Origin of the sequence: Streptomyces sp. Tu 3180, from assembly GCF_009852415.1 — a bacterium.
GTDB lineage: Bacteria > Actinomycetota > Actinomycetes > Streptomycetales > Streptomycetaceae > Streptomyces.
The window spans coordinates 1,687,843-2,606,836 of sequence record NZ_WOXS01000002.1 but is presented as its reverse complement, the minus strand read 5'-3'; the positions used below and the strand labels follow the sequence as shown (position 1 = coordinate 2,606,836).

The 918,994-nt window shown below is 73.1% G+C and carries 828 protein-coding genes, 9 tRNA genes, 3 rRNA genes, 10 pseudogenes and 3 riboswitches (1 of these 853 cut by a window edge); of the genes and pseudogenes, 511 read left to right on the top strand and 339 right to left on the bottom strand.

Going from position 1 to position 918,994, the window contains the following annotated elements:
* Window positions 1-509: the 3' portion of a hypothetical protein gene (locus GL259_RS12665; protein WP_159532175.1), read on the top strand. Its footprint begins 223 nt before the window's first position; 509 of the gene's 732 nt are visible here — the last part of the coding sequence; its start codon lies off the left edge, out of view; its stop codon occupies window positions 507-509.
* Between the two features lie 527 nt (window positions 510-1,036).
* On the opposite strand, the gene GL259_RS12660 is transcribed toward GL259_RS12665, so the two are convergent.
* The gene (locus GL259_RS12660; RefSeq protein ID WP_243762290.1) at window positions 1,037-2,011 is read right to left on the bottom strand and encodes a serine hydrolase; all 975 of its coding nucleotides are present in this window, start codon (window positions 2,009-2,011) and stop codon (window positions 1,037-1,039) included.
* Between the two features lie 309 nt (window positions 2,012-2,320).
* Between GL259_RS12660 and GL259_RS12655 the strand changes: the two genes are divergently transcribed.
* From GL259_RS12655 to GL259_RS12635, 5 genes are all read left to right on the top strand, one after another.
* Window positions 2,321-3,061 carry a VOC family protein gene (locus GL259_RS12655; RefSeq protein ID WP_159532173.1) on the top strand — a complete coding sequence of 247 codons (741 nt, stop codon included), beginning with the start codon at window positions 2,321-2,323 and terminating at the stop codon, window positions 3,059-3,061.
* 234 nt (window positions 3,062-3,295) lie between these two features.
* Complete coding sequence (gene rox / locus GL259_RS12650; RefSeq protein ID WP_159538587.1) at window positions 3,296-4,723, top strand: rifampin monooxygenase; 1,428 nt, start codon at window positions 3,296-3,298, stop codon at window positions 4,721-4,723.
* Between the two features lie 166 nt (window positions 4,724-4,889).
* On the top strand, window positions 4,890-5,954 hold the full coding sequence (locus GL259_RS12645; protein WP_159532171.1) for an alpha/beta hydrolase family protein: 1,065 nt from the start codon (window positions 4,890-4,892) through the stop codon (window positions 5,952-5,954).
* Between the two features lie 38 nt (window positions 5,955-5,992).
* Window positions 5,993-7,060: a hypothetical protein gene (locus GL259_RS12640; RefSeq protein WP_159532169.1), complete on the top strand. Its 1,068-nt coding sequence runs from the start codon at window positions 5,993-5,995 to the stop codon at window positions 7,058-7,060.
* A 181-nt stretch (window positions 7,061-7,241) separates the two neighbouring features.
* Window positions 7,242-7,565, top strand: a complete 324-nt coding sequence (locus GL259_RS12635; RefSeq protein WP_159532167.1) for a hypothetical protein — start codon at window positions 7,242-7,244, stop codon at window positions 7,563-7,565.
* A 230-nt stretch (window positions 7,566-7,795) separates the two neighbouring features.
* Here the strand turns inward: GL259_RS12635 and GL259_RS12630 are convergent, their stop codons facing one another.
* The 3 genes from GL259_RS12630 to GL259_RS12620 all read right to left on the bottom strand — a co-directional run bounded on the left by GL259_RS12630 (window position 7,796) and on the right by GL259_RS12620 (window position 9,685).
* Window positions 7,796-8,497 (bottom strand): hypothetical protein, encoded by a 702-nt coding sequence (locus GL259_RS12630; protein WP_243762289.1) that lies wholly within the window; start codon window positions 8,495-8,497, stop codon window positions 7,796-7,798.
* A gap of 189 nt (window positions 8,498-8,686) precedes the next feature.
* A complete protein-coding gene (locus GL259_RS12625; protein ID WP_159532164.1) occupies window positions 8,687-9,034 on the bottom strand; it encodes a MazG-like family protein in 348 nt (115 codons plus the stop codon).
* A 90-nt stretch (window positions 9,035-9,124) separates the two neighbouring features.
* Window positions 9,125-9,685, bottom strand: coding sequence for a DoxX family protein (locus GL259_RS12620; RefSeq protein WP_159532162.1), 561 nt, complete (start codon window positions 9,683-9,685; stop codon window positions 9,125-9,127).
* Between the two features lie 128 nt (window positions 9,686-9,813).
* Here GL259_RS12620 and GL259_RS12615 point away from each other — a divergent pair, with 128 nt between their 5' ends.
* From GL259_RS12615 to GL259_RS12605, 3 genes are all read left to right on the top strand, one after another.
* Window positions 9,814-10,140, top strand: coding sequence for a nuclear transport factor 2 family protein (locus GL259_RS12615; protein WP_159532160.1), 327 nt, complete (start codon window positions 9,814-9,816; stop codon window positions 10,138-10,140).
* 138 nt (window positions 10,141-10,278) lie between these two features.
* Entirely contained in the window at window positions 10,279-11,265 is a 987-nt protein-coding gene (locus tag GL259_RS12610; RefSeq protein ID WP_159532158.1) for an aldo/keto reductase, read from the top strand.
* 612 nt (window positions 11,266-11,877) lie between these two features.
* Window positions 11,878-13,518, top strand: a complete 1,641-nt coding sequence (locus GL259_RS12605) for an alkaline phosphatase D family protein (protein ID WP_159532156.1) — start codon at window positions 11,878-11,880, stop codon at window positions 13,516-13,518.
* Between the two features lie 21 nt (window positions 13,519-13,539).
* Here GL259_RS12605 and GL259_RS12600 read toward each other — a convergent pair whose 3' ends face one another.
* Together GL259_RS12600 and GL259_RS38695 are read right to left on the bottom strand one after the other, a co-directional pair.
* On the bottom strand, window positions 13,540-14,550 hold the full coding sequence (locus tag GL259_RS12600) for a Gfo/Idh/MocA family oxidoreductase (RefSeq protein ID WP_159532154.1): 1,011 nt from the start codon (window positions 14,548-14,550) through the stop codon (window positions 13,540-13,542).
* 136 nt (window positions 14,551-14,686) lie between these two features.
* Complete coding sequence (locus GL259_RS38695; protein ID WP_243762630.1) at window positions 14,687-14,968, bottom strand: hypothetical protein; 282 nt, start codon at window positions 14,966-14,968, stop codon at window positions 14,687-14,689.
* Here GL259_RS38695 and GL259_RS12595 point away from each other — a divergent pair.
* Genes GL259_RS12595 through GL259_RS12585 form a run of 3 tightly spaced genes read left to right on the top strand, consistent with a single transcriptional unit; the run spans window position 14,910 to window position 18,259 of the window.
* A complete protein-coding gene (locus tag GL259_RS12595; RefSeq protein ID WP_243762561.1) occupies window positions 14,910-16,115 on the top strand; it encodes a multidrug effflux MFS transporter in 1,206 nt (401 codons plus the stop codon). The genes GL259_RS38695 and GL259_RS12595 overlap by 59 nt on opposite strands.
* Window positions 16,067-17,245, top strand: coding sequence for a serine hydrolase domain-containing protein (locus GL259_RS12590; RefSeq protein WP_208026466.1), 1,179 nt, complete (start codon window positions 16,067-16,069; stop codon window positions 17,243-17,245). Before GL259_RS12595 ends, GL259_RS12590 begins: the two co-directional genes overlap by 49 nt.
* A gap of 12 nt (window positions 17,246-17,257) precedes the next feature.
* Window positions 17,258-18,259 carry a small ribosomal subunit Rsm22 family protein gene (locus GL259_RS12585; RefSeq protein WP_159532150.1) on the top strand — a complete coding sequence of 334 codons (1,002 nt, stop codon included), beginning with the start codon at window positions 17,258-17,260 and terminating at the stop codon, window positions 18,257-18,259.
* Here GL259_RS12585 and GL259_RS12580 read toward each other — a convergent pair.
* Window positions 18,256-18,492 (bottom strand): DUF6243 family protein, encoded by a 237-nt coding sequence (locus tag GL259_RS12580; RefSeq protein WP_208026609.1) that lies wholly within the window; start codon window positions 18,490-18,492, stop codon window positions 18,256-18,258. The two genes, GL259_RS12585 and GL259_RS12580, sit on opposite strands and share 4 nt — an antisense overlap.
* A 105-nt stretch (window positions 18,493-18,597) precedes the next feature.
* On the opposite strand from GL259_RS12580, the gene GL259_RS12575 reads away from it, so the two are divergent.
* Entirely contained in the window at window positions 18,598-19,215 is a 618-nt protein-coding gene (locus tag GL259_RS12575) for a TetR/AcrR family transcriptional regulator (protein ID WP_159532148.1), read from the top strand.
* 22 nt (window positions 19,216-19,237) lie between these two features.
* Here the strand turns inward: GL259_RS12575 and GL259_RS12570 are convergent, their stop codons facing one another.
* Window positions 19,238-20,116, bottom strand: coding sequence for a glycerophosphodiester phosphodiesterase (locus tag GL259_RS12570; RefSeq protein WP_159532146.1), 879 nt, complete (start codon window positions 20,114-20,116; stop codon window positions 19,238-19,240).
* Between the two features lie 222 nt (window positions 20,117-20,338).
* Here GL259_RS12570 and GL259_RS12565 point away from each other — a divergent pair, with 222 nt between their 5' ends.
* Window positions 20,339-21,073, top strand: coding sequence for a bifunctional DNA primase/polymerase (locus GL259_RS12565; RefSeq protein ID WP_159532144.1), 735 nt, complete (start codon window positions 20,339-20,341; stop codon window positions 21,071-21,073).
* An 18-nt stretch (window positions 21,074-21,091) separates the two neighbouring features.
* Here GL259_RS12565 and GL259_RS12560 read toward each other — a convergent pair whose 3' ends face one another.
* The gene (locus GL259_RS12560) at window positions 21,092-21,982 is read right to left on the bottom strand and encodes a hypothetical protein (RefSeq protein ID WP_159538579.1); all 891 of its coding nucleotides are present in this window, start codon (window positions 21,980-21,982) and stop codon (window positions 21,092-21,094) included.
* 58 nt (window positions 21,983-22,040) lie between these two features.
* A pseudogene (locus tag GL259_RS38690) lies at window positions 22,041-22,136 on the bottom strand (iron transporter); the annotation flags it as partial.
* A gap of 293 nt (window positions 22,137-22,429) precedes the next feature.
* On the opposite strand from GL259_RS38690, the gene GL259_RS12550 reads away from it, so the two are divergent.
* Window positions 22,430-23,074 carry a PhzF family phenazine biosynthesis protein gene (locus GL259_RS12550; RefSeq protein WP_159532142.1) on the top strand — a complete coding sequence of 215 codons (645 nt, stop codon included), beginning with the start codon at window positions 22,430-22,432 and terminating at the stop codon, window positions 23,072-23,074.
* 9 nt (window positions 23,075-23,083) lie between these two features.
* On the opposite strand, the gene GL259_RS12545 is transcribed toward GL259_RS12550, so the two are convergent.
* Both GL259_RS12545 and map read right to left on the bottom strand, forming a co-directional pair.
* Entirely contained in the window at window positions 23,084-23,731 is a 648-nt protein-coding gene (locus tag GL259_RS12545; RefSeq protein WP_159532140.1) for a biliverdin-producing heme oxygenase, read from the bottom strand.
* Window positions 23,732-23,878: 147 nt separating this feature from the next.
* Window positions 23,879-24,736: a type I methionyl aminopeptidase gene (gene map, locus GL259_RS12540; RefSeq protein WP_159532138.1), complete on the bottom strand. Its 858-nt coding sequence runs from the start codon at window positions 24,734-24,736 to the stop codon at window positions 23,879-23,881.
* Between the two features lie 59 nt (window positions 24,737-24,795).
* On the opposite strand from map, the gene GL259_RS12535 reads away from it, so the two are divergent.
* Window positions 24,796-25,026 carry a hypothetical protein gene (locus tag GL259_RS12535; protein WP_159532136.1) on the top strand — a complete coding sequence of 77 codons (231 nt, stop codon included), beginning with the start codon at window positions 24,796-24,798 and terminating at the stop codon, window positions 25,024-25,026.
* 167 nt (window positions 25,027-25,193) lie between these two features.
* Here the strand turns inward: GL259_RS12535 and GL259_RS12530 are convergent, their stop codons facing one another.
* On the bottom strand, window positions 25,194-25,796 hold the full coding sequence (locus GL259_RS12530) for a hypothetical protein (RefSeq protein WP_159532134.1): 603 nt from the start codon (window positions 25,794-25,796) through the stop codon (window positions 25,194-25,196).
* Window positions 25,797-25,935: 139 nt separating this feature from the next.
* Between GL259_RS12530 and npdG the strand changes: the two genes are divergently transcribed.
* Window positions 25,936-26,649, top strand: a complete 714-nt coding sequence (gene npdG, locus GL259_RS12525) for an NADPH-dependent F420 reductase (protein WP_159532132.1) — start codon at window positions 25,936-25,938, stop codon at window positions 26,647-26,649.
* Window positions 26,650-26,704: 55 nt separating this feature from the next.
* Window positions 26,705-26,920 (top strand): hypothetical protein, encoded by a 216-nt coding sequence (locus GL259_RS12520; RefSeq protein ID WP_159532130.1) that lies wholly within the window; start codon window positions 26,705-26,707, stop codon window positions 26,918-26,920.
* Here GL259_RS12520 and GL259_RS12515 read toward each other — a convergent pair.
* On the bottom strand, window positions 26,910-27,710 hold the full coding sequence (locus GL259_RS12515) for a site-2 protease family protein (protein WP_159532128.1): 801 nt from the start codon (window positions 27,708-27,710) through the stop codon (window positions 26,910-26,912). The two genes, GL259_RS12520 and GL259_RS12515, sit on opposite strands and share 11 nt — an antisense overlap.
* A gap of 291 nt (window positions 27,711-28,001) precedes the next feature.
* On the opposite strand from GL259_RS12515, the gene GL259_RS12510 reads away from it, so the two are divergent.
* Entirely contained in the window at window positions 28,002-31,280 is a 3,279-nt protein-coding gene (locus GL259_RS12510) for a BTAD domain-containing putative transcriptional regulator (protein WP_159532126.1), read from the top strand.
* On the opposite strand, the gene GL259_RS12505 is transcribed toward GL259_RS12510, so the two are convergent.
* From GL259_RS12505 to panB, 3 genes are all read right to left on the bottom strand, one after another.
* On the bottom strand, window positions 31,281-32,099 hold the full coding sequence (locus GL259_RS12505) for an ABC transporter permease (protein ID WP_159532124.1): 819 nt from the start codon (window positions 32,097-32,099) through the stop codon (window positions 31,281-31,283). It abuts the gene before it with no gap.
* A complete protein-coding gene (locus tag GL259_RS12500; protein WP_166461478.1) occupies window positions 32,096-33,121 on the bottom strand; it encodes an ATP-binding cassette domain-containing protein in 1,026 nt (341 codons plus the stop codon). Before GL259_RS12500 ends, GL259_RS12505 begins: the two co-directional genes overlap by 4 nt.
* Before the next feature lie 129 nt (window positions 33,122-33,250).
* Entirely contained in the window at window positions 33,251-34,126 is an 876-nt protein-coding gene (gene panB, locus GL259_RS12495) for a 3-methyl-2-oxobutanoate hydroxymethyltransferase (RefSeq protein ID WP_159532120.1), read from the bottom strand.
* Between the two features lie 214 nt (window positions 34,127-34,340).
* Between panB and GL259_RS12490 the strand changes: the two genes are divergently transcribed.
* The 4 genes from GL259_RS12490 to GL259_RS12475 all read left to right on the top strand — a co-directional run bounded on the left by GL259_RS12490 (window position 34,341) and on the right by GL259_RS12475 (window position 39,228).
* On the top strand, window positions 34,341-35,930 hold the full coding sequence (locus GL259_RS12490; RefSeq protein ID WP_159532118.1) for an MFS transporter: 1,590 nt from the start codon (window positions 34,341-34,343) through the stop codon (window positions 35,928-35,930).
* A 74-nt stretch (window positions 35,931-36,004) separates the two neighbouring features.
* The gene (locus GL259_RS12485; RefSeq protein ID WP_159532116.1) at window positions 36,005-36,631 is read left to right on the top strand and encodes a TetR/AcrR family transcriptional regulator; all 627 of its coding nucleotides are present in this window, start codon (window positions 36,005-36,007) and stop codon (window positions 36,629-36,631) included.
* 190 nt (window positions 36,632-36,821) lie between these two features.
* The gene (locus GL259_RS12480; protein ID WP_159532114.1) at window positions 36,822-37,874 is read left to right on the top strand and encodes an endonuclease/exonuclease/phosphatase family protein; all 1,053 of its coding nucleotides are present in this window, start codon (window positions 36,822-36,824) and stop codon (window positions 37,872-37,874) included.
* Window positions 37,875-37,998: 124 nt separating this feature from the next.
* A complete protein-coding gene (locus tag GL259_RS12475; protein WP_159532112.1) occupies window positions 37,999-39,228 on the top strand; it encodes an MFS transporter in 1,230 nt (409 codons plus the stop codon).
* A 344-nt stretch (window positions 39,229-39,572) separates the two neighbouring features.
* On the opposite strand, the gene GL259_RS12470 is transcribed toward GL259_RS12475, so the two are convergent.
* From GL259_RS12470 to GL259_RS12460, 3 genes are all read right to left on the bottom strand, one after another.
* Entirely contained in the window at window positions 39,573-41,339 is a 1,767-nt protein-coding gene (locus GL259_RS12470; RefSeq protein WP_159532110.1) for an NAD+ synthase, read from the bottom strand.
* Window positions 41,340-41,635: 296 nt separating this feature from the next.
* The gene (locus tag GL259_RS12465) at window positions 41,636-42,256 is read right to left on the bottom strand and encodes a DUF305 domain-containing protein (RefSeq protein WP_159532108.1); all 621 of its coding nucleotides are present in this window, start codon (window positions 42,254-42,256) and stop codon (window positions 41,636-41,638) included.
* Window positions 42,253-42,915 carry a DUF3105 domain-containing protein gene (locus GL259_RS12460; RefSeq protein ID WP_159532106.1) on the bottom strand — a complete coding sequence of 221 codons (663 nt, stop codon included), beginning with the start codon at window positions 42,913-42,915 and terminating at the stop codon, window positions 42,253-42,255. The genes GL259_RS12465 and GL259_RS12460 overlap by 4 nt, the downstream gene beginning before the upstream one ends.
* Before the next feature lie 257 nt (window positions 42,916-43,172).
* On the opposite strand from GL259_RS12460, the gene GL259_RS12455 reads away from it, so the two are divergent.
* The gene (locus GL259_RS12455; RefSeq protein WP_159532104.1) at window positions 43,173-43,616 is read left to right on the top strand and encodes an Rrf2 family transcriptional regulator; all 444 of its coding nucleotides are present in this window, start codon (window positions 43,173-43,175) and stop codon (window positions 43,614-43,616) included.
* Between the two features lie 161 nt (window positions 43,617-43,777).
* Here the strand turns inward: GL259_RS12455 and GL259_RS12450 are convergent, their stop codons facing one another.
* Window positions 43,778-44,959 carry a globin domain-containing protein gene (locus tag GL259_RS12450; protein ID WP_159532102.1) on the bottom strand — a complete coding sequence of 394 codons (1,182 nt, stop codon included), beginning with the start codon at window positions 44,957-44,959 and terminating at the stop codon, window positions 43,778-43,780.
* A 325-nt stretch (window positions 44,960-45,284) separates the two neighbouring features.
* On the opposite strand from GL259_RS12450, the gene glnA (GL259_RS12445) reads away from it, so the two are divergent.
* From glnA (GL259_RS12445) to GL259_RS12435, 3 genes are all read left to right on the top strand, one after another.
* The gene (gene glnA / locus GL259_RS12445; RefSeq protein WP_159532100.1) at window positions 45,285-46,646 is read left to right on the top strand and encodes a type I glutamate--ammonia ligase; all 1,362 of its coding nucleotides are present in this window, start codon (window positions 45,285-45,287) and stop codon (window positions 46,644-46,646) included.
* A gap of 343 nt (window positions 46,647-46,989) precedes the next feature.
* Window positions 46,990-47,538 carry a hypothetical protein gene (locus GL259_RS12440; RefSeq protein WP_159532098.1) on the top strand — a complete coding sequence of 183 codons (549 nt, stop codon included), beginning with the start codon at window positions 46,990-46,992 and terminating at the stop codon, window positions 47,536-47,538.
* Window positions 47,539-47,897: 359 nt separating this feature from the next.
* The gene (locus GL259_RS12435) at window positions 47,898-49,454 is read left to right on the top strand and encodes a polysaccharide lyase family 1 protein (protein ID WP_159532096.1); all 1,557 of its coding nucleotides are present in this window, start codon (window positions 47,898-47,900) and stop codon (window positions 49,452-49,454) included.
* A 37-nt stretch (window positions 49,455-49,491) separates the two neighbouring features.
* Here the strand turns inward: GL259_RS12435 and GL259_RS12430 are convergent, their stop codons facing one another.
* From GL259_RS12430 to GL259_RS12405, 6 genes are all read right to left on the bottom strand, one after another.
* Window positions 49,492-49,710: a DUF397 domain-containing protein gene (locus tag GL259_RS12430; RefSeq protein ID WP_159532094.1), complete on the bottom strand. Its 219-nt coding sequence runs from the start codon at window positions 49,708-49,710 to the stop codon at window positions 49,492-49,494.
* On the bottom strand, window positions 49,707-50,588 hold the full coding sequence (locus GL259_RS12425) for a helix-turn-helix transcriptional regulator (protein WP_159532092.1): 882 nt from the start codon (window positions 50,586-50,588) through the stop codon (window positions 49,707-49,709). The genes GL259_RS12430 and GL259_RS12425 overlap by 4 nt, the downstream gene beginning before the upstream one ends.
* A gap of 367 nt (window positions 50,589-50,955) precedes the next feature.
* Window positions 50,956-51,666: a DUF3618 domain-containing protein gene (locus GL259_RS12420; protein ID WP_159532090.1), complete on the bottom strand. Its 711-nt coding sequence runs from the start codon at window positions 51,664-51,666 to the stop codon at window positions 50,956-50,958.
* On the bottom strand, window positions 51,642-52,076 hold the full coding sequence (locus GL259_RS12415) for a phage holin family protein (protein ID WP_159532088.1): 435 nt from the start codon (window positions 52,074-52,076) through the stop codon (window positions 51,642-51,644). Before GL259_RS12415 ends, GL259_RS12420 begins: the two co-directional genes overlap by 25 nt.
* Before the next feature lies 1 nt (window position 52,077).
* Window positions 52,078-52,740: a hypothetical protein gene (locus GL259_RS12410; RefSeq protein ID WP_159532086.1), complete on the bottom strand. Its 663-nt coding sequence runs from the start codon at window positions 52,738-52,740 to the stop codon at window positions 52,078-52,080.
* A 368-nt stretch (window positions 52,741-53,108) separates the two neighbouring features.
* Window positions 53,109-53,549 carry a VOC family protein gene (locus GL259_RS12405; RefSeq protein WP_159532084.1) on the bottom strand — a complete coding sequence of 147 codons (441 nt, stop codon included), beginning with the start codon at window positions 53,547-53,549 and terminating at the stop codon, window positions 53,109-53,111.
* 238 nt (window positions 53,550-53,787) lie between these two features.
* Here GL259_RS12405 and GL259_RS12400 point away from each other — a divergent pair, with 238 nt between their 5' ends.
* Window positions 53,788-56,790, top strand: a complete 3,003-nt coding sequence (locus GL259_RS12400) for a bifunctional [glutamine synthetase] adenylyltransferase/[glutamine synthetase]-adenylyl-L-tyrosine phosphorylase (protein WP_159532082.1) — start codon at window positions 53,788-53,790, stop codon at window positions 56,788-56,790.
* 51 nt (window positions 56,791-56,841) lie between these two features.
* Here the strand turns inward: GL259_RS12400 and GL259_RS12395 are convergent, their stop codons facing one another.
* Entirely contained in the window at window positions 56,842-57,768 is a 927-nt protein-coding gene (locus GL259_RS12395) for a phosphatase PAP2 family protein (protein ID WP_159532080.1), read from the bottom strand.
* 132 nt (window positions 57,769-57,900) lie between these two features.
* Window positions 57,901-58,935 carry a LacI family DNA-binding transcriptional regulator gene (locus tag GL259_RS12390; protein ID WP_159532078.1) on the bottom strand — a complete coding sequence of 345 codons (1,035 nt, stop codon included), beginning with the start codon at window positions 58,933-58,935 and terminating at the stop codon, window positions 57,901-57,903.
* A gap of 421 nt (window positions 58,936-59,356) precedes the next feature.
* Between GL259_RS12390 and GL259_RS12385 the strand changes: the two genes are divergently transcribed.
* From GL259_RS12385 to GL259_RS12365, 5 genes are all read left to right on the top strand, one after another.
* Window positions 59,357-60,628, top strand: a complete 1,272-nt coding sequence (locus GL259_RS12385) for an extracellular solute-binding protein (protein WP_159532076.1) — start codon at window positions 59,357-59,359, stop codon at window positions 60,626-60,628.
* 97 nt (window positions 60,629-60,725) lie between these two features.
* Window positions 60,726-61,730 (top strand): sugar ABC transporter permease, encoded by a 1,005-nt coding sequence (locus GL259_RS12380; RefSeq protein ID WP_159532074.1) that lies wholly within the window; start codon window positions 60,726-60,728, stop codon window positions 61,728-61,730.
* Between the two features lie 13 nt (window positions 61,731-61,743).
* Complete coding sequence (locus tag GL259_RS12375; protein ID WP_159532072.1) at window positions 61,744-62,661, top strand: ABC transporter permease subunit; 918 nt, start codon at window positions 61,744-61,746, stop codon at window positions 62,659-62,661.
* A gap of 144 nt (window positions 62,662-62,805) precedes the next feature.
* Window positions 62,806-64,500, top strand: coding sequence for a glycoside hydrolase family 13 protein (locus tag GL259_RS12370; RefSeq protein WP_159532070.1), 1,695 nt, complete (start codon window positions 62,806-62,808; stop codon window positions 64,498-64,500).
* A 167-nt stretch (window positions 64,501-64,667) separates the two neighbouring features.
* Window positions 64,668-66,041, top strand: coding sequence for an alpha-amylase family protein (locus tag GL259_RS12365; protein ID WP_159532068.1), 1,374 nt, complete (start codon window positions 64,668-64,670; stop codon window positions 66,039-66,041).
* A 102-nt stretch (window positions 66,042-66,143) separates the two neighbouring features.
* Here GL259_RS12365 and GL259_RS12360 read toward each other — a convergent pair whose 3' ends face one another.
* Window positions 66,144-67,010, bottom strand: a complete 867-nt coding sequence (locus tag GL259_RS12360) for an AraC family transcriptional regulator (RefSeq protein ID WP_159532066.1) — start codon at window positions 67,008-67,010, stop codon at window positions 66,144-66,146.
* 320 nt (window positions 67,011-67,330) lie between these two features.
* Here GL259_RS12360 and pulA point away from each other — a divergent pair, with 320 nt between their 5' ends.
* Together pulA and GL259_RS12350 are read left to right on the top strand one after the other, a co-directional pair.
* On the top strand, window positions 67,331-72,742 hold the full coding sequence (gene pulA, locus GL259_RS12355; RefSeq protein ID WP_159532064.1) for a pullulanase-type alpha-1,6-glucosidase: 5,412 nt from the start codon (window positions 67,331-67,333) through the stop codon (window positions 72,740-72,742).
* A gap of 54 nt (window positions 72,743-72,796) precedes the next feature.
* Window positions 72,797-73,153 carry a 5-carboxymethyl-2-hydroxymuconate Delta-isomerase gene (locus GL259_RS12350; RefSeq protein ID WP_159532062.1) on the top strand — a complete coding sequence of 119 codons (357 nt, stop codon included), beginning with the start codon at window positions 72,797-72,799 and terminating at the stop codon, window positions 73,151-73,153.
* Window positions 73,154-73,159: 6 nt separating this feature from the next.
* On the opposite strand, the gene GL259_RS12345 is transcribed toward GL259_RS12350, so the two are convergent.
* Window positions 73,160-73,852, bottom strand: coding sequence for a TetR/AcrR family transcriptional regulator (locus GL259_RS12345; RefSeq protein ID WP_159532060.1), 693 nt, complete (start codon window positions 73,850-73,852; stop codon window positions 73,160-73,162).
* Window positions 73,853-73,916: 64 nt separating this feature from the next.
* Complete coding sequence (locus GL259_RS12340) at window positions 73,917-75,878, bottom strand: hypothetical protein (RefSeq protein ID WP_159532058.1); 1,962 nt, start codon at window positions 75,876-75,878, stop codon at window positions 73,917-73,919.
* A 209-nt stretch (window positions 75,879-76,087) separates the two neighbouring features.
* Between GL259_RS12340 and GL259_RS12335 the strand changes: the two genes are divergently transcribed.
* Window positions 76,088-76,519 (top strand): hypothetical protein, encoded by a 432-nt coding sequence (locus tag GL259_RS12335; protein WP_159532056.1) that lies wholly within the window; start codon window positions 76,088-76,090, stop codon window positions 76,517-76,519.
* A gap of 69 nt (window positions 76,520-76,588) precedes the next feature.
* Here the strand turns inward: GL259_RS12335 and GL259_RS12330 are convergent, their stop codons facing one another.
* The 8 genes from GL259_RS12330 to GL259_RS12290 form a co-directional block, all read right to left on the bottom strand.
* Window positions 76,589-78,121: a DUF1996 domain-containing protein gene (locus GL259_RS12330; RefSeq protein WP_159532054.1), complete on the bottom strand. Its 1,533-nt coding sequence runs from the start codon at window positions 78,119-78,121 to the stop codon at window positions 76,589-76,591.
* Between the two features lie 218 nt (window positions 78,122-78,339).
* A complete protein-coding gene (locus tag GL259_RS12325; protein ID WP_159532052.1) occupies window positions 78,340-78,993 on the bottom strand; it encodes a response regulator transcription factor in 654 nt (217 codons plus the stop codon).
* On the bottom strand, window positions 78,978-80,243 hold the full coding sequence (locus GL259_RS12320; RefSeq protein WP_159532050.1) for a sensor domain-containing protein: 1,266 nt from the start codon (window positions 80,241-80,243) through the stop codon (window positions 78,978-78,980). Before GL259_RS12320 ends, GL259_RS12325 begins: the two co-directional genes overlap by 16 nt.
* Window positions 80,244-80,295: 52 nt before the next feature.
* Entirely contained in the window at window positions 80,296-81,348 is a 1,053-nt protein-coding gene (locus tag GL259_RS12315) for an SDR family oxidoreductase (RefSeq protein ID WP_159532048.1), read from the bottom strand.
* Between the two features lie 70 nt (window positions 81,349-81,418).
* A complete protein-coding gene (locus tag GL259_RS12310; RefSeq protein ID WP_159532046.1) occupies window positions 81,419-82,045 on the bottom strand; it encodes a winged helix-turn-helix domain-containing protein in 627 nt (208 codons plus the stop codon).
* Between the two features lie 472 nt (window positions 82,046-82,517).
* Entirely contained in the window at window positions 82,518-83,546 is a 1,029-nt protein-coding gene (gene glnII / locus GL259_RS12300) for a glutamine synthetase (protein WP_159532042.1), read from the bottom strand.
* A 323-nt stretch (window positions 83,547-83,869) separates the two neighbouring features.
* Window positions 83,870-84,565 carry a hypothetical protein gene (locus tag GL259_RS12295; protein WP_159532040.1) on the bottom strand — a complete coding sequence of 232 codons (696 nt, stop codon included), beginning with the start codon at window positions 84,563-84,565 and terminating at the stop codon, window positions 83,870-83,872.
* Between the two features lie 124 nt (window positions 84,566-84,689).
* The gene (locus GL259_RS12290) at window positions 84,690-85,070 is read right to left on the bottom strand and encodes an arsenate reductase family protein (RefSeq protein ID WP_208026464.1); all 381 of its coding nucleotides are present in this window, start codon (window positions 85,068-85,070) and stop codon (window positions 84,690-84,692) included.
* 604 nt (window positions 85,071-85,674) lie between these two features.
* On the opposite strand from GL259_RS12290, the gene GL259_RS12285 reads away from it, so the two are divergent.
* Complete coding sequence (locus GL259_RS12285) at window positions 85,675-85,989, top strand: hypothetical protein (protein ID WP_159538577.1); 315 nt, start codon at window positions 85,675-85,677, stop codon at window positions 85,987-85,989.
* Window positions 85,990-86,075: 86 nt separating this feature from the next.
* Here the strand turns inward: GL259_RS12285 and GL259_RS12280 are convergent, their stop codons facing one another.
* The 3 genes from GL259_RS12280 to glnA (GL259_RS12270) form a co-directional block, all read right to left on the bottom strand.
* Window positions 86,076-86,333, bottom strand: a complete 258-nt coding sequence (locus tag GL259_RS12280; RefSeq protein WP_159532036.1) for a hypothetical protein — start codon at window positions 86,331-86,333, stop codon at window positions 86,076-86,078.
* 161 nt (window positions 86,334-86,494) lie between these two features.
* Complete coding sequence (locus GL259_RS12275; RefSeq protein WP_159532034.1) at window positions 86,495-87,139, bottom strand: dihydrofolate reductase family protein; 645 nt, start codon at window positions 87,137-87,139, stop codon at window positions 86,495-86,497.
* A gap of 207 nt (window positions 87,140-87,346) precedes the next feature.
* Entirely contained in the window at window positions 87,347-88,756 is a 1,410-nt protein-coding gene (gene glnA / locus GL259_RS12270) for a type I glutamate--ammonia ligase (RefSeq protein ID WP_159532032.1), read from the bottom strand.
* Window positions 88,757-88,966: 210 nt separating this feature from the next.
* On the opposite strand from glnA (GL259_RS12270), the gene GL259_RS12265 reads away from it, so the two are divergent.
* Complete coding sequence (locus tag GL259_RS12265) at window positions 88,967-89,434, top strand: RDD family protein (protein ID WP_159532030.1); 468 nt, start codon at window positions 88,967-88,969, stop codon at window positions 89,432-89,434.
* An 81-nt stretch (window positions 89,435-89,515) separates the two neighbouring features.
* Here GL259_RS12265 and GL259_RS12260 read toward each other — a convergent pair whose 3' ends face one another.
* The 4 genes from GL259_RS12260 to lipB all read right to left on the bottom strand — a co-directional run bounded on the left by GL259_RS12260 (window position 89,516) and on the right by lipB (window position 92,732).
* Window positions 89,516-90,217: a DUF4191 domain-containing protein gene (locus GL259_RS12260; RefSeq protein ID WP_159532028.1), complete on the bottom strand. Its 702-nt coding sequence runs from the start codon at window positions 90,215-90,217 to the stop codon at window positions 89,516-89,518.
* A gap of 114 nt (window positions 90,218-90,331) precedes the next feature.
* Window positions 90,332-90,547, bottom strand: coding sequence for a hypothetical protein (locus tag GL259_RS12255; protein ID WP_159532026.1), 216 nt, complete (start codon window positions 90,545-90,547; stop codon window positions 90,332-90,334).
* A 266-nt stretch (window positions 90,548-90,813) separates the two neighbouring features.
* Window positions 90,814-91,779, bottom strand: coding sequence for a lipoyl synthase (gene lipA, locus GL259_RS12250; protein ID WP_159532024.1), 966 nt, complete (start codon window positions 91,777-91,779; stop codon window positions 90,814-90,816).
* Window positions 91,780-91,883: 104 nt separating this feature from the next.
* The gene (gene lipB / locus GL259_RS12245) at window positions 91,884-92,732 is read right to left on the bottom strand and encodes a lipoyl(octanoyl) transferase LipB (RefSeq protein ID WP_159532022.1); all 849 of its coding nucleotides are present in this window, start codon (window positions 92,730-92,732) and stop codon (window positions 91,884-91,886) included.
* 287 nt (window positions 92,733-93,019) lie between these two features.
* On the opposite strand from lipB, the gene GL259_RS12240 reads away from it, so the two are divergent.
* Entirely contained in the window at window positions 93,020-94,483 is a 1,464-nt protein-coding gene (locus GL259_RS12240) for a regulator (RefSeq protein ID WP_159532021.1), read from the top strand.
* 78 nt (window positions 94,484-94,561) lie between these two features.
* Here GL259_RS12240 and GL259_RS12235 read toward each other — a convergent pair whose 3' ends face one another.
* The 3 genes from GL259_RS12235 to GL259_RS12225 all read right to left on the bottom strand — a co-directional run bounded on the left by GL259_RS12235 (window position 94,562) and on the right by GL259_RS12225 (window position 98,395).
* On the bottom strand, window positions 94,562-95,983 hold the full coding sequence (locus GL259_RS12235) for an NAD(P)/FAD-dependent oxidoreductase (protein WP_159532019.1): 1,422 nt from the start codon (window positions 95,981-95,983) through the stop codon (window positions 94,562-94,564).
* 223 nt (window positions 95,984-96,206) lie between these two features.
* Window positions 96,207-97,109 (bottom strand): TIGR01777 family oxidoreductase, encoded by a 903-nt coding sequence (locus GL259_RS12230; RefSeq protein ID WP_159532017.1) that lies wholly within the window; start codon window positions 97,107-97,109, stop codon window positions 96,207-96,209.
* Window positions 97,110-97,210: 101 nt separating this feature from the next.
* Complete coding sequence (locus tag GL259_RS12225) at window positions 97,211-98,395, bottom strand: MarP family serine protease (RefSeq protein WP_159532015.1); 1,185 nt, start codon at window positions 98,393-98,395, stop codon at window positions 97,211-97,213.
* 306 nt (window positions 98,396-98,701) lie between these two features.
* On the opposite strand from GL259_RS12225, the gene GL259_RS12220 reads away from it, so the two are divergent.
* A complete protein-coding gene (locus GL259_RS12220; RefSeq protein ID WP_243762560.1) occupies window positions 98,702-99,529 on the top strand; it encodes a peptidoglycan recognition protein in 828 nt (275 codons plus the stop codon).
* Between the two features lie 30 nt (window positions 99,530-99,559).
* Here GL259_RS12220 and GL259_RS12215 read toward each other — a convergent pair whose 3' ends face one another.
* The 7 genes from GL259_RS12215 to GL259_RS12185 form a co-directional block, all read right to left on the bottom strand.
* Window positions 99,560-100,078, bottom strand: a complete 519-nt coding sequence (locus tag GL259_RS12215) for a DUF4240 domain-containing protein (RefSeq protein ID WP_159538575.1) — start codon at window positions 100,076-100,078, stop codon at window positions 99,560-99,562.
* A gap of 53 nt (window positions 100,079-100,131) precedes the next feature.
* Window positions 100,132-101,133: a YafY family protein gene (locus GL259_RS12210; RefSeq protein WP_159532012.1), complete on the bottom strand. Its 1,002-nt coding sequence runs from the start codon at window positions 101,131-101,133 to the stop codon at window positions 100,132-100,134.
* A gap of 60 nt (window positions 101,134-101,193) precedes the next feature.
* A complete protein-coding gene (gene aceE, locus GL259_RS12205; RefSeq protein ID WP_159532011.1) occupies window positions 101,194-103,896 on the bottom strand; it encodes a pyruvate dehydrogenase (acetyl-transferring), homodimeric type in 2,703 nt (900 codons plus the stop codon).
* A 318-nt stretch (window positions 103,897-104,214) separates the two neighbouring features.
* A complete protein-coding gene (locus GL259_RS12200) occupies window positions 104,215-104,838 on the bottom strand; it encodes a GntR family transcriptional regulator (RefSeq protein ID WP_159532010.1) in 624 nt (207 codons plus the stop codon).
* A 275-nt stretch (window positions 104,839-105,113) separates the two neighbouring features.
* The gene (sucB, locus tag GL259_RS12195) at window positions 105,114-106,931 is read right to left on the bottom strand and encodes a 2-oxoglutarate dehydrogenase, E2 component, dihydrolipoamide succinyltransferase (RefSeq protein ID WP_159532009.1); all 1,818 of its coding nucleotides are present in this window, start codon (window positions 106,929-106,931) and stop codon (window positions 105,114-105,116) included.
* A gap of 62 nt (window positions 106,932-106,993) precedes the next feature.
* A complete protein-coding gene (gene lpdA / locus GL259_RS12190) occupies window positions 106,994-108,382 on the bottom strand; it encodes a dihydrolipoyl dehydrogenase (protein WP_159532008.1) in 1,389 nt (462 codons plus the stop codon).
* 244 nt (window positions 108,383-108,626) lie between these two features.
* Window positions 108,627-110,168, bottom strand: a complete 1,542-nt coding sequence (locus GL259_RS12185) for a leucyl aminopeptidase (RefSeq protein WP_159532007.1) — start codon at window positions 110,166-110,168, stop codon at window positions 108,627-108,629.
* A gap of 313 nt (window positions 110,169-110,481) precedes the next feature.
* Between GL259_RS12185 and GL259_RS12180 the strand changes: the two genes are divergently transcribed.
* Window positions 110,482-111,273 carry an endo alpha-1,4 polygalactosaminidase gene (locus GL259_RS12180; protein WP_159532006.1) on the top strand — a complete coding sequence of 264 codons (792 nt, stop codon included), beginning with the start codon at window positions 110,482-110,484 and terminating at the stop codon, window positions 111,271-111,273.
* A gap of 69 nt (window positions 111,274-111,342) precedes the next feature.
* Here GL259_RS12180 and GL259_RS12175 read toward each other — a convergent pair whose 3' ends face one another.
* On the bottom strand, window positions 111,343-112,146 hold the full coding sequence (locus GL259_RS12175; RefSeq protein ID WP_159532005.1) for an adenosylcobinamide-GDP ribazoletransferase: 804 nt from the start codon (window positions 112,144-112,146) through the stop codon (window positions 111,343-111,345).
* Between the two features lie 60 nt (window positions 112,147-112,206).
* On the opposite strand from GL259_RS12175, the gene GL259_RS12170 reads away from it, so the two are divergent.
* Window positions 112,207-112,971, top strand: coding sequence for a hypothetical protein (locus GL259_RS12170; protein ID WP_159532004.1), 765 nt, complete (start codon window positions 112,207-112,209; stop codon window positions 112,969-112,971).
* Window positions 112,972-113,001: 30 nt separating this feature from the next.
* Here GL259_RS12170 and cobT (GL259_RS12165) read toward each other — a convergent pair whose 3' ends face one another.
* Window positions 113,002-114,117 (bottom strand): nicotinate-nucleotide--dimethylbenzimidazole phosphoribosyltransferase, encoded by a 1,116-nt coding sequence (cobT, locus tag GL259_RS12165; RefSeq protein ID WP_159532003.1) that lies wholly within the window; start codon window positions 114,115-114,117, stop codon window positions 113,002-113,004.
* A 183-nt stretch (window positions 114,118-114,300) separates the two neighbouring features.
* Here cobT (GL259_RS12165) and GL259_RS12160 point away from each other — a divergent pair, with 183 nt between their 5' ends.
* Window positions 114,301-115,398, top strand: coding sequence for a class I SAM-dependent methyltransferase (locus GL259_RS12160; protein ID WP_159532001.1), 1,098 nt, complete (start codon window positions 114,301-114,303; stop codon window positions 115,396-115,398).
* Window positions 115,399-115,413: 15 nt separating this feature from the next.
* Here GL259_RS12160 and GL259_RS12155 read toward each other — a convergent pair whose 3' ends face one another.
* Window positions 115,414-116,613 carry a bifunctional adenosylcobinamide kinase/adenosylcobinamide-phosphate guanylyltransferase gene (locus GL259_RS12155; protein WP_159531999.1) on the bottom strand — a complete coding sequence of 400 codons (1,200 nt, stop codon included), beginning with the start codon at window positions 116,611-116,613 and terminating at the stop codon, window positions 115,414-115,416.
* A gap of 117 nt (window positions 116,614-116,730) precedes the next feature.
* Between GL259_RS12155 and GL259_RS12150 the strand changes: the two genes are divergently transcribed.
* Window positions 116,731-116,943 carry a hypothetical protein gene (locus GL259_RS12150; protein ID WP_159531997.1) on the top strand — a complete coding sequence of 71 codons (213 nt, stop codon included), beginning with the start codon at window positions 116,731-116,733 and terminating at the stop codon, window positions 116,941-116,943.
* An 85-nt stretch (window positions 116,944-117,028) separates the two neighbouring features.
* Here the strand turns inward: GL259_RS12150 and GL259_RS12145 are convergent, their stop codons facing one another.
* Both GL259_RS12145 and GL259_RS12140 read right to left on the bottom strand, forming a co-directional pair.
* Complete coding sequence (locus GL259_RS12145; protein WP_159531995.1) at window positions 117,029-117,730, bottom strand: methyltransferase domain-containing protein; 702 nt, start codon at window positions 117,728-117,730, stop codon at window positions 117,029-117,031.
* An 83-nt stretch (window positions 117,731-117,813) separates the two neighbouring features.
* Entirely contained in the window at window positions 117,814-118,491 is a 678-nt protein-coding gene (locus GL259_RS12140; protein ID WP_159531993.1) for a DUF3043 domain-containing protein, read from the bottom strand.
* A gap of 227 nt (window positions 118,492-118,718) precedes the next feature.
* Here GL259_RS12140 and GL259_RS12135 point away from each other — a divergent pair, with 227 nt between their 5' ends.
* From GL259_RS12135 to GL259_RS12115, 5 genes are all read left to right on the top strand, one after another.
* Window positions 118,719-119,516 carry a PspA/IM30 family protein gene (locus GL259_RS12135; protein WP_159531991.1) on the top strand — a complete coding sequence of 266 codons (798 nt, stop codon included), beginning with the start codon at window positions 118,719-118,721 and terminating at the stop codon, window positions 119,514-119,516.
* 47 nt (window positions 119,517-119,563) lie between these two features.
* The gene (locus GL259_RS12130) at window positions 119,564-119,845 is read left to right on the top strand and encodes a hypothetical protein (protein WP_159531990.1); all 282 of its coding nucleotides are present in this window, start codon (window positions 119,564-119,566) and stop codon (window positions 119,843-119,845) included.
* Between the two features lie 85 nt (window positions 119,846-119,930).
* Complete coding sequence (locus GL259_RS12125) at window positions 119,931-121,163, top strand: histidine kinase (protein WP_159531988.1); 1,233 nt, start codon at window positions 119,931-119,933, stop codon at window positions 121,161-121,163.
* A gap of 22 nt (window positions 121,164-121,185) precedes the next feature.
* Window positions 121,186-121,872, top strand: coding sequence for a response regulator transcription factor (locus GL259_RS12120; RefSeq protein ID WP_159531986.1), 687 nt, complete (start codon window positions 121,186-121,188; stop codon window positions 121,870-121,872).
* A gap of 157 nt (window positions 121,873-122,029) precedes the next feature.
* A complete protein-coding gene (locus GL259_RS12115) occupies window positions 122,030-125,152 on the top strand; it encodes an efflux RND transporter permease subunit (RefSeq protein ID WP_159531984.1) in 3,123 nt (1,040 codons plus the stop codon).
* Between the two features lie 83 nt (window positions 125,153-125,235).
* Here GL259_RS12115 and nadA read toward each other — a convergent pair whose 3' ends face one another.
* On the bottom strand, window positions 125,236-126,420 hold the full coding sequence (gene nadA / locus GL259_RS12110) for a quinolinate synthase NadA (RefSeq protein WP_159531981.1): 1,185 nt from the start codon (window positions 126,418-126,420) through the stop codon (window positions 125,236-125,238).
* 338 nt (window positions 126,421-126,758) lie between these two features.
* Here nadA and GL259_RS12100 point away from each other — a divergent pair, with 338 nt between their 5' ends.
* Window positions 126,759-127,115, top strand: a complete 357-nt coding sequence (locus GL259_RS12100) for an iron-sulfur cluster assembly accessory protein (protein WP_030340884.1) — start codon at window positions 126,759-126,761, stop codon at window positions 127,113-127,115.
* Window positions 127,116-127,194: 79 nt separating this feature from the next.
* Here the strand turns inward: GL259_RS12100 and GL259_RS12095 are convergent, their stop codons facing one another.
* Window positions 127,195-128,661 carry a hypothetical protein gene (locus GL259_RS12095; RefSeq protein WP_243762559.1) on the bottom strand — a complete coding sequence of 489 codons (1,467 nt, stop codon included), beginning with the start codon at window positions 128,659-128,661 and terminating at the stop codon, window positions 127,195-127,197.
* Between the two features lie 479 nt (window positions 128,662-129,140).
* Complete coding sequence (locus GL259_RS12090; RefSeq protein ID WP_159531977.1) at window positions 129,141-129,350, bottom strand: hypothetical protein; 210 nt, start codon at window positions 129,348-129,350, stop codon at window positions 129,141-129,143.
* Between the two features lie 129 nt (window positions 129,351-129,479).
* Here GL259_RS12090 and GL259_RS12085 point away from each other — a divergent pair, with 129 nt between their 5' ends.
* Window positions 129,480-130,454: a carbohydrate kinase family protein gene (locus tag GL259_RS12085; protein WP_159531975.1), complete on the top strand. Its 975-nt coding sequence runs from the start codon at window positions 129,480-129,482 to the stop codon at window positions 130,452-130,454.
* A gap of 9 nt (window positions 130,455-130,463) precedes the next feature.
* Here GL259_RS12085 and GL259_RS12080 read toward each other — a convergent pair whose 3' ends face one another.
* A complete protein-coding gene (locus GL259_RS12080; RefSeq protein ID WP_159531973.1) occupies window positions 130,464-131,852 on the bottom strand; it encodes a cysteine desulfurase/sulfurtransferase TusA family protein in 1,389 nt (462 codons plus the stop codon).
* Between the two features lie 334 nt (window positions 131,853-132,186).
* Between GL259_RS12080 and coxB the strand changes: the two genes are divergently transcribed.
* The 4 genes from coxB to GL259_RS12060 all read left to right on the top strand — a co-directional run bounded on the left by coxB (window position 132,187) and on the right by GL259_RS12060 (window position 136,684).
* On the top strand, window positions 132,187-133,146 hold the full coding sequence (gene coxB, locus GL259_RS12075) for a cytochrome c oxidase subunit II (RefSeq protein ID WP_159531971.1): 960 nt from the start codon (window positions 132,187-132,189) through the stop codon (window positions 133,144-133,146).
* Complete coding sequence (gene ctaD, locus GL259_RS12070; RefSeq protein WP_159531969.1) at window positions 133,143-134,879, top strand: cytochrome c oxidase subunit I; 1,737 nt, start codon at window positions 133,143-133,145, stop codon at window positions 134,877-134,879. The genes coxB and ctaD (GL259_RS12070) overlap by 4 nt, the downstream gene beginning before the upstream one ends.
* Window positions 134,876-135,274, top strand: coding sequence for a cytochrome c oxidase subunit 4 (locus GL259_RS12065; protein ID WP_159531966.1), 399 nt, complete (start codon window positions 134,876-134,878; stop codon window positions 135,272-135,274). Before ctaD (GL259_RS12070) ends, GL259_RS12065 begins: the two co-directional genes overlap by 4 nt.
* A gap of 129 nt (window positions 135,275-135,403) precedes the next feature.
* Complete coding sequence (locus GL259_RS12060; protein ID WP_159531964.1) at window positions 135,404-136,684, top strand: Ig-like domain-containing protein; 1,281 nt, start codon at window positions 135,404-135,406, stop codon at window positions 136,682-136,684.
* A gap of 17 nt (window positions 136,685-136,701) precedes the next feature.
* Here the strand turns inward: GL259_RS12060 and GL259_RS12055 are convergent, their stop codons facing one another.
* Window positions 136,702-137,103: a hypothetical protein gene (locus GL259_RS12055; protein ID WP_159531962.1), complete on the bottom strand. Its 402-nt coding sequence runs from the start codon at window positions 137,101-137,103 to the stop codon at window positions 136,702-136,704.
* Window positions 137,104-137,315: 212 nt separating this feature from the next.
* Here GL259_RS12055 and GL259_RS12050 point away from each other — a divergent pair, with 212 nt between their 5' ends.
* The 6 genes from GL259_RS12050 (at window position 137,316) to GL259_RS12025 (ending at window position 144,480) form a co-directional block, all read left to right on the top strand.
* Window positions 137,316-137,927: a heme-copper oxidase subunit III gene (locus GL259_RS12050; RefSeq protein ID WP_159531960.1), complete on the top strand. Its 612-nt coding sequence runs from the start codon at window positions 137,316-137,318 to the stop codon at window positions 137,925-137,927.
* Window positions 137,928-138,007: 80 nt separating this feature from the next.
* A complete protein-coding gene (locus tag GL259_RS12045; protein WP_159531958.1) occupies window positions 138,008-138,820 on the top strand; it encodes a c-type cytochrome in 813 nt (270 codons plus the stop codon).
* A complete protein-coding gene (locus tag GL259_RS12040) occupies window positions 138,817-139,875 on the top strand; it encodes a Rieske 2Fe-2S domain-containing protein (RefSeq protein ID WP_159531956.1) in 1,059 nt (352 codons plus the stop codon). The genes GL259_RS12045 and GL259_RS12040 overlap by 4 nt, the downstream gene beginning before the upstream one ends.
* Window positions 139,872-141,509, top strand: coding sequence for a cytochrome bc complex cytochrome b subunit (locus GL259_RS12035; protein ID WP_159531954.1), 1,638 nt, complete (start codon window positions 139,872-139,874; stop codon window positions 141,507-141,509). Before GL259_RS12040 ends, GL259_RS12035 begins: the two co-directional genes overlap by 4 nt.
* 124 nt (window positions 141,510-141,633) lie before the next feature.
* Window positions 141,634-142,698 (top strand): anthranilate phosphoribosyltransferase, encoded by a 1,065-nt coding sequence (gene trpD / locus GL259_RS12030; RefSeq protein ID WP_159531952.1) that lies wholly within the window; start codon window positions 141,634-141,636, stop codon window positions 142,696-142,698.
* Window positions 142,699-142,773: 75 nt separating this feature from the next.
* Window positions 142,774-142,890: riboswitch (SAM riboswitch) on the top strand.
* A gap of 159 nt (window positions 142,891-143,049) precedes the next feature.
* On the top strand, window positions 143,050-144,480 hold the full coding sequence (locus tag GL259_RS12025) for an aminotransferase class V-fold PLP-dependent enzyme (protein WP_159531950.1): 1,431 nt from the start codon (window positions 143,050-143,052) through the stop codon (window positions 144,478-144,480).
* Here GL259_RS12025 and GL259_RS12020 read toward each other — a convergent pair.
* From GL259_RS12020 to GL259_RS11990, 7 genes are all read right to left on the bottom strand, one after another.
* Complete coding sequence (locus GL259_RS12020) at window positions 144,411-145,628, bottom strand: glycerate kinase (RefSeq protein WP_159531948.1); 1,218 nt, start codon at window positions 145,626-145,628, stop codon at window positions 144,411-144,413. The two genes, GL259_RS12025 and GL259_RS12020, sit on opposite strands and share 70 nt — an antisense overlap.
* Window positions 145,629-145,688: 60 nt before the next feature.
* Entirely contained in the window at window positions 145,689-147,116 is a 1,428-nt protein-coding gene (locus tag GL259_RS12015) for an SLC13 family permease (RefSeq protein WP_166461477.1), read from the bottom strand.
* 65 nt (window positions 147,117-147,181) lie between these two features.
* Window positions 147,182-147,844 carry a response regulator transcription factor gene (locus GL259_RS12010; protein WP_159531946.1) on the bottom strand — a complete coding sequence of 221 codons (663 nt, stop codon included), beginning with the start codon at window positions 147,842-147,844 and terminating at the stop codon, window positions 147,182-147,184.
* Window positions 147,841-149,280 (bottom strand): ATP-binding protein, encoded by a 1,440-nt coding sequence (locus GL259_RS12005; RefSeq protein WP_166461476.1) that lies wholly within the window; start codon window positions 149,278-149,280, stop codon window positions 147,841-147,843. The genes GL259_RS12010 and GL259_RS12005 overlap by 4 nt, the downstream gene beginning before the upstream one ends.
* On the bottom strand, window positions 149,267-149,581 hold the full coding sequence (locus GL259_RS12000; RefSeq protein ID WP_159531944.1) for a small secreted hydrophilic protein: 315 nt from the start codon (window positions 149,579-149,581) through the stop codon (window positions 149,267-149,269). Before GL259_RS12000 ends, GL259_RS12005 begins: the two co-directional genes overlap by 14 nt.
* A 105-nt stretch (window positions 149,582-149,686) precedes the next feature.
* Entirely contained in the window at window positions 149,687-149,968 is a 282-nt protein-coding gene (locus GL259_RS11995) for an Lrp/AsnC ligand binding domain-containing protein (RefSeq protein ID WP_159531942.1), read from the bottom strand.
* A gap of 42 nt (window positions 149,969-150,010) precedes the next feature.
* Entirely contained in the window at window positions 150,011-150,772 is a 762-nt protein-coding gene (locus GL259_RS11990; RefSeq protein ID WP_159531940.1) for a rhomboid family intramembrane serine protease, read from the bottom strand.
* A gap of 156 nt (window positions 150,773-150,928) precedes the next feature.
* Between GL259_RS11990 and GL259_RS11985 the strand changes: the two genes are divergently transcribed.
* From GL259_RS11985 to GL259_RS11965, 5 genes are all read left to right on the top strand, one after another.
* The gene (locus tag GL259_RS11985) at window positions 150,929-151,168 is read left to right on the top strand and encodes a hypothetical protein (RefSeq protein ID WP_159531938.1); all 240 of its coding nucleotides are present in this window, start codon (window positions 150,929-150,931) and stop codon (window positions 151,166-151,168) included.
* A gap of 66 nt (window positions 151,169-151,234) precedes the next feature.
* Window positions 151,235-152,578, top strand: coding sequence for an NYN domain-containing protein (locus tag GL259_RS11980; RefSeq protein WP_159531936.1), 1,344 nt, complete (start codon window positions 151,235-151,237; stop codon window positions 152,576-152,578).
* A 230-nt stretch (window positions 152,579-152,808) separates the two neighbouring features.
* Window positions 152,809-153,849, top strand: a complete 1,041-nt coding sequence (locus tag GL259_RS11975; protein WP_159531934.1) for a C40 family peptidase — start codon at window positions 152,809-152,811, stop codon at window positions 153,847-153,849.
* A gap of 222 nt (window positions 153,850-154,071) precedes the next feature.
* Window positions 154,072-155,088 carry a C40 family peptidase gene (locus tag GL259_RS11970; protein WP_159531932.1) on the top strand — a complete coding sequence of 339 codons (1,017 nt, stop codon included), beginning with the start codon at window positions 154,072-154,074 and terminating at the stop codon, window positions 155,086-155,088.
* Between the two features lie 33 nt (window positions 155,089-155,121).
* The gene (locus GL259_RS11965) at window positions 155,122-156,312 is read left to right on the top strand and encodes a hypothetical protein (protein ID WP_159531930.1); all 1,191 of its coding nucleotides are present in this window, start codon (window positions 155,122-155,124) and stop codon (window positions 156,310-156,312) included.
* A gap of 22 nt (window positions 156,313-156,334) precedes the next feature.
* Here the strand turns inward: GL259_RS11965 and GL259_RS11960 are convergent, their stop codons facing one another.
* Window positions 156,335-156,865, bottom strand: coding sequence for a PadR family transcriptional regulator (locus GL259_RS11960; RefSeq protein WP_159531928.1), 531 nt, complete (start codon window positions 156,863-156,865; stop codon window positions 156,335-156,337).
* 118 nt (window positions 156,866-156,983) lie between these two features.
* Between GL259_RS11960 and GL259_RS11955 the strand changes: the two genes are divergently transcribed.
* Window positions 156,984-158,315: an MATE family efflux transporter gene (locus GL259_RS11955; protein ID WP_159531926.1), complete on the top strand. Its 1,332-nt coding sequence runs from the start codon at window positions 156,984-156,986 to the stop codon at window positions 158,313-158,315.
* Here the strand turns inward: GL259_RS11955 and GL259_RS11950 are convergent.
* Window positions 158,276-159,511: a glycosyltransferase 87 family protein gene (locus tag GL259_RS11950; RefSeq protein WP_159531924.1), complete on the bottom strand. Its 1,236-nt coding sequence runs from the start codon at window positions 159,509-159,511 to the stop codon at window positions 158,276-158,278. The two genes, GL259_RS11955 and GL259_RS11950, sit on opposite strands and share 40 nt — an antisense overlap.
* 120 nt (window positions 159,512-159,631) lie before the next feature.
* Between GL259_RS11950 and GL259_RS11945 the strand changes: the two genes are divergently transcribed.
* Window positions 159,632-160,774 (top strand): glycosyltransferase family 4 protein, encoded by a 1,143-nt coding sequence (locus tag GL259_RS11945; RefSeq protein ID WP_159531922.1) that lies wholly within the window; start codon window positions 159,632-159,634, stop codon window positions 160,772-160,774.
* Window positions 160,775-160,847: 73 nt separating this feature from the next.
* On the opposite strand, the gene GL259_RS11940 is transcribed toward GL259_RS11945, so the two are convergent.
* Window positions 160,848-162,644, bottom strand: a complete 1,797-nt coding sequence (locus tag GL259_RS11940) for an AMP-dependent synthetase/ligase (RefSeq protein WP_159531920.1) — start codon at window positions 162,642-162,644, stop codon at window positions 160,848-160,850.
* Between the two features lie 292 nt (window positions 162,645-162,936).
* On the opposite strand from GL259_RS11940, the gene GL259_RS11935 reads away from it, so the two are divergent.
* The 6 genes from GL259_RS11935 to GL259_RS11910 all read left to right on the top strand — a co-directional run bounded on the left by GL259_RS11935 (window position 162,937) and on the right by GL259_RS11910 (window position 168,114).
* Window positions 162,937-163,734, top strand: coding sequence for a metallophosphoesterase (locus GL259_RS11935; RefSeq protein ID WP_159531918.1), 798 nt, complete (start codon window positions 162,937-162,939; stop codon window positions 163,732-163,734).
* Between the two features lie 121 nt (window positions 163,735-163,855).
* Window positions 163,856-164,299, top strand: coding sequence for an SRPBCC family protein (locus GL259_RS11930; protein ID WP_159531916.1), 444 nt, complete (start codon window positions 163,856-163,858; stop codon window positions 164,297-164,299).
* Window positions 164,300-164,413: 114 nt separating this feature from the next.
* A complete protein-coding gene (locus GL259_RS11925) occupies window positions 164,414-165,583 on the top strand; it encodes an ArsA-related P-loop ATPase (protein WP_159531913.1) in 1,170 nt (389 codons plus the stop codon).
* 57 nt (window positions 165,584-165,640) lie between these two features.
* On the top strand, window positions 165,641-166,156 hold the full coding sequence (locus GL259_RS11920; RefSeq protein ID WP_159531911.1) for a DUF5304 domain-containing protein: 516 nt from the start codon (window positions 165,641-165,643) through the stop codon (window positions 166,154-166,156).
* 124 nt (window positions 166,157-166,280) lie between these two features.
* Entirely contained in the window at window positions 166,281-167,234 is a 954-nt protein-coding gene (locus tag GL259_RS11915; protein WP_159531909.1) for an ROK family glucokinase, read from the top strand.
* Between the two features lie 124 nt (window positions 167,235-167,358).
* Window positions 167,359-168,114, top strand: coding sequence for an endonuclease/exonuclease/phosphatase family protein (locus GL259_RS11910; RefSeq protein WP_159531907.1), 756 nt, complete (start codon window positions 167,359-167,361; stop codon window positions 168,112-168,114).
* 55 nt (window positions 168,115-168,169) lie between these two features.
* Here GL259_RS11910 and GL259_RS11905 read toward each other — a convergent pair whose 3' ends face one another.
* Together GL259_RS11905 and GL259_RS11900 are read right to left on the bottom strand one after the other, a co-directional pair.
* The gene (locus GL259_RS11905) at window positions 168,170-168,790 is read right to left on the bottom strand and encodes a hypothetical protein (protein ID WP_159531905.1); all 621 of its coding nucleotides are present in this window, start codon (window positions 168,788-168,790) and stop codon (window positions 168,170-168,172) included.
* Window positions 168,783-169,580 (bottom strand): alpha/beta fold hydrolase, encoded by a 798-nt coding sequence (locus tag GL259_RS11900; RefSeq protein WP_159531903.1) that lies wholly within the window; start codon window positions 169,578-169,580, stop codon window positions 168,783-168,785. Before GL259_RS11900 ends, GL259_RS11905 begins: the two co-directional genes overlap by 8 nt.
* Before the next feature lie 199 nt (window positions 169,581-169,779).
* On the opposite strand from GL259_RS11900, the gene GL259_RS11895 reads away from it, so the two are divergent.
* The 4 genes from GL259_RS11895 to GL259_RS11880 all read left to right on the top strand — a co-directional run bounded on the left by GL259_RS11895 (window position 169,780) and on the right by GL259_RS11880 (window position 173,751).
* The gene (locus GL259_RS11895; protein ID WP_159538567.1) at window positions 169,780-170,601 is read left to right on the top strand and encodes a lysophospholipid acyltransferase family protein; all 822 of its coding nucleotides are present in this window, start codon (window positions 169,780-169,782) and stop codon (window positions 170,599-170,601) included.
* A gap of 28 nt (window positions 170,602-170,629) precedes the next feature.
* A complete protein-coding gene (locus tag GL259_RS39320) occupies window positions 170,630-171,868 on the top strand; it encodes a DUF5931 domain-containing protein (protein WP_159531901.1) in 1,239 nt (412 codons plus the stop codon).
* Complete coding sequence (locus tag GL259_RS11885) at window positions 171,865-172,566, top strand: response regulator transcription factor (protein WP_159531899.1); 702 nt, start codon at window positions 171,865-171,867, stop codon at window positions 172,564-172,566. Before GL259_RS39320 ends, GL259_RS11885 begins: the two co-directional genes overlap by 4 nt.
* A 189-nt stretch (window positions 172,567-172,755) precedes the next feature.
* Window positions 172,756-173,751, top strand: coding sequence for a 2-hydroxyacid dehydrogenase (locus GL259_RS11880; RefSeq protein ID WP_159531897.1), 996 nt, complete (start codon window positions 172,756-172,758; stop codon window positions 173,749-173,751).
* On the opposite strand, the gene GL259_RS11875 is transcribed toward GL259_RS11880, so the two are convergent.
* Complete coding sequence (locus tag GL259_RS11875; protein WP_159531895.1) at window positions 173,703-175,622, bottom strand: anthranilate synthase family protein; 1,920 nt, start codon at window positions 175,620-175,622, stop codon at window positions 173,703-173,705. The genes GL259_RS11880 and GL259_RS11875 overlap by 49 nt on opposite strands.
* Window positions 175,623-176,028: 406 nt before the next feature.
* Between GL259_RS11875 and GL259_RS11865 the strand changes: the two genes are divergently transcribed.
* Window positions 176,029-177,381 carry a 3-deoxy-7-phosphoheptulonate synthase class II gene (locus GL259_RS11865; RefSeq protein WP_159531891.1) on the top strand — a complete coding sequence of 451 codons (1,353 nt, stop codon included), beginning with the start codon at window positions 176,029-176,031 and terminating at the stop codon, window positions 177,379-177,381.
* A gap of 150 nt (window positions 177,382-177,531) precedes the next feature.
* Window positions 177,532-177,786, top strand: a complete 255-nt coding sequence (locus tag GL259_RS11860; protein WP_159531889.1) for a (2Fe-2S)-binding protein — start codon at window positions 177,532-177,534, stop codon at window positions 177,784-177,786.
* A 43-nt stretch (window positions 177,787-177,829) separates the two neighbouring features.
* Here GL259_RS11860 and bfr read toward each other — a convergent pair whose 3' ends face one another.
* Window positions 177,830-178,348, bottom strand: a complete 519-nt coding sequence (gene bfr / locus GL259_RS11855; RefSeq protein WP_159531887.1) for a bacterioferritin — start codon at window positions 178,346-178,348, stop codon at window positions 177,830-177,832.
* A 182-nt stretch (window positions 178,349-178,530) separates the two neighbouring features.
* Here bfr and GL259_RS11850 point away from each other — a divergent pair, with 182 nt between their 5' ends.
* Window positions 178,531-179,178, top strand: a complete 648-nt coding sequence (locus GL259_RS11850; RefSeq protein ID WP_159531885.1) for a sulfite oxidase-like oxidoreductase — start codon at window positions 178,531-178,533, stop codon at window positions 179,176-179,178.
* A gap of 81 nt (window positions 179,179-179,259) precedes the next feature.
* On the opposite strand, the gene GL259_RS11845 is transcribed toward GL259_RS11850, so the two are convergent.
* From GL259_RS11845 to thiO, 5 genes are all read right to left on the bottom strand, one after another.
* Complete coding sequence (locus GL259_RS11845) at window positions 179,260-180,138, bottom strand: deoxyribonuclease IV (RefSeq protein WP_159531883.1); 879 nt, start codon at window positions 180,136-180,138, stop codon at window positions 179,260-179,262.
* Between the two features lie 81 nt (window positions 180,139-180,219).
* Window positions 180,220-182,205, bottom strand: coding sequence for a Stk1 family PASTA domain-containing Ser/Thr kinase (gene pknB / locus GL259_RS11840; RefSeq protein ID WP_166461475.1), 1,986 nt, complete (start codon window positions 182,203-182,205; stop codon window positions 180,220-180,222).
* Between the two features lie 199 nt (window positions 182,206-182,404).
* Complete coding sequence (locus tag GL259_RS11835) at window positions 182,405-183,199, bottom strand: thiazole synthase (RefSeq protein WP_159531879.1); 795 nt, start codon at window positions 183,197-183,199, stop codon at window positions 182,405-182,407.
* Window positions 183,200-183,201: 2 nt separating this feature from the next.
* Entirely contained in the window at window positions 183,202-183,402 is a 201-nt protein-coding gene (thiS, locus tag GL259_RS11830) for a sulfur carrier protein ThiS (protein WP_159531877.1), read from the bottom strand.
* Complete coding sequence (gene thiO / locus GL259_RS11825; RefSeq protein ID WP_159531875.1) at window positions 183,399-184,574, bottom strand: glycine oxidase ThiO; 1,176 nt, start codon at window positions 184,572-184,574, stop codon at window positions 183,399-183,401. Before thiO ends, thiS begins: the two co-directional genes overlap by 4 nt.
* Window positions 184,572-184,683: riboswitch (TPP riboswitch) on the bottom strand. Its footprint overlaps the gene before it by 3 nt.
* 50 nt (window positions 184,684-184,733) lie before the next feature.
* Here thiO and GL259_RS11820 point away from each other — a divergent pair.
* The 6 genes from GL259_RS11820 (at window position 184,734) to GL259_RS11795 (ending at window position 189,894) form a co-directional block, all read left to right on the top strand.
* Entirely contained in the window at window positions 184,734-185,084 is a 351-nt protein-coding gene (locus GL259_RS11820; RefSeq protein WP_159538565.1) for a hypothetical protein, read from the top strand.
* Between the two features lie 42 nt (window positions 185,085-185,126).
* Window positions 185,127-186,368 carry an FAD-dependent oxidoreductase gene (locus tag GL259_RS11815; RefSeq protein ID WP_208026463.1) on the top strand — a complete coding sequence of 414 codons (1,242 nt, stop codon included), beginning with the start codon at window positions 185,127-185,129 and terminating at the stop codon, window positions 186,366-186,368.
* Between the two features lie 74 nt (window positions 186,369-186,442).
* Complete coding sequence (locus GL259_RS11810; protein ID WP_159531873.1) at window positions 186,443-186,808, top strand: Rv2175c family DNA-binding protein; 366 nt, start codon at window positions 186,443-186,445, stop codon at window positions 186,806-186,808.
* Between the two features lie 388 nt (window positions 186,809-187,196).
* Entirely contained in the window at window positions 187,197-187,871 is a 675-nt protein-coding gene (gene thiE / locus GL259_RS11805) for a thiamine phosphate synthase (protein WP_159531871.1), read from the top strand.
* A gap of 107 nt (window positions 187,872-187,978) precedes the next feature.
* The gene (metF, locus tag GL259_RS11800) at window positions 187,979-188,902 is read left to right on the top strand and encodes a methylenetetrahydrofolate reductase [NAD(P)H] (protein ID WP_159531869.1); all 924 of its coding nucleotides are present in this window, start codon (window positions 187,979-187,981) and stop codon (window positions 188,900-188,902) included.
* Between the two features lie 56 nt (window positions 188,903-188,958).
* A complete protein-coding gene (locus tag GL259_RS11795; protein WP_159531867.1) occupies window positions 188,959-189,894 on the top strand; it encodes a hypothetical protein in 936 nt (311 codons plus the stop codon).
* Window positions 189,895-189,909: 15 nt separating this feature from the next.
* On the opposite strand, the gene GL259_RS11790 is transcribed toward GL259_RS11795, so the two are convergent.
* The 4 genes from GL259_RS11790 to GL259_RS11775 all read right to left on the bottom strand — a co-directional run bounded on the left by GL259_RS11790 (window position 189,910) and on the right by GL259_RS11775 (window position 195,436).
* Window positions 189,910-191,421, bottom strand: a complete 1,512-nt coding sequence (locus GL259_RS11790; RefSeq protein WP_208026462.1) for an NAD(P)/FAD-dependent oxidoreductase — start codon at window positions 191,419-191,421, stop codon at window positions 189,910-189,912.
* Between the two features lie 469 nt (window positions 191,422-191,890).
* Window positions 191,891-192,520 carry a TetR/AcrR family transcriptional regulator gene (locus tag GL259_RS11785; RefSeq protein WP_159531865.1) on the bottom strand — a complete coding sequence of 210 codons (630 nt, stop codon included), beginning with the start codon at window positions 192,518-192,520 and terminating at the stop codon, window positions 191,891-191,893.
* Between the two features lie 35 nt (window positions 192,521-192,555).
* A complete protein-coding gene (locus tag GL259_RS11780) occupies window positions 192,556-194,640 on the bottom strand; it encodes a YhgE/Pip domain-containing protein (RefSeq protein WP_159531863.1) in 2,085 nt (694 codons plus the stop codon).
* Window positions 194,612-195,436: an ATP-binding cassette domain-containing protein gene (locus GL259_RS11775; RefSeq protein ID WP_159531861.1), complete on the bottom strand. Its 825-nt coding sequence runs from the start codon at window positions 195,434-195,436 to the stop codon at window positions 194,612-194,614. The genes GL259_RS11780 and GL259_RS11775 overlap by 29 nt, the downstream gene beginning before the upstream one ends.
* Before the next feature lie 190 nt (window positions 195,437-195,626).
* On the opposite strand from GL259_RS11775, the gene GL259_RS11770 reads away from it, so the two are divergent.
* The 3 genes from GL259_RS11770 (at window position 195,627) to GL259_RS11760 (ending at window position 197,861) form a co-directional block, all read left to right on the top strand.
* Window positions 195,627-196,214 (top strand): SAV_6107 family HEPN domain-containing protein, encoded by a 588-nt coding sequence (locus GL259_RS11770; RefSeq protein WP_159531859.1) that lies wholly within the window; start codon window positions 195,627-195,629, stop codon window positions 196,212-196,214.
* A 176-nt stretch (window positions 196,215-196,390) separates the two neighbouring features.
* Window positions 196,391-197,170 carry a methyltransferase gene (locus GL259_RS11765; protein WP_159531857.1) on the top strand — a complete coding sequence of 260 codons (780 nt, stop codon included), beginning with the start codon at window positions 196,391-196,393 and terminating at the stop codon, window positions 197,168-197,170.
* A gap of 289 nt (window positions 197,171-197,459) precedes the next feature.
* A complete protein-coding gene (locus GL259_RS11760; RefSeq protein ID WP_159531855.1) occupies window positions 197,460-197,861 on the top strand; it encodes a DUF3040 domain-containing protein in 402 nt (133 codons plus the stop codon).
* Between the two features lie 234 nt (window positions 197,862-198,095).
* On the opposite strand, the gene GL259_RS11755 is transcribed toward GL259_RS11760, so the two are convergent.
* From GL259_RS11755 to GL259_RS11740, 4 genes are all read right to left on the bottom strand, one after another.
* Window positions 198,096-200,423 carry a DUF3488 and transglutaminase-like domain-containing protein gene (locus GL259_RS11755; protein WP_208026608.1) on the bottom strand — a complete coding sequence of 776 codons (2,328 nt, stop codon included), beginning with the start codon at window positions 200,421-200,423 and terminating at the stop codon, window positions 198,096-198,098.
* 47 nt (window positions 200,424-200,470) lie between these two features.
* On the bottom strand, window positions 200,471-201,832 hold the full coding sequence (locus GL259_RS11750; protein ID WP_159531851.1) for a DUF58 domain-containing protein: 1,362 nt from the start codon (window positions 201,830-201,832) through the stop codon (window positions 200,471-200,473).
* Complete coding sequence (locus tag GL259_RS11745; RefSeq protein WP_159531849.1) at window positions 201,832-202,869, bottom strand: MoxR family ATPase; 1,038 nt, start codon at window positions 202,867-202,869, stop codon at window positions 201,832-201,834. The genes GL259_RS11750 and GL259_RS11745 overlap by 1 nt, the downstream gene beginning before the upstream one ends.
* Before the next feature lie 260 nt (window positions 202,870-203,129).
* A complete protein-coding gene (locus GL259_RS11740; protein ID WP_159531847.1) occupies window positions 203,130-203,678 on the bottom strand; it encodes a carbonic anhydrase in 549 nt (182 codons plus the stop codon).
* Window positions 203,679-204,097: 419 nt separating this feature from the next.
* On the opposite strand from GL259_RS11740, the gene rsmH reads away from it, so the two are divergent.
* The 16 genes from rsmH to GL259_RS11660 all read left to right on the top strand — a co-directional run bounded on the left by rsmH (window position 204,098) and on the right by GL259_RS11660 (window position 221,861).
* Window positions 204,098-205,054 carry a 16S rRNA (cytosine(1402)-N(4))-methyltransferase RsmH gene (gene rsmH, locus GL259_RS11735; protein ID WP_159531845.1) on the top strand — a complete coding sequence of 319 codons (957 nt, stop codon included), beginning with the start codon at window positions 204,098-204,100 and terminating at the stop codon, window positions 205,052-205,054.
* Window positions 205,055-205,169: 115 nt separating this feature from the next.
* Complete coding sequence (locus tag GL259_RS11730; protein WP_159531843.1) at window positions 205,170-205,637, top strand: hypothetical protein; 468 nt, start codon at window positions 205,170-205,172, stop codon at window positions 205,635-205,637.
* Window positions 205,638-205,642: 5 nt separating this feature from the next.
* Window positions 205,643-207,604, top strand: a complete 1,962-nt coding sequence (locus GL259_RS11725; RefSeq protein ID WP_279578621.1) for a penicillin-binding protein 2 — start codon at window positions 205,643-205,645, stop codon at window positions 207,602-207,604.
* A gap of 162 nt (window positions 207,605-207,766) precedes the next feature.
* The gene (locus GL259_RS11720) at window positions 207,767-209,314 is read left to right on the top strand and encodes a UDP-N-acetylmuramoyl-L-alanyl-D-glutamate--2,6-diaminopimelate ligase (RefSeq protein ID WP_159531839.1); all 1,548 of its coding nucleotides are present in this window, start codon (window positions 207,767-207,769) and stop codon (window positions 209,312-209,314) included.
* 4 nt (window positions 209,315-209,318) lie between these two features.
* Window positions 209,319-210,734: a UDP-N-acetylmuramoyl-tripeptide--D-alanyl-D-alanine ligase gene (murF, locus tag GL259_RS11715; protein ID WP_159531838.1), complete on the top strand. Its 1,416-nt coding sequence runs from the start codon at window positions 209,319-209,321 to the stop codon at window positions 210,732-210,734.
* On the top strand, window positions 210,731-211,804 hold the full coding sequence (gene mraY, locus GL259_RS11710) for a phospho-N-acetylmuramoyl-pentapeptide-transferase (RefSeq protein WP_159531837.1): 1,074 nt from the start codon (window positions 210,731-210,733) through the stop codon (window positions 211,802-211,804). Before murF ends, mraY begins: the two co-directional genes overlap by 4 nt.
* The gene (gene murD, locus GL259_RS11705; RefSeq protein ID WP_159531836.1) at window positions 211,786-213,228 is read left to right on the top strand and encodes a UDP-N-acetylmuramoyl-L-alanine--D-glutamate ligase; all 1,443 of its coding nucleotides are present in this window, start codon (window positions 211,786-211,788) and stop codon (window positions 213,226-213,228) included. The genes mraY and murD overlap by 19 nt, the downstream gene beginning before the upstream one ends.
* Window positions 213,229-213,323: 95 nt before the next feature.
* Window positions 213,324-214,676 (top strand): putative lipid II flippase FtsW, encoded by a 1,353-nt coding sequence (gene ftsW / locus GL259_RS11700; RefSeq protein ID WP_159531835.1) that lies wholly within the window; start codon window positions 213,324-213,326, stop codon window positions 214,674-214,676.
* A 6-nt stretch (window positions 214,677-214,682) separates the two neighbouring features.
* The gene (gene murG, locus GL259_RS11695; protein ID WP_159531834.1) at window positions 214,683-215,777 is read left to right on the top strand and encodes an undecaprenyldiphospho-muramoylpentapeptide beta-N-acetylglucosaminyltransferase; all 1,095 of its coding nucleotides are present in this window, start codon (window positions 214,683-214,685) and stop codon (window positions 215,775-215,777) included.
* A gap of 13 nt (window positions 215,778-215,790) precedes the next feature.
* Window positions 215,791-216,585, top strand: a complete 795-nt coding sequence (locus GL259_RS11690) for an FtsQ-type POTRA domain-containing protein (protein WP_159531833.1) — start codon at window positions 215,791-215,793, stop codon at window positions 216,583-216,585.
* 289 nt (window positions 216,586-216,874) lie between these two features.
* The gene (ftsZ, locus tag GL259_RS11685; RefSeq protein WP_159531832.1) at window positions 216,875-218,068 is read left to right on the top strand and encodes a cell division protein FtsZ; all 1,194 of its coding nucleotides are present in this window, start codon (window positions 216,875-216,877) and stop codon (window positions 218,066-218,068) included.
* Complete coding sequence (pgeF, locus tag GL259_RS11680; RefSeq protein ID WP_159531831.1) at window positions 218,065-218,793, top strand: peptidoglycan editing factor PgeF; 729 nt, start codon at window positions 218,065-218,067, stop codon at window positions 218,791-218,793. The genes ftsZ and pgeF overlap by 4 nt, the downstream gene beginning before the upstream one ends.
* Window positions 218,794-218,798: 5 nt before the next feature.
* Window positions 218,799-219,518 carry a YggS family pyridoxal phosphate-dependent enzyme gene (locus GL259_RS11675; RefSeq protein WP_159531830.1) on the top strand — a complete coding sequence of 240 codons (720 nt, stop codon included), beginning with the start codon at window positions 218,799-218,801 and terminating at the stop codon, window positions 219,516-219,518.
* Between the two features lie 128 nt (window positions 219,519-219,646).
* Window positions 219,647-220,288, top strand: coding sequence for a cell division protein SepF (gene sepF, locus GL259_RS11670; RefSeq protein WP_159531828.1), 642 nt, complete (start codon window positions 219,647-219,649; stop codon window positions 220,286-220,288).
* A gap of 48 nt (window positions 220,289-220,336) precedes the next feature.
* A complete protein-coding gene (locus GL259_RS11665) occupies window positions 220,337-220,627 on the top strand; it encodes a YggT family protein (RefSeq protein ID WP_109383520.1) in 291 nt (96 codons plus the stop codon).
* 52 nt (window positions 220,628-220,679) lie between these two features.
* Entirely contained in the window at window positions 220,680-221,861 is a 1,182-nt protein-coding gene (locus tag GL259_RS11660; RefSeq protein WP_159531826.1) for a DivIVA domain-containing protein, read from the top strand.
* 223 nt (window positions 221,862-222,084) lie between these two features.
* Here GL259_RS11660 and ileS read toward each other — a convergent pair whose 3' ends face one another.
* Window positions 222,085-225,228 carry an isoleucine--tRNA ligase gene (ileS, locus tag GL259_RS11655; protein WP_159531824.1) on the bottom strand — a complete coding sequence of 1,048 codons (3,144 nt, stop codon included), beginning with the start codon at window positions 225,226-225,228 and terminating at the stop codon, window positions 222,085-222,087.
* Window positions 225,229-225,854: 626 nt separating this feature from the next.
* Here ileS and GL259_RS11645 point away from each other — a divergent pair.
* The 6 genes from GL259_RS11645 (at window position 225,855) to GL259_RS11620 (ending at window position 231,986) form a co-directional block, all read left to right on the top strand.
* Window positions 225,855-227,282 carry a TraR/DksA C4-type zinc finger protein gene (locus GL259_RS11645; protein ID WP_208026461.1) on the top strand — a complete coding sequence of 476 codons (1,428 nt, stop codon included), beginning with the start codon at window positions 225,855-225,857 and terminating at the stop codon, window positions 227,280-227,282.
* Between the two features lie 88 nt (window positions 227,283-227,370).
* Window positions 227,371-228,015, top strand: coding sequence for a signal peptidase II (gene lspA / locus GL259_RS11640; RefSeq protein ID WP_159531822.1), 645 nt, complete (start codon window positions 227,371-227,373; stop codon window positions 228,013-228,015).
* A 43-nt stretch (window positions 228,016-228,058) separates the two neighbouring features.
* The gene (locus tag GL259_RS11635) at window positions 228,059-229,003 is read left to right on the top strand and encodes an RluA family pseudouridine synthase (RefSeq protein WP_159531820.1); all 945 of its coding nucleotides are present in this window, start codon (window positions 228,059-228,061) and stop codon (window positions 229,001-229,003) included.
* Window positions 229,000-229,470: a GNAT family N-acetyltransferase gene (locus tag GL259_RS11630; RefSeq protein ID WP_159531818.1), complete on the top strand. Its 471-nt coding sequence runs from the start codon at window positions 229,000-229,002 to the stop codon at window positions 229,468-229,470. The genes GL259_RS11635 and GL259_RS11630 overlap by 4 nt, the downstream gene beginning before the upstream one ends.
* Window positions 229,471-229,558: 88 nt before the next feature.
* Entirely contained in the window at window positions 229,559-231,145 is a 1,587-nt protein-coding gene (locus tag GL259_RS11625; protein ID WP_159531816.1) for a Na+/H+ antiporter, read from the top strand.
* Between the two features lie 100 nt (window positions 231,146-231,245).
* Window positions 231,246-231,986, top strand: a complete 741-nt coding sequence (locus GL259_RS11620; RefSeq protein ID WP_159531814.1) for an SDR family oxidoreductase — start codon at window positions 231,246-231,248, stop codon at window positions 231,984-231,986.
* 6 nt (window positions 231,987-231,992) lie between these two features.
* On the opposite strand, the gene GL259_RS11615 is transcribed toward GL259_RS11620, so the two are convergent.
* Complete coding sequence (locus GL259_RS11615; protein WP_159531812.1) at window positions 231,993-233,108, bottom strand: mechanosensitive ion channel domain-containing protein; 1,116 nt, start codon at window positions 233,106-233,108, stop codon at window positions 231,993-231,995.
* A gap of 108 nt (window positions 233,109-233,216) precedes the next feature.
* On the opposite strand from GL259_RS11615, the gene GL259_RS11610 reads away from it, so the two are divergent.
* On the top strand, window positions 233,217-233,807 hold the full coding sequence (locus tag GL259_RS11610) for a dienelactone hydrolase family protein (protein ID WP_159531810.1): 591 nt from the start codon (window positions 233,217-233,219) through the stop codon (window positions 233,805-233,807).
* On the opposite strand, the gene GL259_RS11605 is transcribed toward GL259_RS11610, so the two are convergent.
* The 5 genes from GL259_RS11605 to GL259_RS11585 all read right to left on the bottom strand — a co-directional run bounded on the left by GL259_RS11605 (window position 233,792) and on the right by GL259_RS11585 (window position 239,901).
* Window positions 233,792-234,772 carry a zinc metalloprotease gene (locus GL259_RS11605; protein WP_159531808.1) on the bottom strand — a complete coding sequence of 327 codons (981 nt, stop codon included), beginning with the start codon at window positions 234,770-234,772 and terminating at the stop codon, window positions 233,792-233,794. The genes GL259_RS11610 and GL259_RS11605 overlap by 16 nt on opposite strands.
* Window positions 234,773-235,097: 325 nt before the next feature.
* Window positions 235,098-236,780 (bottom strand): alkaline phosphatase D family protein, encoded by a 1,683-nt coding sequence (locus GL259_RS11600; RefSeq protein WP_159531806.1) that lies wholly within the window; start codon window positions 236,778-236,780, stop codon window positions 235,098-235,100.
* 89 nt (window positions 236,781-236,869) lie between these two features.
* Entirely contained in the window at window positions 236,870-237,682 is an 813-nt protein-coding gene (locus tag GL259_RS11595) for a DsbA family protein (protein ID WP_159531804.1), read from the bottom strand.
* A 99-nt stretch (window positions 237,683-237,781) separates the two neighbouring features.
* Window positions 237,782-238,492, bottom strand: a complete 711-nt coding sequence (locus tag GL259_RS11590; RefSeq protein ID WP_159531802.1) for a hypothetical protein — start codon at window positions 238,490-238,492, stop codon at window positions 237,782-237,784.
* 68 nt (window positions 238,493-238,560) lie between these two features.
* Window positions 238,561-239,901, bottom strand: coding sequence for a DUF2252 domain-containing protein (locus GL259_RS11585; protein WP_159531800.1), 1,341 nt, complete (start codon window positions 239,899-239,901; stop codon window positions 238,561-238,563).
* A 282-nt stretch (window positions 239,902-240,183) separates the two neighbouring features.
* On the opposite strand from GL259_RS11585, the gene dnaE reads away from it, so the two are divergent.
* Window positions 240,184-243,723, top strand: a complete 3,540-nt coding sequence (gene dnaE / locus GL259_RS11580; RefSeq protein WP_159531798.1) for a DNA polymerase III subunit alpha — start codon at window positions 240,184-240,186, stop codon at window positions 243,721-243,723.
* 134 nt (window positions 243,724-243,857) lie between these two features.
* Here the strand turns inward: dnaE and GL259_RS37635 are convergent, their stop codons facing one another.
* Window positions 243,858-244,025 carry a hypothetical protein gene (locus GL259_RS37635; protein WP_166461474.1) on the bottom strand — a complete coding sequence of 56 codons (168 nt, stop codon included), beginning with the start codon at window positions 244,023-244,025 and terminating at the stop codon, window positions 243,858-243,860.
* Window positions 244,026-244,247: 222 nt separating this feature from the next.
* On the opposite strand from GL259_RS37635, the gene GL259_RS11575 reads away from it, so the two are divergent.
* The 4 genes from GL259_RS11575 to GL259_RS11560 all read left to right on the top strand — a co-directional run bounded on the left by GL259_RS11575 (window position 244,248) and on the right by GL259_RS11560 (window position 248,442).
* Complete coding sequence (locus tag GL259_RS11575) at window positions 244,248-245,456, top strand: NYN domain-containing protein (RefSeq protein ID WP_159531796.1); 1,209 nt, start codon at window positions 244,248-244,250, stop codon at window positions 245,454-245,456.
* A 352-nt stretch (window positions 245,457-245,808) separates the two neighbouring features.
* Window positions 245,809-246,783, top strand: coding sequence for an ABC transporter ATP-binding protein (locus GL259_RS11570; RefSeq protein ID WP_159538557.1), 975 nt, complete (start codon window positions 245,809-245,811; stop codon window positions 246,781-246,783).
* Between the two features lie 86 nt (window positions 246,784-246,869).
* Window positions 246,870-247,691, top strand: coding sequence for an ABC transporter permease (locus GL259_RS11565; RefSeq protein ID WP_166461473.1), 822 nt, complete (start codon window positions 246,870-246,872; stop codon window positions 247,689-247,691).
* A 34-nt stretch (window positions 247,692-247,725) separates the two neighbouring features.
* Window positions 247,726-248,442 (top strand): AAA family ATPase, encoded by a 717-nt coding sequence (locus tag GL259_RS11560; protein WP_159531792.1) that lies wholly within the window; start codon window positions 247,726-247,728, stop codon window positions 248,440-248,442.
* A gap of 151 nt (window positions 248,443-248,593) precedes the next feature.
* Here GL259_RS11560 and ybaK read toward each other — a convergent pair whose 3' ends face one another.
* The 4 genes from ybaK to GL259_RS11540 form a co-directional block, all read right to left on the bottom strand.
* Complete coding sequence (gene ybaK, locus GL259_RS11555; protein ID WP_159531790.1) at window positions 248,594-249,142, bottom strand: Cys-tRNA(Pro) deacylase; 549 nt, start codon at window positions 249,140-249,142, stop codon at window positions 248,594-248,596.
* A 28-nt stretch (window positions 249,143-249,170) separates the two neighbouring features.
* Window positions 249,171-249,911 (bottom strand): LON peptidase substrate-binding domain-containing protein, encoded by a 741-nt coding sequence (locus GL259_RS11550; protein ID WP_159531788.1) that lies wholly within the window; start codon window positions 249,909-249,911, stop codon window positions 249,171-249,173.
* A gap of 11 nt (window positions 249,912-249,922) precedes the next feature.
* Entirely contained in the window at window positions 249,923-250,993 is a 1,071-nt protein-coding gene (locus tag GL259_RS11545) for a hypothetical protein (protein ID WP_159531786.1), read from the bottom strand.
* A gap of 161 nt (window positions 250,994-251,154) precedes the next feature.
* Complete coding sequence (locus GL259_RS11540; RefSeq protein WP_159531784.1) at window positions 251,155-252,732, bottom strand: oxidoreductase; 1,578 nt, start codon at window positions 252,730-252,732, stop codon at window positions 251,155-251,157.
* Between the two features lie 192 nt (window positions 252,733-252,924).
* Between GL259_RS11540 and hisD the strand changes: the two genes are divergently transcribed.
* The 8 genes from hisD to hisF are packed head-to-tail and all read left to right on the top strand — an operon-like array spanning window position 252,925 to window position 258,633.
* The gene (hisD, locus tag GL259_RS11535) at window positions 252,925-254,250 is read left to right on the top strand and encodes a histidinol dehydrogenase (RefSeq protein ID WP_159531782.1); all 1,326 of its coding nucleotides are present in this window, start codon (window positions 252,925-252,927) and stop codon (window positions 254,248-254,250) included.
* Window positions 254,247-255,353: a histidinol-phosphate transaminase gene (locus GL259_RS11530; RefSeq protein ID WP_159531780.1), complete on the top strand. Its 1,107-nt coding sequence runs from the start codon at window positions 254,247-254,249 to the stop codon at window positions 255,351-255,353. Before hisD ends, GL259_RS11530 begins: the two co-directional genes overlap by 4 nt.
* A complete protein-coding gene (gene hisB, locus GL259_RS11525; RefSeq protein ID WP_159531778.1) occupies window positions 255,350-255,943 on the top strand; it encodes an imidazoleglycerol-phosphate dehydratase HisB in 594 nt (197 codons plus the stop codon). Before GL259_RS11530 ends, hisB begins: the two co-directional genes overlap by 4 nt.
* Before the next feature lie 2 nt (window positions 255,944-255,945).
* Entirely contained in the window at window positions 255,946-256,104 is a 159-nt protein-coding gene (locus GL259_RS37630; protein WP_166461472.1) for a hypothetical protein, read from the top strand.
* A gap of 4 nt (window positions 256,105-256,108) precedes the next feature.
* Window positions 256,109-256,750: an imidazole glycerol phosphate synthase subunit HisH gene (gene hisH / locus GL259_RS11520; protein WP_159531776.1), complete on the top strand. Its 642-nt coding sequence runs from the start codon at window positions 256,109-256,111 to the stop codon at window positions 256,748-256,750.
* A gap of 4 nt (window positions 256,751-256,754) precedes the next feature.
* A complete protein-coding gene (gene priA / locus GL259_RS11515; protein WP_159531774.1) occupies window positions 256,755-257,480 on the top strand; it encodes a bifunctional 1-(5-phosphoribosyl)-5-((5-phosphoribosylamino)methylideneamino)imidazole-4-carboxamide isomerase/phosphoribosylanthranilate isomerase PriA in 726 nt (241 codons plus the stop codon).
* Complete coding sequence (locus GL259_RS11510) at window positions 257,477-257,881, top strand: Rid family hydrolase (protein ID WP_159531772.1); 405 nt, start codon at window positions 257,477-257,479, stop codon at window positions 257,879-257,881. Before priA ends, GL259_RS11510 begins: the two co-directional genes overlap by 4 nt.
* A complete protein-coding gene (hisF, locus tag GL259_RS11505) occupies window positions 257,878-258,633 on the top strand; it encodes an imidazole glycerol phosphate synthase subunit HisF (protein WP_159531770.1) in 756 nt (251 codons plus the stop codon). The genes GL259_RS11510 and hisF overlap by 4 nt, the downstream gene beginning before the upstream one ends.
* 21 nt (window positions 258,634-258,654) lie before the next feature.
* Here the strand turns inward: hisF and GL259_RS11500 are convergent, their stop codons facing one another.
* A complete protein-coding gene (locus GL259_RS11500; RefSeq protein ID WP_159531768.1) occupies window positions 258,655-259,290 on the bottom strand; it encodes a TIGR03085 family metal-binding protein in 636 nt (211 codons plus the stop codon).
* 75 nt (window positions 259,291-259,365) lie between these two features.
* On the opposite strand from GL259_RS11500, the gene hisI reads away from it, so the two are divergent.
* From hisI to lgt, 10 genes are all read left to right on the top strand, one after another.
* Entirely contained in the window at window positions 259,366-259,794 is a 429-nt protein-coding gene (hisI, locus tag GL259_RS11495; protein ID WP_159531766.1) for a phosphoribosyl-AMP cyclohydrolase, read from the top strand.
* An 11-nt stretch (window positions 259,795-259,805) separates the two neighbouring features.
* Window positions 259,806-261,314, top strand: coding sequence for an anthranilate synthase component I (locus GL259_RS11490; protein ID WP_159531764.1), 1,509 nt, complete (start codon window positions 259,806-259,808; stop codon window positions 261,312-261,314).
* Window positions 261,315-261,355: 41 nt separating this feature from the next.
* A complete protein-coding gene (locus GL259_RS11485) occupies window positions 261,356-261,997 on the top strand; it encodes a TIGR02234 family membrane protein (RefSeq protein ID WP_159531762.1) in 642 nt (213 codons plus the stop codon).
* Between the two features lie 233 nt (window positions 261,998-262,230).
* Window positions 262,231-262,482 (top strand): HGxxPAAW family protein, encoded by a 252-nt coding sequence (locus GL259_RS11480; RefSeq protein WP_159531760.1) that lies wholly within the window; start codon window positions 262,231-262,233, stop codon window positions 262,480-262,482.
* A 75-nt stretch (window positions 262,483-262,557) separates the two neighbouring features.
* A complete protein-coding gene (locus tag GL259_RS11475) occupies window positions 262,558-262,986 on the top strand; it encodes a DUF2752 domain-containing protein (protein WP_159531758.1) in 429 nt (142 codons plus the stop codon).
* Between the two features lie 177 nt (window positions 262,987-263,163).
* The gene (trpC, locus tag GL259_RS11470) at window positions 263,164-263,973 is read left to right on the top strand and encodes an indole-3-glycerol phosphate synthase TrpC (protein WP_159531756.1); all 810 of its coding nucleotides are present in this window, start codon (window positions 263,164-263,166) and stop codon (window positions 263,971-263,973) included.
* Between the two features lie 323 nt (window positions 263,974-264,296).
* Window positions 264,297-265,583, top strand: a complete 1,287-nt coding sequence (gene trpB / locus GL259_RS11460; RefSeq protein WP_159531752.1) for a tryptophan synthase subunit beta — start codon at window positions 264,297-264,299, stop codon at window positions 265,581-265,583.
* Entirely contained in the window at window positions 265,580-266,398 is an 819-nt protein-coding gene (gene trpA, locus GL259_RS11455; protein ID WP_159531750.1) for a tryptophan synthase subunit alpha, read from the top strand. The genes trpB and trpA overlap by 4 nt, the downstream gene beginning before the upstream one ends.
* 120 nt (window positions 266,399-266,518) lie before the next feature.
* A complete protein-coding gene (locus GL259_RS11450) occupies window positions 266,519-267,295 on the top strand; it encodes a thioredoxin domain-containing protein (protein ID WP_166461471.1) in 777 nt (258 codons plus the stop codon).
* A 92-nt stretch (window positions 267,296-267,387) separates the two neighbouring features.
* The gene (lgt, locus tag GL259_RS11445; RefSeq protein ID WP_159531746.1) at window positions 267,388-268,473 is read left to right on the top strand and encodes a prolipoprotein diacylglyceryl transferase; all 1,086 of its coding nucleotides are present in this window, start codon (window positions 267,388-267,390) and stop codon (window positions 268,471-268,473) included.
* Window positions 268,474-268,560: 87 nt separating this feature from the next.
* Here lgt and GL259_RS11440 read toward each other — a convergent pair whose 3' ends face one another.
* The 6 genes from GL259_RS11440 to GL259_RS11415 are packed head-to-tail and all read right to left on the bottom strand — an operon-like array spanning window position 268,561 to window position 275,504.
* Window positions 268,561-269,391: a CoA ester lyase gene (locus tag GL259_RS11440; RefSeq protein WP_159531744.1), complete on the bottom strand. Its 831-nt coding sequence runs from the start codon at window positions 269,389-269,391 to the stop codon at window positions 268,561-268,563.
* Window positions 269,388-270,563, bottom strand: coding sequence for a CoA transferase (locus GL259_RS11435; protein ID WP_159538555.1), 1,176 nt, complete (start codon window positions 270,561-270,563; stop codon window positions 269,388-269,390). The genes GL259_RS11440 and GL259_RS11435 overlap by 4 nt, the downstream gene beginning before the upstream one ends.
* 40 nt (window positions 270,564-270,603) lie before the next feature.
* Window positions 270,604-271,971 carry an ADP-ribosylglycohydrolase family protein gene (locus GL259_RS11430; protein ID WP_159531742.1) on the bottom strand — a complete coding sequence of 456 codons (1,368 nt, stop codon included), beginning with the start codon at window positions 271,969-271,971 and terminating at the stop codon, window positions 270,604-270,606.
* Window positions 271,959-273,140 (bottom strand): ADP-ribosylglycohydrolase family protein, encoded by a 1,182-nt coding sequence (locus GL259_RS11425; protein ID WP_159531740.1) that lies wholly within the window; start codon window positions 273,138-273,140, stop codon window positions 271,959-271,961. The genes GL259_RS11430 and GL259_RS11425 overlap by 13 nt, the downstream gene beginning before the upstream one ends.
* 7 nt (window positions 273,141-273,147) lie before the next feature.
* A complete protein-coding gene (locus GL259_RS11420; protein ID WP_166461470.1) occupies window positions 273,148-274,383 on the bottom strand; it encodes an ADP-ribosylglycohydrolase family protein in 1,236 nt (411 codons plus the stop codon).
* Window positions 274,380-275,504, bottom strand: coding sequence for an ADP-ribosylglycohydrolase family protein (locus tag GL259_RS11415; RefSeq protein WP_166461469.1), 1,125 nt, complete (start codon window positions 275,502-275,504; stop codon window positions 274,380-274,382). Before GL259_RS11415 ends, GL259_RS11420 begins: the two co-directional genes overlap by 4 nt.
* Before the next feature lie 281 nt (window positions 275,505-275,785).
* Here GL259_RS11415 and GL259_RS11410 point away from each other — a divergent pair, with 281 nt between their 5' ends.
* The 3 genes from GL259_RS11410 to GL259_RS11400 all read left to right on the top strand — a co-directional run bounded on the left by GL259_RS11410 (window position 275,786) and on the right by GL259_RS11400 (window position 282,938).
* Window positions 275,786-276,517 carry a VIT1/CCC1 transporter family protein gene (locus GL259_RS11410; protein ID WP_159531738.1) on the top strand — a complete coding sequence of 244 codons (732 nt, stop codon included), beginning with the start codon at window positions 275,786-275,788 and terminating at the stop codon, window positions 276,515-276,517.
* Between the two features lie 369 nt (window positions 276,518-276,886).
* Window positions 276,887-281,482, top strand: coding sequence for a glutamate synthase large subunit (gene gltB / locus GL259_RS11405; protein ID WP_159531736.1), 4,596 nt, complete (start codon window positions 276,887-276,889; stop codon window positions 281,480-281,482).
* On the top strand, window positions 281,475-282,938 hold the full coding sequence (locus GL259_RS11400; RefSeq protein WP_159531734.1) for a glutamate synthase subunit beta: 1,464 nt from the start codon (window positions 281,475-281,477) through the stop codon (window positions 282,936-282,938). Before gltB ends, GL259_RS11400 begins: the two co-directional genes overlap by 8 nt.
* Before the next feature lie 112 nt (window positions 282,939-283,050).
* On the opposite strand, the gene GL259_RS11395 is transcribed toward GL259_RS11400, so the two are convergent.
* Together GL259_RS11395 and GL259_RS11390 are read right to left on the bottom strand one after the other, a co-directional pair.
* Complete coding sequence (locus GL259_RS11395; protein WP_159531732.1) at window positions 283,051-283,953, bottom strand: chitosanase; 903 nt, start codon at window positions 283,951-283,953, stop codon at window positions 283,051-283,053.
* The gene (locus GL259_RS11390) at window positions 283,950-284,876 is read right to left on the bottom strand and encodes a rhomboid family intramembrane serine protease (RefSeq protein ID WP_159531730.1); all 927 of its coding nucleotides are present in this window, start codon (window positions 284,874-284,876) and stop codon (window positions 283,950-283,952) included. Before GL259_RS11390 ends, GL259_RS11395 begins: the two co-directional genes overlap by 4 nt.
* A 170-nt stretch (window positions 284,877-285,046) precedes the next feature.
* Between GL259_RS11390 and GL259_RS11385 the strand changes: the two genes are divergently transcribed.
* Window positions 285,047-285,769: a VWA domain-containing protein gene (locus tag GL259_RS11385; protein WP_159531728.1), complete on the top strand. Its 723-nt coding sequence runs from the start codon at window positions 285,047-285,049 to the stop codon at window positions 285,767-285,769.
* 61 nt (window positions 285,770-285,830) lie between these two features.
* Here GL259_RS11385 and GL259_RS11380 read toward each other — a convergent pair whose 3' ends face one another.
* On the bottom strand, window positions 285,831-286,472 hold the full coding sequence (locus GL259_RS11380) for an SIMPL domain-containing protein (RefSeq protein WP_159531726.1): 642 nt from the start codon (window positions 286,470-286,472) through the stop codon (window positions 285,831-285,833).
* A 105-nt stretch (window positions 286,473-286,577) separates the two neighbouring features.
* On the bottom strand, window positions 286,578-287,486 hold the full coding sequence (locus GL259_RS11375) for a hypothetical protein (RefSeq protein WP_159531724.1): 909 nt from the start codon (window positions 287,484-287,486) through the stop codon (window positions 286,578-286,580).
* A 240-nt stretch (window positions 287,487-287,726) separates the two neighbouring features.
* On the opposite strand from GL259_RS11375, the gene GL259_RS11370 reads away from it, so the two are divergent.
* The 4 genes from GL259_RS11370 to GL259_RS11355 all read left to right on the top strand — a co-directional run bounded on the left by GL259_RS11370 (window position 287,727) and on the right by GL259_RS11355 (window position 292,896).
* A complete protein-coding gene (locus GL259_RS11370) occupies window positions 287,727-288,104 on the top strand; it encodes a chorismate mutase (RefSeq protein WP_159531722.1) in 378 nt (125 codons plus the stop codon).
* Between the two features lie 114 nt (window positions 288,105-288,218).
* Window positions 288,219-288,761, top strand: a complete 543-nt coding sequence (locus GL259_RS11365; RefSeq protein ID WP_159531720.1) for a response regulator — start codon at window positions 288,219-288,221, stop codon at window positions 288,759-288,761.
* A 48-nt stretch (window positions 288,762-288,809) separates the two neighbouring features.
* Window positions 288,810-291,323, top strand: a complete 2,514-nt coding sequence (gene pepN, locus GL259_RS11360) for an aminopeptidase N (RefSeq protein WP_159531719.1) — start codon at window positions 288,810-288,812, stop codon at window positions 291,321-291,323.
* A 199-nt stretch (window positions 291,324-291,522) separates the two neighbouring features.
* Window positions 291,523-292,896: a pyridoxal-dependent decarboxylase gene (locus GL259_RS11355; protein WP_159531718.1), complete on the top strand. Its 1,374-nt coding sequence runs from the start codon at window positions 291,523-291,525 to the stop codon at window positions 292,894-292,896.
* 261 nt (window positions 292,897-293,157) lie between these two features.
* On the opposite strand, the gene GL259_RS11350 is transcribed toward GL259_RS11355, so the two are convergent.
* Complete coding sequence (locus tag GL259_RS11350; RefSeq protein ID WP_159531717.1) at window positions 293,158-294,960, bottom strand: 5'-nucleotidase C-terminal domain-containing protein; 1,803 nt, start codon at window positions 294,958-294,960, stop codon at window positions 293,158-293,160.
* A 242-nt stretch (window positions 294,961-295,202) separates the two neighbouring features.
* Here GL259_RS11350 and pyk point away from each other — a divergent pair, with 242 nt between their 5' ends.
* Window positions 295,203-296,627: a pyruvate kinase gene (gene pyk, locus GL259_RS11345; protein ID WP_159531716.1), complete on the top strand. Its 1,425-nt coding sequence runs from the start codon at window positions 295,203-295,205 to the stop codon at window positions 296,625-296,627.
* 66 nt (window positions 296,628-296,693) lie between these two features.
* Here the strand turns inward: pyk and GL259_RS11340 are convergent.
* Window positions 296,694-296,766, bottom strand: a tRNA-Leu gene (locus GL259_RS11340).
* Between the two features lie 105 nt (window positions 296,767-296,871).
* Here GL259_RS11340 and GL259_RS11335 point away from each other — a divergent pair.
* Complete coding sequence (locus GL259_RS11335; protein WP_159531715.1) at window positions 296,872-297,528, top strand: response regulator; 657 nt, start codon at window positions 296,872-296,874, stop codon at window positions 297,526-297,528.
* A gap of 80 nt (window positions 297,529-297,608) precedes the next feature.
* Here the strand turns inward: GL259_RS11335 and GL259_RS11330 are convergent, their stop codons facing one another.
* The 9 genes from GL259_RS11330 to GL259_RS11295 all read right to left on the bottom strand — a co-directional run bounded on the left by GL259_RS11330 (window position 297,609) and on the right by GL259_RS11295 (window position 307,622).
* Window positions 297,609-298,325, bottom strand: a complete 717-nt coding sequence (locus GL259_RS11330) for an ABC transporter ATP-binding protein (protein WP_159531714.1) — start codon at window positions 298,323-298,325, stop codon at window positions 297,609-297,611.
* The gene (locus GL259_RS11325) at window positions 298,322-299,245 is read right to left on the bottom strand and encodes an ABC transporter ATP-binding protein (protein WP_159531713.1); all 924 of its coding nucleotides are present in this window, start codon (window positions 299,243-299,245) and stop codon (window positions 298,322-298,324) included. Before GL259_RS11325 ends, GL259_RS11330 begins: the two co-directional genes overlap by 4 nt.
* Before the next feature lie 5 nt (window positions 299,246-299,250).
* Window positions 299,251-301,077, bottom strand: a complete 1,827-nt coding sequence (locus GL259_RS11320; protein WP_159531712.1) for a branched-chain amino acid ABC transporter permease — start codon at window positions 301,075-301,077, stop codon at window positions 299,251-299,253.
* 5 nt (window positions 301,078-301,082) lie between these two features.
* Complete coding sequence (locus tag GL259_RS11315; protein ID WP_159531711.1) at window positions 301,083-302,015, bottom strand: branched-chain amino acid ABC transporter permease; 933 nt, start codon at window positions 302,013-302,015, stop codon at window positions 301,083-301,085.
* Between the two features lie 111 nt (window positions 302,016-302,126).
* Entirely contained in the window at window positions 302,127-303,362 is a 1,236-nt protein-coding gene (locus GL259_RS11310) for a branched-chain amino acid ABC transporter substrate-binding protein (RefSeq protein WP_159531710.1), read from the bottom strand.
* A gap of 288 nt (window positions 303,363-303,650) precedes the next feature.
* Window positions 303,651-304,253, bottom strand: a complete 603-nt coding sequence (locus GL259_RS38670) for a Tat pathway signal sequence domain protein (RefSeq protein WP_166461468.1) — start codon at window positions 304,251-304,253, stop codon at window positions 303,651-303,653.
* Window positions 304,250-304,684: a hypothetical protein gene (locus GL259_RS11305; RefSeq protein ID WP_208026460.1), complete on the bottom strand. Its 435-nt coding sequence runs from the start codon at window positions 304,682-304,684 to the stop codon at window positions 304,250-304,252. The genes GL259_RS38670 and GL259_RS11305 overlap by 4 nt, the downstream gene beginning before the upstream one ends.
* Before the next feature lie 76 nt (window positions 304,685-304,760).
* Complete coding sequence (locus GL259_RS11300; protein ID WP_159531708.1) at window positions 304,761-305,243, bottom strand: hotdog fold thioesterase; 483 nt, start codon at window positions 305,241-305,243, stop codon at window positions 304,761-304,763.
* 99 nt (window positions 305,244-305,342) lie between these two features.
* Complete coding sequence (locus tag GL259_RS11295) at window positions 305,343-307,622, bottom strand: FdhF/YdeP family oxidoreductase (RefSeq protein ID WP_159531706.1); 2,280 nt, start codon at window positions 307,620-307,622, stop codon at window positions 305,343-305,345.
* A 379-nt stretch (window positions 307,623-308,001) separates the two neighbouring features.
* Here GL259_RS11295 and polA point away from each other — a divergent pair, with 379 nt between their 5' ends.
* Window positions 308,002-310,728: a DNA polymerase I gene (gene polA, locus GL259_RS11290; RefSeq protein WP_159531704.1), complete on the top strand. Its 2,727-nt coding sequence runs from the start codon at window positions 308,002-308,004 to the stop codon at window positions 310,726-310,728.
* A 353-nt stretch (window positions 310,729-311,081) separates the two neighbouring features.
* A complete protein-coding gene (locus GL259_RS11285) occupies window positions 311,082-311,525 on the top strand; it encodes a hypothetical protein (protein ID WP_208026459.1) in 444 nt (147 codons plus the stop codon).
* On the opposite strand, the gene GL259_RS11280 is transcribed toward GL259_RS11285, so the two are convergent.
* Window positions 311,443-312,303 (bottom strand): DUF4184 family protein, encoded by an 861-nt coding sequence (locus GL259_RS11280; protein ID WP_159531700.1) that lies wholly within the window; start codon window positions 312,301-312,303, stop codon window positions 311,443-311,445. The two genes, GL259_RS11285 and GL259_RS11280, sit on opposite strands and share 83 nt — an antisense overlap.
* A gap of 330 nt (window positions 312,304-312,633) precedes the next feature.
* On the opposite strand from GL259_RS11280, the gene GL259_RS11275 reads away from it, so the two are divergent.
* Window positions 312,634-314,391, top strand: coding sequence for a lytic transglycosylase domain-containing protein (locus GL259_RS11275; RefSeq protein WP_159531698.1), 1,758 nt, complete (start codon window positions 312,634-312,636; stop codon window positions 314,389-314,391).
* 110 nt (window positions 314,392-314,501) lie between these two features.
* Here the strand turns inward: GL259_RS11275 and hrpB are convergent, their stop codons facing one another.
* Both hrpB and GL259_RS11265 read right to left on the bottom strand, forming a co-directional pair.
* A complete protein-coding gene (gene hrpB, locus GL259_RS11270; RefSeq protein WP_159531696.1) occupies window positions 314,502-317,057 on the bottom strand; it encodes an ATP-dependent helicase HrpB in 2,556 nt (851 codons plus the stop codon).
* A 4-nt stretch (window positions 317,058-317,061) separates the two neighbouring features.
* Complete coding sequence (locus tag GL259_RS11265; protein ID WP_159538549.1) at window positions 317,062-317,874, bottom strand: class I SAM-dependent methyltransferase; 813 nt, start codon at window positions 317,872-317,874, stop codon at window positions 317,062-317,064.
* A 364-nt stretch (window positions 317,875-318,238) separates the two neighbouring features.
* Here GL259_RS11265 and rpsA point away from each other — a divergent pair, with 364 nt between their 5' ends.
* The 4 genes from rpsA to GL259_RS11245 all read left to right on the top strand — a co-directional run bounded on the left by rpsA (window position 318,239) and on the right by GL259_RS11245 (window position 321,960).
* Window positions 318,239-319,732: a 30S ribosomal protein S1 gene (rpsA, locus tag GL259_RS11260; protein ID WP_159531694.1), complete on the top strand. Its 1,494-nt coding sequence runs from the start codon at window positions 318,239-318,241 to the stop codon at window positions 319,730-319,732.
* A 174-nt stretch (window positions 319,733-319,906) separates the two neighbouring features.
* On the top strand, window positions 319,907-320,845 hold the full coding sequence (locus GL259_RS11255; protein ID WP_159531692.1) for a PAC2 family protein: 939 nt from the start codon (window positions 319,907-319,909) through the stop codon (window positions 320,843-320,845).
* Window positions 320,846-320,909: 64 nt separating this feature from the next.
* Window positions 320,910-321,530, top strand: coding sequence for a dephospho-CoA kinase (gene coaE, locus GL259_RS11250; RefSeq protein ID WP_159531690.1), 621 nt, complete (start codon window positions 320,910-320,912; stop codon window positions 321,528-321,530).
* 49 nt (window positions 321,531-321,579) lie between these two features.
* On the top strand, window positions 321,580-321,960 hold the full coding sequence (locus tag GL259_RS11245; protein WP_159531688.1) for a tetratricopeptide repeat protein: 381 nt from the start codon (window positions 321,580-321,582) through the stop codon (window positions 321,958-321,960).
* Between the two features lie 45 nt (window positions 321,961-322,005).
* Here the strand turns inward: GL259_RS11245 and GL259_RS11240 are convergent, their stop codons facing one another.
* Complete coding sequence (locus GL259_RS11240; protein ID WP_208026458.1) at window positions 322,006-322,269, bottom strand: DUF6343 family protein; 264 nt, start codon at window positions 322,267-322,269, stop codon at window positions 322,006-322,008.
* A 176-nt stretch (window positions 322,270-322,445) separates the two neighbouring features.
* Here GL259_RS11240 and GL259_RS11235 point away from each other — a divergent pair, with 176 nt between their 5' ends.
* Complete coding sequence (locus GL259_RS11235; protein WP_243762288.1) at window positions 322,446-323,132, top strand: class I SAM-dependent methyltransferase; 687 nt, start codon at window positions 322,446-322,448, stop codon at window positions 323,130-323,132.
* Window positions 323,133-323,256: 124 nt separating this feature from the next.
* Here the strand turns inward: GL259_RS11235 and GL259_RS11230 are convergent, their stop codons facing one another.
* Window positions 323,257-323,967 (bottom strand): RNA-binding S4 domain-containing protein, encoded by a 711-nt coding sequence (locus GL259_RS11230; protein ID WP_159531682.1) that lies wholly within the window; start codon window positions 323,965-323,967, stop codon window positions 323,257-323,259.
* A gap of 159 nt (window positions 323,968-324,126) precedes the next feature.
* Between GL259_RS11230 and GL259_RS11225 the strand changes: the two genes are divergently transcribed.
* The 4 genes from GL259_RS11225 (at window position 324,127) to glpK (GL259_RS11210) (ending at window position 328,416) form a co-directional block, all read left to right on the top strand.
* Window positions 324,127-324,870 carry a uracil-DNA glycosylase gene (locus GL259_RS11225; RefSeq protein WP_159531680.1) on the top strand — a complete coding sequence of 248 codons (744 nt, stop codon included), beginning with the start codon at window positions 324,127-324,129 and terminating at the stop codon, window positions 324,868-324,870.
* Window positions 324,871-324,901: 31 nt separating this feature from the next.
* Window positions 324,902-325,891 (top strand): prolyl aminopeptidase, encoded by a 990-nt coding sequence (gene pip / locus GL259_RS11220; protein ID WP_159531678.1) that lies wholly within the window; start codon window positions 324,902-324,904, stop codon window positions 325,889-325,891.
* A 98-nt stretch (window positions 325,892-325,989) separates the two neighbouring features.
* Complete coding sequence (locus GL259_RS11215; protein WP_159531676.1) at window positions 325,990-326,877, top strand: MIP/aquaporin family protein; 888 nt, start codon at window positions 325,990-325,992, stop codon at window positions 326,875-326,877.
* A 21-nt stretch (window positions 326,878-326,898) separates the two neighbouring features.
* Entirely contained in the window at window positions 326,899-328,416 is a 1,518-nt protein-coding gene (gene glpK, locus GL259_RS11210) for a glycerol kinase GlpK (protein WP_159531674.1), read from the top strand.
* A 21-nt stretch (window positions 328,417-328,437) separates the two neighbouring features.
* Here glpK (GL259_RS11210) and GL259_RS11205 read toward each other — a convergent pair whose 3' ends face one another.
* The gene (locus GL259_RS11205) at window positions 328,438-328,629 is read right to left on the bottom strand and encodes a hypothetical protein (RefSeq protein ID WP_159531672.1); all 192 of its coding nucleotides are present in this window, start codon (window positions 328,627-328,629) and stop codon (window positions 328,438-328,440) included.
* 181 nt (window positions 328,630-328,810) lie between these two features.
* On the opposite strand from GL259_RS11205, the gene GL259_RS11200 reads away from it, so the two are divergent.
* Window positions 328,811-329,944, top strand: coding sequence for a glutathione-independent formaldehyde dehydrogenase (locus tag GL259_RS11200; RefSeq protein ID WP_159531670.1), 1,134 nt, complete (start codon window positions 328,811-328,813; stop codon window positions 329,942-329,944).
* A 76-nt stretch (window positions 329,945-330,020) separates the two neighbouring features.
* On the opposite strand, the gene GL259_RS11195 is transcribed toward GL259_RS11200, so the two are convergent.
* Window positions 330,021-330,482 carry a GNAT family N-acetyltransferase gene (locus GL259_RS11195; RefSeq protein WP_159531668.1) on the bottom strand — a complete coding sequence of 154 codons (462 nt, stop codon included), beginning with the start codon at window positions 330,480-330,482 and terminating at the stop codon, window positions 330,021-330,023.
* Window positions 330,483-330,727: 245 nt separating this feature from the next.
* Here GL259_RS11195 and GL259_RS11185 point away from each other — a divergent pair, with 245 nt between their 5' ends.
* On the top strand, window positions 330,728-331,495 hold the full coding sequence (locus tag GL259_RS11185) for a nucleotidyltransferase domain-containing protein (protein WP_159531666.1): 768 nt from the start codon (window positions 330,728-330,730) through the stop codon (window positions 331,493-331,495).
* 274 nt (window positions 331,496-331,769) lie between these two features.
* On the opposite strand, the gene GL259_RS11180 is transcribed toward GL259_RS11185, so the two are convergent.
* Window positions 331,770-332,723, bottom strand: coding sequence for an expansin EXLX1 family cellulose-binding protein (locus GL259_RS11180; RefSeq protein WP_159531664.1), 954 nt, complete (start codon window positions 332,721-332,723; stop codon window positions 331,770-331,772).
* 407 nt (window positions 332,724-333,130) lie between these two features.
* On the opposite strand from GL259_RS11180, the gene GL259_RS11175 reads away from it, so the two are divergent.
* The 3 genes from GL259_RS11175 (at window position 333,131) to GL259_RS11165 (ending at window position 337,024) form a co-directional block, all read left to right on the top strand.
* Window positions 333,131-335,095, top strand: coding sequence for an FUSC family protein (locus GL259_RS11175; RefSeq protein WP_243762287.1), 1,965 nt, complete (start codon window positions 333,131-333,133; stop codon window positions 335,093-335,095).
* Between the two features lie 4 nt (window positions 335,096-335,099).
* Window positions 335,100-336,479, top strand: a complete 1,380-nt coding sequence (locus GL259_RS11170; RefSeq protein WP_159531660.1) for an amidohydrolase — start codon at window positions 335,100-335,102, stop codon at window positions 336,477-336,479.
* A gap of 359 nt (window positions 336,480-336,838) precedes the next feature.
* Window positions 336,839-337,024, top strand: a complete 186-nt coding sequence (locus tag GL259_RS11165; protein ID WP_159531658.1) for a hypothetical protein — start codon at window positions 336,839-336,841, stop codon at window positions 337,022-337,024.
* Between the two features lie 34 nt (window positions 337,025-337,058).
* On the opposite strand, the gene GL259_RS11160 is transcribed toward GL259_RS11165, so the two are convergent.
* The 3 genes from GL259_RS11160 to GL259_RS11150 all read right to left on the bottom strand — a co-directional run bounded on the left by GL259_RS11160 (window position 337,059) and on the right by GL259_RS11150 (window position 340,643).
* Window positions 337,059-338,945, bottom strand: coding sequence for an ABC transporter ATP-binding protein (locus tag GL259_RS11160; protein ID WP_243762286.1), 1,887 nt, complete (start codon window positions 338,943-338,945; stop codon window positions 337,059-337,061).
* A gap of 583 nt (window positions 338,946-339,528) precedes the next feature.
* On the bottom strand, window positions 339,529-339,972 hold the full coding sequence (locus GL259_RS11155; RefSeq protein WP_159531656.1) for a hypothetical protein: 444 nt from the start codon (window positions 339,970-339,972) through the stop codon (window positions 339,529-339,531).
* Window positions 339,969-340,643, bottom strand: a complete 675-nt coding sequence (locus GL259_RS11150) for an ATP-binding protein (RefSeq protein ID WP_159531654.1) — start codon at window positions 340,641-340,643, stop codon at window positions 339,969-339,971. The genes GL259_RS11155 and GL259_RS11150 overlap by 4 nt, the downstream gene beginning before the upstream one ends.
* A 223-nt stretch (window positions 340,644-340,866) precedes the next feature.
* Between GL259_RS11150 and GL259_RS11145 the strand changes: the two genes are divergently transcribed.
* The 3 genes from GL259_RS11145 to GL259_RS11135 all read left to right on the top strand — a co-directional run bounded on the left by GL259_RS11145 (window position 340,867) and on the right by GL259_RS11135 (window position 342,899).
* Window positions 340,867-341,727 carry a helix-turn-helix transcriptional regulator gene (locus tag GL259_RS11145; protein WP_159531652.1) on the top strand — a complete coding sequence of 287 codons (861 nt, stop codon included), beginning with the start codon at window positions 340,867-340,869 and terminating at the stop codon, window positions 341,725-341,727.
* The gene (locus GL259_RS11140; protein WP_159531650.1) at window positions 341,728-342,012 is read left to right on the top strand and encodes a DUF397 domain-containing protein; all 285 of its coding nucleotides are present in this window, start codon (window positions 341,728-341,730) and stop codon (window positions 342,010-342,012) included.
* Between the two features lie 83 nt (window positions 342,013-342,095).
* Entirely contained in the window at window positions 342,096-342,899 is an 804-nt protein-coding gene (locus GL259_RS11135; RefSeq protein WP_159531648.1) for an SAM-dependent methyltransferase, read from the top strand.
* Window positions 342,900-343,179: 280 nt separating this feature from the next.
* Here GL259_RS11135 and GL259_RS11130 read toward each other — a convergent pair whose 3' ends face one another.
* From GL259_RS11130 to GL259_RS11120, 3 genes are all read right to left on the bottom strand, one after another.
* Window positions 343,180-344,670 carry a glutamate synthase subunit beta gene (locus GL259_RS11130; RefSeq protein WP_159531646.1) on the bottom strand — a complete coding sequence of 497 codons (1,491 nt, stop codon included), beginning with the start codon at window positions 344,668-344,670 and terminating at the stop codon, window positions 343,180-343,182.
* Between the two features lie 145 nt (window positions 344,671-344,815).
* The gene (locus GL259_RS11125) at window positions 344,816-345,295 is read right to left on the bottom strand and encodes an anthrone oxygenase family protein (protein ID WP_159531644.1); all 480 of its coding nucleotides are present in this window, start codon (window positions 345,293-345,295) and stop codon (window positions 344,816-344,818) included.
* Window positions 345,296-345,440: 145 nt separating this feature from the next.
* The gene (locus GL259_RS11120; protein ID WP_159531642.1) at window positions 345,441-346,139 is read right to left on the bottom strand and encodes a DUF2293 domain-containing protein; all 699 of its coding nucleotides are present in this window, start codon (window positions 346,137-346,139) and stop codon (window positions 345,441-345,443) included.
* A 99-nt stretch (window positions 346,140-346,238) separates the two neighbouring features.
* Here GL259_RS11120 and GL259_RS11115 point away from each other — a divergent pair, with 99 nt between their 5' ends.
* Both GL259_RS11115 and GL259_RS11110 read left to right on the top strand, forming a co-directional pair.
* Window positions 346,239-346,880 carry a uridine kinase gene (locus GL259_RS11115; protein WP_208026457.1) on the top strand — a complete coding sequence of 214 codons (642 nt, stop codon included), beginning with the start codon at window positions 346,239-346,241 and terminating at the stop codon, window positions 346,878-346,880.
* A gap of 182 nt (window positions 346,881-347,062) precedes the next feature.
* Window positions 347,063-347,491 (top strand): CBS domain-containing protein, encoded by a 429-nt coding sequence (locus GL259_RS11110; protein WP_159531638.1) that lies wholly within the window; start codon window positions 347,063-347,065, stop codon window positions 347,489-347,491.
* A 37-nt stretch (window positions 347,492-347,528) separates the two neighbouring features.
* On the opposite strand, the gene GL259_RS11105 is transcribed toward GL259_RS11110, so the two are convergent.
* From GL259_RS11105 to GL259_RS11095, 3 genes are all read right to left on the bottom strand, one after another.
* On the bottom strand, window positions 347,529-348,656 hold the full coding sequence (locus GL259_RS11105) for a magnesium and cobalt transport protein CorA (protein WP_159531636.1): 1,128 nt from the start codon (window positions 348,654-348,656) through the stop codon (window positions 347,529-347,531).
* 141 nt (window positions 348,657-348,797) lie between these two features.
* Window positions 348,798-349,838, bottom strand: a complete 1,041-nt coding sequence (locus GL259_RS11100) for a sugar kinase (protein WP_243762285.1) — start codon at window positions 349,836-349,838, stop codon at window positions 348,798-348,800.
* 8 nt (window positions 349,839-349,846) lie between these two features.
* The gene (locus GL259_RS11095; RefSeq protein ID WP_159531634.1) at window positions 349,847-350,758 is read right to left on the bottom strand and encodes a pseudouridine-5'-phosphate glycosidase; all 912 of its coding nucleotides are present in this window, start codon (window positions 350,756-350,758) and stop codon (window positions 349,847-349,849) included.
* A 100-nt stretch (window positions 350,759-350,858) separates the two neighbouring features.
* Here GL259_RS11095 and GL259_RS11090 point away from each other — a divergent pair, with 100 nt between their 5' ends.
* Window positions 350,859-351,287 carry a VOC family protein gene (locus GL259_RS11090; RefSeq protein ID WP_159531632.1) on the top strand — a complete coding sequence of 143 codons (429 nt, stop codon included), beginning with the start codon at window positions 350,859-350,861 and terminating at the stop codon, window positions 351,285-351,287.
* Window positions 351,288-351,311: 24 nt separating this feature from the next.
* Here the strand turns inward: GL259_RS11090 and GL259_RS11085 are convergent, their stop codons facing one another.
* Together GL259_RS11085 and GL259_RS11080 are read right to left on the bottom strand one after the other, a co-directional pair.
* Window positions 351,312-351,866 carry a methylated-DNA--[protein]-cysteine S-methyltransferase gene (locus tag GL259_RS11085; RefSeq protein WP_159531630.1) on the bottom strand — a complete coding sequence of 185 codons (555 nt, stop codon included), beginning with the start codon at window positions 351,864-351,866 and terminating at the stop codon, window positions 351,312-351,314.
* A 51-nt stretch (window positions 351,867-351,917) separates the two neighbouring features.
* Window positions 351,918-352,790 (bottom strand): glycerophosphodiester phosphodiesterase family protein, encoded by an 873-nt coding sequence (locus tag GL259_RS11080; RefSeq protein ID WP_159531628.1) that lies wholly within the window; start codon window positions 352,788-352,790, stop codon window positions 351,918-351,920.
* 280 nt (window positions 352,791-353,070) lie between these two features.
* On the opposite strand from GL259_RS11080, the gene GL259_RS11075 reads away from it, so the two are divergent.
* The 6 genes from GL259_RS11075 to GL259_RS11050 all read left to right on the top strand — a co-directional run bounded on the left by GL259_RS11075 (window position 353,071) and on the right by GL259_RS11050 (window position 361,670).
* Window positions 353,071-353,934: an MHYT domain-containing protein gene (locus GL259_RS11075; protein WP_159531626.1), complete on the top strand. Its 864-nt coding sequence runs from the start codon at window positions 353,071-353,073 to the stop codon at window positions 353,932-353,934.
* 40 nt (window positions 353,935-353,974) lie between these two features.
* Entirely contained in the window at window positions 353,975-356,125 is a 2,151-nt protein-coding gene (gene uvrB, locus GL259_RS11070; protein WP_159531624.1) for an excinuclease ABC subunit UvrB, read from the top strand.
* A 188-nt stretch (window positions 356,126-356,313) separates the two neighbouring features.
* A complete protein-coding gene (locus GL259_RS11065) occupies window positions 356,314-356,892 on the top strand; it encodes a TerD family protein (protein WP_159531622.1) in 579 nt (192 codons plus the stop codon).
* 76 nt (window positions 356,893-356,968) lie between these two features.
* The gene (locus GL259_RS11060) at window positions 356,969-358,978 is read left to right on the top strand and encodes a TerD family protein (RefSeq protein ID WP_159531620.1); all 2,010 of its coding nucleotides are present in this window, start codon (window positions 356,969-356,971) and stop codon (window positions 358,976-358,978) included.
* 288 nt (window positions 358,979-359,266) lie between these two features.
* Window positions 359,267-360,268 (top strand): TerC family protein, encoded by a 1,002-nt coding sequence (locus GL259_RS11055; protein WP_159531618.1) that lies wholly within the window; start codon window positions 359,267-359,269, stop codon window positions 360,266-360,268.
* 289 nt (window positions 360,269-360,557) lie between these two features.
* Window positions 360,558-361,670: an ionic transporter y4hA gene (locus GL259_RS11050; RefSeq protein WP_159531616.1), complete on the top strand. Its 1,113-nt coding sequence runs from the start codon at window positions 360,558-360,560 to the stop codon at window positions 361,668-361,670.
* Window positions 361,671-361,732: 62 nt separating this feature from the next.
* Here the strand turns inward: GL259_RS11050 and GL259_RS11045 are convergent, their stop codons facing one another.
* On the bottom strand, window positions 361,733-362,779 hold the full coding sequence (locus tag GL259_RS11045) for a S66 peptidase family protein (protein WP_159531614.1): 1,047 nt from the start codon (window positions 362,777-362,779) through the stop codon (window positions 361,733-361,735).
* Window positions 362,780-362,883: 104 nt separating this feature from the next.
* Here GL259_RS11045 and aroQ point away from each other — a divergent pair, with 104 nt between their 5' ends.
* On the top strand, window positions 362,884-363,357 hold the full coding sequence (aroQ, locus tag GL259_RS11040) for a type II 3-dehydroquinate dehydratase (RefSeq protein ID WP_159531612.1): 474 nt from the start codon (window positions 362,884-362,886) through the stop codon (window positions 363,355-363,357).
* A gap of 75 nt (window positions 363,358-363,432) precedes the next feature.
* Here the strand turns inward: aroQ and GL259_RS11035 are convergent, their stop codons facing one another.
* On the bottom strand, window positions 363,433-364,089 hold the full coding sequence (locus tag GL259_RS11035) for an MBL fold metallo-hydrolase (protein ID WP_159531610.1): 657 nt from the start codon (window positions 364,087-364,089) through the stop codon (window positions 363,433-363,435).
* A 99-nt stretch (window positions 364,090-364,188) separates the two neighbouring features.
* Complete coding sequence (locus GL259_RS11030; protein WP_159531608.1) at window positions 364,189-364,878, bottom strand: maleylpyruvate isomerase family mycothiol-dependent enzyme; 690 nt, start codon at window positions 364,876-364,878, stop codon at window positions 364,189-364,191.
* A 223-nt stretch (window positions 364,879-365,101) separates the two neighbouring features.
* Here GL259_RS11030 and uvrA point away from each other — a divergent pair, with 223 nt between their 5' ends.
* Window positions 365,102-368,134: an excinuclease ABC subunit UvrA gene (gene uvrA / locus GL259_RS11025; RefSeq protein WP_159531606.1), complete on the top strand. Its 3,033-nt coding sequence runs from the start codon at window positions 365,102-365,104 to the stop codon at window positions 368,132-368,134.
* Between the two features lie 93 nt (window positions 368,135-368,227).
* On the opposite strand, the gene GL259_RS11020 is transcribed toward uvrA, so the two are convergent.
* Window positions 368,228-368,800, bottom strand: coding sequence for a YceI family protein (locus GL259_RS11020; protein ID WP_159531604.1), 573 nt, complete (start codon window positions 368,798-368,800; stop codon window positions 368,228-368,230).
* A 101-nt stretch (window positions 368,801-368,901) separates the two neighbouring features.
* Here GL259_RS11020 and GL259_RS11015 point away from each other — a divergent pair, with 101 nt between their 5' ends.
* On the top strand, window positions 368,902-369,780 hold the full coding sequence (locus GL259_RS11015; protein WP_159531602.1) for a helix-turn-helix domain-containing protein: 879 nt from the start codon (window positions 368,902-368,904) through the stop codon (window positions 369,778-369,780).
* Between the two features lie 13 nt (window positions 369,781-369,793).
* Here the strand turns inward: GL259_RS11015 and GL259_RS11010 are convergent, their stop codons facing one another.
* Entirely contained in the window at window positions 369,794-370,708 is a 915-nt protein-coding gene (locus tag GL259_RS11010) for a carbohydrate kinase (protein ID WP_159531600.1), read from the bottom strand.
* Window positions 370,705-371,841, bottom strand: coding sequence for a LacI family DNA-binding transcriptional regulator (locus GL259_RS11005; RefSeq protein ID WP_159531598.1), 1,137 nt, complete (start codon window positions 371,839-371,841; stop codon window positions 370,705-370,707). The genes GL259_RS11010 and GL259_RS11005 overlap by 4 nt, the downstream gene beginning before the upstream one ends.
* Window positions 371,842-372,038: 197 nt before the next feature.
* Here GL259_RS11005 and GL259_RS11000 point away from each other — a divergent pair, with 197 nt between their 5' ends.
* Window positions 372,039-372,458, top strand: a complete 420-nt coding sequence (locus GL259_RS11000) for a Rieske (2Fe-2S) protein (protein WP_159531596.1) — start codon at window positions 372,039-372,041, stop codon at window positions 372,456-372,458.
* Between the two features lie 57 nt (window positions 372,459-372,515).
* Here the strand turns inward: GL259_RS11000 and GL259_RS10995 are convergent, their stop codons facing one another.
* Both GL259_RS10995 and GL259_RS37620 read right to left on the bottom strand, forming a co-directional pair.
* Window positions 372,516-373,463, bottom strand: a complete 948-nt coding sequence (locus GL259_RS10995; RefSeq protein WP_159531594.1) for a hypothetical protein — start codon at window positions 373,461-373,463, stop codon at window positions 372,516-372,518.
* Between the two features lie 298 nt (window positions 373,464-373,761).
* Window positions 373,762-373,926 carry a hypothetical protein gene (locus tag GL259_RS37620; RefSeq protein WP_166461467.1) on the bottom strand — a complete coding sequence of 55 codons (165 nt, stop codon included), beginning with the start codon at window positions 373,924-373,926 and terminating at the stop codon, window positions 373,762-373,764.
* 184 nt (window positions 373,927-374,110) lie between these two features.
* Between GL259_RS37620 and uvrC the strand changes: the two genes are divergently transcribed.
* The 12 genes from uvrC to GL259_RS10935 all read left to right on the top strand — a co-directional run bounded on the left by uvrC (window position 374,111) and on the right by GL259_RS10935 (window position 389,587).
* Window positions 374,111-376,198, top strand: coding sequence for an excinuclease ABC subunit UvrC (gene uvrC, locus GL259_RS10990; RefSeq protein ID WP_159531592.1), 2,088 nt, complete (start codon window positions 374,111-374,113; stop codon window positions 376,196-376,198).
* On the top strand, window positions 376,195-377,199 hold the full coding sequence (rapZ, locus tag GL259_RS10985; RefSeq protein WP_159531590.1) for an RNase adapter RapZ: 1,005 nt from the start codon (window positions 376,195-376,197) through the stop codon (window positions 377,197-377,199). Before uvrC ends, rapZ begins: the two co-directional genes overlap by 4 nt.
* Window positions 377,196-378,263, top strand: coding sequence for a uridine diphosphate-N-acetylglucosamine-binding protein YvcK (gene yvcK / locus GL259_RS10980; RefSeq protein ID WP_159531588.1), 1,068 nt, complete (start codon window positions 377,196-377,198; stop codon window positions 378,261-378,263). Before rapZ ends, yvcK begins: the two co-directional genes overlap by 4 nt.
* Window positions 378,254-379,243: a DNA-binding protein WhiA gene (whiA, locus tag GL259_RS10975; protein WP_159531586.1), complete on the top strand. Its 990-nt coding sequence runs from the start codon at window positions 378,254-378,256 to the stop codon at window positions 379,241-379,243. The genes yvcK and whiA overlap by 10 nt, the downstream gene beginning before the upstream one ends.
* Before the next feature lie 155 nt (window positions 379,244-379,398).
* On the top strand, window positions 379,399-382,353 hold the full coding sequence (locus GL259_RS10970) for a M14 family metallopeptidase (RefSeq protein WP_159531584.1): 2,955 nt from the start codon (window positions 379,399-379,401) through the stop codon (window positions 382,351-382,353).
* A 228-nt stretch (window positions 382,354-382,581) separates the two neighbouring features.
* Window positions 382,582-383,589 carry a type I glyceraldehyde-3-phosphate dehydrogenase gene (gene gap / locus GL259_RS10965; protein ID WP_159531582.1) on the top strand — a complete coding sequence of 336 codons (1,008 nt, stop codon included), beginning with the start codon at window positions 382,582-382,584 and terminating at the stop codon, window positions 383,587-383,589.
* 146 nt (window positions 383,590-383,735) lie between these two features.
* A complete protein-coding gene (locus tag GL259_RS10960) occupies window positions 383,736-384,947 on the top strand; it encodes a phosphoglycerate kinase (protein ID WP_159531580.1) in 1,212 nt (403 codons plus the stop codon).
* Window positions 384,948-384,953: 6 nt separating this feature from the next.
* Entirely contained in the window at window positions 384,954-385,730 is a 777-nt protein-coding gene (tpiA, locus tag GL259_RS10955; RefSeq protein ID WP_159531578.1) for a triose-phosphate isomerase, read from the top strand.
* Window positions 385,731-385,831: 101 nt separating this feature from the next.
* Entirely contained in the window at window positions 385,832-386,062 is a 231-nt protein-coding gene (gene secG / locus GL259_RS10950) for a preprotein translocase subunit SecG (RefSeq protein WP_016826779.1), read from the top strand.
* 222 nt (window positions 386,063-386,284) lie between these two features.
* Complete coding sequence (locus GL259_RS10945) at window positions 386,285-386,620, top strand: RNA polymerase-binding protein RbpA (protein ID WP_003976875.1); 336 nt, start codon at window positions 386,285-386,287, stop codon at window positions 386,618-386,620.
* Between the two features lie 243 nt (window positions 386,621-386,863).
* Window positions 386,864-388,519, top strand: a complete 1,656-nt coding sequence (pgi, locus tag GL259_RS10940; RefSeq protein ID WP_159531576.1) for a glucose-6-phosphate isomerase — start codon at window positions 386,864-386,866, stop codon at window positions 388,517-388,519.
* A gap of 90 nt (window positions 388,520-388,609) precedes the next feature.
* Entirely contained in the window at window positions 388,610-389,587 is a 978-nt protein-coding gene (locus GL259_RS10935) for a proline-rich domain-containing protein (protein WP_159531574.1), read from the top strand.
* A gap of 11 nt (window positions 389,588-389,598) precedes the next feature.
* Here the strand turns inward: GL259_RS10935 and GL259_RS10930 are convergent, their stop codons facing one another.
* The 3 genes from GL259_RS10930 to GL259_RS10920 are packed head-to-tail and all read right to left on the bottom strand — an operon-like array spanning window position 389,599 to window position 393,202.
* Entirely contained in the window at window positions 389,599-391,881 is a 2,283-nt protein-coding gene (locus GL259_RS10930) for an FtsX-like permease family protein (RefSeq protein ID WP_159531572.1), read from the bottom strand.
* Between the two features lie 56 nt (window positions 391,882-391,937).
* Window positions 391,938-392,690, bottom strand: a complete 753-nt coding sequence (locus GL259_RS10925; RefSeq protein WP_159531570.1) for an ABC transporter ATP-binding protein — start codon at window positions 392,688-392,690, stop codon at window positions 391,938-391,940.
* Window positions 392,687-393,202 (bottom strand): PadR family transcriptional regulator, encoded by a 516-nt coding sequence (locus GL259_RS10920; protein WP_159531568.1) that lies wholly within the window; start codon window positions 393,200-393,202, stop codon window positions 392,687-392,689. The genes GL259_RS10925 and GL259_RS10920 overlap by 4 nt, the downstream gene beginning before the upstream one ends.
* 127 nt (window positions 393,203-393,329) lie before the next feature.
* Here GL259_RS10920 and GL259_RS10915 point away from each other — a divergent pair, with 127 nt between their 5' ends.
* The 5 genes from GL259_RS10915 (at window position 393,330) to GL259_RS10895 (ending at window position 400,001) form a co-directional block, all read left to right on the top strand.
* Window positions 393,330-394,601: an ABC transporter substrate-binding protein gene (locus GL259_RS10915; RefSeq protein ID WP_159531566.1), complete on the top strand. Its 1,272-nt coding sequence runs from the start codon at window positions 393,330-393,332 to the stop codon at window positions 394,599-394,601.
* 205 nt (window positions 394,602-394,806) lie between these two features.
* Window positions 394,807-396,429: a glycoside hydrolase family 13 protein gene (locus tag GL259_RS10910; RefSeq protein WP_159538545.1), complete on the top strand. Its 1,623-nt coding sequence runs from the start codon at window positions 394,807-394,809 to the stop codon at window positions 396,427-396,429.
* A 40-nt stretch (window positions 396,430-396,469) separates the two neighbouring features.
* A complete protein-coding gene (locus GL259_RS10905; RefSeq protein ID WP_159531564.1) occupies window positions 396,470-397,798 on the top strand; it encodes an ABC transporter substrate-binding protein in 1,329 nt (442 codons plus the stop codon).
* A 5-nt stretch (window positions 397,799-397,803) separates the two neighbouring features.
* Complete coding sequence (locus GL259_RS10900; protein ID WP_159531562.1) at window positions 397,804-399,165, top strand: ABC transporter permease subunit; 1,362 nt, start codon at window positions 397,804-397,806, stop codon at window positions 399,163-399,165.
* The gene (locus tag GL259_RS10895) at window positions 399,162-400,001 is read left to right on the top strand and encodes a carbohydrate ABC transporter permease (protein WP_159531560.1); all 840 of its coding nucleotides are present in this window, start codon (window positions 399,162-399,164) and stop codon (window positions 399,999-400,001) included. Before GL259_RS10900 ends, GL259_RS10895 begins: the two co-directional genes overlap by 4 nt.
* Before the next feature lie 79 nt (window positions 400,002-400,080).
* Here the strand turns inward: GL259_RS10895 and pgl are convergent, their stop codons facing one another.
* The 5 genes from pgl to tkt are packed head-to-tail and all read right to left on the bottom strand — an operon-like array spanning window position 400,081 to window position 406,719.
* Window positions 400,081-400,866 (bottom strand): 6-phosphogluconolactonase, encoded by a 786-nt coding sequence (gene pgl, locus GL259_RS10890; RefSeq protein WP_159531557.1) that lies wholly within the window; start codon window positions 400,864-400,866, stop codon window positions 400,081-400,083.
* Window positions 400,863-401,939, bottom strand: a complete 1,077-nt coding sequence (opcA, locus tag GL259_RS10885) for a glucose-6-phosphate dehydrogenase assembly protein OpcA (protein WP_159531555.1) — start codon at window positions 401,937-401,939, stop codon at window positions 400,863-400,865. The genes pgl and opcA overlap by 4 nt, the downstream gene beginning before the upstream one ends.
* On the bottom strand, window positions 401,936-403,459 hold the full coding sequence (gene zwf / locus GL259_RS10880; RefSeq protein ID WP_159531553.1) for a glucose-6-phosphate dehydrogenase: 1,524 nt from the start codon (window positions 403,457-403,459) through the stop codon (window positions 401,936-401,938). Before zwf ends, opcA begins: the two co-directional genes overlap by 4 nt.
* 4 nt (window positions 403,460-403,463) lie before the next feature.
* The gene (tal, locus tag GL259_RS10875; protein ID WP_159531551.1) at window positions 403,464-404,582 is read right to left on the bottom strand and encodes a transaldolase; all 1,119 of its coding nucleotides are present in this window, start codon (window positions 404,580-404,582) and stop codon (window positions 403,464-403,466) included.
* A 34-nt stretch (window positions 404,583-404,616) separates the two neighbouring features.
* The gene (gene tkt / locus GL259_RS10870; RefSeq protein WP_159531549.1) at window positions 404,617-406,719 is read right to left on the bottom strand and encodes a transketolase; all 2,103 of its coding nucleotides are present in this window, start codon (window positions 406,717-406,719) and stop codon (window positions 404,617-404,619) included.
* Between the two features lie 373 nt (window positions 406,720-407,092).
* On the opposite strand from tkt, the gene GL259_RS10865 reads away from it, so the two are divergent.
* From GL259_RS10865 to GL259_RS10850, 4 genes are all read left to right on the top strand, one after another.
* A complete protein-coding gene (locus GL259_RS10865; protein ID WP_208026455.1) occupies window positions 407,093-408,010 on the top strand; it encodes a heme o synthase in 918 nt (305 codons plus the stop codon).
* Window positions 408,011-408,103: 93 nt separating this feature from the next.
* Window positions 408,104-408,436: a hypothetical protein gene (locus GL259_RS10860; protein ID WP_166461466.1), complete on the top strand. Its 333-nt coding sequence runs from the start codon at window positions 408,104-408,106 to the stop codon at window positions 408,434-408,436.
* A gap of 79 nt (window positions 408,437-408,515) precedes the next feature.
* Window positions 408,516-409,622, top strand: a complete 1,107-nt coding sequence (locus GL259_RS10855) for an amidohydrolase family protein (RefSeq protein ID WP_159531545.1) — start codon at window positions 408,516-408,518, stop codon at window positions 409,620-409,622.
* 18 nt (window positions 409,623-409,640) lie between these two features.
* The gene (locus GL259_RS10850; protein ID WP_159531543.1) at window positions 409,641-410,378 is read left to right on the top strand and encodes a nucleotidyltransferase domain-containing protein; all 738 of its coding nucleotides are present in this window, start codon (window positions 409,641-409,643) and stop codon (window positions 410,376-410,378) included.
* Here GL259_RS10850 and GL259_RS10845 read toward each other — a convergent pair.
* From GL259_RS10845 to GL259_RS10835, 3 genes are read right to left on the bottom strand one after another with little or no spacing between them, the layout of a single operon-like run.
* Window positions 410,333-411,364 carry a COX15/CtaA family protein gene (locus tag GL259_RS10845; protein WP_243762284.1) on the bottom strand — a complete coding sequence of 344 codons (1,032 nt, stop codon included), beginning with the start codon at window positions 411,362-411,364 and terminating at the stop codon, window positions 410,333-410,335. The two genes, GL259_RS10850 and GL259_RS10845, sit on opposite strands and share 46 nt — an antisense overlap.
* Before the next feature lie 52 nt (window positions 411,365-411,416).
* A complete protein-coding gene (locus GL259_RS10840) occupies window positions 411,417-412,187 on the bottom strand; it encodes an ABC transporter permease (RefSeq protein ID WP_159531538.1) in 771 nt (256 codons plus the stop codon).
* Window positions 412,184-413,107, bottom strand: coding sequence for an ABC transporter ATP-binding protein (locus tag GL259_RS10835; protein WP_159531536.1), 924 nt, complete (start codon window positions 413,105-413,107; stop codon window positions 412,184-412,186). Before GL259_RS10835 ends, GL259_RS10840 begins: the two co-directional genes overlap by 4 nt.
* A gap of 377 nt (window positions 413,108-413,484) precedes the next feature.
* Here GL259_RS10835 and GL259_RS39315 point away from each other — a divergent pair, with 377 nt between their 5' ends.
* From GL259_RS39315 to GL259_RS10770, 13 genes are all read left to right on the top strand, one after another.
* Window positions 413,485-414,216: an ArsR family transcriptional regulator gene (locus tag GL259_RS39315; protein ID WP_159531534.1), complete on the top strand. Its 732-nt coding sequence runs from the start codon at window positions 413,485-413,487 to the stop codon at window positions 414,214-414,216.
* A complete protein-coding gene (gene sufB / locus GL259_RS10825) occupies window positions 414,213-415,634 on the top strand; it encodes a Fe-S cluster assembly protein SufB (protein WP_159531532.1) in 1,422 nt (473 codons plus the stop codon). Before GL259_RS39315 ends, sufB begins: the two co-directional genes overlap by 4 nt.
* Before the next feature lie 57 nt (window positions 415,635-415,691).
* Window positions 415,692-416,873 carry a Fe-S cluster assembly protein SufD gene (gene sufD, locus GL259_RS10820; RefSeq protein WP_159531530.1) on the top strand — a complete coding sequence of 394 codons (1,182 nt, stop codon included), beginning with the start codon at window positions 415,692-415,694 and terminating at the stop codon, window positions 416,871-416,873.
* Window positions 416,870-417,187 (top strand): non-heme iron oxygenase ferredoxin subunit, encoded by a 318-nt coding sequence (locus GL259_RS10815; RefSeq protein ID WP_159531528.1) that lies wholly within the window; start codon window positions 416,870-416,872, stop codon window positions 417,185-417,187. The genes sufD and GL259_RS10815 overlap by 4 nt, the downstream gene beginning before the upstream one ends.
* A gap of 7 nt (window positions 417,188-417,194) precedes the next feature.
* Window positions 417,195-417,959 carry a Fe-S cluster assembly ATPase SufC gene (sufC, locus tag GL259_RS10810; protein WP_159531526.1) on the top strand — a complete coding sequence of 255 codons (765 nt, stop codon included), beginning with the start codon at window positions 417,195-417,197 and terminating at the stop codon, window positions 417,957-417,959.
* Window positions 417,956-419,212 (top strand): cysteine desulfurase, encoded by a 1,257-nt coding sequence (locus GL259_RS10805; RefSeq protein ID WP_159531524.1) that lies wholly within the window; start codon window positions 417,956-417,958, stop codon window positions 419,210-419,212. The genes sufC and GL259_RS10805 overlap by 4 nt, the downstream gene beginning before the upstream one ends.
* Window positions 419,213-419,223: 11 nt before the next feature.
* Entirely contained in the window at window positions 419,224-419,694 is a 471-nt protein-coding gene (gene sufU, locus GL259_RS10800; RefSeq protein WP_159531522.1) for a Fe-S cluster assembly sulfur transfer protein SufU, read from the top strand.
* Window positions 419,691-420,023, top strand: a complete 333-nt coding sequence (locus GL259_RS10795) for a metal-sulfur cluster assembly factor (RefSeq protein WP_159531520.1) — start codon at window positions 419,691-419,693, stop codon at window positions 420,021-420,023. The genes sufU and GL259_RS10795 overlap by 4 nt, the downstream gene beginning before the upstream one ends.
* An 89-nt stretch (window positions 420,024-420,112) precedes the next feature.
* The gene (locus GL259_RS10790; protein ID WP_159531518.1) at window positions 420,113-420,433 is read left to right on the top strand and encodes a multidrug efflux SMR transporter; all 321 of its coding nucleotides are present in this window, start codon (window positions 420,113-420,115) and stop codon (window positions 420,431-420,433) included.
* Window positions 420,433-420,975 carry a TetR family transcriptional regulator gene (locus GL259_RS10785; protein WP_159531516.1) on the top strand — a complete coding sequence of 181 codons (543 nt, stop codon included), beginning with the start codon at window positions 420,433-420,435 and terminating at the stop codon, window positions 420,973-420,975. The genes GL259_RS10790 and GL259_RS10785 overlap by 1 nt, the downstream gene beginning before the upstream one ends.
* An 88-nt stretch (window positions 420,976-421,063) precedes the next feature.
* A complete protein-coding gene (dapD, locus tag GL259_RS10780; protein WP_159531514.1) occupies window positions 421,064-422,053 on the top strand; it encodes a 2,3,4,5-tetrahydropyridine-2,6-dicarboxylate N-succinyltransferase in 990 nt (329 codons plus the stop codon).
* Between the two features lie 281 nt (window positions 422,054-422,334).
* Entirely contained in the window at window positions 422,335-423,450 is a 1,116-nt protein-coding gene (locus GL259_RS10775; RefSeq protein ID WP_159531512.1) for a hypothetical protein, read from the top strand.
* Window positions 423,451-423,876: 426 nt separating this feature from the next.
* Window positions 423,877-424,437, top strand: a complete 561-nt coding sequence (locus GL259_RS10770; RefSeq protein ID WP_159531510.1) for an HDIG domain-containing metalloprotein — start codon at window positions 423,877-423,879, stop codon at window positions 424,435-424,437.
* Here the strand turns inward: GL259_RS10770 and GL259_RS10765 are convergent.
* Complete coding sequence (locus GL259_RS10765) at window positions 424,425-424,895, bottom strand: NUDIX domain-containing protein (RefSeq protein ID WP_159531508.1); 471 nt, start codon at window positions 424,893-424,895, stop codon at window positions 424,425-424,427. The two genes, GL259_RS10770 and GL259_RS10765, sit on opposite strands and share 13 nt — an antisense overlap.
* Window positions 424,896-424,923: 28 nt before the next feature.
* Window positions 424,924-425,655, bottom strand: coding sequence for an XRE family transcriptional regulator (locus GL259_RS10760; protein ID WP_159531506.1), 732 nt, complete (start codon window positions 425,653-425,655; stop codon window positions 424,924-424,926).
* Window positions 425,656-425,812: 157 nt separating this feature from the next.
* On the opposite strand from GL259_RS10760, the gene GL259_RS10755 reads away from it, so the two are divergent.
* The 15 genes from GL259_RS10755 (at window position 425,813) to GL259_RS10685 (ending at window position 435,228) form a co-directional block, all read left to right on the top strand.
* A complete protein-coding gene (locus GL259_RS10755) occupies window positions 425,813-426,166 on the top strand; it encodes a hypothetical protein (protein WP_159531504.1) in 354 nt (117 codons plus the stop codon).
* A 3-nt stretch (window positions 426,167-426,169) separates the two neighbouring features.
* Window positions 426,170-427,525: an FtsK/SpoIIIE domain-containing protein gene (locus tag GL259_RS10750; RefSeq protein ID WP_159531502.1), complete on the top strand. Its 1,356-nt coding sequence runs from the start codon at window positions 426,170-426,172 to the stop codon at window positions 427,523-427,525.
* Between the two features lie 18 nt (window positions 427,526-427,543).
* Complete coding sequence (locus GL259_RS10745; protein ID WP_159531500.1) at window positions 427,544-428,203, top strand: DUF2637 domain-containing protein; 660 nt, start codon at window positions 427,544-427,546, stop codon at window positions 428,201-428,203.
* Window positions 428,204-428,221: 18 nt separating this feature from the next.
* Window positions 428,222-428,416: a hypothetical protein gene (locus GL259_RS10740; RefSeq protein WP_159531498.1), complete on the top strand. Its 195-nt coding sequence runs from the start codon at window positions 428,222-428,224 to the stop codon at window positions 428,414-428,416.
* Between the two features lies 1 nt (window position 428,417).
* Entirely contained in the window at window positions 428,418-428,609 is a 192-nt protein-coding gene (locus GL259_RS10735) for a mobile element transfer protein (protein WP_159531496.1), read from the top strand.
* A gap of 10 nt (window positions 428,610-428,619) precedes the next feature.
* Window positions 428,620-428,775, top strand: coding sequence for a hypothetical protein (locus tag GL259_RS10730; protein WP_004987943.1), 156 nt, complete (start codon window positions 428,620-428,622; stop codon window positions 428,773-428,775).
* Window positions 428,776-428,787: 12 nt separating this feature from the next.
* Window positions 428,788-429,120: a SpdD-like protein gene (locus GL259_RS10725; protein ID WP_159531494.1), complete on the top strand. Its 333-nt coding sequence runs from the start codon at window positions 428,788-428,790 to the stop codon at window positions 429,118-429,120.
* An 89-nt stretch (window positions 429,121-429,209) separates the two neighbouring features.
* Complete coding sequence (locus GL259_RS10720; RefSeq protein ID WP_159531492.1) at window positions 429,210-429,761, top strand: GGDEF domain-containing protein; 552 nt, start codon at window positions 429,210-429,212, stop codon at window positions 429,759-429,761.
* An 85-nt stretch (window positions 429,762-429,846) separates the two neighbouring features.
* Window positions 429,847-430,032, top strand: coding sequence for a hypothetical protein (locus GL259_RS10715; RefSeq protein WP_159531490.1), 186 nt, complete (start codon window positions 429,847-429,849; stop codon window positions 430,030-430,032).
* Window positions 430,025-431,398, top strand: a complete 1,374-nt coding sequence (gene repSA / locus GL259_RS10710; RefSeq protein ID WP_159531488.1) for a replication initiator protein RepSA — start codon at window positions 430,025-430,027, stop codon at window positions 431,396-431,398. Before GL259_RS10715 ends, repSA begins: the two co-directional genes overlap by 8 nt.
* Window positions 431,392-431,601, top strand: coding sequence for a helix-turn-helix domain-containing protein (locus GL259_RS10705; RefSeq protein ID WP_159531486.1), 210 nt, complete (start codon window positions 431,392-431,394; stop codon window positions 431,599-431,601). The genes repSA and GL259_RS10705 overlap by 7 nt, the downstream gene beginning before the upstream one ends.
* Window positions 431,601-432,848 carry a site-specific integrase gene (locus tag GL259_RS10700; protein WP_159538541.1) on the top strand — a complete coding sequence of 416 codons (1,248 nt, stop codon included), beginning with the start codon at window positions 431,601-431,603 and terminating at the stop codon, window positions 432,846-432,848. Before GL259_RS10705 ends, GL259_RS10700 begins: the two co-directional genes overlap by 1 nt.
* Window positions 432,849-433,021: 173 nt before the next feature.
* Complete coding sequence (locus tag GL259_RS10695) at window positions 433,022-433,261, top strand: hypothetical protein (protein ID WP_159531485.1); 240 nt, start codon at window positions 433,022-433,024, stop codon at window positions 433,259-433,261.
* 189 nt (window positions 433,262-433,450) lie between these two features.
* On the top strand, window positions 433,451-434,008 hold the full coding sequence (locus tag GL259_RS10690; protein WP_159531484.1) for a SigE family RNA polymerase sigma factor: 558 nt from the start codon (window positions 433,451-433,453) through the stop codon (window positions 434,006-434,008).
* Complete coding sequence (locus tag GL259_RS10685) at window positions 434,005-435,228, top strand: WD40 repeat domain-containing protein (RefSeq protein ID WP_159531483.1); 1,224 nt, start codon at window positions 434,005-434,007, stop codon at window positions 435,226-435,228. The genes GL259_RS10690 and GL259_RS10685 overlap by 4 nt, the downstream gene beginning before the upstream one ends.
* Before the next feature lie 104 nt (window positions 435,229-435,332).
* Here GL259_RS10685 and dapA read toward each other — a convergent pair whose 3' ends face one another.
* Window positions 435,333-436,271 (bottom strand): 4-hydroxy-tetrahydrodipicolinate synthase, encoded by a 939-nt coding sequence (gene dapA / locus GL259_RS10680; RefSeq protein WP_159531482.1) that lies wholly within the window; start codon window positions 436,269-436,271, stop codon window positions 435,333-435,335.
* A gap of 170 nt (window positions 436,272-436,441) precedes the next feature.
* On the opposite strand from dapA, the gene GL259_RS10675 reads away from it, so the two are divergent.
* The 3 genes from GL259_RS10675 (at window position 436,442) to GL259_RS10665 (ending at window position 438,198) form a co-directional block, all read left to right on the top strand.
* Window positions 436,442-436,861 (top strand): phage holin family protein, encoded by a 420-nt coding sequence (locus tag GL259_RS10675; protein ID WP_159531481.1) that lies wholly within the window; start codon window positions 436,442-436,444, stop codon window positions 436,859-436,861.
* Window positions 436,858-437,217, top strand: a complete 360-nt coding sequence (locus GL259_RS10670; RefSeq protein WP_159531480.1) for a DUF3618 domain-containing protein — start codon at window positions 436,858-436,860, stop codon at window positions 437,215-437,217. Before GL259_RS10675 ends, GL259_RS10670 begins: the two co-directional genes overlap by 4 nt.
* 282 nt (window positions 437,218-437,499) lie before the next feature.
* Window positions 437,500-438,198: an antibiotic biosynthesis monooxygenase gene (locus tag GL259_RS10665; protein ID WP_159531479.1), complete on the top strand. Its 699-nt coding sequence runs from the start codon at window positions 437,500-437,502 to the stop codon at window positions 438,196-438,198.
* Window positions 438,199-438,237: 39 nt separating this feature from the next.
* On the opposite strand, the gene GL259_RS10660 is transcribed toward GL259_RS10665, so the two are convergent.
* Window positions 438,238-440,067: an endonuclease/exonuclease/phosphatase family protein gene (locus GL259_RS10660; protein WP_159531478.1), complete on the bottom strand. Its 1,830-nt coding sequence runs from the start codon at window positions 440,065-440,067 to the stop codon at window positions 438,238-438,240.
* A gap of 302 nt (window positions 440,068-440,369) precedes the next feature.
* Between GL259_RS10660 and GL259_RS10655 the strand changes: the two genes are divergently transcribed.
* The 4 genes from GL259_RS10655 to GL259_RS10640 all read left to right on the top strand — a co-directional run bounded on the left by GL259_RS10655 (window position 440,370) and on the right by GL259_RS10640 (window position 445,275).
* Window positions 440,370-441,785 carry a hypothetical protein gene (locus GL259_RS10655; protein WP_159531477.1) on the top strand — a complete coding sequence of 472 codons (1,416 nt, stop codon included), beginning with the start codon at window positions 440,370-440,372 and terminating at the stop codon, window positions 441,783-441,785.
* Window positions 441,786-442,051: 266 nt separating this feature from the next.
* Window positions 442,052-443,509: an alkaline phosphatase PhoX gene (locus GL259_RS10650; protein ID WP_159531475.1), complete on the top strand. Its 1,458-nt coding sequence runs from the start codon at window positions 442,052-442,054 to the stop codon at window positions 443,507-443,509.
* Window positions 443,510-443,594: 85 nt separating this feature from the next.
* A complete protein-coding gene (locus GL259_RS10645; protein ID WP_159531473.1) occupies window positions 443,595-444,242 on the top strand; it encodes a GntR family transcriptional regulator in 648 nt (215 codons plus the stop codon).
* Between the two features lie 16 nt (window positions 444,243-444,258).
* On the top strand, window positions 444,259-445,275 hold the full coding sequence (locus tag GL259_RS10640) for a 1-aminocyclopropane-1-carboxylate deaminase (protein ID WP_159531471.1): 1,017 nt from the start codon (window positions 444,259-444,261) through the stop codon (window positions 445,273-445,275).
* A gap of 84 nt (window positions 445,276-445,359) precedes the next feature.
* Here GL259_RS10640 and GL259_RS10635 read toward each other — a convergent pair whose 3' ends face one another.
* The 7 genes from GL259_RS10635 to GL259_RS10605 all read right to left on the bottom strand — a co-directional run bounded on the left by GL259_RS10635 (window position 445,360) and on the right by GL259_RS10605 (window position 452,943).
* On the bottom strand, window positions 445,360-446,562 hold the full coding sequence (locus GL259_RS10635; protein ID WP_159538539.1) for a TerD family protein: 1,203 nt from the start codon (window positions 446,560-446,562) through the stop codon (window positions 445,360-445,362).
* A 281-nt stretch (window positions 446,563-446,843) separates the two neighbouring features.
* Window positions 446,844-447,833: a zinc-dependent alcohol dehydrogenase family protein gene (locus tag GL259_RS10630; RefSeq protein WP_159531469.1), complete on the bottom strand. Its 990-nt coding sequence runs from the start codon at window positions 447,831-447,833 to the stop codon at window positions 446,844-446,846.
* Complete coding sequence (locus GL259_RS10625; protein WP_159531467.1) at window positions 447,830-448,681, bottom strand: carbohydrate ABC transporter permease; 852 nt, start codon at window positions 448,679-448,681, stop codon at window positions 447,830-447,832. Before GL259_RS10625 ends, GL259_RS10630 begins: the two co-directional genes overlap by 4 nt.
* On the bottom strand, window positions 448,678-449,619 hold the full coding sequence (locus tag GL259_RS10620) for a sugar ABC transporter permease (RefSeq protein WP_159531465.1): 942 nt from the start codon (window positions 449,617-449,619) through the stop codon (window positions 448,678-448,680). The genes GL259_RS10625 and GL259_RS10620 overlap by 4 nt, the downstream gene beginning before the upstream one ends.
* Window positions 449,616-450,989, bottom strand: coding sequence for a sugar ABC transporter substrate-binding protein (locus GL259_RS10615; RefSeq protein WP_159531463.1), 1,374 nt, complete (start codon window positions 450,987-450,989; stop codon window positions 449,616-449,618). Before GL259_RS10615 ends, GL259_RS10620 begins: the two co-directional genes overlap by 4 nt.
* A gap of 86 nt (window positions 450,990-451,075) precedes the next feature.
* The gene (locus tag GL259_RS10610) at window positions 451,076-451,846 is read right to left on the bottom strand and encodes a DeoR/GlpR family DNA-binding transcription regulator (RefSeq protein ID WP_159531461.1); all 771 of its coding nucleotides are present in this window, start codon (window positions 451,844-451,846) and stop codon (window positions 451,076-451,078) included.
* Window positions 451,847-452,133: 287 nt separating this feature from the next.
* Window positions 452,134-452,943: an NAD(P)-dependent oxidoreductase gene (locus GL259_RS10605; RefSeq protein WP_159531459.1), complete on the bottom strand. Its 810-nt coding sequence runs from the start codon at window positions 452,941-452,943 to the stop codon at window positions 452,134-452,136.
* Between the two features lie 236 nt (window positions 452,944-453,179).
* Between GL259_RS10605 and GL259_RS10600 the strand changes: the two genes are divergently transcribed.
* Both GL259_RS10600 and GL259_RS10595 read left to right on the top strand, forming a co-directional pair.
* The gene (locus GL259_RS10600) at window positions 453,180-454,139 is read left to right on the top strand and encodes a 5-dehydro-4-deoxyglucarate dehydratase (protein ID WP_159531457.1); all 960 of its coding nucleotides are present in this window, start codon (window positions 453,180-453,182) and stop codon (window positions 454,137-454,139) included.
* Window positions 454,136-455,302 carry a hypothetical protein gene (locus GL259_RS10595; RefSeq protein WP_159531455.1) on the top strand — a complete coding sequence of 389 codons (1,167 nt, stop codon included), beginning with the start codon at window positions 454,136-454,138 and terminating at the stop codon, window positions 455,300-455,302. Before GL259_RS10600 ends, GL259_RS10595 begins: the two co-directional genes overlap by 4 nt.
* Here GL259_RS10595 and GL259_RS10590 read toward each other — a convergent pair.
* On the bottom strand, window positions 455,239-456,498 hold the full coding sequence (locus GL259_RS10590) for an MFS transporter (RefSeq protein ID WP_166461464.1): 1,260 nt from the start codon (window positions 456,496-456,498) through the stop codon (window positions 455,239-455,241). The two genes, GL259_RS10595 and GL259_RS10590, sit on opposite strands and share 64 nt — an antisense overlap.
* A 180-nt stretch (window positions 456,499-456,678) precedes the next feature.
* Here GL259_RS10590 and GL259_RS10585 point away from each other — a divergent pair, with 180 nt between their 5' ends.
* The 5 genes from GL259_RS10585 to GL259_RS10565 all read left to right on the top strand — a co-directional run bounded on the left by GL259_RS10585 (window position 456,679) and on the right by GL259_RS10565 (window position 461,088).
* On the top strand, window positions 456,679-457,383 hold the full coding sequence (locus tag GL259_RS10585) for a VanZ family protein (protein WP_159531453.1): 705 nt from the start codon (window positions 456,679-456,681) through the stop codon (window positions 457,381-457,383).
* Window positions 457,384-457,452: 69 nt separating this feature from the next.
* A complete protein-coding gene (locus tag GL259_RS10580) occupies window positions 457,453-458,133 on the top strand; it encodes a response regulator transcription factor (RefSeq protein WP_159531451.1) in 681 nt (226 codons plus the stop codon).
* Window positions 458,126-459,205, top strand: a complete 1,080-nt coding sequence (locus GL259_RS10575; RefSeq protein WP_159531449.1) for a HAMP domain-containing sensor histidine kinase — start codon at window positions 458,126-458,128, stop codon at window positions 459,203-459,205. The genes GL259_RS10580 and GL259_RS10575 overlap by 8 nt, the downstream gene beginning before the upstream one ends.
* A gap of 375 nt (window positions 459,206-459,580) precedes the next feature.
* Window positions 459,581-460,348, top strand: a complete 768-nt coding sequence (locus GL259_RS10570; protein WP_159531447.1) for an SDR family oxidoreductase — start codon at window positions 459,581-459,583, stop codon at window positions 460,346-460,348.
* Complete coding sequence (locus GL259_RS10565; RefSeq protein ID WP_159531445.1) at window positions 460,345-461,088, top strand: SDR family oxidoreductase; 744 nt, start codon at window positions 460,345-460,347, stop codon at window positions 461,086-461,088. The genes GL259_RS10570 and GL259_RS10565 overlap by 4 nt, the downstream gene beginning before the upstream one ends.
* Here the strand turns inward: GL259_RS10565 and GL259_RS10560 are convergent.
* Entirely contained in the window at window positions 461,037-461,996 is a 960-nt protein-coding gene (locus tag GL259_RS10560; RefSeq protein ID WP_159531443.1) for a LysR family transcriptional regulator, read from the bottom strand. The two genes, GL259_RS10565 and GL259_RS10560, sit on opposite strands and share 52 nt — an antisense overlap.
* A gap of 584 nt (window positions 461,997-462,580) precedes the next feature.
* Here GL259_RS10560 and GL259_RS10555 point away from each other — a divergent pair.
* From GL259_RS10555 to GL259_RS10475, 17 genes and pseudogenes are all read left to right on the top strand, one after another.
* Complete coding sequence (locus GL259_RS10555) at window positions 462,581-463,234, top strand: triacylglycerol lipase (protein WP_243762283.1); 654 nt, start codon at window positions 462,581-462,583, stop codon at window positions 463,232-463,234.
* A 629-nt stretch (window positions 463,235-463,863) separates the two neighbouring features.
* Window positions 463,864-464,454 carry a TIGR03086 family metal-binding protein gene (locus GL259_RS10550; protein WP_159531439.1) on the top strand — a complete coding sequence of 197 codons (591 nt, stop codon included), beginning with the start codon at window positions 463,864-463,866 and terminating at the stop codon, window positions 464,452-464,454.
* A 67-nt stretch (window positions 464,455-464,521) separates the two neighbouring features.
* Window positions 464,522-465,220 carry an MBL fold metallo-hydrolase gene (locus tag GL259_RS10545; protein WP_159531437.1) on the top strand — a complete coding sequence of 233 codons (699 nt, stop codon included), beginning with the start codon at window positions 464,522-464,524 and terminating at the stop codon, window positions 465,218-465,220.
* Between the two features lie 136 nt (window positions 465,221-465,356).
* Window positions 465,357-466,061, top strand: coding sequence for a GntR family transcriptional regulator (locus GL259_RS10540; RefSeq protein WP_159531435.1), 705 nt, complete (start codon window positions 465,357-465,359; stop codon window positions 466,059-466,061).
* On the top strand, window positions 466,058-466,966 hold the full coding sequence (locus GL259_RS10535) for a dihydrodipicolinate synthase family protein (protein ID WP_159531433.1): 909 nt from the start codon (window positions 466,058-466,060) through the stop codon (window positions 466,964-466,966). The genes GL259_RS10540 and GL259_RS10535 overlap by 4 nt, the downstream gene beginning before the upstream one ends.
* Window positions 466,963-468,714 carry an L-arabinonate dehydratase gene (gene araD / locus GL259_RS10530; protein WP_159531431.1) on the top strand — a complete coding sequence of 584 codons (1,752 nt, stop codon included), beginning with the start codon at window positions 466,963-466,965 and terminating at the stop codon, window positions 468,712-468,714. The genes GL259_RS10535 and araD overlap by 4 nt, the downstream gene beginning before the upstream one ends.
* 96 nt (window positions 468,715-468,810) lie before the next feature.
* Window positions 468,811-469,746 carry a sugar ABC transporter permease gene (locus GL259_RS10525; RefSeq protein ID WP_159531429.1) on the top strand — a complete coding sequence of 312 codons (936 nt, stop codon included), beginning with the start codon at window positions 468,811-468,813 and terminating at the stop codon, window positions 469,744-469,746.
* Window positions 469,743-470,639 (top strand): carbohydrate ABC transporter permease, encoded by an 897-nt coding sequence (locus GL259_RS10520; RefSeq protein WP_159531427.1) that lies wholly within the window; start codon window positions 469,743-469,745, stop codon window positions 470,637-470,639. The genes GL259_RS10525 and GL259_RS10520 overlap by 4 nt, the downstream gene beginning before the upstream one ends.
* Window positions 470,636-471,838: a Gfo/Idh/MocA family oxidoreductase gene (locus tag GL259_RS10515; protein WP_159531425.1), complete on the top strand. Its 1,203-nt coding sequence runs from the start codon at window positions 470,636-470,638 to the stop codon at window positions 471,836-471,838. The genes GL259_RS10520 and GL259_RS10515 overlap by 4 nt, the downstream gene beginning before the upstream one ends.
* On the top strand, window positions 471,835-472,680 hold the full coding sequence (locus GL259_RS10510; RefSeq protein WP_159531423.1) for a PmoA family protein: 846 nt from the start codon (window positions 471,835-471,837) through the stop codon (window positions 472,678-472,680). The genes GL259_RS10515 and GL259_RS10510 overlap by 4 nt, the downstream gene beginning before the upstream one ends.
* Window positions 472,677-474,239: a glycoside hydrolase 43 family protein gene (locus tag GL259_RS10505; protein WP_159531421.1), complete on the top strand. Its 1,563-nt coding sequence runs from the start codon at window positions 472,677-472,679 to the stop codon at window positions 474,237-474,239. The genes GL259_RS10510 and GL259_RS10505 overlap by 4 nt, the downstream gene beginning before the upstream one ends.
* Window positions 474,240-474,272: 33 nt before the next feature.
* A complete protein-coding gene (locus tag GL259_RS10500; RefSeq protein WP_159531419.1) occupies window positions 474,273-475,340 on the top strand; it encodes a right-handed parallel beta-helix repeat-containing protein in 1,068 nt (355 codons plus the stop codon).
* A gap of 79 nt (window positions 475,341-475,419) precedes the next feature.
* Window positions 475,420-476,780 (top strand): annotated as a pseudogene (locus GL259_RS10495) (sugar ABC transporter substrate-binding protein).
* 97 nt (window positions 476,781-476,877) lie between these two features.
* Window positions 476,878-477,681, top strand: coding sequence for a rhamnogalacturonan acetylesterase (locus GL259_RS10490; RefSeq protein ID WP_159531417.1), 804 nt, complete (start codon window positions 476,878-476,880; stop codon window positions 477,679-477,681).
* A 32-nt stretch (window positions 477,682-477,713) separates the two neighbouring features.
* Window positions 477,714-479,042: a pectate lyase gene (locus tag GL259_RS10485; protein ID WP_159531415.1), complete on the top strand. Its 1,329-nt coding sequence runs from the start codon at window positions 477,714-477,716 to the stop codon at window positions 479,040-479,042.
* Between the two features lie 85 nt (window positions 479,043-479,127).
* The gene (locus tag GL259_RS38650; RefSeq protein WP_159531413.1) at window positions 479,128-480,255 is read left to right on the top strand and encodes a pectinesterase family protein; all 1,128 of its coding nucleotides are present in this window, start codon (window positions 479,128-479,130) and stop codon (window positions 480,253-480,255) included.
* Window positions 480,237-481,316 (top strand): alpha/beta fold hydrolase, encoded by a 1,080-nt coding sequence (locus GL259_RS10475; protein ID WP_243762555.1) that lies wholly within the window; start codon window positions 480,237-480,239, stop codon window positions 481,314-481,316. Before GL259_RS38650 ends, GL259_RS10475 begins: the two co-directional genes overlap by 19 nt.
* 12 nt (window positions 481,317-481,328) lie before the next feature.
* Here GL259_RS10475 and GL259_RS10470 read toward each other — a convergent pair whose 3' ends face one another.
* The 11 genes from GL259_RS10470 to GL259_RS10420 all read right to left on the bottom strand — a co-directional run bounded on the left by GL259_RS10470 (window position 481,329) and on the right by GL259_RS10420 (window position 492,789).
* Complete coding sequence (locus tag GL259_RS10470; RefSeq protein ID WP_159531409.1) at window positions 481,329-483,536, bottom strand: family 43 glycosylhydrolase; 2,208 nt, start codon at window positions 483,534-483,536, stop codon at window positions 481,329-481,331.
* A 315-nt stretch (window positions 483,537-483,851) separates the two neighbouring features.
* Entirely contained in the window at window positions 483,852-484,682 is an 831-nt protein-coding gene (locus GL259_RS10465; protein WP_159531407.1) for a pectate lyase, read from the bottom strand.
* 85 nt (window positions 484,683-484,767) lie between these two features.
* Window positions 484,768-485,649 carry a hypothetical protein gene (locus tag GL259_RS10460; RefSeq protein WP_159531405.1) on the bottom strand — a complete coding sequence of 294 codons (882 nt, stop codon included), beginning with the start codon at window positions 485,647-485,649 and terminating at the stop codon, window positions 484,768-484,770.
* Complete coding sequence (locus tag GL259_RS10455; protein WP_159531403.1) at window positions 485,646-486,251, bottom strand: SigE family RNA polymerase sigma factor; 606 nt, start codon at window positions 486,249-486,251, stop codon at window positions 485,646-485,648. The genes GL259_RS10460 and GL259_RS10455 overlap by 4 nt, the downstream gene beginning before the upstream one ends.
* Before the next feature lie 222 nt (window positions 486,252-486,473).
* A complete protein-coding gene (locus GL259_RS10450; RefSeq protein WP_159531401.1) occupies window positions 486,474-486,632 on the bottom strand; it encodes a hypothetical protein in 159 nt (52 codons plus the stop codon).
* 203 nt (window positions 486,633-486,835) lie between these two features.
* Window positions 486,836-488,293 (bottom strand): penicillin-binding transpeptidase domain-containing protein, encoded by a 1,458-nt coding sequence (locus GL259_RS10445; protein ID WP_159531399.1) that lies wholly within the window; start codon window positions 488,291-488,293, stop codon window positions 486,836-486,838.
* Window positions 488,294-488,446: 153 nt separating this feature from the next.
* Window positions 488,447-489,109 (bottom strand): response regulator transcription factor, encoded by a 663-nt coding sequence (locus GL259_RS10440; RefSeq protein ID WP_159531397.1) that lies wholly within the window; start codon window positions 489,107-489,109, stop codon window positions 488,447-488,449.
* A 13-nt stretch (window positions 489,110-489,122) separates the two neighbouring features.
* Window positions 489,123-490,385, bottom strand: a complete 1,263-nt coding sequence (locus tag GL259_RS10435; RefSeq protein ID WP_159531395.1) for a histidine kinase — start codon at window positions 490,383-490,385, stop codon at window positions 489,123-489,125.
* Window positions 490,382-491,395 carry a hypothetical protein gene (locus tag GL259_RS10430; RefSeq protein ID WP_159531393.1) on the bottom strand — a complete coding sequence of 338 codons (1,014 nt, stop codon included), beginning with the start codon at window positions 491,393-491,395 and terminating at the stop codon, window positions 490,382-490,384. The genes GL259_RS10435 and GL259_RS10430 overlap by 4 nt, the downstream gene beginning before the upstream one ends.
* 134 nt (window positions 491,396-491,529) lie before the next feature.
* Entirely contained in the window at window positions 491,530-492,012 is a 483-nt protein-coding gene (locus GL259_RS10425; protein WP_159531391.1) for a GNAT family N-acetyltransferase, read from the bottom strand.
* A 3-nt stretch (window positions 492,013-492,015) separates the two neighbouring features.
* Window positions 492,016-492,789, bottom strand: a complete 774-nt coding sequence (locus GL259_RS10420; RefSeq protein WP_159531389.1) for an IclR family transcriptional regulator — start codon at window positions 492,787-492,789, stop codon at window positions 492,016-492,018.
* 141 nt (window positions 492,790-492,930) lie between these two features.
* Here GL259_RS10420 and GL259_RS10415 point away from each other — a divergent pair, with 141 nt between their 5' ends.
* The 5 genes from GL259_RS10415 to GL259_RS10395 all read left to right on the top strand — a co-directional run bounded on the left by GL259_RS10415 (window position 492,931) and on the right by GL259_RS10395 (window position 497,637).
* Entirely contained in the window at window positions 492,931-494,460 is a 1,530-nt protein-coding gene (locus tag GL259_RS10415) for an aldehyde dehydrogenase (NADP(+)) (RefSeq protein ID WP_159531387.1), read from the top strand.
* Between the two features lie 91 nt (window positions 494,461-494,551).
* Entirely contained in the window at window positions 494,552-495,160 is a 609-nt protein-coding gene (locus GL259_RS10410) for a DUF1349 domain-containing protein (protein WP_159531385.1), read from the top strand.
* Window positions 495,161-495,203: 43 nt separating this feature from the next.
* Window positions 495,204-495,689 carry a GNAT family N-acetyltransferase gene (locus GL259_RS10405; protein ID WP_243762282.1) on the top strand — a complete coding sequence of 162 codons (486 nt, stop codon included), beginning with the start codon at window positions 495,204-495,206 and terminating at the stop codon, window positions 495,687-495,689.
* A gap of 61 nt (window positions 495,690-495,750) precedes the next feature.
* Entirely contained in the window at window positions 495,751-496,488 is a 738-nt protein-coding gene (locus GL259_RS10400) for a DsbA family oxidoreductase (RefSeq protein ID WP_159531383.1), read from the top strand.
* 96 nt (window positions 496,489-496,584) lie between these two features.
* The gene (locus GL259_RS10395) at window positions 496,585-497,637 is read left to right on the top strand and encodes an aminotransferase class V-fold PLP-dependent enzyme (protein WP_159531381.1); all 1,053 of its coding nucleotides are present in this window, start codon (window positions 496,585-496,587) and stop codon (window positions 497,635-497,637) included.
* A 93-nt stretch (window positions 497,638-497,730) separates the two neighbouring features.
* Here GL259_RS10395 and thpD read toward each other — a convergent pair whose 3' ends face one another.
* The 5 genes from thpD to GL259_RS10370 all read right to left on the bottom strand — a co-directional run bounded on the left by thpD (window position 497,731) and on the right by GL259_RS10370 (window position 502,594).
* The gene (thpD, locus tag GL259_RS10390; RefSeq protein WP_159531379.1) at window positions 497,731-498,642 is read right to left on the bottom strand and encodes an ectoine hydroxylase; all 912 of its coding nucleotides are present in this window, start codon (window positions 498,640-498,642) and stop codon (window positions 497,731-497,733) included.
* 6 nt (window positions 498,643-498,648) lie between these two features.
* Entirely contained in the window at window positions 498,649-499,047 is a 399-nt protein-coding gene (locus GL259_RS10385; RefSeq protein ID WP_159531377.1) for an ectoine synthase, read from the bottom strand.
* Between the two features lie 79 nt (window positions 499,048-499,126).
* On the bottom strand, window positions 499,127-500,398 hold the full coding sequence (gene ectB / locus GL259_RS10380; protein WP_159531375.1) for a diaminobutyrate--2-oxoglutarate transaminase: 1,272 nt from the start codon (window positions 500,396-500,398) through the stop codon (window positions 499,127-499,129).
* Window positions 500,399-500,465: 67 nt separating this feature from the next.
* Entirely contained in the window at window positions 500,466-500,972 is a 507-nt protein-coding gene (gene ectA, locus GL259_RS10375) for a diaminobutyrate acetyltransferase (RefSeq protein ID WP_159531373.1), read from the bottom strand.
* A gap of 521 nt (window positions 500,973-501,493) precedes the next feature.
* Window positions 501,494-502,594, bottom strand: a complete 1,101-nt coding sequence (locus GL259_RS10370) for an aminotransferase class V-fold PLP-dependent enzyme (RefSeq protein WP_159531371.1) — start codon at window positions 502,592-502,594, stop codon at window positions 501,494-501,496.
* A gap of 181 nt (window positions 502,595-502,775) precedes the next feature.
* Between GL259_RS10370 and GL259_RS10365 the strand changes: the two genes are divergently transcribed.
* The 5 genes from GL259_RS10365 to GL259_RS10345 all read left to right on the top strand — a co-directional run bounded on the left by GL259_RS10365 (window position 502,776) and on the right by GL259_RS10345 (window position 507,487).
* Window positions 502,776-503,627, top strand: a complete 852-nt coding sequence (locus GL259_RS10365) for a transporter substrate-binding domain-containing protein (protein ID WP_159531369.1) — start codon at window positions 502,776-502,778, stop codon at window positions 503,625-503,627.
* 4 nt (window positions 503,628-503,631) lie between these two features.
* On the top strand, window positions 503,632-504,465 hold the full coding sequence (locus tag GL259_RS10360) for an amino acid ABC transporter permease (protein WP_159531367.1): 834 nt from the start codon (window positions 503,632-503,634) through the stop codon (window positions 504,463-504,465).
* On the top strand, window positions 504,462-505,253 hold the full coding sequence (locus GL259_RS10355; protein ID WP_159531365.1) for an amino acid ABC transporter ATP-binding protein: 792 nt from the start codon (window positions 504,462-504,464) through the stop codon (window positions 505,251-505,253). Before GL259_RS10360 ends, GL259_RS10355 begins: the two co-directional genes overlap by 4 nt.
* 21 nt (window positions 505,254-505,274) lie before the next feature.
* Window positions 505,275-506,366, top strand: coding sequence for an amidohydrolase family protein (locus GL259_RS10350; protein ID WP_159531363.1), 1,092 nt, complete (start codon window positions 505,275-505,277; stop codon window positions 506,364-506,366).
* 179 nt (window positions 506,367-506,545) lie between these two features.
* Window positions 506,546-507,487, top strand: a complete 942-nt coding sequence (locus tag GL259_RS10345) for an SCO1860 family LAETG-anchored protein (RefSeq protein ID WP_159531361.1) — start codon at window positions 506,546-506,548, stop codon at window positions 507,485-507,487.
* Between the two features lie 138 nt (window positions 507,488-507,625).
* On the opposite strand, the gene cobC is transcribed toward GL259_RS10345, so the two are convergent.
* The 15 genes from cobC to GL259_RS10270 form a co-directional block, all read right to left on the bottom strand.
* Window positions 507,626-508,681 (bottom strand): Rv2231c family pyridoxal phosphate-dependent protein CobC, encoded by a 1,056-nt coding sequence (cobC, locus tag GL259_RS10340; RefSeq protein ID WP_159531358.1) that lies wholly within the window; start codon window positions 508,679-508,681, stop codon window positions 507,626-507,628.
* The gene (locus GL259_RS10335; protein ID WP_159531356.1) at window positions 508,671-509,612 is read right to left on the bottom strand and encodes a sirohydrochlorin chelatase; all 942 of its coding nucleotides are present in this window, start codon (window positions 509,610-509,612) and stop codon (window positions 508,671-508,673) included. Before GL259_RS10335 ends, cobC begins: the two co-directional genes overlap by 11 nt.
* Window positions 509,609-510,199: a precorrin-8X methylmutase gene (locus GL259_RS10330; protein ID WP_159531354.1), complete on the bottom strand. Its 591-nt coding sequence runs from the start codon at window positions 510,197-510,199 to the stop codon at window positions 509,609-509,611. Before GL259_RS10330 ends, GL259_RS10335 begins: the two co-directional genes overlap by 4 nt.
* Window positions 510,196-511,887, bottom strand: coding sequence for a precorrin-3B C(17)-methyltransferase (cobJ, locus tag GL259_RS10325; protein ID WP_159531352.1), 1,692 nt, complete (start codon window positions 511,885-511,887; stop codon window positions 510,196-510,198). The genes GL259_RS10330 and cobJ overlap by 4 nt, the downstream gene beginning before the upstream one ends.
* Complete coding sequence (gene cbiE, locus GL259_RS10320; RefSeq protein ID WP_159531350.1) at window positions 511,884-513,128, bottom strand: precorrin-6y C5,15-methyltransferase (decarboxylating) subunit CbiE; 1,245 nt, start codon at window positions 513,126-513,128, stop codon at window positions 511,884-511,886. The genes cobJ and cbiE (GL259_RS10320) overlap by 4 nt, the downstream gene beginning before the upstream one ends.
* Window positions 513,125-513,943, bottom strand: coding sequence for a precorrin-4 C(11)-methyltransferase (gene cobM, locus GL259_RS10315; RefSeq protein WP_159531348.1), 819 nt, complete (start codon window positions 513,941-513,943; stop codon window positions 513,125-513,127). Before cobM ends, cbiE (GL259_RS10320) begins: the two co-directional genes overlap by 4 nt.
* Before the next feature lie 290 nt (window positions 513,944-514,233).
* Window positions 514,234-514,965 (bottom strand): precorrin-2 C(20)-methyltransferase, encoded by a 732-nt coding sequence (gene cobI, locus GL259_RS10310; protein WP_159531346.1) that lies wholly within the window; start codon window positions 514,963-514,965, stop codon window positions 514,234-514,236.
* The gene (locus GL259_RS10305; protein ID WP_159531344.1) at window positions 514,962-516,344 is read right to left on the bottom strand and encodes a cobyrinate a,c-diamide synthase; all 1,383 of its coding nucleotides are present in this window, start codon (window positions 516,342-516,344) and stop codon (window positions 514,962-514,964) included. Before GL259_RS10305 ends, cobI begins: the two co-directional genes overlap by 4 nt.
* Window positions 516,338-516,937, bottom strand: a complete 600-nt coding sequence (gene cobO, locus GL259_RS10300; protein ID WP_159531342.1) for a cob(I)yrinic acid a,c-diamide adenosyltransferase — start codon at window positions 516,935-516,937, stop codon at window positions 516,338-516,340. The genes GL259_RS10305 and cobO overlap by 7 nt, the downstream gene beginning before the upstream one ends.
* The gene (locus GL259_RS10295; RefSeq protein ID WP_159531340.1) at window positions 516,937-518,940 is read right to left on the bottom strand and encodes a putative cobaltochelatase; all 2,004 of its coding nucleotides are present in this window, start codon (window positions 518,938-518,940) and stop codon (window positions 516,937-516,939) included. Before GL259_RS10295 ends, cobO begins: the two co-directional genes overlap by 1 nt.
* Window positions 518,937-522,590 (bottom strand): cobaltochelatase subunit CobN, encoded by a 3,654-nt coding sequence (gene cobN / locus GL259_RS10290; protein ID WP_159531338.1) that lies wholly within the window; start codon window positions 522,588-522,590, stop codon window positions 518,937-518,939. The genes GL259_RS10295 and cobN overlap by 4 nt, the downstream gene beginning before the upstream one ends.
* Window positions 522,587-524,098 (bottom strand): cobyric acid synthase, encoded by a 1,512-nt coding sequence (locus GL259_RS10285; protein WP_159531336.1) that lies wholly within the window; start codon window positions 524,096-524,098, stop codon window positions 522,587-522,589. The genes cobN and GL259_RS10285 overlap by 4 nt, the downstream gene beginning before the upstream one ends.
* On the bottom strand, window positions 524,095-525,060 hold the full coding sequence (locus GL259_RS10280; RefSeq protein WP_159531334.1) for a cobalamin biosynthesis protein: 966 nt from the start codon (window positions 525,058-525,060) through the stop codon (window positions 524,095-524,097). Before GL259_RS10280 ends, GL259_RS10285 begins: the two co-directional genes overlap by 4 nt.
* Before the next feature lie 141 nt (window positions 525,061-525,201).
* Window positions 525,202-525,275, bottom strand: a riboswitch (cobalamin riboswitch).
* 234 nt (window positions 525,276-525,509) lie between these two features.
* Window positions 525,510-525,731 (bottom strand): hypothetical protein, encoded by a 222-nt coding sequence (locus tag GL259_RS10275; RefSeq protein WP_159531332.1) that lies wholly within the window; start codon window positions 525,729-525,731, stop codon window positions 525,510-525,512.
* 31 nt (window positions 525,732-525,762) lie between these two features.
* Window positions 525,763-526,986, bottom strand: a complete 1,224-nt coding sequence (locus tag GL259_RS10270; RefSeq protein ID WP_159531330.1) for an inorganic phosphate transporter — start codon at window positions 526,984-526,986, stop codon at window positions 525,763-525,765.
* Between the two features lie 498 nt (window positions 526,987-527,484).
* Between GL259_RS10270 and GL259_RS10265 the strand changes: the two genes are divergently transcribed.
* From GL259_RS10265 to GL259_RS10240, 6 genes are all read left to right on the top strand, one after another.
* Window positions 527,485-528,216, top strand: a complete 732-nt coding sequence (locus tag GL259_RS10265) for a class II aldolase/adducin family protein (protein ID WP_159531328.1) — start codon at window positions 527,485-527,487, stop codon at window positions 528,214-528,216.
* A 91-nt stretch (window positions 528,217-528,307) separates the two neighbouring features.
* Complete coding sequence (locus GL259_RS10260) at window positions 528,308-529,435, top strand: alpha/beta fold hydrolase (RefSeq protein ID WP_159531326.1); 1,128 nt, start codon at window positions 528,308-528,310, stop codon at window positions 529,433-529,435.
* 170 nt (window positions 529,436-529,605) lie between these two features.
* Window positions 529,606-531,012 carry a hypothetical protein gene (locus GL259_RS10255; protein WP_208026454.1) on the top strand — a complete coding sequence of 469 codons (1,407 nt, stop codon included), beginning with the start codon at window positions 529,606-529,608 and terminating at the stop codon, window positions 531,010-531,012.
* A 356-nt stretch (window positions 531,013-531,368) separates the two neighbouring features.
* Window positions 531,369-532,967 (top strand): ABC-F family ATP-binding cassette domain-containing protein, encoded by a 1,599-nt coding sequence (locus GL259_RS10250; RefSeq protein ID WP_159531324.1) that lies wholly within the window; start codon window positions 531,369-531,371, stop codon window positions 532,965-532,967.
* Window positions 532,968-533,350: 383 nt separating this feature from the next.
* Entirely contained in the window at window positions 533,351-533,572 is a 222-nt protein-coding gene (locus GL259_RS10245) for a helix-turn-helix domain-containing protein (protein WP_018567695.1), read from the top strand.
* Between the two features lie 148 nt (window positions 533,573-533,720).
* The gene (locus GL259_RS10240; protein ID WP_159531322.1) at window positions 533,721-534,524 is read left to right on the top strand and encodes an enoyl-CoA hydratase/isomerase family protein; all 804 of its coding nucleotides are present in this window, start codon (window positions 533,721-533,723) and stop codon (window positions 534,522-534,524) included.
* A gap of 57 nt (window positions 534,525-534,581) precedes the next feature.
* Here the strand turns inward: GL259_RS10240 and GL259_RS10235 are convergent, their stop codons facing one another.
* Complete coding sequence (locus GL259_RS10235) at window positions 534,582-535,301, bottom strand: nucleopolyhedrovirus P10 family protein (RefSeq protein ID WP_159531320.1); 720 nt, start codon at window positions 535,299-535,301, stop codon at window positions 534,582-534,584.
* Window positions 535,302-535,386: 85 nt separating this feature from the next.
* On the opposite strand from GL259_RS10235, the gene GL259_RS10230 reads away from it, so the two are divergent.
* The 5 genes from GL259_RS10230 (at window position 535,387) to amaP (ending at window position 537,730) form a co-directional block, all read left to right on the top strand.
* Entirely contained in the window at window positions 535,387-535,878 is a 492-nt protein-coding gene (locus GL259_RS10230; protein WP_159531318.1) for an Asp23/Gls24 family envelope stress response protein, read from the top strand.
* 61 nt (window positions 535,879-535,939) lie between these two features.
* Window positions 535,940-536,125, top strand: coding sequence for a hypothetical protein (locus tag GL259_RS10225; RefSeq protein WP_159531316.1), 186 nt, complete (start codon window positions 535,940-535,942; stop codon window positions 536,123-536,125).
* Window positions 536,122-536,505, top strand: coding sequence for a hypothetical protein (locus GL259_RS10220; RefSeq protein ID WP_159531314.1), 384 nt, complete (start codon window positions 536,122-536,124; stop codon window positions 536,503-536,505). The genes GL259_RS10225 and GL259_RS10220 overlap by 4 nt, the downstream gene beginning before the upstream one ends.
* A complete protein-coding gene (locus GL259_RS10215) occupies window positions 536,502-537,146 on the top strand; it encodes a DUF6286 domain-containing protein (RefSeq protein ID WP_159531312.1) in 645 nt (214 codons plus the stop codon). The genes GL259_RS10220 and GL259_RS10215 overlap by 4 nt, the downstream gene beginning before the upstream one ends.
* Complete coding sequence (gene amaP / locus GL259_RS10210) at window positions 537,143-537,730, top strand: alkaline shock response membrane anchor protein AmaP (RefSeq protein WP_159531310.1); 588 nt, start codon at window positions 537,143-537,145, stop codon at window positions 537,728-537,730. Before GL259_RS10215 ends, amaP begins: the two co-directional genes overlap by 4 nt.
* Before the next feature lie 162 nt (window positions 537,731-537,892).
* On the opposite strand, the gene GL259_RS10205 is transcribed toward amaP, so the two are convergent.
* From GL259_RS10205 to GL259_RS10165, 9 genes are all read right to left on the bottom strand, one after another.
* Window positions 537,893-538,648: an SDR family oxidoreductase gene (locus tag GL259_RS10205; protein ID WP_159531308.1), complete on the bottom strand. Its 756-nt coding sequence runs from the start codon at window positions 538,646-538,648 to the stop codon at window positions 537,893-537,895.
* A 5-nt stretch (window positions 538,649-538,653) separates the two neighbouring features.
* On the bottom strand, window positions 538,654-540,435 hold the full coding sequence (locus GL259_RS10200) for a glycoside hydrolase family 15 protein (protein WP_159531306.1): 1,782 nt from the start codon (window positions 540,433-540,435) through the stop codon (window positions 538,654-538,656).
* Window positions 540,436-540,537: 102 nt separating this feature from the next.
* Window positions 540,538-541,335: an SURF1 family protein gene (locus tag GL259_RS10195; RefSeq protein WP_159531304.1), complete on the bottom strand. Its 798-nt coding sequence runs from the start codon at window positions 541,333-541,335 to the stop codon at window positions 540,538-540,540.
* 50 nt (window positions 541,336-541,385) lie between these two features.
* Window positions 541,386-541,619, bottom strand: a complete 234-nt coding sequence (locus GL259_RS10190; RefSeq protein WP_159531302.1) for a hypothetical protein — start codon at window positions 541,617-541,619, stop codon at window positions 541,386-541,388.
* Window positions 541,620-541,774: 155 nt separating this feature from the next.
* Window positions 541,775-542,758, bottom strand: a complete 984-nt coding sequence (locus GL259_RS10185) for a DEDDh family exonuclease (RefSeq protein ID WP_159531300.1) — start codon at window positions 542,756-542,758, stop codon at window positions 541,775-541,777.
* Between the two features lie 111 nt (window positions 542,759-542,869).
* Window positions 542,870-543,871, bottom strand: a complete 1,002-nt coding sequence (locus GL259_RS10180; RefSeq protein ID WP_243762553.1) for a CopD family protein — start codon at window positions 543,869-543,871, stop codon at window positions 542,870-542,872.
* 189 nt (window positions 543,872-544,060) lie between these two features.
* Window positions 544,061-545,446, bottom strand: coding sequence for a CoA transferase (locus GL259_RS10175; protein ID WP_159531296.1), 1,386 nt, complete (start codon window positions 545,444-545,446; stop codon window positions 544,061-544,063).
* Between the two features lie 119 nt (window positions 545,447-545,565).
* Window positions 545,566-547,089: a S8 family serine peptidase gene (locus GL259_RS10170; RefSeq protein WP_159531294.1), complete on the bottom strand. Its 1,524-nt coding sequence runs from the start codon at window positions 547,087-547,089 to the stop codon at window positions 545,566-545,568.
* A 60-nt stretch (window positions 547,090-547,149) separates the two neighbouring features.
* Window positions 547,150-548,682 (bottom strand): S8 family serine peptidase, encoded by a 1,533-nt coding sequence (locus GL259_RS10165; protein ID WP_159531292.1) that lies wholly within the window; start codon window positions 548,680-548,682, stop codon window positions 547,150-547,152.
* 347 nt (window positions 548,683-549,029) lie between these two features.
* Here GL259_RS10165 and GL259_RS10160 point away from each other — a divergent pair, with 347 nt between their 5' ends.
* From GL259_RS10160 to moaA, 3 genes are all read left to right on the top strand, one after another.
* Window positions 549,030-549,386: a DUF485 domain-containing protein gene (locus tag GL259_RS10160; RefSeq protein WP_159531290.1), complete on the top strand. Its 357-nt coding sequence runs from the start codon at window positions 549,030-549,032 to the stop codon at window positions 549,384-549,386.
* On the top strand, window positions 549,383-551,011 hold the full coding sequence (locus GL259_RS10155; protein ID WP_159531288.1) for a cation acetate symporter: 1,629 nt from the start codon (window positions 549,383-549,385) through the stop codon (window positions 551,009-551,011). Before GL259_RS10160 ends, GL259_RS10155 begins: the two co-directional genes overlap by 4 nt.
* A 157-nt stretch (window positions 551,012-551,168) precedes the next feature.
* Window positions 551,169-552,158, top strand: a complete 990-nt coding sequence (gene moaA / locus GL259_RS10150; RefSeq protein ID WP_159531286.1) for a GTP 3',8-cyclase MoaA — start codon at window positions 551,169-551,171, stop codon at window positions 552,156-552,158.
* Window positions 552,159-552,210: 52 nt separating this feature from the next.
* On the opposite strand, the gene GL259_RS10145 is transcribed toward moaA, so the two are convergent.
* Entirely contained in the window at window positions 552,211-552,435 is a 225-nt protein-coding gene (locus tag GL259_RS10145; protein ID WP_159538531.1) for a hypothetical protein, read from the bottom strand.
* 244 nt (window positions 552,436-552,679) lie between these two features.
* Window positions 552,680-553,078 (bottom strand): DUF3099 domain-containing protein, encoded by a 399-nt coding sequence (locus GL259_RS10140; RefSeq protein WP_166461635.1) that lies wholly within the window; start codon window positions 553,076-553,078, stop codon window positions 552,680-552,682.
* A gap of 244 nt (window positions 553,079-553,322) precedes the next feature.
* On the opposite strand from GL259_RS10140, the gene GL259_RS10135 reads away from it, so the two are divergent.
* Window positions 553,323-553,598: a GlsB/YeaQ/YmgE family stress response membrane protein gene (locus GL259_RS10135; protein ID WP_159531284.1), complete on the top strand. Its 276-nt coding sequence runs from the start codon at window positions 553,323-553,325 to the stop codon at window positions 553,596-553,598.
* Window positions 553,599-553,661: 63 nt separating this feature from the next.
* On the opposite strand, the gene tyrS is transcribed toward GL259_RS10135, so the two are convergent.
* The 3 genes from tyrS to GL259_RS10120 form a co-directional block, all read right to left on the bottom strand.
* Window positions 553,662-554,930, bottom strand: a complete 1,269-nt coding sequence (gene tyrS, locus GL259_RS10130) for a tyrosine--tRNA ligase (RefSeq protein WP_159531282.1) — start codon at window positions 554,928-554,930, stop codon at window positions 553,662-553,664.
* A 66-nt stretch (window positions 554,931-554,996) separates the two neighbouring features.
* Window positions 554,997-556,391, bottom strand: coding sequence for a metallopeptidase TldD-related protein (locus GL259_RS10125; protein ID WP_159531280.1), 1,395 nt, complete (start codon window positions 556,389-556,391; stop codon window positions 554,997-554,999).
* On the bottom strand, window positions 556,388-557,911 hold the full coding sequence (locus GL259_RS10120) for a TldD/PmbA family protein (RefSeq protein WP_159531278.1): 1,524 nt from the start codon (window positions 557,909-557,911) through the stop codon (window positions 556,388-556,390). The genes GL259_RS10125 and GL259_RS10120 overlap by 4 nt, the downstream gene beginning before the upstream one ends.
* A 304-nt stretch (window positions 557,912-558,215) precedes the next feature.
* On the opposite strand from GL259_RS10120, the gene fabG reads away from it, so the two are divergent.
* Together fabG and fabI are read left to right on the top strand one after the other, a co-directional pair.
* On the top strand, window positions 558,216-558,935 hold the full coding sequence (gene fabG / locus GL259_RS10115; RefSeq protein ID WP_159531276.1) for a 3-oxoacyl-[acyl-carrier-protein] reductase: 720 nt from the start codon (window positions 558,216-558,218) through the stop codon (window positions 558,933-558,935).
* Between the two features lie 5 nt (window positions 558,936-558,940).
* Complete coding sequence (gene fabI, locus GL259_RS10110; RefSeq protein WP_159531274.1) at window positions 558,941-559,708, top strand: enoyl-ACP reductase FabI; 768 nt, start codon at window positions 558,941-558,943, stop codon at window positions 559,706-559,708.
* Window positions 559,709-559,881: 173 nt separating this feature from the next.
* On the opposite strand, the gene GL259_RS10105 is transcribed toward fabI, so the two are convergent.
* On the bottom strand, window positions 559,882-560,577 hold the full coding sequence (locus GL259_RS10105) for a FadR/GntR family transcriptional regulator (RefSeq protein WP_159531272.1): 696 nt from the start codon (window positions 560,575-560,577) through the stop codon (window positions 559,882-559,884).
* Window positions 560,578-560,656: 79 nt separating this feature from the next.
* Here GL259_RS10105 and GL259_RS10100 point away from each other — a divergent pair, with 79 nt between their 5' ends.
* The 4 genes from GL259_RS10100 (at window position 560,657) to GL259_RS10085 (ending at window position 563,141) form a co-directional block, all read left to right on the top strand.
* The gene (locus GL259_RS10100) at window positions 560,657-561,997 is read left to right on the top strand and encodes an MFS transporter (RefSeq protein ID WP_159531270.1); all 1,341 of its coding nucleotides are present in this window, start codon (window positions 560,657-560,659) and stop codon (window positions 561,995-561,997) included.
* Window positions 561,998-562,057: 60 nt separating this feature from the next.
* A complete protein-coding gene (locus GL259_RS39310) occupies window positions 562,058-562,174 on the top strand; it encodes an SGM_5486 family transporter-associated protein (RefSeq protein ID WP_006132620.1) in 117 nt (38 codons plus the stop codon).
* Between the two features lie 177 nt (window positions 562,175-562,351).
* Window positions 562,352-562,558 carry a hypothetical protein gene (locus tag GL259_RS10090; RefSeq protein WP_159531268.1) on the top strand — a complete coding sequence of 69 codons (207 nt, stop codon included), beginning with the start codon at window positions 562,352-562,354 and terminating at the stop codon, window positions 562,556-562,558.
* A 64-nt stretch (window positions 562,559-562,622) separates the two neighbouring features.
* The gene (locus tag GL259_RS10085) at window positions 562,623-563,141 is read left to right on the top strand and encodes a histidine phosphatase family protein (RefSeq protein ID WP_159531266.1); all 519 of its coding nucleotides are present in this window, start codon (window positions 562,623-562,625) and stop codon (window positions 563,139-563,141) included.
* Window positions 563,142-563,250: 109 nt separating this feature from the next.
* Here the strand turns inward: GL259_RS10085 and serB are convergent, their stop codons facing one another.
* Both serB and GL259_RS10075 read right to left on the bottom strand, forming a co-directional pair.
* A complete protein-coding gene (gene serB / locus GL259_RS10080) occupies window positions 563,251-564,459 on the bottom strand; it encodes a phosphoserine phosphatase SerB (RefSeq protein ID WP_159531264.1) in 1,209 nt (402 codons plus the stop codon).
* Between the two features lie 183 nt (window positions 564,460-564,642).
* Window positions 564,643-566,610, bottom strand: a complete 1,968-nt coding sequence (locus GL259_RS10075) for a streptophobe family protein (RefSeq protein ID WP_159531262.1) — start codon at window positions 566,608-566,610, stop codon at window positions 564,643-564,645.
* Between the two features lie 242 nt (window positions 566,611-566,852).
* Between GL259_RS10075 and GL259_RS10070 the strand changes: the two genes are divergently transcribed.
* Window positions 566,853-569,390 (top strand): FHA domain-containing protein, encoded by a 2,538-nt coding sequence (locus GL259_RS10070; RefSeq protein WP_208026453.1) that lies wholly within the window; start codon window positions 566,853-566,855, stop codon window positions 569,388-569,390.
* 90 nt (window positions 569,391-569,480) lie between these two features.
* Here the strand turns inward: GL259_RS10070 and GL259_RS10065 are convergent, their stop codons facing one another.
* From GL259_RS10065 to GL259_RS10055, 3 genes are all read right to left on the bottom strand, one after another.
* On the bottom strand, window positions 569,481-570,245 hold the full coding sequence (locus tag GL259_RS10065) for a transglycosylase SLT domain-containing protein (protein ID WP_159531258.1): 765 nt from the start codon (window positions 570,243-570,245) through the stop codon (window positions 569,481-569,483).
* Between the two features lie 321 nt (window positions 570,246-570,566).
* Window positions 570,567-571,628 carry an S-adenosylmethionine:tRNA ribosyltransferase-isomerase gene (locus GL259_RS10060; RefSeq protein ID WP_159531256.1) on the bottom strand — a complete coding sequence of 354 codons (1,062 nt, stop codon included), beginning with the start codon at window positions 571,626-571,628 and terminating at the stop codon, window positions 570,567-570,569.
* Entirely contained in the window at window positions 571,625-572,323 is a 699-nt protein-coding gene (locus GL259_RS10055; protein ID WP_159531254.1) for an SDR family oxidoreductase, read from the bottom strand. Before GL259_RS10055 ends, GL259_RS10060 begins: the two co-directional genes overlap by 4 nt.
* Window positions 572,324-572,535: 212 nt before the next feature.
* Here GL259_RS10055 and GL259_RS10050 point away from each other — a divergent pair, with 212 nt between their 5' ends.
* The 3 genes from GL259_RS10050 (at window position 572,536) to GL259_RS10040 (ending at window position 574,743) form a co-directional block, all read left to right on the top strand.
* Window positions 572,536-573,705, top strand: coding sequence for a GAF domain-containing sensor histidine kinase (locus tag GL259_RS10050; RefSeq protein WP_159531252.1), 1,170 nt, complete (start codon window positions 572,536-572,538; stop codon window positions 573,703-573,705).
* Window positions 573,698-574,339, top strand: coding sequence for a response regulator transcription factor (locus GL259_RS10045; RefSeq protein WP_159531250.1), 642 nt, complete (start codon window positions 573,698-573,700; stop codon window positions 574,337-574,339). Before GL259_RS10050 ends, GL259_RS10045 begins: the two co-directional genes overlap by 8 nt.
* Before the next feature lie 158 nt (window positions 574,340-574,497).
* Window positions 574,498-574,743 (top strand): chaplin, encoded by a 246-nt coding sequence (locus tag GL259_RS10040; protein ID WP_159531248.1) that lies wholly within the window; start codon window positions 574,498-574,500, stop codon window positions 574,741-574,743.
* A 289-nt stretch (window positions 574,744-575,032) separates the two neighbouring features.
* Here GL259_RS10040 and GL259_RS10035 read toward each other — a convergent pair whose 3' ends face one another.
* The gene (locus GL259_RS10035; RefSeq protein WP_159531246.1) at window positions 575,033-575,821 is read right to left on the bottom strand and encodes a hypothetical protein; all 789 of its coding nucleotides are present in this window, start codon (window positions 575,819-575,821) and stop codon (window positions 575,033-575,035) included.
* A 161-nt stretch (window positions 575,822-575,982) separates the two neighbouring features.
* Here GL259_RS10035 and GL259_RS10030 point away from each other — a divergent pair, with 161 nt between their 5' ends.
* The 3 genes from GL259_RS10030 to GL259_RS10020 all read left to right on the top strand — a co-directional run bounded on the left by GL259_RS10030 (window position 575,983) and on the right by GL259_RS10020 (window position 578,396).
* On the top strand, window positions 575,983-576,780 hold the full coding sequence (locus GL259_RS10030; protein ID WP_159531244.1) for an ABC transporter ATP-binding protein: 798 nt from the start codon (window positions 575,983-575,985) through the stop codon (window positions 576,778-576,780).
* 99 nt (window positions 576,781-576,879) lie between these two features.
* Window positions 576,880-577,311: an NfeD family protein gene (locus GL259_RS10025; protein WP_159531242.1), complete on the top strand. Its 432-nt coding sequence runs from the start codon at window positions 576,880-576,882 to the stop codon at window positions 577,309-577,311.
* Between the two features lie 131 nt (window positions 577,312-577,442).
* Complete coding sequence (locus GL259_RS10020; protein WP_159531240.1) at window positions 577,443-578,396, top strand: SPFH domain-containing protein; 954 nt, start codon at window positions 577,443-577,445, stop codon at window positions 578,394-578,396.
* Between the two features lie 79 nt (window positions 578,397-578,475).
* On the opposite strand, the gene GL259_RS10015 is transcribed toward GL259_RS10020, so the two are convergent.
* From GL259_RS10015 to GL259_RS10005, 3 genes are all read right to left on the bottom strand, one after another.
* Window positions 578,476-578,982, bottom strand: coding sequence for an HNH endonuclease (locus GL259_RS10015; RefSeq protein WP_159531238.1), 507 nt, complete (start codon window positions 578,980-578,982; stop codon window positions 578,476-578,478).
* A 209-nt stretch (window positions 578,983-579,191) separates the two neighbouring features.
* A complete protein-coding gene (locus tag GL259_RS10010) occupies window positions 579,192-579,731 on the bottom strand; it encodes a YbhB/YbcL family Raf kinase inhibitor-like protein (RefSeq protein WP_159531236.1) in 540 nt (179 codons plus the stop codon).
* A gap of 41 nt (window positions 579,732-579,772) precedes the next feature.
* Window positions 579,773-580,555 (bottom strand): sporulation protein, encoded by a 783-nt coding sequence (locus GL259_RS10005; protein ID WP_159531234.1) that lies wholly within the window; start codon window positions 580,553-580,555, stop codon window positions 579,773-579,775.
* 184 nt (window positions 580,556-580,739) lie between these two features.
* Between GL259_RS10005 and GL259_RS10000 the strand changes: the two genes are divergently transcribed.
* The 4 genes from GL259_RS10000 (at window position 580,740) to rrf (ending at window position 587,172) form a co-directional block, all read left to right on the top strand.
* Window positions 580,740-581,381, top strand: coding sequence for a DNA-3-methyladenine glycosylase (locus GL259_RS10000; RefSeq protein WP_159531232.1), 642 nt, complete (start codon window positions 580,740-580,742; stop codon window positions 581,379-581,381).
* Window positions 581,382-581,986: 605 nt separating this feature from the next.
* Window positions 581,987-583,511 (top strand): 16S ribosomal RNA (locus GL259_RS09995).
* 319 nt (window positions 583,512-583,830) lie between these two features.
* Window positions 583,831-586,951 (top strand): 23S ribosomal RNA (locus GL259_RS09990).
* Window positions 586,952-587,055: 104 nt separating this feature from the next.
* A 5S ribosomal RNA gene (gene rrf, locus GL259_RS09985) occupies window positions 587,056-587,172 on the top strand.
* The 16S, 23S and 5S rRNA genes sit together here, the layout of an rRNA operon.
* A gap of 86 nt (window positions 587,173-587,258) precedes the next feature.
* Here the strand turns inward: rrf and GL259_RS37985 are convergent.
* A complete protein-coding gene (locus GL259_RS37985; RefSeq protein ID WP_208026651.1) occupies window positions 587,259-588,491 on the bottom strand; it encodes a hypothetical protein in 1,233 nt (410 codons plus the stop codon).
* Between the two features lie 54 nt (window positions 588,492-588,545).
* On the opposite strand from GL259_RS37985, the gene GL259_RS37980 reads away from it, so the two are divergent.
* The gene (locus GL259_RS37980) at window positions 588,546-589,274 is read left to right on the top strand and encodes a tetratricopeptide repeat protein (RefSeq protein ID WP_208026605.1); all 729 of its coding nucleotides are present in this window, start codon (window positions 588,546-588,548) and stop codon (window positions 589,272-589,274) included.
* A 78-nt stretch (window positions 589,275-589,352) separates the two neighbouring features.
* On the opposite strand, the gene GL259_RS09975 is transcribed toward GL259_RS37980, so the two are convergent.
* Window positions 589,353-590,648 carry a DUF1015 domain-containing protein gene (locus GL259_RS09975; RefSeq protein ID WP_159531229.1) on the bottom strand — a complete coding sequence of 432 codons (1,296 nt, stop codon included), beginning with the start codon at window positions 590,646-590,648 and terminating at the stop codon, window positions 589,353-589,355.
* Window positions 590,649-590,720: 72 nt separating this feature from the next.
* On the opposite strand from GL259_RS09975, the gene GL259_RS09970 reads away from it, so the two are divergent.
* The 4 genes from GL259_RS09970 to GL259_RS09955 all read left to right on the top strand — a co-directional run bounded on the left by GL259_RS09970 (window position 590,721) and on the right by GL259_RS09955 (window position 594,868).
* Complete coding sequence (locus GL259_RS09970) at window positions 590,721-591,749, top strand: HAD hydrolase-like protein (RefSeq protein WP_159531228.1); 1,029 nt, start codon at window positions 590,721-590,723, stop codon at window positions 591,747-591,749.
* 127 nt (window positions 591,750-591,876) lie between these two features.
* Window positions 591,877-592,920 (top strand): iron chelate uptake ABC transporter family permease subunit, encoded by a 1,044-nt coding sequence (locus GL259_RS09965; protein WP_159531227.1) that lies wholly within the window; start codon window positions 591,877-591,879, stop codon window positions 592,918-592,920.
* Window positions 592,917-593,954 (top strand): iron chelate uptake ABC transporter family permease subunit, encoded by a 1,038-nt coding sequence (locus tag GL259_RS09960; protein WP_159531226.1) that lies wholly within the window; start codon window positions 592,917-592,919, stop codon window positions 593,952-593,954. The genes GL259_RS09965 and GL259_RS09960 overlap by 4 nt, the downstream gene beginning before the upstream one ends.
* On the top strand, window positions 593,951-594,868 hold the full coding sequence (locus GL259_RS09955; RefSeq protein WP_159531225.1) for an ABC transporter ATP-binding protein: 918 nt from the start codon (window positions 593,951-593,953) through the stop codon (window positions 594,866-594,868). Before GL259_RS09960 ends, GL259_RS09955 begins: the two co-directional genes overlap by 4 nt.
* Here GL259_RS09955 and GL259_RS09950 read toward each other — a convergent pair.
* The gene (locus GL259_RS09950; RefSeq protein WP_159531224.1) at window positions 594,852-595,199 is read right to left on the bottom strand and encodes a sterol-binding protein; all 348 of its coding nucleotides are present in this window, start codon (window positions 595,197-595,199) and stop codon (window positions 594,852-594,854) included. The two genes, GL259_RS09955 and GL259_RS09950, sit on opposite strands and share 17 nt — an antisense overlap.
* Window positions 595,200-595,241: 42 nt before the next feature.
* Here GL259_RS09950 and GL259_RS09945 point away from each other — a divergent pair, with 42 nt between their 5' ends.
* The 5 genes from GL259_RS09945 (at window position 595,242) to GL259_RS09925 (ending at window position 600,823) form a co-directional block, all read left to right on the top strand.
* A complete protein-coding gene (locus GL259_RS09945) occupies window positions 595,242-595,595 on the top strand; it encodes a hypothetical protein (RefSeq protein WP_159531223.1) in 354 nt (117 codons plus the stop codon).
* A 7-nt stretch (window positions 595,596-595,602) separates the two neighbouring features.
* Window positions 595,603-596,418 carry a TlyA family RNA methyltransferase gene (locus GL259_RS09940; protein ID WP_159531222.1) on the top strand — a complete coding sequence of 272 codons (816 nt, stop codon included), beginning with the start codon at window positions 595,603-595,605 and terminating at the stop codon, window positions 596,416-596,418.
* Window positions 596,415-597,320 carry an NAD kinase gene (locus GL259_RS09935; protein ID WP_159531221.1) on the top strand — a complete coding sequence of 302 codons (906 nt, stop codon included), beginning with the start codon at window positions 596,415-596,417 and terminating at the stop codon, window positions 597,318-597,320. The genes GL259_RS09940 and GL259_RS09935 overlap by 4 nt, the downstream gene beginning before the upstream one ends.
* A 273-nt stretch (window positions 597,321-597,593) precedes the next feature.
* Window positions 597,594-599,336: a DNA repair protein RecN gene (recN, locus tag GL259_RS09930; protein WP_159531219.1), complete on the top strand. Its 1,743-nt coding sequence runs from the start codon at window positions 597,594-597,596 to the stop codon at window positions 599,334-599,336.
* 350 nt (window positions 599,337-599,686) lie between these two features.
* Window positions 599,687-600,823 carry a glycosyltransferase family 4 protein gene (locus GL259_RS09925; RefSeq protein WP_159531218.1) on the top strand — a complete coding sequence of 379 codons (1,137 nt, stop codon included), beginning with the start codon at window positions 599,687-599,689 and terminating at the stop codon, window positions 600,821-600,823.
* A gap of 21 nt (window positions 600,824-600,844) precedes the next feature.
* Here GL259_RS09925 and GL259_RS09920 read toward each other — a convergent pair whose 3' ends face one another.
* Both GL259_RS09920 and GL259_RS09915 read right to left on the bottom strand, forming a co-directional pair.
* Window positions 600,845-602,476, bottom strand: a complete 1,632-nt coding sequence (locus GL259_RS09920) for a PucR family transcriptional regulator (RefSeq protein ID WP_159531217.1) — start codon at window positions 602,474-602,476, stop codon at window positions 600,845-600,847.
* Between the two features lie 150 nt (window positions 602,477-602,626).
* Window positions 602,627-604,429, bottom strand: a complete 1,803-nt coding sequence (locus GL259_RS09915; protein WP_159538505.1) for a glycoside hydrolase family 15 protein — start codon at window positions 604,427-604,429, stop codon at window positions 602,627-602,629.
* A 475-nt stretch (window positions 604,430-604,904) separates the two neighbouring features.
* Here GL259_RS09915 and GL259_RS09905 point away from each other — a divergent pair, with 475 nt between their 5' ends.
* The 11 genes from GL259_RS09905 to GL259_RS09855 all read left to right on the top strand — a co-directional run bounded on the left by GL259_RS09905 (window position 604,905) and on the right by GL259_RS09855 (window position 617,782).
* Window positions 604,905-606,554, top strand: coding sequence for a CTP synthase (locus GL259_RS09905; protein WP_159531215.1), 1,650 nt, complete (start codon window positions 604,905-604,907; stop codon window positions 606,552-606,554).
* 109 nt (window positions 606,555-606,663) lie between these two features.
* Window positions 606,664-607,290: an NUDIX hydrolase gene (locus GL259_RS09900; RefSeq protein WP_159531214.1), complete on the top strand. Its 627-nt coding sequence runs from the start codon at window positions 606,664-606,666 to the stop codon at window positions 607,288-607,290.
* A 191-nt stretch (window positions 607,291-607,481) separates the two neighbouring features.
* Window positions 607,482-609,539 carry a tetratricopeptide repeat protein gene (locus GL259_RS09895; protein ID WP_159531213.1) on the top strand — a complete coding sequence of 686 codons (2,058 nt, stop codon included), beginning with the start codon at window positions 607,482-607,484 and terminating at the stop codon, window positions 609,537-609,539.
* Window positions 609,540-609,676: 137 nt separating this feature from the next.
* Window positions 609,677-610,801: an alanine dehydrogenase gene (ald, locus tag GL259_RS09890; protein ID WP_159531212.1), complete on the top strand. Its 1,125-nt coding sequence runs from the start codon at window positions 609,677-609,679 to the stop codon at window positions 610,799-610,801.
* 401 nt (window positions 610,802-611,202) lie between these two features.
* Window positions 611,203-612,381, top strand: coding sequence for a ParA family protein (locus tag GL259_RS09885; RefSeq protein WP_166461462.1), 1,179 nt, complete (start codon window positions 611,203-611,205; stop codon window positions 612,379-612,381).
* Window positions 612,366-612,926, top strand: a complete 561-nt coding sequence (locus tag GL259_RS09880; protein ID WP_243762281.1) for a hypothetical protein — start codon at window positions 612,366-612,368, stop codon at window positions 612,924-612,926. Before GL259_RS09885 ends, GL259_RS09880 begins: the two co-directional genes overlap by 16 nt.
* Before the next feature lie 18 nt (window positions 612,927-612,944).
* Window positions 612,945-614,276, top strand: a complete 1,332-nt coding sequence (locus GL259_RS09875) for a segregation/condensation protein A (protein WP_159531209.1) — start codon at window positions 612,945-612,947, stop codon at window positions 614,274-614,276.
* Window positions 614,273-614,938: an SMC-Scp complex subunit ScpB gene (gene scpB / locus GL259_RS09870; protein ID WP_159531207.1), complete on the top strand. Its 666-nt coding sequence runs from the start codon at window positions 614,273-614,275 to the stop codon at window positions 614,936-614,938. Before GL259_RS09875 ends, scpB begins: the two co-directional genes overlap by 4 nt.
* Window positions 614,938-615,981: a pseudouridine synthase gene (locus GL259_RS09865; protein WP_159531204.1), complete on the top strand. Its 1,044-nt coding sequence runs from the start codon at window positions 614,938-614,940 to the stop codon at window positions 615,979-615,981. The genes scpB and GL259_RS09865 overlap by 1 nt, the downstream gene beginning before the upstream one ends.
* A 62-nt stretch (window positions 615,982-616,043) precedes the next feature.
* Complete coding sequence (locus tag GL259_RS09860; protein ID WP_159531202.1) at window positions 616,044-616,763, top strand: NUDIX domain-containing protein; 720 nt, start codon at window positions 616,044-616,046, stop codon at window positions 616,761-616,763.
* On the top strand, window positions 616,760-617,782 hold the full coding sequence (locus tag GL259_RS09855; RefSeq protein ID WP_159531200.1) for an ADP-ribosylglycohydrolase family protein: 1,023 nt from the start codon (window positions 616,760-616,762) through the stop codon (window positions 617,780-617,782). The genes GL259_RS09860 and GL259_RS09855 overlap by 4 nt, the downstream gene beginning before the upstream one ends.
* A gap of 23 nt (window positions 617,783-617,805) precedes the next feature.
* Here GL259_RS09855 and GL259_RS09850 read toward each other — a convergent pair whose 3' ends face one another.
* The gene (locus tag GL259_RS09850; protein ID WP_159531198.1) at window positions 617,806-618,495 is read right to left on the bottom strand and encodes a nucleotidyltransferase domain-containing protein; all 690 of its coding nucleotides are present in this window, start codon (window positions 618,493-618,495) and stop codon (window positions 617,806-617,808) included.
* 367 nt (window positions 618,496-618,862) lie between these two features.
* Here GL259_RS09850 and aroH point away from each other — a divergent pair, with 367 nt between their 5' ends.
* The 5 genes from aroH to der all read left to right on the top strand — a co-directional run bounded on the left by aroH (window position 618,863) and on the right by der (window position 623,324).
* A complete protein-coding gene (gene aroH / locus GL259_RS09845; RefSeq protein ID WP_159531195.1) occupies window positions 618,863-619,225 on the top strand; it encodes a chorismate mutase in 363 nt (120 codons plus the stop codon).
* Window positions 619,222-620,307 carry a prephenate dehydrogenase gene (locus tag GL259_RS09840; protein WP_159531193.1) on the top strand — a complete coding sequence of 362 codons (1,086 nt, stop codon included), beginning with the start codon at window positions 619,222-619,224 and terminating at the stop codon, window positions 620,305-620,307. The genes aroH and GL259_RS09840 overlap by 4 nt, the downstream gene beginning before the upstream one ends.
* Window positions 620,308-620,445: 138 nt before the next feature.
* A complete protein-coding gene (gene cmk / locus GL259_RS09835; protein ID WP_159531191.1) occupies window positions 620,446-621,126 on the top strand; it encodes a (d)CMP kinase in 681 nt (226 codons plus the stop codon).
* Complete coding sequence (locus GL259_RS09830; RefSeq protein WP_159531189.1) at window positions 621,123-621,770, top strand: lysophospholipid acyltransferase family protein; 648 nt, start codon at window positions 621,123-621,125, stop codon at window positions 621,768-621,770. Before cmk ends, GL259_RS09830 begins: the two co-directional genes overlap by 4 nt.
* 75 nt (window positions 621,771-621,845) lie before the next feature.
* On the top strand, window positions 621,846-623,324 hold the full coding sequence (gene der, locus GL259_RS09825) for a ribosome biogenesis GTPase Der (protein WP_159531187.1): 1,479 nt from the start codon (window positions 621,846-621,848) through the stop codon (window positions 623,322-623,324).
* 65 nt (window positions 623,325-623,389) lie between these two features.
* On the opposite strand, the gene GL259_RS09820 is transcribed toward der, so the two are convergent.
* Together GL259_RS09820 and GL259_RS09815 are read right to left on the bottom strand one after the other, a co-directional pair.
* Window positions 623,390-623,809 carry a hypothetical protein gene (locus GL259_RS09820; protein WP_159531186.1) on the bottom strand — a complete coding sequence of 140 codons (420 nt, stop codon included), beginning with the start codon at window positions 623,807-623,809 and terminating at the stop codon, window positions 623,390-623,392.
* Window positions 623,810-623,877: 68 nt separating this feature from the next.
* Window positions 623,878-624,660: a hypothetical protein gene (locus GL259_RS09815; protein ID WP_159531184.1), complete on the bottom strand. Its 783-nt coding sequence runs from the start codon at window positions 624,658-624,660 to the stop codon at window positions 623,878-623,880.
* 539 nt (window positions 624,661-625,199) lie between these two features.
* Here GL259_RS09815 and GL259_RS09810 point away from each other — a divergent pair.
* Window positions 625,200-625,832, top strand: a complete 633-nt coding sequence (locus tag GL259_RS09810; protein ID WP_159531182.1) for a transglycosylase family protein — start codon at window positions 625,200-625,202, stop codon at window positions 625,830-625,832.
* A 70-nt stretch (window positions 625,833-625,902) separates the two neighbouring features.
* Here GL259_RS09810 and GL259_RS09805 read toward each other — a convergent pair whose 3' ends face one another.
* Genes GL259_RS09805 through GL259_RS09795 form a run of 3 tightly spaced genes read right to left on the bottom strand, consistent with a single transcriptional unit; the run spans window position 625,903 to window position 629,844 of the window.
* Window positions 625,903-626,568 carry an ATP-binding cassette domain-containing protein gene (locus GL259_RS09805; protein ID WP_159531180.1) on the bottom strand — a complete coding sequence of 222 codons (666 nt, stop codon included), beginning with the start codon at window positions 626,566-626,568 and terminating at the stop codon, window positions 625,903-625,905.
* Window positions 626,565-629,354, bottom strand: coding sequence for an ATP-binding cassette domain-containing protein (locus tag GL259_RS09800; RefSeq protein WP_159531178.1), 2,790 nt, complete (start codon window positions 629,352-629,354; stop codon window positions 626,565-626,567). The genes GL259_RS09805 and GL259_RS09800 overlap by 4 nt, the downstream gene beginning before the upstream one ends.
* A 10-nt stretch (window positions 629,355-629,364) precedes the next feature.
* Window positions 629,365-629,844, bottom strand: coding sequence for a hypothetical protein (locus GL259_RS09795; protein ID WP_159538501.1), 480 nt, complete (start codon window positions 629,842-629,844; stop codon window positions 629,365-629,367).
* 165 nt (window positions 629,845-630,009) lie between these two features.
* Between GL259_RS09795 and GL259_RS09790 the strand changes: the two genes are divergently transcribed.
* The gene (locus GL259_RS09790; RefSeq protein ID WP_159531176.1) at window positions 630,010-630,576 is read left to right on the top strand and encodes a hypothetical protein; all 567 of its coding nucleotides are present in this window, start codon (window positions 630,010-630,012) and stop codon (window positions 630,574-630,576) included.
* Entirely contained in the window at window positions 630,545-631,843 is a 1,299-nt protein-coding gene (locus GL259_RS09785) for an ABC transporter substrate-binding protein (protein ID WP_159531174.1), read from the top strand. Before GL259_RS09790 ends, GL259_RS09785 begins: the two co-directional genes overlap by 32 nt.
* Window positions 631,844-631,938: 95 nt before the next feature.
* On the opposite strand, the gene ctaD (GL259_RS09780) is transcribed toward GL259_RS09785, so the two are convergent.
* Complete coding sequence (ctaD, locus tag GL259_RS09780) at window positions 631,939-633,627, bottom strand: cytochrome c oxidase subunit I (protein WP_159531172.1); 1,689 nt, start codon at window positions 633,625-633,627, stop codon at window positions 631,939-631,941.
* 422 nt (window positions 633,628-634,049) lie between these two features.
* On the opposite strand from ctaD (GL259_RS09780), the gene GL259_RS09775 reads away from it, so the two are divergent.
* Window positions 634,050-634,265, top strand: a complete 216-nt coding sequence (locus GL259_RS09775) for an I78 family peptidase inhibitor (RefSeq protein WP_159531170.1) — start codon at window positions 634,050-634,052, stop codon at window positions 634,263-634,265.
* Between the two features lie 73 nt (window positions 634,266-634,338).
* Here the strand turns inward: GL259_RS09775 and GL259_RS09770 are convergent, their stop codons facing one another.
* Window positions 634,339-635,349: a phosphatase PAP2 family protein gene (locus GL259_RS09770; protein ID WP_159531168.1), complete on the bottom strand. Its 1,011-nt coding sequence runs from the start codon at window positions 635,347-635,349 to the stop codon at window positions 634,339-634,341.
* Between the two features lie 247 nt (window positions 635,350-635,596).
* Window positions 635,597-636,874, bottom strand: coding sequence for a glycosyltransferase family 39 protein (locus GL259_RS09765; protein ID WP_159531166.1), 1,278 nt, complete (start codon window positions 636,872-636,874; stop codon window positions 635,597-635,599).
* A 263-nt stretch (window positions 636,875-637,137) separates the two neighbouring features.
* Between GL259_RS09765 and GL259_RS09760 the strand changes: the two genes are divergently transcribed.
* Window positions 637,138-638,748: an MFS transporter gene (locus GL259_RS09760; RefSeq protein ID WP_159531164.1), complete on the top strand. Its 1,611-nt coding sequence runs from the start codon at window positions 637,138-637,140 to the stop codon at window positions 638,746-638,748.
* Window positions 638,749-638,850: 102 nt separating this feature from the next.
* On the top strand, window positions 638,851-640,041 hold the full coding sequence (locus tag GL259_RS09755; protein ID WP_159531162.1) for an acyl-CoA dehydrogenase family protein: 1,191 nt from the start codon (window positions 638,851-638,853) through the stop codon (window positions 640,039-640,041).
* Between the two features lie 51 nt (window positions 640,042-640,092).
* Here GL259_RS09755 and GL259_RS09750 read toward each other — a convergent pair whose 3' ends face one another.
* Complete coding sequence (locus GL259_RS09750; protein ID WP_159531160.1) at window positions 640,093-640,530, bottom strand: cell division protein SepF; 438 nt, start codon at window positions 640,528-640,530, stop codon at window positions 640,093-640,095.
* Between the two features lie 291 nt (window positions 640,531-640,821).
* On the opposite strand from GL259_RS09750, the gene GL259_RS09745 reads away from it, so the two are divergent.
* From GL259_RS09745 to GL259_RS09730, 4 genes are all read left to right on the top strand, one after another.
* Window positions 640,822-641,988 carry a DUF5685 family protein gene (locus GL259_RS09745; RefSeq protein WP_159531158.1) on the top strand — a complete coding sequence of 389 codons (1,167 nt, stop codon included), beginning with the start codon at window positions 640,822-640,824 and terminating at the stop codon, window positions 641,986-641,988.
* A gap of 321 nt (window positions 641,989-642,309) precedes the next feature.
* Complete coding sequence (locus tag GL259_RS09740) at window positions 642,310-643,215, top strand: S1 family peptidase (RefSeq protein WP_159531156.1); 906 nt, start codon at window positions 642,310-642,312, stop codon at window positions 643,213-643,215.
* 530 nt (window positions 643,216-643,745) lie between these two features.
* The gene (locus GL259_RS09735) at window positions 643,746-644,828 is read left to right on the top strand and encodes a S1 family peptidase (RefSeq protein WP_159531154.1); all 1,083 of its coding nucleotides are present in this window, start codon (window positions 643,746-643,748) and stop codon (window positions 644,826-644,828) included.
* Window positions 644,829-645,218: 390 nt separating this feature from the next.
* Window positions 645,219-646,076, top strand: coding sequence for an alpha/beta fold hydrolase (locus GL259_RS09730; RefSeq protein WP_159531152.1), 858 nt, complete (start codon window positions 645,219-645,221; stop codon window positions 646,074-646,076).
* Window positions 646,077-646,147: 71 nt separating this feature from the next.
* On the opposite strand, the gene GL259_RS09725 is transcribed toward GL259_RS09730, so the two are convergent.
* Together GL259_RS09725 and GL259_RS39305 are read right to left on the bottom strand one after the other, a co-directional pair.
* On the bottom strand, window positions 646,148-647,191 hold the full coding sequence (locus GL259_RS09725) for a lytic polysaccharide monooxygenase (RefSeq protein ID WP_159531150.1): 1,044 nt from the start codon (window positions 647,189-647,191) through the stop codon (window positions 646,148-646,150).
* A 220-nt stretch (window positions 647,192-647,411) separates the two neighbouring features.
* Window positions 647,412-647,546, bottom strand: coding sequence for a hypothetical protein (locus GL259_RS39305; RefSeq protein WP_159531148.1), 135 nt, complete (start codon window positions 647,544-647,546; stop codon window positions 647,412-647,414).
* A gap of 138 nt (window positions 647,547-647,684) precedes the next feature.
* Between GL259_RS39305 and GL259_RS09715 the strand changes: the two genes are divergently transcribed.
* Window positions 647,685-648,302: a class I SAM-dependent methyltransferase gene (locus GL259_RS09715; RefSeq protein WP_159531146.1), complete on the top strand. Its 618-nt coding sequence runs from the start codon at window positions 647,685-647,687 to the stop codon at window positions 648,300-648,302.
* Window positions 648,303-648,312: 10 nt separating this feature from the next.
* Here the strand turns inward: GL259_RS09715 and GL259_RS09710 are convergent, their stop codons facing one another.
* Both GL259_RS09710 and GL259_RS09705 read right to left on the bottom strand, forming a co-directional pair.
* The gene (locus GL259_RS09710) at window positions 648,313-648,813 is read right to left on the bottom strand and encodes a DUF402 domain-containing protein (protein ID WP_159531144.1); all 501 of its coding nucleotides are present in this window, start codon (window positions 648,811-648,813) and stop codon (window positions 648,313-648,315) included.
* Complete coding sequence (locus GL259_RS09705) at window positions 648,794-649,723, bottom strand: GNAT family N-acetyltransferase (RefSeq protein WP_159531142.1); 930 nt, start codon at window positions 649,721-649,723, stop codon at window positions 648,794-648,796. The genes GL259_RS09710 and GL259_RS09705 overlap by 20 nt, the downstream gene beginning before the upstream one ends.
* A gap of 70 nt (window positions 649,724-649,793) precedes the next feature.
* On the opposite strand from GL259_RS09705, the gene GL259_RS09700 reads away from it, so the two are divergent.
* The gene (locus tag GL259_RS09700; RefSeq protein WP_166461461.1) at window positions 649,794-650,162 is read left to right on the top strand and encodes a GntR family transcriptional regulator; all 369 of its coding nucleotides are present in this window, start codon (window positions 649,794-649,796) and stop codon (window positions 650,160-650,162) included.
* Between the two features lie 137 nt (window positions 650,163-650,299).
* Here GL259_RS09700 and GL259_RS09695 read toward each other — a convergent pair whose 3' ends face one another.
* From GL259_RS09695 to GL259_RS09680, 4 genes are all read right to left on the bottom strand, one after another.
* Complete coding sequence (locus GL259_RS09695; RefSeq protein WP_159531140.1) at window positions 650,300-651,394, bottom strand: DUF5925 domain-containing protein; 1,095 nt, start codon at window positions 651,392-651,394, stop codon at window positions 650,300-650,302.
* Window positions 651,395-651,488: 94 nt separating this feature from the next.
* Entirely contained in the window at window positions 651,489-652,289 is an 801-nt protein-coding gene (locus tag GL259_RS09690) for a polysaccharide deacetylase family protein (RefSeq protein WP_159531138.1), read from the bottom strand.
* Window positions 652,282-653,307, bottom strand: coding sequence for a glycosyltransferase family 2 protein (locus GL259_RS09685; protein ID WP_159531136.1), 1,026 nt, complete (start codon window positions 653,305-653,307; stop codon window positions 652,282-652,284). Before GL259_RS09685 ends, GL259_RS09690 begins: the two co-directional genes overlap by 8 nt.
* Window positions 653,304-654,125 carry a glycosyltransferase family 2 protein gene (locus GL259_RS09680; RefSeq protein WP_159531134.1) on the bottom strand — a complete coding sequence of 274 codons (822 nt, stop codon included), beginning with the start codon at window positions 654,123-654,125 and terminating at the stop codon, window positions 653,304-653,306. Before GL259_RS09680 ends, GL259_RS09685 begins: the two co-directional genes overlap by 4 nt.
* 651 nt (window positions 654,126-654,776) lie before the next feature.
* Here GL259_RS09680 and GL259_RS09675 point away from each other — a divergent pair.
* Window positions 654,777-655,583, top strand: coding sequence for an SGNH/GDSL hydrolase family protein (locus GL259_RS09675; protein WP_159531132.1), 807 nt, complete (start codon window positions 654,777-654,779; stop codon window positions 655,581-655,583).
* A gap of 4 nt (window positions 655,584-655,587) precedes the next feature.
* On the opposite strand, the gene GL259_RS09670 is transcribed toward GL259_RS09675, so the two are convergent.
* From GL259_RS09670 to GL259_RS09655, 4 genes are all read right to left on the bottom strand, one after another.
* Window positions 655,588-657,210: a serine/threonine-protein kinase gene (locus GL259_RS09670; protein ID WP_243762552.1), complete on the bottom strand. Its 1,623-nt coding sequence runs from the start codon at window positions 657,208-657,210 to the stop codon at window positions 655,588-655,590.
* Between the two features lie 78 nt (window positions 657,211-657,288).
* Window positions 657,289-658,815, bottom strand: a complete 1,527-nt coding sequence (locus GL259_RS09665) for a nickel transporter (protein WP_159531128.1) — start codon at window positions 658,813-658,815, stop codon at window positions 657,289-657,291.
* Window positions 658,812-660,323 (bottom strand): tetratricopeptide repeat protein, encoded by a 1,512-nt coding sequence (locus GL259_RS09660; protein ID WP_159531126.1) that lies wholly within the window; start codon window positions 660,321-660,323, stop codon window positions 658,812-658,814. Before GL259_RS09660 ends, GL259_RS09665 begins: the two co-directional genes overlap by 4 nt.
* Window positions 660,324-660,453: 130 nt before the next feature.
* Entirely contained in the window at window positions 660,454-661,986 is a 1,533-nt protein-coding gene (locus GL259_RS09655) for a DUF4331 domain-containing protein (protein WP_159531124.1), read from the bottom strand.
* Between the two features lie 267 nt (window positions 661,987-662,253).
* Between GL259_RS09655 and GL259_RS09650 the strand changes: the two genes are divergently transcribed.
* From GL259_RS09650 to GL259_RS09640, 3 genes are all read left to right on the top strand, one after another.
* Window positions 662,254-662,796 (top strand): sigma-70 family RNA polymerase sigma factor, encoded by a 543-nt coding sequence (locus GL259_RS09650; RefSeq protein WP_159531122.1) that lies wholly within the window; start codon window positions 662,254-662,256, stop codon window positions 662,794-662,796.
* On the top strand, window positions 662,793-663,611 hold the full coding sequence (locus tag GL259_RS09645) for an anti-sigma factor (protein ID WP_159531120.1): 819 nt from the start codon (window positions 662,793-662,795) through the stop codon (window positions 663,609-663,611). Before GL259_RS09650 ends, GL259_RS09645 begins: the two co-directional genes overlap by 4 nt.
* Window positions 663,612-663,737: 126 nt before the next feature.
* Complete coding sequence (locus GL259_RS09640; protein WP_159531118.1) at window positions 663,738-664,013, top strand: hypothetical protein; 276 nt, start codon at window positions 663,738-663,740, stop codon at window positions 664,011-664,013.
* A 169-nt stretch (window positions 664,014-664,182) separates the two neighbouring features.
* Here GL259_RS09640 and GL259_RS38640 read toward each other — a convergent pair.
* From GL259_RS38640 to hmgA, 4 genes and pseudogenes are all read right to left on the bottom strand, one after another.
* A pseudogene (locus tag GL259_RS38640) lies at window positions 664,183-664,808 on the bottom strand (ABC transporter permease); the annotation flags it as partial.
* A gap of 136 nt (window positions 664,809-664,944) precedes the next feature.
* Entirely contained in the window at window positions 664,945-666,129 is a 1,185-nt protein-coding gene (locus tag GL259_RS09630; RefSeq protein WP_159531116.1) for a type ISP restriction/modification enzyme, read from the bottom strand.
* 38 nt (window positions 666,130-666,167) lie between these two features.
* Entirely contained in the window at window positions 666,168-666,917 is a 750-nt protein-coding gene (locus tag GL259_RS09625) for a GntR family transcriptional regulator (RefSeq protein ID WP_159531114.1), read from the bottom strand.
* Between the two features lie 27 nt (window positions 666,918-666,944).
* Entirely contained in the window at window positions 666,945-668,297 is a 1,353-nt protein-coding gene (gene hmgA / locus GL259_RS09620) for a homogentisate 1,2-dioxygenase (RefSeq protein ID WP_159531112.1), read from the bottom strand.
* 197 nt (window positions 668,298-668,494) lie between these two features.
* Between hmgA and GL259_RS09615 the strand changes: the two are divergent.
* The 9 genes and pseudogenes from GL259_RS09615 to GL259_RS09580 form a co-directional block, all read left to right on the top strand.
* Window positions 668,495-669,013, top strand: a pseudogene (locus tag GL259_RS09615) (hypothetical protein); the annotation flags it as partial.
* 326 nt (window positions 669,014-669,339) lie between these two features.
* Window positions 669,340-669,843: pseudogene (locus GL259_RS37615) on the top strand (TetR/AcrR family transcriptional regulator); the annotation flags it as partial.
* Window positions 669,844-670,113: 270 nt separating this feature from the next.
* Complete coding sequence (locus GL259_RS09610; protein ID WP_166461460.1) at window positions 670,114-672,378, top strand: molybdopterin oxidoreductase family protein; 2,265 nt, start codon at window positions 670,114-670,116, stop codon at window positions 672,376-672,378.
* Between the two features lie 133 nt (window positions 672,379-672,511).
* A complete protein-coding gene (locus GL259_RS09605; protein ID WP_159531108.1) occupies window positions 672,512-673,933 on the top strand; it encodes a citrate:proton symporter in 1,422 nt (473 codons plus the stop codon).
* Window positions 673,934-673,971: 38 nt separating this feature from the next.
* Complete coding sequence (locus tag GL259_RS09600; protein ID WP_159531106.1) at window positions 673,972-675,204, top strand: MFS transporter; 1,233 nt, start codon at window positions 673,972-673,974, stop codon at window positions 675,202-675,204.
* 227 nt (window positions 675,205-675,431) lie between these two features.
* Entirely contained in the window at window positions 675,432-676,811 is a 1,380-nt protein-coding gene (locus GL259_RS09595) for an ABC transporter ATP-binding protein (protein WP_159531104.1), read from the top strand.
* Window positions 676,812-676,934: 123 nt separating this feature from the next.
* Complete coding sequence (locus tag GL259_RS09590; protein WP_159531102.1) at window positions 676,935-678,323, top strand: aldehyde dehydrogenase family protein; 1,389 nt, start codon at window positions 676,935-676,937, stop codon at window positions 678,321-678,323.
* Between the two features lie 14 nt (window positions 678,324-678,337).
* Window positions 678,338-679,423, top strand: a complete 1,086-nt coding sequence (locus GL259_RS09585) for a Zn-dependent alcohol dehydrogenase (protein WP_159531100.1) — start codon at window positions 678,338-678,340, stop codon at window positions 679,421-679,423.
* Window positions 679,424-679,632: 209 nt separating this feature from the next.
* A complete protein-coding gene (locus tag GL259_RS09580) occupies window positions 679,633-680,955 on the top strand; it encodes an MFS transporter (RefSeq protein WP_159531098.1) in 1,323 nt (440 codons plus the stop codon).
* Window positions 680,956-681,062: 107 nt separating this feature from the next.
* Here the strand turns inward: GL259_RS09580 and GL259_RS09575 are convergent, their stop codons facing one another.
* Together GL259_RS09575 and GL259_RS09570 are read right to left on the bottom strand one after the other, a co-directional pair.
* A complete protein-coding gene (locus tag GL259_RS09575; RefSeq protein ID WP_159531096.1) occupies window positions 681,063-681,773 on the bottom strand; it encodes a winged helix-turn-helix domain-containing protein in 711 nt (236 codons plus the stop codon).
* Between the two features lie 66 nt (window positions 681,774-681,839).
* On the bottom strand, window positions 681,840-682,481 hold the full coding sequence (locus GL259_RS09570) for a TetR/AcrR family transcriptional regulator (protein WP_159531094.1): 642 nt from the start codon (window positions 682,479-682,481) through the stop codon (window positions 681,840-681,842).
* Window positions 682,482-682,569: 88 nt separating this feature from the next.
* Between GL259_RS09570 and GL259_RS09565 the strand changes: the two genes are divergently transcribed.
* Window positions 682,570-683,721: an acyl-CoA dehydrogenase family protein gene (locus tag GL259_RS09565; protein WP_159531092.1), complete on the top strand. Its 1,152-nt coding sequence runs from the start codon at window positions 682,570-682,572 to the stop codon at window positions 683,719-683,721.
* Between the two features lie 60 nt (window positions 683,722-683,781).
* Window positions 683,782-684,069 carry a YiaA/YiaB family inner membrane protein gene (locus GL259_RS09560; protein ID WP_159531090.1) on the top strand — a complete coding sequence of 96 codons (288 nt, stop codon included), beginning with the start codon at window positions 683,782-683,784 and terminating at the stop codon, window positions 684,067-684,069.
* Window positions 684,070-684,245: 176 nt separating this feature from the next.
* Here the strand turns inward: GL259_RS09560 and GL259_RS09555 are convergent, their stop codons facing one another.
* Window positions 684,246-684,677, bottom strand: coding sequence for a helix-turn-helix domain-containing protein (locus GL259_RS09555; RefSeq protein ID WP_159531088.1), 432 nt, complete (start codon window positions 684,675-684,677; stop codon window positions 684,246-684,248).
* A 98-nt stretch (window positions 684,678-684,775) separates the two neighbouring features.
* Here GL259_RS09555 and GL259_RS09550 point away from each other — a divergent pair, with 98 nt between their 5' ends.
* The gene (locus GL259_RS09550) at window positions 684,776-685,153 is read left to right on the top strand and encodes a VOC family protein (protein ID WP_159531086.1); all 378 of its coding nucleotides are present in this window, start codon (window positions 684,776-684,778) and stop codon (window positions 685,151-685,153) included.
* Window positions 685,154-685,822: 669 nt separating this feature from the next.
* On the top strand, window positions 685,823-686,467 hold the full coding sequence (locus GL259_RS09545) for a TetR/AcrR family transcriptional regulator (protein ID WP_159531084.1): 645 nt from the start codon (window positions 685,823-685,825) through the stop codon (window positions 686,465-686,467).
* A 7-nt stretch (window positions 686,468-686,474) separates the two neighbouring features.
* On the opposite strand, the gene GL259_RS09540 is transcribed toward GL259_RS09545, so the two are convergent.
* Window positions 686,475-686,936, bottom strand: a complete 462-nt coding sequence (locus tag GL259_RS09540; RefSeq protein ID WP_159531082.1) for a MaoC family dehydratase — start codon at window positions 686,934-686,936, stop codon at window positions 686,475-686,477.
* A gap of 131 nt (window positions 686,937-687,067) precedes the next feature.
* Here GL259_RS09540 and soxR point away from each other — a divergent pair, with 131 nt between their 5' ends.
* Entirely contained in the window at window positions 687,068-687,577 is a 510-nt protein-coding gene (gene soxR, locus GL259_RS09535) for a redox-sensitive transcriptional activator SoxR (protein ID WP_159531080.1), read from the top strand.
* A 99-nt stretch (window positions 687,578-687,676) separates the two neighbouring features.
* Here the strand turns inward: soxR and GL259_RS09530 are convergent, their stop codons facing one another.
* From GL259_RS09530 to GL259_RS09515, 4 genes are all read right to left on the bottom strand, one after another.
* Window positions 687,677-688,744: an RNA ligase (ATP) gene (locus GL259_RS09530; RefSeq protein ID WP_159531078.1), complete on the bottom strand. Its 1,068-nt coding sequence runs from the start codon at window positions 688,742-688,744 to the stop codon at window positions 687,677-687,679.
* Between the two features lie 169 nt (window positions 688,745-688,913).
* Window positions 688,914-689,678, bottom strand: coding sequence for a 3-keto-5-aminohexanoate cleavage protein (locus tag GL259_RS09525; RefSeq protein WP_159531076.1), 765 nt, complete (start codon window positions 689,676-689,678; stop codon window positions 688,914-688,916).
* A gap of 115 nt (window positions 689,679-689,793) precedes the next feature.
* Complete coding sequence (locus GL259_RS09520; RefSeq protein ID WP_159531074.1) at window positions 689,794-690,396, bottom strand: hypothetical protein; 603 nt, start codon at window positions 690,394-690,396, stop codon at window positions 689,794-689,796.
* A gap of 638 nt (window positions 690,397-691,034) precedes the next feature.
* Window positions 691,035-692,285: a DUF1343 domain-containing protein gene (locus GL259_RS09515; protein ID WP_159531072.1), complete on the bottom strand. Its 1,251-nt coding sequence runs from the start codon at window positions 692,283-692,285 to the stop codon at window positions 691,035-691,037.
* 228 nt (window positions 692,286-692,513) lie between these two features.
* Here GL259_RS09515 and GL259_RS09510 point away from each other — a divergent pair, with 228 nt between their 5' ends.
* The 3 genes from GL259_RS09510 to GL259_RS09500 are packed head-to-tail and all read left to right on the top strand — an operon-like array spanning window position 692,514 to window position 695,570.
* Window positions 692,514-693,287, top strand: a complete 774-nt coding sequence (locus GL259_RS09510; protein WP_159531070.1) for an SDR family oxidoreductase — start codon at window positions 692,514-692,516, stop codon at window positions 693,285-693,287.
* Window positions 693,284-694,948, top strand: coding sequence for an AMP-binding protein (locus GL259_RS09505; protein WP_159531068.1), 1,665 nt, complete (start codon window positions 693,284-693,286; stop codon window positions 694,946-694,948). Before GL259_RS09510 ends, GL259_RS09505 begins: the two co-directional genes overlap by 4 nt.
* Before the next feature lie 28 nt (window positions 694,949-694,976).
* Window positions 694,977-695,570 carry a TetR/AcrR family transcriptional regulator gene (locus GL259_RS09500; protein WP_159531065.1) on the top strand — a complete coding sequence of 198 codons (594 nt, stop codon included), beginning with the start codon at window positions 694,977-694,979 and terminating at the stop codon, window positions 695,568-695,570.
* 240 nt (window positions 695,571-695,810) lie between these two features.
* Here GL259_RS09500 and GL259_RS09495 read toward each other — a convergent pair whose 3' ends face one another.
* Window positions 695,811-697,025, bottom strand: coding sequence for an acyl-CoA dehydrogenase family protein (locus GL259_RS09495; protein WP_159531063.1), 1,215 nt, complete (start codon window positions 697,023-697,025; stop codon window positions 695,811-695,813).
* Between the two features lie 6 nt (window positions 697,026-697,031).
* Complete coding sequence (locus GL259_RS09490; protein ID WP_159531061.1) at window positions 697,032-698,054, bottom strand: phosphotransferase family protein; 1,023 nt, start codon at window positions 698,052-698,054, stop codon at window positions 697,032-697,034.
* Window positions 698,055-698,252: 198 nt separating this feature from the next.
* On the opposite strand from GL259_RS09490, the gene GL259_RS09485 reads away from it, so the two are divergent.
* Window positions 698,253-699,194: an NADP-dependent oxidoreductase gene (locus tag GL259_RS09485; protein ID WP_159531059.1), complete on the top strand. Its 942-nt coding sequence runs from the start codon at window positions 698,253-698,255 to the stop codon at window positions 699,192-699,194.
* Between the two features lie 81 nt (window positions 699,195-699,275).
* Here GL259_RS09485 and GL259_RS09480 read toward each other — a convergent pair whose 3' ends face one another.
* Window positions 699,276-699,605: a DUF202 domain-containing protein gene (locus tag GL259_RS09480; RefSeq protein ID WP_159531057.1), complete on the bottom strand. Its 330-nt coding sequence runs from the start codon at window positions 699,603-699,605 to the stop codon at window positions 699,276-699,278.
* Window positions 699,602-699,994, bottom strand: coding sequence for a DUF202 domain-containing protein (locus GL259_RS09475; RefSeq protein ID WP_159531055.1), 393 nt, complete (start codon window positions 699,992-699,994; stop codon window positions 699,602-699,604). Before GL259_RS09475 ends, GL259_RS09480 begins: the two co-directional genes overlap by 4 nt.
* A gap of 64 nt (window positions 699,995-700,058) precedes the next feature.
* On the opposite strand from GL259_RS09475, the gene GL259_RS09470 reads away from it, so the two are divergent.
* Window positions 700,059-700,736, top strand: a complete 678-nt coding sequence (locus GL259_RS09470) for a hypothetical protein (RefSeq protein ID WP_159531053.1) — start codon at window positions 700,059-700,061, stop codon at window positions 700,734-700,736.
* Here GL259_RS09470 and GL259_RS09465 read toward each other — a convergent pair.
* Window positions 700,684-701,226 (bottom strand): NUDIX domain-containing protein, encoded by a 543-nt coding sequence (locus tag GL259_RS09465; RefSeq protein WP_159531051.1) that lies wholly within the window; start codon window positions 701,224-701,226, stop codon window positions 700,684-700,686. The genes GL259_RS09470 and GL259_RS09465 overlap by 53 nt on opposite strands.
* A gap of 311 nt (window positions 701,227-701,537) precedes the next feature.
* Between GL259_RS09465 and GL259_RS09460 the strand changes: the two genes are divergently transcribed.
* The 4 genes from GL259_RS09460 (at window position 701,538) to GL259_RS09445 (ending at window position 705,580) form a co-directional block, all read left to right on the top strand.
* Window positions 701,538-702,488 carry a hypothetical protein gene (locus tag GL259_RS09460; RefSeq protein WP_159531049.1) on the top strand — a complete coding sequence of 317 codons (951 nt, stop codon included), beginning with the start codon at window positions 701,538-701,540 and terminating at the stop codon, window positions 702,486-702,488.
* A 65-nt stretch (window positions 702,489-702,553) separates the two neighbouring features.
* The gene (locus GL259_RS09455; protein ID WP_159531047.1) at window positions 702,554-704,095 is read left to right on the top strand and encodes an APC family permease; all 1,542 of its coding nucleotides are present in this window, start codon (window positions 702,554-702,556) and stop codon (window positions 704,093-704,095) included.
* A gap of 74 nt (window positions 704,096-704,169) precedes the next feature.
* Window positions 704,170-704,967, top strand: a complete 798-nt coding sequence (locus GL259_RS09450; protein ID WP_159531045.1) for a molybdopterin-dependent oxidoreductase — start codon at window positions 704,170-704,172, stop codon at window positions 704,965-704,967.
* On the top strand, window positions 704,951-705,580 hold the full coding sequence (locus tag GL259_RS09445; RefSeq protein ID WP_159531043.1) for a cytochrome b/b6 domain-containing protein: 630 nt from the start codon (window positions 704,951-704,953) through the stop codon (window positions 705,578-705,580). The genes GL259_RS09450 and GL259_RS09445 overlap by 17 nt, the downstream gene beginning before the upstream one ends.
* Window positions 705,581-705,652: 72 nt before the next feature.
* Here the strand turns inward: GL259_RS09445 and GL259_RS09440 are convergent, their stop codons facing one another.
* Window positions 705,653-707,050 (bottom strand): gluconate:H+ symporter, encoded by a 1,398-nt coding sequence (locus tag GL259_RS09440; RefSeq protein ID WP_159531041.1) that lies wholly within the window; start codon window positions 707,048-707,050, stop codon window positions 705,653-705,655.
* Window positions 707,051-707,132: 82 nt separating this feature from the next.
* On the bottom strand, window positions 707,133-707,651 hold the full coding sequence (locus tag GL259_RS09435) for a gluconokinase (protein WP_159531039.1): 519 nt from the start codon (window positions 707,649-707,651) through the stop codon (window positions 707,133-707,135).
* A gap of 137 nt (window positions 707,652-707,788) precedes the next feature.
* Between GL259_RS09435 and GL259_RS09430 the strand changes: the two genes are divergently transcribed.
* Entirely contained in the window at window positions 707,789-708,490 is a 702-nt protein-coding gene (locus GL259_RS09430; protein WP_159531037.1) for a FadR/GntR family transcriptional regulator, read from the top strand.
* 290 nt (window positions 708,491-708,780) lie between these two features.
* Here the strand turns inward: GL259_RS09430 and GL259_RS09425 are convergent, their stop codons facing one another.
* A complete protein-coding gene (locus GL259_RS09425) occupies window positions 708,781-709,152 on the bottom strand; it encodes a YchJ family metal-binding protein (protein ID WP_159531035.1) in 372 nt (123 codons plus the stop codon).
* Between the two features lie 63 nt (window positions 709,153-709,215).
* A tRNA-Leu gene (locus tag GL259_RS09420) sits at window positions 709,216-709,300 on the bottom strand.
* 206 nt (window positions 709,301-709,506) lie between these two features.
* Between GL259_RS09420 and GL259_RS09415 the strand changes: the two genes are divergently transcribed.
* From GL259_RS09415 to GL259_RS09405, 3 genes are all read left to right on the top strand, one after another.
* Window positions 709,507-710,832, top strand: a complete 1,326-nt coding sequence (locus GL259_RS09415; protein WP_159531033.1) for a M20/M25/M40 family metallo-hydrolase — start codon at window positions 709,507-709,509, stop codon at window positions 710,830-710,832.
* Between the two features lie 152 nt (window positions 710,833-710,984).
* On the top strand, window positions 710,985-711,218 hold the full coding sequence (chpH, locus tag GL259_RS09410; protein ID WP_159531031.1) for a chaplin ChpH: 234 nt from the start codon (window positions 710,985-710,987) through the stop codon (window positions 711,216-711,218).
* A 165-nt stretch (window positions 711,219-711,383) separates the two neighbouring features.
* On the top strand, window positions 711,384-712,115 hold the full coding sequence (locus tag GL259_RS09405; RefSeq protein ID WP_159531029.1) for a chaplin: 732 nt from the start codon (window positions 711,384-711,386) through the stop codon (window positions 712,113-712,115).
* A gap of 73 nt (window positions 712,116-712,188) precedes the next feature.
* Here the strand turns inward: GL259_RS09405 and GL259_RS09400 are convergent, their stop codons facing one another.
* Complete coding sequence (locus GL259_RS09400; RefSeq protein WP_004933366.1) at window positions 712,189-712,377, bottom strand: DUF5703 family protein; 189 nt, start codon at window positions 712,375-712,377, stop codon at window positions 712,189-712,191.
* Between the two features lie 47 nt (window positions 712,378-712,424).
* On the opposite strand from GL259_RS09400, the gene GL259_RS09395 reads away from it, so the two are divergent.
* Window positions 712,425-713,111 (top strand): hypothetical protein, encoded by a 687-nt coding sequence (locus tag GL259_RS09395; protein WP_159531027.1) that lies wholly within the window; start codon window positions 712,425-712,427, stop codon window positions 713,109-713,111.
* A gap of 61 nt (window positions 713,112-713,172) precedes the next feature.
* On the opposite strand, the gene GL259_RS09390 is transcribed toward GL259_RS09395, so the two are convergent.
* Together GL259_RS09390 and GL259_RS09385 are read right to left on the bottom strand one after the other, a co-directional pair.
* Window positions 713,173-715,251, bottom strand: coding sequence for a helix-hairpin-helix domain-containing protein (locus GL259_RS09390; RefSeq protein WP_159531025.1), 2,079 nt, complete (start codon window positions 715,249-715,251; stop codon window positions 713,173-713,175).
* The gene (locus tag GL259_RS09385; RefSeq protein WP_159531023.1) at window positions 715,248-716,234 is read right to left on the bottom strand and encodes an aldo/keto reductase; all 987 of its coding nucleotides are present in this window, start codon (window positions 716,232-716,234) and stop codon (window positions 715,248-715,250) included. Before GL259_RS09385 ends, GL259_RS09390 begins: the two co-directional genes overlap by 4 nt.
* A 183-nt stretch (window positions 716,235-716,417) precedes the next feature.
* Between GL259_RS09385 and GL259_RS09380 the strand changes: the two genes are divergently transcribed.
* Together GL259_RS09380 and GL259_RS09375 are read left to right on the top strand one after the other, a co-directional pair.
* Window positions 716,418-717,473: an LLM class F420-dependent oxidoreductase gene (locus tag GL259_RS09380; protein ID WP_159531021.1), complete on the top strand. Its 1,056-nt coding sequence runs from the start codon at window positions 716,418-716,420 to the stop codon at window positions 717,471-717,473.
* Between the two features lie 271 nt (window positions 717,474-717,744).
* Entirely contained in the window at window positions 717,745-718,533 is a 789-nt protein-coding gene (locus GL259_RS09375; RefSeq protein WP_159531019.1) for a ferritin-like domain-containing protein, read from the top strand.
* 58 nt (window positions 718,534-718,591) lie between these two features.
* Here GL259_RS09375 and corA read toward each other — a convergent pair whose 3' ends face one another.
* Entirely contained in the window at window positions 718,592-719,587 is a 996-nt protein-coding gene (gene corA / locus GL259_RS09370; RefSeq protein ID WP_166461459.1) for a magnesium/cobalt transporter CorA, read from the bottom strand.
* Window positions 719,588-719,649: 62 nt separating this feature from the next.
* Here corA and GL259_RS09365 point away from each other — a divergent pair, with 62 nt between their 5' ends.
* From GL259_RS09365 to mshC, 4 genes are all read left to right on the top strand, one after another.
* Window positions 719,650-720,336 carry a histidine phosphatase family protein gene (locus GL259_RS09365; RefSeq protein WP_159531014.1) on the top strand — a complete coding sequence of 229 codons (687 nt, stop codon included), beginning with the start codon at window positions 719,650-719,652 and terminating at the stop codon, window positions 720,334-720,336.
* A gap of 90 nt (window positions 720,337-720,426) precedes the next feature.
* The gene (locus tag GL259_RS09360; RefSeq protein ID WP_159531012.1) at window positions 720,427-721,017 is read left to right on the top strand and encodes a DUF3090 domain-containing protein; all 591 of its coding nucleotides are present in this window, start codon (window positions 720,427-720,429) and stop codon (window positions 721,015-721,017) included.
* On the top strand, window positions 720,981-721,814 hold the full coding sequence (locus GL259_RS09355) for an SCO1664 family protein (RefSeq protein ID WP_159531010.1): 834 nt from the start codon (window positions 720,981-720,983) through the stop codon (window positions 721,812-721,814). Before GL259_RS09360 ends, GL259_RS09355 begins: the two co-directional genes overlap by 37 nt.
* A 102-nt stretch (window positions 721,815-721,916) precedes the next feature.
* On the top strand, window positions 721,917-723,146 hold the full coding sequence (gene mshC, locus GL259_RS09350) for a cysteine--1-D-myo-inosityl 2-amino-2-deoxy-alpha-D-glucopyranoside ligase (RefSeq protein ID WP_159531008.1): 1,230 nt from the start codon (window positions 721,917-721,919) through the stop codon (window positions 723,144-723,146).
* 74 nt (window positions 723,147-723,220) lie between these two features.
* Here mshC and GL259_RS09345 read toward each other — a convergent pair whose 3' ends face one another.
* The 6 genes from GL259_RS09345 to GL259_RS09320 form a co-directional block, all read right to left on the bottom strand.
* A complete protein-coding gene (locus tag GL259_RS09345) occupies window positions 723,221-724,210 on the bottom strand; it encodes a PAC2 family protein (protein ID WP_159531006.1) in 990 nt (329 codons plus the stop codon).
* A 163-nt stretch (window positions 724,211-724,373) separates the two neighbouring features.
* Window positions 724,374-725,045, bottom strand: coding sequence for a FadR/GntR family transcriptional regulator (locus GL259_RS09340; RefSeq protein WP_159531003.1), 672 nt, complete (start codon window positions 725,043-725,045; stop codon window positions 724,374-724,376).
* Window positions 725,046-725,280: 235 nt separating this feature from the next.
* On the bottom strand, window positions 725,281-726,897 hold the full coding sequence (locus GL259_RS09335) for a glycerol-3-phosphate dehydrogenase/oxidase (RefSeq protein ID WP_159531000.1): 1,617 nt from the start codon (window positions 726,895-726,897) through the stop codon (window positions 725,281-725,283).
* 8 nt (window positions 726,898-726,905) lie between these two features.
* Window positions 726,906-728,444, bottom strand: a complete 1,539-nt coding sequence (gene glpK / locus GL259_RS09330) for a glycerol kinase GlpK (protein ID WP_159530998.1) — start codon at window positions 728,442-728,444, stop codon at window positions 726,906-726,908.
* Between the two features lie 81 nt (window positions 728,445-728,525).
* On the bottom strand, window positions 728,526-729,320 hold the full coding sequence (locus GL259_RS09325) for an MIP/aquaporin family protein (RefSeq protein ID WP_159530996.1): 795 nt from the start codon (window positions 729,318-729,320) through the stop codon (window positions 728,526-728,528).
* Window positions 729,321-729,668: 348 nt separating this feature from the next.
* Window positions 729,669-730,433: an IclR family transcriptional regulator gene (locus GL259_RS09320; RefSeq protein WP_159530994.1), complete on the bottom strand. Its 765-nt coding sequence runs from the start codon at window positions 730,431-730,433 to the stop codon at window positions 729,669-729,671.
* 298 nt (window positions 730,434-730,731) lie between these two features.
* Between GL259_RS09320 and metH the strand changes: the two genes are divergently transcribed.
* The 4 genes from metH to GL259_RS09300 all read left to right on the top strand — a co-directional run bounded on the left by metH (window position 730,732) and on the right by GL259_RS09300 (window position 738,859).
* Window positions 730,732-734,244, top strand: a complete 3,513-nt coding sequence (gene metH / locus GL259_RS09315; protein ID WP_159530992.1) for a methionine synthase — start codon at window positions 730,732-730,734, stop codon at window positions 734,242-734,244.
* 141 nt (window positions 734,245-734,385) lie between these two features.
* Entirely contained in the window at window positions 734,386-735,162 is a 777-nt protein-coding gene (locus GL259_RS09310; protein WP_166461458.1) for an HAD family phosphatase, read from the top strand.
* Window positions 735,163-735,603: 441 nt separating this feature from the next.
* Entirely contained in the window at window positions 735,604-737,208 is a 1,605-nt protein-coding gene (locus GL259_RS09305; RefSeq protein WP_159530990.1) for an ABC transporter substrate-binding protein, read from the top strand.
* A 67-nt stretch (window positions 737,209-737,275) separates the two neighbouring features.
* The gene (locus GL259_RS09300) at window positions 737,276-738,859 is read left to right on the top strand and encodes an ABC transporter substrate-binding protein (protein WP_159530988.1); all 1,584 of its coding nucleotides are present in this window, start codon (window positions 737,276-737,278) and stop codon (window positions 738,857-738,859) included.
* Between the two features lie 93 nt (window positions 738,860-738,952).
* On the opposite strand, the gene GL259_RS09295 is transcribed toward GL259_RS09300, so the two are convergent.
* Together GL259_RS09295 and GL259_RS09290 are read right to left on the bottom strand one after the other, a co-directional pair.
* Window positions 738,953-739,624, bottom strand: coding sequence for a response regulator transcription factor (locus tag GL259_RS09295; RefSeq protein ID WP_159530986.1), 672 nt, complete (start codon window positions 739,622-739,624; stop codon window positions 738,953-738,955).
* 14 nt (window positions 739,625-739,638) lie between these two features.
* Complete coding sequence (locus GL259_RS09290; protein WP_159530984.1) at window positions 739,639-740,607, bottom strand: RecB family exonuclease; 969 nt, start codon at window positions 740,605-740,607, stop codon at window positions 739,639-739,641.
* Window positions 740,608-740,868: 261 nt separating this feature from the next.
* Between GL259_RS09290 and GL259_RS09285 the strand changes: the two genes are divergently transcribed.
* The 3 genes from GL259_RS09285 to GL259_RS09275 all read left to right on the top strand — a co-directional run bounded on the left by GL259_RS09285 (window position 740,869) and on the right by GL259_RS09275 (window position 744,288).
* Window positions 740,869-742,515: a site-2 protease family protein gene (locus GL259_RS09285; protein WP_159530982.1), complete on the top strand. Its 1,647-nt coding sequence runs from the start codon at window positions 740,869-740,871 to the stop codon at window positions 742,513-742,515.
* A 65-nt stretch (window positions 742,516-742,580) separates the two neighbouring features.
* A complete protein-coding gene (locus GL259_RS09280; RefSeq protein ID WP_159530980.1) occupies window positions 742,581-743,483 on the top strand; it encodes a tRNA (adenine-N1)-methyltransferase in 903 nt (300 codons plus the stop codon).
* A 226-nt stretch (window positions 743,484-743,709) separates the two neighbouring features.
* Window positions 743,710-744,288 carry a hypothetical protein gene (locus tag GL259_RS09275; RefSeq protein WP_159530978.1) on the top strand — a complete coding sequence of 193 codons (579 nt, stop codon included), beginning with the start codon at window positions 743,710-743,712 and terminating at the stop codon, window positions 744,286-744,288.
* A gap of 79 nt (window positions 744,289-744,367) precedes the next feature.
* Here the strand turns inward: GL259_RS09275 and GL259_RS09270 are convergent, their stop codons facing one another.
* Window positions 744,368-744,673 (bottom strand): ferredoxin, encoded by a 306-nt coding sequence (locus GL259_RS09270; protein ID WP_159530976.1) that lies wholly within the window; start codon window positions 744,671-744,673, stop codon window positions 744,368-744,370.
* 245 nt (window positions 744,674-744,918) lie between these two features.
* On the opposite strand from GL259_RS09270, the gene arc reads away from it, so the two are divergent.
* The 6 genes and pseudogenes from arc to prcA all read left to right on the top strand — a co-directional run bounded on the left by arc (window position 744,919) and on the right by prcA (window position 750,827).
* Window positions 744,919-746,685: a proteasome ATPase gene (gene arc / locus GL259_RS09260; RefSeq protein WP_159530972.1), complete on the top strand. Its 1,767-nt coding sequence runs from the start codon at window positions 744,919-744,921 to the stop codon at window positions 746,683-746,685.
* Window positions 746,686-746,916: 231 nt separating this feature from the next.
* Window positions 746,917-748,425 (top strand): annotated as a pseudogene (gene dop / locus GL259_RS09255) (depupylase/deamidase Dop); the annotation flags it as partial.
* A gap of 192 nt (window positions 748,426-748,617) precedes the next feature.
* Window positions 748,618-748,836: a ubiquitin-like protein Pup gene (locus GL259_RS37610; RefSeq protein WP_166461633.1), complete on the top strand. Its 219-nt coding sequence runs from the start codon at window positions 748,618-748,620 to the stop codon at window positions 748,834-748,836.
* 170 nt (window positions 748,837-749,006) lie between these two features.
* Window positions 749,007-749,198: pseudogene (locus tag GL259_RS09250) on the top strand (endonuclease domain-containing protein); the annotation flags it as partial.
* Window positions 749,150-749,995: a proteasome subunit beta gene (prcB, locus tag GL259_RS09245; protein WP_159530968.1), complete on the top strand. Its 846-nt coding sequence runs from the start codon at window positions 749,150-749,152 to the stop codon at window positions 749,993-749,995. The pseudogene GL259_RS09250 and the gene prcB, both read left to right, overlap by 49 nt.
* A gap of 67 nt (window positions 749,996-750,062) precedes the next feature.
* Complete coding sequence (gene prcA / locus GL259_RS09240; RefSeq protein ID WP_159530966.1) at window positions 750,063-750,827, top strand: proteasome subunit alpha; 765 nt, start codon at window positions 750,063-750,065, stop codon at window positions 750,825-750,827.
* Between the two features lie 223 nt (window positions 750,828-751,050).
* Here the strand turns inward: prcA and GL259_RS09235 are convergent, their stop codons facing one another.
* Complete coding sequence (locus GL259_RS09235; protein WP_159530964.1) at window positions 751,051-752,106, bottom strand: LacI family DNA-binding transcriptional regulator; 1,056 nt, start codon at window positions 752,104-752,106, stop codon at window positions 751,051-751,053.
* Window positions 752,107-752,170: 64 nt separating this feature from the next.
* Here GL259_RS09235 and GL259_RS09230 point away from each other — a divergent pair, with 64 nt between their 5' ends.
* The 17 genes from GL259_RS09230 (at window position 752,171) to GL259_RS09150 (ending at window position 769,520) form a co-directional block, all read left to right on the top strand.
* Complete coding sequence (locus GL259_RS09230; protein ID WP_159530962.1) at window positions 752,171-753,430, top strand: MFS transporter; 1,260 nt, start codon at window positions 752,171-752,173, stop codon at window positions 753,428-753,430.
* A gap of 9 nt (window positions 753,431-753,439) precedes the next feature.
* A complete protein-coding gene (gene pafA / locus GL259_RS09225; RefSeq protein ID WP_159530960.1) occupies window positions 753,440-754,801 on the top strand; it encodes a Pup--protein ligase in 1,362 nt (453 codons plus the stop codon).
* A gap of 139 nt (window positions 754,802-754,940) precedes the next feature.
* Window positions 754,941-755,942, top strand: coding sequence for an FKBP-type peptidyl-prolyl cis-trans isomerase (locus GL259_RS09220; RefSeq protein ID WP_159530958.1), 1,002 nt, complete (start codon window positions 754,941-754,943; stop codon window positions 755,940-755,942).
* Window positions 755,943-756,003: 61 nt separating this feature from the next.
* A complete protein-coding gene (locus GL259_RS09215; protein ID WP_159530956.1) occupies window positions 756,004-756,375 on the top strand; it encodes an FKBP-type peptidyl-prolyl cis-trans isomerase in 372 nt (123 codons plus the stop codon).
* Window positions 756,376-756,504: 129 nt separating this feature from the next.
* The gene (locus tag GL259_RS09210; protein WP_159530954.1) at window positions 756,505-757,458 is read left to right on the top strand and encodes a WYL domain-containing protein; all 954 of its coding nucleotides are present in this window, start codon (window positions 756,505-756,507) and stop codon (window positions 757,456-757,458) included.
* Between the two features lie 17 nt (window positions 757,459-757,475).
* Window positions 757,476-758,471: a WYL domain-containing protein gene (locus tag GL259_RS09205; protein WP_159530952.1), complete on the top strand. Its 996-nt coding sequence runs from the start codon at window positions 757,476-757,478 to the stop codon at window positions 758,469-758,471.
* Window positions 758,472-758,541: 70 nt separating this feature from the next.
* A complete protein-coding gene (locus tag GL259_RS09200) occupies window positions 758,542-758,835 on the top strand; it encodes a hypothetical protein (protein WP_159530950.1) in 294 nt (97 codons plus the stop codon).
* A gap of 57 nt (window positions 758,836-758,892) precedes the next feature.
* The gene (locus tag GL259_RS09195) at window positions 758,893-759,087 is read left to right on the top strand and encodes a hypothetical protein (RefSeq protein ID WP_159530948.1); all 195 of its coding nucleotides are present in this window, start codon (window positions 758,893-758,895) and stop codon (window positions 759,085-759,087) included.
* A 273-nt stretch (window positions 759,088-759,360) separates the two neighbouring features.
* Complete coding sequence (gene tatA / locus GL259_RS09190) at window positions 759,361-759,642, top strand: Sec-independent protein translocase subunit TatA (protein WP_106415008.1); 282 nt, start codon at window positions 759,361-759,363, stop codon at window positions 759,640-759,642.
* A 92-nt stretch (window positions 759,643-759,734) separates the two neighbouring features.
* On the top strand, window positions 759,735-760,604 hold the full coding sequence (tatC, locus tag GL259_RS09185) for a twin-arginine translocase subunit TatC (protein ID WP_159538495.1): 870 nt from the start codon (window positions 759,735-759,737) through the stop codon (window positions 760,602-760,604).
* Between the two features lie 31 nt (window positions 760,605-760,635).
* On the top strand, window positions 760,636-761,526 hold the full coding sequence (locus GL259_RS09180) for a diacylglycerol kinase (RefSeq protein ID WP_159530946.1): 891 nt from the start codon (window positions 760,636-760,638) through the stop codon (window positions 761,524-761,526).
* Window positions 761,527-761,567: 41 nt separating this feature from the next.
* Window positions 761,568-764,426, top strand: a complete 2,859-nt coding sequence (locus GL259_RS09175; protein ID WP_159530944.1) for a DEAD/DEAH box helicase — start codon at window positions 761,568-761,570, stop codon at window positions 764,424-764,426.
* A gap of 488 nt (window positions 764,427-764,914) precedes the next feature.
* The gene (locus GL259_RS09170; RefSeq protein WP_166461457.1) at window positions 764,915-766,546 is read left to right on the top strand and encodes a sensor histidine kinase; all 1,632 of its coding nucleotides are present in this window, start codon (window positions 764,915-764,917) and stop codon (window positions 766,544-766,546) included.
* Window positions 766,543-766,950: a roadblock/LC7 domain-containing protein gene (locus GL259_RS09165; protein ID WP_159530942.1), complete on the top strand. Its 408-nt coding sequence runs from the start codon at window positions 766,543-766,545 to the stop codon at window positions 766,948-766,950. Before GL259_RS09170 ends, GL259_RS09165 begins: the two co-directional genes overlap by 4 nt.
* The gene (locus GL259_RS09160; protein WP_159530940.1) at window positions 766,947-767,345 is read left to right on the top strand and encodes a DUF742 domain-containing protein; all 399 of its coding nucleotides are present in this window, start codon (window positions 766,947-766,949) and stop codon (window positions 767,343-767,345) included. The genes GL259_RS09165 and GL259_RS09160 overlap by 4 nt, the downstream gene beginning before the upstream one ends.
* Window positions 767,326-767,946: an ATP/GTP-binding protein gene (locus tag GL259_RS09155; protein ID WP_159530938.1), complete on the top strand. Its 621-nt coding sequence runs from the start codon at window positions 767,326-767,328 to the stop codon at window positions 767,944-767,946. Before GL259_RS09160 ends, GL259_RS09155 begins: the two co-directional genes overlap by 20 nt.
* A gap of 53 nt (window positions 767,947-767,999) precedes the next feature.
* Entirely contained in the window at window positions 768,000-769,520 is a 1,521-nt protein-coding gene (locus GL259_RS09150; RefSeq protein WP_159530936.1) for a cytochrome P450, read from the top strand.
* Here the strand turns inward: GL259_RS09150 and GL259_RS09145 are convergent.
* The 4 genes from GL259_RS09145 to GL259_RS09130 form a co-directional block, all read right to left on the bottom strand.
* Window positions 769,514-770,413, bottom strand: a complete 900-nt coding sequence (locus GL259_RS09145; protein ID WP_243762280.1) for an RluA family pseudouridine synthase — start codon at window positions 770,411-770,413, stop codon at window positions 769,514-769,516. The two genes, GL259_RS09150 and GL259_RS09145, sit on opposite strands and share 7 nt — an antisense overlap.
* Window positions 770,414-770,641: 228 nt before the next feature.
* Window positions 770,642-770,938 (bottom strand): hypothetical protein, encoded by a 297-nt coding sequence (locus tag GL259_RS09140; protein ID WP_159530934.1) that lies wholly within the window; start codon window positions 770,936-770,938, stop codon window positions 770,642-770,644.
* A gap of 112 nt (window positions 770,939-771,050) precedes the next feature.
* Window positions 771,051-771,896 (bottom strand): siderophore-interacting protein, encoded by an 846-nt coding sequence (locus GL259_RS09135; RefSeq protein WP_159530931.1) that lies wholly within the window; start codon window positions 771,894-771,896, stop codon window positions 771,051-771,053.
* Between the two features lie 115 nt (window positions 771,897-772,011).
* The gene (locus GL259_RS09130; protein WP_243762551.1) at window positions 772,012-772,941 is read right to left on the bottom strand and encodes a 5'-3' exonuclease; all 930 of its coding nucleotides are present in this window, start codon (window positions 772,939-772,941) and stop codon (window positions 772,012-772,014) included.
* A 230-nt stretch (window positions 772,942-773,171) separates the two neighbouring features.
* Here GL259_RS09130 and GL259_RS09125 point away from each other — a divergent pair, with 230 nt between their 5' ends.
* The 4 genes from GL259_RS09125 to GL259_RS09110 all read left to right on the top strand — a co-directional run bounded on the left by GL259_RS09125 (window position 773,172) and on the right by GL259_RS09110 (window position 778,605).
* Entirely contained in the window at window positions 773,172-774,263 is a 1,092-nt protein-coding gene (locus tag GL259_RS09125) for a betaine/proline/choline family ABC transporter ATP-binding protein (RefSeq protein ID WP_159530929.1), read from the top strand.
* Window positions 774,256-776,865, top strand: coding sequence for an ABC transporter permease/substrate binding protein (locus GL259_RS09120; protein WP_159530927.1), 2,610 nt, complete (start codon window positions 774,256-774,258; stop codon window positions 776,863-776,865). The genes GL259_RS09125 and GL259_RS09120 overlap by 8 nt, the downstream gene beginning before the upstream one ends.
* A gap of 406 nt (window positions 776,866-777,271) precedes the next feature.
* The gene (locus tag GL259_RS09115) at window positions 777,272-777,847 is read left to right on the top strand and encodes an XRE family transcriptional regulator (RefSeq protein ID WP_159530925.1); all 576 of its coding nucleotides are present in this window, start codon (window positions 777,272-777,274) and stop codon (window positions 777,845-777,847) included.
* Complete coding sequence (locus tag GL259_RS09110; RefSeq protein ID WP_159530923.1) at window positions 777,844-778,605, top strand: helical backbone metal receptor; 762 nt, start codon at window positions 777,844-777,846, stop codon at window positions 778,603-778,605. Before GL259_RS09115 ends, GL259_RS09110 begins: the two co-directional genes overlap by 4 nt.
* On the opposite strand, the gene GL259_RS09105 is transcribed toward GL259_RS09110, so the two are convergent.
* Window positions 778,499-779,560, bottom strand: a complete 1,062-nt coding sequence (locus GL259_RS09105; RefSeq protein WP_243762279.1) for a TDT family transporter — start codon at window positions 779,558-779,560, stop codon at window positions 778,499-778,501. The two genes, GL259_RS09110 and GL259_RS09105, sit on opposite strands and share 107 nt — an antisense overlap.
* 175 nt (window positions 779,561-779,735) lie before the next feature.
* Between GL259_RS09105 and GL259_RS09100 the strand changes: the two genes are divergently transcribed.
* The gene (locus tag GL259_RS09100; protein WP_159530919.1) at window positions 779,736-780,671 is read left to right on the top strand and encodes a LysR family transcriptional regulator; all 936 of its coding nucleotides are present in this window, start codon (window positions 779,736-779,738) and stop codon (window positions 780,669-780,671) included.
* A 191-nt stretch (window positions 780,672-780,862) separates the two neighbouring features.
* On the opposite strand, the gene GL259_RS09095 is transcribed toward GL259_RS09100, so the two are convergent.
* The 3 genes from GL259_RS09095 to GL259_RS09085 all read right to left on the bottom strand — a co-directional run bounded on the left by GL259_RS09095 (window position 780,863) and on the right by GL259_RS09085 (window position 783,931).
* Entirely contained in the window at window positions 780,863-781,558 is a 696-nt protein-coding gene (locus GL259_RS09095) for a gamma-glutamyl-gamma-aminobutyrate hydrolase family protein (RefSeq protein WP_159530917.1), read from the bottom strand.
* Window positions 781,559-781,578: 20 nt separating this feature from the next.
* Window positions 781,579-783,024, bottom strand: a complete 1,446-nt coding sequence (eat, locus tag GL259_RS09090) for an ethanolamine permease (RefSeq protein WP_159530915.1) — start codon at window positions 783,022-783,024, stop codon at window positions 781,579-781,581.
* 172 nt (window positions 783,025-783,196) lie between these two features.
* On the bottom strand, window positions 783,197-783,931 hold the full coding sequence (locus tag GL259_RS09085; protein WP_159530913.1) for an FCD domain-containing protein: 735 nt from the start codon (window positions 783,929-783,931) through the stop codon (window positions 783,197-783,199).
* Between the two features lie 85 nt (window positions 783,932-784,016).
* On the opposite strand from GL259_RS09085, the gene GL259_RS09080 reads away from it, so the two are divergent.
* Genes GL259_RS09080 through GL259_RS09065 form a run of 4 tightly spaced genes read left to right on the top strand, consistent with a single transcriptional unit; the run spans window position 784,017 to window position 788,476 of the window.
* A complete protein-coding gene (locus GL259_RS09080) occupies window positions 784,017-785,387 on the top strand; it encodes a glutamine synthetase family protein (RefSeq protein WP_159530911.1) in 1,371 nt (456 codons plus the stop codon).
* 8 nt (window positions 785,388-785,395) lie between these two features.
* Entirely contained in the window at window positions 785,396-786,769 is a 1,374-nt protein-coding gene (locus tag GL259_RS09075) for an aldehyde dehydrogenase family protein (RefSeq protein ID WP_166461456.1), read from the top strand.
* A 6-nt stretch (window positions 786,770-786,775) separates the two neighbouring features.
* A complete protein-coding gene (locus tag GL259_RS09070) occupies window positions 786,776-787,558 on the top strand; it encodes a 3-oxoacyl-ACP reductase (protein ID WP_159530907.1) in 783 nt (260 codons plus the stop codon).
* 27 nt (window positions 787,559-787,585) lie between these two features.
* A complete protein-coding gene (locus tag GL259_RS09065; RefSeq protein WP_159538487.1) occupies window positions 787,586-788,476 on the top strand; it encodes a DUF2510 domain-containing protein in 891 nt (296 codons plus the stop codon).
* Window positions 788,477-788,480: 4 nt separating this feature from the next.
* Here GL259_RS09065 and GL259_RS09060 read toward each other — a convergent pair whose 3' ends face one another.
* The gene (locus tag GL259_RS09060; protein ID WP_159530905.1) at window positions 788,481-789,683 is read right to left on the bottom strand and encodes an amino acid deaminase/aldolase; all 1,203 of its coding nucleotides are present in this window, start codon (window positions 789,681-789,683) and stop codon (window positions 788,481-788,483) included.
* Between the two features lie 269 nt (window positions 789,684-789,952).
* Between GL259_RS09060 and GL259_RS38635 the strand changes: the two genes are divergently transcribed.
* Together GL259_RS38635 and mycP are read left to right on the top strand one after the other, a co-directional pair.
* Entirely contained in the window at window positions 789,953-791,341 is a 1,389-nt protein-coding gene (locus GL259_RS38635) for a hypothetical protein (protein ID WP_243762278.1), read from the top strand.
* Entirely contained in the window at window positions 791,338-792,519 is a 1,182-nt protein-coding gene (gene mycP, locus GL259_RS09050; protein ID WP_159530903.1) for a type VII secretion-associated serine protease mycosin, read from the top strand. Before GL259_RS38635 ends, mycP begins: the two co-directional genes overlap by 4 nt.
* Before the next feature lie 121 nt (window positions 792,520-792,640).
* Here the strand turns inward: mycP and GL259_RS09045 are convergent, their stop codons facing one another.
* Window positions 792,641-793,378 (bottom strand): serine hydrolase, encoded by a 738-nt coding sequence (locus GL259_RS09045; RefSeq protein ID WP_159530901.1) that lies wholly within the window; start codon window positions 793,376-793,378, stop codon window positions 792,641-792,643.
* A 65-nt stretch (window positions 793,379-793,443) separates the two neighbouring features.
* Between GL259_RS09045 and GL259_RS09040 the strand changes: the two genes are divergently transcribed.
* Complete coding sequence (locus tag GL259_RS09040; protein ID WP_159530899.1) at window positions 793,444-794,187, top strand: SseB family protein; 744 nt, start codon at window positions 793,444-793,446, stop codon at window positions 794,185-794,187.
* On the opposite strand, the pseudogene GL259_RS09035 reads toward GL259_RS09040, so the two are convergent.
* Window positions 794,184-794,560: pseudogene (locus tag GL259_RS09035) on the bottom strand (DUF1844 domain-containing protein). The gene GL259_RS09040 and the pseudogene GL259_RS09035 overlap by 4 nt on opposite strands.
* A 397-nt stretch (window positions 794,561-794,957) precedes the next feature.
* Here GL259_RS09035 and infC point away from each other — a divergent pair.
* From infC to GL259_RS08985, 10 genes are all read left to right on the top strand, one after another.
* Entirely contained in the window at window positions 794,958-795,602 is a 645-nt protein-coding gene (gene infC, locus GL259_RS09030) for a translation initiation factor IF-3 (RefSeq protein WP_184824866.1), read from the top strand.
* A 110-nt stretch (window positions 795,603-795,712) separates the two neighbouring features.
* Window positions 795,713-795,907, top strand: coding sequence for a 50S ribosomal protein L35 (gene rpmI / locus GL259_RS09025; RefSeq protein ID WP_004933563.1), 195 nt, complete (start codon window positions 795,713-795,715; stop codon window positions 795,905-795,907).
* 98 nt (window positions 795,908-796,005) lie between these two features.
* The gene (gene rplT / locus GL259_RS09020) at window positions 796,006-796,389 is read left to right on the top strand and encodes a 50S ribosomal protein L20 (RefSeq protein ID WP_004933571.1); all 384 of its coding nucleotides are present in this window, start codon (window positions 796,006-796,008) and stop codon (window positions 796,387-796,389) included.
* A 190-nt stretch (window positions 796,390-796,579) separates the two neighbouring features.
* Complete coding sequence (locus GL259_RS09015; protein WP_159530895.1) at window positions 796,580-797,440, top strand: RNA methyltransferase; 861 nt, start codon at window positions 796,580-796,582, stop codon at window positions 797,438-797,440.
* 91 nt (window positions 797,441-797,531) lie between these two features.
* Window positions 797,532-798,668 carry an ATP-binding protein gene (locus GL259_RS09010; protein WP_159530894.1) on the top strand — a complete coding sequence of 379 codons (1,137 nt, stop codon included), beginning with the start codon at window positions 797,532-797,534 and terminating at the stop codon, window positions 798,666-798,668.
* Window positions 798,669-798,805: 137 nt separating this feature from the next.
* Complete coding sequence (gene pheS, locus GL259_RS09005) at window positions 798,806-799,927, top strand: phenylalanine--tRNA ligase subunit alpha (protein WP_159530892.1); 1,122 nt, start codon at window positions 798,806-798,808, stop codon at window positions 799,925-799,927.
* A complete protein-coding gene (gene pheT / locus GL259_RS09000; RefSeq protein ID WP_159530890.1) occupies window positions 799,927-802,440 on the top strand; it encodes a phenylalanine--tRNA ligase subunit beta in 2,514 nt (837 codons plus the stop codon). Before pheS ends, pheT begins: the two co-directional genes overlap by 1 nt.
* Window positions 802,441-802,820: 380 nt before the next feature.
* Window positions 802,821-803,855, top strand: a complete 1,035-nt coding sequence (locus GL259_RS08995) for a PP2C family protein-serine/threonine phosphatase (protein WP_243762277.1) — start codon at window positions 802,821-802,823, stop codon at window positions 803,853-803,855.
* Window positions 803,856-804,117: 262 nt separating this feature from the next.
* Entirely contained in the window at window positions 804,118-805,458 is a 1,341-nt protein-coding gene (locus tag GL259_RS08990) for a transcriptional regulator (protein ID WP_159530886.1), read from the top strand.
* A 163-nt stretch (window positions 805,459-805,621) separates the two neighbouring features.
* Window positions 805,622-806,149, top strand: coding sequence for an NUDIX hydrolase (locus tag GL259_RS08985; protein ID WP_159530884.1), 528 nt, complete (start codon window positions 805,622-805,624; stop codon window positions 806,147-806,149).
* 58 nt (window positions 806,150-806,207) lie between these two features.
* On the opposite strand, the gene GL259_RS08980 is transcribed toward GL259_RS08985, so the two are convergent.
* From GL259_RS08980 to GL259_RS08970, 3 genes are all read right to left on the bottom strand, one after another.
* Window positions 806,208-807,068, bottom strand: coding sequence for a 3-hydroxybutyryl-CoA dehydrogenase (locus GL259_RS08980; RefSeq protein ID WP_159530882.1), 861 nt, complete (start codon window positions 807,066-807,068; stop codon window positions 806,208-806,210).
* Between the two features lie 253 nt (window positions 807,069-807,321).
* Window positions 807,322-807,528 (bottom strand): DUF1918 domain-containing protein, encoded by a 207-nt coding sequence (locus tag GL259_RS08975; protein ID WP_159530880.1) that lies wholly within the window; start codon window positions 807,526-807,528, stop codon window positions 807,322-807,324.
* Between the two features lie 89 nt (window positions 807,529-807,617).
* The gene (locus GL259_RS08970) at window positions 807,618-808,535 is read right to left on the bottom strand and encodes a DMT family transporter (RefSeq protein ID WP_159530878.1); all 918 of its coding nucleotides are present in this window, start codon (window positions 808,533-808,535) and stop codon (window positions 807,618-807,620) included.
* Between GL259_RS08970 and GL259_RS08965 the strand changes: the two genes are divergently transcribed.
* The 3 genes from GL259_RS08965 (at window position 808,534) to GL259_RS08955 (ending at window position 811,205) form a co-directional block, all read left to right on the top strand.
* Window positions 808,534-810,000: a PLP-dependent aminotransferase family protein gene (locus GL259_RS08965; protein WP_159530876.1), complete on the top strand. Its 1,467-nt coding sequence runs from the start codon at window positions 808,534-808,536 to the stop codon at window positions 809,998-810,000. The two genes, GL259_RS08970 and GL259_RS08965, sit on opposite strands and share 2 nt — an antisense overlap.
* 40 nt (window positions 810,001-810,040) lie before the next feature.
* The gene (locus GL259_RS08960) at window positions 810,041-810,478 is read left to right on the top strand and encodes a GNAT family N-acetyltransferase (RefSeq protein WP_159530874.1); all 438 of its coding nucleotides are present in this window, start codon (window positions 810,041-810,043) and stop codon (window positions 810,476-810,478) included.
* Between the two features lie 133 nt (window positions 810,479-810,611).
* On the top strand, window positions 810,612-811,205 hold the full coding sequence (locus tag GL259_RS08955) for a histidine phosphatase family protein (RefSeq protein WP_159530872.1): 594 nt from the start codon (window positions 810,612-810,614) through the stop codon (window positions 811,203-811,205).
* Here GL259_RS08955 and GL259_RS08950 read toward each other — a convergent pair.
* Window positions 811,187-811,627: a DUF6314 family protein gene (locus GL259_RS08950; protein ID WP_159530870.1), complete on the bottom strand. Its 441-nt coding sequence runs from the start codon at window positions 811,625-811,627 to the stop codon at window positions 811,187-811,189. The genes GL259_RS08955 and GL259_RS08950 overlap by 19 nt on opposite strands.
* A 148-nt stretch (window positions 811,628-811,775) precedes the next feature.
* Here GL259_RS08950 and GL259_RS08945 point away from each other — a divergent pair, with 148 nt between their 5' ends.
* Window positions 811,776-814,265, top strand: coding sequence for an alpha-L-arabinofuranosidase C-terminal domain-containing protein (locus tag GL259_RS08945; protein WP_159530868.1), 2,490 nt, complete (start codon window positions 811,776-811,778; stop codon window positions 814,263-814,265).
* A gap of 152 nt (window positions 814,266-814,417) precedes the next feature.
* On the opposite strand, the gene GL259_RS08940 is transcribed toward GL259_RS08945, so the two are convergent.
* On the bottom strand, window positions 814,418-815,356 hold the full coding sequence (locus GL259_RS08940; RefSeq protein ID WP_159530866.1) for a sigma-70 family RNA polymerase sigma factor: 939 nt from the start codon (window positions 815,354-815,356) through the stop codon (window positions 814,418-814,420).
* 10 nt (window positions 815,357-815,366) lie between these two features.
* Window positions 815,367-816,560 carry an FAD-dependent oxidoreductase gene (locus GL259_RS08935; protein WP_159530864.1) on the bottom strand — a complete coding sequence of 398 codons (1,194 nt, stop codon included), beginning with the start codon at window positions 816,558-816,560 and terminating at the stop codon, window positions 815,367-815,369.
* A 278-nt stretch (window positions 816,561-816,838) separates the two neighbouring features.
* Here GL259_RS08935 and argC point away from each other — a divergent pair, with 278 nt between their 5' ends.
* From argC to GL259_RS08910, 5 genes are read left to right on the top strand one after another with little or no spacing between them, the layout of a single operon-like run.
* Window positions 816,839-817,867 (top strand): N-acetyl-gamma-glutamyl-phosphate reductase, encoded by a 1,029-nt coding sequence (gene argC, locus GL259_RS08930; RefSeq protein ID WP_159530862.1) that lies wholly within the window; start codon window positions 816,839-816,841, stop codon window positions 817,865-817,867.
* The gene (gene argJ, locus GL259_RS08925; protein WP_159530860.1) at window positions 817,864-819,015 is read left to right on the top strand and encodes a bifunctional glutamate N-acetyltransferase/amino-acid acetyltransferase ArgJ; all 1,152 of its coding nucleotides are present in this window, start codon (window positions 817,864-817,866) and stop codon (window positions 819,013-819,015) included. The genes argC and argJ overlap by 4 nt, the downstream gene beginning before the upstream one ends.
* A complete protein-coding gene (gene argB, locus GL259_RS08920) occupies window positions 819,012-819,914 on the top strand; it encodes an acetylglutamate kinase (RefSeq protein ID WP_159530858.1) in 903 nt (300 codons plus the stop codon). Before argJ ends, argB begins: the two co-directional genes overlap by 4 nt.
* The gene (locus GL259_RS08915; protein ID WP_159530856.1) at window positions 819,911-821,116 is read left to right on the top strand and encodes an acetylornithine transaminase; all 1,206 of its coding nucleotides are present in this window, start codon (window positions 819,911-819,913) and stop codon (window positions 821,114-821,116) included. The genes argB and GL259_RS08915 overlap by 4 nt, the downstream gene beginning before the upstream one ends.
* Window positions 821,117-821,123: 7 nt before the next feature.
* Window positions 821,124-821,663, top strand: a complete 540-nt coding sequence (locus GL259_RS08910; RefSeq protein ID WP_159530854.1) for an arginine repressor — start codon at window positions 821,124-821,126, stop codon at window positions 821,661-821,663.
* A gap of 195 nt (window positions 821,664-821,858) precedes the next feature.
* Here the strand turns inward: GL259_RS08910 and GL259_RS08905 are convergent, their stop codons facing one another.
* The 6 genes from GL259_RS08905 to GL259_RS08880 all read right to left on the bottom strand — a co-directional run bounded on the left by GL259_RS08905 (window position 821,859) and on the right by GL259_RS08880 (window position 827,122).
* The gene (locus GL259_RS08905; protein WP_159538481.1) at window positions 821,859-822,596 is read right to left on the bottom strand and encodes an FAD:protein FMN transferase; all 738 of its coding nucleotides are present in this window, start codon (window positions 822,594-822,596) and stop codon (window positions 821,859-821,861) included.
* A 55-nt stretch (window positions 822,597-822,651) separates the two neighbouring features.
* Window positions 822,652-823,737, bottom strand: coding sequence for an FMN-binding protein (locus GL259_RS08900; RefSeq protein ID WP_159530852.1), 1,086 nt, complete (start codon window positions 823,735-823,737; stop codon window positions 822,652-822,654).
* 39 nt (window positions 823,738-823,776) lie between these two features.
* Window positions 823,777-825,159, bottom strand: a complete 1,383-nt coding sequence (locus GL259_RS08895; RefSeq protein ID WP_166461455.1) for a ferredoxin reductase family protein — start codon at window positions 825,157-825,159, stop codon at window positions 823,777-823,779.
* An 86-nt stretch (window positions 825,160-825,245) separates the two neighbouring features.
* A complete protein-coding gene (locus tag GL259_RS08890) occupies window positions 825,246-825,947 on the bottom strand; it encodes a L,D-transpeptidase family protein (protein WP_159530850.1) in 702 nt (233 codons plus the stop codon).
* Window positions 825,948-825,950: 3 nt separating this feature from the next.
* Window positions 825,951-826,538: a pyridoxamine 5'-phosphate oxidase family protein gene (locus GL259_RS08885; RefSeq protein ID WP_159530848.1), complete on the bottom strand. Its 588-nt coding sequence runs from the start codon at window positions 826,536-826,538 to the stop codon at window positions 825,951-825,953.
* Window positions 826,539-826,654: 116 nt separating this feature from the next.
* Window positions 826,655-827,122, bottom strand: a complete 468-nt coding sequence (locus GL259_RS08880) for a hypothetical protein (protein WP_159530846.1) — start codon at window positions 827,120-827,122, stop codon at window positions 826,655-826,657.
* A 211-nt stretch (window positions 827,123-827,333) separates the two neighbouring features.
* On the opposite strand from GL259_RS08880, the gene GL259_RS08875 reads away from it, so the two are divergent.
* From GL259_RS08875 to GL259_RS08855, 5 genes are all read left to right on the top strand, one after another.
* Window positions 827,334-828,527, top strand: coding sequence for an argininosuccinate synthase (locus GL259_RS08875; protein WP_208026452.1), 1,194 nt, complete (start codon window positions 827,334-827,336; stop codon window positions 828,525-828,527).
* A 98-nt stretch (window positions 828,528-828,625) separates the two neighbouring features.
* Window positions 828,626-830,053 (top strand): argininosuccinate lyase, encoded by a 1,428-nt coding sequence (gene argH, locus GL259_RS08870; RefSeq protein WP_159530843.1) that lies wholly within the window; start codon window positions 828,626-828,628, stop codon window positions 830,051-830,053.
* A 154-nt stretch (window positions 830,054-830,207) separates the two neighbouring features.
* Window positions 830,208-831,179 (top strand): aldo/keto reductase, encoded by a 972-nt coding sequence (locus GL259_RS08865; protein WP_159530841.1) that lies wholly within the window; start codon window positions 830,208-830,210, stop codon window positions 831,177-831,179.
* Window positions 831,180-831,263: 84 nt separating this feature from the next.
* Window positions 831,264-831,833 carry a TetR/AcrR family transcriptional regulator gene (locus tag GL259_RS08860; protein ID WP_243762276.1) on the top strand — a complete coding sequence of 190 codons (570 nt, stop codon included), beginning with the start codon at window positions 831,264-831,266 and terminating at the stop codon, window positions 831,831-831,833.
* Entirely contained in the window at window positions 831,830-833,362 is a 1,533-nt protein-coding gene (locus tag GL259_RS08855) for an MFS transporter (protein WP_159530839.1), read from the top strand. Before GL259_RS08860 ends, GL259_RS08855 begins: the two co-directional genes overlap by 4 nt.
* 197 nt (window positions 833,363-833,559) lie before the next feature.
* On the opposite strand, the gene GL259_RS08850 is transcribed toward GL259_RS08855, so the two are convergent.
* On the bottom strand, window positions 833,560-834,231 hold the full coding sequence (locus tag GL259_RS08850) for a lysophospholipid acyltransferase family protein (RefSeq protein WP_159530837.1): 672 nt from the start codon (window positions 834,229-834,231) through the stop codon (window positions 833,560-833,562).
* A 425-nt stretch (window positions 834,232-834,656) separates the two neighbouring features.
* On the opposite strand from GL259_RS08850, the gene GL259_RS08845 reads away from it, so the two are divergent.
* The 3 genes from GL259_RS08845 (at window position 834,657) to GL259_RS08835 (ending at window position 836,978) form a co-directional block, all read left to right on the top strand.
* Entirely contained in the window at window positions 834,657-835,823 is a 1,167-nt protein-coding gene (locus tag GL259_RS08845) for a glycerophosphodiester phosphodiesterase (RefSeq protein WP_159530835.1), read from the top strand.
* Between the two features lie 75 nt (window positions 835,824-835,898).
* Window positions 835,899-836,423: a sigma-70 family RNA polymerase sigma factor gene (locus tag GL259_RS08840; RefSeq protein WP_159530833.1), complete on the top strand. Its 525-nt coding sequence runs from the start codon at window positions 835,899-835,901 to the stop codon at window positions 836,421-836,423.
* A gap of 57 nt (window positions 836,424-836,480) precedes the next feature.
* Window positions 836,481-836,978, top strand: a complete 498-nt coding sequence (locus GL259_RS08835) for a GNAT family N-acetyltransferase (protein WP_159530831.1) — start codon at window positions 836,481-836,483, stop codon at window positions 836,976-836,978.
* A gap of 7 nt (window positions 836,979-836,985) precedes the next feature.
* Here the strand turns inward: GL259_RS08835 and GL259_RS08830 are convergent, their stop codons facing one another.
* Both GL259_RS08830 and GL259_RS08825 read right to left on the bottom strand, forming a co-directional pair.
* A complete protein-coding gene (locus GL259_RS08830) occupies window positions 836,986-837,414 on the bottom strand; it encodes a hypothetical protein (protein WP_159530829.1) in 429 nt (142 codons plus the stop codon).
* 1 nt (window position 837,415) lies between these two features.
* Window positions 837,416-837,775 (bottom strand): hypothetical protein, encoded by a 360-nt coding sequence (locus GL259_RS08825; RefSeq protein WP_159530827.1) that lies wholly within the window; start codon window positions 837,773-837,775, stop codon window positions 837,416-837,418.
* A gap of 280 nt (window positions 837,776-838,055) precedes the next feature.
* Between GL259_RS08825 and GL259_RS08820 the strand changes: the two genes are divergently transcribed.
* The 9 genes from GL259_RS08820 to GL259_RS08780 all read left to right on the top strand — a co-directional run bounded on the left by GL259_RS08820 (window position 838,056) and on the right by GL259_RS08780 (window position 850,521).
* A complete protein-coding gene (locus GL259_RS08820) occupies window positions 838,056-838,706 on the top strand; it encodes an HAD family hydrolase (RefSeq protein WP_159530825.1) in 651 nt (216 codons plus the stop codon).
* Window positions 838,707-839,119: 413 nt separating this feature from the next.
* Entirely contained in the window at window positions 839,120-840,157 is a 1,038-nt protein-coding gene (locus GL259_RS08815) for an ATP-binding cassette domain-containing protein (protein WP_166461453.1), read from the top strand.
* A complete protein-coding gene (locus tag GL259_RS08810) occupies window positions 840,154-840,891 on the top strand; it encodes a methionine ABC transporter permease (protein WP_166461452.1) in 738 nt (245 codons plus the stop codon). Before GL259_RS08815 ends, GL259_RS08810 begins: the two co-directional genes overlap by 4 nt.
* Window positions 840,892-840,984: 93 nt before the next feature.
* Window positions 840,985-841,812 carry a MetQ/NlpA family ABC transporter substrate-binding protein gene (locus GL259_RS08805; RefSeq protein WP_159530821.1) on the top strand — a complete coding sequence of 276 codons (828 nt, stop codon included), beginning with the start codon at window positions 840,985-840,987 and terminating at the stop codon, window positions 841,810-841,812.
* A gap of 127 nt (window positions 841,813-841,939) precedes the next feature.
* Window positions 841,940-842,578, top strand: coding sequence for a GNAT family N-acetyltransferase (locus GL259_RS08800; protein WP_159530818.1), 639 nt, complete (start codon window positions 841,940-841,942; stop codon window positions 842,576-842,578).
* Between the two features lie 136 nt (window positions 842,579-842,714).
* Window positions 842,715-843,926: a precorrin-6y C5,15-methyltransferase (decarboxylating) subunit CbiE gene (cbiE, locus tag GL259_RS08795; protein ID WP_159530816.1), complete on the top strand. Its 1,212-nt coding sequence runs from the start codon at window positions 842,715-842,717 to the stop codon at window positions 843,924-843,926.
* 367 nt (window positions 843,927-844,293) lie between these two features.
* Window positions 844,294-848,286: a nicotinate-nucleotide--dimethylbenzimidazole phosphoribosyltransferase gene (gene cobT, locus GL259_RS08790; protein WP_159530814.1), complete on the top strand. Its 3,993-nt coding sequence runs from the start codon at window positions 844,294-844,296 to the stop codon at window positions 848,284-848,286.
* Window positions 848,287-848,468: 182 nt separating this feature from the next.
* The gene (gene cobA / locus GL259_RS08785; RefSeq protein ID WP_159530812.1) at window positions 848,469-849,701 is read left to right on the top strand and encodes a uroporphyrinogen-III C-methyltransferase; all 1,233 of its coding nucleotides are present in this window, start codon (window positions 848,469-848,471) and stop codon (window positions 849,699-849,701) included.
* Window position 849,702: 1 nt separating this feature from the next.
* Window positions 849,703-850,521 (top strand): RNA methyltransferase, encoded by an 819-nt coding sequence (locus GL259_RS08780; RefSeq protein ID WP_159530810.1) that lies wholly within the window; start codon window positions 849,703-849,705, stop codon window positions 850,519-850,521.
* Window positions 850,522-850,555: 34 nt separating this feature from the next.
* Here the strand turns inward: GL259_RS08780 and GL259_RS08775 are convergent, their stop codons facing one another.
* Entirely contained in the window at window positions 850,556-851,998 is a 1,443-nt protein-coding gene (locus tag GL259_RS08775; protein WP_159530808.1) for a serine/threonine-protein kinase, read from the bottom strand.
* A gap of 195 nt (window positions 851,999-852,193) precedes the next feature.
* Here GL259_RS08775 and GL259_RS38630 point away from each other — a divergent pair, with 195 nt between their 5' ends.
* The 4 genes from GL259_RS38630 (at window position 852,194) to GL259_RS08755 (ending at window position 854,390) form a co-directional block, all read left to right on the top strand.
* Complete coding sequence (locus GL259_RS38630; protein ID WP_159530806.1) at window positions 852,194-852,469, top strand: hypothetical protein; 276 nt, start codon at window positions 852,194-852,196, stop codon at window positions 852,467-852,469.
* 215 nt (window positions 852,470-852,684) lie between these two features.
* Window positions 852,685-852,894 carry a hypothetical protein gene (locus tag GL259_RS08765; protein WP_159530804.1) on the top strand — a complete coding sequence of 70 codons (210 nt, stop codon included), beginning with the start codon at window positions 852,685-852,687 and terminating at the stop codon, window positions 852,892-852,894.
* A 201-nt stretch (window positions 852,895-853,095) separates the two neighbouring features.
* Window positions 853,096-854,028 carry an aminoglycoside phosphotransferase family protein gene (locus GL259_RS08760; RefSeq protein ID WP_159530802.1) on the top strand — a complete coding sequence of 311 codons (933 nt, stop codon included), beginning with the start codon at window positions 853,096-853,098 and terminating at the stop codon, window positions 854,026-854,028.
* Between the two features lie 80 nt (window positions 854,029-854,108).
* Window positions 854,109-854,390: a zf-TFIIB domain-containing protein gene (locus tag GL259_RS08755; protein WP_159530800.1), complete on the top strand. Its 282-nt coding sequence runs from the start codon at window positions 854,109-854,111 to the stop codon at window positions 854,388-854,390.
* A 57-nt stretch (window positions 854,391-854,447) separates the two neighbouring features.
* Here the strand turns inward: GL259_RS08755 and GL259_RS08750 are convergent.
* From GL259_RS08750 to GL259_RS08730, 5 genes are all read right to left on the bottom strand, one after another.
* A tRNA-Val gene (locus tag GL259_RS08750) sits at window positions 854,448-854,519 on the bottom strand.
* A gap of 43 nt (window positions 854,520-854,562) precedes the next feature.
* Window positions 854,563-854,634: transfer RNA gene (locus GL259_RS08745), tRNA-Val, on the bottom strand.
* Window positions 854,635-854,653: 19 nt separating this feature from the next.
* A tRNA-Val gene (locus GL259_RS08740) sits at window positions 854,654-854,725 on the bottom strand.
* A 1-nt stretch (window position 854,726) separates the two neighbouring features.
* A tRNA-Cys gene (locus tag GL259_RS08735) sits at window positions 854,727-854,800 on the bottom strand.
* Window positions 854,801-854,837: 37 nt separating this feature from the next.
* Window positions 854,838-854,910: transfer RNA gene (locus GL259_RS08730), tRNA-Gly, on the bottom strand.
* Between the two features lie 177 nt (window positions 854,911-855,087).
* On the opposite strand from GL259_RS08730, the gene GL259_RS08725 reads away from it, so the two are divergent.
* Genes GL259_RS08725 through GL259_RS08715 form a run of 3 tightly spaced genes read left to right on the top strand, consistent with a single transcriptional unit; the run spans window position 855,088 to window position 857,832 of the window.
* Window positions 855,088-856,131 carry a chorismate-binding protein gene (locus tag GL259_RS08725; protein ID WP_159530798.1) on the top strand — a complete coding sequence of 348 codons (1,044 nt, stop codon included), beginning with the start codon at window positions 855,088-855,090 and terminating at the stop codon, window positions 856,129-856,131.
* Window positions 856,132-856,134: 3 nt separating this feature from the next.
* Window positions 856,135-856,956, top strand: a complete 822-nt coding sequence (locus GL259_RS08720) for an aminodeoxychorismate lyase (RefSeq protein WP_159530796.1) — start codon at window positions 856,135-856,137, stop codon at window positions 856,954-856,956.
* 51 nt (window positions 856,957-857,007) lie between these two features.
* On the top strand, window positions 857,008-857,832 hold the full coding sequence (locus GL259_RS08715) for a GNAT family N-acetyltransferase (RefSeq protein ID WP_159530794.1): 825 nt from the start codon (window positions 857,008-857,010) through the stop codon (window positions 857,830-857,832).
* Between the two features lie 55 nt (window positions 857,833-857,887).
* Here GL259_RS08715 and GL259_RS08710 read toward each other — a convergent pair whose 3' ends face one another.
* The gene (locus GL259_RS08710) at window positions 857,888-858,412 is read right to left on the bottom strand and encodes a DsbA family protein (protein ID WP_166461451.1); all 525 of its coding nucleotides are present in this window, start codon (window positions 858,410-858,412) and stop codon (window positions 857,888-857,890) included.
* Window positions 858,413-858,640: 228 nt separating this feature from the next.
* On the opposite strand from GL259_RS08710, the gene GL259_RS08705 reads away from it, so the two are divergent.
* Together GL259_RS08705 and GL259_RS37605 are read left to right on the top strand one after the other, a co-directional pair.
* Window positions 858,641-859,078, top strand: a complete 438-nt coding sequence (locus GL259_RS08705; RefSeq protein WP_159530790.1) for a hypothetical protein — start codon at window positions 858,641-858,643, stop codon at window positions 859,076-859,078.
* A 174-nt stretch (window positions 859,079-859,252) separates the two neighbouring features.
* A complete protein-coding gene (locus GL259_RS37605) occupies window positions 859,253-859,405 on the top strand; it encodes a hypothetical protein (RefSeq protein WP_166461450.1) in 153 nt (50 codons plus the stop codon).
* Between the two features lie 119 nt (window positions 859,406-859,524).
* On the opposite strand, the gene GL259_RS08700 is transcribed toward GL259_RS37605, so the two are convergent.
* Together GL259_RS08700 and GL259_RS08695 are read right to left on the bottom strand one after the other, a co-directional pair.
* Window positions 859,525-860,085, bottom strand: coding sequence for a CGNR zinc finger domain-containing protein (locus tag GL259_RS08700; RefSeq protein WP_159530788.1), 561 nt, complete (start codon window positions 860,083-860,085; stop codon window positions 859,525-859,527).
* A 314-nt stretch (window positions 860,086-860,399) separates the two neighbouring features.
* Complete coding sequence (locus GL259_RS08695) at window positions 860,400-860,813, bottom strand: SsgA family sporulation/cell division regulator (protein ID WP_004002642.1); 414 nt, start codon at window positions 860,811-860,813, stop codon at window positions 860,400-860,402.
* 191 nt (window positions 860,814-861,004) lie between these two features.
* Between GL259_RS08695 and GL259_RS08690 the strand changes: the two genes are divergently transcribed.
* From GL259_RS08690 to GL259_RS08650, 9 genes are all read left to right on the top strand, one after another.
* Complete coding sequence (locus tag GL259_RS08690) at window positions 861,005-861,463, top strand: TIGR02611 family protein (RefSeq protein ID WP_159530786.1); 459 nt, start codon at window positions 861,005-861,007, stop codon at window positions 861,461-861,463.
* Between the two features lie 79 nt (window positions 861,464-861,542).
* Window positions 861,543-861,614 (top strand) — tRNA-Val (locus tag GL259_RS08685).
* Window positions 861,615-862,070: 456 nt separating this feature from the next.
* Window positions 862,071-863,372, top strand: coding sequence for an extracellular solute-binding protein (locus GL259_RS08680; RefSeq protein WP_159530784.1), 1,302 nt, complete (start codon window positions 862,071-862,073; stop codon window positions 863,370-863,372).
* Entirely contained in the window at window positions 863,372-864,373 is a 1,002-nt protein-coding gene (locus tag GL259_RS08675) for a sugar ABC transporter permease (RefSeq protein WP_166461449.1), read from the top strand. Before GL259_RS08680 ends, GL259_RS08675 begins: the two co-directional genes overlap by 1 nt.
* Entirely contained in the window at window positions 864,370-865,263 is an 894-nt protein-coding gene (locus GL259_RS08670; protein ID WP_159530780.1) for a carbohydrate ABC transporter permease, read from the top strand. Before GL259_RS08675 ends, GL259_RS08670 begins: the two co-directional genes overlap by 4 nt.
* Window positions 865,264-865,275: 12 nt before the next feature.
* Entirely contained in the window at window positions 865,276-865,854 is a 579-nt protein-coding gene (locus GL259_RS08665; RefSeq protein WP_159530778.1) for a hypothetical protein, read from the top strand.
* Window positions 865,855-865,959: 105 nt separating this feature from the next.
* A complete protein-coding gene (locus GL259_RS08660) occupies window positions 865,960-868,695 on the top strand; it encodes a Tat pathway signal sequence domain protein (protein WP_159530776.1) in 2,736 nt (911 codons plus the stop codon).
* A 36-nt stretch (window positions 868,696-868,731) separates the two neighbouring features.
* Entirely contained in the window at window positions 868,732-869,181 is a 450-nt protein-coding gene (locus GL259_RS08655; RefSeq protein WP_159530774.1) for an SRPBCC family protein, read from the top strand.
* 39 nt (window positions 869,182-869,220) lie between these two features.
* Window positions 869,221-869,292: transfer RNA gene (locus tag GL259_RS08650), tRNA-Val, on the top strand.
* A gap of 132 nt (window positions 869,293-869,424) precedes the next feature.
* Here the strand turns inward: GL259_RS08650 and GL259_RS08645 are convergent.
* A complete protein-coding gene (locus GL259_RS08645; RefSeq protein ID WP_159538473.1) occupies window positions 869,425-870,150 on the bottom strand; it encodes a 3'-5' exonuclease in 726 nt (241 codons plus the stop codon).
* A gap of 168 nt (window positions 870,151-870,318) precedes the next feature.
* On the opposite strand from GL259_RS08645, the gene GL259_RS08640 reads away from it, so the two are divergent.
* The 4 genes from GL259_RS08640 to GL259_RS08625 all read left to right on the top strand — a co-directional run bounded on the left by GL259_RS08640 (window position 870,319) and on the right by GL259_RS08625 (window position 874,818).
* Window positions 870,319-870,885 carry a DUF4365 domain-containing protein gene (locus GL259_RS08640; protein WP_159530772.1) on the top strand — a complete coding sequence of 189 codons (567 nt, stop codon included), beginning with the start codon at window positions 870,319-870,321 and terminating at the stop codon, window positions 870,883-870,885.
* Window positions 870,882-872,117 (top strand): hypothetical protein, encoded by a 1,236-nt coding sequence (locus GL259_RS08635; protein WP_159530770.1) that lies wholly within the window; start codon window positions 870,882-870,884, stop codon window positions 872,115-872,117. Before GL259_RS08640 ends, GL259_RS08635 begins: the two co-directional genes overlap by 4 nt.
* Before the next feature lie 93 nt (window positions 872,118-872,210).
* Window positions 872,211-874,187: a threonine--tRNA ligase gene (thrS, locus tag GL259_RS08630; protein WP_159530768.1), complete on the top strand. Its 1,977-nt coding sequence runs from the start codon at window positions 872,211-872,213 to the stop codon at window positions 874,185-874,187.
* A gap of 82 nt (window positions 874,188-874,269) precedes the next feature.
* Window positions 874,270-874,818: an HIT domain-containing protein gene (locus GL259_RS08625; protein ID WP_159530766.1), complete on the top strand. Its 549-nt coding sequence runs from the start codon at window positions 874,270-874,272 to the stop codon at window positions 874,816-874,818.
* A 59-nt stretch (window positions 874,819-874,877) separates the two neighbouring features.
* Here the strand turns inward: GL259_RS08625 and GL259_RS08620 are convergent, their stop codons facing one another.
* A complete protein-coding gene (locus GL259_RS08620) occupies window positions 874,878-876,533 on the bottom strand; it encodes a hypothetical protein (protein WP_159530764.1) in 1,656 nt (551 codons plus the stop codon).
* A gap of 241 nt (window positions 876,534-876,774) precedes the next feature.
* Window positions 876,775-878,973, bottom strand: a complete 2,199-nt coding sequence (locus GL259_RS08615; protein WP_159530762.1) for an elongation factor G-like protein EF-G2 — start codon at window positions 878,971-878,973, stop codon at window positions 876,775-876,777.
* 240 nt (window positions 878,974-879,213) lie between these two features.
* Here GL259_RS08615 and pgsA point away from each other — a divergent pair, with 240 nt between their 5' ends.
* The 15 genes and pseudogenes from pgsA to relA all read left to right on the top strand — a co-directional run bounded on the left by pgsA (window position 879,214) and on the right by relA (window position 894,545).
* Complete coding sequence (gene pgsA / locus GL259_RS08610) at window positions 879,214-879,948, top strand: phosphatidylinositol phosphate synthase (RefSeq protein WP_159530760.1); 735 nt, start codon at window positions 879,214-879,216, stop codon at window positions 879,946-879,948.
* A complete protein-coding gene (locus GL259_RS08605; protein WP_159530758.1) occupies window positions 879,945-880,874 on the top strand; it encodes a phosphatidylinositol mannoside acyltransferase in 930 nt (309 codons plus the stop codon). Before pgsA ends, GL259_RS08605 begins: the two co-directional genes overlap by 4 nt.
* Window positions 880,871-882,034: a glycosyltransferase family 4 protein gene (locus GL259_RS08600; RefSeq protein WP_159530756.1), complete on the top strand. Its 1,164-nt coding sequence runs from the start codon at window positions 880,871-880,873 to the stop codon at window positions 882,032-882,034. Before GL259_RS08605 ends, GL259_RS08600 begins: the two co-directional genes overlap by 4 nt.
* Window positions 882,035-882,181: 147 nt before the next feature.
* Window positions 882,182-882,724 (top strand): hypothetical protein, encoded by a 543-nt coding sequence (locus GL259_RS08595; protein WP_159530754.1) that lies wholly within the window; start codon window positions 882,182-882,184, stop codon window positions 882,722-882,724.
* A gap of 139 nt (window positions 882,725-882,863) precedes the next feature.
* Window positions 882,864-883,775 (top strand): pyridoxal 5'-phosphate synthase lyase subunit PdxS, encoded by a 912-nt coding sequence (gene pdxS / locus GL259_RS08590; protein ID WP_093768304.1) that lies wholly within the window; start codon window positions 882,864-882,866, stop codon window positions 883,773-883,775.
* A gap of 7 nt (window positions 883,776-883,782) precedes the next feature.
* Window positions 883,783-884,391 carry a pyridoxal 5'-phosphate synthase glutaminase subunit PdxT gene (gene pdxT, locus GL259_RS08585; RefSeq protein ID WP_159530752.1) on the top strand — a complete coding sequence of 203 codons (609 nt, stop codon included), beginning with the start codon at window positions 883,783-883,785 and terminating at the stop codon, window positions 884,389-884,391.
* Window positions 884,392-884,439: 48 nt separating this feature from the next.
* Window positions 884,440-885,192 carry a YebC/PmpR family DNA-binding transcriptional regulator gene (locus tag GL259_RS08580; protein WP_159530750.1) on the top strand — a complete coding sequence of 251 codons (753 nt, stop codon included), beginning with the start codon at window positions 884,440-884,442 and terminating at the stop codon, window positions 885,190-885,192.
* A gap of 129 nt (window positions 885,193-885,321) precedes the next feature.
* Window positions 885,322-885,861 carry a crossover junction endodeoxyribonuclease RuvC gene (ruvC, locus tag GL259_RS08575; RefSeq protein WP_159530748.1) on the top strand — a complete coding sequence of 180 codons (540 nt, stop codon included), beginning with the start codon at window positions 885,322-885,324 and terminating at the stop codon, window positions 885,859-885,861.
* Window positions 885,858-886,463 (top strand): Holliday junction branch migration protein RuvA, encoded by a 606-nt coding sequence (gene ruvA, locus GL259_RS08570; protein ID WP_159530746.1) that lies wholly within the window; start codon window positions 885,858-885,860, stop codon window positions 886,461-886,463. The genes ruvC and ruvA overlap by 4 nt, the downstream gene beginning before the upstream one ends.
* Before the next feature lie 28 nt (window positions 886,464-886,491).
* Window positions 886,492-887,585, top strand: a pseudogene (gene ruvB, locus GL259_RS08565) (Holliday junction branch migration DNA helicase RuvB).
* Window positions 887,586-887,750: 165 nt separating this feature from the next.
* Window positions 887,751-888,239: a preprotein translocase subunit YajC gene (gene yajC / locus GL259_RS08560; protein WP_159530744.1), complete on the top strand. Its 489-nt coding sequence runs from the start codon at window positions 887,751-887,753 to the stop codon at window positions 888,237-888,239.
* Between the two features lie 132 nt (window positions 888,240-888,371).
* Window positions 888,372-890,180, top strand: coding sequence for a protein translocase subunit SecD (gene secD / locus GL259_RS08555; RefSeq protein ID WP_159530742.1), 1,809 nt, complete (start codon window positions 888,372-888,374; stop codon window positions 890,178-890,180).
* Between the two features lies 1 nt (window position 890,181).
* On the top strand, window positions 890,182-891,294 hold the full coding sequence (secF, locus tag GL259_RS08550) for a protein translocase subunit SecF (RefSeq protein WP_159530740.1): 1,113 nt from the start codon (window positions 890,182-890,184) through the stop codon (window positions 891,292-891,294).
* The gene (locus GL259_RS08545; RefSeq protein ID WP_159530738.1) at window positions 891,291-891,839 is read left to right on the top strand and encodes an adenine phosphoribosyltransferase; all 549 of its coding nucleotides are present in this window, start codon (window positions 891,291-891,293) and stop codon (window positions 891,837-891,839) included. The genes secF and GL259_RS08545 overlap by 4 nt, the downstream gene beginning before the upstream one ends.
* Window positions 891,840-892,031: 192 nt before the next feature.
* The gene (gene relA, locus GL259_RS08535; RefSeq protein ID WP_159530736.1) at window positions 892,032-894,545 is read left to right on the top strand and encodes a GTP pyrophosphokinase; all 2,514 of its coding nucleotides are present in this window, start codon (window positions 892,032-892,034) and stop codon (window positions 894,543-894,545) included.
* A gap of 80 nt (window positions 894,546-894,625) precedes the next feature.
* Here relA and GL259_RS08530 read toward each other — a convergent pair whose 3' ends face one another.
* Both GL259_RS08530 and GL259_RS08525 read right to left on the bottom strand, forming a co-directional pair.
* A complete protein-coding gene (locus GL259_RS08530; RefSeq protein WP_159530734.1) occupies window positions 894,626-895,855 on the bottom strand; it encodes a DUF349 domain-containing protein in 1,230 nt (409 codons plus the stop codon).
* A gap of 138 nt (window positions 895,856-895,993) precedes the next feature.
* Window positions 895,994-896,809 (bottom strand): peptidylprolyl isomerase, encoded by an 816-nt coding sequence (locus GL259_RS08525; protein ID WP_159530732.1) that lies wholly within the window; start codon window positions 896,807-896,809, stop codon window positions 895,994-895,996.
* Window positions 896,810-896,993: 184 nt separating this feature from the next.
* Here GL259_RS08525 and GL259_RS08520 point away from each other — a divergent pair, with 184 nt between their 5' ends.
* The 5 genes from GL259_RS08520 to rpsD all read left to right on the top strand — a co-directional run bounded on the left by GL259_RS08520 (window position 896,994) and on the right by rpsD (window position 902,258).
* On the top strand, window positions 896,994-897,710 hold the full coding sequence (locus GL259_RS08520) for an MBL fold metallo-hydrolase (protein ID WP_159530730.1): 717 nt from the start codon (window positions 896,994-896,996) through the stop codon (window positions 897,708-897,710).
* A gap of 12 nt (window positions 897,711-897,722) precedes the next feature.
* The gene (gene hisS, locus GL259_RS08515; protein ID WP_159530728.1) at window positions 897,723-898,985 is read left to right on the top strand and encodes a histidine--tRNA ligase; all 1,263 of its coding nucleotides are present in this window, start codon (window positions 897,723-897,725) and stop codon (window positions 898,983-898,985) included.
* Between the two features lie 249 nt (window positions 898,986-899,234).
* Window positions 899,235-899,900: a vitamin K epoxide reductase family protein gene (locus GL259_RS08510; protein WP_166461448.1), complete on the top strand. Its 666-nt coding sequence runs from the start codon at window positions 899,235-899,237 to the stop codon at window positions 899,898-899,900.
* A 41-nt stretch (window positions 899,901-899,941) separates the two neighbouring features.
* The gene (locus GL259_RS08505) at window positions 899,942-901,297 is read left to right on the top strand and encodes a replication-associated recombination protein A (protein ID WP_159530724.1); all 1,356 of its coding nucleotides are present in this window, start codon (window positions 899,942-899,944) and stop codon (window positions 901,295-901,297) included.
* A 346-nt stretch (window positions 901,298-901,643) separates the two neighbouring features.
* Window positions 901,644-902,258, top strand: a complete 615-nt coding sequence (rpsD, locus tag GL259_RS08500; RefSeq protein ID WP_094057797.1) for a 30S ribosomal protein S4 — start codon at window positions 901,644-901,646, stop codon at window positions 902,256-902,258.
* Window positions 902,259-902,279: 21 nt separating this feature from the next.
* Here rpsD and GL259_RS08495 read toward each other — a convergent pair whose 3' ends face one another.
* Window positions 902,280-904,439, bottom strand: a complete 2,160-nt coding sequence (locus GL259_RS08495; protein ID WP_166461447.1) for an AAA family ATPase — start codon at window positions 904,437-904,439, stop codon at window positions 902,280-902,282.
* Between the two features lie 164 nt (window positions 904,440-904,603).
* On the opposite strand from GL259_RS08495, the gene GL259_RS08490 reads away from it, so the two are divergent.
* The 14 genes and pseudogenes from GL259_RS08490 (at window position 904,604) to nusB (ending at window position 918,249) form a co-directional block, all read left to right on the top strand.
* A complete protein-coding gene (locus GL259_RS08490; protein ID WP_159538470.1) occupies window positions 904,604-905,047 on the top strand; it encodes a DUF948 domain-containing protein in 444 nt (147 codons plus the stop codon).
* Between the two features lie 6 nt (window positions 905,048-905,053).
* A complete protein-coding gene (locus tag GL259_RS08485; protein WP_159530722.1) occupies window positions 905,054-905,449 on the top strand; it encodes a hypothetical protein in 396 nt (131 codons plus the stop codon).
* Window positions 905,449-908,121 carry an alanine--tRNA ligase gene (alaS, locus tag GL259_RS08480; RefSeq protein WP_159530720.1) on the top strand — a complete coding sequence of 891 codons (2,673 nt, stop codon included), beginning with the start codon at window positions 905,449-905,451 and terminating at the stop codon, window positions 908,119-908,121. The genes GL259_RS08485 and alaS overlap by 1 nt, the downstream gene beginning before the upstream one ends.
* A gap of 11 nt (window positions 908,122-908,132) precedes the next feature.
* Window positions 908,133-908,597, top strand: a complete 465-nt coding sequence (gene ruvX, locus GL259_RS08475; RefSeq protein ID WP_159530718.1) for a Holliday junction resolvase RuvX — start codon at window positions 908,133-908,135, stop codon at window positions 908,595-908,597.
* 126 nt (window positions 908,598-908,723) lie between these two features.
* Window positions 908,724-910,367 carry an endolytic transglycosylase MltG gene (gene mltG, locus GL259_RS08470; protein WP_159530716.1) on the top strand — a complete coding sequence of 548 codons (1,644 nt, stop codon included), beginning with the start codon at window positions 908,724-908,726 and terminating at the stop codon, window positions 910,365-910,367.
* Window positions 910,357-911,193 (top strand): shikimate dehydrogenase, encoded by an 837-nt coding sequence (locus GL259_RS08465; RefSeq protein WP_159530714.1) that lies wholly within the window; start codon window positions 910,357-910,359, stop codon window positions 911,191-911,193. The genes mltG and GL259_RS08465 overlap by 11 nt, the downstream gene beginning before the upstream one ends.
* 49 nt (window positions 911,194-911,242) lie before the next feature.
* The gene (locus tag GL259_RS08460) at window positions 911,243-911,614 is read left to right on the top strand and encodes a hypothetical protein (protein ID WP_159530712.1); all 372 of its coding nucleotides are present in this window, start codon (window positions 911,243-911,245) and stop codon (window positions 911,612-911,614) included.
* A 182-nt stretch (window positions 911,615-911,796) separates the two neighbouring features.
* Window positions 911,797-912,981: a chorismate synthase gene (gene aroC, locus GL259_RS08455; protein WP_159530710.1), complete on the top strand. Its 1,185-nt coding sequence runs from the start codon at window positions 911,797-911,799 to the stop codon at window positions 912,979-912,981.
* A complete protein-coding gene (locus GL259_RS08450; protein ID WP_159530708.1) occupies window positions 912,978-913,493 on the top strand; it encodes a shikimate kinase in 516 nt (171 codons plus the stop codon). Before aroC ends, GL259_RS08450 begins: the two co-directional genes overlap by 4 nt.
* Entirely contained in the window at window positions 913,490-914,584 is a 1,095-nt protein-coding gene (gene aroB / locus GL259_RS08445) for a 3-dehydroquinate synthase (RefSeq protein ID WP_159530706.1), read from the top strand. The genes GL259_RS08450 and aroB overlap by 4 nt, the downstream gene beginning before the upstream one ends.
* A gap of 293 nt (window positions 914,585-914,877) precedes the next feature.
* Entirely contained in the window at window positions 914,878-915,729 is an 852-nt protein-coding gene (locus tag GL259_RS08440) for a Pro-rich N-terminal domain-containing protein (RefSeq protein WP_159530704.1), read from the top strand.
* A gap of 348 nt (window positions 915,730-916,077) precedes the next feature.
* Window positions 916,078-917,183: pseudogene (locus GL259_RS08435) on the top strand (aminopeptidase P family protein).
* 62 nt (window positions 917,184-917,245) lie between these two features.
* Entirely contained in the window at window positions 917,246-917,812 is a 567-nt protein-coding gene (efp, locus tag GL259_RS08430; RefSeq protein WP_006131211.1) for an elongation factor P, read from the top strand.
* Between the two features lie 2 nt (window positions 917,813-917,814).
* On the top strand, window positions 917,815-918,249 hold the full coding sequence (gene nusB, locus GL259_RS08425) for a transcription antitermination factor NusB (protein ID WP_159530702.1): 435 nt from the start codon (window positions 917,815-917,817) through the stop codon (window positions 918,247-918,249).
* Between the two features lie 184 nt (window positions 918,250-918,433).
* Here the strand turns inward: nusB and bldD are convergent, their stop codons facing one another.
* Window positions 918,434-918,937, bottom strand: a complete 504-nt coding sequence (bldD, locus tag GL259_RS08420; protein WP_018570201.1) for a transcriptional regulator BldD — start codon at window positions 918,935-918,937, stop codon at window positions 918,434-918,436.
* Between the last annotated feature and the right edge of the window lie 57 nt (window positions 918,938-918,994).

The following is a 918,994-nucleotide window of genomic DNA, read 5'->3' as shown; positions in this document are numbered from 1 at the left end:
CCCGGCTGTTCGACGTGACCGCCACCAAGGACTGGGCGAACTGCGCGGCCCGCGCGGACGTCACCGTCGACGGGCGGACCGTCGTCGCCGACGTTCCGGTCAGCTACCTGCTCTTCCTGGAGAAGCAGCTCACCGACCTGCACACCTTCGTCAAGAAGCTGCCCACCCTCGACGCCGCCGAGTCCTGGTCCCACGACCCCTCCACGGACTGGTGGAAGACGGACCCGGTGCGCACGATCCGGACGAAGAAGGTCCCGCGCAACCACGTCAAGGCGGAGGCGACGGACAAGCACCCGGCGCAGGTCGAGGTGTACTACGAGGACGTGCCCATCGGGTACTGGACGACCGTGAAGTTCTCCGGAGCCCTTCCCGCGCGGCGGGTGAACGAGCTGGTGGAGCGGGTCGAGAAGCTCCAGCAGGCCGTGAAGTTCGCCCGGGAGGAGGCCAACGGCGCCGAGGTCACCGACCAGCGGGTCGGCGACGCGGTGTTCGGCTACCTGTTCGGCTGAGCCGGCCACGGCCGGCATCCACGATCGCCCCCGCGTGCGAGCGCGGGGGTGCGCGACCAGCACGGGCCGGAAATGAGGACCGGCTCGTGTGAGGAGCGCAAGCTGACACTGAAGTCCAGCCTGAAGAAGCGGTCCGCCGAACCGGCGGCCGCGGTCAATCTCAGACTCTCGCTCCAGTCTCAGCATCGCCGCCGATCGCCGGATCGACCGGGGACGGACGAACGCCGTCGGATGCGAGTTCGACTCTCGCCTGCGCCTCTTGCGCGGCGCGGTAGTTCAAAGGAAGAACACGACGGCATGATGACTGATCCGTCCTCTCAAACGCCGCCGGCGTGCGCAATTGGGTGGCATCCCCAGGGGCCCGGGAGCTGGATACGACTCCCGGGCCCCGCCACGTCCGGCGACCGGGGCACGGAACCGGGACCCCCGGAGGTTCTGGGACGCCGGGGGACGGAACCGGCGCGCCCTTCCGGGGCACGTCCGCCGGCAGGCGGAGCGGACCGTCGGGCCCGTGCCCGCGGCGGGCGTCACTGCGGCCAGGGACGGGCGTGGGCGCTGGCCGCGCCGACCGCCGCCCTCGCCGCCCGTTCGACCAGGGAGACACCGCTGAGCATCGACGGGTTGCCGCTGCTGAGGACCGAGACCAGGTACCGGTGCCCGTGCACCGTGACCTGCCCGATGCTGTTGACGACCCACAGCCCGGTGGAGGTCCGCTGCAGCCAGCCGTTCTTGAGGGCCCATCGGGGGGACGCCGCCGACACTCCCCAGTCCTGGTCCCGCACGACGTCGCCCATCAGCTCCCGGACGTAGGCGCGGGACGCCCGGTTCAGCCTCGCGCGCGAGCGGGCGGCGGGGGCCACCGGCCCACGGGCGAACACCGCGCGCAACAGGCGGACCTGGTCCTTCGCCGTGGTCCGGGTGAGGCCCCAGTGGATGCCGGGGCCGCCCCGGGTCGAGGAGAGCCCCAGCCGCTCGTTCGCCGCGTCGAGGCCTTCGCGTCCGCCGATCGCCCGCCACAGCAGGCCCGCCGCGCCGTTGTCGCTCGTCCTGATCATCGCCTCGGCGGCCCGGTGCTCCTCGCCCGTCAACTCGCGGCCCTCGTCCTGCGCCTGGAGCAGCAGTGCCACGAGGATGGCCACCTTGCTGACGCTCGCCGTGACGAACGGCGCGTCACCCCGGTACGACGCGATCTCCCGGTCGGCGCTGTCCAGGTCGAGCACGGCCACGGCCAGCCGCGTGTCGCCGCTCCGCGGGACCGGCGCGAGCGCCCGCGCGAGCGTCGCGCCGAGGTTCTCCGGCGGTGGCGCCGCCAGTACGGCGGCCGGAGCGTCCTCCCGTGCGGGGGAGGCCCGCACCCCGTCGGGCGTGCCGGTGGGGGAGCAGGCGGCGAGCGACGCCATGACCGCGGTGACGGCGCAGACCGTCAGCGCGTGCGGGCGGAGGCCGGCGGAACCGAATCTTCTGAGCGCCTCGTGCGTCCCGTTGAGCTGTCCATCGGGCATGGCGGACGGGCCTCGGTATTCCTGGGGAGGGAGACAACGACAGACCAGAAAATATGACAAACCGGTCGCCGTGGTGGTGATCGCGGTACGGCAGGCGTGTCGTTCCCGGAGCGCGGCCCGCGCCCTCCCCGTGGGGGCGCGAGGGGCCGGAGCGGGCGCCTCCTGTCCCGCACCGCGCAGGGGGCCGGTCCCGTGCGTCACCTCCGCCGGGAAACCGCCGGTCCGGACCCGCTCGGCCGGTGAGCGGGGCGGCCTCTGGTCGGCGACGGTGCGGATGCCGTCGCGGAGCGGGTGCATAGGATCGCCGGCATGCCACTGCGACCCGTTCACGTGAACATCAAGGCTCTCGACGCCGCGGCGGTCGGCCGGTTCTGGGCGGAGGCGCTCGGCTGGAGCGCCTACAGCGCCGGCGTGACCACCTACGTCGGACCCGCCGGCGGCCTCGTCTGGCCGGACCCGGTCGTCCTCGGCATCGACGTCGTTCCCGTCCCGGAACCCAGGACGGCGACGAAGAACCGTGTGCACCTCGATCTCGCCACCACCTCCGCGGCCCATCAGGCGGAGCTGGTCGCGCGTCTCCGGGACCTCGGCGCGACGCCCGCCCGGGTGGGCCAGGGCGAAGTGCCGTGGACGGTCCTCGCCGACCCCGAGGGCAACGAGTTCTGCGTGCTGGAGCCCCGGGAGGTCCACCGGGACACCGGGCCGATCGCCGTGGTGGTGGTCGACTGCGCGGATCCGCGGGCCATGGCCCGGTTCTGGGGCGGGGCGACGGACTGGACCCTGCACGAGGTGACCGACGACCACGCGGTGCTGCGTTCCGCCGAGGGCGTCGGTCCGTATCTGGAATTCCTCCGTACGCCCGGCGTGAAGACCGTGCCGGACCGCGTCCATCTCGACCTGCTGCCGTACCCCGGTGACGACCAGGCGGCGGAGGTGGCCCGGCTGCGGGCCCTCGGCGCCACCGACCTCGACCTCGGCCAGGGCGACGTCCCGTGGACGTGCCTGACCGACCCGGAGGGCCACGAGTTCTGCGTCCTCGCCCCGTCCTGAGCGGGACGACCGGGCCGGTGCCCGGGTGGCCACCGTCTGCGACGGCCGTGGGCCCGCCGGCGTCGCCGGGGACGAAAGGCGGGGGCGGAGGACGGGAGGCAAAAAGCAGAGGCAAGGAGGTCACCTGCTCCTTGCCACTCTCAACGTATAGCGCACCGGGGGGCTTGCGGCAAGGCCCCCGGGGTGCCGGAGAATCACCGGCCGTAGCCAGGACCTGCGGAAATGGACGGTGTGATGATCGACGTGATGGTCGTCGGCGGTGGGCCGACCGGTTTGATGCTGGCCGGCGAACTCCGGCTGCACGACGTGCGCGTGGTCGTGCTCGAGAGGCTGACCGAGCCGACCGGGCAGTCCCGCGGACAGGGTCTGCACGCGCGCAGCGTCGAGATGATGGACCAGCGCGGCCTGCTGGACCGGTTCCTCGCGGTCAGCGAGAAGTTCCAGGTCGGTGGTCTCTTCGGCGGCATCGTGAAGCCGTGGCCGGACGGCCTGGACACGGCGCACCCGTACGGCCTCGCCACCCCGCAGCCGGTCACCGAGCGGCTGCTCGAGGAGCGCGCCCTGGAACTCGGTGCCGAGATCCGGCGCGGCTGCGAGGTGGCCGGGCTGAGCCAGGACGAGGACGGGGTGACCGTCGAGCTGGCGGACGGCACGCGACTGCGCTCGCGCTACCTCGTCGGCTGCGACGGCGCCCGCAGTACGGTGCGCAAGCGGCTCGGGGTCGCTTTCCCCGGCGAGCCCGCCAGGGTCGAGACGCTGCTGGGCGAGATGCGGCTCACCGAGGACCCGGCGAAGGTCGCCGCCACCGTCGAGGAGGTCCGCAGGACCCAGCTGCGGTTCGGCGCCACCCCGCTCGGGGACGGGGCGTACCGCGTCGTCGTGCCCGCCGAGGGGGTGGCCGAGGACCGCACGACCGCGCCGACCCTCGAGGAGTTCAGGAAGCAGCTGCGGGCGTTCGCGGGCACCGACTTCGGCGCGCACGCGCCGCGCTGGCTGTCCCGGTTCGGCGACGCCACCCGGCAGGCCGAGCGCTACCGGGTCGGCCGGGTGCTGCTGGCCGGCGACGCGGCGCACATCCACCCGCCGACCGGCGGGCAGGGGCTCAACCTCGGCATCCAGGACGCGTTCAACCTCGGCTGGAAACTGGCCGCCGCGGTGGGCGGCCGGGCGCCGGAGGGACTGCTGGACAGCTACCACGCCGAGCGGCACCCGGTGGGCGCCGCCGTGCTGGACAACACCCGTGCGCAGATCGCGCTGCTGGGGACCGATCCGGGGGCGACCGCGCTGCGGGAGCTGTTCTCGACGCTGATGGACTTCGAGGAGGTGAACCGGTACGTGACCGGGATGATCACCGCGGTCGGGGTCCGCTACGACTTCGGCGAGGGCCACGAACTGCTCGGCCGGCGGATGCGGGACGTGCGGCTGGAGCAGGGCCGTCTCTACGAGCTGATGCACGGCGGTCGCGGGCTGCTGCTCGACCGGACCGGCCGGCTCTCGGTGGAGGGCTGGGCGGACCGGGTCGACCACGTCGTCGACGCCGGCGCGGAACTGGACGTGCCCGCGGTGCTGCTGCGGCCGGACGGCCACGTGGCGTGGGCCGGCGAGGACCAGCGGGAGCTGGCCGGCCGACTGTCGAAGTGGTTCGGCGCAGCCGCCGGCTGACCGCGCGGACCGGCTGACCGTGCGGGCCGGCTGACCGGCGGACCGCGCGGACCGGCGGAATCCCCCAGGGGGCCGCGGCCGATGACGGGCGCCGCGGGATCACTCAGCGTGCCCGCCCGGTGCGGATGAGTGAGAATGGCGACACTCCTCACGTGACGGAGGTCGGATGTTCTGGCGCTCTGCGCGGCTGCGGCTGCGGCTCCTGCTCCCCCTGGTGATCGCGGGTCTCCTCCTGCCGGCGGAGGGCTACGCGGCGTACGCCGACGCGGGCGCGCCGGCACCGCACCGCGGTGCCCGGGTCGTCGCCGAGGAGGACGTCGGCGAACGCCTGGTCGACCTCACGTTCGATTCGCCCGCCCTGGGGCGCACCGCGAAGGTCCGGCTGCTGACCCCGGACGGCTGGGAGGACCGGCGGCCGGGCCGGAGCTGGCCGGTGCTCTACCTCCTGGTCGGCGGCGACGGCAACCACAAGGCCTGGACGGAGGACTACGACGCCCGTCTCCAGGAGCTGCCCGGACTCCGGGACGTGCTCGTGGTGATGCCCGAGATGCCGCTGTTCGGCTTCTACAGCGACTGGTACAACGACGGCCGGGGCGGTCCGCCCGCCGTGGAGACCTTCCACCTCCGGGAGGTGCGCCCCCTGCTGGAACGCCACTACGGCGCCGGCACCCGCCGGGTGGCCGCGGGCGAGTCGCAAGGGGGGTTCGGCGGCCTCTCCTACGCCGGCCGGCACCCCGGACTGTTCCGGGCGGTGGCGAGCTACAGCGGTTACGTGCACCCCTTGCAGCATCCGCACGCGGTCCGGGCCGGGATGACCGCCCTGGGCCTGGACTGGAAGGCGTTGTGGGGCGACCCGGTCGCCCAGCGCGCGAACTGGGAGGCCCACGACCCGTACCACCTGGCCGACCGGCTGCGCGACATCCCCGTCCACCTCTCCAGCGGCGACGGCAGGGTGGGCGAGCTCAACCCGCCGGGCACGCAGCCCGATCCGGAGGTCCCCGGACTGGAGGACCCGTCCGACCCGTTCCCCGACGACGTCGTCTCCCCCACCGAGACGATCATGGAACGCGAGTCCCGCGCCCTGGCCGCACGCCTGGAGTCCGCCGGAACCCCGGTGGCGACGCACTTCTACTCCGGCACGCACGACGCGCCGTACTGGGTGAGGGAGTTCCGCAGGTCCCTGCCCCTGCTCCTGCGCGCCCTGCACCGCACCGCAGGTCACGGCGGCTGAACGGCCGCGCTGTCAGCGGGATCCGCTACCTTCGGGTCATGTCGATCACCGCACGACTGTGCGACTCGGTGAGGCTGCCGGGCGGAGACGCGCTGGTCCACGGCTTCGCGCTGGAAAGCCGCGGGGACGGTTCGCGCCGCGCCCTGCTGCGGAACGGACACGAGCTGGAGGTCCACGACCTCCACGAGGTGTTCGCGGGGGAGTGCGCGCCGGCGGCCGTCTTCCCCCTCCCCTGGCCGGGGTGGGACCGCGGTGTCCATTCGGTGAGCCCCGACGGCACGTTCGCGGTGTTCTCGGGGCAGCGAGCGGTACGGGCCGTGGGCGTGGGCGCAGAGACGCTGTGGGAGTACCGGCACGGCTGCTGGGGCCCCGTGCTCGGTCATCCGCACACGGGGGACGAGCAGCAGGTGTGCCCCGGTCTCGAACACGGCTCCTGCCGGGTCTCGGACGACGGCCGGCTCGTGTGGGCGCATGTCGTGACCGAGCCGGAGCCGGGCGGCTGGGAGGAGTGCTGGGTCGTCCTGGACGCCCGGGACGGACGGGAGCTGGCCCGGCTGCCGCTGGACAGCGCGGCATCCGGTTCGCACCACCTCTCCCACCCGGACGGTGTCCACATGGGGCTGAGCATCGGCATGGGCCAGGACGGCATCCTGCTGCACTGGGCACGCCGGGACGGCGGGAAGCTGACCGGCTGGGACCTGAACGAGGGCCTGGACCGCATCCTGATGGACGTCCATGCGGGCGTTCCGGGCTTCCTGACGGTCGAGCACTACGGAGCGGACCTGCGACTGCACGCCCTGGACGGCACCGTGCTCGCCGAGGCGGAACCCGGTGCGGCCGGCGACGAGGAGGACCCGGCCCACTGGGACCACGTCTGCGGCTTCGTCGACGCCGACACCGTCATCGCCTCGACGGTCGAGTCCGACGAGGACCCGGAGCGGGCCCGCCACTGGCTGCTCGACGCCCGCACCCTGCGGACCCGGGGGACGATCGCGTATCCCACGGGCCCGGTCGCCGGCGGTGTGCGCCCGCTCGGCGACGGCACCTGGCTCACCTACGACGACAGGAGCGAAACGCTCAACCGCTGGACCTGGGCGGCGTCTTGAACGGGAAGACGAGGGGACGGACGCCTCGGGGAGGCCGAAGCGGCGTTCCCCCTGGTGCGGACCGCTCCCGAAGGAGCCGCCGCGCGGCGGACGGCGGACGGGACGGCACCTCGACCCTCCGAGGCGCCGGTGCGGAGCGCGGGGTCGCGGACTCCGTGCGGATCAGAGGGGACGGTGTCGCGTGAGCGTCCGCAGCCGGGTCTTCGCGGGGTGGGCCGTGCTGTGCCTGGCGGGTCTCGTCACCACCTCCGCCCTCGACGCCGAGCCGTCCGCGGACCGGCCGGAGTCCCCCGCCGGGGAGGCGACGCCGACCGGCCCGTACGCCGTCGACTGCCAGGAGATCGCGGACGGCATCGCACGGGACCGCGCCGAGGCCGAGCGCGAGCGGCGGGAGGCACTCGATCCGTCCGCGGCCCCCGGGCGCCCGACCGCGACGTTCAGGACCGTGGCGGTCCCGGAGGAGTGCGCGGACGAACTCGAGCACCGAGGCTTGGGGAGACACTGAGGACGGCCCCTGCCGCGACGGGGGTGCCCCGGCGCGGCCTTCCTCCTCCGGGCCCCGAGAAGGGGTCTGGCGCCCGGTGGATCGGCGGTCCGCCCGAGCGAACCGTGTCGGATCGTGGACGCCGGTCGGAACGCCGACCGCTCCGGCGGCCGGCGGGCCGGGGCGCACCGCGCACCGGCCCGGCCGGGGCCCGTCGCGAAAGCGCCCGTGGTGAGGCGGAGCGTCGCTTCTCATGCCTCGGGCACCGGGTCGTCGAAGCGTCGTGCATCCCGATCCGGCGGGCGACCGAGGCGGCCGGCGAGGGCATCGGTGTGCTCCGGCCGGGACAGGACGGACAGGACCGCCTGTTGCCTTCGGTGGAGCGCGTCGGCGTCCTGACGCAACGCGCGGAGGCGTGCGCGCATCAGGAGCCGTGTCCGCCATGGGCGCCACAGTGCCCGGAGCAGCTGTTGGGCCGTCGCCTGCCGGTGATCCTCACACTGCGCCATCAGCTCTTCGAGCGGCTCCCCCAGGACACCGCCGAGACGGAGATCGATCAGTCCGACGACCTCGCACTGCAAGGCGTGTTCCTCACCGCCTCCGGCGAAGTCCAGGACCCTTCGGGGTACGCCGGCCGAGAGCGCGGCCACCACGAGGTCCGAGATCGCCTCCCGCTGCGCGTGCTCGGCGTCACGCCCGTCGTCCAGAACCGCCGTGACGCCGAGACGCGCCGTGGCGCGCCGTTGTGCTCCGACCCTGTGCCGCGACGGGCCCTCCGCCCGGCTCGGCGCGATGTCGCACACCCTGTCGCGCACCGCAGCGAGACGGAGAAGCCGCTGCATGACCGCTGCGCGCTGCTGTCGACGCTCCTGGCTCATGGAGAGGTAGTTGGTCACCGCGGCACCGACGACACCGCCGGCCGTGGTGTATGCCAGATCCATCCATCCGGGCACGGAAGCCGCCTCACTGCGCCGGGAACAGTCACATCGCCTCACACCGCGACAGCCGAGCGTAGGCGGACCGCTGAGCCCGGGGAAGACCGGGACCGCGCGAAGCACGCGGTGGGGGCCCGACGCCATCTGCCCACGCCCGCCCCGGCGCTGGGCTCAGCCGGGGGACCCGGATCGCTTCCGGAACCGGCTCTAGGCCCCGAGCGAGCGCCGTGTGACCCGGGCCAGGTGGCGGGTGAGGACCTCCCGGGCGTCGGGGGTGAGCGTGCGCAGGGCCACCAGGGCCGTCACGGCGACGTCGCACAGTTCCGACTGGACGTCGTCCCAGGTGTGCGTGGTGCCCTTGCGCGGGTTCTGGCCGGTCGCGCCGATCACGGCCTCGGCGACCTCGCCGACCTCCTCGGACAGTTTGAGGATCCGCAGCAGCAGGCCCTCCCGGCCCTCGGCCGGGCGGTTGGCGTCCAGCCAGCCGCACAGGTCGTCGACGGAGGCCCACAGGTCGGCGGCCGGGGCGGGGGAAGGGGACGGGTGATCGCTCATGGGACGGAGCCTGGCACAGGGCACTGACAGCCCCGGCGCGCGGCCCGGCGCCTCGGCGCGCACCCCCTCTTCCCCGAAGCCCTCCTCCGGCTACTCCTCGAACAGGGGCTCCTGTTCGCCCTCCTTCGCCTTCCGCAGCCGCCTGCTGCGCGCCCCCACGGCCACCACCGTGGCCGCCGCGACCGTCGCGAAGGCCGTCGGGACCATCCAGCCCCGGTTGACCGCGTGGCGGAGGGCGTGGTCGAGGGAGAGGCGCCCGGGGCCCGCGATGGCGAGGCCCGCGGCCGTCAGCCCCAGGCTCGCGGCGTACTCGTAGCCGCCCTCCTGGGCGAAGAAGCCGCTGGGCGCGTGCACGGCGGCCGCGCCCGCCATCGCGCCGGCCGCCGCGGCGCCCGCCGCCGGGGTGGCGAGGCCGAGCGCCAGGAGGACGCCGCCGCCGGTCTCCGCGAGGCCGGCCGCCGTCGCGCTGGCCTTGCCGGGCGCGTAGCCGACGGACTCCATGAACTGGCCGGTGCCCTCGATCCCGCCCCCGCCGAACCAGCCGAACAGCTTCTGCGCGCCGTGCGCCGCCAGCACCCCGCCCGTTCCCAGCCGGAGCAGCAGCAGGCCCAGATCGCGTCGGTCGTAACAGGTTCGGTCGTAACGGGTCACGTCGCCTCCCGGAGCAGTCGCTTCGCCGTGACCACCGTCGCATCCCCGCCGCCGGCCCGGCCCGCCGTCGGACGCCGTTCGGGTGGCGCGGGTGGCGGGGCCCGGTGGCCGGTACGACGCTGACAGGCATGACGATTCAGACCACCCGTCTCAGCGATCCGGCCGTCCGGGCCTTCGTCACCGCCGTCAACCACCACGACCGCGAGGGCTTCATGGCCCTCCTCGCACCCGGCGCGACCATGGCGGACGACGGCAGCGACCGTGACCTCGCCGACTGGACCGACCGGGAGATCTTCTCCTCCAACGGCCACCTGGAGGTCGACAACGAGTCCGACGGCGGCCGCAGCATCATCGCCCGCTACCGCAACGACACCTGGGGCGAGATGCGCACCCGCTGGACCTTCACCGTCGACGACGACGGCAGGATCTCCCGTTTCGAGACCGGTCAGGCCTGAGCACCCCCACCTGAACACCCCGCCGGGCACCCCCCACCTGAGCGCTTTCGTCCGGGAGCCCCCGCCCCCCGCCCGAGCGTCCCCGAATCCCCCGCGGGCTTGCCTTCGCGCGCGCTCGAACTCCTAGCGTCCTCGGGCATGGACACCACACGGACACTGGGACGCAGCGGTATCGAGGTCAGCGCCGTCGGATGCGGCTGCTGGGCGATCGGCGGTGAGTGGCAGGACCCGGACGGGCAGCCCCTGGGCTGGGGCAGGGTCGACGACGACGAGTCCGTCCGGGCGATCCGGCGCGCCGTCGACCTGGGCGTCACCTTCTTCGACACGGCGGACGTCTACGGGACGGGGCACAGCGAGCGCGTCCTCGGGCGGGCCCTCGGCCGGCGCCGGGACGAGGTCGTCGTCGCCACCAAGTGGGGCAACGTCTTCGACGCGGACACCCGCACCCTCACCGGCGGCGACGACTCGCCCGCCCACCTGCGCCGCGCCCTGACCGCCTCCCTGCGCCGCCTCGGCACCGACCGCGTCGACCTGTACCAGCTCCACCTCGCCGACGCCGCCCCCGAGCGGGCCGCCGAACTCCGCGACGCGTGCGAGGAACTGGTGGCGGAGGGACTGATCCGGGCGTACGCGTGGAGCACCGACGACCCCGCCCGCGCCGCCGTGTTCGCGAAGGGGCCGCACTGCACCGCCGTGCAGCACGCGCTGAACGTCCTCACCGACGCGCCCGAGATGATCAGGCTGTGCGAGGAGGCGGACCTCGCCTCCGTCAACCGCAGTCCGCTCGCCATGGGCCTGCTCACCGGCAGGCACGCCGGCCGGCGGCCGCTTCCGGCCGGGGACATCCGCAGCAGGCCGCCCGCCTGGCTGCGGGGCTTCGGCGACGGGTCGGGCGCGGACCCGGCGTGGCTCGCGCGGGTCGACGCGCTCCGGGACGTCCTCACCAGCGGGGGCCGCACGCTCGCCCAGGGCGCTCTCGCCTGGCTGTGGGCGCGCAGCCCGCGCACCGTGCCGATCCCCGGTTTCCGCTCGGTCGCCCAGGTCGAGGAGAACGCGGGGGCGCTCGAGAAGGGACCGCTCACCGACGAGCAGATGACCGAGGTCGAGCGGATCCTCGCCCGGTAGGGGCGGTCCCCGTCGGGCGGCCGGCGCCGGGCGGCCGCCGTCGCGCACGGGGCCGACGCGCCGTGCGCGGCAGCCGTTCCACGCACCGGTGCGTACCCGCTGTCCCGCGCGGGGCCACCCCCACCCGGTGGCGTGGAACGACTGCCGCATCCCCCCTCGGATGCGGTCTGCGGAAGGCCCTTGCTCCAAGTGTGAAGCTTTGGTGCAGGAGAGTTGAGCACAGGTCCGCCATCGGCCGCAATAGAACGGAAGTTCAAATTCCGTTCGCAGGGGTCGTCGACCGCGGCCCCCGCGCGGCGTCGTCGTCGCCGGGACGGTCGCGCACCGCGCGTTCGCCTCCCGGACGGCTCCGCCGCGCACCGCGCCGCGCGGGCCGCGTCGGCGACGTCCGCCACCGGCTCCGGCGCGACCGCCCGTCCGGACGGCGACTCTCCTCCGTCCGCCCGCCTGCCCGCCCGCCCGTTCGCTCGGCGTTCACGGCCCCGCAGCGTGCGCGAGGGTCCGCCATGCGGACCTCATGCGACCGTCATCCGGATGCCGTGTACGTGTCAATGCAGGGTCGTCCCCGGCCACTCCAATTCCTCCCGCATCCACACGCCAGGGGAGGACCGGATGACACCCGAGGCCCGTCAGCCACAGCACGCCCCCGAACTCCGCGCGGCCGCCCGGCACATCGGCCGCCGCCGCTTCCTGACCGTCACCGGCGCCGCCGCCGCGCTCGCCTTCGCGGTCAACCTGCCCGCCGCGGGCACCGCGGCCGCCGCCGAGCTCGACGCCGCGCGGATCACCGAGGACCCCTTCACGCTCGGCGTCGCCTCCGGCGACCCGCTGCCCGGCTCCGTGCTCCTGTGGACCCGGCTCGCCCCCGCACCGTTCCAGCCCGACGGCGGCCTGCCCGCCGAACGCGTCACCGTCCACTGGGAGGTGGCGTACGACGAGGGGTTCCGCCGCATCGCCAGACGCGGCACCGCCACCGCCCACCCCGAGTTCCACCACACCGTGCACGCCGAGGTCGCCCACCTCGCCGCCGGCCGCACGTTCTACTACCGCTTCCGCGCGGGCCGCTGGATCAGCCCGACCGGCCGGACCCGCACCGCCCCCGCGCCGGACGACCGCACCGCCTCCCTCACCCTGGCCGCCGTCTCCTGCCAGGCGTACCACGACGGCTACTTCACCCCGTACGCCCATCTCGCCGGCGACGACGTCGACGTGGTCTTCCACCTCGGCGACTACCTGTACGAGTACGCGGTCAACTCCGCGGGCGGGGCCCGCGGTTACACCGACCGGTCCCTGCCCGCCCTGTTCAACCGCGAGACCGTGACCCTGGAGGACTACCGGCTGCGGTACGCCCTCTACCGCACCGACCCCGACCTGCGCGCCGCGCACGCGGCCCACCCCTTCGTGGTCACCTGGGACGACCACGAGACCGAGAACAACTACGCGGACGACGTACCCGAGAACAGCGTCCCGCCGGAGGAGTTCCTGCTGCGCCGCGCCTCCGCCTACCGGGCCTACTGGGAGAACCAGCCCCTGCGCCGCCCCCAGTTGCCCGAGGGCCCCGACATGCGGCTGTACCGGCGCCTGCACTGGGGCCGGCTCGCCCAGTTCGACGTGCTCGACACCCGGCAGTACCGCTCCAACCAGGCCTACGGCGACGGCGCCCGGCTGCCCGGCCCGGACATCGACGACCCGTCGCGCACCATGACCGGCGAGTCCCAGGAGCGGTGGCTGCTCGACGGCTGGCGCTCCTCGCGGGCGCTGTGGAACGTCGTGCCGCAGCAGGTCGTCTTCTCCCAGCGGAAGTTCGACCTCACCACGCCCTCGCGGCTGTCCATGGACGCCTGGGACGGCTACCGCGCCTCCCGCCGCCGGATCCTGGACGGGGCGCGGGACGCCGGGATCGAGAACCTGATGGTGCTCACCGGTGACGTCCACGTCGGCTACGCCTTCGACATCAAGGACGACTTCGACGACCCGGACTCCCGGACCGTCGGCACCGAGATCGTGGCCACCTCGGTCGCCAGCGGCAAGGACGGCTCCGACCGGCCCGCGAACTGGGACACCTACATGACCGCCAACCCGCACCTGCGGTTCTACAACGGCCGGCGCGGCTACGTGACCGTCGAGCTCGGCAGGGAGGCGGCGCGCGCCGACTTCCGGACGGTGCCGTACGTGACCAGGCCCGGGGCGCCGGTCACGACGGCGGCGTCCTTCGTCACGGCGGCGGGGGAGCCGGGGCTCAGGCCGGCCTGAGCCCCGGGGCCGGGGGCCTTCTCAGCGGGTCTCCCGCGCCTCTCCCGGGTAGCGGACGCCGACGCGGTCCCGGATCGCGTCGAGCGTCCGCATCACGGCGAGGGTGCCGTCGAGCGGGACGAGCGGCGACTCGGTCTCGCCGGCCCGCAGGGCCCGCATCGCCTCCGCGGCCTCGTGCCCGAGGCTGTTGCGGGGGCCGTCCGCCGGGTCGGCCGTGAACTCCTCGGCGTCCCGGCCCTCCCGGTGCAGCACGAACCGGTCCGGGAAGAAGAAGCCGTACGGGATGTCGATCCGGCCCTTCGACCCGGTGACCGAGGCGGAGGTCGCCGTGCCGCCGACGATGGAGCAGTGCACCGAGGCGAGCGCGCCGTCGTCCCAGGAGAGCAGCGCCCCCGTCTGGAGGTCGACGCCCTCCTCCGAGAGCGTCGCCCGCGCCACCACGTCCGCCGGCTCCCCGAGCAGCAGTTGCGTGAACGACACCGGATACACCCCGAGGTCCAGCAGCGCGCCCCCGCCCAGCGCCGGGTCGCGCAGCCGGTGCGAGGCCGGGAAGGGTCCCGCGAGCCCGAAGTCCGCCTGAATGCTGCGCACGTCGCCGATCGCGCCGTCGTCGACCAGCGCCTTGAGCCGCCGCACCATGGGGTTGCAGTACATCCACATCGCCTCCATCAGGAAGCGCCCGTTCTCCCGCGCCAGCGCGACCAGTTCGCCCGCCTCGCGCGCGTTCAGCGTGAACGGCTTCTCGCACAGCACGTTCCGCCCGGCCTCCAGGCACAGCCCGGCCGCCACGCGGTGCGCCGAGTGCGGCGTGGCGACGTAGACGATGTCGACCTCCTCGTCCCGCGCCAGCGACTCCCAGTCGCCGTACGCCCGCGGTATCCCGAACCGCTCGGCGAACGCCTTCGCCGGTTCCGGCGACCGCGACGCCACCGCCACGACCTCCGCGTCCGGCAGGTCCACCAGATCCGCCGTGAACGTCGCGGCGATGCCGCCGGTCGCCAGGATCCCCCAGCGCACCCTCTGCCCCGTCATCCGTTCCACCCCTGCTCGTGTCGTCGGCACCTCGGCCGTGGATGTCGATGGAAGCGCTCCCATGACATCGTCGTCGACGCCGAGCACTCCGTACGAGCTGAGAGCATAGGGAGCCGATGACGTGGAAAGGGAGGGGTCACATGCCCGAGGGCGGGCCGTCCATATCGAACCCGACGACGAACTCGGCGGCGAAAACGGACTCGAAGGAACATCCGGTGGCGAACCGGACGGTGGGTCCGGTGCCGCATCCGACGGCGAGTCCGGCACCGCGGCCGGCGACGGACCCGACGGCGCGTCCGAGGACGAACCCGGCGGCGAGCGCGGCGTCGGCGCTCCGCACGACCGTCGGCCGCACCAGCCTGCTGGTCACGTTCCTCCTGGGCGGCCTGACCGCCACGCCCCCGCTGGCGATGGACATGTACCTCCCCGCCCTCCCGGAGGTCACCCGCTCCCTGCACGCGCCCGCCGCCACCGTCCAGCTCACGCTCACCGCCTGCCTGGCGGGCATGGCGCTCGGGCAGCTGGTGGTCGGCCCGATGAGCGACCGGTGGGGCCGCCGCCGCCCGCTGCTCGCCGGCCTCGCGGTCTACGTCGTCGCCACCGCGCTGTGCGCGTTCGCGCCGACCGTCGAGCTCCTCGTCGCCTTCCGGCTGGTGCAGGGACTCGCGGGAGCGGCCGGCATCGTCATCGCGCGGGCGGTGGTCCGCGACCTGTACGACGGCGTGGCCATGGCCCGCTTCTTCTCGACCCTCATGCTGATCTCCGGCGTCGCGCCGATCGTGGCGCCGCTCATCGGCGGGCAGATCCTGCGGGTGACGGACTGGCGGGGCGTGTTCGTCGTCCTCACCGTCGTCGGGGTGGCGCTGACGGCCCTGGTGTGGGCGAGGCTGCCGGAGACGCTGGCCCCCGCCGACCGCCACGGCGGCGGCGTCGGCGCGGCCCTCGGCTCGATGCGCCGGCTGCTCGCCGACCGGTCCTTCACCGGCTACATGCTCACCGGCTCCTTCGCCTTCGCCTCCCTCTTCGCCTACGTCGCGGCCTCCCCGTTCGTCGTCCAGGAGATCTACGGCGCCTCCCCGCAGACGTTCAGCCTGCTGTTCGGGCTCAACTCGATCGGGCTGGTGGCCATGGGGCAGCTCAACGGCAAGGTGCTGGTCGGCCGGGTCCGGCTGGACCGGGTGCTCGGGCTCGGGCTCGCCGTCGTGGCCGTCGCCTCGGTCGCGCTGCTGCTGATGTCGCTGGGCGCGTTCGGCGAGGTCGGGCTGGCGCCCGTGGCCGCCGCGCTGTTCGTGCTGATGTCCGCGATGGGCATCACCCTGCCCAACACCCAGACCCTCGCCCTGATGCGCACCAGGCAGGCCGCCGGTGCCGCGTCGGCCCTGCTCGGCACGTCGTCCTTCCTCGTCGGCGCGATCGCCTCCCCGCTGGTCGGGATCGCCGGGGAGGACACCGCCGTCCCGATGGCCGTCGTCCAGCTGGCCGCGGCCCTGGTGGCGCTGGCCTGCTTCACGGGAATGTGCCGCCCCTGGAAGGGGCGTACGGGCGCGGAGGGAGAGGGCTTCTGAGCGCACCGAGACTGCGCCACGGCACACCGGAACGGGCCGGGCTCGATCCCGGCGAACTGCACCTGCTGGTCCGGGAGGTGCACGCCCGCACCGCCGGGGAGCGCCCCTGGGCGGCCGGCGCCGTCGTGGTCGCCGGCCGCGGCCCGGTGCTCGCCGTGCAGGAGGCGGCGGGCTGGGCCGTGCGGTACGCGGCGTACGACGAGGAGACCGGCACCGCGGTCGAACTGCCGCCGGCCGCGCGCGTGCCGATGACCGTGGACACCCCCTTCGACCTGGCGTCCCTCACCAAGCTGTTCACCTCGGTGGCCGCCGTGCAGCAGATCGAGCGGGGCACGCTCGGCATCGACGCGCGCGTGGGCGCGTACCTGCCGGACTTCACGGCGGCCGCCCGGCACGGCGTCACGGTCCGTCAGCTGCTCACCCACACCTCCGGGCTGCGCCCCGAACTCCCGCTGTACGACTGCGCCGACGACGCGGAGCGCCTGGCGCTGCTCCGCGCCGAGCCGCCCGTCGGCGTGCCCGGCACGTACTGCTACTCCGACCTCAACATGCTGCTGCTCCAGCACGTCCTGGAACGCGTCACCGGCCGCACGCTCGACACGCTGGTCCGGGACGGCATCACCCGCCCGCTCGGCATGACGGCGACCGACTTCGGGCCGTGCCCGGGCGCGGCGGCCACCGAGGACCAGCGGCGGCCGTGGGCCAAGGCGGACCGGGGGATGCTGCGGGGCGAGGTGCACGACGAGAACGCCTGGGCGCTGGGCGGGGTCGCGGGCCACGCCGGCCTGTTCTCCACGGGGCGGGACCTGGCGGTGTTCTGCCGCACCCTGCTGGCCGGCGGCTCGTACGGCCCGGCCCGCATCCTCGGCCCCGACTTCGTGGACCTGCTGTTCACCCCGCCCGGGCTGGGCTTCGCCCTGGACCAGCCCTGGTTCATGGGGGAGCTGGCGGGGCGCGGAGCGGCGGGGCACACCGGTTTCACGGGGACGTCCCTGGTCCTGGACCGGGCCACGGACACCTACCTGGTCCTCCTCGCCAACACCGTCCACCCCCGCCGCCGCCGGGTCCCGGACAACGCGCCCCGGGCGGACGCGGCGACACGGGTGGCCCGGGCGGTCCGGCGGACCTGAGAGAATCGTGAGGTGAACGCCCCCGCCGCCTCCCTCAACCCCGCCGAGACCCTGCGCGGTGCCCTCGCCGGGCTGCTCGACGGGCTGCCGCCGCGGCAGGCCGCGCAGGCCGTCGAGCGGCTGATCGCCAACTACCGGGGCGCCACCCCGACCGGGGCGCCCATCCTGCGGGACCGGGCCGACGTGGCCGCGTACGCCGCGTACCGCATGCCCGCGACGTTCGAGGCGGTGCGCTCGGCGCTGGAGGCGTTCGCGGACGCGGTGCCCGGGTGGGCGCCCGGCGACCACGTGGACGTGGGCGGCGGCACCGGCGCGGCGGCCTGGGCGGTGAGCGCGACCTGGGAGGGGAAGCGGCCGGTGACGGTCCTGGACTGGGCCGAGCCCGCACTCGCCCTCGGCCGGGAGATCGCCGCCGCCCACCCCGCCCTGAGGGACGTCCGCTGGCAGCGCGCCCGCATCGGGGCGGCGCTCCCCCTGGAGAGCACGGACCTGGTCACCGTCTCCTACGTCCTCAACGAGCTGACCGCCCCCGACCGCGCCGCCCTCGTGGACGCCGCCGCCGGGGCCGCCCGGTCCGTGGTGATCGTCGAACCCGGCACCCCCGACGGCTACGCCCGCGTCATCGAGGCCCGCGACCGGCTGGTCTCCGCCGGCTTCCGGGTCGCCGCCCCCTGCCCGCACAGCGCCGCCTGCCCCATCGCCCCCGGCACCGACTGGTGCCACTTCTCGGCCCGGGTCAGCCGCTCCTCGCTGCACCGCCAGGTCAAGGGCGGCTCCCTCGCCTACGAGGACGAGAAGTTCAGCTACGTCGCCGCCACCCGCCTCCCGGCGAGCCCCGTACCCGCCCGCGTCGTCCGCAGGCCGCAGATCCGCAAGGGCCAGGTCCTCCTCGACCTGTGCGAGACGGAACCGTCCCTGCGCCGGACCACCGTCACCAAGCGCCAGGGCGACCTGTACCGGGCGGCCCGGGACACCGACTGGGGCGACGCCTGGCCGCCCCCGGCCGGGCACTAGCCGAGCGGGGCCTCCCGCCCGCCCTCCCCCTTCCCCCGCTGTTCCCGTCGTTGCTGTTCCTGTTGCTCCTGCCGCTTCTCCTGAAGCTTGCGCAGCAGCTCCCGCTTCTGGACGCGGAGGTCGTCGCCGCCTCCGACGCGGCCGGCGCCTCCGCCGCCACGCAGGGCCTCGCGGCCGAGGTGCCGCCGGGTGCCGCCGACGCCCAGCATGTTTCCGGTTCCGCCCCGGGCCATGGTGATCTCCTTGTCCACGTACGTGACGAGACGTATCGTCTCGCGTTTGACATTCACCACTGTCCGGCGAGACGCACCGTCTTGTCAACCTGGTAGATTCGAGCCATGGCCCACAGACAGTCCGCCCCCGACGCCACCCGCCGCAGCGAGCGCTCCCGGCGGGCCATCTACGAGGCCGCCCTCGCCCTGGTCACGGAGGTCGGCTACCCGAAGACGACGATCGAGGGCATCGCCGCCCGCGCCGGTGTCGGCAAGCAGACGATCTACCGGTGGTGGCCGTCGAAGGCCGACGTCGTCCTGGAGGCGTTCCTCGACCTGAGCGGGCAGGCCGCCGAGGCCGCCGGGCAGGAGCCGTACACCGTCCCGGACACCGGCGACCTCGCCGCCGACCTCAAGCTCGTGCTGCGCGCCACCGTCGACGAGCTGCGCGACCCGGCCTTCGAGGCGCCGTCCCGCGCGCTGGCCGCCGAGGGCGTCGTCAACGAGGAGCTCGGCCGCCGGTTCGTGGCCCAGCTGCTGGAACCCCAGCTCCGGCTGTACGCCGACCGGCTGCGCTCCGCGCAGGAGGCGGGGGACGTCCGCGCGGACGTCGACCCGCGCATCGCCCTGGAACTCTTCGTCTCCCCGCTCGCCCAGCGCTGGCTCCAGTACACGGGCCCGATCTCCTACGAGTACACCGACACCCTCGTCGACTACGCCCTGAACGGCCTGGCGCCCCGCTGACCCGTCCCCCCCGCGGGGCGCCTCACCGCCCCAGCGCGCGGCTCACCGCCCCGATCGGGCGCACCGGATGCCGGGCCAGCCGCCCGGGGGCGTCCGTGATGATCCCGTCGCAGCCGAAGGCCAGCGCCCGGTCCCGCTGGGCGGGGGTGACGACCGTGTGGGCCCACACCCGGGGGATCCCGGAGCGCACCGCGCGCAGCAGGTCCGCGTCCCGGGCCCCGACGTCGACGTCGAGCACGTCGACGTGGGAACGCCAGCGCTCGGGCCGGTCCGTGCGCAGCTGGCGGGCCGAGCGCCACAGCTGGGACAGCAGGCCCAGGCGGTGGACGCGGCGGGCGACCCCGGGGTCGTTGGTGTTCACGAGGACCGAGCGGGTCAGGCCGCGGGCGCGGATCAGCGCGGCCAGCCGGTCCAGGCCGCGCGGGTCCTTCGCCTCCAGCATCAGCACGATCCGCCCGCCGAGACGGTCCAGCACCTCGGCGACCGTCGGCGGCCGCTCCGGGCGCCAGCTCCCCGGCAGCGAGGCGCGCGGCCGCAGCCGGACCCCCCGCCACTCCCGGGCGTCCAGGGCGCTCACCTCGCCGCCCCGGTAGGTGGTGCGGTCCAGGGTCGCGTCGTGCAGGACGACCGGCGTGCCGTCGCGCAGCACCCGGGTGTCGAAGTCCAGCACCTGCGCCGTGCCGCGCCGGTACGCCGCCATCAGCCCCGACATGCTGTTCTCGGGCACCTCGCGGGCCCCGCCGCGGTGGGCGACGTAGGTGACGCGGGGCAGCGAGTCCACCGTCAGCGGGCCGCCGCCCCATTCCAGCGGTTCCGCCGGGCCGCCGCCGTGGCCCGTGAGGGTCAGCGAGACCGCGGAAGCCGCGGTGGCCAGGCCCGTCAGCGCGATCCTTGTGACCATGGCGACCACGGTAGGCGCGCGGCTCCCGGCACGGCGCGCAAGGACACCGGGCCCGCCGCCCGCCCGCCCCTCACGGCGTACCCTTCGCCCCGCGAGGTGCCCCTCGTCCTGTCCGGGCATCCTCGTCCCACCTGTACCGATTGTGGGCTCCGGCCCCCCGATGCGCACGATCGTGGGACCATAGGGCATGCTGTTCCGCACGACGGCGAGGCGAGGGGATAGATGAGCGCGGAGTTCGGCGGCCGAACCGGCCGGCAGGGCAAACTCTCCCAGTGGCTGCGAAAACGCCGCCCGAAGCAGGCCGCCGACGAAGGCGGCCGTGAGGCCCTGCTGCTCGCCGCCGCCGACGCGGGACTGCCGCTGGCGCCCGCCGCCCACCCCGCCGGCTACCGGTGCTCCTGCGACCGGGTCGGCTGTCCCACCCCCGCCCGGCACCCCGTGTCGTTCGCCTGGCAGACCCAGTCCACCACCGACCGCGTCCAGATCGAGCGCTGGGCCCGCCACCAGCCGCAGGCGAACTTCATCACCGCGACCGGCATGGTGCACGACGTCCTCGACGTGCCCCTGGACGCCGGTCGCGAGGCGCTCGAGCGGCTGCTCCGGGCCGGGACCGAGGTCGGCCCCGTCGCCGAGAGCGGCGACGGCCGGATGCTGTTCTTCACCCTCACCCGCGGCACCCCCGAGGACGAGGACGAGTGGTGGCCGTGCGAGCTGGACTGCCACCCGGAGACCATGGACGAGCATCCCGGCCTGCGCTGGCACTGCCGCGGTTCCTACGTCCTCGTGCCGCCGGCCCGCCTGCCCGGCGACGACGACCCGTCGGTGCACTGGGTCCGCGGCCCGGAGCATCCGCTGCCGGACCCGCTGAGCCTGCTGGAGGTCCTCACCGACTCCTGCGCCCGCCACGCCGGCGGGCAGTCCGACCCCGCGGGCACGGCCTGGCCGCTGCGCCGCTGAGGGACCGCGAACCGGGGACTACTCGCCCTTCGCGGACGTCAGCCCCTGGATCCGTCCCAGGATCCGCACCCCGCCCTCGGCCGGATCCAGGGCGACCTCGTTGGAGACGAACTCCATCGTCAGGGACTGCCGGATCTCACCGGTCGTCAGCGCCAGCACGTCCTTGTTCGGCGTCGGCACCGACGCCCCGGCCGCGGCGGTCTGCTTCTCGAAGTGGCGCGTGGTGAAGAAGACCAGCGCCCCGCCGTCCCCGGTCCGCAGCGCCAGCGGCGCGTAGTCGCCGTTCGTCACCGGCTCGTCGATGTACTGCGTGGCCAGACCCGGCCGCGTCGACTTCTTCTCGCGCAACGTCCGCCACGCGCTGGTGTGCGGCCCCTCCGCGAACGCGTCCCCGCCGTCCTTCAGGTACGTCGTGTACCGCTCGCTCAACTCGCCCGGTTCCACGGCCAGGTCGCCGGCGTTCGCGGGGACGGCCTCGGCCCAGCCGTCCTCGTCCGTCTTGAACTCCGGTACGTCGTCCGGGGCGACCAGCGTCAGGTACGCCACCTCCCAGGTCTCGTCCAGGCCGTCACGGGTGAACACCAGCAGCCAGCGGGCGCTGCCGCCCTTGTTGCCGGCCGCGTCGGCGAGGAACCAGCGCGGCCAGCCGGCCTTCTCGGGGATGGTGAACTTCGCGTCCGTCAGCTTCAGCGGCGCGTGCCGCGGGTTGCCCCCCGGGTTGTTGGCCTTCCCGGCCTTCAGCCGCGCCGCGTCGATGTCGGCGAGCGCGCCGGTGGTGTGGTCGGCGTCCAGGGAACCGTCGTACGCCTTGTCCGCCGCGTTGTACGCGGCGGTGAACTCCCGCAGCGCCTCCGCGGCTTCGGCGCGGGTGGCGGCCGGGAGCACCTCGCGTTCGCCGTGCACCACCACGCAGCCGCTCGCCGCCAGCGACAAAGCGGTCACCGAGGCCGCCATCCGTGCGTTCCGGTCAAGCCTGCGGAGCCCGCCGGGCCTTCGAAGGCCGAGATCCCTGCTCATCCGGTTCCTTCACCTTCCCCTTCCCGGAGGCGAACCCTACCGGGGCGAGGGACGGCGCGGGCGCCGGGACCGGATACCGCGGCCACGCCGTGACCCGGGGCGAAGGCGCGCGCGGGCCGAGAAGGCCGGGGGAGGGGCGGTCCGGGCCGAGCGGGGGTCAGCCGTCCCGGCGGGGAGCACCGCTGCCCGGTGCGCGTGGGCCGCCGCGAGCCCCGGGAGGACGTCGCCGACGGGCAGGGGGCAGGCGCCGGTGCCGGCGGCCCCGGGGCCGTGGTGTCCGCGCCGGCGGCCCCGCGACCTGGGACGACCTCGTCGTCCGCGCGATGCTTGAATGCCCCCGTGACCGACTACGACGTGCTGCGCGTCTTCTGCGGCCCCCGTGGCGGGTACGGCAACGAGCTCGGTGTCGTCCGCAACGGCTCCGTGATGCCCGGGCGGGACGAGCGGCAGGAGTTCGCCGCGAAGCTCGGCTTCAGCGAGACCGTGTTCGTCGACGACCCCGAGCGCGGGGTGATCGACATCTACACCCCCACCCTGCGCCTGCCCTTCGCCGGCCACCCCTGCGTCGGCACGGCCTGGCTCCTCGACGTGCCCGAACTCGTCGTTCCCGCCGGGGTGATGGGCGCCCGGCAGGACGGGGAGTTCTGCTGGATCGAGGCGCGGGCGGAGTGGGCGCCGCCGCGCACCCTGCGCCAGTACGCCACCGCCGCCGAGGTGGACGACCTGCCCGTGCCGCCGAAGGGGGAGTGGATCTACGCGTGGGCCTGGCTGGACGAGCCGGCGGGCCGGATCCGCGCCCGCGCCTTCCCCGGCCGCGACGACGGCATCGAGGAGGACGAGGCGACGGGCGCCGCGGCGCTCCTGCTCACCGACCGGCTGGGACGCGCCCTGAACATCACCCAGGGCACGGGCTCGCAGATCCTGACGGCGCCGCAGCCGCAGGGGTGGACGGAGATCGGCGGGCGGGTGTACCTGGAGCGCTGACCGGGTGCTTCACGCCGACAGCGGGAACTCCTCGCCCAGCGCCCGGAAGACGTCCGTGTTCAGGGCGAACGCCCGCTTGCACTCGGCCACGGTCCGCTGCTTCTCCAGGTCGTCCACCGGGACCGCGTCCAGCAGCTCCCGGTAACCGCGCTTGAAGGCGGCCGGGTTGGTGATCTCCTCGAAGACGTAGAAGCGGACCCCGTCGCCCTTCCTGGTGAAGCCCCAGGTCCTCTCCGCCTTGTCGCGGATGATCTGCCCGCCGGACAGGTCGCCCAGGTAGCGGGTGTAGTGGTGGGCGACGTAACCGGCCGGCCAGTCCCGCGCGCACGCGGCGACCCGCTCGGCGTAGGCCCGCGTGGCGGGCAGCGCGGTGAGGGTCGAGCGCCAGCCGGGGCCGCGCAGGTGCGCCAGGTCCCGCTCCAGCGAGGCCAGCCGGAACAGCTCCGGCCGGATGAAGGGGCCGGCCACGGGGTCCGGTGCCAGCCGCCGCACGTCGGACTCCAGGGCCTCGTACACGAACCACAGCTGCTCGGTGTAGCGCGCGTACGCGTCCACGCCCAGCCGGCCGCCCAGCAGGTCGCTCATGAAGGTCGAGGTCTCCGCCTCCACGTGCTGCGCGTGCGAGGCGGTGCGGACGAGGGTGGAGAAGGAGTCCATGGCCCAGATCTTCTATGGTTAGGCTTACCTAAGTCAATGCCTTGCCGACGGGTGGTCGGCACCTCCCCGCCCTGCCACGGTACGGAAGAGCCCGCCCTCCGGGGAGGGCGGGCGGCGGGCCGGGCGGGTCCCGGGCCGGACGGGTCCCTACGGCAACGTCAGGATGTCCGCGCCGGTGTCCGTCACCACCAGCGTGTGCTCGAACTGGGCCGTGCGCCTGCGGTCCTTCGTCACGACCGTCCACCCGTCGTCCCACATGTCGTACTCGTGGGTGCCGAGCGTCAGCATCGGCTCGATGGTGAACGTCATCCCCGGCTGCATGACCGTCGTCGCGTGCGGGCTGTCGTAGTGCGGGATGATCAGCCCCGAGTGGAACGACGAGTTGATGCCGTGACCGGTGAAGTCCCGCACCACGCCGTAGCCGAAGCGCTTGGCGTAGGACTCGATGACCCGGCCGATGACGTTGACCTGCCGGCCCGGACGCACCGCCTTGATCGCCCGGTTCAGCGCCTCGCGGGTGCGCTCCACCAGCAGCCGGCTCTCCTCGTCCACGTCGCCCACCAGGTACGTGGCGTTGTTGTCGCCGTGCACCCCGCCGATGTACGCCGTCACGTCCAGGTTCACGATGTCGCCGTCGCGCAGCACCGTGGAGTCCGGGATGCCGTGGCAGATGACCTCGTTGACCGAGGTGCACAGCGACTTGGGGAAACCGCGGTAGCCGAGCGTCGAGGGGTAGGCGCCGTGGTCGCACATGAACTCGTGCGCCACCCGGTCCAGCTCGTCGGTGGTCACCCCCGGAGCGATGAGCTTCGCGGCCTCCGCCATCGCCTGCGCCGCGATCCGCCCGGCGGTCCGCATCGCCTCGATCGTCTCGGGCGTCTGCACCTCCGGCCCGGTGTAAGGCGCCGGGGCGGGCTTGCCCACGTACTCGGGGCGGCGGATGTTTCCGGGCACGGAACGGGTGGGGGACAGCTCCCCCGGTACGAGCAGCGACTGGCCAGACATGCCGGCGAGTCTAATTCAGCGACGACGGGGGACCATCTTCGTGGCGAGAGGAGTCGGTCATGCCCCTGTTCAAGAAGCGGACGGTCGGAAAGCCGGGCGAGTGGTACTACTGCCTGGAGCACAAGAAGGTCGAGGAGGGCCCGGACTGCCCCGGCAAGGACCGCTTCGGCCCGTACGCGAGCCGCACCGAGGCCGAACACGCCATGGAGACGGCCCGCGAGCGCAACCTCCAGTGGGAGAACGACCCCAAGTGGCACGACGCCCCCGCCGGCGAACGGGAGGGCGACTGACCGCCCCGCGCCGGGCGGGGGCAGGGGCGCCCGGCCCCACCGGGGCGGACTGCCGCGGCGACCGGTCCCGCGCCGGGCGGTGACGGCGGCGCCCGGTCCCGTGCCGGGCGGACGAGCGCGGCGCCCGGTCCCGTGCCGGGACGGGCGCGGCCGGGGCGCACCGGCGGCTACCAGCGGGTCGGCGGGGGCGCCGTCAGCAGGTCGGCCAGCCTCGACAGGCGGTCCCGGAAGCGGCGCGGTCCCCTGCGGGCCGGCAGGGCGTTCTCGCCGGCCGCCGCGCTCACCAGGTGCTGCACGGTGTCCAGGTCCAGCTCGCAGCCGTCGGGGACGGGCAGCGTCTCGTGGGCCATCGCCGGGAGCTCGCCGCCGCCGGGACCGAGGGACAGCAGCGTCGCCCCGGCCCGGCGGGCGTCACAGACCCGCTCCAGCAGCGGGGCGCCGGGCTCCCCGGGCGCCACCACCAGCAGGGTCTCGCCCCGCCGTGCCGCCTCCAGCCGCCCCAGTCCCACCGCCAGGTGGGCCGGGTCCGAGGAGCGCGCGTCGTGCCGTACCAGCGTCGGGGCCAGCTCCGGCGTGCCGGACCAGGCGGCCTCGTCCACCAGGTGCGCCGCCAGGTGCCACGGCTCGTACTCCCGCGTGCCCACCAGCAGCAGCCCACCGCCGTGCGACACCACCGACCCGCGCAGCGTCCTCGCGAAATGCCGGGTGGCGCCCAGCCACTCCGTCCCGGCGAGCACTTCCCGCAGCAGCGCGACCCGTACCGCATCCATGGGGCCGCATCCTGCCCCAACCGCACATCCGCGATCCGGTGTTCGCCCCGGATTCGCCCGACCCGGCGACACCGCGGGCGGGCCGGTGACGGGGCTCACGCGGGCCGGAGCGGTGCCGCGGCGGACATAGAGTCGGACCATGACCTCTACCGACAGCGCACAGCAGCCCGCCAAGGCCCCCGCCAAGGACCCCTGGGACCTGCCCGACGTCTCCGGGCTCGTCGTCGGCGTGCTCGGCGGCACCGGGCCGCAGGGCAAGGGCCTCGCCCACCGGCTCGCCAGGGCCGGCCAGAAGGTGATCATCGGCTCCCGCGCGGCCGAGCGCGCCCGGGCCGCCGCCGAGGAACTCGGGTACGGCGTCGAGGGCGCCGACAACGCCGAGACCGCCCGCCGCAGCGACGTCGTGATCGTCGCCGTGCCCTGGGACGGCCACGCCGCGACGCTGGAGTCCCTGCGCGGGGAACTGGCCGGCAAGCTCGTCGTCGACTGCGTCAACCCGCTCGGCTTCGACAAGCAGGGCGCCTACGCGCTCAAGCCGGAGGAGGGCAGCGCCGCCGAGCAGGCCGCGGCCCTGCTGCCGGACTCCCGGGTCACCGCCGCCTTCCACCACCTGTCGGCCGTGCTGCTCCAGGACCCGGAGACCGACGAGATCGACACCGACGTGATGGTGCTCGGCGAGGCCCGTGCCGACGTGGAGATCGTCCAGGCGCTGGCCGGCCGCATCCCCGGCATGCGCGGCGTCTTCGCCGGGCGGCTGCGGAACGCGCACCAGGTGGAGGCGCTGGTCGCCAACCTGATCTCGGTCAACCGCCGGTACAAGGCGCACGCCGGGCTCCGGGTCACGGACGTATGAGGCGATGGGGGACACTGGAGGACGTAGCAGTGTCCCCCGACAGGAGCCCGTCACCATGTCCCCCGTGCCCCCGCCCGCCCAGGCCCGGCGACTCGCCCTCTACGCCCTCGTCGTCTGCCTCCTCGCCGTCGCCGCGGCCGTCGTCTCCTTCGTGCGCGGCGGCGTGTTCGTCGGCGTCGTCTGGGTGCTGCTGGCGGGTCTGTCGTCCAACATGACCTGGTACTACCTCCGGCGCGGCCGGACGGCGCGGGACGGCTCCGTCACGGGCTGACCGAGCACAGCCCGTCCGTGTCCCGCCAGAAGCGGAACAGTTCGTAGCCGCAGTACGTGTCGAACTCGTGGATGCCCAGGGCGTTCAGCAGGGAGTCGACCACGCCGAAGAACGCGCCGTTCACCGCCGGCAGCCACAGCAGCGCGAACACGAACAGCAGCCCGAACGGCGCGAACGGCTCCACCTGCCGCCGGACGCCGTACGACAGCCAGGGCTCGATCACGCCGTAGCCGTCCAGCCCCGGCACCGGCAGGAAGTTCAGGATCGCCGCCGTCACCTGCAGCAGCGCCAGGAACGCCAGCGCGAACCGGAAGTCGGCCGGCACGCCGTCCAGCGCGTCCAGCCAGAACGGCGCCGTGCACACGACGGCGAACAGGACGTTCGTCAGCGGGCCCGCCGCCGAGATCAGGCTGTGCCGCCAGCGCCCCCGGATCCGGCCGCGCTCGATGAAGACGGCACCGCCGGGCAGACCGATCCCACCCATGATCACGAACAGCACCGGGAGCACGACGCTCAGCAGGGCGTGCGTGTACTTCACCGGGTTCAGCGTGAGGTAGCCCTTCGCGCCGACCGAGACGTCGCCGCTGTGCAGCGCGGTGCGCGCGTGCGCGTACTCGTGCAGGCACAGGGAGACGATCCAGGCGGCCGTCACGAACAGGAACACGGCCACGCCGGGCTGCGCCGCGAACCCGGTCCAGGTGGCCCAGCCGGTGACCGCGGTGACGGCCAGGATCCCGAGGAAGACGGGACTGACCCGCCGGTCGCCCGGTCGGATGGTGGCGGTGGTCATGGAGCTCCCTTGGCTGTCGGGCACGCGGCGGGGGACACGCGGGGACCGCCCGACCGTAGCGGGCGCACCGGGAAAACGTCTCGCGCGGGCCGCCGGTTCCTAGCAGGGTGGGGGCCATGGGGCTCCGACACGTGTTCCACGAGGACCTGCGGAGGGAGTGCCGCGGCGAGCCGTCCGCGGTGGGTGACGGGGCGAGCCGGCCGCCGCTCCTCGCCGCCGCGCCCCCGGCCCCGATCCGCCCCGGCCGGCCCCCTGCCCCGGCCTGTGACCGCCACCGGACCACCGGAGACAATGAACCCCGTGCGCTACCGCATCCTCGGCACCACCCAGGCACTCGGCCCCGACGGCAGCGCCGTCCCCCTCGGCGGGGCGCGGCTGCGCGCGCTGCTGACCGTGCTCGCCCTGCGGGCCGGCCGCACCGTGCCCGTGCGCCTGCTGGTGGACGAGGTCTGGGACGGCGAACCGCCGGCCGACGCGACGGGCGCGCTGCAGGCCCTGGTCGGGCGGCTGCGCCGGGCGCTCGGCGCGGACGCCGTGGCCTCCGCCGACGGCGGCTACCGGCTCACCGCCGTGCCCGACGACGTCGACCTGCACCGGTTCGAGCGGCTGGCCGGCGAGGGCCTGCGCGCCCTGGCCGACGGGGACCCCGCCAAGGCGGGTGCCCTGCTGGACGACGCCCTCGCCCTGTGGCACGGTCCCGCCCTCACCGACCTCCCCGACCGCACCGCCGAGGCGGCCCGCGCCGAGACCCGGCGCCTGGACGCGCTGCGCGCCCGCCACACCGCCGCCCTCGCCCTCGGCCGGGCCGAGCAGTCCCTGCCCGAGCTGACCGCCCTGTGCGACGGCCACCCCCTCGACGAGCCCCTCCAGGCCCTGCGGCTGCGCGCCCTGCGCGACACCGGCCGCACCGCCGAGGCGCTGGCCGCCTACGAGGACGTACGGCGCCTGCTCGCGGACCGCCTCGGTTCCGACCCCGGAGGCGAGCTCCGCGCCCTGCACGCCGAGCTGCTGGGCGGCACGGACGCCCCCGCCGCGCAGCCGCCCCGGACCCCGCGCCCCGGCAACCTGCGGGCCCGGCTGACCTCCTTCGTCGGCCGGGAGGCCGACATCGATGCCATCCGCGCGGACCTCGCCGCCGCCCGGCTGGTGACCCTGCTGGGACCGGGCGGGGCCGGCAAGACCCGGCTGTCGCAGGAGGCCGCCGACACCGTGCGGCAGACCCTCCCCGACGGCGTGTGGCTCGCCGAACTCGCCCCGGTCGACGACCCCGACGCCGTCCCCGAGGCCGTCCTCACCGCCGTCGGCGCCCGCGAGACCGTGCTGTACGGCGCCGAGAGCATGCGGGCCGTCACCGACCGGCACGCCGACCCGGTGGAGCGTCTCGCCGAGCACTGCGGCCCGCGCCGCATGCTGCTGATCCTGGACAACTGCGAGCACGTCGTCGAGGCCGCCGCCCGCCTCGTCGAGGCGCTGCTGGAGCGCTGCCCCGGCCTCACCGTCCTCGCCACCAGCCGCGAACCCCTCGGCGTGCGCGGGGAGTTGCTGCGTCCCGTGGAGCCGCTGCCCGAGCCGGTCGCGCTGCGCCTGCTCGCCGACCGGGGCGCCGCCGCCCGCCCCGGCTTCCGCACCGACGCCGACGACGACACCGCGGCGGCCTGCGCGGAGATCTGCCGCCGCCTCGACGGACTGCCCCTCGCCATCGAACTCGCCGCCGCCCGGCTGCGGATGCTCACCCCGCGCCAGATCGCCGACCGGCTCGACGACCGCTTCCGCCTGCTCACCTCCGGCAGCCGCACCGTCCTTCCCCGGCAGCAGACCCTGCGGGCCGTCGTCGACTGGTCCTGGGACCTGCTCGACGAGGACGAACGCGACGTACTGGGCCGGCTGTCGGTCTTCGCGGGCGGCTGCGACCTCGCCGCCGCCGAGGCCGTGTGCGGGCCGGCCGCGCTCGAGGCGCTCGGCTCCCTCGTCGACAAGTCCCTGGTGGTGGCCGCCCCCTCGGGCGAGGGCGAGATGCGCTACCGCCTGCTGGAGACCGTCGCCGAGTACGCCGGCGAGCGCCTCGACGAGTCCGGCCGGCGCCCGGAGGCCGAACGGGCGCATCTGACGTACTTCCGTGAACTCGCCCGCACCACCGAGCCGATGCTGCGCGGCCCGGACCAGACGACCGCCGTCGCACGGCTGGAGCGGGAGTACGAGAACCTGCGCACGGCCCTGCGCCACGCCCTCGCCCTGCGCGACGAGCAGGAGGCGCTCTGCATCACCCTGTCGCTCGTCTGGTACTGGCAGATGCGTGATCTGCGCATCGAGGCCCGCAACTGGTGCTCCGAGGTCATGGCCCTCGCCCCCGACCCGTTCACCGAACCGGTGCGGCCCGCCGCCCCGCTGTGGCGGCGCTGCACCGACGCCCCGCCCCCGATGACCGGCGAGGTCCTCACCGAGGCCCGCCGCGGGGTGCACCTGGCCCATCTGGCCCACATGGACACCGAGCTGGACGACTGGCAGACCCCGCAGGCACAGCACAAGCTGCGCCTGGTCGGCGCGACGTACGAGCCGGGCCTGCCGCAGGTCTGCCGGCCGCCCGGCCTGCTCTGGGTGTTCGCCGTGATGCTGACCGGTGACATGGACCGGCTGCGCCAGGTGGTCGACGCGGCCATCCGCACCTGCCGGGAGAACCCCGGGTTCGAGTGGGAGCTGGCCTCCAACCTCCAGCTGCGCGCCAACTTCCTGGCCAACCGCAGCGACTGGGCCGGCGACGCGCGCCGCGACGCCGACGAGGCGCTGGAGATCCACCGCCGGCTCGGCGACACCTGGGGCATCGCCGAGTCCCTCTCCGCGCGCGGCGAGGCCCGCGAACGCGCCGGCGCGTACGAGGACGCCATCGCGGACTACGAGGCGGCGATCGAGCACGCGGACCGCCTCGGCGCCCGCGCCCACACGGCCGTGCTCACCGCCCGGCTGGGCAACGCGCTGCTGGAGGCGGGTGACCCGGAGCGCGGTGAGCGGCTGCTGCGCGAGGTCATCGACGACACGAGGGGCCGGCACATCGAGGCCCTGCCCGCCGCCCGGCTCTTCCTGACCGGCTGGCTCTGCACGACCGGGCGCACGGCGGAGGCCCGGGAGCACCTGCGGGCCCTGCGCGAGGAGTTCCGCATCGCGCACTACGTCGTCTTCGACGCGTTCATCCTCGGTGCCGAGGCCTGGCTGGAGATGGCCGACGGCAACGACGAGAAGGGCCTGGCCGTCGTCCGCGAGGCGATCCGGCAGGCGGGCGATCCGCTGTCCGCCGCCATGGCGCCCCACATGCGCTCCACGCACCTCACCCTGGGCGCCGTCGCCCTCGCCGGACTCGACGGCGGGCGGCGCGCCCGGGACGCGGCCCGCTGCCTCGGCGCCGCCGACTCCTGGCTGCCGCCCGAACACCACGCCGGGCTCGTGGAACGCGAGGTGCGCGAGCGCGCCGAGGCGCGCGCCCGGGCGGTCCTCGGCGACGCGGCGTACGAGACCGCGTACGCCGAGGGCGCCGGTCTCCCCCCGGAGGAGGCCGTCGCCCTGCTCGGACCGGCGTGATCAGCTCTTCGTGCGGAACTTGTGGATCGCGACCGGTGCCATCACCGCCGTGATCCCCACCGACCAGGCCAGCGTCATCCACAGGTCGTGGGCGACCGGGCCGCCCACCATCAGCCCGCGCGCGGCGTCCGCCAGCGCGGACAGCGGGTTGACCTCGGTGAAGGACTCCAGCCAGCCCGGCATCGACTGGGTCGGGGCGAAGATCGACGAGCCGAACTGCAGCGGCATCAGCACCAGGAAGCCCATCGCCTGCACCGACTGCGCGTTCTTCATCACCACGCCCAGCGTGAGGAAGATCCACATCAGGGCCGAGCCGAACACCGCGGACAGCCCCACGGCCGCGAACAGCCCCGGCCAGTTGGTGATGTCGAAGCCGACGAGCACACCGACGACCATGAGGATCGCGGTGGCGATCAGCATCCGCATCATCTCGACCGAGATCTTGGCGAACAGCACCGAGCCGCGCCCGATCGGCAGCGACCGGAAGCGGTCCATGACCCCGGTGTTGAAGTCCTGGTTGAACCCGGTGCCCACCCCCTGGGCCATGTTCATGCCCATCATGGCCATCAGGCCGGGCACGATGTACTGCACGTACGCCTCCTGCCCGCCGCCCAGCGACTGCCCGATCGAGCCGCCGAAGACGTACACGAACAGCAGGGTGAAGACGATCGGGAACAGCACGGCGTCGAACATCGACTCCGGGTCCTGCCGGATCCACAGCAGGTTGCGGCGCACCAGCGCCCCGGTGTGGCGCAGGTGCCCGCGCAGCGGGATACGGGCGTCCGCGCGCGGGTCGGTGTCCAGGGTCGTGGCGCTCATACGGCGACCTCCTCGCGGGTCCCGGCGGGCACGGTGTCCTGCGGGGCACTGGCACGGTGGCCGGTGAGGGACAGGAACACCTCGTCCAGGCTGGGCAGTTCGGTGGTGATGGAGCTGAGCGTGATCCCGCGCGCGGTGACCGCGCCGACCACGGCGGTCAGCTGCTCGTCGCTCAGCACCGGGACGAGCACGGCGCCCCGCTCGGTGTCCACGGTGGTCGTGGCGAGGCCGGTGATGCCCAGCGTGTCGAGGGCGCTCGCCAGCGGGCGCAGCTGCTGCGGATCGGCCGGGCGGATCCGCAGCGTGCGGCCGCCGACCTTGGCCTTCAGCTCCTCGATGCCGCCGCTCGCGATGACCTTGCCCCGGTCCACGACGGTCAGCTCGGTGGCGAGCTGCTCGGCCTCCTCCATGTACTGGGTGGTCAGCAGCACGGTGACGCCGTCCCCGACCAGCCGCTTGACCTCGTCCCACACCTCGTTGCGGGTCCGGGGGTCCAGTCCGGTGGTCGGCTCGTCCAGGTACAGCACGGCCGGCCGGCCGATCATCGAGGCGGCCAGGTCCAGCCGCCGCCGCATGCCGCCGGAGTACGTGGCGGCCGGCCGCCGGGCCGCCTCGGTGAGCGAGAACCGCTCCAGCAGCTCGTCGGCGCGGGCCCGGGCCTCCTTGCGGGACAGGTCGAGCAGCCGGCCGATCAGGTAGAGGTTCTCCCAGCCGGGAAGCTTCTCGTCCACGGAGGCGTACTGCCCGGTCAGCCCGATCACCCGGCGCAGCTGCCGCGGCTGGCGGACCACGTCGTACCCGGCGACGGTGGCGTGTCCGGCGGTCGGCGTCAGGAGCGTGGACAGGATCCGTACGAGGGTGGTCTTGCCGGCCCCGTTCGGCCCGAGCACACCCATCACGGTGCCCTCGCGCACGTCCAGGTCGACGCCGTCCAGAGCCCTGGTCTCGCCGTAGTGCTTGACCAGCCCCCGCACGGTGACGGCGCTGCCCGCGCCGCCGGTCTGCTTGTCCGTTCGTGTCATGGCAGCGACGATGCCAGCAGCCACCGACAAACCACCGACAGCCCGCCGACGACCACCGACGGCCCGCCGACGGCGCCGGCCCCGCCGACGGGGGAAGATCGGCGGGGCCGGCTGTCGTACCGCGATGGCTCAGTGGACGGAGTGCTCCTCCTGCGGGAACGTTCCGCCGACGACGTCCTCGGCGAAGGCCTTCGCCGCGCCGCTCATGACCTCGCGCAGGTCCGCGTACTGCTTGACGAACTTCGGCACCCGGCCGCCGGTCAGCCCGAGCATGTCGGTCCACACCAGCACCTGCGCGTCGGTCTGCGGGCCCGCGCCGATCCCGACCGTCGGGATGTGCAGCGTCCGGGTCACCTCGGCGGCCAGCTCGGCCGGCACCAGCTCCAGGACCACCGCGAAGGCGCCCGCGTCCTGGACCGCCTTGGCGTCCCGCAGCAGCTGCTGGGCCGCCTCCTCGCCGCGCCCCTGCACCCGGTAGCCCATGGCGTTCACCGACTGCGGGGTCAGGCCGATGTGCGCCATCACCGGGATCCCGGACTCCACCAGCAGCTCGATCTGCCGGTGCGAGCGCTCGCCGCCCTCCAGCTTGACGGCGCCCACGCCCGCCTCCTTGACCAGCCGGGTCGCCGAGCGCAGCGCCTGCACCGGGCCCTCCTGGTAGGAGCCGAAGGGCAGGTCGCCCACGATCAGGGCGCGCGAGGTGCCCCGTACGACGGCGGCGGACAGCATGGTCATCTCGTCGAGCGTGACGGGCACGGTGGTGTCGTACCCGAGGTGACAGTTGCCCGCCGAGTCGCCGACGAGCATCACCGGGATGCCGGCCTCGTCGAACACGGACGCGGTCATCGCGTCGTAGGCGGTGAGCATGGGCCACTTCTCGCCGCGCTCCTTGGCGGCGGCGATGTCGCGGACGGTGATGCGGCGCGTGCCCTTGCCCCCGTACAGCGCCCTGCTGCCGTCGGAGGGGGTCGACTTCGCAGTCGGGGCAGCCGAAAGCTGCGTCATTGCAACGGCTCCTAACACGTCATCTCGAGGCGCCCTGACGGCGTCCCCGGACCACGTCCATGGTGGCACCTCGGCCCGGCGAGGACCAGAGGAACCCCTGTGAGTTCCACCCGAGAGGAAAACGGACAAAAGGAACGTAATGGGCGGGCAAGATCTCGGCAAAGGAGTACCGATACGAGACGGTCTCGTATCGGAAATCGCTAGGCTGGGCCGCATGACCACTCCCGCCGCCCCCGCCCGCAGGGTTCCGGAAGCCGTGCACCGGCGCCGCTGGGCGATCCTCGGCGTCCTGATGACGAGCCTGCTGATCGTCGTGCTGGACAACTCGATCCTGAACGTCGCCATCAAGACGATCTCCACCCCCGCCCCCACCGGTCTGGGTGCCACGCAGAGCGAGCTGGAGTGGGCGATCAACTCCTACACGCTCGTCTTCGCGGGCCTGTTGTTCACCGCGGGACTGCTGGGCGACCGGTTCGGCCGCAAGAAGGTGCTGATCGGCGGCCTCGCCGTGTTCGGCGCCGGCTCGGCGCTCGCCGCGTTCTGCGGTTCCCCGGCCGAGCTGATCGCCTTCCGCGCGGTGATGGGCCTCGGCGCCGCGTTCGTCATGCCGGCCACCCTGGCGGTCCTGATGAACGTCTTCGAACGCGACGAGCAGCCCAAGGCCATCGGCGTCTGGACCGGCGGGGTGGGGCTCGCCATCGCCGTCGGACCGATCACCGGCGGCGTGCTGCTGGAACACTTCTGGTGGGGCTCGGTCTTCCTCGTCAACGTGCCCATCGTGCTGCTCGCCGTCGCCCTGATGCTGTGGCTGGTGCCCGACTCCCGCGACCCCGCCCCCGGCCGCGTCGACCCCGCCGGCGTCGTCCTGTCCGTGGCCGGCCTGGTCCTGCTGGTCTACGGCGTCATCAGGGGCGGCCAGCTCGCCGACTTCACCGACGCCACGGTGCTGTCGGCCGTCGGCGCCGGTCTCGCGGTGCTCGCCGTCTTCGTCGTGGTCGAGAAGCGCAGCGACCACCCGTCCATCGACGTCACGTACTTCGGGAACAAGGTCTTCTCCGCCGCGATCGCCGCCATCGCGCTGGTCTTCTTCGCGCTGATGGGCGTGACGTTCTTCGCCGTCTTCTACCTCCAGAGCGTGCGCGGTCACTCGCCGCTGCAGACCGGTCTGCTGCTGCTGCCGCTGGCCGTCACGCAGACGGTCTTCGCGCCGCGGGCCCGGCTGCTGGTGGACCGCTTCGGCCACCGGGCCACCACCACCGGCGGCCTGGTGACGCTCGCGGTGACGCTGGCCGCGTTCGCCGTCCTGGACACGGACACGCCGATCTGGTTCATCGAGGCCGTCTTCTTCCTGATGGGCACCGGCATGACGCACGTCATGACGCCCGTCAGCGTCGTCGTCATGCAGGCCCTGCCCCGCGAGAAGGCCGGCTCGGCCTCCGCGCTCAGCAACACCTTCCGCCAGGTGGGCGGCGCCCTCGGCGTCGCCGTCCTCGGCTCGGTGCTGTCCACCGTCTACCGCAACGACATCGAGGACGGGCTCGGCCTGCTGCCGCCCGCCGCGCGCCACGCCGCCGGCGAGTCCATCGAGGCCACCCTGGCCGTGGCGGACCGGCTGGGCGCGCGCGGCGAGGCCCTGGTCGGCCCGGCGAACGACGCGTTCCTGCACGCGATGCACGTCACGGCCCTGTGCGGAGCGGGCATCGCGCTGGTCGGCGCGGTCGTCACCGCCCTGTTCCTGCCCGGCCGCGCCCGGGAGCCCGAAGGAGGGGAGCGGAACCAGGAGTTGGTGTCGGCGGCGGACTGAGAACCCCTCCCCGGTGGACCGTTCCCGCCGCGCACCGGGGAGAATCGCCCCGGCCCACCAAAGGAGGCAGCGACGTGAGCCCGGTCGGAACCGGCCCCCGGCAGGACGGTCCCGCACGGGGCCGCCCCCGCAGCGAGGCGGTCGAGCGCGCCATCATCGAGGGCGCGATGAAGCTCCTGGAGGACGGCGTTCCGCTCGCGGAGCTCTCCATCGAGCGCATCGCCCGCACCGCCGGCGTCGGCAAGGCCACCATCTACCGCCGCTGGAGCGGCAAGGAGGAGCTCTTCGTCGACGTCGTGCGCGCCGCCGAGCCCCCGGATCCCGAACTCCCCGGCACCTCCCTGCGCGACGACCTCGTCGTCCTGCTGGACTCCCTGCGCCGGCGCGGCCTGGCCAACAGGACGTCGGCGATCCTGCACAACGTGCACGCCCAGATGAAGAGCAGCCCGAAGCTGTGGGCCGCCTACAACAACACCGTCATCCTGCCGCGCCGCACCCTCGGCCTGGAGGTGCTGCGCCGGGGCCGGGAGAACGGTGAACTGCGCGACGACGTCGACATAGAGCTGCTCAACGACATCGTCGTCGGCCCCCTCCTCGTCCGCACCGTCCTGCGCCCCGACGCCGACCTGCCGGACGACCTCGCCGAACGGGTCGTCGACACCCTGCTCCAGGGCCTACGTCCCGTCAGGCCGCATCCGTAGAACGGAACCCCGATGTGCGCGTTTCGTCACAGAGGACGCTTTTTCCGCCCCCGTGCGGAACTCCCCGAGCGGCCTCGCGCGTCCTCGCCCCCGTACGGCCGTCGACGGACGGCAGGAAAGGAACCGATCATCCCCTAGGGTCGTACGGACACGGGGTGACGGTGTGCACGGCAAGTTGTGAGGCGACGGTATGGCGCAGCAGGCGTACATGACGGAGACGGACACCGGCGGCCCTGGGCCCGAGCGCCGGCCGACCCGGCTTCGGCGTCTGCTCGACCGCCTGGCGGGGGACCTGCGCGGCGACCGCCGCATCTGGCGCCGGGGCCTGGCCCTGGCCGCGTGCGCGGCCCTGCTGTCCCTGGTCATGCTGGCCCACGCCCACATCCCCAACCGGGTGGGCAACCTGGGCAGCCTGGTGGAGACGTTCCTGCCCTGGCTGGGCCTGTTCGTCCCGCTCCTCCTCCTGCTGGCCCTGCTCCGCAGGTCGGCGACGGCGCTGATCGCGACGGTCCTGCCCGCGGTGGTGTGGCTGAACCTCTTCGGCGGACTGCTCTCCGACAAGACCGCCGCCGGCGGCGACCTCACGGTGGCCACGCACAACGTCAACGCCCAGAACCCGGACCCGTCCGGCACCGCCCGCGACGTGGCCGCCTCGGGCGCCGACGTCCTGGCCCTGGAGGAGCTGAAGGCGTCGGAGGTCCCCACGTACGAGAGGGCGCTGGCGCCGACGTACAAGTACCACGCGGTGGTCGGCACGGTCGGCCTGTGGAGCAAGTACCCGCTGAGCGACGTGAAGGCCGTCGACATCCGCCTCGGCTGGGAGCGCGCGATGCGCGCCACGGTGACGGCCCCCGCCGGGCAGGTCGCGGTCTACGTCGCCCACCTCCCCTCGGTCCGGGTGAAGCTGGAGGCCGGCTTCACGGCCCGTCAGCGCGACAAGAGCGCGGACGCCCTGGGCGAGGCCATCGCCGGGGAGCGCCTGGAGAACATCGTCCTGCTCGGCGACCTGAACGGCACGATGAACGACCGCGCCCTGAAGGCCGTCACCTCCCAGATGCGCTCCACGCAGGGCGCCGTGGGCAGCGGCTTCGGCTTCAGCTGGCCGGCCTCGTTCCCGATGGCGCGGATCGACCAGATCATGGTCAAGGGCGCCGAGCCGGAGAGTTCGTGGACCCTCCCGGCGACGGCCAGCGACCACCTCCCCGTCGCGGCCCGTGTGAAGGTCACCACACCGGAGGGCTGAAACCCCAGGCCAACGCCTGTCGAACCCCTTTCGGCGACCTCCGTGTCATCCCGGGGGACACCGGGCCTGAGAGATTTTGTTCCGTACGTGAACATAATGGGTCTCCCGAAAGGTCCGCTCCTCCATGCCCCTGGCCCTGCTCGCCCTCGCCGTGGGTGCCTTCGGCATCGGCACCACCGAGTTCGTCATGATGGGGCTGCTCCCCGACGTCGCGCACGACCTGGGCGTCTCCCTCCCCGAGGCGGGCCACCTGGTCTCCGCCTACGCCCTGGGCGTGGTCGTCGGCGCCCCCCTGCTCGCCGCGGCCACCGCGCGCCTGCCCCGCCGCACGGTGCTGATCGCCCTGATGGCCCTGTTCGTCGTGGGCAACGCGCTCTCGGCCCTCGCCCCCGACCACGCCTGGCTGCTGGCCGCCCGCTTCCTCAGCGGCCTCCCGCACGGCGCCTTCTTCGGCGTGGGAGCCGTGGTGGCCACGACCATGGCGACCCCGGAACGCAGGGCCCGCTCGGTCTCCCTGATGTTCCTCGGACTGACCACGGCGAACGTGGCAGGCGTCCCCGCGGCCACCCTGGCGGGCCAGCACTTCGGCTGGCGGGCGACGTTCCTTGCGGTCAGCGCCATCGGCGTGGCGGCGGTCGTGTCCCTGGCGCTGCTGATACCGGGGACCGGCGCCGCCGCCCCGCGGTCCGCCCTGCGCGGCGAGCTGGCCGCCCTGCGCTCCCTCCCCCTCTGGCTGGCCCTCGGCACGACCGTCGCGGGCTTCGGCGCGCTCTTCGCGGCGTACAGCTACATCACGCCGATGCTGACGGACTCCGCCGGTCACTCCGACGCGAGCGTGACCCTGCTGCTGGCCCTGTTCGGGGTGGGCGCGACGGTCGGCAACCTCCTGGGCGGCCGGCTGGCCGACCACTCCCTGCGCGCCACCCTCTTCGGCGGCCTGGTCTCGCTGACGGCGGTCCTGGCCCTCTTCCCCGTCCTGATGCGCACGGAGCCCACCGCGGCACTGGCGGTGACCCTGCTCGGCACGGCGGCCTTCGTCACCGGCTCGCCCCTCCAGCTGATGGTCATGGAGAAGGCCGCGGCGGCCCCCTCGCTGGCCTCCTCGGCCAACCAGGCCGCCTTCAACCTGGCGAACGCCGGCGGCGCGTGGGTCGGCGGCCTGGCGCTCTCCGCCGGCCTCGGCACGACGTCCCCCGCCGTCGCGGGGGCCCTGCTGGCGGCGTCCGGCATCGGGGTGGCGTCGGTCGCCCACGCGGTGGAGCGCCGAACGGGAGCGAGGGCCGCCCGCGAACGCGTCGTCGCGAGCCGCGTGCCCCGGCGGACGGAGGCGCTGGACGGGGTGGGCGGCGCCTGAGCCGGGATCGCGCTCGTGTCCCCCCGGGTCCTCAGGGCGCCGGGGGGACACCACCGCCCGCGATCGGGGGCGACTCGGCGGGCGACCGTCACCTCGGGGACGGCCGGGCGCGCCCGCAGCCGCGTACGGCGGGGAGGGGCGGAGGACGGCGGCGGGCGTGAGGCAGCCGCCCCGCCCCCGGCCTCACCACGGCCACAGGCGCCACGCGCACCCCACCGAACCCGCAGCCGCGCCGCAGACGCCGGACGGACGCCCCCACTCACCCGCACCCGGATCCGCTCAGCTGGCCGCAGGCACCCGCTCGGCTGGCTGCGGGTGCCTGCTCGGCTCGCGCCGGCACTCGCTCAGTCCGCCGCGGGCGCCTGCTCCCGCCAGCCATTGGTGATCGGCAGCCGCCGGTCCTTCCCGAACCCCTTCGGGGAGATCTTCGTCCCCGGCGGGTACTGCCGCCGCTTGTACTCCGCCCGGTCCACCATCCGCAGCGTCTTCGCCACGAGCTCCCGGTCGAACCCGGCCGCGACGATCTCGTCCGCCCCCCGGTCCCGGTCCACGTACAGCTCCAGGATCGCGTCCAGCACCGGATAGTCCGGCAGCGAGTCCGTGTCGACCTGCCCCGGCCGCAGCTCGGCGCTCGGCGGCTTGCTGATCGAGTTCTCCGGGATCGGCGGCGTCTCCCCCCGCTCCGCCGCCGCCCGGTTCCGCCACCGCGCGAGCCGGAACACCGACGTCTTGTACACGTCCTTGATGGGCCCGTACGCCCCCACGGAGTCGCCGTACAGCGTCGAGTAGCCCACCGCCAGCTCCGACTTGTTGCCGGGCGCCAGCACGATGTGTCCCTCCTGGTTGGAGATCGCCATGAGCAGCGTCCCCCGCAGCCGGGACTGGAGGTTCTCCTCCGCGAGGCCCGTCAGCCCCAGCGCCCCCATGTACGCGTCGAACATCGGCTCGATCGCCACCGTCCGGAAGTTCAGCCCCGTCCGCCGCGCCAGCTCGGCCGCGTCGCCCTTGGAGTGCTCGGACGAGTACTTCGACGGCATCGACACGCCGTACACGTTCTCCGGCCCCACCGCGTCACACGCGATCGCGGCCACCAGCGCCGAGTCGATGCCCCCGGACAGCCCGATCAGCACGGACCGGAACCCGTTCTTCACGACGTACGCCCGCAACCCGACGACCAGCGCGGAGTACACCTCCTCGTCGTCGTCGAGCCGCTGCGCGTACCCGCCGGGCAGCTCCGGCTCGTACGCGGGCAGCGGCGTCCCGGACAGCACGACCCGGTCGATCCGCAACCCGTCGTCGACGACCCCCGCCGGCGCGTCCGCGGCCGCCGCGGGCAGGTCGAGGTCGACCACGAGGCACTCCTCGGCGAACTGCGGCGCACGCGTCACGACCTCGCCGTCGCGGTCGACGACGATCGAGTCGCCGTCGAAGACGAGGTCGTCCTGCCCGCCCATCATCGCGAGGTAGGCGGTCGTGCACCCGGCCTCCTGCGCCCGCTTGCGCACGAGCTCCAGCCGGGTGTCGTCCTTGTCGCGCTCGTACGGCGAGGCGTTGATCGACAGGAGCAGCCCGGCCCCGGCGGACCGGGCCGCGGGCACCCGCCCCCCGTCCTGCCACAGGTCCTCGCAGATGGCGAGGGCGACGTCGACCCCGTGCACCCGCACCACCGGCATGGTGTCGCCCGGCACGAAGTAGCGGAACTCGTCGAAGACCCCGTAGTTCGGCAGGTGGTGCTTGGCGAAGCTCAGCACCACCTCGCCGCCGTACAGCACGGCCGCGGCGTTCTGCGGCGCTCCCGCCGGCTGTCCGTACTTGGGCTGGGCGGTCGCGCTGCGGTCGAGGTAGCCGACGACCACCGGCAGCTCCCCGAAGCCCTCCTCGGCGAGCCGCGCGGCGAGCGAGCGCAGGGCCGCCCGGGAGGCCTCCACGAAGGACGACCTGAGGGCGAGGTCCTCGACGGGATACCCGGTCAGCGCCATCTCCGGGAACGCCACCAGGTGGGCTCCCTGTTCGGCGGAGTGCCGGGTCCAGCGGACAATCGTTTCGGCGTTGCCGGCGAGGTCACCGACGCGCGAGTCGATCTGATTCAGGGCGAGACGTAGTTGAGGCACGGGCCCAGTGTAATCGTCAGAGCGACACGATGTCCGGGAGCCCCGGACCGCCGGGACGGAGCGCCCGAAGCTGCCGGAAGCCGCCGGGACGGGCCGCCGGGACGGGCCGCTAGGGGGTGTCGTTCGGATCAGGCCGGCTCCGGGCAACGGTGCCTTGCGGACCGATCCGAGCGGGGGCTGGTGCGTGCGGACGCAAGGCGGAGGAGGGCGCCAGGGCGGAGCCCCGGCAACCGACGACAACGCCGCAGATGCGCGTGCCGGGCCCCGCGACCCCGGCAAGATCCAAACGACACCCCCTAGGGCCGGGGCGCCGCCCCCCGCTCCTCCAGCATCTCCGCCATCAGCGCGATCTCCGACTCCTGCGCCTCCACCATGCCCCGGGCGAGCCGCTTCTCCACCCGGACCTCGCACGCGCGGACACACCCCTGAGCCATGTGGACCCCGCCCTTGTGATGGTCCGTCATGAGCTGGAGGTAGAAGACCTCCGCCTGCTTCCCGCTCAGGGTCCCCAGCCGCTTCATCTCGGCGTTGGTCGCCATCCCCGGCATCAACGCCCCGTCCTTGCCGGAGGCCGCGTCCCCCATGCCCATCCACGTCATCGGCGGATCGGCGGACACCTTCGGCAGCTCCCACAGGTCGAGCCAGCCCAGCAGCATGCCCCGCTGGTTGGCCTGCGTCTGGGCGATGTCGTAGGCGAGCCGCCGGACCTCCTCGTCGTCCGTCCGGTCCCGCACGATGTACGACATCTCGACGGCCTGCTGATGGTGCACGGCCATGTCCCGGGCGAACCCGGCGTCCGCGGACCCGGCGGAGGGGGGCCGGTCCGACCCCTCGTCCCCGGCGACCGCGTAGCTGATCGCGCCGGCCGCGACGAGCACGGTCGCCGCGGCCCCCGCGATCAGTCCGGCCTGCCTCATCCGCTCAGCCCGTTGGTGCAGGCGGCACCCGGCTCGGGGGTCTGCTCGCCCTGGACGAACTTCTCGAGGAACGCGTCGACGGCGGGGTCGTCCGCCCCGGTCACCGTGCGCTGGTGCCCCCAGGCCGTGAGCATGATCGGGTCCTTCTGGCCGTCCACCGGGCTCATCAGGGTGTACGGCGTCTTCTTCACCTTCGCCGCGAGGGCGTCGACGTCCGCCTTGTCGGCCCGGTCGTTGTACGTCACCCACACCGCGCCGTGCTCCAGCGAGTGGACGGCGTTGGTGTTGTTGATCTCGTCGGTGTAGACGTCCCCGTTGCAGTTCATCCAGACCGGGTTGTGGTCACCGCCGACCGGGGGAGCGACCGGGTACGTCACCGACTTGGTGACGTGGTTGCGGCCCAGCGTCCCCTCCCACTTCCGCACGCCGTCCTTGTCCGTGACGAAGCGGCCGGCGGCCTTCGCGTCGCCCGCCGCGCCGTCACCGTCGTCCGACTGGGACTGGACCAGGACCACACCGCCGGCGACGAGTCCGGCGACGACCACCACGCTGGCGGCGACGACGAGGATCCGGTTGCGGCGCTCGCGGGCCTGCTCGGCGCGTCGCATCTCCTCTATGCGCGCCGTGCGTGCCGCGCTGCTCTTCTTGGCGGAGCCCATGGGGAATGCCCTTCGAGGGATGGTGGGACGAACGGGTGAGCTGATCGTAATGGGGAAGGCGGGGCGAGTCGTAGGGGGCGAAGGGAACGGCCGGATACGGCCCGGCCCGCGGCCGACCGCCTCCCCGCCGGAGGAACGTCCCGGAAGTCCGGATCGGAAGTCCGGATCGGAAGTCCGGGTGGAAGGACGTCGTGAAGGTCCGGAAGGTCCGGCCGGATAATTTGAAGCCGGAATGCCGATTACCTACGCTGCCCGGTATGCGGCTGCTGCGCTCCACCGACCTGGCCCTGCGGGTCCTCATGCGCCTCGCCGTGGCCGGCGACTCCCGTCCGACGACGCGTGACGTCGCGGCGGCCATGGACGTGCCGTACACCCACGCCGCGAAGGTCGTCGCGGAACTCCAGCACAGGGGGCTGCTCACCGCCCGGCGCGGCCGCGGCGGCGGGCTGTCCCTCACGGAGGAGGGCCGTGGTGCCTCCGTGGGCGCCCTGGTCCGCTCCTTCGAGGGCGAGGACGACGTCGTCGAGTGCGAGGGCGGCTCCTCCGTCGCCCCCTGCCCGCTGCGCTCGGACTGCCGCCTGCGCGGCGCCCTGCGCCGGGCCCAGGAGGCCTTCTTCGCCTCGCTGGACCCGATCACGGTGGCGGACATCGCCGCGGACCCCACGGGCCCGCTCCTGCTCGGCATCCCGCGGGCCCGCTAGCAGCCGGTGCCCCGCGGATCCGCCGCCCCGGACGCCGCCGGGCCCGGATCCAGCCCGGTCCCCGGTGCCGCCGGCCCGGCCCCGACGGACGCCCCCGTCCACCCGGCCGGACCCGGCCCGCCCGTCACCGGCCGCCCACGGCTCCCGGCCCCCGGGCCCGCCTACCTGGCCAGCCACAGGTCGGGGCCGAACACCTCGTAGTGGATGTCGGCCGGCGCCACGCCCTTGCCGATCAGCTGCTCGCGCACCGCCCGCATGAACGGCAGCGGACCGCACAGGTACGCGTGCGTGCCCGGCGCGACCGGCACCCGCGCGAGGTCGACATAACCGGTGCCGGCGCCCTCGGGGGCGTCCTGCTCGTACCAGAAGTGCACGGCCGAGTCCGGCAGCTTGGCCGCGAACGCCTCGTGGTCCGCGCGCAGGGCGTGGTCGGCGGGGGAGCGGTCGCCGTGCACGACGGTGACCGGGGCGCGGTGCCCGCTGTCGGCGAGGTGCGCCAGCATCGCGGTGATCGGGGTCACGCCGATCCCGGCGGAGGCCAGCAGCAGCGGGGTGTCCGCGTCGGCGTCGACGACCAGGTCGCCGTAGGCCTCGGACAGCTCCAGGACGTCACCGACCCGCACGCGGGCGTGCAGGTGGTGGGACACCTCGCCCTCGGGGGCCGGTTCCTCGTGCACGCGCTTGACGCTGAACTGCCGCTCGTCGGGGCCGGGTGCCCCGGAGAGGCTGTACTGCCGTATCTGCCGGGCGCCGTCCGCGAGGGCGACGCGGACGGAGACGTACTGCCCCGCGCGGAAGGCGCGCACCGGGCCGCCGTCGGCCGGGCGCAGCCGGAAGGTCACGACGTCGGCGGTCTCGGTGATCCGCTCGACGACCTCCCAGGTCCGCCACTGGTGCCCGCCGCGCTCCTCGTACAGCCGCTTCTCGATGGCGGTCAGGGCGTTCGCCATCAGCCAGTAGACCTCGTCCCAGGCGGCGGCGACCTCGGGGGTGACGGCCTCGCCCAGGACGCCGGCGATGGCGGCGAACAGGTGCTCGTGGACGATCGCGTACTGGTCCGGGGTGATGCCGAGGGAGGCGTGCTTGTGGGCGATGCGCCCCAGCATCGCGTCGGGCCGCTGGTCCGGGTTTTCCAGCAGGTGCGTGGCGAAGGCCGCGATCGACCCCGCGAGGGCCCGGCGCTGGGTGCCGGCGGCCTGGTTGCCGCGGTTGAACAGGTCCCGCAGCAGCTCGGGGCGGGCGGCGAACATCCCGGCGTAGAAGCGCTCGGTGATCTCGCCGAGGGATGCGCCGACGGCGGGAAGGGTGGCGCGGACGACGGCGGCGGACTGCTCGGACAGCATCGGGTCTCCTCGTGGCTCGGATGCCTGCGCCCCCATTAAAACTTGCATCTCGAACTCCAATTTAAGGGGGGTGGGTCCTGGGAGCCGGAGGGGGAGCGGCGGGGCGGGTGGGGGCCGGGCGTTACGGATACCTGTCCGAAAGGGCAAGATGGGCAGCGGAGCGGTACACCTGTCGTGCGCGAGGCGTTCAGGCCGCGGTCGGCCGGCCGATCAAGGTCGGCAACGCGTATGAAACGCTCGTGTGGTGGGATGCTCCAGTGCCCGACCGTCTCCCGGGGCCCGGGAGGGGCAGGCGGCCTGACCGGCAAGGATGGGGAAGCGGAAGATGGACAAGCAGCAGGAGTTCGTGCTCCGGACGTTGGAGGAGCGCGACATCCGGTTCGTGCGCCTGTGGTTCACCGACGTGCTGGGCTTCCTGAAGTCCGTGGCCGTCGCCCCGGCCGAGCTGGAGCAGGCGTTCGACGAGGGCATCGGCTTCGACGGCTCCGCCATCGAGGGCTTCGCCCGGGTGTACGAGTCCGACATGATCGCCAAGCCGGACCCGTCGACCTTCCAGATCCTGCCCTGGCGGGCGGAGGCCCCCGGCACGGCCCGCATGTTCTGCGACATCCTCATGCCGGACGGCTCCCCGTCCTTCGCCGATCCGCGCTACGTCCTCAAGCGCGCCCTGGCCCGCACCTCCGACCTGGGCTTCACCTTCTACACCCACCCGGAGATCGAGTTCTTCCTGCTGAAGGACAAGCCGGTCGACGGCACCCGCCCGACCCCGGCGGACAACTCCGGCTACTTCGACCACACCCCGCAGAACGTCGGCATGGACTTCCGCCGCCAGGCGATCACCATGCTGGAGTCGATGGGCATCTCGGTGGAGTTCTCCCACCACGAGGGCGCCCCCGGCCAGCAGGAGATCGACCTCCGCTACGCCGACGCGCTCTCCACGGCCGACAACGTCATGACGTTCCGGCTGGTGATGAAGCAGGTGGCGCTGGAGCAGGGCGTGCAGGCGACCTTCATGCCCAAGCCCTTCTCCGAGTACCCGGGCTCCGGCATGCACACCCACCTCTCCCTCTTCGAGGGCGACCGGAACGCCTTCTACGAGTCCGGCGCCGAGTACCAGCTCTCCAAGGTCGGCCGTTCCTTCATCGCGGGCCTGCTGCGGCACGCGGCGGAGATCTCCGCGGTCACCAACCAGTGGGTCAACTCCTACAAGCGCATCTGGGGCGGAGCGGAACGCACGGCCGGCGCGGGCGGCGAGGCGCCCTCCTACATCTGCTGGGGCCACAACAACCGCTCGGCCCTGGTCCGCGTCCCGATGTACAAGCCCGGCAAGACCGGCTCGGCCCGTGTGGAGGTCCGCTCCCTCGACTCCGGCGCCAACCCGTACCTGGCCTACGCCGTCCTGCTGGCCGCCGGCCTCAAGGGCATAGAGGAGGGCTACGAACTCCCGCCGGGTGCCGAGGACGACGTCTGGGCCCTCTCGGACGCCGAGCGCCGTGCCCTGGGCATCGAGCCCCTGCCCCAGAACCTGGGCGAGGCCCTGACGCTGATGGAGCGCAGCGACCTGGTCGCCGAGACCCTCGGCGAGCACGTCTTCGACTTCTTCCTGCGCAACAAGAAGCAGGAGTGGGAGGAGTACCGCTCCGAGGTCACCGCGTTCGAGCTGCGGAAGAACCTGCCGGTGCTGTAAGCGCGGGTCAGGGCGTGTTCTCCGCCGATTCGACGACGGGGCCGGCGGTCCGCGACCGTCGGCCCCGTCGTCGTCTCACCACCCTCGGGCCGGCCCCGGGCCGTCCGGCGCCCTCCGGTCCCGCCCGAGGTGAACGACGGCGGGTGCGAGACCTGTGGCGGCCGGCACTCCGGCTGCAGACCACGGCCGTGCGTGGGTCGCGGCCGGACGCTTCCTGCCGTCGGACGGCGTCTACGCCGTGACCCGCGGCCACCGCGTGACCGTTCGTCCTCACACACCGATGGCCAACGGCGGGCGCGGCTGCGCGTGCCGGTCGGGGGAAGGGCTCGTCGAAGGAGACGGAGTGCTGGGATTGCTGGGCTTCTACGACGAACTGGACGGCCGTTCCGGGCAGCCGAACGGATCGATACGCGATGCCGTCCGGTCCGTCGGCGAGCCGGACGAGGCGGAGCTGGTGGCCTATCTGGACTCCGGCCACGTCCTGATCGACGTCATGGAGGGCGGACACGACGTCATCACGGGGGACCCCCACCGGCACTCTCCGGGATGCTCCTCCCTGGTGACCGACGGCACCTGGCTGTGGCGCCAGGACTTCCCGCACTACCTGGAAACGCACCACGTCTCGTTGCCCGACGCGTTCCTCGACCACGTCCGCGGCCTGGATCATCAGATGCCCACCATCACCGTCGCGCAGTTCGCTCCGCACTACGACGAGACCATGCCCCTGGTCGGCTGGGCCTCGGCTGTGCCGTGGCGGTCGACTGCGACCGTGCTCGTGCCCGGACCACGAGCAGTGACCAGCAAGGCCCGGTTCGACGCGGCGATGCTGGACCGGGGCCGCGACCGCCCGCAGGGCGGCTGGGACAGGCCCCGCAAGCCGCGGAAGGGGTAGGCGCCACCGGCCGCCGGCGCACCGTTCCGCGGTCACCGCCTTCGAGCCGCGGAAGAACCTGCCGGTCCGCCGAGCCGACCGGCAGGGGCCGCGGCCCGCTGAGGCCCACGGGGCCGGCGGTCGCGAACCACCGGCCCCTTCCGCCGGGCGTGGGCGCGCTCCCACAAGATGCGGAAGGTTGTCTTCCGTAACTGCGCGGAACCTTGCCAGCCCTCTTGCGCCGCTCTACTGTCGCCGACAGAAAGCGCTTTCCCAACAGATGAGCCGGGTCGCACGGCCGCCCCACGGCCGTTCCGCTGGCATGCTCATGACATGGATCGGGATGTGCCCGGCCTGCGAGGACGAAAGGCGAAGCGAGGATGAGACGAGCAGTCGCCCTGCGACTTTCCGCGGCACTGGCCACGGGGGCCCTTGCGGCCGCGGGCACCGTGGCGCTGTCGGCGCCCGAGGCGGAGGCCGCGGCCACCGGCGCCACCGGCTACGCGACCCAGAACGGCGGGACCACCGGCGGCGCGGGCGGCCAGACGGTGCGCGCCACCACGGGAACCGCGATCCACCAGGCCCTGTGCAGCCGGGCCAGCAGCAGCACCCCGATCACCATCCAGGTCGAGGGGACGATCAACCACGGCAACACCGCCAAGGTGTCGGGCAGCAGCTGCAACACCGCGGCCGGCGTGATCGAGCTCAAGCAGATCAGCAACGTCACGATCGTCGGGGTCGGCGGCGGCGCCGTCTTCGACCAACTGGGCATCCACATCCGGGAGTCCAGCAACATCATCATCCAGAACGTGACCGTGCGGAACGTCAAGAAGTCGGGCTCGCCCACGTCCAACGGCGGCGACGCCATCGGCATGGAGAGCGGCGTCCGCAACGTCTGGGTCGACCACGTCACCCTGGAGGCGTCGGGCGGGGAGTCGGAGGGCTTCGACGGCCTCTTCGACATGAAGGACAACACCCAGTACGTGACCCTGTCCTACAGCACCCTGCGCAACTCCGGCCGCGGCGGCCTCATCGGCTCCAGCGAGAGCGACACCTCGAACGGGTACGTGACGTTCCACCACAACCTGTACGAGAACATCGACTCCCGCACGCCCCTGCTGCGCGGCGGCATCGCCCACATCTACAACAACCACTACAAGAGCCTCAACGAGTCCGGCATCAACTCCCGTGCCGGGGCCCGCGCCAGGGTGGACAACAACTACTTCGAGGACTCCAAGGACGTCCTGGGCACCTTCTACACCGACGCGGCCGGCTACTGGCAGGTCAACGGCAACATCTTCGACAACGTGACCTGGTCCGGCCGGGGCGAGGACAACAACCCGGCCGGCCCGAACCCGCAGTCCAACACCACGGTCTCCATCCCGTACTCCTACAGCCTCGACGCGGCCAACTGCGTCCCGAGCGTCGTCAGCCAGACGGCGGGCGCCAACAAGGGCCTGAAGGTGTCGGACGGCAGCTGCACGCCGCAGAACCCGAGTCCGACGCCGACCGACCCGACGCCGACCCCGACCGATCCCACGCCGACGCCGACCGACCCGACCCCGCCCAGCGGGACGAACCTCAGCCTCGGAGCCGGCGCCGACGGTTCCAGCAAGGCCGACGGGACGAGCTACGGCAACGTGCGGGACGGGAACATGAGCACCTACTGGTCACCGGCCGGCTCGACCGGCTCGGTCTCGGTCAAGTGGGGCTCCGCCACCACCGTGTCCAAGGCCAGCATCCGTGAGGCGGCGGGCTCCGAGGGCACCATCGGCTCCTGGCGGCTCGTCAACCACGACACCGGCGCCGTCCTGACCTCCGGCAGCGGGGCGGGCGTCGTCAGCTTCCCCCGGACCTCGCTGTCGAAGATCACCCTCCAGATCACCGGCGCGAACGGCACCCCGAAGGTCGCCGAGTTCGAGACCTACGCCCAGTGACCGGCCGGGGGTCGTCCTCCGGGGCGACCCCCGACCGTCAGGGGACGGCCGTCTCGCCCGCCCGCGCGACGAAGCGGCTCCACGCGGCCGTCGTGAGGGTGAGACGGGGGCCGTCGGGGGCCTTGGAGTCCCGGACGTGGACCGAGCCGGAGGCTATGGCGACCTCGACGCAGTCGTTGGGATTGCTGCTGTCGCTGTAACTGCTCCTGAACCAGACCGGATCGACGTCGACTCCGCCCGAGCCCTTGCGGTTCATGTCTCCCCCAGCGCTTGTTCGATGAAGGCCAGTGACTCTCGTGCGGTCAGCGCCTCGGCTCGGATGATGCCATAGCGCAGCTCGAGGATCCGCAGTTGGCGGGGATCGGTGACAGGGCGGCTGCCGAACTCGTCGTCGGCCCGGCCCACCGCGGTGCCGTCCCCGAACTTGAGCACCTGGATCCGCCCTCCCGTTCCGGGGTGGTCCCCACGGGCCGTCGGCATCACCTGAAGCTCGACGTGCCGCAACCGCGCCAGCTCCAGCAGGTGTTCGAGCTGCCTGCGCAGGACCGTCGTGCCCCCGACCGGACGCCTGAGGGTCACTTCCTCCTGCACGAAGCTCAACTCCGGCGCGGGACGCCGTTCGAAGACGGCCTTGCGGGCCGTCCGGGCAGCGACCGCCCTTTCCAGTTCGTCCTCCGACAGGGCCGGCCGCCGCGTGCTCAGGAGCGCCCGGGCGTACTCCTCGGTCTGCAGGATCCCGTGCAGGTTGTGACTGCCGTACGAGAGGAGCTCCACCGCCTGGGACTCCAGCTTCGCCAGGTCCCGCACCTTCTTCGGGTACCGGACCTTCGCCACGTCCTCCTTCATCGCGGCGAGCAGCCCGCCCGCCCCCAGCACCTCGTCCGCCTTCTCCAGGTACTCGGGCCGGGGGATCCGCCTCCCGCCCTCGACCTTGTAGACGAGGTCCTCCCCGTACCCCACCGCCGCCGCGAACTCCGCGGCCCGCATCCCCACGGCCTCCCGCCGCAGCTTCAACTGCCGCCCCACCGTGGCGACGACCGCCACACCCCACTCGTCGTCCGGGTCGACCTCCCACCCCGGTTCGTCCGCCCGCACCTCGTCCCCGAGGCGCACCGCCCCGCCGTCCACCGGCATCCGCACCCCTCCGCCGTACGCGTCGTGTCGCGACGTGCCCGACGCTAGACGGGGCGGTGACAGCGGGGGACGGAAACGGGTGCCGAGGCACGCCGACGGGTGACACGGCCCCGGCTTCCCGGCGGTCGCGACCGGCGGGAGGGGGTACCCGGGGGGCATGTTCCTCTTCTTCAGCAGCAAGGCCGGCTGTCTCGGTTCGCTGGTCATCAGTGCGGTGGCGACCGTCGTCCTGGTCCTGGTCCTCGGCCGCTGATCCCCGGTCCGCGCCGGCCGCCCGCCGGGGCGACGGCGCGGCGGAGTCCTGCCCCCGGGCCGGGGTACGGCCCGGGGGCAGGACTTCCTCGTCGTCAGAGCCCCGAAGCCGGCCTCACGAGGAGCCGGAGCGCTTCTGGGCCTCGTCCTTGAGCTGGCGGCCGGAGTCGCGGGCCTGGTCGGTGACCTGGCCGGCCTGGCCGCGGGCCTCCTCCTGCGTGGTGCGGGCGGCCTGCTGCGCGGTGTCCTTCACCTCCGCGGCCGCGCTCTGCGTGACCTCCTTGGCGCCCTCCTTCAGGTGCTGCGCGGACTCGACGGCGGCCTGCTTCACCGGCTCCAGCGCCTCACCGCCGCGCTCCATCAGCTCGGTGGCCTTCTCCTGCTCGGCCCGGGAGGCGGGCAGCAGCGACGAGGCCAGCAGGCCGACGCCGAAGGCCACCAGGCCGGCGGCCAGCGGGTTGCCCTGGGTCTGGCGGCGGGCCATCTCGGGTGTCTGCTGGACGGCCTGGCTCGCCTGACCGGCGGCCTCGCGCGCGGTCTCGGCCGCACGCTCGGTGCCCTCCTGCACGGAGCCGGCCGCGGAGCCGGCCGCCGACTGCACCGAGCCGGCCGCCGACCGTGCGGTGTCGGCCACCTCGTGCGCGGTGTACGAGGCGGTGCCCATGACGCGGTCACGGACGCCCGACACCGTGCGGCGCATCCTCGCCTTGCGGCGGTGGACCATGCGGCGCGGACTGGCCCGGTCGGCCAGCTGGTCCACGTCCGCGGTCAGCTGGTTCCGGGTGGCCGCTATCTCGGCCCTCATTTGGTCGGGTGACGTGCCCATTCCGCGTCCTCCTTCAGGGTCTCTACGGTTCGTTCGGGCTTCGGGGAGACGGTGCGCATCCGTGCGCGGCCCTTCTGGTACAGCACGGCTGCGGCGATGCCCCACAGCACGGCGACGATCAGGGCGGCCCAGCCCCCGTCCATCACGTTGCCCAGGCCGTACACGGCGGCCAGCGACAGGAACAGCAGCACCATGTAGCCGGCGAAGCCGGCCCCGCCGTACATCCCGGCGGCCTTGCCCGCCTTGGTGCCCTCCTCCTTGATCTCGGCCTTGGCCAGCTCGACCTCCTGGCGGAAGAGGACCTGCAGGTCCGAGGTCACCCTGGAGAGCAGTTCGCCCATGGACGGGTCGTGCCTCTGCGCCTGCGGCTCGGCCGCCTTGGCCCGGGACAGCGGTGACATCGTGGCCATCTCACACCTCCGGGAACGGACGGCCCGGCGTCCCGGCCGGCGGTGCCGACGGGGCCGGCGGCGCGGTTCCCGGCGGGGGAGCGGCCGGCAGGGACTGGGAGGCCGGTGCCGCCGGCGGCGTCAGTGCGCCCTGGCCCGGTGCCGCGGCGACCTGGCCCTGGCCGGATCCGTCGCCCCGGGACGCGGCCTGCGTCACCTTCGCCAGGCGCCCGACGGCCAGTCCGGCCAGCAGCGCGCCGCCCAGGAAGGCGCCGGGACGGCGCCGCGCGAAGCCCTGGAGGTCGGCGACGAGGCCTTCCACCCCCTGCCGCTCCAGGTAGTCGGCCGCTCGCTGCCCCCTGTCGCCCACCTGGGCCGCCAGGCTGCGGGCGGGCGAATCCTTCTCGGCGTGCGCGGCCAGGCCGGAGAGGTCGCCCGCCCACTGCCGCAGCGTCTCGGCGGCACGCCTGGCCTGCCCCTCCGCCTCGTCCATCGCGCGGCCGCGCAGGTCGTCGATGACCGTGCCGGCCTGCTGCCGCGCCTCACCCACCACGGTCCGGGCCTGCTCCGCCGCGGTTCCCGCGACCTGGGTCGCGGCCTGCTTGGCCTGTCCGGCCGTCGCGGAGGTCTCTGCCTTGACCTTCTCTCCGGTGCTCCCGGATCCGGTCCGTATGGACTCACTCATCGGCGACTTCTCCTCATCGGATGTCCTGCGTGCGGCTCGTATTCCCGATGACCCGGTGCGTGCCGAAGCGGTGCACCGGAGCATCACACGTAGCCGTCCGTCCCACCCCGAGTCGCCATTTGGCTGAGATTGACACTATTCGCGAGCCATGTATGTCGTACGACCGGTCGACGGGTCCGGGTGCCGGGGGACCGGTGCGCACCCGGCCCGTGCCGGTACGGGACCCGCACCAGGGCAGGCGTGGCTCCGGAGCGCACCGACGTCCGCGCCGGCGACGGCGACCTGATCCTGATCGGGGAGGCGGCCGCCCGCCCGGGGTTCCGGAGCACGCGTCCCTCCCGGCGCCCTCCGGCCGGTGGCGGCCGGCCCTACGCCCCCGCCTGCTCCGTCAGCAGCCGGTGCAGCGGTTCCGCGGCCCGGCGCCGGTACTCCTGGACCGCCCAGCCGTTGCCGTCCGGGTCCTTGAAGTACATGAACGTGGCGCCGTCGTCCGGGGTGTACCGCACCGGCTCGGAGACCTCCAGGCCGCGCGCGACCAGCTCCGCGTGGGCCGCCTCGATGTCGGCGACGCACAGCTGCAGGCCCTGGTAGGAACCGGGGGCGGGGCGGGGGCCGGGCATGGTGTCCCAGACGGTCTCGCCCAGCGCGATCGAGCAGCCGGAGCCGGGCGGGGTCAGCTGGACGATGCGCATGCCCGGCATGACCTCCTGGTCGATGTCGACGTGGAAGCCGAGCTTGTCCCGGTAGAAGTCCCTGGCCCGGTCGACGTCGCTCACGGGGAGGGGGATCACTTCGAGGGTCATGTCCATGGCTCGGCTCCTCCGTCGATGTCCGCGTCGGGCGAACCGCCGCCGGGTCCGGTCGGACGGCTCCCCCTCACCGAAGCCGAAAACGGTCCGCGGCGCCACCGCGCACACGGCGGCGTGCTCCCGGACCGTGGTGAAGTGCCCGTTCCGGACATCGCGGGCCGCCCCGGGGCCGCGGGCCGGTGCTCCGGTTAGGCTCATGGCCGTACGACCCTGATCCGAGGCACGAGGGAGGCCGGGGATGACGTCGGCGCCGGGGCGCAGGAGCAGTACCTTCACCCGACTGCTGCGGCACGGCTTCACCGATCCCTCCGCCGCCGAACGGCTGCTGGAAGGACCCGAGCTGACGGCCGTGCGCAACGACCCGGTGCTGCTCGACGCCCTCGGCGCCACCGCCGACCCCGACCTCGCGCTGCTCGGACTGGTGCGGCTGCTGGAGGCGCAGACCGGTGCCGCCGCCCGCCGGGAGCTGCTGGACACGCTGATCTCCGCGAAGCCGCTGCGGGACCGGCTCCTCGGGGTGCTCGGCGCCTCCACCGCCCTCGCCGACCACCTCGCCCGGCACCCGAGCGACTGGCAGGCCCTCGTCACCTACGAGCCCCGCGACCTGCACCCGGGCGTCGAGGAGTTCGAGCGCGGCCTCGCGGGCGCCACCGACCCGGTCTCGCTGCGCGTCGCCTACCGCCGCTGCCTGCTGTCCATCGCCGCCCGGGACGTGTGCGGCACCACCGAGGTCGCCCAGACCGCCGCCGAGCTCGCCGACCTCGCCACCGCCACCCTGCGTGCCGCCCTCGCCCTCGCCGCGGACGCCGCGCCCGAGGACGCCGCGCTGTGCCGGCTCGCGGTGGTCGCGCTGGGCAAGTGCGGGGGACACGAGCTGAACTACGTGTCCGACGTCGACGTCATCTTCGTCGGCGAGGCCGTGGGCGGGGCCGACGAGGACAAGGCGCTGCGCGCCGCCACCCGCCTCGCCTCGCACCTGATGCGGATCTGCTCCGAGACCACCGTCGAGGGCTCCATCTGGCCCGTGGACGCCAACCTGCGGCCGGAGGGGCGCAACGGGCCGCTCGTGCGCACCCTCGCCTCCCACCTCGCCTACTACCAGCGCTGGGCCAAGACCTGGGAGTTCCAGGCGCTGCTCAAGGCCCGCCCGGTGGCCGGCGACCTCGCGCTCGGCGAGGAGTACGTCGCCGCGCTCCAGCCGCTGGTGTGGCAGGCCGCCGAGCGGGAGAACTTCGTCGCCGACGTGCAGAAGATGCGCCGCCGGGTCGTGGAGAACATCCCCGCCGCCGAGGTCGACCGCCAGCTCAAGCTCGGCCCCGGCGGCCTGCGGGACGTCGAGTTCGCCGTGCAGCTGCTGCAGCTGGTGCACGGCCGCGCCGACGCCTCCCTGCGCAGCGGCACCACCCTCGACGCGCTGAAGGCCCTCGCCGCCGGCGGCTACGTCGGCCGCGCGGACGCCGCCCAGCTCGACGACGCCTACCGCTTCCTGCGCTCCATGGAGCACCGCATCCAGCTGCACCGGCTGCGCCGCACCCACCTCGTCCCCGAGGACGAGGCCGACCTGCGCCGCCTGGGCCGTTCCCTCGGCCTGCGCACCGACCCGGTGGCGAGCCTGAACCGCGAGTGGCGGCGGCACGCCTCGGTCGTGCGGCGGCTGCACGAGAAGCTGTTCTACCGGCCGCTGCTCGACGCCGTCGCCCAGCTCGCCCCCGGGGAGACCCGGCTCAGCGCGGAGGCGGCGCGGGAGCGGCTGGTCGCCCTCGGGTACGCCGACCCGGCCGCCGCCCTGCGCCACCTGGAGGCGCTCGCGTCCGGCGTCACCCGCAAGGCCGCGATCCAGCGCACCCTGCTGCCCGTCCTGCTGGGCTGGTTCGCCGACTCCGCCGACCCGGACGCGGGCCTGCTGAACTTCCGCAACGTCTCCGACGCGCTCGGCAAGACCCCCTGGTACCTGCGGCTGCTGCGCGACGAGGGCGCCGCCGCCGAGAACCTGGCCCGCGTCCTGTCCGCCGGGCGGCTCGCCCCCGACCTGCTGATGCGCGCCCCCGAGGCGGTGGCGCTGCTCGGCGACGGGGACGGCGGGGGACTCACCCCCCGCTCCCGCACCCACCTGGAGCAGGAGATCATCGCCGCCGTCCGCCGCGCCGACAACGCGGTGCAGGGCGTCACGGCCGCCCGCGGCGTGCGCCGCCGCGAGCTGTTCCGCACGTCCGCCGCCGACATCGTCGGCTCCTACGGCACCGAGTCCCAGCCCGCCGAGGCCGACCAGGGCGCCCTGGTGGACCTGGTGGGCGGCGCGGTGTCCGACCTGACGGCCGCCACCCTCGCGGGCACGCTCCGCGCGGTCGTCCGGGAGGGCTGGGGGGACACGCTCCCCACCCGGTTCGCGATCATCGGCATGGGCCGTTTCGGCGGGCACGAGCTGGGCTACGGCTCCGACGCGGACGTCCTGTTCGTGCACGAACCGCGCGACGGCGTCGACGAGGGGGAGGCGTCCCGGGCCGCGAACAAGGTCGTCGCCGAGATGCGCCGCCTGCTCCAGATCCCCAGTGCCGATCCGCCCCTGCTCGTCGACGCCGGCCTGCGCCCGGAGGGCAAGTCCGGTCCGCTGGTGCGCACCCTGAAGTCGTACGAGGCGTACTACCGGCGCTGGTCGCTGGTGTGGGAGCGGCACGCGCTGCTGCGCGCCGAGCCCGTCGCCGGGGACGAGGACCTCGGCCGCCGCTTCACCGAGCTGATCGACCCGCTGCGCTACCCGGCCGACGGGCTCGACGAGGACGCGGTCCGGGAGATCCGGCGGCTGAAGGCCCGGATGGAGTCCGAGCGGCTGCCGCGCGGCACCGACCCCAAGCTGCACGCCAAGCTCGGTCCGGGCGGACTGTCCGACGTGGAGTGGACGGTGCAGTTGCTGCAGCTGCGGCACGGCGCCGGGGAGCCGGGGCTGCGCACGACCCGCACGCGCCAGGCCCTGGCCGCCGCCCGCGCGGCCGGGCTGGTCTGCGAGGAGCACGCCGCGATCCTCGACGAGGCGTGGGTGCTGGCCACCCGGGTGCGCAACGCGGTGATGCTCGTGCGGGGCAGGGCCGGCGACACCTTCCCCACCCAGCCCCGCGAGCTGGCCGCCGTCGGCCGCTACCTGGGCTACGGTCCCGGCCACGCCGGCGACATGCTCGACGCGTACCGGCGTACGGCACGCAGGGCACGGGGCGTGGTGGAGGAGCTGTTCTACGGGGGTGTCTGACCCGCTGTACGGGGTGTCCGACCTGCTTGTACGGGGTGTCCTGCCCGCGCTCTACGGGGGTGTCCGACCCGCCGGGTCGGTCCGCCCCGGTTCGGTCCGGCTCCGGGGCAGCCGGGGCCGGACCGGCGCCGGCGGGCTCCCGCCGCCGTCCGGCACCTGCCGGGGCAGGGCGTGGGGCCGGCTCCCGTACCAGAGCAGGGCCACCCCGTAGCCGAAGGCGAGGCAGAGCACGCCGCCCACCGCGTCCAGCCAGAAGTGGTTGGCGGTCGCGACGATCACCACGAGGGTGGCCGCCGGGTACACCAGGCCCAGGACGCGCACCCACGGGACGGCGGCCAGCGCGAAGATCGTCAGGCCGCACCACACCGACCAGCCGATGTGCATCGACGGCATCGCGGCGTACTGGTTGGACATGTTCTTCAGGTCGCCGGAGGCCATCGAGCCCCAGGTCTGGTGGACCATGACGGTGTCGACGAAGTCCTGGCCGTTCATCAGCCTCGGCGGGGCGAGCGGATACAGGTAGTAGCCGACCAGGGCGATGCCGGTGGTGGTGAACAGGACCAGCCGGGTGGCCGCGTAGCGGCCGGGATGACTACGGTAGAGCCACACCAGGACACCCAGCGTCACCACGAAGTGCAGGGTGGCGTAGTAGTAGTTCATGCCGACGATCAGCCAGGTCACCGAGTTCACGGCATGATTGACGGACTCCTCGACGGCGATGCCGAGTTGCCGCTCCAGCTCCCAGATCCGGTCGGCGTTGCGCAGCGCCTCGGCCTTCTGCTCGGGCACGGCGTTGCGGATGAGCGAGTACGTCCAGTAACTCACCGCGATCAGCAGGATCTCGAACCACAGCCGGGGCCTGCCGGGGGTGCGCAGACGGTGCAGGTACCCCCGCCTCGTCCCGTCCGCCGTGTCCGCGACGGAGTGTGGAACGGCCTCTTCGCGGCCTTCCAGCGTTGTCACGGTCGTGTCACCCATGGGCACAGAGTCTGCCAGATCGCCCCTCCCCCGCAGATCATCCCCCGGTCGGGTCCGCCCCGCATGTTCTCGTGCGGGTACAGGCCCGTGACGTCCTCCCGCGGAAGTGCCCGAAAGGCCGCCCTCTCCGCCTCAAGGACGATTCCGGTCCCCAGGGGCCGAAGCGGTCGAACCGCGCACCACCAGCTCCGGCATGAACACGAACTCGCTGTGCGGCGCGGGCGTCCCGCCGATCTCCTCCAGCAGCGTGCGCACCGCGGCCTGGCCCATCGCCGGGACCGGCTTGCGGACGGTGGTGAGCGGCGGGTCGGTGAAGGCGATCAGCGGGGAGTCGTCGAAGCCCACCACCGAGACGTCCTTCGGCACGTCCAGGCCGCGCTGCCGGGCCGCCCGTATCGCACCCAGCGCCATCATGTCGCTCGCGCACACCACCGCCGTGCAGTCGCGGTCCATGAGCGCGGTGGCGGCCGCCTGGCCGCCCTCCAGGGTGTAGAGGGAGTGCTGGATCAGCTCGTTCTCCACCGTTTCGGCGCTCAGCCCGAGTTGGTCCTGCACGGTGCGCACGAACCCCTCGATCTTGCGCTGCACCGGCACGAACCGCTTCGGCCCGAGCGCCAGGCCGATGCGGGTGTGGCCGAGGGAGGCGAGGTGGGTGACCGCGAGCGCCATCGCCGCCCGGTCGTCGGGGGAGATGAACGGCGCCTGCACCTTCGGCGAGAAACCGTCCACGAGCACGAACGGCACGCCCTGCGCGCGCAGTCGTTCGTAGCGCTGCATGTCGGCGGTGGTGTCCGCGTGCAGTCCGGACACGTAGATGATGCCGGCGACCCCGCGGTCCACGAGCATCTCCGTCAGCTCGTCCTCCGTCGACCCGCCGGGGGTCTGGGTGGCGAGCACCGGGGTGTAGCCCTGGCGGGTCAGCGCCTGCCCGATGACCTGGGCCAGCGCCGGGAAGATCGGGTTCTCCAGCTCGGGGGTGATCAGGCCCACCAGGCCCTCGCTGCGCTGCCGCAGCCGCACCGGACGCTCGTAGCCCAGGACGTCGAGGGCGGCGAGCACGGACTGGCGGGTGGTGGCGGCGACGCCCGGCTTGCCGTTGAGGACGCGGCTGACGGTCGCCTCGCTCACTCCCGCCTGAGCGGCGATGTCGGCAAGTCGTGTGGTCACAGGACCGGACTGTAGCGGCCGTTTCCGCCCTTGCACACCGAGCGCACGCCTGCCGCGCGCCGTCGGACGGCCCGCTGTGGGCTGCTGGGTCATCGCGGTCCTCACGTCGTGGTCGGCGACCGTTCCGCAACGGATGATTCCCCCGGAGGAAACGGATGGCAAGTGCTTGCAGAGTCTTGCACACCCGCCCGAACCCCGGCCGTACGCCCGGAAACGCGCGTCGCGCGGTGGTTGAGGAGAGGTCACGGCGGCATAACTCTCCGGGCTGCTTGCAAAATTTTTCAGCAAGGTCTTTCGGAACGATTGCACGGCTGTTACGTTCACGTCGCCCGGCGGCGGCAACGGCGCGGTCGGCAAGTCGGCAGGGCGGCAGACGGGGCCGCTCCCTGCACCACACGGGCTTAACCCTCAAGGAGTACTCATGCGGCGTGGCATAGCGGCCACCGCGCTGGTGGCGTCCCTCGCCCTCGCGGCGACGGCCTGCGGCGGCGACAGCGACAGCGGCGACAAGGCCGGCGGCCCGGTCACCATCACCTGGTGGGACACCTCCAACGCGACCAACGAGGCGCCGACGTACCAGGCCCTGGTCAAGGAGTTCGAGGCCGCCAACAAGGACATCAAGGTCGAGTACGTCAACGTCCCCTTCGACCAGGCGCAGAACAAGTTCGACACCGCCGCCGGTTCCAAGGGCGCCCCCGACGTGCTGCGCTCCGAGGTCGGCTGGACCCCCGCCTTCGCCAAGAAGGGCTTCTTCCTGCCGCTGGACGGCACCGAGGCCCTCGCCGAGGAGTCGAAGTTCAAGCCCAACCTGATCGAGCAGGCCAAGTACGAGGGCAAGACCTACGGCGTCCCGTTCACCACGGACACCCTGGCCTTCGTCTACAACAAGGAGCTCTTCGAGAAGGCCGGCGTCGAGGCCCCGAAGACCTGGGACGACCTGAAGAAGGCCGCCGCCACCGTCAAGGACAAGACCGGCGTCGACGGCTACTGGGGCTCCACCGCGGGCTACTACGCCCAGCCGTTCCTCTACGGCGAGGGCACCGACATGGTCGACGCCGAGGCCAAGAAGATCACCGTGAAGTCGCCCGAGGCCGAGAAGGCCTACGGCACCTGGCTGGACCTCTTCGACGGCAAGGGCCTGCACAAGGCCGACACCACCGCCGACGCCTACGCCCACATCCAGGACGCGTTCGTCAACGGCAAGGTCGCCTCGATCATCCAGGGCCCGTGGGAGATCACGAACTTCTACAAGGGCTCCGCGTTCAAGGACAAGAACAACCTCGGCATCGCCACCGTCCCGGCCGGCTCCACCGGCAAGGCGGGCGCCCCGACCGGCGGCCACAACCTGTCCGTCTACGCCGGCTCCGACGAGGCCAAGCAGAAGGCCGCGCTGAAGTTCGTGAACTTCATGACCTCGGCCAAGGCCCAGGAGACCATCGCCCTGAAGAACTCCACGCTGCCCACGCGTGACGACGCCTACACCGACAAGGTCAAGGCCGACCCGGGCATCGCCGGCTACCAGACGGTCCTCGCCGCCGCCCAGCCGCGTCCCGCCCTGCCCGAGTACAGCTCGCTGTGGGGTCCGATGGACGACGAGCTGCCGCAGATCGCGGGCGGCAAGGAGTCCCTGGACAAGGGGCTGGGTGACGCGGAGACCGCGATCGCCAAGCTGGTGCCGGACTTCAGCAAGTAACGCCCGTGTGGCCGCCGGACCCGCTTCCAGGAGGGGAGGGTCCGGCGGCCACCGGCCTGTGTGCCGTACTCCTTGATCATCCAGAAGGTGCCGAACCATGACAGTCGCCATCGACCGCGCGACCGGCAAGCGCCGCGGTGACCGCGCGCCCCGGCCCGGACCGGTCAGCCGCCTGAAGCGCAGTTTCCACAAGCACTGGTACGCCTACGCCATGATCGCGCCGGTGGCCGTCGTGCTCGGCGTCCTCGTGCTGTACCCCCTGGCGTACGGCTTCTACCTCACCCTGACCGACGCCGACAGCCTCAACTCGGCCCGCACCATCGGCGTCAACGAGATCGAGGCCACCTACAAGTTCATCGGCATCGACAACTACGCCGACATCCTGTGGGGCGAGACGGCCTACGACCGCTTCTGGTCGCACTTCATCTGGACGATCGTGTGGACGGCGGCCTGCGTCGCCCTGCACTACGGCATCGGCCTGGGCCTCGCCCTGCTGCTCAACCAGAAGCTGCGGGGCCGCACCCTCTACCGGCTGGTCCTCATCCTGCCGTGGGCCGTGCCGACCTTCGTCACCGTCTTCGGCTGGCGCTTCATGCTCGCCGACTCCGGCCTGATCAACTCCGGCCTGGGCGCCCTCGGCCTGCCCTCGCCGCAGTGGCTGGAGGACACCTTCTGGCAGCGGGTCGCCGCGATCATGGTCAACACCTGGTGCGGCGTGCCGTTCATGATGGTCTCCCTGCTCGGCGGGCTGCAGTCCATCGACGCCAGCCTGTACGAGGCGGCGGAGATGGACGGCGCGAACGCCTGGCAGCGGTTCCGCCACGTCACCCTGCCCGGGCTGCGCTCGGTCAGCTCCACCGTGGTCCTGCTCGGCGTCATCTGGACCTTCAACCAGTTCGCGATCATCTTCCTGCTGTTCGGCAACACCGCCCCGGACGCGCAGATCCTCGTGACCTGGGCCTACCAGCTGGGCTTCGGACAGCAGCCGCGCGAGTTCGCCGAGTCCGCGGCCTACGGGATGCTGCTGCTGGCCATCCTGATCGTCTTCACCTCCTTCTACCGCCGCTGGCTGAACCGCGATGAGCAGCAGCTCGCGATCTGAGGCAGGAGTCCCCATGAGCACCCTCGACCGTCCACTGTCCGCCGACGCGAAGGGGGCGCCGGCCGCGGCGCCCGCCGCCCGGCGGCCCAAGGCGCGGCGGCGCGGCGAGAGCAGCCCCCTGGTCCGCCTCACCTCGCACGGCGTGCTGACCGTGGCCAGCCTGATCGCGCTGTTCCCGGTCGCCTGGCTGGTCTTCCTGTCCCTCGGTCCGGACAAGGACGACTATCTGCGCCCCGGAGGCATCTGGGGCAAGATGACGCTGGACAACTACACCTTCGTCCTGCAGAACACGAACTTCTTCGACTGGCTGAAGAGCTCGCTGATCGTCTCGCTCGGCACCACGTTCATCGGTGTCCTGGTCGCCGCCACCACCGGCTACGCCGTGTCCCGCATGCGCTTCCCGGGCTACAGGAAGTTCATGTGGGTGCTCCTGGTCACCCAGATGTTCCCGGTGGCCGTCCTGATGGTCCCGATGTACCAGATCCTCTCGGACCTCCAGCTCGTCGACAGTTACCTTGGACTCATCCTCGTCTACTGCACGACGGCGGTGCCGTACTGCGCCTGGCTGATGAAGGGCTACTTCGACACCATCCCGTTCGAGATCGACGAGGCGGGACGGGTCGACGGGCTGACCCCCATCGGCACGTTCGTACGGCTGATCCTGCCGCTCGCCAAGCCGGGTCTGGCGGTCGCCGCGTTCTACAGCTTCATCACCGCGTTCGGCGAGGTCGCCTTCGCCACGACGTTCATGCTCGACGACGAGAAGTACACGCTCGCCGTCGGACTGCAGAGCTTCGTCAGCGAGCACGACGCGCAGCGCAACCTCATGGCCGCCACCGCGGTCCTGATCGCGATCCCCGTCTCCGCGTTCTTCTACCTCGTGCAGAAGAACCTGGTGGCCGGCCTCACCGCCGGCGGCACGAAGGGCTGATCCCCTTCGCAGCAGGACTCCCGCGCGCCTGACGCGCGCGGGTAGGCGGCCGCGGTGCCCATCCGACCCCGCTGACACCGCGGCCGCCTCGTCTGCGGGCCGCCCCCACCCGCCTCCCTGACCGAAACTCGCATCAAGGACGACATGAGCCAGCAGCACTCCGCCGCCCCGGCCCCGACCCCCACGACCGACGCGGCCGTCGCCACCGTCGCCAGGCGCCGCGACTGGTGGCGGGACGCGGTGATCTACCAGGTGTACCCGCGCAGCTTCGCCGACAGCAACGGCGACGGCATGGGCGACCTGGAAGGCATCCGCTCCCGCCTGCCGTACCTGCGCGACCTCGGTGTGGACGCCGTGTGGCTCAGCCCCTTCTACGCCTCACCGCAGGCCGACGCCGGCTACGACGTCGCCGACTACCGCGCCGTCGATCCCATGTTCGGCACCCTGCTCGACGCGGACGCGCTGATCCGGGACGCCCACGCGCTGGGCCTGCGGATCATCGTCGACCTCGTGCCCAACCACTCCTCCGACCAGCACGAGTGGTTCAAGCGGGCCCTCGCCGAGGGCCCCGGCTCCCCGCTGCGGGAGCGCTACCACTTCCGGCCCGGCAAGGGCGAGAACGGCGAGCTGCCGCCCAACGACTGGGAGTCGATCTTCGGCGGCCCGGCCTGGACCCGGGTGACCGAGCCCGACGGCACGCCCGGCGAGTGGTACCTGCACCTCTTCGCGCCCGAGCAGCCCGACTTCAACTGGGAGCACCCGGCGGTCGGCGACGAGTTCCGCTCCATCCTCCGCTTCTGGCTGGACATGGGCGTGGACGGCTTCCGCATCGACGTCGCCCACGGCATGGTGAAGGCCGAGGGCCTGCCCGACCTCGGATCGCACGAGCAGCTGAAGCTGCTGGGCAACGATGTCATGCCGTTCTTCGACCAGGACGGCGTCCACGACATCTACCGGCAGTGGCGGCTCATCCTGGACGAGTACTCCGGTGAGCGCATCTTCGTCGCGGAGGCCTGGACCCCGACCGTCGAGCGCACCGCCAACTACGTCCGCCCCGACGAGCTGCACCAGGCGTTCAACTTCCAGTACCTGGGAACCCACTGGGACGCCGAGGAGCTGCGCGAGGTCATCGACCGCACCCTGGAGGCGATGCGCCCGGTCGGCGCCCCCGCCACCTGGGTGCTGTCCAACCACGACGTCACCCGGCACGCCACCCGCTTCGCCAACCCGCCCGGCCTCGGCACCCAGATCCGCCTGGCCGGCGACCGCGAGCTGGGCCTGCGCCGGGCCCGCGCGGCGACGCTGCTGATGCTGGCGCTGCCCGGTTCGGCCTACGTCTACCAGGGCGAGGAGCTGGGCCTGCCGGACGTCGTGGACCTGCCGGACGAGGTGCGCCAGGACCCGGCGTACTTCCGGGGCGCGGGCCAGGACGGCTTCCGCGACGGCTGCCGGGTGCCGATCCCGTGGACGCGCGAGGGCTCCTCCTACGGCTTCGGCGACGGCGGCAGCTGGCTGCCGCAGCCCGAGGGCTGGGGCGAGCTGAGCGTGGAGGCGCAGACCGGCGTGCCCGGCTCCACGCTGGAGCTGTACCGGGCCGCGCTCGCCGTGCGCCGGGCCCAGCCCGACCTGGGCGCGGGCGACGCGGTGGAGTGGCTGCGCGCGCCCGAGGGCGTCCTCGCCCTGCGGCGCGGGGACTTCGTGTGCGTCGCGAACACCACCGGGGAGTCGGTGACGACCCCGGCGTACGGGCGGGTGCTGCTCGCCAGCGGCGAGGTGGTCGAGGCGGACGGCGAGGCGAAGGTCCCGGCCGACACCACCGTGTGGTGGACCACCGGCTGAGGTCGTCCGGCCCGAAACTTTTTTCCTCCGAGTTGGTACGGCCCGCTGCCCTTTCGGGTGGCGGGCCTCTAACATCTGCGTTGCCGCAAGGTTGCTGAAGCTTTCAGCAAGAAGCTTCAGGCGTCCTCAGCGGTTCCCCACACCCTTCGATGAAGAAGGAACCCCACATGGCACGCAGAACCCTCGCCGGGGCCGTCGCCCTCGCGGCCGCCTCGGTTGTCATGACCCCGACGGCAGCGGAGGCCTCGCCCCCCGGCACCAAGGACGTCACCGCCGTCCTCTTCGAGTGGAACTTCGCCTCGGTCGCCCGCGAGTGCACCACCACCCTCGGCCCCGCCGGGTACGGATACGTCCAGGTCTCCCCGCCCGCCGAGCACATACAGGGCTCCCAGTGGTGGACGTCGTACCAGCCGGTGAGCTACAGGATCGCCGGCCGGCTCGGCGACCGCGCGGCCTTCCAGAACATGGTGAACACCTGCCACGCGGCCGGCGTGAAGGTCGTCGTCGACACGGTGATCAACCACATGTCGGCCGGCAGCGGCACCGGCACCGGCGGCTCGTCGTACACGAAGTACAACTACCCCGGCCTGTACTCGTCGTACGACTTCGACAACTGCACCGCGCAGATCAGCAACTACCAGGACCGCGGCAACGTCCAGAACTGCGAGCTGGTCGGCCTCGCCGACCTCGACACCGGCGAGGAGTACGTCCGCGGGGCCATCGCCCGGTACATGAACGACCTGCTCTCCCTCGGCGTGGACGGCTTCCGCATCGACGCGGCCAAGCACATGCCGGCCGCCGACCTGGCGAACATCAAGTCCCGCCTGACCAACCCCTCCGCCTACTGGAAGCAGGAGGTCATCCACGGCGCCGGCGAGGCCGTCCAGCCCACCGAGTACACCGGCAACGGCGACGTCCAGGAGTTCCGCTACGCCTACGACCTCAAGCGGGTCTTCAACAACGAGAACCTCGCCTACCTGAAGAACTACGGCGAGGGCTGGGGCTACATGAACAGCTCCGTCTCCGGCGTCTTCGTCGACAACCACGACACCGAGCGCAACGGCTCCACCCTCAGCTACAAGGACAACGCCACCTACACGCTGGCCAACGTCTTCATGCTGGCCTGGCCGTACGGCGCCCCGGACATCAACTCCGGCTACGAGTTCACCGACCACGACGCCGGACCGCCCAACGGGGGCCGGGTGGACGCCTGCTGGCAGAGCGGCTGGAAGTGCCAGCACGCCTGGCCGGAGATCAAGTCCATGGTCGCCTTCCGCAACGCGACCCGGGGCCAGGCGGTCACCAACTGGTGGGACAACGGCGGCGACGCGATCGCCTTCGGCCGGGGCAGCAAGGGATTCGTGGCCGTCAACCACGAGTCCGGCTCCCTGACCCGCACCTACCAGACCTCCCTGCCGGCGGGCACGTACTGCAACGTCCAGAACAACACCACGGTGACGGTGAACGGTTCGGGGCAGCTGACCGCCACCCTGGGAGCCCGCACGGCCCTCGCGGTGTACGCGGGCAAGTCGTCCTGCTGAGGCCCGCGCCGGTCAACGCGGACGTTCCGCGGCGGAGCGCTCCAGCCGGCCCCTCCGGCCGGCTGGAGCACTCCGCGGCCGGGCACCCGCCCGGCGCCCCGGTCAGCCCTGCTCCCGCTCCACCGGGAGCCACAGCTCGGCATCGGCCTCGGTCCCGTCCGGCGACAGGCGGGTGCGCAGGATCTCGGGGCCGGGACGGCTGCGGTACGGATTGGACGGGAACCACTGCGTGAACACGTCGCGCCACAGCTCCTGGACGGCCCGCGGCGCCGGCCCGGAGCAGGTGAAGACCGCCCAGGTCCCGGCCGGGACGGGCAGGGCGGTGGTGCCCCCGGGGGCGGCCGCCGACGTGATCACTGCGTGGTAGTAGTCGAGCTCGGTGCCTTCGGCGCGGCTCGGGTCCAGGTCGTCGCAGACCGAGACGACGCCCTGCGGCTCCTGGTCCGGCAGCTCCTCCAGGCGCTCCAGGACCCGCGGATCGATGCCGCGGACGAAGTCGACGATCGCCTGGTTGGGCCCCGCGTGCACCAGCGGCACCCGGGCCCTGAGCCCGACGACGTTGAAACCCGGCCGGTCCACTACGCGGTACCGCATGCTGTCCGTCCCTTCGACGGTGAGGCGGAAGGACAACCGGGGCTGGGAGACGAGCGCGGCGCCGCTGCGCCGTGCCTCGCCCGGCCCCACCCCGTGCAGGGCACGGAACGCCCGGGCGAACGCCTCGCCCGAGCCGTAGCCGTAGCGCACCGCGATCTCCAGCAGGGGCCCGCGCCCCGCGAGCACCTCGGCGCCCGCGACGGTGAGCCGGCGGCGCCGTACGTACTCCGACAGCGGCATGCCCGCGAGCGCGGAGAACATCCGGCGCAGGTGGTACTCCGAGGTGATCGTGACGCGCGCCAGCTCGGCCACGTCGACCTGCTGGTCGAGGTGGCGTTCGATGTGCTCCACGGCCTGGTTGAGGCGTTCCAGCACTTCCGGCCTCCTTCCTTTTCGCGATGACCACGCTAGGCGGGGGGCGCCCCGCCGGACCCGACATCCCGTGCCCGGTCGAGTCGGGTGCGCCCGGCGGACGGGGAGACGGGGGGACGGGGGAGACCGGCCGGCCGAAGCGCCCGGCCGCCTCCTCGCGGACGGTGCCGGTGCGCAAGTCCTTACCGTTACTTTCACAACCCTTGCTGTAAAGCTTTCAACGGCGGTACGGTCACGCCGGCGCCCCGGTGACGTGGCCGGAACAGGTCGTGCCGTGGCGCGGGGTCGGACCCAATGAGCCGTAAGCGCAAGGAGTTCACGCCTTGATACCCAGATGGCCCGCGCCCCCGGGGCGCCGCACCGCGCGGGGCGGACGCGTCGCCGCCGTCACCGTGGCCGCGCTCGCCGCCACGCTCGTGCAGCCGCTCGCCGCCGGCGCCGCCACTCCGCCGCCGCCCCCCTCGGACGCGAAGCTCGCCGCGTCCCCCGCGCGGCACGACCTGACCCGGGAGCAGTTCTACTTCGTCCTGCCGGACCGTTTCGCCAACGGCGACGCGAAGAACGACCGCGGCGGACTGACCGGTTCGCGCCTGACCACCGGTTACGACCCCACCGACAAGGGCTTCTACCAGGGCGGCGACCTCAAGGGCCTGACCAAGCGGCTCGACTACATCAAGGGGCTCGGCACCACCGCCATCTGGATGGCGCCCATCTTCAAGAACCAGCCCGTGCAGGGCACCGGCAAGGACGCCTCGGCCGGCTACCACGGGTACTGGATCACCGACTTCACCCAGGTCGACCCGCACTTCGGCACCAACGAGGACCTCGAGACCCTCATCGACAAGGCCCACGCCAAGGGCATGAAGGTCTTCTTCGACGTCATCACCAACCACACCGCCGACGTCGTCGACTACGAGGAGAAGTCCTACGGCTACCTCTCCAAGGGCGCCTTCCCGTACCTGACGAAGAACGGCGAGCCCTTCGACGACGCCGACTACGCCGACGGCTCCCGCACGTTCCCGCGCGTCGACGCCGGTTCCTTCCCGCGCACCCCGGTCGTGCCCGACGCGAAGAAGCGCGTCAAGGTCCCGTCCTGGCTCAACGACCCGACGATGTACCACAACCGGGGCGACTCCACCTTCGCCGGGGAGTCCGCCGAGCACGGCGACTTCTCCGGCCTCGACGACCTGTGGACCGAGCGTCCCGAGGTCGTCGACGGCATGGAGAAGATCTACCAGCGCTGGGTGAAGGACTTCGACATCGACGGCTTCCGGATCGACACCGTGAAGCACGTCAACATGGAGTTCTGGACCCAGTGGGCCACCGCCCTGGACGCCTACGCGGCGAAGAGGGGCCGGGACGACTTCTTCATGTTCGGCGAGGTCTACTCCGCCGACACGAACGTCACCGCCCCCTACGTCACCCAGGGGCGCCTCGACGCCACGCTCGACTTCCCCTTCCAGGAGGCGGCACGGCAGTACGCCTCCCAGGGCGGCAGCGCGAAGAGGCTGGCCGCGGTCTTCGGCGACGACCACAAGTACACGACCGACAGGGCCAACGCCTACGAGCAGGTCACCTTCCTCGGCAACCACGACATGGGCCGCTTCGGGACGTTCCTGAAGCAGGACAACCCGAAGGCGTCCGACGCCGAACTGCTGAAGAAGGACATGCTCGCCAACGAGCTGATGTTCCTCAGCCGCGGCAACCCGGTCGTCTACTACGGCGACGAGCAGGGCTTCACCGGCGCCGGCGGCGACAAGGACGCCCGCCAGACCCTGTTCGCCTCCCGCACCGCCGACTACCTCGACGACGACCTGATCGGCACCGACCGCACCCACGCCGACGACGCCTACGACACGCGCTCGCCGCTCTACCGGCAGATCAGCGCGCTCGCCGAGCTCCGCAAGGCCCACCCGGCCCTCACCGACGGCATCCAGCGGGAGCGGTACGCGGCCGACGGCGCGGGCGTCTACGCCTTCTCCCGCACCGGCACCGGCAAGGACACCACCGAGTACGTGGTCGCCTTCAACAACGCCGCCGAGAAGAGGACCGCGACCTTCGCGACCGACTCCGCCGGCATGGCCTTCCGCGGCATCCACGGCACCGACGCCACCGTCACCAGCGACGCCGACAGGAAGATCACCGTCACCGTCCCGGCCGGCTCGGCGATCGTCCTCAAGGCGTCCGGCCCGCTCGCCGAGCCGGCCGCCGGGCCCACGGTCACCCTCAAGGCCCCGGACGCCGGAGCGACCGGCACCGTCGAGCTCACCGCCGACGTCGACGGCGGACAGCTCAACCGGGTCGTCTTCGCCGCCCAGACCGGCACCGGGAAGTGGCGGACGCTCGGCTCCGCCGACCACGCCCCCTACAAGGTCACCCACACCATCGGCGAGGACGTCCCCGCCGGCACCGCCCTGCGCTACAAGGCCGTCGTCATCGACTCGGCCGGCCGCACCGCGAGCGCCCTGGCCGCCTCCACCACCGGCACCCCGCCCGTCGAGGAGCCGCCCACCGCCGCCTCCCGCGACTACGCGGTCGTCCACTACAAGCGCGCCGACGGCGACTACGACGACTGGGGCCTGTACGCCTGGGGCGACCTGGCGGACGGCGAGGCCACCGAGTGGCCGAACAGCCACCCCTTCACGGGCCGCGACGCCTACGGCGCCTTCGCCTACGTCAAGCTCAAGCCGGGCGCGTCCGACGTCGGCTTCCTCGTCATCGACAAGGAGGGCAACAAGGACGTCGCCACCGACCGCACGATCGACGTCACCCGCAACGGCGAGATCTGGATCGAGCAGGGCAAGGAGACCGTCACCACCGAGCGGCCCGAGTACCCGGCGCAGGACAGGACCAAGGCGGTGCTGCACTACCACCGCGCCGACGGGAACTACGACGGCTGGGGCCTGCACACCTGGACCGGCGCCGCGAACCCCACCGACTGGTCGAAGCCCCTGGAGCCGGTGAAGACTGATGCCTATGGCGCTGTCTTCGAGGTGCCGCTCGCCGAGGGTGCCACCAGCCTCAGCTACATCATCCACAAGGGCGACGAGAAGGACCTCCCGTCCGACCAGTCGCTGGACCTCAGGGCCAACGGCCACGAGGTGTGGCTGTTGAACGGCCAGGAGAGGTACCTGCTGCCGCAGCCGGCCGGGTCGGCGGCGGCCCTCGACCTGACCACCTCCAAGGCGGTCTGGATCGACCGGGACACCGTCGTCTGGGACGGCTCGGAGGCCGCCGCCTCCACCCAGCTCCTCGCCTCCCGCACCGGCTCGGTCAAGGTGCAGGACGGGACCCTCACCGGCGAGGACGCGCGCTGGCTGCGCCTGGCGAAGACGTCCCTCACCGACGCCCAGAAGGCCGCCTTCCCGCACCTGAAGGACGGCACCGCCTGGTCCGTCGACCCGCGCGACCGGGACCGGGTGCGCGAGGCCCTGCGCGGCCAGGTCGTCGCCTCCCAGCGGGCGGCCAACGGCGCCGTGCTGGCCGCGACCGGCGTGCAGATCGCCGGCGTCCTGGACGACCTCTACGCCGACCGCGCCACGGAGGCGGAGCTCGGCCCGACGTTCCGCCACGGCCGCCCCACCCTCTCCGTGTGGGCGCCGACCGCGCAGCAGGTCTCCCTGGAGATCGGCGACCGCACCGTCCGGATGAAGCGCGACGACGCCACCGGCGTCTGGTCCGTCACCGGCCCGGCCTCCTGGAAGGGCGAGCCGTACCGGTACGCGGTGAAGGTCTGGGCGCCCACCGCCCGGGAGATCGTCACCAACAGGGTCACCGACCCCTACTCGGTGGCCCTCACGACCGACTCCGAGCGCAGCCTGGTCGTCGACCTCGGCGACCGGAGCCTCGCCCCCGAGGGCTGGTCGGGCCTGGACAAGCCGAAGGCCGTGCCGCTGAAGGACGCCCAGATCCAGGAGCTGCACGTCCGCGACTTCTCCGTGGCGGACCGCACGGCGCGGAACCCCGGCACCTACCTCGCCTTCACCGACGAGGACAGCGACGGCTCGAAGCACCTGCGTGAGCTGGCCGAGGCCGGCACCTCGTACGTGCACCTGCTGCCCGCGTTCGACATCGCCACCGTCCCCGAGAAGAAGTCCGACCAGGCGACCGTCGACTGCGACCTCGCCTCCTACCCGGCCGACTCCGGCAGGCAGCAGGAGTGCGTGGCGAAGGCGGCCGCCGAGGACGCCTACAACTGGGGCTACGACCCGTACCACTACACGGTCCCCGAGGGCTCCTACGCCACCGACCCGGACGGCACCGCCCGCACCGTCGAGTTCCGGAGGATGGTGAAGGCGCTCAACGAGGACGGCCTGCGCGTCGTGATGGACGTGGTCTACAACCACACCGCCGCGAGCGGCCAGGCGAAGACCTCCGTCCTGGACCGGATCGTGCCCGGCTACTACCAGCGGCTGCTGGCCGACGGCTCGGTCGCCAACAGCACCTGCTGCGCCAACACGGCCACCGAGAACGCCATGATGGGCAAGCTGGTCGTCGACTCGGTGGTCACCTGGGCCAAGGAGTACAAGGTCGACGGCTTCCGCTTCGACCTCATGGGCCACCACCCGAAGGCCAACATGCTCGCCGTGCGCGAGGCCCTCGACGCGCTCACCCTCGAGAAGGACGGCGTCGACGGCAAGTCGATCATCCTGTACGGCGAGGGCTGGAACTTCGGCGAGATCGCCGACGACGCCCGCTTCGTCCAGGCCACGCAGAAGAACATGGCCGGCACCGGCATCGCCACCTTCTCCGACCGGGCCCGGGACGCCGTGCGCGGCGGCGGCCCCTTCGACGAGGACCCCGGCGTCCAGGGCTTCGCCTCCGGCCTGTACACCGACCCCAACTCCTCCAGGAGCAACGGCACCGAGGCCGAGCAGAGGGCCCGCCTGCTGCACTACCAGGACCTGATCAAGGTGGGCCTGAGCGGCAACCTCGCCGACTACACCTTCACCGACACCAGCGGCAAGGAGGTCAAGGGCTCCCAGGTCGACTACAACGGCGCCCCCGCCGGATACGCCGACGCCCCCGGCGACGCCCTCGCCTACGCCGACGCGCACGACAACGAGACGCTGTTCGACGCGCTCGCCTTCAAGCTGCCGAAGGACACGTCCGCGGACGACCGGGCGCGCATGCAGGTCCTCGCCATGGCGACGGCCACCCTCTCGCAGGGCCCGGCGCTCTCCCAGGCGGGCACCGACCTGCTGCGCTCCAAGTCCCTGGACCGCAACTCCTACGACAGCGGCGACTGGTTCAACGCCATCCACTGGAACTGCGCGGACGGCAACGGCTTCGGCCGCGGCCTGCCGCCGGCCGCCGACAACGAGGCCAAGTGGCCGTACGCGAAGCCGCTGCTCGGCTCGGTGCGGGTCGGCTGCCCGCAGATCCGGGGCACCTCGGCCGCGTACCGGGACCTGCTGGAGATCCGTACCACGGAGAAGGCGTTCTCCCTGGACACGGCCGCGCAGGTGCAGTCCCGCCTGTCCTTCCCGCTGTCCGGCGAGGACGAGACGCCCGGCGTGATCACCATGACCCTCGGTGACCTCGTCGTGGTCTTCAACGCCACGCCCGAGGAGCAGGAACAGCGCGTCGCCGCGCTCGCCGGGACGGGCCACCGCCTGCACCCGGTGCAGGCGGCGGGCGGGGACGCGGTGGTGAAGACCTCGTCCTACGCGCGGGACACCGGCACGTTCACCGTTCCGGCGCGCACGGTCGCCGTGTTCACCAGGGCCGGCTGACCCCGTCAGGGGCTGCGGATAGTGTGAGCCCTCCGACCCGGAACAGGAGGGCTCATGCCGCAGATCACCGTCGACTACTCCGAGCGACTGGCGGACGGCTTCGACCGGCCCGCCTTCGCGCGGGACCTGCACACCGCCGTCGTGGAGATCGCGGACGCCAAGCCGCCCGCGTGCAAGACGCGGTTCCGGCGGACCGAGGACGTCGTGGTCGGCCCCGACACCGACGGGCACGCCCTCGTCCACGTCCACGTCGCCCTGCTGGCCGGACGCACGGACGAGACCAAGGCCCGGCTCACCGAGGCCGTGCTGGAGCTGCTGCGGCAGTACGTGAAGCCGGCCGGGGGCCTGGTGCTGCACGCCTCCGCCGAGGTGCGCGACCTCGACCCGTCGTACCGGAAGTTCGAGGAGTAGGGCCTTCTAGGAGGCCAGGGCGATCAGCCGGGCGGCGAGGTCGGTGAACGGCCCGTCGCCCGGCTCGTCCTTGAGCAGGCCGCGCAGCAGCGCGGCCAGCTCCTCGTCACGGGCGGCGGCGACGGCGGCGAGCGCGGCGAAGTCGTGCACCAGCTGGACCTCCAGTTCGGTGCGCGGGATGCGCCGCCCGTCCAGCCAGATCAGCGCCGTCGACTCGACGAGCGAGATCCAGGAACGGACGACCAGCTCCAGCCGCGCGGGCGCCTGGCCCACCACGCCCAGGTGCGACAGCATCTGGTCGTACGCGGCCTGCCGTACGGAGTCGATCAGCGCGTTGGTGGTCGAGGAGCCGACCGCCGGACCGCCGCGCATCAGGGCGGAGAAACCGGGACCGTGGTCGTCGACGAAGTCGAAGAACCGGCCCATCACCCGCAGCAGCCGCGCGCCCAGCGGGCCCTCGCGCGGCTCGTCGAACCGGGACGCCAGATCCTCCGCGGCGCGCTTCAACGCGGCCTCGTACAGGCTGAGTTTGCCGGGGAAGTAGTGGTAGACCAGCGGGCGGGAGATGCCCGCCGCCGAGGCTATCTCGTCGATGGAGACGTCGTCGGGCGAACGACGGCTGAACAGTTCGAGGGCGACGCCGATCAACTGCTGCCGCCGCTCGTCGACTCCCATTCTGCGACGTACCCCGGTAGTCATGCGAACACCTTACCGATCGTATTCGGCCTCGAACGGTCCAGACCGGTCGGCCGTGTTCGTCCGCCTACCGCAGCCCGCCGATCGTCCGCCCGTCCTCCAGTGTGCCCTTGAGGTCGGCCCGGGCGCCCTGCTCGGCGCGGACGGTCAGCAGATGCCCCCGGGCCGACCCCTCGACCCCGCCCGTCGCCCTGACGGACGCCGTGTCGCGGCTGCCGGCGGCCAGCAGATACCAGGCGCCCGCCCCGGACTTCCACAGCACCCCGGCGAGCACCCGCGGCTCGCGCGCCCCGCACGCCGGCACGTCCTCGGCCTTCGCCGTCACCACCCCGGACCGCCCGCCCGGCGTGTGGAACTGCGCCAGCACCCGGGCCCCGCCGCCCCGCCAGGTCTCGGCGCGCGTGCACACCCACACCGCGGACCCCCCTCCCCCCTTCCGGCGGGAGGACCCCCACCCCGACGCGCTCGCGCCGGGCAGCGGCTGTTCGGCGAACGCCCAGGCGTTCACACTCCGTACGCCCGCGGAGCGCATCGCGCCCAGCGAGCAGGCGAACGGCGCCCAGGTGCGCAGCGCCCCGGCGCCGGCGGACGTGCCCCGCGCGCCGGGCCGCCCCGCGGTCAGCAGGGCCGGGACCAGCTCGCCGAGGTCGGTCACCAGCCGGGTGCCGGTGCCGTCGGTCAGCCGCAGCACGTTCCACGAGGTGCACGGCCCCGGTCGCAGGGCCGGGCTGGGCAGGGGCGGGGTGACGCCGCCGGTGAGGGTGAGGTCCGTCGCGGCGGAGTCCGGCGCGCGCAGGTCCCGCTCGCCCGCCGCCCGCACCCAGGGCGCCGTCAGATAGCGGACGTTGCCGTCGGCCCGGCCCAGCACCACCGCGCTCGCCCCGGCCCGGCCGGCCCCGTCGACCCGGGCGAAGTCGAGGGCCGCGCCGTGCGTGCCGTCCGCGGGCTCGGCGTACCGGGCGATGCGCAGACCGTCGTGGAGGATCACCACGCGCGCGGTGTCGACCGTCCCGGCGTACAGCAGCTGGGGCGGTCCGGCGGGCCCGCCGGAGGGGGTGCCGGGAGTCGCCGACACCCGGACGCCCCCGCCCGGCCGGGCCCAGACGGCGAGGGCGCGGCGCAGCAGGGCCGTGTCGTCGGTGAGGCCGCCGCGTGCGGGCCACACCGAGAAGTCGACGCGCGCGGAGGTCCTCCAGGCGGTGGGGGAGACCCGGGTCAGCTTCGCCGGGTCCAGCGCCGCCTGCGCGGCCGGGTTCCGCGCGTACGGGGGTGCGGCGGCGCCGCCGGGGTCCCGGCCGTCACCCGCCGGCCCGAGCAGCGCCCCGCAGACGGCGAGCGCGGCCCCGGCCACCAGCGTGGCGTGCAGATGACGGCGCCGGCGCAGCAGGTCGGTCGGCCGGGCCTGGAGCGAGCAGGGGTCGAACTCGGGGGAGTCCAGCAGCCGGTGCTCGGCGCGGACGCGGTCGGCCTCGGCCAGCGCGGCGTCCGCGTCGGTGACGCCCGCGGCCGTGAGCACCTCGCGCACGTCCCCGTCCGGGAGCCGCTCCAGACCGCGCAGCACACAGGCGGCGCGGGCCGGGCCGGAGAGCGCGGACAGCCGCTGGTCCAGGGCGAGTTCGTCGGCGCCGCCGGAGCGCGGGAACAGCTTCAGACCCCACACCTGGGGCAGCAGCGGCGGCAGCTGCGCCCGTCTGGGCCACGCCCTGCGCCGCAGCGGCAGGCCGGCCTCCAGGGCCGTCCGCACCACCTGGAGGCGGACCAGCGCGTACCCGGGATCGCCGTCGCGGCCGACGGGCCGGGAGGGGACCGCCGGGACCGGCGTGCGGGCGCGGGGCAGGGCGCGCTGGGTGAGGGAGTGCGCGGTCAGCACCCGCCTGCGGCGGCCCGTCCCGGAGGGCAGCACCAGGTAGGCGATCCGGACGAGTCGCGGATAGTGCTCGGCGAGTGCGGCCTCGGCCTGCTCGACGTCCACGACCGGTCCGGCCGGGGAGGAGGGAGCGGGGCGGCGGACGACATCCTGTGGCTGCACGCTCGGCTGAACGAGCGAACCGGCGGATGGTCACTTGGCGGTGGACCATCACTCCCCGGCGGGCACGGCCCCGGACGGCCGCCCGGGGCGGGCCGGGCGGCGGCCGCACCGGGGATTGAGCGCTGCGGGCGTCGCGGCCGTATGGAAGGCGACGGGGCCCCGCGCCGGGGCTCCGTGCGGCATGCCGCCGTCGAGGACCGGAGGAACAGATGAGGGTGACCCGACCGATGCTCGCGCTGACCGGCGCGCTGGCGGCCCTGGCGCTGGCGGGCTGCGGATCCGGCGGTGACGGGAAGGACGAGGTCCCGGCCACCGCGACCGGCAGCCTGGAGCACCTGGCCGCCGAGGTGAAGTGCGAGCCGGACATGCAGACGGACGCCGACGAGATCCGGCAGGCCGTCTGCGGCGACGGCGACGGCAGGTTCGTCCTCGCCACCTTCGCCACCGACCGCGGCCAGCGCGAGTGGCTGAACGGGGCGAAGGACTACGGCGGCTACTACCTGGTCGGCCGCAAGTGGGTCGCCGTCGGCGAGGAGGAGACGGTCACGGCGCTGCGCACCACGCTCGGCGGCACCATGGAGGAGGGGTCCGAGCACATGAACCCCGGGGGCAGCCACAACAAGGGCGGCCACCACGGCTGACCTCGCGGCCCCCGGCACGGGAGAAGCCGGCGGTGGGGGATCCCACCGCCGGCTTCCCGCCGTCCGGGACTACTGGCAGTCCTGGCCGCTGTTGATGCAGTCGACCATCTCGTCCATCAGGTTCTCGTCGAAGAAGTTGATGAAGTCGTTGTGGTCGGTGATCGGCTTGTGCAGCTGCTCCGGGAAGGAGTCCACCGCGAACGGGTTCACGAGCTGCCCGTTGTCGATCTGCGGGGCCGGGATGTCGTAGACCAGGCGGACCTGGAGCTGGGGGATGGCCTGGAAGCCGTTCGAGCAGGTGCCGTCCGCCTCGACGAAGTCGACGTGCGTGCGGTGGTTGGCGCTGTCGATGTTCTGGCCGTCCCAGCAGCTCTGGAAGTTGGACGTCCGCACCACGCTGCTGCCCTCGGGGCAGATCGGGTACTTGTCCGTCACCTGGCGGTCCTCGAAGCCGGTGCAGCTCCAGGAGGTGTTGGCGTTGTTCAGGCCGTTGGTGAAGGACTTGGCGTCACCGGTGATGATGCGCAGGCCCCTGGGCATCGCGACGACGTCGCTCGTCCGGTTGCCGACGAACTTCAGCTGCGCCTCACTGGGTTCGACGATCCTGCCGACGTTGCCGTCCTGACCGCCGCCGGGCTGGCCCTGGTCGACGTCCTGCGTGCCGTCCTGGATCCGCAGGACCGGCCAGAAGTACGTCGACCTGTCGCCCTGGTTCTGGCAGGTCGTCTCGCCGCCTGCCAGGTCCTCGTCGCTCGCGAAGGCGTTGTTGGCCTGGTTGCCGACGTAGTCGTGCTGGTGCTGGGCGCCGTTGCTGACGCCGGGGGCGACGATCACGTTGTCCGAGTTGCGGTTCTCGTTCTCGTTGGTGCCGCATTCGGTGGTGAAGCTGCCGGTCGAACCGCCGTCGCCGTTCGCGGCCAGACCGTTGGGCAGGTTGCGCGAGCCCGGCTGGACGTCCTCGATGGCGATGAAGTCGTCGGCCACGGGACCGTTGCCGGCCTGACCGCCGTTGCCCTGGTCCTGGCCGTTGTCCTGGCCGCCGTCACCCTGGTTCTGGCCGTCGTCACCCTGGTTCTGGCCGTCGTCGTCCTGGCCCTGGTCCTGGCCGTCGCCGTCGTTGGTGTCCGGCTGCTCGGCCGGGACGCCCTGGCACTGCGCGAACCGGCCGAGGTCCCGCGGCGCCGTGCCGCCGGCGCGGTTGATGTTGATGCCGATGCGGTCCAGGGTGGCCACCCGCTTGGACTTCAGCGGTCCGAGGATGGCGTTGTCGACGTAGCCGGCGTCTCCCGCCTGGGCCTGGCGCGTCTCCGCCAGGCGCGTGTAGGCGTCCGTGATCTGCCGGTCGAGCAGCGCCAGCTCCCTCGCGACGCCCCTGCGCGCGCTCCTCGGCACCTTCGTCAGCTTCTGGCCGACGTCCGGGCAGTTGATCGTCGCGATCTGGGCGGCCCCGGACCTCGTCCGGTTCTCCCCGGAGCGGTCCTCGTGCGCCGAAGCGTAGAAGTTCGCCCAGATCAGCCCGCCCCCACCGAGCGCCAGGGCCGCCGCCCCGGCTACGGCCTTGGTGGCCAGCGGTGTACGGCGTTTTCTTGTGTTGCGTCCCATGGAACTCCTCTTGACCTTCCTTGCGGGGGCATCCCATTGCGGGGCATCGAGCGGCCCGGCAGGAGTGAAGCGGCTCCCTTGAGTACGGGAGCCGCCCCGGGGGTGTTCACCCGTCACGGAAATCGACGAGAAGTCCGTACCGGCGCGGTGATGTCAGCAGCCTCTGGAACACCGGGAGTTGCTGATCGTCCACGCGGGGTGTGCGGCCGGGTCCGGTTTCACCGGCCGTGGTCGAGATACGCGAGAACCGCCAGCACGCGCCGGTTGTCGTCGTCCGACACCTCCAGCCCCAGTTTGGCGAAGATGTTCGCGGTGTGCTTCGCGATGGCCCGTTCCGTCACCACCAGCCGGGAGGCGATCGCCGCGTTGGACCGCCCCTGCGCCATCAGCTCCAGCACCTCCAGCTCCCGGGGCGTCAGCCGCGCCGTCGGCCGGCCGTCGCCCGACTGCCGCGCCAGCAACTGCTGGATCACCTGCGGGTCCATCGCCGTACCGCCCGCCGCCACCCGGCGCACGGCGTCCACGAACTGCTCCGCGTCGAACACCCGGTCCTTCAGCAGGTATCCCACGCCACCGCTGCCGTCGGCCAGCAACTCCCGCGCGTACAGCTGCTCCACGTGCTGGGAGAGCACCAGCACCGGCAGCCCGGGCCGCTTGCGGCGGGCCTCGAGCGCGCACTGCAGCCCCTCGTCGGTGTGCGTCGGCGGCAGGCGTACGTCGACGACGGCGACGTCCGGCTCCAGTTCGGCCAGCGCCCGGGCCAGCTCGGGCCCGGACTCCACGGCCGCCGCGATCTCGAAGCCGTGCGCCTCCAGGAGCCGGACGAGTCCGTCACGCAGCAGGAACAGGTCTTCGGCTAGGACAACGCGCAAGGGATCTCCACGGTGACCATGGTGGGGCCGCCCGCGGGACTGCTGACGGCCAGGACGCCGTCGAATGTACCCAGTCGCCGCTCGACCCCGGACAGCCCCGAGCCGGCGCCGACCACCGCGCCGCCCCTGCCGTTGTCGGTGACCGTCGCCCGCAGATGACCGTCGGCGTGGTGCAGGTCGATCCACACGCGGTCGGCGCCCGAGTGCTTCACCGCGTTGGTGAGCACCTCGCTCACGGCGAAGTACGCGGCCGACTCCACGGGCGCCTCGGCCCGCCCGGGCAGCTCCACGGTCACCTCGGTGGCCACCGGCAGCCGGAGCGCCAGCGCCCGCACCGCGTCGCCCAGCCCGCGCTCGGCCAGCACCGGCGGATGGATGCCGCGCACCAGCTCGCGCAGCTCCGACAGGGCCTCCACGGAGGACCGGCGGGCCTGCGCGATCAGCTCCTTCGCCTTCGCCGGGTCCTTGTCCAGCAGCGCCTCGATGGTCCCCAGGTCCATGCCCACCGCGACCAGCCGCGCCTGCGCCCCGTCGTGCAGGTCCCGCTCGATGCGCCGCAGTTCGGCGGCGGAGGTGTCCACGGCGTCCCGCCGCGTCTCGGTCAGCACCCGCACCCGCTCGGCCAGTTCGGTCTGGTGGGAGCCGAGGACGGCCCCGGTGAGCCGGAAGTGGACGTCCAGCAGCCGGGCGGTGAAGAAGTGCGCGAAGAACAGCAGGACGAGGGCGAGCGCACCGGCGCCGAGCGCGGACGTCTGGTCGTCGACCGGCACGAAGCCGTACCAGTACCCGTCGGGCATCACCCGCCACAGCCCGGCCGCCAGCGCGAACCCCTCCAGCGGGTAGAGCAGCAGCACGGCCGGCAGCAGCGCGGTGACGAAGCCCGCGGTCATGTCGACCGGCAGCCACCTCAGGTCCCGCCAGGTCGCCGGGTCGCGCAGCATGCCGAAGGTGCGCGCCCACGGGTTGGCGTCCTTCGGCAGCGGCCGGTACGCGGGCGGGATCCGCACCCCGCCCCACTCGGCCGCCAGCACCCGCCGCCGGTTCGCGAACGCCCGCACCCCCGTCAGCACGTACGGGGTGGTGACGATGCCGACACCGATCGGGATCAGCGCGATGGACACCAGGGACAGCGTGAAGCACAGCACCGCCCCCGGCAGCGCCACCAGCGCCAGTGCCAGTCCCCGCACCGCGGCGAGCGCGATGCCCCGCCCCCCGGTCCGCCCGTCGCCGCTCTTCGTGTCGATGGTCATGGCACAAGTCTGGCCGGGCGCCGTGCCCGGGTCACTGGGCCGAGCCCCCCGGTCAGGGGGTGGTGCTGCCTACACCCCCGGCACTCCCGGCGCCCTCGGTCCCCCCGGCACTCCCCAGCACCTTCGCCTCCACCTCCGGGTCCAGTCCCTTGTCCGTCCGGTCCGGGCGCCGGGGCGCGGTGCCGCCGATGTCCCGGAGCCAGCGCCAGGTGTCGGCCACGGTCTCGGCGACCGGCCGGCAGCGCAGCCCGGTCGCGACCGCCCGGGAGACGTCCGCGGAGTGCAGCGCGTCGTGCAGGTCGCTGCCCGGCGGCACCCACACCGGCAGCTGCGTCCACGGCTCGATGCCCGCCCCGAGGATCACCTCGGGCTCGGTCCACCGCAGCTCGGCCGCGCCGCCGGTCACCTCGGCGCACGCCCGGAGCAGCTCGCCGGTCGTCGTGTGCCCCTGCGGGGAGATCAGGTTGTACGGCCCGCTCAGCCCCTGCTCGGCCGCGCCGAGGATCCACGCGGCGAGATCGCGGACGTCGACGTACTGGAGCGGCAGGTCACGCGGCCCCGGGGCGAGCACCGGGCCGCCGCGCGCCATCCGGGTCAGCCACCAGGGCAGCCGGCCCACGTTCTCGTACGGCCCGAGGATCAGCCCGGCCCGCACCAGCACCGACCGGTCCGCGCCGAACGCGTCCAGGACGGCCAGCTCGCCGCCGCGCTTGTCCCGGGCGTAATCCGTCCGGTCGGCGTCCGCGGACGCCCCCTCCACCACGGGGGCCCGCTCGGTGTACCCGGCGGGCGGGGCCCAGGCGTACACCGAGCAGCTCGACACGTACACGTACCGCCCGGCGCGGCCCCGCAGCAGCCGCGCCGCGTCCCGCACCGCGCGCGGGGCGGCCGACCAGGTGTCGACGACGACGTCCCACGCGCCGGGGTCCTCCTCGAGCGCCGCCAGGCCGTCGGGCGCGGTGCGGTCGCCCAGCAGCGTCCGCACGCCCGGCGGGGCCTCGTGCCGCCCCCGGTGGAGGACGGTCACCTCCCAGCCCCGGCCGAGGGCCGCCTCGACGACGGCCCGGCCCACGAACTCCGTACCACCCAGCATCAGAAGTCTCATGCCGGTGACTCTGCCCGGTCCGGCGGTGCGGGGGAAGGCGAATCTGCCGTCGGCAGACCGGACCGGCCGGTCACCGGCGCCCGTCCGGCGGCAGGTACTGGTAGCCGACCCGGCGCACCGTGCGGATCGCGTCCCGGTGTCCGGCGCCGAGCTTGCGGCGCAGCCGGGCGATGTGGACGTCGACGGTGCGGCCGTCGCCCACGTGGCCGTAGCCCCACACCGTGCCGACCAGGTGCTCGCGGGTGTGCACCCGGCCCGGGTGCGCCACGAGATGCGCCAGCAGCTCGAACTCCAGGTAGGTGAGGTCGAGTTGCCGCCCGTCCACCTCGGCGGAGCGCCGCACGGTGTCGACGCGGATCAGCGGGTCGCCGCCGGGTTCGTCGCCGGCGGCCCCGGCCTGGTCCGGCAGCGCCACCGGGAACGGCGGCTGCTGGTCGGCGGGGACCAGCACCAGGTAGCCGACCATCGGGGGGTGCCCGGGCAGGACGGGCAGGCTGTGCTGCGGCGCGGGCAGCCAGGTGGCGCCCGGCGGCAGCAGGTCCGCGGCGGCCGGCACCGGGCCCCCGACCGCGTTCGGGGAGGAGAGGCCCCGGTCGTCGTCGCGGTCGACGGCACGCAGCCGGTGCCGGGGATGACCGTTCGGGGGGAGGGGCGCGGGGACGGGGGAGGCCGAGGAAAGGGAACGGGGGGTCGCCATGGGACGTCAGCTCTTTCGCGCGAAGGGGTCGTCGCTCGTCGGGTGGGTCGACGGCCGCGCGTTCGTGGCGGGCTCGTCGAGGGACGTACGCGGTTCGCGCCGGGCGAAGGCCGGGGTGTGCGGCTCCTACCGGGCCGGCGCGTTCGACGCGCGACAACACACCCGGTCGAAGTCGTCGTGCTGACGGGAAGGCCAGAAGGGCTCGAGGTCGTGACGACCCGTCACGAGGTACTTCCGGAAGCCGACCATGACCCCATTGAAGCAGACGCCGCCCCCGGCCGGAGCCCCCCTCTCACTGCGTGGACGTGCGGGCGTGGCCCGGACCCGACGCCCCGCCGGCCGTCCCGCGCCTCCGGCCCGGCCCGGACGGCGAGGCCCCGCCGAGGTCCGTGCCCCCGCGGTGGCACGCCCACCGGCAACGCGAGGGGCGCCCACCGTGACGGTGGGCGCCCCTGACGACGAGCGGGACGGATCAGACCTGGCCGGCCTTCTCCAGCGCGGTGCAGCACGTGTCGACCAGCAGGCGGGTCACCACGTACGGGTCGACGTTGGCGTTCGGACGGCGGTCCTCGATGTAGCCCTTGCCGTCCTTCTCGACCTGCCACGGGATGCGCACCGAGGCGCCGCGGTCGGACACGCCGTAGGAGTACTTGTCCCACGGGGCGGTCTCGTGCAGGCCGGTGAGGCGGTCGTCGATGCCGGCGCCGTAGTTCTTGACGTGGTCCAGCGGCTTGGAGCCCTCGCCGAGCGACTCGCACGCGGTGATGATCGCGTCGTAGCCCTCGCGCATCGCCTTGGTGGAGAAGTTGGTGTGCGCGCCCGCGCCGTTCCAGTCGCCCTTGACCGGCTTCGGGTCGAGGGTGGCGGCGATGCCGAAGTCCTCGGCGGTGCGGTAGAGCAGCCAGCGGGCCACCCACAGCTGGTCGGCGACCTCCAGCGGGGCCAGCGGACCGACCTGGAACTCCCACTGGCCGGGCATGACCTCGGCGTTGATGCCGGAGATGCCCAGGCCCGCCTTCAGGCAGTTGTCCAGGTGCGCCTCGACGACGTCACGGCCGAAGATCTCGTCGGAGCCGACACCGCAGTAGTAGCCGCCCTGCGGGGCCGGGAAGCCGCCCTTGGGGAAGCCCAGCGGGTAGGCGTCCTTGAAGAAGGTGTACTCCTGCTCGATGCCGAAGATCGGCTCCTGGGCGGCGAACTTCTCGGCGACCTCGGCCAGCGCGGCGCGGGTGTTGGACTCGTGCGGCGTCATGTCCGTGTTGAGGACCTCGCACAGCACCAGGACGTCGTCACCGCCGCGGATCGGGTCGGGGCAGACGAAGACCGGCTTGAGCACGCAGTCCGAGGCGTGCCCCTTGGCCTGGTTGGTCGAGGACCCGTCGAAGCCCCAGATCGGAAGCTCGCCACCCTTGGCGTCGTCGGCCAGGATCTTCGTCTTGGAACGCAGCTTGGCGGTCGGCTCGGTGCCGTCGATCCAGATGTACTCGGCCTTGAAGCTCACGGTCCACATCCTTCGGGGTGGGTCTGGGCGCTTGTGCGGGTGCTGCGGCGCTGCGGCACTGGGGCGCCGCTCTCGATGCCAGGCAGCGTGTCAACAGGCGATTTCCCGGCCATTGCCCGAATGTGAACCCCGTGTTACCTGACCCTGCTGTGTCCCACTTCACGGCGTGAGCGCGTATGCGCGGGGGCCCGCCGCTCCCGGCCGGGAGCGGCGGGCCCCCGCCGGGGCGGCGGCCGGAGCCGGGGCGTGCGCGCCGCACGCCCCGCCCCCCGAACCGGCCGACGCCCCGGGGAATCCCTGACGAACCCTGAAGGACCCGGGCGTCACCCCACCTTCTCGATCACGGCCCGGCGGATCAGGAACTTGCCGGGCTCCCGGACCTGCTCGAAGGCCGCGTTGTTGAGCAGGACGCAGCTGCCGGACACCGAGGTGACCTCCACCGTCGTGGACTTGTCGTTGTCCAGGTTGGTGACCTTCAGCTTCGTGCCGGCCGGGAACTGGTTGCTGGACGCGGCCGGCGCGCCGCCCTCACCGGAGAGGGTGACGGTGGACCCGTTGCACACCTGCTCGCCGGAGGCCGCCGCGCCCTCACCGCCGGGGTTCTGCGCGGCGTCACCGCCCGCCTCGGCGCCCTCGGCGCCCTCGGCGCCCTGGGCGGGCTGTGAGGGGGCGGGCTGCGAGGGCTGCGCGGTCTGGGAGCCCTGAGCCGACTCCCCCACCGCGCACCCGGACGCCTCCTGCTTGCGCCTGATCTCCTCGATGACCGCCTCGCGGTTGGCGATCCGCGCCTCGGACTGCGCGTCGGGGGCGGCCCGCTGGCCCTCGATGAACCTCTGGTTGTTGCCGAGCGCGGTGGCGAGCCCCTGGCAGACGGTCGAGTCCGCCGCCGCCTTGGTGGTGGGCGTCTGCGCGGCGTTCGACGTGTTCGCCATGACGAAGGCACCGCCTCCCGCCACCGTCGCGGCGCTCACCAGCAGGGCGAGCTTCTTCCTGGGGCCGAGAGTTCTCCTGCGCGACATGCGCGCCTCCTGAAGAGGTAGGGGAGCGTACGCCGCTATGTACGAGATACCGAACGGGGTTGCTCAGCGGTCGGGGCAAGTGGCCGGAGTAACCTGCGTCACACGGCCGCCGAGCTGCCGCGCGTCAGCCGTGCGGGCCGGGGGACCGGCGGGACAGGGCGTCCCGCACCGCGTCCTCCGTGCGGGCCACGACCGCCGTGCCGTCGTCCGCGGTGATGATCGGGCGCTGGATCAGCACGGGGTGCTCGGCGAGCGCCGTGATCCAGCGGTCCCGCGTACCGGCGTCGCGCGCCCACTCCCCGAGCCCGAGCTCCTTCGCGGCGGCCTCCTGGGTGCGGGTGATGTCCCACGGCTCCAGTCCGAGGCGGTCCAGCACCCCGCGGATCTCGTCCTCGCCCGGCACCTCCTCCAGGTAGCGGCGGACGGTGTAGTCGGCGCCCTCGGCGTCGAGCAGGCCGAGGGCGCTGCGGCACTTGGAACAGGCCGGGTTGATCCAGATCTCCATGCCGCACACGGTACGCCCGGGCGGCGCCCCTCCCTCACCGGTGCTCCCGTGCCCGTGCGGCCCCTCGCGGCAAGGGGTCCTCGCCGGCGCCGGCGGGTGGTGTCCCGGCCGCCCGCGGCGGGACCCTCAGGAGGTGCTGCCGCCCGCCGTGCCGGCCGGCGGGCGGTGAAGAACGGACCGGCCCGTACGCGTGGCGCGCGCAGACGAGGAACCCGTCACCGGTCGGCCGCGTCGGCTCGCCCGGCGGCGTCGACCGCACGGACACCGCGCTCGTCACCTCCTGCGCGAAACGAGCCGCCCCGGTGCGCCGAGGACGCGTGCCGGACCGCCCGCGCGCGTCGCCGCGCCGGGCCGTCGTCCTCGGGAGCGGTCACGGCGGGGACGAGCCGGCCGAACCGGCTCTGCTCGAATTTCCGCCGCCCCACGCGCCTCTTGCGGACCGGGCGTGACGGGGCGGTAATTCCCTTGTCCACCTGGGCATTTGCCCGGTCCTCCGGACCTCCGGATGTCAGTGCCGGGCGGTAAACTGGAAGCAGTGTTCGAGGGAATCGCCGGGGTCGTCGTGGATCCCGGCGGGCGCCCCGACCGCGACAGGAGGATGCCCGTGCCCGCTGCCGCACTCAAGCCGAAGCCCCTGCCCACCCAGTCCACCGCCAAGCGCCCCGTCCTGCTGGAGACGCCCTGCGCGCCGGTCGAGAAGCGACCGCTGCCCGCGGGCCGCCCGCGGGAGTGGTACGTCACGCACAACCGCCGGCTCAAGGCGATGCGGCTCGCCATCGCCCTGCTCGACTCCGGCGTCTACCTGCCCGACCAGGCGCGCAACGAGACGATCCGGAGCGCGGCGGAGCTGATCGGCGTGCATCCGCCGTCGGACACCACCTGCCACATGGTGCGCGCGTTCATGCGGTACAACCGCTGACACCCGGCCAGGACCGGAACCGGCCGGCGCCGGGCACCCCGCGGGGCGCCCGGCGCCGGCGCATCGCCGCCGGAGCGGCGCGTGCGTCAGTACGGGCGGTAGCCGACGTACCCGAGGAACACGATCACCGCCGCCACGCAGCCGAGCACCACCGCCGTCGACACCCAGGACGACCGGCCGGACGACGCCGTGTGCTCCGGGTCGGGACGGAACGGGACCGGCCCGGGCGGGTTGTCCCTCCAGCGCGCGGCGAGCATCCGGGCCCGCGCGGACGGCTCCTTGTACTCGGCCCCGTCCGCCCACCTGAGGTCGAACTCCCGCTCCTCGTCGTCCTTCTCGGACATCCCCGTACCCTCTCTCGAACAACAGTGCCGGAACCGATGATCCCCCTCCGCGCCCGCGGGGAGAAGCGTTCCGGACACACCACGGCGCCCCGCCCCCTCCACGGCCCGGGTGGACCGCCCCGCGGGGCCGGGGACGCGGCCGGCGGACGGCCCGCCCCGTGTCACCTCCGCCAGAACAGGTGGTGGGTCATCCCGCTCGGGCTGGGCACGACCTCCAGGTGGAACCGGTCGAGCAGCTCTTCGGGGGACTCCCACAGGCGCAGCCCGGACCCGAGCTTCACCGGAGAGACCGCCACGTGCAGGGTGTCGACGAGGTCGGCGTCGAGGAACTCCCGGACGGTGGTGACCCCGCCGCCGAGCCGGACGTCCTTGCCCCGCGCCGCCTCCCGGGCCTGCTCCAGGACCGCGGCCGGGTCGCCGCCGACGAAGTGGAACGTGGTGTCGGAGAGCGTGAACGACGGACGCGGGTGGTGGGTCATGACGAACACGGGGGTGTGGAACGGGGGCTCCTCCCCCCACCAGCCGCGCCACTCGTGGTCCTGCCAGGGCCCGCGCTGGGGCCCGAACTTGTTGCGGCCCATGATCTCGGCGCCGATGTTGTGCGAGAAGTCCCGGGTGAAGTAGTCGTCGAGGCCCCGGGTGCCCCCGGGGTCGGTGCGCGTGGGCCAGCTGGCCGTGGCGCCGGCCCAGGCGAACAGCCGCTCGGGGGCGACGTGGCCGAAGGGACGCTCGAGGCTCTGTTCCTCGCCGGCCCCGATCCCGTCGCTCGAGACGGTGAAGTTCTGCACTCTCAGTAGCTGGGGCAAGGTTTCCTCCCGGTGATGTCGGCGACGGAGAGGAGACTCCCCGGGTGCCGGAAACTCATCGCCGCTTCCCCCGCCGGCGGCGGGAACCCGGACCAACCGGCGAGGGCCGCCACCCCGGTCACGGGGTGGCGGCCCTCACGGTGCTCCCGGCACCGGGTCGGAACAGCGGCCGGGTGAGGTCCCGCCCGGGTCACCCGGCCCCGTCCGTCACACGTCGAAGTAGAGCTCGAACTCGTGCGGGTGCGGACGCAGCTGCAGCGGGGCGATCTCGTTCGCGCGCTTGAAGTCGATCCACGTCTCGATCAGGTCCGGCGTGAAGACGTCGCCCTGGAGGAGGAACTCGTGGTCGGCCTCGAGGCGGTCGAGGACGGCGCCGAGGGAGGTCGGGACCTGCGCGACGTTGGCGTGCTCCTCGGGGGCCAGCTCGTAGAGGTCCTTGTCGATCGGCTCGGCCGGCTCGATCTTGTTCTTGATGCCGTCCAGGCCCGCGAGCAGCAGGGCCGAGAAGGCCAGGTACGGGTTGCCGGAGGCGTCCGGGGCGCGGAACTCGACGCGCTTGGCCTTCGGGTTCGAACCGGTGATCGGGATGCGCATCGCGGCGGAGCGGTTGCGCTGCGAGTACACCAGGTTCACCGGGGCCTCGAAGCCCGGCACCAGGCGGTGGTAGGAGTTCACCGTCGGGTTGGTGAAGGCCAGCAGCGACGGGGCGTGCTTGAGGATGCCGCCGATGTAGTAGCGGGCCATGTCCGACAGCCCGGCGTAGCCCTGCTCGTCGTAGAACAGCGGCTCGCCGCCCGCCCACAGCGACTGGTGGACGTGCATGCCGGAGCCGTTGTCACCGAAGATCGGCTTCGGCATGAAGGTCGCGGTCTTGCCGTTGCGCCAGGCGACGTTCTTGACGATGTACTTGAAGAGCTGCAGGTCGTCGGCGGCGGCGAGCAGCGTGTTGAACTTGTAGTTGATCTCGGCCTGGCCGGCGGTGCCCACCTCGTGGTGCTGGCGCTCGACCTTCAGGCCGGCCCGGTTCAGCTCCAGGGAGATCTCGGCGCGCAGGTCGGCGAAGTGGTCGACCGGCGGGACCGGGAAGTAGCCGCCCTTGTAGCGGACCTTGTAGCCGCGGTTGTCCTCCAGCGCACCGGTGTTCCAGGCGCCCGCCTCGGAGTCGATGTGGTAGAAGGACTCGTTCTCGGACGTCTTGAAGCGCACGCTGTCGAAGACGTAGAACTCGGCCTCGGGACCGAAGAACGCGGTGTCCGCGATGCCGGTGGAGGCGAGGTAGGCCTCCGCCTTCTTGGCCACGTTGCGCGGGTCGCGGGAGTACTGCTCGCCCGTGATCGGGTCGTGGATGAAGAAGTTGATGTTCAGCGTCTTGTCACGGCGGAACGGGTCGACACGGGCGGTGCTGAGGTCCGCGCGCAGCGCCATGTCGGACTCGTGAATGGCCTGGAAACCACGGATCGAGGATCCGTCGAAGGCCAGCTCCTCGTCCGGGTCGAACGCGTCGACAGGCACCGTGAAGTGCTGCATCACACCCGGGAGGTCGCAGAAGCGGACGTCGACGAACTTGACGTCCTCGTCCGCGATGAACTTCTTGGCCTCGTCGGCGTTCTGGAACATCCAGCTCCTCCTACTCCCGACCGTCCCGCCGGGGTGGTAGATCGTTCGTGCGGCCAGTGCGGGTGGCACACGCTGCACTCGACCCTAGGGACGGGTCATTTCTCGGGCGTGACCCATTTGTTTCGCACGCGTTAACCGGCCCCTTCCCCACGGTAGCCCCGGAACACCCCTGCGTCCCCCGGTCATGTCCGGGCGCAGTACCGTGGACGGGTGGACAACAGGCGAGCAATCGGATCGTGGCTGGCCGGGCCGCGCGCGGCCATGGAAGACGCCGGCGCCGAGTTCGGATACCGGGGCGAGCAGCTGGGGCTGCCGGAGGAGGGGCCGGGCTCCCTCGCCCGGCCGGGCCGCAGGCTCGGCGCCCTCGCCGTGGACTGGTCCCTGTGCGTCCTGATCGCATACGGTCTCATCACCGACGGCTACGACCAGGTGACGGGCAACTGGGCGCTGCTGGTGTTCTTCGTGCTGAGCGTCCTCACCGTCGGCACGGTCGGCTTCACCCCCGGCAAGCGGCTGTTCGGCCTGCGCGTGGTCGCCCTCGGCACCGGCCAGGTCAGCCCGGGCCGCGGCCTGCTGCGCTCGGCCCTGCTCTGCCTCGCCGTCCCCGCCCTGATCTGGGACCGCGACGGCCGCGGCCTGCACGACCGGCTCGCCCGCACGGTCGAGGTGCGGATCTGACGCGCACCCGCCCACGCGCACGTGGAGGGGGCGCCCGGAGTGATCCGGGCGCCCCCTCCACGTGCGCGTGCCTGCGGGGTCTCAGCGGCCCCTCGGTCCGCCCTTCGGGAGCTTCATGCCCTTGGGCATCGGCCCCTTGGGCAGCGGCATGTTGCTCATCAGGTCGCCCAGGGCGCGCAGCCGGTCGTTGGTCGCGGTGACCTGCGGGCCGGTGAGGACGCGGGGCAGCTTGAGCATGGTGGTGCGCAGCTTCTTCAGCTCGACCTGGTCCTCGCCCGTGCCCACGATCAGGTCGTGCACCGGGACGTCCGCGACGATGCGGTTCATCCGCTTCTTCTCCGCCGCGAGCAGGCTCTTCACCCGGTTCGGGTTGCCCTCGGCGACCAGCACGATGCCGGCCTTGCCGACCGCGCGGTGCACCACGTCCTGGTTGCGGTTCATCGCCACCGCGGGGGTGGTCGTCCAGCCCCGGCCGATGTTGTCGAGCACGGCCGTGGCGGCGCCCGGCTGTCCCTCCATCTGCCCGAAGGCGGCCCGCTCGGCCCGGCGCCCGAACACGATCGCCGTCGCGAGGAAGGCGAGCAGGAAGCCCAGGATGCCGAGATAGATGGGGTGACCGATCAAGAAACCGATCGCGAGGAAGACACCGAAGGTGACGATTCCGACAGCCGCGAGCACAAGACCGATCTTCTTGTCGGCCCTGCGGGTCATCTTGTAGGTCAGGGCGATCTGCTTCAGTCGCCCGGGGTTCGCAGCGTCCGCTGCGGTTTCCTTCCTCGCCATGCCACGAAGTCTACGTGCCCCGGGAAGCGCGGACGACGGCAGTGCCCGGGGGAAGTGCGGGGCACGGGGAACGGCGGGCCCGCGGCCGGGTGCCGGGGGAGCGGGAGCCGGTGGTCAGGGGCGGACGGTCAGGGGCGGCACCTGGGCCGTCTGCTCGAGGACGCGCTGCGCCTCGACCCGGTCCCTGGCGCGACGGCGGTCCTCCAGGACCGACGTCCAGGCGTTGCGGCGGGCGGTGCGCTGACCGCCGCTCATGAGCAGCGCCTCGACGGCGCGCAGTGCGGTGGTGAAGGACGGGATGGCGGTGGCGCGGACGGGAGCGGCCTGCATGGCGGAGGTCCCCCTCAGTCTCCGGGTACGGGTGTACGTGGTGTGATTCCAGGGTCACTGATTGGTGTTACCAGGGCGTGACCGACCGGTCAAACAGGCGTGAAGCCCGGTGGGCGGGGCCGGAACGCGGACGCGGCCCCGACCGCTGCCCTCATCTGCGAGGACGGTCGGGACCGCGTGCTCTCGGCCATTACCAGCCGGTAGGTCCTTGTGCGTGAATTCACACGTCACGCCGCCCGGTGCGGGGCGGGCCCGGTGACGCCGTGTCAGACGGCCTGGGAGGCCACGTACGCGCCCCGCTTCTCGACGGCCATCTGGTACAGGCGGCCGGCGCGGTACGAGGAGCGGACCAGCGGGCCGGACATCACGCCGGAGAAGCCGATCTGCTCGGCCTCCTCCTTCAGCTCCACGAACTCGGCCGGCTTCACCCAGCGCTCGACGGGGTGGTGGCGCACCGACGGGCGCAGGTACTGCGTGATGGTGACCAGCTCGCAGCCGGCGTCGTGCAGCTGCCTCAGCGCCTCGCTGACCTCCTCGCGGGTCTCGCCCATGCCGAGGATCAGGTTGGACTTGGTGACCAGGCCGTAGTCGCGGGCCTCGGTGATCACCTTCAGGGAGCGCTCGTAGCGGAAGCCGGGGCGGATCCGCTTGAAGATCCGGGGCACGGTCTCGACGTTGTGCGCGAAGACCTCGGGGCGCGAGGAGAAGACCTCCTCGAGCTGTTCGGGGACCGCGTTGAAGTCGGGGGCGAGCAGCTCGACCTTGGTGCGGCCGGCCTCCCGGTCCGCCGTCTGCGCGTGGATCTGGCGCACGGTCTCGGCGTACAGCCAGGCGCCGCCGTCCTCCAGGTCGTCGCGGGCGACGCCGGTGATGGTGGCGTAGTTCAGGTCCATGGTGACCACGGACTCGCCCACGCGGCGCGGCTCGTCACGGTCGAGGGCCTCGGGCTTGCCCGTGTCGATCTGGCAGAAGTCGCAGCGCCGGGTGCACTGGTCGCCGCCGATGAGGAAGGTCGCCTCGCGGTCCTCCCAGCACTCGTAGATGTTCGGACAGCCGGCTTCCTGGCAGACCGTGTGCAGGCCCTCGCTCTTGACGAGGCTCTGCATCTTGGAGTACTCGGGACCCATTTTCGCCCGGGTCTTGATCCACTCGGGCTTGCGCTCGATGGGGGTCTGGCTGTTGCGGACCTCCAGGCGCAGCATCTTGCGTCCGTCGGGTGCGACTGCGGACACGTCGGCTCCCTAGCTTCGATTCTTCGGCGTACACCAGGGTACGCCCGGGTTTGATGGGCCCGGCGTGAGGCCGACCTCCGAGAGCCGGCGCCCGTTCCCCTCGGTCAGGCGGTCGCCCGCTCGATCTCCCGCGGCTTCAGCTCCGCGTTCTCCAGGACGTCCCGCAGGTGCCGCTCCACGACCGGCAGCACCTCGTCGACGGTGACGTCGCGGCCCAGCTCGTTCGCCAGCGAGGTGACGCCCGCGTCGCGGATGCCGCACGGGATGATCCGGTCGAACCACTGGTTGTCGGGGTTCACGTTCAGCGAGAAGCCGTGCATGGTGACGCCCTTGGCCACGCGGATGCCGATCGCGGCGATCTTGCGGTCCTCGCGGCGCTGCCCGGCGTTGGACGGCGCGTACTCCGGGCCGTTGAGCCGGGGGTCGAACTCCTCGTCGTTCAGCCGGGGGTCGAAGTCCAGGGAGAGGCCCGCCCGTCGCCCGCCGCCGCCCTCGGCCGAAGCGCTGCGCGCCGCCCCTCCGTATTGCGCCGGGCGCCGCTCGACCGGGTCGCCCAGCACCCACACCCCGCTGCGGCCCTCGACCCGGGTGGTCTCCAGGCCGAACTCCGCGCAGGTGCGGATCAGCGCCTCCTCCAGCCGCCGGACGTGCGCGACCACGTCCACCGGGCGGGGCAGCTTCTGGATCGGGTAGCCCACCAGCTGGCCGGGACCGTGCCAGGTGATCTTGCCGCCGCGGTCCACGTCGATGACCGGGGTGCCGTCGAGGGGGCGCTCGCCGTCCTCGGTGCGCCGGCCGGCCGTGTAGACCGGGGGGTGCTCCAGGAGGATCACGGTGTCGGGGACCTCGTCGGCGAACCGCGCCGCGTGCACCCGGCGCTGCTCGTCCCACGCCACCCGATAGTCCACGGCCTCGGCCCCGAAGCCCATCCGGACGAACCGCAACTCACTCACGGCAAGCGCCTCCCTAGAAGGTCGTCAGGCGCGAAAGGCGCCCACGCCACTGTACGACCGTACGACCGGCGGGGAAGAGGCGGCCGTGGGGGGCCGGGGACGGCTCGGCGGACGCGCCCTCACCTGTCAGCTTTTGGATCATTCCTCACACGATCGAATGAATGTCTGCCGATATGTGCGACCGGTTGCTCACTCTCCGCTACATTCGCGCCGTCCATGAGGCCATAAGGGCTGCTCACAGGCGACCGGGGACACCGTGAGCCGGAAGGCAGGAGACCGCACCGCAGATGACGGAACGACCCGCGCAGCGCACCCCCAACCGACAGCTCGCCGCGCTCATCGCAGAAGCGGGGTTCTCCAACGCGGGACTCGCCCGTCGCGTGGACCAGCTCGGTCTCGAACACGGGCTCGACCTGAGATACGACAAGACGTCCGTCACCCGCTGGCTGCGCGGACAGCAGCCGCGGGGCACCACCCCGGCGCTCATCGCCGAGGTCTTCACCCGGCGCCTCGGCCGGCGCCTGACCGCCCAGGACCTCGGCCTGGACGCCTGCGCCCCCGTGTACGCGGGCCTGGAGTTCGCCGCCACCCCCGAGGAGGCCGTCGACATCGTCAGCGGGCTGTGGCGCAAGGACTCCGGGAGCCACGCCGAACTGCGCAAGATCGCCTTCACCTCCGCGGGGCTCGTCGTCCCCAGCCGGGACTGGCTCATCGGCCGCGCGGACGAGAAGGTGGCCCGCGCCGAGCCGCCGGTCCGCGTCCCCGCCCAGGGCCGCCCGTCCTCCCGCCCCCCGGGCCCGCCGGAACCCGGCGCCCGCCGGCGGGGTACGGCCGAACGCGGCCCCGGCCAGCGGGTCACCGGCGGCGACATCGCCGCGCTGCGCTCGGTCGGCGAGCTGTTCCGCACCCTCGACGACGCCTACGGCGGCGGCCACGCCCGCCAGGCCCTGGTGCGCTACCTGGAGCACGAGTGCGAGCCGATGCTGCGCGGCACCTACGGCGAGCAGACCGGCCGGCGCCTGTTCGCGGCCGTCGCCGAGCTGACCCGGCTGGCCGGCTGGACCTCGTACGACATCGCCGCGCACGGGCTCGCCCAGCGCTACTTCGTGCAGGCGCTCCGGCTCGCGCAGGCGGCCGGGGACCGGGCCTACGGCGCGTACGTGCTCGTCACCATGAGCCGGCAGGCCGTCTACCTCGGCCACGGGCGGGAGGCCGTACAGCTCGCGCGGGTCGCCCAGCAGGGCGCGGGGGGCTCCGCGCCGCCCGTGGTCCAGGCGCTGCTGCACGCCGCCGAGGCGCGCGGGCACGCGGTGCTCGGCGAGGTGCGGGCCTGCACCGCCGCGCTGGCGCGCGCCGAGCGCGCCCTGGAGAGCGCCCGGACCGGCGACGAGGTGCCGCACTGGGCGCGCTGCTTCGACGAGGCGCAGCTCGCCGACGAGTTCGGGCACTGCCACCGGGACCTCCAGCAGTTCCGCGCCGCCGCCCAGCACGCGGAGCGCTCCCTGCGGCTGCGCGCCCCGGGCCACGCCCGCAGCCGCCTGTTCTGCCGGGTGGTCCTGGCCACCGCCCGCCTCGGCCTGGGCGAGCTCGACCAGGCCTGCCAGCTCGCCGCCGAGGCGGCCGGGCAGGCGGCGGAGATGCGGTCCGTGCGGGCGGTGGAGTACGTCCGGGACTTCGAACGCCGGCTGGAGCCCTACCGCGACGCGGCCCCCGTGCGCACCTACCGCGACAAGGTCGCGGCCTACGGCTGACCCGCCCGCGGGCCGGAGGGGATCCGGCCCGCGGGGCCGCCGCGGGCGTCAGGCCGTTCGCGGTCCGGCGGTCCGCGGTCAGGCCGCCCGTGCCGTCGGCAGGGGGTCCGCCGTGTGCAGGGGCCGGTCCGTGCCCAGGTCCGCGAGGATCGCGGCCGAGGCGCGGTGGGCCGAGTGCAGCGCGCCCTGGACCGTGCCGGTGTCCCGGTGGTCGCCGCACACGTACAGGCCCGCCAGCAGCCGCACCGGACGGCGCAGATCGTGCGGGGGCCGCATGGCGGGCACCGCCTCGGCGGTGTGGTGCACGGCGAGGGTCTCCCAGCGCGCGGTCGACGTCCCGTACAGCCGGGCCAGGTGCACGCGCACGGCCGTGTCCACCCGGTCCGGGGGCGGGCCCAGGACCGTCGAGGACACCAGCGTGCGGCCGGCCGGCGCGCGGGTCGGGTCGACCCGGCTGGCCACCGCCGTGTGCGCGACCGGGCCGCCCCGGTCGGCGTCGAGCAGCAGCGAGGCGCCGGTCGCGGGCGGCTCGTCGGTCGTGTGGTGCACCACCGTCACCGGGTGGAAGTCCGGTACGCGCAGGCCGGGCAGCAGCTCGGCGGCGGCGCGTGCGTCGGTGGCGATCAGCACCGCACGGCAGCGGAACTCGCCGTGCTCCGCGGTGGTCACCGAGGTCGTCGAGACGGCGGTGACCCTGACCCCCGTGTGCACCGTGCCCGGCGGCAGCGTCCGGGCCAGCTGCTCGGGCAGCGCCTCGGCGCCGCCCTCCGGCAGGCACAGCCGCCCGCTCGCGAAGGCCCGCAGCGCGAGGTCCGCGCACCGGCTGGAGGTGGTGAGGTCCGGGTCGCACAGCAGGGCGGCGAGCAGCGGACGCAGGAAACCGTCGATGGTGCGGGCGGGCAGGCCCCGGGCCACCAGGGCCTCGGCGGCGGTCGACTCCGGCCGGGCCAGCAGCCGTTCCACGGGGGTGTCCGCCAGCTTCGTGAACGCCGCGCCCAGGCGGGCCCGGTCGACCGCCGTGCCCAGCGGGGCGCCGGTGCGGCCGCGCGGTACGGACACCTGCCGTCCGGGCACGGCCACCGGCCTGCGCGGGCCGGGAGCCGGCCGTGGGACGCTCGCCAGGGCGCGCACCGCGTGGAGCGCGCCCCGTGCGCTGCGGGTACTCCCGGCGGCCCTTCCGTCCCGTGCCCCGGCCCGCACGCCCGCGCGGTGGTGACGTCCGTCGCTGTGCAGCAGGACGCCGGGCGCGAAGGGGTGCAGGACGAGCCCGTCGAGGCCCGGGGTCAGCCGTAGTTCGGGATACGCCGTGGACAGCGGCCGTCCGATTCTGTCGAGCCGGAAGCCGTCGACCTTCTCGGTCGTCATGCGGCCGCCCACCCCGGGGGCGGCCTCCAGGACCACGGTGGTGACTCCTGCGCTGGTCAGCCGTCGCGCCGCGGAGAGTCCGGCGACCCCGGCTCCCACCACGACGACGTCCGCCTGGTACGTGGGCTCAAGCACGTGCCCCTCCTCGAGGTTGCGCGGGCGCTGGAGACGTCATGCCCTCAACAGCCCCTAGGAATACCCGAGTTCTGCTCGAGGTTAAGTCCGTGATCGGGCGCGGTCAGTCGCGCATCGACAGAGCACGGGCGCACGACGGTCGCATACGCGCGCCGGGTGAGCACGATGTGGTCGCAGAGGGGTCAGTTCCGTGCGGATCGCGGTCACGCGTGCTCGCACCGGCTCACAGCGCCGCCCTGACCGCCCCCTCGATCTCCGGGAAGGCGAACCGGAAACCCGACTCCAGCAGGCGTGCCGGCAGCACCCGGGCGCTGCCCAGCACGTCCCCGGCCATCTCGCCGAGCACCGCCCGCAGCACCGGCGCGGGCACCGCGAACACCGCCGGCCGGCGCAGCACGCGGGCCATCGCCTCCGTGATCTCACGGTTGGTCACCGGATGCGGGGAGGTCAGGTTGAACGGCCCGGACAGCCCGTCGGTGTCCAGGAGGTGGCGCAGCGCGGCCACCTCGTCGTGCAGCGCGATGAACGACCAGTACTGGCGCCCGTCGCCCAGCCGCCCGCCCAGCCCGGCCCGGAACAGGGGGAAGAGCCTGCCCCACGCCCCGGCCCCGCCGGCCACCACCAGCCCGGTCCGGGCGAACACCGTCCGCACGCCCGCCTCCCGCGCCGGTGCCGCGGCCGCCTCCCACTCCACGCACAGCCGCGGCAGGAAGCCCTCGCCCGCCGGCGCGCTCTCGTCGACCGCCCGGTCACCGGTCTCGCCGTAGTAGCCGATCGCGCTGCCGTTCACGAACACCCGGGGCCGTACGTCCCCGGCCAGCCCCGCGACGGCCTCGGCGAGCGCGGCCGTGCCCCGCACCCGGCTCGCGCGGATCCGCGCCTTGTACGCCGGCGTCCAGCGCCGGTCGCCGACCCCGGCCCCCGCCAGGTTGACCACGGCGTCGCACCCGGCGAGCCCGTCGGCGTCCACGGAGCCCCGCTCCGGGTCCCACCGGACCTCGTCCGCCGACCGGGGTGCGCCCCGCACCAGACGGCGGACCTCGTGCCCGTCCGCGGTCAGGGACCGCACCAGCGCGCTTCCGATGAGGCCGGACGCGCCGGCCACCGCGATTCGGGAACGTTCCATGGCCCCATCCTGCCCCCGGCCGCCCGGAAATCACGGCCGGCGCAGCGCCCGCCGGACGTGCCGTCACGCCCGCGCCCGTGCGCGCCGTCCGCCCCCGGCGCCTAGGAGGTGACCGGGTCCCCCGTGTCCACCGGCGCCGTCGCGTCCGCCGCGCGCTCGGCGTCGTCCGCCACCTCGGCCGCCGTCAGCACGTAACCGGTCTCGGCGTCCGAGGTGGAACGGGCGAACACCACGCCGAACACCCGGCCGTCGGTGGTCAGCAGGGGCCCGCCGGAGTTGCCGGGGCGGACGGTCGAGCGGATCGAGTAGATCTCGCGGGTGACCGTCCGGTCGCTGTAGATGTTCTGCCCCCTGGCCTGCACCCGGCTCGCCACCGTGGCCGCCTGGAGGTCCAGGCCGCCGTTCTGCGGGTAGCCCGCGACGACCGCCGAGTCGCCGCGCCCGGCGTCGTCGTCGAACCGCAGGGCGGGCGCCCGCAGTCCGGGCACGTACAGCACGGCCACGTCCTTCTGCGGGTCGAACAGCACCACCCGCGCCCGGTACGTCCGCCCGACCCCGCCGACGCGCACGGTCGGCTCGTCGATGCCGGCCACCACGTGGGCGTTGGTCATCACGCGTTCGCGCGCGTACACGAACCCGCTGCCCTCGCGGCCCTGGACGCCCGCGACGCCCTCCACCTTCACCGTGCCGAGCCGGGCGGCCCGGGTCGCGGCCGCCGTGACGCTGTCGCCGGAGGGCTCGGCGACCTCGGCGGTCGACTCGTTCTCGAACGGGTTGAAGACCTGCGGGAAACCCGCCTCCGTCAGCGCCGAGGTGGCCCGGGAGAACCACCCCGGGGTGGTGTCCGGCATCACGTCCTGCACCGTGCCGAGCAGCCGCGAGTCCCGGATCGCCGACGTGACCAGCGGGGAGGAGGAGGCGCCCAGCACGCTCGCGGCCACCCACGCCACGATCAGCACCGCCGCCGAGCTGGCCACCGCCCCGCCGATCCCGTCCGCCGCCCTCAGCGGCCCCCGGTCCAGCTCGCGCCGCAGCCTGAAGGCCAACCGCCCCGCCAGCGCGTGGCCCGCCACGGCCGGCAGCAGCACCGTGAGCACGGCCGTCACCGTCGCCCGGGTCGTCCCCGGCGTCATCGGGTCCATCACCCAGGGCAGGATCCACACGCCGACGACCGCACCGCCCACGAAACCGGCCAGCGACACACAGCCCGCCAGCAGTCCGCGCCGGTAACCGGACGCCGCGTGGGCCAGGACGACCAGCACCAGCAGGATGTCGAGCAGGTCCACGCACGCCGCCTTTCTCTCGGGCACCCATACGTGGGGGAGGGGCCCGGTGATCAGCCACGCGCGGGTGACCACCGGGAAGCGGCCGCACGCGCGTGTACCGGGAAGAACGCCGAGGACCCGGACGATGGTTCCGCCGCGGACCGGGCGGACGGGTCCACCGGTTGGCACGGCCACGTCGCGGGCCCGCCCGATCCGACCCACAGTGAAGGCATGAGTGCCCTCAGGAGGATCGGGGGAGCGCGGCTGCGCAACGCTCCCCGAATACGTCGCGGGGCCGGCCGCACGGACCTGCCCGGAACCGCCAAGGTGCTGCTCGGCTGCCTGCCGGGCGTCGCCGCGGCGGTCGCCCTGGTGCTGTGCACCTACGGCGTCGAACGGGCCGCGGAGTCCTCGGCCGCCGGGCCGGCCCCCGTCCGCAGGACGGACGCCCACACGGCGCCCAGACCGTTCATCGTGCCGAGAGCGATCTGGGTGGGCGGCACCGCCCGCGAGCAGCCGCCCCCGCGCTACGACGACAAGGTGGTCGCCGTCTTCGTGCACCACACCGACTCGCCCAACGACTACGACTGCGCCGCGGCCCCCGCCCACATCCGCAGCCTCTACGAGGGCCAGACCACCGCCCGGGCCTGGGACGACATCGGCTACAACTTCCTCGTCGACCGCTGCGGCACCATCTACGAAGGCCGCGCCGGCGGCACGAGCCGCCCCGTCGTCGGCGCCCACACCCTGGGCTTCAACCACCGCACCACCGGCGTGGCCGCGCTCGGCACCTTCACCGCCGGGGTGCCCGTGCCGCCCGCGATGGAGCGCGCGATCGCCGAGCTGGCCGCCTGGAAGCTCGGTCTGTCCGGCACCGACCCGCGCTCCCACGTCCGGCTGGTCTCCAGCAACGGCGGCAGCCGGTACGCGGCCGGAGCCACCGCGACGCTGCCCGCCCTCGCGGGCCACAACGACGGCTTCATGACCAGCTGTCCGGGCGCCGCCCTGCAAGCCCGTCTGCCGGCGATCAGGGAGACGGCGGCGCAGCTGCAGGGCCGCCGGACGGACGCCGTCCGCCGGCAGGAGCAGGCACGGGAGGGGACGCAGGGGCAGGCGCCGGCGCAGGACGACCGGACCGCGGGGGTCTCCGGGTGAGCGCGGTCCCGGTGAGCGGCTCCCCGGGGCTCAGGGCCGGAACCGGTCCCAGAGCCGGGGATAGCGTTCGGCGAGCCGGGCGTCGTTCTCGAAGTCGACGGGCGTGCCCTCGGGTTCGGCCGGGGCCGCGGGGAGTTCCAGGTCGGGGGCCACGGTGCCGGTGAGCTGCTCGTACGCCTCGTCCGCCGCGTAGCCGAGCTCCTCGCCGTCGCCGTCGATCTCCTCGTCGAAGTCGTCCAGCAGATCGGCCAGCGCGTCCGGGTCGTGCAGCGCGCCCTCGTAGACCTCGCGGCCCTGGCCGATCAGCCAGCACCTGAAGAAGTCGAAGGCGTCGTCGCTCGCGCCGTCCAGGAGCACCCAGGCGGCGCCCCACAGGTCCCATCGGTAGGCGCGGTGGTAGCGGGATTCGAAGTGCCGGGCGAAGTCGAGGACGGCCTCCGGGTCCAGTCGCGCGAGCCGCTCCACGAGCAGGTCGGCCTGTTCCTCCGGGTCGCCCTCGGCCTCCTCGCGGGTGGAGTCGACCAGCTCCCAGAACTCCGTCTCGTCCATCACGTGTCAAGCATCGGCCCTGGGACCCCGGGACGCACCCCGGAGTACGCGGATCACTTCCGCCCGTAGAGCAGGGCCAGCCGCTCGGCCTGGGCGGCGAACCGCTCCCGCAGCGGGGCGGGTGCGAGCACCTCCACCTCGGGGCCCAGCGCCGTCAGCTGGGTGCGGGCGACCTCCTCGGACTCCACCGGCAGGGTCACCGTCACCCACCCCTCGTCGTCCGCCGCGGCCCCGGCCGCCGCGGCCAGCGCCTCCCGCGCGGCCGCCGCGCCCACGGCGTACGGCAGCGCGCGCACCCCCTCGGGCGACAGCCGCACCACCACCTCCGCCCGCAGGAGCGAGCGAGCGAACTGCTCCGCCCGCTCCGCCCAGAACGCGGGCAGGTCGAACTCCGGGTCGCGCTCGAAGCGTTCCGCGCGCGTGCCCGCCCCCGTCACCGGGTCCACCGCCGTGAACCGGTCGATCCGGTACACCCGGAAGGACCCCTGCCCGGCCACCCGGGCGCACAGGTACCAGACGCCCGCCTTGAGCACGAGCCCGTACGGCTCCAGCTCCCGCTCCACACCGGTGTCGCCGCGCCGGTAGCGCGCGGTGATCCGCCGGTCGTCCCACACCGCGTCCGCGACGGCCGGCAGCAGCTCGGGCGTCTGCGGCTCGCGGAACCAGTTCGGCGCGTCCAGATGGAACCGCTGCGCCGCCGTCCGCGACGCGTCCCGCAGGGACGGCAGCAGCGCCGCCGACACCTTCAGCCGGGCCGCCGAGGCCGCGTCCTCCAGCCCCATCTCGCGCAGCGCCCCCGGCACCCCGGACAGGAACAGCGCCTCCGCCTCGCTGCGCGCCAGGCCCGTCAGCCGCGTCCGGTACCCGCCGACCAGCCGGTACCCCCCGGCGCGGCCCCGGTCCGCGTACACCGGCACCCCGGCCTCCGACAGCGCCTGCGCGTCCCGGGTGACCGTCCGCTCCGACACCTCCAGCTCCCTCGCCAGTTCGGCGGCGGTCATGGAGGGCCGGGACTGCAGCAGCAGCACCATCTTGATCAGCCGGGCAGCACGCATGGGGCCCATCATGCAGGAGGCCCCCGCCGCGGCGGGGGCCTCCCGGGCACCAGCCGGCCCTTACAGGCCGTAGCGCTCGCGCGCCTCCTTCACGGCCGTCGCCTGCACCTCGCCGCGCCGGGCGAGCTGGGCCAGGGCCGCGACCACGATGGACTCGGCGTCGACCCCGAAGTGGCGGCGGGCCGCCTCACGGGTGTCCGACAGGCCGAAGCCGTCGGCGCCCAGCGACGTGTAGTCCTGCTCGACCCACTGCGCGATCTGGTCCGGGACCTGGCGCATGTAGTCGGAGACCGCCAGCACCGGGCCCTCGGCGCCCTGCAGCGCCTGCCGGACGAACGGCACCCGCTCCTCGCCGCGCAGCAGCGCCTCGTCCGCCTCCATGGCGTCCCGGCGCAGCTCGGTCCACGAGGTGGCGGACCACACGTCGGCGGCCACGCCCCACTCCTCGGCGAGCATCCGCTGCGCCTTCAGCGCCCAGTGGATCGCCGTGCCGGAGCCGAGCAGCTGGATCCGCGGGGCGTTGGCGGCGGGGGTCAGCCCGGCCGTCTCCGCCGTGTTGAAGCGGTACAGGCCCCTGACGATGCCCTCGTCGATGCCGGCCGCCGACGGCTTGGCGGGCTGCGGCAGCGGCTCGTTGTAGACCGTCAGGTAGTAGAAGACGTTCTGGTCCTCGTCCGGCTCGGCCTCGCCGAACATCCGGCGCAGACCCTCCTTGACGATGACCCCGATCTCGTACGCGAACGCCGGGTCGTACGTCAGCGCCGCCGGGTTGGTCGCCGCGATGACCGGCGAGTGGCCGTCGGCGTGCTGCAGGCCCTCGCCCGTCAGCGTGGTGCGGCCGGCCGTGGCGCCGACCAGGAAGCCGCGGCCGAGCTGGTCGCCGAGCTGCCACATCTGGTCGCCGGTGCGCTGCCAGCCGAACATCGAGTAGTAGATGTAGAACGGGATCATCGTCTCGCCGTGCGTCGCGTACGACGTCGAGGCGGCGATGAACTCGGCCATGGCGCCGGCCTCGGTGATCCCCTCGTTGAAGATCTGGCCGTTCTTGGCCTCCTTGTAGTACATCAGCTGGTCGCGGTCGACCGGCTCGTACGTCTGGCCCATCGGCGAGTAGATGCCGAGGGACGGGAAGAGGCTCTCCATGCCGAAGGTGCGCGCCTCGTCGGGGACGATCGGCACCCAGCGCTTCCCGGTCTCCTTGTCGCGGACCAGGTCCTTGACCAGGCGGACGAACGCCATGGTGGTGGCCACGTTCTGCGAGCCGGAGCCCTTGTCGAAGGCGGCGAACGCCTTGTCGGCGGGGAGCGGCAGCGGCGCGACCGGGTGGACGCGGCGGGCCGGGGCCGGACCGCCGAGGGCGGCGCGGCGCTCCTGGAGGTAGCGGACCTCGGGGGAGTCGGCGCCCGGGTGGGCGTAGGGCACCTGGCCGTCGACGAAGTCGCTGTCCTTGATCGGCAGGCCGAGGCGGTCGCGCATCGCCTTGAACTCGTCCACCGTCAGCTTCTTCATCTGGTGGTTGGCGTTCTTCGAGGCGAAGCCCTCACCGAGGGTGTGGCCCTTGACCGTCTGCGCCAGGATCACGGTCGGTGCGCCCTTGTGGGCGAGCGCGGCCCGGTAGGCGGCGTACACCTTGCGGGGCTCGTGGCCGCCGCGGGAGAGGTGGAAGCACTCGAGGATCTTGTCGTCGCTCAGCAGCTTCGCCATCTCGACGAGCGCCGGGTCCTTGCCGAAGAAGTCCTGGCGGATGTAGGCGGCGTCGCGCGTCTGGTAGGTCTGCACCTGGGCGTCCGGCACCTCGCGCAGCCGGCGGACCAGCGCGCCGGTGGTGTCGAGCCGGAACAGCTCGTCCCAGGCGGTGCCCCACAGGGTCTTGATCACGTTCCAGCCGGCGCCGCGGAACTGGGCCTCCAGCTCCTGCACGATCTTGAAGTTGGCGCGGACCGGACCGTCGAGGCGCTGCAGGTTGCAGTTGACGACGAAGGTGAGGTTGTCCAGCTGCTCGCGGGCGGCGAGGGTGAGCGCGGTCGTCGACTCGGGCTCGTCCATCTCGCCGTCGCCGAGGAACGCCCACACGTGCGAGTCGGAGACGTCCTTGATGCCGCGGTTGGTCAGGTAGCGGTTGAAGCGCGCCTGGTAGATCGCGGAGATCGGGCCGAGGCCCATCGACACCGTCGGGAACTCCCACAGCCAGGGCAGGCGGCGCGGGTGCGGGTACGACGGCAGGCCGTTGCCGCCCGCCTCGCGGCGGAAGTTGTCCAGGTGCTGCTCGGTCAGCCGGCCGTCGAGGAAGGCGCGGGCGTAGATGCCGGGGGAGGCGTGGCCCTGGATGTAGAGCTGGTCGCCGGAGCCGTCCCCCTCCTTGCCCTTGAAGAAGTGGTTGAAGCCGGTCTCGTACAGCCAGGCCGCGGAGGCGAAGGTGGCGATGTGGCCGCCGACGCCGTACTTGCTGCCGCGGGTCACCATCGCGGCCGCGTTCCAGCGGTTCCACGCGGTGATGCGGGACTCCATCTCCTCGTCGCCGTCCACGGCGGGCTCGGCGGAGGTGGGGATGGTGTTGACGTAGTCGGTCTCGAGGAGCTTCGGCAGCGCGATGCCGGCGCCCTCGGCGCGCTCCAGTGTGCGGCGCATCAGGTACGCGGCACGGTGCGGCCCGGCCGCCTCGGTGACGGCGTCCAGGGAGGCCTGCCACTCGGCGGTCTCCTCGGGGTCGCGGTCCGGGAGCTGGTCGAGCTCGCTCGGCTGGATGGCGTTGGGGTCGGTCATGTCGCCGCCTTCCTCAGTCGAAGGGGGTTCCCTCATCGGTAAGGGTTCGGGGGTGCCCTTGGTCTTTGGCAGGACAGGGCTGGGGCTCGGGTGCAAGCCCGCTGGCGACTGTAACTCCCTGATCGATGATCGATCAAAGGGTTGAGGGGCAAAACCTCTTGATAGCGAGAAAGTAGGCACGCGGTGCCTTCGAAAATGGCACCGGGTGACGTGTTTTCGGAAAGTTTTCGCAGGTGAAACCGCGTATGAGCGGGGCTTTGCTCGGGTGCGGGCGCAGGAGGAGCGGTGCGGGGACCGGAGCCCGGGGCACCCCTCGGCTCATGCCCGGGGCGCGCATCCCAGGACGTGCGCCTTCACCAGCTCCGCGATGCGGGGGTCGCGCCGGCGGAACGCGGCGACCAGTTCCTCGTGCTCCTCGGCGTACGACTGCTGGACCGTGCCCAGCCAGCGGATGGACAGCGCGGTGAAGACCTCGATGCCCAGGCCCTCCCAGGTGTGCAGCAGCACCGAGTTGCCGGCCGCGCGGACCAGCTCGCGGTGGAAGGCGACCGTGTGCCGCACCTGACCCGTGCCGTCGGCCAGGCGGTCGGCCTCGTACAGGGCGGCGACGTGCGGCTCGAGCGCCGAGCAGTCCTGTGCCAGCCGCTCCGCCGCCAGCTCCGCCGCGATCGCCTCCAGGCCGGCCCGGACGGGGTAGCTCTCCTCCAGGTCGGCGGCCGTCAGGTTGCGCACCCGCACGCCCTTGTTCGGTGCCGACTCGATCAGCCGCAGCGACTCCAGCTCGCGCAGCGCCTCCCGCACCGGCGTCTGGCTGACCTCCAGCTCGGTCGCGATCCGCCGCTCCACGATCCGCTCACCCGGCTGCCAGCGCCCGCTGATGATCCCTTCCAGGATGTGCTCGCGGATCTGTTCGCGCAGCGAGTGGACGACGGGCGCGGTCATGAGGGGCTCCTTAGACGGGGGCTCAGATCCAATGCGGCGGCCCGAAGGCCTCGTTGAGGGGCGGTGGTCGGGCGGCGGGCGGGACCCCTGAGGGCGTTGACGCTTAGACAATACGGCCGCCGCGCCGCGCGGGAGGGGCGCACGGGGGCTTTCGCCCAGGTGAGACGAGGCTTACACGTTCCCTACGGCCGCACCCGGCCGGCATACGACGGTGCCCCCGTCCGGAGGGTTCCGGACGGGGGCACCGTCGTATGCCGGCCGGGTGCGGCCGGGGATCACAGGCCGAGCTCGACCTCGAACTCGCCCGCCTCCAGGATCGCCTTGACCGCCGTCAGGTAACGGGCCGCGTCGGCGCCGTCCACCAGGCGGTGGTCGTAGGAGAGGGTCAGGTAGGTCATGTCGCGGACGCCGATGACCGTGCCCTCCTCCGTCTCGATGACGGCCGGGCGCTTCACCGTGGCGCCGATGCCGAGGATCGCGACCTGGCCCGGGGGCACGATGATCGTGTCGAACAGCGCGCCGCGCGAACCGGTGTTGGAGATGGTGAAGGTCGCGCCGGACAGCTCGTCCGGAGTGATCTTGTTGCCCCGGACCTTGCCCGCGAGCTCCGCCGTGGCCTTGGCGATGCCGGCGATGTTGAGGTCACCGGCGTTCTTGATGACCGGGGTCATCAGGCCCTTCTCGGAGTCCACCGCGATACCGATGTTCTCGGTGTCGAAGTAGGTGATGGTCCCCTCGGCCTCGTTGATCTTGGCGTTGATGGCCGGGTGGGCCTTCAGCGCCTGGGCCGCGGCCTTGACGAAGAACGGCATCGGGGAGAGCTTGACGCCCTCGCGCGCCGCGAACGCGTCCTTGGCCCGGGCGCGCAGCTTCATCAGGCGGGTGACGTCGACCTCGACGACCGAGGACAGCTGGGCCTGCTCGTGCAGGGCCTTGACCATGTTGTCGCCGATGACCTTGCGGATCCGCGGCATCTTCACGGTCTGGCCGCGCAGCGGGGAGGCCTCCAGGACGGGGGCCTTCTTCGCGGCGGGCGCGGCCGGGGCGGCGGCCGGAGCCGGAGCCGGGGCGGCGGCGGCCTTCGCGGCCTCGGCGGCGGCGAGGACGTCCTGCTTGCGGATGCGGCCGCCGACGCCGGTGCCCTTGACGGTGGACAGGTCGACGCCGTTCTCGGCGGCGAGCTTGCGCACCAGCGGGGTCACGTAGGCGCCCTCGTCCGTCGGCTGGGCGGCGGCCGGGGCGGCGGCCGGGGCCGGAGCCGGAGCGGCCGGGGCCGGCGCGGGAGCCGGGGTGACCGGCTGCGGGGCCGGGGCCGGAGCCGCCTGCGGGGCCGGGGCGGGAGCCGGAGCGGCCGGGGCCGGCGCGGGAGCCGGGGCGGCCGGCTGCGGGGCCGGGGCGGGCTCGGGCTGCGCCGGGGCCTCGGGGGCGGCCGGAGCGGCAGCCGGGGCCGGGGCGGCACCGGCCTCGCCGATGACGGCGAGCTTGGCGCCGACCTCGGCGGTCTCGTCCTCGCCGACCACGATCTCGAGCAGCGTGCCGGAGGCGGGGGCGGGGATCTCGGTGTCGACCTTGTCCGTCGACACCTCCAGCAGCGGCTCGTCGGCCTCGACGGTGTCACCGACCGACTTCAGCCAGCGGGTGACGGTGCCCTCGGTGACGGACTCGCCGAGCGCGGGCAGGACCACGTCCGTGCCCTGGGCGGAGCCGCCGCCGGCCGCGGCCTCGGCGGTGGGCGCCGGAGCCGGGGCGGGCTGCTCGGTGGACGGCTGGGCGGCCGGGGCCGGCTCGGGGGCCGGCGGGGCGGCCTGCTCGGCGGGGGCCTGCTCGGCGGCCGGGGCGGCCGCCGGGGCGCCGCTGCCGTCGTCGATCAGCGCGAGCTCGGCGCCGACCTCGACCGTCTCGTCCTCGGCGACCTTGATGGAGGACAGCACGCCGGAGGCGGGAGCGGGGATCTCGGTGTCGACCTTGTCGGTGGAGACCTCGAGCAGCGGCTCGTCGGCCTCGACGCGCTCGCCCTCGGCCTTCAGCCAGCGGGTGACAGTGCCCTCGGTGACGCTCTCGCCGAGCGCCGGAAGGGTTACGGAAACCGCCATGGTTTCGGTTGCTCCTTTAAAAGTGCGGAAGTCTGTGTCGTCGCGCCCGGTGACCGAAGGCGTCAGTCGTGGGAGTGGAGGGGCTTGCCGGCCAGGGCCAGGTGGGCCTCGCCGAGCGCCTCGTTCTGCGTCGGGTGGGCGTGGATGAGCTGGGCGACCTCGGCCGGCAGCGCCTCCCAGTTGTAGATCAGCTGGGCCTCGCCGACCTGCTCGCCCATGCGGTCCCCGACCATGTGGACGCCGACCACCGCACCGTCCTTGACCTGGACGAGCTTGATCTCGCCCGCGGTCTTGAGGATCTTGCTCCTGCCGTTGCCCGCCAGGTTGTACTTCAGAGCGACGACCTTGTCCGCGCCGTAGATCTCCTTGGCCTTGGCCTCGGTGATGCCGACGGAGGCGACCTCCGGGTGGCAGTACGTCACCCGCGGGACACCGTCGTAGTCGATCGGAACCGTCTTCAGGCCGGCCAGGCGCTCCGCCACCAGGATGCCCTCGGCGAAGCCGACGTGCGCGAGCTGGAGGGTCGGGACCAGGTCGCCGACGGCGGAGACGGTCGGGACGTTGGTGCGCATGTACTCGTCGACCAGGACGTAGCCGCGGTCCATGGCGATCCCGGCCTCCTCGTAGCCCAGGCCCTGGGAGACCGGGCCGCGGCCGACGGCGACGAGCAGGATCTCGGCCTCGAACTCCTTGCCGTCCGCCAGGGTGACCTTCACGCCGTCCTGGGTGTACTCGGCCTTCTGGAAGAAGGTGCCCAGGTTGAACTTGATGCCGCGCTTGCGGAAGGCGCGCTCCAGCAGCTTGGAGGAGTTCTCGTCCTCGACCGGCACGAGGTGCTTCATGCCCTCGATGATCGTGACGTCGGTGCCGAAGGACTTCCACGCGGAGGCGAACTCGACGCCGATGACACCGCCGCCCAGGACGATCGCGGACTTCGGCACGCGGTCCAGGACGAGGGCGTGGTCGGAGGAGATGATGCGCTCGCCGTCGATGTCCAGGCCCGGCAGCGACTTCGGCACGGAGCCGGTCGCCAGCAGGACGTGGCGGCCCTGCACGCGCTGCCCGTTCACGTCGACGGAGGTGGGGGAGGACAGCCGGCCCTCACCCTCGATGTAGGTCACCTTGCGGGAGGCGATCAGACCCTGCAGGCCCTTGTAGAGGCCCGAGATCACGTCGTCCTTGTACTTGTGGACGGCCGGTACGTCGATGCCCTCGAAGCTGGCCTTCACGCCGAACTGCTCGCTCTCGCGGGCCTGGTCGGCGATCTCGCCCGCGTGCAGCAGGGCCTTGGTGGGGATGCATCCCCGGTGCAGGCAGGTACCGCCGACCTTGTCCTTCTCGATCAGGGCGACGTCCAGGCCCAGCTGCGCCCCGCGCAGGGCCGCGGCGTAACCACCGCTGCCGCCGCCGAGGATCACTAGGTCGAAAACGGTGCTGGCGTCGTTCGCCACGTCACGTCCTCCATGCATGTGCGCCACGCCGGTCTCCAGTGACCGGTCGGCGGCTGGTGTGCGGCCGCTTGTTGCCTTCGGCCCTTCGGTGGGGGCCCTGTCCTGCCGAGCCCCATCTTCGCACTTGTCGGCACCGGACGAGACGCGGGGCCGGGGTGTGAGACACCCCACGTTCCGCGGGGAACGCGGCCGCGGGGCGCCGGGGGCCTCGCCCGTCCGCGTGCGAGGCCCCGTCGGCGGGAACTCAGCCCAGCTCGCCGGCCGAGGCCAGTTCCGCGAGGCGGACCAGCGTCCGCACCGCCGACCCCGTGCCGCCCTTCGGCGTGTACCCGAAGGGGCCGCCCTCGTTGAAGGCCGGGCCGGCGATGTCGAGGTGGGCCCAGGTGATGCCCTCGCCGACGAACTCGCGCAGGAACAGGCCGGCGACCAGCCCGCCGCCCATCCGCTCGCCCATGTTGGCGATGTCGGCCGTGGCCGAGTCCATCCCCTTGCGCAGGTGCTCCGGCAGCGGCATCGGCCACGCCGGCTCGCCGACCTGCTCGGCGGCCTCGTGCACCGCGGTGCGGAACGCGTCGTCGTTCGCCATGATCCCGAACGTGCGGCTGCCCAGCGCCAGCATCATCGCGCCGGTCAGGGTCGCGACGTCCACGATCGCGTCCGGCTTCTCCTGGGATGCGGCCCACAGCGCGTCGGCGAGGACGAGACGGCCCTCGGCGTCGGTGTTGAGCACCTCCACGGTCTTGCCGCTGTACATGCGCAGCACGTCACCCGGACGGGTGGCGGAACCGGACGGCATGTTCTCGGCCAGCGCCAGCCAGCCGGTGACGTTGACCTCCAGGCCGAGGCGGGCGGCGGCGACGACCGCGGCGAACACGGCGGCGGCACCGCTCATGTCGCACTTCATCGTCTCGTTGTGACCGGCCGGCTTCAGCGAGATGCCGCCCGAGTCGTAGGTGATGCCCTTGCCGACGAAGGCGAGGTGCCGCTTCGCCTTGGACGAGGTGTAGGACAGCTTCACCAGGCGGGGGCCCGACGCCGAGCCGGCGCCCACGCCGAGGATGCCGCCGTAGCCGCCCTTGGCCAGGGCCTTCTCGTCGAGCACCTGCACCTTGATGCCGTGCTCCTTGGCCGCCGCCTGGGCGACGGCCGCGAACGCCTCGGGGTTGAGGTCGTTCGGCGGGGTGTTGACCAGGTCGCGGGCGCGGTTGAGCTCCTCGGCGACGGCGGTGGCCCGCTCGAGCGCGGCCTTGTACGCCTTGTCGCGGGGCTTGCCGCCGAGCAGCGCGGCCTCGGCCAGCGGGGCCTTGCCGTTCCTGGCGGCGTCACCCGGAGCCGCGTTGCCCTTGTAGGCGTCGAAGGAGTAGGCGCCGAGCAGCACGCCCTCGGCGACCGCGCCGGCGTCGGCGGCGTCCGTCAGCGGCAGGGCGAACGCGGCCTTCTTCGTGCCGGCGAGGGCGCGGGCGGCCACGCCGGCGGCCTTGCGCAGTGCCTCGGCGTCGTAGGCGGCGTCCTTCTCGGGCTGGGCGCCCAGGCCCACCGCCACCACGAGCGGCGCCTTGAAGCCGGCCGGCGCGGGGAGCTTCGTCACCTCGCCCTCGGCGCCGGAGGCCCCGAGGGTCTCCAGGACGCCGGCGAGCCTGCCGTCGTACGCCTGGTCCACGGCCTCGGCGCCCGGTGCGACGACCGGGCCCGAGGTCTTTGACGCAGCGCCCTTGGCGACACCGATCACGATCGCGTCGGCCCGCAGGCCGGGCACCGCGGCGGTGCTGAGAGTGAGAGCAGTCACGGTGGTGAATTCTCGCTTCCGATGTGAAGTTGCTGTGGCCGAACGGTGTGGGTCGACCGGGCCCGGCAGCCGACCCTAGTCGTGACGTGCGGGTGCGGTCCCGTCGGGGCCTTCCCCGGTGCGGCGAACACTCGGGACGAGACTACGCGCGTATGCGCGCGCGCTCACTCATGCGGGTGTTCACCTCCCGGTGACGCGGCGGTCGTGTTCCGGACCCCGCCGCCGAGGGGCCGGACGGCGACGATCATCCTTGATGTTCCCGTGTGCCACCCGCGGTGCCGAGCGCGCCGCCGCCCGTCCTGGAGACCGCCCGGTGAGACGACCGTCCCTGCTTGTCACGCTGCTCGCCCTGCTGCTCGCGGCCTGCACGACCGCGCCCGGACCCGGCGCGGAGGCTCCGCCCGGCCCCCGCTGGCAGCCCCGTCCCGGCACCGACTGGCAGTGGCAGCTCAGCGGGCGGCTCGACACCTCCGTCGACGTGCCGGTCTACGACATCGACGGCTTCGACCACTCGCGGGAGACGGTCGCGCAGCTGCACCGCGACGGCCGCAAGGTCATCTGCTACCTGTCCACCGGCGCCTGGGAGGACTTCCGCCCGGACGCGGACGACTTCCCGGAGTCGGTGATCGGCCGCGGCAACGGCTGGGAGGGCGAGCGCTGGCTCGACATCCGCCGCACCGACGTCCTGGAGCCGATCATGGCGGAACGCCTCGACATGTGCCGCGACAAGGGCTTCGACGCGGTCGAACCGGACAACATGGACGGCTACCGCAACCGCACCGGCTTCCCGCTCACCGCCCGCGACCAGCTCCGCTACAACCGCCTCGTCGCCCGCCTCGCCCACGAGCGCGGACTGGCCGTCGGCCTGAAGAACGACCTCGACCAGATCCCGCAGCTGGTCGGCGACTTCGACTTCGCGGTCAACGAACAGTGCGCCCAGTACGGCGAGTGCGCGCGGCTGACGCCGTTCGTCGAGGCGGACAAGGCCGTCTTCCACGTCGAGTACGAGCTGCCCACCGGCCGCTTCTGCGCCGAGTCCCGGCGGCTGGGGCTGAGTTCGCTGCTCAAGGAGTACGACCTGGGGGCGTGGCGCCGGGCCTGCTGAGCCCGCTGCCCGGCCGGCGGGAGCGCCGGCCGGACGTCGAAGCAGGGCCGCAGGGGGCGGGGGATCGTCTCAGCCCAGTGAGATGACGACGAGCGCGGTCGTCGCCGCCGTCTCCGCGAGCCCGCCGAACACGTCCCCGGTGACCCCGCCGAAGCGGTGGACGCAGCGCCGCAGCAGGAGTTCGGCGGCGGCGACGGCCAGGGCCACCGCGAGGACGGTGCGGGCGGCGTCGTGCGCCCCGAGGAAGGCGCCCCCGGCCGCGGCGGCCGCCCCGGTCACCGCGAGGGCGACCGGCAGCGCGCCCGCCACCGGCACCGCCCCCGCGACCGCCGCCCCCAGTCCCTCCGGGCGGGCGGCCGGCACCCCGGCGCGTGCGGCGAGGGTGAGGGCCAGCCGGGCCACGACCGCCGAGACGACGGCGGCCAGCGCGCCCCGGGCCCAGGAGCCGCCGTACGCCTGCGCGAGCGCGGCCACCTGGGCCAGCAGCACGAGGACGAGGGTGAGCACCCCGAACGGCCCGATGTCCGACTGCTTCATGATCCGCAGTGCGTCCTCGGCGGGCCTGGCGCTGCCGAGTCCGTCCGCGGTGTCGGCGAGCCCGTCGAGGTGCAGTCCCCGGGTCAGGGCGGCCGGCACGGCGACCGTGGCGACGGCGGCGAGCAGCGCGCCCGCGCCGAGGGACAGCAGCAGCAGTCCGGCGGCGGCGGCCGCGGCGCCGACCGCCAGCCCGGCCAGCGGGGCGCACAGCATCCCGGCGCGCGCGGCCGGGCGGTCCCAGCGGGTCACCCGGACCGGGAGCACGGTGAGGGTGCCGAAGGCGAAGCGGAGGCCGTCGGCCGGGGAGGCCGGGGAGGCCGGGGAGGGTGCGGGCACCGGCGCAGATTACCCGGCGGTCACCCGGGCGCCCCGGGCGGCCGTGGATAAAGTGCTCATATGGGACATTGGTGGGAGCGGAACATCGTCGAACCGGGCAAGCTGCCGCTGCTCCTCGCCCTCGCCGCCTTCGTCCTCACCTTCGTGATCACCCGGGTCATCACCCGTCTGATCCGGGCCGGCAAGGGGCCCTTCGGCAACATCACGGCCGGTGAGGTGCACATCCACCACGTGGTGCCCGGCGTCATCCTCACGGTCGTCGGCGGCTTCGGCGCGGTGGCGGGCGACGGGCGCGGCTTCGGCTCGGCGCTCAGCGCGGTCGTCTTCGGCATCGGCGCGGGCCTCGTCCTGGACGAGTTCGCCCTGATCCTGCACCTCGACGACGTCTACTGGACCGAGGCCGGCCGCAAGAGCGTCGAGATGGTCGTCCTCACCGCCGCCCTGGTCGGCCTGCTGCTGGCCGGTTTCACCCCGTTCGGCGTCAACGACCTCTCCCAGGAGGAGCTGCAGAACCGCGCGGGCGTCGCCGGGAGCGTCGGCGCGAACTTCCTCTTCTCGCTGATCGCGCTGAGCAAGGGCAAGGCGCGGATCGCGGTGTTCGGCGTGATCGTGCCCGTCGTCGCCGTCATCGGCTCCCTGCGCCTGGCCCGCCCCGACTCCCCGTGGGCCAGACGCTTCTACCGGCACCGGCCCCGCGCGCGGGCCAAGGCCGTCCTGCGCGCCTACCACCACGACCGCCGCTGGTCCGGTCCCCGCCGCGCCGTCCAGGACTGGATCGGCGGCAAACCGGACCCGAGGCCGCCGCGCTCCCTCGAACACCGCTGACCCGGGGCCGCGGACCCCCGGCCCCGGCCCCTACCGCGCCTGCTGCTCCTGTTCCGCTTCCGCTTCCGGTCCGGCCTCCGCCTCCGGCCGCTCCGAGTCCTTCGGGCGCTCCGGGAGCTCCGCCGCCAGGGCGGCGGCCGCCTGGACCAGGGGCAGGGCCAGCAGGCCGCCGACGCCCTCCCCGACGGTGACGCCGTGGGAGAGGAGGGGGTCGAGGGCCATCCGGTCCAGCGCCTTCGCCTGGGCCGGCTCACCGCTGTCGTGCGCGGCCAGCCACCAGTCCGGCGCCCGGAACGCGACCCGCTGGCCCACCAGCGCGCACGCCGCCGCCACCACCCCGTCGAGCACGACCGGCAGCTTCCGCACCGCGGCCTGGAGCAGGAAGCCCGTCATCGCGGTGAGGTCGGCGCCGCCCACCGTGGCCAGCAGCTGCAACTGGTCGCCGAGCACGGGCCGCGCCCGGCGCAGCGCGTCGCGGATCGCCGCGCACTTGCGCATCCACGCCAGGTCGTCGATCGCCAGCCCGCCGCGCCCGGTCACCACCGACGCGTCCGTCCCGCACAGCGCGGCCACCAGCACGCCCGCCGCGGTGGTCCCGCCCACGCTCACGTCGCCGAGCACCACCAGATCCGTACCGGAGTCGGCCTCCTCGTCGGCCACCGCCGTCCCGGCCCGGAACGCCGCCTCGGCCTCCTCGGGGCTCAGCGCGTCCTCGACGTCGATGCGCCCGCTGCCGCGCCGCACCCGGTGCCGCACGACGTCCTCGGGCAGCGACTCGGGATCGCAGTCCAGGGCCATGTCGACCACCCGCACCGGCACCCCGAGCCGCCGGGCCAGCACGGACACCGGACGGCCGCCCTCCAGCACCTCGCGCACCAGTTCCACGGCGCTGCCCGCGGCCCGTGCCGAGACCCCCAGCCCGGCGATCCCGTGGTCCCCGGCGAAGAGCACCACCCGCGGCCGTTCGACCGGCCGCACCGGCACCGCGGACTGCGCCGCGGCCAGCCACTCACCCAGGTCGTCGAGCCGGCCCAGCGATCCGGGCGGTACGACCTGACGCTCCCGGCGCGCCTCCGCGTCGCGGCGCACCCCGCCGTCCGGGCGCTCGATCAGATCGGTGAAGTCGTCGAGATTAAGCGAGCTCATTCGCCGAACAGTACCGGCCCCGATCGAACACGACGGCCCGTCCGCCACCACCGCTTCCGGGGTCCCGCCACCGCCACGCCGCCACCACGCCGCCACCGCGCCGATGCGCCCCGCGGGCTCGTCCCCTACGTAACGTTTTGCAGTGGATTGCCGTGCCGTACGTCCTCTCGCCGGGAGCCGCCCATGTCCGCACCCGTCCCACCCGCCGCGCACGCCTCGGCCGCGGCGGGCCCCGTCCCCCACGGCTCCGCCCGGGTGCACGAGCCGCGCCGCGAGGACTGCCCCTGGTGCGGCTCCACGCGGCTGCGCAACCGGCTGCGCACCGGGGACCTGCGCCGGCACCGGCCGGGCCTGTTCACCGTCGACGCGTGCCGGGAGTGCGGCCACACCTTCCAGAACCCCCGCCTCACCGCCGAGGGCCTCGCCTTCCACCGGCGGGCCGTGCGCGGAGCCCCCCGGGACCCCGCCACCGAGCGCGTCCTCGCCCTGCACGCGTCCCCGCAGCGCCACCGCGCCGCCGCCCGCGCGATGCTGCGCTTCGGCGAGCCGGAGAGCTGGCTGGACGTCGGCACCGGACTCGCCCGCTTCCCGCAGGCCGCGCGGGAGTTCTTCCCGTACACCTCCTTCGACGGCACCGACCTCACCGCGCGCGTCGAACGGGCCCGCGAGCTCGGCCGCGTCGAGGAGGCCCACGTCGGGTCGCTGACGGACCCGCGGGTCGCGGCCCGGCTGGCCGCCCGCTACGACGTGGTCAGCCTGCTGCACCACCTGGAGCACGCCACCGACCCGCGCGCGGAACTCCACGCGGCCCTCGACGCCCTGCGCCCCGGCGGCCACCTGCTCGTCGAGACCCTGGACCCGCGCTGCGCGTTCGCCGCCCTGCTCGGCCGCTGGTGGCTGCCCTACGACCAGCCCCGCCGGCTGCACCTGCTGCCCCCGCGCAACCTCCGCGCGGAACTCCAGGCCCGCGGCTGCGCGATCGTCACCGCCGGGCACCGCGCCGCGCACGTCCCGCACGACCTGGCCGGCGCGACCGCCCTCGCCCTCTCCCACGCCCTGCCCGCCCCGGACGCCCCCTGGCGCGCCGTCCCGCCGACCCCGTTCCAGCGGCACCTGCGCACGGTCCTGCTGCGCGCGGGCACCCCGCTGGTGGTCGCCGCGGCGCTGACGGACCTCGCCCTCGCGCCCGTGGTGCGCCACACCCCGTTCGCCAACGCCTACCGGATCGTCGCCCGCAAGCCGAAGCCGGCGAGACGCCGTCCCCGCCCGGCGCGGCGCTGACCGGCCCCGGCCCCCTCACCCCCGCAGGACGACCGCCTGCCCCGCCACCACCAGCAGCACCTGCTCGCACTCCTGCGCGAACGCCGCGTTCAGCCGCCCGAGTTCGTCCCGGTACCGGCGGCCGGACGCGGTGGCCGGCACGATGCCCGAACCCACCTCGTTGGAGACGGCGACCACCGTCCGCCGGGTCCCGCGCACCGCCCGGGTCAGCTCCCGCACCCGGTCCCGCAGGGCCCGCTCCCCGCCGTCCGCCCACTCCGCGTCGTCCCACGCCCCCACGGCGTCCATCGCGTCCGTCAGCCACAGCGACAGGCAGTCCACGAGCAGCGGCGGCCCGTCGTCCTTCAGCAGCGGCACCAGGTCGCAGGTCTCGACGGTCCGCCACGACCCCGGCCGCCGCTCCTGGTGCGCCGACACCCGCGCCGCCCACTCGGTGTCCCCGCCCCGCGATCCGCCGGTCGCCACGTACAGCACCTCGGGGAAGGACTCCAGCCGCCGCTCGGCCTCCACCGACTTGCCCGAGCGGGCCCCGCCCAGCACCAGCGTCCGCCGCGGCACGTCGGGAACGTCCTCGTAGGCGCCCACCTCCAGGGCGGTCCCGTCCGGCACGGCGCGCGCCCCGGCCGCCGCGAGCCGGCGCCCGAGCTCCGCGCCCGGCGGCACGTCGTGGTCCAGGTGGACGGCGACGACGTCCGTGGTCGGCCCCACCGCGCCGGTCGCCCGCAGCCGCGCCAGCGCGTCCGGGCGCCCCACGACGTCCAGCAGCACCATGGCGTACGGCTCGACCGGCTGCTCCAGCCCGGCCGGCGCGCCGCCCGGCGGGAGGTACAGCAGCCGCTGCCCGTCCGGACCGGTGACCGCGTACCCGGTGCCGGGCGCGTCCAGCGCCACCGCGCGCACCCGGTGCCCCGTCAGCAGCGCCAGCTCCCGCCCGTCCGGCACCCGGCCGGGCTGCGGCAGCCCGGCCGGCACCTCGAGGGCGGGTCCGTCGTGCGGGTGCGACAGCAGCACCTGGCGCACGGCGCCCAGCGAACATCCCGCGCGGGCCGCCGCGAACGCCACGCCGGGCATGAGGTCCAGCAGCAGGGCCCCGTCCACCAGCACCGCGGTGGCCGCCCGCGCGTGCGGGCCGAGCGCGACGGCGCACGCGGCGCAGGGACAGTCGGGGCGGGGCAGTCCCGCGGGGGCACCGGTGCCGAGCAGAGTCAGTTCCACGGACCCGATTTTCGCCCCTCCCCACGAGGGCTGCGCGTCCGACTAGGCTCTTGCCCGGGAGCCGGACCGAGATCCGGCTCCCGTTGTGCAGTGTGCTCACACCCATGGGAGGCGTACATGGCGGCATGGACGTGGCGGTTCGAGAAGGCCGACGGGACGCAGGTCGAGCCCGCGGTGCCGCCGGAGGACTTCCCCACGCAGGGGGACGCCGAGTCCTGGCTCGGGGAGAACTGGAAGGCCCTGCTGGAGGGCGGCGCCGACCAGGTGCGGCTGCTGGAGGACACCGCGGAGATCTACGGGCCGATGAGCCTGCACGCCGAGGAGGCGTGAGCCGCGGGCGGGGGCCGGCCGGGTCCCCGCCCGCCGCGGTCCGCTCCGGCGGGGCCCGCGGCCCGTCCGCCGCCCGCCGCGGGGATCAGCCCCGTACGCCGCACAGGTGCAGCAGCGCCGCCACTCCGCGGTAGGGGTCCGTGCGGCCGGCCCGCTCCTCGGCCGCGAGGAGGATCTCCAGGTCGTCGGGCACGCCCGCGCCGTCGGCCGCCGTGTCCGTGAAGACCCGCACGCCGTACCAGGTGTGCAGCGGCGCCCCGATCCCCGCGAGCGTCGCCGTCAGCGTCTTCAGCCGGTCGGCGCGGACGTCGAGCCCCAGGCGGTTCCGGTACGCCACCGTGTCGAAGCAGGCCAGCGCCCCGGCCCAGTCGCCGGACAGGCCCGGCCGCATCGCCAGCGCGTCACCGTTGCGCACCAGCAGCGACAGCAGTCCGCCGGGCGCGAGCACCCGGGCCAGCCCCGCCAGCAGCGGGTCCGGCTCGTCCACGTACATCAGCACACCGTGGCACAGCACCACGTCGAAGCTGCCCGGCAGGAAGTGCACGCCGGTGTCCCGGCCGTCCCCCTCGATGATCCGCATCCGCTCCCGGATGCCCTCCGGTTCCCCGGCCAGGGCCTCCCGCGCGGTGGCGATCATCGTCGCGTCCCGTTCCAGGCCGGTCACCTGGTGGCCGGCCCGGGCCAGCCGCAGCGCCTGCGTGCCCTGGCCCATGCCCACGTCGAGCACGCGCAGCCGCCGGCCGACCGGGAAGCGCCCGACTATCTGCTCCTCCAGCTGGCGGGCCACCAGCTCCTGCCGAACGACGTCCCGCAGGCCGTCGAGCCGGCTCAGCCAGGCCTCGGCCGCGCCGTCGGCGAACGGCGTGGTGCTCAGGGCCGCTCCCCGCGCTTGACCTGGGGCTTGGGCAGCCGCAGCCGGCGCATCTGGAGCGAGCGCATCAGCGCGTAGGCGACCGCGCCGCGACGGTTGTCGTCGGGGAAGCGCTCGGCCAGCCGCTTCTTCAGCCGGAAGCCGGTGACGATCGAGTCCAGCACGATCATCACGATCACCACGAGCCACAGCAGCAGCGCGGCGTTCTGCAGCTGGGGCACCTGGACCATGCTCAGCACCAGGATGATCACGGCCATCGGCAGGAAGTACTCCGCGATGTTGAACCGCGAGTCGACGAAGTCGCGCGCGAACCGGCGCACCGGCCCCTTGTCGCGGGCGGGCAGATAGCGCTCGTCGCCGCTGGCCAGCGCCTGGCGCTGACGCTCCAGCGCGGCACGGCGCTCCTCACGCTGCCGCTTGGCGGCCTCCTTGCGCGTCATCGACGTGTTGGCCACGCTGCGACGCTGGGCCTGGGCCACGCTGCGCTTGGGCGTGGGGCGGCCCTTGGGGGCCTCCGGGTGACGGGGCTGACTGGAGTCGGTCACCTGCGCCTTGTCGGCGGCTGATGCCTTCTCTTCCTTGGCACGGCTACGGAACACAAAACCCAAGGGTACGGGGTGCCCGGGGTTGGACCCCAGCCCCGGGGGGAACGATCCGGCAACGCCGGTCGTCTCCAAAAGGACAGAGGGGACGTTGTGCGACCTCCGGGCCGGCCGGCGGGCCGACCCCGGGGACCACCTACTCCTTACGCCGGATCGGGAGGACAGTCATTCGTTCTTGGGGATGAGCGCATCCGTCCCCGAGCAGTGCGGTAATGGAAGCAGGGCCCTTACTGTGGGTTCTGTCGCAGATCTGTGAGCCGGAGTCCGTCAGAAGGGGGCGCGCGAAGCCCATGAGCGGTGTCATGAAGCGTATGGGGATGATCTTCCGCGCGAAGGCGAACAAGGCCCTTGACCGGGCCGAGGACCCGCGCGAGACCCTCGATTACTCGTACCAGAAGCAGCTGGAGCTGCTCCAGAAGGTCCGCCGCGGTGTCGCCGACGTGGCGACCAGCCGCAAGCGCCTGGAACTCCAGCTCAACCAGCTCCAGTCGCAGTCGTCCAAGCTGGAGGACCAGGGCCGCAAGGCGCTCGCGCTGGGCCGCGAGGACCTGGCCCGCGAGGCGCTCTCCCGCCGGGCCGCCCTCCAGCAGCAGGTCACCGACCTGGAGACCCAGCACGCGACGCTCCAGGGCGAGGAGGAGAAGCTCACCCTCGCGGCCCAGCGGCTCCAGGCCAAGGTGGACGCCTTCCGCACGAAGAAGGAGACCATCAAGGCCACGTACACCGCCGCGCAGGCGCAGACCCGGATCGGCGAGGCGTTCTCCGGCATCTCCGAGGAGATGGGCGACGTCGGGCTGGCGATCCAGCGGGCCGAGGACAAGACGGCCCAGCTCCAGGCGCGGGCCGGCGCGATCGACGAACTGCTCGCCTCCGGCGCCCTGGACGACCCCTCCGGCATGCACAAGGACGACATCCAGGCCGAGCTGGACCGGCTCTCCGGTGGTACGGATGTGGAGCTGGAACTGCAGCGCATGAAGGCCGAGCTGGCCGGGGGCGCCACCGGCGGCCAGCAGGCCATCGAGGGCGGCACCGGCCGGACCCAGGACCAGGCGCAGTCCCAGCAGCAGCCGCAGGACACCCCGCGCTTCGACAAGCAGTAGTCACCGGCACCGCGGACGGAGCGGGGGCCCACGCCTAGGAGGGCGACGTGATCGTACGGATCATGGGGGAGGGGCAGGTGACGCTGGCCGAGAGCCGGCTCGCCGAGCTGGACCAGCTGGACGAGGAACTGCTCGCCGAGATGGAGAACGGCGACGGGCCGGGCTTCCGCGCGACCCTCCAGGCGTTGCTGGCCAAGGTGCGCGCACTCGGCGAACCGCTGCCGGACGACTCCCTGGAGCCCTCCGACCTCATCCTCCCCTCCCCGGACGCCACCCTGGAGGAGGTCCGGGAACTGCTCGGCGACGGCGGCCTGATCCCGGGCGCGTGAGCCCCGGGGCGGCCCGCTCCCGCACCGGGCGTCCGGTACCGGTCCCCGTTCCGGACGCCGCGGCGACACCGTACGGTGAACGGCCGTGAGCACCTTCGAGCGGGCCCGGTGCCGACTGCGGGCCCACCCCTTCGCCCTGGACGCGGCCCTCGCGGCGGGGGTCCTGGCCTGCATGGCGGCCGGGTCCTTCGTCGAGCCGCACGGACCGGACGGCGTCACCTGGGACCTGCGCACCCCCGACCCGCTCAGCCTGGTCCTCATGACGCTCGGCGCCGCCGCGCTCGTCCTCCGGCGTCGCGCTCCCCGCACCGTGCTCGCCCTCGCCGGCGGCATCTCCGTGGCGGAGTCCGTCACCGGGGACCCCCGCGCGCCCGTCGCCATGTGCGCGGTGATCGCGCTCTACACCGTCGCCTCCACCACCGACCGCCCCACCACCTGGCGCGTCGGCCTGCTCACCATGACGGTCCTCACCGGCACCGCCATGATCGCCGGCCCCCTGCCCTGGTACGCCCAGGAGAACCTGGCGATCTTCGCCTGGACCGGCATCGGCGCCACCGCCGGCGACGCCGTCCGCAGCCGCCGCGCCTTCGTCCGGGCCATCCGCGAACGCGCCGAGCGCGCCGAGCGCACCCGCGAGGAGGAGGCCCGCCGCCGGGTCGCCGAGGAGCGGCTGCGCATCGCCCGCGACCTGCACGACGTGGTCGCCCACCACATCGCCCTGGTCAACGTCCAGGCCGGGGTCGCCGCCCACGTCATGGACAAGCGGCCCGACCAGGCCAAGGAGGCCCTCGCCCACGTGCGCGAGGCCAGCCGCTCCGCGCTGGACGAACTCCGCGCCACCGTCGGCCTGCTGCGTCAGTCCGGCGACCCCGAGGCGCCGACCGAACCCGCCCCCGGCCTGGACCGCCTCGACGAACTCGCCGGCACCTTCCGCAACGCCGGGCTGCGCGTCGAGGTCGCCCGCGCCGACCAGGGCACCGAACTCCCCGCCGCCGTCGGCCTGGCCGCCTACCGGGTCATCCAGGAGGCCCTCACCAACGTGCAGAAGCACGCCGGCACCGACGCGAGGGCCGAGGTCAGCGTCGTGCGGGTGGGACCCCACATCGAGATCACGGTCCTCGACGACGGCTCCGGCGACGGCCAGGCCCGCGGGCCCGGCGGCGGATCCGGCGGCGGCCACGGACTGCTCGGCATGCGCGAGCGCGTCACCGCCCTGCGCGGCACCCTCACCACCGGTCCCCGCTACGGCGGCGGTTTCCGCGTCCATGCGATCCTGCCCGTCAAGACCCGCACGCCCGCCGCCCAGGACGGACCGTGACCAGCGCACCGGGGGAGCCCTCATGACGATCCGCGTCCTGCTCGCCGACGACCAGGCCCTGCTGCGCAGCGCCTTCCGGGTGCTCGTCGACTCCGAGCCGGACATGGAGGTGGTGGGCGAGGCGTCCGACGGCGCGGAGGCGGTCCGGCTGGCCCGCGAGCAGCGGGCCGACGTGGTCCTCATGGACATCCGGATGCCCGGCACCGACGGCCTCGCCGCCACCCGCATGATCAGCGAGGACCCCGGGCTCGCCGCGGTCCGGGTGGTGATCCTGACGACCTTCGAGGTCGACGACTACGTGGTGCAGTCGCTGCGCGCCGGCGCCTCCGGCTTCCTCGGCAAGGGCTCCGAGCCCGAGGAGCTGCTGAACGCCATCCGGATCGCCGCCGGGGGCGAGGCCCTGCTCTCCCCGGCCGCCACCAAGGGCCTGATCGCCCGCTTCCTCGCCCAGGAGGGCACGGCCGGCGAAGCCGGCCGCGACCCCGCCCGCGCCGAACGCCTCGACTCGCTCACCGGCCGCGAGCGCGAGGTGCTCGTCCAGGTCGCCGGCGGGCACTCCAACGACGAGATCGCCGAACGCCTCGACGTCAGTCCGCTGACCGTGAAGACGCACGTCAACCGGGCCATGGCCAAGCTGGGCGCCCGGGACCGGGCCCAGCTGGTGGTCATCGCCTACGAGTCGGGCCTGGTCCGTCCGAGGGTGGACTGAACACCGGCGGGCGTACTGCGGCGGGAGTACGCGCCGCACCAGAAATGGACCACGGGCCTACGGATCACCCCCTGCCGATGGCCCAGGGTGTAGAGCGGGCGCCCGGCTGCGCCCGACCGTGCACTTCTGCCGCTCACAGAAGAGAGACCCGTAACCCATGTCCTGGCTGTCCAGATTCAGCCTCGCGCAACGGGCGCTGATCGGACTGATGTCGATCATCGCGCTCGTCTTCGGGGTGATCGCGATACCCCAGCTCAAGCAGCAACTGCTGCCCACCATCGAACTGCCCATGGTCTCCGTGGTGGCGCCGTACCAGGGCGCCTCCCCGGACGTGGTCGAGAACCAGGTCGTCGAGCCCGTCGAGAACAGCCTGGAGGCCGTCGACGGCCTCACCGGCGTCACCTCGACGGCCAGCGAGGGCAACGCCGTGATCATGGCGTCCTTCGACTACGGCAACGACACCCAGCAGCTCGTCGCCGACGTCCAGCAGGCAGTCAACCGGGCCCGCGCCCAGCTCCCGGACGACGTGGACCCGCAGGTCGTCGCCGGTTCCACGGACGACATGCCGACCGTGGTCCTCGCCGTCACCTCCGACAAGGACCAGCAGGCACTCGCCGACCAGCTCGACCGGACCGTGGTGCCCGCCCTGGAGGACGTCGAGGGCGTCGGCCAGGTCACGGTGGACGGCGTGCGGGACCTCCAGGTCACCGTCACCCCCGACACCGCGAAGCTGGCGAAGGCGGGGCTCACGCCGCAGTCGCTGTCCCAGGCCCTCCAGGCCGGCGGGGCGACCGTCCCGGCCGGCTCCTTCGACGAGGACGGAGCCAACCGCACCGTCCAGGTGGGCGCCGGCTTCACCTCGCTGCGGCAGATCGAGGACCTGATGGTCACCGGCGAGCCCGGCAAGGGCAAGCCGGTCCGCCTCGGTGACGTGGCCGCGGTGGAGCAGGAGGAGGCCAGGGCCGACTCCCTCACCCGGACCAACGGCGAGCCCAGCCTCGCCGTGATGGCGACCATGGACCACGACGGCAGCGCGGTCGCGATCTCCGAGGCCGTCGAGGAGATGCTCCCCGACCTGCGCGAGGACCTCGGCTCCGGCGCCACGCTCACCGTGGTCAGCGACCAGGGCCCGGCCGTGTCCCAGGCCATCGAGGGCCTGACCACCGAGGGCGCGCTCGGTCTGCTCTTCGCGGTCCTGGTGATCCTGGTCTTCCTGGCGTCGGTCCGCTCGACCCTGGTCACCGCGGTGTCCATCCCGCTGTCCGTGGTCCTCGCCCTGATCGTGCTGTGGACGCGCGACCTGTCGCTGAACATGCTGACGCTGGGCGCGCTGACCATCGCCATCGGCCGGGTCGTGGACGACTCCATCGTGGTCCTGGAGAACATCAAGCGGCACCTCGGCTACGGGGAGGAGCGCCGGTCGGCGATCCTGGACGCCGTGCGCGAGGTGGCGGGCGCGGTGACGTCCTCGACGCTCACCACGGTCGCCGTCTTCCTGCCGATCGGCCTGGTCGGCGGCATGGTGGGCGAGCTGTTCGGCTCCTTCAGCCTCACCGTCACGGCCGCGCTGCTGGCGTCCCTGCTGGTGTCGCTGACGGTCGTCCCGGTGCTGTCGTACTGGTTCCTGCGCGCCCCCAAGGGCACCCCCGAGGACGCCGAGGAGGCGCGCCGGCTGGCCGAGGAGAAGGAGGCGAGGAGCCGCCTCCAGCGGATCTACGTCCCGGTGCTGCGCTTCGCCACCCGGCGCAGGCTGACCAGCGTGGCCATCGCGGTCGTCGTGCTGGTCGCCACCTTCGCCATGGCGCCGCTGCTGAAGACCAACTTCTTCGACCAGGGCGAGCAGAAGGTCCTCACCGTCCGGCAGGAGCTGAAGCCCGGCACCAGCCTGAGCGCGACCGACGCCCAGGCGAAGAAGGTCGAGAAGCTGCTCGGCGACACCGAGGGCGTCAAGGACTACCAGGTGACGGTCGGCTCGTCCGGCTGGATGGCGGCCTTCGGCGGCGGCACGGACACCAACCAGGCGACGTACCAGGTGATGCTGGAGGACTCCGCGTCCTCCGAGGACGTGCAGGACAGCCTCGAGAAGGGCCTCGGCGAGCTCGACGGCATCGGCACGACCACCATCGCGGCCGGTGACGGCTTCGGCAGCCAGGACCTGAGCGTGGTCGTCAAGGCGTCCGACGCGCAGGCGCTGCGCAAGGCGGCGGACCAGGTCCGCGACGCGGTGGCGTCCCTGGACGACGTCACGGACGTCACCAGCGACCTGGCGCAGAGCGTGCCCCGCATCTCGGTGAAGGCCAATGACAAGGCCGCCGCGGCCGGGTTCGACGACCAGACCCTCGGCGCCGCCGTCGCCCAGGCGGTGCGCGGCACCCCGGCCGCCAAGGCGGTCCTGGACGACACCGAGCGCGACGTCGTCATCCGCTCGGCCCAGCCGGCCACCACCCTGAAGCAGCTGGAGAACCTGCGCCTGGGTGCGGTGAAGCTGGGTGACGTCGCCACCGTCGAGATGGTGGACGGCCCGGTGTCCATGACCCGGATCGACGGTCAGCGCGCGGCCACCGTCACGGCCAGGCCGACCGGTGACAACACGGGCGCGGTGAGCACGGACCTCCAGGCGAAGATCGACGCACTGACGCTGCCGGCCGGCGCGACGGCGGAGATCGGCGGCGTGTCCGAGGACCAGGACGAGGCGTTCGCCAACCTGGGCCTGGCGATGCTGGCGGCGATCGCGATCGTCTTCATGCTGCTGGTCGGCACCTTCCGCTCGCTCGCCCAGCCGCTGATCCTGCTGGTGTCCATCCCGTTCGCGGCGACGGGCGCGATCGGTCTGCTGCTGGTCACGGGCACCCCGATGGGCGTCCCGGCGATGATCGGCATGCTGATGCTGATCGGCATCGTGGTCACCAACGCGATCGTGCTGATCGACCTGATCAACCAGTACCGCAGCCGGGGCCACGGCGTGGTCGAGGCCGTGCTGGAGGGCGGCCGCCACCGTCTGCGGCCGATCCTGATGACGGCGCTGGCGACCATCTTCGCCCTGCTCCCGATGGCGCTGGGCATCACCGGCGAGGGCGGCTTCATCGCCCAGCCGCTGGCCGTGGTGGTGATCGGCGGTCTGATCACGTCGACGCTGCTCACCCTGCTGCTGGTGCCGACGCTCTACACGATGCTGGAGCTCCGCAAGGAGCGGCGCGCGAAGAAGAAGGCGCTGAAGAAGGGGACGGCCGCCGGCGAGGCCGCCGCGTCCCGGGACGAGGCGGAGCCGGCGCAGGTCTGACCGGTCCCGCACACGGGCGAGGGCCCACCCGGAACCAGGGTTCCGGGTGGGCCCTCGCCATGGACGGCCGCGGCACCGGGCGGTTACGGCAGCGCCAGCATCCGCTCCAGCGCCAGCTTCGCGAACGCCTCCGTCTCCTTGTCCACCTCGATGCGGTTGACCAGGTTGCCCTCGGCGAGGGACTCCAGGGCCCACACCAGGTGGGGGAGGTCGATGCGGTTCATGGTGGAGCAGAAGCAGACCGTCCTGTCGAGGAAGACGATCTCCTTGCCCTCGGGCGCGAAACGGTTCGCCAGCCGGCGCACCAGGTTCAGCTCCGTGCCGATGGCCCACTTGGAGCCGGCCGGGGCGGCCTCCAGGGCCTTGATGATGTACTCGGTCGAGCCGACGTGGTCCGCGGCGGCCACGACCTCGTGCCGGCACTCGGGGTGCACGAGGACGTTCACGCCCGGGATCCGCTCGCGCACGTCGTTGACCGAGTCCAGGCTGAACCGGCCGTGCACCGAGCAGTGGCCGCGCCACAGGATCATCTTCGCGGCGCGCAGCTCGTCCGCGGTCAGTCCGCCGTTCGGCTTGTGCGGGTTGTAGACGACGCAGTCCTCCAGGGACATCCCCATGTCCCGCACCGCGGTGTTGCGGCCGAGGTGCTGGTCGGGCAGGAACAGGACCTTCTCGCCCTGCTGGAAGGCCCACTCCAGGGCCCGCTTCGCGTTGGAGGAGGTGCAGATCGTGCCGCCGTGCTTGCCCGTGAAGGCCTTGATGTCGGCGGAGGAGTTCATGTACGACACCGGCACGACCTGCTCGGCCACGCCGGCCTCGGTCAGCACGTCCCAGCACTCGGCGACCTGCTCGGCGGTGGCCATGTCGGCCATGGAGCAGCCGGCCGCGAGGTCCGGCAGGACCACCTTCTGGTCGTCGGAGGTCAGGATGTCCGCGGACTCCGCCATGAAGTGGACGCCGCAGAACACGATGTACTCGGCCTCGGGGCGCGCGGCGGCGTCCCGGGCCAGCTTGAAGGAGTCGCCCGTGACGTCGGCGAACTGGATGACCTCGTCGCGCTGGTAGTGGTGACCGAGCACGAAGACCTTGTCCCCGAGCTTCTCCTTGGCCGCGCGGGCGCGTTCGACCAGGTCCGGGTCGGACGGCGAGGGCAGGTCGCCGGGACACTCCACACCGCGCTCGCTCCTGGGGTCGGCCTCGCGGCCGAGGAGCAGCAGGGCGAGGGGCGTCGGCTGTACGTCGAGCTCCTGGGTCTGGGCGGTGGTCACGACACGCACCCTTTCTGTTCTGCGGCTCGCCGGGCCGGTCTGGGCCGTGCCCGGCGGGACATGCGGGACATCTTTTCGACTTTTCGTCGGATTGACGCTATCTATCATAACCGGTTCACGTCACTTTGACGATGGCCATAGCGTCCATGTGACGTGAATCCCGGTGCGCGGCCTTTCATTCCCGGAAGGTCCCACAGGAGCCGTTTTCCGCTCCGCACGGTGTGTGCGAGCATGAGGAAAGAGCCGAAGAGAACGAGTGCCCGGCCCGGAATGAATCCGCGGCCCCGCCGGTTGCAACCGTCGGCAAGCAGTCTCCGTACAACCCGGGAGAGATGTAGATGTCCGTATCGGACGAGACCACCACCGTCACCGACGGCATCATCCTGACCGACGCCGCCGCGGCCAAGGTCAAGGCCCTGCTCGACCAGGAAGGCCGTGACGACCTCGCGCTGCGTGTCGCCGTCCAGCCCGGCGGCTGCTCCGGCCTGCGCTACCAGCTCTTCTTCGACGAGCGTTCGCTCGACGGCGACGTGGTCAAGGACTTCGGCGGTGTGAAGGTCGTCACCGACCGCATGAGCGCCCCGTACCTGGGCGGCGCCACCGTCGACTTCGTCGACACCATCGAGAAGCAGGGCTTCACGATCGACAACCCGAACGCCACCGGCTCCTGCGCCTGCGGCGACTCCTTCAGCTGAGCCGGGACTCCTCCCCGGCCGCGCACGACGAAGGCGGCGGACCCCTCCGGGGGGCCGCCGCCTTCGGGCGTTCCCGCCCTCAGCGCGTCCCGGACGGCGGTGCCGGCAGCCGGGCCCCGTCCTTGTGCAGCGGGACCGGCTCGCCGTCCGCGCCGACGACCTCGCGGTCACCGAGCGGCCGGTCGAGCCGCACCGTCAGCCGGTACTGCTTGGCGATCAGGATGCACACCTTGTCCGGCCACGGCGTCTCCGTCACGGTGACCGTCACCCGGTCGCCGCTCTCGCTCGCCTCCGCCGCGTAGTCGGCGCACACCCCGCCCGTGAAGGTCACGGTCAGCTCGTCGCCCTCCGCGGTGTAGCCCTGCACCTCGACGCCGCGGGTGGAGGGGGCCGAGGCCGGCTCGTCCCCCGGCCCGGTCGGCCGCGGGCCGGTCTGCCCGGACCGGGGGGCCAGGTACTGCGGGTCCACCGCCGGATACGTCACCGTCAGGGCGTCCCGCGCGCCCGCCGGCCGCACCTCGAACAGCCAGGACGGTACGAGGGCCTGCCGCCCGTCCACGGAGTGCGCGGCCAGTCCGAACACCGCCTCGTCCACGGTCAGCGTGTCCCCCTTCGGCGAGGCGGCCGCGTCGCCGCACGGATCCTGCGGGCCGTCCTCCTCCAGCGGCACCGGACTGGCGCAGCCGCCGACGCCCGTGCGGGGATCGGGGCCGGGCGCCGCGTTCATCAGCTCCAGCGCCTTCGCGGCGTCCACCACCGGGTACGTGTCGCCCTTCACCGGTTCGGCGAGCCGGCCGCTGCCGCCGACGACCTCGCCCCCGGCGCCGACGACCACTCCGGTCGTCCAGCCGTGCGTCGGCAGCCCGCCGATCTCCGGTTCGGCGTTGACCACCCGGTCGGCGCCCATGACCTGGCTCGCGTCGAGCTTCGCGTCGTCCTGGCCCACCGCCTTCAGCACCGGCGCGGCGGCCCTCTTCGCGGCTTCCTCGCCCACCGCCGGGGCGTCGGCGCGGGGTGCCCGGCACACCGCGCCCTTGCAGTTGTCGGTGCCCGGGGCGTACCGGCTGAAGGTCCAGGCGCCGGGGGCGGTCCGGTCGACCCGCAGGGTGGGCCCGGAACCGTCCTTCCCGCCGATCCGCCAGCTCTCCCCCTCCGCCACCGGCTTCCCGTCGACCCCGAGCGCCTGCGCCAGCCCGGTGACCTGCTCCCGCGTGACCTGACCGCGGGTGCGGTACACCGGCGCCGAGCCGGGGCCGTCCGGGAGCGCCCCGTCGGCGCGGTAGGTGACGCCGTAGGGGTTGGGTTCGCCGGGGGCGATCCCGTTGCCGGTGTCCTCGGAGAAACCGTCGAGCGCGAGCGGCGGGGGAGTGGCGTCCCCGTCGGCCCCCGGCGCCGTCCCGCCGCCGGAACCGCCGGAGGCGCTCGCGGCGAGATAGGCCCCGCCCCCGCCGACGAGCAGGACGGCGGCGGCGACGGCGGCGACGAGCGCGGGCGACCTCCGCCGGGGCGCCGGGGGGCCGCCCGCGGCGGCCCGGTCCCCGACCACGGGCTCGTCCGCGTCGTGCGCGGAGGTCCCGTCGGCGGGCTCCCGGGCGCCGGCGGAACTCGCCGCTCCCGGGTCGGCGGGCCGGTCCCCGTCGCCGGCGGCCTCCGCGCCCCGGGCCTCCCCGGCCCCGGTCCCGTCACCGGGGGTGTCCGCCTCGGCGGTCCCGGCGGTGTCCGGTTCGGGGCCGGTCGTCCCGGACGCGGGGGCCTGCCGTTCCCGGTGGGGCGGCCGCTCCGGGACGCTCGTCCCGCCGCCGCCCGAAGCGCCCCCCGCGTCGCGCGCGCCGCCGGGGGCGGGCCGCGCCGCGGCGTCGTCGTGGTCGGGTCGCTCGGTGTTCACCGCATCGCTCCTTCGGCTGCACAGCTGTCCCGGGAAACCCTGCCCGGTCGTACCGGGACAGCCGGTGGGTCGTGTCCCGCATCCCCTTCACGGGGGACGGCGATGGGACGCAGCGGGGGAGCGCGCGGTTCCCGCGGGGCTCAGTCGCCGTACTCCGACATCGCGTCCAGGAGCCGGGCCGACGCCGGCGGCACGGTCACGCCGTGGATCAGGGACGGGGGGACGGGCCGGGCGGCGACCCGGTCCGGAACCGTCCAGTGGGGAGCCATCCGGGCGCAGTCACCGCGCAGCGACGCCAGGTCGCCGTCGAGGTCGGCCGGGGAGGGGGCGTGGACCTTGAGGTTCGTCATGTCGGCACCGTACGCACGTCCAAGGTCACGGAGAAAGACCTACTATCGGGTAGTTTTGCCTGCTTCTGCGGGCGATTCCCACCCGGTAGCGTGGAGTGTCAATCCGCCTCCCCCAGGAGAGTCCACGCCGTGCGCATCGCAGTCACCGGCTCCATCGCCACCGACCACCTCATGACCTTCCCCGGGCGCTTCGCCGACCAGTTCGTCGCGGACCAGCTGCACACGGTCTCGCTGTCCTTCCTGGTCGACAACCTCGACGTGCGCCGGGGCGGGGTCGGCGCGAACATCGCCTTCGGGATGGGCCAGCTCGGCACCCGGCCGGTCCTGGTCGGCGCCGCGGGCTTCGACTTCGACGAGTACCGGGCCTGGCTGGACCGGCACGGCGTCGACACCGCCTCCGTCCGCATCTCCGACACCCTGCACACCGCCCGCTTCGTGTGCACCACGGACGCCGACCACAACCAGATCGGCTCCTTCTACACGGGTGCGATGAGCGAGGCCCGCCTGATCGAGCTGAAGACCGTCGCCGACCGCGTGGGCGGCCTCGACCTGGTCTCCATCGGCGCCGACGACCCCGAGGCGATGCTCCGGCACACCGAGGAGTGCCGCTCCAGGGGCATCCCGTTCGCCGCCGACTTCTCCCAGCAGATCGCCCGGATGGACGGCGAGGAGATCCGCATCCTGCTGGACGGGGCGACCTACCTCTTCTCCAACGAGTACGAGAAGGGGCTCATCGAGACCAAGACGGGCTGGACCGACGCCGAGATCCTCGCCCGCGTCGGCCACCGCGTCACCACCCTCGGCTCGCGCGGCGTGCGCATCGAGCGCGTCGGCGAGGACCCGATCGAGGTCGGCTGCCCCGACGAGGAGCGCAAGGCCGACCCGACCGGCGTCGGCGACGCCTTCCGCGCCGGCTTCCTGTCGGGCCTCGCCTGGGGCGTCGGCCTGGAGCGCGCCGCGCAGGTCGGCTGCATGCTCGCCACCCTGGTCATCGAGACCGTCGGCACCCAGGAGTACCAGCTGCGCCGCGCCCACTTCATGGAGCGCTTCACCAAGGCCTACGGCGACGAGGCCGCGGCCGAGGTGCAGAAGCACCTCGTCTGACCGGCCGGATCAGGAGACCCGGCGGACCACGTAGGCCGAGCCGCGGTCCGCCGGCTCCTCGCCCACGTACTCCTGCCCGCGCATCTCGCACCACGCCGGGATGTCCAGCCGGGCCGCCTCGTCGTCCGCGAGGACCCGCACCGTGCCGCCCACCGGCACGTCGCCGATCACCTTGGCCAGCTCGATCACCGGGATCGGGCAGCGCCGCCCCAGCGCGTCGACGACCAGGGCGTCGCCCGGCTCCCGCGTCACGGCGGCCCCGGCGGGCACCGGCGCGCCCAGCTTCCGGCGCACCTGAGCCACCGTTTCGGGCAGGACGGACAGGAACCGCTCGACGTCCTCCCGCGCCGTCCCCGGCGGCAGCGAGACGCGGACGTTGCCCTCGCTCAGCACCCCCATCGCCCGCAGCACGTGGCTGGGCGTCAGCGTGCTGCTGGTGCAGGACGACCCGGAGGAGACGGAGAAGCCGGCGCGGTCCAGTTCGTGCAGCAGTGTCTCCCCGTCGACATAGAGACAGGAGAAGGTGACGATCCCCGGCAGCCGCCGCTCCGGGTCGCCGACCACCTCCACGTCCGGCACCAGCCGGGGGATCCGCGCCCGGATCCGCTCCGTCAGTTCCCGCAGCCGCGCCGCATCCTCGGCCGCCCGGGCCCGCACCGCCCGCAGCGACGCCGCCGCGGCCACGATCGCCGGGAGGTTCTCGAACCCGGCCGCCCGCCCCGACTCCCGCTCGTCCGCCGGCCCCGGGGGCGCGAACCGCACCCCCTTGCGGACGACGAGCAGCCCGACCCCCGGCGGACCGCCCCACTTGTGGGCGCTCGCCGTGAGCAGCGACCAGTCGCCCTCCACCGGCCCCCAGCCCAGCGACTGGGCCGCGTCCACCAGCAGCGGCACCCCCGCCGCCCGGCAGACCCCGGCCACCTCGGCCACCGGCTGCGCGGTCCCCACCTCGTGGTTGGCCGACTGCAGACAGGCCAGCGCGGTGTCCGGCCGCAGGGCCCCGGCGTAGGAGGAGGGGGACACGGCCCCCGCGCGGTCCACCGCCACCTCGGTGACCGACCCGCCGTCGGCCCGGTGGACCTCCGCCGAGTGGAGCACCGAAGAGTGTTCGACCGCTGACACGATCAGGTGGCGTCCGACGCGCCGCCGCCCGGCCAGCGCCCCCGCGATCCCGGAGTGCACCGCCCGGGTGCCGGACGGGGTGAACACCAGCTCGTCCGGGCGGCACCCCACCGCCTCCGCCGCCGCCTCGCGCGCCGCGTCCAGCAGCAGACGGGCCCGCCGCCCCTCCCGGTACAACCGCGAGGGATCGGCCCACCCTTCGTCGAGCGCGGCCGTCAGCGCCTGACGGGCGACGGGGTGGAGGGGAGCACCGGAAGCAGCATCGAAGTAGGCCACACCGCAACGCTATGACGTCCGGGCCGGTGACGAACCCCGAGGGGGCGCGGGGCCGTGCCGGTCCGCGGCCCGGCCGTGCGGGCGTGACCGGCCGCGAAGGGGGAACCCGCGCGCCGCAGGACGGGGATCGCCGGGCCTCCGGGCGCCCGGTCCCGCCCCTTCAGGGACACCAGCGGCGCGTATGCCACCCTCCCCGCGACCCCCCGGAGGGCGTCGGCTAGGGTTTGGTCCGCATAAACATCCAAACCCCTGCCCGACGCAGGGCGGCGACCGACCAGCGAGAAGGCCAGGCCGCAGCCGTACAGCGCGGGCGAGACTCTCGGGAAGGCGCTACGTGAGTCCCAACGGCTCCGACCGCTCGCCGCGGCGCCCGATGCGGCGGAAGCTGCTGCAGGCACTGACCGCGGGCCTGGTCCTGGCGACCGCCACCGGTTGCACATGGGAGGACTTCCCCCGCCTTGGCATGCCCACCCCCACCACGGAAGAGGCTCCGCGGATCCTCTCCCTGTGGCAGGGATCGTGGGCTGCCGCGCTCGCCGTCGGCGTGCTGGTGTGGGGCCTGATCCTGTGGAGTGCTTTCTTCCACCGGCGCAGCCGCACCAAGGTCGAAGTTCCTCCGCAAACCCGGTACAACATGCCCATCGAGGCGTTGTACACGGTCGTCCCGCTCCTCATCGTCTCGGTGCTCTTCTACTTCACCGCCCGCGACGAATCCGAGCTGATGAGGCTCGAGGAGAAGCCCGACGTCACGGTCAACGTGGTCGGCTTCCAGTGGAGCTGGTGCTTCAACTACATCGAGAACGTCGAAGGTTCCACGGGCGACGCCAAGACGTCCAAGGAACTGGAGTCGGTCCCGAAGCGCTACAAGGACGCCTTCCCGGCCGATGCCGGCGGCGTCTACGACTGCGGTGTCCCCGGCACCCGGAACCCGCAGACCAACAACCCGGGCCCCACCCTGTGGCTGCCGGAGGGCAAGCGGGTCCGCTTCGTGCTGACCTCGCGCGACGTCATCCACTCCTTCTGGGTGGTGCCGTTCCTGATGAAGCAGGACGTCATCCCGGGCCACCCCAACGCCTTCGAGGTGACCCCCAACAGGGAGGGCACCTTCCTGGGCAAGTGCGCCGAGCTCTGCGGCGTGGACCACTCCCGGATGCTGTTCAACGTCAAGGTCGTCTCCCCCGAGCGTTACGAGCAGCACCTGAAGGACCTCGTGAAGAAGGGGCAGACCGGTTACGTGCCCGCCGGCATCAAGCAGTCGGAGCACGAGAAGAACCGGGAGGCGAACATCCTGTGAGCATCCTCAACCAACCCCAGGGTGCCGCGGCGGCAGGGTCCCACCACGAGGACCAGCTGCCGGTCCGGCGCCAGAACCGCGGCAGCGTCGTGATCAAGTGGCTGACGACCACGGACCACAAGACGATCGGCACGCTGTACCTGGTCACGTCGTTCGCGTTCTTCGTGATCGGCGGCGTGATGGCGCTCGTCATGCGTGCCGAGCTGGCCCGGCCGGGCCTGCAGATCATGTCGAACGAGCAGTTCAACCAGGCGTTCACGATGCACGGCACGATCATGCTGCTGATGTTCGCGACGCCGCTGTTCGCCGGTTTCGCCAACTGGATCATGCCGCTGCAGATCGGCGCGCCCGACGTGGCGTTCCCGCGGCTGAACATGTTCGCCTACTGGCTGTACCTGTTCGGCTCGCTGATCGCGGTCGGCGGTTTCCTCACCCCGGACGGCGCGGCCGACTTCGGCTGGTTCGCCTACGCCCCGCTGTCGGACGCGGTCCGCTCGCCGGGCATCGGCGCCGACATGTGGATCATGGGCCTGGCCTTCTCCGGCTTCGGCACCATCCTCGGCTCGGTCAACTTCATCACCACGATCATCTGCATGCGCGCCCCGGGCATGACGATGTTCCGCATGCCGATCTTCACCTGGAACGTGCTGCTGACCGGTGTGCTGGTCCTGCTCGCCTTCCCGGTGCTGGCCGCCGCGCTCTTCGCGCTGGAGGCGGACCGCAAGTTCGGCAGCCACATCTTCGACTCGGCCAACGGCGGCGCGCTGCTGTGGCAGCACCTGTTCTGGTTCTTCGGCCACCCCGAGGTGTACATCATCGCGCTGCCGTTCTTCGGCATCATCAGTGAGGTCATCCCGGTCTTCTCCCGCAAGCCGATGTTCGGCTACATGGGCCTGATCGGCGCGACCATCGCGATCGCGGGTCTGTCGGTGACGGTGTGGGCGCACCACATGTACGTGACCGGCGGTGTGCTGCTGCCGTTCTTCTCCTTCATGACCTTCCTGATCGCGGTCCCGACCGGGGTGAAGTTCTTCAACTGGATCGGCACCATGTGGAAGGGCTCGCTGAGCTTCGAGACGCCGATGCTGTGGGCGCTGGGCTTCCTGATCACCTTCACCTTCGGTGGTCTGACCGGTGTCATCCTGGCCTCGCCGCCGCTGGACTTCCACGTGTCCGACAGCTACTTCGTGGTGGCGCACTTCCACTACGTGGTCTTCGGCACCGTGGTGTTCGCGATGTTCGCCGGCTTCCACTTCTGGTGGCCGAAGTTCACCGGCAAGATGCTCGACGAGCGCCTGGGCAAGATCACCTTCTGGACGCTGTTCATCGGCTTCCACGGCACCTTCCTGGTCCAGCACTGGCTGGGTGCCGAGGGCATGCCGCGCCGGTACGCCGACTACCTGGCGGCCGACGGCTTCACCGCGCTGAACACCGTCTCCACGATCGCCTCGTTCCTGCTCGGCCTGTCGATCCTGCCGTTCTTCTACAACATCTGGAAGACGGCCAAGTACGGCGAGCCGGTCGGCGTCGACGACCCGTGGGGCTACGGCCGCTCCCTGGAGTGGGCGACCTCCTGCCCGCCCCCGCGGCACAACTTCCTCACCCTGCCGCGGATCCGCAGCGAATCCCCGGCGTTCGACCTGCATCACCCCGAGATCGCCGCGCTCGACCAGCTCGAGAACGCCGGTCACGGTGAGAAGGCCCTCGCTGGTGGCAAGGAGGCCGGCAAGTGAAGATCCAGGGCAAGATGTTCATGTGGCTGAGCGTCTTCCTCCTCATCATGGCCGTGGTCTACGGCGTGTGGTCGAAGGAGCCGGCCGGTACCACCGCCCTCTTCCTGGCCTTCGGCCTGGCCATCATGATCGGCTTCTACCTGGGCTTCACGGCCAAGCGGGTGGACGTGGGCGCGCAGGACAACAAGGAGGCGGACGTCGCGGACGACGCCGGCGAGGTCGGGTTCTTCAGCCCGCACAGCTGGCAGCCGCTCTTCCTGGCCATCGGTGGCGCCTTCGCCTTCCTGGCCGTCGCCGTCGGCTGGTGGCTGATGTACTTCTCGCTGCCGCTGATCCTGGCCAGCCTCTGGGGCTGGGTCTTCGAGTACTACCGCGGTGAGAACCGCACCCAGTAACACACGGCACGGCACTTCGGGGCCCGGACACTCCGCCAGGAGCGTCCGGGCCCCGTTGTCGCGGTACGGACGTCACACGTTCGGGCCACCCGGTGCGCCGGAGCCGACGCGGCTCCCTAGCGTGAGGTCATGAGACAGACAGAGTCCTCGCGCGGCGGGGGAACCGGCCGGGGCCGCACCGCCGCCGGCTGCACGCTGCTGGTGCTCGCCCTCGGCGCGGGCCTCACGGGCTGCGCCGCCGACGACCACCCGCTGTCCGTCGAGCCGTACGACGCGGCGGAGCAGATCTCCTTCAACGGATCCGTCGACGGGGGGAGCGCGGTCGACCCGGACCGGCCCCTGGAGGTCGTCGCCGAGGACTCCCGCGGGCGCATCACGGACGTCACCGCCGTGGACGCCTCGGGCCGCCACGTGGCCGGCGAACTCGCCGCCGACGGCAGCCGCTGGCACAGCACCTCGCCGCTCGCCGAGAACGCCCGGTACACGCTCCGCGTGAGCACCGAGGACGAGAACGGCAGACCGGGCCGCAAGGTCCTCACCCTCACCACCGGCAAGCCCGCCACCACCCGGCGCCTGACCGTCGCCTTCGGGCCGCAGACCGGCACCTACGGCGTCGGCCAGCCCCTCACCGCCGAGCTGAACGCGCCCGTCAAGGACCGGGCCCAGCGCGCCGTCGTGGAACGCGCCCTGAGGGTGGAGTCCACGCCCGCGGTGACCGGCGCCTGGCACTGGGTGGACGACAGGAAGCTGCACTACCGCCCGAAGGACTACTGGCCGGCCCACGCCACCGTCCGGATGAGCAGCGTCCTGGAGGGCGTCAAGGTCAACGACCGGCTCCGGGGCGGCGCCTCCCCGTCCCTGACGATCAGGACCGGCGACCGGGTCATAGCCGTCGCCGACGCCGCCGCGCACCGGCTGTCGGTCCACAAGAACGGCGAGGAGATCAAGCGGATCCCCATCACCACCGGCAAGCCCGGCTTCGAGACCCGCAACGGCGTCAAGGTCGTGCTCGGCAAGGAACGCTTCGTACGCATGCGCAGCACCACCGTCGGCATCGCCGAGGGCTCGGCCGAGTCCTACGACCTGGACGTGGAGTTCGCCGTCCGGGTGACCTGGAGCGGCGAGTACGCGCACGCCGCCCCGTGGTCCGTCGACTCCCAGGGCAACGCCAACGTCAGCCACGGCTGCGTCGGGATGAGCACCGAGAACGCCGAGTGGTTCTTCGACACCGTCCGTGCGGGTGACCTCGTCGAGGTGGTGAACTCGGCCGGCGACACCATGGAGTCCTTCGGCAACGGCTTCGGCGACTGGAACCTCACCTGGGCCGAGTGGCGCGAGGGCAGCGCCCTGACGGACGGCACCGCGCAGGTCACGCAGGAGGCGGCCCGGCTGCGGCCCGCGGCGGCGTGACCCGCTCCGCGACCGTCCTACACGCCCTGCAGGCGCTTGTGCCGCAGCAGCTCGGCCAGCGCGCCCGCGAACTCCACCGGCTCCACCGGCAGCGTCACGGCCGCCTCCGCGCGGCTCCAGGTGGCCAGCCAGGCGTCCTGGGGCCGCGCGATCAGCAGCAGCACCGGCGGGCAGCCGAAGACCTCGTCCTTGATCTGGCGGCACACCCCCATGCCGCCCATGGGCACGGCCTCGCCGTCCAGGACGCAGACGTCGATGCCGCCCTTGTCCAGCTCCGCGAGGACGGCCGGTACGGTCGCGCACTCCACGAACTCCACGACGGGGACGTCCGGAGCCGGCCGCCGGCCGGTGGCGAGCCGCACCTGCTCCCGGGTGTTGGCGTCGTCGCTGTAGACCAGCACCGTGGCGGTCGCCTGCATGGTTCCTCCACCTGTCGAGAGAGGGCAGCACTGTCGGGAACTTCGGGTACCGATGGCGCGGATGCTACCCCTTCCGACCGCCTGTCCACACTGGTTCGGACACGCCTGCGAGCGGCCGTTCCCTGGGCCATCCGGGCAGTACAGGAGGGGCGAACACACCGAACGGCACCCCCGGGAGTGAGGGCGGGATAAGCGACCGACATAATGTCGGCGTGGCGACAGCAACGACAGTAGATACCGGGCACGCGCACCCGTCGGTCAACCGGCCGAACCTCACCAGCGTCGGAACCATCATCTGGCTGAGTTCCGAGCTGATGTTCTTCGCGGCCCTCTTCGCGATGTACTTCACCCTGCGATCGGTGACCGGACCCGACTTCTGGTCGGAGAAGGCCGACGCCCTGAACTTCCCGTTCTCGGCGGCGAACACCACGATCCTGGTGCTCTCCTCCCTCACCTGCCAGCTCGGCGTGTTCGCCGCCGAGCGCGGTGACGTGAAGAAGCTCCGGATGTGGTTCATCGTCACCTTCGTCATGGGCGCGGTCTTCATCGGCGGCCAGGTCTTCGAGTACACCGAGCTGGTCATGCACGAGGGCCTGTCCCTCTCCTCCGACCCGTACGGCTCGGTGTTCTACCTGACCACCGGCTTCCACGGCCTGCACGTGACGGGCGGTCTCATCGCCTTCCTGCTGGTCCTGGGCCGGACCTACGCGGCCCGGAGGTTCACCCACGAGCAGGCGACCGCGGCCATCGTCGTGTCCTACTACTGGCACTTCGTCGATGTCGTCTGGATCGGCCTCTTCGCCACGATCTACATGATCAAGTAGCCGGGCCCGCATCCGCGCGCGCTCCCGAAGCGCACCAACCAGAAGCATCGACGCAGAAGATCCTGACACCGGGGTAATCCGTGAAAAAGCTCTCCGCACGACGACGCCACCCGCTGGCAGCGCTCGTCGTCCTACTCCTCGCGCTGGCATGCACCGGGGGGCTCTACGCCGTGTTCGCACCCGCGGACAAGGCGCAGGCCGACGAAACCGCCCAGTCCCTCACCATCGAGGAGGGCAAGAAGCTCTACGCGGTCGGCTGCGCCAGCTGCCACGGCACCGGCGGTCAGGGCACCTCCGACGGTCCGAGCCTGGTGGGCGTGGGCGCCGCGGCCGTGGACTTCCAGGTGGGCACCGGCCGCATGCCGGCCCACACCTCGCAGGCGGCGCAGATCCCGGACAAGAGGGCGATCTACACCCAGGCCCAGATCGACCAGCTGGCGGCGTACATCGCCTCCCTGGGCGCCGGCCCCGCCATCCCGACCGAGGAGCAGTACGGTCCCGAGGGCGCCGACATCGCCAAGGGCGGCGAGCTGTTCCGCAACAACTGCGCCCAGTGCCACAACTTCACCGGCAAGGGTGGCGCGCTGACGCACGGCAAGTACGCGCCGAGCCTCGAGGACGTCTCCCCCAAGCACATCTACGAGGCCATGCTCACCGGCCCGCAGAACATGCCCTCCTTCCCCGACAGCACGATGCCGGAGCAGAACAAGAAGGACATCATCGCGTACCTGGGCGAGGTCAACAGCGACAAGTCCGAGAGCCCGGGCGGCATGGAGCTGGGCGGGCTCGGCCCGGTCAGTGAGGGCCTGTTCGGCTGGATCTTCGGTCTCGGTGGACTGATCGTCGTCGCTGTGTGGGTCGCCGCTCGGACCGCAAAGGCCAAGAAGTCATGAGTAGCCAAGACATTCCCGAAGAGAACCTGCCCGCAGAGCGGGACACCGCCCACGGTGCGCTGGGCGTCGCGGACGAGAAGCACCCGTTCGCCGACCCGGGGCTGCCGCCCCACGAGCACCGGATCCAGGACATCGACGAGCGGGCCGCCAAGCGCTCCGAGCGCACGGTCGCCCTGCTGTTCACGCTGTCGATGCTGGCCACCATCGGCTTCATCGCCGCGTTCGTGGCGATCCCGGTCGACAAGATCGTCTACGTCTTCCCGCTGGGTCACGTCAGCGCCCTGAACCTCGCGCTCGGCGTGACGCTCGGCATCGCGCTGTTCGCCATCGGCGCGGGCGCGGTCCACTGGGCCCGCACCCTGATGTCCGACGAGGAGCTGACCGACGAGCGGCACCCGATCGAGGCGCCGCCGGAGGTCCGGACCAAGGTCATGGACGACTTCCGGCAGGGTGCCAAGGAGTCGCAGCTCGGTCGCCGCAAGCTGATCCGCAACACCATGTTCGGTGCCCTCACCCTGGTGCCGCTGTCCGGCGTCGTGCTGCTGCGCGACCTCGGCCCGCTGCCCGAGGACAAGCTGCGCCACACCGCCTGGTCGAAGGGCAAGCTGCTCATCAACCAGAACACCGACGAGCCGATGCGTCCCTCCGACATCGTCACCGGCTCGCTCACGTTCGCCAAGCCCGAGGGCCTGGACGAGCACGACCACGACTTCAACAACGAGATCGCCAAGGCCGCCCTGATGATCGTCCGCATCAAGCCGGACGACATCAAGGACAAGCGCACGCTCGAGTGGTCGCACGAGGGCATCCTCGCGTACTCGAAGATCTGCACCCACGTCGGTTGCCCGATCTCCCTGTACGAGCAGCAGACGCACCACGTCCTGTGCCCCTGCCACCAGTCCACCTTCGACCTCTCCGACGGTGCCAAGGTCATCTTCGGTCCCGCCGGTCACCCGCTGCCGCAGCTGCGCATCGGCGTGAACGACGAGGGCTACCTCGAAGCGCTCGCCGACTTCGACGAGCCCGTCGGTCCTGCATTCTGGGAGCGCGGATGAGTACCAACACCACCACCGATTCCCGCTCTCGCGGGAGGGCCCCGGCCGGCGAACGCGTCGCCGACTGGGCCGACGGCCGGCTCGGGATCTACTCCCTGGCCAAGGCCAACATGCGCAAGATCTTCCCGGACCACTGGTCCTTCATGCTGGGCGAGATCTGCCTCTACAGCTTCCTGATCATCATCCTCACGGGTGTGTATCTGACGCTGTTCTTCCACCCGTCGATGAACGAGGTGGAGTACCACGGCAGCTACATCCCGATGCAGGGACAGCTGATGTCGGAGGCGTACGCCTCCACCCTGGAGATCAGCTTCGACGTGCGCGGCGGTCTGCTCATCCGGCAGATCCACCACTGGGCGGCGGTCATCTTCCTGGCCGGCATGTTCGTGCACATGATGCGCGTCTTCTTCACCGGCGCGTTCCGCAAGCCGCGTGAGATCAACTGGCTGTTCGGCTTCCTGCTGTTCGTCCTCGGCATGTTCACCGGTTTCACCGGTTACTCGCTGCCGGACGACCTGCTCTCCGGAACCGGTGTCCGCTTCACCCAGGGCGCGATCCTGTCCGTGCCGATCGTCGGCACGTACATCTCGATGTTCCTGTTCGGCGGGGAGTTCCCCGGCACCGACTTCGTCGCCCGGTTCTACTCGATCCACATCCTGCTGCTGCCGGGCATCATGCTCGGTCTCGTGGTCGCCCACCTGATCCTGGTCTTCTACCACAAGCACACGCAGTTCGCGGGTGCCGGACGGACCAACAAGAACGTCGTGGGCATGCCGCTGCTGCCGGTCTACATGGCCAAGGCGGGAGGCTTCTTCTTCCTGGTCTTCGGCTTCACCGCCCTGATCGCCGGCATCGCGTCCATCAACCCGATCTGGAACCTGGGTCCGTACCGTCCGGACATGGTCTCCACGGGCGCCCAGCCCGACTGGTACATGGGCTTCGCCGAGGGCCTGGTCCGCGCCATGCCCGGCTGGGAGATCAACTTCTGGGGCCACACCCTGGTCCTGGGCGTCTTCGTCCCGCTGGTGCTGTTCGGCCTCTTCCTCGCGATCATCGCGCTTTACCCGTTCATCGAGTCCTGGATCACCGGGGACAAGCGCGAGCACCACATCCTGGACCGGCCGCGCAACGCCCCGACCCGTACGGCCTTCGGTGTCGCCTGGGTCACGGCGTACATGATCATGCTGATCGGTGGTGGCAACGACATCGTCGCCACGCACTTCAACCTCTCGATCAACGCGGTCACCTGGTTCGTCCGCATCGGCTTCTTCGTGGGCCCGGTCATCGCGTTCATCGTCACCAAGCGGATCTGCCTCGGCCTGCAGCGCCGGGACAAGGACAAGGTGCTGCACGGCCGCGAGTCGGGCATCATCAAGCGCCTGCCGCACGGTGAGTTCATCGAGGTGCACGAGCCGCTCAGCCAGGAGCAGATGTACACCCTCACGGCGCACGAGCAGTACAAGCCCGCCGAGATCGGCCCCGAGGTCGACGAGAACGGCGTCAGGCGCAAGGTGAAGGGCTCCGAGAAGCTGCGCGCCAAGCTGAGCGAGGCGTACTACGGCGAGGAGTCCCAGATTCCGAAGCCCACCGTCGAGGAGTACAAGGAGATCACGAGCGGCCACGGCCACCACTGATCGCAGCGCTCGCCACGCCACGGTCGAAGGGCCCCGTCCGGTGTTCGGACGGGGCCCTTCGCCGTGCCCGGGGGTGGATAGGGTGGTCCTGGAAGACCCTTCCCCCGACGATCAGGAGCGGCTGATGAGCGCTGTGACCCCCGCTGGAGGCGACACCGCGGCGGGCCGCTCCTGGCCCGCCCTGCTGAACGGACTGCTGGACGGCCGGGACCTGTCCGCCGACGACACCGCCTGGGCGATGGACCTCATCATGCGCGGCGAGGCGACCGACGCGCAGATCGCCGGCTTCGCGGTGTCCCTGCGGGCCAAGGGCGAGACGGTCGAGGAGATCACCGGCTGCGTGCGGGCGATGTACGACCACGCCAGGGTGATCGAGGTGCCCGGGGCGACGGTCGACATCGTCGGCACCGGCGGCGACGGCGCCAAGACGGTGAACATCTCCACGATGTCCTCGATCGTCGTCGCCGGCACCGGCGCGAAGGTCGTCAAGCACGGCAACCGGGCCGCCTCCTCCGCGTCCGGTGCCTCCGACGTCCTGGAGAAGCTGGGCGTCAACCTGGAGCTGACCCCGCTGCGGGTGGCCGAGGTCGCCGAGGAGGCCGGGATCACCTTCTGCTTCGCGGTGAAGTTCCACCCGGCGCTGCGCCACGTGGCCGCCGCCCGCGGACAGCTGGGCATCCGCACGGTGTTCAACTTCCTCGGCCCGCTGGCCAACCCGGCGCGGGTCAAGGCGCAGGCGGTGGGGGTCGCCGACCCCCGGATGGCGCCCATCATGGCCGGGGTCTTCGCCGAACGCGGCAACTCCACGCTGGTGTTCCGCGGCGACGACGGCCTGGACGAGCTGACCACCACCGCCACCTCCAGGGTGTGGGTGGTGCGCGACGGCAAGGTGGACGAGGAGACCTTCGACCCGCGCGACGTCGGCATCGAGCTGGTGCCCGTGGAGGCCCTGCGCGGCGCCGACGCCTCCTACAACGCGGAGGTCGCCCGCCGGCTGCTGGACGGCGAACCGGGCCCCGTACGGGACGCGGTGCTGCTGAACTCGGCGGCGGCGCTGGTCGCCCTGGAGCCGGGCTCCGGCCCCCTGACCGAGCGGATCCGCACCGGGATGGCGAAGGCGGCCGAGGCGATCGACTCGGGGGCCGCCAAGCGGGTCCTGGAGCGCTGGGTGGCCGTCAGCAACGCGTAGCCCCCGCCGGGGAGACGTCCCGCGATCCGGACACGGGTTGCGGGACGCCGGTCACCTCACGTAGTTTCCTGTCCAGGTCACGAGCGACAGCCATCAGGCCCCGGCCGGCTGTCCGGCAACCCTCCGTCCGTGGCGGGGTGCCCCGGGTGAGGACCAGGCCGTGAGCAGCAAGGCTCACGGCAAGCGCGGACCCCTCGCACACCAGGGGTCCTGGTCGTCGAGGAGCCTTCCGTGAGCAAGCGAATGCGTTAGGGCTGCCGAGCCCCGCCTCCGCCCACCCCTTCCTTTCTCCTTCGCGCTCGAGCGCCGTCCGCTCGCGCGGGGATTCCGCCTGCCCCACGGGAGTTCGCCATGTCCGTCTCCGCCGTCGCCGCCGACCGGTCCGTCCGTGCCCCGCTGCCCGTCCTGGGCCGGGACGTCACCGTCCCCCTCGTCACCGGTGGCGAGGTCACCTACGCCGCCCTCGACTACGCCGCCAGCGCCCCCGCCCTCCAGCGCGTGTGGGACGACGTGGCCGCCTACGCGCCGTACTACGGCAGCGTCCACCGGGGCGCCGGTTACCTCTCCCAGCTCTCCACCGACCTGTTCGAGAACGCCCGCCGCACCGTCGCCGGGTTCCTCGACTGCCGTGCCGGGGACCAGGTGGTGTTCACCCGCTCCACCACCGACTCCCTGAACCTGCTCGCCGCCGCGCTGCCCGCCGGCTGCGAGGTCTTCGTCTTCGAGACCGAGCACCACGCCTCCCTGCTGCCCTGGCGCGACGCCCGCGTCACGTACCTCGACGCCCCGGACAGCCCGCGCCGGGCCGTGGAGACCCTGGAGCGCGCCCTCGCCGACCGCGACCCTTCCCCAGGCTCTCGGCTCCGCTCGAGCAGGGGAGGCCCCGATGGCCCGGCCCTGGTGTGCGTCACCGGCGCCTCCAACGTCACCGGTGAGCTGTGGCCCGTACGGGAACTGGCCGCCGTCGCGCACGCGCACGGCGCCCGGATCGTCCTGGACGCCGCCCAGCTGGCCCCGCACCACGCCGTCTCGGTGACCGAACTGGACGTCGACTGGGTCGCCTTCTCCGGGCACAAGCTGTACGCCCCCTTCGGCTCCGGCGTCCTGGCCGGCCGCGCCGACTGGCTGCGGGAGGCCGAGCCGTACCTCGCGGGCGGCGGCGCCAGCCGCAGGGTCACCCGGCGCGCGGACGGGGGAGTGGACGTGGAGTGGCACGACGGCGCGGCCCGTCACGAGGCCGGCTCGCCCAACGTCATCGGCGCCCACTCCATCGCCTCCGCCTGCAAGGCGCTCACCGAGGCCGGCTTCGACGCGCTGGCCGCGCGTGAGGAGCACCTGATCCGCACGGTGCGCGAGGGGCTCGCGGACGTCCCCGAGGTGCGGTTCCTGTCCCTGTTCGGGGACGACGCCCCGCGCGTCGGCGTGCTCTCCTTCGTCGTCGAGGGCTGGAACAGCTCCCACTTCGCCGCGGCGCTGTCCGCCGAGTACGGCATCGGCGTACGCGACGGGCTGTTCTGCGCCCACCCGCTGGTGCGCAGGCTGCTCGGCGGTGACCCGGAGGCCCAGGGCGAGTGCGGCGCCCCCGAGGCGGCACCGGGGGAGAGGTCCCTCAACGCCATCCGCGTCAGCTTCGGCGCGGGCACGCCGGACGAGCACGTGGAGCGGTTCGTGCGGGCGGTCGGGGAGCTCGTGCGGGACGGGGCGAAGTGGAACTACCGCACGGTGGACGGGCGGTGCGTGCCCGACACCTCGGCGCGCACCGCGGCGGCCGGCTCCGCGTGAACCGGTAGCCGGGCGCCCAGGACGATCATCCGCAGGGCCCGTTCCGTGGCGTCGGTGAGGAGTTCGGCGCCGCGGACCAGGGCCTCGGCGAGGGCCATCGGGGCGGGCAGGATGCCGTGGCAGGCGTCCACGCCCGGCACGTCGTGCGCCCCCTCGCCGAGCGTCCCCGCCAGCGCGAGCACCGGGCGCCCGTACCGCTTGGCGCGGCGGGCCACCTCCGCCGGGACCTTGCCGCGCGGCGTCTGGTGGTCCAGGGCGCCCTCGGCGGTGACGACCAGGTCGGCGCGGGCCAGCCGGGCGTCCAGGTCGAGGTGGTCCAGCAGGACGTCGAAGCGGGGGAGGAGACGCGCGCCGAGGGCGGCGAGACCGGCGCCGAGCCCGCCGGAGGCGCCCGTGCCGGGGCCGTGGCGCAGATCGGTGCCGGTGACGGCGAGATCGCGGGTGAGGACGCGCGCCCAGTTCTCCAGTCCCGCCGACAACTCCTCGACCTGGGCCGGGGTCGCCCCCTTCTGCGGGCCGAACACCCGGGCCACGCCCCGCTCGCCGCACAGCACGTTGAAGGGGTTGCAGGCGACGAGGAGCTCCACGTCGTCCAGCCGGGGATCGAGGCCGGCCGGGTCGATGCGCGCCAGGCGCGTCAACTCACGTCCGCCCCGCGGCAGTTCGAAACCGTCCGCATCCAGCAGCCGGGCGCCGAGGGCCTGGAGCGCGCCCGCGCCGCCGTCGGAGGTGCCCGAGTCGCCGCAGCCGACCAGGACGCGCCGCACGCCCTGGTCGAGCGCCGCGCGGATCAGCTCGCCGACGCCGTACGTGGTCGTGGCGCCGGGGTCGCGCCGGGTGCGCGGGACCAGGGAGAGGCCCGCGACCGCCGCCATCTCCACCACCGCGGTCTCCCGGGAGCCGAGGAGCGCGAAGTGCGTGCCGACCGGTTCGCCGACCGGGCCCGTGGCGGCCAGGGCGACCAGCCGCCCGCCGGTCGCGGCGGCCAGCGCCGGGGCCGTGCCCTCGCCGCCGTCCACCAGCGGGATCCGGTCGATCTCCGCGTCCGGCAGGACCCGGCGGACGCCCGCCGCGATGGCGTCGGCGGCGGCCTCGGCGGACAGCGACTCCTTGAAGCCGCTGGGGGCTACGACGACACGGGTGAGCATGCGATCACTCCTGGTGGGACGGGAGGCCCGGCGGGCCGGGCCTCGGTGGTTCGGGGAGGGCTAGCGGGTCACGGGGACGCCGAGCAGCGGCCACACCGCGACGGCGAACAGCAGGACCAGGGCGGCGGTCAGCGGGGCCAGCACGGCGGACAGCCGCAGCAGGTCGCGCGGGGTGTAGGTGGGGGTGCCGGGGATCTCCGCGAAGAGCGTGACCGGTTTCGCGGAGGCCGGCAGCGTGTGGCAGAAGCCCGCGGCGGCGGTGGAGGCCAGCGCCGCCGCGACCGGGTTCACCCCGGCGCCCGCGGCCGCCGCGACCACCAGCGGGACCAGCACCGAGGAACGGGCGGAACGGGACTGCAGGACGAGGTGGGCGGCCGTGCCGACCGCGACGACGACCCCCAGGAACATCACCGGGGTGATGCCCGACGGCACCCCCCCGACCAGCCACTTCGCCGCACCCGACTCGGCGAGCGCCACGCCCATCGCCATGGTCGCCGCCATGAACAGCAGCAGCGACCAGGGCACCGTCCTCAGCGCGTCCTTCAGCCGTACGGTGCCCAGCGCCGGCGAGGCGGCGACGACCGCGCCGATCAGCGCCACCACGGCCGGCGGCACCCGGTGCAGCGGCTCGCTGCACCACAGGGCGACGACCGTGGCGAGCAGCAGGGCGCAGCGCTTCTCGGCCTGCGTCCAGGGGCCGGTGACCGGGCGGTCGCTGTGCCGCTGGATCTCCTCGGCGGTGATGTGCACCGGACCCCCGCGGTCGGCGCGCCGGGTGGTGGTCAACAGGACGGCCTCGGCGGCGAGGTGGGAGGAGGCCACCGCCAGCGGCAGCCCCAGCAGCAGCCACTGCGTGAAGCCGACCCGGTCCCCGGTGGCCTCCCACAGCACCGACACGGTGATCAGGTGCGCGCCCGCACCGATCAGGGTCGCCACCGCGGACAGCAGGATCACGGTCGGGAACAGCAGCGCCAGCATCACGACCAGCCGTTTCCGGTCCGCGAGCGCCTTGGCGAGGGCCAGGAACACCGGCAGCGCGAGCGCCGCACGGCCCGAGGTGGCGGGCACCGCGAACGCGGTGACGACCAGTGCGGCGGTCGTCAGGTGCGTCAACTGCCGCACCGTGCGCGCCCCGCCGACCAGGAAGGCGGCCGCCCGCCCGGCGAGCCCGGTCCGGGTCACCGCGGCCGCGAGGACGAACGCGCAGATCAGCAGCCACACCGTGGAGTCGCCCAGGGTGCCGAAGAGGGTGTCGCTGCTGATCACCCCGGTCACCGTCAGCGCGAGTCCGGCGCCCAGCGCGATGTAGGTGTCGTCGACCGGCGTGCCGATCCAGGCGCAGGTCGCCAGCGCGAACACGGCGAGGGTGAGGCGCGCGTCCCCGCTCAGGCCGGGGAAGTTGCCGGGCACCGCGAGCAGCGCGCACAGTGACAGGGCCACGCACAGGGCGGCGGTCAGTCGGGGATTCAGGCTCACGTCATCGAGCATTCACCCGGGCCGTGAGCCGTCGATGAGCCGAAGATGAAGGGAACTTCACCCGGCGGCGGGGGACCTCACGCGGGGAGCCGGTAGCCCATCCCGCGGACCGTCTCCACCCTCTCCGCGCCGAGCTTCTTGCGCAGCGCCCGTACGTAGACGTCCACGATGTTGGAGCCCGGGTCGAAGTCGTAGCCCCACACGTGGGACAGGATCTGCTCGCGGGAGAGCACCTGCCCGGGGTGCCTCAGGAACAGTTCCAGCAGCACGAACTCACGGGCCGTCAGGTCGACGGTGCGCTCCGCGGCCCGCGCCCTGCGGGTGCGCAGGTCCAGGGAGAGGTCGCCGGACCTCAGTACCGTCACCTCCGGCGCGCGGGCCGCCGTGCGCAGCCGCAGCCGTACCCGGGCGAGCAGTTCCTCGAAGCGGAACGGCTTGGTCATCCAGTCGTCGGCGCCGCCCTCCAGGCCGGCCACCGTGTCGCGCACCGAGTCCCGGGCGGTCAGCACGATCACCGGCGTCGTCACCCGGGACTCGCGCAGCTCGCGCAGGACCGTGAAGCCGTCCCGGCCGGGCAGCCCGATGTCCAGGACGACCAGGTCGAACCCCCCGGTCAGCGCGTACGCGTAGCCGCTCTCGCCGTCGGGGACGACGGTGGTGGTGAAGCCGTTGGCGCGCAGGCCCTTCTCCACGAAGGAGGCGATGCGCTCCTCGTCCTCGACGATCAGGATCCGGTTCACCTGGGTGCCTCCTCAAAGGTGAGTACGAAGGTGGCGCCGCCGCCCTCGGTGTCGTGCAGGCGGACCCGGCCGCCGTGGCCCTCCGCGATCGCCTTGACGATCGACAGGCCGAGCCCGGCGCCCGAACCGCGCGCGCCGCGCCGGGAGGTGCCGCGCCGGAAGCGTTCGAAGACCAGCTCCCGGTCCTGCGGCCGGACACCGGGGCCGGAGTCGGCGACGTACAGCTCGATGCGGGAGCCCTCGGCGCGGGAGCCGATGCGGATGGTCTGGCCGGTGGTGGTGTGCTGCACCGCGTTCTGCGCCAGCTGCACCATGGCCTGGGTGATGCGCTGCGGGTCCAGCTGCGCCTCCCGGTCCGCCGTCCCGGTGAGCCGCCAGTCGCGTTCGCCCAGGGTGCGGGCCTTGACGTAGACGTCGGCGGTGAGTTCGGCGAGCTGCACCGGCTCCGGGGTGACGAAGTCGGGGCGTTCGGCCTTGGCGAGCAGCAGCAGGTCCTCCACGATGCGGCTCATCCGGTCCAGTTCGTCGGTGACCAGGCGGACGGTCTCCTCGCGTTCGGCCGGGTCGTCGCCCATCAGCTCCAGATGGCCGCGCACGATGGTGATCGGGGTGCGCAGCTCGTGACCGGCGTCGTCGACGAACTGCCGCTGGGTGGCGAAGGCCCGCTCCAGCCGGTCGAGCATCGCGTTGAACGTCTCGGCGAGGGCCGCGATGTCGTCGCGGCCGCGCACCGGGATGCGGCGGGTGAGGTCCTGCTCGGTGAGCTGCGCGGCGGCGGTGCGCACCAGCCGCACGGGCTGCAGGATCCGCCCGGCGACCGCCCAGCCGATGCCGGTGGTCAGCAGCAGCGCGACCCCGGAGATGGCGAGCAGCACCCGGAACACCTCGTCCACCCGGGCCACTTCGCGCTCGGGGTGGAAGGCGACGACGAACGCCGCCGCCGGGTCGCCGCCGCCGTACCGGGCCACGGACACCTTGGCCCAGCGGATCTCCCCCTCGGGCCGGTGCAGCACGCCGGAGGGTTCGGGCGAGTCGAAGACGCGGCGCCTGGCGTCGGGGTCCCGGTGCAGCGGCAGCGCGACGGGCAGGTCGCGCGGCTGGATGATCTGCGCCGGGCCGCCGTTCCGGCGGGCCACCAGACCGATCAGCTCCTCGTCCGGGTCGGCGTACTGCCGCTCCAGGAAAACCCGCAGCAGCCGGTCCGGGTCGGTGAACGGCCGGCCCGTCTCCGGGTCGAAGCCCCGCCGCTCGAAGTTGGCGAACTCGCCGGCCTCCTGGGTGAGCAGCCCGTTGATCCGGTCGTCGACGTCCCGCAGCAGGAAGGAGCGGGTGGTCATGGCGACCGAGGCGAGCGCGACGGCCATGACGAACAGCAGCCACAGCAGGATGCGGACCCGGGCGGATATCCGCCGGCGGACACCGTCAGCCGTCGTCACCCGGTCCGTCGTCCCCGCCGGGTCCGTCGTCCGAGGAGTCCCGGCCGCGGTCGTCGTCATCGTCATCACCCGCTGGGCTGTCGGTCACCGGAGGCCGGGAGACGACCTCGTCGCTCGGCGTCGGTTCGGGCCGCGCGGACGGGGCCGTGGGCGTCGGGGTGGGGGAGCCGCTGTCCAGTTCCACCCGCGGCGGGACCTTGGGCGGTTCGGGACTGTCGGCGAGGGCGAAGCTCGTGGCGGCCACGCCCAGGGGGATCAGTACGACGGCGGCCAGGGCCGCCATCCGGCGAGTGAAGACCATGGCCCCGATGCTGCGGCGGGAACCGGAGGGCGCGGATGAGCCGGAGATGAAGAACTCCTCATGGACGCCGCGTCCGCCGCGCCCCGGCCGTCCCGCGCCCGTTCCTCAGCTGTCCAGGCCGATGGCGAACGCCGCCTCCAGGTCGTGCTGCGAGTACGTGCGGAACGCCACGTGCGTGTCGGTCCCCTCCACGCCGGGGATCTTGCTGATCCGGCCCGGGATGACCTCCGCCAGGTCCTCGTGCTGCCGGACCCGGACCATGGCGATCAGGTCGTAGGTGCCGGTGACGGAGAAGACCTCGCTGACGCTGTCCAGCGCGGCGATCTGTTCCGCGATCTCGGGGATCCGGTCCACGCTGGTCTTGATGAGGACGATCGCGGTGATCACGGCTGGTTCTCTCCCTCGGGGGCCGCTGCTGGGGCCTTCACCCTACTCGCGGTCCACCGGACGCGTTCGTGCCGCCGTGCCCCGTCCGGGACCGGGGGCCGCCCCCCGGCGGGACACGGCGGCCGCCCGCCCGAAACGCAGCCACGCGTAGCCGAGGCCCAGCCCGAACCCCACCAGGTGCGCCAGGTACGCCACCCCCGGCCCGTCGGCCGCCTGCCCGGCCGCCGCCCACTGCAGCGCCGCCCACAGCGGCAGCACCACCCACGCCGGGAAGCGCACCGGCAGGAAGAACAGGAACGGCAGGAGACTGGTCACCCGCGCCCGGGGGAACAGGAAGAGGAACGCGCCGAGGACCGCCGAGATCGCCCCGGAGGCCCCGACCAGGGGCTGTCCGGAGCCCGCGTGGGCGGCGGCGTACCCCAGCAGGGCGAGGTAGCCGCAGCCCACGTAGCACACGGTGAACCGCACGCGGCCCATCCGCGCCTCGGTCATCACTCCGAAGACGTGGAGGAAGAGCATGTTGCCGAGCAGGTGCACCCAGCCGCCGTGGACGAACAGCGCCGTGGCGGGGGTGAGGAGGGCCCCGGGGGATCCTTCGAACAGGTCTGCGGGGATCACGCCCCAGCGCCGGAAGTAGGCCCGCTGCGCGGCGAGCAGCTCCTCCTCGGAACCGTGGGCCGGATTCAGGCCCGAGGCCGGCCCGAGCAGGAAGACCAGGCAGCACAGGACGACGAGGGTGTGGGTCACCGGGGCCGGCGAACCCCGCAGGGCCCCGGCGGCCGACGCGCTCCAGTCGCGGATCATGAACACAGAGCATGACGTAACCGGACGCAACCGCACAGACCGCCTCGCCGCCGTGGACGGGCGGGCGGCCGGGACCCGGCAGGCCGTAGGGTTACGAGCCACACGCACCGGGGAGCCGGTGTGTCACGGACACTGGAAGGAAGGCGAACAGCCACGATGACGGTTCCTCTGCCGACCGCCTCGACGCGGTGGCGCTGCACCCTCTGCGGCAACCTCACCCGGTTCGACGTGACCCGCTCGTCGAAGGTCGTCGAGTACGTCCACCTCGACCTGGCCGGAGAGCCCAGTGTCGAGGAGCGCGAGGTGCTCGATGAGACGATCGAGTCGGTGCGGTGCCGCTGGTGCAACGCCGTGGACCAGGTGGAACTCGTGGACAGGCCGGGTGCCGGCTCCTGAAGGGGGGCGGGCCCCGCTGACGGCGACCCCGCACGGGGGTCGCACACAGGCATTGGGGTGTGACGGATGGTGGAGACCACGGGCGGGGGGCCGCAGGACGGCGCCGCCGAGGTGCTCGACCGTCCGCTGCCCGACGGGGTGCGCCGCCGGGTCGTCCAGATCGTCGCCGACGGCTTCGGCGGGCTGACGGTCACCGAGCTGCCCGCCCAGCTGCGGCAGTACGCCCGGTTCACCCCCAGCCGCCGCGCCAAGTTCGCCGGCAACGCCATGGCCACGGCGCTGGAGAGCGATCCGCTGTTCCGGCAGCGCATCGGGGAGAAGCTCAGAGAGGCCCAGCCGGAACTGACCGGCGCCCTCGACTCGGGCTCCCCGCCCCCGGCCGCGGACCCGCTCGACGTGGCGGCCGCGGCCTACGTGCTCCGCCCGGCCGGCTGGGTCAAGCTGGTGACCGCCGCCGGCGAGGAGGCGCAGCGCGCCGACGCCGAGCGCGCCGACGAGGAGACCCGGGCCGAGATGGAGCGGCTGCGCGCCGAACTCGCCCGGGCCCGCGAGCACACCAGGGCCGAGACCGAGCGGCTGCGCGCCGAGCTGGAGTCGTCGAAGAAGGAAGCCGAGTCGCTGCACCGCAAGCTGCGCTCCGCGCTCAGCGACGTCAAGCGCGGCGAGGCCGCCCTGCGCAAGCTGCGGGGCGAGATGGAGGCGGTCCGCGCCGAGGGGCAGGCCCAGGTGTCGGCCGCCGAGAGCGAGAGCCGGCGCCTCAGGGCGCGGCTGGGGGAGACCGAGGCCGCGCTGGAGGCCGCGCGCCGGGCGGCCCGGGAGGGCCGCAGCGTCGAGGACATGCGGGTGCGGCTGCTGCTGGACACCGTGCTGGACGCCGCCCAGGGACTGCGGCGCGAGCTCGCGCTGCCCCCGGTGTCCGTGCGGCCCGCCGAGACCGTGGACGCCGTCGAGCCCGGCCGCATGACCCCGAAGGACATCGCCGCCCGCGCGCTGTCCGAGGACGACCCCGCCGTCCTCGACCAGCTGCTGGCGCTGCCGCAGGCGCACCTCGTCGTCGACGGCTACAACGTCACCAAGACCGGCTATCCCCAGATGCCCCTGGAGAAGCAGCGGCTCAGGCTCCTGGGCCAGCTCGCCCAGCTCGCCGCCCAGACCGGTGCGGAGGTGACGTGCGTCTTCGACGGCGCCGAACTGGCCGCGCCGGTGCTGCTGGCGCCGCCGCGCGGGGTGCGGGTGCTGTTCTCCAAGCCGGGCGTCACCGCCGACGAGCTGATCCGCCAGCTGGTGCGCGCCGAGCCGCCGGGCCGGCCCGTCATCGTCGCCTCCACCGACCGCGAGGTGGCCGACGGGGTGGCCCGCGCCGGCGCCCGTCCGGTCGCGTCGGCGGTGCTCCTCAAGAGGCTTTCCTAGCACCTGGCCGGCTTCCGTCCCTCGTGCAACGTACGTGATCTATGCCCGAATTGACGGAACCGTCACGCGACGTAGCGTCAGCCCGGCATCACTGCAGGTGAGTTGAGGCCGAATAAACACGCTGTGACGAAGATTTTGTGTCCGGGGATTTGAACTGATCACAAGAGAATCATTAGGGTCGGCCTCGAACCCTCGACCGCGAGATCACCCTCGAGAAGGAGCTCGTCTCCGTGGCGTCCCACCGTCGTCCCAAGCAGCCGAGCCGTGCGCGCGTGACCGTGCTCACCACCGCTGCCGCAGCTGCCGTCGCCCTGAGCTCGCAGGCCGCCAACGCCGCCCCCAGCGAGAAGCCGAGCAAGGACGAGGTGAAGGCGAAGGTCGACAAGCTCTACGAGCAGGCCGAGCAGGCCACCGAGAAGTACAACGGGGCCAAGGAGAAGCAGGAGAAGCTCCAGAAGGAGATCTCCGCCATCCAGGACGACGTCGCCCGCGGTCAGCAGGAGCTCAACGAGCTGCGCGACGGCCTCGGTTCGATGGCCAGCGCCCAGTACCGCAGCGGCGGCATCGACCCCTCGGTCCAGCTCTTCCTCTCCTCCGACCCGGACGACTACCTCGACAAGGCGTCCACCCTCGACCAGTTGAGCACCCAGCAGGTCGACGCGCTGAAGAAGATCCAGGAGAAGCAGCGCGAACTCGCCCAGCAGCGCTCCGAGGCGTCCGAGAAGCTCGAGGACCTCGCCTCCACCCGCACCGAACTGGGCAAGAAGAAGAAGGAAGTCCAGGGCAAGCTCGCCGCCGCGCAGAAGCTGCTCAACAGCCTGACCGCCGCGGAGAAGGCGCAGCTCGCCGAGGAGCAGAACCGCGCCACCCGCACCAGCGAGCGCGAGGCCCTCTCCGCCGACGTCCCGGCCGGCTCCGGCCGCGCCGCCGCCGCCTTCGCCGCCGCCCAGAGCAAGCTCGGCAGCCCCTACGTCTACGGCGCCACCGGCCCGTCCTCCTACGACTGCTCGGGCCTGACCCAGTGGGCGTACGCCCAGGCCGGCGTCGGCATCCCGCGCACCTCCGAGGCGCAGACCGGCGCGGGCACCAGGATCTACTCGGTGAGCCAGCTCAAGGTCGGCGACCTGGTCTTCTTCTTCAACGACCTGCACCACGTGGGCCTGTACGCGGGCAACGGCCAGATCATCCACGCCCCGCGCACCGGCACCGTCGTGCGCTACGAGTCGATGAACACCATCGGCGGCCCGTTCATGTTCGGCGTCCGCGTCTAGGCCCCTCCGCCCCTGCCCCTCCGCCCTCCCCGCGAGACCGGCCCGTCGTGCCTCCGAACGGGGGAATCGCACCGGCGCCGACCGGCCCCCGCCCCGCCCGTGACCTGCGTCGCAGGCGGGGCGCCGCCGTAGGAGGCCGCCGCGGGCGTTGGTCCGCCCGCCGTCGCCGGCGCTACTGTCTGCCGCGTTTCCCGTCCGCCAGCGGAAGGAGCGCGGCTTCCCGTGGGGTCCCATCGCCGTCCTGCACCGTCCTTCGGATCCGACCGGGGCGCCGTCGCCGCCGTCGGTCTGCTGTCCGTCACGGCCGCCGCCCTGGGCGCGGTACCGGCCGCGGCCACGCCGCACGACGACACCCGGGCCGAGGTGGACCGCCTCTACGAGGAGGCCGAGAAGGCCACCGAGGCCTACAACGCGGCCGACGAGCGCGCCGACGACCTGCGCCGGCGGGTCCGCACCGCACAGGACGGGATCGCCCGGCAGCAGGAGCGGATCAACACCATGCGGGAGTCGCTCGGTCCGCTCGCCGGCGCCCAGTACCGCTCCGGCGGTCTCGACCCCTCCCTCGCGCTGCTGCTCTCCGACGACCCGGAGGACTATCTGGAGAGGGCCTCCGTCCTCGACCGGATCACCGCCCACCAGGCCGGTGAGCTCAGGAAACTGCGGGGCGCCCTGCGCTCCCTCGCCCAGGACCGCGCGGAGGCGGCCCGCACGCTGCGCGCGCTGGACAGGAGCCGTGAGGCGGTCGCCGCCCACAAGAGGACCGTCGAGGGCAAACTCGCCGAGGCCCGCCGGCTGCTCAACTCCCTCCCGCCCGGTGAACGCGCCGCCTACGACCGCGCCACCCGCTCCGGCCGTGCGCACCTGTACGGCCCGGGTGCGGCCGCACCGGCCTCGGCACGCGCGGCCGCCGCCGTGGCCGCCGTCCGCTCCGCCCTCGGCAGGCCCTACGTGTGGGGCGCCAGCGGGCCCGGCGCCTTCGACTGTTCGGGACTGACGCAGTGGGCGTACGCGCAGGCCGGGGTGTCCCTGCCGCGCACCTCGCAGGCCCAGCGGTACGCCGGCCGGCAGGTCCCGCTCTCCGAGGCGCGCCCCGGCGACCTGGTGCTCTACCGGTCCGACGCCAGCCACGTCGGGATGTACGTGGGCAACGGCCAGGTGATCCACGCGCCCTACCCCGGCGCCCCCGTGCGCCACGACCCGGTCGGGATGATGCCGGTCTCTTCGGTCACCAGGGTCTGACCGAAGCCGTCCGGTGCTCGTACCCTCGGGGAGATGGCTGGTCGAGGGCGGGTCCGGGGAGCGCCGGTGGCGGCGCTGTGTCTGCTGCTCGTCTCCCTGGTGGCGTGCGGCGGGAGGCCGGCCGCCGACGGCGTCCGCGCCGAGGTGCAGTCGCTCCTCGACCGGCGGGCGGCGGCGGTCCTCGACCACGACGCCGCCGCCCACGCCCGCACCGGGACCCGGGGCGGGTTCGACAACCTGCGCGCCGTACCGCTGGCGGACTGGTCCTACCGCGTGACCGCCCTCGACCGCACCGGTGACACCGCCACCGTCCTGGCCGACCTGAGCTACCGCGTCGAGGGCCACGACCGGTCCCCGGTCACCACCGCCCGCACCCTGCGCCTGAGCCGCGGCGCGGACGGCCGGTGGTCCGTCGACTCCGACCGGCCCGCGAGCAGGTCGGGCCGGCAGCTGTGGGACCAGGGCCCGGTCCGGGCGGTCCGGGGCGAACGGAGCCTGGTGCTCGGCGTCGGGCAGTCCGCCGCGAGACTGCGCGACTACGCCGGGCTGGCCGACCGCGCGGTGCCCGCGGTGTCGGACGCGTGGGGCCGGGACTGGGCCCGGCGCGTCGTCGTCCTGGTGCCGGAGTCCCTGGAGGACATGGCGGGCCTGCTGGGCTCGCCCGCCTCCTCCTACCGGGGGATCGCGGCGGTCACCACCGGCGAGACCGGTACCGGGGCGCGGGCGCCCGCGGACCGGATCATCGTCAACCCGGACGCCTTCGGGCTGCTCGGCGACTGGGGCCGGCAGGTCGTGCTCACCCACGAGGCCACCCATGTCGCCACCCGCGCCCACACCTCCGCCGCGACCCCGCTGTGGCTGTCCGAGGGCTTCGCCGACTGGGTCGGCTACCGCGGCGGCGGGCGCGGCCCGACCGAGACCGCGCCCGAACTCGCCCGCGCGGTGGGCCGGGGGGAGGTGCCCGCGGCGCTGCCGGACGACGGGGACTTCGGTTTCTCCGGCGACTCCGACCGGCTGGCCCGGGCCTACGAGAGCGGCTGGACGGCCTGCCGCCTCATCGCCGACCGCTGGGGCGAGGAACGCCTGGGCGCGTTCTACCGGGCCGTGGGCGCGCACCGGCAGCGGGAGGGCGCGGTCGAGGACGCGATGGACCGGGTGCTGGGCACCACCCGGGAGGAGTTCACGGCGCTGTGGCGGGACCACCTGCGGGACCGGCTCGGCTGACCCGGCCCGGCGGAGCGGGGGCTCAGTCCGGCTGCTCCAGCTCCGCGATGGCCTCCCGCAGCCACGCGCGCTCCGCCTCGCCCGTGGCCCGCGCGACCCGCAGCACCCCCTGCCGGAACAGGTCGTCGGCCTCCTCCGCGCGCACCGGATCGCCGTCCCGGTAGAAGAAGCTCGCCGGTGTCCGGAGGAAGTCCAGGCGGCGGCGCAGCACCGCGGCCTGTTCCCGGCGGTCCGGCAGGTGGCGCAGGAAGGCCAGCACGGTGTTGAAGCGCACCTGGTCGGTGATCTCCACCTGCTTCGGCCGGCGCAGCCGCGCCAGCAGGTCCGCGCGGCCGGCCTCGGTGAGGGAGAGGACACGGCGCGGGGCGGCGCTCGCACCCGGCCCCGTGTGCTGCTCGAGCAGGCCCGCGGTGACGAGCCGGGTGATCGCGGGGTACAGCGCCCCGTCGCTGACCGGGCGGACATGGCCGTTCAGCGCCTTGATGCGTTCCTTCAACTCGTAGCCGTGCAGCGGCTCTTCGGCCAGGAAGCCCAGGATCGACAGCTCCAGCATGCGGACGCGTTCCTCCTCGCGTTTCCCCGGGCGCCCCTCCTTGCGGGGGGCGTGGGACGCATGCTACCTCTTTCCGAGCTACCTCGAATCGAGGTACGCGTCCGAAGGAGGCCGCGCAGTGAACGCCCACCGCGCACAGCTCGTGTCGCTCGCCCACCCCGTCTACTTCTCGCTGCTGGCCTCCGTCGCCGCCGGGATCGTCAGCACCCTCTGGGTCTCCCGGCTGGGCGGTCCCGCCGTGGCCGCCGTGGCGGTGGCGACGAACACCGAGAACGTGCTGCTCGGGGTCGCCCTGGTCTTCGGCTCCGGCACGACCGTGCTCGTCGCGCACGCCAGGGGCGCGCGGGACCCGGGCGCGGTGCGTGCGGCGGTGCGCGGCGGCTGGGCGCTGTACGCGGTCGTGACACCGGTGGTCGTGGTGGGCGGGCTGGTGGTGCGGGAGCCGCTGGCCCGGCTGGTGCTGGGCGCGGGCGGGGACGAGGGGGCCGCGCTGCCGCTCGCCGTGGACTACTTCGCGGTCTCCCTCCCGGGCACCGCCGTCTTCTTCGCCCAGACCCTCGTCGACGGCATCCTCAAGGGCGCGGGCGACACCCGCACCCCGATGCGGCTCGCACTGCTGGCCAACGGACTGATCCTGGCCGGCGACCCGTTCCTGATCCACCTGTACGGCGTCCGGGGCGCCGCCGTCTCCACGGTGCTGGGCCGGCTGGTCGCCCTGGGCGCGGGCCTGCTCGCGCTGCGGCGCGAGGGGCTGCTGCGCGAGGCACGGGCCGCCGACCCGGGCGAGCCCGTCGCCGTCTCGCTGCGCCGGACCCTGGCCACCGGGCTGCCCATGTCCGCCGACTTCACCGTGCGGCAGACCGGCACCCTGGCGCTGGTCGCGATCGTGGCCCGCCTCGGGGTGACCGCGGTGGCCGCCTACGCGATCGCCTACAAGGTCCTGTACGTCGCCACCATGGCCTTCTACGCCGTGCGGCAGGCCGCCTCGATCCACACGGCGCACACGCGCGGGGCCGGGAGCGGGCAGGCGCGGCGGGCGATCGGCCGGCAGGCCGTGCTGGTCTCCGGGACGGCGGGCGCCGTGGCCGCCGTGCTGCTGGCCGCCACGGCCCCCTGGACCATGGCCGCCTTCGGCGCCGGACCCGACGTCGCGCGCGAGGGCGTGCTGTTCCTGCGCTGCGTCGGCCCGTACCTGCTGCTGATGGCCTGCTGCATCGCGCTCGGCGGGGTCTTCGAGGGCAGCGGCGGCGCCTCGGCGGTGCTGCGCGTGACGGTGCTCGGCACGGCCGTCCAGCTGCCGCTGGCGTACGCGCTGACCGGCCTGGGCCTGCCCGGGGTGGCCCTCGCGCTGGCCCTCGCCATGGCGGTGCAGTGCGCGGCGCTGCTGGTGCCGTTCCGGAGGGCCCGGGATCAGGAGGAGACCGGGGACCCGGTGGCGCGGGCCGGCTGAGGGACCGCGGGGAGCGGGCGGCGCCGGGGGACGGTCGCGCGCCACAGGACGCGGGCCGCGAGCAGGGCCGCGGCGACCAGCAGGCCGTTGCGGACGACCAGGAGGGCGATCCCGAGCGGGTCACTGGCCACGACGTGGGCGAACCACACCGGGAACTCCAGCACCGTCACGGCGGACGCGGCCAGCACCAGGGCGACCGGCAGCCGCATCCGGCTCTCGCCGAAGCACCGGCACACCGCCGCGAGCCCGACCAGCCACACCATGTACTGCGGGCTGATCACCCGGCTGGTGACGGTGAACATCAGCACCGCCGTGAACGCCGCGTCGGCGACGGTGTGCGCCTCGAAACGGGTGGCCAGCAGCCGCCACCGCACCAGCCAGCCGAAGGCGGCCCCGGACAGCAGCAGCGCGCCCGTGCTCACCCAGGACACGTACGGGCCGAGGAACTCCACCGAGCCGTAGTTGAGCAGCACCTCGCCGTCCCAGCCGTGGTGCCGGGCGACGTGGAGGACGAGCGCGCCCAGCGACTCGACCTCCGTGCCCCGGTCGCGCTGGAAGGTCAGGAACGCGAACGCACCCGGCATCAGGGCGGCGAACAGGGCCGCGACACCGGCGCCGGTCACGGCGGCCGACGCCCAGGCACCGCGCCGGCGGACCCCGAGGAGCAGCATCGCCGGCCACACCTTCAGCAGCGCCCCGAAGCCCGCGAGCGCCCCCGCCAGCCGGGGGTGCCGGGCGGTGGCCAGCAGCGCGGCCACCGCCACCGCCGTCACCATCACGTCGTAGCGGGCGTACACCGTCGGCCCGAGCAGCGGCACGCCCGCCACCCACACCCGGGCGCCGCGCGGCGACCGGCCGGGGCGCCGGCCGGCGCGCACCAGCAGGACCAGGACGGCCAGGTCGGCGAGGAGCGCCAGGGCGAAGAACGCGGTGGCGTACTCCAGGAAGGGCAGCAGGCCGGGGGAGAGGATCGCCAGGGCCGCGGCGGGCGGGTACTGCCAGGTGACGTCGTCCAGCGGGAACGTCCCGGTGCGCAGGACCTCGTACCAGCCCCGGTAGATCACCGACACGTCGCTGGTGACGTCCGGGCCGGGAAGGACGACCACCTTCAGGACGCACAGCAGCAGGGCGGCGCGCGTCAGCCCCCACAGGAGCAGCAGCGGGGCGGGGGACTCCCGCGCGGCCGTCGTCTTCATGCGCTCCCTGCCCGTCCGGTGTGCGGTCCCGAAGGGCCATGATGTCCCGGGGACCTGCGCGGGGGCCACCGAGCGCCGCCGTGGCCGGACGGGAAACGGTGTTCGGTAGGGTCTGCGGCGATGCACAAGACCCTGATCGTGACCAACGACTTCCCGCCCCGGCCCGGCGGCATCCAGGCGTTCCTGCACAACATGGCGCTGCGGCTCGACCCCGAGCGCCTCGTCGTCTACGCCTCCACCTGGAAGCACACCCGGGAGGGCGTCCGGGCGACGGCCGCCTTCGACGCCGAGCAGCCCTTCACCGTCGTGCGCGACCGTACGACGATGCTGCTGCCGACCCCGCGGGTCACCCGGCGGGCCGTCGGGCTGCTGCGCGAGCACGGCTGCACCTCGGTGTGGTTCGGGGCGGCGGCGCCGCTCGGACTGATGGCGCCGGCGCTGCGCCGGGCCGGCGCCGAGCGGATCGTGGCCACCACCCACGGCCACGAGGCCGGATGGGCCCAGCTGCCCGCCGCGCGGCAGCTGCTGCGCCGGATCGGGCAGTCCACGGACACGATCACCTACCTCGGCGAGTACACGCGCTCGCGGATCGCCGCCGCGCTGACCCCCGAGGCGGCCTCCCGGATGGTGCAGCTGCCGCCCGGGGTCGACGAGAAGACCTTCCACCCCGGCTCGGGCGGCGACGAGGTCCGGGCGCGGCTCGGGCTGACCGACCGTCCGGTGGTCGTGTGCGTCTCGCGGCTGGTGCCGCGCAAGGGGCAGGACACGCTGATCGAGGCCATGCCCGCGATCCTGGCGGCCGAGCCGGACGCCGTGCTGCTGATCGTCGGCGGCGGCCCGTACGAGAAGGACCTGCGCGCGCTCGCGCGGCGCACCGGGGTCGCCGGCTCCGTCCGCTTCACCGGCTCCGTCCCCTGGGAGGAACTGCCCGCCCACTACGGCGCCGGGGACGTCTTCGCGATGCCCTGCCGGACCCGGCGCGGCGGGCTGGACGTCGAGGGGCTCGGGATCGTCTACCTGGAGGCCTCCGCGACCGGGCTGCCCGTCGTCGCGGGCGACTCCGGCGGCGCCCCCGACGCGGTGCTCGACGGCGAGACCGGCTGGGTCGTCCCCGGTGGCTCCCCCGCCCGGACCGCCGAGCGCGTCGTCACCCTCCTCGGCGACCCGGAGCTGCGCCGCAGGATGGGCGAGCGGGGCCGCCGGTGGGTCGAGGAGAAGTGGCGCTGGGACCTGCTGGCGGAGGAACTGAGGAAGCTGCTGTAGGACCCCCGCGACGCGCGACGGCGCGGCGCCCGGGTGCGGGCACCGCGCCGTCGCGCGTCCGGTCCGGCGCGTCCTACTTCGCGTAGATCGCCTCGATCTCGTGGGCGTAGTCCTTCGCCACCACGTTCCGCTTCAGCTTCAGGGACGGGGTCAGGTGCCCCGACTCCTCCGTGAACTGGGCGGGCAGGATGCGGAACTTGCGGACCGACTCCGCCTTCGACACCGCCGCGTTGCCGTCGTCGATCGCCGTCTGGACCGCCGCGAGGAGGTCCGGGTCCTCGCTCAGGGACGCCGCGGTGGAACCCGCCGGCTTGCCGTGCTCGGCGCACCAGCGGCCCAGGAACTCCTCGTCGATGGTGACCAGCGCGCCCACGAACGGCCGCCCGTCGCCCACCACCATGCACTCCGCGACCAGCGCGTGCGCGCGGATCCGGTCCTCTATCACCGCCGGGGCGACGTTCTTGCCGCCCGCCGTGACCAGGATCTCCTTCTTGCGGCCGGTGATCCGCAGGTAGCCGTCCTCGTCCAGGGTGCCGATGTCCCCGGTGTGGAACCAGCCGTCGGCCAGCGCCTCGGCCGTCGCGCCCGGGTTGTTCCAGTACTCCTTGAACAGGTGCTCGCCGTGCAGCAGCACCTCGCCGTCGTCCGCGATGCGGACCACCGAACCGGGCAGCGGCTGGCCGACCGTGCCGATCTTCTGCCGGTCCCACGGGTTGAACGCGGTGGCCGCACAGGACTCGGTCAGGCCGTAGCCCTCCAGGACGCTGAAGCCGATGCCGCGGAAGAAGTGGCCCAGGCGCTCGCCCAGCGGGGCGCCGCCCGAGATGGCGTACTCGCCGCGCCCGCCCAGCACCGCGCGCAGCTTGCCGAAGACGAGCTTGTCGAACACCTTGTGCTTGATCCTCAGGCCCAGCGACGGGCCCGAGGGGGTGTCCAGCGCCTGGCTGTAGGCGATCGCCGTGGCCGCCGCCCGGTCGAAGATCCTGCCCTTGCCGTCGGCCTGCGCCTTGGCGCGCGCCGAGTTGTAGACCTTCTCGAACACCCGCGGCACGCCCAGGATCAGCGTCGGGCGGAACGAGGCCAGTTCGTCGGTGAGGTTCTTGATGTCCGGCACGCAGCCCAGCCTGATCGGCGCCATCATGGGCGCGATCTGCACCAGCCGCCCGAAGACGTGCGCGAGGGGCAGGAAGAGCAGCACGGAGCACTCGCCGGTGCGGAACAGCGGACGCAGCCGCTCCACGATGTTGCCGCACTCGGCGAAGAAGCTGCGGTGGGTGAGCACACAGCCCTTGGGACGGCCGGTGGTGCCGGAGGTGTAGACGATCGTCGCCGGGTCGTCGGCCTTCGCGAGGGAGCTGCGCTCCTCGACCGTCCCGTCGGTGACGTCCCGGCCGAGGCGGCCCAGTTCCTCGACGCCGCCGGCGTCGATCTGCCACACGTTCTTCAACGCGGGCAGCCGGTCGCGCACCGACTCCACGGCCGCCGCGTGCGCGTCGAGCTCCACGAGGCAGGCGCTGGCGCCGGAGTCGCCGAGGATCCACGCCACCTGCTCGGGCGAGCTGGTCTCGTACACCGGCACGGTGACCGCGCCGGCGCTCCAGATCGCGAAGTCCAGCAGCGTCCACTCGTAGCGGGTGCGGGACATCAGCCCGACCCGGTCGCCCGGCTGGACCCCGGAGGCGATCAGCCCCTTGGCGGCCGCGCGGACCTCCGCGAGGAAGGCGGTGGCCGTCACGTCCTGCCAGGCGCCGCCGGTCTTGCGGGCGATGACGGCGACGTCGGGGTGCTGCGCGGCGTTTCTGCGGACGATGTCGGTCAGGTTGCCGTCCGCAGGGACCTCGTACAAAGCCGGAAGGCTGAACTCGCGCAAGACTGCTGCTCCTCTTAGGGCGCCGGCGCCACGACGTTGTGCGATGCGACGGTGCGGTCCAAGGCTGGGCGGGTACTCGCGGATTCACATGTTGAAATCCTGAGCACGACTGGACTGGCCGGACGTTACCCGCCGGTATGCCCTTCACGACAGGGGGGCCCGGCGAGATGTTCGCTGCGTCACACAGATGGGTGTTTCTTCGCGCACAGTAGTCCAACCCTTCACCGACGAGCCAGTAACCGCAGGTCCGGCCCATTGTCCGGGCCGTTGCACGCGCTTACTCTTGATCGCCATGGCAACCACACCAGGCGGCGGCCGTCGCACGCGCGTCCACGTGGTCAGCGACGTGCACGGCAACGCCCGTGACCTGGCCCGGGCCGGCGAGGGCGCCGACGCCCTGGTCTGCCTGGGCGACCTGGTGCTCTTCCTCGACTACGCCGACCACTCGCGCGGCATCTTCCCCGACCTGTTCGGCACCGAGAACGCCGACCGCATCGTCGAACTGCGCACCGCCCGCCGCTTCGAGGAGGCGCGCGCGTTCGGCGCCCGGCTGTGGGCGGGGCTCGACGAGGACCGGGCCGCGGCGATCGAGAAGGCGGTGCGCAGGCAGTACGCCGAGCTGTTCGCCGCCTTCCCCACCCCGACGTACGCCACCTACGGCAACGTCGACATGCCGGCCCTGTGGCAGGAGTACGCCCGGCCCGGCACGACCGTCCTCGACGGGGAACGGGTGGAGATCGGCGGCTGGACCTTCGGCTTCGTCGGCGGCGGCCTGCGCACCCCCATGCGCACGCCCTACGAGATCACCGACGAGGAGTACGCGGCGAAGATCGAGGCCGTGGGCGAGGTGGACGTGCTGTGCACCCACATCCCGCCGGAGGTCCCGGAGCTGGTCTACGACACCGTCGCGCGCCGCTTCGAACGCGGCAGCCTGGCGCTGCTGGACGCCATCCGCCGCACCCGGCCCCGCTACGCGCTGTTCGGACACGTGCACCAGCCGCTGGTGCGGCGGATGCGGATCGGCGCCACCGAGTGCGTGAACGTGGGGCACTTCGCGGGCAGCGGGCGGCCCTGGGCACTCGAATGGTGAGGACGCCCCAGGTGGGGTGAGCTGTGCCGGTCCGGTGCGCGGTAGCCTTCCGCTGCACAGACGTGCGCTGCACCGCGCACGGCGACCCGACGACCGGCGCGCATCCGGAGGAGCCACGGCGATGGCGGAACACACCAGCTCGAGCATCACGATCGAGGCCGCACCGGCCGATGTCATGGGGGTGATCGCCGACTTCGCCCGCTACCCGGACTGGACCGGTGAGGTGAAGGAGGCGGAGGTCCTCAAGGCCGACGGCCAGGGCCGCGCCGAGCAGGTGCGCCTCGTCATGGACGCCGGCGCGATCAAGGACGACCAGACCCTCGCCTACACCTGGAACGGCGAGCACGAGGTCTCCTGGACCCTGGTGAAGTCCCAGATGCTCCGCTCCCTGGACGGCACCTACCTCCTGGAGCCGGCCGGCCCGGGCACGACCGAGGTCACCTACCGGCTGACCGTCGACGTCAAGATCCCGATGCTCGGCATGATCAAGCGCAAGGCCGAGAAGGTCATCATCGACCGGGCCCTGGCGGGGCTGAAGAAGCGCGTGGAGTCGGGAGCGAAGTAGGGCGGGACCCGGAACCACCGGCGGGACCGGCCGGGAACGCGCACCGGGGCCCTCCCCGCGGCCCGGGCGCGGGGCCGGGCGGCCCCCGACGCCCCACCGGTACCGTTCACCCTCATGCGTACCCTCCTGATCACGGGCCCCGGCGGCAGCGGGCGTACCACCGTCGCGGCCGCCACCGCGCACGCCGCCGCCCGTGGGGGCACCCGCACCCTCCTCCTCGGCACCGACCGGACGGACACCCTGGGGGCGGTCCTGGGGGTGCCCGTCGGGTCCGAGCCGGTCCAGGCCGCCCCCGGGCTCACCGCGCGGCGGCTCGACGCCGACGCGGACCTGCGCGCCGACCTGACCGCCCTGCAGGACCGCGCCTCCTCCGCGCTGGGCCTGCTCGGCGCCTCCCGGCTCGACCCCGAGGAGCTCACCCCGCTGCCCGGCGCCGGGGAGCTCGCCCTGCTGCGCGCCCTGCGGGACGCGGCCCCGCCCGGGGCGTACGACCTCCTCGTCGTCGACCTGCCGCCCGTTCCGCGGGCCCTCGCCCTGCTCGCCCTCCCCGAGGAACTGCGCCGCTACCTGCGCCGCCTGCTCCCGCCCGAGCGGCAGGCCGCCCGCGCCCTGCGCCCCGTGCTCGGCCGCCTCGCCGGGGTCCCGCTGCCCGCCGAGTGGCTGTACGAGACCGCCGCCCGGCTGGACCTGCAGCTGGCCGCCGTCGAGGCCGTGCTCGCCGACCGTGACACCGCCGTGCGCCTGGTCGCCGAGCCGGGACCCGCCGGCGCCGACGCCGTCCGCACCGCGGCCCTCGGTCTGGCCCTGCGCGGACTGCGCGCCGACGCGCTGGTCGCCACCCGCGTGCTGCCGGACGGCGTCGGGGACGGCTGGCTCGCCGGCCCGGTCGCCCAGCAGCGCAAGACCCTGGAGGAGTGGCGGGAGACGTACGACGTCCACCCCGTCGCCCACCTCGGGCGCGACCCGCGCGGCGACGACGACCTCGCCGCGCTCGCCGTGCCCGGCGTCGGCACGGGCCCCTCCACCGTCGAGTGGCCCGTCACCGACTCCCGCGCCGAGGACGGCGTGCTGGTCTGGCACCTCCCGCTGCCCGGCGCCCGGCGCGAGGAACTGGACCTGATCCGGCGCGGCGACGAACTCGTCGTCACCGTCGGACCCTTCCGCCGGATCGTCCCGCTGCCCTCCGCGCTGCGCCGCTGCACCGTCGACGGCGCCGCCCTGCGCGAGGGCGAGCTGCGCATCCGCTTCCGGCCGGATCCGCGGCTGTGGCCGCGCACCCGCTGAAGCCGGTACGGGCGTTCGGGTAACGTCGAAAGGGCCACCCGTAGTCAGGAGTCCGTCATGAGCGAACAGCTCCCCCCGTCCGGCGACGCAGGGGACGAGGCCGTGGACGAGGCGCGGGCCGCGGGCGACGCCGACGCCTGGGCGACCGCCTGCGCCGAGGACCTCGAGGCGGAGAGGGCCCGCCGCCGGGCCCGGTACGGACCGCCCCCCGGTTCCGCCGCCGAGGAGCTGAAGAAGCTCGTCGACACGTTCGCGGACAAGCTCGACAAGCTCTCCGGCCTGCGCTCCCCGCTGTTCGGCGCGGTCGCCGGGCCCGCGGCGCAGCAGATGGTGCGGCAGGTCGTGCAGCAGGCCAGGGCCGCCGTGGAACCCGTCATCGAGCGCAACCCGGACGTCTTCGACCACCTCGCCGCCGCCGGCAACGAGCTCCTCGCCGCCTACCGCTCCGCGGTCCAGGACCAGGAGCGCCGCTGGACGGCCCGCGACACCGATCCCCGCGACCTGGACGAACGCCGTGACCGGGGCGACCGGGGCGACGAGGACGGCCCCGGCGAGCGCATCGACCTGGACTGAGGACCGTGCCGGCGGGTGCCCCACGGCCCCGCCGGGCCCTCTCGCCGTGCGGACGCCGCGACCCCGACGGCAGGGCCTCGGGTACCGTTGACGGCAGCGGGGCTCGACCGAAACTGAGGGATTCATGGGACTCACCATCGGCGTCGACATCGGCGGCACGAAGATCGCGGCCGGCGTGGTCGACGAGGAAGGCAACATCCTCTCGACCCACAAGGTGCCGACCCCGGGCACGTCCGAGGGCATCGTGGACGCCATCGCCTCCGCGGTGGAGGGCGCGCGTGCCGGGCACGACATCGTCGGCGTGGGCATCGGTGCGGCCGGATACGTCAACCGCCAGCGCTCGACGGTGTACTTCGCGCCCAACATCGACTGGCGCAACGAGCCGCTCAAGGAGAAGGTCGAGGCCCGCACGGGTCTCCCGGTCGTCGTGGAGAACGACGCCAACGCCGCCGCCTGGGGCGAGTACAAGTTCGGCGGCGGCAAGGGCCACCGCAACGTCATCTGCATCACGCTCGGCACCGGCCTGGGCGGCGGCATCATCATCGGCAACAAGCTGCGCCGCGGCCACTTCGGCGTGGCCGCCGAGTTCGGGCACATCCGCATGGTGCCGGACGGCCTGCTGTGCGGCTGCGGCTCGCAGGGCTGCTGGGAGCAGTACGCCTCCGGCCGCGCCCTCGTCCGGTACGCCAAGCAGCGCGCCAACGCCACCCCCGAGAACGCCGAGACGCTGCTGTCCCTCGGCGACGGCACCCCCGACGGCATCGAGGGCAAGCACATCTCCATGGCCGCCCGCCAGGGCGACCGGGTGGCCGTCGACTCCTACCGGGAGCTGGCCCGCTGGGTCGGCGCCGGCCTCGCCGACCTGGCCTCCCTGTTCGACCCCTCCGCGTTCATCGTCGGCGGCGGCCTCTCCGACGAGGGCGAGCTGGTCCTCGGCCCGATCCGCAAGTCCTACAAGCGCTGGCTGGTGGGCGGCAACTGGCGTCCCGTCGCCGACGTCCTCGCCGCCCAGCTCGGCAACAAGGCCGGTCTGGTGGGTGCGGCCGACCTGGCCCGGGAGCCCGACCCGGTGATGTGACCTCCCCCCCGCGCACGGCAGCGCCCGCCCGATCCCCCCGGGGACGGCGGGCGCCGCCGTTCCCCGCCCGGGGAGGGCGGCGCGCGCCGGGCGCGACGGGAGAACCCGGCGTATCTTGATCCACATGGCGACGATCCCGCTGCTGCCGAACTCCCGCACCGAGCCGGACGGTTCGGCCGTGATCCGCGTCCTGAGCTACAACATCCGGTCGATGAAGGACGACACGGCCGCCCTGGCCCGGGTGATCACCGCCTGCGCCCCCGACCTGGTCCTGCTGCAGGAGGCGCCGCGCTTCTTCCGCTGGCGCAAGAAACTGGCCCGGCTGGCCACCGGCTCCGGGCTGGTGGTCCTCTCCGGGGGCGCCACGGCCGCGGGCCCGGCGCTCCTGTGCTCCCTGCGGGCGACCGTCGAGCGCACCGAGGACGTGCTGCTGCCGCTCACCCCGGGACTGCACCGGCGCGGCTTCGCCACCGCCGTCGTACGGTTCGGCGGCGCCCGGCTGGGCGTGCTGAGCTGCCACCTGTCGCTGCAGAGGGACGAGCGGTACGCGCAGAGCGGCATGCTGCTGGACCGGCTCGCCGGGATGGGCGTGGAGCACGCGGTCGCGGGCGGTGACCTGAACGACGGACCGGACGGCCGCGCCTTCCGGCGGCTGGCCGGGAGCCTGACGGACTGCCGGGCCGCGGCCCCCTGGGGCGGCGAGCACACCTGGGTCCGCACCGAACCGCCCCGGCGCCTCGACGCGCTCTTCGTCACGAAGGGCGTCGAGGTCCTGGGCTGCGGGGTGCCGCACGGCCGGCCCGGGGTGACCGAGGCCGACCTGAGGGCGGCCACGGACCACCTGCCGGTCCTGGCCGCCCTGAGGGTCCCGGCCGCGTAGGGGCGCGGGCGGGGCGTCTGCGGACCACCGCGCCCCGGCCCTGGCCGGGGCGTGCTCAGACCACCGCGCCCCGGCCCGGGTCGTCGTCGTCCTCGTCGTCCGTGCGCATGCGCATCACCAGCGTGGCGAAGCCGCCCAGGAAGCCGCCGATGGAGAGCGTGGTCAGCCACCAGGTCATCTCCCAGCCGAGCAGCACCGCCAGCAGGAGCAGCAGCGGACCGCCCAGCACCCCGAGCCAGGCGAACTTGGCGGTGACGTCGGCCTCCGGCAGCGGCGGCGGCTCCGGCGGGACGAAGTGGCCCTCGTCGCCCTCGTCGAAGTCGTCCTCCGCCGGCTCGGACACGTTGTAGTCGCGCGGGCCGACCCCGGGCGCGAAGGAGACGGAGCCGCCCAGCGGCTTGGCCGGCTCGTCCTCGGCCTTCCGCGGGGCCTCGGCCTCCACCTGCCCGTCGTTGGTTCCGGACTCCAGCAGCGCCAGGTCCTCGACCGACTTGAACGGCTTGGTCCCCGGCGGATCCGGCGGCTCCTCGCCGTACCCGGCGACGATCGCCGCCCACGCGGCGTCCTCGTCGAAGGGGGCGCCCCCGTCCTCCGGCTCCTTCGGCGCGCGGTCCTCGGCGCCCTCGCGGCCCTCGCGGCTCTCGCGGTCCTCGCGGTCCGAGTCGTGCTCAGCCACCTGCGGTCGTCCCTTCCTTGCCGAGACCGGGCTCCTTGACGGTGCCGGGGGAGAGCCGGCCGATGAACGCGGTGCTCTCCTGGAAGATCCGCTCCGCGTCGTGGTCCAACGTCGCCACGTGGTAGCTCTGTTCCAGCAGGACCTCCGTCACGTCCACCGACGAGACCCGGGCGAGGACGCGGGCCGAGTCCGCGGGCGGCACCACGTGGTCCTGCGGGCTGCGCAGCAACAGCAGCGGCTGGGTGACCCGGGGCAGCTCGCCGTCGAGGCGACGCAGGAACGCCCGCAGGGAGTGCGCCGCGTGCAGCGGCACCCGGTCGTACCCCAGCTCCGTCTGGAACGGCTTCGCGATGTCGCTCGCGATCCCCTTCGTCGCCGGGACGAGGTGACGGAGCACCGGGAGGGCGTGCGCGGCCACGCCGTGCACCCGGTTCGCCGGGTTGACGACCACGACCCCGCTCACCGCGTCGCCGTGGAGCGCGGCCAGCCGCAGGGCGAGCGCGCCGCCCATCGACAGACCGGCCACGAACACCCGGGGGCAGCGGTCCAGCAGCAGCCGCAGCTCGCGGTCCACCTCCGCGTACCAGTCCTGCCACCCGGTGACCCGGAGGTCCTCCCAGCGCGTGCCGTGCCCGGGCAGCAGCGGCAGCGACACGGTCAGGCCGTGCCCGGCGAGGTGCTCCGCCCAGGGGCGCAGCGACTGCGGTGAACCGGTGAAGCCGTGGCAGAGGAGGACGGCGGTCTCCCCGCCCTCGTGGTGAAACGGCTCGGCTCCGGTCAGGAGCGGCACCTTCGGCCTCCTGTTCGTGGGAACTCGTGGAAGGGCCCGGCACGTCATGACGGCCGGGGCGGGGACGGCACACGGATTGCAGGACCTTCACCGTACGCGACCGCACTGACACCGACCAGGGCCGTCGGGTCCTTCCGCGGCGCTCCGGGATATGGTCTGACCTACACACACAGGAGGCACTCGGTTGTTGTACGGCGCGATGAAGGTCACCATCGGAGGGCCGCTGAAGCTTGCCTTCAGGCCCTGGGTGGAGGGCCTGGAGAACGTCCCCGCCGAGGGCCCGGCCATCCTGGCCAGCAACCACCTGTCGTTCTCCGACTCCTTCTTCCTGCCGGCCGTGCTGGACCGCAAGGTCACCTTCATCGCCAAGGCCGAGTACTTCACCACGCCGGGCGTGAAGGGCCGCCTGACGGCCGCCTTCTTCAAGGGCGTGGGCCAGCTCCCGGTGGACCGCTCCGGCGCCCGCGGCGCGGGTGAGGCGGCGATCAGGAGCGGCATCGAGGTCCTCGAACGCGGCGAGCTGTTCGGCATCTACCCGGAGGGCACCCGCTCGCCCGACGGCCGCCTCTACCGCGGCAAGCCCGGCGGCCTCGCGCGCGTGGCGCTGGCCACCGGCGCGCCCGTGATACCGGTCGCCATGATCGACACGGAGAAGATCCAGCCGCCCGGGAAGGTCGTGCCGAAGCTGATGCGGCCGGGCATACGGATCGGCCGGCCGCTGGACTTCCGCCGTTACCAGGGCATGGAGCACGACCGCTTCGTCCTCCGCGCGGTGACCGACGAGGTCATGTACGAGATCATGAAGCTCTCCGGCCAGGAGTACGTCGACATGTACGCGACCGCCATGAAGCGGCAGATCGCGGAGGCGGCCAAGGCCGAGAAGGAGGCCGGGAAGGCGGCGAAGGCCGCCCTCGCGCGCGCGGAGAGGGAACAGGCCGAGAAGCTGAAGGCCGCCATGGAGCGGGCCGACAAGGAACAGGCCGAACGGGATCGGGCCGGCAAGCGGCGTTCCGACCCCTAGACGGGGTCCGGGACGGAAGTGGGGGGACATGCGGGGGCGCGAGAAGGTCATGAGGATGTCGGTCGAGCTGCCGCTGTGGCGCGCGCTCACCGGCTACCGGTTGCTCGCCATGGTGTACGCGATCGGCCTGTTCGCCGCCGCCCGCGAGGAGTTCGCCCGTCCCTGGCTCGCCGCCGCCTACTTCGCCCTCCTCGCCGTGTGGACCCTGGCCACCCTGCCCAGGGTCGCGAACGCCGCCGCCTGCACCAGGGGCTTCCTCGCCGCCGACCTGACCGTCGCGCTCGCCGGCATCCTGCTCACCCCCGTCGCCGACGCGCACGAACGCGTCCAGGCCGGCGGCCCGACCCTGCCGTCCATCTGGACCGCCGGAGCGGTGCTCGCCTTCGCCATCAAGGGCGGCTGGCGCTGGGCGGCCCTCGCCTCCACCCTCGTCGCCGTGGCCAACCTGGTCGAACGCGGCAGCCCCGCCCGCGACACCGTGCACAACGTGATCCTCGTCTGGGTCGCCTCCATCGCCATCGGCTACGTCGTCGAGGTCGCCCGCGCCTCCGAGCGCACCCTCGCCCGCGCCCTGGAGATCGAGGCCGCGACCAGGGAGCGGGAGCGGCTCGCGCGGGACATCCACGACAGCGTGCTCCAGGTGCTCGCGATGGTGCAGCGGCGCGGCGCCGTCATCGGCGGCGAGGCGGCGGAGCTGGGCCGGCTGGCCGGGGAGCAGGAGGTCGCCCTGCGCACGCTGGTCTCCGGCGGGCTGGTACCGGCCCCCCGGGTCCCGCAGGACACCGCCCGGGGCGCCGTCGTACGGGCCGTGGACGAGGACGGCACCGGGGACGACGAGCCGGTCGACCTGCGCACCCTGCTCGCCCCCTGCGCCGGATCCCTGGTCAGCCTCGCCGAGCCCGGAGCGCCGGTGCGGCTGGCCCCGGCCGCCGCGCGGGAGGTGGCCGCCGCCGTCGGGGCCGCCCTGGACAACGTCCGCAGGCACGCCGGGGAGGGGGCGCGCGCGTGGATCCTGGTCGAGGACGAACCGGACCAGGTGATCGTCACCGTCCGCGACGACGGACCCGGCATCCCCGAGGGCCGGCTCGCCCAGGCCGAGGGCGAGGGCCGGCTCGGCGTGGCCCTGTCCATCCGGGGCCGGCTGCGCGACCTCGGCGGCAGCGCCGAGGTGATCTCGGTGCCGGGGCAGGGCACGGAGGTCGAGTTGAGGGTGCCGAAGGCAGGGAACGACGGGACGGACGTCCGGGGGAAGGCGGAGCAGCGATGACGGACACCGCAGCCGAACGGGAGGCCGGCCGGGGCCCGGTCAGGGTGATGGTGGTCGACGACCACCCCATGTGGCGCGACGCCGTCGCCCGCGACCTGTCCGAGTCCGGCTTCGACGTGGTCGCCACCGCGGGGGACGGCGACCAGGCGGTGCGCCGCGCCAAGGCGGCCGCCCCGGACGTGCTCGTCCTCGACCTGAACCTGCCGGGCAGGCCCGGCGTCCAGGTCTGCAAGGAGGTCGTCGCCGCGGACCCCGCCCTGCGCGTCCTGGTGCTGTCGGCGAGCGGTGAGCACGCCGACGTGCTGGAGGCGGTGAAGTCGGGCGCGACCGGCTACCTGCTGAAGTCGGCCTCCACCGAGGAGCTCCAGGACGCGGTGCGCCGCACCGCCGCCGGGGACCCGGTGTTCACCCCCGGCCTGGCCGGACTCGTCCTCGGCGAGTACCGCCGCCTCGCCTCCGAACCGGCCGGGCCCGCCCCCGGCGGCGCCGAGTCCAAGGCGCCCCGGCTGACCGAGCGCGAGACCGAGGTGCTGCGCCTGGTCGCCAAGGGCCTGAGCTACAAGCAGATCGCCGAACGGCTCGTCATCTCGCACCGCACGGTGCAGAACCACGTGCAGAACACCCTCGGCAAGCTCCAGCTGCACAACCGCGTCGAACTCGTCCGCTACGCCATAGAACGCGGCCTCGACGACGAGTGACCCCACGGCCCGGCGGCCCGGAAGTCCGCTTCCCCGGACGCCCGGGATCCGGGCGGGGGCGGCGCGAGCCGCCGGCCGCGAGGGCCGGACGGCCCCGTTCCCGGCCCCTGCGGCCCGGGCGCCCCCGCCCCCGGGCCCGTATATTCGCCCGTACGGCGACGGACCCGGCACGACCCCCGGAGGGAACCCGTGGAGATCCTGGCTTTCGGTGTGCAGGCCGACGAGAAGCCCCTGATCGAGCGGGCCTTCGAGGACCACCACCCGGTGCGCGCCCTGGACGTCTTCCTGAACGAGGACACCGCCCCCATCGCCGCCGGCCACGAGATCATCTCCACCAGCGTCAACTGCGACCTCGGCGCCGAGGTGCTGTCGGACCTCGCGGCCGGCGGCACCCGGATGGTCGCCCAGCGGTCCACCGGCTTCAACAACGTCGACCTGTCGGTGGCCGAGCGCCTCGGCCTGACGATCGCCCGCGTGTCGTCCTACTCGCCCTACTCGGTCGCCGAGTTCGCCTGGACCCTCGCCATGGCGGTCAACCGCCGCGTCGTGCGCGCCTCCACCCGCACCCGCGACTTCGACTTCCGGCTCGACGGGCTGATGGGCCGCGACCTGCACGGGCGCACCGCCGGTGTCCTCGGCACCGGCAGGATCGGCGAGGCGTTCACCCGGATCGCCCACGGCTTCGGCATGCGGCTGCTCGGTTGGGACGTCAACGAGAACCCCGCCTGCCGCGAGCTCGGCATGACCTATGTCTCCAAGGAGCAGCTGCTTGCCGAGTCCGACCTGGTCAGCCTGCACGTTCCGCTGCTCCCCGCGACCCAGCACCTCATCGACGCCGACGCCCTGAAGGCGATGCGGGACGACGCGATCCTGGTGAACTCCAGCCGGGGCGGCCTCATCGACACCGCGGCCCTCGTCGCCGAGCTGCGCGAGGGCCGCTTCACGGGCGTCGGACTGGACGTGTACGAGGCGGAGGCGGGACTGTTCTTCCTCGACAAGTCCCTGGAGGCCGTCGACGACGACACCCTGGCCCGCCTCGTCACGTTCCCGAACGTCCTGGTCACCTCCCACCAGGCCTACTACACCGCGGACGCCGTCGGGCAGATCGTCGGGACCACGGTCGGCAACGTCCTCGACTACACCGCCGGCCGCCGCTCCGGGAACGTGCTGGTGCCGCGCAGCTGACCCATCAGCTCCCGCACGATCGCCGCGCCGTTCAGGGTCAGCACCGACTCCGGGTGGAACTGCACCCCCGCGAAGCCGGGTCCGCGCAGCGCGTGCACCTCGCCGTTGGCGGCGCGGCTCACCTCGACGCCGCGCGCGGCCAGTTCCCGCGCGGTGTCGTCGTCGCAGTGCGCCACGAAGCTGTTGTAGAAGCCGACCGTCTCCGGGCGCCCGAACAGGTCGATCTCCGTCTGCGCCCCCTGGTACGGCACCTCCTTGCGCACGGTCTCCAGGCCCAGTCCGGCCGCGATCAGCTCGTGGCCCAGGCAGACGCCGAGGACGCCGTGCCGGTTCACGGGGGCACCCCCCGCCCGGGCGGAGCCGGGAGCCCGGGAGGCGATCACCTCGGCGGTCAGCGCGCGCAGGAACCGCATCTTCGGGTCGGCCCTGTCGGACGGGTCGCCCGGCCCGGGCCCGAGCACCAGCGGCCCCTCGTGCGCCGGCACCGCCTCCCGCAGCCCCGGCTCGTCGTACCGCCGCACGGTCACGTCCAGCCCGGCGGCGCGCAGCACATGGGCGAGCATCGCGGTGAAGGTGTCCTCCCCGTCGACGACCAGGGCGTGACCGGCCGGCGCGGCCGGCCGCTCCTGCATCCGCAGCCAGAACGGCGCCAGCGAGGCCCGGCGCCCGTCCAGCGCCGCCCGCACCCGGGGATCGTCGGCCAGCCCCGGCCGCAGGGCCCCGTCGCGCGGCCGCCCGGGACGCACGCCCAGCGCGGCCAGCACCCCGGCCGCCTTGGCGTGGGTCTCCGCGACCTCGCCCGCCGGGTCCGAGCCGCGCACCAGGGTGGCCCCGACCGGCACCCGCAGCCGCCCGGCCGCGTCGATGTCGGCGGTACGGATCAGGATGGGGGAGTCCAGCGTCTGGGCCCCGCCCTCGTCGCGGCCGATGAGCGCCAGCGCGCCCGCGTAGTAACCGCGCCCGCCGGCCTCGTGCCGCTCGATCACCCGGCAGGCGTTCTGCACCGGCGACCCGGTGACGGTCGCCGCGAACATGGTCTCCTTCAGCACCTCGCGCACGTCCAGCGAGGAGCGGCCGCGCAGCTCGTACTCGGTGTGCGCGAGGTGCGCCATCTCCTTCAGCCGGGGCCCGACAACGACCCCGCCCATGTCGCCGACGGTGCACATCATCTTGAGCTCCTCGTCGACGACCATCGACAGCTCCTCGATCTCCTTGCCGTCGGCGAGGAACTCCAGCAGGTGCTCCGGGGTCGGCCCCCCGGCCGGGTAGCGGTAGGTGCCGCTGATCGGGTTCATCACGACCGTCCCGCCGGACGCCCGCACGTGCACCTCGGGGCTCGCCCCGACCAGCGTGCGGTCCCCGGTGTGGACGACGAACGTCCAGTACGCCCCCCGCTCGCCCTCGAGGAGGCGCCGGAAGAGGCTCAGGGCGTCGGCCCGTCCGAACCCGGGGATCTCGCCCTCGTACGTCCGCCGGATCACGAAGTTGGCGCCCTCGCCCCGCCCGATCTCCTCGTCGAGGACCCGCCCGACGATCCGCGCGTACTCCTCGTCGCCGACGTCGAAGCCGCCGCCCTCCACCCGGACGTCGTGCGCGGGGAGCCGGTCGAGGGCCTCGGTGAGCGGAATCCCGTACCGCTCCTCGGGCGTCAGCACCAGCAGCGGGGTGCCGTCGTCACGGACGTCGAAGCCCCGCTCGCGGATCTGCCGGAAGGGGACGACCGCCAGGCCCTCGTCGGGCAGGTCGGCCAGGCGGTCACGGGTGCCGACCGGGCCGATCAGCAGCTCGACCACGTCGTGATCGCGGCCCGGCGTGCGGCGGTGCAGCAGGGCGAAGGGGCGTTCGTCGTGCGGGAGCTGTGCCAGGTCCATGGGGTGTCCCTCGTCTCGTCGCTGTCATGAGCGTGAGGAACGGCCCCGGGAAACGCCGAAGGCCGCCCCTCGGGCGGCCTTCGCGGAGTCTGTGCGTACGCGCAGTCAGTGGGCCGCCGGAGAAGCGGTCCACCACCAGTTCTGGGTCGGGTGCGCGAACATGCGACGCACCCTATCGCATCGGTGGCGGGCCGGGGCCCGGTCCGGACGGCTGTCCGGCCCCGCGCCCCGGGCGGTGAGGCCGGTACGGCGTGGCCGAGCCGGACGTGGCCCAGGTGGACGCCGTACGCGAGCAGTCCGCGGCGGCGTGCCCCGGGTTCGCGGCGCCCCGTGCGGGCGAGCGGTGCGTGTCTCACTTGGTGAGCGGCGGGGTGGACGGCGGTTCGGACCCCGTAGTGTTGATGCCGTGACCGTGAACGCTAAGACCAGCGCGAGCGCTGGCAACACCTGGCAACATCTGCCCGCGGCGCAGCAGCCCGAGTACCCCGACGCCGAGGCTCTGCGCGCAGTGATCGCGGACCTCGAGTCGTATCCACCGCTCGTCTTCGCGGGCGAGTGCGACCAGCTGCGCGCCCGGATGGCGGCTGTCGCCAAGGGAGAGGCGTTCCTCCTCCAGGGCGGCGACTGCGCCGAGGCCTTCGACGCGGTGTCCGCCGACCACATCCGCAACAAGCTCAAGACGCTGCTCCAGATGGGCGCCGTGCTCACGTACGCGGCCTCCGTGCCGGTCGTGAAGGTCGGCCGGATCGCCGGCCAGTACTCCAAGCCGCGCTCCAAGCCCACCGAGACCCGCGACGGCGTGACGCTGCCCACCTACCGCGGCGACTCCGTCAACGGCTTCGACTTCACCGAAGAGGCCCGGATCCCGGACCCCGAGCGGCTGAAGCGGATGTACAACGCCTCGGCCTCCACGCTGAACCTGGTGCGCGCCTTCACCACCGGCGGCTACGCCGACCTGCGCCAGGTGCACGCCTGGAACCAGGACTTCGTGAAGTCGTCCCCGTCCGGCCAGCGTTACGAGCAGCTCGCCCGCGAGATCGACAACGCGCTGAACTTCATGCACGCCTGCGGGGTCGACCCGGAGGAGTTCAAGACCGTCGAGTTCTTCTCCTCGCACGAGGCGCTGCTGCTCGACTACGAGTCGGCGCTCACCCGCGTGGACTCGCGCACCGGTCAGCTGTACGACGTCTCCGCGCACATGGTGTGGATCGGCGAGCGTACCCGGCAGCTGGACCACGCGCACATCGAGTTCGCGTCGAGGATCCGCAACCCGATCGGCATCAAGCTCGGCCCGACCACGACGGCCGAGGAGGCGCTGCAGTACATCGAGCGCCTCGACCCCGAGCGCGAGCCCGGCCGGCTGACCTTCATCGTCCGCATGGGCGCGGACAAGATCCGCGACAAGCTCCCCGAGCTGGTCGAGAAGGTCACCGCCTCCGGCGCCACCGTCGCCTGGGTGACCGACCCGATGCACGGCAACACCTTCGAGGCGGCCTCCGGCCACAAGACCCGCCGCTTCGACGACGTGCTCGACGAGGTCAAGGGCTTCTTCGAGGTCCACAAGGAGCTCGGCACCCACCCGGGCGGCATCCACGTGGAGCTCACCGGCGACGACGTCACCGAGTGCGTGGGCGGCGGCGACGAGATCTTCGTCGACGACCTGCACCAGCGCTACGAGACGGCCTGCGACCCGCGGCTCAACCGCAGCCAGTCGCTGGACCTGGCGTTCCTCGTCGCCGAGATGTACCGGGACCAGTGACCGGCTGTGCCGGTGACGGCACCGGCAGGGGTGGGGCGTGGATCACAGCGATCCACGCCCCACCCCGCTTTTGCGGCCTCCGAGCGCCGAGTAAGGTTAGGTTTGCCTCACCGATCAGTCGGGCCTCCGGTCAGTCGGTACGGCACGACCATGGACCCCGCCCGGGAGGTGAACCGCGTGTTCGTCTGCAGCTGCTTCGGTGTGACCGAGGAACAGGTGAGGAGTCACGCGGAGGCCGGCGCGAGCACGCCCCGGCAGATCGCCTCCGCCTGCAAGGCCGGAACCGACTGCGGCGGCTGCGTACGGCGCATCCAGGCGCTGCTGGGCCGCGGTGCCTGCCCCCGCCGCCGGCTGATCGACCAGGGGGAGCCGCCGCTCACGGCGGAGCTGCCCGAAGTCGCCTAGGGGCGGCCCGGAGGCCGTCCGGAATCCGCCCGGTGCGTCGCGCCTAGTGCGTCGAGAACCCGCTCGTCCCCGGACCCGAGGAGTCGGGCTGGGACTGCTCGATGACCGTCGACAGGTACAGCGACTCGCCCAGCTTCTCGATCAGGTCCAGCTGGGTGTCCAGGTAGTCGATGTGGTGCTCCTCGTCGGCCAGGATCGCCTCGAAGACGTTGGCCGAGGTGATGTCGCCCTTGTTGCGCATGACCTCCACCCCGCGGCGCAGGCGGTCGATCGCCTCGAGTTCGATCTCCCGGTCGGCCTGGAACATCTCGGTCACCGTCTGCCCGACCCGGACGTGGAACAGCCGCTGGTAGTTCGGCAGGCCGTCGAGCAGCAGGATGCGGTCGGTGAGCACCTCGGCGTGCCGCATCTCGTCGAAGGACTCGGCGCGCGTGTACCGGGCGAGTTTCGTCCAGCCCTTGTGGTCCTGCAGCTTCGAGTGCAGGAAGTACTGGTTGATCGCCGTGAGCTCGGCGGTCAACTGCTCGTTCAGGAATTCGATGACCTCGGGGTCGCTCTGCATCGCGTGGGTTCCTTCCGCGCGGGAACGGGCGGGTTGCGCCGCATGATTGCACCGGTGGAGAAGATCGTCCAGTAAGTCTTCACTTAGTAAGTAAGTCCATGCTCGGTGGAATTCGTAACGTCTTGTCCGAGTTTATAGAGGCCCATTCGGAGGCATTGCCCCGGGTCTGTCAGGATGGAGGCATGGGTCATCCGGCGGGACGCGAATCGGGGGAGCGCGCATCAGAGGGAGCGGCGCGGTTCGAGCTCCCGCCGGGACAGCGCCTGCAGCGCGGCTGGCCGGTCACGCACTACGGGCCGGTCCCCAAGTTCCGGCCCGAGCGCTGGGAGTTCCGGGTCTTCGGCGCCACCGCCGACGGTGAGAAGCACGGCTGGAGCCACGAGGAGTTCACGGCCCTGCCGTACGTCACCGTGGTGGCCGACCTGCACTGCGTCACGAAGTTCAGCATGGTCGGCGCCGAGTGGGGCGGAATCCCGGCCCGCACCATCCTGGACGTCGCCCCGCCCGCGCCCGACGTCACCCATGTGATGGTGTGGGCGGAGTACGGGTTCAGCTCCAACCTCCGGCTGGCCGACTTCGCCTCCGAGCGCACCCTGTTCGCCACCCACAAGGACGGCGAGCTGCTGACCGCCGAGCACGGCTTCCCGCTGCGCCTGATCGTCCCCCACCTGTACGCCTGGAAGGGCCCCAAGTGGGTCCGCGGCATCGAGTACATGACCGCCGACCGCCGGGGCTTCTGGGAGGAGCGCGGCTACCACAACATCGGCGACCCCTGGAAGGAACAGCGTTACTCCTACCAGGAGGAGCCGGGGGAGGGCCCCGAGCTCTGACCCGGGAGCGCGCCCCGGGACCGCCCCGGGCCGGCTCGACGCGTCCCGCGCGTCCGGCGGTGTCCCGCGTGTCCCGGCGTGTCAGGCGTCCCGGAGCTTCTTCAGCCGCTCCACGTCCGCCGCGTGCCCCTCCTTGCCGCCCGGGGTCTCGATGATCAGCGGCACGCCCTCCGTCGCGGGGTGCGTCATCAGCGCCCGGAAGGGGTCCTCGCCGATGTGGCCGGCGCCGATGTTCGCGTGCCGGTCCTTGTGCGCTCCGACCACGTCCTTGGAGTCGTTGGCGTGGATCAGCTTCAGCCGGCCCGCGCCGACCGTGTCCACCAGCGAGTCCAGCGTCTGCCGCACCCCGCCGGGCCCGGTCAGGTCGTGGCCGGCCGCGAAGACGTGGCAGGTGTCCAGGCAGACGCCCAGCTTCGGATGGGCGTCCAGCGCCTCGAAGTACGGTCCGAAGTCCCAGGTCCGCGAGCACAGCGAGGCCCCCTGGCCCGCCGTCGACTCCAGCAGCAGGAACGGGTCGTCGTCATGGGTGAGCTCGTCGAGCAGCGGCAGCAGGTGCTCCCGCACCTGCCTCAGCGCCACCGGCCGCTCCCGCCCGCCGGTCGCGCTGCCGGTGTGCACCACCACGCCCAGCGCGCCGATCTCCCGGCCGCGCCGCAGGGAGTGCCGCAGCGACTCCACGGACCGCAGGGCGGTCGCCTCGGTGTGGGACCCGAAGTTGATCAGGTACGGGGCGTGCACGTACACCGGGACCGACTCGGCGGCGCAGGCCGCGCGGAACGCCTCGTCCTGCTTCGGGTCGCCGGACGGCGTGGCCCAGCCGCGCGGGTTGGCGACGAAGACCTGCACGGCCTCGGCGCGCAGGTCACGGGCGTAGGACAGGCCGACGGAGTGCAGGCCCCCGGCCACGGGGACGTGGCTGCCGATGGGGTTGCGGGCGGGGCCGGACGGGTGACTCTTCACCCGTCAAGGGTGTCATGATCGCCCGGGTCCCCGGCCGGGACCCCGTCCCGTCCCGCCCCGTTCCGCCGGTCCGTCGTACCGTCAGCCGATCCCGATGGTGATCGTCGAGCCCTTGGGCGCGGTGTCCCCGCCGTCCACCGACTGGTCCTCGACCGTGTCGCCGAACAGGCCGAGCAGACCGCGGTCCTCCTCCACCCGGAACCCGGCCCCCTCCAGCTTCTCCCTGGCCTCGTCCACGCTGTCGCCCACCACGTCCGGCACCTCGACCATCTCCGGCCCCTTGGACAGCGTCAGCGTCACGGTGTCGCCCCCGGCGGCCTGACGGCCCGCCTGCGGGGTCTGCCGGGCCACCCGGCCGGCGTCGTGCTCGGAGGTGACCCGCCCGGCGGCGACCTCCACCTCCAGGCCGGCCTCCTCCAGCTCGGCGCGGGCGTCCTGGAGGTCGTCGCCGGTCACGTCCGGAACGTCCACCGGGCGGCCCTTGCTCACGGTGAACGCCACCGCCGAGCCCGCGCGGACCTTCGTGCCCTTCCCCGGCTCGGTGGAGACCACGAAGCCCTCGGGCACGTCCTCGCTGAACGCCCGGGTGACCATGCCCGGCTCCAGGCCCTCGTCCTCCAGCACGGAACGCGCCTTGTCCAGCCGGTAGCCGTCCACATCGGGCACCCGCACGGTCTGCGGGCCCTTGGAGACGGTGAGCGACACCGAGTCGTTGCCGCGGATGCGGGCGCCGGCCTCCGGGTCCGTGCTGATCACCGTGCCCCGCTTCACGGTGTCGCTGTACGCCTCCTCGACCCCGCCGACCTCCAGCCCGGCGTCCGCCAGCCGGTCCCGGGCCTCCTGCTCGGTCTTCGACAGCAGCGGCGGCACCTTGGTGAACTGGCCGGAGTTGATGTACCACACGCCCGTGCCCACGCCGAGGACCAGCAGCACGGCCACGACGATCGCCGTCGGTCCGCCCCGCAGCGCCGGGCGGCGCCGGGGCGGCAGCGGCGGCGGGGACGCGAGCCGGCTGGTGCGGTGGAAGGCGTCCGCGCCGTCGGTTCCGGCCGGGACGCCCCCCTCGTCCTCGCCGGCCGGCAGCGGGCGGGACGGGGGTCCCCCCGCGCGGGCGAAGCCGGGCGCGGGGGAGGTCAGCGCGCGCGGGATGACGCTCGTACGGTCCTCGGCGTTGTCGTGCTCGGCCGTCAGCGCCTGCGGCGGCACCGCGTCCAGCTGCTCCTCGCCGAGCCCGCCGCGCGTCCCGCGGACCCGCGCGAGCAGCGCCACCGCGTCGTGCGGGCGGAGGTCCGGGGTGCGCGCGGTCGCCGACGCGACCAGCTCGTCCAGCTCGTACGCCATGCCGGGCACGGCGGCCGACGGCGGCGGCACGTCCTCGTGCAGGTGCTTGTAGAGCACGGTCGCGGGGGAGTCGCCGTCGTGCGGCTTCCCGCCGGTCAGCATCTCGTACAGCAGGATGCCGCAGGCGTAGACGTCCACCCGGGGATCGGCGGTGCCGCTCTCGATCTGCTCCGGCGCGAGGTAGGAGACCGTGCCCAGCACGGTCCCGGTGGTGTTCGTCACCGTGTCCACGGCCCGGACCAGCCCGAAGTCGGCGACCTTGACCCGGCCGTCGTCCCCGATCAGCACGTTCTCGGGCTTCATGTCCCGGTGCACGAAACCGGCCCGGTGCGCGGCGCCGAGCGCGGCCAGCACCGGCTCCAGGATGTCCAGCGCGGCCCGCGGCTGCAGCGCGCCGCGCTCGCGCAGCACGTCCCGCAGGGTGCAGCCGGCGATGTACTCCATCGCCAGGTAGACGTACGCCCCGTCGGTGCCCTGGTCGAAGACCTGCACCACGTTCGGGTGGGCCAGCCGGGCCACCGACTTCGCCTCGCGGATGAACCGCTCGACGAACGAGCCGTCGGCCGCGAGGGAGGGGTGCATCACCTTGAGCGCGAGGATGCGGTCGAGGCGGGTGTCCACGGCCCGGTAGACCGTGGCCATCCCGCCGACCGCGATCCGCGCCTCGACGCGATAGCGGCCGTCGAGCACCTGCCCGACCAGAGGGTCCTGAAGGGTCGTGTCCACGCAGGCGAGTTTACGAGCCGGCACCGGCGGCCCCGACCGCTCCGGCCCCGTTCGGAGCGGGACTGCAGCCGAGCTGTGACGCAACGCACGCGCCCGCGCCCCCACGCCCCGCGCGCCCGCCGGCCGGGAACGGGCGGCGCGGGGGCGGTGAGGGGGCAACGGCGACCGCACCGACGGCGACGGCCGGCCGCACCGCCGGTCAGAACGCGGGGCGCTCCGGGTCCAGCACCGCCAGGCCCTCCCCGGGGGACGACGCCTGCGCGAAGTGCCTGCGCGGGATCCGCCCCGCCAGCCGGGCCAGCCGGCCCGCCTCCACCGCGTGACGCATGGCGCCGGCCATCATCACCGGCTCCTGCGCCCGCGTCACCGCCGAGGCCAGCATCACCCCCGCGCAGCCCAGCTCCATCGCCAGCGCCGCGTCCGACGCCGTGCCCGCCCCCGCGTCCAGGATCACCGGCACGCGCGCGTGCTCCACGATCAGCTGGAAGTTGTGCGGGTTGCGGATCCCGAGCCCGGACCCGATCGGCGACCCCAGCGGCATGATCGCCGCACAGCCGACGTCCTCCAGCTTCCGCGCCAGCACCGGGTCGTCGTTGGTGTACGGCAGCACCGTGAACCCGTCGTCGACCAGCGTCTCCGCCGCCTCCAGCAGCTCGACCGGGTCCGGCAGCAGCGTGCGCTCGTCGGCGATGACCTCCAGCTTGACCATCTCGGTGCCGAGCGCCTCCCGCGCCAGACGCGCGGTGAGCACGGCCTCCCCGGCGGTGAAGCACCCCGCCGTGTTCGGCAGCACCCGGATGCCCAGCTTCTCCAGCACCGACAGGACGGACCCGTGCACCGACGGGTCCACCCGCCGCATCGCCACGGTCGTCAGCTCCGTCCCGGACGCCACCAGCGCCCGCTCCAGCACGTCCAGGCTGGGCGCCCCGCCGGTTCCCATGATCAGACGGGACGTGAACGACGTACCGCCGAGGACGAACGGATCGTCGGCCATGGTCAGCCTCCTTGGACGGCGGTGAGGACTTCCACGCGGTCGCCCTCGGAGAGGGCGGTGGCGGGCCACTGCGCGCGCGGGACGACGGTCTCGTTCAGGGCGGCGGCCACTCCCGAGGGCGCCGCGGTGAGCGAGCGCACGACGACGTCGAGGGCCGTGCCGGGCTCGACCGCCCGGGGTTCCCCGTTGACCGAGATGTTCATGCGGACTGCTCCGTGAGTGCGGCGGCGGTGAAGCGCAGGGGGGTGAAGGCGCGGGCCTCCTCCGGGAGTTTCCCGGTGGTCAGGACGTGCGCCAGCACGTCGCCGGTCACCGGCGTCAGCAGGACGCCGTTGCGGTAGTGGCCGGTGGCCAGCACCAGCCCCTCCAGCGCGGTCGGGCCGAGCAGCGGCGCGTTGTCGGGGGAGCCGGGGCGCAGCCCGGCCCGGGTCTCGGTGAGCGGCAGCTCGGTGAGCCCCGGGACCAGCTCGTGGGCGTCGCGCAGCAGCTCGTACACCCCGCCCGCGGTGACGGTCGTGTCCCAGCCCATCTCCTCGCTGGTCGCCCCGATGACCAGTTCGCCGCTCTCGCGCGGCACCAGGTAGACGTGGCTGCCGCGCACCACGGCCCGCACGGTCCGGCTCAGGAACGGCGCGGTGTGCGCCGCGTGCCCCGGCATCGTCAGCCGCACCACCTGCCCCTTCACGGGACGCACGGGCGGCAGCACGTCCCGGGGGACGCCCGCGAGCCGCCCGCTGAGGCTGCCCGCGGCGAGCACCACCTGCCCGGCGCCCCGTTCGGTGCCGTCGGCGGTGACGACGCCCGTCGCCCGGTCCCGCGCGACGGTGAGCCGCTCGGCCCGCGTGCGGTGCACGACCACACCGGCCCGTTCGCACGCGGTCACCAGCGCCGCCGCCAGCCGCCGCGGGTCGATCTGGTGGTCGCCGTCGACCCTCAGGCCGCCGCGCACACCCGGCGCGAGCATCGGCTCCAGGCGCCGGCACTCCCGCCCGGTCAGCCACTGCGAGTCCAGCCCCGACTGCCGCTGCAGCGCGTGCAGTTCCCGCAGATGGGCACGGTCGTCGGCGTCCAGCGCCACCGCGAGGGTGCCGCACCGGCGGTAGCCGAGGGCGTGCCCGGTGAGCTCGGTCAGCTCGGCCGCGAAGTCCGGGTAGCGGCGCGCGGAGGCGAGGTTCAGACCGAGCAGGGTCTGCTCGCCGTAGTGCAGTTCCGTGACGGCGGCCAGCATCCCGGCGGCCACCCGGGCGGCGCCGCCGCCCGGCTCGGGGTCCACCAGGGCCGTGGCGAGACCGCGCTGCGCGGCCCGCCAGGCCGTGACCAGACCGATGATTCCGCCCCCGACGACGAGGACGTCCGAGGTGCGCGTGGGCGACATGGGCGTCCAGCCCCTCCCTTCGCCGGCATGACCCGGATCAGGTTCGTACGGTCGGAGGCCGCCAGCCTCCCTCTCAGCCCGGTGCGTCCGGGCTCCCGCGAGTGCTTTACGTTGGCCACCCTAGCCCGCGGAGCACCGCACTCGTAAGGGAGCCTCATGGTGGCAGGTTCGCTCGACGGTCTCGTCCTCGCCCCGGTGGCCGACCAGGCCCCGGGACAGGTCGGCACCCGCACCCGGTTCGCCTACCACGAGCGGGACGGCGAGGTCTGGGCCGAGTACGCGGGCGGCGACGTCGTGCGCGGGCATCTGGTGGGCACCCGGGAGGGAGACCGGCTGGACTTCCGGTACGTGCAGCTCGGGCGGGACGGCACGACGGCGTCGGGGCACTGCGTGTCGGCGGTCGTGGAGCTGCCGGACGGGCGGATACGGCTGGAGGAGACCTGGCGGTGGGAGTCGCAGCCGGGCAGCGGGACGAGCGTCGTGGAGCAGCTCGCGGCGGACGGGGGCTGACTGACGCCTTGTCGGGTGCCCTCCGGTGTCTAAGGTGATCGGGTGAGCGAGCAGAGGCAGGAACCGGGACCGTCCGAGCCGCGGCGGGTGGTGGTGGCGGGCGCGGGCATGGCCGGCGTGCAGACCGCGGTCGCCCTGCGGGAGCAGGGCTTCACCGGCACCGTGACCCTGATCGGCGCGGAGCCCCACCAGCCCTACGACCGGCCCCCCTTGTCCAAGGCGGTGCTGCTCGGCACGGCCGAGAACTCCGCCTTCGACGTCGACTTCGAGTCGCTCGGCATCGAGCTGCGGCTCGGCTGCGAGGTGCTCGGCCTGCGCGCCGGGGACCACGAACTGGACACGGAGGCCGGACCCGTCCCCTACGACGTCCTGGTGATCGCCACCGGCGCGGAACCGCTCCGGCTGCCGGGGGCGGAGGGCGTCGCCGGGGTGCACCTGCTGCGCACCCTGGACGACGCCGAGCGGCTGCGGCCGGTCCTCGCGCGCCAGCACGACGTCGTGGTGGTCGGCGCCGGCTGGATCGGCGCGGAGTTCGCCACGGCCGCGCGCGAGGCGGGCTGCGCGGTCACCGTCGTGGAGGCCGCCGCGCGGCCGCTCGCCGAGACGCTGCCCGCCGAGGTGGCCGCCCCGATGACCGCCTGGTACGCCGACGCCGGCGTCGGCCTGCGCACGCACACGCGCGTGGAGCGCGTCGAGCCCGGTGCCGTGGTCCTCGACGACGGCACGCGGCTGCCCGCGGGGGCCGTGGTCGTCGGCATCGGGGCCCGGCCCGCCACGGCCTGGCTGGCCGGCTCCGGGATCACGCTCGGGGAGCACGGCGAGGTCGTCGCCGACCGCCACCTGGCGACCTCCCTGCCGGACGTCCACGCGGTCGGCGACTGCGCGTCCTTCCCCTCGGGGCGGTACGGCGAACGCCTGCTGGTCCACCACTGGGACAACGCCCTCCAGGGACCGCGCACGGTCGCCGTGAACATCCTCGGCGCGGCCACCGGCCGGGCGCCGGCGGTGTACGACCCGGTGCCGTACTTCTGGTCCGAGCAGTTCGGGCGCTTCGTCCAGTACGCGGGACACCACGTGGACGCCGACCGCACCGTGTGGCGCGGGGACCCCGCCGGTCCGGCGTGGACCGTGTGCTGGCTGAGGCGGTCGCGCCTGGTCGCGCTGCTGGCGGTGGGACGGCCCCGGGACATGGCCCAGGGGCGCCGGCTGATCGAGGCGGGCGCGGCGATGGACCCGGAGCTGCTGGCGGACCCGGCGCGGCCGCTGAAGGCGGCGGCCGCGTGACGGCCGGCGGACGCGTCCGCCCAGGTGGGCGGGGCTGACTTCCTCCTGTCAGTGGCAGATGGCAGGCTTGTCCCGTGACCGAGATTGACGCAAAGATCGATGCTCTCGTCCCCGGCTGGCTCACTCTCCCCGACATCGCCGAGAAGCTCGGTGTCGAGGTGACGCGCGTCCGGCAGCTGGTCAAGGAGGGCCAGCTCATCGCCGTGCGCCGAGGTGAGAACCGCGCGCTGCACGTCCCCGCCGCCTTCATCGACGGGGACAAGGTCGTCAAGGGCCTGACGGGCACCCTGACGCTCCTGCGGGACGACGGCTTCACGGTCGAAGAGATGCTGGAGTGGCTGTTCACTCCCGACCCCACGCTGCCGGGCACGCCCGCGCAGGCGCTGAACGAGAACCGCGGCACGGAGGTGAAGCGCCGCGCCCAGGCGCTCGCGGTCTGATCCCCGCCTGACCGTCCGGAGCCCGACGGCGACCACCGCCCGGCGCCCGCGGACCGCGACGCCGGGCTCGAACCACACCGACCGCCCGCCCCGGGACCCGGGGCGGGCGTGTCCCCACACACAGATCCGGCCGGTGCCCCGCGGCCTCAGGGGCGGGCCGGCCCGCGGCCGCCGGACACGCGGCGCTCCGGCCGCCGGGCACGGGACGTCCCGGCGCCCCGCCCGCCCGGGCCGGCGAGGCGCCGTTGATATCCTCCGACCCGATCCGCCGGACAGGCCCCGGCGGCGCGTGCGCCGCGGTCCGGGCCGGCCGGGGCGGTCCGCCGACGACCACCCGGGCCGTCGGGCCCGGACGCCACGACGCCACCGACACCGGGGGGACACCCGCATGTCCGACACCGCAGCCACCACCGCCCGCGCCCGGCTCGCCGACGCCCGGCTGTACCTGTGCACCGACGCCCGCAAGCGGCAGGGGGACCTCCCGGAGTTCCTGGACGCCGTCCTGGCCGGAGGGGTCGACATCGTGCAGCTGCGGGACAAGGGCATGGAGGCCGCCGAGGAACTGGAGCACCTGGCGGTCCTCGCCGAGGCCTGCGCCCGGCACGGCAGGCTGCTCGCGGTCAACGACCGCGCGGACGTCGCCCACGCCGCCGGCGCCGACGTCCTCCACCTGGGCCAGGGCGACCTGCCCGTCCCCGCGGCCCGCGCCCTTCTCGGCGACGACGTCCTGATCGGCCGCTCCACGCACGCCGAGCCCGAGGCCGCCGCGGCCGCCGTCCAGCCCGGCGTGGACTACTTCTGCACCGGCCCCTGCTGGCCCACCCCCACCAAGCCCGGCCGCCACGCCCCCGGCCTCGGCCTGGTCCGCTACGCCGCCGCCCTGCGCACCGAGCGCCCCTGGTTCGCCATCGGCGGCATCGACCTCGGCAACCTCGACGAGGTGCTGGAGGCCGGTGCCCGCCGGGTCGTCGTCGTCCGGGCCCTCACCGAGGCGGACGACCCGGGAGCGGCGGCGGCCGAGTTCGCCGGGCGGCTGCGGCAGGCCGCCGCGGACGCCGGATGACCCCGGCGCGTCTCAGGTTTGTCCAGAGTATGGACAACAAGTCGGCGAATCAGACAAATCTCTCGCTTTCGGTTGGGGGACCGCCGCACCCTGGCTAACCTGCCGGTATGGCCCTCGGAACCGCATCCACCAGGACTGATCGCGCGCGCACCGTGCGTGACATCCTCGCCGCCGGCAAGACGACGTACTCCTTCGAGTTCTCGGCGCCGAAGACCCCCAAGGGCGAGCGGAACCTGTGGAGCGCGCTGCGCAGGGTCGAGGCGGTGGCCCCGGACTTCGTCTCCGTGACCTACGGGGCCGGGGGCTCCACGCGGGCCGGCACGGTCAAGGAGACCGAGCAGATCGTCGCCGACACCACCCTCACGCCGGTCGCCCACCTCACCGCGGTCAACCACTCCGTCGCCGAGCTGCGCAACATCATCGGCCAGTACGCCGACGCCGGGATCCGCAACATGCTCGCCGTGCGCGGCGACCCGCCCGGCGACCCGATGGGCGACTGGGTGCCGCACCCGCAGGGCCTGACCTACGCCGCCGAACTCGTCCGGCTCATCAAGGAGTCGGGCGACTTCTGCGTCGGCGTCGCCGCCTTCCCGGAGATGCACCCGCGTTCGGCCGACTGGGACACGGACGTCGCGCACTTCGTCGACAAGTGCCGGGCCGGCGCCGACTACGCGATCACCCAGATGTTCTTCCAGCCCGAGTCCTATCTGCGCCTGCGTGACCGAGTCGACGCGGCGGGCTGCCGGACCCCGGTGATCCCCGAGGTCATGCCGGTGACCAGCGTGAAGATGTTGGAACGGTTGCCGAAGCTCAGTAACGCCTCGTTCCCGGACGCCCTCAAAGAGAGGATCCTCGCAGCGAAGGACGATCCGGCGGCGGTACGCTCCATTGGCATCGAGTTCGCCACGGAGTTCTGCGCTCGGCTGCTGGCCGAGGGAGTGCCCGGACTGCACTTCATCACGCTCAACAACTCCACGGCGACGCTGGAAATCTACGAGAACCTGGGTCTGCACCACCCGCCGCAGGCCTAGACCGGTCGCACCGGTGTACGACACACTGCGTAGCGGCCACTGGGAGAGGGGCGTACATGGGCTGGACGGTCCTCTACATCGCGTTCGGCATCGTCGCGCTGTGGCTGCTCGGCGAGGTGCTGCTGCAGTACAAGGCGCGCCTGCGCTGGCGGCTGCTCGCCTTCGCCGGGTTCCTCGGCGTCGTGATCGGCGTGCTGATCCCGTCCGTCGTCGTCATCGGGCTGGGCGCGGCCGCCTTCGCGGTCGGCCAGACCTACGTCACGCTGTCCTTCCGCCGCGGCTTCGCGTCCGGCTGGGCGGTCAACGCCCCGATGCTGGCCGCCGCCAAGGGCCGCCGCGGTGACCGCGGGCGCCAGGAGCCGACCCTGGAGGTCTCCGGCCTGGAGGCGTCCGGCGGTCACGGCGACGAGGGCGCCGACCACCGCGGTGACCGGGCCGGCCACGGCACGGACGACGACTACGACCACGACGACGTGTTCACCCCCGCGCGCCCCGACCGGCCGGCGGCCGACGGGACCGCCGTCTACGAGCCGCAGCCCATGCCCGACGACACCGGCTCCTACGGCGTCTACGGCGACACCGGGTACTCCGGCCCGTCCCAGGACCAGTACGCGGCGGCCGCCCAGGGCGCCGACCAGGGCTACGCCTACGACTACTCCGGCTACGGCCAGCAGCAGGGCTACGACGCCACCGGCCAGCAGCAGTACGCCGCCTACTCCGACCCGTACGTCGGCACCCAGACCTACGGCGGGGCCTCCTACGACGCCGGCTACGCCGACCCGCAGCAGTACGGCCAGCAGGCCTACGGCCAGGACCAGTACGCCGGCACCTACGGCGGCGAGACCCCGCCCGGCGGGCTGTGGGTCCCGCAGCAGCGCACCACCGACGACCCGTACGGCGGCGAACTCCCGCCGGAGCAGCCGTACCCGTACCAGGGCGGCGGACAGACGCCCGGGAACGGCCACGGGTACGACGAGCAGTACCGCTTCTGACCCCCGCCCGGGGGGTCACCGGGATCCGCGGAACTCCGGCCCCTCCACGATCAGCCCGGCGACCAGCGCCCCCGACATCCCGGCGTGCGGGAGCCCGCCGCCGGGGTGGGACCGGCCGCCGACGCGGTACAGCCCCGGCAGGGCGGTGCTGTTGGCCGGGTGGAGGAAGCGTCCCCCGCCGGCGGCGAGAGCGGGCGCGGGTATCCCTCCCCGCGGGGCGCCGGTCTCCTCGCCGAAGTCGCCGGGCGTGCGCACCTCGCGCCACAGCAGGCGCTCGCGCAGGCCGGGCACGGCGGCCTCGGCGGCCTCGACGAGCAGCCGCGCGAAGCGTTCGCCGGTGCCGCCCCCGTCCGGCTCCTCCCGGGACGGCAGGACGGCGGACACGACCACGGACTCGTGCTCCGCGTCGGGGCGGAGGGCGGGGTCGTCCGGCCGCAGCACCGTCACCGTGGGCGGCACCGGGTCGGCGGAGCGGCCGGAGAGGAAGTCCAGCTCCGCCGTGCGGTCGGGGGCGTGCACCACCGTGCGGTGCGGCGCGCCGGGTTCGCGCGGCCCGCGCAGCGCCAGCAGCACCGTGCACCGCCCGGGCCGTCCCGGGGTCCCGGGGCCGGGGCGCAGATCGCCCGCGGCGTACAGCGGGTGCCCGGTCATCGACTCCAGCCGCGCCGGATCGACCCCCGCGACCACGAAGTCCGCCTCGGCCGCCGTTCCGTCGCGGAACCCGACCCCGGCCACCCGGCCGTCCTTCTCCAGCACCCTGGAGACCTCCGCGCCGAAGCGGAACTCCACCCGGCGGGCCACGCACCGCTCGTACACCGCCCGCGCCAGCTCCCGCATGCCGCCGCGCACGTACCACATGCCGAAGGCGTGCTCCATGTACGGCAGCACCGCCGCGCTCGCCGGGGCCTCGCGCGGATCGAGGCCGTACGCCAGCGCGTGGCTCTCCAGCAGGGCGACCAGCCGGGGATCGCGCAGCTCCCACGCGCCGACCTCCGCGAGCGTGCGCGCCGCACGCGTGCGCAGCAGCCTCCTGCGGGGGACCGCCGGATACGGCTCACGCTCGGCCAGCACCTGCCAGTTGGGCCACAGCGGCTCCTCCAGCAGCGGCCGGCGCGACCGGTCCCAGGCCTCCCGGGCCCGCACCAGGAAGTCCCCCCAGCGCCGGGCGGCGGCCGGTCCGAGGGCCTCCCCCAGGGCGGAGACGACGCCCGCGCGGGAGGCGTTGGGCAGCGACACGCGCGTGCCGTCCGCGAACACGTGGTGCGACGACGGGTCCACCTGGACCAGCTCGACGCACTCCTCCAGCGGCTCCCGGCCGGTCTTCACGAACAGATCGCGGTAGACGGCGGGCAGCGGGAGCAGCCCGGGCCCGGTGTCGAAGGCGAACCCGTCCCGCTCGAGGCGGCGCAGCGCACCGCCGTACGTCTCCGTCCGCTCGTACACCGCCACCCGGTGGCCCGCGACGGCCAGCCGGGCGGCGGCCGCCATCGCGCCCATCCCGGCGCCGATCACCGCAATCCGTGCCATGCCAGGGACTTTATCCGCCGGCGCCGGCCGGTCCGTCCCCGAGTACCCGCGCCCCCGTCCGGGGGACCAGCCGGCGGCACCGGGGCGTGGGCGGGGGTGCGCAGCACTGAGTACCCGTACCTAGGCGCCGACTTGAGTACGCGGGCGGATGGGGGCCGGCCCGCGCGGACGGGAGAGTGGAGACCACGGAGAGGGGCTCGGCTCCCGGAACCGGCGACACGGGGCGCCGGAACGGTACGGGCCCGCGATCCGCTCCTTCCGCCGGCGCCGTCGGCGGGAGCGAGGCACGGGGGAACACCGGGGGGACGACCGGAACGGGGGTTCACGGGGGACGTACGGGGGAGCAAGGAGGCGCCGGTCCGGCCGGTGGCCCGCGGGGGACGCGGCCACCACCGGACCGGCGCTTCGCGCGCGCCGGCTTCGGGGGCTCCGGGTTCGTTCGGAGGCCCCGGGTTCAGGGCCCCGGATTTCAGGGGCGTCCGCTGACCCGTCCCTGGAGCAGCCGGGACAGCGCGGCGTGCACGTCGTCCAGGGAGCGCTCCGGCTGGAAGGACTTCCAGTCCAGCGCGGCCACCAGCACCATGCCGACCAGCGCCGCCGCGGTCAGCGGGACGTCGATCTCCTCGCTGAACTCGCCGCCGGCCACGCCCTCGCGCAGCACGCCCTCGACCACCGCCACGGCCTGCTGCCGCACCACCATCAGCGTGGACTGCCAGGCCCGGTTGGTGCGCCACAGCTCGGCCACGTACAGCTGGGTGAAGGCCGGGTAGCGGTCGATGAAGACCAGGCCCGCGCGGATCATCGCGTCCAGGGCGTCGACCTTGCCGCCGCCCTGAGCGGCCGTCCTCTCGGCCGCCTCCCGCAGGGAGGCGGTCAGGAGGCCGACGCCGTGCCGCAGCAGCTCCTCGAAGAGGACCGACTTGCTCGCGAAGTTGTAGTAGACCGTGCCCTTCGCGACCCCTGCCCGCTCGGCGATCTCGTCCACGGTGGTGGCGGAGAAGCCCTGCTCGGCGATGAGGGTGACGGCCGCCTCGTAGAGCTTCTGCCGGGTGGCCTCGCGGCGGGTGCTGCCGCCCGACGTGGTGCTGCTGCGTTCCATGGCCCTGATTGTCACAGGAACGCCGGTCCGCCCGTTCACAGGCTCAGCTCCGGGTGCAGCCGGTCCATCGTCCACACCTGCCGGCGGCGGGCCGACAGCGTGGTCAGCGCGAGGGCGCCGACGGTGAAGGCCGTCAACACGGCGCACGCCTGCCACACCGGTGCGAGTCCGCCGCCCGTGATGAGCCGCCGGAGCGCCTCGACGACGTGGCTCATCGGCAGGAACGGGTGCAGCGCGTTGAAGAAGGCGGGACTGGTCTGGATGGGGTACGTGCCGCCCGCCGAGGTCAGCTGGAGCATCAGCAGGGCGAGGACGAGGATCCGGCCGGCCGCTCCGAAGCGTGCGTTCAGCCACTGCACGATCGCCGCGAAGCACGCCGTCACCAGGAAGAGGAAGCCCACCGTCCCCGCCGCCCGGGCCATCTGCAGCCCGACCGCCCAGTGCAGCACCGACATCAGGGCCACCGTCTGCAGCACCCCGATCGCCACCACCGGCAGCCAGCCCGCGAGCGCGATCCGCAGGGCCGAGGCGCCCAGGGCGAGGGCGCGGCGGTTCATCGGCGCGATCAGCATGTACGCCACCATCGCGCCCACCCACAGCGACAGCGGGATGAAGTACGGGGCGAAGCCGGTGCCGTAGTTGGGCGCCTTGTGCAGATCGCGGGTGACGAGCTGGACCGGGTCGGCCATCACCTCGGTGCGCCGGTCGCGGTCCTGCTTGTCGTAGTCGGGGATCTTCTCGGCGCCGTCGTGCAGGCCGCCGGCGAGTTCGCCGGACCCGTCGACGAGCTTGTAGAGGCCGCCGTTCAGATCGTCCGCGCCGGTCCTCAGCTCGCCGACGCCCTTGTCCAGGTCCAGGGCGCCGGTCTCGGCGGTGCCGAGCCCCTTGTTCAGCTTCCTGGCGCCGGCGGCGACCTCGGCGGCGCCGGCGTCCAGCTTGTTGATCCGGGCGACGGCGTCGTCCAGGTCCTCGGAGAGGTGCGGCGCGCGGCCGGCGAGCGTGCGTGCCTGCTTCTCCAGGGTGGCGAGGTGCCCGTCGAGCTTCTCCAGGTCCTCGCGGTGGCCGGTGACCAGGGAGCCGGCGTCCTGCGCGACGGTCGCCGCGTCGGCCGCCGCGTCCCTGGCCTTCTTCAGGTCGGCGCAGGCGGCGTCGGCCGGGACGGCGTCCTCGCAGCGCGCCTTGTGGACGCCGTTCAGGGTGTCGGACGCCGCGCGGGCGTCCTTCGCGGCGGCCGGGGCGCGCTCGTCCAGGGCGTCGAGGTCGTCGCGGAGCCCGCCCGCCGCGTCGGCGACGAACCGGGCCGTGTCACCGATGGTCTTCTCGTTGTCCTCCAGGAACGGGCCCACCCCGGCGTCGACCGCGTTCACCTTGCCGGCGAGCGCCCGGGTGCCCTCCGCGACCTTCCGCGAGCCGTCCTCCAGGCGGTCCGCGCCCTTGTGGAGGTCCTTCAGCCCCCCGGACAGCTTGCCGCTGCCCTCCTCGGCGTCCTTCAGGCCGTCGGCGAGGTCCTTGGAGCCCTTCTCCGCCTTCCCGATGCCGCCCTTGAGCCGGTCGGCGCCCTTCGCCGCCTTCACGGTCTCGCCGTGGATGTCCGAGAACGAGACGAAGATCCTGTCCAGGAAGGAGCGCGCGGTCTTCGTGGACGCGGCCCGGCGCACCTCGCCGAAGACCGTCCGGGAGATCTGCCCGACGACGTAGTTGTTGGCGTCGTTCGTCCGCACCTCCAGCGCGCCGGTCTCGGGGGAGTCCCCCGAGCCGGAGGCGACGCGGCGGCTGAAGTCGGCGGGCATGGTCAGCGACAGGTAGTAGGTGCCGTCCTCGACGCCCCGCCGGGCCTCGTCCGCGCTCACCTCCCGCCAGTCGAAGGTCTCGCTGTCGCGCAGCCCCTCGGCGAGGTCGTCCCCCGCGGTGATCCGCTTCCCGTCGGCGGTCGCCCCCTCGTCGTCGTTCACCAGCGCCACGGGGATCCGGTCGAGGCGGCCGTAGGGGTCCCAGAACGACCACAGGTACAGGGCGCCGTACAGCAGGGGCAGCACCAGCAGGGCCACCAGGGCCGCGCGCGGCAGCTTGCCGCGGCCGAAGCGCCGCAGCTCAAGCGCGGCCAGTCCCGGCGAGCGCATCGGCCGCCTCCTCCTTCTCGTCGTGCCCGGCGGCTTCCGCGTCGTCGTGCCCGGTGGCTCCCGTGCCGACGGCCACCGTGTCCGGGGGTGCCTCGCTGCACACCGCCACCACCGTCGTGCCGGTGCCGGCGATCGACCTCAGCAGGGTCCAGACCTCGTCCCGTTCGGCGGACGAGAGCTTCAGGTCCACGTCGTCCACCCCGAGCAGCCGGGGGCGCCCGATGAGGGCCAGCGCGAGCGACAGCCGCAGCGCCTCCACCCGCTCCAGGTCCCGTACGGCGGTCCGCGCGCCCTTGGGCAGTGCCGCGAGGTCCAGCCCGGCGGCGGTCAGCGCGGTGCCGACCTGCCGCCTGCGCTCGCTCGCGCGCTCCCCGCGCGGACGGAGCAGCCCGCGACGGCCCTCCCCCCGCCCGGGCGGGGACGGGAGCGGGGGAGGGCCGCCGAAGCGGCGCTGCAGCAGCGCCCGTTCCCGCAGGTGCTCGCCGGCGGTCAGGACCGGATCGAGATCGGTCACGCCGGTGACGTGCGCGAGCGCGCTGATCCGGCGCACGGCGGCCATGCGCCGGGGCAGTTCGAGCCCGCCCACGGCGGCCCGGCCCTCCGTGGACCTCATCCGCCCGGTGAGCGCGAGCAGCAGACAGGTGCGGCCCGACCCGGACGGCCCCTCGACGGCGATCAGCGAGCCGGGCTCCGCGTCGACGCCGACCCCGCGGAACGCCCAGCCCCGCGGTCCCCGGAGCCCGAAGTCGCGGGCCGAGACGGCGAGTCCGGACGGACCGTGCACCACGTCCCCCATGGGTCCCCCATTCCCCTTCCGAATCCCTGCGGGATTTTTTGAACTGACTGGTCAGTGCAAAAACTAGCCCGAACGCGCGCTCGAAGCAAAGGCCCAGGTCAGAACGGATTGTCAGTGCCATACCGCACGATGAGCACATACGGCACCGCGTAGCCGTGCGTGCCGTCACGAAGACGACAGGAGGTTCGTCATGGCCCACTCGTCCGCAGCCGCCGCCCGCCGGCGCCGCGCCACCGGCCCTGCCCCCTCACTGAACGGCCCGGCGAGCGACGTCCACCCCGTGCTGCGCCGCGCCGCGGCCCCGCCCGCCGCCCTCGACCTGCTCGCCCAGGCCCGTGCCGGACTCGACGAGGCCGCCGTCCTCGAGACCCCCAACGAGCGCTACGCGACGGCCCACCTCGCCGCCCTGCGCACCGCCGCCGCCGTGCTCGCCGCGCGCGGCCGGCCCGAGACCTCGCCCCGGGCCCGGGCCAGGATCAGGAGTGCCTGGGAAGTGCTCCCCGAGATCGCGCCCGAGCTCACCGAGTGGAGCGCGCTGTTCGCCTCCGGGGCCCGGCGCCGCGCCCGGGCCGAGGCGGGCATCCAGGGCGCGGCGAGCGGCCGGGACGCCGACGACCTGGTACGGGACGTGGCGATGTTCCTGCGCCTGGTGGAGCGCATGCTCGTCCTCCAGCCGGTCCTCCCGCAGCCGCGCGGGGACACGGAGCGGCCGGAGACCCGGGACCCGGTCGGGGACGCGGAAGCGGACCCGGCCCGGGACGTCCCGGACGCGGGCTGACCGCCCGTCCGCGGCGGTCCTCCCCGCGACGGCGCAGGCAGGTGACCGGGCACCGCGCCGTAGGCAATAGGGTGGAGAGCGCCTGAACCCCTCCCCGGCCCGGTGCTCCGGGCCGGGGAGGGAGCCCGATCGCTCCGCCGAGAACGAGGCGGTGCCGCGCCGAGGAGTCAACTGCCGTGTCGGACCCAATGCGGCCCCGCGCCGCTCTCCGTACCGCCGTGGTCTGGGAGGTCCTCCAGGACGCCCTGGAACGCCGGGTCAAGGCGACGGGACGGCAGGTGCTGGACGTCCTCGACACCGGCGGCGGCAGCGGCAACTTCGCGGTGCCCCTGGCCCTCCTCGGCCACCGGGTCACCGTCGTCGACCCCAGCCCCAACGCGCTGTTCGCCCTGGAGCGCCGCGCGGCCGAGGCCGGCGCCGCCGACCGGGTCCGGGGAGTCCAGGGCGACGTGCACGGCCTCTTCGACGTGGCCGAGCGCGGCGGTTACGACGTCGTGCTGTGCCACGGCGTCCTGGAGTACGTCGACGACCCGGCCGAGGGCGTCCGCAACGCGGTGGCCGCCCTGCGCCCCGAAGGCGTCCTCAGCCTGCTGGCCGCCGGCCTCGGCGGCGCCGTGCTCGCCCGCGCCCTCGCCGGTCACTTCAAGGAGGCCAGGCAGGCGCTCGACGACCCGAACGGCCGATGGGGCGCGGGTGACCCGGTGCCCCGCCGCTTCACCGCCGAGCAGCTCACCGGGCTCGTCGAGGGCGCGGGCCTCGCGGTCGGCGCCGTGCACGGCGTGCGGGTCTTCGCCGACCTCGTTCCCGGTGTGCTCGTGGACACCGAGCCCGGAGCGCTCGACGCACTGCTGAAGCTGGAGGCCGCGGCGGCCGAACTCGCCGCCTTCCACTCCGTGGCCACGCAGCTCCATGTGCTCGGTGAGGCGCCGGGGTCCTCTGAGGCGCCCGGGGCCTGAGGGACCCCAGAGGACGCGCCGCTGATCAGCGGCGCGTCCGGCACCCGGGCCGCGCATGGAGTGCGCCACAGGCCCCCGAATGGCGGCTTGGCGCCGTATGATCGAGGGAGACCGCCCGGCATGACGGGTCGGCCGCCGGGGAAAGAGATGCCTCAGCGGGCCGGGACGTCCATGGCGGGTTCTGGTTGGCCAATTGGCGCAGAGGGGCGGGTTTCACGGGGGCGATTCCCTGCCTATCCTGAAGGGACCCCCCGGGTCGCCCCGGCGACTGCACGATGAGGAGGACTCCGTGCCGCTCTCGGAGCACGAGCAGCGCATGCTCGAGCAAATGGAGCGAGCGCTGTACGCCGAAGATCCCAAGTTCGCGTCGGCGCTTGAGGGAAGCGGGCTGCGTACGTACACCCGACGGCGGGTCTACCAGGCGGTCGCGGGCTTCCTCGTAGGTATTGCGCTCCTCATGGCCGGTATGGTCGCCCAGCAGGTCTGGCTCAGTGTCGTGGGGTTCCTCGTGATGCTGGGATGCGCGGTCCTCGCGGTGACCGGCTGGCGCAAGGCGCCCAAGCCGGGCGAGCAGGCCGCCGGTGCCCCAGGTATCCCCCAGGCCGGCCGTCAGGGCAGGCAGCGGCGCTCCATGATGGACCGGATAGAGGAGCGCTGGCAGCGCCGCCGGGACGAACAGGGCGGCCACTAGCCCTCCGCGCCGCTCCCCGGGAGACGGCCGAAGACATGCGTCAGGGGGTGACCACCGGCACGGTGGTCACCCCCTGACGCATGTCCTGGCGCACACCTGTCCTGACGCGGACACGGTCGCGAACGCACAGGAGCGCGTCACAGGGGAAGGGGCGGGACGGCCGAAGCCGTCCCGCCCCTTCCCTTCACCCGCCGCCGTCGGCCGCGCCCGGCCCGGCCGCCGCGACGGTCCGCGTCACACCGGCTTGCGCCACGCCGGCCGCATCGCGAGGATCCGCTCCCGGACACCGGACCACCGGGCCGAGACCGCCCACACCACGCGCACGGTGGAGCGCGGGGCGAACAGCGCGCGCAGTCGCGTGCCCCGGCCGGAGGCGGACCGCAGGGCGGCGACCACCCGGCGCACGTCGTCCGTCAGACCCGCCGCCGGCCGCGGTCGCGGCGCGTACAGGACCTGCTCGACCGCATCGGCCACCCGGTGCACCGAGGCCGCCGCGGCCTGGTCGAGGTGCCCGAGCCGCACGAGCCGGGCGGCCGCCTTGCGCGGGGTCAGCGACTCGTCCGGCGGGATGCCGTGGTCCCACGCCGTGTCGCTCAGCTCGTCCCAGAGGGCCAGGACGTACGGCGCGGCGTCCGCCTCCGAACGGCCGCGCGCGCCCAGGCGCACCGCCCGGGTCCTCGTCCGCCACAGCATCGGCGCCAGCGGCAGCACCAGGACGGCGAGACCGGCCAGTGTCCACCCCAGCGGCGTGGTCCACTTCGGCCCGTCGTCCCCCGCGGCCGGCGCCGCCTGCGGCGACTCGCTCTCGCACGCCCCCAGCTTCCTGCGCTCCGCCGTGCAGCCCTCGCTCTCCGAGGGAGCGGCGGACGGCTCCGCGGGCGCGGTCCGGGACGGCAGGGCCGGGTCGGGCAGCGTGCTGTCCGCGGCCTCCGGCACGGTGTAGGACGGCACCGAACCGCGGGTCGGGGTCGGCTCGAAGCGGGTCCAGCCCACACCCTCGAAGTACAGCTCCGGCCAGGCGTGCGCGTCCCGCAGTCCGACCGCGATCGTGCCGTCCCCCTGCGGGGTGCCGGGCGCGAAGCCCACCGCGACCCGCGCCGGTATGCCCAGGGAGCGGGCCATCGACGCCATCGCGAAGGAGAAGTGCACGCAGAAGCCCTGCTTGTCCCGCAGGAAGCGGGCGATCGCCTGCGAACCGCTGCCGACGTCCACCTCGGTGTCGTACTCGAAGCCGCCGTTCAGCGTGAAGTACTCCTGGAGCGCGACCGCCCGGTCGTAGGCGCTGTCCGCGCCCGCGGTGACCTCGCGGGCGGTCCGGGACACCACGGCCGGCAGCGAGTCGGGCAGCTCGGTGTACTCGCGCTCCAGGGCGGGCGGCGGCTGAGGGGCGTCGGCCAGCTGCTCCGGCGTGGGCCGCACGTCGAGGCTGCGCACCTCGTACGTCAGACCGCGCGTGTTCTGGCCGTGGTCGCCGACCAGCGTCATGCCGACCGGTTCGTAGCGCCAGTCGCCCTCGATGCTCACCCCGCTCGGCGGGTACGGCATCGGCAGCCAGTCCTGGCCGTACCAGTCGGCGGTCGAGACCGTCGTGCCGACCTCCGTGCGCCTGATGTCGGGGCCGAGCCCCATCGGGGTCGGGAACGCGCCGTCGGGCACGGTGGTGATGGAGCGCTTGGACGGCTTCCACGTGGTGCCGTCGAAGTCGTCCAGGGACACGATCCGCAGGTACAGGTCCGAGACGTTCGCCGTGTCGGAGCGGACCGACATGACCTGGCGGTCCTCCTCCACGTTCAGCGAGTCGCGCAGCGACACCAGGGGGTTCACCGCCGAGATGGTGCCGCCCGAGCCGGTGCCCGTGCCGACGCCCGTGCCGGCGGCGTCCAGCAGGCCGCCTCTCATCGCGGGCAGGCCGAGCGGCACCACCAGGGCGATGCCCAGCGCGACCGCACCGATCCGCCGGCCGGTGCGCACCGGTGCGACGGCCCCGGCCGGCTCCCCGCCCGGGCCGCGCGCCGCCCCGGCGAAGACCCGCCCCCACTGGGAGAGCCGGTCACGCCCCTCGGCGAGCAGCAGCATCAGATAACCGGCGGCCGCCAGCAGGAACCACAGCCAGTCGAGGCCGTCGTCGGACAGTCCCGCCGCCACGGAGTACAGGGCGAGCAGCGGAAGACCGGCCGGGGCCGCGCTGCGGAAGGTCACCGCGAGGGTGTCCACCAGCAGCCCGATCACCAGCACACCGCCGATCAGCATCAGCCGGATGCCGTCGGACAGCGGCGCCGGGGTCGCGTACCGGCTGACGTCGTCCCCGCCCCGCTCCAGCAGTCCGCCGAGGAACCGGAAGGCGTCCGGGCCGGGTATCAGCCCGGCGAAGGCATGCTCACGCGCGAACACCAGGGTCAGCAGCATCAGTGTGACGAGCGCCTGCGCCGCCACCGTCAGCGCACGGGCCAGCGGCACCCGGCGGGTCGCCGCGCCCACGCCCGACTGCACCGCCAGGAGGAACGCCGCCTGGACGATCCACGTGGGCGGATCGACCAGCGGCAGCATCGCGCACGCCGCCATCAGCGTGGCCGCCCACGCGGCCAGCGCCAGCCTCGCCCGCCCGCTGATCACGGTCCCTCCCCACCGCTCGCCGCGGCCAGGCCCGAGCGCTCCCGGTCCGCCTGCCGCCACAGCCCGTCCAGCGAGGCGCCCCGCGGCACCGCCAGGGCCGTCCAGCCCGCCTCGCGCAGCATCCGCAGCCGCTCCCCGCCCCGGTCCGACGGACCGGGCACGCCGGCCGGTTCCCGCAGCCAGGTCCCGCTGTCCAGCAGGAAGGCGAGGGCGCCTCCACTGCGCTGCCGCATCCGGGCGAGGACCGCGGCCTGCTCCTCGTCGAGGTCGCCGAGGAAGGCCACCAGCAGCCCCTCGTTCCCGCCGCGCAGCACGTCGTAGGCGCGGGACAGGCCCGCCTCGTCGGAGTGGTCCACCACGGCCAGGGTGTCCATCATCAGCCCGGCCGCGTCCGCCGACTCCTGGGTCGCCCCCGCGAACCCGTCGGAGCCCTCGCCGGGCACCGAGGCGCCGGTGTCGGTCAGCAGCCGCACCGAGAAGCCGCGCTCCAGCATGTGCACCAGCACCGAGGCCGCGCCCGACACCGCCCACTCGAACGCCGAGTCCGGGCCCGCTCCCTCGTAGGCGACGGCGCGGGTGTCCAGCAGCACCGTGCACCGCGCCCGCTGCGGCTGCTCCTCGCGGCGCACCATCAGCTCGCCGTAGCGCGCGGTGGAGCGCCAGTGCACGCGGCGCAGATCGTCGCCGTAGCGGTACCCGCGCGGGATCACGTCGTCCTCGCCGGCCAGCGCCAGCGAGCGCTGCCGCCCGTCGCCGTACCCCTTGGCCTCCCCGCTCAGCCGCACCGGCGGCAGCGGCTCCACGCGCGGTGTCACCGTCAGCGTGTCGTACGTGGAGAAGGACCGGGTCAGCTCGCACATACCGAACGGGTCGGACAGGCGCAGCTGCAGCGGGCCCAGCGGATAGCGGCCGCGCAGGTCGGAGCGGACCCGGTAGGACACCTCGCGGCGGCCCCCCGGCTCCACCCGGTCCAGCACGAACCGCGGACGCGGGCCGAGCACGTACGGCACCCGGTCCTGGAGCATCAGCAGGCCCGTGGGCAGCCGTGAGACGTTGTCCATCCGCAGGTGCACCCGTGCCTCGGAACCGGCCGGCACCCGCGCGGGGGAGAGGCGGCGGTTGCCGGCGACCCGGTAGCGGGTGCGGTACAGCACGGCCGCGCACACCACCGGCAGCACCGCCAGCAGCAGTCCGACCCGCAGCAGATCGCCCTGCCCGAGCACGTACGCGCAGATCGCGGCGGCCACGCCGGCGGCCAGGAAGGAGCGCCCGCGGGTGGTCAGCCCGGCCAGGGCCGTCCTGACACCGCCCCCGCCGCGCCGGTCGCCCTCCGCGTGGAAGGCCTCCGCGCCGGCCATCAAAGCCTCCGCGGCGGCTGCTGGCCGTAGCCCGGGCCACCGCGGCCCAGGCCGAAGCCGCTCTGCTGCGGGGCCGCCGCGGGCACCGGGGTGCGCTGCACGATCTCCTGGACCACCTGCTCCGCGGTACGGCGGTTGAGCTGGGCCTGCGCGGTGGGCAGCAGCCGGTGGGCGAGCACGGCCACGGCGAGCGCCTGCACGTCGTCCGGCAGCGCGTACTCCCGGCCGCTCAGGGCCGCGGACGCCTTCGCCGCGCGCAGCAGGTGCAGCGTCGCGCGCGGGGAGGCGCCGAGTCTGAGGTCGGGGTGCGTGCGGGTGGCGGCGACCAGCTCCACCGCGTACCGGCGCACCGGCTCGGCCACGTGCACGCCGCGCACCGCCTCGATCAGCTTCAGGACCTCGTGCGCGTGCGCCACCGGCTGGAGGTCCTCCAGCGGGGAGACGCCGCCGTGCACGTCCAGCATCCGCAGCTCGGCCTCCGCGCTCGGATAGCCGACCGAGACGCGGGCCATGAAGCGGTCGCGCTGGGCCTCCGGCAGCGGGTAGGTGCCCTCCATCTCGACCGGGTTCTGCGTCGCCACCACCATGAAGGGGCTGGGCAGCTCGTAGGTCTTGCCGTCGATGGTGACCTGGCGCTCCTCCATCGACTCCAGGAGCGCGGACTGCGTCTTCGGCGACGCGCGGTTGATCTCGTCGCCGATCACCACCTGCGCGAAGATGGCGCCCGGCTTGAACTCGAAGTCGTGGCGCTGCTGGTCCCAGATGGACACACCGGTGATGTCCGACGGCAGCAGGTCCGGTGTGAACTGGATCCGCCGCACCGAGCAGTCGATGGACCGCGCCAGCGCCTTGGCCAGCATCGTCTTGCCGACTCCCGGGACGTCCTCGATGAGCAGGTGTCCCTCGGCGAGCAGCACGGTCAGCGAGAGCCGTACGACCTCGGGCTTGCCCTCGATCACGCCTTCCACCGAATTCCGCACGCGCTCGACCACGGCGGTCAGATCAGTGAGGCTCGCTCGATCGTCATAGGTCGTCACCCGGCCCTCCTCGGCCTTTCCCCACGCTCCGGAAGGGAGCGGGGAACCCCAAATGTCCCGGGCCGACGCCTCGGTGCGCGGACCGGCCCACCCCGAATCACGGACACCACGCGGGAAAAGTTCCGCGTGACACCACTCCCGCATTCTTGCCGCCGTTACCGATTCGTGTCACTCGCCTGTGGACAACTGGCGGTGACATGTCGGTTCCTGCGCCCTTCGCGGAACCGGGGGTCCGGGGGTCGTCGGGGTGGGCGGCCGGGTCAGGCGGGGTCGATCTCGCGCAGCAGGCCGGTCTTCACGTCGAAGACGAAGCCGCGCACGTCGTCGGTGTGCAGCAGGAACGGCGAGGTGCGCACGCGCTGCATCGACTGGCGCACGTCCTGGTCGACGTCCCGGAAGGCCTCCACGGCCCAGGAGGGACGCTGGCCGACCTCCATCTCCAGGTCGTGCCGGAACTCCTCGGTGAGGGACTCCAGGCCGCAGCCGGTGTGGTGGATGAGCACCACGCTGCGGGTGCCGAGCGCCCGCTGGCTGATGGTCAGCGAGCGGATCACGTCGTCGGTGACGACACCGCCCGCGTTGCGGATGGTGTGACAGTCACCCAGCTGGAGGCCGAGCGCGGCGTGCAGGTCGAGCCGGGCGTCCATGCAGGCCACCACGGCGACGTGCAGCACCGGCCGGGCGTCCATCCCGGGGTCGGTGAAGGCGGAGGCGTACTCCTGGTTGGCCTCGACCAGGCGGTCGGTGACCGTGCCGTGGCCGACGGTGGCGTTCTCGGAGGCGGCGGGAACCGATGCAGAAGTCGTCATACTCATGACGTTACTGGTCACCCGGGGATCGGGCCCGCTGTGGGACAGGACAAAGAGCGTCATCGGCCCCGGGTGTGAGGTAACCCACAAGAGTGGTGTGAGCCCCCTCCCGCGGGTGATTTCACCCGGCGCGCGCCTTGACCCGCGGGCGGGCCGCGACGCGCAGGCCGGTTGATTGACCGGGCGACACCGTGGACTAAAGTGACGCGAAGCGGGAGGCGAGACCATCCGCTGCACTGTTTTTCCGGAGATCCCGGCGAGAACCGGGGGTCTCCCCGCGCGCGCGGCGCGTACGTACGGCTCGGCCTCCTTCCGTTCCCGGCCGGCTGGCGCTTCCGGCGGCGGCCGGCCGCCCCTCCACCGGGGGAGGGCGGGAACCCGGCGGTGCGTCACGGCCGCGCCGGACCTGAGAGGGCCCCTTGAGTCACAGTCGACACGTCCCGGTGATGCTCCAGCGGTGCCTGGATCTGCTGGCACCCGCCCTGGAGCGGCCGGGAGCGGTGGTCGTCGACTGCACCCTGGGTCTCGGCGGCCACAGCGAGGCCCTGCTCCGGCGGTTCCCCGAGGCGCGGCTCGTCGCCCTGGACCGCGACAAGGAGGCCCTGCGCCTGTCCGGTGAGCGGCTCGCCCCCTTCGGCGAGCGGGCCACCCTGGTGCACGCCGTCTACGACGAGCTCCCCGACGTCCTCGCCCGGCTCGGCGTCCCGCGCGTCCAGGGCGTCCTGTTCGACCTCGGGGTGTCCTCCATGCAGCTCGACGAGGCCGACCGCGGTTTCGCCTACGCCCAGGACGCCCCGCTCGACATGCGCATGGACCAGACGACCGGCGTCAGCGCCGCCGAGGTCCTCAACACCTACCCGCCCGGCGAACTCGTCCGCATCCTGCGTGCCTACGGCGAGGAGAAGCAGGCCAAGCGGATCGTGGCCGCGATCGTGCGCGAGCGCGAGAAGGAGCCGTTCACGCACAGCGCCCGCCTGGTCGAGCTGATCCGGGACGCGCTGCCGCAGGCCGCCAAGCGCACCGGCGGCAACCCGGCCAAGCGCACCTTCCAGGCCCTGCGGATCGAGGTCAACGGCGAGCTCTCGGTACTGGAACGGGCGATCCCGGCCGCCGTGAAGGCCCTCGACGTGGACGGGCGGATCGCCGTGCTGTCGTACCACTCCCTGGAGGACCGGCTGGTCAAGCAGGTGTTCGCGGCGGGCGCCGCCACCACCGCGCCGCCCGGGCTGCCGGTCGTCCCCGAGCGCTACCAGCCCCGGCTCAAGCTGCTCACGCGCGGTGCCGAACTCCCCACCGAGGAGGAGATCGCCGAGAACCGCCGCGCGGCCCCCGCGCGGCTGCGCGGCGCCCAGCGGATCAGGGAGGATCCCGAGTGAGCCCGAGCGAGGCGGACGTGGCGTCACCAGGCGCGCGCGGACGCACCGGCCGTGCGGGTGAGGCGGGTGACGGGCCGGGCGTGCGGGCGGGAAGAGCGGACTCAGGGGAGCGTGAGTGAGCAGGAAACCCGAACTGAAGGGGAGGGCGGCCCGTCTCGCCCAGCTCTTCCCCACCGGGCGCGCCCAGGCGGCGCGCACCCCCTTCGTCCTCCTCGTCGTCCTGCTCCTCGGCGGCGGCCTGATCGGCCTCCTGGTGCTGAACTCGGCCCTGAGCGAGGGCGCCTTCCGGCTCGACGACCTCCAGCGGGAGACCAAGAACCTCACCGACGAGGAACAGGCCCTGCAGCGGGACATCGACGCCCACTCCGCCCCCGACGCGCTCCAGCGCCGCGCCCGCGAGCTCGGCATGGTGCCCGGCGGCGACCCCGCCTTCCTCGGTCCCGACGGAAAGGTCAAGGGCGTTCCCGGCCCCGCCTCCGCCGCCCGCGCCCCCGTGCTCCCTCCCCCCGGGGCGCCGGCCACCGCGACGGCCCCGCCCCCCGCGACCCCCGCCCCCAGCTCCTCGTCGACCCCCGGCAGGTGACGGAAGTGTCCGACAGGGAACCGCCCCGCCGCCGGGTGCCCGCACCCGCCAGGCCCGTCCGCCCGGGCACCGCGCGGCGCCCCGGGCCCGGCGCCCGTCCGGCCCGCCGCCCCGGCCCGCCCCGGCCCGGGGCCCCGAAGGTCATCCGGCTGGGCAGCCCGCGCCCCCGCCTGCGCCTGATCGGCGTGGCCCTGACCCTGGTCCTGCTCGCCTTCGTCGTGCGCCTGTTCCAGGTGCAGGCCGTCGACGCGAGCACGTACGCGGCCAAGGCCGAGCAGAACCGCTACGTCGGCCAGGTGCTGGCCGCCGAACGCGGCGAGATCACCGACCGCAACGGCGTGGCCCTGGCGACCAGCGAGGACGCCTACGACATCACCGCCGACCCCACGATGTTCACCCGGGACGAGCTGAAGATCGCCGACGGCCCCGAACAGGCCGCGGCCCTCCTCGGCCCGATCCTCGGCCAGGACCAGGACGAGCTGGTCGAGAAGCTGCGCCCCGAGAACGAGTCCCTGCGCTACGTCAAGCTGGCCGGCCGCCAGACCCCGCAGGTCTGGAAGCAGATCAAGGACCTGAAGTCGGCGCTGGCGAAGAAGGCGGAGAGCGACGGGTCCGCGGCCAACGTCCTCGCCGGCGTCTTCTCCGTGCCCACCAGCAAGCGGGTGTACCCCAACAACGAGCTCGCCGCCGGGATACTGGGCTGGGTCAACGCCGAGGGCAGGGGCGGCGGCGGCATCGAGCTCCAGCTGGACAAGCGGCTGGCCGGCAAGGACGGCAAGATCCGCTACGCCCAGTCCGGCGGCCGGCTCGTCCCGACCGCGGGCGGTTCCACCGAGACCCCGGCCGTGCCCGGCAGCGACATCGAGCTCACCATCGACCGCGACATCCAGTGGGCCGCGCAGAACGCCATCAGCCGGCAGGTGAAGGAGTCCGCGGCGGACCGCGGCTACGTCATCGTCCAGGACACCCGCACCGGCGAGGTCCTCGCGATGGCCAACGCGCCCGGGTTCGACCCGGGCGACCTCTCCGAGGCCGAACCGGAGACGCTCGGCAACGCCGCCCTCCAGGACGCCTTCGAACCCGGCTCCACCGCCAAGGTCCTGTCGATGGCGGCCGTCCTGGAGGAGAACGCCGCCACGCCCGGGACGCACGTCGTCGTGCCCAACCGGCTGCACCGCGGCGACCGGCTGTTCAAGGACGACATCGACCACCCGACCTGGTACCTGACGCTCAACGGAGTGCTCGCCAAGTCCAGCAACATCGGCACCATCCTGGCCACCGGCCAGCTCGGCAGGACCCAGGCCCAGGCCAACAAGGTCCTGTACGAGTACCTGCGCAAGTTCGGCCTCGGCAGCCACACCGGGCTCGGCTTCCCCGGCGAGACCAAGGGCATCCTCGCCCCGCCCGACACCTGGTCGACCTCGCAGCAGTACACGATTCCTTTCGGCCAGGGCGTGTCCGTCAACGCCATGCAGGCCGCCTCCGTCTACTCGACCATCGCCAACGGCGGCGTGCGCATCGAACCCACGCTGGTGCGCGGCTCCACGGGACCCGACGGACGCTTCACCCCCGCCCCGGAGCCCGACAGGACGCGGGTCGTCAGCGAGAAGACGGCGAAGACGCTCGCCCGGATGCTGGAGTCGGTCGTGGACGACGAGGAGGGCACCGGCACCAAGGCGCGCATCCCGGGGTACCGGGTCGCGGGGAAGACGGGCACGGCCAACCGCGTGGATCCGGCCACCGGCAAGTACCGCGGCTACACCTCGTCCTTCGCCGGGTTCGCCCCCGCCGACAAGCCCCGGATCACCGTCTACTGCGTGATCCAGAACGCCACCGAGGGCAGCTACTTCGGCGGCCAGATCTGCGGGCCCGTCTACAAGCAGGTCATGGAGTTCGCCCTGAAGACCCTCCAGGTGCCGCCGACCGGCGCCGAACCCGCCGACCTCCCGGTCACCTTCACCCCCTGATCAGCACCGAGCCACCAGGAACCACCCCGTGACGACGATCACCCCCGACCCCGGGAACCAGAGCACCCCCGCCCCTCACTTCGCCCGGAAGCAGGTACGCCCGGTACGCTCACCGCCGTGCCACACGCTGATCAGTCCCAAACCACCCAGAAGGGCCGTCCCGTGACATACCCGGGACCGCCCCGGCCGGTGCAGGTCTCCGCCACACCCCTCGCGGAACTCGCCGACCAGCTGGGTGCCCCCGCGCCGGACCGGACCGCCGAGGTCACGGGCATCACCCACGACTCGCGCGCCGTCCGCCCCGGCGACCTGTACGCCGCCCTCCCCGGCGCCCGCGCCCACGGCGCCGACTTCGCCGTCCAGGCCGCCGGCCTCGGCGCGGTCGCCGCGCTGACCGACCCGTCCGGCGCCGAGCGGGTCGCCGCGGCCGGGCTGCCGGCGCTGGTGGTCGACGACCCGCGCGGGCGGATGGGCGAGCTGGCGGCGACCATCTACGGCCACCCGGGCCGCGACCTGCTCCAGATCGGCATCACCGGCACCTCCGGCAAGACCACCACCGCCTATCTCGTCGAGGGCGGCCTGAGGACCGCCCGCAGCGCGGACGGGGGTGGCGGCGGGCGCCGGGTGGGGCTGGTCGGCACCGTCGAGATGCGCATCGGCGAGGAGCGCATCAAGTCCGAGCGCACCACGCCCGAGGCCACCGACCTGCAGGCGCTGTTCGCCGTCATGCGCGAACGCGGCACCGACGCGGTCGCCATGGAGGTCTCCAGCCACGCCCTGGTCCTCGGCCGGGTCGACGGCTGCGTCTTCGACATCGCCGTCTTCACCAACCTCAGCCCGGAGCACATGGAGTTCCACTCCGGCATGGAGGACTACTTCCGGGCCAAGGCGCAGCTGTTCACGCCGAAACGCAGCAGGGTCGGCGTGGTCAACGTCGACGACGAGTACGGCCGCCGCCTCGCCGAGGAGGCCGGCGTCCCGGTCGTCACCTACTCCGCCGAGGGCCACCCCGACGCCGACTGGCGCGCCGAGGACGTGAAGGTCGGCCCGATGGACTCGACGTTCACCGTGGTCGGCCCCGGGGACGAGCGGATCGCCGCCCGGGCGCCGCTGCCGGGCGCCTTCAACGTCGCCAACACCCTCGCCGCGATCGTCGCGCTGGCCGCCGCCGGCCTCGACCCGCAGAGCGCCGCCGACGGCGTCGCCGCCGTGCCGGGCGTGCCGGGCCGGCTGGAGCGCGTGGACGCCGGACAGCCGTATCTCGCGGTCGTGGACTACGCCCACAAGACCGACGCCGTGGAATCGGTGCTGCGCGCCCTGCGCAAGGTCACCGAGGGCAAGGTGCACGTCGTGCTCGGCTGCGGCGGCGACCGCGACACCACCAAGCGCGCCCCCATGGGCGCCGCCGCCGCGCGGCTCGCCGACACCGCCGTACTGACCTCCGACAACCCCCGCTCCGAGGACCCCCTCGCGATCCTCGCCACCATGCTCCAGGGCGCGGCCTCCGTGCCCGCCCACGAGCGCGGCGAGGTGCAGGTCTTCGAGGACCGGGCCGCCGCCATCGCCGCAGCCGTGGCCCGGGCGCAGCCCGGCGACACCGTGCTGGTCGCGGGCAAGGGCCACGAGCAGGGGCAGGACATCGCCGGGGTGGTGCGTCCCTTCGACGACCGCCAGGTGCTTCGCGAAGCCATCAAGAAGACCCAGGGATGAACTTGTGATCGCCCTCTCCCTCGCCGAGATCGCAGAAGTCGTCGGCGGGCAGACGCACGACATACCGGACCCCTCCGTCCAGGTCACCGGACCGGTCGTCCGGGACTCGCGGGAGGCGGGTCCGGGCAGCCTCTTCGTCGCCTTCACCGGCGAGCGCGTGGACGGCCACGACTTCGCGGCCCAGGTCGTCGGGGCGGGCGCGGTGGCGGTGCTCGCCTCCCGCCCGGTCGGCGTGCCCGCGATCGTCGTCGAGGACGTCCAGGCGGCCCTCGGCGCCCTCGCCCGGCACGTCGTCGGACGCCTCGGCACCACCCTCGTCGCGCTCACCGGCTCGGCCGGCAAGACCAGCACCAAGGACCTCATCGCGCAGGTGCTGCAGCGCAAGGGGCCGACCGTCTTCACCCCCGGTTCGCTCAACAACGAGATCGGGCTGCCGCTCACCGCCCTCACCGCCACCGAGGAGACGAAGTTCCTCGTGCTGGAGATGGGCGCCCGCGGGATCGGCCACATCCGTTACCTCACCGGTCTGACGCCCCCGAAGATCGGTCTCGTCCTGAACGTCGGCTCCGCCCACATCGGCGAGTTCGGCGGCCGGGAGCAGATCGCGCAGGCGAAGGGCGAGTTGGTCGAGTCCCTGCCCCCGGCCGAGGAGGGCGGCGCCGCGATCCTCAACGCGGACGACCCCTACGTGCGGGCCATGGCCTCCCGTACGAAGGCGAAGGTGGTTCTTTTCGGAGAGTCCGACGAAGCGGACGTTCGGGCCGAGAACGTGCGACTCACGGACAGCGGACAGCCTTCCTTCAGGCTTCACACACCCTCCGGTGCATCCGATGTGACCATGCGCCTGTACGGTGAGCATCACGTGTCGAACGCGCTCGCCGCGGCCGCCGTCGCCCACGAGTTGGGCATGCCCGCAGACGAGATCGCCCGCGCACTCTCCGAGGCGGGCTCCCTCTCCCGCTGGCGGATGGAGGTCACCGAGCGCCCGGACGGCGTGACGGTCGTCAACGACGCCTACAACGCGAACCCCGAGTCCATGCGGGCCGCCCTGCGCGCGCTCGCGGCCATGGCCAACGGGCGTCGCACGTGGGCGGTGCTCGGCAAGATGGCCGAGCTCGGGGACGAGGCGCTCGCCGAGCACGACGCGGTCGGACGGCTCGCCGTCCGGCTCAACGTCAGCAAGCTCGTCGCGGTCGGGGGCAGGGAAGCCGCCTGGCTGCAACTGGGCGCATATAACGAGGGTTCGTGGGGTGAGGAGTCGGTGCACGTGTCCGACGCACAGGCGGCGGTCGACCTGTTGCGCAGCGAATTGCGCCCGGGAGACGTCGTACTCGTGAAGGCGTCCCGTTCGGTCGGGCTCGAGAGCGTGGCGCAGGCGCTGCTCGAGACCGGTGCCGAGGGTGAGGTCGCAGCCCGATGATGAATCAGATCCTGTTCGCAGGTGTCATCGGCCTCTTCCTGACGCTGATCGGCACCCCGTTGCTGATCAAGCTGCTCGCGCGCAAGGGGTACGGCCAGTACATCCGTGACGACGGCCCGCGCGAGCACGCCAGCAAGCGCGGTACGCCGACCATGGGCGGCATCGCCTTCATCCTGGCGACGGTCGCCGCCTACTTCCTCAGCAAGGTGATCACCGGCAAGCCGCCGACCTTCTCGGGCCTGCTGGTGCTCGGCCTCATGGTCGGCATGGGCCTGGTCGGCTTCCTGGACGACTACATCAAGATCGTCAAGCGGCGTTCGCTGGGTCTGCGGGCCAAGGCGAAGATGGCCGGCCAGCTGATCGTCGGCATCGCCTTCGCGGTGCTCTCGCTGCAGTTCGCGGACGCCCGCGGCAACACCCCGGCCTCCACGAAGCTGTCGTTCATCACGGACTTCGGCTGGACCATCGGCCCGGTGCTGTTCGTGGTCTGGGCGCTGTTCATGATCCTCGCGATGTCGAACGGCGTGAACCTGACCGACGGCCTGGACGGTCTGGCCACCGGCGCCTCCGTGCTCGTCTTCGGCGCCTACACGTTCATCGGCGTCTGGCAGTTCCAGGAGTCGTGCGCCAACGCCCTGGAACTGACCAACCCGGGCGCCTGTTACGAGGTGCGCGACCCGCTCGACCTCGCGGTCGTCTCCTCCGCGCTGATGGGCGCCTGCCTCGGCTTCCTGTGGTGGAACACCTCCCCGGCCAAGATCTTCATGGGCGACACCGGTTCGCTGGCGCTCGGCGGTGTGCTCGCGGGTCTCGCGATCTGCTCCCGCACCGAGCTGCTGCTCGCCATCCTCGGCGGTCTGTTCGTCCTCATCACCATGTCGGTGGTCATCCAGGTCGGCTCCTTCCGGCTCACCGGGAAGCGGGTCTTCCGGATGGCGCCGCTCCAGCATCACTTCGAACTCAAGGGCTGGTCCGAAGTCCTCGTGGTGGTCCGCTTCTGGATCATCCAGGGCATCTGTGTGATCGTCGGACTGGGCCTCTTCTACGCGGGATGGGCAGCGGACAAGTGACCTCCTCGGTGTCTTCGGAACGCCCGGACTTCCAGGGCAAGCACGTCACCGTCGCCGGGCTCGGCGTCTCCGGCGTCCCGGCGGCCAAGGCGCTGCACGGCCTCGGCGCGCGCGTCACGGTCGTCAACGACGGCGACGACGAGCGCGCCCGGGCCCAGGCGGCCGAGCTGGAACGGCTCGGCGTCACCGTCCGCCTCGGCGACGGCGACACCCTGCCCGAGGGCACCGACCTGATCGTCACCGCACCCGGCTGGAAGCCCGACAAGCCGCTGTTCGCCGCCGCCGGGCGGGCCGGCGTCCCCGTCTGGGGCGACGTCGAACTCGCCTGGCGGCTGCGCGGCCCCGACGCCGCCCCGTGGCTCGCCGTCACGGGCACCAACGGCAAGACGACGACCGTCCAGATGCTCGCCTCCATCCTGAAGGCGGCGGGCCTGCGCACCGCGGCCGTCGGCAACATCGGCGTCTCGCTGCTCGACGCGGTGCTCGGCGAGGAGCGCTACGACGTGCTCGCCGTGGAGCTGTCCAGCTACCAGCTCCACTGGGCGCCCTCCCTGCGCGCCCACTCGGCGGCGGTGCTGAACCTCGCCCCCGACCACCTCGACTGGCACGGCTCCATGGAGGCGTACGCCAGGGACAAGGGCCGCGTCTACGAGGGCAATCGCGTCGCCTGCGTCTACAACGTCGCCGACAAGGCCACCGAGGACCTGGTCCGCGAGGCCGACGTCGAGGAGGGCTGCCGCGCCGTCGGCTTCACCCTGGGCACCCCGGGCCCCTCCCAACTCGGCGTCGTGGAGGGCATCCTGGTCGACCGCGCCTTCGTGGAGAACCGGCACAGGAACGCCCAGGAGCTGGCCGAGGTCTCCGACGTGAACCCGCCGGCCCCGCACAACATCGCCAACGCCCTCGCGGCCGCCGCCCTCGCCCGCGCCTTCGGGGTGCCCGCGAGCGCCGTACGGGACGGCCTGCGGGCCTTCACCCCGGACGCCCACCGCATCGCGCACGTCGCCGACGTGGACGGCGTCGCCTACGTCGACGACTCCAAGGCCACCAACACGCACGCCGCCGAGGCCTCGTTGGCGGCGTACGGGTCGATCGTGTGGATCGCGGGCGGCCTGGCGAAGGGCGCGACCTTCGACGAACTGGTCGCGGGGGCGGCGAAGCGGCTGCGCGGCGCCGTCCTGATCGGCCGGGACCGCGCCCTGATCCGCGAAGCCCTCGCGCGACACGCCCCCGAGGTACCGGTGGTCGACCTCGACCGGACCGACACTGGGGCGATGCTCCAGGCCGTCCAGGAGGCGCGGCGGCTCGCCCGGCCCGGCGACACGGTGCTGCTGGCCCCGGCCTGCGCCTCGATGGACATGTTCGCCAACTACAACAGGCGCGGCGAGGCGTTCGCCCGGGCGGTGCGCGAGCTCGGCGCCTGACCCGGCCGGCTGCGCCGGGCGACCTTGGGAGGGACGCGTGGCACCGTCGAGGCCTTGTCCGGCGTACACCTGTCCGGCGTGCAGCGGAGGCCGTGATGTCCAGTAGCCGTACCGGCGGACCGCCCGTGCAGCGGGCCGTCCGCAGGCCCGCCGCACCCCGGCCCCCGCGCGAGAACCCCCTGCGCACCCTGCACACGCGGGCCCGCAGGGCCTGGGACCGGCCGCTGACCGCGTACTACCTGATCCTCGGCGGCAGCGCGCTGATCACCGTGCTCGGCCTGGTGATGGTCTACTCGGCCTCCCAGATCACCGCGCTGCAGATGTCCCTGCCGGGCTCCTACTTCTTCCGCAAGCAGCTGCTGGCCGCCGTGATCGGCGCCGTGCTGCTGCTCGTGGCCTCCCGGATGCCGGTGAGGCTGCACCGGGCGCTGGCCTACCCCATCCTCGCGGGCGCCGTCTTCCTGATGGTCCTGGTGCAGGTGCCGGGGATAGGGGTCGCGGTCAACGGCAACCAGAACTGGATCGCCCTCGGCGGCTCCTTCCAGATCCAGCCCAGCGAGTTCGGCAAGCTGGCGCTGGTGCTGTGGGGCGCCGATCTGCTCGCCCGCAAGCAGGACAAGCGGCTGCTGACCCAGTGGAAGCACATGCTGGTGCCGCTGGTGCCGGCCGCCTTCATGCTGCTCGGGCTGATCATGCTCGGCGGCGACATGGGCACGGCGATCATCCTGACGGCGATCCTGTTCGGCCTGCTGTGGCTGGCCGGGGCGCCCACGCGGCTGTTCGCCGGTGTGCTGTCCGTGGCCGCCCTGCTCGGCGTGATCCTCATCCGCACCAGCCCCAACCGCATGGCGCGGCTCTCCTGCCTCGGAGCCACCGAACCCCAGTCGGGACCGGTCGACTGCTGGCAGGCGGTGCACGGGATCTACGCCCTCGCCTCCGGCGGAATTTTCGGTTCCGGACTCGGTGCGAGTGTGGAGAAATGGGGCCAACTCCCCGAAGCCCACACCGACTTCATCTTCGCCGTCACCGGTGAGGAACTGGGGCTGGCGGGGACGCTGTCGGTGCTCGCCCTCTTCGCGGCTCTAGGCTATGCGGGCATCCGCGTGGCCGGACGCACGGAGGACCCCTTCGTGAGGTATGCCGCGGGAGGCGTGACCACCTGGATCACGGCCCAGGCCGTGATCAACATCGGTGCGGTGCTCGGTCTGCTGCCGATCGCCGGTGTCCCGCTCCCGCTGTTCTCCTACGGAGGATCCGCCCTGCTGCCGACCATGTTCGCCATCGGGCTGCTGATCGCCTTCGCGCGTGAGGACCCCGCTGCACGGATGGCGCTTGCGATGCGGCAACCCCGCTTTGGTAAAAAGCGGACCAGGGGTTCTCAGCGGCCCCGGAGATGGAACACGATGCGACGGCGCGCCACTGCGGCGCGCTCGTCCGGAGAGCGGTGAATTTCGGTGCATGTCGTACTCGCCGGCGGAGGAACCGCGGGCCACATCGAGCCCGCGCTCGCCCTCGCGGACGCTCTGCGCAGGCAGGACCCGACCGTGGGCATCACGGCCCTGGGCACGGAGCGCGGCCTCGAGACGCGCCTGGTACCCGAGCGCGGGTACGAGCTGGCGCTGATCCCCGCCGTACCACTGCCACGCAAGCCGACCCCCGAGCTGATCACCGTCCCGGGCCGGCTGCGCGGCACGATCAAGGCGACCGAGCAGATCCTGGAGCGCACCAAGGCGGACGCCGTGGTCGGCTTCGGCGGCTACGTCGCCCTGCCCGGCTACCTCGCCGCCAAGCGGCTCGGCGTGCCGATCGTGATCCACGAGGCCAACGCCCGGCCCGGCCTGGCCAACAAGATCGGCTCCCGCTACGCCGCCCAGGTCGCCGTCTCCACGCCCGACAGCAAGCTGCGGGGCGCCCGCTACATCGGCATCCCGCTGCGCCGCTCCATCGCCACGCTGGACCGGGCCGCCGTGCGCCCCGAGGCCCGCGCCGCGTTCGGGCTCGACCCCAACCTGCCGACGCTGCTGGTCTCCGGCGGCTCGCAGGGCGCCCGCCGGCTGAACGAGGTCGTCCAGCAGGTGGCTCCGTGGCTCCAGCAGGCCGGGATCCAGATCCTGCACGCGGTCGGCCCGAAGAACGAACTGCCGCAGGTGCACCAGATGCCGGGGATGCCCCCCTACATCCCGGTAAGTTACCTGGACCGGATGGACCTCGCGTACGCCGCGGCCGACATGATGCTCTGCCGCGCGGGCGCGATGACCGTCGCCGAGCTCTCCGCCGTCGGACTCCCGGCCGCCTACGTCCCGCTGCCCATCGGCAACGGCGAACAGCGGCTCAACGCCCAGCCGGTGGTCAAGGCCGGCGGCGGCCTGCTGGTCGACGACGCGGAACTGACGCCGGAGTGGGTGCAGCACAACGTCCTGCCCGTGCTCGCCGATCCGCACCGGCTGTACGAGATGTCCCGCGCCGCCGCCGAGTTCGGCCGCCGGGACGCCGACGACCTGCTCGTCGGCATGGTGTACGAGGCGATCGCCTCGCGCCACCACCACTGAAAGGAGCGCGTGCGTGGCCGGATCGACCACCGCCGAGCGCGGTGAGCGCCGCCAGGGGTCGTCCGGCCCGCCGCCCGTCCTGCGGTCCCGGCGACGGCGCCTCCGGGTGCTCGTCGTCCTGGCCGTCGCCCTCGCGTTCCTCGGGAGCGGGACCTTCTGGCTGCTGTACGGCTCGGACCTCGTGCGCGTGGAGCGGGTGTCCGTGTCCGGTACCCGGGTCCTGGCGCCCGCGCAGGTGCGGGACGCCGCGGACGTCCCGCTCGGGGAGCAGTTGGTTTCCGTGGACACCGAGGCGATCGAGGCACGGCTTGCCCGGGAATTGCCCCGAATCGACACGGTTGACGTGGTGCGTTCCTGGCCGCGCGAAATCGAGCTGAAAGTGACCGAGCGCACTGCGGTCCTTATCGTGAAAAAGGGCGGAAAGTTCATCGAAGTGGACAATGAAGGTGTCCGATTCGCCACGGTTTCTCGGGCTCCCCGGGGCGTGCCCGCGCTGGAATTGGCCGTCTCCCGGACCGGTTCCGCGGCCGCGAGCCTGCGGCGCTTCGGCGAGGACCGGCTGGTGCGGGAGGCGGTGCGGGTCGCCGCCGCCGTCCCGGACCCCGTCGCGCGCGCGACCCGCAGCGTCAAGGTCCGCTCCTACGACGACATCTCGCTGCGGTTGACGGACGGCAGGACGGTCGACTGGGGGAGCGGCGAGAAGGGGGCCGCGAAGGCCCGCGCCCTCACCGCCCTGATGAAAGCGGCTCCCGGTGCGCGGCACTTCGACGTCAGCGTTCCCACGGCCCCCGCGTCATCGGGGAGTTGACGCGCGTCGACGCAGGCCAGCACCCTGGCTGGGCAGCGCTATGGCTGATCACATAGGGTGAAAAGAAAAACGGGAGGTTCGGCGTGTTCGTTGAACGGGCGCCGCTTGTCGACTTAGTGTCCTGTTCAGAAGACTCCAGGGAACAGACACACTGGTAACCCTAAACTTAAACGTTAGGGTTCGGGTCGGCGCTACGGACCGTCCCATTCGGCATCCGTCGTCGGATCGCGAGACGCAACCGCGTCCCGGTGATCCGGCGACACGTAACTCGAGGCGAGAGGCCTTCGACGTGGCAGCACCGCAGAACTACCTCGCAGTCATCAAAGTCATCGGTGTCGGCGGCGGTGGTGTCAATGCCATCAACCGGATGATCGAGGTCGGTCTCAAGGGCGTCGAGTTCATCGCCATCAACACCGACGCGCAAGCCCTGTTGATGAGCGACGCCGACGTCAAGCTCGACGTCGGCCGTGAACTCACCCGCGGACTCGGCGCCGGAGCCAACCCGGCCGTCGGCCGCAAGGCCGCCGAGGACCACCGCGAGGAGATCGAGGAGGTCCTCAAGGGGGCCGACATGGTCTTCGTGACGGCCGGTGAAGGCGGCGGCACCGGCACCGGCGGCGCGCCCGTCGTGGCCAACATCGCCCGCTCGCTCGGTGCCCTCACCATCGGCGTGGTCACGCGCCCGTTCACCTTCGAGGGGCGGCGCCGCGCGAACCAGGCCGAGGACGGCATCGCCGAGCTCCGCGAAGAGGTCGACACCCTCATCGTCATCCCGAACGACCGGCTGCTGTCCATCTCGGACCGCCAGGTCTCGGTCCTCGACGCCTTCAAGTCGGCGGACCAGGTCCTGCTCTCCGGTGTCCAGGGCATCACCGACCTCATCACCACGCCCGGCCTGATCAACCTCGACTTCGCCGACGTGAAGTCGGTCATGTCGGAGGCCGGTTCGGCCCTCATGGGCATCGGCTCGGCCCGCGGCGACGACCGCGCGGTGGCCGCCGCCGAGATGGCCATCTCCTCCCCGCTGCTGGAAGCCTCCATCGACGGCGCCCGCGGCGTGCTGCTCTCCATCTCCGGCGGCAGCGACCTCGGTCTGTTCGAGATCAACGAGGCCGCCCAGCTGGTGAGCGAGGCCGCCCACCCGGAGGCCAACATCATCTTCGGCGCGGTGATCGACGACGCCCTCGGCGACGAGGTCCGGGTCACCGTGATCGCGGCCGGCTTCGACGGGGGCCAGCCGCCGGCCAAGCGGGAGAACGTCCTCGGTTCGTCGTCGGTCAAGCGCGAGGAGCCGGCCCCGGCGCGGCAGCCGGAGAGCCGCCCCTCCTTCGGCTCGCTCGGCAGCGTCAAGCCGAAGGAGGACCCGGAGCCGGTGGTCCCGGAGCCGGTGAACGACATCCCGGTCGCCCAGCCGCCGGTCCCGCCGTCGCGGACCTACGACAGCGCGGCCGAGGAACTGGACGTACCGGACTTCCTGAAGTGATAGGACGGCGCGGGAGCGTGAGCGGCGCGCACTTCGCCTTCACCGACCGGTGGGGCGGGGTGAGCGCCGCTCCGTATGAGGAGCTCAACCTCGGCGGAGCGGTCGGCGACGAACCCGGCGCCGTACGCGCCAACCGGGACCTGGCCGCCAAGTCCCTCGGCGTCGACCCGGCCCGGGTGGTCTGGATGAACCAGGTGCACGGAGCCGACGCGGTCGTGGTCGACGGGCCCTGGGGCGACCGCCCGGTCCCCGAGGTGGACGCGATCGTCACGGCGCGGCGGGGTCTCGCCCTCGCCGTGCTCACCGCCGACTGCGTGCCGGTGCTGCTCGCCGACCCCGTCGCCGGGATCGTCGCCGCGGCCCACGCGGGCCGGCCCGGACTGGTCGCCGGGGTGGTCCCCGCCGCCGTACGGGCCATGACGGAACTCGGCGCCGAACCCTCCCGGATCGTCGCCCGCACCGGACCCGCCGTCTGCGGCCGGTGCTACGAGGTGCCGGAGGAGATGCGCGCCGCGGTGGCGGCCGTCGAGCCGGCGGCGCACGCCCGGACGAGCTGGGGCACACCGGCGGTCGACGTGGGCGCGGGGGTGCACGCGCAGCTCGAACGGCTCGGGGTGCGCGACCGGGAGCAGTCGCCGGTGTGCACGCTGGAGTCGGGGGATCACTTCTCGTACCGGCGCGACCGCACCACCGGGCGGCTCGCGGGCTATGTGTGGCTGGACTGAGGGACATGAAGGACCGTAGGGACGAACTCGCCGCGAACCTGGCGAGAGTGGAGGAGCGGATCGCCGCCGCGTGCGCCGCGGCCGGACGCGCGCGCGACGAGGTCACCCTCATCGTGGTCACCAAGACCTTCCCGGCGAGCGATGTGCGGATCCTGTCGGAACTCGGTGTGCGCCACGTCGCCGAGAACCGTGACCAGGACGCCGCCCCCAAGGCGGCCCAGTGCTCGGATCTGCCCCTTTCGTGGCACTTCGTCGGCCAGCTCCAGACCAACAAGGTGCGCTCCGTGGTCGGTTACGCCGACGTCGTGCAGTCCGTCGACCGCTCCCGGCTGGTGACGGCCCTCTCCCGTGAGGCCGTGCGGGCCGGGCGCGAAGTGGGCTGCCTCGTCCAGGTCGCGCTCGACGCCGGCGAGAGCGGCCGGGGGGAGCGCGGGGGTGTCGCGCCCGGCGGCGTCGCGGAGTTGGCCGGGCTCGTCGCCGGGGCCGAGGGGCTGCGGCTGGACGGGCTGATGACGGTCGCCCCGCTCACCGGGGAGTACGCCGGGCGTCAACAGGCCGCGTTCGAGCGGTTGATGGATTTGTCGACCGACCTGCGCAAGGCCCATCCGGCTGCGAACATGGTCTCGGCAGGAATGAGTGCGGACCTCGAACAGGCCGTTGCCGCCGGAGCGACACATGTGCGCGTCGGCAGTGCGGTACTCGGAGTCCGCCCCAGGCTCGGGTAACGTCGCCAAGAAGTCGGACCACAGCAGAAAATATGGTCATTGCCGCCAATAGCGGACATAAGGACCTCGTGGATCGCGGGCACTTGGCGGTCGTCAGCGGATCCACCACAGAGCGGAGGACTCGGAGCATGGCCGGCGCGATGCGCAAGATGGCGGTCTACCTCGGCCTCGTGGAGGACGATGGGTACGACGGCCGCGGATTCGATCCAGATGACGACTTTGAACCCGAACTCGACCCGGAGCCCGAGCGTGACCACAGGCGGCACGAACTGTCGCATCAGTCACATGCTTCACATCAGCCCCAAAGGGACGAAGAGGTGCGAGTCGTGCAGCCGCCCGCGCCCCGCGAACCGGTCGCCCGCGCCGCTTCGCTCCCCGCGGAATCACCGCGCCCGGCGCGCATCGCGCCCGTGGCATCCATCACACAAGAACGCGCAAGCCTGGAGAAGAACGCACCGGTGATCATGCCCAAGGTCGTGTCGGAACGAGAGCCTTACCGGATCACCACGCTTCACCCCCGGACCTACAACGAGGCCCGTACCATCGGGGAACACTTCCGTGAGGGCACGCCGGTGATCATGAATCTCACTGAGATGGATGACACGGACGCGAAGCGACTTGTCGACTTTGCGGCCGGTTTGGTGTTTGGTCTTCACGGCAGTATCGAGCGGGTGACGCAGAAGGTGTTCCTGCTGTCTCCTGCTAACGTCGATGTCACGGCGGAGGACAAGGCCCGCATCGCAGAGGGCGGGTTCTTCAACCAGAGCTGAGACGCAGGACCGATCGAGCAGGGCACAGGGGAGAGGGAAGAACAGACCATGAGCGTGTTCGCGCAGGTGATCTACATCGCGCTGATGGTGTTCCTCATCGTGCTCATCTTCCGGCTGGTCATGGACTACGTCTTCCAGTTCGCCCGCTCGTGGCAACCCGGCAAGGCGATGGTGGTCGTCCTGGAGGCCACCTACACTGTCACCGATCCACCGCTGAAGCTTCTGCGGCGGTTCATCCCGCCGCTGCGTCTCGGGGGCGTGGCGCTCGACCTGTCCTTCTTCGTACTGATGATCATCGTCTACATTCTGATCTCCCTCGTGGGCAGTGCACTGAGGTGACTGTGGACGACATGGGCCTGCCGACTGCCGATGACTACGTTGAGGTGAAGAGATGCCGTTGACCCCCGAGGACGTGCGGAACAAGCAGTTCACGACCGTCCGCCTCCGAGAAGGCTATGACGAGGACGAGGTCGATGCCTTCCTCGACGAGGTCGAAGCCGAACTGACGCGTCTGCTCCGCGAGAACGAGGACCTGCGCGCCAAGCTGGCCGCGGCCACGCGCGCCGCTGCCCAGAACCAGCAGAACATGCGCAAGCCCCCGGAGCAGGACCAGCAGCAGCCGCCGCAGGGCATGCCCCAGCAGGGCATGCCCCAGCAGGGCATGCCCCAGCAGGGCATGCCTCAGCAGGGCATGCGAGGTCCCGGCGCTCCGGTGCCCGCCGGGATATCGGGCCCGCCGCAGCAGCAGATGGGTGGCCCCATGGGTGGCCCGCCCCAGCTGCCGAGCGGTGCTCCCCAGCTGCCCGCCGGCCCCGGCGGACAGGGCGGCCCGCAGGGTCCCGGCCCGATGGGTCAGGGTCCCGGGCCGATGGGCCAGGGTGGCCCGATGCAGGGGCAGATGGGCCCCGGTGGCCCGATGGGCGGTCCCATGGGCGGCCCCGGTATGCCCGGTCAGGGCGGCCCCGGCGGCGACAGCGCCGCCCGCGTGCTGTCGCTGGCCCAGCAGACCGCCGACCAGGCGATCGCCGAGGCCCGTTCCGAGGCCAACAAGATCGTCGGCGAGGCGCGTTCGCGCGCCGAGGGCCTGGAGCGGGACGCCCGCGCCAAGGCCGACGCCCTGGAGCGGGACGCGCAGGAGAAGCACCGCGTCGCGATGGGCTCCCTGGAGTCCGCCCGCGCCACGCTGGAGCGCAAGGTCGAGGACCTGCGCGGCTTCGAGCGCGAGTACCGCACGCGGCTGAAGTCCTACCTGGAGTCGCAGCTGCGTCAGCTGGAGACCCAGGCGGACGACTCGCTCGCCCCGCCGCGCCAGCCCGCGAGCGCCGCGCCGTCGCTGCCGCCGTCCCCGGCGCCCTCGATGGCTCCGGCCGGTGCCGGTGCGCCGTCCTACGGCGGCAACCAGGGGATGGGCGGTGGCCCCGGCGGTCAGTCCGGCCCGTCCTACGGCGGTCAGCAGCAGATGCAGCCGGCGATGACCCAGCCCATGGCACCGGTGCGGCCGCAGGGGCCGTCGCCGATGGGGCAGGCACCCTCGCCGATGCGCGGGTTCCTCATCGACGAGGACGACAACTGACGGCCTCGCGGCCATGAGTACGGCGTAGCCGTCGGCAGCGTTCAGGGCGGGGCCCCGGGTTCACCAACCCGGGGCCCCGCCCTCGTGCTACGCGCGTTCGTCCCGATTGCGGTGGTTGTTCGAGGTCCTGGGTGTCTGTCCGTAGGACACAACGCCGAGGGCCCGGGCCCTCCGAGATTTTTCTCGGCGGGGCCCGGGCCCTCGGGTGCGGGGTTCCCGCGCGTCACACCTTGCGCAGGCGGAACGTCAGGGACAGGCCCTCGTCCGTGAACGCGTTCCCGTAGGTGTCGTCCGCCTCGCCCCGGGCGAAGTCCGTGGCGAGGACCTCGTCGGCGATCAGGGCGGAGTGGTCGGTCAGGGCCGCGACGGTCGCGGGCTCCGTGGCCGTCCAGCGCAGGGCGATGCGGTCGGCCACGTCGAGGCCGCTGTTCTTGCGGGCCTCCTGGATCAGCCGGATCGCGTCCCGGGCCAGGCCCGCGCGGCGCAGCTCCTCCGTGATCTCCAGGTCCAGCGCCACGGTGGCGCCGGCGTCGGAGGCCACCGACCAGCCCTCGCGCGGGGTCTCCGTGATGATCACCTCGTCCGGGGCGAGGGTGATCGTCTCACCGTCGACCTCGACCGAGGCCGTGCCCTCGCGCAGGGCCAGGGACAGGGCCGCGGCGTCCGCGTTCGCGACCGCCCTGGCCACGTCCTGGACGCGCTTGCCGAACCGCTTGCCCAGCGCGCGGAAGTTGGCCTTCGCCGTCGTGTCCACCAGCGAGCCGCCCACCTCGGACAGCGACGCCAACGACTCGACGTTCAGCTCCTCGGTGATCTGGGTGTGCAGCTCCGGGTCGAGGGCGTCGAAGCCGCCGGCCGCGATCAGCGCGCGCTTGAGCGGCTGGCGGGTCTTGACGCCCGACTCCGCGCGCGTGGCGCGACCCAGCTCCACCAGGCGGCGCACCAGCACCATCTGCTTCGACAGGTCCGGGTCGATCGCGGTCGGGTCCGCCTCCGGCCAGGAGGACAGGTGCACCGACTCCGGTGCGCCCGGGGTGACCGGGACGACCAGGTCCTGCCAGACCCGCTCGGTGATGAACGGGGTCAGCGGGGCCATCAGCCTGGTGACCGTCTCCACGACCTCGTGCAGGGTGCGCAGCGCGGCCTTGTCGCCCTGCCAGAAGCGGCGCCGGGAGCGGCGGACGTACCAGTTGGACAGGTCGTCGACGAAGGCGGACAGCAGCTTGCCGGCCCGCTGGGTGTCGTACGAGTCCAGCGCCTGCGTGACCTCACCGACCAGCGTGTGGAGCTCGCTCAGCAGCCAGCGGTCCAGCAGCGGGCGGTCGGCCGGGGCCGGGTCGGCCCCGGACGGGGCCCAGCCCGTCGTGCGGGCGTACAGGGCCTGGAAGGCGACCGTGTTCCAGTACGTCAGCAGCGTCTTGCGGACGACCTCCTGGATGGTGCCGTGGCCCACCCGGCGGGCCGCCCACGGCGAGCCGCCGGCCGCCATGAACCAGCGGACCGCGTCCGCGCCGTGCTGGTCCATCAACGGGATCGGCTGGAGGATGTTGCCCAGGTGCTTGGACATCTTCCGGCCGTCCTCGGCGAGGATGTGGCCGAGGCAGACGACGTTCTCGTAGGACGACTTGTCGAACACGAGGGTGCCGATCGCCATCAGCGTGTAGAACCAGCCGCGGGTCTGGTCGATGGCCTCGCTGATGAACTGCGCCGGGTAGCGGGCCTCGAACAGCTCCTTGTTCTTGTACGGGTAGCCCCACTGCGCGAACGGCATCGAACCCGAGTCGTACCAGGCGTCGATGACCTCCGGCACGCGCGTGGCCGTCTGCCCGCAGCCGTCCTGCGGGCAGGCGAAGGTGACCTCGTCGATGTACGGGCGGTGCGGGTCGAGGCCCGACTGGTCGGTGCCGGTCAGCTCGGTCAGCTCGGTGAGCGAGCCGACGCAGGTCAGGTGGTCGTCCGCGCAGCGCCAGATCGGCAGCGGGGTGCCCCAGTAGCGGTTGCGGGACAGCGCCCAGTCGATGTTGTTGTTCAGCCAGTCGCCGAACCGGCCGTGCTTGACCGTGTCCGGGAACCAGTTGGTGTTCTCGTTCTCCTGGAGCAGGCGGTCCTTGACGGCCGTGGTGCGGATGTACCAGGACGGCTGCGCGTAGTAGAGCAGCGCGGTGTGGCAGCGCCAGCAGTGCGGGTAGCTGTGCTCGTACGGGATGTGCCTGAAGAGCAGGCCGCGCTCGTCGAGGTCCGCGGTCAGCTTCTCGTCGGCCTTCTTGAAGAAGACTCCGCCGACCAGGGGGACGTCCTCCTCGAAGGTCCCGTCCGGGCGGACCGGGTTCACGACCGGCAGGCCGTAGGAGCGGCAGACCCTGAGGTCGTCCTCGCCGAAGGCGGGGGACTGGTGGACCAGGCCCGTGCCGTCCTCGGTGGTGACGTACTCGGCGTTCACCACGTAGTGCGCGGGCTCGGTGAACTCCACCAGCTCGAAGGGGCGCCGGTACGTCCAGCGCTCCATCTCGGCGCCGGTGAAGGACTGGCCGGTGGTCTCCCAGCCCTCGCCGAGGGCCTTGGCGACGAGCGGCTCGGCGACGACGAGCTTCTCCTCGCCGTCGGTCGCGACGACGTAGGTGACCTCGGGGTGGGCGGCGACGGCGGTGTTGGAGACCAGGGTCCACGGGGTGGTCGTCCACACCAGGAGCGCGGCCTCGCCGGCCAGCGGGCCGGAGGTGAGCGGGAAGCGGACGTAGACGGAGGGGTCGACGACCGTCTCGTAGCCCTGCGCCAGCTCGTGGTCCGACAGGCCGGTGCCGCAGCGCGGGCACCAGGGGGCGACGCGGTGGTCCTGGACCAGCAGGCCCTTGTTGAAGATCTCCTTCAGGGACCACCAGACGGACTCGACGTACTCCGGGTCCATGGTGCGGTAGGCGTCGTCGAGGTCGACCCAGTAGCCCATGCGGGTCGTCAGCTCGGTGAAGGCGTCGGTGTGGCGGGTCACCGACTCGCGGCACTTGGCGTTGAACTCGGCGATGCCGTACGCCTCGATGTCCTGCTTGCCGGAGAAGCCGAGCTCCTTCTCGACGGCCAGCTCCACCGGGAGGCCGTGGCAGTCCCAGCCGGCCTTGCGGGCCACGTGGTAGCCGCGCATGGTGCGGAAGCGGGGGAAGACGTCCTTGAAGACGCGCGCCTCGATGTGGTGGGCGCCGGGCATGCCGTTGGCGGTGGGCGGGCCCTCGTAGAACACCCACTCGGGGCGGCCCTCGGACTGCTCCAGGCTCTTGGCGAAGATCTTCTGCTCGCGCCAGAAGTCGAGCACCGCGTGCTCGAGGGCGGGCAGGTCGACCTGGGCGGGTACCTGGCGGTACGTCGGCGTTGTCATCAGCGAGCTTCCTCCGGCGGATCTGCTGCCTTCCGTCCGGAGGGACGAGAGCTGTGTCGATCCCTGCGCCGTCTTCGGCGCGCTCCCGCGGTACCACCCTCCTTGGCCCCCCGGTGCGTCGTGTGCGCCGGTGAGCCCCCTCATTCGGGTCGCGATGCCGGTTCTACTCGCCGATGCTGTGCTGCTGCGGCTTTCTTCCGGCGGCTCCGGGGTGATCTTCACGTCGCGCTCGCCCCCGGGCTCACACCCTCCCCGGGTCGCTCTGGGCTGCGTACGCCGCTACTCGTCCCCATCTCCGCTTTTCGCTCCGCCCAGTGTACGGCGCGGGAGAGGCGGCGGCCGACCGGTTTCCCCGTGGCCGGGGGAGGGGGGAGGCGTACGGGTTTCGTATGACCTGACATGGGCCGGTGTGCCCCGAATGGCGTGGTGCGCGCGTTCGGGCTCCGGGAGGCCGTCCCCGGCGGCATACCCGGCGGGGAGCTGGGCACAACGCATGCAGGTTCGCCGCGCGGCGCTCGCGGGGCGAGGGAATCGGGCGGTGTGCCCCGTTGCCGCGGGACTCGAGTCGATTTATCGTCCCAGCACGATTCGCGCGCGAGATCACAATATGTGAAGGGGCCGCGGCCATGGTGGCGAAGAAGACCGCCGTACAGCAGTCGGCGTCCGGCGGGCCCGGGCGCGCCGGTGGCGGCGCCCCCCGTGCGGAGGCCGTCGGCGGAGCGGTCAAGGGCGTGGACGGGAAGAGGAGCGCCCGGGGTGCGGCGGACCGCGCGGTGAAGCCCGCGAAGCGGGTGCGGGGGCCCGCCGCCGGCCCGGGGGGCCCGGAGCGCGCGAAGAGGACACCGGCCGCCGGGAGCGGGGCGGGGGAGTCCGCCGAGGGCGGGGCGGCGAGGAGGACGGCGGCCGGGGCCGCGCCGACGAGGCGGACGGGGAAGGCGCCGTCCGGCGGTGTGCCCGCGGAGAAGGCGGCGGCGGGGAAGAGCACGGCCGGGAGAGCGGCGAAGAAAGAGGCGAGGAAGACGGCGGGCGGAGCCGCCCCGGCGGAAAAGGCCGCGGTGAAGAGGGCCACGGCGGAAAAGGCCCCGGCGGAAGAGGGCACGGTGAAGAAGACCGGGGCGAGGAAGGCTGCGGCGAGGAAGACCGGGGCGAAGAAGGCGGTCGAGACCGCGCCGACCGGGAAGAAGTCGGCCGGGAAGGCGGCGGTGAAGAGGGCGCCGGCGGGGAAGGCGGCGGTCGAGGCCGCGCCGGCCGGCAAGGCGCCGGTGCCGGGTGCGGCGGTGGAGAAGGGCGGGGGCGTGCCGGGGGAGGGAGTCGTGGTCGAGGGGGTCCGGGGCGGGGAGGCCGGTGGCGCCGTCGAGGCGGGCGCGCGCGGAGCCGGAGGCAGCGGCGCCCGGGGCGGGGGCGGCGGCGCGCGGGGCGGGGGCGGCAAGAGGGCCGCCGCCCGGCACACGGGGGGCACGGGGGGAAGGAGCAGGGGCACCGCCGGGAACAGCGGGGGCACACAGGACATGGCCGGGCGCGGCACGGCCACTGACGCGGGCGCGGCCGAGGCCGCGGCGCAGACGGGAGCGACGACGGTGGGTGCGAAGAAGACACCTGGCCCGGCCACGGCGGCGAAGACCGCCGTACCCAAGGCACGGATCGCCGCGGCGGAGCCGGGCGACCTCGCGGTGCGGCCGGGCGAGGACCCCTGGACGCCGGAAGAGGTCGAGGAGGCGCGGGCCGGGCTGACGGCGGAAGTGACGCGGCTGCGCGACGAGATCAGCTCGTCCGAGCAGTCGCTGGCCGGCCTCATGCGGGACTCCGGGGACGGCGCGGGCGACGACGACGCCGACACCGGTACCAAGAACATCACGCGCGAGCACGAGCTGGCGCTCGCCGCCAACGCGCGCGAGATGCTCACCCAGTCCGAGCGGGCCCTGCAGCGCCTGGACGCCGGCACCTACGGCCTGTGCGAGAACTGCGGCAACCCCATCGGCAAGGCCCGCATGCAGGCCTTCCCCCGGGCCACCCTGTGCGTCGAGTGCAAGCAGAAGCAGGAGCGCCGTTACTGATCGCCTCCGTATGCCTCCTGAGCACGAGGGCCGCGCGGGGCGTGCCGTACCCTCGTCCTCAGTCAGGCACCTAGGTCGAGGGACTCACGTGGCAGAGGCGGAGCGCATCATCGGTACGCCGGACACCCCGGACGCGGACCGGGACGGGCAGGAGCGGGACGAGGTCCGCGCGGACGGCACCCCCGGGGCCGACGCCCCGGCCGGCACGTCCGGCACCGAGGGGACGGCGGAGGCCGGGCGGCCCCGCGGCAGGCGGCGCGTCGCCGTGCTGTTCGCCGTCGCCGCCGTCGCCTACGCCCTCGACCTGATCAGCAAGATGATCGTGGTCGCCAAGCTGGAGCACCACGAGCCCATCGAGATCATCGGTGACTGGCTGAGGTTCGAGGCGATCCGCAACGCGGGCGCGGCCTTCGGCTTCGGCGAGGCCTTCACCGTGATCTTCACGGTGATCGCGGCGGCGGTGATCGTGGTGATCATCCGGCTGGCCCGCAAGCTGTACAGCCTGCCCTGGGCGATCGCGCTCGGCCTGCTGCTCGGCGGCGCCCTCGGCAACCTCACCGACCGGATCTTCCGGTCCCCGGGCGTCTTCGAGGGCGCGGTCGTCGACTTCATCGCGCCCAAGCACTTCGCCGTGTTCAACCTGGCGGACTCGGCGATCGTGTGCGGCGGCATCCTGATCGTGCTGCTGTCGTTCCGGGGCCTCGACCCGGACGGGACCGTCCACAAGGACTGAACGCGCGTACGGGGCCGCCGGACCCGTCCGGCATACTCGACGGGTGAGCACGATTCCCGAGATCCGTACCCTGCCCGTGCCCGACGGCCTGGAGGGCGAGCGCGTCGACGCCGCCATCTCCCGCATGTTCGGCTTCTCCCGCACCAAGGCGGCCGAACTCGCCGCCGCGGGGAAGGTCACGGTCGACGGGTCGGTGGTCGGCAAGTCGGACCGGGTGAGCGGCGGCGCCTGGCTCGAGGTCGAGATGCCGCAGGCCCCCGCGCCGGTGCAGGTCGTCGCCGAGCCGGTCGAGGGCATGGAGATCGTGCACGACGACGACGACGTGGTCGTGATCGTCAAGCCCGTCGGGGTCGCCGCCCACCCCTCGCCCGGCTGGAGCGGCCCGACCGTGATCGGCGGCCTCGCCGCCGCCGGGTACCGCATCTCGACCTCCGGCGCCGCCGAGCGCCAGGGCATCGTGCACCGCCTCGACGTCGGCACCTCCGGTCTGATGGTGGTCGCCAAGTCCGAGTACGCGTACACGTCGCTGAAGCGCCAGTTCAAGGAGCGCACGGTCGACAAGCGCTACCACACGCTCGTCCAGGGCCACCCCGACCCCACCAGCGGCACCATCGACGCCCCCATCGGCCGGCACCCGCAGCACGACTACAAGTGGGCGGTCACCGCCGACGGCAAGCCGTCCGTCACGCACTACGACCTCATCGAGGCCTTCCGCGCCGCCTCCCTGCTCGACGTCAAGCTGGAGACCGGCCGCACCCACCAGATCCGCGTCCACATGGCCGCCCACCGGCACCCCTGCGTCGGCGACCTGACCTACGGCGCCGACCCCACGCTCGCCAAGCGGCTCCGCCTCGCCCGCCAGTGGCTGCACGCGGTGCGGCTCGGCTTCGAGCACCCCGGCGACGGCCGGTGGGTGGAGTTCTCCTGCGACTACCCCGAGGACCTGCAGAAGGCGCTGGACCAGGTCCGCGAGGAGACCTACGCATGAGCACCCCCGCCTACGTGGTCCGCGTGGCGGAGGAGGCCGCCGACCGGGAGGCGTGCTTCGCGGTGCGCAAGGAGGTCTTCGTCGCCGAGCAGGGCGTCCCCGAGGACATCGAGTACGACGCGTACGACGCCGGTGCCGTGCACGTGCTGGCGGTCCGGGAGGACGGCGTGCCGCTCGGCACCGGGCGGCTGCTGCACGGCGAGGCCGCCGCGGCGAAGAACGGCGGCGACCCGGAGGCCGGGTCCCTCGGGCGGCTCGCGGTGACCCGGGAGGCACGCGGGCTCGGGGTCGGGGCGGCGCTGGTGCGGGCCGTCGAGGAGGCGGCCCGCGCGCGCGGCCTCACCGCCGTCGACCTGCACGCGCAGACCCACGCCCTGGGTTTTTACGAACGGCTGGGGTACACGGCGTACGGACCCGAGTTCCCGGACGCGGGGATACCGCACCGGGCCATGCGGCGCGTTCTGTAGCCGAGGTCCGCGGACGTCCTGGTGAGGGCGGTGGCGTGGCAGGCTGGAGATCCGCCGGCCGATCGTCGACCCTCCGGGAGCACCGACCGTGGATCAGTTGGCCCTGCTGTTCGCCCTGCTGCTCGGGGCCGTGGTGAGCGTCCCCGTCGGAGAGCGGCTGGGGCTGCCGGCGCCGGTGCTGATGACGCTCCTCGGGATCGTCCTGGCGCTGCTGGAGTTCGTCCCGAACGTCGACGTGCCGCCGGACCTGATCCTGCCGCTGCTGCTGCCGCCCCTGCTCTACGCCGCCGTACGCCGGACGTCCTGGCGCCAGTTCGCGGCGAACGTCAGACCGATCCTCCTGCTGGCCGTGGCGCTGGTCTTCGTCACCACGCTGTGCGTGGCCGTGGTCGCCCACGCGATCGTGCCGGGGCTGCCGCTCGCCGCCGCCGTCGCCCTCGGCGCCCTGGTCGCGCCGCCCGACCCGATCGCGGCGACCGCCGTCGCCGGGAAGCTGGGGCTGCCGCGCCGGCTGGTGTCCATCCTGGAGGGCGAGGGGCTGTTCAACGACGTCACGGCCATCGTCCTGTACCACGTGGCGATCGCCGCCGCCGTGAGCGGCACCTTCTCGCCCTGGCGGGCCGGCCTGGACCTGGTGCTGTCGGCCGTGGTGGCGGTCGCGGTCGGGCTCGCGCTCGGCTGGGGCACCAACAGGCTGATGAACCTGCTCGGCGACCCGACCCTGCAGATCGCCCTGACCCTGCTGGTGCCGTTCGCCTCCTACGTCCTGGCCGAGGAACTGCACGGCTCGGGGGTGCTCGCGGTGCTCACCACCGCGCTGTTCCTCGTGGAGTACGCCACCGACGCCGACGACGTCATGGTCCGGCTCGCCGGGCACACCTTCTGGGACATCGTGGACACGCTCGTCACCGGTGTCGCGTTCGGGCTGGTCGGTCTCGAACTGCACAACGCGGTCGAGACCGCGGCCGGTCACTGGGGCGAGCTGCTCGCCTGGGCGGCGGTGATCGTGGGCGTGGTCGTCCTCGTCCGGCTGCTGTGGCTGCTGCCGGCGACCTGGCTGACCAAGCGGCTGCACACCGCGCGGGACGTCGACGAGGAGATCCCGGTGAGCTGGCGCGAGACCGTGGTGATGTGGTGGTCGGGGATGCGCGGGGTGGCCTCCGTCGCCCTGGTCCTCGCCGTTCCGCTGGAGACCGATGCCGGGGAGCCCTTCCCCGCCCGGGGCGAGATCGTCTTCATCGCGTTCGGCGTGGTGCTGGCGACGCTGCTGGTGCAGGGGCTGACCCTGCCGCGGCTGGTGAGCCGGCTGGGGGTGCGGGGCGACACCGGGCGCGAGAAGGAGTTCGAGCGGCAGCTGGCGGTGCGGGCGGCGAAGGCGGCGAAGCGGCGGCTGCGGGAGATCGAGGAGGTCGAGGACCTGCCGGAGGAGCTGTCCGAGCAGATGCTGCGGAGGTCGTTCGACATCGGGGTGCGGATCAGCCCGGAGATGGCGCAGGACGAGCGGCGGGAGGCGTACCGGCAGCGGGCGCGGCGGCTGAAGCGGGTGCGGCGGATCGAGGGGGAGATGCTGAGCGCCGCGCGCCACGAGGTGCTGGCGGCGCGGAGCGAGGAGGGGGCGGACCCGGAGGTGGTGGACCGGGTGCTGCGCCATCTGGACGTGCGGAGTCTGAGGTGAGGTCACCCTCCCGCGCGCCGTCCGCTCCGAGCCGGTGGAGAAACGGGCGTTTCCCGTGGATCTTCGCGCGTCGGCGGTCTTCTGTTCGTAGGGTCTCCCCATGACTCGGAATGTCGTGATCAGCGGGGGCGGTACGGGGATCGGACTGGCCACCGCGCAGGTGTTCGCCGCGGACGGGGACCAGGTGCTGCTGCTCGGGCGGCGCGGTGACGTGCTCGAACGGGCCGCGGTGCCGGGAGCCCTGACGTACGCCGCCGACCTGGCCGATCCGGAGGCCGTGCGGGGCGTGGCCGGGTTCGTGGGCCGGGAGTTCGGGGCGGTGGACGTGCTGGTCCACTGCGCCGGCGGCAGCGGGCTCCTGGAACCCCCGGTCGGCGGCGACGACCCGCTGGACGCGGTCGCCCGCGACTGGACGGTCAGCTTCCGGCTCAACGTGCTGACCGCCGTGCTGCTCACGGAGGCCCTAAGGGAGCGGCTCGCCGAACCCGGCGGGCGGGTGCTGTTCCTCAGCTCCATCGCCGCCTACCGGGGATCGGGGCGGGGGTCGTACGCGGCGGCCAAGGCGGCACTGCACCCGTACGCCCACGACCTGGCCCGGAGCCTGGGACCGCACGGCATCACGGTGAACGTGGTCGCGCCCGGCTACATCGAGGACACCGGGTTCTTCGGCGACGGCATCGACGAGGAGAGGCGGGCGCGGCTGATCGCCGAGACGTCCGACAGGCGGGCCGGGACGCCCGGGGACGTGGCCGCGACCCTGCACTGGCTCGCCTCCCCGGGCGCCGCCCACATCACCTCGCAGATCATCCAGGTCAACGGCGGCGCCGAGCGCGGTCACTGAGGGCGGTCAGCGCTCCCTGGGATGGCTGTGCGCCCGGCGGGCCGCCGGTATGCCGACGGGGGCCCGGCGGCCGTCGAGGCCCGGCGGCGGCACCGCGTCCGCCGTGTTGACCCGGGGCAGGGCGTACGGGTGCTCGTCGGCCAGCCAGCGGATCATCTGCTCGCGGACCTCGACCCGCACCGTCCATATGTCGTCCGCGTCCTTGGCCGTCACCAGGGCCCGCACCTCCATGGTGCTGGGCGTGCTGTCCGTCACGTTCAGGTTGTAGGCGCGGCCGTCCCAGGCCGGGCACTCCCGCAGGATGTCGCGGAGCTTGTCGCGCATCGCCTCCAGCGGGGCCGAGTGGTCGAGGTGCCAGTAGACGATGCCGGTCATCTGGGGCGTGCCGCGCGACCAGTTCTCGAACGGCTTGGACGTGAAGTACGACACCGGCATGGTGATCCGGCGCTCGTCCCAGGTGCGCACGGTCAGGAAGGTCAGTGTGATCTCCTCGACCGTGCCCCACTCGCCGTCCACCACGACCGTGTCCCCGATGCGCACCATGTCGCCGAAGGCGATCTGCAGCCCGGCGAACATGTTGCCCAGCGTGGACTGGGCGGCGACACCGGCGACGATGCCGAGGATGCCGGCCGAGGCCAGCAGCGAGGCCCCGGCCGCCTGCATCGCGGGGAAGGTCAGCAGCATCGCGGCCGCCGCCACCACCCCGACGATCGCCGACACCACCCGCCGGATCAGCGTCACCTGGGTGCGCACCCGGCGGACCCGTGCCGGGTCGCGGTGGTAGCGGGCGTTGGCGTAGCGGGTGTAGGTGGTCTCGACGACCGCCGCCGCGATCCGGATCATCAGCCAGGCGGCCGACCCGATCAGCACCAGGGTCAGTGTGCGGCCGATGCCGATCCGGTGGTCCGGGAACACCCCGGCCTCGACGTACGACCCTCTCAGCAGGGCCGAGCAGAGCACCAACTGGTAGGGGATACGGGCACGGCGGAGCAGCCCCCACAGCGGAGTCTCGTGGTGGCGTTCGTCGGCCTTGCGCAGCAGCAGGTCGGTGGCCCAGCCGATCAGCAGCGTGAGCAGCACCGACCCGCCGACCACGATCAACGGGCGGAGCACGTCATCCATGCCTTCGAACCTAACCGGCCCCGGGCGGGCATGAACATGTGACTTCCGCACGCTCGCGGGTACTGCCGCGATCCGCCCTCGTCACACCGGGCTGGCACGATGGGGTTCATGAACATCGTGCTCTTTCACTCGACCTACGGTCTCAGGCCCGCCGTGGACCGGGCCGCCGACCGGCTGCGCGCGGCCGGCCACGAGGTCTGGACGCCCGACCTCTTCGAGGGCCGTACGTTCGGCACGGCCGAGGAGGGCATGGCGTACAAGGAGGAGACCGGCAAGGACGAGCTGCTGAAGCGGGCCGTGCTGGCCGCCGCGCCCTACTCGGAGCGGGGGCTGGTGTACGCCGGGTTCTCCTTCGGCGCCTCCGTGGCCCAGACGCTGGCCCTCGGCGACGAGAGGGCGCGCGGACTGCTGCTGCTGCACGGCACGTCCGACATCGCGGAGAACGCCTCGGTGGACGACCTGCCGGTGCAGCTGCACGTCGCCGAGCCGGACCCGTTCGAGACCGACGACTGGCTCACCGCCTGGTACCTGCGGATGGGACGGGCGGGCGCCGACGTGGAGGTGTACCGGTACGCCGGGGCCGGCCACCTCTACACCGACCCCGACCTGCCGGACTACGACGAGGAGGCCGCCGAGGCCACCTGGCGGGTGGCGCTCGGCTTCCTCGGCTCGCTGGAGGGGGATCAGCCGGCGCGGTAGGCGGCCCAGCTCTCCTGCATGCGCGTCACCTGGCCCGGGGTGAACTGGTACATGCACGCGTCGTACGTGTAGTCCATGAAGTTGTGGATCGGGTCGGCGCCCGCGCTGCGGGCGCAGGTGTCGCGGCCCTCGGGGCACTGGTAGGCGGCGCTCTTCTCGGCCGGGGTGTCGCCGACGTAGTCGCCGCTGCCGTTGCAGCCGCCCTGGAAGGTGTGGTAGAGGCCCATCCAGTGGCCCACCTCGTGGGTGGCGGTGTCGCCCTCGTCGTAGTGCGTGGCGGAGCCGCCGGGCAGCGAGGAGTTCAGGACGACGACGCCGTCCATCTCCGGGCTGGAGCGGTAGGAGCTCGGGAAGGTGGCCCAGCCGAGCAGGCCGTCGCCGATGTCGGCGGTGTAGAAGTTGAGCGCGTTCGCGCCGCCCTGGTGCAGGGCGGTCTTCATCGCCTTCTCCTCCGGCGAGCCGTAGCCGACGGTGTACCAGGCGGCGTTGTCGGTGTAGTCGGTGCCGGCCAGCGTGAACTGGAAGCCGGAGTCGGTGTTGCCGGTGCCCTGGCCGGCGTAGGCCGCGTTCAGGACGTCCATCTGCGCGGTGATGTCGGCGGAGCTGAGCTTGCCGGTCTCGCCGTCGTGGATGACGTGGAAGTAGACCGGGATGGTCGCCGAGGCGGCGGTGGCGGTGCTCCGGCCGGAGGCGCGCAGCTTGTCCAGCTTGGCGCGCAGATCGGCGTCCATGGCCCGGGCGCGGGCCTCGCTGATCTCGTTCGGCTCGGCGGCGTGCTCCTCGTGGCCGGGGTGGGCCTTGCGGGCCGCGGAGTGGGCGTCCTCGGCGCACTCGGCGGTCAGGGTCCCCGCCGCGGCGACACCGGTCGGCGCGGACAGGGGGGTGAGCATCAGGGTTCCGGCCACGACGGCGGTGCCGAGCAGGCGTCTGCGCGACAGCGACGATATCCGGGCGAGCGTACGCATGGGGGCTCCTGGCGGATGCGGTGGGGAAAGGGCCAGGGATCTTCCTGGCCGCCGCCGGGAGATTACGTGTGCATGACTACACGCCAAGAGGAGTGATCAAGCCCAATCAACTCCCCGACAAACACGGGCAATCGGGGAAGTGACCGATGCGGGAACGTCACGTTGCGAGGAGTCCGGGAGCGGGGGGTCATCATTCCGGCCATCGGGCGGGTGGTGTGTCCGGATTCGGCTCACGGCCCACACCACCCGCCGTGACGACGCGATCCGTCCTCGACGGCCGGCCTCGTGTTCGTGAGTGGCTGGAAATCGCCCTTCGGAGGCGGGACTACACCGGGTCGTAGGTGCGCTCGACCTTCTGCGTGCCGCTGCGCGTGCGGTACGAGCGGGCCCAGGCCGAGGCCGCGTCCGGCGCGGTGCGGCTGGAGAGCACGTAGTAGTCCATCTGCGCCCGCTCGGCGGTGATGTCCAGCACGCCGTAGCCGTGGCGGTCGGTGTCGACCCAGTGGACGTGCCGGTTGGCGGCCCGGATCAGCGGCGCGGCGATCGCGGAGACCGATCCCTCGGGCACCTCGACGATGTCGTCGAGGTTGTCGGAGGTGACCGAGGTGACCACGAACTCCGTGGCGGCCGAGGGCGACAGCGGGTAGGTGCCGGCGTTGACCGGCACGTCGTTGGCCCACGCCATGTGGATGTCACCGGTGAGGAAGACCGTGTTGCGGACGGCGTTCGCCCGCAGGTGGGCGAGGAGTTCGCGACGGTCGTCGGTGTAGCCGTCCCACTGGTCGGTGTTGAGGGCGAGGCCCTCCTGCGGCAGGCCGAGCAGCTCGGCGAGCGGCTTCAGGAGGTTCGCGGGCAGGGAACCGACCGCGAACGGCGAGATCATCACCGAGGTGCCGACCAGCCGCCAGGTGGTGTCGGACGCCGTCAGGCCGGCCTTCAGCCAGTCCAGTTGGGCGCGGCCGGTGAGCGTGCGGTCCGGGTCGTCGACCTCGCCGTCGCCGAGGGAGACCTGCTGGGAGCGGAAGGAGCGCAGGTCCAGCAGGGAGAGGTCGGCGAGCTTGCCGAAGCGCAGCCGGCGGTAGGTGGTGCCGGCGAGCGCGGGGCGCACCGGCATCCACTCGAAGTAGGCCCGCTTGGCGGCGGCCTGGCGGGCGGCCCAGGTGCCCTCGGCGCCCTCGGTGTGGTTCTCGGCGCCGCCCGACCAGGTGTCGTTGGCGATCTCGTGGTCGTCCCAGATCGCGACGACCGGCGCCTTGGCGTGCAGGGCCTGGAGGTCCGGGTCCGTCTTGTACTGCGCGTGCCGGACGCGGTAGTCGGCGAGGGTGACGATCTCGTGGGCGGGGGCGTGCGGGCGGACCACCCGGTCGCGGGTGCCGTACTCGCCGGTGGCGTACTCGTAGATGTAGTCGCCCAGGTGCAGCCAGGCGTCCAGGTCGCCCCGGGCCGCGAGGTGGCGGTAGGCCGAGAAGTGGCCGGCCTCCCAGTTGGAGCAGGACACCACCCCGAAGCGCAGTCCGGTCACGGCGGCGTCGGCGGCCGGGGCGGTGCGGGTGCGGGCGACGGGGGAGTCGGTGCCGCCGGCGGAGAAGCGGAACCAGTAGTCGGTGGCCGGCCGCAGGCCGCGGACGTCCGCCTTGACGGTGTGGTCGGAGGCGGCGGTGGCGAGCGTCGAGCCCTCGGCGACGACGTCGGTGAACGCCCGGTCACGGGCGACGGTCCAGCTCACCTCGGTGTCCGGGCCGAGCCCGGAGCCGGGTATCGCCTCCGGTGTCGGCGTCACGCGGGTCCACAGCAGGATGCCGTCCGGCAGCGGGTCGCCGGAGGCGACGCCGTGCAGGAAGGCGGGGGCCTGCGTCGCCGCCCGGGCGGGCAGGGACGCGGCGAGCGGTCCGGCCAGCACCGCGGTGGCGGCGGCCGCCTTGACGACCGTACGGCGGCGCGGGGAAAGGGAGCCGGCGTCCGCGGTGGCGGAGGCGGTGCTCTCGGATGATCTGTGTCGGCTGGTCACAGCCGATCAGGTTACTGACAGGTACACGCGAGAGCGGGCGAACCCGTGAAGTTCGCCCGCTCTTCAACGCCCGGTCAACCGACCGGCGTTCAGGCCTTGAGGGCCTTGTCGACCGCCGTGTTGAACTCGTCCACCGTCATGGGGGCGTTCTGGCCGTCGGAACCGGTGAGCTTCTTGCCGTCCATCATCAGGGTCGGCGTGCCGCTCACGTCGCTCTCGTCGAACGTCTCGGACATCTCCAGCGCCCACTTGTCGTAGGTGCCGTCCTTGACGTCCTTCTGGAACTGCTTGTTGCCCTTCAGGGCGTCGACCGTGTTCGCGACCTCGATCAGGTACGAGTCGTCCTTGAACTTGTCCTCGCTCTCCTCGGGGTGGTACTCGGCCGAGTAGAGCGCGGACTTGTAGGCGAGGAACGCCTCGGGGCCGACGTTCAGCGCGGCGCCCAGGGCGCTCAGGGCGTTCTTGGAGCCCTCGCCGCTCAGGTTGCGGTCGAGGAACGAGGCGCCGACGAACCGGACCTTGTACTTGCCGTCCTCGACGTCCTTCTCGATCGTCTCGCCGACGCTCTGCTCGAAGGTGGCGCAGATCGGGCAGCGCGGGTCCTCGTACAGCTCCAGGGTCTTCTTCGCGTCGGACTTGCCGATGACGACGGTCGTGCCGTTCTCGCCGCTGCTGTTGGCCGGCTTGACGAGCTTGTCGTCCTGCGCGGCCTCCCAGTAGCCGGGCTGGTTGCCCTGGACGACGGCGTAGCCGATGCCGCCGGCTATCGCCAGGACGCCGACGACGGAGCAGGCGACGACGATCTGCCGCTTGGCCTTGGCGCGCTTGGCCTCGCGCTCGCGCTCCACGCGCAGACGCTCTCGGGCCGCCGTCTTCGCCGCCTGGCTGTTCCGCTTGCTCATGGTGATGTTCTCCACGGGGGACGCACACGGTCGTGTGCGGGATGCGTACGGGGGACTGCTCGTGCTCGGGGCGCCGCCGGCGCCGGGGCGGGGACCGCCTCAGGCGGGGGCGGCGGAGCACGGCGGGCCACGCCGTCCCAGGGAGTGCACGAGGATCCGGGTCCGGGCGGCGGCGCCCTCGCGGACCGGGAAGGCGGGCCGGCGGACCTTCGGGGTCCGGCGGCCCGCCACCGCCGCGACCGCGAACAGCAGCGGCCGGACCGCCGTCGAAGCCGTCGCCGCCACCGCGCCGAGCAGCTGGGCCAGCGCCCGCTCGCCGCGGCGCAGCCAGGCGGCGGCGAGCAGGCCGACGCCGATGTGCGCGCCGAGCAGCCACCAGGCGGTGGCCGGATCGGCGTGGGCGAGCAGGACCACCGGCCGGTCGCCGCCCTCGGCGGCGGTGCCGGTCACGCGGGCGAGCGGCGCGCCCACACCGGTGCCGTCGCCGCACAGCACGTCGAAGCCCACGGAGCGCAGCGGGCCCGCGACCGGGCCGCCCATCCGTCCGTAGCAGACGTGCTGGCCGGTGGTGAAGACGGTGTCGGCGGCCAGCTCCAGCGGGATCAGCAGGGCGGCGATCCGCCCGAAGGAGCGCTCCCGCCCCGCCAGCGCGTACGCCAGGCCGAACACGGCGGCGGCGATCACGGCCACCGTGTTCAGCGGCAGCGGAGCCCCGGACAGCAGCACGTGCGACGCGGTGCTGAGCGTCACGACCACTGCCGTGAACAGCGCCGCGCGGACGGCTCTGAGCTGGGTTCCGGATATGTCCATGGCGGTGAAGAGTCTGTCACGTACTCCGGTAAGGGATCCCTAAAGGGTTCCTGTGGGCATGAGGACGGTCACAGCCCGGGAATCCGGCCGTTGCGGAACAGGTCCAGGAAGATCTGGTGGTCGCGGCGGGCCCGGGCACCGTAGTCGTGCGCGAAGTCGACCAGCAGCGGCGCGAGGCCCTCCTCGTCGGCCGCGATCGCCGCGTCGATGGCCCGCTCGGTGGAGAACGGCACCAGGGACTCGCCGGAGGTGTCGTCCGCCGCCGCGTGCATCGTGGCCGTGGCCCGGCCGAGGTCGGCGACGACCTGGGCGATCTCCTCGGGTTCGTCGATGTCGCCCCAGTCCAGGTCCACGGCGTACGGCGAGACCTCGGCGACCAGCTGGCCCGCGCCGTCCAGCTCGGTCCAGCCCAGCCACGGGTCGGCGTGCGCCTGGAGGGCGCGCTGGGAGATCACCGTGCGGTGCCCCTCGTGCCGGAAGTAGTCGCGGATCGCCTGGTCGGTGACGTGCCGGGAGACGGCCGGGGTCTGGGCCTGCTTGATGTAGATCACGACGTCGTTCTCCAGGGCGTCGCTGTGGCCCTCCAGGAGGATGTTGTACGACGGCAGCCCGGCCGAGCCGATGCCGACGCCGCGGCGGCCCACGACGTCCTTCACGCGGTAGGAGTCCGGACGGTCCAGGGAGGTGTCCGGCAGCGTCTCCAGGTAGCCGTCGAAGGCGGCGAGCACCTTGTAGCGGGTGGCCGCGTCCAGCTCGACCGCGCCGCCGCCGGGCGCGAAGCGGCGCTCGAAGTCGCGGATCTCGGTCATCGAGTCCAGCAGCCCGAACCGGGTCAGCGAGCGGGCGTCGCGCAGCGCGTCGAGCAGCGGCCCCTGGGCGGTGTCCAGCGTGAAGGGCGGCACCTCGTCGCTCTTCGCGCCCGTGGCCAGCGCGTGGACGCGCTCGCGGTAGGCGCCCGCGTAGATCCGCACCAGCTCGGTGATCTGCTCGTCGCTGAGCGCCTTCGCGTAGCCGATCAGCGCCACGGAGGCGGCGAAGCGCTTGAGGTCCCAGGTGAAGGGGCCGACGTAGGCCTCGTCGAAGTCGTTGACGTTGAAGACCAGGCGGCCGTGGGAGTCCATGTACGTGCCGAAGTTCTCCGCGTGCAGATCGCCGTGGATCCACACCCGGGACGTCCGCTCGTCCAGGTACGGTCCGCCCTGCGTCCCCCCGCCGGCCCGCCCGGCGTCCAGGTCGTGGTAGAAGAGGCACGCCGTCCCCCGGTAGAACGCGAACGCCGAGGCCGCCATCTTCCGGAACTTCACCCGGAAAGCGGCGGGGTCGGCGGCCAGGAGCTCGCCGAAGGCGGTGTCGAGGACGGCGAGGATCTCCTCGCCGCGGTGCTCGTCGTCGAGCTGCGGGACCGACATCGCTGGGTGCCTCCTGGTGCGGGCTGGTGCGGGCTGGTGCGGGACGTCTCGTCGGACGGCTGGTCCGTCCTCTGTCTAACGTGTGAAGGGACACGGGAGTGCCCGTGCTCCCCGTCCGAAGGTACGCGTGGACGGCCCCCCGGTGTCAGTGCCGGGGCATAGACTTCGACGCTGTCCCCCGGACCGTCCGCCCGCCCGTCACCGACCGTTCTCCCGCCGCCCGACCAACCGCCCCCCATCGAGGCGCCCCGCGCCGCAGCGTTCACTTCTGGAGGCCGCACCGTGTCAAAGCCGCCGTTCACGCACCTGCACGTCCACACCCAGTACTCGCTGCTGGACGGTGCCGCGCGGCTGAAGGACATGTTCAACGCCTGCAATGAGATGGGCATGACGCACATCGCCATGTCCGACCACGGCAACCTGCACGGGGCGTACGACTTCTTCCACTCCGCCCAGAAGGCCGGAGTCACCCCGATCATCGGGATCGAGGCGTACGTCGCGCCCGAGTCCCGGCGCAACAAGCGCAAGATCCAGTGGGGCCAGCCGCACCAGAAGCGGGACGACGTCTCCGGTTCCGGTGGCTACACGCACAAGACGATGTGGGCGGTGAACAGCACCGGCCTGCACAACCTCTTCCGGCTCTCCTCCGACGCGTACGCCGAGGGCTGGCTGCAGAAGTGGCCCCGGATGGACAAGGAGACCATCGCCAAGTGGTCGGAGGGGATCGTCGCCTCCACCGGCTGCCCCTCCGGCGAGGTGCAGACCCGGCTGCGCCTCGGCCACTTCGACGAGGCCCTCAAGGCCGCCGCCGACTACCAGGACATCTTCGGCAAGGACCGCTACTTCCTGGAGCTGATGGACCACGGCATCGAGATCGAGCACCGGGTCCGCGACGGCCTGCTGGAGATCGGGCGGAAGCTCGGCATCCCGCCCCTGGTCACCAACGACTCGCACTACACCTACGCGCACGAGGCGGGCGCCCACGACGCGCTGCTGTGCATCCAGACCGGCAAGAACCTCTCCGACCCCGACCGCTTCAAGTTCGACGGCACCGGCTACTACCTCAAGTCCACCGACGAGATGTACGCCATCGACTCCTCGGACGCCTGGCAGCAGGGCTGCGCCAACACCCGGCTGATCGCCGAGATGGTCGACACCACGGGCATGTTCGAGAAGCGCGACCTGATGCCCAAGTTCGACATCCCGGAGGGGTACACCGAGGTCAGCTGGTTCCGCGAGGAGACCATGCGCGGCATGCACCGCCGCTTCCCGGACGGCATCCCGGACGACCGCATGAAGCAGGTCGAGTACGAGATGGACACCATCATCTCGATGGGCTTCCCGGGCTACTTCCTCGTGGTCGCCGACTTCATCATGTGGGCCAAGAAGCAGGGCATCGCCGTCGGCCCCGGCCGAGGCTCCGCGGCCGGCTCGATCGTCGCCTACGCCCTCGGCATCACCGACCTCGACCCGATCCCGCACGGCCTGATCTTCGAGCGGTTCCTCAACCCCGAGCGCATCTCGATGCCCGACGTCGACATCGACTTCGACGAGCGCCGGCGCGTCGAGGTGATCCGGTACGTGACCGAGAAGTACGGCGCCGACAAGGTCGCCATGATCGGCACCTACGGCACCATCAAGGCCAAGAACGCGATCAAGGACTCCGCGCGGGTCCTGGGCTACCCGTACGCGATGGGCGACCGCATCACCAAGGCGATGCCCGCCGACGTCCTCGGCAAGGGCATCCCGCTGTCCGGCATCACCGACCCGAACCACCCCCGCTACTCGGAGGCGGGCGAGGTCCGGTCGATGTACGAGAACGAACCGGACGTGAAGAAGGTCATCGACACCGCGCGCGGCGTGGAGGGCCTGGTCCGGCAGATGGGCGTGCACGCCGCCGGCGTGATCATGTCCAGCGAGACCATCACCGAGCACGTCCCGGTCTGGGTCAGGCACACCGACGGCGTGACCATCACGCAGTGGGACTACCCGAGCTGCGAGTCGCTCGGCCTGCTGAAGATGGACTTCCTGGGCCTGCGCAACCTGACGATCATGGACGACGCCGTCAAGATGGTGAAGGCCAACAAGGGGATCGACATCGATCTCCTGAGCCTCCCGCTCGACGACCCCACGACCTTCGACCTGCTCCAGCGCGGCGACACCCTCGGCGTGTTCCAGTTCGACGGCGGCCCGATGCGCTCCCTGCTCCGGCTGATGAAGCCGGACAACTTCGAGGACATCTCCGCCGTGTCGGCCCTGTACCGGCCGGGCCCGATGGGCATGAACTCCCACACCAACTACGCCCTGCGCAAGAACGGCCAGCAGGAGATCACGCCGATCCACCCCGAGCTGGAGGAGCCGCTCAAGGAGGTCCTGGACGTCACCTACGGCCTGATCGTCTACCAGGAGCAGGTGCAGAAGGCCGCCCAGATCATCGCCGGGTACTCGCTCGGCGAGGCCGACATCCTCCGCCGCGTGATGGGCAAGAAGAAGCCCGAGGAACTGGCGAAGAACTTCACCATCTTCCAGGCCGGCGCCCGCAAGAACGGCTACAGCGACGAGGCCATCCAGGCGCTGTGGGACGTGCTGGTGCCCTTCGCCGGCTACGCCTTCAACAAGGCGCACTCCGCCGCGTACGGACTGGTCTCCTACTGGACCGCCTACCTGAAGGCGAACCACCCCGCCGAGTACATGGCCGCGCTGCTCACCTCGGTGAAGGACGACAAGGACAAGTCGGCCGTCTACCTCAACGAGTGCCGCCGCATGGGCATCAAGGTGCTCCCGCCGAACGTCAACGAGTCCGAGGCCAACTTCGCCGCCCAGGGCGACGACGTGATCCTCTTCGGCCTGTCGGCGGTGCGCAACGTCGGCACCAACGTCGTCGAGTCGATCATCAAGTGCCGCAAGGCCAAGGGGAAGTACACGTCCTTCCCGGACTACCTCGACAAGGTCGACGCGGTCGTCTGCAACAAGCGCACCACGGAGTCGCTGATCAAGGCCGGCGCCTTCGACTCCATGGGCCACACCCGCAAGGGCCTCACCGCCCAGTACGAACCGATGATCGACAACGTGGTCGCGGTCAAGCGCAAGGAGGCCGAGGGGCAGTTCGACCTCTTCGGCGGCATGGGCGAGGAGGAGAACAGCGAGCCCGGCTTCGGCCTCGACGTCACCTTCACCGACGAGGAGTGGGACAAGACCTACCTGCTCGCCCAGGAGCGGGAGATGCTCGGTCTCTACGTCTCCGACCACCCGCTGTTCGGCCTGGAGCACGTGCTGTCCGACAAGGCCGACGCGGGCATCTCCCAGCTCACCGGCGGCGACTTCGGCGACGGCGCGGTGGTCACCATCGGCGGCATCATCTCGGGCCTCCAGCGCAAGATGACCAAGCAGGGCAACGCCTGGGCGATCGCCACGGTGGAGGACCTCGCGGGCTCCATCGAGTGCATGTTCTTCCCGGCGACCTACCAGCTGGTGTCGACGCAACTCGTCGAGGACGCCGTGGTGTTCGTCAAGGGCCGCCTCGACAAGCGGGAGGACGTGCCGCGCCTGGTGGCGATGGAGCTGATGGTCCCCGACCTGTCCAACGCGGGCACCAACGCGCCCGTCGTCCTCACCATCCCGGCCACCCGCGTGACCCCGCCGATGGTCAGCCGGCTCGGTGAGATCCTCACCCACCACAAGGGCGACAGCGAGGTCCGCATCAAGCTCCAGGGGCCGACGAAGACGACGGTGCTGCGCCTGGACCGGCACCGGGTCAAGCCGGACCCGGCCCTGTTCGGCGACCTGAAGGTCCTCCTCGGACCCTCCTGCCTGGCGGGCTGAGCGGGCCGGCGTGGCGTGTCCGGCGCAGAGGGCCGGACACCGTGCGCCGGACACGCGTGAGGGGCGCACCCGATGGCGACGGCGGGTGCGCCCCTCTTCCTGTGCCCGGGTCTCAACAACCCGTCATGAAAATGTCAGTTGTGGCCGAAGCGCTTCTGCCGGCCCTTGCCGCGCCCGATCTCGCCGGGCGTGGCCTCCGTGGTGCGCTGCTCGTCCGGCGTCTCCATCGCGGCGGGCTGCGCCGTCCGCCGGGCGCGCTCGGCCTGCGGCTGCTTCCGGTCACGGTTCTTGTTCTTGGCCATGGTGATGCCTCCTGTGGGGGATCTAGGGGCCAGGGCCGGAACCAGATTCACACAGCCCGACAACAAACGCATGCCGGACAATTACCGTGTGTGACCGGGGTGGTCGGGGGAGGATGTGTGGAAACGCCACGCCGAAGATCGAGTTCGGGCCGTTAACCCCGGCGTGGTCGGGCAGACTCGAAGCAAGCCCGAAGCAAACCTCCCGGAAAGAGGGTGGATCGCGTGGACCGCTGCATCGTCCTGGTGGACGCCGGGTATCTGCTGGGGGCCGCCGCCAGTCTCCTCGCCGGGGAGCCCTCGCGGTCCCGCATCACCGTCGACCACGCCGCCCTCATCCAGGGGCTGCGCGAACGCGCCGAGTCCGACACGCGGCAGCCCCTGTTGCGCATCTACTGGTTCGACGGCGCCCCCGACCGCGTCCCGCAGCCCGAGCACCGCAGGCTGCGCGTGATGCCCCGGGTCACCGTCCGGCTCGGGGCGCTGACCCGCAGCGACGGCCGCTGGGCCCAGAAGGGCGTCGACGCCGCGATGCACGCCGAACTCACCGAACTGGCCCGCAACCGGGCCTGCTCCGACATCGTCCTGGTCACCGGCGACGGCGACCTGCTGCCCGGCATGATGGCCGCCAAGGAACACGGCGTCGCCGTGCACCTGTGGGCCGTGCAGGCCGCCGACGGCGACTACAACCAGTCCGAGGACCTGGTCGCCGAGGCCGACGAGCGGCGGGTGCTGGACCGCGCGTGGATCATCCGGGCCGTACGGGCCAAGGAGTTCACCGGGGTGTGCGCCCCGCCGCCCGTGCCGCGGCCCGAGATCGCCGCGATCCTCTCCGCGCCGCTGCCGGAGTCCGCGCTCGCCGCGGCGGCCGAGCGGACCGCGCAGGAGCCGCAGCACCCGGCCGCCGCCGCGCAGAACGGCACCGCGGAGCGGACGCCCGCGGTCAAGGGCGTGCCCACCCCCAAGGACCTGGCCGCCCTGCGCGGCCCCGGCACCCAGCACCCCCAGCCGCCGGCGTCGGCCACCCTGCGCTGGTCCTCCGACAAGGGCTGGGTCGACCGGCCCGTGGCCGAGCCGCCGGACGCCGCGTCCATGCCGACGCTCGCCCAGCTGACCACCGCCGAACAGCGGTGGGCCGACCGGGAGGAGGACATCACCACCGTCGGCGGCGACCCCTTCGAGGTGGGACAGGTCTTCGCCCGGCGCTGGGTGGAGCGGCTCGGCGACCAGAGCCACATCCAGAAACTGTCCGCCATGTACCCCCGCATCCCGCACCGCATCGACGGCGAGCTGCTGCGCTACGCGGCCCGCTTCGGGCTCCTCGCCCACAAGGACGACCAGATCGACGAGCGCGACCGGTACGCCATCCGGGCCGGCTTCTGGCGGGAGATCGACGTGCGCACGGGCACGGAACGGGCCGCCTCCGGCGAATGAGGCGGCAGACGGTCCGGCGGCCTGCGGACCATGGGCCGGACGGACGACGCGCCGCGGCCCGTCCGGGTGCCGCGGCCGGGGTGCGGCGGTTCGGGCGGGGCGGCCCGGGGCGGGAGCCCGGTGGTCCCGTGCGGGCCGGTCCTGCCGGCCGTCCGGGCGGGGCGGGGGAGGCGCCCCGGCGCCGGTGTCCGTGCCGGGCGCCGGGGTTGACCGGCATCGCCGCGGGTTCACGGGGTACCGGCGGATGTGCGGCGCCGGGCCGACCCGGAAGCGGACCGGGGCGGCCGACCCCGTAGGCTCGTCCCTTGTGAGTACGCGCGCGGCACAGGCATTCCGGCACGGTGGTGACGTCGTGTGCGCGGTGCGCGGGCTGACCAAGACCTATCCGGCGGTGCGCGGACGGCGCGGAGCACCGGCGACACCCGAGGTCAGGGCCACCGACGACGTGCGGCTGGAGATCCGGCGCGGCGAGATCTTCGGGCTGCTCGGGCCGAACGGGGCCGGCAAGTCCACCCTCGTACGGCAGCTGACCGGACTGATGCGGCCCGACCACGGCAGCGTGGAGATCCTCGGCCACGACATCGTGCGCCACCCCGAACGGGCCTCCCGGATCCTCGCCTACCTCGGGCAGGAGTCCACCGCCCTCGACGAACTGACCGTGTCCCTCGCGGCCGAGACCACCGGCCGGCTGCGCGGGCTCGACGCGCGCCGGGCCCGGGCCGAGCGGGACGGCGTGCTGGAGGAACTGGGGCTCACCCCGATCGCCGGGCGCCCCCTCAAGAAGCTGTCCGGCGGGCAGCGGCGGCTGGCCTGCTTCGCCGCCGCGCTGGTGGGGGAGCGGCCCCTGCTCGTGCTGGACGAGCCCACGACCGGCATGGACCCGGTGGCGCGGCGCGCGGTGTGGTCCGCCGTCGACCGGCGCCGGGCCGAGCGCGGTACGACCGTGCTGCTGGTCACCCACAACGTCATCGAGGCCGAGACCGTCCTCGACCGGGTGGCGGTCCTGGACCGGGGACGGGTCATCGCCTGCGACAGCCCGGCCGGGCTGAAGGAGCGGGTCGCGGGCGAGGTCCGGGTCGAGCTGGTGTGGCGCGAGGCGGCGCCGCTGCACGTGCCCGAGGTCGCCGCGCTGCGGGACCGGGTCGTCGAGTCGGGCCGCCGCTGGACCCTGCGGCTGGCCCCCGAGGAGGCCCGTGCGGTCGTCGCCACCGTCACCGGCGGAGCCGCCTTCGCCGCCCTGGACGACTTCACGCTGGCCACGCCCAGCCTGGAGGACGTGTACCTGGCGCTGGGCGGCGCCGTACGGCAGGGACTGGTGAAGGCATGAGCACACGGGCCGTGTCATCCGTACGGAACGGGGCGACTGCCGGAGCGGATCCGAGCGGACCTCCGAGCGAAGGGGAGCAGCACGACGTGAGTGTCGTACCCGCCGATGTCCTGCCGGGCGGCGTCCTGGCCGTGGAGGAGGCCGCACCGGAACCGGCCGGGCTCGGCCCCCGGGCGCGGCTGTGGCCGTCGCTGGCGGCCGTCTACCGGGCGCAGCTGTCCCGGGCGCGGGTGGCGCGGATCCCCCTGCTGTTCGTGGCGACCTTCCAGTCGGTCGGGATCATGATCCTGATGCGCGGGGTCGTGGACGGCGGCGGCGAGGCGCAGGCCGTGGTCGCCGGCTCGTCGGTCCTGGTCGTCGCCTTCGTCGCGCTGAACCTCCTCGCGCAGTACTTCGGGCAGCTGCGGGCCAGCGGCGGGCTCGACCACTACGCCACCCTGCCCGTGCCGCCGGCGGCGGTGGTGCTGGGCGCGGCCGGCGCGTACGCGTCCTTCACCGTGCCGGGGACCGTCGTGACCGCCGTCTTCGGATGCGTCCTGTTCGGGCTGCCGCTGACACACCTGTGGGTGCTCGCCGCCGTGATCCCGCTCGCCGGGGCCGCGCTCGCCGGGCTGGGAGCGGCGCTGGGCCTGCTCGCGCCGCGGCCGGAGCTGGCCACGCTGCTCGGCCAGCTGGGCATGTCGGCGGCGCTGCTGCTGGGCGTGCTGCCGGCGGAGCGGATGCCGGAGGCGGTGCGCCTGGCGCGGGACCTGCTGCCGTCGACGTACGGCGTCGAGGCGTTCGCGCGGACCTTCGGCCCGCACCCCGACTGGGCCCGGGTGCTCGGTGACCTCGCCGTGTGCGGGGGCGTCGGCGTGATCTCGCTGGCCGTGGCGACCTGGGCGTACCGCAGGGCCGCCGTCCGGTGACGCGCCGCACGGCCGGGCCTGGCACGATGTCAGGGTGAGCGCACCTCTGACACCACCGCCGCCTCCGCACGAACACTCCCCGCACGACGCGTGGCAGCCGCCGTCCGCCGGGCACGCGGACGCCGCGTTCCGGAAGACCGGACCCGCGGGGCACGGCGAGGGGCACGGCTGGTACGGACAGGACGGCCCTGCGATGAAGAAGGAAGTGCGGGAGGCCGCCGTGACCGCGGTGGCGGTGGCGCTCGGCGGGGTGCTCCTCGGGGTGCTGTGGTGGTGGCTGGCGCCGCGCGTGCCGCTCGTGGGCGACGTGGTGGACGACAGCTGGGTCGTCTACCTGAAGGACAGCGAGGGCGAGCAGGCCGTCGGGGTGGACGGAACGTTCTCCCTCCTGGCGCTGGGCTTCGGCGCGGTGAGCGCGCTCGCCGTGTTCCTCATGAGGCGGCACGGCGGTGTGCCGCTGGTGGTGGCGCTGGCGGTCGGGGGACTGCTCGGCTCACTGCTGGCCTGGCGGACCGGCGTGTGGCTCGGTCCCGCGCAGGACGTGATGGCCCAGGCGAGAAGCGCGGGCAAGGGAGTCACCTTCGACGCGCCGCTGAAGCTGAGCGCCAAGGGCGCGCTGCTGGCGTGGCCGTTCGCGGCGCTGGTCCTGCACCTGGGGCTGACCGCCCTGTTCGGTCCCCGCGACCCGGACCACTTCCCGCCGCTGGACCCGCACGTCCCGCAGGGGCCGTACGGGGCGGCGGGCTCCTGAGACCTTCCGCCGGAACGGCCCGGGGCCGGTCCGGCGGTCCGCGCCCGGCGCCGTCCGTGGTCCGCCCGGGCCTTCCGCGCGCGCCGTCCGCGTCCGAGGGTCCTCATCGGCGCGTCCTTCCCCGCGGGCCGGGGAAGGACGCGCCGAGGGGTCACGCACGCCCGATGGGGGCCAGGGTCGCCGACGTCAGCCCGGCCAGGTCGCCGGGGGAGAGCTCGACCTCCAGGCCGCGGCGGCCGGCCGAGACGCAGATCGTGTCGTGCCGGGCGGCCGACTCGTCCAGGACCGTCGGCAGTCTCCTGCGCTGGCCCAGGGGCGAGATGCCGCCGCGGACGTAGCCCGTGGTGCGTTCCGCCAGCGCGGGGTCGGCCATCGCGGCCCGCTTGCCGCCGACCGCCGCCGCGAGCGCCTTCAGGTCCAGCTGGCCGGCCACCGGGACCACCGCCACCGTCAGCGCGCCGTCGACGTCCGCCACCAGCGTCTTGAAGACGCGGTCCGGCGCGACGCCCATCGCCTCGGCCGCCTCCTCGCCGTAGGACGGGTGGGAGGGGTCGTGGTCGTAGGAGTGGACCGTGAACGGCACCCCGGCCGCGGTGAGGGCCACCGTCGCGGGCGTGCCCGCCCGGCCTCCGCCACCGCCCTTGTTCGGACGCGCTTCGCGCGCCCCCGCTCCCTGCTGCTTCCCGGACTTCTTCGCCATCGCGGTCTGCACTCCAGACAGTCGTGCGTCAGTTGAGACTCGTCGGCCCGCGCGTGAGATCCGCGGCCGGCAACGACGGCAGGCTACGGATGACGGCCGTCTCCGCGCGAAGGAGTTTCAGCTCGTCGCGCAGCCGGGACGCCGTGTCCGGCGCCTGGAGCAGACGCTGCTTCGTCGGCGTGTCCAGCACCATCGCGGCGGCGACCAGGTAGGAGACGACGCCCGGCTCGTCCGGCAGGTCCGCGCCGGTCGCCAGCGACCGCTCCCGGGCCCCCGCCAGCCGCTTCTGGTACTGGCGGAACGCCCGCAGCACCCCCTCCGCCAGCGTCCCCGCCTCGTCGCCGGGCTCCTCGGCCACCGTCTCCAGTTCGGCCGTCAGATACGGCCCGGAGGCGTCGACCGACAGCAGCCGCACCCGGGTCGTGCCGGTCGCCAGCACCTCGAAGGTGCCGTCGGCCCGCTCCCGGATCGTCGCCGCGTCGGCCACACAGCCCACCTTGTGGAAGGCCCGGAGCGGGTCGGTGCCGAAGCCGGCCGCAGGCCCCCTCTCGGGCACCGCGGTCGGGTCGGGCAGGCCGGGGGCGCTCGGCGCGACCTCGTGGCCGTCGCGGATCGCCACGACGGCGAACCGGCGCGGCTCGTCCTCCGAGGTCTTCAGCAGCTCGCGCATCATGGCGCGGTAGCGCTCCTCGAAGACGTTGAGCGGGAGCACGAGCCCCGGGAACAGCACCGTGTTCAGGGGGAAGAGCGGGAGCCGGACGGTGGTCACGACGCAAAAGCCTAATGGTCGCCGAAGCGGGCCCGTCCGCCCCGTCCGCTCCGCGGGGGGCCGAAGCCCGCGGCGGAGGGAGCGGCGCCCGCTCCGGAGGAGCCGGACGCGACCGCCGCGCGCACGTCCTGACGCACCTCCAGGAACCGCCCGAGCGGATCGTCCGCGTCCCGGTCCCAGGGGAAGGACGTGGCGTACGGGCCGGTCAGGCGCAGCTGTTCCAGGGCGTCCGGCCAGCGCTCGAGGCGGACCAGGACGTAGGTCAGCAGATTGCGCAGTTCGGCCGGCCGGGAGTGGCCCGCCGGCAGCCGGCCGGACAGGGCGGCGGCGCGGTCGGCCGCCGCCTCGAGCCGCTCGCGCGGCACCCCGGTGCCGCCGCCGTCGGTCAGACAGCCGAACGCCGCCCGCAGCGGCAGCGCCTGCGTGAACGAGCCGTCCGGCGCGTCCTGGGCGGCCAGGTCCGCGAAGTCGAAGCACTCGCGGTGCGCACCGCGCCAGGAGGACGACAGGTAGCGCAGGGCCGCCACGTGGCAGCCGTAGTGGTGCGGGGCGCGGCGGACCGCGGCCTCCCACAGCTCCTGGAAGTACCGGTGCCCGGCGCGCGCGCCGCGGGCGTGGTCCAGGGCGAGCCGCCAGGGCACCGGATCGCGGTCGTCCCCCTTCGCGGCGGCGGTGATCAGCGGGCTCACCTCACGCAGCAGCTCGGCCCTGGCCGGTGAGCCCCAGGCGCGGTCCACCGCCCGCTGGGCCTCCACCAGCAGCCCGTCGGGGTCGTACGGGTCGAGGGCGCGCCAGGTGTCCAGCCACTCGGGGCGCGAGCGGGCGAAGGCGGCCAGCCGCCGCACATAGCGGTCGCGGTCCTCCCAGGTGCCCCGGCGCCGGGTGGCGGCGAGCAGGCCGGCGGCGGGCGCGTGATCGCCGATCGCGGCCGCGACCAGCGCGGGACCCAGCACGTCGTCGGGTGCGTCGAGGAGCACGTCGTCGTCGGCGGGCAGCACGACGGCGACGGGGGCGGCACCCGTCCTGCCGCGTGCCCGGGACGTACGGGTGAATCCGTGCAGCAGAGCCATGGTGTCGACCATTGAAAGACCGCAGGTCGCAGCCGCGCCAGGGGCCACGCTGAAGTCGCCGAAGGTTGTACGCGAACCGGTCAAGACCCGGTAAAAAGCCGACGCTCCCTCGCCGTGCGCGACGCGCACGGAGCACCCGGGGCCCGGCCGCCGCGCACGGCGCCGCCCGCCCCTCAGGTGCGCCGCAGCGTCCGCGTCGCCCCCGCCGCCACCGTCGTCGCCAGGATCCAGCCCAGCAGGATGAACGCGGTCGCCAGCCACTGCCAGCCGCCGCGCAGCTGCCAGAAGCCCACCTGCCCCAGGTCGATCACCGGCAGCAGCAGGTCCAGGGCGAACAGGGGCGCGTTCCACGCGGGATGCTCGCCGCTCTTCAGGGGCGGGGGGTGTCCGTGCGCGAAGGCCAGCGAACCGCCCGCCCACAGCACCGCCATCCACACCGCGGCCCGGCCCGGCCGGTACCCGTAGGCGACCGTCCAGTCCTGCGCGTAGCCCCACAGCTTGGCCGCGAGCGGCAGGCTCTCCCGGCGGCGGCGCTGCTTGGCGAGCAGCACCTCGCGGGCGTCCTCGTCCTCCCCGCCCGCCCGCAGCACGGCGGCCAGCCGCTCGTACGGCTCCGGGTTGTACTCGGCGCTCGCCGCGTCCACCCACCGCAGCCGGAGCGACAGCGGGAACGGGCCGCGCGGCACCAGGTTCTCGTAGGCGAAGCCGCCCATGTGCAGCCGGCCCGGTCCCGGCCAGCTGTCCGCCCGGTCCATCAGGTTGACCACCCGCGCCCCCGACAGCACCACCCTGCCGCGCGCCGGCCGCTCCCCGAGGAAGCGCAGCTCCGGCGTCTGCACCCGGCGCAGCGACAGTTCCTGGTCGTCGGTGAAGGTGAACCTGGCCCCCTCGAAGTCGACCGCGTCCCCGAACCGCCCGTCGTCCAGCCGCACCCCGCCCTGGCACTCGAACCGCTGGATCCGCGTCCCGCGGGCCGGGGTCATCCCGCTCCGCGCCTGGGCGCCGACGCCCGCCGGGGTCAGGTACAGCGAACGCTCCACGGTCAGCTGGGGGGCGTTCAGCGCGAGCCGGGTGTACGGGTTGGCCAGCCGGGCGCCGCGCAGGCTGAGCGAGACGCCTATCGTCGCGCTGCGCAGGCTCAGCTCGCCGTGCGACTCCAGCATCTCGGCCTGGAGGTCCTGTCCGACCGTCAGGCCGTCCCCGGCGATCGAGCGGCCGCTGCGGTCCCGGTGCACGATCGCCTGGTTGAGCAGCAGGTCCGTGCCGATCCGGGCGTCGGTGAGCCGCACACCGCCCGGGAACCGGCAGCGCGGCAGGTGCAGGTCGCCCTCGGTGTGCAGCCGGGCCGCCTCCAGGCGCGGTATCGAGCAGTCCACCATCCGCACGGTCGTGAAGCGGGCCTCCGGCAGCAGCACGTCCCGCTCGAAGCGGCAGTCCCGCATCTCCACGTACGGCACGACCGTGCCGCCCGCCAGGTCCAGGGCGCCGCTGATCCGCACCCCGACCAGCTTCAGCGAGGACACCCGGCCGGCCAGGGCGGGCGGTCCGTCCAGCAGGAGCCAGCACACGACGCGGGCCCGGACCGTCCGCTCGGGGCCCCACGGGTGCCCTCCGTGCGGATCGTCGACGACCGCGTCCCCGCTGCTCAGGTCGTACACGCTGCCGTTGCGGAAGGCCTGCCACATCCCGGCCTCCACGGCGGTCAGGTCCTCCGGCACGTCCCCGGCGCGCGGTCCCGCCCCGTCGGTCACGGCTTCCCCCTCCCTCCCTGGTACTCGTCGGTTCGTCCCTTCGTACAACCGTTCATGCCCGGTTCCGTGAGAGGTTGAACACGGAAAGTGAAAAAGATCTCCGGGGTGTGTGCGCACTGTCACCGGGGGGTTCCGTATCAGCCATTGGAACGGACGGACGTCCTACCGCGCGGGTCTGAGAGAATTGAGCACGTGATCTCCCGAATCGATCTGCGCGGCGACGCCCTTCCCGAGGGCCCCGCCCTGCGCGACCTGCTGCCCCGAGCCGACTTCGACGTCGCGGCCGCCCTGGAGAAGGTGCGTCCGATCTGCGAGGACGTGCATCATCGCGGCGACGCGGCGCTGATCGACTTCGCCGAGCGGTTCGACGGCGTGCGTCTGGAATCCGTCCGGGTCCCGGCACGGGCGCTCACCGACGCCCTGGAGGGGCTGGACCCGGCCGTGCGCGCCGCCCTGGAGGAGTCCATCCGGCGCGCCCGGCTCGTCCACCGCGAGCAGCGCCGCACCACGCACACCACCCAGGTCGTGCCCGGCGGCACGGTCACCGAGAAGTGGGTGCCGGTCGACCGCGTCGGCCTGTACGCGCCGGGCGGACGGTCCGTGTACCCGTCCTCCGTGATCATGAACGCCGTGCCCGCCCAGGAGGCCGGCGTCCCGTCGGTCGCGCTCGCCTCCCCGGCCCAGGCCGAGTTCGGCGGGCTGCCGCACCCGACCGTCCTCGCCGCGTGCGCCCTGCTCGGCGTCGACGAGGTCTACGCGGCCGGCGGCGCCACCGCCGTGGCGATGTTCGCCTACGGCACCGAGTCCTGCCCGCCCGCGAACATGGTCACCGGCCCCGGCAACATCTGGGTCGCCGCCGCCAAGCGCTACTTCACCGGCCGCATCGGCATCGACGCCGAGGCCGGCCCGACCGAGATCGCGATCCTCGCGGACTCCACGGCCGACCCGGTGCACGTCGCCTCCGACCTGATCAGCCAGGCCGAGCACGACCCGCTGGCCGCCGCCGTCCTGGTCACCGACTCCGCCGACCTCGCGGACGCGGTCGAGAAGGAGCTCCGGCCGCAGGTCGAGGCCAGCAAGCACGTGGACGACCGGATCGTCCCGGCGCTCTCCGGCCGGCAGTCCGCCATCGTCCTGGTCGACGGCCTCGACGAGGGCCTGCGGGTCGTCGACGCCTACGGCGCCGAGCACCTGGAGATCCAGACCGCCGACGCCGCCGCGGTCGCCGACCGGGTGCGCAACGCCGGCGCGGTCTTCGTCGGCCCCTGGGCCCCGGTCTCGCTGGGCGACTACGCGGCCGGCTCCAACCACGTCCTGCCCACCGGCGGCTGCGCCTGCCACTCCTCGGGCCTGTCCGTCCAGTCCTTCCTGCGCGGCATCCACATCGTCGACTACACCGAGGACGCGCTGGCCGAGGTCGCGCACCACGTGGTGACGCTGGCGGAGGCGGAGGACCTGCCCGCGCACGGCGCGGCGATCAAGGCGAGGTTCGGCTGGAAGGTACCCGAGAGCAAGTGACCGGCATCGACGATCTCCCCGTACGGGACGAGCTGCGCGGCAAGTCCCCCTACGGCGCGCCCCAGCTGGACGTCCCCGTACGGCTGAACACCAACGAGAACCCCTACCCGCTGCCCGAGCCGCTGGTCGAGCGGATCACCGAGCGGGTCCGGGAAGCCGCCCGGCACCTCAACCGCTACCCCGACCGGGACGCGGTGGAGCTGCGCACCAGGCTGGCCGAGTACCTGACGAAGACGGCCGGCCACCCGGTCGGCCCGGAGAACGTGTGGGCCGCCAACGGCTCCAACGAGGTCATCCAGCAGCTGCTGCAGACCTTCGGCGGACCCGGCCGCACCGCGATCGGCTTCGAGCCGTCGTACTCGATGCACGGACTCATCGCGCGCGGCACCGGCACCGGCTGGATCTCCGGCCCCCGCGGCGACGACTTCACCATCGACGTCGCCGCCGCGAAGGAGGCGATCGCCGAGCACCGCCCGGACGTCGTCTTCATCACCACCCCCAACAACCCCACCGGCAACGCGGTCCCGCCCGAGACGGTCCTCGCCCTGTACGAGGCCGCCCAGGCGGCCGGGCCGTCGATGGTGGTCGTGGACGAGGCGTACGTCGAGTTCAGCCACGGCGACTCGCTGCTCCGGCTGCTCGACGGACGGCCCCACCTGGTCGTCTCCCGCACCATGTCGAAGGCGTTCGGCGCGGCCGGACTGCGCCTCGGCTACCTCGCCGCGCACCCCGCGGTCGTGGACGCCGTGCAGCTCGTCCGGCTGCCGTACCACCTCTCGGCCGTCACCCAGGCGACCGCGCTGGCCGCCCTGGAGCACACCGACGCCCTGCTCGGCTACGTCGAGCAGCTCAAGGCCGAACGGGACCGGCTGGTCGCCGAACTGCGCGCCATCGGCTACGAGGTCACCGAGTCCGACGCCAACTTCGTCCAGTTCGGCAGGTTCGAGGACGCCCACGCCGCCTGGCGGGAGATCCTCGACCGGGGCGTCCTGGTCCGGGACAACGGCGTGCCCGGATGGCTGCGGGTGACCGCCGGGACCCCCGAAGAGAACGACGCGTTCCTCGACGCGGTACGTGAGTTGAAGAAGGAGCAGAGTTCATGAGCCGCACAGGACGCGTGGAACGCACCACCAAGGAGACGTCCGTCCTCGTCGAGATCGACCTCGACGGCACCGGGAGGACCGAGATCTCCACCGGGGTCGGCTTCTACGACCACATGCTCGACCAGCTCGGCCGGCACGGTCTGTTCGACCTGACCGTGAAGACCGAGGGCGACCTGCACATCGACTCCCACCACACCATCGAGGACACCGCCCTCGCGCTCGGCGCCGCCTTCAAGCAGGCGCTCGGCGACAAGGTGGGCATCTACCGCTTCGGCAACTGCACGGTCCCGCTGGACGAGTCCCTCGCCCAGGTCACCGTCGACCTGTCCGGCCGCCCCTACCTCGTGCACACCGAGCCCGAGAACATGGCGCCGATGATCGGCGAGTACGACGTGACGATGACCCGGCACATCCTGGAGTCCTTCGTCGCCCAGGCCCAGATCGCGCTGCACGTGCACGTGCCCTACGGGCGCAACGCGCACCACATCGTGGAGTGCCAGTTCAAGGCGCTCGCCCGGGCCCTGCGCTACGCCTCCGAGCGCGACCCGCGCGCGGCGGGCATCCTGCCCTCCACGAAGGGGGCGCTGTAGGCATGAACGGCCTGTCCACCGTCCTGATCGTCGTCGGCCTGTTCTTCATCGGCGGGATCATCTCCTTCGTCAAGCAGAAGATGCCCACGAGCCTGATCGTGCTCCTCTCGATCGGCGCCGCGCTGTGCCTCGGCGCGGGCGTCCTGAGGCTGGAGGTGTGACCCCGTGAGCACCGCCAAGAAGGTCGTGGTCTTCGACTACGGCTTCGGCAACGTCCGCTCCGCCGAGCGTGCCCTCGCCCGCGCGGGGGCCGACGTCGAGATCACCGGTGACTTCGACCGGGCCATGAACGCCGACGGCCTGCTGGTGCCCGGCGTCGGCGCCTTCGCCGCCTGCATGAAGGGCCTGAAGGAGGCGCGCGGCGACTGGATCGTCGACCGCCGGCTGGCCGGCGGCCGCCCGGTGATGGGCATCTGCGTCGGCATGCAGATCCTGTTCGCGCGCGGCGTCGAGCACGGCGTGGAGACCGAGGGCCTCGACGAGTGGCCCGGCTCGGTGGAGCCGCTGCAGGCCGACGTCGTGCCCCACATGGGCTGGAACACCGTGGAAGCACCGGCCGGCTCCGAGCTGTTCGCCGGCCTCGACGCGGACGCCCGCTTCTACTTCGTGCACTCCTACGCGGTCCACGACTGGACCCTGGAGACCGCGAACCCGGCGATGCGCGCCCCGCTGGTCACCTGGTCCACGCACGGCAGGCCGTTCGTGGCGGCCGTGGAGAACGGCGCCCTGTGGGCCACCCAGTTCCACCCCGAGAAGTCCGGCGACGCCGGTGCCCAGCTCCTCACCAACTGGATCGGAACCCTGTAGAGACATGGCCAAGCTCGAACTGCTCCCCGCCGTCGACGTCCGCGACGGCCAGGCCGTCCGCCTGGTGCACGGCGAGTCCGGTACGGAAACGTCGTACGGCTCCCCCCTCGAGGCCGCCCTCGCCTGGCAGCGTTCGGGCGCCGAGTGGCTGCACCTGGTCGACCTGGACGCCGCGTTCGGCACCGGCGACAACCGCGAGCTGATCGCCGAGGTCGCCGGGGCGATGGACATCAAGGTCGAGCTGTCCGGCGGCATCCGCGACGACGACACCCTCGCCGCGGCCCTCGCCACCGGCTGCACCCGCGTCAACCTCGGCACGGCCGCCCTGGAGACCCCCGAGTGGGTCGCCCGGGTCATCGCCGAGCACGGCGACAAGATCGCCGTCGGCCTCGACGTGCGCGGCACCACCCTGCGCGGCCGCGGCTGGACCCGCGACGGCGGCGACCTCTACGAGACGCTGGAGCGTCTCGACAAGGAGGGCTGCGCCCGCTACGTCGTCACCGACATCGCCAAGGACGGCACCCTCCAGGGCCCCAACCTGGAGCTGCTGAAGAACGTCTGCGCCGCCACCGACCGCCCGGTGGTCGCCTCCGGCGGCGTGTCCTCGCTGGACGACCTGCGCGCCCTCGCGGGGCTCGTGCCGCTCGGCGTCGAGGGCGCCATCGTCGGGAAGGCCCTGTACGCCAAGGCGTTCACGCTGGAAGAGGCCCTGGAGGCTGTGTCGCGATGACATCCGGAGCCGTACGGCGCGTGCAGAGCGGAAGTCCCTGGGAGGAGTCCTTCGGTTTCGCGCGCGCCGTGGCGGCGGGCGACCGCGTCCTGGTGGCGGGCACCACCGCGTTCCGGGGCACCGTGCTCCACGGGGAGGGCGACCCGTACGAGCAGGCCAAGGCCGCCTTCACCACCGCGCTGGAGGCGATCGGCGAGTTCGGGCTCGGCGTCGAGTCCGTGATCCGCACGCGCGTCCACCTCGCCCACGCACGGGACGTCGACGCGGCCGGACGCGCCCACAAGGAGCTGTTCGACGCGGTGCGCCCGGTCACCACCCTGCTGGTGGTCGAGGGCTTCGTCGACTCGCGCGTACTGGTCTCAGTGGAACTCGAAGCATTCAGAGGAGCCGTGGATTCATGACCCTGGCGGTCCGAGTCATCCCCTGCCTGGACGTGGACAACGGCCGGGTGGTCAAGGGCGTCAACTTCCAGAACCTGCGCGACGCGGGCGACCCCGTCGAGATGGCCAAGGTGTACGACGCCGAGGGCGCCGACGAGCTGACGTTCCTGGACATCACCGCCTCGTCGGGCAACCGCGAGACGACGTACGACGTGGTGCGCCGCACCGCCGAGCAGGTGTTCATCCCACTGACGGTGGGCGGCGGCGTGCGCACCGCCGAGGACGTGGACAGGCTGCTGCGGGCGGGCGCCGACAAGGTGGGCGTGAACACCGCCGCCATCGCCCGCCCCGACCTGATCCGCGAGATCGCCGAGCGCTTCGGCCGGCAGGTCCTCGTCCTCTCGGTCGACGCCCGCCGCACGGAGTCCGGAACCTTCGAGGTCACCACGCACGGCGGCCGCCGCGGCACCGGGATCGACGCCGTGGAGTGGGCGCACCGCGCCGCCGAGCTGGGTGCCGGCGAGATCCTGCTCAACTCCATGGACGCCGACGGCACCAAGGACGGCTACGACCTGGAGATGATCGCCGCCGTCCGGAAGCACGTCACCGTCCCGGTGATCGCCTCGGGCGGCGCCGGCAAGGCGGCCGACTTCCCGCCCGCGGTCGCGGCGGGCGCGGACGCGGTCCTCGCGGCCTCGGTCTTCCACTTCGGCGACCTGCGCATCGGCCAGGTCAAGGACACCCTGCGGGAGGCCGGGCACCCGGTGCGCTGACCCCCGGCCCGGCCGCCCCGGTCAGATGCCGAGCTGCCTGGTCTCCTGCAGCTTCGCGATCGCGTTCTCGTCGCCCTCCAGCGCGACCTTCGCCGCGTTCTGCCGCCCGTAGGCGAACAGCACCAGCTCCGACGGCTCGCCGGTCACCGTGACCACCGGGGTGCCGCGGTGGGCCACCACCGTCTGGCCGTTCGGGCGGCGCAGCACCAGGCCCGTCGGAACGCCGCGGCCCACCAGGCGGGCGGTGCGCTCCAGCCGGGACCACAGGGCGTCCTGGAACACCGGGTCGAGTTCGCGCGGGGTCCAGTCGGGCTGGGCCCGGCGGACGTCCTCCGTGTGGACGTAGAACTCGACGATGTTCGACATCTCGTCGATCTGCTTGAGCGAGAAGGGCGAGAAGCGCGGCGGCCCGGTGCGGATGAGCTGGATCAGCTCCTCGTACGGCTTCGCGGCGAACTCCGCCATCACCCGCTCCAGGCGCGGCGCCAGCTGCTTGACCAGGATGCCGCCGGCGGCGTCGGGGCGGCGCTCGCGCACCACCACGTGGGCGGCGAGGTCCCGGGCCGTCCAGTCCTCGCACAGGGTGGGGGCCTCGGGCCCCGTAGTCTCCAGCAGATCGGCCAGGAGGAGTCGTTCACGCTTGGCATGGGTCGACATGCCAGCCAGCGTACGGCCGCCCGTCCGGTCCGCCCAGTGGACGCTCCCCCCGGCCCGCGGGCGGGACGCGGCACAATGGCACCCATGACCAGCACGTCCCGGCCCGGCCGCCTCGACCCGGAGATCGCCGCGCGCCTCAAGCGCAGCCCCGACGGCCTCCTGCCCGCCATCGCCCAGCAGTACGACACCAAAGAGGTGCTGATGCTGGGCTGGATGGACGACGAGGCGCTGCACCGCACGCTGACCACCGGCCGCTGCACCTACTGGTCGCGCAGCCGGCGGGAGTACTGGGTCAAGGGGGACACCTCCGGCCACTTCCAGTGGGTCAAGTCGGTCGCCCTCGACTGCGACGCGGACACCCTGCTGGTCACGGTCGACCAGGTCGGCGCCGCCTGCCACACCGGCGCCCGCACCTGCTTCGACGCCGACGTGCTGCTGGCGGACGGCCCCGTGGACGTTCCCGCCGGCGGCGCCGGTTCCGGCACGGCCACCCCGGATCAGTAAGGTCTGGCGCCATGGACCTCGAGACGTTCCGCAAGCTCGCCGCCGACCGCCGGGTCATCCCGGTCACCCGCAAGCTGCTCGCCGACGGCGACACCCCGGTCGCGCTCTACCGCAAGCTCGCCGCCGAGCGCCCCGGCACCTTCCTGCTCGAGTCCGCGGAGAACGGACGCTCCTGGTCCCGTTACTCCTTCGTCGGCGTGCGCAGCGCCGCCACCCTCACCGAGCGCGGCGGGCGGACCCACTGGCAGGGCACCCCGCCCGTCGGCGTGCCCGTGGACGGCGACCCGCTCGCCGCGCTGCGCGCCACCCTCGAGGCCCTGCACACCCCGCGCGACCTCGCCCACGACCTCGGCCTGCCGCCCTTCACCGGCGGCATGGTCGGCTACCTCGGCTACGACATCGTGCGCCGTCTGGAGAAGATCGGCCCCGGCGAGCGGGACGATCTGCGGCTGCCCGAGCTGACCATGCTGCTCACCAGCGACCTGGCCGTCATGGACCACTGGGAGGGCGCCGTCTGGCTGATCGCCAACGCGATCAACCACAACGACCTGGAGACGGGCGTGGACGAGGCGTACGCCGACGCGGTGGCCCGCCTCGACGCCATGGAGGCCGACCTCACCCGCGCGGTGGCCCAGCCCCCGGCCGTGCTGCCGCCCTCCGAGCTGCCCGAGTACACCGCGCTGTGGGGCGGCCCCGACTTCCGGCGGGCCGTGGAGGACATCAAGGAACGCATCCGCGCGGGCGAGGCCTTCCAGGTCGTCCCCTCCCAGCGGTTCGAGACCCCGTGCACGGCGAGCGCCCTGGACGTCTACCGGGTCCTGCGCGCCACCAACCCCTCGCCGTACATGTACCTGTTCCGCTTCCCCCACGAGGACGGCGGGGCCTTCGACGTCGTCGGCTCCTCGCCCGAGGCCCTGGTGAAGGTCGAGGACGGGCGGGCCATGGTCCACCCCATCGCCGGCACCCGGCACCGCGGCGCCACCCCGCAGGAGGACCAGGCCCTCGCCGACGAACTGCTCGCCGACCCCAAGGAGCGCGCCGAGCACCTCATGCTCGTCGACCTGGGCCGCAACGACCTCGGGCGGGTCTGCGAGCCCGGCTCGGTCGAGGTCGTCGACTTCATGTCCATCGAGCGGTACTCGCACGTCATGCACATCGTCTCGACGGTCACCGGCCGGGTCGCGGCCGGCCGCACCGCCTTCGACGTGCTCACCGCCTGCTTCCCGGCCGGCACGCTCTCCGGCGCGCCCAAGCCCCGCGCGATGCAGATCATCGACGAACTCGAGCCGTCCCGGCGCGGACTGTACGGCGGCTGCGTCGGCTACCTCGACTTCGCCGGCGACTCCGACACCGCCATCGCCATCCGCACCGCGCTGCTGCGAGAGGGCACCGCGTACGTGCAGGCCGGCGCCGGAATCGTCGCCGACTCCGACCCGGTCGCCGAGGACACCGAGTGCCGCAACAAGGCGGCCGCGGTGCTGCGCGCCGTCCACACGGCGAACCGGCTGGGAAAGCCCTGAGGTGAACCCCGGGTGACGGTTCGCCCGGGGTTCGGGCGATAGTGGAGTACGTGACTGCCGTACCTCACCCCCGTACCGAGGCCGCCGGCTCCGCCCGGGCCGGCCGCCTCAGCCTCGCCGCCGCCCTGCTGTGCGGCGCCCTGGGCGCGGCCGTGGCCCTGCTCGCCAGCCGGCAGCAGTGGTCGGAGGGCACCGCGACCGTGGCCGGCGGCGCCTTCCCCCTGACCGCCAAGGGCAGCGACGTCACCGGCGTCCCCGCCGCCCTGGCCGTCGTGGGCCTGGCCGCGCTGGTCGCCGTCTTCGCCGTCCGCCGTGCCGGACGCCTCGCCGTCGCCGCGCTGCTCACCCTCACCGGGGCGGGCACCGTCACGGCGGCCCTGGCCGGAGCCTCGGACAGCGCCGCGCTCGACGAGAAGGCCGCACAGGCCTCCGGCGACACCTCCGCCACGGTGGAGGCCCTCACCCACACCGCGTGGCCCTACGCCGCGGCCGTGGGCGGCCTGCTGCTCCTGCTGGCCGGGCTGCTCGCGCTGCGCTACGGCCGGCTGTGGCCCGCCATGTCCGGCCGCTACGAACGCAACGGCGCCCCGCGGGAGCGCCGCAAGGCCCCCGCCGTGGACCCCGACCGCCCCGAGGACCTCTGGAAGGCCCTCGACCGCGGCGAGGACCCGACCGGCGCCTGAGCGCCCGCGGGCGGCTGCCGGGGAGCCGGGGCGGCACGCCCGGGACGCCGCGCCGCGGACCGCCGTCCCCGCGCGGACCGTCAGGGCCCCGCGAGCCGGCCGGCCGGGGCGGACCCCGCCGGACGCTCCGTCAGCGCGCCGGGAAGCACCCCCGCTCACCGCGCACGCGCGCGTGCGGGACAATGAGCGTGAGCGTCCTGCTCAGACACGCACACAGCAACGAGGAGCAAGCAATGGCGGGCAGCAGCCACGGTCACACCCCGGCCGCCTGGACCGGTGTCATCATCGCCTTCATCGGTTTCTGCGTCGCGGGCGCGTTCATGGTGATGGCCCAGCCCGTCGGCTTCTGGGCGGGCATGGGCATCGTGATCCTCGGCGGTGTCGTCGGCGGCATCATGCGCACGATGGGCATGGGCCAGCCGAAGAGCAACCACCCGGTGCACCAGCTCACCGGTGACCGCGAGCCGGCCCGCGCCGAGGGCTGAGCCCGCGGAGCACTCCCGGCAGGGGCGGCCGGCACGGTGGTGCCGCGGCCGCCCCTGACGCGCGTCCGGGGCACAATGCACGGTGTGAACGTCCCCGGAGCGGCCCGCGGCAGGGCGGCCCGGCTGGCCGCCCCCGCCGGGGTGCTCGCCGCCGTCGCCGGAGCCCTCGCCTACGTCGGGACCGTGGACCCCAACGAGCCCGGCCACTACCCGGCCTGCCCGCTGCTGCGCCTCACCGGCCTGTACTGCCCCGGCTGCGGCGGACTGCGCAGCGCGCACGCCGTCGTCCACGGCGACCTCCTCACCGCCCTCCAGGCCAACGCGCCGGCCGTCCTCGGCTACGCGGGCTTCGCCGTGCTGTGGACCGTATGGGTGGTCCGCGCGGTACGCGGGAAGCCGCTGCGGGTCGACCCGCCGCCGGTGCTCCTGTGGTCCCTGGGGGCGTTGCTGCTGGTCTTCACGGTTGCCCGGAACCTGCCGTCCGGTGGCTGGCTGCACCCGTGATCCGCGGATGAACGTCCAGGTGGTGGGACCGGCGTCAACCGGATGCGAGGCATACGCCCGGCTGCGGATACCATCGCAGTGACCACCGGTTTCGTCCGGCGGCCCGGCCGCGAGGGCGGGCCCGTGGCGGAAGCCGACGCATCGAAGACCGAACCGTCCGGAAGGGGGGCCGCTCGCGTGAGTGTGCTCGACGAGATCATCGACGGAGTCCGTGCCGACCTCGCGGAGCGGCAGGCGCGCGTCAGCCTCGACGAGCTCAAGGAGCGCGCGGCGAAGGCTCCCGCGGCCAAGGACGGCGCGGCCGCCCTGCGCGGCGACGGCGTCAAGGTGATCTGCGAGGTCAAGCGCTCCAGCCCGTCCAAGGGCGCGCTCGCCGCGATCGCCGACCCGGCGGGACTCGCCGCCGACTACGAGGCGGGCGGCGCGGCCGTCATCTCCGTCCTCACCGAACAGCGCCGCTTCGGCGGCTCGCTGGCCGACCTGGAGGCGGTCCGCGCGCGCGTGGACATCCCCGTGCTGCGCAAGGACTTCATCGTCACCTCGTACCAGCTCTGGGAGGCCCGCGCGTACGGCGCCGACCTCGCGCTGCTGATCGTCGCCGCCCTCGACCAGCCGGCCCTGGAGTCGCTGATCGAGCGCGCCGAGTCCATCGGCCTCACCCCGCTCGTCGAGGTGCACGACGAGGACGAGGTCGAGCGGGCGGTGGACGCGGGCGCCAAGGTCATCGGCGTCAACGCGCGCAACCTCAAGACCCTCGAGGTCGACCGCGGCACCTTCGAGCGGGTCGCCCCCGAGATCCCCGCCCACCTGGTCAAGGTCGCCGAGTCCGGCGTCCGCGGCCCGCACGACCTCATCGCCTACGCCAACGCCGGCGCCGACGCGGTCCTGGTCGGCGAGTCCCTCGTCACCGGACGCGACCCGAAGGCGGCGGTCTCCGACCTGGTGGCGGCCGGCGAGCACCCCGCGCTGCGGCACGGGCGGAGCTGACCCCCGGTAGGCTTGGCACCGAGATGACGCTTCCGATCACCCTCGCGGCCAGGGACCCGTACGCCCGCCTCGCGCGCGGCTGCCGGCCCCGGGGCTGCCGTGCGCCCGCACGGCGCGTGCACGGCCGCAGGGTGCGCTACGTCATCGGGGACGAGCCGGGACAGGTCAACGGACGGCGATGGCAGCGCCCTTCCAGGGGCGCGGGGCTGTACCGACACATGCGTCGCACGAGCGCGGCCGGCCACGGATGACCTGAGGCCGCGCAGCGAGCTCCGCCCCCACGGCGAACAGTGCCCACCACACACTCACCGTGAGGTTTCCGCATGCCCAGCCAGTTCTTCGTCCCCGATCCGGAGGGCCGACTCCCCAGCGCCGAAGGCTACTTCGGCGCGTTCGGCGGCAAGTTCATCCCGGAGGCGCTCGTCGCCGCCGTGGACGAGGTCGCCGTCGAGTACGACAAGGCCAAGGCCGACCCCGAGTTCGCCCGCGAGCTCGACGACCTGCTCGTCCACTACACCGGCCGCCCGAGCGCCCTCACCGAGGTACCGCGGTTCGCCGAACACGCGGGCGGTGCCCGGATCTTCCTCAAGCGCGAGGACCTCAACCACACCGGGTCCCACAAGATCAACAACGTGCTGGGCCAGGCCCTGCTGACCAAGCGCATGGGCAAGACCCGCGTCATCGCCGAGACCGGCGCCGGCCAGCACGGCGTCGCCACCGCCACCGCCTGCGCCCTGTTCGGCCTCGACTGCACCATCTACATGGGCGAGATCGACACGCAGCGCCAGGCCCTCAACGTGGCCCGGATGCGCATGCTCGGCGCCGAGGTCATCGCCGTGAAGTCCGGCAGCCGCACCCTCAAGGACGCCATCAACGAGGCGTTCCGCGACTGGGTCGCCAACGTCGACCGCACCCACTACCTCTTCGGCACCGTCGCCGGGCCGCACCCCTTCCCGGCGATGGTCCGCGACTTCCACCGCGTCATCGGCGTCGAGGCCCGCCGCCAGCTGCTGGAGCGGGCCGGCCGGCTGCCCGACGCCGCCGTCGCCTGCGTCGGCGGCGGCTCCAACGCCATCGGCCTCTTCCACGCGTTCATCCCCGACGAGGGCGTCCGCCTCATCGGCTGCGAGCCCGCCGGACACGGCGTCGAGAGCGGCGAGCACGCGGCCACGCTGACCGCGGGCGAGCCCGGCGTCCTGCACGGCTCGCGCTCCTACGTCCTCCAGGACGACGAGGGCCAGATCACCGAGCCGTACTCCATCTCGGCGGGACTCGACTACCCGGGCATCGGGCCCGAGCACGCCTACCTCAAGGACTCCGGCCGCGGCGAGTACCGCGCGGTCACCGACGACGCCGCGATGCAGGCCCTGCGGCTGCTGTCGCGCACCGAGGGCATCATCCCGGCCATCGAGAGCGCCCACGCGCTCGCCGGCGCCCTGGAGGTCGGCAGGGAACTGGGCGGGGACGGGCTGATCGTCGTCAACCTGTCCGGCCGCGGCGACAAGGACATGGACACCGCCGCCCGCTACTTCGGGCTGTACGACACCGACGCCGAGGTCGCCGCCGACGAGGCCGGCACCACCGCCGAGATCGAGGGGGACGCCAAGTGAGCGGCAACATCCAGTTGTTGACGGACACCCTCGCCGCGGCGAGGTCCGAGGGGCGCTCGGCGCTCATCGCCTACCTCCCGGCCGGGTTCCCGACCGTGGACGGCGGCATCGAGGCGGTCAGGGCCGTCCTCGACGCCGGCGCCGACGTCGTGGAGGTGGGTCTGCCGCACAGCGACCCCGTCCTCGACGGTCCCGTCATCCAGACCGCCGACGACATCGCCCTGCGCGGCGGCGTGCGGATCGCCGACGTGATGCGCACCGTCCGTGAGGCGTACGAGGCCACCGGGAAGCCGGTCCTCGTCATGACGTACTGGAACCCCATCGACCGTTACGGCGTCGAACGGTTCACCGCCGAACTCGCCGAGGCGGGCGGCGCCGGGTGCATCCTGCCCGACCTGCCCGTCCAGGAGTCCGCGCTGTGGCGGGAGCACGCCGACAAGCACGGCCTCGCCACGGTCTTCGTGGTCGCGCCCAGCAGCAGGGACGCGCGGCTCGCCGAGATCACCGCGGCCGGCAGCGGCTTCGTCTACGCCGCCTCCCTGATGGGCGTCACCGGCACCCGTGAGTCGGTCAGCTCGCAGGCCCGGGACCTGGTGGAACGCACCCGGGCCACCGGCACCGGGCTGCCGGTCTGCGTCGGGCTCGGCGTCTCCACCCCCGCCCAGGCCGCCGAGGTCGCCGGCTTCGCCGACGGTGTGATCGTCGGCTCGGCCTTCGTCAAGCGGATGCTGGACGCCCCCGACCACGCCGCCGGCCTCGAGGCCGTCCGCGCGCTCGCGGGCGACCTCGCCAAGGGTGTGCGCGGACAGGCGTAGGGACGGCGCGACGGACGGCGCGAGCGGCCGGATGTCCGCAGGCAGTCATACGGGTCCCTCGTAAGGGTGGACCTGCGGCCGGGGAGGCGCGGTGCGCCTCCCCGGTTCGTTCTGCGGGGTGTGAGCGAGAAGAATCGTGAGGGAAAGCGCACCGCCCGGGAGCGGCTGGCGGTCGAGCGCGAGAAGCAGAAGGCGGCGGAGAAGCGGCGCCGCGGTCTGATCGTGGGCGCGAGCGTGGTCTGTGTCCTCGGGCTCGCGGCGGTGATCGGCGTCGTCGCCGCCAACTCCGGCGAGGACGAGGGGAGCGACTCGGCGGGCCCGGTCGTGGCGCCCTCGGGCGCGACGGGCGAGGGCGGCACCGTCATCCCGGTCGGCGAGGAGGACGCCAAGGCCACGCTCACGGTGTGGGAGGACTTCCGCTGCCCCGCCTGCAAGGCCTTCGAGCAGGCCTACGGCCCGACCGTCCAGGAGCTGGCCGAAGCGGGCCGGCTGAAGGTGGAGTACCACCTGGTCACCCTCATCGACGGCGGCATGGGCGGCACCGGCTCCCGCAACGCGGCCAACGCCGCCGCCTGCGCCCAGGACGCCGGGAAGTTCGACGCGTACCACAAGGTGCTGTTCGACAACCAGCCGATGGAGAGCGACGACGCCTTCGCCGACAACGACAGGCTCATCGAGCTGGCCGGCAAGGTCGACGGCCTGGACACCCCCGCCTTCCGCTCCTGCGTCGAGGACGGCAAGCACAACAGCTGGGTCGCCAAGTCCCACGACGCCTTCCAGAAGGGCGGCTTCACGGGCACGCCGACCGTCCTGTTCGACGGCGAGAACATCTACCAGGACCGCTCGATGACCCCGGAGAAGCTGAAGCAGATGGTGCAGGAGGCCAACGAGGGCTAGCACCGCCCCCGGAATTCCCGCGGTCCTGTTATGGAGCCGTAGCCGGGCTGCCCGCCGTGCGGCCGGTCCGGCACGGTAGCGTCGACCCTGCCATGGAACTTGCCTACATTCCCAGCCCGTCGAGCGGGGTGCTGTACCTCGGCCCCGTTCCGCTGCGCGGCTACGCGTTCTGCATCATCATCGGCGTCTTCGTAGCCGTCTGGCTCGGCAACAAGCGCTGGATCGCCCGGGGCGGGCGGGCCGGCACGGTGGCCGACATCGCCGTCTGGGCCGTGCCGTTCGGCCTCGTCGGCGGCAGGCTCTACCACGTGATCACGGACTACCAGCTGTACTTCAGCGAGGGCCGCGACTGGGTGGACGCCTTCAAGATCTGGGAGGGCGGCCTCGGCATCTGGGGCGCGATCGCGTTCGGTGCCCTGGGCGCGTGGATCGGCTGCCGGCGCCGGGGCATCCCGCTGCCCGCCTACGCCGACGCCGTCGCGCCGGGCATCGCCTTCGCCCAGGCGATCGGACGCTGGGGCAACTGGTTCAACCAGGAGCTGTACGGGCGGGCCACGGACCTGCCGTGGGCGGTGGAGATCACCTCCTCCGCCGACGGGCGGGTCCCGGGCACGTACCACCCGACGTTCCTGTACGAGTCGCTGTGGTGCGTCGGCGTGGCGCTGCTGGTGATCTGGGCGGACCGCCGCTTCGGGCTCGGCCACGGACGGGCGTTCGCACTGTACGTCGCCGCGTACTGCGTGGGCCGGTTCTGGATCGAGTACATGCGCGTCGACGAGGCCCACCACGTCCTGGGCATGCGGCTGAACAACTGGACCTCGGTCGTCGTGTTCCTGCTCGCGGTGCTGTACATCGTGCTGTCGGCGAGGAAGCGGCCGGGGCGCGAGACGACGGTGGAGCCGGGAGCCCCCGGTGGCGAGGCCGGTGCCGGCGAGGCCGGGGACGCGGAGAAGGACGCCGCGGAGAAGAACGACACGGAGAACACCGCGGAGAGCGCCACGCAGGACACCGCGGAGAAGAAGGACGCGGACTCGCCGGGCGCCGGGGACGGCGCCGCGGCGGAGGAGGCCCCCGGTGATGCCGGGAGCCCCGAGGACCCCAAGGTCGCCGAGAACTCCGAGGACTCCGAGGACTCCGAGGACTCCAGGGACGGGGCCGGTTCGGCGAAGAAGAGCTGACGGCCCGCCGCACGAAGCCGAGGGCGCCCGGAGACGTTCCGGGCGCCCTCGGCGTGTGCCGGGCGGTGGTCCCGGCGCCCTCCGGCATCAGGTCCTGCGGGCCAGGGACAGGGTCCGCCGGGCCGCCGCCACCACCGCCGCGTCGATGAACCTGCCGTCGGGCAGGGCTTGGGCGCCCTGCTCGGTCGCCGCCGCCTTGACGATCGTCTCCGCCTGCTCGATCTCCTCCTCGCCGGGGAGGTAGGCCCGCTCGATGACCGGCAGCTGACGGGGGTGGATCGCGGCGCGGCCCAGGAAGCCCAGGGCGCGGCCGCGGGCGCAGGAGGCGATGAGGCCCTCCAGGTCGCGGATGTCCGGGTGGACGCACTGGACGGGCGGAGCCAGGCCCGCCGCCCGCGCGGCCACGACCACGCGGGAGCGGGACCAGTCGAGGCCCGCGTCGTCGCGCACCCCCAGGTCGGCCCGCAGGTCCGCCTCGCCGATCGCGATGCCGCGCAGGGAGGGGTGGGCGGTGGCCACGGCGTGGGCCCGCTCGACGCCGAGGGCCGACTCCAGCAGGGCGTACAGGGGGAGCGCACCGCCGCGCGCGGACACGGCGCGCCGCGCGACGCGCACGACCTCGGCGGGGGAGGTCACCTTGGGCAGCCGCAGACCGGACAGGCCCGGGGCCGGGACGACGGCCGCGAGGTCGGCCTCGGCCCAGGGGCCGCCCGGGGCGTTGACGCGGACGTGGACCGGGACCGGCTGCGGGTCGCGCAGCAGCTCGGCGGTGGCCGCGCGGGCGTAGTCCTTGCGGTCCGGGGCGACCGCGTCCTCCAGGTCGATCACCACCACGTCGGCGCCGGAGGCGAGCGCCTTCGCCACCACGGCGGGACGGTCCCCGGGGACGTACAGCCAGGTCAGCGGGAACCCCGTCACAGGGCGCCCTCCGCGCGCAGCGCCGCGAGGTCGTCCGGGGTGAGGCCCAGCCCGGTCAGGACCTCCTCGGTGTCCGCGCCGTGCGGGCGGCCGGCCCAGCGGATCGCGCCCGGGGTGCCGGAGAGCCGGAAGAGGACGTTCTGCATGCGCAGCGGGCCCAGCTCGGGATCGTCGACCGTGGTGATCGTGTCCAGGGCCCGGTACTGCGGGTCCGCCATCACGTCCCGTACGTCCTGGACGGGGGCGACCGCGGCCTCCGCCTTCTCGAAGGCCGCGAGCACGTCGGCGCGGGTGTGCCGGGCGATCCAGCCGCCGACCGCCTCGTCCAGGACGTCCGCGTGCCGGGCCCGGTCCGCGCCGGTGGCGAACCAGGGCTCGTCGATCAGCTCCGGCCTGCCCACCAGGCGCATCACGCGCTCGGCGACCGACTGGGCCGAGGTGGAGACGGCGACCCAGGTGCCGTCGGCGGTGAGGTAGGTGCCCCGGGGGGCGTTGTTCTGGGAGCGGTTGCCGGTGCGGGGCTGGACGTGACCGAGCTGGTCGTACCAGGTCGGCTGGGGGCCGAGCACGGTGAGGATCGGCTCGATCAGCGCCATGTCGACGACCTGGCCCTCGCCGGTGCGGTCGCGGCCGGCCAGCGCGGTCATGACCGCGTACGCCGTGGCCAGGCCCGCGATGGAGTCCGCCAGGCCGAACGGCGGCAGCGTCGGCGGGGCGTCCGGTTCGCCGGTGATCGCCGCGAAGCCGCTCATCGCCTCGGCGAGGGTGCCGAAGCCCGGGCGGTGCGCGTACGGACCGAACTGCCCGAAGCCGGTGACCCGGACCAGGATCAGGCGGGGGTTGACGGCGGACAGTTCGGGCCAGCCCAGGTCCCACTTCTCCAGGGTGCCGGGGCGGAAGTTCTCGATGATCACGTCGGCGGTCCCGGCCAGGCGCAGGAGGGTGGCCCGGCCGCCGGGTCTGGACAGGTCCAGGGTGATGGTGCGCTTGTTGCGGCCGAGCACCTTCCACCAGAGGCCGACACCGTCCTTGGACGGGCCGTGGCCGCGGCAGGGGTCGGGTTTCCTCGGGTGCTCGACCTTGACGACCTCCGCGCCGAAGTCGCCGAGCAGGGTCGCGGCGAGGGGTCCGGCGAAGAGGGTGGCGAGGTCCAGGACGCGCAGGCCGGTCAGCGGGGGACCGGCGGGGGCGGGGCGGTCGGGTCGGGCGGGGTCATGGGCGGGTGGCCTCCAGGTGGGTCAGACGGGCCAGGGTGTCGAAGCCGGTGCCGTGGAAGTCGCCGACGGAGGTCGCCAGCCGGTTCTTCAGCGGGGCCGTCCAGCGTTCGGGGAGCGCGCGCGGCGAACCGGCGAGCAGGGCGGCGACGCCGCCGGCCGTCGCGCCGTTGGAGTCGGTGTCCCAGCCTCCGGACACCGCGCGGCAGACGGAGCCGGTGAAGTCGCCGTCGGCGTGGGTGAGGGCGGCGGCGATCAGGGCGGTGTTGGGGACGGCGTGCACCCAGTGGTGGGTCGCCGCGTAGGTGTCGTGCAGCAGGTCGACGACGGTGGCGAAGTCGGCGTGCTCGCGCGCCAGTCGCACGGCCCGCCGGACGGCCCGGGCGAGACGGGAGCGGGGCGGGACGACCGTGAGGCCGGTGCGCAGGCAGGCGTGGACGTCGTGGGCGCCGGTGGCGGCGCCGGCGACGACGGCCGCGGTGAACATCGCCGCGTAGACGCCGTTGGCGGTGTGCGTGAGGACCGCGTCGCGGTGGGCCTGCGCGGCGGCGGCCGCCGGGTCGCCGGGGTTGGTCCAGCCGTGCACGTCGGCGCGGATCAGGGCGCCGATCCACTCGCGGAAGGGGTTGTGGTGACGGGCGGTCAGCGGGGGTTCCAGGCCGCAGAGGAGGTTGCGGTAGGCGACGCGCTCGGCGGTGAAGGCGCGGCCGGCGGGGAGTTCGTCGAGCCAGACGCGGGCCACGTCCGCGGTGGTGAAGGCCCGGCCGTGGCGCCTGAGGACGATCAGGCCCAGCAGGGGGTAGTTGAGGTCGTCGTCCTCGGGCATGCCGTCGATGTTCTCGGCGAGGGAGGTGGCCGCCGAGCGGCGGTTCCAGGGGTGGCGGGCCAGCAGCTCCTCCGGGACACCGCGGGCGGTGAAGTAGGCCGTCAGGGGCCAGTTGCCGGCGGCCCGGGCGAGGCTGCGGATGGCGTCGAGGGGGAGCTTCTCGACCGGTTTGCCCAGCAGACAGCCGACGGCCCGGCCGAGCCAGGCGGCTTCGAGGCGTTCGGGGTCCGGCGGGGAGGGGGCGGGCGCGGGCGGCTGCGGCCAGTCGGGGCACAGGGCCCGGATCCCGGCCAGGTCGGTCGGCTCGTCGTCCGCCAGCGCGCTGGGCAGGTCGGCCAGTTCGTCCAGCAGGTCGGTGGCCAGCAGGCGGAGGTAGCGGGACGCCGGCCGCGGGGACGCGCCCGCGCCGACCGGGGCCTCGGGGCCGCCCGCGGCCCGCCAGCGGGCCGCGACGGCCGAGGGCTCACGGCCGTCCTGGACCGCCTGGCGCAGCTCGTGGCCGACCAGGTCCTCCGGCTGCACCCACGTCAGCCGGAGCATCCCGGACCCCCCAGCTCCGCGAACGCCCGCTCGTGGGCCCGGCGGCGCCGCACGTCCCGGGCGAAGACCTCGCGGGCCACGCCGGTGAGCGCGACCGCCGGTTCCCACAGGTCGAGGCGGCTGGCCTCGGCGACGGTCTTGGCCCAGTCCTCGGGGACCGGCGAGCCGAGGGCACCGGTCACGGCACCGGCCATCGTGGCGATGGAGTCGCAGTCGCGGCCGTAGTTCACCGCGCCCAGCACCGCGTGCCGGAAGTCGCCGCCGGCCACCACCACCATGCCCAGCGCCACGGGCAGTTCCTCGATCGCGTGCAGCCGGGACGGGCGGCGGGCACCCAGGGACGGGGAGCGGTAGTCGGGGCCCACGGTGTCGTAGGGGGCCACCGCCTCCCGCAGGGGACGCAGCGCCGACTCGAAGTCCGTGTGCCGGGACGCCTCCTCGCAGACCCGCTCGATCGCCGCCCGCGTGCCGTCCTTCGCCAGGGACAGGCACGCGGCGACCACCGAGTCCGGTGTCGCGCCCGGCGCGCACGCCGCCGCGACGGCCGCCGCGAGGACCCCGGCCGCCTCCCGCCCGTAGGACGACTGGTGGGCGCCCGCGACGTCCAGCGCCTCGGCGTAGGCGGCCTCCGGGTGGGCCGCGTTGACCAGGCCGACCGGCGCCATGTACATCGCGGCACCGCAGTTGACGATGTTGCCGACGCCCGCCTCGCGCGGGTCGGCGTGGCCGTAGTGGAGCCGGGCCACCAGCCACTTCTCCGCGAGGAAGACGCGGTGCAGCAGGAGTGCCTCCGCCTCCAGCTCCGGGATCCAGCGCGGGTTCGTCATCAGGTCCGGGACCAGGTGGTCGGCGACCGCGTGGGCGTCCAGGTGGTCGCGGACCGTCGTGTAGACCCGGACCAGGGCGTGCGTCATCAACGTGTCGTCGGTGACGTGGCCGTCGCCCTTGTGGTACGGGGCGATGGGGCGGGCGGTGCGCCAGGCGTCGCCGTTCCAGGGGCCGACGACGCCGTGCACGCGTCCGCCGTGGCGTTCGACGATCTGCTCGGGGGAGTAGCCCTCGACCGGGCCGCCGAGGGCGTCGCCGACGGCGGCTCCCACGAGGGCGCCGGTGATCCGCTCGTCCAGGGGCGCGCCCCGGTCACGGTTTTCTGCCTCTTCGCGCGTCATGTCCGAATCATCCCCCGAGGGGGGCCGGTTGTACGGCTTCCAGGAGCCCGGCGAGTTCCACCAGGTCCGTGCCGGTGAGCCGGGGGAGCGCGCAGCCGGACAGGACGCGGCAGCTCTCCCGCCACGTCGCGGGGATCGCCGCGCCGCCGCCCAGCGCGCCGGTGAGGGCGCCGACGAGCGCCGGGGCGGAGTCCGCGACCCGCGACAGGCAGGCCGCCGCGGGGACCGCCTCCGCGATCCGGCCGTGGGCGGCGGTGGTCAGGGCGAGGGCGACGGGGACGGTCTCGGCGGCGGCGATGCCGTAGCTGTAGACGTGGTCGACGATCTGGTGCTCCAGCGGCGGGACGAGGGCGAAGGCGCCGTCGGCGGCCGCGGCGAGCCCCAGCGCGTGCCGGGCGTTGCGGCCGATCTCCGTCTCCTCGGGCAGCTCGGCGAGCGCGGCGGCCACGCACGCGTGCGCGTCCGCTCCGGCCAGCGCGAGACAGACGGCGGCGGCCATGGCGCGGGCGCCGCGCACCCCGTCGCCGTCCTGGGTGTAGCGGGCGTCGAACTCGGCGAGTCCGGCCGCGCCCTCGGGGTCGCCGGGGTGGGCCACGGCCAGCACGCAGGCGCGTACGCAGGCCGCGTCGTCGAAGTAGTGCGGGTTGTCGTGGCCGGTGGCGGGCGGGCGCAGACCGGCGGCCAGGTTGCCGAGGCCGGCCCGCACGGAGATGCGGGCGCGCAGGGGGAGGACCGCCGACTCGATCTCGGGGGCGCGTTCGGTGGCCGCGGCGACCTCGGCGGCGACGGCGTTCCAGGTCAGATCGATGGCGGCGCGCGTCCGGCGCTCCCTGCTCAGATTCCCGAGCGCGTCGCCGTCACCGGCCAGCAGCATCGCCTCGGCCGCGAACGCGGCCCACTCGGCGTCGTCGGAGGGGCCGAGGCGCAGGGGCTCCGGGGGCTGGTTGAGGGCGATCGGCACGGGGAGGGTGGTGGTCGCGTTCTGCTCGGCGAAGGTGTCCAGCTCACGGGTGAGGCGCCGGGTCCACTCGGGCATGCGCGCGGCGCGGTGGCGGGCGGCGGGCCATCCGGCGGCGTCGCCGGCGGCGAGGCCGAGGAGGAGCCCCTCGACGCGGCGTGCCCGCGGCGGCGGTGCGGGACGTCCGGCTCCGGCCGCGCCGCCCGTGCGGGTCGCGCGGCCGGGGGCGGGTGGCCCCTGGGGGACCCGGGCGCCGTCGGCGGCCGCGGGTTCGGGCGGGTTCACGAGGGCGCCTCCGTCTCGTCGTCCGCGGCCAGGACGAAGGCGTCCGGGGCCGGCCCGTCGCCCCGCAGCGGCACCTCGCCCGGTGCGCGCCCCTCCCCGTCCCGTATTCCGTCCCGTCCCCCGTCCCCGCCCGGCGTCAGCAGGTCCGCGACGTCCAGGACGTGGTGTCCCGCCATCGCCGGCAGGCAGCTGCCGCGGGCCGGGCCGATGGCGGCCGCCCAGGGCTCCGGGATCGCGCGGACGCCCCGCGTCGCGCCCGCCAGGGCGCCCGCGACCGCCGCCGTGGTGTCGGCGTCGCGCCCCATGTTGACGGCCGTCAGCACCGCCTGTTCGAAGTCGCCGTCGGCCGCCGCGTAGGCGCCGAAGGCGAGGGCCACCGCCTCGGGGGCCAGGTCGGTCCAGGGGTAGCCGCCGATCACGACCGCCGAGCGGACCGCGCGTTCGCCGAGGTGGGCCGCGGTGACGGCGCGGCGCAGCGAGCGGGCGGTCCAGGAGTCGTCCGGGACCACCGCCAGGGCGGAGGCCACGACCGCGACCACCGGTGCGCCGGCCATCGCCGCCGCGACGCCCGCGGCGACCGCCTGCCCGCCGTAGATGCCCTCGCCGTCGTGGCTGACCGAGCCGTCGACGGCCGCCAGCCGGGCCGCCTCGTCGGGGCGGCCGGCCGCGAAGACCCCGCAGGGCGCCGCCCGCATCGCCAGCCCGTCGCTCCAGGCGTGCCGGTGCTGGGCGGAGATGGGCGCGGCCAGCCCCCGGCGCAGGTTCTCCAGCGTGCCGCGCTCGCTGAAGCCGGCGCCCCGGAAGGGACCCTCGGCGCGGTCGGCGATCAGCTCGTGCCAGGCCGCCTCGACGTGCGCCGGGGTGAGCGCGTGGCCGTGCCGGGCCAGCAGCAGGCCGGAGAAGATCGCGTATTCGGTGTCGTCCGTGCCCGCGGGGTGCTCGGCCACGTATCCCGTGATGCGGCCCCAGGCCGCACGGATCTCGGAGGGCTTCATGTTCTCGGCCGGGGCGCCCAGCGCGTCGCCGACGGCCAGGCCGAGCAGCGCGCCGCGGGCCCGTTCGCGGAGCCCGACGGCGTTCCCGAGCGCCGGGACCGGGGGGGTGCGGGCGGTCGATGCCATGCGCGGCTCTCCTCTCAGGGGCGCCCCGAGAGGCGCGAGGCCCTTTGCGGATCTGTCCCCGGTGCGGTGCCCGGCGCAGCCTCATGAGCCCCAGCGTCACCCGGTCGACATGTGAGCGAGCGTTCACGCAACCGAGCGAAATCGACAAAACCGCAGGTTAGCCCAGCCTTTCCTTGCTGGCGGCGGGGAATTCCGCGACGTACATTGGGTGTTGTCGAAAAGTAGAACAAGTCCAAGATGGGCTCGGAAGAGCCCGGTACGAGCTCCCTGGGGGACGCGCCATGGCCATCATCGAGACCGAGGCGGTGCTGCACGAGGCGCACCGTGACAACCACACGCACCGGGACGTCAACGGCGGCTGGCTGCGCCCGGCCGTCTTCGGCGCGATGGACGGCCTGGTCTCCAACCTCGCCCTGATGACCGGTGTCGCCGGCGGCTCCGTCAGCCAGCAGACCGTCGTCCTCAGCGGCCTCGCGGGCCTGGCCGCCGGCGCCTTCTCCATGGCCGCCGGCGAGTACACCTCCGTCGCCTCCCAGCGCGAGCTGGTCGAGGCCGAGCTGGACGTCGAGCGCCGCGAGCTGCGCAGGCACCCCAAGGACGAGGAGGCCGAGCTCGCCGCGCTCTACCAGGCCCGCGGCGTCGAACCGGCGCTGGCCCGCGAAGTGGCCCGGCAGCTGTCCCGGGACCCCGAGCAGGCCCTGGAGATCCACGCCCGCGAGGAGCTCGGCATCGACCCCGGCGACCTCCCCTCGCCCACCGTCGCCGCCGTCTCCAGCTTCGGCTCCTTCGCGCTGGGCGCCCTGCTGCCCGTGCTGCCCTACCTGCTCGGCGCGAGCAGCCTGTGGCCCGCCGTGCTGCTGGCGCTGCTCGGGCTCTTCCTGTGCGGTGCGGTGGTGGCCAAGGTGACGGCGCGGACCTGGTGGTACAGCGGACTGCGGCAGCTCGCCCTCGGCGGCGCGGCGGCCGGTGTGACGTACGCCCTGGGCACACTGTTCGGAACGGCCGTAGGATGACCCGGCTCGGACTTATGCGTCGGACCGCATAAGTAGTCGTTACTCGCTGGTTTCGACCGCGTGACCGCCGGGCATGAGCCGTAAGCGCTGTGGGCAACGAGGCCCACGGCGTGCCCGCGGGACGGACGAGGACGCCCGTTCCCGCCCCGGGCCGGCGGACACCGATCTGTCCGAACCGGCCTCCACGACTTCCGCCGCCAGGCGCGGAACCCCGCCGCGACCCGTGTGGTGTCCGCATGCTGGAACGGGTTATCCCGGTTCCCGAGAACCGCTCCATCATGTAACCTGCACGAAATTTCGCATCTCCGCAGAGGGCCAACGTCGTCCCTCGGCACTTGCACATGCCAACAGACGACGACGGGAGAGCCGATGCGTACGCCGCGCCAGCCGTCCCAGCACTCCGCGAATGGCCAGAACTGGTCGTTCATGGATGCTCGCCCTGCTGCGCAGGGTATGTACGACCCCCGCAACGAGCACGACGCCTGCGGTGTCGGTTTCGTCGCCACCCTCACCGGCGAGGCGTCCCACGCCCTGGTCGACCAGGCCCTCACCGTCCTGCGCAACCTCGAGCACCGCGGTGCCACCGGCTCCGAGCCGGACTCCGGCGACGGTGCCGGCATCCTCTCCCAGGTCCCGGACGCCTTCTTCCGCGACGTGGCCGGATTCGAACTGCCCGACGCCGGCGCCTACGCCGTCGGCATCGCCTTCCTGCCGCGGGAGGCCACCGAGGACGCCGTCGCCCGGATCGACGCGATCGCCGCCGACGAGGGCCTGACCGTCCTCGGCTGGCGCGAGGTGCCCACCGCGCCCGAGCTGCTCGGTGCCACCGCCCGTTCCACGATGCCGGTCTTCCGGCAGATCTTCGTCACCGACGGGACGAGCCGGGGCATCGACCTCGACCGCAGGGCCTTCGTGGTGCGCAAGCGCGCCGAGCGCGAGGTGGGCGTCTACTTCCCCTCCCTGTCGGCCCGCACCCTCGTCTACAAGGGCATGCTGACCACCGGCCAGCTCGAGCCCTTCTTCCCGGACCTGTCCGACCGCCGCTTCGCCTCCGCGATCGCGCTCGTGCACTCCCGGTTCTCCACCAACACCTTCCCGTCGTGGCCGCTGGCACACCCGTACCGCTTCGTCGCGCACAACGGTGAGATCAACACCGTCAAGGGCAACCGCAACTGGATGGCGGCCCGCGAGTCCCAGATCGTCTCCGACCTCTTCGGCGACCAGGAGAAGATCGACCGGATCTTCCCGATCTGCACGCCCGACGCCTCCGACTCCGCCTCCTTCGACGAGGTCCTGGAGCTGCTGCACCTGGGCGGGCGGTCGCTGCCGCACTCCGTGCTGATGATGATCCCGGAGGCGTGGGAGAACCACGACTCGATGGACCCGGCCCGGCGCGCCTTCTACCAGTACCACTCCACGATGATGGAGCCCTGGGACGGCCCCGCCTGCGTCACCTTCACCGACGGCACCCAGGTCGGCGCCGTGCTCGACCGCAACGGTCTGCGCCCCGGCCGCTACTGGGTCACCGACGACGGTCTGGTCGTCCTCGGCTCCGAGGTCGGCGTCCTCGACATCGACCCCGCCAGGGTCGTCCGCAAGGGCCGCCTGCAGCCCGGCCGCATGTTCCTCGTGGACACCGCCGAGCACCGCATCATCGAGGACGACGAGATCAAGGCCGCCCTGGCCGCCGAGCACCCCTACGCGGAGTGGCTCGAGGCCGGCGAGATCGAGCTGTCCGACCTGCCCGAGCGCGAGCACATCGTGCACACCCACGCCTCGGTCACCCGCCGCCAGCAGACCTTCGGCTACACCGAGGAGGAGCTGCGCGTCATCCTCGCGCCGATGGCCAAGGCCGGTGCCGAGCCGATCGGCTCGATGGGCACCGACTCGCCGATCGCCGCGCTCAGCGAGCGCCCGCGGCTGCTCTTCGACTACTTCACCCAGCTGTTCGCGCAGGTCACCAACCCGCCGCTGGACGCGATCCGCGAGGAGCTGGTCACCTCCCTGCGCTCCTCCCTGGGCCCGCAGGGCAACCTGCTGGAGCCGACGGCCGCCTCCTGCCGCAGCGTCGTGCTGCCGTTCCCGGTGATCGACAACGACGAGCTCGCCAAGCTCATCCACGTCAACGCCGACGGCGACATGCCCGGCTTCAAGGCCGCGACCCTGTCCGGCCTGTACCGGGTCTCCGGCGGCGGCGACGCGCTCGCCGAGCGCATCGAGGACATCTGCGCCGAGGCCGACGCCGCGATCGAGAACGGCGCCCGCCTGATCGTCCTGTCCGACCGGCACTCCGACGCCGAGCACGCGCCGATCCCCTCGCTGCTGCTCACCGCGGCCGTCCACCACCACCTCATCCGCACCAAGCAGCGCACCCAGGTGGGCCTGCTGGTCGAGGCCGGCGACGTCCGCGAGGTGCACCACGTCGCCCTGCTCATCGGCTACGGCGCCGCCGCCGTCAACCCGTACCTGGCGATGGAGTCCGTCGAGGACCTGGTCCGCGCGGGCACCTTCCTGCCGGGCATGGAGTCCGAGAAGGCCATCCGCAACCTGATCCACGCCCTCGGCAAGGGCGTGCTGAAGGTCATGTCCAAGATGGGCATCTCCACGGTCGCCTCCTACCGCGGCGCCCAGGTCTTCGAGGCCGTCGGTCTCGACGAGGCCTTCGTGGAGAAGTACTTCAACGGCACCGCGACCAAGATCGGCGGCGTCGGCATCGACGTCATCGCCCAGGAGGTCGCCGCCCGCCACGCCAAGGCCTACCCGGCCTCCGGCATCGCGCCCGCGCACCGTGCCCTGGAGATCGGCGGCGAGTACCAGTGGCGCCGCGAGGGCGAGCCGCACCTGTTCGACCCGGAGACGGTCTTCCGCCTCCAGCACTCCACGCGCTCCGGCCGCTACGACATCTTCAAGAAGTACACCGAGCGCGTGAACGAGCAGTCCGAGCGGCTGATGACGCTGCGCGGCCTGTTCGGCTTCAAGTCCGACCGGCAGCCGATCCCCGTCGACGAGGTCGAGCCGGTCTCGGAGATCGTCAAGCGGTTCTCCACCGGCGCCATGTCGTACGGCTCCATCTCCCAGGAGGCGCACGAGACCCTCGCCATCGCCATGAACCAGCTGGGCGGCAAGTCCAACACCGGTGAGGGCGGCGAGGACCCGGAGCGCCTGTACGACCCGGCCCGCCGGTCGTCCATCAAGCAGGTCGCCTCCGGCCGCTTCGGCGTGACCTCCGAGTACCTGGTCAACTCCGACGACATCCAGATCAAGATGGCCCAGGGCGCCAAGCCCGGCGAGGGCGGCCAGCTGCCCGGCCACAAGGTCTACCCGTGGGTCGCCAAGACCCGGCACTCGACGCCGGGCGTGGGCCTCATCTCCCCGCCGCCGCACCACGACATCTACTCCATCGAGGACCTCGCCCAGCTGATCCACGACCTGAAGAACGCCAACCCCCAGGCGCGCATTCACGTCAAGCTGGTCTCCGAGGTCGGCGTCGGCACCGTCGCCGCGGGCGTGTCCAAGGCGCACGCGGACGTCGTGCTCATCTCCGGCCACGACGGCGGCACGGGTGCCTCCCCGCTCACCTCGCTGAAGCACGCCGGCGGCCCCTGGGAGCTCGGCCTCGCCGAGACCCAGCAGACGCTGCTGCTCAACGGTCTGCGCGACCGGATCGTCGTGCAGACCGACGGCCAGCTCAAGACCGGCCGCGACGTGGTCATCGCCGCGCTGCTCGGCGCCGAGGAGTTCGGTTTCGCGACCGCGCCGCTGGTCGTCTCCGGCTGCGTGATGATGCGCGTGTGCCACCTGGACACCTGCCCGGTCGGCATCGCCACCCAGAACCCGACCCTCCGGGACCGGTTCTCCGGCAAGGCCGAGTACGTCGTGAACTTCTTCCGCTTCATCGCCGAGGAGGTCCGCGAGCTCCTCGCCGAGCTGGGCTTCCGCTCCATCGAGGAGGCCGTCGGCCACGCCGAGGTGCTCGACGTGACCCGCGCGGTGAACCACTGGAAGGCGCAGGGCCTGGAGCTGGCCCCGCTGTTCCACGTCCCCGAGCTGCCCGAGGGCGCCGTCCGCCACCAGGTCGTCGCCCAGGACCACGGCCTGGAGAAGGCGCTCGACAACGAGCTGATCAAGCTCGCCGCCGACGCGCTCGCCGCCTCCGGCGCCGAGGAGGCCCAGCCGGTGCGGGCCCAGGTCGCCATCCGCAACATCAACCGCACGGTCGGCACCATGCTCGGCCACGAGGTGACGAAGAAGTTCGGCGGCGCGGGCCTGCCCGACGACACCATCGACATCACCTTCACCGGATCCGCCGGCCAGTCCTTCGGCGCCTTCGTCCCGCGCGGCGTCACGCTGCGCCTGGAGGGCGACGCCAACGACTACGTCGGCAAGGGCCTGTCCGGCGGCCGGATCGTCGTCCGCCCGGACCGGGGCGCCGACCACCTCGCCGAGTACAGCGTCATCGCGGGCAACACCCTCGCCTACGGCGCCACCGGCGGCGAGATGTTCCTGCGCGGCAGGGTCGGCGAGCGGTTCTGCGTCCGCAACTCCGGCGCGCTGGTCGTCTCCGAGGGCGTGGGCGACCACGGCTGCGAGTACATGACCGGCGGCCACGCGGTCGTCCTCGGCGAGACCGGCCGCAACTTCGCGGCGGGCATGTCCGGTGGCGTCGCCTACGTCGTCGACCTGAACCGCGACAACGTCAACGCCGGCAACCTGGACGCCGTCGAGGCGCTGGACGACGCCGACAAGCAGTGGCTGCACGACGTGATCCGCCGCCACCGGGAGGAGACGGGCTCCACCGTCGCCGAGAAGCTGCTGGCCGACTGGGACACGGCCGTCGAGCGCTTCAGCAAGATCATCCCCAGCACGTACAAGGCAGTGCTCGCCGCCAAGGACGCCGCCGAGCGAGCCGGTCTGTCCGAGACCGAGATCACCGAGAAGATGATGGAGGCGGCGATCAATGGCTGATCCGAAGGGCTTTCTGAACCACGGCCGCGAGGTCGCCAAATCCCGGCCGGTCGAGGAGCGCAAGAAGGACTGGAACGAGGTCTACGTCCCCGGCTCCCTGCTGCCGATCATCAGCAAGCAGGCCAGCCGGTGCATGGACTGCGGCATCCCGTTCTGTCACAACGGCTGTCCGCTGGGCAACCTCATCCCCGAGTGGAACGACTACGCCTACCGCGAGGACTGGGCGGCGGCGAGCGAGCGCCTGCACGCGACGAACAACTTCCCGGAGTTCACCGGCCGGCTGTGCCCCGCCCCGTGCGAGTCGGCGTGCGTGCTCGGCATCAACCAGCCGCCGGTCACCATCAAGAACGTCGAGGTCTCGATCATCGACAAGGCGTGGGAGACCGGGGACGTCGCCCCGCAGGTCCCCGAGCGCCTGTCCGGCAAGACCGTCGCCGTCGTCGGCTCGGGCCCCGCGGGGCTGGCCGCCGCCCAGCAGCTGACCCGGGCCGGCCACACGGTCGCCGTGTACGAGCGGGCCGACCGCATCGGCGGTCTGCTGCGCTACGGCATCCCCGAGTTCAAGATGGAGAAGCGGCACATCAACCGCCGTATCGAGCAGATGCGCGCGGAGGGCACCAAGTTCCGCACGGGCGTCGAGATCGGCCGCGACATGCCGGCGACCGCGCTGCGCAAGCGCTACGACGCCGTGGTCCTCGCCGTCGGCGCGACGACCGCGCGCGACCTGCCGGTGCCGGGCCGCGACCTCAAGGGCATCCACCAGGCCATGGAGTACCTGCCCCTGGCCAACAAGGTGCAGGAGGGCGACTACGTCGCACCGCCGATCTCGGCCGAGGGCAAGCACGTCGTCGTGATCGGCGGCGGTGACACCGGCGCGGACTGCGTGGGCACCGCCCACCGCCAGGGCGCGGCCTCCGTCACCCAGCTGGAGATCATGCCCCGCCCGAACGAGGAGCGGAACCCGCTCTCGCAGCCGTGGCCGACCTTCCCGATGCTCTACAAGGTCACCTCGGCGCACGAGGAGGGCGGCGAGCGGATCTACTCCGTCTCCACCACCCACTTCGAGGGCGACGAGGACGGCAACGTCCAGTGGCTGCACCTGGTCGAGGTCGAGTTCGTCGACGGCAAGCTGACCCAGAAGCCGGGCACCGAGCGCAAGATCCCCGCGCAGCTGGTCACCCTCGCCATGGGCTTCACCGGCACCGACCGGGAGAACGGACTGGTCGAGCAGTTCGGCCTGGAGCTCGACGAGCGCGGCAACATCGCCCGCGACGCCGACTTCCGGACCAACGTGCCCGGCGTGTTCGTCGCCGGTGACGCCGGACGCGGCCAGTCGCTCATCGTGTGGGCGATCGCCGAGGGCCGCTCGGCCGCCCGCGGTGTGGACCGGTTCCTGACCGGCGCCAGCGACCTGCCGGCCCCGATCCGGCCGACGGACCGCGCGCTGGCGGTCTGACCGGCCCGGGAGACGTCCCGTACAACGGCGTACGGAACACCGACGGCGCCCGCCCCCTGTCCCCGACCGGACGAACGGGCGGGCGCCGTCGCCTTCTCCACGGCGCCCGCGGCTACGGCACGCGGAACGTCTCCCCGTACATCTCCCACACCAGCGGCGTCTCCAGCTCCAGGTTCCCGGCCTCGAGGAACCGCCGCTGGGCGGTGTCGACGCGGGAGGTGTCGCCGTCCGGCCGCCTGTCGAGCATCGCCTCGCGGCGGACGTCGAGGAAGGCGTCCAGGTACGCCTCCTCCGAGCCGCCCCGGGCCGGCGTTTTCGCCCGTTTCATCGCGCGCTCCCGCAGGCCGTAGAAGCCCTCCGGGTCGGTGTCGGGTCCGTGGAAGACCATCGCGTCGTAGTAGACGAACTGGCCGAGCGTGTTCAGGCCGTCGAGCTTGGCGAGGCGGACGGACGGCTCGAAGTAGACGCGGTCGCGCTCCTCCTCCTGCGCCTCGCGGAACTCGGGCAGCTCCGCCTCCGCCCGCCAGGCCTCCGTGAAGCCGGGGTCCAGGCCCTCGTGCGAGTCCGTGCCGTCCACCTCGCGCAGGGCGGGCAGGTAGCGCTCCAGGCCGTTCCCGGGGTGCTCCTCGCTGTAGCGCTCGACCAGCATCAGCAGGTCGTGGGTGCCGGTGCAGAAGCCGATGACGCCGGCCGTGTAGCCCTGGCCGTCGCCGAGGTCCTCGATGCTGCCGTACAGGCTGCGCCAGTCCAGGGTGGAGTTCTCGGCGCTGGCCACCAGGCGCTGCGCCAGCTCCTTCTTCCCCGGCGCGGCGAGCCCCGGCGGCAGTTCGGCGATGAGGGCGTCGTCCTGCGCCCGCTCCTGCTCGGCCCGGTCCTTGGCCTCCTCGGGGGCCGACCGGGCGGTGGCCGCGGGCGGGGTGACCGGGGCGTCGGACGAGTCCGCCGGCACGACGAAGTACACACCCGTGGCGATCACGGGAAGGGCCGCGAGGAACAGCACACCGGAACGTTTCACTGGGGGACTCCTCCACCCGTCAGCTCGGACACCTTGACCGCCGCCGCCACCGCCAGCAGCACCACCAGACCCACGCACGCCGCCGCCTGGACCAGGCCCCGGCGCGGCCCCCGCGGCACGTACGCGAACACCAGGGCCACCGCGCCGCCCGCCAGCAGCCCGCCGAGGTGCCCCTCCCAGGACGTGACCACCGCGGAGACCACCAGCCACAGCAGCAGACCGGTCATGAACCGGTTGACGGTGCCCATGTCGACGCCGACCCGCCGCGCCATGACGTAGTACGCGGCCCCCACCCCGAAGATCGCACCGGACGCCCCCACCACGGCGTCCCCGGGCGCGAGCAGCAGCACCAGCACCGAACCGCCCAGCGCCGACAGCAGGTACAGGGCCAGGTAGTGCACGCGGCCCAGCATCGGCTCGACGAGCCGGCCGAGGTTCCACAGCGCCACCATGTTCATCACGACGTGGAGGACGCCGAACGTCCCCTCGGTGGGCGGCATGTGCAGGAACGCGCCGGTCAGCAGCCGGTACCACTCGCCGCCCGCCAGCCCCTCCGGACGGAAGCCCTCGGGGTACGGGTCGGCCCACAGGTAGTGCCCGCCGTCCGGCCCGGCCAGCCCCGCGCCCAGCATCGCGAACCGGTCCACGGCCTCCGGCCGCACCGACTCCGCCAGATACGCCAGCACATTGACCGCGATCAGCACGTACGTCACCACGGGCACCGCCGAGACCCGGCCGCCCACCACGGTGCGCGCCTGCCGTATCGACCGCGCGCCCTCCTTCACGCACTCGGGGCACTGGTGGCCCACGGCGGCCTCGCGCATGCAGTCCGGGCAGATGTACCGCTCGCAGCGCGTGCAGCGGACGTAGCACTCCACCTCGGGATGGCGGTAGCAGGTGGTGACGGTGGAATCGGGATCCACGGACCGGCTCCTTGCGGGGGACGGGGACGGAACTGAGCCGGTGGGGGCGGCGGCGAACAAAATAACGAACCCGGGGGGACGGAGGGAGAGGTGGGGTGAGGGTGCCGTACCCTCGGGGCCGGTGCCGGTGGCCGGACGGCCGGCCCCGGTGAGGGCGAGGGGGAGGACGCGTGGCCGCGATCAGTCTGCGCAAGATCGAGGAGACCGCGCCCGCGCTGGTCGACCTCTACAGGACGGCCGGGGCGTCACTGGCCGGGCACGGGCTGGACGGGCTGCGCGCCGCGGTCTACCTGGTCGTCGACTACTCCGGCTCGATGAAGCCGTACTACCGGGACGGCAGCGTGCAGGCGCTCGCCGACCGGGTGCTGGGCCTGTCCGCGCACCTCGACGACGACGGCACCGTGCCGGTGGTCTTCTTCTCGACCGACGTGGACGCCGTCACCGACATCGCCCTCGCCGACCACCGGGGGCGCGTCGAGCGGATCGTGGCCGGGCTCGGGCACATGGGCAGGACCAGCTACCACCTGGCGATGGACGCGGTCATCGACCACTACCTGGACAGCGGGTCGACCCGGCCCGCGCTGGTCGTCTTCCAGACCGACGGCGGGCCGGTCAACCGGCTCGCCGCGGAGCGGTACCTGTGCAAGGCGGCCCGGCTGCCGCTGTTCTGGCAGTTCATCGGCTTCGGCGACCCGGGCAGCCGCCAGTTCGACTACCTGCGCAGGCTCGACGAACTGGCCGTCCCGGCCAAGCGGGTCGTCGACAACGCGGGCTTCTTCCACGCCGGTTCGGACCCGCGCGAGGTCCCGGACGCCGAACTGTACGACCGGCTGGTGGGGGAGTTCCCCCGGTGGCTGGCGGCGGCGCGGGCGCTGGGGATCGTGCGGTCCTAGCGGCCGGGGGAGCCGGCCCCGGACCGCGGCGGGGCCGGGCGGGCCCTGCGGCTCCCGGGACCTACCGCCCCAGCGAGAAGCCCAGCACCACACCCGCCGACACCTCCACCGTCCCCGGCACGAGGTCCCCGGACGAGGCGCCGCCCCCGCCGCCGTGACCGCGGTACTGCCTGAACTCGTACGACTCGGAGTCCACGTCCTGGATGTGCAGCACCGTGCCCATCCGCACGCCCGCCGCCTCCGCGTACACCTCCGCCTTGCGCCGGGCCGCGGCCACGGCCCGGCGGCGCGCCTCGTCCCGCAGCGCCGGCTTGTCGTGCACGTCGAACTCGATGCGGTCGATGTGGTGCGCCCCCGCCCCGACCGCTTCCACGATCAGCTGCTGGAGGCCGTCCAGCGCCTCGCTCTCCACCACGTACGCGGCCCGGCAGCGGTAGCCGAGGAACTTCCGCTCGCGGCCGTAGTTGTCCTCCTCGGAGCTCAGCTTGAGCCGCGAGCCGGACACCGACGCGTCCGGCACCCCGTGCCGGCGCAGCACCTCCCGCAGCCGTGCCGCCGCCGCGCCCGCCTCCCTGAACGCCCGGTCCGGCTCGGGCTCCAGCACGTCCACCCCGAGCCGGACCCGGACCAGCTGCGGCTCGGCCCGCACGCTGCCCGCGCCGAAAACGCTGATGCCCCAGGGTTCCCCGATCGTCTCCGTCATGCGGGCATTGAAACACCACCGGACCGCGGCGCACCGGTGATCACCGGAACCCGCGACCCCGCCCGCCCCGCGTCCGCACGCCCGTCCGCCCCGGGCGAGGCCCCCTCACGTGTCGCACTCCAGCACCGTCCGGCACAGCCCGCACCGCGCCCGCACCCGTCCCCGCACCGGCACCCGGATCCGCTGGTGGCAGGTGGGGCACGGGAACGACACCCGCAGCGGGCCGCGGCCGTCCGGCGCGAAGCTGTACGGCACGTCCGGCCGGGCGGACGCCGGGGCGGCGCGGGGAGGGTGGTCCTGGGCGTGGCGGCGGTCCCGCGCGTAACGCCGGCGGCCCGCCCAGCCGGCCGCCGTCAGCGGCGGCTGCCGCTCGTCACGGAGGGCCAGCGCCCTGCCCTCGGTGTACGCCGTGTACGCCTGCGCGCTGGTGAACCACACCGACGGATCCTCCCCGAACACCAGGGACCGCTTCGCCAGCACGTACCCGAACTCCTCCGGCGTGAGGTACCCCAGCTTCTGCGACGACACCCCGTCCTGCCGGAACGCGTCCAGCAGCAGCCACCCCGTCCCCAGGTACGTCGCCGTCGTGTCGGTCAGGACCTCGTTGTCCCGCGTGCCGGGGAACGACAGCCCCAGGCGGTGCAGGTACACGTGCGTCACCTCGTGCGCCAGGGCCGCCCCGATGTCCCGCCGGTGGGTACGGAACCGGTCGTTCAACTCGACGAAGTACTCCGGTCCGGCCTCGAGTTCCACGTTCGCCGCGTGCTCCATCTCCCGGAAACCGACGATCAGCCGCGCGTCCGGCAGCCGGTAGTGCCGCACCAGCTCGCGGGCCACCCGCTGCGCCCCCAGGTGGAGGTCGTCCGTGTCGCAGAAGGCCACGTCGGCCGGCGCCACGCTGGAGGAGAACGTGCGGACCGTGTCGTACGACAGGCGCCGGTACAACGCGGTGACGGCCGCCCGCACCGTCTCCAGATGCGGATAGCCGTGCTCGACCGGCCCGTCGTTCGCCACGTCTCACCCCCAAGACGCCCTGAACCCGATTCCACTGTACGGGGAACACCCGCCCCCGGCCCGTGCTCCGCGGACGCGCCGGGGCGCGCGCGGACCGGCGGCACGCCGGACGGGAGGGCCGGCCCGTGCGCACCGCGCGGGCCGCGGGGGACGGGGCCGTGCGCTCCCGCGGGCGCACCGGGGTGACCGAGTGCCGGAACGGGGCGCGGCGGGCGGGCCCGCCCCGTAGGCTGATCCTCCATGACCACCAGCAACACCGGTACCGGGGACGTCGACCCCGCCGTGCGCGAGGAACTCGTCCGGCTGCGCGACAGCATCGACAACATCGACGCGGCCGTCGTCCACATGCTCGCCGAGCGCTTCAAGTGCACCCAGCAGGTCGGCCGCCTCAAGGCCGAGCACCGGCTGCCGCCCGCCGACCCGGCCCGCGAGGCCCGCCAGATCGCCCGGCTGCGCGCCCTCGCCGAGAACGCCAAACTCGACCCGGCCTTCGCGGAGAAGTTCCTGAACTTCATCATCGCCGAGGTGATCCGCCACCACGAACACATCGCCGACGCGGCCGTGAACGGCTCCACGCCCTCGGCGAACCGACCCACAACGGCCTCCCCCGGGGAGTGACACGGCGGCCCGTGCGGGGCATGCTGCGCTGTGCACTCCTTGTCGGCCGACGGGTACCGCCCGCCGGCACCCGGACAGCTCACCTCCGGTCCCTTGCGAGGAGGGACGTGCGCCATGCCACCCGATGCCCGCATCCTCATCGTCGACGACCATGAGGACACCCTGTACGCGCTGGAGAACGCCCTGGCCCCGCTGGGCCACCTGCTGGGCCGGGCCACCAGCGGCGACGAAGCCCTCAAGCAGCTGCTGCGCGGACACGTCGGCCTGCTGCTCCTCGACGTCCACATGCCCGGCACCGGCGGCCTGGAGGTCGTGCGCTACATGCGGCGCCTGGAGCAGACCCAGCACATCCCCGTGGTCCTGCTCACCGGCTTCGTCCGCGACCGGCACCTGGGCGCCGCCGCCTACGCCCTCGGCGTCGCCGACCTCGTCACCAAACCCGTCGACCCCTGGGCCCTGCGCACCAAGATCCGCCACCTCTACGACGCCCACCAGCGCCGCCTCGCCCTGGAACGCGAGATCCGCACCCTGCGCGCCCGGCTCGAGGAACGCACCGCGAACCCCGCGCATCCCGCCCTGCCCCGTCCCCACGCGCACGCACCGCCCGGACAGCCCGCGGGGGCGCACACCGGGGAGCTCGAACGAGACCGGACATAGGCCGCGTACCCGATCCGCCCCTGTGCCTCGGCAACGGCATCAGGCAGCATGGCCTGCATGTCCGTACTGACGCGCGACGAAGCGCAGAACCGAGCACAGCTCCTCGACGTCCACCGGTACACGATCGACCTCGATCTGACCACCGGCGACGAGACCTTCGAATCCCGCACCCTGATCCGGTTCACCGTCCGCGCGGACCAGGACGTCACGGACACCTTCGTCGAGGTCAAACCCGCCGAGCTGCGCTCCGTCACCCTCGACGGACAGCCCCTGGACCCCGAGACCCTCGACGGCAACCGGCTGCCGCTGAAGGACCTCGCCGCCGGCGAACACGAACTGCGCGTCGACGCGAGCATGCGCTACTCCCGCACCGGCGAGGGCATGCACCGCTTCACCGACCCCGCCGACGGCGAGACCTACGTCTACACCCAGCTGTTCCTGGACGACGTGCAGCGCGTCTACGCCGCCTTCGACCAGCCCGACCTCAAGGCCGTCTTCGAGCTGACCGTCACCGCCCCCGAGAACTGGACCGTCCTCGCCAACGGCAGCACCGAGCACCTCGGCGGCGGTCGCTGGCGGGCCGCGGCCACCCCGCCGATCTCCACCTACCTCGTCGCCGTCGCCGCCGGCCCCTGGCACTCCGTGCGCACCGAGCACCGCGGCCTGCCCTTCGGCATCCACTGCCGCCGCTCCCTGGCCCCCCACCTGGACGCCGACGCCGACGAACTCCTCGGCATCACCCGCGCGTGCTTCGACCGCTACCACGAGAAGTTCGAGGAGCCCTACCCCTTCGACTCCTACGACCAGGCCTTCGTGCCCGAGTTCAACGCGGGCGCCATGGAGAACCCCGGACTGGTCACCTTCCGCGACGAGTTCGTCTACCGCTCCGCCGTCACCGACACCGAGCGCCAGACCCGTGCCATGGTCGTCGCCCACGAGATGGCCCACATGTGGTTCGGCGACCTCGTCACCCTCAAGTGGTGGGACGACATCTGGCTGAACGAGTCCTTCGCCGAGTACATGGGCTACCAGACCCTCACCGAGGCCACCCGCTTCACGGACACCTGGACCGACTTCGGCGTCGTCCGCAAGGCCTGGGGCTACGACGCCGACCAGCGCCCCTCCACCCACCCCGTCGCCCCCGGGAACGTCACGGACACCGCCTCCGCGCTGCTCAACTTCGACGGCATCTCCTACGCCAAGGGCGCCTCCGCCCTGCGCCAGCTCGTCGCCTGGCTCGGCGAGAAGGACTTCCTCGCCGGCATCAACGTCCACTTCGAGCGGCACCGGTTCGCCAACGCCACCCTCGCCGACTTCATCGACTCCCTCGCCGCCGCCACCGAGCGCGACGTCCACGCCTGGGCCGACGCCTGGCTGCGCACCACCGGCGTCGACACCCTCACCGCGTCCGTCGACGCGCGCCCCGGCCAGTGGACGCTCGCCCTCGACCGCGACGGCGGCCGCCCCCACCGCGTCACCGTCGGCGTGTACGACCGCGCCCTCGGCGACGGCCGCGCCCTCGTCCTGCGGGAGCGCTACGAGACCGACGTCCCCCGGGACACGGCCCCCGAGCCGCGCCCCGGCACCCGCCCCGCCCTGGTCGTCCCCAACGACCTGGACCTGACCTACGCCAAGATCCGCCTCGACGACACCTCCCTGGAGACCGTCCTGCGCGGCCTGTCCGGCATCCCCGACGCGCTCACCCGCGCCGTCGTGTGGAACGCGCTGCGCGACATGGTCCGCGACGGCGAACTCGGACCCGCCGACTACCTGGCGACCGCCGCCGCCCACCTGCCCGAGGAGACCGACCTCGCCCTCGTCCAGGGCGTCCTCGCCTTCGCCGCGGGCCACGTCGCCGACCGCTACCTCGTCCCCGAGCAGCGGCCCGCCGCGCTCGCCACCCTCACCGAGCTGTGCCGCGACCTCATCCGGCGCACCGAGGACGGCGACCACCCCGGCCTGCGCCTGATCGCCGTGCGCCACCGCATCGACACCGTCGCCCACCCCGACACCATCGCCGCCTGGCTCGCCGAGGGCACCGTCCCCGGCGGCCCCGAGCTCGACCCCGAACTGCGCTGGCGCGTCCTCGCCCGGCTCGCCGTCCTCGGCGCCGTCGGCGAGGACGACATCGCCGCCGAACTCGAGCGCGACCCCAGCGCCACCGGCCTGGAGGGGGCCGCCCGCTGCCGCGCCGCCCTGCCCGACGAGGCCGCCAAGGCCCGCGCCTGGGAGGCCATGTTCGGCTCCGACGGCCGGGCCGACCTGTCGAACTACCTGTTCACCGCCACCGCCCAGGGCTTCTGGCAGCCCGAGCAGGCCGACCTGGTACGCCCGTACGTGGCCCGCTACTACAAGGACGCGGTGGCCGTCGCCGCCCGGCGCGGCCCCGCCATCGCCGAGGCCGCCGGCCGCTGGGCCTTCCCCGCCCACGCGGTCGACGCCGAGAACCTGAAGCTCGGCGAGAAGTGCCTGCGCAAGGCCGACCCGATCCCCGCCCTGCGCCGCAAGCTCGTCGACCAGCTCGACGACCTGGCCCGCGCCCTGCGGGTCCGGCAGGCGTAACCCGGCACACCGGGGGTGCCGCCGGCGGTCCGGCGGCACCCCCCGCGCCACCTCGCCCGTCCCCGTTCACTCCCCCGAAAGGGGACGTACCCCCTTCGGGGGGTGTTCGCCGGGCTCCTCGGTCAGGGCGTCCCCTCCCCGTACAAGCTGGACCCTCCCCGCGGAACTCCGTCCCGCGCCGCGCCCCGGAGGACAGCCCATGCGCACGCCGCCCCTCGCCTCAGGCCCCCAAGGCCCGGGCCACCTGAGGCCGCTGCTCGACACCGTCCTCGACGCCCTGCGCACCGGCGCCCACGCGCGCGGCGGACCCCTGCCCGCCGGCGGCCCCGACACGGTCACCGCGCGGATCCGCGACGCCGCGGGCGACGTCCTGCCCGACCGGGGCGACCCCGACGCCCTGCGCACCCTCGTGCACGCCCTCGCCGAAGGCGCCGCCGACCCCGCGCACCCCCTGTGCGCCGCCCACCTGCACTGCCCGCCGCTCGCCGTCGCGGCCGCCGCCGACCTCGCCGCCTCGGTGCTCAACCCCTCCCTCGACTCCTGGGACCAGGCCCCGGCCGCCTCCGCGCTGGAAGCCCTGGTCACCCGGGCCCTCGCCCGCGAGACCGGCCACGCCGACGGCCTCGTCACCACCGGCGGCACCGAGGCCAACCAGCTCGCCCTCCTCCTCGCCCGTGAAGCCCACGGCACCGTGCGGCTCGTCCACGGAGCCAACGCCCACCACTCCCTGCCCCGCGCCGCCTGGCTGCTGGGCCTGCCCGAACCCGTCGTCGTCCCCGCGCCCGCCGGCGTCCTCGACCCCGTCGCCCTCGACGACGCCCTCACCCACCTGCCCGGCCCGCGCGGCTCCGTCCTCGTGACCGCCACCGCCGGCACCACCGACGCCGGTCTCATCGACCCCCTGCCCGACATCGCCGCCCGCTGCGCCGCCCACGGCGCCCGCCTCCACGTCGACGCCGCCTACGGCGGCCCCCTCCTCTTCAGCGACCGCCACCGGTCCAGGCTCACCGGGCTCGACGCCGCCCACAGCATCACCCTCGACCTGCACAAACTCGGCTGGCAGCCGGTCCCCGCCGGTCTGCTCACCGTCCGCGACGCCCGGGACCTCACCGCCCTGCACCACCGCGCCGACTACCTCAACGCCGACGACGACACCGAGGCCGGCCTGCCCGACCTCCTCGGCCGCTCCCTGCGCACCACCCGCCGCCCCGACGTCCTCAAGCTCGCCGTCACCCTCAAGACCCTCGGCCGCACCGGCCTCGGCGCACTCGTCGACCAGGTCTGCGCCCATGCCCAGGGGTTCGCCGACCTCGTCCACGACGACCCCCGCTTCGACCTCCACGACCGGCCCACCCTCAGCACGGTCCTCTTCCGGCCCGCACACGCCGCGGACACCGCCGTCGCCGCCGTGCGACGCCGCCTCCTCACCACCGGACGCGCCGTCCTCGGCCGCGCCCGCGCCGACGGACGGCTCTGGCTCAAGGCCACCCTCCTCAACCCCGCCACCCGTCCCGACGACCTGACCGCACTCCTCACCCTGGTGCACCGCACCCACGCCGAAGGGCCCCGGTGACCCCCGCCCCCCACGGCCTCGTCGGCATCGGTACCGGCAGCGAACCCCACGTCCCCGCCCCCCTCCTCGCCGCCCCGGCCCCCACCCGCGCCACGGTCCTCGGCCACCTCACCGGCGGGCGGGCCCACCCCCTCCCGGCCCGCACCGCCTTCACCGCCTTGGGCCCCCGGCCCCGGACGCCGCGGGTCCCGCCCGCCCGGCGAGCCGACCGGCTCACCCCACTGGCGGACGGGACCCGAGGAACCGTACGGACGGGGAGGATCAGAACACCGGCGTACCGTCCCGGGTCAGCCTCCAGTCCACCGACGCGAAGTCCTCCGGGTCCAGCACGCCCTTCGCCGTCACCCACTCCGCGATCCGCGTGCGGATCTCCGTCGACTCCGACCACAGCTCCTTCGCGGACGCCACGTGCGGGAAGGCGCCGCCTCCGTTCGCCCGGTAGTTGTTCACCGCGAACACGAACTGCTGCGCGTCGTCCAGCGGGGCGCCGCCGAAGGTGACGTTCCTGATCCGCGAACCGGCCGGCCGGGCGATGTCGATCTCGTAGCCGAGCCCCGAGACGTAGTCGTAGTTGTAGTCGGGGCGGCCGTTCGCGTTCGTCAGCTTCGCCACGTCCACCGGCGCGCCGGCCGCGGTCTGCACGAAGTACTCCGCGGAGTACTCCAGGTACGCCCGGACCTGCGCACCCGTCATCAGCTTCGCGACCAGCGTGTTGTCGTACACGTACAGGCTCGACAGGTCCCGGATCGTCACCTCGCCCGCCGGGATCTGGGACGTCCGCGAGAACGGCGAAGCCTGCGCCAGCACCGGCAGCGAGGCGTACTCGGTCCCCGCGAGGGCCGCCTTGACCACGTCCTCCTGCACCTTGGCGATCAGGTCGATGATCGGCGCGTCCTTGTAGCGCGCCTCCGCCGTCGTCAGCGTCTGCGTCGCCGTGCCCACCACCTGGTTGACGTACGCCACGACCTCGGCGTGCTCGTCGGACAGCAGCTTGGTGATCGCCGGGTCGTCCTCCACCGTCGCCGCGTCCCGCAGCGACGCCTTCACCGACTCCACCCGCCACCGGCCGCGCTCGAGGACCAGCTCGAAGTCGAACAGCGCCAGCCGTTCGGCGTAGCACAGCGGCTCCGACAGCACCACGGCCCTGCCGGTCTCCTCGTTGGTGACCAGCAGCTCCTCGATCTCCTGGTGCGCGTGACCGACCAGGATCGCGTCGATCCCCGGCACCTGCCGCGCCACGTTCGCCGCCGCGTTCTCCACGTGCGGCAGCTGGTCACCGTACGACGACGTCCCCGACGTCCCCGAGTGCGCCGACACCACGACCACGTCCGCGCCCATCGAGCGCAGCTTCGGCACCCACTTCGCCGCCTGCTCCTCCAGGCCCGGGAACGTCAGCTTCCCCTGCACGTACGCCTTGTCCCAGACCGCGATGCCCGGGTTGGTCAGCCCCAGCACCGCCACCTTCACCGGCGGGGCGCCCTTCACCCGGAACGTCTTCATGAAGTACGGCGGGAACGCGGGCCTCAGCGTCTTCGCGTCCAGCGCGTTGGCGCCCAGCAGCGGGAAGTCGCACTGCTCCTCGAACTTGCGCAGCGTCTCGATGCCGTAGTTGAACTCGTGGTTGCCGAGCGCCACCGCGTCGTACCCGATGGCGTTCATCGCCTGCGCCATCGGGTGCACCGGGCCGCCCTCGGCGGTGATCGGGTCCACCTTCGCGTAGTAGTACGTCAGCGGCGTGCCCTGGATCGTGTCGCCCGCGTCCAGCAGCAGTGTGTTGGCACGGCCCTTCTCCTCGCGGACCTGGTTCACCAGCGTCGACACCCGCGCCAGCCCCTGCGCGTTGCCGGCCGCGTCGGAGTACTCCGCGTCCTTGAAGTAGTCCCAGTTGAACACGTGTCCGTGCAGGTCGGTCGTCCCCATCACGGTCAGCGCGTACCGCTTCGCCGGCTTCCTCCCGCGCCCCGCCTCGGCGGCCCCGGCCGCGGGCGCCGCGGCGCCCGCCAGCGCCACCCCCGCCCCCGTCACAGCGGACCTCTTCAGGAACTTCCGGCGGTTCAGCGGCATGTCAGGCTCTCCTCGGACGGTGAACAACGCGCGTAGACCGCGCGCGACGATTCTGACCTGAACACGTCGGCCTCGAACAGACCCCCCAGGTTGCGATCTGGTGACCGGTACCGGTGTCCCGGACGCTCGCCGGAGCGGTCGGACGCATACTTCAACGCTTGTCAACAAGCCTTCACCGACCGGCCGTTGAGTCGTCATGCGTCACCGAATCACTACCCGTCGGTAAGCCCTAGGCTCGAATCATGCGCCGAGCGAAAATCGTCTGCACACTGGGCCCCGCCACCGACTCGTACGACCAGCTCAAAGCCCTGGTCGACGCCGGGATGGACGTCGCCCGATTCAACCTCAGCCACGGCACCCACGCCGAGCACGAGGAACGCTACCGACGGGTGCGCAAGGCCGCCGACGAGACCGGCCGCAGCGTCGGCGTCCTCGCCGACCTTCAAGGTCCGAAAATCCGCCTCGGCCATTTCGGTGAAGGTCCCGTACTCCTCGAACGCGGCGACACCTTCACCATCACCGTCGAGGAGGGCGTCCGGGGCGACCGCCACGGCTGCGGCACCACCTACGCCGGCCTCGCCGACGACGTCACCGCCGGCGAGCGCGTCCTCATCGACGACGGCAAGGTCACCCTCGAGGTCACCGCCGTCGACGGCCCCCGCGTCCGCACCACCGTCGTCGAGGGCGGCGTGGTCTCCGACCACAAGGGCCTCAACCTCCCCGGCGTCGCCGTCTCCGTCCCCGCCCTCTCCAAGAAGGACGAGGACGACCTGCGCTGGGCGCTGCGCACCGGCTTCGACGTCGTCGCCCTCTCCTTCGTCCGCACCGGACGCGACATCAAGGACGTCCACCGCATCATGGACGAGGAGGGCCGCCGCCTCCCGGTCATCGCCAAGATCGAGAAGCCCCAGGCGGTCGAGAACCTCGACGAGATCGTCGCCGCCTTCGACGGCATCATGGTCGCCCGCGGAGACCTCGGCGTCGAAATGCCCCTCGAACAGGTGCCCTTCGTCCAGAAGCGCGCCGTCAAGCTCGCCAAGCGCAACGCCAAGCCGGTCATCGTCGCCACCCAGATGCTCGACTCGATGATCGACAACGCCCGCCCCACCCGCGCGGAGGCCTCCGACGTCGCCAACGCCGTCATCGACGGCACCGACGCGGTCATGCTCTCGGGCGAGACCAGCGTCGGCAGGCACGCCGTCGAGACGGTGCGGACGATGGCCCGCATCGTGGAGGCCGCCGAGGAGGACATCCTCGCCAAGGGCCTCCCGCCCCTGACCGAGCACAACAAGCCCCGCACCCAGGGCGGCGCCGTGGCCCGCGCGGCGGCGGAGACGGGAGACTTCCTCGGCGCGAAGTTCCTCGTCGCCTTCACCCAGTCCGGCGACACCGCCCGCCGCCTCTCCCGCTACCGCTCCCCGATCCCGCTGCTGGCCTTCACCCCGGAGCCGGCGACCCGCTCCCAGCTCAGCCTCACCTGGGGCGTGGAGACCTTCCTCGGCCCGCACGCGGACACCACGGACGCGATGGTCCGCCAGGTCGACGAGCTGCTGCTGGAGTACGGCCGCTGCGAGAAGGGCGACACGGTCGTCATCACGGCGGGCTCCCCGCCGGGGGTGTCCGGCTCGACGAACCTCGTCCGGGTCCACCGCATCGGAGAGGACTAGGAGGGCGGGTGCACGAGAAGGCGAAGATCCGCTCTTCGGGTGATGACCTTGGATATGGAGGAAAAGTACCCCGGGTCGGATTCGAACCGACGCTGGATGGTGTTTGAGACCATTGCCTCTACCGCTGGGCTACCGGGGCTCCCTTGGAAATGAAGGTCGACAGTCACCCGCCGTGCCCCCACCTTATCGCAGCTGGGTACGCTCTTGTCAGCAGTACCGGCCTGCCCCGCATCAAGGAGCCCACGTGAGCGCCCCCGAGTCGCCCCAGCCCGCAGACGTGCCCGACGACGACAAGTCGCACGTCCCTCCGATGACGACCCGCGTCGTGATCGCCGAGGACGAGGCCCTGATCCGGCTCGATCTCAAAGAGATGCTGGAGGAGGAGGGTTACTCCGTGGTCGGTGAGGCCGGCGACGGCGAGCAGGCCGTCGAGCTGGCCCGCGAGCACAGGCCCGACCTCGTGATCCTCGACGTGAAGATGCCGAAGCTGGACGGCATCTCCGCGGCGGAGAGGATCGCCGAGGAGCGCATCGCCCCCGTGCTGATGCTCACCGCGTTCTCGCAGCGCGACCTGGTCGAGCGGGCCCGGGACGCGGGCGCGATGGCGTACCTGGTGAAGCCGTTCAGCAAGAGCGACGTGGTGCCGGCCATCGAGATGGCGGTGTCGCGGTTCACGGAGCTGAAGGAACTGGAGCGCGAGGTCGCGGACCTGAGCCAGCGGCTGGAGACGCGGAAGCTGGTGGACCGGGCGAAGTCGGTGCTGCAGACGCAGTACGGGCTGACGGAGCCGGCCGCGTTCCGGTGGATCCAGAAGACGTCGATGGACCGGCGGATGTCGATGCAGCAGGTGGCGCAGGCGGTCATCGACGACGCCGAGGAGAAGAAGGCGTCCAGGGGATAGACCGCCCGTGCCGTGCACGTGACGAGGCCCGCGCCCCTGTCGGGGGCGCGGGCCTCGTCACGTGCGGGCCGGGGCCGGCCTCAGTCCTCGCCGAGGTAGGCCTTGCGGACGGACTCGTCGTGCAGGAGATCCCGTCCGGTGCCGGAGAGGACGATGTTGCCGACCTCCATGACGTGGCCGTGGTCCGCGAGGGAGAGGGCGGCCTGGGCGTTCTGCTCGACGAGCAGGATGGTGGTGCCCTGGGACTTCAGCTCGGCGATGGTCGCCATGATCTTCTGCATCATGATCGGCGAGAGGCCCATGGAGGGTTCGTCGAGCATGAGCAGCTTGGGCCGGGACATCAGGGCCCTGCCCATGGCGAGCATCTGCTGCTCTCCGCCGGAGAGGGTTCCGGCGGCCTGCTTGCGGCGTTCCCCGAGGATGGGGAAGAGGTCGTAGGCGCGCTGGATGTCCTTCTCGATGCCCGCCTTGTCGCTGCGGAGGAAGGCGCCGAGGCGGAGGTTGTCCTCGATCGTCATGCGGGGGAAGATGTGCCGCCCCTCGGGGGAGTGGGCGAGCCCGAGGGAGACGACCTTGTGGGCGGGGACCTTCTTCAGCGACTTGCCGTTGAACTTGATCTGGCCGCCGACGGGCTTGAGGAGCCCCGAGAGCGTGCGCAGGGTGGTGGTCTTGCCGGCGCCGTTGGTGCCGATGAGGGTGACCACTTCGCCGGCGTCGACGCTGAACGAGATGCCCTTGACGGCCTGGATCTTGCCGTAGGCGACTTTGAGGTCCTCGACTTCGAGGAGTGCGGTCATCGGTCGTTCTCCTTGCCGGGCGCGGCGTCCGTGGCGGCCTCGTCCGCTGCCTCCGCCGCGGCTTCGGCGGCTTCGACTTCGGCGGCCTCGGCGGCGCCGGGATCGTTCTCCAGGGGTTCACCGATGTAGGCGGCGATGACGCGTTCGTCGCCCTGGACGGTGGCGGGGTCGCCCTCGATGAGCTTCTGGCCCTGGACGAGGACGGCGACGCGGTCGCAGAGGTTGAAGATGAACCGCATGTCGTGCTCGATCACGAGGACGGCGGTTCCCTGGTCGCGGATGGCGAAGATGAGCTCCTCGGCCGCCCGGGTCTCCTGGGGGTTCATACCGGCGGTGGGCTCGTCGAGGAGCAGCAGGCCGGGTTCGCTGGCCAGGGCGCGGGCGATCTCGAGCTTGCGCTGTTCGCCGTAGGGGAGGTTGCGCGCGAGGTGGTCGGCCTTGGCGGCGAGGCCGACGAACTCCAGGAGTTCCATGGCGCGTTCGCGGGAGGCCGCCTCGGCCTTGTGGAAGCCGGGTCCGCGCAGGACGGCCGACCAGAAGCCTTCCTTGGTGCGGGTGTGGCGGCCGACGAGGACGTTCTCGAGGACGGTCATGTTGGCGAACAGCCGGATGTTCTGGAACGTCCGGGCGATGCCGGCGGCGGTGACCTTGAAGGACTTGGGCGGCAGGACCTTGCCCTTGTAGCGGACCTCGCCCTCGGTGGGGATGTAGAGGCCGGTCAGGCAGTTGAAGAAGGTGGTCTTGCCGGCGCCGTTGGGGCCGATGAGACCGACGATCTCGCCGCTGCGGACGGTGAGGTCGACGTCGCGGACGGCGGTGAGGCCGCCGAAGCGCATGGTGACGCCGCGTGCGTCGAGGACGGTGGTGCCGGGGGCGGCCGCGCCCGGGGCGGTGTCCTTGGTGGTGGTGTCGGTGGTCATGGTGGTCAGGCCCCTGTCTTGCTCAGGACTGTGGGCGCGTCGGCCTCTTCGTGGAACTCCAGCTGGCGGCGCCGGTTGGGAATGAGTCCCTCGGGCCGGAAGCGCATCAGCAGGACCAGCGCGATACCGAAGGCGAGGAGCTGGAAGTCGCCGAGGAACTGGAGCTTGTTGGGGATCAGGAAGAGCAGCGCGGCTCCGATGAGGGGTCCGGCGATGGTGCCCATGCCGCCGAGGACGACCGCGGCGAGCAGGAAGGCGGAGTTGGGCGGGGTGGTGCCGGCGAACAGGTACTGCTCGGGGGTCACGGTGTAGGTGACGTGTGCCTGGACGGTTCCGGCGAGGCCGGCGAGGGTGGCGCCGACGGCGAAGGCGATGAGCTTGACGCGGAAGCCGTTGATGCCCATGGCGAGCGCCGCGGTCTCGTCCTCGCGGATGGCGACCCAGGCACGGCCGATGCGGGAGTCGCCGCTGCGCCGGAAGACGAGGACGACGACGGCCGTGATGAGCAGCATCAGGAAGAAGTAGTTCGCGAACCGGCCGATGGTGAAGCCGGCGATGTCGTGCTGGACCCCGAGGTCGAAGCCGAGGATCTTCAGGTCCGGGATGGACGCGATGCCGTTGGAGCCGTTGGTGATGTCCGGACCCGAGGTGCCGTCGGTGTTGTTGACCGCGATGCGGAAGATCTCACCGAAGCCGAGGGTGACGATGGCGAGGTAGTCGCCGCGCAGTCGCAGCGTCGGGGCGCCGATCAGCACGCCGAACACCAGGGAGGCCACGGCCCCGACGAGCACGGCGGCCCAGAAGGGGAAGTGGACGCCGAACGGCGAGCTGGGCGAGCCGGAGACGAGCGCGGCGGCGTAGGCGCCGACGCCGAGGAAGGCGACGTATCCGAGGTCGAGCAGGCCGGCCAGACCCACGACGATGTTCAGGCCCAGGGCGACGGTGGCGAAGATGAGGATGTAGACGCCGAGGGTGGCGTACTGGTCGTCGGTCTGGGTGAACGGGAAGCAGGCCGCCGCGACGAAGGCGCCGCAGACGGTGATGTTCTGGTGCCGTGCGGTGATCTGCGAGGCGTGGGCGATCAGGCCGGAGCGGTTGAGCGCGCTGAACCCGAAGCCGGCGGTGATCAGGAAGCCGACGAAGAGTTCGTCGTACTCGGTGCCGATGCCGTAGGTGAAGACGAGCAGGGCGAGGGCGAGGACGCCGACGATGATCAGGATTTCGGCGTACGACGGCAGGGCGCGCACGGGGCGGGGGCTGCCGGAGGCGAAGGCCGCCCGCAGGACGGCCACGCTGTGGCCGGCGTTGTGCTTGAACCGCTCCCAGCCGGTGCCGTCCGGGTCGAACAGGTCGGGTTCGGGCCGCTCGAAGGGCAGGGCGAGGGCGCCGAGGAGGGCGATCAGAGTGGCGGCGGCGACGATGTAGCCACCGGGCTCCAGGTTGACGAGGCCGCCGAGGTCGAAGCTGATCGCGAGGACGGTGTACCAGGCGGTGGCGAAGGTGCCGAGCGTGGCGTACTTGAGGGCGGCGTCGCCGCCGGCCGGGGTGAGCCAGCGCAGTCCCTTGACGCCGTAGGAGGCGAGTCCGAACAGGGTGGCGAGCGCGCCGCCCACGAGGACGAGGACCTGGAGTCCGCCGGGGTAGCCGTAGACGGTGAGGTCGCCGGGGAACGCGGAGGTCCAGGTCCACGCGAGGAACGTGGAGACGACCGCGAGGACGCTGCCGCCGGTGGCGAGGGCGCGGCCGATGTGCGGGGGGATGCCGATGAGGCCGGTGGGCGTGGTCGCGGCGGGGACGGCCGCGGTGGTGGAAGCGGTGGTCTGTGTGGTCATCGGTGTCACGCCCTGTCCGCAACGCGTTCGCCGAGCAGGCCCTGTGGCCTGAACAGCAGCACGAGGATGAGGAGGATGAAGGCCCAGACCTCGGCCCAGGACTGGCTGCCGAACTTGTCCAGGCCGGGGATGTCGGCGATGTAGGCGGTGGCCAGGGTCTCGACGACACCGAGGACCACACCGCCGATCATGGCGCCGTAGATGTTGCCGATGCCGCCGAGGACCGCCGCGGTGAAGGCCTTGAGGCCGAGGATGAAGCCCATCTTGAAGTCGATCTGGCCGTACTTGAGGCCGCTGGCGACACCTCCGACGGCGGCGAAGACCGCTCCGAGGGCGAAGGCGATCACGATGATGCGGTCGGTGTTGACGCCCATGAGCTTCGCGGTGTCCGGGTCTTGCGCGGTGGCCTGCATGCCACGCCCGGTGCGGGTGCGCATCACGAAGTAGGCGAGGAACGCCATGCTGATGGGGGCGGCGACGAGAAGGAAGATGTCGCCGGTCTGGATGGTGGCGCCGCCGATGCTGAAGGGGCCGCCTTCGATCTGCGGGAAGGCCAGCTTGGACTTCGCCTCGGGGTAGAAGGCCCAGACGGCCTGCTGCAGCGCGAGGGAGAGTCCGATGGCGGTGATGAGCGGTGCCAGGCGGGGCGCGCCGCGCAGGGGGCGGTAGGCGAACCGTTCCGCTCCGATGGCGACCAGGACCGAGACGATCACGGCGCCGAGCAGCATCAGGGGCAGCGCCACCCAGATGGAGGTGCCGTCGGGCAAGAGGTACAGATGCACGGTGAGGGCGCCGAAGGCGCCGACCATGAAGATCTCGCCGTGGGCGAAGTTGATGAGCTGGACGATGCCGTAGACCATTGTGTAGCCGATGGCGACAAGGCCGTACATGGATCCCAGTAGCAGGCCGTTGACCAGCTGCTGCGGCAGTTCGTTCACCGCATGTCCTCCGAGACTTTCGGAATGTTCGACGGATGGGGCCGGATGCGAGTCCGCGCGGGGCGCCAGTGGAACAGCGCCCCGCGCGGCTCGTGGGAGTGGTGCGGGCGGTCAGCCGGTGAAGGTGCCGGACTTCACCGTGGTCCACTCGCCGTTCTTGACGGAGTACACGGTGAGCTGCTTGTTGGTGGCGTCACCGAACTCGTCGAAGGAGACCTTGCCCGTCACCCCGTCGAAGGAGACGTTCTGCATGGCGTCGACGACCTTGGCGCGGGCGTCGTCGGGGAGCTTGCCGTCGTTGTCCTCGACGACCTTCTTGACGGCCTCGATGATCGCCCAGGCGGAGTCGTAGGAGTAGCCGCCGTACGCCTCGAAGGCCTCCTTGTATCCGGCGTCCTTGTAGTTGGCGACGAACTCCTTGGCGGAGGGGAGCTCCTCGACGGGCGCGCCGACCGAGGTGGCGAGGTCGCCGGTACCGGCGGCGCCGGCCAGCTTGATGAAGTCGGCGCTGTAGATGCCGTCACCGCCGACCAGCGGGATCTTGGCGCCGGCCTCCTTGATCTGCTTGCTCAGCGGGCCGGCCTGCGGGTACTCGCCGCCGTAGTAGACGACGTCGGCGCCGGAGTTCTTGACCTTGGTCGCGACGGCGCTGAAGTCCTTGCTCTCGGGGTTGATGTGCTCGGTGCCGACGACCTTGCCGCCGAGCTTCTTGAACTCCTCGGTGAAGGTGGCGGCGAGGCCGGCGCCGTAGGTCTTCTTGTCGTCGATGACGAAGACCTTCTTCTTCTTGGCGTCGTTGTAGACGTACTGCGCGGCGAACGGGCCCTGGATGGCGTCCGTGGTCGCGGTGCGGAAGTACGACTTGTACGGCCGGACCTTCTCCTTCTGCCAGTTCACGCCCTGGGTCAGGGCGGGGTTGGTGTTGGCCGGGGAGACCTCGACCAGCTTGGCCGTGTCGAAGACCTTCTGCATGGACTCGCCGACGGAGGAGTTCAGCGGGCCGACGACGCCGAGGACGTCGTCGTTGGCGACGAGCTTGGTGGCGTTCTGCTGGCCGACGGAGGCCTGGCCCTGGTCGTCGAGGGCTTCGATCTTGAAGGTGACGCCCTCGACGTACTTCTCCTTGTTGGCGGTCTTGGCCGCGAGGTCCACGGAGTTCTTGATGCCGAGACCCAGCGCGGACAGGTCGCCGGTCAGCGGCGCGTCGACGCCGATGACCACGGTGGTGCCACCGTTGCCGGAGTCCGAGCTGCCGCCGCCGTCGTCGTCGCGTGAGCCGCAGGCGGTGAGGGTGAGTGCTCCCGCCGCCAGAGCGGCGGTGATGGCGATGAGCGAACGTTGACGCACGATCCAGTCCTTTCCCCTGACAGCCGCTTCCCGGTGGAAACGGCCGAGTCGAGCGCTGGGCCGACGTGTGAATCGGGCGGCGCGGTGACTGGCCGTGACTCTAAGCGTGGGTGGGGAATGCGGAGGAGACTCTGGCCAAGGCTGTGACGCTCTTGTTATGACACGACGTATTGCAGAGCGGTACCGAGTGGGGGGAACGGCTGAATTCTCGCCGTTTTGCCCTGTCCGGATGGTGAGAAACCGCAGGACCCGGCGGGGTCCGTTCAGGCGTGTCGAGCATTTTGGTGATTACCTGAAGTCGTTGCTGCAGGCTACTTGCAGGGCGCGGGAGAGGTCCTGTGCGTACCGGGATCCGAGGATGAAGCTGTGGTCTTCGATTGCGTGCGTATTACGCAAAGTTACGTCCAGGAAAGGGAGTCCGGCGTTCCGTGGCACTTTTCCGCATTCCGTCACCCGTACGGTGATCGTGATCTTGCGTGGGGATCCTGTGCGTGTCCGAAAGGGGGTGCGCGGGCTGGATGTCACGGACAGTCCGGCATACGGCTGGGATATCCGCGTGACGGTAACCGGAGGGCCGTATTCCATAGTCATCCCCACGTCGAAGGAAAAACTCCGCGGGTCGGTCCCGACGCCTGTGACCTGCGGATTCAGGTAGGCGATGGCGGTCACCTGGCTCGGGTACGGCGGGGGCGGCGGTGGCTCAGGCCGGGGCCGGGTGGCGTAGAGGTAGCCGCTGCCCGCGAGCGCGGCGGAGGTGAGGAGCGCCCCCAGCACGGCCCTGCGGTGCTGCTCGAAGCACCGCTCCAGGGGGCCGCGTCGGGAGCGGGGCGCGAAGGAGGCGTCCCGGACGTGAGTGCCCTCGCCCGGCTCCACCGGGCCGACCCCGCTCACCGCCAGGGTCCCTTGTCCGGCCCGCCGGCGCGGTACCACTCGACGCACCCCTCGCGCGCCTCACGGTCGATCAGCCGGCCGACGTCCGCGGCTCCTTGACGCTGGGCGGCCCGCGCGGAATCGACCACCTCGCGCAGGACGTCGTACTGTCCGCCGGACAGCCCCATGGACTGGTAGTCGCCGTAGGTGCGGCCGTTCAGCACCTCGCGCGACCAGTGGCCGACGAGCTTCGTGCACAGGTCCTCGTCGGACGTGACCCGCGGTGACGGCGGGGTCGTGCGCCCGCCGTCCGCGCCGGCCGAGGGGGTCCGGCCCGCGTGGCCGGAACCCGCCGCCCCGCAGCCGGTCGCCGCCGGGCCCGCCAGAAGCACGGCCACGAGGGGCACGGCGAACGCCCCCGCCCACGCCCGAGAGGTGCCTCCCCGTCGCATGCTCCGAACGCTAGGACGCCGGCCGGCCGGAGGCAACGGTGGCGGGGTGCGGGGGCTCCCCGCACCCCGACGGCCGTCAGCCCCCGGCCTGTTCCCCGTCGCCGGGCCTCACGTCCCGCAGCAGACAGGTCAGCCGCGCGGTGCACACCCGCCTGTCCGCCTCGTCGGTGACGACGATCTCGTACGTCGCGGTGGACCGCCCCCGGTGCACCGGCGTGGCCACCCCGGTGACCAGGCCGGAGCGGACGCCGCGGTGGTGCGTGCAGTTGAGGTCGACGCCGACCGCGATCCTGGAGCTGCCGCCGTGCAGCATCGACCCCACCGAGCCCAGCGTCTCGGCCAGGACGGCGGAGGCGCCGCCGTGCAGCAGCCCGTAGGGCTGGGTGTTGCCCTCCACCGGCATCGTCCCGACGACCCGCTCGGCCGAGGCCTCGAGGATCTGCACGCCCATGCGCGTGCCCAGGTGGCCCGCGGAGAACAGGGCCTGCAGGTCCACGCCGAGCGCGGCGTACTCGTCGATGACCTCTTGCGGGAACTTCACGTGCTGTTGCTCTCCCATGGGGTCCGGCTCCGTTCGTCGTGATCACTGCGGCCGACCGCGCGGGGCGCACCGCCGCCTGCCGCGGTGCGCCGTACCGCGCCGTCGCTGAGCGAACGCTCAGTCGGCAGCGGATTGTTCCAGACGCACCACGACGGACTTGCTGGCCGGGGTGTTGCTGGTGTCCGCGGTGGCGTCGAGCGGCACCAGGACGTTGGTCTCCGGGTAGTACGCGGCGGCGCAGCCCCGGGCCGTCGGGTAGTGCACGACGCGGAAGCCGGGCGCCCTGCGCTCCACGCCGTCCCTCCACTCGCCGACCAGGTCGACGTAGGCGCCGTCCACCAGTCCGAGCTCCCGCGCGTCCTCGGGGTTGACCAGCACCACCCTGCGGCCGTTCCTGATGCCCCGGTAGCGGTCGTCGAGGCCGTAGATCGTGGTGTTGTACTGGTCGTGCGAACGCAGCGTCTGCAGCAGCAGCCGCCCCTGCGGCAGCTTCGGGTACTCCACCGGCGCGGCGGTGAAGTTGGCCTTGCCGGTGGCCGTGGGGAAGCGGCGCTCGTCGCGCGGGGCGTGGGGGAGCGCGAAGCCACCGGGGCGGGCCACGCGCGCGTTGAAGTCCTCGAAGCCGGGGACCACCCGCGCGATGCGGTCGCGGATCGTGGCGTAGTCCTTCTCGAACTCCTCCCAGGGCACCACGCTGTCCTCGCCGAGGACCCGGCGGGCCAGCCGGCACACGATGGCCGGCTCGGACAGCAGGTGCGGGCTCGCCGGCTCCAGCCGGCCCCGGGAGGCGTGCACCATCCCCATGGAGTCCTCGACCGTCACGAACTGCTCGCCGCCGCCCTGCAGGTCGCGCTCGGTGCGGCCCAGGGTCGGCAGGATCAGGGCCCGCGCGCCCGTGACGACGTGCGAGCGGTTCAGCTTGGTCGACACGTGCACCGTCAGCCGGGCCCGCCGCATCGCGGCCTCGGTGACCGCCGTGTCGGGGGAGGCGGAGACGAAGTTGCCGCCCATGGCGAAGAACACCTTCGCGCGGCCGTCGCGCAGGGCGCGGATGGCCCGTACGACGTCGTAGCCGTGCTCGCGCGGCGGGGCGAAGCCGAACTCCCTCTCCAGGGCGTCCAGGAAGGCCGGCGCGGGGCGCTCGAAGATGCCCATGGTGCGGTCGCCCTGCACGTTGGAGTGGCCGCGCACCGGGCACACGCCCGCCCCCGGGCGGCCGATGTTGCCGCGCAGCAGGAGGAAGTTGACGATCTCGCGGATCATCGGCACGGAGTGCTTGTGCTGGGTGAGGCCCATCGCCCAGCACACGACGGTGCGCTTCGAGGCGAGGACCATCCGCAGGCACCGCTCGATGTCCCCGCGCGTGAGACCGGTCGCGGTGAGCGTCTCGTCCCAGTCGGCGGCGCGCGCGGCCTCGGCGAACTCCTCGAAGCCGTGCGTGTGTTCGCGCACGAACCGCTCGTCGACCGCGCCCGGCGCGTCGAGGATCAGCTTGTTGAGGAGGCGGAAGAGGGCCTGGTCGCCGCCGATGCGGATCTGCAGGAACAGGTCGGTCAGCGCGGCGCCGGTGGTCAGCCCCTTGGGGGTCTGCGGGTTCTTGAAGCGCTCCAGTCCCGCCTCCGGCAGCGGGTTGACGCTGATGACGCGCGCGCCGTTCGCCTTGGCCCTCTCCAGGGCGGACAGCATGCGCGGGTGGTTGGTGCCGGGGTTCTGCCCGGCGACGATGATCAGGTCGGCCCGGTGGAGGTCCTCCAGCAGGACGCTGCCCTTGCCGACGCCGATCGTCTCCGACAGGGCCGAGCCGGAGGACTCGTGGCACATGTTGGAGCAGTCGGGCAGGTTGTTGGTGCCGAGCTCGCGCGCGAACAGCTGGTAGAGGAAGGCCGCCTCGTTGCTGGTGCGCCCGGAGGTGTAGAAGACGGCCTCGTCGGGGGAGGAGAGGGCGCCGATCTCCTCGGCGACGATGTCGAAGGCGCGCTCCCAGGTGACCGGCTCGTAGCGGTCACCGCCCTCGGGGAGGTACATGGGGTGGGTCAGGCGGCCCTGCTGGCCCAGCCAGTAGCCGCTGCGGCCGGCCAGGTCGGCGACGGGGTGCTCGGCGAAGAACTCCGGGGTGACCCGGCGCAGGGTGGCCTCCTCGGCCACGGCCTTCGCGCCGTTCTCGCAGAACTCCGCCCGGTGCCGGTGCTCCGGCTCCGGCCAGGCGCAGCCCGGGCAGTCGAAGCCGTCCTTCTGGTTGACGCTGAGCAGCGTCAGCGCCGTGCGCCGCACCCCCATCTGCTGCTGCGCCACACGCAGGGTGTGGCCGATCGCCGGCAGGCCCGCTGCCGCGTGCTTCGGCCCGGCGACCTGCGGCGCGTCCTGAACCGGATCACCCTTGGGCGGCTTCGTGGCCATCGCGCACTCCCCTTCGCGTACACGTGTGAGCTACGTCTCCGATCCTGCCACGCGGTGCCGACGACGACCGTGGCCGGGCGGGCCCGGGGGCGGAAGCGGAGGCTGCGCGGCCCGGACCGCCGGGCGGTCCGCCCGGCGGGGACCGGTCCGTGGGCGCGGGCGGACGGGCACGAGGGCGCATGGCGGGAGGGACGGGCCGGGCGGAGGTGACGGGTGGGCTGGATGCGACGGGCGGGTGGGCTGGATGCGACGGGCGGGCGGGCCGGATGCGACGGGACTCGGCGGTGGGCGCGGACGGCGGCCCCGCGGCGTGGCGCGCGAGGGCCCGGCGGTGTGGGGACGGGGCCGAGTGTCGGTGGGGCGTGGCAGGATCGGGGGCGTGGCAGAGACAGCATCGAAGAAGACCGACCAGACCTCCGGCGGGACTCGTCCGCGACTGATGCTCATGGACGGGCACTCGCTGGCCTACCGCGCGTTCTTCGCGCTGCCCGCGGAGAACTTCACCACCGCGACGGGCCAGCCGACGAACGCCGTCTACGGCTTCGCGTCGATGCTGGCCAACACGCTGCGCGACGAGGCGCCCACGCACTTCGCGGTCGCCTTCGACGTCTCCCGCAAGACCTGGCGGTCCGAGGAGTTCACCGAGTACAAGGCGAACCGCTCCAAGACCCCGGACGAGTTCAAGGGCCAGGTCCAGCTGATCGGCGAGCTGCTCGACGCGATGCACGCCCCGCGCTTCGCCGTCGAGGGGTACGAGGCGGACGACGTCATCGCCACGCTCGCCACCCAGGCCGAGGCCGAGGGCTTCGAGGTGCTGATCGTCACCGGCGACCGGGACTCCTTCCAGCTGGTCTCCGAGCACACCACGGTGCTGTACCCGACGAAGGGCGTCTCCGAGCTGACCCGGTTCACCCCGGAGAAGGTGGTCGAGAAGTACGGGCTGACGCCCGCGCAGTACCCCGACTTCGCGGCGCTGCGCGGCGACCCGTCCGACAACCTGCCGGGCATCCCCGGCGTCGGCGAGAAGACGGCCGCGAAGTGGATCAACCAGTTCGGTTCCTTCGCCGAGCTGGTCGAGCGCGTCGACGAGGTCAAGGGCAAGGCCGGGCAGAACCTGCGCGACCACCTGGAGTCGGTCAAGCTCAACCGCCGGCTCACCGAGCTGGAGCGGCAGGTCGAGCTGCCCAAGGGCGTCCTCGACCTGGAGCGGACCGCCTACGACCGCAAGGCCGTGGCGATGATCCTGGACACCCTGGAGATCAGGAACCCGTCGCTGCGCGAGCGCCTCTTCGCCGTCGACCCGGGCGGGGAGCAGGCCGAGGCCACCCCGGTCGTCGCGGACGGCGTGGAGCTGGACGGCACCGTCCTGGGCACGGGCGAGCTGGCCGGCTGGCTCACCGAGCACGGCACCGGGCCCCTCGGCGTCGCCACCGTCGGCACCTGGGCGCTGGGCACCGGCTCGGTCGCCGAGGTCGCGCTGGCCACGACCGCCGGCCCGGCCGCCTGGTTCGACCCGGCCGAGCTGGACGAGGCCGACGAGCGGGCGTTCGCCGCCTGGCTCGCCGACGCGGACCGCCCCAAGGTGTTCCACGACGCCAAGGGCGCGATGCGGGTCTTCGCCGAGCACGGCTGGAGCGTCGAGGGCGTCACCATGGACACCGCCCTCGCCGCGTACCTGGTCAAGCCGGGCCGCCGCTCCTTCGACCTGGACGCGCTGTCCCTGGAGTACCTGCACCGCGAGCTGGCGCCCGCCGCCGCCCCCGACGGGCAGCTCGCCTTCGGCGCGGACGACGGGGCCGAGGCCGAGGCGCTGATGGTGCAGGCCCGCGCGATCCTCGACCTGGGGGAGGCCTTCGAGGGCCGCCTCGAGGAGGTGGGCGCGGCGGACCTGCTGCGGGACATGGAGCTGCCGACGTCGGCGCTGCTGGCCCGCATGGAGCGGCACGGCATCGCCGCCGACCGGACCCACCTGGAGGCCATGGAGCAGATGTTCGCGGGCGCCGTGCAGCAGGCGGTGAAGGAGGCGCACGCGGCGGCGGGGCACGAGTTCAACCTGGGCTCGCCCAAGCAGCTCCAGGAGGTCCTCTTCGGCGAGCTGGCCCTGCCGAAGACGAAGAAGACGAAGACCGGCTACACCACGGACGCCGACGCGCTGGCCTGGCTCGCCACGCAGACCGACAACGAACTGCCGGTGATCATGCTCCGCCACCGCGAGCAGGCGAAGCTGCGCGTCACCGTCGAGGGCCTGATCAAGACGATCGCCGCGGACGGCCGCATCCACACCACGTTCAACCAGACGGTCGCCGCCACCGGCCGGCTCTCCTCGACCGACCCGAACCTGCAGAACATCCCGGTCCGCACGGACGAGGGCCGCGCCATCCGCCGCGGCTTCGTCGTCGGCGAGGGCTTCGAGTGCCTCCTCACCGCCGACTACAGCCAGATCGAACTGCGCGTGATGGCCCACCTCTCCGAGGACGCCGGCCTGATCGAGGCGTTCACCTCGGGCGAGGACCTGCACACCACGGCGGCCGCGCGGGTGTTCTCCGTCGACCCGTCCGCCGTGGACGCGGAGATGCGCCGCAAGATCAAGGCGATGTCGTACGGCCTGGCGTACGGTCTGTCGGCCTTCGGCCTCTCCCAGCAGCTCAGCATCGAGGCGGCCGAGGCGCGTGCGCTGATGGACGCCTACTTCGAGCGGTTCGGCGGGGTGCGGGACTACCTGCGCCGGGTCGTGGACGAGGCGAGGGCGACCGGCTACACGGCGACGCTCTTCGGCCGCCGCCGCTACCTGCCCGACCTCAACAGCGACAACCGCCAGCGCCGCGAGGCGGCCGAGCGCATGGCCCTGAACGCGCCGATCCAGGGCACGGCCGCGGACATCGTCAAGATCGCCATGCTGAAGGTGGACGGCGCGCTGCGGGAGGCGGGCCTGACGTCCCGGATGCTCCTGCAGGTCCACGACGAGATCGTCCTGGAGGTCGCCCCCGGCGAGCGGCCGGCCGTGGAGGAACTGGTCCGCCGCGAAATGGCGGACGCGGTCCGGCTCCGCGTCCCCCTGGGCGTCTCGGTGGGCGCGGGCAGCGACTGGGAGTCGGCCGCGCACTAGCCCTCCCGGGCGGGTGCGGGGTGGGAGACCGGAGAGGCCGGCCGTCCCTCCCGCCCCGGCCGCTCCCGCCCGCCGCGGCGGCGCGCACCCGCGGGGGCGCGGTCCGGTGCCGCCCGGCGGGCCGCGCCCCGGGCGGTCTCGGGCGGCCCCGGCCGGTCTCGGGCGGGCTCGGCCGCAGGGGGCGCGGTCCGGCGATGTCCGGCCGGCCGTGCACCCGCGGTCACCGGCATCCGCCGGGCCGGGGACGACGTCCGCCCCGGACCCTCGTGCCGCCCACCCCCCCCGCACCGCTCTTCACCCGCGTGGCCCCCGCGAGGCGGCCCCGCGCAGGCTCGCCCGCCAGGATGCGGGGCATGGGTATACGCATGCTTCACCGCAGAGCGGCACCCCCGCGGGCCGGCACCGACGGACCCACCCTCGAGGCGTTTCCGCCGGTTCCGGTCTTCGCGGCCGCCGCAAGCACCGCCCGCACCCCCGCCACCCGCGCAGCCACGCTGCGGCACGCCACGGCGGACCTCGGCCGCCGCGTCACCGACGGCCGGTGGCACACCGACCGCGCGGCCACCGCCGCGCGCCCCGTACGCCCCGGCGCGCCGCCGCCCTGGCGGCTGTGGGCCGAGCTGGCCCGCGACTGCCTCACGCTCGCCCTCACCCTGCTGCCCCGGTCCCGTCCGGTCCGCACGATCACCGTGTTCGTCGCGGCCGGCGAGACCCTCAGCGTGCGGTCGTACGGTCCGGCCGCCGCGTACCGGCGCCTCCAGGGCCCTGCGCGGCCGGGACCGGACGCCACGCCCTGACGGCCACCGCGTAGACCGGCAACGCGAGGACGAGCCCGGCGCCCGCCCCGAAGCACACCGTCGGGACCAGCTCCCAGGGTTTCGCGGTCGCCCCCTGGAAGGCCCACCACCGCGAGGCCCGCTGCACCGCCGCCGCCAGCGCGCAGCCGCCGAGCAGCGCGGCGGCCCACCACCGGTCCGCGACCGACAGCACCGGTACTCCCGCCGGCGCGGCGGACCGGGGCATCCGGCGCAGCGCCCGCACCACGAACACGGCGATCACCAGCGCGGCCACCGCCGAACCGCCGTACTGCAGGTACCAGTACAGGGGTGAGCCCGCCACCTTCTCGCCGAGCACGGGGAACACCCGCATCCCCCACCGGTCGAGGTGGGTGAAGGCGTCCCACACGACGTGCGTCAGCGCGCCGAGCACCGCCGAGACGTACCAGCGCAGCACCAGGGACGGCCGCACGCGCGCGCGTGGCGCCCCGCAGCGCAGCAGGGCGGCCGCCCGCCCCTGCCGGGCCCGCGGCCCCAGCGCCACCAGCGGTTCGCGCACCAGCAGCCACAGACCCACCAGCGCCCAGGCGACGAGCACGTCGATCGTGAACACACCCGGGAAGGAGTGCGTGACGTCCCCGAACTCCATCGCCCCGGACAGGACGCTCGCCGCGTAGTAGGTCATGTCGGGAGCGGAGGAACCCGCGACGAGCACGGCCGGAACCAGCGGGCCACGACCGGCCCCGTCGGTGCGCACGGCGGGCAGCACCGCCGCCGCATGGCTCAGTGTGAACGGCAACGCGTCTCCTCGCGGCGGACGTCGGCGGGGACCGGCGAGCCCCGGCGATCGGCGAACCCCAGTATGCGGGACGCCCCGCAGCGTCACCGGTCACGCACGAACATGGCCAATGGGTGAATACCGGGCATGAACGGGTGTCCGGGCAAAGGAAGTTGTCGTAGGGTCACGAGGGCCGTCGTGTCCGGGCGCGGGACGAACGGGCGCGTACGGAGGACAACGGAAAACATTCACGCCCGCCGAGGACAACCGGTGAGGCGGGTGGATCGTCACAACAGGGCGGATACGAAGACGGCGACGGACGCTCCGGCGTTCACGGGAGGGGTTCACTCTATGGCGGCGCAATTCGGCAGGCGGCTGCGCAAGGGAGCCGCAACCACCGCCGTGGCCGCGGCGGCGGTCGCGGCCCTGTCCGCGTCCCAGGCTCCGGGGGTGACGGTCGACGGCGGGGGCGGACAGACCACCGCGGACGCCACGCCCGCGCCCGAGAAGAGCGCCGACGGCGTCGGCGCGACCGGCAACTCGCCCTACTACACGGACCTGCCGCCGCTCAACAGCCCCCGTCCCTCCCCGTCCGCGAGCACCGGCCCGGGCGTGTCCGGCGGCAGCGAGGCCGGCATACCGGCGACCGTCCTGGACGCCTACAAGAAGGCCGAGGCCGAGCTGCGCGAGAAGAAGCCCGGCTGCAACCTGCCCTGGCAACTGCTCGCGGCCATCGGCAAGGTGGAGTCCGGCCAGGCCCGCGGCGGCCGGGTCGACGCCGACGGCACCACCCTCAGCCCGATCATCGGCCCGCAGCTCGACGGCAACGGCTTCGCGCTCATCAAGGACACCGACGACGGCGCGTACGACGGCAACAGCAGCTACGACAACGCCGTCGGCCCCATGCAGTTCATCCCGTCCACCTGGGAGTGGGCGGGCCGCGACGGCAACGGCGACGGCCGTGAGGACCCCAACAACGTCTACGACGCCGCGCTCGCGGCCGGCCACTACCTGTGCCGCTTCGGCTGGGACCTGTCCGACCAGGGCGACCTCAACAAGGCGATCCTCAGCTACAACAACTCCACGGACTACCTGAACACCGTCCTGTCGTGGCTGGAGTACTACCGCAAGGGCACCCACGAGATCCCGGACGGCACCGGCGCCCTGCCCGTGGGCCGCAGCGACGGCCGCACGGCCGGCTCCACCCCGTCGGCGCCGGGCACCTCGACGCCCAAGCCCGGCACCAAGCCGGGCGCCAAGCCCGGGAAGCCGGCCGGCGACAGCCCGGGCTCCAAGCCGCCGGCCCCGCCCGCTCCCGAGAAGCCCTCCCCGTCACCGACGCCGCCCGGCACGCCGCAGACGCCCACCGACACGGTGGACCACCTGGAGAACGCCGGCACCGGGAAGCTCACCGCGATGGCGGGCGACACCTTCACCGAGAGGATCGGCGCCCGCGCCGAGACGGACGCCGGCAGGGCCGTGGCGAAGGTGCGGATCCGCTTCACCATTCTCGGCGACACCGACACCACCTTCACCGGCGGCGAGAGCGTGGCCACCGTCGTCACCGACAGCTCGGGCGTCGCCGTGGCACCCGCCCTGCGGGCGGGCGAGAAGACGGGCGACGTCACGGTCCGCGCCACCGTCGCCGGCCGGACGGTACCGGGCCTCGACTACCGGGCCACCGTCACCGAGCGCGCCGCCGACACCCTCGTGCGCACCGGCGACGAGGCGCTCACCTGCGTCCCGGGCGGCGAGTTCGCGCACCGGGTCGAGATGAGGGCCACCCGCGGCGGCGCCGCCGCCGACGGGGTCGCGGCCACCGCCACGCTGATCAGGTCGGCCGACGACCCGACCGCGAGCGACAAGGGCCCCTACTTCAAGGACGCCGACGGCAAGGCCGTCCGCACCCTCGGCGGCCTGGAGACGGACGCGGACGGCCTGCTGAAGCTGCCGCAGCTGTACGCCGACGACACCACCGGCACGTTCCTGCTCCGCGTCACCACCGCGGGCGGGGCCACCCTCACGGTGGAACTGACCGTGGCGGCGGCCGGGACGGCGTCACCGGGCCCGTCCCCGTCCACCAGCCCTTCGGCGAGCCCCGGCGCCTGACCGCACCGGAACAACCGGAACACCCGGAACAACGGGCGAGGGCGCCCCTCCGCGAACGACGGAGGGGCGCCCTCGCCCGTGTGCGGGCCGGTGACGGAACCGGAAGCGGCTCACCGCCCGAGCCGCGCGTTGGTGTGCCGGGTCGGCTCGGCGGTGGCCGGGTCCTCCGGCCACGGATGCCTGGGGTACCGCCCGCGCAGCTCGGCCCGTACGCCCCTGTAACCGTCCCGCCAGAAGGAGGCGAGGTCGGCGGTCACGGCGGCCGGCCGCCCGGCCGGGGACAGCAGGTGCACCAGCAGCGGCACCCCGGCCACCCGGGGCGACTCCTGGAGCCCGAACATCTCCTGGAGCTTCACGGCCAGCACCGGCTGCTCCGGGTCGGAGTAGTCGATCCGGATCCCGGACCCGCTGGGCACGGTGATCCGCTCGGGGGCGAGCTCGTCGAGCCGTACGGCCTGGCCGGAGGCCCAGGGCAGCAGCCGCGCGAGCGCCCGCCCGGCGTCGATCCGCGCGAGGTCGGCCCGCCTGCGGGCACGGCCGAGCTCCGGCTCCAGCCACTCCTCCACCCGCGCGTGCAGCGCCTCGTCCGAGACGTCGGGCCACGGCTCGCCGAGCCGGCGGTGCAGGAACGCCATCCGCTGCCGCAGCACGCCCGCCTCCGCCGGCCACCGCAGCAGCCCGAAACCCTCGCGCCGCAGACCGTCCAGCAGCGCCGCCCGCACCAGCGAGGGGTCGGCGCCGGTGTGCGGCCGCACGGCCAGCTCCACCGCCCCCAGCCGCTCGACCCGCCGCGCCACGACGTCCCCGTCGGCCCAGCGGACCTCCTCGCGCGACTCCAGCAGGGCCCCCGCCGCCCGGCGCGCGACGTCCTCGCCGACGACCGCGCCGAGCCGCACGCGCGCGTGCCCCCGCCCCACGGGCCGGTCGGCCACGGCGACCGCGATCCAGGGCGCACCGCGCAGTGCGCTCCCCGCGTCCGTCTCGGCACGGGTGCCGGACACCATCAGGTACGAGCCGCCGTCCGCGCGGGCCACCCGCTCGGGGAAGGCGAGCGCGGCCACGAGCCCCATCCGGGCGTCCTCCCCGTCCGGCCGCACCGGCGAGGAGCCGGGGCCGTGGACGGGCCGCCCGGGAACCTCCGCGGCTTCCGGGGCCCCGGGGACCTCCGGGGCGAGCGAGCGCAGCCTGCGCACCTCCGCCCGCCACCGCCCCGCGTACGCGTCACCGCCGCGCCGCGCGGCCCGCAGCGCACCGGCGAGGTCGTCCCCGTACTCCCGGGGCGGCTCCTCACCGATCAGCGCGACCACCTCGGCCGCGAGCCCGGCGCCCACGACCGGTGCCGCGTCCAGCAGCGCCCGCCCCAGCCGGGGGTGCAGCCCCAGCCGCGCGAGCCGCGCGCCCCGCTCCGTGGCCCGTCCGTCGGGACCGACCGCCCCGATCGCCGCGAGGACGTCCCGGGCCGCCGCCATGGCCCCGCCCGGCGGGGGATCCAGCAGCGCCAGCCCGGAGGCGTCGGGATCGCCCCAGCACGCCGCCTGGAGCGCGAACGCCGTCAGGTCGGCCACCTTGATCTCGGGGGAGGGGAACCGCGGCAGCCGCGCGTCCTCCGCCTCCGCCCAGCAGCGGTACACCGCACCCGGCGCCTCACGTCCGGCCCGGCCCGCCCGCTGCCGGCCGGCCGCCTGCGAGGCCCGCACCGTCGTCAGCGCGCTCAGCCCGCGCACGTGGTCGACCCGGGGCTCGCGCGCGAGCCCCGAGTCCACGACCACCCGCACCCCCGGAACCGTCAGCGACGACTCCGCCACCGAGGTCGCCAGCACCACCCGGCGCCTCCCGCCGGGCGACAGCACCGCGTCCTGCACGGCCGCCGGGGCCCGCCCGTGCACCTGGAGCACCTCGACACCGCCGAGATCCCCCAGCTGCCCGGCCACCCGGGCGATCTCGCCCACCCCCGGCAGGAACACCAGCACGTCCCCGTCCCGCTCGGCCAGCGCCCGCCGCACCACCGACGCCACGTGCGTCAGCAGCGCCGGGTCGACCCGCGTGCCGTGCGGCGGCCGCACCGCACGCGCGGGAGGCGCCCACACCACCTCCACGGGGAACGCGGCACCGGCCGCCTCGACCACCGGCGCGCCGCCCAGCAGCCGCGCCCAGCCCTCGGCGTCCGTCGTCGCCGACGCGGCCACCAGCCGCAGCTCCGGGCGCAGCGCCTCGCGCACGTCCCACAGGAACGCCGCCGCGGTGTCCGCGTCCAGATGCCGCTCGTGGCACTCGTCGAGCACCACCACGTCCACCCCGGTCAGCTCCTGGTCGCGCTGCAACCGCTGCAGGAGCACACCGGTCGTGACGACCTCCACGCGCGTGTGCCGGCCGACCGCCCGCTCCCCGCGCACGGTGAAGCCGACGGACCCGCCGACCTCCTCGCCCAGCAGCCACGCCATCCGCCGCGCCGCCGCGCGGGCCGCGATCCGCCGCGGTTCGGCGACCACCACGCGCCGCGCGGGCCCGTCACCGAGCAGCCCCGCCAGCGCCGGCGGCACCAGCGTCGTCTTGCCGGTGCCGGGCGGCGCCACCAGCACGGCGGTGCCGTGCGCGTCGAGGGCGCCGGTCAGCCCGGGCAGGGCCTCCCGCACGGGAAGGGCGTCCAGGGCGTCGTGGCGGATCACGCGCTCAGTCCCGCACGCACACGAAGACCGCCGTCCCCGGGATCAGGCCGCCGCGCAGCGGGGACCAGCCGCCCCACTCGGAGGTGTTCCAGGCCGGCCACTCCGGCTCCACCAGGTCCACCAGGCGGAAACCCGAGGCGACGACGTCGCGGACGCGGTCGCCGAGCGTCCTGTGGTGCTCGACGTACACCGCGCGGCCCTCCTCGTCCTGCTCGACGTAGGGCGTGCGGTCGAAGTAGGAGGCGGAGACGCTGAGCCCCTCGGGACCGGGCTCGTCGGGGAACGCCCAGCGGATCGGATGGGTCACGGAGAAGACGAGGCGCCCGCCGGGCCGCAGCACCCGGTGCACCTCGCGCAGCACCAGCCGCGGGTCGGCGACGAAGGGCAGCGCCCCGTACGCCGAGCAGGCCAGGTCGAAGGAGCCGTCCGCGAAGGGGAGCGCGATCGCGTCGGCGCACACCAGGGGGAACGATCCGCCGATGCGCAGCGCGTGCTGCAGCTGCCGGTGCGAGAGGTCCAGGGCCACCGGGCGCGCGCCCTGGGCGGCCAGCCAGCGCGAGCACTGCGCCGCGCCGGCGCCCAGCTCCAGGACGTCCCGTCCCTTCAGCTCCTCCGGCGGGCCGAGCAGCTCGGCCTCCACCTCGTCCAGGCCCTCGGGACCCCACACGAAGCGGTCGTCGCCGAGGAACGTGCCGTGCTCGATCTGGTACTCGTCCGCGTTGCGGTCCCACCAGCCCCGGTTGGCGCGGGAGCTCTCCGCGACACCGGCCTCCCGTCGGGTGGCCTCCGGTTCGGGTGCTTCGGGCTCTTGGATGATCGGCTCCCTCGTCGTACTCTTCCGTCCAGCCCGTCCCCGGCGTGTCGCCGCAGGGGCGCGACACGGCCTGCGCGGCCTCGTGGGACGGGAATTGTGCCGGTTATGCGGCGATCCGCCCCGGGTGGGGGGCTTCGCGCATTGACCCTGCCCGGCAGCCCCCGTATGCTACAAGTTGCGCTGCGGGCCTGCGCACCTCAGACGTAGCAGGCTGCGCTCGCATCTGTTGTATGTCCCCTCGGTTGTCGAGGCGCCGTCACCGTCGCAGGTGAGGCGCTTCCTTGGCTGTCCGGCTTCTGCAGAGCGAAACGGGCTCCGGCGTAGCAGTACCTACGACTTCAATGTCCGTACCGGAGCCCTTTCCCACATGACGAGCAGCACCGAGACCACCGCCACCACCCCGCAGGTAGCGGTCAACGACATCGGTAACGAGGAAGCGTTCCTCGCAGCGATCGACGAGACGATCAAGTACTTCAACGACGGCGACATCGTCGACGGCGTCATCGTGAAGGTCGACCGGGACGAGGTCCTGCTCGACATCGGTTACAAGACCGAAGGTGTCATCCCGAGCCGCGAGCTCTCGATCAAGCACGACGTCGACCCGAACGAGGTCGTCGCCGTCGGCGACGAGATCGAGGCCCTGGTCCTCCAGAAGGAGGACAAGGAAGGCCGCCTGATCCTCTCGAAGAAGCGCGCCCAGTACGAGCGTGCCTGGGGCACCATCGAGAAGATCAAGGAAGAGGACGGCATCGTCACCGGTACCGTCATCGAGGTCGTCAAGGGTGGTCTCATCCTCGACATCGGCCTCCGCGGCTTCCTCCCGGCCTCCCTGGTCGAGATGCGCCGCGTCCGCGACCTCCAGCCCTACGTGGGCAAGGAGCTCGAGGCGAAGATCATCGAGCTGGACAAGAACCGCAACAACGTGGTCCTGTCCCGCCGTGCCTGGCTGGAGCAGACCCAGTCCGAGGTCCGCCAGACGTTCCTCACCACCCTCCAGAAGGGTCAGGTCCGTTCCGGCGTCGTCTCCTCGATCGTCAACTTCGGTGCCTTCGTGGACCTGGGTGGCGTCGACGGTCTGGTCCACGTCTCCGAGCTGTCCTGGAAGCACATCGACCACCCGTCCGAGGTCGTCGAGGTGGGCCAGGAGGTCACCGTCGAGGTCCTCGACGTCGACATGGACCGCGAGCGCGTCTCCCTGTCGCTGAAGGCGACCCAGGAAGACCCGTGGCAGCAGTTCGCCCGCACCCACCAGATCGGCCAGGTCGTGCCCGGCAAGGTCACGAAGCTGGTTCCGTTCGGTGCGTTCGTCCGCGTGGACGAGGGCATCGAGGGTCTGGTCCACATCTCCGAGCTGGCCGAGCGCCACGTGGAGATCCCGGAGCAGGTCGTCCAGGTCAACGACGAGATCTTCGTCAAGGTCATCGACATCGACCTCGAGCGCCGCCGCATCAGCCTCTCGCTGAAGCAGGCCAACGAGTCCTTCGGTGCCGACCCGACGGCGGTCGAGTTCGACCCGACCCTGTACGGCATGGCCGCGTCCTACGACGACCAGGGCAACTACATCTACCCCGAGGGCTTCGACCCGGAGACCAACGACTGGCTGCCGGGCTACGAGAAGCAGCGCGAGGAGTGGGAGCGCCAGTACGCCGAGGCGCAGCAGCGCTTCGAGCAGCACCAGGCGCAGGTCATCAAGTCCCGCGAGGCGGACGCCCAGGCCGCTGCCGAGGGTGGCGAGGCCGCCGCTCCGGCCGCGTCCGGCGGCGGTTCGTACTCCTCCGAGGGCGGCGACACCTCCGGTGCGCTGGCCTCGGACGAGGCGCTGGCCGCGCTGCGCGAGAAGCTGGCCGGCGGCCAGAGCTGAGCGCACGCACGCTGAGCGGAACCCGCGCCGGGCGCGGTGACCGCTGAGCGCGAGCTCCAGGGCCGAGGGCCCGCACCCCATCCGGGGTGCGGGCCCTCGGCGCGTTCCCGGCGCCGGGAATGCGGGTGCCGCGCGTCACGTTGTGCAGTACGGACACGAGGAGGAGCGGTCACTGTGCTTGATCCGCAGGATTTGTACGCCTGGGAGCCGAAGGGGCTGGCCGTCGTCGACATGGCGCTCGCCCAGGAGTCGGCCGGACTTGTCATGCTCTACCACTTCGACGGATACATCGACGCGGGGGAGACCGGGGACCAGATCGTCGACCGGCTGCTCGACGCGCTGCCCCACCAGGTCGTCGCCCGGTTCGACCACGACCGGCTGATCGACTACCGCGCCCGGCGCCCGCTGCTGACCTTCACCCGCGACCGCTGGAGCGACTACGAGGTGCCCGCCCTCGAGGTGCGCCTCGTCCAGGACACCACCGGAGCCCCCTTCCTGCTGCTCTCCGGCCCCGAACCGGACGTGGAGTGGGAGCGCTTCGCCGCGGCCGTGCGGCAGATCGTGGAGCGGCTCGGCGTCCGCCTGTCGGTGAACTTCCACGGCATCCCGATGGGCGTCCCGCACACCCGCCCCGTCGGCCTCACCCCGCACGGCAACCGCACCGACCTCGTCCCCGGGCACAGCAGCCCGTTCGACGAGGCCCAGGTCCCCGGCAGCGCCGAGGCCCTCGTCGAGTACCGGCTCATGCAGGCCGGACACGACGTCCTGGGCGTCGCCGGGCACGTCCCGCACTACGTCGCCCGCTCCCCGTACCCGGACGCGGCGCTCACCGTCCTGGAGGCCATCACGGCCGCGACCGGGCTGGTCCTGCCCGGCGTCGCGCACGCCCTGCGCACCGACGCCCACCGCACCCAGACCGAGATCGACCGCCAGGTCCGGGAGGGCGACGACGAACTCGCCGCCCTCATCCAGGGCCTGGAGCACCAGTACGACGCCGCCGCGGGAGCCGAGACCCGGGGCAACATGCTCGCCGAGCCGGTGGAGATCCCGTCGGCGGACGAGATCGGGCGCGAGTTCGAGCGGTTCCTGGCGGAGCGCGAAGGGGACGGCTGACGGGACCCCGCGACGGGAGGGTCCGCCGGAGGGCCCGCCGGCGCCAGGCCCTAAGCTTCCGCTCATGCTGAAGGTGGGCCTGACCGGCGGGATCGGCGCCGGCAAGAGCGAGGTGTCCCGGCTGCTCGTCGAGTGCGGGGCGGTGCTGATCGACGCGGACCGCATCGCCCGTGAGGTCGTCGCGCCGGGGACACCCGGCCTCGCGGCGGTCGTGGACGCCTTCGGCGAGGAGGTGCTCACCGCGGACGGCAGCCTGGACCGGCCCAGGCTGGGCTCCGTCGTCTTCGCCGATCCGGAGAAGCTGGCCGTCCTCAACTCGATCGTCCACCCCCTGGTGGGCGCCCGCTCCCGTGAGCTGGAGGGGGCCGCCGCCGAGGACTCCGTCGTCGTCCACGACGTCCCCCTCCTCACGGAGAACGGCCTCGCCCCCCTCTACGACCTCGTGATCGTCGTCGACGCGAGCCCCGCGACCCAGCTCGACCGGCTCGTGCGGCGCCGCGGCATGACCGAGGAGGACGCCCGCGCGCGCATGGCCGCCCAGGCGACCCGCGAACAGCGCCGGGAGATCGCCGACATCGTCATCGACAACGACGTCCCCCTCGACGCGCTGGAGCGGCGCGTGAAGGAGGTGTGGGCCGAGCTCGTCCGCAGGGCGCGGGCGTCCCGGCGGACCCCTCAGGAATAGCGGCCCCGGACGAGGCGTTGAACCCCTCCAGCGAGGGAAGGATTGCGCCGTGCCCGAGACCAGTGGTTCGACCGGACGTACGCCGGAGACGCATGTCATCGACTTCCGTGCCGCCGAGCAGCTGCTCGCCTCCCGGGATCCGCAGGGCGCGGTGAAGCTGCTCGACGGCGTCATCGACGTCCACCCGGAGAACACCGCCGCGCGGCTGCTGCGCGCACGGGCCTTCTTCGCCGCGGCCCAGCTGCGCCCCGCCGAGCTGGAGTTCTCCCTCGTCCTGGAGCGCGAGCCGGACAACGCCTTCGCCCACTTCGCCCTCGCCCGCACCTATCAGCGCCAGAACCGCCCCCGCCCGGCCAAGCGCCACTTCCGGCTGGCGGCGGCGCTGGACCCGAACCCGGAGTACCTCGAGGCGGCGCGCTTCGAGGCGTGAGCGGCCCGCGCCCGCCGCCACGCCCGCACCCGTCGCCGCCACGGCTCACGGGCGGCTGCTCGGCGGCTCGTACGGCGGGACGTCGCGGCCCGGCTGGTAGTGGGCGCCCTGGCGGATGCGCCGCACGACGACGGCCAGGTCGACCATGACGACCAGCCACAGCAGCCCGCAGGCGAGCGCCCAGCCCCAGCGCCCCACGACCGCGAACGCCGCGGTCCCGAACACCGTCCAGACCGCACCCCAGACGCTCAGCCAGAGCCGCATCCGCAGAGGACTGCGCGCGGTCACCGGTTCACTGCCCGTACGCATCACCCTCACCACTCCCGTCCGCGTCTCCTCCTCCCTTCCGGGTTCCCCGGACGAGGAGCACATACGGCGCTGCCGGACGCCCCGTGATCCGACGCCGGCTGACTCGAACGGGTGAATCCGCGGCGGAGGGGAACGGGCGTGCGGAAACGGGCCGTTGGACGGGCATGGAACCGGAAATGCGTGAGGGGTACGAGGGGACGGGACCCGGGGCGATCACCCCGGACGGCTGCGCGGTGGAGCTCTACGCGCGGCTGCCCGTCGGGGACGAGCCGGACGTCATCGCCGCGGCGGTGCCCGCGGGTGCACGCATCCTGGAGCTGGGCAGCGGGGTCGGGCGGATGACCCACGCCCTGCTGGAGCGCGGCTTCGAGGTCACGGCGGTGGACGAGTCCGCCGAGATGCTGGAGCGGGTGCGCGGGGCGCGGACGATACACAGTCCCGTGGAGAGGCTCGACCTGGGCGAGACGTTCGACGTGGTGCTCCTGGCGTCGTTCCTGGTGCACGTGGGGGACGTCGAGGTGCGGCGGGGAATGCTGCGCACCTGTGTGCGGCACCTGGCGAAGGGCGGGTGCGTGCTGATCCAGCGGGAGGGCGAGGACTACCACACCGACGTGCCGCGCGAGCGGGTGGACCCCTCCGGCTTCACCGTGCGGATCGTGTCGTCGGAGCCGGTCGGCGACGGGGTCGACTCGGTGCGCGCGGAGTACGTGTTCCCGGACGCGACCTGGACGCAGACGTTCCGGGCACGGCCGCTGACGAGGCAGCAGTTCGAGGAGGCGCTGGGGGAGGCGGGCCTGAGGGTGGACCGGTACCTGACGGCGGACCGGATGTGGGTGAGGGCGGTGCCGGTGACGGGCGGCTGAGGACGGGACCCCCTCGGGCGGGCCCCCTCGGGTGGGGACGGGCGCGAGGGCGGGGCGCGGTCCCCTCCGGGACAGCGGCCGGAAAGGGTGTCCGGCAGGGGCGCCCCCGCCGGACACCGGGTGCTCACGGCCGGGCCGCGCCGCCGGACCCCTTGCCGCGGGCCTTGCGGCCACCGGTCGTCCCACGGCCGGCGGCCCCACCACGACCGGCGGATCCGCCGCGGCGGACGCCGGACCCGCCCGGTGCGGCGCCCGGGTCACCGGCTCCGCCCGGTCCACCGGGCGTGCCGAACCCGCCCGGCGCGCCGAAGGGGCCCGGTCCGCCCAGAGCACGCAGGCGCTCCAGTTCGCGGCGGTCGCGCTTGGTGGGGCGGCCCGCGCCGCGGTCGCGGATCCCGGCCGGGGCGACGGCCTCGCGGGGCGGGGGCGGCGGGGAGTTGTCGATGTAGCACTGGGCGGCGACCGGGGCGCCGACCCGCTTGCGGATCAGCCGCTTGACGACGACGACCCGCTCCCGGGTCTCGACCCGCACGCGCACCTCGTCACCGACGCGGACGGAGTGCGCGGGCTTCACCCGCTCGCCGTTCACCCGCACGTGGCCGCCCCGGCAGGCGGCGGCGCCGAGGGAACGCGTCTTGACCAGGCGTACGGACCAGATCCAGCTGTCGATCCGCACGGTCTCGCCGGGCTGCGGCCCGGCCGCCTCGGCCGCCGCCACGGCAGCGGCGATCTTCGGGTCCGGGGGAGCCGCCGCCTCCTGGGAGGCCCCGTCCGTCGCCCCCGCCGTGTCCCCGGCCCCACGCGTCCTGTCGTACTCCGCACCCTCAGAAGCCATGTCCCCGACCTTAGTCCTCCTCGCCGGTGGACCGTGCCCGGATTTCGAGCGGTGCCGCGCCCCGCGGGACCGCCGCCGTACCGGTCACGGGCCCGGAGCGGTCAGCACCTGGTCCGCCCGGCGCGGCCTCCCGTCGCCCCGTACCCCTACCGTGGAGTCATGGACCCCGGCGGCCTCACCGCACTCGACCGGCGCATCGCCGGCTGCCGCGCCTGCCCCCGGCTGGTCGACTGGCGCGAGGAGGTCGCCCGCACCAAGCGCGCCGCCTTCATGGACTGGACGTACTGGGGCAGGCCGGTGCCCGGTTTCGGGCCGCCGGACGCCCGGCTGCTGATCGTCGGGCTGGCGCCCGCCGCGCACGGCGGCAACCGCACGGGGCGCATGTTCACCGGGGACCGCTCCGGGGACGTGCTGTACCGGGCGCTGTACGACGTGGGGCTCGCCTCGCAGCCGACCTCCGTGCACGCCGGGGACGGCCTGGAGCTGTACGGCGTACGCGTCACCTCGCCCGTGCACTGCGCCCCGCCCGCCAACAAGCCCACGCCCGGGGAACGGGACACCTGCCGGCCCTGGCTGGTGCGGGAGCTGCACCTGCTGCGGCCGACGGTGCGGGCCGCGCTCGTCCTCGGCGCCTTCGGCTGGCAGGCCGCGCTGCCCGCGTTCGCCGAGGCCGGCTGGACGGTGCCCCGGCCGCGTCCCGCCTTCGCCCACGGCGCCCACGTCGTGCTGCCCGCCGCCGACGGCCCCGGTCTCCACCTCCTCGGCTGCTTCCACGTCAGCCAGCGCAACACCTTCACCGGCCGGCTCACCCCCGGGATGCTCCGGGAGGTGCTGAGCACGGCGGCCGAGGCGGCGGGACTGCCCGTGCGGGGCGGCGGGACCGCCCGCACGGAAACGGGATGATCGTCCGCCGCGCGGCCGCTACTGTGCCCGGATGAGCCTGTATCCGGAGATCGAACCGTACGACCGCGGCATGCTCGACGTCGGTGACGGCAACCGCGTGTACTGGGAGACCAGCGGCGACCCGCGCGGCAAGCCCGCGGTGGTGCTGCACGGCGGGCCGGGATCCGGTACGAGTCCGAACCTCCGGCGGTACTTCGACCCGGCCGCGTACCGGATCGTGCTGCTCGACCAGCGCGGCGCCGGACGCTCGACACCCCGGGCGAGCGACCCCGCCACCGACATGAGCGTCAACACGACCGCCCACCTCATGGCGGACCTGGAGCGGCTGCGCGCCCACCTGGGGATCGAGCGGTGGCTGGTGTGGGGCGTGTCGTGGGGATCGGTCCTGGGACTGCGGTACGCGCAGACGCACCCCGAAGTGGTGTCCGAGCTGGTGCTGACGGGGGTCGCCACCGGGTCCGACCAGGAGGTCTCCCTGCTGACCCGGGGGCTGGGGAAGATCTTCCCGGAGGCCCACGAGCGGTTCCTCGCCGGACTGCCCGCGGACGAGCGCGACGGCGACCCGGCCGCCGCGTACAACCGGCTGCTGGAGTCGCCCGACCCCGAGGTGCGGGAGCGGGCCGCACGGGCCTGGACCGACTGGGAGACGGCGATGGTCCCCGCCCCGCCCGGCTCGGTCGCGCGCTTCCGGGACCCGGAGTTCCGCATGGGCTTCGCCCGCACCGTCACCCACTACTGGAGCAACGGCCACTTCCTCGGCGGGGGCGGCGACGAGGGCGTCGTCCTCCGGGACGCCCACCTGCTGCACGGCGTCCCCGGCACCCTGGTGCAGGGCGGCCTCGACCTCGGCAACCTCCTCGGCGTCGTCTGGCGCCTCCACCACGCCTGGCCGGACAGCGAGCTGGTGATCGTGGACGAGGCCGGCCACGACGCCGGTGCCGCCGGGGACGACGCGCTGGTGGCGGCGACGGACGCGTACGCGCGCGGCGACCGGTGGGCGCCGTCGCGCTGTGCTCCATAAGAGGGAAATCCAACGCTCCGTGAGCATGATCCCACCAATGGACATACGCTTCCGGTGAGGGGAGGGAAAGTCTCAGACATTCCAGCCGAGGAGAGCCGATGGCTGAACGCATTGCACATCGACGCGGCTATCGAAAAGACCTCTTCGGCGAGATGCTCGCCGAATTCCTGGGGACGTTCGTCCTGATCCTGCTGGGCATCGCGTCAGTGGCCGTGGCCGTCGTCGGACTGCCCGGATCGGGCCGGCAGGTGGTGGAGTTCGGGCCCGCCAACTGGCTCATCATCGCGTGGGGCTGGGGCCTCGCCGTGGTGTTCGCCGTCTATGTGGCCGGCGGTGTCAGCGGCGCCCACCTCAATCCCGCGGTGACCCTCGCCTTCGCCGTCCGGCGGGACTTCCCCTGGCGGAAGGTCCTGCCCTACTGGCTGGCGCAGGTCGTGGGCGCCTTCGTGGCCGCCGCGCTCGTGTACGCCTGCTACCGGTGGGCGATCGACGCGTCCAACGCCGGGGAGGGAATTCCGCGGGACGAGTCGCTGGGGACCTATTCGATCTTCGCCACGTTCCCCGCCGAATACTTCGGGGATTCGTGGTGGGGCCCCCTGCTCGACCAGATCGTGGGCACCGGAATCCTGCTCCTTCTGATCTGCGCGCTCATCGACACCCGCAACACGGCCCCGCTGTCGAACCTCCACCCGTTCCTCATCGGCCTGGTGGTCGTCGCCATCGGCCTGACGTTCGGCACCAACGCCGGATACGCGATCAATCCCGCACGGGACTTCGGCCCCCGCCTGTTCACCTACTTCGAGGGCTGGGGAGCGATCGCCCTGCCCGGGACGTTCCAGTGGTTCAGCGGCTACTGGTGGATCCCCATCGTCGGCCCGCTCATCGGCGGGGTCCTCGGGACCGTCGTGTACGACCTGCTCATCGGCCCGGTGCTCAAGGCCAGGCAGCAGGAGCCCGAGGAGGGCCCGGCCACCGAAGAACCCTAGACGCACCAGGAGGTCGCAACGATGCCCGAATTCGTCGGCGCGGTGGACCAGGGGACCACCAGCACACGCTTCATGGTCTTCGACCACTCCGGGAACGAGGTGGCGAAGCACCAGCTCGAGCACAGCCAGATCCTGCCGCGGTCGGGGTGGGTCGAGCACGACCCGGTGGAGATCTGGGAGCGCACCAACACGGTGATCCAGAACGCCCTGCGCACCGGCGGCCTGTCGGCCACCGACCTGGTGGCCGTCGGCATCACCAACCAGCGCGAGACGACGGTGGTCTGGGACCCGCGCACCGGCCGCCCGTACTACAACGCCATCGTCTGGCAGGACACCCGCACCGACAGCATCGCCGCCGCCCTCGAACGCGACGGCCACGGCGAGGTCATCCGCCACAAGGCCGGACTGCCGCCGGCCACCTACTTCTCCGGCGGCAAGCTCAAGTGGCTGCTGGAGAACGTGGAGGGACTGCGCGAGGCCGCCGAGGCGGGACACGCCCTGTTCGGCAACACGGACGCCTGGGTGCTGTGGAACCTCACCGGCGGGCCGGCCGGCGGGGTGCACGCCACCGACGTGACCAACGCCAGCCGCACCATGCTGATGAACCTGGAGACCCTGGACTGGGACGACGAACTGCTGGAGATCTTCGGCGTCCCGCGGGCGATGCTGCCGGCCATCCACCCCTCGTCCGACCCCGAGGCGTACGGCCGGGCCCGCACCTCCCGGCCGCTGAGCGCCGCCGTCCCGGTCACCGGGGTGCTCGGCGACCAGCACGCGGCGACCGTCGGGCAGGTCTGCTTCTCCCCCGGCGAGGCCAAGAACACCTACGGCACCGGCAACTTCCTGGTGCTGAACACCGGCACCGAACTGGTGCGGTCGCAGCACGGACTGCTGACGACGGTGGCGTACCAGTTCGCGGGCAGTCCCGTGGTCTACGCGCTGGAGGGGTCCATCGCCGTCACCGGCGCGGCCGTGCAGTGGCTGCGCGACCAGCTGAAGATCATCAGGAGCGCCGCGGAGAGCGAGCAACTGGCGCGCCAGGTGGACGACAACGGCGGGATGTACTTCGTGCCGGCCTTCTCCGGTCTGTTCGCCCCGTACTGGCGCTCCGACGCCCGGGGCGCCATGGTGGGCCTGGCCCGCTACAACACCGGCGCCCACCTCGCGCGGGCCGCGCTGGAGGCCATCTGCTACCAGAGCCGCGACGTCGTCGAGGCCATGGAGCAGGACTCGGGCGTGCACCTGGACGTGCTCAAGGTCGACGGCGGCGTGACCGCGAACGACCTGTGCATGCAGATCCAGGCCGACGTGCTGGGGGTGCCGGTCAGCCGTCCCGTGGTCGCCGAGACCACCGCGCTGGGCGCCGCCTACGCCGCCGGGCTCGCCACCGGCTTCTGGCGCGACACCGACGAGCTGCGCTCCCACTGGCAGGAGTCGAAGCGCTGGAACCCGGAATGGAGCGAGGAGCAGCGCCGGGACGGCTACCAGGACTGGAAGCGGGCCGTGGAGCGCACCCTCGACTGGGTCAGGGTCACCTGACGGCGCCGGCGCCGCCCGGCGTCAGCGGTCGGCGATGTCCTCGCGCAGGCCGTCGGAGAACTCCCACCAGGACAGGGCGAGCCAGTCGCCGTTGACGAAGGCGTCGACGCTCGCCCCGCGACCACGCACCGTCACGGTCGTTCCCGGCGGGTAGACGGTGCCCGACACCCCGGGCACCGGGACCAGCAGGGTCCCCAGTCGCTGTGCCGCCATTTCCCGCCTCCTCTCGTTCTCGGTACCGCTCGGGTGTGGTACCGGACGCATTTGAACCTCTGTCGCCGGACATTACCGGTTTGCCCGACCCGGTAGGTCGCGGAATCATGAGAGATGAGTCACGCGGAGAGCGGGGGGCGTGACGAAAAGATTCCCGTGCCGTCGAGCGGAGGTCACCGCCATGAAGGCCGTCGTGTACAAGGGACCGTTCAGCGTCGCGGTCGAGGACGTCGAAAAGCCCGGTATCCAGCATCCCAACGACGTGATCGTGCGGATCAGCTCCACCGCGATATGCGGTTCCGATCTGCACATGTACGAAGGACGCACCGCCGCCGAACCCGGCATCGTCTTCGGTCACGAGAACATGGGAATCATCGAGGAAGTCGGCCAGGGGGTCACCTCGCTCAAGGAGGGCGACCGCGTGGTCATGCCCTTCAACGTCGCCTGCGGATTCTGCCGCAACTGCGCCGAGGGATTCACCGGGTACTGCACGACCGTCAACCCCGGTTTTCCCGGGGGTGCTTACGGATACGTCGCCATGGGCCCCTGGAAGGGCGGCCAGGCCGAATACCTGCGCGTCCCCTACGCCGACTTCAACTGTCTGAAGCTGCCGCCGGGAGAGGAGCACGAGACCGACTTCATCCTCCTCGCCGACATCTTCCCCACCGGCTACCACGGCTGCGAACTCGCCCAGGTGCGCCCCGGCGAGAGCGTCGCGGTGTACGGCGCGGGACCGGTCGGGCTCATGGCCGCCTACTCGGCCCTGCTGCGCGGCGCGAAGAAGGTGTTCGTCGTGGACCGGGTCCCCGAGCGGCTGCAGAAGGCCGAGGAGATCGGCGCGGTGCCCGTCAACTTCGCCGAGGGCGACCCGACCGAGCAGATCAAGGAGCAGACCGGGGGCCTCGGCACGGACAAGGGCATCGACGCCGTCGGCTACCAGGCGACGAAGGGCGGCACGGACCGCGAGGAGCCGGCCACCGTCCTGAACTCGCTCGTCAACACGGTCCGGGCCACCGGAGCGCTCGGCGTGCCCGGCCTCTACGTCCCGGCCGACCCGGGGGCCCCGGACGAGCAGGCCAAGCAGGGCATGCTCCTCGTCGCGATCGGCAAGCTCTTCGAGAAGGGCCTGCGGGTGGGGACGGGGCAGTGCAACGTCAAGCGCTACAACCGGCATCTGCGGGACATGATCATCGAGGGCAGGGCCAAGCCCAGCTTCGTGGTCTCCCACGAACTCCCCCTGGAGCAGGCGGTGTCGGCCTACGACAAGTTCGACAAGCGGATCGAGGGCTACACGAAGGTGGTGCTGCACCCGTAGCCCGCGGCCCCCGGGGACGGGAAGCGCGGGCGCCCCGTACGGGGACCGTAGGCGCCCCGTGCGGGGCACGGGGCGCCTACGGCCGCCACGCGTACCGCACGTCCGGTTCGCGTTCCTCGTTGCCGGAGCCGTCCGTCCACTGCACGGCCGTGAAGCCGTGCCGTTCGTAGAAGCGGTGCGCGGGCCCGTTGACCTGGAAGGTCCACAAGGAGAGCCCCGCAGGGCTGCGCTCCTTGGCCAGGGCGACGAACCGGTCACCGATCCCGCGCCCGCGCCACTCGGGGGCGAGGTAGAGCTGCGCCAGCTCCTCGCCCTCCAGCACCATCACCCCGACGACGTCCCCGCCCGCCGCCGCCACCCAGGTCTCGCGCAGCGGGACGAGTACGTGCCGGAAGTAGGCGTGCACCTCGGCGTCGGACCGGGGCCGCACCACGGCCGGCAGGGCGGCGGCGAAGGACCGCAGCCAGACGTCGGCCGCGGCGCCGGCGTCGCGGGGCAGGGCCCGGCGCAGGACCACGGCCCGGTCGCCGCTCCTCACGAGCCCGCGGCGGTGTCCGCCTCGACGGGGGAGGCGTGGCAGCAGGCGGGCGGGGGGAAGGGGCCGGGGGCGGTGACGCGCCGGATCACGCGGGCTCCGATCATCCAGGGGGCGTGGCGGGCAACCCACCGATCATGCGGGCCCCCGGGCGCCGCCGCATCCCTTTTTCGTTCGCCTCCGTCCGGGCGCCCTCCTAGTCTTTCCACCGGCCCGCAGACCGTCCCCGCCCGTCAGGAGCCGCAGCCGTGCCCTCCCTCCCCGACCAGGTCTTCCTCGAGGCGACCGCCGACCGGCTCGCCGCCCTCCCCGGCGTCCTGGCCGTCACCCTCGGCGGCTCGCGAGCCCAGGGCACCGAACGGCCCGGCAGCGACTGGGACCTGGCCGTCTACTACCGGGGCTCCTTCGACCCCGACGACCTGCGCGCCGTGGGCTGGCAGGGCGAGGTCTGCGGGATCGGCGACTGGGGCGGCGGTGTCTTCAACGGCGGCGCCTGGCTCACGATCGACGGGCGCCGGGTCGACGTCCACTACCGCGACCTCGACGTCGTCGAGCACGAGCTGGCGGAGGCGGAGGCGGGCCGGTTCCGCGTCGAGCCGCTGCTGTTCCACCTCGCCGGCATCCCGACCTACCTGCTGGTCGCCGAGCTCGCGATCAACAAGGTGCTGCGGGGCGGCCTGCCCCGCCCCGCCGCCTACCCGCCGGCACTGCGCGCGTCCGCCCCGCCCCGCTGGCACGGCACGGCCACCGCCACCCTCGCCTACGCGAGGACCGGCCACGCCCCCCAGGGCGCCCTCACCCAGGTCGCGGGAAGCATCGCCGTCGCCGCGACCCAGACCGCGCACGCGGTGATGGCGGCGCGCGGGGAGTGGGTGACCAACGAGAAGGGCCTGGTGCGCCGGGCGGGGCTGACCGGCGTCGACGCCCTGCTCGAGGGGCTGACGGCCGGACCGGATGCCCTCGCGGCAGCCGTCACCGAGGCGGAGGAGATCCTCCGGCGGTCGGTGGAGGGCTGACGGCCCCGGGCCGCGGGGGCGTCGTCGCAGCGGAGACCACCCGGGGACGGTCCCGCGACGACGAGGGCGTGCGCACGGGCACGACGTACCGCTTCAAGGGCCCCGGCACCGGTCCACGGTCATCGCCGGAGTCGCGGAGGGACCGGTACCGCGGTCGTCCGCCGGCGCCCGGGGAGCGCACCGGCCCGCCGCGCCACCGGCGGGAACCCCAGCGGGCCCGCCCACTGCTCCCCGTCGCCGCGAGCCGGGTGCCCGCCGGGCGGACGGCACCGTGTCAGTGCCGGGCGAACTGGACGCGGGTCGGCTGTACGGCGTCCGGCCGCACGGGGACGCCCTCGACGGTCAGCCGCTCCCCGTAGATGTCCGTGAGCCTCAGGGCGCCGCCGCATCCGGTGCCGTCGGGGGAGAGGAAGTAGTTGTACTCGGTGCGGGTCAGCCGGTGCCACCCGGAGCCGGTGCCGACCTCCAGGCGGGCCAGCGGGTTGCGGTGGCCGATCGCCTGGATGCCGCACCAGTGGCTACTGGAGCCGGTCTTGTAGCGGATCGAGACGGTGTCGGACGTGCCGGGGCTGAGCAGGCTCCAGGTGACCGGGATCCGCCCCGCGGAGAGGCCGGCGAGCTTGCCGAAGGCCTCCCGGCTCAGGTCGAGCTGCCCGGGGGCGCAGGGCGAGGGGCACTCGTCGGTGATCCGGACCGTCACGGAGGCCCCGCCGGCCGCGCGGACGAGGACGTACGCCCCGCACGCCCCGGACGTCTCGTGGTCCGTGGTGTTCATCGCCGCGACCATGAGGTCGGGGCTCGGGCCGTACAGGCAGGCGCCGTTCCCGTCCCCGGCGTCGTAATGGGTGGCGACTCCGCTGTAGGTGACCCCGGGCCGGATCCGCCCCGCCGACGGCGCCCCGCCGGAGGCCGGGCGCGGGGCGGGCGCGGGGGTGCTCGCGCGCGACGGCCGGGCCGACGCGGTCGTCGCGGAGGGCTCCGGGGCCGGGGACGCCGTGGACGGCTTCGCCCCCGGTTCCCGCCCGGTCGCCGTGGGCGGGACGCTCGGCCGGACGCCGGTGCCGGTGGCGGACGCGGCCGTGGCCGTGGCCTGCGCGGTGCCGGACCCGTCGTCGGGGGCGAGGGCGACGACCAGCGACATGAGGAGCCCGGCGGCGGCCACGGCGACGGCCGGGACCAGGGCGCCGCGCCGCTCGCGACGGGGGCGGCGGTGGGAGGGGGATGCCACGGATGAGTCCTTACGTGGTTCGGGAGACACGCGCTTCCGCCTCGGCAGTGGTCACAGCCGCCGGAAAGGTTGCCGGACGTCCGGCGGCGTGCTGCGGAAAACCTCCGCCCCCACGGGCCGGCCGGGTCCGGCGGGCCGGGCGTGACGCCCCGGTCGTCCGCACGGGGACGGCGAGACCCGGCCGCGCACCCGCGCGCACGGCGACGGCCCCCGCGGGAACCCGGTGGAATGGACGCGGCGCGGAGTGTGTTCACGAGGGGCGCGTCTTTCGTCCCGCATCGTCACATCCCGGAAACACGGCCGTTCGCTGCTCTTCGACCCCGCCGCCTACCGTGGACACCACACCCCACCAGCCCGGTCACCGCCGCCCGCGAGCCCACCCGCCCCGACGCGACGACTGGAGCCCCGTGTCACGATCCGCCCCCGCCCTGCCCCTCTGGCTCGCCCACGCCCTGCGGACCCAGCGGGGGCCGGTCCCCTGGAGCGCGGTCGTGCGGGGCGCGCTGGCCGCCGGGCCGCTGCTGGCGGGGGCCGTGTCGCTCGGGCGGCCGACCCTCGGGGTCGTCGCCGCCATCGGTGCCATGCTCGCCGGGATCAACGACCGGCCCGGCAGCCGGCGGGCCTCGATCGGGCGGCTCGGGGCGCCCGCGCTCGCGGGGGCGGCCGGGCTGGCCCTCGGGACGTACGCCGGGGACCACACCCCGGCGGTCCTGCTCACGCTCCTGCTGACCGGCCTCGGCCTGGTCGCCGGAGGCATCAGCGCCCTCGGCCCCGTCGGCTCCTCCGTCGGCACCCAGGTGCTGGTCGGGGCCGCCGTCGGGGCCGGGATGCCGCTGCCCGAGCCGGGATGGCAGCGGGCGCTCGCCTTCCTCGCCGGCGCCGGGTGGCTGCTCCTGCTGCGGCTGGCGCTGCCCACGCCGGGCTCGCTCGCCGGGGACCTCCGCTTCGGCTTCCGGTTCGACGGGGAACGCAACGCCGTCGCCGGGGCGTACGAGGCCGTCGCCGCGCTGCTCGACGCCGCCGGGTCACCGGCGGCCACCGCCCGCCGCGCCGCGCTCACCGCCGCCCTCGACCACGCGCAGGACGCACTCGCCGGGCCCCGGCTGCGGAGGTACGCCTCCTCCGCGGCCGAGCGCCGGCTGCACGCGCAGTACGCCGCCGTGCTGCCGCTCGCCGAGGCCGCGACCGCGCTGGCCTGGGCGGGGGAGCCGGTACCCGCCCGCGCGGCCGAGGGCCCCAGGCGGCTGGCCGCCGCCGTACGCGCCAACACCCCCACCGGCCGCCTGCCCGCACCCTCCCGCACGGCCCCGGCGCTGCGCGCCCTCGACGACGCCCTCCTGCACGCCGCCGAGGCGTTCGACCGGGCCGAGGGCGGTGACCTGCACGGCCGCAAGCGGTCCCGGGCCGCCCTGGTGCGGACCGTCCTCGGCGTGCGGGGGCGGGAGTACGGGATGCGGGTCGCCCTCTGCTTCGGCGCCGGCGTCGCGATCGCCCAGGCCCTGCACCACGCCCGCTGGTACGGGCAGCACGAGCACTGGTACTGGCTGCCCGCCACCGCCGTCTTCCTCGTCAAGCCCGACCTCGGGCCGCTCGCCTCCCGGGTGCTGTGCCGGGCCGCCGGGACCGTGCTCGGGGCGCTCCTCTTCGCCGGGCTCGCCGCCGTGCTGCCCCGGCCCGAAGGGCTCATCGCGCTGGTGGCGGTCAGCGGGGCGCTCATCCCGGTCGCCACCCGGCACTTCGCCGCGCAGACCGCCGTCGTCACCGTGCTCGTGCTCGCCCTGGTGATGGTCGGCGGCGAACCCGAGGTCTCCGTCGTCCGGATCAGCGAGACGCTGCTGGCCTGTGCCGTCGTGCTGGTCGTGGGGCACCTGCCGATGCCGGGACAGCGCGGCGGCGGCATCCGCGCCCGGCTCGCGGAAGCGGGCGGTGCCGCGCAGGCGTACCTCGACCACGTGCTCGGCGGGACCGGCGACCGCGCCGCCCGCTGGGCCCTGCGCCGCGAGGCCTACCGCACCCTCGCCGAGGCCCGCACCGCCATCGCCCTCGCCTCCGCCGAACTCCCTCCGCTGGCCCGGCACACCGACGGCACGGACGAGGTCGCCGCCCTCCTCGAACAGTTCGTCGACACCATCACCGCCTGCGCCGTCCACCTCGACGACACCGGGCGGATCGGCCCCCGGCACGCCGAGCGGCTCGCCGAGCTCCGGGACGAACTCGTCCGGCGCCGCGACCGGACGGGGCTGCGCCTTCCGGAGCTGCCGGACGGGGCTCGCGCCGAGGCCGGGACGCGCGCCCGGCCCGCCCCGCCACGGAGCCGCGACGGCGATGCCGCGGTTCGGCCCGCCCCGGACCGGGAGGGCGTCGTACGGTGACGTGATGACGCCCACCGCGACGACGTCCGCCGCCGCGGAGCGGCCGGCCGATCTCGTCATCACCGGATGCTCCGTCCTCACCCACGACGACCGGGAGCGGATCGGGTTCGCCCACGACGCGGCGATCGTCGTGCGCGACGGGGCCGTGGAGTCGGTGACGAGCGCCGAGGCGGTCGAGGGCCTGGCGGCCGGGGAGCGGATCGACGCCCGGGGGCAGGTCGCGCTGCCCGGCCTGATCAACTGCCACACCCACGCGCCGATGGTCGCCCTGCGGGGTCTCGCCGAGGACCTGCCGACCGGGGAGTGGTTCAACGACGTGATCTGGCCGGTGGAGTCCAACCTCACCGAGCGGGACGTCGAGCTGGGGGCACGGCTCGCCTGCGCCGAGATGATCCGGGGCGGCGTCACCTGCTTCGCCGACCACTACTTCGCCATGGACGCGGTCGCCGCCGTCGTCGCCGAGTGCGGCATGCGGGCGCTGCTGGGGGAGGCGTACTTCTCCTCCCAGGGGCCGCGGGGGAGGGAGCGGTCGCTGGAGTTCGCGCTGCGGCACCGCGGCTTCGCCGGCGGCCGCGTCACCACCGCCCTCGCCCCGCACGCCCCCTACACCGTCGACGACGCCGACCTCGCCGCCACCGCGGAGCTGGCGCGCGAGCACGGGCTTCCCGTGCACCTGCACGCCGCCGAGAACCGCGACCAGACCGACACCAGCCTCGCCCGGCACGGCGTCACCCCCGTCCAGGTCCTGGAACGCACCGGGATCCTCGACACCGACGTGCTCATCGCCCACGGCACCGGCATCCTCGACAGCGACCTGCCGTCGCTGGAGCGCGCGGGCGGCCGTACGGCCGTGGCCACCGCGCCCCGCGGCTACCTCAGGTTCGCCTGGCCCACCACCACACCCGTGCGCGCCCTGCGCGACATCGGCATCCCCGTCGGACTCGCCACGGACGGCGCCGCCTCCAACAACTCCCTCGACGTGTGGGAGTCGATGGCGCTCACCTCGCTGATCCAGAAGGCGGCGGAGGGCGACCCGCGGTGGCTGACCTCCCGGCAGGCGCTGCACCACGCCACCCTGCAGAGCGCCCGGGCGGTCGGCCTCGGCGGGGAGACCGGCAGCATCGCCCCCGGCCGCCGCGCCGACATCATCCTGGTCGACCTCACCGGCCCGCACACCCAGCCGGTGCACGACCTCGCCGCGACGCTGGTGCACAGCGCCCGCGCCGCCGACGTCCGCACGACCGTCGTCGACGGCCGGATCCTGATGCGCGACCGGCGCCTGCTCACCCTCGACGTCCCGGCGGTGGTGAGCGAGCTGCGGGAGCGGCTGCCCGCCCTCGTCGAGCGGGGCCACGGCCGGCGCGTCCAGGAGTACGACACCTGAAACCGGCGGAACCCCGCGGGCGCGCGAAGGGCTCCGCCCCGCCTTCTCGACCCCGCCGCGCCGCCCCTCGCACCCCGGCGGCTGCGGCGAGGACACCGCGTCCGGCCGGCAGGGGAGTGCGAGGAACCCAGGGGCGCGCGTCGACTCCCGAGGCGCCTGTGAGAGGCGAGCACATCCGATATCACGGTGCGTGTGCGGAACGGCGCGGACGGCGACGGATTACTCCGAAAAGACGAGAGCTCGCTCACACTTGGCGGTGAACAGGTGTCAACTACGTCTCAGTACCGTCACCGGACGAGGCGTTCGCCCCATGGTTGGCGTTTAACTCTACGAGTACAGCGCTACATGGAGGTGGCAGGGTGAACGGGCGAACGGTGCTCGAACGCTTTCCCGCAGGTGGGCCGCGCGGGTCCTGGCCGGCGGAGGAGTTCGCGCAGGCGCGGCGTCTGGAGGGCCTGCCCGCCGAGGTTGTCATGGACCTCGCGACCGACATGTTCCTGGTGATCGTGCGGAGCGGCGACGGGGGCGGTGACGTGACGGCGTGAGCCGCCGGCCCGGCAGCCGGCCGGACCGGCCGGTTCAGCCCGCCTTCGGCGACGGCACCTTCCCGGCCGGCGACGGGGAGGGCGCCGCGGTGAACTGCTCCGCCTGGAGCGCGTACAGCTCCGCGTAGAGGCCGTCCGCGGCCAGCAGCTCCTCCGGTGATCCGGACTCCACCAGCCGGCCCTGGTCGAGCACGTGCACCAGATCCGCGTGACGCACGGACGCCAGCCGGTGCGTGATCAGCACGACCGTCTGGCCGCCGTCCGCCAGGGCCCGGATCCGGTCGAAGACCTCCAGCTCGGCCCGGGCGTCCAGGGCGGCCGTCGGCTCGTCCACGATCAGGATGCGCCCGCGCCGGTACGCGGCCCGTGCGATCCCCAGCCGCTGCCACTGTCCCCCGGACAGCTCGTGGCCTCCGCTGAAGTGCCGGGCCAGCAGGGTGTCCAGGCCGCGCGGCAGGTCCTCGACCACCGACTGGGCCCCGGCCTCGGCGATCGACGCGGCCAGCCGCTCCTCGCTCACCGGTGCCGACGGCCGCCCCAGGAGGACGTTCACCCGGGCCGTGAACGGCCACCGCTTGAAGTCCTGCGCCACCATCGCGATGCGCTCGGCCAGCCGGCGCCGGTCCACGGCCGCCGCGTCCACGTCGTCCCACAGGATCCGCCCCCGCTCGGGCGTGTACAGGCCGGCGAGCAGCTTGACCAGGGTCGTCTTGCCGGAGCCGTTCTCGCCGACCAGCGCCACGATCCGGCCCAGCGGCAGGGTGAGCGAGACGTCGTCCAGGGCGGGACGGGCGGCGTCACCCGGGTAGCGGAAGGTGACGTTCTCGAAGCGGATCTCCCGCGGGTCGTCCGGCAGCGGGAGACCACCCACGGGGATCGCGCGCTCGGCCGCCTCGACGTACAGCCGCTGCAGATCGCCCACGAACAGGGCCTCCTCGTGCAACTGGTTCACCTCCAGGACCAGGGTCTCCAGGCTCGCCGAGCCGGTGCGGATCGCGATCATCGCCGTGCCCGCGACCGATAGCGCCATCGCCCCGGCCAGCAGCAGCCCCCCGAGCGTGGCGTACGTCGCCACCGTCGCCAGGCCCGTCCACGCCGCCGCGAACAGACCCGTACGGGCCGCCAGCCGGGCCAGCCGGGCCTGCTCCGCCTCCGCGGTCTCCGACATCGCCCGGAAGTGGCGCAGCAGGAACGGGCCGACGCCGTGCACCCGGATCTCCGGTGCCGCCTCCGGCTCGGTGAGCAGGCGGCTGATCAACTGGCCGGCGCGGGCGTGCTGCACCCAGGTGTGGAACGAGGCGTAGCGGCGGCGCGCGTTCGTCAGCGCGCTCCAGGCGCTCGGCAGCGTCATCGTCGCCAGCAGCGGGAGCAGCGCCGGATGCAGCACGGTGAGCACGCCGGCCGCCGCGACCAGCGAGATCGCCGCGTTGATCACCCGCGTGCCGTACATGATCATGCGGCGGGCCGAGGAGGCGCCGTGCTGGGCGGTGTCCAGCAGCTTGTGGAAGGCGTGGTCCTCGATCGCGGCCAGCTCCACGGCCGCGGCGCGCTCCAGGTACAGCTCGGTCGCCACCCGCTCGACCTTGGGTTCGAGGCGTCCGGTGGCGTAGGTGCTCGCCGCCCGCAGCAGCGCCGCGACCATCATGACGGCGGCCACCGCGACGAGGGCGGGCACGGCACCGCGCAGCCGTTCCTCCATCGGACCGTCACCCAGCAGCCGGCCCAGGACGCTGTTGACCGCGAGCAGGCTCACCGCCTGGGCCAGGCCCCGGCCCACCTCGGCGGCCAGCACGGTCCGCGCGGCCCGCCGGTCGGCCTGCAGGGCGAGCCGGAGGCTGGAGGCCAGCAGGGAGGGCAGGCGGGTGATCATGGCGCGGAAGTTCAGCTCCAGGAAGGCCTCGGAGTGCTGGTTCCAGCCCATGTCGTAGCGCAGCGGTCCCCCGAAGAGCAGCCGCTCGGACTCGGAGAGGGGCGGGGCGCCGGGCTCGGGCCGCTTCCCGCGGCGGGCGGGGCGCCAGGGCCTCCTCCGCCCGCCGGGACGGTCCGTGCCCGCAGTGCGGTCCGTGCCCGGTGCGCGGTCCGTTCCCGGTTCGTCCGCCTCCCGTGACCGTGGCCTCGGAGCCCCGGATCCCCGTGCGCTTCCCACCGCTGGCCTCCCCCGATCGCCGAGTCCGACGAACGGCCACTATGGCGGGGCGCGGCCCGCGGGGGCAGGGCGCGGAGCGGAGCGGAGGATGCGCGCGGGCGCACGACCTGGGGAATCGGTCGGGGCGGGGGCGCTGAGAGCCGGGCCCGGGTGTGCGGACGCGGGACCGTGCGCCGGGCCGGGCACGGAGCGGCGCGGAGAGGCGCGGAGCGATGCGGGGGTGGCGCGGGCGCGGTGTGCGTCCTTCCGGACGGCACCGGGCGACCGGGGGCGGGGAGAGGCGGCCGGAGTCGTGGGAGGGGGCGGCCGGAGCCGTGGGAGGGCGGCCGGGCGTCGCCGGAGGGTGCCGGCCCGCCCGTTACGCGCTGACCGGGCGGGACCAGGCCGGCGTGGTGCCCGTCAGACGGCACAGGGCGAGATAGAGGGGGATCGGCGGGGTGTAGGGGAGCGTGCCCTCGGGGCGGTGGATCAGGCCGGGCAGGACCGCAAGGTCCGGGGCGTCGGGGAGGACCGCGCCGGTGGCGTAGCGCGCGGGGGCGGGCCACTCCAGGGCGTAGTCCGAGTCGGACGGGACCAGCCACCACCAGTGCGCCTCGTCGGCGTAGACGCAGCCCACCCGGGGCAGCCGGGGCATCACCAGCGGGCCGAAGCGGGCGGGCGTCGCCACCGCGTCGCAGCCCATCGGGGCCGTCATGCCGTCGGGTACCGGGAGCCGCCGGAGCGTGCCGGGGGCGCGGTGCGCGCGCTGGAGGCGGACCAGCGTGTCCAGGCTCACCACCCGGGTGCCGGACGTGCTCGTCACGCCCGTCCCCCGTCCCGGCGGTGCTGCTGCGGGGGCACGGCCGGGCTCTTTCCCGTGCGCCGCGTCCCGTCGGGCCCGTCGCCGTCACGGTCGCCGTCGTCCGGGCCGCGGGACGGTCCGGGCTTCGGGCGGGCACCCCAGCCCAGGTCGTCGCGGGGTTCCGCGGGATCGCACGGGGCGTCGGCCTCGCGGGGCAGGTCGGCCCAGACCAGCAGCCCGGGGCCGTGCTCGAGGGCCCCCCACGCGTGGCACAGGGTGTCGACGAGGAGCAGGCCCCTGCCGTGCTCCTCCTCCGGCCGCTGCCGGGTGTTCGCCCGCGGGCGGCCCGGCGCGCAGCCCTCGTCCTGCACGGCTATGCGCACGAGGCCGTCGCCGTCGTGCAGCTCGCAGACTATGTGGCTGCTCGCCGTGTGCACGATGGCGTTGGTGACCAGTTCGGAGACGATCAGGGCCGCCGTGTCGCAGGTGTCCTCGCACACCGACCAGCCGGTCAGCCGGGCCCTCGTCAGGCGTCTGGCCTGGGCGGGGGAACCCGGATGAGCGGCCAGTTCGAAGCGGAACCGGCGCTCGGCGGCGGCCCCCGCGGGGCCGGCTCCCGAGGCGGCGCCGAGGCCGACGGAACCTGCGGCGGCGTCTGTTCCTAAGGGCGCGGACGGAATCACGCTTGCCACTATCGCCCCGCCGTGAACACTTGGCAAGTGCCACTCTGAAAAATGCAGAGTGCTGTGTGACGGTCTGGACGGGCGTGGCACACTGCTCGCAACAGCACCTCGCGCGGCGCCAGTTGAGGCTCCCGAAGGCTTGTTCGAGTCGATGATCGGACCGACGGCCCTCGGAACGGGTCCTCGAACGGCGCCGCCGGGCTGTCAGCATTCCTTTTCGTGGAGGTGGAGCGTGAGCGAACCGCGGTCCGCGCCGACGGTCGGCCAGGTCGTCCTCGGCCGGCGCCTGCTGGACCTGCGGGAACGCGCGGGGCTCAAGCGGGAGGAGGCCGCCCGGGTCCTCCGGGTGGCCCCCGCCACCATCCGCCGCATGGAGACGGCCGAGGTCGCGCTGAAGATCCCGTACCTCCAGCTCCTGCTGAAGGCGTACGGCGTCGGCGACGACGAGGCCGAGGCGTTCGTGCAGCTGGCGGAGGAGGCCAACCGGCCCGGCTGGTGGCAGCGCTTCCACGACATCCTGCCCGGCTGGTTCTCGATGTACGTCAGCCTGGAGGGCGCCGCCTCCCTCATCCGCAGCTACGACCCCCACTTCGTCCCCGGACTGCTCCAGACCGAGGACTACGCGCGCGGGGTGCTGCGCTCGGGCGCCGTCGGGCAGACGCAGCCCGAGGACATCGAGCGCCACGTCGCCCTGCGCATGCAGCGGCAGGAACTGCTCACCCGCGAGGACGCGCCCCGGCTGTGGGTCGTGATGGACGAGACCGTGCTGCGCCGCCCGGTCGGCGGCCCGGAGGTGATGCGTGCCCAGATCGACAGACTGCTCGAGGCCACGAAGCTGCCCAACGTGACGCTGCAGGTCGCCCCGTTCGCCGGCGGGCCGCACCCCGGCACGTACGGGCCGTTCGTGCTGTTCCGATTCGCCGTGTCCGAACTGCCGGACATGGTCTACAGCGAGTACCTGACCGGCGCCGTCTACCTGGACGCGCGCGCCGAGGTGGCGACCCACCTCGAGGTCATGGACCGCATGGCGGCGCAGGCCGCTACGGCACATCGCACGAAGGAGATCCTCCGGGATCTCCGCAAGGAGCTGTGAATGGAACTCACGGAGTCCCTCAAGTCCCTGCCCCAGCCGCGGGCCCGCACCGAGCGGATCTACAACGGCATGCCCGCGCGGGAGCTGGGCAGCGAGGGATGGCACAAGCCGTGGAGCGGCGGCAACGGAGGCAACTGCCTGGAGGCGATGAAGCTCGACGACGGCCGGATCGCCGTACGGCAGTCCACCGACCCGGACGGACCGGCGCTCATCTACACCTCCGCCGAGATGACGGCCTTCATCGAAGGAGCGAAGGCGGGAGAGGCGGACTTCCTGCTGTCCTGAGGCCTGTTGCCGCCCCTTTTTTGTTCCACCTGACTTGGCACTGAATTGACCACTAACAGTTGCAGAGACTCATGGAGTCCGTCATGACCGGGCAGCACCCCGTCGAGATCGACACGAGCAGGCCGCATCCCGCGCGGATGTACGACTGGTACCTCGGCGGCAAGGACAACTATCCGGTCGACGAGGCCATGGGCCGGCAGATGCTGGCCCTGGACCCGAGGGTGCCGGTGATGGCGCGGGTGAACCGTGCGTTCATGCAGCGGGCCACGCGCTGGCTGGCCGGCCGGGGCATACGCCAGTTCCTCGACATCGGCACCGGCATCCCCACCGAGCCCAACCTCCACCAGGTCGCCCAGCGGATCGCACCCGACGCGCGCGTCGTGTACTGCGACAACGACCCCATCGTGCTGGCCCACGCGGCGGCCCTGCTGCGCGGCACGGACGAGGGGGCGACCGAGTACCTCCAGGCGGACGTGCGCGACCCGGACGCCATCCTGGAAGGCGCGCGGAAGGTCCTCGACTTCACCGAGCCGATCGCGCTGTCGCTCATCGCGCTGCTGCACTTCGTCCCCGACGAGGACGGGGCGCACGACCTGGTGGGGCGGCTGCTGGCCGCCCTGCCCTCCGGCAGCCATCTGGTCGTCACCCACGCGACGGCCGACTTCACCCCCGAGGAGTCGATGGCGGCCACGGAGAAGCTCAAGGCCGCGGGCGTCACCCTGGCGCTGCGCTCCCGCGAGGAGTTCACCCGCTTCTTCGACGGTCTCGACCTGGTCGAGCCCGGCGTCCAGGTGCCGCACCAGTGGCACCCCGAGCTGGGGGAGCCGGTCGAGGGGCAGGACGACGGGGTGATCCCGGGTTACGGGGCGGTGGGGCGCAAGCCCTGACCCCCGGCGGGGCGGCGGCCCGGATCCGGTTCCTCACCGGTCCGTGGCCGCACCCCGTGCCGCCGTGGGCGGAGCGGTGGGGCATGAAGCCCTGGGTTCCGGCACCGCTCCGCCCACGGCGGCCCCTCCGTGCCGGACGGCGGACCGCCGCCGGTCGTCCGCCCGCGCACGGCCGGCCCCCGCACGGCGTGCGGTGAGGACCGGAACGGCACGCGTCCGGCACCCGCGCGGCGATCGACCGGATCCGTGCGGCACCCGCGCGGCATGCGCCCGGTGCCGGTCAGGCCGTCATCGGCCGGTCGTACGGGCCGATGGGCGCAGGGAGCCGGGTCGTGCCGCCGGTCAGGTGGCGGTCGACGGCCGCCGCCACCGCGCGGCCCTCGGCGATCGCCCACACGATGAGCGACTGCCCGCGGGCGGCGTCCCCGGCCGCGAACACGCCCGGCACGTCGGTGGCGAAGCCGGCGTCCCGCGCGATCGTGCCGCGCGGTTCCAGTGCGAGGTTCAACCGGTCGACGAGCCCGTCCCCCCGGTCCGGCCCGGAGAAGCCGAGCGCGAGCAGCACGAGATCCGCGGGCAGGGTGCGTTCGGTGCCCGGCACGGGCCGGCGTCCGGCGTCCACCTCCACCAGGTGCAGTGCACGCACCCGTCCGCCCGCGTCGCCGGTGAAGTGCAGGGTGGACGCCGCGAACAGGCGCGCGTCCGCGTCCGCCGCCGGGGCGGTCCGCAGATCGCGGGCCTCCTCGTGCGCCGGGGACAGCCGGTAGAGCTTCGGGTACGTCGGCCAGGGCTCGGCGTCGTCGTCCCGCTCGGTGCCCGGCCGGGCGTAGATGTCGAGCTGGGTGACGGACGCGGCGCCCTCCCGCACGGCCGTGCCCAGACAGTCGGCGCCGGTGTCACCGCCGCCGACGATGACGACGTGCCTGCCCGCGGCCGACAGCGGCGACGACTCCAGGTCCCCCTCGCACACCCGGTTGGCCAGCGGCAGGTACTCCATCGCCTGGTGTATCCCGGCGAGTTCCCGTCCCGGTACGGGAAGTTCCCGCCACGCGGTCGCCCCCGTGGCGATCACCAGCGCGTCGTGACGCGCCCGCAGCCCGGCGGCGTCGACGTCGCGCCCGACCGTCGTGGACGTGCGGAACTTCGTGCCCTCGGCCCGCATCTGCTCGACGCGCCGCTCCAGATGGCGCTTCTCCATCTTGAACTCGGGGATGCCGTACCGCAGCAGCCCGCCGATCCGGTCGTCCCGCTCGTACACGACGACCGTGTGGCCGGCCCGGGTCAGCTGCTGGGCGGCGGCCAGTCCGGCGGGGCCCGAGCCGATGACCGCGACCGTCCGGCCGGAGAGCCGCTCCGGCGGGGCCGGCGGTGCGAAGCCCTCCTCCCAGGCCCGGTCGGCGATGGCGCACTCGACGTTCTTGATGGTGACGGCCGGCTGGTTGATGGCGAGGACACAGCCCGCCTCGCAGGGCGCCGGGCACAACCGGCCGGTGAACTCGGGGAAGTTGTTGGTGGCGTGCAGCCGCTCCGCCGCGGCCCGCCAGTCCCCGCGCGAGACCAGGTCGTTCCACTCGGGGATCAGGTTGCCCAGCGGGCAGGCCTCGTGGCAGAACGGGACACCGCAGTCCATGCAGCGGCCGGCCTGCGGGCCGATGAGGGGCAGCAGCGCCCCGGGGACGTGGACCTCGTTCCAGTCCCGGACCCGTTCCTCCACCGGCCTGCGCGGCCAGTCCTGGCGCGGCGTGGTCAGGAAACCCCTGGGATCGGCCATGGCCGTCTTCCTTGCGTGCGCGGGTGACGGGGCCGTGCGTCGTCGGGCGGCACCCCTTCGGCCGTCCTCCGGTCACGATACGTCCGCTCGCGCGGGCCCGCAGGATGCCGGACAGCGCTTTCCCGAGGGCCGGTACGGGAGTCCGTCAGGTGAGCGCCAGGAGGTACGCCACCGACGCCCCGGCCGAGGCGAGGGTGCGGAGGTGGTTCCACCTCGTCCACTCGCGCACATAGGCCGGCCAGTACGCGGACGCCTCCGCGCCTTCCGGGTCGAGCCCGGCCAGCGCGTCGTTGCGCGGCACGTTCGCGACCGCGGTGAGCCCGAAGGATCCGATCAGGTACAGCGCGCCGCCCACCAGCGACTCGACCGCCCCCTCCTGCGGCCACCGCACGAACGTCACCACGGTGAGCACCGCGCACAGCACCGCCGAACCGAGGAACAGCACCATGAAGGCCGGCCGCACCGCCGCCACGTTGACCGCCTGCATCGCGGCCACGCCCCGCGCGGGCGGCAGGGCCGCGAGCCCCCTCATCACGAAGGCCGAGAAGCCGCAGAAGACCCCGGCCACCAGCCCGGTCCCGAGCACGCCCAGCACCGTCAGCACGAAGTACGGCCCGTCGGTCATGTCGTCCATTCCCTCGTCGGCCGGGATCACGCCCGGCCGTCACCGTTTGCGCCGTCACCCCCAGTGAAGGCGAAGGGGGTGCGGCCGGCCATGGCCGGGGAGCGCGGCGGCATGCGCGAGCGTCCACGGGCGGCGGCGCGTGCCGTCACCCGGCGGAGTCCTGCCCGGCCCCCGACCACCCCGCCAGCACCGTCTCCACGGCCGGGGCGATCCGCCGCCGCGCCTCGTGCCGGGGCACCCCGCTCATCAGCAGACGGTTGTACGGCGTGTCCAGATGCCGTACGGACGCCGCGACCGCCGAGATCACCGCTCCCTCGGACAACGCCCGGCCCGCCGCGCTCCGGCCCACCCGCCCGCTGCCCCGGACCGAGGTGTGCGCGGCCACGTCCCGGGCCCGCTCGGCGGGACACCCGGGGAACAGCCTCCGTATCTCCGCCGCGAAGGCCTCCGTCAACCGCGCGTCCTCGGCCGCCCGCCGCCGTGCGTCCCGTGCCCGGCGCCGTCGGCGTGCCTCGGCGTCCGCGAGACAGCGCCGCTCGGCCCGGGCCAGCGCCGCCTCCTCCACCAGGACGCCCTGCCGCTCGTACCGGCCCCTGCGCCGGTCGAACCGCACGACCACCGCGGACAGCGTGCTCTCCTCCCGCGCCCTGCGGGTGAGCGCCGTGTCGCCGCGCGGCACGAGGACGAGATGGCCCAGGTCGGCGCAGTCGAGACAGCGCGGCGCGCCGTTCTCCAGCACGAGCAGGGGGAGGGGACCACGGCGGCAGCCGGCGCAGTGGCGCCTCCTGAGCGGCTGGTGGACGACAAGTCCGAAGCCCCAGAGGGAAGTTGTGCGGGATGCCATACGTCCTTCCTTCCCCCCGACGGGGCGGGGGCCACGTGCCGGGCACCGCGTGCTCCGCCCGGCGCACGTCCGTGCGGCCCGCGCGGCCGTTGACGCATCATGGGCCGTGTGCGACTGGAAGCGATCACCTGGGACCGGCTCGGCGACCTCCTCGCCGAGCGCCTGCTGGAGCTGAAGACGGCCGACGGCGGTCCCTGGCCGCGGCTCGCCGTCGACGGCGCCCCCGCCGCCCGCCCGGGAGACCTCGCCGAGCGGATCGCCGGGGCGCTGCGGATACGCGGCCGTCCCTCCCTGGTCGTGGGCGCCGGGGGCTTTCTGCGCCCCGCCTCCGTCCGCCTCGAGTACGGCCACCGGGACGTGGAGTCCTACTACGGCGGCTGGTACGACACCGGCGCCCTGTGGCGCGAGGTGTTCGGTCCCCTCGAACCCGGCGGGAGCGGACGGGTCCTGCCCGATCTGTGGGACCCCGTCACCGACCGCGCCACCCGCAGCCCCTACGTCCGGCTCCCGCCCGGCGGCGTGCTGGTGATGCACGGTCCGCTCCTCCTGCGCCACTGGTTCCCCTTCGACCTGACCGTCCACGTCCTCCTCTCCCCGGGCGCCCTGCGCCGCCGCACCCCCGAGGCCGAGCACTGGACCCTCCCCGCCTTCGAACGCTACGAGCGGGAGACGGATCCGGCCGCAACGGCGGACGTGCTGGTACGGGCCGACGACCCCCGGCATCCGGCATGGCGCGGCTGAGACCGCCGGGACCCGGGCACGGGGGAGGGGCTCCCGACGGGACGGGCGGCCCGCCGGCCGGACGCCCGGCCCCGGCGGTCCCCTCCGGGTGCCGGCGGCGGGCGGGGCGGTGAGAATGAGGGGCGCCGGGACTCGCGGTGCGCCCCGCGCCGCGCCGGCCGTCCGGCACCGGGAGGCACCCCATGACCACCGCCGGAGACATCATGCACCGCGGCGCCCAGTGGATCCCCGCCCACGAAACCCTCGACCGCGCCGCCCAGCTGATGCGCGAGCTGAACGTCGGCGCCCTGCCCATCAGCGACGAGAACGAGCGGCTGTGCGGCATTCTCACCGACCGGGACATCGTCGTCGGCTGCGTCGCCGTGGGACATGATCCCGCCCGGGTCACCGCCGGTGACATGGCCAAGGGGACACCGCGCTGGATCGAGGCGGACGCCGACGTCGGCGAGGTCCTCCGGGAGATGCAGACGCACCGGATCCGCCGGCTCCCCGTCATCGAGGACAAGCGCCTCGTCGGCATGATCAGCGAGGCCGACCTCGCCCGGCACCTGTCGCAGGACCAGATCGCCACCTGGGCCGGGAGCGTCTACGCCAGGACCACCGAGGGCTGACCGCGGTCCGCCGCACCGGCGGGCACGGGGGCGGGGGTCAGAGCCAGCCGCTGCGCCGGAACGCCCGGTGCAGCAGCAGACACGCCACGGATATCACGCCGATCACCATGCCGTACCCGTACCGCCAGTGCAGCTCCGGCATGTGGTCGAAGTTCATGCCGTACATCCCGCAGACCATCGTCGGCACCGCGACGATCGCCGCCCACGCGGTGATCTTGCGCATGTCCTCGTTCTGCGCGACGGTCACCTGGGCGAGATGCGCCTGGAGGATGGAGTTGAGCAGTTCGTCGAAGGCCGCGATCTGCTCCTTCGCCCGCTGCAGGTGGTCGGAGACGTCGCGGAAGTACGCCTGTATCTCCGGGGCGACCACCCGGATCGGCCGCGTGGCGAGCTCCTCCAGGGGCCGGCCGAGCGGCACCACGGCCCGCTTCAGTTCGAGGAGTTCGCGCTTGAGCTGGTAGATGCGGCCCGGATCGACCCGCGCGCCGTGCTCCGCGAACACGTCCGTCTCGACCTGGTCCATGTCCTCCTGCACCGAGTCGATGACGGTCAGGTAGTCGTCGACCACGTGGTCCGCGATCGCGTGCAGCACCGTGGACGGCCCCTTGACGAGCTGTTCGGGGTCGGACTCCAGCTCCTCGCGCAGCGGTCCCAGCGACCCGTGCCGCCCGTGCCGGACGGTGATCACGAAGTCCTCCCCGACGAACACCATGATCTCGCCGGTGTCCACCACCTCGCTGGTGGCGGTGAGTTCGTCGTGCTCGACGTAGCAGACCGTCTTGAGCACCGCGAACAAGGTCTCGCCGTACCGCTCCAGCTTGGGGCGCTGGTGGGCCTCGACCGCGTCCTCGACCGCCAGCGGATGCAGGTCGAACAGCTCGGCGATGCCCGCGAACTCCTGGTTTGTCGGCTCGTGCAGGCCCAGCCAGAGGAAACCGTCGCCGCTCTCGCGCACCCGCTTCACGGCGTCCACCAGGTCCCCGCGCGCGGACGTGCGGCGACCGTCCCGGTACGTCACGCAGTTGACCACCGAGGAGCCCAGCGGGGACCGGGCCGGGTGACTCAGATCCACGCGGGGGCGCCGCCGGGCGAACCGGGCCATCCCGCGCAGGCCGCCGACCCTGCCGAGACCGGTGACCTTCCGCAGGTTTCCTGCCATGGACATCTGGTTCTCCTCGCGTGGTTCCCCCGCGCCGGTCCCGTTCCCCGCGGCTCGGTGCGCCAGTCTGCCAGGCCCGCGCGAACCGCGTGCGGACCTGTGGAAACGGGTCATTCCGCTTGGTTCCCGGCTGTGGGCGAACGGAGTTCACCCCTTCCGGCACGCCCCTTCCCGCCTCTTCCCGGCCCATTCCCTCCCGTCTCCTTCCGGCCGTCCCCTCCCCGCCGGGACCGGGTGCGGCCGGCCCGTGCCCACCGGCCGTCCCCCGGCCGCCGCGCCTCGTGCGTCAGCCGAGCGCGGGCGGACGGCCCCCGTCCGTTCCACCGCCCGGGCGCCCGCCCCGCACCCCTCCCGCGCCGCCTGCTCCGGGTCGGCGCCCGCGAGCAGGGCCGCGAGGAACGCGCCCGTGAAGGCGTCGCCGGCGCCCGTGGTGTCCCGGGGAGCCGCCGGCACGGCGGGGACGCGTGCGCACACCTCGCCGGACCGCGCGAGCAGGGCGCCCCGCGCCCCCTGCTTGGCCACCACCAGCGGGACGTGCCGGCTCAACCGCGCCGCCGCCTCCGCCGCGTCGGACACCCCCGTGAGCAGGCACGCCTCGTCACGGCTGGGCAGCAGGACGTCCACGCCCCCGATCAGCGCCAGGAACCGGTCGGCGCCCAACCGCCGGAGGAACCCGGCCGACGCCGGATCCAGACTCACCGGCACCCCGCGCGCGCGTGCCGCCTCCAGGGCCACCGCGACGAGGGCGCGGCTCGGTTCGGTGAACAGGAGGTAGCCCGACAGGTGCAGCCGCGCCACTCCGTCCAGCAACGCGTCCGACCAGTCACCGGGCTCCAGCCGCAGCGACGCGCCGCTGTCGGTGAGGAAGGTCCGCTCCCCGGCCGCGTCCTCGTCGACGAGGCAGACCACCGTCCCCGTCGGCGCCTGCTCGTCGACGACGAGCAGGGGACGCACCCCCCGGGCGGCCAGCTCCCGCTCGTGCCAGGCCGCAGAGTCCGACCCCACCCGGCCCAGGAGCCGCACCTCGCCGCCCCGACGCGCCGCCCAGCAGGCCACGTTGGCGCCCGCGCCGCCGGGCAGCGTCCGGATCGCCGCCGCCGTGTCCGTCCCCGGGGCGAGCGGTCCCCGGTGCCGGGCGACCACGTCCGTGATCACGTCACCGACGACCAGCAGCGCCCCGTCCCGCACGGCCCCCGTCACTCCCCGGCGGCCCACGCCGCCGCGACGCGTGCCGCCAGGCGCACGTTGCCCCGGACCGCGGCCAGGTTGGCGGCGAGGGAGGCGCCGTCGGTGCGGCGGACCAGGTGGTCCAGCAGGAACGGAGTGACCGCCTGGCCGGTGACCCCCTCCGCCTCGCACGCGCGCAGCGCCTCGTCGAGCACGCGCGCGTGCAGCTCGGGATCCAGCTGCTCGTCCTCGGGGACGGGGTTGGCCACGACCAGCGCCGACCCGGGCCCGCCCAGCGCGTCCTGCGCCCGCATCACGTCCGCCACCTGCTCCGGGGTGTCCAGCCGCCAGTCCACGGGATGTCCCGAGTCGGAGAGGTAGAAGCCCGGGAAGCGGTCCGTGCCGTACCCGGCGACCGCGACGCCCAGGGTCTCCAGCCGCTGCAGCGTCGCCGGTACGTCCAGGACCGACTTCACCCCCGCGCACACCACGGTGATCCGCGTACGCGCCAGCAGGCCCAGGTCGGCCGACTCGTCCTGGGTCACCGTCCACTCCCGGTGCACCCCGCCGAGCCCCCCGGTCGCGAACACCCGTACGCCCGCCAGCGACGCGAGCAGGGCGGTGCCCGACACCGTGGTCGCCCCGCTCGCCCCGCCGGCCACCGCGAGCGGCAGGTCGCGGTGGCCCAGCTTGCGGATGCCGTCCCCGCCCGCGATCCGCTCCAGCTGCCGCTCGTCCAGGCCGACCCGGGGCCGCCCGTCCAGCACGGCGACCGTCGCCGGCACCGCGCCCTCCCGCCGCACGGCCGCCTCCAGCTCCAGCGCCACCCGGAGGTTGTGCGGCCGGGGCAGTCCGTGCGCGATGATCGTGGATTCCAGGGCCACCACCGGCCGGCCCGCGGCGATCGCCCCGCGCACCTCTTCGGACACCATGAGCACCACGTGCCTGCCTCCCGTCTCCCGGTCTCCCCTCATCCCTGGCGGGCCGCGGGCCGGGCCAAACCCCTTGCGGGCCGTCGCGGAGATCGCGGAGGCTGGGACCATGACGGATCACACGACGCGTCTCGACCACATCGTCCTCTGGGTGCGCGACCCGGTCGCCGCCGCCGGCTTCTACGAGAGGGCGGTGGGCCTCGAGCCCGTCAGGCTCGCCGACTTCTCCGCCGGCGAGGCACCCTTCCCCTCGGTGCGCGTCAACGAGGAGACCATCCTCGACCTCATGCCGCTGGCCAAGGCCGAACGCATGACGATGCTCCCCGGCGCCGCCGAGAGCTCCGGCCACCCCGTCAACCACGTCTGCCTGTCCCTGCCGGCCGACGGCTTCGACGCCCTCCGCGGCCGCCTCCAGGAGCAGTCCGTACCGGTGACGGACCTCGCGCACGACTCCTTCGGGGCGCGCGGCCCGGCCAAGCGAAGCTTCTACTTCCGCGACCCGGACGGCAACATCCTCGAAGCGCGCCACTACGACTGACCCGGGGCCCCGCCGCCCGAGCCGTCAGAACAGCGGCTCGGGCAGCACGCCCTCCAGGGCCAGCAGCCGGCGTTTGGTCTCCAGCCCGCCCCCGAACCCGCCGATGCCGCCGCCGCTCTCCACGACCCGGTGACAGGGCACGACCACCGGCAGCGGGTTGGCGCCCATCGCCATGCCCACGGCCTGGGCGGCGCCCGGCTGTCCGACCCGTCCCGCCAGGTCGCCGTACCCGACGACCGTGCCGAACGGCACGCCGCGCGCCAGCTCCCGCAGGACCTCGCGGGGGAAGCCGGAGACCAGCGACCAGTCCAGCGGCAGGTCGAAAGCCTGCCGCTCACCCGCGAAGTACGCCTCGACCTGGCGTACCGCCTCGGCCAGCAGAGGGGATCCGGGCTCCTCGACGGGCTCGGTGCCGAGCCGGGACGCCAGCCGCTCCAGCGCGCTGTCGCGCACCGCGTCCGTGGCGTGGAACACGACGCTGACCAGGCCCGCACGGGTCGCGGCCAGCAGCAGCGGGCCGATGCCGGTGCCGACGACGGCCCACACGACCCGCTGCTCGTACCGCCCATGGCTGTCCATGCGCCCCACCGTACGGCCCGCCACCGACAACGCGGGGGCGGGGCGGGCGCCTCAGTCGCGCACCGCGTCCCGCACCACGTCGGGCGTGTCGGTGATGATCCCGTCGACCCCGAACCCGGCGACCCGCCGGGCGGCCGCCGCGTCGTTCACGGTCCAGGTGAAGACCTCCAGCGGCTTGCCGTGCGCACCGTCGAGGGCGTGCACGGCGGCGACGTACCCGGCGGAGAGGGAGGCGTGCGAGGGGTTGATCTGGTCGGTGAAGGCCGCGTACGCGGGCAGGTCCGCCGCGGGCGGCGTCCCGAGGAAGCCGGTCTTCACCGCGGGCTTCAGCTCATGGACGGTCCGCACGCTGTCCGCGCTGAAGCTCTGCACGATCAGCCGGTGCTTCACGTGCCGGCGGTCGAGCCAGCCCTGGTTGCCCAGGACCTTGAGGGCCTGCCGCTCGATGCCGGGGTACAGCTGCGGGTTCTTGATCTCCAGCAGCAGCTTCTGGCGGTGGTGCTCGACCCGGTCCACGAACTGCTCCAGCGTCGGCACGCGCGCGCCCGCGTACGCGGGGCCGAACCAGCTGCCCGCGTCCAGGCGGGCGATCTCCGCGAGGGTGAAGTCCTTCACCTTCCACGGCGCCCGGCCGGGGAAGACCTCCTCGACGTCGGTGGTGCGCCGCAGGCTGTCGTCGTGGAGGACGACGAGCTCACCGTCCTTGGTGCGCTGGACGTCGTTCTCCACCCAGTCGGCGCCGAGCGCGGCCGCCTCGTCGACGGCGGCCAGGGTGTTCTCGGGGGCGTACGCGGAGGCGCCCCGGTGGGCTGTCACCAGGGGGCGCGCGGTGTCGCCGGCGGCCCGGGCGGGGGAGAGCGGGAGCAGGAGGGCGGCGGTTCCCAGGAGCGCGGCGGCCGATGAGATGACAGCGCGTGCGTGCATGCGTACTCCTCGCGTCGAACGGTCACGGACGGTTCAACTGTGACAGCCGAGGGTCAACGCGAGAGGGGTGCGGGATGGCCGCGGTTTGAACGGAGTTGCCCGTACTCCGCACACTGGGGGCACACATATGGGGCAGGGGCGTGTTTCTTTGCCGGAAAGTCGTTCGACCATTCCGGTGGGGGTCATACTCTCTGCGTCAACCCTGGCCGCCGGTGCGGCCCTGGGAGGGGGGCTTGTATCGGGAATTCCGGGACGCACAGGGCGGGAAGGGCAGCCGCGCATGCAGGGCACGGTCGACGGATTCAGCTACGGCCTGGTCACACCGCTGGTGGCCTACCTCATGGCCTGCCTCGGCGGTGCCCTGGGGCTGCGCTGCACCACCAGGGCCATGACGGCCAACCGTTCCCGGCGCCCCGCCTGGCTCGCCCTGGGCACCGCGGCCATCGGCTCCGGCATATGGACGATGCACTTCATCGCCATGATGGGCTTCGCCGTCGAGGGCACGCCGATCCACTACGACCGGACGATGACGTTCGCGAGCCTCGCCGTCGCCGTCGTCATGGTGGGCACCGGGATCTTCATCGTCGGTTACCGGGGCCCGTCCGGAACGGCCCTGTTCACCGGGGGCACCGTCACCGGCCTCGGCATCGCCTCGATGCACTACCTCGGCATGGCCGGCATGAGCCTCGACGGACGTCTGGAGTACGACGTCCCCACCGTCGCCGCGTCCGTGGCCATCGCCATGGCCGCCGCCACCGCCGCCCTCTGGGCGGCCGGACGGGCCAGGGGATTCCTGTGGAGCGTGGGCGCGAGCCTCGTCATGGGACTCGCCGTCGCCGGCATGCACTACACCGGGATGGCCGCCGTGGACGTGCACGTCCACGGCACCTCCGCCCCCACCGCCGGGGAACCCGCGGCCGCCCTGCTCGGGCCGATGATGGTCGGCCCGCTCGCCCTCCTCGTCCTCGTGGGCATCGTGGTGATCTTCGATCCGCTCCTGATCACGGGCGGTCCCGCCGCGGCGCCCGCCGAGCGCAGGCCCGGCGTCCCCGCCCACTCCTCGGCCCGCCGCGCCCCGGCCCGCGGGCGGCCGAGTGCCCGGGGCCCCGTCGAACACCGCTCCCGCGCTCCGCAAAGGCACTGACCGGGACCGGCTGTCAGTGGGGGGTCGTACGGTGGATGGCATGCGGCCCGTTTCCCACATCGAACGCACGGTGGCGCCCTTCGAGGTCGTCAGTCCCTACCGGCCCAGCGGCGACCAGCCCACGGCCATCGCCGACCTCGCCCGGCGCATCGAAGCCGGTGAGAAGGACGTCGTCCTGCTGGGCGCGACCGGTACCGGAAAGTCCGCCACCACGGCGTGGATGATCGAGAAGCTCCAGCGCCCCACCCTGGTGATGGCGCCGAACAAGACACTGGCCGCGCAGCTGGCCAACGAGTTCCGCGAGCTGCTGCCGAACAACGCGGTCGAGTACTTCGTCTCGTACTACGACTACTACCAGCCCGAGGCGTACGTCCCGCAGTCGGACACCTACATCGAGAAGGACTCCTCGATCAACGAGGAGGTCGAGCGGCTGCGGCACTCCGCGACCAACTCGCTGCTCACCCGCCGCGACGTCGTGGTGGTCGCCTCCGTCTCCTGCATCTACGGCCTCGGCACACCGCAGGAGTACGTGGACCGCATGGTCCCCCTCCGCGTCGGCGACGAGGTCGACCGCGACGAACTGCTGCGCCGCTTCGTGGACATCCAGTACACGCGCAACGACATGGCCTTCACCCGCGGCACCTTCCGCGTCCGCGGCGACACCATCGAGATCTTCCCGGTCTACGAGGAGCTCGCCGTGCGCATCGAGATGTTCGGCGACGAGATCGAGGCGCTGTCCACGCTCCACCCGCTCACCGGCGAGATCATCAGCGACGACCGGCAGCTGTACGTCTTCCCCGCCTCCCACTACGTCGCCGGCCCCGAGCGCCTGGAGCGGGCCGTCAACGACATCGAGAAGGAGCTCGCCGAGCGCCTCGCCGAGCTGGAGAGGCAGGGCAAGCTCCTGGAGGCCCAGCGCCTGCGCATGCGCACCACGTACGACATCGAGATGCTCCGCCAGATCGGCACCTGCTCCGGCGTGGAGAACTACTCGATGCACTTCGACGGCCGCTCGCCCGGCTCCCCGCCCAACACCCTGCTGGACTACTTCCCGGACGACTTCCTCCTCGTCATCGACGAGTCGCACGTCACCGTCCCGCAGATCGGCGCCATGTACGAGGGCGACGCCTCCCGCAAGCGCACCCTGGTCGACCACGGCTTCCGGCTGCCCTCCGCCCTGGACAACCGGCCGCTGAAGTGGGAGGAGTTCCAGGAGCGCATCGGCCAGACCGTCTACCTGTCGGCCACCCCCGGCCAGTACGAGCTCTCCCGCTCGGACGGCACCGTCGAGCAGATCATCCGCCCCACCGGCCTCGTCGACCCGGAGGTCGTCGTCAAGCCCACCGAGGGCCAGATCGACGACCTGGTGCACGAGATCCGCTCGCGCGTCGAGAAGGACGAACGCGTCCTGGTCACCACGCTCACCAAGAAGATGGCCGAGGACCTCACCGACTACTTCCTGGAGCTCGGCATCCAGGTGCGCTACCTGCACAGCGACGTCGACACCCTGCGCCGGGTGGAACTGCTGAGGGAGCTGCGGGCCGGCGAGTTCGACGTCCTGGTCGGCATCAACCTGCTGCGCGAGGGCCTCGACCTGCCCGAGGTGTCCCTGGTGGCGATCCTCGACGCGGACAAGGAGGGCTTCCTGCGCTCCGGCACCTCCCTGATCCAGACCATCGGCCGCGCCGCGCGGAACGTCTCCGGCCAGGTCCACATGTACGCCGACAAGATCACCCCGGCGATGGAGAAGGCCATCGACGAGACCAACCGCCGCCGGGAGAAGCAGATCGCCTACAACCGGGCGAACGGCATCGACCCCCAGCCGCTGCGCAAGAAGATCAACGACATCGTCGCCCAGATCGCCCGCGAGGACGTCGACACCGAGCAACTGCTCGGCTCCGGCTACCGCAGGGCCGGGAAGGCCGGGAAGGACGGCGGCGGCACCAAGGCGCCCGTGCCCTCCCTCGGCACCAAGGCGGCCAAGGGCGCGAAGGGCGCCAAGGGCAAGGCCGGCGAGACGGTGCCGACCGACCGCCCCGCCGCCGAACTCGCCGAGCAGATCGAGGAGCTGACCGCGCGGATGCGGGCCGCCGCCGCGGACCTCCAGTTCGAGATCGCGGCCCGGCTGCGCGACGAGGTCTCCGAGATGAAGAAGGAACTGCGGCAGATGCAGGAGGCCGGCCTGTCCTGACGGCTGCGGAAGGCGCCGGCCCGCGACCGGCGCCTTCGGCGCGTTTCGGACCCCGCCCGGTACGGACTGTGTTGCAAGACCGACACAAAGTGCGGACCTGGGTACGTCACTGTCGGTCCCCCTGCGTAGGGTTCAGGTCAACCGCGGCTTCGCGGCAACAGGGGACAGTTCGAGAGGGGAATCAGCGCGTGACCGTCAACATGACCAAGGGTCAGGCCATCAGTCTGCAGAAGAACGACGGCGGCAGCCTGACCGCGGTGCGCATGGGTCTCGGCTGGCAGGCGGCTCCCCGTCGCGGCCTGTTCGGCTCGCGCACCCGGGAGATCGACCTGGACGCCTCCGCCGTCCTGTTCGCGGACAAGCAGCCGGTCGACGTCGTCTTCTTCCGCCACCTGGTGAGCGACGACGGCTCCGTGCGGCACACCGGTGACAACCTCGTCGGCGGTGTCGGCCAGGGCGGCGACGACGAGGCCATCCTCGTCGACCTGTCGCGCGTCCCGGTCCACATCGACCAGATCGTCTTCACCGTGAACTCCTTCACGGGCCAGACCTTCCAGGAGGTGCAGAACGCCTTCTGCCGCCTCGTCGACGAGACCAACGGCCAGGAACTCGCCCGCTACACGCTGGCCGGCGGTGGCGCCTACACGGCCCAGATCATGGCGAAGGTGCACCGCTCGGGCTCGGGCTGGACGATGACGGCCCTCGGCAACCCGGCCAACGGCCGCACCTTCCAGGACCTGATGCCGGCGATCCTGCCGGTTCTCTAGGCACCCGGGACCGGGCCCGGCCGGACCGGCCGGCGGCACACGCACCCATCACACGCGACACAGGGGGACGAAGGCGATGACGGCCGAGCTGGTGCGGGGGCAGAACCACCCGCTCTCCCAGTCCCGTCTGGAGATCCGGATCTCGGCCGGCACGCCGGTCGTGGCCGCGGCCGCGCTCGGCGACGAGAACGGCCGGATCCACGGGACGGAGTGGGTGGCCCATCCGGGCGCCCCCACCCAGCCCGGCCTGGAGGTGTCGCGGCAGGCGGCCGCGGACCACCGTCTCGCGGTGGACCTGGACGCCATGACGGACGCGGTCCACCGGGTCAGCGTGCTGCTCGCCCTGCCCGCCCCGGGCGGCGGCCCGGGTCCGGTCCGGTTCGGCGCCGTGGCGGCGCCCTTCGTCGCCGTCACCGGCCTGGACGGCACCGAGGTCGCCAGCTACACCATCACCGGTCTGGAGGCCGAGTCGGCCGTCATCGCCCTGGAGCTCTACCGGCGGCAGGGCGCCTGGAAGGTGCGCGCCGTCGGCCAGGGGTACGCCGGCGGCCTGGCCGAACTCCTCGCCGACCAGGGCCTGTCCCAGGCCCAGCAGCTCGCGGCCGGCATCGGCGAGGCGGTCGCGCGGGGGCTCGCCCGCTCCGTGCAGGCGCCCCCGCCCCGCCCGTCCGACGGCGACCGCTCCCGCCAGGCCGCCGCACCGGCCGTCGGCCCGGACCAGGGCGGCACCGCGCCCCAGGGCGCCCCGGGGCCCGTTCCCCCCGCGTACGGAGGGCAGCCGGCCGGCCGGCCGGGACAGGACGGACCACAGCCCGCCTACGGGGGAGCCGGCGCGGCGGACCCGTCCCCGGCCACCGGCGGCGGCCCGATCGACTACAGCCACCCCCGGCGGCAGACCTCCGCTCCGCCGCCGCCCCCTCCGGCCGCGCCGCCGGCCCGGCCGGGGCAGCCCGCGCAGCCCGTCGCGGGGGACGCCACCGGCTGGTCCATGGAGGAGCGGCTCTACAACCAGGTCTGGGGCATGTTCGAGGACCTGGCCCGCACCACCGCCGCCTACCGCAGCGCCGTCGACTTCGCCGAGTCGCGCATGGACAAGGAGCTCGAGCAGGCCCTGTCCGACCCGCGCAGCCGGATCGGCGGCCAGGGCGACGCCGCGCGCGAGGCGGCCCGCGCCCGGCACGGCCGGCTCGTCGACCAGGCGAGGGAGGCCCTCGACCGGGACCTCGACCAGCTCGTCGCCGAGGCCGAGGTCGTCGAGCCCGCACTGCCCCCCGCCTTCGCGCGCTGGGACAACCCCGTCTGGCACGCCTACCGGGTGCCCATGGAGATACCCATGGCGCTGCGCCTGGGCGACCTCCGCCTGCCCGAGGCCGACCGGATCCGCATCCCCATGCTGCTCCGGCTGCCGCTGGAGCGCGGGCTGTGGATCGACAGCGGACGGACCGGCTCGCTCGACGGACCGTTCCACGACTCCCACGACATGCGGCGCCTCGCCATGGAGACGGCGGTGGTCCACGCGGCCCGGCTGCTCGCCGTCTACCCGGCGGGGGAGTTCACCGTGCACGTCGTCGACCCGGCCGGATCCGGCGCGCAGGCGCTGGTGCCGCTGACGCAGACCGGTGTGCTGGCGGCCCCGCCCGCCGTGGGGGCCGCGGGCGTGACGGACGTGCTGGGCAGGCTCACCCAGCGGGTCGACCTGGTGCAGATGGCGCTGCGCGGAGGCGCGCCCGACGCGCTGCCCCCCGGGTTCGACACCTCCCAGCAGCTGCTGATCGTCAACGACTTCCCGCACGGGTTCGACGACCGCGCCGTCAACCAGCTGCGCTACCTCGCCGACGAGGGCCCGTCCGTCGGCGTGCACCTGATGATGGTCGCCGACCGCGAGGAGTCCGCCGGCTACGGCCCGCTGCTCGACCCGCTGTGGCGTTCGCTGCTGCGGCTGACCCCGGTGGCCGACGACCACCTGGCCGACCCGTGGGTCGGGCACGCCTGGACGTACGAGCCCCCGCTGGTGCCGCCCGGCAGCCAGGTCCTCCACCAGGTCCTCACCCAGGTCGCCGCCGCCCGCCGCTCATGGGACCGGTGAGCGCCCCGCGCCCCTGGGGAAACCCTCCGTAAAGCCACCCCGACCTGCGTTTTTATACTGTCCTTTACCCAGCTCTTTACCAACCCTTGGTGAATGGGGTAGTGTTGCTTGCACGGAGGGGAGTACTCCCTGTCTGTGCGGCGACCCCGTCAATACGGATCAGGCCAGATCCCGGGGCGTCGGCCCATGGGCCCACTCGGTGCCGTCCGGCACCCGGGTCCGGGTGGAAGAGACCTCCGGCAGCGACGACGCTGACATCTACCGTGTGACGTATCTGCCGGAGGCGCAGTGGAAGTTTCCATGACCCTGTGGGTCCTGACGATCGTGGGCCTCGCCGCCCTGATCGCGGTCGACTTTTTCATCGGCCGCAAGCCCCACGACGTATCCATCAAGGAAGCCGGAATCTGGACGGTCGTCTGGATCGTCCTGGCCGTGCTCTTCGGGCTCGGCCTGCTGGTCTTCGGCGGCGGCCAGCCCGCCGGTGAGTTCTTCGCCGGCTTCATCACCGAGAAGTCGCTGAGCGTCGACAACCTCTTCGTCTTCGTCCTGATCATGGCGAAGTTCGCGGTGCCGTCGCAGTACCAGCAGCGGGTCCTCCTGATCGGTGTCCTCATAGCCCTGGTGCTGCGCGCGGTCTTCATCGCCGCGGGCGCCGCGATCCTCGCCAGCTTCTCCTGGGTGTTCTACCTCTTCGGGGCCTTCCTGATCTGGACCGCCTGGAAGCTCATCCAGGAGGCCCGGGCCGACGAGGAGGACGAGGAGTACGAGGAGAACAAGCTCCTCAAGGCCGCCGAGCGCCGCTTCGGCGTGGCCGACCGGTACCACGGCACCAAGCTGTGGATCGAGCAGAACGGCAAGCGGGTCATGACCCCGATGCTGGTCGTGATGCTCGCCATCGGCACCACCGACGTCCTGTTCGCGCTCGACTCGATCCCCGCGATCTTCGGCCTGACCCAGGACCCGTACATCGTGTTCACCGCGAACGCGTTCGCCCTGATGGGTCTGCGGCAGCTGTACTTCCTCATCGGCGGCCTGCTGAAGAAGCTGGTCCACCTCTCCTACGGCCTGTCGATCATCCTCGGCTTCATCGGCGTGAAGCTGGTGCTGCACGCGCTGCACGAGTCCGGGGTCCACGTCCCCGAGATCAGCATCCCGGTCTCGCTGGGCGTGATCTGCACGGTCCTGATCGTCACCACGATCACCAGCCTGCGGGCCTCCCGCAAGACGGCGGAGGCCGAGGCCGCACAGAGCCCGGGCGAGGGCCACGCGAAGGACAGCGTCGACGCCTGACCCCGTCGCCGCACAGAACAGCCGGCACCGGGAACGGAGGGAGGCACATCGCCGACCTCCGCTCCCGGTGCCCGCGCGTTTTCGGCGGCGTGCCCCGGCAACGGCACGCCGCCGGGGGCGCGAGAACGCCCCGCGCCGCACTCCGGCGCCCACCGAACACGACTCGTACGAGGAGGCCATGCGTGACCATGACGACCCCGGGACGATCAGGAGGGCGCAGCGGACGGACCCGGCCGGAGGGGGCGGCCGGCGAGGTGCGACGCCCCTTCGCGTCTGGGACGATCGCCCCATGAGCGCTCCGCTCGGGCGGCTCACGGCGCAGTGGACGACCCTGGTGCCCCCGCTCGCCGTGGTCCTGCTGGTCCTCACCTGGGGACGTGATCTGCCCGGACCGGCCGTCGCCGTGAGCACGCTGGTCCTCGCGGGGGCCGTGCTGGCGGCCGTGCACCACGCCGAGGTGGTCGCCCACCGGGTGGGGGAACCCTTCGGCTCCCTGGTCCTCGCGGTCGCCGTCACCGTGATCGAGGTGGCGCTGATCGTGACCCTCATGATCGACGGGGGGGACAAGGGCGCGACGCTCGCCAGGGACACCGTGTTCGCGGCCGTGATGATCACCTGCAACGGCATCCTCGGACTGAGCCTCCTGGTCGGCTCACTGCGCCACCGCACCGCGGTCTTCAACTCGGAGGGCACCGGTGCGGCCCTCGCCACGGTCGCGACGCTGGCGACCCTCAGCCTGGTGCTGCCGACGTTCACCACGAGCAAGCCGGGCCCGGAGTTCTCCACCGTGCAGCTCACGTTCGCGGCGGTCTCCTCGCTGGTCCTCTACGGCCTGTTCGTGACGACGCAGACCGTGCGCCACCGCGACTACTTCCTGCCCGTCCCCCGGCCGGGCAGGGCGGCCCCCGGCGGCGAGCACACGCAGGACCACGCCGAAGCGCCGTCCGCGCGCACCGCGCTGACCAGCCTGGGGCTGCTGGGCCTGGCCCTGATCGGGGTGGTCGGTCTGGCCAAAGGCGTCTCGCCCACCATCGAGTCCGCAGTGGACACGGCCGGCCTGCCCCACGCCGTCGTCGGTGTGATCATCGCGCTGCTGGTCCTCCTCCCCGAGACCATCGCCGCGGTGCGCGCCGCGCGCCGCGATCAGGTCCAGATCAGCATGAACCTCGCGCTCGGCTCGGCGATGGCCAGTATCGGCCTGACCATCCCCGCGGTCGCGCTGGCCTCCCTGTGGCTCCCCGGTCCGCTCGTCCTCGGCCTCGGCAGCACCCATATGGTGCTGCTCGCCCTGACCGTGGTGGTGAGCGCGCTGACCGTGGTCCCCGGGCGGGCCACACCGCTCCAGGGAGGGGTGCACCTGGTGCTGCTCGCGGCCTATCTGGAGCTGGCGGTCAACCCGTAGGACGGAAGGCGGGCCGCGGCCCCGGGACGGCCGCGCGCGGCCGTCCCGGGGCCCGGGCGGTCTCAGTACGTGACGGTGATGCGCCGGGCGGGGCCGTCGACCCGGACCTGACCGCCGTAGGGGATCACCAGCTGCGGGTCGGTGTGCCCGAGGTCCACGTCGAAGACGACGAGGGCGTCCGGGGCGTAGGTCCGCATCGCCCGCCGGACCGCCTCGCGCTGCGCGGCGGCGTAGGCCGCGCCCTCCTGCGGGCCGAGGGGCCGCTCGAACGACCAGGTCTTCGGGCGGCCCATGAGGAGCGCCGAGAAGCGCCCGAGCAGCCCCCGCTCTCCCATGTTCCGCAGGGTGCGGAAGACCTCCTCGGCGCTCGGCAGCTCCTCCGAGGTCTCCAGGAACAGCACGCCGCCGTCGTACTCCGACAGGTCCCGGGCGACCCCGCGGTCGGCCATCAGCATCCAGCCGACGATCTCCAGACAGCCGCCCCAGGTGCGGCCCTCGGCCACCCGGTCGGCGTTCACCCAGGTCCAGCCGGTCCCCGGCCGGGTCTCCGGCTCCGCGTCGAACGTCGCCGGATCCGCCCAGTCCCGGTCGACGTCGCGCCACCGTCCGGCGGGGCGCAGCTCGTACGCGCCCGGGGTGAACAGAGCGGCCCGCAGGGACTCGGCGGTCTGCGGGTGCATCGCCCCGGGGCGGCCCAGCTCGACCATCACGCTCGCGCCGTGGAACGCGACGATCCCGGCCTCGCGGAGGAAGGCGAGCAGATGGGTGTTGTCGCTCGTCCCGAAGAACGGCTTCGGGTGGGCGCGGATCAACTCCCGGTCCAGCAGCGGCACCACGGTGATCTGGTCGTCACCGCCGGTCGACGCGACGACCGCCTTGATCCCCGGGTCGGCGAAGGCGGCGTGGATGTCGTCGGCGCGTTCCCGCGGCGTCGAGCCCATGGTGCGCGTCGCCGGGTACTCGACCGGCTCCAGCCCGAACTCCTCGCGCAGCCGCTCCAGCCCCAGTTCGAAGGGGAGCGGGAAGAGACCCGGCAGGCCGGAGGAGGGCGAGATCACGGCGATCCGGTCGCCCGGGGAGGGCTTGGGAGGGTACGAGAGGGTCGTCATGCCGGGAGGTTAGGGCCCGGCTGCCGTGCGGCGCACCGTGATAAACCGGGTCCGAGCAGCGGTTCCGCCGAGGACCGCCCCACCCCGAACGGACCGGAGGAACCGTGCCCCGCAACCTGGCCACCGCCCCGATCATGATCCTCAACGGCCCCAACCTGAACCTGCTGGGACAGCGCCAGCCGGAGATCTACGGCTCCGACACGCTCGCCGACGTGGAGGCGATGTGCGCCGAGGCGGCGGCCGCGCACAACGGCACGGTGGACCTGCGCCAGTCCAACCACGAGGGACAGCTGGTGGACTGGATCCACGAGGCGCGCCTGAACCACTGCGGGATCGTCATCAACCCCGGCGCCTACTCGCACACCTCCGTCGCGATCCTGGACGCCCTCAACGCCTGCGACGGCCTGCCCGTGGTGGAGGTCCACATCTCCAACATCCACCGGCGGGAGTCCTTCCGGCACCACTCCTACGTCTCGCTGCGCGCCGACGGCGTCATCGCGGGCTGCGGGGTGCAGGGGTACGTGTTCGCGGTGGAGCGGGTCGCGGCGCTGGCCTGCCCGGGAGCGGCCGAGGCGTAGGGGCGCTCCCGCGGGGCGGACGGCGCTTCCGCGGTCCGCCCCCGTGTCCCGTCCGTGCTCCCGCGGCTCCGCGGCTCACCACCCGCGCGCGTGCCACTCCGGCAGGTGCGGGCGTTCCGCGCCCAGCGTGGTGTCGTTGCCGTGGCCGGGGTAGACCCAGGTCTCGTCGGGGAGCACGTCGAAGATCTTGGTCTCGACGTCGTGGATCAGGCTGGCGAACGCCTTCGGGTCCTTGTGGGTGTTGCCCACACCGCCCGGGAACAGACAGTCCCCGGTGAACACGTGCGGATGCCCGTGCGGATCGTCGTAGACGAGGGCGATCGACCCGGGCGTGTGCCCGACCAGGTGACGGGCGGTGAGTTCCACCCGCCCCACGCGGACGATGTCGCCGTCGTCGACCAGGACGTCGGTCGGCACCGGGATGCCCTCGGCGTCGTCCCGGCCGGCGTGGGTGCGGGCGCCGGTGGCGGCCACCACCTCGGCCAGCGCCTGCCAGTGGTCGCCGTGCCGGTGGGTGGTGACGACGGACGCGATGCCGTCGTCACCGATCGTGCCCAGCAGGGTCCGCGCGTCGTCGGCCGCGTCGATCAGCAGCTGCTCGTCGGTGGCCCGGCACCGCAGCAGATAGGCGTTGTTGTCCATGGGGCCGACCGCGATCTTGGTGATCATCAGGTCCTTGAGCTCGTGCACGTCGGCTGGGCCGCCGACCGTCACCCGACCGCTGTACGTCATGGCTGTCAGCCTATAGCGGCGACCCCCGCGCGGTCGCCCCGGTGCGGCGGGGAGCGCCGCCGCACCCTCGCGTCGCCGGCCCCGCGCGCCGCCGTCCCGCTACAGCGGCGGGAGCGCCGGGAGCGCGCCGCCCTTCACCCTCAGCCCGGAGCCGTCGCGGCGCCCGGCGAGCCAGCCGAGCAGGTCGGCGGCCGCGCCCTCGACCGCGACCGGGCCGCCCTCGGCTCCGCCCCCGGTGCTCCAGGAGCGGCCGTCGTCGGCGGTCAGGCCCGTCGCGGGCACGTCCCGGTGCCCGGCGAACCGCCGCGCCAGGAAGTCGATCTCGCGCTCCACGAACTCCGCCGGCAGGTCCTCCAGTTCGTAGCCGACACCGAGGTCCACGTGGTGCAGCTCCACCTCGACCCAGCGCCGGAACGGCACCCCGGCCGCCCGGTCCGTGACCCCGTTGCGCAGTTCCACCGTGCGCGACCAGTCCGCCGGCGCCGCGCACACCGCCCGGAAGCGCTCCGCGCTCTCCCGCACGTCGGCGAGGTGCGCGTCGAGGGGGCGCGGGGCGCCCCGCTCGATGTCGGCGTCCCGTGCCGCGCCGGAGACGTACATGGGGCGGCCCCGGAGGACGTTCACCAGGGCGTCCGCGTTGCGGGCGAGGTGGGCCAGCACGTGACCGCGGGTCCAGCCGGGCAGCCGTGACGACTGGGTCACAGCCGCGTTGTCCAGTGCGCCGACCGCGCTGAGCAGCCGCTCGGTCGCGGCCTGCACAGACACCAGGTCATGAGCGTGATCAATCATGGTGCTGACCCTAGCCGCGCCACACCTTCGGGTGAAGAGGCCGCAGGAACGCCGTGAATCGAATGTGCGTGCTATAGGGTCGTGGGCGGCGTCGGGCATGCTGGATGGCCGGGGTGTGTTCTCAACCCGTGAATCCGACCGGCGTTGTCAGTGGCTCCCCCTAGTCTGAGAAAGCACAGGGGCTCCGCCCCTGTCACTTCTTCCAAGAAAGGTGCGGACCGGCGTGGCCGACCGTCTCATCGTCCGTGGAGCGCGCGAGCACAACCTCAAGAACGTCTCGCTCGACCTCCCGCGCGACTCGCTCATCGTCTTCACGGGTCTGTCGGGGTCGGGCAAGTCCTCGCTGGCGTTCGACACGATCTTCGCCGAGGGACAGCGGCGCTACGTGGAGTCGCTCTCCTCGTACGCCCGGCAGTTCCTCGGCCAGATGGACAAGCCGGACGTCGACTTCATCGAGGGCCTGTCCCCGGCGGTCTCCATCGACCAGAAGTCGACCTCCCGCAACCCGCGTTCCACGGTCGGCACCATCACCGAGGTCTACGACTACCTGCGTCTGCTCTTCGCGCGCATCGGCAAGCCGCACTGTCCCGAGTGCGGCCGGCCCATCTCCCGCCAGTCGCCGCAGGCCATCGTCGACAGGGTCCTGGAGCTGCCGGAGGGCAGCCGCTTCCAGGTGCTCTCCCCGCTGGTGCGCGAGCGCAAGGGCGAGTTCGTCGACCTCTTCTCCGACCTCCAGACCAAGGGCTACTCCCGCGCGCGGGTGGACGGCGAGACGATCCAGCTGTCCAACCCGCCCACGCTGAAGAAGCAGGAGAAGCACACCATCGAGGTGGTCGTCGACCGCCTCACGGTGAAGGAGAGCGCCAAGCGCCGCCTCACCGACTCCGTGGAGACCGCCCTCGGCCTGTCCGGCGGCATGGTCGTGCTCGACTTCGTCGACCTCCCCGAGGACGACCCCGAGCGCGAGCGCATGTACTCCGAGCACCTGTACTGCCCGTACGACGACCTGTCCTTCGAGGAGCTGGAGCCCCGCTCCTTCTCCTTCAACTCGCCCTTCGGCGCCTGCCCCGAGTGCACCGGCATCGGCACGCGCATGGAGGTCGATCCCGAGCTGATCGTCCCCGACCCGGACAAGAGCCTCGACGAGGGCGCCATCCACCCCTGGTCGCACGGCCACACCAAGGACTACTTCGACCGTCTGATCGGCGCCCTCGCGGACGCGCTGGGCTTCCGCACGGACATCCCCTTCGGGGGCCTGCCGCAGCGTGCCAGGAAGGCCCTGCTGTACGGCCACAAGACCCAGGTCGAGGTCCGCTACCGCAACCGCTACGGCCGCGAGCGCCGCTACACCACGGCCTTCGAGGGCGCCGTCCCCTTCGTCAAGCGCCGGCACAGCGAGGCCGAGAGCGACGCCAGCCGCGAGCGCTTCGAGGGCTACATGCGCGAGGTGCCCTGCCCCGCCTGCGAGGGCACCCGCCTCAAGCCGGTCGTCCTCGCCGTCACGGTCATGGGCAGGTCCATCGCCGAGGTCTCCGGGATGTCCATCAGCGACTGCGCGGACTTCCTGGGCGAGCTGAAGCTGACCGCCCGCGACAAGAAGATCGCCGAGCGCGTGCTGAAGGAGGTCAACGAGCGGCTGCGGTTCCTGGTCGACGTCGGCCTGGACTACCTCTCGCTCAACCGCGCGGCGGGCACGCTCTCCGGCGGCGAGGCCCAGCGCATCCGCCTGGCCACCCAGATCGGCTCCGGACTCGTCGGCGTGCTCTACGTCCTCGACGAGCCGTCCATCGGCCTGCACCAGCGGGACAACCACCGGCTGATCGAGACCCTGGTCCGGCTGCGCGACATGGGCAACACGCTCATCGTCGTCGAGCACGACGAGGACACCATCAAGGTCGCCGACTGGATCGTCGACATCGGCCCCGGCGCCGGCGAGCACGGCGGCAAGGTCGTGCACAGCGGCTCGCTGAAGGAGCTGCTCGCCAACGCCGAGTCGCAGACCGGCCAGTACCTGTCCGGCAAGAAGTCCATCCCGCTGCCCGACGTCCGCCGCCCGCACGACCCGTCGCGCCGGCTCACGGTGCACGGCGCCCGCGAGAACAACCTCCGGGACATCGACGTGTCCTTCCCGCTGGGCGTGTTCACCGCGGTCACCGGCGTGTCCGGCTCCGGCAAGTCCACGCTGGTCAACGACATCCTGTACACCCACCTGGCCCGCGAGCTGAACGGCGCCCGCAACGTGCCCGGCCGGCACACGCGCGTGGACGGCGACGACCTCGTCGACAAGGTCGTCCACGTCGACCAGTCGCCCATCGGCCGCACCCCGCGCTCCAACCCGGCGACGTACACCGGTGTCTTCGACCACGTCCGCAAGCTGTTCGCCGAGACCACCGAGGCGAAGGTCCGCGGCTACATGCCCGGCCGCTTCTCCTTCAACGTCAAGGGCGGGCGCTGCGAGAACTGCGCCGGCGACGGCACCATCAAGATCGAGATGAACTTCCTCCCGGACGTGTACGTCCCGTGCGAGGTCTGCCACGGCGCCCGCTACAACCGGGAGACCCTGGAGGTCCACTACAAGGGCAAGTCCATCGCCGACGTCCTGAACATGCCGATCGAAGAGGCCATGCACTTCTTCGAGGCCGTCCCGGCGATCTCCCGCCACCTGAGGACGCTCAACGACGTCGGTCTCGGCTACGTCCGGCTCGGCCAGTCCGCGACCACCCTGTCCGGCGGTGAGGCGCAGCGCGTGAAGCTCGCCAGCGAGCTGCAGAAGCGCTCCACCGGCCGCACGGTCTACGTCCTGGACGAGCCGACCACCGGTCTGCACTTCGAGGACATCAGCAAGCTGCTGAAGGTCCTGTCCGGCCTGGTCGACAAGGGCAACACGGTCATCGTCATCGAGCACAACCTCGACGTGATCAAGACCGCCGACTGGGTCGTCGACATGGGTCCCGAGGGCGGTTCCGGCGGCGGCCTGGTCGTCGCGGAGGGCACGCCCGAGCAGGTCGCGAGCGTCCCGGCCAGCCACACCGGCAAGTTCCTGCGCGAGATCCTCGGGCCGGAGCGGATCAGCGACGCCGCCCAGACGCAGGCCCCGCGCAAGACGGCGGCGAAGAAGACGGTCGCCGCCCGGGCCACCACCCGGAAGACCGCCACCAAGGCGGTCGACGGCGCCACCGCCGGGAAGGCGGCCAGGAAGACCACCGGGACCACGAAGACCGCCGCGAAGCGGACGTCCCGGGGGACCAAGGCCTGACGGCCGGCCCGCCCGCACCGACGCGCGCCGTGCCCGGGGAGCCGACAGCTCCCGGGGCACGGCGCGTGCGCGTGTCCGGACCCCGCTCCGGGGTCAGGCGGTCCTCGGCTCCACGAACTGCATGTCCAGCTGGATCTTCACCACGTCCCCCAGCAGACCGGGGGCGAAGTCCAGCCCGAAGTCGCTGCGCCGGATCTCGCCCGTCGCCTCGAACCCGGCGTGCCGGTGATCGCTCATCGGCACGGCCACCAGCCCGCCGAACTCCACGGCGAGCGTCACCGGCCGGGTCACCTGGCCGATCGTGAGCTCACCCTCCATGGTCCAGTCCTCGCCCTCGCCCGAGACGCGGGTCGAACGGAAGGCCATCGCCGGCCGTTTCTCGACGTCGAGCAGGTCGGCGGCGCGCACATGGGCGTCCCGGTCGGCGTTCCCGGTGTCGATCGAGGCCAGGTCGATCGTCGCGGACACCCGGACGTCCTCGGCCCTCTCCCCGACGTGCAGGTCGGCCCGCACCTTCTCGAACCGCCCCCGCACCTTGGCGATGCCCAGGTGGCGGATGGTGAAGTTCACGGCGGAGTGCAGCGGATCCAGCGCCCAGTCGCCCGGGGCGAGCGGCAGAGCGGCGGCGGTGGTGGCAGCGGCGGCGGTGGTGGGTTCGTTCGTCATGCCCACCACCCTGGGCGCCCGCCGGCCCGGCAGGGAGGCCGGGTGAAGCCTGGTAGTGACAGGGCCACCCTGCGACGCGCGGGCGTTGGTACGTTCGAGCCGTGAGCGACAACGAGTTGGGCACGTACCTGCGCACCTGGCGCGAGGCGGTCACCCCGGCCGAGGTGGGACTGCCCGCGGGCCACCGGCGCCGCACCCCGGGCCTGCGCCGCGCGGAGCTGGCCCTGCTCGCCGGCATCAGCGTCGAGTACCTCACCCGGCTGGAACAGGGCCGCGACCGCAACCCCTCCGCCCAGGTGCTCGGCGCCCTCGCCGACGCCCTGCACCTGTCCCTCAAGGACCGGACGGTGCTGCGCCGGCTGACCAAGGAGGCCGGGGGCGGCGACCCCGTGCTCTGTGCCGCCGCGCCGCCGCTCGGCCGGACGGTGCGCCCCACCGTGCGGGCCGTACTGGACAGCCTGGAGCCCGCCCCCGCCGCGGTGCTCAACTGGATCGGCGACGTCATCGCCCACACCGCGGGCTACGCGCGGCTCGTCGGCCCCATCGGGCTGCTCGACGACGAGCGGCCCAACCTGCTCCGGTACCTCTTCACCGACGAGCGGGCGCGCGAGGCCCACCCCGACTGGGACCGGGTCGCCGACGACCTGGTCGCCCGGCTGCGCCACGAGGCGCCCCTGAGGGACCCCGCCGTCACCGAGCTGGCCGACGAGCTGACGGTGACGGCGGGAGCGGAGTTCGCCGACCGCTTCGCCGACCTGGCCGCGGCCCCGCGCACCCTCGGCTCCCAGGAGATCCGGCACCCGCAGGCCGGGCCGCTGCGCCTGCTGCACGAGACGCTCGCCCTCCCCGACGACGGCCAGCGCGTGGTCGTCCACCTTCCCGCGGACGACACCACGGCCGCCGCGCTGGACCGCCTCAACGGCCGCCGGCCGGGCGCCCTGTTCGCCGTGCCGGAGAGGCCCGTGCGCGAAACCGGGTGACCCCGCCGCGGGCTCAGCCGTCGGTTTCCAGCTCGTGGGCGTACGGCGGTTCCGCGCCCGGGCGCGAGCAGGTGACCGCCGCCGCGCGCGCCGCGAAGCCGAGCAGCTCCGTCCAGCCGTCGGCGTCCAGGGCGGCCACGCCCTCGTCGCTGAGCGCGTCGCGGACCGCGAGGCCGTGCAGCAGGGCCGCGTTCACCGTGTCACCGGCGCCGATGGTGTCCACCACCTCGACCCGCTCGCCCGGTACGGAGTACTCACCGCCTCCGCGCGTGAACACGGTCAGCCCGTCACCGCCCCGGGTGACCACGACCGCCGCCGGACCGGCGGCCGGCCATTCCCGGGGGGACCCGCCGAGCCACTCGGCGTCCTCCGCGGACAGCTTCAGCAGGGACACCGACGGCAGCCAGCTCTCGAACCGGGCCCGGTAGGCGTCGGGGTCGGGGATGAGCCCCGGACGGATGTTGGGGTCCAGCGCGGTGAACACACCCCGGGCGGACGCGGTGCGCAGCAGCTCCTCGTACGCGCTCGCGCCCGGCTCCAGCACGAGCGAGCAGGTGCCGAAGGACACCGCCCGGGTGCCGGCCGGCAGTGCCCGGGGCGCCGTGAACAGCCGGTCGGCGGTCCCCTCCACGTAGAAGGAGTACGCCGCCGAGCCGTCCGCGCCGACCGTGGCGACGGCGAGCGTCGTCGGCTCGTCACCGCGCTGCACCGACGACACGTCCACGCCGGTCTCCCGCAGCCGGTCCAGCAGCGCCTCGCCGAAGGCGTCGCGGGACACCCGGGAGCAGAAGGCGGCGGGGGAGCCGAGGCGTCCCAGCGCCACCGCCGTGTTGAAGGGGCCGCCCCCGAGGGCCGGCGTCAGCGCCGCGAGCGCACCCGCGCCCTGCGGTACCAGGTCGATCAGTGCCTCACCGGCTACGACGATCACGAAGGGTTCCTTTCAGACTGCACGGGCTGCACGGGCTGCACGGATTCCACGGGCTGAACGGGTTCCAAGGACCGCACGGGCTGCCGCGGTCCGTCCGGGCAGCCGCAGGACGTGCGGTGCACGAAGGCGCACGGGAGCCGCACCGTCCGCGCGGGCCGGTCCGGTTCGGCGAGGCGGTCCAGGAGCACCTGGACCGCACGGGCGCCCATGTCCCTGCTGGGCTGCGCGATCGCGGTGAGCCGGGGCGAGAACAGGTCCGCCCAGGCGAAGTCGTCGAAACAGCACAGCGCGATGTCCTCGGGCACGGACCGTCCGCGGGCCCGCAGGGCGCGCAGCGCGCCGATCGTCATGGCGTTGTTGGCGGTGACCAGCGCGGTGGGGCGCGCACCGAGGGACAGCAGGGCGGCGGTGGCCCGTTCGGCACCGGCCGACTCGGAGTCGCCGTGCACCAGGAGCCGCTCGTCGTACGGCAGCCCGGCGGCCCTCAGGCCGTGCCGGTACCCGGTGATCCGCTCGGCGGTGGTGCTGAGCCCGGGCAGCCCGGCGACCAGGGCGATCCTGCGGTGGCCGAGCCCGGCGAGGTGGGTGACCAGCAGGGCCGTCGGTTCCGTGTTCTCGGCGCAGACCTGGTCGAAGCGCGCGCCGCCGTCCCCGGGGCCGTCGGCCGCCCGGTCGTCCCCGCAGCCGTCGACCACCCGGTCCAGGAACACGGCCGGCACCCGGTGGCGCCCGAGGTAGGCGAGGAGCTCGCGCGGTCGCGCGGAAGGCGCGACGATCATGCCCTCGACCCGGCGCTCGTGCAGCAGCTGGACGACCTTGCGCTCGTGCTCCGGGTCGTCGTGCGGGTCGGCGATGAGCAGGCTGTAACCGTGTTCCAGGGCCTCGGCCTCGACGCCCTGGAGGATCTCGGTGAAGTACGGGTTGCTGATCGCCGACACCGCCAGTCCGATCGACCGGGTGCGGGAGGTCACCAGGGAGCGGGCCAGGGTGTTGGGGGTGTAGCCGAGCTCCTCGACGGCGGCCAGCACCGCCTGACGGGTGTGCGGCAGCACCGGCCGGGTCCCGTTCAGGACGTGCGAGACGGTCGCGACCGAGACGCCGGCGCTCCGTGCCACGTCCGCCATCGTCGCCATCGTCCGCCCTCCCTCCGGCGCCCGCGAGGCACCTTCCGGGTCGGGAAGGTATCCCATCCGGCGGCGGACGTAAACGCTTGCGCAAGCGTTTACGCGAACGCCCGCGGGTGCCCGTGCGCCCGGGCACCCGCCCCCGGCCGCCGCGACCGCCCCGGGTATCGTCCCCGTGTACCGCCGTTCGACCCGTGGAGCACCTCATGTCCGCCCGCCCCGCCGCGAGCCGCCGTACCGTCCTGCGGGGCGTGGCTCTCACCCCCGTCGCCGGACTCGGCCTCACCGCCTGTGGAGGCGCCGGGGACACGCCCGCGGGACTGACCGAGCCCGTCGAGCTCGGCCCCGAGAGCGAGGTCGCCAGGGGCGGCGCGAAGCTGTACCGGGACCACAAGGTCGTGGTCAGCCGGAGCGAGGACGGCGCCTTCACGGCGTACAGCTCCGTCTGCACGCACGCGGGATGCCCCGCCAACGAGCTGGAGGGGACGAGGCTGATCTGCCCCTGTCACGGCAGCGAGTTCGACGCCACCACCGGCAAGGTGCTGCGCGAGCCGGCCGTGGCCCCCCTGACGCCCGTGGTCATCGAGGTGAGGAACGGCACGGTGATCGCCAAGCCGCAGGCCTGACCGGGTCCCGGCCCGGACGGGATCCCCCGCCCCGCCGTCCCCCGCCCCGCCGCCCGGTCACTCCCACTCCCAGGCGATCCCCACGTACCCCGACCGCACGCGCGGTTCCACCAGGTGCACCGAGCGGTGCCGGCCGCTGAGCGCCAGTTCCCGGCGGCCACCGCGCGGGGCCGCGGCGGAGTGCTGGGCGAACCGGTGGCAGCGCACCGGGAGCGCCCCGGCGTCGAAGCACACCTGGAGCGCGTACTGGCCCCCCGGGGTGTTCGTCCCGTGCACGTACTCGCGCGAGACCCCGGCCGTGCCGTCCTCGACGGCGTAGCGGAAGAGGAAGGTGTCACCGGCCCGCAGTCTGGTGTCGAAGAGCAGCTCGGCCGCGAGCACGCCGGTGTCGTGGTGCCGGCGCACGCGTCCGGTACGGCAGTTCTCCAGGGCGTGCACGGTCATCCGGTCCGGCGCGGAGCCCGGATCGCCGTGGTGGACGGCGACGAAACGGTCGACGCCGTCCCGGTGCGCGCGCACGATGTGGTGCGACTCGCGCTCCGCCAGCTCGCGGCGGGCGCCGATCCGGACCCGCTCGTGGTGCCCCAGGGTGTGCAGTCCGCCCTCCCGCTCCGCGCCGAGGTCGGCCAGCAGCCGCTCCAGGACGCCCGAGGCCTCGATCCGCGAGCGGTAGGACCGGACCGCGGAGGGCCGGTCCGCCGGGCGTTCGTCCGCGTCGGCGAGCAGCCGGATGAGCGACTCCTCCGGCAGCTGCAGGATCTCCTCCAGCGCCCGTACGGCCCGCAGCGACTCCGGGCGCTGCGGGCGGCGGGCGCCCTGCTGCCAGTAGCTCAGGCTCGTGACGCCGACCTTCACGCCGTGCCGGGACAGATGGTGCTGGACCCGTTGCAGCGGCAGTCCGCGCGCGGCGATCGCGGCCCGCAGGGCGACGTGGAAGGGACCACCGCGCAGGGCCGAGTCCAGTTCCGCGGTGGCGACGTCCGCGTGCTGTGTGGCGTGCGGCATGCAGGGGCCTTTCTGTGAATGTCCACAACGGCTGGTCAGACCGTTCGCACGGAGCACTCCGGAGCCCGCCCCCGTCGGCACGGCGCAGTCCTCACATCCGTACGCCGCCGTTCAGGGCCCCGAGTTCCCCCGCATTGAAGCGTGTTGACCAAGTCCCGACAACACCTGACGCCCGACAGCGGCGCACACCTGCCAGGGGCCGTCCCGGCCCGGGGGCCGGAACGGCCCCTGGGGTCCGTACCGGGATGCGGTTTTCGTCCCGAGTGGTGCGGCGGCTCCGCGCGCGACGGGGTCCGTTCTACGCGCGACCGGGCCCGTCCCGCTCCTGGAGGAGGCGCAGCCGCTTGGCGCGCACGATGTCGGGATCGCGCGGGTCGAAGGACCCGACGGGCGCGGCCGTCTCCTCCGTGTGACGGCGGGCCCGGGCCGGCCGTCGTGGTTTCTCGATCCGCGTCCGTCGCATCCGACCGGCCCTCCGACTCGTCACCGTCCGCCGCTCACCCGAGGGGCGGACCCCCCACCTTCCCGCTTCCGGCCGGTGGTAACCCGTCCGGAGCATCAGGGGTCCCGCCGGACCCCACCGGTCCCACCGGACCCGCGGTCACGGCCCCGCCGGAGTGTCGGCCCCCGCCAGTAGGGTGTGAGACATGGCCGACCCCTCCAGCTACCGCCCCAGACCGGGTGAGATCCCCGACTCGCCGGGGGTCTACCGGTTCCGTGACGAGCACCGCCGGGTGATCTACGTCGGAAAGGCGAAGAGCCTGCGTCAGCGCCTGGCGAACTACTTCCAGGACCTGGCCGGGCTCCACCCGCGCACCCGCTCCATGGTGACCACGGCCGCGTCCGTGGAGTGGACGGTGGTGTCCACGGAGGTCGAGGCGCTCCAGCTGGAGTACTCCTGGATCAAGGAGTACGACCCCCGGTTCAACGTCAAGTACCGCGACGACAAGAGCTACCCCTGCCTCGCGGTGACGATGAACGAGGAGTTCCCGCGCGTCCAGGTGATGCGCGGTCACAAGAAGAAGGGCGTGAGGTACTTCGGCCCGTACGCGCACGCGTGGGCGATCCGCGACACCGTGGACCTGCTGCTGCGCGTCTTCCCGGTGCGCACCTGCTCGGCCGGCGTCTTCAAGAACGCCGCCCGCACCGGCCGCCCCTGCCTGCTCGGCTACATCGGCAAGTGCTCGGCGCCCTGCGTGGGCCGCGTCTCGGCCGAGGACCACCGGGGACTCGCCGAGGACTTCTGCGACTTCATGGCCGGCCGCACGGGCACGTACCTGCGCCGCCTGGAGAAGCAGATGACCTGGGCGGCCGAGGAGATGGAGTACGAGCGGGCGGCCCGCCTGCGCGACGACATCGAGGCCCTGAAGAAGGCCATGGAGAAGAACGCGGTCGTGCTCGCCGACGCGACCGACGCCGACCTGATCGCGGTCGCCGAGGACGAGCTGGAGGCGGCCGTCCAGATCTTCCACGTCCGCGGCGGACGCGTGCGCGGCCAGCGCGGCTGGGTCACCGACAAGGTGGAGGAGATCACCACCGGTGCCCTCGTCGAGCACGCCCTGCAGCAGCTCTACGGCGAGGAGAGCGGCGACGCCGTCCCCCGGGAGGTCCTGGTCCCCGCCCTGCCCGACCCGGTGGAGCCGGTCCAGCAGTGGCTCGCCGAGCGGCGCGGCTCGGGCGTCTCCCTGCGCATCCCGCAGCGCGGGGACAAGAAGGCCCTGATGGAGACCGTGGAGCGCAACGCCCAGCAGGCGCTCGTGCTGCACAAGACCAAGCGCGCCTCCGACCTCACCACGCGCTCGCGCGCGCTGGAGGAGATCGCCGACGCCCTCGACCTCGACGGCGGCCCGCTGAGGATCGAGTGCTACGACGTCTCGCACCTCCAGGGCGACGACGTCGTGGCGTCCATGGTCGTCTTCGAGGACGGGCTGGCCCGCAAGAGCGAGTACCGCCGCTTCCAGATCAAGGGCTTCTCCGGGCAGGACGACGTCCGCTCCATGCACGAGGTGATCACCCGGCGCTTCCGGCGCTACCTCGCGGAGAAGGAGCGGACGGGGGAGTGGACCGACGGGCAGGACGACGGCGGGGGCACGCCCCCCGACGGCCTGCCCGAACCGCCCGTGGACACCCTCACCGAGGACGACGGCCGCCCCAGGCGCTTCGCCTACCCGCCCCAGCTCGTCGTCGTCGACGGCGGCGCGCCGCAGGTCGCGGCGGCCCGGCGGGCCCTGGACGAGCTCGGCATCGACGACATCGCCGTCTGCGGTCTCGCCAAGCGGCTGGAGGAGGTGTGGCTGCCGGGCGACGACGACCCGGTGGTGCTGCCCCGCACCAGCGAGGGCCTCTACCTGCTCCAGCGGGTCCGTGACGAGGCCCACCGCTTCGCGATCACCTACCAGCGCACCAGGCGCGCCAAGCGCTTCCGCTCCGGTCCCCTGGACGACGTGCCGGGCCTCGGCGAGACCCGCAAGCAGGCCCTGATCAAGCACTTCGGTTCGGTGAAGAAGCTGCGGTCGGCGACAATCGACCAGATCTGCGAGGTTCCGGGCATAGGCCGCAAGACGGCCGAGACGGTCGCCGCGGCCCTGGCCGCGGCGGCGCCCGCCGCCCCCGCCGTGAACACGGCGACGGGCGAGATCATGGAAGACGTGGAAGAACCCGGGCAGGGCACGGGTTCTCCCGGGGAGCCCGTGTCCGCGGGTGCCCCGGACGAACGACGGGGGCAGGAGACATGACCGAGCACGAGACGGGACCCGCGGCACGGCGGGAGCGGGCGCAGCAGGAGACCGCCGGGGACGGCACCCCCGACGGCGCACGCCAGGACGACGGAGCACAGGTGAGTACGGGCAAGGAAAAGGCCGGGGCGCCCGAGGCGGCCATCCCCGAGCTGGTGATCATCTCCGGCATGTCCGGGGCCGGCCGCTCGACGGCCGCGAAGTGTCTGGAGGACCTGGGCTGGTTCGTCGTCGACAACCTGCCGCCCGCGCTGATCCCCACCATGGTGGAGCTCGGCGCGCGCTCCCAGGGCAACGTGGCGCGGATCGCCGTCGTGGTCGACGTCCGCGGCCGGCGCTTCTTCGACAACCTCCGCGAGTCCCTGGCCGACCTCGACACCCGGGGCGTCACCCGGCGGATCGTCTTCCTGGAGTCCTCCGACGAGGCGCTGGTGCGCCGCTTCGAGTCCGTGCGCCGCCCGCACCCCCTCCAGGGCGACGGCCGCATCGTCGACGGAATAGCCGCCGAGCGCGAGCTGCTGCGCGAGCTGCGCGGCGACGCCGACCTGGTGATCGACACCTCCAGCCTGAACGTGCACGAGCTGCGCGCCAAGATGGACGCCCAGTTCGCCGGTGAGGAGGAGCCCGAGCTGCGGGCCACCGTCATGTCCTTCGGCTTCAAGTACGGCCTCCCGGTCGACGCCGACCTGGTCGTGGACATGCGCTTCCTGCCCAACCCGCACTGGGTCCCGGAGCTGCGCCCGTACACCGGCCTCAACGAGGAGGTGGCGTCGTACGTCTTCAACCAGCCCGGCGCCAAGGAGTTCCTCGACCGGTACGCCGAGCTGCTGCGGCTGGTTGCCGCGGGCTACCGTCGTGAGGGCAAGCGCTACGTGACCATCGCCGTCGGCTGCACGGGCGGCAAGCACCGTTCGGTCGCCATGTCGGAGAAGCTCGCCGCCCGGCTCGCCGCCGAGGGCGTGGAGACGGTGGTCGTCCACCGGGACATGGGACGGGAATGACACCACGTACTCCGCGGCTGAGCCGGCTGCGCCGAGCGGTCCCCGAGGGGCGCGCCGGCCGGCCGGCCGAGACCCGCGGCGCGAGACCGCGCCGCCGGGGCGCCCAGCCCAAGGTCGTCGCGCTCGGCGGCGGCATGGGGCTGTCCGCCTCGCTCGCCGCGCTGCGCCGGATCACCGGCGACCTCACCGCCGTCGTCACCGTGGCCGACGACGGCGGCTCCAGCGGGCGCCTGCGCGACGAACTGGGCGTGCTGCCGCCCGGCGACCTGCGCAAGGCGCTGGCCGCGCTGTGCGGCGACGACGACTGGGGCCAGACCTGGGCCCGGGTCATCCAGCACCGCTTCCAGTCCAGGGGCGACCTGCACGAGCACGCGGTCGGCAACCTGCTGATCGTCGCCCTGTGGGAGCAGCTCGGCGACCACGTCCAGGCCCTGGACCTGGTGGGCCGGCTGCTGGGCGCGCACGGGCGCGTGCTGCCCATGTCCGCGGTGCCGCTGGAGCTCCAGGCCCTGGTCAAGGGCCACGACCCGCGGCGCCCGGAGGACGTGGGGACCGTCCGCGGGCAGGCGACCGTCGCCCTCACCCCCGGCGAGGTCCAGTCCGTGCACCTGGTGCCCAACGACCCGCCCGCCGTCCCCGAGGCGGTCGAGGCGGTCCTCGACGCGGACTGGGTGGTGCTCGGCCCCGGGTCCTGGTTCTCCTCGGTCATCCCGCACCTGCTCGTGCCGGAACTGCTGGACGCCCTCGTCCAGACGAAGGCGCGCCGGGTACTCTCCCTGAACCTCGCCCCGCAGCCGGGAGAAACCGAGGGCTTCTCCCCGCAGCGTCATTTGGAGGTTTTGGGACGACACGCCCCTAAACTCGCCCTGGACGTGGTGCTGGCCGACGAGGCCGCCGTGCCCGACCGGGACTCCCTGACCGACGCCGCCGAGCGGTTCGGGGCCGCGGTCGAGCTGGCGCCGGTGGCCCGGCCCGACGGAAGCCCCCGGCACGACCCGGAGCTGCTGGCCGCCGCGTACGACCGTATTTTTCGGATGCATGGAAGGATCGGCCCATGGCGATGACGGCAGCGGTGAAGGACGAGATCTCCCGGCTCCCCGTCACCCGGACCTGCTGCAGAAAGGCGGAGGTATCCGCCGTCCTGCGGTTCGCCGGCGGCCTCCACCTGGTGAGCGGGCGCATCGTGATCGAGGCCGAGCTGGACACCGCGATGGCGGCCCGCCGGCTCAAGCGGGACATCCTGGAGATCTTCGGCCACAGCTCCGAACTGATCGTGATGGCTCCGGGCGGGCTGCGCCGCGGCTCGCGCTACGTCGTGCGCGTGGTCGCGGGCGGCGACCAGCTGGCCCGCCAGACCGGTCTGGTGGACGGGCGCGGCCGCCCGATCCGCGGCCTGCCCCCGCAGGTGGTCTCGGGAGCCACCTGCGACGCCGAGGCGGCCTGGCGCGGGGCGTTCCTGGCGCACGGCTCGCTCACCGAGCCGGGCCGCTCCTCCTCCCTGGAGGTGACCTGCCCCGGCCCCGAGGCCGCGCTCGCCCTGGTCGGCGCCGCCCGCCGCCTGTCGATCGGCGCCAAGGCGCGCGAGGTGCGCGGCGTGGACCGGGTCGTCGTGCGCGACGGCGACGCGATCGGCGCCCTGCTCACCCGGCTCGGCGCCCACGAGTCGGTGCTGGCCTGGGAGGAGCGCCGGATGCGCCGCGAGGTGCGGGCCACGGCGAACCGGCTGGCCAACTTCGACGACGCCAACCTGCGCCGCTCCGCCCGCGCGGCCGTCGCCGCCGGTGCCCGGGTGCAGCGCGCCCTGGAGATCCTCGGCGAGGACGTCCCCGAGCACCTCGCCGCCGCCGGCCGGCTGCGCATGGAGCACAAGCAGGCGTCCCTGGAGGAGCTGGGCGCGCTGGCCGACCCGCCGCTGACCAAGGACGCCGTGGCCGGCCGCATCCGCCGGCTGCTCGCCATGGCCGACAAGCGCGCCGCCGACCTCGGCATCCCGGGTACGGAGGCCAATCTCAGCGAGGAGCTCGCCGACAACCTCGCGGGCTGACGTTCCGTCAAAAGGCCGGTGCGGGCGCCCACTCGGGTGACCGGCACCGGCCTTCGCGTGTCGCCGAGGCACCCTTGACTCGATCATGATGTGTCATGAGCCTGGCATCTGTTCGCTGCTGTGGCGGACCACCTCTAGGGGAGGTCGTGGGGTTCATGAGACATAGAGCGAGATCGATCCTCGCTGTCGGCGCGCTCCTGATCGGCTCGGCGAGCGTCGCACCCGTCGCCCGGGCACAACCGGAGAGCACCGGGGCTCCCGGCGCGGAGGAGGTCAAGGTCTTCCGCGCCGAGGTCACCGGCCGGCAGGTACCCCTGCTGCTGGCGGCCGGGCAGGACGCCCACGAACTCGGCGAGCAGGTGCCCGAGAAGGGCACCGGCACCGTCGAGGTCTACCTCACCGACCGGCAGGCCGACCGGCTGGAGGAGCAGGGCGTCGACCTCACCGAGCACACGCTCTCCGCCCGGGCGGAGGACCGGGTCGCGGACGCGGCCGAGGGCGTCTTCCGCCCCTACAGCGGAGAGGGCGGCCTGAGGGAGGAGATCCTGCGCACCGCCCGGGAGCACCCGGACCTCACCAAGGTCGTCTCCATCGGCAAGACGGTCAGGGGCCAGGACATCCTCGCCCTGAAGATCACCAAGAAGGCGCGCAAGAGCGAGGACGGCTCCCGGCCGGCCGTCCTCTACCTGTCCAACCAGCACGCGCGCGAGTGGATCACCCCGGAGATGACCCGGCGGCTGATGCACCACTACCTGGACAAGTACGGGACGGACCGGCGGATCAAGAGGATCGTCGACTCCACCGAGCTGTGGTTCGTCCTGTCGGCCAACCCCGACGGCTACGACCACACCTTCGCGAGCGACGCCAACCGCCTGTGGCGCAAGAACCTGCGCGACGTCAACGGCGACGGCGTCATCGGCACCGGCGACGGCGTCGACCTCAACCGCAACTTCCCCTACAAGTGGGGCTACGACGACGAGGGCTCGTCCCCCAACCCCACCAGCCAGACCTACCGCGGCGCGAGCCCCGGCTCCGAGCCCGAGACCAAGGCCATCGACGCCTTCCAGAAGCGGATCGGCTTCACCTACGGCATCAACTACCACTCCGCCGCCGAACTCCTGCTCTACGGGGTCGGCTGGCAGGTGGCCACGCCGACCCCCGACGACGTGCTCTACCGGGCCCTGGCCGGCACGCCCGGCAACTCCGCGATCCCCGGCTACCACCCGCAGCTCTCCTCCGAGCTGTACACCACCAACGGCGAGGCCGACGGCCACGCGGCCAACGTCAACGGCATGGCGATGTTCACGCCCGAGATGTCGACCTGCCAGACGGCCTCCGAAGCCGATCCGGACGACGCGTGGAAGCCCGGCGACTGCCGCTCGATCTTCACCTTCCCCGACGACGAGAAGCTGATCCAGCAGGAGTTCGCCAAGAACGTCCCGTTCGCGCTGTCCGTCGCCGAGAGCGCCGCCCACCCCGACCGGCCGTCCTCCGCGGTCGGCCTGGAGGCCGCCGACTTCACCCCGGCCGCGTTCACGACGTCGTACGCCCGCGGCAGTGACCAGGAGGTCTCCGTCGTCGTGCGCAGGGCCGTGCGCGACAAGGAGCTCAAGTACCGCGTCAACGGCGGCCGTACGCGCGAGGCGGACCTCAGGCGCTTCGAGGGCGGCGAGAGGTTCGGCGGCGAGGACAACCTCTACTTCGACGAGTACCGCGCCAAGGTGCGGCACGGCGCCCCCGGCGACGAGGTGGAGGTGTGGTTCACCGGTGAGGACCGGCGCGGGAAGAACGTCTCCAGCGAGCACTTCACCTACACCGTCGCCGAACGGCCCCGCGCGGACGTCCTCGTGGTCGCCGAGGAGGGCGCGAAGGCCGTCCAGGCCCAGAAGTACGCCGACGCCCTCCGGGCCAACGGCCGGAAGGCGGCCGTCTGGGACGTCGCCGAGCAGGGCGCGCCCGACGCGCTCGGCGTGCTGAGCCACTTCGACACCGTCGTCCACCACACCGGTGCGAGCACCCCGGGCGTCGCCACCCAGCTCCAGCTGCGCGCCTTCCTCAACGAGGGCGGCCGGCTGATCGAGGCGGGCGAGCGGGCCGGCGGCAGCGTCGACCTCGGCGGCGGCACCCTGTCGGACGACTTCAGCCAGTACTACCTGGGCGCCTACACGCGCACCTCGACCTCCGGGGTCACCGGGTTCACCGGGGCCGGCGGGCTGGACGGCTTCTCCGGTCCGCTCGGCGACGCGCCCGGCAACCCGCTGGACCAGGCCGGCACCTACGGCGTCACCTCCGACGAGCTGCCCGCCGAGCGGTACCCGCAGTTCGCGAGCGCGGGCGCGGGGCAGTTCCCCGGGACGGTCAACCCCTACGGGCCGTACGCCGGCTCCCACATGGCCGCCGCCGTCCACACCGACGACGGCTACAAGCGCCTCACCCGCACCATCGACCTCACCGGCACCAGCGCGGCCGACCGGCCCACCCTGCGCACCCAGCTGCTGTGGGACACCGAGCCGGGCTACGACCACGTCGTCGTCGAGGCGCACACCACCGGCGCCGACGACTGGACGACGCTGCCCGAGGCGGGCGGCGCGACCCGCACCACCGTGCCCGCCGAGTGCGAGGGCGGGTTCTACGTCGGTGAGCACCCCTGGCTGGAGCACTACCTCACCCTGGCCGAGGACGGCTGCACCGCGACCGGCACCACCGGTTCCTGGAACAGCCTCACCGGCTCCTCCAACGGCTGGCGGCAGGTGGAGTTCGACCTGAGCGCCTACGCCGGGAAGTCGGTCGAGGTCTCGATCGGCTACGTCACCGACCCGGGCAGCGGCGGTCACGGCGTCCTCGCCGACGACGCCTCGCTGGTGGTGGGCGGCGTCGCGGCCGACACCGAGGGCTTCGAGACCTCGCTCGGGGCCTGGAAGGTCCCCGGACCGCCCGCGGGGAGCCCCGCCGTCCTGAAGGACTGGGCGCGCACCGGAGCGCTCTTCCGGACCCACGGAGCGGTCACCACCGAGGACACCGTGCTGCTGGGCTTCGGCCTGGAGCACCTCACCTCGGCGGCGGACCGGGCCGCGCTGATGAGGAAGGCGCTCGCCGCCCTCGACGCGTGACCGGAAGCGCCGACGGACGCTGACCCGCTGTAGCGAAAAGGAGTGAAAAGAAGTCCTTCGGTTCGGGCGGTCCGTACCCTACTGGCGGGTACGGACCGCCCTGCCGGGTATGGGGCAACTCGATGTCACGGCCGGGGCCCTGGAGAGGTAGGGTCGACAGTGGTCGGGGACATCCCAAATACAGCTCGCCGGCGACTAGAGCCGGCGTACCAACGAGGAGATCGGTTCGTGACGATCCGCGTAGGCATCAACGGGTTTGGCCGCATCGGTCGCAACTACTTCCGCGCACTGCTGGAACAGGGCGCCGACATCGAGATCGTGGCCGTCAACGACCTGGGTGACACGGCGACGACTGCGCACCTGCTGAAGTACGACACCATCCTGGGCCGCCTCAAGCAGGAGGTCTCCCACACCGCCGACACGATCACCGTCGGTGACAAGACGATCAAGGTGCTCTCCGAGCGCAACCCCGCCGACATCCCGTGGGGCGAGCTGGGCGTCGACATCGTCATCGAGTCGACCGGCATCTTCACCAAGAAGGAAGACGCCGAGAAGCACATCGCCGGCGGCGCCAAGAAGGTCATCATCTCCGCCCCGGCGAAGAACGAAGACGTCACCATCGTGATGGGCGTCAACCACGACCAGTACGACGCGGCCAACCACCACGTCATCTCCAACGCCTCCTGCACCACCAACTGCGTGGCGCCGATGGCGAAGGTGCTCGACGAGAACTTCGGCATCGTCAAGGGCCTGATGACGACGGTCCACGCGTACACGAACGACCAGCGCATCCTGGACTTCCCGCACAAGGACCTGCGCCGCGCCCGCGCCGCCGCCGAGAACATCATCCCGACCACCACGGGCGCCGCGAAGGCCACCGCCCTGGTGCTGCCGCAGCTCAAGGGCAAGCTGGACGGCATGGCCATGCGCGTCCCGGTCCCGACCGGCTCGGTCACCGACCTGGTCGTCGAGCTCGGCCGCGAGGTCACCAAGGAAGAGGTCAACGCCGCCTTCCAGAAGGCCGCCGAGGGCGAGCTCAAGGGCATCCTCGAGTACACCGAGGACGCGATCGTCTCCTCCGACATCGTCAACGCCCCGGCGTCCTGCACCTTCGACTCCTCCCTGACCATGGTCCAGGAGGGCAAGAACGTGAAGGTCATCGGCTGGTACGACAACGAGTGGGGTTACTCCAACCGTCTCGTCGACCTGACGGTCTTCGTGGGCAACCAGCTCTGATCGGTCAGCGGGCAGCCTGATATGAGTGCAGGGCTCGGCCGGTGCGGCAACGCGCCGTCCGAGCCCTGACGCGCGTATCGGAACGGCCGCCCTCTTCCGATCACGAGCGATCACGAGCGAACACGAGCCCCAACAGGGAGCCCCTCATGAAGACGATCGACGAACTCCTCTCCGAAGGTGTCGCGGGCAAGCGGGTCTTCGTCCGCGCCGACCTCAACGTGCCGCTGGACGGCACCACCATCACCGACGACGGCCGCATCCGCGCGGTGCTGCCCACCGTCGAGGCGCTCGCCGGCGCGGGCGCCCGCGTGGTCGTCGCCTCGCACCTGGGCCGCCCCAAGGGCGCCCCGGACCCCGCCTTCTCCCTCGCCCCGGCCGCCGCGCGCCTCGGCGAACTCCTCGGCGCCGACGTGGCCTTCGCGACGGACACCGTCGGCGAGTCCGCCACGTCCACCGTCGCCGGCCTCGCCGACGGGCAGGTCGCCGTCATCGAGAACCTGCGCTTCAACGCCGGTGAGACCAGCAAGGACGACGCCGAGCGCGGAGCCTTCGCCGACCGGCTCGCCGAGCTCGCCGACCTCTACGTCGGCGACGGCTTCGGCGCGGTGCACCGGCGGCACGCCTCGGTGTACGACCTCCCGGCCCGCCTGCCGCACTACGCCGGCCACCTCATCGCCACCGAGGTCGGCGTCCTGAAGAAGCTCACCGAGGACGTCGCGCGGCCCTACGTCGTCGCCCTCGGCGGCGCCAAGGTCTCCGACAAGCTCGCCGTCATCGACGAGCTGCTCGGCAAGGCCGACCGGCTCCTCGTCGGCGGCGGCATGGCGTACACCTTCCTCAAGGCCAAGGGCTACGAGGTCGGCATCTCCCTCCTCCAGGAGGACCAGATCCCGGTGGTCAAGGAGTACATGGAGCGCGCGGAGAAGAACGGCGTCGAACTGGTCCTCCCGGTCGACGTCCTCGTCTCCACCGAGTTCCCCGACCTGAAGGCCAAGGCCGCCACCCACCCCACCACCGTCGCCGCGGACGCCATCCCGGCCGACCAGGAGGGCCTGGACATCGGTCCGGAGACCCGCAAGCTGTACGCCTCGAAGCTCGCCGACGCCGCCACCGTCTTCTGGAACGGCCCCATGGGCGTCTTCGAGCACCCCGACTACGCCGAGGGCACCAAGGCGGTCGCCCAGGCCCTCGTCGACTCCCCGGGCTTCACCGTGGTGGGCGGCGGCGACTCCGCCGCGGCCGTCCGTACCCTGGGCTTCGACGAGCAGGCATTCGGCCACATCTCGACCGGAGGCGGCGCCTCCCTCGAATACCTCGAGGGCAAGACGCTCCCCGGCCTCGCCGCACTGGAGGACTGACCCTCAATGACCACCCGTACGCCGCTGATGGCGGGCAACTGGAAGATGAACCTCAACCACCTCGAGGCCATCGCCCACGTCCAGAAGCTCGCCTTCGCCCTGGCCGACAAGGACTACGAGGCCGTCGAGGTCGCCGTCCTGCCGCCCTTCACCGACCTGCGGTCCGTGCAGACCCTCGTCGACGGCGACAAGCTGAGGATCAAGTACGGCGCCCAGGACATCTCGGCGCACGACGGCGGTGCCTACACCGGCGAGATCTCCGGCCCCATGCTGGCCAAGCTGAAGTGCACCTACGTCGCGGTCGGCCACTCCGAGCGCCGCCAGTACCACGGCGAGACCGACGACCTCGTGAACGCCAAGGTGAAGGCCGCCTACAAGCACGGCATCACCCCCATCCTCTGCGTCGGCGAGGAGCTGGAGGTCCGCGAGGCGGGCAACCACGTCACCCACACCCTCGCCCAGGTCGAGGGCGGCCTGAAGGACCTCCCGGCCGAGCAGGCCGAGTCGGTCGTGATCGCCTACGAGCCCGTCTGGGCCATCGGCACCGGCAAGGTCTGCGGCGCCGAGGACGCCCAGGAGGTCTGCGCCGCCATCCGCGGCAGGATCGCCGAGCTGTACTCGCAGGAGCTGGCCGACAAGGTCCGCATCCAGTACGGCGGCTCGGTCAAGGCCGGCAACGTCGCCGAGATCATGGCGCAGGCCGACATCGACGGCGCGCTGGTCGGCGGCGCCTCGCTGGACGCGGACGAGTTCGTCAAGATCGTCCGCTTCCGCGACCAGTGAGTATGCGCTAGCGGCGATCCGTCGTACCCTTGCGGGGTCCAGCCCTGTGCTGGGCCCCGCGTCGTCCATCCGCATCCGAGGAAGTTGGTCCAGCCGTGGTTCTGGGGTTCTCCATCGCCCTGATCGTCTTCAGCCTGCTGCTGATGCTGCTGGTGCTGATGCACAAGGGGAAGGGCGGCGGCCTCTCCGACATGTTCGGTGGTGGCATGCAGTCCTCCGTCGGCGGCTCCTCGGTCGCCGAGCGCAACCTCGACCGGATCACCGTCGTGGTCGGTCTGCTCTGGTTCGCGTGCATCGTCGTGCTCGGCATCATGATGAAGGTGAACAACTGATCCGAGGGGACGTTCCGCACCCGTCCCCTGGCGCATTCCCCACGTAAGGCCCCATGTTCGGTACGCGCGGCACGGCGCGGCCTATCATGGGGCCTGCGTCCGGACGTGGGGGTGGTAACTCCGGACACTGGACGCGCGTTGGGCCTTACGTAGACTGAGGCGCTCGCGGCGAAGCGGCACGCCGACTCGCTTCGCGGCACCATCACGCAGGGAGTTACGACCGTGGCAAGTGGCAACGCGATCCGGGGAAGCCGGGTCGGGGCGGGGCCGATGGGCGAGGCCGAGCGCGGCGAGTCCGCGCCGCGGCTGCGCATCTCCTTCTGGTGCTCCAACGGGCACGAGACACAGCCGAGCTTCGCCAGCGACGCGCAGGTGCCCGAAACCTGGGACTGCCCCCGCTGCGGCTTTCCGGCCGGACAGGACCGCGACAATCCCCCGGACCCGCCGCGCACCGAGCCCTACAAGACGCACCTCGCCTACGTGCGGGAGCGGCGCAGCGACGCGGACGGCGAGGCGATCCTCGCGGAGGCGCTCGCCAAACTGCGGGGCGAGATCTAGCGGCCGAGGACCGGCCGGACGCCCGTGAGGGCCTGGCCGGAGCCGTTTCCTCGCATGTGCCGTGCCGCCGTGCCGACACCCCCTGGGCCGACCGCTGACACCCGTGGGCCGGCCGGACGTACCTGTTGTTGCGCCGTACGACGGCACCACGACAACTCGCGTCCACCGCCGCTCCATTAGGTTGGGACCGGCAGCGGGGCAGGTACGCAGCACAGGCAGCAAGGAAGAAGGCTGAAGTCCCAGATGAACGCAGACGGCCGTACCAGGCTCAACCAGACGCCCGAGTGGAGCGCACTGGCCAAGCACCGGGAGGAACTCGGCGAGGTGCGCCTGCGCGAGCTGTTCGCCGCCGACCCCGGCCGCGGCACCGCGTACACCCTCCGGGTCGGTGACCTGTACGTCGACTACTCCAAGCACCTGGTCACCGACGAGACGCTCGCCCTGCTGCGGGAGCTGGCCGAGGCCACCGGCGTGTTCGGGCTGCGCGACGCCATGTTCCGCGGGGAGAGGATCAACACCACCGAGGACCGGGCCGTGCTGCACACCGCGCTGCGCGCCCCGCGGGACGCGGTGATCGAGGTCGACGGCGAGGACGTCGTCCCGGCCGTGCACGCGGTGCTCGACAGGATGGCCGACTTCGCCGGGCGGGTCCGCTCCGGTGAGTGGACCGGGCACACCGGCAGGCCGATCCGCAACGTCGTCAACATCGGCATCGGCGGCTCCGACCTGGGCCCGGCGATGGCCTACGAGGCGCTGCGGGCGTACACCGACCGCTCGCTGACGTTCCGGTTCGTGTCCAACGTGGACGGCGCCGACCTGCACGAGGCGGTGCGCGACCTGGACCCGGCCGAGACGCTGTTCGTCGTCGCGTCCAAGACCTTCACCACCATCGAGACGGTCACCAACGCCACCTCGGCGCGCTCGTGGCTGCTGGCCGGCCTGGGGGGCGACGAGAAGGCGGTCGCCCGGCACTTCGTGGCCCTGTCGACCAACGCGGACAAGGTCGCCGAGTTCGGCATCGACACGGCGAACATGTTCGAGTTCTGGGACTGGGTCGGCGGGCGCTACTCCTACGACTCGGCGATCGGCCTGTCGCTGATGATCGCCATCGGCCCGGACCGCTTCCGGGAGATGCTCGACGGGTTCCGCCTGGTCGACGAGCACTTCCGCACCGCGCCCGCCGAGGCCAACGCGCCGCTGCTGCTGGGCCTGCTGGGCGTCTGGTACAACAACTTCCTCGGCGCCCAGTCGCACGCGGTGCTGCCGTACTCGCACTACCTGTCGAAGTTCACCGCCTACCTCCAGCAGCTCGACATGGAGTCCAACGGCAAGTACGTCGGCCGGGACGGGCGCGAGGTGGAGTGGCAGACCGGGCCCGTGGTGTGGGGCACGCCCGGCACCAACGGGCAGCACGCCTACTACCAGTTGATCCACCAGGGCACGAAGCTGATCCCGGCGGACTTCATCGGCTTCGCCCGGCCGGTCGCCGAGCTGAGCGGTGAACTCCAGGCCCAGCACGACCTGTTGATGGCCAACTTCTTCGCCCAGACCCAGGCCCTCGCCTTCGGCAAGACCCCGGACGAGGTGCGCGGCGAAGGGGTGCCGGAGGAACTGGTGCCGCACAGGACGTTCAAGGGGAACCACCCCACCACGACGATCCTGGCCACCGAACTGACCCCGTCGGTCCTCGGCCAGCTGATCGCGCTGTACGAGCACAAGGTGTTCGTGCAGGGCGCCGTCTGGGACATCGACTCCTTCGACCAGTGGGGCGTGGAACTGGGCAAGGTGCTCGCCAAGCGCGTCGAGCCCGCCCTCACCGAGGGCGCCGACGTGCCCGGCCTGGACGCCTCCACCCAGGCCCTCGTCAGCGCCTACCGGGAGCTGCGCGGCCGGCGGTGAGCAGGGCGCGGGAAAGCGGGCGGCAGGGCGCCGCCCGCTTCCCGTAGAATCCCCGGCGATCATCACGGCGAGCGCTCGGGGGAGCACGAAGTGGCACGTACGCACGGGAGTTGGACCGGTGGCACGCTGACGGTCGGGTCCTTCCTCAGGCCCCACAAGGCCGCGCGGGCGGTGTTCCACCCCGCGTGGATCCCGGACTCCCTGGATCCGTCCATCGAGCGGCTCAAGCGGTTCCGGATCATCGCCGGGGCGGTGGCGTCGCTGGGCGTCTACACCTTCGTCGAGGGCGGCTTCTCCCTCACGGAGCTGATGGAGAACGCGCTGACCGCCTCGGCCGTCCTGCTGTTCCTCACCCCGCTGACGGTCGGCGTGATGCTCTTCGTCTGGCGGCGCACCGGCACGGTACGGCAGCTGCGGGTGCCGCTGCTCAACGCCCTCAAGCTGCTCCTGCTGTTCATCGGCTGTGTCGTCGGGCTGGTGCTGCTGGTGCAGACGACGAACTCGTCGGGAAACATGCTGCTGACCATGGGGGTCGGCCTGACGATGATGTGGCTCCTCGTCTTCGTCGTCTCCGGAGCCGTGCGGGTCTCGGGGAACTTCTTCGGCACGGCCGCCGTCCACCGCTGTCTTCCGGCGCTCCTCGCCACGGTGACCAGCTGGCTGATGGCGATCCCCGACCTCGTCACCGGGGATCTGCACGGGCTCGGCCTCACCATGGGCATCGTCTTCATCCTGGGCGCGCCCGTCACGGTCACGGCGATCGCGCTGCTGGAGACGGGTCGGCTGAAGCGGCGCTACGGTGTCCGGCTGGGCACGCACCCGGCGAGCCTTCCGGCCCTGCCGGGTCCCGTCCCGCCGATGCCGCCGACGGGACTGCCGCACGTGCCGCCGCAGGGCAACCCCTACGGCCCCCCGCACGCGCCCGCGGCAGGCGGCCCGTACGCCCCGTACCCGCAGCCGCCGTACGCGCCCGGAGCGGGTGGCAACCCGTACGCGCCCGGCCCGCAGCACCCGCACGCCCGGCCGCCGTACCCTCCGCGGAACCCGCACGGCCCCTACGGCGGCTGATCCCGCGGGGCTCAGGCGACCGCGCCCAGCGTGTCCGCGAGGCGGCGGCGGGCCGCGCGGGCGGCCGGGAGGGCGGCGAGGGCGGCGGCGCCCAGCACGGCGGCCGCCCCGAGCAGCAGCAGGAGCACGGGGGAGGGCCCCTGGGCGATCCCGGCGCCGATGCCGCTCGATCCGCCCTGGGCGTCGATCAGCCAGTGCGCCAGCGGCAGCCCCAGGGCCGTGGCGACGAGCACGGCCGCCAGCGCGGTACCGGAGGTGGCCGTGACCGTGATCGCGGTGATCTGCCGGGGGGAGAGGCCGATGGCCTTGAGCGCCAGCAGGTCGCGCTCGCCCTCGCGGACCGTGCCGCCGATCACCGTCAGCAGCTCGATCAGCCCGATCAGCGCGAGGACCACGATCAGCCCGAGGACCACCGCCCGCAGCGGGGACAGCCCGTCGGCCGGATTGGTCACGGCGTGCACGTCGAGATGACCGCGCCCGGCCTCGGTCAGCCGGCCGGCCACCGCCTCCGGGTCGGCGCCGGGTTCCAGGCGGAGCTGGTGGAGGGTCGGCCGGAGGTCCGGGTCGTTGGCGCGGAGGGTGTCGAGCGAGGTGGAGATGGTCCGGCCGGCGTTCTCCGGTTCGATGCTGCGGCCGACGATGTGCAGGATCTGCGGCCGGTCGCCGACGGTCATCCGCACCCAGTCGCCGACCCGGACGTGCAGCAGGTCGAGCAGCCCCTGCCCGGCCACCGCCTCGTCGGGGCCGCGCGCGGCACGGCCCTCGGCCAGCGTGAACGGGTACGGCTCCCGGTGGGTGCCGAGACCGCGCAGGGCGATGGTGGCCGTCTGGCCGGGCACCAGGGCGGCCACCTCCACGCCCGGGTAGGCGGCGGCGACCCCGGGATCGCGCTCCAGCAGGGCGCGGACCTCCCGCTCGGCCGTGCCGGCGTCCGCGCGGACGCTGAGGGCGGTGGGCAGTCCCATCCGCTCGGGGGCGCTGTGGAAGCGGTCGAGGGTGGTCCACGCGCTCATCGCCACCACGATCAGCAGCAGCGGCAGCGCCAGCCGGGCCACCGCGCCCAGGGAACGCGGGTGGCGCGTGAACGCCTTGTGCCAGCCGAGCACCAGCGCCGGCGGCACCCGTGATCCCAGCGCCCGCCGCGCCACGCCCGTCAGCCGCCCGGCCCGCGCAGCGGTGGGCCGCGGCACCGGCACCGGCGGCACCCGGCCCGCCCGCCAGGCGGCGAGCCCGGTGGTCGCGCCGATGAACAGCACCGCCCCCACCGGCACCGCGAACAGCGTCACGGTGTGCCCGGGCAGCCCCTGCCACACGCCGACCGCGTCGCCGAGCCGCCCCGGTGTCGCGCTGCCCAGCGCCTCGGTGAGCACGGCGGCGGCCGCGGCGCCCAGCAGGGCGTAGACCAGGTGCTGGACCAGGAAGACGCGGACGACCTGGCCGGGGGTGAAGCCGATCGCCTTGAGGATCGAGATGTCCCGCAGATGCCCCCGGATCCGGGTGGAGATCGCCCCGTGCACGGCGAACCCGGCGGCGATCAGCGCGCCCAGCCCGAACAGGCCCAGCACCTGGCCGAGCAGCCGGTTGTCGCCCTGGGCCTCGGCACGCGCCTGCTGCCAGGTGGCGACCTCGCCGATCGCCCCGGCGCCCAGCACGGTCACGGCCCGCTGCACGGCGTACCCGGTGTCGCCGGGGTCGGTCAGCCTGAGCCCGATCACCTGCCCGTCCGGGTCCGTCACGGCCGACGGAAGGGCCCACACCAGGCCGGACCGCTCACCGGGCCGGTAGCGCGGCTCGGCGCTGTCGGCGACGCCGACGACGGTCAGTCTCCGCGCGGTGCCGGGCACGGTCAGGGTGTCACCGGGTGCCGCCAGCAGCGCACCGGCGAGCCGGCTCTCCAGGACCACGCCGTCGGGGACGGCCGGGTCCAGCCAGCGCCCGGAGGTGACCAGCGGGCGGCCCACGCCGGGGCGTCCGTCGGTGCCGCGCAGTTCGACGGAGGCGCGGCTGCCGCGCGAGGCGAGGGTGACCGAGGCGGTGGGGTGGGGGCCGGCGACGGAGTCCACGCCGTCCAGGCCGGCCAGTTCCCCGGCGTCGGCGGAGGCGGTGGTGTGCAGCGTCACGTGCGCGCCGTGCGCCTGTGTGAAGACGCGCTGCCAGGGGTTGGTCGCGTACCCGAACAGGGCCGTGGCCAGCAGCAGGGACGCGACGATGCCCGCGGTGGCGAGGACCAGGAACAGCGCCTCGCCACGGTGCGTGCGCAGATCGGAGTGCGCCCAGCGCAGGGTCGCCCGCACCGGTCTCAGCCCCTCGGCGCGCGGCGGTCGTGGAACGTCAGGTCGGTCACGGCAGGTCAGTCCTTGAGCTCCAGCACACCCGATATCCCGGTCCGGTGCGGCGGCGGGCCGCCGTCGAGTTCCGCGTCGTCGACGATCCGCCCGTCGAAGAAGCTGATCACCCGGTCCGCGGCGCTGGCCAGCCGGGCGTCGTGGGTGACCAGCAGGATCGTCTGGCCGCGTCGGTGGAAGCGGGACAGCAGCCGCATCACCTCGCGGGTGCCCTTGCTGTCCAGGCTGCCCGCGGGCTCGTCGGCCAGCAGCAGCGGGGGGTGGTTGACCAGCGCCCGGGCCAGGGCGACCCGCTGCTGCTCACCGCCGGACAGCTCGCCCGGCATGCTCCGCTCCTTGCCCTGGAGCCCCAGCTCGGCCAGCAGCTCCTCGCGCTCGGCGCGGGCCTTCCTCGGGGACACGCCGGCGAGCAGGGCGGGCAGTTCCACGTTGTCGGCGACCGACAGGTCGGAGACGAGGTTGAAGAACTGGAAGACGATCCCGATCCGCCTGCGGCGCTCCACGGCCCAGCGGGCCTCGCCGTAGGCGTCGGTGCACTCGCCGTCCAGCCAGATGCTGCCCGCGTCCGGCCGCTGCAGGCCGCCGAGCAGGTGCAGCAGCGTCGACTTGCCCGCGCCGGACGGGCCGGTGATGGCGACGAACTCGCCGCGCGTCACGCGCAGGTCGACCCCGCGCACGGCGTGCGCCGGGGCGCCCTCGCCGTGGTGCGTCTTGACCAGGCCTTCGGCGCGCAGCACTTCAGCGGTGCTCTCGCTCACTGAAGCTCCTCCAGCTCTTCCTGACACCGCTCCAGCCAGTCGAGATCGGCCTGCAGGTGCAGCATCGCGCCCTCGATCAGCAGATGGGCGATGCGGTTGTCCCGGTCTTCGGCGGCGGCCAGCTTCGACAACTGCCGCATGGTGTTGAGGTACTGGCGCCGCTGCTTGTTGATCAGGGCGATCTGGTCGGCGAGACCGGTCCGCGGGGCCAGGGCCAGCTTCATGAAGAACTCGTCCCGTACCCGCGGCTCGTCCGCCGTCTCCTCGTACCAGGCGCCCAGCGCCTCCCGTCCGGCGTCGGTGAGGTGGTAGACCTTCTTGTTGGGCCGGCTCGACTGCTCGACGTCCTCGCCCTCGATCAGTCCCGACTTCTCGAGGCGGCCGAGGGTGACGTAGATCTGGCCGACGTTCGGCTGAGGGTACGCGGAGCCCAGCAGTTGCTCAAGGTCCTGCTTGAGCTCGTAGCCGTGGGCCGGGCCGCGCGCGAGCAGGGCCAGGAGGGGCAGCCGCACTCGTGCTCTCCTCCTCGCAACCTGGGTAATGTGCCGCAGGCCCTAGTATCGCTCATACCTAACAGGTATACATGGCCTCTGACTCCCGGACGAGGGTGACCGGGTGCCGGTGTACAGGGAGGAACCTATGCGGTGGATCCGTGCCGCGGGTAGAGGCCTCCTCGTCCTGATCGTGGTCCTGACCGGTTACGTCGCCTCCGGCGCGCGGGCCGGCGAGGCCGGCGCGGACGGCCGCGGCCCGCTCACCCTGGCCACCGCGGGCGACCTCACCGGCTATCTCGGCTCCGTCCTCGAGGGCTGGAACCGCACCCACCCCGGCGAGGAGGTCACCCTCGTCGAGCTGCCCGACTCGGCCGACGAGACCCGCGCGCAGATGATCACCGACCTGCGCGGCGGCGAGCGCGGCCGGTTCGACGTGCTCAACATCGACGTCAGCTGGACCTCGGAGTTCGCCGCCGCCGGCTGGATCCGCCCGCTGCCCCGCGACCGCTTCCCGCTCGGCACCTTCCTGCCCCGGGTCGTGGACACGGCGACCTACGACGGCCGGCTCCACGCCGTCCCGTACGTCACCAACGCCGGGCTGCTCCTGTACCGCAAGGACGTCCTCGCCGAGGAGGGCGTCGAGCCGCCGCGCACCTGGGCCGAGCTGGAGCGGGCCGCCAGGACCGTCGCCCCGGAGCACGGCCTGGACGGCTACGCGGGCCAGTTCCTGCCCTACGAGGGCCTGACCGTCAACGCGGCCGAGGCCGTCTACTCGGCCGGCGGCACCATCCTCGGCGACGAGGGCGAGCGCGTCACCGTGAACTCCCGGGGGGCCAGGGAGGGCATCGGTTTCCTGGCGCGCGGGGTCCGCGAGGGCTGGATCCCGAAGGAGGCGCTGACGTACAAGGAGGAGGAGTCCAAACAGGCCTTCCAGGACGGCCGGCTGCTCTTCCTGCGCAACTGGCCCTACGCCTACGTCGCCGCCTCCGCCCCGGGCTCGAAGGTCGCCGGCAAGGTCGGCGCCGTACCGCTGCCCGGACCGGACGGCCCGGGGACCAGCGTCCTGGGCGGCTCGAACCTGGCCGTCAGCAGCCACGCCCGGCACCCCGACTCCGCCGCGCGCCTGATCGCGTACCTCACCAGCGAACGCGTCCAGCGCCAGGTCCTCACGCGCGGCGCGCTGCCGCCGGTGCGGGCCGCGCTGTACGACGACCCCGGACTGGTCCGGCGGTTCCCGTACCTGCCGACCCTGCGCGAGAGCGTGCTCGCCGCCGCCCCGCGCCCCAAGAGCCCGCACTACGACCAGGTGAGCCTGGTGGTGCAGGCCGTCGTGCACGACGCGATGGCCGGGCGGCAGACGCCCGAAGCGGCGGTGCGGCGACTGGCGCGCGAGCTCGCCGCCGTGTCCTCCCGGTAGCCCTCACGGAGATCGTCGTAGTTACTCGTTAAGTAACGCGGACGTCTCATCTGTGTCCGACGTGCACCATTACATCCAGATGTGACCAGGTCAACTCCCGGGTAATCCGCCGTACGTTCATTGACACCCTCGCGACACGCCTACTTAACATGCATGCATAACCGTACGCACGCACAGACAGGTCGACGGGGTGAGTCCCAAGCACATCGACACCCACCGCTGGTGGCGCGACGCAGTGATCTACCAGGTGTACGTCCGCAGCTTCCTGGACAGCACCGGTGACGGCATCGGCGATCTCGCCGGGGTCAGGGCGGGACTGCCGTACCTGAAGAAGCTCGGCGTGGACGGGATCTGGCTGAGCCCCTTCTACCCCTCACCGCAGCACGACCACGGCTACGACGTGGCCGACTACTGCGACGTCGACCCGGTCTTCGGCGACCTCGCCGAGTTCGACCGGCTGGTGGGGGCCGCCCGCCGGCTCGGCATCAAGGTCCTGCTGGACATCGTCCCCAACCACTGCTCCAGCGAGCACCCCTGGTTCCGCGAGGCGCTCGCCGCACCGCCCGGCAGCCCGCAGCGCGCCCGCTTCCACTTCGCCGACGGCCGCGGACCGGGCGGCGCCGAGCCGCCCAACAACTGGCACGCCATGTTCGGCGGCCCCGCCTGGACCCGCGTCACCGAGCCGGACGGCCGGCCCGGCCAGTGGTACCTGCACATGTTCACCCCCGAGCAGCCGGACTGGAACTGGCGCAACCCCGAGATCGCCGCGGAGTTCGACCGCACCCTGCGCTTCTGGCTGGACCGGGGCGTCGACGGCTTCCGCATCGACGTCGCCGCCGGGCTGTTCAAGCACCCCGAACTGCCCGACTCACCCGATCCGGAGGCCGACGCCCGCACCCGCGACTCGGTCAACCCGCTCGCCTGGAACCAGCCCGAGGTGCACGAGGTGTGGCGGCACTGGCGCGCGGTGTGCGAGGAGTACGCCGCCCGCGACGGCCGCGAACGCCTCCTGGTCGGCGAGGTCTCCGTGCCCACCGCCCGCGAGCACGCGCGGTACGTCCGCCCGGACGAGCTCCACCAGGCGTTCTTCTTCGACCTGCTCGGCGCCCCCTGGGACGCCGACGCCTTCCGCAAGGTCATCTCCGAGGCCATGCAGGACATAGCCGGCACCGGCTCGACCGTCACCTGGGTCCTCAACAACCACGACCAGGTCCGCACCGTCACCCGCTACGGCGAACCCGCCCCCGAGGGCAGCGGTCTCGGCCCCGCCCGCGCCCGCGCCGCCGCGCTGCTGATGCTGGCGCTGCCCGGCGCCGCGTACATCTACCAGGGCGAGGAGCTGGGCCTGCCCGAGGTCGTCGACCTGCCCGACGACGTGCTCACCGACCCGATCTTCCGCCGTACCGGCAGCCGGGCCCGGATCCGCGACGGCTGCCGGGTGCCGCTGCCCTGGTCCGGACAGGCCTCCCCGTTCGGCTTCACCTCGGGTGCCGAGGGCGCCAAACCCTGGCTGCCGCAGCCCGAGTGGTTCGCCGAGCACGCCACCGACCGCGCGCTGGCCGACACCCGCTCCTTCTGGCACCTGTACCGCGACGGCCTGCAACTGCGCGCCGCCCTGCCCCAGCTGGGCGAGGGAACACTGCGCTGGCTGGACACCCAGCCCGGCGTCCTCGCCTTCGTCCGCGGCGACGACCTGGTCTGCGCCGTCAACTTCGGCACCGCCCCCGTACCCGCCCCGGTCCCCGGCACCCCGCTGCTCGCCAGCGGCCCGTGCCCGCCCGGGGTGCTCCCCGGCTCCACCGCCGCCTGGTGGATCAGCGGCTCCTGAAACCCCGCTCGACCTCCGTACACCCGAAGGGACATCAACGATGATGCGACGACGTACCACCCTGCTCACCGGATGCACCGCCCTCGTCCTCGCCGTCGGCGCGACCGCCTGCGGCAGCGGCGAACCCGTCACGGCCGGCGGCGGCGACAAGGCGCTCCAGGGCCAGACCGTCACCGTCGCCGGCGTCTGGTCCGGCAGCGAGCAGAAGAACTTCCAGAAGGTGCTGGACGCCTTCACCGAGAAGACCGGCGCCAAGACCCAGTTCGTCTCCACCGGCGACAACGTCTCCACCGTCGTCGGCAGCAAGATCGAGGGCGGCAACGCCCCCGACGTCGTGATGGTCCCGCAGGTCGGCGTGCTCAAGCAGTTCGCCGAGAAGGGCTGGCTGAAGCCGCTGGACGAGAAGGTCCGGTCCACCGTGGGCGCCAACTTCGCGAAGGTGTGGCAGGACTACGGCAGCGTCGACGGCACCCTGTACGGCCTGTACTTCAAGGCCGCCCACAAGTCGACCGTCTGGTACAGCCCCGAGGCCCTCGAGCAGGCCGGCGTCACGCCGCCCAAGACCTACGACGCCATGCTGAAGGACGGGCGGACCGTCTCCGACTCCGGTCTCGCCGCCTTCTCCGTCGCCGGACAGGACGGCTGGACGCTCACCGACTGGTTCGAGAACGTCTACCTCTCCCAGGCCGGGCCCGAGAAGTACGACGCCCTCGCCGCGCACGAGATCAAGTGGACCGACCCGACCGTGGTCGAGGCGCTCACCACCCTCGGCAAGCTGTTCAAGGACGAGCAGCTCGTCGCGGGCGGCCGCAAGGAGGCCCTCAACACCGACTTCCCCGGCTCGGTGGAGAAGGTCTTCGGCCCGAAGGCCGAGGCCGCCATGGTCTACGAGGGCGACTTCGTCGCGGGCGTCGCCAAGGACCAGTTCGGCAAGAGCATCGGCACCGACGCCGACTTCTTCCCCTTCCCGCCGGTCGGCTCCGGCAAGGCCCCCGTGGTCAGCGGCGGCGACGCGGCCGTCGTCCTCGAGGACGGCAAGAACAGCAAGGCCGGCATGGCGCTGCTGGAGTACCTGGCCACCCCCGAGGCCGCCGCCGTGTGGGCCGAGGCCGGCGGCTTCCTCTCCCCGAACAAGAAGCTCGACCTCTCCGCCTACGGTGACGACGTCACCCGCGCCACCGCCGAGTCCCTGGTCGCGGCCGGCGACTCGGTCCGCTTCGACATGTCCGACCAGGCCCCCGCGGCCTTCGGCGGCACCAAGGGCGCCGGCGAGTGGAAGATCCTCCAGGACTTCCTGCGCGACCCGTCCGACCCGGAGAAGACCGCGGCCGAGCTCGAGGACGCCGCGGCCAAGGCGTACGGGAACTGACGGCCGTGACCGCCACACTGGTGAAAGAGGCGAGCCCCCCGGCGCCCGCACACCCCGGCGCGCGCGGCCGGCGTCCGCGCCGCCGGGGGCGGGTCATCGCCCTGCTGTTCGTGCTCCCCGCGCTGCTCCTGCTGGGCGCGCTGGTGGTCTACCCGGTGCTGTTCTCCGTCGGCCGCAGCCTCTTCGACGCCTCCGGCACCACGTTCGTGGGCGGCGAGAACTACGCCGAGATGTTCCGCGACCCGACCACCCTCAAGGCCGTGCGGAACACCGCGATCTGGGTCGTCGTCGCCCCCACCCTGCTCACCGGGCTCGGACTGATCCTGGCCGTGCTGGTGGAGAAGGTCCGCTGGGCCACCGCCTTCAAGCTGCTGCTGTTCATGCCGATGGCGGTGTCCTTCCTGGCCGCCGGGATCATCTTCCGGCTGGCCTACGACCAGGACCCGGACAAGGGCGTCCTGAACGCCGCCGCGGTCACCGTCCACGACGCCTTCAAGGGCACCTCCTCCTACCCGACCGCCCGCGCCCGGGACGGCGAGGGCCTGACCGAGGGGGCGGACGGCTCGTACGTCACCGGCGCGGACGTCACGCCCGGCGGCACGGCGGCGCTGGGCCTGGTCGGAGTCGCTCCCAGGGACCTGCCCGGGGACGCCGAACCCGCCCGCGCCGCGGCCGCCCGCACGGCCGGCCCCGACGAGGTGCGCGGCGTGGTGTACCTCGACTTCACCCCCGGCGGGGGAGGGGAGCCGGGGGTGGTCGACCGGCGGGAGAGCGGACTGCCCGGCATGAAGGTCGAGGCGGTCCGTGACGGGAGGACGGTCGCGAGCACGACGACCGCGGCCGACGGCTCCTTCCGCTTCACCGGCCTGGACGGCGGCCCGTACGCGCTGAAGCTGCCCTCCGCCAACTTCGCGCCGCCCTACGAGGGCGTCTCCTGGCTCGGACCGGCCCTCGTCACGCCGGCGATCATCGGCGCGTACCTGTGGATCTGGACCGGCTTCGCGATGGTGCTGATCGGGGCCGGCCTGTCCACCCTGCCCCGGGACGCGCTGGAGGCGGCGCGGATGGACGGCGCGAACGAGTGGCAGATCTTCCGCCGCATCACGGTCCCGCTGCTCGCGCCCGTCCTCACCGTCGTCTTCGTGACCCTGGTGATCAACGTGATGAAGGTCTTCGACCTCGTCTACATCATCGCGCCCGGTCCCGTGCAGGAGGACGCGACCGTGCTCGCGACGCAGATGTGGCTGGTGTCGTTCGGCGGCGGCAACGACCAGGGCCTCGGCAGCGCCCTCGGCGTGCTGCTGCTGCTCCTGGTCATCCCGGCCATGGTCTTCAACGTCCGCCGTTTCCGAAGGAGTCAGCGATGAACGCGGTCCGGCGCGGCCTGGGCAACGCGGTGGTGCAGGCCTTCCTGGTCGTGATCGGCCTGGTCTGGATGACCCCGCTGGCCGGCCTGTTCCTGTCCTCGCTGCGCTCCGCCGAGGACACGGCCGAGGGCGGCTGGTGGACCGTGTTCACCAGCCCCGGGCAGCTGTCCTTCGACAACTACGCGGCGCTGCTGGAGAACTCGGGCATCACCCAGGCGTTCTGGAACACCGTGCTGATCTCGGTGCCGACGACCGTCCTGGTCGTGGTCGTCGCCGCGCTCGCCGGATACGCCTTCGCCTGGCTGGACTTCCCCGGGCGCGAGCCGGTCTTCCTCGTCGTGGTGGCGCTGCTGGTCGTCCCCGTCCAGATCGGCCTGCTGCCGGTGGCCAAACTCTTCGGGCAGCTCGGCCTGTTCGGCACCATCCCCGGCGTCGTGCTGTTCCACGTGGCGTACGGGCTGCCGTTCGCGGTGTTCCTGCTGCGGAACTACTTCGCCGAGATGCCCAAGGAGATGCTGGAGGCCGCCCGGATGGACGGCGGCAGCGAGTGGCGCATCTTCACCCGGCTCGTGCTCCCCGTCGGCCGCCCGGCGATCGCCAGCCTCGCCATCTTCCAGTTCCTGTGGGTCTGGAACGACATGCTGGTCGCCCTGCTCTTCGCCGACAGCTCCTCCCAGCCGCTGACGGTGCAACTCCAGTCGCAGATCCGTCAGTTCGGCAGCAACATCGACGTCCTGGCGCCGGGCGCGTTCCTGTCGCTGGTGGTGCCGGTGGCCGTGTTCTTCGCCTTCCAGCGGCACTTCGTGCAGGGGGTGATGGCCGGGTCGGTCAAGTGACGCCCCTCGCACAGGGACCCCCTCACGCAGGGACCCCCGCCTCCTGACGGGGCGGGGGTCCCGGTGTGCGAGGGGTGCGTCAGGCCGACGCCGGCGGATACAGCGACCGCGGCAGCTGCGACGCCGCCGTCGCGTCCAGCAGCCACAGCGTGCGGGCACGGCCCCGCGCGCCCGCCGCCGGGGCCTGGATCTCGCCCGCGCCCGACAGGGCGATCGCCGCCGCCTCGGCCTTGTCCTCGCCGGCCGCCAGCAGCCACACCTCGCGGGCCGCGCGGATCGCCGGGAGGGTGAGGGTCACCCGGGTCGGAGGGGGCTTGGGCGCGCCGTGCACACCGACCACCGTGCGCTCCGTCTCCCGGACCGCCGGGAACTCCGGGAAGAGGGAGGCCACGTGCGTGTCCGGGCCGACGCCCAGCATCAGGACGTCGAACGTCGGGACGGGCCCGTGGTTCTCCGGACCGGCCGCACGGGCCAGTTCCTCCGCGTAGGCGGCCGCGGCCGCGTCCACGTCGGTGCCGTGCGGTCCGTCGGACGCGGGCATGGCGTGCACGCGCTCCGGGTCCAGCGGCACCGCGTCGAGCAGCGCCTCACGGGCCTGGGTGACATTGCGCTCCGGATCGCCCTCCGGCAGGAACCGCTCGTCGCCCCACCACAGGTCGAGCCGGGCCCAGTCGACCGCGTCCCGGGCCGGGGCCGCCGCCAGCGCGGCCAGCAGGCCGTTGCCGTTGCGGCCACCGGTCAGGACGACGGAGGCCGAGCCCCGCGACGCCTGGGCGTCCACGATCTTCGTGATCAGCCGGGCCGCCGCGGCCCGGGCCATCAGCTCCTTGTCGCGGTGCACGACGAGCTGCGGTGCCGTGGTCACTTCGCCGCCGCCCTCTTCACCGGCGCCTGCGCCGTCGCCCGGTCCGCGGGACCTTTCGCAACCGACTCGACGGGCGCGGGGACCGCCTCGCGCTCCGCTCCTCCTTTGGCCGGCGGCTCACCCGACGGTCCGCCGGACGCCCCGTCCGACGGCTTCAGCCGCTCCACGCCGTACCGCAGCGCCGACGCGTACGTGTCGTCCGGGTCCAGGCGCCGCAGCTCCTCCGCGATCAGCTCCGCCGTGTCCCGGCGCTTGAGCGCCACCGCACGCTTGGGCTGGCCCTGGATGGACAGCGTCGCCAGCGAACCGTCGGCACGGTCCAGCACGATCGGACCGCAGTCGGTGTCCATGCGGACCGCCGTGAGCCCCGGGCCGCCCGACAGCGAGCGCTTCACGGGCACGTCCAGCCGGTCCGCGAGCCACATCGCCAGCAGCTCGCAGCTCGGGTTGAACTCCTCGCCCTCCACCTCGACGCCGACCACCTCGCAGGCGATCTGGTCCAGGGCCGCGGCCAGCATCGAACGCCACGGCGTGATGCGGGTCCAGGACAGGTCCGTGTCGCCCGGGGTGTAGGCGGCGGCGCGGGCCGCGAGCTCCCGGACGGGCTGCTCGCAGGCGTAGGTGTCGGTGACCCGGCGCTGGGCCAGCGCGCCCAGCGGGTCCTTCGCCGGGTCCAGCGGGGCGTTGACCGGCCACCAGACCACCACCGGGGCGTCCGGCAGCAGCAGCGGCAGCACCACCGACTGGGCGTGGTCGACGACCTCGCCGTACAGCCGGAGCACCACCGTCTCGCCGGTGCCCGCGTCCGCGCCCACCCGCACCTCGGCGTCGAGGCGGGACTGGGTGCGGTCGCGGGGCGAGCGGGAGACGCGCCTGATGACCACGAGCGTGCGCGAGGGGTGCTCGTGCGAGGCGTCGTTCGCCGCCTTCAGCGCGTCGTAGGCGTTCTCCTCGTCCGTCACGATGACCAGCGTGAGCACCATGCCGACGGCCGGGGTGCCGATGGCACGGCGGCCCTGCACCAGCGCCTTGTTGATCTTGCTGGCCGTGGTGTCCGTGAGGTCTATCTTCATGGCCGGCGCCAGCTCCGTCCGTCTCGCTCGAGCATTTCGTCCGCCTCGACGGGTCCCCACGTTCCGGCCGGGTAGCGGGCCGGCTTGCCGTTGGTGTCCCAGTACTCCTCGATCGGGTCGAGGATCTTCCAGGACAGCTCGACCTCCTCCGTGCGCGGGAAGAGGTTGGAGTCGCCGAGCAGGACGTCGAGGATCAGCCGCTCGTACGCCTCCGGGCTGGACTCGGTGAACGACTCGCCGTAGGCGAAGTCCATCGACACGTCCCGGATCTCCATCGACGTGCCCGGCACCTTGGAACCGAAGCGCACCGTGACGCCCTCGTCCGGCTGGACGCGGATCACGATGGCGTTGGAGCCCAGCTCCTCGGTGGCCGTGGTGTCGAAGGGCGAGTGCGGGGCGCGCTGGAAGACCACCGCGATCTCGGTGACCCGGCGGCCCAGCCGCTTGCCGGTGCGCAGGTAGAAGGGGACGCCCGCCCAGCGGCGGTTGTCGATGCCCAGCTTGATCGCCGCGTAGGTGTCGGTCTTCGAGGAGGCGTCGATGCCCTCCTCGTCCAGGTAGCCGATGACCTTCGCGCCGCCCTGCCAGCCGGCCGTGTACTGCGCGCGCACGGTGTCCCGGCCCAGGTCCTTCGGCAGCCGGACGGCGCCGAGCACCTTGGTCTTCTCCGCGGCGAGCGCGTCCGCGTCGAAGGAGGAGGGTTCCTCCATCGCGGTGAGCGCGAGCAGCTGGAGCAGGTGGTTCTGGATGACGTCGCGGGCGGCGCCGATGCCGTCGTAGTAGCCCGCGCGGCCGCCGATGCCGATGTCCTCGGCCATGGTGATCTGCACGTGGTCGACGAAGGACCGGTTCCAGACCGGCTCGAACATCTGGTTGGCGAAGCGCAGCGCCAGGATGTTCTGGACGGTCTCCTTGCCCAGGTAGTGGTCGATCCGGAACACCTGGTCCGGGGCGAACACCTCGTGGACGATCGCGTTCAGCTCCTCGGCCGACCGCAGGTCGTGCCCGAACGGCTTCTCGATGACCGCGCGGCGCCAGGAGCCTTCCTTCTGGTCGGCCAGGCCGTGCTTCTTGAGCTGCTGGATGACCACCGGGAAGGAGCGCGGCGGCACCGACAGGTAGAAGGCGAAGTTGCCGCCCGTGCCCTGTGCCTTGTCCAGCTCCTCGATCGTGGCCCGCAGCCGCTCGAAGGACTCGTCGTCGTCGAAGGTGCCCTGCACGAACCGCATGCCCTGGATGAGCTGCTGCCAGACCTCCTCGCGGAAGGGGGTGCGGGCGTGCTCCTTGACCGCGTCGTGGACCTCCTGGGCGAAGTCCTCGTTCGCCCACTCGCGGCGGGCGAAGCCGACCAGCGAGAAGCCGGGCGGCAGCAGGCCGCGGTTGGCGAGGTCGTACACGGCCGGCATCAGCTTCTTGCGGGACAGGTCGCCCGTCACGCCGAAGATGACCAGGCCCGACGGCCCCGCGATGCGCGGGAGCCGTCGGTCCGCCGGGTCACGCAGCGGATTGCTGCTGGACAACGTGTCAGCCCTCCGCGGGGGCGAGGCGCTGCAGCTCCGCCTCGGTCGACTTCAGCAGGTCGTTCCAGGAGGCCTCGAACTTCTCGACGCCCTCGTCCTCCAGGAGCTGCACCACGTCGTCGTACTTGATGCCGAGCCGCTCCACCGCGTCGAGGTCGGCGCGGGCCTGCTCGTAGGTCCCGGCGACGGTGTCGCCGGTGATCTCGCCGTGGTCCTCGGTGGCCAGCAGTGTGGCCTCCGGCATGGTGTTGACCGTGTTGGGGGCGACCAGCTCGGTGACGTACATGGTGTCCTTGTACGCCTTGTCCTTCACGCCGGTGGACGCCCACAGCGGACGCTGCTTGTTGGCGCCCTCGCGCTCCAGCGCGCTCCAGCGGTCCGAGGAGAAGACCTCCTCGTACGCCTGGTAGGCGAGGCGCGCATTGGCGACGGCGGCCTTGCCGCGCAGCGCCTTGGCCTCGTCGGTGCCCAGCGCGTCGATCCGCTTGTCGATCTCGGTGTCCACGCGGGAGACGAAGAACGACGCCACGGAGTGGATCTTCGACAGGTCCAGGCCGCGCTCCCGGGCCTTCTCCAGGCCGGTGAGGAACGCGTCCATGACCTTGCGGTAGCGCTCCAGGGAGAAGATCAGCGTCACGTTCACGCTGATGCCCAGGCCGATGGTCTCGGCGATCGCCGGGATGCCGGCCTCGGTCGCCGGGATCTTGATGAGGGTGTTGGGCCGGTCCACCAGCCAGGCGAGCTGCTTGGCCTCGGCGACCGTCGCCCTGGTGTCGTGGGCCAGACGCGGGTCGACCTCGATCGAGACCCGGCCGTCCCGGCCGTCGGTGGCGTCGAAGACCGGGCGCAGGATGTCGGCGGCGTCGCGGACGTCGGCCGTGGTGATCATGCGGATGGCCTCTTCGACCGTGACCTTGCGGGCGGCGAGGTCGGCGAGCTGCTGGTCGTAGCCGTCGCCCTCGGAGATCGCCTTCTGGAAGATCGTCGGGTTGGTGGTGACGCCCACGACGTGCTGCTGGTCGATCAGCTCGGCGAGGTTGCCGGACGTGATCCGCTTGCGCGACAGGTCGTCCAGCCAGATCGCGACGCCTTCCTCGGAGAGGCGCTTGAGTGCGTCTGTCATGGAAATTCCATCTCCTACGTGTCGTATATGAGCGTCAGCGCCGGGCTGCGGCGATCGATTCCCGGGCCGCGGCGGCCACGTTCTCGGCGGTGAAGCCGAACTCCTGGAACAGCACCTTGCCGTCCGCGGAGGCACCGAAGTGCTCCAGGGACACGATGCGGCCGGCGTCCCCCACGTACTTGTGCCAGGTGAGGCCGATCCCCGCCTCGACGGCCACGCGCGCCCTCACGGACGGCGGCAGGACGCTGTCCCGGTACCCCTGGTCCTGCTCCTCGAACCACTCGACCGACGGCATGGACACCACACGGGTCGGCACGCCGTCGGCCTGGAGCGCCTCACGGGCCTCGACGGCGACGTGCACCTCGGAGCCGGTGGCGATGAGGACGACCTGCGGCTCCGCGCTCTGCCCGGAGGGCCCCTCGGCCTCGAACAGCACGTAGCCGCCGCGCGCCGCGTCCTCGTTCGGCTCGTACGTCGGCACGCCCTGGCGGGTGAGGGCCAGACCGTGCGGGGTGCCCTTGCCGAACTCCTTCGTCCAGCGCCTGAGGATCTCGCGCCAGGCGATCGCGGTCTCGTTCGCGTCCGCCGGACGGACGACGTTCAGGCCCGGGATCGCGCGCAGCGAGGCCAGGTGCTCGACCGGCTGGTGGGTCGGGCCGTCCTCGCCCAGGCCGATGGAGTCGTGCGTCCACACGTACGTCACCGGCAGGTGCATCAGCGCCGACAGCCGCACCGCGTTGCGCATGTAGTCGGAGAACACCAGGAAGGTGCCGCCGTAGATCCGGGTGTTGCCGTGCAGCGCGATGCCGTTCATCTCCGCGGCCATGGCGTGCTCGCGGATGCCGAAGTGGATCGTGCGGCCGTACGGGTCCGCCTCGGGCAGCGGGTTGTCCGCCGGGAGGAACGACGACGTCTTGTCGATCGTCGTGTTGTTGGAGCCGGCCAGGTCGGCCGAGCCGCCCCACAGCTCCGGGATCACCGCGCCCAGCGCCTGGAGCACCTTGCCGGAGGCGGCACGGGTGGCGACGCCCTTGCCCGGCTCGAAGACCGGGATCTTCTCCTCCCAGCCCTTGGGCAGCTCACCGGCGGCGATGCGGTCGTACTCGGCCGCGCGCTCGGCGTTGTTGCCGCGCCACTCCTGGAACGACTTCTCCCACTCGGCCCGGGCCTGCTTGCCCCGCTCCAGCGCCTTGCGGGTGTGGCCGATGACCTCGTCGGACACCTCGAACGTCTGCTCGGGGTCGAAGCCGAGGACGCGCTTGGTGGCCGCGACCTCGTCGTCGCCCAGCGCCGAGCCGTGGGCGGCCTCGGTGTTCTGCGCGTTCGGGGCCGGCCAGGCGATGATCGAGCGCATCGCGATGAAGGACGGCCGGTCGGTGACCTTCTTCGCCTCCTGGATCGCGTCGTGGATCGCGGCCGGGTCCAGGTCGCCGTCCGGCTTGGGGGCCACCCGCTGCACGTGCCAGCCGTAGGCCTCGTACCGCTTGACGGTGTCCTCGGAGACGGCCGTCTCCGTGTCGCCCTCGATCGAGATGTGGTTGTCGTCCCACAGCAGGATCAGGTTGCCGAGCTTCTGGTGGCCGGCCAGCGAGGACGCCTCGGCGGAGATGCCCTCCTGGAGGCAGCCGTCACCGGCGATGCAGTAGACGAAGTGGTCGAAGGGGGACTCGCCGGGGGCGGCCTCCGGGTCGAACAGGCCGCGCTCGTAGCGGGCGGCCATCGCCATGCCGACGGCGTTGGCGACACCCTGGCCCAGCGGACCGGTCGTCGTCTCGACGCCCTTGGTGTGCCCGTACTCCGGGTGGCCCGGCGTCTTCGAGCCCCAGGTGCGGAAGGACTTCAGGTCGTCCAGCTCCAGACCGAAGCCGGCCAGGTACAGCTGGGTGTAGAGGGTCAGGGACGAGTGACCGGCGGACAGCACGAAGCGGTCGCGTCCGACCCAGTCGGGGTCCGCGGGGTCGTGCCGCATCACCTTCTGGAAGAGGGTGTAGGCGGCAGGCGCCAGGCTCATCGCCGTACCCGGATGGCCGTTGCCGACCTTCTGTACGGCATCGGCGGCCAGGACGCGGGCGGTGTCGACGGCCCGCTGGTCCAACTCGGTCCACTCGAGGTCTGTGGTGGTCGGCTTGGTGCTCACCCTGAGTCAGGGCTCCTCTCCACATGTCGGGTGCCGGCGATGCCCACCGGCGAGGTCGAGCCTACCCCCGTAGGACGTGCGTTTTTTCGAGTCGTTCCAGACTGTGGGCACTCCCGCGCATCCGCCTCCTGACTGGGTCGTTCGCGTATTCGGCAGATGAATACGGGGCCGCTCATCCGGGTGCTCAATCGAGCTCGGACACGCACCTCGGAGGGCGCCGTCCAACACGATCGGACCCCCGCGAATGCCCGGGTCTGGGCAACGTCTACAGTGGCGTGGTACGCGCGAGCCCTTACCGCCGTTTCCCGTGCGGGGGCTTGCTGGGATCTCTGTAGGGGTGTGCGTGACGGCCGTTGAATCCCGTCCAGCGGGAATGCTCGGGACGAGCCAGAGCCCGGCCCATCGGCCGTTCGGGGCACGTGTCATGGCGTTCGTGGCTCTCACCAAGCCGCGGATCATCGAGCTGCTGCTCATCACCACCGTCCCGGTGATGTTCCTGGCGCAGCAGGGCGTGCCCGACCTGAAGCTGGTGCTGCTGACCTGTGTCGGCGGCTACCTGTCCGCGGGCGGCGCCAACGCGCTCAACATGTACATCGACCGCGACATCGACGCGCTGATGGACCGCACCTCCCGGCGTCCGCTGGTGACCGGCATGGTCGGCCCGCGCGAGTGCCTGGCCTTCGGCATCACCCTGGCGGTCGTCTCGACGCTGCTGTTCGGCCTCACCGTCAACTGGCTGTCGGCCTGGCTCGCCCTCGGCGCGCTCCTCTTCTACGTCGTCGTCTACACGATGATCCTCAAGCGGCGCACGTCGCAGAACATCGTGTGGGGCGGCATCGCCGGCTGCATGCCGGTCCTGATCGGCTGGACGGCGGTGACGAACTCGCTGTCGTGGGCCCCGGTCGTCCTCTTCATGGTCATCTTCTTCTGGACGCCGCCGCACTACTGGCCGCTGTCGATGAAGGTGAAGGACGACTACGCGCGCGTGGGCGTGCCGATGCTGCCGGTCATCGCCGGCAACAAGACGGTCGCCAGGCAGATCGTGATCTACAGCTGGGTGATGGTCGCGGTCTCGCTGCTGCTGACCCCGCTCGGCTACACCGGCTGGTTCTACACGCTGGTCGCGCTGGCCGCGGGCGGCTGGTGGCTGTGGGAGGCGCACGCGCTGCAGAACAGGGCGAAGGCCGAGGTGACCGGCGCCAAGCTCAAGGAGATGCGCCTGTTCCACTGGTCCATCACCTATGTGTCGCTGCTCTTCGTGGCGGTGGCGGTGGACCCCTTCCTGCGGTAGCCGCCTCCGGGACGTCCGACGGGCGGGGTCCGTGGCCAAGGCCACGGACCCCGCCCGTCGCCGTTCGCCCTACCCATCGGTAGCATCCTGGTCATGGCAGACACGCAAGCGGTGGACCCGAAGGCCGAGCAGAAGGCGGCCCGGCTCGCCCAGCAGATCAGCAGCTTCGCCAAGGCGCACGGCGGTGCCGAGGGACAGGTCGCGTACCTCGGCCGGCGCGGCGCCCGGATCGTGCTCGTCGGTGAGGACGGCGGCTGGGGCGACCTGGTCGCGCCCTCCTACGCGATCGCCGAGCGGGCGGTGGAGAAGGCGGGGATCACCGCCCACGAGAACTTCGACGGCGAGTTCGCGGCCAAGGTCAGGACCGGTCCGTACGAGTGGAGCCGCATGGCGGGCATCCAGGTGGGCGGCCCGTCCAACGGCTGACCGGCCGACCCCAACACCTACTCACCGGTTCACCCGTTAGGACCTGTAGGCAGCACAGCGTCCACACGGGGAGCCCCGGATGATCGACCCGCCGTCCCTCGTGGACCAGTACTGCCACGGCGTACTGCGCACCGAGCTGGGCCTCGGCACCTTCGAGGCCCAGCTGGCCCGCACCGAGGGCCCGCCCGCCCCCGGCACCACCCTCTTCGACACCCAGACCGGGTTCGCCGTGCGCCGCTGGTGCCCGCCCCTGCTGGGCCTGGAGCCGCACTGCCCGCCCGCGAGGTACCTCGCCCGGCGCCGCGAACTGGGCGCGATCGAGGCGGGGCGCCGGCTGCTGCGGGGCAGCGGCATCACCACCTACCTGGTCGACACGGGGCTGCCCGGCGACCTCACCGGGCACGCCGAGCTGGCCACGGCCGCCGGCGCCGAGGCCCACGAGGTCGTCCGCCTGGAGCAGCTGGCCGAGCAGGTCGCCGACACCTCCGGCACGGCCGAGTCCTTCCTCGCCAACCTCGCCGAGTCCGTGCACGCCGCCGCCGCGCACGCCGTCGCCTTCACCTCCGTCGCCGGCCCGCGGCACGGGCCGGCCCTCGCCCCCGAGCCGCCCGGGCCGGGGGAGGTGCGCGGCGCGGCCGGACGCTGGCTGGCCGCTCGCCGGGTCGGGGACGAGCTGAGCGACCCGGTGCTGCTGCGCCACCTGCTGTGGATCGCCGTCGCCTCGGGCCGCCCCCTGCAGCTGCACGCGGGGCTCGGCGCGCCGGGCGCCCGCGTCGACCGCACCGACCCCGTGCTGCTGACCGACTTCGTCCGGGCCACCGCCGGGCTGGGCACCGACCTCGTGCTGCTGCACGGCTACCCCTACCACCGCCACGCCGCCCACCTCGCCGGCGTCTTCCCGCACGTCTACGCCGACTCCGGCGCCGCCCTGGTGCGCACCGGCGCCCGCGCGGCGACCGTCCTCGCGGAGATCCTGGAACTCGCCCCCTTCGGCAAGATCCTCTTCTCCACCGGCGCCCGGGGCCTGCCCGAGCTGCACGTCGTCGGCGCCCGGCTGTTCCGCGAGGCGCTCGGCCGGGTGCTCGGCACCTGGGTGGCGGAGGGCGCGTGGGCACCGGCGGACGCCCGGCGGGTGGCCGGAATGATCGCCTCGGGCAACGCGGGCCGGGTGTACGGGCTGGAGTGAAGCGGGAAGACCGGTCGTATGCCGACCGACACCCTGCTCGACCGCTTCCTCACCGGCCTCGCGCCGCTCGCCCCCGTCGCCGTCTGGGCGCACGGCTCACTGGCCGGCGGCGACTACCGGGAGGGCCGCAGCGACCTGGACCTGATCGCGGTCCTGGACCACCCGATCACGGCCCGGACGGTGTGGCGGGTGGCGCTGCTGCACGCCCGGCTGCGGGCCGAGCCGCTCGTCGACCGGCTGCACTGCACCTACCTGACGCCGGACACCGCGGCGGGCGCCGAGCGGCGCCACCTCACCTGGGCGCACGAGCAGCTGTTCGCACGGCCGGTCACCCCGGTCACCCGGACCGAGCTGCACACCTTCGGGCGCGTCCTGCACGGGGCGCCGCCCGCGGACGTGCTGCCGCCGGTGCCGGACGGCGAACTCGCCGCGTTCGTGGTGCGCGACCAGCGCGACTTCTGGCGGCCGGCGGTGGACCGGGCCGCTCTCTGGGAGCGGGACGTGTGGGTCGACCTGGGCCTGCTGACCTTCGCGCGCGCCACCGTCACCCTGCGCGCGGGCCGGCTGATCTCCAAGCGGGAGGCCCTGGAGGCACTGCCCGGCCTCGGCGCGCCCGCCGAGGTCGTCGAGGACGTCAGGAGCAGGCGCTACGGCGATCCCGCGCCACCGGCCGAGGGGTGGACCGCGCGCCGGGCCCGGCTGACCCGGGACTACCTGGGAGCGGCGATCGACGCGCTCGTCGCGCGGGAGGGCTGAGCCGCCGGAGCCGCCAGGTCGGGTACGGCCGCCTCCGGGCGCTCGCGCAGCGACAGCAGGACCCGGATCACCCAGATCCACATCACGCACGAGCCGAACATGTGCAGGCCGACCAGGACCTCGGGCAGGTCCGTGAAGTACTGCACGTAACCGATCAGACCCTGCGCGAGCAGGATCAGGAACAGCTCGCGGGTGCGGTCCAGCGGGCCCCTGGGGGCGTCGACGGCCTTGAGGACGAACCACAGGGCGAACGTCAGCGTCACCACGATCCACGCCAGCACGGCGTGCACCTTGCTCACCGTCTCCCAGTCGACCGGCATCCGCGGGACCTCGCTGGAGTCGCCCGCGTGCGGGCCCGCGCCGGTCACCACCGTGCCGACCGCGATCAGCAGCACGGACGCGGCCACCAGGAACCACACCAGCTGCTGCACGGCCCTGCCGACCAGCGGACGCGGCGGGGCGTCGCCCTCGCGGGTGCGCTGCCACATCACCGCGGCGACCGCGATCAGCGCCGAGGAGAGCAGGAAGTGCGCCGCGACCGTGTACGGGTTCAGGCCGACGAGGACCACGATGCCGCCGAGGATCGCGTTGCCCATGACGATCCAGAACTGCGCCCAGCCCAGCCGGGTGAGACCGCGCCGGTAGGGCTTCTCGGAGCGCGCGGCGATGATCGCCCAGCCGACCGCCGCGCACAGCACGTAGGTCAGCAGGCGGTTGCCGAACTCGATGACGCCGTGCAGGCCCATCTCGCTGGTCGTGGTGAGCGAGTCCTCGGTGCACTTGGGCCAGGTCGGGCAGCCCAGGCCCGAGCCGGTCAGCCGCACGGCGCCGCCGGTGACCACGATGACCACCGACATGACGAGCGCGGCGAGGGCCGCCCGCCGGACCGTCCGGGGATCCGGGGTCCAGCGTGCGGCGATGAGGGCGAGCGGGTTGCGCACGGCCGCCTGGGCGTCGGCGCGGGTCACGTTTGGCACGCGTCCCATCGTAGGCGGCCGCTTGTGCACGCTTTCACGAGGGTCCGTCTCGGTCATGCCCCTACTCCCAGCGGAAGAACTTCCCGGCCGCCGCGAGACCCGCGACCGCCCAGACGGCGAGGATCCCGAGGTCGTCCCACGGCATCCCGGCCCCGTGCCGGAGCACGTCCCGCAGCCCTTCCGACAGCGCGGAGATCGGCAGCAGGCCGAGCACGGCCTGGGCCGCGTCCGGGAACCTGTCCAGCGGCACGACCACCCCGCCGCCGACGAGCAGCAGCAGGAACACCAGGTTGGCGGCGGCGAGCGTCGCCTCGGCCCTCAGGGTGCCCGCCATCAGCAGGCCGAGCCCGGAGAAGGCGGCCGTGCCCAGCACCAGCAGCAGGAGCACCGCGAGCGGGTTGCCCCGCGGCGACCAGCCGAGCGCGAGGGCGATCGCCGTGACCAGGAGCACCTGGAGGACCTCGGTGACCAGCACGGACAGCGTCTTCGCGGTCATCAGGCCCCAGCGCGGCAGCGGTGAGGAGGCCAGCCGCTTCAGCACCCCGTAGCGGCGCTCGAAACCGGTCGCGATGGCCTGCCCGGTGAACGCCGTCGACATCACGGCGAGCGCGAGGACGCCCGGAGCGAGGAAGTCCACCGTCTCGCCCTCGCCGGTGTCCACGACGTCCACGGTGCTGAACAGCACCAGCAGCAGGGTGGGGATGATCACCGTCAGCAGCAGCTGCTCGCCGTTGCGCAGCAGCATCCTCGTCTCGAGGGCGGCCTGAGCGGCGATCATGCGGGGGAGCGGGGCCGCGCCCGGCTTCGGTGTGTAGGCGCCGGTGGCCGTCATGAGCGCAACTCCTTGCCCGTGAGCTCCAGGAACACGTCTTCGAGGGTGTGCCGCTCCACCGAGATCCGGTCCGGCATCACCCCGTGCTGGGCGCACCAGGAGGTGACCGTGGCGAGCAGTTCCGGATCCATCTTGCCGACGACCCGGTAGGAGCCCGGTGCCGGCTCGTCGGCCGAGGAGTCGGCGGGCAGGGCCTTGAGCAGCGAGGCCACGTCCAGGCCGGGGCGGCCCGTGAAGCGGAGCGTGTTCTCGGCGCCGCCCCGGCACAGCTCCTCGGGGGAGCCCTGGGCGATGACCCGGCCGGCGTCGATGATCGCGACGTCGTCGGCGAGCTGCTCGGCCTCGTCCATGTAGTGGGTGGTGAGGATGACGGAGACGCCGTCGGCGCGCAGGTCCCTCACGAGGTCCCAGGTGGCGCGGCGGGCCTGCGGGTCGAGGCCGGCCGTCGGTTCGTCCAGGAACACCAGCTCGGGGCGCCCGACCACGGCCATCGCCAGCGCGAGCCGCTGCTGCTGGCCCCCGGAGAGCCGCCGGTAGGCCGTGCGGCCGCAGGAGCCGAGCCCGAGCCGCTCGATCAGCGCGTCCACGTCCAGCGGGTGCGCGTGCAGCTTCGCCACGTGCCGGAGCATCTCGTCCGCCCGCGCGCCCGAGTAGACGCCGCCGGACTGGAGCATCACGCCGACCCGGGGCCGCAGTGCCGCGGAGTCCCGCACCGGGTCGAGGCCCAGCACGCGCACCGTGCCGGAGTCCGGCCGCCGGTACCCCTCGCAGGTCTCGACCGTGGTCGTCTTGCCCGCCCCGTTGGGGCCGAGCACGGCGGTCACGCCCTGCCGGGCCACCAGGTCGAGGCCGTCCACCGCGGTCTTCGTTCCGTACCGCTTCACCAGGGCCTGGACCTGGACCACGGGCTCACTTCGCATGGGTCACGAGTCTAGGGAGGCGGCCCGGGTCCCGGACCGGAGGGTGCCGGAACTCCTCCGTACGGGACCGGTGCGCCTGCGGCCGCCGCCGTGCGCGCGCCACCGCGTCCGCCGGCCGGAGCAGCCGCGCCCCGGCCCGGCCGCGCGCCGGGCCCGCGCGGCTGCGCGGGCAGGCCGTCACGGGTGGCGGGAGGGCCGGTCGGAGGGGCGCGGGCACGGTCCGCGCGTCGCCGGACGCCGCTGCCGGACACCGCCGGACTGATCGATCAAAGATCGTTTCCGCAGGTCAGATTAGGTCTGCCTAAGTGACGCAGCGCACCTTCGGGCCGTCCGGGCGCGGCTTGCCCGGCTCGGACGAATTACGCAACAATGGCGTTGTGAAAAACGGCGCACGATCAACGGAGCCTCCCAGCGAGGAGCTGGCGACCGGTGAGCGGTCCACCCGCAACCGGGTCGCCCGCTCCATCCTGGACCACGGCCCCTCGACCGTCGCCGAGCTCGCCGAGCGACTCGGGCTCACCCAGGCGGCCGTACGCCGGCACCTGGACGCGCTGACCGCGGACAACGTCGTGGAGGCGCGCGAGCGACGGGTCTACGGCGCGCGTACGCGCGGGCGCCCGGCCAAGGTGTTCGCCCTCACCGACTGCGGGCGGGACGCCTTCGACCAGTCGTACGACAAGCTCGCCGTGGACGCCCTGCGGTGGATCGGCGAGCAGGAGGGCGGCAGCGAGGCGATCGCCGCGTTCGCCCGGGCCCGGATCGCCGCGCAGGCGGACGCGTACCGCAAGGCGGTCGAGGCCGCGGCCCCCGAGGAGCGGACGGAAGCCCTGGCCAGGGCCCTGAGCGCCGACGGGTACGCTGCAACGGCGCGCAGCGCGCCCCACCCCCAGCGGGGTGAGCAGCTCTGCCAGCACCACTGCCCGGTCGCCCACGCCGCCGAACAGTTCCCGCAGCTGTGCGAGGCCGAGACGGAATTTTTCGCCGAGCTTCTCGGTACGCACGTACAGCGGCTGGCGACCATCGCGCACGGCGACGGCGTCTGCACGACGTTCATCCCCAAGATTTCCCACCACGCATCTGCAAGCACGTCCGGGAGGAACCCCGCATGACTCTCCCCACGGAGACTGCCCACCCCGAGCTCGAGGGTCTGGGCAAGTACGAATACGGCTGGGCCGACCGTGACGAGGCCGGTGCGTCGGCGCGCCGCGGCCTGAACGAGGACGTCGTCCGGGACATCTCCGCGAAGAAGGACGAGCCGGAGTGGATGACCAAGCTCCGCCTCAAGGGCCTGCGCCTGTTCGAGAAGAAGCCCATGCCGAACTGGGGCTCGGACCTGTCCGGCATCGACTTCGACAACATCAAGTACTTCGTGCGCTCCACGGAGAAGCAGGCGGAGTCCTGGGAGGACCTGCCCGAGGACATCAAGAACACCTACGACAAGCTGGGCATCCCCGAGGCCGAGAAGAAGCGCCTCGTCGCCGGTGTCGCCGCCCAGTACGAGTCCGAGGTCGTCTACCACCAGATCCGCGAGGACCTGGAGGAGCAGGGCGTCATCTTCCTGGACACCGACACGGCCCTGAAGGAGCACCCGGAGCTCTTCAAGGAGTACTTCGGCACCGTGATCCCGGCCGGTGACAACAAGTTCGCCGCGCTGAACACCGCCGTGTGGTCCGGCGGCTCCTTCATCTACGTGCCGAAGGGCGTGCACGTCGAGATCCCGCTCCAGGCCTACTTCCGGATCAACACCGAGAACATGGGCCAGTTCGAGCGGACCCTGATCATCGTCGACGAGGGTGCCTACGTGCACTACGTCGAGGGCTGCACCGCCCCGATCTACAAGTCGGACTCGCTGCACTCCGCGGTCGTCGAGATCATCGTCAAGAAGAACGCCCGCTGCCGCTACACGACCATCCAGAACTGGTCGAACAACGTCTACAACCTGGTCACCAAGCGCGCCGTGGCCTACGAGGGCGCGACCATGGAGTGGGTCGACGGCAACATCGGCTCCAAGGTGACGATGAAGTACCCGGCCGTCTACCTGATGGGCGAGCACGCCAAGGGCGAGACCCTGTCCATCGCCTTCGCCGGCGAGGGCCAGCACCAGGACGCGGGCGCCAAGATGGTCCACATGGCCCCGAACACCTCGTCCAACATCGTCTCGAAGTCCGTGGCGCGCGGCGGCGGCCGCACCTCCTACCGCGGTCTGATCGAGATCGGCGAGGGCGCCCCGGGCTCCAAGTCCAACGTGCTGTGCGACGCGCTGCTCGTCGACACCATCTCCCGCTCGGACACCTACCCCTACGTGGACGTCCGCGAGGACGACGTGTCCATGGGTCACGAGGCGACCGTCTCCAAGGTCTCCGAGGACCAGCTCTTCTACCTGATGAGCCGCGGCCTGTCCGAGGACGAGGCGATGGCGATGATCGTGCGCGGCTTCGTCGAGCCGATCGCCAAGGAACTGCCGATGGAGTACGCCCTCGAGCTCAACCGGCTGATCGAGCTCCAGATGGAAGGCGCGGTCGGCTGACACCGGCGCCGTTCCGTCAAGCCCCTCAAGCAAAGGAAAGCGAGCACTACGACAGCCATGGCTGAGGCTCAGAACATCCCGGTGGGCTCCACCACCGCCGGTTCGATCGCGGTCGCCGCGGAGTCGACCGTCGCCACCCGCATGAGCGCGCCCCCGTCCTTCGACGTGGCGGACTTCCCCGTCCCCCACGGCCGTGAGGAGGAGTGGCGGTTCACCCCGCTGGAGCGGCTGCGCGGCCTGCACGACGGCACCGCCGCCGCCACCGGCGGCGTCAAGGTCGCCGTCGAGGCGCCCGAGGGCGTCACCGTCGAGACCGTCGGCCGCGACGACGCGCGGCTCGGCCGCGCGGGCACCCCGGTGGACCGCGTCGCCGCCCAGGCGTACTCCGCCTTCGAGCGGGCCTCGGTCGTGACCGTGCCGAAGGAGACCGTCCTCACCGAGCCGGTCCGCATCGCGGTGCACGGCGAGGGCGGCACCGCCTACGCCCACCAGGTGATCGAGCTCGGCGCCTTCGCCGAGGCCGTCGTGGTCATCGACCACACGGGTGACGCGGTGCTCGCCGCCAACGTCGAGTACGTCCTCGGCGACGGCGCCAAGCTGACCGTCGTCTCCGTCCAGGACTGGGACGACAAGGCCGTGCACGCCGCCCAGCACGACGCCCTCGTCGGCCGGGACGCCTCCTTCAAGTCGGTGATCGTCACCTTCGGCGGCGACGTCGTCCGGCTGCACCCGCGCGTCAGCTACGCCGGCCCCGGCGGCGAGGCCGAGCTGTTCGGCCTGTACTTCACCGACGCCGGCCAGCACCAGGAGCACCGCCTCCTCGTCGACCACAACGTCCCGCACTGCACGTCGAACGTCGTCTACAAGGGCGCGCTCCAGGGCGACGACGCGCACGCCGTGTGGATCGGCGACGTGCTCATCGAGGCCAAGGCCGAGGGCACCGACACCTACGAGATGAACCGGAACCTGGTCCTCACCGACGGTGCCCGCGTCGACTCGGTGCCCAACCTGGAGATCGAGACCGGCGAGATCGTCGGCGCCGGCCACGCCTCCGCGACCGGCCGCTTCGACGACGAGCAGCTCTTCTACCTGATGGCCCGCGGCATCCCGGAGAAGGACGCCCGCCGTCTGGTGGTCCGCGGCTTCTTCGCCGGGCTGGTCCAGCAGATCGGCCTCCCCGACATCGAGGAGCGCCTGATCAGCAAGATCGAGGAGGAGCTGGAGGCGTCGGTCGCATGACCTACCGACGCGCCTGCGGGCTGAGCGAGCTGGAGGAGGACACCCCGAAGCGGGTGGAAATCGACGGCACGCCGGTCTCCCTCGTGCAGACCGAGGGCGAGGTGTTCGCGATCCACGACATCTGCTCGCACGCGAACGTCTCCCTCTCGGAGGGCGAGGTGGACGACTGCCACATCGAGTGCTGGCTGCACGGTTCGCGTTTCGACCTCCGTTCCGGCAAGCCCGACGCCCTTCCGGCGACGCGCCCCGTCCCCGTATACCCCGTAAAGATCGAAGGGGACGACGTGCTCGTCTCCCTCACCCAGGAGTCCTGAGGCACCCATGGCAACGCTTGAAATCCGAGACCTGCACGTCACCGTCGAGGCCGACAACGCCACGAAGGAGATCCTCAAGGGCGTCGACCTCACCGTGAAGCAGGGCGAGACGCACGCCATCATGGGCCCCAACGGCTCCGGCAAGTCGACCCTCGCCTACTCGCTCGCGGGTCACCCCAAGTACACGATCACCGGCGGCACCGTCACCCTCGACGGCGAGGACGTCCTGGAGATGTCCGTCGACGAGCGCGCCCGCGCCGGCCTCTTCCTCGCCATGCAGTACCCGGTCGAGGTCCCCGGCGTCTCCGTCTCCAACTTCCTGCGCACCTCCGCCACCGCCATCCGCGGCGAGGCCCCCAAGCTGCGCACCTGGGTGAAGGAGGTCAAGGAGGCCATGGAGCGCCTCAACATGGACCCCGCCTTCGCCGAGCGCAACGTCAACGAGGGCTTCTCCGGCGGTGAGAAGAAGCGCCACGAGATCCTCCAGCTCGAGCTGCTCAAGCCGAAGGTCGCGATCCTCGACGAGACCGACTCCGGCCTGGACGTCGACGCGCTGCGCGTCGTCTCCGAGGGCGTCAACCGCCTCCGCGAGACCGGCGAGGTCGGCACCCTGCTGATCACGCACTACACGCGCATCCTGCGGTACATCAAGCCCGACCACGTCCACGTCTTCTCCGGCGGCCGCATCGTCGAGTCCGGCGGTGCCGAGCTCGCCGACAAGCTGGAGGAAGAGGGCTACGAGGCATACACGAAGGGTGGCGCATCCGCGTGACACAGCTGCCGGGCCTCCTCGACACCGAGGCGATCCGCAAGGACTTCCCCGTCCTGGACCGCGTCGTCCACGACGGGCGCAAGCTCGTGTACCTGGACAACGCGGCGACCAGCCAGAAGCCGCGCCAGGTGCTGGACGCACTCAGTGAGTACTACGAGCGCTACAACGCCAACGTCCACCGCGGTGTGCATGTGCTCGCCGAGGAGGCCACGGCGCTGTACGAGGGCGCGCGCGACAAGGTCGCCGAGTTCGTCAACGCGCCCAGCCGCGACGAGGTGATCTTCACCAAGAACGCCTCCGAGTCGCTCAACCTCGTGGCCAACATGCTCGGCTGGGCCGACGAGCCCTACCGGGTGGACCACGAGACCGAGATCGTCATCACGGAGATGGAGCACCACTCCAACATCGTGCCGTGGCAGCTGCTCGCGCAGCGCACGGGCGCGAAGCTGAAGTGGTTCGGCCTCACCGACGACGGCCGGCTCGACCTGTCCAACATCGACGAGATCATCACCGAGAAGACGAAGATCGTCTCCTTCGTGCTGGTGTCCAACATCCTGGGCACGGTCAACCCGGTCGAGGCGATAGTGCGCCGCGCCCAGGAGGTCGGCGCCCTGGTCTGCGTCGACGCCTCCCAGGCCGCGCCGCACATGCCGCTGGACGTCCAGGCCCTCCAGGCCGACTTCGTGGCCTTCACCGGCCACAAGATGTGCGGCCCGACCGGCATCGGTGTGCTCTGGGGCCGCCAGGAGCTGCTGGAGGACCTGCCTCCGTTCCTCGGCGGCGGCGAGATGATCGAGACCGTGTCGATGAGCTCGTCGACGTACGCGCCGGCCCCGCACAAGTTCGAGGCGGGCACCCCGCCGATCGCCCAGGCGGTCGGGCTCGGCGCGGCGATCGACTACCTGTCCTCGATCGGCATGGACCGGATCCTCGCCCACGAGCACGCGATCACCGAGTACGCGGTCAAGCGCCTGTCCGAGGTCCCGGACCTGCGCATCATCGGCCCCGCCACGGCCGAGGAGCGCGGCGCCGCGATCTCGTTCACGCTGGGGGACATCCACCCGCACGACGTGGGCCAGGTCCTCGACGAACAGGGCATCGCGGTCCGGGTCGGCCACCACTGCGCGCGGCCGGTCTGCCTGAGGTACGGAATTCCTGCGACCACGCGAGCGTCGTTCTATCTGTACTCCACGCCGGCCGAGATCGACGCACTGGTCGACGGCCTGGAGCACGTACGGAACTTCTTCGGATGAGGGGCTGAGGCGTGAAGCTGGACTCCATGTACCAGGACGTCATCCTGGACCACTACAAGAACCCGCACGGGCGTGGTCTCAGGGACGGCGACGCCGAGGTGCACCACGTCAACCCGACGTGCGGTGACGAGATCACGCTCCGCGTGAAGTACGACGGCACGACCATCAGCGACGTGAGCTACGAGGGCCAGGGCTGCTCCATCAGCCAGGCCTCCGCCTCCGTGCTGAACGACCTGCTGGTCGGCAAGGACCTCGCCGAGGCGCAGCGGATCCAGGAGACCTTCCTGGAGCTAATGCAGTCCAAGGGGAAGATCGAACCCGACGACGCGATGGAGGACGTCCTGGAGGACGCGGTCGCGTTCGCCGGGGTGTCCAAGTACCCCGCCCGGGTCAAGTGCGCCCTCCTCAGCTGGATGGCGTGGAAGGACGCGACGGCCCAGGCGCTGGGCGCCGACGCCGACGCCGAAAGGACAACGGCATGAGCGAGACCGTGGAGACGAAGCCGGCCTCGGAGGAGGAGCTCCGCGAGGCCCTGATGGACGTCGTCGACCCCGAGCTGGGGATCGACGTCGTCAACCTCGGCCTGATCTACGGCATCCACATCGACGACTCCAACGTGGCGACCGTCGACATGACCCTGACCTCCGCGGCCTGCCCGCTGACGGACGTCATCGAGGACCAGGCCAGGTCCGCCACGGACGGCCTGGTCAGCGAGTTGCGCATCAACTGGGTCTGGATGCCGCCGTGGGGCCCCGACAAGATCACGGACGACGGCCGCGAGCAGCTCAGGGCGCTCGGCTTCAACGTCTGAGACGCACGGCAGTTCCAGGAACGGCGACGCCCGCGGGGCGTCGCCGTTCCGCGTGTGCGGCCCGGGAGCCGTTGTGTACGCTCGTACACATGGGATACCTGCTGCTGGCCGGCGCCATCGCCGCCGAGGTCGCCGGGACCACCGCCATGAAGTACAGCGACGGCTTCAGCAGACTCGGACCGTCCCTGCTGACCCTCCTCGGGTACCTCGTCTCCTTCGGGCTGCTCGCGCAGACCCTGAAGACCCTCTCCGTCGGCACCGCCTACGCCATCTGGTCCGGCGTCGGCACCGCCGCGATCGCCACCATAGGGATCGTGTTCATGGGCGAGGGGATGACCCTCGCCAAGGCCGCCGGCATCGCGCTGATCATCGTCGGCGTGGTGGTGCTGAACCTGGGCGGCGCGCACTGATGACCCGGCGCCACGACCCCGGACGGCGGCAGCGGATCATCGACGCGGCGATCCGGGTGGTGGGCCGCGGCGGCATCGCGGGGCTCAGCCACCGCAGCGTCGCCGCCGAGGCCGACGTCCCGCTCGGCTCCACGACGTACCACTTCAAGACCCTCGACGAACTGCTGGTCGCCGCCCTGCGCCAGGCGAACGAGGGCTTCTCCCAGATGATCGCCGCGCGCGACGGCCTGCAGGACCCGGAGACCGACCTGGCGGCCGAACTCGCCGCGCTGACGGGCGAGTGGCTCGCCGGTGAGCGCACCGGCGTGGAGCTGGAGTACGAGCTGTACCTGGCCGCCCTGCGGCGCCCCGCCCTGCGCCCCGTCGCGGCCGAATGGTGCGAGGGCGTCGCCGAGCGCCTGTCCCGCCGCACGGACCCGGTCACCGCCCGCGCCCTGGTCGCGCTGCTGGACGGCATCTGCCTCCAGGTCCTGCTGACCGGCACGCCCTACGACGAGGAGTACGCCCGGGAGATGCTGGCGCGCCTCATCCCGGGACGCTGAGGGCCGCGGCACCGGGCCGCTCGCCCGGCACGTGAGATACGGGCGCACCGGTTCGCATCGTCGGCCCCCCGCCGGTTAGGTTGCCCTCATGACCGACACGACTGCTCACCGCACCACCGGCGCCGCGGCCGCCGGCCTCGCCACCGTCGCCGCCGACGGCACCGTCCTCGACACCTGGTTCCCCGCGCCCGAACTCGTCGCCGAGCCCGGCCCCTCCGGCACCGAGCGGCTCTCCGCCGAACAGGCCGCGGAGCTCCTGGGCGGCGGCGCGACCGCGGCGATCGGGCCGGACGCCCGCCGTGGCGTCGAGGTCGTCGCGGTCCGCACGGTCATCTCCTCGCTCGACGAGAAGCCGGTCGACGCGCACGACGTCTACCTGCGCCTGCACCTGCTCTCGCACCGCCTGGTCAAGCCGCACGGCCAGAACCTGGACGGCATCTTCGGCTTCCTCGCCAACGTCGCCTGGACCTCGCTCGGCCCGGTCGCCGTGGACGACCTCGAGAAGGTGCGGCTCAACGCCCGCGCCGAGGGCCACCACCTGGCCGTGACGTCCGTCGACAAGTTCCCCCGCATGACGGACTACGTCGCCCCCAAGGGCGTGCGCATCGCCGACGCCGACCGGGTCCGCCTGGGCGCCCACCTCGCCGAGGGCACCACGGTCATGCACGAGGGCTTCGTCAACTTCAACGCCGGCACGCTCGGCACGTCGATGGTCGAGGGCCGCATCTCCGCCGGCGTCGTGATCGGCGACGGCTCGGACATCGGCGGCGGCGCCTCCACCATGGGCACGCTCTCCGGCGGCGGCAACGTGATCATCTCCATCGGCGAGCGCTGCCTGATCGGCGCCGAGGCGGGCGTGGGCATCGCGCTCGGCGACGAGTGCGTGGTCGAGGCCGGCCTCTACGTCACCGCCGGTACCCGCGTCACCATGCCCGACGGCCAGGTCGTCAAGGCCCGCGAACTGTCCGGCGCCTCCAACATCCTCTTCCGCCGCAACTCCGTCACCGGCACGGTCGAGGCCCGGCCGAACAACGCGGTCTGGGGCGGCCTGAACGAGATCCTGCACAGCCACAACTGACCGACGACGGCCGTGACCTGCGGCCGTCTACTTGATCATCGCTCTGACCTGCTGTCGAGCTGTTGACGGTTGTCAGCGTTGGTCATGGTTGAGCGCCCTTCCACGGCCCGAGGACGGCCCGGGAGGGCGCTCGTGCATGAATTGCACTGGGGTGCGAGAGGGGCGAGCGCTGACCTGAGTCATCAAACTCTCTTACTTCGAGAAACACCATGCGATGCCGAAGGACCACCTAGGATGGCAGGATGCGGGATCACGATGCTGGGGCGACAGTGGAGGGGAACGTGCCTGAACAGGATGCGGATTACGAAGAAATTGCGCAATCGCTGAGGAACTTTGCTCCCGCATTGGAATCCCTCCTTCGGGAGTTGCTCATATCTCAGGGTATCCAGTTCCATTATGTTCGGTCGCGCGTGAAGACTAAAACTAGCACCGTTCGCAAACTAGCCAATCCCGCGAAGAGCTATACTGGAATTGGCGATTTGACTGACATGTTGGGTGTGCGTATTGTTACGTACTTCCCCGATGACGTTGACCATGTCGCTAAACTCGTTCGCCAAGAGTTCTCAATTGACGAAGACAATTCTACCGATAAGAGGGCGCTGCTAGATCCGGATCGATTCGGCTACCTATCTTTGCATTTTGTGGCCAGCCTTGGAGGGGGCAGGGCACAGCTTGCAGAGTATGCCAGGTTTGCCGACGTAACTTTCGAGATCCAGATTAGATCCATTTTGCAGCACGCGTGGGCCGAAATTGAACACGACTTGGGCTACAAGAGCTCAAGTGCTGTTCCTGTGGAGATCAGGCGGAGATTTTCGCGGATCGCTGGCCTCTTGGAAGTGGCCGACAATGAGTTTCAGGAGATTAGAAATTACCTGGACAGGCACCAGCGCTCTCTCCAGGCGGCAAGTGGCCGGCAGTGGAGGGAGGTGGCCATTGATCAAGATTCCGTGTATGCGTTCATTAGGACGGAGCCTTTGGCTCGACGGCTGGATCGGCAAATCGCTAAGTCTGTCGGGATGTCGCTCACGCGTTCAGATCGAGGTTACGCCGCAACTCGCCAAGATGAATTGGAAGGTGCGGGATTCGAGACTCTGGCTGAAGTTAAAGGCTATATTGAGCAGAACTTTGACGCGATCGCCAATTTTGCCCGTGGCTGGATTTCGGACAAGAAAGTTGGCCCCCTTTGGCCTAAGGGTTCAAGCGGTGGGGAGGACCGAGATTCCGATGTGCCGGATTTTGTCGATGATGATGACTTCAATGTGCTTCCGTTGGGTGTTGGCCTTTTCTACGTGCATCTCTATAAGTGTGCCAGCGGTGACGTAGCGGATCCGCCTTACCATGAGCAAACGGTCCGTAAGCTGAAGGCGAAGTTTGCCGAGATTTCGAACGGTCAATAGATGGTGCTCGTGGTCGCCTTCGTGTTGAAGGTCGGTGGAGCGGCTTTGGGCTGGAGCTGCTTTGGGGCGAGTGATCTTGGCCCCGTAAGCTGATGGCGAGTCGGGCAGTCTGTGGACCTGCCCGTTAAAGCACGATGTTGGGGCCAAGATCTTAGAGGCTCGCCCCAAAGTGGCTGCCTAAAGCCGTGGAGCCGACCGCCCCAGCCACAGAGGGTGTCTCCCTGCTTTATGCCCGCAGCCGCCGAGCGCGCCGCCGGGCGCGGCCAGCCGGGGCGCAGACAGGAGGCAGGCCGCGCCGCAGAGGCGGCGCGCGCCCGCGCCGTGCGCGGGCCTTGATGAAGTAGGGAAAGTCTTACCGCGCTCTGGTCGGCAACCGCTCGATCGTGGCCTGTCGGCGCACTACTCGACTCGGCTACCGTTCCATCCATGCCTTCTGCACTGGACACACCCCAGGGAGCGGCCGAACTCGCCGAGTCTCTGCTTCCTCCGCTCGGGAACCGCTGGCTGCACACTCAGGCCGTGGCGGCTCGGGCTCGCGAGGCTTCTGCGGCTGTGTCCGAGGCAGACCGGGATCTCCTTGTCGCTGCCGCATGGCTGCATGACATCGGCTACGCGCCCGAGCTGCGTGACACCGGGTTCCATCCCCTCGACGGTGCCCGGCACCTCGAATCGCTGGGTGCGCCGGCGCGCCTGGTGCGGCTGGTCGCTCATCACTCCGGAGCCGTGTACGAGGCGGAGCAGCGCGGACTCTCGGCAGAGCTGGCCGTCTATGAGCGGGAAGACTCGCCGGTCCTGGACGCCCTGATTTTCGCCGACATGACGACCGGCCCCGCCGGGCAGTCCTTCGACTTCGACATCCGGATTGACGAGATCCTGGTCCGCTACGAGCCGGGCAGCGAGGTACACAACGCGATCAGCAAGGCGCGGCCTTATCTTCAGGGCGCTGTCGAACGGACTCGCGACCGCATGGCGCATCAGCCGATGTAGGGCTCCGCCCGGTCGGCCAGGCCGTGCTCGATCCGCATGCGCATCGACGGGTGGATGTTCAGCTCGTCCAGCTTGCTCGGGTCGACGAAGGCCACTTCCTTGCTCTCGCTGCTCGTCCGCAGCTGGCCGCCGGTGATGCGGGCGTGGAAGCAGATGGAGAACTGCTGACGGACCTCGCCGTCGTCGTATGCCATGACGTGCCCGGGGTTGGTGTAGATGCCGACGAGGCCGGTCACCTCCACGTCGAAGCCGGTCTCTTCCTTCGTCTCGCGTACGGCTGCGTCGGGCGCTGACTCGCCCAGGTCGATGCCACCTCCGGGCAGGGCCCAAAGATCGTTGTCGGTCTTGTGGATCAGCAGGACTTCCCCGGCCTTGTTGCGGGCCACGGCGGTCACGGAGGGGACGAGGCTGTTCGCCTTCGGAGCGTTGGGATCGTTGAAGTAGTCAACACGGGCCATGTGTTCAGCGTTGCACGTCCGGGGCCTGCTATGCCGTCCGGCCCCGCTCCCATGCGTAGTCGAAGCTCCGCATGTAGTGCCGGAAGGTCCGCGCTCCGGGGAGGTACCGGAAGTGCATCACCGGGTTCTGGCCGGCGGGAGCTCCGAGGACGTGCGGGTTCACGAGAACGTCCTCGTCGAACCGGTAGATCGAGTTGTAGAGGATCGTGTCGTGCAGCCGGACTTCGACCCCGGGCGTCGACATGGCGGGCTCGAGGTAGCGCCGGGTGATCCGGGCACGTGCGGCCAGGTCGTTGCCGATGCCCTCCTCTTCGCCACGCTGACGGACCGCTTCGGAGTCGGGATCGCCGAGCAGGATGCGGACCTGGGCGCCGGCCTTCGCCTTCTCGGCCAACTGGTCGGGCAGGTCCGGATTGCTGTCGAAGAGGAACAGTCCGGCGTACACGAGGATGTCGACCTGGTCCGTCGCCTTCTCGATCAGGGATGACCAGAGCGGGGCGGGCACCGCACCACGGTGCGGGTAGTACGTGATCAGCTCGGACGTGCTGGCCTTCTCCGCCTGCTTCTCCACGGACGGCCAGATGTAGACCTCGTCGACTCCGAGGAGGCTCGCCGCCTTCCAGCGGTGCCCGCGGTGAGGAGTGCGGCCGGTGGTGATCCACCGCTCGACGCTCTTGGGATCCACTCCGACGTGCTCGGCAACGGACTGGATCGTCTCGCCCTTCGCTGAAATCGCCGCACGCAGACGCTCGTTCGCCATGACGTGCCCTTCACTGGGACCGCTAGGGACGTTTTGACGGTAGCTCAGACGTCCCTAAACGTCCATACGGACGGTGATGCGTCCACCCTCCCTCACGGTCTCCTGATCTCACCGACGGGATGTCGGTCAACACCTCGCCCCAACAGGAGATAAGACGATGCGTCAGATTCCCGTGGACACCGCGAACGCCACCGTGATGGTCGCCAAGGCACCGCAGCCCAAGGTGAAGGACCGCCGTACCGGTGAGATAGCCCTCGACAAGGACGGTGCCACCCTGATGGTCGTGGAGGTCATGTTCTCCACGCCCGACGAGGTGGAGATCCTCAAGCTCACCGTTCCGCAGTCCGGCGTCTCCGAGGACCTGGCCATGGGCACCCCGGTGGTCCTGACCGGCCTGGTCGCCTCGCCGTGGGAGAACGAGTTCAACGGTCAGAAGCGGCACGGGATCGCCTTCCGCGCGGTCGCGGTCACCTCGCTGGCCGCTGCGGGTTCGGCCTCGAAGGCGGCCTGAGCCATGACGTGGCTGATCGTCGCCCTGGTGCTGGTCGTCGCCGCTGCGGGTCTCCTGCGGTGGCGGCGTCCCGCCTGGTACTGGCTGACCTTCGGGGTCACCCTCGCCGCGCTGCGGGTCCTGGTCCGCTACGGCTCGGTCATGGATGCCTGCGGCCTCACCGTCCCTGCCCCGCGTTGGCGTCTGGCGCTGGCCCGGATGACCAACCGGCCCGTTCCCGGCCCGCGGGCCCCGCGCATCCTGCGGGTGCGGGTGACGCGTACCGGCCTGGTGCTGCGGCTGAAGCTCCGGCCCGGTCAGGACGCCTTCGACGTGGCCGCCTCGTGCGACCGGCTGCGGCACTCGTTCGCCATGTACGGGGTCACCTCCCGTGAACTGCGCTCGGGCGTCGTCGAGGTGCGCATGACCGGCTATGACGTGCTCAAGCGGGTGCAGATGCCTGCCCTGGTCGACACCCGGCCGATGCGGGTCCCGGTCGCCCTGCGCGAGGACGGTGCCGTGCACTACCGCGACTACCGGGCCGTGCCGCACGCGCTCACCCTCGGTGCCACGGAGTCCGGCAAGTCGGTTTATCAGCGCAACCTCGTCGCCGCGCTCGCGCCGCAGCGGGTCGCCCTGGTGGGCATCGACTGCAAGCAAGGGGTGGAGCTGTTCCCGCTGGCGCGCCGGTTCTCCGCGCTCGCCGACAACCCTGACACCGCCGCCGAACTCCTCGACGCCCTCGTGTCCCACATGCAGGACGTCTACCAGCTCATCCGGGCCGAACAGCGGATCACCGCCGACGTGCCGAATGCGGAGATCGCCGCCGACATCTGGGACCTGCCCGAAGACCTGAGGCCGGTGCCGATCGTGGTCCTGGTCGACGAGGTCGCCGAACTCGCCCTCTTCGCCACCAAGGATGAGGAAAAGCGCCGGGACCGGATCATCACCGCCCTGGCTCGGCTCGCCCAGCTCGGCCGCGCGGCCGGCATCTACCTGGAGATCTGTGGGCAGCGCTTCGGCTCCGAACTCGGCAAGGGCATCACCATGCTCCGCGCCCAGCTCACCGGTCGCACCGCCCACCGCGTCAACGACGAATCCTCGGCGAACATGGCCCTCGGCGACATCGCCCCGGACGCCGTCTTGGCCGCGATCCAGATTCCCACCGACACCCCCGGCGTCGCCATCACCGGCGACTCGACCGGCGGTTGGGCCCGCATCCGCGCCCCGCACACGTCACTGCGGCAGGCCGTGAACACCTGCAACCGGCACGCCGACCTGACCCCGGACCTGCCCGCCCTCGCGCCGTTCCGGCCCGCGCTCGGCGTCCTCGCCCCGGTCCCGGCCCCGACCGTCGAGTCCGCCCCGGCCGCCGCCTGACCTTCCCGGAGGTTCATCATGCCCCGCTCGTCGCTGCGCGTGGATGCCGTCCTGGTGCAAGCCGTCATCGCCGGTGCCCTGTCCTTCGCCCACCTGCACGACCTCGCTGCCGCTGCCGGACAGGACGGTTGGAAAGCCTGGGCCTACCCGGTCTCGGTGGACCTGCTGCTGGTCGCCGCCTGGCGTCGGCTGCGCACGGACGGGCCGTCCCGGCTGGCCTGGTGCTGGTTCCTCATCGCCCTGGTCGCCTCCCTCGGCGCGAACGTCGCCACCGCCGGACTCCTCGACCTCGGCGACGTCCCGGCCTGGCTGCGCATCCTGGTTGCCGCCTGGCCTGCGCTGGCCTTCATGGGTGGCACCCTCCTCGCCCACTCACCCGCGGGTCACGCCCCAGACCCGGGTCCCGCGCCCGAGGTGGAGACCGAACCGGTCGCCGCTGAGCCGGACCCGGAACCGGTGCCGGTGGCGGCCGTCGACGACACCCCCGTCCTTCCGGCCGCAGATCCGGTCCCGGCAGCGCCGGCTGTTCCGGTCCCGGCCGCGCTGGTGAACCACGCCCGCAAGGTCGCCGCCGACCACGAGCACCGGACCGGTGCCCGGATCGACACCGACACCCTGCGCGCCCGCCTCGGCGTCCCGCCGCACCTGGCCGACGCCATCGCCGCCCAGCTCACCTGACCCGAAGGGAGACACCTCGTGCTCGGTGACCCGGCCGACCTGACCGCTGCCGACCACCTCGACGCCGCCCGCGAGATGGCCGCCACCAACCGGCCCTTCCTCGCCTACCTGCTCGCCGAGGAGGCCGCCCGCCTCACCACTGACCCGGCTACCGCCGCCGATATCCGCGCCGCCTTCCCCGACCCGAATCTGACCCGCAAGGAGACCGACTGACATGCCCGCCCGCGACTTCTTCCACTCCGTGATGCGGATCGGCCCGGTGCAGATCGGCACCCATCGCGACCGCAACGGCACCACCAAGCACGCCGCCGTGTGCAGCTCGGACGGCTGCGGCTGGTCCGCCGACTACACCAGCCAGTCCGCCGCCCAGCTCGCCGCCCGAACCCACCGCTGCAAGGTCCGCTAGGAGGCCGCTCGTGGACGTCCCGCTCTGGTTCGCCCTGCTGTGCGTCGGAGTCCTCGGCGTCAAGCTCATCCGCCCGCCGCTCTGGCTGGTCCTGGTGCTGTTGCTGGGCGGCTACCTCCTCGCCGACAGCCTCCTGGCCCCGGTCATCGACACCGCCGTCAAGTAAGGAGATCCGCTCATGTTCCGGCCCAAGCTCCCGACCATGCCCCAGCCCACCGGTACCGTCGCCCCGCCCGCGGTCGTCGTCGAGCCGACCACCATCACCCCCGGCACCCCGACCACGCCGCTGGTATCCGCCGCCCGGACCTCGGCCCCGGTTCCGTCCCGGCCCACGGTCCAGCTCACCCCGGGTACCGCGCTCGCCCTGGTCGGCGGCGGCACCGCCGTCGTCCTGGTCGTCGGCGCCGTCCTGGTCTCCATGCTCCTCGCGGTCGCCGTCACCGCCGCCTCGGTCGCCGTCTGCGCCCTCGTCCTGCGCTCTCTACTCGCCTCCGACGCCAAACGTCGCTGACCGGTCCCGAAGGCGACGCACAAGCCGCCAGCACGCCGCCGCCTCCGGGACCCGTACTCCGCCAACCGCCATCGTCAAAGGGGAACGTCATGGATCTGCAGATAGCCGCCGTCCTGGTGCCGTTACTGGGCTGGGCCGTACACGGGAGCGTCCTCGCTCACCGGCTCGCCTCCGCTCGCCGCGATCCGCTGACCGGTCTGCACACCCGCGCCGGATGGACCGCCCGCGCCGAACACTGCGTCCGCCGGCACCCGGCCGCCACCGTGGTCCTGGTCGACCTCGACTACTTCAAGACCCTGAATGACACCCACGGCCACGCCGCCGGGGATGCCGCCCTCGTCGCCACTGCCGACCGGCTCCGGGCCTGGTGCGGACGTCATGGCACCGCCGGACGCCTGGGCGGGGACGAGTTCGTCGCCGTCGTCCAGGACCTGGCTGTCGTCGACCTCGACGCACTCACCGCCGCACTGCACCGGCCGCTGGACTACAACGGTGCGTCGCTGCCGCTGGCCGCCTCGGTCGGGGTCTGCCGTCTCGCCGAGCTGCCGGTGCCGCTGCTGACCGATGCGCTCGCCGCCGCCGATGCGGCCATGTACGCGGCCAAGGGCCGTGGCCGCCGGGGCTCGCGCCTCTCTCACTGACCGGCCACCGGGTGGCGCACAAGCCGCCAAGCACGCCGCCACCCGGGGCCGTTCCTTCCAACCGCAATCGAAAGGAACCACCATCATGGCCCAGCACACCCCACCCGCGCCGCGTATCTGCCCGGGATGCGACGGCTTCGCCTCCGTCGCCGTCACCCTCGGCAGCCGAGACGCCCGCGGCCACCTGCGCACCATCACCGCTCACTGCCCGGCCTGCCAGGGCACCGGCACCGTTCCCGCCCGCCGCGTCCGGGAGGGTGCTGGTGCCTGAGACGCTGCTCGACCCGGCCACCCTCGGCGACCTGCTGAGGGTGGCTTCGGCTTCCGACTTCGACCGCTGGGAAGAGCAGATCCGCCGCACCGGCGGCTGCGCCGACCCCATCCACCTGACCGGCTGGACCCTGACCAAGGACAAGACCACCGGCCAGACCCTGCACCACTACTCCACCGAGGATGAGCCGGGCGGACGGCTCCGCGTCGCCTGCGGCAACCGCCGCGTCTCGCGCTGCCCGTCCTGCGCCTGGACCTACGCGGGCGACACCTACCACCTGATCCGCGCGGGCCTCGCCGGTGACGACCGCCGCGACATCCCCGCCACCGTCCGCGACCATCCCCGCGTCTTCGCCACCCTCACCGCCCCCTCATTCGGCCCGGTCCACAACCGGCCCGACCATGGCGTCTGCCGCTGCGGCACCCGTCACGCCCCGGACGCCCCGGAACTGGGCACCGCCCTCGACCCGGACACGTACGACTACGCGGGCGCGGTGCTGTTCAACAACCACGCCGGGCAGCTCTGGCAGCGCTTCACCAACCGGCTCCGCCGGGAGATCGCCGCTCGCGCCGGCCTCACCCAACGGGAGCTGAAAGAGCGGGCCCGGTTGTCGTACGGCAAGGTCGCTGAGTTCCAGAAGCGCGGTGCCCTGCACTTCCACGCCGTGATCCGCCTCGACGGACCCGACGGGCCGAACACCCCGCCGCCGTCCTGGGCCACCGTGCAGCTGCTCGCCGACGCGATCCGCGCCGCTGCCGCGCACTCCTACACCTCGGTCTCCGTCCCGGCCGCCGAGGGCCAACCGGCCCGGACCTTCCGCTGGGGCACCCAGCTCGACGTCCGGCCGGTCAAGGCGTTCGGGGACGGCTCGGAGATCACCGAACAGGCCGTCGCCTCCTACGTTGCCAAGTACGCCACCAAGGCGGCCGAGAACACCGGCACCCTCGACCGCCGCATCGGGGAGCTCGCCGAGCTCGACCGGCACGGCGTGCCCGACCACACCCGCCGCCTGATCACCGCATGCCGCGACCTCGACTCGCTCTATCCGGACCGGCGGCTGTGGGCCTGGGCGCACATGCTCGGCTTCCGCGGCCACTTCTCCTCCAAGTCCCGCCGCTACTCCACCACCCTCGGCGCACTGCGCCAGGCACGCGCCGACTACCGCGCCGCCCAGGAACACGCCGCCCTCAGCCTCGAGGACGCCGAGCCGGACACCGTCCTGGTCCTGGCCGACTGGCAGTACGCCGGCCACGGCCACACCCCCGGCGAGTCCGTCCTCGCCGCCACCATCGCCCGCAGCCTCCAGCTCAACCGCGAAACCGCCCGCGAAGAACTCGCCCTGCTGCCAGACGAGAAGGAATGGTGACCATGCCGACCCGACTGCCTGACCGCTACCTCACGCCCGAGGACCTGGTCCGGCTCTTCGAGCTGCCCAGTGTCGAGACCGTCTACCAGTGGCGGAGGAAGCGCATAGGTCCCCGCGGCTTCCGGGTGGGCCGGCACCTCCGGTACGACCCCGCAGAGGTGCAGGCATGGGTCAGGTCCCGCACGGAAAGGGCCGCCGCCTGATGGCCGGACACGTTCAGGACCGCTGGTACAAGACCGTCCCCGGGCCGGACGGCAAGACCGTCAGGGTCAAGACCGACCGTCATGGCGTCGGTCACCGCTACCGCGCCCGGTACATCGCGCCGGACGGCTCCGAGAAGTCCAAGAGCTTCCCGGACAAGCAGAAGCGCAAGGCCGAAGCCTGGCTGTCCAACATCGAGGCGGACATGTCCCAGGGCCGGTACATCGACCCGGCCGCGGGCTCGGTGACCTTCGCGCAGTACGCCAAGGAGTGGATGGCGGCGCTCACCATCGACCCGGTGACCCGTGAGAGCGTCGAGATCCGCCTGCGGGTCCACGCCCTTCCGTACCTCGGGGACCGGCCCATGGCGTCCTTCCGGCCCTCGCACCTGCGCGCGTGGATGCGCCAGCTGGAGGCGACCGGGCGCGCGGCGTCCTACCGGCGCTCGATCTTCGCCAACGTGTCGGCCGTGTTCACGGCGGCCGTGGAGGACCGGATCATCGCCGACAACCCCTGCCGCGCTCGCTCCGTCCGGGCGCCCTCCCTCGACGGCCGGAAGGTCAAGCCCTGGTCCGTCGAGCGCGTCATGGCCATGCACGAAGCCATGCCGGACGCCTACCGGGAGATGGTCTCCCTGGGGGCGGGCTGCGGCCTCCGGCAAGGCGAGATCTTCGGCTTGGCGCTCGAAGACGTCGACTTCCTCGGCGGCACGGTCCACGTCGTCCGGCAGGTCAAGCTCCTGCGAGGCACACAGGCGGTCTTCGGTCCGCCCAAGGGTGGCAAGGAACGGCACGTGCCCTTGCCCGAGACGGTCGCCTTCGCACTGGCCGATCACATCACGAGGCACGAGCCGGTAGAGGTCACGCTGCCCTGGAAGACCTTGGAGGGTCCGCCCGTGACGGCTTCGCTGCTGTTCGTCAACGTCCGGAACAAGGCTCTGGCCCTGCACCGGAATCGCTTCAACCACTACGTGTGGCGACCGGCTCTCGCCTCCGCCGGCGTCCCCCTCGGACGTGAGAACGGTATGCACGCCCTCCGTCACTTCTACGCATCCGTGCTTCTGGACGCGGGGGAGAGCATCAAGGCCCTGAGCGAGTACCTGGGTCACCACGATCCGAGCTTCACCCTGCGCACGTACACGCACCTGATGCCGAACAGTGAGGCGCGCACCCGGGCCGCCGTGGACCGCGTCTTCCGGGCCCCGGGCAGCACCGAGGACGGCCCCGAGACGGCCCCCGGGGCAGGCTGACCCACTGACCTGCATCATGATCAGAACAGCCACAACTGACTCGTTCACGCGATCCGTTCGCTCACGTATGGGTTACTCCCCGTGACTTCGAGGTCGTTTTGGCGGATGAACGGGTGGACACAGAGTCCGATCAGACGCCGGGACGACTGACATACAGGAAAAGGGGACGGGCGATGACGAACGAGCGGCTGTTGAGTGCACTGCGTTGTGTGACCGGGGTGGTCGGGGTCGCGGCCGTGGTGGTCCTGTGCGGGACACTGGCCGATTCCGCGTACGCGGACGAGACCAACACCGGCTCCCACAACGGGCCCCGGGTCGGACTGCTCAACGTCAACGTCGGGCAGGTCGACGACCCGGCGGAGGACGTGCTGGAGCACACCCTGCTGTTCGGGGACGGATACGCCTGGAACTGAGGGTTCCTCCTCGGCGGGCGTCCGCCATGACGGGCCGGGGCCGCACCGCGCCGTCGCGCGCGGTGCGGCCCCGGCCCGTCCGCTCTGTGGTTTTCCTGTGGGGGTGGCATAGCGGGAGGGGTCCGCGCGCGTCCACAGGGGGGCAGGGGGCGGACACCGGGTCCGCCCCCGGGGGCAGAGAAGGTGACGATGGATGCCGAAGCCGAGGAGAGTTTCCGGGAGTTCGTGGCGAACCGGTCGTCCGCACTGCTGAGGACCGCGGTCCTGCTGAGCGGCGGCGACCGGCACGCGGGCGAGGACCTGCTCCAGAACGCGCTGGTCAAGGCGGCGGGCCGCTGGCACCGGATCGACGAACCCGAGGCCTACGTCCGGCAGGTCCTCTACCGGCAGCAGATCAGCCGCTGGCGTCTGAAGTGGCGCGCACGCGAACTGAGCGTGGCCGAGCCCCCGGACGTCGGTGCCGACGGGGAGGCCTCGGCCGCCGCCGAACTGCGCCTGCTGATGCGCGGCGCACTGGCCCGGCTCACCGCGCGGCAGCGCACCGTGCTGGTGCTCCGCTACTTCGAGGACCTGCCCGAGGCCGAAGTGGCCCGCGTCCTGGGCTGCTCGGTCGGCACCGTGCGGTCCACCACCCACCGCTCCCTGGCCCGGCTGCGAGCCCTCGCACCCGAACTGAGCGCCCTCGGCCCGGCCGGAGGCGAGCGGCGGCCCTCCGGTGACTACCCGCCCGTGGAGGTGCGGTCGTGAACGTCGACGAACTCGTGCGAGACGCGTTGCGCGAACAGGCGGCGCGACTGACGGCGCCCGGACCGGGGTTCGCCGACCGCGTGCTGACGGTGCGCCGGCGCCGGCGCACACGCAGGCTGGCCTGTGCCGCCGCCGCCGCGACGGCGGTGGTCGCGGTCGCCGTCGGCGTGCCGCTGCCGGACGCGGGGAAGGAGGACGTCCGTCCCGCCGCCGTCCTGGACGGGAACGGCGTCCTCGCGCACCCGGACCAGTCGCCGCCGCGCGACCTGATCGCGGCCGGCCGGTCGGTGCTGGCCGCCTACTACACGGCGGAGCCCGTGGCGCGGTCGGACGACCGGGCCGTGCTCACCCGCACCTACCGGCTGCTCGACCCGGAGACCGGGAGGTACGAGAGGGACGACCGGTGGTCGTTCGTCGCCGTCGCGCCCGGTGCGCGCACCGCGGCCGTGCTGGAACGGGAGCTGCCCGCGCGGCGGATCGGCGTCCTCGACCTGGCGACGGGGCGCGTCGACCGGTGGATCCCCGCCGACCGCGGCGTCGGCGGCCTCGCCTTCTCACGCGACGGCGGCAGGCTCGTCGCCACGACCTACGGCGAGCACCCCGACCTGATGGAGCGGGTGGAGGGCTCCTCGGGCGACGTGGCGTGGGTGCCGCGGTTCGGCGGCACGTCGTCCCGGAGCGGCTTCTACGTCCTGGACGTGGCCGACGGCCGGGGAACCTGGAGCCCGGTCGCGGAGCGCCCGGACATCAACGGCCGGCAGGACTTCGCGTTCTCCCGGGACGGCCGGCTCGTGTACTCCCAGGTCATCGGGGGACGGGACGGGCTGCAGCAGTTCCACGACCTCGCCGGGAACGAGGTCGCCGCGCCCGCGGACGAACGGCACCTGCGGTCCGACGTCAGCGCGCGGCTGTCCCCCGACGGCAGGCTGGCCGCGCTCGGTCTGACGGCCGAGGCCAGGGACAGGTCCTGGTCCGGGATCCGCGATCCGCGCACGGGCGAGGAGGTCACCCGGGTGCGCGGGGCGGACCTGCTCGCCTGGGCGGACGACCGGCGGCTCATCGCCTGGGAGCGGGCTCCCGGGCCGGGGGAGTACCGGCCGCGGCTGGTCCTGGTCACCATCGGCAGCGAGAAGGTCGTACCGCTGAGCGGGGTGCGCGAGCCGGACGAGGTCTTCGAGACGGCGGAGTGGCAGCCGGTGTTCGCCGAACGCCGGGCTTAGGGGGTGTCGTTTGGATCTTGCCGGGGTCGCGGGGCCCGGCACGCGCATCTGCGGCGGCGACGGGTCACCGCCGGTGCCCTGCGGCCCGGTCCGAACGACGGACCCTAGGCGCGCCGCCCGGACGGGCCGGGTCCGCCGGGTCCGGTCAGGTGGTCGTACGCCGCCCTGAGGCCGTCGGCCGTCTCCCGGCCGGCGGGCCTCAGCGGCGGGCGGACCGGGCCCGCGGGGAGGCCCAGCGCGGCGAGCAGGGCCTTGGCCGTGACCGTGCCGGGGAGGCCGCCGGACATCATCGCCTCGATGAGGGCGGTCGCCCGCTGCTGGAGGCGGGCCGCCCGGGCGGTGTCCCCCGCGTCGAAGGCGTCCAGAACCGCGCGGAGGTGGCCGGGGACGACGTTCGCGACCGTGCTGACGTAGCCGGCGCCGCCGACCGCGTACAGGGCCAGGTTGTGCTCGTCGCATCCCGCGTAGAACGCGAGGTCCGTGCGGGCGAGCACCTTCTGGGCGGCCAGGAAGTCGTACGAGCAGTCCTTGACCGCCACGACCCGGGGGTGCCCGGCGAGACGGAGCAGGGTGGCGGGCTCGATGCGGACGCCCGTGCGGGCCGGGATGTCGTACAGGACGAGGGGGAGTCCCGTGGTGTCCGCGATCTCGCGGAAGTGCGCCTCGATCGCGTCCTGCGGGGGCCGGCTGTAGTACGGGGCGACCACCAGGAGGCCGTCGGCGCCGGCCTTCTCGGCCTCGCGGGCCAGTTCGGCGGTGTGGCGGGTGTCGGAGGTGCCGACGCCCGCGACGATCGAGGCGCGGGTGCCCACCGCCTGGCGCACCGCCGTGATCAGGGACGACTTCTCCGCGTCCGTGGTGGTCGGGGACTCCCCCGTGGTGCCGGAGAGGACCAGGCCGTCGCAGCCGTGGGCCACCAGGCGGTCGGCCAGCCGCTGGGCGCCGTCGAGGTCGAGAGCGCCGGCCGGGGTGAACGGAGTGATCATCGCGCACAGGGCGCGGCCGAAGGGACGTGCCGCGGGGGAGGTCGTGGGAGAGGCCATGGGAGCAGTCTCGGCGGCGTCATCGTGAAGTTCTACTTACGGTTTCTTCAGGGTACGGATAAGGGATGCTGACCAATGGCGGGTGGACGCCTCCGTGCCCCGCCCGGGAGCGGTAGTGAGGGGCGGGCAGGGGTACCCGGGTCTCCCCGACCGAGAGGAGGCGGTACACCGTGACCGGGACCATCGACCAACGGCCGGTTCGCGACGAGCATCACAGCGTGGGTGAACTCGTCGGACAGGCCACCGAACAGCTCTCGCGGCTCGTACGGCAGGAACTGGCCCTCGCCAAGGAGGAGCTGTCCGAGAAGGGCCGCCGTGCGGGGCGCGGCGGCGGGATGCTGGGCGCGGCGGGCGCGTTCGCCTACGCGGGGCTGCTCGCGCTGGCGGGGACGGCTGTCGCCGCTCTCTCGCTGGTGCTGCCCGTGTGGGCGGCGGCGCTGATCGTCACGGCGCTGCTGTTCGCCATCGCGGCCGTGCTGGGCGTCGCCGGTCGCAGTCAATTGCGCAGGGCCACGCCGCCCAAGCCCGAACGGGCGATGGGCAGTGTGCGGGCCGACGTGGAGGAGATCAAGGGAAGGGCGCACCGATGACGCAGGAAGTGACGCGCGCGGGTTCCCACGTGGGCGCGAGCGCGGAGGGTGCGGCCGCTCCGCAGGGAGCGAAGGGGCCGGACGAGCTGCGCAGGCAGATCGAGCGGACACGGCACGAACTCGGCGACACCGTCGAGCAGTTGGCGGGCAAGATGGACGTCAAGGGGCGGGCCCGGGCCCGGGCGGAGGACCTCCGGGACAAGGCCGGGGCGATGACCGTGCAGCTGCGCAGCAGCGCCGCCCACGCCGGCCGGACCGGACTGCGCTACCGGCGGCCGGTGCTGATCACCGGGGCGACCGTGATGGTGGTCGCCGCGGGCGTGATGGTGCGGCGGCACGGAGGGCACCGGTGGTGAGCGGGACCGGACGGGCGGGCGCACGCGTCTGACGCCCCCGGCGCGGCTCTCGGTTCGGTGGGGGTGCGCGCGGCGCCCACGGCGCGCGGTGGGCCGGCGTGCGCGGTCACCCGGCGTGCGCGGTGGGTGCCGGCGCGGGGCGTTCGCACCCGCTCCGGCGCGGAAACCGGTCGGCCCCCGCCCCGTCCCTCCCGTCCCCTTCCCGCCGTTGCGGCTTGACCTGAAGTCCGGTTGAGGTCGGAAGGTGGGGTCATCGCGTTCGCCGAGCAACTGGAGGCCGTCATGACCCGTCGTACGGACCGGTACCCCGACCCCGCCGACCCCCGGATCGGGGTGTCCCTGTTCAGCACCTGGCGGGTGGGGACGCCCGAGCGGCAGAAGGAGGCCGTGGAGGCGATCGGGCGGGCCTGGGAGCGGCGGGCCTGGCCCGCTTCCGGTCTGCTCGGCTACCACGTCTACGCCGGGGAGGACGGGGAGACGCTGCTGCACTACTCGCAGTGGGCGAGCGAGCAGGCGTTCGAGGCGTTCGTGAAGACCCACCGGCAGGAGCGGGTGGACGAGATCGACACCGCCGTGCCGGGGATCGAGCGGGTGGGGCTGCACCGGTACCGGCACCACCGCAGCGGCGCGCGGCAGGACGGCGCGGTTCCCGGGTGCGTCGTGATCGTCGACGTCGAGTTCGAGGGGCCCGACCACGGGCGGACGCGGGACTGGGCCGACGCCGTCCTCGACGCCCTGGAGAGCGAGCCGGACCCGCATCCCGGAGGGATCTCCGCCCACTTCCACCTGGGGGTCGACGGGACCCGGGTGCTCAACTACGCCGAGTGGGAGAGCGCCCGGGCGCACGCCGACGCGCTGGCCGGGCCCGGGAACGGGGTGGGTTCGGCGACCGCCCGGTGGCAGCGGGTGCAGGAGTGGCCCGGGCTGAGGAGCAGCACCGTGCGGCGGTACGAGCACGCCCTCGGGCTGGTGCCCGGGTAGGGCCGGCCGGTCCCCGGCCGGTCCTGCCCGGGCGGGCGCCTACGGGCGGAAGCGCAGGACCTGCGGGTCGTGGTCGCTGATCTGGTCGTGGAACTCGGCGTTGATGTGCACGCTGTCGTAGCTGAACGTGCAGTCGCGGCGGATCGACGGGCTGATCAGGATCTGGTCCAGGGCCTGGCTGTTGCCCTGGTAGACGTAGGAGTAACGCTCGCTCTCCGGCAGGGACTTGACGGCCGACCAGAGGGTGCCGTCGCCCTCCATGATCTCGGTCGTCGTGGAGAACTCGAAGTCGTTGATGTCGCCGAGGACGACGACGTCCGCGTTCTTCTGCGTCTTGAGGATCTTCGCGGTGAAGTCGTGGACCGCCTTCGCCTGGAGGTGGCGCTGGGTCTCCGAGCTGCGGGACGGCGGCTGGTACTGCGCGGTCAGGCCCTGGTCGCCGCCCTTGGAGGCGAAGTGGTTGGCGATCACGATGACCGGGCGGCCGCGGAAGACGAACTCGCCGGCCAGCGGCTTGCGGCTGTTCTCGAAGGCCTCGGACGCCGGGTCGACACGGCCGGGGGAGGCCGTCAGGGCCGCCCTGCCGCGGACCTTGACGACGTCGGTGGGCGTGGTGGCGTCGCCGCCCGCGCGGTCGGTGAAGGAGACCCGCTCGGGGTTGAACAGGAACACCTGGCGGATGTTGCCGCCGGGCTCGCCGCCGTCGGCCTTGTCGACCGGGTCGACCGAGCGCCAGTCGTACCGCGGGCCGCCCGCCGCCTCGATGGCGTCGATCAGCTCGGCCATCGTCGCGTCGGCGGCGACCGTGCCGTCGTCGGTGGCGCCGTTGTTGTCCTGGATCTCCTCCAGGGACACGATGTCGGGCGAGCTCAGGTTGTGCACGATCGCGGCGGCGTGCGCGGCGAAGGTGTCGTCGGAGGGGTCGAGGTTCTCGACGTTGTAGGTCGCGACCGCCAGTTCGCCGGCGTGCTGCTTGCGGGTCGTCTCGCGCCGCAGGCCGTTGTCCTGGAGGGTGCCGAGCTCGTTCGCCACCAGGGTGTAGCCGCCGTACTGGTTGAAGTCCAGGGGGCCCGTGGTGGTGCCGGCGAGGACGTCGCCGACGTTCGCGTCGGGGAAGTCCGCGGCGCGGCCCAGCGACTGGATCTGCAGACGGCCGGTGTTCTGGGCGTCGTAGGAGCCGTAGACCGTGCCGCCGCGCTGGTTGCGGTGCTCCTGGGGCTTCACCGTGATCCACAGCTCGGCGTACGGGTCGGTGGCGCCCACCACGCGGGTGTCGGAGACCTGGACGTTCATCCCCTCGAGGGACTCGTAGTGGTCCAGGGCGTAGGCGGAGGGGCGCAGCGGCAGGGCGTTGATCGAGCCGTTCGCGGCGGGGTCGCCGGCCGGGGCGTAGGCGGCGGGGACGGACTGCGCGTCGACGGTGGTGGCGGCCGGGACCGGGTTGCCGCTGGAGACGACCGTGAAGGTGGGGCGGGTGATCTCCGTCAGGGACTGGTTGCCCGAGGAGGTGCCGCCCGGGACGTACTCCGTGACCGTGCCGGAGACGGTGACGGCGTCGCCCACGGCCACGCCCTTCGGGGTCGAGCTCGTGAAGACGAACACGCCCTCGCTGGTGGCGGGGTCGGCGTCCGGGTTCGGGTCCTGGATCCAAAAGCCCCGGGACGAGCCGTAGGTGCGGATGCCGGTGACGATTCCGGCCACGTCGGTGACCTGCTTGCCGGCGTACGGGGACGTGCGGGTGGTGCCCTGGATGTCATGGACGCGCACGCCGTCGGCGTGCGCGGGCGAGGTGACCAGGACGGTGGACGCCGCGGAGCACACGGCGGCGACGGTGAGCGCGGCGAGACGCGCGGACGACTTGCTCGGCAACGGATTCCCTCCGGGAACGTGTGGAGCGCCGGGACGAGGGTGGAGCGTGGATGGTGGGGGCCGCGACCGGTGGGGCGGTGCGACGCGCGTAGAGAGCCGGCGGGGGGCCGGCCGGCCCCGAAAGGTCCGGTGAACACCTGTCCGCCGACTTCTACGCGCGTCAATCTCCAGCCTGACCAGGTCACTTGTCAAGGTTTCGGCCATGTACGGGTGCTGAAGGGCAGATGAAGCGGGCGGCATGGGTGGAAATCCGTCTAGGCTGAGCGGTTGAGTCGTTAGAGGCGCCCTAGGAGAACCGGCCGATGTCAGACAGCTCCCCCCTGCCGCCGGCGCGGCTGCACCCCGAAGCGGAGCTGGCGCGTGACGCGCTGTCCACCCCGCTGCTGTCCCGGGCGGCCCGGCTCGCCCGCTGGGCCGGGCCCCGGACCAGGGTCGACGCCGGTGGCGGGCTGGTCGGCGAGCAGCTGTCCGAGGCCGCCGACGTGCTGGGGCTGACCGGCGAGGGCGCCGCGGCCGACGCCGGTGCGGCCTGGCGCGTCGCCCTGGACGCCGGGCTCGTCGAAGTGGTCGACGAGGAGGCGGGGACGGTCGCGGCTGGCGCGGACCTGGCACTGCTCACCGGGGGGTCGCCGCGGGACGTGCTCGAGGTGTGGCTCGCCGCCCTGGAGGCGGTGCTCGCCGACGCGGGCGGACCCGCCGTCGCCGCGCGAGGCGGGTCCGCAGAGCGCGGCCCCGGCTCCCCGGACCGGGATCCCGCGGCCGAGGCGGAGTTCCTCGACGGCGTGCTCGGCAACCTGTACCTGCTGACCGCCGGTGAGGAGGGGCCCGCCGGGGCCCCGGTGCCGCTGCCCGCGCTGGCCGCGTCCGTGCTCGTCCCCGGCGACATGGCCGAACCGACCAACGACGTCCTCGAGCAGGTGTCGGACGCCATGGTGCGGCTGGACGGCCGGTTCCGCGCGCTGGAGCCGGCGGGGCTCGTGGAGTACCGGCCGGTGGACGAGGCGCTGCTGGGCGACGCCGACGACGAGGCGGCCGCGCCGGTGGACGACACCGACGTCTCCCGCTACGGCATGGTGCGGCTGACCCCCCTCGGGCTGTACGGACTGCGCGCCCGGCTGCTGGAGGCCGGGTTCGACGCCCCGGCGGTCGGGGACCTCGCGGACAAGGGCGCCGACGCGCTGCTCGACGGCACCGCCGCCTTCCCGCCGGCGGCGGCCCACGCGGAGACCGAGCACTGGCTGGCCCGGCGCGAACCCCTCGCCGCCGCCCGGGAGTTGCTGGCGGCGGCGCGCGGGACGGACGAGGGCGCGCCGCTGCGGCGGCTGCGCTGCCAGCAGGCGCTGTCGCTGGTCGGCGTCTCGGCCGAGCCCGCCCTGCGGGAGGTGCTCGACGACGCCGAACTCGGCGGACTGGCACGGGTGTGGCTGACCGAGCACGGCGCGTCCGACGTGCCGCCCCCGTCCGAGGCCATGATCTTCTGGCTGACCGTCGACACGGTGGCCGCCCAGCTCGCGGCCGAGGGCAACTCCGAGGAACTGCGCGCCCTGGTGGAAGGACTGGCGCGCCAGCACAGCGGCTTCTTCGCCACCGCCTGGCGGGTGGACCACCCGGCCACGGCGGACGTGCTGGAGGCGATGGGCCGGCTGCACCCGGACAAGAGGATCGCCAAGGAGGCCCGGAAGGCGGCGTTCAAGGCCCGGTCCCAGCACGGGGGCTGAGGACGCGGCCGGTGCGCGGCGCCCGCGCACCGGCGGGGCGACGGGTGACCGCGGTGCCTGCGGGACGACGGGAACCGCGCACCGGCGGGGTGGCGGGAGGCCGTGGCGCCGGCCGCCCCGTGGACCCGGTGGCGGCCTCCCGCGATTCACGCAAGCGAGACGCGGCATGCCCCGTGGAGTTCAACCGGCGTTCAGGCACGGGCGGGAGCGTGACTGCGCACGAGGTCCGCCCCCCTCCACGGCACACCCCCGTCACAGGAGACACCATGTCGCTCACCCGCAGGGACTTCGCCAGAACCTCCGCGATCGCCGGTGCCGGTGTCGCGCTGGTGGGCAGCGTCGCCGCCCTCTCCTCCGCGCCCAACGCCCTCGCGACCGCCGACACCGAGAGCGCGGACGGGCGGTCCGAGGACGCGGCCGACCGGCACGGCGGAGTCGGCTACGGCCCCCTCGTGGCGGACCCGGACGGCATCCTCGCCCTGCCCGCCGGATTCACCTACCGCGTCCTCACCCACACCGGCAGGACCCGGCTGGAGTCGGGCGAGTTCACGCCCGCCGAGCACGACGGCACGGCCGCCTTCCCCGGCCCGCGCGGCAGCACCCTCCTGGTCAACAACCACGAGATGGACGGCCCGCGCGACGAGGCCGAGTTCCCGGTGCCGCTCGTCGAGGGCCTCGTCTACGACCCGGCCGCGCCCGGTGGCTGCACGGTCGTCGAGGTGCGCCCCGACGGCGGTGTCGCCGAGTGGGTCGGCATCGCCGGCACCGCCAACAACTGCGCGGGCGGCAGCACCCCCTGGGGCACCTGGCTCACCTGCGAGGAGAACGCCGACCGCGCCGGCGAGAACGGCATGACCAAGGACCACGGCTACGTCTTCGAGGTCGACCCCGCCGACCGGCGCGCCAACCGCGACCCCAAGCCCCTGAAGTTCTTCGGCCGTTACGAGCACGAGGCCGTCGTCATCGACGTCAAGCGCGGCCACGCCTACCTCACCGAGGACGCCGACGAGCCCAACGGCCTGTTCTACCGCTGGACCCCGCCGGAGGGCTTCCGCCACGGCCCCGGTGCCCTGCGCAGGCTCGCCGACGACGCGGGCGTCCTCCAGGCGCCCAAGTGCTACGACTCCGGCGGCCGGTTCGTCGACGACCTCTCCCGCGCCACGAAGACCGGCACGGTGTACGGCGTCGACTGGGTGGACGTGCCCGACCGCGACGCCCGCGAGGTCCCGGTCCGCGAGCAGTTCGGCGCCGGCGAGGTCACCCGCGCCCGCAAACTGGAAGGCATGTGGTGGGGCGACGGCGGCGCGTACATCGTCTCCTCGTACGCCCGTGAGGAGAGCCCCGTCCAGCACGACGGCCAGGTCTGGTTCTACGACCCCAGGCGCCGCACCCTCACCCTGAAGGTCCTGCTCGGCGTCAACCGGAACCCGGCCGAGGACGGCGCCCTGGACGGCCCCGACAACATCACCGTCTCGCCGTACGGCGGCCTGATCATCGCCGAGGACGGCGAGGGCGTCCAGCACCTGTTCGGCGCCACCGACAGCGGACGCACGTACCCCATCGCCCGCAACGAGGTGAACATCGGCACCGAGGAGGAGCCGGAGTTCAGCGAATTCACCGGCGTCACCTTCTCGCCCGACGGGAAGACCCTGTACGCCAACATCCAGGAACCGGGCATCATGCTCGCCATCACGGGGCCCTGGAAGCGGCAGAGGCGCCACTGACGTCCCGGCCGTCCGGCCGTGGCCCGCACCTCCGGTGCGGGCCACGGTCTTGTTCCGGCTCTCACTGACATCTAACATTTCAGTCATGGAGGCCATGCGACCCGTGCGGCGCACCCTGCTCAGGGACCGCGCCCACCAAGCCATCCGGGACGCCATCGTGGCCGGGGAGATCGAACCCGGGGCGGTGGTGCGGGACGCCGAGCTCGCCGAGCGGCTGGGGCTGTCCCGGGCGCCGGTGCGCGAGGCGTTCTCGCGGCTGGTCGACGAGGGGCTGCTGGAGAGCAAGCCGCAGAGCCACACCCGGGTCACCCCGCTCGTCGCCGCCGACGTGCGGGACGCCGCCGCCGTCGTCGGGGCCATGCACGAGCTGGTCACCCGGGTCGCCGTGCCGCGGCTGCGGGAAGCGGACGTGGACGCCCTGCGCGCCGCCAACGAGCGGTTCGCCGCCGCCGTCCGTACCGGTGACGTGGACGGCGCCCTGCGCGCCGACGACGAACTGCACGACGTGCTCGTGAGGGTGAGCGGCAACCGGGCCGCCGCCGCGACCGTCGCCCGCTACACCCCGCTCATCCGCCGGCTGGAGCGGCGGCGCTTCGGCGAGGGCGGAAGCTGCCGCTCCGCCGGACTGCACGAGCGGCTGATCGCGGCCTGCGCGGCCGGTGACCCGGACGAGGCGGTCCGGGTCACGGCGGAGATCTGGCGGGGCCTGGAGGAGCTCGCCGACACACCCTGACAGGGGAGGACCCCTCATGTCCCTTTCGTCCTACGAGCGCTACCCGCTGCTCTTCGGGCCCTCGCCCGTGCATCCGCTCGAGCGGCTGACCGCGCACCTCGGCGGCGCCTCGCTGTGGGCCAAGCGCGAGGACTGCAACTCCGGCGTGGCCTACGGCGGGAACAAGACCCGCAAGCTGGAGTACCTGGTCGCCGACGCGCTCGCGAAGGGCTGCGACACGCTCGTCTCCATCGGCGGCGTGCAGTCCAACCACACCCGCCAGGTCGCCGCCGTCGCCGCCCGCGCCGGGCTCAGGTGCGTCCTGGTCCAGGAGAGCTGGGTGGACTGGCCGGACGCCGTCTACGACAAGGTCGGCAACATCCTGATCAGCCGGCTCGCCGGGGCCGACGTACGGCTGGTGCGGGCCGGGTTCGGGATCGGCTTCAAGGAGAGCTGGGAGCAGGCGCTGCGCGAGGTCGAGGAGGGGGGCGGCAAGCCCTACGCCGTCCCGGCCGGCGCCTCCGACCACCCGCTCGGCGGGCTCGGGTTCGCGGGCTGGGCGTACGAGGTGGCCGAGCAGGAGCGGGAGCTGGGCGTCTTCTTCGACACCGTGATCGTGTGCTCGGTGACCGGGTCCACGCAGGCGGGCATGGTCGCCGGGTTCCGCGCGCTGGAGGAGGCGGGCGGGCGGCCCCGGCGGGTGATCGGCGTCGACGCGTCGGCGGAGCCCGCCCGGACCCGGGAGCAGATCGCGCGGATCGCGCACCGCACCGGTCGGCTCATCGGCGTCGCGGCCGAACTGACCGAGGACGACGTCGAGCTGGACGAGCGGTACCACGCGGGGACCTACGGCGTTCCCGACGGGGCGACGCTGGAGGCGATGCGGCTCGCGGCACGCACCGAGGGGATGGTCACCGACCCCGTCTACGAGGGGAAGTCGATGGCCGGACTGGTCGACCTGGTGTCCCGGGGCGAGATCGGCCGTGACGCGACCGTGCTGTACGCCCACCTGGGCGGGCAGCCGGCGCTGAACGCGTACAGCGCACTGTTCTAGGCGTTCCGGGCGGTCACGCCCGGGCGGGCGCGTCGCGACCCCGTGTGCCCCCTGCCGGGGGCACACGGCGCTTCCCGCCGGTCGTCACAGCGCCTGGGCGGCCGGCTTCACCATGCCCCGCACCGTGCGGGACTTCACGAAGTCGCCCATCGCGGTCATCTCCCACTCGCCGGAGAACTGGCGGATCAGCTTCGCCATCATCACGCCCGTCTGCGGCTCGGCGCCCGTGAGGTCGAAGCGGACCAGTTCCTCGCCGGTGGTGGCGTCCAGCAGGCGGCAGTACGCCTTGGCGACCTCGGTGAACTTCTGGCCGGAGAAGGAGTTGACGGTGAAGACCAGACCGGTGACCTCCTGGGGGAGACGGCCGAGGTCGACGGTGATCACCTCGTCGTCCCCGCCGCCCTCGCCCGTGAGGTTGTCGCCGGAGTGGCGGATCGCGCCGTTCACGATCTGGAGCTTGCCGAAGTAGCAGCTGTCGATGTGGTTGCGCTGCGGGCCGTAGGCGATGACCGAGGCGTCGAGGTCGATGTCCTTGCCGCGGTACGCCGGCTCCCAGCCGAGACCCATCTTGACCTGGGAGAGCAGCGGGCGCCCGCCCTTCATCAGGGAGACGGTCTGGTTCTTCTGGAGGCTGACCCGGCCCTTGTCGAGGTTGATCTTCCCGGTGCCGGGGGCGGCGGGCGGGGCCGGGGGCGCCGCGGGCGCCGGGGGTGCCTGCGGGGCGGACACCGGCGGGACCGGCGGGGCGGCGGCCGGCTGCCGGGGCGCGGCGGCCGGCTGGGCGGGAGCGGCCGGTTCCTCGACCGTGACGCCGAAGTCGGTGGCGATGCCGGCCAGACCGTCGGCGTATCCCTGACCGACCGCACGGGCCTTCCAGGCGCCGTTGCGCAGGTAGATCTCGACCACGACCAGGGCGGTCTCGGTGTCCAGCCGCGGGGGCGTGAAGGTGGCCAGGACGGAGTTGTCGTCCGCGTTGCGCAGGGTGGCCGTCGGTTCGATGCCCTGGAAGGTCTGGCCGGCGGCGTCGGGGCTCGCGGTGATGACGATCTTCTCGATGCCCGGCGGTACGGCCGTGGTGTCGACCGTGATGGCGTCGGGGGCGGTGCCGCCGCCGGAGCGGTAGGTCACGCCGGGGCCGGCCGGCTGGTTGTAGAAGATGAAGTCGTCGTCGGAGCGCACCTTGCCGTCGGCGGTGAGCAACAGGCCCGACACGTCGAGCCGCACGGGCGCGGCGACGTCCACCGTCACACGGGCGGTGGGGAGGGGGATGTTCGAGCCGGGGGTCATAGCGGTCATGCCGGGTGAACGAGCGGGACGGTTTTGCCGTTCCCTTACCTGTGACCCGATCGGGACAGCCGTGCCGGCGGCGGTCGCGGGCGGCGCGGCCCGAGGGCTTCCGCCCCGCAGGCCCTTCTCGTCCTGCCCTTTCCCGTCCCGTTTCTTCCGTCTCCCCGTCCCGTCCTAGGGGACCTCGCCCCGGCCCCCTGCCGGGCCCCTGCCGGTCCCCGGCCTCGTCCGCGGGCGCCGGAAGGGGCCGGTCCCGTCCCGTCCGGCGCCCGCGGAGCCCCCTACGGCACCACCACGATCTTCCTGCCCACGCCCGCCGCGAACTGCTCCAGCGCCTCGGGGTACCGCTCCAGCGGGACGCGGTCGCTGATGAAGACCTCCGGGTCCAGGACGCCGCCCGCGAAGAGCTCCGCCGCCCGCTCGAAGCTGTGCAGGACCGCCATCGAGCCGGTGATGGTGATCTCCTGGTTGTAGATGCGGTACGGGTCGATCGTCACGCGGGTCGCGTAGTCGGCGACGCCGAACTGGAGGAAGGTGCCGGCCTTGGCGACGCGGTCCAGGCCGTCCTGGATCGCGGCCGCGTTGCCGGTCGCGTCGATGACGACGTCCCAGCCCTGCGGGCGGTCCAGCTCGTCGGCGCCCGCCGCCGCGGCCGACACGCCCAGCCGGCGGGCGGTCTCCAGGCGCGCCGGGTTCACGTCCACCACGTCCACGCTGGCCGCGCCGGTCCGCTTGGCCAGTTCCAGCATCATCAGGCCCATCGTCCCGGAGCCGTAGATCAGCACGTGGGCGCCGAGGCGGGACCGGAGCACGTCGTAGCCGCGCACCGCGCAGGAGAGGGGCTCGACCAGCGCCGCGTCCTGGGTGCGGACGTGCTCGGGGAGCTTGACGCAGTTCGCCACCGGGGCCACGGCGTACCGGGCGGCGCCTCCCGCCGTGGTGACGCCGATCGCCGCCCAGCGCTCGCACAGGTTGTTGTGGCCGGTGCGGCAGTAGCGGCACTCGTGGCAGTAGAGGGACGGGTCCACCGCCACCCGGTCGCCGACCGCCAGCTCGGTGACCTGCGTGCCGACGCCGACCACCTCGCCCGCGAACTCGTGGCCCGGCACGATCGGGAGCTTCGGGGCGAACTCGCCCTGGAGGATGTGCAGGTCCGTGCCGCACAGCCCGCAGGCGGCGACCTCGACGACGACGTCACGCGGCCCTGGCGTCGGGTCCGGGACCTCGGCGACGACGGCCTTGCCCACGGACTCGATGACGGCGGCCTTCATTTCACGGCTCCCAACGACAGGCCCTGGACGAGTTTGTCCTGGGCGGCGAACCCCGCGGCGAGCACCGGCAGGGAGATGACGAGCGACGCGGCGCACACCTTGGCCAGGAACAGGCCCTGGCTGGTGATGAAGCCGGTCAGGAAGACGGGGGCGGTCTCGGCGACCACGCCCGTCAGGACCCGGGCGAACAGCAGTTCGTTCCAGCTGAAGATGAAGCAGATCAGGGCCGTGGCCGCGATGCCGGGCAGGGCGATCGGGGCGACCACGCGGGTCAGCACCGTCGGCAGCCGGGCGCCGTCGACCCGGGCGGCCTCGATCACCGCGACCGGGACCTCGGCGAGGAAGGACTGCATCATCCACACCGCGATCGGCAGGTTCATGGAGGTGTAGAGGATGACGAGCAGCCAGATGTTGTCGAGCATCCCGGCGTTCTTGGCGAACAGGTAGATCGGCAGCAGGCCCGCCACGACGGGCAGCATCTTGGTGGAGAGGAAGAAGAACAGGACGTCGGTCCACTTCCTCACCCGGCGGATGGACAGGGCGTAGGCCGCCGGGAGGGCCAGCAGCAGGACCAGCAGCGTCGAGACCACGGACGCCACCGTCGAGTTGATCAGGGCCGGCCAGGGGCTCGCGCCGCCGCCCGCGCCGAAGAACTCGCGGTAGCCGTCCAGGGTGAGGGCGGCCCCGAAGGACGGCGGGTTGGTGGCCGCGTCCTCCTCGGAGTGGAAGGACGTCAGGGCCATCCAGGCGATGGGCAGGAAGAAGACGATCCCGGCCAGCCAGGCCACCAGGCCCAGACCCGCTCCCTTGCGGAACCGGTCGCGGCCGCGTACGGCGACGGTGCTCATGCGCGGGACACCTCCTCGCGGAACAGGGACGACACCACGCGCAGGGCGAAGGTCGCGATGACGATCGAACCGATGACGACCAGGACGCCGGCCGCGGAGGCGAGGCCGTTCTCGTGGGCCTGGTAGAAGGTCTGGTAGACGGTGTAGGGCAGGTTGGCGGTGCCCAGGCCGCCGGACGTGATCGTGAAGACCGCGTCGAAGTTCTGCACGATGTAGATCGAGCCGAGCAGGGCGCCCAGTTCGAGGTAGCGGCGCAGGTGGGGCAGGGTCAGGTGGACGAAGATCTGCCAGTCGCTCGCGCCGTCGACGCGGGCGGCCTCGATCTGCTGCTGGTCCCGGCTCTGCAGTCCGGCGAGCAGGATCAGCATCATGAACGGGGTCCACTGCCACACCAGTGACGCCTCGACGGCGAGCAGCGGGGTGCCGGAGATCCAGTCGGGCTGGGGGCCGCCGACGTAGTGCAGCAGACCGTTGAGGAGGCCGTACTCCGGGTTGTAGAGGACGTGCTTCCACAGCAGCGCCGCCGCCACCGGGACCACCAGGAACGGGGCGATGAGCAGGGTGCGGACGATGCCGCGCCCGCGGAACCTCCGGTCCAGCAGCAGGGCGAGGAGCAGTCCGAGGACGAGGCTGACGAGGACGACCGCGACGGTCAGCAGGATCGTCGTCCAGACGGACTTGCGCAGCGCCGCGTCGGTGAGGACCTCCCGGTAGTTGTCGAAGCCGGCGAAGTGCCGGGCGTCGGGGTAGAGGGAGTTCCAGTCGAAGAAGGAGATCACCAGCGTCGCCACGAAGGGCAGCTGGGTGACCGCGACCATGAAGATCAGGGCCGGCAGCAGCGGGGCGCGGGTGGCCCAGGCGCGCAGCCGGGGCGAGGGCCGGCGTGGGGCGGTGCGGGTCTCCGGCGCGGCCACGGGGGCCGTTGTCGTGGCGGTCATCGTCCCTCGTACTCCTCGGAGATCTCTTCTGCGAGCTGCTGGGACTTCTTCAGGGCCGACTCGACGGACTGGCGTCCGGCGATGGCCGCGCTGATCTCCTGGGAGACCTTGGTGCCGAGGTCGGTGAACTCGGGGATGCCGACGAACTGGATGCCGGGCGCCGGGCGGGGCTGGACGCCGGGGTCGTCGGGCCTGGCCCGTTCGATGGCCGCCTTGGTCATCTCCTGGAAGGCGGCGGCCTCCGCGCGGTAGGCGGGGTTGGAGTAGGTGGAGGCGCGCTTGCCGGCCGGGACGTTGGACCAGCCGAACTCGTCGCCGACCAGCTGCTCGTACTCCTTGCTGGACGCCCAGGAGACGAACTTCCAGGCGTTGTCGGGGTTGCGGGAGGCGTGCTGGATGCCCCAGGCCCAGGTGTAGAGCCAGCCGGAGGACTCGGTCTTCTCCACGGGCGCGGGGGCGTAGCCGACCTTGCCCTTGACGGGGGACTTGGCGGCCTCCAGGGAACCGGCCGCGGAGGTGGCGTCGTACCACATGGCGACCTTGCCCTGGGTCATGTTGTTCAGGCACTCGGCGAAGCCGGCCTGGGCGGCGCCGGACTCGCCGTGCTCGCGGACCAGGTCGACGTAGAACTTCGTCGCCTCCTGCCACTCGGGGGAGTCGAGCCGGGCGTTCCAGTCCTCGTCGAACCAGGTGCCGCCGAAGGTGTTCACCACCGTGGTCAGCGGGGCCATGACCTCGCCCCAGCCGGGCAGACCGCGCAGGCAGATGCCCTTCATGCCCGGTTCGGCCCCGTCGACCTTCGCGGCGAGGTCGGCCACCTGCCGCCAGGTGGGCTCGGCGGGCATGGTCAGGCCCTCCTTCTCGAAGACGTCCTTGCGGTACATCAGGAAGGACGACTCGCCGTAGAAGGGCTGGCCGTAGAGCTTGCCGTCGTCCCCGGTGAGGGACTGGCGCATCGGCTTCAGGACGTCCTGCTCGTCGTAGGCGCCGTCCTTCGCGGTGTACGAGTCCATCTCGCGCAGCCAGCCGTTGCGGGCGTAGATGGGGATCTCGTAGTTCGACAGCGTTGCCACGTCGTACTGGCCGGCCTGGTTGGCGAAGTCCTGGCTGATCTTGTCGCGGACGTCGTTCTCCGGCAGCACCGTGAAGTTGACCTTGATGCCGGTGTCCTTGGTGAAGTGGTCCGCGGTCAGCTTCTGCAGCTCGACCATCTGCGGGTTGTTGACCATCAGGACGTTGAGGGAGTCACCGCCGGATCCGGCCCCGCCCGCTCCGACCCAGCAGCCGGAGAGCAGCGGGGCGAGCAGCGTCCCTGCGGCGACCGCGGCGAGTGTGGCTCGCGGCGGCCTCCGTCGGCTCTGGGTTCGCATGGATCGCTCCTGGACGTATAGGGAGATAGGGGGCGTCACCTGACACGGATCGGCCCCATGGGGGGTGAGACGATGGGGAACGCGGTTCAGACCCGGATGACCTGCGGCCCGAGCAGGGAGTAGCGGTGGCCCTCGGCCGCCGGGAGCAGCGTGCTCGTGACGATCGCCTCCAGCGCGCCGACCTCGGCGAACCGGCAGAAGCTGACCGCCCCGAACTTGGTGTGGACGCCCGCGAACACCACCCGGCGGGCGGCCCGGACCGCCTGCGCCTTGACCTCGCTGACCGCCGGGTCGGGCGTGGTCAGGCCGTACTCGCGGGAGATGCCGTTGGCGCCGATGAACGCCAGGTCGATGACGAAGCCGGAGAGCATCTTCGTCGTCCAGTGGTCGACGGTGGCGAGGGTGCCGGAGCGGACGCGGCCGCCGAGCAGCAGGACGGAGGCGGTGCCGGACCCGGCGAGCGCGCCCGCGACCGGCAGGGAGGCGGTGACCACGGTCAGCGGCCGGTCCTGGGGGAGGGCCTCGGCGATGAGCTGCGGGGTGAAGCCCTCGTCGACGAAGACCGTCTCGGCGTCCCCGAGCAACCCGGCCGCGGCGGCCGCGACCCGGCGCTTCTCGGGGACGTGGCTGGTGGCGCGGAAGGCGAGCGTCGTCTCGAAGCCGGCGCTCTCCACCGGGTAGGCGCCGCCGTGGGTGCGGCGCACCAGACCGTGGTCCTCCAGGGCCCGCAGGTCCCGTCGTACGGTCTCCTTGGCCACGCCCAGATCGGCGGCGAGCGCGGTGACGTCGACCGAACCGGTGGCGCGCGCCATCCGCACGATCTCACGCTGACGCTCTTCGGCCGTCCTGTTGCTCATGGCCGGACACCCGCTTTCTGGTTTCGCTGCCCGTTCGGGCCCGGTGGGGCCACGCAGGAAGTTCTACAGCGGGGGCGCGATGCTGACCAGGCCTGTCGTGGGCCCGGTCGTGCCCGTTTGCGCCCGTTCGGATCGGGGCGTGTCCGCCTCGGAGCTGGGCGGGCGCGGGCGCGGGGGCGGAAGCGGGCAGCGGGTGTGCCCGAACACGGCGGCGGGCGGGCCCGTTCGGTGCCCGCCCGCCGCCGTGAGCGTCGATTTCGCGCCGCTCGGGGCGCGCGTGGTGGCCGTCAGTACGGCCAGATCGGCGGGTCGGTGACGAAGTGGCCGCCGAGGCGGGCGTGCGCCGGGTTGTCCGGGTCCAGCTCGCCCTGCTCGGCGACGAGCTTCTCGGCGTACGGCTCGGAGTCGTCCTGCGGGTCGTAGCCGAGCGCACGCGCGGAGGTGAGGTCCCACCACAGGCGGGTGTTGGCGGAGGAGCCGTGGACGACGGTGTGGCCGACGTTCTCGGCGGTCAGGGCCGCGTGGAAGAGGCGGGCGCCGTCGGCCGGGCTCATCCACACCGAGAGCATGCGCACGCTGGTCGGCTCGGGGAAGCAGGAGCCGATGCGCACGGAGACGGTCTCCAGGCCGTGCTTGTCCCAGTACAGCTGGGCGAGGTCCTCGCCGAAGCACTTGGACAGGCCGTAGAAGGTGTCGGGGCGGCGCGGGGTGTCGACGGGGATGAGGGGGTCGTCGCCCTGCGGGCGCGGGGTGTAGCCGACGGCGTGGTTGGAGGAGGCGAAGACGACGCGCCCGACGCCCTCCTCGCGGGCGGCCTCGTAGAGGTGGTAGGTGCCCTCGATGTTCGCCTTGAGGATCTTCTCGAAGGGGGCTTCCAGGGAGATGCCCGCGAGGTGGATGATCGCGTCGACCCCGCGGACCGCCTCGCGCACGGCCTCCCGGTCGGCGAGGTCCGCGACGATCGCGTCCGGCTCGCCCTCGATCGGGCGCAGGTCGAGCAGGCGCAGCTCGTAGCCGTAGGCGGGGAGCAGGTCCCGCATCAGGGTGCCGAGGCCGCCGGCGGCGCCGGTGAGCAGAACGGTGCGGGGAGCGGGCATCCTCGGGTCTCCTTGCGTCGCCGGCCGTGCGCACGAGGAGGCACGGACGTGCATATGGGCGCACGGCATTCATATTCGTGGACACGCTAAGAGGCGGGGTGCGGCCCGTCAAGTGTCCCGCCGCTCTTCGCGGAACCGAAAAATCCGCTGGTGCGTGGCGGGTTGCCGTGCTTGACCGGCGTCCCCGGGGCGGCTTAGCGTGGAGCGGTTCAGAAATATAGACGAGAATCAAGAATATGGACCTGGGAGAGCTCGTGACGTCAGCCCCTCTCGCCGCCCGACTCAGTATCCCCAGCGGGCCGCTGTTCTTCCCGGTCACCGCGTACGGGGCCGACGGCTCCGTCGATCTCGACACCTACCGGGTCCACGTGCGGCGCGGGGTGGAGGCCGGGGCCGCCGCCGTGTTCGCCTGCTGCGGCACCGGGGAGTTCCACGCGCTGGTGCCCGAGGAGTTCGAGGCGTGCGTGGCGGCCGCCGTCGAGGCCGCCGGGGGGCGCGTCCCGGTCGTCGCGGGCGCCGGCTACGGCACCGCCCTCGCCGTCCGCTACGCCCGGCTCGCCGAGCGCGCCGGGGCCGACGGGCTGCTCGCCATGCCCCCGTACCTGGTCCGGGCCGCGCAGGAGGGGCTGCTGCGGCACTACCGGGAACTGGCCGCGGCGACCTCCCTGCCCGTGATCGTCTACCAGCGCGACAACGCCGTGCTCACGCCCGGGAGCGTCGTCGAACTGGCCCGCACCGACGGGATCATCGGCCTCAAGGACGGTCTCGGCGACCTCGACCTCATGCAGCGGACCGTCAGCGCCGTGCGCACCGAGGCCCCCGGCGACTTCCTCTACTTCAACGGGCTGCCCACCGCCGAACTCACCCAGCCCGCCTACCACGGCATCGGCATCACCCTCTACTCCTCCGCGGTGTTCTGCTTCGCCCCCGAGCTCGCCCTCGCCTGCCACACGGCCTTCCGCACCGGCGACGAGGCCACCGCCCACCGCCTGCTGGACGGCTTCTACCGGCCCTTCGTCGAACTGCGCGCCCAGGGTCACGGCTACGCCGTCTCCCTCGTCAAGGCCGGCGTACGCCTGCGCGGGCTGGACGTCGGGGAGGTGCGGCCGCCGCTGCACGAGCCGGCCGAGGACCATGTCAAGCAGCTCGCCCGGCTGATCGAGCGGGGACACGCGCTCCTGGAGGAGGACAAGTGAAGGCGTCGGCATTCGTCTACCCGTGGGACGTCAACGGGGACCCGGAGGCACCCGCGCGGATCGCCGCACTCGGCATCGGGCAGGCGACGCTCGCCTCCGCCTACCACTCCACGCGCGCGCTGACCCCCCGCCACCCGCGCCACCGCGTCGTCACCGCCGAGCACGCGGCCGTGCTCTACCCGGCCGGGGAGCACTGGTCCGGCCGCACCCCGCGCCCGTACGCGGCGGGCGACTGGGCGCCCGGTGACGCCTTCGGCGAGGCCGCCGCCGCGCTCGCCGACGCGGGCCTGGAGGTGCACACCTGGGTGGTGCTCGCGCACAACTCCCGCCTCGGGGCCGAGCACCCGGACACCTCGGTGGTCAACGCCTACGGGGACCGCTACCCCTGGGCGCCGTGCATCGCCCAGCCCGCCACGCGCGCGTACCTGACCGACCTGGCCGCCGAGGCGGCGGTGCGGCCCGGGGCGCACGGCACCGAGCTGGAGTCCCTCGGCTGGTACGGACTGGCCCATCTGCACGCCCACGACAAGACCGCCGGCGTCGGCCTCGGGGACGCCGGGCAGTACCTGATGTCCCTGTGCTTCTGCCCGGCCTGCCGGGAGGGCTACGGGGCCCATGACCTGGACGCCGACGAGCTCGCCGCCGCCGTACGGGGCGCGCTCGAGCCGGTGTGGCGGGGGGCGGCGCCCTCCGACGGGGGCTGGACGGGCGTCGAAAAGCTCCTCGGCGGGACGACCGCGAACGCCACGCGCGCGTGGCGCGACGACACCGCGCGCACGCTCCAGGAGGCGGCGGTCCGCGCCGTGCGCGCCGCCGCACCCGAGGGCTTCCAGGTGCTGCTGCACGCGGACCCCGTGTCGTACCACTGCGGCGCCAACGCCGGCGTCGACCCCGCGCACGTCCTCTCCGTCGCCGACGGTGTGGTCGTGCCCTGCACCGGCGGTCCCGGCCTGCTGACGCCGTTCGCGCGCGAGGAGCGCGAGGGCGCCGTCCTCGCCGCCAACTTCACCGTGGTCTCCGGCATGGGCGGCAGCCCCGGCACCCTCGCGGCGGACGCGGCCGAGGCGCGTGGGCTCGGCGCGACCGAACTGCGCCTGTATCACGCAGGGCTGGCGTCGGACGGGGACCTGGAGGCGGTGCGCTCGGCACTCGCCGCGCTCTGAAGCAGCCCCGCCGCGGGAGCGAGCAGCACGAGCCCCAGGACGACCAGCAGCAGCCGGTGGTCGAGCAGTTCGACCAGGATCGCGCCGGCCGCCAGGCCGAGCACGTTCGGCGCGAACACCAGGGTGTGGGCGGTGGCGGTGGCCCGGCCCAGCAGCGGCCCGGGCGTCTCGCGCTGCACGGCGGTCAGCGCGGCGATCAGCACGGCGGGCAGCCCCGCCCCGATCGCCGCGCTGCACACCCACGCCAGCGGATCGTTCGGCACCGCGCGCAGCGCCACCGCGGCGGACAGCAGGGCGATGCCGTACGCCGCGAAGCGCAGCTCGCCGAAGCGGCGCAGGGCGGGACCGGCGAGCAGGCCGAGCACCACCGAACCCGCGCCCTGGACCGCGTACAGCACGCCGGCGTACGCGGGGGAGTGCCCCAGGCCGTCGACGACGGCGTACACCAGCGCCCCGCTCAGTCCCGCGCACAGCATCGTGGCGCCGCCCGCCGACACCAGCGGGCGCAGCACCGGATGCGACCACAGGTGGCGGGCGCCCTCCGCCGTCCGCCCCCGGCCGGCGCCGGCCGGGGGCCCGGGCCGTTCCTCCCGCACGCGCAGCAGCGCGTACAGCACCGTCGCGAGCAGGAAGGTGACCGCGTCCAGGAGGGCCACGCCCGCCCCGCCGTACGCGGCGTACAGGCCCGCTCCCGCCAGCGGGGCCAGCAGCTTCATGCCCTCGTCGGCGGTCGTCCGCAGTCCGTTGAAGTCGCCGAGCAGGGACCCGTCCACGGCGGTGGCGATCAGCGCCGACTCGGCCGCGTCGTGGACGACGCCCGCCGCGCCGTGCACGAACAGCACCGCGTACAGCAGCCACACCCCCCGCGGGGAGTCCACGGCGAAGAGGGTGAGCAGGAGCCCGGCCATGAGCAGGCTCGTGCCGATCAGCAGCGGCTTGCGGCGGACGCGGTCGGCGAGCGTGCCCAGCAGCGGGCCCGCCAGGGTGGGCGCCCACATCGCCAGCATGCACAGCGCGGCCAGCCCGTCCGAGCCGGTGAGGTCCTTGACCCACACGCCGGAGGCCAGCCACAGCGCGGACGTGCCGAAGCCCGACACCACCACTGAGGCGAGGTACAGCCCCGCGTTCCGGTCCCGCACCACGCGCGCCACGGTCCAGGTCCGCCCGCCCGGGCGCCTCGTCCTGTTCGTCGTCATGCCCGCCCATCGTGGGACTAAGGACCGGCCGCGCGGATCGGGCGGGTGCCCTAGACCGTGCACTGCGGGGCGAGACGGCCGGCGGCCCCGGTACGGGGGACGCCGGGGATCCTCCGGATATCGCGGGCGTATCGGAAACCGCGTACGCCACCGCAACGGTCCTCCGGCTCCCATGGGGGCATGAACCACGACGCATCCCCGTCGGCGCCGCCCCGCCGCACGCGCAGGACCGTGCTCCTCGGCCTGGCGGTCCTCGGCCCGGCGAGCGCCCTGTTCGTCCTGCGGGGGCCGCTGCTGATGTCCGCTCCGAGGTGCATGGCCGGGCGGTGGCACGGCTGCTACGACACGTTCAACGGTGTGGTGCTCATGACGCTGGTCACGGTGCCGTTGGCCGTGCTGGTGGCGTGGGCCCTGGCGCGCCGCCGGCGTGCCGCCGGCGCCGCTTCGGCGTGGCGGAGGTCGCTGGCCGAGGTGGGCATGGTCCACGGGACGGTCCCGTTCCTGTGGCTGACCCTGATGCCGGGCGCCGGGGCCGGCGTCGTCCCCGGCCGGGTGAGCCTGGTGCCGCTGCGGGACCTGGTCACGATGGGGCCGCTCGGGTTCGTCGGCAACCTGCTGGTCTTCGCGGCGCTGGGGTTCTTCGCCCCGGTGCGGTTCGCGGCGCCGGCGTCCGTGCCGCGGATCCTGGCGCTCGGGGCGGGCTGCTCGGTCCTGGTCGAGACCGCGCAGTACGTGCTGCGGCTGGACCGGGTGTCCTCCGTGGACGACGTGCTGGTCAACGCCGCCGGCGCCGTGCTGGCCGGGCTGGCGTCGCGCCGCTGGTGGCGCGCCACGGCGAAAGCGCCGTCGGACCGGCCGCGCCCCGCGCCGGCCCCGGCGGGCTGAGCCGCGCGCACCGGGGCGCACACGCCCTCGGATACGTCGGCGATACGTCGTGCTGCCTAGGCTTCGGGCATGCGCGTACTGATCGTGGAGGACGAGCCCTACCTGGCCGAAGCCGTCCGTGACGGCCTGCGGCTGGAAGCGATCGCCGCCGACGTCGCCGGCGACGGCGACTGCGCCCTGGAGCTGCTGAGCGTCCACTCCTACGACCTCGTGGTCCTGGACCGCGACATCCCCGGACCCTCCGGCGACGAGGTCGCCCGGCGCGTCGTCGCCTCCGGCAGCGGCATCCCGATCCTCATGCTCACCGCCGCCGACCGGATCGACGACAAGGCGTCCGGGTTCGAGCTCGGCGCCGACGACTACCTCACCAAGCCGTTCGAGCTGCGGGAGCTCGTCCTGCGGCTGAGGGCGCTCGACCGCAGACGCGCGTACGCCCGGCCCCCGGTCCACGAGATCGCGGGCCTGCGCGTCGACCCCTTCCGCCGGGAGGTCTTCCGCGACGGGCGCTACGTCGCCCTCACCCGCAAGCAGTTCGCCGTGCTGGAGGTCCTCGTCGCCGCCGGGGGCGGGGTCGTCAGCGCCGAGGAACTGCTGGAACGGGCCTGGGACGAGAACGCCGACCCCCTCACCAACGCCGTCCGCATCACCGTCTCCGCCCTGCGCAAACGGCTCGGCGAACCATGGGTCATCGCCACCGTGCCGGGCGTCGGCTACCGCATCGACACCGGCCCCGGCAGGACGCATGCGTAGGAGTCCGGGGCTCAGCGTCCGGCTGAAACTCACCCTCAGCTACGCCGGGTTCCTCGCCGTCGCCGGCGCCCTCCTGCTGGCCGTGGTGTGGGGGTTCCTGCTGCGCTACGTACCCGACAGCTCCCGGGGCCTTCTCGGGGTCGCGCCCAACCGCTACCTCCTGGTGCGCACCTTCGCCCCCGCCGCGGCCGCGGCGATGGTCTTCCTGCTCGTGTTCGGCCTCGCCGGGGGATGGATCCTGGCCGGCCGGATGCTCGCACCGCTCACCCGGATCACCACCGCGGCACGGACGGCCGGGAACGGATCGCTGTCCCACCGGATCCGCATGGAGGGCCGCCAGGACGAGTTCCGCGAACTCGCCGACGCGTTCGACACCATGCTCGAACGACTCGAGTCACACGTCGCCGAGCAGCAGAGGTTCGCCGCGAACGCCTCCCACGAACTGCGCACCCCGCTGGCCATCTCGCAGACGCTGCTCGACGTCGCCCGCAGGGACCCCGGGCGGGACCGGGACGAGATCCTCGAACGCCTCCAGGCCGTCAACACGCGCGCGACCGGCCTCACCGAGGCCCTCCTGCTGCTCAGCCGCAGCGACCGCGGGAACTTCACCCGCGAGAGCGTCGACCTCTCCCTCGTCGCCGAGGAGGCCGCCGAGACCCTGCTCCCCCTCGCCGAACAGCGCGAGGTCACGCTCGACGTCACCGGCGCGGCGGCACGGACCAGCGGCTCCGCGGAGCTCCTGCTGCGGATGGTGACCAACCTCGTCCAGAACGCCATCGTCCACAACCTCCCGGCCGGCGGCACCGTGACGGTCCACACCGAGGCGCGGGGCGGCGCGAGCGTGGTGCGGGTCGAGAACACGGGGCATCCGCTCCCGCCGGAACTGGTGCCGACCCTCACCGAACCCTTCCGGCGCGGAACGGAACGCGTACGCACCGACGAGCACGCCGGCGTCGGCCTCGGCCTGGCCATCGTGCACAGCGTCGTCCGCGCCCACGACGGGACCCTCGACCTCGTCCCCCGCCCCGCCGGCGGTCTCCTCGTCACGGTCCGGCTTCCCGGCATGCCGTAGGCGCCGCCCCCGGGGCCCGCCGGATCGTCGGCGGCGGGTCCGGCGTGGGCCGGGCCACCCGTGGCAGCAGCGGCCGGCGGCGCTCCGAAGGGCCTGCGGACGCGTTCCGCGGGACGCGACGGCCTCGACGGCGCCGTCCCGCCGGGGGGACCGGTGCCCGACGGGGCGTGCGCCGCCTGCCGACGAGGGCCGCAGCTTCCGCGGGCCATAGGAAACCCCTATGGCCCCTGCTCTCTTTTCGTCTTTGCCCGCCCGGCTTTCCCGGACCTACCGTGAAACAGCTCGACGAGAGGAGACGCGCACCGAGATTCCTCCGATATCGGCGTCCCGTGCGCATCCCCTCCCGTCCGGTCGAGCGAGAGGAAGCCCGGTGGCATGACCACAGAAAAGAAAAGCGCGGAAACGCGTGAACGCGCGGGAAAGCGAGCCCTGGTCACGGGCGGTTCGCGCGGAATCGGCGCGACCGTCGTGCGCCGGCTCCCGGACGCGGGCGCCGGGGTCCTCACGACCGCCGGATCGAGGACGGGCACGGTGCCGGAAGGGGCCGCCTTCGTGGAGGCCGGCCTGCGGACACGGGCCGGAGCGGAGGCGCTCGCCGAGGCCGCGCGGGAAACGCTCGGCGGGGTGGACATCCTGGTCGACAACGCGGGCGGGGCACGGCCGTTCCCGCACGCCCGGGCCGTCCCCGACGAGGAGTGGCAGGACCGGCTGGACCTGAACCACCTGCCAGCGGTACGGCTGGACTCACCGCTGACCCCGGGCACGCGCGAACGGCGCCCGGACGCGGTCGTGCACGTCTCCCCGGCCGCCGTCCCCCCCTCGGCACCGCCGTTCCCGCACTACACGGCGGCGAAGGCGGCACTGCGGAACCACAGCCGGGGACCGGCCCTGGAACTGGCCCCGTTCGGGGCGCGGGTCGACACCGTGCCCCCCGGCGGGACCGCCACCCCGGGCGGCGAGGCGACGCGGGAGGAGTGGGCGAGGCCGGAGGAGGGGCCGGGCCGGGACGACACCAGCCCTCCGCCGGGACGCGACGGCCGGCCCGACGACATCGCCGACGCGGTGCTGTTCCTCGTGTCGGACCGGTCGAGCCGGCTCACCGGGCAGAACGTCACCGTGGACGGCGGTGAGTTCCCGGTATGAGCGCGTACGGCGGCAGGAACGCGGTGATCACGGGCGGCAGCAGCGGCATAGGGTTCGCGACGGCGAGGCTGCTGGTGGACGCCGGAGCACGCGTGGTGATCACCGGCCGTTCCCGGGCCGCGCTCGACGCGGCCCGGCAGCGCCTCGGCGAGAACGCGACGGCAGTGCGCAGCGACGTGTCCTCACTGCCGGACCTGGACGCCCTGGCCGCCCGGGCGCGCGACGCACTCGGCACGGTGGACGCCCTGTTCGTCAACGCGGGCGTCACCAGAGCCATGCCCTTCGAGTCGACGACCGAGGAGATGTACGACGAATCGTTCGCGATCAACGTCAAGGGCGCCTTCTTCACCGTGCAGAAGCTCGCCCCGCTGCTGAGCACGGGCGCCGGCGTCGTCCTGACCACCTCGGTCGCGAACGTCAAGGGCATCGCGCAGACCAGCGTCTCCTCCGCCGGCAAGGCGGCGCTGTGCTCGATGGCCCGCAGCCTCTCCAGCGAACTGCTTCCGCGCGGGATCCGCGTCAACGCGATCAGCCCCGGCCCCGTGGACACGGGAACCCTGGAGAACACGATGACCGAGGAGGACGCCGAGCAGTTCAAGGCGGCACGGGTCGCGGAGAATCCCATGCGGCGTTTCGGGACTCCGGAGGAAATCGCCAGGGCGATGGCATTCCTGGCCTTCGACGCCACTTACACCACGGGCGCCGAATTGGTGCTCGACGGAGGCGTCACCCAGTTGTGAGCAGGCCCTGACCCGCTGCCGGAAAAACCGGTGCAGTTCCACCTCTCCTGCCGCAGGAATTCCAGCAGGGCCGTTTCCGCCGGCCCCGCGCCGGGCCGGACGGCGGCGACGGTGGGCAGGGAGACGGCGGGAGAGACGGGACGCGTGAGGTGCTCGAACCCGGGAGGCACCGCGGAGGTCGGAACGAGCGTCACCCCCAGCCCCTGGGCGGCCCAGCGCACCGCCGTCGCCGTCTGCGACACGCGGGCGACCGTGACCGGAGCCAGCTCGTTGTCCCGCAGCACGTCCCGGAGCACGGCGTCGAGCGCGCTGTCGTGATCGAACCTGATCCACGGTTCCCGCTCCAGCACGCGCAGCTCGACCCGTTCCGCGGCGAGCTGCGCGTGCTCGGGGCTCGTCACCACGACGAACTCCTCGTCGCCGAGGTGGTGGCCCTCGTACAGCTCCTCCCGGCACGGCCCGGCGATCAGTCCCAGGTCCACCACGCCCCGGCGCGCCAGCCGCTCCAGCTCGACGGGGTCCGCCTCCTCGAAGACGGTGACCTCCAGCCGCGGGAAGCGGCGGCGCAACGCGCCCAGCGCGCCCGGCAGCTGCCGCGTGCCCAGACCCATCTGCGCCACGACCACCAGCTCGCCCCCCAGCTCCTCGGCACCGGCCCGCGCCGTCGCCTTCGCCCGCCGCGCCGCCCTCACGGCGACCTCCGCGTCCCGCAGGAACGCGCGACCTGCCGCGGTGGGCACCAGCCCGGTCGGCGTGCGGGCGAACAGCGTCACGCCGAGCTCCCGCTCCAGGCCGCGGATCTGCTGGGACACCGACGGCTGAGCGACGTGCAACGACTCCGCCGCCGCCGCCGTCACCGAACCCGCCTCGGCCACGGCCAGGGCGTACTCGAACCGACGAAGACTCACCGGCTCCTGTCCTCTCCCCGCGTCGGCGGACCGCGTCCTGCACCTGCCGCAGGCCGGGACCGGCCCGCACGCGGCCCGGCCGAGTCCCCCGGCGGGCCACGAAGCCCGCGACGGCGGGCCCCGAAGACCGTCACCGGCGAACGCGGCAACGCGACCGCGACCTCGCCGTATTCCCGCGCACGACCGGGCGCGGCGCCGTCCTGCGCGCACGGCCGCGCAGACCCCTTCCTGCCCGGGCGGCACAGCGGGTCACGGCTCTGCACGTGGCAGACCGGGCGAGGCGGGTCCACGGATGGTCCACGGCCGGCTGAGCACCGCTTCAGGGGCGAAGCGGTGCCTGACCCGCAGTACCCGCAGTACCGGCAGGCCGTGTCATGCACGGCCGGAGACACGGGGGCCGGTCGACGACGGCCACGCTCACAAACGCTACGACATGGAGCGAAACTGCAGGTCATCGGCCCTGTACCGATTCCTGCGCGGCTCTTGACTCCGCTGGCCTACTGGGGAGTAACCTCCTCCCGGCCTCCCCCCACAGAGCCGATCACCCGAGGTACGCGTTGAAGAAGTACGTGCTTTCCGTCCTCGTGAGCACTCTGCTTGCGTTCACGTCCGCCGCTCCGGTCCACGCCGCCGATGCATCGACTTTCGGCCCGTCCAGCCACCCCGTCCTGTTCGTCCACGGATACAACTCGTCCGGCTCCTACTGGAACACCATGGCCGAGGCCTTCCGGGCCGACGGCTGGCCGTCGTCCCACCTGGACCAGTGGAGCTACGACTGGCGGCAGTCCAACGCCACCACCGCCCAGCAGCTGGCCGCCGAGGTGGATCGCCTGCTCGTGGCCACCGGCGCATCCAAGGTCGACATCGTCACCCACTCCATGGGCGGGCTGTCCAGCCGGTACTACGCCAAGAACCTGGGAGGCAGCGGAAAGACCGACGCCTGGGTCTCGCTGGCCGGTCCCAACCACGGCACCGACTGGGCCGACGGGTGCGGCTACGCCTCCTGCTTCGAGATGCGCATCGGGTCCGCCTTCCTCACCTCGCTGAACTCCGGGGACGAGACCCCGGGCGCCCCGCGCCACGGCACCTGGTGGTCGCCCTGCGACACCGTCATCAACCCGGACAGCAGTGTCTCCCTGAGCGGTGCGACGAACACCCGGACCGCCTGTCTCGGTCACGTGGCCATCGGCTCGGATCCGGCCGTCTACGGCCAGGTGCGCGACTTCGTCAACGGCTGAGGCGTCGCCTCGCCACCGGGCAGGGGGGCCGGCACCGCCCGGCCGGGAGCGGGCGCTCCGCGGAACGCCGGGTCACTGTCCCGCGGTGGCACCTCCGGCGGCCGGGCGAACGCCGGCGTCACGGCACCCGAGAGGCGAGCAGGGGGCCTGAATCCCTGGTGCCCGACATCTCGGCCGGAACAACGGAAGAACGACCAAGGTCCAGGCTTCCGGATCCCACCGGTGACCTGGGCCTCCGTCGTGTTTCCACGACTGGTGGGCCCGGACGGTTTCGTAGGTGGGCCGGGGGCCGGTGACCACCGACGTCCCCCAGCGTCACGACGGCCGGCCGGGGAACTCGCGACCACCCGCTCAGGATGAACCGTTCCGGGTCCGATGGCTCTGCCGTGGCGCGACCCGGAAGGGGAGGAGTGCGTCTTCGCCGGTGGCACGGGCACCGTGCTGGACCTCCCCTCCCGGCCTCGCCGCCGCACCGTGCTGCCACCGGCGACTTCCCCGTCCCGCCACGCGGGACACGGTCCCGGACGGTGACCGGGCGGGCGATGAGTTCCGGGGGCCCGGCCGGTCCACCTCCCAGGAGCGGGACCGGCGACACGGAACCGCACGCGCACAGCCATGAGGAGCAGCCGATGAGCGACATCCCCCTCGACCTCGGACCGCAGGCGCGGATCGTGGCGCGTCTCGCCGAGCGCGTCACCGACGAGCAGCTGGCGCACGGCACGCCCTGCCCGGGGTACGCGGTGCGCAACCTGCTGGGCCATCTCCTCGGGCTGGCCGTCGCCTTCCGCGACGCCGGGCGCAAGGACCTCGGCGCCACCACCGACACCAGCCCGGACTCCGTCGTGCCGGACATCGGTCCCGGCGGGCGCGGGGAACTGTCCGGGGCGCTCGGCCAACTCGCCGACGCGTGGCGCGACCCCGCCGCCTGGACCGGCATGACCCGGGCCGGGGGCGTGGACCTGCCGGGCGAGGCCGCCGGCGCCGTCGCCGCCGACGAACTGGTGATCCACGGCTGGGACCTGGCCCGCGCGACCGGCCAGGAGTACACGCCCGACCCCGCCGCGCTCCGCTCGGTGTACGACTTCCTCGTCGCGACGGCCGACGACCCCGACCGCGGCGGTGTCTTCGGCCCGGTCGTCCCGGTCCCGCCCGACGCCCCGCTGCTGGACCGTGCGGTCGGGCTGAGCGGACGCGACCCGGGCTGGAAGCGGTCCGTCTGAGCCCGCCGCGCGGGCGCCGGCGCGGCGGGCACGGGGTGCGGGGTGCCGGGTGCGGGCGCCCGGTGCGGTGAGGCACACGGAGCGCCCCGCGCGCCCCCGCCCGGACCGCCCCTGCTCCGGGTGTCTGCCGCGCCGCGGCGGGGCCGAGGAGTGGGCGGACGCCGGGACCGGGACGTTCGCGGAGTTGCGGCGGCACACCGATCCGGCGCGCACCGACGCCGTGTGGATCTCGCACCTGCACGCGGACCACAGTGCCGATCCGCTCACGGCGTTCCACGGCCTCGCCCACGGCGGGCTCACCCCGCCCGCGCCGGTCCCCGTCTACGCGCCGGACGGTTGCGCGCAGCGCGTCGCCGGGTTCCTCGGGCGCCCGGACGCCGGCTTCCTGGGCGGGATCCTCGACGTCCGGCCGTTGCACGACGGGCACGTCGCCCGGCACGGCGGTCTCACCCTCACCGCCCGCGCCGTCGTGCACGACGGCGCGGCCCACGGGCTGCGCGCCGAGTGCGCGGGGCGGGTCCTCGCCCACTCCGGGGACAGCGGCCCGTGCCCCGCGCTCACCGAACCGGCCCGCGGCGCCGACCTGTTCCTGTGCGGGGCCGACGTCGACGAGCATCGCGACAGCGAACGGGTCCACCTGACCCCCGAGGACGCCGGGGCCACGGCCCGGGCGGCGGGTGCGGAACGGCTGCTCGTGGCCCATGCCTGGCCCACGCTCACCCCCGAGGCCGCCACCGCCCGGGAGGGCCGCACGCACGCCGTGTGAACGGCAACCCCAAGTTCCTTTGCCGGAAGCATTGACGAAACACCGGGCCACTCCTACGGTCATCCGCGTCGTACTTCGTACGTCATATATGAGACGCGATACGCGAGATCCGATACGCGAGATCCGAGAGGCGCGCATGACCTCTGTGCCCACCCCGATCCCCTCCCGCACGCAGTACGTGCTGGAGGAGATCAAACGCCGCATCCTCACCGGCCGGTTGACGCCGGGCCAGGCCCTGGTCGAGACCGACCTCGCCGCGCAGTTCGGGGTGTCCAAGACCCCGGTGCGCGAGGCGCTCAAGACCCTGGCCGGCACCGGTCTGGTCGTGATGAGCCAGTACAAGGGCGTCACGGTGCGCATGGTCGACGCGGACATGGCGCGCGAGGTCTACGACGTGCGCCTGCTCCTCGAACCCGAGGCGCTCAGGCGCGCCGTGCGGCGCGGCGCCTCCCTCGACGCCGCCCGGGACGCGCTGACCCGGGCCGACGAGGCCGACGACACCGCCGAACGGTCGCTCGCCAACCGCGAGTTCCACCGCGCCCTCTACCTGCCGTGCGGCAATCCGCTGCTCGGCCGGATGCTCGACGAGGTCCGCGACCAGGCCGCCCTGGTCTCCGCCGTCGCCTGGGCCGCCGAACCCTCCTGGGAGCGGGAGGCCAGCGAGCACCGCGAGATCCTGCGGCTCGCCCTCGGCGGGGACGCCGACGGCGCGGCGCGCGCCCTGTACGCGCACATCGTGTCGTTCGTGCGACGGGCGTTCCCCGAAGCGGGATTCGAGATCCCGGAAACCCCGGAGGCCCCGGAACTCCCGGCGGCCCAGGAAGAGGACGGTCAGGCATGACGACGACGTTCGAGACCCAGCGGGCGGCCCTGGCCGACGTGGTGGCGATCCCGGTGACCCCGTTCGCCGAGGACGGCTCCGTCGACCCCGGCACCTACCGGGCCCTGCTGCGTCGTCTCCTCGACGGCGGCATCACGACCCTCACCCCCAACGGCAACACCGGTGAGTTCTACGCCCTGACCCCCGAAGAGCGCCGCCTGGTCACCGAGTTGACCGTCGACGAGGCCGGCGACGGCCCGGCGGTCCTGGTCGGCGTCGGACACGACGTGCCGACCGCCGTCGCCTCCGCGCGGCACGCCCGCGACCTGGGCGCCCAGATGGTGATGGTGCACCAGCCCGTCCACCCCTACGTCTCGCAGAGCGGCTGGGTCGACTACCACCGCGCCATCGCCGAGGCCGTGCCCGAGCTGGGCGTGGTGCCGTACATCCGCAACGCGCAGCTCACCGGCGCCCGGCTCGCCGAACTCGCCGACGCCTGCCCCAACGTCATCGGGGTGAAGTACGCCGTGCCGGACGCGGCGAAGTTCGCCGCCTTCTCCCGGGACGCCGGCCTCGACCGGTTCGTGTGGGTGGCGGGGCTCGCGGAGCCCTACGCCCCGTCCTACTTCTCGGCGGGCGCCACCGGATTCACCTCCGGGCTGGTCAACGTCGCCCCGGCCGTCTCGCTGAACATGATCGAGGCGCTGCGCGCCGGCGACTACCCGGCCGCCATGAAGGTGTGGGAGCAGATCCGCCGCTTCGAGGAACTGCGCGCCGCCAACGGCTCCGCCAACAACGTCACCGTCGTCAAGGAGGCCCTCGCCTCCCTCGGGCTGTGCCGCCGCGAGGTCCGCCCGCCGAGCAGGCCCCTGCCGGAGAGCGAGCGCGCCGAGGTCGCCGCCATCGCCGCGGGGTGGTCCATATGAGCGCCCCCGCAGAGCGGCGCAAGCGGCCCGAGGAGCTGCGCAGCCACCAGTGGTACGGCAGCGGCGTCTCGTCGGGCCTGCGCTCCTTCAGCCACCGCGCCCGCACCCGCCAGCTCGGCTACCTGCCCGAGGAGCACCTCGGCAAGCCCGTCATCGCGATCCTCAACACCTGGTCCGACATCAACCCCTGCCACGTCCACCTGCGGGACCGCGCGCAGGCCGTGAAGCGCGGGGTGTGGCAGGCCGGCGGCTTCCCGCTGGAGTTCCCGGTCTCCACCCTCAGCGAGACCTTCCAGAAGCCGACCCCGATGCTCTACCGCAACCTCCTCGCCCTGGAGACCGAGGAGCTGCTGCGGTCCTACCCGGTCGACGGGGCCGTGCTGATGGGCGGCTGCGACAAGTCCACGCCCGCCCTGCTGATGGGCGCGGCCAGCGCCGACCTGCCCGCCGTCTTCGTGCCGGCCGGGCCGATGCTCCCCGGTCACTGGCGCGGGGAGACCCTCGGCTCCGGCACCGACATGTGGAAGTACTGGGACGACAGGCGGGCCGGCGTCATCGGCGACTGCGAGATGCAGGAGCTGGAGAGCGGCCTGGCCCGCTCGCCCGGCCACTGCATGACGATGGGCACGGCGTCCACGCTGACCGCAGCCGCCGAGGCCCTCGGCGTGACGGTCCCGGGCGCGTCCAGCATCCCGGCCGTCGACTCCGGGCACGACCGGATGGCCGCGAAGGCGGGCATGACGATCGTCGACCTGGTCCACAAGGACCGGAGGCTGAGCGACATCCTCACCGCGGAGGCGTTCGAGGACGCGGTGACGACCGTCCTCGGGCTCGGCGGCTCCACCAACGCCGTGATCCACCTGATCGCCATGGCCGGGCGCGCGGGGGTGAAGCTCACCCTCGACGACTTCGACCGCATCGCCCGCACCGTCCCGGTGCTGGCCAACGTGCGGCCCGGCGGACGGACGTACCTGATGGAGGACTTCCACTTCGCGGGCGGTCTGCCCGGGTTCCTCTCCCGGATCCCGGACCTGCTCCACCTGGAGAGGCCCACCGTCTGCCACGACACCCTGCGCGAGCAGATCGCCGGCGCGCGGGTGCACGACGACGACGTCATCCGGCCGCGCGACAACCCGGTCGCGGACGAGGGCGGGGTGGCCGTGCTGCGCGGCAACCTCTGCCCGGACGGCGCCGTCATCAAGCACATCGCCGCCGAACCGCACCTGCTGAAGCACACCGGTCCCGCCGTCGTCTTCGACGACTACAAGGAGATGCAGCGCACCATCAACGACCCGGCGCTGAACATCACCGCCGACCACGTGCTGGTGCTGCGCAACGCCGGCCCCAAGGGCGGCCCGGGCATGCCCGAGTACGGGATGCTGCCGCTGCCCGACCACCTGCTCAAGCAGGGCGTGCGGGACATGGTGCGGATCTCCGACGCCCGCATGAGCGGCACGAGCTACGGCGCGTGCGTGCTGCACGTGGCCCCCGAGTCGTACGTCGGCGGACCGCTGGCCCTGGTGCGCACCGGGGACTCCATCACCCTCGACGTGGAGAACCGGACCCTGCGGCTCAACGTGGACGACGAGGAGCTGGAGCGCCGCAGGGCGCGGTGGACGCCGCCGCCCGTGCGCTACGAACGCGGCTACGGCGCGCTCTACCAGGACCAGATCACCCAGGCCGACACCGGCTGCGACTTCGAGTTCCTCGCCCGGCCGGGCGAGGTGCAGGACCCGTACGCGGGCTGAGCCGCCGCACCGCACGGATCACCCACACCTGCGAAGAAAGCGCTTCACCCACTCACGCACGACACAGCACGACGTACCGAGAAACGGAGAACAGTCATGGCCCAAGCCGCAGCCGTGGCGAAACCGCCCGCGCCACCCCGGCGGCGCCGTGCCTCCGCCACGCCCCGCAGACTCCCGTACCTGCTGATCGCGCCGGCCGCCCTGCTGATGCTGGGGTTCATCGCCTACCCGGTCATCAGCGTCTTCTACTACAGCCTGCAGAACTACAACCCCACCAAGCCGTGGCGGAACGGCTACGCGGGCCTCGACAACTTCGTCCGCATCTTCACCGAGGACCCGCTGTTCTGGGACACGCTGGTCTTCAGCGCCAAGTGGGTCTTCGTCGAGGTCGGCCTCCAGCTGCTGTTCGGGCTCGCGCTGGCCCTCATCGTCAACCAGACCTTCGTCGGCCGGGGCCTCGGCCGCGCCCTGGTCTTCTCCCCGTGGGCCGTCTCCGGCGTGCTGACCTCCGCGATCTGGGTGCTGCTCTACAACTCCCAGACGGGCATCACCCGTTACCTCGCGGACCTGGGCATCGGCGACTACGGGACCAGCTGGCTGTCGGACACCTCCACCGTCTTCCCGGCGGCGGTCGTCGCCGACCTGTGGCGCGGCGTCCCCTTCTTCGCGATCCTCATCCTCGCCGACCTCCAGTCCGTCTCCAAGGACCTCTACGAGGCCGCCGAGGTCGACGGCGCCAGCCGCATCAAGCAGTTCTGGCACATCACGCTGCCGCACCTGAAGGACGCCATCATCCTGTCCACGCTGCTGCGCGCGGTGTGGGAGTTCAACAACGTCGACCTGCTCTACACGCTGACCGGCGGCGGACCCGCGGGCGAGACCACGACGCTGCCGCTGTACATCGCCAACACCTCGGTCGACGCCCACAACTTCGGCTACGCGTCGGCCCTGACCACGGTCGCGTTCGTGATCCTGCTCTTCTGCTCGATGGTCTACCTGCGGCTGAGCAAGTTCGGAGGCGAAAGCAAGTGATCACCGAAGAGGCCACGCAGGCCGCCCCCGCCCCCGCGCCCACCGCCCCCGAACCGCCCCGCCCGGCGAAGCGGCGCCGGGCCTGGGACGAGGCGCCCCGCTGGCAGATCTACCTCCCGCTGGGCATCTACCTGGTCTTCACCCTCATCCCGTTCTACTGGATCCTGCTCTTCGCGCTGCGCCCGGCCGGCTCGACCTCGCTCGTGCCCTGGCCGATGACCTTCGACCACTTCGAGAAGGTCTGGACGGACCGCAGCTTCGGCACCTTCTTCGCCAACAGCGTGCTGGTCGGCGTCGCCACCCTGGTCATGACGACGCTGGTCGCCCTGGCCGGCGGCTACGCCCTCGCCCGGTTCGACTTCAGGATCAAGCGGGGCTTCATGCTCGCCCTGCTGTGCTCCCAGTTCGTGCCCGGCGCGCTGCTGCTGGTCCCGCTGTTCGAGATCTTCGCCGAACTGCAGATGATCAACTCCCTCGGCAGCGTCATCATCGCCGAGACGGTCTTCCAGCTGCCGCTGTCGATGATCCTGATCAGCAACTTCATCAAGAACGTGCCGTACTCCCTGGAAGAGGCCGCCTGGGTCGACGGCTGCAACCGGATGAAGGCCTTCCTGGTCATCGTCCTGCCACTGCTGCGGCCCGGCCTGATCGCCGTCGGCTCCTTCGCCTTCGTCCACTCCTGGAACCACTTCCTGTTCGCCCTGATGTTCCTCAACAACCAGGAGAAGCAGACCATCCCGGTCGGCCTCAACACCCTGATGAGCGCGGACAGCGTCGACCTCGGCGCGCTCGCCGCGGGCGGCATCATCGCGGCCGTCCCCGTCGTGATCGTGTTCGCCTTCATCCAGAAGTGGCTGATCACCGGGTTCAGCGCGGGGGCGGTGAAGGGATGACGGCACCGTCGGCACCCCCGACGCCCTCCCGGACGGGAGCCGGCGATCCCCTGCCCGTCGTCCTCGCGGGCGCGCGCGGCCACGGCCGCTGGCACGTCGACAACATCCGCCGCCTCGAGAGCGAGGGCCTCGTACGCCTGGTCGGCGTCTGCGAGCTCACCCCGCTGACCGAGGACGAGTTCCAAGGCGAACTCCCCGAGCAGTCGGCCGACTTCGGTGCCCTGCTGGACTCCACCGGCGCCAGGGTCGCGGTGATCTGCACCCCGATCCCGACCCACACCGACCTGGCGCTCCAGGCGGCCGGACGGGGCGTCCACATCCTGCTCGAAAAGCCCCCGGCGCCGTCGTACGCCGAGTTCCGGCGCATGGCCGACGGGGTCGCCGCGGCCGGCGTCGCCTGCCAGATCGGCTTCCAGTCGCTGGGCTCGCACGCCGTGCCCGCGATCCGCGAGCTGGTCGCGGGCGGCGCCATCGGCCGGACGGTCGGGATCGGCGGGGCCGGGGCCTGGGTGCGCGGCGAGGACTACTTCCGGCGGGCGCCCTGGGCGGGCCGGCGGCGGCTGAACGGCGCCGACGTGGTCGACGGCGCGCTCACCAACCCGCTCGCCCACGCCGTCGCCACCGCCCTCGCGCTCGGCGACAGCACCCGCGCCGAGGACGTCACCGGCATCGAGACCGAGCTGCTGCGCGCCAACGACATCGAGTCCGACGACACCTCCTGCGTCCGCGTCACCACCGCGCGGGGCGGACCGGTCACCGTCGCCGCGACGCTGTGCGCCGAACGGGCCGCCGAACCGTACGTCCTGGTGCACGGCACCAGCGGCCGCGTCACCTTCTGGTACAAGCAGGACCGCGTGCTGCTCCAGCGCGCGGACCACGGCCCGGAAGAGCTCGAGTTCGGCCGCACCGACCTGCTGGAGAACCTCGTCGCCCACCTCACCGACGGCACCCCCCTGCTGGTCCCGCCGGACCGCACGGGCGCCTTCATGAAGGTCGTCGAGGCGATCCGGCGGGCCCCCGACCCGGCCCCGCTGCCCGCCGGCGCCTGGCACCGCGTCCCCGGCGAGAACCGCCGTGTCGTGCCCGGCGTCGACGGACTCGTCGCGGCCGCCGCCGACACCCTGTCCCTCTACTCCGAGCTGGGCGCTCCCTGGGCGCGGCCCGCCGGGCACCTGCCGAAAGAGGTGAGCACCCGATGAGCGGCAACGACTCCGTGGTCCTGAGCGTCGCGGGCCGGCCGGTCGGCCGGTACGTCATCCGGCCCGAACTGCCGGCCCGGCTCTCCCCGCGCCCCTACCTGCACCCCGTCACCACCCTGGCCGGCACGGCGGTCACCGAGCTGAGCCCCGCCGACCACGCACACCACCTCGGCGTCGGTGTCGCCGTTCCCGACGTCGAGGGGCACAACTTCTGGGGCGGGCGCACCTTCGTCCGCGACCGGGGCCCGACCGAGCTGGACAACCACGGCTCCCAGCGCCACACCTCCTTCCAGCTGCGCGACCCCGACGGCTTCGTCGAGGAGCTGCGCTGGGTCGCCGCCCCCGGCGAGCTGCTGCGCGAGCGCCGCACGGTCGCGGCCACCCGCCTCACCGACCGCGCCTGGGCGCTGGACCTCACCTTCTCCCTCACCAACGTCACCTCCGCCCCGCTCTCCCTCGGCAGCCCCGCCACCAACGGCCGCCCCGGCGCCGCCTACGGCGGCTTCTTCTGGCGGGCCCGCAAGGAGGAGGCGGCACCGGACGTCTTCACCGCCGACGCGCGGGGCGAGGGCGAGGTCCACGGCCGCCGCGCGGACTGGCTCGCCCTGGCCGGCTCCACCTGGACGCTGGTCTTCGCCGGGGCCACCGGAGCGACCCGCCGCGACCCCTGGTTCGTGCGCACCGCCGAGTACCCGGGCGTCGGTTCCTCCCTCGCCCACGACGCGCGGCTGCCGGTCCCGCCCGGCGGGACGACGGTCCGCCGGATCGTCACCGTCGTCGCCGACGGCCGCCTCGGCCGGGACGAGGCGGCGGCCCTGGTCCGCAAGGCGGTGAGCCCGTGACCGCCGAGCAGACGGCCCCCACCTACCGCAACCCGGTCCTGAACGCGGACTGGTCCGACCCGGACGTGATCCGCGTCGGCGACGACTTCTACCTGACGGCCTCCAGCTTCGGCCGCGTCCCCGGACTGCCCCTGCTGCACTCCCGCGACCTGGTCAACTGGACCCTCGTCGGCCACGCCCTCCAGCGCCTCGAACCCGAGGACGAGTTCGCGGCCCCCCGGCACGACTGCGGGGTCTGGGCCCCGTCCCTGCGCCACCACGACGACCGGTTCTGGATCTTCTGGGGCGACCCCGACCGGGGCATTTTCCAGGTCAACGCCCCCGGGATCCGGGGCCCTTGGACCCGCCCGCACCTGGTGAAGGCCGGCAAGGGCCTGATCGACCCGTGCCCCCTGTGGGACGAGGAGACCGGCGAGGCCTACCTCGTGCACGCCTGGGCGAAGTCCCGCTCCGGGATCAAGAACCGCCTCACCGGCCACCGGATGGACCCCCGCGGCACCGGACTCCTCGACGAGGGCAGGGTGATCGTCGACGCGGACCGCATCCCCGGCTGGTTCACCCTGGAGGGCCCGAAGCTCTACAGGCACGACGGCTGGTTCTGGATCCTGGCGCCCGCCGGGGGAGTGGAGACCGGCTGGCAGGGCGCCTTCCGCTCGCGCGCGTTCTTCGGGCCGTACGAGGAGAAGGTCGTCCTGGAGCAGAAGGACACCGACGTCAACGGGCCCCACCAGGGGGGCTGGGTGCGCACCCCGTCCGGTGAGGACTGGTTCCTGCACTTCCAGCAGCGCGGGGCGTACGGCAGGGTGGTCCACCTCCAGCCGATGAGCTGGAGCGGTGGGGGAGGCTGGCCGGTGATCGGGGACGACGGCGCCCCCGTCACCGAGCACCGCCGCCCGGACCTGCCGCCGCAGCCGCCCGCCGCGCCCGCCACCGACGACGACTTCCCCGGCGGACGCCACGGCCACCAGTGGCAGTGGGCCGCCAACCCTCCCCGGGACTCCGGGCCCCGCCCGGACGGGGAGGACCCCCACGACGCCTGGACCACCCGGCACTCCGCCGACGGACTGCGGCTGACCTGCGTCCGCTCCGCCGACGCGCACGACCTGCGCAGACTGCCCAACGTGCTCACCCAGCGGCTGCCCGGCACCCCGTGCACCGTCGAGGTGGAGCTGCGGCTCGACGACGGGGAGCCCGGCGCGCGGGCCGGCCTCGCGGTCCTCGGGGACGCGTACCGCTGGATCGGGCTGCAGCGGGGCGCGGACGGCACGGTGCACCTGGTGCACCGGTTCGCCGAGGCGGTCGCGGAGAGGGAGCGGGACGCCGACCACCCCCGGCCCGCTCCCGGGGACCGGGCCCGGCTGCGCGTCGAGATCGCAGCCGGGGCGCGCTGCCGCTTCTCGTACGACACCGGGGACGGCTTCCGTCCCTCCGGCCAGGTCTTCGCCGCCACCCCCTGGCGCTGGGTCGGTGCCCTGCTCGGCCTGGTGGCCCTCGCGCCCGCCGGCCAGGGACACGCCGGCACGGCCACGTTCACCCGGTTCAGGATCAGCGCACCGTAACCCCCTTTCCTCCTCGGCCTGTTGGGAGCCGCAATGACGCAACTCCGTGGCAAGCGCTTGCCGGTACCGGCGCCCGGACCGGGTCCGGGACGCGGCAGGGTCCTCGCCGCCGTGCTCGGTCTCGTGACCGCGCTGGGGCTCGGGGCGGTCGGGAACGCCGAGGCCGCCCCCGCCGCCGAGGCGTCCGGCCGGTGGAGCGACACCCCGCACGGCTTCGCCTCGCTGGCCGGCGGCACCACCGGCGGGGCGGGCGGCAGGGTCGTCACCGTCACCGACCAGGCGTCGCTGGAGCGGTACGCGGCGGCCGAGGAGCCCTACGTCATCCGTGTCGAGGGCACCGTCACCGCCCGGCCGTTCGGCGCGAGCATCACCGTCGCGTCGAACAAGACGATCATCGGTGTCGGCACCGGCGGCGAGCTGGTGCAGGGCGAGCTCCACCTGGGGCCCGGCACGCACAACGTGATCATCCGCAACCTGACGATCCGCGACTCCGCGGTCCCGGGCGACTGGGACTGCAAGGACACCGACTTCGACGGCGTCCAGATGGACGCGGTCCACCACGTCTGGATCGACCACAACCGCTTCGCCGACATCTGCGACGGGCAGCTCGACATCCGCAAGGACAGCGAGTACGTGACCGTCTCCTACAACCGGTTCACCGACAACAACAAGACGTTCGGGATCGGCTGGACGGACAACGTCCGCACGCAGATCACCATCGACCACAACTGGTTCGCGAACACCAAGCAGCGCAACCCGTCCGTGGACAACGCGGCCCACGCCCACCTGTACAACAACTACCTGACCGCCCAGGCCGACCCCGGTGACCCCGTGTGGACGTACGGGAACTGGGCGCGCGGGAAGACCCGGATGGTCATCGAGAACAGCTACTACCGGGACGTCCAGCACCCCTACCAGGCCGACGCCGGCGCCGAACTGGTGCAGCGCGGTTCGATCCTGAAGAACACCACGGGCCGCCACGACGCGTGGGGCGACGCCTTCGACCCGCGGGACTTCTACGACTACCGCCTCGACCCGGCGTCCGCCGTACCGGCACTGGTGGAGCGGTTCTCCGGCCCGCAGCCGCGGATCGGGACCTGACCGCACGTCCGGGGACGCCCGCGAACGGACCCCTCACACCTTCCGCATTCCGTTGGATCCAGAAGAAGAGAGCCGACCGATGAAGATCAGCAATCGCAGAAGCAGCACCGGCGGGCGCCGTACGCCGGCCGCCGTCGCCCTGGGGCCGTGCTCGCCCTGACCGCCACCGCCTGCGGCGACGACGGCAGCGGAGCGGGCGGCGACAAGGGCGCCGAGGGCGACGGCAAGGGCAAGATCGTCTTCTGGGACAACAACGGCGGTGTCCGCACCGACATCTGGAAGCAGGTCATCGCCGACTTCGAGAAGGCCAACCCGGACATCGACGTCGAGTACGTCGGGATCGCCTCCACCGAGTACCAGTCCAAGGTCGACACCGCCATCCAGGGCGGCGGCCTGCCGGACGTCGGCGGCGTCGGCGCGGCGATGCTGGCGGGCTTCGCCGCCCAGCAGGCGCTCGACCCGCTGGACGAGCGCCTGGAGAAGTCGCCCCTGAACGGCAAGCTCAACAAGGACATGGTCGAGTCGCTGCGCGCCGCCGGCGGCGGTGACGACAGGCTCTACTCGATCCCGACCTCCGCGAACAACGGCGTGCTGTACTACCGCACCGACCTGTTCGAGAAGGCGGGGCTCGAGGAGCCGACGACCTGGGACCGCTTCTACGAGGCCGCCGAGAAGCTCACGGACAAGGGCGAGAACGAGTTCGGCTACACCATCCGCGGCGGCGCCGGCTCCATCGCCCAGGCCCTGGACGCGATGTACGGACAGTCCGGCATCACCTCGTTCTGGGACTCCACCGGCAAGAAGACCACGGTCAACGACCCGAAGAACGTCGAGGCCCTGGAGAAGTACGCGGGCCTGTTCAAGAAGGTCACCCCCGCCGCCGACCTGAACAACGACTTCACCAAGATGGTCGCGCAGTGGGACTCCGGCACGATCGGCATGCTCAACCACAACCTCGGGTCCTACCAGGACCACGTGAAAGCGCTCGGCACCGGGAAGTTCCGCGGCATCCCGCAGCCCACCGGCCCCGGCGGCAAGCGCGTCCAGGTCTCCAACCCGGTCGACGGACTCGGCCTGTTCAAGAGCTCCGAGAACAAGGAGGCCGCCTGGAAGTTCATCGAGTACGCCACCTCGCACGAGGCGAACTCGAAGTTCAACGAGGCGGCCGGGCAGGTGCCGGCCCACACGGACGCCGCGAAGGACGCGTGGATCTCGAAGGCGGAGCCGACCAAGCTGGCCGCGGAAGCGCTGAGCGACGGGTCCACGAGCATCGTCCAGCTGCCGTACTACCTGCCGGACTGGAACACGATCTCCAAGGCCGACAACGAGCCGAACTTCCAGAAGGTGCTCAACGGGGACATGAGCGCGAAGGACTTCCTGGACACGCTGGCGAAGCAGCTGAACGAGGCGCAGGCGGAGTGGGACGAGCAGATGGGGTGAGTCTGCGGATCCACCGGGGACGGCCCGCTCGCTCCGGGCGGCGGGCCGTCCCTCCCCTCCGGGAGCCGTCCACTTCCCCGCCGAAAGGAACCGCCCCGTGTCCCCGAGCCGCAGACAGGTGTCCCTCGCCGCTCTCGCCGCCGTTCCCCTCGCCCTCGCCGCGACCGGCACCGCGCACGCCGCCGCCCCCGGCCGCCGCTCCCGCACCCTGCACATCGCCGGCGACTCCACCGCCGCCCGGAAGTACGCCGACGCCGCTCCCGAGACCGGGTGGGGCACGGCGCTGCCCTTCTTCCTCCACCGGCACCTGGACGTCGCCAACCACGCCGTGAACGGGCGCAGTTCCAAGAGCTTCGTGGACGAGGGACGGCTCGAGGCGGTCCTCTCCGTCATCCGGCCCGGGGACCTCCTGCTGGTCCAGTTCGCGCACAACGACGAGAAGGCCACCGACCCGAGCCGCTACACCGAGCCCTGGTCGACGTACCGGCAGTACCTGCGGCTGTACGTCGACGGGGCGCGGGCCCGTGGGGCGCGGCCCGTGCTGGCCACCGCCGTGGAGCGGCGGCGGTTCGACGCGGACGGTGCCGCCGTGCCGACCCACGGCGAGTACCCGGAGGCGATGCGGGCGCTGGCGCGTCAGGAGGGGGTGGCACTGCTCGACGTCCAGGCCCTGTCGCTGGCGCTGTGGCAGGAGCTCGGGGTCGAGGAGACCAAGAAGTACTTCAACTGGACGCCCGCCGAGCAGGACAACACCCACTTCAATCCGCCGGGCGCGATCGCCGTGGCACGGCTGGTCGCCCGGGAGCTGCTGCGCACCCGGGTGCTCGCGCCGCGCGACGTGCGCCGGCTGGACGAGGACGTTCCCGAGTCGTGGATCACCTGGCCGCAGGCCACCGCGTAACACCCCCGAGACCCATCGAGGAGAACCGCACCGTGAACAGACCGAAATGGCATGCTCATGCCACGGCGAGAGCCGCCTCGCTGGCCGGCTGCACCGCCCTCGTGCTCGCCCTGACCGGCACCGGCGCGCAGGCGCACTCCCCGCACCACCGCGACCCCGCCCGGCAGACGCTGGCCCCGAACGACGGCTGGGCCTCCCACGGCACCGGCACCACCGGCGGCGCCGCCGCGGACGCCGAGCACGTGTACACCGTGACGGACTGGGCCGGCTTCAAGGCCGCCCTGGCGGACGGCGGCAGCGCGCCGAAGATCATCAAGGTGAAGGGGACCGTCGACGCGGTCTCCGAGGGCTGCGAGGCGTTCGCCGCGCCCGGGTACGACTTCGGCGCCTACCTGGAGAAGTACGCACCGCAGACCTGGGGCCTGGAGCAGGACCTGAGCGCCGAGCCCGACGACAGCCCGGAGGGGCTGCGCAGGGCCTCCGCCGCCAACCAGGACACGGCCATCAAGGCGAACGTCCCCGCCAACACCACGATCATCGGCGTCGGCCGGAACGCCGGCATCAAGGGCGCCAGCCTGCAGATCCGGGGCGTGGACAACGTCATCATCCGCAACCTCACCCTCGAGAGCCCCGTCGACTGCTTCCCGCAGTGGGACCCGACCGACGGCAGCAAGGGGAACTGGAACTCCGAGTACGACACCGCCGTCGTCCACGGCTCCACCCACGTCTGGCTGGACCACAACACCTTCACCGACGGCGAGCACCCCGACAGCGAGGCCCCGACCCACTTCGGCATGCTCTACCAGCAGCACGACGGCGAGCTGGACATCGTCCGGGGCGCCGACTACGTCACCGCCTCCTGGAACGTCTTCACCGAGCACGACAAGACCATCCTGATCGGCAACAGCGACGGCGAGTCCACCGCCGTCGGGGACCGGGGAAAGCTCAAGGCGACCTTCCACCACAACCTGTTCTCGCACCTGGTCGAGCGCGCGCCGCGCGTCCGCTTCGGCCAGGTCGACGTGTACAACAACCACTTCGTGGCGGACGCCGGCTACTCCTACAGCTTCGGCATCGGCAAGGAGTCCCAGCTCGTCGCCGAGCACAACGCGTTCACCCTCCCCGAGGGCATCAGCCCGGCGAAGATCCTCAAGAGGTGGAACGACTCGCCGCTCACCGCCGCGGACAACCGGGTCAACGGCGAGCGCGTGGACCTGATCGCCGTGCACAACGCGGAGATCCCGGCGGAGACCCTCCGCTCCGGTGCCGGCTGGACCCCCACCCTGCGCACCGCCGTCCACCCGGCGCGGGCGGTCCCGGCGCTGGTCGAGCACCACGCGGGCGCGGGCCGCGTCCGCTGACACCCCGAGAACCGGCCGGGCCGGGGCACATCCCGCCCCCACTGCGGTGTGCGCCCCGCCCGGCCCCGCACCGAAGGACACCCCCATGCCCTCGCCCCACGGTCCCCTGCCCCTGTCCAGAAGGGGTCTCCTGCTCGCCGGCGCCACGGCCGGCACCGCGCTCGCCCTGCCCCGCGCCCCCGCGCACGCCGCCGGCCGGCCGCACCGCCCGTTCGGCCGGTACGGCTCACCGGCCGCGCGCCTGACCGCGCGGACGCTGTACGTCCATCCGGGCGGCGCCGGCGACTTCACCACCGTCCAGGCCGCCGTGACCGCCGCGGCCGGGCCCGGGCACACCCTGGTCATCGCGCCGGGCACCTACCGCGAGACGGTCTCGGTCGACGCCGACCGCACCGGCATGACCTGGCTCGGCGCCTCCGAGGACCCCCGCGACGTGGTCGTCGTCTTCGACAACGCGGCCGGCACCCCCAGGCCGGACGGCTCCGGCACCCACGGCACCTCCGGCTCGGCCACCACCACCCTGCGCCCCGACGGCTTCACCGCCCGCTGGATCACCTTCGCCAACGACTGGCTGCGCGCCGACCACCCCGGAACCAGCGGCACCCAGGCCGTCGCCCTCAAGGTGCAGGGCGACCGCAGCGCCTTCCTCCACTGCCGGTTCCTCGGCCACCAGGACACCCTGTACGCCGACTCCCCCTCCCTCGGCACCTTCGCCCGCCAGTACTTCTCGCACTGCTACGTCGAGGGCGACGTCGACTTCGTCTTCGGCCGGGCGACCGCCCTGTTCGCGCACTGCCACTTCCGCACCCTGACCCGCCCCGACCTGGCGGGGGCGCCGTACGGCTTCGTCTTCGCGCCCTCCACGGCCGGCGCCAACCCGCGCGGCTACCTGGTCACCAGGAGCCGGATCAGCAGCGAGGCCCCCGACGGCCACTACAAGCTGGCCCGCCCCTGGGTGCCGAGCTCCGACCGGACCGCCCGCCCGATGCTCACCGTCCGCGAGACCCACCTCGGCGCCGGCATCGACGCGGCCGAGCCGTACACGAACATGGCGAGCGGCCACCCCTGGCAGGACCAGCGCTTCGCCGAGTACCGCAACACCGGGCCGGGCGCCGTGATCACCGTCCCCGAGAACCGGCCCCAGCTCACCCGGGCGGAGGCCGCGTCCCACACCCGGGAGGTCCACTTCGGCGACTGGCGGCCCTGGAGGTGACCTCCGTCCCCGGCCCGCCCGGCCTCCACCAGGCGCTCAGGGAGGACCTGCGCTTCCCGCTCGCCTGGGGCACCTCGCCCGTCCGGGACTTCGAACAGTGGCGCCGCACGGCCCGGGCCAAGGTCGAGGAACTGCTCATCGTGCCGGAGCAGGACGGCACGCCCTACGCGCCCGAGTACACCGGCGGACCCGAGGGGGACGGCTACACCAGGGAGCTGGTGACCGTCTCGCTCACCCGCCACACCCGGGTCCGCGCCGCCCTGCTCACCCCGCGGGGCACCGGGCCCTTCCCGGCCGTGCTGCTCCTGCACGACCACGGCTCCCGGTTCGACATCGGCAAGGAGAAGGGCGTCCGGCCCTGGTACGACGACATCCGGCTCGCCTCCGCCGAGGAGTGGGCCGGCCGGTGCTTCGACGGACGCTTCGTCGGGGACGAACTCGCCCGGCGCGGTTACGTGGTGCTGTGTCCGGACGCGCTCGGCTGGGGCGAACGCGGCCCCCTCGGCTACGAGCAGCAGCAGGCGCTGGCGAGCAACCTCTACCACCTCGGCTCCTCGCTCGCCGGACTCCACGCCCGCGAGGACCAGCGGGCCGCGGCCTTCCTGGCCGGCCTGGACCGGGTGGACGCGCGCCGGGTCGCCGCCGTCGGCTTCTCCATGGGCGGCTACCGCGCCTGGCAGGTCGCCGCGCTCAGCGACCGCATCGCGGCGGCGGCGAGCGTGTGCTGGATGACGGGGTTCAAGGACATGACGGCGCCCGGGGGCAACACGCTGCGCGGGCAGTCGGCGTTCCACATGCTCCACCCCGGGCTCGCCCGCCACCTCGACCTCCCCGATGTGGCGAGCATCGCCGCGCCCCGGCCGATGCTGTTCTTCCACGGCGGGCTCGACGCCCTGTTCCCCGCCGCCGGGGTGCGGGCCGCGTACGACAGGCTGCGCGCCGTCTGGCGCTCCCGCCGTGCCGAGGAGCGGCTGCGGCTGAAGACGTGGCCGGAGCACGGCCACGTCTTCGGCGCCGCGATGCAGGACGAGGTCTGCGCCTGGCTCGACGCCGTCCTCTGAGGCGGCCGGGGCTCAGCGCCGCACCGGCCGGACCGACTCCAGGGTCGGCACCACCGGCTCGACGGTGCCGTCGGCGGCGAACCCGAGGCGGTCGATCGTGGTCTCCCGGTGCGTGCCGTCCCCGCCGGGCCTCCCGGGGCCGTCGAGCGCGAACCGGTGGTAGACGATGTACCAGTCGTCGGTGCCGGGGGCGTTGACCACGGAGTGGTGACCGGTGCCGAGGATGCCGTACCCGGGCCGCTTGGACAGGATCGTGCCCCGCTTCGTCCACGGGCCGAGCGGGGACGGGCCGGTCGCGTACGCCACGTGGTAGTTCTCGCTGCGGGTGTCGTCCTCGGACCACATGAAGTAGTAGGTGCCCTCGCGCTTCACCACGAAGGAGCCCTCGCGGAAGCCGTCCGGGGTGATGTCCGCCACCCGCGAGGCGTCGAAGGACACCATGTCGTCGCCGAGCGGGACGACGTAACCGTGTCCGTTGCCCCAGTACAGGTAGGACCGCCCGTCGTCGTCCGTGAACACGGCCGGGTCGATCGTCTGGCCGCTGAACCGTCCCTTCGCGATCAGCGGTTCGCCCAGCGCGTCCTCGAAGGGGCCGGCCGGGGAGTCGGCCACCGCGACGCCGATCTGCTGCTCGGCGCAGAAGTAGAGGTAGTACTTCCCGTCGCGTTCCGCGATCGCGGGCGCCCAGGCGTTCCTGTCGGCCCAGGACACGTCCGGCCCGAGGTCGAGGACCACGCCGTGGTCCTTCCAGTGGACCAGGTCCTCCGACGAGAACGCCTCGAACCGCGTGCCGCTCCAGCCGGGGAAGCCGTCCGTCGTCGGGTAGATCCAGTACCGGCCGTCCATGTACCGCACGTCGGGGTCCGCGTACAGGCCGGGCAGCACGGGGCTGCGGGTGGGCACCGCCTCCACGGTCCAGGTGCGCCTCGTGCCGTCGGCGGCCGTCACCGTGTACGTCTGCGGCCGGCGGAAGTCACGGCGGGTACCGGACCTCGGGCTGACCGTCGCGCCCGCGCCCGCCCACAGCCTCGGCGCGAGGTGCCGCAGGTTCGCGCCGGGCTCCATCGGCAGGACGACCTTGCCCGTCTCCTCGCCGACGACCGCGTACCCCTTCTGGCCGGGGGCGGTGGCGTCCACGACCGACGTGGGGCTCCGCGGGTAGGCGGCCAGCAGCCGGTCGTACTCCGCCTGCGTCACCGGAATGACGGTGCCGTGCCGCGGGCTCGCGGGCAGCCGGTAGTCCGCCGACGGGGTCCACTCGCCCGAGTCGAGGTCGGTGGTCTCGAAGGGGAGGTAGCCCCGGCCGCCGTACTCGTCGACGAACAGGTACCACTTCTCCTCGGTGTTGGACTTGAACACCGTCGGCCCCTCGCCCCGCTCCATCGCCCCGCTGCCGATGCAGTCGGAGACGAAGTCGTACGAGGTGTCGGTCAGCGACGTGGACTTCTCGCCGGTGACGAACTTCGAGCAGGGCGAGCCGGAGGACGGGTCGCGCTCGTCCTTGGTGTAGCGGTAGTACGTGCCCCCGTGCTCGACGACGGTCGAGTCGATGACCGAGTGGCCCGGGTCGTTCCAGACCTTCGGTTCGCTGAAGGTGCGGAAGTCCTTCGTGGTCGCGTACAGCATCCTGTTGTACGTCGAACCGGTGTGGTCCGGGTCGTCGTCGGCGTACAGCTTGGACGCCCAGAAGACGACGTACGCGCCGAGCTCGTCGTCCCAGTGGGCCTCCGGCGCCCAGGTGTTGCCGGCGTTGTCGGGGGAGACCCGCACCAGGCGCTGGTCGGTCCAGTGGACCAGGTCGGTGGACTCCCACACCATGATCGACTTGCTGCCGTGCCGCTGGACCTCGTCCCAGCTGCCGCTGCTGCCGCGGTACATCCGCAGATCGGTGGCGATCAGGTAGAACCGGTCGCCCCCGGGGGAGCGGATGACGAACGGGTCGCGCAGCCCCTTCTCGCCGGTCGTCGAGGTCAGCACCGGCTTTCCGGCGTTCAGCTCGCGCCAGTGCAGGGCGTCGTTGCCGCGGCTGAGGGCGTAGCGGATCTGTTCGCCGTCGGCGGTGCCCTCGCCGGTGAAGTAGGCGAAGAGGTAACCGGCGTACGTGGGCTTCTTCACGGGGGGCGCTCCGGAACGTGCGGTGCCCGGCGGGGCGGCGAGCAGGGCGAGGAGGAGGGCGAGGAGGGGGACCAGAAGCGTGCGACGGGCGGTGTGGCGGCGCATGACACTTCCTGTCGGAGTCTGAGGGCTTCTGTTGGGTGCTGTGTTCCCGGAGTGTCACCAGGGGGACGGCGGGGCGTCAACAGATGCGGACGGGAGGGAGGACGCCGAAAGTTTTCGGGTGTTTTCGCCGTCCGCGGGCCCGTACGACGAGGGACGCCCCCGCCGGGCGTGGGCCGGCGAGGGCGTCCTGATGGCCGTCCGGATGGGGGTCCGGAGGGCCGGTTCCCGGCCGCCCGAGGGGGGCTCGGGCGTCACCGGGACCGGGCCGCCGGACGTCGAGGCGGCGGCCCGGGGCCGGTCACGGGCTCGGCGGGATCACTTGTAGGTGATGTCCGAGGCCGAGAACTTGCAGTACTTCCCGTCGGGGCCGGAGCCGAGGTCCTTCGGCTCCTTGCCCGAGTCGTTGCCCTGGAAGCGGGTGCAGGTCTTGATCTTCTTCTTGCTGTCGCCGTGGACGCGGATCTTCGACAGCGTGGCGGTGTCGCCGTAGTTGGTGTTGATGCCGACGATCGACTTGCCGGGCGCGACCACGTCGATGTCGCTCAGCACGACCGTGCGCTTGTACTGCGTCTTGCAGTTGCCGCAGGAGCGCACCAGCTTGCCGAAGTCCTCGACCCGGAAGCCGCTCACGGTCAGCGTGCCGGCGCCGTTGAACTGCAGCACCTTGTCGTCGGCCTTCCTCGCGCCGCCGCCGATCACCTGGTACCGGGCCGACGAGGACTTGCCCTTGAAGCTGGCGGCGTCCTCGCCGACGTCCAGCCACCACACGTTCTGCAGCGTGCAACTGCCCTTGCAGTGCACGCCGTCGGCGGCCGGGGTGCCGATGACGACGTTCTTCAGCGTGGCGCCGTCGGCCAGCTCGAAGATCGGGTCCTGGCCCTCGTCCTGGCCGTCGCCGCCCAGGGCGCCGGTGCCGTAGAACTTCTTCATGCCGCCGTCGTAGACGCCGGAGACCGGCACCGTCTTCGACACCGGCTTGTCACCGGTGTCCGCGGGCCAGGCCGAGGCGGCGCCCGCGCTGGACAGCATCGTCGAGGTGACGATCGCCGCACCCGTGATGCCGAGCGCGGAGAATCCGGCGATCAACGCCCGCTTCCTGGCGGTGCGGCGCCGGTGGGTGACGCGCTGTTCGGCTCGTGCAGTCATGCCCATTTCCTTGCGTGGGGGAGGATCCTTGCGCCTCTTGGTCGCCACCGGTGCGGGAAGGGTTGCCGCCTCTCCGGAAATTTTTCTACGCGTCCTCGTCCTCGGCCGGATCCCCGTCGTCCGCCGCGTCCTCGTCACCGCGGGGTGCGAAGTCGCCTGCCACACCGAGTCGTTCCGATCCGGCGGTGGCCGTCGCGGTGTAGCGGTCGTCCCCGGCGTCCCGGCCGCCGCGGTCGTGGTCGTACTGCCCCGCGAACACCCACTCGCCCGGCGGGACCGTACGGCCCTCCTTGAGCGTCCAGACGTAGACGAGGAAGCCGTCGCGCTCCTCCACCGCCAGAGCGAAGTCGTCCTCGGGCAGCGAACGCCAGGCGCCCGTGGAGGTCACCCCGCCGGTCTGCGCGATCCGCAGTTCCACGGTGAGCGCGGTCAGCCGCTCGGTGGTCTTCAGGGTGACGTTGCTCTGCGCCCAGAACTCGTTGCTGTGCGGGTCCACCGAGCCGTCCGACCACAGCGGTCCGTCCTCCACCCCGGCCGGCGGCCGGGGGGTGCCGGACGGCTCCGGCGTCCCGGCGGGTGCGGTGGCGGTCCCCCGGGACCGCTCCGGGGCGTCCGGCGAGGGCTCCGCCGGCGGCGCGGGCGTCCTGCTCGTCGCGTCCGGGGAGGGGGTGGCCGCGGGGGTCGGCGAGACGGCCACGTGGCGCTGCGGAGGGGCCTCGTCGCCCTTCACCGCGGAGGCGACGGCGTAACCGCCCACCGCCAGCACACCGGCCACCGCGGCCGTCGCGCTCGCCACCCGGACCCAGCCGAACACCGGTGGCCGCCGCGCCCGGTGGTCCGGGCGGGCCGGCCCCGCCATGCCGCGCTCGATCCGGGCCAGCATGCGTTCCCGGTCGGGCTCGTGCGCCCCGGCCGCCTCCTGCAGCCGGGCGCGCAGCTCCTCGTGCACGTCCCGCCGCATCGTCATCGGTTCCTTCCCTTGGCCCCGCCGGAGCGTTTCCGCACGCCCTCGGCCGTGTTCCCGCGGGCGGCCGTCCCCGCCGCCGCGTGCACCCGCTGCGGCACCTCCGGGGTGCCCAGCAGCCGCTGCAGCTCGGCCATCCCCTTCGAGGTCTGGCTCTTCACCGTACCCACCGAGACGCCCAGGGCCAGCGCGGTGTCCTTCTCCGACAGGTCGAAGGCGTGCCGCAGCACCACGCACGCCCGCTTGCGGAACGGCAGCCGGCGCAGCGCCTCCTGCACGTCCACGACACCCGCCACGTCGGGGTTCTCGATCCGCTCCTCGCGCTGCGACCAGAACAGCGCGATCCGGCGCCGTTCGCGCACCGCGCTGCGGATCCGGGTGCGGGCCAGATTGGCCACCACGCCCCGGGCGTACGCCGCCGGATGGTCCGCGCCGCGCACCCGGTCCCAGCGGTGCCACAGCGCCAGCAGCGCGTCCGCCGCCAGGTCGTCGGCGGTGTCCGCCTCACCGGTCAGCAGATGGGCCAGCCGGGACAGTTCGGCGTAGTGGCGCTCGAAGAAGGCGTGGAACTCCACGGAGGCGGTGTCGTCGACGACGGTGCCCATGGCCTACCTCCCCTCGCAGCGGCTTCGGGCGCCCGACGGGCACCTGTGTGGATGTGTGTGTCATGCGAATGACATGTGAGCGTCCGGCGTCGACCGGGCGAGATCCGGAGCGTAGCAGTGATCGTTCACGAGTTCGTACGGAGGGTCGAACGGTGTATGACGGGTCGACACCTGATTCCGTAACACGAACCACACCTGAACTCGACCCCGTACGGGCATGATTCAGCCGGCGCCCGCCCCGTCGGCCCTCCAGGCACCGAGGAGCACTCGCCACGTCCGGCGCTCGGCGGGCGGCCGACCGGCCGGGGCCCGGATCGCCCGCGGGGTGCGGGGCGCCGTCCTGGTCGGCATCGCCGCCATGACGCCGGTGACGATCGTCATCGACACCGCGGCGGACGTGCGCAGTCGGGGACTGACCGCACCCGAGTGGTCCGGCCGGGTGGTCGGCGCCCCCGACTTCGGCCTCCTCGGCGACTTCAGCCCGCTGGGCGCCTTCGGCCAGGCCGGCGACCGCGGGAGGACGGGCCGCCCCCGGGGGGAAGGGGGCGGCCCGTCCGTGAAGACGGCCTCACGGCCGGGAGGGTTCAGTCCCCGAGCGCCGCTTCCATCGCCGCCCTGGCGACCGGCGCCGCCAGGCCGTTGCCGCTGACCTCCGAACGGGCCGCGCCGGACTGCTCCACCACGACCGCCACGGCGACCTCCTCACCGGAGGAGCCGGACTTCCCGTACGAGGTGAACCAGGCGTACGGCGTCTTGCTGTTGTTCTCGCCGTGCTGGGCGGTGCCCGTCTTGCCGCCCACGGTCGCGCCGGGGATCCGCGCGTTCGTGCCGGTGCCCTCCTCGACGACCGTCCGCATCGCCGACTGCAACTGCCCGGCGGTCGAGGCGCTGACGATCCGCTTCGCGCCGCTCTCGCCGTCGTAGTCCCTCAGCACGTCGCCGCCGCTGTCGGTGATCTGCGCGACCATGTGCGGCGAGACCAGCTCGCCGCCGTTGGCCAGCGCCGCCGACACCATCGCGATCTGCAGCGGCGTCGCCGTGACGTCGAACTGGCCGATGCCGGTCAGCGCGGTCTCGGACGGCACCATGTCCGAGGGGTACACGCTGGCGTGGGCACGCACCGGGACGTCCTGCGTCCCGTCGTTGAAGCCGAACCTCTCGGCCGTCTCCCGCACCTTGTCCTGGCCCAGGTCGACGGCCATCTTCGCGAAGACGTTGTTGCAGGAGTACTGCAGGCCCACCCGGATCGAGGCGTTCTCGCAGGGCGCGTTCGGGTTCTCGTTGGTCAGGTCCGTGACCGTGCCCGGCAGCGTGTACGGGTCGGGGCTGTCGGTCCTGTCGTCCACCGACGCGTACAGCCCGTCCTCCAGCGCCGCCGCCGCGACCACCAGCTTGAACGTCGAACCCGGCGGCAGCGGCTGGCGCAGCGCCCGGTTGGTGAGCGGCTTGTCCGGGTCCTCGGTGAGCTTCTCCCAGGCCTCGCCGGCGGTGTTGGCGTCGGTCAGCGACGCCGGATCGTAGGACGGGGTCGACACGGCCGCCAGGATCCGGCCCGTCTCCGGGTCGATCGCGACCGCCGCGCCCTTCTTGTCGCCGAGCGCCTCGTACGCCGCCCGCTGCACCTCGGGGTCGATGGTCGTCACCACGTTGCCCGGTGCGGCCCGCTGGTTGGTGACGGTGTCCGCCACCGTCCTCAGCCGGGGGTCCGTGCCGTTGAGCAGGTCCTCGTAGATGCCCTCCAGCTGCGTCGGGGCGTAGGACTGCGAGGCGTAGCCCGTCACCGCCGCGTACAGCGGGCCGTTCCCGTACGTGCGCTTGTACGCGAGGTCGCCGCGCTCCGTCCGGGCCGAGCCGGTGATCGGCTCGCCGGCCACGACGATGTCCCCCAGCGGCTCCGCGTAGGTCGCGATCGCGTTGCGCCGGTTGTGCCTGTCGTCCGCGAGTGCCCGGCCCTCGTAGAACTGCACCCAGGTCGCCCTGACCAGCAGGGCGAGCACCAGGAGCAGCGTGAGGACCGAGGCGCGTCTGATCGTCCTGTTCATCGCGTCCGGACAGACGAACGGGACCGGCCGAATTGTTTCCGTCCGCCCGGTTTCTCATCGGATCCTCATGCAGGACGGGGCCTCGTGGCACCGGCCGGAGGACGGGGCGCGGGCCCGCTGCGGCGGGCTCGGCGACCGGGCCGCGCGGACCGCTCACCGGCCGCGCAGGAAGCCCGCCTCGTAGGCCGCGATGACGGCCTGGGTGCGGTCCCGGGCGCCGGTCTTCGCCAGCACCGACGCCACGTGCGTCTTCACCGTGGCGGGGCCGACCTCCATCCGCCGCGCGATCTCCGCGTTGGTCAGCCCGGCCGCCATGTGCCGCAGCACCTCGCTCTCCCGGCCGGTGAGCCGCGCCGCCCACTCCGGCGGAGCGGGGCACGCGCGCGCGTGCTCGGTGGCGAGGGCGCGGACCGCCGCGGGGAACAGCAGGGTGTCGCTGCGCGCCACCAGCCGCACCGCCCCCACGAGCGCGTCGGCGTCCGCCCGCTTGAGCAGGAACCCGGCGGCCCCGACGCGCAGCGCGTCGTACACGTAGGAGTCGTTCTCGAAGGTGGTGACGACGATGATCCGGGGCGGTTCGCCCGGGCCGGAGAGGATCCGCTCGGTGGCGCGGATGCCGTCGATCCGGGGCATCCGGACGTCCATCAGCACCACGTCGGGCCGGCGGTCCCGCACCACGGACACCGCCTCCGCACCGGTGGCCGCCTCGCCGACCACCTCCAGATCCGGCTCGGCGGTCAGGATCGCCCGCAGCGCGGTGCGCACCATGCGTTCGTCGTCGGCGAGGACGACGCGGATCGGGGAGGGGCCGGTCATGGGGTCCTTTCGGTCAGGTCGCCGTGTGCATCGGCAGTCGTACGTGCAGCCGCCAGGTTCCCTCCGCCGGGCCGGCCCGGGCCGTGCCGCCCAGCAGCCGGGCGCGGTCCTCGATGCCGCGCAGGCCGTGACCGCCGCCGGCGCGGGGCGCGCGGCGGGGGCCGGGGACGGCGGCCAGGGGGTTGGTGAGGGTGATCTCCAGGTGGCCGTCCCGCACCTCGACGCGCAGGGTGACGGTGATCCCCCCGCCGGCGTGCTTGAGGGCGTTGCTCAGCCCCTCCTGCACGATCCGGTAGGCCTCGCGGGACAGCACCGGCGGCAGGGACCCGGGCGCCGCCCGGACGGCGGCCGACACCTTCAGTCCGCCCGCCCGGGTGCGGCGCAGCAGACCGTCGAGGTCGTCGGCGAGCGTGGGCGCCGGGGCCGTGCCGGGCGCGTCGCCGTCCCGCAGCACACCGAGCACCGCGTCCAGTTCGCCCACCGTGCGCCGGGTGGTCTCCTCGATGGCGGCGAGCGCCTCGCGGACGAACTCCGGATCGCCGTCGAGGACCCGGCGCGCCGCGCTCGCCTGGAGGGTCACCGCGCTCAGCGCGTGCCCGACGGAGTCGTGCAGCTCGCGCGCCAGCCGGTTGCGCACGGCGAGGTCGGCGGCGCGCGCCTCGGCGGCGGCGAGCCGGTCCTCGGGGGTGGGGCCGAGCAGCACGGGCGCCCAGCGGGCCAGCAGGGCCCCGGCCCCGGCCGCGCAGCCGGCCAGCGCGAGGAGCGACGCCACGCCCGCGACCGGTGCGAGGGCCGGCGCCCAGGCGTGGTCGAAGACGTCCGGCAGTCCGAGCCGGGAGTCCCGCAGCCCCGCGGCGAACGGCAGCACGATCAGCACGGCGGCGAACGGCGGCACCGCCAGCGACAGTGCGGCGATGATCGCGCCGAGCCCCAGGTGCAGCGTGAACCAGGCCGCCGTACGGCCCTTCGCGGCCCGCCCCCGGGCGGGCCCGTCGGCGAGCCGGTCCGCCTCCACCGCGCACAGCCAGCGCACGGCGGCGGTCTCCAGCGGCCGGGTCAGCGGGAACAGGGAGGTGAGGGCGGCGATCGGCAGGCCGACGCCGAACGAGGCGAGCTGGAGGGTGAGCGACGTCAGGACGACGGCGCCGCCGGCCGCCGGACCGACGACGACCGCGCCGACGAGGACGTACGGCATGGCGAGCGCGCCGCCCACGATCAGGTGGATCCAGCGCAGCCGCGCCCGTCGGCCGAACAGCGGCCGTGCCAGCGCCCTCACGTCGCCGGGTGCTTCACTGCCCGGGCGGACCGCGCGGCGAGGAAGCGGGCGCCGACGGCGGCGACGAGGAGACCGACGATCATCTGGCCAGCGTAGGTCAGGAGCATCAGCGCCGTCGGGCGGTCGGCGGGATCTCCCGAGGGCATCAGCGCGACCGCCGTCATCCAGCCGCCCCAGCAGGCCACGGCACCGGAGCCGATCCCGGCGAGGAGGAGCGGCACCCGCACCGGCAGCGCCGGAGCGCGCCGGAAGGCCAGCAGGAGGCCGCCGGTGACCGCGGCCAGGAGGGAGAGGGCGTACAGGGACTCCAGGACGTGGAAGTCGCTGCTCCGGTTCGCGACGGTGCCCGCGCTCAGACCGGCCGTGCCGCCGCAGGCCCAGAAGACCCGGAGCGCCAGCGGGAACAGGGCGAGCACGGCGGCCGCCGCCGCGGCGGCCCGCTGCGCCGTCCCCGTCGTCCCGGACGGCAGGTCCCCCGTCCGGCCGCGCCACAGACGACCCCAGCGGTCCCGGGCGTACAGCACGAACAGCGCGCCCAGCGCGAGGCCCTGGACGATGAACCCGGTGTAGACGACGACGAACACCCACGGGTGCAGGAAGGGTTCGTCCGCGCCGCCGGACGTGCCCGCGGCGCTCCCGCCGAGCGCCCGCACCAGCAACTGGAGCGGATAGCCGGCCATGATCGGCGCCAGCAGCCCGGTCGCGGCCCACATCGGCACCGCGAGCAGCCACGCGGGCACCCCGCGCCCCCACGGGCGGGTCAGCAGGAGCGCGAGCACGATCACGGCGCCGTCCATCAGGACCGTGAGGACGTTCGCGACGACCATCGCGGTGCCGTGGTCCAGCAGCGGGCTGTTCGCCGGGATGCCGACGTGACTGCCGGCCACCCAGGCGGCCTTGAGGGCGAGGTACGGCAGGCAGGCCACGACGGCGACGGCGCGCAGCAGCCTGCGGGAGCGGGGGAGCACGGTGCCGTCGGCGGCGACGGCGGGGGCGAGTGTCTGCGACATGCCCCCACACTCCCGCGCGGCCGCCCGCGGGCACCTCCTGCACGGTGACGATCCGCCTCCGCCGTACGGGGGAGGGCCGTCGGCGCGAAGTCGCACACCGCGCCCGCCCGGACGGGAACGGGTCCGGCGCGCGGTCAGCCGTCCAGCGTCAGCACCAGTTCGCCGATCTCCGCACCCCGCGCGGGCGCGTACCCCGTGACCCGCGCGGAGACCTCGAAGCCGCACCGCTCCAGCACGCGCAGCGATCCCGCGTTGTCCGCGGCCGCGCGCGCGTACAGCGGGCGCTCGGTCACCTCGGCCAGCAGCCCGCGCAGCGCGGCCGTGGCGACGCCCCGGCCCCAGTACGCCCGGTCGATCCAGTACGTCACCTCGCGCTCGCCCGGCTCCCCGTACACCGCCGTGTGGCCCACCACGTCACCGTCGACCAGCACCGTGCGCACGACGACGTCCGGCGAGCTGCGGATGCGGGCCCAGCGGGCGTCGAAGGCGTCCCGGTCGGCCGGGTCCTCGGGGGTGAAGGCCGCCATGCGCAGGGCGTCGGGGTCGTTCAGCTGCCGGTAGAAGACGGGCAGGTCGCTGTCGTGCACCGCGCGCAGGGCGACATCGGCGGCGGCCACCGCTCAGAGCCTCCGGGTCGCCAGGGTCAGCCGGTCACGCGCGTCGAACAGGGCGTCCTTGACCATCTGCTCGTGCGCGGGCGTGAGCCGGGCCACCGGGACCGAGCAGCTGATCGCGTCCCGCGCGGGGGTGCGGTAGGGGATCGCCACGCCGAAGCAGCGCAATCCGAGCGTGTTCTCCTCGCGGTCCACGGCGAAGCCCTGCTCCCGCACCTGGTGCAGCTCCTCGATGAGTTTCTCCCGGTCGGTGATGGTGTTCTCGGTCAGGGCGGGCAGCGTCTCGGGGAGCATCTTGCGCACCTGCTCGTCCGGGTACGTGCTCAGCAGCGCCTTGCCGAGCGAGGTCGAGTGGGCGGGCAGCCGGCGGCCGACCCGGGTGAAGGGACGCAGGTAGTGCTGTGACTGACGGGTGGCCAGGTAGACGACGTTGGTGCCGTCGAGCCGGGCGAGGTGGATGGTCTCCGTCGTGTCGTCCGAGAGCCGGTCCAGGGTCGGGCGGGCCGCCGCGACCACCTCGTCGCCGTCGATGTAGGAGGTGCCGACCAGCAGCGCCCGCACGCCGATGCCGTACCGCGTGCCCGTCGCGTCCGTCTCCACCCAGCCGAGGTCCACGAGGGTGCGCAGCAGCATGTAGAGGCTGGACTTGGGGTAGCCGACGGCCTCCTGGACCGCCGCGAGGGAGTGCATGCCGGGGCGCCCGGCGAAGTACTCGAGGAGTTCCACGGTCCGCACCGCGGACTTGACCTGCGCCCCGCCGCCCGTCTCGCCAGCCGACATGCCCTTGACCCCCTCGTTCGCCGGGAAATAGTCTCCGCAGCATATTCACCATCAGAGACAGTGTTCAGTATATCGAACGCCCCTGGTGGATGACGTACATCCTGCGGCATCGCATGCGGCAATCAAGTGGAAGGACCCGCAGTGGCAGCAGCACCAGTCTGGAGTGTCGACCCCCGAACCGGGAAGCAGCGTGAACAGGTTGCGGTGGAGGCCACGGCCCAGGAGGTGGACGCCGCCGTCCGGGCCGCGCACGACGCGCGGGACGCGCTGACCGACCGCACCGTCCGCGCCGCCTTCCTGCGCACGGCCGCCGAGGAGCTGGAGGCGGCCAAGGGCGTGCTCGTCGAGACCGCCGACGCGGAGACCGCCCTCGGCCCGGTCCGGCTGACCGGCGAACTCGCCCGCACCTGCTACCAGCTGCGGGCCTTCGCCGGCATCGTCGACGAGGGCGCCTTCCTCGACGTCGTCATCGACCACCCCGACGACACCGCCACCCCGCCCGTCCCGGACCTGCGCCGCTACAAGGTGCCGCTGGGCGTCGTCGCCGTCTACTCCGCCTCCAACTTCCCCTTCGCCTTCTCCGTCCCCGGCGGCGACACCGCGAGCGCGCTCGCGGCCGGCTGCCCGGTCGTCGTCAAGGCCCACCCCGACCACCCGGGCCTGTCCGAGCTGGTCGCCAAGGTGCTGCGCCGGGCCGCCGCCCGGCACGGCATCCCCGAGGGCGTGCTCGGCCTGGTGCACGGCTTCGAGGCCGGCGTCGAACTCGTCAAGCACCCGCTGGTCTCGGCGGCCGGCTTCACCGGCTCCGTGCGCGGGGGCCGCGCCCTCTTCGACGCGGCGGCCGCCCGCCCGGTCCCGATCCCCTTCCACGGCGAGCTGGGCTCCCTGAACCCGGTCCTCGTCACCGAGGCCGCGGCCGCCGAGCGCGCCGAGGAGATCGGTGCGGGCCTGGCGGGCTCGATGACCCTGGGCGTCGGCCAGTTCTGCGTCAAGCCGGGCCTGGTCCTGGCCCCGGCCGGCGCGGCCGGGGACCGGCTGGTGAAGTCGCTGACGGACGCGGTCAGCGACACCGACGCGGGCGTCCTGCTCGACCACCGCATGCGCGACAACTTCGTCGCCGGGGTCACCGAGCGCGCCGGGCTGGCCGACGTGGAGTCCCCGGTGACGCCGGGCGCGGGCGGCGAGCACACGGTCAGCGCGGGCTTCTTCACCGTCCCGGCGAGCCGGCTGGCCGAGGAGGGCGAGCACGACCTGCTCCTCGAGGAGTGCTTCGGCCCGGTGACCGTGGTGGCCCGCTACGCGGACGAGGCCGAGGTGCGGGCCGTGCTGTCGCGGCTGCCGGGCAACCTCACCGCGACCGTCCAGCTCTCCACGGAGGAGGCGCGGGGCGAGGGCCGCGGCGCGGAGCTCGTGCGGGAGCTGACGCCCCTGGCCGGCCGCGTGCTCGTCAACGGCTGGCCGACGGGCGTCGCGGTGGCCCCCGCCCAGCACCACGGCGGGCCCTACCCGGCGACGACCTCCACGTCCACGTCCGTGGGGGGCACGGCCATCGAGCGGTGGCTGCGGCCGGTCGTCTACCAGAACACGCCCCAGGCGCTGCTGCCCCAGGAGCTGCGGGACGACAACCCGCTCGGGCTGCCGCGCCGCTTCGACGGCCGCCTGGAGCGCTGACCGGACGGCGCCCGGGGCCCGTCCGGCACGATCCGCCGGACGGGCCCCGGCCCCTTCCGGGCCGCCCCGCCTGATCTGGAACACTCACCGGATGGACGTGGAACTCCCCGAACTCCCCTTCGCCCTGCGCGCACACGGCCCCGACGGCCACTGGTCGTACGGGGACGGCGTGCTGACCGGCCGGGCGGGCGCCCGCCAGGACCGCTTCGTGCCGCCCACCGGCGAGGCACTGGACCCCGCCGCCGACGCCCCCCGGCTCCTGGGCGCGCCCGAGGGCGACTTCCAGCTGATCGCCCGCGTCACGGTCGGCTTCGCCGCCGCCTTCGACGCCGGGGTGCTCTACGTCCACGTCGGCGACCGGGCCTGGGCCAAGCTCTGCCTGGAGTACTCCCCGGACGTGCCCACGATCTGCACGGTGGTCACCCGGGGCCACTCCGACGACGCCAACTCCTTCACCGTCGAGGGCGCTTCCGTCTGGCTCCGGGTGAGCCGCACCGGCCGCGCCTTCGCCTTCCACGCCTCCCGCGACGGTGCGCGCTGGACCTTCGTGCGCCTCTTCACCCTCGGCGGCGAGGAGGAGCCGGCGGCCGCCCTGGTCGGCTTCATGGCCCAGTCGCCGACGGGCGAGGGCTGCGCGGTGACGTACGACCGCATCGAGTTCCGGCCGTACCCGCCGCGCGACCTCAGGGACGGAAGCTGAGCGCCCCGGGAACCGCCGGCCGGCCGCCGGCGTCCTCCGCTGCGTGGTCAGAGCGCACCGGACCGTCGACTCCCTGCTGATCAGGACCGCCCTGGCGGTCGAGGCCCCGGACGTCGCCGCGCTGCACCGGCGCGCCCGGTCCACGTACTGCCCGGACGGCCTCCCGGACGACGGCACGGACTGGCGGGCGCGCTGGCGGGAGGCCGTCGAGCGGCCCGGCGGCCACGTGCTGTGCGCGGTGCGGGACGCCCGTCTGGTCGGCGTCGCCTCCTTCCGCACCCCCGGGGGCGACCCCGCCGACACCGTCACGCTGTTCCAGTTCCACGTCGACCCCGGCCACTGGCGCTCGGGCGTCGGCACCGCCCTGCACACCGCCTGCGTGGAGCGGTGGCGGGCGGACGGCAGACGGGAGGCGTCCCTGGAGGTGCGCGTCGGCAACCACCGCGCGCAGGCGTTCTACGCCCGCCGGGGACGGCCGCCACCTGCGCCTGCGGTTCACCGCGCCAGGGGAATGAAGCCGACTGCTTGAACGTTCACGCAGTCGGCGGAGGGAGCCTCCGTCCCCGCACGACCTGGAGAGTGCCGACACGATGCGCGTGGAAATCTGGTCCGACATCGCCTGCCCCTGGTGCTACGTCGGAAAGGCCCGCTTCGAGAAGGCGCTCGCCGCCTTCCCGCACCGCGACGGGGTCGAGGTGGTGCACCGCTCCTTCGAGCTGGACCCGGGCCGCGCCAAGGACGACATCCAGTCCGTGGTCAGCATGCTCACCCGGAAGTACGGCATGAGCGAGGCGCAGGCCGAGGCCGGCGAGGACAACCTGGGCGCCCAGGCCGCCGCCGAGGGCCTGCCCTACCGCACCCGGGGCCGGGACCACGGCAGCACCTTCGACATGCACCGCCTGCTGCACTTCGCCCGCGAGCAGGGCCGCCAGGTGGAGCTGCTGGACCTGCTGTACCGGGCCAACTTCGCCGAGGAGCGGTCCGTCTACAACGACGACGAACGGCTCGTCGAGCTGGCCGGCGCCGCCGGTCTGGACGAGGACGCCGCCCGCCGGGTCCTCGCCGACCCGGAGGCGTACGCCGCCGAGGTCCGCGCCGACGAGCGCGAGGCCGCGCAGCTCGGCGCGACCGGAGTGCCGTTCTTCGTGCTGGACCGCACGTACGGCGTCTCCGGCGCCCAGCCCGCCGAGGTCTTCGCCCGGGCACTGAGCCAGGCCTGGGGCGAGCGAGCGCCGCTGCGGCTGATCGACGGCGGCTCCGCCGCGACGGACGGCCAGGACGGCGCGGAGGCCTGCGGCCCGGACGGATGCGCGGTGCCGCAGCACTGAGACACCCGGGCCGGGCCGCATCCATAAGCGTTCCTTGGCGATGTCGCGCAGAATCCGGCGATGGACGGGGAGGTCCCGGGGCCGCAGAGTGGTCCCATGGAGACCTTCGAGAACCTCGTCCGTGCCGAGTTCGCCCCGAAGAACACCTACCTGAACACCGCGAGCAACGCCCTCCTGCCCGCCCGTACCGTGACCGCGCTCGCCGAGGCCGCGCGGATCCGGGCCGAGGGCGGCTCGCTCGACCAGGTCTACGCCGACGTCGAGGCCTGCCGTGCCGCCTACGCCCGGCTGGCCGGCGTCCCCGTCGAGCGGGTCGCGGCCGGGGCCACGGTCGCCCTGCACACCGCGCTGATCGCGGCGTCGCTGCCGCCGGGCGCCGAGGTCCTCACCGTGGAGGGCGACTTCACCTCCGTCCTCAACCCGTTCCACACCCGCGGCGACCTCAAGGTGCGGGCCGTGCCGCTGGAACGGCTCGCCGACTCCGTCCGGCAGGGCACCGCGCTGGTCGCGGTCAGCGCCGCGCAGTCCGCCGACGGCCGGATCGCCGACCTGCCCGCGCTGCGCGAGGCGGCCCGGGTGCACGGGGCGCGCACCTACGTGGACTTCTCCCAGGGCGCCGGCTGGCTGCCGGTGGAGGCCGACGCGTTCGACTACTCCGTCTGCGTCTCCTACAAGTGGCTGCTCGGCCCGCACGGGGCGGCCTTCCTCGTGGTGCCCGGGGACTTCGGCGACCTGACGCCGGTGCAGGCGGGCTGGACCGCGGGGGAGGAGCCCTGGAACAGCTGCTACGGCCCCGTCACCGAACTCGCCCGCTCCGCGCGGCGGTTCGACTCCAGCCCCGCCCTGTTCAGCTACGCGGGGCTGCGCGCCTCCCTCGAACTCCTGGAGGAGATCGGGGTGGACGCCGTCCGGGACCACGACCTCGCCCTCGCCGGCCGCTTCCGCGCGGGGCTCGCCGCGCTGGGCCACGAGCCGGTGCCCGCGCCCGGCTCGGCGATCGTGTCCGTGCCCGGACTCGGGCGCCTGCAGCCGGAGCTGGCGAGGGCGGGTGTCGCCGTGTCCGACCGGGCGGGCCATCTGCGGGCGTCCTTCCACCTGTACAACACGGCCGCCGACGTGGACCGGCTGCTGGACGCGCTGTCCGGGTGACACCGCCGCCGCGCGGGCACGGCGGCGGGCCGGTGCCTCCCTGTCCCACACGGGGAGGCCCGGCCCGCGGTCCGTGTCACGCCGTTGCCCGGCCTACCGCACCGGCGTGAAGTCCCTGGCCCCGATGAACTCGGGCCGCCGCACCGGTGCCGCGAACGGCTCCACCGCCGTGTTCTCCACGCTGTTGAACACGATGAACACGTTGCTGCGCGGGAACGGCGTGATGTTGTCCCCGGAGCCGTGCATGCAGTTGCAGTCGAACCAGGTCGCCGAGCCGGCCCTGCCCGTGAACAGCTTGATGCCGTGCTCGGACGCCAGCGAGGTCAGCGCCTCGTCGGACGGGGTGCCCGCGTCCTGCATCTGCAGGGACTTCTTGTAGTTGTCCTTCGGCGTGGAGCCCGCACACCCCAGGAACGTCCTGTGCGACCCCGGCATGATCATGAGCCCGCCGTTGGTGTCGAAGTTCTCGGTCAGCGCGATCGACACGGACACCGTCCGCATCCGCGGCAGACCGTCCTCGGCGTGCCAGGTCTCGAAGTCCGAGTGCCAGTAGAAGCCGCTGGCCCCGAAGCCCGGCTTGACGTTGATCCGCGACTGGTGGACGTACACGTCCGAGCCGAGGATCTGCCGGGCGCGGCCGACGACGCGCTCGTCGCGCACCAGGCGCGCGAACACCTCGCTGATCCTGTGCACCTCGAAGACCGAGCGGATCTCCTTGGACTTCGGCTCGACGATCGACCGCTCGTCGGCCCGGACCGCCGGGTCGGTGACCAGCCGGTTCAGCTCGTCCCGGTAGACGGCGACCTCGTCCTCGGTGATCAGCTGGTCGATGGCGAGGAAGCCGTCGCGCTCGAACGCCCCGAGGTCGGCCGGGGTGATCGGGCCGGCCGCGTCGGGGGCGCCCCAGACGACCGGGTCCTGGCGCGGGGTGAGCACCTCGGCGGTGCCGCGCGTCGGGTAGAGGTCGGGGACCCGGGTGCCGGTGGTGGTGGTCGCGGTGGTCACGGAACCTCACACCTCCTCGGTGAGCAGCGGGTAGACGCCGTTCTCGTCGTGGTCCTCCCGTCCGGTGACGGGCGGGTTGAAGACGCAGATGCAGCGGAAGTCCTCCTTGACGCGCAGCGTGTGCCGCTCGTGACCGTCCAGGAGGTACATGGTGCCGGGCGTGATCGTGTGGGTCAGCCCGCTCTCGTGGTCGGTGAGCTCGGCCTCGCCCTCCACGCAGACGACGGCCTCGATGTGGTTCGCGTACCACATCGACGTCTCCGTGCCCGCGTACAGGATCGTCTCGTGCAGGGAGAAGCCGACCTTCTCCTTGGCGAGGACGATGCGCTTGCTCTCCCAGGTGCCGGACGCGGACCTCACGTGCCGGTCGGTGCCTTCGATCTCCTTGAAGGAACGGACAATCACGGTGCTGCGATGCCTCCTAGGTGGTGGTGTGTGCCGGATGCCCGGGCCGTCGGCCCGGTGGTTCGGGTGGTCCGGGGGGTCAGGCGGTCTCGCGGACGGCGCGGGCGAGCGTGGTCAGCCCCTCGTCCAGCTCGTCCGGGGTGATGGTCAGGGCCGGGAGCAGCTTGACGACCTCGCTCTCGGGCCCGGACGTCTCGACCAGCAGCCCGAGGTCGAAGGAGCGCCGGGCGACCCGCTCCGCACGCCGCTTGTCGTGGAACTCCATGCCCCACACCAGCCCGCGGCCCCGGTACTCCTTCACGTCGGCGGGGTTCTCCCCGGCGACGGCGGCCAGCGCCCGCTCGACCTGCTCGCCGCGCGAACGGGTCTGCTTCTCCATCGCGGAGCCGTCGGTCCAGTACGCCTCCAGGGCCGCGGTGGCCGTGACGAAGGCGGGGTTGTTGCCGCGGAAGGTGCCGTTGTGCTCGCCCGGCTCCCAGACGTCCAGCTCGGGCTTGAACAGGCACAGGGACATGGGCAGTCCGTAGCCGCTGATCGACTTGGACACGGTGACGATGTCGGGCGTGATGCCGGCCTCCTCGAAGGAGAAGAAGGCGCCGGTGCGGCCGCAGCCCATCTGGATGTCGTCGACGATCAGCAGCATGTCCTGGCGTTCGCACAGCTCGGCCAGGGCCCGCAGCCACTCGGACCGGGCGACGTTGATGCCGCCCTCGCCCTGCACGGTCTCGACGATCACGGCGGCGGGCTTGTTGAGGCCGGAGCCCTGGTCCTCCAGGAGCCGCTCGAACCACAGGAAGTCGGGGACCGTGCCGTCGAAGTAGTTGTCGAACGGCATGGGCGTGCCGTGCACCAGCGGGATGCCGGCCCCGGCCCGCTTGAAGGCGTTGCCGGTCACGGCGAGCGAACCCAGCGACATGCCGTGGAAGGCGTTGGTGAAGGACACGATCGCCTCGCGCCCCTTCACCTTCCGCGCCAGCTTCAGCGCGGACTCCACGGCGTTGGTGCCCGTCGGCCCCGGGAACATCACCTTGTACGGCAGGTCGCGCGGGCGCAGGATCCAGTTCTGGAAGGACTCCAGGAACGCGCGCTTGGCCGTCGTCGACATGTCGAGCCCGTGCGTGACGCCGTCACGCTCCAGGTAGTCGAGCAGCGCCCGTTTCAGGACCGGGTTGTTGTGCCCGTAGTTGAGTGAACCGGCTCCGGCGAAGAAGTCGAGGTACTCGTGGCCGTCCTCGTCGTACATGCGGCTGCCGTGCGCACGGTCGAAGACGGTGGGCCAGCCGCGGCAGTAGCTGCGCACCTCGGACTCGAGGGTCTCGAAGACGCTCAGGTCGGGCTGGGTGATGGTCACGACGAATCGCTCCTCGGTGGCGTGGGGAATCGGAAGGAGTCGGAGGATCGGGACGGGGGCCGTGCGGTCAGCGCGCGAGGGGACCGATGCGGTACAGCACCTCGGGGTCGTGCGGCCCGTCGGGGAACTGGCCGGTCCCGAACAGCACCTCGCGCTCCAGCAGGGCGCCGTGGCGCCCGGCGAACGCGGTGAACAGGCGCTCGGAGGCGGTGTTGCCCGGGGTGATGGTGGTCTCCACGGTGTCCACCCCGTGCTCCGCGGCGGTCCGCGCGGCCAGGCCGTCGAGCAGGGCGGCGGCGAGACCGCGCCCGCGGTGCGCCTCGTCCACCGCGACCTGCCAGACCAGCAGGGTGCGCGGGCTGTCCGGCCGCAGGTATCCGGTGACGAAGCCGATCGGCCCACCGTGCTCGTCGCGGGCGACGGCCGAGGTGGCGGCGAAGTCACGGCACCACAGCAGATAGCTGTACGACGAGTTCAGGTCGAGGACCTTCGAGTCCTTGGCTATCCGCCACAGCACGGCTCCGTCCGCCACGGTGGGGCGGTCGATTTGCAGGTCTGCTTGTGCGGCAGTCATGCGAATTGAACTTACCCAGGTAAATTCAAAATTGCATCGCCTGGCGGGGTTACATGCGGGCTTGTTCTGTGTTATCGCGCAGGCGTGCGGGTCTGCGCGAAGGCTCGACGGTATGCACCGATTTGTAGGGGACTTAGGCCGCAAAGTGGACACGATGTGGAACCGATCACACCTGTATAACGCTCGCGGTCGGTGTCCGGAACGCGCGGTTTCCCGCCCCTGGAATCAAGACGTTTAGGCCCGGGAGAAGCGGGCAGAAGAAGGAGGGAAGCCACCCGGAAGGGTATTCGAAGAATAAGTGAAAGAATTCCGTGGAAGGTGACGCGCGGGTGATTCCGGTAATGCCGCGGAATTCACGCTCCGGTCACTTCCCCGATGCGCTTCCGCGGGAGACCGGTGTGCCCGCCGCGCCGCGTGTCCCCCTCGGCCGGACGGAAGGGCGCCCGGCGCTCCGGCAGGGACGCCCGGCGGCGCCCCCCGGTCCCGGGGGAGGCGCGCCGGGCGGAGGGGGCGTCGCCCCGCTACTTCCAGGAGTCCTCCGCCGCCCGCAGCGCGCCCTCCACGTCCACCGTCAGACCCTGCTCCGCCAGCGCGGCGCCCAGCGCCGCGAGGCTCGCCCGTACCGCGCCCGGCGTCGCGTCGGGGCCGTAGTGGTTGACGCGGATCATCTCCCCGGCCAGGGCGCCACCGCCCGCGGCCAGGGGGAGCGCCGGGTCGGCGGCCAGGGCGCGGGCCACCAGGTCCGCGGCCACCGTGCCCGGCGGGACCCGCAGGGTGGTGGCCACCGGGGCGGCCTCCGCCGCCTCGCGCACGTACGGCTCCAGGCCGCCGCCGAGCGCCGACGCACCCGCCCGCGTGGCCGCCGCGGCCGACGCGTGCCGGGCCATGACCGCGTCCAGGCCCACCGCCTCGATGCGCTCCACGCACGCCTCGAGCGCCAGCATCTCCAGCTGCGCCGGCGCGTGCAGCAGCGCCTTGCGGCCGCCGTCGATCCAGCGCTCCTTCCAGTCCAGCAGGGAGAGGTAGGAGCGGCGCGGCGCCCGCGGGTTCGCGGCCATCCGCGCCCACGCCCGTCCGCTCACCGACACCGCCGACACCCCGGCCGGACCGCCCATCGCCTTCTGCGCGCCGATCACGCACAGGTCCACGCCCCACGCGTCCGGAAGCACCGGTTCGGCACCGATCGACGCCACCGCGTCCAGGTAGAACAGCGCCCCGTGCGCCCGCACCGCCTCCCCGATCTCCGCGACCGGGTTGGTGTTCCCGGTGGCCGCCTCCGCGTGCACCAGGGACACGAAGTCGATCTCCGGGTGCTCGGCGAAGGCGTCCCGGATCTGCCCGGCCGTCACCGCCGTGTGGAAGGGCACCGCCAGATCGATCACCGTGGCGCCGCAGTCCCGCAGCCAGTCGCCGAAGGTCTGTCCGTAGGGGCCGGTGATGACGTTCAGGGCGGTCGTGCCGGGACCCGCGGCCGCGCGGATCGCGCCCTCCAGCGGCAGCAGCGCCTCGCCCTGCGTGATCACGACGTCCTGCTCGGTGCGGAGCAGGCGCGCCACGCGGTCCTCGATCGAGGCGAAGTGCGCGGCGCTCAGCGGGGGCAGGTCGAGGAGGGGGTGGGTCACGGCGGTGCTCTCTCTGCTTCGCGACTGCGCGGGTACGACGGAATCGAGGGTAACCGGCCCCCGGAGCGCCGCTCGACCGCAGGGTTCTCAGGCCGGAGGGCCTCGCGGCCATCGGTTTGATTTGAGGACCCCAAACCTCTCCTTATAATCGGAACCCACAGTTCCCTGACAGGAGGCCCCCGTGAAGACGCTCCTCGGCCGCCGGACCCGCATACTGGCCGCCACCACCGCGACGGCCGGGCTGGTCCTCCTGACCGCCTGCACCTCCAGCGACGACGGGGGCAGCGGTGCCGGGACCGCCGCCGGCGGTGTCGAGCTCGTCAAGGCGGGGCAGCTCACCACCTGCACCCACCTGCCCTACCCGCCCTTCCAGTCGGAGATCGACGGCAAGGTGCAGGGCTTCGACGTGGCGCTGATCGACCTGGTGGCCGAGGACCTGGGCGTGAAGCAGGAGATCCTCGACACGCCGTTCGAGAACTTCAAGACCGGCGCCTTCCTCAACTCCGGCGAGTGCGACCTGGCCGCGGCCGGCATGACCATCACCGAGGAGCGGAAGAAGAACGTCGACTTCTCCGACCCGTACTTCAACGCCACCCAGGCCGTCCTCGTCGACAAGAAGAGCGGCGTCACCTCGCTCGCCGACGTCAAGTCCGAGAAGGTCGCGCTCGGCGCCCAGGCGCAGACCACCGGCGAGGACTACGTCAAGAAGCAGGGCTTCGACCCGGTCTCCTTCGAGTCCTCCGACGCCGTCCTCAACGGCCTGCGCACCGGCCAGGTCAAGGCCGTCGTCATCGACTACCCCGTGGTCCAGGGCTGGCTGAAGGACAAGGCCAACGCCGGCGCCTTCGAGGTCGTCGACAACCTGGAGACCGGCGAGCAGTACGGCTTCACGGTGAAAAAGGGCAACACCGAGCTGCGCGAGGCCGTCAACAAGGCGCTCTCGGACGCCAAGGCCGACGGCACGTACAAGAAGCTGTACGAGCAGTGGATCGGCCCCTACGACGAGTCCGCCGCCTCGCCGGCCGCGTCCTGATTCCATGACCGACACGCAGACACCGCTCCAGCCCAGGAAGAAGGGCCTGACCCGGCGTCAGAAGCGCGGCCTGTCGCGCGGCGTCCAGTACGCCGTCTTCGTCGCGGCCGTGATCGCCTTCGCGGTCGCGGCCGACTGGGACCGGCTGCAGAACCAGTTCGCGCAGACGGACATCGCGCGGCAGATGTTCCCGGACGTCATCACGCTGGCGCTGAAGAACACCGTCCTGTACACGGTGACCGGCTTCGCCGTCGGGCTCGCGCTCGGCATGGTGATCGCGCTGATGCGGCTGTCGTCCGTCGGCCCGTACCGCTGGCTGGCCGGCCTCTACATCGAGATCTTCCGCGGCCTGCCCGCCCTGCTGATCTTCATCTTCATCGGCGTCGCGGTGCCGCTCGCCTTCCCCGGCACGGAGATCGTCGGCGGCACCTACGGCAAGGTCGCCCTCGCCCTCGGCCTGGTGGCCGCCGCGTACATGGCGGAGACGATCCGGGCCGGCATCCAGGCCGTGCCCAAGGGGCAGATGGAGGCGGCCCGTTCGCTGGGCTTCTCGCCCGCCCGGGCCATGGTCTCCATCATCATTCCGCAGGCCTTCCGCATCATCCTCCCGCCGCTGACCAACGAACTCGTCCTGCTCTTCAAGGACTCCTCGCTGGTGCTGTTCCTCGGCGTCACCCTGGAGGAGCGCGAACTGTCCAAGTACGGCCGGGACCTGGCCAGCACCACCGCCAACTCCACGCCCATCCTGGTCGCCGGCCTGTGCTACCTGCTGATCACCGTTCCGCTCGGCTTCGTGGTGCGCCGCATGGAGGCCAAGGCCCAGGAGGCCGTGAAATGAGCCGGCCCGAGATCCGCGTCAGCGGTCTGCACAAGTCCTTCGGCGCCAACGAGGTGCTGCGCGGCATCGACCTGGAGATCGGCCAGGGCGAGGTGGTCTGCGTCATCGGCCCCTCCGGGTCGGGCAAGTCGACCCTCCTGCGGTGCGTGAACCTCCTGGAGGAGCCCACCGAGGGCCGGGTCTTCGTCGGCGGCACGGAGCTCACCGACCCGGACGTCGACATCGACGCCGTACGCCGCCGCATCGGCATGGTCTTCCAGCAGTTCAACCTGTTCCCGCACCTCACGGTGACCGAGAACCTCACCCTGCCGCAGCGCCGGGTGCTGGGGCGGGACAAGGCGCGGGCGGCGAAGGTGGCCGCCGAGAACCTGGCCCGCGTGGGCCTCGCCGAGAAGGCGGACGCCTACCCGTCCTCCCTCTCCGGCGGCCAGCAGCAGCGCGTCGCCATCGCCCGCGCGCTCGCGATGGGCCCCGAGGTGATGCTGTTCGACGAGCCGACCTCGGCGCTCGACCCGGAGCTGGTCGGCGACGTGCTCGCCGTGATGCGGATGCTGGCCGACGAGGGCATGACGATGATGGTCGTCACCCACGAGATGACCTTCGCCCGCGAGGTCGCCGACCGGGTCGTCTTCATGGACGGCGGGGTGATCGTCGAGGACGGCGCCCCCGAGCAGGTCATCGGCAGCCCCCGGCACGAACGCACCCGCCACTTCCTCTCCCGCCTCCTCGACCCGGCGATGGCCGAGGTCGAGGAGGAGACCTCGGACCAGGTGGGGAAGACCGGGTAGCGCCTGGCTAGGGTGCCGGGTATGAGCGAACGCGCGGTGCTGCACGTGAAGGGGCGGGTGCTCGTCGGACCGGAGGAGGTCCGCGACGAGCTGTGGGTGGTCGGCGGCCGGATCTCCTACGACCGCCCCGGCGGCGCCCGCGACGTCCGGACCGTCGAGGGCTGGGTGCTGCCCGGGCTGGTCGACGCCCACTGCCACGTGGGCCTCGACCGGCACGGCGCGGTCCCCGAGGACGTCGCCGAGAAGCAGGCGCTCACCGACCGCGACCGCGGCGCCCTGCTGCTGCGGGACGCGGGCTCGCCCTCCGACACCCGCTGGATCGACGGCCGCGAGGACCTCCCGAAGATCATCCGGGCCGGCCGGCACATCGCCCGCACCCGCCGCTACATCCGCAACTACGCCTGGGAGGTCGAGCCGGAGGACCTGGTCGCCCACGTCGCGCAGGAGGCGCGGCGCGGTGACGGCTGGGTGAAGCTGGTCGGCGACTGGATCGACCGCGACCTGGGCGACCTGTCGGCCTGCTGGCCGCGCGGGGCCGTCGAGGCGGCGATCGCCGAGGCGCACCGGCTGGGCGCCCGGGTCACCGCGCACTGCTTCGCCGAGGACTCCCTGCGGGACCTCGTCGAGGCCGGCATCGACTGCGTCGAGCACGCGACGGGCCTCACCGACGACACCATCCCGCTCTTCGCCGAACGGGGCGTGGCGATCGTCCCCACCCTCGTCAACATCGCCACCTTCCCGGACCTCGCCGACGGCGGCGAGTCCAAGTTCCCGCAGTGGTCGGCCCACATGCGCCGGCTGCACGCACGCCGCTACGACACCGTGCGCTCCGCCCACGACGCCGGCATCCCCGTCTTCGTCGGCACGGACGCCGGCGGCACCCTCCCGCACGGCCTGGCGGCGGACGAGGTCGCCGAACTGGTCAAGGCCGGCATCCCGCCCGTCGAGGCCCTCGCGGCCGGCACCTGGGCGGCCCGGAAGTGGCTCGGCCGCCCCGGACTGGAGGAAGGCGCCCCGGCGGACCTGGTGGTCTACGCGTCCGACCCGCGCGCGGACGTGCGGGTGCTGACCGATCCGCGCCGGGTGGTGCTGAACGGGCGCGTGGTCGGGTAGGGCCGCCCCCCCGGGTGGGGCGCGCGAGGGTGACGCAGGGGAACGACCGTTCCCCGGGATTCGAAAACACGCGCCAGCTTGCCACGATGGGGTGAAGAGTCGTCGGATCGCTGACGGCCCGACCCCCGCGCGGACATCCTTTCCGGGTCCCACACGTGTCTCCCGGGGGTCCCACCACCTTGAACAGCGCCGACTTCCGCGTGCCCGCACGCCGTACGCATGCACGCCGCCTGGTCGCCGTCGCCGCGGCCACCGTCCTCGCCACCGGTCCCGCCGCGCTGGCCGGCGCGGGCCCCGCGCACGCCACCGGGGAGCACGCCGGCGCCGCCGGCGCCGCCGTGCTGCGCGCCCGGCTCGACGTGTCCCTGCTCGACAAGACCGTGAACGTCCCGCTCACCGCCTCCCTCAACGAGGTCCGAGCGCCGCGGAGCGCGCGGAGGACCGCGCTGACCGCCCGGCTGGACGGTGTGGACGGCGGCCGGCCCTTCACCGTGCTGCGCGCGGAGGTCGCCGACGCCGGGGCGACGGTGGAGGGGAACAGGGCCGAGGCCTCCACCACCCTCGCCAGGGCCCGGGTCCACGTCCCCGGACTGCCGCTGCTCGGGCTCGTCGAGCTCGAGCAGGCCGGCTCCAGGGCGGTCTGCGAGGCCGGGAGGACCCCGCTCGCCTCGGTGACCCTGCCCGGCGCGGTGACGGTGCTCGGCAAACGCGTCACCCTGGCCCCCGCCGGGCCGACCGAGGTGAAGGTGCCGGGCGTCGGCGAGGTGCGGCTGGAACTGTCGAAGACGAGGACCACGTCCCGCACGGCCGCCGCGACCGCACTGCACCTGAGGATCTCCGTCGATCCGCTGGAGCTGAACGTCGCCGAGGTCGACGGCACCCTGACGCTGGCCGAGGCCACGTGCGAGGCGCCCGGCGGCAGGCCGGCCGCCGCGGGCACGGACCCGGACGCCGGCGTCCGGCCCCGGGGAGCACGCGCGGGGCAGGCGGCGCCCACCGGGGCGGGCCTGGCGGCGACCGGCGGCGACCCGGCGACCTGGTACGTGGCGGGCGGCGCGATCGCCCTCCTCGCGGCGGGCGGCACAGCGGCGGCCCTGTCCCGCCGGGGCCGGCGGGGCTGACGCCGGGACGGAGCGACCCCTGGCGCCCGCGCACGGCGGGGCGGGCGCGCCTCTCCCGCCGTACCGAGCTCCCGGCCTCCGCCCGACCGGGTGGTTGAAGGGCGGGACCCCGCGCGGTGGGCGGGCCCGGTACGCGGTTCAGGCGGTCTCCAGCGCCCGCCCCAGTGCGCTCAGGAAACCGTCCACCGTTTCCCGGTCCCGTACCGCCAGCCGCAGCCACCGCCCGTCCAGCCCCGGGAACGTGTCCCCGCGGCGCACCGCGTAGCCGAGGTCGCGCAGCCGGGCGCGCACGGCCGCCGCGCGCTCCAGCCGGACCAGGACGAACGGGCCCCCGGCGGGCTCCACGACCCGCAGTCCGTGCGCGGCGAACCCCCGCAGTCCCTCGATCAGGTGCGCCCGGTCCGCCGCGACGCGGTCGGCCGCCCGGGCCGCCTCCGCGAGTGCCGCGGTTCCCACGCACGCCCGGGCCGCCGCCAGCGCCGGCGTGGACACCGGCCACAGCGGCTGGGCGCGCTCCAGCTCCGCGACGGTCTCCGGCGCCGCCAGCAGGTAACCGATCCGCAGCCCGGCCAGCCCCCACGTCTTGGTGAGGCTGCGCAGGACCACCAGCCCCGGCACGTCCGTCCGCCCGGCCAGCGCCTCCCGCTCGCCCGGCACCGCGTCCATGAACGCCTCGTCCACCACCAGCGTCCGCCCGTGCCGGGCGAGCCGGGCGACGTCCGCGGCCGGGTGCAGGACCGACGTCGGGTTCGTCGGGTTGCCGATCACCACCAGGTCCGCCTCCTCGGGGACCGCCGCCGGATCCAGCCGGAAGCCGTCCGCCTCCCGCAGGAGCACCCGGTCCACCGTGTGCCCCGCGTCCCGCAGCGCCGCCTCCGGCTCCGTGAACTGCGGATGCACCACCACCGGACGGCGCACCTTCAGCGCCCGCGCCAGCAGCACGAACGCCTCCGCCGCCCCCGCCGTCAGCAGCACCCGCTCCACCGGCAGCCCGTGCCGCGCCGCCACCGCCGCCCGCGCGGCCCGCCCGTCCGGATAGGCGGCCAGCCCGGACAGCGACGCGGCGATGTGCTCGCGCAGCCACGCCGGCGGCGTGTCCGCGCGGACGTTCACGGCGAGGTCGACCAGCGCCGCGCCGTCGTCACGGACCTCGGCGTCGCCGTGGTGCCGGAGGTCGTGCTCCTCAATGGGCATGGGAGTGGGCGCCGTGGTGGTGACCGTGGCCGTGCGGGCCGTGGCCGTGGTGGTGGCCGTCGTCGTCCGGGTGGAAGTGCGGCTGCTGGGGCATGCCGACCTTGTCCTCGAAGCCGGGCAGCGCGATGCGGTACACGCACGAGTCGCAGTTCATCCGCAGGTCGCCCTTCACCGCCTCCTCGTACCGCTCCATCACCAGGTCCAGCAGCTCCGGCTCCGGACCGATGACGTCCGCCGAGCGCACCTCGGCCTCCGGGTGCGCGGCCGCCCAGTCCTCGGTCTGCCGGCGGACCCGGTCCGGCAGGATGCCGGTGAACAGGAAGTAGGGGAGCACCACGATCCGCCCGGCCCCCAGCCTCGCGCACCGGTCGAGACCGCTCGGCACGTCCGGCGCCGCCAGCGACACGAACGCCGTCTCCACGCCCGCGTACCCGCGCCCCTCCCACAGCAGCCGCGCCGCCTTGTGCACCTCGGCGTTGGCGTCCGGATCGGTCGACCCGCGCCCGACCAGCAGCACGGTCACGTCGGCCCGGTCCCAGGGCGTGCGCCCCCCGGCGCCGAGCGCCTCGTCCAGCCGCCGCTCCAGCACGGACAGCAGCGACGGGTGCGGACCCAGCGGGCGGCCGTAGGTGTACGAGATCCCCGGGTGCCGCTCCTTCTCGCGGGCCAGCGCCGCCGGGATGTCGCCCTTGGCGTGCCCGGCGGACACCAGCATCAGCGGCACGGCGGCGAACCGCCGCACCCCCTTCTCCACCAGCTCGGTGACGGCCTCGCCCAGCGGCGGCGGGGACAGCTCGATGAAGCCGCCCGCGACGGGCAGTTCGGGGTGGCGGCTTCCCAGCTCCCGCACGAAGTCGCGGAACGCCTCGGCCCCGGCGTCGTCCCGGGTGCCGTGACCGGCGATGAGCAGGGCGGGCGGCGGGGTGGTCACGATTTCTCCTCGGAGTGTGAAACGGGGTGGTACAGCAGGGCGTTGAGCGCGGCCGCGGCGACCGCCGAACCGCCCTTCTCGGACACGTTGCTCACGGCGGGCAGCCCGCTCTCGCGCAGCGCCGCCTTGGACTCGACCGCGCCGACGAAGCCGACGGGCAGGCCGATGACGAGCGCGGGGTCGGCGTCGAGGGTCAGCAGCTCCTCCAGCGCGGTCGGGGCGTTGCCGATCACCCAGAGGGCGCCCGGGCCGACCTGCTCGTGGGCGAGCCGGATCGCGTGCGCCGAGCGGGTCAGCCCCGGCCCGGCCACGGCGTCCCGGAGCCGGCAGACGGTCTCGCGCCGGGTGATGCCGGCGCCGACCATCTCCACGTCCACGACGACGGGCGCCCCGGCGTGCAGCGCCGCGTGCGCCCTCTCCAGCTCGCCCTCGTCCATGACGAGATCGGCGGCGTACTCCAGATCGGCGGCGGAGTGGATGACCCGTTCCACCACCGCCCGGGTCAGCGGCGGGAAGTGCGAGGTGTCCAGGCGGGCCCGCAGCCGCCGGTAGGACTCCTGCTCGATCGGATGGACCACGCGGTTCACTCGGCACCCTCCTGCCAGCGGTAGCCGCGCGGCGTCACCATGCGGCCCGCGACGTCCCGGGTCGCCGTGTTGCCCACGGTCACGACCGTCATCATGTCGACCGTCGCCGGGTCCAGGCCGGCCAGCGTCGTCAGCCGGCTCGACTCGTCCGGCCGGGACGCGTTGCGCACGACACCGACCGGCGTCGTCGGCGCGCGGTGTCCGGCGAGGATCTCGAGGGCCTTCGGCAGCTGCCAGTCGCGGCCCCGGCTGCGCGGGTTGTAGAACGTCACGACGAGGTCCGCCTCGGCCGCCGCCCGCACCCGCCGCTCGATGACCTCCCACGGCGTGTGCAGGTCGGACAGGCTGATCGACACGTGGTCGTGCCCCAGCGGCGCGCCCAGGACCGCCCCGGCCGCCAGTGCCGCCGTCACACCCGGCACGCCGACCACGTCGATGTCGTCGGACGCCTCGGCGAGCGCCGGGGAGGCCATGGCGTACACGCCCGCGTCCCCGCTGCCGATCAGCGCGACCGCCCGTCCCGCGCGGGCCTCGGCGACGGCCGTGCGCGCCCGTTCCTCCTCGGCCCCGAGCCCCGACTCCAGGATCCGGGTGCCGGGCCGCAGCAGGTCCCGGATCTGGTCGACGTACTGGTCGAGCCCGACCAGCACGGAGGCGCGCCGCAGCTCCGCCTTCGCGCGCGGGGTGAGCAGGTCCCGGGCGCCCGGCCCCAGCCCGACCACCGCGAGCCGCCCGCGCCCCGGCCGCCGTACGACGGCACAGGTCGCCATCGCGGGCCGGCCGTCCGCGCGCTGCGACTTCCGCTTGGGCACGAGGAGTTCGCCCCCGCGCACGAGCGCGGCGGCCTCAGCGACCGACGGGGTGCCGACGGCGGCGAGCGGCGCGTCGGAGGGGTGGGGCACGTCGACCCGCGCCAGCTCCTGCGCGGTGTACGTCACCAGGGGCACGCCCAGCCGCCGGGCCGCTTCCACGACGCCGGGCTCCCCGGCCTTGGCGTCCACGGTGGCGAGCTCGGCGAGCGACGCGGCCGACAGCCCGGCCTCCCGCAGGGTGTCCCCGACCAGGGCGAGCACCTCCTCGGCGGGGGCGCCCTTCGAGGCGCCGACCCCGACGACCAGGGTCGGCGGCCGCAGGACCGCCTCCCGCCCGGTCCGCTCCACCAGCCGGTCCGTCAGGCGGATCGTGTACGCCCCCTCGTCGGCCACCGGCAGCGGCGGCAGCGGCCAGGCCACCTCGGCGCGCAGCGCCACCGCCTCGCCGTCCAGCAGGGCCCGCGAGACGGCGGCGACGTCGCCCTCCACCGGCAGGCCCAGCGTGTCCAGGCCGGCCAGGCCCACGGCGTCGGTCGCCGTGGTCACCACCGGCTCGGCGCCCAGCACCTCGGCGACCTCGCGGGCGAGGTCGTTCGCCCCGCCGCCGTGCCCGCCCACCAGCGACACCGCGAACCGTCCGCCCTCGTCGACGCAGACCACGCCCGGGTCGGCCGTCTTGCCGTCCAGCAGCGGTGCCACCAGCCGCACCACGGCCCCCGTGGCGAGGAAGCACACGAGCTGCTCGCAACTGGCGAACGCGGTCCGCACGGCGTCCGCGACGGGACCCTCGTACACACGCGTGCGGTCCGGCCAGGCGGCGGCCAGCCGGTCCCGCGCAGCCGCTCCCGCCGCGGTGGCGGAGATGAGGCCGATCACTGGGAGACTCCTTCGGTACGGCCGCGGGACCGGACGCCCCACAGCAGGAAAACGGGATTGGTCGCCGCCAGCCGGGTCACGTCCCCGGGCAGCGGCGCGAGCCGCGACGACTGCAACAGCACCCCGTCGCAGGTGAACCCGGCCCCGGTCAGCGCCTCGCGCGCGGCCGGCACCCGGTCCAGCGCGGCCACGGCGACGACCACGGTCCGCCGGGCGCGCCGCGCGCACGCGGTGACGACGGCGGGCAGCTCCCGCCCGCCCCCGCCGACGAACACGGCGTCGGGGTCGTCGAGCCCGGACAGCGCGGCCGGCGCCGCACCGTGCACCACCCGCACGTCGACACCGTGCGCGGCGGCGTTGGCGCGGATCCGCTCCACTCCGTCCGGGGCCTTCTCCACCGCGGTGACGGCGGCCCCCAGCCGCGCGCACTCCACGGCCACGGACCCGGAGCCCGCGCCGACGTCCCACACCAGCTCACCGGGGCGCGGCCCGAGCCGGGCCAGCGCCAGGGCCCGCACCTCGAACTTGGTGATCATGGAGTCGCGGTGGGTGAACTCGGCCTCCTCCAGCGCCCAGCCGGCGGGCCGGCCGGCGACCCCGCCCGCGACGGTCCGCACCGGACCGAGGGCCCGTGACTCGTCCAGGCACAGCACGACGCTCACCGCCGGGCCCCAGTCCCGCGCCGCGGCCTCGGCGGGCGTGACCCGCTCGACCCGCTCGCGCTCCGGGTCGCCCAGCGCACGGGCGACGACCAGGAGGCGGCCGGGGCAGTGGCGGGCCAGCGCGGCCCCCAGCTCGGCCGGTCCGGCGCCCGGCCCGGTCAGCACGGCCACCTTGGGGTGGGCCCGGCACAGGTTCACGGCCGTCCGCGGATCCCGCCCGTGCGCGCTGACCACCACGGCGTCGTCCCACGGCAGTCCCACCCGCGCGAACGCGGTGGCCACGGAGGAGACGCCGGGCCGCACGTCCAGCCGCTCGGCGCCGAACCGCTCGGCCAGCGCCCGCACGATCCCGAAGAACCCGGGGTCCCCGGACGCCAGGACCACGACCGGCCGCTCCTCGGCGACGTACTTCCCCACGGTGTCCAGCGCGGGCGCCAGCGGCCCGAGGACGACCCGCTCGGCCCCCTCCGGCAGCCGCGCGGCGTCCAGGTGCCGCCGCCCGCCGACGACCAGCTCCGCCCCGGCGAGGGCGCCCGCGTCCACCGGCACGCCGGTGCCCGTGCCCACGACGGTGATCATGTGCTGGCACCCCGTGAACGCAGCGCCCTGCGGGCCTGGGGGTCGGCCTTGCGGTAGCCGTGGAAGTGCCCCGGGTGGTACAGGTGCGAGCGGGTGCCGTGCGCGTCGAGGGCCGGGCCGACCAGGAACAGGGTGTGCTTCCAGAGCTTGTGCTCCTTGACCGTCTCCTCCAGCGTGCCGATCGTGCACCTCACGACCAGCTCCTCCGGCCAGGTCGCCTGGTACGCGACGACGACCGGCGTGGTCGTCGGGTAGCCGCCCTCCAGCAGCTCCCGCACCAGCTGCCCGCTGCGGGCGGCCGACAGGAAGATCGCCATGGTGGTGCCGTGCCGCGCGAACTCGCGGACCTCCTCACCGGGCGGCATCGGCGTCTTGCCGCCGCCGAGCCGGGTCAGGACCACGGACTGCGCCACCTCGGGAATGGTCAGCTCCCGCTGTGCCAGCGCCGCGACGGCGGAGAACGACGAGACACCGGGCACGACCTCGGTGGCGATGCCGATCTGCGCGCACCGGTCGAGCTGCTCCTGCGTGCCGCCCCACAGCGCCGGGTCGCCGGAGTGGATCCGGGCGACCCTCAGCCCTTGCGCCCGGGCCCGTTCGTAGACGGCCACGACGTCCTCCAGGGACATCGTCGCCGAGTCGAGGACCTCCGCGTCCTCACGCGCGTGCTCGAGGACCTCCGCCTGGACCAGGCTGGCGGCCCAGATCACGACGTCGGCCTCGGCGATGGCGCGCGCGGCACGGAACGTCAGCAGATCGGCGGCGCCGGGGCCGGCACCGACGAAGGTCACCTTGCCGGTGGGGGCATCGGCCATGGGAATCGGTCCTCTCCTGCGGGGCGGGGGTCAAAGGGGGCGGGGGAACGAGAAGGGGGCGGTGGCAGGCCGTCACGCGTGCGCCGACGGCCGTCGGCCGGACACGAGGGGCGCACGGCGGCCCCCGTCGCGCCCGGCGCGTTCCTGGGGACGCCGGCCGGCGGGGGTCCCCCCTGCCCGGGCGGGGCCGGGAGCCGGGGGGACGGCGGGCCGGTGCCCGTCACGGACGCGGCGGCCCCGGTGGCGGGCGCCGCGCACCGGCCGCGGAACCGGCCGCGGGCCTTGGCGGCTCACAGTTTGCCGCCCCGCCCGCCGTCGCGCCGCGGCGGCGCGATGAGCGTCGAGAGGTAGGGCAGGGGAGCCCCGTCCAGCTCGGCGGCCGGCCGGACCGACTCCTCCGGCAGCCCGAGCGCCGACCCCCACACCGCGTCGTCGAGCCGCCCGGTCTCCCGCAGCGCCTCGGCGACCTCGGCCGCCCGCCGCCCGAACTTGTAGGCGACGACGGTCCCGGGCCCGGCCAGCGCGTCCTTGAGCACGCCCGCCCCGGCGGTCACCGGCACCAGCGTCAGCGGCTCGGTCCCCTCCGTCAGCACGGCCCCGGAACGCGCCGCGAGGTCCTGCATGGCGGTGATCCCCGGCACGGTCTCCACGACCGTCCCCGGCACCGCCCGGGCGACGGTCTGGGCGAGGTACGTGAACGTCGAGTACACGTTGGGGTCCCCGATGGTCGCGAAGGCGACGGTCCCGTGGTCCCGCAGCAGCGCGGCGACCCGCTCCCCGGCCGCGTCCCAGGCGGCCTCGCGCCGCGCCCGGTCGGTGCGCTCGTTCAGCGCGAACACCACCCGCAGGACCTTCCGCGCGGGCACGTAGTGCAGCACGGTCGCCTCGGCCCGTCCCCGCTCCCCGGTGTCCATGACCGGCACGACGACGACCTCGGCCGCGCGCAGGGCGTTCACGCCCTTCACGGTCACCAGTTCCGGGTCGCCCGGCCCGACACCGACCCCGATCAGCCTGCTGCTCATGACGTCCGGCACCTCTCCACGAACCGACGGGCGACACCGGGCTCGGACGCCCAGTGCGTGTGCAGATAGCTCGCGTGCACACCGCGCTGTACAAAACCCTCGACGCGCCGCTCGGGCGCCCGCACCCCCCACGCGGGCGCGGCCCCGGCGCCCGGCTCCACGACGGTCCGGTGGAACTCGTGCCCGCGCATCCGCGTCCCGGCGGCGGCCAGCGCGCTGTCGGTCACGGCCACCGCGTCCCGGTAGCCGAGGGCGAGCCGCTCGGTCATCCGCGCGGAGGCGTCCAGCACCCCGCACATCGGCAGGCCGTCCAGCTCCCGGCACAGGTACAGCAGCCCCGCGCACTCGGCGGCGACGGGCGCCCCGCTCTCCGCGAGGACGGCGACGGCCTTGCGGAGCGGCTCGTTGGCCGACAGCTCGGCGGCGTACACCTCGGGGAACCCGCCCCCGACGACCAGCCCGCGCGTCCCCTCGGGCAGCCGCTCGTCACGGAGCGGGTCGAAGGGGACGACCTCGGCCCCGGCGGCGGCGAGCAGCTCGGAGTGCTCGGCGTAGGAGAACGTGAACGCGGCCCCGCCGGCGAGGGCGACCACGGGCCCGTCCGGGAGCGCGGCCCCCGGGGACGGCGAGGACGGGGAGACCAGTGCCTCGGCCGCGTCCCACGCCGCGCACGGCAGCGCGCCCGCGCTCCGCGCCAGCGCGACGAGCGCTTCCAGATCGCATCCCGCCGCCACCTGCGCGCCCATCGCCGCGACGGCCTCCACGGCCTGGGCCCGCCGCTCGGCCACCGGCACCAGCCCCAGGTGCCGCGACGGCGTGTCGACCTGGGGAGCCCGGCGCAGCACCCCGAGCACCGGCACCCCCGCCGACTCCAGCGCCTCGCGCAGCAACGCCTCGTGCCGGTCCGAGGCGACCTTGTTCAGGATCACGCCCCCGACCCGCACCTGCGGGTCCCAGGAGGCGAACCCGTGCACCAGCGCCGCCACCGACCGCGACTGCGACGCCGCGTCGACGACCAGCACCACCGGCGCCCGCAGCAGCTTCGCCACCTGCGCGGTGGACGCCAGCTCGCCCTCCCCCGCGGCCCCGTCGTACAGCCCCATCACACCCTCGACCACGGCGACGTCGCACCCGCGCGCGCCGTGCGCGAACAGCGGACCGACCAGCTCCGGACCGCACAGGTACGCGTCGAGGTTGCGCCCCGCCCGCCCGGTGGCGAGCGCGTGGTACCCGGGGTCGATGTAGTCCGGGCCCACCTTGTGCGGGGACACGGCGAGCCCCCGCGCGGCGAGCGCGGCCATCAGCCCCGTGGCGACGGTGGTCTTGCCGCTGCCCGAGGAGGGCGCGGCGACGACCAGGCGGGGGACGGAGGTCACCACTCGATGCCCCTCTGCCCCTTCTGCCCGGCGTCCATGGGGTGCTTGACCTTGGACATGTCGGTCACGAGGTCCGCGAAGCCGACCAGCTTCTCCGGCGCGTTCCGCCCGGTGATCACCACGTGCTGGGTGCCGGGCCGGTCGCGCAGGACGTCGATCACCTCGTCGGTGTCGACCCAGCCCCAGTGCATCGGGTACGCGAACTCGTCGAGCACGTACAGCCGGTACGTCTCGGCGGCCAGGTCCCGCTTGACCTGCTCCCAGCCCTCCCGGGCCTTCTCCTCGTTGTCCATCTGCGCGTCGCGCTGCACCCAGGACCAGCCCTCGCCCATCTTGTGCCAGTCGACGGTCCCGCCCTCGCCGGAGGCGCCGAGCACCCGCAGCGCGTTCTCCTCGCCGACCTTCCACTTCGCCGACTTGACGAACTGGAACACCCCGATCGGCCACCCCTGGTTCCAGGCGCGCAGCGCGAGCCCGAACGCGGCCGTCGACTTGCCCTTGCCGACGCCGGTGTGCACGACGACCAGCGGCCGGTTGCGGCGCTGACGGGTCGTCAGACCGTCGTCGGGTACGACCGCCGGCTTCCCCTGCGGCATTACGCGGCCCTCCTGTTTCCCTGAACGTCCTTCACCAGACCGGCGATCGAGTCCGCCCGCAGCTCGTCGAGCGTCACCGCCGTACCGCCGAGATCGCCCGCCAGCCGGCCGGCGAGCCCCAGCCGCACCGGCCCCGCCTCGCAGTCCACGACCACGGACGCGACACCCCCGGCGGCGAACAGCCGCGCCGCGCGCCCGGCGAGCGCGACCGGCTCGGGGCCGCCCGTGGCGCGCCCGTCGGTGACCACGACGACCAGCGGCCGGCGCGCCGGGTCCCGCAGCCGCTCCACGCGCAGCACCTCGTGCGCCTTCAGCAGCCCGGCCGCGAGCGGCGTGCGCCCCCCGGTCGGCAGCGACTCCAGCCGGGCGGCGGCCGCGTCGACCGAGGAGGTCGGCGGCAGCGCCACGTCGGCGCCCGAGCCCCGGAAGGTCACCAGACCCACCTTGTCCCGCCGCTGGTAGGCGTCCAGCAGCAGCGACAGCACCGCGCCCTTCACGGCGCTCATCCGCTGCCGCGCCGCCATCGACCCCGAGGCGTCCACGACGAACAGCACGAGGTTGCCCTCGCGGCCCTCCCGCGTCGCCTGCCGCAGGTCGTCCCGGCGCACCACGAGCCCCGGCCCCGACCGGCCGCGCGCCCGCTGGTGCGGCGCCGCGGCCCGCACGGTGGCCGCCAGGTGCAGCTTGGTCAGCGCCCCCCGAGGGCGGCGCGCCCCGGTGGTACGCCCGTGCTCGGTGCGCGCCCGCGACCGGCGCCCGGCGGCGCCCTCACCGAGGCCGGGCACGCTCAGCACCTTGGTGCGGAACGGCTCGGCGGCGCGCACGGCGGACTGCTCGCCCGCCCCGGCCCCGGACGGCTGCGGCTCCCCGTCCTCACCGGCCTCCGGCCGCGCGCCGGTGTCCCCGCCCCCGGGCCCCTCCGACGGCGGCTGTCCGCCACCGCCGCCACCGCCCGGCCCGTCCGGGCCGGGGTCGTCGTCGCCCTCGTCCTCGCCGGAGAACCGCTCCAGCGTCTCGTCGAGCTTGTCCTCGTCCAGGCCCGGCGCGTCGAACGGGTTGCGCCGCCTGCGGTGCGGCAGCGCGAGCAGGGCCGCCTGCCGCACGTCCTCGGCGAGCACCTCGGTGCGGCCCGCCCACGCCGCCAGCGCGGTCGCGGTGCGCGCCATCACGATGTCGGCCCGCATGCCGTCCACCTCGAAGGCCGCGCAGGTCGCCGCGATCTGCCGCAGCGCCCCGTCGCCGAGGCGCACCTGCGGCAGCAGCTCCCGCGCCGCCGTGATCCGCGCCCGCACGGCGGCCTCCTCGTCGGCCCAGCGCGCGGCGAAGGCGGCCGGGTCGTCGTCGTGGGCCAGCCGCCTGCGCACGACCTCGACCCGCTGGTCCGGCTCCCGCGAGGCCGCGACCTCGACGGTCAGCCCGAACCGGTCGAGCAGCTGCGGGCGCAGCTCGCCCTCCTCGGGGTTCATGGTGCCGACCAGCAGGAAGCGGGCCGCGTGCCGCACGGAGACGCCCTCGCGCTCCACGTGGGAGGAGCCCATCGCGGCGGCGTCCAGCAGCAGGTCGACCAGGTGGTCGTGGAGCAGGTTGACCTCGTCGACGTAGAGGATCCCGCGGTGCGCGTCGGCGAGCAGACCCGGCTCGAACGCCTTGACGCCCTCGGCCAGTGCCCGCTCGATGTCCAGCGCGCCGACCAGCCGGTCCTCGGAGGCGCCGACGGGCAGCTCGACCATGCGGGCGGGCCGTGCCGTTCCGCCGCCGCTCTCGTGCGGGCCGTCCGGGCACCCGGGGTCCGGGGCCGAGGGGTCGCAGGAGAACCGGCAGCCGGGCACGACCGGCACCTCGGGCAGGAGCGCCGACAGCGCCCGCACCGCCGTGGACTTGGCGGTGCCCTTCTCACCGCGCACCAGCACACCGCCGACCGCCGGGGAGACGGCGTTCAGCAGCAGCGCCAGCCGCAGGTCGTCCTGACCGACGACCGCCGTGAACGGAAAGGGGGTGGTCACTTGTCCTCGCCCTCCAGATCGCCTTCGAGCTCCAGGTAGGTGGCGCGCAGCCGCTCCAGGGTGTCCGCGTCCGGCTCGGCCCACAGCCCGCGGTCGGCGGCCTCCAGCAGCCGCTCGGTGATGCCGCGCAGCGCCCACGGGTTGGACTTCTTCATGAAGTCCCGGTTCTCCGGGTCGAAGACGTACTCCGCGCTGAGCTTCTCGTACATCCAGTCGTCCACGACCCCGGCCGTGGCGTCGTACCCGAACAGGTAGTCCACGGTGGCCGCCATCTCGAAGGCGCCCTTGTAGCCGTGCCGGCGCATCGCCGCCATCCAGCGCGGGTTGACCACGCGGGCGCGGAACACCCGGTGGGTCTCCTCGCCGAGCGTCCGGGTCCTCACCTGGTCCGGCACGGCGGAGTCGCCCACGTACGCCTCGGGGTTCCCGCCCGTCAGGTGCCGCACCATCGCCACCATGCCGCCGTGGTACTGGAAGTAGTCGTCGGCGTCGACGAGGTCGTGCTCGCGCGTGTCGACGTTCTTCGCCGCCACCGCGATCCGCCGGAACGCCGTCTCCATGTCCCCGCGCGCGGCCCGCCCGTCGAGCCCGCGCCCGTAGGCGTAGCCGCCCCACACCGCGTACACCTCGGCGAGGTCGGCGTCGGAACGCCAGTTCCGCGCGTCGATCAGCGGCAGCAGACCGGCCCCGTACGCGCCCGGCTTGGAGCCGAAGATGCGCGCGGTGGCCCGGCGCCGGTCACCGTGCCCGGCGGTGTCCTCGTCGACGTGCGCCCGCACATAGTTGGCCTCGGCGGGCTCGTCCAGCTCGGCCACCGCCCGCACCGCGTCGTCGATCAACCCCACCACGTGCGGGAACGCGTCCCGGAAGAACCCGGAGATGCGGACCGTGACGTCGATGCGCGGCCGGCCCAGCTCCTCCGGCGGGACCACCTCGAAACCGGTCACCCGGCGCGAGGCGTCGTCCCACACCGGACGGCAGCCCAGCAGTGCCAGGATCTCGGCGATGTCGTCGCCCTGGGTGCGCATCGCGGACGTGCCCCACACCGTCAGGCCGACGGACCTCGGGTACTCGCCCGTGTCCTGCAGGTACCGCTGGACCAGCGAGTCGGCGAGCGACTGCCCGACCTCCCAGCTCAGCCGGGACGGGATCGCCTTGGGGTCGACGGAGTAGAAGTTCCGCCCGGTCGGCAGCACGTTGACCAGCCCGCGGGTGGGCGAGCCCGACGGGCCCGCCGGGACGTAACCGCCGTCCAGGGCCCGCAGGATGTTCCCGATCTCGTCGGTCGTCCGGGCCAGCCGGGGCACGACCTCGTCGCACGCGAACCGCAGCACGGCCACCGCCTCCGGGAGCTCCGTGCCCAGCACCTCCCGCACCAGAGTGCCGCTCTCGGCCGCCGCCCAGCCGCGCTCCTCCATGCCCTCCGCGAGCCGCCGGCACAACTGCTCCAGCAGGTCGATCGCGTCGGCACCGGTGCGTGCCGGGCCGTCCACCAGGTCCGTCAGCTCCACCGGCACCTTCACCGGCGCCCCCGGCTCGGCCAGCAGGTCCTTCTCCACCAGCCCGAAGTGCGCGGCCAGCGCGGCCCGCAGGCCCGGCAGCGCGTTCGCCTGCCCGCCCCACACCTGCGAGGCGCGCAGCACCGCCAGCACCAGGTTCACGCGCGGCTCGCCGACCGGGCCGCCGCCGAGGATGTGCAGACCGTCCCTGATCTGCACGTCCTTGATCTCGCACAGGTAGCCGTCGATGTGCATGACGAACTCGTCGAAGTCGTCGTCGTCCGGCTGGTCCTCGACGTGCAGGTCGTGGTGGAGCTCGGCGGCCTTCACCAGCGTCCAGATCTGCGCGCGCACCGCCGGTGCCTTCGCCGGGTCCAGGTCGGAGACCAGCGCGTACTCGTCGAGCAGCTGCTCCAGCTTCGCGAGGTCGCCGTAGGTGTCGGCGCGGGCCATCGGCGGCACCAGGTGGTCGACCACCGTCGCGTGCCCGCGCCGCTTGGCCTGGGTGCCCTCGCCGGGATCGTTGACGATGAACGGGTAGACCAGCGGCAGTTCGCCGAGCACCGCGTCCGGCGCGCAGCCGCCCGACAGTCCCAGCCCCTTGCCCGGCAGCCACTCCATCGTGCCGTGCTTGCCCATGTGCACGATCGCGTCGGCGCCGAAGCTGTTCTCCAGCCACCGGTAGGCCGCCATGTAGTGGTGGGACGGCGGCATGTCGGGGTCGTGGTAGATGGCGATCGGGTTCTCGCCGAAGCCGCGCGGCGGCTGGATCATGACGACGACGTTCCCGAACCGCAGCGACGCGAGCACGATGTCCTCGCCGTCGACGTACAGCGAGCCCGGCGGCTCGCCCCACGCCTCCAGCATGGCGTCCCGCAGCTCGGGGTCGAGCTGCTCGAACCACGCCCGGTAGTCCGCCAGCGGCACCCGCGCGGGCGCGGCGGCCAGCTGCTCCTCGGTCAGCCACTCGACGTCGTGCCCGCCGGCCTCGATGAGCCGGTGGATCAGCTCGTCCCCGTTGTCGGGGTAGCCGTCGACGCCGTATCCGGCGTCCCGCAGCGCGTCCAGCACCCGCACCGCCGACGCGGGCGTGTCCAGGCCCACCGCGTTGCCGACGCGCGAGTGCTTCGTCGGGTACGCGGTGAAGACCAGCGCGAGCCTCTTGTCCGCGTTCGGCTTGTGCCCCAGCCGCGCGTGCCGTACGGCGATGCCGGCCACCCGGGCGGCCCGCTCGGGGTCGGCGACGTACACCGGGACGTCGTCCGGGCCCTGCTCCTTGAAGGAGAACGGGACCGTGATCAGCCGCCCGTCGAACTCCGGGATGGCGACCTGCATCGCCGCGTCCATGGGGGACAGGGCGGCGTCGGACTCCTCCCAGGCGGCGCGCGACGACGTCAGGCAGAGCCCCTGCAGCACCGGCACGTCCAGGTCGGCCAGCGCCCCGATGTCCCAGGCCTCCTCGTCGCCGCCCGCCGACGCCTGCGAGGCGTGCGTGCCGCCGGCCGCCAGCACCGTGGCGACCAGGGCGTCGGCCTTCGCCAGCAGCGCGTAGAGCCCCGGGTCGGCGCCGCGCAGCGAACCGCAGTACACGGGGAGGGCGTTGGCGCCCCGGGCCTCGATCGCGTCGCACAGCGTGTCCACGAAGGCGGTGTTGCCGCTCAGTTCGTGGGCGCGGTAGAAGAGCACGCCGACGGTCGGGCGGCCCTGTTCCAGGGCGCGGTCGCCGTGGACGCCGTACTCCGGCATCCCGCGCGGCTGTTCGAACCCCTCGCCGGTCAGCAGCACCGTGTCCGACAGGAAGCGGGCCAGTTCGGTGAGGTTGTCCGGGCCGCCCTCGACGAGGTACCGCAGCGCCTCCGCCACCACACCGGCCGGCACCGTCGACTCGGCCATCAGCTCCGCGTCCGGCACGGCCTCCCCGCCGAGCAGCACCGTCGGGACCCCGGACGCCTTCAGCGCCGCGAGCCCCTCCTCCCAGGCGCGCCTGCCGCCCAGCAGCCGTACGACGGCGAGGTCCGCGCCGTCGAGCAGCGCGGGCAGCTCGGCCGCCACGTCCACGCGGGTCGGGTTGCCGATCCGGTAGGAGGCGCCGGAGGCACGGGCCGCCAGCAGGTCCGTGTCGGCGGTCGACAACAACAACACTGTGCTCATGCGGGCGCTCCCGGTGGAATGAAAGGCAGTCCTTGCGGCGCGCCGGACTCGATGAGCCGCCACAGCGCGTCCGTGTCCGCGTGCTGTTCGATCAGATCGCCGAGCCGGTCGAGCTGCTCCTCGCGCAGCGCGGCGAAGGAGGTGTCGGGGGCCGGCACGAAGCGGCGCCCCGCGGCGGCGGCCACCTCGCGCAGGAAGGCCCGCCGGAAACCGTCCGACTCCAGTGAGCCGTGCCAGTGCGTGCCCCAGGTCTGTCCGACCCGGCAGCCGTCCAGGAAGGGGTCCCCGCCCAGCACCTCGGCGACCCCGTGATGGATCTCGTACCCCTCGACGGGCTCCCCGAGGGCTTCGCCCGACGGACGCGTGAGGGTCTTCTCCCGCGCGAACCGCACCCGCACGGGCAGCACGCCGAGCCCGTCGACGCGGCCGAGGCGGCTCTCGACGTCGTCCTCGATGAGCTCGCCGAGGACCTGGAAGCCGCCGCAGATCCCGAGCACGGGCCGCCCCTCGGCCGCCCGCCGCCCCAGTGCGTCCGCGAGCCCGCGCTCCCGCAGCCACTGCAGCGCCCGCACGGTGCCGCGCGTCCCCGGCACGACCACGAGGTCGGCGTCGGCCAGTTCCTCGGGCCGGTCCACGAACCGCACCACGACACCCGGTTCGGCGGCCAGCGCGTCCACGTCCGTGAAGTTGGACATCAGCGGCACCGCGCACACCGCGACCCGCAGCACGTCCTCGCCGACCGGCGCGGCCACCACCGACTCCCGCACGGCACCGCGCAGAGAGACGCGCAGCCCGTCCTCCTCGTCGATGCCGAGCCCGTGCCGGAAGGGCAGCACGCCGTACGTCCGCCGCCCGGTCAGACCGCGCAGCATCTCCAGCCCCGGTTCCAGCAGCGACACGTCGCCCCGGAACTTGTTCACCAGGAACCCGGCGACCAGTTCCTGGTCCTCACGGGAGAGCAGGGCGACGGTGCCGAAGAAGGACGCGAAGACGCCGCCGCGGTCGATGTCGCCGACGACGAGGACGGGCAGCCCGGCGCCCCGGGCGATCCCCATGTTCACGATGTCCGTGCGCCGCAGGTTGATCTCGGCCGGGCTGCCGGCCCCCTCACAGATCACCGCGTCATACGTGCCCCGCAACTGCTCCAGACAGTCCAGCACCGTGCCCAGGAGCCGCTGCTGCCGCCCGCCGTGGTACCCGCGTGCGCTCAGCTCGCCGACCGGCCTGCCCAGCAGCACCACCTGGCTGCTCTGCTCCCCGCCCGGCTTGAGCAGCACCGGGTTCATCAGCGCGGTCGGCTCCACCCGGCAGGCCTGCGCCTGCATCGCCTGCGCCCGCCCGATCTCGGCGCCCTCCCGCGTCACGAACGAGTTCAGCGACATGTTCTGCGCCTTGAACGGCGCGACCTTGACGCCCTGGCGCACCAGCCACCGGCAGATCCCGGCGGTCACCACGCTCTTGCCGGCGTCCGAGGTGGTCCCGGCGACCAGCAGACCCCCACCGCTCACGCTGCACGTCCCTTCGTACGCCTCTTCGCACGCCCCGTCACGACGAGCCGCGCCGCGGCGCCGGCCCCGAGCGCGAGCCAGCCGACCCGCCGCGAGAGCCGCACCGCCCGGTCGATGTCGGACACGGCCACGGCACGGCCGCCGCCGTTGAGGACGGGCCGGTGCTCGACCCGCCCGCCGTAGGAGAGCGTCCCGCCGAGGCGCACGCCGAGCGCGCCCGCGAACGACGCCTCCACGGGCCCGGCGTTGGGGCTCGGATGGCCGGCGGCATCGGCGCGCCACGCCCGGACGGCGCCCCGCGGATCCGGTCCGGCGAGCGCGGCGAGCACGGCGGTCAGCCGCGCCCCCGGCCACCCGGCGACGTCGTCGAGCCGGGCGGAGGCCCAGCCGTAGCGGCGGTAGCGGGGGGACTTGTGGCCGACCATCGCGTCCAGCGTGTTGACGGCGCGGAAACCGAGCAGGCCCGGCACCCCGGCGACGGCCCCCCACACCAGCGCGCCCACCACGGCGTCGGAGGTGTTCTCGGCGACGGACTCCACCACCGCGCGGGCGATCCCGTCGGCGTCCAGCGCCTGCGGGTCCCGGCCGCACAGGTGCGGCAGCCGCGCCCGCGCCGCCTCGACGTCCCCGGCCTCCAGCGCCCGCCCGATGGTGCGGGCCTCACGGGCCAGCGAGGTCCCGCCGACGACGGCCCAGGTGGCGACGCCGGTCAGGACGACGGAGGCGGCGGGGGAGGAGCGCACGCAGCGGGCGGCCAGGGTTCCCAGCGCGACCGTCCCGCCGACGCACACGGCGGTGTGCACCGCGCCCCGGCCCCGGTCGTCCCGCCACAGCACCCGTTCCACGGCGGCCGCGGCCCGCCCGAAAGCGGCGACCGGATGCCCACGGCGGGGATCGCCGAGCAGCAGGTCGCCGAGGAGGCCGGCGGCGGCGCCGTACGCGAACACGCGATCGGCACCCATGGGTTCAGCCGGCCGAGGATCCGGAGGACGCGGCCCCGGAGCGGGGCGGGGCGTCGCTGATCGACCTCAACAGGCAGCCGCGCATGGCGATATGTCCTCACTCAGGGTGTCCGCGCCCTGGCTCGACGAGACCGGCGGTGAGAGTTCCTGGCTCCCGGGGTGGTTCACCCCGGTGACAGTGGCGGGACCGCGCCGGACTCGCACCGGCTTCCTCTCCTGCCGCCGTATTGGCTGAGGCAGTCCACCACGGGCGCGGAAGGGCCGTCAACTTGCCGTTGACCTGCGAGGCTGAAGTGTGCTGAGGCCCACAGAGGGGCGCCGGTGGGGGAACGGCGGGCGGGCCCGGGAAGGCCGGCGGTCCCGGGGAACGGGGGCGGGCCCGGGGAACGCGAACGGGCGGTGCGGGGCCGAGGCTCCCGCACCGCCCGCCGGACGGAGACGGCCCGTGGTCAGGCCATGATCAGGTAGATCCCGTACCCCACCGCCGCCGTGCACGCCGCGAAGCAGGCGTAGGCGCCGGTGACCGCCAGGGCCGCGGACTGGCCCTGGGCGGCGGCCCGCTCGCGGCGGGACAGGCCGGTGATGCCGAGGGTGAACAGGCCCACCAGGGCCACGGTGACCACGAGGCTGACGCCGAAGACGGAACCGAGGGCCGCCCAGTCGATCTTCATGGTGCTCTTCTTCCTTCGTGCCGGGTCGCGGTCAGACGGTCGTCTTGGCCGGCGGGTCGACGGCCGAGAGGTCCTCGGCCAGGGTGCCGGCCGGGGGCGGGGTCACGGCGGCCATCGCCTGGGTCACCACGCCGGACGGCTCCTCGCCGGGCACGTCGTGGTCGTTGACGTTGGTGTGGTCGACGACCTCGCGCCGGGAGATCTTCCAGATCGCCGCGCTGGAGGCGACCAGGAAGACGGCCACGAGGGCGGTGCCCCAGTCACCGAAGCCGCAGACCCACTCGGCGAGCGCCGCGACGAAGGCCGCCGCCGGCAGCGTCAGGCCCCAGGCCACGAACATCCGGGTGGCCGTCGACCAGCGGACGACACCGCCCTTGCGGCCCAGGCCCGCGCCCATCACCGAACCGGAGACGGAGTGCGTGGTGGACAGCGAGAAGCCGAGGTGGGAGGAGGCCAGGATGACCGTCGCGGCGCTGGTCTGGGCGGCGAAGCCCTGCTGCGGCTGGAGGTCGGTCAGGCCCTTGCCCATGGTGCGGATGATGCGCCAGCCGCCGAGGTAGGTGCCGAGCGCGATGGCGACGCCCGCGGAGAGGATGACCCACAGGGGAGGGTCGGAGTCCGGGGCGAGGGTGCCGCCGGCGACCAGAGCGAGGGTGATGATGCCCATCGTCTTCTGGGCGTCGTTGGTGCCGTGGGCCAGGGAGACCAGGCCGGCGGAGGCGATCTGCCCGGCGCGGTAGCCCTTCGCGGAGGCGTTGGCCTCGGCCTTCCGGCCCAGGCGGTAGGTCAGCCGGGTCGCGAGCATCGCGGCGATGCCGGCCACCAGCGGGGCGGCGATCGCGGGGATCAGCACCTTGGTGACCAGGACGTCGCCGTGCACCGCGCCGAGACCGGCGGAGGCGACGGTGGCGCCGATCAGGCCGCCCATGAGGGCGTGCGAGGAGCTGGACGGCAGGCCGACCAGCCAGGTGAGGAGGTTCCAGAGGATCGCGCCGACCAGGGCGGCGAAGATGACCTCGGGGCGGATGCCGGTCTCGTCGACGAGACCCTTGGAGATCGTGTTGGCGACCTCCACCGACAGAAAAGCGCCGACAAGGTTCAGCACGGCGGACATGGCCACCGCGACCTTGGGCCTCAGCGCACCGGTCGAAATGGTCGTCGCCATCGCGTTCGCGGTGTCGTGGAAACCGTTCGTGAAATCGAACGCGAGTGCGGTCACCACCACAATCGCGAGGATCAGCGAGAAGCTTTCCATTTACCCAGGCATTCGTTCGAGGTCATTGGCTGGTCGAACGTAAGTAACCAGGGTGAACGGAAGATGAACTGGGATGGGCATCGTGGTGACCGTAAGAGGGTTCGGTCGCTCCGCCGCATGGCGGAGCCGGCGGCCCGGTGCGCGACCGGCCCCGCACCGGGCGGCTGTTCACCCCCGGCGAACGCCCTCGGCCGGTCGGGGGAGCCGCTGGAGAGATCCTGGTCACGCGGAAGCGTTCCCCCGTCGGCGCGCGGCCGGGAGGTCCGGGACGGCCGGCCGGCGGCGCCTCCGTGTCCCACGCGTCGTAGCGGGCGATCCGCGGGGCGTGATGCCGCGCGAAGGCGCGGCTGCCGCCGGTGCGGGTGTTCCGCACGATCTCCGGCCGGGAGCGGACGAAGGGTGACGTGTGCCGGTGTGCACCGTTACGAAGGGTCGGATTCCGGCCTGCGGTGCCCCGGCCGCGCGGCACACCGGCGGGCCGGCTGACAGGATCGCGGCATGGCTGAGCGACGGCGGGACGGACGGGAAGCGGGGGGCGCCGGGGGACGTGCCCGGGACGCGGGGGAGGTGCGGGGACGCCGTGTGCGCGACGAGGAGGCGCGGGCCTGGGCGGAACTCGTCGGGACCGCGCGCCGGACCGTCTCCGACGGACTCGTCGTCGGCACCTCCGGCAACGTCTCGGTCCGGGTCGGCGAGACCGTCTTGGTCACGCCGTCGGGAGTGCCGTACGACCGGCTGACGCCGGACGACGTGACCGGCGTCGACCTCGCCGGCCGGCAGGTCCTCGGCTCACTGGTCCCGACCAGTGAGCTGCCCCTGCACCTCGCCGTCTACCGGACCACCGGCGCGCGCGCCGTCGTGCACACGCACGCCGTGCACGCCACGGCCGTCTCCACGCTCGTCGACGAGCTGCCGCTGATCCACTACATGGCCGCGGCCCTGGGCGGCCCCGTCCGGGTCGCCCGCTATGCGACGTACGGCACGGACGAGCTGGCCGGGAACATGCTCCGCGCCCTCGACGGCCGCACCGGCTGCCTCCTGCAGAACCACGGCACCGTCACCCACGGCACCACCCTCGACCAGGCCTACGACCGCACGGCCCAGCTGGAGTGGATGTGCCGCGTCTGGCTCACCGCCTCGTCGGTCCCGGGCCTGTCCCCGAACCTGCTCTCGCCGGAACAGGTGGCGGAGGTGGGGGAGCGCCTGCGGGGGTACGGGCAACGGGGGTGAGCCGGCGCGGGGCGCGCCCCCGGGCGCCCCGCGTCACCCGCGTCCGTGCCGCCCACTGGCCGCTCCCGGCTTCCGCCGGGACACTGGTCTCGTGCGCACTGCCAGAGCGACGGCCGCCGCCGTCACCGCCGTGATAGGGGCCGGCGCCGCCGCCGTGGCCGCCGGCCGGCTCGCCAGCGACGCCGCCCTCAAGGTGCCGCCGGGCGGTCCCCTGCCCACCGAACCCCGGCTCACCGTCCACGGCACCGCCGCGGGCCAGGTCAGCCTCACCCGGGACCTCGCCGCGCTGCGGCCCGGCCGCTACGGTCTCGCCGGTGAGGACTGCCACGCGGTCGTCGGGCCCGTGCTGGCCGGCACCTCCGAATCCGCCGACTCCGTGGTGCGCCGCCTGGAACGCGTCACGCGCGGCACCCTGGAGCCCGGCGACCGCGTGTGGCTCACCCCGAACATCCACGTCGGCGACCCCGGCACCGCCCTCGGTCTGGACCACACCGACCTCGAGATCCCCGGCGACCTCGGCCCGCTTCCCGCGTGGTTCGTGCCGGGCGCCCGGGACACCTGGGTGCTGGCGGTGCACGGCCTCGGCACCACCCGGGAACACACCCTGAACGTGATGGAGTTCCTGCACCGCCACCGCTTCCCGGTGCTCGCCCTCGCCTACCGGGGCGACCCGGACGCCCCGCGTCCCCCGGACGGCCTCAACCACCTCGGCGAGGCCGAGTGGCACGACCTCGACGTGGCGCTGCACCACGCGGTGGCCGCCGGAGCCCGGCAGGTGGTCCTGTACGGCTGGTCCACCGGCGCGACCATGGCGCTGCGCGCCGCCGCGCGCTCCATGGTGCGCGAACGCGTCGCCGGACTGATCCTGGACTCCCCGGTGCTCAGCTGGGACGCGACGCTGCGCGCCCTCGCCGCGGCCCACCGCACCCCCGGCGCGCTGCTGCCGCTCGCGGTCCGCGCCGCGCAGGGGCGCACGGGCCTGTACGGCGACCGCGGTCCCGGCGCCGTCCACCTGGGCCGGATCAGCGTTCCCACCCGGATCTTCCACGGCCCCGACGACACGGTGGCCCCCTGGCGCTTCTCCCGCCGCCTCGCCGCCGCCCACCCCAACACCGTCACGCTGCACACGGTCAGGGGCGCTTCCCACGCGGCGATGTGGAACGCCGACCCGCACACCTACGAGGAGGGCCTGCGGCGCTTCCTCACCCCCCTCATGTGATCGTTGCCCGCGGCCGGCCGGGCGCCGGTCCCGAGGATTCCGTTTAGCGCCGTACCACTGGCCTGTTTCCCTCCCTCCGGTCCCCGGCGGACCCGGTGCGTTGGCCATCCCGCTCGCCCACCGTGACATTCCGTTTGGGTTTTCGGACCGTCAACCGCGAGACTGCACCCGTGACGTCCCGTATCCCGCGCGACTCCAGGCTCCGACTCGTCCGCCCGCGACCCCTGGCCGCCGCCCCCAGAGCGATGAACCAGCGGCGCCCGCGCCGCCCCGCGCCGCGCCCCCCGGAGGGCACCCCGGCACCGGCGGAACTGGCCAGAATGGCGCGCTCCGGTCTGGCCGGCGCGGCCCGCGTCGCCCGCTGGGCCGACGCCGCGCTCGGCCCCGGCCGGGGCGCCACCGCCGACGGCAAGGCCACCCTCTCCGACGCGACGGCGGAACGGGCGGCCCGCGACCTGGGCCTGACCCCGGCTCAGGTCCGCGCCGACTGGGACACCGCCCGCCTGGCCGGCCTCATCGAGGTGCACGGCGACACCGCCCGCCCCGGCTGGCGGCTGCGCGCCTGGGACCGCGACGACAGCGCCGTGCTGCGCGGCTGGGTCGCCCTCTTCGACGCCTGGTCGCTGGCCCACCCGGAGCCCGAGGAGTACGAGCCCGCCGCCGTCGCCGAGGTCGTCTCGGCCATGCCCCAGGTGCTCTCCTTCCTCCAGCTGTCCGCCGGCCCGGTGCCCGTGCCGCAGCTCCTCGACCTCCTGCAGCAACGGGTCACCGAACTGCGCACGGAGCGCTGCGAGATCGACTACGTCCCGCAGTCCCGGGCCCACCGCCCCGCGCCCGCCGAGCCGGTCGTCGCCGACGCCCCGCTCGAGCCGCTGCTCGACTGGGCCCTGCACGCCCTCGCCTCCGTCGGCGCCCTCACCTGCGGCGACGGGCAGGCCACGCTCACCCCGCTCGGCAGCTGGGCGGTGTGGGTCAAGCTGGAGCAGATCTGCGTCGCCGCGCAGAGCCCCGCCGGGAACATCGAGCAGGGCGCCGAGGACATGCTCCGCGGCTGCGCCCGGCTGCGGCCCAACGCGGCCCGCGCCGAGTACCGCGCCTGGCTCGCCGCCCGCCCGGTCGGCAGCGCCGTCACCGAGCTGATCGGCGCCGCCCGGGGCGAGGACGCCCTGCTGCGCGGCCTCGCCTTCGAGGCCCTGCGCGTGGTCGGCGCCCCCGCCGAGCCCGAGGTCCGCGCCGTGCTCGACGAGCCGACACTGCGGCCCTACGCCCTGCTGTGGCTCGCCGAGCACGACGGCGCCGACCCCGAGGACGCCCACGAGGTCCTCACCCGCGAGGAGGCGACCTGGCTGTGGGTGGACACCGCGGCCGCCGTCGCCGACCACGGTGAGGGTCCCCTGCTGGTCCGGCACCTGGAGTCCGCGGTGCAGCCGACCGTTCCCGCACTGCTCAACGAGGTGCGCGCCGTCGGCCACCCGCGCACCGTGCAGGTCCTGGTCGCGCTCGCCGCCGCGCACCCCGATCCCGCCCTGGCCAAGGCCGTCCGCCGGGCCGCCTTCCAGGTGCACACCGGGGGCTGACACCGCCGGCCCGCAGGCCCCCGCGCCCCGGTCCCGGCCCTGGGGCGCGTGCCGGAGCTCCGGACGCCGCCCCCGAGGCCCCGGGCCGCGCGGTCCCGCGAGCCGCGGTCCCGGTCCGTCACGGGCACCGGGATCCGCGCGCCCCGCCGCACCGCGCGCCGGTGGTGTGCGCCGGGCGCCCCGGGCCGTCCGCGCGGGGAGGAGGGACGGTGCGGGGCGGCGCGCGGCCGGACCCGCGCGCCGGAAAACCGGTTGCACGGCCCCGTTAGAATGGCTCGCATGGCCATTCTCCTCGCGCATTAGACGGCGGGAACGTCCTCAGCCGCCCATCCCGCCACCTCCCCAGGAGTCTGTCCGTGATCTCCGCCTCCGGCATCGAGCTGCGCGCCGGTGCCCGTGTCCTCATCGAGAGCGCCACCTTCCGCGTCGCCAAGGGCGACCGCATCGGCCTGGTCGGCCGCAACGGCGCGGGCAAGACCACCCTCACCAAGGTCCTGGCCGGCCAGGGCATCCCCGCCGGCGGCACCGTCACCCGCTCCGGCGAGGTCGGTTACCTCCCGCAGGACCCCCGCACCGGCGACCTCGACGTCCTCGCCCGCGACCGCATCCTCTCCGCGCGCGGCCTGGACGTGCTGCTCCGCAAGATGCGCGAGAACGAGCAGCGCATCGCGAACGGCCAGGGCGCCACCCGCGAGAAGGCGCTCAAGCAGTACGAGCGCCAGGAGACCGAGTTCCTCACCAAGGGCGGCTACTCCGCCGAGGCCGAGGCCGCCACCATCGCCGCCGCGCTGAACCTGCCCGACCGGGTGCTCGGCCAGCCGCTGCACACCCTCTCCGGCGGTCAGCGCCGCCGTGTCGAGCTGGCCCGGATCCTGTTCTCGGACGCGGACACCCTGCTGCTCGACGAGCCGACCAACCACCTCGACGCCGACTCGATCGTCTGGCTGCGCGACTACCTCAAGACCTACCGCGGCGGCTTCATCGTCATCTCCCACGACGTCGACCTGGTCGAGACGGTCGTGAACAAGGTGTTCTACCTGGACGCCAACCGCGCCACCATCGACATCTACAACATGGGCTGGAAGCTCTACCAGCAGCAGCGCGAGGCCGACGAGAAGCGCCGCAGGCGCGAGAGGCAGAACGCCGAGAAGAAGGCCGCCGCGCTCAACGCCCAGGCCGACAAGATGCGGGCCAAGGCCACCAAGACGGTCGCCGCGCAGAACATGGCCCGCCGCGCGGAGAAGCTGCTGGCCGGCCTCGAGGAGGTCCGCCAGTCCGACAAGGTCGCCAAGCTGCGCTTCCCCGAGCCCTCGCCCTGCGGCAAGACCCCGCTGATGGCCGAGGGCCTGTCGAAGTCGTACGGCTCCCTGGAGATCTTCACCGACGTCGACCTGGCCATCGACAAGGGCTCCCGGGTCGTCATCCTCGGCCTCAACGGCGCCGGCAAGACCACCCTGCTGCGGCTGCTGGCCGGCGTCGAACAGCCGGACACCGGCGCGGTCGTCCCCGGTCACGGCCTCAAGCTCGGCTACTACGCCCAGGAGCACGAGACCCTCGACCCCGACCGCACGGTCCTGGAGAACATGCGCTCCGCCGCGCCCGACATGGACCTCGTCGAGGTCCGCAAGGTGCTCGGCTCGTTCCTGTTCTCCGGCGACGACGTGGACAAGCCCGCCGGTGTCCTCTCCGGCGGTGAGAAGACCCGTCTGGCGCTCGCCACCCTCGTGGTCTCCTCGGCGAACGTGCTGCTGCTCGACGAGCCGACCAACAACCTCGACCCGGCCAGCCGCGAGGAGATCCTCGGCGCCCTGCGCACCTACAAGGGCGCGGTCGTGCTGGTGACGCACGACGAGGGCGCCGTCGAGGCGCTCCAGCCGGAGCGGATCATCCTCCTGCCGGACGGCGTCGAGGACCTCTGGGGATCCGACTACGCGGACCTCGTCGCCCTCGCCTGAGCGGGCGGCGGGCCGTCCGGGGAGTCCGCGGGCGGTCAGCCCGGGTTGATCGAACAGGTGATCCACTGGGTATGGATCATTCGGCCCACCCGTGATCCATCATTCGTGTGAGATCTCCTCATACCGAGGTGTGTCCTACAACCAATTGCGGCCGTGTCCCCGCTGTGGCGGGGCGCGGCCGCCGCGCCTTTCTGACCTGGGGCTTCGCGAGGGAACCCGTTCGGCGGTACCGGCGGCACCGTATGGAATCTCGGATTCCGTATGTGGGGACGCGCTCCCGTCGTCACAACCTTGTCTCACGGACCTTGCCGAATGGGTGGCCATGAAGCCCGGGAGGGGTGATCATGAGGAGACCAGAGCGCACTTCCCATGAGGAGGCACGGGTGGCCGAGACTCTGAAGAAGGGCAGCCGGGTGACCGGCGCCGCGCGCGACAAGCTCGCGGCAGACCTGAAGAAGAAGTACGACGCCGGTGCGAGCATCCGGGCGTTGGCCGAGGAGACCGGCCGCTCGTATGGCTTCGTGCACCGCATGCTCAGTGAGTCGGGCGTCACGCTCCGAGGGCGTGGCGGGGCGACGCGGGGCAAGAAGGCCGCTTCGGCCTGACCCCGGGCGCCCCGGATCCCGAGGGTGGCCACCCGGTCGGCCGACTGACCGGCCGGGTGGTTACTGTGCAGTCACTTAGCTGTGCCGCAGGACGGGCCCGGCCCCGTCGTACGGCACGGAAGACGACCGCACCCATCGGAGGCGCCCCATGGCTTCGTCCGCCCAGGACCTCGGTCCGGTACTCGACAAGGACGGCGTACGGCTCACCGTCGACGACGCGATCGCCACGGTGACGCTGACCAACCCCGCCAAGCGCAACGCGCAGAGCCCCGCTCTGTGGCGGGCGCTGACCGAGGCGGGCCGGCTGCTGCCCGGTTCCGTCCGCGTCGTGGTGCTGCGCGGTGAGGGCAAGTCCTTCTCCGCCGGACTCGACCGGCAGGCGTTCACGCCCGAGGGCTTCGACGGCGAGCCGTCGTTCGTCGACCTCGCGCGCGGTGACGACGCCACGCTGGACGCGACCATCGCCGAGTACCAGGAGGCGTTCACCTGGTGGCGGCGCAGCGACATCGTGTCCGTCGCGGCGGTGCAGGGGCACGCCATCGGGGCCGGTTTCCAGCTGGCCCTCGCCTGTGACCTGCGCGTCGTCGCGGACGACGTGCAGTTCGCCATGCGCGAGACCAGCCTCGGGCTCGTCCCGGACCTGACCGGCACCCACCCGCTGGTCGGGCTCGTCGGCTACGCCCGCGCGCTGGAGATCTGCGCGACCGGGCGCTTCGTCACGGCCGAGGAGGCCGTGAGCACCGGCCTGGCCAACCTCGCCGTGCCCGCCGGCGAGCTGGACGGGGCGGTGCGGGACCTGGCCGCGGCGCTGCTGGCCGCGCCCCGGGACGCCGTGATCGAGACCAAGGCGCTGCTGCGCGGCGCGCAGGACCGCACCTACGAGGAGCAGCGGGTCGCCGAGCGCGCCGCGCAGGGCCGCCGCCTGCGGGACCTGGCCGGCCTCGGCGAGTAGCCCACCGGCCGTCGGCGGCGCCCGGGCACGACCGGTGCCGCCGGGGGCGCCGGGCGGTCAGTCGACCGCCGTGACCAGCACCGCCACCGTCGGGCGGTCCGGCAGCGCCTCCGACACCGCCGCGCGGACCGCCCGGGCCACGTCCAGCGCCCGGTGGTCCGCCCGGACCGCGAGGTCCACGCGCACGTGACGGCGGGGCAGCGCGGCCCCGCCCGGCCGCTCCGTCAGCTGCACCGGGCGGCCCGTCGCGCCCGTCAGCCGGGTCACCCCCGGCACGGCGAGCACCGCCGCCGCCACCCGGCCGGTCTCGGAGTCGCCGGGTTCGGCGGCCCGGGGTTCCGGCTCCGGCGGCGCGGCGGGCGGGGCCGGAGCCGGCTCCTCGTCCAGCAGTTCCGTCGCCCGCAGGTCCACCTCCGCGACCGACAGCCCGAGCCGTTCCGCCGCGGCGTCCGCCAGCGCCGCACGCAGGCGGGACGCCGTCGCCGGCAGCGGCTGCGCCGCCGTGGCCGCGAACTCCGCGGTCAACCGCAGCGCGCCCGGCGGCAGCGCGCCCGGCGGGGGCGGGACGGCCGGCTCGTCCGTCCGGTCCGGGTCGGCGAGCGCGATGCGCACCCCGTCCAGGCGCACGCCCGGTACACCGCGCGCCGCCGTGTGCCGGAGCGCCGCCTCGGCGGCTCGCTCCGTGATCCACGCGCCGTCGCGCGGACCGCCCAGGGGCAGGAACCTGCCCAGTCCCACCTGCTGCCGCACCGCGTGCGCCCACCCGTCCGCCGTCATTCCTCCAGCCTGCCGTACAACCGGCGCAATACCGCGGAACCGCGCATACCGTGGTCAAAGAGGACGATCGAAGGGACGTACGGCGATGACGGACATGACCGAGGGAGGCCCGACGAGGGCCGCGGAGATCGAGAACTTCCCGGAGACCAGCGTGCGCAAGGGTCAGCCGACCCGGCGCGGCGGCGGCGACCCGGCCACCCGTGGCCGCACCACCATCGCCGACGGGGTCGTGGAGAAGATCGCGGGACTGGCCGCGCGGGACGTGCTCGGTGTGCACGCCCTGGGCAGCGGGCTGTCGCGGACCTTCGGCGCCGTGCGCGACCGGGTGCCGGGCGGCTCCAAGTCGGTGACGCGCGGCGTGAAGGTCGAGGTCGGCGAGGTGCAGACCGCGCTCGACCTGGAGATCGTCGTCGACTACGGCGTCTCCATCTCCGACGTCGCCAGGGCCGTGCGGGAGAACGTCGTCGCGGCGGTCGAGCGGATGACCGGCCTGGAGGTGGTCGAGGTCAACATCGCGGTGAGCGACGTCAAGCTGCCCGAGGAGGAGGAAGAAGAGCCGGAGCCACGGCTCCAGTGAGGCACCGGAGTGCGGACGGCCCGCCTGGACGGCGGATCGCTGAGGAGCTGAGGAGCGCACCATGAGCATGGCCGTGGTCGGCATGATCGCCGGCATGGCGCTGGGCTTCGCCGGGTATTTCGGCGGATTCGGGGCTTTCCTGCTGGTGGCGGCCCTGGGTGCCGTCGGGTTCGTCGTCGGGCGGTTCCTCCAGGGGGACCTGGAGTTCGGCGACTTCTTCCGTCCCCGTGACGAGCGGCAGCGGTGACGGTGGTGAGCGCGGGCACCGGTGAACCCGGCGGGGGACCGGCCGTGGTACCGCCGGGGGAGCGCGGTGCCACCACGATCGCCGACCGGGTGGTGGCGAAGATCGCCTCCCAGGCGGCCCGCGAGGCGGTCGGAGCGCTCCCGCCGGGCGCCGCCCCGCCGCACGCCACGGTCGTCGTCCACCAGGACAGCGCCAGGGTCCGGGTGCACGCCGAACTCGACTACCCCGGCGACATCGGCGGCCGGTGCCGGCAGGTGCGCCGCCATGTGGCCGAGCGGGTGGGCGCCCTGGCGGGCATGCAGGTGCCGGAGGTCGTCGTCCAGGTGGAACGGCTGCACCTGACCGCCGAGTTCCGCACGGTACGAGGGAGGATCCGATGAGCGGACCCCGGGACACCGAGGAGCCCGCGGGCACGGTCCTGGAGCAGACCCCGCCGCCCGTGCCCGAGGGCGCCCGGGCCGCGGACGGCACAGCGGACCGGCCCCGGCGCTTCTGGTCGGCCCGCCGGGTGCCCGCGGGCCTGCTCGCGCTCCTGACGCTGCTGGTCGCGGGCGCGTTCCTGTACGACCTCGCGGCGGTGCGCGCCGGCCGGCCCGCGATGAGCTGGCGCCGGGAGCTGACCCGGAACCTGGCCGAACGGCCCCTGGACGACACCTGGGTGCTGGTCGGCGCCGGCGTCGCCGCCGCGCTCGGACTCTGGCTGCTCCTGCTCGCCCTGACCCCCGGACTGCGCTCCCTGCTCCCGATGGGCCGCACCCGTCCCGGCGTACGCGCCGCACTGCACCGGGCCGCCGCCGCGACGGTGCTGCGGGACCGGGCCATGGAGGTGGCCGGCGTGCAGTCGGTCCGGGTGCGGATGAGGCGCACCAAGGCCGACGTCCGCGCGGTGTCGCACTTCCGCGGACTGGACGAGGTGCGGGCCGACCTGGACAGGGTGCTCGGCGACGCGGTCCGGGGGCTGGGCCTGGCCCGGCCGCCCGCGCTGTCGGTGCACGTGCGACGGCCCGGCCGGAAGGGATGAGGGCGGTGCTCGGACGCGTCAACCGGGTGCTGCTCGCGATCGCGGGCCTGGTGCTGCTCGCCCTCGGCGGGTCGGTGCTGGCGATCGGGCTGGGAGCGCCGGCGCCCTCCTGGTGGCTGCACGACGGGCGGCACGACGTGCTGCTGGACGAGGCCGAGCGGACCCGGTGGCAGGACGACGGCTGGTGGTGGCCGGTCGTCCTCGCCGTCCTCGCCCTCCTGGTCCTGCTCTGTCTGTGGTGGCTGGTCGCGGTGGTGCGCCGGCGGCGCCCGGCCGAGGTGCTGGTCGACACCGGCGACGGCGAGGGCGCGGCGCTGCGCGGCCGGGCGCTGGAGCGCGCCGTCGCCGAGGAGGCGAGCCATCTCGACGGCGTCGCACAGGCCCGCGTCCTGCTCGCCGGCCGCCGCACCGCCCCGCGCGCCCGGGTCCGCCTCCTCCTGGAGCCCCACGCGGACCCCGGGACCGTCCTGCACGCCCTCGCCACCGGCGCCCTGGCCCACGCCCGCGACTCGACGGGCCTCGCGGGCCTGCCGGCGGAGGTGCGCCTGCACGGCGTCAGGCACCGGGCGGAGCGGGTCAGCTGAGGGCGGATCAGCCGGGCACGGGCCGGCCGGTCGCGCACCCCACGGCGTCCGAGGACCCCGACCCGCCGAAAGCGCGGCGAGAGCCCGCCGTTCGGCGTGCCGGGGTCCTCGGCGTGCGGCCGCCCGCCCGCTGCGGGGCGGGCGGGAAGCCCGGCGGCGGAGCTAGAACCCGTGCCGCACCCCGCCGTCCACCGGCAGCATCACGCCCGACAGGTAGGAGGCCGCCGGGGAGAGGAGGAACGCCGCCGTGCGGCCGAACTCCTGCGGGGTGCCGTAGCGGCGCAGCGGGATGCGCGACTCGGCCGCCCGGCGGGTGGCCTCCGGATCGGCGGAGAGGGAGTCCAGTTCGCGCACCCGGTCGGTGTCGATGCGGCCGGGGAGCAGACCGACGACGCGGATGCCGCGCGGACCCAGCTCGTCCGCGAGGGACTTGGCGAAACCGGCGAGGCCGGGACGCAGACCGTTGGAGATGGTCAGGCCGGGGATCGGCTCGTGCACCGAGCCGGACAGCACGAAGCCGATGACACCGCCCTCGCCCAGTTCCGCGGCGGCGGCCCGGGCGAGCCGCACCGCGCCCAGGAACACCGACTCGAACGCCGTCCGCCACTGCTCGTCGGTGGTGTCGGCGACGAACCCCGGCGGCGGCCCGCCCACGCTGACGAGGATGCCGTCGAAGCGGCCGAACCGCTCCCGCGCGGTCGCGATCAGCCGCTCGGCCGCCTCGGGGTCGGCGTTGTCGACGGCCACCCCGACCGCGTCCGGGCCGAGCGCGGACGCCGCCTCGGCGACGGCCTTCTCCTCCCGCCCCGTCACGACCACCTTCGCGCCGTCGGCGACCAGCTCGCGCGCCGAGGCGTTGCCCAGCCCGCGGGTCGCCCCGGTGACGACGTACACCCGGTCCTTCAGTCCAAGATCCATGGCGTCTATCCTGCCTCCTCGTCCCCGAACAGGGCGAGGGCGGTGTTCACCAGGCCGATGTGGCTGAACGCCTGCGGGAAGTTGCCCAGCAGCCGCCCGCCCGCCGGGTCGTACTCCTCCGCCAGCAGCCCCACGTCGTTGGCGAGTCCCAGCAGCCGCTCGAACAGCTCGCGCGCCTCCTTCGTGCGGCCCGTCATGTGCAGGGCGTCCGCGAGCCAGAACGAGCACACCAGGAACGTGCCCTCGTCCCCGGGCAGTCCGTCGACGGCCGTCCGGTCCGTGGAGTAGCGGTGCAGGAAGCCGTTCTGCTCCAGCTCCGCGCGGACCGCGTCGATCGTGCCGAGCACCCGCGGATCGTCGGGCGGCAGGAAACCCACCCGGGGGATCAGCAGCAGGGCGGCGTCCAGTTCGCGCGAGCCGTAGGACTGCGTGAAGGTGTTCCGCTCGGGGTCGTAGCCCTTCTCGCACACCTCCCGGTGCACCTCGTCGCGCAGCGCCCGCCAGCCGTCGAGGTCGCCGTCGAAGTCCGGGTGCTCCTGGAGCGTGCGCACCGCACGGTCGGCCGCCACCCACACCATCACCTTGGAGTGCACGAAGTGGCGCCGGCCGCCGCGCACCTCCCACAGCCCCTCGTCCGGCTGCCGCCACGCCGTGCGCAGGTAGTCCATCAGGACCGTCTGCAGCGCCCACACGTCCGGCTGCGGGGACAGCCCCGAACGCCGGGCCAGGTCCAGGGAGTCCATGACCTCGCCGTACACGTCCAGCTGGAGCTGGTCCACGGCGGCGTTGCCGACCCGTACGGGCGAGGCACCGCCGAAGCCGGACAGCCACGGCAGCTCGAACTCGGGCAGCCGCCGTTCGCCCGCCAGGCCGTACATGATCTGCAGGTCCGCCGGGTCGCCCGCGACCGCGCGCAGCAGCCAGTTGCGCCAGGCCTCCGCCTCCTCCTGGTACCCGGCGGCCAGCAGCGCGTTCAGGGTGAGCGTGGAGTCCCGCAGCCAGCAGAAGCGGTAGTCCCAGTTGCGCACGCCGCCCGGCTCCTCCGGCAGCGAGGTGGTGGGCGCGGCGACGATGCCGCCGGTGGGGGCGTAGGTGAGCGCCTTGAGGGTGATCAGCGACCGGACGACCGCGTCCCGGTACGGGCCGTCGTAACGGCAGCGGGCCGCCCAGGCGCGCCAGTCCGCAGTGCTGTGCCGCAGCGAGGAGTACGGGTCGACCAGCGGCGGCCGCGGCTCGTGGGAGGGGTGCCAGGTGAGCACGAACGCGACCCGCTCGCCCTCCCGCACCGTGAACTCCGAGACCGTGCCGAGGTCCTCGCCCCAGGTGCGCACCTCCGGCACGCTGCGCAGCCACGCCGAGTCCGGCCCGGCCACCGCCACCCGGTGGCCGTCCTCCCTGCGCACCCAGGGCACGACCGAGCCGTAGTCGAAGCGCAGCCGGAGCGTGCTGCGCACGGTCACCTCGCCGCGCACGCCCTGCACGATGCGCACCAGGTCGGGCGCGCGGTCGCGCTGGGGCATCAGGTCGGTGACCCGCACCGCCCCGTCCGGGGTCTCCCAGTCGGTGTCCAGGACCAGGGTGTCGGGGCGGTAGGCGCGGCGGGCACACCGGTCCGCGCCGACGGGGGCGATGCGCCAGTGGCCGTTGTCCTCGTCACCGAGCAGCCGGGCGAAGCAGGCCGCCGAGTCGAAGCGGGGCAGGCAGAGCCAGTCGACCGAGCCGTCCGTGCCCACCAGGGCAGCGGTCTGTTCGTCGCCGATGAGCGCGTAGTCCTCGATACGGTGCACGGTGTGCGGGTGCCCGGCCGCCCGGCGCGGCAATCAGGGGAAGGCCGGGAGAGCGGCGGACCGCCGGCGGACGCGTGCCGCGGGGCGCTGCTCGTGCGCCGGTCAGACCGCCGCCGGCTGCGACTCCTCGGCGTCCGCCTTCCCGGCGGCCGCCTCCGCGCGCTCCCGGACCTCGCGGCGGACCAGGATCACCCAGCCGACGGGGACGCCCGCGGCGAACAGCCACCACTGGACGGCGTACGCCATGTGGTTGCCGATGCTGTCGTGGTCGGGGGCGGGGATCAGCTCCGGGGTGTCCCCGGCCGGCGCGGGCTCGACCAGCTCGACGTAGCCGCCGAGGACCTGCCTGCCGAGGCGCTCGGCCGCCTGCCCGCTGTCGATCAGCATGACCTGCCGGTCGGGCAGCTCCTCGAGGTTCTTGATGCCGCTGTCCTCGGTCGTCTGGTCGGGCAGCAGCCGCCCGGTGACGGTGATCTCACCCTTCGGCGGCGCGGGGATCTCCGGGAACGCGGACTGGCTCCGCTCGTCGGAGGGGACCCAGCCCCGGTTGACCAGGAGGACCTTGCCGTCGTCGAGCACGAAGGGGGTCAGGACGTGGTAGCCGACCCTGTCGTCCGCGTTGGTGCGGCGGCGCACGACGACCTCGTCGTCGGGGGCGAAGCGGCCCTTCGCCGTCACCCTGCGGTACCGGTCGTCCTCGTCGACCTCGGCCCCGGGCGAGGTCAGGGACCCGGCCGGCACCGGCTTCGCGGCCAGGGAGTCGGCGATCACCTGGTTCAGCGCGACGCGGCGCTCGTGGCGGTGCAGCTGCCAGAAGCCCAGCTCGATCATCGTCGGGACGAGCACGAGCGCCACGAGGGTGAGGATCACCCACTGGCGGGACAACAGGAAGCGGTACACCCCACGACCGTACAACTCGGTCGTGGGGGCCTTGGAGGCGGGTACGCCCTTCACACCCGGTCGACGATCCCCACCTTCCCCTCGGCACGGGCGCAGTGGGCGCCGCAGTACCAGTGGCCTTCGGCCTCGACGCCCTGGCCGATGATCTGCACCCGGCAGTGCTCGCAGATCGGGGCCATGCGATGGATCGCACAGGAGAAGCAGTCGAAGACGTGCACCGCGCCCTGCGCGTGCACCTCGAAGGTCATGCCGTAGCTGTTGCCGCAGACTTCACATGTCGCCATGCGCCACAGGGTGGGCCGTCGGCCCGGCGCGGGCGAGCGGGCGGCGGGCGAGTCGCCCGGCAATCACCCGTCCGTACGGCCCGCCCCTCCCGTCCGCCCGGGCCGTCCTCCCGTCCGTACGGCCCGCCTGCCCGTGACCGTCCGCCTCCCGTCGGTCAGCCGTCCGAAGCGGGTTCGACGTCCCCGAGCAGCTGACCGAACGCGGCCTCGTCGACGATCGGCGTGCCGTACTGCCGGGCCTTGACCACCTTGGAGGTGCCCGAGTCCGGGTCGTTGGTGACGAGGAGGCTGGTGAGCCGGGACAGGCTGGTGGCGACGTGCAGCCCGGCCTCGGTCGCGCGGTCCTCCAGCAGCTCCCGCTCGACGGAGGTGTCGCCGGAGAAGGCCACCCGCATGCCCTGCCTGAGCCGCCCGCCCGGTTCGTACCGCCCCGGGTTGGGGTAGGGGCAGGCGGGCCTCCTGCGGGACGGGCGCCAACCGGTCGGCCGGTACCCGCCGGACCCCGCCTGCTGCCCGGTGCGGGGCCGGTCCGCCCACTCCGTCAGCGGCCGGCACTCGTGCAGCGGCAGCCGCACACCGCTCGCCGCCGCGGCCCGCAGACTGGGCCGGAACGCCTCCGCCAGCACGCGCGCGTCGTCCAGCGCGTGGTGCGCCCGCCGCTGGACGACACCGAAGTGCGCGGCGAGCGACTCCAGCTTGTGGTTGGGCAGCGGGAGCCCCAGCTCCTTCGAGAGGGCGATGGTGCACAGCCGCTGCCTGACCGGCGCCTCGCTCCGGGCGCGGGCGTACTCCCGGGCGATCATCTGCCAGTCGAAGACGGCGTTGTGCGCGACGAGCACCCGGTCCTGCAGCCGGGCCGCGAACTCCTCGGCGACGTCCCGGAAGAGGGGCGCCCCCTCCAGCACCTCGCTGGTCAGGCCGTGGATCCAGACCGGGCCCGGATCCCGCTCCGGGTTGACCACCGTGTACCAGTGGTCCTCGACCTCACCGCGCGCGTCCAGCCGGTAGACGGCCGCGGAGATGATGCGGTCGTCGCGGGCCAGCCCCGTGGTCTCCACGTCGACGACCGCGTACCCCCGCGGATACGCGGCCGGCCACGCGGTGGGGGAGGACGCTGCGGTCGTGAGGTCTTCGAGCATGGTTCACGAGGATACGGGCCGCGACTGACAGCGCGGCCCGTCAGGTGCCGCCGGAGCGGCCGGCGGACAGGGGCCGGTCCCCACCCGGCGCCGCCCGGGAGCGGCCGTCCCTCACCAGCGGATCGGCACCGGCAGAGCGGTCAGCAGACCCGACGCGGCGACCACCACGCCCAGCGTCCACACCTCCGCCCGCGCGGGGGTGGCGGCGGTCAGCGGGTCGGCCGCGCGGGCCAGCCGGATCCGGGCCCACAGGGCGAGGACGGCGACACCGGCCACCAGGATCACCTTGGCGAGCAGGACACGCCCGTACGCCGTGTCCGTCAGCTGCTCCAGGACCGTCTCCGGCGGCATCCTGCGCAGCGAACTGCACACCCCCGTCGCGGTGACGGCGACGAGCAGCACGGCCGCCGCGCGCGCGTAGCGCCCCAGCAGCGCGCCGCCCGCCTCCGCGCCCCGCCACAGCCGCAGGGTGCGCAGCACGTACAGCAGGCCGCCCGCCCACAGCGACGAGCAGATCAGGTGCACCAGCGTCAGCCCGGAGCCGACCAGCGGGCTGTACTCGGTCGTCGGATGCGCGCGCAGGGCCTCCGCGACCACCACCGCGGCCAGCGGCCAGACCTGGGTGCCCGGACGGCCGGACGCGGCGCACAGGCCCGCCGCCAGGAACGCGTTGACCTCCAGGAGGGCGAGCTTGCCGTCCCGGGTCGCGTACAGGCCGCCGACGTCGACGTCGGCCAGGCCGTCGGGGACCAGGTTGCCGGTGGCCACCACGGAGGCGAGTCCGAGGGCGGCCACGAAGCCGACGGCGCACGCCGCGACGGACCGGCTGCGGGGCACGGCCGCGGGAGCGCCGGGCACGGAGCGGATCAGCCGGCCGACGAACAGCTCGCCGACGGGTACGGCCAGCGCCGCGAACAGCACCGTGCGCAGCAGGGCGATGCCGCCGGTGCCGGGCGCGTCGGCCTCCCCGGTGCCGTGCAGCGCGGGGGCCGGGCCGAGGAGCGGTATCAGCGCGGCCAGTGCCACCAGCGCGATCACGGCGACGGACCGGCCGGCGCCGGGACGCCCGGCGCCCCTGCGCGCACCGGTCGCCCCGGGCCTGGGATTCGTCACAGTCACCCCAGGATCTTCACCAGCGCACACAGAACCGGGCAAGTCCGGGGCGGAAGTGACGGCGCGGCATTCCGCACCGGGGGAACACTTCGAGCCGCCCGGCCGGTCCCGGTCCCCGGCCCGGCGCGGTGGAACCGTCCGCCGGCCGGTCCGGCCGTGCCGCCCCGGCCCGTCACCCCGGCCCGGCCGTCACTCCCAGCGCGCCGGGTCGGCCCCCCACGGCCCGGGCGGCCGTGCCCAGTCGTCCGGACCGCCGGCGAACGACACCGGGGACAACGCGTACCGCAGCGTCCCCAGAGGGCTGTCCCGCTCCGCGAGCCAGGCGTCGGCGGGCACCTCGGACACCGGCCCGCCCGAGACACCGTCAGCCCCCGCGGACGCGGGCACGGCTCCTTCGAGCAGCCACCCCGCGGTCCTCGCCAGCGCCACCCGGACGATCCTGCTGCCGCCCTCGTCCATCTGCTCGGTGAGCGCCCGCAGCACCCCGGCCGCCAGCAGATAACCGGTGCCGTGGTCGAGCGCCTGGACCGGCAGCGCGCCCGGCCGCCGGGCCGAACCCTCGAACGCCGCGATCCCCGTGGCCACCTGGACCAGGCTGTCGAAGCCGCGACGGCCGCCCCACGGCCCGTCGGCGCCCCAGGCCGACAGCCGGGCCACCACCACGCCGGGCCGGCGCTCGGCCAGGGCCTCGGCGGTCAGCCCGAAGCGGTCCAGCGCGCCCGGCCGGTACCCGGTGACCACCACGTCCGCCGCCGCGAGCAGTTCCTCGAGGGTGTCCCGGCCGGTCCGCAGGTCCAGCCGCGCCGACCGCTTCCCGAAGCCCGTGTCGGCGTGCTGGTCGGGGAGTTCGGGCAGCCACGGGGCGTCCACCCGCAGCACGTCCGCGCCGAGCAGCGCGAGCGTGCGGGTGGCGACCGGCCCCGCGAGGACCCGGGTGAGGTCCAGCACCCGCAGCCCGGCGGCGGGCAGCAGCGGGTCCCGGCCCGCGCGCGGGCCCACCCGCGTGCGGGCGGAATCCAGCCGGTCCCGCTCCACCAGGGGGTGTCCGCCCACCGCCGCGCCCTGTGCGTGCGCCGCCCACTCCTCGGGCGTGCGCAGGGCGACGGCGAGGCCCCCGGCCGCGTGCACGGCCTCCTCGGTCTCCCGCGCCGACCGCTCGGCGAGCGCCGCCGCCACCGCCTCCGGACGGTCCGGCACGCCCAGCGCGGTGAGCAGCCGGGCCCGGTGGTGCGGGTAGTTGGCGTGGGTGCGCACCCACCCGTCGGCCGTGCGCCACAGCCGCGACAGCGGCGCGAAGGCGACCGGCGCCCGTCCGCCCACCCGCAGGTGCCGCTCGCCGGCGAACGCCGTCGCCACGGCGCCGTCGTCCACCCGCACCGCCGGTACGGCGGCGAGTCCGGCCCGCCGCGCCCCCAGCTCCGCGGCGGCCAGCGCGCACGCGCCCACACAGGCGCGCGCCGCCTCCCGCACCGGCAGGCGCGCCCGGAGCGCACCGGGCCGTTCGACGGCCGACACGCGCACCAGGAGGGCGGGATCGCCGCCCAGCGCGGACCAGGCGGAAGCGATATCAGTCATGACTGCACTATGCAGTATTGATTGAATCAATATGCGAGGGCGGCCGACTCCGGGCCCCGGACGGCGGAAAGGCCGGGCGGGACGCCCGGCCTTTCCGTTCTCAGGGTCCTGCCCGCCGGCTACCGCGTCACCGCGTCCAGCGCGTCGGTCATGCCCCAGCCGTAGAAACCGTTGCGGTTCTTCGGGCCCTCGCACACCGCGTCGACCTTGCCGTCGCCGTCGATGTCGTACGGGTCCGTGCACGCGGTGGCGTCGGCCTGCGCGTACAGCAGGGCCTTCACCAGCGCCGGCGAGGCGTGCGGGTGCGTCGACCTGATCAGCGCGGCGACGCCCGCGACGTGCGGGGACGCCATCGACGTGCCCGCCATGTAGCCCCACTTGCCGCCGGGCAGCGTGCCCAGGATCAGACCACTGGTGGCGGGGGCCTCCGGCTTCTGGTACGCCGTCGAGTCACCGCCGGGCGCGGCGATGTCGACGACACCCCGGCCGTAGTTGGAGAAGGACGACTTCAGCCCCTTGGCGCCGGTCGCCGCGACCGTCACGACACCCGGCAGCTGGGTCGGTATGTCGAAGCACTCGGACGGGTCGATCACCCGCTCCGACGGGGTGGAGTCGTTCGGGGAGACCGGGTCGGTGATCTCGTCGGCCGCGAGGTCGTAGTTCTCGTTGCCGGCCGCGGCCACGTTGACCGCGCCCTTGCGCTCCGCGTACCGCGAGGCCCGGGTGACGGCCTCGACGAGCGCCTTCTGGTCCGGGTCGTCGGTGCAGTTGAAGTACCAGGGGTCGGTGTAATAGCTGTTGTTGGTGACGTCGACCCCGTGCTCGGCCGCCCACATGAAGCCGCACACCACGGCCTCGGTGTAGAAGAAGCCGTCCGGGTTGGACACCTTGATGCCCGAGACCTTCACGCCGGGCGCGACGCCGGTCATGCCGACGCCGTTCTTGGCGGCGGCGATCTCGCCGGCGACGTGCGTGCCGTGCGCGCTCTCCGACGGTCCGGGCCGCCAGGCGCCCTCGCTCGTGTCCGGCTTGCCCGACACGCAGTTGACCGACGCGGCCCGGTCGAAGTTGGGCGCGATGTCGGGGTGGGTGTCGTCCACGCCGGTGTCGATGACGGCGACGGTGACCTCCGCGCTGCCCAGCGACTTCTCGTGCGCCCGGTCCGCCTTGATGGCGGGCAGGTCCCACTGCAGCCCCTGGAGCGGGTCCTGTCCCTCGGCGGCCTCGGCCCCGGCGACCTCCGCCGCGCTGAGCACCTTCGGGGTGCCCATGTCGGCGGTGGACGCCGACGGCAGCGGCGCGGTGCGGGTGGCGCCGGCCGACTGCACCCCGCGCACCTTCCGGACGGTCTTCGCGAAGTCGGGGTTCGAGGAGTGGACGACGATGACGCCGATCTTGTCGTACGACGTCACGACGGTGCCGCCGGCCTCGCCGATCGCCTTCTTCACGTGCGCCGACGCGCCGTGACCGCCACGGACGTTGACGACGTAGCTGAGCGGGGTCGCGTCGGCGGACACGGCCGGCGCGCCGGCGGCCGGCGCGGCCGCGGCCGCGGTGTTCGGCAGGAACGCGAGCGCCGTGGCCACGGCCATCCCGGCCGGGATCGCGACCGCACGGCGGTGGCGCGGGTGGGACACAGTCATGGGGTCTCCAGTTCGTTCACGAATGCGGGCGGACGGGTCCGAAGTGCGATGCTCCGGGGCTCACTTGACGGCGCGCAGCGCGTTGACGACGCCGAAGCCGTAGAAGCCGTTGACCCGGCTGCCGCCCTCGCACGTCGCGTCCTGCGCGCCGTCACCGTCCTGGTCGTAGGACTCCGGGCAGCCGGGGTTGTCCGCCTGCGCCTTCAGCAGCGCCTGCAGCTGGGCCGGGGTCGCCCACGGGTGCTTGGACTTCAGCAGCGCGGCCACACCGGCGGCGTGCGGCGAGGCCATCGAGGTGCCCTGCAGGAAGGCGTACTCGCCGTTCGGCATGGTGGACAGGATGCGCCCGTCCTTCGACGGCGTGTCCGGCAGCTGGTAGCGGCGGTCGCCGCCCGGCGCCGCGACGTCGACGACGCCGTTGCCGTACGTGGAGTAGTACGACTTGAGGTTGTGGACGCCCGTCGCGCTGACCGTGACGACGCCCGGGAGCTGGGTCGGCACGTCGAGGCACTCGCTCGGGTCGATGGTCCGCGTCACCGGCGTGGTGTCGTTGGGGCTGGAGTCGTCGACGATCGCGTCGGAGGCCAGGTCGTGGCTGGAGTTGCCGGCCGCCGCGACGTTCAGCGTGCCCTTCTTCCGGGCGTACAGCTGGGCCCGGTTGACCGCGTCGACGATGGCCCTCTGGTCCGGGTCGTCCATGCAGTTGTACAGCCACGGGTCCACGTAGTAGCTGTTGTTCGTGATCTCCACGCCGTGGTCGGCGGCGAACACGAAGGCGCACACGACGCTCTCCGCGTAGAAGAGGCCGTTGTGCGGGTCGGTCACCTGGATGCCGGAGACCTTCACCCCGGGCGCGACGCCGGCCACCCCGACGCCGTTGCGGGCGGCGGCGATCTCACCCGCCACATGGGTGCCGTGGTAGTCGGCGGGGGTGTACGGCCGCCAGGCGCCCTCGCTGGTGTCCGCGACGCCGCCCGCGCAGTTGGCGGACTGGGACGCGGAGAAGTTCGGGGCGAGGTCCGGGTGGGTGTCGTCGACGCCGGTGTCGATCACGGCGACGGTCACCTTGTCGCTGCCGGGGTTGATCCGCGCGGCCCGGTCGGCACCGATCGCCCGCAGGTCCCACTGGTCCGCCTCGAGCGGCTCGCTGCCGGGGGTCGCGGCGGAGGCGGCCCTCGTCCGCGCCGCCTCGGCCGCCGTCAGGTAGTCGGCGGCGCCCTCCTCGGTCGTCCCGGCGGGGGTCAGCGGCGCGGTGCGGGTGGCGCCGGCGGACTGCACGCCGCGTGCCTTCCGTATCTCCTTGCCGAAGTCCGGGTTCGCCGAGTGGGCGACGATCACGCCGATCCTGTCGTACGTGACCACGACGGTCCCGCCGGCCGCGGCGACCGCCTTCTCCACCGACGCGATCGTGCGGCGGTCCACCGCGGTGTTGACGACGTACGCCAGGGCGGACGCGTCCGCCGCCCGCTCGGCCGCCGGCGCCGTCTGCGGGGCCGCCGAGGCCGCCGCCGGCAGGAAGCCGAGCGACGCGGTCAGGGACAGCGCGACGGGCACGGCGAGGGCGAGCCGGCGTCTGGAACGCAGATGAGCCATGGGGTCTCCACATCATCCGGAAACGAAACCGGCCCGAGGCACAGGTGGTGCTCGGGCAGGTACATGACGGGGTGGTGCAGGGTGAAGCTATCCCGCGATGTTGCTGGCCAGCAACGTTTTCCCGGAAGGACTTCACAAAGGAGGACCCGAATGTCCCACAGACGTCCCGCGCGGTGTCCCGCGCGCCGCCCTCCGCGGCACACCCGGCGGCGTCCCGCGCGGCGTCCCGCGGAAAGAAGCGCACACGGTTGAACCGGTCCTCGCGTGGCGCCGTGACCTTGTGCAGGAAGCGCGAGGACACTCGCCTTCCGTCCCCGTCCGACCGCACCACTACGCGAGGAGACTCCGTGGCCGCCGAAGCACCGCCCCCCTCGACGGAACAACGCAAACTCCCCACGCCCGAGGAGTTCACCGAGGTGCAGGAGAGCGCTGAGTTCGGTGAACTGCGCCGCTCCTACCGCTCCTTCGCCTTCCCGCTGACCGTCGCCTTCATCGCCTGGTACCTGCTGTACGTCCTGCTCTCCAACTACGCGGGCGACTTCATGGGCGCCAAGCTGTTCGGCAACATCAACGTCGCCTTCGTCTTCGGCGTCCTGCAGTTCGTCACCACCTTCCTCATCGCCTGGTGGTACTCCCGGCACGCCGCCGCCGAGCTCGACCCCAAGGCCGAGGCCATCAAGACCCGTATGGAGGGCGGCGCATGAGCCCCGCGATCACCCATGTCCAGCTCGCCGCGAACGAGGCCAGCGAACACCGGCCGCTCATCATCACGCTGTTCGCCCTGTTCGTCCTCGCGACCCTCGGCATCACCGTCTGGGCCGGCCGCCAGACCAAGGACGCCGCCGACTTCTACGCGGGCGGGCGCCAGTTCAGCGCCTTCCAGAACGGGCTCGCGGTCTCCGGCGACTACATGTCGGCCGCGTCCTTCCTCGGCATCGCGGGCGCCATCGCCCTCTTCGGCTACGACGGCTTCCTCTACTCCATCGGCTTCCTGGTCGCCTGGCTCGTGGCGCTCCTCCTGGTCGCCGAGCCGCTGCGGAACTCCGGCCGCTACACCATGGGCGACGTCCTCGCCTACCGCATGCGCCAGCGCCCCGTGCGCACCGCGGCCGGCACCTCCACCATCGTCGTGTCGATCTTCTACCTGCTGGCCCAGATGGCGGGCGCGGGCGTCCTCGTCTCGCTGCTGCTCGGCATCACCTCCGACGCCGGCAAGATCCTCATCGTCGCCCTGGTCGGCCTCCTGATGATCGTGTACGTCTCCATCGGCGGCATGAAGGGCACCACCTGGGTCCAGATGGTCAAGGCCGTGCTGCTCATCGGCGGCACCCTCCTGATCACCTTCCTGGTGCTGCTGAAGTTCAACTTCAACATCTCCGACCTGCTGGGCAAGGCCGCCGAGAACAGCGGCAAGGGCGCGGCCTTCCTGGAGCCCGGCCTCCAGTACGGCGCGACCGGCACCTCCAAGCTGGACTTCATCTCCCTGGGCATCGCCCTGGTGCTCGGCACCGCCGGCCTGCCGCACATCCTCATCCGCTTCTACACGGTGCCCAACGCCAAGGCCGCCCGTAAGTCCGTGAACTGGGCCATCGGCATCATCGGCGGCTTCTACCTGATGACCATCGCGCTCGGCTTCGGCGCCGCCGCGCTGATCTCCCAGGACGAGATCATCGCCTCGAACCCGTCCGGCAACACGGCCGCCCCGCTGCTCGCCCTGCACCTGGGCGGCGTCGACTCCGCCTGGGGCGCGATCCTGCTGGCCACCATCTCGGCGGTCGCCTTCGCGACGATCCTCGCCGTGGTCGCCGGACTCACCCTCGCCTCGTCGTCCTCCTTCGCGCACGACATCTACGCCAACGTCATCCGCAAGGGGAAGGCCACCGAGAAGGAGGAGATGAGGGCGGCCCGCTGGGCGACCGTCTTCATCGGCATCGTCTCCATCGCGCTGGGCGCCCTCGCCCGCGACCTCAACGTGGCCGGCCTGGTCGCGCTGGCCTTCGCGGTCGCCGCGTCCGCCAACCTGCCGACCATCCTCTACAGCCTGTTCTGGAAGCGGTTCACCACCCAGGGCGCGCTGTGGTCGATCTACGGCGGTCTCGTCGTCGCCGTCGGCCTGGTGCTGTTCTCGCCCGTGGTCTCCGGCGACCCCAAGGCGATGTTCCCGGACGTCGACTTCGCCTGGTTCCCGCTGAAGAACCCGGGTCTCATCTCCATCCCGTTCGGCTTCCTGATGGGCTGGCTCGGCACCGTCCTGTCCAAGGAGGAGCCCGACGCCAGGAAGTACGCGGAGCTGGAGGTCCGGTCGCTGACCGGTACCGGCGCCCACTGAGCCGCACCCCGGACGGCCGCGTCGCGGGGACCCCTGGAGGTCCCTACGACGCGGCCGCCGCACATCTCGTCGCATCGGGGCGCTGCGGGTTGTCGGTGGCGTCACGTAGGCTCACGGGTACGGAGCACGAGTGATCCGCGCAGAGGGAGGGGGCCGCGTGCTCATCGACACCTACGGCCGGGTGGCCACCGACCTGAGGGTCTCGCTGACCGACCGGTGCAATCTGCGGTGCACCTACTGCATGCCCGAGGAGGGCCTGCAGTGGCTGGCCAAGCCCGACCTGCTCACGGACGACGAGATCGTCCGCCTCATCCGCGTCGCCGTCACCTCCCTCGGCGTCCAGGAGGTCCGCTTCACCGGCGGCGAGCCGCTGCTGCGCCCCGGCCTGGTCGGCATCGTCGAGCGCGTCGCCGCCCTCGAGCCCCGCCCGCAGACGTCCCTCACCACCAACGGCATCGGGCTGAAGCGCACCGCGCCCGCCCTGAAGGAGGCGGGCCTGGACCGGGTCAACGTCTCCCTCGACACGCTCCGCCCGGACGTCTTCAAGGCCCTCACCCGCCGCGACCGCCACCGGGACGTCCTCGACGGCCTGTCCGCGGCCCGCGAGGCCGGGCTGGTCCCGGTGAAGGTCAACTCGGTCCTGATGCCGGGGCTCAACGACGACGAGGCCCCCGACCTCCTCGCCTGGGCCGTGGAACACGACTACGAGCTGCGCTTCATCGAGCAGATGCCCCTGGACGCCCAGCACGGCTGGAAGCGCGACGGCATGATCACCGCGGGCGACATCCTCACCTCCCTGCGCACCCGCTTCGAGCTGACCCCCGAGGGCGACGAGGCCCGCGGCTCCGCCCCGGCCGAGCGCTGGCTGGTCGACGGCGGCCCCCACCGCGTCGGCGTCATCGCCTCCGTCACCCGCCCCTTCTGCCGCGCCTGCGACCGCACCCGCCTCACGGCCGACGGACAGGTCCGCACCTGCCTGTTCGCCACCGAGGAGACGGACCTGCGCGCCGCCCTGCGCTCCGGCGCCCCCGACGAGGAGATCGCCCGCATCTGGAAGCTGGCCATGTGGGGCAAGAAGGCGGGCGCGGGCCTGGACGACCCGTCCTTCGTCCAGCCCGACCGCCCGATGTCGGCCATCGGCGGCTGACCCCGGACACCAGCCGCCGACGCCGCACACCGGCGGCCGGGAAGCCGTGTCCCTACGCGCCCTCGGGCGCCTCCCACTCCTCGAACCGCACGACGTCCTTGAGGAACCCCCGCACCCCGAGGAACTGCGAGAGGTGCTCGCGGTGCTCCTCGCAGGCGAGCCACGTCTTGCGCCGCTCCGGGGTGTGGAGCTTCGGGTTGTTCCAGGCGAGCACCCACACGGCGGCGGCACGGCAGCCCTTGGCGGAACAGATCGGCGTCTGGGGATCAGGGACCATCACACCGCCGACCCTAACCCGGTCGGCGCGGTGCGAAGTCCCCGGGAAAAGGCGACGCCGAGCAGCCACGGGGGGAGCTGCCCGGCGTCGGTCCGTCGCTCCGACGGGGGATGCGGAGCGCGTACGAAGTATGTCACGGCCCACCCCGCCCCCGGCACCGGAACAACATGATTGATCTGAGCTTTTCCTGAGCTTGGCGGGGAATCGGCTTCCGCTCGGCGCCGTTCCCCGTCACGCCCGGTCTTCACGACCGCTCGGGCCGCTCCGTTCGTGCGCCCGTCACGGGCCCGGACGCCACATCTTCCGGGTCGGATTCCGCGGCACCGTCATTCGTCCGCGGCGGCGCGATCATCGGCTTCACCGGCGTCGTCACGAACGTCGACGGCAACGACGGCGCGTTCTCGCGCCCCGCGTTGGCGATCACCACCGCGACGTACGGCAGCACCGCCCCCAGGACCAGGGCCACGATCGCGACATGCCGTTCCACGTTCCAGAGCGTGGCCGCGAGGATGACCGAGACCGTACGGACGGCCATCGAGATCACGTAGCGGCGCTGCCGCCCGCGCACGTCCTCCTGGAGGCCCGCCCGGGCGCCGGTGATCCGGAACACCTGGACGCTGCCGCCGCCATGCTGCTTCCGCATCAGATTCCACCATCCGCCCGCATCGGACTCCTCCCGACCCTGACCGTCCCGTGACCGGTCGGGGACACCGGGCCCGGACAGGTCCACGTTACGCCGCGGCCGCGCGGGTCACGAGACCGGGGCGCCCCCCGCCCCTCCACCCGGCCTGCGCCGCAGCGCGTACGACACCACCCGACATGCGCCGTACGGCGGATCGGCCGACACTGGCCGTGATGCTCACGTCACGTCGTACGAGGAGGCAGCCATGGGCTGGTTGTGGGCGATCATCGTGGGACTCGTGCTCGGTCTGATCGCCAAGGCGGTGATCCCGGGCAAGCAGCACCTGCCCCTGTGGCTGACCGTCATCCTGGGCATGATCGGCGGCATCGCCGGCAACGCCATCGCACGGTCGGCGGGCGTCGACGCCACCTCGGGCATCGACTGGTGGCGGCACATCTTCCAACTGGCGGCCGCGATCATCCTCGTCGGCCTGGGCGACGCCGCCTACACGGCGGCCCGAGGGGGCAAACGCCGGGCATGACGGGGCGCACACGGGAAGGAGGGGGCAGCCCCCGCACCGCAGACCGCCCCCTGCCCGCGCGGCTCAGCCGGCCGTGACCTCCACCGCCGCCAGGTTCTTCTTGCCCCGGCGCAGCACCAGCCAGCGCCCGTGCAGCAGGTCCTCCTTCGCGGGCACGGCGTCCTCGGCGGTGATCTTGGCGTTGTTCACGTAGGCACCGCCCTCCTTCACCGTGCGCCGCGCGGCCGACTTGCTCGCCACCAGGCCGACCTCGGCGAACAGGTCGACGACCGGGCCGAGCTCGGACACCCGCACGTGCGGCACCTCGGAGAGGGCCGCCGCCAGCGTCCGGTCGTCCAGGTCCGCCAGCTCGCCCTGGCCGAAGAGGGCCTTGGACGCGGCGATCACGGCGGCCGTCTGGCCGGCGCCGTGCACCAGGGTCGTCAGCTCCTCCGCCAGCGCGCGCTGCGCGGCCCGGGCCTGCGGCCGCTCCTGGGTCTGCCGCTCCAGCTCCTCCAGCTCCTCGCGGGACCGGAAGGACAGGATGCGCAGGTAGCGCGAGACGTCCCGGTCGTCCGTGTTCAGCCAGAACTGGTAGAACGCGTACGGCGTCGTCATCTCCGGGTCGAGCCAGACGGCGCCGCCCTCGGTCTTGCCGAACTTGGTGCCGTCCGCCTTCGTCATCAGCGGCGTCGCGTAGGCGTGGACGGTGGCCTCCGGCTCCAGCCGGTGCAGCAGGTCCAGCCCCGCCGTGAGGTTGCCCCACTGGTCGCTGCCGCCCTGCTGCATCGTGCAGCCGTACCTCCGGTACAGCTGGAGGAAGTCCATGGCCTGCAGCAGCTGGTAGCTGAACTCCGTGTAGCTGATGCCCTCGGAGGACTCAAGGCGCCGGGCGACGGAGTCCTTCGTCAGCATCTTGTTGACGCGGAAGTGCTTGCCGATGTCCCGCAGGAACTCGATCGCGGAGAGGTTCTGCGTCCAGTCGAGGTTGTTGACCATCGTGGCCGCGTTCTCGCCCTCGAAGGACAGGAACGGCTCGATCTGGGTGCGCAGCCGCTCGACCCAGCCGGCGACGGTCTCCGGCGGGTTCAGCGTGCGCTCGGCCGTCGGACGGGGGTCGCCGATCTGACCCGTGGCGCCGCCGACCAGCGCCAGCGGCCGGTGACCGGCCTGCTGGAGCCGGCGCAGGGTGAGCACCTGCACCAGGTGCCCCACGTGCAGCGACGGCGCGGTCGGGTCGAAGCCGCAATAGAACGTGACGGGACCGTCCGCGAGCGCCTTGCGCAAAGCGTCCTCGTCGGTGGACTGGGCGAACAGCCCGCGCCACTTCAGCTCGTCGACGATGTCCGTCACGGTTCTCGTGTCTCCTCGATGGTCTTCGGCCGTTCGGGTGACGGCCGACTGTGAACGCCTACGAGGTTATACGCCCTGGCTGACGGAGCTCATGTTGAAATCGGGGACGCGCAGCGCCGGCATCGCCGCCCGGGTGAACCAGTCGCCCCACTCCCGGGGCAGCGTCCGCTCCGTGCGCCCCGCCTCGGCGGCCCGGCCCAGCAGGTCCACCGGCGACTCGTTGAACCGGAAGTTGTTGACCTCCCCGGTCACCTCGCCGTTCTCGACGAGGTAGACGCCGTCCCGGGTGAGACCGGTCAGCAGCAGCGTCGCCGGGTCGACCTCGCGGATGTACCACAGGCAGGTCAGCAGCAGCCCGCGCCCGGTCGCCGCGACCATCTCCTCCAGGGAGCGGTCCTCGCCCCCGTCCAGGACCAGGTTGTCGATCCCCGGTGCCACGGGCAGCCCGGTCAGGCCCGCGCTGTGCCGGCTGGTGGTCAGGTGCGCCAGCTCGCCCTCGCGGATCCACTCCGTGGCCGTCAGCGGCAGCCCGTTGTCGAACACGGACTGGTCGCCGCCGGAGGAGTGCGCGATCACGAAGGGCGCCGACTCCAGACCCGGCTCGTCCGGGTCGCTGCGCAGGGTCAGCGGCAGCTCGGTCAGCTTCTCGCCGATCCGGGTGCCGCCGCCCGGCCGGGAGAACACCGTGCGGCCCTCGGCCGCGTCCCGGCCCGAGGCCGACCACAGCTGGTAGATCAGCAGGTCCGCCACGGCGGTCGGCGGCAGCAGCGTCTCGTACCGGCCCGCGGGCAGCTCCAGCCGCCGCCGCGCCCAGCCCAGCCGTACGGCCAGCTCGGCGTCGAGCGCCGCCGGGTCCACGTCCTTGAAGTCCCGCGTGGCCCGGCCCGCCCACGCCGAGCGGGTACGGTCCGGGGACTTGGCGTTCAGCTCCAGCGTCCCGTTCGGCTGGTCGTGCCGCAGCCGCAGCCCCGTCGACGTCCCCAGGTAGCTGGACACCATCTCGTGGTTGGCGAAGCCGTACAGTTCCCGGCCGCCCGCACGCGCGCGTGCGAACGCCTCGCCGAGCGCCGGCGCGAAGTCGGCGAACACGGCGGAGGAGGTCTCCGCGGGCGCCTCGGTGAACCCGGGCGACTCGGCCGGCCCCGTGACCAGCGGCTGGGCGTCCTCGGCCGGCCCCGCGCCCCGCGCGGCGGCCTCGGCGGCCCGCACCAGCGGCTCCAGCTCGTCGGCGGTCACCGCGGACCGGGACACCACCCCCGAGGCGGTGCCCTCGGCGCCGTCCACCGTGGCGACGACGGTGAGCGTGCGCCCGCGCGTGACGCCGTTCGTGGTCAGCGCGTTGCCCGCCCAGCGCAGATTGGCGGTCGAGTGCTCGTCGGCGATCACGACACAGCCGTCGGCCCGGGACAGCTCCAGGGCGCGCTCGACGATCTCGTGCGGCTTGGTGGTGCGCGCGCTCATCGACCCGCCTCCTGCGTGGTGTTCAGAATGTTGACTCCCTTGAAGAGGGCGGACGGGCAACCGTGCGAGACCGCCGCCACCTGCCCCGGCTGGGCCTTGCCGCAGTTGAAGGCACCGCCCAGGACGTACGTCTGCGGACCGCCGACCGCCGCCATGGAACCCCAGAAGTCGGTGGTCGTGGCCTGGTAGGCGACGTCCCGCAGCTGCCCGGCGAGCCGCCCGTTCTCGATCCGGTAGAAGCGCTGCCCGGTGAACTGGAAGTTGTACCTCTGCATGTCGATGCTCCAGGACCGGTCCCCGACGACGTAGACGCCCCGGTCCACGCCCCCGATCAGGTCCTCCGTCGACATCCCGGCCGGATCCGGCCGCAGCGAGACGTTGGCCATGCGCTGCACCGGCACATGGCCGGGGGAGTCCGCGAAGGCGCACCCGTTGGACCGCTCGAACCCGGTGAGCTTCGCGATCCGGCGGTCCAGCTGGTAGCCGACCAGCGTGCCGTCCTTCACCAGGTCCCAGGACTGCGCCTCGACGCCCTCGTCGTCGTAGCCGACGGTCGCCAGGCCGTGCTCGGCGGTGCGGTCGCCGGTGACGTTCATCAGCTCCGAGCCGTACCTGAGCTTCCCCAGCAGGTCGAAGGTGGCGAACGAGGTCCCGGCGTAGGCCGCCTCGTAGCCGAGCGCGCGGTCCAGTTCGGTGGCGTGCCCGATGGACTCGTGGATGGTCAGCCACAGGTTGGACGGGTCGACGACGAGGTCGTACAGCCCCGGCTCCACGCTCGGCGCCCGCATCTTCTCGGCGAGCAGTTCCGGGATCCGCTCCAGCTCGTCGTCCCAGTCCCAGCCGGTGCCCCGCAGGTACTCCCAGCCGCGGCCGACGGGCGGTGCGAGGGTGCGCATGGAGTCGAACTCACCGCTCGACCCGTCCACCGACACGGCCGTGAACACCGGGTGCAGCCGCACACGCTGCTGCGTGGTCACGGTCCCGGCGGTGTCGGCGTAGAACTTGTTCTCGTGCACGGTGAGCAGCGAGGCGTCGACGTGGTCCACCCCGCCCGCCGCCAGCAGCCGCGCGCTCCACTCGGCCAGCAGCCCGGCCTTCTCCGCGTCGGGCACGGTGAACGGATCGATCTCGTACGACGACACCCAGGTCTTCTCGGCGTGCACCGGCTCGTCGGCCAGCTCGACGCGTTCGTCCGACCCGGCGGCCCGGATCACCTGCGCGGACAGCTTCGCCATGGCCACGGCCTGCGAGGCGACCCTGGCGGCGGCGTCGAGGGACAGGTCCACCCCGGAGGCGAACCCCCACGTCCCGCCGTGCACCACCCGCACCGCGTACCCGAGGTCGGTGGTGTCCGACGACCCGGCCGGCTTGGCGTCCCGGAACCGCCAGGACGCGTTGCGCACCCGCTCCAGGCGGAAGTCCGCGTGCTCCGCCCCGAGCGCCCGCGCGCGGGCGAGCGCGGCGTCGGCGAGGGCCCTCAGGGGCAGTGCCAGGAACGACTGATCGACTTCATGGGGCACGGTGTGGTTTCCCTTCGGGGTGCGTGCCGGGGTGACCGTCACGGGCAGTGAATCATGCCGCACAGCCGGCGTTCCCCGGAAAATCCGCACACCGGCGTCCCGGCCTCCCCGGGCCCCGGGAACCGGGGGTGACGGCGGGCGTGAAACTGTAGGGACCCGACAGAGCCGCCCGTCGGCCACTGTCGGTGCCCGAATGTCCCCCCGTGGACCCGGACCGATAGGTTTTCGGGGAAGCCGCCTGCCGTCGTTGCCCGTCACCGGGCGTCCGGGCGGAGAACGAAACCGCTATCGAAAGGGTGATCCGTTGAGCCGCTCGGTTCTCGTCACCGGAGGCAACCGGGGCATCGGCCTCGCCATCGCCCGCGCGTTCGCCGACGCCGGAGACAAGGTCGCCATCACGTATCGCTCGGGGGAGCCGCCGGCCGCCCTGACGGACCTGGGCTGCCTGGCCGTCAAGTGCGACATCACCGACGCCGAGCAGGTGGAGCAGGCCTACAAGGAGATCGAGGAGGCGCACGGCCCCGTCGAGGTGCTCGTGGCCAACGCCGGCGTCACCAAGGACCAGCTCCTGATGCGCATGTCCGAGGACGACTTCACCTCGGTCGTCGACACCAACCTCACCGGCACCTTCCGGGTGGTCAAGCGCGCCAACCGCGGCATGCTGCGCGCCAAGAAGGGCCGCGTCGTGCTGATCTCCTCGGTGGTCGGCCTGCTCGGCTCCGCGGGGCAGGCGAACTACGCCGCCTCCAAGGCCGGCCTGGTCGGCTTCGCGCGCTCCCTCGCCCGTGAGCTGGGTTCGCGCAACATCACCTTCAACGTCGTCGCGCCCGGCTTCGTCGACACCGACATGACCAAGGTGCTCACCGACGAGCAGCGCGCGAACATCGTGTCGCAGGTGCCGCTCGGCCGGTACGCGCAGCCGGAGGAGATCGCCGCGACGGTGCGGTTCCTCGCCTCGGACGACGCCTCGTACATCACTGGAGCCGTCATCCCCGTTGACGGCGGACTGGGAATGGGTCACTGATCACCATGAGCGGAATTCTCGAGGGCAAGCGCGTCCTGATCACCGGTGTGCTGACGGAGGCCTCCATCGCCTTCCACACCGCCAAGCTGGCCCAGGAGCAGGGCGCCGAGGTCATCCTGACCGCGTTCCCCCGGCCCACGCTGACCGAGCGCGTCGCCAGGAAGCTGCCGAAGCCCGCCAAGGTCATCGAGCTCGACGTCACCAACGACGAGCACCTCGGCCGCCTGGCCGACGTCGTCGGCGAGGAGCTCGGCGGTCTCGACGGCGTCGTGCACTCCATCGGCTTCGCGCCGCAGGACGCGCTCGGCGGCAACTTCCTCAACACGCCGTTCGAGTCCGTGGCCACGGCCATGCACGTCTCGGCGTTCTCCCTGAAGTCGCTGACCATGGCCTGCCTGCCGCTGATGCAGAACGGCGGCTCCGTCGTCGGCCTCACCTTCGACGCGCAGTACGCCTGGCCGCAGTACGACTGGATGGGCCCCGCCAAGGCCGCCCTGGAGGCGACCAGCCGCTACATGGCCCGTGACCTGGGCAAGCAGAACATCCGCTGCAACCTCGTCTCGGCGGGTCCGCTCGGCTCCATGGCCGCCAAGTCCATCCCGGGCTTCGCCGAACTGGCCTCCGTCTGGGACACCCGCGCCCCGCTGGAGTGGGACCTGAAGGACCCGGAGCCGGCCGGCCGCGGTGTCGTCGCCCTGCTGAGCGACTGGTTCCCGAAGACCACGGGCGAGATCGTCCACGTCGACGGCGGTCTGCACGCCATCGGCGCCTGACCGGACGCCTCGCGAGGGCCCGCGTCCCGAGAGGGCGCGGGCCCTCGGCGTGTCACCCGTCCGGCTCGGCGGCCGTCGCCGTCGCCCCTGCGCCCGCCCTGCCCCGGTACGGGGCGAGGGGGCGCACGCGTGCACCCGCCGGGGCACGGACCGGGGCGGCCACCGGCGGGCCGTCAGCCACCGGTGGTGGAGGGACCGAACCGCCCCGGCCGGCACGCCAGCGGATAGGCGGCGGCCTCCTCGGCCGCCGTCGCCCCGTCGCCCGCGCGGATCGCGTCCACCAGCCGCCCGTGGTCCATGCGCGTCTCCGGGGTCAGCTCCCCGCCCACGTCGTCGCGCAGCCAGTCCCTCAGCACCTCGCCCAGGTCCGCGTACATCGCGGTCATCACGTCGTTGTGCGAGGCGGCCACGACGGCCAGGTGGAACGTCGCGTCCGCCGCCACGAACGCCTCCGCCTCGCCCGACTCCCAGGCCTCCTCGCGGCGCAGCAGCAGCGTGTCGAGCTGTTTGAGGTCCTTCTCCGTGCGCCGCTGTGCGGCCAGCCGCGCCGCGGCCGACTCCAGGGTGGAGCGGAGCTCGGCGACGTGCCGGGGGTCGGCGCCGGCGAAGCGGCGGTGCATCACGCCGGCCAGCTCGCTCGTGGCCACCACGTACGTGCCCGAGCCCTGGCGGATGTCCAGCAGCCCGTTGTGCGCGAGCGCGCGGACGGCCTCGCGGACCGTGTTGCGGGCGACGCCCAGCTGCTCGACCAGCTCCGGCTCGGTGGGGATGCGCGAGCCGACCGGCCACTCGCCCGAGGTGATCTGGGCCCGCAGCGCGGCGATGACCTGCTCGGACAGCGCCGAACGACGCGGATGGCTCAGAGGCATGGCCCACCTTCGCACGACAGGGGCACCGGACGGCAATCCCGGCAGCAGCAACCTGGACAACCAATCATCCTATGATTCTATGATGAGCCGCATGACTGGCGAGGAAACCCGGACGCTCGAGTCCACGACCGCACGCGCTCCGGTCACGCCTGGGGTCCCCGGGCCCGGGGACGGCGCCGCGCGTGCGTGGACCGCCCGGCTGCTCGTCGCCGGCGTCGTGCTGGCCGCGCTGAACCTCCGTCCCGCCGTCACCAGCCTGGGCGCACTGCTCGAGGAGGTCCGCGAGGGGCTCGGCATGAGCGGCAGCATGGCCGGACTGCTCACCTCGGTGCCCCCGCTGTGCTTCGCCGTCTTCGGGGTCGCCGCGCCCCGGCTGGCCCGGCGCTTCGGCGCCGGCGCGGTGGTGTGCGCCGGCATGGCCGCCATCGGCGCCGGCCTGCTGGTCCGCCCCTTCACGGGCGGCACCGCGGGCTTCCTGGCCGCCACCGCCCTCGCGCTGATGGGCATCGCCGTCAGCAACGTCCTGATGCCGGTCATCGTCAAGCGCCACTTCCCCGACCGGGTCGGCTCCATGACCGGTCTGTACACGATGGCCCTCGCCCTGGGCGCCGCGGCGGCGGCCGCGGTGACCGTTCCGCTGACCGACGCCGTGGGCGGCGACTGGCGGTCGGGCCTCGCCCTGTGGGCGGCCCTCGCCGCGGCCGCCGCGCTGCCGTGGATCCCGTTCGTGCGGGAGCGGAGCACGGCGCCGGCCGGACGGGCCCCCGGCGGGCGCGTGCGGCGGGGGGCACCCGACGGCGCGCAGACGCCCGCGCCGCGCGTCACGCGCAGCCGCACCGCCTGGGCGCTGGCCGTCTTCTTCGGGCTCCAGGCGACCGCCGCCTACATCACCATGGGCTGGATGGCGCAGATCTTCCGGGACGCGGGCGTGCCCGCGGACACGGCCGGACTGATGCTCGCGGTCCTCATGGTGATGGGGGTGCCGCTGGCCTTCGTCATACCGCGTCTCGCCGCGCGGCTGCCCCACCAGGGGCCCATCGTGCTCGTGCTGGGCGTGAGCGGCCTCGCCGGGTACGCCGGCCTGTACCTCGCACCGGCCGCCGGCGCCTGGGCCTGGGTGCTGCTGCTGGGCGTCGCCAACTGCGCCTTCCCCCTGGCGCTCACCATGGTCGGGATGCGGGCCCGGACCGGCGCGGGCGTGGCCCGGCTGTCGGCCTTCGCGCAGAGCACCGGCTACCTGATCTCCATCCCGGGGCCGCTCCTGGTGGGCGTGCTCCACCAGCACAGCGGCGGCTGGGGGCTGCCGATCGCGTTGATGGCCTGCCTGATGGTCCCGCAGACGATCGCGGGCGTCCTGGCCGGCCGCGACCGCACGGTCGAGGAGGAGGCGGCCCGCCGGCCCCGCCCCACGGGGGAGTGAACGCGCGTTCCCGTCCGACCCCGGGAGCCGCCGCGGGGCGGAGGATGCGAGACTTGTCCCATGCCAGTCCTCGACCCGAACCCGCAGAACGGCCAGAAGAAGATGCTGCTCGTCTTCGGCGCGTTCTTCGCCATCTTCATCGTCATCGGCGTGATCGCGACCGTCCTCGCGCCGTGACGGCCCCCGCCGCCCCGTCCGGGCGGCCGTGGTGGGGCTAGCACCCCCATCCCCTAGGGGGTCAGGCTCAGGGTCAAGTGGGTGGATCACCGGATGGGTTGAAGCCCGGGGGATCCGTACCTTCGAGATGTGACCGCGAGACGCGGTCACGGACCATCCGAAGGACGGAGGCCCCCCATGTCGGCGCGCACGCACACCCGGCCCCATCCGGCCCCCCGGGGCGGCGTCGACACCAGGCTGCCGTGGTGGGCCCTCGCCCTGCCCGTGCTCGCCTTCGTCGCGCTGCTCGCCCTGGTCCTGAACCCCTCCGACGCCCACGCCGCCGCGGGGGAGCCCGCGATCACCCACCTCGTCGAGCGCGCACGGCAGCTCATGGCCCGCTGAACGCCCCGGAGGCGGCCGTCAACTCCCTGCGCCCCGTGGCCTGTTTCATGCGAAGCTGGGTGCCATGAGCGTCGCAGAACCCCGCAGGATTGTCCTTTTCCGGCATGCGAAAGCCGACTGGCCCCCGGTGTCCGACCACGAGCGCCCGCTCGCGGAGCGGGGCCGCATGGACGCCGCAGTCGCCGGACGCAAGCTCGCCGACACCGGCATCGCCTTCGACCTGGCCCTGTGCTCCACCGCGGTCCGGACCCGGGAGACCTGGAAGCTCGCGGTCCAGGAGTTCCCGCAGCGACCGAAGACCGTCTACGAGGAGCGGGTCTACGAGGCCTCGCCCGGCGAGCTGATCGCCCTGCTCAACGAAACCCCCGACGACGCGCAGAACGTCCTCCTGATCGGCCACAACCCGGGCGTCCAGGCACTCGCCGACATCCTGGCCGGCACCGCCGAGGGCGACGCCCGCGAGCGGATGAACCGCCTCGGCTACCCGGCCGCCGCCTTCGCCGTCCTGTCCTTCACCGGCTCCTGGAAGTCCCTGGAGCCCGGTGTCGCCACGCTCCTCGACTACTGGGCGCCGACCGGGTGACGCACCCGGCCTGACAGCCGGGCCGCGCACCCGGCACGACAAGGGGCCCGGCGCCCCGCGGACGGGGGAGGCCGGACCCCTTGTCGTGCCGCGACCGGGCCCCGACGGCTCAGTCCGCGTCGAGCGTGTCGGCCGCCTCGACCTCTTCGCGGGTGACGCCCAGCAGGTACAGGACCGTGTCGAGGAAGGGGAAGTTCACCGCGGTGTGGGCGGCCTGGCGCACCACCGGCTTGGCGTTGAAGGCGACACCGAGGCCGGCCGCGTTGAGCATGTCCAGGTCGTTGGCACCGTCACCGATCGCCACGGTCTGCGACAGCGGCACCCCCGCCTCGGCCGCGAACCGGCGCAGCAGCCGGGCCTTGCCCGCCCGGTCCACGATCTCGCCGGTGACCCGGCCGGTCAGCTTCCCGTCGACGATCTCCAGGGTGTTGGCCTGGGCGAAGTCCAGCCCCAGCCGGTCCTTCAGGTCGTCCGTGACCTGGGTGAAGCCACCGGAGACCACGCCCACTTGGAAGCCGAGGCGCTTCAGCGTGCGGATCAGGGTGCGGGCGCCCGGCGTCAGCCGCACCTCGCTGCGGACCTTGTCCACCACGGAGGCGTCCAGCCCCTCCAGCAGCGCCACGCGCGCGTGCAGCGACTGCTCGAAGTCCAGCTCCCCGCGCATCGCCGCCGCCGTCACCTCGGCGACCTCGTCCTCGCAGCCGGCGTGCGCGGCGAAGAGCTCGATCACCTCGTCCTGGATGAGGGTCGAGTCCACGTCCATGACGACCAGGCGCTGCGCCCTCCGGTACAGCCCCGCCGCGACCACGGCGATGTCCACCCCGAGCCTGGTCGCGTCGGTCACCAGCGCGGTGCGCAGCGGTTCCGTCTCCACCCCGGACACCGCGAACTCCACGGCGGTCACCGGGTACTTGGCGAGCCGGAAGATACGGTCGATGTTGCCGCCGGCCTTGGTGATCCGCGCGGCGATCGCCGCCGTCGCCTCCGAGGTGAGGGGGTGGCCCAGCACGGTGACCAGGGAGCGGCCGAGCCCGCGCGGCCGGTTGTCGCCGATGCCCGAGATGATCTCCGCCTGCATCTTCATCGAGTCCGCCCAGTTGTGGACGGTCGCCCGCAGATCCCCTTCCAGCCCCTTGGGCGGCTCGGTCACGAGCGCGCAGAGCACGATGCGGCCACGGGTGACGACCTGCTCGATGTCGACCACGTCGACCGAGTAGGCGGCGAGGGTGTCGAAGAGGCCGGCCGTGATGCCCGGCCTGTCCTTGCCGAAGATCTTGACAAGGAGGGTGGGGACGTCGGAGGTCTGCGATGCACTCATGGTGCTTCCACCGTATCCGGCACCCAGTGCCCCGCGCCCCCGAGGTCCGTCTGGCGGACAGCGAACACTGGGTGTCGCCGAGGTGTCCCGGACCTTGCGTCCGCCCGCCGGCAGCCGCCGCCCGTCGTCCCGGCCCGTGCCGTCGTCCCGGCCCGTGCCGTCCTCCCGTCCGGTTCCCGGGGATCAGCGCCCGCCGTCCTCCGGCCTGCGCGGTGCCGGGGGAGGGGGCGGCGGAGGCGGCGGTACCCCGTCCGGCCACAACGACGGCCGCTCCCCGTCCCGCGCCCCGCCCCGCGGCCCGTGACCCCGCCCGGGCCCGCGCCGGGGCGGCCCGACGGGTCCGATCACGGTGGGCGCGCCATAGACGTCACCGGGCTCCCCGCGGTCACCGGACTCCCCGCGGTCACCGGACTCCCCGCGGTCACCGGGAGCCGGCGGACCACCGGGCGGCCGCGCGTCCTCGGGCGCCCGGTGGTCCGCGGGCTCACGTGATCCCCCGGGCACCCGCAGGTACGGGTTGGTGCCCGGATCCGGCGGCCGGTACGGAGCCCCCGGCGCGTACGGCCCGGGCGGCGCGGCGGGCCGCACCCCGTACCCCAGGCCCCCGGACTCCCCGGCGGGCCCCCACCCCGCAGCGCCCGCAGCGCCCGCAGCGCCCGCTGCGCCCGCAGCGCCCGCAGCGCCCGCAGCGCCCGCAGCGCCCGCAGTGCCCTCGGTGCCCTCGGCGTGCTCGGAGCCCCCGTCCCCCCTGTCACCCCGTGCCAGGGGCGCCGCCCGCCGCCCGGCGGCCCCGCTCGCCCGGGCCAGCAGCGCCCCCGAGGCACCCGCCCCCGCGCCCCACACGGCGCCCAGCAGGAACGCCACGCCGAGGTGACCGCGCAGCTCGAGGCCGGCGCCGAACGCGTCGAAGCCGAGGACGGACAGCGAGGCGCTCACGGACACCTCCGTCAGCCACACCAGCAGGGGCAGCGCCAGAGCCGTCGCGACGCCCAGCCGCAGCGCGCACCGCGCCGTGAAGCCGACCGCTCCCGGAGCCCGTGCCGCCGCGTGCCCCACCGGCGTCCGCACCGCCGTCAGGACCCCCGCCAGCAGCACCGCCGACGCGGCCGCCACCCCCAGCAGCCACACCCGCCCGTCGAACTCGGCCAGCCGTCCCAGCGTGACGGACCGGCCGGAGCCGGCCCCCAGGAGGTCGTCCAGGGGATGGGGGAGCACCCCCGGCAGGGCCCCGCTCGCCCGCCCGTCCCACGGCACGGACAGGCCGACCGGCAGGCCGAGCCACACCCCGTTCGGTGCCCCCAGCAGCGCCGCTCCGGCGATCCGCCGGGGATGGTCGTCGCCGATCGCCGCGTACCCCGCCGCGGCGCACCCCGCCGCCACCGCCACCAGTCCCACCGTGACGAGGGCGGACACGGCCGGCCGGACGGCCCGGTGCACGGCGTCCCAGCCGCGCGGCAGGGGAGTGCGGCGGGACGCCAGCAGCGCGACGAGCAGGACGCCGGCCGACCAGCCGAGGCCGCCGAGCAGCGTCGGCGCCGTGTCGACGGTGAACCCGACCGCCGCCTCCGCGTCGACGAGATCGCCGATCCGGCCCGGAACCAGGCCCTCGACGTCGCCGAGATCGCCCAGCCCCGGGATCTCGATCCCGTCCGCGCCCGGCAGGTCGTCCGCCCCCAGCGAGCTCCCGTCGAGGGTGACGACGTCGTGCCCGGCCCGGACCAGCCCGCCCGTCATCGCGACGAACAGCGCCACCACCGTGCCCGCGCGGGCGAGGAGTTCGGCTCCGGAGACCACGGCTTCGGCCGTCCGCAGGGACCGCAGGAAGAAGTACGACAGCAGCAGCGCGCCCACCAGGCTCACGCCCAGCGGCGTGATCTCGACGGCCGTCCCGGCCTCCGTCCCCGACAGTCCGAAGGCGGACACGTCGCCGGACGGCGTGACCGAACCGCCCGCGCCCAGAGCCACCACCGCCGCGGTCATCGGCCCCAGGGAACCCGCCGCGTCCGCGTCCAGCAGGTGCAGTCCGAGCGCGGCGGTCCCCGCCATCCCGATCAACGCCCAGCTCACCGCGGCGATCGCGGACATGACGACATCGGCCCACGGCACGCGCGTACCGCGCTCCGCGGCTGTGGCGCTCGTGGCAGCACCCATGGCAGACCCCCCGATCCGCGGCGCGGCGGGGCGGCCGCGCGTGTCCCCCTCGCGTGATTTACCACTCTCCGGGCCGATTTCAACCCCCGCCGGCGAAAGACCGTGAACGCCTTGGTGCGCGCTCGTGACAAGGCCCGACTTTCGGTCAGAGGGCCGAGCCTGAAATAGTTCCCCCCGATGTTCGACATCCCTAGACTCCCTGCGATGGGGGAAACTCGGGGGACAACTCAGTGGGGCATGGAGTGCCTGAACTCGTACTGGAATCAAACGGACGGACCTGGACGCTCGATCCGTCCAGGTCCTACACCCTCGGACGCGATCCGCAGGGAGACGTCGTGCTGGACGACGCCAGGGTCTCCTGGCGCCACGCCACGATCAGCTTCAACGGCCGCAGTTGGGTCGTCGAGGACCACGGCAGCACCAACGGCACGTTCGTGCAGGGACAGCGGATCCACCACCTGGAGGTCGGCTCCGACACGGCGCTGAACCTGGGCAACGCCAACGACGGGCCGCGCGTGACGCTGTCCGGCGTCGGCGCCGCGGCTCCGGCCGCCGCGCCGCAGGGCCGGCCGCAGCAGCAGCCGTACGCGGCCCAGGGGGCGAACCAGGGCTGGGCCCAGCAGGCACCGGCGCCGCAGCAGCAGCCGTCCGCCGCGCAGGCGGGCTGGCAGCAGCACGCGGCACCGCAGCCGTCCGCGCCGCACATCCCGCAGCAGCAGGGCCCCGGCGGCGGCGCGGGGGCGCCGCCGGTCCACGGCGACCGCAGCCCCACCACGTTCCACCAGTTCTCCCTCGGCCGCGTGATGCGCATCGGCCGTGCCCTGGAGAACGACCTGGTCGTCTCCGACCTCCAGGTGTCCCGCCACCACGCCGAGTTCCACTCCACGCCCGACGGCCGCATGGAGATCCGCGACCTGGGCTCGCACAACGGCACGTACGTCAACGGCCAGCCGATCCCCAAGGGCGGCTCCCAACTGCTCGGCCCCGCCGACATCGTGGGCGTCGGCCACTCGACGTTCCGGATCGTCGGCGACCGGCTCGAGGAGTTCGTCGACACCGGTGAGGTGTCCTTCTCCGCCCGTCACCTGACCGTCACGGTCGACGGCGGCAAGCAGATCCTCAAGGACGTCTCCTTCGGCGTCCCGGAGAAGTCGCTGATCGCGGTCATCGGCCCGTCCGGCTCCGGCAAGTCGACCCTGCTCAAGGCGCTCACCGGCTACCGGCCCGCCAACCAGGGCGAGGTCCTCTACGACAACCGGAACCTCTACAAGCAGTTCGCCGAGCTGCGCCAGCGCATCGGTCTGGTCCCGCAGGACGACATCCTGCACAAGGAGCTGACCGTCAAGAAGGCCCTCAAGTACGCGGCCAAGCTCCGCTTCCCCGCCGACACCACGGCCGCCGAGCGCGAGTCCCGCATCGACGAGGTGCTGCGCGAGCTCAAGCTGGACATCCACAAGGACAAGAAGGTCACGTCCCTGTCCGGCGGCCAGCGCAAGCGCGTCTCCGTCGCCCTGGAGCTGCTCACCAAGCCGTCGCTGATCTTCCTGGACGAGCCGACCTCCGGCCTCGACCCGGGCATGGACCGCGACGTCATGCAGCTGCTGCGCGGCCTGGCCGACGACGGCCGCACGGTCCTCGTCGTCACCCACTCGGTGGCCGAGCTGGCGCTGTGCGACAAGCTCCTGGTGATGGCGCCCGGCGGCTCCGTCGCCTACTTCGGGCCGCCCGAGGAGGCGCTGAACTTCTTCGGCTACGACACCTGGGCCGACGTCTTCTCCGCCTTCGAGAACTACCGCGACTACGACTGGGCGGGCCGCTGGAAGGGCTCGCAGCACTACCAGATGTACGCCGCGGACATCGACGCGGTCGCGCCGCAGTCCGTACAGGTCCCGGCGATGCAGGCGATGAAGCCGCCGAAGCCGCAGGGCTGGATGTCGCAGTTCGTCACCCTGGTGCGCCGCTACGTCTCGGTGATCGCCTCCGACAAGGGCTTCCTCGCCCTGATGGTGATCCTGCCGGCCGTCCTCGGCGCGGTGAGCCTGCTCATCGACCCGGACCGCGGCCTGCTGCCCAACCCGGCCCACCCGCAGACCGGCCGGATCATCCCGAACGGCACGGCGACCACGGTCCTGCTGATCCTCGCGGTCGGCGCCTGCTTCGCCGGCGCGGCGAACTCGGTGCGTGAGCTGATCAAGGAACGGGTCATCTACGAGCGGGAGCGCGCCACCGGCCTGTCCCGCTCGGCGTACCTGATGTCCAAGGTGTTCGTGCTCGGCATGATCACCGTGCTGCAGGGCCTGCTGGTCGGCGTCATCGGCTTCTCCAGCCGGGAGATCCCGGAGGAGGGCCTGGTCCTCGGCGGCGCCACGCTGGTCGAGCTGTCGCTGCCGATCATGGCGCTGGGCTTCACCTCGATGATGTTCGGCCTGATCATCTCCTCGCTGGTGAAGACCGCCGAGAAGACCATGCCGCTGCTGGTGATGTTCGCGATCATCCAGGTCGTCTTCACCGGCTGCCTGTTCGCCCTGAACGGCACGGTCGGCGTCAACCAGTTCTCGTTCCTGATGCCGTCGCGCTGGGCGGTGGCCGCCGCCGGCGCCACGCTCGACTTCAACAGGATCAGCCCGCCGGAGGAGGGCGGCGACACCGACCCGCTGTGGGAGCACACCCTCGGCACCTGGGGCATGGACATGGCCGCCCTGATCGCCCTCGGTGTGGTCTGCGGCTTCTTCGTGGCCCGCTTCCTGCGCCGCCACGAGCCCGAGGTCATGCGCAAGTAGCCGGCCCCGTACGGCCCCGAAGGGCGGCACCCCGTCAGGAGGGTGCCGCCCTTCGGTGTCCGTGTCCGCGAGAAGAGGTCCGCGCCGGCCTCAGTACGCGCTGTCGACGTTGTCCATGGTGCCGTACCGGTCGGCCGCGTAGTTGCAGGCGGCGGTGATGTTGGCGACCGGGTCGTAGATGTTCTTCGACGTGCCCGGGACGTGGTACGCCTCGAACGTCGGCGGGATCACCTGCAGCAGGCCCTTGGACGGGATGCCGTTGCGGGCGTTGATGTCCCAGAGGTTGATGGCCTTCGGGTTGCCCGAGGACTCCCGCATGATGTTGCGGTGGATGCCCTCGTAGGAGCCGGGGATGCCGTGCTTCTTCATGATGGCCAGGGACTCGCGGATCCAGCCGTCCAGGTTGTCGCCGTAGGTCTTCGGAGCGGCCCTCTTCACCTCGGCGCGCTCGGCGGCACGGCTGGCGGCCTGCTCGGCCCGGCGGGCCTGCTCGGCCTTCTCCTCGGCGGCGGCCCGTGCGGCGGCCCTCTTCTTCGCGGCGGCCTTCTTCTCGGCGGCGGCCCGCGCCGCGGCCTGCTCCTTCGCCTCGAACCTCGCCTCGATCCTCTCGACCTGCAGGCGGGTGCCGGCCGCCGGGCCGGTGATGTCGGCCTCGACGACCTCGATCGGCTCGGTGCTGTACGCGACCTTCGCGGCGGGAGCGGCGGCCTCGCTCGTGGTGCCCGTCGACGCGTTGCTCGGCACCGCCGAGAAACCGATGGCGGCGGCACCGAGGGCGGCGACGCCGGCGGCGGCGATCCTGTGGTGGCGGCTCAGGGCACGACTGTGACCACGGGTGAGGAAGTTGTGCGACATGCGAAACGGACCTCTTCGAATAGCGCGGAGGTCGCCCGACGTGCCGGCGGGGAACAGGAGTGCTTCCGGCGGAACGCCGCGGGCAGAACCCGCGGCGTTGAGCGACGGCAGCCATTCTTAGCGGCCGCAAAATGGCAGAGCAAAGATGTGACGTACGAATCCGGGTAGTGGATACGAATGGGCGAATCGGGCATATGGGGTCGTGAAGCTGGAACGTATGCCCGGTATTTCTCTCCTAATCCTGTTCGTACGTGATGTACGCCCTATGCGCGGCCTCACATCACCCACGCGCCACCCTCACGCTCGGTTGCGCGAGCGACGCTACGCGTGAGGGCTCTCCTCCGGCAGTACGAGGTGGACGTCCCCGAACTCGTGCCACAGGTAGCGCCCGCGCAGCGCCTCCTCGTAACCGCGGTCGACCGCGGCCCGTCCCGCGACCGCCTCCAGCATCCTCAGGTGCGAGGCCTCCGGCTCGTGCAGCCCGGTCAGCAACCCGTCCACCACCCGCACCCCGCGCTCCGGCGTCACCACCAGATCGGTCCACCCCGCGCGGGCCCGCACCACCCCGTCCGGCCCGGCCGCCGACTCCACCGCCCGCACGGCCGTCGTCCCCACCGCGATCACCCGGCCGCCGGCCGCCCGCACCGCGCCGATCAGCCGGGCCGACGTCCCGGGCACCACGAACCGCTCCGGGTACGGCGGCTCGTGCGCCTCCGCCGACGCGACCCCGGCGTGCAGCGCGACCGGCGCGAACAGCACCCCGCGGCTCACCAGCTCCGCCACCGTCCGCGTCGTGAACGGACGCCCCGCGCTCGGCATCTCCGCACTGCCCGCGCCGTCCGGCGACGGCAGCGCGAACACCGTCTGGTACGCCGACAACGGCTGGTCCCGCTCCGTGTAGGCGTACCGGACGGGCCGCCCGTGCTCCCGCAGCACCCCGAGGACGTCCCGCGTCACGCGCGCCCACCACAGCCGCTCCCCCCGCGCGCTCAGCGGCGCCTCCAGGACCAGCCGCGCGCCGCAGGCCAGGCGCACCTCCGTGCCCGCGGGCCCGCCCGTCCCCCGCGCGCGCGTGGTGCCGCGTCCGTCGGGATCCCGCAGCTCGACCGCCCACCGGCCGTCGTCACCGCGCGTGGAGAAGTGCACCACCACGCGCGCGTGCCCGATCCACCCGTCGACGGCCGCCGCCAGCGTGGGCGAGGTGTTCACCACCAGCAGGTCCCCGGCCCGCAGCAGCCGCGGCAGCTCCGCGAAGGCGTGGTGCGACACCCGCGTGCCGCGGGACACCAGCAGCCGCACCGAGTCCCGGTCGAGCCCGGGCCCGCGCTGTTCGGCCGGCACCCGCGCCGACAACTCCTCCGGCACCCGGACGGTCAGGGTCACCGCCCCGCCCCCAGCAGCACCGGAGCCGCGTAGCGACCGCTCGCCGGCCGCTCGTCCAGCAGCCGCAGGAAGGCCGGCACCACACTGGCCGGCTCCGGCCGCGGACCGTCGTCGTCCGGTACGGCCGCCGTGTACAGGTCCGTCGCCATGTCCCCGGGATCGACCGCCCACACCCGCAGCCCCGGCTCCTCCACGGCCAGCACCGCCGCCAGCTGGTCCAGGGCCGCCTTGGACGCCCCGTACCCGCCCCAGGTCGCGTAGGCCTCGGCGCCGGCGTCCGAACTCACCGCGATCACCGTGCCCGCCCGCGAGGCCCGCAGCAGCGGAAGCGCCTCCTGCACCAGGCCCAGCGCCGCCACCAGGTTCACCTCCAGCGCCCGCCGCAACCCGTCCAGGGACAGCTCCTCCAGGCGCACCAGCGGCTCGGCGCCCAGCGCGCTCGCGTTGTGCACCAGCAGGTCGGCCCCGCCCAGCCGCCCCGCCGCCGCCACCAGCTCCGCGCGGTGCCCGGCGTCCGTGACGTCCCCGGGCAGGGCCGTCACGCGTGTGCCGTGCGCCGACAGCGGCCCGGCCGCCTCCGCGAGGGGAACCGCGTCCCGCGCGTCGACCACCAGATCCCAGCCGCGCGCGGCCAGCCCGTGGGCGAGCGCCTCCCCCAGTCCCCTTGAAGCCCCCGTGATGATCGCAACCGGCATGACATGCCCCCTTGTCGTGAACGCCGTCCGATCGGCGTGATCACAACGTACGGACGCCGCCACCGGCCCCGCCTCGGACGGGGGACGCAGGCGGCCGGGTCCCTTCGCCTTACGCCGCGGACCCGAGGGCCGCGGTCCTAGGACCCGCGGCGTAAGGTCACGGCCGCCGCACGCCCGATCCGGCCGCCACCGCCCGCCGGTACCGTGAGGACATGAGCCACGGCCCCCGGTCCGGCCTCGCCGCGGTGAGTTCCGCGCTGCTGGCCATGAGCAGGCACCTCGAGGTGCGCGACGTCCTCAAGACGATCGTCGCCTCGGCCCGCGAGCTGCTCGACGCGCAGTACGCCGCGCTCGGCGTGCCCGACGACCACGGCGGGTTCGCCCAGTTCGTGGTCGACGGCGTCAGCGACGAGCAGTGGAAGGCCATCGGCCCCCTCCCGCGCCAGCACGGCATCCTCGCCGCGATGCTGAACGAGGCCCGGCCCCAGCGCCTCGCCGACGTGCGCAAGGACCCCCGCTTCGAGGGCTGGCCGAGCGCCCACCCCGACCTGGCCGACTTCCTCGGCCTGCCCGTCCGCGACGGCGACGAGGTCATCGGCGCGCTGTTCCTGGCCAACAAGCTGCGCCCCGCGGGGGGACACCCGCCGGGCCCCGGCCCCGAGGGTGCCTGCGGCTTCACCCGGGACGACGAGGAACTGCTCGGGATCCTCGCGCAGCACGCCGCGATCGCCCTCACCAACGCCCGGCTCTACGAGCGCAGCCGCGAACTGACCATCGCCGAGGAACGCTCCCGCCTCGCCCACGAACTCCACGACGCGGTCAGCCAGAAGCTCTTCTCCCTCCGGCTGACCGCCCAGGCCGCCGCCCGCCTCGTGGACCGCGACCCCTCCCGCGCGAAGGGCGAACTCCAGCAGGTCGCCGCCCTGGCCGCCGAGGCCGCCGACGAACTGCGCGCGGCGGTCGTCGAGCTGCGCCCCGCGGCCCTCGACGAGGACGGCCTCGTCGCCACCCTCCGTACCCAGGTGCAGGTCCTCGACCGCGCGCACACCGCGCGCGTCACCTTCGCCGGTCACGGCGTGCGCGCCCTGCCCGCCGCCCAGGAGGAGGCCGTGCTGCGCGTCGCCCAGGAGGCGCTGCACAACGCCCTGCGGCACTCCGGGGCCGACCACGTCGACGTCACCCTGGACCGCCGCGGGAACGGAGCCGTCCTGCGGGTCACCGACGACGGCTGCGGTTTCGACCCGAGGACCGTCCGCCGCGCCGGGCGCCATCTGGGTCTGGTCTCCATGCGGGACCGGGCGAGCGGGGTCGGCGGAAGGATGACCGTGGAATCGGCGCCCGGCAAGGGCACCACGATCGAGATGGAGGTTCCCGGTGGCTGACGCGATCAGGGTGCTGCTGGTCGACGACCACCAGGTGGTACGCCGGGGCCTGCGCACCTTCCTCGAGGTGCAGGACGACATCGAGGTCGTCGGCGAGGCCGCGGACGGGGCCGGGGGCGTGGCCCTCGCCCAGGAGCTGCAGCCCGACGTGATCCTGATGGACGTCAAGATGCCCGGCATGGACGGGGTGGACGCGCTGCGCCGGCTCCGGGAACTGGACCACCCCGCGCGCGTGCTGGTCGTGACCAGCTTCACCGAGCGGCGCACGGTGGTCCCGGCCCTGCGCGCGGGCGCCGCCGGATACGTGTACAAGGACGTCGACCCCGACGCGCTCGCCGGAGCCATCCGCTCCGTGCACGCCGGCCACGTGCTCCTCCAGGCCGAGGTGGCCGGCGCCCTGCTGTCCCAGGAGGAGGGCGGCACGGGCCAGGGACGCGCCGGCTCGCTCACCGAACGGGAGCGCGAGGTGCTCGGCCTGATAGCGGACGGGCGCTCCAACCGGGAGATCGCCCGTGCCCTGGTGCTGTCCGAGAAGACCGTGAAGACGCACGTCTCGAACATCCTGATGAAACTCGACCTGGCGGACCGCACCCAGGCCGCCCTCTGGGCCGTGCGCCACGGACTGAGCGGCTGACCCGCGACGCCCCGGACCGCACGGAAGGTTCCCCTCCGGTCCGAGATTCATACCGTCGTGGGAATGTCCCCCGGATGGCGCATCCTCCCCCGGGGGCCCGCCGTTCTCCAGTGCGTGCTGCGGCGCCTGCCGCGGTCATCGCAAGGAGGGCTTGGAAAGTGAAGAACCTGAAGAAGGCAGCGGCCGTGACGATGATGGCCGGCGGTCTGCTCGCCGCCGGCACGGGCATGGCCTCCGCCACCGAGGGCGCGCACGCCGACGGCACGGCCGTGGGCTCCCCGGGCGTCCTCTCCGGCAACGTCGTCCAGGTCCCGGTCGACGTCCCGGTCAACGTGTCCGGCAACAGCGTGAACGTCATCGGCGTGCTGAACCCGGCCTTCGGCAACGTGGCCGTCAACGACTGACGCCCGTCGCCGGACCGGTGAGGACCCCCGGCCTCCCGGCCCCACACGGGAGGCCGGTCAGGCACGCACCGGCGCGCGGCTGCGGGCACGCGCGCCCTCCGCAGTGCCGCTCGAGCGGGGGGCACCCCCGGGGCGACGGGGGTGCCCCCCGCTCGAGCGGAGCCGAGAGTTCGGGGCAGGGCGGACACCGGGACACCCTCCGCCCGAGGAGATCGGGGGAGGCGCCCCGTCAGCGCCGTGCCGCGCGACCCGCCTCGGCACCGACGCCCGCCGGCCCGGCCGAGGGACGTCACCGCGCCCCCCGCTCCCGCTCCTCCACAACGGAGTTGTACGCCGCGACCTGCGCCCGCCGGGCCGTCCGCTCCACCGGCCGCAGCGCCTCCCCGCGCGCCGCCATCTCCGAGGCGCTCACCGCGCCCCCGTGCCCGCCGGCACCCGCCAGCGCGACCAGCGCCCCCACGCGCTGCGCCAGCTCCAGCACCCGCACCGCCCGCGGCGGGTACCCCGGCGCCAGCACCTCGCGCCCCCGCGCCGCCCGCGCCCGGTACGCGTCGATCGCCGCCTCCGCCACCGGCCCCGACCCGGCCACGTCCAGCCGCGTCAGCACCTCGGTCGCCTCCCGCAGCGCCTCCGCCAGCTCCCGCTCGGCCTCACCGAGCGAGGGCACGTCGGCGGGCGGCGCCTCCCGCACCGCCAGGCAGTGCCACACGACCTCGACGTGCACATCACCCTCGGGCCCGGCCTCGTACACCTGCGGCACCAGCCCGAAGGCGGCCCCATGACAGACCACCGCCTCCTCCGCCTCCAGCGCCCGCGCGTTGAACTCCGGCGGTCCGCTCAGCCCCAGCGGATGCCCCGGCGCCGGCAGCGCCACCCGCAGCCCGGTCACCCCGAGCGCCCGCAGCCGCCCCAGCGCCAGCGTGAGCCCCACGGGCGCGGACTCGCCCGGCAGCCCCTCCACCCGGTGCACCGCGTCCTCACCGACGACGGCGAGCACGGCGTCGTCCGGCGAGACAAGTCCGGCAAGAAGGGCGTTTCCCCAAGCGGCGAGGCGTCCAGAGCGCGGTTCCGAGAGCATGCCCCCAGCCTAGACAGCCCCAAGAGCCGGACCGATGGAATGCCCGGCCCGGCCGGTGGCGTAGATTTCATGGAGGGCTGCGCCCACGGGTGCGGCGGACCGACCCACAGGCGTACGCGACAGCCGAGACCGGCCACACTGCAAGGGGAGACAACGCGCTCATGAGCGATGTTCTGGAGCTTCAGGACGTATCCGTGGTCCGCGAGGGCCGGGCTCTGGTGGACCAGGTCTCCTGGTCGGTCAAGGAGGGCGAGCGGTGGGTCATCCTCGGCCCCAACGGCGCCGGCAAGACCACCCTCCTCAACGTCGCGTCCAGCTACCTCTACCCCAGCAAGGGAACCGCCACCATCCTCGGCGAGACCCTCGGCACGCCCGGCACCGACGTCTTCGAGCTGCGCCCCCGCATCGGCATGGCCGGCATCGCCATGGCCGACAAGCTCCCCAGGCGCCAGACCGTCCTGCAGACCGTGCTCACCGCCGCCTACGGCATGACCGCCGGCTGGCACGAGGACTACGAGGACGTCGACGAGCAGCGCGCCCGCGCCTTCCTCGACCGCCTCGGCATGAACGAGTACCTGGACCGCACGTTCGGCACCCTCTCCGAGGGCGAGCGCAAGCGCACCCTCATCGCCCGCGCCCTGATGACCGACCCCGAGCTGCTGCTCCTCGACGAGCCCGCCGCCGGCCTCGACCTCGGCGGCCGCGAGGACCTCGTGCGCAGGCTCGGCCGCCTCGCCCGCGACCCGATCGCCCCCTCCATGATCATGGTCACGCACCACGTCGAGGAGATCGCCCCGGGCTTCACCCACGTCCTGATGATCCGTCAGGGCAAGGTCCTCGCCGCCGGCCCGCTCGAGCTCGAACTCACCTCCCGCAACCTCTCCCTCTGCTTCGGCCTGCCGCTCGTCGTCGAACAGGTCGGCGACCGCTGGACCGCCCAGGGCCTCCCGATGTCCTGACCCCCCGCCCCCCGGGTACTCCAACCACCGCCCACGAAGGCCCTTTCAAACTGATCGGCGCCCTGTCGGCGACCGGGCGCACGGTCCTACCATGACCCCGTGGACATCGACGCATGGCTGTGGTGGCTGATCGGCGCGGCGGCGCTCGGCATCGGACTCGTGATCACCGCGATGCCCGAACTCGGCATGCTCGCGGTGGGCGCCGTCGCCGCGGCGGTGGTCTCCGGGATCCTCGGCGGCGGCGCCGTCGCCCAGGTCGCGGTCTTCGCCGTGGTCTCGACCGCCCTCATCGCCGTCGTACGGCCCATCGCGAACAGACATCGCGCGCAGCGGCCCCAACTCGCCACCGGGGTGGACGCCCTGAAGGGCAGACAGGCCGTCGTCCTGGAACGCGTCGACGGCTCCGGCGGCCGGATCAAGCTGGCCGGGGAGGTCTGGTCGGCACGCGCCCTCGACACCGACCGCGCCTACGAAGTGGGCCAGGAAGTGGACGTCGTGGACATCGAGGGAGCCACGGCCATCGTCATGTGACCTCGCGCGGCGCAACTGGGCGAACCGCCCCCGAGTTCCGCGACGGTCTGTCAGACTCGACCAGCAAGATCTTCAACAGGCATAGGATCTGCCCAAGGCGCCGAGGCGAAGAAGGGTACGGGGAACCGACGATGGAACCGATCATCATCGTCCTGATCATCCTGGTGGTGTTGGTCTTCATCGCCCTGATCAAGACGATCCAAGTCATCCCACAGGCCAGCGCCGCCATCGTCGAGCGCTTCGGCCGCTACACGCGGACACTGAACGCGGGCCTCAACATCGTCGTCCCGTTCATCGACACCATCCGCAACCGCATCGACCTGCGCGAACAGGTCGTCCCGTTCCCGCCGCAGCCGGTGATCACCCAGGACAACCTGGTCGTCAACATCGACACCGTCATCTACTACCAGGTGACCGACGCCCGGGCCGCCACCTACGAGGTCGCCAGCTACATCCAGGCGATCGAGCAGCTCACCGTCACCACGCTCCGCAACATCATCGGCGGCATGGACCTGGAGCGGACCCTGACCTCCCGCGAGGAGATCAACGCGGCCCTGCGCGGCGTCCTCGACGAGGCCACCGGCAAGTGGGGCATCCGCGTCAACCGCGTCGAGCTCAAGGCCATCGAACCGCCCACCTCCATCCAGGACTCGATGGAGAAGCAGATGCGCGCCGACCGCGACAAGCGCGCCGCCATCCTCCAGGCCGAAGGTGTCCGGCAGTCCGAGATCCTGCGCGCCGAGGGCGAGAAGCAGTCCCAGATCCTGCGCGCCGAGGGCGAGGCCAAGGCCGCGGCCCTGCGCGCCGAGGGCGAGGCCCAGGCCGTCCGCACGGTCTTCGAGGCGATCCACGCCGGCGACCCGGACCAGAAGCTGCTGTCCTACCAGTACCTCCAGATGCTCCCCAAGATCGCCGAGGGCGACGCCAACAAGCTCTGGATCGTCCCCAGCGAGATCGGCGACGCGCTCAAGGGCCTCTCCGGCGCCGTGGGCAACTTCGGCGCCATGGGCGGCGGTTCGGGCGGCAACGGGGCCTCCGGCGGCGTCCCGGCCCAGGAGCGCCGCGAGAAGCCGTCCATCGACTGACACGACGCCGGCACCGACACGACGACGGGCCCGCTCCCTCCCGGGGAAGCGGGCCCGTCGTACGGCGTCCGGACCGGAGCTAGGCCGCGGGCTGGGCCAGCCACTCCGGCAGCGCGTCGAAGTCGTCCCGCCCCAGCGCCAGCAGCATCGCGTCCGCCGGAGTCGGCTCGAACGGCTGCCGCAGCAGCGGCATCCCCGCCTCCTGAGGGGTCCGGTTCGCCTTGCGGTGGTTGTCCTCCGCGCACGAGGCCACCGTGTTCAGCCAGGTGTCCCGGCCACCCTGGGACCGCGGCACCACGTGGTCCACGGTCGTCGCCCGCCGCCCGCAGTACGCGCACCGGTGCCGGTCCCGTACCAGGACACCCCGCCTCGACCACGGCGCTTGTCTTCGGAACGGCACCCTCACGTACTGGCAGAGCCTGATCACCCGGGGCGCCGGTATGTCGACCGCGGCCCCACGCATCCGCAGTTCGGGGTGGGCCTGCTCGACGACGGCCTTGTCCTGCAGCACCAGAACGACGGCTCGGTTCAGCGTCACCGTCGACAACGGCTCGAAGCTCGCGTTCAGTACCAGCGTGTCCCGCATACCAGCCCACCTCCCGTGTGCACCGGCCCACCCCTCGGCGGGCTGGGACCAACTCTGGCCGGGCACGCCGGGATGGACAACGCAATATCCGCTGTTCCGGCGGGGGGTGCCCCCCCGCGGCCCCCGGCGACAAAAATGCCCGCCCCTGATCAATTCCAAGACCAGGGACGGGCAAACGTTCCGTGAACGCCCGGAAGCGCCCGGACCGCTCAGGACTGCGCGGGCACCTCGTACTCACCGATCAGCTGGGCGCGCGCGATCGTGTGGAACCGCAGGTTGAAGCCCACCACGGCGGGAGACGCGTCCGCGTCCGGACCGAGCTTCTCCTGGTCCACGGCGTACACCGTGAACACGTACCGGTGCGGCCCGTCACCGGGCGGCGGCGCGGCACCGCCGAAGTCCTTGGTGCCGTAGTCGTTGCGCGCGTGGACCGCCCCCTCGGGCAGCCCCTCGAACTTGCCGCTGCCCGCACCCGCCGGGAGCTCGGTCACCGAGGCCGGGATGTCGAACAGCACCCAGTGCCAGAACCCGCTGCCCGTCGGGGCGTCGGGGTCGTAGCAGGTCACGGCGAAGCTCTTGGTCTCCGGCGGGAAGCCCTCCCACCGCAGCTGCGGGGACGTGTTGCCCGCCGCGTGGACCTGAGCGTCCTTGAGCGTCGCCCCCTCCCGCACCTCCTCGCTCGTCACCGTGAACGACGGCACGGGCGGATGGAAGTCGTGGGGGAGCGGCCGCCGCTTGAGCTCGGTCACCTCGGTACCTCCTGATCGTCTGCGTCCAGTGGGAACCGAGCCTAGAACCAGTTGCGCCTGCTGCCGACCTCCGACAGCCACTGGTTGAGGTACGCCGCCCAGTCGGTCCCCTGGTAGTCGTTCAGCCCCACCTTGAAGGACCGGAAGGTGTCGCTGCCCTCGCTGAACAGACCCGGCTTCTTGTCCATCTCCAGGACGACGTCCATGGCCTGCTCGTCGGCCACGAAGCTCAGCTCGACCTGGTTCAGCCCCCGGTACTGCTGCGGCGGCAGGAACTCGATCTCCTGGTAGAAGGGCAGCTTCTGCCGGGTGCCCCGGATGTGCCCGCGCTCCATGTCCGCGTTCTTGAACCGGAAGCCCAGCTGGATGAACGCGTCCAGGATCGCCTTCTGCGCCGGCAGCGGGTGCACGTTGACCGGATCCAGGTCACCGGAGTCCACGGCCCGCGCGATCGCCAGCTCGGTGCTCACCCCGATGTTCATCCCGCGCAACGCCTGTCCGTCGATCATCGTGATCGGCGTCTCCCACGGGATCTCCAGCCCGAACTGCACCGCGTGCACCGCGCCCGCCTGGAGCTCGAAGGCGCCGCCCAGCTGCGACTTCGTGAACTCGATGTCCTGCCTGACCTCCTGGTCGCCGCTCTCCACCTCGACCTTGGCCTGGAGCCCGACCGACAGCCCCTCGATCTGCTGGTTCACGGACCCGCCCTGGATCCGCACCTCGCCCTGGACGACACCGCCCGGAACGACGTTGACCTCGTGCAGCACCGTCTCGACCGAGGCCCCGCCGGCACCCAGACTCGCCAGCAGCTTCTTGAACGCCATGTCTCTCCCTCTCCGGGCGACCCCCGTGGGCCACACCTGATCCGTCGTCCTGCATCGACTCGTACGAAGGGACCCTTGATCCCTAACAACGCGATCCGGCCGTGGCCGGTTCCGTACCCACCCGTCAAGCGTGGGCCCGGCGACCACCCTGTACCACGGCCCCTCTCCAGTACCCTGGGGCGGCATGATCGCGAGCCCCGACCGTACGCCCCTGCCCAGGGAGTTCTTCGACCGCCCCGTCCTCGAGGTCGCTCCCGACCTCCTCGGCCGGATCCTGGTGCGCACCACCCCCGACGGTCCGATCGCCCTCCGCCTGACCGAGGTCGAGGCCTACGACGGCCCGAACGACCCCGGCTCGCACGCGTACCGCGGTCGCACGGCCCGCAACGACGTGATGTTCGGTCCGCCCGGCCACGTGTACGTCTACTTCACCTACGGCATGTGGTTCTGCATGAACCTGGTGTGCGGCCCCGAGGACCGGGCGAGCGCCGTGCTGCTGCGCGCCGGCGAGATCACCGAGGGCGCGGAGCTGGCCCGCACCCGTCGCCTCTCGGCCCGCAACGACAAGGAACTGGCCAAAGGCCCGGCCCGCCTGGCCACGGCCCTGGGCGTCGACCGCGCCCTCAACGGCACGGACGCCTGCGCCACGGACGACACCCCCCTCCGCGTGCTCACCGGCACCCCCGTGCCCTCCGACCAGGTGCGCAACGGTCCGCGCACCGGGGTCTCCGGTGACGGGGCCGTCCACCCCTGGCGCTTCTGGGTCGCCGACGACCCGACCGTGAGCCCGTACCGGGCCCATGCCCCGAAGCGCCGACGAAGTTGACTCGACCTTGGAACGTGCGTAATGTAGCCCGAGCCGCTTGAACCGGGTACGGCGATCGCCTGCAGCCGGAAGCGGCAAAACCACTACCTACGATCAGCCCTCGGCGGGCTCGGATTCGACGTGTCCGCATGTCTGAATTCCGAACCCAAGAGCTCGATTATGAATCGAGTGAGGGAATCGGCTAACGTGGTGAATGTCGAAAGGCCGACAGGCGAAAGCCGAAGGCCGGCGGCAAATCCCACCGACAGGGAATCGGGTCCGAAAGGATCTGATAGAGTCGGAACCGCCGGAAAGGGAAACGCGGAAGCGGGAACCTGGAAAGCACCGAGGAAATCGGATCGGAAAGATCTGATAGAGTCGGAAACGCAAGACCGAAGGGAAGCGCCCGGAGGAAAGCCCGCGAGGGTGAGTACGAAGGAAGCGTCCGTTCCTTGAGAACTCAACAGCGTGCCAAAAGTCAACGCCAGATATGTTGATACCCCGTCCATCCGGTTCGGATGGTCGAGGTTCCTTTGAAAAAACACAGCGAGGACGCTGTGAACGGTTGGGCTTATTCCGCCCGGCCGTTCCGCTCTCGTGATGTGTCACCGGACAGCCGGTAAACATTCACGGAGAGTTTGATCCTGGCTCAGGACGAACGCTGGCGGCGTGCTTAACACATGCAAGTCGAACGATGAACCACTTCGGTGGGGATTAGTGGCGAACGGGTGAGTAACACGTGGGCAATCTGCCCTGCACTCTGGGACAAGCCCTGGAAACGGGGTCTAATACCGGATACGACCATCTTGGGCATCCTTGATGGTGGAAAGCTCCGGCGGTGCAGGATGAGCCCGCGGCCTATCAGCTTGTTGGTGAGGTAACGGCTCACCAAGGCGACGACGGGTAGCCGGCCTGAGAGGGCGACCGGCCACACTGGGACTGAGACACGGCCCAGACTCCTACGGGAGGCAGCAGTGGGGAATATTGCACAATGGGCGCAAGCCTGATGCAGCGACGCCGCGTGAGGGATGACGGCCTTCGGGTTGTAAACCTCTTTCAGCAGGGAAGAAGCGCAAGTGACGGTACCTGCAGAAGAAGCGCCGGCTAACTACGTGCCAGCAGCCGCGGTAATACGTAGGGCGCGAGCGTTGTCCGGAATTATTGGGCGTAAAGAGCTCGTAGGCGGCTTGTCGCGTCGGTTGTGAAAGCCCGGGGCTTAACCCCGGGTCTGCAGTCGATACGGGCAGGCTAGAGTTCGGTAGGGGAGATCGGAATTCCTGGTGTAGCGGTGAAATGCGCAGATATCAGGAGGAACACCGGTGGCGAAGGCGGATCTCTGGGCCGATACTGACGCTGAGGAGCGAAAGCGTGGGGAGCGAACAGGATTAGATACCCTGGTAGTCCACGCCGTAAACGGTGGGCACTAGGTGTGGGCGACATTCCACGTCGTCCGTGCCGCAGCTAACGCATTAAGTGCCCCGCCTGGGGAGTACGGCCGCAAGGCTAAAACTCAAAGGAATTGACGGGGGCCCGCACAAGCGGCGGAGCATGTGGCTTAATTCGACGCAACGCGAAGAACCTTACCAAGGCTTGACATACACCGGAAAGCTCTGGAGACAGAGCCCCCCTTGTGGTCGGTGTACAGGTGGTGCATGGCTGTCGTCAGCTCGTGTCGTGAGATGTTGGGTTAAGTCCCGCAACGAGCGCAACCCTTGTCCCGTGTTGCCAGCAGGCCCTTGTGGTGCTGGGGACTCACGGGAGACCGCCGGGGTCAACTCGGAGGAAGGTGGGGACGACGTCAAGTCATCATGCCCCTTATGTCTTGGGCTGCACACGTGCTACAATGGCCGGTACAATGAGCTGCGATACCGCGAGGTGGAGCGAATCTCAAAAAGCCGGTCTCAGTTCGGATTGGGGTCTGCAACTCGACCCCATGAAGTCGGAGTCGCTAGTAATCGCAGATCAGCATTGCTGCGGTGAATACGTTCCCGGGCCTTGTACACACCGCCCGTCACGTCACGAAAGTCGGTAACACCCGAAGCCGGTGGCCCAACCCCTTGTGGGAGGGAGCTGTCGAAGGTGGGACTGGCGATTGGGACGAAGTCGTAACAAGGTAGCCGTACCGGAAGGTGCGGCTGGATCACCTCCTTTCTAAGGAGCACTTCTCACCGCGTCCCTCTGGGGCGAGGTCAGAGGCCAGTACATCGGCGAACGTCCGATGCTGGTTGCTCATGGGTGGAACGTTGACTACTCGGTCCGATCACTGGGCCGGAGGCTGCCAGTACTGCCCGTAAGGGCGTGGAACGCACGATCTCCGGACAGGGTCCGGCCGGGCACGCTGTTGGGTGTCTGAGGGCACGGCCGCACGGTCGTCTCTCGGTTGCCGGCCCCAGTGAACTCGGGATGTTGTCCCGGGGTGGTGGGTGGTTGGTCGTTGTTTGAGAACTGCACAGTGGACGCGAGCATCTGTGGCCAAGTTTTTAAGGGCGCACGGTGGATGCCTTGGCACCAGGAACCGATGAAGGACGTGGGAGGCCACGATAGGCCCCGGGGAGTCGTCAACCAGGCTTTGATCCGGGGGTGTCCGAATGGGGAAACCCGGCAGTCGTCATGGGCTGTCACCCGCTGCTGAACACATAGGCAGTGTGGAGGGAACGCGGGGAAGTGAAACATCTCAGTACCCGCAGGAAGAGAAAACAACCGTGATTCCGGGAGTAGTGGCGAGCGAAACCGGATGAGGCCAAACCGTATGCGTGTGAGACCCGGCAGGGGTTGCGCATGCGGGGTTGTGGGATCTCTCTTTCATGGTCTGCCGGCCATGAGACGAGTCAGAAACCGTTGATGTAGGCGAAGGACATGCGAAAGGTCCGGCGTAGAGGGTAAGACCCCCGTAGTCGAAACGTCAGCGGCTCGTTGGAGAGACACCCAAGTAGCACGGGGCCCGAGAAATCCCGTGTGAATCTGGCGGGACCACCCGCTAAGCCTAAATATTCCCTGGTGACCGATAGCGGATAGTACCGTGAGGGAATGGTGAAAAGTACCCCGGGAGGGGAGTGAAATAGTACCTGAAACCGTGTGCCTACAAGCCGTGGGAGCGTCGGACATCAGCTTGCTGGTGTCTCGTGACTGCGTGCCTTTTGAAGAATGAGCCTGCGAGTTTGCGGTGTGTTGCGAGGTTAACCCGGGTGGGGTAGCCGTAGCGAAAGCGAGTCCGAACAGGGCGCTTCAGTAGCACGCTCAAGACCCGAAGCGGAGTGATCTAGCCATGGGCAGGTTGAAGCGGAGGTAAGACTTCGTGGAGGACCGAACCCACCAGGGTTGAAAACCTGGGGGATGACCTGTGGTTAGGGGTGAAAGGCCAATCAAACTCCGTGATAGCTGGTTCTCCCCGAAATGCATTTAGGTGCAGCGTCGTGTGTTTCTTGCCGGAGGTAGAGCACTGGATAGGCGATGGGCCCTACCGGGTTACTGACCTTAGCCAAACTCCGAATGCCGGTAAGTGAGAGCGCGGCAGTGAGACTGTGGGGGATAAGCTCCATGGTCGAGAGGGAAACAGCCCAGAGCATCGACTAAGGCCCCTAAGCGTACGCTAAGTGGGAAAGGATGTGGAGTCGCACAGACAACCAGGAGGTTGGCTTAGAAGCAGCCACCCTTGAAAGAGTGCGTAATAGCTCACTGGTCTAGTGATTCCGCGCCGACAATGTAGCGGGGCTCAAGCGTACCGCCGAAGTCGTGTCATTGCAGCAATAAGCCCCAACGGGTGCTGTGATGGGTAGGGGAGCGTCGTCTGCCGGGTGAAGCAGCCGCGGAAGCGAGTTGTGGACGGTTGACGAGTGAGAATGCAGGCATGAGTAGCGATTCACACGTGAGAAACGTGTGCGCCGATTGACTAAGGGTTCCTGGGTCAAGCTGATCTGCCCAGGGTAAGTCGGGACCTAAGGCGAGGCCGACAGGCGTAGTCGATGGATAACCGGTTGATATTCCGGTACCCGCTGTGAAGCGTCAAACACCGAGCATCGTGATGCTAAGGCCGTGAAGCCGCCCCGGATCCTTCGGGTGAAGGGGAGTGGTGGAGCCGCCGGCCCAAGCGGTTAGTAGGTGAGTGATGGGGTGACGCAGGAAGGTAGTCCAGCCCGGGCGGTGGTTGTCCCGGGGTAAGGGTGTAGCCCGAGTGGTAGGCAAATCCGCCACTCATGAGGGTGAGACCTGATGCCGAGCCGATTGTGGTGAAGTGGATGATCCTATGCTGTCGAGAAAAGCCTCTAGCGAGTTTCATGGCGGCCCGTACCCTAAACCGACTCAGGTGGTCAGGTAGAGAATACCGAGGCGTTCGGGTGAACTATGGTTAAGGAACTCGGCAAAATGCCCCCGTAACTTCGGGAGAAGGGGGGCCACATCCGGTGACGGCACTTGCTGCCGGAGCTGGGGGTGGCCGCAGAGACCAGCGAGAAGCGACTGTTTACTAAAAACACAGGTCCGTGCGAAGCCGTAAGGCGATGTATACGGACTGACGCCTGCCCGGTGCTGGAACGTTAAGGGGACCGGTTAGCTCACCTTCGGGTGGGCGAAGCTGAGAACTTAAGCGCCAGTAAACGGCGGTGGTAACTATAACCATCCTAAGGTAGCGAAATTCCTTGTCGGGTAAGTTCCGACCTGCACGAATGGCGTAACGACTTCTCGACTGTCTCAACCATAGGCCCGGTGAAATTGCACTACGAGTAAAGATGCTCGTTTCGCGCAGCAGGACGGAAAGACCCCGGGACCTTTACTACAGTTTGATATTGGTGTTCGGTTCGGCTTGTGTAGGATAGCTGGGAGACTGTGAAGCTCGGACGCCAGTTCGGGTGGAGTCGTCGTTGAAATACCAGTCTGGTCGTGCTGGATGTCTAACCTGGGTCCGTGATCCGGATCAGGGACAGTGTCTGATGGGTAGTTTAACTGGGGCGGTTGCCTCCTAAAGGGTAACGGAGGCGCCCAAAGGTTCCCTCAGCCTGGTTGGCAATCAGGTGTTGAGTGTAAGTGCACAAGGGAGCTTGACTGTGAGACCGACGGGTCGAGCAGGGACGAAAGTCGGGACTAGTGATCCGGCGGTGGCTTGTGGAAGCGCCGTCGCTCAACGGATAAAAGGTACCCCGGGGATAACAGGCTGATCTTCCCCAAGAGTCCATATCGACGGGATGGTTTGGCACCTCGATGTCGGCTCGTCGCATCCTGGGGCTGGAGTCGGTCCCAAGGGTTGGGCTGTTCGCCCATTAAAGCGGTACGCGAGCTGGGTTTAGAACGTCGTGAGACAGTTCGGTCCCTATCCGCTGTGCGCGCAGGAGTCTTGAGAAGGGCTGTCCCTAGTACGAGAGGACCGGGACGGACGAACCTCTGGTGTGCCAGTTGTTCTGCCAAGGGCATGGCTGGTTGGCTACGTTCGGGAGGGATAACCGCTGAAAGCATCTAAGCGGGAAGCCTGCTTCGAGATGAGGACTCCCACCCACTTGATGGGGTAAGGCTCCCAGTAGACGACTGGGTTGATAGGCCGGATATGGAAGCACGGTAACGTGTGGAGTTGACCGGTACTAATAGGCCGAGGGCTTGTCCTCAGTTGCTCGCGTCCACTGTGTCAGTTCTGAGACAACGACCGTTGTCGGCTTTGAGTAGAACAGACAAGAGAAAAGTGTGCTTGTTCGCTCGAAACCATTAGGGTTTCGGTGGTCATAGCGTAGGGGAAACGCCCGGTTACATTCCGAACCCGGAAGCTAAGCCTTACAGCGCCGATGGTACTGCAGGGGGGACCCTGTGGGAGAGTAGGACGCCGCCGAACAATCTTTGGAAGGACCCCTGGTCACCAGCGTTCAGCTGGGACCAGGGGTCCTTTTTTATTTATGCTTGCAGTACCGAAGACAGGAGTCACCGATGTCCGCCAACTCTCCCGACGACCGACCTGAGCGCGACCAGCGGCGACGGGACAGCGGTGACCGCTCCGACCGCGGCGGCCAGCGCGGTGGCCCGCGTCGAGGCAGTGACCGTGACCACGGATTCCGCAGGGACGGCGACCGACCCTCTTTCCGGCGTGACGACCGTGACCGCGATCGGGACCGGGGTGGTGACCGTGACCGCGAGTTCCGGCGTGACGACCGGAGCGGTGGCCGGCCGGAGCGTGGGGGCTTCCGCGGGCGCGATGACAATCGCGGCGGTGAGCGCGGTGGTTACCGCGGTCGGGACGACCGCAGGGACGACCGACGCGATGGCGAGCGTTCCGGCTTCCGCCGCGACGACGACCGTGGGTACGACCGGCGGAACGACGAGCGCGGCGGTGACCGGGGCGGCTTCCGGCGGGACGACTCCCGTGGCGGCGAGCGCGGTGGTTACCGCGGGCGGGACGACAGCCGCGGCGGTGACCGTGGCGGCTTCCGCCGCGATGACCGTCGTACCGACGAGCGCGGCGGTGACCGCGGTGGCTTCCGGCGGGACGACCGTCGTACCGACGAGCGCGGCGGTGACCGTGGCGGCTTCCGGCGGGACGACTCCCGTGGTGGCGAGCGCGGTGGTTACCGCGGGCGGGACGACCGGGGTGACCGGGGCGGTTTCCGTGGCCGCGACGACAGCCGCGGCGGTGACCGTGGTGGTTTCCGGCGGGACGACCGCCGTGATGACCGTCGTACCGACGAGCGCGGTGGTGACCGCGGCGGCTTCCGCCGCGACGACGACCGTGGTTACGGCCGTCGTACCGACGAGCGCGGTGGTGACCGCGGTGGTTTCCGGCGGGACGACCGCCGTGATGACCGGCGTACCGACGAGCGCGGTGGTGACCGCGGTGGTTTCCGGCGGGACGACCGCCGTGATGACCGGCGTACCGACGAGCGCGGTGGTGACCGCGGTGGTTTCCGCCGCGACGACGACCGTGGTTACGGCCGTCGTACCGACGAGCGCGGCGGCGACCGCGGTGGTTTCCGGCGGGACGACCGCCGTGATGACCGTCGTACCGACGAGCGCGGTGGTGACCGCGGCGGCTTCCGCCGCGACGACTCCCGGGGCGGCGAGCGCGGTGGGTTCCGGGGACGGGACGACCGTGGGCGTGGGCCTCGGCGCGACGACCGCGGGGGACGGCCCGGCGGTTACCGCGGGCGGGACGACCGGCACGGCGGCGGGCGGTTCCGTGAGGACCGGGACCGGGACCGCGAGCCGATCAAGCGGCTGCCGATCCCCGAGGACGTCACCGGCGAGGAGATCGACAAGGACGTACGGCAGGAGCTGCAGAGCCTGCCCAAGACCCTCGCGGAGGACGTCGCCAAGAACCTGGTGATGGTCGCCCGGCTGATCGACGAGGACCCCGAGGGCGCGTACGGCTACTCCAGGGTGGCCCTGCGGCTGGCGTCGCGCGTCGCCGCCGTACGGGAGGCCGCCGGGTTCGCCGCGTACGCCAACCAGAAGTACGCCGAGGCGCTCGCCGAGTTCCGCGCCGCCCGTCGGATGACCGGGACCGTGGACCTGTGGCCCCTCATGGCCGACTGCGAGCGTGGGCTCGGGCGGCCGGAGAAGGCGCTGGACATGGCCGGGGCGCCCGAGGTGCACAAGCTCGACAAGGCGGGGCAGGTCGAGATGCGGCTCGTCGCGGCCGGCGCCCGGCGCGACATGGGGCAGCTGGACGCGGCGATCGTGACGCTGCAGAGCTCCGAGCTGGCGTCCAACTCGGTGCAGCCGTGGACCGCGCGACTGCGCTACGCCTACGCCGACGCACTGCTCGCCGCCGGACGGTCCGGCGAGGCGCGGGACTGGTTCGCCAAGGCCGTGGAGGCCGACCGGGACGGCAGCACGGACGCTTCCGACCGGCTGGCCGAGCTGGACGGCGTGGAGTTCGTGGACGCCCTCGACGAGGGCGGGGACGACGACGCCCGCGCGGACGAGGACGCCGACGAGGACTGACGTCCGTCCGGGGCGGAGAACGGTGCGAAGGGGCGGGCCTCCCGGTGGGGCCCGCCCCTTCGCGTGTGCTCCGGGGGGTCAGAGGTCGAGTGCGCGCAGGACCAGGCCGGAGGCCGGCTTCGGGCCGAACGACGTCGACTTGCGGGGCATCGTGACACCCTGGCGGGCGAGGTCGCGGACGACGTCCTCGCGGACCGGGTGCATCAGGACGGCCGTGCCGCCGTCGCGTTCCGCCTTCTCGACCGTCGCGGCCGTGTCGTGGATGTAGGCGATGCGGGCGGGGGAGTCCTCGGGGACGTGCCAGACGTGGGCGAGGAGCGTGGCGTGCAGGACCGTCGCGTCCAGGGTGCGCCAGGCCGCCGGGCGGTCGGCCGGGACCGTGCGGGCCAGCAGCTCCGGGGCCGGGCGGTCGACGAGGTGGAAGGCGCCGTCCCCGGCGAGGAGGAAGGCGTTGCCCGTACGGGCCGCTTCGGCCAGGGCGTCCATGGCCCCGGACAGCACGGTGCCGTCGAGGCGGCGGACGCGGAAGAGGCCGTCGAGGGCGCCCAGCGCGTCCGCGACCGGCAGATCGTGCAGGAGGCGGTGGATGGCGCGGACCCGCAGGGGGTAGCGGGTCGTGTCGACGAGGAGGACCAGGCCGTGGTCCCAGGGACCGGGGGAGGGGTGTTCCGCGCGCAGGCGGCGGTAGGTCGCCCAGCGGTGGTGGCCGTCGGCGATGAGGGCCTGGTGACCGGCGAGCTCCCCGCCGATCGTGGTCAGGTCCGCGGGATCGGTGACGGACCACAGGCGGTGGTGGACGCCGTCCTCCGTGGTGGTCGCGAGGAGCGGAGGCCGCTCGGCGGTGCGCTCGATCAGGCCGGCCGTGGCGGTCGCCGCGCCGTCGCCGCGGTAGGTGAGCAGCAGCGGCTCGAGATTGGCCGAGGTGGCCCGCATGAGATCGGCGCGGTCGGCGACGACGTGCGGCATGACGTCCTCGTGCGGCAGGACCAGTCGCTCGTCGGGGTCCGAGACGCGCAGGGCACCGATGATGCCGCGCTGCAGCATGCCCGCGTCGTCGCGCTGCTCGTAGACGTACAGCCCGGGTTCGGCGTCGTGGGTCAGGATTCCCTCGGAGCGCCAGCGGCGCAAGGTGTCGGCGGCCTGGGCGTTGCGTGCCTCGGGCGTGCCGGCCTCGGGCAGGATCAGCCGGACGATGTTGTACGGGTCGGCGGACTGGAGGTGGTGCAGGCCGTCGGGGCGGACGACGACGTCGTACGGCGGGGATGTCACGGCGGCCAGGCTGCCGACCCGGTCGGGGTCGTAACGAAGGCCTCGGAACGGGGTGAGTTCCAGGCCCTGGGGCACCTTTGCTTCCGAGTGACCTGCTGTGTTCATCCCGGCATCGTACGGGTGCCGTTGGTATGGGGGATGATCGGGGGAAAGCCGTCGAACGAGGAGCGATGCGGAATGAGCCGGAGCGTCAGGACGAGTCCCGGGGCCAGTGGGCGGGCCCTGAGCGAGGCGTACGACACGGCGCTGCTCGACCTCGACGGTGTGGTGTACGCGGGCGGGAGCGCGATCGTCCACGCGGTCGAGTCCCTCGCGGCGGCCCGCGAGGGCGGCATGCACCTCGCCTACGTGACGAACAACGCCCTGCGCACTCCGGACGCCGTGGCCGCGCACCTGACCGAGCTGGGGATACCGGCGGACGCCGGCGACGTCATCACCTCCGCGCAGGCCGTGGCACGGCTGGTCGGCGAGCAGGTGCCGCAGGGCTCCCGGGTGCTGGTGGTCGGCGGTGAGGGACTGCGAGTGGCGCTGCGCGAGCGCGGACTGGTGCCGGTGGAGTCGGCGGACGACGATCCGGTGGCGGTCGTGCAGGGGTACGGCGGGCCCGAGTTGCCGTGGGGGCGGTTCGCGGAGGCGTCCTACGCCGTCGCGCGCGGGGTGCCGTGGTTCGCGTCCAACACCGACCTGACGATCCCCAGCGGGCGGGGCATCGCCCCGGGCAACGGCGCGGCGGTGGAGGTCGTGCGGATCGCCACGGGTGCCGAGCCGCAGGTCGCGGGCAAGCCGCTGCCGCCGATGCACCGGGAGACGATCCTGCGCACGGGTGCCGAGCGGCCGTTGGTGGTGGGGGACCGGCTGGACACCGACATCGAGGGCGCGTTCAACGGCGGGGTCGACTCCCTGCTGGTGCTGACCGGGGTGACGGACGGGCCGCGGCTGCTGGCCGCGCCGCCGCAGCACCGGCCGACCTACGTCGACGCCGATCTGCGCGGGATGCTCACCGGGCAGCCGGAGGTCGTCGCGGCGGACGGCGGGTTCCGGTGCGGTGGCTGGACGGCGACGGCGGGGGCCGGGAGGCTGGAACTCGACGGGGACGGCGCCGCGCCGGACGGGCTGCGTGCGCTGTGCGCGGCGGCGTGGACGGCGGCCGGTGACGGTGTGTGCGAGCTGGAGAGCGGCAAGGCGCTGGCACGGCTGGGACTGTGATCCTCGGCTCCGGCCCCGCCGGCGTCCGGTCGCCGGACTCCGCTCTCCGGTGTTCCCCGTCCCCTCCGTCACGGGGAAGGCGACGGCGGGATCTTGATCCAATGGCAGGGTAGGCTAACCTAACTGCGTGTTGGTCGAGAGTCCCCCCGAACAGCGCGCGGAGGACACCCCCGCGCCCCCAAGACGCCGGGCCGTGCGCCTCCTCGGGCTGCCGGTCGCCGTCGCGATCCTGGTGCTCGTCGCGCTGGCGAGCCTCGCGATCGGAGCGAAGGACCTGTCCCTCGGTCAGGTCTGGCACGGCCTGTTCGAGGACACCGGCAGCTACAGCGACGTGGTCGTCGCCGACCGGTTGTCACGGACCGTGCTCGGGCTGCTCGTCGGCGCGGCGCTCGGTCTGGCGGGAGCGGTGCTGCAGGCGCTCACCCGCAACCCGCTGGCCGATCCCGCCCTGCTCGGCATCAACGCGGGCGCGTCCGCGGCCGTGGTCACCGCCATCACCTTCTTCGGCATCACGTCGCTGTCCGGGTACGTGTGGTTCGCGTTCTTCGGTGCGGCGGCCGTCGGGGCGCTGGTGTGGTTCCTGGGCGGCAGCCGGGGGGCGACGCCGGTGCGGCTCGTGCTCGCCGGCACCGCGATCAGCGCCGCGCTCTACGGCTACATCCAGGCCATCATGATCCTGGACGACGCGGCGCTCGGCAGGATGCGCTTCTGGACGGTGGGTTCGCTGTCCTCGGGGAGCGACTCGACCATCCGGCAGGTCCTGCCGTTCCTCCTGGCCGGCTGCGTCCTCGCGCTGGCGCTCGCCCGGCCGCTCAACGCCATGGCCATGGGCGACGACACCGCCAAGGCCCTCGGCGCCAACCTCAACCGCACCCGGGCCCTGTCCATGCTCGCCGCGACCGTGCTGTGCGGGGCCGCGACCGCGGCGTGCGGGCCGATCGTGTTCGTCGGCCTGATGGTGCCGCACGTCGTGCGTTCCTTCACCGGACCCGACCTGCGCTGGATCCTCCCGTACGCGGCGATCCTGTCCCCCGTGCTGCTGCTCGGGGCCGACGTGATCGGGCGGATCGTGACCCGGCCCGCGGAGCTCCAGGTCGGCATCGTCACGGCGGTCCTCGGCGGCCCGGTCTTCATCTTTCTCGTACGACGGCGGAGGACGGCCCAGCTGTGAAGACCAACCGCGCGGTGCGGACTCCCGGCGGCCTCTCGGTCCGGCTGGACGTGCGCGCCCTCACCGTCGTCGTGCTGCTCCTGCTCGCGGCGCTCGCCGCGAGCGTGGTGCTGATCGGCACCGGCGACTTCCCGATACCCGCCGCCGACGTGCTCCGGACGCTGGTCGGCGAGGGCAACGCCGGCCAGGAGTTCATCGTCACCGAACTGCGGCTGCCCCGGGTCCTGGTCGGCCTGCTGGTCGGCGCCTCGCTCGGACTCGGCGGCGCGCTGTTCCAGTCCGTCTCCCGCAACCCGCTGGGCAGCCCGGACGTCCTCGGCCTCGGACAGGGGGCGACCGCCGGCGCGCTCACCATGATCGTGCTGTTCTCCGGCACCGCGGGCCAGGTCGCCCTCGGCGCGCTCGCCGGCGGGCTGGTGACCGGCCTGGCCATCTACGTGCTCGCCTGGAAGCGGGGCGTGCACGGGTACCGGCTGGTCCTGGTCGGCATCGGCGTCTCGGCGATCGTCACGGCGGTCAACGGATACCTGCTCACCAAGTCCGACATCGTCGACGCGGCCCGCGCGGTCGTGTGGATGACCGGGTCCCTCGACGGCCGTGACTGGGACCAGGTCTGGCCGCTGCTCGCCCTGTGCGCCGTCCTCGTGCCCGTGGTCCTCGCCAACTCCCGCGGCCTCAGGATGATGGAGATGGGCGACGACGTCTCGTCCGCCCTCGGCGTGCGGGTGGAGCGCGTACGGCTGGTGCTGCTGGTGTCGGCCGTGCTGCTCACCGCGTCCGCGACCGCCGCCGCCGGACCGGTCGCCTTCGTCGCGCTCACCGCGCCGCAGCTCGCCCGGCGCCTGACCCGTTCACCCGGGCCGAACCTGGTGGCGTCGCTGTGCATGGGCGCCGCCCTGCTGGTCACCGCCGACTGGGTCTCGCAGCGGGCGTTCGGCGCCGAGCAGCTGCCCGTGGGCGTGGTCACCGGCGTGCTCGGCGGGGTCTACCTGCTGTGGCTGCTGGTCACCGAGCGCAGGGCGGGCCGCATATGAGCGCCGTGAGCGAGAAGAACAGGGGCAGCAAGAGCAGTGCCAGCAGCGGGCTGGACGACCGAAGGAGCACCGTGAACCGACTGTCCGCCGAGAACGTCACCCTCGCCTACGACCAGCGGGTCATCGCCGAGCAGCTGTCGGTGGAGATACCGGACCACTCCTTCACCGTGATCGTCGGCCCCAACGGGTGCGGCAAGTCGACGCTGCTGCGGGCGCTGTCGCGGATGCTCAGGCCCAGCGAGGGACGGGTCCTGCTCGACGGGCAGGTCATCCAGTCGATGCCCGCGAAGAAGGTCGCCCGGATCCTGGGACTGCTGCCCCAGTCGTCGATCGCGCCCGACGGCATCACGGTCGCCGACCTGGTGGGCCGCGGCCGCTATCCGCACCAGGGCATCCTGCGCCAGTGGTCGGCCGAGGACGAGCGGGTGGTCCGGGAGTCGATGGCCCGCACGGGGATCGCCGAGCTGGCGGAACGCTACGTCGACGAGCTCTCCGGCGGCCAGCGGCAGCGCGTGTGGATCGCGATGGCGCTGGCCCAGCAGACGCCGCTGCTGCTGCTCGACGAGCCGACCACCTACCTGGACATCCAGCACCAGGTCGACGTCCTGGACCTGTGCGCGGACCTGCACGAGGAGCAGGGACGCACCCTCGTCGCCGTGCTGCACGACCTCAACCACGCCGCCCGGTACGCCACCCACCTCATCGCCCTGCGCGGGGGGAAGGTCGTCGCCCAGGGCGCGCCGAAGGACATCGTCACCGCCGGGCTGGTCGAGGAGGTCTTCGGGCTGCGCTGCCAGGTCATCGACGACCCCGAGACGGGCACGCCCCTGATCGTGCCGGCGGCGCGCAGGGCGCGGGCGGCGGCCGGGGGCCGGGGCGCGGCGGAGAAGGCGGTCGCTACAGGAGCTTCCTGAGGCGGAACAGGTCGCGCAGACCCGCCTCCAGCCTCACCCGGCCCGAGCCCCAGGCCCTGGCGAAGTGCAGTTCGCCGTCGACCAGGGCCACCAGGTCGTCGCCGGTCATCGCGAGCCTCATCTGGGCCTTCTCGCGCGGCGGGCCCGGAAACGTCTCGTGCACCTCGATCCGGCCGCCGGTGAGCCGGCCGGCGAAGGTCACGTCCAGGTCGGTGATGTGACAACTGACCGAGCGGTCCATCGCCGCGGCCGCGCGGACGTCCCCCTCGGCGTGCTGCATGTTGTCCGAAAGCTTGCCGAGTGCGGCACGGCACTCCTCGATCGTGGCCATCGCGGACGACGGTACCCCAGGCGTTCGCGGTAGCGTCGGGGCATGAACGACGCAGTACCGGAGGCGCGGAGCGCGGAGCCGGGCATCGCGCGGCCCGTGCCCGGGCCCGGGCACGCCGGGCCGCAGCCGCCGCCCGAGGGCGAACCGAGCGCCCCGGCCCCCCTGAACGTGCCGCGCACCCCCACCGGCAACGCCGAGGTGGACGCCCGCCTCGAGCGGCTGGCCGACGCCGACCACCTCGCCACCGACGGCCACGTCGAGGTGTACGAGGATGTACACCGGGGGCTGCGCGACGCGCTCACCGCGCTCGACGCCCATCCGGGACCTCCGGCTCCCGCCCCCCGACCAGGCCCTTCGGGCCACCCATCCGATCTGGCACACGGACACAGGAGCTGAACCGAACGTGGCAGGAGTCGCACGCCGCCGTCTCGACGCGGAGCTGGTCCGCCGCAAGCTCGCGCGTTCGCGCGAGCACGCCGGCCAACTGATCGCCGCGGGCCGGGTCAGCGTCGGCAAGACCGTCGCGACCAAGCCCGCCACGCAGGTGGAGACCGCCGCCGCGATCGTCGTCGCCGCCGACGCCGACGACCCGGACTACGTGTCGCGCGGAGGGCACAAGCTGGCCGGCGCGCTCGACGCCTTCGTGCCGCGGGGGCTGGTCGTCGAGGGGCGGCGGGCACTGGACGCCGGTGCCTCCACCGGCGGCTTCACCGACGTCCTGCTGCGGGCCGGGGCCGCGCACGTGGTCGCCGTGGACGTCGGATACGGACAACTCGCGTGGTCTCTGCGGAACGATGAACGCGTCACCGTCAAGGACCGTACGAACGTACGGGAGTTGACGCTCGAGGCGATCGATGGGGAGCCTGTGGATCTTGTCGTGGGGGATCTGTCCTTCATTCCGCTCGGGCTGGTCCTGCCCGCCCTGGCGCGGTGCGTGAAACCGGACGCCGACCTGGTGATGATGGTCAAGCCGCAGTTCGAGGTGGGCAAGGAGCGGCTGGGCAGCGGGGGAGTGGTCCGCAGCCCGCAGCTGCGCGCCGAGGCCGTGCGCCAGGTGGCGGCCAAGGCCTGGGAGCTGGGACTCGGGACGAGGGGCGTGACGGCGAGTCCGCTGCCCGGCCCCTCCGGGAACGTCGAATACTTCCTGTGGCTGCGGGCCGGGGCGCCGGAACCGGACCCGGCCGACATCGACCGTGCAGTGGCGGAGGGGCCGCGTTGAGACAGAACCGAGCTCGTACTGTTTTCCTGCTGGCCCACACCGGGCGGCCCGCGGCCATCCGCAGCGCGGAGCTCGTGGTCAAGGGGCTGCTGCGCTCCGGCCTGGGGGTGCGGGTGCTGGAGGACGAGGCGCGCGACCTGCCGCTGCCGGACGACGTGCAGACCGTCAAGGAGGCCACCCCGCAGTGCCTGGACGACTGCGAGCTGCTGATCGTGCTCGGCGGTGACGGCACGCTGCTGCGCGGCGCCGAGTTCGCCCGCGCCTCCGGGGTGCCCATGCTCGGCGTCAACCTCGGGCGGGTCGGCTTCCTCGCCGAGGCCGAGCGGGACGACCTCGAGAAGGTGGTCGACCGCGTGGTGAGCAGGGCGTACGAGGTCGAGGAGCGCATGACCGTCGACGTCGTCGTGCACCGCAACGGCGACATCGTGCACACGGACTGGGCGCTGAACGAGGCGGCCGTGCAGAAGGTGTCCGCCGAGCGGATGCTGGAGGTCGTGCTGGAGATCGACGGGCGGCCGGTCACCGGGTTCGGCTGCGACGGGATCGTGTGCGCCACCCCGACCGGTTCGACCGCCTACGCGTTCTCCGCGGGCGGACCCGTGGTGTGGCCCGAGGTCGAGGCGCTGCTGATGGTGCCGATCTCGGCGCACGCGCTGTTCGCCAAGCCGCTGGTGACCTCGCCGGACTCCGTGCTGGCGGTGGAGGTGCTGCCGCACGTCCCGCCGGGCGTGCTGTGGTGCGACGGGCGGCGCACGGTGGAGCTGCCGCCCGGCGCCCGGGTGGAGGTGCGGCGCGGAGCCGTGCCGGTGCGGCTGGCCCGGCTGCACCACGCCTCGTTCACGGACCGGCTGGTGGCGAAGTTCGCGCTGCCCGTCTCCGGGTGGCGGGGCGCGCCGCACTAGGGTCTTTCGTCCGGTGCGTGCCGAGGGCCCGGAGCGGCACGCACCGCGGGCTCCCCGGGCGGGGACCTCGCGCGCGGGACGTCCCGCGCCCGCTCGCCCGCGCGGACGACAGGGCGCCGTCGGGCTCCTCCGGCCGGGCCCGCCGGACGGACCCGGGGCAGGACCCGTGCGAATCGGGAACATCCGTTCGAAGAGTGATGCTCCGGCCCGGCCACGGCACGTGATGACCCCTGATGGGTGGGGCGGCGTCGCACAGCGACCACGAAACCTCGTATGGTCGGGTGCGTGTTGGAGGAGATGCGGATACGGTCGCTCGGAGTGATCGACGACGCTGTCGTCGAGCTGTCGCCCGGCTTCACCGCCGTCACCGGTGAGACGGGCGCGGGCAAGACCATGGTGGTCACCAGCCTCGGCCTGTTGCTGGGTGGACGGGCGGATGCGGCCCTGGTGCGGATCGGCGCCAAGAACGCGGTCGTGGAGGGGCGGATCACCGTGCCCCGGGACACCGCGGCCGTCGTACGGGCGGAGGAGGCCGGGGCCGAGCTCGACGACGGGACGCTGCTGATCAGCCGCACCGTTTCCGCCGAGGGGCGGTCGCGGGCGCACGTCGGCGGGCGGAGCGTGCCCGTGGGGCTGCTCGCCGAGCTCGCCGACGACCTGGTGGCCGTGCACGGGCAGACCGACCAGCAGGGGCTGCTGAAGCTGTCCCGGCAGCGGCAGGCGCTCGACCGGTACGCGGGGTACGCGGTCGCCGTGCCGCTCGGCAAGTACACCGAGGCGTACAAGCGGCTGCGGGCGGTCACCGCGGAGCTCGAACAGATCACCACGCGCGCGCGTGAGCGGGCCCAGGAGGCCGACATGCTGCGCTTCGGGCTCGACGAGGTCGCCGCCGTGGAGCCGCGCGCGGGTGAGGACGTGGAACTGGCGGAGGAGGCCGAGCGGCTCGGGCACGCCGAGGCGCTGGCGTCGGCCGCGGCGGTCGCGCACGCCGCCCTCGCGGGCAACCCGGAGGACCCCGAGGGCGTCGACGCCGGGACGCTCGTCGCGGGCGCCCAGCGGGCCCTGGAGGCCGTACGGTCCCACGACCCGGCGCTGGCCGCGCTCACCGACCGGATCGGGGAGATCGGCATCCTGCTGCGCGACGTCGCCGGGGAGCTGGCGGGGTACGCCGACGACCTGGACGCCGACCCGCTGCGGCTGGCCGCGGTCGAGGAGCGGCGGGCCGCGCTCACCGGGCTGACCCGCAAGTACGGCGAGGACATCGCGGCCGTGCTGGCGTGGGCCGAGCAGAGCGCCGTCCGGCTCACCGAGCTGGAGGGCGACGACGAGCGGATCGAGGAGCTCACCGCCGAACGGGACGCGCTCCGCGCCGAACTGGGCTCCCTCGCCCAGCAGCTGACGGACGCGCGGACGGAGGCGGCGGAGCGGTTCGCGGCGGCCGTGACCGCCGAGCTGGCCTCGCTCGCCATGCCGCACGCGCGCGTGTCGTTCGACATCCGGCAGACCGAGGACCCCGAGGGCGTCGAGGTGGGCGGGCGCACGGTCGCCTACGGCCCGTCCGGCGTGGACGAGGTCGAGCTGCTGCTGGCCCCGCACCCCGGGGCGCCCGCCCGGCCCATCGCCAAGGGGGCGTCCGGCGGTGAGCTGTCGCGCGTGATGCTGGCCGTGGAGGTCGTGTTCGCGGGCACGGACCCCGTGCCGACGTACCTCTTCGACGAGGTGGACGCCGGTGTCGGCGGCAAGGCGGCGGTGGAGATCGGCCGGCGGCTCGCGCGGCTGGCGAAGACGGCGCAGGTCGTGGTCGTCACGCACCTGCCCCAGGTGGCCGCGTTCGCCGACCGGCAGCTCCTGGTCGAGAAGACCAACGACGGGTCGGTCACCCGGTCCGGGGTGAAGGTGCTCGAAGGCGAGGAACGGATCCGGGAGCTGTCCCGGATGCTCGCGGGCCAGGAGGACTCGCAGACCGCCCGCGCGCATGCGGAGGAGCTGCTGGCGACGGCCCGGGCGGACGTGTAGCCGGGGCGCGCGGAGGAGGGCGCGGCGTGCCGGCCCGCCGCCGGGGCCGGGGTCCCCGGCGCGGTTTCCGCGCGTGTCCCTCCGCGCTCCGGGACGGTGAGGCGACCGGCGGGGCGGTCGAGCTGTCCGGGATCCCGGCGGCCCGTCCCGGAGCGGGCCCCTCCGTCACCCGTGTGGGTGATACGCCCTCCCGTGCGGCCCCGGTCCCGTGCCCTCGCGGTTCCCGGAACCCCCGTACGTCCTGGCATCCTTGACGGAGTACACGGAGGAAACCGCGCGGTACACCCCCTCCGCATGATCCTTCCGTACGTCCTCCGTGACCGTCCGAACCGAACCAGGAGCCCGGCCGCGTGACCCCCGTGAGCAGCCACGCACCGCACGGCCGGTCGCCGTTGCGCACCGTGCAGGTGCTGGGCGGTGGCAACGCCGCCGGCGGCGCCCATGTGCGCTCGCTGGCCGCGGGGCTCGTCGCGCGGGGCGTGCGGGTCACGGTGTGCGCCCCCGCCGAAGCGGATCACACCTACGACTTCACGGGCGTCGGGGCCGAGCTCGTGCACGTGCCGCGCAGCAGCGACCCGGGATCGGTGGCCGCGCTGCGGGCGGCCTGCACGGACGCCGACCTGGTGCACGCGCACGGGCTGCACGCCTCCTTCCGCACGGTCCTCGCCCTCGGCGGACGGCACACCCCGCTCGTCGTGACCTGGCACGACCGGGCGCACGCCGACGGCCCGCGCGCGCACTTCCTGCGGATGCTGGAACGGCGGGTCGTCAGGGCGGCCACCGTGGTGCTCGGGACGACCTCCGTCCTCGTCGACCGGGCGCGCCGCGCGGGAGCGCGGGACGCGCGGCTGGCCGCGGTCCCGCTCCCCGGAACGCGCACGCCCCCGGGACCGGAGGACCCCGACCGGCTGCGGTCCAAGATCCGAGCCGAACTCGGCGCCGTGGAACGCCCGTTGCTCATCGCCGTCGGCTCCCTCGAACGGCACCGGGGCTACTCCGCCCTGCTGGACGCCACGCACGCCTGGAGCCGCCTCGACCCCGTGCCGCTGGTCGTCGTCGCGGGGGAGGGGCCGCTGCGCGGCGAACTCCAGCGGCGGATCGAGGACGAGGAGCTGCCGGTCCGGCTCATCGGCCGGCGCGACGACGTCTCCGACCTGCTCGCCGCCGCCGACCTCGCGCTGCTGCCCAGCCGGTGGGAGGCGCGCTCCCCGTTCGCCCAGGAGGCCCTCCACGCGCGCGTGCCGCTCGTCGCGACCGAGGTCGGCGGCATCCCCGAACTCGTCGGCGACGCCGCCGAACTCGTCCCGTACGGCAACGCGCGGGCACTCGCCGACGCCGTCGTACGACTGCTGGACGACCCCGGTCGCAGGGAGCTGCTCAGGGAGCGGGGCGCACGGCAGGCGGCGACCTGGCCGACCGAGGACCAGACGGTCGCCCACGTGCTCAGCGTGTACGACGAGTTGACCCGGCCCCGGCCGCTGCTCTGACGCCGGGCACCCGCCGCCGGGTCAGGCCACGTGCCGCCGGGCCCGCAGGGCCAGGCTCAACGCCAGTACCGTCTGCGGGTCGTCGAGGTCGGTGCCCAGCAACTCCCCGATGCGGGCGAGCCGGTTGTAGAGCGTCTGCCGGTTCAGGTGCAGTTCGCGGGCCGTCTCCGCCTTGCGGCCCGCATGGGCCAGGTACGTCTCCAGGGTGGGCAGCAGCGAAGGCCTGGAGCGGCGGTCGTGGTCCAGGAGGGGGCCGATCGCGCGGTCCACGAACGCCGCCAGGTCCGGATGGTCGCGCAGCCGCCACAGCAGCAGGTCGATGTCCAGCCGGCGGGCGTCGTACCAGGGGCGGTCCGGCAGGCCCTGCGCCGCGGTCGACGCCTCCGCCGCGTGCCGCAGCCCCGCCGACGCCGCCGCCCAGTCGCCGGCCGGCCCGACCACCACGACGGGCGGCCTGGCCCCCGGCCGCAGCATGCCCGCCCGCTCCACCCCGGCCCGCAGCGCCGCCGCCACCCGGTCCGCCGACGCCGGGCGCTCCGCCTCCGAGCGCAGCCCGAGCAACAGCGGCACCCGCCCCTCGACCGGCCGCACCCCCAGCAGGACGGGCACGCCGAGCGAGGCCAGCTCCTCGGCCACCGCGCGGGCCAGCACCGCCCAGCCTCCGCCCTGCGGGGACAGGGCGTCCCCGAGCCGCATCACCACCGGCAGCAGCGGGCCGGCGCCCGGCTTGAAGCCCAGCACGCGCGCCTGCGCGGGCGCGTCCTCGGCGGTGACCCGGCCCTCGGCGAGATCGGTGAGGAAGTCCCCGCGCCCCCGCGCCGCCAGCTCCTCCTCCTGACGGGCCTGCATCAGCACCACGGCGAGGATGCCCGCCGTCCGCTCGGCCGCCATGCGGTGCACCGGGGCCGGCTCGCTGCGCACCGGCAGCAGCACCAGCCGGGCCCGCACACCGCCGCTGCCGGGGCCGCCGCCGGGCACGTCCACCAGGGCCGAACCGGCCGGCGGGTCGTCCTGGTGCCGGTCCCGCAGCCCCTCCCACACCTGGAGCGGATCCGCTCCCTCGGGGCCCTCACCGGCCGCGTACAGCAGCTGTCCGTCCGTCGTCTCCAGGAAGACCGGGTTGCCGGTGAACCCGGCCAGGATCTCCAGGACCTGGGGCACCCCGCCGCCGCCCAGCAGCGCCTCGGTGCACCGGCGGTGCACCTCCTCCGCGCGTTGCAGCAGCGCGTAGTGCCCGTTGACGATCTCGGTGTGGATCTCCTCGGTGACCGTCACGAACGGCACCTCGCGGTGCAGCTGGACCAGGGGCAGTCCGGCCGCCCGGGCCGTGTCGACGAGTGCGGCGGGCAGCCGGGTGAAGCGCGGGCCCAGCTCCACCACGAGGGCCGCGATGCCCCGCTCGGCCAGCGTGCGCACGAACGCGCGCTGGTCGGCCGGGCGGTGGCCGAGTCCGTAGCCGGTGGTCAGCAGCAGTTCGCCGCCCTTGAGCAGCGAGGCGATGTTGGGCACCTCGCCCGCGTGCACCCAGCGCACCGTGCGCTGCAGCCGGTCGGCGCCCGCCACCACCTCGGGCAGTCCGCTGCGCAGCCCGGGCAGCTCCAGCGCCCGCCGCACGGTGATCCCGGCGCCCCGGGTGTCGTAACCGCTGTCCATACCCGGACGCTACCTGCGCGGATGTCCCCGGTGCATCCATGGGGCCGGGCGCGGGGAGGACGTCCGTTCCCCGCGCCCGCGGGCCGGGACGCCTGCCGCGGCCCGGGCGCGGTGCGGACGCCGGAGGCACCCGCACCGCGATGGCGGGCCTCAGCCCCCGTAGGCGCCCGAAGCCGTCAGCCGCAGGGCGGTGTCGATGAGCGGCACGTGGCTGAACGCCTGCGGGAAGTTGCCCACCTGGCGCTTCAGGCGCGGGTCCCACTCCTCCGCGAGCAGCCCGAGGTCGTTGCGCAGCGCCAGCAGCTTCTCGAACAGCTTGCGGGCCTCGTCCACACGGCCGATCATCGCCAGGTCGTCGGCCATCCAGAACGAGCAGGCGAGGAACGCGCCCTCGTCGCCCGGGAGGCCGTCGACGCCCTCGTGCTGCCCCTCCGTCGGGTAGCGCAGGATGAAGCCGTCGGGCGTGGACAGCTCGCGCTGGATCGCCTCGACGGTGCCGATCACGCGCTTGTCGTCCGGCGGCAGGAAGCCCACCTGCGGAATCAGCAGCAGCGAGGCGTCCAGTTCCTTCGACCCGTAGGACTGGGTGAAGGTGTTGCGCTCCTTGTCGTAGCCCTTCTCGCACACGTCCCGGTGGATGTCGTCGCGCAGCCGCTTGAACTCCTCCAGCGGGCCGTCGGCGTCGCCGGACTCGACGAGCTTGATGGTGCGGTCCACCGCGACCCAGGCCATCACCTTGGAGTGCACGAAGTGGCGGCGCGGGCCGCGCACCTCCCAGATGCCCTCGTCCGGCTCCTGCCAGTGCTTCTCCAGGTAGCGGATCAGCTTCAGCTGGAGCAGGGACGCGTAGTCGTTTCGCGCCAGACCGGTCATGTGGCCCAGGTGCAGGGCCTCGATGACCTCGCCGTACACGTCCAGCTGGAGCTGGGACGCGGCGCCGTTGCCGACCCGGACCGGGCTGGAGTTCTCGTAGCCGGGCAGCCAGTCCAGCTCCGCCTCGCCGAGCTCGCGCTCACCGGCGATGCCGTACATGATCTGCAGGTTCTCCGGGTCGCCCGCCACCGCGCGCAGCAGCCACTCGCGCCAGGCGCGGGCCTCCTCGCGGTAGCCGGTGCGCAGCAGCGAGGACAGGGTGATCGCCGCGTCCCGCAGCCAGGTGTAGCGGTAGTCCCAGTTGCGGACGCCGCCGATGTCCTCCGGCAGGGAGGTGGTGGGCGCGGCGACGATGCCGCCGGTCGGGGCGTAGGTCAGGGCCTTCAGCGTGATCAGGGAGCGGATCACGGCCTCGCGGTAGGGGCCGTGGTACGTGCAGTGCTCCACCCACTCGCGCCAGAAGTCCTCCGTCGCCTCCAGGGACTGCTCCGGCTCCGGCAGCGGCGGCGGCTCCTTGTGCGAGGGCTGCCACGAGAGCGTGAACGTGATCCGGTCACCCGGTGCGACCGTGAAGTCCGCGTACGTGGTCAGCGACTTGCCGTAGGTGTCGACGGGGGTGTCGAACCACACGGAGTCCGGGCCCGCGACGGCGACCGTGCGCCCCTCGTGCTTGTGCACCCACGGCACGATCCGGCCGTAGGAGAACCGCATCCGCAGCGCCGAGCGCATCGGCACCCGGCCGGAGACGCCCTCCACGATCCGGATCAGCTGCGGGGCGCCGTCGCGCGGGGGCATGAAGTCGGTCACCCGGACCGTGCCGCGCGGGGTGTCCCACTCGGACTCCAGGACCAGCGAGTCACCGCGGTAGCCGCGCCGGGTCGCCGTGGGCGGCTCGGCGTCGGGGGCGTGCGCGGGACCGAGCCGCCAGAAGCCGTGCTCCTCGGTGCCCAGCAGGCCGGCGAAGATGGCGTGCGAGTCGAAGCGGGGCAGGCACAGCCAGTCCACCGTGCCGTCCCGGCAGACCAGGGCAGCGGTCTGCATGTCTCCGATGAGTGCGTAGTCTTCGATGCGCCCGGCCACGTGCAACTCCAGTCGAACGGCCACGTCACCCCACGAGGGGGCTGTCGCTAGTGCGGTCAAGGGGTTTTTGCAATGCGTCGTTGAGCGGTGGATCACAGCAGCCGCTCAGCCGTCGTGCAAAGCGCCAATTGTTGCTCAACGAACCGACGAGCTGTCGTTGTTCCGGAACTTAACGGACGGGGGTGGTGCCGTTCGGCCGGTCGGGCTCGTCAGTGAGTGTCCGAGCAGGATACGACGCACGTAGATGATCTGTGTGCCGCTCCGGAGAACGAGACTCCGCTGAACGAGTGAGCGGCGGACCGGAGGGCCGCCGGAGGCCCCGCGCCCGTGTCGGCGCGTGCGCGGAGCGTGCCCGGCCTGCGCCCGGGCGCCACCGCGCCGTGGCGCTGATACGCTGGTAGCCCGTGGACCGGTGGGCGAGAAAACCCCGGAACCGCACCCTCCAGACCGCGACCACGGGAGCCCCCTCTTGGCCATGCCGCCCAAATCTTCGACGACCAAGCACATCTTCGTCACCGGGGGTGTCGCCTCCTCTCTCGGCAAGGGCCTGACGGCCTCCAGCCTCGGCATGCTGCTCAAGGCCCGGGGTCTGCGCGTCGTGATGCAGAAGCTCGACCCGTACCTGAACGTCGACCCTGGCACGATGAACCCCTTCCAGCACGGTGAGGTGTTCGTCACCAACGACGGTGCGGAGACCGACCTGGACATCGGACACTACGAGCGGTTCCTCGACCGGGACCTGGACGGCTCCGCCAATGTCACTACAGGCCAGGTCTACTCGACGGTGATCGCCAAGGAGCGGCGCGGCGAGTACCTCGGCGACACCGTGCAGGTCATCCCGCACATCACCAACGAGATCAAGCACCGCATCCGCCGCATGGCGACGGACGAGGTGGACGTCGTGATCACGGAGGTCGGCGGCACGGTCGGCGACATCGAGTCGCTGCCGTTCCTGGAGACCGTCCGCCAGGTGCGTCACGAGGTCGGCCGGGACAACGTCTTCGTGGTCCACATCTCCCTCCTGCCCTACATCGGCCCCTCGGGCGAGCTGAAGACGAAGCCGACCCAGCACTCGGTCGCGGCGCTGCGCAACATCGGCATCCAGCCGGACGCGATCGTGCTGCGCTGCGACCGCGAGGTGCCGACCGCGATCAAGCGCAAGATCTCGCTGATGTGCGACGTCGACGAGGCCGCCGTGGTCGCCTGCCCCGACGCCCGCTCGATCTACGACATCCCGAAGGTCGTCCACGCCGAGGGCCTGGACGCCTACGTCGTGCGCAAGCTCGACCTGCCCTTCCGGGACGTGGACTGGACGACCTGGGACGACCTGCTCGACCGCGTCCACAACCCCGACCACGAGATCACCCTCGCCCTGGTCGGCAAGTACATCGACCTGCCCGACGCCTACCTCTCGGTCACCGAGGCGCTGCGCGCGGGCGGCTTCGCCAACAAGGCCCGCGTGAAGATCAAGTGGGTCACCTCCGACGACTGCAAGACCCCGGCCGGCGCCCAGGCGCAGCTCGGCGACGTCGACGGCATCTGCATCCCCGGCGGCTTCGGCGACCGCGGTGTGCTCGGCAAGGTCGGCGCGATCCGCTACGCCCGTGAGAACAGGATCCCGCTGCTGGGCCTGTGCCTGGGCCTGCAGTGCATCGTGATCGAGGCGGCCCGCAACCTGGCGGGCATCTCCGACGCCAACTCCACCGAGTTCGACCCGGCCACCGCCCACCCGGTCGTCTCCACCATGGCCGAGCAGCTGGACATCGTCGCCGGTGAGGGCGACATGGGCGGCACCATGCGGCTCGGCATGTACCCGGCCAAGCTGGCCGAGGGCTCGATCGTGCGCGAGGTGTACGACGGCAAGGAGTACGTCGAGGAGCGCCACCGCCACCGCTACGAGGTGAACAACGCCTACCGCGCGGAGCTGGAGAAGAAGGCGGGCATCGTCTTCTCCGGCACCTCCCCGGACGGCAAGCTCGTGGAGTACGTCGAGTACCCGCGCGAGGTCCACCCGTACCTGGTCGCGACCCAGGCGCACCCGGAGCTGCGCTCGCGTCCGACCCGTCCGCACCCGCTCTTCGCGGGCCTGGTGAAGGCCGCCGTCGAGCGGAAGATCTCGGAGTAACGCGCCAGTTGTACGGTTGCCGGGGTGCGCGCCTTCGAAGGGTCCGCGCCCCGGCCGCTTTTCTCACGCGGCGCGCACGCACGACCGCCGTACGTTCGGGAGGACAGGCATGACGATCAAGGACACCCCGGAGGAGTGGGAGATCCGGGCGACCGGGACCCCCTTCACGGGCAACAAGACCTCCGTCCGCACCGACGAGGTGGTCATGCCCGACGGGACCGTGGTCCACCGCGACTACCAGGTCCACCCCGGGTCCGTGGCCGTCCTCGCCCTCGACGACGCCGACCGTGTCCTGGTGCTGCGCCAGTACCGCCACCCGGTGCGCCACCGGCTGTGGGAGATCCCGGCCGGCCTGCTGGACGTCCCCGGTGAGAACCCGCTGCACGCCGCCCAGCGCGAGCTGTACGAGGAGGCGCACGTCAAGGCCGAGGACTGGCGGGTGCTGACCGACGTGTACACCACCCCCGGCGGCTGCGACGAGGCCGTGCGGATCTTCCTCGCCCGCGGTCTGTCCGAGGCCGAGGGCGAGCGCTTCGAGGTCGAGCACGAGGAGGCCGACATGGAGCTGGCCCGGGTGCCCGTCGACGAGCTGGTGCGCGGGGTGCTGGCCGGCGAGCTGCACAACAACTGCCTCGTGGTGGGCGTCCTCTCGCTCGTCGCCGCACGGGCCGGGGACGGCCTGGACGCGCTGCGTCCGGCTCAGGCGCCGTGGCCCGCGCGCCCGTTCGAGGCCTGATCCCGCCCGGACCCCTGCGCGCTCATGATGATGTGACCATCGGTTGATCCGATCGGGGGATGCGCCCGCGCCGCTGCGCCGGGAACGTAGCAGAGCGTGAACTAGGCTCTTCGCGAGTGAGCCAGGAAGCAGGCGCGGCACCCTTCGCACCGGGGCGGGCTTGCGCGTGCGGTGGGACGGGAGTGTGGTCCGTGACGGATCAGGCGGTGGACCCGGGCAGTGTGCGGCTCTCCCAGGACGCAGCCGTTCAGGGCCGTTTCCTGGGCCGCACCAGGGAGTTGAAGGAACTGCGCGCCGACATCGAGCGCGCCGGACTGGACACCCTCTCGGGCCGCAAGACACCCCGCGCGCGCGTGCTGCTCATCGCCGGCCGTCCGGGCTCGGGCCGGACGGCCCTCGCCGAGGAACTCGTGCGCCAGGTCGCCGACCGCTACCCCGACGGGGTGCTGCGCGCCCGGCTGACCGAACCCGGCGGCGCGCGCGTGCCCGTCGAGCGCGCCGCGCGGGAGCTGCTCGGCGCGCTGGAGGTGCCCGCCCCCGCCGGAGCCCCCGAGGACGACCTCACCGAGGCGCTGCGCGCCACCCTCGCCGACCGCCGGATGCTGCTCCTGCTGGACGACGCGGCCGACGCCGGGCAGGTCGACGCGCTGCTGCCGGACAACCCGGAGTGCCTGGCCGTCGCCGTCTCCTCGGGGCCGCTGACCGGCATCGCGGACGTCCGCCCCTGCACGCTCGGCGGCCTCGACACCAAGTCCGCGGTGGAGCTGCTGTCCCGGGCCGCCGGGTCGGTCCGCATCACCGTCGACCCCCGGGCCGCCGAGGGACTCGCCGAGCTGTGCGAGGGCGAGGCCGCCGCCCTGGTGCTGGCCGGGGGCTGGCTCGCCGCCCGGCCCAAGGCCGCCGTCGCCGACCTCGCCAAGCAGCTGCACGCGGAGAGCGGCCGGTCCACCGTGACCGGCCGCGTCCTGCAGCTCGTGCACGCCTCGCTGCCGGCGCCCGCCGCCCGGACGCTGCGCCTGCTCAGCCTCGCCCCGGCCGGCCTGGTCGACCCGCACACGGCCTCCGCGCTCGCCGGCTGCGCGGTGGACGACGCCCGCACCGCCCTGGACGACTTCGTCGCCCGCGGTCTGCTGCACGCGGTGGCCTCGCCGCTCCCGCAGTACGAGGTGCCCGGCTGTCTGCACCCCCTGCTGCGCGACCTCGCCGAGACCCACGAGCGCCCCGCCGAGCTCCAGCTGGCCCGCGCCCGCATGCTGGAGCGGACCGTGCGGCTGCTCCAGTCGTGCAGGGCGATCACCGAGACCGACAGCCCGCTGGCGCGCGAGAGGCTCCTCGGCATGCCGCGCTCCGTGCGCTTCCCCAGTCCCCGGGCCGCCGCCGAGTGGCTGCGCCTGAGCAGGCCCGCCCTGCTCGCCTCCGCCCGGCTCGCGGTCGCCGACGGGGAGCTGGACACCCTGGCCCGGCGGCTGATGTCCCAGCTGGTGCGGGCCATGGTGGCACACGTCGGCACCCAGGCGGCCGCGAGCGACCTGTACGCCCTGCACGGCCTGGTCCTGGACGTCGCCGAGCGCCGGCGTCTGCCCCGCGAGCGGGCGGCGGCCCTGCTGAACCTCGGCGACCTCGACGCCCGCACCGGCCGCACGGCCGACGCCCTGGTGCGCTACCGGGACGCGCTGGACGCGGGACGCGAGGCGCGCGATCCGTACGCGACCGGCCGCGCGATGGAATCCGTGGGCGGCGCGCACCTGGAACTCGGGGACTACGACCGGGCCGCCGACTGGTTCGGCCGGGCCCTGGCCGAGCGGCTCGCCCGGGACGAGCGCGCGGACGCCGCCCGGCTCTACGGCCGTATCGCCGCCGCCCACACCTATGCCGGCCGTTACGGCGAGGCGCTGCGCAACTGGCGCGCGGCCGTCGCCGGGCACCGCAAGAACGGGGACGTGGCCGCACAGGCGCGGGCGCTCAGCGAACTGGCCCGGGTGCAGGAGTACGCGGGCCGGCCGGAGGAGTCGCTGCGCACCTGCCACGAGGCCGTGGAGTGGGCCCGCCGGGCCGAGGACACCCGGCTGCAGGCGGCGCTGCACCTGCGGCTGGCCGACGCCTTCGAACGCCTCGGCGACCCCACGTCGGCCGCACTGCACCGCGGTACGGCCGAGCGCATGCTGGACGAGGAGGCCCCGGAGGGCGACTCCGAGCTGGAACAAGGAGCTAACGCCTGCGAAATCCGCAGCGCATCTGCTGAAGATTGATGCAATGAAAGGCTAGACAGACGGAACGCCTTCATTAGACTGGCTCTGCCGCACCATCTTCTGCGGTCTCTCCCGGTGTGCCCTCGTGCACCCGGGTATGTGTAGTAAGACCCCTCATATCCTCTGAGCCAAGGACCGTGATCGACGTGAAGGTCGGCATCCCCCGCGAGGTCAAGAACAACGAGTTCCGGGTGGCCATCACCCCCGCCGGCGTGCACGAGCTGGTGCGCAACGGCCACCAGGTCGTCATCGAGCGCGGCGCCGGTGTCGGCTCCTCGATCCCGGACGAGGAGTACGTCGCCGCGGGCGGGGAGATCCTGGACACCGCCGACGAGGTGTGGGCCGCCGCCGACCTGCTGCTGAAGGTCAAGGAGCCCGTCGCGGAGGAGTACCACCGCCTGCGCAAGGACCAGACCCTCTTCACCTACCTGCACCTGGCCGCCTCCAAGGAGTGCACGGACGCCCTCCTGGAGTCCGGCACCACCGCGATCGCCTACGAGACCGTCGAGCTACCGAGCCGCGCGCTGCCGCTGCTCGCGCCCATGTCCGAGGTCGCGGGCCGGCTCGCCCCGCAGGTCGGTGCCTACCACCTGATGCGCGCCAGCGGCGGCCGCGGTGTGCTGCCCGGTGGTGTCCCCGGCGTGCTGGCCGGCAAGGCCGTCGTCATCGGCGGCGGCGTCTCCGGCTGGAACGCCGCGCAGATCGCCATCGGCATGGGCTTCCACGTGACCCTGCTCGACAAGGACATCAACAAGCTCCGCGAGGCGGACAAGATCTTCGGCACGAAGATCCAGACCGTCGTCTCCAACGCCTTCGAGCTGGAGAAGGCCTGCCTGGAGGCCGACCTGGTGATCGGCGCGGTCCTGATCCCCGGCGCCAAGGCCCCGAAGCTGGTCACCAACGAGCTGGTCTCGCGGATGAAGGCCGGAAGTGTCCTTGTCGACATCGCGATCGACCAGGGCGGCTGCTTCGAGGACTCCCACCCCACCACGCACGCCGAGCCGACCTTCAAGGTCCACGACTCGGTCTTCTACTGCGTGGCCAACATGCCGGGCGCGGTGCCCAACACCTCGACCTACGCGCTCACCAACGCCACGCTGCCGTACATCGTCGAGCTCGCCAACCGCGGCTGGGTGGAGGCGCTGCGCCGCGACCCCGCGCTCGCCAAGGGCCTCAACACGCATGACGGCAAGGTCGTTTACAAGGAGGTCGCCGAGGCGCACGGCCTCGAGCACGTGGAGCTCGCCTCCCTGCTCGGCTGAGTCGCCCAGGCGTCAAGTCGACCAAGTCACCGGCCGGCGAAGGCGACACACCCCCGAACCCGGCTTCGCTCGATCGGGGGGACCGCCGCCGGCCGTCAACGTCGCATACCCGGCCGGACCTTGCCCGACAAGGTCCGGCCGGATGTGTGTATGGTCACTCCTCGGTCCGGTACAACTCGCCTCGAACGTAACCCTTCCACCGATTCGCACACCGGTGAAACCTGCCGTGCGACGGCCGTACGCCCTTGACAGAGGGATGTTTCATTGCCGACACATCGAGCCGGGTCCGGCGGATTGTGTTGCTGCGAACGGTCGACACGCCATAGAGTCGCCAACCGTCGGCATGGTGCCACGCTGACCTGTCTAGAAGTTTCCTGGTCACCAAGGAGGTAAGACGACTTGTGAATGAGTCGACATTTACTCCCGGGGGTGGTCAACCAGGAACGCCTGCACGGGGCCAGGGACCCGCTGGGTTCGCTCCTGTCGGCTCCGTCGCTGTGCGCACCTTCGCAGCCCATCAGAGTCACCAGGCTTCAGGGGTGACTCACCCAGCACACCGAAGCATGGATGGCCATCACGTGAACGCCATGGCCGGCGACGGAAGTGGCGCGCCCCACAACCATTTCGCCGACTACGACGAACTGCCCGAGGGGCATTTCTACGACCCCGACGCCGAGTACGAGCCCGACCCCGAGTACGCGGCCACGCTCGCGCCCGACGCGGCGCGTCAGCGCCGTGAGCGCATCGGCCCGACCGGGCGCCCGCTGCCGTACTTCCCGATCCCGGGCCCGCTGACCGACCACGGCCCCGCGAAGATCATCGCGATGTGCAACCAGAAGGGCGGCGTGGGCAAGACGACGTCGACCATCAACCTGGGTGCCGCGCTCGCGGAGTACGGGCGCCGGGTGCTGCTCGTGGACTTCGACCCGCAGGGCGCGCTGTCGGTCGGCCTCGGCGTCAACCCGATGGAGCTCGACCTCACCGTCTACAACCTGCTCATGGAGCGGGGGATGGCGGCCGACGAGGTGCTGCTGAAGACGGCGGTGCCCAACATGGACCTGCTGCCCAGCAACATCGACCTGTCGGCGGCCGAGGTCCAGCTGGTGAGCGAGGTCGCGCGCGAGTCCACGCTCCAGCGCGCGCTGAAGCCGCTCATGGACGACTACGACTTCATCGTGATCGACTGCCAGCCCTCGCTCGGCCTGCTCACGGTCAACGCGCTGACCGCCGCGCACAAGGTGATCGTGCCGCTGGAGTGCGAGTTCTTCGCGCTGCGCGGTGTGGCCCTGCTGACCGAGACCATCGAGAAGGTCCAGGAGCGGCTCAACCCCGACCTGGAGCTCGACGGCATCCTCGCCACGATGTACGACTCGCGCACGGTGCACAGCCGAGAGGTGCTCGCGCGCGTGGTCGAGGCGTTCGACGACCACGTCTACCACACGGTCATCGGGCGCACGGTCCGCTTCCCGGAGACCACGGTCGCCGGTGAGCCGATCACCACGTACGCCTCCAACTCCGTCGGTGCCGCCGCCTACCGCCAGCTCGCCAGGGAGGTGCTCGCCCGGTGTCACGCCGAGTGAGTCTGCCGGGGGCCGACGAACTCTTCCGCACGACAGGGGGGATGGCGCTCCAGGCGTCCACGCCCAGGCGTCAGGCCAACGGCGACGCCCGCGTCCCCGCTCCCGCCGGGGAGGGCGACGCGGCGGCGGCCCAGGAGGACGCGCCGCAGTCGGTGCCCGCCCAGGGCGGCGACGGCGAGGGCGCGGAGCACGTCGCCGCGGACGCCGGGCCGGCCGAGGCCGGGGAGTCCCACAGCCGCACCGCGGCGGGCCCCGGGCGGCGTCAGGCCGCACCGGAAGGAGCCGCGGCCGCGGCCCCGCGCAAGCGCGGGAGAGCGGCGGCGCGCCGGCCCAGCGGCCGTGAGCGGCACGACGAGAAGATCACCGTGTACGTCTCCGCCGAGGAGCTGATGGACCTCGAGCACGCGCGCCTGGTGCTGCGCGGCGAGCACGGACTGGCCGTGGACCGCGGCCGGATCGTCCGCGAGGCGGTCGCCGTGGTCCTCGCCGACCTGGAGACCCGCGGGGAGGCGAGCATCCTCGTACGCCGGCTTCGCGGACGGTAGCGGTAGCCTGCGGAGGTCATGACCTCGAACCACCCTTCCGCCCCCGGCGGCCGGCCGAACCGCCGGCGCCCGCTGGGGCGGGGCCCGGGAGCGGCGCCGCCGACGACTCCGCCGGACGAGCCGGTGGCCGCGTCGCAGGACGGGACCGCCGCGTCCGCGGAGCCGGGCCCGACGGCCGGCCCGCCGCCCGTGCCGCCCGCGGAGGAAGCGGCCGCCGAGGCCCCCGCGCGGATCCCCGCACCGGCCGGGCCGGTGCGGCGCCCGGCGCAGGACGCTCCCGCGCCGGAGCCCCTGCCTCCCGGGACGCAGCCCCCGCCTCCCGGCACCGAGCCCCCGGCCGGCGCGGCGGATGCCGGCACGGTGGCGGAGGCGCCCGGGGCCGGCACGGCCGGCCGGGCGGTGGCCGCTGACGGTGCCTCCGTGTCCAGTGCCCCGGTGTCCAGTGCCGCCGTGCGGGAGCCGGGCGTCGAGGGCGCGGGCGCGGCGGACCCGGAGGCGGGCGCCGCCGACGGTGGCGAGGGCGACGGCGGCGACGAGGGCGACGGCCGGTTCACGGTGCGGCTGGCGAACTTCGAAGGGCCCTTCGACCTGCTGCTCCAGCTGATCGCGAAGCACAAGCTGGACGTCACCGAGGTCGCCCTGTCCAGGGTGACCGACGAGTTCATGGCGTACATCCGGGCGCTGGGGGCGGACTGGGACCTGGACGAGACGACCGAGTTCCTGGTCGTGGCGGCCACCCTGCTCGATCTCAAGGCGGCGCGGCTGCTGCCCGCCGCCGAGGTGGAGGACGAGGCCGACCTCGCCCTGCTGGAGGCCCGGGACCTGCTGTTCGCCCGCCTGCTGCAGTACCGCGCGTACAAGCGGATCGCGGAGATCTTCGGCGGCCGCCTCGACGCGGAGGCCCGCCGTCACCCCCGCACGGTCGGGCTCGAGCAGCACCACGCCGAGCTGCTGCCCGAGGTCGTCATCCGCATCGGCCCCGAGGGGTTCGCGAAACTCGCCGTGAAGGCGATGCAGCCCAGGCCCAGGCCGCAGGTGTACGTCGACCACATCCACGCGCCGCTGGTCAGCGTGCAGGAGCAGGCCGGGATCGTCGTCGCCCGGCTGAAGGAGCTCGGCGAGGCCGACTTCCGCGCGCTCGTCGAGGACACCGACGACACGCTGACCGTCGTCGCCCGGTTCCTCGCGCTGCTCGAGCTGTACCGCGAGAAGGCCGTCGCCCTCGAGCAGGAGACCGCGCTCGGCGAGCTGACCGTGCGCTGGACCGGCGGCGACGGGGACGCCGCCCCCACGGTCACCGACGAGTTCGACCGGCCGCCGGAGCAGCCGGGGGAGGAGAGGAAGGCATGAGCGACGAGACCGCCGGCGCACCCGCCGGGCCGCGCACCGTCGCGGACCTCGACCTCAGGCCCGCCCTGGAGGCGGTGCTCATGGTCGTGGACGAGCCCGCGACCGAGGAACACCTGGCGAAGATACTGCAGCGGCCGAAACGCCAGGTCGCGGACGCGCTGCGCGAGCTGGCGGACGAGTACACGGCGCAGGGGCGCGGCTTCGAGCTGCGGTTCGTCGCGGGCGGCTGGCGCTTCTACACCCGCCCCGAGTACGCCGCCGCCGTGGAGGGGTTCGTCCTGGACGGCCAGCAGGCCCGGCTCACCCAGGCCGCCCTGGAGACCCTCGCCGTGGTCGCCTACCGCCAGCCGGTCAGCCGCAGCCGGGTCTCCGCCGTGCGCGGAGTGAACTGCGACGGCGTGATGCGCACCCTCCTGCAGCGCGGTCTGGTCGAGGAGGCGGGCACGGAACCCGAAACAGGTGCGATCCTGTACACGACGACGAACTACTTCCTGGAGCGGATGGGCCTGCGCGGTCTGGACGAGCTCCCGGAGCTCGCGCCCTTCCTCCCGGAGGCGGAGGCGATCGAGGCCGAGACCCAGGAAGCCGTGCCGTCGTTCGATCCGGACGCACCGGACCCGGACGACGGTCCCCCGACGAACACGACGACGACGGAATTTTGATGCGAAGCAGCGGCAGCGGAAAGAGCGGCGGACGCGGTAACTACCGTGGTGCCGGCAACAACAGGGACCAGAAGCAGGGGCAGGGCCGCCCCCGCAAGCCCCGCCCCGAGGAGCGCCGCTACGACGTGGGCCCCGGGGCCACCAAGGACGGCCCGAAGTCGGGGCGCGGCGGGGCGAAGCCGTCGTCCCCCAAGGACGGCCGCGGCCGCACCGCCCCGGCGCGCTCGCGCGAGTACGAGGCGCGGACCGAGGAGCGCAACCGCGAGCGGTACGCCGGCAGGAAGGACGTGAAGCTCCCGAAGACCTTCCCGGGCGCCGAGCAGGAGGGCGAGCGGCTGCAGAAGGTCCTCGCGCGCGCGGGCTACGGCTCCCGGCGTGCCTGCGAGGAGCTGATCGAGCAGGCGCGGGTCGAGGTCAACGGCGAGATCGTGCTGGAGCAGGGCCGCCGCGTCGACCCGGAGAAGGACGAGGTCAAGGTCGACGGTCTGACCGTCGCCACGCAGTCGTACCAGTTCTTCTCGCTGAACAAGCCCGCCGGCGTGGTCTCCACGATGGAGGACCCCGAGGGCCGGCAGTGCCTCGGCGACTACGTCACCAACAGGGAGACCCGGCTCTTCCACGTCGGCCGGCTCGACACCGAGACCGAGGGCGTCATCCTGCTCACCAACCACGGCGAGCTGGCGCACCGGCTGACCCACCCCAGGTACGGCGTGAAGAAGACCTACCTCGCGCACATCGTCGGGCCCATCCCGCGCGACCTGGGCAAGCGGCTGAAGGACGGCATCCAGCTCGAGGACGGCTACGCGCGCGCGGACCACTTCCGGGTCGTGGAGCAGACCGGCAAGAACTACCTCGTCGAGGTGACCCTGCACGAGGGCCGCAAGCACATCGTGCGCCGCATGCTCGCGGAGGCCGGGTTCCCGGTCGAGAAGCTGGTGCGCACCGCCTTCGGGCCGATCGCCCTGGGCGACCAGAAGTCGGGCTGGCTGCGCCGGCTGTCCAACACCGAGGTCGGGATGCTGATGCGGGAGGTCGACCTCTGAGGGTTGTCACGGGTCGCCGCCCCCTTTTATAGTCTGAGTGACTATTAAGGGGGTGGCCGGCCGTGCGCGGCTACGACAAGTACGCCTTCGAGCCCTTCGCCGTCACCGTCGATCTCGCCGTCTTCACGCTCCGCGCGGGCGCGCTGCACGTGCTGCTCGTCGAGCGGGGGCAGGAGCCGTACGCCGGCCGCCGGGCGCTGCCCGGCGGCTTTCTGCTGCCGTCGGAGTCGGCGGAGTCGGCGGCCCGCCGGGAGCTGGCCGAGGAGACCGGCCTGGCCGACGTGACCGGGCTGCACCTGGAGCAGCTGCGGACCTACAGCGAACCCGACCGCGATCCCCGGATGCGGGTCGTGTCGGTCGCCTTCGCCGCGCTGCTGCCGGACCCTCCCGAGCCGAGGGCCGGGACCGACGCGGCCGAGGCCCGCTGGACGCCGTACGACGCGGCCGGGCCGCTCGCCTTCGACCACGACCGGATCCTGGCCGACGCCCGGGAGCGCGTCGGCGCCAAGCTCGAGTACACCTGTCTCGCCACCGCCTTCTGCCCGCCCGAGTTCACCCTCGGGGAGCTGCAACAGGTCTACGAGGCCGTGTGGGGCACCACGCTCGACCGCCCCAACTTCCGGCGCAAGGTGCTCGCCACCCCGGGCTTCGTCGAAGCCGTCCCCGGTGCCGCGCGCCTCACCGGCGGCCGGGGCAAGCCCGCCGCCCTGTACCGCGCGGGCACCGCCACCGACCTCCACCCGCCGCTGCTCCGGCCGGCCCCGGAAGGACGCCCCGCATGACCACGACCACCCTCACCAAGCGCGCCGCCACGGGGGCGCTCACCGGACTCGCCCTCGGGGACGCGCTGGGCTTCCCGACGGAGTTCGACGACGTGCCCTCGATCCTCGCCAAGTGCGGGCCCTGGCGGGAGATGGAGCTGCCGAGACCGGCGATCGTCACCGACGACACCCAGATGACGCTGGCGCTCGGCAGGGGACTGCGCACGGCGACGGACCGGGGGCCGCTCGCCCCGAAGCGGCTGGAGCGGCCGGTGCGCGAGGAGTTCGTGGAGTGGTGGCGCTCGCCCGAGAACAACCGCGCACCCGGCAACACCTGCCTCAAGGCCTGCCACCTGCTGGCCCGCGAGGACCGCCCCTGGCAGGACGCCAGCCAGGTCGGGTCCAAGGGCTGCGGGGCCAACATGCGCGTCGCGCCCATCGGTCTGGTCCCCGGTCTGAGCGACGAACAGCGCGCGGGCGCCGCCCAGTTGCAGTCGGCGCTCACCCACGGGCACCCCACCGCGCTCGCCGCCTCCGACCTCACCGCGCACGCCGTACGGCTGCTCGCCGAGGGCGCCGAACCGACCGGCCTGATCGGTCTGCTGCGCTCCTACGCCTACGAGAACCGCACCCGCTACCACGAGTTCTGGCTCGGCGACCTGTGGGCCCGCGCCCAGGACCCCACCCCCGAGCACTTCATCGCGCGCGGCTGGGACGAGTGCCTGGAGGTCCTGGAGCGCCTCCGGGACGCCGTGCGCACCGTCTCGCCCGAGACCGACCCCTGCCTGGCCACGGGCGAGGGCTGGATCGCCGAGGAAGCCCTGGCGACCGGCCTGCTCTGCTTCCTCCTCTTCGTCGACGAGCCGCTCACCGCGCTGCGCCGCGCCGCCTGCACCGCGGGCGACTCCGACTCCCTCGCCTGCCTGACGGGCGCCTTCGCGGGCGCGCACCTGGGCGCCGACGCCTGGCCGGCCGCCTGGGCCGACCGCATCGAGTACCGGGACGAGCTGCTGGCGCTGGGAGCGCTCTGGGACGCGTGACCGTCCGGGGCCGCGCGGGGGCCCTAGCGAGTCAGCAGGGCCGAGGCGCGGCGGGTGCGGACGAGGAAGTCCTCGACGCGCCGCCGGTCCGGTCCGGCCGGGAGCGGGGTGCGCCGGGCCGCCTCCCCGGCCTCCCGCTCCAGGCGGGTCATCCGTGCCTCGACCTCGGGCCACGGGACCTCGCCCCGCTTGACCGCGAGGAGCGGTCCGCGGTGGTCGCCGACGTCGATCGTGAGCGTGCCCGTGCGCAGCAGGTCGCGGGCGCTCGTCAGGAGGCGGAGCAGGTGCACGGCGTGCTTCCAGCGCGGGGCGCCGTGTGCGCGGACGTGGGCCTCCAGCTTGCGGCGCTGGCCGTGGGCGTACCGCGTGAACGTCTCGTGGACCCGGCGGGAGAGGAACGCCCCGCGCAGGTCCAGCAGCTCGCGGCCGGTGTCGTCGGCGTACTCCACGAGCGGGGAGTGCAGGCACTCCAGGACGCTGGGGTTGGCGCGCAGGGCCAGCTCGCAGAAGCGCTCCAGCTCCCAGCTGAACTGCTCCTCGGCCGGGCCCTCGACGTGCGTGGGCGGTTTGTCGAAGCGCCAGAACAGGGCGGTGGGGGCGAGGAACACGCCCCGGCGGTCGGTGTCGCTGTCCTCCGTCGCCAGGCCGAAGGCACGCGACCCCATGACGCAGGCGTAGACGGTGTGGTCGCGGACCAGGGTTTCGGGGCGCATGCGCGGGAGCGTACGCGGCGGATCACGCCGGGCGGACCGAATTTCCCCCACCGTGATCCGCTGCCCCGGGCAGCGGCCCGGTCCCGGGGCCGTTCCCGGCCGAGCCGTCGGTGACGCGGAAGCGGCTGCCGTGGCAGGCGCAGGGGACCGGGGGAGAGGGACCGGGGGGCGAGGAGGCCGGAGCGGGGCCGCGGTTCCGGCATCGTGGCACCGCATGCGCCGGAGGAGAAGCGCTTCACGGCCGACCGCCGGGAAACGTGCACGTCGCCCGTCTCAGGAGGTGGGCGGCGGGCACCGCCCGCGCGCCGTCTGGCTAGGCTGGACGCCCTAACAGCCGAGAGACGCACGTCAGCTAAGGAGCATCGCCGTGGCGGTACGAGCGGTCCGGGGCGCCGTCCAGTTGGAACGGGACGAGGCCGGTCACATGGAGGAGCAGGTCGGGACGCTGCTCACCGCCGTCCTGGAACGCAACGGACTGACCGCCGACGACCTGATCAGCATCTGGTTCACGGCCACGCCCGACCTGCACAGCGACTTCCCGGCGGCCGCCGCCCGCAAGATCGGCATCGTCGACGTGCCCCTGATCTGCGCGCAGGAGCTGGACGTCGAGGGCGCCATGCCCCGCGTGGTCCGCGTCCTCGCGCACATCGAGTCCGACAAGCCCCGCGGCGACATCGCGCACGTCTACCTCGGTGCCGCGGCCGCCCTGCGCAAGGACATCGCCCAGTGAGAACCGCACTCGTCCTCGGCACCGGACTCATCGGCACGTCCGCCGCCCTCGCCCTGTCCCAGCGGGGCGTCACCGTCCACCTCGCCGACCACGACCCGGAACAGGCCCGCACGGCCGCCGCGCTCGGCGCCGGCACCGACGAGGCCCCCGACGGGCCGGTGGACCTGGTGATCGTCGCGGCCCCGCCCGCCCACGTGGCCGGCGTGCTCGCCGACGCGATGGGGCGCGGCCTGGCCCGCGGCTACATCGACGTCGCCAGCGTCAAGGGCGGACCACGCCGTGAGCTCGAGGCGCGCGGCCTGGACCTGTCGTCCTACATCGGCACGCACCCCATGTCCGGCCGCGAGAAGTCCGGCCCGCTGGCCGCCACCGGCGACCTCTTCGAGGGCCGCCCCTGGGTGCTGACCCCCACCCGGGACACCGACACCGAGGTGCTGAACCTCGCCCTGGAACTGGTCTCGCACTGCCGCGCCGTGCCCGTCGTCATGGACGCCGACGCGCACGACCGTGCCGTGGCCCTCGTCTCCCACATGCCCCACCTGGTGTCCAGCATGGTCGCCGCGCGCCTGGAGCACGCGGAGGAGGCCGCCGTACGGCTGTGCGGGCAGGGCATCCGGGACGTGACCCGGATCGCCGCCTCCGACCCCCGGATGTGGATCGACATCCTGTCCGCGAACCCGGGGCCGGTCGCCGACCTGCTCACGGACGTCGCCGCCGACCTGGAGGGGACCGTGCGGGCCCTGCGCGCGCTGCAGTCCTCCGACGAGGACAAGCGGCGCGAGGGCGTCACGGGCATCGAGGACGTGCTGCGCCGCGGCAACACCGGCCAGGTCCGCGTCCCCGGCAAGCACGGGTCCGCCCCGCGGCTCTACGAGACGGTGGCGGTGCTCATCGACGACCAGCCGGGGCAGCTGGCCCGCATCTTCGCGGACGCCGGGCGGGCCGGGGTCAACATCGAGGACGTGCGGATCGAGCACGCGACCGGGCAGCAGGCCGGTCTGGTGCAGCTCATGGTCGAGCCCAAGGCGGCACCCGTCCTCACGGCGGCGCTGCGGGAGCGGGGCTGGGCGATCCGGCAGTAGGGCCGGAGCGCGGGGCGGGCGCTCCGGCGGCGGGGCCCGGCCCCGGGAGGGGCCGATCGGGGGATGCGCACCCAGTAACCTTGTGCGGGGCGGTCGCGCCCCCTCTCCCCGCCAGTCAGGTCCAGGAAGGTCCCCACTGTGGAAAGCGCCACGCCAGTGATTGTCGCCATCGACGGCCCCTCCGGCACGGGCAAGTCGAGCACGTCGAAGGCCGTGGCGGCGCAGCTCGGCCTGAACTACCTGGACACCGGCGCCCAGTACCGGGCGATCACCTGGTGGATGGTGAACAACGGCATCGACATAGACGACCCCTCCGCGGTCGCCGCCGTCGCCGGCAAGCCGGAGATCGTCTCCGGCACCGACCCCGAGAGCCCGACCATCACGGTCGACGGCGTGGACGTGGCCGGCCCGATCCGCGAGCAGGACGTCACCTCCAAGGTCAGCGCGGTCAGCGCGGTGCCCGAGGTGCGCGCCCGGATCACCGAGCTGCAGCGCACGATCGCCTCCTCCGCCGTCACCGGCATCGTCGTCGAGGGCCGCGACATCGGCACCACCGTGCTGCCCGACGCCGACCTCAAGATCTTCCTCACCGCCTCCCCGGAGGCGCGGGCCGCCCGCCGCAGCGGCGAGCTCAAGGGCGCCGACGTCCACGCCACCCGGGAGGCCCTGATCAAGCGGGACGCGGCCGACTCCAGCCGCAAGACCTCCCCGCTGGCCAAGGCGGACGACGCGGTCGAGGTCGACACCACCGACCTGACGCTGGCGCAGGTCATCGAGTGCGTCGTCACCCTCGTCGAGGAGAAGCGGGCCGGGAAGTGACCGACGTCCCATCGGTGCGGGGCGCCGAGGTCGGGCGGCGCATCGGCGTCGGCCTGATGTACGGGCTGTGGAGGCCGCGGGTGCTGGGCGCCTGGCGGGTGCCCGCGGCCGGCCCGGTGATCCTCGCCGTCAACCACTCCCACAACATCGACGGACCGATGGTCATGGGCGTGGCGCCCCGGCCGACGCACTTCCTGATCAAGAAGGAGGCGTTCGTCGGCCCGCTCGACCCGTTCCTGACCGGCATCGGCCAGCTGAAGGTGGACCGGCACAGCACCGACCGCACGGCGATCTCCCGGGCGCTGGGCGTGCTGGAGCAGGGCGGTGTCCTCGGCATCTTCCCCGAGGGCACCCGGGGCGAGGGCGACTTCGCCTCCCTGCGCGCGGGGCTCGCCTACTTCGCCGTCCGCAGCGGCGCGCCGATCGTGCCGGTGGCCGTCCTGGGAAGTTCCGAGCGGCGCGGACGGTTGATGAAGGGACTGCCCCCGCTGCGCTCCCGCGTCGACGTCGTCTTCGGCGACGCCTTCGAGGCGGGGGACGGCAGCGGGAGACGCACGCGCAGGGCGCTGGACGAGGCGACCGAGCGCATCCAGAAGCAGCTGACCGCGCACCTGGAAAACGCCAGGCGCCTCACCGGACGCTAGGCGACACTGAGTAGTGGATCACCCTGTATCGGGCGTTCCACCGATCACCACGATGAACGACGAGGTACGGACTTCATGAACGACCACAGCCAGCCCGACGGCTCGGCCGAGCACGAGCACGATCACGGGGCGCTCGGCGAAGCCGAGTTCGCGGAGTTCATGGAGCTCGCCGCGGAGGAGGGCTTCGACCTCGAGGACGTCGAGGGCGCCATCGAGGCCGCCGGACACGGTCCGCTGCCCGTGCTCGCCGTCGTCGGCCGCCCCAACGTCGGCAAGTCCACCCTGGTGAACCGGATCATCGGCCGCCGCGAGGCCGTCGTCGAGGACAAGCCGGGCGTCACCCGCGACCGCGTCACCTACGAGGCCGAGTGGGCGGGCCGCCGCTTCAAGGTCGTCGACACCGGCGGCTGGGAGCAGGACGTCCTCGGCATCGACGCCTCCGTGGCCGCGCAGGCCGAGTACGCGATCGAGGCCGCCGACGCGGTCGTCTTCGTCGTCGACGCCAAGGTCGGCGCGACCGACACCGACGAGGCCGTGGTCCGGCTGCTGCGCAAGGCCGGCAAGCCGGTCGTGCTGTGCGCCAACAAGGTGGACGGCCCGAGCGGCGAGGCCGACGCGGCCTACCTGTGGTCCCTGGGCCTGGGCGAGCCGTACCCGGTCTCCGCCCTGCACGGCCGCGGCACCGGCGACATGCTGGACCAGGTCCTGGAGGTGCTGCCGGAGGCCCCGGCGCAGACCTTCGGCACCGCCGTCGGCGGCCCGCGCCGGGTCGCCCTGATCGGCCGCCCGAACGTCGGCAAGTCCTCGCTGCTGAACAAGGTCGCGGGCGAGGAGCGGGTCGTCGTCAACGAACTGGCCGGCACCACCCGCGACCCGGTCGACGAGATGATCGAACTGGGCGGCAAGACCTGGAAGTTCGTCGACACGGCGGGCATCCGCAAGCGCGTCCACCTCCAGCAGGGCGCCGACTACTACGCCTCGCTGCGCACCGCCGCCGCCGTCGAGAAGGCCGAGGTGGCCGTCGTCCTGATCGACGCCGCCGAGTCCATCTCGGTGCAGGACCAGCGCATCGTCACCATGGCCGTCGAGGCGGGCCGCGCGCTCGTCCTGGCGTACAACAAGTGGGACACCCTCGACGAGGAGCGCCGCTACTACCTGGAGCGGGAGATCGAGACCGAGCTCGGTCAGGTGGCGTGGGCGCCCCGGGTGAACGTCTCGGCGCGCACCGGCCGGCACATGGAGAAGCTGGTGCCGGCCATCGAGACGGCGCTGGAGGGCTGGGAGACCCGGGTCCCGACCGGCCGGCTGAACGCCTTCCTCGGCGAGCTGGTCGCCGCCCACCCGCACCCCGTGCGGGGCGGCAAGCAGCCGCGCATCCTGTTCGGCACCCAGGCGGGCACCAAGCCGCCGCGGTTCGTGCTGTTCGCCTCCGGCTTCATCGAGGCGGGCTACCGGCGCTTCATCGAGCGCCGGCTGCGCGAGGAGTTCGGCTTCGAGGGGACGCCGATCCACATCTCGGTGCGGGTGCGCGAGAAGCGCGGCAAGAAGAAGTAGCCGAGGACACGGCGAAGGGGCGGCCCCGCTCGGGGGCCGCCCCTTCGCCGTGTCCTCGTGCCCGATCAGGCGCCTCTGCGCGGAGCCGGCGGCAGCCCGGCCGGTACGTGCCGCATCCCGGTGGCGTGCCGGCCGACCGTGCCGACGCGCTCCCACTGCGGCTGCTGTCCGGTGCCCTGGTGGGTGCCGCCGGCCCCCGCGCCGTGGGCGTCGTGCGAACCGCTCCCGAGGGAGCCGGTGAGCGGTCCCGGGAGGTGGCCGCCGTACGCGCCCGTACGGCGCGGGATGTTCCCGAAGGCGGTGAAGCCCAGTTCCTCCTCGCCGCTGCGGTCGCCCGGCAGCGCGCGGAAGGACTTGACGTACTCGGTGTAGAGGGCGTCGTAGATCGGCGTGGCCGAGAGGCCGCTCCGGGAGCCCTGAGCCGGGCGCCCGGGGGCGGGAACCGAGGCGAGGGACTGGCGGCGGGGAACGTCGTATGCGTGCACGTATGTCCAAACGACCCCGTGACGCAAGGGATGCGGCCCCTGTCCGGCTTTCGTCGGTTGTGTGCCGGTCAGATGCCGGCGAGCGGCAGCGCCGCGGCGACCAGCTTCCCGTCCGCGGCGGCCTTGTCCAGCGCGTCGCGCAGCAGGTCCTCGCGCGGCTGGCGGCCGATCGAGCCGACCGGGGCCGCGAACATCAGCACCTGCTGGTGCCTGCCCGCGGCCGTCCGCCAGCCCTCGGTGACCTGGAGCGGCTGGTGCGCCTGCCACCAGGCCACCGGCCGGCCGCCGTTCGGGTCCGGCTGGAGCACGGCGTGCAGCTGTCCCGCGGCGAGCAGCACCGACCAGCCGTGCAGCACCGTCGGCACCGCCGACAGCTCGGTCAGCGGCATGAAGCCCTGCTCGATGAGCAGCGGCAGGAAGTCGTCGCCCGCGCCGAGCGATCCGGGGCGCGCGACCGGCGCGGTCGGCTCCACGACCAGCGCCGGGTGCAGTTCCCCGCCGATCAGGACCAGTCCGCTGGTCACGCCGAGCACGGCCTGCTCGGGCGCGACCCTCTCCGGTCCCGTGGCCGGGGTGTCGCCGCCGATGGCCCGCACGGCGCCCTGCAACTGCTCCTCGGTGACCTGGACGACCTGCGAGGGCAGGCAGGTGGCGTGGGCGAAGGCGAGGACGGCGGTCTCGTCCCCGACGAACAGAACGGTGCTGGTGCGCTCCTGCTCCGGGTCGCCCGGGGTGCGGCAGGAGGTGCAGTCGTAACCGCCCGGGGCGGAATCCCCGGCGAGCAGGCGGTCGGCTTCTTCGTCGCCGATCTCGGCGCGTACCTCGTCGCTGACGTCGAGCATGCGCGGCACGGGTGGCTCCCTCGGGATGCGGTGCGTGGCGAGGCCGGGTGGCTCCCGGCCCGTGGTCCGGGCGGGTCCCCGGCTCATGCAGAAGACAACGGAGGACCTGTGGCGGGAGTCACGCCCCGGGGCGAACGGAATCGAACCATCCGACGCGCACGGTCACGCCCGGTCCGGAATCAGGCACTCACCGTCAACTGCCCGCGGCGTCAATGCCGTTGGCGAGGTGAGGTGACTCACAGTCCATCGGGTGCGCCGGTCGACAAATCCGGAAATCAGCGAATGAAGTGGGTGTCCGGAAATCGACGATACCGGCGGTAATGGCGAACTGGCCTGGTGCGACGGGGAATTGGTTGAACCGCACGCCGCGGGCTCTCTACATTCCTCCGCCGTGTGCAACGAGCACCGCTCGGGTACGTCCGCCGACCGCACCCGGCACCACCACCGCACGACCCGAAGGCGGACGGGGCGAGCGCGGCCCCCGCGCCCCGTGGCGCGCGGAGCGGCGTTCCGCCTCGGGGACCCCGAGTCGTCCGGAAGGGACCTACATGTCCGCATGTGCCGATAACACCCGCGCCACCGCCCGGAAGACCCGTACGGCGGCCGTCCTGGCCGGCGCGGCCCTGCTCGCGCCCCTCGGACTGCTGACCGCCACCGGTCACGCCGCGGCGGCGGACGACGGGGTGTGGGACCGCATCGCGCAGTGCGAGAGCGGCGGCGACTGGCACATCAACACCGGCAACGGCTATTACGGCGGACTCCAGTTCTCCGCCTCCACCTGGCGCGCCTACGGCGGCGCGGCCTACGCGCCGACGGCCGACCGGGCCACCAGGTCCCAGCAGATCGCCGTCGCGGCGAAGGTCCAGCGGGCCCAGGGGTGGGGCGCCTGGCCGACCTGCTCGGCCCGCGCGGGGGCGTCCGGGAGCGCACCCGCCGCGGACCCGGTGACCGCGGCGGAAGCCCCGGCGAAGCCGTCGAAGCCGGCGAAGGCGCCGGCGCGTTCGACCGGGCACGTGGACCGGGACGGGTCCCGCGGCGGCCACACCGTGCGCGCGGGCGACACGCTCAGCGGCATCGCGGCCCGGTACGGCACCACCTGGCAGCACCTGTACGCCCTCAACCGGAGCGCCGTCGGGGCCGACCCCGACGTGATCGTGCCCGGGCTGCGCCTCGACCTCTGAGCCGCCCCGTCGCCCGGGACACGGGCCCCGTCCGGCGGGCCGGCCGGACGGGGCCGGGGCGTTCCTGGGCTCACGGGTGTCCCGGGGAGCCACCGGGACGGTCGAGTTCGCCCGCCTCCCCGGCGAACACCACCGCGCCCCGCCGCAGTTCGTACACGACGGCGGGGCGGCCGCGCAGAGCGGGCGGCAGCCGCTGCTCGGCGACGACCACGCACGCGTCGAGCGCGGCCAGCAGCGCGTACGTACGGGCCGCGACCGGGGGCGACATGCCCTGGACCGGCTCGTCGACGAGTACGACCCGCGCGCGTGCCGCCAGTGCCCGGGACACGGCCAGCATGCGCTGCTCACCGCCGGAGAGGGTGCCGGCGCGGCGGTCCAGCAGCGGCCGCAGCCAGGGGTAGGCGTCGAGCGCGGCGGCCGGGTCCGGGGAGGCGAGGGCGAGGTTCTCGCGCACGGTGAGCGAGCCGAACACGGCCTGCCGCTCCGGCACCATGCACAGGCCGCGCCGGGCCCGCTCGTACGCCGGCACGCCGGTCACGTCCACGCCGTCCCACACCACCGACCCGCCGGACAGCGGCACGGTGCCGGCCAGCGCGCGCAGGACGGTCGTCCGTCCGGAGCCGTTGCGGCCCAGCAGCACGGTGAGGCCGGGGCCCGGGGCGGCGAGCGTGACCCCGTGCAGGGCCTCCAGGGGGCCGTAGCGCACACGCGCGCGGCGCAGGCGGACGACGGTCACGGGCCGACCGCCTCCCCGTGGGCGTCGAGGACCTGACCGGGCGGTCCGGAGGCGACGATCCGGCCGGCCGCCATGACGTGCACGACGTCGGCGAGGCCGGCGACCAGGTCGAGGTCGTGCTCGACGACCAGGAGCGCCGTGCCGTCGGCGGCCAGGGCCCTCAGGACCCGGGCCAGCGCGGCGACCTCGGCGGTGTCGAGACCGGCGGCGGGTTCGTCGAGCAGCAGTACGCGCGGACCGGAGGCGAGGGCCCGGGCGAGTTCCACGCGGCGCAGCGTCCCGGTGGGCAGCCCGGCGGCGGGCAGCGCCCGTACCGGCCCGTCGAGCCCGAGCAGCCGCAGGGTCCGCTCCACCGCGCCGGCGTCGCGCGCCCGGCCCTGCTCGGCGCCGACGCGCACGTTCTCCGCGACGGTCAGCGTCGGGAAGACCGCCAGCTGCTGGAAGGTCCGTGCGACACCGAGCCGGGTGCGGGCGTGCGCGGGCATCCGCGTGACGTCCCGCGCCCCGAACCGGACCGTTCCCCGCACGGGCCGCACCGTCCCCGCCAGACAGTGGAACAGCGTGCTCTTGCCGGCCCCGTTGGGTCCGACGATCGCGGTCACCCGCCCGGCCGGAAGCTCGAGATCCACACCGTCCAGCGCGGTGAACCCGCCGTAACGGACGTGCAGGGCACGGGCCCCGAGGGCCGGGAGGGGCGGGGAGGGAGAGGGGACCACCTCGACGGCCCCCGCGGCCCGGTGGTCCGGGGGTGCTTCGGCGGGCGGCCGGTCGTCGGCGTCACCGGGCCGCGGGGGACCGGCGGCGCGAGGGCGGGCGGAGGGCGCGCCGTCCCCCGCGCGCGGGGCCGCGGGGGAGCCCGGTGCGCCCGCCCGCGCACCGGCTCCCGCCGCCGTCGCTCCCGCCGCCACCGGGACGGGCGCCGGCCCGGGTGCCGGCCCGCGCAGCCGGCGGCGCACCCGGGCGCCCCGCGGGGACAGCTCCGGTGCGCCGCCCGGCCGCAGCCGCCCCGCCGCCGCACGCAGCGCCTCGTACGGGCCGCCCGGGAGGCGGCCCACCAGGACCGCCAGGACGCCGATCACGGCCGCCGCCACGCCCCCGCGCGCGCCGGCGTCCAGGCCGACCAGGAGTGCCGCGGCGAGCAGGGCGCCCAGAGCGCTGTCGGCGCCCAGGACCACGACCGCGGCGAACCACAGCAGGCCCCGCACGGGGTCGTACGCGCCGGGGTCGAAGGCGCGCAGCCCCATGCCGAGCATGCCGCCGCCGAGCGCGGCCAGGGCGGCGCCGCAGACGAAGGCCAGGAGCTTCAGCGACGGCACCCGCACGCCCGCCGCCCGCGCCCCGGACTCGTGGTCGCGCATCGCGGCCAGGGCGCGGCCCGTGCGGCCCCCGCGCAGCGCCCGGCTCGCCAGCAGCGCGCAGGCCAGCAGGACGAGTTCCAGGGCGTAGTACGCGCGGTCGCCGTCGAAGCCCGCCGGACGGCCCAGGGACAGGCCCGACGTGGCGTACGGCTGGTCGAAGACGAAGCGGCTCACCCCGACACCCACCGCGAACGTCGCCAGCGCCAGCGCGAGCCCGCGGCGGCCGATCGCCGGCCAGCCCGTCAGCACGCCCAGCGGAGCGACCAGGACGACCGCCACCGCGAGCGCGGCCAGCTCCGGCAGGCGGGGGAGGCCGGGGAAGCGGCCGGCCGCGAGGAGGGCCGTGAACAGGGCGCCCAGGCCCGCGTACGCCGCCTGCCCCAGGGAGATCTGGCCGCCCCGGCCGGTGACCACCACCAGGGACAGCAGCACCACTGAGAGCGCCGGCACCTGCACCGCCGTGTGCAGATCCCGCCCGGCGAAGCCCAGCGGCAGCAGGAACAGCACCCCGGCCACGATCCAGGCGCCCGGCGGGGCCGGCATCCGCGCGGTGGCCGTGCGCGGGAGCGCGTCGCGCGTGCCGACACCGGGCAGCGCCAGGGCGGCGACCAGCAGGGCCACGACGAACAGGTTGGCGCCGAGCGCCTGGAGCAGCGGCTCGCCCCACCCGGACGGGTGCAGCCGGGTCAGCTGGCTCTGGGCCACCCCGACGCCCAGCGCGACGGCCACCGCCACCGTCAGGACGCGCATCCGCGCGGCGACCGCGACCGCCACCACCTCCACCACGAGCAGCGGCAGCCCGTACGGGTCCAGCCGCACGTACGGCGCCAGCAGCACGCCCGTGAGCCCCGCCGTGAACGAGCCGAAGGCCCAGCCCGCCGCCGCCACCCGGTCCGCGTCGATCCCGCCGAGCGCGGCCAGCCGCCGGTCGTCGACCACGGCCCGCAGCTCCCGCCCGAACCGCGTCCGGCGGATCACCGTCGCCACCGCCGCGCCCAGCACGGCCACCACCGCCAGCTGCCCCCAGGGATCCGCCGGCACCAGCACCGGCGCGTCGTCCCGTGCCCCCGGCCCCCACAGCAGCGCCGCGCCGCCCACCAGCAGCACGAACACCCCGATGGACGCCACCAGCGTCTGCGCCGGGTCGCCGCCGAGCACCGACAGCGGCCGGAAGACGAACCGCTCCAGCACCACCCCCAGCCCCGGGGCCACCACCAGCAGCGTCAGCGCGGCCGCCCACCACAGCGGCCAGCCCCACTCGACCACGCAGTTCCGCAGCACGTACGCGCACACCATCGCGATCGCCCCGTGCGCGAAGTTGAGCACCCCGGTGGCCCGGTACGTCACGATCAGGCCGATCCCGGAGAGCGCCGCGGCGGCGCCCACCGACAGCCCGGCCAGCGCGAGGTCGTACGTCAGGGAGGACATCGGCGGGGCCTCAGCCGTCGGCGGGTCCGGCGGGTTCGCAGAGCGGGCAGGGCCTCAGCCCGCCGTCCGTCACCAGCTTCGCGTCCACCGGAACCGCCTCCGCCTTCCCCTCGACCAGCGGGCAGTCCGCGCGGTGCCACAGCGTCCCGCCCGGCACCCTCAGCATCTCCCCGCTGACCGCGACCGGCGCGCCGGCCGCCGGCCCGGGCCCGTCCGGGCCGGCCGGCTCCGCCGCCACCAGCAGGCCGTACAGCTCCTCCACGCGCGTGGCCGCGACCGCGCCCCGGCCGTGGGCGAGCAGCACCGCCCCGGCGACGATCAGCGCGGCGCCGGGGACCGTGCAGGAGGCCAGGTAGGGCAGCTGCCGTTCGGCGTACCGCTCGCCCGAGACGCCATACCAGCCGACGACGCACAGCACGGCTCCCGCGGCGAGCGCGGCCCAGCCGGCCCACAGGACGGGGTGGGCGGTCCGCAGTCGGGCTGTGCGCATCATGGCTCCCCACATCGGGTGTCCGTGCCGTCGGGTGTCCGTGCCGTCGCCCGCGCCCGTGCGCCGGCGTGCGACGCGGCCCGTGGCTTGCACTATGCCTCCTGGCAACCGACCCTGAAAGCACCGGGCGCCGACGGCCCGGACCGACACCCGGTGGTGAGCCAGATGGTTCTCGGCAGCGACCTCAGGCGGGGGAACGCGAGGGCGCGGGGCCCACGGGCGGCGGGACGGGGCACGGCGGTCGCGGCCGCCCTGCTGCTGTTCCTCTCCCCGGCCCTCGCGGCGTGCGGTGACGGCGGCGGTGGCGACGGCCCGCCCCCCTCGCCGACGGGGAACCGGACGACGAGCGCACCGGCCGACGCGCCCGCGGACCGGGCGGCGGCCGAGCAGGAGATCAGGCAGAACTGGGAGAAGTTCTTCGATCCCGGGACGTCCCTGGAGGAGAAGAAGAACCTCCTGCAGAACGGCGACCTGCTGGGCCCCGTGCTCGAGGCGTTCAGCGGTGACGAGCGCGTCGGACAGGTCCGGGCGGAGGTCACCGGGATCACGTTCGTCTCACCGACCGAGGCGGACGTGACGTTCGCCCTGTCCCTCCGGGGAGCCACCGTCCTGCCGGACGCCTCCGGCACGGCCGTCGAACAGGACGGCACCTGGAAGGTGTCCGCCAAGTCCCTGTGCGCGCTGGTGGAACTGAGCGGCGATGGCTCGCCCCCGGCCCTCCCGGGTTGCTGAGGCCCTGGCCGCGGCCGCGCTGCTCGTCCTGACCGCCGCCTGCGGCAGCCGCCTGCCCGAGAGCGCCTTCGAGCGCGACGACCGCGCGTCCGCGCCCGCCCGGGGCACCGGGGAGCCGATCCGGGTGGGCGTCATCGCCAGCGCCACCAGCCCGGTCGGCGGCGGCGTCTTCACCGGGCCGCGCGACGGCGCCAGGGCCTACTTCGACCGGCTCAACGCGCGCGGGGGCATCGACGGCCGGCGGGTCGAGGTGCGCCTGTGCGACGACGGCGGCAGCGGCGCCGGCAACAACGAGTGCGTGCACCGGCTGATCGACGAGGAGGAGGTCGTCGCCCTCGTGGCCACCACCGCCCTGGACTACGCGGGCGCCTCCCGCGTCTCCCGCGCGGGCGTGCCCGACGTCGGCGGCCAGCCCATCGGCGCCGCCTACGACACCTACCCGCACCTGTACGGCATCTACGGCAGCGAGGCCCCCCGCGACGGCACGCCCGGCTGGGACGGCAAGCTGTACGGCGGCACCGAGGTCTACCGCTACTTCAAGCGCGAGCACGGCGCCCGCACGGCCGCCGTCGTCTCCTACAACCAGTCCGCGTCCGCCGCCTACGCCCGCCTCGTCGAGCGGGGCCTGAGGGCCGAGGGCTACCGGGTCGTCACCGAACGGGTCGACTTCGCGCTGCCCAACTTCCGCGCGGTGGCCGCCGACCTGAAGGAGCAGGGCGCCGACCTCGTCTTCGACGCCGTCGACGGCCACGGCAACGCCCGTCTGTGCGAGGCCATGGACGACGTCGGCGCCCGGGTCACCGCCAAGGTCACCAACGTGCAGAACTGGACGTCCACCGTCGCCGAGGACTACGAGGACGCCCCGCGCTGCCGCAACGCCCTGTGGGCCACCGGCTCCAGCCGCAACTTCGAGGACACCGGCCACGAGGCCGTACGGGAGTTCCGGGACGCCACCGGGGACCTGAGGACGCACTCCCAGTGGCAGCTGGAGGGGTGGGCCGCCGCACGCTGGTTCGCCGACGCGGCCACGGCCTGCTCCCCGACGGGCATCACGCGCGCGTGCGTCGACGGCCACGTCGGCCGCGCCGACGGCTACACGGCGGGCGGCCTGCTGCTCCCCGTCGGGTTCCGGGCGTCCCCCGAGCCCCCGGCCACCGGCAGGGCCTGCCTGTCGGTGGCCCGCTGGCGGGACGGCGAGGGCTGGGTCACCCAGGGCGACATGAACCGGAACTGCTTCGACGTGCCGCGGCTGGCCTACGAACCCTGACCGGCCGCGGACCGCGGCCGACGCCGCGGTGGTGCGCCCGGTGGTGCCGGTTCCCGGGTCCGGGGTGCCGGGAGCGGCCGGACCGGTCGGCGCGGTCAGGACGGCTCGCGACCGGCCTGCTCGTTCCTGGGCTCGGGCTGGGGCGTCACGGCCGCGTACTCCGGATGGTTCATGTCGAACGCCGGCGACTCCGAGCGGACCCGGGGCAGCGTCGTGAAGTTGTGCCGGGGCGGCGGGCACGAGGTCGCCCACTCCAGGGAGCGGCCGAAGCCCCAGGGGTCGTCGACCTCGACCTTCTCGCCGTAGCGGGCGGTCCTCCAGACGTTGTAGAGGAACGGCAGCGTGGAGATGCCGAGCAGGAACGCGCCGATCGTCGAGACGGTGTTGAGCGCGGTGAAGCCGTCCGCCGCCAGGTAGTCGGAGTAGCGGCGCGGCATGCCCTCGGCGCCCAGCCAGTGCTGCACCAGGAACGTGGTGTGGAAGCCGGTGAACAGAGTCCAGAACTGGATCTTGCCGAGCCGTTCGTCGAGCATCTTCCCGGTGAACTTCGGCCACCAGAAGTAGAACCCGGCGAAGGTCGCGAAGACGACGGTGCCGAAGACCACGTAGTGGAAGTGCCCGACCACGAAGTACGTGTCCGTCACGTGGAAGTCCAGCGGCGGCGACGCCAGGATCACCCCGGTCAGCCCGCCGAACAGGAACGACACCAGGAACCCGGTGGCCCACAGCATCGGCGTCTCGAACGACAGCGAGCCCTTGATCATGGTGCCGGTCCAGTTGAAGAACTTCACCCCCGTGGGCACCGCGATCAGGAAGCTCATGAAGGAGAAGAACGGCAGCAGCACCGCGCCGGTGGCGAACATGTGGTGGGCCCACACCACGACCGACAGCCCGGTGATGGCCATGGTGGCGCCGACCAGCGTCAGATAGCCGAACAGCGGCTTGCGGCTGAAGACCGGGATGATCTCCGTGATGATGCCGAAGAACGGCAGCGCGATGATGTACACCTCGGGATGCCCGAAGAACCAGAACAGGTGCTGCCACAGGACCGCCCCGCCGTTGCCCGCGTCGAAGACCTGCGCCCCGAACCGCCGGTCCGCCTCCAGCACCAGCAGCGCCGCCGCCAGCACCGGGAACGCCATCAGGATCAGGATCGACGTGAACAGCGTGTTCCAGGTGAACAGCGGCATCCGGAACATCGTCATCCCCGGGGCGCGCATCCCGACGATGGTGGCGATGAAGTTGACCGCGCCGAGGATCGTGCCGAACCCGGACAGGGCCAGCCCCATGATCCACAGGTCCGGGCCGAGGCCGGGCGAGTACTGCAGGCTGTTCAGCGGCGCGTAGGCGAACCAGCCGAAGGCCGCCGGGCCCCCGGTCACCAGCAGCGAGCCGAGCACGATCAGGCCGCCGAAGAGGAACAGCCAGTACGAGAACATGTTCAGCCGCGGGAAGGCCACGTCGGGCGCGCCGATCTGCAGCGGCATCAGCTCGTTGGCGAACCCCGCGAAGCTGGGGGTCGCGAACAGCAGCAGCATGATCGTGCCGTGCAGCGTGAACATCTGGTTGAACTGCTGGTTGTCGACGATCTGCAGTCCGGGCCGCGCCAGCTCGGCGCGCATCACCAGGGCCATCACGCCGGCGATCAGGAAGAACACGAACGACGTGATCAGGTACAGGTGGCCGATCTTCTTGTGGTCGGTGGTGGTCAGCCAGTCGATCACCACCCGCCCGCGCCGCTGCCGGTGCTCCGGTCGCGCCGCCGGTACGGTCTGCGTCCCCATCGCTCGCCCCTTCGCTCGTCGCGCGCCGGGCCCGCCCGAGCCCGCGCCACACGTACCCTCGGGCCCACGCCATGATGCTCGCCTCCGCGTGCGCTCCGACAGGGGGAGTGGCGGATCGTGTGACGGAACCGGGTGTTTTCCGTGCGCGTCGGCGTCCGTGGCGATGCGCGGCGGTGAAAGCGAACAGGGTCCCGGGATACGTCCTCCGAACTTTCCGCCGGGGTCAAACGCGGCCGTGGTGTGACACGCGGGAATTATGTTCGAATGCCTGCGGAAGGCGTACGGAATCGTCCGTCCGGGTGAGGGGAACCGGTGCAGACGCCTGTCGTGATCCTGTGACAGAAGTGTGACCGCCGGGGGATACGGTCCGGTGTTCCCGGTGCGGGCTTCCCCGCGCACGGGGCAGGGCATAGCGTGGCCGCATGGCACCCATTCCGACACCCTCCGCGGAACCCCACGACAGTCCGGACGCCTATGTCGGCCTCGCCGCCGACCGGGCCGAGCACCTCGCGCGCGAGCGCGGCTGGTCGACGGTGCGGGCGCTGCCGCCGGGGGCGATCATCACCATGGAGTACCGCGTGGGCCGGCTGAACCTCGAGGTGAAGGACGGCCGGGTGGCACGGGCCTGGAAGGGCTGAGACACGGCCCCGGCCCCGGTTCCGCGGGAGGAACCGGGGCCGGGGCGTGCGTACCGGGCGCTCGTGCCGTCCGTCAGGGGCGGGTCGCCGACGAGGTGCCGCGCGGGTGGCGCTCCGGGTGCTGCGGGCGGCGGCTGCCCCCCGGGGTGACCGGGGTGCGCTCCGCGCGGGTCGTGTGCGGGCCGGGCGCCAGGTAGACGTGGGAGCGGGTGGTCGCGCGGCCGGTGGGAACCGGTTCGGGGGCCGGGGTCTCCCCGAGGGCGGTGAGCGCCTCCGGCGCGACCGGCGTCCCGACCGGCCGCACCGCCGCCGGTGCCGTACGCCCGCGCCGCGCCCGCCAGCGGTCGCGCAGGGCGAAGATCCGGGTCTCGGTGCGGGCGATCAGCGGCTCGAACCAGGGGAGCGCGAGCAGGATCAGCAGGCCGGCGACCCAGCCCAGCAGCACGTCGCTCAGCCAGTGCGTGCCGATGTAGACGGTGGACAGCCCCACCCCGAGCGAGGTCACCGCGGACAGGGCGGACAGCCAGCGGCGCGCCCTCCCGGTGGAGGCCAGATAGGCCAGGATTCCCCAGGTCACCACGGCGTTCGCGGTGTGGCCGCTGGGAAATATATCGCCGCCGAGCCACATCTCGTTCGAGCCGATCTCGGTCGCGTAGTGCGGTCCGAGCCGTCCCATGCCGTACTTCGCGGCGCCGACGGTGACGTTCAGCAACAGCAGGGAGACGCCGAGGGCGAGCAGCGGGCGCAGCGTGTGCTGCCGCCAGGAACGCCAGCCCAGCCAGGCCGCGACCATCACGGCGGTCGGGCCGCGCTGGCCGAGCACCACGTAGTAGTCGACGAAGGCGTGGAGCTCGGGCCACTGCTGGTAGGGGCGGAAGAACATCACCTGCCAGTCCAGCCGGACCAGCCAGGAGGTGATCACCACGGCCCACACGATCGCCAGGTAGAAGGCCAGGGTGGCGCCGAAGAGCACCATCCGGTGCCGGCTCATCCGCGGCATGCCGATGTGAGCCGGTCGTTCCGGCTCACGATCCAGCCTCGCGAACACCCGGTCCAGACGGGTGGGCTTCCGTTTGGTACGCACCCAATCGACGTTACAGCGAGTGAGCGCAGATCCCCGCCGAATCAGCGGCTTTGTGATGACGATGTGATGTGGCATTCCTCTCAGGCGGGCGTTTATTTCCAGTGAATCCGTAATCCTCCGGGCGCTGCGGCCTTCAATTCCTTTGATCATTCGGGGTGACGGTTTTATAGCGCTTTTGAATTCGTTCACCGGGGCCTGGCGTGGAATTTTCCCGGTGCTCATCGGCCGTCCGGGCGGTCCGGGCGGGTCAGGGCGGGCCGGAGCCGTTCAGCCAGAAGGCGCCGTACACCGCCGAGACCACCGCGACCGACGCCACGACGAGCGCCGACCTGGGAGTACGCAGCCGGGCCAGGGCCAGGGCGAGGGGCAGCAGCAGGGGGAAGGCGGGCAGCAGCAGACGCGGCTTGGAGCCGAAGTAACCCGACGCGCACAGGGCGAGGGCGGTGACGGCCCCGGCGTACACCAGCAGCGGCAGCGGCTGGCGCTGCCGTACGCAGAGCACGTACAGCCACACCACCAGGCCCACCCCGAGCGTCAGCCCGAGCCCCGCGAGGGCGGACGGAAACGACGTGAACTTCTCGGCGACGAAGCGGGCGAAGGCGTACCCCCCGTCGAAACCGTTCCGCCATCCGGCCTGCACGTCGAGATATCCCAGCGGCCCGTTTCCGGTCCGGTGCCCGACCCACAGAACGTAACCGGCGGCGCCGAGGGGGGCGAGGAGCATGCCGAGGACCCGGCGCGTGCGGCCGCCGGGGACGGCGCCGCCGACGGCGACCGGGGCGCTCGACGAGGCGCGTGCGCCGTCCGGTGTCGCGGCGCGCCGGAGTTCGGTGCCGTCAGGGGCGCCCGGCCCGGTGCGCGCGCCGTGCGGCGCGGGCGTGCTGCGATCCCGCACGAACGAGACGGTCCCCGCCGCCCAGACCGCCGCCGCCACCGCCAGTCCCACCGGCCGGGTCAGCCCGGCCAGGCTCGCCAGGACGCCCGCCGTCACCCAGCGGCCCGTCAGCACGGCGTACAGCGACCACGCGGCGAGCGCGGTGAACAGGGACTCGCTGTACGCCATCGACTGCACGATCCCGACCGGCAGCACCGCCCACAGCAGCACCGCGCACACCCCGGCCCGCGGCCCGTGCACGTGGTCGGCCACCGCGAAGATCCCCCAGGCCGCGGCGAGCGAGGCGAGCACGGCGACGACGAAGCCCCCGTCGGCGTACGACAGCGGGGACACCGCCGCCACGAGCCGTTCCAGCCAGGGGAGCAGGGGGAAGAACGCCAGGTTGGAGTGGACGTCGCCGTTCGGGAGCCGCACCTCGTAGCCGTACCCGAGTCCGGCCACCCGCGTGTACCAGAGCGCGTCCCAGCGGGCGGTCAGCAAGGTGTACGCGTCCTTGCCGCGCGCCGCGCTCCACAGGGCCAGGACGGCCAGGCCCAGGGCACGCACGGCCGCGTACCCGAGGAGCGCCGGGGCGGCCCGGCGCAGCGCTCCGGGGCGGGCGGGCGCGGCGCGCGTGTCGAGGTCGGTCACGGGCTCGATTATCGACCGGGCTCCGCGCCGGGCCGCCCGGCGGGCGGCGCGGGTCCGGGAGGGAAGTGGCGCACGCCACACCGATCCGGCGCACGGGTGAGAGGTCCGCCACTCGACCTCGGCACGCACTCGCGTACGCTGACGTGTCACTCGCCGTCCGATGCGCGGGCCGGAGACCACCGCTCCTCTCCGGCCGAGTCGCGGGGGGAGTCCCCCACCCCGTGAGCCCGCCGGCGGCGAGGGAACATCTGGGAGGTACGCACATGTCCGGGACGACCACGGCCTCCGCCGCACCGCGCGGTCGGACGGCCGGGGCCGGTGCCAACCGCTGGGTGGTGCTCGTCGTCCTCTGCGTCAGCCTGCTGCTGGTCGCCGTCGACGCCACCGTGCTGCACGTGGCGGTGCCCGCCGTCACCGAGGACCTCAGGCCCGGCGCGGTGGAACTGCTCTGGATCGTCGACGCCTACCCGCTGGTCTGCGCCTCGCTGCTGATCCTGTTCGGCACGCTGGGCGACCGGATCGGCCGCAGACGCGTGCTCCTGCTCGGCTACGCCCTGTTCGGCGTCGCCTCCGGCGCGGCGGCCTTCGCGGACAGCCCGCAGGTGCTGATCGCGGCGCGGGCGCTGCTCGGCGTCGGCGGCGCGATGATCATGCCCGCGACGCTGTCGATCCTGCGCCAGGTCTTCCCCGACCGGCGCGAACGGGCGCTGGCCATCGGCGTCTGGAGCGCGGTCGCCGCGGTGGGCGCGGCGGTCGGGCCGCTGCTCGGCGGGTTCCTGCTGGAACACTTCCGGTGGGGTTCGGTCTTCCTGGTCAACATCCCGTTGATGCTGGTCAGCCTGCCGGTGGGGCGGATCCTGCTGCCGGAGTCGAAGGGCGACGGCGACGGTCCCTGGGACGTGGCCGGCGCGCTGCTGGCCGCCGCCGGACTGTTCGCGACGGTCCTCGGCGTGAAGCGGCTCGGCGGCGGCGAACCCGTCACCGGCGTGTGGACCGTCCTGCCGTTGCTCCTGGGCACGGCCCTGCTGGTCGCCTTCGTGCGCCGGCAGCGGCGCCGGGCGCACCCGCTGGTCGACCTGCGGATGTTCGCGCGGCCGGCGTTCAGCACGTCGGTGGGGTGCATCGTGCTGGCGATGCTCGCCCTGGTCGGGCTCGAGCTCATCGCCGCGCAGTACCTGCAGCTCGTGCTGGGGCTCTCCCCGCTCGAGACCGGACTGCGCCTGCTGCCGCTGACCTTCGCGGCGATGGCGGCGGGCCTCGCGGGCGCGCGGATGCTGCGCCGGTTCGGCCCGCGCCGCATGGTCTGCTCCGGCTTCTGCCTGACGGCCGCCGCGGTGGTCTCCCTGACCGCGATGGGCGGCGAGGACAACGGCCCGCTGCTGCTCACCGGCTTCGTCCTGCTGGGCTTCGGCCTGGAGACCACCCTGTTCGGGGCGTACGAGTCGATGCTGAGCGAGGCGCCGCCGCAGCAGGCCGGCGGGGCGGCGGCGATCGGCGAGACCTCCTACCAGCTGGGCGCCGGGATAGGCATCGCGCTCCTCGGCAGCGTGATGAACGCGGCCTACGCGCCCGGCGTCAGCGGTGTGCCCGGGGTGCCCTCGGCGGCGTCCTCGGCGGCGTCGCACTCGCTGGGCGAGGCGTACGGGGTGGCCGACCGGCTCGGCGGACCCGCCGGTGACGCCCTGCGCCATGCGGCACGCCACGCCTTCGTGCACGGGCTGCACGTGACCCTGCTGGTGAGCGCGGGCCTGCTGCTGCTCGGTGCCGCGATGGCGCTCAGGCTGCCGCGGGTGATGCAGTGCGAGACGGCCGCCGTGGAGATGCCCGCGCCCCGGGAGGCCGCGGAGGCCCGCGTCTCCGGGCTGAAGGTGTGAGCCGCGGCCGCCGGGCGGGGGTGGACGTGCGGGGGACCGCGTCGTAACGTCGCCCCGAGCCGTGACTGGCAGCGCTAGTTAAATCCTCCCGGAGGGTGTCCCATGTCCGCGTCCTCGAAGCCGCCCCCCTTCGACCCCGCCGACCCCCTCGGCCTGGACGACCTGCTGGAGCCGGAGGACCTGGCCGTCCGGGACACCGTGCGCGCCTGGGCCGCCGACCGCGTGCTGCCGTACGTCGCCGACTGGTACGAGAAGGGCGAGCTGCCCGGCATCCGGGAGCTGGCCCGGGAGCTCGGCGGGATCGGCGCGCTCGGCATGTCCCTGGAGGGCTACGGCTGCGCGGGCGCGAGCGCCGTCCAGTACGGGCTCGCCTGTCTGGAGCTGGAGGCGGCCGACTCCGGGATCCGGTCCCTGGTCTCCGTGCAGGGGTCCCTCGCGATGTACGCCGTCCACCGGTTCGGCAGCGAGGAGCAGAAGCAGCGGTGGCTGCCGCGGATGGCCTCCGGCGAGGTCATCGGCTGCTTCGGGCTCACCGAACCCGACCACGGCTCCGACCCCGGCTCGATGCGCACGTACGCCAAGCGCGACGGCGGCGACTGGGTGCTGAGCGGGCGCAAGATGTGGATCACCAACGGCTCCGTGGCCGGGGTCGCCGTGGTGTGGGCGCGCACCGACGAGGGGATCCGCGGCTTCGTCGTGCCGACCGACAGCGCCGGCTTCTCGGCGCCCGAGATCAGGCACAAGTGGTCGCTGCGCGCCTCCGTCACCAGCGAGCTGGTCCTCGACGACGTACGGCTGCCCGCCGACGCCGTCCTGCCCGGGGTGACCGGGCTCAAGGGGCCGCTCAGCTGTCTCTCGCACGCCCGGTACGGGATCGTCTGGGGTGCCATGGGCGCGGCGCGCAGCTGTTTCGAGGCCGCCGTCGACTACGCGAGGACGCGGGAGCAGTTCGGGCGGCCCATCGGGGGGTTCCAGCTGACGCAGGCCAAACTCGCCGACATGGCGGTCGAACTGCACAAGGGGATTCTGCTCGCCCACCATCTGGGGCGGCGCATGGACGCCGGCCGCCTGCGTCCCGAGCAGGTCAGCTTCGGCAAGCTCAACAACGTCCGCGAGGCCATCGACATCTGCCGTACGGCCCGCACGATTCTCGGTGCCAACGGGATCTCGCTCGAGTACCCGGTGATGCGGCACGCGACCAACCTGGAATCGGTGCTCACCTACGAGGGCACCGTCGAGATGCACCAGCTCGTGCTGGGCAAGGCGCTCACCGGAATCGACGCGTTCCGGTAGTTCCGGCCGACCGGGACCTCACGGGAGGCAGGGCCGGTGAGCGGCCCTGCCTCAGCTCTGGTTGAAGAAACCGTCCGACCGGTGCGCGGCCGGCTCCCCGCTGACGACCTCGGTGTCGGCCGGGCTCAGCAGGAACACCCGGTTGGACACCCGCTCGATGGAACCGCGCAGGCCGAAGATCAGGCCCGCCGCGAAGTCGACGACGCGCTTGGCGTCGGCGGCGTCCATGGCGGTGAGGTTCATGATGACGGGAACCCCCTCGCGGAACAGCTCGCCGATGGCGCGGGCGTCCCGGAAGCTGTCCGGGGTGACCGTGCCGATGCGGCGGCCCCTCTCCTCGGCGACGTCCGCGGCCACCTTGACCCGCGGATCGGTGACCCAGGCCTCCCCGGGCTCGGTCCCGTCGGAGTAGTCGTCGTCGTAGTAACGCTCGTCTTCGTTGTCGTCGACGAGGCCCAGCCAGGCGCTCGCCTTGCGTACCGATCCCATGGACGCCTCCTCTCACAGCGGTCTTTCTTGCTTTCCGCATCCCTATGGTCGTCCATGATGCGGATGGTGCGCCAAGTGGATAGACGCCGCGCGGGGGGTTTGTGACGGTACTGGTGCACAGCTGATCCGTCGAGAGTCCGTATTTCCCAAGGGTCTTGACACAAACGGCTGCTGACTGTGAGTGAAATATGATTCTTCGCCGCGTACGGGTGACGGACGGTGCGTACGGGTGAACACGCCGGCCGATACGATGCGCCCGCTCAACGTCGCACAACCGTACGGGGGAACATCGTGTTCGGAATGGTCAGGCCCTGCAGGCACCGGCTCGGTGAGGGACTCACGGCCCAGTGGACGGCGCACCTGTGCGGGCTGTGCCTCGCGCTGCGCGGGGACCACGGGCAGTTCGCGCGCATCGTCACCAACTACGACGGGCTCCTCGTCTCCGTCCTGACGGAGGCTCAGGCCGGCCGCACCGGCGCGGGGCGGCGCACCGCGGGGCCGTGCCCGCTGCGCGGGATGCGCACCGCGTCCGTCGCGCACGGTGAGGGGGCGCGGCTCGCGGCGGCCGTCTCCCTCGTCCTCGCCTCCGCCAAGCTGCGCGACCACGTCGCCGACGGGGACGGGCTGCTGGCGCGCAGGCCGGTGGCGCTCGCCGCGCGCCGGGTCGCCGCAGGCTGGGACCGGGCCGGGGCGCGGACCGGTTCGGACGTCGGGTTCGACACCGCCGTCCTCGTCGACGCCGTGGACCGGCAGACCGGTATCGAGACCCTCGCCGGACCCGGCACCCCCCTCCTCACCGTCACCGAACCGACCGAGACCGCGACCGCGGCGGCCTTCGCGCACACCGCGGTGCTCGCCGGCCGGCCGCACAACGCCGCGCCGCTCGCCGAGGCGGGACGCCTCTTCGGGCGCCTCGCGCACCTCCTGGACGCCGTGGAGGACAGGGAGGCCGACGCCGCGTCGGGCGCCTGGAACCCGCTCACCGCCACCGGCACCCCGCTGGAGGAGGCCCGCCGGCTCGCCGACGACGCGGTGCACGGCATCCGGCTCGCGCTGCGCGAGGTGGAGTTCGCCGACGGGGGCCTCGCACACCGCTTGCTCGTCCATGAACTGCCCAACTCCGTCCGTCGCGCCTTCGGTACCGTCTCCTGTGCCCACGGCGCCGGTCCCTACGCGCCTCCCGGTACACCCGGCGGCCCCGGCGCCCCACTGCCCCCGCAGCCGCCGCGCCGCGACCGGCGCGGGCTGCTCGCGGGCTGTGCCGTGTGGCTGGGACTGGCCTGCACGTGCCAGCTGTGCTGCGGGACCTACGAGGACCCCTGGAGCCGGGAGCGCAAGGAGGGGCCCTGCGCCAACTGCGACTGCAGCGGGTGCGGTGACTGCTGCAACTGCTGCAGCTGCTGCGGTGAGGACGGCTGCTGCGACGGCTGCGACTGCGGCTGCGACTGCGGCTGCTGAGCGGGGGCGGTGCGCGGGAAGCCCGGGCACCGCCTATCCGGAGGGTCAAATTCCGGACATCGTGAGGCGTGTTCGACCGGCCGTTGCGCGGGCGTGACCACGGATGACGGAGTTCCGCGCACGGACCAAATCTCATAGATGGTTCAAAGGTTGACGGCCAAAAGGCACCCTTGCGCCGAACGGTCGGTCGGCCGAATACTCGCCCACAGCGCTTGTCAGGGGCACGACGTGTTCGGAATCCGGACGCCCGGTCCCCCGACTGCGCCTCACGGGCCCACAACCCCACGAGGGCCCCCTACTTCCTTTGTGGAGGAACGAGAAGTGAGGATCAAGCGCACCACCCCCCGGAGCGGCATCTCGAGACGGACCCGGCTGATCGCCGTTTCCACCGGCCTCGTGGCTGCCGCCGCGATCGTGGTCCCCAGCGCGAACGCGGCCGACACTCCCGCCACCTTCAGCTCCGCCGAGCTCAAGAGCGCCAGCGGCTCCGTGCTGAAGGCCGACGTCCCGGGCACCGCCTGGGCCGTCGACAGCAAGACCAACCGGGTCGTCGTCACCGTCGACAGCACGGTGTCCCAGGCCGAGATCGCCGAGATCAAGCAGCAGGCCGGGTCCGACGCGGACGCGCTGACGATCAAGCGCACCCCGGGCAAGTTCACCAGGCTCATCCAGGGCGGTGACGCCATCTACTCGAGCAGCGGCCGCTGCTCCCTGGGCTTCAACGTCCGCTCCAGCAGCGGCGTCGACTACTTCCTGACCGCCGGTCACTGCACCGAGGGTGCGGGCACCTGGTACGGCAACTCCAGCCGCACCACGGTGCTCGGCTCGACCGCCGGCACCAGCTTCCCGGGCAACGACTACGGCATCGTCCGGTACACCGGGTCCGTCAGCCGGCCCGGCACCGCGAACGGCGTGGACATCACCCGGGCGGCCACCCCGAGCGTGGGCACCACCGTCATCCGCGACGGCTCCACCACGGGCACGCACAGCGGCCGGGTCACCGCCCTCAACGCGACCGTGAACTACGGTGGCGGCGACATCGTCTCCGGCCTCATCCAGACCACGGTCTGCGCCGAGCCCGGCGACTCCGGCGGCCCGCTCTACGGCAGCAACGGCACCGCGTACGGTCTGACCTCCGGCGGCAGCGGCAACTGCTCCTCCGGCGGCACGACCTTCTTCCAGCCGGTGACGGAGGCCCTGAGCGCCTACGGCGTCAACCTCACCTAGGAACGGGCACCGGGACCGGCCGGCACCACCGGTCCCGCGCCCCGTCCGCAGCCGGCAGCACGACGAGCCCCCGCACGCAAGCGCCGTGCGGGGGCTCGCCCGTGCCCGGAGCGCGGTCACCGGTCCCCTCGTCCGGTCCGGTGGGCCGCCGCGCCTCCCGGAACGGGTCCGGCGGCCGGTGCGGGAGCAACTCCCCTCCCTGGCGCACCGTGTGGATCCGGATCCCGGAGGGGCGAATTCAAGCCAGGGGCGGGCCCCGTGGACCGCACTGTCGGTTACCCGGTCGTAACGTTTGCAGTGCGAACCGCCCCGCGTGCCCATGATCTGTCAGGACATAGGGGGCGCGCGGTTGTTGTCGTGCACGCGTCCTGAAGTCGACCTTGTGTGCCCCTTGTGGGGTTCGGAAGAGTGGGCGCCGTTCAACCGGCACGGGCGCGGCTTTTCTCGTGTGCCGCCCTCGTGGCCGTACGCCTTCCGGTTCGTGAGGTCCCCACAACCTCCCGGGCCGTCCCCCCACAGGAGGACGTGAGTTGAAGCACCGACGCATACCCAGGCGGCGTGCAGCCGTGGCGGGTGCGGGCATCGCCGCACTGGTCGCCGCTGGAGTCACCTTCCAGACTGCGAACGCCAGCGAGACCCCGGAGGACTCCGGGCCCCGGACCCTCTCGATCGGAGCGGCCGGAAAGCTCGCCTCGACGCTCATCGAGGACCTCGGCGCCGACGCGGCGGGAACGTACTACGACGCGAAGAGCAAGAGCCTCGTGGTGAACGTGCTCGACGAGGCCGCCGCCGAGACCGCCGAGTCGGCCGGCGCCCGGGCGAGAGTGGTGGCGAACTCCCTCGCCGAGCTGAAGAGCGCGCGCACCGCCCTCGAGCAGGACGCCGCCGTCCCGGGCACCTCCTGGGTGACCGACCCGACCACCAACAAGGTCGTCGTCACCGCGGACCGCACCGTCTCGAAGGCCGAGTGGGCCAAGCTGGAGAAGGTCGTCGGCGAACTCGGCTCCACCGCCGAACTCCAGCGCACCAAGGGTGAGTTCAAGCCCTTCATCGCCGGCGGCGACACCATCACCGGGAACGGCGGGCGCTGCTCGCTCGGCTTCAACGTGACCAAGGGCGGCGAACCGCACTTCCTCACCGCCGGGCACTGCACCGAGGGCATCTCGACCTGGTCGGACTCCTCGGGCGGCGTGATCGGCGAGAACGCGGCGTCCAGCTTCCCGGGCGACGACTACGGCCTGGTCAAGTACACGGCCGAGGTGGACCGCCCGAGCGAGGTGAACCTCTACGACGGCTCCGCGCAGGCGATCTCCGGCGCGGCCGAGGCCACCGTCGGCATGCAGGTCACCCGCAGCGGCTCCACGACCCAGGTGCACTCCGGCACGGTCACCGGTCTGGACGCCACCGTGAACTACGGCAACGGCGACATCGTCAACGGCCTGATCCAGACCGACGTCTGCGCCGAGCCCGGCGACAGCGGCGGCTCGCTCTTCTCGGGCGACAAGGCGGTCGGCCTCACCTCCGGCGGCAGCGGCGACTGCACCTCGGGCGGCACGACCTTCTTCCAGCCGGTGACGGAGGCCCTCTCGGCGACCGGCACGCGGATCGGCTGAGCATTTCCTTCCCGCGAAGTCCCGCCCCGCGCGCGAGGGGCGGGACTTCCGCGTTGTGCGGGCGGGATCCCCGGTGCCGCCGGTGAACTCGCCCGGTGCGGGAGGCGGCCTCGGAGGCCGTGGGCGCGCGGGGCGTGTTCGGGGAGGCGGGGGCGCGCGGGCTGCCGGAGACGCCGCCGCGCATCGCCCCGAGAGGGCCGTACGGCCCGCCTGGTGACCCTCTGCCGGTTCCGGGCGGACCGCCGCCGGCCGGCGGCGGAAGTTTTACCGACGCGTAACTTCCCAGCTTCCCTACTCGTCCGTAACTTGACGAGTGAACAGCAGCCTCGTGATCCGGATCACAGGGAGCAAGGCCCCCCACCTCCCCATGAACCGCAAGGAGATCACCCGATGCTGCCCTGGAAGCGAGTGATCAGACCGCTGGCCGCACTCCTGCTGGCCGCCGCTGCCGTCACCGTCCCCACCGGCGCCCACGCCTCCGGCGCGCCCGGCAGGGGCTGGAACGACTACTCCTGCAAGCCCTCCGCCGCCCACCCCCGCCCCGTCGTCCTGGTGCACGGCACCTTCGGCAACTCGGTCGACAACTGGCTCGGTCTCGCGCCCTACCTCGGGCACCGCGGCTACTGCGTCTTCTCCCTCGACTACGGACAGCTGCCCGGCGTCCCCTTCTTCCACGGCCTCGGCCCCGTCGAGGAGTCCGCGGAGCAGCTCGACGCCTTCGTCGACCGGGTGCTCGCCGCGACCGGCGCCGCCGAAGCCGATCTCGTCGGCCACTCGCAGGGCGGCATGATGCCCCGCCACTACCTCAGGTTCCTCGGCGGAGCGGACGAGGTGAACGCCCTCGTCGGGATCGCGCCCAGCAACCACGGCACCACGCTCGGCGGCCTCACCCGCCTGCTGCCGTACTTCCCGGGCGCCGAGGACCTGCTGAACGAGGCCACCCCCGCCCTCGCCGACCAGATCGCCGGCTCCGACTTCCTCACCAGGCTCAACGAGGGCGGCGACACCGTGCCCGGGGTCCGCTACACCGTCATCGCCACGAAGTACGACGAGGTGCTCACCCCGTACCGCAGCCAGTACCTGGACGGACCGGACGTGCGCAACGTCCTGCTCCAGGACCTGTGCCCGCTCGACCTGTCCGAGCACCTGGCCGTCGGGCTGTTCGACCGGATCGCCTTCCACGAGGTGGCCAACGCCCTCGACCCGGCCCGCGCCACGCCCACCACCTGCGCCTCGGTGTTCGACTGACACGTGCAGGTCGCGGCGGACGCCGCGGGGCCCTGTCCGGCCTGAGCCGCCGGACAGGGCCCCGCGCCGGTTCAGCGGCCGTGCCGCCCGCCCGCCGTGCGCCGCCGGGCGGAGGCGAACAGCGCCGCCGAGCCCAGCGCCAGCGCCGCGGCCCCGCCGACCATCAGGTACGGGGTGTTGCCGTCGCCACCGGTCTCCGCGAGGTCCGCCGAGCCGCCGGCCGCCTTAGGCCGGTTGGCGGTGCCGTCGCCGGAGGCGTCCGGAGCGGTGTCGTCCCGCGCCGCGACGGGCGCCGCCGAGGTGTCCGGGTCGTCGTCGCCGTGCCCGTGGTTCTCGACGGTCGACTTCTCGGCGCCGGCCTCGATCTGCTCCTCGGACGGGGCGGAGGCGGCCGGCGCCGGGGCGGCCTCCTCCTCGGGCGTGTCACCGCCGCCGGCCTCGCCCTCGCCGCCCGCCGCGTCCTCGCCGCCGGTCGCGTTTCCGCCGCCGAACGCGACGTCCGAGCAGGAGTAGAACGCCTCCGGGCTGTCCGAGCGCTGCCAGACCGCGTACAGCAGCTGCCTGCCGGAGCGCTCGGGGAGGGTGCCGGTGAAGGTGTAGAAGCCGCCCGAGGCGGCCGGGTCGGTGGCCGTCGCCACCGGGTTCGCCAGATCCAGGTCGCCCCAGGCCAGCGGCTTCGCCGGGTCGTAACCGGGCTTGGTGATGTACACCTTGAAGGTGCCCTTGTGCGGGGCGGTCACACGGTACTTGAAGGTGTACGACCCGCTGCTCACGCTCGTCGCGGGCCAGTCCGCGCGGGCCAGGTCGAGCCCCTTGAACTGCTCGTTGTTCGCGCTGCACAGCTTGCCGTCGGGGATGAGCTCCTGGTGGCGTCCGCGCGCGTCACCGATGCGGATGCCGTTCCAGTCGTAGAGCGCCTGGGTCCCGCCGGCCGCGACCGCCGCCTTGCACGCCGCCGACTTCGGGCTCTCCGGGTCCTCGGCGTAGCACTGGGAGACCCGGCTGACCGGGTCGCCCATCGAACCGTGCGCGGACGCCGGTGCGGCGGACAGCCCGGTGAGGGCGAGCGGAACGAGACCGGCGACGGCGACAGCGGCTTTGCGGTGTGCGGGCATGGGGCGGCAACTCCTCGACAGCGATCACTTGACTCGGGGGAATCCCGTGGGGGTGCCACAGAAGCTAGCCCCGGAGAACCGTGAAATCGCCCGGCGGAGGCCGTGGAGGGAGATCCTTATGGTCGCGTTAAGGGAGTGCTCAGGCTGGGATCAGGTACGTGCCGTGCGCGGCGGGACGGACGGGCTTCGCGGCCCCTCGCGGCCGGCGCGGCCGGCCTGCTCAGCCGTCGGGCCACCAGGTGCGGGCGATGTCCCGGCGGACCTCCGGACGTCCCGCGGGGCGCTCGTCGGGCTCGTCGCGGACCCGGCGGGCGTCCGCCTTCTTCAGGGGCTTCTGCACGGTGACACGGCGCATGGCTGCCTCCTTCGGGGTCCACCGGGTTCCGTGTTCTCACAGAGGCAGACCCTTCGGGGGAGAGTTCCTCATCGGTCCCGGTGTGTCTGTGGCCGCTGTCACGAATCGATTGTCAGTGGCGGGTGTCACCCTGGGGCCATGAGCGAGCACCGTGACCGGGCGGGCACGGACGGCGTCGACTGGGACGCGCGGGCCGCCGCCTTCGACGACGAGCCGGACCACGGACTGCGCGACCCGGACGTGCGCGCCGCCTGGGCCGAGCGGCTGCGCGCCTGGCTGCCCGGACGGGCGGGCGACGTCCTCGACCTCGGCTGCGGCACCGGCAGCCTGTCGCTCCTCGCGGCCGCCCAGGGACACCGGGTCACCGGGGTGGACCGGTCCCCGGCCATGGTGGCGCTGGCCCGGGAGAAGCTCGCCGGGCGCGACGCGGTGTTCCTGGTCGGTGACGCGACGGCGCCGCCGGTCGGCGGGCGGCGCTACGACGCCGTCCTGGTCCGGCACGTCCTGTGGACGCTGCCCGAACCGGCCCGGGCCCTGCGGCACTGGCGGGAGCTGCTGCGCCCGGGAGGCCGGCTGGTGCTGGTCGAGGGGGTGTGGGGGACGGTGAGCCCGGTCGGCATACCGGCGGACCGGCTCACCGCCCTGCTCGCCCCGCTCGCCGGGCGGGTGCGCGTGGAGCGGCTGTCGCGGGAGACGGCGCTGTGGGGCCGGGAGGTCGACGACGAGCGGTACGCGGTGGTCGCGGTGCCGGACTGAGCCGGCCGCCTCACGCGAGCAGCGTGCCGAGGCCGTCCCCGCGCGCCAGGGCCTCCAGCTCGTCGAGCGCGGCCACGGCGGCCGCCGCCGCCCGCGGATCCGTCTGCGCCAGCCCGCTCGCCGCGAACTCGTCCTCGTCCAGCCGCCGCACGTCCGTGCCGTCCGCGCCGACCCACAGGTCCAGGTCGAGGTCCTCGACGACCAGCCGGGTGCCGGAGAGCTCGGCCGGGCGGGTGACGTCGCAGTAGTGGCCCTTGAGGGCGCCGCCTGCGGTGCGGACCTCCTTCACGGAGTACCACCGGTCGCGCCAGTAGTGCTCGGTGAAGACGTCACCGGGCTCGAAACGCACGAAGCCGAAGTCGCGCACGCCGTCACCCGCCCACGGGGCGCGCACGGTGACGCGGGTGCCGTCGTCGGCGAGCAGTTCGGCGGGGTAACGGATCTTCTCGCGGCCCGCCTTGACGAGGACGACGTCCAGGAGGACCGGGCGGTCAGCCGAGTTCGCGGACATATCGCACCTCCGTGGCGCAGACCTCGTAGCCGAACCACTTGTTGATCGCGAGCATCGGTCCGTTGCCGGTGTCGTTCCCCGTGAACGCCTCCGTGCACCCGGCGGCGCGGGCGCGGTGCAGGGAGGCGTTCTTGGCGAGCTTGGCCAGGCCCCGGCCGCGGTGGGCGCGGGCGGTGCCGGTCATGGCGGTGCCGTACCGGGCGGAGCCGTCGGTGTAGGCCGCGGTGAAGGCGGCGGGGAGGCCGTCGACCACCGCGACCGTGGTCAGGCCGAGGTCGAGGAGGGGGTGCTTCCAGGTCTGCTCGAGCCACGCCCCGTAGTCGGTGAACTCGGTGCCGATGTCGCTCGGTTCGTCCGACGTCGTCTCCGCGTCGAGGGCGAACAGCGGGCGCGGGTCGTCGGCGAAGTCGGCGCCGGTGCGCAGTTCGACGCCGGGCGGCGGGTCCTGGAGGGGCGGCAGGTCGCCGTGCGCCAGGTCCAGCCGCAGGAAGTGGGCCGAGCGGCCGACGCGGTAGCCGTGCCGCTCGGCGAAGGCCCGGTTGTCCGGTGCGTCCAGGACCCAGCTGTGGACCTTGCGGGCGCCGAGGCCGGCCAGGCGCTCCTCGGCGGCGCGCAGCAGGAGCGACCCGGCGCCGCGCCGGAGCCTGTCCGGGCGGACGTAGACGTTGGCGGAGCCCTGGCCGGGCTCCGGGCTGTCGTGGGCGAGACCGACCTGGGCCGTGCCGATGATCTCGCCGTCCTCCTCGGCGACGAGCTGCCGGAAGTGGGCGTCCGGGTGGGAGCGCGTCAGGTCGTGCAGCACGGACTCGGGGGTGGACAGCATGAAGGGGAGGGCGAGGCGGCGGACGCGGGAGAAACCCTCGGCGTCGGCTCGCACCCCTGGTCGCAGGTCGCGCACGGTCACGGTCATGGCTGTGCACGCTATGCCGGGACGCGCCCGGGGTGCCTCCCATTTTTCCCGGGTGCGGGACAATCGAGCCGTGACCTTGAAGATCCACATCGATGACGGCGCGCCGCCGTACGAGCAGGTGCGGGCGCAGATCTCCGAGCAGGCCCGGTCGGGAGAGCTGCCGGTGGGGTACCGGCTGCCGACGGTGCGGGGGCTGGCCGGGACGCTCGGCCTCGCCGCGAACACGGTGGCCAAGGCCTACCGGGCGCTGGAGGCCGACGGGGTGATCGAGACCCGGGGCCGCAACGGCACGGTGGTCGCGGCCGCGGGCTCGGCGGCGCAGCGGGAGGCGGCGTCGGCGGCCCAGGGGTACGCGGAGCGGGTGCGGCGGCTCGGGCTGACCGAGGACGAGGCGCTGGCCGCCGTGCGGGACGCCCTGCGGGCGGCCTACGGGGAGTAGGCGGGACGGTCGGCCACCGGCCGGCCCGGGCCCGGCAACGGCGGCCCGCCGGCCCGTGTCTGCGTGCCGGCGGTCCGCGTCCCCCTGCCGGTGGCCCCGGGGACCGCGCCCCCGTACCGACGGCCCCGGATCCGTGCCTACAGGTACAGCCCCGCGTCCGCGTCGCCGCGCGGTTCGGGCAGGGCGGTCGGGGAGGTGCCCCGGCGCAGGGCGTACAGCTCGGCCAGGGTGGCGCCCTCGCGGCCGATGCCGTCCTCGCGGCCCAGCCAGTTCACCGCCTCCACGCGGGTCAGCGGCCCGACCTCGATGCGGGCGAGACAGCGGCCGGGGCGGACGACGGCCGGGTGCAGACGCTCCAGGTCCTCGTTGGTGGTGACGCCGACCAGGACGTTGCGGCCCTGGCCGAGCAGGCCGTCCGTGAGGTTCAGCAGCCGGGACAGGGCCTGTCCGGCCGTGTGCTTGGCCTCGCCGCGGATCAGCTCGTCGCAGTCCTCGAGGAGCAGCAGCCGCCAGCGGCCCTTGCCCGCCGCGTCCTCCTCGCCGATCGCGATGTCCATCAGGTAGCCGACGTCACCGAACAGCCGCTCCGGGTCCAGGACGCAGTCCACCTGGCACCAGTCCCGCCAGGACCGGGCCAGCGTGCGCAGCGCGGAGGTCTTGCCGGTGCCCGGCGGGCCGTGCAGCAGGAGCAGCCGGCCCGAGATGTCCTCGGGGGTGGTCTTCATCAGGCGGTCCATCGCGTCCGCCACCGGCGCCGTGTAGTTGGGCCGGACCTCCTCCCAGGTGCCCGCCGAGATCTGCCGGGTGGTGCGGTGCGGGCCGCGGCGCGGGGAGACGTACCAGAAGCCCATGGTGACGTTCTCCGGCTGGGGTTCGGGCTCGTCCGCCGCGCCGTCCGTGGCCTCGCCCAGGATCCTCGCCGCGAGGTCGGCGCTGGTCGCGGTGACCGTGACGTCGGCGCCCCGGTTCCAGCGGGAGACCAGCAGCGTCCAGCCGTCGCCCTCGGCCAGGGTGGCGCTGCGGTCGTCGTCCCTGGCGAGCCGCAGCACCCGCGCGTCCGCGGGCAGCAGGGTCGCGCCGGAGCGCACCCGGTCGATGTTGGCGGCGTGCGAGTACGGCTGCTCGCCCGTCGCGAAGCGGCCGAGGAACAGCGCGTCGACGACGTCGGCCGGGGAGTCGCTGTCGTCGACGTTGAGCCGGATCGGCAGTGCGTCGTGTGGCTTCGCGGACATGTCCGCCATGATCGGGCACACGGGCGCCGCGTGCACCCGGTTTCCGGAGTGCGCGCGGTTTTGTCGCCCGTGTGCGGCTCGTCCCCTCGCTCGTTCAGTCCCGTGGCCGGCGGAGCAGCAGACCGGCCTGCCGGGCCCGGCGGACCACCGCGTACCCCTTGGTCAGGACACGGTCCCGCGCGAAGGTGCGCGCGACGGCCCGCCCCTCCACCAGCCGCTCGAACCCGGCGGCGTCCGTCGACCGCCGCACGGTGACCCGCCGCAGGGCGTACGGCCCCTGGGCACGGCGGGCGAGGCCGTTGCCGACGGCGAGCGCCTGGGCGTACCCCGTCTCCCGCACCGCCTCGCGCACCCGGCGACTGGAGTAGCCGTAGGGGTACGCGAACGAGGCCGGAACGGAGCCCAGTTGGTCGGAGACGATCTTCTTGCACAGGATCAGCTCGGAGCGCAGCCGGCGGTCGTCGAGCCGGTCCAGCTGCGGATGGCTGTGGCTGTGCCCGCCGATCTCCACGCCCGCGCCGGCCAGTTCGCGCACCTGGCCCCAGTCCAGCATGGTGTCCAGGCCGCCGCCGGTGTCGTACGGACCCCGCAGCCATCCCGTGGAGACGAACAGGGTGGCCGGGAAGCCGTGCTGGGCGAGCACGGGCAGCGCGTGCCGGTGCACGCCCTCGTAGCCGTCGTCGAACGTGACGAGGACCGGCCGCGCGGGCAGCGGGCGCCCCGAACGCCAGCGGGCCGCCAGATCGGCGGTGGTGACGGGGGTGAGCCCCCGGTCCGCGATCACCGCCATCTGCTCGGCGAACGCCTCCGGGCTCACGGAGAGGGCACGGGTCGCCTCGCTGGGATCGGCGGCGACCGAGTGGTACATGAGGATCGGCACGCGCGCGTCAGTCACCGGCACCCCCTCGGCCCCCACCGCGCGGACCGCCGCCCGCGACGTCCACCACGGAGAACGTCACCCCGCCCCGCCGGGCCCGCACGCTGCCCACCACGTAACCGCCCGCCGCCGTGAGCACCCCGGCGACGATCGCCCCCGCGCGCCCCGCGCCGCCCGGCCGGGCCAGCAGGGCGTCGCGCAGGCCCCGCGCCACCCCGGCCGGCAGGACGCGCGTGGTGTACCGGCGTTCGGACGCCAGTCCCTTCTCCGCGCCGACGCTGCGGGCGACCAGCGCCTTGGACAGGCCCTCGGCGTACGTCCGCGTCCGGAAGTAGCGGAAGTGCTCGCGGGTCCCGGGCACCCGGTGGTGGATCACCGCGCGGTCGTCGATCAGCAGGACCGCGTCCGGGCGGGCGCGGCTGAGGCGGATGCACAGCTCCGTCTCCTCCCCGCCCAGCGGACGTTTGTTCCCGTCGCGTCCGATGCCGGTGGCGAAGCCGCCCGCCGCGTCGAAGGCGCTGCGCCGGAAGGAGGCGTTGCCGCCGAGGACGTTGCGCACCCGCACCCGCCCGGGCGGCAGGCCCCGGTAGGTGCAGCCCACCACCCAGTCGAACTCCTCGGGGAACCAGGCGGGTCGCCGGCCCGACGCCCAGACCGGCTCGGTGCGCCCGCCGACCGCCATCACGCGCGGATCGGCGTACGCCTCGGTGAAGCGCCGCAGCCAGTCGCGCTCGGCGACGGCGTCGTCGTCGAGGAAGGCGACGATCTCGCCGCGGGAGGCGGCGATCCCGGTGTTGCGGCCGGCGGACAGGCCGCGGGGGCCCGCGTTGGCGAGCACCCGCACGTCCCCGGTCTCCTTGTACTCCTCGCCCAGGCGGTCCAGGAGGGCCTGGTTGTGGTCCACGACCAGCAGGATCTCCAGGGCCGGCCGCGACTGCGCCCGCACCGAGGCGACCGCCGCGAGGACGTCCTCCCAGCGGTCCTCGGTGTAGGCGCAGATCACGACCGAGACGCCGGGGATGCCGGACTCGCTCAAGACACCTTCCCCCGGCCCGTGTCGAGCAGCGGCGAGTGGCGTGCGCGGCTGCGCAGCGCACGCCGGTTGGACCGCTCCCCGAGGATCACCCGCAGCACGCGCAGCCCGTCGCGCACGGCCCGCAGGTTGCTGGTGCCGTGGATGCGCAGGTACTCGTAGCTGGGTATCTCCTGCACCTTGAGGCCGGCCTTGACGACCCGGATGTTCATCAGGGTCTCGACCTCGAAGCCGGTGCAGTCGAGGTCGATCTTGTCCAGGCAGTGCCGCCAGAAGGCGTTGTAGCCGTAGCAGAGGTCGGTGTAACGGGCGCCGAACTTGCGGTTGACGACGGCGCACAGCACCCGGTTGCCGAGCTTGCGGATGAAGGTCATGTCGTCGGTGCCGCCGCCGTTGGCGAAGCGGGACCCCTTGGCGAAGTCCGCGCCGGAGACCAGGGCGGAGACGTAGCTGACGATCTCGTTGCCGTCGGCCGAGCCGTCGGCGTCGACCATCACGATGATGTCGCCGGTGCAGGCCTCGAACCCGGTGCGCAGGGCGTCGCCCTTGCCCTTGCCGCGCTGTTCGACGACCTTGACGTCCGCCCGCAGTCCGCGGGCCACCTCGACGGTGTCGTCGGTGGAGTTGCCGTCGACCAGGACCACTTCGTGGATCCAGTCGGGAAGCGTCTTGAAGACGTACGGCAGGTTCTCCGCCTCGTTCATGGCCGGTATCACCACGCTCACCGGCGGCGCGATGGCCAGGTGCGAGGAGACGGGCCGGTACGTGCGGGCGGTCGGCGGATCCTGGTCCGTGGCCGCCGGCTGCAGAACGGAGCTCATGAGTCTGGTCCCTCTCGTCCGGTGGACCGCCCGCCCCTCGGGCGGCCCGGCTGTTCGTCCGGTTCGAAAGGGGGGTTCTCACCCCACGGCACGACACATGGAACCGACGTGTACGCCGGGTGAGCTGGCAAAGCTGGCCGGCCGCGACAACGGCAGCCGACCGCGCGGCACGGCCCGGTCACCGTTGCGGTCACCGAGCACGGCACCCCCCTACCGCGCCCCGCGCCGGTTCGTCGCGGTCCTGAGCCCTCCCCTGGAGCCGCTTACTGACGGACCGATGCGGGTGAGATGTATGACGGTATTGACAATTGGACCCTTATGGCAAGACCTGGAACGGCGTCCCATGTTTCGATGGTTTGGCCGTCGTGTGCGGCTCTTGCCCGGATATGCCTGTCTGCATGGCCGACTTTGCCCCCCGAAGCGTCCAATGCCGGGCTTCAATGTGGCGCACCCCGTAGGGGGCGTCAAGGGCTGAAAATCCCTACGGCCAGATTTTGTCCAGGGTTGAACAGCCGTTCCCCCCGGGGTGGTTCGTGTGAAGAAGCGGAGTGATTCCCGGGGAGAGCCGGATTTTTTTGGCATGGACACTTCCAGTCAACACGCGTAGTTGGTACGACGGTTGAGGCAGAGATCCTGCTAAAGGGAGGTTCCATGAGACGTTCCCGACTTTCCCTCTTTCTGGGCTCACTCCTCCTCGCCGTCACCGCCGCCCTCACCGGCGCCACGACGGCTCAGGCGTCCCAACAGGCCGCCGCGGGCGGCTACGTGGCGCTCGGAGACTCCTACTCCTCCGGCGTCGGAGCCGGCAGCTACATCTCCTCCAGCGGCGACTGCAAGCGCAGCACGAACGCCTACCCGTACCTCTGGAGGGCCGCCAACTCACCCTCGTCCTTCGACTTCACCGCCTGCTCGGGCGCTCGTACGGGTGACGTTCTCGCCGGGCAGCTCGCTCCGCTCTCCACCTCCACCGGCCTCGTCTCCCTCAGCGTCGGCGGCAACGACGCCGGATTCGCCGACGTCATGACGACCTGTGTGCTCCAGTCCGACAGCACCTGTCTCTCCCGGATCGCCACCGCCCGGGCCTACGTCGACTCGACGCTGCCCGGCCGGCTCGACAGCGTCTACAGCGCCATCCGCACCCGGGCCCCCAACGCCCACGTCGTCGTGCTCGGTTACCCCCGCTTCTACAAACTCGGCACCTCCTGCATCGGTCTCTCCGAGACCAAGCGGAAGGCGATCAACGACGCCGCTGACCACCTCAACAACGCCATCGCCCAGCGCGCCGGCGCGCACGGCTTCACCTTCGGCGACGTGCGCACCACCTTCACCGGCCACGAGATCTGCTCCGGCAGCTCCTGGCTGCACAGCGTGGACTGGTTCAACATCGGCAACTCGTACCACCCGACGGCGGCCGGCCAGTCCGGCGGCTACCTGCCGGTGCTGGACGCCGCGGCCTGACCCGTCAGGGCGCGGTCACCGGACCGGAAGAACCGGAAGGAGAAGGGGAGGCCCCGCCCGGCGGGGTCTCCGTCTCGCACGTCACCGAGAACGGCACCGAGTCCGACGCCGTCTCCACCGGCTCCCGGACCTCCACACCGATCCTGCTCTCGAACGTGCCGCTCTGCGAGTACGTCGTCACGGCCACCGTGTCCTGCCGCGTACGCCCGCCGCCCTCCGGGAACGACAGCGTCCGCCATCCCGGATCGGCCACCGAGCCGTCCTCGGCCACCCAGCGGTAGGAGACCTCGGCCGGCAGCCGCCCCACCGTGAACGTCGCCGTGAACGCGGGCGCCCCGTCCTCGGGCGGCGGACAGCCGCCGGAGTACTCCGTGTGCGCGCCGGTCACCGTCACCGACACCGTCTGGGGCGGGGGCGTGCTCTCCCGTGCGCCGCTCGTGCCGGGGGAGGGCGCCGGCCCGTCCGTCCGGGGCGCCCCGGCCCCGTTCCCGTCCTCACCGGCCGGCGCGGACGAACCCGCCCGCGTGCTCCGGTCCCGGGCGCCGGAACCGCCGTCCCCGCCGCCGTCCCCGCGGTCCAGCAGCGCATACGTCAGCCCGGCCAGCGCCAGGGCCAGCAGGGCCACGCCCGCGACCAGGGCGACGACGGCGCGGCGGCCGCGCTCGGGCCGGGTGACCGCGGTGGTCCCGGCCGGCGCTCCCGCGGCCGGCAGCGGGGGCGTGGGCGGGGGCCCGGGGTGGTGCGCCCGCGGACGCGCGGCCACGGTCGGGGCGTACGCGGCCGGAACCGCGGTGTCCGCCCGGGGGGTGTCCTCCCCGGAGACGGTGCCTCCGGCACTGATGACCCGCAGGTCCTGTTGCGCCCGCTCCGCCGTGAGCCGCCGAGCCGGATCCTTGCGCAGCAGTCCCTCGACGACCGGGGTGAGCGGACCGGCCCGGCGCGGCGGCGGCAGCTCCTCGTCGACGATCGCCCGCAGGGTGCTCAGCGGGGTGTCCTGCCGGAAGGGCGAGTGGCCCTCGACCGCCGCGTACAGCAGCACGCCGAGCGACCACAGGTCCGACTCGGGGCCGGGCGTGCGGCCCAGCGCCCGCTCCGGGGCGAGGAACTCGGGCGATCCGACGACCTCCCCGGTCATGGTCAGCGCGGAGCTGCCCTCGACCGTGGCGATCCCGAAGTCGGTGAGCACGATCCGTCCGTCGTTCGCGATCAGGACGTTGGCGGGCTTCACGTCCCGGTGCAGCACCCCGGCCCCGTGCGCGGCCCGCAGGGCGGCCAGCACCTCCGCGCCGATGTGCGCGGCCCGCCGCGGCGGCAGCGGCCCCTCGGCGTCCAGCACCTCGGCCAGCGACAGGCCGCGCACCAGTTCCATGACGATCCACGGGCGCCCGTCCTCGGTGGCCACGTCGTAGACCGTCACCACGTTGCGGTCGGCGACCCGGGCCGCCGCCCAGGCCTCCCGCTCCAGACGGGCGTACATCCGTTCCACGTCGGACGCCGGCAGCCCGGCCGGGGCGCGGACCTCCTTGACGGCGACCTCGCGGTGCAGCACCTCGTCACGGGCCCGCCACACGGTGCCCATGCCGCCCTCGCCCAGCGGCGACAGCAGTCGGTAGCGGCCCGCGACCACCCGCTCACCGCCCGGTTCCTCGGACACGGCGCCCCCATTCGCAGCCGGGCGAAATCTGCCTTTCCTCATGAAAGTAGCTCAGCCCAGCGCGGATGCCGCCCCCCTGAACACCAATCCGGCTCCCAGGGCCACGACGGCGAACGCCGACCCCAGGGGCGCGCTCCGGCGCACCAGCGCCGCCCACGGGGCCGCCGTCCAGCGGGGGCGCCGGGCCAGGAGCCGGGTCACCCCGCTGCCCGCCCCGACGACCGCGTACCCGGCCGCGGTGAGGGTCAGGGCCAGGCCCACGCCGTACGCGACGACGAGCAGCAGCCCGAACCATGCCCGGCCGAGCGCCGCGGCGCCGACCAGCACCACCACGGCGGACGGGCTGGGCACCAGCCCGCCGGCGAAACCGAGCAGGATCGTGCCGCGGAGGGTGGGCGCGGCCGGATGCGTGTGGGTGCGGCCGCCGTGGGTGTGCGTCGTCCCGTGGGGGTGCGGGTGATCCCGGCCGTGGTCGTGGCTGTGGCCGTGGTGGTGCCCGTGGTCGTCGCCGTGGGGGTGCGGGTGCGGACGCCGGTGCGCGCGGCCCCGGTTGCGCAGGGCCCGGCGTACGAGGCCCGCGCCGGCCAGGGTGACGAGGACGCCGCTCGCGACGCCCAGCCAGGCGACCACCGAGGGCGCGGCGGCCGAACCGGCCGTGACCAGCAGGCCCAGGGCGACCACGCCGAGGGTGTGGGTGACCGTCACCGAGGCGGCCATGGGCAGCACGTCCCCGGGCCGCGCCCGGCCACCGCGCGCCGCCGCCGTCGCGGCCATGAGGGTCTTGCCGTGGCCCGGCGCGAGCGCGTGCACCGCGCCGAGGAGGACGGCGGTCAGCAGGGCGAGCGCGGCGAGGCCGGCCGTGAGGTCGCGTCGTGCGACGAGGTCGCCCAGGGCGCGCGTCCAGCGGTCCGCGCCGCGGGGCAGCACGGAGGAGGCGGGCGCGTCGGCCTCCCGCCCCGCCAGCGCCGGGCCGCCGGGGCGGACGCGCAGGGCTGCGGTCGTGGTGCCGGCCGGGGAGGAGAGCAACCCCTCCGGGTAGCGCGTCAGCTCGCGGGAGAGCGAGCTGTCCGGCACGTCCGAGCCGGTGAGCGTCATGCGGTCGCCGCGCGCGGTGATCTCCCGCCAGCCCGGTCCGGACGCCGCCCCCGCCGCGCGGAAGGCGACGTCCACCGCGCCGCCCTCCGGCAGGGGAGCGCGCAGCCCGCACTCCACGCGCAGGGTGTCGAGCCCCGCCCGGCCGGGCCGCACGCGCACCCGGCTGTCGCGCACGGCGAGCGGGACCGCGCGGCCGTCCACGCGCACCTCGCTGTCGCGCGCGGCCGCGGCGCAGCGCCGGCGCGCCCACGCGTCCCGGCCCAGCCGGCCGACGTCCGGCCCGGCCTGCGTGGCCGGGATCTCCGCGAGGTCCTCGACATGGTGGACGCGGAGTTCGCCGGGCGCGGCGACCAGCCCGTCGTAGCGGTTGACGGTGAAGTCGCCGAGCGGGTGCGCGCTCGCCGCCGTGGCCGGGAGCAGGGCGAGCGCGCACCCGGCGGTGAGGACGGCGGCCGCGGCGGTGACGGAGCGGCGGAGGATCACCGTGCCCCCTCCAGGTCCTTCAGCGCGGCACGGGCCGCACGGGCGCCGAGGGGCGAGAAGCCGGGGTTCAGCTCCAGGGCCGCCGCGAGGGAGGCGCGGGCGGCGCGGTCGTGCCCGGTGGCGCGTTCGATCATGCCGCGGTGGTAGAGGAAGGCGGCGTTGCGGTACCCGGTGGCCGTGGCCCGGCGGGCGTACGGAAGGGCCTCCTCGTCACGGCCGTTGACGTGCAGCGCCCACGCGAGGGCGTCCGCCGTGTGCACACCGTGCCGGCGGTCCCACGCGGCGCGGGCCGCGCGCAGGGCCTCCCCAGGGCGGCCGTGGTCGGCGGTGGCGAGCGCGGTGTCGAGGTCGGCGTCCACACCCCCGGCGCGGGCCAGCGCGGTCCAGGCGTCCACCAGGGCGTACTGCTCACGGGCCCTCGCCCGGTCGCCGTCGGCGCCGCGGTCCTCGTACAGCTCGCCGAGGGCGACCAGCGGACCGGGCAGCGGGGAGCGGGCGACGACCCGCTCCAGCGTCGCGACGGCGCCCGCGCGGTCCCCGCCCGCGGCCTGGGCGCGGGCCCGGCCCTCCAGGGCGGGGAGGTGGTCCTCCTCGGCGGCGAGCGCGCGGGCGTAGTGGCGCAGGGCCGCCGGGTGGTCCCCCTGGTTCCAGGCGAGCTGCCCGAGCGCGGTCGCGACGTACGCCACGTCGGCGGGCGAGGAGGCGCCGTCCAGGGCCCGCTCCAGCACCTCCCGCGCGGTCCGCACGTCGCCGCGCAGCTCCCGCACGTACGCGTACCGCGTGAAGACGGGCACCCCGGGCCGCCTGCGGTCGGCGGTGCCGGCGGCCCGGGCGGCCTCGTCGTAGCGGCCGAGCTCGACCAGGGCGTCGATGCGGGAGCACAGGGCGCGCTCGCTGTAGGGGTTCCGCTCCAGGGCCCGGTCGGCGTACTCCAGGGCGCCGGTGAAGTCGTGCCGGGCGGCGGCGAGCGCGGCCCGGCCGGCGAGGGCCTGGTCGTTGCCGGGTGCGAGGGCGAGGGAGCGGTCGAGCGCCCGCTCGGCCTGCGGGTAGCGCGAGGGGTCCCCGTGGATCCGGGCCTGCTCGACGTAGGCGACCCCCAGGGTGGCCCAGCCGCCGAAGTCGCGGGGCTGGGCGCGCAGACGGGTCTGGAGCGCGCGGACCCCGGCGTCGAGGTCGCCCCCGGCGAGCACACCGGGCGCGAGCGCCCCGGCCGCCGCTGCCGCGCCGGCCCCGGCCCGCTCTCCGCCCCGGCCGCCTCCCACCGCGACGGCCCCGGCGGTCATCGCGACGGCCAGCAGACCGGCGCACAGGGCGAGACGGGTCCCGCGCGAGCGCCGCGCGGCGGCGGAGAACCGGCGCGGGGCGGCGGCCGTGGCGGGGCCGGGCGGTTCCACGGTGCCGGGTCCCGTGGCGGGGCCGGACGGTTCCTCGGGCCCGGGTTCCGCCGGGGCGGGCGGCGCGGTGCCCCGCCCGCTCTCACGGGCGCTGTCGTCGGTACGCGCAGGCATGACCTCTCCTCGGTCGCTCGCTGGGTGCGGAGGCAGGCGGCGCGGCCCGTGCCGTGGGGGAAGGGGGAACGGGCCGCGCCTGTCGGCGGGCGGGCGGCCGGGAGCCCCGGCGGCCCGCCGGCGGGCCGGCTCAGTACGCCCGGCCGCGCATCCGGCGCCACCACAGCAGGGCCGCGCCGACCAGCAGGATGCCGCCGGCGCCCGCGCCCGCGGACGCGGCGATCAGGGTGGTGTCGCCCGGACCTCCCGCTCCCGCGGGCCGGAGCGCGTCACCGAGCTGGTTGCGCACGTCGTTGCCGCCGTCCACGCCCTTGGCGAGCGGGCCGCGCGAACCCTCCGTGGGGTTCGCCAGATACGGGAAGGACGCCCCGAACTCCTTGTCGTTGGCGTCGACCGCGTCCCCCAGGTCGTTCTCCGCCCCGACCAGTTCCCCCTCGACGACCTGGAGCGAGGCGTCGATCACGTCGTCCGTCAGCCGCCGCCCGTTGGGGAAGCCCGCGTTGTCGCCGTCCAGGACGCCCAGCCGCTTCGGCTTCGCCGCCGGCTCGACCGACGTGTTGAGGCGCAGCATCTCCGACGGCCTCACGTGGGGCGGCCGGTTGAGTCCCTCGACGCCCTTGAGGAACACGTCGACCAGGTCGTCGCGCGGCTCGTCGGGCGCGTCGATCCTGTAGATCGCCTCGATGAGCTTCGGCAGCTCCGGGTGGGTGACGTTCTTCAGGAACCGCGCGTCGTCCCACGGCGCGGACGCGTTGAACGCGTCCTTGTCCTCGAGCGGGTTGACGACCTCGTTGACCAGCGGGTTGCCCAGCCGGGAGACCTGGACGAAGTGCCCCGCGGCGTTCTTGCGCTGGGTCGTCGACCAGATGCCGACGACCGGCTGGTCCGCCGACTCGGTGATCATGCGGGTCGGGACCTGGAGGGCGAGGGAGTTGACGTTGTAGCCCTTGAGGGTGTCGTTGCCGACCTCGGAGAGGTTCCCGCCGTACAGCAGGTCGAAGACGCGCAGGTCCAGGAAGAACGGGTCGTCGGCCTGCCCGGCGAACGTCGTCGTGCCGCCCGCCAGTTCGCGCACGGCCTGCTTCCGCAGGGTGTCGTAGTCCGGCATGGACGCCTTGCCGACGTTCGACGGCGCCACCGGCACGTCGTCCGCGATCTTCGTGCGGGACACCGGGCGCTGGTCCTTCAGCTTCAGCAGTTCGATGTCGTAGGTCTGCGTGATGTTGAGGTCCGGGTCGTCCAGGGCGGTGACCGGGCCCGTGTTGTAGAGGAACGTCCCGCCGTTCTTCGTGTGCGTGGTGAAGGTGTAGCGGAACAGCACCTCGCCCTGCGCGTCGCCGTCGTTGTCGATGTGGATGTCGTACTGGGCGTCCTCGGCGAAGGTGAAGAAGTTCGGTCCGCCGGCCGGCTCCTCGAAGGGGATCCAGTTCGCGATGATCGTCGTCGTGTCCGGCTTGTCGGGACTGACGAACGCGTACAGGTCCGTGTTGTCGTACTGCGGGGTGCCCGAGATCAGCGGGGCCTCCCGGTGGCTGGAGGCGGAGGCCGCCCCCGGTTCCAGCGCGGTGGCGCCGGCGGCTGCGAGCCCCCCGGCGGCCAGCGCACCACAGACGAGGGTCGCGAGACTCCCGCGCCCCGCACCGGTCCTGGAGTTAGGTGTCATGCCGTCCGTCCTCAGTGCCTACTTGCCTGACGCAGCGGGATTCGGAACGGGCGGCGGGACGGATTGGTCGGACTTTCGGACGGGCCGGGTTTTCGGGATCCGCCGCCGGACCGCTGCCTCCGCGACCGTCGGCCCGTGGCATTTCCCGCCGCCGGACCCGCGTTTTCGGCCCGCCGATCCGTACTTCCCCTCCGGAGGCGCGCTCGCCGCGCATGCCTCGTGTCGAGCGGGCGGGCCCGGCGGGGCCCACAGGGGGGAGGATGCGCGTTGGAGGCGGACGAGCTTCTGGTACGGGTGGCCGGGGGCGACCACAAGGCGTTCGAGGAGCTGTACGGGCTGGTCTCCGGGCCGGTGTACGGACTGGTGCGGCGCGTGGTGCGCGATCCCGCCCAGTCCGAGGAGGTGGCCCAGGAGGTGCTGCTCGAACTCTGGCGCTCGGCCGCGCGGTTCGACCCCGGCCGGGGCAGCGCGCTGTCCTGGGTCCTCACCCTCGCCCACCGCCGCGCCGTCGACCGGGTGCGCAGCGCCCGCGCGGCCGGCGAGCGCGAGCGGCGCGAGGCGCGGCGCGCCGACGGCCCCGCCTTCGACCAGGTCGCCGAGGAGGTCGAGGCCGGACTCGAACGCGAGTGGGTCCGCCGCTGCCTGGACCGTCTCACCGCGCTGCAGCGCCAGTCGGTCACCCTCGCCTACTACGACGGCTACACCTACCGAGAGGTGGCCGAGCGGCTGTCGCTGCCGCTCGGCACGGTCAAGACCCGTATGCGCGACGGCCTGACCCGTCTGCGCGACTGCCTGGGAGGTGCGGCATGAGCCTGCTGGCCCGTCTGGTGCGCCGCGGGGATCCGCACTCGCTCGCCGCCCCCTACGCGCTCGACGCGCTCGAACCCGCCGAACGCGTCCGCTTCGAGCGGCACCTGGGGTCCTGCGGCCGCTGCGCCGCCGAGGTGCGCGCCCTCGCCGAGGACGCCGTGCGTCTCGCCTGGTCCACGGCCGCCCCCGCGCCCGCCGCCCTGCGCGAGCGCGTCCTGGCCGCCGCACGGGCCACTCCGCAGGACCCCGCGCCCCGGGAGACGGCCCGCGCGCGTGCGCCGCGACTGCCGCCGCACGTGTGGGGCGCGGCTCCCTCGCCGCGTGCCCGCGAGCGGCGGAGGCCGCCGCTGTTCGTGCCGTTCGCGACGGCCACCGCCGCCGCGGCGCTCGTCGTCGCCTCCCTGTTCGCCGTCCAGGCGGACCGGACCCGGGACCGGCTGGACGCCGAACGCGACCGGTCACGTGAGATCGCCCACGTCCTCGCCGCTCCGGACGCCCGCGCGGGCAGCGGCCGGGACGCGCGCGGCCGCACGATCGCGGTGATCGCCTCCGTGTCGGAGGGGAGCGCGGTCGTCACCCTCGGCGGATACGACGACCCTCCGAACGGACGTGTGCGCCAGTTGTGGCTGATGGGCCCGGACGCCGGGCCCCGCTCCCTGGGGCTCTTCGAGGGCGACACGCCCCTGGTCGCCTCCGGCCTCGGGAGGTCCGCGACGTCACTCGCGGTGACCGTCGAACCTGACGGGGGATCACCGCAACCCACTGGTCGGCCCATCGTCCAACTCGCCCTGAAGACGGTCGGATTCGGAGAGTAACCGTCGTGTGTTCGTCAACCCCCTTATGGGGAAGGTGAATCCTGTGGCCTCGATACACGTGTGCCCGGACGGGGCGATAGGGTTACCCTGCCCGGGCCGGGTGGACTCGTACGGGTGGGGAGTGACATGGAACAGATAACAGTGCGCAGCAGGGCCAGGGTCCCTGCGATCACCTGCGGGAGCAGCGCGACCAGCTCGCGCCTCGACCGCCACCTCTCGGTACTGGCGGGACCCGCCGTCCCGCAGCGGGAGACGGCCGAGGCGACGTCGCTGATGCGTGAGCTCATCGCGCGTGACACCGCGCACGACCGCGGAGCCAAGGGCGCGCGGGCACGGGCGAGCCGTGTCTCGCTCTTCGCCCCGCTGCGTCGTCTGCGCCGCTCCCTGTTCGGCAGCCGGTAGCGCCCGCGCCCGGACGGTTCCGCCGTCCCGGCGCAGCGCCCCGCCCGCGTCCGTCATCCCCGCGGCACGCAGGGGCGGCCGGTGCGCTCCGAGCACGAGCACGTCCCCGGTCGGCGCCCCCTGATCCCACCCGGCAGCGAGCCGGGGGCCCGCCGGCCCCTTCCGTCCCGGCCGCGCGCCTCACCGCGAGGGGCACGAAGACCACCAGCAGCACCGCGCACCGGCCCGGCGACCCCGCGACGGGATGCGCCACCGGCCAGGCCGCGCCCCCGGGCACGGGCGCGTTGCCGAAGAGGTCCCGCGGCGCCGTCGCCACCGCGCTGATCGGGTTCCGCTCCGCGACCGTGCGCAGTCCGTCGGGCAGCCCCTCGGCCGGGGCGCACGCGCTGGACAGCAGCGGCAGCAGGAAGGCCGCCCCGCCCGGCCGGCCGGCCGCCTCCTCGTTCCGGGTGAGCAGCCCGAGGAAGATCCCGGTCCACCCGCACGCGAACCGGAACGGCAGCAACAGGGCGACCGCGCCCACCGCTTCGGGCGCGCCCCCCCCTCCACCCGCCGGCCGACCGCGAGCCCCACCAGCAGGAACGGCACCGTCCCGGCCGCCGTGACCACCACGTCCGCCGCGGCCTGCCCCACCGGTACGGCCGCCCGGCTCACCGGCAGGGTGCGCAGCCGGTCCGTCACCCCGCGGTGGACGTCCCGCGCCGACTGGAACATGCCGGTCATGACACCGCCCGACGCCATCACCACCAGCAGCCCCGGGTCGTTGCGCGTACGCCGCAGCTGCCGGCCGGACACCGCGCTGCCGTCGTGCGCCGACGTGCTCGTGCGGCACGCTCCTCGTCCTCGGTGGGGAGGCCGGAGGGGGTGTTCGAACGGGCGCTGGGCCGCGTGCTCGACGGCTTCGCGCCGCGGCGGTGAGCGGGATCCGGCGTCAGATCAGCGCCAGCTGCCCCTCGGGCCCCTCCTCGTGCGCGTCCAGCACCGAGGCGGGACGGCGCGCGGGGGACGGCACCGGCAGGACGCCCGCCTCGCGCAGCTCGGCCGACGTGATCGGGTCGGGCGCCGCCGGATCCGCCAACGCGGCCTGCTGCGGGCGCAGTTCGGAGAGCAGGGCGAGGACCGTGATCAGTTCCAGCAGCTCCGAGGTCCAGGCCTGCGGCCAGGCGGCCGGCCGGATCGCGGCCAGGGTGCCCGGCTCGGCCCCCTCCGTGCGGACCGCCAGCCACTGCTCCAGCACCCGCACCCCGCCCACCTCGAACTCCCAGGCCCCGGGCGGCACCGGGGAGATGCGGCCCTCGTCGAGCGACAACGCCTCCTCGTCGTGGTCGTAGCGCACCGCCGACGGCCGGGAGGGCAGCGGGGCGCGGACGTAGGGGCGGCGCCCGCCGGGGAGCCGGGGGCGCTCCCCGTCGCGCCGCATCAGCCACAGCATCCGGCGGCCCACCTCCACGCCCCGCTCCCACGCGCCGGCGTCCCCGGTGAGCGGGACCACCGGTCCGCCGGGCGCGGCGCGCGCCACGGCCATCGCCCAGGCGAGGACGTCGGCCGGCGGCACCCGGTGGCCGAGCCGGGCGGCCAGGTGCGCGCACAGGCCGGGGGCCAGATTCGGTTCCGCGCCCCCGGGGCGGCGGTACAGCGGGCGGACCCGGCCGGGACGGAGCAGCGGGAGCAGGGACGTGGCGAGCAGCGGGGGACCGGGGGAGCCGGAGGCCTTGGGGACCTCGACGACGAAGACCTGCCGCTCGTCCGCCACCCGCCACAGTTCCGGGCGGGCCGCGTCGATCAGCCGCTGGTCGGGGATCAGCCACTGTTCGTCGAACGGGGCGTGCAGCACCCGCACGGGCTCCGGGCACGGACCCGAGGCGCGGGCCAGCCGCCCGGTGCCCCCGCTCCGTCCCGGCAGCTGCCCGACCGCCGTGTGCGGGGTCCGGGCGCGCGTCGGCTGGAAGAGCGCCTCGCGGTCCGGCCCCTCGGCCTTCACGAGGGCGTCCCAACGCGCCTTCAGGGACGCGGCGTCGGGGCCCGCCGGCCACCCCCGGCCGAGCCGGGGCGGTGCGACGGACCACGGCATGAGGTCCGCCAGCGGCGGAGTGTCGTCGTGCGTCACGCTGGGCATCGTACGGCCTTCGGCCGGCGGGCGGTCGGGGCGGCCGATCAGGTGGCGTCCAGGGTCACCGTGAAGGAGAAGCGGTCGCCCCGGTAGTTGATGACGGCCACGTCCAGCGGGCGGCCGTCGGTGTCGTACGTGACCCCCGTGTAGTGCAGGATCGGGCTGAGCAACGGCACCTGGAGCAGGCGGGCCGTCTCCGGGTCGGCGAGCCGCGCCTCCACCGTGTCCGTGATGCGGCTGATGTCCACCCCGACGACATCGCGCAGGACCTTGGTCATCGGCCAGCGCACGAGGTCGTCCAGGTCGATCCGGGCGGCCAGTTCGGGGCGGACGTAGTTGCGGGCGTGGTTGGTCGGTTCGCCCGTCTTCTCGTCGCTGCGCAGCCGGTGGTAGGCCGCCGCCTCGGACAGGTCCGGGAAGTACTCGGCCACGTCGGCCGGTACCGGCGCCGGGCCGTGCTCCAGCAGTTCGGTGGTCATCCCGGACTGCTGGGCCACGATCGCGTCCACCGAGCCCAGCAGGCGGACCGGGGTGCCCCGCCTGGCGCCGGGCTCGATGAACGTGCCGCGCCGGCGGTGACGGGTGATCAGTCCTTCCTCCTCCAGCTCCTTCAGCGCCTGGCGCATGGTCAGCACGCTCACCCCGTAGTGCCCGGCCAGCTGTTCCTCGGTGGGCAGGCGCAACGGGTCCTGCGGCGCGCGGCCGAGGATCGAGGCGCGCAGCGACTGCGACACCTGGTACCAGAGCGGCAGCTTGCGGTTCAGGACGATCGAGTCCGGAGCGAAGGAGGTCACGGGCTATCCGTACCTGTCGGAATCGGTTCAGTGCAACGGTCGGAAGTGCCGCTCGAGGCCCTGCCACACGTCGTCGTAGCCCTGCTGCAGGTGCTCCGCCCGTGCCGCCTGGGGCGTCAGGGACACCGGCCAGCGGGTCTCGAACATGAAGGCGAGCCCGTCGTCGATCTTCTGCGGGCGCAGCTCCGCGGCGCTCGCCCTCTCGAAGGTCTCCCGGTCGGGGCCGTGCGCCGACATCATGTTGTGCAGCGAGCCCCCGCCCGGCACGAAGCCCTCCGCCTTCGCGTCGTAGGCGCCCTCGATCAGGCCCATGTACTCGCTCATCACGTTCCGGTGGAAGTACGGCGGCCGGAAGGTGTCCTCGCCCACCAGCCAGCGCGGGGCGAAGACCACGAAGTCCACCCCGGCGAGACCGGGGGTGTCGCTCGGAGACGTCAGCACCGTGAAGATCGACGGGTCCGGGTGGTCGTAGGAGACGGTGCCCATCACGTTGAAGCGGCGCAGGTCGTAGACGTACGGCACGTGGTTGCCGTGCCAGGCGACGACGTCGAGCGGGGAGTGGCCGTAGGTGGCCGACCAGAGGTTGCCGCAGAACTTGTTCACCACCTCCACCGGTCCCTCGACGTCCTCGTACGCGGCGACGGGCGCGCGGAAGTCCCGGGCGTTGGCCAGCCCGTTGGCGCCGATCGGGCCGAGGTCGGGGAGCTGGAAGGGGGCGCCGTAGTTCTCGCACACGTAGCCGCGGGCGGTCTCCTCCAGGAGCTCCACGCGGAAGCGCACCCCGCGGGGGATCAGCGCGACGTGCCCCGGCTCCGCGTGCAGCAGCCCGAACTCGGTGCGCAGCAGCAGTCCGCCGCGCTCCGGGACGATCAGCAGCTCGCCGTCCGCGTCGCTGAAGACGCGGTCCATCGAGGCGGTGGCGTGGTACAGGTGCACCGCCATGCCGGTGCGCTGGGTGACGTCGCCGTTGCCGCCCAGGGTCCACAGGCCGGCCAGGAAGTCGGTGTCCCCGGCGGGCTCGGGCAGCGGGTTCCAGCGCAGCCGGTTGGGGTCGGGCACCGTCTGGGTGAAGGGCGCGGTGCGGAGCGCGCCGTTGGCCGTGCGGGTGAACGCCGGGTGGGCGGCCGACGGGCGGATCCGGTACAGCCAGGAGCGGCGGTTGTGCGCCCGCGGCTCGGTGAACGCCGTACCGCTCAGCTGCTCCGCGTACAGCCCGAGCGGTGCGCGCTGCGGCGAGTTGCGGCCCACGGGCAGGGCGCCCGGGACCGCCTCGGAGCTGTGCTCGTTGCCGAAGCCGGAGAGGTACTCCAGTCCTTCGGCGGTCTTGCGCGCGTCCCCGCGCCCGAAGTCGCTCACGCGGGCGGTGCCCCCATCACTCATGTCCGCTGCTCCCTTGCGATGTGATTCCTATGTGACACCGTAGGATTGGGTTCCCCCCGGCGCAAGGGGGCCGCGTGATCCAGGACGGGTGCTCCCGGCCGTCGTCGCCTCCCGCGCCGTCCTCCTCTCGACGGAGGACCCGGAACCCGACTCCAGGGGGATCCGGGGAATCGGACCGCTGTTCTACGCTCCCCGGCATGTCGTGGACGCGGAGTCTGATCACCGCGCTCGCGGTCTGTGTCGTGCTGCTGGCCGGATCCGCGGGCTGCGGGTCCCGTGGCGCCCAGGGGCGGGACACGGAGCCGTCCCCGCCCGCCGGCACGCTCCTGGACGAGCGGGACGAGCAGGGCCGGCCCTACCGCGAGGTGGACGGCGAGGGCGCACCCGAGGTCGGCGTCGAGGTCACGCCCGACGCCGGCGGCGGCTGGGACGTGCGGCTGACCGTGCGCAACTTCCTCTTCTCGCCCGGGGGGACGGGCGGGCGGGCGACGGCCGGCCGCGGTCTGGCCCGCCTCTACGTGGACGGCCGCCCCGTCGCGGCGCTGCGCACCCCCGTCCACCACCTCTCCGCCCACCTCGTCCCGCGCGGCACGCACCAGGTCACCGCCCGCCTGTACGCCGACGACGGCTCGGTGTGGGCCGTGGACGGCGAGCCCGTGGAGAGCACGGCGGACATCACGGTGTCGGAGCAGGACCCGGGCGCGGGACCGGAAGCGGGCACGGGCGCGGGACCGGACGCGGACCGGGGCACGGGGGCGCGGGCGGACCGGGGCGCGGGACCGGACGCGGACCGGGGCGCGCCCCGGAGCGCGGGGCCGACCGTCACGGCGCCCGCTTCCGCGCCCGCGCCCGTGCCCGCTTCCGCGCCCGCTTCCCCGGCCGCGACCGTGCTCGTACCCGCCTCCGTGCCCGTGTCCGTGCCCGCTTCCCCGGCCGTGCCCGCCTCCGTGCCCGCTTCCGCGTCCGGCGGCCCGGTGAGCGGGGCGGACGGCCCGAGCCGTGCCGGAGGGCGAGGTTCACCGGAGGATGCCGAAGAGGCATCATGAGTCCCGTGCCCCACGCCACATCGCTCCGCAGGGCGCCCGTGCAGCGGCGCAGCGCCGAACGGCTGGCCAGGATCCTCGACGCCTGCGCCGAACTCCTCGACGAGGTCGGCTACGACGACCTGAGCACCCGTGCCGTCGCGCAGCGCGCCGGTGTGCCCATCGGCTCCGTCTACCGCTTCTTCGGCAACAAGCGCCAGATGGCCGACGCGCTGGCCCAGCGCAACCTGGAGCGCTTCTCGGAACGGGTCGCCGAACGCCTCGGGGCCACCGGCGACCGGGGCTGGCGGTACGCCATGAACGCCGTGATCGACGAGTACCTGGACATGAAGCGCACCGCGCCCGGCTTCTCCCTCGTCGACTTCGGCAACCAGATCCCGGTCGGTACCCGCCGGGCCGAGCCCAACCACCGCGTCGCCGACCGCCTCACCGACCTGCTCTCCGGCTACCTGGGCCGCGAAGCCGCCGACGAGGACCTGCGCCGCACCTTCCTCATCGCCGTCGAGACCGCCGACGCCCTCGTCCACCTGGCGTTCCGGATGGCGCCCGAGGGGACGAGAAGGTCATCGCGGAACTGCGGGAGATGCTGGGCGCCTATCTGGCGCGAGTGCTGGACTGAGCGCCCCCGCGGCCGGTCCGGCGGCACCTCGTCCGCGACAGGCCCTCCCCTCCGTGCATACCGGTCGGTATGCTCGGCTCGTCCGTGCTTCCCCGGGCCCCGACCGCACTCGGGCAGGGGAGGCCCACCGCAGCCGTCCCGTCCGGGAGGTCCCGTGTCCCGCACCGCCCTTCGTATCTGCCCCCTGTGCGAGGCCACCTGCGGCCTGACCCTCACCATCGAGGACGGCCACGTCACCGGCGCGCGCGGCGACCGCGACGACGTCTTCAGCAAGGGGTTCGTCTGCCCCAAGGGCGCCGCCTTCGGGGCCGTGGACTCCGACCCCGACCGGCTGCGCACCCCGCTCGTCCGCGTCGGCGGCGAGCTGCGCGAGGCCACCTGGGAGGAGGCCTTCGACGCCGTGGCCGCAGGGATCCGGACCGCCGTCGAGCGGTACGGCCCGAACTCCGTCGGCGTCGTCCTCGGCAACCCCAACGTCCACACCATGGCCGGCGCGCTCTACCCGCCCGTGCTGCTCGCCGGGCTCGGCACCCGCAGCCTGTTCACCGCCTCCACGGTCGACCAGATGCCCAAGCACGTCTCCAGCGGGCTGCTCTTCGGCGACGCGAACGCGATCCCGGTGCCGGACCTGGACCGCACCGACCACCTGCTGCTGATCGGCGCCAACCCGCTGGAGTCCAACGGCAGTCTGTGCACCGCCCCCGACTTCCCCGGCCGGCTCAGGGCGCTGAAGGCCCGCGGCGGCACCCTCACCGTCGTCGACCCGCGCCGCACCCGCACCGCCCGCCTCGCCGACCGGCACGTCGCCGTCCGCCCCGGCACCGACGCCCTGCTGCTCGCGGCGATGGCGCACGTCCTGTTCGAGGAGGAGCTCGCCGATCCGAAGGACCTGGCGCCCCACCTCCAGGGGCTCGACGAACTCCGGGCGCAGCTGCTCGACTTCACGCCCGAGGCCGTGCAGGACGCCTGTGACGTCGGCGCCGACACCATTCGCACCCTCGCCCGCGAACTCGCCGCCGCCCCCACCGCCGCCGTCTACGCCCGCATCGGCAGCTGCACCGTCCCGCACGGCACCCTGGCCAGCTGGTTCGTCGACGTCCTCAACGCCCTCACCGGCAACCTCGACCGGCCGGGCGGCGCCCTCTTCCCGCAGGCCGCCACCGACAGGACCCCGCGCCCCGCCGGCCCCGGCCGCGGCTTCGCCCTCGGACGCTGGCACTCCCGGGTGCGCCGGCACCCCGAGGCCAAGGGCGAGCTGCCGATCTCCGCCCTCGCCGAGGAGATCGACACCGCCACCGACGAGGGCGAGCCGGTCCGTGCCGTCATCACCGTCGCCGCCAACCCGGTGCTCTCCGCCCCGGACGGCGACCGGCTCGACCGGGCGCTCGACTCGCTCGACTTCATGGTGAGCGTCGACCCGTACCTCAACGAGACCTCCCGGCACGCCCACGTCGTCCTGCCGCCGCCCCCGCCCGCGCAGAGCCCGCACCACGACTTCGCCTTCAACACCCTGGCCGTGCGCAACCAGGTCCGCTACACCCGCCCCGCCGTCCCGCTCGAGCCCGGCCGCATGGCCGAGACCGAGATCCTGGCCCGTCTCGTCCTCGCCGCGACGGGCATGCACGGAGCCGATCCCGCCGCCGTGGACGCCATGGTGATCGACCAGACCCTCGGCAGGGCGGTGGGGGAACCCCACTCCCCGGTGCACGGCCGCGATCCGAAGGAACTGGCGGACCTGCTCACCGGCGACGACGGCCCCGAACGGCGGCTGGACATGATGCTGCGCCTCGGCCCGTACGGCGACGGCTTCGGCGCCGACCCGGACGGGCTCACCCTGGAGAAGCTGCTCGCCCACCCGCACGGCATCGACCTCGGACCGCTGCGCCCGAGGCTGCCCCAGCCGCTGAGGACCCGCAGCGGCAAGGTGGAGCTGCTGCCGGGGCCGATCGCCGCCGACCTCCCGCGGCTGCGCGCCGCCCTGGACGAGCGCCCCGCCGGACTCGTCCTCGTCGGCCGCCGCCACCTGCGCTCCAACAACAGCTGGCTGCACAACGTGCCCGTCCTCACCGGCGGCTCCAACCGCTGCACCCTGCACCTGCACCCCGAGGACGCCGAACGCCTCGGCGTACGGGACGGGGAGCCGGTGCGGATCAAGGGCGCCGGGGGAGAGGTGACCGCGCCGGCCGAGGTCACCGACGCGGTGCGCCGGGGTGTGGTGAGCCTGCCGCACGGCTGGGGCCACGACCGGCCCGGCACGCGCATGCGGCACGCCGCGGAGGACCCCGGAGCCAACGTCAACCAGCTCCTCGACGGCAGCCTCCTCGACCCGCTGTCGGGCAACGCCGTCCTCAACGCGGTCCCGGTCGAGGTGGCCCCGCTGAGCGCGCCCGTGACCGAAAAGCTCGGGGCTCTGACCTGAGCAAAGCTGTGACCTGGGGTTTTGCTCTTATTGCTCGCACGTCAACGTCTTGTTAACGCCGCTTTGCGGCACCTAACGTCGTCGCACCGCCGGCCCTGGTGGGAGTTCAAGGGCGAACGTTAGGTGTCCACTCATGCTGACCATCCTCGGCTTCGCCATGATCGCGACCTTCCTGGTCCTGATCATGATGAAGAAGATGTCGCCGATCGCGGCGCTCGTGCTGATCCCCGCGCTCTTCTGCGTGTTCGTCGGCAAGGGCGCCCACCTCGGTGACTACGTCATCGACGGCGTGTCCAGCCTCGCCCCCACCGCGGCGATGCTCATGTTCGCGATCGTCTACTTCGGCGTGATGATCGACGTCGGTCTCTTCGACCCGATCGTCCGCGGGATCCTCAGGTTCTGCAAGGCGGACCCGATGCGGATCGTCGTCGGCACCGCGCTGCTCGCCGCGATCGTCTCGCTGGACGGCGACGGGTCCACCACCTTCATGATCACCGTCTCGGCGATGTACCCCCTGTACAAGCGCCTGAAGATGAGCCTGGTCGTGATGACCGGTGTCGCCGCCATGGCCAACGGCGTGATGAACACCCTTCCCTGGGGCGGCCCGACGGCCCGTGCCGCCACCGCGCTGAAGCTCGACGCCGGCGACATCTTCGTGCCGATGATCCCGGCGCTGCTGGTCGGTCTGCTGGGCGTCGTCGTCCTGGCGTACGTGCTCGGTCTGCGCGAGCGCAGGCGGCTGGGCGTGCTGACGCTGGACGAGGCGCTGGTGAAGGAGGAGGCCGAGGAGAAGGCCGTGGAGACCGAGACGGTCCTGGTCGGCGCGGGCGGCGGTGCCGGCACCGGAGCCGGCGGCGAGGGCACCACGGCGTCCGGCGGCTCCGGCGCGGACGCCGACGGGCGGGACGACGACTTCCGGGGCCTCGACCCGGACCGCCCCACCCTGCGCCCCCGGCTGTACTGGTTCAACGCGCTGCTCACGGTCGCGCTGCTCACCGCCATGATCATGGAACTGCTGCCGATCCCGGTGCTGTTCCTGCTCGGCGCCGCGATCGCGCTCACCGTCAACTTCCCGCACATCCCCGACCAGAAGGCCCGGATCGCGGCCCACGCCGACAACGTCCTCAACGTCTCCGGCATGGTCTTCGCCGCCGCCGTCTTCACCGGCGTCCTCCAGGGCACCGGGATGGTCGACCACATGGCCGAGTGGATGGTGGACGTCGTCCCCGAGGGCATGGGCCCGCACATGGCCCTGGTCACCGGCCTGCTGAGCCTTCCGCTGACCTACTTCATGTCCAACGACGGCTTCTACTTCGGTGTCCTGCCCGTCCTCGCCGAAGCCGGCGCCGCGCACGGCGTCTCCCCGCTGGAGATGGCCCGCGCCTCCCTCGTCGGCCAGCCGCTGCACATGTCCAGCCCGCTCGTCCCCGCGGTGTACGTCCTGGTCGGCATGGCCAAGGTCGAGTTCGGCGACCACACGCGGTTCGTGGTGAAGTGGGCGGCCCTGATCTGCCTGCTGATCCTCGCGGCCGGAATCCTGTTCGGCATCGTCTAGTCCCGGGACACCCCGTTCACCTCACGGAGGACACGATCATGGCGCCCGGTGGGAACCGCGGCTGGCTGCTCCGCCTCGTCATCGCCTTCAGCTTCGCGCAGGGGGCGGTGTCGATGGCCCGGCCGGCCGTCTCCTACCGGGCGCTCGCGCTGGGGGCGGACGAGCGGGCGATCGGTGTGATCGCGGGCGTGTACGCGCTGCTGCCGCTGTTCGCCGCCGTACCGCTGGGCCGCCGCACCGACCACGGCCGGTGCGCGCCGCTGCTGCCGGTCGGCGTGGTGCTCGTCTCCGGCGGCTGCGCGCTCAGCGGCATCGCCGGCTCGCTGTGGACGATGGCCCTGTGGAGCGGGGTGATGGGCCTCGGCCACCTCTGCTTCGTCATCGGCGCGCAGTCGCTCGTCGCCCGCCAGTCGGCGCCGCACGAACAGGACCGCAACTTCGGCCACTTCACCATCGGCGCCTCGCTCGGCCAGCTGATCGGCCCGATCGCGGCGGGCGCGCTGATCGGCGGCTCCGACATGGCCCGCAGCAGCGCGCTCGCCCTGCTGGCCGCGGGGGCGGGCGGCGCGGTCGCCCTGACCTCGCTGTGGCGCATAGAGCGGCCCGGTGCCCTCGACTCCCGTGCGGGGCGGGGCGAGCGGGTGCCGGTGCGCGGCATCCTGCGCGCCCGGGGCGTGCCCGCGGGCATCCTCATCAGCCTGGCGGTGCTGTCCGCGACCGACATCCTCACCGCCTACCTGCCCGTGGTCGGCGAGCACCGGGGCATCGACCCGGCCGTCGTCGGCCTCCTGCTCAGCCTGCGCGCGGCGGCCACCATCGCCTGCCGGCTGGTGCTCACCCCGCTGCTGCGGCTGCTCGGCCGCACGGTGCTGCTGACGGTGACCTGCCTGCTGGCGGCGCTGCTGTGCGCGGGCGTCGCGCTGCCGGTGCCGGTCTGGGCGCTGGCGCTGATCCTAGCCGTCCTCGGCTTCTGCCTGGGGGTCGGCCAGCCGCTGTCGATGACGACGGTCGTCCAGGCGGCCCCCGCCGGCGCCCGCTCCACCGCCCTGGCGCTGCGCCTGACCGGCAACCGCCTCGGCCAGGTCGCCGCGCCCGCGGCGGCGGGCCTGATCGCCGGAGTCGCGGGCGTGGCGGCCCCGTTCGTGATGCTGGGCGCCCTGCTGCTCCTCTCCGCGGGCGTCGCCCTGCGCACCCCGTCCGGGCCGGTGGAGGACCGGCCGGCCGCCCGGCCGCGCACCGGGGCCCGCCCCCGTCGCCGCACGACGCGCTAGCCGGTGCCCGGCGGGCGCGTCCGCGCCGGCGGGGCGGCCCGCCAGCCCGCGCGCTGAATCTGGACGTCCGCTTTCTCACGGATCGGACGGTGCGCCTAAATCCGACCCGTGTCTTCCCCCGGCCGCCTACTTTCCGTTAACTTCCGTGACTCACACGTCCCGTACGGCCCGTGCGAGGCGTCCGACCGCGGAGCACCAGCGCCCTGACGAGCCCCGGGGGCACCCTCATGACACGCGCCATCTCCCTGCACGACGTGAGCAAGGCCTACGCGCGAGGCGCCCGCGTGGTGGACCGGCTGTCGCTGGACATCGCGCCCGGCGAGTTCCTCGTCCTGCTCGGCCCGTCCGGCTGCGGAAAGTCCACCGTGCTCAGGATGATCGCCGGCCTGGAGGGCATCGACGAGGGACGGCTCTTCCTCGACGGGGAGTACGCCAACGACCTGCCCCCGTCCGACCGGGACATGGCGATGGTGTTCCAGAACTTCGCCCTGTACCCGAGCATGACCAGCCGCGACAACATCGGTTTCCCGCTGCGCATCGAGGCGCCCGGCGCCGACCCGCGCCCCCGCGTGGACGCCACCGCCCGCATGCTGGGCATCGAGGACCTGCTCGACCGCTTCCCCGCCCAGCTCTCCGGCGGCGAACGCCAGCGTGTCGCCATGGGCCGGGCCATCGCCCGCCACCCCTCCGCCTTCCTGATGGACGAGCCGCTGTCCAACCTGGACGCCAAGCTCCGCAACCACCTGCGCGCCGAGATCTCCCGGCTCACCCGCGAGCTGGGGGCCACCACCGTCTACGTCACCCACGACCAGTCCGAGGCGATGTCGCTCGGGGACCGCGTCGCCGTGCTGCGCGGCGGCGTCCTCCAGCAGGTCGGCACCCCGCGCACGGTGTACTCGCTGCCGGACAACGTCTTCGTCGCCGCGTTCATCGGCACCCCGCGCATCAATCTGCTGCGCGGTCTGGTCCGTGCCCCGCTCGACGGGGCGATGACCGTCAGCCTGGGCAAGCAGTTCCTGCGGCTGCCCGAACCCCTTTCCCCGGACCACCAGTTGCTGCGCGTGCAGCAGGGGCGCGAGGTCATCGTGGGCCTGCGCTCCGAGGCCGTCCGGATCTCCCCCGAGTTCTCGGCCTCGCTCGAACGGGGAGGACGCCCGTCGCCCACCACCGCCCGCCCCCGCGAGGCGCTGCTCACCGGCCTGGTGGAACACGTGGAGTTCCAGGGCCACGAGGTCCTCGTCCACTTCAACACCGGCTCCCGTCCCGCCGTCGTCCCCGAACTGGAGGCGCCGCGCCCCCGCCCCGGCCGCACGCCCCGGCGCCGCCGCCGCGAGGGCACGGTCCTGGGGCGCCTGCGGGAGCGGACCGGCGCGCTGCGCGCGGGGCCCGTGGCGACGCCGGTCCGGCCCGGGCGGGCGGAGCCGGCACCCGCCTCCGCCGAGCCGCGCGTGCCGGGCGACCTGATCGTCCGCACCACCCCCGACGTCCGGCTGCGGCACGGCATGCAGGTGCCGCTCCTGGTCGACCTCGCCCACCTGCTCGTCTTCGACCGGCACGGCGAGCGCATCTGCCCGAGCCCGGAGCGCCTGCCCGATCTGGAGGAGTGACACCGGCGCGCGGTCCGGTCACGGGGCGGGGCCGTCCGCTTCCGCGGGCTCCTCTGGCGCCGGAAAACTAACGGCGCTAGTTTATGTGCCGGACGACGACGCCCCGCCACCGGAGGAAGCGCGATGAAGGCACACGACGGCATGTACATCGACGGCGCCTGGCGCCCCGCCGCCGGCCCGGACGTGATCGAGGTCGTGAACCCGGCCGACGAGCAGGTGATCGCCACCGTCCCCGCGGGCACCGTGGAGGACGTCGACGCCGCCGTGCGCGCCGCCCGCGCCGCCCTCCCGGCCTGGGCCGCCACCCCGCCCGCCGGGCGCGCCGCCCGTCTGACCGCCCTCCGGGACGCGCTCGTGGCCCGCCAGGACGAGATCGCCCGGACGGTGACCGCCGAACTCGGCGCGCCCCCCAAACTCGCGCAGACCGTCCACGTCGGCATGCCGGTCGTGGTGGCGGGTTCGTACGCCGAGCTGGCGGCCACGTACGCCTTCGAGGAGAGGACGGGCAACTCCACGGTCCTGCACGAGCCGGTCGGCGTGGTCGGCGCGATCACCCCCTGGAACTACCCGCTCCACCAGGTCGTCGCCAAGGTCGCCCCGGCCCTCGCCGCCGGCTGCACCGTCGTCCTCAAGCCCGCCGAGGACACCCCGCTGACCGCCCGGCTCTTCGCCGAGGCGGTGCACGAGGCCGGGATCCCGGCGGGCGTGTTCAACCTGGTCACCGGCCTCGGCCCGGTGGCCGGCCAGGCCCTCGCCGAGCACCCGGACGTCGACCTGGTCTCCTTCACCGGTTCCACCGCCGTCGGCCGCCGCATCGGCGCGACCGCCTCGGGCATGGTCAAGCGGGTCGCCCTCGAACTCGGCGGCAAGTCCGCCAACGTCATCCTGCCGAGCGCCGACCTGGCCCGCGCGGTCAACGTCGGCGTCGCCAATGTCATGTCCAACTCCGGCCAGACGTGCAGTGCCTGGACCCGCATGCTGGTCCACCGGAACCGCTACGACGAGGCCGTGGAGCTCGCCGCGGCCGCCGCCGCGAAGTACGGCGAGCGCATCGGCCCGCTCGTCAACGCGGGGCAGCGGGAGCGCGTGCGCGGTTACATCGAGAAGGGCGTGGCCGAGGGTGCCCGCCTGGTCGTCGGCGGCTCCGAAGCCCCGCGGGAGAAGGGCTACTTCGTCAGCCTGACCGTCCTCGCCGACGTCACCCCGGAGATGACCGTCGCCCAGGAGGAGATCTTCGGCCCGGTCCTGTCCGTCCTGCGCTACGACGACGAGGAGGACGCCCTGCGCATCGCCAACGGCACCGTCTACGGCCTCGCCGGCGCCGTCTGGGCCGGCGACGAGGCGGAGGCGGTGGCCTTCGCCCGCCGGATGGACACCGGGCAGGTCGACATCAACGGCGGCGGCTTCAACCCGCTCGCGCCCTTCGGCGGGTACAAGCAGTCGGGCGTGGGCCGCGAACTCGGCGTGCACGGCCTGACCGAGTACCTCCAGACCAAGTCCCTCCAGTTCTAGAGGAGTTCACTGTCATGGCTGTGCGTGCCGCCGTCCTTCCGGCTGTCGGTGCCCCGCTGGAGGTCACGGAGATCGACCTTCCCGAGCCCGGCCCCGGCCGGATCCGGGTCCGTCTCGCCGCGGCCGGGGTGTGCCACTCCGACCTCTCCCTGTCCAACGGCACCATGCGCCTGCCGGTCCCGGCCGTGCTCGGCCACGAGGGCGCGGGCACCGTGGTCACCGTCGGCGAAGGGGTCACGCACCTCGCGCCGGGCGACGGCGTCGTCCTCAACTGGGCCCCGTCCTGCGGCGGCTGCCCCGCCTGCGCGCGCGGCGAGGTGTGGCTGTGCGCCAACGCCCTGAACGGCTCCGCCGTCGTCCACGCCCACCGCACGTCCGACGGCGCCGAGCTGTACCCCGGCCTGAACGTGGCCGCGTTCGCCGAGGAGACGGTGGTGCCGGCCTCCTGCGCGCTGCCGGCGCCGCCGGGCGTGCCCCTGACCGACGCGGCGCTCCTGGGCTGCGCGGTCCTCACGGGCTACGGCGCGGTGCACCACTCCGCGCAGGTCCGGCCCGGCGAGACGGTCGCGGTGTTCGGCGTCGGCGGGGTGGGCCTGGCGGCGCTGCAGTCGGCGCGGATCGCGGGCGCGTCGCGGATCGTCGCGGTGGACGTCTCCGCGGAGAAGGAGGAGCTGGCCCGTGGGGCCGGCGCCACCGACTACGTCGTCGCCTCCGACACCACCGCCCGCGAGATCCGCGCCCTGACCGCAAAGCAGGGCGTCGACGTGGCGGTGGAGTGCGTCGGGCGGGCGGTCACCATCCGCACGGCCTGGGAGTCGACGCGCCGCGGCGGGCGCACCACGGTCGTCGGCATCGGCGGCAAGGACCAGCAGGTCACCTTCAACGCCCTGGAGATCTTCCACTGGGGCAGGACCCTGTCCGGCTGCGTCTACGGCAACTCCGACCCCGCCCGGGACCTCCCGGTCCTCGCCGGGCACATCAGGGCGGGCCGCCTCGACCCGGGCGCCCTGGTGACCGAGCGGATCGCCCTGGAGGGCATCCCGGACGCCTTCGAGAACATGCTGGCGGGCAAGGGCGGACGAGCCCTGGTGGTCTTCTAGCCCGGTCACCGCACACCGCCCCGGCCTCCCCGAGAGGCCGGGGCCCTCGCCGTGCCCGCGTTCCGCCCGCCCGTCCCGCTCCGTGCCCCGCGGACGAAAACTGCTCCCGCACGACCCGTTGACGTCCATACCGTCCGGTCAGTACGTTCCCCGGAACCCGGGCCTCCTGTTCCGCTGTTCCGTCCCCGCACCCATCGGAGCGTGCACGCATGGACACCGCACCTTCCGCCCAGCCGCTCACGGCCGCCACCCCGGCCGCTCCCAACCGCCGCAGGGTCGCCACGGCGGCGGCCCTCGCCTCGGCCGTCGAGTGGTACGACTACTTCGTCTTCGGCATCGCCGCCGCACTGATCCTCGGTGACCTGTACTTCCCCGCCGGCAGCCCCACCGCCGGCGTCCTCGCCGCCTTCGCCACCTTCGCCGTCGGCTTCCTCGCCCGCCCCCTCGGCGGCATCGTCGCCGGTCACCTCGGCGACAGGCGCGGCCGCAAGCCGATGCTGGTCCTCGCGCTCACGCTGATGGGCGTCGCCACCACCGGCATCGGCCTGCTGCCGACGTACGAGACGATCGGCGTCGCCGCACCGGTCCTGCTCGTCGCCCTCCGCGTCGCGCAGGGCGTCGCCGTCGGCGCCCAGTGGGGCGGGGCGATGCTGCTGGCCACCGAGTACGCCCCCGAGGGCAAGCGCGGCGTCTACGGCAGCGTCGTCCAACTCGGCGTCCCCATCGGCGTGGTGACCGCCAACACGGTCTTCCTGCTGGCCGGCGCCCTCACCTCGGAGCCGGCGTTCAAGGCGTGGGGCTGGCGCCTGCCCTTCCTGGTCGGCGTCCTCGTGCTCGGGCTCGCCTGGTACATCCACACCCGCGTCGAGGAGACCCCCGAGTTCCGCGAGGCGGAGAAGGCGCTGGCCGAGCGGGAGAAGTCGGAGCAGGGCAGCCCGCTGCGCACGATCCTGCGCGACCACCTCGGCACGGTCCTGCTGGCCGGCGGTTCCTTCGCCGTGAACACCGCGACGTTCTACATCCTGATCACCGGCGTCCTCGACTACACCACCCGCGAACTCGGCATGAGCCGCGGCGCGGTGCTCACCGTCTCCCTCTGCGTGAGCCTCACCCAGCTCGTCCTGATCCCCGCCTCCGCCGCGCTCTCCGACCGCGTCGGACGGATCAGGATCTACGCGCTCGGCGCGGCGGGCATCGCACTGTGGGCCGTACCGCTGTTCCTGCTGATCGACACCGGTTCGCTGCTGTGGCTGGCGGTCGGCACCTTCGTCGCCAGCTGCTTCCTCAGCATCATGTACGGCCCCCAGGCGGCCCTGTTCGCCGAGCTGTTCACGCCGGAGATGCGCTACACCGGCGCCTCCCTCGGCTACCAGATCGCCGCCGTGGGCGGGGGCGGGCTCGCGCCCTTCGTGATGGTGCTGCTGCTGGAGGCCGCGGACACCTCGATGGCCGTGTCCGGCTACATCGTCGTGCTGGCGCTGATCGCCCTGGGGTCCATCAAGGTCCTGGCGGACCGGGCCCGTTCACGCTGACTCCCGCGCCCGGCCGGGCCGCGGCCCCCGGCCCCCGGTCTCCTGCCGGAGGCCCGGGGGCCGCGGCCGCCCGGGACGCCCGCGGGTTCCGGACGGGCGCCCGGCGGTCACCGCAGGGCCTCCGCCCCGATCCCGAGGAGTTCGGACAGCGCGCGTGCGCCCGCCCCCGTCACCTTCACCGCCCGCCCGGAGCCGATGCGCACGCACCACCCGGCCCCGAGGGCGTGCCGGCACAGGGCCGCGCCCGCGGCCCCGGCGAGGTGGGGCCGGCGCTCCGTCCAGTCCAGGCAGGCGCGGGCCAGCGGGCGCCGGCCGCGGCGGTCGAGGGCGATGCCGGCCGTGTCGAACCACCGCAGACCGGCCTCGGTGAGCGCGAACCCGGTGTCCTGGACCAGCAGTCCCCGCGAGGCGAAGGCGTCCGTGACGGCGATGCCGAGCCGCCCGGCGAGATGGTCGTAGCAGGTGCGGCCGCGGGCCATGGCCGACCCGGCGCTCGACTGGCGCAGGGTGCGCGGGCGTTCGGCGGCATCCGGGGCGACCCGTGCGGCCAGGTCCTCCACCAGCTGGGCGACCTGCACGCCGGCCAGCCGCACGTACCGGTGCCGTCCCTGCCGTTCCTCGGTCAGCAGCCCGCCCGCGACGAGCTTGCCCAGGTGCTCGCTCAACGTGGACGCGGCGACACCGGCGTGCCGGGCCAGCTCGCCCGCCGTCCACGCCCGCCCGTCCAGCAGCGCCAGCAGACACGCGGCCCGGGTCTCGTCGGCGACCAGCGCGGCGAGCCGCGCGAGGCCCGGTGTCCGGGGGTCCTTGGTGGTCATGCCCCCAGCATGCGGCACGGACGCTTCGGCCCCCGCCGAACCGTCCGCGGCCCCGCCCGCGAGGCCCTACGCGCCGCCCCGCACCTGCTCGTACTGGAGCGCCAGCCCGTCCAGCAGCGCCGTCAGCCCCGTCTCGAAGGCCCGTTCGTCGATCTTCTCCTGCTGCTCGGCGAGCAGGTGGGCCTGGCCGAGGTGGGGGTAGTCGGCGGGATCGTAGGCGCTCGCGTCGTCCACGAAACCGCCCGCGAAGGAGCCGAGCGCGGAGCCCATGATGAAGTACCGCATCAGCGCGCCGATGGAGGTGGCCTGCGCGGGCGGCCAGCCCGCCTCGACCATCGCGCCGTAGACCGCGTCGGCGAGCCGCAGCGCCGCCGGCCGCCGGCCGGGGCCGCGGGCGAGGACCGGGACGATGTTGGGGTGGTCGCGCAGCGCCGCCCGGTAGGAGACCGCCCAGTCGTGCAGCGCGGTCCGCCAGTCCCGGCCGTCCTCGAACATCGACAGGTCGACCAGCGCGCTCACCGAGTCGGCCACCGCCTCCAGGATCTCGTCCTTGGTGCGGAAGTGGTTGTAGAGCGAGGGCCCGCTCACCCCCAGCTCCGCGGCGAGCCGGCGCGTGGAGACGGCGGCCAGGCCCTCCGCGTCCACGAGCGCACGGGCCGTCTCGACGATCCGGTCGGTGCTGAGCAGGGGCTTGCGCGGTCGGGCCATGGCGCACATAGTAGGGCTGCGACTGGAAACTAGCAGTGCTAATTTAAATGTCCACGCTTCAAGCGGATTTCACATGGGGTGACGCGGTATGAACCTGGAGCTCAGCGAGGAACAGGAGGCCGTCCGGCGGCTCGCCCGGGACTTCGTGGAGCGCGAGGTCGTGCCCCACGCCGCCGCCTGGGACCGCGCCGAGGAGGTCGACCGCGGCATCGTGAAGAAGCTCGGCGAGGTCGGCTTCCTCGGGCTGACGATCGACGAGGAGTACGGCGGATCGGGCGGCGACCACCTCGCGTACTGCCTGGTCACCGAGGAGCTGGGCCGCGGCGACTCCTCCGTGCGCGGCATCGTCTCCGTCTCCCTCGGCCTGGTCGCCAAGACGATCGCCGCCTGGGGGAGCGAGGAGCACCGGCGCACCTGGCTGCCGGGGCTCACCTCCGGCGCGTACGTCGGCTGCTTCGGCCTCACCGAGCCGGGCACCGGCTCCGACGCCGGCAACCTCACCACGCGCGCGGTGCGCGACGGCGGCGACTACGTCCTCAACGGCACCAAGATGTTCATCACCAACGGCACCTGGGCCGACGTCGTCCTGCTCTTCGCCCGCTCCACCGACGCCCCCGGGCACAGGGGCGTCTCCGCCTTCCTCGTCCCCGCCGACACCCCCGGCCTGACCCGCCGCACCGTCCACGGCAAGCTCGGCCTGCGCGGCCAGGCCACCGCCGAGCTGGTCCTCCAGGACGTGCGCGTGCCCGCCTCCGCGATGCTGGGTGAGGAGGGCAAGGGCTTCTCGGTCGCCATGTCCGCCCTCGCCAAGGGCCGGATGTCGGTCGCGGCCGGCTGCGTCGGCATAGCCCAGGCCGCCCTGGACGCGGCGGTGCGCTACGCGGGGGAGCGCGAGCAGTTCGGGAAGGCCATCGCCCGCCACCAGCTCGTCCAGGAGCTGATCAGCGACATCGCGGTGGACGTCGACGCGGCCCGGCTGCTGACCTGGCGGGTGGCCGATCTCGTCGACCGGGGGCAGCCGTTCGCCGTGGAGTCCTCCAAGGCCAAGCTCTTCGCCTCCGAGGCGGCCGTCCGCGCCGCCAACAGCGCCCTGCAGGTCTTCGGCGGCTACGGCTACATCGACGAGTACCCGGTCGGCAAACTCCTGCGCGACGCCCGGGTGATGACCCTCTACGAGGGCACCAGCCAGATCCAGAAGCTGGTCATCGGCCGCGCGCTGACCGGGGTTTCGGCGTTCTGAGTACGCGTCTGAGTACCTGAGCGGATGTGGCCGGGGCCACGTCCGCCGATCCTCGTCCCCATGAGTGACACACCGGTCAAGCAGCAGAGCACGGCCGCCTTCTACGGCCAGGCCGTCGCGTCCTTCGCGGTCGCCCTCGGCGCCACCGCGATCGGTATCTTCAACCTCCGGGCCGACGCCTGGGTCCGCGCCTTCCTGGCCGTCGCGGTCCTCTACCTCGTCACCTCCGCCTTCACCCTGGCCAAGGTCGTCCGCGACCGCCAGGAGGCCGGCCAGATCGTCAACCGGGTCGACCAGGCCCGCCTGGAGAAGCTGCTCGCCGAGCACGACCCGCTGCAGAAACTGTGATCCCGGACGGGCTCGCCGAGCCTCGATCCACCGGCTGACGGTCGGTCCAGTAGCCGGACACGACAGCGCGGATGCCCTCTGCGCCGGGACGATCGGACTTCCCACGGCTCCCCGTCTCCCGATCTCGCCGGTTGGCGCGGATGGTCGAGGCGGTCACGAGAGCGCGGTTCGCACCATCAGCGACCGGCCGACGCCGGTCGGCTCCTGACGGGCGCGGCCGCGGTCTGCGGCGCCCGGCCGTATCGTTCGCGGGATTCCTCGACGCGTTCCAGGTGCCGGCGAGTCCATGCGCACATCCCGTGGACGGTGTGCCGCAGCTCCTGACCCGCGTCCGTGAGCGCGTATTCCACGCGCGGCGGCACGGTCGGGTAGACGGTGCGCTCGACGAGCCCATCGCGTTCGAGGCCGCGCAGCGTCTGCGTGAGCATCTTGTGGCTGACGCCCTCCACCTCACCGCGAAGTTGCGTGAGGCGCAGGGTGCGCTCGCCGAGGGTGCTGACCACCAGCAGCGTCCACTTGTTCGCGATGCCGGAGAAGATCTCACGCGCGAGGGAGTGGGCGCGTGTCACATCGGCGTCCTCCGAAACGCGCCTGACCTCCTCGGTCACCGCCAGGTGCCCTTCTCTCGCAAAAGTGCGCTCTTCCCTCCGGCCTTTTCGCTCTCCTACGGTTCCCAGGTATTCACAAGTTACCGTGAGGACACGCCATGACCATTCTCAAGACGTACGCACGCCTGTGGACCGACGAGTTGGACAAGTCGCTGGCATTGCTGCGTGAACTGACCGGCGCAGAGCCCGATCTCCGCTTCGCCTTCGATTCCGTCGAACTCGCAGCGATCGGTGACTTCCTCGTCATCGCAGGGCCGCCCGCGGAGCGTGCCCGCTATTCCCACGCCAGCGCCACCGTGATCGTCGACGACCTCGACACCCTGACCAAGACGCTCGCGGCCGCCGGCGCCGAGATCACCACACCGGAAAGCGCCAGCGCCACCGGTCGGTTCCTGTACGCGCGCCATCAGGGCGGCGCAGAGGTCGAGTACGTGGAATGGGTCCCGGAGCTGGTGGAGCGCATCGTGCGGGCGTAGCCAGTGCGTCCGTGCCCCCGAATCGAAGAGGGTGCCCGCTGACCTGCGAAGACGGGATTTGCCGCACCACCCTCACGCACACTCGGCAAGGCGCCTCGTAAAGGGAAGTCGCCGCACTCCGGCGGCTGTCTCCGCTGCGTTCGATGACGCGAATCCGATCGCGCACGCCGGGCCGGTCCCGGTGGTGCGGCCGGCCGAGCGGTGCGGGCTGCCGCGGCTGATCGCGGGGAAGGCGAAGCTGACCGGGGCGGAGAACGGCGCGGGTGCGGCGGCGGACGCCGAGGTCACCGGCATCGTGGGCGGCATGGCCGTGGGCGCGGACAGCACCGACGACCCGGACGTCCTGCGGCACGGTGCGACGCCCGCCGTGTTCGACCGACGACCCCGCGCCGACACTCGTGGCCGGGCGGGACCACCGTCACCGTGCCGTCGCCGAGCAGGTCATCGCCGGCAGCAGAGCCTCCGCCCTGGCCCACCTGCCCTGCGGGCACGTCAACGCCCACGCCGCCTGGCTCACCCTGTGGGCGACGGCCCTGCCCATCGGCCGATCCAGAACCGGCTCGGAAACCCGTCAGAAGATCACTTTCAGACCACGTCGGTGGATCCAGGCTAAGCGCCCGCTCACCCTTGCCGGTATGGTGTTGTCCCTGCCAGCGAATGGGGTGAGCGATGAGTACGGCGGAGGAGACGGCCGGCGGTGAGGCGCAGCCGTGGGGTGAGGTCACGCCCGACGCGGCCCGACGGCTGCTGCTCGCCGCCGTGGAGGCGTTCGCGGAACGCGGCTACCACGCCACGACGACCCGCGACATCGCCAGCCGCGCGGGGATGAGCCCGGCCGCGCTCTACATCCACTACAAGACCAAGGAGGAGCTGCTCCACCGCATCAGCAGGATCGGCCACGAGAAGGCCGTGGAGATCCTGCGCACGGCGGCGCGCGCCGAGGGCAGCCCGACCGAGCGGCTCGCCGGCGCGGTCAGCTCCTTCGTCCGCTGGCACGCGGGCGGCCGGACCACCGCCCGGGTCGTCCAGTACGAACTCGACTCGCTCGGCCCCGAGGCCCGCGCCGAGATCCAGGGCCTGCGCCGCCAGGTGGACGCCGAGGTGCGCGGGATCATCGAGGAGGGCGTGCGCTCCGGCGAGTTCGACGTCATCGACGTGCACGGCACCACCCTCGCCGTGCTCTCCCTGTGCATCGACGTGGCCCGCTGGTTCAACGTCAACGGTCCCCGCACCCCCGAGGAGGTCGGCGCGCTCTACGCCGACCTCGTGCTGCGGATGGTCGGGGCCGGGGGCCCCGGCGCCGCCCGGGGGTAGGGGCGGCTCAGAGGTAGTAGCGGGCCACCGACTCGGCCACGCACACCGGCTTGTCGCCGCCCTCCCGCTCCACGGTGAAGGCGGTGGCCACCTGGACGCCGCCCGGCACCTCGTCGACGGCGGTGATCGTCGCGGTGGCGCGCAGCCGCGAGCCGACCGGGACGGGGGCCGGGAAGCGCACCTTGTTCGTGCCGTAGTTGACGCCCATCTGCACGCCCTCGACGGAGATCAGCTGCGGGCCGAAGAGCGGCAGCAGGGACAACGTCAGGTACCCGTGCGCGATGGTCGTCCCGAAGGGCCCCGCGGCGGCCTTCTCCGGATCGACGTGGATCCACTGGTGGTCCCCGGTGGCCTCGGCGAACAGGTCGATCCGCTTCTGGTCGACCTCCAGCCAGTCGGTGTACCCCAGCTGCTCGCCCACCGCCGCCTTCAGGTCGTCGACGGACGTGAAGATCCTCGGCTCTGCCATGTCCCGGCCTCTCGCGTCACGTAGTCGCAGGCGCATCCGTGTGCGCATGCCTAAGCAACTGCTTAGCATGGTGCGCCCGGCAGCCCCTGTCAACGGACCGGCCGCCGGACGGGGTGGGTAGGGTTCGGGGAGTGCACCGGATTCCAGAGAAGATCCACGAACTCACGGTCGGCCAGCTCTCCGCCCGCAGCGGCGCCGCCGTCTCCGCCCTGCACTTCTACGAGTCCAAGGGCCTGATCAGCAGCCGCCGCACCCCGGGCAACCAGCGCCGCTACAGCCGCGACACCCTGCGCCGGGTCGCCTTCATCCGCGCCGCCCAGCGCGTCGGCATCCCGCTCGCCACGATCCGCGAGGCGCTCGCCGAACTCCCCGAGGAACGCACCCCCACCCGGGAAGACTGGGCCCGCCTCTCCGAGGCCTGGCGCTCGGAGCTGGACGAGCGCATCAAGCAGCTCAACCGTCTGCGCGACCACCTCACCGACTGCATCGGCTGCGGCTGCCTCTCCCTGGACACCTGCGTCCTGTCCAACCCGGACGACGCCTTCGGCGAACGCCTGACGGGTTCCCGCCTGATGGACGAGAACGGCGGCGCAGGCCGCCGCCGCGCACGCCGGGAACGCGCACCGGAGGAAGCCCGCTGAACGCCGGGCCGGCACGCCGACGGGCCCCGTGCCCCCCGGCGGGGGAGCCCCGCCGGGGGGCACACCCCGGAGCCGCCCGGCAACCGCGCACCGCCCCGCTCACTCGTACTCCGTGGCGCCCTTGCGGGTCAGGTACGCCGGGCTGACCGCCTTCGCGATGGCGCGGCCGCCGGTCACCGCGCTGTACCGCTCGACGGCCGGGCGGATCACCACGCCCTCCCGCAGGTGCAGCTCCCGCCCGGACACCGTCTCGCGGCCGGTGGCGATCTCCAGCACCCGCTCGCTGTCGTACGGGCCCTCGAACAGCCGCGGCACCAACGGCAGCCGCCCCCGGAGCAGTTCCGCCGCGTCCAGCCAGCGCACCCGGCCGTCGATCTCCGCGGACACGTCGAACACGGCGTACCCGAGGGTGTCGCGCCGCCCGTCCGCACCGTACGTCAGGTCCTGCACCCCCGCGCCGTACACCTCGCCGAAGACGCCGACGCGCCGCGCCCCGAGCCGCCCGGCGAGCTCCGCCGCGACCTCGGCGACGCCGTGCCCGCGCACCGCGCGCCAGTACAGGTTGCGCGGATCCTCCTTCAGCGCCAGCGACCGGGAACCGAACCCCTTGGAGGAGACGTGCACCCGCTCCTCGTCGGCGACGTACGTCAGCAGGCAGGCCGAGCCGTGCACCTTCTCGGTGAGCACCACGGGCTCGCCGGGGGTGAACATCTCCGGGTGGCGCCGGATGTTCTCGATGTCGACCCACGGCAGCAGCCCGGGCGCGGACTCCACCTCGCCGTTCATGGCGGGCGGCACGGGCGGCACCCACTTGGTGATGCCGAGCAGCTCCGCGAAGTCGGTGCCGTCCTCGGCCGCCCTCACGAGGTCGACGTCCGCGAGGGCCTTCGGCCGGCACACGATGCCCTGCGACAGCTCGCCGCGCAGCCGCACCGCCTTGACCCGGTCGCGGCCGCCGCCCGCCAGGCGACCGGTCAGGCCCAGCTCCTCGATCAGGCCGGCCGGCAGCACGGCCTGCTCGGGGATGTAGACCGCGGCGTCTCCCGTGCGGTAGGCGCCCTTGGCGACGACGGCCCGGTACAGGCCCACCTGGGCCAGCTCGAGGGCGTCGGCACCCGGATGCCCGTGGACGGTCAGGACTTCGGCGGTGACGCGCAGCGTCGACATCGGGACTGCTCCTGGGCTTCGTGGCCGGGTTTCGTTCCCCCGACTGTCCACGGGGGAAAGGGGTGGAGCGACCGGTTTACCCACTGCTACGGTCGGGCCGCCGGCGCCCGTGCCGGGCGCGCCGCCGGCTGTCCGCGGCCGCCGCCCGCGCACCGTGCGGCGCGGTCCGTCACCCGTCCGCTCCGGCACGGCCCCGAGCCACCCGCCGGGCCCGTCCGTGGATCCCGACCGCCTCCGCCACCAGCAGGGCGTTGGACCCCGCCGCCCGTCCGTCCGGCAGGAACAGCGTGTCCTCCAGGCCGATGCGGGTCGCGAGCCCCAGCCGGCCCGCGAGGCGCAGCACCGGCCAGGTGCCGCCCTCCTCGCCGTGCAGCAGGACCGGCAGGCCGTGCGCGGAGCCCAGCTCGGACAGCAGGGCGTGCGCGGACCGCTCGGCGCTCGCCGCGTCCGGGTCCGTGACCTCCGCCAGCACCCGCGACACCCCGGGCGCGAGCGGTGAGGCGGCGAACCGCGCCGCCCCGTCCGTGCCGGACCAGATGCCGGCCTCGACGCCGATGCCCAGCTCCAGGAGCGCGCCGGCGACCTCCTCGGCACCGGGCTCGTGCCAGTTGACCGAGGCGTGGTCGGGCGGCTCGGGCAGACCGGCCCAGCCGCGCACCCGCTCCAGCCGGGCCGCGGGGTCGGGCTCCGTCCAGGCGCCCGTCGTGACGCCGACCGGCACCGGCACCGGCAGGCGTGCCCGGATCGCCTCCAGCGTCCTCGCCAGCACCCGCGGCGACAGCGTCTCCCGTCCGCACGGCGTCCGGGGGTGGACATGGACGTCCGTCGCCCCGGCCGCGACCGCCTCCGCCGCCGACTCGGCCATCGCCTCCGGCGACAGCGGCACCCCCGCCCCGTCGGCCGCGCTCCGGGACCCGTTCAGACACACCTGCACCCCGTCGGCCCTCCCGGTCCCCGGTCCCTGCCCGGCCGCCGAGGAGGACGACGGGGGTGCGGCATCCCCGGCGCACCCCCGCGCCCCCCGGCGCTCCCCGCTCCTCGGACGCCCCTCAGGCCGACACCAGCAGCCTCGCCCGCCTGGAGTCCGCCAGGGCCTCGGGGGTGAGCACGGGGCGCGGCACCAGGATCCCGCAGTCCGTGCAGACCGGGCCCGCCGACGGCTCGTGGTCCAGGTCGTACCGCCACACGAGCCGTTCCCCCCGGCACACGGGGCAGGCCGAACCCGGCTCGCGCTCCAGCGCGGCGATCAGCCGCCGCAGCACCTCGGCCATCGGCCCCCGCGGGTGCACCCGCGGATCGTCGCACCAGGCCACACCGAAACCGCCCCAGGTCAGCCGGTGCCAGTCGTCCACACTGCCCGGCCGGCGCAGCCCGTCGTGCTTCTCCTTCTTGCGGCGCTCGGCGAACTCGACCTCGTAGGCCAGCCAGACCGCCCGCGCCTCCTCCAGCTCCTCCAGTGCGGCCACGAGCCGCACCGGGTCGACGGAGCGGTCCTCGGGGTCGAACCCGGCCCGCGAGCACAGGTGGTCCCAGGTCGCCCTGTGCCCGTAAGGAGCGAACCGCTCAAGGCACTTGCGCAGCGAATAACGCCGCAGTGCCGGGTCGCACCGCGGATCTCGGACCTGTCTCGCCAGACTTCGGAAACCGGCCATCGTCCTGCACCTCCGTCACACCTGCACCTGTAGTCCGTCACTTCGGCGTCGTCGAACGGACGTCGCCGAATAGACGTATCGACACGCGAATCGGCTCCATCCTTTTTCCGATGGCCCCGTCGGCCGGTCACGGGGGTGCACATGGCAACTCCCGTGTCGCGCGCTTCAGTTGTGTTCGTCCACGGTCGTCCGCAGCCGTCCAGGACCGTCCACGGGAACGTCCCGTCCCGCCCTCGCCGGGAGGAGGAACCCCATGCCGCGGCGCGCACCCCGCGCACCGTCCTCGACGGACTGAGAACTCCCCGCGGCTGCCACGGGTTCCTGAAGAGCACGTCGATATGCGTGCCGATCGCCGGTCTTTTCGCCCCGGCGTCCCGGACGGCCGCGGCCGGACCCGCGACGTCCCAGGTCACGGCGGAGGACGAGCGCCGCGGCGGCAGGCGCCGGGCACCGGCGGGCCGTGCGGCGCGCCCCGCACGGTGACGCGGAGCACAGGTGGCACGGAGTGCAGGGGAGCGCAGGGAGTACGGAGCACAGGCGGGCCCGGGCGGTACGGGACACAGGTGGCGGGAACGGCGGCGGACCGGTCCCGCCCGGTCCGCCGCCGGAGTCCGCTCAGCGGTGCAGCCGCAGTCCGCTCAGCGGTACAGCAGGTACTCCCGCCGCACCCCGCGGAACGCCGCCAGCTCCTCCTGCCAGCCGGCCACCACCTCGTCCGTGTCCGCCCCCGCGTCGATCATCGTGCGCACCCGCGCGGAGCCGGTGAGCTTGTCGATCCAGTGGTCCGGACGCCAGGCGAACCCGCTCCACACCCGCCTGGCCGTGACCAGCAGCCCGATCCCCGTGCGCACGGGGTCGAACGCCTCCCGGTCGTGCACGTGGAGCTGCACGCCCCCGACGGTCCTCCCCTGGAACTTGGAGAACGTGGGGGCGAAGTACGCCTCGCGGAACCGCACGCCCGCCAGCCCCAGGCCGTTCGCCGCCTCCGCCCAGCGCCCGTCGACGCCCTCGGCGCCCAGCAGTTCGAACGGGCGGGTCGTCCCGCGCCCCTCGGACAGGTTGGTGCCCTCGAACAGGCACGTCCCCGAGTACACCAGCGCCGTCTCGGGCGTCGGCATGTTCGGGCTCGGCGGCACCCAGGGCAGCCCGGAGGCGTCGTGGAAGTCCGACCGCCTCCAGCCCGACATGCGCACGGTCTCCAGCGCCACCGGCTCCCGGAGGAACTCGCCGTTGAACAGCAGGGCCAGCTCCGCCACCGTCATCCCGTGCGCCTGCGAGATCGGCTTCCGCCCGACGAAGGTGGCGAACTCCTCGTGCAGCACCGGACCCAGTGCCGCCCGCCCCGTCACCGGGTTCGGCCGGTCCAGGACGACGAACCGCTTGCCCGCGAGCCGCGCCGCCTCCATGCAGTCGAACAGGGTCCAGATGTACGTGTAGAAGCGCGCGCCCACGTCCTGGATGTCGAAGACGACCGTGTCCACGCCGGAGGCGGTGAAGACGTCGGCGAGCGGCTGACCGCTCTTCAGGTAGGTGTCGTACACGGGCAGGCCGGTCGCCGGGTCGTCGTGGCGGCCCTCGGAACCGCCCGCCTGCGCGGTGCCCCGGAAGCCGTGCTCGGGGCCGAAGACGGCGATCAGGTCCACGCGGTCGTCGGCGTGCATGACGTCCACGATGTGCCGCACGTCCCGGGTGATGCCCGTCGGGTTGGTGACGACGCCGACCCGCTGCCCCTCGAGCGGCGCGTAGCCGTCCGCGGCGAGCCGCTCGAACCCGGTGCGCAGCCCGCGGCCCCCCGCCGGGGCCCGCCCGGGGACCGCGTGCGCCGGGGCGGCGGACGCCGCCACCGCGGCCGTGGTGGTGGCGAGCAGGCTCCGTCTGGACAGCTTCATGCGGTGACCTCCGTGATCGCGGCGGGTGTCATGGCCATGCACGCTAGCGCGCGTGACGGTCCCGGGGAACGAACCGGACCGACCCCGTTCGGGTGACCCCTTCCACCGCGCATACCGACCGGTTAGTCTGGCGCGACGAACCGCACCGCCGCAGCCGCCGCACGGCCGGGGCCGACACGCGCGCGGCTACCCTGCGGCGGTGCGAGGAAGCCGCGTCGAAGGAGACCGATGGTGGAAGCCGTGCAGGGTGCGAAGGTGGTCGTCACAGGGGCCGGGGGCGGCATCGGGGCGGCACTGGCCCGGCGCTTCGCCGGCCAGGGGGCCCAGGTCGTCGTCAACGACCTGGACGCCGACCGCGCGAAGGCGGTCGCCGAGGAGATCGGCGGCATCGCCGTCCCGGGCGACGCCTCCACGGTCGTCGCCGAGGCCCGTGACGCGCTCGGCGGCACGGTCGACGTCTACTGCGCCAACGCGGGCGTCGGCAGGGACGGCGGAGAGCCCGGCGAACCCCTCGACGAGCGGGGCTGGGCGCTCTCCTGGGACGTCAACGTCATGGCGCACGTCCGCGCGGCGCACGCGCTGCTCCCGGACTGGCTGGAGCGCGGCGGCGGACGCTTCGTCTCCACCGTCTCCGCCGCCGGACTGCTCACCATGATCGGCACCGCCCCCTACAGCGTCACCAAGCACGGCGCGTACGCCTTCGCCGAGTGGCTGTCGCTGACGTACCGGCACCGCGGGGTGAAGGTCCACGCGATCTGCCCGCAGGGCGTGCGCACCGACATGCTCGACGCCAGCGGCAGCGCGGGCGACCTGGTGCTCAAGCCGACCGCGATCGAGCCGGAGGACGTGGCCGACGCCCTCTTCCGCGGCATCGAGGAGGACCGCTTCCTGATCCTTCCGCACCCCGAGGTCGCCGAGTACTACCGGGCCCGCGCCGCCGACCCCGAGCGCTGGCTCACCGGCATGAACCGCATCCAGCAGCAGTGGGAGGCCACCCGGTGACCGGCTCCCGCTACGCCGCCCGGCCCTGGCTGGCCCTCCTCACCGGCGCCCAGCGCGCCCCGGTCGACCCCGCCGGCTCCCTGGTGCACGCCCTGCGCCGGGCGGTCGCCGAGACCCCCGACCGCGCCTTCCTCGCCTACTTCGACGGCCGCCTGACCTACCGGGAGACCGACGAGCTCAGCGACTCCGTCGCCGGCCACCTCGCCGCCCGCGGTCTGCGGCGCGGGGACCGGGTGGCGATCCTGCTCCAGAACTCCCCGCTCTTCGTCCTCGCCCTGCTCGGCGCGTGGAAGGCGGGAGCGGTCGTCGTCCCCGTCAACCCGATGTACAAGGCGGGCGAGGTGACGCACGTCCTGCGGGACGCCGACGTGACCGCGCTGATCTGCTCCGACCGGGCCTGGGAGTCCTACCTGCGGGACACGGCCGCCGACTCGCCCGTGCGGATCGTGCTCACCGGCTGCGAGCTGGACTTCCAGACCCGGAACGACGCGCGCGTGCTCACCTTCGAGCGGCTCCCGCAGGCCCCGGACGCCGACGACCTCACGGCCGTGGCCCGCCGGGGCCACCGCGCCCCCGGGGACCGCGACCCCGCGCCCGCCGACACCGCGCTGATCAGCTACACCTCGGGCACCAGCGGCACCCCCAAGGGCGCCACCAACACGCACCGCAACATCATGTACAACGCCGAGCGGCAGCGCACCGGCCTGGGCCTGCCCGAGGCGCCCGTCTACTTCGCGCTGGCGCCGCTGTTCCACATCACCGGCATGGTGTGCCAGCTCGGCGCCTGCCTCAACAGCGGGGGCACGCTGGTGCTGGCGTACCGCTTCGAGGCCGGCGTGGTCCTGGACGCCTTCGCCGAGCACCGGCCGCACTACACCGTCGGCCCGTCCACCGCCTTCATGGCGCTGGCCGCCCACCCCGGCGTGAGCCGCGACCACTTCTCCTCCTTCCGGGTCATCTCCTCCGGCGGCGCCCCGCTGCCGCCCGCCCTGGTCGAGAAGTTCCGGGCGGGCTTCAGGCCGTACATCCGCAACGGCTACGGGCTGACCGAGTGCACCGCCCCCTGCGCCTCCGTCCCGCCGCACCTGGAGGCGCCCGTGGACGGGGCCTCCGGGACGCTGGCCGTGGGCGTGCCCGGGCCCGACACGGTCGTACGGATCGTCGACGACCAGGGGCGGGAGGTGCCCTTCGGCGAGCAGGGCGAGATCGTCGTACGCGGGCCGCAGGTCGTGCCCGGGTACTGGGGGCGGCCCGACGCCACCGCCGAGACCTTCCCGGACGGCGAGCTGCGCACCGGCGACATCGGCTTCATGGACGAGCGGGGCTGGCTCTACGTCGTCGACCGCAAGAAGGACATGATCAACGCCTCCGGCTTCAAGGTGTGGCCGCGCGAGGTCGAGGACGTGCTCTACACGCACCCGGCGGTGCGCGAGGCGGCCGTCGTCGGCGTGCCCGACGGGTACCGCGGGGAGACCGTCAAGGCCTTCATCAGCCTGCGCCCCGGCGCCGGGGCGGACCCGGCCGAGCTCGCGGCGTACTGCAAGGAGAGACTGGCCGCCTACAAGTACCCGCGTCAGGTGGAGGTCCTGCCCGACTTGCCGAAGACGGCCAGTGGGAAGATCCTCCGTCGGGAACTGCGTTCCCTGACGCACGACGACTAGCAGCGACACGGAAAGGCGGGTGGCGGCAGTGCCCAGGACCACGGACGGGGACGGCACTCCGGTGCCGCAGCGGCTCCTGGCCGCCGCCACCCGGCTCTTCGCCGAGCAGGGCTACGACCGCACCTCCGTGCAGGAGATCGTCGAGGCGGCCGGCGTCACCAAGGGGGCGCTCTACCACTACTTCGGCTCCAAGGACGACCTGCTGCACGAGGTCTACGCGCGCGTGCTGCGCGTCCAGCAGGAACGCCTGGACGCCTACGCGGACGCCGACGAGCCGATCGAGAAGCGGCTGCGCGGCGCGGCGGCCGACGTCGTCGTCACGACGATCGAGAACCTCGACGACGCGTCGATCTTCTTCCGCTCCATGCACCACCTGAGCCCGGAGAAGAACAAGCAGGTGCGCGCCGAGCGCCGCCGCTACCACGAACGCTTCCGCGCGCTGATCGAGGAGGGGCAGGAGGCGGGCGTCTTCTCCAGGGCCACCCCGGCCGACCTGGTGGTCGACTACCACTTCGGCTCCGTGCACCACCTGTCGACCTGGTACCGCCCCGACGGCCCGCTCGGCCCGCAGGAGGTCGCCGACCACCTGGCGGACCTGCTGCTGCGGGCACTGCGTCCGTGAGGTCCTCCCGGGCGCCCGCCGGGTGATCGGGCACGGCCGCCGCCGGGCACCCCGGATCCGGCTGCCGGACCCCGGCGCACGGCGGCCCCCGCCCGCTCACCGGCCGGCCGTCCCGGCCCCGGGGGCCACCGCCCGCGCCCGAGCGCGTTCCTCGTCCCCCGCCCCGTGGCCCGCCGGTTCCCGCGCCCGCGCGACTTCCCGCGGGCGCCGGTCCCGGCGGACTGCACCGCGTCCGGGGGCCTACCGGTACTTCTTCAGCTCCCGCCGCGCCAGCGACCGCTGGTGCACCTCGTCCGGCCCGTCGGCGATCATCAGCGTGCGGGCGCCGGCGTACAGCTCGGCCAGCGGGAAGTCCTGGCTGACCCCGCCCGCGCCGTACAGCTGGATCGCCCGGTCGAGGATGCCGACGACCGTGCGCGGGGTGGCGATCTTGATGGCCTGGATCTCGGTGTGGGCGCCCCGGTTGCCGACGGTGTCCATCATCCAGGCCGTCTTCAGCACCAGCAGCCGCAGCTGCTCGACCGCGACGCGCGCGTCGGCGATCCAGTTCTGCACCACGCCCTGCTGCGCCAGCGCCTTGCCGAAGGCGTCCCGGGACACCGCCCGGCGGCACATCAGCTCGATCGCCCGCTCGGCCATGCCGATCAGCCGCATGCAGTGGTGGATCCGGCCGGGCCCGAGCCGCGCCTGGGCGATGGCGAAGCCGCCGCCCTCCTCGCCGATCAGGTGCGACACCGGCACGCGCGCGTGGTCGAAGACCACCTCGGCGTGGCCGCCGTGGTAGTGGTCCTCGTAGCCGAACACCTGCATCGCGCGCTCGACGGTGACGCCCGGGGTGTCGCGCGGGACGAGGACCATGGACTGCTGACGGCGGATGTCCGTCCCGTCCGGGTCGGTCTTGCCCATCACGATGAAGACGGCGCAGTCCGGGTGCATCGCCCCGGAGATGTACCACTTGCGGCCCGTGATGACGTACTCGTCGCCGTCCCGCTCGATGTGCGTGGTGATGTTGGTGGCGTCGGAGGAGGCCACCTCCGGCTCGGTCATCGCGAACGCCGAGCGGATCTCGCCCGCGAGCAGCGGCTCCAGCCACTGCTTCCTCTGCGCCTCGTCCCCGAACTGCGCCAGCACCTCCATGTTGCCGGTGTCGGGCGCGGCGCAGTTGGTGACGGTCGGCGCGAGCTGGGGGGAGCGGCCCATGATCTCGGCGAGCGGCGCGTACTGGAGGTTGGTGAGCCCGGCGCCGTACTCGGAGTCGGGCAGGAACAGGTTCCACAGCCCCTGCCGCCGGGCCTCGGCCTTCAGCTCCTCCACCACGGGGACGGTCTCCCACGGCGAGGCCAGCCGCCCGCGCTGCTCGTGCGCGACCCGCTCGGCCGGGTAGACGTGCTCGTCCATGAAGGCGAGGAGCCTGGCGCGCAGCTCCTCGGTGCGCGCGTCGAACGTGAAGTCCATGTCCCGTCAGCCTTCCTGAAGAGTGGTCAGACCGTGCCCGATGAAGACGGGGACCAGGTCGCCGATGCGGTCGAAACCGCGCCCGACCGTCTGGCCCAGGGTGTAGCGGTAGTGGATGCCCTCCAGGATCACGGCGAGCTTGAACCAGGCGAACGCCGTGTACCAGGACACCGCGCCGACGTCGCGCCCCGAGCGCTCGGCGTACCGCTCGATCAGCTCGGCCGGCGCCGGGTGCCCGGGGGCCTCGGCGGTCGTGGAGACGGGGGAGTCCGGCATGCCCAGCGGCATGCTGTACATCACCAGCAGGCCCAGGTCGGTCAGCGGATCACCGAGGGTGGACATCTCCCAGTCGAGGATCGCCCTGATCCGGTCGTCCTCGCCGATCAGGACGTTGTCGAGGCGGTAGTCGCCGTGCACCACGGCCGGCGCGGGGGAGCGGGGCAGCGCGCGCCCGAGCGCGGCGTGCAGCTCGTCGATCCCGGCCAGCTCGCGGTTGCGGGAGGCGTCGAGCTGCTTGCCCCAGCGCCGCAGCTGCCGGTCCAGGAAGCCCTCGGGCCGGCCGAAGTCCGCGAGTCCCACCTCGCCGGGATCCACGGCGTGCAGCTCGACCAGCGTGTCCACCAGGCCCAGCACGGCGTCCCGGGTGCGCTGCGGGCCGAGCGGGGCGAGCTGGTCGGCCGTGCGGTAGGGGGTGCCCTCGACGAACTCCATGACGTAGAAGGGCGCTCCGAGCACCTCCTCGTCCTCGCACAGCAGCACGGGGCGGGGCACCGGCACGGCGGTCGGGTGCAGCGCGTCGATCACCCGGTGCTCGCGCTTCATGTCGTGCGCGGTGGCCAGGACGTGGCCGAGCGGGGGCCGGCGCACGACCCACCGCGCGGTGCCGTCGGAGACCGCGTAGGTGAGGTTCGACCGTCCGCCCTCGATCAGCCGGCCGGAGAGCGGGCCGTTCACCAGGCCGGGCCGCTCCCGTTCGAGCAGGCCGCGCAGCCGGTCGAGATCGAGTCCGGGCGGGTGGTCGGGGCTCATCGTCGCTCCTACGGGCAGGTGAACAGTACCCGCCCTATGATGCCGACCGGTCGGTATGCCGTCCAGGGTGCGGGCGAAACGTGATCGGGGCCACGATAGGCATGCGCGGCGTCCGCCGTCCGCCCGGCCGCCGCGCGATCGGTGTACACCGGGCCGTTCGGCTTGCACGGCGCGGGAGGACCCCGGAGGGTCGGACCCATGAAGGCGATCAGCTACTCACGGTACGGCGGCCCCGAGGTGCTCGAGCTCGGGGAGGCCGACGATCCCCGGGTCGGCCCCGACGCGGTGCTGGTGAAGGTGCGGGCGGCGGCCGTCAACCCGGTCGACTGGAAGTGCCGCGAGGGATACCTCGACCCGGTCCTCCAGGCCGTCTTCCCGGTGATCCCGGGCTGGGACGTCTCGGGTGTGGTCGTCCGGCCCGGACCCGCCGTCCCGGAGTTCTCCGCCGGCGACGAGGTCATCGGCTACGTGCGCGAGGACGTCCTCTCCCGGGGCACCTTCGCCGAGTACGTGGCCGCCCCGGTGCGCGCGCTGGCGCCCAAGCCGCGCAACCTCACCTTCGAGGAGGCGGCCGGTCTGCCCCTCACGGGCCTCACCGCCTACCAGGTCCTCAACAAGGTCCTCGGGGTCAGGCGCGGCGAGACCGTCCTGGTGCACGCCGCGGCCGGCGGCGTCGGCTCCGTCGCCGTCCAGCTCGCCGCCCACCTCGGCGCCCGGGTCATCGGCACCGCGAGCGAGGGCAACCACGATTTCGTCCGCCGGCTGGGCGGGGAGCCGGTGAGCCACGGCGAGGGCCTGGCCGAGCGGGTGCGGGGGCTGGCCCCCGAGGGCGTGGACGCGGTGTTCGACTCGATCGGCGGCGACACCCTGAGGGTCTCCGCGAACCTCCTCGCCCCCGAGGGCCGCCTGGCGTCGATCACCGACCCCGAGGTGGTCGGCTACGGCGGCCGGTACTGGTTCGTCCGCCCCGACCCGCAGGACCTGCGGCGCCTGTCCGAACTGGCGGAACAGGGCGTGGTGGGCGTGCACGTCTCGGAGACGTTCCCGCTGGAACGCGCGGCGGACGCGCACCGGCTGAGCCAGGAGGGCCGGACCCGGGGCAAGATCGTGGTGACGGTGGCCGGGGAGGCGGACGGGTAGACGGGGAAGGAACGGCCGATCCCGGACGACCGGACCGGGAAGGGACCGCCGGCCCCGGACGACCGGACCGCGGAAGGGCCGTCAGCCCCGGACCACGAGGGCCGCCCCGCACACGGCCAGCGCCACCGTGCAGAGCACCGCCGCGGAGGCGTACCGGGGGACGAGCGCCCCCGGCGTGCTCGTGGTCGCGAGGGCGCGGATACGGCGGTGGGCGACGCCCAGGAGCCCCAGCCAGCAGACGCAGCACAGGGCGCACGCGACGACCCCGGCCGCCGGCACCCCGCCGGTCAGCGCCGTCTTCCCGGCGAGCACGGCCGCGACGGTGCCCGAGAGAGTCGTGCGCCGCCACGCCAGCCGGGTCCGCTCGGGCTGCAGCCCGGGGTCCCGGACCCGGGCCGCTTCCCCGGTCACCCCTCCCACCCCACGAGCACGACGACGACCATCGCCACGGCCACGACCGCGACGACGAGGCTCAGCAGCGCCGGGAACCGCGACACCGGCAGGTCCTCGCCGCGGCGCATGGCCCGCTCGCAGCGCACCCAGTGGTTGACCGCGCGCAGCGCGCACAGCACCCCCGCGGCGAGCAGCGCGAGCGCCAGCCCGACCCGCCAGCCCCAGCGCAGGTCCGGCAGGAACTGGTCCACGGCGAAACCGCCGCCGATCAGCGCCAGGGCGGTCCGCAGCCAGGCCAGGAAGGTCCGCTCGTTCGCCAGCGAGAACCGGTAGTCGGGCGTCGCGCCCTCCTGCCGCACGTCCTCGGGCACGAACCACAACCGGACGTTCCGTACGAACTCGATCACGCCGGCGACCCTACCGGGGCACCCGTCCGGGGGCGCCGCCGGTACGGCCCGCTACCTTTCGGCCATGGACGTTCCCCCGCCGCTCGCCGGGTACGCGGTGCCCGGTCACGGCATCGCGGCCGCCGAGCACCTGCTCGACCTGCCCGGCTTCTGGCCCGCGTACCTCGGCTCGGTCTGGGGCGGGCTCGCGCACGAGCCGGAGCCGTTCGGCGCCGACGCGGCCGACGTCGACGCGGCCGCCGAGGCGCTCCACGACGCGACCGAGGTGTGGCCCGCCCACCGCGTCCCGCTGCCCGGCGGGCGGGTGCTGTGGATCGTGCACGGCAACCTCCCGGACGAGCCGAGCACGGACTACCTGCTCACGTCTCCGGACCGGGCCCGCGAGACCCGCCTGGCCTCCCTCCAGGGGCACGGCGCCGGGCCGGGGCTGTCCTGGCGCGACCTCGTCGCCGTCGCCGGCTCGGCCCCCGCGGACGCCGAGGGCGTGCGCGATCCCGACCTGCGGCTCCTGCTGCTGCTCCCCGCGTACGGCGACTTCGAGACGCCGGCCGACGAGGCGACGCGGCGGATCGCCGCCGCGCTGACGACGGTCGGCGTGTCCGCCGAGGAGGCGCCCGGGATCGCGGAGCGGTTCCTGGACCATCCCCTCTGGCCGGCTCCCCTGTGGCCCTCCGGGGGCGAGGACCTGCTCAGCCTCCCGGCCGGTCCGGCGGACCGGACCGCTCCGCCCGGTGCGCCCTGAGCCGTCCGTACGCCGCCCGTCCGTCCGGGACCCACTCCCACTCGCCCAGGCGCCGCTCCAGCTCGGCCTCCGGCAGGAAGGCGTGCCAGGCCACCTCCTCGGCCTGCGGCCGCACGGGCAGGTCGCAGCGGACCTCGTACACCGCCGACCACCAGGTCCGGCCGGCGCCGTCGTCGTACAGGAACCGGAAGAGGTGCTCGGGACGCGGCAGGCCGGTGACGCCCAGCTCCTCCTCGGCCTCCCGCAGGGCCGCCTCGTCGTAGCCCTCGCCCGCACCGACGACTCCGCCGACGAACATGTCGTACAGGGAGGGGAAGACCAGCTTGGTCGGGGTGCGCCGGTGGACGAAGACCCGGCCCTCGGCGTCCCGGGCCAGGACGAAGACGCAGCGGTGGCGCAGCCCCCGTGCGTAGGCCTCGCCGCGCGGGGACCGTCCGATCACCCGGTCGTCCTCGTCGACGATGTCGATGATCTCGTCAGCGGAGCTCATGGGGCCATCCAAGCAGGCGCGCCCGTCCTCGCCCCGCACGGGGCGCGCCACCGCCCGTCCGCCACCCGCAGCGCGGGCACCGGCGCCGGCCCGGTCGGGCCGCCCGTGCGTCCTTCCGTCCTGTGCACGTCACAAGTTGCTCCCGAACCACGGCAATTGACGCGTGTAACGGCTCAGGCGCCCTTGACGTCCTCCGCGGGCTGACGGTTTGCTGTGAGTGATCAGTTCATGGCAATCGGCAGCCGACCACTGCCGTACCGACCGCCCGCCGTGAACCGAGCCACGAGAAGAGTGCGTGAGGAAGTTCCGCGGTGCCCCCACCCCCGCCGCCCCTCGGCCGTGCCCGCAGACGTGCGGCGCAGGCCTTCGACGAGGCACTCGACGACGCCGAGCTCGTCGCCGCGCGTGCCGCACTGGCGCAGGGCCGCTGGCAGAACGTCCGCTCGTTGCTGGCCCGGACGGGGGACGACTGGGACCGGCGCGGCCACCGGATGACGGTGCTCGCCCGGGAGTCCTACTGCGCCGCCTGGGCCCGCGAGTGGCTGCTCGCCGAGCCCGAGTCCGACGACGCGACCGTGCTGCTGGCCATGGCCCGGGTGCGGCGCGCCCTGCACGGCAAGGACGGACCGGCGCGCGCCCGCGAGGCCTGCCGCAGGGCCGCGGAGCTCGTGCCCGCCGATCCCACCCCGTGGCTCGGTCTGCTCCTGCTGGAGTGCGCCCGGGGCGGCGAGGGGGACGTGGTCCGGCTCTTCGAGCAGGTCCGCACCCGGTACGCGGACCACCACCACGCCCACCACCTGGTGGTCGCCTGGCTCGCCGAGCGCCGCGTGGACGCGGGACCCGACCCGCTGCACGAGGTGTACGACTTCGCCAACTGGTCCGCCGAACAGGCGCCCGCCGACTCGCCGCTGGCGATCCTGCCGGTCATCGCGCACGCCGAGCGCTACCGCGCGCTGGCCGCCGCCGGGCACCGGCCCCCCGACCCGGCCGCCTCCGGGCACTGGATCGGCCGCCGCGCCCGGCAGGTGATGAAGGCCGCCTTCGACTGGTGGCTGGAGTGGGAGCACGAGGGCCATCCGCGCCGCCTGGTCGACCTGAACTTCCTCGCCCACGCCAAGGTCTGCGAGGGCCGGGGCGCCGAGGCGGCCGCCCTGTTCCACCGCATCGGCGACCACGCCACCCCGGCCCCCTGGGCGTACCCCGAACGCGACCCCCTCACCGCCTTCCGCACCGCACGCGCCGCCGCCCTGGGCACGGCCTGACCCCAGCCCCCGCACCATCCCGACCCAGCCGCCGCAACCACACCCGACCCAAGGACGGTCTCCCGATGACGACGGACAGTTCGAGCACGAGCAGATCCGCGCCCGAGGGCATCAGCACCTTCAAGGGGCAGGAGCGCGCCCTGCGCGCCGGCCGCCTCGGCACGGGGGGCCTGCTGCTCTCCGTCCTCGCCGCGACCGCGCCCCTCATGGTGGTCGCGGGTGTCATGCCCACCACATTCGCGGTGATGGGCATCGTCGGCCAGCCGCTGCTCTTCGTGGTCCTCGGCACCGTGCTGGTGCTGTTCAGCCTCGGATACGCCGAGATGAGCCGGCACGTCCACAACGCCGGCGCCTTCTACGCCTACATCTCCCGCGGACTGGGCGGCACCGCCGGGGCGGGCGCGGCCCTGGTCGCGCTCGTCGCCTACAACGCCCTCCAGATCGGCATCTACGGCATCTTCGGCTTCGAGGTCTCCGGCCTCCTCGCCACCTACGCCGACCTCGAGGTCGCCTGGTGGATACCGGCGCTCGCGGCCGTGGCCGCCGTCGGCGCGCTCGGCTGGCTGAAGATCGACGTCAACGCGCGCGTGCTCGGCGTCCTGCTCGTCATCGAGGTGCTGCTCGTCGTCGTCTTCGACATCGCGGCCGTCGCCGACCCCGGCGGGGAGGGCCTGTCGCTGCACGCCTTCGACCCGGACACGCTCACCGGCGCGGGCGTGGGCACCGCCCTGTGCTTCTGCATCGCGGCCTTCCTCGGCTTCGAGCAGGCCCCCGTCTACGCGGAGGAGACCAGCAGGCCGCACGTCCTGGTGCCGCGCGTGATGTTCCTCGCGGTCGCCGGCGTCGCCGTCTTCTTCGCCCTCAGCAGCTGGGCGCTCACCGTCGCCACCGGCCCCTCCGCGATCGTCGGCACCGCGCGGGAGCAGAGCGCGGGACTGCTGTTCTTCCTCACCGAGGACCGGCTCGGCTCCGCCTTCACCGACGTCCTGCACGTCCTCTTCGTGACCGGCATGTTCGCGGCGATGCTCAGCTTCCACAACGTCGTCGCCCGGTACGCCTTCGCCATGGGCCGCGAGGGACTGCTGCCCGCCGCCTTCGGCCGCACCACCGGCACCAGCGGCGCCCCCGGCACCGGCTCCCTGCTCCAGACCGTCGTCGCCGCCGTGTTCGTCCTCGCCTTCGCGCTCACCGACGACAAGCCGGCCGGCGACCCGACCGCGCCCGTCCTGCACCTGTTCACCTGGTTCGGCAACATCGGCGCACTCGGTGTGATCGTGCTGATGGCGATCGCCTCCCTGTCCGTCGTCGTCTTCTTCGTGCGGCGCGGAGCCGCGGGCGCCCAGGCCTGGCGGCTGGTCACCTCCTCGCTGGCGGGCATCGCCCTCGTCGTGATCGCCTGCTACACGGTCAGGGACTTCGACGTCCTGGTCGGCGCGGGCCCCGGCTCCTCCCTGAGCTGGATCCTGCCCGGCGTCATCGGCCTCGCCCTCGTCGTCGGGCTGGTCCAGGGCGCGGTCCTGCGCGCCCGCGCCCCCGAGACGCACGCCCGCATCGGGCTCGGCAACGAGGCGTTCCGGCTGGAGAAGGAGGCCGAGCGCACCGCGTAGGGCGACGTGGTCACGAAGTCCGACGGCACCCGCGACCCCTGGTCCCACGGGCTCGCGGGTGCTCGAATGAAGGGGTGAACCCCGAACAGCCGCAGGAGCCGGAGCGCCGCGAAGAACCGGAGGAGCGCGAGAGCCGCGAGGGGCCGGAGGAGCGGGAGGACCCCGAAGGGCGGGGCAGGCCCGTCGGACGCCGCGTCCTCCTCGGCACCCTCGGCCTCGGTGCCCTCGGCGTGGTCACCGCGCCCACGCTCCAGCGCGGCCTGGAGTCCTTCCTCGCCGCCGCCTCCGACAAGGACCCCACCGGCCTGACCGGACTGCTCCCCAACGGCGGCGGCTTCCGCTACTACTCGGTCGCCTCCTCCGTACCGCGCAGGAACGCCGGGACGTACCGACTCACCGTCGACGGCCTCGTCGACCGCCCGGCCGTCTACACCCTGGACGAGCTGAGGGCCCTGCCGCAGACCCGCCTGGTCCGCGACGTCCAGTGCGTCACCGGCTGGCGGGTGCCGAAGACGCCGTTCGAGGGGGTGCGCCTGTCCCGGCTCCTGGACGCCGCGGGAGTGCGCCCCGGGGCCGGGGCGGTGCGCTTCACCTGCTTCGACGGCACCTACACGGAGAGCCTCACCCTCGGCCAGGCATGCCGCGCCGACGTCCTGGTCGCCCTGCGCATGAGGGACGAGGACCTCGGCCACGCCCACGGCGGCCCGGTCCGCCTCTACGTGGCGCCGATGTACTTCTACAAGTCGGCCAAGTGGCTCTCCGGCATCACCGTCACCGAGGACGTGGAGCCCGGCTACTGGGAGGAGCGCGGCTACGACGTCGACGCCTGGGTCGGCCGCTCGAACGGACGCGACGATGAACCCACGGGCTGACGCACCGCCCGCGACGGCGGGCCCCACCGTCCGGCGCTTCGGCCGCGCCGAGCGGTGGGTGCACCGCACCACGGCCGTGCTGACGGGCGTGTGCGTGCTCACGGCCGCCTGCCTCTACGTCCCCCAGCTCGCCCAGCTCGTCGGCCGTCGCGCCCTCGTGGTCACCGTCCACGAGTGGTCCGGACTCGCCCTGCCCCTCCCGCTCCTGGCCGGCCTCGCCTCCCGCGCCGTCCGCGCCGACCTGGGCCGCCTGAACCGCTTCGGCCCGCACGACCGCACCTGGCTGCGGGCCGCGCTGCGCCGCGACAGGCGCTCCGCGTCCCGGCCGGCCGGCAAGTTCAACGCCGGCCAGAAGATCTACGCGGCCTGGATCGCGGGCGCCGGGCTCGTCATGCTGGGCACCGGCCTGATGATGTGGTTCACCTCTCTCACCCCGCTGGCGTGGCGCACCGGCGCGACCTTCGTCCACGACTGGCTGGCCCTGACCGCCGGCATCGTCCTCGCCGGCCACATCGGCATGGCCCTGGCGGACCCGGAGGCCCGCCGCGGCATGCGCACCGGCCGGGTCGGCCGGGACTGGGCGGAACGCGAGCACCCGCTCTGGCGCCCCTGACCGCCTCCGGGCACGACGAGGCCCACCCGCCCCTCGACGAGGAACGGGTGGGCCATGACCGCCGTACGCCGGCTAGATGATCAGCGAGAGCAGCAGCACCAGGGCGCCCGCGACCACCGAGATGATGGTCTCCATGATCGACCAGGTCTTGATCGTCTGGCCGACGTTCATCCCGAAGTACTCCTTCACCAGCCAGAACCCGGCGTCGTTGACATGGCTGAAGAAGAGCGAGCCGGCGCCGATGGCCAGCACCAGCAGGGCCGCGTGCGTGGTCGACATGTCGGCGGCGAGCGGCGCCACCAGGCCGGCCGCCGACACGGTCGCCACGGTCGCCGAACCGGTCGCCAGCCGGATCGCCACCGCGATCAGCCAGGCCAGCAGCAGCGCCGGGATCGACCAGTCCTCGGAGATGTCCAGGATCATCTGGCCCACCCCCGTGTCGATCAGCGTCTGCTTGAAGCCGCCGCCCGCGCCGACGATCAGCAGGATGCCGGCGATCGGCGCCAGCCCCTTGTCGACCAGCTGCGAGATCCGCTCCCGGCTGAACCCGGCGGGCACGCCCAGCGTGAAGATGCCGACCAGGACGGCCGCGAGCAGCGCGATCAGCGGGGAGCCCACCACGTCGAAGACCCGCTGCACGGTGTTCTCGGGGTCGTCGACGACGATGTCGACCAGCGCCTTGGCCAGCATCAGCACGACCGGCAGCAGGATGGTGGCCAGCGTCGCGCCGAAGCCGGGACGCTTCTCCAGGTCCTCGGAGGGCCGCTGCGGGATCATCCGCTCCGGCGCCGGGACGTCCACCCAGCGGGCGGCGTACTTCGAGAACAGCGGACCGGCGACGACCACCGTCGGGATGGCGACGAGCACGCCCAGCGCCAGCGTCACGCCGAGGTTCGCGCCGACCGCGTCGATCGCGACCAGCGGACCCGGGTGCGGCGGGACCAGACCGTGCATCACGGACAGACCGGCCAGCGCCGGTATGCCGATGCGCATCAGCGAGTAGTTGCCGCGCTTGGCGACCATCAGCACCACCGGGATCAGCAGCACCACGCCGACCTCGAAGAACAGCGGCAGGCCGATCACCGAGGCGATCAGCACCATCGCCCACGGCATCGAGCGGCCGCCGGCCTTGGCGAGGATGGTGTCGACGACCTGGTCGGCGCCACCGGAGTCGGCGAGCATCTTGCCGAGGATGGCGCCGAGGGCGATCAGGACGCCCACACCGGCGACGGTGGAGCCGAGTCCGGCGCTGAAGCTGGCGATCACCTTGTCCAGCGGCGCCCCGGCGAACGCGCCGAGCGCCAGCGACCCGATGGTCAGCGACAGGAAGGCATGCAGCTTGAACTTGGTGATGAGCAGGACGATGACGGCGATGCCCGCCAGGACGGCGATGCCCAGCTGAGCGTGGCCGGCCGAGGTGATCGGCTCGGGTACGTCCGCTGCCAGCATCTCAACGCTGAGTCTGGTCACGGTGGTTCCCTTGTGAGTACGGGGACGGGGAGGGAGACCGGGGAGGTGGGGGCGCCCCGGGAGGTGCGGATCCGGCCGGGACCTACGGAGTCGGCTCGCGGAGCGCCGCGAGGGCGGCGGCCGCCCGCTCGACGATCTCCTCCGGGCCGCCCGTCACGTCCACGGCGACCCCGGCCTCGTCCCGCTCCAGCGGCTGGAGCGTGGCGAACTGGGAGTCGAGCAGTGCCGTGGGCATGAAGTGCCCCTGCCGGTGCGACATCCGGTCCTCGACGAGCGCGCGGTCACCGGTGAGGTGCACGAAGACCACGCCGGGTGCGGCGGCCCGCAGCCGGTCGCGGTACGACCGCTTCAGCGCCGAGCAGCTGACCACCCCGCCGAGCCCCGCCCGCCCGTGCGCCCAGTCGCCGATGGCGTCCAGCCAGGGCCACCGGTCCTCGTCGGTGAGCGGGGTGCCGGCCGACATCTTGGCGATGTTGGCCTGGGGGTGGAAGTCGTCGCCCTCGGCGTACGGGACGCCGAACCGGGCCGCGAGCAGGGGACCGATGGTGGTCTTCCCGGTGCCCGCGACGCCCATGACCACGACGACATGGGGGGTGTTCATCGCTGCCTCACTGTCCGCTGTCTTCGTCGACACGTGATGTCGACGCAACTGAAACCCATTAGGTACGACGAATTCAAGACTCTGTGACAAATAAGTCTGACTTTTTATTCGTGTGATCCGCCCCGTACTCTGAGTGCATGAGCACCATGGGCCGGGGGCTGCACGGCCGCGTACTGGACACCCTCGGCCCCGAGATCACCGCGGGTGAGTACCCGCCCGGCAGCGTCCTGCGCACCGACGAACTCGCTCAGCGTTTCGACGTGTCGCGCTCCGTGATGCGCGAGGTGGTCCGCGTCCTGGAGTCCATGCACCTGGTCGAGTCCCGGCGCCGCGTCGGCGTGACGGTCCTGCCGGCCTGCGAGTGGAACGTCTACGACCCCCAGGTCATCCGCTGGCGCCTGGCCGGCGCGGACCGCCCCCGGCAGCTGCGTTCCCTCACGGTGCTGCGCTCGGCGGTCGAACCCGTCGCGGCGGGCCTGGCCGCCCGCAACGCGACCGCCGAGCAGTGCGCCGAACTCACCGAGTGCGCCCTGGGCATGGTGGCCCACTCGCGCGGTCACCAGCTGGAGGGGTACCTCTTCCACGACATGGCCTTCCACCGCGTGATCCTGACCGCCTCCGGCAACGAGATGTTCGCCCGCCTCGGCGACGTCGTCGCCGAGGTCCTGGCCGGCCGCACCCACCACGACGTCATGTTCGACGACCCCGACCCGGCCGCCGTCACCCTGCACGTCCAGGTCGCGGAGGCGGTCCGCGAACGCGACGCCGCCCGCGCGGAGGAGCTGACCCGCCGGATCACCGTGGGCGCCCTCCAGGAACTGGACATCCTGGCGCCCTGAGCGGCGCAGGCCCGGCGCCGGGGTCCGTCGTTCGGACCAGGTCGCGGGGCATCGGCGGCCGCCCGTCAGCCGGCCGCGTCACCGACCTGTCCGCACGGCACGCCTAGGGGGTGTCGTTCGGATCGGGCCGGCTCCGGGCAACGGTGCCTTGCGGACCGACCCGAGCGGGGGCTGGTGCGTGCGGACGCAAGGCGGAGGAGGGCGCCAGGGCGGAGCCCCGGCAACCGACGACAACGCCGCAGATGCGCGTGCCGGGCCCCGCGGCCCCGGCAAGATCCAAACGACACCCCCTAGTCCGGGAAGTCCCCGTCGACGTACACCCACGCACCGCCGACCCGCTCGAACCTGCTGCGCTCGTGCAGCGAGCCGCCCCGGTAGGACGCCCGGAAGGTCACCGTCCCCGTGGAGTGGAAGGCGGACCCGCCGTCCGTGTCCAGGATCTCCAGCCCGGTCCACCGCGTCCGCGGGTCGAGGTCGATCCGCTCCGGCCGGGTCCGGGGGTGCCAGGTCCGCAGCAGGTAACCGGCGTCCTGCCGCACGAACGCGCAGTAGCGCGAGCGCATCAGCCGCTCGGCCGTCGGGGCGGCGGCCCCGGAGTGGAACCGGCCGCAGCAGTCCTCGTACGCCTCGGGCAGCCCGCAGGGGCAGGAACGCGTGGTCATGGTCACCTTCCGCGACAACGCCCGAGGGCCGCGACCTCGTGGTCGCGGCCCTCGCGCTTCGTGTGTCCGAGGGGGGACTTGAACCCCCACGCCCGATAAAGGGCACTAGCACCTCAAGCTAGCGCGTCTGCCATTCCGCCACCCGGACAAGGTGTCTTTCGCGCGGGTTTCCCCCGCGGCGACGAAGTAAACATTACCAGGTGTTCCGGGGTGACTCGATCACCCGCGCCCCGCCGCTCCCGCGTGAACGCCGCGTGACGGCGGGCACCGGGTCTTGGGGCCCGTGCGACGGGGAGGGAGGATGAGGACGGAACCACCAGCAGGGACACGATCAGTGACAGCGGGAGGAAGCACGTGAGCGAGACGGACACGGCCAGGAACGTCACCGGTGAGGACGAGGTCGTGGACCTCTGCCGCGAGCTGATCCGGATCGACACCAGCAACTACGGCGACCACTCGGGCCCCGGCGAGCGCAAGGCGGCCGAGTACGTCGCCGAGAAGCTCGCCGAGGTGGGTCTCGAACCGCGGATCATCGAGTCGCACCGGGGCCGCGCCTCCACGGTGGCCCGGATCGAGGGGGAGGACCCCTCCCGGCCCGCGCTGCTGATCCACGGCCACACCGACGTCGTACCGGCCAACGCCGACGACTGGACCCACCACCCCTTCTCCGGGGAGGTCGCCGACGGATGCGTGTGGGGGCGCGGCGCGGTCGACATGAAGGACATGGACGCCATGACCCTTGCGGTCGTCCGCGACCGGCTGCGCAGCGGGCGCAGGCCCCCGCGCGACGTCGTCCTCGCCTTCCTCGCCGACGAGGAGGCCGGCGGCACCTACGGCGCCAAGTACCTCGTCCGTGAGCACCCCGAGCTGTTCGAGGGCGTCACCGAGGCGATCGGCGAGGTCGGCGGCTTCTCCTTCACCGTCAACGAGAAGCTGCGCCTCTACCTCGTCGAGACCGCCGAGAAGGGCATGCACTGGATGCGGCTCACCGTCGACGGCACGGCCGGTCACGGCTCGATGACCAACGACGACAACGCGATCACCGAGCTGTGCGAGGCCGTGGCCCGCCTCGGCCGGCACACGTGGCCGGTCAGGGTCACCAAGACCGTACGGGCCTTCCTGGACGAGCTCTCCGACGCGCTCGGCACCGAGCTCGACCCGGAGAACATGGACGAGACCCTCGCCAAGCTCGGCGGCATCGCCCGCATGATCGGCACCACGCTGCGCAACTCGGCGGCGCCCACCATGCTCGGCGCCGGTTACAAGGTCAACGTCATCCCCGGCCAGGCCACCGCGCACGTCGACGGCCGCTTCCTGCCCGGCTACGAGGAGGAGTTCCTCGCCGACCTCGACCGGATCCTCGGCCCGCGCGTGCGGCGGGAGGACGTGCACTCCGACAAGGCGCTGGAGACCGACTTCGACGGCCGGCTCGTCGACGCCATGCAGAGCGCGCTCAGCGCCGAGGACCCGATCGCGCGGGCCGTGCCGTACATGCTCTCCGGTGGCACCGACGCCAAGTCCTTCGACGACCTGGGCATCCGCTGCTTCGGCTTCGCGCCGCTGAAGCTGCCCCCGGAGCTGGACTTCGCCGGCATGTTCCACGGGGTCGACGAGCGGGTGCCGGTGGACGGCCTGAAGTTCGGCGTGCGCGTGCTCGACCGTTTCCTGGACGCGTCCTGAGACGACTGCCCGGAGCGGTCCAACAATCGTTCAGACGTGCGGAGTTGACCGGAAGGGTGAATGCGACCATAAGCTCGTAGCCTCATTACTCCTCCCTCGTTACCCGTGATGTGATCCGCGCCTTTGGATCGCATTGCCAACAAGGAGGAATAATGATCAAGAAGGTCGTCGCTGTCGCGGCTGCCACCGGTGGGCTGGTTCTCGCGGGCGCGGGCCTGGCCGTGGCCGACTCGGGTGCCCAGGGTGCCGCCGTGAACTCCCCGGGCGTCGTGTCCGGCAATGTCGTTCAGGTTCCCGTTCACATCCCCGTGAACGCCTGCGGCAACACGGTCTCCGTGATCGGGCTGCTGAACCCCACCTTCGGCAACACCTGCATCAACAAGTGACGTTGTGCCTCGCCCCCGGGGCATGCCCCCTGAGGGCTTGAGCCCGTCGGCCCCGGAGCGCGCGCCATGCGTTCCGGGGCCGGCCGGTCTTCGAAGAACGTCGGAACACCGGGAATCCGGCGGAACGGAATTCCCGGCACAAGGTCGAAGGCAGGGATTTCAGCAATGCGACAGGTCACCCGCAAGGGCCTGATGACCATGGCGGCCGCCACCGGCGTGCTCGCCGCCGCGGGCGGGGTCGCCCACGCCGACTCCACCGCGTCGGGCGCCGCCCACGGCTCGCCCGGCGTGCTCTCCGGGAACACGGTGCAGGCGCCGGTGCACGTGCCGGTCAACGTGTGCGGCAACACGGTCAACGTCGTCGGCGTCCTCAACCCGTCCGTGGGCAACGCCTGCGTCAACCAGGGCGGCTCCTCCGCGGACGGACACGGCGACTCCGGCGACCACGGTGGGGCGCACGCCGGCGGACACGCCGCCGACTCGCCCGGCGTGGCCTCCGGCAACCACGTCCAGGCACCGATCCACGTCCCGGTGAACGTCTGCGGCAACAGCATCGACGTCCTCGGCGCCGGCAACGCCGCCGCGGACAACGAGTGCGCGAACGGCGGCTCCGGCCCCGAGACCCCGGGACAGCCCGGTCGCCCCGGCGACCCGGACACCCCCGACGAGCCGGCCACCCCGGCCGATCCGGGCACACCGGCCACCCCGGGCGACCGGACCCCGCAGGACCCGTCGGCCGGCAACCGGCCCGTCGCCCACTCCGCCACCCAGCCCCGGTCCGACGCACAGCTGGCACAGACCGGCAGCGAGGTGCCCATGGGCCTCGTCCTGCCGGTCGGCGCGGGCGCGCTGCTCGCCGGCGCGGTCCTCTACCGCAAGGCGCGGGCCGCTGCGTGATCCCGGACACACGGAGCGGGCCCCGCGATCGCGGGGCCCGCTCCGTTCCGTGATTCTCGTCGGGTCGCCCGGCTCACCAGGTGGCACGCACCTGGCGGATGATCCGCCGTCGCAGCCGCACCCTGCGGCTGCCGTCACGCATCAGCGTCAGGCGGTACAGCTCCCAGTGACCGTACTCGGCATGGTCCGTCAGAAGACGTGCCGTCTCCTTGCGGGAGACCCCGCGCGGTACGTACACGTCGACAAATTCGTATTCCGGCATCGCATCTATTGTGCGGCCCGGCCCCCGGTACGGATAGCGTCTGCACTATGTCTGATGCTGCGCAGTCCACCGCTGCCGAGGTACGCGCCGCCGCCGAGGCGGTCAAGACCGCGCTCGACCGCCACCTGGCCGCGGTCGAACGCAGGTCGGGGGAGGACGACCCGGCCGTCTACGAGGCGTTCAACCAGCTGGCCGCGGCCGCGGAGGCGTACGACGAACTGCTCTACGACCGCTACGACGAGGTCACTCCCTTCGAGATCCCCGGCGCGGAGGAGACGCTGCCGCCCTACACCGGCCCCGAGGAACCGAGCGCGCTCAGCGTCCTGATCCGCCGCGACTACGCCGTGGCCGAACCCCAGCGGCTGCTCGCCCACGCCCAGCGGATCGAGGCGGCGGACGGCGAGGAGGAAGCGTCGGCCTCCGGCACCGTCCACGGCGCGCTCGGCCTGCTGTTCGGCGAGTTCGAGCCGGACGAGATCGCCTCCCGGCACAAGGAGTTCGGCCTGGAGGAGGGCGATTCCACGCTCTGGGTGACGGCATCGGACGAGGCCGCCGACCCCGGTGAGTGGCTGGAGGCGCCGTTCGAGCAGGTGGACCCGCAGCGGGTGGTCTGCCGCTTCGACGTCAGCGCGGTCTTCGACGACGACCTCGACGACACCGACGAGGACGAGGACGAACTGGATCCTGTCCTGGACGAGGACGAGGACCTGGAACCGCTCGACCCGGACCGCTGACCGGCGCTCCCCCGGAGGCGGTGGCACCCGGGTGCCACCGCCGCCCCGCGCGGCCCCGGACTCAGCCGTCCGCCGCCGGGACCTGCGGTGCCAGCAGCACCGGCAGCCGGGTCGTCCGCGGCTTCGCGGCCACCTCGGCCACGGCACGCGGCAGGGCCTGCTCGACACCGTGCACCACGGACAGATGCCGGTCGGCCCGGCTGAACGCCGTGTACACCCAGGGCCGGCTCAGCGCGGGAACGGCGTCACCGGGCAGCACCGCGACGACCGCGGGCCACCGGCAGCCCACCGCCTGGTGCGCGGTCAGCGCCCACCCGTGCCGGACGGACTGCTCCACCCGCTCCCTCGGCACGACGATCTCCTCACCCCCGCACGCCAGGTGCAGCCCCTGGCCGTCGGCCTTCACCACACGGCCCGGCAGCGTCCGCCCGGGGGCGGGGGAGTAGGCGATGCGGTCACCGGGGTCGAATCCGCCGAACCGCCCCGGTCCCGGATTGAGCCGTTCCTTCAGCGCCGCGTTCAGCGCGCGCGTGCCCACCGCGCCGCCGTGCCCCGGCGTGATCACCTGGGTCTCCTCGGCCGGCACGCCGATCGCGCGCGGCACCGAGTCCGCCACGAGCTGCACGGTCCGGTGCACGGCCTCTCCCGCGTCCCGCACCGGCACGATCACGACCTCCTTGCCGGGCGCGTCCACCTGGTGCAGTTCGCCGACGCCGATCCCGGAGACCAGCTCGCCCAGCGGCCCGGGATCCGGCCGCCGGGAGGCGATCTGCGGGCAGACCCGCGCCGCCAGCAGATCCGCGAAGACCCGCCCCGCCCCCACGGACCACAGCACCCCCGGATCGCCGGCCAGCACCAGCCGGGCACCGTCCGGCAGCGACTCCGCGACCAGGGCGGCCGCCTCGACGTCCAGCTGCGGGGCGTCCAGCACCACGAGCAGGTCCACGTCGAGCGCCCCGTCGGCGTCCCGCCCCGGCCCCTCGGCACCGGACAGCAGTCCGGCGACGGTGGCGACGCCCGGACCCTCCACCAGCGCCGCGAACCGCGCCCGCCCGACCGGACCGTGGGTGGCGGCCCAGGCGCGCAGCCCCATGCCGTGCGCGGCGTCCAGCAGTGCCGCCGGCTCGGCCAGCGCGGCCTCCCCGCCGGTGTGCAGCACGAGCCCGTGTCCCGCGACCGCCCGGATCAGCTCGCCGGCGGACCCCTGCGCCGAGGCGGCGGCCCGCTCCCACTCCTCGCCCGAGCCGTCCTGCTTGGGCACGGAGTTGATCAGCCGGGCCAGACCGTCGGCGAGGCTCTCCTCGGCCAGCGCGTACCGCTCCAGCCCCACCAGCACCCGGACCGGCCGTTCCTCGTCCTCCTCCTGCGGAGCCGGAGCCGGAGCCGGGGCCCCGGCCTCCGTCACCGCGTCCTGGAAGACGAGGACGTCCCCTTCCGAGACGGCGTTCTGCACGGCCTCCTCGGGATCCGGCACCCCCTGCCGCCCCAGCGCGCCCACCAGCGCGGACATCTCCAGCGCGGTGTGCCCGGCCAGCGCGGCCTGCTCCAGCAGCCACACGGTGACCGCCCGCCCCCGCCGCTCGTCGTCCGGCCCGGCCCCGGCGCCCAGCAGCGCCCGCGCGAACCCGTCGGCCTGCTCGGGCCGCACACCGGCGACCCGCAGCAGCTGCCAGGGATCGGCGCGCAGCACCTGTGCGCCCCCCTCGCCCAGCACACCGGCGGCCTGGACGGCGAGCCCCTCGGGCGCGCCCCCCTGAGCCAGCACCTCCCGCACGCCCTCGACGGCGCCGGCGGCGGGAACCGCCTCGCCGGACACCGCCGGCGCCCGCCGCACCGGCTCGGGAGCGGGCCGGCGCGCGGCGGCGGGCGCCTCCTCGAACACCGCGCCGGCCGGCTTCTCCCCGCTCTCCACGGCCCGCACGGCGGCGAGGAGGTCGGCCGCCCTGCCGCTCAGCTTGCCCCCGGCCTCGATCGGCCCCCGCTTCTCCGCCTTCCGCCGTTCGATGCGCTCCCGCTCGATCCGCTGGGCGTGCAGTTCGGCCTCCGCCTCGGACACCTGCGCACCCTCGGCGGCGGCACCGTCCGCGCCCGGCGTCCCCGGCTCGGCGTCCTCCGTGTTCTCGGGCGGCTCCGTGCTCACAGCGTGCTCCAGTCGTGATCGGGATAGCGGTGCACGGGCGCCGACACGTCGTCGAGCGCCCGGCAGATCTCGTCAGGAAGACTAAGCGCCTCCACTGACAATGCCGCCGTGAGCTGCTGCGCGTTGCGCGCGCCGACGACGGGGGCGGCCACACCGGGCCGGTCCCGGACCCACGCGAGCGCCACCTGCAGCGCGGTCACGGCGAGCCCGTCCGCCGCCGTCGTCACCGCGTCCACGATCCTGCTCGCCGTGTCGTCGAGATACGGCGCGACGAACGGCGCCAGGTGCTCCGAGGCGCCGCGCGAGTCCGAGGGGGTGGCGTCGCCCCGGTACTTGCCGGTCAGCACCCCCCGTCCGAGCGGCGAGGACGGCAGCAGCCCGATCCCCAGGTCCATCGCGGCGGGCAGCACCTCCCGCTCCACCCCCCGCTGCAGCAGCGAGTACTCCATCTGCGTGCTCGCCAGCCGCGCCCGCGCCCCCGGCGAGGCCAACTGCCAGGTCGCCGCCTTGGCCAGCTGCCACCCGCAGAAGTTGGACACGCCGGCATAGCGGACCCGCCCGCTGCCGACCGCGATGTCGAGGGCCTGGAGGGTCTCCTCCAGCGGGGTGCCGGTGTCATAGGCGTGGACATGCCACAAGTCGACGTAGTCGGTGCCGAGCCGTGCCAGCGAGGCGTCCAGCGCGGAGAGCAGGTGCCCGCGCGAGCCGTCGAACCGGCGGTCCGGGTCCGGCACGCTCCCGGCCTTCGTCGAGATCACCAGGTCCCGGCGCGGCACCAGCCCGTCCATCAGCCTCCCGAGCAGGTACTCGGCCTCCCCGTCGCCGTACACGTCCGCGGTGTCGACGAGGGTCCCGCCCGCCTCCCAGAAGGTCTTCAGGAGGTCCGCGGCGTCGTGCTCGTCGGTGTCCCGCCCCCAGGTCAGGGTCCCGAGCCCGATCCGGGACACGCGCAGGCCGGTACGGCCGAGATGCCTCTGCTCCATGGACGCCGAGATTACTGGCCGGAGCCCGGAACAGGGGGTCCTGTGGACGAGGGATTTCCGCGGTGCGGCGGAGCCGGACGCGCACCCCCGCCCACCGGCGGACGAGCGGGCGCCCCCTCCCCGCCACCGGAGGTATAGGGTCTGCGCACAAGCGACGTTACTGATCGGTAAGGGGAGACGGCCATGCAGCTCGGGATCAACCTCGGCTACTGGGGTGCCGGAATGGACGCGGACAACCTCGCCGTGGCGCAGGAGGCGGACCGCCTCGGTTACGCGGTCTGCTGGGCCGCCGAGGCCTACGGCTCCGACGCCGCCACCGTGCTCAGCTGGGTCGCGGCCCGGACCGAGCGCATCGACGTCGGCTCGGCCATCTTCCAGATCCCCGCCCGCCAGCCCGCGATGACCGCGATGACCGCCGCCACCCTCGACTCCCTCTCCGGCGGCCGCTTCCGCCTCGGCCTCGGCGTCTCCGGCCCGCAGGTCTCGGAGGGCTGGTACGGCGTCAAGTTCGACAAGCCCCTCGCCCGCACCCGCGAGTACGTGGAGATCGTCCGCAAGGCCATGACCCGCGAACGCCTCTCCTACGAGGGCGAGCACTGGACCCTCCCCCTCCCCGGCGGCCCCGGCAAGCCGATCAGGCTCACCGTGCACCCGCAGCGCGAGCACATCCCGCTCTACATCGCCGCGATCGGCCCCAAGAACCTCGAGCAGACCGGCGAGATCGCCGACGGCGCCCTGCTGATCTTCCCCTCCGCCGACCACCTCGAGGAGACCGCCGTCAAGCACCTGCGGGCCGGCCGCGAGAAGGCCGGCAAGACCCTCGACGGCTTCGACGTCTGCCCCACCGTCCCCCTCGCCGTCGGCGACGACAAGGACGTCGCCGCGCTCGCCGACACCTTCCGCCCCTACACCGCGCTGTACGTCGGCGGCATGGGCAGCCGCAAGCAGAACTTCTACAACCAGCTCGCCCGGCGCATGGGGTACGAACGCGAGGCCGCCGAGATCCAGGACAAGTACCTGTCCGGCGACAAGCAGGGCGCGGCGGCCGCCGTCCCGCACGACCTGATCGACCGGACCACCCTCCTCGGCTCGGTGGACCGCATCGCCGACCGGATGAAGGCCTACGCCGCCGCCGGGGTCACCACCCTCACCCTCGCCCCGGCCGGCTTCACGCTCGAGGAGCGCCTCACGGCCCTCCGCGCCGGCACCGAGGCCCTGGAGCGCGCCGGTCTCGCCTAGCCGGCCGGGCCCCGGGCGGCCGTGGCGGGGGCTCGGGGGTCCTCCCCGCCACGGCCGTCACGCAGCACAACGCGGACCGGCCCCCGGGGTTACGCCCGCCCCGCGTACGCCTCCGGGTGCTCCCGCGGGTCCCTCTTCCGGCGGAGTTGCCCGGCACCCCTGTTGCGGCGCCCCCGCCCCCCGCATTTGACTCGTTCTTCGCGGAACGTACGGAACGCGCGGAGCGTGCGGAACCGGCGGACCGCGGAAACCTGCGGAGAGGGTGCCCACCATGCTTTCGGCCAAGAGCCTGTTCCAGGAGATCCTCGACCACGACGAGTCCTTCGCCCTGTTCTGCTCCATCGCCGCGAGCGGCGAGTCCCAGGGCGGCTGGGAGAACGCCCGCATCGCCGCGCTCGTCCCCGAGGCCCAGCGCGCGCTCGCCCCCAAGATCGCCAGGCACGGCGCCGACGAGGACAAGCACGGCCGCATCTTCGACGCCCTGATGAGGAAGCGCGGCCTGGAACCCGTCCCGGTCCCGCCCGAGACCGACTACACGATGCTCCTCGAACGGCACGGCATCGGGCTGACCCACGACCGGCTCAGGCGCGACGAACCGCTCACCGTGCAGGACGTCGTCACCTACCTCGCGCACAGCAGGGTCACCGAACAGCGCGCCTCCGAGCAGATGGAACTCCTGCGCAAGCACTTCGCCGGCCACCCCGCCCTCGGCCGCGCGATCAGGATGATCTCCGACGACGAGGACAACCACCTCGCCTACTGCCACGAGGAACTCCTGCGCTTCGCGCGAGCCGGACACGGCCGCGCCATCCAGCGCACCCTGCGGGAGTGCGCGCTCGCGGAGATCCGCGTCCACCGGGACGTCAGCCTCGCGGTGATGGCCCGCATGGGCCGCGTCCTCGGCTGGTCCGGGACCAGGGCGGCGCTCCTCGCGGCGGGCATCCACGCGGTGTACGCGTACGAACGCCTGGGCGGCTGGCGCCGCATGGTCTCGCTCCGGATGCCCGCACGCCGCAACGCGCTCGGCGGCCCCGCGGGCGCCGCCCCGGAGTTCGCCTGACCCGCCCGCCGCACGCGCCGCCCGGAGCCCGCCCGGCCGCCCGCCGGACGTACCGCCCCTACAGCCACCCCCGCCGCTTGAACAGCCGGAACAGCAGCATCTCCAGCCCGGCCATCACCGCGATCACCGCCGGGTACGACCACACCCACCGCAGCTCCGGCATGTGGTCGAAGTTCATGCCGTAGACCCCCGCGATCATCGTGGGGACCGCGGCCATGGCCGCCCACGAGGAGATCTTCCGCATGTCGTCGTTCTGCCGCACGCTCATCTGGGCCAGGTGCGCCGAGAGGATGTCCGAGACCAGCCGGTCCAGCCCCTCCACGGACTCGTTGACGCGCGTGAGGTGATCGTGCACGTCGCGGAAGAAGGGCTGCGCCTTCTCCTCCACGAAGGGCACGCGCGCACCGGACGTCCCCACCCCGGCCAGCCGCGACATCGGCAGCGCCAGCGGTCCGGTCGCCCGGCGGAACTCCAGGATCTGCCGTTTGAAGTTGTAGATCCGCGAGGCGGTGTGCCGCGAGCCGCCGCTGTCGGGGGAGAAGACCTCCGTCTCCAGTTCCTCCAGGTCGGTCTGCAGCTCGGTCGCCACGTCCAGGTAGTGGTCGACGACGGCGTCGGCGATCGCGTACAGCACCGACGTCGGCCCCTTGCCCAGCAGCTCGGGCTCCCGCTCCAGCCGGCTGCGCACGGCCCCCAGCGGGGCGTCCTCCCCGTGCCGCACGGTCACCACGAAGGAGTCCCCGAGGAAGATCATGACCTCGCCGGAGGAGACGGTGTCGCTCTCCGGTTCGTACCCCACCGGCTTGAGGACCAGGAACAGCGAGTCGTCGTACACCTCCAGCTTGGGCCGCTGGTGCGCCTTGAGGGCGTCCTCGACGGCCAGCGGGTGCAGGGCGAACTCCTGCGCGACCAGGTCGAACTCGTCCTCCGACGGTTCGTGCAGCCCGATCCAGACGAAGCCCCCCGCCGACCGCGCCTCGGCCAGTGCGTCGGAGAAGTCCTCGGGCCCCTCCGACCGGTGCCCCTCCCGGTAGATGGCACAGTCCACGATCACGGAGCGCATTCCTCCTTCGTATGACGGACACCGCACGCGCGCGTGCGCCTACCCTGGGCCGCATGCCCACGTTGCTCCTGGTCCGGCACGGACGTTCCACCGCCAACACCGAGGGACTGCTCGCCGGCTGGACGCCCGGCGTCGCCCTCGACGACCGCGGGGCCGCGCAGGCCGCCGCACTGCCCGGGCGGCTCGCCGAGCTGCCGCTGGCCGAGATCGTCACCAGCCCGCTCCAGCGCTGCCGGGAGACGGTCCGGCCGCTGCTGGACGCCCGTCCCGGCCTCACCGCCCACACCGACGACCGCATCGGCGAGTGCCACTACGGCGACTGGTCGGGCCGCAAGCTCGCCGAACTCAAGGACGAACCCCTGATGGAGGTGGTGCAGGCGCACCCGTCGGCGGCGGCGTTCCCCGGCGGGGAGTCCATGCGCGCGATGCAGACGCGCGCCGCCGAGGCGGTGCGCGAGTGGAACGCGCGCGTGGAGCGCGATCACGGCGCCGACGCCGTCTATCTCATGTGTTCGCACGGGGACATCATCAAGTCCCTCGTCGCGGACGCACTCGGACTTCATCTCGACCTCTTCCAGCGGATCTCCGTCGAACCGTGTTCCATCACCGCGATCCGTTACACACGGTTGCGCCCCTTTCTCGTCCGCCTCGGCGACACCGGCGACTTCACGTCCCTGGCGCCGCGCGAGGAGCCGCCCGCCGGCGAAGCCACGGTCGGAGGTGACGCGGGCGCACCGTGATCGTCGGCCGCAGTAGGGTGAAGCGGTCGCAGTAGTGCGCCGCCCCTGTTCCAACAGCCGCCCGTTCCCACGACCCCATGGAGACAGGACGTGTCCCGTCAGGTGTTCCTCTACGACCAACCGGAACGTTTCGTGGCCGGTACGGTCGGACTGCCAGGGCGCCGTACGTTCTTCCTCCAGGCCTCCGCCGGCTCCCGGGTGACCAGCGTGGCCCTGGAGAAGACCCAGGTCGCGGCGCTCGCCGAGCGCATGGACGAACTGCTCGACGAGGTCGTGCGCCGCAGCGGCGGCAGCGCCGCGGTACCCGCCATGGCACCGACCGAGATCACCGACACCGCCCCGCTGGACACCCCCGTGGAGGAGGAGTTCCGCGTCGGCACCATGGCGCTCGCCTGGGACGGCGAGGAGCAGCGCATGATCGTCGAGGCCCAGGCCCTCGTCGAGCTGGACGCCGAGTCCGAGGAGGAGCTCGCCGAGGCCGAGGAACGGCTGCTCCAGGACGAGGAGAACGGGCCCCCGATGCTCCGCGTCCGGCTCACCGGCGCGCAGGCCCGGGCCTTCGCCAAGCGCGCCCTCGACGTCGTCAACGCCGGGCGGCCGCCGTGCCCGCTGTGCAGCCTCCCGCTCGACCCGGAAGGACACGTATGTCCGCGCCAGAACGGATACCGCCGCGGAGCGTGACGACCGCCGACCCGGCCGCCGCCGTGCTGCTCGCCGAGGGCGAGCTGACCGTGCGCGGACGCATCCGTGAGGCGTCGAACGCGGCGCTGTACTGCACCGTGGCGCACGAGGGCCGTGAGGCCGCCTGCGTCTACAAACCGGTCGCCGGGGAGCGGCCCCTGTGGGACTTCCCCGACGGCACGCTCGCCGGCCGCGAGGTCGCCGCGTACGAGGTCTCCGAGGCGACCGGCTGGGGGCTCGTGCCGCCCACCGTGCTGCGCGACGGCCCGTACGGCGAGGGCATGTGCCAGCTGTGGATCGAGACGGCGCCGGGCACGGAACTGCTCGCCCTGGTGGACGGCGAGGAGCCGGAACCCGGCTGGAAGGCGATCGGCCTCGCGGAGGTCGGCGAGGGCCGCACCGCGCTGCTCGTGCACGCCGACGACGAACGGCTGCGCCGGCTGGCCGTGCTCGACGCGGTGATCAACAACGCCGACCGCAAGGGCGGGCACCTGCTGCCCGCCGCGGACGACCGGCTGTACGGCATCGACCACGGGGTCACCTTCAACGTCGAGAACAAGCTGCGCACCCTGCTGTGGGGCTGGGCGGGGGAGCCGCTGACCGAGGAGGCGCTCGACGTCCTCAAGGGCCTCAGGAAGGCCCTCGCGGACGGCGGCGCGCTCGCCGCCCGGCTGGGCCCCCTGATCACCCCCGCGGAGATCGACGCCACGCGCGCGCGTGTCGAGTCGCTGATCACCGCCGGCACCCACCCGGAGCCCGGCGGGCAGTGGCCGGCGATCCCCTGGCCCCCGGTCTGACGGGCCGCAGCACATCGGGCGGCGGCGCGCAAGAGTGCCTTCTCGGTCACTGTGACCTGCTCCGGTTCGTGTACGGGACCACGGTCCGGTTAGGCTCATGACATGCATGCCTGGCCCGCTTCCGAGGTCCCCGTCCTGCCCGGTCAGGGCCGCGACCTGAGGATCCACGACACCGCGACCGGGGGCCTGGTCACCCTCGACCCCGGTCCCGTCGCCCGCATCTACGTCTGCGGCATCACCCCGTACGACGCCACCCACATGGGGCACGCGGCGACCTACAACGCGTTCGACCTCGTGCAGCGCGTGTGGCTCGACACCAAGCGGCAGGTGCACTACGTCCAGAACGTCACCGACGTCGACGACCCCCTGCTGGAGCGGGCCGAGCGGGACGGTCTCGACTGGGCCGCCCTCGCGGAGCAGGAGACCGCGCTCTTCCGCGAGGACATGACCGCCCTGCGGATGCTGCCGCCGCGCCACTACATCGGCGCCGTGGAGGCCATACCCGGCATCGTCCCGCTCGTCGAGCGGCTGCGCGACCTCGGCGCGGCCTACGAGCTCGAGGGCGACATCTACTTCTCCGTCGAGTCCGACCCGCGCTTCGGCCGGGTCTCGAACCTCGACGCCGCCGCCATGCGGCTGCTGTCCGCCGAGCGCGGCGGCGACCCGGAGCGTCCGGGCAAGAAGAACCCGGTCGACCCGATGCTCTGGATGGCCGCCCGCGAGGGCGAGCCGAGCTGGGACGGCGGCTCGCTCGGCCGGGGCCGGCCCGGCTGGCACATCGAGTGCGTGGCCATCGCCCTCGACCACCTCGGCATGGGCTTCGACGTCCAGGGCGGCGGCTCCGACCTGGTCTTCCCGCACCACGAGATGGGCGCCTCCCACGCCCAGGTGCTCACCGGCGAGTACCCCATGGCCAAGGCGTACGTCCACGCCGGCATGGTCGCCCTGCACGGCGAGAAGATGTCCAAGTCCAAGGGCAACCTGGTCTTCGTGTCCGCGCTGCGGCGCGACGGCGTCGACCCGGCCGCCATCCGGCTGGCGCTGCTCGCCCACCACTACCGCGCCGACTGGGAGTGGACCGACCAGGTCCTCCAGGACGCCGTGACCCGCCTCGGCCACTGGCGCGCCGCCGTCTCCCGCCCCGACGGCCCGCCCGCCGAGGCGCTGGTCGAGGAGATCCGCGACGCCCTCGCCTGCGACCTGGACGCACCGGCCGCGCTGGCCGCCGTCGACCGCTGGGTCGTGCTCCAGGAGCAGAGCGGCGGCACGGACACGGGCGCGCCCGGTGTCGTCTCCCGCGCGGTGGACGCGCTGCTCGGCGTCGCGCTGTAACCGGCCGCGCCGACCACGGCAGGGGCGCCCCGTCCTCGGACGGGGCGCCCCTGTTTCCGCCGGTCTCGTCTTCCTCAGTCCTCCGACGATTCGTCGTCACCCTCGTCGCCCTTGTCGGGCTTCGGCGGCTTCGGGGGCCGGGTGCGGCCGCCCGGGGTGTCCCGCAGGTACGGCGTGCCGTCGCCGCCGTCGGCCGTGGCGTGCCCGCCGGGCGGGCCCGACGCCCCGTCACGGCGCCGCAGGTAGCGCTCGAACTCGCGGGCGATCGCCTCGCCCGACGCCTCCGGCAGCTCGGCGGTGTCCCGGGCCTCCTCCAGCGTCTGGACGTACTCGGCGACCTCGCTGTCCTCCGCGGCCAGTTGGTCCACGCCCACCTGCCAGGCACGCGCGTCCTCGGGCAGTTCGCCCAGCGGGATCCGCACGTCGATCAGGTCCTCGAGGCGGTTGAGGAGGGCCAGGGTGGCCTTCGGGTTGGGCGGCTGCGACACGTAGTGCGGGACCGCCGCCCACAGGGACACGGCCGGGACACCGGCGTGCGTGCACGCCTCCTGGAGGATGCCGACGATGCCCGTGGGGCCCTCGTACTTGGTCTCCTCCAGGTCCATGCGGCGGGCCAGGTCCGGGTCGGACGTGGTCCCGCTGATCGGGACCGGACGGGTGTGCGGGGTGTCGCCGAGCAGGGCGCCCAGGATGACCACCAGTTCCACGCCGAGTTCGTGCGCGAAACCGAGGAGCTCGTTGCAGAACGAGCGCCACCGCATGGACGGTTCGATGCCGCGGACCAGCACCAGATCGCGCGGCTTCTCGCCGCCGATCCGGACCACCGACAGCCGTGTCGTGGGCCAGGTGATCCTGCGGACGCCGCCGTCCATGAACACCGTGGGGCGGTTCACCTGGAAGTCGTAGTAGTCCTCGGCGTCCAGCGCCGCGAACACCTCGCCCTTCCACTCCCTGTCCAGATGCGCGACCGCGGTGGAGGCGGCGTCGCCGGCATCGTTCCAGCCCTCGAACGCGGCCACCATGACCGGGTCGATCAGCTCGGGAACCCCCTCGAGCTCGATCACCCAGCGCCTCCCTTCCGACGTGTCCTCGCGTACGTCCCAACCTTACGGCGTGCCCGGGGGTGCGCCCGCAACCCCCTCGCAGGGGGAGTGCCCCATCACTGCCCCGCCGACCGCCGGGAAACACCCCTCGGCGACCCGGTCCGCCCAAGATCCGCGGCAGGGCTCACAGCGTGGAGCGCAGCCACTGCTCCACGCTCGCGATGTGCACCGTCGCCCAGGACCGCGCCGCCTCGGCGTCCCGGTCCCGCAGGGCGGCGAGGATCGCCCGGTGCTCGCGCAGGGTGCGGCCGACCGCGTCCTCCTGGGTGAGGCCGCGCCAGACGCGGGCCCGGGTGGTGGGCCCTGACAGGCCGTCGAGCAGGGAGCAGAGCACGGAGTTGCCGGCGCCGCGCACGACGGCCCGGTGGAAGTCCAGGTCGGCGGCGACCAGGTCCTCCACGGACGGCTCGTCGCCGAGATCGTCCAACTGCTTCGCCAGCGCGTCCAGTACCTCCTCGCCGATCCGGGCGGCCGCGAGGGCCGTCGCGGCCGGTTCCAGGATGCGGCGCACGGCGAGGAACTCCAGAACCGTGTCGTCGCGGTGGAAGTCGACGACGAAACTCAGCGCCTCCAGCAGGAGTTGCGGATCGAGGCTGGTGACGTACGTGCCGTCGCCCTGCCGCACGTCCAGGATGCGGATCAGCGACAGCGCGCGCACCGCCTCGCGCAGGGAGTTGCGGGACAGCCCCAGCTCGGTGGCGAGTTCGCTCTCCTTGGGCAGCCGGTCGCCGGGGCGCAGCGCGCCGGAGACGATCATTTCCTTGATCTTCTCGATCGCCTCGTCGGTGACTGCCATGTCCGGCCTCCTCGCGCATCAGACCTCCGATGTGTCCGCCATTATGCGGACCCGGCGGACCGACCGGCTCCGCCCACGGCACCGGCTCCGGCGTGCGTCCGTCGTGCAGGGGGCGCCGCGGCCGCCCGGCGCCGGTGCGCGCACGGAGCGCACGGAGAAGGGGTGGCTCCGCCGGCGCGGAGCCACCCCTTCTCCCGGTGCCGGCTCCCGTGCGGGAGAGCCGGGGGCCTCCCGGTTACCTCCTGTCGAGCAGGTCCTGGACGTTCGCCCGGACCTCGTCCGTGGCCAGGCCCCGGATCGTCAGGGTGGTGCGGCGGCGCAGCACGTCGTCGACCGTCTCGGCCCACTCGTGGTCGCGGGCCCAGACGACCTGCGCCCAGATCTCCGGGGCGTCCGGGTGGACGCGCCGGCCCAGCGCCGGGTCCTCGTTCGCCAGGCGGGCGATGTCGAAGGCCAGCGAACCGTAGTGGGTGGCCAGGTGCCTGGCGGTGTCCGCGGCCATGCGCGGGCCGGGCGCGGGGCCGTCGACCAGCAGCCGGTGGGCGACCGCGCGCGGGTTGGCCACACCCGGCAGCGGCAGCTTCTTCGGCAGCGCGGAGACCGGCTCGAAGTCGTCGCCCAGCGGGTGGCCCGGCAGCGTCTGGAGCTTCTGCATCACGGTGCGGCCGATGTGCCGGAAGGTGGTCCACTTGCCGCCCGCCACGGACAGCATGCCGCCCCGGCCCTCGGTGACGACCGTCTCCCGCTTCGCCTTCGCCGTGTCCCCGGGACCGCCCGGCAGCACCCGCAGACCCGCGAAGGAGTAGGTGATCAGGTCACGGTCGAGCTGCTGGTCGCGGACGGAGAACGCGGCCTCGTCGAGGATCTGGGATATGTCCCTGTCGTTGACCGCGACGTCCGCCGGGTCGCCCTCGAACTCCTCGTCGGTCGTGCCGAGCAGCAGCATGTCCTCCCAGGGGAGGGCGAAGGTGATCCGGTACTTGTCGATCGGCGTGGCCAGCGCGGCCTTCCACGGGGAGGTCCGCTTCAGGACCAGGTGCGCGCCCTTCGACAGGCGGATGGACGGCGCCGCGCCCGGGTCCTCCATCCGGCGCAGGTGGTCGACCCACGGACCGGTCGCGTTCAGCACGAGGCGGGCGTTGACGCCGAACTCGTCGCCCGAGAGGCGGTCGCGCAGCTCGGCACCGGTGACCCGGCCCCCGGTGAAGCGCAGCCCCGTCACCTCGGCGTGGTTGAGGACGACGGCGCCCGCGTCGACGGCCGCGCGGACCGTCATCAGCGCCATGCGCGCGTCGTTCATCTGGTCGTCGCCGTACACGGCCACGGCCTTGAGGTTCTCGGTGCGCAGCTCCGGCACGTCCTGCGCGGCCCTGGCCGGCGAGAGCAGGTGCCCGACGCCGTCCCCGAAGGCCGACAGCATCGAGTACGCGAAGACGCCGGCCCCGAGCTTCGCCGCGCCGTGCGGCCCGCCCTTGTACACGGGGAGGTAGAACGTGAGCGGGTTCGCCAGGTGGGGGGCCACCTGCCGGGAGACCGCACGGCGCTCGAAGTGGTTCTCCGCCACCAGCTTCACCGCGCCGGTCTGCAGGTAGCGCAGGCCGCCGTGGAGCAGCTTGGAGGAGGCGGAGGAGGTGGCGCCGGCGAAGTCGCCGGCGTCCACCAGGGCCACCCTGAGGCCGGACTGCGCGGCGTGCCAGGCGGTGGAGATGCCCAGGATGCCGCCGCCGATCACGAGGAGGTCGTACGACGCCTTGGAGAGCTGCTCCCGGGTCTCGGCGCGGCTCGGGTTCGAGCCGGACGCCGGGTGCGTCCCCAGGGCAGGCACGGACTGCAGGGTGGACTGGGTGGTCATGGCGGTTCTTACTCCTCGTCCTCGAGCCAGCCCATGGTCCGCTCGACGGCCTTGAGCCAGCTCTTGTACTCACGGTCGCGGGTCTCCGCGTCCATGCGGGGGGTCCACTCGGCGGCCCGCCGCCAGTTGGCGCGCAGGTCGTCGGTGCTGTTCCAGAAGCCGACGGCGAGGCCGGCGGCGTAGGCGGCGCCGAGGCAGGTGGTCTCGGCGACCATCGGGCGCACCACGGGGGCGTCCAGGAAGTCCGAGAGCGTCTGCATCAGCAGGTTGTTGGAGGTCATGCCGCCGTCGACCTTGAGGGCGGTCAGCTCCACTCCGGAGTCCTTCGTCATGGCGTCCGCGATCTCCCGCGTCTGCCAGGCGGTGGCCTCCAGGACGGCGCGCGCGAGGTGCGCCTTGGTGACGTACCGGGTCAGGCCGGCGATCACACCGCGGGCGTCGGAACGCCAGTACGGGGCGAACAGGCCGGAGAAGGCCGGCACGAAGTAGGCGCCGCCGTTGTCCTCGACCGAGAGCGCGAGCGTCTCGATCTCGGCGGCGGTGGAGATCAGGCCCATCTGGTCGCGCATCCACTGCACCAGCGAACCGGTGACGGCGATCGAGCCCTCCAGGGCGTAGACCGGCTTGTCGTCGCCGATCCGGTAGCCGACCGTGGTCAGCAGGCCGCTGTAGGAGTTGATGATCTTGTCGCCGGTGTTCATCACCATGAAGGTGCCGGTGCCGTACGTCGACTTGGTCTCGCCCTCGGAGAAGCAGGTCTGGCCGAACAGGGCCGCCTGCTGGTCGCCGAGCGCGGAGGCGACCGGGATGCCGCCGAGCAGGTCGCCCAGCTTGCCGCCCTTGATCTCGCCGTAGACCTCGGCGGAGGAGCGGATCTCGGGGAGCATCTGCTGCGGCACGCCGATGGACTCGCAGATGCGCTCGTCCCACTCCATGGTGTGCAGGTTCATCAGCAGGGTGCGGGAGGCGTTGGTGACGTCGGTGACGTGGTGGCCGCCGTCCACGCCGCCGGTCAGGTTCCAGATGACCCAGGTGTCCATGGTGCCGAAGAGGATGTCGCCCGCCTCGGCGCGCTCCTGGAGGCCGTCGACGTTGTCGAGCAGCCAGCGGGCCTTGGGCCCGGCGAAGTAGGAGGCGAGGGGGAGACCGGTCTCGCGGCGGAAGCGGTCCTGGCCGACGTTGCGGCCGAGCTCGCGGCACAGGGCGTCGGTGCGGGTGTCCTGCCAGACGATGGCGTTGTGGACGGGCTCACCGGTGTTCTTGTCCCACAGCACGGTGGTCTCGCGCTGGTTGGTGATGCCGATGGCCTTGATGTCGTCGCGGGTGATGCCGGCCTTCTCGACGGCTCCGGCGACGACCTCCTGGACGTTGGTCCAGATCTCGGTGGCGTTGTGCTCGACCCAGCCCGGCTTGGGGAAGATCTGCTCGTGCTCCTTCTGGTCGACGGAGACGATGCGCCCGTCGCGGTCGAAGACGATGCAGCGGGAGGAGGTGGTGCCCTGGTCGATTGCTGCGATGAACGGGCCGGCGGTGTGGGCGTCGGTCACTGTGTGCTCCTGGGAGTTCCTTGGTTGAGGGGCTGTACGTTCGGCGCTTCTACAGGATCCGGGGTCTCGCGGACCGGTCGCCTAGGCGAAGGCGACGTTGTAGATGCCGGCCGCGAGGACGCCGCCGATCAGCGGACCGACCACCGGGACCCAGGCGTAGGCCCAGTCGGAGCCGCCCTTGTTGGGCAGGGGCAGCAGGGCGTGCACGATGCGCGGACCGAGGTCGCGAGCCGGGTTGATCGCGTAACCGGTCGGACCGCCCAGCGACAGACCGATGGAGACGACCACGAGTGCCGTGACGAGACCGCCCAGGACGCCGAGGCCGTTGCCCGCGTCGTTCAGGCCCTGGGTGAGGACGGCGAGGAGCAGGACGACGGTGCCGATGATCTCCGTGGTGAGGTTCTGCACCGTGTTCCGGATCTCCGGGCCGGTGGAGAAGACGCCCAGCACCGGGCCGGCGCCCTTCTCCTGGGCCTCGACCGCCTTGGCGGTGGTGGCCTGCGCACCCGGACCGCCGACGATCTCCTTGTCGGTCAGGTGCGCCTGGAACTGGCCGTAGTAGGCGATCCAGACCAGAGTCGCGCCGATCATCGCGCCGAGGAACTCTCCGGCGAAGTAGGTCGGAACGTTGCTCCACTCGCCGTCCTTGACGGCGAGCGCCACGGTCACGGCCGGGTTGAGGTGGGCGCCGGAGAGCGGACCGGCGATGTACACCGCCGTCATGACGGCGAAGCCCCACCCGAAGGCGATGGCGAGCCAGCCGGCGTTACGGGCCTTGGAGGCCTTCAGGGTCACGGCGGCACACACACCGCCGCCGAGCAGGATGAGTATGGCGGTACCGATGGTCTCGCCGATGAAGATGTCGGAGCTGGACACCCGCGACTCCTTTGTCCTTCGTCCAGGGAGCCGACCCCCGGGTCCCACCGGGGATTGGCGCCCTCAGGGGTGAGAGCGATGCCGGCCCTTGGCGTTGTCACACTCTAGCGCGTATTGCCGGTAGGTGTTCGACAATGCCGACCGATGGACGGGAGTCTTGCCCGGTGCCACGCACCCGTCAAGGGTTTGGTTGTCGAAAGCGCGATCGTTATTGAGGGCCGCGAGTCGTCGATCTTTGGGACCCTTTTGTCGGATTGAGTACCGTATGCCCGCATCAGGGTACGACGGGGACCGGAATGCCGTACGGCATCCCGGTCCCCGTCCGTGCGACAGGGCCCCGCGCGGTGCTCAGAACCGCCCGGCGCCCAGGTCCCGCGACACCGCGCGGGCGCAGTCCCGTACCGCCGCGATCAGCTCGGGGCGCAGCTCGCCGTCCCGGCGCAGCCGTTCCACCGCGCCCGTGATCCCGACCGCGCCCACCGGCATGCGCCGCCGGTCGTGGATGGGCGCCGCCACGGAGGCCACGCCCTCCCAGGTCTCCTCGACGTCCGCCGCGTAGCCACGCGCGCGCGTGAGGTCGAGGATGTGCTCGAAACCGTCCAGGTCGCACACGGTGCGGTCGGTGAAGGCCTTGCGGTCGGCCTCCAGGGCCTCGCTGTGCGCCACCGGGTCGTAGGCCGACAGCACCTTGCCCAGGGCCGTGGAGTGCAGGGGCTGCATGGCCCCTATCTCCAGGACCTGCCGGCTGTCGTCGGGCCGGAAGACGTGGTGCACGATCAGCACGCCCTGCTGGTGCAGCACGCCCAGGTAGACGCTCTCGCCGCTGGAGCGGGCCAGGTCGTCCGTCCACACCAGGGCGCGCGCCCGCAGTTCGTGCACGTCGAGGTAGGTGGTCCCCAGGCGCAGCAGTTCGGCGCCCAGCTGGTAGCGCCCGGAGGCGTCGTCCTGCTCGACGAACCCCTCCTGCTGGAGGGTGCGCAGGATGCCGTGGGCGGTGCCCTTGGCGAGGCCCAGCGAGGAGGCGATGTCCGACAGGCCGAGCCGTCGCTCGCCGCCCGCGAGCAACCGCAGCATCGCCGCCGCCCGTTCGAGCGACTGGATGTTCCGTGCCATCGCCGTACTGCCTCCGTCCCCTTCGACCGTCGACCCGCGACGCCGCTGCCGCCGTTCGGCAATGTCGAACACTACCGGTCGATGTCGACCTCCCGCTAATGGTCGGTCGTGATCCGTCGCGCCGCCCGTACCCCACGGGTCGGCCGTCGGCCATCATCGTCCGGCCCGTGGACTCCCTGAACATCAGGGCGCGGTCCCCGTTACCCTGACGGCGTGCGCCCTGCCGGGGAAGCCGATCAGGAGGCTTTTCCGGGCAGCCGCAAAGCCGACAGCCGTCGCACCCGAGGGAGCCCCTTTCATGGCCTCGTTGCCGCTGACCCCTTCCACCGACAGCCGGACCCGTGTGTCCGCCCTCCGCGAGGCGCTCGCCACCCGTGTGGTGGTCGCCGACGGGGCGATGGGCACGATGCTCCAGGCCCAGGACCCCACGCTCGAGGACTTCCAGAATCTCGAGGGCTGCAACGAGATCCTGAACGTGACCCGCCCGGACATCGTCCGTTCGGTCCATTCCGAGTACTTCGGCGTCGGCGTGGACTGCGTCGAGACGAACACCTTCGGCGCCAATCTCAGCGCCCTCGGCGAGTACGACATCGCGGACCGCATCCACGAGCTGTCCGAGGCCGGCGCGCGGATCGCCCGTGAGGTCGCCGACGAGTTCGGCGCCCGGGACGGCCGTCAGCGCTGGGTGCTGGGTTCGATGGGGCCCGGTACCAAGCTGCCCACTTTGGGGCACATCACGTTCGCCGCGATCCGGGACGCCTATCAGCAGAACGCGGAGGGTCTGCTGGCGGGGGGTGCGGACGCGCTGCTGGTGGAGACCACGCAGGACCTGCTGCAGACCAAGGCCTCGGTCGTCGCCGCCCGGCGGGCGATGGAGGCGGCGGGCTGCGAGGTGCCGCTGATCGTCTCGGTGACGGTGGAGACGACCGGCACGATGCTGCTGGGCTCGGAGATCGGTGCGGCGCTGACCGCGCTGGAGCCGCTCGGCATCGACATGATCGGCCTGAACTGTGCGACCGGTCCGGCCGAGATGAGCGAGCACCTGCGCTATCTGGCCCGCCATGCGCGGGTGCCGCTGTCGTGCATGCCCAACGCCGGGCTGCCGGAGCTCACCCGGGACGGTGCGCGCTATCCGCTGAGCGCGCCGGAGCTGGCGGACGCGCAGGAGGCGTTCGTCCGCGACTACGGGCTGTCGCTGGTGGGCGGCTGCTGCGGCACCACGCCCGAGCACCTGCGGCGGCTGGTGGAGCGGGTGCGGGGGATGGCGCCGAGCGAGCGTGATCCGCGGCCGGAGCCGGGCGCCGCCTCCCTCTACCAGAGCGTGCCGTTCCGGCAGGACACCTCGTATCTGGCGATCGGTGAGCGCACCAACGCCAACGGGTCGAGGAAGTTCCGTGAGGCGATGCTGGCGGGCCGCTGGGACGACTGTGTGGAGATGGCCCGGGAGCAGATCCGTGAGGGCGCGCACATGCTGGACCTGTGCGTGGACTACGTGGGCCGGGACGGCGTGGCGGACATGGCGGAGCTGGCCGGCCGGTTCGCGACCGCCTCCACGCTGCCGGTGGTGCTGGACTCCACCGAGGTCGAGGTGATCCGGGCCGGGCTGGAGCGGCTGGGCGGCCGGGCGGTGATCAACTCGGTGAACTACGAGGACGGCGACGGCCCCGACTCCCGCTTCGCGCGTGTCACGCGGCTGGCCCGCGAGCACGGGGCGGCGCTGATCGCGCTGACCATCGACGAGGAGGGCCAGGCCCGCACCGCCGAGAAGAAGGTGGAGATCGCCGAACGGCTCATCGACGACCTCACCGGCAACTGGGGCGTCCGTGAGGAGGACATCCTCATCGACTGCCTGACCTTCACCATCTGCACCGGGCAGGAGGAGTCCCGCAAGGACGGCGTCGCCACCATCGAGGCGATCCGCGAGCTCAAGCGCCGCCACCCGGCCGTGCAGACCACGCTGGGGCTGTCGAACATCTCCTTCGGCCTGAACCCGGCCGCCCGCATCCTGCTCAACTCCGTCTTCCTCGACGAGTGCGTCAAGGCCGGCCTGGACTCGGCGATCGTGCACGCGAGCAAGATCCTGCCCATCGCCCGCTTCGACGAGGAGCAGGTGAACACCGCCCTGGATCTGATCTACGACCGGCGGCGTGAGGGCTACGACCCGCTGCAGAAACTGATGGCGCTGTTCGAGGGGGCCACCGCCAAGTCGCTGAAGGCCGGCAGGGCCGAGGAGCTGGCCGCGCTGCCGCTGGAGGAACGCCTCAAGCGGCGGATCATCGACGGCGAGCGCAACGGCCTGGAGGCCGACCTGGACGAGGCGCTGCGGACCCGCAAGGCGCTGGACATCGTCAACGACACCCTGCTGGACGGCATGAAGGTGGTCGGGGAGCTGTTCGGGTCGGGGCAGATGCAGCTGCCGTTCGTGCTGCAGTCCGCGGAGGTGATGAAGGCCGCGGTGGCGCATCTGGAGCCGCACATGGACAAGACCGACGACGAGGGCAAGGGCACCATCGTGCTGGCCACGGTGCGCGGCGACGTGCACGACATCGGCAAGAACCTGGTCGACATCATCCTGTCCAACAACGGCTACACCGTCGTCAACCTCGGCATCAAGCAGCCCGTCTCCGCGATCCTGGACGCCGCCGCCGAGCACAAGGCCGACGTGATCGGCATGTCCGGGCTGCTGGTGAAGTCCACCGTGATCATGAAGGAGAACCTGGAGGAGCTCAACGCCCGCGGCCTGGCCGCCGACTACCCGGTCATCCTCGGCGGCGCCGCCCTGACCCGGGCGTATGTCGAGCAGGACCTGCACGAGATCTACCAGGGCGAGGTCCGCTACGCCCGCGACGCCTTCGAGGGGCTGCGCCTGATGGACGCCCTGATCGGCGTCAAGCGCGGCGTGCCCGGCGCGAAGCTGCCCGAGCTGAGGCAGCGCCGGGTGCGGGCCGCCGCGGTGGAGGTGGAGGAGCGGCCGCAGGAGGGGCACGTCCGCTCCGACGTGGCCACCGACAACCCGGTGCCCGCGCCGCCGTTCTGGGGCACCCGGGTGGTCAGGGGCATCCAGCTCAGGGAGTACGCGTCCTGGCTGGACGAGGACGCCCTGTTCAAGGGCCAGTGGGGCCTGAAGCAGGCCCGCACCGGCGAGGGACCCAGCTACCGGGAACTGGTGGAGAGCGAGGGCCGGCCCCGGCTGCGCGGCCTGCTGGAGCGGCTGCAGACGCAGAACCTGCTGGAGGCGGCCGTGGTCTACGGCTACTTCCCGTGCGTGTCCAAGGACGACGACCTGATCATCCTGGACGAGCGGGGCAACGAACGCACCCGCTTCACCTTCCCCCGCCAGCGCCGCGGCCGCCGGCTGTGCCTGGCCGACTTCTTCCGCCCCGAGGAATCCGGCCAGACGGACGTGGTCGGCCTGCAGGTGGTCACCGTCGGCTCCCGCATCGGCGAGGAGACCGCCCGGATGTTCCAGGCCAACGCCTACCGCGACTACCTCGAACTGCACGGCCTGTCCGTCCAGCTCGCCGAGGCCCTCGCCGAGTACTGGCACGCCCGCGTGCGCGCCGAACTCGGCTTCGCCGGCGAGGACCCCACCGCCATGCCGGACATGTTCGCCCTCAAATACCGCGGCGCCCGCTTCTCCCTGGGCTACGGCGCCTGCCCCGACCTGGAGGACCGCGCCAAGATCGCCGACCTCCTCCAGCCCGAACGCATCGGCGTCCACCTGTCCGAGGAGTTCCAGCTCCACCCCGAACAGTCCACCGACGCCATCGTCGTCCACCACCCCGAAGCCAAGTACTTCAACGCCCGCTGAGGCCGCCGGAGGCCCCCCGTCGCGGGGGCTCGAGTGCGACAAGAGGCACGTGCTCCGCGCACGACGTACACTGGTCGGTCCACTGCAGGCCGGTTCCCCGCGAGGGGAACCGGCCTGACCGTCCCTCAAGGAGGTACGTGGATGACCAGTACGGTCCCCGCCCCCGGAACCGTTTCCCGAGCCCTCGGTTCCTCCCCCGCTCCCGGCTTCGCCCGAGTGGGGACACCCCCACGAGCGGGGAAGGCCCCGGCGGCCGAGGGCACCGCCCTGCAGGCCGTGCTCCTCGACATGGACGGCACCCTGGTGGACACCGAGGGCTTCTGGTGGGACGTCGAGGTGGAGGTCTTCGCCTCCCTCGGCCACACCCTCGACGAGTCCTGGCGCCACGTCGTGGTCGGCGGTCCCATGACCCGCAGCGCGGGGTTCCTGATCGAGGCGACCGGGGCCGACATCGACCTGGCCGAGCTGACGGTGCTGCTGAACGACGGGTTCGAGGACCGCATCGACCGTGCCCTGCCGCTGATGCCGGGCGCCGCGCGCCTGCTGGCCGAGCTGTCCGAGCACGAGATCCCCACGGCGCTCGTCTCCGCCTCCCACCGGCGCATCATCGACCGGGTGCTGGCCTCGCTCGGCCCGCACCACTTCGCGCTGTCGATCGCCGGCGACGAGGTCCCGCGCACCAAGCCGCACCCCGACCCGTATCTGGCGGCCGCCGCCGGGCTCGGTGCGGACCCCCTGCGGTGCGCCGTCATCGAGGACACCGCGACCGGTGTCGCCGCCGCCGAGGCGGCGGGCTGCCAGGTCGTGGCGGTGCCCTCCGTGGCCCCGATCGCCCCGGCCGTCCGGCGTACCGTCGTGCCCTCGCTGGAAGTCGTCGACCTGACATTTCTGCGCGGTCTGATGACGGAAATGCTCTAGGTGTTCACCCAGAGTGCAGCGGTGTTAGGGCCGGAATTCCCCTCGCCCGTGTCCGAGCTTGCGGACACGTGTCCGAAGGAATTCGTTCCGTTGCCGATGGCTGAATTCCTGTGCCGTCGAACTTGTTTCCGTATGTGACGTTCGCCACTCCGGACGGGGTCGACAGGGGGGTCGGCATGTGCTGTCCGCCCCTTTTCGGTGCTCGTCGGCGTGTCCTTGTGTCCTGATTGGGGAGATGCTGCACTAATCCTTCCCCGGTCACACCTGCCGGTGCGTTCACACCTGGTTTCACTGCGTGATGACAGCTCAACTCCAGTGGCTGCGAACCCTCCTGCGGGCGCGGACTAATCTCATCGCGAGAACATCACCCCTACCCCGTGAACCGCTGCGACACCCTGCGTGCCGGGTACACGGAGTCGACAGTCCTGGAGAAACTCGAGCATGAACCGCAAGACTTTGGTGCTGGCGGCCGCGATGGGCCTGCTCGCGCCGGTGCTCGCCGCCTGTGGTGACACCGAGAGCGGGAGCGGCGACGGCGACGCGATCACCGTCGGCACCACGGACCGGTTCACCGCCTCGAAGGAAGCCCCCGCGCCCCTCGACCCGGCCTACGCCTACGACGTCGGCACCTGGAACATCCTGCGCCAGACCGTGCAGACCCTGATGATCCAGCCGCGCGGCGACGGCGAGCCGGTGCCCGAGGCCGCCGAGTCCTGCGGCTTCACCGACGCCGGCAACGAGCGCTACAGCTGCACCCTGCGCGACGGCCTGAAGTTCGCGGACGGCGGCGAGGTGACCGCCGCCGACGTGAAGTACTCCATCGACCGTGCCCGCTCGATCAAGGCCGACAGCGGTGTGTCCGCGCTGCTGTCCACCATCGACACCGTCGAGACGCAGGGCGACCGCGAGGTGATCTTCCACCTCAAGACCGCCGACGCGACCTTCCCGTACAAGCTGTCCACCCCGGTCGCCGGCATCGTCAACCCGGACGACTACGCGAAGGACAAGCTGCGCGAGGGCTTCGAGGCCGAGGGCTCGGGTCCGTACACCCTGGACGCGGAGGTCGAGGGCGGCGAGCTGGTCCGGGCGACGTTCACCAAGAACCCCTCCTACAAGGGGGCGTTGGAGGTGAACAACGACAAGGTCGAGATGGTCTCCTTCGAGGACGCCGACGCCATGGGCGCCGCGCTGGAGAAGGGTGACATCGACGTCATGTCCCGCAGCATGTCGCCGGAGCAGATCCGCGAGCTCGCGGGCAACGCCGACGACGACGTCGACCTGGTCGAGATGCCCGGTCTGGAGATCCGCTACCTGGCCTTCAACACCGAGGCCGAGACCGTGAAGGACACGGCGGTCCGCCAGGCGATGGCCCAGATCGTCAACCGCAGCGAGCTGATCTCCAAGGTCTACGGCTCCCAGGCCGAGCCGCTGTACTCGCTGGTCCCGGCGAGCATCACCGGCCACTCCAACTCGTTCTTCAACAAGTACGGCGAGCCCAGCACCGCCAAGGCCCGCAACCTGCTGGAGGGGGCCGGGGTCAGCACCCCGGTGAAGGTGACGCTGCACTACACCACCGACCACTACGGCCCGGCCACCAAGAAGGAGTTCGAGCAGCTCCAGAAGCAGCTCAACGACAGCGGCCTGTTCGACGTCTCCATCGAGGGCGCCCCCTGGTCGACCTTCCGTCCGGCCGGACAGAAGGGCCAGTACGACGTCTACGGCATGGGTTGGTTCCCCGACTTCCCGGACGCCGACAGCTTCCTCGCCCCGTTCCTCGACGAGGACAACTTCCTCGGTTCGCCGTACGTCAACGGCGAGATCCGCAACGACCTGATCCCCGAGTCCCGCCGCCAGGCCGACCGGCTGGCCGCCTCCGACAGCCTGACGGACATCCAGGACATCGTGGCGAAGGAGGTCCCGGTGCTGCCGCTGTGGCAGGGCAAGCAGTACATCGCCGCGCGCGACGGCATCACGGGCACCGCCTACGCGGTCAACTCCTCCTCCACCCTCCAGCTGTGGGAGCTCGGCCGCGGCGTGAGCGGCTGACGGATCGCACCGTCCCGGGCCGGGGGAGCACGGCCCGGGACACCGAACCGACGACAGAGGTACACGCGTGAACCTGCGCAACCAGTGGCCGGTCCTGCCGATCGTGGCGGGGCTGGCCTCCGGCCTGTTGACCGGCTGCGGGTCGGAGAACGGCGGCTCCGGGGCCGACGGCTCCGGCATCGTGGTGGGAGTGTCCGACGACGTCCTCGCCACCGACCCCGCCTCCGGTTACGACCCCGGCTCCTGGCTGTTGTTCAACAACGTCTTCCAGTCGCTGCTCAGCTTCCCCAAGGGGGCCACCGAGCCGCAGCCGGAGGCCGCCGAGGAGTGCGGTTTCACGGACACCGGGACCAAGGTGTACACGTGCACCCTGAGGGACGGTCTCAAGTTCAGCAACGGTGACCCGCTCACCTCGAAGGACGTGAAGTTCTCCTTCGACCGCATGCTGAGGATCAACCACCCCGACGGTCCCGCGATCATGTTCCCGATGCTGGAGAAGGTCAGGACGCCGGACGAGAAGACGGTCGTCTTCGAACTCAACACGCCCGACGCCACCTTCCCCAGCAAGATCGCCTCCGGCGCCGGCTCCATCGTCGACCACCGCCAGTACGACGCGAACGGGCTGCGTGAGGACGGCGAGGCGGTCGGCTCCGGCCCCTACAAGCTGGACTCGTTCGGCGACGACCGGGCCGTCTTCTCCGTCAACGAGCACTACCGGGGCACCGTCGAGACGAAGAACTCCGGTGTGACGCTGGAGTTCTTCCACGGCGACCAGGCCGCCCTCAAGAAGGCCGTCCAGGGCGCCGAGGTCGACATCGCCTACCGCGGCCTCACCGCCGGGGACATCACCGACATCGAGAAGGCCGACGACGGCACCGGCGGCATCGAGGTCGTCGAGGGCAGCAGCGCCGAAGTCCAGCACCTGGTCTTCAACATGGACCACCCGGTCGCCGGGAGGCTCGGCGTCCGCAAGGCCGTCGCCCACCTGCTCGACCGCGACGCCCTCATCCACGAGGTCCACGAGGGCACGGCCACCCCGCTGTACTCGATCATCCCGGCCGGCATCGCCGGCCACAACACCGCCTTCTTCGACACCTACGGCGCCCGCCCCTCCCGGGCCAAGGCCGCCGCCGCGCTGCGGGAGGAGGGCATCACCGGCAAGGTGAAGCTCACCCTGTGGTCCACCCCCTCCCGCTACGGTCCCGCCACCGACCAGGAACTGGCCGCGATCGCCGAGCAGCTCAACGCCAGCGGACTGTTCGACGCGGAGATGAGGTCCGTCGGCTTCGAGCAGTACGAGAAGGACGTCGCGGCCGGCAGGTACGGCGTCTACGTCAAGGGCTGGGTGCCCGACTACCCGGACGCCGACAACTTCACGGGTCCCTTCTTCGGCAAGGGCAACGTGCTGGGCAACAACTACGAGAACGACACCATCACCGGCTCGCTCATCCCGCGCACCGCCGCGCAGACCGACCGCTCCGCCACCGACAAGGAGTTCGGCCGGCTCCAGGACATCGTCGCCCAGGAACTGCCGGTCCTCCCCGTCTGGCAGGCCAAGCAGTACGCGGTCGTCCGCGACGGCGTCTACGGCCTGGAGTACTGCCTCGACGCCTCCACCGTGTTCCGCTTCTGGGAGCTGCGCAAGGGCTGAACCCGCCGCGTCCACGCAGGGGGCGCCCCCTTCCCGCGGGAAGGGGGCGCCCCCTGCGTCGTCACGTCCCGCACGGCGGCCGGACGGGCCGCGTCACTGCGCGCCGGGGCGCACCAGCCCGCTCTCGTAGGCGTACACCGCGGCCTGCACCCGGTCGCGCAGCCCCAGCTTGGTCAGGACATGACCGACGTGCGTCTTGACGGTGGTCTCGCTGACGAACAGGTCGGCGGCGATCTCCGCGTTGGACAGCCCGCGCGCCACCAGCTTCAGCACCTCGACCTCGCGCTCGGTCAGCGTGTGCAGCGTGTCCGGCACCGGCTCCTCACCGGACGGCAGGTGCGTGGCGTACTTGTCGAGCAGCCGGCGCGTGATGCTCGGCGCGAGCATCGCCTCCCCGGCGGCCACCACGCGGATCGCCTGCACCAGCTCGTTGGCCGGAGCGTCCTTCAGCAGGAAGCCGCTGGCGCCCGCCTTCAGCGCCTCCACCACGTACTCGTCCAGGTCGAACGTCGTCAGCACCAGCACCTTCGCCGGCCCGTTCCGCTCGGGACCGGTGATCTGCCGGGTCGCCTCCACGCCGTCCATCCGCGGCATGCGGATGTCCATCAGCACCACGTCGGGCTGCAGCGCCCGCACCTGGTCCAGGGCCTGGAGGCCGTCCCCGGCCTCGCCGACGACCGCGATGTCCTGCTCCGCCTCCAGAATCATCCGGAAGCCCGTACGCAGCAGCGGCTGGTCGTCGACCAGTAGGACGCGGATGGCCACGTAAGTCTCCTTCGCTAGTCCGGCCCCATTCTGCCCTGTTGGGCCCCGCCGGACTCAGCCGCCCTCACCGGCAGCGGATACGGCGGGGGAGTGCCGCCGAACTCCGGGCAGTGCGCCTGGTGGTCGCACCAGCCGCACAGCTTGGTGGGGCGCGGACGCCAGTCGCCCGTCTCGGTCGCCGTCCGGATCGCGTCCCACAGCGCGAGCAGCTTGCGCTCGACCCGCTCCAGATCGGCGAGGACGGGGTCGTAGGTCAGCACGTCGCCACTGCCCAGGTACACGAGCTGGAGCCGGCGCGGGACCACCTTCTTCAGCCGCCACACCACCAGGGCGTAGAACTTCATCTGGAACAGCGCGCCCTCGGCGTACTCCGGCCGGGGCGCCTTGCCCGTCTTGTAGTCGACGATGCGCACCTCGCCGGTGGGCGCCACGTCGACCCGGTCGATGATGCCGCGCAGCCTCAGCCCCGAGTCCAGCTCGGCCTCGACGAACAGCTCCCGCTCGGCGGGCTCCAGCCGGCTCGGGTCCTCGAGCGTGAACCAGCGCTCGACCAGCCGCTCCGCCTCCGCCAGCCAGCGCGCCAGCCGCTCGCCGTCCGGATCGTCGGCGAACAGCTCCACGACCTCCGGCCGGGACTCCCGCAGCCGGTCCCACTGACCCGGGAGCAGCGCCTTCGCGCGCGGCGCGGTGCGCTCGGCCGGCGGGGCGTCGAAGAGCCGCTCCAGCACGGCGTGCACCAGCGTGCCCCTGGTCGCCGCCTCGCTCGGTTTCTCGGGGAGCCGGTCGATGACCCGGAACCGGTACAGCAGCGGGCACTGCATGAAGTCGCTCGCACGCGAGGGGGACAGCGAGGCGGGCGGTACGGCGGGGGTCCCGGTCGTCACCTGCGTGTCCGCTGCCGCCGGACCGGCCGTGACCGGCGGATCGGCCGCCGCGACCGGGCCGCTGTCGGGGCGCGCCGCGCCCTCGGTGCTCGTCTCCATGTCCACAGACCTTACGGCCCGGTGCCGACAGCGCCCCACCCCCGGCCGGCGCCTGTGGACGAACCGGGGACGGCGGCGCGACGGGGGACGGGGCCGGGGTGACCGGAGGAGGAGAAGGGGAAGGAGGGGGGCAGGAGACGCGGCGACGGACGGGAAGTGACTGGGGTGCCGGGGCGAAACGGGTGGCGAAGGCCGCATACCATCGACTCGGTACCCTCCCGCCCGGCAGGAGCGGGAGACGCAGCGAACGAGGGGACACCGGTGGACGTAAGCGGCGGGCGCGGGCGGCCGCGGTCCGGCAACGACGAGTCGGCCGAGCACACGGGGCCCCGGGCCCAGGGCCCCGACGACGCCCCCCACGAGGCCGACGACCGCTCCACCACCGCAGACCGGTCCGCCGACGAGCGGGCGGACCGCCGCCCCGGCGGCCCACCCGACGGCACCCCGGCACCCGACGGGCCCGCCGCCGGACGGACCCCCGCGGCCGCCGGGACCGGCGGGGAGGGCGACGGCGGGGACGCGCACACCGCGTCCGCGGACCAGGACCCCGCCCCCGTGCCCGCGGAGTCCGAGCCCCGCCCGGCCCCCGGGGCCGGCGGGCACGGAGCCCCCGACGCCGGCGCCCCCGCCCCGCGGGTCACCCGGGAGGGCGCCTCCGGAGACGGACACCCGGCCGCCACCCCCGAGCCCCAGCACGCCGACCGCACGCTCGCCCGCTCGGGCGCCGAGAAGGCACCCGCGCCGCAGCGGCCCCAGGAGAAACAGCGCGGCCTGCTGATGGGGCGGCCGTTCGGGGTGCCCGTGTACGTCGCGCCCAGCTGGTTCCTCGTCGCCCTCCTCATCACCTGGGTGTTCGGCGGGCAGATCGACCGCGTGCTGCCCGAACTGGGTGCCGCCAGCTACCTGGTCTCCCTGTTCTTCGCGGTCGCCTTCTACGCCTCCGTGCTGGTGCACGAGCTCGCCCACACGCTCGCCGCCCTCCGCTTCGAACTCCCGGTGCGCCGCATCCAGCTCCAGTTCTTCGGCGGCGTCTCCGAGATCGAGAAGGAGGCCGAGACGCCCGGCCGCGAGTTCGTCCTCGCCTTCGTCGGCCCGCTGCTCTCCCTCGTCCTGTCCGGCCTGTTCTACCTGGCCCTGCTCGCGGTGGACCCCGGCTCCGTCCCCGGCGTCCTGCTGGCCGGCCTGATGATCTCCAACCTCATCGTGGCCGTCTTCAACCTCCTGCCCGGCCTCCCCCTGGACGGCGGCCGCATGCTGCGCGCCGTCGTCTGGAAACTCAGCGGCAAGCCGATGACCGGCACCATCGCCGCCGCCTGGGTCGGCCGCGCCCTCGCCATCTCCGTCCTGATCGGCCTCCCCCTGCTCACCCAGTCCGGGGCCCTCGGCTCCGACGCCGTGGACAACGTCGGCATGGACACCGTCCTGGACGCGCTGCTCGCCGCCATCCTCGCCGCGATCATCTGGACCGGCGCCGGCAACAGCCTGCGCATGGCCCGCCTGCGCGAGCACCTGCCCGAACTGCGCGCCCGCGCCCTCACCCGCCGTGCCGTCCCCGTCGAGACCGACACCCCGCTCTCCGAGGCCCTGCGCCGCGCCAACGCCGCCGGCGCCCGCGCCCTCGTCGTCGTCGACGCCGACGGCGCCCCCCTCTCCCTGGTCCGCGAGGCCGCCATCGTCGGCGTACCCGAGCACCGCCGCCCCTGGGTGCCCGTCGGCGGACTCGCCCAGGACCTCACCGACGGCATGCGCGTGTCCGCGGAGCTCGCCGGCGAGGAGCTCCTGGACGCCCTGCGGGCCACCCCCGCCACCGAGTACCTGGTGGTCGAGGAGACCGGGGAGATCTACGGCGTCCTGTCCGCCGCCGACGTCGAGCGCGCCTTCGTCAAGGCCATGGCCCGCCCCTCGTAGTCCCGGAGGCCCCGGGGGCGGCCCGCGTGGTCGGCGGCCCCCGCGGGGACCGGTAGGCTGGTCACATGTCCGAACCGACCGGTGCCGCCCGCAGGCGCGGGCCCTTCAAGGTCGGGGACCAGGTTCAGCTGACCGACCCCAAGGGCCGCCACTACACGTTCACGCTCGAGGCCGGGAAGAACTTCCACACCCACAAGGGTTCCTTCCCGCACGACGAACTGATCGGCGCTCCCGAGGGCAGCGTTGTCCGCACCACCGGGAACGTCGCCTACCTCGCGCTGCGCCCCCTGCTCCCCGACTACGTCCTGTCCATGCCCCGCGGGGCCGCCGTCGTCTACCCCAAGGACGCGGGGCAGATCCTCGCCTTCGCCGACATCTTCCCCGGCGCGCGCGTCGTGGAGGCCGGCGTCGGCTCCGGCTCGCTCAGCAGCTTCCTGCTGCGCGCCATCGGCGACCAGGGCATGCTGCACAGCTACGAGCGCCGCGAGGACTTCGCCGACATCGCCCGGCAGAACGTCGAGCGCTACTTCGGCGGCCCGCACCCGGCCTGGCAGCTGACCGTCGGCGACCTCCAGGACAACCTGTCCGACACCGACGTCGACCGCGTCATCCTCGACATGCTCGCCCCCTGGGAGTGCCTCGAGGCCGTCTCCAAGGCGCTCGTGCCCGGCGGCATCCTGTGCTGCTACGTCGCGACCACCACCCAGCTCGCCCGGACCGTCGAGTCCATCCGCGAGATCGGCTGCTTCAACGAGCCGACCGCCTGGGAGACGATGATCCGCAACTGGCACATCGAGGGCCTGGCCGTCCGCCCGGACCACCGGATGATCGGCCACACCGGCTTCCTGCTCACCGCCCGCCGCCTCGCCGACGGCGTCGAGCCGCCCATGCGCCGCCGCCGCCCCGCCAAGGGCGCCTACGGCGAGGACTACGCGGGACCCAACGCCGACGCGGGCACCGCCCGCTGAGACGGTCCGCCGCCCTCACGACACAACGTACAAGCGCCGTGGCGCAGTTCCCGGGGCCTTCCGGGAACTGCGCCACGGCGCTTTCGCGTTGACGCGGGGCGAGGACCGCGACCCTTCCCGGTTCCCCCGCACGGGAACTCCACACCCCCGCCGTTCCCCCGTACTGTGACGTGTGGCACGATGCTGGCCACCCCCACCGGCACAGCCCTCACAGGAGACACTCCTCGTGCAGCCTTCCGCCGTCCCGGAGCTCGCCCACACGCACACCCGCCCGATCCACTGGGTCGCCACCGCCACGGCCGTCGCCGGTGTCGTGGCCCTCTCCTCGGTCCTCCAGCCCGGCGCCGCGACCGCGGCCCAGGCGCCCGGGCCGCGGACGCAGAGCGCGCCGGCCCACATCGCCCCGCCCGACCCGGCGGCCGCCGAGTTCCCGCTCGAGTGCGGTCCGGTGGACCTCGTGGTGAAGAGGAAGGCGTCCGGCGACCTCGACGGCGACGGACGCCCGGAGACGGTGGCGGTCGTCCACTGCGACGCCCCGATGGGGACCCCGCCCGACGGGGTGTACGTCCTCACCCGGGCCGCGGAGGGCGGCGCGCCGCGCGTGGTCGCCACCCTCGTCGACCCCAAGGACCGCACGAAAGTCGACGACTTCGCCCTGCGCGACGGCGACGTCACCGCCACGCTCCTCGGTTACTCGACGGCCGACGTCCCCAGTTGCTGCCCCGACGTGCGCGAGGACGTGAAGTGGCGGTGGGAGAACGGCGCGTTCGTGCGGTCCGCCCCGTCCGGCGCCAGGAGCGTGTGACCGGCGCCCCGGCGTGGGCCGGGGCGCGTGCCCCAGCATGTGAGGAATCAGACAATAGTGACGCGCTGTGTCATGCCCCTCACGCGGCGTCCGGTCCGTACACCTCGACGCTGTCCGAAACGCGACGCACGTGGATGCACTCGCCCGGACACTCCTTCGCGGAGTCGATCACGTCCGTGAGAAGCGGCAGCGGTACGGGTGTTGTCGCCCCCCTGTCCTGCAGCAGCTCGTCCTGCGGGTTCTTCACGTAGGCCAGGCCGTCGATGTCCAGCTCGAACACCTCGGGCGCGTACTGGGCGCAGATGCCGTCACCGGTACACAGGTCCTGGTCGATCCAGACCTCCAGGGCCTCGCCGTCGACTCCGGCCTCCTGCTGCACGCTCATCTCTCCTGCCGTTTCCTGCGTCGGACCGGACGGGAATCCGGCCAGCTCCGACGGGTGTTGAACACGTCGACCCTACCCGTGCCTGGGTTCCAATCATCTTCCGTGGGTATTCCCCTGGCGTGAGGGAGAGCGCAAGGGTGAAGATCGGACACACCCCGACCGTCTTTGTGATCTAGGGGTTTCAATCGACACCCGCCCAGGTAGGGTCTGGAAGCGTCCAGCTCCCCTTGGAGGAGGTGAGGACCGTGGCAGCCCACGACGACGACATGAACCGCGGCATCCGCCCGGGACGCGGGTCCGACGACCCGACCGGGCAGATCGCCTACCTTGAGCAGGAGATCGCCGTCCTGCGACGCAAGCTCGCCGACTCTCCGCGACACACGAGGATTCTCGAAGAGCGGATCGTCGAGCTGCAGACCAACCTGGCCGGCGTGTCCGCCCAGAACGAACGACTCGCCAACACGCTCCGTGAGGCCCGCGACCAGATCGTGGCCCTCAAGGAGGAGGTCGACCGGCTCGCACAGCCCCCGGCCGGCTTCGGGGTCTTCCTCACGGCGAACGAGGACGGCACGGCCGACATCTTCACCGGAGGCCGCAAGCTCCGGGTGAACGTCAGCCCCAGCGTCGAGCTCGACGAGCTCCGGCGCGGCCAGGAAGTGATGCTGAACGAAGCGCTCAACGTGGTCGAGGCCATGGAGTTCGAGCGCGTCGGTGACATCGTCACCCTCAAGGAGATCCTCGAGGACGGCGAGCGGGCCCTGGTGCTCGGGCACACCGACGAGGAGCGGGTGGTACGGCTCGCCGAGCCGCTGCTGGACGTCACCATCCGCCCCGGCGACGCCCTGCTCATGGAGCCCCGCTCCGGGTACGTCTACGAGGTCGTGCCGAAGAGCGAGGTCGAGGAGCTCGTCCTCGAAGAGGTCCCCGACATCGGATACGAGCAGATCGGCGGCCTCGGCAACCAGATCGAGGCCATCCGCGACGCGGTCGAGCTGCCGTACCTCTACCCGGACCTGTTCAAGGAGCACGAACTGCGGCCGCCCAAGGGCGTGCTGCTGTACGGGCCCCCCGGATGCGGCAAGACGCTCATCGCCAAGGCCGTCGCCAACTCGCTGGCCAAGAAGGTCGCCGAGGTCACCGGCCAGGCCGCCGGCAAGAGCTTCTTCCTCAACATCAAGGGCCCCGAGCTGCTGAACAAGTACGTCGGCGAGACCGAGCGGCAGATCCGCCTGGTCTTCCAGCGGGCCCGTGAGAAGGCCAGCGAGGGCACCCCCGTCATCGTCTTCTTCGACGAGATGGAGTCCCTCTTCCGCACCCGCGGCTCCGGTGTCAGCTCGGACGTGGAGAACACCATCGTCCCGCAGCTGCTCGCCGAGATCGACGGTGTGGAGGGCCTGCAGAACGTGGTCGTGATCGGTGCCTCCAACCGCGAGGACATGATCGACCCCGCCATCCTGCGGCCCGGCCGGCTGGACGTGAAGATCAAGATCGAGCGTCCGGACGCCGAGGCGGCCAAGGACATCTTCGGCAAGTACCTCACCGAGCGCCTCCCCCTGCACAGCGACGACCTCGCCGAGCACGGTGGCGACAAGGGCATGACGGTCCAGAGCATGATCCAGACCGCCGTGGAACAGATGTACGCCGAATCCGAGGAGAACCGCTTCCTGGAGGTCACCTACGCCAACGGCGACAAGGAAGTCCTCTACTTCAAGGACTTCAATTCCGGCGCCATGATCGAGAACATCGTGGGCCGCGCCAAGAAGATGGCGATCAAGGACTTCCTCGAGAAGAGCCAGAAGGGCCTCCGCGTCTCCCACCTGCTCCAGGCCTGCGTGGACGAGTTCAAGGAGAACGAGGACCTGCCCAACACCACCAACCCGGACGACTGGGCCCGCATCTCCGGAAAGAAGGGCGAGCGGATCGTTTACATCCGTACCCTCATCACCGGAAAGCAGGGCGCGGACACCGGACGCTCCATCGACACGGTGGCGAACACCGGTCAGTACCTGTAAAAGCCAGGGTGGCTGCGGGTGCCCTCAGCGGGTACCCGCAGCCGAGTGCTTTTCGGGCCACGGCTGGAGCACAGCAATGACGCAAATGATCTCCCCACCAGCGCAAAGGCGTTCTAGGCTCTTCCGTACCGCCGAGTCGCGCAGTGCGGGGACGGGCACCGCACACGCACCGGAGCGCCGGTGGTGCAGCAGCGCCCCCGACCGGGGACGCCGCCGGGCAAGGAGGGCCGCATGACCGTACGGCGAGTAATGGGCATCGAGACGGAGTACGGAATCTCCGTCCCCGGCCACCCGAACGCCAATGCCATGCTCACCTCGTCCCAGATCGTGAACGCCTACGCGGCGGCGATGCACCGGGCCCGCCGGGCCCGCTGGGACTTCGAGGAGGAGAACCCGCTGCGCGACGCGCGAGGCTTCGACCTCGCCCGCGAGGCCGCCGACGCCAGCCAGCTCACCGACGAGGACATCGGCCTGGCCAACGTGATCCTCACCAACGGCGCGCGGCTCTACGTCGACCACGCCCACCCCGAGTACAGCGCCCCCGAGGTCACCAACCCGCGCGACGCCGTCCTGTGGGACAAGGCCGGCGAGCGGATCATGGCCGAGGCGGCGGAGCGGGCGGCTCAGCTCCCGGGTGCCCAGCCGATCCACCTGTACAAGAACAACACCGACAACAAGGGCGCGTCCTACGGCACGCACGAGAACTACCTGATGAAGCGGGAGACCCCCTTCTCGGACATCGTGCGCCACCTGACGCCGTTCTTCGTCTCCCGGCAGGTCTTCGCAGGGGCCGGCCGCGTCGGCATCGGCCAGGACGGCCACGAGCACGGCTTCCAGCTGAGCCAGCGCGCGGACTACTTCGAGGTCGAGGTGGGCCTGGAGACCACGCTGAAGCGTCCGATCATCAACACGCGCGACGAGCCGCACGCGGACGCGGAGAAGTACCGCCGGCTGCACGTGATCATCGGCGACGCGAACCTGTCCGAGATCTCGACCTACCTCAAGCTGGGCACGACGGCCCTGGTCCTGTCGATGATCGAGGACGGCTTCATCGCGGTGGACCTGGCGGTCGACCAGCCCGTCCGCACCCTGCACCAGGTCTCGCACGACCCGTCGCTGAAGCGGCTCGTCACGCTGCGCAGCGGGCGCACGCTCACCGCGGTCCAGCTCCAGATGGAGTACTTCGAGCTGGCCCGCAAGTACGTGGAGGAACGGTTCGGGGCGGACGCCGACGAGCAGACCAAGGACGTCCTGGCGCGCTGGGAGGACACCCTCACCCGCCTGGAGAACGACCCGATGAGCCTGGCCGGCGAGCTGGACTGGGTCGCCAAGCGGGAACTCATGGAGGGCTACCGGCGCAGGGACGGCCTGGACTGGGACGCCGCCCGGCTGCACCTCGTGGACCTCCAGTACGCCGACGTGCGGCCCGACAAGGGCCTGTACAACCGTCTGGTGGCCCGGGGCAGGATGAAGCGGCTGCTGGACGAGGCGGAGGTCGAACGGGCCCGTACGGCGCCCCCTGAGGACACCCGCGCCTACTTCCGCGGGCGGTGCCTGGAACAGTACGCGGACGACGTCGCGGCGGCCTCCTGGGACTCGGTGATCTTCGATCTGCCGGGCCGGGACTCGCTCCAGCGGGTCCCAACCCTGGAACCGCTTCGCGGAACGCGTAATCACGTCAAGGCCCTCCTGGACCGCTGCCGTACGGCGGAAGACCTGGTCAGGGTGTTGTCCGGGGGTGAGCCGGGGCTGAGCGGGTATCCGCGGGTACCCGGGAAGGGCCGGCCGGACAGGGTGGAAAATCCCGGGTCCGGGAATCATCGAGACGGCCCCCGTACGTTGGAGCAACTGCGGGGGCACGGTCGGACCCGGCTTGTAGGGTCTGATCTTGACCGAGCAACTGTGTCGGGCGAACCGAGCGGGGTGAGGGTGATGGCGACCAAGGACACCGGCGGCGGACAGCAGAAGGCCACCCGGTCCACGGAGGAGGTCGAGGAGCAGGCGGCGGAGGCGCAGGCTTCGGAGGACCTCAAGGAGCGTCACGAGAAGCTGTCGGACGACGTGGACGACGTCCTCGACGAGATCGACGACGTCCTCGAGGCCAATGCCGAGGACTTCGTGCGGTCCTTCGTTCAGAAGGGTGGCCAGTAGGCCCCTTCGGCCTTCGGATCGAAGGTCGTGTGACGGGGGCGGCGGGTGCGGCAGGAGCAGAGGGCGAAGCGCTGCCCGCGGTGCGGGGAACCCCGGCCGCGGGCGGCCTTCGCCGCGGCGCCGCGGTCCGCTCCGCCGGACCGCGGGTCCCCTGCCCCACGGGCCCGCGAGCTCCCGCAACGCGTGTGGATCACCGCCACAAGACGGGTAGGGTCCGTGGCGTACCGTGCTTCAGCCGCCGTGCCGTGCTGGGGCAGTTCAAGGATCGGCCCGATGCCACAAGGCGGGCTGCCGCATACGTGGAAGGAATCGCGTGGAAGCCAACACTCGCAGCACCGGGCGTCTACCTGCTGCCTTCCTGACGCCAGGGTCCTCCTCCTTCATGGACTTCCTCTCCGAGCACCAGCCGGAACTGCTGCCCGGCAAGAGGAAGCTGCCGCCCGTCCAGGGCGCGATCGAGGCGCCGCACGGCACCACGATCGTGGCCGTGACCTTCCCCGGCGGGGTCGTGCTCGCCGGTGACCGGCGGGCCACCATGGGCAACGTCATCGCACAGCGGGACATCGAGAAGGTGTTCCCCGCCGACGAGTACTCGGCGGTGGGCATCGCCGGTACGGCGGGACTGGCCGTGGAGATGGTGAAGCTGTTCCAGCTGGAGCTGGAGCATTTCGAGAAGGTCGAGGGCGCGCAGCTGTCGCTGGAGGGCAAGGCGAACCGGCTGTCGACCATGATCCGCTCGAACCTGGGCATGGCCATGCAGGGACTGGCCGTGGTGCCGCTGTTCGCCGGGTACGACGTGGACCGGGAGAAGGGGCGGATCTTCTCCTACGACGTCACGGGCGGGCGTTCGGAGGAGCAGGGGTACGCGGCGACCGGTTCCGGGTCGATCTTCGCGCGCGGCGCGATGAAGAAGCTGTTCCGGGACGACCTGAGCGAGGCCGAGGCCACCACGCTGGTGGTGCAGGCCCTGTACGACGCGGCAGACGACGACTCGGCGACCGGCGGTCCCGATGTCGCCCGCCGGATCTACCCGATCGTCACCGTGATCACCGAGGACGGTTTCCGCCGGCTCTCCGAGGACGAGGCGTCCGGGATCGCCCGGTCCGTGCTGGAGCGGCGGCTGGAGCAGCCGGACGGTCCGCGGGCGGCGCTGCTGTAGTCGTGGCGCGGGCGGTTTGGTTGTTCAGGGTGGTCCAGTGACTTCGACAGAAAGGGACGGATAACCGGTGTCGACGCCGTTCTATGTCTCACCCCAGCAGGCGATGGCCGACCGGGCGGAGTACGCCCGCAAGGGCATCGCCCGTGGCCGCAGCCTGGTCGTGCTGCAGTACGCCGACGGCATCGTGTTCGTCGGTGAGAACCCGTCCCGTGCGCTGCACAAGTTCAGCGAGATCTACGACCGGATCGGCTTCGCCGCGGCCGGTAAGTACAACGAGTACGAGAACCTGCGGATCGGGGGCGTGCGCTACGCCGACCTGCGGGGATACACCTACGACCGGGACGACGTGACGGCCCGGGGCCTGGCGAACGTGTACGCGCAGACGCTGGGCACGATCTTCTCGAGCGTGGGCGAGAAGCCGTACGAGGTGGAGCTGGTGGTGGCCGAGGTCGGGGAGACCCCGGAGCAGGACCAGATCTACCGGCTGCCGCACGACGGCTCCATCGTGGACGAGCACGGCTCGGTGGCGGTGGGCGGCAACGCGGAGCAGATCAGCGGGTACCTGGACCAGCGGCACCGGGACGGGATGACGCTGGCGGAGGCGCTGAAGCTGGCGGTGCAGTCGTTGTCCCGGGACACCAACGGCAGCGAGCGGGAGATCCCCGCGGAGCGGCTGGAGGTGGCGGTGCTGGACCGCACGCGGCCGCAGAAGCGGAAGTTCAAGCGGATCAGCGGACGGCAGCTGTCGCGGCTGCTGGAGGCCGGCGGCGCGGAGACGGCGTCGGAGGCGGAGACGGACGAGGACACCGAGTCCGGGGGAGACGTGGAGTAGCCCCGGCCACGTCCCAGGTCTCATCGCGCGCCCCGGCCGGCCGGCCGGGGCGCGCGGCGTGTGCGGGCGCCCGCGGCGCCCTTGCGGGTCCCTGCGGCGCGTGCGCGGGACCCGAGGCCCGGGGAGGAGGCGGGGGAGGCGCCCCACGACGCCGGGCCGCGCCTCCCGGCCCGCACCGGCGCCGGTCCGCGTCCGTCCGCCCAGCCGGTCCGCGTCCGTCCGCTCAGCCGAGCCTCGGCGGGCCCGTCGAGCCTCTCACCACCAGCTCGACCGGGATGTCGCCCGCCTCGGGGGCGCGGTGCTCCAGGACGGCGAGGAGGGCCTGCATGCCGCGTTCGCCGAAGAGCTCCGCGTCGAGGCGGACCGTGGTGAGCTCCGGGTCGATCGCGGTGGCCAGGGCCAGGTCGTCCAGGCCGGTGACGGAGAGGTCGTCGGGGACGCGCAGGCCCAGCCGGCGGGCCGCCTTGTAGGTGCCGGCCGCCAGCTGGTCGTCGTCGCAGACCACGGCGGTGGGGCGGTCGGGGGCCGAGAGCGCGGCGTGCGCCGCGGCCTCCGCGCCCTTGATGGAGATGGGGGACCCCGTCGTGCGGAGGGACGTGCCCGGGGCCCCGCGCAGCCGGGCCGCGAGTTCGCGGGCGCGCACCTCGAAGGTCCAGGAGGCCACGTCCGCGGCCAGGTGGAGGAAGCGGCGGTGGCCCAGGGCGAGGAGGTGGTCGGCGACCTGGCGGACGCCGTCGGCGATGTCGAGGTTGACCGTGGCCGCCCCCGTGGTGCCCTCGGGGTCGCTGTCCAGCATCACCAGGGGGAGCTGGTCGCCGCGGATCGCGGTGAGGGCCTCGGCGGCCATGGAGGAGGCGATCACGCCGTCCAGGGCCGCCTGGGCGGAGGCGAAGGGGTCGCGGGCGGGGCCGATGCCCTCGGGGGAGGGGTAGAGGACCACGCCGAAGCCGTGCCGGGAGGCGACCCGGGCGGCTCCCGTGTAGACCCCCGCGAAGAACTCCGTGGTGAGGGCGGGGACGACCAGCAGGACCGTGCGGGTGCGGCCGAGGCGCAGGTTGCGGGCGGCGAGGTTGGGGCGGTAGCCCAGGGTGCGCGCGGCCTCGCGGACGCGCTGGGCCGTGGCCTCCGAGACCCGGCCGCGCCACTTGTCGCCGAGGACCAGCGAGACGGCGGCCTGGGAGACGCCGGCGGCCTGGGCGACGTCCCGGCTGGTGGGGCGGGTGCTGGCTCGTGGCACCGTCGGGCCGCTCCTTCGTCTGGACTGGTGAACAGCGGACATGGTACGTATGGATGGCTTAGTTATACGTAAAACCCCGAGGGGCGACGTGAGCGGAGGGCTCGGCATGGCCACGGGATACCTGGAGATCCTCCGGGCACGGCACGCCACCCGGCTGCTCGTGGGCACCCTTGTGGGGCGGTTGCCCAACGCGACCGCCGCCATCGCGATCGTGCTGTTCGTCCGGGCGGAGGGCGGTACGTACAGCCTGGCCGGTGCGCTGGCGGCGGTGTATGGCGTCGCCAACGCCGTGGGGCAGCCGGTGCTGGGTCGGCTGGTGGACCTGCGGGGGCAGCCGCGGGTGCAGTTGCCCGCCGCGGTGCTGTCGGCGCTGGCGATGGCCGTGTTCGCCTTCGTGGGGACCGAGCCGGCGGCACTGGCCTGGGGCGCCGTGGCCGCCGCGGGGCTCTTCACACCGCCCCTGGAGGGCGGGCTGCGGGCCCTGTGGTCCTCGGTGCTGCCCGAGGAGGACCAGGTGCACCGGGCGTACGCCATGGACGCCGTGGCGCAGGAGGTGATGTTCACCGTCGGGCCACTGCTGGTGACGGTGTGCGCCTCGCTGTGGTCGGCCCAGGCCGCGCTGCTCGTGCTGAACGTCATCGGGGTGCTGGGCGCCCTGTCCGTGGTCGTCTCGCCGCCCTCGCGCGCGTGGCGGTCGGCGCCCCGCGAGGCGCACTGGCTGGGCGCGCTGCGCTCGCCGGGGCTGCTCGCGCTGCTGGGCGCCTTCCTGTTCGTGGGCATCGCGCTGGGGTCCATCACCGTGGCGGCGGTGTCGTACGCGGAAGGGCACGGGGGCGACGGGGTGTACGGCTGGCTGATGGCGGGCCTGGGCCTCGGCGCGCTCGTCGGCGGGGCGGCGTACGGGGCGCGGCAGTGGGCCGGTGAACCCGCGCGGCGGCTTCAGGTGCTGGTGGCCCTCCTGGCGGTGTGTTACCTGCCGCTGGTCCTGATGCCGGGCGCGGTGGCCATGACACTGCTCACGGTGGTCGCCGGTCTCTTCCTCGCCCCGGTCATCGCCTGCGCCTTCGTGCTGGTCGACCGGCACGCGCCGCGCGGGACGGTCACGGAGGCGTTCTCCTGGCTGGTGACGACGTTCACCGTGGGCGCGTCGGTCGGCACGGGGCTCACGGGCCCGGTCGTCGAGGCGGGCGGGGCGCTGTGGGGGTTCGCCGTGCCGGGGGTCGCGGGCGGCGTGTCGCTGCTGGTTTTGGTCGCCACCGGGCGGGTATTGGCAGTTCCCGCCGGAAGAGCGGTGGTCGCGGCCCGTTCGGAAAATGATCCGAACCGTGCCGTCGAACCTCGTTTCAGTTCGGGGGATCGGGCGTAATGTTCCCTCATGGACCGCCGCATTTTCGGGCTGGAGAACGAGTACGGCGTCACGTGCACGTTCAGGGGACAGCGCCGCCTGTCGCCTGACGAGGTGGCGCGGTACCTCTTCCGCCGTGTCGTGTCATGGGGCCGAAGCAGCAATGTCTTTCTGCGGAACGGCGCCCGCCTCTATCTCGACGTGGGGTCACATCCGGAATACGCCACACCCGAATGTGACAACGTGACCGAGCTGGTCACCCACGACAAGGCCGGCGAGCGCATTCTCGAAGGACTCCTGGTGGACGCGGAACGACGCCTGCACGAGGAGGGAATCGCGGGCGACGTCTACCTCTTCAAGAACAACACCGACTCGGCGGGCAACTCCTACGGGTGCCACGAGAACTACCTGGTGGCCCGGCACGGGGAGTTCTCCCGGCTCGCGGACATCCTCATCCCGTTCCTGGTCACCCGCCAGCTGCTGTGCGGGGCCGGCAAGGTGCTGCAGACGCCGCGCGGCGCCGTGTACTGCGTCAGCCAGCGGGCCGAGCACATCTGGGAGGGCGTCTCCTCGGCGACGACCCGCTCCCGGCCGATCATCAACACGCGGGACGAGCCGCACGCGGACGCCGAGCGCTACCGCCGCTTGCACGTCATCGTGGGCGACTCGAACATGTCCGAGACGACCATGCTGCTCAAGGTCGGGGCCACCGACCTGGTGCTGCGCATGATCGAGGCGGGCACCGTGATGCGCGACCTCACCCTGGAGAACCCGATCCGGGCGATCCGCGAGGTCAGCCACGACATCACCGGGCGGCGGAAGGTGCGCCTGGCCAGCGGCCGGGAGGCCTCCGCGCTGGAGGTGCAGCGCGAGTACTACGAGAAGGCGCTGGACTTCTGCGACCGCCGCGGCATCCGCACCGGCACCGTCGAGCAGGTGCTGGAGCTGTGGGGCCGCACGCTGGACGCGATCGAGTCCGAGGACCTCGACCGCATCGGCACCGAGATCGACTGGGTCATGAAGTACAAGCTCCTCGAGCGGTACCGGGCCAAGCACAACATGACCATGTCGCATCCGCGGGTCGCGCAGATAGACCTCGCCTACCACGACATCCACCGCCGTCGTGGCCTGTACTACCTGCTGGAGAAGAAGGGGCAGGCGGCCCGGATCTGCAACGACGTGAAGATCTTCGAGGGCAAGTCGGTGCCGCCGCAGACCACTCGGGCCCGGCTGCGCGGCGACTTCATCCGGCGGGCCCAGGAGCAGCGCCGCGACTTCACCGTCGACTGGGTCCACCTCAAGCTCAACGACCAGGCCCAGCGGACCGTGTTGTGCAAGGACCCGTTCCGTTCGGTGGACGAGCGGGTGGAGAAGCTGATCGCCGGAATGTGAGCCGCGCGTTCCACCGAGGGATCCGAAAATTCCGGAACGTCACACGGGCGCCGCACGTTACACCGTGCGGCGCCCTTCCCACGCCGTAGAGTTGCGCGGACGCCATCCACCGAGATCGACCGATTACGAGGCCCCCACCGTGCGCCGACGCTCACTTCTCATCGCCGTACCCGCCGGACTGGCCACCCTCGCCGCGTGCGGCGACGACAAGTCCGATTCGGGCAAGGCCAGCGACAGCGCTTCGCCCTCCGCGCCCGGGACCTCCCAGGCGCCCCCGCCGAAGATCGTCGACGGTCCGCTGCCGGCGATCACCGCGGGCACGGAGTTCGACCAGAAGCCCACCGTCGCCAAGGGCAGCGGTGACCCGTCCGAGCAGCTCGCGGTGAAGACGGTCATCGCCGGCGGCGGGAAGACGGTCGCGGAGAACGACTTCGTGGTGGCCCACTACCTGGGCCAGGTCTGGTCCAGCGGGAAGGTGTTCGACAACTCCTACGACCGGGGGGCGCGCGCGGCGCTCCCGCTCACCCAGGGCGCCATCATCGACGGCTGGCGGTACGGCCTGGTCGGGAAGAAGGCCGGCAGCCGCGTCCAGATGGCCGTCCCGCCGACCTGGGGATACGGCGAGCAGGGCAACGAGCAGGCGGGCATCAAGGGCACCGACACGCTGGTGTTCGTCGTGGACGTGAAGGACGCGTTCAAGGCCACCAGCAGTGCCGAGGGCGAGGAGGTCGCCCAGGACGACACCGGCCTGCCCAAGGTCGGCACCAACACCGACGGCAAGGCCCCCTCCATCGAAGTGCCCGACGCGGACGCCCCGAAGGAGCTCGTGGCGAGCTACGTCATCGAGGGCGACGGCGAGGAGGTCGGCGCCGAGGACAGCGTGCTGGTGCAGTACAAGGGCGTGCTGTGGGACGGCGGCGAGGAGTTCGACTCGACGTACGCCCGGAAGCAGCTGACGTCGTTCTCGCTCCAGCAGGTCGTCAAGGGCTGGGCGCAGGGACTGACCGGCAAGAAGGTCGGCAGCCGGGTCCTCATCGTCATCCCGCCGGAGCTGGGCTACGGCGACAACCCGCCCCAGGGCGGGAAGATCAAGAAGGACTCCACGCTGGTCTTCTCGGTCGACCTCCTCGCGAAGCTGTGACGCCTGGGGGATGAAAGACTGTGGGTGTTCGCCTTTCCGCAGACAAGCAGGAGCATCAGACGTGAGCATCGACAAGCCCGAGATCGACTTCCCGGGCGGCGAGCCCCCGGCGGACCTCGAGATCAAGGACATCTGGGAGGGCGACGGCGAGGTGGCGCAGGCGGGTCAGACCGTCACCGTCCACTACGTCGGTGTCGCCTTCAGCACGGGCGAGGAGTTCGACGCCAGCTGGAACCGTGGCACCCCCTTCCGCTTCCCGCTGGGCGGCGGGCGCGTCATCAAGGGCTGGGACCAGGGCGTCCAGGGCATGAAGGTCGGCGGCCGCCGCCAGCTGACCATCCCCCCCCACCTCGCCTACGGCAACCAGAGCCCCACCCCGGCGATCAAGCCCGGTGAGACCCTGATCTTCGTGGTCGACCTGCTCGGGGTCTGACCGTCGTACGACAGGACCCGATCACCTGGGGCCCATGCCTGTCCGGGCGTGGGCCCTCGGCTTTTGTCAGGACACCGCGGAGCGGTACGGTCGTCCGTCGTAAGCACCACAGGGAGGCGAAGGGCGTCGATGGCCATTGCCAAGGCCGAGCGGCTGATGAATCTGGCGTTGTGTCTGCTCGGGACGCGGCGGCCGCTCAGCAAGCGCGAGCTGCGCGAGTCCATCGAGGCCTACCTGGAAGCAGGGTCCGACGACTCCTTCAACCGGATGTTCGAGCGCGACAAGGACGACCTGCGCGAACTCGGACTGGTCATCGAGACCGTCGAGAGCCTCGACGGCGAGATCGGCTACCTGGCCCGCCGCGACAGCAACCGGCTGCCGCCCATCACCCTCGACGCCGAGGAGGCCGCCGCCCTCGGCCTCGCCGCCAAGGTGTGGCAGCAGGCCCGGCTGGCCGGCGCGGCCAGCGGCGCCCTGCAGAAGCTGCGCGCCGCGGGCCTCCCCGAGGACGTCGACCCGTACGAGGCCCACGGCGCGCTGGAGCCGCGCATCCCCGTGCACGAGGCCGCCTTCGAGCCGCTGATGCTGGCCTGCCGCGACCGCCGGCCGGTCGTCTTCGACTACCGCAAGGCCAATGCCGCCCAGCCCGAGCCGCGGCACGTCGAGCCGTGGGCGCTGGAGTGCTGGCGCGGCCACTGGTACCTGGCCGGCTGGGACCGCGACCGGGGCGCCGAGCGGGTCTTCCGGCTCTCCCGGATCACCGGCAGGGTGCGCTCGCGCGGCGGCCGGTACACCGTGCCGGTGCCCGATGTCGTCACCGTGCGCGAGACCGTGGCGAGCTGGGCGGGGGAGACCGCCGACCGCTCGGCGCGGATCCGGCTGCGTTCGAACGCCGGTTACCCCCTTCGGGCGAAGGCCACCGCGGTGCGGGAACTCGGCGACGGCTGGGACGAGTTGGAGATCCCGTACGGCCACGGCCTGGACGCCTGGCTGGTGGAGTTCGGACCGGACGTGGTGGTCCTGGAGCCCGCCGAGCTGCGGGCCGACGTGGTCGACCGGCTGCGCGCCGTGGCGAAGGACTGAGGGGAGCGGACGAGGACATGGCAGGCAGACCGGTCAGGCCCGTGAACGCCATCGACCAGACCCGGCGGATGCTCTCCCTGGTGACGTACCTGCGGGAGCGCCCCGGCGCCCGTGTCGAGGACGTGGCGCGCGCCTTCGGCATCACCGAGGACGAGCTGGTCTCCGACCTCGACGTGCTGCCCATGTGCGGCACCAGCTTCCGCGGCGGCGACCTGCTGGACATCGACACCGACGGCGAGCGCATCTGGTGGCACAACCCCGCAGCCCTCGGCGCGGAGGCGGCCGAGCCGCTGCGGCTCGCCGCCGACGAGGCCACCGCCCTGCTGGTGGCCGCCCGCGCCGTGGCCACGCTGCCCGGACTGCGGGAGAGCGACCGGCAGGCACTGCTGCGGGCCACCGCCAAGGTGGAGACCGCGGCCGGCGAGGCGGCCGGCGCCAGCTCCCGGCTCTCGGTGACCTTCGAATCGGAGGGCGGCGTCTTCGCCGACGTCGACCGGGCCATCGCCGAGCGCCGCAGACTGTGGATCCGCTACTACTCGCCCGCGCGCGACGAGGTCACCGAGCGGGAGATCGATCCCATCCGGCTGGTCAGCGTCGGCCACACCTACGTCGAGGCCTGGTGCCGCCGCTCCGAGGCGCGCCGCACCTTCCGGCTCGACCGGGTCGCGGAGATCAGGATCCTGGACGAGCCGTCCGCGCCGCCCGAGATCGAGCTGCGGGACCTGTCGGAAGGGCTGGTGCAGCCCGCGGCGGAGGACCCGGAGGTGGTGGTCGAGGTCGGGCCGGGCGGGCGCTGGGTCGCCGAGTACTACCCGCACGACAGCGCGGACGAGCTCCCCGACGGCGGGCTGCGCATCACCCTGCGCACCCCCGATCCGGCCTCGCTCAGGCGGCTGGCGCTGCGGCTCGGGCGCGACGGACGGATCGTCGAGCCGCGTGAGCTCGCCGACAGCGCCCGGCGGGCGGCCCGCGAGGCGCTGGCGGCGTACGACGGGGTCGAGGCGGCCGGATGAGCGGGCCGCGCGGGGTGCACACGGGGGTCGCGGTGCGGGACGGACAGGACGACGGGCGGGGGCGAGTGCGGTGAGCGAGTCGGCGGTGTCCGGGGCGCGGGGCATGACGGTGGCGTCCGCGTTCGCGGGGATGACGAACGCGGCCCCGGTCGTCTTCCGCGCGGGCTGCCCGGACTGCCGGGAACGCTTCGAGCTCGCCGCGAGCGCGCTGCGCCTGGCCATCGGCGCCAGCAGCCGCACCACCTTCTACTCCTTCACCTGCCCCGCGTGCGGGGCGGCCGTCCGCAAGCCGGCCGGGGAGCGGATCGTCGAGCTGCTCACCGGCGGCGGGGTGCGCACCCTGCGGCTGCACTCGACGGTCTGACCGTTCAGGGGGACGCCGGGCGTCCGCCGCCCGCGGGGACCGTCTAGGCTCGCCCTCATGTTCTGGCCGATGTTCGCGGTTGCCGTGGGTTTTCTGGGTCTCGTGGTGCTCGGGGTGTTCGCCGTCCGGGTCTTCGTCGAGGCGCAGCGGCTCGGCCGGCAGGTCACGGACTCCGCGCGCCGCATCAGCAGGGCCGCGGAGGACCTGGAGCGCGCGGCGGCCGGCGCGGCCCGTTCCGCCGAAGCGCTCTGAGTGTTCCCCAGCACTTCCCGGGCACTTCTCGAGCGCTCTCCGGGCGCTTTCCGGGCGCCGGTTCGCCGCTGTGCCCTGTCGAGTTGTCGGCACCGGCAGGTACGCTGCTGATCGCGGCCCGGAGAACGAGGCCCGGACCGCTGACGGGAGTACGCACGGGGATTGCCGGACGTTCACCCCTGAGCGTTACGATCGCTGCCAGCGCCGTCGTTCGGGCACATGTCCGACCGGTCGGACAGCCACCCAACCGCCTCGGTGAGAAGGTAAAGACTTATGGGACGGCTCGGACCCACCGAGATCATTCTGATCCTCGTCGTCATCATCCTGTTGTTCGGCGCGAAGAAGCTCCCGGACATGGCGCGGTCGCTCGGCAAGTCGGCCCGCATCCTCAAGAGCGAGGCGAAGGCGATGAAGGAGGACAACAAGTCCTCCGCCCCCGCCGACCCGCCGGCCAACGGCGAGCAGCCCCCGGCGCAGCGCACCATCCAGGCGGCCCCCGGCGACGTGACCAGCTCCCGCCCGGTCACGGAGCCGACGGACACGACCAAGCGCTGACGCAGGGCCGGTGACATCCGGCCCGCCGCACGAGATGGGAACGTGGGTTGCTCAAGTCTGCCCGCAAGCAGGAGAGGGATCCCGAGGGGCGGATGCCCCTGGTGGAACACCTGCGTGAGCTGCGCAATCGGCTCGCCAAGTCCGTCGTCGTGATCGTCGTGGTGATGATCGCGGCCGCGTTCTACAGCGAGCAGCTCATGCAGTTCCTCGCGGAGCCGGTGCCGAAGTGCGAGGACCTGGCGAACAGCGACGGTGGCAACTGCGCCATTGTGTCCTTCAACACCCTGACGTCGCCGTTCACCACGACGATCAAGGTGAGCCTCATGGCCGGCCTGGTCGTCTCCAGCCCTGTGTGGCTCTACCAGCTCTGGGCGTTCGTGGCGCCCGGGCTGCACAAGCACGAGAAGAAGTACACCTACATCTTCGTCTCGGCCGCGGTTCCGCTGTTCGCGGGCGGTGCCTACCTGGCGTACGCCATCCTCCCCGTCAGCGTGAAGGTGCTCCTCAGCCTCACCCCCGGGGGATCGGCCAACATCCTCTCGCTCGACGAGGTCCTCGACTTCACCATCAGGATGGTGCTGATCTTCGGCCTGGCCTTCGAGCTCCCCCTCCTGCTCGTCATGCTGAACATGGTGGGCATCGTCTCCGGCCGCCGCATGATCGGCTGGTGGCGCGGCGTCGTCATGGGCGTCTTCGTCTTCGGCGCGGTCGCGACGCCCACCACCGACCCGGTGGGAATGATCGCGCTGTCCGGGCCGATCGTCCTCCTCTACTTCGTCGCCGTGGCGTTCTCCCTGCTCAACGACAAGCGGCGCGCTCGCAAGGAGTCCGTGGGCCCCGCCGACGACGAGGCCTCCGAGCTGGATCTCACCCCCGAGGCCATCGCCCCGGTGGAACCCGTGGCCGCCCTGCCCGAGCAGGCGACGAAGGACCGGGTCAACGGTTATGACGACGTGACCTGAGGAGCGGGCCGCAACTCGTAGGGTCACTCCCGTGACCAGCGAGATCACCCTCTTCGTCAACCCCACCGCGGGCCGCGGCCGGGGCGCCCGTGCGGCGCGGCCGGCCGCTTCCGCGTTGCGGGCCGCCGGCTTCTCGGTGCGGACCGTCCTCGGCGCGGACGCCGGGGACGCCCTGACGCGCGCCCGTGCCGCCGTCGCGGAGGGCACGGGTGCGCTGATCGCGGTGGGCGGCGACGGCATGGCGAACCTGGCGCTGCAGGCCGTGGTCGGCACCGGCACCCCGCTCGGCCTGGTCGCCGTCGGCACCGGCAACGACTTCGCCCGCGCCCTCGGCATGCCGCTGCGGGAACCGGCCGCGGCCGGCCGGATGATCGCCGACGCCCTCAAGTGCGGCCGGGTGCGCGACGTCGACCTCGGCCGGGTCGGCGACCGCTGGTTCGGCACCGTCCTCGCCTCCGGCTTCGACTCCCGGGTCAACGACCGCGGCAACCGGATGCGGCTGCCCGCGGGACGGTTCAAGTACGACCTCGCCATGGTCGCCGAGCTCGCCGCCTTCCGGCCCTTCCCCTACCGGATCACCCTGGACGGCGGTGACGTCCGCGAGGTCGAGGCCACGCTGGTCGCCGTGGGCAACGGATCGTCCTACGGCGGCGGCATGCGGATATGCCCCGGCGCCGACCTCACCGACGGGCTGCTGGACGTCACGGTGGTGGGGGACTGCGGGCGGGCCACGCTGCTGCGGGTGTTCCCGACGGTGTACCGGGGGACGCACGTCGGGCACCCGAAGATCACCGTGTTCCGGGCGGCGAGCGTGGAGCTGGCCGCCGAGGGGATCACCGGGTACGCGGACGGGGAGCCGGTCGGGCCGCTGCCGCTGACCGCGCGGTGCGTGCGCGCCGCCGTGCGGGTCGTGGGTCCCTGAGCTGGGCGGACCTTCGGACTCCGCGGGAGCCGATCCGGATATTGATCGTCCTGTTGTCGGCGCGGCCCGGTACGCTCGAAAGTACGATGACAGAGGACCTCTCACCGGCCGAGCGGTACGCGGCAGCACGCAGGCGCGCTGCCGAGCAGGCCACCGCGCTCGCCTCCTTCCGCGAGATGTACGACTTCGGCCTCGACCCCTTCCAGATCGAGGCCTGCCGGGCGCTCGAGGCGGGGAAGGGCGTGCTGGTGGCCGCGCCCACCGGCTCCGGCAAGACGATCGTGGGCGAGTTCGCCGTCCACCTCGCCCTGCAGCAGGGCAAGAAGTGCTTCTACACGACGCCGATCAAGGCGCTGTCGAACCAGAAGTACGCCGACCTGTGCCGTCGCTACGGCACCGACAAGGTGGGCCTGCTCACCGGCGACAACAGCGTCAACTCCGACGCCCCGGTGGTCGTGATGACCACCGAGGTGCTGCGGAACATGCTGTACGCGGGTTCGCAGACGCTCCTCGGCCTCGGCTACGTGGTGATGGACGAGGTGCACTACCTCTCCGACCGCTTCCGCGGTGCCGTGTGGGAGGAAGTGATCATCCACCTCCCCGAGTCGGTGACCCTGGTGTCGCTGTCGGCGACGGTGTCGAACGCCGAGGAGTTCGGCGACTGGCTCGACACCGTCCGCGGTGACACCGAGGTGATCGTCTCCGAGCACCGGCCCGTGCCGCTGTTCCAGCACGTGCTCGCCGGGCGCCGGATCTACGACCTGTTCGAGGAGGGCGAGGGCCGGAAGAAGGCCGTCAACCCGGACCTCACGCGCATGGCCCGCCTGGAGGCGAGCCGCCCGTCCTGGGGCGACCGCAGGCGCGGCCGCAACAACATGCGCGAGGCGGACCGGGAGCGCGAGCGCCGGCAGCGCTCGCGCGTGTGGACGCCGAGCCGGCCCGAGGTCATCGAGCGGCTGGACGCGGAGGGCCTGCTGCCCGCGATCACCTTCATCTTCAGCCGGGCCGCCTGCGAGGCCGCCGTCCAGCAGTGCCTGTACGCGGGGCTCAGGCTCAACGACGAGGAGGCGCGCGAGCGGGTCCGTTCCCTGGTCGAGGAGCGCACCGCCTCCATCCCGACGGAGGACCTGCACGTCCTGGGCTACTACGAGTGGCTGGAGGGCCTGGAGCGCGGCATCGCGGCCCATCACGCGGGCATGCTGCCGACGTTCAAGGAGGTCGTCGAGGAGCTGTTCGTGCGCGGGCTGGTCAAGGCCGTGTTCGCGACCGAGACCCTCGCCCTCGGCATCAACATGCCCGCCCGCTCGGTGGTGCTGGAGAAGCTCGTCAAGTGGAACGGCGAGCAGCACGCCGACATCACCCCCGGCGAGTACACCCAGCTGACCGGCCGGGCCGGCCGGCGCGGCATCGACGTCGAGGGCCACGCGGTCGTGCTGTGGCAGCGCGGCATGAACCCCGAGCACCTCGCGGGACTGGCCGGCACGCGCACGTACCCGCTGCGCTCCAGCTTCAAGCCGTCGTACAACATGGCCGTCAACCTGGTCGAGCAGTTCGGCCGGCACCGTTCCCGCGAACTGCTGGAGACGTCGTTCGCGCAGTTCCAGGCGGACAAGTCGGTCGTCGGCATCTCGCGCCAGGTGCAGCGCAACGAGGAGGGCCTGGAGGGCTACAAGGCCTCCATGACCTGCCACCTCGGCGACTTCGAGGAGTACGCGCGGCTGCGCCGCGAGCTGAAGGACCGGGAGACCGAGCTGGTCCGGCAGGGCGCGGCGCAGCGGCGCGCGGAGGCGGCCGTCGCGCTGGAGAAGCTCAAGCCCGGTGACGTCATCCACGTCCCCACCGGCAAGTACGCGGGGCTGGCGCTGGTCCTCGACCCGGGGCTGCCGGCGGGCCGTTCCAACGGCCACCGCGGCCTCGAGTACCACGACGGGCCGCGCCCGCTGGTCCTGACCGCCGAGCGGCAGGTCAAGCGGCTGGCGTCGATCGACTTCCCGGTGCCCGTCGAGGCGCTGGAGCGGATGAGGATCCCGAAGTCCTTCAACCCGCGTTCCCCGCAGTCCCGCCGGGACCTCGCCTCCGCGCTGCGCACCAAGGCCGGGCACATCACCCCGGACCGGCACCGCAAGAAGCGCTCCCAGGCGGCCGACGACCGGGAGATCGCCCGGCTGCGCAAGGCGCTCCGGGCGCACCCGTGCCACGGCTGCGACGAGCGCGAGGACCACGCCCGCTGGGCCGAGCGCTACCACCGGCTGCTGCGCGACACCTCGCAGCTGGAGCGGCGCATCGAGGGCCGGACGAACACCATCGCCCGCACCTTCGACCGCATCGTCGCGCTGCTGACCGAGATGGACTACCTGCGCGGCGACGAGGTCACCGAGGACGGCAAGCGGCTCGCGCGCCTGTACGGCGAGCTCGACCTGCTGGCCAGCGAATGCCTGCGCGAGGGCGTCTGGGAGGGGCTGGCCCCGGCCGAACTCGCCGCCTGCGTCTCGGCGCTGGTGTACGAGGCGCGGGTCGGCGACGACGCGATGGCGCCCAAGCTGCCCTCGGGCAAGGCCAAGGCCGCGCTCGGCGAGATGGTGCGCATCTGGGGGCGGCTCGACGCCCTGGAGGAGGAGTTCCGGATCACCCAGACCGAGGGGGTGGGCCAGCGCGAGCCCGACCTCGGCTTCGCCTGGGCCGCCTACATGTGGGCGTCCGGCAAGGGCCTGGACGAGGTGCTGCGCGAGGCGGAGATGCCGGCCGGCGACTTCGTGCGCTGGTGCAAGCAGGTCATCGACGTGCTCGGCCAGATCTCGGCCGCGGCACCGGCCGTCGAGGGCTCGACGGTCGCGAAGAACGCCCGCAAGGCGGTGGAGGGGCTGCTGCGCGGCGTGGTGGCCTACTCGTCCGTGGGGTGACCCGCCGGGCGGGCTCCGCCCCTGCCCGGGATCCCGTACGCCGTACAGCCCGGCGCGCTCCGTGCGCGCCGGGCTGTTGCGTCCCGTGCGCCCTCTTGAAAAGCATCACCGGCCGGTTTTGCGGGCAGGATCGGATCCGTACGCCCCGGCACCGTCCAGGACGCCGCCGAAGGGCCTCCCGGTGCCCCTGCGGGGCTCCTTTCACCCGTGACGGTGAGTGATCTCCGTACGTCGGTTCGACGTTACGCACGGTGTTCGAACGGTTCCCCGGTGTGCAAATGCCTCCGAGCGTACTCCTGCCCCAGGGGCCGTTTCCGGCACTTGCTGAATATGACATGGCGATGATCCGGTCGGACTAAGCTCGCCCGCAGCGCACCGAGTTGGGATGAATTCGTGCGCTTGTTCCCCATGGTGCGGAATACCCCCACGGCTTCCCGACATGCCCCGCACGTTCCCCGACCGCCAGCCGATTCGTCTCAGAGGCCCACATGGTGAGTGTCCAGTCCCCGCCCGGTCGTCGCGAACTCCCCTCCATGCGCGTGCTGTTGCCGCCGGTCATAGTGATGGCCGCGGTGGCCGGAGCCGCCGTCGCCCTGGTGGCGGAGCCCGCCCGGATCGCCGTCGGCGTGTGCGGTGCCGTCGCCACCCTGCTGGTGCTCGCCACCGCGGCCGAGACGGCGCGCCGCGGCCGCGTCCTGCGCGACGCGCGGGCCGAGCACGAGCGTCACCGTGCGTATCTGGAGGCGCGGATCGCCGCCCACGACACGGAGACGCACCACTTCACGAAGCGGGTCTTCCCCGCGGCCCTGGACCACCTGCACCACGGACACGACCCCGACGAGGTGCTCCGCGACCTGCCCCGGCTCGACCCGGCCTGGCGGGACCTGCCGCGGTACCAGATCGAACTGCTGAGCACGATCCTGCGGATCATCGACGAGGAGGAGAACCTGCGGGACTCCTCCCAGCGCTCCTTCGTCAGCATCGCCCGCCGCGTCCAGGCGATCGTCCACCAGCAGGCCAAGGAACTCCGCGAGATGGAGGAGGACCACGGCCGCAACCCCGAGGTCTTCGACGACCTGCTGCGCATCGACCACGGCACCGCGCTGATCGGCCGCCTCGCCGACTCCATCTCCGTGCTCGGCGGCGGCCGCCCCGGACGCCAGTGGCCCCAGCCGGTCGCGCTCTACAGCGTGCTGCGCGGCGCCATGTCCCGCATCCTCGAGTACCGCCGCATCGAGCTGAAGTCGATCGCCAAGGTCAACGTCAAGGGCATCTCCGTCGAGCCGGTCATCCACGCCGCCGCCGAACTCCTCGACAACGCCACGCGCTACTCACCGCCGAGCACCAAGGTGCACGTCACCGCCACGGAGGTGCAGACCGGCGTCGCCATCGAGATCGAGGACGCCGGCGTCAGCCTCGACGAGCAGGCCCGGGCCCGGATCGAGGGCATCCTGGAGCGCGCCCAGAAGGGCGTCGACCTCCAGGAACTCGGGGAGAACCCGCGCCTCGGCCTCGCCGTCGTCGGCCGGCTCTGCGCCGCGTTCGACATGCAGGTCTCGCTGCGCGCCTCCGCGTACGGCGGGGTCCGCGCCGTCCTCGTCGTGCCCAGCGACATGCTGACCGACCAGCCCGGCGTCGGCCTCGCCCACGGCATCGGGGCGACCGCCGTGCCCCACCAGGTCGACGCCCTGCCGGGGCCGGAGCGCGCGCCCAAGAAGCGCCGCCCCACCAGCCCCCGCATCCCGGCCTCGGTCTCCATGGAGGACGACGTCCCCGAGGTCACCGAGTGGACCGCGGGCGGCCTGCCGCAGCGCCGCAGCCGGGTGAAGGTCCCGCTGGCCCAGCGCTACGCCGAGCAGGCGGCCGCCGAGCGGGCCCGGCGCGAGGCCGCGGAGCGGGGCGAGACGTACCAGGACCCCTGGGCGACACCCGCGCCCGAGCCGGCGAAGAAGGACGACCGTGAACCCGGTCTGTGGGTCGACGCCTTCTGGGAGGGACTGAAGAAGGACCTCGAACCGGGCGTCCACCCCACCGACTTCACCCGGAACCCGACCGCCTACCTGCATCTCATCAACGAACCGGCCCGGACCGAGGCCGATGACGAGGGGGACCTCAAGTGATCCAGCAGCGAGCCAACTTCGACTGGATGCTCAAGGAGCTCGCCGACGGCGTACCCGGCGTCGAGATGATCGTGGTGCTCTCCGCCGACGGCCTGCGCATCGCCCGCCACGGCGGTGATCCGGACGCCGCCGACCGGGTCGCCGCGGCCTGCGCCGGGGTGCAGAGCCTCGCCGGGGCCGTCGCCCAGGAACTCCCGGGCGGCGACGGCGAGATGAAGATGGTGCTCATCGAGATCGACGGGGGCTACTTCTACCTGATGGCGGCCGGTGCCAACGCCTATCTCGCGGTCCTGTCCGACATGACCTGCGAACCCGGCCGCATGGGCGGCATGATGCGCGACCTCGTCGTCCGCATCGGCGCCCACCTCACCACTCCGCCCCGCCGGAACGGGCAGACCGTATGACTCCTCCGCAGCGCCAGAGGCGCTCCCCCCAGGACGGATCCCCTCCCCGGCCGGCCAAGGGAGGCAGGGGCGGCAACCCGGAGCGGCTGTACGTCGTCGCCGGTGCGGACGGCGAACGCGCGGACATCGACCTCGTGACGCTGATCGTGGCGCGCTCCCCGGACCCCCCGCCCTCCGCCACGCCCGAGCAGGCGGCGCTGCTGCGCCTCTGCGTCGCCCCCTTGTCCGTGGCCGAGCTGTCGGCCTACCTCAACCTGCCGTTCAGCGCGGTGACCGTGCTGATCACCGAGATGCTGACGGCGGAACTGGTGCAGGCGCACGCCCCGATCGTCCGGCAGGCGCTCCCCGACCGTTCCCTTCTCGAAGCGGTGATGCATGGACTTCAAAGGCTCTGACACGATCCCCGGCCCACGGACCGAGGACCGGCTGCCGCACACGGCCGAGGCGGCGGCGAAGATCGTGATCGTGGGCGGATTCGGGGTCGGCAAGACGACCATGGTCGGCTCGGTCAGCGAGATCAAACCGCTGACCACCGAGGAGACCATGACGCAGGCCGGCGTGGGGGTCGACGACAACTTCGGTTCCACGTCCAAGACGGCCACCACGGTGGCCATGGACTTCGGCCGCATCAAGATCACCGACCAGCTGGTGCTGTACCTCTTCGGCACCCCGGGCCAGGAGCGCTTCTGGTTCCTGTGGAACGGGCTGTTCGAGGGGGCGCTCGGCGCGGTGGTGCTGGTCGACACCCGTCGCCTGGAGGTCAGCTTCGACGTCATGGGGCGGCTGGAGGAGCGCGGCGTGCCGTTCGTCGTCGCGGTCAACTCCTTCCCGGACGCGCCGCGTTACCCCCTCGCGGACCTGCGGGGCGCCCTCGACCTGACCGAGGACATCCCCATCATGGAGTGCGACGTACGGCGCCGGGCCTCCAGCCGTGACGTCCTGATGACCCTGATGCGGTTCCTGCACTCCCTCGCCATGACGGGTTCGCTCACCTGAACCCGGATCCGCCCCTGCCCAGAACCCCGGCTCTCGCTTTCGGAGCGACCACTGTGACGCCTGAATCCCACTCCCCGACCGGACACCCCCCGACCGGAACGGACGACTCCCGGCTCGGTCCTCCCCCCGGCTGCCCCGCGCACGGCCTGGGCCCCGGAGGACTGCGCCGACTGCACGAGGCGAAGGACCTGAGGAAGCTGTACGAGGAACTCCGGGCCGAGTACGGCCCGGTGGCGCCCGCGCTGCTCCACGACGACCTGCCGGTGTGGGTGGTCCTCGGCCACGCCGAGAACCAGCACATGCTGCGCACCCCCGCGCAGTACACCCGGGACACCCGCATCTGGTCCCCGTTCAGGGAGGGCCTGGTCAAGCCCGACCACCCGCTCATGCCGCACATCGCCTGGCAGCCGATGTGCGCCCACGCCGAGGGCGAGGAGCACAAGCGGCTGCGCGGCGCCATCGACGCCGCCGTGGCGACCATCGACTTCCGCACCCTGCGCCGGCACGTCAACCGCAGCACCCAGCGCGTCGTCAACCGGTTCTGCGAGGAGGGCGAGGCCGACCTCGTCGGCCAGTACGCCGAACACCTGCCGATGGCCGTGATGTGCCAGATCCTCGGCATGCCCGACGAGTACGACGACCGGATCGTCGAGGCCGCCCGCGACATGATCAGGGGCACCGAGACCGCCAACGCCAGCAACGCGTACATCGTGGAGATCCTGGGCCGTCTCACCGCCCTGCGCCGGGCCGAGCCGGTGAACGACTTCACCAGCCGTCTCATCACCCACCCGGCCGGGCTGACCGACGACGAGGTCAGGGAACACCTCAGGCTGGTGCTCATCGCCGCCTACGAGACCACCGCCAACCTCCTCGCCAACGTGCTGCGCCAGGTGCTGACCGACCCGCGCTTCCGCGCCCAGCTCAACGGCGGCCAGATGACGGTGCCGGAGGCGGTGGAGCAACTGCTCTGGGACGAGCCGCCGTTCAGCACCACCTTCGGCTACTTCGCCAAGCAGGAGACGGAGCTCGGCGGCCAGCGCATCCGCAGGGGCGACGGACTGCTGTTCGCGCCCGCCCCGGCCAACGTCGATCCCCGCGTGCGCCCGGACCCGACCGCCGACATGCAGGGCAACCGCTCCCACCTCGCCTTCGGCGGCGGCCCGCACGAGTGCCCGGGGCAGGACATCGGCCGTGCCATCGCCGAGGTCGGCGTCGACGCACTGCTCATGCGGCTGCCCGACGTCGAACTCAGCGTCCACGAGGACGAGTTGGTCTACACCGAATCCATCGCCTCGCGTCACCTGGTGGCGCTGCCCGTCCACTTCACCCCGCGGCCGCAGCAGGACGTCACGCAGCGGCCGAGCCACCAGAACGCATCACCCGTGCAGCAGGACTGGCACATCGGCGCCGCCCGGCCGCAGCCCGCGCCGGCTCCCGCACCGACGGCGCCGTCCGGGCAGCGCGTCGGCTCCGTCCCGCAGCCCGCCTTCGTGCCACCGCCGCAGCCGGCGGCGGAACCGGTCCGGCCGCGGGGCGTGTGGCGGCGCTTCCTGCTCTGGTGGCGCGGCTACTGACCGGCGGCCCAGTCCGCGTACGAGGACCACGCGGCGAGCGTCCGACGGCTGGTGAACCGGTGCTCCACGCCCGTCACCGGATCGGTGAACTCCAGCGACCGTGCCAGCAGCTGCAGCGGACGCCGGAAGTCACCGGCCGGGACGGGCCCGGTCACCTCGGGATACAGCGGGTCGCCGAGGATCGGCACGCCCAGGGCACTCATGTGCACCCGCAGCTGATGGGTCTGCCCGGTGCGGGGCACCAGCCGGTACCGGCCCAGACCGTCCGCCCGGTGCTCGTCGAGCTCGACGCGGGTCAGCGCGTTCGGCTCACCCGCGACCTCCCGGGCGGTGAGCACCCCGCGCTCCTTCACGATCCGGCTGCGCACGGTACGGGGCAGGTCCAGTCCGGGGACGTGGGGGGCGACGGCCTCGTACTCCTTGCGCACCCGCCGGTCGCGGAACAGCGTCTGGTACGCGCCGCGCTCCCCGGGGCGCACCGTGAACAGCACCAGTCCCGCGGTGAGCCGGTCCAGGCGGTGCGCGGCACCGAGCTCCGCAATGCCGAGCTCGCGGCGCAGCCGGGCGAGCGCGGTCTGGGCGACATGGCCGCCGCGCGGGGTGGTGGCCAGGAAGTGGGGCTTGTCGACGACGACGATGTGCTCGTCCCGGTGGACGACCTCCAGCGGGAAGGGCACCGGCACCTCCTCGGGCAGCTCCCGGTGGAACCACACGAACATGCCGGGTTCGTACGGGGCGTCGGCCGGCACGGCCCGTCCGTCCGCTCCGACGAACAGCCCTGCGGCGAACATCCCGTCGACGACACCGGGACCGGCCGCCAGCCGCCCCACCAGGTGTTCCCGCACCGTGGCCCAGGGCCCCCCGGCGGGCAGCCGCACCCGCACCGGGTCCACCCCGTCGCGCTGCGGCAGGGGGAGGGCGGGGCCGGGCGTCTGCGTCTCACAGCGAGCAAGGGTACGAGGCCGGGCCGCGGGCAGGAGGGACCGGGTGGGACGGCCGTGGCGGCCGGGCCCGCGGCGGAGGGTTCGCCGCCCGTCCGCAGGGCGGGTCCCGCGGCGCCCGGTCCGTGTGACCGCGGGGCGGCTCCCTCGACCCACCCCACGCGTCCGGTGCTCCGCCCCTTACGCGTCCGGCGCGTCCGCCTCGCCCTCCTCCTCGCGCCGTAGCGCCCGCTGCACCCGGTCCTCGACCTCGTGGCGCGGTACGCCCTCGGCGCGCGCGTACTCGCTCACCGCGATCCGGACGTCCCGCGCCAGATCGCGCCAGGCCCGCCGGGCGGTCTCCCAGGTGGCGGTCTGCTGCGCGCTCCACTTGGCCCGGGCGGGAGGGCCGTAGGCGTCCTGCAGATGCCGCACCCGGGTGTGCGCCTCGTCCGCCGCGCGCTGCTTGGCCACGAGCTCTTCGAAGGTGTGTGCCACGCACCCGGATCATGCGGCAGCGGCCCGCCCGGCACCGGCTCGCCACGCCGTCCCGGGCCGACGCGGGGGCCACGGTTCACCCGGCCGGCGCCGGGCGGACCCGGCCGGAAGGTCAGGCGGAGGCCCGTGCCCCCTCCTGCTCCGCCTCGATGCGCGCGTTCCACTCCGGCTTGGAGGCCTGCCAGCCGTCCTCGTTGTGGCCGAGCCGCCAGTAACCGGAGATCGACAGGTCCTCGCGCGCGATCCCGCGCTCGACCCGCAGCAGACGGCGCAGCTCCTTCACGAAGTGGGCCTCGCCGTGGACGAAGGCGTGCACCCGGCCCTCGGGGAAGTCCAGATTCCGCACGGCCTCCACCAGCGCCTCGCCGACGGGACGGCCGCCGCGGTGCAGCCAGCGGATCTCCACGTCGGAGTCGATCTTCTGCTCCTCCTCCGGGCCGGCCACCTCCACGAAGGCGTACGCCTCACAGCCGTGCGGCAGCGCCTCCAGGGAACGGGCGATCGCGGGCAGCGCGCTCTCGTCGCCGGCGAGCAGGTGCCAGTCGGCGGCCGGGTCCGGGGCGTAGGCGCCGCCCGGCCCCAGGAACCGGACGACGTCGCCCGGCCGGGCGCCCGCCGCCCAGGGGCCCGCCAGGCCCTGGTCCCCGTGGATCACGAAGTCCACGGTCATCTCGTGATGCTCGGCGTCCCACTGGCGCACGGTGTACGTCCGGGTCACCGGCCACTGCTCGCGCGGGAACTCCTCGCGGATGCGCTGCAGGTCGAAGGGTTCCGGATAGGTCACCCCCGCGGCCGGGAACAGCAGTTTGACGTAGTGGTCGGTGCAGGTGTCCGCCGCGAGGCCGGCGAGGCCCTCGCCGCCGAGCACCACACGGTGCATGTGCGGGGTCAGCCGCTCGGTGCGGATGACCTCGGCGGTGTGCGGCGTGCGCGGAGCGCGTGCCGGTCGCTCTGCCATGCGGGCCTCCCAGCCGTGGTAGTTAGGTTTACCTAAGTTAGCACCCCGTTCGTGGTCGACGCCCCGTCGGCGGGCGGTCCGTCCGGTTCACCGGTGGTGGAAGAATGTCCGCGGTTCACTCCGAGAGGGTCGTCAGCAGGCGCCGCAGCGACCCCCCCAGACCCCAGCGGGCCGCCAGGGACTCCACCGCCGCCGGGTCGCGCGGCGTGCGCGGCAGCGCCGTGTCGACGTCCGGGAGCGGGACGTCGTCCGCGACCCGGACGACCTTGGGGGCGACCGCGAGGTACGGCCGCGCCTCGTCCAGACGCTTGCGCTGCGACGGCGTGAGCTTCGACCGCGGGTCGTCCACGGCGGCCAGGATCCCGGCCAGGTCGCCGAACCCGGCCAGCAGCCTGGCGGCCGTCTTCTCCCCGACGCCCGGCACGCCCGGCAGGCCGTCGCTCGGGTCGCCGCGCAGCAGCGCCAGATCCGCGTACCCCCGGCCGTCCACGCCATACTTCTCGCGCAGCACGGCCTCGTCGGTGACCTGGAGCGTGCCGACGCCCTTCAGCGGATACAGCACCCGCACCCCGCGCGCGTCGTCCACCAGCTGGTACAGATCCCGGTCGCCGGTGACGATGTCGACCGGTCCCCGCGCCCGGGCGGTGAACGTGCCGATCACGTCGTCCGCCTCGTACCCCGTGACCCCCACCCGTGCGATGCCCACCGCGTCGAGGACGGCCTCGATCACCGGCACCTGGGGCGAGAGCGTGTCGGGCACCTGCTCCTCGTCCGGGCCCGCCGCGCGCTCCTCGGCGACGCGGTGCGCCTTGTAGGAGGGGATCAGCTCCACCCGCCAGTGCGGGCGCCAGTCGGCGTCCATGCAGGCCACCAGGAGGTCCGGCCGGTGGTCCTTCACCAGGCGGTCGATGAAGTCGAGCAGCCCGCGCACGGCGTTCACCGGCGTGCCGTCCGGGGCCCTGACGGACTCCGGGACGCCGAAGTGGGCGCGGAAGTACAGGGAGGCGGTGTCGAGGAGCATCAGTCGTCCGGTCACGCTCCGCATCATGCCGTACGCCACCGACAGCACCCCGGGCGGCGAACCGTCGTGCGCCCTGCGCAACACGTTGTGCAGGGCGGTACCGGTGTGAGGCGACGCACGGACACGTTTGCCCCGTGCGAAAGCGGGGAGGCGCGGCCCGGAGCGATGCCGGTTGCAGATTCAACTGCCTCGGCCCGTACGGGCCGTCCACCGCGCATCGCTCCTTCCACTGCCGTCGAGAGCAAGAGGTACGCGTGTCATCCAGGCTTGAGGCCGAGCATCTGTACAAGGTGTTCGGCAGACGACCGGACCAGGCGGTCGAACGACTGCGCAGGAACGAGACCGACCGGGGGGAGCTGCGCGCCGACGGCACCACGGCGGCCGTCATCGACGCCTCGTTCACCGTGGAACCCGGCGAGATCTTCGTCGTCATGGGCCTGTCCGGCTCCGGCAAGTCCACCCTGCTGCGCATGCTGAACGGCCTGCTGGAACCGACCGCCGGACACGTGCGCTTCGGCGGCCAGGACCTGACCGCGCTGTCCGACCGGCAGCTGCGCCAGGTCCGCTCCAGGAAGATCAGCATGGTCTTCCAGCACTTCGCGCTCTTCCCGCACCGCAGCGTCCGCGACAACGCCGCCTACGGCCTGGAAGTGCAGGGCGTGCCCCGCGCCGAGCGCGAACGCCGCGCCGACGAGGCGCTCGCCCTGTGCGGTCTGGCCGGCTGGGAGGACTCGTGGCCCGACGAGCTGTCCGGCGGCATGCAGCAGCGCGTGGGCCTGGCCCGCGCGCTCGCCACCGACGCCGACCTGCTGCTGATGGACGAGTCGTTCAGCGCGCTCGACCCGCTGATCCGCCGCGACATGCAGGACCAGCTGCTCGAACTGCAGAAGACGCTGAGGAAGACGATCGTCTTCATCACCCACGACCTCAACGAGGCCATGCGCCTGGGCGACCGCGTCGCGGTGATGCGCGACGGCCGCATCGTGCAGATCGGCACCGCGCAGGACATCCTGATCCGCCCCGCCGACGACTACGTCGCCTCCTTCACCCAGGACGTCGACCGCTCCCGCGTGCTGACCGCCGGCGCGGTGATGGAGCGCGAGGTCCGCGGCGACGAGGCCGACTGCGGCTGCGAGACCGCGACGCCCGAGACGCCGTTCACCGATCTGTGCGCGATGAGCGCCCGCGTGCCGCACCCCGTGGCGGTCCTCGACGGCGACCGCACGGTCGTCGGCGTCGTGCCGCGGCAGCGCCTCGTCGGCTTCCTCGGCGACGAGGAGGCGAGCCCCGGCACCTGCGACTCCCCGCGGGACAAGGGCGGCGAGAAGGTGATGGCCCGTGCCTAGGATTCCGCTCGGCGACTGGGTCAACGGCGCGGTCGACTGGCTGCTCGCCGACGTGACCTGGCTGTTCGACTTCTTCAAGGCCGTCTTCACCGGCGCCTACGAGGGCGTCAACGCCGTCCTCCAGGCGCCCGAACCGCTGCTGCTCGCCGGCATCTTCGCGGTGATCGCCTTCTGGCTGCGCGGCACCTTCGCCGGTGTCCTGACCTTCGCCGGCTTCGCCTTCCTGGACTCCCTCGAACTGTGGGAGGACTCGATGGTGACGCTGGCGCTGGTCATCGTCGCCACCGTGATCGCGCTGGTCATCTCGGTGCCGGTGGGCATCTGGGCGGCCCGCTCGGACCGGGTCAGCGCCTTCGTCCGGCCGGTCCTGGACTTCATGCAGACGCTGCCCGCGATGATCTACCTCATCCCGGCGATCCTGTTCTTCGGGACCGGCCCCGCCCCGGGCATCGTCGCCACCCTGATCTTCGCGCTCGCCCCGGGCGTGCGCATGACCGAGCTGGGCATCCGGCAGGTCGACAAGGAGCTCGTCGAGGCGGCCGAGGCGTTCGGCACCGCACCCCGCGACACCCTGCTGCGCGTCCAGCTCCCGCTGGCGCTGCCCACGGTGATGGCGGGCGTCAACCAGGTCATCATGCTCGGCCTGTCCATGGCCGCGATCGCCGGCATGGTCGGCACCGGCGGCCTGGGCGGCGCGGTCATCGAGGCCATCGGGCAGCTCAACATCGGTCTCGGCGCCGAGTCCGGCGTCGCCATCGTCATCCTGGCGATCTACCTGGACCGCATGACCAGCGCCCTGGGCACCCAGGTCTCCCCGCTCGGCCGGCGCGCCGCCGCCAAGGCCCGCGCCGCCCGGGGGATGAGGATCTGGTCCTACCGGCCCCGCCCGCAGGTCGCCGTGATCGGCGTCGTCGTCCTCGCCCTGGTGGCGGGCGGCACGGGGCTCTTCGGCGGCAGCGGCGGCACGGACGCCACCGCCGGCGGCGAGGACGTCGGCAAGGGCAAGAAGGTCACCATCGGCTACATCCCCTGGGACGAGGGGGTCGCCTCCACCTTCCTGTGGAAGGAGATCCTCGAGCGGCGCGGCTTCGAGGTCGAGGCCGAGCAGTTCGAGGCCGGCCCGCTGTACACCGCGCTCGCGCAGGGGAACATCGACTTCCAGACGGACGCCTGGCTTCCCACCACCCACGAGCCGTACTGGAAGAAGTACGGCGACAAGCTCGACGACCTCGGCGCCTGGTACGACCGGACGTCACTGGAGCTGACCGTCCCGGCGTACATGGAGGACGTCGACTCCCTGGAGGACCTCAAGGGCAAGGCCGACCTCTTCGGCGGGAAGATCACCGGCATCGAGTCCAGCGCCGGCATGATGGGCCTGCTCAAGGGCAAGGTCCTCGAGGAGTACGGCCTGGACGGGGAGTACGAGGTCGTCGACAGCTCCACGCCGGCCATGCTGGCCGAGCTGAAGCGGGCCTACAGCAAGAAGGAGCCGGTCGTCGTCACGCTCTGGTCGCCGCACTGGGCGTACAGCGACTACGACCTGAAGAAGCTGAAGGACCCCAGGGGCGCCTGGGGCGAGGGCGACGGCGTGCACACGCTGTCCCGCAAGGGCTTCGCCGACGACAACCCGCTCGTGGGCGAGTGGCTGAGGAACTTCTCGATGACCGAGAAGCAGCTCACCGGCCTCGAGGCCGAGATCAACAGGGCCGGCAAGGGCAGGCAGCAGGACGCCGTCCGCGCCTGGCTGAAGGACAACCCGGGCGTCGTCGACGAGCTGGCCCCGGTCGGGTCCGGCGCCACCCCCGCCGAGGCGAAGCGGCCGCTGGACGTGGCCTGGTTCCCCTGGGAGGAGGACGTCGCCGTCACCTACCTGTGGAAGAACGTCCTCGAACGGCGCGGCTACCGGATGAACCTGAAGCAGATGGACGTCGGGCCGGTCTACACCGGCCTCGCCTCCGGCGACCTCGACCTCAACTTCGACGCCTGGCTGCCGCACGCCCAGAAGAACTACTGGGAGAAGAGCAAGGACGACCTCACCGACCTCGGCACCTGGTACGAGCCGACCTCGCTGGAGATCGCCGTGCCCTCCTACGTCAAGGACGTGAAGTCCCTCGAGGACCTCAAGGGCAAGGCCGGCCTCTTCGACGGACGGATCATCGGCATCGAGCCGGGCACCGGCGAGATGGACCTGCTGAAGACGAAGGTCCTGCCGGGCTACGGCCTGGACGAGGAGTACGAGGTCGTCGACGGCTCCACCCCGGCGATGCTGGCCGAGCTCAAGCGCGCCTACGCCGCGAAGGAGCCCGTCGCGGTCACCCTCTGGTCGCCGCACTGGGCGTACAGCGAGTACGAGCTGACCAAGCTGAAGGACGGCAGGAAGCTCTTCGGCGAGGGCAACACGATCCACACCATCGCGAGCGAGGAGTTCCCCGAGCAGTACCCGCGGCTCACGGAGTGGATCAAGGGCTTCAGGATGAGCGAGGAGGAGCTCGGCACCCTGGAGCGCGAGATCAAGGACCGCGGCCAGGGCCACGAGGAGGAGGCCGTCGCCGCCTGGCTGGAGGAGCACCCGGACGTGGTGGAGCGGATGACCCCGCGCTGATCGCCGTACCGGCCGCGCCGTCAGGGGCGGGTCCGGCCCCGCGCCCCACGGCGCGGCCGGGCCCGCCCCTGCGGCGTGTCCGGGGGCCGGGGACGGCCGTGACGACGGTAGGAATCCGGACAACCACGCACCGCTATGCCCTCCCCGGGACCTCCTCGTGACCTCCGGCCAACCCCGGGGAACAATGGCGGGAACACCCCGTGTCGCGCGCGCGGGGAACCGAACGTCCCGCTCGGCGGCTGGCGCGAAGTGTGGGGTCGGGCCCGGCCCCGTGCGACGGCGACGCGGCAGGCGCCTGAAACGGTTTGCCGAACGTGCGTAGGGTGCAGACAACCCCCACAGGGGACGTGCGCCGGGACAACGGGGCGCGGACACGGGACGATGGGCGAAGGAGGGAGCCGGAGCGATGGGCGACCACAAAGAACAGCCCCTGCGGGTGGGCGCGGCGGTGCGGCGGCGACGCCGCGCGCTCGACCTCACCCTCGCCGTCGTGGCCGAGCGCAGCGGCCTGTCCGTACCGTTCCTGAGCCAGATCGAGAACGAGCGGGCGCGTCCCAGCCAGAGCTCCCTGGAGAAGGTGGCCGACGCCCTGCGCACCACCGCCGTGGAGCTCCTCGCCGCGGCCGACCCGGCGTGCAGCGTCGACGTCGTCCGCGCCGAGGGGGCCGGCGGTGAACCGGGGCTCGACCCGCGGGTGCGCTCCCTGGTGCGCGGCCACCACCAGATGCACGCCTCGGAGTTCACCGGCGACCACGACGCCGGACGGGAACTCCAGTTCCGCAACGACCAGTTGATGTACGTGGCGGACGGCGCCGTGGAGATCGAGGCGGAGGGCCGCGCCTACCGCCTCGGCCGCGGCGACACCCTGTACCTCACCGGAGGCGTCCGGCACCGCTGGCGTGCCACGGTCCCGGAGACGCGGCTCGTCGTCGTCGCCGTGGCCGAGCACATCGAGGCGGTGCGGGACAAGCCGCGCCGATGAGCGGACCCCGGGTCGTCTCCCTCGTCCCGTCGCTGACGGAGGCCGTGGCGCTCTCCGCGCCCGGCGCGCTGGTGGGCGCCACCGACTGGTGCACGCATCCCGCGGAGCTGGACGTCGTACGCGTCGGCGGGACGAAGAACCCGAAGGTGGACCGGATCCTCGCCCTCGCCCCCGACCTGGTGGTCGCCAACGAGGAGGAGAACCGCGGGCCCGACCTGGCGGCCCTGCGCGCGGCGGGCGTCGAGGTGCTGGTGACGCGGGTGCGGACGCTGCCGCAGGCCTTCCGCGAGCTGGCCGGGGTGCTCACGGCGTGCGGGGGGCCCGCGCGGCCCCGCTGGCTGGACGAGGCCGAGGCCGCCTGGGACGCCCTGCCCGTGCCGCCGGAGCGCCGGACGGCGGTGGTGCCGGTGTGGCGGCGGCCCTGGATGGTGCTGGGCCGGGACACCTTCGCCGGCGACCTGCTGTCCCGGCTCGGCGTCGACCACCTGTACGCGAACCACCCGGAGCGCTATCCGCGGATCCCGCTCGACGCGTTGCGCGCGGCGGACCCGGACCTCGTCGTGCTCCCCGACGAGCCGTACCGCTTCACCGCGGACGACGGACCGGAGGCCTTCCCCGGGCTGCCCTGCGCGCTGGTCGGCGGCCGGCACCTCACCTGGTACGGACCGTCGCTGGCGGAGGCGCCGACGGTGCTGGGCCGGGCCCTGCGAGCAGCGCGCCGCCGGCCAGGCCCCGCACCGTGGGCACCGCGGCGGTGACCCAGGCGGCGACCAGGACGGCGTACAGGACGAGCGCGAGGCCGTCGTAGGCGAGCAGCCCGGTGTGCCGGGCCAGCGCCTCGGCGCCGGTGACACAGGTGCCGACCGGGAAGGTGAACGACCACCACGTCATCGCGAAGCGCATCCCCCGGCGCCGGGCCCGCACCACGTGGGCGCCGGAGAGGCAGAGCCACAGCAGCGCGAAGCCCATGACGGGCACCCCGTACAGGACCGCGAGCAGGCCGAAGCCCTCGTCGTACGGCGCCGGCACGACACCGGGGGCGACGTCGGCGAACGCGCCGACGGCGGTGGTGGACTGGCCGAGCGGCCCGAGCACCAGGAACAGCGTCGGGGTGAGCGCCAGGGGCGGCGGGCCGCCGGTGACCAGCCGGGCGAAGACCAGCGGCAGCATCACCAGGGTCGAGAGCAGGCTGAGCCCGAACAGGGCGAAGCAGGCGAACAGCAGCGTCTGCCGGGGCTGCCCCGGCGGCAGGTGGGGGACCAGGTGCGGTCCGAGGGCGGCGGACACCATGGGCGCGACCAGCGGCAGCAGCCACACGGGCGTCGCCTGCTCCGGCGTGACCCGATGGCGCACGGCCATGAGGTACGGGACGGTCACGGCGGCCGCGAGCCCGACGGCCGTACCGGCGGTGAACAGCACGGTGTCGAGGGCGAGGGCCGGACCGGCGCCGATCCAGTCCCGTCCGACGGTGAGGGCGCCGCCGCCGACGGCCAGCAGCGCCATGGACGGGCAGCCGTAGAACGGGGCGGTGGCCGGGTCGAGCAGATGGGCGCGGGCCTGGTCGCGATGGTGGGCCCAGTGCAGGGCGCGGGCGGCGAGCAGGGCCACGAGGAGGACGAGGGACAGGGCCCAGACGGCGGTGAGCACGGGGCGCAGCCCGGGCACGCGCACGGGCAGTGCGGCTCCGGCGCCGGCCACGACGGCGGTGCCCATGACGCAGGCGTACCAGTTGGGTCCGAGGTGACGGACGGCCGTGGCGCGCGCGGGCCGTGCGGTGGCACGGGGGTGAGGAGGCCGGGAAGGGGCTGCGAGGACCATGGTCATACGGTCGTACCGGGGAAGGACGGTCACCAGGGAGCACGCCTCTATGGCGACATAAGCTGGCCTTATGAGCATGACGGACGACCACGCCGGTGACCGGCACCCGGGCACCGCGTCCCTGGCCCACCGGGTGCCGGACCTCGGGGCGCTGGAGCTGCTGCTGGCGGTGGCGCGTCTGGGGAGCCTGGGCGGGGCGGCACGGGAACTGGGCATCACCCAGCCCGCGGCGAGCAGCCGGATCCGGTCGATGGAACGGCAGCTCGGCGTGGCGCTGGTGGACCGCTCGCCGCGGGGGTCGCGGCTGACCGACGCGGGGGCGCTGGTCACCGACTGGGCACGGCGGATCGTGGAGGCGGCGGAGGCCTTCGACGCGGGGGCCCAGGCCCTGCGGGACCGCAGGGACTCACGGCTGCGGGTGGCGGCGAGCATGACGATCGCCGAGTACCTGCTGCCGGGCTGGCTGATCGCCCTGCGCGCCGAGCGGCCGGACACGGCGGTGTCGCTGCTCGCCGGGAACTCGGCGGTGGTGGCCGAGCGGCTGGTGTCGGGGGAGGCGGACCTCGGGTTCGTGGAGGGGCTCACCGTGCCGGCCGGCCTGGACTCCGTGGTGATCGCGCACGACCGGCTGATCGTCGTGGCGGCGCCCACGCACGCCTGGGCCCGCCGCCGGCGCCCGGTCGCCGCGCGGGAACTGGCGGCCACCCCGCTGATCCTGCGGGAGAAGGGCTCCGGCACCCGCCAGGTCCTGGACGCCGCCCTGGGCGGACCGGCCCGCCCGCTGATCGAGCTGTCCTCCACCACCGCCGTGAAGGCGGCGGCGGTGAGCGGCGCCGGCCCGGCGGTCCTCAGCGAGCTGGCCGTGGGGGAGGAGCTGGCGATGCGCCGCCTGGTCCGCATCCCCGTGGACGGCATCGCGCTGGCCCGTGACCTGCGGGCGGTCTGGCCGACGGGCCACCGCCCCACGGGCCCGGCGCGGGACCTGCTGTCGCTGACCCGGGGGTGAGGGAGCGCGTCCGCTCCTCCGGACCCCTCCCGGGCGGGGGCGCCGGCCGCGGGTCGTGCCGGGCGGTGGCTGCCGCCGCGGGGTGACGGGGGCCCCGTCGCTCCGGCCGCCCCCGGCGCGGGTGCCGGCCACGCCCCGCGCGCGGAGCCGCGGGGCCGGCGGGCCCCGCAGCCCGGCACGCGGCCGGCCGGCTAGCCGACGGCCGGCCGCGCCGCGTCGACCAGCGCGCGCATCACCCGCACGTCGTCGCCCATCTCCGGGTGCCACTGCACGCCCAGGACCCAGGGGGACGCCGGGAGTTCGACCGCCTCCACCGTGCCGTCCTCCGCGTGGGCCGACACGACCAGGCCCTCGCCCAGGCGGTCCACCGCCTGGTGGTGGAAGGTCGGTACGGAGGTCTGCTCCGGGACGAGCCCGGCGTAGCGCGTGCCCGGCACCGGCTTGACCGGGTGACGGCCGAAGACGCCCGGCGCCTCGGCGTGGCCGTCGACGTGCTGGACGAGCGTGCCCCCGAGGGCGACGTTCAGCAGCTGCATCCCCCGGCAGACGCCCAGCAGCGGCAGACCCCGCTCCAGGGCCGCCCCGATCAGCGCGAGCTCCCAGGTGTCCCGCGCCCGCGCGGGCGGCCCGGTGCGCGGGTCGGGTTCGGCGCCGTAGCGGACGGGCTCCACGTCCGGGCCGCCCGCGATCACCAGACCGTCGAGCCGCGCCACGGTCGCCGCGGCGTGCTCCGGCGCGTCCGGCGGGAGCATCGCCGCCAGTCCGCCCGCCCGCTGCACCAGGCGCGGGTAGCCGGCCGGCAGCAGCACGGCGTCCAGTCGCCACACCCCCCAGCGCACACCGGACTCCGCGTACGTACTGACGCCGATCAGCGGCCTGGCCGCCATGCCGAGCACCTCCTCGCGCCTCAGTCCCGTGACAACTCCGCCTCGGCCGCCGCCAGCGCCGCGAACTCCTCCTCCGGCGCCTTCGCCACCAGGTGCTTGCGGCTGTAGAGGCCGAAGTACGCCACGGCCACGATGTACACGGCCAGCGCGATGAACGCCGCCGTCACGTCCACCAGGAACGTCGCCACCAGCGCCGCGCAGGCCAGCACCAGCGCCACCGAGGAGGTCAGCACCCCGCCCGGCGTGCGGTACGGCCGCGGCAGTTCCGGCTCCCGGCGGCGCAGCACGATGTGCGAGAGGGACATCAGCGCGTAGGAGATCGTCGCGCCGAACACGGCGATGTTCAGCATGCGCGCGCCGTCGCCCGACCCGGCGGCCAGGGCGAAGCCGATCGCGCCGGGCACGAGCAGTCCCAGGTACGGTGCCCTGCGGCTGCTGGTGAGGGACAGGAACTTCGGCAGGTAGCCCGCGCGGGACAGCGCGAAGAGCTGGCGCGAACCGGCGTAGATCAGCGAGAAGAACGACGCGACCAGTCCCGCGAGGCCCGCGTAGTTCACGATCCGGCTCAGCGCCGTCGCCTCGCCGTCCGGCTGGAGCGCCGCCACCAGCGGGTTGCCCGCGTCCTGCACCGCGGCCGAGCCGCGCGCCCCGGCCGCCGCGAAGAAGGTCACCACGGCCAGCACCGCCAGGATGCCCATGGACCAGCGGATCGCCCTCGGCAGCGTACGGGCCGGTTCCCTGGTCTCCTCGGCGGCCAGCGGTACGCCCTCCACACCCAGGAAGAACCACATCCCGAACGGGAACGCCGCCCAGATGCCCAGCAGCCCCATCGGCAGCCAGGAACTCGCGCCGAACGCCGAGGAGTCCACCGGGATGTCGTCGAGGGAGGACGCGTCGAACCCGGGCAGCGCCCCCACGGCGAAGACGACCAGCGCCGCCACCGCGACGCCCGTGACGACGAAGCTGAACCGCAGCGCCTCGCCGACGCCCCACAGGTGGATGCCGATGAAGAGCACGAAGCAGGCCAGGTACACCGGCCAGCCCGACTCCAGTCCGAACAGGCCCAGGGACTCGACGTAGTCGCCGATGAAGATGGAGATCGCGGCGGGCGCGAGGACGTACTCGATGAGGATCGCCGTGCCGGTGAGGAACCCGCCCCAGGGGCCGAGCGCCCGGCGGGCGAAGCCGTAGCCGCCGCCGGCCGTGGGCAGGACCGAGGACAGCTCGGCCAGGGCGAAGACCATGCAGGTGTACATGGTGCCCATCAGCACCGTGGCGATCGCCAGGCCGCCGAAGCCGCCCTCGGCCAGGCCGAAGTTCCAGCCCGAGTAGTCGCCGGAGACGACGTAGGCCACGCCGAGACCGGTCAGCAGCAGCCAGCCGGCGCTGCCGCGGCGCAGTCTCCTGCGCTCCAGGTAGTCGTCCGCCGCACCGGCGGTCTCACGGGACGCGGATGGAAGGCTCACGGGCGGCTCCCCAGGGGGCGGCGGCGATGGAGGGTGCAATGGAACGGATCCAGACCTTTGTGGGCCCATACCTTCGCGGCGTGGACGGTGCGAGCGCAAGGCCCGTGCGCCAAGCCGCGGTAAACCCTGCCCCGGCACCCGGCGTGTCACGCCCGGCGCGCCCCCGGTTCCCTCACGCCAGGAACCCCCGCAGCAGCGCCGCCGTCCCCGCGCAGTGCTCGCGCATCACCTCCCGCGCCCCGTCCGCGTCCCCCTCCAGCACCGCCTCGACCAGCGCGGTGTGCTGCCGCTGCGAGTGCTCCAGGTTGCGCACCAGCAGCGGGATGCAGTCCAGCAGGTCGTTCACCGTGGCCCGCACCGCCGCGTACTGCGCGGTCAGCGTCGGCGAGCCGCACAGCTCGGCCAGGGTGAGGTGGAAGAGCGTGTCCAGGCGCCGGTACTCGGCCAGCGGGGCGTCGTGCGTGCCGGCCAGCGCCGCGCGCAGCCGCGCCGCCTGCCCGTCCGTCAGCCCGTGCGCCGCGCACAGCCCCGCCGCGCCCACCTCCAGCACCTCGCGGAAGCGCAGCACGTCCTCGATGTCGGTCCCCGCGATCCGCCGCCGCAGCTCCGCCTCGCCCGTGTCCGTCGGCCGGGGCAGCACGAACGTGCCGCCGTAGCGGCCGCGCCGCGACTCCACCAGCCCCTGGTCCTGGAGCACCTTCAGCACCTCGCGCAGCGTCACCCGGCTGATGCCCAGCCGCTCCGCCAGCTCCCGCTCGGCCGGCAGCCGCTCCCCGCCCGCCACCAGGCCGAGGCGCACCACCTGGAGGATCTGCTCCAGCGCCTCCTCGAAACCGTTGCCCGCGCGGACCTGCCGCAGCACCGGCGCCAGACGGTCCCCGACCCCGCCGACCGCTTCCTGTGCCATCCGGCCGTGCCCCCTTCCCAAACAATGGTTCTCGGCAATACCTTATGGCTCCCGGCTGGCCGAAGAAGCCCGAGGAGGCTCTCCCGTGGCAGACCGCACACCCCCGCTCACCGTCGAGGAGCTGCACGCCCTCGTCGCCGGCGGTGAGATCGACACGGTCGTCCTGGCCTTTCCCGACATGCAGGGGCGGCTCCAGGGCAAGCGGTTCGCCGCCCGCTTCTTCCTCGACGAGGTGCTCCACCACGGCACCGAGGGCTGCAACTACCTGCTCGCCGTCGACGCCGACATGAACACCGTCGACGGCTACGAGATGTCCTCCTGGGACACCGGCTACGGCGACTTCGCCATGTACCCCGACCTCGACACCCTGCGCCGCCTGCCGTGGAACGAGGGCACCGCCATGGTCGTCGCCGACCTCGCCTGGGACGACGGCTCCCCGGTCGCCGCCGCCCCCCGCCAGATCCTGCGCCGCCAGCTCGACCGGCTGGCCGGGCTCGGCCTCACCGCCCAGGTCGGCACGGAGCTGGAGTTCATCGTCTTCGAGGACACCTACGAACAGGCCTGGGACGCCGGCTACCGCGGCCTCACCCCGGTCAACCGGTACAACGTCGACTACTCCGTGCTCGGCACCGGACGCGTCGAGCCGCTGCTGCGCCGCATCCGCAACGAGATGGCCGGCGCCGGACTCACCGTCGAGTCCGCCAAGGGCGAGTGCAACCCGGGCCAGCACGAGATCGCCTTCCGCTACGACGAGGCCCTGGTCACCTGCGACCAGCACGCGGTCTACAAGACCGGCGCCAAGGAGATCGCCGCCCAGGAGGGCGTCTCGATCACCTTCATGGCCAAGTACAACGAGCGCGAGGGCAACTCCTGCCACATCCACCTCTCCCTCGCGGACGCCGACGGGAACAACGCCATGGCGGGCACCGCGCGGGACCCGGGCGGCATGTCCGGGCTGATGCGGCACTTCCTCGCCGGGCAGCTCGCCGCGCTCCGCGAGTTCTCCCTGCTGTACGCCCCGCACATCAACTCCTACAAGCGGTTCCAGCCGGGCTCCTTCGCCCCGACCGCCGTCGCCTGGGGGCGCGACAACCGCACCTGCGCCCTGCGCGTGGTCGGCCACGGCCGCTCGCTGCGCTTCGAGAACCGGCTCCCGGGCGGCGACGTCAACCCGCACCTGGCCGTCGCCGGCATGGTCGCCGCCGGCCTGTACGGCGTCGAGCGGAAGCTGGAGCTGCCCGAACCCTGCCCCGGCAACGCCTACACCGCCGGCTTCGAGCACGTCCCCACCACCCTGCGCGAGGCCGCCGAGCTGTGGGAGAACAGCGCGATCGCCGAGGCGGCCTTCGGCGACGAGGTCGTCGCGCACTACCGCAACATGGCGCGCGTCGAGACCGACGCCTTCGACGCCGCGGTCACCGACTGGGAGCTGCGCCGCTCCTTCGAACGCATGTGAGGCCCCCCGTGTCCGAGCAGTCCCCCGAGCTCCAGGTGCAGAACCCCGCGACCGAGGAGGTGATCGCCACCGTCCCCGCCGCGACCGCCGCCGACGTCGACGCCGCGGTCGTACGCGCCGCCCGCGCGCAGACCGCCTGGGCCGCCCTCGCCCCCGGCGACCGGGCCCGGCTGCTGCGCCGGTTCGCCGCCGCGGTCGACGAGCACCTGGGGGAACTCGCCGCCCTGGAGGTCCGCGAGGCCGGCCACACCGTCGGCAACGCCCGCTGGGAGGCGGGCAACGTCCGCGACCTGCTCGACTACGCGGCCGGGGGAGTGGAGCGCCTGACCGGCCGCCAGATCCCGGTGTCCGGCGGGGTGGACGTCACTTTCCTCGAACCGCTCGGCGTGGTCGGCGTGATCGCCCCCTGGAACTTCCCGATGCCCATCGCGGCCTGGGGCACCGCCCCCGCGCTCGCCGCCGGCAACGCGGTGATCCTCAAACCCGCCGAGACCACCCCCCTCACCGCCCTGCGCCTGGCCGAACTCGCCCTCCTGGCGGGGCTCCCCGAGGGCCTGTTCCAGGTGCTCCCCGGACACGGCCCGGTCGCCGGGAACGCGCTCGTGGAACACCCCGGCGTCGCCAAGATCGTGTTCACCGGGTCGACGGCCGTGGGCAGACAGGTGTGGGCGAAGGGCGCCGCGCACCTCAAACGCGTCACCCTGGAACTCGGCGGCAAGAGCCCCAACATCGTCTTCGCCGACGCCGACCTGGCCACCGCCGCGGCCGCCGCCCCCATGTCCTTCCTCGACAACGCCGGACAGGACTGCTGTGCCCGCACCCGCATCCTCGTCCAGCGCTCCGTGCACGACCGGTTCCTGGAACTGCTGGCGCCCGCGGTCCAGTCCGTCCGGGTCGGCGACCCCGCCGACGAGAACGTCCAGATGGGCCCGCTGATCTCCCGCACCCAGCTGGAGCGCGTCCGCTCCTACGTCACCGACGACCTCGACGGCATCCGCGGCAAGGCCCCCGAGGGCCCCGGCCACTGGTTCCCGCCCACCGTCCTCACCGGTGTCGACCCGCACGCCCGCGTCGCCGTCGAGGAGGTCTTCGGCCCCGTCGCCGTCGTCCTCCCCTTCGACGACGAGGCCGACGCCGTACGCCTGGCCAACGCCACCGACTACGGCCTGTCCGGCTCGGTCTGGACCCGGGACGCCGGCCGCGCCCTGCGCGTCTCCCGGGCGGTCCGCGCGGGCAACCTGTCCGTCAACTCCCACTCCAGCGTCCGCTACTGGACCCCCTTCGGCGGGTTCAAGCAGTCCGGTGTCGGGCGCGAACTCGGCCCGGACGCACTGGCCGCCTTCACCGAGACCAAGAACGTCTTCATCAGCACGGAGGCCTGACCGCACATGAGCGAGGAAAACATCTGCCGCCGCCTGGTCGGCCGCACCGCCGTCGTCACCGGCGCGGGCAGCGGCATCGGCCTGGCCACCGCCCGCCGGCTCGCCTCCGAGGGAGCGCACGTGGTCTGCGGCGACGTGGACGAGACACGCGGCAAGGCGGCCGCCGAGGAGACCGGCGGCGTTTTTGTCGGCGTCGACGTCACCGACCCCGAGCAGGTGGAAGCCCTGTTCCGGACCGCGTACGACACCTACGGCAGCGTCGACGTCGCCTTCAACAACGCCGGGATCTCGCCGCCCGACGACGACTCCATCCTGGAGACCGGCCTGGAGGCCTGGAAGCGCGTCCAGGAGGTCAACCTCACCTCCGTCTACCTGTGCTGCAAGGCCGCCCTCCCCTACATGCGGCGCCAGGGCAAGGGCTCCATCATCAACACCGCGTCCTTCGTCGCCAGGATGGGAGCGGCCACCAGCCAGATCTCGTACACCGCCTCCAAGGGCGGCGTTCTCGCCATGTCCCGGGAACTCGGCGTGCAGTTCGCCCGCGAGGGCATCCGCGTCAACGCCCTGTGCCCCGGCCCGGTCAACACCCCGCTGCTGCGGGAGCTGTTCGCCAAGGACCCCGAGCGCGCGGCCCGCCGCCTGGTGCACATCCCGCTCGGCCGGTTCGCCGAGGCCGAGGAGATCGCCGCCGCCGTCGCCTTCCTGGCCAGCGACGACTCCTCCTTCGTCAACGCCACCGACTTCCTGGTGGACGGCGGAATCTCGGGTGCGTACGTCACACCGCTGTAGCGCTCGCCCTACAGTGCCGGGATGAGCATGACGCCTCCGCCCGGCTGGTACCGCGACCCGCACGCCCCGCACCTGGAACGCTGGTGGGACGGCACGGCCTGGACCGAGCACCGGCGCGCCCCCGGGCCCGCCGCCGGACCGGTGCCCCCGTCCCCGGGCGGCGCCGGCGGCCGCGCCGGAGCGGTGGCCCTCACCACCGCCGGGGCCGTGCTCGTCGCCGCGATCGTCACCGGAGCGGTGTTCCTCGGCGGGGACGACGACGGCCCGCGGGCGGGGGCCGGTCCGACGGCGGCCACCTCCGTCCCCGCACCGCGGACCCCGTCGCCGTCCGCCTCCCCTTCCGAGGACCCGGGGGTGGTCGTGGACCAGCTCAACGGCATCACCTTCCCGCTCCTCGACGGCTGGGTCCGGCCGGAGAACGTCGTCGAGGAGGACGCCGTCATGACCACCGAGGGCACCTACGACTGCCCCGGCGACGGCACCGTCTGCCGCCACGGCCTCGTCATCTCCCGCACGGTGACCGAGTCCGACGAGACCTCGCCCGAACTGCTCGCCGAGGAGGACATCGCCGAGGCGGCCGACGAGGCCTTCCACGAGGACGCCACCGGCCGGCGCCCCTACGGGGGCATCGAGTCCCACCGGGTCGTCGGGGCCGGGCCGGTCGCGGTGGCGGGGCGCGCCGGGTACTTCGTGCGCTGGCGCGTGACGACCGCCGAGGGGCCCGGCGGCTACGTGCAGTCGCTGGTCTTCCCGTCCAGCGTCGGCACCGAGTCGCCCGTCGTCGTCCGGTACGTCTTCGACGCCGGCGAGGACGGACCGCCCCTGGCCGACATGGACCGCATCACCGAAGGCATCCGCTCCCTCACCGACGCCGACTCCGGCGGCGGCGTCGGCAGCAGCATCGGACCGGCGGACTGAGCGGTCACAGGAACGTGCGGCCCTCGCCGCGGTACGTCGGCACCGTCGCCGTCACGGCCGCGCCCTCCACCAGGTGCAACGCGTCGAACCGCTCGCACAGTTCACCCGCCTTGGCGTGCCGGAACCACACCCTGTCGCCGATCAGCAGATCGTCGGCGGGCGAGCCCAGCAGCGGCGTCTGCACCTCGCCGGCCCCCTCCTGCGGGTCGTAGCGCAGGCCCTCGGGCAGGTACGGCACCGGCAGCCGGTCCGCGCCCGGCGCGCCGGAGGCCGGATACCCCCCGCCGAGCACCGTCACCACCCCCACGCCCGGCCGCCGTACGACGGGCTGGGCGAAGAGGGCCGCCGGGCGCCCCGAGAACGACGTGTAGTTGTCGAACAGCCGGGGCACGTAGAGCCCCGACCCGGCCGCGATCTCGGTGACCGCGTCCTCCGCGGCGGTGTGCTGCACACTGCCCGTGCCCCCGCCGTTGACGAACTCCAGATCCGGCACCACCGCCCGCACCGCCCGCACCACCGCCGCGCGCCGCTCGGCGAGTTCGCGCCGGGCGGCGGCCTGCATCAGCCGCACCGCGCGGGACCGCAGCGGCCGTCCGGCCACCGCGTCGCCGACCCCGGCGACATGCCCCTCGTACGCCATGATCCCCACGACCCTGAACCCCGGCCGCCGGGCCACCGCGCGCGCCACGTCGGCGACCTGGGCGGGGGAGTGCAGCGGGGAACGCCGGGCGCCGAACCGCACCCGCCCGCCCAGCAGCTTCAGTGAGGTGTCCGACTCCAGGCAGACCCGCACCACTTCACCGCCACCGGCGCGCGAGGCGTCGATCAGGTCCAGTTGCGCCGGATCGTCGACCATGACCGTGACGGCGGCGGCGAGCTTGGGGTCGGAGGCGAGTTCGGCGTACCCGGCGCGGTCGGCGGAGGGGTAGGCCAGCAGGACGTCGTCGAAACCGGAGCGGGCCAGCCACAGGGACTCGGCCAGGGTGAACGACATGACGCCCGCGAAACCGTCACGGGCCAGGACCCGTTCGAGCAGCGCACGGCAGCGCACGGACTTGCTGGCCACCCGGACCGGTTTCCCGCCGGCCCGGCGGACCAGGTCGTCCGCGTTGGCGTCGAAGGCGTCCAGATCCACGATCGCCAGGGGGGCGTCGAGGTGGGCGGTGGCCTGGTCGTAACGGGCCCGGTCGGAGGCGCGCGCAGTCATGGGCGCAGCCTGCCAGACGGAATTACCGCAGGGTAGGGGATGTTCCGGGCAGATGCCGCGGTCCTGCGGACTGGTTCTCGTCCGGGCGGGGGCACGCCGTAGAGTGACGCGCACGCACGGCGGAGCGGCACCGGCCGGAGGTCCGGGCCGGGATGACGCGCCGCCGGTGCGGGTATCTGTGCCCGGGACGCGTCCGTGCCGGGCCCCTGGCAGGAGAACACCGGCCCGCAGGTGAAGGAGCGGCCCGGACACGAGGAAACGGGGGGTGCATGAGCACGGAAGCGCGGCACGCCTCCCACCCCCCGCGTCCCACGACGCCCCCGTCCGCGCCCCCGCGTCCGTCCGCGCCCCCGCGCCCGGTGCACCCGCCGAGGACGGCGCAGGACGGCACGGCCGATCCGGACCGCCGGCGGCAGCCCGTCCCGCAGGAGCCGCCCCGCGCGGTCCCCGCGCAGGACCCGGCCGTGGACGCCGCCCCCCGGGGCGGGGCGCCGGACGACGACGCGCCGGCCGGCCCGGCCCCCGTGACGCCTCCGCCTCCGCGCGCCTCCGCCCGCTTCCCGGACGCGCCGCCGACCGTCGGCCGGGGGACGCGGCCCGCGAGCCCCTCCCGCCCGGGCGGTTCCACCGCCGTGCCGCGGCAGCCCGGTCACCGCCCCGCCGGGGGCGGCACGGACACGCCCCCGGAGACCTCCTCGGAGCGGACCACCCGCCTGCGCCCGGTCCCCGCGGCCCCGGCTCCCGAGCCGGCCCGCCGCCCGGGCCCCGGTGCCCCCGACCCCGCCCTCTCGTGGAGCGCCCCCGCGGCCCCGGACGGCACGCACCCCGGGGCCGGACGGCCGGCCGTGTCGTTCGGGGAACCGGAGGGGTACGACGGGGACGCACGGCCGCGCCCGCTCGGGCGGCGCGGCCGGTCCCAGGCCGTCGCCGCCGCCGTCTGCCTCGTCCTGGGGGCGGGCCTCATCGGCGGTGCCGTCACCGGGAGCTGGCTCGCCGGGGACTCCGGCGGGTCCGGGGCCCCCAGCGGCTTCGCCGCCGCCGGGGACCTGTGGCACAGCGTCCCGGTCGACCGGCTGTTCCCGCCCACCGTGCGGGGCGGGGGCGCGGGCCCCGGCGACGCCGACCGGACCTGGACCCGCATCGCCGTGGCCCCCGACAGCGGCTGCGAGGGCGCCTTCGACCCCCTGCTGCGCAAGGTCCTCGCCCCCGCCGGCTGCGCACGCCTGCTGCGCGCCACCTACACCGACGCCACCCAGAGCCACGTCACCACCGTCGGCCTGCTGTTCACCAGGGCCGACGCCGCCGGCATGGCCTCCCTCGCCCGCCGTTTCGACACCGAACGCCTGGACCGCCGTACCGACCTGATGCCGCTGCCGTACGCGGCGAAGGACACGGCCGCCGCCGGGTTCGGCGCCCGGCAGCGCGCGTCCTGGACGATCTCCGTCCTCCAGGACGCCCCCGTCGTCGTCTACGCCGTCTCCGGCTGGGCCGACGGCCGTACCGTCGACACCCCGCAGCCCGCCGAGGAGGCCATGGAGTCCGGCGCCACCACCGCCCCCGCGCAGGCCGGCCTCGGCCACGAGGCGCGGGGCCTGGCCGACCGGGTCGAGCGGGGCGTGCGCAAGCACGCCGGCACCGCCACGGAGCGTCCCTCATGAGGCCGGCCGCCGGCCGGCGTCCCGCAGCGGCCCTCGGTGTGCTGCTCGCCGCCTCCCTCGCCCTCCTGCCCGCCACCCCCGCGCACGCCGACGGCATCCGCGCCCGGCAGTGGGGCCTGGAGGCCATGCACACCCAGGAGGCCTGGCGAACCACGAAGGGTGAGGGCGTCACCGTCGCCGTCCTGGACACCGGCGTCGAGGCCGACCACCCGGACCTGGTGGGCAACGTGCTGCCCGGCAAGGACATGATCCGCTTCGGAGCCGGGCCCGGCGACCGCGCCTGGGCCCGCCACGGCACCGCCATGGCCGGGATCATCGCCGGTCACGGACACGGCCCCGGGAACGCCGAGGGCGTCATGGGCATCGCGCCCGAGGCCCGGATCCTGCCCGTCCGGGTGATCCTGGAGGACGGCGACCCCTCCCGCGCCAAGGCCCGCAGCACCCGTGGCAACGCCCTCGCCGAGGGCATCCGCTGGGCCGCCGACCACGGCGCCGACGTCATCAACCTCTCCCTCGGCGACGACTCCGAGTCCGCCCACCCCGAACGCGGCGAGGACGAGGCCATCCAGTACGCCCTGCGCAAGGGCGTGGTGGTCGTGGCCTCCGCCGGGAACGGCGGCGAGAAGGGCGACCGCGTCTCCTACCCGGCCGCCTATCCGGGCGTCATCACCGCCACCGCCGTGGACCGCTACGGCACCCGCGCCCCGTTCTCCACCCGCCGCTGGTACGCCACGGTCAGCGCACCCGGGGTGGACGTGATCATCGCCGACCCCGACCACCGGTACTACGAGGGCTGGGGCACCAGCGCGGCCGCCGCGTTCGTCTCCGGCGCCGTCGCGCTGGTCAGGTCGGCCCACCCCGACCTGACCCCGGCCCAGGTCAAGCGGCTGCTGGAGGACACCGCCCGCAACGCCCCCGCCGACGGCCGCGACGACTCGCGCGGATTCGGTCTCGTCGACCCGGCCGCCGCGATCGAGGCGGCCGCCCGGCTGGAACCGGAGGGCCTGAAGCCGGCGGCCTACGGCGACCGCTACTTCGGTCCCGGCCCGGAGGCCGCCGGATCCGGCGACGACACCGCCGACCGGGCGGCCCCCCTGGCGGGCGGCGCCGGCGGGGTGCTGCTGGTGGCCACGGTGGTCCTGTGGCGGAGCCGCCGCGCACACGGCGAGGACTTCTGACCGCTCCCCCGGGGGAATCACCCCGAGCCTCCGAGCCGCCGCCCCCTCGGCCCCCGGAGTCACCCGAGTCGGGCCCCGGAGCCACCCGGCTCCTCCGGGCTTTCCGGGGAGCGCCGGACGCTCACCCGCCCGCCGCGGGGCGTTCCCCGAACGCCACCCGCACCGCCGCCGCCGCGCGCTCCACCAGGGCGACGCCCCGCGCCCTGGTCGCGTTGCCGTCGGACAGCACCGCCATCAGGCACACCCGGCCGCCGACCGTGACGCACCCGGTGCTGTGCACGACCCACAGCCCGGTCGCGTCACGCGGCAGCCAGCCGTTCTTCACGGCCCACACCGTGCCCGCGTCCGCCGCGGCCGGCACACCCCACGCCTGGTCCGCGACCACCCGCTCCATCAGCCCCCGCGCGAACGCCCGTGACTCCGCGCCCAGTTCGGACTCCTCACCGAACACCTGCCGCAGCAGCCCCAGCCGGTCCACGGCCGTGGTGCGGGTCAGACCCCACAGCGTGCCGTCGCCGCCCGCCGTCCCGGTCAGCCCGAAGCGGGCGTTCGCCGCGTCGAGACCGGCCGACCGCCCGATCGCGTCCCACAGCGCCGACGCCGCGTCGTTGTCACTGCGCACGATCATCGCGGCCGCGTACGACCGCTCCGCCGCGGTGAGTTCCCGGCCCGCGTCCTGCGCCCCGAGGAGCAGCGCCGCCAGGATGTCGACCTTGACCACGCTCGCGGTGACGAACGCCCGCCCGCCGTACGAGACGGTCTCACCGGTGCCCGGATCGAGCGCCGCCACCGACAGCCCCGTACCGTCCGCCGGCCGCGCCGCCTCCACGGCCGCCGCGAGCCGCTCGTCCCGTCCCACCGCAGTCCCCCTCCGAAGCCGCCCGCGTCCGAGCCCGCCACGGACGGCCGCTAAGGTCGGTGACCGTGGCGAACAAGAACATTCCCGACCCCGGCTTCCGCGACGACGACGGCTCCGCCGACCCCCGGCTGAGCGCCGCGCTCGCGGCCTGGGCCGAGGACGGCTCCGCCGTCGGCCCCGTCCTGGAGGCGCTCAGGGGCGCCCGGCTGCTCGTCCCCGTGGTGGCCGTGCTCGGCGAGGTCGAGGAGGACGAGAACGGGCTGCGCCGCGAGAAGACCAGCGACATGGCCGTCCCCACCCTCAAGGCGGGGGACCGCACCGCCCTGCCGGCCTTCACCTCCACCGACTCGCTCGCCCGCTGGGACCCGGCCGCCCGCCCCGTCGCCGTACCGCTGCACCAGGCCCTGCAGGCCGCCGCGCACGAGAAGGCCGACACGGTCGTCCTGGACCTGGCCGGCCCCGTGCCGTTCGAACTGACCGGGCCGACCCTGCTGGCGCTCGCCGAGGGCCGCACGAGCACCGACCCGCTCGCCGACCCGGCCGTCGTCGAGGCCGTACGGGCCGCGGTGGCCGCCGAACCGGCCGTGCTGCGCGCCCACCTCGGCCCCGGGCAGGCCGACGGCACCCTCGCCCTCGTCCTCGACCCGGCCCTCCCCGCCGCCGAGAGCGCCCGCGCGGTGGCCCGGCGGCTGGCCGACGACGAAACGCTGAGGGCCCGCCTGGTGCGCGGCCTCGACCTGGCGGTCCTGCCGGCCGAGGCGTCGCCGCCCGGCGAGCCCCTGTACGTCCGTACTCCCGGAAAGCCCTAGCCGTAGACCGGGCCCGTGTACTTCTCGCCCGGGCCCTGGCCCGGCTCGTCCGGGACGAGCGAGGCCTCGCGGAAGGCCAGCTGGAGCGACTTCAGGCCGTCGCGCAGCGGGGCCGCGTGGAAGGAGCTGATCTCGGTCGCGGAGGCGTCCAGCAGACCGGCCAGCGCGTGCACCAGCTTGCGCGCCTCGTCCAGGTCCTTGTGCTCGTCGCCCTCCTCGGTCAGGCCGAGCTTCACGGCGGCGGCGCTCATCAGGTTGACGGCGACCGTGACGATCACCTCGACGGCCGGGACCTCGGCGATGTCGCGGGCCATGGCGTCGAAGTCGGGGTTGCCGGGGGCCTCGGGGTGTCCGAGGGGGAGGTCTCACTCATGCCCCACACGATAGGCGTACCGCGCGTGTCCCCTTGACGGCAGGAGGCGCGGGACGGACGGTTAGCGCACCCCCTCGGGAGCTGCTAACCTTGTGTAACGACCGGTCGGACCCGTATGCCTCGCGGCTCACGAGCCCGACCCACAAGTGGAGGCTTCCGAACTCCCACCTGGCCGCCCTGAGGGCGGCGGGTCACCGGTCAGGCGGTCCCGTCCCCGTGACGGCGATCCGCCCGAAAGCGCGCCCCGCGGCCATCGCGGCGGTGCTCCGGTAGTTCGAGGAGCCCCGCCTGTGATCGTCCGGGGCATTTTTTCTGCTTCGGCGCGGTTAGGTCTATCGAACACAGACGTTACGCGGCTGTCCGCCAGACCGTCGCGTGGTGCTACCGAGGAGGATCCATCAGCGCCGAGCCCCGCATCAACGACCGGATTCGCGTTCCCGAGGTGCGACTTGTCGGTCCCAGTGGCGAGCAGGTCGGCATCGTGCCGCTCGCGAAGGCACTGGAGCTTGCGCAGGAGTACGACCTGGACCTGGTCGAGGTCGCGGCGAACGCCCGTCCGCCCGTGTGCAAGCTCATGGACTACGGGAAGTTCAAGTACGAGTCGGCCATGAAGGCCCGTGAGGCGCGCAAGAACCAGGCGCACACGGTCATCAAGGAGATGAAGCTCCGGCCGAAGATCGACCCGCACGACTACGACACCAAGAAGGGTCACGTCGTCCGGTTCCTCAAGCAGGGCGACAAGGTCAAGATCACGATCATGTTCCGCGGTCGCGAGCAGTCCCGGCCCGAGCTGGGCTACCGGCTGCTGCAGCGTCTCGCGGAGGACGTCCAGGACCTCGGGTTCGTCGAGTCGAACCCGAAGCAGGACGGCCGCAACATGATCATGGTCCTCGGTCCGCACAAGAAGAAGACCGAGGCGATGGCCGAGGCTCGCCAGGCGCAGGAGGCCCGCAAGGCGGAGGCGAAGGCCAACCCCGGCCGCTCGCAGAACCCCGCGGACACCGAGGCCCAGGCGGCCGCCGAGGAGCCTGCCGAGGCGTGACTCCCCGGGGCGCGAGCCCCAGGAAGCAACCGAAACAAGTACGACGCTCCACCGTGCCCGGTTTTCGCGACCGGGCACCGGAGCGCCACCGACGAGGAGAGAACGGCGCTATGCCGAAGAACAAGTCGCACAGCGGTGCCAGCAAGCGCTTCAAGGTCACCGGCTCCGGCAAGGTGCTCCGTGAGCGCGCCGGCAAGCGCCACCTGCTCGAGCACAAGTCGTCCCGCGTGACGCGTCGCCTCACCGGCAACGCCGAGATGGCCCCGGGCGACGCCGCGAAGATCAAGAAGCTTCTCGGCAAGTGACGCCCCGGCGCGCGAGCGCCGTACGCACGTCAGACCGGGACCCAATCGATTTCGGGCCGTGTGAGCACGACAACGGCCCCGCTACAAGGAGTTAAGAAGTGGCACGCGTCAAGCGGGCAGTCAACGCCCACAAGAAGCGCCGGGCGATCCTCGAGCAGGCCTCCGGCTACCGCGGTCAGCGTTCGCGCCTGTACCGCAAGGCCAAGGAGCAGGTCACCCACTCGCTGGTCTACAACTACAACGACCGCAAGAAGCGCAAGGGTGACTTCCGGCAGCTGTGGATCCAGCGCATCAACGCCGCCGCCCGCGCCAACGGCATCACGTACAACCGCTTCATCCAGGGTCTGAAGGCCGCGAACGTCGAGGTCGACCGCAAGATCCTGGCCGAGCTGGCCGTCAACGACGCCACCGCCTTCGCCGCGCTCGTCGAGGTCGCGCAGAAGGCGCTGCCGGCGGACGTGAACGCGCCCAAGGCCGCGTGACGCCGCGCAGGCCCTAGCCGACGCACTTGGACGGACCCGCGGGTTTCCCGCGGGTCCGTCGTCTGTGCCCGTGCGGTGTGCCGGCGGGCTCGGCACCGCCGGGACCCGCCGCCGTGGCCGAACGCCGTCGCGGTGGGAAGACCGAAGGCCGCGGCGGCCGTCGACAACGAACTCCCGAGGTGAAACACCCATGCCCCCCGCCACCCCCGAGCCGATCTCCCCCCGCTCGCCCCGTGTCGCCGCCGCGCGGCGGCTCGGCAAGCGGAACTTCCGGGGGAAGGAACGGCTGTTCCTCGCCGAGGGGCCGCAGGCCGTGCGGGAGGCCGCGGCGCACCGGGACGGGCACACCGCCACGCTCGTCGAGCTGTTCGCCACGCCGGAGGCCGCCGAGCGGTACGCCGACATCGTCGGCGGGGCCCGGGCCGCCGGGGCCCGCGTCCACCTCGCCTGCGAGCAGGTCATCGCCGACATCTCCACCACCGTCACCCCGCAGGGACTCGTCGGGGTCTGCCGGTTCCTGGACACGCCCTTCGAACGGATCCTCGCCGCCCGGCCCAGGCTCGTCGCCGTCCTCGCGCACGTACGCGACCCCGGGAACGCCGGCACCGTGCTGCGCTGCGCCGACGCCGCCGGAGCCGAGGCCGTGGTGCTCACCGACGCCTCCGTCGACCTGTACAACCCCAAGGCCGTCCGCGCCTCCGTCGGCTCCCTGTTCCACCTGCCCGTCGCCGTCGGCGTCCCCGTCGAGCAGGCCGTGGCCGGGCTGCGGGACACGGGGGTGCGGGTGCTCGCCGCCGACGGCGCCGGCGACCGGGACCTCGACGACGAACTGGACAAGGGCACCATGGGCGGGCCGACCGCGTGGGTGTTCGGCAACGAGGCCTGGGGGCTCCCCGAGGAGACCCGCGCCCTCACCGACGCCGTCGTGCGCGTCCCGATCCACGGAAAGGCGGAGAGCCTGAACCTGGCCACCGCCGCCGCCGTATGCCTGTACGCGTCGGCGCGTGCACAGCGCGCCGCCGGAGGGTGCCGCTCCGTCACCGGGAACTAGTAGGGTGACCAGCCCGGGGACCCTCCCCAAGCTCTCCGCTGGGCTCGAGCACGGGGCGCCCCGAGGAAGGTCCGAGAGGTGGGATACGGGGATGAGCGTCGGCACGAGCAGCGCACCGGGAGCACGGCGGACGGCGCGCCCGCCCGGGCCCCGGCCCGGTGATCCGGCCGGCCTCGGCATCGACCCCGACCAGCTGCCCGACGGACTCGTCGTCGCCGACGAGCACGGGCGGGTGATCTGCTTCAACGCGGCGGCCGTCCGCATCACGGCCGTCCCCGCCGACCAGGCCCTCGGGCAGCGGCTCGAGGAGGCCCTGCCGTTAGAGGACCTGGAGGGCCGCCGCTGGTGGCAGCTCACCGACCCCTACGGCGGCCTCGCCATCCGGGTGGGCCAGCCCGAGCGCAACCTGCTGCTGCCCGGCGGACGCGAGGTCCTCGTCTCGGCGCGTTACGTCCGCGCCCGGCCCACCGGACCGGTCCGCCGCGTCGTCGTCACCCTGCGCGACACCGAGGCCCGGCGCCGCACCGAGCGCAGCCACGCCGAGCTGATCGCCACCGTCGCCCACGAGCTGCGCTCCCCGCTCACCTCCGTCAAGGGCTTCACCGCCACCCTGCTCGCCAAGTGGGAGCGGTTCACCGACGACCAGAAACGGCTGATGCTGGAGACCGTCGACGCCGACGCCGACCGGGTCACCCGGCTCATCGCCGAGCTGCTCGACATATCGCGCATCGACTCCGGGCGCCTGGAGGTGCGGCGCCAGCCCGTCGACATCGGCGCCGCCGTCGGACGGCACATCCAGGCCTACGTCGCCGCCGGGCAGCCGGCCGACCGGTTCCTGCTGCGGGTCCAGCACCCGCTGCCCGACCTGTGGGCCGACCCGGACAAGGTCGACCAGGTGCTCAGCAACCTGCTGGAAAATGCGGTGCGCCACGGCGAGGGAACCGTCACGATCGACATCACGCCCTCGGCGTCCCCGCGCGAGCGGGAGGACGCCGGTACGTCGGTCACGGTGAGCGACGAGGGGCCCGGCATCCCGGAGGAGTCCATGAACCGCGTCTTCACCCGCTTCTGGCGGGGCAGCAAGCGCGGCGGGACGGGCCTCGGGCTGTACATCGTCAAGGGAATCGTCGAGGCCCACGGCGGCACCATCACGGTCGGACGCGCCCCCGAGGGCGGCGCCGAGTTCCGATTTACGCTGCCCGTGGGGGCACCGGCGTATCTCGCCTGACGAACCACGGGCGCATCCGCGTACGTCAGCCCCGTTAGACTCGGCCTTTGGCACCTTTGTGTCCCGAGAACCGTGACGAACCGTCCACGAGTCGGTGACGGGGACCATCAGCCAGCCAATCGGAAGCACGGGAAGAGATGTCGGCACCCAATAAGTCGTACGACCCTGTAGAGGTCGAGGCGTTGAAACCGGAAGAGATCGAGCGCATGCGGGACGAGGCGCTCGCCGCCTTCGCCGCCGCGGACTCCCTCGACGCGCTCCACGAGGCCAAGGTCGCCCACACCGGCCCCACCTCTCCGCTGGCCCTCGCCAACCGCGAGATCGGCGCCCTGCCCCCGCACGCCAAGGCCGACGCCGGCAAGCGCGTGGGTCAGGCGCGCGGCGCCGTGAACAAGGGCCTCGCCGCCCGCCAGACCGAGCTGGAGGCGGAGCGGGACGCCCGCGTGCTGGTCGAGGAGGCCGTGGACGTCACGCTGCCCTACGACCGCGTACCGGCCGGCGCCCGCCACCCGCTGACGACCCTGTCGGAGCGCATCGAGGACATCTTCGTGGCCATGGGCTACGAGGTCGCCGAGGGACCCGAGGCCGAGGCCGAGTGGTTCAACTTCGACGCCCTCAACATCGGCCCGGACCACCCGGCCCGCGGCGAGCACGACACCTTCTTCGTGCAGGGCCCCCGGGGCGGCACCGAGTCCGGCGTCGTGCTGCGCACCCACACCTCGCCGGTGCAGATCCGCTCCCTGCTCGACCGCGAGCTGCCGGTCTACGTGATCTGCCCCGGCCGCGTCTACCGCACCGACGAGCTGGACGCGACCCACACCCCCGTCTTCCACCAGGTCGAGCTGCTCGCCGTCGACGAGGGCCTCACCATGGCGGACCTCAAGGGCACCCTGGACCACATGGTCCAGTCCCTGTTCGGCGAGGGCATGAAGACCCGGCTGCGGCCGAACTTCTTCCCCTTCACCGAGCCGAGCGCCGAGATGGACATGCTCTGCTACGTCTGCAAGGGCGAGTCCGTCGGCAACCCCGACCGGCCCTGCCGCACCTGCTCGTCCGAGGGCTGGATCGAGCTCGGCGGCTGCGGCATGGTCAACCCGCGGGTGCTCACCGCCTGCGGCGTCGACCCGGAGAAGTACAGCGGCTTCGCCTTCGGGTTCGGCATCGAGCGGATGCTGATGTTCCGCCACAACGTCGAGGACATGCGAGACATGGTCGAGGGTGACGTCCGGTTCACCCGGCCGTTCGGGATGGAGATCTGATGCGGGTCCCGCTTTCCTGGCTGCGGGAGTACGTCGACCTGCCGGCGACGGAGACCGGCCGTGACGTACAGGCCAAGCTGATTTCGGCGGGCCTGGAGGTGGAGACCGTCGAGCACCTCGGCGCCGACCTCAAGGGCCCCCTCGTGGTGGGCCGGGTCGCGACCATCGAGGAGCTGGAGGGCTTCAAGAAGCCGATCCGCTTCTGCACCGTGGACGTCGGCCGGGCCAACGGCACGGGTGAGCCGCAGGAGATCATCTGCGGCGCCCGCAACTTCGCCGTCGGCGACAAGGTCGTCGTCGCGCTGCCCGGTGCCGTGCTGCCCGGCGACTTCCAGATCGCCGAGCGCCAGACCTACGGCCGGATGTCGCGCGGCATGATCTGCTCCAGCGACGAGCTGAACATGGGCGACGACGGCTCCAAGGGCATCATCGTGCTGCCGCCGGAGACCGAGGTCGGCAAGGACGCCGTCGAGCTGCTCGAGCTGGTCGACGAGGTCCTCGACATCGCCGTCACCCCGGACCGCGGCTACTGCCTGTCGATGCGCGGCGTGGCCCGCGAGACCGCCACCGCCTACGGCCTGCCGCTGCGCGACCCGGCCCTGCTCGACGTGCCCGCCCCGAACGCCTTCGGCTACCCGGTGCGGGTCTCCGACCCCGTCGGCTGCGACCGCTTCACCGCCCGCACGGTCACCGGTCTGAGCCCCGAGGCGCGCTCCCCGATCTGGCTGAAGCGCCGGCTGCAGAAGGCGGGCATGCGCCCGATCTCGCTCGCCGTCGACGTCACCAACTACGTGATGATGGAGCTCGGCCAGCCGCTGCACGCCTACGACCGCAACCTGGTCCGGGGCGCCATCGGCGTGCGCCGCGCCGAGCCGGGGGAGAAGCTCACCACCCTGGACGGCGTGGTGCGCACCCTCGACGCCGAGGACCTGGTCATCACCGACGAGCGCGGCCCGATCGGCCTCGCCGGCGTGATGGGCGGCGCCGACACGGAGATCGCCGACCACGACGACCTGGAGAACGCCACGACGGACGTGGTGATCGAGGCCGCGCACTTCGACGCGGTCTCCATCGCGCGCACGGCCCGCCGCCACAAGCTGTCCTCCGAGGCGTCCCGCCGCTTCGAGCGCGGTGTCGACCCGCAGGCCGCCGCGGCCGCCGCCCAGCGCACGGTGGACCTGCTGGTCCTGCTCGCGGGCGGTACCGCCGAGGCCGGCGTCACCGAGGTCGTCGCCCCGTCCGCGCCGCGCACCATCACCGTCCCGGCCGACCACCCGGACAAGGTCGCGGGCGTCGCGTACGGCCGCGAGACCGTCGTCCGGCGGCTCCAGGAGGTCGGCTGCGACGTCCACGGGCAGGACGAGCTGATCGTCACCGTGCCGTCCTGGCGGCCCGACCTCACCGACCCGAACGACCTGGCCGAAGAGGTCATCCGCCTGGAGGGCTACGAGAACCTGCCCTCCACGCTGCCCAGGCCGCCGGCCGGACGCGGTCTGACCGGGCGGCAGCGGCTGCACCGCCGGATCGGCCGGGCCCTGGCCGGTGCCGGATACGTCGAGGCGCCGAACTACCCGTTCCTCAGCGAGCAGGTCTTCGACCAGCTCGGCCTGGACGCCGACGACCCGGCCCGCCGCGTGGTGAGGCTGACCAACCCGCTCAGCGACGAGGAGCCGGCCCTGCGCACCTCGCTGCTGCCGGGCCTGCTCGGCGCGCTGCGCCGCAACGACGGACGCGGCAGCCACGACCTCGCGCTGTTCGAGACCGGTCTGGTCTTCCACCCGCGTCACGAGCAGCGGACCGCCGCCCAGCCGCCCGTCGACCGGCGGCCCACCGACGAGGAGCTCGCCGGGCTGAACGCCGCGCTGCCGGACCAGCCGCGGCACGTCGCCGTGGTCCTCGCCGGCGCCCGCGAGCAGGCCGGCTGGTGGGGCAGGGGCCGGCCGGCCGACTGGGCCGACGCGGTGGAGGCCGCCCGGACCGTCGCCCGCGAGGCAGGGGCCGAACTCGTCGTCCGCAAGGGCCAGTACGGCCCGTGGCACCCGGGCCGCTGCGCCGAGCTGGTGGTCACCGTCGACGGCACCGAGCAGGTCGTCGGCCACGCCGGCGAGCTGCACCCGGGCGTCCTGAAGACCCTGGGCCTGCCCGCGCGCACCTGCGCGATGGAGCTGAACCTGGACGCCGTCCGGCAGGTCGGCGACGACACCCCGCAGGCGCCGGGCATCTCCACCTTCCCGGTCGCCACGCAGGACGTCGCACTGGTCGTCGACGCGTTCGTGCCCGCCTCCGACGTCGAGGCCGCGCTGCGCGAGGGCGCCGGTGAACTGCTGGAGTCCATCCGCCTGTTCGACGTGTACGAGAACGCCGAGCAGTTGGGGGAGGGGCGCAAGTCCCTGGCGTACGCGCTGCGGTTCCGCGCGGGCGACCGGACGCTGACCGTCGACGAGGCGTCGGCGGCCCGGGAGTCGGCGGTCGCCCTCGCGGGCGAGCGCACCGGGGCCGTCCTGCGGGGTTAGCGGACGCGGGGACCGCGTCGGCCGGCGGCACGCGTGCGCCGTCGCCGGCCGCGCGGTCCCCCGCGCCCCTTCCGGGGGCGTGCGCCCCGCACGCCCCGACACCACCGGTCACCTCACTCGTTCGGGTGACAATTCCGGGCGATACGTCCGGATCGGGTCATGCGGTCGACAGAATCGGACCGGCCTTTCTGGGCCGGTCCGCGCTGTCAGGGCCTATATGGGGGGCCATCCGCATGATCCGCTTCAAGGCCGGGACTTCCTGCGGGGTGCCGCCCCGGTCCGTCCCACGGACTCCGGCGCCCTTCCGCCTGCCGCTCCGGGCCCGCACGGCCGACCACCGTGCCGCCGTCCGGCGGGGCGGCCGGCACCCGCTGCGCCGCGTGCTCGACCTCGCACTGCCCACGACCCTGGGCGCCACCGCGGTCGTCTACCGGCTGACCTGCCCGCTCGCCCGGGACGACGCCCTCAGCGCGCGCCTCGTCAGCAGCGCCGTGCTGTGTGTGGTCGGCACCGGGCTGGTGCTGCACGCCCGGCGCGGGCTGCTGCGCGAACTGCGGCGGGTCCGCCGGGTCGCCGACGCGGCGCAGGGCGCGCTGCTGCGGCCGCTGCCCCCGCGCGTCGACGGGCTGGCCGTCGCCGCCGTCCAGCTGTCGGCCGACCAGGACGCCCGGATCGGCGGCGATCTGTACGAGGTGGCCACCACCGAGCACGGCGTACGGGCCGTCATCGGTGACGTCCGCGGGCACGGACTCGGCGCCGCCGGGACCGTCGCCGCCGTCCTCGGCAGCTTCCGCGAGGCCGTGCACGACGAGGCCGAACTGGCCGGGGTGCTGCGCCGGCTGGAGCGGGCGGTGGCCCGGCACCTGCGGGAGCGGGCCGGTGACGAGGACGCCGCCGACGGCCCGGCCGCCGAGGAGTTCGTCACCGTACTGGTGCTGGAGATCCTCCCGGACGGGGAGGTGCGGGCCCTGAACTGCGGGCACCCCTGGCCGCACCTGCTGAGCGGCGCGCGCGCCGAACCGCTCGCCCGCGCCGATCCGCTCCCGCCCCTCGGCCTGTTCCCGCTGCCGCCCGAACTCCCCGTCGTCGCCTGCGAACGCCTGCTGCCCGGCGACACACTCGTCCTGCACACGGACGGAGCCGAGGAGGCACGGGACGCCGACGGCCGGTTCTTCCCCCTGCGCGACGTCCTCACCGACGCCGCACGCGAACACCCGCGCACCCCCCGGGGCGTGCTGCACACGGTCCTCGACGCACTCCTGCACCACACGGCCGGGCCGCCCAAGGACGACGTGGCCCTGCTGGTCCTCGCGAACGAGCGTCCGTCTCCCCGCGCTCCCTCGGGGGCGCGGGGACCCACGCGAGCGACCACGGCGAGCCTGCGCCCGACCGGTCACCTGCGGTTCCCGGCGTGACCGGGGGAGCCGTCGGGGCCGCACGCCGTCCGCCCCGCCACGGAGTGTCGGGCAGGCAGCCGGGCGGACGGCGCGGAGACGGGCCGCCGCACTGTACGAGGGGGAGCCGGCGGCCCGGCCGGCCTCTTTCGAGGCAATTCAGTCAACCGGCCGGGAACTCTCCGCGACAGCGCGCGCACCCTATGGATTCGAGCACTCCGTTCACACCCCGTGTGAACGGCCGGCCACTACTCTGACGGCACCGATTCACCGGGGGGCCCGAATGCAACCCAACACCCTCCTCGACGCGATCCTGGACGAGGCCGGGATCTCGCACGCGGGTCTGGCCGCGCACGTCAACCAGGCCGGACGGGCGCGCGGCCTGTCGCTCAGGTACGAGCACACGGCCGTCGCCCGGTGGCTGAAGGGACAGCGGCCCCGGGGGCAGGTGCCCGACCTGATCTGCGAGGTGCTCGCCGCCCGGCTGCACCGCCCGGTCACCCTCGACGACATCGGGCTCGGCGTGCCCGGCGAACCGCCCGCCGCGCACACCGGCTCGCTCTGCGGATTCGTCGAACGGGCCACCGCCCTGTGGCGCTCCGACCAGCAGCGGCGCCCGCACGTCCTCGACGCGCCCGCGGTCACCGGGACGCCCGCCGTGATGCCCGTGTGGGAGTGGGAGAACCCGCCCGAGGACGTGGACGTCTCCCGCGGCGGCCGGCACCGGGTCACCCCGGGCGACCTCGACATGCTGCGCGCCGCCCGCACCCACTACGAGCAGATGTACCGCAAGGCCGGCGGCATCGCGACGCGCGCCCGGATCGTGGGCTTCCTCAACGCCGAGGCCGCCCCGCTGCTGCGCGGCAGGTACACCGACGCCACCGGCCGGCAACTGCACCGGGCCACCGGCGGGCTGGTGGCGATCGCCGGCATCTGCGCGTACGACTCCGACGCGCACGGTCTCGCCCAGCGCTACTTCCACCAGGCGCTGAGGCTCGCGAAGGCCAGCGGCGACCGGGGGCTCGGCGCGTACGTGATAGCGCTGCTGGTCAACCAGTCGCTGTACATGCGGGAGCACCGGCAGGCCGTCGCGTTCGCGGAGGCGGCGCTGCGCGCGGCCGGCAGGCACATCACCCCGGCGCTCGCCTCCGACCTGTACGCGATGCAGGCCAAGGCCTACGCGCACCTCGGCGACGCCACGAGCGCGCTGTCCTGCATCCGGCGGGCCGAGCAGGCGGCCGAGCGCATCCGGCGCGGACACGAACCCGACGAGACCGGCTACGTCCAGCCCGGCCTGGTCAACGTCCAGGTGGCGGAGGCGCTGCTGAGCCTCGGTGAGCTGGCGGCGGCCGGCGAGCACGCCGCGGCGGCCGTGGACACCCCCGCGCACGACCGGGGCCGGGTGCACCGGCTGGCCATGCTGAGCACCATCGAACTGCGCCAGGGCAACGCCGACAGCGCGGTGGCCATCGCGGTGCGGATGGCCGAACAGGCCCGCGGCATGGAGTCGCGGCGGCTGCGCGACAGACTGAGAGCGGTGCGCGAGCACCTCGTGCGCAGCGGCTGCGCCGGCACGGCTGAGGCGGCCGAACTCATCGACGGGGCGCTGCGCGTACCCCTGTAGGACGGGCGCAGGACGGGCGCGGTCCGGGGACACCGCGCCCGGCACGCGCCTCCACCGCGCCCGGCGCGCGCCTTCGCTGCACCGCGGGCGGCCTCCCGTGCGCCTGCTGCCGGACCCTTCCTGCTGCGATATTCCCCCTTACCCGTCGGAAGGTGGCAGAACTGTGCAGTGGACGAAGCGGAACGAACAGACCGTGTACGCGAATCGCTGGTTCAGCGTCAATCTCGCGGATGTCGAACTGCCGGACGGCCGGCATCTCGACCACTTCCTCCTACGGCTGCGGCCCGTCGCCGCGGCCACGGTGGTGAACGAGGCCAACGAGGTCCTCCTGCTCTGGCGCCACCGCTTCATCACCGACAGCTGGGGGTGGGAACTCGCGGCCGGCGTGGTCGAGGACGGCGAGGACATCGCCGGGGCGGCCGCCAGGGAACTGGAGGAGGAGACCGGCTGGCGGCCGGGCCCCCTGCGCCACCTCGTGAGCGTGGAGCCGTCCAACGGCCTCACCGACGCCCGGCACCACGTCTACTGGGCCGACGAGGGCGAGTACGTCGGCCACCCCGTGGACGACTTCGAGTCGGACCGCCGGGAGTGGGTGCCCCTCAAGCTGGTCCCCGACCTGGTCGCCCGCGGCGAGGTCCCGGCCGCCGGCATGGCGGCCGCGTTACTCCTGCTGCACCACCTCAGGATCTGACGCCGCGGGCCCGGCACCCCGACGGGGTGCCGGGCCCGCGGGGCGCCTCTCCTCGTGATCAGCCGTAGGTGTAGAACCCCGAGCCGGTCTTGCGGCCCAGGCGCCCCGCGTCGACCATGCGCTGCAGCAGCGGGGGAGCGGCGTACAGCGGCTCCTTGTACTCCTCGTACATCGAGTACGCCACCGAGGCCACCGTGTCCAGGCCGATCAGGTCGGACAGCTTCAGCGGGCCCATCGGGTGGGCGCAGCCCATCTCCATGCCGTTGTCGATGTCCTCCCGGCTGGCGATGCCCGACTCGAACATCCGGATCGCGGAGAGCAGGTACGGGATCAGCAGCGCGTTGACCACGAAACCGGAGCGGTCCTGGGCGCGGATCGCGTGCTTGCCCAGCACCTTCTCGGCGAACACCTGGGCACGGCTCAGCGTGCCCTCGGAGGTGGTGAGCGCCGGGATCAGCTCCACCAGCTGCTGCACCGGCGCCGGGTTGAAGAAGTGGACGCCGATCACGTGGTCGGGCCGCGAGGTGGCGACCGCCAGCTTCACCAGCGGGATGGAGGAGGTGTTGGAGGCCAGGATCGCGTCCGGCCGGCTCACCACCTGGTCCAGCACCTGGAAGATCTCCGTCTTGACCTGCTCGTTCTCGACGACGGCCTCGATCACCAGATCACGGTCGGCGAACTCGCCGAGGTCCGTGGTGAAGCTCAGCCGCGTCTGCGTGGCCTCGAGCTCCTCCGTGGTGATCTTGCCGCGCTCGGCCGCCTTGGACAGGGAGGTGAACAGCCGGGTACGGCCGATCTCCAGGGCTTCGCCGGTGGTCTCGGCGACCTTGACGTCCAGTCCGGCCCGGGCGCACACCTCGGCGATCCCCGCGCCCATCTGACCGCAGCCCACCACTCCGACGCGTTCGATGTCGGTCACATCGTCCCTTTCGCTACTGCTTACGGCTGTGGCAGGTCCGCCGGGTCCCGGTGCCTGCTCCGTCCGTGCACGTTACTCCGAAGTATCGATGATCGATCGCAGGGGTGGGAGATCCCCGCGGAACGGGCCGTGACCGGGCGGCCCGGTGGGGTGCCGAGGGGGTGCGAAGGGAGGGCGCGGCGCAAGGCGTCCGCGGCGAGGGCGCGGGTGGCCGCCGACCGTCACCGGCGGCCGGCGAAACCCCCGCGCTGATCTACCGCCGGGTCGTCGGGGTCGTCGTCCGGTGCCGGATCTCGGTGTCGGGGCCGGGCGAGCACACGCCCTCGTGGCCGTCCTCGAAACGGACGCGGTAGGGCGGGTTGCCCTCCTGCCCCATCACTTCGACGATCTCGCCGACCTTGTCGTGCTGGCCGACCACCCTGCCGTGCTGGACAAGCTGGTCACCCACGGTTGCGTGCATCGGGGCCTCCTCACAGGTGCGGGAGCAGCGGTCCGTGGCGTCGAGTCTACGGCGGAGCGCGCCGCCCGGCAGCGGGCCGTGGACGCTCCTCATCCGCGCGCCCGTTGCGTGACGGCGATGCACACGAGCACGGCCGCGGCCGTCAGCGGGGCGGCCACCGTCAGGTGCTCGTTCAGCAGCAGCACCGACCACACCAGTGTGAGCAGCGGCTGGGCCAGCTGCAACTGGCTGGCCTTGGGGATGCCGATCGCCGCCATGCCCCGGTACCACACGATCAGCCCGAGGAACTGCGAACCCGCGGCCACCCACAGCAGTCCGGTCACGCTGTGCGCGGTCAGCCGCACCGGCTCGAGCGTCAGCGCGATCGCGGCGGCGGGCACGGTGAGCGGCAGGCACAGCACCAGGGCCCAGCCGATCACCTGCCAGCCCGGCATCACCCGGGCCAGCCGGCCGCCCTCGGTGTATCCGGCCGCGCACACCAGCAGCGCCGCGAAGAGGTACAGGTCGGCCGTGGTCAGCGCGCCGCCGCTCTGCTGGACGGTGAACGCCACGACGGCGGCGGCCCCGGCGAGGGCCGCCGCCCAGAAGGTGCGCGAGGGGCGGGCGCCGACGCGCAGGGCGGACAGCAGCGCCGTGGTGAGCGGGAGGAGGCCCACCACGACGGCCGCGTGCGCGGTGGTCGAGGTCTGCAGCGCCAGCGTGGTCAGCATCGGGAAGCCGAGGACCACCCCGGCGCCGACCACCGCGAGCCCGGGCCGGTGGCGCCGGGCCGGCGGCGGGACGCGCAGGGCGAGCAGACAGCCGCCCGCGATCACCGCCGCGAGCACGCTGCGCACGGCCACCAGCGACCAGGGGCCGAAGCCCTCCAGGCCCCAGGCGGTGGCCGGGAAGGTGAGGGAGAAGGCGACGACGCCGAGGGCGGCCTGGAGGGTGCCGAGACCGGCGCGGTCCCGGTGTGCGGTGACCGCTATCGGGGACGGGGCAGTAGCGCTACTCTGTGCTCTCATGCATGAGCGTAGCAGTGTCGGTGAACTGGCGGATCAGTTGCGGCGGGAGCTCGACCGCTACTCTCCCGGTGGAAAGCTCCCGTCCAGCCGGGCCCTGGTGGAGCGGTTCCGGGTGAGCCCCGTGACGGTCTCCCGGGCGCTGGCCCGGCTCGCCGCCGAGGGGCTGGTCGTCACCCGGCCCGGCGCCGGCACCTTCCGCGCGCGGCCCCGGGCCGCGGCCGCCCCCGCCGGGGACACCTCCTGGCAGGAGGTCGCCCTCAGCGCGGAGGGCGCCGCCGACCTCGTGCCGCGCTCGGTGGACGCCTCCGGGGTGCTGGTCTCGCTCGCCGCGCCGCCGCCCGGGGTGATCGAGTTCAACGGCGGCTACCTGCACCCCTCCCTGCAGCCGGAGCGGGCGATGGCGGCGGCGCTGTCCCGGGCCGGGCGCAGGCCGGGCGCCTGGGGCAGACCGCCCGTGGAAGGGCTGCCGGAGCTGCGCGAGTGGTTCGCGCGCAGCGTCGGAGGCCCGGTCACGGCGGCGGGGGTGCTGGTCACGTCGGGCGGGCAGTCCGCGCTGACCACCGCCCTGCGCGCGCTCGCGCCGCCCGGCGCGCCGGTCCTGGTCGAGTCGCCCACCTACCCGGGCATGCTGGCCATCGCCCGCGCGGCCGGACTGCGCCCGGTGCCCGTCCCGGTGGACGCGGACGGCGTGCGGCCCGAGCTGCTCGCGGACGCGTTCCGGGCGACCGGCGCCCGGGTCTTCGTCTGCCAGCCGCTGTTCCAGAACCCCACGGGCGCCGTGCTCGCGCCCGCCCGGCGCGGCGAGGTGCTGGACATCGCCCGCCGGGCGGGCGCCTTCGTGGTCGAGGACGACTTCGTCCGGCGGCTGGTGCACGAGGACGCGGGACCGCTGCCGCGCCCGCTCGCCGCCGACGACCCCGACGGGGTCGTGGTGCACGTCTGCTCGCTGACCAAGGCGACCTCGCCCAGCTTCCGGGTGAGCGCCCTCGCCGCGCACGGCCCGGTGCTGGAGCGACTGCGGGCCATCCAGGTCGTCGACACCTTCTTCGTGCCCCGTCCCCTCCAGGAGGCCACGCTGGAGCTCGTCGGCTCGCCCGCCTGGCCGCGCCACCTGCGCGCGATCTCGGCCGGGCTGCGGGCCCGCCGGGACGCCATGACCGCCGCGCTCCGCCTCCACCTGCCCGAACTCGCCCTGCCGCACATCCCGTCCGGCGGCTACCATCTGTGGCTGCGGCTGCCCGACGGCACGGAAGGCGGCTCCCGGGCCTTCGGCCCCGCAGGGGAGTCCGCCCTGACGGCCGCCGCCCTGCGCGCCGGCGTCGCCCTCGCGCCCGGCCGCCCCTACTTCAGCGCCGAGCCCCCGGCCGGACACCTCCGGCTGAGCTTCGCGGCGGTGGCGGGCACCGGAGAGATCACCGAGGGCGTGCGGCGCCTGCGCGCCGCCTGCGACGAGGTGCTGGGATAAGCGCTCGACGCCGTCCCGCCCGGCCTGCGAGCATCCCGTCATGACCGACATCCCGCGCCTCCCCGAGGACTACGAGATCTCCACCGACCCCGGCCGGATCGACGCCGAGCGCGTGCACCGGTGGCTGTCCACCGACGCGTACTGGGCCCTCGGACGCCCCCGGGACAAGCAGGACGCGGCGATCGCGGGCTCGCTCAACTTCGGCGTCTACGCGTCGGTGTCGGGGGAGCAGGTGGCCTACGCCCGGGTGGTCACCGACCGGGCCACCTTCGCCTGGCTGTGCGACGTGTACGTCGACCCCTCGGTGCGGGGGAAGGGGGTCGGCACGGCCCTGGTGGCGGCCGTACGGGAGGAGCTGCGGCCGTACGGACTGAAGCGCGTCATGCTCGCCACGCACGACGCGCACGGTGTCTACGAGAAGCTCGGGTTCCGGGCCCTGGAGCGGCCCGACCGCTGGATGGTGCTCGCCTCGGGGTGACCGCTGCCGCCGGTGCGCGTCACGGGCGACTTGTCCGGCAGGTCCCGACCTGGGGGCGGGGTGCGGCGCGCCTCGGGCAATGTTCATGGTGGTACCTCTTGACCTGCGCACTTCGGCGACTCACGATCCCCGCATGGCACTTCGGGTCACGTTCGTCGCCGCCGCGGGGAGCTCCTCGGTGCTCGCCGAACGCTTCGAGGACGACCGGCCGCTGGACCGGGCGGGCTGGGGCGAGGTGCAACGGGCCGCCCACGAGCTGCTGCCGCTCGCCGCGGCCGATCTGCGCTACTGCTCGCCGACCCCGCGCAGCCGTGCCACCGGGGACGGCCTCGGCTACGCCCCGCTGGCGCAGCTCGCCCTGCGCGACTGCGACATGGGCCGCTGGCGCGGGCTGACCCTGGGCGAGGCGATGGCCCGGGAGCCGGAGGCGGTGGACGCCTGGCTCGCCGATCCGCGGGTCACGCCGCACGGCGGGGAGTCGCTGCTGGACTTCATCGGGCGCGTCGGCGGCTGGCTCGACACCCGGCCCCTGGAGGACGGCTCCGGGGCGGTGGCCGTGGCCGAGCCGTCCGTGATCCGCGCGGCCCTGGTGTACGCGCTGAAGGCGCCGCCGGCGACGTACTGGAACATCGACGTCCGCTCGCTGTCGACGATCAGCGTGGCCGGCCGGCCGGGCCGCTGGAACCTCCGCCTCGACGGGGTGTGCGCTCAGCCCACGCGCGCGTAGCCGGTGGTCAGCTCCAGGTCCTTGGCCGGCCCGCGCACCCGCCAGACCGTCCGCCAGTGGTCCTCGTCGCGGACGGTGAACTCGCCCCGGTAGAGGTCCGCCGCGCACGGGTGGCCGACGACGTGCCGGCCCGTCGTGAGGTCCAGGTCGTGGAACGGGCGGCCGTCCGCGAACCGCACGTGCGCCGTGCCGCCCGGTCCCGGAAGGAAGCGCAGGGTCCGCTCGGCGGGCCGGGCGACGCCCCGCCAGGTGAAGGTGCCGGACTCCCGGTGCAGCAGGCCGCCGCCCTCCAGCGGGCCGAAAACGGTCGTCCCCTCGAAACGCCCCCGGTCGCCGACGGCCAGGTCCCGTACGGTCCGCTCCACTCGCCAGTGGCCGCTCAGGTAGGCCAGCACGTCGGGCACCGGCCGGAACTCGCCCATCCCACCTCGTCCTCGAGTGATCTCCGTCGTCGCACGCCCCATTGACGTGCTCCTGCCTCCTCTCTATCTTGCCGTTCGAAGTGCTGACCAATGGTCGAGATATCGAACAGCTCCAGAGTCCCCCTCCCGAGAGAGCCGCGGAGTACCCATGTCACGCACCGCACGAAGCCGCGCCCGCCTCAGACTCGGCCTCGCCGCCACCGCCCTCCTGACGGCCGCCGCCCTGGTCCCGGCCCCCGCGCACGCCGAGGACGTCACCGACTACACGATCACCGTCGACCCGGACGCCCGGGGTGCGGCGATCGACGACACGATGTACGGCGTCTTCTTCGAGGACATCAACCGGGCCGCCGACGGCGGCCTGTACGCCGAGCTCGTGCAGAACCGCTCCTTCGAGTACTCCACTGCCGACAACGGCTCCTACACCCCCCTGACCTCCTGGACGGTCACCGGCACGGCCGAGGTGGTGGACGACTCCGGCCGCCTCAACGAGCGCAACCGCAACTACCTCTCCCTGGGCGCCGGTTCCTCCGTCACGAACGCCGGCTACAACACCGGCGTCCGCGTGGAGGAGGGCAAGCGGTACGACTTCTCCGTATGGGCCCGCGCCGCGAGCGGCACCACCCTCACCGTCGGCCTGAAGGACGCCGCGGGGCAGCTCGCGACCGCCCGCCGGGTGGCCGTCGAGGGCGGCTGGGCCAAGTACGACGCCACCTTCACCGCGTCCCGCACCAGCAACCGCGGCCGCCTGACCGTCGCCTCCTCCGGCGCCGCGGCCCTCGACATGGTGTCGCTGTTCCCGCGCGACACCTACAAGAACCAGCCGGGCGGCCTGCGCAAGGACCTCGCCGAGAAGATCGCCGCCCTGAAGCCGGGTTTCGTGCGCTTCCCCGGCGGGTGCCTGGTCAACACCGGCTCCATGGAGGACTACAGCGAGGCCAGCGGCTGGCAGCGCAAGCGCTCCTACCAGTGGAAGGACACCGTCGGCCCGGTCGAGGAGCGCGCCACCAACGCGAACTTCTGGGGCTACAACCAGAGTTACGGCCTCGGCTACTACGAGTACTTCCGCTTCGCCGAGGACATCGGCGCCATGCCGCTGCCCGTCGTCCCGGCCCTGGTGACCGGCTGCGGCCAGAACAGGGCCACCGACGACGAGGCGCTGCTGAAGCGGCACGTCCAGGACACCCTCGACCTCATCGAGTTCGCCAACGGCCCGGCGACCTCCACGTGGGGCAGGGTGCGCGCCGAGATGGGCCACCCGAAGCCCTTCGGCCTCACCCACATCGGCGTCGGCAACGAGGAGAACCTGCCCAGGGAGTTCTTCGCCCGCTTCCAGCGGTTCCGGGCCGCCGTCGAGGCGAAGTACCCGGACATCACCGTGATCTCCAACTCCGGCCCGGACGACTCCGGCACGACCTTCGAGACCGCCTGGCAGCTCAACCGCGAGGGCCGGGTCGACATGGTCGACGAGCACTACTACAACAGCCCGCAGTGGTTCCTGCAGAACAACGACCGCTACGACACGTACGACAGGCAGGGCCCCGAGGTCTTCCTCGGCGAGTACGCCTCCCAGGGCAACGCCTGGAAGAACGGCCTGGCCGAAGCCGCGTTCATGACCGGCCTGGAGCGCAACGCGGACATCGTCAAGCTGGCCTCGTACGCGCCGCTGCTCGCCGACGAGGACCACGTCCAGTGGTCGCCGGACATGATCTGGTTCAACAACCACGCCTCCTGGGGCTCGGCCAACTACGAGGTCCAGAAGCTGTTCATGAACAACGTCGGAGACCGCGTGGTCCCGTCGGAGTCGACCACCACGCCGGACGTCAGCGGCCCCATCACCGGCGCCGTCGGCCTCTCGACCTGGGCGACCAGCGCCGCCTACGACGACGTGAGGGTGACCGCCGCCGACGGCACGACGCTGCTGAGCGACGACTTCTCCGGTGACGCGTCGCGGTGGACCCACAGCGGCGGCGGCAGCTGGAGCGTCCAGGACGGCCGGTACGTCCAGACCGACGAGGCCGCCGAGAACACCCTGGTCACGGCCGGCGACCCGGCCTGGCGCGACTACGACCTGCACGTGAGGGCCACCAAGAAGTCCGGCAAGGAGGGCTTCCTCGTCGCCTTCGGCGTCAAGGACACCGGCAACCACTACTGGTGGAACCTGGGCGGCTGGAACAACACCCTGTCCGCCGTCGAGCGGGCCGTGGACGGCGGCAAGTCGACGCTGGTCTCCAGGGCCGGGTCGATCGAGACGGGCCGCGCCTACGACATCGACATCAAGGTGCGGGGCCGCCAGGTCACCCTCTACCTCGACGGCCAGGAGTGGGGGAGTTTCACCGACGACAAGCCGGCCGAGCCGTTCCGCCAGGTGGTCACCGAGGACGCCCGGACCGGTGAGCTGATCGTCAAGGTGGTCAACGCCCAGCCGGCCGAGGCCCGCACGGCGATCGACCTCGGCGGTGCGAAGGTCGGCTCCCGGGCCCGCGTGACCACGCTGGCCGCCGACGCGGACGCGGTGAACACCGAGACGGACACCCCGGTCACCCCGGTGACGTCCACCCTCCGGGGAGTCGCGGACGAGTTCACGTACACGTTCCCGGCGAACTCGGTGACGTTCCTGAGGATCGGGCAGAGGTAGCGCGTCCGGCCCGCGCCACGGGGTCCCCGGCCGCGCGGCCGGGGCCGGCCGGGAGACCGACGTGCTCCGGCCCCCGCACCGCCGTGCGGTGCGGGGGCCGCAGGGGTGCCGCCCCCGGTCCGGCCCGGGTCACCGGATCCCGGCGGCGCCGGTCACCACGTGCCGATGACCGGCGCGTCGGCCTCGTGCCGCCGCCAGAGCTCGTCGAGGCGCGCGAGCCGGTGCGCGGCGGCGATGCCGCACAGGGACGCGACCCTGCCGTCGCGCACTTCGAACGCCACGGCGCCCACGACCCGGTCGTCGACCACGGCGAGGACGGCCGGGGAGCCGTTGACCAGCGCGACGTGGAGCACGGGCGTGCCGCCGGCCAGCCGCCGCTTCGCCGGCGTGGGCCGGAAACCGGCCCGCACGTAGGAGGCGACCCGCTCGCGCGTCCCGTACCGCAGCAGCCGCCTGGCCAGTCCGGCGCCGTCGGAGACCGCGGTCACGTCGTCGGTGAGCAGCGCCACCAGCCGTTCGACGCGCCCCGACACGGCGGCGGCGAGGAACTCCTCGACCACCCGGCGCGCGGACGCGGGGTCCACCTCGGCGCCGCCGCGGCGCGCCGCGGCGATCCGGCGCCGGGCCCGGTGGACGTGCTGCTGGCTCGCGGACTCGGTGATGCCGAGGATCCCGGCGATCTCGGCGTGGGGGTACGAGAAGGCCTCGCGCAGGACGTAAGCGGCCCGCTCGACCGGTGAGAGGCGCTCCATGAGGGTCAGCACGGCCAGGGACACCGATTCGCGCTGCTCGAAGGTGTCGGCGGGGCCCAGCATGGGGTCGCCCTCGAGGAGCGGCTCGGGCAGCCAGTCGCCGACGGCCCGCTCGTGGCGCGCCTGCGCCGAGCGGAGCCGGTCGAGGCAGAGACGGGTGACGACCCTGGTCAGCCACGCCTCCGGCACCGCGATCCGCTCGCGGTCCGCGGCCTGCCAGCGCAGGAAGGTGTCCTGCACGGCGTCCTCGGCGTCGGCGGCCGAGCCGAGCAGACGGTACGCGAGCGAGGCCAGCCGGCCCCGGCCGGCCTCGAACCGATCGACGGCTGCACTGTCCATGCCGAGGAGCCTATGCGGCGACCCTCACACCGGCCGGGCCGGACGAGGCGGCCAGGCGGCGCCGGCGCTTCGGCATGCCGAAGGTCGGGTGGGCGATGCCCAGCGCGGCTCCCTTCAGCACGCCCGACTTGAGCCGCGCGGCGGTCCGGCCGCCCAGGTACCAGGACTTGGACCGGACGTCCCCGTCCACCATCTGGAAGATCGCGTCCCGCCGCCCGAGGCTGATGTGGTTGCCGTAGTACTTCAACCCGACAGCCGGGACCTCGCTCCCCGTCAGGCGCGCGATGATCGCGGCCGTCGCCTGCATGTTGGTGAAGCCGGCCGAGGCGCAGGACATCGGCAGCGGCCGGCCGTTGTCACCGATGGCGTAGGCGCAGTCACCGGCGGCGTAGACGTCCGGATGCGAGACCGAACGCATGGTGCGGTCGACGACGATCTGGCCGGTTGCGGCGACCTCCAGGCCGCCGGCGGCCGCGATGGGGTGCACGGCGAACCCGGCCGACCACACCGTCACGTCGGCCGGGAGGGACGTACCGCCGGCGGTGATCGCCCGTGTCGGCTCGACGGCTTCGATGCCGGTGTGCTCGTGGACGGTGATGCCGAGCCGGCCGAAGGCCCGGTGCAGGTGACGGCGGGCCTTCGGGGAGAGCCAGGCGCCCGGCTCGCCGCGGGCGGCGAGTGCGACCGAGAGGTCGGGCCGGGACTCGGCGATCTCGGTGGCGGTCTCGATGCCGGTCAGCCCCTCGCCGACGACCAGTACGGTGCCGCCCTCGCCCAGGCCGGCCAGGCGCTCGCGCAGTCGCAGCGCCGAGGACCGGCCGGTCACGTCGAAGGCGTGCTCCGCCACGCCGGGGACGCCGTGGTGGGCGACGGAGCTGCCGAGCGCGTGGAGCAGGGTGTCGTAGGCGAGTTCGCCGTCCTCGCCGTCCTCGCCGGTCACGGCGACGGTCCTGCGCTCGGGGTCGACGGCGGTGACGCGCGCCAGGCGCAGCCGCACCCCGGTGCCCGCGAACACGTCGGCCAGCTTGCGGAACGTGATGTCCTGGCCGGCCGCGAGCTGGTGGAGCCGCATCCGCTCGACGAAGTCCGGCTCGGCGTTGACGACGGTGATCTCGGTGTCGGCGGGGGAGAGCCGGCGGGCGAGGTTGCCGGCGGCGAAGGCCCCGGCGTACCCGGCGCCGAGGACGACGATGCGGTGCTTCATGGCGTTGCTCCTGTCTCGTTCGCGTGCCCCTTGAACGAGACGGCGCCCCGATTGCTGACAGGGATCGATGTGATGTGGGTCACTCGATCGGGGCGGGCGGCCGGGTCCCGGGCGGGTGCCCGGGTTCGCCCGGGGCGGCCGGGGCGGGGTGGGGGCCGGGTGCGGATCGAGGCGGCCGGCCGCCGGCCGGGATCGCGCCGGCCCGGCGGTCCACGGTCTCGTGACATTGCATAAAACTGCGACGAAACGTATAGTCATGCCATCGAGGAGGAGGTTCCATGACCGTACGTGCCGCAGTGGCCGGAGCGAGTGGATACGCGGGCGGGGAGCTGCTGCGTCTGCTGCTCGCGCACCCCGAGGTCGAGATCGGCGCCCTGACCGGCAACTCCAACGTCGGGCAGAGGCTCGGTGCGCTGCAGCCGCACCTGCTGCCGCTGGCCGACCGCGTGCTCGAGCCGACCTCCCCGGACGTCCTCGCCGGACACGACGTCGTCTTCCTCGCCCTGCCGCACGGACAGTCCGCCGCCGTCGCCGAGCAGCTCGGCCCGGACGTGCTCGTGATCGACATGGGCGCCGACTTCCGGCTGAAGGACGCGGCCGACTGGGAGCGGTTCTACGGCTCCCCGCACGCCGGCACCTGGCCCTACGGCCTGCCCGAACTACCGGGTGCCCGCGCCGCGCTGGAGGGGTCCAGGCGCATCGCGGTACCCGGTTGCTACCCGACCGCCGTCTCGCTGGCCCTCTTCCCGGCGTACGCGGCGGGACTCGCCGGGAACGAGGCCGTGATCGTGGCCGCCTCCGGCACCTCCGGCGCGGGCAAGGCGCCCAAGCCGCACCTGCTGGGCTCCGAGGTCATGGGCTCCATGTCGCCGTACGGCGTGGGAGGCGGGCACCGGCACACCCCCGAGATGATCCAGAACCTCTCCGCGGTGGCGGGCGAGCGGATCTCCGTCTCCTTCACCCCCACCCTCGCACCGATGCCCCGCGGCATCCTCGCCACGTGCAGCGCGAAGGCCGGGCCCGGCGCCACCGCCGAATCCGTCCGCGCCGCCTACGAGAAGGCCTTCGCCGACGAGCCCTTCGTCCACCTGCTCCCCGAGGGCCGGTGGCCCGCCACCGGATCCGTCCACGGTTCCAACGCCGTTCAGCTGCAGGTCGCGTACGACGAGGGCGCGGGAAGGATCATCGCGATCAGCGCCATCGACAACCTGACCAAGGGCACCGCGGGCGGTGCCGTCCAGAGCATGAACATCGCCCTGGGGCTCGACGAGACCACCGGGCTGACGACGATCGGAGTTGCGCCGTGAGTGTGACGGCAGCGAAGGGATTCACGGCGGCGGGCATCGCCGCCGGGATCAAGGAGAACGGCAACCCCGACCTGGCCCTCGTGGTCAACAACGGCCCCCGCCGCGCCGCCGCCGGCGTCTTCACCTCCAACCGCGTCAAGGCCGCCCCGGTCCTGTGGTCCGAGCAGGTCCTCAAGAGCGGGCAGCTGTCCGCGGTCGTCCTCAACTCCGGGGGAGCCAACGCCTGCACGGGGCCCAAGGGCTTCCAGGACACCCACGCCACCGCCGAGAAGGCCGCCGAGGTGCTGGGCACCGGCGCCGGCGAGATCGCCGTGTGCTCCACCGGGCTCATCGGCGTGCTGCTCCCCATGGACAAGCTGCTGCCGGGAGTCGAGACGGCCGCCGCCCAGCTCTCCGAGCACGGCGGCGAGAAGGCCGCCATCGCCATCAAGACCACCGACACCGTCCACAAGACGTCCGTCGTCACCGGGGACGGCTGGACCGTCGGCGGCATGGCCAAGGGCGCCGGCATGTTCGCCCCCGGCCTCGCCACCATGCTCGTCGTCCTCACCACCGACGCCGACCTCGACTCCGGGACGCTCGACAAGGCGCTGCGGGACGCGACCCGGGTCACCTTCGACCGCGTCGACTCCGACGGCTGCATGTCCACCAACGACACCGTGCTGCTGCTCGCCTCCGGCGCCTCCGGCATCACCCCGGAGTACGACGAGTTCGCCGAGGCCGTACGGGCCGTCTGCGACGACCTCGGCCGGCAGCTCATCCGCGACGCCGAGGGCGCCAGCAAGGACATCAAGGTCGAGGTGATCAACGCCGCGACCGAGGACGACGCCGTCGAGGTGGGCCGCTCCATCGCCCGCAACAACCTCCTCAAGTGCGCCCTCCACGGCGAGGACCCCAACTGGGGCCGCGTGCTCTCCGCGATCGGCACGACCCGGGCCGCCTTCGAGCCGGACCGGCTGAACGTCGCCATCAACGGCGTCTGGGTCTGCCGGAACGGCGGCGTCGGCGAGGACCGCGAGCTGGTGGACATGCGCTACCGCGAGGTGCACATCGTCGCCGACCTCGCCGCCGGCTCCGAGACCGCCACCATCTGGACCAACGACCTCACCGCCGACTACGTCCACGAGAACAGCGCCTACTCCTCATGACCACCACGCGCAAGCACACCGCCCTCCCCAAGGCGCAGATCCTCATCGAGGCGCTGCCCTGGCTGACCCGGCACCGCGGCAAGACCGTCGTCATCAAGTTCGGCGGGAACGCCATGGTGGACGAGGAGCTGAAGGCCGCCTTCGCCCAGGACGTGGTCTTCCTGCACCACGCCGGCCTCAAACCGGTCGTCGTGCACGGCGGCGGCCCGCAGATCAGCGCCGCGCTCGACCGGCACGGCATCGTCAGCGAGTTCAAGGCCGGCCTCCGGGTGACCACCGAGGACGCCATGGACGTCGTGCGGATGGTGCTGGCCGGACAGGTGCAGCGGGAGCTGGTCGGGCTGCTCAACCGGCACGGACCGCTCGCCGTCGGCATCACCGGCGAGGACGCGCACACCCTCACCGCCACCAGGCACCGGCCCGAGATCGACGGCGAGCCGGTCGACATCGGGCGGGTGGGCGAGATCACCGAGATCGACACCGGCGCGATCGAGGCGCTGCTGGCCGACGGCCGCATCCCGGTCGTCTCGTCGATCGCCCGTTCCCAGGACGACCACCATGTCTACAACGTCAATGCTGATACGGCGGCTGCGGCACTCGCTGCTGCACTGGGCGCCGAGACCCTCATGGTCCTCACGGACGTCGAGGGCCTCTACGAGGACTGGCCGAACTCCGACGAGGTGATCAGCCGTCTCACCGCGTCCCAGCTCGAGAAACTCCTGCCGGAGCTCTCCTCCGGCATGGTGCCGAAGATGGAGGGCTGCCTGCACGCCGTGCGAGGCGGCGTGACCAACGCCCGCGTCATCGACGGCCGGGTCCAGCACTCGATCCTGCTGGAGATCTTCACGGACGAGGGCATCGGCACGATGGTCGTGCCCGACGAACAGGGGGAGTCGTGACCAACGCAGAGCTGACCGCACGGTGGCGGGGCGCGCTGATGAACAACTACGGCACGCCGCGCCTGCCCCTCGTACGCGGCGAGGGCCCGAAGGTCTGGGACGCCGAGGGCACGGAGTACCTCGACTTCGTCGGCGGCATCGCGACCAACGCCCTCGGCCACGCCCACCCGGCGATCGTCGAGGCCGTGAGCCGGCAGATCGGCTCCCTGGGCCACATCTCCAACTTCTTCATGGCCGAGCCGACCGTCGCCCTCGCCGAACGGCTGCTCCAGCTCTTCGGCCGGGACGGCAGGGTCTTCTTCTGCAACTCCGGCGCCGAGGCCAACGAGGCCGCCTTCAAGATCGGCCGGCTCACCGGGCGGACCCACGTCGTCGCCACCGAGGGCGGCTTCCACGGCCGTACGATGGGCGCCCTCGCGCTCACCGGGCAGCCCGGCAAGCGGGAGCCGTTCCAGCCGCTGCCCTCCGACGTCACCCACGTGCCCTTCGGCGACGCGCAGGCGCTGGACGCCGCGGTCACCGAGGAGACGGCCCTGGTCGTCATCGAACCCATCCAGGGCGAACTCGGCGTGGTCGTCCCGCCCCCCGGCTACCTGAAGGCGGCCCGCGCCATCACCGCCGCCAAGGGCGCGCTGCTCGTGCTGGACGAGGTGCAGACCGGCATCGGCCGCACCGGGCACTGGTTCGAGTACCAGGCCCACGAGGGCGTCCTGCCGGACGTCGTCACCCTGGCCAAGCAGCTCGGCGGCGGCCTGCCGCTGGGCGCCACCGTCGCCTTCGGCCGCGCCGCCGACCTGTTCGAGCCCGGTCACCACGGGACGACCTTCGGCGGCAACCCGGTCGCCTGCGCCGCCGGACTCGCCGTCGTCGACACCATCGAGAACGAGGGGCTGCTGGAGAACGCCAAGCGGCAGGGCGAGAAACTCCGCGACGGGATCGAGGGTTCCGGCCACGCCCTGGTCGACCATGTCCGGGGCGCGGGCCTCCTCCTGGGTATCGTGCTCACCGAGCCGCTCGCACCCCGGGTGCAACAGGCGGCTCAGGACGCCGGATTCCTCGTGAACGCGCCCGCCCCCGATGTCGTACGGCTGATGCCGCCGCTGAACCTCGGGGACGACGCGGTGGACGCCTTCCTCGGGGCGCTGCCCGGCATCCTGGACCAGGCCGGCACGGCGGGCGGGGAAGGACGATCCGGAGAATGAGACGACGATGAGCCAGGAGCAGGACCAGGGTCAGCACGCCGGGCCTGCCGTGCCGCAGACGCGCACCGCACGCCACCGCCGGATCGTGGACATCCTCAACCGGCAGCCGGTGCGGTCGCAGAGCCAGCTGGCGAAGCTGCTCGCCGACGACGGGCTGAGCGTCACCCAGGCGACGCTCTCCCGCGATCTGGACGAGCTGAACGCGGTGAAGATCCGCAACACCGACGGCGACCTGATCTACGCGGTGCCCAGCGAGGGGGGTTTCCGCACCCCCCGGGCGCCGCTGGGGGAGTCGGCGAAGGAGGAGCGGATGCGGCGGCTCTCCCAGGAGCTGCTGATCTCGGCGGAGGCCTCCGCGAACCTGGTGGTCCTGCGCACCCCGCCCGGTGCCGCGCAGTTCCTGGCCTCGGCGATCGACCAGGCGGAACTGCACGACATCCTCGGCACGATCGCCGGCGACGACACGCTGCTGCTGATCAGCAGGGAGCCGACGGGGGGCCAGGCGCTGGCCGACCACCTGCTGCGGCTGGCCCAGAACGGCCACTGAAGGGGCCGGGGCGGTGCTCCGCCGACCGCGGGGCGCCGTCCGTGGCCGGCCGCGCGGTTCCCCGCGCCCCTGAGGGCGTCGCGGCACCACCCCCGGCCGCGGGCAGTCGTGCCTCCCCCCAGCGCCCCAAGGGCCCGGGGGCAGCCCCGCGGACGCGGGTGAGCGGCACGCCGGTACCTCGAGCCGCAGCGCCGGTCACCCCAGCCAACCCGCCAGACCCCCGGTGCACCGCACCTCGTCGCCCGCCGTGATGAGCAGCCCCTCGACGTCCGGGAGGGACTCCAGCCACCGCAGCCCCTCCCGCGACCCCATCGCGAAGGCGGCCGTGGCCCAGCAGTCCGCCCACGTCAGTCGGGGGGCGACGACCGTCACCGCGACCAGGTCGGTCACCGCGGAGCGACCCGTGCGCGGGTCGACGATGTGATCGCCGCGTTCGGCGGTGCCGGACGTCGCCACCGCCAGTTCGTCCGCGCCGGCCGCGGAGACGACGGCGGCGAGACCGCCCGGACGCAACGGGTCCGACACACCCACCCGCCACGGCCGCCCCGCCCCCGGCACCCCCAGCAACTGGACGTCCCCGCCCCCGTTGACGCTCACCCCCGTCGCCCCCGCCGCCGCGAGCCGCCGCGCCGCCCGCTCGGTGGCCCAGCCCTTGACGATGCCCGTCGGGTCCAGACGCCCCCGGTACCGGGTGCTGAACCAGCCGTCGCTCACCCGCTCCGCCTCCGCGGCCAGCTCCAGCACCTCGGCGACCTCGGCATCGCACTCCCCGACGCCCCGCTCGCCCCGCGCCAGCCGGGAGATCTGGCTGTCGTCGCGGTACGTGCTGAACACCTCGTCGACCCGGCGCAGCCCCGCGACCGCCTCCTCCAGCGCCGCGCGCACCACAGCGGGTTCCCCGCCGCGGACGTCGAGGGAGAAGACGGTCCCCATGGTCTCCTCCGCGTGACGCACCGCGGCGGGAGCCTCGGCGGGTTCGGCCACCGTGTCAGCCACCGGCCCGGTCCAGCGCCGACTGGAGCGACTGTCTGTACCCCGCGCTCGTGTACGTGGCCCCCGACACCGCGTCGATCTGCGCGTCACCGGCCGCCACCGCCGCCCGGTTGAGCCTGGGCACGGCGTCGGAGGTGATCCGGTCGCTCTGTCCGCCCCCGGGCGCCCGCACCGCCTCGGCCCGGGTGATCTTCCCGCCGCTGACGGTGATCCGCACCTGTACCGGCCCGTACTGCGTCTGCGCCACGTCCCCGGTGACGGTCCGCGCCTGCGCGCTCCCGGCACCGCCCGAGCCGGACGACTCCGGGGACCCGGCCGCCCGCGCCTTGTCCAGCGCCGACTGCAGCGACTGTCTGTACCCCGCGCTCGTGTACGTGGCCCCCGACACCGCGTCGATCTGCGCGTCACCGGCCGCCACCGCCGCCCGGTTGAGCCTGGGCACGGCGTCGGAGGTGATCCGGTCGCTCTGTCCGCCCCCGGGCGCCCGCACCGCCTCGGCCCGGGTGATCTTCCCGCCGCTGACGGTGATCCGCACCTGTACCGGCCCGTACTGCGTCTGCGCCACGTCCCCGGTGACGGTCCGCGCCTGCGCGCTCCCGGCACCGCCCGAGCCGGACGACTCCGGGGACCCGGCCGCCCGCGCCTTGTCCAGCGCCGACTGCAGCGACTTCTTGTAACCGGAACTCGTGTAGGTCGCCCCCGACACCGCGTCGATCTCCGCGCTCTGCGCCGCGACGGCCGCCCGGTTGAGCCTGGGCACGGCGTCGGAGGTGATCCGGTCGCTCTGTCCGCCCCCGGGCGCCCGCACCGCCTCGGCCTTGACGATCTTCCCGCCGCTCACCGTCAGCCGGACCTGCACCGCGCCGTACCGGGTCCGCGCCGCGTCACCGGTGACCGTGCCGTTCCCGATGGGCCGGGCGCCGCCCTGCGGCGACTGGGCCGCCGCGGGCGGGGCCGCGCCGCCGGCCGCGGCGGCCGAGCCGGGGTCGGACGCCGGTTTGAGCGACAGCAGCAGCACGATGCCGGACACGGTGGCGGCGGTCGCGAGCACGGCACGCCGGACGGGGTGACTCTTCCTCATCGCTTCTCAGGCTCCTGATGGGTGTGGATGACCCGTCGCTCACATCTCGAACGACTCGTGATGGATACGGCGCGCGGGGACCCCGGCGCCGCGCAGTGCCTCGTACACCGACTGCGCGAACCCGGGCGGCCCGCACAGGAAGACGTCGTGGCGGTCGATGTCCGGGATCTTCCGTTGCAGGCTCTCCGCCGAGATGTCGGGGCGCTCCCCGTCGGGGCTGTTCACCGCGTACATCAGCCGGGCGCCGCGCTCGTCGGCGATCCTGGCCAGCTCGCCCCACAGCGCCAGGTCCTGCGTGCTGTTGGCGCGGTAGAGCAGCGTGATGTCGCCGGAGGCGCCGGGCAGCGTCTCGAACAGCGCCCGCATCGGGGTGATGCCCACGCCGCCCGCGACCAGCAGCACCTTGCCGCGGCTGCGGCGCTGCGCGGTCAGCGCCCCGTAGGGGCCCTCCGCCCACACCCGCGTGCCGGGCTCCAGTTCGCGCAGCCGGGAGCTGTGGTCGCCGATGGCCTTCACCGTGATCCGCAGCATGTCCGGGCGGGGCGCCGCCGACAGCGAGTACGGGTGGGAGCTGAACCGCATCCCGGGCGCCAGGAACCGCCAGCGGAAGAACTGCCCGGCCTCCGCGCCCATCCGGTGCAGCCTGCGCCCGCCGATCAGCACCGACACGATCCCCGGCGTCTCCTCGACGACCGCCTCGACCCGCATCCGGTGCCGCAGGTTCAGCCGGACGGGGGTGATGACCCGGTACCACAGGACCAGCGCGGTCACGGTGCCGTAGAGCCCGTACCAGAAGGTCTTCGCGGACGGCTCGACGGCGAACTCGTTGCCGGTGGTGATCTGGTGCCAGAACGTCAGGAAGACCGCCGCGTACGTCAGCAGGTGCACGTGGTACCAGCCGTCGTACGGCAGCCGGCGCCGGATCGGGCCGACGGAGAGGAAGGCGATCACGAACAGCAGACCGGTGCCGATGGCGGCCTTGCCCATGTCCGGCAGCGTGTTGATGGAGGTGATCGTCTGCTGCACGATGTCGCCGAGGCCCTTGCCCGCCTGGAGGGCGTAGCCCCACATGATGAGGAGGACGTGGGCGACGACCAGGCAGACGGTGTAGCGGCCGCTCATCGCGTGCCAGCGGGCGACCCGGTCCGAGCCCACCCGCCGCTCCAGCGCGGGCACCCGCGCCATCTGCAGCACCACCAGGGCCATCAGATAGCCGGCGAGCAGGCCGGTGATCCGGCCGGCGGCGACGATCCTGCCCGTGGTGTCCGCGATGGACGGCGTGTTGTCCCACCACAGCCACAGCACGGCCACCGCGCCCGCTCCCACGGCGAGCAGCAGGGGCACGGCGGGGGAGCGGCGCGGACGGATGCGGCGCATCGTCTGGCGGCGGGCGGCACGGCCGCCGGCGAGCGTGGTGGTCACGGTTCCTCCGTGGGACTCGGCCCTTGGCCCACAGATACGTGCCGTGACGCGGGAGTGTTCAGCGGGGGAGCGCGCCGCGCTCCGCCTCAGTACCGGGTGATCGCCGTGGGCCCGCCCCGCGTCCCGATCGCGATGTGCGGCCTGCGCGCGGGATCGGCCCAGCGCAGGATCTCGCGCATCGACTCCTCGGGCACGGACACGCATCCCGCCGTCGCCCCGCGCCCGTGGACGTGCAGGAAGACGCCGGCGCCCCGGCCGCGCACCGGACGGTGGTAGTTGAAGTCGACGACGAGGGCGTGGGCGTACTGCGTCCGGTAGGTGATCAGGTGCTCGGCCTCCGCGGCCCGGCAGTCGGCCGCCCGGGGCTCGGTCCAGCGGTTGTAGGAACGCGAGTCACCGTCCTGGCACCACCAGGAGTCCCGGCGCACGGGCCGGTACGTGTACGCCGTCCCGCGCGGCGCCGCCTTGGTGCCGAAGGCGTACGGCATGCCGTAGAGCCCGGTCGGTGTCGTGTGCGTGCCCTGCCGCCGTGCGGTGCCCTCGACGAGCCCCTTCGCCCCGAAGCGGGCCGGGGCCGTGCCGGCCGCCACCCAGCGCCCGTCCCTGCGGTCCCACCAGGTGACCGTGCCGGAGGTGGAACCGGTTCCCGGGGCGACGGCCGTGATCAGCTGGGTGCCGCCCCCGGTGTCCGCCATCCGGTCCGGCAGCGCGGCGGGCGGCTGTCCGGAGCCGGGCGCGAACAGGGACAGGGAGACGAGGACGGCGGCGGGGACGGCACCTGGGCGCATGGCTCAGACCGTAGACGGGGGCAGCGGCAACGGCAGCCCGGGCAGTCCGTCCAGGCTGGTCGCGATGTGCTCCTTCCTGGTGAAGTACTCGTTCAGGGAGGCGTCGTCCTCCCGGGCGAACCGCTTGCCGTGCAGGTCCCGGTCCGCCTCGTAGGCCATGAAGGGGACCGCGTACCCGCAGGTGTCCCGGATCAGTTCGGCCGTCACGACGACGATCGCCCGCAGTCCGTGGACGGCCGGGTCGATGCCGGGGAAGCGGGTGAGCAGCTCGGCGAAGCGGGGGTCGTCCCGGAAGACGGGCTCGCCGCGGCCGTGCACGCGCACGATGTTCGGCGGGCCCTGGAAGGCGCACCACATCAGGGTGATCCGGCCGTTCTCCCGCAGATGGGCGACGGTCTCGGCGTTGGAGCCGGCGAAGTCGAGGTAGGCCACGGTGAGGTCGTCGAGGACCGCGAAGGAGCCCTTGAGCCCCTTGGGCGAGAGGTTGACCGTGCCGTCGGCGGACAGGGGAGCGGTGGCGGTGAAGAAGACGGGCTGTTCCTCGATGAACGTGCGGAGGCGGCCGTCTATGCGCTCGTATGTCTTTCCCATGTTCAACGATTATGGGCGCAATTATTTCGCCTGTCTAAGGAATCACGGGACGTGCCGGAGGAACCCGTGGCCGCCCCGGCCGGCGCGTACACGGGGCGGCCACGGTGCCTGTCACCTCACTCGGTGAGGGTGCAGGCGGCCAGGGAGTCCGGGCCGGAGGGCCGTTCGGCGGTGCGGCCGATGGCGGTGGCGATGCGGTTGACGGCGGCGACGCGCTTGTCCTCGAGGGGGCCGGGGACGGCGTTCCGGACGAAGTCCGGTCCGCCCTGTCCGGCGGTGTCGGCGAGGCGCCGGCCGGCTTCGTCGAGCTGGGTGCCGAGCTGTTCGAGGGTGCGTCGGACCTCGGCCTGCGCGGAGGCGGGGACGACGGGGACGACGGGGACGGCGGGGAGCCGGGAGGCGGCGTCCGGGCAGGAGATCGTGCCCGGACCCGCCGGTGTCCGGGCGTTCGCGTCGCCGCCGTCCCCGGCCGGCTCGCCGGCGAGGGCGGAGCCGGCGATCACCGCGCCGGACGGCACCAGCGCGGCGGCGCCGCAGACGAGGCCGGCGCGGCGCTTGCCGTACTTCGGAAGGGCCCTGGACATGCGGATGCCTCACTCGGTTCGGGGGCGTCTCGGGGTCGACGCGGCGCCTGCGTCCGGTGAGGGGTACGGGAAAGCGATTTCCCGCGTTCAGGCGTCCTCGGATCCGGCCGCGACATGGCCGGAACCCGCACCTCCGAGGGAGCGGATTGACGAATCATGCGGACTCCTGCATACTCATGCATGTCAGCGAATGCACTGTGAGGAGAAACCCGTGACCGAGCGCGTCGTACTCGCCTATTCGGGCGGTCTGGACACCTCCGTCGCCATCGGCTGGATCGCCGAGGAGACGGGCGCCGAGGTCATCGCCGTTGCGGTCGACGTCGGCCAGGGCGGCGAGGACCTGGACGTCATCCGCAAGCGCGCGCTCGCCTGCGGCGCCGTCGAGGCCGAGGTCGCGGACGCCAAGGACGAGTTCGCCGAGGAGTACTGCCTCCCGGCGATCAAGGCCAACGCCCTCTACATGGACCGCTACCCGCTGGTCTCCGCGCTGTCCCGGCCGACGATCGTCAAGCACCTCGTCGCCGCCGCGCAGAAGCACGGCGCCACCACCGTCGCCCACGGCTGCACCGGCAAGGGCAACGACCAGGTCCGCTTCGAGGCCGGCATCGTCGCCCTCGCCCCCGACCTGAAGTGCATCGCCCCGGTCCGCGACTACGCCATGACCCGCGACAAGGCCATCGCCTTCTGCGAGGCCAAGGGCCTGCCGATCGCGACCACCAAGAAGTCCCCGTACTCCATCGACCAGAACGTCTTCGGCCGCGCCATCGAGACCGGCTTCCTCGAGGACATCTGGAACGCCCCGATCGAGGACATCTACGAGTACACCCAGAACCCGGCGCTCGCCCGCGAGGCCGACGAGGTGGTCATCTCCTTCAAGGAGGGCGTGCCCGTGGCCATCGACGGCAAGCCCGTCACCGTCCTCCAGGCCATCCAGCAGCTCAACGAGCGCGCCGGCGCCCAGGGCATCGGCCGGATCGACATGGTCGAGGACCGCCTCGTCGGCATCAAGTCCCGCGAGGTCTACGAGGCCCCCGGCGCGATCGCCCTGATCACCGCCCACCAGGAGCTGGAGAACGTCACCGTCGAGCGCGAGCTCGCCCGCTACAAGCGGGGGGTCGAGCAGCGCTGGAGCGAGCTGGTCTACGACGGCCTGTGGTTCTCCCCGCTCAAGCGCGCCCTGGACGGCTTCGTCGACGAGGCCAACCAGCACGTCACCGGCGACATCCGGATGACCCTGCACGGCGGCCGCGCCGTCGTCACCGGCCGGCGCTCCGAGTCGTCGCTGTACGACTTCAACCTGGCCACCTACGACACCGGCGACACCTTCGACCAGGCCGCCGCCAAGGGCTTCATCGACATCTACAGCCTGTCGTCGAAGATCGCGGCCAAGCGCGACCTCGCGTAACCGGCCGGCACACCCTCACCCGCACCCGCCTGACAGCCGCCTCCTCACCCGACCGTGGGGAGGCGGCGGCACATCGACAGTCTTGAGGAGCAAACCGAGTGAGCAGCAACAGCGGTGACGTACGGCTCTGGGGCGGCCGCTTCGCCGACGGTCCCGCCGAGGCCCTGGCGAAGCTGTCCGCGTCCGTCCACTTCGACTGGCGGCTCGCGCCCTACGACATCGCCGGTTCGCGGGCGCACGCGCGCGTGCTGCACAAGGCGGGCCTGCTCACCGAGGACGAGCTGCGGCGCATGATCGCCGGGCTCGACCGGCTCGAAGCGGACGTGGCGTCGGGCGAATTCGTGGGCACCATCGCCGACGAGGACGTGCACACGGCGCTGGAGCGCGGCCTGCTGGAGCGGCTCGGCCCCGACCTCGGCGGCAAGCTGCGCGCGGGACGGTCGAGGAACGACCAGGTCGCGACCCTGTTCCGGATGTACCTGCGCGACCACGCCCGCGCGATCGGGGGCCTGATCGCCGACCTCCAGGACGCCCTGATCGGCCTCGCCGAGGCCCACCCGGACGTCGCGATGCCGGGCCGCACCCACCTCCAGCACGCCCAGCCCGTGCTCTTCGCCCACCATGTACTCGCGCACGTGCAGTCCCTGTCCCGGGACGCCGAACGCCTGCGCCAGTGGGACGAGCGGACGGCCGTGTCGCCGTACGGCTCGGGCGCCCTCGCGGGCAGCAGCCTCGGCCTGGACCCGGAGGCGGTCGCCCAGGACCTCGGCTTCGAGCACGGCAGCGCCGGCAACTCCATCGACGGCACGGCCTCGCGCGACTTCGTCGCCGAGTTCGCCTTCATCACCGCGATGATCGGTGTGAACCTCTCGCGCATCGCCGAGGAGGTCATCATCTGGAACACGAAGGAGTTCTCCTTCGTGACCCTGCACGACGCCTTCTCCACCGGCTCGTCGATCATGCCGCAGAAGAAGAACCCGGACATCGCGGAGCTGGCGCGCGGCAAGTCCGGCCGCCTGATCGGCAACCTGACCGGCCTGATGGCCACGCTCAAGGCCCTCCCGCTCGCGTACAACCGTGACCTCCAGGAGGACAAGGAGCCGGTCTTCGACTCGATCGACCAGCTGGAGATCCTGCTCCCGGCCTTCACCGGAATGATGGCCACCCTCACCGTGCACCGCGAGCGCATGGAGGAACTGGCCCCGGCCGGGTTCTCGCTCGCCACGGACATCGCGGAGTGGCTGGTCAGGCAGGGTGTGCCGTTCCGGGTCGCGCACGAGGTGGCCGGTGAGTGCGTGAAGGTCGCCGAGGCCGAGGGCAAGGAGCTGGACGAGCTGACCGACGAGCAGTTCGCGAGGATCTCCGCCCACCTGACGCCGGAGGTGCGGACGGTCCTCGACGTCCCCGGCGCCCTCGCCTCCCGCAACGGCCGGGGCGGCACGGCGCCGAGCGCGGTCGCCGTCCAACTGGCGGAGCTGAAGCAGGACGTGGCGGCCCAGCACGAGTGGGCCGACAAGAAGCGATAAGGGGAACGCCCTCCGGGGGCGCGGGGAACCGCGCGACGAGCCACGACGCACCCGCACTCGCCGCACCACCGGACAGACCGAATCCTGAGGCGAAGGTCATCCCGGGTTACGTTGGTCGGCAGCCGCACCGCAGCCGACCGAAACGGAGCCCGCGATGCCCTTCGCCCGCCTCGCGTCAGCGACGACCCCGACCTGCCACATCGGACTCGGCCTCGCCGCCGTCGGCCGCCCCGGCTACATCAACCTCGGCCGAGAACAAGACCTGGGGGACGACCGGAGCGTCGAGACGCTACGGACCCGCACCCACGAACTGCTCGACGCGGCCCACGCCCAGGGCGTGCGCTACTTCGACGCCGCCCGCTCCTACGGCCGGTCGGAGGAGTTCCTCGCCGACTGGCTGAAGAACCGGCCCGACGCCGGCGACGTCGTCGTCGGCAGCAAGTGGGGCTACACCTACACCGCCGACTGGTCGACCGACGCCGAGCGGCACGAGGTCAAGGACCACTCCCTCGCCGCGTACGAGCGGCAGCGCGCCGAGTCCGAGGCGCTGCTCGGGGAACGGCTCGACCTCTACCAGATCCATTCGGTGACCCCGGACAGTCCCGCCCTCACCGACGAGGCCCTGCACGCCCGCCTCGCCGAGGCCGCCGCCCAGGGCCTCACCGTCGGCTTCTCCACCAGCGGTCCGGCCCAGGCCGACGCCGTCCGCGCCGCCCTCGCCGTCACGGTCGACGGCGAGCCCCTCTTCCGCACCGTCCAGTCGACGTACAACGTGCTGGAGACCTCCGTCGCCCCCGCCCTCGCCGAGGCGCACGACGCCGGGCTCACGGTGATCGTCAAGGAGGGCATGGCCAACGGCCGCCTCGCCGGACCCGGCGCACCGGAGGCGCTGAAGTCCGTCGCCGCGGAGACCGGCCTGGGCCACGACGCCGTCGCCCTCGCGTTCGTCCTCCGCCGGCCCTGGGCGGGCGTCGTCCTGTCCGGTGCGGCGACCACCGCCCAGCTCGCCTCCAACCTCCACGCGGCGGCCGTCGACCTCACCGACGAACAGGTGTCCCGCCTCGCCGGGCTGGCCGAGGAACCGCGCGCCTACTGGGAGCGGCGCGGACGGCTGCCCTGGCACTGAGCGAAGACCGGACCGGCACCACAGTCGTGAGACTCGCATGCCTTGTATGAGACATTGATGTCTCATCTGGTCTATGTTTGTCTCATGGCTGTCGATCGTGACCACGTTCTGCGCTCCGCCGCTGCCCTGCTGACCCGCAAATCCACCGCGACCATGGACGAGGTCGCCAGGGCGGCGGGGATCAGCCGCGCCACGCTCCACCGGCACTTCGCCGGCCGGGACGCGCTCGTGCGCGCGCTGGAGGCGCTCGGCATCGCGGAGTGCGAGGCCGCCCTGGAGGCGGCCCGGCCGGACGAGGGGCCCGCCGGTGACGCCGTGCGGCGGCTCGTGGCCGAGATCGAGCCGCACGCCGGCCTGCTCGCGTTCCTCTACACCGAGAACCAGCTGTTCGAGGGCGAGGGGCAGAACGAGGGCTGGGCCAGGATCGACGAGCGCATCGCCGGTCTGTTCCGGCGCGGCCAGGCGGGCGGGGAGTTCCGCATCGACCTCACCCCGGCCTGGCTCACCGAGGCGCTCTACGGGCTGCTCGCCTCCGCCGCCTGGGCGGTGGCCGAGGGCCGCGTCGCCCCCAAGGACTTCACCCACATGATCGTCGAGCTGCTGCTCGGTGGCGCACGACGTCAGGACGACACCTCACGGAGGAAGGAATCATGACCGGCACCCTGCGGACGGCGGGTCCCACCGAGGCGGTGAAGCGGCCGGGCCGGTGGCTCGCGCTCGGCGTCCTCGTGCTCGCGGTGCTGCTGGTGGCCGTCGACGCGACCGTCCTCGGCCTCGCGACCCCGTACATCAGCGAGGACCTCGAGCCCTCCGGCACCCAGCTGCTGTGGATCGGCGACGTCTACTCATTCGTGATCGCCGGCCTGCTCGTCTCCATGGGCAGCCTCGGCGACCGCGTCGGCCGCAAGCGGATCCTGCTCTGCGGCGCCACCGCGTTCGGCGCGATGTCCGTGCTCAACGCCTATGCGACGACGCCCGAGACGATGATCCTCGCGCGGGCCCTGCTCGGTGTCGCCGGAGCGACCCTGATGCCCGCCACGCTCGCCCTGATCCGCAACCTCTTCCACGACCCGCGCGAGCGCAGCCTCGCCGTCGGCATCTGGGGCGCGACCGCCTCGGCGGGCACCGCCGTCGGGCCGGTCCTCGGCGGCTTCCTCCTCGAGCACTTCTGGTGGGGCTCGGTCTTCCTGATCAACCTGCCCGTGATGGCCGTCCTGGTCCTCGTCGGCGCCAGGACCCTCCCGGAGTCCCGCACCCCGGACCCCGGCCCCTGGGACCTGGTGAGCGTCGTGCTGTCGCTGGCCGGCACGGTCGGCGTCGTGTACGCGGTGAAGGAGGCCGCCACGCACGGCTTCGGCCGGACCGCGCTGGCCGCCGGACTGCTCGGCGCGGGCGCCCTGTACGGGTTCGTGCGCCGTCAGCTCACCCTCCCGGCCCCGCTGCTGGACATGCGGCTGTTCCGGCACCGCGGCTTCAGCGGAGCCGTCCTGGCCGACCTGCTGACCATCCTCGGGCTGTCCGGGCTGGTGTTCTTCCTCTCGCAGTACCTGCAACTCGTCCAGGGAAGGCGCCCGTTGGAGGCGGGGCTGGCCGAACTGCCCGCCGCGATCGGCGCGGTGGCGGCCGGCCTGGTCGCGGGCCGGGCGGCCCGGCGCTTCTCGGTGCGCTCCGTCGTCGCCGGCGGACTCGCCGCCGTCGGCCTCGCGCTGGCCGCGCTGACGGTGATCGACCGGTCCACCGGCTACCCCCTCCTCGGGACGGCGCTGCTGGTGGTCGGCCTGGGAGCCGGATTCTCCTTCACGGTGACCGCCGACGTGATCCTCTCCAGCGTGCCCAGGGAACAGGCGGGCGCCGCCTCCGCCGTCTCCGAGACGGCGTACGAACTCGGCGCCGCCCTCGGCATCGCCGTGCTCGGCTCCATCGTGACCGGCGTCTACCGGGACTTCACCGGTCCCGCGGGCACCCCCGCCGAGGCGCACGAGTCGCTGGGCGGGGCCGTCGAGGCGGCCTCGCACCTGCCCGCCCACACCGCCGGGACGATGCTGGACGCGGCCCGGCAGTCCTTCGTCGACGGTCTCGCCCTCGCGGCCGGCGCGGGCGCGGCGGTGCTGCTCGCCGCCGCGGTGGCGGCCTGGTTCATGCTGCGCGGGCAGCGGCTGGAGGACCCGGTGGAACACCCGTGAGCCACGGGCCCCGGCGGGGCGCGGGCGCCGGGTGCCGCCGGCCGGCGGCCGTGTCCGACGAGCTCCGGGCAGGGGCCGCGGGAGGGACCGGCCTTCGGTGACCGGCCCGCCGTTCCTCCGCCGAGCGCACCGCCCCCTCCACACGGCGGCGGCGGGCCCCGAAGGGCCCGCCGCCGGGAACCCGCTCCGCGCGAGGACTACGCGGCCTTCGCCTTGCTCGCGTACATGTCCACGTACTCCTGCCCGGACAGCCGCATCACCTCGGTCATCACCGAGTCGGTGACCGCGCGCAGGACGTAGCGGTCGCGGTCCATGCCCTCGTAGCGGGAGAACTCCATCGCCTCGCCGAAGCGGACCGTGACCCGGCCCGGCCGGGGCAGGCCCGCGCCGCCCGGCTGGAGCTTGTCCGTGCCGATCATGGCGAACGGCACGACGGGCGCGCCGGTCATCAGGGTGAGCCGGGCGATCCCGGTGCGGCCCCGGTAGAGGCGGCCGTCGGGGGAGCGGGTGCCCTCCGGGTAGATGCCGAAGACCCTGCCCTCCTCCAGCACCCGGCGCCCGGTCATCAGTGCCGCCACGCCGCCCCGGCCGCCGTCCCGGTCGACCGGGATCATGCCGACACCGGTGAAGAACCAGGCCATCAGCCGGCCCTTGAGGCCCTTGCCGGTGACGTACTCGTCCTTGCCGATGAAGACGACCTGGCGGTCGCAGACGAGCGGCAGGATCATCGAGTCGATGAACGTCAGGTGGTTGCCGGCCAGGATGACCGGACCGTCACCCGGGATGTGCTCCGCGCCCTCCACCCGTGGGCGGAACATCAGGCGCATGATCGGACCGAGCACTGCCTTGATGAGCGCGAAGCGGGACAACGGGCCCTCCGGTGGGAAGCGGACGTCGATGAATGCCGTACGAGTCTGTGCAGGTGAGGACATTACTCGCGGTCCGGGGAATCGTGCACGTCGGACTCGTGGGGTTGACCGAGGTCTTACGTCCTCGTGACAGTGGACCCACCTGCCGGAGCCGGTCCCCGGACGGCCCGGGACACCACCGCCACACGGTGACGGAGCTCACCGGACCCGCACACCGACCGCGTGCCCCGGAACGCCCGGCCGAATCGGACGAGACATCAGAACCCCGGTGCAATACGACACATGTACGACGGACGTACGACGCGGCCCCCGGAGACGCACGACACTCAACATCACCCGTGCGTTCGGTCCGGGGTCTCCCGCCCGTCACACACGCCCCCCTACGATCGGCCCGCACTGAACGAGCCGACGGCAGGAGAGCGCTCATGGGAACGCGGGAGTCGAACGAACAGACGGGCGGAACCGGACGGCGGGCCCTGCTCGGCGCGGCGGTGCTCGGCGCCTCCGGAGCGGTCCTGGGTCCGGTCGGCACGGCGAGGGCCGCCGACGCCCGGCACGGCGGCCGGGGGCTGAAGGGCCTGCCCGTCCCCACCATCGTCGGCCACCGCGGGGCCAGCGGCTACCGGCCCGAGCACACCCTCGGCGCCTACCAGCTCGCCCTCGACATGGGTGCGGACATCGTCGAGGCCGGCGACCTCGTGCCCACCAGGGACGGCCACATCGTCTGCCGGCACGAGCCGGAGATCGGCGGCACCACGGACGTCGCCGACCACCCCGAGTTCGCCGACCGCAGGACCACCAAGACCCTGGACGGCGTCGCCGTCACCGGCTGGTTCACCGAGGACTTCACCCTCGCCGAACTGAAGCGGCTGCGCGCCGTCGAGCGCATCCCCGCCAACCGCCCGCACAACACCCTCTACGACGGCCGCTGGGAGATCCCCACCTTCGAGGAGGTGCTGCGCTGGCAGGACGAGCAGACCCGCAGGCGCGGCAAGCAGGTCTGGATCTACCCGGAGACCAAGCACCCCACCTACTTCCGCAAGCTGGGCCTCGGCCTGGAGGAGCGGGTCGCGAAGCTGCTGCGCAAGCACGGCAAGGACCGCCGGAACTCCCCGGTCATCCTGCAGTCCTTCGAGCCGACCAGCATCCAGCGGTTCAGCAGGCTCGTCGACAACCCGCTCGTGGTGCTCCTGTCCGGCGCGAACACCCGCCCCTGGGACTTCGTCGAGACGGGCGACCCGCGCACCGTCGCCGACCTCGTCACCCCCGAGGGCCTGAAGGAGATCGCCTCCTACGCCCAGGGCATCGGCCCCACCCTGGACCTCGTCATCCCGCGCGACGCCGGCGGCCGGCTCACCGAGCCCACCACCCTGGTCCGCGACGCCCACCGCGCGGGCCTGATCCTGCACCCCTACACGCTGCGCAACGAGAACCCCTTCCTGCCCGCCGACTTCCGCAGGGGCACCGACCCCGACGCCTACGGCGACGTCTTCGGCGCCTACCGGGCCTACTTCGCCACCGGCATCGACGGCGTCTTCACCGACCACCCCGACACCGGGCTGCTGGCCCGTGAGGACTTCGTCAACAACTGAGGCGCCCTGCCCCGTCCGGGGTGAGTTCCGGCCGCCCGGGGCAACCCCGCCCGGGGCGGCCGAGTCGTTGCGCATATGACACACGAGCCGGTCACGACGCACGACCCGGTCGCCCTGGACCTGGTCGCCTCCCTCCGTCCGCTGCTCACCGCGGAGGCCTTCGCCGAGGCGCCCGGCTCCGGGGCCGAACCGGGCGACCTGGAACAGGCGGTCTGGCTCCGCCTCCTCGAGCGCCTCGACGCCCAGGGCCCGCCGCACGACCCCCAGGGCTGGCTCCGCCGGGCCGTCCGCACGGAGGTCCGCCGCACCCGCCGTACCGCCCGCCGCGAGACGCCGCTCGGCCGCGACCCCGCCGACGACGGCCACGACCCCGAACGCCTCGCACTCGCCGCCGCCCGCCGCCGCGACCTGCGGGACGCCGTGCGGCGGCTGCCCGGCCGCTGCCCCCGGCTGATGGAGGCGCTGCTGTCCCCGCACGACCCGACATACCGGGAAATCGCAGGGGAGTTGGGTATCTCACAGGGCAGTCTCGGCCCGGAACGTTCCCGATGTCTGGGATGTCTGCGTCGTTTGCTCACACCGGAGGTTGCGACCCGCTGAGGACGGGGATAGGAGTGGGGGACGACAGGTGATCAGGTGAGCGGGAGGCATGCGCACATGGGCATGAGTGTGACCATCTCTGCGGCGACCGAGCAGGACGCGGAGCAGGTCTTCAGGCTGCAGTACCTCTGCTTCCAGAGCGAGGCGGCGCTCTACGGCAACTACCGCATCGATCCGCTCGTCCAGACCCTCGACTCGGTCCGCGAGGAGGTCGCCGCCGACTGCGTCTTCGTCGCCCGCCTCGGCGACGAGGTCGTCGGCTCGGTGCACGGCAGGATCACCGAGGACGGCGCCGCCGCCATCGGCAAGCTCTGCGTCCACCCCCGCCTCCAGGGGCACGGCATCGGCGCGCGTCTTCTCCGGGCGGCGGAATCGGCCCTCGCCGGCGAGCGCGGCGCCCGGACGTTCCGGCTGCAGGCCGGGCACCGCAGCGAGAGCAACCTGCGGCTCTACAGCAAGGTCGGCTACCAGCGGGTGGGGACGTCCCGGGGCGCGGACGGCGTACCGATGATCGTCCTGGAGAAGAACGCGGAGGCGTACGCGACGACGGCCTGACGCCCGGTCAGGACGCCGGCCGCCGCGTGCGCGCCCTGCGGAGCCAGTACACGGCCGTCAGGGGCAGCAGCACGGGGATGAAGAGGTACCCCATCCCGTAGTCCGACCACACGGTCGCGTCGGGGAAGGCGGACGGCTCCACCAGGGTCCAGGTGCCGACGGTCAGCACGCCCACGAGCTCGGCGGCGCAGCACACCAGCGCCGCCCTGCGGGCCGCCTCCCCGCCGCGCACCAGGGTGTACGTGATGAAGCCGTAGACCACACCGGCCACCGCCGACAGCGAGTAGGCGAGCGGGGCGCGGTCGAACTCGGTGGCGATCTGGTACGCGGAGCGCGACACGGCGCCGACCACCATCACCCCGTACAGCCACACCAGCAGCAGCCCGGGCCCGCCGATCAGCCGCGTCCGGTCCGGCTCCTGCTGCGTCCCGGCCATCTCAGCCTCCCCAGATGTCGTAGAGCCGCACCTCGAGCACCGCCAGCACGACACCGCTCGCGGCGACCGTCACCGAGCCCCAGCGGGTGCGCTCGGCCAGCGACATGAAGGCCGCCGCCGGGACGCACGCGAACGACCCCAGCAGATACGCCACGAAGACGGTCGTCCCCTGCGCCGGTTCCTCGCCCCGGGCCAGCTGCACGATCCCGACGACCAGCTGCACCAGCGCCAGCAGCGTGACCACGGCCATCCCGATGAAGTGCCAGTCCTTCGTCGGCTGATCACGGTACGCGGCCCAGCCGCACCAGGCGGCGAGCAACAGCGCGGCGACACCGGTCACCAGCGTCAGGACAACAAGCATGGCAGCGACCTTATTACGCCGGAGAACCCGGCCGTCCTCCGGCCCCGCCCCGGCGCCGGCGCGCCGTGTCCCGTGCTCCGCCGCACGCCCTCCGGCGCGGTCCCGGCCGGGCGCGCCCCGGTCCGGGAGGGGCCGTGGCGGCCGTCCGGACCGGGGCCTCCCGCCAGGGCTTTCGCCCCGGCGGCGACCGGTGGCCGCGCGATCGCCTCCGGCCGCCGCTGCCGCCGTCCGTTTCCGTCCTCGTCGGTTTCCGGTCAGAGCGGCACCGTAGGGTCGAGACATGACGATCCACGCACAAGCCCTCCTGTTCGACAACGACGGAACCCTCGTGTCCTCCCTCGAATCCGTGCGCCGCTGCTGGACGCGGTGGGCCGCGGAGTACGGGATCACGGCCGAGGAGTTCGGCCGGGTCGAGCTGCACGGCCGGCCGGCCGCCGAGATAGCCGCCGACCTGCTGCCCGCCCACGTCGTCCCGCAGGCCGTCGCGCGGATCGAGGACCTGGAGGTCGAGGACGTGCCGGACGGCGGTGTGCACCTGCTGCCGGGGACCGAGGACTTCCTCGGCGCGCTGCCCGCCGAGCGCTGGGCCGTCGTCACCTCCGCCACCCGGCGGCTGGCCGAGGCCCGGCTGAACGCCGTCGGCATCCTGCCGAAGACCCTCGTCGCGGCCGACGACATCACCCGGGGCAAGCCCGACCCCGAGCCCTATCTGCTCGCCGCCCGCATCCTCGGCGTCGACCCGGCCCACTGCGTCGTCTTCGAGGACGCCCCCGCCGGGCTCCAGGCCGGCCGTGCCGCCGGTATGACCACCGTGGCCTTGGCCACAACCCACCAGGCCCACGAACTCACCGCCGACCTCGTCGTCGAGGACCTCTCCGCCCTGTCCGTACTGGTCACGGACGCGGGCACGGAGATCTCCGTACGCCCCTGACGTGCGCACACCGGCGTCCACGGCTGTCCACTATGCGGACGGCCGTGTCCGGTCAGGGCCGAACGTCTGCTTTACTGACCGCATGACCACGACGAGCGACCGCATCCCTGCGACCGAGGCGACCACGACGCCCGGTGCTCGTTGTATGTGTCCGCGCCGAATGCGCGCCTTCTAGAGGGCCCCTGCACCATCCGAGCCTCGCGCCCCGAAGCGAGAGCCCGCTCATGTCCGCCCGTGCGCGCCCCGCACGCGCGACTGAGCCACGCCCCCCCACGCGCACGTTTCCCCGCGGCGCGGCCCCTCCCGCCGCGCCCACGGGAAACCCCTGCCGTGTCACGGCTGCCTTCGACCCTGAACGCCACGTGCCCGGTGCCCGACGACGCGCCGCGCACTCGACAGTGACGGAATCCCACGTGATCACCACCACGGGCCTCACCAAGGTCTACCGCTCACGCGGCCGCGAGGTCACCGCCTTGGACGGCGTCGACCTGCACGTCCGCGAGGGCGAGGTCTACGGCGTCATCGGCCAGTCCGGCGCCGGCAAGTCCTCGCTGATCCGCTGCGTCAACCTGCTGGAACGGCCCACCTCGGGCACCGTGACCGTGGCCGGCCAGGACCTCACCGCCCTCGCCGGCCGCGGCCCGCGGGCCGGCCGGGAACTGCGGCAGGCGCGCAGCCGCATCGGCATGGTCTTCCAGCACTTCAACCTCCTGTCGACCCGCACCGTGCAGGACAACGTCGAGCTGCCGCTCGAAATCCTCGGCGCGTCCGGGAAGGAACGTTCCCGCAAGGCGCTGGAGCTGCTCGACCTGGTCGGCCTCGCCGACAAGGCCAAGGCCTACCCGGCCCAGCTCTCCGGCGGGCAGAAGCAGCGCGTCGGCATCGCCCGCGCCCTGGCCGGCGACCCCAAGGTGCTGCTCTCCGACGAGGCCACCAGCGCCCTGGACCCGGAGACCACCCGCTCGATCCTGGCGCTGCTGCGCGACCTCAACCGGCAGCTCGGCCTCACCGTCCTGCTCATCACCCACGAGATGGACGTCGTGAAGTCGATCTGCGACTCGGCCGCCCTCATGGAGAAGGGCCGCATCGTCGAGTCGGGCACGGTCGGCGACCTCCTGGCCACCCCCGGGTCCGAACTCGCCGCCGCGCTGTTCCCCGTCGGCGGTGACGCCTCCGGCGACGACCGCACCGTCGTCGACGTCACCTTCCACGGCGACAGCGCGACCCAGCCGGTCATCTCCCAGCTGTCGCGCACCTACAACATCGACATATCGATCCTCGGTGCCGCCATCGACACCGTCGGCGGCCTCCAGGTCGGCCGGATGCGCATCGAACTGCCCGGCCGCTACGAGGACAACGTCGTGCCCATCGGCTTCCTGCGCGAGCAGGGCCTGCAGATCGACGTCGTGGGCCGGGAAACGCCCGCACTGGTGAAGGAGGGGGCCAAGTGACCTGGTCCGAGATGCAGCCACTGCTCGAACAGGCGTGTACCGAGACGCTGATCATGGTGGGCTGGTCCACCCTGATCGCCGTCGTCGGCGGCCTCCCCCTCGGCGTCCTGCTCGTCCTCACCGACAAGGGCGGCCTGCTGCAGAACACCGTGGTGAACAAGGTCATCGGCCAGGTCGTGAACATCGGCCGCTCGATGCCGTTCATCATCCTCATGGTCGCCCTGATGAACTTCACCCGCTGGATCACCGGGACGACCATCGGCAGCGAGGCCGCGATCGTGCCGCTCGCCATCGGCGGCATCCCCTTCTTCGCCCGCCTCGTCGAGACGGCCGTGCGCGAGGTGGACCACGGGCTCGTCGAGGCCGTGCAGGCGATGGGCGGCAACACCTGGACCATCGTCCGCAAGGTCCTCGTCCCCGAGGCGCTGCCCTCGCTGATCGCCAGCACCACCACCACCGTCATCGCCCTCATCGGCTACTCGGCCATGGCCGGCACCGTCGGCGGCGGCGGACTCGGCGACCTCGCCGTCCGCTACGGCTACCAGCGCTTCGAGACCGGCCTGATGTGGATCACCGTCGCGATCCTCGCCGTGGTGATCTCCCTCATCCAGTTCGCCGGCGACTACGCGGCCCGCGCCCTGCACAGCCGCGGCGGACGCTCGGGCCCCTCGCCCAGGCTCCGGCTCCTGAAGGCCAAGGAGCCCGCCGCGGCCGACGTCGGCAAGGTCGCGTAACCCCGCCGGCCCCCGACCACCCCCCGACCACGGCGCTTCGCGCCGGCACCCCTTGACCCAAGGGGCCGTACCACCCAAGGAAAGGCACTTTTCGTGCGTAACACCGCCAAGATCACCACCGCCGTCCTCGCCGCAGGAGCCCTCACCTTCGGCCTCACCGCCTGCGGCTCCGAGCAGGACGCCGCCTCCGACACCTCCGGCCCGCTGGTCGTCGCCGCGAGCCCCGTCCCGCACGCCGAGATCCTGACCTTCGTCAAGGACAACCTGGCCGAGAAGGCGGGCCTGGACCTCGAGGTGAAGGAGTTCACCGACTACGTCACCCCGAACACGGCGACGGAGGACGGCTCGGTCGGCGCCAACTACTTCCAGACCCAGCCGTACCTCGACGACTTCAACAAGAAGAACGGCACCCACATCGTGTCCGTCGTCGACGTCCACCTGGAGCCGCTCGGCCTGTACTCCAACAAGGTCGACAAGGCCGACGAGCTGAAGAGCGGCGCGACGATCGCCCTGCCCAACGACACCGTCAACGAGGGACGCGCCCTGCAGCTGCTCGCCGCCAACGGCCTCCTCACCCTGAAGGACGGCGTCGGCACCGCGGCTACCCCCGCGGACATCACCAAGAACCCGAAGAACCTCGAGTTCAAGGAGCTGGAGGCGGCCCAGACGCCGCGCTCCCTGGACGACGTCGACGCCGCGGTCGTCAACGGCAACTACGCCATCGAGGCCGACCTCGAGCCCGCGAAGGACGCCCTCGTCCTGGAGTCCGCCGAGGGCAACCCGAACAGCAACCTCCTCGCCGTCAAGGAGGGCAACGAGGACGACCCGCGCGTGAAGAAGCTCGCCGAGCTCCTCACCTCCCCCGAGGTGAAGAAGTTCATCGAGGACAAGTACGCCGGTTCCGTCGTCGCCTCCTTCTGAACGACGTGACCCGCACGGGGTCCGCTCCGCTCAGCGGAGCGGACCCCGTGGTGCGGCGCGGTGCTTCCATGCTGCATGCTGGGCAGTTCAGCAGCACCCGACGGTCTCTCAGGTTACGGAGCGGCGCATGACGAGCACCTTCCCCAACATCTCCATCAGCACGGAGCGGTTGGTGCTGCGTCCCCTCGACACGGACGACGTGCCCGCCCTGACCGAGATGATGAACGACGAACAGGTCGCCGCCTGGACCGACGTCCCCCGGCCCTTCACCGAGCAGGACGCCCGCACCTGGATCACCGAGCACGCCCCCGCCGAGCGGGCGGCCGGACGCGGACTCGACCTCGCCGTCACCGAGTTCCTCACCCAGCGCCTGGTCGGCGTCGTCCGGCTCACCGGGACCGACTGGCACGTCCGGTCCACCGAGATGTCGTACATCATCGCCCCCTGGGCGCGCGGCGAGGGCTACGCCTCCGAGGCCGCGCTCGCCACCGCCCAGTGGCTCTTCGGCGACCAGAAGCTCGAACGCGTCGAGCTGCGCACCGCCGCCGACAACACCGCCTCGCAGCAGGTCGCCCAGAAGATCGGCTGCATCAACGAGGGCGTGCTGCGGGGCGCCTGCATAGCCCACGTCCGCACCGAGGACGGCGGCTGGACCGACGTGCGCACCGACTTCATCGTGTGGAGCCTGCTGCCCGAGGACATCGAGGGCGCGGACGGACAGCCGGCCGACGCGGACGGGTTCGCCGCCTACACCGACTGGAACTGACCTTTCCGGGGCCCACGGACCACGACCGGCGGTACCGCCCGAGCCGTCCACCGCCCGCACCAGGTACTCTCACCGAACCCGCCCCGGGCGGGAAAAGCCGACGACGACCTGCGAAGACCCCAGGAGACTGACGACGATGGCCGACCGGGTCACGGTGATCGGCTGGGACGGTTCGCCGCTGACCGCCGCGGCACGCGCCGCGCTGGGCGCCGCCACGCTGGTGGCCGGAGCGGCCCACCATCTGGCACTCCCCGAGGTGCCCGCCGGCGCCGAGCGCGTCCGGCTCGGGTCCGTCGCCCTCGCCGCCCGCCGCATCGCCGCCCACCGCGGCACCGCGGTCGTCCTCGCCGACGGCGACCCCGGGTTCTTCGGCGTGGTACGGACGCTGCGGGCGCCCGAGTTCGGCCTGGAGGTCGAGGTCGTCCCCGCCGTCTCCTCCGTCGCCGCGGCCTTCGCCCGCGCCGGCATGCCCTGGGACGACGCCCACGTGGTCGTCGCACACCCGCGCACCCTGCGACGCGCGGTGAACGTGTGCCGGGCCCACGCCAAAGTGGCGGTGCTCACCTCGCCCGGCGCCGGCCCCGCGGAACTCGGCCTGCTGATGGAGGGGGTCCACCGCACCTTCGTCATCTGCGAGGAGCTCGGCACCGAGCGCGAGCGGGTCACCGTCGTCACCTCCGACAAGGCCGCCGACCACACCTGGCGCGACCCCAACGTCGTCATCGTCATCGGCGGCCCGGTCGGCGCCGGTGAGTCCACCGGCTGGATCGCCGGGCGCGATCCCTCCGTCGGTCCGCGCGGCTGGTCACTGCCCGCCGGGGCGTACGGCGGCGAACTCGGCGAGGGCGAGCGGGAGGCCCTGCGCATCTCCCAACTCGCCCGGCTCGGACCGCGCCTGGGCGACCTCGTCTGGGACATCGGCTGCGGCAGCGGCGCCTTCGCCACCGAGGCCGCCCGCGCCGGAGCCGCCGTCATCGCCGTCGACAGCGACCCGGGGGCCTGCGCCCGCACCGAGTCCGCCGCCCGCTGGCACGGCGTCCCGCTCCAGATCGTCCACGGCACCGCCCCGCACGTACTGGAGAACCTCCCCGAGCCGGACGTCGTCCGGGTCGGCGGCGGGGGAGCGGCCGTGGTCTCCGCGGTCGCCGACCGCCGCCCGCAGCGCATCGTCGCGCACGCCGGCACCCGCGACGAGGCCGAACTCATCGGCCGGAACCTCGCGGAGCACGGCTACCAGGTCGAGTGCGCCCTGCTGCAGTCCCTCGAACTCGACACCCGGGACTGGACGGAGAAGGAGCGGAGCGTCGCGTTCCTGCTCAGCGGGGTGCTGCCCGCGCGCGACGGCTGATCCGGTGACCGTCCCCGTGATCGGGTTGTCGTACCACGCGCGGTAGGCTGGCCGATCGTTGTACCGCACTCGGGCCCCGGCGCTTCGTCGGTCAATGTCCGGAAAACGCGTCCGTTTTGGGCCGGGTCGTGGTACGGCAGAACCGGAGGACGCGCAACGTGGCGCAGTCCACAGCGGAACCGTCGCCGATCAAGCTGACGCGACGGCCGTGCGGCCGCGACAATGCCAGTGAATGGCTTTGTCGCCTTTTCGGACGGGCCGTTCGTGCCGCTGGGGACGCACGCTCGTTCTTCAGTGTGGGGCGGTCGGTGCGCCGTTCCGGGAGAGCTGGTCGTAGGAAGCACTAACCGATGGGCGAGGGGTACGCATGACCGACACCGGCCAGGTCCCGGCCGAGGGACAGCCGGAGAACACAGGCATGGTGGAACAGCCGGGCCTTCCCGCGCCCGACCCCTACGCCTACCTCTCCGACGCTCCCGCCGCGGACGAAGACCTGCTGCTGCCCGGAGCCCAGGGCGCCTGGGGCAACGAGGTCGCCCCGCCCGCCCCGGAGCCGGTCGTCGAGACCGTGCACGAGCCGGGCCCGCACGAGATGTCCGGCCGCGACAGCGGCTCGGTCGACCTCGGCGGCGTCCGCCTGCCCGAGCCCGGGCAGGCACCGGCGCCCGGGTTCGCGGCCCCGCACGAGCAGCCGGCGCCGGCCGCGCCGCGCCGCCCGCTGCACCTCGGGCCGCCCGTTCCCAACGTCTCCGCCGGCCCGGTCCGCTCCCTCGCCGACCGCGGTCCCGCCCAGGTGCCGGTCCGTCAGTCCGGGCCGCCGACCCTCGGCCCCGAATACCTCGACGTCCCGCGTACCCGGGAGGCGACCGCCCCGCAGGAGGCGGCTCCCTGGGGCGCGCAGGCCACGGTGGGCGCGGGGGCGGCCCCCGTGGAAACGGTTGTGCCACCGGTGGAGCCGGTGGGCGCGGCCCAGGCGGTCGTCGCCCGCGTCGCCACCGAGGCGGGCGCCGGACGGGCGCAGGTCTCCCCCGCGCAGGCGGGGCAGGGCACGGAGGGCGCCTTCGACGCGGGCGCCGCCGCCGACGGGGAGGCCGGGCACGCCGCCGGCGTTCCCGTGGCGGGAACCGCTGAGGCCGGGCAGGCCACGGCCGCCGGTGCCGCCGCCGCGCAGGACGGAGAGGCGCCCACCCCGGTCCCGGACGCGGCACCCGGGCCCGCCCCCGCCGCCGTGACCGCACCGGCACCCGGGCCCGCGCCGTCCGTCGGGCCCGCCGCCGCGCCGGACCAGGTCCAGGCGCCCGCGGCGGTTCCGGCCGCCGGGACGCCGGACGCCGAGCCCGCGGCTCACCCCGTCGCGCCCGGCACCACGTCCCCCGAGGCGGCCGCCGCCGGACCGGGCGTCACCGAGCCCGCCGCCGCGGCACCGGAGGCGGAACCGGCCCCCGGGACGGCGGACGAGGCACCCGTGGCCCGGCCCGCCCCGGAACCGGCCCTCTCCGAGGACGTCGAGCCCGCCCCCGGAACGACGGGGGAGGAAGCCGCCGCGCAGGCCGCCGCCGAACCCGGTGCCGGGACGGCCGCCGAGGCCCCCGCGGCGCAGACGGCCCCCGAGCCCGAGGTCCCGGCCGCTGCCGGCCCGGACGCGTCCCCGGCCCCCGCCGGGGCGGCCGACGCCGTCCCCGCCGCCGAGCCCCTCCCCGCCGCCGAGCCCGTCGGCACCCCCGGCCCGGCCGCGGACGCGCCGGCCCCCACCGCCGACGCCGTGTCCCCGGCCCCCGAGGCCGCCCCCGCCCCCTGGCCGCAGGAAGCCGCCGCCGAGGCCGGACCCGAGGCCCCCGCCGCCGGGACCGCGCCGGCCCCGGAGACCACCGTCACGTCCGAGGCCGCCGTCATGTCCGAGGCCGCCCCGTGGCCCGCCGACGGCCCGCCGGTCGCGGCTCCGTCCGAGCACGCTCCCGCCGCGCCGACCGAGCCGTCCCGGCAGCAGGCCGGCGCCGAGGGGCCCCACCAGCCGGCGGCGGCGGAAGCGGAGCCGGCCGCGCCCCCGTTCCAGGGCCCCGGACAGGCTCCCGCCGCCCCGGACGCACAGCCCGCACAGCCCGGGCCGCAGGGCGCGTGGGGGCCCGTCCCCGCGCAGCCGGGCCCCGTGGACCCCGAGCCCACCGGCGCGGACGCGGCCGCTCCCGTCGTACCCGGCGCCGACGCCCCCGGGACGCCCGCCGCGATCCACGACGCACCCGGTGCCGCGCCCGGCCCGTCCGACGAGCCCGCGTCCGCCGACGCCACGGCCCCTCTCCCCGGTCTCCCCGGCACCGTCCGCCCGGAGCCCGGCCCGGACCAGCCCCTGGGGCGGTCCGCCCCCGCGGAGGGAACCGCGCCCGCCGCCCCGCAGCCGACGCCGGCCCCGGCCGTTCCCGCGGAGGAACGCCCCGCGCCGGAGGCCACCGCCACGGTGCCCGCCCCCCGCGAGGCCGGATCCGGCGCCGTACCGGCCGCACCCGGCGCGGAGCCGGACCCCGACCGCGTGCAGAACGCGGACGACCTGGACACCCGGGGCGCCGGAGTGGAGGACGGACCCGCGCCGGAGGAGGAGAGCGCGGCCGCGGCGGAAGCCGCACGGCCCGCGCATCCGCCCGCCCCCGGCTACGACGACGCCGAGCGCGAGGCCGTCCTGAAGGTCATGCGCGAACGCCGGGACATCCGCAACGGCTTCCGCGGCGACCCCATCCCGCACGAGGTGCTGCTCCGCGTCCTGGAGGCCGCCCACACCGCGCCCTCCGTCGGCCACTCGCAGCCCTGGGACTTCGTCGTCATCCGCTCCGCCGAGACCCGGCGCAGCATGCACGAACTGGCCATGCGCCAGCGCGACGCCTACGCCAAGTCGCTCCCCAAGGGCCGGGCCAAGCAGTTCAAGGAACTGAAGATCGAGGCCATCCTCGACACCCCGGTGAACATCGTCGTCACCGCCGACCCCACCCGCGGCGGCCGGCACACCCTGGGCCGCCACACCCAGCCGCAGATGGCGCCGTACTCCTCCGCGCTCGCCGTCGAGAACCTCTGGCTCGCCGCCCGCGCCGAGGGCCTCGGCGTCGGCTGGGTCAGCTTCTTCGACGAGCGCGAGATGGTCCGCGTCCTCGGCCTGCCCGAGCACCTGGAGGTCGTCGCCTACCTGTGCGTGGGCTACGTCGACGAGTTCCCGGACGAGCCCGAGCTGATGCAGGCCGGCTGGTCCAAGCGCCGCCCGCTGTCCTGGGTCGTGCACGAGGAGACGTACGGCCGCCGCGCCCTTCCCGGAGAGGAACCCCACGACCTGCTCGCCGAGACCGTCGCACAGATCCGCCCGCTGGACGCCAAGGCGCTCGGCGAGGCGTGGGAGCGGCAGAAGCGCATGACCAAGCCGGCCGGGGCGCTGGGCATGCTGGAGATCATCTCCGCCCAGCTGTCCGGCCTGTCCCGCCAGTGCCCGCCGCCCATCCCGGAGCCCGCGGCCGTCGCGATCTTCGCCGGCGACCACGGCGTGCACGCCCAGGGCGTCACCCCCTGGCCGCAGGAGGTCACCGCCCAGATGGTGGCCAACTTCCTCGGCGGGGGAGCGGTCTGCAACGCCTTCGCGACCCAGGTGGGCGCCGAGGTCTGCGTCGTCGACGTCGGCGTCTGCGCCGACCTGCCGGCCACCCCCGGTCTGCTGCCGCGCAAGGTCCGCGCCGGCACCTCCGACATGACCACCGGCCCCGCGATGACCCGCGAGGAGGCCAAGAAGGCCATCGAGGTGGGCATCGAGACCGCCCGCGACCTGGTCGCGGCCGGCAACAAGGCCCTGCTCACGGGTGAGATGGGCATCGCGAACACCACCGCGTCCGCCGCCCTCATCTCCGTCTACACGGGCGCGGACCCGGCCGAGGTCACCGGCCGCGGCACCGGCATCAACGACGAGACGCTCGCCCGCAAGACCGAGGTCGTGCGCCGCGCCCTCGAACTGCACCAGCCGGACCCGGCCGACCCGATCGGCGTCCTGGCCGCGGTCGGCGGCTTCGAGCACGCGGCCATGGTCGGCCTGCTGCTCGGCGGCGCGTCCCTGCGGACGCCGGTGATCCTGGACGGCGTCAGCGCCGGTGCCGCCGCCCTGGTGGCCCGGGCCATCGCCCCCGAGGTCCTGGCCGCCTGCATCGCGGGACACCGCAGCGCCGAGCCCGGCCACGTGGCCGCCCTCAACAAGCTGGGCCTGCGCCCCCTGGTCGACCTCGACCTGCGCCTCGGCGAGGGCACCGGCGCCCTGCTCGCGCTGCCGCTGGTGCAGAGCACGGCGCGGGCGATGCACGAGGTGGCGACCTTCGACTCGGCGGGAGTCACCGAGAAGTAGCCGAGAACACCGGCCGGGGTGGGCACGGGCGGGGCGAACACCGCCGCCGCCGGGCCCACCCCGCCGTACGCTGAACCCCACCCTTAGAATCCGCACGTCAGGGCCGCTCCAGTGCCGTAGCGCCCCGCGTCGCCCCCGCGCGCCGTACCCCGCACGCCGCTCGTACGAGGAGCCGTACCCTCATGGCCGAACACCCCGCCTACCCCGTGGGCCTCCGTCTCACCGGCCGCCGAGTGGTCGTGCTCGGCGGCGGCCAGGTCGCCCAGCGCCGCCTCCCGGCCCTCGTCGCGGCCGGCGCGGACGTCCTCCTCGTGTCCCCCGAGGCGACCCCCTCCGTGGAGGCGATGGCCGACGCGGGCGAGATCGCCTGGGAGCGGCGCGGATACGCCGACGGCGACCTCGCGGACGCCTGGTACGCGCTGATCGCCACCAGCGACCCCGACGCCAACGAGCGGGCGTCCGCCGAGGCCGAGCGCCACCGCGTCTGGTGCGTCCGCTCCGACGACGCCGACCGGGCGACGGCGTGGACCCCGGCGACCGGACACAGCGAGGGCGTCACGGTGGCCGTGCTCACCACCGACGCCAAGGGCCGTGACCCCCGCCACACCGCCGCCGTCCGCGACGCCGTGGTCGAGGGGCTGCGCGACGGCACCCTCGTCGCCCCGCACCACCGCACCCGCACCCCCGGCGTCGCCCTGGTCGGCGGCGGTCCCGGCGACCCGGACCTGATCACCGTGCGCGGCCGCCGCCTGCTCGCCGAGGCCGACGTCGTCATCGCCGACCGGCTCGGCCCGCGCGACCTGCTCGCCGAACTGCCGCCGCACGTCGAGGTGATCGACGCGGCGAAGATCCCCTACGGCCGTTTCATGGCCCAGGAGGCCATCAACAACGCGCTGATCGAGCACGCCAGGCAGGGCAAGTCGGTGGTCCGGCTCAAGGGCGGCGACCCGTACGTCTTCGGCCGCGGCATGGAGGAGCTCCAGGCGCTCGCCGAGGCGGGGATCCCCTGCACCGTCGTCCCCGGCATCTCCAGCTCCATCTCGGTCCCGGGCGCGGCCGGCATCCCGGTCACCCACCGCGGTGTGGCCCACGAGTTCACCGTGGTCAGCGGCCACGTCGCCCCCGACGACGAGCGCTCCCTGGTCGACTGGCCGTCGCTGGCGAAGCTGACCGGCACGCTCGTGATCCTCATGGGCGTCGACAAGATCGGCAAGATCGCCGAGACCCTGGTCGCGCACGGCAAGTCCCCCGGCACTCCCGTCGCCCTCGTCCAGGAGGGCACGACGTCCGCCCAGCGCCGGGTCGACGCGACCCTCGCCACGGTCGCCGAGACCGTCGTCGCCCGGGACGTCAGGCCGCCGGCCGTCATCGTCGTCGGCGACGTCGTCGGTGTGGGCCCGCACGGGGCGGTGTGACATGGCCGAACCCATCACCGTCGAGGACCCCGACGACCCGCGTCTGCACGACTACACCGGCCTGACCGACGTCGAACTGCGCCGCCGGCGCGAACCCGCCGAGGGCCTGTTCGTCGCCGAGGGCGAGAAGGTCATCAGGCGCGCCGGCGAAGCGGGCTACGCGATGCGGTCGATGCTGCTGTCGGCGAAGTGGGTCGACGTCATGCGGGACGTCATCGACCGGGCCTCCGCCCCGGTGTACGTCGTGGAGCCCGCGCTCGCCGAGCAGGTCACCGGCTACCACGTGCACCGCGGCGCGCTCGCCTCCATGCAGCGCAAGCCGCTGCCCGCGGCGGCCGAGGTGCTCGGGACCGCCCGCCGGGTCGTGATCATGGAGTCGGTCAACGACCACACCAACATCGGCGCCATCTTCCGCTCGGCGGCGGCCCTCGGCATGGACGCGGTCCTGCTCTCCCCGGACTGCGCCGACCCCCTCTACCGCCGCAGCGTCAAGGTCTCCATGGGCGCGGTCTTCTCCGTGCCGTACGCCCGGCTGGACTCCTGGCCCAGGGGGCTCGACCCGGTCCGCGAGGCGGGCTTCACCCTCCTCGCCCTCACCCCCGACGACAGGGCCCGCTCCCTCGACGAGGCGGCGCCCCACCGGATGGACCGGGTGGCCCTGATGCTGGGCGCGGAAGGGGAGGGGCTTTCCTCCCGGGCCCTGGCCGCCGCCGACGAGTGGGTCCGCATCCCGATGTCCCACGGCGTCGACTCCCTCAACGTGGGCGCCGCGGCGGCGGTCGCCTTCTACGCGGTGACCGCGGGGCGCCCCCGGGCTTAGGGCCCGTCCGGCGGGGGACCGGGAGCCGGAGCGCTCAGTCGTCCCGCTCCATCGTCGAGACGTACCGCTCGGACATCAGGCCGTCCGGGGCCGGCGGTTCGTAGCGGGCGCGCACCTGCTCCCGCTGCTCCCGCACGCCGTCCCCGTCGCCGCCGAGCCCCCGCGACGGACCCTGGCAGCCCTGCACCAGCGCGATGCCGAGCGCGACCACCAGCGTCACGACGACGAACACGAACAAGCGCTGCCTGAGCAGCCGCGGATTGGCCGGGCGCAGGCCGGTGCCCGTCGTCCGGGGCCCCTGACGGCGGGGGCCGGTGCCGGACCGGCCGGAGCCGCGGGGCGCGGGGGTGGGCCGGGACGGCGTACCACCGCGCGAGGCGCCGCCCCGGGACGAGCTGTCGCCCCGCGCCGGCGGGACGCCGCGGGTGCCGCGCCGGGGCGTGGACCCGCCCCCCGTCGAGGGGGAGACCCGGCCGGCGGACGCGCCGCGCGGTGCGGGGGTCCCCTGGCCCGGCCGTGCGCCGCGCGGCCCCGGCCGGCGCCCCTGAGCGCGGTCCGGGGAGGAGTCCGGGTAGGCGCCGGCGAGGCGCCCGGTGGGCCGCTCCGCCTCGGCGGCGCGCGGCGCGGGCGGACGGACGTCGGTGAGTCCCTGGGCCTCCCGGGCCGCGATCTCCTTGAGCCGCAGCGAGAGTTGGAGCGTGCTGGGCCGATCCTCGGGGTCCTTCGCCAGGCAAGCGCGCACGAGCGGGGCCAAGGCGTCCGGGACGCCGCGCAGTTGGGCCTCCTCGTGCACGACGCGGTACAGCATCACCTCGGAACTGCCGTGCCCGAAGGGGGAGTCGCCCATCGACGCGTACGCGAGCGTGGCGCCCAGCGAGAACACGTCCGTGGCCGGGGTGACGGCGGCGCCGCGCACCTGCTCCGGGGCGAGGAAACCGGGCGAACCGACCGCGGTGCCGACGTGCGTGAGCGTCGAGGCGCCGGTCGCCCAGGCGATGCCGAAGTCGATGATCCGCGGCCCCTTCGGGGACAGCAGGATGTTGGACGGCTTCAGGTCCCGGTGCACCACGCCGGCCTCGTGCACGGCGACCAGTCCCTCGGACAGGGCCGCGCCGACGGCGGCGACCTCGGCCGCGCCGAGCGGCCCCTCGTCCACGACCTTGTCGTGCAGCGACGGGCCGGGCACGTACTGCGTGGCGAACCACGGCCGGTCCGCCTCGAGATCGGCTGCCACCAGCCGCGCCGTGCAGCCCCCGCGGATGCGCCGCGCCGCCGAGACCTCGCGCGCGAACCGTGAACGGAACTCCTGGTCCTCCGCCAGATCAGGCCGGATGACCTTCAGTGCGACCCGCTGCCCCTTCTTGTCGGAGCCCAGGTAGACCACGCCCATCCCGCCCGCGCCGAGCCGTCGGTGAAGCCTGAAAGAGCCGACGACGCGCGGGTCCTCGCGCCTCAGGCGCATCATCGCCATGTTCATCCCCGCTGCCCGGTCCTGTGACGTGCCACAGCTTACGTTTCCACGGCCGTCCGTGCGCAGAGGCCGCGCCCTCTCGGGCCGATCGATTGTCAGTGCCGGGTGGGAGACTTGAAGGGTGGACGGGGAGCGCGTGAGCAGGCCGGGTTCACGCGGCGAGCGATCCCAACCACCCGACGCCGAAGGGGGATTGATCGCGTGAAGGGTGATCGCGTGGAGATAGTCGTGGACGCGGGGGACACGACGCGCACGTACGAGGTGGTGGCGAGCAGGGCCGGACGCCGGGTGGAGACGGCGGTCCGCCGAGGGGTGGTGGAAGTGAGCGAAGTCACCCGAACCGGGGCCGTCGTGCGAACGGCCCGTTTCATGGCGAACCGGGTGCTCGCGCTGGTGGAGCAGCCGGTGCCTCGGGAGGACACCTCGGAGAAAGCCGGACAGAGCGGCCGGCCCTTCCGGGATGTCCCTGAGACGTAGGTCCCCGTCTCCACCCAGGGGAGTACACCGCAGGTCACGGCTCATCCTCCGGGAGGCCCGGCAATCGGTACGAGGGCATGACGTCCGGAGGGCGCCGGGCCCCTAGATTTGAGGTCAAGCGGCGGGTGCAGCACTCGTCCCCCGAGGTCGGACGCCCGCCGCTGCCAACGACACCACATGAGAACACGGCAACCGAAACGGTCAGGAGAGGGACCATGGCCCACACGGCACCGCGGACCCCGGTCCGCGCGCGGGAACGACTGGCGGACACCGCCGGGTTCCGGCCGCGCCGTGAGGGCCGTCGCCACCCGCTGGTGGCGACGCTGATGGCCCTCCCCCTGGCGGTCCTGCTCCTCCTCGTCTTCGACGGGTGGGAGACGGTGGCCACACAGGCGTCGTCCGTGGGCGAGATGCTGGGGCGCTGAGCGGCGACCCCAGGCCCGGAAGAGCGGTCCGGGCGGGGACATCCACCCATGAAACCCCGTGGGGACGGGGGTGCGGCGGACGGCACAGATGCCGGCGCAGCTGGGGAGCTGCGCCGGCATTGCTCTTGCCTCCCGCCGTCCGGCGAAGACGCCGCTCTCCTCCGCGTACCCTCCCTCCAGACCCGCACCGCAGGGAGTCCCGTGACCGCCGACACCCTTCTCGCCGACCTCACCGCCCGCGTCAGGGGCATGGCCCACTCACGCGCCCCGGCCTGCCCCTGCGGTGCGGCCGGCACCCTGGCCGACCGTCCCGACGGCACCGTCGTGCGCCACGCGGACACGGTCGCGAAGGCCCACGCCCCGGACACCGACCCCGTCGCCCTGACCCGGCGCCTCGCCGCGGCCGCACACCTCCCGGACGTCTTCCTGCCCCCGCTCGGCCCCGGCCCGGCCGGCCTGCACGGCCGGCTGGTGACCTTCTGGCCGTACGGCGTCCCCGTCGACCCGGACGATCCCGACGCCGCCCCGTGGGAGGCCGCCGCCGTCCTGCTCGCCCGGCTGCACCGCACCCCCGCCTCCGCGCCGCTGCCCGTCATGCGGGGCCCGGCGAAGGCGGCCCGCGCCGTCACCCGGCTGCGGGCCCTCGGCTCCGCCCCGGCCGCCGCCCCCGTCCTGCGCGCCTGGGCCGCCCTGCCCCCGTGGGCCCGGGCCGAAGGCCCCATGCCGGACCGTGCCACCCTCTGCCACGGCGACCTCCACCTGGGCCAGCTCGTGCGCCTCCCCGGCGGCTCCTGGCGGCTGATCGACGTCGACGACCTGGGCGTGGGCGTCCCCGCCTGGGATCTGGCGCGTCCGGCGGCCTGGTACGCGTGCGGGCTGCTGCCGGCGGAGGAGTGGGGGCGGTTCCTCGACTCCTACCGGGCCGCGGGCGGGCCGGCCGTCCCCGACGGCGCCGACCCCTGGGCCGTGCTGGACGTCCCGGCCCGCGCCCTCACCGTGCAGACCGCCGCGCGGGCGATCGTCAGGGCCGCGGCGGACGGGCGGCCCCCGGACGAGGTGGAACAGTCAGTGATCGACGCCTGTGCGCGCATGGCCGCGATCCCGCCCCGCTCGGCGTACACCTCCACGGACTAGGGTGCAACCGACCGAAGCCGGACAGAGTCTGTCCTGGCGACATGTGAAGCAGGGCCGACCGGCGAGGAGTTGAATCGATCATGCAGTGTCCGAAGTGTCGTGCGCCGATGCACACCTACAACCGCAACGGCGTCCAGATCGAGCAGTGCAGCGGGTGCCGAGGGATCTTCCTCGACTACGGCGAGCTGGAGTCGCTGACCCGGCTGGAGGCCCAGTGGTCCCAGCCCGCACCGCCCGCGCCGCCCGCTGCTCCGCAGGCGTACCCGCCGGCCCCGCAGCCCCCCGCCTGGGGCGCCCCGCACGGTGGCCACCACGGTCACCACCGGCACAAGAGCTTCGGGCACATGCTGTTCTCGTCCTGAGGTCCCGGAGACGACCGAGCCCCCGGCCGCTGCGGCGGCCGGGGGCTCGGTGTGATGTGGACGATACTGGGATTGAACCAGTGACCTCTTCCGTGTCAGGGAAGCGCTCTCCCGCTGAGCTAATCGTCCTCGGGACCGCGGTCACTCCGGGGAGCGGACCGTGGGCACTGCGTGCGCGATACTGGGATTGAACCAGTGACCTCTTCCGTGTCAGGGAAGCGCTCTCCCGCTGAGCTAATCGCGCGGGGGATCCGAAGATCCAGTGGACGATACTGGGATTGAACCAGTGACCTCTTCCGTGTCAGGGAAGCGCTCTCCCGCTGAGCTAATCGTCCTTGGAGGTGGAGACGGGATTTGAACCCGTGTAGACGGCTTTGCAGGCCGTTGCCTCGCCTCTCGGCCACTCCACCAGGAGTGTAGGGGACCGGGAAGCCCCCTCTTCCTTCGAGCGGACGACGAGGCTCGAACTCGCGACCTCAACCTTGGCAAGGTTGCGCTCTACCAACTGAGCTACGTCCGCCTGTCGTTTCGGTCGGCTTGCGCTTCCCGGCGACGAGTTGAACTCTAGCGGATTCCGGGGCCAGTACAAAAACGCGTTTGTGCAGCGTGCTGCGTTGCGCCTGTTCACGGGCGTCGCCGGGGTGCCGCGGCGGACACGGCCAGGTCACCCGAAGGGCACCGGTCATACACTCGTCGCGTGTCTGACCTGCCCCCTCTCGCCCGCTTCGGCAACCGCGTCGCCACCGGACTCCTCGACGTCACCGACGACCCCGCGGCCCTGGACTCCACCGGGTTCTGGGCCGTCGCCGCCGACTTCGAGGGCCGTCTGACCTGTGCCCGCTTCCGGGACGTCCGGGAGCAGCCGGTGCCGACGCCCGTGCCGGGCGCCTGGCGGGGGCCGGGCGTCGCCGGCTGGACGTCCTCACTGGACCGTGACGCGTACACGGCGGCCGTCCGCCGCATCCGCGAGCACATCGCCGCCGGCGAGGTCTACCAGGCGAACCTCTGCCGCGTGCTGTCCGCGCCCGTGCCGTCCGGCGCCGACGTGGACGCCCTCACGGCCCTGCTGGCCCGGGGCAACCCGGCGCCCTACGCAGGAACGATTCGTCTGCCCGGGCACGGGGTGGAGATCGCCACCGCGTCGCCCGAGCTGTTCCTGCGCCGCGACGGACGGACCGTGGAGTCCGGGCCGATCAAGGGCACCGGGCGTACCGAGGCGGACCTCCTGGAGAAGGACTACGCCGAGAACGTCATGATCGTCGACCTGGTCCGCAACGACATCGGGCGGGTCTGCGCCACCGGCACCGTGACGGTGCCGGACCTGTGCGCCGTCGAGAAGCACCCGGGACTGGTCCACCTCGTGTCGACGGTGCGGGGCGAGCTGCGTCCCGGGGCCGGCTGGCCGGAGCTGTTCGACGCGGCCTTCCCGCCCGGCTCCGTCACCGGCGCGCCCAAGTCGAGCGCCCTGCGGATCATCGACGCGCTGGAGACGGCGCCCCGCGGCCCCTACTGCGGGGGCGTCGGCTGGGTCGACGCCGACCGCGGCACCGGTGAGCTGGCGGTGGGCATCCGCACCTTCTGGATCGACCGGGACGCCGGTGGCGCCGTCCTGCGGTTCGGCACCGGCGCCGGGATCACCTGGGGCTCCGACCCCGAGGGGGAGTGGCGGGAGACCGAACTGAAGGCCTCCCGGCTGCTCGCGGTAGCGTCGGGAACGTACGAGGTGAGTGAAGGGATCTAAAAGGTGCAGATCTGGCTCGACGGCGGGCTGCAGGACGCCGAATCCGCCCGCGTCTCCGTCCTCGACCACGGACTGACCGTGGGCGACGGCATCTTCGAGACGGTGAAGGCCGTGGACGGCCGTCCGTTCGCGCTCACCCGGCATCTCGACCGGCTGACCCGGTCCGCCCGGGGGCTCGGGCTGCCCGACCCCGACCTGGACGAGGTCCGCCGCGCCTGCGCCGCCGTCCTCGAGGCCAACCCGATGCCGCTCGGCCGGCTGCGCATCACCTACACGGGCGGCCACGGCCCCCTCGGCTCCGACCGCGGTGAGCACGGCACCACCCTCGTCGTCGCGCTCGGCGAGACCACCCGCCGCCCCGACTCCACCGCCGTCGTCACCGTCCCCTGGACCCGCAACGAACGCGGCGCGCTCACCGGCCTGAAGACCACCTCGTACGCCGAGAACGTCGTCGCCCTCGCCCGCGCCCGCGAACAGGGCGCCTCCGAGGCGCTGTTCGGCAACACCGTCGGACAGCTCTGCGAGGGCACCGGGTCCAACGTCTTCGTCGTCCTCGACGGCGAGATCCACACCCCGCCGCTCGCCTCCGGCTGCCTCGCGGGCATCACCCGCGCCCTGGCCGTCGAGTGGACCGGCGCCCGGGAGACCGACCTGCCGATGGACGTCCTCCAGCGGGCCGAGGAGGTCTTCCTCACCTCCACCCTGCGCGACGTGCAGGCCGTGCACCGCGTCGATGACCGCGAACTGCCCGGCGCCCCGGGTCCGGTGACCGCCAAGGCCATGCGGATCTTCGACGAGCGCTCGGGCACCGACCTCGATCCGTGACGGTCCGGATGTCCGGCTGATCCGGGCGCGGCAGCGGGTAGAACACCCGTGATGACCACGACCCTGCGGCCGGCCGAGCCGCTTCAGCAGAATCCCGACGGCACGCGCTCGCGCCGCTACCGGGTGTGCGTCAACAGCCGTCCCGTCGGGGAGATCCACCTCGGCACCCACCCCGTCTTCGGCGACGCGGTGGCCCGGATCCTGCACCTGCGCGTCGAGGAACCGGACCGCCGGCGCGGCCGGGGCACCGTGGCCGCGCTCGCGGCGGAGGAGGTGGTGCGCGGCTGGGGCTGCCGCCGTATCGAGGCGACCGTCCCCGCCGACGCCGTACCGGCCCTCCGCCTGGCCACGGCGCTCGGTTACGTCGTGCGCAACCGGAACATGGAGAAGAGCCTCGGGGACGTCCCGCCCGTGCTTCCGGAGGGGAGCAGGGCCCGGCCGATGACCGAGGCCGAGTTCGGGCCGTGGGAGGCCAGGAGCGAGGAGAGCTACGCGCGGGACTGGATCGAGCGCGGGGTCCCGGAGGCCGAGGCACGGGCCAAGGCGCGGAAGGACCACGCCGCCCTGCTGCCCGAGGGCCGCGGCACCGAGGGCATGCTCTTCAGCGTTCTGGAACACGAGGGCACGCCCGTGGGCACCCTGTGGCTCTCGGTGCGCGGGGAGCGCGCCCACGTCTTCGACGTCGAGGCCGACGCCGCCCACCGCGGCCGGGGCCACGGCCGCTCCCTCATGCTGCTCGCCGAGGCCCAGTCGGTCGCCGCGGGCAGACGGATCCTCGGTCTCAACGTCTTCGCGGGCAACACGCCGGCCGAGCGGCTCTACGCGTCGCTCGGCTACGCGACGACCCGGTACGAGATGTACAAGCCGTTGCTCTAGGGCCCGGCCGGCGTGATCCGCCGGAGGGGCCCCGGCCGCCCGTGGGGTTCCCGGGTCACCCCTCCTGCCCGGCCAGCAGCCGGTCCGCGATCTCCTCGACGCGTTCGCGCAGGCCCTCCTGGCTCTTGCCGCCGTCGAGGCGCTCACCGCCGATGACGTAGGTCGGGGTGCCCGTCACCCCGATCGCCTTGCCCTCGGCCTGGTCCGCGTCCACGATCAGGATGTGCCGGCCGTCGATCAGCGCGGTGTCGAACTCCTCGGCGTCGAGTCCGAGTTCCCGGGCGACCTCGACCAGGAACGGCTCTCCCCGGCGGTCCAGCTCCTCGACCCGGTCCAGCACCGCCTCGACGTAGGGCCAGCCCCGCCCCTGCTCCAGCGCCTCCTCGGCGGCCTGGGCGGCGGCGAAGGAGTGCTTGTGCTTCTCCAGCGGGAAGTGCCGCAGCCGCAGCTCCAGACGGTCCCCGTAACGGGCGCGCAGGGCACGGAGGTCGTCGAGGGCGCTGCGGCAGTCCGGGCACTGGAGCTCGCACCACACGTCGAGGACGGGGGCGGCGGGACGGTCGGGGGAGGAGTCGCTCATGGCCCCAGTCTCCCAGTCCCGCCCCGGGACCACCCAACCGGACCTCGCGCGGTCCGCGGAACCCCCGGAAACCGCTCCCGGTCCGGTCGGCCGGCACCGGCACCTGCGGAGGAGCCGACCCGGAGATGTCCCTGATGTCCGGCCGGAACATGGCCCGGCGGGGTCGGGCGGGTGCAGGATGGAAGGGACGAAGCACCCGTTGCGACCGCACGCCGCCTGGAGGACCGGATGATTGCCGAGACCGTCTGCTCCGCCGTCTCCGCGGCAGGCCTGGGCATCGCGGTGGTCACGGCCTACCGCAGGCGTTTCCTCGCCGCGGCCCGCGTCGCCGCCTACTCGCTCGTCCCCGTCGCGCTGGTGATGACCGGCGTCGTCGACTGGCTGGCCGGCACCGCCTTCAGCCCGACGGCCTGGGCGGGCTTCGGCCTGCTGGGGCTGTCCTGGGTGCTGTTCGCGACCACGCGCGCCGTGGAGCGCCGGCGCGGCGGCACGCGCGGGGAGCGCAAGGCGGCCCGGGCGGCGGCACGGCCGGAGGCGGTGGCCCCGGCGGCCTCGGCGCCCTCCCTGGGCCAGGGCTCCCGCCCGGCGGCCCGGCCGGCGCCCGCCTCCCGGGGCGACGACGACTTCAGCGACATCGAGGCCATTCTCAAGAAGCACGGCATATGACGGTGGGCCGCACCGCGGGTGAGGGACGCAAGCGGGCTGAAACGTCATAGAAGATCCCGCGACGTCCGGAAACGATCACAACCCGAACCGTAGATCACGGAATCGGCGAACCCGCGTTCACTCCGTGCGTCTTGATCGCGTCCGGTGCTCCCGATGCGTCATCATCGCCGCGAGATGCTGGACACGACACAGAGCGATGCCGCGCCGCCCCAGGACGAGCCGCGCGGATGCCTTTTCGCCCTTTCCCAGCCACCGCTGATGATCTTCCTTGCGGTGATCGGGTGTCTGCTGCTCACGGCCGCCCTGCACGACCTGCTGTGGCTGTGAACCGTACCCGTGGTACCCGGCGTCACCCGTCGGGACCGCGTCGGCACGTGCTCGAGAAGCACCGGGGGGTTCCTCTCCCCGGCCTCCCTGCGCGCCGGACCCCGCCGGGCCGCCGGCGGTCAGCCCGCCGCCTCCTTGCGCCGCGCCCGGTACGCGGCGACGTGCAGGCGGTTGCCGCAGGTGCGGCTGTCGCAGTAGCGGCGCGAGCGGTTGCGGGAGAGGTCGACGAAGGCGTGCCGGCAGTCCGGGGCCTCGCAGCGCCGCAGGCGCTCCTGCTCGCCCGCGACCACGAAGAACGCCAGTGCCATCCCGCAGTCCGCGGCCAGGTGGTCGGCGACGGAGGCACCGGGCGCGAAGTAGTGCACGTGCCAGTCGTAGCCGTCGTGGTCCGTGAGCCGGGGGGTGGTGCCCGCGGCCGCGATCAGTTCGTTGATCAGTCCGGCGGCGCTGCGGGCGTCGGGAGCGGCGAACACCGCCGCGAACCGTCCGCGGATCTTGCGCACCGCGGCCAGGTCGAACTCCGTGAGCACTCCGACCTCGCTGACTTCGTGCTCCCGCACGAAGACCTCGAGAGCCGCGACGTCCGGCAGTCCGTCCGGTGTCGAGTCGTCCTCCGGCGCGGTGTTCACCAGATCCACCACGGTGTCCAGCGCGCACCGGGTGTCGTGGGTGATCAGCACGATTCGCTCCCTGGCCTGGGGGTCGGGCGGGCGCCCGTCGATGCTGGCCGATGGTAGTGGCTCCGGCGAGCACCGCACCGCTCCCGTTCCGCACATGGCTTCGAATACAACGCCGGACGGCCTTCGAGCGTTCCCGGACGGTCACGTGTCGCATGCGGCCGGTCATGGCGGCACACAGCACACCGGCGCCGCCCGCGGTGGTGCTCCGCGGCGTCGGCGCCGGTGTATGCCGTATGCGGTTGTCCGTGATGCGACGGTCCGGGCCCGAGCCGTCTCCCCGAGTCGACGGCGCCGGGCGGCTTGGTGAGTCTCGCCTAGCTTTCCGCCAGGATGTGCGAGAGCTCCTGGTCGAGATCGAAGTGCCGGTGTTCCGTGCCGGGGGGCACGGCGGCGTCGGTGCGCTTCAGGAAGGACTCCAGAGCCCGTGCCGGGGCCTCGAGCAGGGCCTCTCCCTCCGGGGAGCTCAGGGCGATGCAGACGACGCCCTGACCGTGGCTGCGCGACGGCCAGACGCGGACGTCGCCGGTGCCGGTGGGACGGTGAAGCCCCTCGGCGAGGAGGTCGCGGGCGAACACCCACTCGACGGTCTCCTCGGCTCCGGTGTGGAAGGTGGCGTGCACGGCGTAGGGGTCGGCCGTGTCGTACCGCAGGCCTGCGGGGACAGGCAGGGAGGACTCGCTCGACACAACGAGGCGCAGGTGCAGCTCGCAGCTGACCGTGGTGTTCATAAGCGCCAGGGCCTTTCGCTCAGTGTGCGCTCGGGGATTCGCACGTCGGCGAAATCGACATGCCACCTACGGTGCCGTTGTAAACCCCTCTGAGTGTTTTGCGTGTGTTTACGTAACTCTTCCGGCCGAAAGATCGTTCGCGGCGTGCGCCCATTCCGGTGATGTGATTCGCTCAGGTAGGGTTTGGCTGTATGAACACGGGGACTGGCAAGCCCGGCGAGGCCGTCGTGGCGGCTCGCGGGGCGACGGCATCGGACGAGAGCCGGGACGAGGCGCGAGGTCTCGGCTCGCGGGCGCCGGAATTCATCAAGGCGCGTCGCGTCCTGCACCTGAGCTGGCAGGTGGGCGTCTTCATCGTGGGCCTGGCGGTCGTGGCGGCCGGCGCCGCGATGCTGGTGCTGCCCGGGCCGGGCTGGGTGGTGATCTTCGGTGGCATGGCGATCTGGGCGACCGAGTTCGTCTGGGCCCAGCTGGTCCTCCGGTGGACCAAGCGCAAGGTCACCGAGGCGGCGCAGCGCGCGCTCGATCCCAAGGTGCGGCGCCGGAACATCATCCTGACCACGGTCGGTGTGGTGATCGTGGCCGGGCTGGCCGGCGTCTACCTGTGGAAGTTCGGCCTCCAGATGCCCTGGAAGATCGAGGACCAGTGATCCCCGGCGGGGGTGCGGCGGTCCGGCTCCCGCTGGTCACGGGCACCCCCTGACATGGGGTAATGTTCTTCCTGCACCCGGGCGATTAGCTCAGTGGGAGAGCGCTTCGTTCACACCGAAGAGGTCACTGGTTCGAACCCAGTATCGCCCACCGGATCACACGGCGGCCCGGCTCACACATCGTGAGCCGGGCCGCCGTGATGTGTGTGGGGGGCGGGGGATCCGCTCCTCCCGCACCCCCTCCGTACCGGGCGCCCGCGTCGCCCGTGTCCCCCTTCCCCGGGCGCCCGTGCGCCGGTCCCGGCCGCGGTTCGTGTGACGGCCGGCCCGTTCCGCTTCCGGTCGTCTTCATCCAACCGTGACCTTCCGCGCCGCCCCCTCCCCGCGGTCCGCCGGTGTTCGGCCGGTCGGCCGCAAGGCGTCCACCTGCGCGTTCGGCATCACGCGCGGACGCGTGCCCGAGAAGGCCGCCGTCCTCGTGCGGTCCGGGCGGCCATCAATTCCTGTCCGAATCATTGACGTGCCCGTGGGCCCTCCGTAACTTGTGCCAGCAAGCGCTTACTTGAAACGATTCATGAGGCGGACGCGACGTCGCGGGGAGGCTCGTATGCAGCAGGACAGGAATGCGGAGGGGCGGACCGGGAGGCGGACGATCCTCAAGGCTGCGGGGGCTTCGCTGGCCGTCGCAGGGCTGGGCGCGACGGCCACCGCCTGCGGCGGCGGCAGTGGCTCGGGGGACGGGACGGTGACGATCCGCTACTCCTGGTGGGGCGCCGAGGACCGGGCCGAGCGCATCAACAAGACCATCGCGCTCTTCGAGAAGAAGTACCCGAAGATCAAGGTGAAGACCGACTTCCAGCAGTACACCGACTTCTGGAAGAAGTTCAACACCCAGGCCTCCGGCGGGAATCCGCCGGACGTCTTCCAGAATGCCATCGGCTTTCTCCGCAAATACGATGCGAAGAATGTGCTGCTCGATCTCGGTGAGCAGGTGAAGGCGGGCAACCTCCGCATGGAGGGCTTCCGGGCGGGCCTGGAGAAGTTCGGCGAGATCGACGGCAAGCTCCTCGGCGTGCCCGTCGGTTCCAACTCGATGGCCCTCGTCATCGACAAGCCCGTCTACACCCGGGCCGGCGTCAAGCCCGAACAGGGCTGGACGTGGGACGACTTCGACGCGGCGATGGCCAGGATCCGCGACAGGGCAGGCCGCGCCGGCGACAGCGGCATGTACGGCGTCATGTACCTCTACGACCTGTACCTGCGCCAGAACGGCAAGGCGTTCTTCACCGAGGACGGTCTCGGCTTCACGGAGGCGGACCTGACCGAGTGGTGGACCAAGGCGGAGAAGGGCGTGAAGTCCGGCCTCTTCGCGGACGCCAGGAAGGTCGTCCAGGTCAAGCCCAAGTCGGCGCTCTCCGCCGAACTCGCCGGCAGTGAGTTCACCTGGGACAACTTCACCGTCCGCTACACCTCCGAGGGGAAGAGCGAGTACGGCCTCGCGCCCATCCCCACCACGGACGGCAAGAGGACCGGCCAGTACCTCGGCTCCCTGATGCTGAGCGCCTCCAAGCGCACCCAGCACCCCAAGGAGGTCGCCCAGTTCATCGACTTCATGGTCCACGACCCCGAGGTCGCCAAGATCATGGGTTACGACCGCGGTGTGCCCGCGACGCAGGCCCAGTACGACGCGTACCAGCCGACCGACCCGGTCAACCAGGCCATCGCCGCGTACGAGGAGTCCCTGGTGGAGGCGGGCGTGCTGGAGTCCATCACCCCGCACCCCAACGGCGCCGACATCTGCGAGGCCGCCTTCCTGCGCATCGCCGAGGAGATGGCCCTCGGCAAGCGGTCCGTGGACGACGCCGTCAAGCAGTTCTTCACCGAGTCGAAGACGGCCCTGAGCAGCTGATGGGAAGCGCCGTGACACACGCCCCCGCGACGGAGGACCTGACGAAGGACTCCGAGCCGCGGCACGGTCCGGTGAAGTCCCCGCGTCCCGCCGCGTCGAAGCGGCGGGACCGCCGGGAGAACCTGGCCGGCTACCTCTTCATGTCCCCCTGGATCGCCGGTTTCCTGCTGCTGACGGCGGGACCGATGGTCGCCTCGCTCTACTTCGCGTTCACCGACTACAACCTGTTCGACGCCCCCCGCTGGATCGGCCTGGACAATTTCTCCGAGATGTTCGCCGACCCGCGCTGGCGCCACTCGGTGCAGGTCACGCTCTGGTACGTCGCCGTCGGCACCCCGATCAAGCTGATCGCGGCGCTCGGCGTGGCCCTGCTGCTGGCCCAGAAGAGGCGCGGACAGGCCTTCTACCGGGCCGCGTTCTACGCGCCGTCGCTGATCGGCGCGAGCGTCTCCGTGGCCATCGTGTGGAAGGCGATCTTCTCGGACGACGCGATCGTCGACCGTACCCAGAAGCTCTTCGGCATCGACGTCGGCGGCTGGACCGGTGACCCGGACCTGATCATCTACAGCCTGGTGGCGCTCACCGTCTGGCAGTTCGGCGCCCCCATGGTCATCTTCCTGGCCGGCCTGAAGCAGGTGCCGCGCGAGCTGTACGAGGCGGCCGACGTCGACGGGGCGGGCAGGCTGCGGCAGTTCTGGAACATCACACTGCCGATGATCTCCCCGGTGCTGTTCTTCAACGTCCTGCTGGAGACCATCCACTCGTTCCAGATCTTCAGCTCGGCGTACATCGTCGGCGGCGGCGCCGGGGGCAACGCCTGCGGTCCGGCGGACGGGACCATGGTCTACACCTGTTATCTCTACGTCCAGGGTTTCGAGAACAGCCGGATGGGCCTGGCCTCCGCCATGGCGTGGATGCTGCTGGTCGCGGTCGCCCTGGTCACGGCGGTGCTGTTCTGGTCCCAGAAGCGCTGGGTGCACTACGAGGAGGACGGCCGATGAGCGCGCAGGCCACCGACGTCACGCCGGTCCCGTCGACGAAGCGGGCCGCCCTGCGGCGCAGGCTGCCGGGCTCGCTCGCCTGGCACCTCGGGTCGCTGGTGATCCTCGCGGTCATCCTCTACCCGGTGGTCTGGGTCGTCGGCGGTTCCTTCAAGAGGAGCGAGGACATCATCGGCAGCCTGGATCTCTTCCCGGGCGACCCGATCGTCTCCAACTACACGAGCCTCGCCGACGGGATCGCGGACATCCCGATCTCCACGTTCTTCTTCAACTCGCTGTTCCTCGCGGTCGGTTCGGTGATCGGGATCCTGGTGTCCTGCTCGCTCACGGCGTACGCCTTCGCGAAGATCAGGTTCGCGGGCCGCAATCTGCTGTTCACGCTGATGATCGGCACGCTGCTGCTGCCGTACCACGTGCTGCTGATCCCGCAGTACGTGCTCTTCCGCAACATGGACATGATCAACACGTACACCCCGCTCCTGCTGGGGAAGTACCTGGCCACGGAGGCGTTCTTCGTCTTCCTGATGGTGCAGTTCATGCGCAACCTGCCCAGGGAACTCGACGAGGCGGCCCGCCTCGACGGCTGCGGGCACTTCCGCATCTACTGGTCGATCGTCCTCCCGCTGAGCCGTCCGGCCCTGATCACCAGCGCCATCTTCACCTTCATCAACGCCTGGAACGACTTCATGGGCCCGCTGATCTACCTCAACGAGCCCGGCAAGTACACGGTCTCCCTCGGTCTGAAGATGTTCGTCGACCAGGAGGCGCTGGCGAACTACGGCGGCATGATCGCCATGTCGCTCGTCGCCCTGCTGCCCGTGCTCGCCTTCTTCCTGGCCTTCCAGCGCTATCTGATCGACGGCATGGCGACGTCCGGTCTGAAGGGCTGAGGTGAGCCGACGATGTCCCAGGCGCGCACGGAGTCGAGGACGTGGGGGAGGTTCGCGCTCTTCGCCGAGTGCCTGCTGACCGGTGTGTGGATCACGGTGGCCGCGCTGCCGCTGGTCACCTACCCCGCCGCGCTCGCGGCCGGCGCACGGCACCTCGGGCGGCACCTCTCCCACGAGGGCGGAGGATGGCGGGAGTTCGCGGCCGACTTCCGGTCGGCGGTGCGCGGCGGCTGGGCCGTCGGGCTCGCCGGCTGGATGACCGCCGCCGCCGTGTGGTTCGACGTGCGGGCCGTACGGGCGGGTCTGCCGGGAGGGCCGCTGGTGGGCGCCGTCGGTGTGTTCGCCCTCATCGGAGCGGTGGTCGCGCTGCTGCGCGCGGCGGCGCTCTGGCGGCCCGGCGTCCCCTGGCGGCCGCTGCTCGCACAGGCCGGCCGCCGCACCGTCCTCGACCCCGCCGGGTCCTTCCTGATCGTCGGCGGGCTGGCCGTGGTGGTCTGCTCCGCCTGGTTCAGCGCACCGCTGGCCGTCCCCGTCCTGGGGGCCGTCGTGGCGGCGGCCGTCGCCGTGGAGGAGCGCCACCGGCACCGCTGACCGGCGGTGCCCGCGCCCCTCGGGGCCGGCGCCCCGGCGCCGTACCCCTGTCTGTCATGCCCCTGACATATCTTTGTCCCCGCACCCGCACGGAAAGGAAAGGCCATGTCCCCCCTTCCCCGCAGATCCCTCCTCAAGGCGGCCGCCGTCGCCGGAGCCGCCGCCCAGTTCAGCTGGGCGCTGGGGGAGCGGAACGCCGCCGCCGCGCCCCGGGCCGAGGCCGCCGCCGCGGACCCGGTGACCCTGGACTGGCTGGAGGACGGCGGCCTGGGCGCGGCGCCCGGCTCCACCGTCGGCGTGCCCTGGCCCAAGGGCGCCCACCAGGAGGACCAGACCTTCGCGCTGACCGACGCCGACGGGAGATCCGTCCCCGTGCAGTCCTGGCCGATCGCCTACTGGCCCGACGGATCCCTCAAGTGGACCGCGCACGCGGTGAGCTCGGGCTCCGGCAGGCTGACCCTGACCGCGGGGACGCCCGCCGCACCCGAGAAGAGGGTCACCGTCGACAGGCGCGGCGGCACCGTCGACGTATCGACCGGAGTCATCACCGCGAGGATCGGCACCTCCGGCGCCACCCTCGTCAAGTCGGTCACCCGCGGCGCGACCGAGATCGCCCGCGACGGCCGCCTCGTCGTGCTGCGCCAGCCCGAGTACGAGGACGGCGACCAGACCACCGTCCGCACCGAGCGCTTCGACGGCGCCGTCTCCGAGGTCACCGTCGAGCAGGAGGGCCCGGTCCGCGCGGTCGTCCGCGTCGACGGCAGGCACCGCAGGGGCAGCCGCGGCTGGCTCCCCTTCTCCGTCCGCCTCTACTTCTACGCGGGCGCCGACTCCTTCCGCATGGTGCACACCCTCACCTACGACGGGAAGCAGGAGCCCGGCACGGCGAGCGGCGACTTCGTCCGCGGCATCGGCGTCCGCTTCACCGTCCCCCTGCGCGACGCGTCCTACGACCGGCACATCCGCATCGGCGGCGAGGGCACCGGCCTGCTCCGCGAGGCCGTCAAGGGCATCACCGGACTGCGCCGCGACCCGGGCCCCGCCGTGCAGCAGGCCCAGTTCGAGGGCAGGAAGCTGCCCGACCCGTCCACCTGGGACCAGCGCGTCACCACCCGCCTGCAGTACATCCCCGAGTGGGGCGACTACACCCTCTCCCAGCTCTCCGCCGACGGCTTCACCCTGCGCAAGCGCACCAAGAAGGGCCACGGCTGGATCGGCGCGGGCGGCGGCCGGCGCGCCTCCGGCTTCGGCTACGTCGGCGGCGTCAGCGGCGGGCTCTCCTTCGGCCTGCGCGACTTCTGGGAGAAGCACCCCGCCCAGCTCGACATCCGCGGCGCCCACACCGACGAGGCCGAGGTCACCCTCTGGCTCTGGTCCCCCGAGGCCCAGCCCATGGACCTGCGCTTCTACCACGACGGCATGGGCCAGGACACCTTCCCCGAACAGCTCGAGGGCCTCAACATCACCTACGAGGACTACGAGCCCGGGTTCGGCACCCCCCACGGCATCGCCCGCACCTCCGAACTCCTCTTCTGGGCCAACGAGTCCACCCCGAGCGCCGAGGAGCTCGCCCGCCAGGTCGAGGCCGTCCGCGTCCTCCCGCAGCTCGCCGCTCCGCCCGGGCAGCTCATCGGGGCGGGCGTCTTCGGCAAGGGCCTGTTCGCCGAGCCGGACCGCTCCACCCCGGCCAAGGCGAGGATCGAGGACCACCTCGACTTCCTCTTCACCTACTACAAGGACCAGGTGGAGCAGCGCCGCTGGTACGGCTTCTGGGACTACGGCGACATCATGCACACCTACGACACCGTCCGGCACCAGTGGCGCTACGACGTGGGCGGCTACGCCTGGGACAACTCCGAGCTCTCACCGGACCTGTGGCTCTGGTACGCGTACCTGCGCTCCGGCCGCGCCGACATCTTCCGCTTCGCCGAGGCGATGACCCGCCACACCGGCGAGGTCGACGTCTACCACCTGGGCAGGTGGGCCGGCCTCGGCACCCGGCACGGCGTCCAGCACTTCGCCGACAGCGCCAAGCAGCAGCGCATCGCCAACACCACCTACCGGCGCTACTACTACTTCCTCACCGCCGACGAACGCGTCGGCGACCTCATGCACGCCAACGTCGACTCCGACGAGACCTTCCTCGCCCTGGACCCGCTGCGCAAGATCCGCACCGAGCCCTACACCCCCGACCGCAACGCCCTGTCCGTCGGCTTCGGCACCGACTGGAGCGGACTGGTCTCCGCCTGGCTCACCGAGTGGGAGCGCAAGGGCCCGAAGTGGGAGAAGGCCAGGGCCCGCGTGCTGTCCACCATGGAGACCATCGCCGCCCAGCCCAACGGTTTCGTCCAGGGCAGCGGACTGTACGACCTGGACACCGGGAGGTTCGCCGTCGCCGACACCCCGAAGGTCGAGGTCTCCCACCTGTCGGCCGTCTTCGGGCTCAACGAGCTGTGCGCCGAGCTCATCGACCTGGTCGACATGCCGGAGTTCGCGGAGGCGTACTACGACTACTGCCGCTACTTCAACGCCACCAAGGCCGAGCAGGCGGCGCGCTACGGCTCGAACTTCGGCAGCCTGATCCTCTTCCAGGGCCACTCCCGCCTCGACGCCTACGCCGCCGTGCGGACCGGGGACGAGAAGCTGGCCGAGCGGGCCTGGGAGAAGTTCTACAACTCCGACGGGTACAAGGAGTCGGCGCCCTGGAGGACCGAGAAGATCAGCGGCCCCACGGCCCTGGTCGCGGGCAGTGAGGCCACCTGGGTCTCCACCAACGACACCGCCCTCTACGGCCTCGCCGCCATCGAGAACCTGGCGCTGCTGGGGAACCGGATGCCGTAGCGGCACGTCCCGGGCGCGGGCGGGCACACTCCGTACATGGACTGGAACCATTACCGATTCCGCAGTCTGTGGACCCTGCCCGCGCCCGCACCGGTGGTCTACCGGGTCCTGGAGCGGGTCGAGGACTACCCCCTGTGGTGGCCCCAGGTACGGGAGGTCGTCCGGCTCGACGCCACCAGCGGGATCGTCCGGATCCGCTCCCTGATGCCCTTCGACCTGTGGACGACCCTGCGCGTGGGGCGGCGCGACGCGGAGGCCGGGATCCTGGAAGCGGGCCTGTCCGGGGACATCGACGGCTGGGCCCGCTGGACCGTCACCCGGCTGGGCCCCGGCGGCAGCCTCGCCCACTACGAACAGGAGGTGGACGTCCGCAAGCCGCTGCTGCGGCGGCTCGCCGTGCCGGGACGGCCCGTCTTCCGCCTCAACCACGCCCTGATGATGCGCTCGGGGCGGCGGGGGCTGGCCGCCCACCTGGAAGCGGTTTGAAGGAAGCCCGCCCGCACCTGTATTGTTCAGTGCGTTCCCGGGCGATTAGCTCAGTGGGAGAGCGCTTCGTTCACACCGAAGAGGTCACTGGTTCGAACCCAGTATCGCCCATGACGTCGACGGCGGCTCGTGCCTGCGAGAAGTGCAGGCCGAGCCGCCGTCGTCCGTTTCCGCACGGCTCCGCCCGCACGGCGGGTCTTCGCCACCCGCACCCCTTCCCGTGCGCGCCGTCGGCTCACAGGCTCACGCCGCCGCCGGCAGGTCCGGGCGCAGCGGCCAGGCCGGGTCCACCACCTCCTCGGTGCCGCTGCGCGCGAACCACGCCTGCAGCCCCCTGGCCTGCGCCGCGTGCCACACCGCCTGCAGGGTGTGCAGCTCACCGGGGGACAGCCGTTCCAGCCGCGCCGCGAAACGCCGCCCCACCGCCCGGGTGACCTCCAGCGCGGCCACCGCGTCCGCCGCCGCGTCGTGCGCCTCCTCCAGGGGGACGCCGTAGTGCGCGCACAGGTCGGTCAGCGTGCGGCGGCCCTTGCGGTAGCGGTCCAGGTGCTTGTCGAGCACCCGCGGGTCCAGCACCAGCAGCGGCGTCCGCTCGAGCCAGCGGCTCAGCGACGAGGCGCGGTGCCGGCGCAACTCCCGGTCCAGCAGGGTGAGGTCGAACGGCGCGTTCATCACCACCAGCGGGCGGCCCACCCCGGCCTGCTCCGCCAGCGCCTGGGCCACCTCGTACATCACCGGCGCCGGCCAGCGGCCGTTGCGCTGCAGGTGCTCCTCCGTCAGCCCGTGCACCCGGGCCGCCTCGGCGGGCACCGGCACCCCCGGGTTCACCAGCCAGCGGGTCACCCGGGGCCGGGTCCCCGGGGCGTCCTGGACGACGAGCGCGGCCGACACGATCCGGTCGGTCTCGACGTCCACACCCGTCGTCTCCGTGTCGAAAGCGGCCAGCGGCCCCTCGTACCAGCACGTCATACCCAACAACCCCTCGTTCACCTTCGGCAGTTGACGTCCCGCCCACTGCCCGATCCGGTGATACCCGGGCTGTTTGCGCCGTACGCCGGGAGGAGACAACAGGAGTACGGGTCTTCGCAGTTCACGGACCCGCAACGGGGACTCGACTGTTCTGGAAGGCTGTTGGCCATGGCCATCGCGCAGCCCGAACGGGGCGGGCTGCTGCCCGAGCGCACGCCACCCACCCGCGGCACCCTCGCCACCACCGCCTGCATGGAGACCCTGCAGGTCGGCTACCTGCACGCCGTCGCGGCCGCCGCGGGCTGCTCGCTGTCCCAGCCCTTCCCGGACAACGGCATCGACTGGCACGTCAGCCACAGCGCCCCCGGGCACACGGTCGACGACGAGGTCACCATCAAGGTGCAGCTCAAGGCGACCTACCAGATCGCACCCGGCCCGCCCGGCCGCTCCTTCCCCTTCACGCTCGACAACGCGCACCTGGTGAAGCTCGCCCGCACTCCGGTCTCGGTGCACAAGATCCTGGTCGTCATGCTCGTCCCGCGCTCGCAGGACGACTGGCTGCGGGCCGGTCACGACCGGCTCGACCTGCGGCACTGCTGCTACTGGACCAACCTCGCCGGGCATCCGGTCACCGGCCGGCACCGCACCACCGTGCGGATCCCCACCTCACGCATCTTCGACGACCGGGCGCTGTGCGAGATCATGACGCGGGTCGGGACGGGAGGAAAACCGTGACGCACCGCCCGACCGGGGAACCCCCGCGGTCCGTACGCCCGCACCCCGCCGACGCCGCCCACGACGGCCGGCCGCCCGAGCCCGCCGACACCGACCCCGTCGTGCTCGCCGCCCTCCTGCACCGGCACGGCTGGCAGCGGCGCGGCGGCGCCGCCGGACGCTACGGCCGCTGGACCCCGCCCGGACCGGGCAGCGGCACCAGCCTGCTGGTGCCGGAGAGCCGCGCCTTCCCCGACAGCGAGGACCTGCTCGCCGACGCCCTGCACGCGCTGTCCCGCAGCGACACCCCCGCCGCCCGCGAGATCCTGCTCGCCCTCACCGTGCCCAGCGACGAGATCCGCTGGTGGCGCGACGTACCGGCCGGTCCCGGCGGCACCACGGCCTGGACCTCCGAGGAGCAGCTGCGCTCCGCGGCCCGCCGCACCCTGCTCGCCGCCGCGCTCGCCACGCACGCGCGCGCCGGCTTCCACGGCGCCCGGCACCGGCGCCCGGCCGCCGCCGCGCTGGACACCGTCCTGGTCGGGCCCGCGCAGGGCGGACGCCGGCTGACCGCCTTCGCCCCCGTCGCCACCGGCCGCTCCCTCGCCGTACGTCTCCACCAGGCCCTGTACGCGACCCGCGAGGCCGTCGACTACCGCCGGGCCACCGGCGGCATGGACGCCTTCGACACGGCCGTCGGGGCGGGGGCCAGCCATGAGCTCACCGAGGCCCTCGTCGCCCTGGTCCGGGGCACGGAGGGCGCCCGGATCGCCGTGGAGTGGGCCCCGGCGGCCGGTGTCCCGGAAGGCTGCGCGGCCTCGGCCGAACCCGTCGAGTTCTCGCCCGGCGACCTGCCCGTCCTGCGCGAGGCCGGCGTCCGCTACCGGCGCGCGGAGCCCTCCGTACCGGTGCGGATCACCGGCACGGTGATACGGATGCGCAGGTCCGGGCCGCGCGGAGAGGGCACCGTACGACTGCGCGTGCTGGCCGGGGCCGAGGTCGGCCACGTCCGGGTCACGCTCGGCGAGGAGGACTACCGCATCGCCGGCCACGCCCACCTCGTCGGGCTGCCGGTGCGGGTGTACGGGCGGCTGGAGAGCCGGGGCGGCTTCCGCCGGGTGACCGGGGTCGGCGAGGTCGTACCGGTGCAGGTCGACGAGGCCGAGCGGGACCGGCTGATGAAGGCGATCCAGGAGAACGCCGAGACCGCGGCCTTCTTCGGGGAGGCCTGCGGTCCCGACTGCGAGGACTGATTTCGCTATGGGCGGGCCCGGGTCGGTACGATCGGGACTCGTGCGCGCGCTCCGGTATGGCGCCGCAGCCCCACCTTCAGTCAGGAGAGACCGGTGTCAGACGTCCGTGTGATCATCCAACGCGATTCCGAGCGGGAAGAACGCGTGGTGACGACGGGCACTACGGCCGCCGAGCTCTTCGCCGGCGAGCGCTCGGTCATCGCCGCGCGCGTGGCCGGCGAGCTCAAGGACCTCTCCTACGAGGTCAGGGACGGCGAGACCGTCGAGGGTGTCGAGATCTCCTCCGAGGACGGCCTCAACATCCTGCGCCACTCCACCGCGCACGTCATGGCCCAGGCCGTGCAGGAGCTGTTCCCCGAGGCCAAGCTGGGCATCGGCCCGCCGGTCCGGGACGGCTTCTACTACGACTTCGACGTGGACAAGCCGTTCACGCCCGAGGACCTCAAGGCCATCGAGAAGAAGATGCAGGAGATCCAGAAGCGCGGGCAGCGCTTCTCCCGCCGCGTCGTCACCGACGAGGCCGCCCGCGAGGAGCTCGCCGACGAGCCGTACAAGCTGGAGCTGATCGGCCTCAAGGGGTCCGCCTCCAGCGAGGACGGCGCGGACGTCGAGGTCGGCGCCGGCGAGCTGACGATCTACGACAACCTGGACGCCAGGACCGGCGAGCTGTGCTGGAAGGACCTCTGCCGCGGTCCCCACCTGCCCACCACCCGGAACATCCCGGCGTTCAAGCTGATGCGCAACGCGGCCGCCTACTGGCGCGGCAGCGAGAAGAACCCGATGCTCCAGCGCATCTACGGCACCGCCTGGCCGTCCAAGGACGAGCTGAAGGCGCACCTGGAGTTCCTCGCCGAGGCCGAGAAGCGCGACCACCGCAAGCTCGGCTCCGAGCTCGACCTGTTCTCCATCCCGGAGCAGATCGGCTCCGGCCTCGCCGTCTTCCACCCCAAGGGCGGCATCATCCGCCGGGTCATGGAGGACTACTCGCGGCGCCGCCACGAGGAGGAGGGCTACGAGTTCGTCTACACCCCGCACGCGACGAAGGGGAAGCTCTTCGAGACCTCGGGCCACCTGGACTGGTACGCCGACGGCATGTACCCGCCCATGCAGCTCGACGAGGGCGTGGACTACTACCTCAAGCCCATGAACTGCCCGATGCACAACCTGATCTTCGACGCGCGCGGCCGGTCGTACCGTGAACTGCCGCTGCGCCTGTTCGAGTTCGGCACCGTGTACCGGTACGAGAAGTCGGGTGTCGTGCACGGCCTGACCCGGGCCCGCGGCTTCACCCAGGACGACGCGCACATCTACTGCACCCGCGAGCAGATGTCCGAGGAGCTCGACAAGACCCTCACCTTCGTCCTGAACCTGCTGCGCGACTACGGCCTGACCGACTTCTACCTGGAGCTGTCCACCAAGGACCCGGAGAAGTTCGTCGGCTCCGACGAGGCGTGGGAGGAGGCCACCGAGACGCTGCGCCAGGTCGCCGAGAAGCAGGGCCTGCCGCTGGTCCCGGACCCGGGCGGCGCCGCGTTCTACGGCCCGAAGATCTCCGTGCAGGCCAAGGACGCCATCGGCCGCACCTGGCAGATGTCGACCATCCAGCTCGACTTCAACCTGCCGGAGCGCTTCGACCTGGAGTACACCGCCGCGGACGGCTCCAAGACCCGCCCGGTCATGATCCACCGCGCGCTGTTCGGCTCCATCGAGCGCTTCTTCGCCGTGCTGCTCGAGCACTACGCGGGCGCGTTCCCGGCGTGGCTGGCGCCGGTCCAGGCGATCGGCATCCCGATCGGCGACGCGCACGTCGAGTACCTGGAGAAGTTCGCGGCGGCGGCCCGCAGGCAGGGGCTGCGCGTCGAGGTCGACTCCTCCTCGGACCGGATGCAGAAGAAGATCCGCAACGCCCAGAAGCAGAAGGTGCCCTTCATGGTCATCGCGGGCGACGAGGACATGGCGAACGGCGCGGTCTCCTTCCGCTACCGCGACGGCTCGCAGGAGAACGGCATCCCCGTCGACGAGGCCATCGCGAAGATCGCGAAGGTCGTCGAGGAGCGGGCGCAGGTCTGATCGCACGGATGACGGAAAAGGCCCCCGGGAGCCACCCGGGGGCCTTTTCCGTGGCCCTCCGGCGACGCCATATGCTGCACGCATGACGAGTGAGCCGGAGCAGCAGTGGGGAGTGGGCACGCAGGACGCGTTCCAGCGTCTGTGGACGCCCCATCGGATGGCCTACATCCAGGGCGAGAACAAGCCGACCGGTCCCGGAGCCGACGACGGCTGTCCCTTCTGCTCGATCCCGGCCAAGTCCGACGAGGACGGGCTGGTCGTCCGGCGCGGCGAGCACGTGTACGCGGTGCTCAACCTCTACCCGTACAACGGCGGCCACCTGATGACGGTGCCCTACCGCCACGTCGCCGACTACACGGACCTCACGGCGGACGAGACCGCCGAGCTCGCCGAGCTCACCAAGCAGGCGATGACCGCCCTGCGCACCGCCTCCGGCGCGCAGGGCTTCAACATCGGCATGAACCAGGGCACGGTCGCGGGCGCCGGCATCGCCGCCCACCTGCACCAGCACATCGTCCCGCGCTGGGGCGGCGACACGAACTTCATGCCGGTGGTCGGCCACACGAGGGTGCTGCCGCAGCTGCTGGCCGACACCCGCAGGATGCTGGCGGAGGCGTGGCCGACGGCCTGAGGGGAACCGGCCCGGCGATCCGGGGACGCCCCCCGGCCGCCGGCCCGGCCTCCGGAGGCCTACGCGTCGTAGACGTCGGCCTTCCTCGGTGACGCGTCCTGCACCGCCGTGCTGAGGAACGACGACCGCGTGCCGAACTTCTCCGTGTTCACGCCGTTCTCCTCCAGCACCTTGATCGCCGCGGCGTGCACCACCCGCAGCACCGGCGCCGCCGCGCGGAGCGCGTCGTCGGCCATGAAGCGGTGCCGCCACGGCTGGTCCGCCCAGGCGTGACGCAGGCCGAAGGGCTCCGGCAGGCTCAGCTTGCCGCCCAGCCAGTACAGCAGCGGCGGGTACCAGGTCAGGGGCGCACGGGCCGCCAGGCGCACCACCTCGTCCGTGTCGACCAGGGGGAGCTTCACCTTCCGGGTCTCCCAGAACCTGATCGACTTCTGGACCTCCTTCTCCTTGGCCGCCGGCTTGGTGGTGAACAGGGGGTGCACCGGTCCCAGCGCGTGTCCGGTCACCTCGATGCGCAGCGTCTCGTGCAGCACGGTCACGGTGATCAGCATGGTGAGGACCAGCTGGCCGTCCCACAGCGTCCACTGCACGCCCAGGTAGTGCCGGTCGCCCGCGCCGAACTGCTGCTTGTTGCAGATGTCCTGTATGGCGTGCGACTTGATCTGGTACGCCTCGACGTCCGTGCCCTCGGGCCGGGAGACCGCCGTGGCGTTCTCCCCGATGGGCGTGACGATCCAGTGCCGTATCGACGGCTTGGGGAAGCCTCCGGTGTTCAGCGGACCGCGCTCCAGCATCCGCAGCCGGTCGTGGATGGACTTGACGACGTCCCAGCTGCGGAACGGGTGGATCTCCCGGTCCGGGTCGGCCTGCACCAGGTCCTCGGCGAGCTGCCAGCTGCCCCACCGCGTGCCCATGCCGAGTATCCCCTTGGGCCCGGCGTAGAACACGGAGTTGGACTGCTGCTCGGCGCTGAGCCGGGCCAGGGACTGGCGCAGCGCCTCGGCCGCCGTCTCGCCGGGACTGCTCGGCACCGCCTCGGGCACCTTGGCGCCGACGCTGCTGCCGGAGAGCAGGCTGTCCCAGCGCTCCCTGAGGTCCCTCGCGGTGCGTTCGCAGATGCGCTTGGCCCAGAACCAGCCCACCACCGGGGCGATCACCGCCGCGCGCGCGTACCAGCCCCAGAACCCGCCGAACGGCAGGCGGATCAGGAACAGCACCGCGAGCGCGCCCACCGCGACGAGCAGCGTCGTCGCGAGCGCGCCGGCCCGCTTGTCGTCCCGCTTGGCCACGGTGGTGCGGATCTGGAAGACCAGCAGCCACACGAGGAGGCCGGGCAGGAACAGCAGGCCGCACAGGACCATGACGGCGCTCAGCCAGTTGTCGCGCTCCCGGCGGATGCGGTGCGCCGCGAGCGCGTGCTCCACCACCACCTGCGGCTGGGTGCCGAAGGACTGGATGAGCGGCGCCCGCCCGGAGCCCAGCATCCGGTCGATGATCGCCCGGGAGAACGCCTCGCCCAGGTTCGGCCGGAACAGCTTCAGCCGGGGCGCGCTGACCGCCGACTGGTGCCACTCGTTGTTGGCCTTGAGTATCTCCTCGGCCTCGTTGTCCCGATAGGCGGCCGAGGCCAGCGCAAACGTCGGCGTCTGCCCCTCGTCGCCCGTGCGCGGCACCTGCGGACCGAAGAAGTCCGCGTAACCGCTCTCAACGGTCATTCCCGCCCCCGATCGCCGCGACTGTCGTCATGCGGCCTTCCCGACTTCCCTGCTGCGCACACCTGTTGATCAGGTCTTCAGCGTATCCGCAGCCCCCCGGCGTCCGTCGGCGGACGGCCGAAGCCGTCCGCCGGCAGGGAGCGAAGCGCTCCGAAGCCCCTGGGAAGCCCCGGGAAGCCCTCGGAGCGGGACCGGCGTGCGCGGGCGCCCGCGGGGAGTGGCCGCGGGCGCCCGGCGCCGGCTACGAGGCGGCGCGCGCCTCCTCGCGCACCCGTTCCGCGACCTGGGACGGCATCGGCTCGTGCCGCGCGTACCGGCGGCTGAAGCGGGCGGTGCCGTGCGACAGGGAGCGCAGGTCGACGGAGTACCGGCCGATCTCGATCTCCGGCACCTCGGCCTTGATCAGCGTGCGCCCGCCCGCCGACTGCTCGGTGCCGAGCACCCGGCCGCGCCGGCCGGACAGGTCGCTCATCACCGCGCCGACGTAGTCGTCGCCGACCAGGACGCTCACCTCGGCCACCGGCTCGAGGAGGTGGATCTTCGCGTCCGAGGCCGCCTCCCGCAGCGCGAGGGCACCGGCCGTCTGGAACGCGGCGTCGGAGGAGTCCACCGAGTGCGCCTTGCCGTCCAGCAGCGTCACCCGCACGTCGATCAGCGGGTGCCCCGCGGCGACCCCCTTGGCGGCCTGGGCCCGCACGCCCTTCTCGACCGACGGGATGAACTGCCGCGGCACGGCCCCGCCGACCACCTTGTCCACGAACTCGATGCCCGAGCCGCCCGGCAGCGGCTCCACCTCGATCTCGCAGATGGCGAACTGCCCGTGGCCGCCGGACTGCTTGACGTGCCGGCCGCGCCCGGCGGCCCTGCTCCCGAAGGTCTCCCTGAGCGGGACCCGGTGGGGCACGACGTCGACCTTGACGCCGTAGCGGCTGCGCAGCCGCTCCAGGGCCACGTCCGCGTGCGCCTCGCCCAGGCACCACAGGACCACCTGGTGGGTGTCCTGGTTCTGCTCCAGCCGCATCGTCGGGTCCTCGGCCACCAGCCGGGCCAGTCCCTGCGACAGCTTGTCCTCGTCGGGTTTGCTGTGCGCCTGGATGGCCAGCGGCAGCAGCGGGTCGGGCATCTCCCACGGCTCCATGAGCAGCGGGTCGTCCTTGGCGGACAGGGTGTCCCCGGTCTCCGCGCGGCTGAGCTTCGCCACACACGCGAGGTCGCCCGCGATGACGTGCGACACCGGCCGCTGCTGCTTGCCGAACGGCGTGGACAGGGCGCCGATCCGCTCGTCGACGTCGTGGTCCTCGTGGCCCCGGTCGGCCATTCCGTGCCCGGAGACGTGGACCGTCTGGTCGGCGCGCAGGGTGCCGGAGAAGACCCGGATCAGGGAGAGCCGGCCGACGTACGGGTCGGACGAGGTCTTCACGACCTCCGCGACCAGCGGCGCGTCGGGGTCGCACGGCTTCAGCTCGCGCGGCCGGCCGTCCACGGTGGTCACGCGCGGGGTGCCGTGCTCCAGCGGGGTCGGGAAGCCGCCCGTGATCAGCTCCAGGAGCTCGACCGTGCCGAGCCCCTGGCGGGCGCCCTCGGCCGCGGGGGCGGCGGCCAGGACGGGGAAGAACACCCCGCGCGCGACCGCCCGTTCCAGGTCCTCGACCAGCGTCTTGACGTCGACCTGCTCGCCGCCGAGGTAGCGGTCCATGAGGGTCTCGTCCTCGCTCTCGGCGATGATCCCCTCGATGAGCCGGCCGCGGGCCTCCTCCATCAGCGGCAGCTGGTCCTCGCCGGGCTCGGACTCCTTGCGCTCGCCGGTGGAGTAGTCGAACAGCTTCTGCGACAGCAGTCCGACCAGCCCCGTCACGGGCGCGTGCCCGTCGGGGCCCTCGGGGCCGCGCAGCGGCAGGTACAGCGGCAGCACGGCGTCGGGGTCGTCCCCGCCGAAGGCCTCCGCGCAGATCCGGGTCATCTCCTCGAAGTCCGCGCGGGCCGCCTCCAGGTGCGTGACGACGATGGCGCGCGGCATGCCGACCGCCGCGCACTCGTCCCACACCATCCGGGTCGAGCCGTCCACGCCGTCCGAGGCCGAGACGACGAAGAGGGCCGCGTCCGCCGCCCGCAGACCGGCCCTGAGCTCCCCGACGAAGTCGGCGTATCCGGGGGTGTCCAGGAGGTTGACCTTGATGCCGTCCCACTCGACCGGCACCAGCGAGAGCTGTACGGAGCGCTGCTGCCGGTGCTCGATGTCGTCGTAGTCGGAGACGGTGCCGCCGTCCTCCACGCGGCCCGCCCGGTTCACCGCCCCCGCGGTCAGCGCGAGAGCCTCCACCAGGGTGGTCTTGCCCGATCCGGAGTGGCCGACCAGCACCACATTCCGTACGGACGCGGGGTGGTCGGCCGCCTGTGCCCTGCCGGCGGCTCCGGGGTGTGTGTGCGCCTTGTCGCCCATGATCCTGCCTCCCGTGCACGGTGAGGTCGTTGTGGGCGCGGACCCGCGGAATCCGCGTGCGGTGCGGCTCCGGCGACGCCCGCGGTTCTTCGACCTTCCCACTCCCGTCACGGCACGTCCATACGAAGGACGCCGTCCCGTCGCCCGCCCCTGCTCGCGGGCTCGCGGGCCGCCGCCCCGGCGGCCCCGGCGCAGGCGCTCGGGTGCCCCGCCGCCGCCCGCCCGCGCGCGTGGCTACGATTGGGCCCGCCGGTGGCCAGCAGGGGCCACGCGGCCACACCGACCGTCGGGAAGGCCATGCTGAACAAGTACGCGCGTGCATTCTTCACGCGTGTCCTCACACCGTTCGCCGCGTTTCTCATCCGGCGGGGGGTCAGCCCCGACACGGTCACCCTCATCGGCACCGCGGGCGTGGTCGTGGGCGCGCTGGTCTTCTACCCCAGGGGCGAGTTCTTCTGGGGCACGGTCGTGATCACGCTGTTCGTGTTCTCCGACCTCGTCGACGGCAACATGGCCCGCCAGCTGGGCCGTTCCAGCCGCTGGGGCGCCTTCCTGGACTCCACCCTCGACCGGGTCGCCGACGGCGCGATCTTCGGCGGCTTCGCCCTGTGGTACGCGGGCGGCGGCGACGACAACGCCCTGTGCGCCGTCTCGATCTTCTGCCTGGCCAGCGGCCAGGTGGTGTCGTACACCAAGGCGCGTGGCGAGTCGATCGGCCTGCCGGTCGCCGTCAACGGGCTCGTCGAGCGCGCCGAACGGCTGGTGGTCTCGCTGGTCGCGGCCGGTCTCGCGGGCCTGCACGCGTTCGGCGTGCCCGGCATCCAGTACCTGTTGCCCGTCGCCCTGTGGATCGTCGCGGTCGGCAGCCTCGTCACGCTGATCCAGCGGGTCGTCACCGTGCGCCGGGAGTCCGCCGAGGCGGAGGCCGAGGCCGCGGACCGGCAGCGGGCCCGAGGCAGTGAGGCCGCCACGTGAGCGCCCGGGAGCGGCTGACCGACGCCCTGTACGGCGCCGGCTGGAGCACGGTGAAGAAGCTCCCGGAGCCGGTCGCCGTCCGGCTCGGCCGGACCATCGCCGACCTCGCCTGGAAGCAGCGCGGCAAGGGCGTGGAGCGCCTGGAGAGCAACTACGCGCGCGTGGTGCCGGACGCGGACCCCGCGCGGCTCGCCGAACTCTCGCGCGCGGGCATGCGGTCGTACCTGCGCTACTGGATGGAGTCCTTCCGGCTGCCCGCCTGGAGCGCCGAACGCATCGCGGACGGCTTCGCCCCCGAGGGCCTGCACCACCTGACCGACGGCATGGCGGCCGGCCGGGGCGTGGTCCTGGCGCTGCCGCACCTCGCCAACTGGGACCTCGCCGGGGCCTGGGTCACCACCAGGCTGGGCATCCCCTTCACCACCGTCGCCGAGCGCCTGAAGCCGGAGACGCTGTACGACCGGTTCGTCGCCTACCGCGAGGGCCTCGGCATGGAGGTGCTCCCGCACAACGGCGGCAGCGCCTTCGGCACGCTGGCCCGGCGGCTGCGCGACGGGGGACTGGTCTGCCTGGTCGCCGACCGGGACCTGTCCGCCTCCGGCGTCGAGGTCGACTTCTTCGGCGGGGCCGCCCGGATGCCGGCCGGCCCCGCCCTGCTCGCCCAGCAGACCGGTGCCCGGCTGCTGCCGGTGACGCTCTGGTACGACGACTCGCCCGTGATGCGGGGCCGGGTCCATCCGCCGGTCGAGGTCCCCGGATCGGGTACGCGGCCCGAGAAGACGTCCGTCATGACACAGGCACTGGCCGACGCCTTCGCCGCGGGGATCGCCGAGCACCCGGAGGACTGGCACATGCTGCAGCGCCTGTGGACCGAGGACCTCGACCCCGCGCGGGCCCCCGCGAAGGACCGGGAGGGGACCCCGTGAGGATCGGCATCGTCTGCCCGTACTCCTGGGACGTGCCGGGCGGCGTCCAGTTCCACATCCGTGACCTGGCCGAGTACTTCATCCGCCTCGGCCACGAGGTGTCCGTCCTCGCCCCGGCCGACGACGACACCCCGCTGCCGCCGTACGTCGTCTCCGCGGGCCGCGCGGTGCCGGTGCCGTACAACGGGTCGGTGGCCCGGCTCAACTTCGGCTTCCTGTCGGCCGCGCGGGTGCGGCGCTGGCTGCACGAGGGCGCCTTCGACGTCATCCACATCCACGAGCCGACCTCGCCCTCGCTCGGCCTGCTGGCCTGCTGGGCGGCCGAGGGGCCGATCGTCGCCACCTTCCACACGTCCAACCCGCGCTCCAGGGCCATGATCGCCGCGTACGCGATCCTGCAGGCCGCGCTGGAGAAGATCAGCGCCCGGATCGCGGTGAGCGAGTACGCCCGCCGGACCCTCGTCGAGCACCTGGGCGGGGACGCGGTGGTGATCCCGAACGGCGTCGACGTCGGCTTCTTCGCCGGGGCCGAGCCCCACCCGAAGTGGCAGGGCGACACCATCGGCTTCATCGGCCGGATCGACGAGCCCCGCAAGGGCCTGCCGGTGCTGATGAAGGCCCTGCCGAAGATCCTCGCCGCCCGCCCGGGGGCACGGCTGCTGGTCGCGGGCCGCGGCGACGAGAAGGAGGCCGTCGAGTCGCTGCCGCGGGAGCTGCACCCGCGCGTCGAGTTCCTCGGCATGATCAGCGACGAGGACAAGGCCCGCTTCCTGCGCAGCGTCGACCTGTACGTGGCGCCCAACACCGGCGGCGAGAGCTTCGGCATCGTCCTGGTCGAGGCCATGTCCGCGGGCGCTCCGGTGCTCGCCTCCGACCTGGACGCCTTCGCGCAGGTCCTCGACCAGGGGGCGGCGGGCGAGCTGTTCCCCAACGAGGACGCGGACGCGCTCGCCGAGGCCGCGGTGCGCCTCCTGGCGGACCCCGGGCGCCGCGCGGAGCTGCGCGCACGCGGCAGCGCCCACGTCCGCCGCTTCGACTGGTCCACCGTCGGCGCGGACATCCTGTCCGTCTACGAGACGGTGACGGCCGGAGCGGCGGCGGTGGCGGCGGACGACCGCACGACGGGCCTGCGGGCACGGTTCGGGCTGGCCCGGGACTGACGGCCGGGGAGGGGGACGGCCCCTCCGGAGGTCCCCCGCCCGTGTGGAGTCCCGGGGGACCGGGGACGGGGCCGTCCGGGCCGGAGGGGGTCCGGGGCGCGGCCCCAGGGACGGAACCCGCGGCCGGCGGTACTAGCCTTGCCGCCCGTGACCGCAACCCTCATCTGGATCCTCGTCGCCCTCGTCGCGATCGGCCTCTACCTGAGCTGGACGGCGGGGCGGCTGGACCGGCTGCACGCCCGTATCGACGCCGCCCGGGCCGCGCTCGACGCGCAGTTGCTGCGCCGCGCCTCCGTCGCCCAGGAACTGGCCACCTCCGGGGTGCTCGACCCGGCCGCCTCGATCGTGCTCTACGAGGCCGCGCACGCCGCGCGGCAGGCGGTGGAGGAGCAGCGCGAGGTCGCCGAGAGCGAACTGAGCCAGGCGCTGCGCGCGGTCTTCGCCGAGGCGCAGCAGGTGGACGTGGTCAGGGAGGCGCCCGGGGGAGAGGAGACGGCCCTGGAACTCGCCGAGGCGGTGCGCAGGGTGCCCATGGCCCGCCGTTTCCACAACGACGCCGTACGGGCCGCGCGGGCGCTGCGCCGGCACCGCAAGGTGCGCTGGTTCCGGCTGGCGGGACACGCGCCGTTCCCGATGGCCTTCGAGATGGACGACGAACCGCCGGCGGCCCTCATGGAGAGGGCGGCCTGAGGGCGGGATCCGGCCATCCGGAGAGCCGTCGCCGACCGAAAAGGATCCACCGCCTTCCCATTGGCCCTTGCTGTGGACTGGTCCGCTCGCGTTTCCTCGGTGCTGCAGAAACCCCCTTTCCCCCCCAGCGAGGTCATTCGTGTCCAGCACGCTCTCCGAAAACCAGGGTCCCGAGACCGGCACCGCGCGCGTGAAGCGCGGCATGGCCGAGCAGCTCAAGGGCGGCGTGATCATGGACGTCGTCACGCCGGAGCAGGCCAAGATCGCCGAGGACGCGGGCGCCGTCGCCGTCATGGCCCTGGAGCGGGTCCCGGCCGACATCCGCAAGGACGGCGGCGTGGCCCGCATGTCCGACCCGGACATGATCGAGGGCATCATCGACGCGGTCTCCATCCCCGTGATGGCCAAGTCCCGCATCGGCCACTTCGTCGAGGCGCAGGTGCTGCAGTCGCTCGGCGTCGACTACATCGACGAGTCCGAGGTCCTCACCCCGGCCGACGAGGTCAACCACTCCGACAAGTGGGCGTTCACCACCCCCTTCGTCTGCGGTGCGACCAACCTGGGCGAGGCCCTGCGCCGCATCGCCGAGGGCGCCGCCATGATCCGCTCCAAGGGCGAGGCCGGCACCGGCAACGTCGTCGAGGCCGTCCGCCACCTGCGCCAGATCAAGAACGAGATCGCCCGGCTGCGCGGCTACGACAACCACGAGCTGTACGCCGCCGCCAAGGAGCTGCGCGCCCCGTACGAGCTGGTCAAGGAGGTCGCCGAGCTCGGCAAGCTCCCGGTGGTGCTGTTCTCCGCCGGCGGCGTGGCCACCCCGGCCGACGCCGCGCTGATGCGCCAGCTCGGCGCCGAGGGCGTCTTCGTCGGCTCCGGCATCTTCAAGTCCGGCGACCCGGCCAAGCGCGCCGCCGCCATCGTCAAGGCGACCACCTTCTACGACGACCCGAAGATCATCGCGGACGCGTCCCGCAACCTCGGCGAGGCCATGGTCGGCATCAACTGCGACACCCTCCCCGAGGCCGAGCGCTACGCCAACCGCGGCTGGTAGTCCCCTCATGACCGAAGCACCCGTGATAGGCGTCCTGGCCCTCCAGGGCGACGTGCGGGAGCACCTCATCGCCCTGGCCGCGGCCGACGCCGTGGCCAGGCCGGTGCGGCGCCCCGAAGAACTCGCAGAGGTCGACGGCCTCGTCATCCCCGGCGGCGAGTCCACCACGATCTCCAAGCTGGCCGTCCTGTTCGGCCTGATGGAACCCCTCCGCGCGCGCGTGCGGGACGGCATGCCCGTCTACGGCACCTGCGCCGGCATGATCATGCTCGCCGACAAGATCCTCGACCCGCGCTCCGGGCAGGAGACCGTCGGCGGCATCGACATGATCGTGCGCCGCAACGCGTTCGGACGGCAGAACGAGTCCTTCGAGGCCGCGGTCGGCGTCAAGGGCGTCACCGGCGATCCGGTGGAGGGCGTCTTCATCCGCGCCCCCTGGGTCGAGTCCGTCGGCGCCGGGGCCGAGGTGCTCGCCGAGCACGACGGCCACATCGTCGCGGTCCGCCAGGGCAACGCGCTGGCCACGTCGTTCCACCCGGAACTGACCGGGGACCACCGCGTGCACGGCCTGTTCGTCGACATGGTGCAGGCGTGCCGGAGGGCCGAGTCCTTGTAGGATTCCTGCGTTCGTTGCAGAGATGGGTTACGCGAAGGAGACAGGCAGATGTCCGGCCACTCTAAATGGGCCACGACGAAGCACAAGAAGGCCGTGATCGATGCCAAGCGCGGCAAGCTCTTCGCGAAGCTGATCAAGAACATCGAGGTCGCGGCCCGGATGGGCGGCGCGGACCCCGAGGGCAACCCGACGCTGTACGACGCCATCCAGAAGGCCAAGAAGCAGTCGGTTCCGAACAAGAACATCGACTCCGCGGTCAAGCGCGGCGCGGGCCTCGAGGCCGGCGGCGCCGACTACGAGACGATCATGTACGAGGGCTACGGCCCGAACGGCGTCGCGGTGCTCATCGAGTGCCTCACCGACAACCGCAACCGCGCCGCCTCCGAGGTCCGCGTCGCCATGACCCGCAACGGCGGCTCCATGGCCGACCCGGGTTCGGTGTCGTACCTGTTCAACCGCAAGGGCGTGGTGATCGTCCCCAAGGGCGAGCTGACCGAGGACGACGTCCTCGGCGCCGTCCTGGACGCGGGCGCCGAGGAGGTCAACGACCTCGGCGAGTCCTTCGAGGTCATCAGCGAGCCGACCGACCTGGTCGCGGTCCGCACCGCCCTCCAGGACGCCGGCATCGACTACGAGTCCGCCGACGCCAACTTCGTGCCGACCATGCAGGTCGAGCTGGACGAGGAGGGCGCGAAGAAGATCTTCAAGCTCATCGACGCGCTGGAGGACAGCGACGACGTGCAGAACGTCTTCGCCAACTTCGACGTGAGCGACGAGATCATGGAGAAGGCCGGCGCGTAACGCCGCCGCGGGCGTCAGCCGGCTCGACGGGCCGACGGGGGCACACCCGTCGGCCCGTCGCTTTGCCCGCGCTGTCGGTGGCACCCGATAGCCTGCACAAACAGGCGATCGAAAAGGGAAGGGCCGGGCGTGCGCGTACTGGGGGTGGATCCGGGACTGACCCGGTGTGGCGTCGGCGTGGTCGAAGGTGTCGCCGGGCGGCCGCTCACCATGCTCGGGGTCGGCGTCGTCCGCACCCCGGCGGACGCCGACCTCGGCCGCCGTCTCGTCGTCCTCGAGCAGGGCCTCGAGCAGTGGCTGGACGAGCACCGGCCGGAGTACGTGGCCGTGGAGCGCGTCTTCAGCCAGCACAACGTCCGCACGGTCATGGGCACCGCCCAGGCCAGCGCCGTCGCCCTGCTGTGCGCCTCCCGCCGCGGCATCCCCGTCGCCCTGCACACGCCCAGCGAGGTCAAGGCCGCCGTCACCGGGTCCGGACGCGCCGACAAGGCGCAGGTCGGAGCCATGGTCACCCGTCTGCTGCGCCTGGCCGCGCCCCCGAAGCCCGCCGACGCGGCCGACGCGCTCGCCCTCGCCATCTGCCACATCTGGCGCGCTCCCGCGCAGAACCGCCTCCAGCAGGCGGTCGCGCTGCACGCCGCCCACGCACCGAAAGGCCGTACGACATGATCGCCTTCGTCAGCGGCACCGTCGCCGCCCTCGCCCCCGACACCGCGGTCGTCGAGGTCGGCGGCGTCGGCATGGCCGTCCAGTGCACGCCCAACACGCTGTCCACGCTCCGCGTCGGCCGGCCGGCCAGGCTCCACACGTCCCTCGTCGTGCGGGAGGACTCGCTGACCCTGTACGGCTTCGCGGACGACGACGAACGCCAGGTCTTCGAGCTGCTGCAGACCGCGAGCGGGGTGGGCCCGAGGCTCGCGCAGGCGATGCTCGCCGTGCACACCCCCGACGCGCTGCGCCGAGCCGTGTCCACGGGAGACGAGAAGGCCCTCACCGCCGTCCCCGGCATCGGCAAGAAGGGCGCCCAGAAGCTGCTCCTGGAGCTGAAGGACCGCCTGGGCGAGCCGGTCGGCGCACCGGCCGTCGGGGTTCCCGCCGCCGCCGGCTGGCGGGACCAGCTGCACGCCGCCCTGATCGGCCTCGGGTACGCCACCCGGGAGGCCGACGAGGCGGTGGCCGCCGTGGCCCCCCGGGCCGAGGCCGCCGGGGGCACGCCCCAGGTGGGCCAGCTGCTGAAGGCGGCCCTGCAGACGCTGAACCGCGCCCGATAGCCCGTACGGAGAGCTGAGGCATACGCACATGAACTGGGACGACACGACCGACACCCCCGCGGCCGAGCGGCCCGTCGGCCCCGCCGCGGAGCGGCTGGTGGGATCTGTCGCCGACGGTGAGGACCAGGCCGTCGAGGCCGCCCTGCGCCCCAAGGACCTGGGCGAGTTCATCGGCCAGGAGAAGGTCCGCGAACAGCTCGACCTCGTGCTGCGCGCCGCCCGCGCGCGGGGCGCCACCGCCGACCACGTGCTGCTCTCCGGTGCCCCGGCCTCGGCAAGACCACCCTCTCGATGATCATCGCCGCCGAGATGGGCGCCCCCATCCGCATCACCTCCGGCCCCGCCATCCAGCACGCCGGCGACCTCGCGGCGATCCTCTCCTCCCTCCAGGAGGGCGAGGTCCTCTTCCTCGACGAGATCCACCGCATGTCCCGGCCCGCCGAGGAGATGCTCTACATGGCGATGGAGGACTTCCGGGTCGACGTCATCGTCGGCAAGGGCCCCGGCGCCACCGCCATCCCCCTCGAGCTGCCCCCCTTCACCCTGGTCGGCGCCACCACCCGCGCGGGCCTGCTGCCGCCCCCGCTGCGCGACCGCTTCGGCTTCACCGCGCACATGGAGTTCTACGAGCCCGCCGAACTGGAGCGGGTCGTCCACCGCTCGGCGGCCCTGCTCGACGTCGAGATCGACACCGAGGGCGCCGCCGAGATCGCCGGCCGCTCCCGCGGCACGCCCCGCATCGCCAACCGCCTGCTGCGCCGCGTCCGTGACTACGCGCAGGTCAAGGCGGACGGCCTGATCACCAGGGAGATCGCCGCGGCGGCCCTCGCGGTCTACGAGGTCGACGCCCGCGGACTGGACCGGCTCGACCGCGCGGTGCTCCAGGCCCTGCTCAAGCTGTTCGGCGGCGGCCCCGTCGGCCTGTCCACGCTCGCTGTCGCGGTCGGGGAGGAGCGTGAGACCGTGGAGGAGGTGGCCGAGCCCTTCCTCGTGCGGGAGGGACTGCTCGCCCGCACCCCGCGCGGGCGGGTCGCCACCCCCGCGGCATGGGCGCATCTCGGCCTCACCCCGCCCCGCTCACAGGCCCCCGGAAACGGACAAGGAGACCTGTTCGGGGCGTGACGGCGAGCACGGTGGCCCGGGCAGGAACCCGGGTGCCATGCTGAGCGTTGTTCCCTGCGCGCGGACTCGCTTAGACTCCGCCGATGCCGCCGTTGTCGGCGGCATCACATACCCCCAACCAACAGGCCGTTCACCATCGCGGTCGTGTGAAGGAAGTTCCGACCCGTGAGTCTCCTGACCCTCCTCCCGTTCATTGTGCTCATCGGGGCCATGTTCCTGATGACCCGGTCGGCCAAGAAGAAGCAGCAAGAGGCCATCGAGATGCGGAACCAGATGCAGCCCGGTTCCGGCGTCCGCACCATCGGGGGCATGTACGCCACGGTCAAGGAGGTCAACGAGGACACGGTCCTCCTCGACGCCGGACCGGGTGTGGAGCTGATGTTCGCCAAGAACGCGATCGGTGCCGTGCTGAGCGACGACGAGTACAACCGCATCGTCCACGGCATCGAACACGACCTGAAGTCCGACGCCGACACCGTCCCCGACGACGCCTCCTCCCTCACCGAGGCCGACGGGTCCTCCGACGCTGCCGCCCCCGACGACAAGCCCGTCGACCTCGGCAAGAAGGACGCGGCCGACGAGCCGGCCGACGCCGACGACGCGAAGGCGGACGACCAGCCGCAGAAGACCGACGGCGACTCCGGGGCGAAGTAGTCGTCTCCCCGGGCGCACGGGCCGGACCCGCGCGCCCCGGGACGCGACCGGCTCGCACGGAATCCCGACACCATGTCATGGCCGCCCGCCCGTCGACCGGGCACGAAGCGGCCCGAGAGGGAGTACGAGAAGGTGGCCACAGCCAAAAAGGGACGGAACGCGAGCGCCCAGAGCAAGCCTGGGCGCTCGCTGGCCCTGATCCTGATCGCCATCGTGGCGCTCACCGGGGGCATGTTCGCCTCCGGGCACACCACTCCGCGTCTCGGTATCGACCTGGCCGGCGGCACGAGCATCACGCTCGCGGCGGTACCGGAGGCCGGCCAGGAGTCCGCGATCAACAAGACCAACATGGACACCGCGGTCTCCATCATGGAGCGGCGTGTCAACGGTCTTGGCGTCTCCGAGGCCGAGGTCCAGACGCAGGGCACCCGCAACATCATCGTCAACATTCCCAAGGGCACGAACTCCGAACAGGCCCGGGAACAGGTCGGCACCACCGCCAAGCTCTACTTCCGCCCGGTCGTCGCCACCGAACTCGCCGGCGGCGGGGCCGCCCCCACGCCGAGCGCCTCCGGGAACGCCTCGGGCGAGGACGCCGACAAGGCGACCGACAAGGCCACGGACAAGGCCACGGACAAGGCGACCGACGGCTCGTCCCCGTCCGCCTCCGCCAGCCCGTCGGCGAGCTCCACCACCCAGGGCCGCGCGCTCACCGACGCCCTGAAGGCCGACGAGACGCCCTCCGCCTCCGCGAGCGCTTCCGCCGAGGGCGGGGCCAGCCCCTCCCCGTCCGCGACCGGCGGCACCTCCGGGGACGCGGACGGCAAGCTCCAGGCCCAGTACGCCGCGCTCGACTGCACCAAGGAGACCGTCCGCGCCAAGGCCGGTGACGGTGCCAAGGCCACCGAGTCGACCGTCGCCTGCGGCCAGAACTCCCAGGGCCAGTGGCAGAAGTACATCCTCGGTCCCGCCGCCGTCGACGGCACGGACGTCGACGAGGCCCAGGCGGTCCTGAACACGCAGACCGGCGCCGGCTGGACCGTCACGATGGACTTCACGGACGGGGGCGCCAAGAAGTTCGCCGACATCACCGGCCAGCTGGCCCAGAAGCAGTCCCCGCAGAACCAGTTCGCCATCGTCCTGGACGGCGAGGTCGTCTCCGACCCCTACGTCAGCCAGGCCCTGACCGGCGGCAACGCGGAGATCTCCGGCAACTTCACCCAGCAGTCGGCCCAGGAACTGGCCAACATGCTCTCCTACGGCGCCCTGCCGCTGACCTTCCGCGAGGACAGCGTCACCACCGTCACCGCCGCGCTCGGCGGTGAGCAGCTGCAGGCCGGCCTGATCGCCGGCGCCATCGGCCTCGCCCTGGTCATCCTGTACCTGCTGTTCTACTACCGCGGCCTGTCCTTCATCGCGGTCCTGTCGCTGCTGGTGTCCGCCGCCCTGACCTACGTGATCATGTCGCTGCTCGGCCCGACCATCGGCTTCGCGCTGAACCTGCCGGCCGTGTGCGGCGCCATCGTCGCCATCGGCATCACGGCGGACTCGTTCATCGTCTACTTCGAACGGGTCCGGGACGAGATCCGCGAGGGCCGCACCCTGCGCCCCGCCGTGGAGCGGGCCTGGCCGCGCGCCCGGCGCACCATCCTGGTCTCCGACTTCGTGTCGTTCCTCGCCGCCGCGGTGCTCTTCATCGTCACCGTCGGCAAGGTCCAGGGCTTCGCGTTCACGCTCGGCCTGACCACCGTGCTCGACGTCGTGGTGGTGTTCCTCTTCACCAAGCCGCTGCTGACGCTGATGGCCCGCCGGAAGTTCTTCGCGAGCGGCCACAAGTGGTCCGGCCTCGACCCGAAGGCCCTGGGCGCCAAGCCTCCGCTGCGCCGCACCCGCCGTCCCGTCCATTCGGCCGCCGGCCCCGTCGAGACGAAGGAGGCCTGAGATGTCGAAGCTCGGCACCCTCGGCGCCCGACTGCACCACGGCGAGGTCGGCTACGACTTCGTCAAGAACCGCAAGATCTGGTACGGCATCTCGATACTGATCACCATCACGGCCATCGTCGGCCTGGCGGTGCGCGGCCTGCACATGGGCATCGAGTTCCAGGGCGGGGCGGTCTTCACCACGCCGAAGAACATGAGCGTCTCGGTCGCCACGGCCGAGGAGTACGCGGAGGACGCCTCCGGTCACGACGCCATCGTCCAGAAGCTCGGTGACGGCAGCCTGCGCATCCAGGTCGCGGGCATCGACACCGGCACCTCGGACAAGATCGAGGACAGGCTCGCCGAGGACCTCGGGGTCGACGCGGAGGAGATCAACGCCGAACTGGTCGGCCCCAGCTGGGGCGAGCAGATCGCCAACAAGGCCTGGCAGGGCCTCGGCATCTTCCTCGTCCTGGTCGTGATCTACCTGGCGATCGCCTTCGAGTGGCGCATGGCGCTCGCCGCGTTCGTCGCCCTGATCCACGACATCACCATCACCGTCGGCATCTACGCCCTCGTCGGCTTCGAGGTCACGCCGGGCACGGTGATCGGTCTGCTGACCATCCTCGGCTACTCGCTCTACGACACGGTCGTCGTCTTCGACAGCCTCAAGGAACAGACCAGGGACATCACCAAGCAGACCCGCTGGACCTACAGCGAGATCGCCAACCGCTCCATCAACAGCACCCTGGTGCGCTCCGTCAACACCACGGTGGTGGCGCTGCTGCCGGTGGCGGGCCTGCTGTTCATCGGCGGCGGTGTCCTCGGCGCCGGCATGCTGAACGACATCTCGCTGTCGCTGTTCGTCGGCCTCGCCGCCGGTGCGTACTCCTCGATCTTCATCGCCACCCCGCTCGTCGCCGACCTCAAGGAGCGCGAGCCGGCGATGAAGTCCCTCAAGAAGCGCGTCCTGGCCAAGCGGGCCCAGGGCGCGACCGCGGACGAGGCCGAGGACACCCGGGTCACCGACGACACGTACGACGACGAAGAGGCCGCCCCCGCCGTCGTCGGCCCGCGCGACCAGCCCGCGTCGCGCGGCCGCGGCCGCGGCCGGACCCCGGGGAAGCGCCGATGACCGATCTCGCAGACATCTCGTCGCTGCTGCTCAGCCGCATCCGGGACGTGGCGGACTACCCGGAGCCGGGCGTGATGTTCAAGGACATCACCCCGCTCCTGGCGGACCCGCCGGCGTTCGCCGCGCTCACCGACGCCCTGGCCGGGATCGCCGAGCGCACCGGTGCCACGAAGGTCGTCGGACTGGAGGCCCGGGGCTTCATCCTCGCCGCCCCGGTCGCCGTCCGCGCGGGCCTCGGCTTCATCCCCGTGCGCAAGGCGGGCAAGCTCCCCGGAGCCACCCTCAGCCAGGCGTACGACCTGGAGTACGGCTCCGCCGAGATCGAGGTGCACGCGGAGGACCTCAGCGGGGACGACCGCGTCCTGGTGATCGACGACGTCCTCGCCACCGGCGGCACCGCCGAGGCGTCGCTCCAGCTCATCCGCAGGGCGGGCGCCGAGGTCGCGGGCCTCGCCGTGCTGATGGAGCTCGGCTTCCTCGGGGGCCGCGCCCGGCTGGAGCCGGCCCTGACCGGTGCACCGCTGGAGGCGCTGCTCGTCGTCTGACCGGCGGAACGGACCGAGAGGCCCCTTTTCCCCACCACGCGGGCGGACCCGGAGGAATCCGGCGTCCGCCTCGTGCGTTTTCCGGGTAGACGGTCCTCACACCGCTCCGAAGGCGATCGGAAGACGCAGGATCGCTACCATGGGGTCTCCGGAGCCTGACCGGGGGACCCGGATCGCGCACGAGGAGTCCTCTTGCCAGACGAGGCCCAGCACCTGACCGCCGCCAAGCCCGAGTCCGCCTCGGCGGCCGCGGCCAAACCCGCGCCGAGCGCGCCCCAGGCGAAGAACGACACCCGCGGGCCGGTCCAGCACGCCCAGGCCGCCCCCGTCGACAAGCCCGAGCAGCCGCGCCCCAAGCCGTCCCCCGAGCGGGCCCGCCCCAACACCGGCCAGCCCGCCCGCTCCGGCTCCTCCAACCGCGTCCGCGCCCGCCTGGCCCGGCTCGGCGTCCAGCGGGCCAACCCGTACAACCCGGTGCTGGAGCCGCTGCTGCGGATCGTGCGCAGCAACGACCCCAAGATCGAGAACGCCACGCTCCGCCAGATCGAGCGCGCCTACCAGGTCGCCGAGCGCTGGCACCGCGGCCAGAAGCGCAAGAGCGGCGACCCGTACATCACGCACCCGCTCGCCGTCACCACCATCCTCGCCGAGCTCGGCATGGACCCGGCCACGCTGATGGCCGGACTGCTGCACGACACGGTGGAGGACACCGAGTACGGCCTGGAGCAGCTCCGCCGCGACTTCGGCGACACCGTCGCCCTGCTCGTCGACGGCGTCACCAAGCTGGACAAGGTCAAGTTCGGCGAGGCCGCCCAGGCCGAGACCGTGCGCAAGATGGTCGTCGCCATGGCCAAGGACCCCCGGGTCCTGGTCATCAAGCTCGCCGACCGCCTGCACAACATGCGCACCATGCGCTACCTCAAGCGCGAGAAGCAGGAGAAGAAGGCGCGCGAGACCCTGGAGATCTACGCGCCGCTCGCCCACCGCCTGGGCATGAACACCATCAAGTGGGAGCTGGAGGACCTCGCCTTCGCGATCCTGTACCCCAAGATGTACGACGAGATCGTCCGCCTGGTCGCCGAGCGCGCGCCCAAGCGCGACGAGTACCTCGCCGTCGTCACCGACGAGGTGCAGCAGGACCTCAGGGCGGCCCGCATCAAGGCGACCGTCACCGGCCGCCCCAAGCACTACTACAGCGTCTACCAGAAGATGATCGTCCGCGGCCGTGACTTCGCGGAGATCTACGACCTGGTGGGCATCCGCGTCCTCGTGGACACCGTCCGCGACTGCTACGCGGCCCTCGGCACGGTGCACGCGCGGTGGAACCCGGTCCCCGGCCGGTTCAAGGACTACATCGCGATGCCCAAGTTCAACATGTACCAGTCGCTGCACACGACGGTCATCGGCCCCGGCGGCAAGCCGGTCGAACTGCAGATCCGCACGTTCGACATGCACCGCCGCGCCGAGTACGGCATCGCCGCGCACTGGAAGTACAAGCAGGAGGCCGTCGCCGGCGCGTCCAAGATCCGCACGGACGCCCCCAGGTCGTCCGGCAAGGACAAGGACGCCATCAACGACATGGCGTGGCTGCGCCAGCTCCTGGACTGGCAGAAGGAGACCGAGGACCCCGGCGAGTTCCTGGAGTCGCTGCGCTTCGACCTGTCCCGCAACGAGGTCTTCGTCTTCACCCCCAAGGGCGACGTCATAGCGCTCCCCGCGGGTGCCACCCCGGTCGACTTCGCGTACGCGGTCCACACCGAGGTCGGCCACCGCACCATAGGCGCGCGGGTCAACGGCCGCCTCGTCCCGCTCGAGTCCACCCTCGACAACGGCGACCTGGTGGAGGTCTTCACCTCCAAGGCGGCCGGCGCGGGTCCCTCCCGCGACTGGCTCGGCTTCGTCAAGTCGCCGCGCGCCCGCAACAAGATCCGCGCCTGGTTCTCCAAGGAGCGCCGCGACGAGGCCATCGAGCAGGGCAAGGACGCCATCGTCCGCGCGATGCGCAAGCAGAACCTGCCGATCCAGCGCATCCTCACCGGCGACTCACTGGTCACGCTCGCGCACGAGATGCGCTACTCGGACATCTCCGCGCTGTACGCGGCGATCGGCGAGGGCCACGTCTCCGCGCAGAACATCGTGCAGAAGCTGGTCCAGGCCCTCGGCGGCGAGGAGGCGGCCACCGAGGAGATCGACGAGACGGTCCCGTCGGCCCGCGGCCGCGGCCGCAAGCGCCGTGCCAGCTCCGATCCCGGTGTCATCGTCAAGGGCGTCGAGGACGTGTGGGTCAAGCTGGCCCGCTGCTGCACACCGGTCCCCGGCGACCCGATCATCGGCTTCGTGACCCGCGGCAGCGGCGTGTCGGTGCACCGCAGCGACTGCGTGAACGTCGACTCGCTCTCCCGCGAGCCCGAGCGCATCCTCGAGGTCGAGTGGGCGCCCACCCAGTCCTCCGTCTTCCTGGTCGCCATCCAGGTCGAGGCCCTGGACCGCTCCCGGCTGCTGTCGGACGTCACGCGCGTCCTGTCCGACCAGCACGTCAACATCCTCTCCGCAGCCGTCCAGACCTCCCGCGACCGCGTGGCGACCTCCCGCTTCACCTTCGAGATGGGCGACCCCAAGCACCTCGGACACGTCCTGAAGGCCGTACGGGGCGTGGAGGGCGTCTACGACGTCTACCGCGTGACGTCGGCCCGCAACCGGTCGTAGCGGGCGGCTGACACACGCGGGAGGGGCTCCCGTACCCGAGGTACGGGAGCCCCTCCCGCGTGTGAGCGACGTGCGCGACCTCAGCCGCCGAACTCCTGGAGACCCTTCAGCGCCTGGTCCAGCAGGGCCTGGCGGCCCTCCAGCTCCCGCTCCAGCTTCTCCGCCTTGGCGGTGTTGCCCTGCGCCCGGGCCTGCTCGATCTGGCCCTTCAGCTTGTCCACGGCGGCCTGGAGCTGGCCGGTCAGACCCTCGGCACGCGCGCGTGCCTCCGGGTTCGTCCGGCGCCACTCGGCCTCCTCGGCCTCCTGCAGGGCCCGCTCCACGGTGTGCATCCGGCCCTCGACCCTCGGCCGGGCGTCCCGCGGCACGTGGCCGATGGCCTCCCAGCGCTCGTTGATCGCGCGGAACGCGGCCCGCGCGGCCTTCAGGTCCGTGATCGGCAGGAGCTTCTCGGCCTCCCCGGCCAGCTCCTCCTTGAGCTTGAGGTTCTCGGCCTGCTCCGCGTCGCGCTCGGCGAACACCGAGCTGCGGGCGGCGAAGAAGACGTCCTGCGCACCGCGGAAGCGGTTCCACAGGTCCTCCTCGTGCTCGCGCTGCGCGCGACCCGCGGCCTTCCACTCCGACATCAGCTCGCGGTAGCGCGCCGCGGTCGCACCCCAGTCCGTCGAGCCCGACAGCGACTCGGCCTCGGCGACCAGCCGCTCCTTGGTCCGGCGGGCCTCCTCGCGCTGCGCGTCCAACTGCGCGAAGTGCTGCTTGCGCCGCTTGGAGAACACCGAGCGCGCGTGCGAGAACCGGTGCCACAGCTCGTCGTCGGACTTCCGGTCCAGCCGCGGCAGGCCCTTCCAGGTGTCCACCAGGGCCCGCAGCCGCTCGCCGGCGGCCCGCCACTGGTCGGACTGCGCCAGCTCCTCCGCCTCGGTGACCAGCGACTCCTTGGCCTGGCGCGCCTCGTCGGACTGCCGGGCCCGCTGCGCCTTGCGCTCCTCGCGACGCGCCTCCACCAGCTTCACGAGCTTGTCCAGCCGGGCCCTGAGGGCGTCCAGGTCACCGACCGCGTGGTGGGCGTCGACCTGCTCCCGCAGGTGCTCGATCGCGGTCAGCGCGTCCTTGGACGACAGGTCGGTGGTCTTCACTCGCTTCTCGAGGAGGCCGATCTCGACAACCAGGCCCTCGTACTTGCGCTCGAAGTAGGCCAGCGCCTCATCGGGAGAGCCGGCCTGCCAGGAACCGACGACCTTCTCGCCGTCGGCCGTACGCACGTACACGGTCCCCGTCTCGTCGACGCGGCCCCACGGGTCGCTGCTCACAGCGCCTCCTCCACGTGATGCCGTCGAAGGGGCCTCGAAGCTCCCCCGGGCATCGTCCACAGTTTCGTCACGGCCAACATAGGCGACCGACGGGATGCCTGTCCGCATCCCGCGCGACCGAAATTCCGCAGTTGGGGGTCAGGATCCGGTGACGGTCGCCTTGTCGATGACGACCGTCGCGTTGGGCGCCCCGTCGCCCGCCCCGGTGCTCTCGCCGGCGTCGGCGATCTTCTTCAGCACCTTCATGCCGGCCTCCGAGACGGTACCGAACGGGGTGTAGCTGGGCGGGAGCTGGCTGTCCTGGTAGACCAGGAAGAACTGGCTGCCGCCACTGTTCTTCTGCCCGGTGTTGGCCATCGCGACCGTGCCCGCCGGATAGACGTTGTCCTTCAGGGTTTTGTCCTTCAGGTTCTCGTCCGGGATCGTGTAGCCGGGACCACCGGTGCCGGTGCCCGTCGGGTCACCGCACTGCAGCACGTAGATGCCGTTGGTGGTCAGCCGGTGGCACTTGGTGTGGTCGAAGTAGCCCTTCCCGGCGAGGAAGTCGAAGGAGTTGACGGTGTGCGGCGCGGCCGACGCCTTCAGCGCCACGTCTATCGTGCCGCAGGTCGTGTCGAGCTCCAGGGTGTACTTCGCCGACTTGTCGATGGACATCGCCGGCTCCTTCTTCCAGGTCTGCGTCTTGACCTTGCCCGCGGCCGGCTTGTCGCACGGGTCCGGCGCCTTGCTGGGCGCGCTCGGCGTGGCCTCCGCGCTCGCGTTGGCCTGGTCGTCGTCCTGCTCGAGCGCCCCGGTCGTGTACAGCGCGACGCTGCCGATCAGGACCACACCGAGCACGGAAGCGATCACCGAGTTGCGCATCCGCGCCTTGCGCCGCGCCTCGGTGCGCCGCTGCTGCTGCCGCAAGAACTTCTCCCGGGCGAGCTGACGCCGCCGCTGTTCCTGGCTGACCACCGGGTTGTCTCCTCATGCGTCTCGTGTGCCGGCCGGTACGCGTGCGTGCGTGCGGTGAGCCGACCGCCTGCGTGTGCCCCGTACCGTATATGGGTTCGCTGAGGAATCGGCAGCGCCGGTAGGCTCTGACCACGGGCGCAGTCCCGCCGCAAGCCTCCCGTACCGACACAAACGAAGGACGATCGTGCTCATTGCCGGGTTCCCCGCCGGGGCCTGGGGGACGAACTGTTATCTCGTCGCCCCCGCCGCCGGTGAGGAGTGCGTGATCATCGACCCCGGCCACCAGGCCGCTCCCGGAGTGGAGGAGGCGGTCCGCAAGCACCGGCTCAAGCCGGTCGCCGTCATCCTCACCCACGGCCACATCGACCACGTCGCCTCGGTCGTCCCGGTCTGCGGAGCGCACGACGTGCCGGCCTGGATCCACCCCGAGGACCGGTACATGATGAGCGACCCCGAGAAGTCGCTGGGCCGCTCCATCGGGATGCCGCTGATGGGCGAGCTGACCGTGGGGGAGCCGGACGACGTCCGCGAGCTGACCGACGGCGCGAAGCTGGAACTGGCGGGCCTGGAGCTCACCGTCGCGCACGCGCCCGGCCATACCAAGGGGTCGGTGACCTTCGGCCTGCCCGAGGCGGCGGACATCCCGCCGGTGTTCTTCTCGGGCGACCTGCTGTTCGCCGGCTCCATCGGACGCACCGACCTGCCCGGCGGTGACATGGCCGAGATGCTCGACTCGCTGGCCCGCGTGTGCCTGCCGCTCGACGACTCGACCGTGGTGCTGTCCGGCCACGGCCCCCAGACGACCATCGGCCAGGAGCGCGCCACCAACCCGTACCTGCGGCAGGTGGCGGCAGACCGCCAAGGACGCGGCGCCGCCGAGGCTCCCCGACGAGGAATGTGACGAGAGACTTCCGTGAGCACCTTCAAGGCCCCCAAGGGCACGTACGACCTGATCCCGCCGGACAGCGCCAAGTACCTCGCCGTGCGCGAGGCCATCGCCGCCCCGCTGCGGGGCTCCGGCTACGGCTACATCGAGACCCCCGGCTTCGAGAACGTGGAGCTCTTCGCGCGCGGTGTCGGCGAGTCCACCGACATCGTGACCAAGGAGATGTACGCCTTCGAGACCAAGGGCGGCGACCGGCTCGCCCTGCGCCCCGAGGGCACGGCCTCCGTGCTGCGCGCCGCCCTGGAGGCCAACCTGCACAAGGCGGGCAACCTCCCGGTCAAGCTCTGGTACTCCGGCTCGTACTACCGCTACGAGCGCCCCCAGAAGGGCCGCTACCGCCACTTCTCCCAGGTCGGCGCCGAGGCGATCGGCGCGGAGGACCCGGCCCTGGACGCCGAGCTGATCATCCTGGCCGACCAGGCGTACCGCTCGCTGGGCCTGAGCGACTTCCGCATCCTGCTCAACAGCCTCGGCGACAAGGAGTGCCGCCCGGTCTACCGGGCCGCGCTGCAGGACTTCCTGCGCGGCCTGGACCTGGACGAGGACACCCTGCGCCGCGCGGAGATCAACCCGCTGCGCGTGCTGGACGACAAGCGGGAGTCGGTGCAGAAGCAGCTGACCGGAGCCCCCCTGCTGCGCGACTACCTCTGCGACGCCTGCAAGGCGTACCACGAGGAGGTCCGCGAGCTGATCACGGCCGCGGGCGTGGCCTTCGAGGACGACCCCAAGCTGGTGCGCGGCCTGGACTACTACACGCGCACCACCTTCGAGTTCGTCCACGACGGCCTGGGCTCGCAGTCCGCGGTGGGCGGCGGCGGCCGCTACGACGGCCTGTCCGAGATGATCGGCGGCCCCGCGCTGCCGTCCGTCGGCTGGGCGCTCGGCGTCGACCGCACCGTGCTGGCCCTGGAGGCGGAGGGCGTCGAGCTCGAACTGCCCGCCACCACCAGCGTGTTCGCCGTCCCGCTCGGCGAGGAGGCCCGCCGGGTGCTGTTCGCGAAGGTCACCGAGCTGCGCAAGAACGGCGTCGCCGCGGACTTCTCCTACGGCGACAAGGGCCTGAAGGCCGCGATGAAGGCCGCCAACCGCTCGGGCGCCCGCTACGCCCTGGTGCTGGGCGAACGCGACCTCGCCGAGGGCGTCGTCCAGCTCAAGGACATGGAGTCCGGCGAGCAGACGGCGGTCGGGGTGAACGAGATCGTCGCGGAACTGGAGTCACGGCTCGGCTGACACGGCGCGCGAGGCGCCGGACGCCCGGGCGTCCGGCGCCTTCGTCCACTCCCCGCACGCCGGATCACCCTCCCGGGGACGCCGGATGGAGCACGTGTGCGGTCGTGCCGCGCGCGTCGGCCGAAACCGGACGCCCACGGCGAACGTCCGTGTGCCCTTGTGCCCGGCGAACGGCGGATCCACAGCCCCGTGCGGCACAATGGCCCTGCCCGAAGCAGGTCCACACTCTCTAGTGACGGAATCGGCGTGATGAGCAAGACGACAGTCAAGGACGTCGCCATGGAGCCCGAGTCCTCCCCCTCGCCGGAGCGCGCCGCCGCGCCGCGGAAGGAGGGCGCGAGCCGGGCCCTCGCCCTGCTCCTGGTGATCACCGGTGCGGCCGGTGTGCTCGCCGCGTGGGTGATCACGCTCGACAAGTTCAAGCTCCTCGAGGCCAAGGTCAAGGGCGAGACGTTCACGCCCGGGTGCAGCCTCAACCCCGTCGTCTCCTGCGGCAGCGTGATGGAGAGCGACCAGGCCTCCGTCTTCGGGTTCCCCAACCCGATGCTCGGCCTGGTCACCTACGGCATCGTCGTCTGCGTCGGCGTGAGCCTGCTCGCCGGCGCCCGCTTCCCGCGCTGGTACTGGCTCACCTTCAACGCGGGCACGCTCTTCGGCACCGTCTTCTGCGCCTGGCTGACGTTCCAGTCCCTGTACCGGATCAACGCCCTGTGCCTGTGGTGCTGCCTGGCCTGGGTCGCCACGATCGTCATGTTCTGGTACGTGACGTCGTTCAACGTCCGCAAGGGGTTCCTGCCCGCCCCCGGCTGGCTGAAGGGCTTCTTCGGCGAGTTCACCTGGGTCCTGCCGGTCCTGCACATCGGCATCATCGGGATGCTGGTCCTGACCCGCTGGTGGGACTTCTGGACCAGCTGACCGCGCCCCGCGCCGCCGGCGCGGTCCTTTAGGGTTTCAGCGTGGAGCCCGACCTGTTCACCGCCGCAGCAGAAGAACGCCAGGAGAAGGACCCGACCGGCAGCCCCCTGGCGGTCCGGATGCGCCCGCGCACCCTCGACGAGGTGGTGGGCCAGCAGCACCTGCTGAAGCCGGGCTCCCCCCTGCGCAGACTGGTCGGAGAGGGCGCCTCGGGTCCCGCGGGACCCTCCTCGGTGATCCTGTGGGGTCCGCCCGGCACCGGCAAGACGACCCTGGCCTACGTCGTCTCCAAGGCCACCAACAAGCGCTTCGTCGAACTGTCGGCGATCACCGCGGGCGTCAAGGAGGTCCGCGCGGTCATCGACGGCGCCCGCCGCGCCTCGGGCGGGTACGGCCAGGAGACCGTCCTCTTCCTCGACGAGATCCACCGCTTCAGCAAGGCCCAGCAGGACTCCCTGCTCCCGGCGGTGGAGAACCGCTGGGTCACCCTGATCGCCGCGACCACCGAGAACCCGTACTTCTCGGTCATCTCCCCGCTGCTGTCCCGGTCCCTGCTGCTCACCCTCGAACCCCTCACCGACGACGACATCCGGGACCTGCTGAAGCGCGCGCTCACCGACGAGCGGGGCCTGAAGGGCGCCGTCACCCTCCCCGGGGACACCGAGAGCCACCTCCTGCGCATCGCCGGCGGCGACGCCCGCCGCGCGCTGACCGCGCTGGAGGCCGCCGCCGGGGCCGCACTCGACAAGGGCGAGGCGGAGATCGCCCTGACCACCCTGGAGGAGACGGTCGACCGGGCGGCGGTGAAGTACGACCGCGACGGCGACCAGCACTACGACGTCGCCAGCGCCCTGATCAAGTCCATCCGCGGCTCCGACGTGGACGCCGCCCTGCACTACCTGGCCCGCATGATCGAGGCCGGCGAGGACCCCCGCTTCATCGCCCGCCGCCTGATGATCTCCGCCAGCGAGGACATCGGCCTCGCCGACCCGAACGCCCTGCCGATCGCGGTCGCCGCCGCCCAGGCCGTGGCCATGATCGGCTTCCCCGAGGCCGCCCTCACCCTCAGCCACGCCACCATCGCCCTCGCCCTGGCGCCCAAGTCCAACGCGGCCACCACCGCGATCGGCGCCGCCCTCGACGACGTGCGCAAGGGCCTGGCCGGACCCGTGCCGCCGCACCTGCGCGACGGGCACTACAAGGGCGCGGCCAAACTGGGGCACGCCCAGGGGTACGTGTACCCCCACGACCTGCCCGAGGGCATCGCCGAGCAGCAGTACGCCCCGGACGCCCTCAAGGACCGCCAGTACTACGAACCCACCCGGCACGGCGCCGAGGCCCGGTACGCGGACGCCGTGGCGTGGACCAGGAAGCACCTCGGTCGGAAGCGGTCCTGACCACCCTGTAGAATTGCGTGGAGTGCTGCGTCCCGCGTCCGGTCCCCGCGAGGGGAGCCGGCACCACCAGAGCGGGACATCCAGCCGGAGCCCCACCGCCGCGAGGCGGCGGGACCTCCAGGAGCGTCGCGCACCGGCGAACGGTGTCGCGGGCAGCCCACCACCACCCGGGTCCCCGGGAGCGGTCGGTGGGCCACTCGCGTGCTGCACGTATGTGCCCAGATCAGGGGAGCGGCTGCCCGGCAGGTCCTCACGACGGACCCGCGGGGTTTCCCCGGCTGCGGATGCGACCTCCCCTAACCCTGGTGAAGCCGTATTCGCACAGAAAACACGAGGTGTCGGTTCCATGGCGAACCAGTCCCGCCCCAAGGTCAAGAAGTCGCGTGCCCTCGGCATCGCGCTGACCCCGAAGGCCGTCAAGTACTTCGAGGCCCGCCCCTACCCGCCGGGTGAGCACGGCCGCGGCCGCAAGCAGAACTCGGACTACAAGGTCCGTCTGCTCGAGAAGCAGCGTCTGCGCGCGCAGTACGACGTGTCCGAGCGCCAGCTCGTCCGCGCCTACGAGCGTGCCTCCAAGGTCCAGGGCAAGACCGGTGAGGCCCTGATCATCGAGCTGGAGCGCCGCCTCGACGCCCTGGTCCTGCGTTCGGGCATCGCCCGCACGATCTACCAGGCCCGCCAGATGGTCGTGCACGGCCACATCCAGGTCAACGGCAAGAAGGTCGACAAGCCCTCCTTCCGTGTCCGCCCGGACGACGTCGTGCAGGTCCGCGACCGCTCCAAGGAGAAGACCCTCTTCACGATCGCTCGTGAGGGTGGCTTCGCCCCCGACGGTGAGACCCCGCGCTACCTCCAGGTGAACCTCAAGGCCCTGGCGTTCCGCCTGGACCGCGAGCCGAACCGCAAGGAGATCCCGGTGATCTGCGACGAGCAGCTCGTCGTCGAGTACTACGCCCGCTGACCCCAGCAGGCACGCGGTACCTCAGTCCGCCGTCTCCCCGCCCTTCCGGGTGGGCGAGGCGGCGGTCTCGTGTGCGGGGGCATCCGCGGCCGCCCGCCGCACCGGCCCGCGCGGCGCGGGCGCGGCGGCCGGCGCCCCGGGCCGGCGCAGCGCCCGGCGGACGGCCTCGTCCCGGCCGAGCCGCGACCCCGCCCGCCGGCACTCCTCGTACCGCTCGTCGCCGAGGCACTCGCGGGCCCGCGCCTCGCACAGCTCGTGCGGCACGTTGTAGTGGGCCGAGCCGAACAGCGGCAGTCCCACCGACGGCCACATCCGGTCCGCCGCCCCCTGGAGCACCGCCGCCTCGGCCGCTTCCCCCTCCGTCGCCGTGACCAGGGCCAGCAGCTCCAGCGACAGCACGGCACCGAGCAGGTCGCGGAAGGCGTGGGCCCCCTCCAGACAGTCCGTCAGCAGCTCCCGCGCCCCGCCCGGGTCGCCCCCGCTCCAGGCCGCGTACGCCAGGACGTAGAGGGCGTAGGCGCGGGCCCACCGCTCGCCGTGGTCGTCGCAGACCCGGCGCACGTCCTCGCACAGCCGCACCGCCTCCGGCAGATCGCCCCGGAAGGCACGGACCATCGCCAGCTCGACCTGGCCCATCAGGACATTGCTGTTGAGCTCGCCGATCCTCGCGTAGCGCTCCAGCGCCGAGCGCAGCAGCGTCTCCGCGCGCGGCATGTCGTCCGTGACGAGGGCCAGACAGCCGATGCGGTGCTCGGCGTACGCCAGCGCCTTGTCGCTCGCGACCCGCTCCGCCTCCTGCCGGCACTCCTGGAGCGCCGCCAGCGCGGACGCCTTGTCGCCCTGCAGGACCGCCACGTAACCCAGCACCCACAGGGCCTTGAGCCGCGCCTGCTCATGCCCGGAGTCCAGCCGGACCGCCTGCTCCAGCCAGTGCCGCCCCTCCGACAGCCGTCCGCAGCCGACCCAGTAGAACCACAGCGAGCCCGCGAGGAACTGCCCCAGGCACGCCTCCTCCGGCTCGGCCAGAGCCACCTCCAGGGCACGGCGCAGATTCGGCAGCTCCGCCTCCACGCGCGCGGCGATCTCACTCTGCCGCGGCGAGAACCAGTCCAGCTCGCACCAGGTGGCCAGCCCCACGTACCAGTCCCGGTGCCGCCGCCCGACCCGCTCCGCGTCGCCCGTCCCCTCCAGCCACTCGGCACCGTAGGCGCGCAGCGTGTCCAGCATCCGGTAGCGCACACCCGCCGCCGTCTCCTCGCGCGTCAGCACCGACTGCGCGAGCAGCGAGGACAGCACGTCGAGGACGTCGGCGGCGGGCAGACCGTCCCCGCCGCACACGTACTCGGCGGCCTCCAGGTCGAACCGCCCCGCGAACACCGACAGCCGCGCCCACAGCAACCGCTCCTCGGGAGTGCACAGTTCGTGGCTCCAGCCGATCGCCGTGCGCAGCGTGCGGTGCCGGGGCGGCGCGTCCCGGCAGCCGCCGGTCAACAGCCGGAACCGGTCGTCGAGCCGTTCCAGCAGCTGCCCCGGGGACAGCGTCCCCAGCCGCCCCGCGGCCAGCTCGATCGCGAGCGGCAGCCCGTCCAGCCGCCGGCACAGTGCCCGCGTCTCGGGGCCGTCCCCGGCCCGCACCCCGCGCTGCCCGGCGCGCACCTCCAGCAGCGCCACCGCCTCGTCCTCGCCCAGCGGAGACAGCGGGAACAGTGTCTCCCCGGCGACGGACAGGGCCCGCCGCCCCACGGCGAGCACCCGCAGACCCGGCGCCCGGCGCAGCAGTTCGGCCACCAGCGAGGCACAGGCGTCCACCAGGTGCTCGAACCCGTCCAGCACCAGCAGCACCCGGCGCCCGGCGAGATGGGCGAGCAGCGTCTCGCGCGGTGACCGGGTGGTGTGGTCCGTCAGCCCCAGGGCCTCCACGACGGCGTGGTCCACGAACTCCGGGTCCCTGACCGGAGCCAGTTCCACCCGCCACGTCCCGTCCGGGGGCGCGCACCGCGCGGCGGCGCGGGCGGCCAGACGCGACTTGCCGACCCCGCCCGTCCCGGTCACCGTCACCAGCCGGGAGGCGCCGAGCGCCCGGGACAGCCCGGCCAGTTCCGCGGAGCGCCCCACGAAGGGGTCCGGCTCCAGGGGCAGATCGCCGTGTCCCGGCGTGGAAACGTGCCGAAGGTCCCGCATGGGATACGCAGCGTACTGAACCGTATTCACTCCGTACAATCGCTTCGCGCAACTCCACCGGCGCCGGGCGGTAATCCGGTACGGACTCCCATCACCGGCGCGATAGGCTCGGTGACACGACTTTCTCGATGTTCAGGCACGTTTTCAGGGAGCGGGTGCACACAGTGTCCGGTGGAGAGGTGGCCGGAATCCTGGTGGCCGTCTTCTGGGCGATCCTGGTCTCCTTCCTCGCGGTGGCCCTCGCGAGGCTGGCCCAGACGCTCAGGGCGACCACCAAGCTCGTGGCGGACGTCACCGACCAGGCCGTCCCGCTGCTGGCCGACGCCTCCGCGGCGGTGCGCTCCGCGCAGACCCAGATCGAACGGGTCGACGCGATCGCCTCCGACGTGCAGGAGGTCACCTCCAACGCCTCCGCGCTGTCCACCACCGTGGCCTCCACCTTCGGCGGGCCGCTCGTCAAGGTGGCCGCCTTCGGCTACGGCGTGCGCCGGGCCGTCAGCGGCCGCAAGGAGGACGCCGAGGCCAGGACGCCGAGGCGCACCGTGGTCGTGGGCCGCACCGTACCGGGCACCCGGCGGGAGAAGCGCACCCGTGGAAAGAGGGACTGACCCGCCATGTTCCGCCGTACGTTCTGGTTCAGCACCGGCGTCGCCGCCGGCGTGTGGGCCACCACCAAGGTCAACCGCAAGCTCAAGCAGCTGACGCCCGAGAACCTCGCCGTGACCGCGGCGAACAAGGCGATCGAGACCGGCGGCAGGCTCAAGGACCGCGCCGTGGACTTCGCGCTCGAGGTCCGCGACCACATGGCCCGGCGGGAGGCCGAACTGGGCGACGCGCTCGGGCTCAACGCCCCCGTCGACCGCGAACTGCCCCCGCCGCGGCGCTACGCCGTCATCGAGAACCGCAACACCCCTCCGTACGTCGAGGGCCCTGCGCGTGAACCGGCGCACGAGCCGACGTACGAACCGACGCACAAGACGTACCCGTACAACCGGAATGAGGACCACTGATGGAGTCGGCCGAGATCCGCCGCCGCTGGCTGAGCTTCTTCGAGGAGCGCGGGCACACCGTCGTCCCTTCGGCGTCGCTCATCGCGGACGACCCGACTCTGCTGCTCGTCCCGGCCGGCATGGTGCCCTTCAAGCCCTACTTCCTGGGTGAGGTCAAGCCGCCCTTCGAGCGCGCCACCAGCGTGCAGAAGTGCGTGCGCACGCCCGACATCGAAGAGGTCGGCAAGACCACCCGGCACGGCACCTTCTTCCAGATGTGCGGCAACTTCTCCTTCGGCGACTACTTCAAGGAAGGCGCCATCAAGCTCGCCTGGGAGCTGCTCACCAGCCCCCAGGACAAGGGCGGTTACGGCCTCGACCCCGAGCGCCTGTGGATCACCGTCTACAAGGACGACGACGAGGCCGAGCGCATCTGGCACGAGGTCGTCGGCGTGCCGAAGGAGCGCATCCAGCGCCTCGGCATGAAGGACAACTACTGGTCCATGGGCGTCCCCGGCCCCTGCGGCCCCTGCTCCGAGATCAACTACGACCGCGGCCCCGAGTTCGGCGCCGAGGGCGGCCCCGCCGTCAACGACGAGCGGTACGTGGAGATCTGGAACCTCGTCTTCATGCAGTACGAGCGGGGCGAGGGCACCGGCAAGGACAACTTCGAGATCCTCGGGGACCTGCCGAGCAAGAACATCGACACCGGCCTCGGTCTCGAGCGGCTCGCCATGATTCTGCAGGGCGTGCAGAACATGTACGAGATCGACACCTCCATGGCCGTGATCGACAAGGCCACCGAGCTGACCGGCGTCCGCTACGGCGACGCCCACGCCTCGGACGTCTCCCTGCGCGTGGTCACCGACCACATGCGCACCGCCACCATGCTCATCGGCGACGGCGTCACCCCGGGCAACGAGGGCCGCGGCTACGTGCTGCGCCGCATCATGCGCCGCGCCATCCGCAACATGCGCCTGCTCGGCGCCACCGGCCCGGTCGTCAAGGACCTGATCGACGTCGTGATCGGCATGATGGGGCAGCAGTACCCCGAGCTGATCACCGACCGCGAGCGGATCGAGAAGGTCGCCCTCGCCGAGGAGAACGCCTTCCTCAAGACGCTGAAGGCCGGCACCAACATCCTCGACACCGCCGTCAGCGACACCAAGGCCGCCGGCTCCACCGTGCTGCCCGGCGACAAGGCCTTCCTGCTCCACGACACCTGGGGCTTCCCGATCGACCTCACCCTGGAGATGGCCGCCGAGCAGGGGCTGTCCGTGGACGAGGAGGGCTTCCGCCGCCTGATGAAGGAGCAGCGGGAGCGCGCCAAGGCCGACGCCCAGGCCAAGAAGACCGGCCACGCCGACCTCGGCGCCTACCGCGAGATCGCCGACCGGGCCGGTGCCACCGACTTCATCGGCTACACCGACACCGAGGGCGAGTCGACGGTCGTCGGCATCCTCGTCGACGGCGCCTCCTCGCCGGCCGCCACCGAGGGCGACGAGGTCGAGATCGTCCTCGACCGCACCCCGTTCTACGCCGAGGGCGGCGGCCAGATCGGCGACACCGGCCGCATCAAGGTGGACACCGGTGCCGTCATCGAGGTCCGCGACTGCCAGAAGCCGGTCCCCGGCGTCTACGTCCACAAGGGCGTCGTCCAGGTCGGCGAGGTCACCGTCGGAGCCAAGGCCCACGCCTCCATCGACGCCCGCCGCCGCACGGCCATCGCCCGCGCCCACTCGGCCACCCACCTCACCCACCAGGCCCTGCGCGACGCCCTCGGCCCGACGGCCGCCCAGGCCGGTTCCGAGAACCAGCCCGGCCGCTTCCGCTTCGACTTCGGCTCCCCGTCCGCCGTGCCGCAGACGGTCATGCTCGACGTCGAGCAGAAGATCAACGAGGTGCTCGCCCGCGACCTCGACGTGCGCGCCGACGTCATGGGCATCGAGGAGGCCAAGAAGCAGGGCGCCATCGCCGAGTTCGGCGAGAAGTACGGCGAGCGCGTCCGCGTGGTCACCATCGGCGACTTCTCCAAGGAGCTGTGCGGCGGCACCCACGTGCACAACACCGCCCAGCTGGGTCTGGTGAAGCTGCTCGGCGAGTCCTCCATCGGCTCCGGCGTGCGCCGTATCGAGGCCCTGGTCGGCGTGGACGCCTACAACTTCCTCGCCCGCGAGCACACGGTCGTCAACCAGCTCACCGAACTGCTCAAGGGCCGCTCCGAGGAGCTTCCGGAGAAGGTGGCCGGCATGCTGGCCAAGCTGAAGGACGCCGAGAAGGAGATCGAGAAGTTCCGCGCCGAGAAGGTGCTCCAGGCCGCCGCCGGTCTCGCCGAGTCCGCCAAGGACGTCCGCGGCATCGCCGTCGTCACCGGTCAGGTCCCGGACGGCACCACCGCCGACGACCTGCGCAAGCTGGTCCTCGACGTGCGCGGCCGCATCCAGGGCGGACGGGCCGTGGTGGTCGCCCTGTTCACCACGGTCAACGGCAAGCCGCTCACGGTCATCGCCACCAACGAGGCCGCCCGCGAGCGCGGCCTGAAGGCCGGTGACCTGGTGCGCGCCGCCGCCAAGACCCTCGGCGGCGGCGGTGGCGGCAAGCCGGACGTCGCCCAGGGCGGCGGCCAGAACCCCGCCGCCATCGGCGAGGCCGTCGACGCCGTCGAGCGGCTCGTCGCCGACACCGCGAAGTAGGGCCGGAAACGATGCGCAGAGGACGTCGTCTCGCGATCGACGTCGGGGACGCCCGGATCGGGGTCGCCTCGTGCGACCCCGACGGGATCCTCGCCACCCCGGTCGAGACCGTCCCCGGCCGGGACGTCCCGGCCGCCCACCGGCGGCTGAAGCAGCTCGTCGAGGAGTACGAGCCGATCGAGGTCGTCGTCGGCCTCCCTCGCTCCCTCAAGGGGGGCGAGGGTCCGGCCGCGGCCAAGGTCCGCGGCTTCGCCCAGGAACTGGCCCGCGTGATCGCGCCCCTTCCGGTGCGGCTCGTGGACGAACGCATGACCACGGTGACGGCGAGCCAGGGGCTGCGGGCCTCGGGGGTGAAGTCCAGGAAGGGACGGTCCGTCATCGATCAGGCGGCCGCTGTGATCATCCTCCAGCAGGCACTGGAATCCGAACGGGTGTCAGACGAACCACCCGGCGAGGGCGTCGAAGTGGTCATCTGATCGCGATACGGTAACGTTCCGCGCGATGCGGTGGCATTCGAACAGCCTCCGCACAGAGAGAGGCGGGACGGAAGCCGGGGTCGTCAGGCGGCCGGGTGACCGCCCCCTCGCGGCTCTAGGGGATCGATGACTGAGTATGGCCGGGGCCAAGGCTCCGAACCGTGGCATCCGGACGATCCGTTGTACGGAGACGGCGGATGGGGAGGACAGCAGGCCGGGCAGCAGGACCGGCAGTCCCCCTACGGCGGCCAGCCGCAGCATTACCCGCAGCAGCCGCACGCCCAGCAGCAGTACGGCGACTGGGGCGCCGCCGAGCAGGACGGTTACCCCCAGCCGCAGCAGTACCCGCAGCACGACCAGCAGTACCCCCCTCAGCAGCAGTACGACACCGGCGGCTGGCAGACCGGCGCCCACCCGCAGGACCCGTACGCCGCCGGCCCGGCGGACCCGTACGGGCAGCAGACCGGGGCGTACGGCGGGGAGCAGGCCGACCCCTACAGCACCCCCGACGCCTATCCGCCGCCGGCGCCCGGCCGCCGGCGTGCCGAACCCGAGCCGCAGACCGACTGGGACCCGGGCCCCGACCAGGGCGAACACGCCTTCTTCGCGGGCGGCGGCGACGACGGTGACGGCCGGGACGGCGAGCCGGGCGACCGCCGCGGGCGCGGCGAGCGCCGGGGCCGCAGCGGCAAGGAGAAGAAGCGGCGCAACGGCTTCGCCTGCCTCGTGGTGGTCATGGTCTTCGGCGGCGGCATCGCCGGAATCGGATATTTCGGGTACCAGTTCTACCAGGATCGTTTCGGCAGCGCCCCGGACTTCGCGGGGGACGGCAACGGCCAGCAGGTCACCGTCACGATCCCCAAGGGCGCCGGCGGGTACGCCATCGGCCAGGTGCTCAAGGAAGAAGGCGTGGTCAAGAGCGTCGACGCCTTCGTCGCGGCCCAGCAGAGCAACCCCCAGGGCAAGACGATCCAGGACGGCGTCTACACGCTGGAGAAGGAGATGTCGGCCGCCAGCGCCGTCGAGCTGATGCTCAGCCCGAAGAGCCGCAACAACCTGATCATCGCCGAGGGCAAGCGCAACGTCGACATCTACAAGCTCATCGACAAGCGCCTCAAGGTGAAGGAAGGCACCACCGCCGAGGTCGCCGAGACCGAGTGGAAGAACCTCGGCCTGCCCGAATGGGCGATGAACCACGAGAACGTCAAGGACCCGCTGGAGGGCTTCCTCTTCCCGTCGAGCTACGGCGTGACCAAGGGGCAGAAGCCCGAGGACGTGCTGAGGAAGATGGTGGAGCAGGCCGTCGCCAAGTACGAGGCACTGGACTTCGAGGAGAAGGCGGAGAGCCTCGGTCTCGAAGGGCCGTGGGAGCTGGTGACGGTCGCCAGCCTGGTGCAGGCCGAGGGCAAGACCCACGACGACTTCCGCAAGATGTCCGAGGTCGTCTACAACCGGCTCAAGCCCACCAACACCGAGACCAACCAGCTGCTCCAGTTCGACTCGACCTTCAACTACCTGCAGGGCGAGAGCAACATCCACATCAGCGAGTCCGAGATCAACAGCAACCAGGACCCGTACAACACCTACACCAACAAGGGCCTGCCGCCCGGACCCATCGGCAACCCCGGCGAAGAGGCCCTGCGGGCTGCGCTGGACCCCACGGAGGACGGCTGGATCTACTTCGTGGCCACCGACGGCGTGAACAAGACCGAGTTCGCCAAGACGCACGACGACTTCCTGAAGCTGAAGGAAAAGTTCAATGCCAGTTAGGGCCGGGGCGCAGCGGGCGGCCGTGCTCGGCTCCCCGATCGCCCACTCCCTCTCCCCGGTGCTGCACCGCGCCGCCTACGCGGAGCTGGGACTCGGGGGCTGGACGTACGACCGCTTCGAGATCGACGAGAAGGCACTGCCCGGGTTCTTCGAGACGCTCGGTCCCGAGTGGGCGGGGCTGTCGCTGACCATGCCCCTGAAGCGGGCCGTGATCCCGCTGCTGGACTCGGTCAGCGACACCGCCGCCTCGGTCGACGCGGTCAACACCGTCGTCCTCACCCGGGACGGCCGCCGGACCGGCGACAACACCGACATCCCCGGCATGGTCGCCGCCCTGCGCGAGCACGGCATCGACGCGGTGGACACCGCCGCGATCCTCGGCGCGGGCGCCACCGCCTCCTCCGCGCTCGCCGCACTCGCGCGGATCTGCACGGGCGAGATCGCCGTCTACGTCCGCAGCGAGGCCCGCGCCGCCGAGATGCGGCAGTGGGCCGAGCGGCTCGGCGCGACGGTGCGCATCGCGGACTGGGACGACGCCGAGCAGGCCCTGCACGCCCCGCTGGTGGTCGCCACGACCCCGGCGGGTGTCACCGACGGCCTCGCCCGGGCGGTCCCGGAACGCCCCGCGGCCCTCTTCGACGTGCTCTACGACCCGTGGCCGACCGCCCTCGCGGCCCGCTGGTCGGCGTACGGCGGTGCCGTGGTCGGCGGGCTCGACCTGCTGGTGCACCAGGCCGTGCTCCAGGTCGAGCAGATGACGGGGCGGGCACCGGCCCCGCTGGAGGCCATGCGAAAAGCGGGCGAGCAGGCCCTGGCCACCCGCTAGGATCCCCCCGGTTCCGCAGGGGGCGGAACCGGGGAGGGGAACGCGTTCCATGTCCGCAGCCATGCCGTCGGCGTCGGTGAAGTCCCAGGTGTTCGAGTCCGTGCTGGGCTTCCTGCCCGACTGGGTGCAGATCACGGTGCTGGTCCTGATCGTGCTCGCCGTGGTGGCGTCCTGGGCGATCAGGATCAGGCGCAGGACCGCGCACCGGCGTGCCGTCCGCGCGGGCCGGCCGGTCCACGCGGCGGCCGGGTACGGGCAGGGGAGCGGAGCCGACCACCTCGGTCCGTACGCCCCCCGGCCGCAGGGGAGCGGAGCCGACCACCTGGGGCAGTACGCGCCGCCGCGGCAGCAGCCGAGCGGAGCCGACTTCCTCGGCGCCCACGCGCCCCGGCAGCAGCGACAGGGCGACGGCCCGGCCTGACTCCCCGGCCGTCCGGCCCGTGCCCCCGCCCGTCCGCCTGATGGACCGGCGGCCTGATCCGCGGCCCGGACGTGGGAGGATCGGAGGTGGCGGACCGGGGCCGCGCACCCCGTCACGCCGCAGCCGTACGCGAGGAGACGCGTACGCAGGCAGTACCGGGGCGCGAGCACGGAGGAGCACCGTTGAGCAGGTTGCGCTGGCTGACCGCGGGGGAGTCCCACGGTCCCGCACTCGTCGCGACGCTGGAGGGTCTTCCCGCCGGCGTGCCGATCACCACGCGGATGGTGGCGGACCACCTGGCGAGGCGGCGGCTGGGCTACGGGCGCGGTGCCCGGATGAAGTTCGAGCAGGACGAGGTCACCTTCCTCGGCGGTGTCCGGCACGGCCTCACGCTCGGCTCTCCGGTCGCGATCATGGTGGGCAACACCGAGTGGCCGAAGTGGGAGCAGGTCATGGCGGCCGACCCGGTCGACCCGGAGGTGCTGGCCGGCCTGGCGCGCAACGCCCCGCTGACCCGCCCCCGCCCCGGCCACGCCGACCTGGCCGGCATGCAGAAGTACGGCTTCGACGAGGCCCGGCCGGTCCTGGAGCGCGCCTCGGCCCGCGAGACCGCGGCCCGGGTGGCGCTGGGCGCGGTGGCCCGGTCGTACCTGAAGGAGACCGCCGGCATCGAGATCGTCAGCCACGTCGTCGAACTGGCCGCGGCGAAGGCGCCGTACGGCGTGTACCCGACCCCGGCCGACGTGGTGAAGCTGGACGCGGACCCGGTGCGCTGCCTGGACGCGGACGCCTCGAAGGCGATGGTGGCGGAGATCGACCAGGCCCACAAGGACGGCGACACCCTCGGCGGTGTGGTGGAGGTGCTGGCGTACGGCGTGCCGGTCGGGCTCGGCTCGCACGTGCACTGGGACCGGCGTCTGGACGCCCGGCTCGCCGCCGCGCTGATGGGCATCCAGGCGATCAAGGGCGTCGAGGTCGGTGACGGCTTCGACCTGGCGCGGGTGCCCGGCTCCCGGGCGCACGACGAGATCGTCGCCACCGGCGAGGGCATCAAGCGCGCCTCGGGCCGTTCCGGCGGCACCGAGGGCGGGCTGACCACCGGTGAGCTGCTGCGGGTGCGGGCGGCGATGAAGCCGATCGCGACCGTGCCGCGGGCGCTGAGGACCGTGGACGTCGCCACCGGCGAGGAGGCCGCGGCGCACCACCAGCGCTCGGACGTGTGCGCCGTGCCGGCCGCCGGCATCGTCGCCGAGGCGATGGTCGCCCTCGTCCTCGCGGACGCGGTGGCGGAGAAGTTCGGCGGCGACAGCGTCACCGAGACCCGCCGCAACGTGACGGCGTACCTCGAGAACCTGGCCATCCGATGACCCCACCGCTGATCGTGCTGGTCGGCCCGATGGGCGTGGGCAAGTCCACCGTCGGGCGGCTGATGGCCGAGCGGCTGGGCGTTGGCTACCGGGACACCGACGACGACATCGTCGCCGGTGAGGGCCGCAGCATCGCCGACATCTTCGTCGACGAGGGCGAGGGCGCCTTCCGGGCGATCGAGAAGCGGGCGGTGCGCACCGCGCTCACCGCGCACGACGGTGTCCTGGCGCTGGGCGGCGGCGCGATCCTCGACGCCGACACCCGCGCGCTGCTCGCCGGGCAGCGGGTCGTCTACCTGTCGATGGACGTCGAGGAGGCGGTCAGGCGCACCGGCCTCAACACCGCCCGGCCGCTGCTCGCGGTCAACCCGCGCAGGCAGTGGCGCGAGCTGATGGAGGCCCGGCGGCACCTGTACGAGGAGGTCGCCACGGCCGTCGTGCCCACGGACGGCCGCACCCCCGAAGAGGTCACCGAAGCCGCCCTGGACGCACTGGAGTTGAAGGAAAGATGAGCAGCGAGGCAGTGACCCGGATCCCCGTCGGCGGCACGGCGGGCACCGAGCCCTACGAGGTGCTGGTGGGCCGTCAGCTCCTGGGCGAGCTGGCCGGGCTGATCGGCACCAGGGCCAAGCGGGTGGCGATCGTGCACCCCGAGGCGCTGGCCGAGACCGGCGACGCGCTCCGCGCCGACCTGGCCGAGCAGGGCTACGAGGCGATCGCCGTCCAGGTGCCCAACGCGGAGGAGGCCAAGACCGCCGAGGTCGCCGCCTACTGCTGGAAGGCGCTGGGCCAGTCCGGGTTCACCCGCACCGACGTCATCGTCGGCGTGGGCGGCGGCGCGACCACCGACCTGGCCGGGTTCGTGGCCGCCACCTGGCTGCGCGGCGTGCGCTGGATCGCCGTCCCGACCACCGTGCTGGCCATGGTGGACGCGGCCGTCGGCGGCAAGACCGGCATCAACACCGCCGAGGGCAAGAACCTGGTGGGGGCCTTCCACCCGCCCGCCGGCGTGCTGTGCGACCTGGCCGCGCTGGACTCCCTCCCGGTCAACGACTACGTCTCGGGGCTGGCGGAGGTCATCAAGGCCGGCTTCATCGCCGACCCCGTGATCCTGGACCTCATCGAGGCCGACCCGCAGGCCGCCCGCACCCCGGCCGGCCCGCACACCGCCGAGCTCATCGAGCGGTCCATCCGGGTCAAGGCCGACGTGGTCTCCTCCGACCTGAAGGAGTCGGGCCTCAGGGAGATCCTCAACTACGGCCACACGCTGGGCCACGCCATCGAGAAGAACGAGCGCTACAAGTGGCGTCACGGCGCGGCGGTGTCGGTGGGCATGCACTTCGCCGCCGAACTGGGCCGCCTGGCGGGCCGTCTCGACGACGCGACCGCGGACCGCCACCGCACGATCCTCGAGGCGGTCGGCCTGCCGCTGCACTACCGCTACGACCAGTGGCCCAAGCTGCTGGAGACCATGAAGGTCGACAAGAAGTCCCGCGGCGACCTGCTGCGCTTCATCGTCCTCGACGGCCTCGCCAAGCCCACCGTGCTGGAGGGACCGGACCCGGCCGTCCTGCTCGCCGCGTACGGCGAGGTGGGGGAGTAGCCCGGGAGTCCCCGTGCGCCCGGCGCGCCGGTCACCGGCGCGTCGCGGCGGGCACTCCTGACCGCTCCCGGTCGTTCACACAACGACGACAGGGGGCGGTACCGTTCGGTGGCACGCGGGGTACCCCCCTGCTGTCAGCGCCCATCGCCCGCGGCGAGTGAGCCGAAGGGACGCGCCGGTGTCGAGGGGGCGAGCGCGCAGGCCCGAGGGCCGAGCGCGCTCGCCCCCTCGACACCGGCTGAAGCGCCCCGGAGGCGGACCGAGCCCAGAAGAACGAGACGGAGTGGCACCGGATGCAGCACGCAGTGGGTTCACCGCTGCCGCCGCCCCATCAGCCGGGGCACGGACCGGCCGCCGGCTGGTCACCGGCCGCACACCACCCGGGAGCGCACCAGGGACCCGCTCCCGTGCCGCCTCCGGCACCGGGTTATCCCGCGCCTCCGCCCGGGCCCACCCCGCCCCCCGCGGGCCCGCGGCACGCCTCGATGCCCCCGCCGCCGGACACCACCGGCCACGTGCCGCTGCCGCCCGGCGGCCCGGTCGCCATGCCCAGCGCCCCGCAGGCCGCCGCTCCCCCCGACCCGGCCGCCACGACCATCGCCGTGCTGCTCATCGGACCCGCGGGCGCCGGGAAGACCAGCGTGGCCAAGTACTGGGCGGACCACCGCCGGGTCCCCACCGCGCACATCAGCCTCGACGACGTGCGCGAGTGGGTGCGTTCGGGCTTCGCCGACCCGCAGTCGGGGTGGAACGACAACTCCGAGGCCCAGTACCGCCTGGCCCGCCGCACCTGCGGCTTCGCCGCGCGCAACTTCCTCGCCAACGGCATCTCGTGCATCCTCGACGACGCCGTCTTCCCCGACCGCCCGGTCGTCGGCCTCGGCGGCTGGAAGCGGCACGTGGGTCCCGGTCTGCTGCCGGTCGTCCTCCTGCCGGGCCTGGACATCGTCCTGGAACGCAACGCGGAACGCTCCGGCAACCGCCGCCTCGGCGACGAGGAGGTCGCCCGCATCCACGGCCGCATGGCCGGCTGGTACGGCTCGGGGCTCCCGATCATCGACAACTCCCAGCTCGACATACCGGAAACGGCCCGAATACTGGACGACGTCCTGGCGAGGGCCATCGCGAGCCCGCCGCAGTGGTGAGAGGGGCCCCTCCCCGGCATCCGCCGCCGACGCCGACCGCACGGGCGTGACCTCCTCCGCCGGCGCGGTGCGGCCGGCGGCCGGGCACCGGGACCGCCGCCCGCGGCACCGGGACCGCCGCCCGCGGCACCGGGATCCCCGTCCGCGCGCCCCGCGGCGCCCCGGCGTCCCGAGGCGCCACCGCCGCACGACGCGTCCATGACGGCGGGGCGCACCGCACGGCGGCCCGTGCCGCGCGGCGCACGACCCGCGCCACACGCCCCGCGGTTCCCGGGGCACCGCCGGAGCCCGACGCCCACTCGGACGTCTCGACCGGCGGTATCCGGCCACCGCTCATAGGCTCGGGTCATGTCAGAGGTGTACGCGGTCCGCCGGACGCGGGTACGGGAATGCTGCAACGCGGGCGGCAGCGCGGCGGCGCTGGTGTCCCGGCCCGCCAATGTGCGCTACCTCGCGGGTACCGCCCCCGAGGACGCCGTGCTGCTGCTGGGCAGGACCGAGGACGTGCTGGTGTGCGCCGGTCCGCCCGACGACCGGGCACCGCAGGCCCGGCCCGACGAGGCGCTGCGCGTGCACGTCGTGCCCGGGACCGGCGGTGACGCCGCCGTCGCGGCGGCCGCTCTCGCCGCCGCCCAGGGCGCCGACTCCCTCGCCGTCGAGGAGCACCACCTCACCGTGACCCGGCACCGCGCCGTCCGCTCGGCCGCCCCCGGGCTGCGCCTGGCGGGCGTCGGCTGCGCGGTCGAACAGCTCCGGGTGGTGAAGGACGAGGAGGAGATCTCCTGTCTGCGCATCGGCGCGGAGATCGCCGACCAGGCCCTCGGCGAGCTGCTGGAGTCCATCCTGGTCGGCCGCACCGAACGTCACCTCGCCCTGGAGCTGGAGCGCCGCCTCGTCGACCACGGCGCCGACGGCCCCGCCTTCCCCACCTCCGTGGCCACCGGCCCGAACGCCGGGCGGCCGGGCCACCGGCCCACCGACCGCCGGGTCGAGGAGGGCGACTTCCTCTCCGTCTGCCTCGGCGCCACCTACCGGGGCTACCGCTGCGAGATCGGCCGCACCTTCGTCATCGGCACGGCCCCGCGGACTGGCAGATAGAGCTGTACGACCTCGTCTTCTCCGCCCAGCGCGCCGGGCGGGAGTCCCTGGTGCCGGGCGCCGCCTGCCGCGACGTGGACCGCGCGGCACGCCAGGTGCTGGACTCCGCGGGGTACGCCGACGCCCTCCCCGTCCTCACGGGGCACGGCGTCGGACTCGAAATCGACGAGGACCCTCGGCTGACCCCTGCGGCCATGGGTAAACTGGACGCTTGCGTGCCGGTCACCGTCGAACCGGGGGTCCACCTCCCGGGCCGGGGTGGTGTCCGGATCGATGACACGCTCGTCGTACGCCCCGAGGCGGACGGCGGACCCGAGCTACTCACCATCACGACCAAGGAGCTGCTCGCGCTCTAGCCTCGCGCTGTGCGCCGCCCCGGGGTCGTCCACGTCAGTCCAGTCCAGGAGATTCCTCAACCGTGGCTTCCACGAACGACCTCAAGAACGGCATGGTGCTCAAGCTCGAAGGCGGCCAGCTCTGGTCCGTCGTCGAGTTCCAGCACGTCAAGCCCGGCAAGGGCCCGGCCTTCGTGCGCACCAAGCTCAAGAACGTGCTCTCCGGCAAGGTCGTCGACAAGACCTTCAACGCAGGCGTCAAGGTCGAAACGGCCACCGTCGACAAGCGGGACATGCAGTTCTCCTACATGGACGGCGACTACTTCGTCTTCATGGACATGGAGACCTACGACCAGCTCATGGTCGACCGGAAGGCCGTCGGCGACGCCGCCAACTTCCTCGTCGAGGGCTTCACGGCCACCGTGGCCCAGCACGAGGGCGAGGTGCTCTTCGTCGAGCTGCCCGCCGCCGTCGAGCTGACCATCCAGGAGACCGAGCCGGGCGTCCAGGGCGACCGCTCCACCGGTGGCACCAAGCCCGCCACGCTGGAGACCGGCCACCAGATCCAGGTCCCGCTCTTCATCACCACCGGTGAGAAGATCAAGGTCGACACCCGCACCAGCGACTACCTCGGCCGGGTGAACAGCTAACCGTGGCTGCCCGCAACACGGCCCGCAAGCGCGCCTTCCAGATCCTCTTCGAGGGCGACCAGCGCGACGCCGACGTCCTGACGGTCCTCGCGGACTGGATCCGGCACTCCCGGACCGACACCCGGCAGCCGCCGGTGAGCGAGTACACGATGCAGCTGGTCGAGGGCTACGCGGAGCACGCGCGCCGCATCGACGAACTGATCGGCCAGTACTCGGTCGGCTGGACGCTCGACCGGATGCCGGTCGTCGACCGCAGCATCCTGCGTCTCGGCGCCTACGAGCTGATCTGGGTCGACGAGACCCCGGACGCCGTCGTCCTCGACGAGATGGTGCAGCTGGCGAAGGAGTTCTCCACGGACGAGTCGCCCTCGTTCGTCAACGGCCTGCTCGGCCGGCTCAAGGAGCTCAAGCCGTCGCTGCGCCGCGACGAGGTCTGACGGGCTCGGGGACGGATGCGCCGGAGGGCCCGCAGCGTGAGTCGCTGCGGGCCCTCCGGCGCATCGTGCTCCCCGGTGAACCGGGACGCCCGTCAAGCGCCGCCGGGGTGGCCGGACCGTGCAGGTCCGGCCACCCCGGCGGTACGTTTCTGCTCGTCTGCTCGATGTGCGGAGCGCCGTGCGCTCAGGCCTCCTCGTGGGAGGCCACCGCGCGCCGCGCGTCCGCGTCCAGGACGCCCCAGCTGATCAGCTGTTCGGTGAGGACCGAGGGCGACTGGTCGTAGATGACGGCGAGGGTGCGCAGGTCGTCCTGGCGGATCGAGAGCACCTTGCCGTTGTAGTCGCCGCGCTGGGACTGGATCGTCGCCGCGTAGCGCTGCAGCGGGCCCGCCTTCTCGGCCGGCACCGTGGCCAGCCGCTCCAGGTCCAGGACCAGCTTCGGCGGCGGCTCGGCGGCGCCTCCCGGGGTGGTGCCCGGCAGCAGCTCCTGCACCGGAACGCCGTAGAAGTCCGCCAGCTCCGCGAGGCGCTGCACGGTCACGGCGCGGTCGCCGCGCTCGTACGAACCGACCACGACCGCCTTCCAGCGGCCCTGGGACTTCTCCTCGACACCGTGGAGGGAAAGGCCCTGCTGGGTGCGGATCGCCCGGAGCTTGGCCCCGAGCTGTTTGGCGTATTCGCTGGACATATAGCTCCCCGGCACTGTGTCGACGCGACTGGTTGGGTTTCCATGCCGCGCGGCTGG

Bases quoted from the DNA above. Each gene is read 5' to 3' on its own strand.
- GL259_RS12660 (WP_243762290.1), bottom strand. From the start codon at position 2,011: ATGCCCGATGGACAGCTCAACGGGACGCACGAGGCGCTCAGAAGATTC.
- GL259_RS12655 (WP_159532173.1), top strand. From the start codon at position 2,321: ATGCCACTGCGACCCGTTCACGTGAACATCAAGGCTCTCGACGCCGCG.
- rox (WP_159538587.1), top strand. From the start codon at position 3,296: ATGATCGACGTGATGGTCGTCGGCGGTGGGCCGACCGGTTTGATGCTG.
- GL259_RS12645 (WP_159532171.1), top strand. From the start codon at position 4,890: ATGTTCTGGCGCTCTGCGCGGCTGCGGCTGCGGCTCCTGCTCCCCCTG.
- GL259_RS12640 (WP_159532169.1), top strand. From the start codon at position 5,993: ATGTCGATCACCGCACGACTGTGCGACTCGGTGAGGCTGCCGGGCGGA.
- GL259_RS12625 (WP_159532164.1), bottom strand. From the start codon at position 9,034: ATGAGCGATCACCCGTCCCCTTCCCCCGCCCCGGCCGCCGACCTGTGG.
- GL259_RS12615 (WP_159532160.1), top strand. From the start codon at position 9,814: ATGACGATTCAGACCACCCGTCTCAGCGATCCGGCCGTCCGGGCCTTC.
- GL259_RS12610 (WP_159532158.1), top strand. From the start codon at position 10,279: ATGGACACCACACGGACACTGGGACGCAGCGGTATCGAGGTCAGCGCC.
- GL259_RS12605 (WP_159532156.1), top strand. From the start codon at position 11,878: ATGACACCCGAGGCCCGTCAGCCACAGCACGCCCCCGAACTCCGCGCG.
- GL259_RS12600 (WP_159532154.1), bottom strand. From the start codon at position 14,550: ATGACGGGGCAGAGGGTGCGCTGGGGGATCCTGGCGACCGGCGGCATC.
- GL259_RS38695 (WP_243762630.1), bottom strand. From the start codon at position 14,968: ATGTCCATCGCCAGCGGGGGCGTGGCGGTCAGGCCGCCCAGGAGGAAC.
- GL259_RS12580 (WP_208026609.1), bottom strand. From the start codon at position 18,492: ATGGCCCGGGGCGGAACCGGAAACATGCTGGGCGTCGGCGGCACCCGG.
- GL259_RS12575 (WP_159532148.1), top strand. From the start codon at position 18,598: ATGGCCCACAGACAGTCCGCCCCCGACGCCACCCGCCGCAGCGAGCGC.
- GL259_RS12570 (WP_159532146.1), bottom strand. From the start codon at position 20,116: ATGGTCACAAGGATCGCGCTGACGGGCCTGGCCACCGCGGCTTCCGCG.
- GL259_RS12565 (WP_159532144.1), top strand. From the start codon at position 20,339: ATGAGCGCGGAGTTCGGCGGCCGAACCGGCCGGCAGGGCAAACTCTCC.
- GL259_RS12545 (WP_159532140.1), bottom strand. From the start codon at position 23,731: ATGGACTCCTTCTCCACCCTCGTCCGCACCGCCTCGCACGCGCAGCAC.
- map (WP_159532138.1), bottom strand. From the start codon at position 24,736: ATGTCTGGCCAGTCGCTGCTCGTACCGGGGGAGCTGTCCCCCACCCGT.
- GL259_RS12535 (WP_159532136.1), top strand. From the start codon at position 24,796: ATGCCCCTGTTCAAGAAGCGGACGGTCGGAAAGCCGGGCGAGTGGTAC.
- GL259_RS12530 (WP_159532134.1), bottom strand. From the start codon at position 25,796: ATGGATGCGGTACGGGTCGCGCTGCTGCGGGAAGTGCTCGCCGGGACG.
- npdG (WP_159532132.1), top strand. From the start codon at position 25,936: ATGACCTCTACCGACAGCGCACAGCAGCCCGCCAAGGCCCCCGCCAAG.
- GL259_RS12520 (WP_159532130.1), top strand. From the start codon at position 26,705: ATGTCCCCCGTGCCCCCGCCCGCCCAGGCCCGGCGACTCGCCCTCTAC.
- GL259_RS12515 (WP_159532128.1), bottom strand. From the start codon at position 27,710: ATGACCACCGCCACCATCCGACCGGGCGACCGGCGGGTCAGTCCCGTC.
- GL259_RS12510 (WP_159532126.1), top strand. From the start codon at position 28,002: ATGAACCCCGTGCGCTACCGCATCCTCGGCACCACCCAGGCACTCGGC.
- GL259_RS12505 (WP_159532124.1), bottom strand. From the start codon at position 32,099: ATGAGCGCCACGACCCTGGACACCGACCCGCGCGCGGACGCCCGTATC.
- GL259_RS12500 (WP_166461478.1), bottom strand. From the start codon at position 33,121: ATGACACGAACGGACAAGCAGACCGGCGGCGCGGGCAGCGCCGTCACC.
- panB (WP_159532120.1), bottom strand. From the start codon at position 34,126: ATGACGCAGCTTTCGGCTGCCCCGACTGCGAAGTCGACCCCCTCCGAC.
- GL259_RS12490 (WP_159532118.1), top strand. From the start codon at position 34,341: ATGACCACTCCCGCCGCCCCCGCCCGCAGGGTTCCGGAAGCCGTGCAC.
- GL259_RS12480 (WP_159532114.1), top strand. From the start codon at position 36,822: ATGGCGCAGCAGGCGTACATGACGGAGACGGACACCGGCGGCCCTGGG.
- GL259_RS12475 (WP_159532112.1), top strand. From the start codon at position 37,999: ATGCCCCTGGCCCTGCTCGCCCTCGCCGTGGGTGCCTTCGGCATCGGC.
- GL259_RS12465 (WP_159532108.1), bottom strand. From the start codon at position 42,256: ATGAGGCAGGCCGGACTGATCGCGGGGGCCGCGGCGACCGTGCTCGTC.
- GL259_RS12460 (WP_159532106.1), bottom strand. From the start codon at position 42,915: ATGGGCTCCGCCAAGAAGAGCAGCGCGGCACGCACGGCGCGCATAGAG.
- GL259_RS12455 (WP_159532104.1), top strand. From the start codon at position 43,173: ATGCGGCTGCTGCGCTCCACCGACCTGGCCCTGCGGGTCCTCATGCGC.
- GL259_RS12450 (WP_159532102.1), bottom strand. From the start codon at position 44,959: ATGCTGTCCGAGCAGTCCGCCGCCGTCGTCCGCGCCACCCTTCCCGCC.
- glnA (WP_159532100.1), top strand. From the start codon at position 45,285: ATGGACAAGCAGCAGGAGTTCGTGCTCCGGACGTTGGAGGAGCGCGAC.
- GL259_RS12435 (WP_159532096.1), top strand. From the start codon at position 47,898: ATGAGACGAGCAGTCGCCCTGCGACTTTCCGCGGCACTGGCCACGGGG.
- GL259_RS12430 (WP_159532094.1), bottom strand. From the start codon at position 49,710: ATGAACCGCAAGGGCTCGGGCGGAGTCGACGTCGATCCGGTCTGGTTC.
- GL259_RS12425 (WP_159532092.1), bottom strand. From the start codon at position 50,588: ATGCCGGTGGACGGCGGGGCGGTGCGCCTCGGGGACGAGGTGCGGGCG.
- GL259_RS12420 (WP_159532090.1), bottom strand. From the start codon at position 51,666: ATGGGCACGTCACCCGACCAAATGAGGGCCGAGATAGCGGCCACCCGG.
- GL259_RS12415 (WP_159532088.1), bottom strand. From the start codon at position 52,076: ATGGCCACGATGTCACCGCTGTCCCGGGCCAAGGCGGCCGAGCCGCAG.
- GL259_RS12410 (WP_159532086.1), bottom strand. From the start codon at position 52,740: ATGAGTGAGTCCATACGGACCGGATCCGGGAGCACCGGAGAGAAGGTC.
- GL259_RS12405 (WP_159532084.1), bottom strand. From the start codon at position 53,549: ATGGACATGACCCTCGAAGTGATCCCCCTCCCCGTGAGCGACGTCGAC.
- GL259_RS12400 (WP_159532082.1), top strand. From the start codon at position 53,788: ATGACGTCGGCGCCGGGGCGCAGGAGCAGTACCTTCACCCGACTGCTG.
- GL259_RS12395 (WP_159532080.1), bottom strand. From the start codon at position 57,768: ATGGGTGACACGACCGTGACAACGCTGGAAGGCCGCGAAGAGGCCGTT.
- GL259_RS12385 (WP_159532076.1), top strand. From the start codon at position 59,357: ATGCGGCGTGGCATAGCGGCCACCGCGCTGGTGGCGTCCCTCGCCCTC.
- GL259_RS12380 (WP_159532074.1), top strand. From the start codon at position 60,726: ATGACAGTCGCCATCGACCGCGCGACCGGCAAGCGCCGCGGTGACCGC.
- GL259_RS12375 (WP_159532072.1), top strand. From the start codon at position 61,744: ATGAGCACCCTCGACCGTCCACTGTCCGCCGACGCGAAGGGGGCGCCG.
- GL259_RS12370 (WP_159532070.1), top strand. From the start codon at position 62,806: ATGAGCCAGCAGCACTCCGCCGCCCCGGCCCCGACCCCCACGACCGAC.
- GL259_RS12365 (WP_159532068.1), top strand. From the start codon at position 64,668: ATGGCACGCAGAACCCTCGCCGGGGCCGTCGCCCTCGCGGCCGCCTCG.
- GL259_RS12350 (WP_159532062.1), top strand. From the start codon at position 72,797: ATGCCGCAGATCACCGTCGACTACTCCGAGCGACTGGCGGACGGCTTC.
- GL259_RS12345 (WP_159532060.1), bottom strand. From the start codon at position 73,852: ATGACTACCGGGGTACGTCGCAGAATGGGAGTCGACGAGCGGCGGCAG.
- GL259_RS12335 (WP_159532056.1), top strand. From the start codon at position 76,088: ATGAGGGTGACCCGACCGATGCTCGCGCTGACCGGCGCGCTGGCGGCC.
- GL259_RS12330 (WP_159532054.1), bottom strand. From the start codon at position 78,121: ATGGGACGCAACACAAGAAAACGCCGTACACCGCTGGCCACCAAGGCC.
- GL259_RS12320 (WP_159532050.1), bottom strand. From the start codon at position 80,243: ATGACCATCGACACGAAGAGCGGCGACGGGCGGACCGGGGGGCGGGGC.
- GL259_RS12315 (WP_159532048.1), bottom strand. From the start codon at position 81,348: ATGAGACTTCTGATGCTGGGTGGTACGGAGTTCGTGGGCCGGGCCGTC.
- GL259_RS12310 (WP_159532046.1), bottom strand. From the start codon at position 82,045: ATGGCGACCCCCCGTTCCCTTTCCTCGGCCTCCCCCGTCCCCGCGCCC.
- GL259_RS12295 (WP_159532040.1), bottom strand. From the start codon at position 84,565: ATGTCGCGCAGGAGAACTCTCGGCCCCAGGAAGAAGCTCGCCCTGCTG.
- GL259_RS12290 (WP_208026464.1), bottom strand. From the start codon at position 85,070: ATGGAGATCTGGATCAACCCGGCCTGTTCCAAGTGCCGCAGCGCCCTC.
- GL259_RS12280 (WP_159532036.1), bottom strand. From the start codon at position 86,333: ATGTCCGAGAAGGACGACGAGGAGCGGGAGTTCGACCTCAGGTGGGCG.
- glnA (WP_159532032.1), bottom strand. From the start codon at position 88,756: ATGTTCCAGAACGCCGACGAGGCCAAGAAGTTCATCGCGGACGAGGAC.
- GL259_RS12260 (WP_159532028.1), bottom strand. From the start codon at position 90,217: ATGGCGAGGAAGGAAACCGCAGCGGACGCTGCGAACCCCGGGCGACTG.
- GL259_RS12255 (WP_159532026.1), bottom strand. From the start codon at position 90,547: ATGCAGGCCGCTCCCGTCCGCGCCACCGCCATCCCGTCCTTCACCACC.
- GL259_RS12240 (WP_159532021.1), top strand. From the start codon at position 93,020: ATGACGGAACGACCCGCGCAGCGCACCCCCAACCGACAGCTCGCCGCG.
- GL259_RS12230 (WP_159532017.1), bottom strand. From the start codon at position 97,109: ATGGAACGTTCCCGAATCGCGGTGGCCGGCGCGTCCGGCCTCATCGGA.
- GL259_RS12215 (WP_159538575.1), bottom strand. From the start codon at position 100,078: ATGGACGAGACGGAGTTCTGGGAGCTGGTCGACTCCACCCGCGAGGAG.
- GL259_RS12210 (WP_159532012.1), bottom strand. From the start codon at position 101,133: ATGCGTGCTGCCCGGCTGATCAAGATGGTGCTGCTGCTGCAGTCCCGG.
- aceE (WP_159532011.1), bottom strand. From the start codon at position 103,896: ATGACCGACCCCAACGCCATCCAGCCGAGCGAGCTCGACCAGCTCCCG.
- GL259_RS12200 (WP_159532010.1), bottom strand. From the start codon at position 104,838: ATGACCGCGCCCGTCGTCCACTCGCTGCGCGAACAGATCCGCGAGCAC.
- sucB (WP_159532009.1), bottom strand. From the start codon at position 106,931: ATGGCGGTTTCCGTAACCCTTCCGGCGCTCGGCGAGAGCGTCACCGAG.
- GL259_RS12170 (WP_159532004.1), top strand. From the start codon at position 112,207: ATGGGACATTGGTGGGAGCGGAACATCGTCGAACCGGGCAAGCTGCCG.
- cobT (WP_159532003.1), bottom strand. From the start codon at position 114,117: ATGAGCTCGCTTAATCTCGACGACTTCACCGATCTGATCGAGCGCCCG.
- GL259_RS12160 (WP_159532001.1), top strand. From the start codon at position 114,301: ATGTCCGCACCCGTCCCACCCGCCGCGCACGCCTCGGCCGCGGCGGGC.
- GL259_RS12150 (WP_159531997.1), top strand. From the start codon at position 116,731: ATGGCGGCATGGACGTGGCGGTTCGAGAAGGCCGACGGGACGCAGGTC.
- GL259_RS12135 (WP_159531991.1), top strand. From the start codon at position 118,719: ATGAAGCGTATGGGGATGATCTTCCGCGCGAAGGCGAACAAGGCCCTT.
- GL259_RS12120 (WP_159531986.1), top strand. From the start codon at position 121,186: ATGACGATCCGCGTCCTGCTCGCCGACGACCAGGCCCTGCTGCGCAGC.
- GL259_RS12115 (WP_159531984.1), top strand. From the start codon at position 122,030: ATGTCCTGGCTGTCCAGATTCAGCCTCGCGCAACGGGCGCTGATCGGA.
- GL259_RS12100 (WP_030340884.1), top strand. From the start codon at position 126,759: ATGTCCGTATCGGACGAGACCACCACCGTCACCGACGGCATCATCCTG.
- GL259_RS12090 (WP_159531977.1), bottom strand. From the start codon at position 129,350: ATGACGAACCTCAAGGTCCACGCCCCCTCCCCGGCCGACCTCGACGGC.
- GL259_RS12060 (WP_159531964.1), top strand. From the start codon at position 135,404: ATGAGACAGACAGAGTCCTCGCGCGGCGGGGGAACCGGCCGGGGCCGC.
- GL259_RS12055 (WP_159531962.1), bottom strand. From the start codon at position 137,103: ATGCAGGCGACCGCCACGGTGCTGGTCTACAGCGACGACGCCAACACC.
- GL259_RS12040 (WP_159531956.1), top strand. From the start codon at position 138,817: ATGAGTAGCCAAGACATTCCCGAAGAGAACCTGCCCGCAGAGCGGGAC.
- GL259_RS12035 (WP_159531954.1), top strand. From the start codon at position 139,872: ATGAGTACCAACACCACCACCGATTCCCGCTCTCGCGGGAGGGCCCCG.
- trpD (WP_159531952.1), top strand. From the start codon at position 141,634: ATGAGCGCTGTGACCCCCGCTGGAGGCGACACCGCGGCGGGCCGCTCC.
- GL259_RS12025 (WP_159531950.1), top strand. From the start codon at position 143,050: ATGTCCGTCTCCGCCGTCGCCGCCGACCGGTCCGTCCGTGCCCCGCTG.
- GL259_RS12020 (WP_159531948.1), bottom strand. From the start codon at position 145,628: ATGCTCACCCGTGTCGTCGTAGCCCCCAGCGGCTTCAAGGAGTCGCTG.
- GL259_RS12015 (WP_166461477.1), bottom strand. From the start codon at position 147,116: ATGCTCGATGACGTGAGCCTGAATCCCCGACTGACCGCCGCCCTGTGC.
- GL259_RS12000 (WP_159531944.1), bottom strand. From the start codon at position 149,581: ATGGTCTTCACTCGCCGGATGGCGGCCCTGGCCGCCGTCGTACTGATC.
- GL259_RS11990 (WP_159531940.1), bottom strand. From the start codon at position 150,772: ATGATCCGCGACTGGAGCGCGTCGGCCGCCGGGGCCCTGCGGGGTTCG.
- GL259_RS11985 (WP_159531938.1), top strand. From the start codon at position 150,929: ATGACGGTTCCTCTGCCGACCGCCTCGACGCGGTGGCGCTGCACCCTC.
- GL259_RS11980 (WP_159531936.1), top strand. From the start codon at position 151,235: ATGGTGGAGACCACGGGCGGGGGGCCGCAGGACGGCGCCGCCGAGGTG.
- GL259_RS11965 (WP_159531930.1), top strand. From the start codon at position 155,122: ATGGCTGGTCGAGGGCGGGTCCGGGGAGCGCCGGTGGCGGCGCTGTGT.
- GL259_RS11960 (WP_159531928.1), bottom strand. From the start codon at position 156,865: ATGCTGGAGCTGTCGATCCTGGGCTTCCTGGCCGAAGAGCCGCTGCAC.
- GL259_RS11950 (WP_159531924.1), bottom strand. From the start codon at position 159,511: ATGAAGACGACGGCCGCGCGGGAGTCCCCCGCCCCGCTGCTGCTCCTG.
- GL259_RS11945 (WP_159531922.1), top strand. From the start codon at position 159,632: ATGCACAAGACCCTGATCGTGACCAACGACTTCCCGCCCCGGCCCGGC.
- GL259_RS11935 (WP_159531918.1), top strand. From the start codon at position 162,937: ATGGCAACCACACCAGGCGGCGGCCGTCGCACGCGCGTCCACGTGGTC.
- GL259_RS11930 (WP_159531916.1), top strand. From the start codon at position 163,856: ATGGCGGAACACACCAGCTCGAGCATCACGATCGAGGCCGCACCGGCC.
- GL259_RS11925 (WP_159531913.1), top strand. From the start codon at position 164,414: ATGCGTACCCTCCTGATCACGGGCCCCGGCGGCAGCGGGCGTACCACC.
- GL259_RS11920 (WP_159531911.1), top strand. From the start codon at position 165,641: ATGAGCGAACAGCTCCCCCCGTCCGGCGACGCAGGGGACGAGGCCGTG.
- GL259_RS11915 (WP_159531909.1), top strand. From the start codon at position 166,281: ATGGGACTCACCATCGGCGTCGACATCGGCGGCACGAAGATCGCGGCC.
- GL259_RS11910 (WP_159531907.1), top strand. From the start codon at position 167,359: ATGGCGACGATCCCGCTGCTGCCGAACTCCCGCACCGAGCCGGACGGT.
- GL259_RS11895 (WP_159538567.1), top strand. From the start codon at position 169,780: ATGAAGGTCACCATCGGAGGGCCGCTGAAGCTTGCCTTCAGGCCCTGG.
- GL259_RS39320 (WP_159531901.1), top strand. From the start codon at position 170,630: ATGCGGGGGCGCGAGAAGGTCATGAGGATGTCGGTCGAGCTGCCGCTG.
- GL259_RS11885 (WP_159531899.1), top strand. From the start codon at position 171,865: ATGACGGACACCGCAGCCGAACGGGAGGCCGGCCGGGGCCCGGTCAGG.
- GL259_RS11875 (WP_159531895.1), bottom strand. From the start codon at position 175,622: ATGGACCTGGCACAGCTCCCGCACGACGAACGCCCCTTCGCCCTGCTG.
- GL259_RS11860 (WP_159531889.1), top strand. From the start codon at position 177,532: ATGGACCCCGCCCGGGAGGTGAACCGCGTGTTCGTCTGCAGCTGCTTC.
- bfr (WP_159531887.1), bottom strand. From the start codon at position 178,348: ATGCAGAGCGACCCCGAGGTCATCGAATTCCTGAACGAGCAGTTGACC.
- GL259_RS11850 (WP_159531885.1), top strand. From the start codon at position 178,531: ATGGGTCATCCGGCGGGACGCGAATCGGGGGAGCGCGCATCAGAGGGA.
- GL259_RS11835 (WP_159531879.1), bottom strand. From the start codon at position 183,199: ATGGCCGACGATCCGTTCGTCCTCGGCGGTACGTCGTTCACGTCCCGT.
- thiS (WP_159531877.1), bottom strand. From the start codon at position 183,402: ATGAACATCTCGGTCAACGGGGAACCCCGGGCGGTCGAGCCCGGCACG.
- thiO (WP_159531875.1), bottom strand. From the start codon at position 184,574: ATGTCGCCCACGCGCACCTCGGACGTCCTCGTCGTCGGGGGCGGAATC.
- thiE (WP_159531871.1), top strand. From the start codon at position 187,197: ATGTCCGACACCGCAGCCACCACCGCCCGCGCCCGGCTCGCCGACGCC.
- metF (WP_159531869.1), top strand. From the start codon at position 187,979: ATGGCCCTCGGAACCGCATCCACCAGGACTGATCGCGCGCGCACCGTG.
- GL259_RS11795 (WP_159531867.1), top strand. From the start codon at position 188,959: ATGGGCTGGACGGTCCTCTACATCGCGTTCGGCATCGTCGCGCTGTGG.
- GL259_RS11790 (WP_208026462.1), bottom strand. From the start codon at position 191,421: ATGGCACGGATTGCGGTGATCGGCGCCGGGATGGGCGCGATGGCGGCC.
- GL259_RS11785 (WP_159531865.1), bottom strand. From the start codon at position 192,520: ATGGAACGCAGCAGCACCACGTCGGGCGGCAGCACCCGCCGCGAGGCC.
- GL259_RS11780 (WP_159531863.1), bottom strand. From the start codon at position 194,640: ATGCGCTCGCCGGGACTGGCCGCGCTTGAGCTGCGGCGCTTCGGCCGC.
- GL259_RS11775 (WP_159531861.1), bottom strand. From the start codon at position 195,436: ATGGGGGACGTGGTGCACGGTCCGTCCGGACTCGCCGTCTCGGCCCGC.
- GL259_RS11770 (WP_159531859.1), top strand. From the start codon at position 195,627: ATGGCCCACTCGTCCGCAGCCGCCGCCCGCCGGCGCCGCGCCACCGGC.
- GL259_RS11755 (WP_208026608.1), bottom strand. From the start codon at position 200,423: ATGGCGGCGTGCGCGATGCTGCCGCTGGTCGATCCGCCCACGTGGATC.
- GL259_RS11750 (WP_159531851.1), bottom strand. From the start codon at position 201,832: ATGGCCGGCGCGGAGGCCTTCCACGCGGAGGGCGACCGGCGCGGCGGG.
- GL259_RS11740 (WP_159531847.1), bottom strand. From the start codon at position 203,678: ATGACGACTTCTGCATCGGTTCCCGCCGCCTCCGAGAACGCCACCGTC.
- mraY (WP_159531837.1), top strand. From the start codon at position 210,731: ATGATGAATCAGATCCTGTTCGCAGGTGTCATCGGCCTCTTCCTGACG.
- murD (WP_159531836.1), top strand. From the start codon at position 211,786: ATGGGCAGCGGACAAGTGACCTCCTCGGTGTCTTCGGAACGCCCGGAC.
- ftsW (WP_159531835.1), top strand. From the start codon at position 213,324: ATGTCCAGTAGCCGTACCGGCGGACCGCCCGTGCAGCGGGCCGTCCGC.
- GL259_RS11675 (WP_159531830.1), top strand. From the start codon at position 218,799: ATGAAGGACCGTAGGGACGAACTCGCCGCGAACCTGGCGAGAGTGGAG.
- sepF (WP_159531828.1), top strand. From the start codon at position 219,647: ATGGCCGGCGCGATGCGCAAGATGGCGGTCTACCTCGGCCTCGTGGAG.
- GL259_RS11665 (WP_109383520.1), top strand. From the start codon at position 220,337: ATGAGCGTGTTCGCGCAGGTGATCTACATCGCGCTGATGGTGTTCCTC.
- GL259_RS11660 (WP_159531826.1), top strand. From the start codon at position 220,680: ATGCCGTTGACCCCCGAGGACGTGCGGAACAAGCAGTTCACGACCGTC.
- ileS (WP_159531824.1), bottom strand. From the start codon at position 225,228: ATGACAACGCCGACGTACCGCCAGGTACCCGCCCAGGTCGACCTGCCC.
- GL259_RS11645 (WP_208026461.1), top strand. From the start codon at position 225,855: ATGGTGGCGAAGAAGACCGCCGTACAGCAGTCGGCGTCCGGCGGGCCC.
- GL259_RS11630 (WP_159531818.1), top strand. From the start codon at position 229,000: ATGAGCACCCCCGCCTACGTGGTCCGCGTGGCGGAGGAGGCCGCCGAC.
- GL259_RS11620 (WP_159531814.1), top strand. From the start codon at position 231,246: ATGACTCGGAATGTCGTGATCAGCGGGGGCGGTACGGGGATCGGACTG.
- GL259_RS11615 (WP_159531812.1), bottom strand. From the start codon at position 233,108: ATGGATGACGTGCTCCGCCCGTTGATCGTGGTCGGCGGGTCGGTGCTG.
- GL259_RS11610 (WP_159531810.1), top strand. From the start codon at position 233,217: ATGAACATCGTGCTCTTTCACTCGACCTACGGTCTCAGGCCCGCCGTG.
- GL259_RS11605 (WP_159531808.1), bottom strand. From the start codon at position 234,772: ATGCGTACGCTCGCCCGGATATCGTCGCTGTCGCGCAGACGCCTGCTC.
- GL259_RS11595 (WP_159531804.1), bottom strand. From the start codon at position 237,682: ATGAGCAAGCGGAACAGCCAGGCGGCGAAGACGGCGGCCCGAGAGCGT.
- GL259_RS11590 (WP_159531802.1), bottom strand. From the start codon at position 238,492: ATGGACATATCCGGAACCCAGCTCAGAGCCGTCCGCGCGGCGCTGTTC.
- GL259_RS11585 (WP_159531800.1), bottom strand. From the start codon at position 239,901: ATGTCGGTCCCGCAGCTCGACGACGAGCACCGCGGCGAGGAGATCCTC.
- GL259_RS37635 (WP_166461474.1), bottom strand. From the start codon at position 244,025: ATGGCCAAGAACAAGAACCGTGACCGGAAGCAGCCGCAGGCCGAGCGC.
- ybaK (WP_159531790.1), bottom strand. From the start codon at position 249,142: ATGGCGAAGAAGTCCGGGAAGCAGCAGGGAGCGGGGGCGCGCGAAGCG.
- GL259_RS11545 (WP_159531786.1), bottom strand. From the start codon at position 250,993: ATGGTCGACACCATGGCTCTGCTGCACGGATTCACCCGTACGTCCCGG.
- hisB (WP_159531778.1), top strand. From the start codon at position 255,350: ATGAGCCGCACAGGACGCGTGGAACGCACCACCAAGGAGACGTCCGTC.
- GL259_RS37630 (WP_166461472.1), top strand. From the start codon at position 255,946: ATGAACGGCCTGTCCACCGTCCTGATCGTCGTCGGCCTGTTCTTCATC.
- priA (WP_159531774.1), top strand. From the start codon at position 256,755: ATGGCCAAGCTCGAACTGCTCCCCGCCGTCGACGTCCGCGACGGCCAG.
- GL259_RS11510 (WP_159531772.1), top strand. From the start codon at position 257,477: ATGACATCCGGAGCCGTACGGCGCGTGCAGAGCGGAAGTCCCTGGGAG.
- hisF (WP_159531770.1), top strand. From the start codon at position 257,878: ATGACCCTGGCGGTCCGAGTCATCCCCTGCCTGGACGTGGACAACGGC.
- GL259_RS11500 (WP_159531768.1), bottom strand. From the start codon at position 259,290: ATGTCGACCCATGCCAAGCGTGAACGACTCCTCCTGGCCGATCTGCTG.
- hisI (WP_159531766.1), top strand. From the start codon at position 259,366: ATGGCACCCATGACCAGCACGTCCCGGCCCGGCCGCCTCGACCCGGAG.
- GL259_RS11490 (WP_159531764.1), top strand. From the start codon at position 259,806: ATGGACCTCGAGACGTTCCGCAAGCTCGCCGCCGACCGCCGGGTCATC.
- GL259_RS11480 (WP_159531760.1), top strand. From the start codon at position 262,231: ATGGCGGGCAGCAGCCACGGTCACACCCCGGCCGCCTGGACCGGTGTC.
- GL259_RS11475 (WP_159531758.1), top strand. From the start codon at position 262,558: ATGCACGGTGTGAACGTCCCCGGAGCGGCCCGCGGCAGGGCGGCCCGG.
- trpB (WP_159531752.1), top strand. From the start codon at position 264,297: ATGCCCAGCCAGTTCTTCGTCCCCGATCCGGAGGGCCGACTCCCCAGC.
- lgt (WP_159531746.1), top strand. From the start codon at position 267,388: ATGGAACTTGCCTACATTCCCAGCCCGTCGAGCGGGGTGCTGTACCTC.
- GL259_RS11430 (WP_159531742.1), bottom strand. From the start codon at position 271,971: ATGCTCCGGCTGACGTGGGTGCAGCCGGAGGACCTGGTCGGCCACGAG.
- GL259_RS11425 (WP_159531740.1), bottom strand. From the start codon at position 273,140: ATGACGCGCGAAGAGGCAGAAAACCGTGACCGGGGCGCGCCCCTGGAC.
- GL259_RS11415 (WP_166461469.1), bottom strand. From the start codon at position 275,504: ATGGCATCGACCGCCCGCACCCCCCCGGTCCCGGCGCTCGGGAACGCC.
- GL259_RS11410 (WP_159531738.1), top strand. From the start codon at position 275,786: ATGGCCATCATCGAGACCGAGGCGGTGCTGCACGAGGCGCACCGTGAC.
- gltB (WP_159531736.1), top strand. From the start codon at position 276,887: ATGCGTACGCCGCGCCAGCCGTCCCAGCACTCCGCGAATGGCCAGAAC.
- GL259_RS11400 (WP_159531734.1), top strand. From the start codon at position 281,475: ATGGCTGATCCGAAGGGCTTTCTGAACCACGGCCGCGAGGTCGCCAAA.
- GL259_RS11380 (WP_159531726.1), bottom strand. From the start codon at position 286,472: ATGACGGAGACGATCGGGGAACCCTGGGGCATCAGCGTTTTCGGCGCG.
- GL259_RS11370 (WP_159531722.1), top strand. From the start codon at position 287,727: ATGACCACCAGCAACACCGGTACCGGGGACGTCGACCCCGCCGTGCGC.
- GL259_RS11365 (WP_159531720.1), top strand. From the start codon at position 288,219: ATGCCACCCGATGCCCGCATCCTCATCGTCGACGACCATGAGGACACC.
- pepN (WP_159531719.1), top strand. From the start codon at position 288,810: ATGGCCTGCATGTCCGTACTGACGCGCGACGAAGCGCAGAACCGAGCA.
- GL259_RS11355 (WP_159531718.1), top strand. From the start codon at position 291,523: ATGCGCACGCCGCCCCTCGCCTCAGGCCCCCAAGGCCCGGGCCACCTG.
- GL259_RS11350 (WP_159531717.1), bottom strand. From the start codon at position 294,960: ATGCCGCTGAACCGCCGGAAGTTCCTGAAGAGGTCCGCTGTGACGGGG.
- pyk (WP_159531716.1), top strand. From the start codon at position 295,203: ATGCGCCGAGCGAAAATCGTCTGCACACTGGGCCCCGCCACCGACTCG.
- GL259_RS11330 (WP_159531714.1), bottom strand. From the start codon at position 298,325: ATGACCGCACTCCTCGAAGTCGAGGACCTCAAAGTCGCCTACGGCAAG.
- GL259_RS11325 (WP_159531713.1), bottom strand. From the start codon at position 299,245: ATGACCACCGACACCACCACCAAGGACACCGCCCCGGGCGCGGCCGCC.
- GL259_RS11320 (WP_159531712.1), bottom strand. From the start codon at position 301,077: ATGACCACACAGACCACCGCTTCCACCACCGCGGCCGTCCCCGCCGCG.
- GL259_RS11305 (WP_208026460.1), bottom strand. From the start codon at position 304,684: ATGCGACGGGGAGGCACCTCTCGGGCGTGGGCGGGGGCGTTCGCCGTG.
- GL259_RS11300 (WP_159531708.1), bottom strand. From the start codon at position 305,243: ATGGGAGAGCAACAGCACGTGAAGTTCCCGCAAGAGGTCATCGACGAG.
- GL259_RS11295 (WP_159531706.1), bottom strand. From the start codon at position 307,622: ATGGCCACGAAGCCGCCCAAGGGTGATCCGGTTCAGGACGCGCCGCAG.
- GL259_RS11285 (WP_208026459.1), top strand. From the start codon at position 311,082: ATGGGTATACGCATGCTTCACCGCAGAGCGGCACCCCCGCGGGCCGGC.
- GL259_RS11275 (WP_159531698.1), top strand. From the start codon at position 312,634: ATGGCGGCGCAATTCGGCAGGCGGCTGCGCAAGGGAGCCGCAACCACC.
- rpsA (WP_159531694.1), top strand. From the start codon at position 318,239: ATGACGAGCAGCACCGAGACCACCGCCACCACCCCGCAGGTAGCGGTC.
- coaE (WP_159531690.1), top strand. From the start codon at position 320,910: ATGCTGAAGGTGGGCCTGACCGGCGGGATCGGCGCCGGCAAGAGCGAG.
- GL259_RS11240 (WP_208026458.1), bottom strand. From the start codon at position 322,269: ATGCGTACGGGCAGTGAACCGGTGACCGCGCGCAGTCCTCTGCGGATG.
- GL259_RS11235 (WP_243762288.1), top strand. From the start codon at position 322,446: ATGCGTGAGGGGTACGAGGGGACGGGACCCGGGGCGATCACCCCGGAC.
- GL259_RS11230 (WP_159531682.1), bottom strand. From the start codon at position 323,967: ATGGCTTCTGAGGGTGCGGAGTACGACAGGACGCGTGGGGCCGGGGAC.
- GL259_RS11225 (WP_159531680.1), top strand. From the start codon at position 324,127: ATGGACCCCGGCGGCCTCACCGCACTCGACCGGCGCATCGCCGGCTGC.
- pip (WP_159531678.1), top strand. From the start codon at position 324,902: ATGAGCCTGTATCCGGAGATCGAACCGTACGACCGCGGCATGCTCGAC.
- GL259_RS11215 (WP_159531676.1), top strand. From the start codon at position 325,990: ATGGCTGAACGCATTGCACATCGACGCGGCTATCGAAAAGACCTCTTC.
- glpK (WP_159531674.1), top strand. From the start codon at position 326,899: ATGCCCGAATTCGTCGGCGCGGTGGACCAGGGGACCACCAGCACACGC.
- GL259_RS11205 (WP_159531672.1), bottom strand. From the start codon at position 328,629: ATGGCGGCACAGCGACTGGGGACCCTGCTGGTCCCGGTGCCCGGGGTG.
- GL259_RS11200 (WP_159531670.1), top strand. From the start codon at position 328,811: ATGAAGGCCGTCGTGTACAAGGGACCGTTCAGCGTCGCGGTCGAGGAC.
- GL259_RS11170 (WP_159531660.1), top strand. From the start codon at position 335,100: ATGACGCCCACCGCGACGACGTCCGCCGCCGCGGAGCGGCCGGCCGAT.
- GL259_RS11160 (WP_243762286.1), bottom strand. From the start codon at position 338,945: ATGGGCTGGAACCAGCACTCCGAGGCCTTCCTGGAGCTGAACTTCCGC.
- GL259_RS11140 (WP_159531650.1), top strand. From the start codon at position 341,728: ATGGAACTCACGGAGTCCCTCAAGTCCCTGCCCCAGCCGCGGGCCCGC.
- GL259_RS11135 (WP_159531648.1), top strand. From the start codon at position 342,096: ATGACCGGGCAGCACCCCGTCGAGATCGACACGAGCAGGCCGCATCCC.
- GL259_RS11130 (WP_159531646.1), bottom strand. From the start codon at position 344,670: ATGGCCGATCCCAGGGGTTTCCTGACCACGCCGCGCCAGGACTGGCCG.
- GL259_RS11125 (WP_159531644.1), bottom strand. From the start codon at position 345,295: ATGACCGACGGGCCGTACTTCGTGCTGACGGTGCTGGGCGTGCTCGGG.
- GL259_RS11120 (WP_159531642.1), bottom strand. From the start codon at position 346,139: ATGGCATCCCGCACAACTTCCCTCTGGGGCTTCGGACTTGTCGTCCAC.
- GL259_RS11115 (WP_208026457.1), top strand. From the start codon at position 346,239: ATGGGCCGTGTGCGACTGGAAGCGATCACCTGGGACCGGCTCGGCGAC.
- GL259_RS11110 (WP_159531638.1), top strand. From the start codon at position 347,063: ATGACCACCGCCGGAGACATCATGCACCGCGGCGCCCAGTGGATCCCC.
- GL259_RS11105 (WP_159531636.1), bottom strand. From the start codon at position 348,656: ATGTCCATGGCAGGAAACCTGCGGAAGGTCACCGGTCTCGGCAGGGTC.
- GL259_RS11090 (WP_159531632.1), top strand. From the start codon at position 350,859: ATGACGGATCACACGACGCGTCTCGACCACATCGTCCTCTGGGTGCGC.
- GL259_RS11085 (WP_159531630.1), bottom strand. From the start codon at position 351,866: ATGGACAGCCATGGGCGGTACGAGCAGCGGGTCGTGTGGGCCGTCGTC.
- GL259_RS11080 (WP_159531628.1), bottom strand. From the start codon at position 352,790: ATGCACGCACGCGCTGTCATCTCATCGGCCGCCGCGCTCCTGGGAACC.
- GL259_RS11075 (WP_159531626.1), top strand. From the start codon at position 353,071: ATGCAGGGCACGGTCGACGGATTCAGCTACGGCCTGGTCACACCGCTG.
- uvrB (WP_159531624.1), top strand. From the start codon at position 353,975: ATGCGGCCCGTTTCCCACATCGAACGCACGGTGGCGCCCTTCGAGGTC.
- GL259_RS11060 (WP_159531620.1), top strand. From the start codon at position 356,969: ATGACGGCCGAGCTGGTGCGGGGGCAGAACCACCCGCTCTCCCAGTCC.
- GL259_RS11050 (WP_159531616.1), top strand. From the start codon at position 360,558: ATGAGCGCTCCGCTCGGGCGGCTCACGGCGCAGTGGACGACCCTGGTG.
- GL259_RS11045 (WP_159531614.1), bottom strand. From the start codon at position 362,779: ATGACGACCCTCTCGTACCCTCCCAAGCCCTCCCCGGGCGACCGGATC.
- GL259_RS11035 (WP_159531610.1), bottom strand. From the start codon at position 364,089: ATGACGTACAGCGGTCGGGTGACGGTCGGCGGCCCAGCCGACGTGCAC.
- GL259_RS11030 (WP_159531608.1), bottom strand. From the start codon at position 364,878: ATGATTGATCACGCTCATGACCTGGTGTCTGTGCAGGCCGCGACCGAG.
- GL259_RS11020 (WP_159531604.1), bottom strand. From the start codon at position 368,800: ATGACGAACGAACCCACCACCGCCGCCGCTGCCACCACCGCCGCCGCT.
- GL259_RS11005 (WP_159531598.1), bottom strand. From the start codon at position 371,841: ATGGCGACGATGGCGGACGTGGCACGGAGCGCCGGCGTCTCGGTCGCG.
- GL259_RS11000 (WP_159531596.1), top strand. From the start codon at position 372,039: ATGTCCGCCCGCCCCGCCGCGAGCCGCCGTACCGTCCTGCGGGGCGTG.
- GL259_RS10995 (WP_159531594.1), bottom strand. From the start codon at position 373,463: ATGCCGCACGCCACACAGCACGCGGACGTCGCCACCGCGGAACTGGAC.
- GL259_RS37620 (WP_166461467.1), bottom strand. From the start codon at position 373,926: ATGCGACGGACGCGGATCGAGAAACCACGACGGCCGGCCCGGGCCCGC.
- uvrC (WP_159531592.1), top strand. From the start codon at position 374,111: ATGGCCGACCCCTCCAGCTACCGCCCCAGACCGGGTGAGATCCCCGAC.
- rapZ (WP_159531590.1), top strand. From the start codon at position 376,195: ATGACCGAGCACGAGACGGGACCCGCGGCACGGCGGGAGCGGGCGCAG.
- yvcK (WP_159531588.1), top strand. From the start codon at position 377,196: ATGACACCACGTACTCCGCGGCTGAGCCGGCTGCGCCGAGCGGTCCCC.
- whiA (WP_159531586.1), top strand. From the start codon at position 378,254: ATGGCGATGACGGCAGCGGTGAAGGACGAGATCTCCCGGCTCCCCGTC.
- GL259_RS10970 (WP_159531584.1), top strand. From the start codon at position 379,399: ATGAGACATAGAGCGAGATCGATCCTCGCTGTCGGCGCGCTCCTGATC.
- GL259_RS10960 (WP_159531580.1), top strand. From the start codon at position 383,736: ATGAAGACGATCGACGAACTCCTCTCCGAAGGTGTCGCGGGCAAGCGG.
- tpiA (WP_159531578.1), top strand. From the start codon at position 384,954: ATGACCACCCGTACGCCGCTGATGGCGGGCAACTGGAAGATGAACCTC.
- pgi (WP_159531576.1), top strand. From the start codon at position 386,864: ATGAACGCAGACGGCCGTACCAGGCTCAACCAGACGCCCGAGTGGAGC.
- GL259_RS10915 (WP_159531566.1), top strand. From the start codon at position 393,330: ATGCGGTGGATCCGTGCCGCGGGTAGAGGCCTCCTCGTCCTGATCGTG.
- GL259_RS10905 (WP_159531564.1), top strand. From the start codon at position 396,470: ATGATGCGACGACGTACCACCCTGCTCACCGGATGCACCGCCCTCGTC.
- GL259_RS10895 (WP_159531560.1), top strand. From the start codon at position 399,162: ATGAACGCGGTCCGGCGCGGCCTGGGCAACGCGGTGGTGCAGGCCTTC.
- opcA (WP_159531555.1), bottom strand. From the start codon at position 401,939: ATGAAGATAGACCTCACGGACACCACGGCCAGCAAGATCAACAAGGCG.
- tal (WP_159531551.1), bottom strand. From the start codon at position 404,582: ATGACAGACGCACTCAAGCGCCTCTCCGAGGAAGGCGTCGCGATCTGG.
- GL259_RS10865 (WP_208026455.1), top strand. From the start codon at position 407,093: ATGCTCGGGACGAGCCAGAGCCCGGCCCATCGGCCGTTCGGGGCACGT.
- GL259_RS10860 (WP_166461466.1), top strand. From the start codon at position 408,104: ATGGCAGACACGCAAGCGGTGGACCCGAAGGCCGAGCAGAAGGCGGCC.
- GL259_RS10855 (WP_159531545.1), top strand. From the start codon at position 408,516: ATGATCGACCCGCCGTCCCTCGTGGACCAGTACTGCCACGGCGTACTG.
- GL259_RS10850 (WP_159531543.1), top strand. From the start codon at position 409,641: ATGCCGACCGACACCCTGCTCGACCGCTTCCTCACCGGCCTCGCGCCG.
- GL259_RS10845 (WP_243762284.1), bottom strand. From the start codon at position 411,364: ATGGGACGCGTGCCAAACGTGACCCGCGCCGACGCCCAGGCGGCCGTG.
- GL259_RS10840 (WP_159531538.1), bottom strand. From the start codon at position 412,187: ATGACGGCCACCGGCGCCTACACACCGAAGCCGGGCGCGGCCCCGCTC.
- GL259_RS10835 (WP_159531536.1), bottom strand. From the start codon at position 413,107: ATGCGAAGTGAGCCCGTGGTCCAGGTCCAGGCCCTGGTGAAGCGGTAC.
- sufB (WP_159531532.1), top strand. From the start codon at position 414,213: ATGACTCTCCCCACGGAGACTGCCCACCCCGAGCTCGAGGGTCTGGGC.
- sufD (WP_159531530.1), top strand. From the start codon at position 415,692: ATGGCTGAGGCTCAGAACATCCCGGTGGGCTCCACCACCGCCGGTTCG.
- GL259_RS10815 (WP_159531528.1), top strand. From the start codon at position 416,870: ATGACCTACCGACGCGCCTGCGGGCTGAGCGAGCTGGAGGAGGACACC.
- sufC (WP_159531526.1), top strand. From the start codon at position 417,195: ATGGCAACGCTTGAAATCCGAGACCTGCACGTCACCGTCGAGGCCGAC.
- GL259_RS10795 (WP_159531520.1), top strand. From the start codon at position 419,691: ATGAGCGAGACCGTGGAGACGAAGCCGGCCTCGGAGGAGGAGCTCCGC.
- GL259_RS10790 (WP_159531518.1), top strand. From the start codon at position 420,113: ATGGGATACCTGCTGCTGGCCGGCGCCATCGCCGCCGAGGTCGCCGGG.
- GL259_RS10785 (WP_159531516.1), top strand. From the start codon at position 420,433: ATGACCCGGCGCCACGACCCCGGACGGCGGCAGCGGATCATCGACGCG.
- dapD (WP_159531514.1), top strand. From the start codon at position 421,064: ATGACCGACACGACTGCTCACCGCACCACCGGCGCCGCGGCCGCCGGC.
- GL259_RS10770 (WP_159531510.1), top strand. From the start codon at position 423,877: ATGCCTTCTGCACTGGACACACCCCAGGGAGCGGCCGAACTCGCCGAG.
- GL259_RS10765 (WP_159531508.1), bottom strand. From the start codon at position 424,895: ATGGCCCGTGTTGACTACTTCAACGATCCCAACGCTCCGAAGGCGAAC.
- GL259_RS10760 (WP_159531506.1), bottom strand. From the start codon at position 425,655: ATGGCGAACGAGCGTCTGCGTGCGGCGATTTCAGCGAAGGGCGAGACG.
- GL259_RS10755 (WP_159531504.1), top strand. From the start codon at position 425,813: ATGCGTCAGATTCCCGTGGACACCGCGAACGCCACCGTGATGGTCGCC.
- GL259_RS10750 (WP_159531502.1), top strand. From the start codon at position 426,170: ATGACGTGGCTGATCGTCGCCCTGGTGCTGGTCGTCGCCGCTGCGGGT.
- GL259_RS10745 (WP_159531500.1), top strand. From the start codon at position 427,544: ATGCCCCGCTCGTCGCTGCGCGTGGATGCCGTCCTGGTGCAAGCCGTC.
- GL259_RS10735 (WP_159531496.1), top strand. From the start codon at position 428,418: ATGCCCGCCCGCGACTTCTTCCACTCCGTGATGCGGATCGGCCCGGTG.
- GL259_RS10725 (WP_159531494.1), top strand. From the start codon at position 428,788: ATGTTCCGGCCCAAGCTCCCGACCATGCCCCAGCCCACCGGTACCGTC.
- GL259_RS10720 (WP_159531492.1), top strand. From the start codon at position 429,210: ATGGATCTGCAGATAGCCGCCGTCCTGGTGCCGTTACTGGGCTGGGCC.
- GL259_RS10715 (WP_159531490.1), top strand. From the start codon at position 429,847: ATGGCCCAGCACACCCCACCCGCGCCGCGTATCTGCCCGGGATGCGAC.
- GL259_RS10705 (WP_159531486.1), top strand. From the start codon at position 431,392: ATGGTGACCATGCCGACCCGACTGCCTGACCGCTACCTCACGCCCGAG.
- GL259_RS10700 (WP_159538541.1), top strand. From the start codon at position 431,601: ATGGCCGGACACGTTCAGGACCGCTGGTACAAGACCGTCCCCGGGCCG.
- GL259_RS10695 (WP_159531485.1), top strand. From the start codon at position 433,022: ATGACGAACGAGCGGCTGTTGAGTGCACTGCGTTGTGTGACCGGGGTG.
- GL259_RS10690 (WP_159531484.1), top strand. From the start codon at position 433,451: ATGGATGCCGAAGCCGAGGAGAGTTTCCGGGAGTTCGTGGCGAACCGG.
- dapA (WP_159531482.1), bottom strand. From the start codon at position 436,271: ATGGCCTCTCCCACGACCTCCCCCGCGGCACGTCCCTTCGGCCGCGCC.
- GL259_RS10670 (WP_159531480.1), top strand. From the start codon at position 436,858: ATGACGCAGGAAGTGACGCGCGCGGGTTCCCACGTGGGCGCGAGCGCG.
- GL259_RS10665 (WP_159531479.1), top strand. From the start codon at position 437,500: ATGACCCGTCGTACGGACCGGTACCCCGACCCCGCCGACCCCCGGATC.
- GL259_RS10655 (WP_159531477.1), top strand. From the start codon at position 440,370: ATGTCAGACAGCTCCCCCCTGCCGCCGGCGCGGCTGCACCCCGAAGCG.
- GL259_RS10650 (WP_159531475.1), top strand. From the start codon at position 442,052: ATGTCGCTCACCCGCAGGGACTTCGCCAGAACCTCCGCGATCGCCGGT.
- GL259_RS10645 (WP_159531473.1), top strand. From the start codon at position 443,595: ATGGAGGCCATGCGACCCGTGCGGCGCACCCTGCTCAGGGACCGCGCC.
- GL259_RS10640 (WP_159531471.1), top strand. From the start codon at position 444,259: ATGTCCCTTTCGTCCTACGAGCGCTACCCGCTGCTCTTCGGGCCCTCG.
- GL259_RS10635 (WP_159538539.1), bottom strand. From the start codon at position 446,562: ATGACCCCCGGCTCGAACATCCCCCTCCCCACCGCCCGTGTGACGGTG.
- GL259_RS10630 (WP_159531469.1), bottom strand. From the start codon at position 447,833: ATGAAGGCCGCCGTCATCGAGTCCGTGGGCAAGGCCGTCGTCGCCGAG.
- GL259_RS10625 (WP_159531467.1), bottom strand. From the start codon at position 448,681: ATGAGCACCGTCGCCGTACGCGGCCGCGACCGGTTCCGCAAGGGAGCG.
- GL259_RS10620 (WP_159531465.1), bottom strand. From the start codon at position 449,619: ATGACCGCCACGACAACGGCCCCCGTGGCCGCGCCGGAGACCCGCACC.
- GL259_RS10615 (WP_159531463.1), bottom strand. From the start codon at position 450,989: ATGCGAACCCAGAGCCGACGGAGGCCGCCGCGAGCCACACTCGCCGCG.
- GL259_RS10610 (WP_159531461.1), bottom strand. From the start codon at position 451,846: ATGAGCAACAGGACGGCCGAAGAGCGTCAGCGTGAGATCGTGCGGATG.
- GL259_RS10605 (WP_159531459.1), bottom strand. From the start codon at position 452,943: ATGCCCGCTCCCCGCACCGTTCTGCTCACCGGCGCCGCCGGCGGCCTC.
- GL259_RS10600 (WP_159531457.1), top strand. From the start codon at position 453,180: ATGGACCTGGGAGAGCTCGTGACGTCAGCCCCTCTCGCCGCCCGACTC.
- GL259_RS10590 (WP_166461464.1), bottom strand. From the start codon at position 456,498: ATGACGACGAACAGGACGAGGCGCCCGGGCGGGCGGACCTGGACCGTG.
- GL259_RS10585 (WP_159531453.1), top strand. From the start codon at position 456,679: ATGAACCACGACGCATCCCCGTCGGCGCCGCCCCGCCGCACGCGCAGG.
- GL259_RS10580 (WP_159531451.1), top strand. From the start codon at position 457,453: ATGCGCGTACTGATCGTGGAGGACGAGCCCTACCTGGCCGAAGCCGTC.
- GL259_RS10575 (WP_159531449.1), top strand. From the start codon at position 458,126: ATGCGTAGGAGTCCGGGGCTCAGCGTCCGGCTGAAACTCACCCTCAGC.
- GL259_RS10570 (WP_159531447.1), top strand. From the start codon at position 459,581: ATGACCACAGAAAAGAAAAGCGCGGAAACGCGTGAACGCGCGGGAAAG.
- GL259_RS10565 (WP_159531445.1), top strand. From the start codon at position 460,345: ATGAGCGCGTACGGCGGCAGGAACGCGGTGATCACGGGCGGCAGCAGC.
- GL259_RS10550 (WP_159531439.1), top strand. From the start codon at position 463,864: ATGAGCGACATCCCCCTCGACCTCGGACCGCAGGCGCGGATCGTGGCG.
- GL259_RS10540 (WP_159531435.1), top strand. From the start codon at position 465,357: ATGACCTCTGTGCCCACCCCGATCCCCTCCCGCACGCAGTACGTGCTG.
- GL259_RS10535 (WP_159531433.1), top strand. From the start codon at position 466,058: ATGACGACGACGTTCGAGACCCAGCGGGCGGCCCTGGCCGACGTGGTG.
- araD (WP_159531431.1), top strand. From the start codon at position 466,963: ATGAGCGCCCCCGCAGAGCGGCGCAAGCGGCCCGAGGAGCTGCGCAGC.
- GL259_RS10525 (WP_159531429.1), top strand. From the start codon at position 468,811: ATGGCCCAAGCCGCAGCCGTGGCGAAACCGCCCGCGCCACCCCGGCGG.
- GL259_RS10515 (WP_159531425.1), top strand. From the start codon at position 470,636: ATGACGGCACCGTCGGCACCCCCGACGCCCTCCCGGACGGGAGCCGGC.
- GL259_RS10510 (WP_159531423.1), top strand. From the start codon at position 471,835: ATGAGCGGCAACGACTCCGTGGTCCTGAGCGTCGCGGGCCGGCCGGTC.
- GL259_RS10500 (WP_159531419.1), top strand. From the start codon at position 474,273: ATGACGCAACTCCGTGGCAAGCGCTTGCCGGTACCGGCGCCCGGACCG.
- GL259_RS38650 (WP_159531413.1), top strand. From the start codon at position 479,128: ATGCCCTCGCCCCACGGTCCCCTGCCCCTGTCCAGAAGGGGTCTCCTG.
- GL259_RS10470 (WP_159531409.1), bottom strand. From the start codon at position 483,536: ATGCGCCGCCACACCGCCCGTCGCACGCTTCTGGTCCCCCTCCTCGCC.
- GL259_RS10465 (WP_159531407.1), bottom strand. From the start codon at position 484,682: ATGACTGCACGAGCCGAACAGCGCGTCACCCACCGGCGCCGCACCGCC.
- GL259_RS10460 (WP_159531405.1), bottom strand. From the start codon at position 485,649: ATGACGATGCGGCGGGACGTGCACGAGGAGCTGCGCGCCCGGCTGCAG.
- GL259_RS10455 (WP_159531403.1), bottom strand. From the start codon at position 486,251: ATGGGCACCGTCGTCGACGACACCGCCTCCGTGGAGTTCCACGCCTTC.
- GL259_RS10450 (WP_159531401.1), bottom strand. From the start codon at position 486,632: ATGACGATCGTCACCGGCGTCATGGCGGCGATGCCGACCAGGACGGCG.
- GL259_RS10445 (WP_159531399.1), bottom strand. From the start codon at position 488,293: ATGAACAGGACGATCAGACGCGCCTCGGTCCTCACGCTGCTCCTGGTG.
- GL259_RS10440 (WP_159531397.1), bottom strand. From the start codon at position 489,109: ATGACCGGCCCCTCCCCGATCCGCGTCGTCCTCGCCGACGACGAACGC.
- GL259_RS10430 (WP_159531393.1), bottom strand. From the start codon at position 491,395: ATGTCGCAGACACTCGCCCCCGCCGTCGCCGCCGACGGCACCGTGCTC.
- GL259_RS10420 (WP_159531389.1), bottom strand. From the start codon at position 492,789: ATGTCGGCTGGCGAGACGGGCGGCGGGGCGCAGGTCAAGTCCGCGGTG.
- GL259_RS10410 (WP_159531385.1), top strand. From the start codon at position 494,552: ATGGACGTGGAACTCCCCGAACTCCCCTTCGCCCTGCGCGCACACGGC.
- GL259_RS10400 (WP_159531383.1), top strand. From the start codon at position 495,751: ATGCGCGTGGAAATCTGGTCCGACATCGCCTGCCCCTGGTGCTACGTC.
- GL259_RS10395 (WP_159531381.1), top strand. From the start codon at position 496,585: ATGGAGACCTTCGAGAACCTCGTCCGTGCCGAGTTCGCCCCGAAGAAC.
- ectA (WP_159531373.1), bottom strand. From the start codon at position 500,972: ATGACTGCCGCACAAGCAGACCTGCAAATCGACCGCCCCACCGTGGCG.
- GL259_RS10360 (WP_159531367.1), top strand. From the start codon at position 503,632: ATGACCGACACGCAGACACCGCTCCAGCCCAGGAAGAAGGGCCTGACC.
- GL259_RS10355 (WP_159531365.1), top strand. From the start codon at position 504,462: ATGAGCCGGCCCGAGATCCGCGTCAGCGGTCTGCACAAGTCCTTCGGC.
- GL259_RS10350 (WP_159531363.1), top strand. From the start codon at position 505,275: ATGAGCGAACGCGCGGTGCTGCACGTGAAGGGGCGGGTGCTCGTCGGA.
- cobC (WP_159531358.1), bottom strand. From the start codon at position 508,681: ATGCCCATTGAGGAGCACGACCTCCGGCACCACGGCGACGCCGAGGTC.
- cbiE (WP_159531350.1), bottom strand. From the start codon at position 513,128: ATGATCACCGTCGTGGGCACGGGCACCGGCGTGCCGGTGGACGCGGGC.
- cobM (WP_159531348.1), bottom strand. From the start codon at position 513,943: ATGGCCGATGCCCCCACCGGCAAGGTGACCTTCGTCGGTGCCGGCCCC.
- cobI (WP_159531346.1), bottom strand. From the start codon at position 514,965: ATGAGCAGCAGGCTGATCGGGGTCGGTGTCGGGCCGGGCGACCCGGAA.
- cobO (WP_159531342.1), bottom strand. From the start codon at position 516,937: ATGCCGCAGGGGAAGCCGGCGGTCGTACCCGACGACGGTCTGACGACC.
- cobN (WP_159531338.1), bottom strand. From the start codon at position 522,590: ATGAGCACAGTGTTGTTGTTGTCGACCGCCGACACGGACCTGCTGGCG.
- GL259_RS10280 (WP_159531334.1), bottom strand. From the start codon at position 525,060: ATGGGTGCCGATCGCGTGTTCGCGTACGGCGCCGCCGCCGGCCTCCTC.
- GL259_RS10275 (WP_159531332.1), bottom strand. From the start codon at position 525,731: ATGAAGATCGACTGGGCGGCCCTCGGTTCCGTCTTCGGCGTCAGCCTC.
- GL259_RS10270 (WP_159531330.1), bottom strand. From the start codon at position 526,986: ATGGAAAGCTTCTCGCTGATCCTCGCGATTGTGGTGGTGACCGCACTC.
- GL259_RS10265 (WP_159531328.1), top strand. From the start codon at position 527,485: ATGGCTGAGCGACGGCGGGACGGACGGGAAGCGGGGGGCGCCGGGGGA.
- GL259_RS10240 (WP_159531322.1), top strand. From the start codon at position 533,721: ATGGCTTCGTCCGCCCAGGACCTCGGTCCGGTACTCGACAAGGACGGC.
- GL259_RS10235 (WP_159531320.1), bottom strand. From the start codon at position 535,301: ATGACGGCGGACGGGTGGGCGCACGCGGTGCGGCAGCAGGTGGGACTG.
- GL259_RS10230 (WP_159531318.1), top strand. From the start codon at position 535,387: ATGACGGACATGACCGAGGGAGGCCCGACGAGGGCCGCGGAGATCGAG.
- GL259_RS10225 (WP_159531316.1), top strand. From the start codon at position 535,940: ATGAGCATGGCCGTGGTCGGCATGATCGCCGGCATGGCGCTGGGCTTC.
- GL259_RS10215 (WP_159531312.1), top strand. From the start codon at position 536,502: ATGAGCGGACCCCGGGACACCGAGGAGCCCGCGGGCACGGTCCTGGAG.
- amaP (WP_159531310.1), top strand. From the start codon at position 537,143: ATGAGGGCGGTGCTCGGACGCGTCAACCGGGTGCTGCTCGCGATCGCG.
- GL259_RS10205 (WP_159531308.1), bottom strand. From the start codon at position 538,648: ATGGATCTTGGACTGAAGGACCGGGTGTACGTCGTCACCGGGGCGACC.
- GL259_RS10190 (WP_159531302.1), bottom strand. From the start codon at position 541,619: ATGGCGACATGTGAAGTCTGCGGCAACAGCTACGGCATGACCTTCGAG.
- GL259_RS10185 (WP_159531300.1), bottom strand. From the start codon at position 542,758: ATGCTCGAAGACCTCACGACCGCAGCGTCCTCCCCCACCGCGTGGCCG.
- GL259_RS10175 (WP_159531296.1), bottom strand. From the start codon at position 545,446: ATGACTGATATCGCTTCCGCCTGGTCCGCGCTGGGCGGCGATCCCGCC.
- GL259_RS10170 (WP_159531294.1), bottom strand. From the start codon at position 547,089: ATGACTGTGTCCCACCCGCGCCACCGCCGTGCGGTCGCGATCCCGGCC.
- GL259_RS10165 (WP_159531292.1), bottom strand. From the start codon at position 548,682: ATGGCTCATCTGCGTTCCAGACGCCGGCTCGCCCTCGCCGTGCCCGTC.
- GL259_RS10155 (WP_159531288.1), top strand. From the start codon at position 549,383: ATGAGCCCCGCGATCACCCATGTCCAGCTCGCCGCGAACGAGGCCAGC.
- GL259_RS10145 (WP_159538531.1), bottom strand. From the start codon at position 552,435: ATGGTCCCTGATCCCCAGACGCCGATCTGTTCCGCCAAGGGCTGCCGT.
- GL259_RS10140 (WP_166461635.1), bottom strand. From the start codon at position 553,078: ATGCGGAAGCAGCATGGCGGCGGCAGCGTCCAGGTGTTCCGGATCACC.
- GL259_RS10135 (WP_159531284.1), top strand. From the start codon at position 553,323: ATGGGCTGGTTGTGGGCGATCATCGTGGGACTCGTGCTCGGTCTGATC.
- GL259_RS10125 (WP_159531280.1), bottom strand. From the start codon at position 556,391: ATGAGCGCGCGCACCACCAAGCCGCACGAGATCGTCGAGCGCGCCCTG.
- fabI (WP_159531274.1), top strand. From the start codon at position 558,941: ATGAGCGGAATTCTCGAGGGCAAGCGCGTCCTGATCACCGGTGTGCTG.
- GL259_RS10105 (WP_159531272.1), bottom strand. From the start codon at position 560,577: ATGCCTCTGAGCCATCCGCGTCGTTCGGCGCTGTCCGAGCAGGTCATC.
- GL259_RS10100 (WP_159531270.1), top strand. From the start codon at position 560,657: ATGATGAGCCGCATGACTGGCGAGGAAACCCGGACGCTCGAGTCCACG.
- GL259_RS39310 (WP_006132620.1), top strand. From the start codon at position 562,058: ATGCCAGTCCTCGACCCGAACCCGCAGAACGGCCAGAAGAAGATGCTG.
- GL259_RS10090 (WP_159531268.1), top strand. From the start codon at position 562,352: ATGTCGGCGCGCACGCACACCCGGCCCCATCCGGCCCCCCGGGGCGGC.
- GL259_RS10085 (WP_159531266.1), top strand. From the start codon at position 562,623: ATGAGCGTCGCAGAACCCCGCAGGATTGTCCTTTTCCGGCATGCGAAA.
- serB (WP_159531264.1), bottom strand. From the start codon at position 564,459: ATGAGTGCATCGCAGACCTCCGACGTCCCCACCCTCCTTGTCAAGATC.
- GL259_RS10075 (WP_159531262.1), bottom strand. From the start codon at position 566,610: ATGGGTGCTGCCACGAGCGCCACAGCCGCGGAGCGCGGTACGCGCGTG.
- GL259_RS10065 (WP_159531258.1), bottom strand. From the start codon at position 570,245: ATGTCGCACAACTTCCTCACCCGTGGTCACAGTCGTGCCCTGAGCCGC.
- GL259_RS10055 (WP_159531254.1), bottom strand. From the start codon at position 572,323: ATGCCGGTTGCGATCATCACGGGGGCTTCAAGGGGACTGGGGGAGGCG.
- GL259_RS10050 (WP_159531252.1), top strand. From the start codon at position 572,536: ATGAGCCACGGCCCCCGGTCCGGCCTCGCCGCGGTGAGTTCCGCGCTG.
- GL259_RS10035 (WP_159531246.1), bottom strand. From the start codon at position 575,821: ATGCTCTCGGAACCGCGCTCTGGACGCCTCGCCGCTTGGGGAAACGCC.
- GL259_RS10030 (WP_159531244.1), top strand. From the start codon at position 575,983: ATGAGCGATGTTCTGGAGCTTCAGGACGTATCCGTGGTCCGCGAGGGC.
- GL259_RS10020 (WP_159531240.1), top strand. From the start codon at position 577,443: ATGGAACCGATCATCATCGTCCTGATCATCCTGGTGGTGTTGGTCTTC.
- GL259_RS10015 (WP_159531238.1), bottom strand. From the start codon at position 578,982: ATGCGGGACACGCTGGTACTGAACGCGAGCTTCGAGCCGTTGTCGACG.
- GL259_RS10005 (WP_159531234.1), bottom strand. From the start codon at position 580,555: ATGGCGTTCAAGAAGCTGCTGGCGAGTCTGGGTGCCGGCGGGGCCTCG.
- GL259_RS10000 (WP_159531232.1), top strand. From the start codon at position 580,740: ATGATCGCGAGCCCCGACCGTACGCCCCTGCCCAGGGAGTTCTTCGAC.
- GL259_RS09975 (WP_159531229.1), bottom strand. From the start codon at position 590,648: ATGAACACAGCAGGTCACTCGGAAGCAAAGGTGCCCCAGGGCCTGGAA.
- GL259_RS09970 (WP_159531228.1), top strand. From the start codon at position 590,721: ATGAGCCGGAGCGTCAGGACGAGTCCCGGGGCCAGTGGGCGGGCCCTG.
- GL259_RS09955 (WP_159531225.1), top strand. From the start codon at position 593,951: ATGAGCGCCGTGAGCGAGAAGAACAGGGGCAGCAAGAGCAGTGCCAGC.
- GL259_RS09950 (WP_159531224.1), bottom strand. From the start codon at position 595,199: ATGGCCACGATCGAGGAGTGCCGTGCCGCACTCGGCAAGCTTTCGGAC.
- GL259_RS09945 (WP_159531223.1), top strand. From the start codon at position 595,242: ATGAACGACGCAGTACCGGAGGCGCGGAGCGCGGAGCCGGGCATCGCG.
- recN (WP_159531219.1), top strand. From the start codon at position 597,594: ATGGTCGGGTGCGTGTTGGAGGAGATGCGGATACGGTCGCTCGGAGTG.
- GL259_RS09920 (WP_159531217.1), bottom strand. From the start codon at position 602,476: ATGGACAGCGGTTACGACACCCGGGGCGCCGGGATCACCGTGCGGCGG.
- GL259_RS09905 (WP_159531215.1), top strand. From the start codon at position 604,905: ATGCCGCCCAAATCTTCGACGACCAAGCACATCTTCGTCACCGGGGGT.
- GL259_RS09900 (WP_159531214.1), top strand. From the start codon at position 606,664: ATGACGATCAAGGACACCCCGGAGGAGTGGGAGATCCGGGCGACCGGG.
- GL259_RS09875 (WP_159531209.1), top strand. From the start codon at position 612,945: ATGACCTCGAACCACCCTTCCGCCCCCGGCGGCCGGCCGAACCGCCGG.
- scpB (WP_159531207.1), top strand. From the start codon at position 614,273: ATGAGCGACGAGACCGCCGGCGCACCCGCCGGGCCGCGCACCGTCGCG.
- GL259_RS09865 (WP_159531204.1), top strand. From the start codon at position 614,938: ATGCGAAGCAGCGGCAGCGGAAAGAGCGGCGGACGCGGTAACTACCGT.
- GL259_RS09855 (WP_159531200.1), top strand. From the start codon at position 616,760: ATGACCACGACCACCCTCACCAAGCGCGCCGCCACGGGGGCGCTCACC.
- GL259_RS09850 (WP_159531198.1), bottom strand. From the start codon at position 618,495: ATGCGCCCCGAAACCCTGGTCCGCGACCACACCGTCTACGCCTGCGTC.
- der (WP_159531187.1), top strand. From the start codon at position 621,846: ATGAACGACCACAGCCAGCCCGACGGCTCGGCCGAGCACGAGCACGAT.
- GL259_RS09810 (WP_159531182.1), top strand. From the start codon at position 625,200: ATGTCCGCATGTGCCGATAACACCCGCGCCACCGCCCGGAAGACCCGT.
- GL259_RS09800 (WP_159531178.1), bottom strand. From the start codon at position 629,354: ATGTCCTCCCTGACGTACGACCTCGCGCTGGCCGGGCTGTCGGTGGGC.
- GL259_RS09795 (WP_159538501.1), bottom strand. From the start codon at position 629,844: ATGCGCACAGCCCGACTGCGGACCGCCCACCCCGTCCTGTGGGCCGGC.
- GL259_RS09790 (WP_159531176.1), top strand. From the start codon at position 630,010: ATGGTTCTCGGCAGCGACCTCAGGCGGGGGAACGCGAGGGCGCGGGGC.
- GL259_RS09785 (WP_159531174.1), top strand. From the start codon at position 630,545: ATGGCTCGCCCCCGGCCCTCCCGGGTTGCTGAGGCCCTGGCCGCGGCC.
- ctaD (WP_159531172.1), bottom strand. From the start codon at position 633,627: ATGGGGACGCAGACCGTACCGGCGGCGCGACCGGAGCACCGGCAGCGG.
- GL259_RS09775 (WP_159531170.1), top strand. From the start codon at position 634,050: ATGGCACCCATTCCGACACCCTCCGCGGAACCCCACGACAGTCCGGAC.
- GL259_RS09760 (WP_159531164.1), top strand. From the start codon at position 637,138: ATGTCCGGGACGACCACGGCCTCCGCCGCACCGCGCGGTCGGACGGCC.
- GL259_RS09755 (WP_159531162.1), top strand. From the start codon at position 638,851: ATGTCCGCGTCCTCGAAGCCGCCCCCCTTCGACCCCGCCGACCCCCTC.
- GL259_RS09750 (WP_159531160.1), bottom strand. From the start codon at position 640,530: ATGGGATCGGTACGCAAGGCGAGCGCCTGGCTGGGCCTCGTCGACGAC.
- GL259_RS09730 (WP_159531152.1), top strand. From the start codon at position 645,219: ATGCTGCCCTGGAAGCGAGTGATCAGACCGCTGGCCGCACTCCTGCTG.
- GL259_RS09725 (WP_159531150.1), bottom strand. From the start codon at position 647,191: ATGCCCGCACACCGCAAAGCCGCTGTCGCCGTCGCCGGTCTCGTTCCG.
- GL259_RS39305 (WP_159531148.1), bottom strand. From the start codon at position 647,546: ATGCGCCGTGTCACCGTGCAGAAGCCCCTGAAGAAGGCGGACGCCCGC.
- GL259_RS09715 (WP_159531146.1), top strand. From the start codon at position 647,685: ATGAGCGAGCACCGTGACCGGGCGGGCACGGACGGCGTCGACTGGGAC.
- GL259_RS09710 (WP_159531144.1), bottom strand. From the start codon at position 648,813: ATGTCCGCGAACTCGGCTGACCGCCCGGTCCTCCTGGACGTCGTCCTC.
- GL259_RS09705 (WP_159531142.1), bottom strand. From the start codon at position 649,723: ATGACCGTGACCGTGCGCGACCTGCGACCAGGGGTGCGAGCCGACGCC.
- GL259_RS09695 (WP_159531140.1), bottom strand. From the start codon at position 651,394: ATGTCCGCGAAGCCACACGACGCACTGCCGATCCGGCTCAACGTCGAC.
- GL259_RS09680 (WP_159531134.1), bottom strand. From the start codon at position 654,125: ATGAGCTCCGTTCTGCAGCCGGCGGCCACGGACCAGGATCCGCCGACC.
- GL259_RS09675 (WP_159531132.1), top strand. From the start codon at position 654,777: ATGAGACGTTCCCGACTTTCCCTCTTTCTGGGCTCACTCCTCCTCGCC.
- GL259_RS09660 (WP_159531126.1), bottom strand. From the start codon at position 660,323: ATGCCTGCGCGTACCGACGACAGCGCCCGTGAGAGCGGGCGGGGCACC.
- GL259_RS09655 (WP_159531124.1), bottom strand. From the start codon at position 661,986: ATGACACCTAACTCCAGGACCGGTGCGGGGCGCGGGAGTCTCGCGACC.
- GL259_RS09645 (WP_159531120.1), top strand. From the start codon at position 662,793: ATGAGCCTGCTGGCCCGTCTGGTGCGCCGCGGGGATCCGCACTCGCTC.
- GL259_RS09640 (WP_159531118.1), top strand. From the start codon at position 663,738: ATGGAACAGATAACAGTGCGCAGCAGGGCCAGGGTCCCTGCGATCACC.
- GL259_RS09630 (WP_159531116.1), bottom strand. From the start codon at position 666,129: ATGCCCAGCGTGACGCACGACGACACTCCGCCGCTGGCGGACCTCATG.
- hmgA (WP_159531112.1), bottom strand. From the start codon at position 668,297: ATGAGTGATGGGGGCACCGCCCGCGTGAGCGACTTCGGGCGCGGGGAC.
- GL259_RS09605 (WP_159531108.1), top strand. From the start codon at position 672,512: ATGCTGACCATCCTCGGCTTCGCCATGATCGCGACCTTCCTGGTCCTG.
- GL259_RS09600 (WP_159531106.1), top strand. From the start codon at position 673,972: ATGGCGCCCGGTGGGAACCGCGGCTGGCTGCTCCGCCTCGTCATCGCC.
- GL259_RS09595 (WP_159531104.1), top strand. From the start codon at position 675,432: ATGACACGCGCCATCTCCCTGCACGACGTGAGCAAGGCCTACGCGCGA.
- GL259_RS09590 (WP_159531102.1), top strand. From the start codon at position 676,935: ATGAAGGCACACGACGGCATGTACATCGACGGCGCCTGGCGCCCCGCC.
- GL259_RS09585 (WP_159531100.1), top strand. From the start codon at position 678,338: ATGGCTGTGCGTGCCGCCGTCCTTCCGGCTGTCGGTGCCCCGCTGGAG.
- GL259_RS09580 (WP_159531098.1), top strand. From the start codon at position 679,633: ATGGACACCGCACCTTCCGCCCAGCCGCTCACGGCCGCCACCCCGGCC.
- GL259_RS09575 (WP_159531096.1), bottom strand. From the start codon at position 681,773: ATGACCACCAAGGACCCCCGGACACCGGGCCTCGCGCGGCTCGCCGCG.
- GL259_RS09570 (WP_159531094.1), bottom strand. From the start codon at position 682,481: ATGGCCCGACCGCGCAAGCCCCTGCTCAGCACCGACCGGATCGTCGAG.
- GL259_RS09565 (WP_159531092.1), top strand. From the start codon at position 682,570: ATGAACCTGGAGCTCAGCGAGGAACAGGAGGCCGTCCGGCGGCTCGCC.
- GL259_RS09560 (WP_159531090.1), top strand. From the start codon at position 683,782: ATGAGTGACACACCGGTCAAGCAGCAGAGCACGGCCGCCTTCTACGGC.
- GL259_RS09550 (WP_159531086.1), top strand. From the start codon at position 684,776: ATGACCATTCTCAAGACGTACGCACGCCTGTGGACCGACGAGTTGGAC.
- GL259_RS09545 (WP_159531084.1), top strand. From the start codon at position 685,823: ATGAGTACGGCGGAGGAGACGGCCGGCGGTGAGGCGCAGCCGTGGGGT.
- GL259_RS09540 (WP_159531082.1), bottom strand. From the start codon at position 686,936: ATGGCAGAGCCGAGGATCTTCACGTCCGTCGACGACCTGAAGGCGGCG.
- GL259_RS09530 (WP_159531078.1), bottom strand. From the start codon at position 688,744: ATGTCGACGCTGCGCGTCACCGCCGAAGTCCTGACCGTCCACGGGCAT.
- GL259_RS09520 (WP_159531074.1), bottom strand. From the start codon at position 690,396: ATGGCCGGTTTCCGAAGTCTGGCGAGACAGGTCCGAGATCCGCGGTGC.
- GL259_RS09515 (WP_159531072.1), bottom strand. From the start codon at position 692,285: ATGAAGCTGTCCAGACGGAGCCTGCTCGCCACCACCACGGCCGCGGTG.
- GL259_RS09510 (WP_159531070.1), top strand. From the start codon at position 692,514: ATGGTGGAAGCCGTGCAGGGTGCGAAGGTGGTCGTCACAGGGGCCGGG.
- GL259_RS09495 (WP_159531063.1), bottom strand. From the start codon at position 697,025: ATGGACTTCACGTTCGACGCGCGCACCGAGGAGCTGCGCGCCAGGCTC.
- GL259_RS09490 (WP_159531061.1), bottom strand. From the start codon at position 698,054: ATGAGCCCCGACCACCCGCCCGGACTCGATCTCGACCGGCTGCGCGGC.
- GL259_RS09485 (WP_159531059.1), top strand. From the start codon at position 698,253: ATGAAGGCGATCAGCTACTCACGGTACGGCGGCCCCGAGGTGCTCGAG.
- GL259_RS09470 (WP_159531053.1), top strand. From the start codon at position 700,059: ATGGACGTTCCCCCGCCGCTCGCCGGGTACGCGGTGCCCGGTCACGGC.
- GL259_RS09465 (WP_159531051.1), bottom strand. From the start codon at position 701,226: ATGAGCTCCGCTGACGAGATCATCGACATCGTCGACGAGGACGACCGG.
- GL259_RS09455 (WP_159531047.1), top strand. From the start codon at position 702,554: ATGACGACGGACAGTTCGAGCACGAGCAGATCCGCGCCCGAGGGCATC.
- GL259_RS09445 (WP_159531043.1), top strand. From the start codon at position 704,951: ATGAACCCACGGGCTGACGCACCGCCCGCGACGGCGGGCCCCACCGTC.
- GL259_RS09435 (WP_159531039.1), bottom strand. From the start codon at position 707,651: ATGAACACCCCCCATGTCGTCGTGGTCATGGGCGTCGCGGGCACCGGG.
- GL259_RS09430 (WP_159531037.1), top strand. From the start codon at position 707,789: ATGAGCACCATGGGCCGGGGGCTGCACGGCCGCGTACTGGACACCCTC.
- GL259_RS09425 (WP_159531035.1), bottom strand. From the start codon at position 709,152: ATGACCACGCGTTCCTGCCCCTGCGGGCTGCCCGAGGCGTACGAGGAC.
- chpH (WP_159531031.1), top strand. From the start codon at position 710,985: ATGATCAAGAAGGTCGTCGCTGTCGCGGCTGCCACCGGTGGGCTGGTT.
- GL259_RS09405 (WP_159531029.1), top strand. From the start codon at position 711,384: ATGCGACAGGTCACCCGCAAGGGCCTGATGACCATGGCGGCCGCCACC.
- GL259_RS09400 (WP_004933366.1), bottom strand. From the start codon at position 712,377: ATGCCGGAATACGAATTTGTCGACGTGTACGTACCGCGCGGGGTCTCC.
- GL259_RS09395 (WP_159531027.1), top strand. From the start codon at position 712,425: ATGTCTGATGCTGCGCAGTCCACCGCTGCCGAGGTACGCGCCGCCGCC.
- GL259_RS09385 (WP_159531023.1), bottom strand. From the start codon at position 716,234: ATGGAGCAGAGGCATCTCGGCCGTACCGGCCTGCGCGTGTCCCGGATC.
- GL259_RS09380 (WP_159531021.1), top strand. From the start codon at position 716,418: ATGCAGCTCGGGATCAACCTCGGCTACTGGGGTGCCGGAATGGACGCG.
- GL259_RS09375 (WP_159531019.1), top strand. From the start codon at position 717,745: ATGCTTTCGGCCAAGAGCCTGTTCCAGGAGATCCTCGACCACGACGAG.
- GL259_RS09365 (WP_159531014.1), top strand. From the start codon at position 719,650: ATGCCCACGTTGCTCCTGGTCCGGCACGGACGTTCCACCGCCAACACC.
- GL259_RS09355 (WP_159531010.1), top strand. From the start codon at position 720,981: ATGTCCGCGCCAGAACGGATACCGCCGCGGAGCGTGACGACCGCCGAC.
- mshC (WP_159531008.1), top strand. From the start codon at position 721,917: ATGCATGCCTGGCCCGCTTCCGAGGTCCCCGTCCTGCCCGGTCAGGGC.
- GL259_RS09340 (WP_159531003.1), bottom strand. From the start codon at position 725,045: ATGGCAGTCACCGACGAGGCGATCGAGAAGATCAAGGAAATGATCGTC.
- GL259_RS09335 (WP_159531000.1), bottom strand. From the start codon at position 726,897: ATGACCACCCAGTCCACCCTGCAGTCCGTGCCTGCCCTGGGGACGCAC.
- GL259_RS09320 (WP_159530994.1), bottom strand. From the start codon at position 730,433: ATGGCACGGAACATCCAGTCGCTCGAACGGGCGGCGGCGATGCTGCGG.
- metH (WP_159530992.1), top strand. From the start codon at position 730,732: ATGGCCTCGTTGCCGCTGACCCCTTCCACCGACAGCCGGACCCGTGTG.
- GL259_RS09310 (WP_166461458.1), top strand. From the start codon at position 734,386: ATGACCAGTACGGTCCCCGCCCCCGGAACCGTTTCCCGAGCCCTCGGT.
- GL259_RS09305 (WP_159530990.1), top strand. From the start codon at position 735,604: ATGAACCGCAAGACTTTGGTGCTGGCGGCCGCGATGGGCCTGCTCGCG.
- GL259_RS09290 (WP_159530984.1), bottom strand. From the start codon at position 740,607: ATGGAGACGAGCACCGAGGGCGCGGCGCGCCCCGACAGCGGCCCGGTC.
- GL259_RS09280 (WP_159530980.1), top strand. From the start codon at position 742,581: ATGTCCGAACCGACCGGTGCCGCCCGCAGGCGCGGGCCCTTCAAGGTC.
- GL259_RS09270 (WP_159530976.1), bottom strand. From the start codon at position 744,673: ATGAGCGTGCAGCAGGAGGCCGGAGTCGACGGCGAGGCCCTGGAGGTC.
- GL259_RS37610 (WP_166461633.1), top strand. From the start codon at position 748,618: ATGGCGACCAAGGACACCGGCGGCGGACAGCAGAAGGCCACCCGGTCC.
- GL259_RS09235 (WP_159530964.1), bottom strand. From the start codon at position 752,106: ATGTCCGCTGTTCACCAGTCCAGACGAAGGAGCGGCCCGACGGTGCCA.
- GL259_RS09230 (WP_159530962.1), top strand. From the start codon at position 752,171: ATGGCCACGGGATACCTGGAGATCCTCCGGGCACGGCACGCCACCCGG.
- pafA (WP_159530960.1), top strand. From the start codon at position 753,440: ATGGACCGCCGCATTTTCGGGCTGGAGAACGAGTACGGCGTCACGTGC.
- GL259_RS09210 (WP_159530954.1), top strand. From the start codon at position 756,505: ATGGCCATTGCCAAGGCCGAGCGGCTGATGAATCTGGCGTTGTGTCTG.
- GL259_RS09205 (WP_159530952.1), top strand. From the start codon at position 757,476: ATGGCAGGCAGACCGGTCAGGCCCGTGAACGCCATCGACCAGACCCGG.
- GL259_RS09195 (WP_159530948.1), top strand. From the start codon at position 758,893: ATGTTCTGGCCGATGTTCGCGGTTGCCGTGGGTTTTCTGGGTCTCGTG.
- tatA (WP_106415008.1), top strand. From the start codon at position 759,361: ATGGGACGGCTCGGACCCACCGAGATCATTCTGATCCTCGTCGTCATC.
- tatC (WP_159538495.1), top strand. From the start codon at position 759,735: ATGCCCCTGGTGGAACACCTGCGTGAGCTGCGCAATCGGCTCGCCAAG.
- GL259_RS09170 (WP_166461457.1), top strand. From the start codon at position 764,915: ATGGTGAGTGTCCAGTCCCCGCCCGGTCGTCGCGAACTCCCCTCCATG.
- GL259_RS09160 (WP_159530940.1), top strand. From the start codon at position 766,947: ATGACTCCTCCGCAGCGCCAGAGGCGCTCCCCCCAGGACGGATCCCCT.
- GL259_RS09155 (WP_159530938.1), top strand. From the start codon at position 767,326: ATGGACTTCAAAGGCTCTGACACGATCCCCGGCCCACGGACCGAGGAC.
- GL259_RS09135 (WP_159530931.1), bottom strand. From the start codon at position 771,896: ATGGCAGAGCGACCGGCACGCGCTCCGCGCACGCCGCACACCGCCGAG.
- GL259_RS09130 (WP_243762551.1), bottom strand. From the start codon at position 772,941: ATGCGGAGCGTGACCGGACGACTGATGCTCCTCGACACCGCCTCCCTG.
- GL259_RS09115 (WP_159530925.1), top strand. From the start codon at position 777,272: ATGGGCGACCACAAAGAACAGCCCCTGCGGGTGGGCGCGGCGGTGCGG.
- GL259_RS09110 (WP_159530923.1), top strand. From the start codon at position 777,844: ATGAGCGGACCCCGGGTCGTCTCCCTCGTCCCGTCGCTGACGGAGGCC.
- GL259_RS09105 (WP_243762279.1), bottom strand. From the start codon at position 779,560: ATGGGCACCGCCGTCGTGGCCGGCGCCGGAGCCGCACTGCCCGTGCGC.
- GL259_RS09100 (WP_159530919.1), top strand. From the start codon at position 779,736: ATGAGCATGACGGACGACCACGCCGGTGACCGGCACCCGGGCACCGCG.
- GL259_RS09095 (WP_159530917.1), bottom strand. From the start codon at position 781,558: ATGGCGGCCAGGCCGCTGATCGGCGTCAGTACGTACGCGGAGTCCGGT.
- GL259_RS09085 (WP_159530913.1), bottom strand. From the start codon at position 783,931: ATGGCACAGGAAGCGGTCGGCGGGGTCGGGGACCGTCTGGCGCCGGTG.
- GL259_RS09070 (WP_159530907.1), top strand. From the start codon at position 786,776: ATGAGCGAGGAAAACATCTGCCGCCGCCTGGTCGGCCGCACCGCCGTC.
- GL259_RS09065 (WP_159538487.1), top strand. From the start codon at position 787,586: ATGACGCCTCCGCCCGGCTGGTACCGCGACCCGCACGCCCCGCACCTG.
- GL259_RS09060 (WP_159530905.1), bottom strand. From the start codon at position 789,683: ATGACTGCGCGCGCCTCCGACCGGGCCCGTTACGACCAGGCCACCGCC.
- GL259_RS38635 (WP_243762278.1), top strand. From the start codon at position 789,953: ATGAGCACGGAAGCGCGGCACGCCTCCCACCCCCCGCGTCCCACGACG.
- mycP (WP_159530903.1), top strand. From the start codon at position 791,338: ATGAGGCCGGCCGCCGGCCGGCGTCCCGCAGCGGCCCTCGGTGTGCTG.
- rpmI (WP_004933563.1), top strand. From the start codon at position 795,713: ATGCCGAAGAACAAGTCGCACAGCGGTGCCAGCAAGCGCTTCAAGGTC.
- GL259_RS09015 (WP_159530895.1), top strand. From the start codon at position 796,580: ATGCCCCCCGCCACCCCCGAGCCGATCTCCCCCCGCTCGCCCCGTGTC.
- GL259_RS09010 (WP_159530894.1), top strand. From the start codon at position 797,532: ATGAGCGTCGGCACGAGCAGCGCACCGGGAGCACGGCGGACGGCGCGC.
- pheS (WP_159530892.1), top strand. From the start codon at position 798,806: ATGTCGGCACCCAATAAGTCGTACGACCCTGTAGAGGTCGAGGCGTTG.
- pheT (WP_159530890.1), top strand. From the start codon at position 799,927: ATGCGGGTCCCGCTTTCCTGGCTGCGGGAGTACGTCGACCTGCCGGCG.
- GL259_RS08990 (WP_159530886.1), top strand. From the start codon at position 804,118: ATGCAACCCAACACCCTCCTCGACGCGATCCTGGACGAGGCCGGGATC.
- GL259_RS08975 (WP_159530880.1), bottom strand. From the start codon at position 807,528: ATGCACGCAACCGTGGGTGACCAGCTTGTCCAGCACGGCAGGGTGGTC.
- GL259_RS08965 (WP_159530876.1), top strand. From the start codon at position 808,534: ATGCATGAGCGTAGCAGTGTCGGTGAACTGGCGGATCAGTTGCGGCGG.
- GL259_RS08970 (WP_159530878.1), bottom strand. From the start codon at position 808,535: ATGAGAGCACAGAGTAGCGCTACTGCCCCGTCCCCGATAGCGGTCACC.
- GL259_RS08960 (WP_159530874.1), top strand. From the start codon at position 810,041: ATGACCGACATCCCGCGCCTCCCCGAGGACTACGAGATCTCCACCGAC.
- GL259_RS08955 (WP_159530872.1), top strand. From the start codon at position 810,612: ATGGCACTTCGGGTCACGTTCGTCGCCGCCGCGGGGAGCTCCTCGGTG.
- GL259_RS08950 (WP_159530870.1), bottom strand. From the start codon at position 811,627: ATGGGCGAGTTCCGGCCGGTGCCCGACGTGCTGGCCTACCTGAGCGGC.
- GL259_RS08945 (WP_159530868.1), top strand. From the start codon at position 811,776: ATGTCACGCACCGCACGAAGCCGCGCCCGCCTCAGACTCGGCCTCGCC.
- GL259_RS08940 (WP_159530866.1), bottom strand. From the start codon at position 815,356: ATGGACAGTGCAGCCGTCGATCGGTTCGAGGCCGGCCGGGGCCGGCTG.
- GL259_RS08935 (WP_159530864.1), bottom strand. From the start codon at position 816,560: ATGAAGCACCGCATCGTCGTCCTCGGCGCCGGGTACGCCGGGGCCTTC.
- argC (WP_159530862.1), top strand. From the start codon at position 816,839: ATGACCGTACGTGCCGCAGTGGCCGGAGCGAGTGGATACGCGGGCGGG.
- argB (WP_159530858.1), top strand. From the start codon at position 819,012: ATGACCACCACGCGCAAGCACACCGCCCTCCCCAAGGCGCAGATCCTC.
- GL259_RS08910 (WP_159530854.1), top strand. From the start codon at position 821,124: ATGAGCCAGGAGCAGGACCAGGGTCAGCACGCCGGGCCTGCCGTGCCG.
- GL259_RS08905 (WP_159538481.1), bottom strand. From the start codon at position 822,596: ATGGGGACCGTCTTCTCCCTCGACGTCCGCGGCGGGGAACCCGCTGTG.
- GL259_RS08900 (WP_159530852.1), bottom strand. From the start codon at position 823,737: ATGAGGAAGAGTCACCCCGTCCGGCGTGCCGTGCTCGCGACCGCCGCC.
- GL259_RS08890 (WP_159530850.1), bottom strand. From the start codon at position 825,947: ATGCGCCCAGGTGCCGTCCCCGCCGCCGTCCTCGTCTCCCTGTCCCTG.
- GL259_RS08885 (WP_159530848.1), bottom strand. From the start codon at position 826,538: ATGGGAAAGACATACGAGCGCATAGACGGCCGCCTCCGCACGTTCATC.
- GL259_RS08880 (WP_159530846.1), bottom strand. From the start codon at position 827,122: ATGTCCAGGGCCCTTCCGAAGTACGGCAAGCGCCGCGCCGGCCTCGTC.
- GL259_RS08865 (WP_159530841.1), top strand. From the start codon at position 830,208: ATGCCCTTCGCCCGCCTCGCGTCAGCGACGACCCCGACCTGCCACATC.
- GL259_RS08860 (WP_243762276.1), top strand. From the start codon at position 831,264: ATGGCTGTCGATCGTGACCACGTTCTGCGCTCCGCCGCTGCCCTGCTG.
- GL259_RS08855 (WP_159530839.1), top strand. From the start codon at position 831,830: ATGACCGGCACCCTGCGGACGGCGGGTCCCACCGAGGCGGTGAAGCGG.
- GL259_RS08845 (WP_159530835.1), top strand. From the start codon at position 834,657: ATGGGAACGCGGGAGTCGAACGAACAGACGGGCGGAACCGGACGGCGG.
- GL259_RS08840 (WP_159530833.1), top strand. From the start codon at position 835,899: ATGACACACGAGCCGGTCACGACGCACGACCCGGTCGCCCTGGACCTG.
- GL259_RS08835 (WP_159530831.1), top strand. From the start codon at position 836,481: ATGGGCATGAGTGTGACCATCTCTGCGGCGACCGAGCAGGACGCGGAG.
- GL259_RS08830 (WP_159530829.1), bottom strand. From the start codon at position 837,414: ATGGCCGGGACGCAGCAGGAGCCGGACCGGACGCGGCTGATCGGCGGG.
- GL259_RS08825 (WP_159530827.1), bottom strand. From the start codon at position 837,775: ATGCTTGTTGTCCTGACGCTGGTGACCGGTGTCGCCGCGCTGTTGCTC.
- GL259_RS08820 (WP_159530825.1), top strand. From the start codon at position 838,056: ATGACGATCCACGCACAAGCCCTCCTGTTCGACAACGACGGAACCCTC.
- GL259_RS08800 (WP_159530818.1), top strand. From the start codon at position 841,940: ATGACGAGCACCTTCCCCAACATCTCCATCAGCACGGAGCGGTTGGTG.
- cbiE (WP_159530816.1), top strand. From the start codon at position 842,715: ATGGCCGACCGGGTCACGGTGATCGGCTGGGACGGTTCGCCGCTGACC.
- cobT (WP_159530814.1), top strand. From the start codon at position 844,294: ATGACCGACACCGGCCAGGTCCCGGCCGAGGGACAGCCGGAGAACACA.
- cobA (WP_159530812.1), top strand. From the start codon at position 848,469: ATGGCCGAACACCCCGCCTACCCCGTGGGCCTCCGTCTCACCGGCCGC.
- GL259_RS08780 (WP_159530810.1), top strand. From the start codon at position 849,703: ATGGCCGAACCCATCACCGTCGAGGACCCCGACGACCCGCGTCTGCAC.
- GL259_RS08775 (WP_159530808.1), bottom strand. From the start codon at position 851,998: ATGAACATGGCGATGATGCGCCTGAGGCGCGAGGACCCGCGCGTCGTC.
- GL259_RS08765 (WP_159530804.1), top strand. From the start codon at position 852,685: ATGGCCCACACGGCACCGCGGACCCCGGTCCGCGCGCGGGAACGACTG.
- GL259_RS08755 (WP_159530800.1), top strand. From the start codon at position 854,109: ATGCAGTGTCCGAAGTGTCGTGCGCCGATGCACACCTACAACCGCAAC.
- GL259_RS08715 (WP_159530794.1), top strand. From the start codon at position 857,008: ATGACCACGACCCTGCGGCCGGCCGAGCCGCTTCAGCAGAATCCCGAC.
- GL259_RS08710 (WP_166461451.1), bottom strand. From the start codon at position 858,412: ATGAGCGACTCCTCCCCCGACCGTCCCGCCGCCCCCGTCCTCGACGTG.
- GL259_RS08705 (WP_159530790.1), top strand. From the start codon at position 858,641: ATGATTGCCGAGACCGTCTGCTCCGCCGTCTCCGCGGCAGGCCTGGGC.
- GL259_RS37605 (WP_166461450.1), top strand. From the start codon at position 859,253: ATGCTGGACACGACACAGAGCGATGCCGCGCCGCCCCAGGACGAGCCG.
- GL259_RS08695 (WP_004002642.1), bottom strand. From the start codon at position 860,813: ATGAACACCACGGTCAGCTGCGAGCTGCACCTGCGCCTCGTTGTGTCG.
- GL259_RS08690 (WP_159530786.1), top strand. From the start codon at position 861,005: ATGAACACGGGGACTGGCAAGCCCGGCGAGGCCGTCGTGGCGGCTCGC.
- GL259_RS08680 (WP_159530784.1), top strand. From the start codon at position 862,071: ATGCAGCAGGACAGGAATGCGGAGGGGCGGACCGGGAGGCGGACGATC.
- GL259_RS08675 (WP_166461449.1), top strand. From the start codon at position 863,372: ATGGGAAGCGCCGTGACACACGCCCCCGCGACGGAGGACCTGACGAAG.
- GL259_RS08670 (WP_159530780.1), top strand. From the start codon at position 864,370: ATGAGCGCGCAGGCCACCGACGTCACGCCGGTCCCGTCGACGAAGCGG.
- GL259_RS08665 (WP_159530778.1), top strand. From the start codon at position 865,276: ATGTCCCAGGCGCGCACGGAGTCGAGGACGTGGGGGAGGTTCGCGCTC.
- GL259_RS08660 (WP_159530776.1), top strand. From the start codon at position 865,960: ATGTCCCCCCTTCCCCGCAGATCCCTCCTCAAGGCGGCCGCCGTCGCC.
- GL259_RS08655 (WP_159530774.1), top strand. From the start codon at position 868,732: ATGGACTGGAACCATTACCGATTCCGCAGTCTGTGGACCCTGCCCGCG.
- GL259_RS08645 (WP_159538473.1), bottom strand. From the start codon at position 870,150: ATGACGTGCTGGTACGAGGGGCCGCTGGCCGCTTTCGACACGGAGACG.
- GL259_RS08640 (WP_159530772.1), top strand. From the start codon at position 870,319: ATGGCCATCGCGCAGCCCGAACGGGGCGGGCTGCTGCCCGAGCGCACG.
- GL259_RS08625 (WP_159530766.1), top strand. From the start codon at position 874,270: ATGACGAGTGAGCCGGAGCAGCAGTGGGGAGTGGGCACGCAGGACGCG.
- GL259_RS08620 (WP_159530764.1), bottom strand. From the start codon at position 876,533: ATGACCGTTGAGAGCGGTTACGCGGACTTCTTCGGTCCGCAGGTGCCG.
- GL259_RS08615 (WP_159530762.1), bottom strand. From the start codon at position 878,973: ATGGGCGACAAGGCGCACACACACCCCGGAGCCGCCGGCAGGGCACAG.
- pdxT (WP_159530752.1), top strand. From the start codon at position 883,783: ATGACCGAAGCACCCGTGATAGGCGTCCTGGCCCTCCAGGGCGACGTG.
- GL259_RS08580 (WP_159530750.1), top strand. From the start codon at position 884,440: ATGTCCGGCCACTCTAAATGGGCCACGACGAAGCACAAGAAGGCCGTG.
- ruvA (WP_159530746.1), top strand. From the start codon at position 885,858: ATGATCGCCTTCGTCAGCGGCACCGTCGCCGCCCTCGCCCCCGACACC.
- secF (WP_159530740.1), top strand. From the start codon at position 890,182: ATGTCGAAGCTCGGCACCCTCGGCGCCCGACTGCACCACGGCGAGGTC.
- GL259_RS08545 (WP_159530738.1), top strand. From the start codon at position 891,291: ATGACCGATCTCGCAGACATCTCGTCGCTGCTGCTCAGCCGCATCCGG.
- GL259_RS08510 (WP_166461448.1), top strand. From the start codon at position 899,235: ATGAGCAAGACGACAGTCAAGGACGTCGCCATGGAGCCCGAGTCCTCC.
- rpsD (WP_094057797.1), top strand. From the start codon at position 901,644: ATGGCGAACCAGTCCCGCCCCAAGGTCAAGAAGTCGCGTGCCCTCGGC.
- GL259_RS08495 (WP_166461447.1), bottom strand. From the start codon at position 904,439: ATGCGGGACCTTCGGCACGTTTCCACGCCGGGACACGGCGATCTGCCC.
- GL259_RS08485 (WP_159530722.1), top strand. From the start codon at position 905,054: ATGTTCCGCCGTACGTTCTGGTTCAGCACCGGCGTCGCCGCCGGCGTG.
- alaS (WP_159530720.1), top strand. From the start codon at position 905,449: ATGGAGTCGGCCGAGATCCGCCGCCGCTGGCTGAGCTTCTTCGAGGAG.
- ruvX (WP_159530718.1), top strand. From the start codon at position 908,133: ATGCGCAGAGGACGTCGTCTCGCGATCGACGTCGGGGACGCCCGGATC.
- mltG (WP_159530716.1), top strand. From the start codon at position 908,724: ATGACTGAGTATGGCCGGGGCCAAGGCTCCGAACCGTGGCATCCGGAC.
- GL259_RS08465 (WP_159530714.1), top strand. From the start codon at position 910,357: ATGCCAGTTAGGGCCGGGGCGCAGCGGGCGGCCGTGCTCGGCTCCCCG.
- GL259_RS08460 (WP_159530712.1), top strand. From the start codon at position 911,243: ATGTCCGCAGCCATGCCGTCGGCGTCGGTGAAGTCCCAGGTGTTCGAG.
- GL259_RS08450 (WP_159530708.1), top strand. From the start codon at position 912,978: ATGACCCCACCGCTGATCGTGCTGGTCGGCCCGATGGGCGTGGGCAAG.
- aroB (WP_159530706.1), top strand. From the start codon at position 913,490: ATGAGCAGCGAGGCAGTGACCCGGATCCCCGTCGGCGGCACGGCGGGC.
- GL259_RS08440 (WP_159530704.1), top strand. From the start codon at position 914,878: ATGCAGCACGCAGTGGGTTCACCGCTGCCGCCGCCCCATCAGCCGGGG.
- bldD (WP_018570201.1), bottom strand. From the start codon at position 918,937: ATGTCCAGCGAATACGCCAAACAGCTCGGGGCCAAGCTCCGGGCGATC.